We start from the raw sequence: 702,798 nt of genomic DNA, 5'->3' as shown, positions 1-702,798 counted from the left end.
TCCCTGTCGAGCGCTGACGTAAACGTGCTGCAGGGGCGCCGGGCCGCTTACCACTCAGGTTGGGAGCGGAGGGCGCCCCTTCATCACGTTTACGTGGGCCTTCGGCCCAAAGGAGGGCGCTCGACGGTGAAGTCTCCGTCGGGCGCGGAGCGCCCTTGGGGAGACCTGCCGGTGTCGTCCCACCGGCCGATCCAGCGCTTCGTGTCCATAAACCCTTAGCACACAAGGACTTCAGGGGCTCTCACCGTCCAGGTGGGAGCCCCTTCTTCATGCCCTCTTCCCGCTCGCACGGCCGTCCACATAGGCCAGAAGCGCGTGTAGAGCCGCGAAGGCTGGGTACCTGAGAGATATGGCGTACGCACGCGAAGGAGGCGAAGCGCACGTACGCGCCCTTGGCGATTTCCCTTGTGCACAAAGGGAATCCACATGCTGTGGGTATCTTGTGCACAACTCCGGCGGCGGGGAGACCAGCGGCGATCGGGTTTCCGTCCACATCGCACTCACAGGCGATCCACAGCATTTCCACACCAAGATCCACACGCTGTCCCCAGGTTGCCCACATCTTGTGCACAAGGGTGAACGGGGTCGTCCGGGTCACTCTCCCGAGCGATTCCGGTCACGAACGGCGCCCACAACCCTGGGTACAAACCGCCCCGCGACTGGGGATAACCGTGGGGACAACTGTGGATGACTGTGGACAGATCGAGCGCCGCCCGAAACCATCCACCGACGGCCCGAGCTGTCCACCATCCGTACACACCCTGGGTCCACACCCTCCGAGCCGCCCGGACCTGCGCGAACGAGCCTTGTCCACACAATCCACAACCCCTATTACTACTGCTGTTCTTAGTTCTTCTTAAGAAGGGAATAAAACAAAAACAGGCGAAGAGCGGATCTGGGGACAGACGCCGAACCGTGTCGTCTTGTCGACAAAAACAAGGGGAGGCCGAGGTGACGCGGACCCCGGGGACGGCCTAACGTGGGTCCCTGCACCTGGTCTGCGTGTCGACGTGCGTTCGCGTCCTCGCCTGGACCGAACACACCTGCGAGGCACCTGGCCATCGCGCTCTCCGGCCGCGGTGACCCGTTGAGCTTTCGAGCCGTCAGGGGCTCGGTTGTCGAAAGGAAGCGCGCATGAAGATCCGCGTCGAGCGTGACGGGCTGGCCGACGCCGTCGCGTGGGTGGCGAGAAGCCTCCCGTCGCGGCCTCCGGTCCCGGTTCTGGGCGGTGTCCTGCTCGATGCGGGATCCGACGGGACGAGTGACGCCCTCACCGTCTCCGGATTCGACTACGAGGTCTCCGCCACGGTCGGTGTCCCGGCCACGATCGCCGACGGCGGCCGCCTCCTGGTCTCCGGCCGTCTGCTGGCCGACATCACCAAGTCGCTGCCCGCGCAGCCGGTCGAGATCTCCGTCGACGGCGCCCGCGCGACCATCACCTGCGGCTCCGCGCGCTTCTCCCTGCCGACCATGCCGGTCGAGGACTACCCGCAGCTCCCGTCCCAGCCCGCCTTCGCCGGCGAACTCACCGGCGACGCCTTCGGCCAGGCCGTCACCCAGGTCGTCGTCGCCGCGGGCAAGGACGACACGCTCCCGATGCTGACCGGGATGCGGCTGGAGATCTCCGGCTCTTCGCTGACCCTGGTCGCCACCGACCGTTTCCGGCTCGCGATGCGCGAGTTCACCTGGGAGCCCGCCGAGGGCCTGTCCGACGCCGCGGTGCTCGTCCCGGCGCGCACGCTCGCCGAGGCCGCGAAGACGCTCGGTGCCAGCGGCGCGAAGATCCGTCTCGCGCTCGCCAGCGGTGAGGGTCTCCTCGGCCTCTCCGGTTCCGGCCGCTACACCACGACCCGGCTCCTCGACGCCGAGTTCCCGCCGTACCGGCAGCTGCTGCCCGCGCAGCACACGTCGCGCGCGGTCATCGAGGTCTCCGCGCTCGCCGAGTCGATCAAGCGTGTTTCGCTGGTCGCCGAGCGGGGCACCCAGGTGCGGCTGGAGTTCAACGACGGCTCGCTGCGGCTCTCCGCCGGTGGCGACGACGAGGGTTCGGCCGAAGAAGAGCTTCAGGTCGACTACGAGGGTGAGCCGGTGACCATCGCGTTCAACCCGGGTTACCTCGTCGACGGGCTCGGCGCGCTGAACGCGAATCGCGCGGAGCTCACCTTCACGACGCCGAATCGGCCGGCGCTGATCAAGCCCGCCGACGAAGAGGGCAACGTCGTCCCCGGCTACCTGTACCTCCTGATGCCGGTCCGCCTCCCTGGCTGACCGGCCGTCACTTTCTGTCTCGCACCAAAGGGGATCTTCATGGCTCAGCTGGGACTCATCGGCCTCGGCAAGATGGGGTTCAACATGCGTGAGCGGCTGCGCGGAGCCGGTCACGAAGTGGTCGGTTACGACCGCAACCCGGACGTCACCGACTCCTCGTCGCTCGAGGATATGGTGTCCAAATTGGACGGTCCGAGGATCGTCTGGATCATGGTGCCCGCCGGTGAACCCACCCGGCAGACCGTCGCGGAACTCGGCAATCTGCTGTCCGAGGGCGACCTCGTGATCGACGGCGGCAACTCGAAGTACACCGACGACAGGATCAACGCCGACCTGCTCGCCGCGAAGAAGATCGGTTACCTCGACTGCGGGGTTTCCGGTGGCGTGTGGGGCAAGGACAACGGCTACGGCCTGATGGTCGGCGGTGCGGCTTCGGACGTCGAGAAGGCCATGCCGATCTTCGACGCGCTTCGCCCCGAGGGCCCGCGCGAAGAGGGCTTCTCGCACGCCGGCGCCGTCGGCTCCGGTCACTACGCGAAGATGATCCACAACGGCATCGAGTACGGCATGATGCAGGCCTTCGCCGAAGGCTTCGAGCTGCTCGAAGCCGCGAAGGTCGTCGAGAACGTGCCCGCGGTGATCAAGGGCTGGCAGCGGGGGACCGTCGTCCGCTCGTGGCTGCTCGACCTGCTCGTCCGCGCGCTCGACGAGGACCCGGAGCTGGACGACCTCGAGGGCTACGTCGAGGATTCCGGTGAAGGCCGGTGGACACTGGAAGAGGCGATCAACAACGCGGTCCCGGCGCCGGTCATCTCGGCCGCGCTCTTCGCGCGGTTCGCCTCCCGCCAGGAGGACTCCGCCGCGATGCGGGCCGTCGCCGCGCTGCGCAACCAGTTCGGCGGGCACGCCGTGAAAAAGGTCCAGTGACGACGGCCGGCCACTAGGCAGACGGGTTGTACCTAAGACATCTCCAGGTCACCGACTTCCGGTCCTGGCCACAAGCCGATCTCGCGCTCGAACCCGGCCCGACCGTCCTCGTCGGACAGAACGGCCGCGGCAAGACGAACCTCCTCGAGGCGATCGGCTACATCGCGACCCTGGGCTCGCATCGCGTCGCGACCGACGCGCCGTTGGTGCGGCACGGGTGCGAACGCGCGCTGATCAGGGTCGCGGTGGTCAACGAGGATCGCGAGCTGACGGTCGAACTGGAGATCACCCCCGGCAAGGCGAACCGCGCGCGGATCAACCGCGGCGCGGTCGGCAAGCCGCGTGACGTGCTGGGCATCCTGCGTACGGTGCTGTTCTCCCCGGAGGATCTGGCACTCGTACGCGGGGATCCCGGTGAACGCCGTCGGTTCATGGACGAACTCCTCGTGCTGCGCGCCCCCCGGTACGCCGGGGTCCGCGCCGACTACGAGAAGGTCCTGAAGCAGCGGAACGCCCTGCTCAAGACGGCGGGTAAGCGGCGTACGGGGCGCGAAGACCCGTACGCGTTGTCGACGCTCGACGTCTGGGACGACCACCTCGCGGTGGCCGGGGCGGCGTTGCTGGCCGCCCGGCTGAACCTCATCGCGGACCTCGCGCCGTACGCGGCCGCCGCGTACATGGGGGTCGCTCCCGACTCACGACCGGCGAAGATCGCGTACAGGTCCAGCCTGGGCGAAGCGATGCCGGAGGGCTACGGCGTCCCGGACGGTGCTCGCGCGGACGAAGCGGTCCTCAAGGAAGTGCTGGTCGAAGCGCTGGGCCGGTCCCGGAACCTGGAGCTGGAGCGCGGGGTGAGCATGGTCGGCCCGCACCGGGACGAGCTGGACCTCGTCCTCGGCGAAGCACCGGCCAAGGGGTACGCGAGCCATGGGGAGTCCTGGTCGTTCGCCCTTGCATTGCGTCTGGGAAGCTACGAGCTCCTGCGTGGCGAGGCCGGGGAACCGGTGCTTCTCCTGGATGATGTGTTCGCCGAGCTGGACCGGCGTCGCCGGGCCCGGCTGGCGGAGGTGGCGGCAGGTGCCGAGCAGGTGCTGGTGACCGCCGCCGTGGACGAGGACGTACCCGCCGAACTGGCCGGGCACCGGTTCCTCGTGGCAGATGGTGAGATCAACCGAGGGTGACCGGAGCGAAGCGGACACCCCGGGTGATCGGCGCCACAGCAGTTGCCCACCGATCTGGGGACAAACCTGTGGACAGTGTGGATAACACCGTGAACGCGTTATCGCCCCGCGTGACCAAGGGGCCGGAAAAGCGGCTTGACACTCCCCGCACGGGCGGTAGCCCGAGTGAGGGAGGCCTGTTCGACACGCAGCGTGAACAGCCCTCGGTATCGAACGGCGCAACCGATACCGAAGGCAAGGAGCCGACTACCGGCCGTGACCTCGCGCATGCCGCGCTGGAGGCCGCGAAGGCCAAAGCGAAGGCGCGCGGAGTTGAACCAGGCGCGCGCCGCGGCCGTATCACCGGAGGAGGGGCCGGGGCGAACGGGCAGAGCCCGCGACGTCGTCGCTGGTCAGGGCCGGGTGCCGACACGCGCGACCCGCAACCGCTCGGCAGGCTCGCCTCCCGGCTCGCGGTCGACCGCGGCTGGAACACGCGGCTGGCCAACGGTCAGGTCTTCGGCCACTGGGCACGACTGGTGGGTGACGAGGTCGCCGAGCACGCCCAGCCGGTGGCGCTGAAGGACGGCGAGCTGACCGTGCGCGCCAGCTCGACGGCGTGGGCGACGCAGCTGCGCCTGCTCCAGGGGCAGCTGCTGACGAAGATCGCGGCCGGCGTCGGGCACGGCGTGGTGAAGAGGATGCGGATCCAGGGACCGACGGCGCCGAGCTGGCGGAAAGGGCCGCGGCACGTCCCGGGACGTGGTCCGCGTGACACGTACGGCTGATCCGAGTTGCGCTTCGCGGCAACTGTGCCACCAGCGCCCCGAGAACGCGCTCAGAGTGCTTCGCGAACGTCAAGACTCTTCTTCGAACGAATTAGCGCGTCTGTGAGCGAATCAGGGGTGTCCTTGCCGCATGTCAGCGGACGCGGCCAAGTACACTGGAGATGAGCGAGCGTCTGCTCGAGCGAGACGAGGAGAATCAACGCCTGTGACCGAGAACAAGAGCGAGTACAACGCGTCGTCGATCACGGTGCTCGAAGGGCTCGAAGCTGTCCGCAAGCGTCCCGGTATGTACATCGGTTCCACCGGTGAACGCGGCCTCCACCACCTCGTTCAAGAGGTCGTCGACAACTCCGTCGACGAGGCCATGGCGGGTCACGCCACCAAGGTCGAGGTTACCTTGCTGGCCGACGGCGGCGTCCGGGTCGTCGACGACGGCCGCGGTATCCCGGTCGACATGCACCCCAAGGAGAAGAAGCCGACCCTCGAGGTCGTGCTCACCGTGCTCCACGCGGGCGGCAAGTTCGACAGCGACTCCTACGCGGTGTCGGGCGGTCTGCACGGCGTAGGTGTCTCCGTGGTGAACGCGCTCTCGACCAAGCTCATCGCCGAGGTCAAATACGGCGGGCGCAGCTGGCGCCAGGTCTACACCGACCAGATCCCCGGCGAGCTGGAGGACCTCGGCCCGGCCGAGGACACCGGCACCACGATCACCTTCTGGGCCGACGGCGGCATCTTCGAGACCACGACGTACAACTTCGAGACGATCTCCCGTCGTCTGCAGGAGATGGCCTTCCTCAACAAGGGCCTGACCCTTTCGCTGCGCGACGAGCGCGTCGCCGACGAAGAGACCGAAGAGGACGCCTCCGGCCAGGCGGCGCGGGTCAAGGAGAAGACCTACTGCTACCCCGGCGGTCTCGAAGACTTCGTCAAGCACATCAACGGCAGCAAGGACCCGATCCACTCCTCGGTGATCTCCTTCGAGGCCAAGGGCACCGGCCTCGAGGTCGAGGTCGCCATGCAGTGGAACAACGGCTTCACGCCGTCGGTGTACACCTTCGCCAACACGATCAACACGCATGAGGGCGGCACGCACGAAGAAGGCTTCCGCGCCGCGCTCACCCGCGTCGTCAACGCGTACGCGCGCGAGAAGAAGCTGCTCAAGGAGAAGGACGCCAACCTGACCGGTGACGACGTGCGCGAGGGTCTCGCCGCGATCGTCTCGATCAAGCTGTCCGAACCGCAGTTCGAGGGCCAGACCAAGACCAAGCTGGGCAACAGCGAGGCGAAGACGTTCGTGCAGCAGACGTCGAACGAGTGGCTGGCCGACTGGTTCGAGCGCAACCCCGCCGAGTCGAAGACGATCATCAACAAGTCGATCTCCTCGGCGCACGCGCGGATGGCCGCCCGCAAGGCGCGCGACCTGGTCCGCCGCAAGGGCGCGCTGGAGATCGGCGGGCTGCCGGGCAAGCTCAAGGACTGCCGCTCGACCAACCCGTCGGAATGCGAGCTCTACATCGTCGAGGGTGACTCGGCGGGCGGTTCGGCCAAGGAAGGCCGCGACTCGATGTACCAGGCGATCCTGCCGATCCGGGGCAAGATCATCAACGTCGAGAAGGCCCGTATCGACCGCGTCCTCAAGAACACCGAGGTCCAGTCGCTGATCACCGCGCTCGGCACCGGTATCCACGACGAGTTCGACCTCGAAAAGCTGCGGTACCACAAGATCGTGCTGATGGCCGACGCCGACGTCGACGGCCAGCACATCACCACGCTGCTGCTCACCCTGCTGTTCCGGTTCATGACCCCGCTGATCGAGCACGGGCACGTGTTCCTCTCGCGGCCGCCGCTGTACAAGATCAAGTGGCCGCGGTCGGAACCGGAGTACGCGTACTCCGACCGTGAGCGCGACGCCGTCATCCAGGCCGGTGTCGAGGCGGGCAAGCGCCTCCCCAAGGACGACGCGATCCAGCGCTACAAGGGTCTCGGCGAGATGAACGCCGAAGAGCTGTGGGAGACCACGATGGACCCGGCGAACCGGTTGCTCGGCCAGGTCACCCTGGACGACGCCGCGCAGGCCGACGACCTGTTCTCCGTACTGATGGGCGAGGACGTCGAAGCGCGCCGCTCCTTCATCACGCGCAACGCCAAGGACGTTCGCTTCCTCGACGTGTAGTCACGTCCCGTTTCTCTGTCCCATCAGGACTGCCCTCACGAGAAGGACCTCATGACGGAAACCTTGCCGCCGGCTCCGGACCACGACCGGATCGAACCGGTCGACATCCAGCAGGAGATGCAGCGCTCCTACATCGACTACGCGATGAGCGTCATCGTGTCGCGGGCGCTGCCGGACGTGCGAGACGGCCTCAAGCCGGTGCACCGCCGCGTGCTGTACTCGATGTTCGACTCCGGCTTCCGCCCCGACCGCGGGTACAACAAGTGCTCCCGCGTCGTCGGCGACGTGATGGGCAACTACCACCCGCACGGTGACTCCGCGATCTACGACGCGCTGGTCCGGCTCGCCCAGCCGTGGTCGCTGCGGTACCCGCTGATCGACGGCCAGGGCAACTTCGGCTCGCCGGGCAACGACCCCGCGGCCGCCATGCGGTACACCGAGTCCCGCCTCGCGCATCTCGCGATGCACATGCTCCAGGACATCGAAGAAGACACCGTCGACTTCTCCGACAACTACGACGGCCGCACCCAGGAACCCGACGTCCTGCCGTCGCGGTTCCCGAACCTGCTGGTCAACGGCGGTTCCGGGATCGCGGTCGGAATGGCGACGAACATCCCGCCGCACAACCTGCGCGAGGTCGCCGACGGCGTCAAATGGGCGCTGGAGAACTACGACGCGACCGACGACGAGCTGCTCGCCGCGCTGCTCGTCCGGATCAAGGGCCCGGACTTCCCGACCAAGGCGATGATCCTCGGCAACTCCGGCATCGAGGACGCGTACCGCACCGGCCGCGGTTCCGTGCGCATGCGCGCGGTCGTCGAGGTCGAGGAAGACGCCAAGGGCCGCACGATCCTGGTCGTGTCCGAGCTGCCGTTCCAGGTCAACCCGGACAACCTGGTCGAGAACATCGCGAACCTGGTCCGCGACGGCAAGCTCACCGGCATCTCCGACATCGCGGACGAGTCCAACAGCCGCAGCGGGATGCGGATCGTCGTCACGATCAAACGTGACGCGGTCGCGAAGGTCGTGCTGAACAACCTGTTCAAGCACACCCAGCTCCAGCAGAACTTCGGTGTCAACATGCTGGCCCTGGTCGACGGCGTGCCCCGCACGCTGCGCCTGGACCAGATGATCCGGCACTACGTGAAGCACCAGATCGAGGTCATCGTCCGCCGGACCCGCTTCCGGCTCAAGAAGGCCGAGGAACGCGCCCACATCCTGCGCGGTCTGGTCAAGGCGCTGGACATGCTCGACGAGGTCATCGCCCTCATCCGGCGCTCGCCCTCGGCCGAAGAGGCCCGGCCCGCCCTGATGAGCCTGCTCGACGTCGACGAGATCCAGGCGACCGCGATCCTCGACATGCAGCTGCGCCGCCTCGCGGCACTGGAGCGTCAGCGCATCGTCGACACCCTCGCCGAGATCGAACTCGAGATCGCCGACCTCAAGGACATCCTCGAGAAGCCCGAGCGCCAGCGCTCGATCATCGCCGAGGAACTGCAGGAGATCGTCGACAAGTACGGCGACGACCGGCGCACCAAGATCATCCCGTTCGACGGCGAGGTCTCGGTCGAGGACCTCATCGCGGTCGAGGACGTCGTCGTCACGATCACCCGCACGGGTTACGCCAAGCGAACGAAAACCGATCTGTACCGATCGCAGAAGCGCGGCGGCAAGGGCGTCCAGGGCGCCACCCTGAAACAGGACGACATCGTCCAGCACTTCTTCGTCTGCTCGACCCACGACTGGATCCTGTTCTTCACGAACAAGGGCCGCGTCTACCGGGCCAAGGCCTACGACCTGCCCGAGGCCAACCGCAACGCGCGCGGCCAGCACGTCGCGAACCTCCTCGCCTTCCAGCCGGACGAGAAGATCGCCCAGGTCATCGAGATCCCGAACTACGAGGTCGCCCCGTACCTCGTGCTCGCGACCCGGCGCGGCCTGGTGAAGAAGACCAAGCTCACCGACTTCGACTCCAACCGCGCCGGCGGCCTCATCGCGGTCAACCTCCGCGAAGGGGACGAGCTGGTCGGAGCCGTGCTCGCGGCCGCGGAAGACGACCTGCTCCTGGTGTCCGCGGAAGGCCAGTCCATCCGCTTCCACGCCACCGACGAGGCGCTGCGCCCGATGGGCCGCGCGACCTCCGGTGTGCTGGGCATGCGGTTCAACGACGGCGACGAACTGCTCGGCATCAACGTCGTCCAGCCGGACAAGTTCCTCCTCGTCGCCACCGACGGCGGTTACGCCAAGCGCACGCCGACCGACGACTACCCGGTCCAAGGCCGCGGTGGCAAGGGTGTGCTCACCATTCAGTACGACCGGAAACGTGGCAGGCTGGTGGGTGCGGTCATCGTCGACGCCGAAGACGAGCTTTACGCGATCACCTCCAGCGGCGGGGTGATCCGGACTTCGGCCGGACAGGTGCGCAAGGCAGGCAGGCAGACGAAGGGAGTGCGGCTGATGAATCTCGACGAAGGAACCACTCTTCTCGCGGTCGCACGCAACGCGGACGAGCCCTCAGACGTCGCCACTGCAGGTAGTACTGAAGGAGAAGAAACCCCGGCGTCGGAGCAATAGGCGACGCCCCCACGTACTGGGTAAGGACTGACACCTCGTGACACCATCCGAGAAGCCCGAAGCAGGCGGCGCGCAGGCGGGCTCGTCGAGCCCGCCCTGGCAGCGCGACAGCGGTGCCGGGGAGGCCGAAGGAGCCGGCGAGCAGACGGTCTCGGTGTCTTCGGTCGCCACCGAAGACGTGGCCTACTCGGAACCGAAGCAGGACGCGACCACCGTGACCGACTACCACGGGGTCAGCGGCACCGCCGCGAAGAGGCTCTTCGGCGACAGCGGAGAGGGCGACCAACCCGCCCCCTCCGCCATCCCGTCGGCCTCTCGCACCCGCGCCGCCCCCACCGCGCTCCGCCGCCCCGGCCGCGGACCGCGTCGCGCCAGCCTGCAGATCAAACGCTTCGACCCCTGGTCGGTGCTGAAACTGTCCCTCGTCCTCGGCGTCGCGCTGTTCTTCGTCTGGCTCGTCGCCGTCGGCGTCCTCTACACCGTCCTCGACGGCATGGGCGTCTGGGACAAACTCAACGGGACCTACTCGTCGCTCGTCGGCGGCGAAGGTGCCGACGCACCGGCGGACCCCTTGATCAGCGCGGGCCGCGTCTTCGGGATCGCGGCCATCCTCGGCGCCATCAACATCGTGCTGATCTCGGCACTCGCCACCGTCAGCGCCTTCATCTACAACGTCTCCGCGGACCTCGCCGGAGGCCTGGAAGTGACCCTTTCCGAACGAGAGTGACCCGGTTGCAGGGCGCCGAAAGGCGTCCTGTAATCTTCTCGTCGTTCGGGCCCATAGCTCAGGCGGTTAGAGCGCTTCGCTGATAACGAAGAGGTCCCAGGTTCAAGTCCTGGTGGGCCCACCCGGTTGGCCCGGTTGTATCTGCAAAAAACGCAGATGCAACCGGGTGTTTTTTGTTTTGGGGGTCGAACCCCCAAACCCCCGCCAGGGAGGGCTTCGCCCCCCTGGACCCCCCCGAGTCGGCTCGGGCCCTGGCGGGCCCATTGCCGTGGACCGGCGCCATCGGGGAGAGGTGGCTTGGCTGGGTTTGTGTTCCACGTGGAACGTAGGTGCGGGGACGTCGGGGGAGTGGCGTGCAGTAGCATCGGTGGGTAGGCGGAGCAACTCGGCGAAGAAGAGGGGGCTTCTGATGAAGAAGCTGTTGGCACTCGCGGTCATCGCGGGCGGCGTGCTGTTCGTGATCAAGCGCAACAAGGCAGCCAAGGCCGAGGCCGACCTGTGGCGGGAGGCCACCGCTCCCACCGAGCGTCCCCTGGGCGCCGTTTCCACCAACGGAAGCGCCCCGGCCAAGGCGGCGGACGCGTCCCGTAACAACTGATTCGGCGCGGGCGGTTATCATGATCGCCTGCGATCCGGGGCTGTAGCTCAATTGGTAGAGCACTGCCTTTGCAAGGCAGGGGTCAGGGGTTCGATTCCCCTCAGCTCCACGTCACTCGGAGCGAGTTGTGTTGGCGGAAAGCGCCAACCAACTCGCTCCGTTGTTTGTTTTGGGGGTGCAACCCCCAAACCCCGCCCGGCGGGCTCCGCCCCCGGGCCCCCGCGTTAGTCGCTCGCGCCGGGGTGACGTTCGTCACCGGACGCGCATCGCGAAGTCGGGCTTCCAGCCAAGTCAACGCTGCTTACATGGACTGGAATCCGGACAGCGAGGTGAACATGGTCAGTTTCGAAACCGACCTCGACGATCTCAGGTTGTCGAGCAAGGAACTACAGAAGGCCGCGGACATAGTCAGTACCGCCCACACCGGGGTGCGAGGGCAGGACGTCCCCGCTCCCGACCCGGTCACCGGTGGCCTTCTCCCGGGTATTTTCGCGCCGGACACCGCGTTCGGGAAAAGTTTGGGCATGCGCGGGGTTTCGGCCGCCTACGAGGAACATCGCGCGGCCGTCGAGAAGATGCTCGCGAAGCTGCACCGAAGCACGCAGGACACCTCCCAGGCCCTGATGAGGATCGCCGAACTGTACGAATCGGTCGACGAGGACAACAAGCAGCGAGTCAACCGCGCGGCGTACGGGGAACAGGGGTAGCGGCGTGGACGGGTACTTCAACGCACTGGACGCGGAGACCACCTCCGGAGGCCTCGTCAGGGACAACAGCAAGCTCCTCGACGGGATTACCGCCGACCTCACCAAGGGCGCCAACGATGCCTACGCGGCGGTGGATCTCCTTTTCCAGGACTGGCTCATGGGCAGCGACATCGACCTCAGCGGCGGGCGGAAGGAGCAGGTCCGCGACTTCTTCCTGGAGTTCTCCGAGGCGGAACTCGTCGGCGAGAACAGCCTGCAGACCATGATCGAGGCTTACGAAAAGTGCTGGAACTCCTTCCAGGACACGAAAGCCCCGCTCGACCGGTCCCTGGTCCTGCTGCTCAAGTGGCGCGGTGAAGGAGCCGAGACCGCCAAGAGCTACATCCAGGGTCTCGTGAACACCTATTCCCGCGTGGGCACCAAACTCACCGTGCTGGAAGCCGACATCGTGGCCGCGCGGGACGCCATCGCGACGGCGCGGGCCGACCTGAGCGCGCTCGCCTCGTCCTTCCTGACCGCCGCGGAAAAGTACCGGGACGACCAGGAACGGCAAGACGAATCCGCTTTGACGAAGGCGTTGGCGGCGGGTTTCGCCGGCGCTGTCGCGGCCTTGCTCGTGGCGGCCGTTCCGCCTGCCGGTGCCGCCCTCACCGCGGCGACCTTCTTCACCACCGCGAACGGGGTCCAGGTCGCCGGTGCCGCGGCCGGTGCCGGACTCTCCACTTTGGTCTCGGAGAACGCGTCGATCATCGGCGACAGCCCGGAAACCATCTACAACAGCTTCCACGATGGCGTGGTCAACATCCGCGAAGGGATGTTCCGTGCTGCGGAGTCGCTGATCTCGAAGATCAACGTCGAGATCAACAACCTGCCGATCGTCCCCGAGCCGCCGGACGTCAGCCCCGGCGAGACCTTCGATCCCGGCAACTTCGAAACCGAGAACACCGACAAGGGCACGGAAAAGCGGGTCCGGGACAAGAACGTCGACATCTCGAACGACGGCCGGTTCGAGCAGCCGCCGATGGAGTTGTCACCTCTGCCGACCGATTGACACCCCGGTGGGGTCTTCCGGTGCGAAGACCCCACCGTCGCAAGGAGTTCAGCGTGGCCGACAAACCGGCGCCCCAGAAGAAGCCGGCCAACGACCGGCAAGCGATGCTCGAAGCGCTGGCCGCCCTTTCGGTGGAAGCGTCCTCACCGGACGGTGCCGTCTCTGTGTCGGTCAACACCGACGGCGTGATGACACGGCTCAGGGTGAGCGACGCCGTTTCGCGGATGTCGCCCGCCGAGATCGCGGACGCCGTCATGCGGACCTATCAGGAAGCGCAACAAGGATCCGCGAAACGCAGCGCGGAGCTGATGGCGCCGATCGGCAACGCCGGGTACATCACGGACAGGCTCCGCTGGCGGCTCGGGTTCACCCCTTCGTTCCAGCAGGCCGGGGAAACCGTCGCGCCCGCTACGCCCGTCTCGCGACGGCCGACGGCAGGCGCCGAGAACGTCGTGCTGCGGGACCGTTCGGGAGAACCGGCCGGGCCCGCCGAGGACGAGCAGGACGAGCCGGCGGAATCCGACGACCAGTACTACGAGCAGGGCCTGCGGTACCGGCCTTCCTGGTAGTCAGCCGCGAAGCAGTTGTTCGTCCAGCTTCGCCAGATAGTCGCGGCCGAATTCGCCGTTCTCCAGATCCCGCCACAGCACCGGTGGCAGATCCGGGGCCACCTCGGGCGACCGCGACGCGGCGGCCAGCGCGATGGTGGCGGCGGTGTCGACGTCGCCGGTGAAGGCAACGCAGCGGTGGAGCATCCGGGCGAGGCCTCCGCCGTCGGCGAGGACGGTCAGCGCGGCGCGGACACTCATCCAGCCCTGCGGCCCGATCTTGCCTGACCACGGTCGCGCCCAGCCGCCGTGCCCGACGTCCTCGGGAAGCACTCCGTCGATCCATCGCGCGACCTCGGTCAGCGGTCCGAGCCGATGGTGGCAGTAGTGCACGGCCAGCGCGGCGGCCTGGGCCGCGGCGATCCCGGCCGGGGTGTCGTGCGTGATCCTGGCCTGCAGTTTCGCGTGATAGAGGACGTCGTCGACGGTCGGCAGGACGCCGATCGGCCCGGCGCGCATGGCCGCCCCGCTCTTGTCGCTCTGCGGCTGGAGCCGTCGTAGCAGCTCCTCGCCGTCCCGGACCTCGCTGAGCAGCTGATGGAAACGCGGCGCGTAGCCGTCGTGCGGATCGCGATGGTAGGCGAGGACGAACTGCTCGGCGAGCAGCAGCGGAGTCCAGCGGCGGCCGGAGACGAGCAGTTCGGCGATCGCGATCGTCATCTGCGTGTCGTCGGTGTAGCGGCCTGCCGGGACGCCGAGCTGGCCGGGATGCGGCACGTATCCGGTGAGCGTGTTGTGCTCGGCGACGAAGCTCGGGTACGCGTGCTCGAAGGAGCCTCCGTACGCGTCGCCGATGGCCAGTTCGACCAGCATCGCACTCCTTCAGGCGGTGAGACGTGCCGTTTGCGAAGGGAGTTTGCCGTAGGTCTCGCGGTAAAAACCGGAAAACCGGCCGAGATGCGTGAAGCCCCACCGCAAGGCGACGTCCGTGACGCTACCCGCGGCGCGCCCCTGCGCGATCGCGACCAGGTCCTGGTGGACGTGGTCGAGCCGGACGCGCCGCAGATATTCCATCGGCGTCAGCCCGAGTTCGGTGCGGAAAGCCAGTTGCAGCGCGCGCACGCTGACTCGCGCGGCCATCGCCAGCTCGCCGATCGACACCGGTTCGGCGGCGTGTTCCTCGCAGTAGGTCATCGCGCGGCGGACCGCCGTCGACTTCGGCCGGGACGGTTCCGCGGCCAGTTCGCCGGACAGCGAATGCGGCTGGGTGTCGAGCAGGCCGTGCAGCAGCAGCTTCTCGAAATGCGCGGCGGCCAGCGGTGATCGGTCGAACAGGCCGGAGGCCGCGGTCTCGCTGAAGGTGTGGAGCAGGGTGATCCACTGGCCCATACCCGACGTCTCGACGATCGCCGGATCGAAGCGCAGGGTCGACGTCGGCGCCTCGCCGCGCCGTTCGCGCATCGCGTCGGCCACCAGTTGCTTGCCGACCCGCAGCATCAGGATGTCGGGATGCTCGAAGCCGGTCCGGAAGCGGGTCTCCGGTCCGGTCACGACGTGGCGTGAAGGCACGTCCTGGTCGTTGATGAGGAACTGGCTACTGCCCGTCACGGTCACGACGACGGTGTAGGCGTCGGGGGTCTCCTCGCCGTGCAGGACGACGTCGGAGTCCAGCGTCATCTCGTAGACGGAGAGGCCGTTCGGGTCGATTCCCGGGATGCGCAGGCCGCTGAGCTGGGAGATGTCGAAGAACCCGGTGGGCGCCGGGGTGTGCAGCTTGACCGTGTCCGGGGCGAGGAACGCCTGGAAGGTGTCCTCGAGTTCGTCGAAATCGTCGCCGGTGACCACCGTCGACGCGATCGCTGAGCCTTCCGAGAACCGCTTGCGCACTCATTGATTATCCAGAATTCAGCCATTCGGGGCACCGAAGAACAAAGTCGATCATGCTATTGGGTCCGTGACCGGACGGGCGACGCCCGGAGCTTCGGCTGGGATTCGCCGAAGAGCCGGGCGTCGCGAGTGGCCGATCTCAGGGCCTGACCAGGGATCAGGCTCCTGCTTCGCTGATGAGGATGTCGACGGCCTTGTCGTTGCGGGCGGTCTGCTCCGGGATCACCGAAGCGGGCGGGTAGAAGCCGTCGATCCCGCCGTCCTTCGGGTACATCTCGAAGGTGTAGCTGAGGATCTTGTGCTTACCCCACGCCCAGTCGTTGACGTCGCCGTCGGTGACGTACAGGTCGCTGGACTGCTCGGGCGAGTAGCCGTTGGTGGCGGCCATCTTCTTGCCGACGTCGGCGAACCTCTTCGCTTCGGCGTCGGTCATGCCTTCGGCGGTGTCGTTCTTCGTGTAGCCGAACGGCCAGAGCACCAGCTCCGAGAAGGTGTGGAAGTCGATGTGCGTCTTGATCTGCTGCACGCCGCCGACCACGCGGGAGTCCACGAACTCCGCGACAGCCTTGGTCTCGGCCTCGGAGAACGCCGACGGACCGTGGTAGTCCTCGGCGGACGGGCTGGCGCTCGATCCGCCGCAGCAGTTCCACTTGTAGTCCCAGTTGCGGTTCGGGTCGGTGCCGATGGCGCTGCTGCCCGGCACCGGCTTCCGCGTCTTGCGCCAGCCTTGGTACTCGCCGCCGGTGATGTCGTACTCGGAACCGTCCGGGTTGACATTCGGGATCACGTAGATCTCGTGCTCGTCGACCATCTTCTTGATGGCGGGGTCACTCGCGTACCCGCTGGTGAGGCGCTGCACGATACGCAGGCACATCTCGGTGGTGAGGTGTTCGCGCGCGTGCTGGTTGCAGGTGAAGAGGACTTCGGGCTCGTTCTCGTCCGTGCCCGCGTTGTCGCTGATCTTCAGCAGGTTCAGCTCACGGCCTTCGTACGACTTGCCGACACTGGAAAGGGTCGCGATGTCGCTGTGGTCTTTCGCGGCCTTCTGCAGCTCAGCGGTCGTTTCGGCGTAGGTGTGGTACGCCTCGTCGCCGGGCGGGAAGTCGCCGGCGACGGCGGCGGTGCCCGCCCGGCCGCTGCGTTGTTTCAGCATGCTGTCGAAGTCGCCGAGCGACTTGAGCGTGAATCCGTTCGCGCGCAGGCTCGCGGCCTGTTCGGGGGTGGCGACGACGGTCAGCGCGCCACCGCGCGAACCCGCGACGTCGACACCGGTGCGGGCGACGGCGGTGCGCTTGCCCGTGTCGTTCGCGCCTTCCACCGCATACAGCCCTCTCGCCGGGTCGCCGGTCTGGGCGTTCGCGACAGGCGTCGTGACGGCCAGCAGGGCGAGCCCTGTGGCGGCCAGGGCGCCTCGAATGCGACGGCGTGTGGACATTTCGCCTCCGAACGATCAGGGGACCAGGTGCCGTTCACCGTCGTCTACGTGAATCGTCCACGACAACCCGACGATCGTCGTTCCCAGTTACCGTTTACGGCCAGAGACGTTCTTTGAGCCAGGTTCCGTTCTCACGCCGATAGCGCAGCCGCCGGTGCCGTCGATCGTGGGAGGCCTGCCAGAACTCCACTTCGGACGGCGTCACCAGGTAGCGGGTCCAGGTTTCCGGTGCCACGCCGGGATTCTCTTCGACCCATTGGCGCGCTTCTTCGGCCGCGCGGTCGAGATCGGCCGGATCCTCGAGCACCTGCGACTGCCTGCCGACGAACGCCTCCACCCGGGACGCCGGCGGCCGCGCGGTGAAATCGGCCGCGGAGACCTCGGGCGCGGCAGGCGCGACAGGGCCGCGCAACCGGATCTGACGGCCTCGCCCCGGCCAGAAGAACGTCAGCGCGGCGTATGGATTTTTCGCCAGCTGCAAGCCTTTCGGGCTTTCGGAACTCGTCGCGACCGCCCACGTGTCGCCGTCGACGGCCTTGAGGATCACGACCCGCGCGTCCGGCACTCCATCGGCGTCCACTGTGGACAAAGTGACGGCGTGCGGCGCCAGCACGTGTTCCCCGGCTTCGTTGAGCCATTCCAGGAAAAGTTCGCGCGGGGTGCCGGGAGTGCTTTCGGGGTCGAATTCCGGGAGTTCCTCGGGAAACGACGGCCAGCCGCGCAACGCGTCGCCCACCGCTCAGTACCCCGGCGGACGCTGGCCGTGCGTCGGATAACCCGGCGCGGGCGGCGGATAGTGCGGCGGATGCTGGTCCGGCGGCGGACCCTGCGCGGGCGGCGGTCCGACCGGGTACGGCGGCGGGGGCGGGGGCGGCTGCTGCTGCGGTTGCCAGCCGGGCGGCGGCTGCTGGCCGGGAGGCGGGCCCTGCGGCGGCCCGGGTGGCAGGGGTGGCGGCTGGCCTTGCGACTGCGCCCACTGCACCTGCTGGTAGACCTCGGCGGGCTGCGGGAAGCAGAACGTCAGCTTCGCGTTGACCGAACTGTGCATCGCCGCGCCCCACAGCTTCCCGCCGACGAACGCGTACATCTGTCCCGCCGAAACGTCGACGGCCACCATGCGCGTCTCACCGCCGAACTGGTTGCCGGACTTCGCCGACGCGGCCTGTGCGGCGTCCGGGTAGACCCGGTCCCCGATCAGACCGGCGATGACCACCGAAGCGGCCGTCCAGCCGACCGTGCCCATCACGTTCGCGCGCGCGTGCTGCGTCGCGAGCATGGTGAAGTCGTGCAACGCGGGCGCGCTCACCTCCGGGATCGCCGCGGCGACCACGCAGTAGTTCATCGTCGACATCATCACGGATTCGGTGAACAGGCCCACGACGGCCGCGCTCGGGCCGATCTGGACCGTGTTCAGCCTGCCACCGCTGCGCTGGACGCGTTCCGCCACCGCGCCCAGGTACTGCTCCTTGGTGAGCACTGATGCCTCCTGAAGGGTCCACGCACCGCCATCGTCGCATGAACAGCGCGGATGGTTGCGGCGACGCGAGTATCCGATCTGCTTCACTGGACGCCGCTCTGCTTCACTGGACACCATCATGCGACGTCTTCTGATCTTGCCGCTCGCCGTGCCACTCCTGGCGGCCTGCGGGCCGACGGAACAGCCGCCGCCCGCGGCGAACCCGCCCGCGCGGTCGAGCAGCGCGGCGCCCCAGCTCCCGCCGACGCCGGAACCCACCGGCAAGGGCCCGTGCCCGTATCTGGGCGCCGAGTTCGTCTCGGATGCCAACGGGCAGAAGGTCTCCAAGGTCAAAACGTCGGCGGACCAGCCGCATCCGACGTGTTTCTTCTACGCGCTCAGCGGGAAACTGCAGCTCACCGTGCGCGTGTACGTCGGCGAACCCGCCGTCGCCAAGGCGCTGGTGGACCAGGCGGCACCCATCGACACGTCCAACCCGGCCGACGAACCGGCGGGCTGGAAAGGCGGCTACCAGCCGTCCGGCGAAGGCGCCGTTTACGCCGTCGCCAAGGGCGGGAACGCGGTAGTCGTGACCACCAACCAGAAGCAGAGCATCAAGGCACGTACGGTGGCGAAGGAGGCTATCGGTGAGCTGCGTCTCTAGGTAGTGGTATCCACACGTCAGAGTGAAGTTGATCTTGTACTACCCTGTGCCGCACGCGCGACGGTTCGCGGGACCAGCGCAACGCCAGATCCGGCGGAGGCCGCCTTGCGGTGTGGCTCGGCGGCACAAAAGATCATTTCTCCCCATAAGACAAAAGGACAGGTTTCGTGGCTGACACCCTCAAGGAAATCTTGCTCGACTCCAGCCGTCGCCCGGCGGTCGTGAGCGACTTCGAAGGTCTCGTCGACGCCGAGGTTTCGGACAAGGGCGGCGTTTCGGGTGCCGTCGTGAAGACCGGCTTCGCGGCCGTCAAGAAGATCAAGCCGGGCATCATCCCGTCCGCCGTCGACGCTCTGCTCGACGACTTCACCAACGCCCTTGAGCCGTTCTACGGCGACTACAAGGCCAAGGGTGGCAACGACTTCGGTGCCTACCTGGCCGGTCGCGGCGACGAGGCCGCGGACGCGCTCCTGTCGGTCACCGACGCGCGCGCCGAGAAGAGCAGCCGCGACAGCATCAAGAAGGTCTACGGCAAGCTGCGCCCGAACGGCAAGAAGAACGTCGAGGAGGCCCTTCCCCGCCTCGGCCAGCTGATCGACAAGCACGCTGCGGCTGTCTGATCGCGCTGACGTAAAGCGCGCCGAAGGGGCGCCCGTTCGCTTTCAACGTTCTGTTGGGAGGGAAGGGCGCCCCTTCATCGCGTTTACGTGGGCCTTCGGCCCAAAAGAGGGCGCGATCGGTGAAGTCTCGCCGTCGCGCTGGCGCGCTTCCGGCGAGACAGTCCGCCGGTCACCTTGTTGGGCGCGATCGTCGTCGGCACCAAACGATCTTCGTTGCGGAGACGTGAAAGGGCCGCTCAGGTGCCGGTGTGCGGCGGTCCTGAGCGGCCCTTTCGCGACAAGCAGAAGACGAGTGTGAGGCGTCAGTTCTTCTTGTCGGCGGAGCTGGTGCTCGAAGCCTGGTGCCCGTTCTTCGGGGTGCCACCGGGCTTCGGTGCCGCGGGCTTCGCCGGAGCCGGAGCCGGCGCGGAAGCCGCCGGACCGGAAGCGGCGGGCTTCTCGGGAGCGGGCTTCGGAGCGGCTGCTGCCGGAGCGGCGGGCTTGGCGGGGGGAGCGGGCGGTGCCTTGGGCGGAGCCGGCGCGACCGGCGGCTCCTGCTTGGAACGCAGCGCGTAGGCGGCACCGGCACCGACGACGGCGATACCGAGGACCCACGGCCAGCGGCGACGCTTACGCGCCCCCTTGGCAGCGGCCTTCGCCTCGACGAGGGCGGCGCGGAAGTCCTTCTTCGCGGCCTTGAAATCCTTCTTGCCGCGACGCTTGGACTCGCCGGCGGCCTTCGCCGCCTGGATGGCCGCCTTGCGTGCCTTGCGGCCCGGCTTCCGCATCTCGGAAAGCCTGGCCAGTGCCTCCTTACGAGCCGCCTTGGAGCTGCGCTTGAGCTCCTTGCGGGTCAGTTCCGTCTTCTTCGCGAGCTTCTTGCGCGCGCGACGGCTGGTCTTAGCGATCTCACCGGCGCTCTCGGAGAGCTTCTGCTCGGCTACCTCGACGGCGTGGGCGGTGGCTTCCTTCCCCGCCTCGACGGCACGTTTGCGCAGGCCGAGCGCGCCGGCCTTCGCCGACTCGCTCACCGAATCTGCGGCCCGGGTCATGGCCTTCACCTCATCAATCGTTTTGATTCTGCTTCGTTGCTTGTAACCTATCGTGCCCCTTTTCCGCAGATCTTGCCGCAGATGGCACGATGAAGCCCGTGACTGAAAGCAAGGGATCCCTCATTGGTGGCGCGCTGAAGGCCACTCTGCACACCAACCAGGGTGACATCAACCTGAACCTGTTCCCTGACCACGCGCCGAAGACGGTCGCGAACTTCGTCGGGCTCGCCGAGGGCAGCAAGGAGTACACCCAGCCCAACGCGCAGGGTACGAACTCCGGCCCGTTCTACGACGGGTCGATCTTCCACCGCGTCATCGACGGCTTCATGCTCCAGGGCGGCGACCCGACCGGCACCGGCCGCGGCGGCCCCGGCTACAAGTTCGGCGACGAATTCCACCCGGAGCTCCAGTTCTCCAAGCCGTACCTGCTGGCCATGGCCAACGCCGGACCCGGTACCAACGGCTCGCAGTTCTTCATCACCGTCGCGCCGACGACGCACCTGAACTTCAAGCACACGATCTTCGGCGAGGTGGCGGACCAGGCCTCCCGCGACGTCGTCGACGCGATCGGGCGTACCGCGACCGGTCCGGCGGACCGTCCGCTGCAGGACGTCGTCATCGAGAAGGTCAGCGTCACCCGCGAAGGCTGACCGCACTGATCGACGCTGATCACACGGCCTGGTACGGGGGATTTCGGTAGGTTGGTGGCATCGTGAGCCAACCACCGAATCCCCAGTACCAGCAGGCCGCCATGCCCGGCTGCTGGTGGCATCCGAACCGGCCGACCGGGCTGAGCTGTTCACGCTGCGAGCGTCCGGCCTGCCCGGATTGCCTGCGCGAAGCCGCCGTCGGCTTCCAGTGCACCGACTGTGTGCAGGCCGGTCGCCAGCAGGACCGTGTCCAGCAGAAGCAGTATCGCGACGCCGGTTACGGCGCGCGCACCATCGCCGGTGCCCAGCCGCCTTCCACGGCTGTCGTGACGCCGGTCCTCCTGGCGCTCAACGTCGTCATCTTCTTCATCACGGTCGCCCAGTCCGGCAGCATCGCGAACAACAACTTCTCGGCCCTCTTCCAGCTCGGTGAGCTGGCGAACGTGCCGACGCTCGCGGGCGACGAATGGTGGCGGATCTTCACCTCGGGCTTCCTGCAGTACGGCCTGCTGCACATCGCGGGCAACGCCTTCTCCCTGTGGTTCGTCGGCCGTCCGCTGGAGACCGCGCTCGGCCGGGTCCCGTTCGTCGCGCTCTACTTCGTCTCGATGCTCGGCGGTTCGGCCGCGAATCTCGTGTTCACCGACCTCGACGCCCTCCCCGTGGTCGGGGCCTCAGGCGCCATCTTCGGGCTCATCGGCGCCTACGCGGTCATCGTCATCAGGCTCAGGCTCAACCCGACCTGGCTGCTCGTCATGCTGGGCCTGAACGTGTTCATCACGTTCCAGGTGCCCGGCATCTCGATCCTCGGGCACGCGGGCGGGTTCGTCGCCGGTCTGCTGGTGACCTTCGCGCTGCTCTACGCGCCGGAGAAGAACCGGCTCAAATGGCAGATCGGCGGGATCGCCATCATCGTGGTCGCGATGGTCGGGCTCGTCGTCTGGAAGGACGCGCAGACGATTTCCGCCGCGTACTGCCAGTTCACCTCGTACCAGGGCCAGACGGCGTACCTCTGCTACCGCTAGTAGTCCCACTTCCCCCGAGTGGGTTATGCGATTACCCAGTGGGGAAGCAACATCTCTGGGTACCTTCAGGTTGATCGGCAACATCATCAACTTGGGGGTTGAGATGAAGATTCGCAAAGCAGTCCTGTTCACCGCTGTCGCGGTGATGGCTTCGGTGCTGACACCTTCGGTCGCACAGGCCGGGCAAGCCGCCGAAACCTGCCAGACCTACACCAAACGCTATTTCCTGGGGTCGGGCAGCGCGATCACGCTCCGTGTCGCCTATGTCGATGCGGCGTTGAAAATCTGCTTCGGAGATCCGGGCGTGACGTCCTCGGTGGCGACGCAGACCGTCGGCACGACAGGTCCGGGCGCGGCCACCGGCTGGGAGATCACCGCGGGCCAGGCGGTGGTGGAGGACCAGCGGCCGCGGCATGTGAAGGCGAAGTTCAGCGGGTCGCTGCGGACCTGCGTCGTCAAGATCAACCCGATCTGCTCGCCGGCCTCGCCGTACGAGATCTTCGCGGAGTACGCGCCGCCCGCTGTCGGACCGGCCGTTCCGGGCTGGTCACACGGCCCTGACGGCAACGTCCACTACTACGACAACGCCTGACCCTTGAGGGCGGTGAGGACCTCCAGGACATCCCTGGGGTCCTCACCGAGGTCGATCCGGCCGAACACCAGCAGGTGGTCGCCGGATTCGACCTCGAGGGTCAGGCTGTCCCGGCCGAGCCGGCGCGTCGTGCGCAGCCGGAGCCGGGCTTCGGTCCAGGGATAGCGGTGCGCGCCGCCGACGGTCCTGGCCAGGACGCCCTCGGGGCCGGCGGCCAGCCGAGGACGGAGCAAAGTGCCGTGAAGCGCGAGAGCGCCTGTGGAGACCGTGGCCAACCCCGTCAGCACGGTGCCGCCGACGTCGCCGGCGATGGCCAGCCACACCGTGCCCACCAGCAACAACAGGGCGATCACCCAGGCCACTACCACAACGTTCGAGCGCGGCGCCCACGAGGTGGGGTAGTTATCCACAGGGGTTATCCACACTGGGGATGAGTCACACCGGTGTAATTCGGCGTCAAGCCGCCAACCGGAGTAATGCTCACCGCCACCGCATCGTCATGAGCAACCCGGCGATCATCAGCACGAAGCCGATGGCGAAGTTCGTGTTGCCCAGATCCGCCATGAAGGGGATCTTGTCGCCGGCGATGTAGTTGACGACCAACCACAACAGGCCGACCAGCATGAGGCCGAACATCACGATCTTGTAGAACAGGTTCGACGGGCCCGCGGCCTTGACCTTCACCGGCGTGCGGCGGTCGGTCGGCGGGGTGTACGCCGTCTTCTTACGGACCTTGGACTTCGGCATCGTGTTCCTCGCGTACTGTTCGGCATTCCTGGTGGCGATGACCCGCTCTCGGGTGCGCAACCAGCGCCACGTGCACACGTTAACGTAAACGAGCGCCGCTGGGCACCGTCCGGGACCGGTCGATTTCCCGCACTGTGACAATGGTGTCACACACGGTTCGACACTGTGCTGGTTCGACGATCGTGCTGGTTCGACACTGCGGCTTGGTTCGAGACTGAGGAGCTTGCGTGGCTGAGCGGGAAGAGCCGGGCGGGGACCGTCGGCGGTACTCCGAGCGACCACCCGGCGCGGGCCGTCCGGCCCCCCGACGGGGACCGGAGGACGCGCCGCCGCGCCGCGGCCAGGGAGCGGCGCCGTCACCTCGGCGGAGGCCGCAGGACGGCCGGGCGCAGGACGGGCCGCCGCCGCGACGCCGGATGGACGGGCCCCCGCCACGCCGTCGTCCCGCGCCGCCGCCCGGGTCGACCGAGGAGACCGTCGTCTTCGAGCCGGTCGGCGGTGGCACCGCGACCGAAGAACGCCCGCCGCGGGAACTCGGCAAGGGCGGCGTCGCCATCCGGACCGTCGGCGAACTCCTCATCACCGCGGGACTGGTGGTGCTGCTGTTCATGGTCTACGAGGTCTACGTGACCGACCTGTTCTCCGCGGGCAAGCAGTCCGAGGCGAGTTCGGAACTGGACGGCGAGTGGGGCAAGGACCGGCAGCTGCATCCGGAACTGGTCGACGGGAAGGCGTTCGCCAGGATCCACATCCCGGTGTTCGGCGCCGACTTCAACTTCACCATCCAGGAAGGCACGACCGAGGCCGCGCTCGAAGTCGGCCCCGGCCACTACAAGGGCACCGCGCTGCCGGGCGAGCCGGGCAACTTCGCGGTCGCCGGCCACCGGGTCGGCAAGGGCGCGCCGTTCAACGACCTGGACAACCTCAGCTCGTGCGACCAGATCGTCATCGAGACGCAGACCGACTTCTACATCTACAAGGTGCTGCCCTACAAGGACGAGGTCGAGGGCTGGGCCACGGGCAAGGGCGCCGAGCCGAAGTGCAAGAACGTCGGAACGCTGCGCGACCCGAACGCCGTCGACGGCGGTGCCTACGGCGAGACCAACGGCCGCCGCATCGTGTTCCCGACCAAGGGCGACACGGTGAACCCGGTGCCGTACAAGGATCCTGAGATCCTGCCGAAGGCCGAGCAGGTCGCGCTGCTCACGCTGACGACCTGTCACCCGCAGTTCTCCGCACGCGAGCGGCTCATCATCCACTCGGTGCTGACCCAGCAGGTCCCGAAGGACCAGGTCGGCAGCTACGCCGAACTCCTGCCCAAGATCTCGGAGGCGCGCTGATGTACGGCTGGATCTGGCGTAAGTTGCCGGGCCCCTTCGCGGTGAAGCTGATGACGGCGGTCGTGCTCGCGCTCGGGATCGTCGCCCTGCTGATGTTCGTCGTCTTCCCCTGGCTGGAGCCACGCCTGTGGTTCAACGAGGTTTCGGTCCAGTAAGCGTGCGATTCGGAGTATTCCTCGTCTCCGGGCGGTTTCCCGGGCAGGAGGACGCCGACGTCCTGCGCCGGTCGGTCGACGCCGCCGTCGCCGCCGAGAAGGCCGGATTCGACGACGTCTGGTTCGCGGAGCATCACTTCATGCCGTACGGCGTCTGCCCGTCCGCGATCACCCTCGCCGCGCACGTGCTCGGCCGCACCGAACGGATCGCGGTCGGCACCGCGGTGAGCGTGCTGTCGACCGCGCATCCGGTGGCGCTCGCCGAACAGTGGTCGCTGCTGGACGCGGTCTCCGGCGGACGGCTGCGGATCGGCGTCGGCCGCGGTGGGCCGTGGCAGGACCTCGAGGTGTTCGGCACCGGATTGTCCCGCTACGAAACGGGATTCGAGGAGAGTCTCGACCTGCTTCTCGCGGCGATGTCATCGAAGACCGTCTCCGCCGACGGCGACCACTTCGCGTTCCGCGAGGTGCCGATGGTGCCGCGTCCGCAGCGCGCGCCACAGGTGGTCGTGGCCTGTGGTGACGCCGGATCGCGCGCGGTCCGGATCGCCGCCGATCGCGGGCTGCCGATGCTGCTCGGCCTGCACACCGACGACGACGCCAAGATCGAAACCCTTGCGGCGTACGGGGATTCCGCCGCCGGGCATGTCTCGACGGTGATGTGCCAGGTGGGGGACGACGCGGTGGACGTCGTGCGGTCCGCGTTGCCGGGTTCCCTGAAGGAGGGCTTCGCCGGGCACGTGTACCTGAACGGCAAACGGGGGCTGGAGAAGGATCCGGTGGCCTACACCGACCGGCTGTGCGAGCTGCACCCGATCGGCGGCGTGGACTACTGCGTCGACAGGCTGGGAACGAGCATCCGGCGTACCGGGGTCTCCCACGTGATCATGATGGTGGAAGCGTCCGGTACGCCGGAGGGAACGCTCGAAAACATCGCGCGGATCGGTGCCGAAGTGCTCCCCGCGCTGCGTTAGGTCTTAGCAGTCACGCAGTTCCGGGCTCTGGTTCAGCAGCTGGCCGCGGGCCGAGACGAACGCGCGGTAGCGGTCACTGTCCACTTGGGACGTTTTGAACACGGCGACCCGGTGGCAGTTCTGGAACGCCAGCTTGACGCCGAAGTGCCGTTCCAGTCCGCCGCGGATGGCGTCCGAGGCGAGCGCCCGCAGCAGCTGACCACGTTCGGCCTCGCTCGGCGGCGGGGTCTCGTTGTCGGCGAACCCGTCGGCCGCGCCCTCGGCCTCCGCGATGACACCGGTGATCACGGTCCAGGCGTAGGGCAGGGATTCCCGGACACAGGCGACGAATTCGGCGTCGGAGACTTCCCCGCGTTCGGCCTTCTCCAACAGCGCGGGCGATACATCCAGTGACATCGGACCTCCGAGAGGGACACAGTGAACGTGGGCCGTCTTCCTGACTACTCACCCACGGCCCTGGCCACAAGAGAAAACGATCATCATCACCACTTTGGCGGAAGCCCGGTGATGGTCCCCGGAGTAATACGTGAAGGCCCCTTGAGGGACTCAGAGTCCCTCAAGGGGGCCTTCACGGCGTTTCGTGAGCTGTCGCGAGCTTGGGTCAGGAGCGCGAGATACGGGTCATCTCGTCGCGTTCCACGACCTTCACGCGGTCCCGGCCGTGCGGGACGCCCAGGGACTTCTCGTGGGCGTCGAGCTTGCCCCAGCCTTCCCAGGTGGTGAAGGGAACGCCGCGCTCGGTGAGGAAACCGAGGATCGCGTCCGGATCGTCCACGGCCGGAGCCGTCAGGTTCTCGGCGTCGGCCAGCAGGCTCGCGATCGTCTCGGCCGCGTCGCCCTTGGTGTGCCCGATGAGGCCGACCGGGCCGCGCTTGATCCAGCCGGTCACGTAGACGCCCGGCACCTGCTCCTCGTCGATGTCCAGCACCCGGCCCGCCTGGTTCGGCACGGTTCCGGTGGTGTGGTCGAAGGGGATCTCCGGAAGATGCGAGGACAGGTAACCGACCGCGCGGTAGACGGCCTGGACGTCCCAGTCGTGGAACTCGCCGGTGCCGCGCACGTTCCCGTCACCGGTGAGTTCGGTGCGCTCGGTCCGGAGTCCGACGACACGGCCGTCCTCGCCGACGATCTCGCACGGCGAGTGCAGGAAGTGCAGGTGCAGCCGCTTCGGCCGGTCGCCCTGGTCGCGGATCGCCCACTCCTGCAGCGTCTTCACGACCATGTCGATCTGCTTCGACGCCCGCAGCGCGGCGATGCTGCCTTCGTCGAACTCGATGTCCTCGGGGTAGACGATGACCTCGACGTTCGGCGAGTGGTCCAGCTCCCGGAGTTCGAGCGGCGTGAACTTCGCCTGGGCCGGACCGCGACGGCCGAACACGTGCACGTCGGTGACCGGGCTGGCCTTGAGGCCCTGGTAGACGTTGTCCGGGATGTCGGTGCTGAGCAGCTCGTCCGCGGTCTTCGCGAGGATCCGCGCCACGTCGAGCGCCACGTTCCCGACGCCGAGGACGGCGACCGAGGTCGCGTTCAGCGGCCAGGTGCGCGGGACGTCCGGGTGCCCGTCATACCAGGACACGAAGTCGGCGGCGCCGTAGCTGCCGTCGAGGTCGATCCCGGGGATGTCGAGTGCGCGGTCGGCCATGGCGCCGGTGGAGAAGATCACGGCGTCGTAGAACTGGCGCAGGTCGTCGAGCTTCAGGTCGGTCCCGTAGTCGACGTTGCCCAGCAGCCGGATGTTCGGCTTGTCGAGCACCTTGTGGAGGGCGGTGACGATGCCCTTGATCCGCGGATGGTCGGGCGCGACGCCGTACCGGATCAGCCCGAACGGCGCCGGCATGCGCTCGAACAGGTCGATCGTCACGTCGGCGTCGGACTTGTCGAGGATGTCGGCGGCGTAGATACCGGCCGGACCGGCACCCACGATGGCTACACGAAGAGAACGGCTCACCCCTACCACGGTAAGTTAGGGCGACCTAACAATCATTGTGATCTGGCGTACGGTCCACCTGGTGGGAGCCGCTAAGCTGGCGGTATGCGCGTGCTCGTCGTCGACAACTACGACAGTTTTGTCTACAACCTGGTCCAGTACCTGGCCCAGCTCGGCGCCGACTGCACCGTCTGGCGCAACGACGTGGTGGAGATCGACAAGCTCGGCGAGTTCGACGCGGTCCTCGTCTCTCCCGGCCCCGGAACCCCGGAACGTGCTGGTCAGAGCATGGACGTCGTCCGCAAATGCGCCGAAGAGCGGATCCCGATGCTCGGCGTCTGCCTCGGTCACCAGGCCTTGGGCGTCGTTTTCGGCGCCACCGTCGACCGCGCCCCCGAACTCCTGCACGGCAAGACCAGCCAAGTCCACCATTCGGGAGCCGGGGTCCTCGCCGGCCTCCCCGATGAGTTCACCGCCACGCGGTACCACTCGCTGACCGTTTTGCCGGAAACCATCGACGACGCCGTGTTCGAGATCACAGGCCGTACCGAATCCGGCATCGTGATGGGCATGCGGCACCGCGAGCTGCCGCTCGAAGGCGTCCAGTTCCACCCCGAATCCGTGCTCACGCAGGGCGGGCACCGGATGCTGGCGAACTGGATGGCTTCGGCCGGGCACCCGGTCGCCGACGCCACGGTCAACGAACTCGAAGAGGCGACCCGCGCGCTGCAGAAGGCCGCAGCTGCGTGACCTCGCTGATCCGGCTCGAAGGAGTCGGTAAGCGCTACGGCCGCGGCGGACCCGTGCTCACCGGCGTCGACCTCGACGTCCCGGCCGGTCGCGTGGTCGGGATCCTCGGCTCGAACGGTTCGGGCAAGTCGACGCTGCTCAGGATCCTCGCGGCCCTTTCCCGTGAGACTTCGGGAAGTGTCGTCGGCAGCCCGCGCGTCGGCTACCTGCCGGACCGTTTCCCGGCCGGGCAGCGGATGAGCGCAAGGGCCTACCTTCGGCATATGGCCCGCATCGACGGCTTTGTCGCTTTATCGGCCATCGACCCGTTGCTGGACCGGCTCGCGCTGGTGGGCGGGCCGGACGCGCCCCTGCGGACGCTGTCGAAGGGCAATGCCCAGAAGGTCGGCCTCGCCCAGGCCGTCTTGGCCGAGCCGGAGCTGCTGATCCTCGACGAGCCCTGGTCCGGCCTCGACGTCGAAGCGCACGCCGTGCTCGGCGAAGTCGTCGCCGAGACCAAGGAACGCGGCGCGAGCGTGGTCTTCACCGATCACCGCGCGGCCGTCGTGCACGCCCACGCCGACGACGTCTACCGGATGGACGCCGGGCGCCTGACCCGCGTCGAGTCGGCCGTGAAGACCGAAACGGCGACAAGGGTCGTCTTGCGGGGATCCGGCGGCGACTGGTCTTCGGAACCCGGCGTCCGCCAGGCCGTGGCCGAGGGCGACCAAGTCGTCCTGACGGTCGAAGCCGGGCACACGGACGCCGTCCTGCTCCGCGCGCTGAACCGGGGCTTCTCGGTCCGGGAGGTGGCGCCGTGCTCGCCATGACCCGCTACTACCTCGCGCTGCTGGGCCATTCCCAGCGCTATCTCCCCGCGATCCTCGCCTATCTCGCGGTCAACACCGTGCTCTACACGGATCCGAAGTCGCCGCTGCTGCCGCAGTACGGGATCAGCGCGGGCTCGCTCCTGGTGGTTTCGTGCTGGCTGACCATCGCGATGCTCGACATCGAGGATCCGGTCCAGCGGCTGGTGACCTTCAGCCACGCCCGTCGACGGCGTTCGGTCCTCGGCGGCGCCGCGCTGGCCGTTTTCGGTTGCGCCGCCGCGCTGATCGTCGTGACGCTGCTGTGGTCCGGGATCCGATCGGGCGGCTTCCCGGCCGGCACCCTCGCCGTCGGAGCCGCGGCACACGCGTTGTGCGCGCTGTTCGGGATCTCGATCGGCCTGCCGTGTTCGCGGCTGCTCGTCCCGCGGGTCGGCTGGTCCGTGCTGGCGGCGATCTTCGCTCTCGCGGCCGTGCTCCTGGTGAAGTGGCTGCCGCTGGCCAACCCGCTGCTGCGCGCCCTGACCTCGCAGCAACCCGTGGCCGGTCCGCTCATGGTGGCCGTGGTGGCGGCTGTCGCCGCGAGCCTCGTGAGCATGACAGTCGTCGGATACCTGTTGCGCCGCAACGCCTGATGCCGCGTCTGATCGTGCTGAACGGCCCGCCCGCCTGCGGGAAGTCGACGCTCGCCCGGTTGTACGCCGACGCCCATCCGCTGACGCTGAACCTCGACATCGACCGGATCCGCGGTCTGCTCGGTGCCTGGCGGGACGACGCCGCGAAAGCCGGCACGCTCGCCCGCGACCTGGCCGTGAGTATGGCGCGGACCCACCTGGCGGCCGGATGCGACGTGATCGTGCCGCAGTTCCTCGGCCGCCCCGATCTCCTCGAACGACTCGAAGCGCTCGCCGGCGAGACGGCCGCGGAGTTCCACGAGATCGTCCTGCTCGACACCAAGGAGAACGTGCTCCGGCGGTTCGCCGACCGCACGCGCGCGGCGGTCGAGCCCGAACACGTCGAAGCACACGAAACGCTGGGCGGGCCCGAACGGCTCGCGGAGATGTACGACCGGCTCGTGGCGCTCGTCGCCACGAGGCCTCGGGCGAAGGTCGTCCAGACCAGCGCGGGGCGGATCGACGCCGCTTACCAGGGACTTCTTCGCAGTCTGGTGCCCTAGTCGGCGGTCGGCAGAGCCGGGAGGGCGATCACCTTGACCAGCGGTGCGAGATCGGTGAAATCCGCGCCGTTGCGGGTGACCAAAGGAATCCGGTGGATTGCCGCGACCGCCGCGATGAGGAGGTCCATGCGCCGTCCTCGTGGCTGCCTGCCCCCGTCGAGAACCATGGCGTACAGCTGGCCGTACATGCGGGCGGCCTCCGGCGTGAACGGCAGGCAGACCATCCGCGCTTCCACCCGTTGGAGGCGGACCAGCCGGGATGCCCGGTCGCGGGGCCGGGCAGCGCCATGCACCCCGGCCGCGAGTTCCGCCAACGTGATCGAGCTGATGGCCGCAGGTGCGTCGAGCGAAAGTTCCTCGGGACGAGGAAGGGCGATGACCGCCGAGGTATCGAGCAGAACCGCTTCGGTCACCGCTCCGGCTCTCCCGGGCCGCGGTGCGGGTCAGGGTCTGCCGCGCGATCGACATCCGCGAAGAACCGCTCGGGGTCTTCCGGCGGAAGGTCACCGAGAAGCTCGATCAGCTCCCCGAACGGAACGAACGTCGGCTTCTGGCTGTGCGGAACGATGTCCGCCACAGGCGTGCCGTTGCGGGTGAGAACGAAGCTGTCCCCTTCTTCGACGGCACGCATGATGCTCGGTGTGTCGTTGCGCAGCTCGCGTTGAGTGATCTGCCGGACCATGGTTCGCAGTGTAGCGCTTCGTAGCGACCGGATTGCCCCTGACAGAAAAGGGCCCCGCACGAAACCGTGCGGGGCCCCTTTCACTTCCGTCGATCACCCAGGCGGGAGGATCGACCGTGAACTCGACGTCGTCGGCGTCTCGTCGCCTTCGACGATGAACAGCGTGATCGGCGCGTTCTTCGCGACCTTCGCCCCGGCTTGCGGATTGGTCTTGCTGACCTTGCCCGCGTCGTCCCGGTCGCCGCTCTTGTCGGCCTGCGTGTCGAGGTTGCCGGACCAGCCCAGCTGCTGCAGCTGCCGGGTCGCCTGCTCCTCCGTCATGCCCTTCAGGTTCGGCATGTCGAAGGTCTCCTGGCTGCCGTTCGACACGGACAACTTGACCACACTGCCGACGGCGAGCTTCCCGCCGTTCGGGGTCTGGTCGATCACCGTGCCCTTGGCCTGGTCGGAGTCCACGGTGGTGACCTGGGGGGTGAACCCGGCCGCCTTCAGTCCGGCTTCGGCCTCGGCCTGCGTCTTGCCCTTGTAGTTCGGGACGGTCTTCAGTTCCTTGGACTTGCCGACGGTGATGTCGACCTTGGAACCCTGGTCGACATCGGTCTGAGCGGCCGGGTTCTGCCTCAGGACCTTGCCGGCCTGGTTCGTGTCCTCGGTCTCTTCCTCGGTGACGGCGCCGAGCTTCAGCCCCGCGGCGGTCAGCGCCGACTCGGCGTCCGACTGGTTCTTGCCCTTGAGGTCCGGCGCCTTGACCTTGCCCGGTTTCTGGCCGATGGTCAGCAGGATCTTCTGCGAGGTCGGCGTCATCTGCCCCTCGGGCGGGTTGATCGCGAGGACCTTGCCGATGTCGTTCTCGTCGCAGGCGGTCGCGCCGTTGGCGTCCGGGACGCCGCAGACGACCGGCTTGACCTCCTGGGAGGTGAACCCGGCGGTGCGCAGCGTGTCCCTGGCCGTCGCCTCGTTCTGGCCGAGGACCTTCGGGATCGCCTTGCTCTCCGCACCGGTGTCCTGGAAGGCGCCCAGAAGCCACAGGATCAGCAGGACCACGGCCGCCAGCGACGCCACGAGACCGGCGATCAGCCACGCGCGGCGCTTCTTCTTCGCCGCCGGGTCTTCGTCTTCTTCCTCGTACTGGTCGTAGCGCTGCGGCACCCGGCGGTCGGAGTCCATGACCTGGGTGCGCTCGTCCTCCGACATCACCATCGGCGCGGACGGCCGCTGGCCGGACAGGGTGCGGACCAGGTCCGAACGCATCTCCGCCGACGACTGGTACCGGTTCGCCGGGCCCTTCGCGAGGGCCTTGAGCACGACGGCGTCGAGTTCGGGCGCCACGGCCGGGTTCACCGACGACGGCGGGTTCGGGTCCTCCCGGACGTGCTGGTACGCCACCGCGACCGGGGAGTCGCCGGTGAAGGGCGGCTCGCCGGTGATGAGTTCGTACAGCACACAGCCGGCGGCGTAGACGTCGGAACGCGCGTCGACGGACTCGCCGCGTGCCTGCTCCGGCGACAGGTACTGTGCCGTGCCGATCACCGCGGCGGTCTGCGTCATCGCGGACTGCCCGTCGTGCATGGCGCGCGCGATGCCGAAGTCCATCACCTTGACGGCGCCGTTCTTCGTGATCATCACGTTCGCCGGTTTGACGTCGCGGTGCACGATGCCGTGCCGGTGCGAGAAGTCCAGTGCCGCGCAGACGTCGGCCATGACCTCCATCGCCCGCTTCTGCGACATCGGTCCTTCGGTCTTCACGATGTCGCGCAGAGTCCGTCCTTCGACGTACTCCATGACGATGTAGGGCAGCGGGCCGAACTCGGTGTTCGTCTCGCCGGTGTCGTAGACGGCGACGATCGCGGGGTGGTTCAGTGCCGCCGCGTTCTGTGCCTCGCGACGGAAACGTTCTTGGAACTGGGGATCCCGCGCCAGGTCGGCACGCAGGATCTTGATCGCCACCTCCCGGCCCAGGCGCACGTCGTGGCCGTGGTGGACCTCGGACATGCCTCCGTAGCCGAGCGTCTCGCCCAGCTCGTAGCGGTTGCTGAGCAGTCTTGGTGTGCTCATCTCTGCGTGCCGTTCCATTCCGTCCAAGGTGTGCTCATCATGCCTGGATTCGCCTGCCCGGCCGACTCCGGCACCGCGGGATACGCGGATGTCGGCAGTGGGCTGTCAGACGTCTTACCCGGTGCCGGGGTCTGTTCACTCGTTCCCACGCCGCCCGACTGCTGTCCGTTGCCCGAACCGACCAGTCTCACGATGAGGAAGACGCCTGCCACCAGTACTGCGATCAGGATCACCGCGAGCAGCACCCACCAGCCCCATTGTGGCCGTCTGCCGGGAAGTCTCCGGACCGCCATCGGCGGCGGGCCGGTGACCGGGTGCATCGCCGGATGCGACGCCGGGCCGACCGCCACCATCGGGTTCGGCGGCGAGATCGGACCGGGTGGTCCCTGCTGCGGCATCACGGGCGGCTGGCCCGCGGCGTAGGCGACGTTGACCAGCCCCGACGGCGTCGGCAGCGGCAGGCCCGCGCGGACGGCGGCGACCGCGGCCGCGAATTCGCCGCCGCTGTTGTACCGCTGTCTCGGATCCTTGATCAGGGTCGCTTCGATGACCGCACGGGCACCCGGCGGGACGTCCGGCGGAAGCGGGGGCGGGATGTCGCGGATGTGCATCATCGCGACGGTCACCGCGTTCTCCGAAAGGAACGGCCGGTGTCCGGTGAGGCATTCGTAGCCGCATACGGCCAGCGAGTAGACGTCGCTCGCCGGTTCGGCGTTGTGCCCGAGCGCCTGCTCGGGCGCGATGTAGTGGGCCGTCCCCATCACCATTCCGGACCTGGTCACCGGCGCCGCGTCGGCGGCCTTCGCGACGCCGAAGTCGGTGATCTTCACCTGTCCGGCGGGGGTGACCATGATGTTGCCCGGTTTGACGTCGCGGTGCACCAGGCCGGTTTCGTGCGCGGCCTGCAGCGCGTTACCGGCCTGCTCCAGGATGTCCAGGGTGCGCTCGGCGTTCAGCCGCCCCTCGCGGGTGATGATCGCGGCCAGCGGATCGCCCTCGACCAGCTCCATCACCAGATACGCGATGGACAGCTCGTCGGCGACGGTCTCGCCGTAGTCGTGCACCGCGGCGATGCCGGGGTGGTTCAGCGACGCCGTCATCCGCGCCTCTGTCCGGAACCGGTGCAGGAACTCCGCGTCGCCGGACAGCTCCGCCTTGAGGATCTTGACCGCGACCGTCCGGTCCAGTCGCGTGTCACTGGCCTGCCAGACCTCGCCCATCCCGCCGACGGCGATCCGGTTCGTCAGCTTGTACCGGTCGGCCAGCAGCTGACCCGAGGACAGCATCCGCTATCCACCCCCGAGCATCGCGTTGATGGCGGCGCGGCCGATCTCCGACGCCACGGTGCCACCGGTCGCCTCGAGGCCGCGGTTACCACCGGACTCGACGATCACCGAGACGGCGATCTTCGGGTCCATCGCCGGCGCGAACCCGGTGTACCAGGCGTGCGGCGGGGTGTTCCTCGGGTCGTTGCCGTGCTCGGCGGTGCCGGTCTTGGAGGCGATCTGGATGTCGGCGCGTTTGCCGGCCCCCTTCGTGTTCTCCTCCGACGCCAGCATCATGTCGCGCAGGATCGCGGCGTTCGCGCTGGACAGCGCGGCGTCGCCGGTCAGCTCGGTCGGCGTGTAGTCCTCGATGGTGGACAGGTTCGGCGCGAGCAGCGACTGCACGAGCTGCGGCTTCATCGCCATCCCGTTGTTCGCGATGGTCGCCGAGAGCAGGCAGTCCTGCAGCGGCGTCAGGCGCACATCGCGCTGTCCGATGGCGCTCTGGTACAGGGCCGCCTTCGATTCGAGGGGGCCGAGCGACGAAGAGGCGACCCGCATCGGCACGGTCAGGTCCTCGCCGACACCGAAGTTCTTCGCCGTCGCGTTGATCTTGTCCTTGCCGAGTTCACCGGCGAGTTCGGCGAAGGGGACGTTGCAGGAGTACCGCAGCGCCTCCTTCAAGGTGCTGCCCTTGCAGGCCGCGCCGCCGTAGTTCTCCAGTGTCGTCTGCGTACCGGGGAGCTTGACGTTGGGCGCGGTGTTGACCGGCATGTCCGCCGTCTTGCCGTTTTCGAGCGCGGCCGCGGTCACCAGCAGCTTGGCCGTCGAACCCGGCGGGTAGGTCTCCGAGATCGCGCGGTTCAGCATCGGCTTCTTGGGATCGTCGCGCCATTGCCCCCACGCCGCGATCTGCTCCTTGCCGACGTGCGAGGCGAGCTTGTTCGGGTCGTACGACGGCGTCGAGACCATGGCCAGGATGCGCCCGGTCTTGGGCTCCATCGCGACCACCGAGCCGGTGTAGCCCTTCTGCGTCATCAGGTCGTACGCGGCCTTCTGCACGGCCGGGTTGATCGTCAGCCGCACGTTGCCGCCGCGCGGGTCGCGGCCGGTGACCATGTCCGACAGGCGCCGGACGAACAGCCGCGGGTCGGAGCCGTTGAGGACGTCGTCCTCGGAGCGCTCCAGCCCGCCGGAGCCGTAGTTGATCGAGTAGTAGCCGGTGACCGGCGCGTACATCGGGCCGTCGACGTAGGTACGGATGAACTTGTACTTGTCGTTCGACTGGTCGACCTTCGCGAGCGCGGCGCCGTCGGGGGTGACGATGAGCCCGCGCTGGCGGGAGAACTCGTCATAGAGCACGCGCAGGTTGCGCGAGTCCGTGCGGTAGTCGTCGGCCTTGACCACCTGGATGTAGGTGGCGTTGGCCAGCAGGAGCACCACCATGACGAGCATGGCGATGCCGACCTTGCGGAGCGGGGTGTTCACGAGGCGCTCCCCTCACCGTTCGCGGACGGCCGCTGGACCATCACCGTGTGGGCTTCCGCGATGGGAGCCTGCGGCTGCTGCGGCTTCGGCCGCACCGCGGGTTTGCGGGCGGCGTCGGAGATTCGGAGCAGGAGGGCCACCAGGATGTAGTTCGCGAGCAGTGAAGAACCACCGCGGGAGAGGAACGGAGCGGTGATCCCGGTGTTCGGGATCAGGTTCGTGACGCCGCCGACGACGACGAAGATCTGCATGACCAGGGCGAACGACAGGCCGCCGCCGAGGAGTTTGCCGAAGGTGTCGCGGACCGCGAGGGCGCTGCGCATTCCGCGCATCGCCAGGATCAGGTACAGCATCAGCATCGCGGCGAGGCCGATGAAACCGAGTTCCTCGCCGATCGCGGTGGTGATGAAGTCCGTCTTGGCCTCGGGGACCATGTCCGGCCGTCCGGCGCCGAGGCCGGTACCGCCGACCCCGCCGGTCCCGAGTCCGAACAGACCCTGCGCGACCTGGTACCCGCCGCCCGCGTCGTCGTAGGTGGCGAGCGGGTCGATCCAGTTGCGGACGCGCTGCTGGACATGCGTGAACAGGTTGTAGGCGATGATCGCGCCGACGGCGAAGAACCCGACGCCCAGTACCACCCAGATGACCCGCTCGGTCGCGACGTACAACATCATCAGCGTGACGCCGAAGAACAGCAGCGACGTCCCGAGGTCCTTCTCGAACACCAGCACGCCGAGGCAGGCGGCCGCCGCGATCAGGATCGGGCCGAGGTCACGGGCGCGCGGCAGTTCGACGCCGACGATCTTCTTGCCCGCGACCATGAACAGGTCCCGTTTCGTCACCAGGAACGAAGCGAAGAAGATCATCAGCAGGATCTTCGCGAACTCACCCGGCTGGATCGAGAAGAACGGCAGCTTGATCCAGACCTTCGCGCCGTTGACCTCGGAAAGGCTCGACGGCAGCACCGCGGGCAGCGCGAGCGCCACGATGCCGACGAGGCCGCAGGTGTAGCCGTAGCGGGTCAGCGTGCGGTGGTCGCTGATCACGATCAGCACCACCACGAACAGCACCAGCGAGATCGCGGTGAACAGCACCTGCTTGGAGACGTCCGGCGTGTACTCCTTGCCCTGCTGGACGGCGCGTTCCGCCAGCGCCAGGTCGATCCGGTGGATCATCACCAGGCCGAGCCCGTTCAGCAGCGCGACACACGGCAGGATCACCGGGTCCGCGTACGGCGCCCAGCGACGGACGGCCAGATGCGCCGCCGTCAGCACCGCGAGGTACGAAAGCCCCAGCCAGATGATCGAGCTGGTGAGTTCCTGCTCCTGGTTCGCCTCCACCAGCACGAGCGCGACGGTGACGATGAAGGTCGCGAACGCCAGGAGGACGAGTTCCGTCCCGCGCCGCTTGGGCAGCTCGCGCGGAGGATTCGTGGCGAACTGGGCCGAAGCCGGGTCGGCGAGCGGCGTGCTCATCAGTTACCGCCCCCTGGTGCTGCCGTGGCCGGCGTCGAGCAGTCCCTCCCCGCTGGCTGGTTCGCCGAGCTCGGCGAGGCGGGGGGCGAAGGGGGAGCCACCGAAGACGACACCGGCGGCGCAGACGACGCGGGAGGCGGCGTGGAAGTCGAACTGGTGGCCGGCTTGCAGTCGGCCAGCTGCTTGTGCGGGCGCAGGAAATCGTCGATGTACTTGCGGGCGTCGTCGAGGTTGTCCTTCTTGACGCCGTTCTTCACCGCGATGCGCGCGTCCTCCTGGAGCGCGGGCACCAGCAGCTTGTCGGTGCACAGGCCGCCGGGCGGGCACGAGCCCTGCTCGTAGGAGTGCAGGTCGATGCCGAGGATGCTGCCGGGGACGCCGCGGTAGATCACGACCTCCTCGCCGGGACCCTCGCCGACGTAGTACTGGCTCAGCACGAAATACCGCGTGGCGATCGCCGCCGCGGCCAGCACGATCAGGACGACCACTGCTCCCGCCAGCCAGCGAAATCGCCTCCGGCGCTTGACCTTCGGGTCCTCCTGTGGTGGCTGGACCTCGGGCCGCGGCTGCGGCGCGGGCTGGGTCAGCGCGCGGGCGCGGGCGGCGGGGGAGTCGCCCTGATGGAACTCGTCACTGCCGTCCCCGGCGGCGCCGCCCACGATGGGGGCGTCCTCACCGAAGTCGACGTCGACGACGTCGGCGATGATCACCGTGACGTTGTCCGTGCCGCCGCCCTTGAGCGCCAGCTCGATCATGCGGTCCGCGCAGGCCTGCGGATCCGGGATCTGGATCGCCTCGGCGAGCGTCTCGTCGCTGACCATGCCGGACAGGCCGTCCGAACAGATCAGGTAGCGGTCGCCGGCGCGGGCCTCGCGCACGGTCAGGCTCGGCTCGACCTCGTGGCCGGTGAGCGCCTTCAGCAGCAGCGACCGCTGCGGGTGCACCGCGGCCTCTTCCGGAGTGATCCGGCCCTGTTCGAGAAGTTCGTTGACGAAGCTGTCGTCCCGCGTGATCTGCGAGAACTGCCCGCCGCGCATCAGATACGCCCGCGAGTCGCCGACGTGCACGACGCCCATCCGCGAACCGGCGAACAGCACGGCGGTCAGGGTCGTGCCCATCCCGTCGAGATCCGGATCCTGCTGGACCAGTTCGGCGATGGCCGCGTTGCCGTTCTGGACGGCCTCACGCAGCTGAGCGAGGAGATCGTCGCCCGGCTCGTCGTCGTCGAGCGGGGCGAGGGAGGCGATGACGACCTTGCTGGCCACTTCACCGGCGGCGTGGCCGCCCATGCCGTCGGCGAGGGCGAGCAGGCGGGGTCCGGCGTACACGGAGTCCTGGTTGCTGGAACGCACCAGGCCCCGGTCGCTGCGAGCCGCGTAGCGGAGGACGAGAGTCATGGGCGAAGCTCGATCACCGTTTTGCCGATCCGGATGGGGACTCCGAGCGGGACCCGGAGGGGTGCCGTGACCTTAGCCCGGTCGAGGTACGTCCCGTTCGTCGAGCCCAGATCTTCCACGTACCAATCCTCCCCGCGCAGGGCGATCCGGGCATGCCGGGTCGACGCGTAGTCGTCGTCCAGCACCAGTGTCGAGTCGTCGGCGCGGCCGATCAGGATCGGCCTGCCGTCCAAGGCGATCCTGGTTCCCGCCAGTGCGCCATGGGTGACGAGCAGCTGCTGCGGCGACTTCCCGCCGCGCGGCTTCTTGTTTTCCTTCTTCTTGCGACCGAACGTCGGGACGGCGACTCGCAGCCCCGAAGCCGCGTACAGATCCGAACGGACGACGCGCAACGCGGCGAACACGAAGAGCCAGAGCAGCACGAGAAAGCCCACTCTGGTGAGTTGAACGACCAGCTCTGGCACTTGTTGTGTCCGCTCCCGTTTCTCCTGTGCGCCGCGGAGAGACCGGGCCGTCCGGGATGGTCGGCTCCGAACAGCCTTGCTCTCCGCATACGACCTGAGGTGCCGATCCACCGCAGGTCCCGCACCGCAATTCTGCGGTACCGCCTCCAGACGCCGCCGGTCAGCCCTGCGTACGGAACACGAGAGACGAGTGGCCCACGCGGATCACGTCGCCGTCGGCGAGCTGCCAGGTCTGCACCGGGGTGCCGTTGACGGTCGTGCCGTTCGTCGAACCGATGTCCGCGAGCGTCGCGCTCTGGCCGTCCCAGGTGATCTCCAGATGACGACGGGAGACCCCGGTGTCCGGCAGCCGGAAGTCGGCGTCCTGACCGCGCCCCACGACGTTCCCGCCCTGCTTCAGCGAGTACGAGCGGTTCGAGCCGTCGTCCAGCTGCAGGCTCGCGGCGAGCTGACGGCCGGCCGCGGGCTGGCCGCCGTAACCGCCACCCTGCGCGTACGGATCCGCCGCGGGCTGGCCGTACGCCTGCTGCTGAGCGCCGCCGTACTGGTCGTACCCGGGCTGCTGCTGACCGCCGTACTGGTCATAGCCAGGCTGCGGAGCGGCACCGCCGTAACCCTGGTCGTACCCGGGCTGCTGCTGACCGCCGTACTGGTCGTACCCAGGCTGCGGAGCGGCACCGCCGTAACCCTGGTCGTACCCGGGCTGCTGCTGACCGCCGTACTGGTCGTACCCAGGCTGCGGAGCGGCACCGCCATAGCCCTGGTCGTAGCCGGGCTGCTGCTGACCGCCGTACTGGTCATAGCCCGGCTGCTGCGCGCCGCCGTAACCCTGGTCGTAGCCGCCCTGCTGCTGGCCGCCATAACCCTGGTCGTACCCGGGCTGCTGCTGGCCAGCCTGCTGTCCGTAGCCGTATTGGCCCTGCTGGCCGTACGGGTCACCCTGGTCGTATTGGCCGTAGCCGGGGGGCTGGCTCATTGCTGGGTCTCCTGCGTTGCTGGGTCGTGCCGACCGTGACGAACCCTCGGCGTCGTGGGGCTTGACGTCGGGATCGACGGACGAACGGGTCTTGAACTGTCCAGTATGCAGCGCCTCGTTGCGCTCGAGCGAAACTACGACGTCACCATAGGTGTCCCAACCGTGCTCGGCGAGGTGTTCCTTGACCGCCCCCGCCAACACCGACGTGACCCGACGTTCGTCTCCGGCCATGCGCTCGTGATCAGCCTGCCCCAACGACACGATGTAGTGATTGGGAGCGAGCAGACGACCACCGGCCAGCTCACGAACGTTCTCCTCGCTCTCGCGCTCAAGCGCCACCGCCACTTCCTGCGTGACGACGTTGCCACCGAACATGCGCGCGAAGGTATTGCCCACGAGGTTCTCGAGCCGCCTATCAAAGCGCTCAACGCGGCCCACCGGGCAACCTCCTCACACGTGTGCTTCCCCGTCGATCCTATCCGGGTACGGCCAGTCGGACACGGCCCCCGGTGAAACCCGTGAAATCAGCCTGCTACGCTTTGCGAGCTGTCAGAGAACGAAGCACTCGGGCGAGTGGCGGAATGGCAGACGCGCACGGTTCAGGTCCGTGTGTCCGAAAGGACGTGAGGGTTCAACTCCCTCCTCGCCCACTCTTGTTCGAGGCCCCCTTCGCTCCGCGTCGGGGGCCTCTTTCGTGCGGTCGTCGCTCGTCAGCTCCCGGGGGGCCGAGCCCCCCGGACCCCCGCGGTGCGTGAAGCGGCGGTTGGCGGTTGGTGGTTGGCGGGGTGGGGGCGGTTGGGGGCGGTTAGGCAAAGATGCAACAAAGTCCAAAAGACCGTGTCGGCGGCGTCAGCCGTGCATCGTCTCTGGGGCGGTGAGCTGGCTGAGCGCGCTGTCGTAGGCGGCGAACGTGATGGCGAGCTGGTCGAGTTGCTCTCTATGGGCGCGCGCGGTCTCTTCCGCGAGCCGAGCCGCTGTTCGGACTGCTTCCAGATTCGCCTGCGCGGCTGTGCGTAGGTCGCGGGCCAGGGACTTCAGCGATTCGAGTTGTACAGCTGTAGAAGCCGGCCAATCCGAGGCGGAGACGAACTTCGACGGAGACGACGTTGGAAGCGCCTGACGAGAGCACTCCTTCGCTCCAGTCCTCCAGTGTGATGGGGAACAGCCCTTCTCCTGCTGGAAGATCCATCGGAGAAGAAACCGTGGCGACCTCTTTCTTCCATGCGCAGACATCCACGACCAGGGGGTTGGCATAGCCCAGTTCACGCAGTCGGCGAACCTCGGCGGGCGCATGTGCCTTGGCGATGACCATGCCGCTGTTCACGTCGGAGCCGGTGATCGGATGAGCGACCGCCATGGAGGTCTCGTCCGCATAGGCCAGGAGACGGCCGCCGAATGAAGTCTTGTGTCGAAGATCTGCCATCGCGCCCTCCCGGGTCCCGGTCAATCAGGATGCGGGATCCACTCGATCGCGGGCGACCACGACACGCCATTGGGTTTAACGAGGTCAAAGGGGTTGCTGAGGCTTCTGCGGCTGATAAGAAAGATGGACCTGGCGGGTGAAGCCCGCCGGGTCCATCTTTCGATGAAGTGGGTTTCAGTTCACGCCGACCAGGTCGACCACGAAGATCAAGGTCTCGTTCGGTTTGATGACGCCACCGGCGCCGCGTTCGCCGTAGGCCAGGTGCGGCGGGATCACCAGCTGCCGGCGGCCGCCGACCTTCATCCCGGCCACGCCCTGGTCCCAGCCGGGGATGACCTGTCCCTTGCCGAGGCCGAAGCGAAGCGGTTCACCGCGGTCCCACGACGCGTCGAACTGGTCGCCGGTCGAGTGCGAGACGCCGACGTAGTGCACCGTGACGGTGTCGCCGGTCTTGGCCTCCTGGCCTTCGCCGACGGAGATGTCGGTCGTCTTCAGCTCGGAGGGCGCGGGCCCCTCGGGGCGGTCGATCTGGGGCTTTTCCAAAGACATGTCCCCAAACTACCTATGCAGGTCCGGGGTCCGCAGGGCGAGTATTCCCCCGAACGGTGGCAAGAACGCGAATAGTCTTCACAAATTTGGATACCCGTGGGTAGTGTGCGCTTCGTCACTCTCCGACGACGGAGGTCTTTCATGCGACGAGGCATACGGGTCTTGACGACGCTGGCGGGGCTGACCCTCGTGGCGGGAACCGTTCCGGCACTGCAGGCGAACGCCGCGGAAGTCCCACCGGAGTCGGTGGTGGCGGCCGCGCTCGACGACTACTGCGGCGGGCAGTGCGGCGACATCCTGCCGCCCGGCACCAAGGGGAACGCCACCCTCGCCGAGATCCTGGCGCACAAGGCCTTCGGCACCCGGCCCGCGCATTCCGCCGACCAGCTCGGCAAGTACGCCTCGCTCGCCGACGGCTACAAGACGCTGACCACGGACAAGATCAACCAGTTCTTCAACGACGCCTCGTACGGCGTCCAGTCCGGGCAGGTCGAGAGCACGATCCAACCGCGCCCGGACGTGACGATCACCCGGGACAAGGCGACCGGCGTCCCCCGGATCGTCGGCACGACGCGGCCGGGCACGATGTACGGCGCGGGATACGCCGCCGGGCAGGACCGGCTGTGGCTGATGGACATCATGCGCCGCGTCGGCCGCGGCCAGCTGACCTCGTACGCCGGGGGCGCGCAGGGGAACCGCGAACTCGAACAGAGTTTCTTCGCTTCGGCGCCCTACACCGAACAGGAACTGCAGAAGCAGATCGACAACGCCGCGGCGAGTGGCCCGCGCGGCGCGCAGGGCAAGGCCGACGCCGAGGCGTACGTCGCGGGCATCAACAAGTACATCTCCGACGCGCACAGCGGCCGCTACTTCCCCGGCGAGTACGTCCTCACCGGACACGTCGACTCGATCACGAACGCCGGGACGATCGAGCCGTTCAAGCTGACCGACCTCGTCGTGCTCGCCGCGGTGGTCGGCGCGCAGTTCGGCGCGGGCGGCGGCGGTGAGGTGCAGAACGCCATCGCGAAGATGGCGCTGCAGGAGAAGTACGGTCTCGAACAGGGCGACAAGGTCTGGAAGAGCCTGCGGTCCGAAGACGACCCCGAGACCGTCAAGACTCTCCATAATGGACAGACCTTCGACTACGGCAAGGCGCCGGCGAACCCGCAGGGCGCCGCGGTGCCGGACAAGGGAACGGTCACCGGCCAGCAGCTGGTATTCGACCCGACCGGTTCCGCCGGGACGGCCACGCCCGCCAAGGTGGAGGTTCCCGCGCCCGAAGACCAGAAGGCCGTCCGCGGCATCTTCGACGACGGCGTCCTGCCCGGCAACATGCTGTCGGAGAAGCACGGCATGTCCAACGCGCTGGTGGTCTCCGGCGCCAAGACCGCGAGCGGTCACCCCGTCGCCGTCTTCGGCCCGCAGGCCGGGTACTTCGCCCCGCAACTGCTGATGCTGCAAGAACTCCAGGGGCCCGGCATCAGCGCACGCGGCGCCTCCTTCGCGGGCATCAGCATGTACGTGCTGCTCGGCCGCGGCAAGGACTACTCGTGGAGTGCCACTTCGGCGTCGCAGGACATCATCGACACCTACGCCGTCGAACTGTGCGAGCAGAACGGTTCCGCGCCGACGAAGAACTCGAACTTCTACCGCTTCCGCGGCCAGTGCCTGCCGTTCGACATCGTCGAGCGCAAGAACGCCTGGAAGCCCACCGTCGCCGACGGGACCGCGGAAGGTTCGTACACACTGCGCAGCTTCCGCACGAAGTACGGTCCGGTGACGAGCCGGGCGCTGGTCGGCGGCAAACCGGTGGCGTACGCGTCGCTGCGGTCGACCTTCCAGCACGAGATCGACACGATCATCGGCTTCCAGAAGTTCAACGACCCCGACGCGATCAAGTCGGCGCGGGACTTCCAGCTCGCGGCGGCCGACGTCAACCAGACCTACAACTGGTTCTACGCCGACTCGCGTGACGTCGCCTACTTCAACTCCGGTTCGAACCCGGTCCGCAATCCGAACGTCGACCCGGCCATGCCGGTCAAGGCGGACGCCGGATTCGACTGGCAGGGCTGGAATCCCGACGGCAACATCGCGAACTACACGCCGTCGTCGCAGCATCCGCAGTCGATCAACCAGGACTACTACATCAGCTGGAACAACGCGCAGGCGAACGGGTACGCGGCCAGCGGCGCGGACAAGAGTTCCGTGCACCGCGGTGATCTGATCGACGCGCGGGTCAAGAAGATGATCTCCAACGGCACCAGGGTGACCCGCGTGAACCTCACGCAGGCCATGGAGGAGGCGGCGCTCGCCGACCTCCGCGCCGAGAAGGTGCTGCCGGAACTGTTCAAGGTGATCGACAAGGCCCCGGTGACCGGTCCGGCGGCGGACGCGGTGGCCAAGCTGAAGACCTGGCTCGCCGCGGGCGGCCTGCGCTCGGAGACGACACCGGGCAGCAAGGCCTACGCGAACGCCGACGCGATCCGCATCATGGACGCCTGGTGGCCGCTGCTGGTCAACGCCCAGTTCAAACCCGGCATGGGTGACGCCGCCTACGCCGCGATGGTGGGCGTGCTGAAGATCAACGAGTCGCCTTCCGGCTGGCAGAACGAGGTTCCCGGCAAGCACGTCGGCCAGCCGCACGCGGGTTCGTCGTACCAGGCGGGCTGGTGGGGCTACGTGCACAAGGACATCCGTTCGGTCCTCGGGCAGAACGTCGCCGGACCGCTGGGCGCGAAGTACTGCGGTGGCGGAAACGTCGACGCCTGCCGTCAGGTCCTGCTCGACTCGCTGACGCAGGCGGCCGCGCAGCCCGCCAACACCGTGTACCCCGGTGACGGCGACTGCGCCGCGGGTGACCAGTGGTGCGCCGACACGATCATCCACCGGGCGCTCGGCGGTATCACGCAGGACAAGATGAGCACCCAGAACCGGCCGACCTTCCAGCAGGTCGTGGAATTCCCGGCTAAGCGCGGCGACAACATCGCCAACCTCAGCACCGGCCGGTCGGTCACCGCGAGCAGCCACGAGACCGGCTGGTTCAACTCGCCGCCGTCCAACGCGATCGACGGGAACTCCTCGACCCGCTGGGCGAGCGACTGGAGCGACGCCCAGTCGATCACCGTCGACCTCGGCTCGGTGCAGCCCGTTTCCCGGGTGATCCTGCGGTGGGAATCGGCCTACGGCAAGGCGTACAAGGTGCAGGTCTCCCCGGACGGGACGAACTGGCGCGACGCGGCGTCCATAGTGGACGGAGACGGCGGGCAGGACAACGTCGCCTTCGACGCGGTGGACGGCCGGTTCGTCCGGATGGCCGGGGTGCAGCGCGGGACGAAGTACGGCTACTCCCTCTACGAGTTCGAGGTGTACGCCCACTAGGCGCTGTCGGATGGCCCGCCTTGATGGAGCGCTTCGAGGCGGGCCAGATCCGACGGCGTCAGCCGCAAGGCTCCGGCGGCGACGTTGTCGGCGAGGTGGCCGAGGTCGCCCGTACCCGGAATGACCAGCATGTGCGGTCCACGTCCCAGCGCCCACGCCAGGCGGATCTGCGCCGGCGTGGCCTGGTGCGCGCGGGCGATCTCGAGCACCTCGTCCGGCTCGGCGCCGCCAGGGCCCGCCTCGCGTCCGGCTCCGGCGATGGCGAAGAACGGGACGAACGCCACTCCCTGCTCGCCACAGGCACGCAGGAGCCGATCCTGCTCCGGGCGGTGGCCGAGGCCGTAGGAGTTCTGCACGCAGACCACCGGCGCGATCGCCTGTGCCTGTGCGAGCTGCTCCGCGTCGACGTTGGAGACGCCGAGGTGCCGGATCAAGCCGGCGTCGCGCAGCTCGGCCAGAGCGCCGAAGTGACCCTCGATGGAAACCCGGCCGGACAGCCGCAGGTTCACCAGGTCGAGATGATCGCGGCCGAGCTGGCGCAGGTTCTCCTCGACCTCGCCGCGCAGCTGCTCGGGGGAGGCCTCGGGAAGCCAGTCACCGGCCGGATCCCGGCGCGGCCCGACCTTGGTGGCGATCACCAGACCGTCCGGGTACGGCGACAGCGCGGAGTTGATCAGCTCGTTGGCCGACCGCAGCGAGGAGAAGTAGAAGGCGGCGGTGTCGATGTGGTCGACACCCAGTTCCACCGCGCGGCGCAGCACCTTGATCGCCTGGTCACGGTCGCCCGGCGTGGCTCCGGGCGCGAACGCCTGACCACGCTGGGGCAGGCGCATCGCGCCGAACCCGATCCGGTTGACCTTCAGGTCCCCGAGTGCCCATGTCCCGGCGGCCGCCGCGTCGATCTCCCCAGAAGTCATGGGCGGAGTCTGTCACGGTGGTGATCATCGCGAGACGGTTTACGGTGGCGGGGTGGACACGAACGACTGGTCACCCCGCACCCTCGCCGTCGCCGCCGGCCGCCCGGAAGGCCCCGGCGAACCGCTGAACGTGCCGATCGTCGCGGCGAGCACCTTCGACGCCGGTGCCGATCGCGCGTACTCGCGGGAAAACGGCACGCCGACCTGGGAAGCCCTCGAAGCCGCCATCGGCGCGCTCGAAGGCGGGCACGCCACCGCGTTCGCCTCGGGGATCGCCACGCTCAGCGCGGTCGTCGACACGCTGCCCGTCGGCGCGAAGGTCTGCGTGCCGACGTTCTCCTACGCCGGTTCCCGTGGCCTGCTCGCGCACGCTCAGCGCACCGGCCGCCTGGTGGTCACCGAGATCGCGGCGGAGGACACGGACGCGTGGGTCGCCGCCGCGGACGCCGATCTCCTCTGGCTCGAATCGCCGACCAATCCGACGCTCGACGTCATCGACATCGAGACGATCGCCGCCGCCGCGAACGGGCTGGTCGCCGTCGACAACACGTTCGCCACCCCGCTCGGGCAGCGGCCGCTGGACCTCGGTGCGGACATCGTCGTGCACAGCGCGACGAAACTCATCGGCGGTCACAGCGATCTGCTGCTCGGGCTGACGATCGCGGCCGACGAGGCCGTCGCCAAGGATCTGCGCGACGCGCGCACCAGGATGGGGGCGACACCGGGGGCGCTCGAAGCCTGGCTGGCGCTGCGCGGACTGCGGACGCTGCCGGTCCGCCTGGCCGAGCAGACCCGCACGGCGGCGCTGCTCGCCGCGCGGCTGGTCGACCATCCCGCGATCACCCGGGTGCGGTACCCCGGCTCCGGCACGATGATCGCGTTCGAACTCCCGGACGCCCAGACCGCGGACAAGGTCATCGGCTCGCTGCGGCTGATCCGCGCCGCCACCAGCCTCGGCGGGGTGGAGAGCCTGGTCGAACGGCGGGCGTGGCTGGCGGGGGACGCGCACGTGCCCGCCGGGCTCGTCCGGTTCAGCGTCGGGCTGGAAGATCCGGAAGATCTTTGGACGGATCTGGCGTCGGCGCTCGGCTAGCGCCTTAACGTGGAACGCGTGGAGGAGACGAAACCGCCCCGGCGGCTCGGTCAGTGGATGTGGGGCCTGTTCTGGCTCCTGGTGCTCGGCTTCCTCGCGATCGTCGCGGCGGGGCTGCTGGCCGAATTCGCGGCGCGGTCCTGCCCGGCTGACGGCGTGTGGGCCTGCGACGCCGAGAACCGGACGCTCGCCACGTTCATCCCCGCGATCGGGTTCGGTGCCGGGCTGCTGACGGCGGTCGTCGGCGGTGGCCGGGCGGTGCGGAAACGGACGTCGCCGAAGCCCTGGTTGTTCGCCGGAGGGTTCCTCGGCGTGCTCTCGTTCGCCGTGTCCCTGTTCCTGGTGTTCTGATCGTGACCTTCAGGTTGGCAGGCACCCGTTTTCGCCGCCATCTGGTCAATAGCTCACCGGTGGGTACTCCGAACGTGTGAACCCTTCGGTAATAGAGCCCTGAGTAGTCGGCTTGCGGCGCGGGTTCGCCCAGGAAAACGAACCTTTTCGCGGGCTCCCGGGAAAGCGGAAAAAATACTTCCGCAAGGCAACCGTTCCGGCCGTTCGGGTGTTAACATTCCTTCGTCGCCGCGAGGCTTTCCCCTCTGTTGAGCGACATTCGGGCCCTTGTATCGGGCAGGACCACCTCGGTGTTACCGGTTTTCCCGGTGGTTTTTGTCACTGTCCTTTCGCTACTGTCGCGCGGCGATTTCGGGCAGGATCGCGCTGTCACCCGAACGTGGGATTTACCCCCGGGTGGTCGCATGGTGGGGGTCACCATGCGTTGCGATGCCTCTCACTGGGAGATCACTTTGAAGAAGACGTTGGGCCGCCTCGCGGGCGCGGTGCTGGCCGGCGCCGTCATCTCGCTGGCCGTGACGCCTGCCGCGATGGCGCAGGAACCGACGACCACGCCTTCCGCTCCGGCGAGCGAGACGCCCACCACGGCGCCCTCGCCTACGTGGACGGGTGGCAAGGTGACGTCGGCTCCGCCGGAGACGAGCGCCCCGGCCTCGTCGTCCTCGGAGCAGCCGACGCCGACCAGCAGTGGCAAGCCGACTTCCGGCAAGCCGTCGCCGACCACCACCTCCACCTCGGAGAAGCCGACCACCCCGCCGGAGGAGCCCTACGTCGACAACGTCGGCGCGGGCTACATCGGCGAGAACGGTGTCGGCGCGCTGGTCATCGCCTGCGCGTCGGGTGAGCCCGCCGCCGTTTCGGCGCCGGACTTCGATGTCGTGGACAGCAACCAGGCCGAGGACGACGGCCGCTACTGGGTCTACATCGTGAAGGTCAAGAAGTCCTTCAAGGGCAACTCGAGCACCTTCACCTGGACCTGTGACGGCAAGCCGGGCAAGGGCGACATCGAGTTCGAGGCGCCCATCGGCGGCGGTTCGGCCACCCCGGGCAAGCCGGAGAAGCAGGTCAAGTACGCCCCCAAGGGCGGCATCGAGACCGGTTTCGGCGCCACCGCGGCCTGATCGATGTCGACGAAGTTTCTGAGGCGGGGTGGTCGCGCGGTCGCGGCCACCCTGGTCCTTTCCCTCGCGCTGACCGGTTGCGGCACCGACGATCCCGCACCGGCGGCACAGCAGGCGCCGCCGGAATCGACCGTCCCGGTCACCAAGCCGTTCAGCGGCACCCGCCCGACGAACGTGAAGATCCCCAAGATCGGCGCCGAGTCGAATCTGATCGCGGTCGCGGTCAACAAGGACGGCAAGATGGCCGTCCCTTCGGCGAAGAAGCCGATGCAGGCCGCCTGGTACCAGCTTTCGCCGGTGCCCGGTGACGTCGGCCCGGCGATCGTGCTCGGCCACGTCGACGGCAACAAGCAGCCGGGTATCTTCTACAAGCTCAAGGACGTCAGCCCGGGCGACGAGATCCTCGTCGACCGCAGCGACGGCAAGAGCCTGAAGTTCGTGGTCGAGAAGAAGGACCAGGTGCCCAAGGACCAGTTCCCCGAGGACGCGGTCTACGGCAACACGGACAAGCCGCAGCTGCGGCTGATCACCTGTGGCGGTGTCTTCGACAAGGAAGAACACAGCTACAAGGACAACATCATCGTCTACGCGAACCTGGTCGCCTGACCCTTCGCCTGACGACGAGAGTGTTATGAACGGGACTTTCATTGCAAATTTTGCAATGAAAGTCCCGTTCATAACATCTCAGCCCACCCCGGCCGCCGGATACGGGAACCCCGCAGGCGCCACAGCCTCGGTGTCGACCCACTTCCGCATCCCGGCGTCGCAAGCAGCGTAACCCCAGTTGATCAACCGCTCCTGCGAAACTTCCGGCAGCTTCGTCAGCCGGGTGGGCGTCTCCGCCAGCTTGTGCGTGAGATCGACGGGCGCCGCCAGCGAATCCGCCAGCTCGAAGTTCTCCAGATCGACGTAGGTTCCCCAGTACGAGCCCGCGAAATCCTTCTCCACATAGGACTTCAGCAGCGCGCCGCGCCGCAGCTCGCGGACCTGGTTGTCGATCACGTCGAGGACGCGCAGCAGCTGCCGTCCCCAGTCGCGCTTCACCTTCTGCTTGATCTTCATCCGCTTGCCGGCGTCGCTGACCAGCACCGTCGCGTGCCCCTCGACCGGGTCCAGGCCGAGGTTGTCGTAGACGCCGGCGTCGCTCAGCACGATCTTCTTGCCCGGATCCGCCGAAAGCGGATCGTGGATGACCACCGGCGAGAGCATCGGGGGGAACGCCGACGACGCGGCCACCGCGGTCGCGAGCGGGATGTCGCCGTGCGGTCCGTCCTGCCGGAAGAACCACCACAGCGCGCCGTCCTGGAGGTTGGTCGCGGTGAACACGAACTGCGGGCCCGCCGGGTCGAGGTCCCTGAGGCAGCAGTCTCCGAACAGGTGCTTCGCGTACACCCGCGCGAGTTGCTCACCGGCGCTTCGCCACGGAATGGCCATGGCGAGCAAGGTGACCGGGATGTCGAGCCGGGTGCGCGCGAGAGTGCGGACCGGGTCGACTACCCCGTCGCAGAAGTTGTTCGCGACGCCGTTCTCGAAGTCCAGATCCGACCAGGCGTGCGCGAGCACTCCGGCCGCGATCGAGCCGCCGGAGACGCTGGAAAAGGTCGAGATCTTCGACAGCCAGCCGAGTTCGTTGAGCCGCCACAGGGCCCCGGTGTGGAACAGCATCGCGCGGTAGCCACCGCCGGACAGGGCGAGGCCGACACCCTGGCGGGTCGTAGAAGGCTCCATGGCATCCCCCACTTGAGCGAGTGTAAGAGTGAGTCGCCCGAACGCAGTGAGCCGTTACGACAACAGAGGCATCAAGAGACGACGTTGTTCTTCGGGGACATATTCGGCGTAGTTGTCGTACAGCGCCTGCTTCGCCAGCCGCGAGGCGCGCTCGCCGTCCGAGTCCCGGATGGCCCCCAGCACCTCTTCGTGATGGGCCAGCCAGTTGCGCATCAACTCCGTCCGGTCGTCGGCGTGCTCCAGTTTGTCCTCGATGAGTTCCAGCACGACCCCGCGGACGACCTCGCCGCTGATCACCAGCAGCGGATTCCCCGTCGCGCGGGCGATGGCCTCGTGGAAAGCGACGTCCGCGTGGCTGAATTCGGCGAAACCCCGGGAGATCCCGGCGCGCATCGCCGCCAGCGCCGCGTCCAGCTCGGCGAGATTCTCTTCGGTCCTGAGCTGCGCGGCGAGCAGATGTGCGGAACCGTCGAGGATCATGCGGAACTGCAGCAGCTCCGAAAGCCCGAGGTGGTCGGCCCGCGCCAGCCGGTGCATGGACCGGTGCAGTGCGGCGGGTGAAGCGGCCAGCACCTCGGGGCCGCGGGGATCGCCGGGCCGCGAACGGATCATTTCCGCCGCCTGCAGTACGCGCAGCGCCTCCCGCACCGTCGAGCGGCCGACGTCGAACTGGACCATCAGCTCGCGTTCGCTCGGCAGCCGGTCACCCGGTTTGATCCGGCCGCTGATCACGGCTTCCTCGATCTGTTCGACGACACGCTGGTACGCGCGGACAGGGGCGACCGGCTCGAATTCCATCTTGACCCTGCCGTCTCGTCTGGTTTACTGGTCAGACCAGTCTACCGGTCAGGGGGCAGGATGAAAGCCCGGATTCACGCGGCAGTGTGGGTGTCGCTGCTGGTGGCGTCCGGCTGCTCCGCCGGTTCTAGTGCCACGGTGGCCAAGGATCCCGGCACGCTCGCGGTCGGCTACACCGCCGAACCCGCGAACTTCGACTTCACCCGCACCGACGGCGCCGCCATCCCGCAGGCCCTGCTCTACAACGTCTACGAGGGCCTGGTGAAACTCGACGCGGACGCGAAGATCGTGCCGCTGCTGGCCGAATCGTGGACGGTCTCGGAAGACCGCAAGACCTACGACTTCAAGCTCCGGAAGGACGCGAAGTTCAGCAACGGCGCCCCGTTCACCGCCGAGGACGTCAAGTTCTCGCTGATGCGGGTGAAGACCGACTGGACCGTGTCGATCAAGTCCACAATGGACGTCGTCGACCAGGTGGACGTGGTGGCGCCGGATCACGCGCGGGTCGTGCTGACGAAACCCAGCAACGGCTGGCTGTTCAGCCTGACCAGCCGTCTCGGGGCGATGTTCAGTCCCACCGGTGTCGCGGATCTGGCGAACAAGCCCGTCGGCACCGGGCCGTACACGGTGTCTTCGCGGCGGCGCGGGGATTCCATCGTGCTCAAGGAGAATCCCGCGTACTGGGGCCGGAAGCCGGCGTACTCCACGGTGGTCCTCAAGTACGTCAAGGATCCGACGGCGCTCAACAACGCCTTGCTCAGCAACGGGATCGACGTCATCTCCGCGATCACCGTGCCGGATTCGATCCCGCAGTTCCAGAGCGACGACCGGTTCACCGTCGTCGAAGGCACGACGAACAGCGAGGTCACACTCGCGTTCAACAACACCCGCCCGCCGCTGAACGACGTCCGCGTGCGGCGCGCGCTGTCCTACGCCATCGACCGGAAGGCGTTGCTGGACACCGCGTGGGCGGGTCGCGGCACGCTCATCGGCAGTATGGTCCCGCCGACCGATCCCTGGTACGAGGACCTTTCCCGGGCTTACCCGTTCGATCCCGCGAAGGCGAAGGCGCTCCTGGCCGAAGCCGGACAGCACCATCCGTCGCTGCGCCTGAGGATCCCCAACCTGCCGTATGCCGTTTCGGCCGCGCAGGTGGTGGCGTCGCAGCTGGCGGACGTCGGGGTCACGGTGACGATCGAGCCGCTGGACTTCCCGGCGGTGTGGCTCAAGCAGGTCTTCACCGACCACGACTACGACCTTTCGATCATCCAGCACGTCGAGGCGCGCGACATCGTGACCTTCGGCAGGCCGAAGTACTACTGGGGTTACGACAGCAAACCCGTTCAGCAGAATCTCGCGAAGGCCGACAGCGGGACGCCTCAGGAGCAGATCGACGCGATGCGCCAAGTCGCGCGGAGGCTGTCCGAAGACGCGGCCGCGGATTGGCTGTTCCTGTTCCCCAACGTGATCGTGGCGAAGAACAAGGTGACCGGGTTCGTGCGCAACCAGGTCAGCGAGTCCTTCGATCTCACGGGATTGGCGCCGCGATGACGGTCAAGATTCGCGCTTTTCGAATACTCAACCGGGTGGCGATCCTGATCGCCAGTGTGCTGGTCGCGTCCATCGTGGTGTTCCTGTTCATGGCCGTGCTGCCGGGCGATCCGGCGCAGGTCGCGCTCGGCGTCAACGCGACCCCGGAACTGGTCGCGAAGACCCGCGCGGAATTCGGCATCGACAGGCCGCTGGTGACGCAGTACTTCGACTGGATCGGTGGTGTCCTGCAAGGCGACTTCGGCCGCTCGTACGTCACCCGCGAGGCGATCGGGCCGGCGCTGGCCGACCGGCTCGGGGTGACGTTGTGGCTGGTCGGCGCCGGAATGCTGGTGGCACTGCTGATCGCCGTTCCGGCGGGCACGTTCGCCGCGGTGCGGCACCGGAAGGCCGACGGCACCGCGGTTTCCGCGCTGTCGCAGATCGGCGTCGCGATCCCCGCGTTCCTCGCCGGCATCATCCTGGTGCAGATCTTCGCGGTCCAGCTGCGCTGGCTGCCTTCCGGCGGCTGGACACCGCCGGTGCAGGACCCCGGCGAATTCCTCCGCGGTCTCGTCCTCCCCGCTTTGTCGCTGGGACTCGTGCAAGGTGCGGTGCTCACCCGGTATGTGCGGTCCGCCGTGCTCGACACGCTCGGGCAGGACTACTTGCGCACCGCGCGTTCCAAGGGGCTCAGACCTTTCCAGGCGTTGTTCCGGCACGGACTGCGCAACGCCGCCGTGCCGGTGGTGACGGTGCTCGGCCTGCAACTGGCGACGCTGCTGATCGGCGCCGTCGTCGTCGAGCGCGTGTTCGTGCTACCAGGTCTGGGCAGCATGCTGCTCGACTCGGTGGCGTCGCGGGATCTGTTGTCCGTGCAGGGGATCGTGCTGGTCCTGGTGGTCGGCGTACTGCTGGTGAACTTCGTGGTCGACGTCCTCTACACGGTGCTCGACCCGAGATTGCGGGGTTCCTGATGCGCGGTCGAAGCCTCGTCATCGGCGGTGTCCTGGTCGCGCTGATCGTGACAGCCGCGCTGCTTTCCTTCGTCTGGACGCCGTTCGACCCGGTGAAGGTCGACGCGGCCAACCGGCTGCACGGCTTCAGCGGCTCGAATCCGTTCGGCACGGACAGCTTCGGCCGCGACGTGCTCAGCCAGCTGATGGTCGGCGCGCGGACGACGTTGTACGTCGGCGTGGTCGCGGTCGGCATCGCCGCGCTGATCGGGACGCCGCTGGGCATCCTCGCCGGGATGTCCTCGCGCTGGCTGGGCGAGTTCGTCATGCGGGTCAACGATCTCGTGCTCGCCTTCCCCGCGTTGCTGCTGGCGATCATGTTCGGCGCGGTCTTCGGCGCGAACACGCTGACCGCGATGGTCGCGATCGGGATCGCGACCATCCCGTCGTTCGCCCGGATCGCGCGCTCCGGGACGCTGCAGGTGATGAGCAGCGAGTTCGTCCTGGCCGCCCGGTCGGCGGGCCGGTCACGGCCGACCATCGCGGCGCGGCACGTGCTGCCGAACATCTCGGGACTGCTGATCGTCCAGGCGTCGGTGTCGTTCGCGATCGCCGTGCTCGCGGAAGCGGCGTTGTCGTTCCTCGGCTTCGGCACGCGGCCGCCGACGCCGTCGTGGGGCCGGATGCTGCAGGAATCCCAGATGTTCCTCACCCTGCATCCCCGGCTCGCGCTCGTGCCCGGGATCGCGATCGCCGTCGCCGTCCTCGGCTTCAACCTGCTCGGCGACGGTCTGCGCGATCGTCTCGACCCCCGATTGGCGGCCCGGCTATGACCCTTGAAGTCGAGGGCCTCGGGATCGGCGGACTCGTCCGCGGTGTCTCGTTCGGCATCGCGCGTGGTGAACGGGTCGGGCTGATCGGCGAGTCCGGTTCGGGGAAGTCGTTGACGGCGTTGTCGATCATGGGACTGCTGCCCGAGGAACTCGCCGCGTCCGGCTCGGTGAAGCTCGACGGCCGTGAGCTGCTCGGCGCGTCGGAGAAAGAACTTTCGCGACTGCGCGGCAACGAGATGTCGATGGTGTTCCAGGAGCCGATGACCGCGCTGAACCCGGCGATGCGAGTCGGTGCGCAGGTGGCCGAGCCGCTGCGGATCCACCGAAACGGCCGGAAGGATCCCGAGGCGTTGCTGGATTCCGTGGGGCTGCCAGGGACCTCCCGTGCCTATCCGCACCAACTGTCCGGCGGGCAGCGGCAACGCGTCATCCTCGCGATCGCGCTGGCCAACGACCCGAAACTGCTGATCTGCGACGAGCCGACGACGGCGCTGGACGTCACCGTGCAGGCGCAGATCCTCGAACTGATCCTCGACGGCGTCCGTGAGCGGGAATGCGCGCTCCTGTTCATCACGCACGACCTCGCCGTCGTGGCGAAGGTCTGCGAACGGGTGCTGGTGATGCTGGACGGAGAGATCGTCGAATCCGGCACCACGCGCGAGGTCCTCACGGCACCACAGCACGACTACACCAAGAAGCTTTTGGCCGCTTCGGATCTGGAGGCGAGCCGATGATGATCGAAGTGCGGGACCTCGAACGCCGCTACACGCGTCGCGATGTGCACGCCTTGCGTGGCGTATCTTTCGACGTCGAAGCAGGTCAGCGCTTCGGCATCGTCGGGGAATCGGGTTCGGGAAAGTCCACTTTGGTCAGATTGCTGGCCGCACTGGACAAGCCGACTGCGGGCAGCGTCTCGTTTCAGGGCAAGCGGATCGACACCCTGCCGGAACGCGAACTCGGCTTCCTTCGGTCGGAACTGCAGATCGTCTTCCAGGATCCGATGGGTTCGCTCGATCCGCGGATGCGGGTGCGCGACATCATCTCCGAACCGTTGGGACGCCGGGATCCCGCCCGGGTTTCCGAGTTGCTGGAGGCGGTCGGCCTGCCCGCCGACGCCGCCGGGCGATACCCGCACCAGTTCTCCGGCGGGCAGCGGCAGCGCATTTCGATCGCGCGGGCCCTCGCGCCGAACCCGAGCGTCCTGATCGCGGACGAGCCGGTGAGCGCGCTCGACGTCTCGGTGCGCAAGCAGATCCTCGACCTGCTCGCGTCGCTGGTCGAGCTGTATTCGCTGACGCTGGTCTTCGTGTCGCACGACCTCGGCGTGGTGCGGCACGTCTGCGACCGGGTCGCGGTGATGCGGCGCGGGGAGATCGTCGAGCTGGGTGACGTCGACCGGGTCTACGACGCGCCGGAACACGAGTACACCAGGGAACTGCTGGCGGCCGCGCCGAATCTGCGGGCAGAGCTGGCGCGGTTGCGGGGAGGGGACGATGGCTGAGTATCCGGAAGGACTGCCGATCGGCGACGGCTGGGTGTCCACTATGGACGCTCCGGTGGTGTTCCCGTACGACGGGAGCGAGGTCGGCCGGGCGCCGGTCGGGACGCCGGAGCTGGCCACACGGGCGATCGACGAGGCCGTCGCGGTGTTCAAGCAGGTCGCGGCCTTGCCGTCGCGAACCCGGCGTTCGCTCCTGAACGACGTCGCCGCCGCTCTGGAAGCGCGGCGCTCCGAATTCGAGCAGCTCCTGGTGCTGGAGACCGGCAAGCCGCTGGTGGACTGCCGGGTCGAGGTCGCCCGCACGATCGTCACCTGGCAGGCCGCCGCCGAAGAGGTCTCCCGGCTCCACGGCGAGACCGTCCCCTTGGATCTGCTGCCGTCCGGCGACGGGCTCGTCGGGTTCTGGAAACGCAAGCCGATCGGCGTGGTCGTCGGCATCGCCGGGTTCAACTACCCGCTGCTGCTGGCGTCGCACAAGATCGCTCCCGCCATCGCGGCCGGTTGCCCGGTCGTGGTGAAACCCGCGCCGCAGACGCCCTTGGCGACCCTGTGGCTCGTCCATCTCGTTCGCTCGCTGACCGATCTGCCCGCGATGGTCCAGCTGGTCACCGGGGACGCCGCGGTCGGATCAGCGCTGGTCACGGACAGGCGGGTCGGCGCGGTGTCGTTCACCGGCTCCGCGCTGGTCGGGCACCGGATCGCGCGCGACGCGGCGCCCACGAAGACGTTGCTGGAGCTGGGGTCCAACGCCGCATTGGTGGTCGCGGACGACGCGGATCTCGACGCGGCCACCGACGCCGTGCTGCGCGGCGGGTTCTACGCGTCCGGCCAGGCCTGCATTTCGGTGCAGCGCGTCCTGGTCGTCGAGGTGGTGGCCCAGGAGTTCACCGAACGGCTGCTCGCGCGGCTCGGGGAGGTCGTCGCCGGTGACCCTCGCGACGAGAAGACGCGGGTGTCGGCGCTGATCGACGCGGGATCCACGCGACGCGTCCGGGAATGGGTCGACAAAGCGACTTCGGCCGGTGCGCGGCTGGTCGGCGGCGGGGTGGACGGCACGGTCCTGCGCCCGGCGGTGCTGCTCGACGTGCCCGACGGCCTCGAATGCTGGGACGAGGAGATCTTCGGCCCCGTGGTCTGCATCCGGACTGTGTCCTCTGTGGACGAAGCGTTCGACGCGGTCAACGCGTCGCGCTACGGGCTGCACGCCTCGGTGTTCAGCACGTCGTTGAAGACGGCGTTCCGCGCGCTCGACGAACTCGAAGTCGGCGGTGTGGTGGTCAACGAGGTGCCCGGTTTCCGGTCCGACACCATGCCGTACGGCGGCGTGAAGGACTCCGGGATCGGGCGGGAAGGGCCGCGGTTCGCGGTCGAAGAACTGACCGTGACGAGGATGGCGGTGCTGCGGCCGTGACTTATGAGAACCTGTTCCGCCTCGACGGAAAGCGAGCCGTCGTGCTCGGCGGCGGCAGCGGGATCGGCCGCGAGGCCGCGCGGGCACTGGCCGCGCACGGCGCCGAGGTGATCGTCGCCGACCGCGATGTCGCCGCCGCCAAGGAAACCGGCGCGGGCGAGGCATACGAGATCGACCTGCTCTCCGACGGCGCCGCCGCACGTGCCGCCGCTGAACTCGGCGAGATCGACGTCGTCGTGCTGACCGCCGCGACCAACGTGCGCAAACGACTGCTGGAGTACACGCGCGAGGAGTTCGACCGGGTGCTCGCGCTGAACCTCGGCGCGACGTTCGAGGTCGTCCGCGCGTTCGGTGCCGGGATGGTCGACCGCGAGCGGGGCAGCATCATCGGGTTCTCCTCGATCCGCGGCACCACCGTCGAGCCTGGTCAGGGCCCGTACGCGGCGACGAAAGCCGGTCTGGTTCAGCTTTTCCGCACGGCCGCGGCCGAGTTCGGCCCGGCCGGGGTGCGGGTGAACGCGATCGCGCCCGGCGTCGTCGAAACGCCGCTGACCGCGCAGATCAAAGCGAATCCGGACTGGTACGAGGCCTACGCGACCAAGGGCGCGCTCGGCCGCTGGGCGCGTCCGGACGAACTCGCCGGCGCCGTCGTGTACCTCGCCTCGGACGCGTCGTCGTTCGTGACCGGCTCCGTCATGGCGGTCGACGGCGGCTGGACCGCGGTCGACGGCCGCTTCGAACCGCCCGCGACGTGAGGAGGCCGCTGTGCCGGAGTTGCCTGATCTGACCGCCGTCGAACTGGTCGCGCACTACCGCGCCGGGACGCTTTCGCCGGTCGAAGTCACCGAAGCGGTCCTCGCCCGCGTCGAGGCGCGCGAACCCGAGCTGCACGCGCTCTACGCGTACGACCCGAGCGGCGCACGTGAAGACGCGAAGGCATCCGAAAGCCGCTGGCACGCCGGGGAACCGCTAGGCCCGATCGACGGCGTTCCCTTGACCCTCAAGGAGAACATCGCGACCCGCGGTACGCCGGTCCCGCTCGGCACGGCCGCGACCGCGCTCCTGCCCGCGTCCGAAGACGCCCCGGCGGCCGCCCGCGTGCGCGAGTCCGGCGGCGTCCTGCTGGCCAAGACGACCATGCCGGATTACGGGATGCTGACGTCCGGGCTGTCGAGTTTCCACACCGCGTCCCGGAATCCGTGGGACCTCGCGCGCACGCCCGGCGGCTCCAGCGCCGGAGCCGGTTCGGCGGCGGCCGCCGGTTACGGCCCACTGCATGTCGGCACGGACATCGGCGGCTCGATCCGGCTGCCCGCCGGCTGGTGCGGTCTGGTGGGGCTGAAGCCGAGTTTCGGCCGGGTGCCGGTGGATCCGCCGTTCCTCGGCCGGGTCGCCGGGCCGATGACGCGCACCGTCGGCGATACCGCGCTGCTGATGAGCGTTCTGTCCGGTGTGGACGGTCGCGACCATCTTTCGCTGCCGCCGTCGTCGCTCGACTGGGCGTCGCTGTCCTGCGAGGTCAAGGGGCTGCGGATCGGGCTGCACCTCGATCCCGGCGTCGGTCTCCCGGTCTCGCCCGAGATCCTCGCGGCCGTCACCGGCGCCGCACGGGCGTTCGAGGCGGCAGGTGCCGTGGTCGAGCCGGTTTCGCCGTTCCTGCGGCGAGAGATGCTCGACGGGCTCGACACCTTCTGGCGCGTCCGCGCCTGGTCGGACATGTCCGCGCTCCCCGAGGAGCGCCGCGCGAAGGTCCTGCCGTACATCGCCGACTGGGCCGCGGGCGGCGCCGACGTCAACGGTGTCGACGCTTATCGCGGCTTCGCGCAGATCGACACCATCGCCGTCGCGACCCTGCGCGCCACCGAACGCTTCGACGTCGTCCTGTCGCCGACCTGCCCTGTCTCGGCCCCGCCCGCGGAGTGGCCTTCACCGACCAACGACCCTCGGCGGCCTTTCGAGCACATCGCGTTCACCGTGCCGTACAACATGTCCGGCCAGCCCGCGGTCTCGATCAACTGCGGCTACACGAGCGACGACCAGCCCATCGGCCTCCAGATCAGCGGCCGCCGCTTCGCCGACCTCGACGTCCTTCGCGCCGCTGCCGCCTACGAAACCCTTCGCCCCACCCCGCGCCCCTGGCCCTGTTAGCCCAGACGGGCATCCAGACGAGAAAGCCAAGAGTCCATATGGGGACACCGTGAGCGGAGTGCGTCGATACCGAGATCCGCTATAGCGAGTGGCCCGTCGTTCGTTTTGGAGTAGCCGTCGCAGTAACGAGCGAGACGTTTGGATGGAGCGGTGTCGAGACCGTCGTTCACCAGCTCGGGGCCGCCCGCGCCGTCTACGTCTTTCTGAAGTCGTTCAGCGAGGCCAGTGCCGGAGAAAAGCCAGCCCAGCTGCTCGGCAGCGGCGAAGACCCAGGTCTCCAGTTCGTGCAGGACCAGGTGGGGAACGAAACGCGTGTCGGAAATCGCCGAAACCAGCGACTTCTCGACATGTTCGACCCGGTCGTACGCGGAGGACGAGGGCCTGTTCCTCATGCCGGGACTATCGGCTGGAAAGCCGTAGTAGTCGAACAAGATCGTGAGGGTATGGATGTCACTGTTGCGCAGCAACAGCCTGATCTCGTTCTCGAGTCTGGCCCAGCTGCTCACGCCGCCGCGACTGGCCGGCCCGACGGCAGGTCTCTTCGTTGTCACAATTGACTTCGTTATCGTCCAGCCTCGATCCTGGAGATACGGTTCAAGAACGCTGTCGACCACGATCTCTTCGGTCTGTCCTTCGACCAGCAAGTGGAGATGTCGATACTCGGCGGTCATCCGCGACTGTTCTCTTCCCGGGTGGGACGTCCGCCGAGCAGGTTCTTCTCCCACAGTTCGCCAAGCGAGTATTCGGTCAGCCACTCTTCCAAGGCGGAGAGGTCCGGTCGAGTGAAATCGGAGGCTCCCGACTTGCGTTCGACCACTATCAGATCGTCGACTTCGAATTGGTTCATCAGGGTGACAGACTGAGTGGCGACGAGTACTTGGCTGCGTCGCGATGCCTGTCGGAGTAGATCGGCGAGTTGAACGATCGCGAACGGGTGAAGTCCGAGTTCAGGTTCGTCCAGTACGACGAGACCCGGTAGTTCCGGTTGCAGAAGAAGTGTCGAAAGGCAGACGAAGCGTAGGGTTCCATCCGACATCTGATTTGCCGAAAAGATCGCATCCGAATCTTTTTGCTGCCAGCGCAGTAGAATTCGTTCGTGGTTATCGGGCTTGAGAACGAAGTCCCGAAAGAACGGCGCCACAAGACGGATTGCGCCAACTATCCGTCGGTAGGCCGAAGTTTCGGCAGGATCTTCACTTTCCTGCAAACGGTACAGGTAAGCGGCGAGGTTTCCCGCGTCGTTCCGCAGACTTATGTCGTCTGCCGTCGGTACCAGGCGCTTGACCGGTGCGTCGGCACTGGTGTCGTGAAAGTGGTAGACCTTGCAACCTCGGAGAAGGTCGGTGAAGTTGGATGCTGTGCCGCCTGGCTTCCGATCGACCTCGTCCGGAAGTCGTGTCTCTCGATGCCCGCCCCCAAGCGACTGGGTAGCGGGTCGGTCGTCTGTCGCTGATCGGGAGTAGAGGGTCTCCGACTCGAAGACCAGTTCGTCCCTGGTCGCCGCGACCAGAGTGGCTTCGTAGGACGCGGACTCAGCCTCCAGTTGGAGGTGTATCCGGGCCGGAGATCCGCCGACGTTGAGCAGCGATGAAGCCCCGCCGTTAAGCCCGACGAACAACCCCAGTTCCCCGTCGACGATCCGGCCGAGGAGTTCGAGTGCGTGGATGAAGTTGCTCTTGCCCGCGCCGTTCGCGCCGATGAGCACGTTCATCGCACCCAGTTCGACGCGCGCCGAACGGATCGAGGTGAACCCCTCGATCTCGATTGACATCAACCGTCGTTGATCAGCCACGCACCTACTCTAGGCCGTATCGAAACTGGGTATCGAAACTCGGTTGCGTCAGCGGCCGATCGCCTCGGCCAGCGCCAGGATCCGCCGGGCGTTCTCCACGTGCAGGTTCTCGATCATCCGCCCGTCCACGGTCACGACGCCCTGCCCGGCCGCCTGAGCCTCCTCGAACGCCGAGATGATCTTCCGCGACCGCTCGATCTCCTCGTTGGACGGTGCGAAGATCCGGTTGCACGGCTCCAGCTGGTTCGGGTGGATCAGCGTCTTGCCGTCGAAGCCGAACTGGCGTCCCTGCAGGCATTCCGCCTCGAAGCCCTTGATGTCCTTCACGTCGTTGTAGACGCCGTCGAGGATCGCCTTGCCGGTCGCGCGCGCGGCCAGCAGCGCCAGCGAAAGCCCGCCGAGCAGCGGCGCGCGGCCGGGGACGAACTCGGCGTGCAGTTCCTTCGCCAGGTCGTTCGTGCCCATGACCAGCACGGTCAGCCGCTCCGACGCCGCCGCGATCTCCTCGGCGTGCAGCATCGCGACCGGGGTCTCGACCATCGCCCAGATCTTCGTGTGGTCAGGGGCGCCGCCGAGTTCCAGCGCGCGCTCGATGTTGTGCACCTCGGCGGCGGAGTTCACCTTCGGCACCACGATCGCGGCCGGTCCGGCCTGCGCGGCGGCCCGAAGGTCGGCGTCGTGCCACTCCGTGTCGAGCCCGTTGACGCGGATGGTCACCTCGCGCGAGCCGTACTCCTTCGACGCCGCGGCCGCGCAAACGCGTTCACGTGCGGCTTCCTTCGCGTCGGGCGCGACGGCGTCTTCGAGGTCGAGGATGAGCCCGTCCGCGTCGAGCGTCTTGGCCTTTTCCAGCGCTCTTTCGTTCGCGCCGGGCATGTAGAGGACGGAACGCCGGGGGTTCATGCGGAAGTCTCCTTACTGGCCGCGTCGTACGCGGCGGCGAGTTCGGGGTCGTCGGCGGCGAGGGCGTCGGCGAGTTCGGCGACCACGCGGCACTGCTTCACCGAGGCGTCGTCCTGCATCTTCCCGTCGATCATGACGGCGCCGGTGCCGTCACCCATCGCGGCGATCACGCGCCGCGCCCAGGCCACGTCTTCGGGGGACGGCGAGAACACCTTCTTGGCGATGTCGATCTGCACCGGGTGCAGGCTCCAGGCACCCACGCAGCCGAGCAGGAACGCGTTGCGGAACTGGTCTTCGCAGGCCACGACGTCGCGAATGTCGCCGAACGGCCCGTAATACGGCAGGATCCCGTTCGCCGCGCAGGCGTCCACCATCCGCGCGACGGTGTAATGCCAAAGATCCTGCTGATATGTCGTGCGTCCCTCGTTCAGATCTTCACCGGTCGGGTCCGTGCGCACCAGGTAACCGGGATGCCCACCACCCACCCGGGTGGTCTTCATCCGGCGGCTCGCGGCGAGGTCGGCCGGGCCGAGCGAGATGCCCTGCATGCGGGGGCTCGCGCCGGCGATCTCCTCGACGTTCGCGACGCCGCTGGCCGTCTCCAGGATCGCGTGCACCAGGAGCGGTTTCGTCAGGCCCGCCCGTGCTTCGAGCTGGGCGAGCAGCCTGTCGACGTAATGGATGTCCTGGGCTCCTTCGACCTTCGGCACCATGATGACGTCGAGTTTGGCGCCGATCTCGGTGACCAGCGTGATCAGGTCGTCGAGCACCCACGGCGAGTCGAGGCTGTTGACGCGGGTCCACAGCTGCGTCTTGCCGAAGTCGTTCGCCTTCGCGATGGAGACGAGCCCGTTCCGCGCGGCCTCCTTGCGGTCGGCGCGCACCGCGTCTTCGAGGTTCCCGAGCAGGACGTCGACCTTCTTGGCAAGATCGGGGACCTTGGCGGCCATCTTCTCGTTGCTGGGGTCGAAGAAGTGGATCATCCGCGAAGGAGGCACGGGGATCTGGCGGAGCGGTTCCGGCGCCCCCACCGCGAGCGGGGCGAAGAAATCCTTCGGCGAACGCATCGTTCCTCCATCGCAACGGGCTAAGTGACCGACGAGTAACCCTAAACCCGGAAGGCGGGGAACCGCTGCGGCGCAGCTCACCTCCAAGGGGACACGATCGGGAATCGCGGAGGTGCTGTGGACGACTGGGCCTTGCCGGGTTTCACCGAGCTGGGATCGCTGGGCGAGGGTGGTTTCGGACGTGTCGTGCTGGCGCGGCACGAGGAATCCGCCCAGGTCGTGGCCATCAAATACCTGTACACGAGGTTCGCGGCCGACCCGGCGAGACTGGCGGAGTTCCGCCATGAGGCCCAGATCCTGAGTCGCGTTTCGGGCCCTCATATCGCCCGTCTGCACCAGTTCGTGGAAACCCCACAGGGTGCCGCCATCATCATGGAAGCCGTTCACGGAGTCTCCCTGAAAGAGATCCTGAGCCGCCAGGAGAAGCTCGAACCCGAAGCCGCCTTGGCCATCCTCAAGGGTTCACTGCTCGGCCTCGCCGGCGCGCACGCCGCGGGCACCGTCCACCGCGACTACAAACCGGCCAACGTCCTGGTGACGCCCGAGGGGCAAAGCAAACTCGTCGACTTCGGCATCGCCGTGCTCTCGGGGGAGACCGGCGTCGCCGCGGGCACGCCCGCGTACATGGCGCCCGAGCAGTGGGCGGGCGGCGTCGCCACGCCCGCCACCGACGTCTACGCCGCGACCTGCGTGTTCTTCCAGTGCGTCGCCGGACACCGGCCGTACGAGGCCGAACAGACCGAAGTACTCCGCACGCTGCACGAATACGCGCCGATCCCGTTCGGCGAGGTCCCCGAACCGGTACGCGACCTCATCGCGCGCGGTATGGCGAAGGACGTCGCCCAGCGGCCGTCGGGCGCGGCCGAGTTCGTCGTCGAACTGGAGGCGTCCGCACGGAAGGCGTACGGCGACGACTGGGAGCGCAACGGCTGGCACTGGCTCGCCAAGGGCGCCGGGGTCCTGGTCGCGCTTTCCCCGCTGGCCCTGCTCGGGGCCGGAACCGCCGCGGCGCCGGTCATCGCGGGCGGCGCGGCGGGCGGTGTCGCGGCGACCACCGGCGGCGGGATCGCGCTCGGGCTCAAGGTGACCGCCGCGGTCGCCGCCGTCACCGCGGCCGCGGTCGGCACGGTCGTGGTGCTCAACGTCAACAGCGACGACCAGGCGTCGGCGCCGCCGCGGACCGCGACGGTCGCCGCGATGCAGGTCGACCTGCTCACCCGCACCGAGAAGCTCGACGGCTACGACTACAACGGCAAGTACGTCCGGATCAGCGGGCTGAAGGACAAGGCCGCCGAAGAGCGGGTCAACAAGGCGCTGATGGCACCCATCGATGCCTGGCTCGAGAACTTCTGGCCCGACAGCTACCAGCCGCAGCCCGAACCCGACGGCGACATCCCGCATATGAAGACCGAAGCCGAGGTCCTCCGCCGAGACGACAAACTGCTCTCGGTCGTCTACAAGCGCTCGATCGACTCCGTCCAGTTCGGAAACCACGGCGGGTTCAGCATCCGTCCGGTCGTCATCGACCTGACGAAGGGGGAGCAGATCTCCTCCGCGCATCTCTTCGACAACGTCGACGGCACCTCCTCGCGGATGCAGATGCTCGAAGAACTCCTCCTCGATTCGGCGAAGCCAGGCGACTGCCTCACCGGCGCCCGGAACTCCACCGAGCATCTCCCGGCGACGTCGCTGTCGCAGCGCTACACCTTCGACTATGACTCCATCGTGCAGGCGGCGCCCGCCGCGAACGGCATGCGGTTCTTCGTCTACGGCTCCGCACTCGGCTATCCGCGCGTCTGCGATCCGACCGAGGTCACCACCGAATACGACCGTCTGCGCGACCTGATGAGCCCGACGGTCATGAACCTGCTCGGCCTCACGAACGGCGCCAAGCAGGGCAAACGGACCAAAGAGGACAACGTCGGCGCGTTCACCATCACCACGCCGGAGAGCTGGTGGCTGCTCTCCAGCGCACCCATCGAGCGCTACCTGGTGACCGCCGACCAGTGCACGAATACCGGGACGCAGCCGTTCCACTGCGCGGGTGTCCTGTTCAGCGACAACTCGCGGGTCGAGCCTGCCACTCCGGCGTACGAACCGGGCAAGCCCTACAACCGTTCGCTCGGCCCGCGGCCGTGTCTTTCCATCGGGGCACCTAACGAAACGCAGGGTTCGCCCGTCTTACAGAAGAAGGAGCTCCGGCCGATCGGGACGAAACGGGCCGCCTACGAGGAATGGCGGCTCACCTGCTCCGGCGGCGGGACGGTCACTCAGAGGGTGTGGTTCCTGCCGAAGACGCAGCTCGTGATCGTCGACGAATGGAACACTCCGGGACTCGACAAGATTCTGGAAGAGGCACGGTGGCACTGAACGACGAGTGGAGACTGCCCGGCTTCACGGAGCTGGAGCAGCTCGGGACGGGCACCTTCGGCCGCGTGGTCCTGGCCCGTCAGGACAACACCGGCCATGTCGTCGCGATCAAGTACCTCTTCTCCCGCTTCGCCGCGGACCCCGCGTATTTGGGCGCGTTCCGGCAGGAGGCGCTGGCGCTGCACCGGGTGTCGAGCCCGCACGTCGTCCGGCTGTACGAGTTCTTCGAGACGCCGCAGGGCGCGGCGATCGTGATGGAAGCGATCAACGGCGTCTCGTTGCGTTCGGTCCTGATGGCCGAAGGCGCTCTCGAACCCGAAGCCGCCCTGGCGGTGCTGAAGGGCTCGCTGCTCGGCCTGGCCGCGGCGCACTCCGTCGACGTCGTCCATCGGGACTACAAACCGGCCAACGTCCTCGTCGCCGACACCGGCGAGAGCAAACTGGTCGACTTCGGCACGGCCGTCCTGGCCGGCGAACGCGGCCCGTCCGTCGGCACCCCCGCGTACATGGCGCCCGAGCAATGGGCGGGCGGCCAGGCCACCCCCGCCACCGACGTCTACGCCGCGACCTGTGTGTTCTTCCAGTGCGTCGCCGGGCACCGGCCGTACCAGGCCGAAGACACCGAAGTGCTCCGCACGCTGCACGAACACGCGCCGATCCCGTTCGGCGAGGCCCCGGAGCCGGTGCACGAGATCGTCGCGCTGGGAATGGCGAAGGATCCGTCGAAACGGCCCGCCGACGCGCTCACCTTCGTCGGCGAACTGGAACGTGTCGCCCGTGCGGGTTACGGCGAGGACTGGGAGCGCAAGGGCTGGTCACGGCTCGCGAAGGCGACGGGCGTCCTCGCCGCGATGACGCCGTTGGCACTGCTCGGCGCCGGGACGGCGGCCGCGCCCGGCGTCGCCGCCGCCGGAACGGGTGCGGTGGCCGCGTCGACCGGCGGGATCGCGGCCGGGCTGAAGATCGCCATCGGCGTCGTCGCGGCGACGGCCGCGGTGGTCGGCTCGGTGGTCGTCTTCTCCGACGCGAGCACTCCGCCGCCGCAGGCGCCGCCGACCACCCAGCAGGCCGTCGCGCTCAAGGTCGCGATGAAGACGCGGACCGGGACCGTGCCCGGCACGAACATCGCCTTCAGCGGCGACTACCCGGAGGTGACCGGGACCACCGACCAGGCCTGGTTGAAGCGGGTCAACGACGCCTTGGCCGCACCGATAGACGAATGGAACCGGAAAACCGGCCCCGGCGCCGCCAAACTGGAGCCCGAACGCGGTCCGTACACGCTTCTCACGAAGGCCGACGTGCGCTCGCAGAACGAGCGGTACCTCTCGGTCCGCTACTCGCACGATCTCGCGAACAAACCGCATCCGACCTGGAGTTATGGCCGGGCCACGGTGACGATCGACCTGAAGGAGGGCAAGGCGCTCACCCCCGAAGAGCTGTTCGCCCCCGGGAAGCTCACCGACGACGGACTGCGGATCCTCACCGAACGGATCTGGCCCGACAAGGAGCAGTGCGGCCCGGCCAACAGCTACTTCCCGTACCGGCCGCTCAAAGCGGTGGATCTCACCACCGAGCGGAAGGTGTGGCTCGCCTTCACGCCGACGGCTGTCGAGATCACCGTCAACATGACCGATCTCGGCTTCTCCACCGCCTGCGCCGTCCAGGACTACTCGCTGCCCTACGACAAGGTGGCCGATCTGCTGAACCCGGACCTCGTCGCCGGCGTGACCGGCGGAAAGCCGATGAAGGGGACGTCACCCGCGCCACCCGCCCAGGGACTCACCGATGTCTCCGTCGGCGCACTGACCCTCCACCTGCCGCCGGGCTGGTCGGTGCAGTCGCAGGGGCTGGAGAAGGTCATCGTCGATTCGAGCTGTCCGGACCCGAAGAAGTACTTCAACTGCAAATACTTCCTGGTCACGGACAACACCGAGCAGTCGGCCGAGCAACCGCCCTACCGGCCCGGCGGTTTCTACCGGCGCAGCGCGGGCGGCCGGGCGTGCAACGCCGCCGGCCGCAAGGACCTCCGCCAAGAGGGTGACGCCGTCCCGACGACTTCCGCCACCGCACCGGTGGGCGGGACGACGGCGACCTACGAGGAGTGGACGATCCAGTGTGTTCCTCGTGGACAGACGGGCGGAAGCGGCGAAGCGCAGGTGACCCAGCGGATTTGGTTCCTTGCGGACAGCCAAATCGTGGTGATGGACGAATGGCGCACCCCGGGCGTCGAAGAACTCCTCCGGACCGCGACCGTCTCCTGACCTTGACCTGCGATGGTCCACAGTGGAATGCCTATTCACTGGGCTGAATGGACCAACGCTCTGCTTCCGTTGCCGCGGCAGTGTTCGGTGGCGGCCTGTTCATCCCTGTGACCGTTCGGAGACGCCGGGTAACACCACTTACCTCGCTCTCACTCGGTTGGCGGCACGGTCGGACTGAAGTCCGATGACCGCCCACCGACCGGTCACCGATCGCAAGGCGCCGCCGATCGCAGCCACTCCCGTTGTCCGGCGCCGCCGCCTTCCGGCCCTGTTAGACAGGTCATGTGCCGCTTCCACCGAGGTGGCACGGGGATGAAGAGCCTTAGGGAAACCAGGTTCGAAGGAGGCGGAACGTGGCGGCTACACCGAACATGGAGAGCTCGACGGTCGCCGGTGGCGCGAAGCGCAGCCGGTCACTGCCGAGCCGGGTGGTGCCGCCGATCGAACTGCCCGCGAGCGTCGAGGAGCTTTCGCGCAAGGCGGCGGCCCTGCTCGGCTGGAACGGCATCGTCTTGCCGGAGACCACCGTGCTCGGCCGCAAGATCTGCGTGGTCGCCCGGCTCCGCACCGACGTGCACGCGGAGCGCATCGCGATGGGCATGGGTCCCGTCGTCGATCGCGCCACCGTCGACACCTGGACATGGCCAGAGCTGGCCGCGACCGCACCCGCGCCGGCCGCCGAGATCATCGGCGTCCTTGCGGTCGCCCGGCACTGGCGCACCGCGATGGCCTCCGCGGTCCCGTTCGCACGCTACGGCGAGGCCGCGATGGTGCTCCCATCGCCAGCCGTACTGACCGAGGACTACGTCGGCAACTGCCTGCCGCGTGCCCGCGCCTACGGGCTCGCCATCGCCACCGCCGATCCCAACGGCGTGACCGACCTCGACCTCGAGGGCCACAACGAGCGCATGATCCTGGACGAGGACCCGGTCTCGCGCCTGGTCAACGAGATCGTCTACGACCAGCTGCTGCGCGGCACCGAGCTCCCTGCCGAAGTGGACTGAACCGGCTACTGTCGGTCCCATGCGGGTCGTCATTGCGGGTGGACACGGACAGATCGCCCTGAAACTGGAGAAACTCCTCGCCGCGCGCGGTGATCAGGCGGTGGGGATCGTGCGTAATCCCGATCACGTCGCCGATCTCGAGGCGGCCGGTGCCGAAGCCGTCGTCCTCGACCTGGAAAAGTCCGATGTGGACGCCGTGGCCAAGGTGCTCGACGGCGCCGACGCCGCCATCTTCGCGGCGGGAGCCGGGCCCGGCAGCGGCACCGCCCGTAAGGACACTGTGGACAGAGCCGCCGCGGAACTCTTCGCGGCGGCCGCCGAACAGGCCGGTACGCGGCGGCACATCCAGGTCGGCTCCATGGGCGCCGACAAATGGGAGACCGCGGACGTCCCGGACGATTTCCGGATCTACCTCAAGGCCAAGAAAGCCGCCGAGGACGATCTGCGCGCCCGCGACCTCGACTGGACGATCCTGCGGCCGGGTCAGCTCACCGACGACGAAGGCACCGGCAAGGTCCGGATCGCCGAAGCGACCGGTCGCGGGCCGATCCCGCGCCAGGACGTCGCCGCGATCCTCGTCGCGCTGCTCGACAATCCGTCGACGGCGGGACGAGTCCTCGAAGCGATCTCAGGTGATACTGCTATCGATCAGGCCGTTTCCGCTCTGTGAAACCTTAGTGTGTGGACGTAATCCGTCTTTTGAATGAACGGAGTAGGTCCTTGCGCGAGGACATCGCGGTCTTCAGTGGCAGCGCACATCCCGAGCTGGCCGAAGAGATCTGTACTCATCTGGGCGTTCCGCTGCATCCCGTGCGGGTTCAGCGGTTCGCCAACGACTGCCTGGAAGTCCAGCTCCAGGCGAACTGCCGCGAGCGGGACGTCTTCCTGATCCAGCCGCTGGTGCGGCCGGTGCAGGAGCATCTCGTCGAACTGCTGCTGATGCTGGACGCCGCGCGGGGCGCGTCGGCGAAGCGGATCACCGTCGTCATGCCGCACTATTCGTACGCCCGCTCGGACAAGAAGGACGCGCCGCGGATCTCGATCGGTGGCCGTCTCGTCGCCGACCTGATGGCGACCGCCGGTGCCGATCGCGTCCTCGCGATGACGCTGCACTCGCCGCAGGTGCACGGATTCTTCAGCGTCCCGGTCGACCACCTGCACGCCTTGCAGGAACTGGCGAAGCACTTCCGGCAGTACGACCTCTCCGCGACCACCGTGGTCTCGCCGGATCTCGGCAACGCCAAGGAGGCCGCGCATTTCGCCCGGCTGCTCGGGGTTCAGGTCGCCGCCGGCGCGAAACAGCGTTTCGCCGACGACAGGGTCGAGATCAGCTCGGTGATCGGGGAGATCACCGGTCGCGACGTGATCGTCCTCGACGACGAGATCGCCAAGGGCAGCACGGTGCTCGAACTGCTCACCAAGCTGCGGGAACTGAAGCCGCGCTCGATCCGCGTCGCGTGCACGCACGGGCTGTTCTCCAGCGGCGCGCTCGAGCGGATCGGCAGCCAGCCGGACGTGCTGGAGGTCGTCTGCACGAACACGGTGCCGATCCCGCCGGAGGAGCAGAGCCCGAAGCTGCGGGTCTTGTCGATCGCGCCCGCGCTGGCGGAGGCGATGCGGCGGATCCACAACGGCGAGTCGGTCAGCGCGCTCTTTGAAACGGCCTAGCCGAAACCGCCTAAACGGTGCCGAGAACCCGGTCGAGGTAGGTGTTCGCGAAGACCCCGGCCGGGTCCACCTCTTTGCGGATCCGCGTGAAGTCGTCGAACCGCGGATAACGCGAGCGGAGGACGGAGGAGTCGAGGTCGTGCATCTTGCCCCAGTGCGGGCGGCCGCCGACCTCGCCGACGATCGACGCGAATCCGGCGAAGTACTCGCGATAAGGCATGCCGACGAACTGGTGGATCGCGATGTAGGCGGAGTCGCGGCCGTTCGCGGTGGAGAGCCAGATGTCGTCCGCGGCGGCGACCCGCACCTCGACCGGGAACGCGACCGGGTTCTCCAGTTTCGGTACCAGCGCGCGGAGTTCGGCGAAGACGTCGAGCAGCGACTCGCGGGGGATCGCGAACTCCGACTCGACGAACCGTACCCCGCGATGGGTCACGAAGACGCGATGCGACAGGTCGCTGTACTCGCGGGCGGAGAGGATGTTCGAGGCGAATCTGCCGAGCGGCTGGACGAGTTTCGGCACGGCGCGCCCGAGGCGGCACAGCCCGCCGAACGCGAGGTTCTCGGTGAGCTCGTAGTCGACGAATTCCTTCAGCTTGGTCAGCGGGCGGTGCTCGCTGCCCGCCGGTAGCCGGTTGTTGCGTTTGACCAGGGCGTTCTTGCCGTAGGGGAACCAGTAGAACTCGAAGTGGTCGTTCTCGTCGGCGAACTGGTCGAAGCCTTCGAGAACCTGTTCGAGGGGTTCCGGCCGTTCCTGCGCGGACAGCAGGAACGACGGTTCACACTGCAGGGTGACGGTGCTGATGACGCCGAGTGCGCCGAGGCCGACTCGCGCGGCGGCGAACAGGTCGGGGCGCTCATCCGCCGAACAGGTGACCACGGTGCCGTCGGCGAGGACGAGTTCGAGCCCCGCGATCTGCGTGGCGATGCCGCCGAGCCGGGCGCCGGTGCCGTGGGTGCCGGTGGAGATCGCGCCCGCGACGGTCTGCGCGTCGATGTCGCCGAGGTTGGTCATCGCCAGCCCCAGCGCGTCGAGTTCGGCGTTGAGCTGCTTGAGCGTGGTGCCCGAGCGGACCGTGACCAGGCCTTTCGCGACGTCGGCGGAGGCGATACCGGTCCAGCCGGTCAGGTCCATGGCGTCCGAATTCGCCGCGGCGATCGCGGTGAACGAGTGGCCGCTGCCCAGTGGGCGCAGGCGCCGTCCGTCGGCGACCGTCCGGCCGATCGCGGTGGCGATCTCGTTCGTGTCGCGCGGCCGATGCACCCGCAGCGGCGACGCCGTCGCGGTGCCGGCCCAGTTGCTCCACCGTGTCATGCGCCCACCTAACCCGTGGTGTTCTTGTGAGTGCCGAAACAGTAAGTGAATAGTATTCGCGTTTCAAGCCCTTCTGTCGTACCTTAGTTCGGGTGACCAGTGCGACGGTGTACGACTTGGCGACGAAGGACCTGGATCCTCCGTTCGCGGTTGTCGACTTGGATGCTTTCGACGCGAACGGCGCCGACCTGCTGCGGCGGGCGGGCGGCAAACCGATCCGCGTGGTCAGCAAGTCGGTCCGTTGCCGGTACCTGCTCGACAGGGTGCTCGCGCGGCCCGGATTCGAGGGCCTCATGTGCTACTCGCTCGCTGAAGCGGTCTGGCACGTCGAGCAGGGGACGACCGATGACATCGTCGTCGCCTACCCGACCGCCGACCACGGCGCGCTGCGGCGGCTGGCGGCGAACGACCAGGCGCGGGCGGCGATCTCGATCATGGTCGATTCGCCCGAACACCTCGATCTGGTCGACGCCGCGCTCGGCCAGGACCACCCCGAGATCCGGGTCTGTCTCGAACTCGACGCGTCGTGGCGGCCGCTGCCCGGAGTGCACGTCGGGACCAGGCGCTCGCCGGTGTTCAGCCCGAGGCAGGCCGCCGATCTGGCGCGAACCATCTTGTCCCGCAAGGGATTCCGGCTCGTCGGGATGATGGCGTACGAAGGCCAGATCGCCGGTCTCGGCGACGCCGCGGGCAGTGGCGTCAAGAACTCGATCGTCGGCTGGATGCAGCGGAAGTCCATTGTGGAAATCGCGAAGCGCCGCGCGGCCGCCGTGCGGGCGGTGCGGGCGCTGACGGAGCTGGAGTTCGTCAACGGCGGCGGCAGCGGCAGTGTCGAATCGACCGGCGCCGAAGCCGCCGTCACCGAAATCGCGGCAGGCTCCGGCCTGATCGGCCCCACCCTCTTCGACGGCTATGCGCACTTCTCGCCGCGCCCGGCCGCGATGTTCGCGCTCCCCGTGGTCCGGCGCCCCGCGCCGAAGGTCGCGACGCTTTTCTCCGGCGGCTACATCGCTTCGGGCCCGGCGGAGGCTTCGCGACTCCCGTCGCCGTACCTGCCCGAAGGCCTTTCGCTGCTCGGCTTCGAAGGCGCCGGCGAAGTCCAAACCCCCGTTTCCGGCGAAGCCGCCCGCCACCTGCGGCTCGGCGACCGCGTCTGGATGCGCCACGCGAAGGCGGGCGAACTCGCCGAACGCTTCACGCACTACCACGTCGTCATCGGCGACCGCGTCGACCGAACCGTCCCCACCTACCGAGGCGAACACCAAAACTTCGGCTGACCCCACAACCCCACCCCCACCCATCCCTGGGGGGCGCGCCCTGCACCAGCGTATCGGGAGGGGGTGTCGGGGATCGGGTTCCGGCGGAGTGAGGGGCGAGGTTGTCCACAACTGTGGGTGGGTGTGGACAACTTATGTGGATAACCGGGTAAGGCCTGTTCAGGGTGGGTGACGGCGTGGCTTGTGGGGATTGTGTGACTGCTGGGACAGGGGATCCGGGCGCCGGTGGACACGAATGGAGCAGGGGGATCCACCGGTGATGCGAAGGCCCCCTTCGCGACGTTGAGCGTCGCAAAGGGGGCCTTCGCGACACCCGGGTAGCAGCGAATCGCGAGTCCACAAGGGACAGTTGCGGGCTGAAGGGGCCCTTCGCCGAGTCCGACGCGACGAAGGGGCCCTTCACCGAGTCAGATGCGGTGAAGGGCCCCTTCAGCCCCCACTCAGGCTTCCCCGAACTTGCTCGCCAAGTACCCCTTCACCACCGACTTCGCCTCCGCCACGATCCGTTCGTCCCCGCGCGGGTCACGACGGAACGCGAGCTTCAGCAGCGCGTCGGCCGTCTCGTTGGCGATCGTCAGCGCGAACCGGATGTCGTCCGGCGGTGACGAGATCCGCGCCGAAAGCACGTCGGTGAGCGCGTCGACGATGACGGCGTTGTTGTCGCGAGTCTCGTCGAGCAGCTGACGGTCCACGACGTCACCGAAGTGGACCTTCGAGAACCCGGGGACCTCGCGGTGCATGTCGAGGTAGATGTCGAGGATCGAGTCCACCACGTCCCACCAGTGCTCGGGCGCGAGCTGGTTGAGCGTTTCGGACACCGAACTGACGAACCGTTCGAGGTTGCGCTGCGTCAGCGCCTGCACGACGGCCCGCTTGTCGGGGAAGAACTGGTACAGCGACCCGACGGCCACGCCGGCGCGCTTCGCGATCAGCGTGGTCGTCAGTGCGTCGTAACCGAGCTCGTCGATCAGCTGGGCGCTGGCGTCGAGCATCTGCTCCACCCGCTTGGCGCTGCGCTGCTGAACGGGCTGCCGCCGGAGCGGAGTCGTCTCCGTCTGCGGTTTAGCGGCCTGGATGTCGGACACGCGGGCTCCTCCTTCGCTGATCTGCGACTTTATCGTGCCGACGGGGTTCCCCACGGTCGAGTGAAGGCATAGTATCTGAGAACTTTTCATGTTCGGTCCGAGTGTCCCGAGGAAAGGTGTGTCGCCGGTGGAGAATCCGACTTTCCCGTCCGAATTCCTGTGGGGTGTCTCGACCTCCGCCTTTCAGATCGAAGGGGCGACCGGAGAAGGTGGCCGAGGACAGTCCATTTGGGACACCTTCACCGAAACGGAGGGAAAGATCGCGCGGGCTGAGCACGCAAAGGTAGCGGCCGATCACTACCACCGCTACTCCGAGGACATCGCGCTGATGACCGAACTCGGCGTCGGCGCCTACCGGATGTCCTTCGCCTGGCCGAGGATCCAGCCCGACGGCGCCGGAAAGCCCAACGCGGAAGGTCTCGCCTTCTACGACGAACTCATCGACGAAGTCTGCGCCGCCGGTATCCGCCCGGCGGGGACGCTCTTCCACTGGGACCTCCCGCAGGCGCTCGAGGACAAGGGTGGCTGGCTCGCCCGTGACACCGCAGAGCGGTTCGGCGAATACGCCGCCATCGTGGGCGAGCGATTCGCCGATCGGGTGAAAATGTGGATCCCGCTCAACGAGCCCATGGTCATGTCGATCTTCGGATACGCGATCGGCGAGTACGCCCCCGGCAAGACCCTGCTGCTCGACGCCTTGCCCACCGCGCACTACCAGAATCTCGCGCACGGTCTCGCCGTCCAAGCCCTGCGCGCGGCGGGCGCCCGCAGCGTCGGCACGGCCAACAACCATTCGCCGATCTGGCCGGCCTCCGATTCGCCGGAGGACAAGGCCGCCGGCGAATGGATTGACGCCCTCATCAACCGGACGTACGCCGATCCTGTGCTGCTGGGCCGTTATCCCGAACAGGTCGTCCCGCATCTCCCCGCCGGTTTCGCGGAGGATCTGGCCACCATCGCGCAGCCGCTCGACTTCTACGGCGTGAACTACTACGAGCCGCAGGGCGTCGCCGCGCCCGGCGAAGGCAATCCGCTGCCCTTCGAACTTCGCGCGATCGAGGGATATCCCCTGACCACCAACGATTCCCCGATCGTCCCGCATGGGTTGCGCGAGCTGCTCGTCGGCTTCCAGGAGCGCTACCACGAGCACCTCCCGCCGGTCTACATCACCGAAAACGGCTGCAGTTTCGACGACGTCGTCGCCGAAGACGGGCACGTGCACGATCAGGAGCGCATCGACTTCCTCGACAGCCACCTCGTCGCGGTCCGGGAGGCGATGGACGCCGGCGTCGACGTCCGCGGGTACTTCGTGTGGTCGCTGATGGACAACTTCGAATGGTCGAAGGGCTACCGGCCGCGGTTCGGCCTGGTGCACATCGACTACGAGACGCAGAAGCGGACGCCGAAGGATTCCTTCGACTGGTACCGGAAACTGATCAGCCATGAGTGAGGTCACGGAGCTGCCCGAGGCACTCGCCGAGCCGGTCGCCAGGGTCCGCGCGGGGTGGATGAGCCTGCTGTTCTTCGCGAACATCGCGCTCTGGCTGGGGATCTACGCGCCCATCCAGGTCTTGCTGCCCAAACAGGCCGAGATTCTGGACGCGGCCGACAAAGAGGCCGTGTTCAGCCTGGTCACCGGAATCGGTGCGGTCATCGCGCTGATCGCCAACCCCGCCGTCGGCCTGCTCTCGGACCGGACCTGTTCCGCCCGCGGCCGCCGTCATCCGTGGACGGCGGCCGGTGCGGCGGTCGCCGCGGCCGGGCTCCTCGTCCTCGCGTTCGCACCGAACATCGCGGTCATGGTGCTCGGCTGGTGCCTCGTCCAAGCAGGGCTCAACGGGATGCTCGCGATGCTGGTTTCGGCCATCGCCGACCGGGTCCCCGTGCCGCAGCGCGCGCAGGTCGGCGGGCTGGTCGGCATCGCCCAGATGCTCGGGACCGTACTCGGCGCGGTGGTCGTCGTGGTGATGCTCGAAGTCGCCGGACTACCCCTGGGCTATTCGGTCTGCGCGGCCATCGTGCTGGCGGGGGCGGCGGCCTTCATCCTGCGCACGCCGGACGCGCGGTTGCCGGTCGAGTTCCGGCCGTCCGTCCGCACCCGGGACGTGCTGGCGAACCTGTGGATCTCCCCGCGCAGGCATCCGGACTTCGCCTGGGCGTGGGGCTGCCACTTCATGATCAACCTCGGCAACGCCTTCGGCACGCTGTACCTGTTGTTCTTCCTCAAGGACGCGGTGCACTACGAAGATCCGGACACCGGCCTGCTGATCATGATGGGGCTCTACGGGGCCGCGCTGATCGTCGGCGCGCTCATCGCCGGGCATTTCTCCGACAAGTCCGGACGGCGTAAGCCGTACGTCCTGGCGGCGTCGGCCGTGATGGCGATCGCCGCGCTGGTGCTGGTCGTCTGGCAGAACTGGACGGCCGCGCTCGCGGCGTCACCGTTGCTGGGCATCGGTTTCGGCGCCTACATGGCCGTCGCGCTGGCGATGCTCACGCAGGTGCTGCCCGCCGCACAGGACCGGGCGAAGGACCTCGGGGTCATCAACATCGCGAACTCGCTGCCGCAGGTGGTGGCGCCGATGCTGACCGCGCCGATTCTCGCCTACCTGGGCGGCTATCCGAGCCTCTTCGCGGCTTCGGCGCTGTCCACCATTCTCGCCGCGGTGCTGGTCACGCGGGTGAAAACAGTCAGCTGAGCCGCGGTTCGAAGTTCTTTGTCCCGCTGAGAAGCCATCAGCGGAGTGGAGACCGCGGACCGGTGCCGGTCGGGGGAGGGGAGTGCAACGGCACCGGCCCGCGGGGTTCGGGGGATGGCAGCGGGCTCCTGACCAGGAATCGCGCTGCGTTTGTGATCATCAACTTAGCGACCGATTACTGCGTTCGCTAGGTGTTCTGCCGATAATTTTCGATTAATCGCGGTGGGGACCGGAGTGATTACCGAGAGCGGCTCGTCGCGTTCGGGGGTACGCGCGAACCGCCGCCGGCGAGGGCGAGATCTTGGCGTGGTTGCCGAGGGGGCGCTCGGACCGCCGTTCACTCACCCGGCTTTCAGGCGTGTACGCCGCCGATGGCGGGCCTGCGCGGGTTGACCAGCGCGTGCCTGCCGGTGGTTTCGCTCGCGCTGGCGGCGCGGGTCTGCCCGGGGAGACGCCGTCGGCTCTCCCGCCGGTGGTCCTGGGAGGCCGCGGTCTGCTGGGGGGCGAGGCCCCCGGCGACCAGGTGCTCGTGCGCGACCTGCCACACCGAGCAGGGGGCCTTGCACTTGTGCCAGCGGGTCGAGCAGGTGGGGCAGTCCCCCCGCTCGTCGGGCTCGTGCGCCTGAAGCATGGCGCGCCAGCCCTCGGTAAGCCGGGGGAGCTCCGAGCGGGCGACCGACACGAGCGACTGCGCGTCGGCCCGGGTCGCGAGATCGGAGAGCATGTCGAGGCGTTCCCAAACCGCGTTGCGGAGGACTTGCCCTAGGACCTGATCCACGGAGAACTCACCGTTACCTTTCCGCCATCTTGGCGGCTTCGTTGAGCGCGGCCCTGAGCTGTCCGAGCTGGCCGGACGTCAGGCGCGCGGTCTCTCCTGGCGGCGAGACGAGAACCACCTGGTTGTCTTCGACGAACACGGTGACGGCGCGCTCGCGGCTGATGAGATCGCCGCACTGCACGCGCCAGACCAGTTGTCCGCCTTCATAACGGCGCACACTCGCGGTACGGGGGTCGACCGGGGCGGACGGGGAGACCGTACGGTTGGCACCGGGGGCGACGGCGACCGCCTGCTGACCGGCGGGGCCGGCCGCACGCAGGTGGCGCGTGGCCATACCGGGCCGTCCCGCGGTGATGGAGCCTGTTGCGATCGAGTCCACGAACTCCACTGGCTCTTCTCCGCTCTCTCGTTCCACGTCGTCTTCGTAACCGCGAATCCGCACCTGTAGGGGGTTCGGAGACTTGGTAGCTCTCTGTGATCGCTGCCGGTGGCTGGGCGGTCACGGAGATCTGACAACTACAGTGATGTGAAACCGAGTTCGATAGAAGGTCGAACCGCCGTCATAGCGGTGACCGGACGAGGTTTCACGGTAAGCGGTCAAACGACTTCTGCCGGGCCGATCACGGCGGGCATTCCGGTGTTTCGCGCGGTTGAATAGGTGTGCCTACGCTGTTTCTCGACCCCAACGGAACTGTGAGGGGGCGCAATGGACGCCAGTATCGGTGGCGGCGCTGTCGCCGGCTCGGACGCGAGTGCCAAGGGCCGCCAGAGTCACCCCGTGCCACCGGATGCCTGGGAGCAGCCGGAGATGCGAGCCGCACTGGCCACCCGGGAGATCTCTTCCGTGTACCGGCTGTTGCGCAAGCACGGTGTTTCGCAGCGCCAGATCGCCGCGATGACCGGCCAGTCGCAGTCCGAGGTGTCCGAGATCCTCAAAGGTCGCCAGGTGATGGCGTACGACGTGCTCACCCGCATCGCTGACGGCCTTGGTGTCCCCAGGGGATACATGGGTCTCGCCTACGACGAGGCGACAGCGATAAAGGTCGTCGGCGCTGCCGACGGCCAGCAGGCGGAGGAGGACGAGTCCGTGAAGCGACGGAGGTTCCTCGCGCACGCTGCCCAGGTCACGATGGGTGCGGCGGTGTTCGGTCCGGAATCGGGTACGTGGTCGGCGGGGCCGGCGAAGACGCCCGCTCCCGGGCGGATCGGCATGACCGACGTCCGCCAGGTGGAAGCCGCGACCAGAGCGCTCCGGTCCCTCGACTACCAGTACGGCGGCGGTTTCTGCCGCGACGCCGTCGTCGCCCAGCTGTCCTGGGGACAGCAGATGCTCGAGTCCAGCGGCACCGAAATGGTCAAGAACCGCCTGTACGTCGCGCTGGCCGACCTGCACAGCCTCGCCGGTTGGACCTCCTTCGACACCGGCCTGATGGACTCCGCCCGTGGTCACTTCGCGAACGCGCTGGACCTGGCGAAACAGGGCGACAACCACCCGCTGGTGGCCAACGTGCTGTACCGGATGGGCCGCGTCTACCTGCACCAGGACGCGCCGAACGACGCGCTGAAACTGTTCCAGCTCGGCCAGATCGCCGCCCAGGAATCGGGCTCCGAGCTGGCGGTCGCCGTGCTCTGCGCCAACGAGGCGTGGGCCTACGCGATGATGGGCAACGAGGAGCAGGCCGTGAAGCTGCTCGGCCGGAGCAAGGACGAGTTCGCCCGCGCCAACCTGGCCGAGGCCGAGTCCTGGGTCAAGTTCTTCACCGAGACCGACGTCTACGCCATGATCGGCACCGTGCACACGGTGCTCGCCGCGAAGAACGCCGAGCACACCAAGTACGCGATCCCGGCGCTGACGAAGGCCGTCGAGTCCTACGACGACGACATGGCCCGCAGCAAGACCTTCATGCTCAGCGCACTGGCCACGAATCACCTGCTCGAAGGCGATCTCGATCATGGCTCCAAGGTGGGCTCGAAGGCCGTCGACTGTGCCGAGGGCATCAAGTCGGAGCGCGTGAAGGACCGGATGCGGCCGCTGCAGGTCGAGGCGGAGCGCCGCCGGAACAACGCCGACGCCCGTGACCTCGCCGATCGCCTCAACTCCTTCTACGCCGCCTGAGCGGACCGGATTGGACGGCCGGTTCACGCCCGGCAAACTGCACGAGGCCCTGCGGCGGACGTGCGAACTGCTGGACGTGGACGCCGAAGGCGCCCGGCTGCTGAGGTTCACCAACAACGCCGTCTACGCACTGGCGAGCGCGCCGTTCGTCGTCCGGATCGTCGGCTCCACCCAGCTGCGGCATCGCGTCGGCACCGTCGTGCGGGTCGCGCGCCATCTCGAAGGGCACGGAGTGCCGGCCATCCGGCTGCTTCCCGGCATCGAACAGCCCGTCCCGGTCGGCGAACATCTCGTGACGGTGTGGTGGAAAGTGCCCTCCACCGGCCGGAAGGCCAAATCCGCGGACCTCGCCGCGCTGCTTCGCCAGGTCCACCCGCTCGAGCCGCCCGAGGGCCTCGCCGAATGGGCGCCGTTCGCCGCGGTCCGGGCCAGGGTTTCGGACGCGGAGGAGCTGGACGACGGCGACCGGCGGTTCCTGCTCGAACGCTGTGCCGAGGTCGAGGCCGCGCTCGCGACGCTCGACTTCCCGCTGCCCCGGGGCCTGATCCACGGTGACGCGCACCCCGGGAATGTGATCGCGGGACCGGACGGACCGGTGCTGTGCGATTTCGATTCGTCCGGTGTCGGACCGCCGGAATGGGACCTCACGCCGCTCGCCGTCGGCCTCGAACGGTTCGGTGATCCCCCGGCCCGCTATCGCGTGTTCGCCGAGCGGTACGGATTCGACGTGACCACCTGGTCCGGCTTCTCGGTACTGCGTGCCATCCGTGAACTGAAGCTCACGACGAGTGTCCTCCCCATTCTCCGGAGTCATCCCAGCGTGCGGGATGAGCTGCGAAAACGGTTGGACGATCTCCGGTATGGGCGCACCGGCGCCCGATGGAACCGGTATCGCTGAGTCGTCCGCGAACGGTAACTTGCACGTGCATTCGCCGACGGCAAATGACCGTTCGTCGCTTGCCCGAAATCACTGATCAATGGGTGACGAATTCGGCCGCGCTAATCACTTCCATTGGATCAATGCTCCCCCAAATGTGCAACTTGCAGCTACGCTCCGTCATTTAGCGCGGCGGGGTTCACCTCGTCGTTGTGCACCGATCGGTGCCGCCGGGTCACAGTTGTTCCAAACGCGTACGCAGAGCGTCGGCTTCCGGGCGGCCGAGGCCGACGAAAATCGGCAACGCCCGGTCGTAGTGGCGCCGGGCTTCCTCGGGTTCGCCTTCCGCTTCGGCGATCTCGCCGAACGCCGACAGCGCCCTGGCCACCTCGAACCTCGATCCGCTGGCCTCCATGGTGGCGCGAGCGGGTTCGAGTTCGGCCCGTGCGCCCGCGAGGTCGCCGGTGGCGGTGAGGACACGGGCGAGTTCGATCCGGGCACGGGCCACGTTGTAGTCGTCACCGTCGAGGACGTCGCGAGCCCGGGTGAGGTCGGCGATCGCGGCTTCGACCTGTCCGGTGCGCGCGCGGGTCGCGCCGAGGTTGATCAGCGCCAGCCCGATGTCGTGCCGCCGGTCCTGCCGCTCGCTGAGCGAACGGTCCTCGGTGAACCACTCGATCGCCTCGTCGAGCCTGCCCTGCTGGAGGGCGACCAGGCCGAGCCCTTCCACCGATCGGATCTCGACGACGTGATCCCCGCCGGCCCGCGCGGCGTCGCGTCCGGCCAGATAGTGCCGGACGGCGTCGTCGTAGCGGCCGGTGCCGCGGCAGGCGGCGCCGCTGCGGTTGTGCATCAGCGCTTCCGCGGACGAGTGGCCCCAGGCCCGTGCGCACTGGACGCCCATCTCGCTCACCCGCAGGAAGTCCGGATAATGCTTGCGCAGCAGGAAAAGCGGCCACATCGCGGCGGCCAGTTGCCAGCCGAGCTCCGGAAGCTGCGCGTCGAGGGCCGCCTTGACCGCGGCGATGAGGTTCTCGCGTTCCAGCTCCAGCCATGCGAGCGCCTCCTCGGAGGACTCGAACCTGATCCGCGTCGCCGGACGGTACTCGTAGTCGTACGGGATCTCGTCCTGGTCGGGCGTGGTCAGGCTCGCGGTCGCGGAAGCCGTGTACAGGTACCACTCGAGCATGCGGCGCACGGCGATCTCGCGATCGTGCTCGTTGCCCGCCGTCTTCTCCTTGGCGTGCAGCCGCGCGAGGTCGTGGAAGGTGTACCGGTCGTCGCCGCGGTCGATCAGCAGTCCGACGTCGACGAGCTGGTCCAGCAGATCGTCGGCGACCTCGGGGCGGATGCCGATCGAAGCGGCCGCGACCCCGACGCCGAAGTCGGGGCCGGGGTGCAGGCCGAGCGCCGCGTACAGCGCGGCCGCGTCGGAGGGGAGCTCGTCATAGGACAGGTTGAAGCTGGCTTCCACCGATTGGGCCTCTTTCGTCGAGAGCGTAGCCAGTCGACGATATTCCTTCCCCAGCTCGGTGGCGATCTTCTCCAACGACATTTTCGGCCGTCCGGCCAGCTTCGCGCTGATCGTGGTGAGGGCGATCGGCAGGCCGCCGCACAGGTCGACGATGTCGCGCGCGTGGCCGGCTTCGGCACCGACCCGCTCGGCGCCGACCGCGCGGTCCAGCAGTTCGGCGCTGTGCGCGGAGCCGAACGGGGCCAGCTCGATCAGCTTCGCGCGATGTTCGGTCTGGAGCCTGCCCAGTCGTCGCCTCGAAGTCACGATCACGAGGCTTTGCCCGCAGGCGGGCAGCAGGGGCAGCACCTGCTCGGTCGACCCCGCGTTGTCGAGCAGCACGAGCAGGGGCCGGTCGGCGGTCGTCGAGCGGTACAGGGCGGCGAGTTCCTCGACGTCCGCGGGCAGGCCCTCCGGTGGGACGCCCAAAGCCCGCAGGAACCGGCCGAGCGCTTCGCCAGGGGAGAGCGGGCCGTTGGTGCTGAAGCCGCCGAGATCCGCCCACAGCTGCCCGTCCGGGAACCGGTCACCGAGGCGGCGGCCCCACGCGGTCGCCAGCGCCGTCTTCCCGATGCCGCCCTGACCGCTGATCAGGTGCACCGACGGCCGGTCGGCGTCGGCGCCGTCCTGGGCCAGCAGGTTTTCGAGCCGCGTGAGTTCGGCCGAGCGGTTGGTGAAATGCGCCGGTGCGGGCGGAAGCTGACGCGGACCCGAACTCACCTGCCGGGTGAGCGGGGCCGCCGAACGCTGGCGCGGTAACACTGGCGCGCTGACTTCACCGTCACCCGGCATCGGGCTGCCCATCTACCATCCCCTTTTCGGGTTAACCCCAGCGATCGCGTAGAGCATCCCGGCGAAGGTCCGAAGAGGACAGCGAAACCGGCCAAATGCGGCCGGATGGAGCAAGGGCTGTAACAGCTATGTCGTCGGCACCACCGGTGCCCGCGTCAGGACGACGGCGAACCCGAACGCCAGCCCCATCACGGTCAGCTCCAGCGTCGCCCACGCGGCCAGCGCCGTCCGGTTGTGCCGGATGATCCGCGGCATCAGCTTCCAGCGCGTGTAGGCGCCGAGTCCCGCGATCACGCCGGTGCACAACAGTTTGAGCAGCACCAGTTGTCCGTACGGCGTGGTGAACAGGCCTTCCCAGAACCCGATCGACGGGTTGAGCGTGATCTCGATCAGCCCGTTGAACAGGCCGGTCGCCGCGCCGAGGATCAGGCACAGTGTCGCCAGTTTGGAGAACCGCGGCAGCGCGTGCGCCAGCAGCGTCCGGTTGCCGACGAGCAGCACGGCCATCGCGCCGAGCCCGCCGGTCCAGGCGACGGCGCTCATCACGTGCAGCTCCATCGAGATCATCGTGTAGTCGTGGTAGTTCCAGTTCGACGCGTGCCCGGTGACCGGCAGCGGCAGCAACGCGAACAACCCGAGCCCGACGCGGACCTCGGCGGGCACCTTCTCGCCGTGCTTCAGCGCCAGGATGCCGAGTCCCGCGTGCAGCAGGGCCAGCACCGCGACGATCAGCAGCGCCTTCCCCGCGCCGACGTCGGCGATGTAGCCGCCGACGTCCGACATCGACAGCGTGCTGGAGCCCGGCCGGTATTCGGCGGTCTGGAGGATCAGCGCGACGAGCGCGGTGGTCGCCCAGACCAGCGCGGCCGCGACGCTCGCGGGCCGCGCGAGCCGCATGATCGGCTCGGAGAGCTTCGGCCGGTCGTAGCCGACCAGCACCGAAAGCAGCGCCAGCCCGATGGTGGCGACCGCCGAGATGTCCAGCAGTACCCGCACGATCGGGATGGCGACCGAGACCACCTCGCTGACCTGCGCGACCCCGGGCACCGGGGCGGTGGCCGTCAGCGCGACGCCGATCAGGGCGCCGACGATCCCCGCCGTCACCACGCAGAACAGGACGGCGACGCGAGCGCGCGAGGTGGTCTCGGCCTGGGTCATGACCCGCTCTTCTCCTTGTCACCGGCGCCGGTGCGCAGGGCGACGGTCAGTCCGATGGCGAGGAGCACGACGGCACCCGCGATCCACACCCAGATCGGCACCCCGGACGAGCCTTCGCCGCCGGTCGCCGGGGTTTTCGCGGCTTCCCCGCCACCGCTCTTGGCCGCGTCCACGGTCGCCGGTGTCCCGGTGCCCGCGGTGGTGACGGTGAACGGCACCTCGCCGGTCACGGCGTGCCCGTCCGCGGAGAGGATCCGGTAGCCGATCTTGTACTCGCCCGCCGGGCCGAGCGGCCGCAGCGGCACGGTCACGACGCTGTCGCGGACCTCGACCTGGCCTTCGGCCCACTGGCCGCCGCCCGGTCCGATGACCGCGATCTGGTTGACGTTCGCGTTCTGGACGTACTGGTCGAACGTGAGCGTGACCTTCGCCGGCCCGGTGGCGATCGAAGCGCCCTTCGCCGGATCGGACGAGATCAGCACGTTGTGCGCCAGCGCCGGGGTGGCGGTGGCGAGCCACGCCACCCCGGTGATCGCCAGCGCGATGAGCGCCTTACGCATTTACTCGGTTCCCTCGGTGTTCTTGGCGGCGGCGGTGGCGCGGCGGGCGCGCAGGGGGGCCCCGGCGCCGACGCCGAGTCCGAGCGCGCCGACGGCCAGACCGGCGCCGCCGAGCCAGCGGGCGGTGTTGTCGGACGACGACGAAGCGTGCGATTCCTCGGCGGGCTTCGCGTTGGAGCCGTGTCCGCCGCCGTGCCCGTCACCGCTCTTCTCGGCGAGCTTCACCGACGGTGCCGGGTGCTCCGGCTCCTCGCCCGAAGCCGGGGTCGGCTGGTCCCAGTTGACGACCTTGCCGTTCTCATACGTCTGGGTGGCCGGGAACTCCAGCGCGTCGACGGTGGTGGGGAACTGGCCCGCGCTGATCTGGAACTCCTGGAACTCGGTCGAACCGGCGGCGATCTTGGTGCCGGGCTCGGCGGTCCAGGAGACCTTGGTCACGGCCTCGGTGATCTGCGTGCCGGACGCGGTGGTCACCGGGGCGGGCAGCTTCGACTTGACGACTTCGGCCTTCCAGCCGGGGATCGGCTTGGTACGCACCGAGCTGAGTGCGTACTCGGGCTTGATGGTGACCTCGACCTTGACCGTGCCGGCGTCCTTCTCCTCGTTGGGGACGCGGAAGAAGATCGACCCGTAGCCGCCCTTCTCGGGCTGGGGGCCGTAGACGTTGGCGGTGACGTGGGCCGAGGCGATCCCGGCCGAAAGCAGACCGGTGATACCGACGGTGGCGGCCAGGAAACCGGCGCGCTTGAAGACGTGCTTGGACACGAATACTCCTGAACAGGATCGAACGGCGGGTTCGGGGACCTCGCCGGGATTACGGGGGATGAGCCGGATTCAGGAGAAGAGCGGTGGACCGCGCCTGCCGTGGACCCGGCGAAGGTCCACGCGGACGAGGTGACCGGGGCCCGCCGGACGGCCGAGTACCGGGGCCGCCGGACGGGCGGGTACGGGAAGCGCGCCGAGGATGAACGGGACCAGCGCGCGCAGGCAGGCGAGGACGCCGAGCAGCAGTCCGTCGGCCTTGGCCAGCAGCAGCGCGGTGACCAGCGTCGCCACGACGTGGGCCACGGTCATCGCGAGTCCGCCCGAGGCGGGCGCGGGGGCCGGGGCATTGTGGGCGAGTTCGTGGCTGCTCAGGGAGCTGAGCACGAGATGCATCACGACCTGGCCGGCGCCGAGGTCGATGATCGTGGCCACCGGTCCCCGTGCCTTCGCGGCGAGCGCGGCGGCGTTCCAGCCGATGAGCACGGTGAGCAACAGCGTCATCGCCGTATCGGGTACTTCGCCGTCCCCGAGGACGTGCGCGGTCACGGCCAGTGCCGCGGAACTCACGCCGAGCAAGCCACCACGCACAACGCGTAACGCGCCTCGGCGATGACTTCCCTTGCTCACGGGGTGAAGGGTATGCGACGTGCGGCGGAGCGGTCGACGTCCTCCCGGCTGGTGAGCGGTGGGAAAGTGGCCGCCGGGTCGGCGCGTGCGGTTGCCGCTTTACGCCGAATGGGGAACTGTTGGCTGCAAAGAAGCGGTAAACCGGGGTTTGACCGCGCGGGTTTTGGGTAGTCAGGCTCCCGATACAGCTACTCCGAATGGGTGAGCACTCTCACTCAGAGGCGGCGGGAGAACCAGCACGCGATGAATCTCTTCGAGTACATCTCGGATCGGTGGGACAGACTCGCCCTCCAAGGGCTCCTCCACGTCAGCGCGGTCGTGCAGTGCACGATCATCGCCGCCGTCCTGGGCGTGGTGATCGGCGTCGCCGTCTACCGCAGCCCGATCGGGTCGGCCGTGGCCACGGCGCTGGCGAGCACGATCCTCACCGTCCCCTCCTTCGCCCTCCTGGGTCTCCTCATCCCCGTATTCGGCCTCGGCGTGAACACCACCGTCATCGCTCTGGTGCTCTACGCGCTGCTGCCGATCGTGCGGAACACGATCGTCGGGCTGGGCGGTGTCGATCCGGCGGTCAGTGACGCGGCGCGCGGCATCGGCATGAGCCGGTTCGGCGTGCTGACCAGGGTGGAGCTGCGGCTCGCCTGGCCTGCCATTCTCACCGGGATGCGGGTCGCGACGCAGATGCTGATGGGCATCGCGGTCATCGCGGCCTACGCGAAGGGCCCGGGCCTCGGTTCGGAGGTCTTCTCCGGCCTCACCAACGCGGGGAGCACGAACTCCCTCAACCAGGCGCTGACCGGGACGCTCGGCGTGGTCGTCCTCGCGCTGGTCCTCGACGCCGTCTACGTCCTGATCAACCGTTTGACCGTCTCAAGGGGTGTCCGTGGCTGAGCCGACCGAAACCGTGTCCGGCGTCGAGATCGAGCTGGAGAACGTCAGCAAGCGTTACCCCGGCACCCGCGAACCGGCGGTCGACGACTTCTCGATGGTGGTGCCCGCGGGCAAGATCGTGGTCTTCGTCGGCCCGTCCGGCTGCGGCAAGACCACGACCATGCGGATGATCAACCGGCTGATCGAGCCGACGTCCGGCCGGATCACCATCGGCGGCGACGACGCGCTGAAGCTCGACGTCGACACCCTGCGGCGGCGCATCGGCTACGCGATCCAGCAGGCCGGGCTGTTCCCGCATTTCACCGTCGCGCAGAACATCGCCGTCGTGCCCGGATTGCTCGGCTGGGACAAGAAGAAGGTCAACGACCGGGTCGAGGAGATGATGGACCTGGTCGGCCTCGACCCGGCCGACTTCCGCGACCGGTACCCGCGTCAGCTCTCCGGCGGGCAGCAGCAGCGCGTCGGTGTCGCGCGGGCGCTCGCGGCGGACCCGCCGGTCCTGCTGATGGACGAACCGTTCGGCGCGGTCGACCCGATCACGCGCGGCAATCTGCAGGACGAGCTGCTGCGGCTGCAGACCGAGTTGAAGAAGACGATCGTCTTCGTCACCCACGACTTCGACGAGGCCGTGAAGCTCGGCGACAAGATCGCGGTGCTCGGCAACCAGTCGAAGATCCTCCAGTACGACACCCCGGACGCGATCCTCGCGAACCCGGCCGACGACACGGTCGCCGGTTTCGTCGGCGCCGGTGCCTCGCTGAAGCAGCTGACGCTGCTGCGGGTCCGCGACGTCGAGCTGAAGCAGGACGCGCTGACGGCGACCGTGAGCGAATCGCCGTCGGCCGTGCGGGAGAAGCTGACTCAGCAGCGCAAGCATTTCGTGCTGGTGCTCGACCAGCGCCGTCGTCCGATGCGGTGGGTGCACGTCCGCGAGCTGACCACGGCGACGTCGCTGTCCACCGCGGGCAAACCGCTGCGCGACTACGTCAGTCTCCAGTCGACGCTGCAGGACGCGCTCGAGGCGATGCTCGCCGAGGGCGGCAGCGTCCCGGTGACCGGCGCTCGCGGTGAGTACGCCGGGACGATCGAACTCGACACCGTCATCTCGACGATCCAGCAGCTGCGCGAGGAGCACTCCGACGACAACCCGGCGGAAGGTGTGACCGCATGACGGCCGTCGATACCGGGTTCTCCACCGAGTCCTCGTCGAGAAGCGCCGAGCGCGTCCGGCTGTTCGCCCAGCCCGCGGTGGTGCTGCTGATCGTCGCCGGGGTGCTGCTCTGGGTCTTCGCCAGCGATCTGACCGCGACGGAGAAGGAGACGCTCAACGCCGCCGGGCTGCTCGCCGCGTTGCGCGACCATCTCGCGATGACCGTCGTGGTCACCGCGATCGTGGTCGCCGTCGCGGTACCGCTCGGGGTGCTCGCGACCCGGCCGTGGGCGAGGTGGGCGGCGCCGGTGTTCCTGGCGGTCGCGAACATCGGCCAGGCCGCGCCCGCGCTCGGCGTGCTGGTGCTGTGGTTCATCGTCACCGGCGCGACCGGCGGGCTGTGGGTCGCGGCGCTTCCGCTGGCGTTCTACTCGCTGCTTCCGGTGCTGCGGAACACGATGGTCGGCCTGCAACAGGTCGACCCTTCCCTGATCGACGCCGGCCGCGGCATCGGCATGTCGGCGTCCGGCGTGCTGTGGCGGGTCGAATTCCCGCTGGCCATCCCGCTGATCCTGGCCGGCCTGCGGACCTCGCTGGTGCTGGCCGTGGGCACGGCGACGTTCGGCATGTTCGTCAACGCCGGCGGCTTCGGCCTGCTCATCGACACCGGCTACAAGCTCAACCTGACGAAGGTGCTGATCACCGGTTCGGTGCTCGCCGTCGCGCTGGCGCTGCTGGTGGACTGGCTGGGCGCGGTCGCGGAACAGTTCTTCGGACCGAAGGGACTGCGCTGACATGCGAGTGAAGGCCATTCTTGGCGCGATCCTGTTGTGCGGCACGCTTTCCGCGTGCGGACTCGAGGTCAACACCGCGCTGCCCTACAAGATCGAACCCGGCTCCATCCAGCCCATCCCGGCGCTCAAGGGCGTCGAGGTGACGGTGGGCTCCAAGGACTTCACCGAGAACATCATTCTGGGCTACATGGCCGAAATGGCGCTTTCCGCGGCGGGCGCGGACGTCATCGACCTGACCGACATCAAGGGCTCGAACTCGTCGCGCCAGGCGTTGCTCACCGGCCAGACCGACGTCGCCTGGGAGTACACCGGCACCGGCTGGATCAACTACCAGGGCAACGAACTCCCCGTCCCCGGCGGGGAAAAGGCACAGTACGAAGCCACGAAGGCGGCCGACGAGGCGAAGTTCGGCATCACCTGGCTGAACTACTCGCCGCTGAACGACCAGTACGGCTTCGCGGTCACCGAGGCATACGGGGCGGCGAACAACCTGAAGACGACGTCGGATCTGGCGGCGTTCCTGAAGGGGAAGCCCGACCAGAACGTGTTCTGCCTGGAAACCGAGTTCACCAGCCGTCAGGACGGTTTCCCCGCCGCCGTGCGGGCGTACGGGTTCCAGAACCCGGTGATCAAGAACTTCGGCATCGGCACGATCTACTCGGCCGTGGCGAGCGGGACCTGCCCGATCGGCGAGATCTTCACGACCGACGGCCGCATCGCCGGGCTCAACCTGCGCGTCCTCGAAGACGACAAGAAGGCGTTCCCGCAGTACAACGCTGTGGCGACGCTGCGGACGGAGTTCCTGAACCAGCACCCGGAGCTGCGCGGCCCGCTCGAAGCCGTCAGCGCGGCCATCGACAACGAGCAGATGATCGAACTGTGCAAACAGGTCGACGTCGACGGCCGTGACCAGGGCGAGGTCGCCTACGAGTGGATGAAGAAGAAGGGGTTCATCTCCTAGCTCGCTTCTCCCTGCCCGACGTGTCATAAGGGGTCCCCATGAGACGAAATTCGTCTCATGGGACCTCTTATGACACCCGTCAGGTCTCCGCCGAAGCGAGGCTCAAACCCCCAACCGGTGCAGCAGCTTCCCCTCCAGCTGGTCCAGCTCCCCGGCCACGGCCCGGTGCGCCGCCTTGCGCCGCGCGGCGGGCATCCGCTCCGAAGCACGAACGGTCGCCGAAAGCTGCTCCAGCGTCCCCTGAGTGTCCTTCGCGAAGGCCACGTCGGCGTCGGTCGCCTTCGCGGACTTCTTCAGCTCCGCGAGCCCCTGCGTCAGCCCAGCGATCCGCGCGTGCAGCGCGGCACCGCGTCCGCTGTACTCGCCGAGCTGGTCGACGGCGACTCCGAGCTTCTTCGCCTGGTAACGGTCGTATAGCTCTCGTGCGGCACCCGCCGCACGAACGGCGTACGGCGCGATCACCGGCAGTACGGCCGGTCCGAGCACTTTGGCCACCGCGACGGCGTTTTTCGCCTTCTTCGGGGTGAACCTGCCTTCGCTCTCGACGGCTTTGGCCTTGCGCGCCATGGCACCTCCCACGCTGTGTCACAGACGAACTTACTGGTCCCCGAAGTGGCGGGCATGTCGGCTTGCCGGTCGCCTTCTAGAGTGTTGTCTGTGAGTAACGAGGTGCTACTGGACGCGGGAGCGGTGAGCCGCTGCCGGCGTCGCGTGCACCTTGAACACGATCCGGCGATGCGCGAGGTCCCGCTCGCCCCGCCTGACCCCGCCGCGCAGCAGCGGATCGCCGACGCGGCAGCGCATCGCGAGGCCATCGTGCAGCGGCTGATGGACGCGACCGGCCCGGACGCGGGCTGGGTCAAGATCGCCCGCGACCTCCCGGCCGCCGAGCGCGTGCAGCTCACCGAAGAGGCCTTCGCCGCCGAAGCGCGCTACATCTGGGGCGCGCTGCTGCCCGTGGACCGCGCGGGTCACCGGCGTGGCGGCTCCGAACTCCTGGTCCACACCGGCGCGGGGTACGTGCCGGTGCTGGTCGTGCGGCACCGCATCACCGATCGCGGCTCGGGCGCGCCGACCACGGTGATGACCGACCTCGACCCGGCGCACCGCCTGCCCGACCCGGCGCGAAAGGTCCGGTCGCAACCGCGCGACCAGATGCGGCTCGCGCACCTCTATCGGATGCTCGAAGCGCTCGGGAAGCACGAAGGACATCGCGCCATCGGCGGCGTCATCGGGCTCGACGCGGACGTCGTCGTCTGGCACGACCTGTCCGCCGGCACCTGGCCGGGCGGGAAAAGCGCGCTGACGGAGTACCAGAGCCGCTTCGCCGACAGGCTCGCCATCGCGAGCGCGGCCGCCGAAGGTGAGGAGCCGCTCGCCGAGCCGTCGCGGGTCCTCGAATGCCGCCGCTGTCCCTGGTGGCCGACGTGCGAGGTCGTGCTCACCGAAACCCGCGACGTCAGCCTGGTCGTCCGCGGCGAGGACGCGATGGAACTCCGCCGCGCCGGGGTGTCCACAGTGGACAAGCTGGCCGCGCTCGATCCGGCCGACGAGCCCCCGCCGATGAACTGGACCGGCGGCACCTTCGCCGACGCGATCATCCTCGCGCGTGCCTGGCTGGCCGATCTCACGATGGTCCGCAAGGTCGATCGCATCGAGGTCTCCCGCGGCGACGTCGAGGTCGACGTCGACATGGAGAGCTTCGGTGATTCCGGCGCCTACCTGTGGGGTTCGCTGCTGACCGGTGCCGACATCGGGATGGAGCAGGGCTATCGGGCCTTCGCGACCTGGGAGCCGTTGCCGACCGCCGACGAGGCGCGGTCGTTCGCGGAATTCTGGGCCTGGTTCAAGGAAGTCCGCGAGCGCACCCTCGCGGCCGGGCTGACCTTCCGCGCCTACTGCTACAACGCGCTCGCCGAGAACCGCTGGCTCTTCGGTTCCGCGGACCGGTTCGGCGACTACCCCGGCGTGCCCACGAAGGCGGAGATCGCGTCCTTTGTGGACTCCGGGGAGTGGATCGACCTCTTCCGCAGCGTCACCGACCAGTTCCTGTGCTCGCACGGCAAGGGGCTCAAGGTGATCGCCCCGGTCGCCGGCTTCGCCTGGCGCGATCCCGAGGCGGGCGGCGAGGCGTCGATGAGCTGGTACCGCGACGCCGTCGGCATGGACGGCGGCGTCCCGGACGACGATCAGCGCGAGCGCCTGCTGCGCTACAACGAGGACGACGTCCTGGCCACGCACGCGCTGCGGAACTGGATGACCGACCACGCGCAGACCTCAGTGCCGTACATGAACGACCTCTGACCTCCCGGCTGCCGGGTGACTTGCGATCAAGCTCGTCCGTCCGGATACTCGCTTACGAGTACTCGTGAACGAGGAGACGTGGTGAAACGACGGAAGGTCGGGAATCTGCTGGCGCTGGCGATCCTGTCCACGCTGAACGAGCGCCCGATGCATCCGTACGAAATGGCTTCGGTCCTGAAGGCGCGTGGCAAGGACCGCGACATGGGGATCAAATGGGGTTCCTTCTACACGGTCGTCGGCAACCTGCGGAAACACGGCCTCATCGAGACCGTCGAGAGCGGTCGCGAGGGTGCCCGTCCGGAGCGCACGGTGTACCGGATCACCGACGCCGGCCGTGACGAAATGCTCGACTGGCTGCGCGAGCTGCTCGCGGAACTCGCGCCGGAGGAACCGAAGTTCGTCGCCGGACTGTCGGTGCTGGGATGGCTCGGACCGGACGAGGTGATCGCCCTGTTCCGCACCCGGCTGGCGGCGCTCGACGACGAGATCGCCTCGACACGGGCCGAACTGGCGCGGCTACTGGAGGAGATCCCGCGGCTGGTGCTGCTCGAGGTCGAGTACCACCTGGCGATCCGCGTGGCGGAAGCCGACTGGGTCCGCTCGATCCTCGAAGAACTGACTTCCGGCTCGATGCCCGGTCTCGCCGAATGGCGGGCCCTGGTGACGGAAAGGGGGAGTACCCGCAGTTGAAAGGGCCCCGGAGGGGTGTTGCAGCACCTCTCCGGGGCGACGATCCCGCAACCGGAACCCGGCCACGAGAAGGCATCTTGAGAATAGCCGGGCTCCGGGCACACCAACCTGGAGTGACCATGTCGAACATCAAGGACCGGAAACGGTTCAAGCTCATCCCGGAGATGGGCGGCGCGCTGGCCCGGAACTACGCCCGGCAGCGCGGCACGGAACCGCAGCTCGAACTCTGGCGGCGGCAGGCGCGCGAACTCACCGCGGACCTGCCGGAAGGCGCGAAGATCCTGGAGGTCGCCTTCGGCCCCGGCTACTTCGCCGTCGAACTGGCGCGGCTCGGGTTCTCCGTCACCGGCCTCGACGTCGCACCGACGTTCGTCGAGATCGCGAGTGACTACGCGCGGGCTCAGGGCGTCGACGTCGAGTTCCGCGAGGGCGACGTTTCACGGATGCCGTTCGACGACGAGTCGTTCGATTTCGTCGTCTGCCAGGCCGCGTTCAAGAACTTCGTGTGGCCGGTGAAGGCGCTCGACGAGATGCACCGCGTGCTGCGTCCGGGCGGGACGGCCGTGGTGCAGGACATGAACCGGGACGCGACCGACGGTGACATCGTGCGCGAGGTCGAGGGCATGAAGCTCGGCAAACTGGCCGCTTTGACGACCCGGCAGACGCTCGGGCAGCTGCGGCGGCGTGCCTACACGCCGGTCGATTTCGGCGGGCTGGTCGCCGAAACCGCGTTCCGGACGGGCGAGATCACCACCGTCGGAATCGGACTGGACGTCCGGCTCACCCGCTCCTGACGTGCCATGAAAGGTCCTTTCCTTGCGAAATTTGCAAGGAAAGGACCTTTCATAGCGCGCGGAGGAGGCTCAGCGAGGGGCCATGCGCAGCGAGCCGTCCATTCGGACGACCTCGCCGTTCAGGTAGTCGTGGTCGATCAGCGACAGTGCGAGCTGCGCGTACTCGTCCGGCCGCGCGAGCCGCTTCGGGAACGGAACGCCCTCGGCCAGCGAAGCGCGGAACTCCTCACTCACCGTCGCCAGCATCGGGGTGTCGACGATGCCCGGCGCGATGGTCAGCACCCGGATCCCGTGCGACGCGAGGTCGCGCGCGGCGGGCAGGGTCATCCCGACGATGCCGCCCTTGGACGACGAGTACGCCACCTGCCCGATCTGGCCGTCGAAAGCGGCGATCGACGCGGTGTTGATGATGACGCCGCGCGCGTTGTCGGCGAGCGGTTCCGTCTTCGCGATGGCCTCGGCGGCCAGCGTGAGCACGTTGAAGGAGCCGATCAGGTTGATCTGGACGACCTTCGCGTACAGGGCGAGGTCGTGCGGTCCCTTCTTCGACAGGATCCGCGCGGACGGCCCGATCCCGGCGCAGTTCACCACGGTCCGCAGCGGCACCCCGGACTCGGCGGCGGTCGCGACGGCGGCGCGTACCTGCTCCGGGTCGGTCACGTCGGCCTCGACGTAAGTGATGCCCTCGACCTCCTCGGCGCCGGCGATGGCACCGGCGAGGTCCAGCGCGAAGACCCGCGCGCCCTTCGCCGCGAGCGCCTTCGCGGTCGCACCGCCGAGCCCGGACGCGCCACCCGTGACGAGCGCCGCGGTATCGGTGATCTGCATGTTCTCCCTTTCGTCGACAATCGTTCATAGGTTAACGCTCGTTCGCATCGGGGCCAGGTGGGATGGCTCACGCCGGTGCGCAGCATGTCGTGAGGAGTATTCGGACCCGAAGCATTCCGTTCTCTCGGAGGTCAACTCCGGCTGTCACCTTCAGCAGCATGAGCGCTGCTCGGATCGTGGTGGTGGGGACCGGTTACGTCGGATTGACCACGGGGGCCTGCCTGGCCGGCCTGGGGCATCGAGTCACTTGCGTCGATGTCGACCAGGCGAAGGTCGCAAGGCTCTCCGCCGGACGGGTGGACATCCTGGAGCCGGGATTGTCCGAGCTGGTGTCGAGGGGGCTGACCAGCGGAAGACTCAACTTCGTGGTCGGTGCGCGGGAGGCGGTCCGCGACGCGGAGGCCGTCTTCCTCTGCGTGCCCACGCCGATGGGCGCGGGCGGCTCGGCCGATCTGCGCGCGGTCGAAGCGGTGACCACCGAAATCGGCGACGTCATCCCCGCGGGTTGTGCGCTGATCACCAAATCCACCGTGCCGGTGGGCACGTCGAAGCGCATCCAAGCGATGCTCGGCCGCACGGACGTGCCGGTCGTGTCGAATCCGGAGTTCCTGCGCGAGGGCACCGCCGTGGAGGACTTCCTCGGCCCGGACCGGATCGTCGTCGGTTCCGACGATGTCGCGGCCGCCCGCTGGGTCGGCGATCTCTACGCCGATCTCGCCGCCCCGGTCGTCGTCGCCGACGCGGCCAGCGCGGAACTGGTGAAGTACGCGGCGAACTGCTTCCTCGCGATGAAACTGTCCTATGTGAACTCGATCGCCGAGCTGTGCGAACGCCTCGGCGCGGACATCGACCTGGTCACCGAAGGCATGGGCTATGACCGGCGCATCGGGCGCTCGTTCCTCAAACCCGGTCCGGGCTGGGGCGGCTCGTGCCTGCCGAAGGACACCAGCGCGCTGGTCAGGGTCGCCGAGTCAGTGCAGTACGACTTCACGCTGCTCACCTCGGCGATCGAGGAGAACATCGCGCAGCGGGACCGGATCGTCGCGAAGATCGCCGGCGCTGTCGGCGGGACACTGGCCGGTTCGCGGATCGGCCTCCTCGGCCTGGCGTTCAAGGCCGGGACGAACGACCTGCGCGATTCGCCCGCGCTCGCGGTCGCCTCGGTGCTGGGCGCGCTGGGTGCGGAACTGACCGCCTACGACCCGGCCATCGGCGGCCAGCTCGCCGGGATGACCGTGGTCGACGACCCGTACCAGGTCGCGAAGGCGGCCGACGCCGTCGTCGTGCTGACGGAATGGGACGAGTTCAAGCGGCTCGACTGGCACTACATGGCCGAGCAGATGGACGGCGACTCGGTCGTCGACACGCGCAATCTCCTTGAGCCGCGCCAGATTCTCGACGCGGGCCTTTCATGGCAGGGCGTCGGGCGGCCGCGGGCGGCGCTGCGGCGGAAGGTCGCCGTCTCCTGACCTGCCTGCCTCCCTCATGACACGAGGGAGACGAGCGTCATCAGCCCGTCCACGACCTCCTCGGCCGTCGGGGCGTTCTCCGGGTCGAGCATGTGCTGCAGCATCACGCCCGAATTCAGGGCCGTGGCGACCGCGCCGATCCGGCGTTCGTCCGCCTCGGTGAGGGTGTCCTCGTCGATCCCCAGCACGCCCGCCGCCATCCCGCGGCGGCCTTCGCGCTGAGCGGCGGCGAGCTGTTTCCGCAGTTCAGGGTGATGCTCGGACTGCACGAACGCCTCGATCGAGGCGATCCACAGCTGCCGGTTGCGGCTGTAGGAGTCGATCATCGCGCGCCAGGACGCCCGGTACTGCTCGGACGGCGAGGCGTCCGGGTCGACAGCGCTCTTCATCTCCTCCAGAACTTCTTTGCCCCAGTCGTCCATCGCCTCGGAGAACGCCGTCAGCAGCAGGGCTTCCCGCGATCCGAAGTGGTAGCCGATCGCCGCGTGGCTGACCCCGGCCGCCGCCGCGATGTCCCGCACCGTCGTCCGTGACCAGCCCTTTTCCTTCAAGCACTGGATGGCGCCCGCCATCAGGTCCTCGCGATTACCCATGCCCGAGATCCTAGACCACACGGTTTATCCATTTGGTTTAACCATATGGCTTGACCAATCGTGCAAATCTGCCGTACGGTCACTTCCATCACCCAGAACCCCAAGGAGCAGCCATGACGACCACAGTTCTGATCTCCGGCGCCGGCATCGCGGGACCGGCCCTCGCCTTCTGGCTGCGGGAACGCGGTTTCGTGCCGACGGTCGTGGAGCGCGCCCCGGCCCTGCGTGAAGGGGGCAGCGCGGTCGACTTCCGGGGTGAGCAGATGACCCTGCTGAAGCGCATGGGCATCCTCGAAGACATCCGCGCGAAGGAAACCGCGATGGGCTCGCAGGTCGTCGTCGACGCGCGGGGCAAGAAGGTCGCCGAGATGCCGTCGGTGTTCTTCAGCGGCGAAGTCGAGATCGAACGCGGAGACCTGACGCGCATCCTCTACGACCACACGAAAAACGACGTCGAGTACGTCTTCGGCGACTGGATCACCGGCCTGGACGAGCTCGCGGACGGTGTCGATGTCACCTTCGCCCATGGCGGGAAGCGCAGATTCGACCTGGTCGTCGGCGCGGACGGGCTGCACTCGGGTGTCCGTCGCCTGGCCTTCGGTGACGAGGAGCGGTTCCGCACGGATCTCGGCTTCCACACCGCGGGCTTCACCGCGCCCAACCACCTCGACCTCGACCACCTCGGCCAGATCTGCAGCGTCCCCGGCCGGACGGTGATGGTCGCCAGCGGCCGGGACCGTTCGGTCCTCAACGTCAGTTTCGTCTTCGCGTCCGGGCCGCTGGAGGTGCACCGGCGCGATGTCGAGGGGCAGAAGAAGGTCCTCGTCGAGCGCTACGCCGACTTCGGCTGGGAAGCTCCGGCGCTCTTGGAAGGGCTCGCCGACGTCGAGGCACTGTACTTCGATTCGCTCAGCCAGATCCACCTCGACAAGTGGTCGCAGGGCAGGGTCGTGCTGCTCGGTGACGCGGCTTGGTGTGCCGGTCCGGGCGGTTCGGGCACCGGGCTCGCGATGATGGGGGCGTACATCCTGGCGGGAGAACTCGCCGCCGCGCGTGGAGACCACGAGGTCGCGTTCGCGCGCTACGAAGAGAAATTGCGCGGTCCGGTCAAGGTTTCGCAGAAGCAGGCGGCCGGGATCGGCACGTTCCTCGCGCCGAAGACCCGGTTCATGGTCGGCTACCGGAACTTCCTGTACCGGGTGCTGGGCTCGAAGCCGATGACCAGGGTGTTCACCTGGATCACCTCCCGGGCGGCGAACGCCGCGACGCTGGAAAACTATGACGCCCCGGTCGCCGCGCGGGGATAGCTTCGGTGGGGTGATGGACCAGAAGAACTTCCGCCGGGCCTGCTACGAGGCGGCCCGGCGGACGGACGGCCACGTGACGGAGTTCCGGTCATCCAACTACTCGCCGAATTTCGACCAGGGGTACCTCGCTTATCGCCATCGCACCGTCGCCGTCCTGTGGACGCGGGACTGGAGCGCAAACGCGACGTGGCATGGAATCGGCATCGCCTCGACGCCGGTGGAATTCGGTTCGCTCCGCTTCGTCGACGAGCCGGGCCTGCTGGCCGTGCTGAAAGAGCTTCTCCCCGTGTGCCGGATCTTCACCTGTGCCGAGCTCCATGGTCCACTCGACCTGGCCGCGTGGCCTTGGGTCGATGAGGACGATGTCAGGTACTGGCGTCCGGAGAATCTCGGTGAAGCCCTCTTCAACTTCTGGGACTGAAAAAGTAGTTAGCAAAGCGTAGTATCGGCCTCGTGTTCACGACCAGGCCGGAACTGGCCGGCACCCACGGCATGGTGGCATCGACGCACTGGCTGGCCTCGGCCACCGGGATGGCGGTGCTGGAAGACGGCGGAAACGCCTTCGACGCGGCGGTAGCGGCCGGGTTCGTCCTGCAGATCGCCGAGCCGCATCTCTGCGGCCCGGCGGGGCAGGTCCCCGGCATCTTCGTCACCGCCAAGGATCGGACGCCCCGGGTCCTCGCGGGCCAAGGCGTCTCGCCCGCGGCCGCGACGCCGGAGCATTTCGCGGATCTCGGACTCGACCTGATCCCCGGCAGCGGCCTGCTCCCCGCGACCGTCCCGGGCGCGTGGGACGGCTGGCTCCTGCTCCTGCGGGACCACGGCACGAAGTCGTTGCGCGACGTGCTCGGCTACGCGATCTCCTACGCGCGCAACGGGATTCCGCTGGTCAGCCGGGTCGGTGACACGATCCGCGCGGTGCAGGAGCTGTTCACCGAACATTGGCCGACGTCGGCGGCGCTGTGGCTGTCCGGCGGCAAGCCCGTCGAGGGTCTGCACCGCAACCCGGCGCTCGCGGACACCTGGGAGCGGCTGGTCGCCGAGGCCGAGTCGGTCAGCGGACGCGAGGCGCAGATCGACGCCGGACGCCGTGCGTGGTCGCAGGGCTTCGTCGCCGAGGCCATCGAGGCGTTCAGCCGCAAGGCCTTCCGTGACGATTCCGGTCGTGACCACGCCGGGCTCCTCACCGGCGAAGACCTCGCGAGCTGGGAAGCGACGTACGAAGACGCGCTGCAGGTCGACTTCGGTGACTGGGGCCTGGTGAAGATGGGCGCCTGGACCCAGGGGCCCGCCTTGCTGCAGCAGGCGCGGTTGCTGGACGGGCTGCGCGGCGAAATGTCCTATGTGGACGGAATTCCGACGGAACGCACGGTGCACTTGGCCGTCGAGGCGGCGAAACTGGCGTTCGCCGACCGTGAGGCCTGGTACGGGGATTCTCCCGACGTGCCGATCGAGCTGCTGATCTCCCGCGAATACGCGGATACTCGACGAGCCTTGATCACCGACGAAGCATCCGGCGAACTCCGGCCGGGTGGGCCTTCTCCGCGGCTGCCCGCGATTCTCGAACAGCTGCGCGGACTGGAGTCCGGCTCCGGTGCGACGGGCGAGCCGACGGTCGGGCCGCTGGGCGAGACCCGGGGCGACACCGTGCACATCGACGTCGTCGACGCGGCCGGGAACATGATCTCGGTGACGCCGTCGGGTGGCTGGCTGCAGTCGAGCCCGACGATCCCGGAACTCGGGTTCTGCCTCGACTCGCGCGGCCAGATGTTCTGGCTGGAACAGGGACTGCCGAACTCGCTGGCGCCGCGGAAACGGCCGCGGATCACGCTTTCGCCGTCGATGGGCCTGCGCGATGGCGAGCCGGTGCTGGCGTTCGGGACTCCCGGCGGGGATCAGCAGGACCAGTGGCAGCTGTGTTTCTGGCTGGCGCACACGCTCGGCGGGCTGAACCTGCAGGAGTCGATCGACTCGCCCGCGTGGCACACCACGGCGTTCCCGAGTTCGTTCTACCCGCGCTCGTGGACGCCGCGGGAAATCGTGGCCGAGTCCCGACTCGGAAAGTCCACAATGGACGCTCTGGCTGCGCGCGGACACCTCGTCGTCGACGCCGGACCTTGGGCTCTCGGGCGCCTTTCGGCCGTTTCGCGGTCCGGGGGTGTTTTGCGGGCCGCCGCCAACGCCCGGGGAATGCAGGGCTACGCCGTCGGCCGCTGACCGGCCCGCCGTCACCCTGCTCGCTGTCGCCACTGTGCCGTGAAGGCCTCCTTCCCTACCTTCAAAGTAGGGAAGGAGGCCTTCACGGCGTCGACCCCCAGCTTGAGTTGTCCACAATGACGCCCGGCTGTGGACAACTCGCCTCTTCCGTACTTCCCGTCCCCCATCGGCGATAGACTGGCTTCGGGGTCGCCCCCCAGGGACGGGTGGGGGGCTGGGGTGGTGGCCTTAAGAGCGCGGCTGTTCCCAGAGCCAGAATTCGATGCCCTGGTCGTCCACGCAATCGGCACTCAGGCCGTAGGGCTGCTGTTCGGGTTCGCCTGCCTGGCCGCCCTGGGCGCGGACCCGGTCGAGGGCGGTGGCGAGATCGTCGACGGCGTACATGACCTTCCAGCCCACCTGCCGCCCCGGGCCGCCCCAGAGTCCGCCTTGCAGGCCGGAACCTTCGACACCCCAACCACCTTCGACCCTCCCGGGCGAGAACTGCCAGCCGAGGACGGCGCCGTAGAACGCCTTCGCGCGTTCGTCGTCCGGGACCTGGAAGGTGAAGTAGCCCGCTTCGCCGTGCCGGATCGGCTTCGCGCCTGATGCGGGGCGAGGAGCCGCCTGCGAAACCAGCCATCGCTGGCCGTACGGGTCCTTGATCGCCCCGCTCAGCCCGTGACCCGCGTCCGTGACGGCACGTTCCAGCTCTCCGCCCAGTTCCACGGCCCGCCGCGCGGACGCGTGCGCATCCGGGACCTCGACCCGGATCAGCGGACCACCGGCGGCCGCCACGACATTGCCCAATTCGGGGAATTCTTCCGCGAGCATCAGCACGCTGTCCCCGATGGCCAGTTCCGCGTGCCCGACCCGGCCGTCCTCCATCACGATCGGCTCGGCCCGGCGCCGCGCCCCGAACACCTCGACATAGAAATCGAGTGCGGCGCGGGCGTCGGTCACCACGAGGTACGGCGTCAAGGAGCGCACTTCGGCGGTGGGTGACTCGGTCATCTCGGCTCCGTTCAGGACGGCGCGACGCAGGTTGTCGCGCAGCTCGGCGGCGAAGAGCGGGTCGGGGTCGACAGGCTGCGAGGGCGCACGAAGCGCGTCGAACGGATCAGGCATCGCGACCCTCCTTCTCCTGGTAAGCACGCCGGAACGCGGCACGGGCCCGCACGAGCAACGCCTCCGTGGCGTGCACCGTGCGCTCCAGATGGGCGGCGACCTCCGGTACCGGGAGGCCGTCGACATAGCGAAGCGTCAACGCCGCTTGGTGATGCGCTCCGAGCGACGCGAGCACTTCGCGCGCCAGGAGGGCGTCCAGCCGCTCGTCCCACGGATCGGTGACGTCCTCCTCGTGGACGAGCCGCAGCCCGCGTTCCTCACGTTCCTTACGCCGCCAGTGATCGGCGAGTTTGTGCCGGGCGACGCCGATCAGCCACCCGGTACTCACGGCAGGCGAGTCCTCCTTGCGACAGGCCCTCACCGCGCCGAGGAACGTCTCCGACGTCAGTTCCTCGGCGAGGGTGCGGTCACCGCACCGGGCCAGCAGGTACCCGTAGACCTCCGGCAACGCCGTCTCGTACAGCGACAGCAGCGCGAAGGCCGGGTCCCGGTGCACCCGTGGTTCCGTCACATTCCCATCGTCGCTCGGGGAGCCACTTCTCCGACGGGTGAAGCCGGACTTTTCTAGAGCCGCGGATCCGGCAGGCGCCGTGCCACCGTGATGATGCCGATCGTCAGCAGCGCCTGGATCCCGATGACCAGGGCGAACGCGCCCTTCATCCCGAGCGGGCCCGCGCCGACGGAGGCGAACAACGTGCCCATCGTCGCCACGCCGAGCGCCATCGCGGCCTGCTGCGAAGTCGTCAGCATGCCGCTGCCGACCCCCGCGATCTCCGGCGGCACCTTCGACAGCACGATCCGGAACACCGTCGTCATCGCCAGTCCCTGACCGAGACCGCACAGCAGCATCCCCGGCGCGAAATCGAGCACGCCCAGCTCCGGCCATTCCAGCAGCACGGTGCCGATCAGCACCAGCAGCCCGAGCAGCTGCACCGAGAGCCCGGCGGCCACCACCCGCTGCCCGAACCGCGTCACCAGGCGGCTGCTGACCAGGCACATCGCGAAGAACGCGAGCGAAAGCGGCGCCGTCACCAGCCCGGAACCGAACGGTCCCAGGTGCAACCCGTCCTGCAGCGTCACCGCGAACACGAACATGAACGCGCTGAACCCGATGAAGAACGGCACCCCGACCAGCAGCCCTTGCCGCACGCTCGGCATCCGCATCACCGACGGCGGCAGCAGCGGGATCCCGCCGAGGCGTTCCATCCGGCGTTCGACGTGGACGAAGCCCGCCGCGGCGAACGGGAAGACGACGAGCAGTGCGACCGTCCACAGTGGCCAGTCCAGTACCGGGCCTTCCGCCAGCGGGAGCAGCAGCGACACCAAGGCGATCGCCAGGAGTACGGTGCCCCAGCGGTCGATGCCGATCGGATTGCTCGAGCGGCTTTCCGGGATCAGCCGCCGCGCGATCACCAGTCCGGCGATCCCGACAGGCACGTTGACCAGGAAGATCGGCCGCCAGCTCGTACCCCAGAGATCGGCGGCGACCAGCGCCCCGCCGAGGAACTGGCCGAGCACCATCGAAAGCCCCGCGGTCGCGCCGTAGAGGCCCAGTGCCTTGGACTTGCGTTCGCCGGTCGTGGTCGCCTGGATGATCGACAGCACCTGCGGCAGCATCAACGCGGCGGCCGCCCCCTGCGCGGCCCGCGCCAGTACCAGCGTCAGCGCCGTCGGCGCGACCCCGCAGAGCAGGGAGGTCACGGTGAACGAGGCCAGGCCGATCAGGAACAGTTTGCGACGGCCGAAGGCGTCGCCGAGACGGCCACCGACGACCAGCAGCACGGCGTAGGCGATCCCGTAGGCCGCGACCACCAGTTCCAAGGTGGCCGACGAGGTGCGGAGGTCGGAGCCGATGGCGGGCAGGGCGATGTTGACGATGAAGAAGTCGATGAGCGGAAGTGCCGCCCCCAGCAGCACGGTGACCAGGCCCGCCGAGGTCAGGGCCGGTCCAGCGGCGACGCGGGTGGGCGTCACCGGAGCTTGCGTCGAAGTCATGGGTACTACGATCAAGCGAAGTCCAGCCTGGTACCAGGAGTGTGTTTATCCTGGTATTACCACTACCTGGTAACGGGCTCGGAGTTTTGCGAACCTGATGAGGTGACCATGACCGTCGATTCGCGAGTGGCCGACGTGCGACGGCACGAACTGGCCGCGTTCCTGCGCAGCCGCCGCGAGCGCATCACCCCCGACCAGGTCGGCCTGCCGATCAGCGGCAGGCGCCGCACACCGGGGCTGCGCCGCGAAGAGGTCGCGCAGCTGGCCGGGGTCGGGGTCACCTGGTACACGTGGCTCGAACAGGGCCGCGACATCAACGCGTCCGAGCAGGTGCTGGAGGCGATCTCCCGCACACTGCGGCTCGACCCGCACGAGCACCTGCACCTGTTCACCCTCGCCGGCGCGCCCGAACCGCCGTTGGAGAAGGACTGCAAGCTCCTCAGCCAGAACATCTACCGGATGATGGCGAAACTGGAGCCATTCCCGGTCTGCGTGCGCAACGCGCGGTGCGACATCCTCGCCTACAACCGGGCCTACAACTGGCTGATGGGCGACGTCGACGCGATCCCGTTCGAGGATCGCAACACGATGGTCCAGTGCCTGACCAACCCCGAGTGGCGGCGCAGGCTGCCCGACTGGGAGATCAACCTGCCCCGCGTGGTCGCCGGTTTCCGGGCGGCGATGGCCGAACACCTCACCGAACCGGCGTGGAAGAACCTGGTCAAGCGGCTGCGGCAGGAGTCGGAGGTCTTCGAGCGGATGTGGAAGGAGCACGACGTCTCCGGCGACCGGATCGTGCTCAAGCGGTACCTGCACCCGGACGTCGGCCTGCTGCGGTTCGAGTTCTCCTACCTGTACCTCGGGCGGCGTTCGGAGCTCTCGCTGGCGACGCTCACCCCGGCCGATGAGGAAACCGCGGCGAAGCTGCCCAGTTCCTTCTGAAGAGGGAGGCGGACCAGGCTCGCGAGGGAGCCTTTCCGCGGCGCGAAGACCGAAGCTGACCGCATGACCGCAGCAGTCGCCACCCCCAAGATCTCCAGCGCCCGGTTGATCGTCTGCTACGCCGCGATCCTGGGCACGCTGCCGTACCTGACCCTCAAGGCATCCTGGGTCACGGGAGGCAGCCTCGGCCTCCGCGATCCGTCCTTTGTGGACTCCGACCTGATGCTGTTCGCGAACCTGCTCACCGGCGGGATGGACGTCGTCGCGGTGGTGCTCGCGCTGGCGTTCACCTACTCCTGGGGCCGCCGGATCGCCGCGCCGCTCGTGCTCTTCCCGATCTGGATCGGCACCGGACTGCTCGCGCCGATCGTGCTGGACCTCCCGGTGATCGTCGCCGACCTGATGAAGCCGCAACCGGCCGGAACACCGCTGGAGAACTGGGTCTGGGCCGTCGTCTACGGCGGTTTCGCCTGGCAGGGCGTCCTCCTGCTGACCGCGTTCGTGCTCTACGCCCGCGATCGCTGGTGGTTCGTCGTCACCGGCACCGTGCGGCCGGGGACGATCGGCGTTGCGGGCGGGCTCGGCATCACCGCCGCACTCGTCACCGCGATCGGCCACACGATCTGGGCGTTCGGCTCCGGCGGCATGTCGGCCCGGGGCCAGGACATCGTGATCGCACTGCTCGCCCTGCTCGCCGCGGTGGCCTTGGCGACCGTTTCGCGAGGACGGTTCTGGCCGCGACTCGTGCTGGTGTGGACCGGTGCCGGGGCGATGGCTGGCTCCGGCGCGTGGGGCCTGTTCAGTGCATTCACCATGGGCTCGGCCGGGCATGTACCGGTGCTGGCCGTGCAGGTGACCGGCGGGGTGCTGATGATGACGTCGATCCTGCGGCGCCTACCGCACACGGCGTAGCCGGGAAGCCGCTTCCCGACGGACGCGGTACGCCGCCGTCCCGGGGTAGCTTTCGTCCTGTGCTGCTGAAAGAACGGTATCCGTGGAGCCCCTGGGTGGGCCGCGTCCTGCGCGTGGTGCTGCCGCTGGGGTTCGTCCTCGGCGCCACGAGCAGCGCCGCCCGCTGGCAACCGGGCGCCCCGTCGCTGACCACGCTCGGTGTCCTCTGGCTGGTCGCCGTCGCGCTGCCGTTGCTGGTGGTCCACCGGTATCCGATGACGATCTTCCTGCTCACCTCCGTGCTGACCCTGGGCTACTACGCGTCCGGCAACCCCGGCGGGCCGGCGATGGTGCTGCCGACGATCGCGTTGTTCGTGCTCACCAAGATCCGCGGGCCGCTGGTCGCCGGGATCACCGGCGGATCGCTGCTGGTGGCCGCCGGTATCGCGTTGTTCGTCCGGCACGGGTTCGACGGCTTCGACCTCCGGGCCGGGCTCGGGTTCGTCTGGGTGATCGCGGTCGTCGGGATCGGGACGGCGGTGCGCAACGGCCTGGCCGCGGCGCGGGCCCGGCGTGAGCAGGCCGACGAGCACCGGCACCGGATGGCCGAGCAGGAGCGGCTCACCATCGCCCGCGAGGTGCACGACGTCGTCGCGCACAGCCTCGCGATGATCAACGTCCAGGCCGGGGTCGCCGCGCACGTCGCCGACCGGCGGCCCGAGCAGGCGAAAGAGGCGTTGCTGAACATCAAGGAGGCGAGCGCTTCGGCGCTTAAGGACCTCCGCGCGACGCTGGCCGTGCTGCGATCCGGCGAGGACAAGGCGCCCGCGCCGAGTCTCGCCCAGGCCGACGAACTCTTCGAGCACGCGCGGGCCGCCGGGCTGGAGGTCCGCGTCGACGGCGAACCGGGCGAGCTGCCCGCTCCCGTCGACGGCGCCGCGTACCGGATCCTGCAGGAATCGCTGACGAACGTGGTCCGCCACGCGAACCAGGCGAGCGGCGTCGACGTCAGGTTCGAGCGGAAAACCGGTGCGCTGACGCTGCTCGTCCGCGACGATGGTCGCGGCGCCGTCGAACCCGCGCCCGGCCACGGGCTGCGCGGTATGTCCGAACGGGCGGCGGCGCTGGGTGGTGCGCTCACGACGTCCATTGTGGACGGTGGGTTCCAGGTTCGCGTGGACTTGCCTGTCGAGGGGGAACGATGACGATCCGGGTGGTCCTCGCCGACGACCAGGCGCTGGTGCGCGCGGGTTTCCGGGTGCTGCTGGAGACCGAAGACGGCTTCGAGGTCTGCGCCGAGGCGGGTGACGGCGAGCAGGCCGTCGCGGCCGCGGTCGAGCACAAGCCGGACATCGTGGTGATGGACGTCCGGATGCCCGGCGTCGACGGGCTCGAAGCGACCAGGCGGATCACCGCGAATCCGGAGCTGGCCGGGGTGAAGGTCCTCGTCCTGACCACTTTCGACGTCGACGAGTACGTCTACGAGGCGTTGCGCGCGGGCGCGAGCGGGTTCCTGCTGAAGGACACCGACCCGGTGGAGCTGTTGCGGGCGCTGAAGGTGGTCGCCGCGGGCGAGGCGCTGCTGGCGCCGACCGTGACCCGGCGGCTGATCGCGGAGTTCGTCGGCCGTCCGGAGAACCGCCGCATCGACGTGAGCGCCGTCCGTGAGATCACCGACCGCGAACGCGAGGTCCTCGGCCTGGTCGCCGGCGGGATGTCGAACGACGAGATCGCCGCGCAGCTGGTGATCTCGACGGCCACCGCGCGCACGCACGTCAGCCGCATCATGACCAAGATCGGCGCGCGCGACCGCGCCCAGCTGGTGGTGCTGGCCTACGAGTCCGGGCTGGTCAGCCCCCGGCGGTCTTGATCGGGAATTCCCCACCCCGGATTCCCCCAAAAAGATGAGATTTGCCGCCGAAGGGCCCGGTTCACCCCGCGTGACCGAGGTGGCGGGATCGCTGACGCTCAGTTAAACCACTGAGATGCACGTGCAAATGCACGACCTTGATGGAGTCGAACGCAAGGGCCGGAGGGCTCCTGTCTTCACTTTGTCTTCATATCGACCAGGGGAAACATCCGGCTCGCCTGCGCGGCCGAGGATGGGGCGGGAACGATTCCAAGCCGAACGCGCGTACCGCTAACCCTGATTTCCCGGTGTTTTCAGCCGCGACCCGCGGAAACTGGCGGCGACTTCGTGCACGGTCCGTGATTTTCTGCTTCGAGTGAGCTGGAAATGACCGTCACTTTCTGTCGTGAAATGGTCCACTTCGGGCTCCCTGTACGGGGTGCGGCGGCCAGTGAGTTGCTTTCGAGCAATGACTCTGAGCACTAGTCTTCGGAGCTACGGTCGCGCGGCGAGGTCACCTACCTGACGTGATTCTCACCCGGCCGGGCAAGGATCGGAAAAACCTCAAGACCGCATTTCTTCTCACTGGGAGTCACCATTGGCGACAAATAGACCTGATCCCCTTCTGGTGATCACGGCGGGACTCGTCGTTCTCGCCTACATCGTTTTCGCCGCGATCCTCACCCGGCTCCTGCTGACCAGAAAGGTCGCTCAACCCGCCAAGGTGATCGGCTCGGTGGCGGCCCTGGTGGCGGGGCTGCCCGCCATCCTCTACGCGTTCGCGGCGGTGGTGGGCTGATGGGCGGGACGTTCCTGGAGGTGCTCACCGAGCGGCAACGGCGGCGCTTGATCGACCTCGGCAGACATGTCGATTACGCGGCGGGCGCGAACCTGGCGAACCAGGCGGAGCCCGCTCCGCCGGTGCTCATCCTGCAGTCGGGTTACGTGAAAGCCCAGCGTACGGCCCAGGGCGACACTCCACCCATGATCGTCGACCTGTTCGGCGCGGGGGACGTGCTAGGCCTCGAAGACTGCCTGATCGGATGGTCGAGCCACCTCGCCCATGTCGCCACGAAGCCGGTCCGCGTACTCGAGATCCCTCAGAAGACCTTCCGTCGCTTCCTCCAGGACAACAAGCAGGCGATGGGCGCGGCCGCCGAAGCGCTGGCGCTGCGGCTGCGCCGCCGGGACATCGCGCTGGGTTTCGCGCCCGCCAAGATCCGGAGCAGGTTGACCGCGTTTCTCGTTCGTTTACAGGTGGTCTACGGAATTCCCGGAGAAGACTGCGTGGTGATCGACGTAGGTCTGAACCACGCGGACATCGCGTCCGCGATCGGGGCGTCACCCGCCTCGGTGAACACCGAGATGGTGAAACTGAAGAACGAGGGCTATCTGACGACGGGACACAAGACCATTCACGTCAAAAGACAACTGCGGGAAGACGGCCCTCCGCTTTTCCCGGCCAAGGAGGCCAGGTCGCGGCGGATTCCGCAAATGAAGCCGCGGCGCCGGGAACTCAGCCGCGCTTCAGCTGAAGCGCGAGCCGTATGACGAACACGACGGCCAACGCGGCGACCAGGGCGATTTCCCAGGCCATGGCGGCTCCTCCTCGTCCGGCATCCGAAGGCTTCGATGCTCTGCCCATAAGGCGCGCCACCGGGGGAGGACGTTCACCGACACGGCCTAAGTCACACTAATGGGGCAACGGAACGGCAGCCCCGCGTGCAAGGAAAGGTCCTTTCCTCGCAAAATTTGCCAGGAAAGGACCTTTCCTTGCACGCGCGGGCACCTGAGGCACCGAGCAACGACTACAGCGCGCTCTCGACAGCCGCCCACACCCGGTGCGGGTCGAGGTCCATCGGGCGCGAGTCCGGATCCGGCCGCAGCCGCCGCAGCAGCACCTGCTGCACCAGCGCCGTGGGCTTCGCCGCCGCGGCCACCCGCCGCCAGAACAGGTGATCTTCCAGACCCTCGAACAGCACCTCGGAGTTCCACCCGCCGAACTCGTCGACCAGCGACCGCCGCACCAGATACCCGCTGCCCAGGTACGGCAGCGTCCGCAGCCGCCGCTCCTCCGGCGGCAGCGCGCCGACCAGGCCGTCCACCGGATCCGCGACCGGGCAGTGCACGATGTCGACGTCGTCCGAAGCGGCCAGCAGACGCTCCAGCAGGAACTCCGACGCGCGCATCCCGCCGTCGAGGACCAGCAGCCAGGACGCCGTCGACCGTTCGAGCAGGGAGTTCCGGGTGAGCCCGCGGCCGAGCGGGGTGTCGTGCAGCAGCACGTCGTACGGACGCGGCCGTGGCCACGGATGCACGCCGTCCTCGCCGACGAGCACCTTCCTCGGCGGCACGCTGCCGGTGAGCAGGTCGTTCGCCAGATCGTCCGGGTCGACTTCGCCGGTCCGGCGCACGATCAGCACGTCGACGTCGGCCGAGCCCGGCACCGAAGCCGCCGCAGGCTCCCAGGTGCGCGAAGCGACCCTTCGGGCACCTGCCGCGCGCTGGGCGATCCGTGCCGACAGCGCCGTCCCGCGTGCCGAAGCCGGGCCGGCGGCGGACCGGTCACCCGCGAACCGCGCGTCGAACGACGGGGTGTCGACGGCGAGCGCGTCCTCCGGGTTCCGCAGGCTCGTCGCCAGTGCCCGTGCCGGCGCGATGTCCGCGGCGGGCGCCGAGCTCAGCGACGAGGCGAGGTCGATCAGCCGCCGCGCCGACGCTGTCATGTCCAGCGACTTCACGAAACCGTAGGCGGCCGAACGCAGGTGCCGCTCGCGCTCGGGTTCGTCGGCCAGCGCGGCGACGACCGAGCCCAGCGCCTCCGGCCGGGCCAGCACCAGATGCTCGCCGGGGACCAGCGGCTCGACGTCGGCGGAGGTCTCGCTGACCACCACACAGCCGTTGGTCATCGCTTCGAGCGTGCGCACCCATTCCAGGGTCTGCTTCTGCTCGCGGTGCAGGTTCAGCAGGAACCGCGACCGCGCGAGGTGCTCGAACTTCGCCTTGCCCGGCAGGAAGTCGACGCGCGCGGTGGTCATCGGCTCGTGCGGCGGGGTCAGCAGCCGCGTCCGCAGGCCCGCGAGGTCCCGCGCGTAGGAGCCGAGCAGCACCGAACGCCGCCGCTCGGCGGTGCCGAGATAGGTGACGTCGAGGTCGCGCGGGCTGTCCAGGTCGCCGCCCCACAGGTCCCACAGCGGGCTGTAGCCGAGCTGGAACTGCTCGACGGCGATCCCGCGCCGCCGCAGCTCGGCGGTCGAATCGTGGTTGATGTCGACGGCGCCGCCCAGGATGGAGAGCAGTTCGGCGTTGCGCTCGAAGGTCGCCGTCCCGGGATGCTCCACACAGAACCCGATGGTGCGGCGGCACTGTTCGGCGGTCGGGAAGTCGGCGTCCTGAATGGTCACGAAATACTCGTGGGGGACGACGACGAACACCGTGTCGGCCCCGGCCTCGGGATACCTGCCGACGGCGGTCCTGGCCTTGCCGCCCGCCGTGCGCACGGCGTCGGCGACCACTTCGAGCAGCTCCTCCATGAAGGCGGAACCGCCCTCGGCGGAGACGAAGCAGAGTTCGGTCACGGCCGGTCCATCTTCTTCCGCACGACCCGCAGCGGCGCGGTGACCCGCCAGCTGACGGTGCGGCGCGTGGCGTCGAGTTCGCGGGCCATCTCGGCGGCCAGACGTTCGGCGTTGAGCAGCCGCTGCCGGTCCGCCGACGGCTCGCCGCCGGGCAGGATGTCCGCGTCCACGACGCCCGCCGAAACGACGAGTTCGGCGTCGAGCAGCGCCAGCCGCAGCTTGTCACGCTCTTCGCGACAGGTCTTCAGCTCGGCGCGCAGCGAGTCACGCTGCTGGTGGGCAAGCAGGACCTCGGCTTCCAGCGCCTTCAGACGCGCCTTCGCGACGTCGAGTTCTTCCTGCTGTGAGGAGAGCTTCTGATGCACCTCGGCGGACTCGCCTTCGTTCGACGCGGCCGCGGTGGTCTCGCGCAGCTCGTGTTCGGTGTCGGCCAGCTTCGCCTTCAGCCGGTCCTGTTCGGCGGTGAAAACCTGCCGTTCGGCACGGAGCCGGGTCAGCTCGGCCTGGACACGGCCGGGAATGTCGGTGTCAGACATGAACGCCCCCACTCAGTTCGGTCAGGATCTCGGAGTATTCGCGGGCGTAACCCGCCGGGTCGAGCCACGGCCGCAGCTTCTCGTGCGCGGCCTTCGCCATCTCGCGGCGACGGGTGGCCGACGTGCCCAGCGCGCGCAGCAACGCCGCCGTCAGCGCGTCGACGTCGTTGGTCTCGAACAGCCAGCCCGTCTCGCCGTCGACGATCATCTCGCGCGCGCCGAACACGTCGGTCGCCGCGACCGGGACGCCACAGCAGACGGCTTCGAGGATCGACCGCGGCAGCGATTCGATGTCGGAGCTGTTCACGAAGATGTCCGCCGCCTGCAGCCAGCGCAGCGGATCCGGCTGGATCGGCACCAGGCTGACCGACTTCTCCAGCCCCGCGCGCTCGACCGATTCCTCCATCGCCAGCCCGTACGGCGACGGGTGCAGCCCGACGACGGCCAGTTTGGCCTCGGGGTGGACCTGGTGGATTCGCTCCATCGCCGAGATCAGCGGCGCCTGCCCCTTGCGGGATTCCGCGATGCCGATGTTGACCAGCACGATGTCGTCCGGCGCGTAGCCGAGCATGTTCCGCGCCTGCCGCCGGGTCTCCGACCGTGTGCGACCGCCGAACTTGTGCATCGGCGTGCCGTAGCGGACGGTCTGGCAGCGTTCCGGCTTGCTGTAGGGCAGGAACATCTCGCGCGTCGCGTCCGCGACGAACAGCAGCTTGTCGACCTCGGCGAGCGTGCTTTCCCAACGCTGCCAGACCGCGGCGGGCGGTTTGACCGGGCCCCAGTTCTGGTAGGCGAACGCGGGCAGCGAGAAGCTCTCGTGGATCACCCACGCCGTCGGCATCCCGGCGCGCTTCGCCGCGTCCGCGCCGACGAATCCGCCGAGCGTGTTGACGAGCGCGACGCCCGCTCCGGAGCACTTCGCGAAGCGCGCCAGCTCGGCGACATGTCCTTCATATGCGGGGACCGTCTGGTTCCGGTAATGCGTCGTGACGTGCACGGGGATGCCGAGTTCGTGGCAGTCCGCGCGCAGCGGGCCGTCGGTTTCGCTGACCAGGCTGACCTGCCAGCCGTGGTCGGTCACCATCCGGCTCAGCAGCTCCTGCAGCCACAACTGGCCGCCGCCGACGCCGAGGCTGTGCGTGAACACCAGCACGTGCTTCGGGTCGGTCGGGATGTTCACCCGCGCCATCGCCTTCGCCGTGTCACTCGCCAGTTCGTCGGCGAGTTCGGCGTCGTCCGGGTCCGCGACGGGATTGCGAAGCGTGAAAGTGCGCTTCGCCGACACGACCTCGCCGATGCCTTCGGTGCGGTACCGGACGCGGAGCGACAGCGTCCGCTCTTCGCCGTAGGGAAGGTCGACGGGCACCCAAGCCTCGAAACCGCTGACGGCGGCGTCGTCGAAGCCGGGGAATTCCTTCGGCACGTCCTTGCGGGGCAGGCGGGTGCGCGCGCTGACCGTGCCGCCGCCCTCGACCATGACCTCGATCAGGCTCGGCGCGCGGCCCTGGAGCATGGCCCAGCCCGTCACGTAGACGACGTGCCCCTCGGAGACCTTTCCCTGCTTCGGCGCTTCGAGTTCGCCCAGCCACAGCGGTTCCTCGCCCGGCAGCGTTCCCACGTGGACGGTCGCCTGGTTCAGCACCCGCTCGTCCGGGCCGGTGACGACGATGTCCTGCGTGCCCGCGGGAACCCAGGTGGCCGGGACGGCGCGCCAGCCGAAAGTACCTTCGGGCGCACCCGGGCACGGCTCGGGGAACAGGTTCGCTTCGACGCCCGCGACGGTCACGGACATCTCGTCGATCCGGCTGATCCCGGTCGTCCAGCCCCGGAGCTCGAACAGGTGCCCGACCGGCCGGTCCGGGGTCAGGATGCCGGCGGTATGCAGGCTCGTCATCGCTTCGCTACCTCGTCTTCGTTCGCCGCCACACCGGCGCCGACCTTCGTTGAACGGTACCCGTGGACGGTTCTCGCCAGGCGCGTTCGCCAGATTTCGGCGATGGCCTCCCGCACCTCGCCGGTGCCGTGCGCGGTGCCGCACGAGGCGATCGTCGAGAAGGCGACCTCCCGTGCCACCGCGGTGTCCACAAAGGAGGGATGGAGGCCGATCAGCACACCGAGCCAACCCGCCAGGTCGCGCACCGAACCGCCGTCCGCCGCCGCGGACCAGCCCGCGTCGGCGAGCTTGTCGGCCAGCACGAGCACTCCGCGCTCGACGACCTCGGGCGAACCGGCGTCCGCGTTCCGCCACTCCAGATCGATCGGGCGCAACGTCGCGCCGTCGACGAGTACGTTGTGCGGCACCAGATCCCACAACGCCTCGACCCCGCGCGCGGCCTCGGCGCGCAGGAGATCCCGCCAGCCGGTGAGCAGTTCCGCGACGCGCTCCGGCTCGTCGAGCAGGACTTCGACCATCGTCGGGGCGTCGTACACCTTGTCCGTGCACGGTCCGACCGAGATCCCGGCGACCGGCGGAGACGGCGCGAGCGGCGTGCGGCGGACTTCGGCACCCTCGCCGGTGCGCACGACATCGGCACGCGTGCAGGCGAACGCGGCGCGCTCGGCGGTGTTGAAGTAGGTCGCGAGCCGGTACGCGGGCCAGAGGGCGGCGGCGCCGGGGCCGCACAGCAGGGCGAGGCCGTGCGCGGGGCCGCCGGTGATCGCGGCGGACAGCCGGGGGAGCTCGGTGTAGATCTGCGTGCCGAGTACCGCGCGGGCGACTTCGTGTCCGGGGGCGCAGCGCAGCTCACGCTGGATTTCGAGACCGGCCGCCGCGAGCGTCTTGGCGACACTCCGCGAGGCGGTGAGCACCACGACGGCGCCTGTCGGGGACAGCCGCTCGCGAACCACGTTCAGCAGGCTTCGCGTCGCGTAGGGCTGTTGGACGATGACGAGGTCGTAAGTCCCGGAGCCGGGAGGCCGGTCGTGCACCGTGACCGTGCCGAGGTCGCGGGTGCGGAACCGGACGGCGGCCGCGCGGACCGGGTCGGCCTCGACGGCGTGCACCGTCGCCGAGACCTCACCCAGATACCTGGTCAGACCGCCGAAATCGGCACCGACTTCGAGTACTCGCGGCGCCTTCGGCAGCACGAGCGCCCGGAGGACGTTCGCGGTGCCGTGGTCGAGCGGAACACGCTCGGTGGCGTCCCAGCCGGCGAAGTGCAGTTCGTCGGACAGCGAACCGGTGTCCTCGGCCAGGGAGAGCAGCGTCGTGAGCAGCCGTGCCTTCTCGGCGGTCATCGATCAGCTGGTGACGGCGTAGTTTTCCAGCGTCTTCTTCACCGCGCGCTGGTACGTGCCGCTCAACGCCTTCTCGCCGTCTTCCCCGCCGAGCGGGTTCTGCAGCACGTCCACCCGGATGATGTTGTTCCCGCTGATCCAGGTGCCGCGGTACGAACCCTTGTCGGAGGCGATCTTCTTCTGGAAGTTCAGCTTCGGCGGCATACCCGGCAGCGGTTCGGTGATCTGCACGAAGCCGTTGCTCGTCTGGTACTGGCGCAGCTGCTTGACCAGGTCACCAGCGGCACCGGGGCTGGTCAGCGGGATGACCGTGACCGAGATCTTCGCCGGCTGGGGGCCTGTCTCGTCGGGCTGCTTCTGCGAGCCGCGGTACGCGACCTGCTTCACGCCGGCGGCGATGACCAGATCGGCCTCGCCCTTTTCCATGCCGGTGATCTCGGCGAGCTGGGCAGCGGTGATCACACCGCTCTTCGCGTCCTCTTCGCCGGACTGCTCCGGGATCTTCTCGAACAGCAGCTCTTCGGGCGTCTTCGGCTTGGCCGACGACGTCGGGGGCGCGTTCTGCGACTGGGTCGGCTGCGGCGCAGCGGTCGGATCCGCCGGGTCGTCACCGCCGCCGGAGAAGGCGAAGTAGCCGCCGACGCCCAGGCCGGCGAGGACCAGCACGGCGACGATCGCGATGATCGCGATCTTGCCGCCCTTGCCCTTGGGCTTGTCTTCGAACAGCTCGGGGCCCTGCTTGACCCATTCCGTGCTGCCGACCGGCGAGATCGGCGGGAAGTCCGAACCACCCCACGGCGGGCTGGCGTCGTTGTCGGTCCAGCCCTGCTGCTGCGGCTGTTGCTGCTGCGGGTAGCCGTGCTGCTGGGGCGGCTGCTGCGGGAAACCACCCGCGGGCGAGGCCTGGCCCTGCTGGGGGAAACCGCCCGCCGGGGACGCCTGGCCCTGCTGCGGGAAACCACCGGGCGGCGACGCGACCGGGGGCACGACCTGGGTGCGGTTCGGGTCGGCCTGCTGTTGCTGCCAGTTCGGGACGACCTGGGTCCGCTCGCCCTCACCGTTCTGCGGCGGCTGGTTCACCGGGGCGATGATCTGGGTCGAGTCGGCGCTGGGCTGACCGGACTGCGGAGCCTGCGGGGGCTGCTGCGGCGCCTGCGGTTGCTGAGGCTGCTGGAAGGGCGACTGCTGGAAAGGCTGCTGGGGCTGCTGGCCGGGCTGCTGCACCTGTTGCTGGGCAGGGTCGCCGTACGCGACCGCTGAGGACAGCACCTGGTCGCGCCGGAGCCGGTAGTCGTCCGCGGAGAGGCGGCCAGATGCGAGCTCCTCGTCCAGATTGCGCAGCTCTTCCTGCCAGGACACCACCAGCCCCCTTAATCCGATTCAGGCGGGAAAGTACGCTCCCTGCCCTCGCGATACCACCACTGCGGTGACCTCGCACATTCTGCACTGCCCGGACTCGGCGCGCCCTCGCGGGTCGAATCGTGATCTCCCCGCGACCTGCGCTTCTCAGCTCGACGGCAGAACGGTGTCCAACGAGGTCAGCGTCTGCTCCAGACGGGTGTCGAGCGCCTGCGAATCCCCGCCGAGCGGCTGCGAGACCCACGTCGTCACGGCCATCGTCCCGGACACATAACCCATGCCGCTGAGCTGGCCGTTCTTGTTCGCGCCGACGAGGGCGAGCCGGTCGCCGACGCGCTGCTCGCGCAGTCCGGCGTTGATCGAGTTCTCCCGGAAGTAGTTGACGATCGCGGTGGCGTCCTTCGCGTCGTTCGCCGGGATCACCAGGACGAGGTAGCCGTTCGTACCTTCGTTCGAACCCTTGTAGGTGACGGAAGTGATGTTCTTCGAAGTGAGGTAGTCGGCGGCGGCCTTCGAATAGAGATTGAGTTCGACACCCTTCGCGACCGACATCGTCGAGTTGTCCTTCGACGGCGTTCCCGGCAACGCGGGCAGCCGGTCTTCCAGCGGCGTCTGGGCACTGTTCGGCTGGCTGGACGGCGCGAGCCCGGACAGACCGTCCGGCGGCTGGGCCACGCTCGGCTGCTCGGCGACGTTCGAGGACGACGACGAGCCCAGCCACAGCGTCCCGCCGATGATCAGCGCCAGCACGACCAGAACCCCGGCGCCGAGGAACAGCCACGTCGGCTTGCGACCGCCGGTGACCGCGTAGTCCTCGGCCGGCGCGCTGTGCCGCGGACCGGGTTCGGGCGCCAGCGGCGGAAGCGGCCGGTGCAGCTGGTGGGTCGACGGCTTGTTCCGGACCGGCGGCGGCTCGGCGCGCAGGTAGACCGTCGGATTGATGTCGGCGGGAGAAGGCGCGGTGGTCTTGTGGTCCTCGATGCGCGGGACGACGCTCTTCTTCTCTTCGCGCTGGGGTTTCCCGGTATCGAAAGGCTGCGTGCGCTGTTCCGACGGCGGCGCGTAAGGCTGCTGAGGCTGTTGGTACGGCTGGGGCTGCTGAACCGTGACGGTGGGCAGGTCGACCGGTCGCGCCGCGGGATTGGTGCTGTGCCAGGCTCCGCCTGGCTGTCGCAGCGGTGAGGGGACCGGTGACGGCATCGTCCCGCCGGAGGCCTCCGCCAGGAGTTCGTCACGCTTCTTGCGGTGTTCGGCGTGCCCGATGCGACCCGCGGCCAGCTCGACGTCCAGCTGTCGAAGCTCGTCCTGCCAGCTCATTTAGCCCCCTGCCGCCGGGTGTGGGCAGCCAGTGTTGCATGCACCCTTATGGGTGGTTGATGTGGTCTTTCCACATTCTCGCGTCCACAAGCGACCCTGGTCCAGCATCGATCTCGCGTCCGGTCACCGGGAGGCCCCTTCATCCTGCCGGCGGTACGGTGGCGGACGTGGGAAGTGCCGGGTGACGGAAATCGACGAGTGCCGCAGTGCGTTGCGCGAGCTGGCCATCGGCCGGCTCGCCGGGCGTGACGTCCGCACGTCCCACTTGGTCGAGGCCGGTCTGGACGCGATCGTCGCCGGACTCGACGTTCCCTCCCTCGGCCTGCTGGCCGGGCTTGAGTCCGCGGGCGAAGACGCCGTCGACAAGGCGCTCCATCAGGTGGTCGACGAACTGGGTATCGAACTGCCCGCCGACCCCACGGCCGCGCGGTGGTCGCTCATCCACGGCTGGCTCACCGCGATGGTCAAGGGCGACTTGTCCCCAGCGACCGGCGGCGCCCTGGTCAGCGAGGTCGGCGAGCTGCTCGGGTCGCCGCCGTCGCTGCGGGGGATCGCACGCTGGTCGGCGATGCTCGAGAACTGGATCCCCACCGACCTCACCCCGAGGGACGTCTGCGAGGTGCCGATCCTCGAGGAATCGGCCGAGTTGCTCGAAGGCCCGTGGCCCCCTGGTCCACGTCACCCGTAAGGCGCCGGTTTCTGTCGTACATGTGTTCTAAAATCGTCGTTGTACAGCAGGAACAGCGGCGAAAGGCAGACACGGATGGCCTACATCACCCTGCCCACGTTCGTGGGATACAGCACGAGCTCGGGTCCCTCGCGTTCCTCTTTCGTCCGGCGCTGGCGCCGTCAGTACGAGGACCCGGCCAGGGGCGGGTTCAACTTCTACCTCCGCGCCGCGAACGCGATCCGGGCCGGGCGGATCTCCGGCCGGGATCGCGAGGTGCTGCGGGCCCTCGTCGAGAACGCGGACGAGCGCACGCGGCCGCACTACGCCGAGATCGCCAACGGCTGGCTGCGCTACCTGGGGCGGCGTGACCTGCGGCTGGCCGAGGTCGGCCGGTCACGCTGGCGGCTCGGCGCGCTCGAGGTGGGCATCAACCCGCATCTCGGGCTCCGCAAGGGTGACGGTCCGGTCCACGTCACCTGGCTCTACTTCAAGGAGGAGCCGTTGAGCCGGGACGCGGCGCAGCTGGTGCTGTGGCTGCTCGAACAGACCATGGACGAGCTGCGCCCCGGCGGCCGTCCGCTGGTGATCGACGTCCGGCGCGCGAAGGAGTTCGCGCTGTCGCCGCGTGATCGCGACAAAGTGCGGCCGTGGGTGCGAAGCGAGGCGTCGGCCTTCATGAGCCTTTGGGAGGCGGCCGCATGATCGAACGACGGCGAGCCCGCATTCGGTGGGCTCGCCGTTCACGCACCGTCATTCTCACGGTTCTCGCGACGGCGCAAGACACCTGATCAGGTGACAGTTTTACGGACTGCGCCCACGAGCTGGACAACTCGGGCCCCGAACACGAAGCTTTCCCAGTCTTAATCGGCCGAACCACCGAGGGTCGCTCGTGAACAACGCTTGGGAAGCCATCTCCAGGGTCGCAGATGAGCCTGCTTGGTACTGGGTCTACGACAAGCTCGCGTTCTGGCCGAGCACCTACTCGCACGCCTGGCCGGGTTTCCGTGAACCCGCCCCGTCCGTCGCGTGGGACCTCGCGCCCGGCGGACTCGACCGGTCGTCGGCCGAGTTCCGGCTCGGCCCGTACGCCGTCGAGCAGAACGACGTCGCGCGTGTCGCCCTCTCGGCGCTGAAGGACTGCGTCGCCGAGGACGAGTGGGTGTGGGTGCTGCACTGGCAGCACCAGTCGTACCGCTTCTACCCGCATCGGCACGCCGCGCTCGACCCGTGGCCGGTCCCGGTGTTCCCGCGCACGGACTACCACCTGTTCCTGGCGAACGACTTCCGCTTCGGCACGCTCGGGCATCCGTGGGAGCGGACGCTGTGCGTCTACGGCGAGAAGCTCGTCCCCGCCTTCGAGCGGCACGGCGAGCAGGTTTTCAAGAACGCGCTCCGGCGCAACGGCTCACCGGCCGCGTTGGCGGGCTGACCGCCGTCCGATGGGCGGACCTGCCTAAACTCAGGCCGGTGTTCGAATATCACGGGTGGGTGACCATCCAAGCGAGCCCTGCCGGTGACGATGACGCGGCGCTGCTCGAGCGCATCGTCGAGCGGGTGCACCGCGCCGTCCGCGACTTCGACGACGGCGACCTGGTGGACCTGCGCTGGGCCGCCGGCGTGCCGGTGCTGCACCTGGGCGGCATGGACAAACACGGCACGACGATCGGCCCCGAGCTGGTGGACCTGTTCACCCGCGTCGGCGACCTCGCGCCGGGCTCCTACGGTCTCCTGCACGTCTGGGATGACCAGGACCCCGAGCACGACAACGAGTTCAAGGTGTACCGGATGGCCCGCGGCCTGGTCACCGAACGCGGCGACGACCACCTGTCCCCGGTCGCGCCGACGGTGATGGACGGCTACGAGATCTGAGCGGCCGCCCGCGGGTTGGGATCAACTGATTTCCATGATTCGATTCGACTCGCTCAGCAAGGATTTGCTCAGGGCGCTTGCTGCATCCGGATGGAGCGTGGGCAGGAGAGTTGACGTCGGCCAATGGATAAAGCCGTTGGAGGATGAAGGGTACAGGGCTCACCCCTTGGCTGAAGAAATCCTCGCTGTGCTCGGCGGGCTCTCGATCGAGCCGGTCAATCGAGTCGGCCCGAACTTCAGTAATGACGAGCCTTATGATTTCGATCCTCTTGCCGCTGGAGCAGGGCATCGTGATCTAGCGGAAGAGGTGGAGCGTGTTCTCGGCGGGGACTATTTCCCGATCGGTGAATGGCTCAGTTATTCAAGTGTATTCGTCGAGGCTGAGGGGAGGGTGGTTGCCGCTGGCATGGGCTGGATTTGGGAACTCGGTTCCACCTTTGAATACTCACTGGAGTTGGCGGTCTGCGCGAATCGCCCGCTGGTTTGCCTGTACTCCGATCCGGGACTCGATCCTTGGCCGAGGCCCGAGTCCCGTTAGCGAATCTCGGCCGCGTCGGGCCCGCGACCCGTTCAAAGCGCCCGCGCTCTAACCCTTTCCGGCGTCCTTGATCGTGGTGATGCGGTGATACGTGCCGTCGCGATAGGCGAGAACGACCGGGTCCTTGACCTCCGGCGCCGCGACGGCCTGCCAGCCGGAGCGGCCGGTGCCGTTCATGAACTGCGAGATGTCGTCGCGCGGGAGGCCCACCGTGCCCCCGCCGACGACCTTGCCCGCGCCGTCGGTGATGAGGATGCACTGGGCCTGTTCGCCGCCGATGAGTGCCCAGCCGTTGATCTGCTTGTCGCCGGTGACGGGCGCGGTGTCGACGGCGCCGGCGGTGTCCTTGGTGCCGTAGCCGGGGCCCTTGAGTTCGACGGCCTTGGCGAGGTCGACGGTCGTTCCGAGTTCCGGTCCGCCCGCGCCGCAGCCCAAAGTGAAGTCCGGCGTGAACGGGTAGATGCCCATCGTCCGCTCCTGCTCGAGGAAGTCGGGATAGGCGAACATCTTGCTCATCACGCCGCCCGCGTTCACCTGCATCGCCACGCCGAGAACGGGTTGGTAGGCGTACCGATAGCGGGTCGCGCCCGCGGCGGTGTTGCCGATCGCGTAGACGCAGAGGGCCATGACGAGCGCCAGCGGGATCGCCTTGAGTCGCAGCGCCCGCGGCCCGCGGGTCACCAGCAGCACGAGTACCGCGCAGACGCCGAGGAGCCCGATTCCGACGTAGCGGGACGACATGCCTTCGGTGGCGTTGTAGCCACCTCGGCTGACGCCGATCATCGCGCCGTTCAGCGTCACCTGGGCCGCGAGCCCGAACCAGCCCGCGACGGCGGCGACCGGTGCCGGGCCGTCGAGGGTTCCGGCGAAGTTCTCGGCTTTGGTCGCCAGTCGCTGCTTCACGGCTGTCGCGGCGAGGACACCGAAGAGGCCGACGGTCAGCGCGCCCGCGAGGAACGCGAGATCCGGTGACTTGGTGGACCAGGACTGGCCGATGGTGCTGGTCATGGCGCCGAGATAGGTGTCTGCGCCGACGACGTTCGGCTTCTGGTAGCTCGGCGGCCATGGCGCGATGCGCCAGAGAACGAAGACGACGAGGCCGAGGCCGAGTGGAAGCGCGGACTTGACCCGGCCCTCGCCGCGGAGCCAGAGGACGAGCGCGAGAACGATCCACACCGGGAACGCCACACCGTGCCCGAGGCTGCCCATGAAGGCGAAGAGGAAAGCCGGGATGAGCTTGCCGTGGTGCGCGAAGGCGATCGCGATGACGGCGGGGGCGAGGCCGAGGAGCCACTGGACGCCCATCATGCCGTCGCCGAAGTACTCGACCGTGCCGGCGGAGAACACCAGTCCGGAGAGTCCGGCGACGACGCCGGCGCGGCGCAGGCCGGTGAGAGTGCGGGGCAGCATGCTCCACAGCGCGGCGAACATGCCGGCGGCGAGAATGACGCTGAGGAAGCCGAGTGGGGTCTGGGTGCCGGCGAACAGTTTGGCGTCGAGCCAGAAGACGAGGCCGACCAGCACGATCGGGTGCTCGTGGTAGAGGTGGAACAGCTGGGCGACGTCCAGGTTGCCGTTCTTGTCGGCGACGAGGCCGAGGACGACCCAGTAATCCGCGTGGTTGATCTTGGGGGCACGGACGACCTCGGCGATCGACAGCACGATCGGTACGGCGGTCAGTGCCCACAGGGCCCAATAGGGGAGGCGATCGAGCAGTCCGCGCTTCGCGGGCTTGCCCGGTTCAGGCGTTTTCCGCTCGGCTTCCATCGTCGCGACGGGGCCGCCGTCGCGCGTGTTCTCACTCATCCGTGCTTCCCCACCCTCGAAGATCCGGCCCACAAAGTACCGAACTCCCAGGTAGGCGCCGCCCTCAGCACCACAACGTATGCACAAATCCGAATTACTACGGTCGTGTGACTCTGCTCACCGAACCTGTAGCACTTAGTAACCACGAAGAAAGCCGAAGCAAACGAAGATCAACAAGAGGGTCAGACTTACGTGCCCCATACCCACCCGCAAAGGCGAGGTGAACGAACCGTGGGGCTCCGGGGGCTCGGCCCCCGGAAATTATGGCGAGCAGGCCCTGGTCCAGGCGTTCCCTGGACAAGACTCTCCCACCTGCGAGCGGATGACGGGATTCGAACCCGCGACCCTCACCTTGGCAAGGTGATGCGCTACCAGCTGCGCTACATCCGCATGTACCTCAGCGCTTCAACACTCGTTTGAAGCAGTGGAACAACCATACACCGACCGTCCGTAGCGGTTTTAACCCACCCCGATAGGTGCTTCGGTGTCACACCTGGCGTACAAGGGGTGACGACGGCTGCATACCTCCGTATGGTGTCCCCATTCGACCGAATGGTGAGTCCTTCGGGGAGGAGGTGCCTGGCCGGATGACCGAGCAGGGCACGGTGCCGCTTCAGGCGGCCTCGGAATCCGACGAGCAGGCATTGCTCCAGCGGCTCCGCGAAGGGGAGGACGCCGCCTTCGGGGAGCTTTTCGAACTTCACGCCGCCGCAGTGCGGCGGCTGGCCCGCAGTCTGGCCTCCGATCGGTCGGAGGCGGAGGACATCACGGCCGAGACCTTCTTCCGGGTGCTTCAGGCGTTGCGCCGGGGCGCCGGGCCGCGGGACTACGTGCGGGCGTATCTGCTGACGGTGGCTCGCCGGGTCTCGTGGGAATGGCACGGCGCGCGCCGTGACGTGCCGGTGAGCGACGACGAGCTGTCGTTCCGGGCCGGGGCGGGGGCGGACACCAACGCCCGGACGGCCGAGCATTCGCTGATCACGACCGCCTTCACGAGTTTGCCGGAGCGCTGGCGTTCGGTGTTGTGGCAGACCGAAGTCGAGGGCGAGCAGCCGTCGATGGTCGCGCCCCATTTCGGGCTGAGCGCGAACGCGACGGCGGCGTTGGCGCGCCGGGCGCGGCAGGGGCTGCGGGCGGCGTATCTGCAGGCGCATCTGTCGGTGAACCGCGGACCGGATTCGTGCCGGGCGGTGGTGGAGAAGCTGGGCGGGTTCACCGCGGGCAGCGTCACCGGCGCCGAGGCGAGCCGGATCAAGGCCCATCTGATCGGCTGCCAGTCTTGCCGGGCTACGCACGACGAGCTGCGCGACGTCTGTTCTTCGCTGCGGGCGCACGCCGGTGTGGTGGCACTGCTGGTGCCGGGCGCCGCCGGTCTTTACGCGAGCGGGTCGTCCGGGGCCTTGTCGGGATTCGCCGCTTCGGTCAAGGGGCTTCTGCTCGGGTCGAAGATGAAGGTCGGCATGGCGGTGGCGTCGACGGCGGCCGCGGGAGCGGTCGGGATCGTCGCTGGTCCGGCCGTGTTCGGGACCGACGTGACTCACACCATCGGGTTGTCCGGGGGAGGGCTGCCGGAGCTGGCGTTGCTGCCGCCGGTGCAGGTCGCCCCGCCGGGCCAGGGACAGCCGGTGCAGATTCCGCCGCAGCGGATCGCCGAGGACCAGCTTCACGGCAAGGGCTCCTCGCCGAGGCAGACAGGGCTGGGGCCGGGTTCCGAACTCGGCGTGGCCGACGTGCCGAGCCTGCCCGGCGTGGGCACCTCGCGGAAGGAACTCGCCGGCGGCGACCTCGTCGTGCAGCCCCCTCCCGAGCAGAAGCCGGTGCAGGAGACCGCCCCGCGGAACGAGGTCCCGGAAAGCGGCTCGAACCAGACCACCTCGAAGCGGGACGACATCCCGCCGCCCGACGAATCGCTCAGCCCCACCGAGGAGTCGCTGAGCCCGACGACGACCACGACGCCGCGGGACTCCACGGAGTCCACGAACCCGAATACGCCGGAGTCGACGACGGACCCGGAAGGGTCCACTTCACCGGCTTCGGGCACCCCCGAAAGCACGACCGAACCGTCGTCCGGGGAGTCGTCGGAGCACGAGCCGAGCCCGGTGAAGCCGACTTCCCACTATCCGGAACCGGGCGTCGACTACCCGACCTGCCCGTAACGCTCGAGAGGGCCGTATCGCCTTCGAACTCTCGCGAATCATGCCGTGGTCACGGTACGGTGGGGGTCGCTCACGACGAGCGAGCGGCCGCGCGGGAGGCGACTGAATGAACCGGCTGGTGCACGGCGAGGACGGCCGTGACTGGGTGGTCCGAGCCCAGATGGAATGGCGTGCTCCCGCGACTGCGGACGACTTCGAGCACGATGTGGCCGGCAGCTACGGCCCGGGGATCGCGATGATCGCCGTGACCGCGGTGCTCGCGATCGTGCTCATCATGTGGACACCGGCGGACGTGATGATCCCGTCCTGGGTTCCGCTGGCACTCTTGCTGATCGCGTTGTTCTTCCCGCTTCGGTGGATCTTGCGCCGTCCGTGGACCGTGGTCGCCGAGACCGAAGGCGATCTGGCGGGTGACAGGCCGTCCGAGCGCTGGGTGGGCACCATCCGCGGCATGTTCACCGTGCGCGGCGAGGTCTCGAAGATCACCAAGACCATCCAGAAGCACTCGCTGCCGGATTTCGACGGCCCCCTGCACCCGGTGGAGTAGTCGCGGCGGCCTGAACGCGCGAGACTGGGGCCATGCCCGAGTTACCCGAGGTCGAAGCGCTCGCTCACCACCTGCGTGAACACGCGGTGGGCAAGACGGTCTTCCGTATCGACGTGTCATCCCTCAGCGTGCTGAAGACGGCGACACCGCCGTGGACGGAGCTGCACGGCCGCGAGGTCACCGGGGCGGGCCGGTTCGGCAAGCATCTCGACCTCGTCGTCGGCGACCTCCACCTGGTCGTCCATCTGGCGAGGGCGGGCTGGCTGCGCTGGTCCGACGCGTTGTCGCCGACGCCGCTCAAACCCGGCAAGGGGCCGATCTCGCTGCGCGTCCACCTTGACGCGGCCGCGGGCCCGGGCTTCGACCTCACCGAGGCCGGCACGAAGAAGGGCCTGGCCGTCTGGATCGTGCGTGATCCGGAGAAGGAGGTCGCCAGTATCGCGCGGCTCGGGCCGGACGCGCTGTCACTGGACCGGTCGGGACTCGAGAAGCTGTTCGCCGGGCGCACCGAACGGCTGAAGACGGCCTTGACCGACCAGTCGCTGATCGCCGGGATCGGCAACGCCTACTCCGACGAGATCATGCACATGGCGAAGCTTTCCCCCTACGCCACAACGGGAAAGCTGTCCGAAGGGGCGCTGGACGGGCTTTCCGAGGCGATCCGCGAGGTGCTGACCAGCGCCGTGACGCGCTCGGTCGGCCAATCCGCGGCCCGGCTCAAGGGGGAGAAGCGGTCCGGGCTGCGGGTGCACGCGCGGACCGGGCTGCCGTGCCCGGTCTGCGGCGACACGATCCGCGAGATCTCGTTCGCGGACAAGTCGTTCCAGTACTGCCCGACCTGTCAGACCGGGGGGAAGCCCCTCGCCGACCGGCGGATGTCGCGCCTGCTCAAGTGAAACGCGGGCAGGCAGAGGGCCAAAACGTGGTCAGCAGAGGGCGGCCATCACCGCGGGCATCGGCGGCTTCGGCACCCGGCGGCCACCGTGCACGTCCGCGGCGAGGTCGTACACGTTCAGCGCCAGCACGATTTGTTTCGAGCCGTCCTCGGTGCTCATCGAGACGCTGAAGAACCCCGGCCCGGCCCCGGTGTTGCCCCAGACGGTCTTCGGGTGACCCGGACAAGGCAGGGTGAGGGTCTCCACCCCGGCGCCGTACGCGCCGAACTCACCGTGCGGCACCAGCCGCTTGAGTTCCGCCTGCTGCGCCGGCGCCAGCAGCCGTCCTGCCAGTAAAGCGCGATGGAACGTCGCGAGATCGTCGACGGTCGACACCATCGCGCCGGCGGTCCAATCGTACGAAGGGCTGAACACCGTCATGTCCTTCGCCGGGGTGCTCATGTCGTATCCGTGCAGATGCGGCCCGCGCAGGAATGGCGACCAGACCGGGAAGTACGTCCGGCCGAGGCCGAGCGGATCGAGGAGCCGCCGCTGGATCTCCTCGCGGACGTCGCGGCGGGTGACCTGCTCGATCACCTTGCCCAGCAACAGATATCCGGTGTTCGAGTACTGCACGCCCGCCCCCGGCGCGAATGACGGACGGTCGGCGAGCGACCGCCGGATCACCTCCGACGGCGTGATGACGTGCGCCCGGTTCCCCTGCACGAGGTACGGGTCGAAGAAGTGCGGATCCAGCGGATCGTGCAAGCCGCTGGTGTGGTTCAGCAGCATGCGCAGCGTGATCTTGTCCGGCTCGTAGCCCGGTCCGCGTACGACACCCGGCAGTCGTCGCTCCACGGTGTCGTCGAGCGACAGCGCGCCTTCACCCGCCAGTCGCAGCACCACCGTGGCGACGAACGCCTTGGTGTTGCTGGCGATCCGGAATCGGTGATGCGGTCCCGCGAGTTCGCGCGTGACCGGGTTCGCGTACCCGGCGCCGAACCGCGAAACCGTCTCACCGTTCCGTACGTGGACGACCGCTCCCGGGAATCCCCCTGCTCCGACGAGGTCCGCGACCGCCGCGCGCACCGGGTCCCCCGTCGCGGCCGCCGTCTCCGCCGACGCGCTCGCCAGCAGGACCCCCGCCAGCGCCCCCGCGACGACTTTCGCCGTTCCGTGCATGGTGTTCCTCCCCCGGAAGCGATTGCCTGTGGAGGAGTCTTTCCCGGTCGACGGGGAGCGACCATGGGGACACCACCCCGGTCTTGGGTAGGGTCGGCTCCACCCTCAGTTGTCACAACTCAACGGAAAGTGGGGAGCAGGCCTTGCACCCGGTTGGTCGAGCGCAGAGCATGGACGCCGTGTCCGGGCTCGAGATCGCGCAGATCATCCCTTGGGGGGTGGCGCTGCTCCTCGCGATCCTCGTGGTCGTCCTGCTGATCAAGCTGCGGCGCCCCGCGAGCATCGTGGAGAACGCGGTGCTGCAGGCCGTCCACCGGATGTCGAAGGCGACACCGGACCTCCGCGAGGGACTCGACGAACAGGTCGCCGACAAGATCACCAGCCAGCTGCTGGAGATGCTCGACTGCGTCGCGGTCGGCATCACCGACAGCGAGGGCACGCTGCTGTCGTGGGACGGCGAGGCCAACGACCACTACGTCGACCTCGTCGACGCCATCGGCAACGCGATCCGCAAGCACCGCCGCGAGGTCGTCGCGCACGACAAGATGCCGTGCAACCACCGCGGTACCTGCCGGATGCGGACGGCGGTGATCGTGCCGCTGATCGTCGAGGGCGAGACCGAGGCCGCGCTGATCGTGGTCGGGCGCACGCGCGGGCGGCTGGTGCAGATGGCCGACGCGGTCGCGCAGTTCGTCTGCACCCAGTTCGAGTTGGCCCGCCTCGACGAATCGAAGAACCAGCTCCAGCAGGCCGAGATCAAGGCGCTGCGCGCGCAGATCTCGCCGCACTTCGTCTACAACGCGCTCAACACCATCTCGTCGCTGATCCGGACGGACCCGGAAGAGGCGCGAGAGCTGCTTCAGGACTTCGCCGACTTCACGCGCTACTCGTTCCGGACGTCGGGCATGTTCACCTCGCTCGCCGAGGAACTGCGGAACATCGACCGGTACCTGACCATCGAGAACGCCCGCTTCGGCGGACGGCTCGAGGTGCGGATGAAGATCGCGCCCGAGGTGCTCTCGGTGGTCGTCCCGTTCCTGATCATCCAGCCGCTGGTGGAGAACGCCGTCAAGCACGGCCTGGCGTCCAAGCCGTCGGGCGGCTGCGTGACGGTGATCGCCGAGGACTACGGCGCCGAGGCGCTGATCAGCGTCGAGGACGACGGCATCGGCATGGAGCCCGCCAAACTCGCGGACCTCCGCAGCCAGCACCGCACGGGCGCGCACGTCGGACTCGGCAACATCAACCAGCGGATGCAGCAGGTGTTCGGCCGCGACTACGCGCTCATGGTCGAGACCGCTCCCGGTGCCGGCATGAAGGTGACCCTGCGGGTGCCGAAGTTCATGCCCGGCGTGCGGCCGAACCTGCCGGACTTCTCCGCCGACAGCGCCGCTGTCCCGCCGCAGGGCGGTCCGAGTGAGGCCAGCGGGGTGAGCGGTTCGCGCAGCGGCGTGCTGCCGTCGTGAACGTCGGTAACCTGGCGGTATGAGCGTTGCGGACAAGTTGACCTCCCGTCTCCCGATGATCGGCGACCGGGGTGAGCGCAAGGACGTCGTCGCGGTGGTGAAGCTGCACGGGGTGATCACGCCGACCCCGTCGCCCCTGGCCAGGGGAGCGATCAACCTCGCCGCCGTCGAGTCCGCGCTCACCCGCGCGTTCGCGCACGAGCGGCTGAAGGCCGTCGCGTTGCAGATCAACTCACCGGGCGGTGCGCCGACGCAGTCGGGCCTGGTCGCGGAACGGATCCGCCAGCTCGCCGACGAGAAGAACGTGCCCGTGCTGGCCTTCGCCGAGGACGTCGCCGCGTCCGGCGGGTACTGGCTGGCTTGCGCCGCCGACGAGATCTACGCGCACCGGACGTCCATGGTCGGCTCGATCGGCGTGATCAGCGGCGGGTTCGGGTTCACCGGCCTGCTGGAGCGGTTCGGCATCGAGCGGCGGCTGCACACCGCGGGCGCGAACAAGTCCCGGCTCGACCCGTTCAGCCCGGAGAAGCCCGAAGACGTGGAATGGCTGAAGAAGATGCACGGCCAGCTCCACGAACTGTTCGTCGACTGGGTCACCGAGCGCCGCGGAGACCGGCTCTCCAGCTCGGAGGACCTGTTCACCGGCGACGTCTGGCTGGGTGCCCGCGCGGTCGAACTCGGTCTCATCGACGGTGTCGGCAGCCTCCGTCAGGTGATCACCGAGCGGTACCCGGACGCCGAGATCTCGGTCGCCGAACCGAAGAAGGCGCTGCTGGCGCGGCTCGGCATCGGCGCTCCCGCCGCGGCGAGCGCGCTGCTGGACGCCGTCCAGCACAAGGCCGCTTGGAGCCGCTTCGGCCTCTGACGCGCGCTATGAAAGGTCCTTTCCTTGCAAAATTTGCGAGGAAAGGACCTTTCCTAGCGTTCGGGGTGGGAATGGATTCACCCGAACGGTGGTAGGCGTAAGTGGTTCAGACCAGGTGTCATATCGGACATACCGCTTTGTTGTGACCGGCAACAAAACCTCGACAATGATGACGAGGAGGTCCGATGTCCGTTACGTCTCCCCACCGGAGCCGCTGGAAGATCGCGCTCGGTTCGGCGCTCGGCGCGGCACTGATCACGGTCCCCCTGACGTTCCCCGCCTCGGCCGCCGTCCCGCCGCCGCCCGCCGGCTGGACCACGGTCTTCACCGACGACTTCACCGGCGCCGCGGGCTCGCTCCCGTCGAGCGCGAACTGGATCATCGACACCGGCCACGCCTACCCCGGCGGCCCCGGCAACTGGGGCACCGGCGAGATCCAGAACTACACCGCGAATCCCGCCAACCTCGCCCAGGACGGTTCCGGCAACCTGCGGATCACGCCGCTGCGCGACAGCGCGGGCAACTGGACCTCGGCGCGGATCGAAACGCAGCGCACGAACTTCAAACCGCCGTCGGGTGGCGCGCTGCGCATCGAAGGCCGCATCCAGATGCCGAACGTCACCGGCGCCGCGGCGCTCGGCTACTGGCCCGCGTTCTGGGCGCTCGGTTCGCCGTATCGCGGCAACTACTGGAACTGGCCCGCCGTCGGCGAGTTCGACATCATGGAGAACGTCAACGGGATCAACACGGTCTGGGGCGTGCTGCACTGCGGCGTCAACCCCGGCGGCCCGTGCAACGAGACCACCGGCCTCGTCGGCAGCCGGACCTGCCCCGGCGCGAGCTGTCAGAGCGCGTTCCACACCTACACCTTCGAATGGGACACCTCCGCCGTCCCCAACGTGTTCCGCTGGTTCGTGGACGGACAGCAGTTCCATTCGGTCAGCCAGAACCAGGTCGACGCCACGACGTGGGCGAACATGACCGGCCACGCGGGCTACTTCGTGCTGCTGAACGTCGCGATCGGCGGCGCGTTCCCGAACAACAACTCCGGCACCACGACGCCGGGGCCGGGGATCGTGCCAGGACGTCCGATGCTCGTCGACTACGTCACCGTCCTGACCCGCGGTGGCGGGGGCACGACACCCACCCCGACGACAACGACGAGTAATCCCGGTGGTGGCAGTGCGTACAGCACGATCCAGGCGGAGTCCTACAGCCAGGCCGCCGGGATCGCCAAGCAGACCACGTCCGATTCCGGCGGTGGCCAGAACATCGGCCCGGCGGGCAACGGTGACTGGGCGTTGTACCCGGGCATCGATTTCGGGACGCAGACCGCCAGGCAGTTCCAGGCGCGGGTGGCGTCCGGCGCGACGGGCGGGGTGAGCGGTCTGGTCGAGGTCCGGCTCGACAGTCTTTCCAGCGCGCCCGTCGGCAGCTTCGCCATCGCCGGCACCGGCGGCTGGCAGAGCTGGCGGACCGTTCCGGCGAACATCAGCGGGATCACCGGGAAGCACGACGTCTATCTGACCTTCACGAGCGGACAGCCCGCGGATTTCGTGAGCGTCAACTGGTTCACCTTCACCTCGTGAAGGGCCGGACGTGGCACGGCTAGGCGGTTCGTGCCACCGGAAAGATGACGGCACCGGCCACCCCAGGCGCGGGGGTGGGCGGTGCCGTCCTTTTCGTTCGACTTTCCCGGAGCGGGCTGGACAGGGAACCCGGCAGTGGGCATTATGCGACTCACTGTGAGTGCTCACGATGACACCCGGAAGCTCATTGTCCTTGCGGTGGACGATGAGCCCAAAGGGCTGGACGAACTGGTTCACTGTCTCCGGAACAGCCCGCACGTCGCCCTGGTCTTCCCGGCGATCGATGCTTCGGAGGCGCTTCGCCTGCTGTCGACCGACGATCCGAGGCTCGGCGACCGCAAGGCACGCGGCCTGCCGATCGTGGACGCGGTGTTCGCCGACATCGACATGCCCGGACTGTCCGGCATGGAGATGTCCCGCGTGTTCGCCGCGCTGCGCCCCTCACCGGCGCTGGTGTTCGTGACCGGGCACGCCGAAGAGGCGGTCAACGCCTTCGACCTCGGCGCGCTCGACTACGTCCTCAAGCCCTATCAACAGGATCGGCTCGACCGCGCGATCTCCCGCGTGATCGAGAAACTCGCCGCCAACGCCGCGCCGCCGCCCGGCGCGTCCGGTGTCGGGCAGGTCAAGAACGACGACGAGGTCATCCCCGTCGAACTCGCCGGCACGACCAAGCTCATCCCGCGGTCCTCGGTCCGCTGGGTCGAAGCGCAGGGCGACTACGCCCGGTTGTTCACCACCGACGGCAGCCATCTGGTCCGCATCCCGCTCGCCCAGCTCGAAGAGCGCTGGGAGAAGGCGGGTTTCGTCCGGATCCACCGGTCGTTCCTGGTCTCGCTGCCGTTGATCACCGAGTTGCGCATGGGGCAGGGCGGCTACCAGGTCGTCATCGGCAACGAGGAGAAGGTGCTGCCGGTGAGCCGCCGTCACACCCGCGCGCTCAAGGACCGGCTCGTCGGCGCCAACCGGTCGACGTAGCCCCGGGACATGACCGACGACTTCTACCGCCGCGTCAACGGCGTCCGCGAGCCGGATCCGACCCTGGGCAAGGGCAGGCACAAGAAACCCGCCCCGTCCGAGGGTGCCGCCGTGGAGCCGGTGCCGGGTGCGCCGTCCGGTCCGAAACACGAGCAGCCGAAGCCCGAACACCACGCCAAACCCAAGCGGCAGCGGGTGATCCTCGCCGATCCGCGGCAGGCCACGAGCACGTTGCGGGCCAGGGTCGAACTCGAAGAGCAGACCAGCTGGGGAAAGCTCCTGGTCAAGGACCTGGTGAAGATCCAGCTGCGGACGGCCGCGCTGCTGGCCCTGCTGGTGATGGTCACGCTGTGCTCGTTGCCGGTGCTGTTCTACCTGATCCCGTCCTTCGGGCGGCTGACCGTTCTCGGCATCCCGCTGTCCTGGCTGATCCTCGGCGTGGCACCGTTTCCGTTCCTGTTCGGCATCGGACTCTGGTACAACCGGCTCGCCGAACGCCATGAACGCGACTTCGTCGACATGATCGAGAACTGATTGCGGAGCTGCACATGCGAGGATCCCTGCTGTGCAGCAGCTGAATCCGTGGGCCGTCGCCGGCATCGTGCTGGTCGCGGTGCTGACCTTCTACCTGGGGCACCGCTCCTCGAGGTCGGCCGTCAGCACGCACGACTTCCTCGTCGCCCGCCGCACCGTGCGTTCCCGGCGCAACGCCGCCGCGATCTCCGGTGAGTACCTGTCCGCCGCGTCGTTCATGGGCGTCGCCGGCATCGTGCTCAAGGACGGCGCCGACGCGCTGTGGTTCCCGATCGGTTTCACCGCGGGGTATCTCGCGCTGATGCTGTTCGTCGCCGCGCCGCTGCGGCGATCCGGGGCGTACACGTTGCCGGACTTCGTCGAGATGCGGCTGGGCTCGACCCTGCTGCGCCGGGTTTCGACGGCGTTCGTGGTGTTCATCGGGATCCTTTACATGGTCCCGCAGCTGCAGGGCGCCGGGCTGACGCTGGCGACCATCCTGCCCGTGCCGGCGTGGGCGGGCGCGATCCTGGTGACCTGTGTGGTCGGGTTCAACGTGATCGCGGGCGGGATGCGCGCCATCACCGTCGTCCAGGCCTTCCAGTACTGGCTGAAGCTGTTCTCCATCGCGGTGCCGGCCTTCATCCTGTGCATCGTCTTCCTCGGCTCCGGCGGGCCGGGCAGCGCGCGCCCGCTCGGGCAGCCCGCCCCGCCGGCGTTCACCGAGAACACCACGGTCACGGTGCAGACCGACGTCACGCTGAAGGTCACCTCGGTGACCTTGCTCGAGGCGTACGGTCAGGTCGAAGGCGCGCGGGCCAACGGTTTCGCGGTGTGGACCCCGGAAGCCGGGCACAAGGTCGGCAAGGGCACCACCCTGAAGTTCCCCGCGGGCACGCCGGTCCCGGTGGTCAGCGACGCGCCCGCGTCCAACAGCGACTGGCTCCGGCCGAATTCGGGCAGTCTCACCGATCTGCTGCAGGTCTATTCGCTGATCCTCGCGACCTTCCTCGGCACCATGGGCCTGCCGCACGTCCTGGTCCGCTTCTACACCAACCCCGACGGCAAGGCCGCGCGCCGCACGACGGTGCACGTCCTGCTGCTGCTCGGCCTGTTCTACCTGTTCCCGACGCTGCTGGGCGCGCTGTCCCGGATGTACGTCCCGGAACTGCTGGTGACCGGGAAGACCGACGCCGCCGTCCTCCTGCTGCCGTCCGCCGTCCTGCCCGGACTGTGGGGCCAGCTCCTCGGCGCGGTGACGGCGGCGGGCGCGTTCGCCGCGTTCCTGTCCAGTTCGTCCGGGCTGCTGGTGAGTGTCGCCGGGGTGGTGTCCACCGACCTCCTGCCCGGCCGGGTCCGCGATTTCCGGGTGGCGACGGCGATCGTGGCGCTGATCCCGTTCGGGCTGGCGGTGCTGCTGCCGTCGGAGGACCTCTCGCTTTCGGTCGGGATGTCGTTCGCGCTGGCCGCGTCCACGTTCAGTCCCTTGCTGCTGCTCGGGGTCTGGTGGCGGAAGCTCAGCTGGCCCGGCGCGCTGGCCGGGATGCTCGTCGGCGGCGGGCTGGTGCTGACCGCGCTGGTGGTCAACATCGTCAGCAAGTACACCGGCGGCTGGGCGCCGTGGTTCTCGAACCAGCCCGCGCTGATCACCGTCCCGGCGGCGTTCCTGGCCACCTACGTGGTGAGCCGGGCGACCGGCTACGGGCGGCCGGACGACGTCCACGGCGTGATGCTGCGGTTGCACGCGCCCGACCCGCTCGGCTTCATGCGGGATCGCGCGGTCGCCCGGTTCGGGCAGGCCGAGGAGAAGGCGCGGACCACCGGCAAGGGTCGTCACCGGAAGTAAATTCACCCGGTCGTGCTGCAACGCTCTACTCAGAGTCGTACCGTTCACTCAAATGGATTGCCCCTTCCGCGCCCTATGAGGGGCATGATCTTTCGTGACAACGAAATCACCGAATGGTTGCGGCAGGTGGGAGGTCCGACGTGAGCGACACCGATCAAGACCTCGGGTCAGATCCCGAATCCGACTGGGAAAAGGTGCAGGCGAGCGCGGAATTCACCGAGCTGCGACGACGGCTGCGGGTATTCGTTTTCCCGGTCTCGGCCCTGTTCCTTCTCTGGTACCTGCTTTACGTGCTCCTCGCCGACTACGCGACCGGGTTCATGAGCACCAAGCTCTTCGGCAACATCACCGTCGGCCTGGTCTTCGGCCTGTTGCAATTCGTGTCCACCTTCGTGATCACCGGCCTCTACGTCCGGTACGCGAACCGGAAACTCGATCCGCTCGCCGACAAGATCCGCCATGAGGTCGAGGGGACGGAACGGTGAGCACGCTGGCCGCGGGCGTCCAGGGCAGCGATCCGACGCTCAACATCACCATTTTCGCGGTCTTCGTCGCGATCACCCTGGTGATCGTTTTCCGGGCCAGCCGGAATACGAAGACCGCGTCGGACTACTACGCCGCGGGGCGCGCGTTCACCGGTCCGCAGAACGGCATCGCGATCTCGGGTGACTATCTTTCGGCGGCGTCGTTCCTGGGGATCGCCGGCGCGATCGCGATCAACGGTTACGACGGTTTCCTCTATTCGATCGGGTTCCTCGTCGCGTGGCTCGTGGCGTTGCTGCTGGTCGCGGAACTATTGCGCAACACCGGCAAGTTCACCATGGGCGACGTGCTCGCGTTCCGGATGAAGCAGCGTCCCGTCCGCGCGGCCGCCGCGATCTCGACACTCGCCGTCTCGTTCTTCTACCTGCTCGCGCAGATGGCGGGGGCGGGCGGCCTGGTGAACCTGCTGCTCGGCATCGAGGGGAACCTCGGCCAGGACCTGGTGATCGCCGTCGTCGGCGTGATCATGATCCTGTACGTGCTGATCGGCGGGATGAAGGGCACCACCTGGGTCCAGATCATCAAGGCCGTCCTGCTGATTGCGGGTACCTTCGCGATGACGCTGTGGGTGCTCGGGAAGTACGGCTTCAACCTCTCCACCCTGTTCCAGGCCGCCGTGGACAAGGGCGGCCAGACCGGGCAGGCGCTGCTCGGCCCCGGCAAGCAGTACGGGAAGACCGGCACGACCAAACTCGACTTCCTGTCGCTGGGCATCGCGCTGGTGCTGGGCACCGCGGGTCTGCCGCACGTCTTGATGCGCTTCTACACGGTGCCGACGGCGAAGGACGCGCGCCGTTCGGTGGTCTGGGCGATCGCGCTGATCGGCATCTTCTACCTGTTCACCCTCGTGCTCGGCTACGGCGCGGGCGCGCTCGTCGGGCCGGAGGTGATCGCGAAGGCGCCGGGGACGACCAACTCGGCGGCGCCGCTGCTGGCGCTCGAACTGGGCGGCCCGGTGCTGCTGGGGTTCATCGCGGCGGTGGCGTTCGCGACGATCCTCGCGGTGGTCGCGGGCCTGACGATCACGGCGTCGGCGTCGTTCGCGCACGATGTCTACGCGAACGTGCTCAAGAAGGGCAAGACGGACGCCGACAGCGAGGTCCGCGTCGCGCGGATCACCGCGCTGGTGATCGGGGCGGTCGCGATCGTCGGTGGCATCCTCGCGAAGAACCAGAACGTGGCGTTCCTGGTGGCGCTCGCGTTCGCGGTGGCGGCGTCGGCGAACCTGCCGACCATCCTCTACTCGCTGTTCTGGAAACGCTTCAACACCCAGGGCGCGCTGTGGAGCATCTACGGCGGTCTCGGCGTCTGCGTCCTGCTGATCGTCTTCTCACCCGCCGTCTCGGGGAAGCCTGTCGATCCGAAGACCGGCAAGAGCGCCTCGATGATCCAGGGCGTCGACTTCCACTGGTTCCCGCTCGACAACCCCGGCCTGGTCTCGATCCCGGTCGCGTTCTTCCTCGGCTGGCTCGGGACAGTGCTGTCGAAGGAGTACGACGGGAAGAAGTACGCCGAGATGGAGGTCCGCTCGCTCACCGGCGTCGGGGCGGAAAAAGCCGTGCGGCACTGAGGCCTTCTTCACGCGCGCGCAACGGGACGAGATGCGAGGATGGCAGGGTGGTGAGCCCTGCTGACATCCCGACCGTCGCCGTCCGTGATCTGCCGAAGGACGGTGTCGCGCTGCTCGACGTCCGTGAGGACGACGAATGGGCCGCCGGGCACGCCCCTGGCGCCAAGCACATCCCGATGGGCGAGCTGCCCGCGCGCGTCGGCGAACTCGACGATCTGCCCGACGACCAGCCGGTCTACGTGATCTGCCGCAGCGGCGGCCGGTCCGCCCGCGCCGCCGCGTGGCTCAACGCGAGCGGCTGGGACGCGGTCAACGTCGCGGGTGGGATGGGCTCCTGGCAGCAGGAGGGGCGCCCGATGGTCGCCGACCATCCCGGCGCCGAACCCGAAGTGCTGTAACCGTGCAGCCAGGCCACTACCCGCCGAGAACGCCGGTGCCGCCGGTCCGCCCGGCCCCGATGCAGCAGCCGCGGCACCAGCCCCCGCGTCATCGCCTCCGCTGGGTCGCTTCGCCGCCTCCCGGTGCTTGGCCGCAGCGGCGCAAACCGGTGGCCGAGCGCTACTCCGGGCCACCGTCCTATCCGGTCCCGCCGCGGTGGGGCTTCCCGAACCTGGTCTGGCGCCGTCCGACCGCGGTCCCCGGCACGGCGTCCGGTGAGGTCACCGCGGGCGAACGGTTGCGGGTGATCACCCGCAGTCTCCTGCCGGTGCTGTGGACCTTCGCCGCCCTCGCGCTCGTCGCCTCGGCGGCGGAGATCTGGCGCTATGTCCTGCTCGTGCGGAGCCGCGACTCCGCGCTGTCGACGTCCGTCGTCTCGGTTTCCGACGGCTTCGTGGTCACCGCCGGCCTGCTCACGACGATCCTTTCGCTGCTGCCGGCCGGGCTCACCGTCTGGTGGCTGCTCGTGGCCCGGCACGCCGCCGCGGACGCCGCCGACGAGGTGCCGCCGAGGCGGCAATGGCAGGTTCTGGTGTTCGTGCTGGTGCCCGTGGTGAACCTGATCCTGGTGCTGCCGATCGTCGCCGAACTCGAACACGCCGTCCTGCGCCGCACCCGGGAAACGCGGCCGAAGCCGTCGCGGCTCGTGCTGGCCTGGTGGGGTGCCTGGGTGCTCAACTGGCTGCTGCTCGTGCTCGTCATCGTCTGGCGATTCCGCGACGGCGTCCAGGCGCTGGCCGACGGGGTCATCCTGGTCGCGCTGACCGATCTGGCCGCGGCCGGGCTCGCGGTGATGACCGCGCTGCTCGTGAAGCGCATGTCCGGCCTGCTGTCACCCGTGTCGGAGAAGCGCCTTCGCCTGCTTCGGGTGCTGAAGGTGGACGGCGCCCCGGATCCGGAACGCCGCGAACGCCCCGCTTCCTCCGTGCGCTGACCTGGGGAAAGAGAGCGGGGGACCTTTGCTATCGCGTGGTGACGCGTAGCGAGCGCAGCCCGCGGATCACGAACTCCGGCCGTCGCTCCGGCGTTTCGGCGAGTTCCAGACCCGGCAGTTTCGTGGTCAGCGAGTCGAGCGCGGCGGCGATCTCCACGCGGGCGAGCGGCGCGCCGACGCAGTAGTGGATGCCCATGCCGAAGCCGAGGTGCGCGTTCGGCGTGCGGCCGATGTCGAGGGTGTCGGGCCGGTCGAACACCTTCGGGTCGCGTGCGGCGGCGCCGAGCAGCGCGCCGATCTTCTCGCCCTCGGCCACCCGGAACCCGGCGATCTCGACGTCGGTGGTCGCCGTCCGCTCGAACAACTGGAGCGGCGCGTCGAAGCGGATCAGTTCCTCGACGCACGGGTCCAGCAGATCCGGCGACGCCACCAGCCGCTCCCACTGGTCGCGGTGGGTCAGCAGCGCGTTGACGCCGTTCCCGATGACGTTCACCGTCGCCTCGTGCCCGGCCATCAGGAGCAGGACGGCGGTCGCGACCAGTTCGTCCTCCGTGAGTTCGCTGCGGAGAAGGTCGCTGACGATGTCTTCGCCAGGGGCGCTCGCGCGCTGCTTCGCGACGTCGCGCAGGTAGTCGACGAACTCCGCCGCGGCGGCTTCGGCGGCGTCGCGCTTCTCCTCGGCGAGACCGTACTCATACATCTTCACGATGTGATTCGACAGAGTGACCATGCGCGGGCCGTCCGTCACCGGGACGCCCAGGAGTTCCGCGATGACCGCGACCGGCAGTGGCTGGGCGAGATGCTCCAGCAGATCGGCCGAGCCGGTCTCGGCGATCTCGGCGGCGAGCGCGCCGACCATGCCGTCCGTGAGTTCGGCGACCCGCGGGCGTAGCCGCTGGACGTGCCCGCGCCCGAACGCGCCCGCGATCACCCGGCGCAACCGGGTGTGGGCGGGCGGCTCGTTCTCCAGCAGCGAGTTGCGGTGCAGCAGGTTGAACGACGCGAACCGCTCCACCGGCAGCGCGTCCGTCCAGATCCGGCCGAGCCCGCGATGCCGGAGGACGGCGGCCGACGCGGCGTGCGACACCGCCACGGCGATGCCGAGTTCCTCGTGACGGTGCACGTCGGCGGCTTCGCGCAAGGCGGCGAAGGCGGGGTAGGGGTCGGCGAGGAAGACGGGATCGCTGGGGTCGAACACGCCTCGACTGTAGCCGCGCCGCGCCGGGAGTCCGTCCCGGCGCGGCGCGGGGGATCACAGATGCAGCCAGAGGCCCAGGTGCAGGTGCAGGCCGTGGTGATGATGCCCGTGGTGGTGATGACCGACGCACAACAGCAGGCAATGCCGGGCCTGGTCGGCGCTGTCGGTCCGCGGCGCGGCCGAGGCCGTGCCCACCGCGGGCCCGGCCAGCATCAGCCCGAGTGCCACCGGCAACGCGGCCAGCGCGGCCCGGCGCTTGGAGGTGCTCATCTGTGATCCCTTCTCCGCACGACGACGCCGGTCGGCGTCTTCACGAGTATTCGTCGCGGTGAGGGTGAAACGGCAGGCTGATCACCCGCGATTAGATCGTCCGGATGATGAAAACCGTTTTCAGTCACGTTTGCGTGGTACACGAACGGCCGCTGAAACCGGCCGATCCGGTCAATCCGCCGGTCGGCGGGGTGTCATCCGCGATGTTTTCGTTACCAACCTCGCTGAACCTCGGGCGCGACGCGGCGTCTCTATGGGTATTGGAACGCGGAAGCGCGGTCCGGCAAGGGGATTCCGTGGCTTTCGCCCGGAATTGTTCTGGGGTAATCGACTTTTTCAGGAATTGGGGATTTCCATGCGTATTCGTCATGCCGTTTTCGCCGGGCTCACCGCCGCCGCGCTCGCGCTGCTGCCCGCCACCGCGTTCGCCACCGAAGCACCGGTCGAGGCGCCGGAGAAGCCGAAGGGCACCAAGTTCTGGGTCTCGCCGAAGTCCGTCGAGGCCGGGGACACGGTGACCGCGCAGGGTCGCTGCGTCACGCCGTACGGCTTCTCGCTCGTCGCGCCGGACGAGTTCAAGCAGGTGTCGGACAAGTCGGTCAAGCGGGCCGGTGGCACCGACGTGAAGGTGACTTACCGGGCGCAGCCGGGTACCAAGCCCGGCAACTACCTGTTCGTCCTGCTGTGCGACACCGTCGAGCCCTCGGCGACGGTGAAGGTCGTCCCGGCGGCGAAGAAGGCTCCGGCCGAGAAGCAGCCCGCCGCGAAGCAGGTCTCGAAGGTGCCCGCCGGGGCGCCGCAGACCGGCGGCGGTCCCGTCGACGAGCCTGCGTCGGCCGGTTGGCTGATCGCGGGGCTGGCCGGAGCGGGTGCCGCGGGCGCCGGTGGCGTGGTCCTGATGCGCCGCCGTCCGGCCGTCCGGTCCTGATCGCCCGCGGGAAGGGCGGGGGTCTTACGCGACCCCCGTCCTTCCCGCGATAGCGTTCCGAACCGAGCTTGAGGAGGCTGACGTGGGCAAGGGTTCGCGCAAGAAGGGTCCCAAGACGACCTCGGACCGCAAGCCGAAGGTGCGCGACGTCTTCGTCGGGCAGCCCTTCGAGGGGCTCGCGGCGGAGACCGAGCTGATCGCGCTGCGCGAGTTCGTCCCCTCGGCGACGGCGGCGCTGACGCTGGCGGGCTCCGACGAGAAGGTCACCCTCGGCACGGTGCTGCCGATGGCGGCGGCCGCGTTCGTCCGGTCGGACGGCGAGCGCTACCTCGGGATGCAGGTGCAGACCCGGTCCTCGGACATCAGCCGCGACCTCGGCCGGGCGCTCCTGTGGGTGCTGGACGCCAAGGAGGGCGACGTCCTGTCCGTGCCGGACACCACGACGCCGCCCACCGCCGACGAGAAGGCCCGCCTGCAGGACCTGCTCGACACGGGCGCCGAACTCGACGCCACGCTCTACAACGACTTCGCCTGGTGGCTGCCCGAGGACGCCGACGCGAGCGGTGACGTCGCGTTGTCCCTCGAGCGCGCGAACGCCGCGATCATGCCGACCGAACGCCTCGGCGCGGGTGCGTACTGGGTGCTCGCCGGGGAGAAGGCGCACCTGCGCTGGGTCCGCCCCGAACCGGAGAACCTGCTGCTGCAAGCGCTTGCGCGGCTGTCCGCGGCCGGGGAACTCGGCCTCGGTGAGGGCTCCCGCTACGCCGGTTCGTTCCGCGCGCACGGCCTGCTCGTCCCGGTGTGGGACCTCGACCCCGAGGCCCACGCGCGCGAGTGGGCGGACGCGAAGGACCAGCTCGGCGTGCGGCTCGACGCGGCGCTGAAGTCCCTCGACACCGAGCCGCTCAACGCCGCCGAGCGCCGCTCGCGCGACGGCCTGATCGGCCGCCAGCTCACCATCCGCTGACCTTCCTCGCGTTTCGTCCTCTGGATGCGATAGTTGCGCGCGCAACCACCGCATCCAGAGGACGAAATGCGCGAGGATGGGCGGGTGATCCTCCATATCTGCGGGAAGAGCGAGTGGGCCGCGGTGCCCGACGGCGGCGTCTACACCGCCGCGTCGCTCGACTCCGACGGCTACATCCACTGTTCGGACCCGGGAACCGCGCACATCCCCGCCAACGCCGTCTTCGCCGGCCGCACCGATCTCGTGCTGCTGGAGATCGACCCGGCACTCGTCGGCGCTCCCGTCGTCTGGGAGGACGGCGACCCGCCGCATCCCGACGGCATCCAGTTTCCGCACGTTTACGGTCCGATACCCCGTAACGCTGTGGTCGCCGTACACGAATTCCCTGTTCGGGGGGACGGTTCGTTCAGAATTCCCGACTCCTTGTCGAGACGTTGAGGCTGGCAACTCCTCATCCGTATGGGCGTCTCTCGAACTAGTTCGCGGTACGAGACAACCTGCGGGGGCTGCCATGCGTTTCGGGAGAGGCGAGCCAGACATAGCTGGCCGAGTGACCCCGGGAGGAGGCGATACGGTGACCGCTGCCGCGACGGTCATCTCGGGGACGGATGTCTGGGTGTCCGGCGAGACCCGAGGGAGGGACGTGCCGGGTGAGCTCACCGACTTCGGCGACTTCGTGCGGGCCAGCCTGCCGGGGCTGCTGAGGTACGGACACGCCCTCACCGGGAATCCGCACGACGCCGCCGACCTGGTCCAGACCGTGCTGGAGAAGATCGGTTCCCGCTGGTCCTACGTCCAGCACAAGACCGGCGACCCGATGGCCTACATCCGCCGGTCGATGGCCAACGCGCATGTCAGCCGGTGGCGCCGGACCAAACGGGAGAGCCTCGTCGCCGACCTGCCGGACACGCGGCCCTACAGCCAGGCCGACCCGTTCGAGCACGAGCCGTTGTGGCAGGCGTTACGCGCCCTGCCCCCGAGACAACGTGCGGTGATGGTCCTGCGTTACTACGAGGGACTGTCCGAAGCGGAGATCGCGGACTCGCTCGGCATCAGCCAGGGCACCGTGAAGAGCCAGGCGAGCAAGGCGATCAATTCGCTGCGTACGAAACTCGCACTGATCGAACCCCAGGGTGAAGGGAGGGAAGCGGGATGAACATGTCCGAGGAGGATGTGCAGCAGAAGCTGCGCGACCTGTTCTCAGACGAGCGGCTCGGCGCGGAGTCCACGCTGAATCCCGAGACGATCGTCGCGGGCGCCCGTCGCCGCCGTCGTCGCCGCCAGCTGATGCAGACCACGAGCGGGATGGCCGCCGCGGTGATCATGGTGGGCGGAGGGCTCACGGTCTTCTCGATCCACGACAAGGACAACGGCGCGATCATCTCCGCCGATCAGCTCAGCCTCGGGCAGTCCGCGACCAGCCAGGTCCAGCCGGGACCCGCGAGCCCGGCACCGACGGCGTCCTCATCGGCGCCGCAGACGAGCCACGCGCCCGCGCCGCCGCCGTCGACGGCCTCCGACGGGCCAGCCAAGCCGCCGAAGAGCACCGCGGCCACGAAACCGCCCGCGCAGGGCAAGGTGACCACGGGCGCGCTGCTGACGGCCACCGGTTTCGGCAAGCTCCGGCTCGGGATGAGCGAGTCCGAGGCGGAGGCGATCGCCGGGCCGCTCCGGGCGAAGGAGGTCCGGGGTGCCTGCACGTACGGCTACGCGGAGGGAACCGCGGTCCCGGGGCCGACGTCGGTGTCGCTGACCGAGGGCAACGGGATCACCGTCATCAACCCAGCGGGCACGGTGCACACCCCGGAGGGGATCGGTGTCGGCTCGACCGAGGCGGACATCCTCGCGGCCTATCCCGGCAGCACCAAGAACGGCGGCGCGTACATCGCTCCCGCCGGAGCGGTGAGCGCGTACCGGATCTTCGTGTCCGGCGACGGATCCGCCGTCAGCATCCTGCTGACCAGTCTCGACCAGGGCTGCCAGTTCAGCTGAGCCGTCCGCGAACAGAGAAAACCCGGGCCACTCCAAGGGGGGAGGACCCGGGTTTTCCCTGTGGTGGGAGAGCGGTCAGCGCGTCAGAGCGCCCCGCCCGCGACCGGGGGCATCCCCGAGTCGGCGCCGCTGTCCCCGACGGACTCGCGGTGCAGGTGGTTCTCCACCTCGAACAGGTTGCCGTTCGCGCGCTTGACGATGTTGAGCAGTGTGGACATCTGGGAGATCTCTTCGACCTGCTCCTTGAGGAACCACTGCGTGAACTGCTCGCCGATGTAGTCCTCTTCGGCGCGGGCGGCCTTGGCCAGCTGCTGGATGTCGGTCGCCACGTCCTTCTCCTGCTGCAGCGCGAGCTCGATGAGCTCGGTGACGTCGGAGAAGGTGTTGCGCACGTCGCCGGTGCCGGGGATCTCCACGTGGTGGTCGGTGTCCAGCATGTACTGGACCAGCGCCATCGCGTGATTGCGCTCCTCGACCGACTGCTTGTAGAAGTGCTTCGCGAGCTGCGGCAGGTCCTCGGCGTCGAACCAGACCGCCAGCGCGATGTACTGCTGGGAGGCGTTGAACTCGTTGTGGATCTGCGCCTGCAGCAGTTCGTAGAACTTCGAGCGCGGTTGCTTCTTGATGAGGGCCATGTGTTCGAGAATACGTGATGGCTTTATTCATTTCCACTTTTTACTGGTGATCTGCCCCCTATTAGGTTACCATTACCGATACTAGGCCCACCTCAATTAAGTAAGCCTTCCCTAATCGATCTCAATTGATTAGGGAAGGCTTACTTAATTATTGTTTCAGATGCTTTCGCGTCGGATCGGGCACGACATGCAGCGCGGCCCGCCGCGGCCGGAGCCCAGCTCGGAGCCGGTGATGGCCAGCACCTCGATGCCAGCTTCCTCAAGCCTGGCATTGGTTTCCACGTTGCGTTCGTAGCCGACGACGACGCCCGGTGCGAGGGCGAGGGTGTTGTTCCCGTCGTCCCATTGCTCGCGTTCTGCGGTGACCGGGTCGAGTCCGGTGTCGATGACGCGAAGCCGGTCGATTCCCATCGCTTCGGCGGCCGCGGTCAGGAATGGGGCCGGTCCTTCCACCTTCATGGAACCGTCATCGGTGGGCCGCATCGTGAACGCGGTGAGCGAATCGCGGGAAAGCGGATACATGACGACGGCGTCGGCCGCGACCATCGTGCAGACGGTGTCCAGATGCATGGTCGCGCGGGTCTGCTGGATCGGGACGGCGAGCACGGTGTGCGCGATCCCGTCGGCGAACACCGACCGCGCCAGCGATTCCGCGCCGGCCGCGGTGGTCCGCTCGCCGACGCCGATCGCGAGGACGCCCGGCGAGAGCAGCATGACGTCGCCGCCCTCGATCGGCGCCGAATGCGCGCCGTACGCGCGGGACGCGTGGCGGAACCACGGGTGGTAGGCGTAGATCAGGTCCAGCACCGCGGTCTCGCGGACGCGGGCCGGCATGGTGAGCGAGGAGACCGCGACCCGGTTGCCGATCCACGCCGACGAGTCACGGGTGAACAGCAGGTTCGGCAGCGGGTCGACGGCGAAGTCGTTCGGATGGTTCATCAGCCGGACCAGTGAGACACCCTCGGCGGCGGGCAGCTCCTCGAAGGTCATCCCGGCCATCAGGGCCTCGGCCAGCACCTCGGGGGAGACGCTCGACAGGTGGGAACGCAGCGAATCGGCCAGGTCGATCCCGAGCCGTCGCTCGTCGACGGCCGCGTGCACGCCGGCGGCGTGGGCACGGGGGTCGGCGAGCGCCGTGCGCAGTGCGTCGGCCAGCAGCAGCACCTCGACGCCGCGGCCGCGGAGCACCTCGGCGAACGCGTCGTGCTCCTCCTGCGCGCGGTCCACCCAGGGGATGGAATCGAACAGGAGCTGGTCGTTGTTGCGAGGCGTGAGCCTTTTGAGCTCGTTGCCGGGCCTGTGCAGCAGCACCGCGCGCAGGGGGCCGACTTCGCTGTCAACTCGGGGTGGAGTCGTCTCGTCAATCACCAGTTCACAGTAGCTAGGGAAGCCAGGAAACTCGCCCCTTGAGCAGCGCGTATCCGACGAAGGAGACGAAGTCGAGCGCGGTGTGGGCGGCGATCAGCGGCCACAGCCGGTTCGTCTTCTGCCACAGCCTGCCGAACACCAGGCCCATCACGACGTTGCCGACGAAACCGCCGAACCCCTGATACAGGTGATACGACCCGCGAAGCACCGACGAGGCGACCAGCGAGGTGTTCTCACGCCAGCCGAGCTGCCGCAGCCGCGTCAGCAGATACGCGACGACGAGTACCTCTTCGGCGAACGCGTTCCCGAACGCCGACAGCGTCAGCGTGATCGGCCGCCACCAGGTCGCGCCCAAAGTGGACGGTTGCACCGAGAGGCTGAACCCGAGGCTGTAGGAGACGAAGTACAGCCCCAGGCCGGGGATGCCGATCGCCGCGGCGAGCAGGAGGCCCAGTGCGAGGTCGCGGCCGGGGCGCCGCCGGTCCAGCCCGATCTGCGCGAGTTTCATCCCGCCGCGCCACAGCAGGTACAGCCCGAGCGCGCCCCAGCCGACCAGCTGGCCCGCGCTCAGCACCTGCTTGAGCAGGTCGACCAGGCTGAGTGTCGCCTGGGGAACGTTGAGCTGGGCCTGTTGCTGCGCCAGCGGAACCGGCTGCAGCAGCGAGTCCACAAGGGACAGCAGGCTGCGCAGCCCGGACAGACCGAGGGTGATTCCGAAGACGACGACCAGTTCGATGACGATCGCGCGGCGGCGCGCCGGATCTTCCACGAATTCCGGCAGCGCCGGGCGTTCGGGACGCAGCCAGCTCATCCGCCGCACGCTACCGTCGGGTCATGCCCAGGAGCATCGCGACCAACGAAACCGTCGACCGTGCCGCGCTCGTCGACTTCCTGTCCACCCGCCACCGCGCCATCCTCATGACCACCAAGGCCGACGGCGGCCCCCAGCTCTCGCCGGTGACCTGCGGCGTCGACAGCGAAGGCCGCCTCGTCATCTCCACGTACCCGAAGCGCGCGAAGGTCGTCAACATCCGGCGCGAGCCGAAGGTGTCCGCCTGCGTCCTCTCCGACGAGTGGAACGACCAATGGGTGCAGCTGAACGGCACCGCCGAAGTCCTCGACCTCCCGGACTCGGTCGAGCCGCTGGTCGACTACTACCGCGCGATCTCGGGGGAGCATCCCGACTGGGACGAGTACCGCGAAGCGATGGTGAAGCAGGGCAAGAGCATCATCCGCGTCACCATCGACTCGTGGGGTCCGATCGCCAAGGGCGGCTTCCCGGCGGAACTCGCCTAACCCTCCGAAAAGAACGGGCAGCCGATCAGGCGCCGGATCTCGGCCGCGAGCTGCGGCGGCCCCTCGACCGGACGCGAGAACGCGAGCCGCACGTCGTGGTCGCCGGTCTCGGCCTCGACCCGCAGCCGCAGCCCGTAGCGGTCCAGCCCGAGCGGCCGGATCCGCCCGCCGCGCAGCTCGGTCGGCACATGTTTGGCGAGCTGCTGGACGACGTCCGCGTGGTCGGTCTCCAGATGCCGCAGCCAGTTGGCCTCGTAGTCGTGGAACGGGTCCGGCGGCGCGGCGCTGAACATATGCGGCCGGAGCGAGTGCGTGCCCTCGGCGTCCGCGAGCACCAGGGACGCCGGGGTCAGCCTCAGCAGCGTCAGGCCGTGTCCGACGTCGAGCAGACGCTCGTCCGGCCGGGTTTCGGCGATGGAGACCGCGCGGGCGCGCGCGGAGACCTCGGAAAGCGGACGGAGCCAGCCCGTGATCCACAGCAGCCCGCGGATCGGTTCGCGCAGGGTGACCGGGGCCTGATCGGTCAGCTCGACCATCACCGCGAGTTCGCCGCGCTGCGCCTCGTGTGCCCGTTTCACCAGGTGGTGCTCGTCCGGCAGCAGGATGCTGACGCTGCCGCTCGTGTGCACGTGATGCAGTTCGGGGATGACGCGGCCGTACTGTCCTGGCTGGTCACGCTGCTCAGCGGTCGGTGTCAGCGTCGCCGGCCCGTTGCGGGTCGCGATCGTCTTCGCCCGCTCGGCGGGGTTCGGCGCCGGAGGGCGGCGAAGGGACGTCGGTGTGGTCACGGCTCACCTCCTAGGTTAGGTGAGCCTAACCTGATTTACGCGCCGAGTGGAAGTAGGTTCGATCACGTCACCTCCGCGGCGACTAGGTTGACCAGGTGGAAGACCGCAGAAACCGGGTGCTCGAACCACCCGAAGGGATTCCGGCGAAGAACATGCCGGTCCTCGTCCCCTTGCTGGACCGCACGAACGTCACCGCCGGGACGGTGGCCTTCACCGCCGGCCTGATCGCCGCGCTGGGCGCGATGTTGCTCTTCACCGGGCAGTACGGAACCGCGGTGCCGGTCTTCCTCCTCGTCTTCGCGACGCCGACTTCGCTGTACTTCGGCTTCATCACCATCGCCGGATCCTTGCCGATGCGGAACCTGACCGGCGAACCGTTCCGCCTGGTGAACGGGCTGGACGGCGCGGTCGCCGCCGGTTCACGGGTGAGCGTCCCGCTCGATGGCCAGTGGTTCGTGGCGCGGCTGCCCGCCCCGCTTCGCGCACAACTCGCGGCCCAGCGACGGCTGTGGACGCTCGGCCCGTTCTTCGTCCTGCCCGGCAACATCGTGCCCCGGCGTGGCAAGTTCCGCGACGCCCCGGCGAAAGGCTCGACGCCTTTCCTCGCCGAGCCGGTCTCACCGGGCAAGCTGTTGGGGCTGCAACGCCGATTGCTGGCGTTCCACTACTTCGTCGGCGCCGGAATCACGCTGGTGGTCGCGCTCTTGGCGCTCTGGATCTCCTTCGACCTCCCGGACCGGGGCAGCGTGCTCGTGCCGTCTTCGCTCGCCCTCGCGGTCGCGTGCGGGCTGGCGGCGATCGGCCTCGCGGTCACCGGTCTCCTGCTGCTGCGGCCGATACCCGAACCGCGCTGGACCGAGCTGTTCGTGGTGTCCGGACCGGCGTCGGTCAACCTCTTCGGCATGGTCACCGTGACGGGACGGACGGTCTTGCCGGACGGCCGCGAGGTCTCGGTGCGGGCGGGCGGTTCCGATCCCTCGCTCGCCGCCAACATCGCCGCCACGGGCCGGCTCTCAGTACTCGGGGTGCCGAAGGCCGGGAAGGTCGCGAAGGCCGGAGTGCCTGGTCACGCGGTTTTCGGGCCGGTCAAGTTCGGCTCGTGAGTGGTAATGACGGTTAGAACCGTCATTACCACTCACGACAACCCGGTCCGCCGCGTCGCCTCTTCGGTTTCGACCACGCCTCGCCGGATCCCCTCCAGCTGTTCGCCCAGCTCACCGATCGCGGTGGTGTCGAGCAGCGCGTCGCCGGTGGCGGCCGACAGTTCGGCCGCCCTGGCGACCAGGCCGTCCAGTCCGAGGGCGCCGGAGCGCAGCTGGGCCAGCAGCTTCCGCTGCGCGCTCGAAAGCCGGGCGTGCACGTCTTCCTGAGCCTGCACGGCTTCGAGTGACTGCATGAGGTCGCCGCGGATGTCGTCGTCGGCGGCCTCCAGTTCCTGCCGCAGCCTCTTCTTCTCGGCGGCGACCGCGGCCATGTCCACTCGCGCCAAGGCCTTACCGGTGGCCGAGGTACGCCCGGCCAGCCGCCGGAGGGTGTCGACGGTTTCGCGCACCGCCGGTTCCATGTCGGCCACCCGGTCGGCGAGCGGGCCGGTGTCGAGCGAGGCGGAGATCGACCGGAATCCGTCGGCCGCGGCCTCCGCGCGCCGCAGCCAGTCCGCCTCGGGCGAACCCGGTTCGACGTCGGGGGGAACCCGCTCGCCGGCTTCGCTCTCCGGTTCCGTCCTGGCGGTGGCGGCGGCGATCCCGGCACGGGCGGCGAGCACGGTCACGCCGACGCCGAGGGCGGCGACCACCGGCAGTTGCACCGCCCAGGCCGCCCCCGCCGAGGTGGCCGCCAGCAGCAGTCCCCACGGTTCGGTCAGCTCACGGACGAAGCGCATATCCGAGGATCTCAGAAATTCGAGATCACGGCGGTGAAGACCTGGTCGATCGAGTCCGGTTTGGACGAGTCGTATCCCACGCCCTGTGTCGTCTCGGCGATCTCCTTGAGCACGTCCAAATCCGCGTCGGAGCCGTAGGCGATGGTGAACAACCGCACCGCCTCACCGCCACCCTCGGTCCGCAACTGCCCGACGAGGTTCGGCAGATCGATCCCGCCCGGATCCTCGTTCCGGCCGTCGGTGAGCACGACGACGGCGTTGATCGCGTTGGGATCCAGCCGCTGCTTCATGAACTCGTAGGCCGCGAGCGACGAGTCGTAGAGCCCCGTCCCGTTCTGCGGGGTCAACCCGTTGAGCCGCGACGCCAGTTCCTGCCTGCCCGGCTCACCGCCGATCGGCGACACCGGCCGGAGTTCGAAGTAGTCCTTGTCGCCGTTCAGTTTCGTCGAGAACATCCACAGCCCGACCTTGTCCGCGTCGCTGAACTGCGGCAACGACGCCACGGCCGCCTGCTTCGCGAGGTCCATCTTGTTCTTGCCGGTCCCGCTGACGGCCTCGCCCATCGAACCGGAGACGTCGACGACCAAGAGCACGTTCGCCTTCTTCCGCAGGTCCTTCCAGGACTTGAGGACCTCGACCAGCACCGGCGGACTCGGCGGCCGGATCAGGTTGAGCTTCACGTCGGGCTGGGCCCCGTTGTCCGAAGTGGTCTGCGAACCGGGCTTCCCGTCGAACGTCCGGAAGCCGATGTCGCTGAACTTCCGCTGGGCGTCGGCGTCGCGAAGATGCGCGAGGAAGTCCGCGGCGACCTGCTTGTGGAGGTCGTCGGCCCAGTTCAGCACGGTGAACGGATGGTCGGAGTTGAGCGTGCCGTCGCTCGGGTAGATCCCGACGAGCGGCACCTTCGGCGGCGCGTGCTGCCCGCGTTTCGCCGGATCGTTGGTGGGATTGCCCTGGTTGTAGCCGACGAGCGAGTTCTCCTCGACCGTCACCGCCGAGATGTAGGACAACGCGGCGCCGCGGTCGTCGGCCTTCTGCAGGTTCGTCAGGAACGTCAGGGTGTTGTCGCCGTAGTGGACGATGGCCTGCTCGACGTTCTGCACGAACGTCCGCGCCTCCGGCTTCGCGAGCGCGTTCGCGGTGAGGTCCGAAGAGGTGCCCGTCGCCGCGTAGTAGGCGCCGATCGTGGCGTTCAGCCCGGACGTCGAGATGTTCGGATTCGTCTTGCCCAGCCGGAACCTGCCCCATTCCGGATGCCCGTACTTCGCCCAGCCCTGCGGATCGGTGGCGAGCGCGGCGAGATCCTTCCAGCCGATGCCCTTGCCCGGCCAGCCGAGCGCTTCGGCCATCGGCTTCGGCATGGCGACGACCAGTGGCGCGTTCGCGACCGATTGCGGGTCGCCTTCGGGCACCAGCGCGGGATGGTCGGTGCCGGTGAGGTTCTGGCGCAACAGGTTCACCCAGCCCGACGCGGCGGGCGTCCAGACGTCCGGCCGCGGGCCGTCCACCGCCTCGTTCCAGCCGCGGGACAGCGCCTGCATCGCCGTACCGGAGGACTTGGACTGCACGAGCACGTCGACGCAGCGTCCGGCCACCGTACGGCCGCTGTAGCCCTTCGCGATCTCGGTGACCACGCCCGCCTTCTCCGGCGAGGACGACACCTGCAGCTTCACCGCGTCGCCGGTCGTGCACTTCGCTTCCACGGCGTCCTCGCCGGAGTCGCTGGTGAGCGCCCGCAGCCCGATGATCAGCCCGATCGCGACCACCGCCGCGGCGGCGAACGCCAGGACCTTGCGGCCGCCTCGGGATTGACCGGGGTTCACGACCATGGAGGACCTCCAGCGGTGGGAACACCGATTATCCGGAGGTTTCGCCTTGCCGGGCTTGGCGTTGCCGAACCGTTGCGGCCGTGGCGGTACTTATCCCGCCACGATCGCGTTTAGTCCTCTGAATGCGTAAATCGCATTCAGAGGACTAAACGCAGGGGTCGCTAAGCGCCGGGACCCCGGCCGGACCAGGTCCAGGCGTAACCGTGGTCCTCCGAAGCGTCGGCCGCTTCGCCGAGGTCCAGCGGCGCGAAGGTGTCCACCATGACCGCGGTCTCGTCGAAGAACTGGGCACCGATCGACGCCTCCGCCGCCCCCGGCTGCGGGCCGTGGGTGAAGCCGGACGGGTGCAGCGAAAGCGAGCCGACCTCGATCCCGGAACCCTTGCGCGCCTCGTAGTTCCCGCGGACGTAGAACATCAGCTCGTCGGAATCGACGTTCGCGTGGTTGTACGGCACCGGGATCGACTCGGGGTGGTAGTCGACCTTGCGCGGGCAGAACGAGCAGACCACGAAGTTGGGGCCTTCGAACGTCTGGTGCACGGGTGGCGGCTGGTGCACGCGGCCGGTGATCGGCTCGAAGTCGTCGATGTTGAACACCCATGGGTACAGGCAGCCGTCCCAGCCGACGACGTCGAACGGGTGGGTCGCGTAGGTGTAGCGCGTCAGCCCGGCGCGGTGCCGCACGAGGACCTCGACGTCGGTGCCGTCGACGACCAGCGGCTCGGACGGGCCGCGGATGTCGCGTTCGCAGTACGGCGAGTGCTCCAGGAACTGGCCCTTCGCCGACAGATACCGCTTCGGCGGCCCGATGTGCCCGCGCGCCTCGATGGTCAGCAGCTTGACCCCGTCGTCGTGCGGGAGCACGCGGTAGGTGCACGACGTCGGGATGACCAGGTAATCCCCGTCGCCGATCTCGAGCGTGCCGTAGATCGTCTCGACGGTCGCGCCGCCGCCCTGGCAGTAGAAGAGTTCGTCACCGGCCGCGTTGCGGTACAGCGGCGACGGCCGGGTCGCGTGGACGAAGCCGATGGTGACGTCGGCGTTGCCGAACAGCCGCCGCCGGTCGGTGACCGCGTCCGCGTCGCCGAACTTGAGGTCGTGGGTCTTGAACGCGCGGGGTTTGAGCGGGTGGTTCGGGGTGATCGGCCCGCGGTCGTCCTCGATCGCGACGGCGTCGACGATCGCGGTGGGCAGGCCGCGGTGGTACAGCAGGGCGGAGTCCGCCGAGAAGCCCTCGACGCCCATCAGTTCCTCGGCGTACAGGCCCCCATCGGGCTTGCGGAACGCCGTGTGGCGCTTGTGCGGGATCTCGCCTACCTGCCGGTAGTAAGGCATCGGAATCTCCCCGGAACGTGTCCGTTGTGCGAACGATTTTGTCCTGATGTCGTACGCTACTAGCGTGTCAGTCGTGTCAAGCGCTGTGGAACTCACGCCACCCGGCCCCCGAGGAATCCCTCCCCTGTTCGCGCGGCTCGTCGACGACTCGGCGTTGTTCCCGCCCGGCGAGGCGTCCATGCCCGAAGCGCTGCGTGCGCACTTCGCGTCGAGGTCCGGTGAGCACTCCGGCGTCCTCGGTGTGTTCCTGTGCCAGGCGTCGCGGCTGCCCGAGCTCATCACCGAACTCATCAAGATCAAACCGAAGGAACCGCTGCCGCTGTCGCTGATCATCGACACCGGTCTCGGCGGCGTCCCGAAGGCCATCTCGATCGTCGAATCGCGCAGCGAGATCCTCGCGCTGCGGATGGTGGAGATGCCGGCGCCGTCGGACGTCGACGAGGTCTGGCTGGAGCGCGTCTCCGAATTCGTGCCGGAAGACGTCATCCGGGTGGTCGAGCCGCGGCGCGGCGTCGGCTGGCTGGACGGCGTGCGGAAGGTGATCGAGCACGGCAGCTGGCCGAAGATCCGGTGCGGCGGCCAGGCGGGCGAGAACTTCCCGAGCGTCGACGAGGTCGCCGACTTCCTGTCGGTGGTCAGCGCCGAGACGGGGGCGTCGTTCAAGGCGACGAACAGCCTCCACCGGGCCGTCCGGCACACCGACGAGACCAGCGGCTTCATCCACCACGGGTTCCTGAACCTGATCGTGGCGTCCGCGCGCTGCCTTTCGGGCGGGGACGTGCGCGCCGCGCTCGAATCGACCGACGGCGCCGCGCTGGCGGCCGAGGCCAAGGGGATGTCGGAGCCGGCCGCGAAGGCAGTTCGCGGACTCTTCGCTTCCTACGCGGCGGCTTCGTTCGACGAGCCCGTCGCCGACCTCGGGGAACTCGGCCTCTTGTGACGCGCGAAGGGTCGCTGACCCTGGACAGAGGGCTGGCGCTGCTGCAGGCCGTGGCGGACGCCGGTGGTGAGGCGGCGACGATCTCCGAACTCGCCGTCGTCATCGGCGCCAGCCGGGCCGCGGTCTACCGGCTGCTGGTCCCGCTGTCCGAACGTGGCCTGGTGTGGCGCGACGGCAACAAGGTGCGGCTGGGTGTCGGCCTGCTCCGGCTCGCCGGGCAGGTCCTCCCGCAGCTGCGCGAGGCCGCCAGGCCGGTCCTGCGCGAACTGGCGGAGAAGGTCGGCGCGACGGCGCATCTGTCGGTCGCGCAGGGCGATCAGGCGCAGGCCGTCGCCGTCGTCGAGCCCTCGTGGACGAGCTTCCACGTGGCCTACCGCGTCGGCACCCGGCATCCGCTGTCCGCCGGTGCGGCGGGCAAGGCGATGACGCTGCGCCCTGGTGGCGACGGCTGGGTGACCTCGACCGGCGAACTGGAGGCGGGGGCTTCCGGGGTGGCCGCGCCCGTGCGCGGGGTACCGGGACTGCGCGCCAGCCTCGGCGTCGTGTCCCTGGAGCCGCTGGACGCCGCTGTGGTGGGTCCGGCGGTCGTCGCGGCCGCCGTCCGGCTGGCCGCGGTGCTGAAGCAGCCCGAGTAGCCGCTCAGCGGTGGCTGAGCAGCGGGCGCACCATGGTCCCCAGCAAGGTGAGATCGACCGCGAACAGGAGCCGCTCGAACAGGCCGAGCGTGACCTCCTGGTGCGAGGGGCCGGTGAGCATCGTCCAGACGAATCCGCCGAGCACGATCACCACGGCCGCGAAACTGGCCACCGAAAGCCGCCGGATCGTTGTGCGCCGCGGCTCCCACGGGCAGCGTGCCCGGCCGGGACGGGTCAGCACCCAGGCCGCGGCGGGGAGCGCGAGGAACGCCGTCAGCGCCGCGTAGTTGTGGATCTGCCCGGCCAGTGAGCGGGCCTGGCCCTCCGGGTCGACGGGGACGAGCGCGAGGACGAACAGCCCGGCGCACCACACACCGAGCAGGACGAGGACGGACCGGTAACCGGTGCGGTGCGCCTTCGCGATGCCGCCGAGCAGGGCGAGCGAACCGAAGCCCAGCGCCAGGCACATCGCGCCGAACAGCGGAGCCGCCGTCGAACCGGGGGAAAGGTAGCCGTAGACGTATTCGGACAGCGTCTGCCAGATCGGGCTGACCTGGCTGGACAGCCGCAGGTGCAGATCGATCGAGATGGCGACGGCGACGGCCATGCCGAAGATCGCGAGCCTGCCGTGCACGGGGGAGACGGCACGGGCCGTGAGGATCTTGGGCGAGGTCACGACCGGTTTCTCCAGGCACGTCGGGGTGGGTGTTCACCTTTTCGTTCCCGAAAGGTTACCCGGCGAACCTGTGAAAACCCCGTGCGCCTCAGAAGGCGAGCTGGCTCAGCGCGAACAGCGAGAAACCGGCGAAGACGAAGCCCGCCACACGCTGGATGAGCTTCGGGCGGATGCGGCTCCGGACCTTCGCGCCGATGAAGACGGCGAGGCCGGCGACGGCGACCAGCGCGACGAAGGAGCCGAGCGCGACCGCGAACGGGTTGCCGAAGCGGGCCGTGAGGCTGGCTGTCGCGAGCTGTGAGGCGTCGCCCCACTCGGCGGCGAACAGCACGCCGAACGAGGTCAGCGCGGAGCGGAAGAAGGTCGCCGGGCTCGGCCCGGACCGCGACGCGTCCTCTCCGCCGTCCTTGCCGGGACTGAACCCTTCGCGAAGGAGCATGTACGCGCCGATACCGAACATCGCGGCGACGATCGCGGTCACCAGTGTCTCCGGCAGCAAAGTGAGCACACTGCCGAAGACGGCGGCGATCGCGGATTGCACGGCGAATGCGGCGGTGACGCCGACGAATACCGGCCACGCGCGGAAACGGGTGGTGAGAACCAAGGTGGCGACGAGGGTCTTGTCCGGTAGCTCCACGGCCAGTACCAGGCCGAACGCGCTGATGAGCGCCAGCATCGAGCTTGACATGATGATTCTCCACCCCTTTCACTGCAACGATAAAGGGGTGATTCAGGAAAGGGCAAGCTGATGGCTTTTCCGAATCGTGTGGCTGGTGCGGGCGAATTGTATTTCGTGGCGGGACGGAAAGGAGTTTTCGGCAAACCGAATTCTTTTTTCAGGCTCCACTGGTAGCGTTCGATCATGGACGAGAGAGCGCGGATCGACGACGTGTGCAGGCGCCTGCGGGACCACTACGTGTTCCCCGACATCGCCGAGAAGCTGGCCGTGCTCCTGCAGGCGAGGCTGGGTGACGGCGCGTACGCGGGGCTCGACGATCAAGCGTTCGCCGTGGCGGTGACGGAGGACCTGCAGTCGGTCAACGGGGACAAGCATCTGCGGCTACGGCACCATGTCGACCCGTTGCCCGAGGTGGACGGGGAGTCGTTCGACCCCGAGGAGTTCCGGCGCGAGGCGGAACTGAACGGCCACGGCATCACCTCGGCGCGGCGGCTGGCCGGGAACGTCGGCTACCTGGAGACCAAGCTGCTCTACGGTCCCGGCATCGCGGGTGAGGCGCTGTCCGCCGCGATGACGCTGCTCGCCACTACCGACGCGCTGCTCCTCGACGTCCGGGAGAACCGGGGTGGCGACCCGTCGGCGGTCGCGCTGCTGATCAGCTACCTGGTCGCCGAGCCGGTGCACTACAACAGCATCTATCTGCGCGACGGCGACGTGACGAACCAGTTCTGGACGCTGCCGTACGTGCCGGGCCGGAAGTTCGGCCCCGACAAGCCGGTGTGGGTGCTGACCGGCCCGACGACGTTCTCCGGGGCCGAGGACCTGAGCTACTCGCTGCAGCAACTGGGGCGGGCGAAGACGGTCGGCGCGGTCACCGGCGGCGGCGCGAACCCGCGCCGGCAGTACAAAGTGGACACCCATTTGGATGTGACCGTCCCGGGTGGACGGGCGGTGAACCCGGTCACGGGGACCAACTGGGAAGGCGTCGGCGTCCGGCCCGACATCGCCGTCGACGTCGAGGCCGCTTTCGACACGGCGTACGCGTTGGCGCTGGACCATGTGCTGACGCTGGGGGATTCGGGGGTGCGACGGCAGATCGCCGACGAGGCGCGTCTCGCTCTCGCGGGTCTCGGCTGACAACGGGCGCGGGACCTACGTCCCGGCGAGATCAGGACCACTTGAACTGGCGGGTTCATCGGGCGTTGAGCAGGCTTGAGGCGTGGAGGTTCTCGATCTCGCTCGGTGGCAGTTCGGCATAACCACCGTCTATCACTTCCTGATGGTCCCGCTGACCATCGGGCTTTCGGTCCTGGTCGCCGGGATGCAGACGGCGTGGGTGCGCACGGGTGACCCGCGCTATCTGAAGATGACCAAGTTCTGGGGGAAACTCCTGCTGGTCAACTTCGCGATGGGCGTGGTCACCGGCATCGTGCAGGAGTTCCAGTTCGGGATGAACTGGAGCGCTTACTCACGGTTCGTCGGTGACGTCTTCGGTGCGCCGCTGGCGATGGAAGGGCTCGTCGCGTTCTTCGTCGAGTCGACCTTCCTGGGGCTGTGGATCTTCGGCTGGGACAAGCTGCCGAAGAAGGTCCACCTGGCGTGTGCCTGGGCCTACTCCCTGGCGACCGTGGCGTCGGCGTACTTCATCCTGGCCGCGAACTCGTGGATGCAGCATCCGGTCGGGGTCGAGTTCGTCGACGGGAAGCCGACGATGAACTCGATCTGGGCGGTGCTGACGAACAACACCGCGCTGGCCGCGATCCCGCACACGATCGCGGGTGCTTTCTCGGTGGCGGCGGCGTTCCTGGTCGGGGTGGCAGGCTGGCAGTTGTGGCGCAAGCGTTCGGAGGACGACGAGCACCGCGCGGTGTGGCGTTCGTCGGTGCGCCTCGGCGGCTGGGTCGGCGTGGTGGCGTTCGCGGTGCTGGGGATCACCGGCGACGTGCAGGGCAAGCTGATGTTCGAGCAGCAGCCGATGAAGATGGCGTCGGCGGAAGCGTTGTGCCACACGGAGAAACCGGCGAGCTTCTCGATCATCGCGATCGGCGACGTCCGGAACGCGAACTGCGAGGACGTCAAGACGTTCACCGTGCCCGCGTTGCTCTCGTTCCTGGCGCACAACGACTTCTCGACCGAGGTCAAGGGCGTGGAGAACCTGGTGACCGAGTACCAGGCGAAATACGGGACGAACTACCCGGACGATCCGCAGCTCGGCTCGCTCGCGGGCAAGCCGATCGACTACGTGCCCAGCCTTCCGGTGACCTACTGGGGTTTCCGCGCGATGATCGGGTTCGGCGCGATTTCGGCGGGGATCGGGCTGCTCGCGCTGTGGCTGACCCGGCGGGGGCGGATTCCCGGGCAGCGGTGGTTCCCGTGGCTCGTGCTCGGCGGCATCGCGACGCCGTTCATCGGCAACAGCGCCGGCTGGATCTTCACCGAGATGGGGCGTCAGCCGTTCGTGGTGGTGCCGAATCCGACCGGTGTCGACGGGGTGTGGATGTTCACCGCCAACGCGGTGTCGAAGTTGTCCACAGGCGAGGTGTGGACGTCGCTGATCGCTTTGACGACTGTCTACGCGGTCCTCGGCGTCGTCGAGGTCTTCCTGATGCGCAAGTACGTGCGCGGTGGCGTCGACGCCGTCATGCCGCCGCAAAAACCGGCCTCGACCAGCAAGAACGGCGACTCGGAAGGCGGTGACAGCGATGACGAAGCACTCGCCTTCGCCTACTGATCCGCTCTTGACGTCACCTACCCAGCCCCCCGCCCTTCCCGGGGGACGGCCCCGCACCCAGCGTATCGGGGGGATCGCTCAGGCGGGTTACCCACAGCCAATCTGTGGACAACTTGAGCGATTGTGGATAACTCAGGGCTACGGGGGCTTGAGAGGCCGGTTCGGTCGGGGGTTCGTGGTACGGGCCGGGCATGGTGCGGGGCGGCGGGCTGAAGGGGCCCTTCGCCGCATCTCATGCAGCGAAGGCTCCCTTGACCGCGTCGCATGCGGGGAAAGCGTCCTTCACCTCCCCCAAGCGACCCAAGTCACCGAAGCGACCGGAGTGAACGAAGCAAGCAGGAGCATCCGATGACCCTCGAAACGATCTGGTTCTGCGTCATCGCGCTCTTCTGGCTCGGCTACCTCTTCCTCGAAGGCTTCGACTTCGGCGTCGGCATGCTCATGCCGGTCCTCGCGAAGGACAACACCGAGCGCCGCGTCATGGTCAACACGATCGGCCCGGTCTGGGACGGCAACGAGGTCTGGCTGATCGTCGCGGGCGGCGCGATGTTCGCGGCGTTCCCCGGCTGGTACGCGTCGCTGTTCTCGGCCGCGTACCTGCCGCTCCTGGTGGTCCTGCTCGCTCTCATCGGCCGCGGCGTCGCGTTCGAATACCGCGGCAAGGTCGACTCCGACCGCTGGCGGCGCAACTGGGACCGGGTGATCGGTCTCGGCTCGTGGATCCCGCCGTTCGGCGTCGGCCTGCTCCTCGCGACCACCGTCCTCGGCCTCCCGCTCGACGCCGACGGCGACCGCGCGGGCGGCGCGTTCGCCGCCGTCCGCTTCGAAACGCTGCTCGGCGCGGTCGCGGTCGTCGGATTCTCGCTGGTCCACGGCGCCGCGTTCCTCGCGCTCAAAACCGAAGGCGACCTCCGCCACCGGGCCCGGAACCTGGCGACACGGCTGCTCCCGGTCGCGCTGCTGCCGCTGCTCGCGTTCCTCATCGTCGTGCAACTGCGTTCGGGCGACCTGTGGACGCTGCTCCTCATCGGGGTCGCCGTGATCGCCGCGGCCGTCGCCTGGTTCCGGATCCGCGAGGGCAGGGAAGGCCAGGCGTTCGCCGCGCTGGGCGGGGTCATCGCCGCCTCGGCGGTCGCGCTCTTCGTCGCGCTGTACCCGGACGTCCTTCCGTCCACTTCGGACCCGGCGAACACGCTGACCATCGCCGGTGAGGCATCGAGCCCGTACACCCTGACCGTGATGACCTGGGTCGCGCTGTTCGGCGCCCCCGCGGTGCTGATCTACCAGGGCTGGACGTACTGGGTGTTCCGCAAGCGCATCGGCACCCGGCACATCCCACCGGTGCACGCACCATGACCGAACTTCCCGGCCGCGAAACCCTTTCCGCCACGGAGTCCACAATGGACCCAGCGCGACCGGGAAAGGGTCCGCTCGGCGCGCTCGCCCCGCTTTCGGCGGCGGCGCGCCGGGCGTTGATCCTCAGCGGGCTACTGTCCTTCGTCAACGCCGTTCTGCTGGTGGGGCAAGCGTTCCTGCTGGCCGACGTCCTTTCCGCGGTGGTCCGCGGAGCGCCAGGGGACCGCACCGCCCAGCTCGCCGTACTGCTCGCGCTCGTCGCGGGGCGCGCGGTGACCGGCTGGGCGGTGCGGGTTGTCGCCGCCCGCGCGGCCGCCCGCGCGAAGGAGGAACTGCGCGCCAAGGCCCTTGACCATGCCTTGAGACTCGGCCCGGAATGGATCGCCCGCCGCGGTCACGGCGAGCTGACGTCGTTGACCACCAAGGGACTCGACGCGCTCGACGCCTACTTCACCCAGTACCTCCCGGCGCTGGTCACCGCCGCGATCGTGCCGCTCGCCGCCGGCGCCGCGATCCTGTACGCCGACTGGCCGTCGGCCGCGCTCATCGCGATCACCGTCCCGCTGGTGCCGGTGTTCGCCATCCTCATCGGCAAGCACACCGCCGAGCGCGTCGCCGACGCGGCCGACGCCGAACAGCGGTTGTCGGGGCATCTCCTGGAACTCGTTCGCGCGCTGCCGGTCCTCAGCGCGTTCCGCCGCGCCGAGGCGCAGGCAGAGACGGTCCGGAAGATCTCCGAACGTCATCGCCGGACGACACTCAAAACCCTGAAGGTCGCGTTCGCGTCGGCGTTCGCGCTGGAACTGATCGCGACGCTTTCGGTCGCGCTGGTCGCGGTCGTCATCGGTGTCCGGCTGGTCGCCGGTGAACTGCCGCTGGCCATCGGGCTCGGCGTCCTGATCCTCGCGCCGGAGTGCTATCAGCCGCTGCGCGCGGTCGGCGCCGCGTTCCACGCCAGCGAGGACGGCGTCGAGGCCGTGCGCCGCGTCGCGGGCGTGCTCGCGGAACCCTTGCCGCCACAGGGTTCCGCGACACCGGCGAAGGGCCCGGTCCACGTGGAAGGACTGCGTGTCGCGCGCCGGGAGGGGTTCGCGCCCGACGGTGAGACGTTCAGCGTCCGGCCCGGCGGGCTGACCTGGCTGCGCGCGCCCAGCGGTGGCGGCAAGTCGACGACGCTGGCCGTACTGCTCGGCTTCGTGCAAGCCCATGACGGCACGATCACCGTCGCCGGAACCGACCTCGCCGACACCGATCTCGATCGCTGGCGCGAGAACGTCGCCTGGGTGCCGCAGTCGCCGGTGTTCGGCGGGGGCACGGTCCGCGAGGAGGTCGGCGCTGACGACATCCTCGGCGAACTCGGGCTGACCGGCCTGGCCGAACGCCCGGTTTCGAAGCTGTCGCAAGGACAACGCCAGCGGGTCGCGGTGGCGCGGGCGTTGGTGCGGGTCCGGGCGGGCGCGTGGCTGCTCCTGCTCGACGAGCCCACCGCCCACCTCGACGAGGTCAACGCCGGACTCGTCATGGCCGCCGTCGCTCACGCCGTCGACAACGGTGCCGCCGCGCTCATCGCCGCGCACGAACGCCCGTCCGGTGTCGACATGTCGACCATGACCGTGGTGGATGTCGGCACCGCGGCCGAGGAACCGGCCGCCCGGCCGGTGCCGTGGCGCGAACTGGTCCACCCCAGGTTCTTCGGCGGCGCTCTGCTCGGCGCGGCCGCCTTGCTCGCCGGTGTCGCGTTGGCCGCGCTCTCGGGCTGGCTGATCGCGAAGGCGTCACAGCAGCCGCCGATCCTGACCCTGACCGTGATGATCGTCGGTGTGCGGACCTTCGGCCTCGGCCGCGCGGGGCTGCGCTACCTCGAACGGCTGGTCACCCACGACGCCGCGTTCCGGATCGCCGGACGGCTGCGAGTCCGGCTGTGGGAGTCGCTGGTCCGCCTCGGGCCGGCGCGTGCGCTTCGCGCCGGTTCGGAACAGCGGCGGCTGGTCGGGGACATCGACACCGTGCGCGACCTCCTTCCCCGCGTGATCACGCCGCTGGTCGTCGTCAGCTTGGTGGCCGTGGGCGCCGTCGCGGTGCAGACCGTCGTGCTGCCCGAAGCCGGGCTCACCCTGGCCGCGGCCGTACTGGTGAGCGCGTTCGCGCCGCTGCTCGCGCTCCGGGCGGAACGCCGCGCGACCGCCGCGCTGGCCACCGGACGACGTTCGGTGTCGGCGCAGGTGCTGAGCCTGTTCGAAGCCGCCGCCGAGCTGATCGCGTTCGGAGTCGACAAAGAGCGTCGTCGCCGTATCGCCACGACCGACGCCGCGTTGACCGCCGAAGCGAGGAGGCAGGCCTTCGGCGCCGGTGCGGCCGACGCGCTGATCATCCTGGCGACGGGTGTGGCCACCGTCGTGAGCGCCGGGTTCGCCTTGACCGCCGTCGCCGCCGGCGCGCTGGACCCGGTCCTCGCGCCGGTCGTCGCCCTGGTCCCGCTCGCGCTGGCGGAGGTGCTCTCCCTGCTGCCGCCCGCCGCGCAGCACTGGGACACCCTGCGACAGGCCCGGTTGCGCCTCGCCGCGTGCAATGAAAGGTCCTTTCCTTGCAAATTTCGCAAGGAAAGAGCCTTTCCTGGCACCGGCGGAGTGCGGATCCGCGACGCCGACCTCGCCTGGCCCGGCACCGAGCGCCCCGTCCTCACCGGGGTCGACCTCGACATCGCCCCCGGCACCCACGTGGCCGTCATCGGCCCCAGCGGCGCGGGCAAGTCGACCCTCGTCGCCGCCCTGCTCGGTTTCCTCAAGCCGATCAAGGGCGACGTCGCCGCTCCCGCGAACGTCGTCTGGGCGCCGCAAGAACCGATGCTCGTCTCGACCACGGTCGCCGAGAACCTGCGGCTCGCCAAGCCGACGGCGTCCGAGGCCGACCTGCGGAAAGCCTTGTACCAGGCGGTTCTTGAGGACGTCGGGCTCACCACCATGCTGGACAGCGCGGGCGCCGGGCTCTCGGGCGGGCAGGCGCAGCGGCTCGCGTTGGCGCGCGCCATGCTCGGCGCCGCCCAAGCGGACCTGGTCCTGCTCGACGAACCGACCGCGCACCTCGACGAACCCACCGCACGCACGGTCCGCGAACGCCTGGCCGAGGCTCTGACGGGAAAGACCGTCGTCCACGTCACGCACAACGCCGCCGAGGCCGAAGGCGCCGATGTGGTGCTGGAGGTACGAGAGGGTCGCGTCACAGCGCGCACACGGGCCGGAGCGGGCTAATGTCGATAGCGCTCATGGATCCCACACTTGCCGCGCGCGCCCTGTCCGCCGCCACCGAGATCACCGGCACCGCCTTGTCCGGCGAAGACCCGGGCGACGTGCTGGAGACGGTGGTGGCCCGCGCCGTCGAACTGGCCGAGGCCGACCTCGGTCTCGTCATGGTGCGCGCGGACGACGGCCAGGTGGTCGCCGAGGCCGCGCACGGAGCGACCACGCAAGGACTGCGGGGCCTGGCCTTTTCCGCCGATTCCGCGGCCGGCCAGGTCGCCCGCGGCGGTGAACCGGTGGTCAGCGAGGATTTCACCGTCGATCCCCGCACAGCACCCTTCGTGCCGCCGGAGTTGCAGGGCTTCGGTCCTTTCGCCGCGTCGGCGTTCGGTGCCGGCGGGCGCGTCCTCGGCGCGCTGACCGTGTACCGACGCCATGGCGGAGCGCCGTTCTCGGCCAGCACGGTCGAGGTTCTCACCGCCTTCGCGGCCCAAGCGGGCGTGGTCCTCGCGCTCGCCGAAGGCGCCAACGCCCGTCACCGCGTGACGCTTTACCAGGAGCGCGAACGCATCGCGCGCGAACTGCACGACGTCATCGTGCAACGGCTCTACGGCGCGGGCATGCAGCTCGACCGCGTGCGCAAGAACATGCGGAAGCGGTTCGCGCAGGCCGACGGCGCGCGGCTGTCCGAGGCGATCGATCAGCTCGACCAGACCATCGAGGAGATCCGCGGCACCGTGCGCGCGTTGCGCAGCCCGGAACCCGCGAACGAGAAGGTCGTCGCCACCGACCTCGCCGAGTCCGCGCGGGGCGAGGTGCGCATCGCGGGTGAGCTGCTCGGTTACCCGCCGACCCTCGAACTCTCGGGAGAACTGGCCGACATCCCCGCCGAGCAGGCGGACCACATCCGCGCCGCTCTGCGCGAAGCACTGTCCAATGTGGTCAGGCATTCCGGGGCGAGTGAGACCCGCGTGACGCTCAGCCGCGACGCCGAGGGCGTCAAACTCCGCGTGCGGGACAACGGCTCCGGCGTGCCGCAGGGCGTCGCCAAACGCGGCCTCCGGCATCTCGACGAACGCGCGACGACCTCCGGTGGACGGTTTTCGATCAATTCGTCGCCGAGTTTGGGGACTCTGGTCGCTTTCGACGTTCCACTCGACCAAACTGTGTGAAATTAACGGTATTTGTCGCTCGATCGAGTGACTATTCGTGTTTTCCGATTAATCCGTAACAGTGGCGCCCGGTGCGCGATTACCAGTGCATCGAACGCGCTCCGAGCGCGAATTCCCATCGAAAGGACTCCCCATGTCCTCGGTTCGTCGCGCCCTCGGCACGGCCGTGTTCCTCGCCGGATTCTCCTTGTTCGGGCCCGTTTCCATCGCGTTCGCGCTGACCGAAGCGCCCGCGATCGCCGATCTGGACTGCGCCGACTTCGCGTTCCAGGAAGACGCTCAGGCCGTGCTGGACAAAGACCGATCCGATCCGAACGGTCTCGACCGCGACAAGGACGGAATCGCGTGCGAAACGCTGCCGAAGCGTGGAACATCGCCGACGAAAACGATCACCCCGACCCTGCCGACCCTTCCGCCCATCACCACGGAAACGAAACCGGTGCCCAGCAGTGCGAAATCCGCCGACAAGGATTGCGACGATTTCCCCAGTCAGGCCTCGGCGCAGGCCGAGCTCAAGAGGGACCCGAGTGACCCGAACAAACTCGACGGTGACCACGACGGGTACGCCTGCGAGTCCCGCTTCGGCGAGCCGTCGCGGTCCGGTCAGGTGAAGGTCAAGCCGGCCGGTGGCGTCGCGACCGGCGGCGGCGAGGCCACTGAAGTCAACGGTGGACTCCTGGAGATCGGCGCGGTCGCGCTGGCAGGCACGGTCCTGCTGACCGCGACGGCCGCGGGTGCCACCGTCGTCCTCCGGCGGCGTGCCGAGCGATGATCCCAGCTTCCTGGCGCCGGTGGCCGTTTCCGCTGGTCATCGGCACTTTCATCGGGGTGGTGCTAGCGGCCGCGCTGACCGCCTGCGCCACTCCCTCGGCGGGCAGGGTCGCCTCACCGGCGCAACCCACCACCGTGGCTTCGGTGGCCTCGTCGGCCGTCGAACCCGCTCCGCTCGGGCACGCGAAACCGGCGACACTCGAAATCCCCGCGATCGGCGTCCGCACCGGCGAGATCGTCGACCTCGGCCTGTCCGGTGACGGCAGCCTGCAGGTCCCGCGCGACGCGATCACCACCGGCTGGTTCACCGGCGGTCCGGCTCCCGGCGAGGTCGGTCCCGCCGTACTCGCGGGGCACGTCGACTACAAGAAGGTGCCCGGTGTTTTCGTCCGGCTCAAGGATCTGAAGGCCGGTGACGAGGCCGTCGTCCATCGCCGGGACGGGGTCACGGCGGTGTTCACCGTGTACGCCGTGGAGCGGCATCCGAAGGTGTCCTTCCCGACGGAGAAGGTCTACGGCGACACGACCGGGCCGGAACTGCGCCTGATCACCTGCGGCGGGGACTTCGACTCCTCGACCGGCAACTACCTCGACAACGTGATCGCTTATGCGAGACTGACCCGCGCTTAGCCTCGTGAGTGGTAATGACGGTTAGAACCGTCATTACCACTCACGACACCGGTGAGACGTGGGGAGATGACATGCCGAGGTTCCTGCGAGCCGTCGCCGTCGCGGCCGCTGTGGCGGCCCTTCCGGTACTGGTGCCCGCCGCGCCGGCGGCCGCGACCGGGGCGCGGTGCCCGCAGCTGCGGCTGGCCGATCACTGGTACGGCGACAACGCCGCGAAGATCCAGAAGGTCATCGACGAACGCGGCCGCTGCGGCGGGAAGCACGGCGAGCGCCCGGTGGCGGTGTTCGACTGGGACAACACGGTCGTCAAGAACGACATCTCCGATCAGACCGTCTTCTGGATGATCCGGCACGACAAGGTCCTGCAGCCGCGGAACAAGGACTGGCGCACGACCAGCCGGTACATGACCGACGCCGGGGCGAACGCGCTCGGCAAGGCGTGCGGTACCGCCACTCCGGCCGGGAAACCGCTGCCGACCAGCGAGAACATCGCCTGTGCCGACGAACTCCTTTCGGTGCGGAAGAACGCGAAGACGACCAATGGCGAAGAGGTCTTCGCCGGACACAACCGGCGGTACATGGAGGCGGCCTACGCCTGGGTCGCGCAGATCAACGCGGGGTACCGCCCGGACGAGGTCCGCGCGATCGCCCGGCAGGCCAGGGCGGCGGCCCTGCTGGCGCCGATCGGAGCGACCCAGAAGGTCGGTTCGAGCACCCAGATCGCCTGGATCCGGTATTACCCGGAGATCAAGGACCTGATCGCGACGCTGAACAAAGCGGGCTTCTCGACGTGGGTCGTTTCCGCCTCGCCCAAGGAGTTCGCGGACGTCTGGGGCTCGGCGGTCGGCATCCCGCCGAGCCGCACGCTCGGGATCTACTCCCAGACCACGGACGGCCGGATCAACGGGCACCTCGAAGGCTGCGGCGGGCACGCCGACGGCGCCGACGAGATCATGACCTACATCGACGGCAAACGCTGCTACATCAACGAACGCATCCTCGGGATCCGCGGCCCGAAGGCGATGGAAGCGGCACCGGCGGGCGAACGGCAGGCGCTCGCCGGCGGTGACGCCACCACCGACGTCACGATGCTGCGCGACGCCACCGGAGTCCGCGTCACGCTCAACCGCAACAAGGACGAGCTGATGTGCCGCGCCTACGACAACGCGGACGGGAAATGGGCGGTGAACCCGATGTTCATCGAGCCCTTCCCGGCGTTGAACCGCACTTATCCGTGCTCGACGACGGCGTACGAGAACGCCGACGGCACCCGCGGTCCGGTGCTGCGCGACGACGGCACGGTCATCCCCGATCAGCGTGACATCGTGCACCCCTGAGCGTGTCACGATGTGTGACGCCCATACCTCCCGCTGCTACCGTGGCGTTCTTGGCTGAATGAGGGGGAGGCCGTGGTCGATCTTTTGCAGGTCGTCGTGGACGAAGCCGCGAAAGCGGCCGCGACCTCGGCGGTGGGGGCCGTTTCCACGGCGAGCCGGAACGTGGTCTCCCTGCTCAAGGAAAGGCTGGGCACGACCAAGTCCGGCAAGGACGCGCTGAGCCGCCGGGCACTCGCCGCCGCCCGTGCCGACAAGGAATGGGCTGATCGCCTGATCGAGGCGGTTTCCGTACTCCATGAGGAAAACGCCTCGACGGCGACGGCGGGGATCGAGAATTTCCGCAACCACCTAGCCCTCCTCGCCGATCCGCCGAGGACGGGACTGAAGCTGATCGTCGGCGCGGCGGGTTCGGGAAAGACCGAACTCGCCCGCCAGCTCGCCGACCGGGTACAGGAGGACTTCCCGTCGGGCCGGGTCGAGGTGCCACTCGCCCGGTATCGCGACGGCGACGAATTCGACGCCGCCGCGGTGAAACGGTATGTGCTCCGGGAATTCGGGATTCCCCACGGCGAGATCCCGGTCGACGACGAACAGCTGGACCGGCAGTTCCTCGCGGTGCTGGTCACCAGGTCTTTCGTGGTCATCCTGGACGACGTCGAACTCGCCGCCGAGCTGGCCCTGTTCGCCAGGTTCCGCACCAGCCTGGTGTTGGCGACGGCTTCGGTGTACAGCCGCGAACTCAAGGCCTGTGACCCCGCGGCCATCGAGCTGCGGGGGCTCGACGTCGAGGGCGCGCGTGAGCTGCTCGCGGACTTCTGCGGTCAGGTCCGGCTGGTGGACGAACCGGTCGAGACCGGCCGGTTGATCGACCTCTGCGATCGGATGCCGCTCGCGCTCCGCGAGGTCGGCCTCACCCTCGCCGGTCGCGCCGGGGAAGCGCGGCCGGTGGCGACGTTGCTCGACGAGTACCGCGATTCCGGTGTCGTGGACGTCGAAGGAGTCATTCAGGATTCCTTGCGGCGCACGTTCGCCCGGCTTTCGGATGCGGCCGTCGAGGCCTGTGCCGTACTCGCCGGGCATCCCGGCGGCTTCTTCACCCGCGCCACCGCGGCGGCGATGACCGGCGACGCGAAGGTCATCGAAGAACTGATCGCCGCGCAGCTGACCTACCAGGCCGGCGATTGGTACTCGCTCACGATCCTCGCGGGACAGTACGCGCGCAAACTGCCCGCCGATCGGGAGGCGGGCTTCGGCCGGTTGCTCGCCTATGTCCGCGACACGGCGGTCGCGGCGGATTTCCGGGAGAATCCCCAGCGTCTGCGCACCTACGTCGTTCCGGCGAAGCGCGACTGGGAGCTGCGGGTCGATCACATCGACTGGCTGGAGTGGCACCGGTCGCTGATCGGTGAGCTGGTGAAGCTGGCCTGCCTCCGCCGCCGCTACAAGGAGTCCTTGCAACTGGCCGGGGCTTTCGAGGCGCTGGTGAACAAGCGTGGCTACTGGCGTGAATTCGTCGACATCAGTGACTGGGCCGTGAAAGCCGTCGAAGCGGATGAGGACGCGAAGCCCGCGCAACTCGCGCGAGCGCTGATGATGCGGGGCAAGGCCCGCTACCTCGCGCGTTGGTTCCCCGCGGCGCTGGAGGATCTCGACAGGGCGGCGAAGATCCTGTCCGGTCCGGCGGCGGGGTTCGCGGAGAGCCGATGGCGCAAGCTGCAGGCGTCGCTGGCGGAGTTCCGGGGCCGTTTCCACGAAGAACGCGCGGATCTGCTCGTCCTCCGGAACGCCGGGGAAGCGGAGATCAAGCGGGAACTCGCGGAAGCCGAACGACACCTCCGGTGGGCGTGTGCCCTCAGCACGGAACTCGCCGATGGCCCTGCCCTCGCCATTCACCCGCGGATGCTCGCGAACGTGCTGGTCAAACTCGGCGAACCGGCCGAGGCGATCGCCGTCCTGGGCACGATGGCGGCCGCCGGACGCAACCAGGCCCGGGTCGAGATGGTGTACGCCAACGCGTTTCTGGCTCTCGGTGACCTCGCCGAGGCGCGGGCGCGGTTCGGCTCCGCGTGGAATCAGATGGCCGCCCAGCGAGCCACCCAGTACGTCTGGGAACTCAGGGAACTCCAGGCGCGGCTCATGACCGCCGAAGGTGATCCCGGCGCGATCGACGTCTGGGGGCGGCTCGCCTACGACGCCACCCAGCTCGGCCACCCGCGGGCCGACAGGTACTTCAGCGCACTCGAATCGTCGTCGAGCGACCGCCGGCCTTGACGACTTCGGTCGGGGACAATCGGCCGAGGTAAGCCAGCGAAGCGGCGATCAACGGGTCGATCGAGCGGTCCGTCAGTGTCAGTTCTCGCTGGACACCGTCTCGGGTACGGACAAGGCAAGTACTCGTGCCCACCGTCGCCGCGGCCACGGCGGCGTCCGGCCACTGACGGAGAATTTCCTCCGACCAAAGGGGAAAACGTTCGCCGTCCTGCTCCGCGAGTCTGCTGTAGACGATCGACGCACTGGACAGCTGTCGCAGTGTCGCCCGGGTTTCGTGCGCCACCAGGTGTTTGCCGGCCAGGTCGTGCCTTCGGCCGGTACTCGGGAAGCGCACGATCTTCACGGCCTGTCCCGACTCCTCCGCGCCGACGACGAAGGTGGCGACCTCGTGCGGCTCGACGTCGGGCACCTCATGGGGCGGGAACGAGGCTTCGGTGGCGGGTTCGGGAAGGTCCATCAGCCGGTACAGCTGCGGCCGCAGCAGCCCGGCCGACATGTCCGGGGCGCCGACGGCCTGTTTGACGACGGCCGCGTGCTCGCCGGGGCTGTGCCGGTGGATCGCGAGATCGATCTGCGGTCCCAGCGCGGCGTCCGGATCGAGCCGCGCGGTCTGCGCGGCGAGTGCTTCGATGGGCGAACCGGGAACCACGGTGTCCCCGCCGTCGCCGATCAGGAGCAACGGCCGGTCCACCGCGGCGGCGTACAGCGCCAGCGAACCGAAATCCGAGATGACACACGAAGCGGCGATGAGCGCGGCCTGCCAGCCGGCTTCGGGGGGAAGCACCTGAAGCCCCGCCTGCCGTGCCTCGGAAAGCCACGCGTCGACCTGCCACGGGCTGTGGGCCGCGGTGATGCCCGGATGGAGCACGGCACAGCAGCGATACCCGTCGTATTCCAGCTCGGAGACCAGTCGCAGCGGGAGATCGGGCACGGTGCCCAGCAGGGAACCGGGTCCCCAGGTGGAGGCGATGGCCACCAAGGTGTGGCCGGGATCCCCGAAGGCCGCCCGGTAGGCGGGAGCGCGATGCGTTCCCGCCCGCAGCCGATCGTGGCACGGGTCGCCGACCATCACCGCGCGGGCCGCCGCGTCAGGACCCGCCTCTCGCAGGTGGGTGCGCTGCTCGGGATGGGAAAGCGCGACCATGGCGGGGACGACCCGGCCGTCGCGGACGAGCCGGTCCGGGTTCATCCCGGCCACCGTCCGGCTCCGCGGGTAGTACTTCTGGTAGCCGATTCCGTGGGGTACCAGCACGATCGGCGCGTCGAAGAGGTGGAGATCGTCGTTCTCGCTCGCCGCGATCACCAGATCGAAGTGGCTTTCGAGAGCCTGTCGCCAAGGAACGACGGCGGCGCGCAGCGCACCGAGGTATTCGGGCACCCCGGCGCTGAAGATCGCGGTGCTGTCCGCGTCGTAGGTGAAGACCAGCTGGACGCGGCGATCGTTTTCGATCAGCGACAGGATGTCCAGCAGCCTGGTCAGCGTCGTGACCGTGCGGACGACGACCAGGACCTTCCGCTCGATCCCGATGGTGAGCCACTGGTCGAACGCGGGGTCGACCGGGACTTTCGCCCAAAACGACGGGGGGGGGGTACCTTTTTCGCGCACTACCTGTCCCGGCGCGCGATCCACGCCGCGGCCTGCGTGCGGCGCTGCATGCCGAGCTTCGCGAGGACCGAGGTCACGTAGTTCTTCACCGTCTTCTCCGCGAGGAACAGGCGCTCCGCGATCTCGCGGTTGGACATGCCCTGCCCGATCAGGTCCAGCACCTCACGCTCGCGTTCGGTGAGCGAGCCGAGTTCGTCCTCGGGCGGATGCCGCAGCTTGTCCAGCACGCGCGCCGTCGACAGCGGGTCGAGCAGCGAGCGGCCCGCCGCGACCTCGCGGACCGCGTTGACGACGTCCTGACCGCGGACCTGCTTCAGCAGATACCCGGCGGCGCCCGCCATGATCGCGCCGACCATGGCCTCCTCGTCGTCGAACGCGGTCAGCATCAGGCACTGCGGCGGGTTCGGCTTCGAGCGCAGCTCGCGGCAGAGCGCGATGCCGTCGCCGTCGCCGAGCCGCACGTCGACCACCGCGACGTCCGGCTCGACGTGCATCGCCACGGCGAGGGCTTCGTCGACCCCGCTCGCTTCGGCGACGACCTCGATGTCGGGCTCGTCGGTGAGGAGGTCGCGCAGACCCCGCCTCACCACCTCGTGGTCGTCGATGAGCAGCACCTGGATCGGCATACCCCCACGTTACTTCGAGGTCGCCCAGTAAATCGCCTTGGCCACCTGCGAGTACAAGCCCTTCGGGTGATCACGGAACAGCGGTTCGGTGCCGAACAGCACCACCCGCCCGCCGAGTCCCGAGGTACCGGACACGACGGCCGCCTGACCCGCCGCCTGCAGTGGCCCGCCGGTTCCGTCGTCCCGGGTCCGCCAATGCCCCGCGACCAGCGGATTCCCGCTCGCGTAGCGCTGCTCGACGCTCACCGAAGAGCCGAGATCGGTGAACCAGAACGGCCCGTAGACGAACGAGTCCGGCAGCGCGCCCGCGCCGACCGGCCCGGTCCCGTTGACGACCGAGACGACGCCGTTGCCGTCCTCCCAGCCCGCCACTGGACGGGCGTCGAGCAGTCCCGCGTCCGTGTTGAAGCGTGCGCCTGTCGCGCCACGGGTGACCACGCCGCCGCGAGCGAGGAAGGCGCGTAGAGCGTCCTTCGCGGCCGGGGTGAGATCGGTGTACCGGAGCCCCGAGGACACGAACAGCAGGTCGATCCGCGACCAGTCGAAGCCGGCGTTGAGCACCGCCGCCGACACCGGCCGGACGTCGAAGCCCATGTCCCGCAACGCCTTCAGCTCGTCCGCACCGACGGCTCCCGCGATCGTCTTGCGGCCCAGCGGGGTCGCCGCACCGGTGGCCTCGGTGAACCGGACGCCGTAGCGGTCCGCCACCTCGGCGGCGGCCGGGCGCGCCGACGCGGGGACGACGATCGTGCCGTCGGCCGCGCGGCCCAGGGCGAGGCCCCGGTTCAGCAGGTCGTTGACGGCGCTGACGTCCTTGCCGTCGGTGAGCTTCAGCGCGAGGTCACGGCCGGGTGCCGCGTCGATACCGCCGGTGGGCGACGCCGCGGCGACGTCGTGCGCCCGGACGTCGAGCCTGCCCTGACGGACGATGTCGACCGACGCGCCCCACAGCAGCCGGTGGCTCCAGCCGGAGATGTCGTACATGACCGGCACCTTCGCCGAGATGTCGCTGCCCTGTTCCAGCATCACGTTCGCCAGGCCGCGCTTCGGCTGGTGCATGTCCACGAGGTACGAACCGGCCGGATAGCGCCGCCCGGCCAGCGAGAACGGCCGATCGGCCTGTCGCACCCGGACGTCGTTGGCCACCAGGTGGTCGACGAGTCGGGAGGCGGCGACGGCCGAGCGCTGGTCCGCTCCGGCGGGGATGACGTACGCGCGCGGGAACTCCGTGCGGTAGCGGTCTTCCGGCCCGAAGCCCGGCACGAAGCCGTCGGGGATCTCACGCTGCGCCTCACCCGCCTCGCCACGGCGGAACATCTCGATCTGGTTCGCGATCAGCTCACCGCGGTTGCGGTCGACGTAGTTCAGTGTGCTTCCGATGGTGGCCTCGACGACCTCGGTGTTGATCACCGAGCGCCGCTGGAGTTCCGGCACGGGCTGCGTGTCGTAGTCCTGGTTGTTGACCCGCATCGGGATCTCGATCGTGAACGACACCGCGCCGTGGTACATCGCGTACTGGGCGGTGTAGATCGGCGCCCAGCCGTCCCAGCTGCCGGGTTCGTAGTCGCGGAACGGGATCTCCGGTTTCGCCGTCTCCGGCCGCCCGAGTGCCTTGACGGCCTGCTCCATGCCGAGACCGTTGGCGTACCCGTGCTTGATGTAGAGGTCGAAGTCGTAGTTCTGGCCGTGCGGCGGCGTGGTCGGCTCGATGAGCGTGTTCTCGACGTAGCCGTGTTCGTCGAGCATCATCAGCGGCTGCTTGCCGATGGCGATCCCGCGCATGGCCCGCACCTCGGGCTGCGACGCGGTCACGAAGTCGCGGTTGGGGTCGAAGCCCTGCGACGTCTGCCGCGTGCCGGCGACCCGGCCGTCCGGATTGGCGGTGACGTTGAAGTAGAAGCGGTTCCGCTTCAGCAGCTCGGCGGTCTTGGGATCGTTCGACGTCGCCAGCTTCTCGATGACGCGCAGCGCCCCGTCGGTGCCTTCCCATTCGTTGCCGTGGATGTTGTTGTTGATCCACACCGGGGCCTTGTAACCGTGGCGCAGGAACGGGTCGCGCGCGGCGCGGGCCGGGTCGTTCTCGATGAGCGACCGCCACGCGTCCTGCCGCCGCGTCTCGGCCGGGCTTTCCGGCGCCGTGAGCGTCACCAGGTAGAGGTCGCGGCCGAGGCCGGACTGCCCGGCGATCTCGACGGAGATCCGGTCGCTGCGGCCCTGCAAGGCGTTCAGCTTCGGGGCGAGCGCGTGATACGGCGCGAGCCCGAGCTTGATCGACTTGTCCGCCGGGTTCTCCGGGTAGACCCGCAGCTTGGTCCTGCGCGGATAGCCGGACCGGTCACCCGCGACGTTCTCTCCAGTCGCGGCCCGCGCGGCGCTCATCGGCGGGTCGGTCGCGGCGACGTCGTTGCGGTCCGGCCCGTTGCCGGGGTCGCGATGCGGGGTCGACGGCGGTGGCGCGGCGTAGGCGGGCGCGGCGACCGCGCTCAGTGACAGCATCAGTGCCAGGACCACGGTGCGAGCCGAACGCGACAAGGGCCACCTCCAGAGACGTCGGCACAGTCTTTCGGCTCGCTAAAGACGTCACAAGAGCCGAAAGGCGGCTAACCGGGCGCCGGGAAGCGGTGCTCGTTCCGGTCGATCTTGGCGTTGGCCGCCTCGATCAGGTCCACCCCGAGACTGTTCGCCAGCTGGAGCAGATACAGCGTGACGTCGGCGATTTCGTCGACGACGTTGTGCGCCAGCTCAGGGTCGGAACGCCACTTCTCGGACTCCTCCGGCGTGAGCCATTGGAACAGCGAGGTCAGCTCGCCGACCTCGCCGGACAGCGCCATGACCAGGTTCTTAGGGGTGTGGAACGGTTCCCAGGACCGGGCCGCGGCGAAGTCGCGGAGGCGCTGGTTGAGATCGTCGAGAGTCACGTGCCGTGCCTACCAGATCGTCACGGTGCGCTAACCGCCGTATGGCGGACGAGCGTTGACGTGCAATTTGCAACTTGCATAGCGTCGCTCGGCGTCGGGGAATCGATCCGGAAGGAAAGCCTTGACGTACCAGCGAAGCCTTCGCTCTCGCATGCTCTCCATCGCGTTCGTGCCGAGCGCGGCCTTGGTGCTCGTCGCGTTGTTCATCGGCGGATTCCTGGTCCACCAGGCCATCCAGGCCCGCGACGACGCGGAGGCCGGAGCGGTCACCCTCGCCAAGGCGAGCCGGGACATCGCGGCGCTGCAGCGGGACCGGGCGGTCGCGTTGAAGGCTCCGGGCAGCCGTTCCGCCACCTACACCGCGTACGCCGATCGCATCGACACCTCGCTTTCCTCCCTGCGCGGGCTCGCGCGGACCGCCCCCGACGCCGAGGTCGGCTACCAGCAGGCGCTCGCCGTCGAACTGCTCACCGTCGTCGAAGGGATGGACCGCAGCGATTCCCTGGCGGTCGCGGGGATCGACGACCAGGGGAGGCGCGAGTACGCCGCGGCCGTCGGCGCCTACCGGTCCAGGCTCGCGGCCGTCGCCGGAATGTTGACGGAAAGTAGCCGCCGGGTCTACCGGGATCTCGTCGGGAGCGAGGACTGGAGCCGGTTCGGCGCGGTCGAAACGGCGTTGAGCGCGGCCACACCGCCGCCCGTCGGCCAGGACGCCTGGCGTGCCGCGGCCGGCGTCGTCGGCCGGTCCCTCGGCGATCTCGCCACCCGCCAGATCGAGTACTCGGCGCAGCTCGCGATCGACGGCGGACGCCGGGTGCTGAGTGGCGCCCTCGCCGCCACCGCGGCGATCTCGCTGCTCGCGGGGGTGGTGATGGCGGTCGTGATGCTGCTCGCGCGGCGGCTCCCGATCCCGATCATCCGCTGCCCGGCGCGTCTCGAAGGAGTGAGTCCGGCGCCGTCGAGCTGGTCACACCGTGTACACGACTACGCCGAAAAGAGCACGCTGTTGGCCCACACGCGTCGGCGAACCGGTCGGGCAGACTTGTCCGGGTGAGTTCGACGACGGATCTGCGCCCCTACCTGCGCACCTTGGACGCGGAGACGCTGGCGGACCTGCTTCATGCCCACGCCGAGCGTGACCCTGTGTTACGGCAGACCCTGGAGAACCGTTTCGTCACCCAGGGGAGTGATCTCGCCGAGGCGCACCGCCTCCTGGACACCGCCGTGACTGCGGGGAACGTCGAGTACGCCGCGAAAGTCGGCTCGGTGCTCGACACGCTTCAGCGCCTCCTCGACGCCGGCAGCCGCGCCGATCTCGCCCCGCTCGCCCGCCGGACCGTGGACGACATCAGCGAGATGCTGGAGCAGATCGACGACGCCTCCGGCGAGGTCGCGGACCGGCTGGACCGGGCCGTCGAGTTGTACGCGAGGGCCTGCGTCGCGCGCCCGCCGGATCCGGAGAGCCTGGCCGACTGGATCCTCGAAGTGGAGTTCGACGGGCCGGGCTGGCCGGTCATCGATCTGGCCGACTTCGCCGCCGCGTTGGGGGACAAGGGAATAGCCCGAATCAAGTCTACTGTGGACAGTGTGCTCGCGGAGCAGCCGTCCGGCGCCAAACGGGAGACGGCCGAGCGGTTGCGCGAGGAACTGGCGGAGGCGTCCGGCGACGTCGACGCGCTCGTCGCGATCCTCGCCGCCAAGCCGCCACGGGTCGACGTCAGCCTCAAGATCGTGCGCGTGCTGCGCGCGGCGGGACGGCACAGCGAGGCCATCGCGCACGCGGCACGGGCGCTCACGCACGACAAGAAGGAAGAGGCGCCTCCGGCCGAAGTGGAGCCGGTTCCCTTGTCCCGCAAGGAATTCGACGAGAATCCCGGCAGCGCGACGTATCTCGCGCTGCGCGAGGAGTCGCTGGAAACGGGGCGGTGGGTCGCGCAGCGGAAGTCCGCGCTCGCCCGGTTGCGGGAACTCGCCGCCGAAAGCACGGAGGCCGCCGACGAACTCGTCCGCGCGCTGCTCGGCGAGGATCGCGCCGACGAGGCCTGGCGGGCGGCGGTGCGTTTCGAAGCCTCTTTGCCGGTGCGTGTCGAACTCGCGGATTCGCGTTCCGTCGCGCATCCGGCCGAGACCATTCCCATATACCGGGACCATGTCGAAGAATTGATCACGCATAAAGATCCGAACTCCTACCGCGAGGCCGCCCGGCAGTTGCGCAAACTGCGCACGGTGCACAAAAAGGCCGGTACGGCTGAAGAATTCAGCTCGTACCTCGGCACATTGGTGGAAATACACAAACGGAAGACCCGGCTGATCGCCGAGGTCAAGGCGGCGAGAATCGCGATTCCGAAAACGGCGAAGGCGTAACCGCCCCCGTCGTCGCTCGTTATTCGAAGTGAACCGAGGAAACCCGGCGAAGAAGGTCGAGCCATACTGGCGGGGCCGTCGAAGTCGCGGTGGTCCTGAACCGGTGTCCACCCGCGTCCTCCCCGCGACCGGACCCCGCGTTTCGCGCCCGGGACCACCGCGACGAGCGGGTTCGGCGCCCCGTGAAAACATGTCGCCATGAGTCCGGTCAGCCGTGCCCGCAAGAAGGCAGCCCAGCCCTCCACCCCGAGTGTGACGGGCCTCTTCAAGGACGTCCTCCGGGACTTCTCGACCCTCGGTGCCGAGCCCGACGTGCTCGACGTCGAGCTGCTGACGTCCGAGGTGCTCGGCCAGTGGTGGGACCTCGAGATCGAGGAGGGCGAGCAGCCGCTGGGCCTGGAACTCATCGCGTTCGCCGAGCGGAAGATCACCCCTGCCGCGGCCGCGCTGCTCGCCGGACTGCGCGTGTTCGCCGAGACCGAGGAAGAGCGCGAGGCGGCCGCCGCCGCGCTCGGCACCGTGCTGGGCCGCGGGATCCCGGAGCCGGAATGGGCGGGCGACCTGGCCGCGGTGACCGTCGGGGACTGCTGGCGGACCGGCGACGTCTTCGGTGACGAGTCCTCCCTTCTCTGCGTCTTCTCGCGCGGCGACGTCGAGCACGGCCTGCTCGCGCTGGTCGACTTCACCGAGGGTGGCCGGATCCGCGACGTCGTCGTGGTCGACAAGCCGCACGACGTGCTGGCCGAGATGCGGCAGCAGGCCGCCGACGACCCGGAGCTGGTCACGCTGGAGCGCGTGCTGCCCGAGCGCGCCCACCAGCTGCTCGCGGACGGGCTGGCGGCGACGGACGTCGTCGAGGAGCCCGACGTCAGCGAGGACTACGCGCGGTTCCACGCGCTCGCGCTGGCTTGGATCCGGGCCCTTCCCGCTCCCGAGCCCTCGCCCGAGATCACCGAGTGGCCCGAGCAGGTGCGCGAAGAGGTCGTCGCCGACTTCATCGGCTCCGGGCTCGTGGAGGACACCGAGGCGACGCGGTTCTACGCGCGCTTGCTCGTCGACTACGGCTGCGAGACCGAGCCGGGCAGCCCGTTGCGGGTCGGGCCCGAGAAGCTCGCCCGGTTCCTGGAGTCCTTGCTGGACGGGGAGTTCGAGGTCGACGAGGCGTACGAGGACGCGCTGGAGCCCGCGCTGCTCGGCTGGGTCACCTGGGCCGCCGACCGCGCCGGACTTCCCGAGGGTGCCCGCGTGGCGCTGCTCGAGAGCGCGACGGAGTTCCTGGAGGAGTTCTCGCAGGAGGAGGACTCCGCGCTCGACGTCTACTTCGACGGTTCCGAGGGGATCGAGGACCCGGCGGAACTCGCGGAAGCCCTCGAGCGGCGGATGTTCGCCGTCCCGACGGTCTACACGGAGATCGGCGACGAGGAGCTGGAACTCGAGCCAGCCGACCCCGACCAGCGGCGTCTGCTGGTGATCGGCGAGCACCCCGAGTACCACGAGGCGCTGGCCGAGGAGACCTTCGACGGCGAGCCGAGGATGCGGCTCGCGCTCAAGACCACGATCGTCGACCAGCTCTGGGCCGACGAGCCCGCCGAGGTCTGGCAGGCCGTGCGGCGGCTGAGCGAGACGGGGCAGGAGCGCGACGAGATCTTCGACCGCCTCATCGACGTGCTGTCGGCCCAGCTGAGCGAAGCCGGCGAGCACGAGATGGATTACGACCTCGACGACTATCGGAAGGCGCTGGGCGAACTCGCCTGACGTCGCGTTTTCACCGGTCACGACCTCTCCCTCCCCTTGCCAGTCCCTCCAACTCCGTCTAGTCTGTCTAGATGGAAGCAGCAACCTGGCAAGTGCAGGACGCCAAGCAGCGGCTGAGCGAGCTGCTGCGCCGGGCCGCGGCCGAGGGGCCGCAGTTCGTCACCAAACATGGGGAGGAGGTGGCCGTGGTGCTGGACATCGCGGACTACCGCAGGCTGGTCGGAGGCGGGGAAGCCGTCGACTTCAAACTCGTGCTCTCCGGTGAACTGCACCATCCCGAATACGGGGAGGCACTGGCCGACGTGCTGGAGGAGATCGCCGCCGAACGCGCGGAGGATCTGCCGAGAGACGCCGTGGAGGTGAGCGGGTGAGCTTTCTGCTGGACACGAACATCGTGTCCGAGGCTCGGCGCCGCACCCAGAACCCGGGTTTCGCCCGGTGGTGGGGCGGGGTGTCGTCGAGCAGGCTCTATTTGAGCGCGCTGACCGTCGGAGAGATCGAGAGGGGGATAAGCAAACTCAGGCATCGAGGAGAGACGGACCGTGAACGGGCGGACGCCCTGGCCGAATGGCTGGGCGGGCTCACCGCACAGTTCTCGGAACGGATCCTTCCGGTGACCGCCGAGATCGCGGCCGAATGGGGCAGGCAGTACGCGCCCCGGAAAGTGCCGTCGATCGACGGGCTGATCGCCGCGACCGCCCGGGTCCACGAGCTGACCCTGGTCACCCGGAACCTCGCCGACATGGCCGGGCTCGGGGCGCAGGTGCACAACCCGTTCGACTGAGTTTCCCGTGAGTTCCCGTCGGTGAAGTGATGAGCGGCCCAGTGTTGTCGAACCCGGTGCTTTTAAACCCGGTCTTGTTCAGCCCGGTCTTGTTCAGCCCAGTGGTGCTGCCGGGGTCCCCTTGCTCTCCGTGACTTCCGCCTTCTTCCAGCGGCGGTCCCCGCGGGCGTCGTCGAAGTCGACGACGAAGGCGCCGGCGGCCATGGCCACCAGGAGTGCGAGTCCGAGAATCGAGCCGACCCAGGTCAGGATGATCGAGAACATCGTGAGCCTCCTCCCTGCTCAAGGTCCGTTTCGGGACCTCTTGTTCCCCTGACACAAGGGTCGCCTCGGGGGGCTGTAGCCGGTATCGGCCAACCGGTTACACGTACTGAGCGTGGATCGGCCGATCGGCCGAGAAAACCCGGTCACCGGTCGCGGTGCGCGATCGGGCGGTGGCACCGGCTCGACGGTGGTGCGAAGGCTGGTACTTGTGAGGGAACGGCCGGATTTCGCTCGGGTGATCGGCTTCCGGTGGAATGATCTTGAATGTCGTCGTGAACGCTCGCCGTGAGTAGAGATTCCGTGAGGGTCCGGTCACTCAGAGCTTCCGCAGGCGGACCCGGTTGATCGTGTGGTCGGCGTCCTTGCGGAGGACGAGGGTCGCGCGCGGCCGCGTCGGCTTGATGTTCTCCATCAGGTTCGGCTCGTTGATCGTGCGCCACAGGTGGCGTGCCTCGGCACGAGCCTCGTCGTCCGGGAGACCGGCGAAGTGGTGGAAGTGTGACGCAGGGTCCGCGAAGGCGGTGTGCCGCAGCTTCAGGAAGCGCTCGATGTACCAGCGCTCGATGTCGGTCGTCGGCGCGTCCACGTAGATCGAGAAGTCGAACAGATCGGAGACGGTGAGCCGGGGACCGGGCTGAAGGACGTTGAGCCCTTCGATGATCAGGATGTCGGGTTGCTGAACGACCTGCTCCTGGTCGGGAAGGATGTCGTAGGCGAGGTGCGAGTACACCGGCGCGCTGACCCGTTCCGCCCCGGACTTCACCTCGGTGACGAACCGCAGCAGGGCCCGGCGGTCGTAGCTCTCCGGGAAACCCTTGCGGTGCATGATCCCGCGCCGGACCAGTTCCGCCCGCGGGTAGAGGAACCCGTCGGTGGTGACCAGGTCGACCCTGGGGTGATCCGGCCAGCGGGCGAGCAGGGTGCGCAGGATGCGCGCGGTCGTCGACTTGCCGACGGCGACGCTTCCGGCGATCCCGATGACGTACGGCACCTTGGTGCCCCGACTGTCTTCACCGAGAAAGGTGGTGGTGGCTTCGTACAGCCGTTGCCGGGCGGCGACCTGGAGATTGATCAGCCGGGAGAGCGGCAGGTAGACCTCGGCGACCTCGGCGAGGTCGACCTGCTCACCGAGACCACGCAGCCGCAGCAGCTCCGCGGCCGTCAGTGGCAGGGGGGTAGACCTGCGCAACTCGCGCCACTGCTCACGGTGCAGCTCCACGTAGGGACTGAGCTCACGGACTCGCGGCATCGCACACTCCTCGCCCGTCGCCTGCGCTGGCGCCGTACAAAAACCGTGTTGACGAGTTCTCGGCGGAAATGTGCCGCGAACCGGATGAAGCCGCTTTAACGGTAGGGCTTACGGCACGTGAACGCGCTGCGATGTGATGTAGCCCGCTTCGGGGCGTTACCGTCCGTTACGGGTACGGCTGGGGGTGAAGACCTCGTCCCAGGCCGCGGCGACCTGCCGTGCGCAGGTGGCGGGCGCGACCCCGCCGACGCCAGTGCCGAGGCCGGGCATCGCGATCGTGTGCACCAGATCACGGACGCGTCCCTGGTCGAGCCTGCCGTCGCGCCATTGCCGGAACACGGCGCGGGCGGCCAGGTACGGGTGCACGGTGTCCCTGGGGAGGCGTTCGCCGGGTTCCCGCATCGTCGGGGCGCTGATCAGCCAGGCCGGCTCCGCCTCGCCGGTCGGCACGATCACCGTTTCGCCGATCGGGAGTTCCCCGCCGTGGTAGGCGAGGACGGCGCTGCGCACGTTCTGCTCGACATCGGGATAGGCGCGGGCGTAGACGGCGTCGATGCCACCGCGCATCCAGCCGTACGAGTTCGCGGGACTGACGACGGCCTGCGCGACGACGTCGAGCACCGACCCGCGGTGCACGAAGACCCGTCCGTCCACAGTGTCCGCGACGGTGGTCCAGGCTTGGGCGAGCAGGTCATCGACGGCGCACAGCACCAGCTCCGGGGTGGGACGGTCCGGCAGGGGAGCAGAGGAGGAGCCGACATCCGTGTGGCCGGTGTGCGTGCCCGATTCGGCGGTCACGCCCTAAGCATGGCAAAAAAAGCCACCCGGCGTAACCGGTTCGCGTACCGGCTGTCCGAGTGAAAGTCGCCACTCGCGGCGTGCGTAATCTGGCGGGGTGTCACGGATCGCCTACTTCGGCCCCCAGGGAACCTTCACCGAACAGGCCGCGCGCCGGCTGGCGCCCGGCGAGGAGCTGATCCCCGCCGAGACCATTCCGGCGGCCTTGGCCGCGGTGCGCTCGGGCGACGCCGACGCGGCCTGCGTCCCGATCGAGAACTCGGTGGAGGGAGCGGTCACCGCCACCCTCGACAGTCTCAGCGACGCCGAGCCGCTCGTCGCGGTGGCGGAGGTGCTGCTGCCGGTCCACTTCAGCGTGCTGACCCGGCCGGGGGTGACCGAGATCCGCACCGTCGCGAGCCATCCGCACGCGCTCGCGCAGGTCCGCCACTGGGTCGAGGCGAACCTCCCCGGCGCGCGTCCGGTCGCGACGTCGTCCACCGCGGCCGCCGCGGTCGCGGTCGACGCGGGTGAGTTCGACGCCGCCGTCACCGCGCCGGTCGCCGTCGAGCACTACCCGCTGGAGGTGCTGGCCACCGAGGTCGCCGACGTCCGCGACGCCAAGACCCGGTTCCTGCTGGTCCGCCCGCCCGGCGAACTGCCGGAGCCGACCGGGGCCGACCGGACGTCGATCGTCGCCGCCGCGACGAACCGCACCGGCGCGCTGGCGGAACTGCTCACCGAACTGGCCGTCCGCGGGATCAACCTGACCAAACTGGACGCCCGGCCCACCAGGAACAACTTCGGCGAGTACCGCTTCTTCCTCGACTTCGAGGGGCACGTGTCCGAGCCCAGGATCGGCGACGTGCTGGCCGCTTTGCGCCGCCGGTGCCGCAATGTGCGCTTCCTCGGCTCGCACCCGCGGGCGGACGGTGGCGTGACCGAACTCGAACCGGGCGCCGCCAACGAGGACTTCACCGACGCGATCGACTGGGTCGAGTCGGTCCGGAAGGGAGCACAGGCGTGAAACTCCTCCTCGTCCGCCATGGGCAGACCGACGGCAACGTCCGGGGCGCGCTCGACACCGCCCTGCCCGGTCCGCCGCTCACCGAACTGGGCCGCGAACAGGCGCGCGACCTCGTGACGAGGCTCGACGGCGAGCCGATCGTCGCGGTCTACGCGTCTCAGGCCGTCCGCGCCCAGCAGACCGCCGCGCCGCTGGCCGCCAAGCTCGGCTTCGACGTCCAGGTCGTCGACGGGGTCCACGAGGTCGCCGCGGGGCACCTCGAAGGCAAGACCGACAAGGACTCGGTCGCCACGTACATGAGCGTCGTGCGCCGGTGGACGCTCGGCGAACTCGACCCGCCGATCCCCGGCGGCGAGACGGGTGCGCAGGTCCGCACCCGGTTCCTCGACGCCGTGGCCAGGCTGCGCGCCAAGCACGAGCAGGCCGACCCGGAGGGGACGGTGGTCCTGGTGAGCCACGGCGGCGCGATCCGGCTCGGCGGCGAGTGGCTGGCCGGGAACGTCACCGCCGAGGTCGCCAACCAGGGCCTCATCCCGAACACCGGCATCGTCGAACTCGTCGCGACCGACACCGGCTGGACCTGCCTCACCTGGGCGGAGGTCTCCCTCTCAAGCTGACCGACAGGCCGTTTGCCTCCGCTCCCGCCGGGGAATACACCCCACGAGATCAATTAACACCTTGTGGGGAATTAACCGGGGGAGCGCAACCCCCGCGTCGGACAACACGTCTACTGATCGGTGGGTCACCCGGCTACAGGGAGGCGAATGACCATGGTTCGTTCGAAGACGATCTCCATCGGCGGTCTCATCGCGGGTACCGCCGGGCTCCTGCTCCTCAGCGCGTGCGGTTCGGAAAGCACGCCCGTCGCGCAGAGTTCCTCCGCGACACCGTCCAGCTCGGCGGCGGACACCTCCGCCGCGCCCAGCGCCACCTCGTCCAGCCCGGCGCCGGCTCAGCAGCCCGCGCAGGGCTCCGGCCCCGCGCCGAAGGACGACGGGCTGTGCAAGGCGGGGGACGTGAAGCTCTCCGTCGCGGACGGTGATGCGGCGGCCGGGACGGTGTACCGGAAGCTCGTCATCACCAACTCCAGCGGGCACGCGTGCACCATCCAGGGCTTCCCCGGCATCTCCTACGTGACCGGTGCGGACGGCCACCAGGTCGGTGAACCCGCGTATCGCGACGGCACCAAGGGTGAGGCGGTCAAGCTGAACAACGGCGAGAGCGCGTCCGCCGACGTCGGTTTCGTGAACGTCCGCAACTACGACGAGGCGGTCTGCAAGCCCACCGAGACCCGGGGCCTGCGGGTGTACTTGCCGCAGGAGACGGCGTCGAACTTCGTGCCGCTGCAGGGACTCGGCTGCGCCGGGAAGATCCCCGGCAACCAGCTGACCGTCAAGACGGTCCACAAGGGAGCATGACGACTCAGAGCTGGGTGCAGAGCTGTTCGGCCTGCGCCAGATGCCGCTGGCCGGAGATCTGGTTGAAGTGCAGGCTGAACACCATCCGGCTGACGCCGTCGATGTGCTCGGCCAGCGGCCGGTAGGTGTCGTTGGCGGCGGCCGCCGCGGCGGAGAGTTCGCGGGCGGCCGTCATCCGGTGCAGGATCTCGGGCGCCAGTACCGCCACGGGCCGCTCGCCGGGTGCCGAGTCGGTGGTGTCGGGAATCGTGCCGACCCTGGCCAGGGCCTGGCAAGCGTCCTGCGCGTCTTCGAGCGCCCCGGCGTTGACGCCCGAGAGCGCCCACAGCATGCCGATAACGCTCGCGCCGATGACGAATCCAGCGACTGCGGTGAGCACTTGTGGGCGTCTGGAAGGTTCTGTCGTCCCCACGCCGGCCTCCGGCACCAGTGTCTGCTGCATCGCGGACCTCTCCCTCACCAGCTGGCGGTGATGGGCTATTTCAGCACCAAAGGCCCCGGTTTTCACCGGTCTTGGTGCAGTACCCGCAAGGCCGTGGCCGATTCGTCATCGAAGGCGCCGGGGCGTAACGAGACGAACGCGAAACCGGCTACCCCGAACAGCAGGAGCCCGGACGTCAGGAACGTCCGGGCCGGGGAGCCGAGTGCGTGGGTGAGGAGCCCGCCGAGCAGGGCACCGACCGGGATGGCGCCCCAGACGACGGTGCGCCACACGCCGAGGACCCGGCCGAGCAGTTCGCCGGGTACGAGGGTGTGCCGCGCGGTACCCAGCACGATGTTCACCGCGACGACGGCCGCCGCGAACAGGCCGAACAGCGCCGCCCCCGTCACCGCCGAACCCGTCAGGCCCATCCCGGTGAACGCCACGCCGCACAAGGCGGTGCCGCCGACGAGAACGGCGCTGCGGCTGGACGTCTTCACCAGCTGCGGGGCGATACCCGCGCCCACCAAGCCACCGATGCCGCCGACGAACGCGAAGAGCCCGAAGGCCGCTTCGCTGAGCCTCAGGTATTCGATCGCGTAGAGCACCAACTGCGCCTGCGCGAGTTCGCTGACCAGGCTGATCAGCCCCGCGATGACGACCAGGCGAAGGACCAGCCGGTGGTGCTTCAGCCAGCGGAGCCCGTCTGCCAGTTCGGCCCGGAGATCGGCGGGCGCGCTCTCGGCGGCTTTCGGCCGGTAGCTGCCCGCGAGTCCGATGAGCACCACCGCGGCGATCGCGAAGCCCACTGAGTTGAGCAGGAACGGGAACGTCGCGAAGAGCGCGAAGGTGGCACTGCCGACCGGCCCACCCAGGAAGGTTTGGCCGACGATCTCGCAGGCCTGGAGCTTGCTGTTCGCGCTGTCGAGCGAACCCTTGCCGACCACCGCGGGGATGAGCACGTTCGCGGCGCTGTCGGCGACTACCTCCGCGAAGCCGATGAGCAGGGCGGAGGCGTAAACCACCCAGATCGTCACCCCGCCGGCCGCGACCAGGACGGCCATCCCGCCCACGACCACCGCGCGGGCGCCGTTCGCGAAGATCATCGCGCGACGGCGGTCGATCCGGTCCAGCAGCGCGCCCGCCGGGAGCGCGAACAGCAGCCACGGCAGGAACTGGGTCGCCGAAAGACCGGCGATGAGCAGCGGATCGCGGGTGAGGGTGACCGCGAGCAGCGGGAAGGCGACCTTGCCGATGCCGTCGCCGAGATTCGACGCCGCGCTGGACGCGAGCAGCCAGCGCAACCGCCGGTCTCCCCCGCCGCGCACCCTCGACTCGGCCATGCACGCCTCCCCAGGCATTCGCCGACGCCGGCCGACGACAACGTGTCGAAAAGTTTAGCCGGGTTGTCGCCCAAAGTGGCCGGGTTGTTACACCCAGTTAAGAATCCGAAGAACCTTTGGTGCCCGACGCACAAAAATCACTGACCACGCGGCTCTCGGCACGGAATCCGCCGGAAGGGAGCAAGGGACCTTTGCTATCGCCTTCTGCGGCGGTTCAGCCCCAGCCGAGTTCGTGCAGACGCGCGTCGTCGATGCCGAAGTGGTGCCCGACCTCGTGGACCACCGTGATCAGCACCTCCTCGACGACGTCTTCTTCGGTATCGCACATCTGGAGCAACGGCCGCCGGTAGATCGAGATCCGGTCCGGCAGCACCCCGCCGTACTCGTGGGTCCGTTCGGTCAGCGCGACCCCGTGGTAGAGCCCGAGGATCGTGGGCGACTCCTCGTTGAACTCCTCCACGAGCACCACGACGTTGTCCATCGCGTCCGCGAATTCGGGCGGAAGCTCGTCCAGCGCCTCCGACACCAGCTCCTCGAAACGCTGCCGGGTCATCTCGACGGGCACGCGCTCACCCGCCGGTCTTCGGAGCCGAGGAGGAGGGCGGCGGGCTCGCCGGACCGCCGTCGGACGGCGGGGCCTCGCCGTTGCCGACCTTGAGGCTCCCGGTGATCGGCGCGAGCCCCTTGTTGTCCGGCAGTACCGCCGCCGCCTTGCAGTTCACCAGCGTCGACCCGGCGTCCCAGCTCTCCTGCTCGCGGACGTCCCAGCCGAGGGTGACCTTCTTGGCGGCGAGGTCGGCGTTGCCGGTGTAATCCTGCGCGACCGTCGAGCATTCGGTGTCCAGCCAGGTGTTCTGCTGTTCCTGGGAGGGGTAGCCCTCCTTGAACTTCGACTTGAGGTCGAGCGTCGCGATGATCTCGTAGGAATGCGGCTGGGCGCAGTCGATCGGGTCGCCGAAGCTGTTGTTGAGCAGCGCGAGGCAGGTGCCCGGCTCCCACACCGCCGACTGGTTCTGCTCCTTCGCCGGTCCGGTGGTCGGCTGCAGCTTGCCGCCGGGGCCCGCCCACTGCAGGCCGCACCGCAGCTGCCGGTCGCCGTCCTCCCACTGCGCGGGCGTCGGCCGGAGCAGGTTCATGCTCAACCGGCCGTACGGGTCCAGCGTCCGGCCGAGGTACGGCTTGACGTCGACGGTGCACCGTGACCGGGAGATCTCCTGCCACTGGTCAAGGCTCGGGCTCGGCACGCCGGCCGGGTACTGCGCGCCGATGTCGACGATGCTGGTGACCTCGAACAGATGAGGCTCCGCGCACGGCACGCGCCGGGCGTCGGCGGCGTCCGGGTTGCTCCAGGTCAGGCAGGTACCCGGCGGGGATTGGAACGCTTCGACGGCGGCGGCGGACAGTTTGGGGGGACCGCCGCCCGCGCCACCCTCGGGGCCCACGTTCCAGGAGAACGCGACACTCAGTGACAGCGCGATGATCGCCCCGACGAACACACCGGCCATGACGAGCCGGGTGCGCAGGGTGGTCAGCGCGTTTCGCGGATCACGGAACCGCTCGGCCTGTTGAGACATCCACTCCATGATGCCCGCGCCGCACGTAAGGTGCGCGTACCGGGTGGTTAGTGTTGGACACGGGTTCGTGCTGGCGGGCGATTACGGAGCTTCGATGACGCAGGATGACAACCGAGGGGGACAGCCTCCCCAGGAGCCGCCGAAGCGCGGCTCGATGCGGTTCCAGGACGAGACGACGCAGGCGCGTCAGCCGTCGCTGGCCGAGCAGCGGGCACGGCAACAGGCGCTGGCGGACCAGGAGCGCCAGGAGGCGCTCGCCGCCGAGGCCGCGCGTGCCGCGGAGAAGAAGACTTCGACCAAGAAGAAGCTCCTGATCGGCACCGGGGTGACCGTCGGGCTCGTCGGCTTGGTCGCGACGTTCTACACCGTCGCGAAGCCGGAGAACGTCACGGCCGTCTGCACCACCAAGGACGAGATCGTCGACAACGACCAGAACTGCGACGAGAACTACGTGCGGTCGCACGGTGGTTACTCCAGTGGCGGTTTCTTCTTCATCCCGATCGGCGGTATCGGCGGGCCGATGCAGAGCTACCGCTACAACTACGGCGGCAGCGGCGCGATCGGCCAGCGGGTGTCCGGTGGCTCGTACGACCCGCCGTCGTCGCGGGCGAACGTCAGCACCAAATCCGGCAAGACCGTCCAGCGCGGCGGGTTCGGCATCAGCGGCAAGAGCGGCTCCGGCGGCAGCGGCAAGAGCGGGGGCTCGTAGGTGTACCGGGATTCCAAGCCGCCTCGGCGGGACTGGCAGAACATCGTCGAGGAGCAGGGCCTGGTCTTCGGCACCCCCGCCCGCGACGGCGCCGGCAAGTCAAGGCCGTACTGGGACGAGTCGGTCCACTACGTCTTCGAGATGGACGAGATCCTCTCCGTCGAGGCGGACGTGGAACTGCTGCACTCGATGTGCCTCGAAGCCGTCGACAACGTCGTGACCACGGAGCAGTACCACCGCTTCGGCATCCCAGAGTGGGTCTGGCCGCATATCGCCGAGTCGTGGAAGCGGCAGGATCCGCACGTCTACGGCCGGTTCGACCTGCGCTACGACGGCAAGAGCCCGGCGAAGCTGCTCGAATACAACGCCGACACCCCGACCTCGCTGCTCGAAGCCGCGGTGCTGCAGTGGCATTGGAAGACCGCGGTCTTCCCCGAGGACGACCAGTGGAACTCAATCCACGAGAAGCTGGTCGAGCGCTGGGGCGAACTCGCCGAGAAGCTGCCCTCCAACGAACTGCACTTCACCTGGTCGTCCGCGGATCCCTCCGGTGAGGACCACGTGACCACGGCGTATCTGCAGGAGACCGCGGCCGAGGCCGGACTCGACACCGTCGGCCTGGCGATCGAGGAGATCGGCTGGGATCCGGTGCTCAAGCGGTTCGTCGACCTCGAAGAGGCGCAGATGGCGACCGTGGTGAAGCTCTACCCGTGGGAATGGGTGGTCGACGAGGAGTTCGGCCGCTTCGCCGTCGAGACCATGCCGCGCACGCTGTGGGTCGAGCCGCTGTGGAAGATGATCCTCTCCAACAAGACGCTGCTCGCGATCCTGTGGGAGAACTACCCGGGGCACCCGAACCTGCTGCCCGCCTTCGCCGACGACCCCGGCCTGCTGACCGAGTACGTCCGCAAGCCGAAACTCGGCCGCGAGGGCGCGAACGTGCAGATCGTCGCCACTGGGTACGAGACGCAGACCGACGGGGTCTACGGCGCCGAAGGCTACGTCTACCAGGCTTTCGACCCGCTTCCGGAGTTCCAGGGCTACCGGCCCGCGCTCGGCGCGTGGATCGTCGGCGACCACGCCGCCGGCCTCGGCATCCGCGAGACGGCCGGCCTCGTGACCGACGACGGCGCGGCGTTCGTCCCGCACCGCATCGTCGAGTCGTGATAGAAGCAACCGCACAATCCTGACATTCCTGACCAGCACCGCCCGCGAGTACTTCTGGGAGAACCCTGTGACCACCACCCTTGCGCTGTCCGACACGTTCGGCTCCGACCTCGTGCGAGGGATCGGCGCGATCCTGCTGTACGGCGTCGTCGGCCTGCTGCTGATGTTCGCCGGGTTCTGGGCGATCGACTGGACCACGCCCGGCAAGCTGTCCCAGCTGGTCACGCGTGGCCTGCCGAACGCGGTCATCGTCACCGCGTCGGGTCTGCTGTCGATGGCGTTCATCGTCGTCGTGGCCATCGCGAACTCCGCCAGCGACCTGACCGAGGGCCTCATCACCTCGCTGGTCTACGGCCTGCTCGGCATCGTCGTGCAGGTGCTGGCCGTCCGACTGCTGGAGTGGGCGACCCGCATCGACGTCCGCTCGACCATCGAGAGCGAGAAGTTCGCCCCGGTCAGCGTCGTGGTCGCGGCCGCGCACCTCGCCCTCGGCCTCGTCGTGGCCGTCGGTATTTCGTAAATCCTTGTCCTGCTGAAAACGGCATAGGCGCACGATTCCCACTACCGTGGGAGTCGTGCGCCTTTTGAGGACACCGGACGACCGGTTCTCGGACCTGCCCGATTTCGACTTCGAGCCGCGCTACGCGGAACTCGTCGACCTTCACGGCGGCGTGATCAGAGTGGGTTACGTGGAGGCCGGACCCGAGGACGGGCCGCCCGTTCTCCTGCTGCACGGCGAGCCCACCTGGTCCTACCTCTACCGGAAGGTCATCCCGGTGCTCGCCGACGCCGGGCTGCGCGCGATCGCGCCCGACCTGGTCGGCTTCGGCCGCTCCGACAAACCCGGCGACATGGTCGACCACACCTACCAGCGGCACGTCGAGTGGATGCGCGCGTTCGCCTTCGACGTCCTCGACCTCACCGAGGTCACCCTGGTCGGCCAGGACTGGGGCGGCCTGATCGGCCTGCGGCTCGTCGCCGAGAACCCCGACCGCTTCTCCCGCGTCGTGGCGGCCAACACCGGCCTCCCCACCGGCGACACCGACATGCCGGAGATCTGGCACAAGTTCCGGGAGACCGTCGAGAACGCCCAGGTCCTCGACGTCGGCCGGTTCGTGCAGGCGGGCTGCCAGAGCAAGCTCCCCGACGAGGTCCGCGCCGCCTACGACGCGCCCTTCCCGAACGAGATGTACAAGGCCGCGCCGCGCGCGATGCCGTCGCTGGTGCCGACCACCCCGGACGATCCGGCCTCGGCCGGCAACCGGGCCGCGCTGAAGGTGCTCGCCGAACTGGACAAGCCATTCCTGGTGTCGTTCTCCGACGGCGACCCGATCACCGCGCCGTGGGGCCTCGAACTGCGGGGCTCGATGCGCGGGGCCCGCGAACTGGAACATCCGACGATCACCGGTGCCGGTCACTTCCTCCAGGAGGACGCCGGTGGCCGGCTGGGCGAGGTCATCGCGCGCTTCGTGAAGTCCTGACGCGCATGTTATGAACGGGACTTTCATTGCAAAATTTGCAATGAAAGTCCCGTTCATAACACTCTCAGGACACCGCGCCCAGTGCGTCCACGATGATCCCCAGCCCCTCCGCGGCTTCCTCCGCGGTGAGCGTCATCGGCGGCGCGATCCGCAGGACGTTGCCGTGCAGCCCGCCCTTGCCGATCAGCAGCCCCCGCGCCTTGGTCTCCTCCATCATCCGCGCCGCGGCCCCCGGATTCGGCTCCATGCCGCCCGGCTCGACCAGTTCCACGCCGATCATGAGGCCCTTGCCGCGCACGTCCCCGATCAGAGGATTCCCCGCCGCGCGCAGCCCGGCGAGCAGTTCGTTGCCCCGCGCGAGCGCGTTGGCCTGCAGGTCGCCCTCAGCGATGTGGTCGAGCACCGCGGCCGCGCCCGCCATCGCGACCGGGTTGCCGCCGAAGGTCGAGATCGAGTTCGCGGTCAGGCAGTCGACGAGGTCACCGCGCGCCACGAGCCCGCCGATCGCCAGCCCGTTCCCGAGGCCCTTCGCGAAGGTCATGGCGTCGGGGACGACGTCGTGCGCCTGGATTCCCCAGTAGTGTTCGCCGGTCCGTCCCCAGCCGGTCTGGACCTCGTCGGAGATGAACAAGATCCCGTACTGGTCGAGGACCTCCTTCATCGCCTTGAACAGGCCGTCCGGCGGTGAGCTGAAGCCCCCGACGCCCTGGATCGGCTCGGCGATCATGCAGGCGACGTCACCCGAGGTGCCCGTCTCCAGCACGTCGACCAGGTCCGCGACGCAAGCGTCGATGTACTCCGTGTCCGAAAGCGCCCGGAACGGGCTGCGGTACCGGTAGCCGCCGTGGACGTAGCTCACCTTCACCGGGCTGAGCGACGACGCCGACCAGCCGCGGTTACCCGTGATGCCGACTGTCGCGAACGACCGCCCGTGGTACGAGTTCCGCATCGCCAGCACCTGGTTGCTGCGCCGGAACTGGGTGGCGAGCATCAGCGCGGTGTCGTTCGCCTCGGTCCCGGAGTTGGTGAAGAACACCTTCGCGTCGGGGATGCCGGAGAGCTTCGCGATGCGCTCGGCCAGTTCGACCTGAGAGCGGATCAGGTACAGCGTCGAGGTGTGCAGGATCCCGGTGTCGAGCTGCTTGCGCACGGCGTCGCTGATCGCCGAGACGTCGTAGCCCATCGAGTTCGTCAAGATGCCCGCGAAGAAGTCGAGGTAGGTGCGCCCGGTCGAGTCGATGACCCGGCGGTCCTGCGCGTGCACGATCTCGATCGGCTCGTCGTAGTAGAGCGCCAGCCACGACGGGAGTACCGCCTTGTGCCGCGCCAGCAGGTCCGCATCGGTCATCGGGTTTCTCCGTCCGCAGCAGGGAGATCTCAGTATGGGGACGGCCCGAAACGGGCGACAACGATCAGACTGTCGGGTTATCCGCGGCGGCCCGCACAGTGTGTACGGGCAAACTGCCTCGAAGCGCCCGAAGTCCTAGGACTAATCTCTGGACTCGTGATTGACCCCAGGACTCTGCGCGATGACCCGGACGTCGTGCGCGCTTCACAGCGCGCCCGTGGCGAGGACGAAGGAGTGGTCGACAAGCTGCTCTCCCTCGACTCCCGCCGCCGGTCCTCGATCGCCGCCGCCGACAAGCTGCGTGCCGAACAGAAGTCGCTGGGCAAGCTCATCCCGAAGGCACAGGGTGACGAGCGGGCCGCGCTGCTCGCCAAGGCGAAGGACCTCGCCGCCCAGGTCAAGACCGCAGAGGTCGAGCAGACCGAGGCGTCGGAGGAGTTCGAGCAGCTGCACCGCCAGGTGCCGAACCTGGTCCACCCAGACGCGCCCGAAGGCGGCGAGGACGACTACGTCGTGCTCAAGCACGTCGGCGAGCCGAAGAAGTTCGACTTCACGCCGAAGGACCACCTCGAACTCTGCGAGGGCCTCGGCGCCGTCGACATGGAGCGCGGCGCGAAGGTCTCGGGTTCGCGGTTCTACTTCCTCACCGGCATCGGCGCCCAGCTGCAGCTCGGGCTGCTGAACATGGCCATCGCGCAGGCGACGGCGAACGGCTTCACGCCGATGATCACGCCGACCCTGGTGCGGCCGGAGATCATGGCCGGCACCGGCTTCCTCGGCGCTCACTCGTCGGAGATCTACCGGCTGCGCGACGACGACCTGTACCTCGTCGGCACCTCCGAGGTCCCGCTCGCCGGCTACCACGCCGACGAGATCCTCGACCTGGGCAACGGCCCGAAGCGCTACGCGGGCTGGTCGTCCTGCTACCGCCGCGAGGCCGGTTCGTACGGCAAGGACACCCGCGGCATCATCCGCGTCCACCAGTTCGACAAGGTCGAGATGTTCGTCTACACGCGTCCCGAGGACGCCGAGGCCGAGCACGCGCGCCTGCTGGACTGGGAAGAGCAGATGCTCGCCAAGATCGAGGTTCCCTACCGGGTGATCGACACCGCCACCGGCGATCTCGGCACCTCCGCGTACCGGAAGTTCGACTGCGAGGCATGGGTGCCTTCGCAGGACACCTACCGCGAGCTGACCTCGACGTCGAACTGCACGACGTTCCAGGCGCGCCGCCTCGGCATCCGCTACCGCGACGAGGACGGCCGTCCGCAGACCGTCGCCACGCTGAACGGCACGCTCGCCACCACGCGGTGGATCGTCGCGATCCTGGAGAACCACCAGCTCGAAGACGGTTCGGTCCGGGTGCCGGAAGCTCTTCGTCCCTTCCTCGGCGGAACCGAGGTGCTCACGCCGACATCGAAGTAGGGTCCGCTCCGAAGGAAACAGGGAACGCATGCGGTTTCGGAATTCGCTCGCGATCGTGCTGGCGGCGCTGTCGCTCGGTGGCTGTACGTCGACGATCGGCGGCTCGGCCTCGCCCGTGCCCGGACAGGGGCCGGTGATCACGAAGGCCGACCCGTGCGCCCTGCTTTCGCAGCAGCAGGCGGACGCGCTGGGGGTCATGTTCCCGGGCAAGGAGCGCCCGGCGAGGCCCGAGCAGAAGGTCCCCGCGGTCTGCCGGTTCTCCGAACTGGAGGACTCGCCCGACGGGGTCGCGCTCGAAGTTTCGCGGAGCCTGAACCTGTCGGCTGTCGACTACTACGCGGGTGCCCTGCCCGGGGAGAAGTTCGGTATCGGCGGGTTCACCTGGACGCGGTACGCGACCATCCTCGGTCCGAAGTACTGCTCGCTGGCCACCGAGCTGGACGCGAAGACGTTCATCGAGATTTCGAGCGACGCCCCTGGCGATGACGAGAGCAAGGCCTGCGACCTGGCGAAGGCCGCCGCGCCCGCGATCGCCTCGCATCTGCCCGGCGGGCAGCAGGACCCGCAGATCACCGCGCCGCCGGGGCAGAAGCCGCTAGAGGCGTCCGGCCCGCTGGTGAACGTCGACCCGTGCACCCTGCTCAAACCCGAGCAGGTGACCCCGCTCAACCTGGCGCCCGCGCGGCCGATGAACGGCTCGTCGAACGATCCCAAGAACGGCTGCCAGTGGGACGACACGGACGGCGACAAGGGCAAGAAGGCCCTCGACCTCTGGGTCTACACCGCGACCAAGACCGAGGACGTTCCCGGGCTGGAGGGCACTCCGGCCGAGCAGATGGTGAACGGCAAGAAGTGGATCGTCTACTCCGCCGCGGACAGCCCGATCTGCGTCGCGCTCCTGCCGGTCACCGAGACCTCGTCGATCAAGCTCGACACCGGCGATCTCAGTGACAACGCCAAGGCCTGCGAAATCCCCCAGGCCGTGATGCCGCTCGTGACCGCGAACGTCCCCGCCGGCTAGGCCGTGTCCTGTAAGTCTGTTCGATGGGCTTCGTGATCCAGGTGGTTCCTGGCGGTGCGGGCGGATCGGCCTCGTACCGGGTCGTACTCGGCCGCATCCGCCCGTGCCGTCAGGGGCCGCCTGGGCGCGAAGACCGCGAACAAGACTTGCAGGACACGGCCTAGGCGGACACCTCGTCGGCGATGTACTTGGCGATCTCCAGCGCGCTCGTCGCCGCCGGTGAGGGCGCGTTGAGGACGTGCACCTGGTCACGCGCGGTCTCGATCAGGAAGTCGTCGACGAGCGCGCCGTCGGGGCGCAGCGCCTGAGCCCGGACGCCGGAGCCGTGCCGCACGATGTCGTCCTCGGTGACGGCGGGTACGAGCCGCGCGAGGCTTTCGGCGAAGCGGCGGCGGGAGAACGAGCGGCGGACCTCGTCGAGCCCGGTCGGGTAGGCGTACTTGCGCGCGAGCCGCCAGACGCCGGGGAACCGGGCGACCTCGGCGAGGTCCTTCGCGGAGATGTCGCGCCAGGTGTAGCCCTCGCGGCGCAGCGCGAGCACCGCGTTGGGGCCGGCGTGCACGCTGCCGTCGAGCATGCGGGTGAGGTGCACGCCGAGGAACGGCAGCGACGCGTCCGGGACCGGGTAGATCAGGCCGCGGACGAGGTGGCGGCGTTCGGGTTTGAGTTCGTAGTACTCGCCGCGGAACGGGACGATCCGCGCGCTCGGGGTCAGCCCGGCGAGCCGCGCGACCCGGTCGGCGTGCAGGCCCGCGCAGTTGACGAGCGCGTCCGCGTGGATCACCTCGTCGCCGGTCGCCACCTCGACGCCGCCGGTGCGGCCCGCGCGGATGCCCAGCGCGGGCGTGCCGAGGCGCAGGTCGGCGTCGGACTCGTCGAGCAGGCGCACCAATGCGGTGCAGACCGCCGGGAAGTCGATGATGCCGGTGGACTCGACGCGCAGCGCGGCGACGCACGAGACCTCGGGTTCGTACTCGCGGGCCTCGCTCGGGGTGATCAGCTTGGCCGGGACGCCGTTGGCCTCGGCCCGTTCGGCGAGCACCTTCAGCGCCGGAAGCTCCGCTTCGGAGGTGGCGACGACCAGCTTGCCGCAGACCTCCACCGGGACCCCGTACTGCCGCGCGAAGTCCACAATGGACCGGTTGCCTGCGGTGGACATCCTGGCTTTGAAGGAACCCGGCTTGTAGTAGAGGCCCGCGTGCACGACGTTGGAGTTGTGCCCGGTCTGGTGGGCCGCCCAGCGGTCCTCCTTTTCGAGCACCGTGACGTCCAGGCCTCGTTTGGTCAGCTCCCAGGCCACGGCGAGGCCGACGATCCCGCCCCCGATGACTACGACTGTACGCACGATCGCTCAGGTTACCCGGAGCGCAACCTGACAGTCGTCAGGTTGAGTGGTAGTGTACCTAACCGATGTCAGGTAAGCGGTTGAGCAGGGAAGAACGCCGGGAGCGGATCCTGGCCGCGGCGGCGCGGGTGTTCGCCGAATCCGGGTACGACGCGGCGGGGATGCGCGACGTCGCGACGGCGGCCGGGATCAGCACGCCCGTGCTCTACGACCATTTCCAGTCCAAGGCGGAGCTGTACGCCGGGCTGTTGGAGTCCGAAGTGGACAGTCTGCTGGCCGGCTGGGCAGAGCTGCCGCCGTCGGACACCGCCGAGGGGCTGCTGCGGAGCCGGGTGGCGGCGATCTTCGCCTGGATGGAGGCGAACGAACGCGGCTGGCGGATGATCTTCGCCGAGACGCCGTCCGACCCGGGCGTCGCCGAGGTGCACCGGCGCGGACAGGCCAGGGCCACCGGGCAGCTGGCCGGGGTCTTCGCGCGGGTCCCCGGCCTGGCGCTGACCGCCGACCTGCCGCGTGACCGCGCGAACGAAGCGCTCGCCGAAGCGGCGAAGAGCGCGCTGAACGCCATCGCCACCTGGTGGTGGAGCAACCGCGACATCCCGCGGGAGCAAGTCGTCGCGCTCACGACGGATCTGTTGTGGCGCGGTCTGGGGAACCTGATCCAGGAGGACGTATGAGCATCGACACCACCGAGCGGTACCGCCGGGCCATCGAGACCCGGGACGTCGCGCTCGCGCTGAGCGCGTTCGCGCCGGACGCCGTCGTGCACTCGCCGCTGACCAGCCGGGTCCGGTTCACCGGGCACGCGGAGCTCGAACCGCTGCTGGAAGTCGCCTATGCGCATCTGCGCGACGTCCGGTTCCACACCGACACAGGGGACGCGTCGACGCGCGTCGTCGTCTACACCGCGCGGGTCGGCGGTGAGGAGATGGAGGAGGCGGCGGTGTTGAAGCTCGGCGAGGACGGGCTAATCGCCGAAGCGACGCTGTTCGTGCGGCCGCTGCCCGGCCTCGTCGCCCTGATGGACGCCTTCGGCCCGGACATCGCGCGCCGCAACGGCCGCACGTTCGCGGCCCGGCTGCTGAGCGTGGCCACGAAACCCTTGCTGGCCATGGTGCGCTCAGGTGACCGCCACGCCGTCCCGCTGGCCGGTCCCAAGCGCCCTGAGCGCGTTTAGCGGGCTAAACGCGCTCAGCGACGCGAGGGCCTCCCGCATCCAGAGGACTAAACGCGGGTGGGGGCGTGCGGGGTGGTCGCGTTTAGCGGGCTAAACGCGGGTGGGGGCGGGGTGTCGTCGGGGTCTTCGAGGACCTTCGGTACACCGCGCAGGGTGAACAGCGCGCTGATCGCCAGCAGGGCCATGAGTCCCGCCGAACACAGCATCGTCAGCTGCAGGCCGTCGACGAACGCCAGTTTCGCGTTGGCGAGGATCACCGCCCCTTGCTCACCGGGCAGCTGTGCCGCGGCCTGGACGGCACCGCCGAGAGTGTCCGAGATCGCCCCCGCGGCCTCGGGCGGCACACCCGCCGGGATGACGAGTTCGCTCCGGTAGAGCGCGCCGAGCACGCTGCCCAGCACCGCGATCCCCAGCGCCCCGCCGAGTTCGGTCGCCGTCTCGGAGATCGCCGACGCCGCCCCGGCCCTGGCCTTCGGCACGACGCCGAGCACCGTGTCCGTCGCGACCGAGAGAATCAACGCGAGCCCCACCCCGAAGACGATCATCGCCGCGAGCAGGTCCGGATAGTCGATCGTCACGCCGATGCCCGAGTACAACGCGAAACCGGCCGCCGAGAGAGCGCATCCCAGCGCGACCGTCACCGCCCGGCCGAGGACCTTGATCCCCAGCGGCGCGAGCACCCCGCCGAGGATCGCGCCGCCCATCCCCGGCAGCCCGGCCAGCCCGGACTTCAGCGGCGACCAGCCCACCACCAGCTGCAGGTACTGCGCGAACATCAGGGAGACCGCGAGCTGCGCGAACATCGCCAGGATGGTGGTGCCGACGGTCGCCGAGAACGCCCGCCGCGCGAACAGCTTCAGCTCCATCAGCGGTTCGGCCAGCCGCGGCTGCCGCAGCAGGAACACCAGCAGGCAGCCGAGCCCGAGTACCGCCGCGACGGCGATGTCCCAATGGCCCCAGCCCTTGTACGCGACTTCCTTGATCGTGTAGACGATCCCGACCATTCCGACGACCGAAAGCAGCACACTGGGCACGTCGATCCGGCCCGGCGCCGGATTCTTCGACTCCGGCAGGATCAGCGCGCCCGCGATCACCATGAGCACCACCACCGGCACGTTGACCAGGAACACCGAACCCCACCAGAAGTGGTCGAGCAGCACACCGCCGATGAGCGGCCCCAGCCCGAAACCGAGGATCGTCAGCCCGCTCGAAACCCCGATCACGGCCGCGCGTTCCTTGCCGGTGAACACGTTCCGCACGATCGACAGCGTCGACGGCATCAGCGTCGCGGCGGCGACCCCGAGCAGCGCGCGGGCGGCGATCAGGAGTTCCGCCGTCGGCGCGTACGCCGTGATCACCGAAGCGACGCCGAACAGCGACGCCCCGATCAGCAGCAGCCTCTTCCGCCCGATGCGGTCGCCGATGTTCCCCATCGTGATCAGCAGCCCGGCGAGCGCGAAACCGTACGCGTCGGCGATCCACAGCAGTTCCGTGGTCGACGGACGCAGCTGCTCCGAAAGCGACGGCAGCACCAGATGCAGCACGGTCAGATCGACCGCGATCAGGAGCTGCGCCAGCACGCAGACCGCGATCGTGCCGATCTTCCGGCCCCGGCTCACGTTCACCGCGACACCCCGAAGGTGAGTTCCGGCGAGTGGCGCGCGGTGCCGTTTCCCGCGTCGCCGAGGTAGAACCGGGTGCTCATGGTGCGGGCGGCGGGGTCGAGGACGCTGCGCCACAACGTCCGCCACGGCGCACCCGGCTCGATCGCGACGGACACCGCGTCGAGCGCCTCGCGCGGTCCGGCGCCGGCCTCCTTGGTGAGGGTGCGCAGCCGCTGGTAGGTGAGAAAGGTCTCCGGGGTGTCCTCGGGCAGCGCGTCGAGGTCCTGGTGCCGGTGCAGGAGGTGGTTCGTGACGCACAGCGGACCGTCGGATACCTCCACGAAGTACTCGACGTCGTGCGCGCCGCGCTCGTAGACGAAACCGCGGCCGGAGGCGTCCGCGACGATGTAGTGGCAGGGCGCGCCGTGCGCGTACTGTTTGGCGAGCATCAGCGCTTCCTTGGCCTCGTCGACGTTCTCGCAGGTGTCCAGCAGGTACCGGCAGACCTGCGGCACCGAGAGACCGGCCTGCGGTCCGGGGTCGTCCTCCAGCGGCGCGGCCGCCTCGATGTCGGCCATCAGCAACGCGACGACGAGCCCGGCCTCGTTGACGCCCTCCATCGCGCCGTCCACTGTGGACATCGACAGCGATGTCGAGGCGATGCCGTCGTCGGGGATCGTGGTCAGGACGTAGGGCCGCGACGCCATCGGCGCCGTTCCGTCGTCGACGGGCTCCGCGCCCGCCATCACCGAACCCAGTTGGCTCCAGCTCAGGGTGAAGAAGTCGTAGTTCCGCCCGAGCGTGGTTCCCGTCCACAGCGCCGAACAACCCGACCCGGCGGGCAAGGCGGAGGCGTTGTCGAAGGAGACCGCCGCGTCGGCGGGGAGTCCGTAGGCCGCGGCGAATCCGGCCGTGCGTTCGGCGTACTGCGGCCAGTTCCTGGCGAACCAGGTCCGTCGCGCCTTGGCCACGATCGGATCGATCGACGGCGGCGTCCAGTCCGAACGCGCTCGCGTTTCGGCGCCGAGGGCGTGGCCGATCTCGGCCTGGGTACCGCGCAGCGTCAGCTGCCGTACGGCGAGGAAGTCTTCGGGAGATCCCGCGAGATAAGTCATGGCCGGAGCGTGTCCGCGGCCACTGACCGTCCGCGCACCAAGCGCTGACGACTTGTCATCGGAATGTCATGTGCTCCGCGCGAAGGTGCTTTCACCACAGGAACGACCGAGCGAGGAATCCCCATGCTGAGCAACAAGGTGTACATGATCGCCGGGGGCGTGTTCTGCGTCCTCTTCGTCGCGCTCGCGATGATCGAGTTCTCCACCGGCTACCCGGAGGACGGGCTCCAGGACCTCGGCTACGCGGCGCTGAGCGCCATCGCCGGCGGTGTCCTCTACGTCCTCGACCGCCGCCAGCGCGAGCGCCGCGCGGCCGCGCAGCGGGATGCCCGATGAGGAACATCGACGGCGGTTTCCTCGCTGCTCCGGACCAGGCCGCCCTCGACCGCCGGGAGCGGGAGGTGCGCAAGGGCAAGCTCGCGCTGGTGCTGACCGTCGCCGGCGGGGTCGTCGCGCTGGCCGCCGGTTACCAGGTCTTCGCGGACTTCTCCCCGGGCGCGCTCGTGGCGACCTTGGCCGGCCTCGCCGCCGCCTTCGGTGGTGGCGCGCTCACCAAGCACCTGATGCGTGCCGTGCGGTTCCGCGTGCACAAGCCGAACGCCGGCCTGGTCGGCGCCGCGAAGCTGACCGGACTGCTGATCGCCTTCTTCGGGATCGCCGCCCTGCTCGGGTCGATCGACGCGCCGGGACCGCTGCGGATCGTCCTGATCGCCGGTGGCGTCGGCGCCATCGCCTACGTGAAGGCCCTGCACGACCAGCAGTGGGTGCTCTTCGAACTGGACGCGGTGGGTGTCCGGGTCGAGCGGACGATCGTGCCCTGGCGTGACGTCACCCGGCTGACCACCGACCCGGTCGGCCCGGGGATGACCCGGCTCGGCGCCGTCCCGGTCAACGCGGCGCCCCTGTACGTCGCGGTCCAGGACAGCGAACTCGACCAGCGCCTGCTGGCCGCCGCCGTCGGCCGCTTCGCGCCGCAGGGGACCCTGCTGGCCTCCGCCGCTCAGGACTCGCTGGGCAACCCGGCCAGTTGAGCGGTGCTTCGCAGGCCGAGGCCCCGGCGGTAGGCCCGGTCGAAGTCGTCGCCGAGCCGCTCCCGAACGGTCGCCCGGAGCTGGGCGGCGTCCAGATCGACGGCGAACGGGGTGCCCCGCACGGTCACCGCGGCCCCGATCAGGACCGCCGCCCGCTCGGGATCACCCCGCAGCACCGCGACCCCGGCGAGGCCTTCGACGGCGCAGGCGAGGGTGGTGCTGTCGTGCCAGCGCTCCGCCGCCATGAGCGCCAGCCGGTGCAGTTCCTCGGCTCCGGCGGCGTCGCCCTCGGCCGCCATCACCCAGCCGAGCGAGATCCTGGCCCCGGCGCGGACCCCTTCGGCCGCGAACGAGCCGCCTTGGCACTCCGAAAGCGCTCGTTCGCTCAGCGCGCGGGCCGTGGCCAGGTCGCCTTCGTGCCGGGCGAGGAGGGCGAGCCCGACGTACCCGGCCGCTCGGCTTTCCGGCATCCCGGAGCGGCGCGCGATCTCGATGGCGAGCTCGAAGTCGGCCCTGGCGCCCGCCGCGTCGCCGTGCAGGAGTTTGCTCTCGCCGCGACGGCACAGGAGATCGGCGTTGTCGTCCGAGGCGCCGAGTTCCCGCATCAGGCGGAGCGCCTCGTTCATCGTTTCGAGGGCTTCGGCCTGGCGGTTCGTCCAGATCAGGATCTGGGACAGGTGATCGAGCGCCATCGAGAGGCCCCAGCGTTCCCCGAGTTCGCGGAACGCCTCCGCCCCTTCGCGCAGGAACCCTTCCGCCGGTTCGAGATCGCCCCGCATCAGCGCGCGGAGGCCGTAGCCGGTCGGCGCGAGGGCGAGACACCAGGCGTCGCTGTGCGCCAGCAGGGCCTCACCGCGTTTGAGGAGTTCGTCGTCGTCACCGGGCGGCCCCGTCACGACCCCCGTCAACAGCAGCAACGCCGGGTTGCGGGGTGCACTGGCCATGTTCTGGACGAGGGCGCCGACCACCGGGAGATGCCGGTCGAGGGCTTCGTGGCCGCGGACTCCGGCGGCGGCCTTGAGCACGCAGAGCTGATACTCCTCTTCGAGGCCGTCCGGTGGCCGCGGGCCGAGCCGTTTGACCACCTCCAGGCACAGCGTCGAGCCTTCGAACCGGCGCCCGCGCATCCACCAGTACGTCACCAGCGACGCCGAAAGCCGCAGCGCGATCCGGAGGTCGGACTCGGCGGCCCAGCGCAACGCGGCCAGGAGGTCGTCGTAGGCGCCGTCGAGGCGGTCCAGCCAGCGCAGCTGGTCGCCGGTGCGGATCATCGGGTCGGCTTCCTCGGCGAGGGCGAGGAAATGCTCCGCGTGCGCACGCCGCATCCGCTCGGCCTCGCCGGCTTCGGCGAGTTTCTCCGCGAAGAAGGCCCGGATGGTTTCGAGCATCCGGTACCGGTCCCCGGTGCGCTCGACCAGTGATCTGTCCACAAGGGACGGAACGAGATCTTCGGTGTGCGCCACGTCGCAGACCGCGTCGGCGTCGGCGAGGGTCGTGCCGCCCGCGAACACCGTCAGCCGCCTGCCGAGCCGCCGTTCGTCCTCGTCGAGCAGGTCCCAGCTCCATTCGACGACACCGCGCAGCGTGCGATGCCGGCTCTCGGCGGCGCGGCTGCCCCGCGAGAGCAGCCGGAAACGGTCGTCCAGCCGGGCGGCGATCTCGCCGACCGGCAGCGTCCGCACGCGGGCGGCGGCGAGTTCGATGGCCAGCGGCAGCCCGTCGAGCGCGGCGCAGATGCGCTGGACGTCGCCCGCGGTGGTGTCGTCGACGGCGAAGCCCGGATCGCTCGCCCGTGCGCGATCGGCGAACAGTGCCACGGCGGCGAAATCCAGCGACCGGGCGGGCGGCGTCCCCGGCGGCGGTACGGCGAGCCTCGGCACGGGGGAGACGATTTCGCCGGTGATGCCGAGCGGTTCGCGGCTGGTGGCGAGCACCCGCACCGCCGCGGCCGCGCCGAGCAGCCGGGCCGTCAGTTTCGCGGCGGCGTCGACGAGATGCTCGCAGTTGTCGAGCACCAGCAGCAGGGCGCGATCGGCCAGCGCGTCGATCAGCCGCTCCAGCGGCGCGTTCTCCACAGGGGCGGTGACCGCGCCGAGCGGGACCGTCCGCAGGCCGAGCGCGCTCAGCACGGCATGGGCGACGTCGGTGTCCTCGCGGTAGGGCGCGAGTTCGACGAACACCGCGGGCAGGTCCACGACGGCCGCGGCTTCGACGGCCAGCCGGGTCTTGCCGGAGCCGCCGGGTCCGGTCAGCGTCACCAGCCGGGAGCGCTCCAGCTGCCCGAGCACGTGCCGGAGATCGCCTTCGCGCCCGATGAAGCTGGTGAGCTGCGCCGGGAGCGGTGTCGTCGCCCGGTTGGCCGGAGGTGCCTCGCCGCGCAGCACGGCCAGATGCGCGGCCGCCAGCTCCGGCCCCGGATCCGTGCCGAGTTCGTCGGCCAGGACGCGGCGGGCGTCCTCGAACGCGGTGAGCGCGTCGGCATGGCGTCCGGCGGCGTGCAGCGCGCGGATCAGCAACGCGCGCGGCCGTTCCCGCAGCGGCTGGGCGGCGGCTATCTCGCGAAGCTCGGCGAGGACGTCTTCGTGCCGTCCCAGCTTGAGGTCCGCTTCGACGCGGTCCTCGATCGCCGACGTCTTCAGTTCGTCGAGCCGGGTGACCTGCGGATCCCGGAACGGAGCGTCGGTGATGTCCGCGAACGCCGGGCCGCGCCAGAGCCCGAGAGCGTCGTGAAGCAGTTCGGCCGCCTTCGTGGCGTCTCCCGCCGCGAGAGCGCGGCGCCCTTCCGCGGCGAGCCGTTCGAAGCGGTGCACGTCGACGTCGTCGGGGTCCACGGCCAGCCGGTAACCCGCCGGACTGAACTCGACCGGCGCGAGGTCCTTCAGCGCGCCGCGCAGCCGCGAGACCTGTGATTGCAGCGCGTTCGCCACCCCTTCGGGTGGCTGTTCGCCGTACAGGCCGTCGATGAGCCGCTCGGCCGGGACGACCCGGCCCGCCTCCAGGGCGAGCAACGCGAACAACGTCCGGACCCTGGGGCCGCCGACTCCGACGGCGGTGCCGTCGTCACGGCGCACCTGCGTCGCCCCCAGAACGCCGAATCGCATGACGTCAGATTAGGGCGTCCGGTGGCGTCTGTGGTTTGACCTGGGCGGATCCAGCCCGCCCGAGATCGGCCGAATGGCGTCTATACACTTCGCCGGGTCCCCACGCAATGGGAGAGGTATGTCTGAGCAGGAACCCGTCGTCCTCGGTCAGCCGACCGTCGGCGACGAAGAGCTCGCCGCGGTGGCGGAGGTGTTCCGGTCCGGCTGGCTGGCCGGCGCCGGCCCCGCGTGCCGCCGTTTCGAGGAACGCTTCGCGAAGACCGTCGGCACCGCGCACGCCCTGACCACCAGCAACTGTGGCTCGGCACTCTTCCTCGGGCTGCGTGTGCTCGGCGTGAAGCCGGGCGACGAGGTCATCGTCGGCGACTACACGTTCCCCGCCACCGGCCACGCCGTGCTCCAGGCGGGCGCGACGCCGGTGTTCGCGGACATCCGCCCGGACGTCTGGAGCGCCGACCCGGCGTCGATCGAAGCCCTGATCACCCCGCGCACCGTCGGCATCCTCGCCGTCGACGTCGCCGGGCAGCCGGGCGATTTCGACGAGTACCGCGCGATCGCCGACAAGCACGGCCTGTGGCTCTTCGAAGACGCCGCCTGTGCCGCGGGCGCGACCTACAAGACCCGTCCGGCAGGCAGCCTCGCCGATCTGGCCGCGTTCTCCTTCCACGGCCGCAAAGGCATCACCGCGGGCGAAGGCGGCGCGCTGGTCTCGGACCGCGAAGACCTCATCGCGCACGCGCGCAAGCTGCACACCTACGGCATCGAGCCCGCCATCACCCGCGAGGGTTCCGGCGCCCTGCCGATTCCGGAGTTCCACGAACTGGGCTACAACTTCCGGCTTTCCGACGTGCAGGCCGCGATCATGAACGTCCAGCTCGACCGGCTCCCGGAGCTGCTCTCGGCCCGTCGCTCGGTGGCCAAGCGGTACCACGAGGCCTTCGAGAACCTGCCCGGCCTCGCCGTCCCGGTGGAACTGCCGGACCGCGAACACCCGTGGCAGGCCTACATCCTCACCGTGGCCCCGGAGATCGACCGCGACGCGCTCGCGCTGCGGATCCGCGAACAGGGCGTGCAGTGCAACTTCGGCACCTACGCCTCGCACCTCCAGCCCATCTACGGCAAGAAGCAGACCTTGCCGGTCTCGGCGGACCTCTTCGCCCGTCATCTCGCCATCCCGATGCACGCCAACCTCACCGATGACCAGGTCGACCGGGTCATCGGGACCGTCAGCGCCGCACTGCCGAGCTAGGAGAGAAATGCCCGACAAGAAGGTCCTCTTCACCGGGGGCGGCGGTTTCATCGCCGCGCACGTGATCCCGATGCTGATCGAAGGCGGCTACACCGTCCGCATCTTCGACAACATGACGCGCGGCGACCGCGCCAGGGTGAACGAGTTCATCGCCACCGGCAAGGTCGAACTCGTCGAGAAGGACGTGCGTTACGGCGGCGCCGTGCGCGAGGCCATGCGCGGCTGCACGCACGTGATCCACTTCGCCACCGTGTCGATCAACAAGTCGGTCGCGGACCCGCACGAGTCCATCGACATCAACATGGTCGGCAACCACAACGTCTTCGCGGCCGCCGCGGACGAAGGTGTCGAGCGCGTGGTGTTCGCCTCGACAGCGTCCGTCTACGGCGACCCGAAGCGGCTGCCGATGCACGAGGACGACGAGCTCAAGCCGCTCACGCCGTACTGCATCTCCAAGCGCGCGGGCGAGGACATGCTCGGCTTCTACGAGCGCACCAAGGGCCTGTCCTGGAACGCGCTGCGGTTCTTCAACGTGTACGGCCCCGGCCAGAAGATCGAGGCCTACTACACGTCGGTGATCAACCACTTCATCCAGCGCCTGCGCGCCGGCCAGCCGCCGGTCATCGACGGCCGCGGCGACCAGTCGATGGACTTCGTGCACGTCACCGACCTCGCCCGCGCCGTCGTCGCCGCGCTCGAATCGGAGCAGGCCAACGTGCCGATCAACATCGGCACCGGCATCGACACCTCCATCGCGACGCTGGCGAAGATCCTCATCGACGCCGTCGGGGTCAACGTCGAGCCGCTGTTCAACGAGCGCGACGTGCTCGTTTCGCGCCGCGCGGCGGACATCACCCGTGCCCGCGAGATCCTCGGCTGGGAGCCGAAGATCTCGGTGGAAGAGGGCATGTACGAGCTGGTGAAGGCTTCGGAGTGAGCGCCGGGCCAGGGGAGAGCCGCGCCATGCGCATCGCTGTCGTCAACAACTTCTTCCCGCCGAGGGTGGGCGGAAGCGCGCACATGGCGGCGTCCCTGGCCGAGCAGTACGCGGCACGCGGGCACGAGGTGCTCGCGATCACCGCGGCCTACGCCGACGCCCCGGCCGACGAGACGAAGGACGGCTACCGCGTCGTCCGCCTGCCCGCGGTGAAGATGCCGCAGCTGGGCCTGTCGATCGACTTCGACATGAGCTTCGCCTCGCTGCGGCCGGGGAACTGGCGTCGGCTGTGGAAGCTGCTGGACGAGTTCAAACCGGACGCGATCCACCTGCACGGGCAGTTCTTCGACCTGTCGTGGCTGGCCGGGCTGTACGCGCGGCGGCACAAGCTGCCGATGCTGCTGACCATCCACACCCTGCTGATCAGCGACAACAAGCTGTACGGCGGCGTGTTCCGGTTCCTGGACACCGTGCTGGTGAACCCGATCCTGCGCTACCTCAAGCCGCGGTACGTCATCCTCGACAAGCTCGGGGTCGACTACTGCGTCGAGCGCTACGGCACCAGTGACGAGAACTCGGACTACTTCCCGATCGCCGTCGACACCGGGAACTTCGAGAAGCCGTTGACTCTCGATGTCCGGGCGGAGCACGGGCTCGGTGACGGTCCGGTGATCGTCTCGCTCGGGCACGTGATCCCGCTGCGGAACCGCCTGCCGCTCGTCGAGGCGCTTCCGTCCATTTTGGACAAGCACCCCGACGTGAAGGTGGTCGTCGTCGGCCGCGTTTACCACGACGTCTTCCTGAAGCGGGCGGAAGAACTCGGCGTCGCCGAAGCCATCATCGTCACCGGTGCCGTGCCGAAGGCGGACGTGCCCGCGTACTTCGCCGCCGCCGACATCGTCACGCACGACCTCAACGGCGGCTGCGGCACCGCGTCGCTGGAGGCGATGCTGTCGGGCACCGCGACCATCGCGTCGGTCACCGAGGACAACTACCCGGGCATCGAACTGCGCAACGGCGAGAACATCCTGCTGGTGCGGCCGGACGACAGCGAGGCGGTGGCGAACACCGTCATCGAACTGCTCGACGACCCGGAGAAGCGCGCTTTGGTGGCACAGCGGGAAAGCGCGATGGTGCGGGCCAACTTCGGCCTCGACGTCGTCGCCGAGGAACACCTGCGCACCTTCGAGAAGCTGGTGACCGAGGCCGATGTTCTTCGATGACGAACGCAGCAACCGGCTGCGTCCGCAGATCCTGACCGAACTCGTTTCGCAGTACATGAACGACGCCGAGCGCGCTCGTTTCTATGGGTTGCCCGAGACGACCCGGGTGCGTGAGCGGGTCAAGATCATCAGCCCGGAGAACCTGAAGATCGGCGAACACTGCTGGATCGGCGAAGGCGCCGCGCTCGACGCGAGCGGCGGGCTGGAGATCGGCGAGCACACCAGCATCGGCCTGAACACGCTGATCTTCACGCATTCCAGCTGGCTCGCGAACATGACCCTGCAGAACCATTCCGGCAGCGACCTCATCGAGCGCAAGCCGGTGAAGATCGGCAAGGGCTGCTTCATCGGCGGCCTGGTGGTGATCATGGCGGGCGTCACCATCGGCGATTTCGCCACCGTGCAGCCGAATTCCGTCGTCGCCAAGGACGTCCCGCCGCGCACCCTGGTCGCGGGCAACCCCGCGCGCGTGTTCCAGAAGTACGACGACGAGTACATCCAGTCCGAAGTGGAGCGTGTCCGCGGCGAGAACGCGCGGCGGCGGGCGCTGGCGGAAGAGCGCGGGGACACCCCGGGGTCTTGGGGCGCTCCGGCCGGGGACTTCACGGAGTAGTCGTTTCGAGAGATAGGTCGAGTCGCATGACTGTCCACAAGGGATAGTTAGAGGCGACTCGATGTCCTATTGATGCCTACATGTACGGTCCTGAAGAGGGTCGTGAGTGACAAAGAGCGTTAGAACGCTCTTTGTCACTCACGACCACATCTCAAACCACGCAAATTGCTCAATTCGGACGCCTGTATCCGGAAATATGTCTCTTGTGGACACTCGAACGTCGCCGCGACGAGCTTGACGGAGCCGAACGTTCCCAGGGGGGCGCCTGAAGATGTGCGGCTCGTGATCGAGGTCCTGTCCGCGGCGCCCCTGAGCACAGCAGTTCGGGCGGCGTTGTACCGCCGATGAACCGGCGCTGTACCGCCTTGGCGCATTGTGCTCCTCCAGGCCGTGGCCGATCCGCGGCCACGGAGGAGGGCGGGCAGATGACGAGCAGGATTTCCGGCGTCCCACGCGTTCTGGGGCAGGTGACCACCGGCGCGGCGTTCGCTGTCTTCTTCGGGTTGACGGGGGTGGCCGTAGCGCACGCGAAAGAGAGCCCCGGCGCTGACGCGTGCAAGGCGAGCACGACGGGATGCGGCGGCGGGGGCGGTGGCGACAAGGGCAAGACGGGGGACCGCGTGCTTGGCCTCGCGCCGAGTAAGACCCAGCGCGTTCCGCAGATCCTCAAAGAGCCGGAGAAAGGCGACCTGAAGAAGAAGGGTGAGCAGCTGAAGCCGGCCGAGCCCAAGAAGGCCGCGCCGAAGCAACGGTCGGTTCAGCCCCGTGACAAAGACGATCACGACGAGAAGGACCACAAGCCCAAGCAGAAGGAACGCGACAACGACGAGCGCGATCACGACGACGACAAGCAGGACGATCGTAAGAAGAACCATGACGGTGATGGCGACGACGACCGGAAGTCCAAAAAGGACGACCGGGGCTCCGGGCGGGAGAACCGCGATCACGACGACGATCGGGGTGATCGTAAGAAGAATCGTGACGACGACGGTGACGATGACGACGGCCGGAAGTCCGAAGAGGATGGCCGGCACACCAAGCGGGAGAACCGCGAACACGACGACGACGATCGGGCGTCCGAAAAGGACGACCAGTGGGATGAGGGCCAGGACCGCAAGGCCGAAAAGCGCCACGACGATGACGACAGAGCCGAGCGGCGGGACAAGAAGCCCTCGAAGGCGGAGCGGCGCTCGAACGTCCGCACTCGGTCCATGCCCGCGACTTACGTGCCGACCACTCGTCTGGCGAGCCTGACCAGGCCGGCGGGCGGCGACGGTGGCATCCCTTGGGGCGACGAGGACAACTTCGTCAGGCCGGGCTGCGAACAGGACAACGACGGTTGCGAGCTGGTGTGGGATTACGCGTCCCGCATCACCAAACCGATCCAGGAGGCGATCGGCCGCCTGTTGAAGGTGGAATCGACCGGGCCTGACGCGGGCTTCAAACCGGAAGGGCCGAACAGGAAGGGGCGGATCTTCTCCGTCGAGGGGTACGCCTACGCGGACCAGGGGAAATGGAGTGCGCTGGACGGCCTGATCGAGGGGGAGTACTCGATCGGCATCGACGGCAAGCTGGAGCTGAGCATCACCAAGGAGGGCCCGCAGATCGACCTGGAGGCCTTGCTCGGCGCGAAGGTCACCGGGCCGGAGATGGAGGTACCGCTGGGGCCGCTGCTGGTCAAGGCCCAGCCGGAGATATCGGCGGGGATCGGCGGGCAGTACGGCGTGGGTGTCGAGCGCGGTGAAGACGGCAAGCGCCGGATCAAGGCCAAGGGCGGGCTGACCGGGCCTGTCGGCGGCAGTACGGGGCTGGAGACCGACCTGAACGACGACTACTTCGGCCAACTGCCGGACGGCGGCTACTGAACCCCAACCCGATGAGCGGAGAATGCCGTGAAGAAGACCAACGTCGATATGCGAAGAATCGTCCTGTACTCCGTCTCCGGTGGTTTGCTGACGGTCGCCGCCGGGGTGCTGTGCGCGGCCGAAGCGGACGCGGCCGTGCCGTCCGAGCCGGGTGGGACGCCCGCTCAGCAGAACGCCGAGCGGGTCGCCATGAACCAGCGCCGGGCGGCGAACGCCAAGCAGGAGTCGAAGGCGAAAGTCGAACAGCAACAGGCGAAAACCAAACAGCAGCAGACGAAAGGTGAGGAGGCGCGGCGCAATCCCGGTAGGGCCCGCCAGGAGCAGAAGGAGAAGAACTTCGGTTCTCAACGTGGCGACGAAGGCGACAACAAGCGTCAAGCGGAGAACTACGAGAAGCAGAAACAGCGAGAGACGAAAGCGAAAGCCGAGCAGCAGGGCAGAGGCGGGGAAGGCGAGAACCACGAGAAGCCAAAGAAGGGTGACGAATCCGGCGCCTCCGAGGTGGTGGGCAACCTTCTGAAGGATTCCCCCGGTGAGGATCCGGGTGTGTTCCGGGTGTCCACGCCCGCGGCCATCCTGAACGACGGCAAACCGTTGCCCGCCAGGCAATTCGGTCGCGGTAACGACGTGGACGTCATGGGCCTGCACGGCTCGAAACGCGCGTCGGCCCGCAAGGCGCTGTCCGAGGACATGCGCCCGGTGAATCCGCCCAAGGACGTCGATTTCACCAAGGACGTGGTCGTCAGAGGTGGGGACACCATCTCCAAGGACGATTCCGTCAAGGTCGACAAGTGGGTTCGGCACCCCGGGCCCGACGGGATCGGTGTGCCGGTCGGCGTCACCGACGACGGCACGCTCGTGGCCGTCGCGAAGGACGTGCCCCAGGACCTCATCGGCGGGATGATGTCCGGTGGGCTGGGGAAGGTCGAACGCGGCAAGACCGGCGACGGTGACGAGGTCGTGGTCGTGCACCCTGAGAACCCGGCGCAGAAGGCTCTGATCGCCGGCGCGGCCGTCACGGTCAACCGTGTCCCCGTTCTTCGTGCGGCGACGATGGCGGCGCCGAGTGTCCTCACGCAGGGGCCGCGGGTCACCGAAGCCGCACTCACTTCTCTGCGGCAACTCGGCGTGGAAGGCGCCACGGCGGGAAACGTGGCGACCACACCCCGGATCGACCCATCGGCCGAGCCGCCTGGCCCGGCGCCGAAACCGAACGCGCCGGTTCTCCCGCAACCGGGTCCGACCGTCGTCCCGACGGTTCCGCCGATGCCCGGCCCGACCGCGGATCCCGGCCCCCTTCCGCTGCCCGGGCCCAGTGTTCCGCCGCTCACCGCACCGGAACCGGGAGCGCCGGCGGTGCGCCCCCTCGAACGTCCGGAACCCGCACCGGTCCGGCGACCGCGTGAGGCTTCACCGCTGCCGGATTCACCGGAGCCTCCAGGGCGGCCGGGGGAGCACGAGCCGCTCGGCGTTCCCGAGAAGCCGGCGCGACCCGGAGAGCCGGACCCGAGGTTGCCTCGGACTCCGTCATCCGTACCGGAACCACAGGAGCCGACAGCGTCGGAGGACGCCATCCCGGACGGCGAGGGCGCGACTCCTGTCGCGGAGGAAGGACCGGCTGTCTCGGCCGAGCCTGACACCACCAGCCTCCCTGAAGACGCCCGTCCACCGCGTAAGCGCTACATCTCCCGGATCCCGGAAGCCCAGGAAGTACGCGAACACATCCGGCCCGGCCTCCAGACGGTTACCGATGACGCCACCAGGGAGTTCCGCGCCCGGCCGGACGGGCGGCGCTACACCGGGGAAAGAGCCGAACAGTTGCGCCGCGCCAAGGAAGCGGCCGATACCGCGACCCGGCGCCGTCAGGAGGAGGCCGCCAGGGGCACTGGCGGTCCGGCCGTGCTGAAACGCCTGCGTGAGGAGGAGTCCAATGCGTACAAGAGGCTCAACGGGTTGAAGCCCCGACTCGCCGGTTTGGAGATCCACGCGATCTTCGAGCGCATGATCACCGCCCGCCAACGGGAAATCCTCGGTGCGTACGCCGACCGCTATCAGTTGCGTGCCGAGGCTCCGTTCGGCCTCAACGGATCGGTGGCCTATCCCGGCAGCCGTCGGCCCGACCTGGTGCTGGAACGCTTGACCCCCACCGGGCAGCGGCGCTACGTCGCTCACGTCTATGACCTGAAGACGGGAAAGAAGGGAATCGAGCGCGCGTGGGAGTACGACATCGAGCGCTACGCTCGCGCGCTCTTCAAGCCCGAAGAGCTCCGTCCGTCGATCTAGCGGGGAACCGCGGCGCACGGGTGACCGACTACTGTCGTGCCAGGCGATAGTGGAGGGTATGTCCAGATGAGGTTCAAGCGGTTCGGTGCGTCGCTGCTGGTCGCCGGGGTGGCGCTGCTGAGTGCGGCGACCCCGGCGATGGCCCACGCGGAGCTGAAGAGCAGTGACCCGGCGAGGGGCGCTTCGCTCGCGACGCCGCCGACGCAGGTCAAGCTGACCTTCTCCGGCCCGGTCACCCTCGCCGCGGATCCGATCCAGATCACCGGGCCCGAGAACGCGAAGTGGACCGTCGGGCGCGCGGAGGTCGCGGGCGCCGTCGTCACCGCGCCGGTCCAGGCGGTCGGGCCCGTTGGCGAGTACACCCTGCGCTACAAGGTGGTCTTCGAGGATTCGCACGAGTCCAGCGGAACGGTGAAGTTCAACCTCAGCGCCCCGGTGGCCCCGCCGTCCTCCAGCAGCGCGGCGGCTCCGGCCGGCAGTGCGGCCCCCGCGACCAGCGCCACCCCGGCGCCACAGGCCGGTGAGACCACTCCCGAAGGCCTGTTGCCGGTCTGGGTCTGGATCGTCCTCGCGGTCGCCGTGGTCGCCGCCGGTCTCGTCGTCGCGCTCCGCCTCACCCGCCGCAAGGGCGACCGGTCCTGACGTCAGCCGTGGCCCACGCCGGTGTTGCCCGCGGGCAGCTTCTTGCCGGAGGCGTCGAAGGCGGCCAGCTTCCGCGGGTCGGCACCCGAGTCGAACCAGAACACGACGATGTTCGGGTCGACGCTCCAGGATGCCTGATGTGCGGTGACGGTCTTGCCGTTCACCTTCGCGGTGATCTTCGCGGCCGGGCCCGCGTAGTAGCCGAAGGACGGGATGCCGTTCAGCCCGCCGGACACCGCGTGGAAACCGGGTGCCTTGTCGGAGCCGGAGTACTCGTTGGTGACGGTGCCCGCGGTGACCTTGCCGTCGGCCGAGCGGTGTCCGGCCATGATCCCGAAAGTCGTCTCCGGAAGCTGCTCGACGTCGACCTTCACGCCGTAGAACACCAGCTCACCGCCCTCGCCCTGGACGCCGGTGCCGATGACGTCGCCCCACGGCGTGTTGTCCGGCTCCTCGGACGGCCGCACCGGAACGGCGGCCTCCACAGCCTGCGCGACCGGGGCGGGCGCGGGTGCCGGAGCGGGGGTCGCGTTCGCGGTCAGGGTGCTCGAAAGCACGACGGCCAGACCGGCGACCGCGATTCCGCCGCCTGCCAGCAACGTCCGCTTCACGGGTGACTTCATGTGCGGTTTCCTCCCAGTGGTCGAAGCTCGTTCGGAGACCTCTACGGGAGAGCGGCCGAAAAGGTTGAGGCAACCTTTAGAGTGGTGAACCGTCGAACGGAGATGAGGTCCAGCGTGGCTCGCGGCGATGACGAGTTCGTCGAGTTCGTGCAGAACTCGTCGACCCGTCTGCAGCATGCCGCCTACCTGCTCACCAGCGACAGGCACCAGGCCGAAGACGCCGCGCAGACCGCGCTCGCCAAGACGTACGCCGCCTGGTCGCGGGTCCGCCGCAAGGACGCCTACGCCTACGCGCGGCAGGTCCTGGTCAACCACATCATCGACGGCTGGCGGCGCCCGATCCGGGAGAACGCCACCGACGAGGTCCCCGAGCGGCCGAGCGGCACGGACGTCGCCGGTGCCGTTGTCCAGCGGAAATGGCTGCTTGACGCGTTGCGTACGCTCACAGACCGGGAGAGGGCGGTCGTGGTGCTCCGGCACTTCTTCGATCTGAAGGAGTCCGACGTGGCCGGTGAGCTGGGGGTCACGGTGGGCACCGTGAAGAGCACCAATTCCCGCGCGCTGAGCAAGCTGCGGATCACCGCGGAGGACGGAACGGAACTGATCGGGGGGCTGGGACGATGACCGACCTCGAGACACTGCGCTCGGCTCTGCGCGAACCGCCCGCCGAGGGGTTCGCCGCGCCCGATCTCGCCGCGATCATGACCAAGGGCAGGCGCATCCGCCGCCGTCGCCGTCTCGCGACCGGCGCGGGCGGGGTCGCCGCCGCCGTGGTGACGGTCCTGGTCATCGTCGGCGCGGTCGCGCTGAAGGAACCGCCGCCGGCCGAGCAGCCGCTCCCGCCCGCCGCGAGCGCGCCCGGCCCGGCTTCGACGTCGACGTCGGCGCCGCCGGAGACACCGGCGCCGGCGGCCACCAGCGCGCCGTCCGATCCGCCGCTGGGCGACGTGATCTCACTGGGCATCCGTGGCGATGGCGGCCGGCCGCTGGTGCTCTACGCGGTCGCGATCGACGAGCCCACCCTGCCGGGCATCCGGTTCGGCCTGCAGGTCGGCTACAGCAACGACGACGGCACCTACGAGGGCCTGCAGAGCACCAACGAGTTCAAGGGATCCGACCGGTCCTTCGGCTTCCACGCCACGGACGGCGGCGACCTGGTCCAGGACACGTTCGTCCCGGTGTTCGGCTACTTCGCCGGTCCGGCGGCGCGGATCGCCGGCACCGTCCGGGGAAAGCCGGTCAACGCGAAGACGGCCGTCTGGTCCGAAGACCCGTCGATCGTCTTCTACTGGTTCGACCCGGCGGACGTCGGGTCGGCGAACGTCCTCAGCCCGCTCATCGCCTACGACGCCAAGGGCCAGCGCCTCACCAAATAACGCGTTCAGTCCTCTGGATGCGGTCGTTGCGCTGGGCAACTACCGCATCCAGAGGACTGAACGCGAGAGATCAGGCGCGTGAGATCAGGCGGCGGCTTGCGTCAGCACCTGGTCGACGACGGTGTGCGACGGCAGGATCAGGTCCCGCTCGGTGTCGGCGTCGATCTTGCCTTCGAGCAGTTCGAGGAAGCGATCCAGCTGGGTCGCCAGCGGCTCGCGCGCGGTGACCAGCTCCGGGATCTCGATGACGGTCTGCTGCCGGTAGCCGAGGCCGTCCGGGGTGACCGAGTCGTGCGAGACGTGCCGGTAGATGGTGACGTCGCGGCGGAGCAGGTCGATCTCGATCATGCGGTCCAGTTCGGACACCCAGAGCGAGCGGACCTTGCGCTGCCCGAGGCGGGACGCGGAAACCGTGGCCAGCCCGGACTCGAACGACAGCACCGTCTCGATGGTGTCTTCGGCGCCCTCGACCGAATTCGGGTGGAAGTAGCCGGCGCCGGAGGCGACCCGCGCCGGGGTCGCGCCGCCGAAGAACTGGATCGCCAGGTCGACGTCGTGCACCAGCAGATCCCACGCGACACCGGTCTTGATCCGCGGCGCGTACGGGCCGTGGCGGCGGGCCATCAGGTGGATCGGCTCGTTGATCAGCGCCCGCGCGGTCATCACGGCGGGGTTGTAGCGCTCCAGAAGCCCGCACATCAGCGGGACGTCCTTCTTCGCCGACAGCGCGACGATCTCCTGGGAGAATTCGAGGCTGTTGCAGACCGGCTTCTCGACCAGCATCGGCTTGCCCTGGCCCAGGATCTCCTGCGCCAGCTCGTAATGCGCCTCGGTGGCCGAAGCGAGCACGACGGCGTCCACATCGGACAGTGAGCCGATTTCGGGCGTCCACTGGGTTTCGTAGCGTTCGGCGACCTTGCGGCCGGCCTCTTCGCGCGGGTCGATCACGCGGACGAGGTCCACGCGCTCGTTCGCGGCGAGCACACGGGCGTGCAGCGAGCCCATGTTCCCGGTGCCGATGAGGGCGATCTTGTGGGTGGTCATGCGCCGAGTACCTCGCGAACCGTTTCGATGATGGTGTCCAGGTCGGACTCGGAAAGGTGCGGGTGCACCGGCAGGGAAAGCGCCTGCGCGGCAACGGAAGCGGCCACCGGGAAGTCCTCGACCTTCGCGCCGGGGATCAGCGGGTTGTCGCGGTAGCAGTCGTAGTCGAAGACGATCTTCGGGTAGTAGATCCCGTTCCCGATGCCCCGCTCGGTGAGCGCGGCGGCGAGTTCGTCGCGCGACAGGAAGGCGTGCGGGCCGACCAGGACGGTGTACTGGTGCCAGACGTGCTCGCGGCCGGGCAGGACCTGCGGGAGGTCGAGACCCGGGGTGCCGGCGAGGCCTTCGGTGAGGCGCTTCGCGTTGGCCTGGCGGGCCGCGGTGAGCTGGTCCAGCTTCTCCAGCTGGGGGATGCCGACGGCGGCGTGCAGGTCGGTCATCCGGTAGTTGTGCCCGGCGACCTCGTACTGGTACCGGGCGCGCATGCCCTGGTTGCGCAGCACGCGCAGGCTGTCCGCCAGCTTGTCGTCGTCCGTGGTGATGACGCCGCCCTCGGCGGTGGTGACGTTCTTGGTGGCGTACAAGGAGAAGCAGCCGATCCCGAAGGAGCCCGACGGCTTGCCCTGGAACGACGCGCCGACGGCCTGCGCGGAGTCCTCGATGATCTTGAGGCCGTGCTCGGCGGCCAGCGGCGTGAGCTTGCCCATGTCCGCGGTCTGCCCGTAGAGGTGCACCGGCATGAGGACCTTGGTGCGGTCGGTGATCGCGGCGGCGACGGCGTCCGGGTCGAGCGCGAAGTCGTCGCGCCGGATGTCGGCGAAGCGGACCGTCGCGCCGGCCTCCAGGATCGCGTTCAGCGTCGCCACGAAGGTGAACGGCGAGGTGATGACCTCGTCACCCGGCTGCAGGTCGAGCGCCTGGATGGCGGCGACCAGCGCGGTGGTGCCGTTGTTGACGGCGATCGCGTGCTTCGTGCCGGAAACGCTCGCGAACGCGTCCTCGAAGCGCTTGACCATCGGTCCCTGTGCGATGGCGCCGGATCGCAGCACCTCGACGACGAGGTCCTCCGCGTCACGGACGTCGACCACGGTAATGGGGATCATCTGCAAGTCTCTCTCGACTGGGCGTTCTGGTGCGTCCGGTACAGTGAGCCGCCGGTTCTGCGCCCGGCCGCCCTCTCTGGCGCGGGCCACACGTTACCGGGACCGCCGAAGCGCCCAATACCCCAGGCTGCCTCCCAGCCACAACGAACGGATCTCACGTGGTGAACCGCATCCACCCGACAGCAGTCATCGGCGAGGGTGTCGAGCTCGGGGACGACAACGTCATCGGACCGTTCACCGTCATCGTGGGCCCCACCCGCGTCGGGGACGGCAACTGGATCGGCCCGCACGTGACCATCGGGACCCCGGGTGAGGACCGCGGCCGCGAGCATCCGGCCGCCTGGGAGGCCGCGCCGAGCGGTGATCCCGATCACGACGGCCACGGGGTCGTCATCGGCAGCCGTAACCGGATCCGCGAGTACGTCAGCGTCCACCAGGGCACCTGGCGCACGACCACCATCGGCGACGGCGGCTACTTCCTGCGGGGCTCCCACATCGCGCACGACTGCCTGGTCGAGGACGCCGTCACGGTCGCGTCGAACGTCATCACCGGTGGCCACTGCCACATCTGGTCCGGGGCGAACCTCGGTATGGGCGCGATCCTGCACCAGCGGGTCGTCATCGGCCCCGGCGCGATGGTCGGGATGAGCTCCGCGGTCCGCAAGGAGGTGGGCGCGTTCACCATCGCCGTCGGCAACCCGGCCCGCGTCACGGGCGTCAACACGGTGGGCCTGTCCCGGCGAGGGCTGGACGAGGCCACCATCGAGGCGCTGGGACCGTGGCTGAAGGGTAAGGCGGGTCTCCCTGAGGACGGGCTGGCCGACCGGCTGCCCGGCGACCTCTCTACCTTGGTGAAGGCGTGGGACGCCCGTCCGCGCGAGTGAGTACTAGGAGTCGAACGATGGCGGATGTCGCCGGCAAGCTGCGTGAGGTCTTCGTCGAGGCGCTGGACCTCGACGGCGAGGTCGACGTCGAAAACCTGAAGTACCGCGACATCGAGGCGTGGGACTCGGTCGGTCACATGGCGCTCGTCGCGGCCATCGAAGACGAGTTCGATGTGGAGTTCGACACCGATCAGGTGATCGACATGTCCAGCTTCAAGGTCGCCGTCGACATGGTCACGGACCTCCAGAACAAGTGATGCTCGAAGGCAAGATCGCCCTGGTCACCGGTGGAACGCGGGGGATCGGGCTCGCGACCGCGCGGGCGCTCGCCGAGGCGGGCGCCACCGTCGTGCTGACCGGCCGTGACGAGGCCAAGGCCAAGGAAGCGGCGGCCGCGGCGGGGGCGGCGGACGGGCTCGCGCTGGACGTCACCGACGCCAAGGCCGTGTCGACGCTGGTCCGCGGGGTGGCCAAGGAGCACGGCAAGCTCGACATCGTCGTCGCCAACGCCGGGATCATGGAGGACGCGCTCCTCGGCATGATCCGCGAGGAGCTGGTCGACACCACGCTGAGCACGAACGTCGCCGGCACGCTGCACACCGTCCAGGCCGCGGCCAGGGCGATGATGCGCAAGAAGACCGGTGCCATCGTGGTGCTGGCTTCGATCGTCGGAGAGCACGGAAGCGCCGGTCAGACGGTGTACGCGGCGTCGAAGGCGGCGGTGGCGAACATCGCGCGTTCGGCCGCGAAGGAACTCGGCCGGTCCGGCATCCGGGTCAACGCGGTGGCGCCCGGCGTCATCGACACCGACCTGACCTCGGGCCTGAGCGAGGACGCCAAGGCCGAGAACATCGGCAAGACCCCGCTCGGGCGGCTCGGGACGCCCGAGGACGTGGCGAACGCGATCCGGTTCCTCGTCAGTGATGACGCCTCGTTCATCACCGGCCAGGTGCTGGGCATCGATGGAGGACTTGTTCTCTGATGACCCTCTTGGGTGTGGGTGCACGACTGATCGACGTCACGAGCGGCAAGACGCTCGCCGGCGAGGAACTCGACGCCGAGGTCACCCGGGTCGGGGCCGCGTTGTCGCTGCTGCCGCCGGGCGCACTGTTCGCGCGGATGTCGGTGGACCTCGGAAGCGTGCTGAACTACCTCGGCGCTTTCGAGGCGGGCCGCGCGATCGCGCTGATCGACCCGGCGCTGGACGCCGACGTCCTGGCGGGGCTCATCGAGCGCTTCCGCCCGGCCGCCGTGCTGTCCGCGCCGGACGCGCCCGCACCCGAGGGTTACGGCGTCTCCGACGGACACTGGGTCCGCGAGGCGGGCGAAGGGGTCGAGCCGCATCCGCATCTCGCGGTCCTGCTGCCGACCAGCGGTTCCACCGGGAATCCCAAGCTGGTCCGGCTCTCGCGCGGCGCGGTGCTGTCCAACGCCGACGCGATCGCGCAGGTACTCGGCATCGACCGCGACGAGGTCGCGCCGACCAGTCTCCCGCTGCACTACAGCTACGGCCTGTCCGTGCTGAACTCCCACCTCGTCCGCGGGGCGACCGTGGTCATCGAGCCCTCCGGCGTCCTCGGGCGCGGGTTCTGGGACGCGGTCAACGAGCACAAGGTCACCTCGCTCGCGGGCGTGCCGTACCACTACGAGATGCTGCGGCGCCTCAAGTTCGACCCGGCGAAATATCCGACGCTGCGCACGCTGACCCAGGCGGGCGGCAAGCTCCGCGACGATCTCGTCGCCCAGTTCAACGACAAGATCCGCGCGGTCGGCGGGCGGATGTTCGTGATGTACGGGCAGACCGAGGCCGCGCCGCGGATGACCACCGTCCCGGCGGAGCGGCTCGCGGAGAAGCTCGGTTCGGCCGGGCCCGCGCTGCCCGGCGGCTCGTTCGCCATCCGGCGCGAGGACGGCTCCGAGACCAAGCATCCGAAGATCGTCGGCGAGGTCGTCTACCGCGGGCCCAACGTGATGATGGGCTACGCCGACGACGAGGCCGGGCTGGCCGCGGGCGACGAATACGGCGGCGTGCTGGCCACCGGCGACCTCGGCTACCTCGACGAGGACGGGTTCCTCTACATCACCGGACGGCTCAAGCGGATCGGCAAGGTTTTCGGCAACCGCGTCAGCCTGGATGATCTCGAGCACGCCGTGCGTTCTGCCTCGGTGGGGATCGACGTCGTGGCCGCCGTCCCGGCCGGGGACAAGGTCGTCCTTTTCGCCGAAGGCGCCGACAAGGACATCTGCAAGGACGCGGCGAAGGCGCTGTCCGAGCGGCTGCACCTGCACACCAGCGGGTTCGACGTCCGCCCCATCGACACCGTGCCGCTGCTCGCCAGCGGCAAGATCGACTACCGGTCGCTGGAGGCCCAGGTATGAGCGTCTTTACGTTGTCTCAGGCCGAGCGCGAGAAGCAGTTGCTTCCGCAGCTCGCCGAGCTGACCGCGCACCACCGCGAGAACTCCGAGGGTTACGAGCGCATCCTCTCGTCGCTGGGCATCGCGCGGGACGCGGAGTTCGCTTCCATCGCGGACCTGCCGTGGCTGCCGGTGCGGATGTTCAAGACCCACGACCTGCGCAGCATTCCCGAGTCCGAGATCTTCAAGACGCTGACCTCCTCGGGCACCACCGGCGCGGGCGCGTCGAGGATCTACCTGGACAAGGACGCCGCCGGCGCGCAGACCAAGCAGCTCGGCGCCACGTTGCAGGAGGTCCTCGGCAACGAGCGGCTGCCGATGCTGATGGTCGACACCATCGGCATCATCAAGAACCGCCGCTCGTTCTCCGCGCGCGGCGCGGGTGTGCTGGGCATGGCGAACTTCGGCCGCAAGCACACCTACGTGCTCGACGAGAACGACCAGCCGGACGTCGAGGCGGTCAAGACGTTCCTCGCGACCTACGGCGACAAGCCGTTCCTGATCTTCGGCTTCACCTTCATGGTGTGGCAGTACCTCTACGAAGTCGCGCGTGAGCACAAGCTGGACCTGTCCAACGGGATTCTCATCCACTCCGGCGGCTGGAAGAAGCTGATCGACCGCGCGGTGGACAACACCGAGTTCCGTCGCCGGTTCAAAGAGGACACCGGCCTCACCCGGATCCACAACTACTACGGGATGATCGAGCAGATCGGCACCGTGTTCCTCGAAGGTCCGTCCGGGAACTCCCTGTACTGCCCCGATTTCGCGGACGTCGTGATCCGGGATCCGGAGACCTGGGAAGAGCAGCCGGTCGGTGTCCCCGGGGTGATCGAGGTCGTCAGCACGCTGCCGCGTTCGTACCCGGGGCACGTCCTGCTCACCGAGGACCTCGGTGTCTACAACGGGATCGACGACGGCGACTGGCCGGGCAAGCACTTCTCGGTGCACGGCAGGCTGCCCAAGGCCGAGGCCCGCGGCTGCTCGGACACCTTCCAGGGGGCGGCGGCATGAGCACACTGAACCAGCGTTTCCCGCTCGGCGACGCGATCGAAGTCTCCTCGCTGATCGAAGAGCTGCGCGCCGAGCCCGTCGGCGGACGGCTGCGCGTGGGCGACCCGCGCGTCGTCGAGTTCCTGACGAAGTTCGCGCGCAAGCTCCTCGCGCCCGCGACAGCGCGCCGCTTCCCGGAGCTGGCTTCGCTCGGCTTCTTCCTGCGCAAGGGAGAGATCGCCAAAGCGCTGTCCACTTTGGAAACCTCCGGGGACGCGCTGCGCTTCCCACGCGGGCTGGTCTTCCACGTCCCGCCCGCCAACGTCGACACGATCTTCGTGTACTCGTGGGCACTTTCCGCGCTGGCGGGCAACCACAACGTCGTCCGCGTGTCGTCGCGTTCGGCCGGGGCCGCGGAAACGGTGCTGGAGGCACTGAACGCCGCACTGTCCGAAGTGGACGCCGACACCGCCGCCGCGATCACCGCGACGCAGCGCATGGTCACCTACGACCGCAGCGACGAGATCAGCGGCGCGCTTTCGGTCGCCGCCGACCTGCGGGTCATCTGGGGTGGCGACGCCTCGGTCGCGGCGCTGCGCAAGTACCCGCTGGCGCCGCACGCGCGCGACCTGACCTTCCCGGACCGGTCGTCGTTCGCGGTCGCGTCGGTGCGCGGCTGGCAGAACGCCTCCGAGGCCGAACGCCGTGGCGCGGCCGAGGGTTTCTACAACGACTCCTACTGGTTCGACCAGGCCGCCTGCTCGTCACCGCGCGCGGTGTTCTGGGTCGGCGACGAGGACGGCGCCCGCGAAGCAGGGCAGGAGTTCCGGAAGCTGCTCGCCGAAGTGCTGGCGACGAAACAGCACGTCACCGAGCCCGCCATGGCCGTCCAGAAGCGGGTTTCGGCCTACGGCGCGGCCGTCGACGGGCTCGTCAACGGCATCGAGTTCCAGGGCAACGGCATTGCGATGTTGGAACTGTCTAACGCCGCGGTCCTGCCGCGTGAGTGGCTCGGCGCGGGCACTTTCGCCAACGCGCGGGTCGACTCGCTTTCCGACCTCGTCCCGATCGTGCTCCGCAAAGATCAAACCGTCGGTCAATTCGGCTTCAGCAAAGAAGAATTGACGCAATTCGTGACGGAATTGGCGGGCCGCGGCGTCGACCGGGTCGTTCCGTTCGGATCGGCCCTGACGTTCTCCGCGATTTGGGACGGCTACGATCTGCTGACCGAGTTCAGCCGCTTGGTGACCGTACAGGCCTGACCTGCGGTGACGAGGTAGCAGCAGAGGAGGTTCAGTGACGACCGTCGAAACGCCCGAAGAGGAGTCTTCGGTTGCTGTAAAACAACCGAAATCCACGAAGGCGAAGATCCTCGACGTCGTCCGCTGGATCGCCATCCTCCTGGTCGTCGCTTTCGCGGCGAAGACACTTGTCACCAATTGGGGTGAATTCTGGCGGACCTTGTCCGAGGTCGCCTGGGAATCCTCCACCTTGAGCCTGCTCGCGCTCGTCGCCGCGATCATGGTGTCGACCTACGGCTGGCAGGTCATGGTCGACGACCTCGGCAAGCCGATCGGCTACGCCCGCGGCGCCCAGATCTGCCTCGTCGGCTCGCTCGGCAAGTACGTGCCGGGGTCGGTGTGGGCGTACCTGCTGCAGATGGAGCTGGGCCGCAAGGCCGGGCTCGCCAGGGCCCGGATCTTCACCGGTTCGCTGATCCAGCTCGGCGTCGGCGTGGTGTCCGCGCTGGTCGTCTCGCTGCTCGCGGCCCCCGCGGTGTTCAGCAACAGCCCGCGGGCGCTGTGGCTGTTCGTGCTCATCCCGGTCGGGCTGGCGATGCTCCATCCGCGCGTGCTCACCTGGGGCACGTCGCTCGTGCTGCGGATCCTGCGTCGACCGCCGCTGGACCACCGGCTGAGCTGGTCGGTCATCGGGAAGGTCTTCGGCTCGTCGACGGCCGCCTGGGCTCTGCAGGGCGTGCACCTGTGGCTGCTGGCGAACTCGGTCGGCACACCCGGCTTCAGCGGCTTCGTGCTGTGCGTCGGCGCGATGGCCGTCGCGATGACCGTCGGGACGTTCGCGTTCATCCTGCCCAGCGGGGTCGGCGTCCGGGAGGTCGCCCAGGTCGCCGTGCTCACCGCGTCGGGCTTGACCGTCGTCCAGGCGACGGCGTTCGCCATCGCCTCACGGGTCATGTTCACCGTCGCCGACCTGATCACCGCCGGCGCCGCCGCGCTCTCCGCCCGCCTCGTCTCAGCCCGCGTTTAGTCCTCTGGATGACACTTGCGCAATCAGAGGACGAAATGGGTCAGGGGTTCAGGCGGTAGATGACGGCGTCGGCGTTGCGGTACACCTCGGTGACGAACTTCAGGCCACCCAAGTCGCGCAGCCCCGCCTGACGCGGCGCCCCCGGCGGGTAGCCGTACTGCCCGAGGATCACCCAGCGCACGTTCAGCCGCCGCACGGCCGCCCGCACGTCGGGGTTCGACGGATACTCGCGGAAGTGCCACTCCAGCAGCCGGGCGTCCGACGGCGACAGCGTCTCGTCGAAATGCCCGGACGTCGTACGGACACCGGACAGCGCGTAGGTCCACACCGTCCCGTCGAGCCGGTCGTTGAGCACGCGCTCGCCGGGTTTCACGAACTCGGCGAGTTTCTCCATCGCCACGACCTCGTCCGGGCTCACCGGCAGCTTGTGCGGGTTGATACCGGCCGTGTTCGCGTAGCCGGGCGCGACCTTCTCCGCGTTGGATCGCGCGTAGAAACCGTTGCTCAGGACCACGAACCCGCCGAAGACCGCCACCGCGACGAGGAACGCCGGCACCTTCCGGTGCGCCACGGTGTCCCGCAGCCACGCCTGCGACTCGGCGAGCCCGTGCGCGGCGATGACCGCAAGCGGGACGGTCGCCATCGAGATGAACCGGTACGGGTCGTTCCACCACGGCCGGGAAAGCGCCAGCACGATCGGCTGCTCCGAGGAGGCCACCGCGATGTAGGCGACGCCGGTGACCAACGCCGTCACGCCGATCCAGCGCAGCGCACCCGCCCGTGAGAAGAAGATGAAGCCCAGCAGCAGCGCCACCGAAAGCCAGATCTGCGGGTACGGCTCGTAGTGCTGGAAACCGAGCAGCGCGCCGAGCGCGGTCGTCGCCCGCCATTCGACCGGCCAGCTGCGGTAGGGCACCTCGCCGTTCGCGAGCCCGAGCGCCCCGAACAGCTGCAACCCGGCCACGAGGATCGCGACGACACCGACGATCGCCAGCGCGCGCAGATCCCGCCCGATCCGCCGCCACCGCTCGCCCGGCGCGACCCAGCGCTGAAGCAGCAGCGGACCGGCGAACAGGATCGCGCCGAACAACGCCGACGAATGCACGCACAGCAGTCCGACCGCCGCGAGCAACAGCACGAAGCCGGTGTCGGGGGCCGGGCGGTCGAGGTACCGCTTCACCGCGACGGCGGCCAGCGGGGTCAGCGCGAGGCCGAGCAGGAACGGCAGCAGCGGCCCCCGGCTCATCGATTCGTACAGCCCCATCACCGGCGCGATGGACACCAGCGCGACCGCGCCCGCGAACACCGCGCGGCCACGGAACACCCGCACCATGGTGACCAGCGACAACGCGAGCAACGCGGGCAGCAGCGCGGTGTTCACGTCCAGTGTCAGCGGGATGCTCGCCGGGCTGAGCAGGTACACCACCGACGCCAGCAGGTGATACGCGTTGGGGTAGAACACCGGCGCCGCGTCGCCGTACCAGTTGACCTCGCCGGTGCCGAACAGGCTCCCGTCCCCGGTTTCCGCGATCTCCCGGACGCCGTTCGCGTGGTAGACCGCGTCGAAACCCTGAGGAATGGCGTCCAGCCTGCCCATCCCGCGCACCACCGCGTACATCCCGACCGCGCTCGCGAGCAGCAGGCACGCCACGACGGCGAGGTGCCCTGCCCGCCCCCACAGCGGTTCCTCCGGGGCGGGCGGCCACCGACGCTGGGTGAGCCGTCGCAGGCCGTAAGCGACACCGGCGAACAAGGCCGTCGCCACCGCGTAGGTCACGGGGGTGAACGGGAGGCCGAGAGCCGCCGCCCACGGCCCGGAGAGGCCACCGACGGCGTAGCTCAGCAGTGGTGTCATCCCCGCCAGCACCCAGCCGCGCAGTCCCGCCGCGAGGCCGGTGAGCAGGCCGGGAAGGCCGATGACGAGCAGAGCGACGCAGACCGTGACGACGTCGGTCAGCGCGGTGGTCTCGGTGGGCACAAGCTTCCTCGGGGTGGGGGAATCCGCACAGAACCCCCGAGGTGCGGAACGGAATGGACAGCCAGATTAAACCGGCAGGGCCCGTTACTCGAACGAGTCACATACCGACGAGCAGAACGGCGCAACGGTGCCTACTCCGTGCAGACAGCGCTCGCCCATTCGTGTCAACTCACTGCGCCGAAAGAAACACCTTGGCCCGGTGATCGATACTTGACCGTAGTCTTTTCAGCAGGGGAGAGGCTCGGCCCGGGAGGGGGGGGATCAGGTGGTGGTCGCGGTCGTCGGCGCCTGGTTCGTGGTCGCCGCCTTCGTCCTCGTGGCCTGGCCCAAGATCGGCGCCGACGAGAATTGGCGCGCCGTCGCGCTCGCGTTGACCCTCGGTTTCTCACTGGTGCACCAGCTGGTGTTCTCGACCATCGCGGAGGACGCGTACATCACTTTCCGCTACGCGCAGAACATCGCCGACGGCAATGGCCCGGTGTTCAACACGGGCGAACGGATCGAGGGGTACGCGAATTTCCTCTGGATGATCGCGATCGCGTTGCCGAAAGCCGCTTTCGGGGCCGATATCGAGACCTCGGCGATCGTGCTCGGCGTCCTCGGCACCCTCGGCGCCGTCCTGGTCGCGTACGTGACGGTGAACCGGGTGGTCGCGAGGGCCGCGGGTGAGCCTCGTCCGGCCTACGGCGTGGCCGCCGCGGTGCTCGTCGCGGGCGCCGGCGGACTCGCCGCGTACGGCGGCTCCGGCACCGAGACGCCGTTGTTCGTGCTGCTCCTGTTCGGCGTCTTCGCGTCGCTCGCGGCCCGGCGCCCGGTCTTCGCCGGTGTCCTCGTCGCCTTCGCGATGATGACGCGCCCCTCGGGAACGCTGCTCGCGGTGCTCGTCGGGGGCTGGCTGGTCATCGGCGCGCTGCGCGGCCGGTACACCTGGTGGTCGCCGGTGGGCTGGCTGCTCGGCGGGCTCGTCTTCGTCGCGCCGTGGACGGCGTGGCGGGTCACCTACTACAACCACGTCCTGCCGACCTCGGTCCTCATCCCCTTCGACATCGATGTCCGCGCGCGGATCGACCTCGGCTGGCGGTACCTCTCCGGGTTCTCGGTGGTCCACCAGGGGTTCCTCCTGCTCGGCCTGATCGCGGCGGTGGCGTTGGTGCTGCGCCGCAACGGCCGCACGCCGCAGGAGGCCGAGGCCAGATCGCTGACCTGGCTGATGCTCGTCACGGCCGTCGTGCTCACCGGCTTCGTGGTCTTCTTCGGCGGCGACGCCGGGCCCGCGTGGCGTCTGCTGGCGCCGATCCCGCCGCTGCTGGCGGTGGCGGCGGTGTCGGTCTACGGCGTGCTCACCGCGGTTACGAAACCCAGCCCGCGGCCGAGGACGCCCGTCCAGCGGCTGATGCCCGCCGCCGCGGTGACGCTGTCCGGGCTCGCGGTGGTGACCTCGGTGTTCAGCCCGGACATGCTGCCCCGCGTGCGTGCCTGGCACGACCACGGCGCCCAGATGGAGGAGATCGGCCGCTGGCTCGACGGCTACCTGCCGCCCGGTTCGGTCGTGAGCACGTCCGCGCCCGGCGTGCTCTCGTACCACGCCGGGACGCAACTGCAGATCGTCGGCGTCCGCGGCCAGACCGAGGACACGGGCGAGGCGGTCGTCTCCCGGCGGCGTCCGACGATCGCCGTCATCACCGACAGCGGCTACTCGGCGGCGCAGTCCTGCGTGATGGACCCGGCGTACGCGCTGAGATACCGCGTCGCGACCTTCGTGCGTGAAGGCACTTCGATGTGGCTCACCGTGTTCTTGCGGGCCGATGTCGAGCGGTCGGTCATCGCGGCCCTCGACTTCTCGCCCGATTTCCGCCACGTACCGTGCCCTTCGTGAGTGTCGAGGAACGCGTCCCCGTCAGCCGACCAGTTGCGCTTGAAGCACCTTCGCGCCTGTTCGGTTTCGGCGTGTTCGCCGCCGCGCTCACCGTGCTGCTCGTCCGCTTCCTCGTGCCGCGGCCGGTCGCGATGTCCGACAACGGCGACGGCTTCCGCGTGCTGTGCGGCGCGGGCATTCCCTGGAAGGGCAAGCCGGAGCCGTTCGTCCGGCTCGAATACACCGTCCCGGCGGGCGAATGCGACGCGACGTATCTGCTGAGCCAGAGCTGGTTCGCGAGGATCGCCCGGTCAATCGGTGGATTGCTCGGCCTGGATTCGACACTCAGCCTGGTCGTCCTCGGCGTGCTCATGAGCGTCCTCGCCGCCGCCGCGGTCGCGCTGATCGTCGTCGGCCTGCCGTACTCGCGGCGCGTCCGCGTTCTCGCGGCAGCCGGGCTGCTGCTGGTCGTCGCGGACTCCGCGTTCTTCGGCTACTTCGCGGCCGTGCTGGGCGAAGGCGCCGCGTTCCTCGGCCTGCTCCTCGCCGTCGGTGGCCTGCTGGTGGCCGGGCGGCCGGGCCTGTGGCGCTACGCGGGCCTTGTGGTGCTGTCGTTCGGCGGCATCATCGCGGTCAACGCCAAGGTGCAGACCCTGATGATCCTGCCGCTGCTGGCGCTCGCCGTGCTCCTCGTCCGCCCGGCGGGCGTACGCGGCCTGAAGCGCTGGCTGCCCGCGGTCTTTGTCATCGGCGTTCTCGCCGGGGGAACGGCCTACGCCCAGCAGACCGTCGAACCGGCGAAGCTACCCGACGGCTCCCTCGCCGCGCGTCCCGGCGACGATTCACGCGAGATCAACATGTTCAACACGATCTTTCTGACCATTGTGGACGGTCAGCACGACACCGCCGCCGATCTGGCCGCGCTGGGGCTGCCCGCCTCGTTCGGCCAGTACGCGGGCAACGGCTGGTGGCATCCGAAGCCCGCCACGCTGGATCCCGGGTACCCGCAGTACCGCGAACGGATCAGCAGGCGCAACGTCGTCGAGTACTTCGCGACACATCCTTGGCGCACCACGGAGATCCTGCACCGCGCGGCGGGCGACCTGCTCACCGCGCGGCCGCCCTACCTCGGCAGCTTCGACCAGTCGGCCGGATTCGCCCCCGAAGCACAGGAGTACCGCGTTCCGGTGGCGTCGGCCATCACGAAGCTCTTGGCACCACTGGGTTTCTTCGCCTTGCTGCCGATCTGGTTCCTGCTCGCGTGGCGCGGCTGGAAGACCCGGCGCGTCGCGCTGGGCGTCGCGCTCGGGTTCCTCCTCGCCGTCGCCGCCGGGCAGTTCGCGCTGGCGGCGCTGGGCGACGGCCTGGAGAACGTCAAGCACCAGGTGATCGCGCTGTACTGCACGCTGCTCGGCGTCGTCCTGGCGCTGGTGACCTTCGCCCGTCAGGAGCGCTCTGAGTGATGTGACCTACGCGACCGTAGGTTGGTTACCCTACGGTAGCGTAACCTGGACGAATGGCTGAGCTCGTTTACCCGCCCGTCATCATGGCGGCGAAGTTGATGTTCCGGGTGCTGGACAACCGCATCCGGGTGGAGGGGACCGAGCACATCCCGGCCACCGGCGGGGCGGTCATCGCCTGCAATCACGTGAGCTACCTCGACTTCATCTTCTGCGGTCTCGGCGCGCAACCGGCGAAACGCCTGGTCAGGTTCATGGCGAAGAAGGAGATCTTCAGCAACCGGATCGCCGGACCGCTCATGCGCGGGATGCACCACATCTCCGTCGACCGCGGCGCGGGTCTCGCGTCGTACCGGGAAGCCGTCGAACGGCTGAAGGCCGGAGAGGTCGTCGGGGTGTTCCCCGAGGCCACGATCAGCCGCTCGTTCACCGTGAAGGACATCAAGTCCGGCGCGGTCCGCATGGCCGCCGAAGCCGGTGTCCCGGTCGTCCCGATGGCGTTGTGGGGTACGCAGCGGCTGTGGACCAAGGGCCGTCCGAAGGACCTCACCAAACGCCACGTCCCGATCTCGATCCTCGTCGGCGAGCCGATCCATCCGAAGGCCGACGATGACGCCGAAGTCCTGACGAAGGACCTCCGCGGGCGGATGTCCGCGCTCGTGGACCGGGTCCAGGCGGACTACCCGGAGAAGCCGGGCTCCGACGACGAGCGCTGGTGGCTTCCCAAGCACCTCGGCGGCACCGCGCCGACCCCGGAAGAGGCCGCCGAACTGGACCGCGAGCGCCGCTAGAACCCGTTCGGCGGTGCGTCTCCCCGCGTCGCCTGCCGACACTGGTGAGATGGACATCGGGGAGGTGGCCGGACACGCTGTCGATGCGGTGGCACGGCAGCTGACCACCGGTGCGGAACGCGCCGGTTCGGCCGCGGTGGACCAGGTGTACCGGCTGCTCTCGCAACGGCTGCGCCGGACGTCATGGGGTGCCCGGGTCCTCGACGGGCTCGAACGGGACCCCGGATCCCCGGAGCGAAGACAGCAGACGGTCGAGGCGGTCGTCGCGGAGGCCCGTCAGGATCCGTCGTTCTTCACGCAGCTCGACAGGCTGACCCAGGGGATCTTCGTGCAGGGCGCCGGGGCGCGGTACAGCTCGCGGGTGTCGCAGGTGGACCGCAGCAGGCATTACGACCAGTCCGGCGACCAGCGCGACATCCGGATCTCCGGCAGCAACAACCGCGTGAAGATGAAGAAGTACCACATCGGTTCCGTGCGGTTCGGGACCGGCGGGCTGGTCAGTGGCATCGCCGTGCTCGTGGTCGCGCTCGGGGGCGGCGGAGCGGCCATCTACGGCTCGCAGAAGGCGGAGCCCAAGGTCGCCGAAGCGGTCGGGAAGTGGCATCGGGACGGCGCGAAGATCGGCCCGGCCACCGAGGACCCGTACGACCTGAGCGTCGATGGCGACGGGCGCTTCACGTTCACCTTCGGCGCGAAGATCGACATGCCGCCCGCGCCGAAACAGGAGATGCACGTCAAATGCGCCGGCACGGTGACGACCGCCGGTGACCACCTGTCGCTCCGTGCCTCCTCCGGCGGCTGTGCGGACATGACGGCCAAACCGGTCGACGGCGGGAAGGCGCTCGAAATCGGTGGCCTGGCGAAGGACGGCCAGCCGGTGACCCTCGCCAAGGCCGGTTAGCGGTCAGAACCAGCGTTCGAGAACCTGCGCGACGCCGTCTTCGGAGTTCGGCGCCGTCACCTCGTCGGCGACGTCCAGGACGTAGCGGTGACCGTTGGCCATCGCCACCCCGTGCCCGGCCCAGCCGAGCATTTCGACGTCGTTGGGCATGTCGCCGAACGCGATCACCCGCTCGGCCGGGACGCCCAGCCGTCCGGCCACTTCGGCCAGCCCGGTCGCCTTCGTGATGCCGTGCGCGGCGACTTCGATCAGGCCGGAGTTCGTCGAGTAGGTGATGTCGACCGAACCGTCGAGCACCTCGCGCGCCGCCCGCGCCATCTCGTCGGAACTCATCCCGCGCCTGCTGATCATCAGTTTGATCGCCGGATGCCCGAGTACCTCGGCCCTCGGCGCTTCCGTGCCCTCGTGGTTGCCCCAGGGGTTGTGATAGTCCGGCTCGATCACGAAATTGCGCATCTGCGGGTCCCGCGCGGACTCGCCGATCCGCTCGGCGGCGTACCGGCAGCCGGGAAGAGCGTGATCAAGAGCACTCACCGTGTCGTGCAGCAGCTGGGGTTCCAGCAGGCCGTGGACCGCCACGATCCGGTCCGTCCCGATCTCGTACAGCACCGCGCCGTTCGCGCAGACGGCGTAACCGGTCAGGTCGAGCGGGTCCGCGATCGGGGCGATCCAGCGCGGCGGACGGCCGCTGACCAGCACGAACGGCACCCCGGCCTCGGTGACGCGCCGGACGATGTCGACCGTGCGTTCGGTCAGGACCTCCATCGGGCCGAGCAGGGTGCCGTCGACGTCGGAGGCGATCAGAAGGGGTTTCTCCACCGTCACATTGTCCCCGAAGATCCGCCCATCGGGCGAAGGACCGACGGGGACCGCTACCTTCCCGGATGTGCGCGTAGGCATCGTGATCCTTCCGGAAGATCGTTGGTGGGCGGCAGAGCCGAAATGGCGGGCCGCCGAGGAATACGGCTTCGACCACGCTTGGACGTACGACCATCTCGGCTGGCGGACTCTCGTCGACGGCCCCTGGTTCAGTGCGATGCCAACGTTGACGGCGGCCGCCATGGTCACGTCCCGGATCAGACTGGGCACCTTCGTCGCGTCACCGGTCGCCCGGCACCCGGTGCCGTTCGCCCGTGAGCTGATCACCCTCGACGACATCTCCGACGGCCGCTTCATCCTCGGCGTGGGCGCGGGGGTGCCGCACACCCACTACGACGCCGCCGTCCTCGACGGCCCGGAACTGTCGGCGAAGGAGCGAACCGACCGGTTCACCGAGTTCGTCGAAGCGCTCGACGGCCTGCTGATGACCGACGGTTTCGACTTCGAGGGCGAGTACTACCGGGCCAAGGGCGCGCGGAACCTGCCCGGCTGCGTGCAGCGGCCGCGACTGCCGTTCCTGGTGGCCGCGAACGGCCCGCGCACGATGACGCTCGCCGCGCGGTTCGGCGCGGGCTGGGCCACCACCGGCATCAAGTCGGACACCCAGGACGAGTGGTGGAAGGGCGTCGCGGAACTCGTGAAGACCTTCGACGAGCGGGTCGAGGCGGCGGGCCGGGACAGGACGAGCGTCCAGCGGTTCCTGAGCCTCGACGCGGCGCCGGTCTTCTCGCTCTCCAGCGTCGGCGCGTTCGCCGACGCCGCCGGGCGGGCCGGGGAGCTCGGGTTCACCGACATCGTCACGCACTGGCCGCGGTCCGGCGACTACTACGTCGGCCGTGAGTCGACGCTCGAAGAGGTCGTCAGCGACGTACTCCCGGTACTCCAAGGAAGAAACTCTTAGGCCGAACGGGTGACGTTAGCGGACCGGGTAAACCAGATCCGCCTAACGGTCGTCTGAGGGATGAGTACAGCGAGTGGGTGTAGCCGGTGTCGGCTGCCCCTCATGGTTCACCCCGGGGGTGAATGGGGGACGAAGGCTCGCGTGGTCGCGGCAGGGGCAGTCCGCGACCACGCGAGCCCTTTTTCGTACCGGGGGCTCTATCTCCTCGCCGGCACCCGACGCGGTTCGCGGTGCAGCCCATCGCAATTAGTCGACTACTTGCGAGGTCGGGGCCTGGTCAGGCCACTCAGGACACCGTGACACATGCTCGAGCGTGGAGGATTCGGGACATTCAACGTCCCGAATCCTCCACGCTCGCCGATAACACCCCGCCGGTCAGAGCCACCGCCCCAAGTCGCCGGGCCCGAACGCTCCTGGACCGTGGTCTGAGGGTTCGGCAGGGGCTGAAGGACGCTTTCACCGCATACGATGCGAGGAAAGCGTCCTTCACCGCATGAGACGAGAGGAAAGGCCCCTTCGGTCAGCGCGTCAGCGTGTAGATCGAGGCGCCCGCGTTGGAGAAGTCCTTGCGCAGGAAGTCCAGCCCGTCCAGATCCCGCAGCCCCGGCGCCGGCGGCTCGCCGATCTTGATCGGGGTGCTCCCGATCAGCACGTGCTTGATGTTCAGCCGCCTGACCGCCGCCCGCACCTCGGGGTCGGTGTCGTAGTCGCGGAAGTGCAGCGCCAGGTACTTCGCGTCCGGCGGCGGCACGCCCGGGTCGTAGTGCCCGGCCACCGGATGGATCCCGGTGATCGCGTACAGCCACGCCGTCCCGTCGAAGCGCTCGTTGAGCACCTTCTCGTCCGGCCCGACGTTCATCTTGGCGAGCTGGTCCATCGCGGCGAGTTCGTCGGCGCTCACCGGCGGCGTGACCTCGCCCTCGGGGCCGTTGTAGTACAGGAACGACACCGCGTGCGCGTTCGACTCGGTGTAGAAGCCCTTGGTCAGCACCGCCGACGCGGCCACGACGAAGACGGCGGTCGCCAGGCCGAGCCGGGCGGGCAGCGCGGGCCTGCTCTTGACCCAGGACCGGCCGCTCGCCCACTTCGCGAACCAGCGCTGCAGCTCGGCCATCCCGTGCCCGGCGAGCAGGCACAGCGGGATCGCGGCGAGCGCCATCAGGCGGTACCGGTCGTTCCACCACGGCCGCGACAGCGAGATCACCCAAGGTTCGGCCCCGAACGACGCGACCAGCACGAACAGGGCCGAGAAGCCCAGCGCCGACAGTCCGATCCAGCGCATCCGGCCGAGTTTGACCAGGCTCAGGACGCCGAGGACCAGCAGCACCGTCAGCCACACCTGCGGAGCGCTCAGCACTTGACGGAACGTCAGCAGCAGCGCGAGCGACTTCTCCACCGGCAGCTGCGAGCCCCACGCGTAATAAGGGTATGAACCCGAAGTGAATTTCAGGGCGCCGAGAATGTGCGGCGCCGCCAGCAGCCCGCTGGCCACCATCACCGGCAGCATCTTGACGACGTCGCCGCCGATGACCCGCCAGCCGCCGCGGCCCTCCGGGACGCCGTCGAGCCGTTTGTGCCGCAGCGCGCGGTACCAGCGCTGCACCACCAGCGGGAAGGCGAACAGCAGCGCGCCGAACAGCGCCGACGAGTGCGCCGCCAGCAGCCCGACCGCGGTCAGGGCGAGGACGTATCCGGTGTCGAGGCCGGGCCGCGCGAGGAACCGGGCCAGCGCGACCACGGCCAGCGGGGTCAGCACGATGCCCAGCGCGAACGGCAGCAGCCCGCTGGACACCGACTCGTACGCGCCGGTCGTCGCGGCCGCGGCCACCAGTGCCGTGCAGCCCGCGAACACCGCCCGCCCGCCGAGCTGCCGGATCAGGGCGACCATCGACAGCGCGAAGATCCCGGCGACCGGCATCGTGATGGCGTTCAGCGTGACCGGGATCGTCGTGCCCGAGATCGAGTACACGAGCGAGCCGACCAGGTGGTACGCGTTCGGATAGAACGAGCCGTCCGGATACCAGTTGATGGTGCCCATGCCGGTCAGCGAGCCGTCGCCGGTCTCGGCGATGTAGCGGATGCCGTTCGCGTGGAACACGGTGTCCCAGCGCTGGAACACCGCCGTCGTCCCGCCGCGGGCCGAGAGCACCACGAGGATCGAGATGCCGACGGCGAGCGCGACACAGGCCGCCACGGCGTAGTGCGCGCGCGGGTGCCACTTCGTCGGCGGTTCCTCCGCGCCCGGCTTGATCCACCCGCGGCCTTGTCCGAGCTTGCGGAGGCCGAAGCCGATCCCGGCGAGCAAGGCAGTGACGGCCGCCACTGTCAGGGGGTTGTACGACACGCCTGCGAGTGCCAGCCACGGACCGGCCAGTCCGGTTACGGTGTACGACAGCAGTGGGGCCAGCCCCGCCAGCGCCCAGCCGCGCAGGCCGGCGGCCCGGCCGACGAGCCCGCCGGGGATCGCCAGCACGGCCAGGTAGGTGACGGTCGCGCCGAGGTACGACCAGAAGGTGTCCGGAGTAGGCACTGCTTCCTAGGTGTGTCGAAGGTGAAAACCGGTGCTCGGTGCAGGGCGCGGAGGTGACCTGCGTACCCTCGACGCCCGTGAGCGCGCACACGAACCCCGACAAGATTACTGAAGCCGATTTCACCGGCTACGACCTCATCGTGGTCGGGTCCGGATTCTTCGGGCTGACCGTGGCCGAACGGGCCGCGGCCGAGCTCGGCAAGAAGGTCCTCGTGCTGGAACGGCGCCACCACATCGGTGGTAACGCCTACTCCGAGGCCGAGCCGGAGACCGGGATCGAGGTGCACCGCTACGGTGCGCACCTGTTCCACACGTCGAACAAGCGGGTGTGGGAGTACGTCAACCGCTTCACCGAGTTCACGAACTACCAGCACCGCGTGTTCGCGCGGGTCAAGGACCAGGTCTACTCGTTCCCGATGAACCTGGCGCTCATCAACCAGTTCTTCGGCAAGTCGCACACGCCGGACGAGGCCCGCGAGCTGATCGCGAAGCAGGCGTCGGAGTTCGACACCGCGGACGCGCAGAACCTCGAAGAGAAGGCGATCTCGCTGGTCGGCCGCCCACTGTACGAGGCGTTCATCCGTGGTTACACGGCCAAGCAGTGGGAGAACGACCCGAAGAACCTCGGCGCCGACATCATCACCCGGCTCCCGGTCCGCTACACCTTCGACAACCGGTACTTCAACGACACCTACGAGGGTCTGCCGGTCAACGGCTACACCGCGTGGCTCGAGAAGATGGCCGAGCACGAGAACATCGAGGTGCGGCTGAACGTCGACTACTTCGACGTCCGCGAGCACATCCCGGCGGGCACGCCGACCGTCTACACCGGACCGCTGGACCGCTACTTCGACTACTCCGCGGGCCGGTTCACCTGGCGCACGGTGGACTTCGAGTCCGAGGTCGTCGAGACGGGCGACTTCCAGGGCACCTCGGTGGTCAACTACAACGACGAAGAAGTGCCCTACACCCGGATCATCGAGTTCCGGCACTTCCACCCGGAGCGCAAGCACTACCCGAACGACAAGACCGTCGTGTTCCGGGAGTACTCCCGGTTCGCGGGCGAGGCCGACGAGCCGTACTACCCGATCAACACCACGGAGAACCGCGAGAAGCTCGAGCGCTACCGCGAGCTGGCGAAGACCGAGGCCAAGGAGCGCAACGTCCTCTTCGGCGGCCGTCTCGGTACCTACAAGTACCTCGACATGCACATGGCCATCGGCTCGGCGCTGACCGCGTTCGAGAACAAGATCGCGCCGCACCTGACCGATGGCGCGCCTCTCGATGGGTCCCTCGATGCTTGAGAAGGGGAACCCGACAGGGGAGGTCGCCGTCCTGGCCAAGGCACAGGGCGTCCTGAAGAGTGATGTCACCGTCAAGGCGGCACGGGGTCTTTCGCACTTCGGCGAGCACAGCGCGGGATGGTTCGCGCTGGGGCTCGTCGGCGCCGCGGTGGACAAGAAGCGCCGCAAGGACTGGCTGGTCGCGGCGGTCGGCGTCGTCGGCGCGCACGCCGCGTCGATCGCGGTCAAACGCGTGGTCAGGCGCCCGCGACCGGACCACCCGAGTGTCGAGGTCCTGGTCGGGACGCCGAGCAAGCTGAGCTTCCCGTCCTCGCACGCCACCTCCACTACGGCGGCGGCGGTGCTCTACTCCGGATTGACCGGGCGTAACCTGGTCCCGGCCCTGGTACCGCCGATGCTGGCCTCCCGGCTCGTGCTCGGCGTCCATTACCCGACCGACGTTCTGGCCGGAGCGGCCCTAGGGGGCGTAGTCGGCGGCTTGATACGTAGGAAGCTGAAGCGACGATGAGTGAAACGACCGAGAAGGCCGATTCCAAGCCTGACGACGTAGAACCCGTGGCCGAGGCCGCCGAGCCGAAGAAGGTCGCCGGCGGTCTCGTCGGCGGCATCATCAAGACGGCACGCCCGCGCCAGTGGGTGAAGAACGTGCTGGTGTTCGCCGCACCGTTCTTCGCTTTCTCCAAGTCGACGGACCGGACCGGCCTGCTGATCGCCGCGGTGATCGCTTTCGCGGCGTTCTCGCTGGTGGCCTCCTCGGTCTATCTCATCAACGACGCGATCGACGTCGAGGCGGACAAGGCCCACCCGACCAAGCGGAACCGGCCGATCGCGGCCGGGATCGTGCCGGTCCCGGTGGCCTTCGTCGCGGCGGGCTTCTTCTTCGCCGCCGGCCTCGGCATCTCGTTCCTCGCCAGCTGGCAGCTCGCGGTCGTGCTGGCGGTCTACGAGGCCGTCCAGCTCGGCTACTGCTTCGGGCTCAAGCACCAGCCGGTGGTCGATCTGGCCATCGTCGGCTCGGGCTTCCTGATGCGGTCGATCGCCGGTGGTGTGGCCGCGGGTATCGCGCTTTCGCAGTGGTTCCTGCTGGTCACCGCGTTCGGCTCGCTGTTCATGGTGGCGGGCAAGCGCTACGCCGAGATCATGCTCTTCGAGCGGACAGGGGCGAAGATCCGGTCTTCGCTGAAGAAGTACTCCGCGAGTTACCTGCGGTTCGTCTGGGCGACGTCCGCGGCGATCCTGATCATGTCGTACTGCCTGTGGGCGTTCGAGATCCGCCAGGTCGAGCACAACTCGGTCTGGGCCGTCGTCTCGATGGTCCCGTTCGTGGTGGCCGTCCTGCGCTACGCCGTCGACGTCGACGGCGGCAACGCGGGTGAGCCGGAGGAGATCGCGCTCAAGGACCGCGTGCTGCAGGTCCTCGGCGCGAGCTGGGTCGTCACGCTGTTCCTGTCGTTCTATCTCTGATTCGACAGCCGGTACACAGCGCATCCACAGGATGCGCACGCATCCTCGGTGATGGGAGCGGGTGACACGCCCGCTCCCATCGACCAAGGAGCGAAAGATGAGCGACCCGCAGCGGCCGTCCGATGACGACGACAAGACCGTCGAGCAGCCCGCCGTAGAGGCGGACGAGACCGCGAAGAAACCCGCCGAACCCGAGACCCCGGCCGCTGCCCACACCGGGCCGCCGCCGGTACCGCCGGCTCCGCCCGCGAAAGGCGGTTTCCGCCGCTTCGCCGGGCACCGCGCGACGCAACTGGTGGCGGTCGGCGTCCTCGGATTCGTCATCGGCGGTGGAGTCATCGGAACCGCCGTCGGCCTGGCCGCCCACCACGGCGACCGGCCCGGTTTCTCTCGCGGACACCATGGTTCGGCCGGTCCCGGCGGGTACCGCGACTTCCGCGACGGCCACGGTGACCGTGGCTGGCGTGACGAGTACCACGGCCGGTAGATAACGGAATCATCACGACACCGTGTACGGTGTTCGTGATGCGAAGCGCCTCCGCTGAATTGCCCAAGGTCCCCGGTGCGCTGCCGATAGCCGCCGTCCTCGCTCGCCCCTGGGTGCTGCCTGCCGGGGCGGCGGTCGCTTCCGCCCTGGTGTTCGTCCTGGTCAGCGGGCATTTGATCGACGACACGTACATCACGCTGTCGTATGCGAAGAACCTCGCCTTCCACGGCCATTGGGGCCTGATCGAGGACGGCACCGCCAATACGGCGACGTCGCCGCTGAACGTCCTCGTGCTGGCGCTCCTCACGTTCATCGTCCGCGACGCCGTCTTCGCCGCCGGGATCGTGTTCGTGGCCGGCCAGGTGCTGCTCGTGCTCGGCCTGCGCCGCATCGGCGCCGCGACGGGCCTCCCCGGCGGTTTCGCCCCGCTCGCGCTGGGCCTGCTGCTGGTGAATCCGCTGCTGCTGTCGTCGGTCGGCCTCGAAGTCGCCCTCGGCGCGACGGCCGTCGTCTGGCTGATGGTGCTCCTGCATGAACGCCGCCCCGCCGCCGCGGGCGCCGTGATCGGGCTGATCGCGCTCATCCGGATCGATCTGCTGCTGATCGCGTTCGTCCTGTTCCTCGCGCGCCGCGAGTTCTGGGTGGGAATCTGGCGCATGACGTTCGCCGCGCTCGCGGTGATGCTGCCGTGGTTCGTGTTCAGCTGGCTGGCGCTGGGTTCGGCGGTGCCGGACACCCTGGTCATCAAGATCATGCAGCGGTCATGGGGACCGTTCAGCTTCACCAACGGGCCGCTGCTGTACTGGCGCAATTTCCCGGTGGCGGCGACACTTTCCTTCCTGCCGCTCGTGATCGGCGGGCTCGCCGGTCTACTGTGGACATTCCACTACCGCCGTGGCGCGGACCGGGCGAAGCGCCTGCTGCCGTTCGCGACCCTCGCGATCGCCGGAGCGGCGCACTATCTGGCCTACTGCTGGCTGAACGTCCCGCCCTACCACTGGTACTACGCGCCGAGCATCGTCGGCGCGACGATCTTCCTCGCCGCCGGTGCCTGCGCGGTGCCCGGACGGGCCCGGCTCGGCGCGGGGATACTCGCCGGTGCGTTCCTTCTCGCGAGCGTCGTCGCGTACGCGACCCCGGAACTGCCGCGCCGGTTCGCGCCCATCACCAGTAACCACGCCGCGTCCGACGAGTACCGCAAGATCGGCTCGCAACTGGCCGAACTGACCAAGGGGCGGAAGGTGGAAAGCGCCGGCGAGGTCGGGGCGCTCGCCTACGCCTGCGATTGCGACATCGTCGACCAGTTCTCCGACCGCGGCTCGGTCGACCCGGCGATCGTCGAGACGAAGAATCGCAGCGGCGACCTCGGCAAGGCCCTGCTGGAGGCGAACTTCCGGTTCTTCGACCACAGCGTCCCGCCCGCCACCCCGGATCTGGTGCTGGCCACCACCCGGAAGGCGCCGCCACCGAACGCGCTGGCCACCTGGACGATCAGCTCGCCGTGGATGGGCACCCAGCAGCTCTACCTCCTGCCCGCCCGGTAGAACCCCGTCACGAAGGGGCGGACGACCTCGCCGCCGAAGCGGTCGACGACCAGGTTCTCGATGGCGTCGAGCAGCCGTCGGCGTTCTTCCGGCGGATGACTCAGCACAAGCGCCATCGACGCGTACAACGTGCGCAGCCGGGCGGCGTCCATCCGTGCTTCGGAGCGGATCACCTCACCGGCGAAACCGGTGAACCCAGCGGCGGTCAAGTACTCGCGATGGGCGTCGACGTCCAGCTGGAACGGCGGCCCGCCCGGATCCATCACGGTCCCCGGTGACATCCCGAGGATCTCTTCGGCGGCCGCGTCGAACTCGTGCGGCCGGGCCGGGTCCTCGAACATCATCCACCAGAGCGCGACCTGTCCGCCCGGTTTGACGATCCGCCGCAGCTTCGCGGCGCCGACGTCGGGCTGGACCCAGTGAAAGGACGTTGCCGCCACGGCGAGGTCGAAGCCGTCGTCGGGGAGTTCGGCTTCCTCGAAGGGGGCGGTGACGACGTCGAGGGCTTCGGTGGGGTGAGCGGCGCGAAGGAAATCGGCCAGGGGAGCGCTCGGTTCGACGGCGGTGACCGTGGCCTGGTGCGCGAGCAGCCGGGCGGTGACCAGGCCGGTCGCCGGTCCGATCTCGACAACGCGTGCGCCGGGACTGAGACCGCACTCGGCGACGAGGATTTCGTAGACGCGTTCGGGGTAGTCGGGACGCCCGGCGTCGTAGGACTCGGGGTCCTGGCCGAAGAGGTGCCTGCCCTGATGCGTGCTGAGTGGCTTTCGCAACGTCGTCGTCTCCGGGTAAACCCGCATCCAGAGGACCAAACGCGGGGGTGGGAGGGGATCAGCGGCGGGAGTCGGCTCGGGCCGCTTTGTCGACCGCCAGGATGTCCCGCTGATAGACCACGGAGCCGTCGGCGAAGACGAACTGAAGTACCGGTCGCGGCGGAAAACTCCGCCCCAGGTAGCGCGCGGACACCGAACGGACCACGCCCGACGGCATCTCCTCGAAGGTCCGGAACGGCTGAGCGGGATCCTCACCCTCCAGCATCCGCGCCGGGTACACGACGGCCAGCCGCCGGTCGGACAGCGTCAGCCGCGCCTCCCCCTTGCCTCCGGCGAGATGGTCCGCGAGCCGGGCGGCGATCTGGTCCGCGGACCGCGCGACCACCCAGTAGGCGATCGTCGGGTCGTCGGTCCAGTCGGCTTCGAGTACGTCGGGAGCGGGCAGCGGCCACCGCGGTTTCCCCGTCACCGCCGGGGTTTCCCGCGCCGCCTCGTAGGGCAGCGTGAGCTTGCCGTCCAGCAGCAGCCCGACGTACCCGTGCGCGGGCGGGCAGCCGAGGATCAGGCGCTCGCCGGGTGCGAGCCAGAACTGGTGCAGTTCCCGTTCGACGATCTCGTCGACGGACTTCGCCATCGGAAGCGTGTTCTCCATCAGCTCACCGTCACCGAACGCAGCCAGGCGAACTGGCGGGGATCGTCACAGTCGAACAAGAAGTCCATGCCCGATCCGTCCACAAAGGACGCACGAAGGCAGGGGCGCCGCTTCTTGCCGTACTCGGCCACCGCGAACCCGGCGATGCGGTCATGCGGGATTTCGGCGCACGGAACCATCTCTTGCCGCGCGATCGGAACGCCCTCGGCGTTCTCACCGTAGGTCTTCGTGGTCATGATCGCGGCGATCTCCTTGCCGGTCTTGACCACGCCCTTGCCGAACCCGATCGCCTTCGACATGAACGTCTTCTCGGCGGGTTTCTCCGGTTCCGGCGGCGGGATGAACTTCTCCAGCACCAGCAGCCGCGCACTGGTCAGCGCCCACAGCCGCGAAAGCGAACCGCTGGTGGACAGCTCCCGCACCGCCGCGTGCGCGATACCGCCCTGCTCACCGAGCACGATGACCTGCGGTGAAGGCGGATTCGACTTGCCGCCGTCGTCGCCGGCACCCAGCGCCGCACCGACCATGTCGCCGGCGAAGTTCGCCGCGCCGGAGCCGAGTTTGCCCAGCACGCTCTTCTTCGGCACCCCCCACGGGTCGAGGCCGCGCACGTCGTAGTTCAGCGTCCGGCCGTACGCGGCCCACAGCAACCGTTCACCGGGGTTCAGCGACGGCAGGGCCTGTGACGCGGCCCCGAGCGGGTAGCCGAGATTCATTCTTCGATCGTGAACCCTCTGTCGGTCGCCGCGCGGCGCTCTTCTTCGGACGACGAATCCTGTGACTCGTTATAGCCCGCCTTGACGCCCTGCTCGACGCCCAGTTCGGCCAGATTACCGGCACTCCCGCGGAAGGCGGCCTTGCCGAGGCTGGTCGTCCCGTTCATGCCCATCGCGCGCAGCCCGGCCTCGGTGAGGTTCGTGGTGAGCGCGTCCGAGCCCTCGCCGCCGACGCCGTACCGGTTCGCGAACTTGTTGGCCGTCTTGGAGGCGCCCGTCGCCGGGTTGGCCTTCGTGACGATCTTGGCCAGCGGGTTCTTGTCGATCTGGTCGGCGAGCCGCTTCTGCAGCCAGTTGCCGTCGCGCAGTCCTTCGGTGCGCTCGACGACCTTCTTGAGCGGCCCGTTGCGGAGCGTCTTCAGGATGTCTTCGAGCTTTTCGATCAGCGGTTTGAGCTTGCCGAGCAGCTGCTTGACCTTCATCCCGAGCCGTCCGCCGGTCACCGCGACCTGACCGGCCGTCGCCGCGCCCGCCGCGCCGACCGAGGCACCCGCCGTGATCCACGAGGCGGCCAGCGCGGCCAGCCACTCGATGATCAGGCCCATCACCAGTTCCTGGATGATGTCGATGACGATCTCGACGAACGCGTCGAAGAGGTCCGCGGCGATCTCCAGGATCTGCTGCAGCCCGCGGACGTCGTTGGCGAACGCCTTGGCGCCGCCCGAGAACTCGGTCATCTGGCCGCGGAACGCGTCGCCCGCCTCGCCCTTCCAGGCTTCCTTGGTGCCGTCGGCCCGCTTCTGCTCGTGCTCGGCGACGCCGTCGAGCCACTTCGCCGTCTGCTCCCAGCCCTTGGCGGTGCTGCGCATCTGCTCGGGGTCGCCGATCGCGGGTTCCAGCACGAGTTCGACCAGCGGGCTGATCACGATCCCGATCAGGAAACCGAGCCCGTTGTCCAAAAAGGACTGACCAGGGCTCGTCACGAGCTGGAGCTGTTCCATCCGCGCGTGCACGGCCGCGATCGCGACGTCCGGCGGGCTGCTCGCCCTCGCCACCTCCGAAGAGGTGCTGAGCCACGAGCTGCCGTAGCCGCCGTTCTGCTCCCAGTACCCCTTGCGGCCGGAGTCCCCGGCGCTGTTGAGGTCGCTCAGCCCGCCGGGACCGCTGCCACCGTCGTCCAGGCCCGCGCCGAGGCCGGTGATGACCTCGGCGGTGCCCTGGTTGTGGTCGAGGTAGGTCTTCGCCGCGGTGGTGGTCTTGTCGGCGATCTGCGCCATGAAGGACTTCGCCTGCTCGGCGAGATCCTGGCACTCCTGCAAGGAGTCGAAGTACTTGAACGCCATCAGCTCGCCGAGCGGGCCGAAGCAGTCATCGGAGACCCTGGCCTGTTCGAGCAGGCTCGCGAGGCTGCCGAAGTTCCCCGACGCCTCCTTGGAGCCCGTCGCGTGCGCGGTGAGCGCTTCCGTCTGTACGCCGAAGCCGGTCAAAACGAGTCCCTCCGCAGGATGGGGCCGCCGAAGTCGTCGTCATCGGCCGGGGCAGGGCGGGCCGGGCGCTGGGTACGGACGGGCTGCTGGGCGGCCGGGCCCGCGAGGGATTCCGCGGGCGGGGGAGCGCTCGGTCCCAGCGGTTCGACATGGGCGTTGAACGCCTCTTTGAACTGATCCGCGCGATCGCCGAGGATCGGCTGGACGGTCTGCTGCATCGCGGCCGCGGCCTGCTGCGTGGCTTCCCTGATCGCGGTCAGGATCTCCTGCTGCAGCGCGGTATGCGTGCGGTTCATCGCCTTGGGGGACAGCTGCAGTCCCAGCAACGCGCCCGACGGGGCGACGGTCACCGTCACCGAGCCGTCGGCGTTGCGCGCGGAGCCGCGCAGCCCGGCGATCTTGTCCTTCAGTTCCGCTGCTTTGGCGGCCTGCTCCTGAAACGACCGGATGGCCGCGTCGAGCCTGGCTTCCTGGTCAGCCATCGTTTCCTCTCACCCGATGCCGGAAGGGGGACCCTTCCCGTTCCGTGCACCGGGTGAGACGAATGGCGTAGTGCGCTCGTTCCCTAGATCGGCAGTTTCCGGAAGATCGGCCGGGGGACGTGCCGCAGGGCCGACATGACCAGGCGGAACGGCGCGGGAGCCCACACCAGTTCCTTGCCGGCGCGCGAGGCGGTGACGGCGATCTCGGCGACCTGCTCGGCGGTCTGCGCCAGCGGGGCGTCCTTGAGGCCCTCGGTCATCTTGGTCTTCACGTGCCCGGGGCGGACGACGGTGACCTGCACGCCCGAAGGCGCCAGCGCCTCGCCGAGGCCCAGGTAGAAGCCGTCGAAACCGGCCTTCGTGGAGCCGTAGACGAAGTTCGAGCGGCGGACCCGCTCACCGGCCACCGACGACAGCGCGATGACCTTGCCGTGGCCCTGCTTCTTGAGCTTGTTCGACAGCGCGACCCCGACCGACACCGCGGCCGTGTAGTTCACGGTCGCCGCCTCGACGGCCTTCGCGTGGTCCTGCCACAGCTCTTCCTGGTCACCGAGCAGACCGAACGCCACGACGGTGACGTCGATGTCGCCGCCCTCGAAGGCCTTGTCCAGCACGCCGGGGTGCGAGTCCATGTCCTTCGCGTCGAAGCCCACGATGGACACTTCGGCGCCCTTGTCCTTCAGGCGCTGCGCGGCCGCGTCGAGCCGCGGCGACGGACGCCCGGCCAGCACGACCCGGAGGGGCTTCTCGGACAGGTACTTCTCCGCGATCGCGAGCGCGATGTCGGAGGTGCCGCCGAGCAGCAGCAGGGACTGGGGGTTACCCACAGCGTCGATCACAGTTCCAACCTTCGGGACATGTCAGAGGCGAAAACGCCTTCGGGGTCAACGGAAGCGCGGACCTTGCGCCATTCCTCGAGCCGCGGGTACATCTTCGCGAAGTTCTCCGCGGAGGTCCGCGAGTCCTTCGCCGTGTACAGGCGGCCGCCGAGGGCGAGCACGTCCTCGTCGAGTTCCTGGCAGAACCGGCTCAGCCCGTCCTTGATCGGGAAGTCGAGGCAGACCATCCAGCCGGGGTGCGGGAACGACAGCGGCGCCGCGTTGCCCTCGCCCATCTGCTTGAACACGTTGAGGAACGACACGTGCCCGGAGTCGGCCACCTTCTGGATGATCCGGCGCAGCGGCTCGTGCGCGTTCAGCGGCGTGCTGAACTGGTACTGCAGGAAGCCCTTGGAGCCGTACGCGCGGTTCCACTCGCCGAACAGGTCGAGCGGGTGGTAGAACGCGGTCAGGCTCTGGATCTGATCGCGCGCGTTCTTCGCGGTCTTGCGGTAGTACAGCTCGCCGATGGCGCTGAACGACAGCTTGTTCGCCAGTCCGTTCGGGAACACGTCCGGCAGCGTCGCCAGCGTGCCCGGGTTGAACTTGAGCGGGTCGGCCCGCAGCTTCGGCGGCAGTTCGTCCAGCTTCGCGAGCGAGCCGCGCTGGAAGGCGGCGCGGCCGAGCTTCGCGCCCCGGGAGATCGAGTCGAACCAGCCGGACGAGTAGGTGTAGTTGTCCTCGGAGCCGTCGGTGACCAGCGCCAGGGTCTCGTCGAGGTTCGCCGTGCGCTGGATGTCGGCCTTGAAGTAGGCCGTCTCGGTCTTCGTCATCCGGATCTTCGCCCGGACGATGACGCCGGTCAGGCCGATACCCGCCACGGTCGCCCAGAACAGCTCCGAATCGGGGCCGTCCGGCGTGATCGTGCGCACCTGCCCGTCGGCGGTGACCAGGTCCAGCGAGACCACGTGGTTGCCGAAGCTGCCCGCCGAGTGGTGGTTCTTGCCGTGGATGTCGTTGGCGATCGCGCCGCCGATGGTCACCTGGCGCGTACCCGGCAGCACCGGGACCCACAGGCCGTAGGGCAGGCCTTCGCGCATCAGCTTGTCGAGGCTGACGCCCGCGTCGAGGTCGACGATGCCCGAGTCCGGGTCGATCGAGTGGATGCGGTCCAGCGCGGTCATGTCGATGACCAGGCCGCCCGCGTTCTGCGCCGGGTCGCCGTACGACCGGCCGAGGCCGCGCGCGATGACCCCGCGTTCCCCGGCCTGTGTCACCGCCCGGGCGATGGTCTCCACGTCGGGGGTGCTCAGGACGTCCGCGATACTCGGCGACGTCCTTGCCCAGCCCATGAGCGACTGCCGCTGTGTCTTGGGTGCTTGGGTCACGCCGACCAGGGTAACCACGCCGAACACTGCCCGGAACGTGACCCTGAAGTGCTCGCTTCTACACTTTGCGCACCAGCCCCAGCAGTTTATGAGGTAGAGCAGTGGTGGCGACCGACCCGAAAGCCGGCTCGACGGCGGCAGCGCCGTCTTCCCCTGGGCTGCTCGGGCAGCTCATCCGCTTCGGCCTCATCGGCGGGTTCTGCGCCCTCGTCGATTTCGGCGTCTACCAGGGGCTTCGTGCTCTCGGAATGGACGCGACGCCGTGGGTGGACCTCGCCCGCGCGCTCAGCTTCATCGTGGGCACCACGACCGCCTTCTTCCTGAACCGCAAGTTCACCTTCGCCGGTGGACGCCAGGAGGGCGCACGTCAGATCGGTAGCTTCGTACTCCTGTACGCCGTGACGTTCCTCGTGGCCGTCGGCGTCAACCGCACGATGCTGCACGTCCTGCCGGAGTCGGCCTGGAAGGCCACTTTCGGTTGGGTCGTTTCGCAGGCAACCGCGACCGTGATCAATTTCGTCATGCTCAAGTGGGTCGTCTTCCGTGAGCCCCGCGCCACCAGCCCAGTCTTGACCAGCACAGAGGAGAACTGAGGATTCATGCCCGGTAAAGCCGCCGTCACCGGAGAGGCCCCGAGCGCCATGGTGAGCACTATCGACGACACCCGCTTCGCGGAACGCACCCCGCAGGGCCGTCTCACCGCGCAGCGCGGGCTCTACGCCGGCCCGGCCCCCATCGTCAGCAAGGACCTCTACGCCGAGCTCGAATGGGGCAGTGCCGTGCGCGAACGCGCGGGCATCGCCATCGAGCCGGCGTCGAAGGTGTCCGGCAACACCTACTTCGGGCGCTTCCCCGCGAGCTACTGGCAGCGCTGGACCGACGTGACCGAGGTCGCGGTCGAGGCCGTCGTCACCGGTGACGGGCAGCTGTCCATCGGCGCTTCCGACATCGAGGGCGACGCGCGCGTGGTCGCCGCCGAGATCATCGCGGGCGCGAAGCAGCAGAAGGTGACGCTGACCGCGAAGCTGGACAAGTTCTACGACGGTGGCGCTCTCTGGCTCGACCTCGAGACCGAGGGCGGCCAGTCGCTGCGCGTCGAGGCCGTCCGCTGGACGGTCGAAGCGCCGGAGAAGATCCGCCCGACCGCGGTGACCATCTGCACGATGAACCGCGCCGACGACTGCCTGTCGAACCTGCAGGCGCTCGCCGCCGACGTCTCCTCGCTGGAGACGCTCGACGCGATCTACGTCGCCGACCAGGGCACCGACCTCGTCGAGTCGCGTGACGGCTTCGAGCAGGTCGCGAAGGACCTCGGCGACAAGCTGCACTACATCAAGCAGCCGAACCTCGGCGGCGCCGGCGGCTTCACCCGCGGCCTCTACGAGGTCGCCGGGCACACCGAGACCGAGCACGCGAACGTCCTGTTCATGGACGACGACGTGCTGCTCGAGCCGGACCTGGTGATCCGGATGACCGCGTTCTCCAACCGCACGGTCAACCCGGTCATCGTCGGCGGGCAGATGCTGAACCTGCTGCACCCGAACCAGCTGCACGTCGGCGCCGAGTACGCCCGGCTGAACACGCTGGAGCCCGGCCAGCCGGTGACGCACTCGCTCTCGACCGCCGACCTGCTCGGCGTCGACGAGGAGACCCTCAAGCCGAACCGCCAGGAACGCCGCCTCGACGCCGGGTACAACGGCTGGTGGTCGTGCCTGATCCCGTACGAGGTCGTCAAGGCCACGGGCTACCCGCTGCCGTTCTTCTTCCAGTGGGACGACGCGGAGTACAGCTACCGTGCCCGCGCGCACGGCTTCCCCACGGTCACCCTTCCGGGCGCCGGCGTCTGGCACGCCGACTTCCACTGGAAGGACTGGGACGAGTGGCACCGCTACTTCAACCTGCGGAACTCGATCATCACCGCCGCGCTGCACTCGCCGTTCAACCTGAACCTGCTCTCGCGCGTGCTCATCGCGCAGCTGGTCCGGTACCTGCTCGGCATGCAGTACGGCCTGTCCGCCACGCTGATCAAGGCCGTCGAGGACTTCCTCGAAGGCCCGGAGGTCCTGCGTGACGGCGGCGTCGCCGCGATGAAGGAGATCCGCCGGATCCGCGACGAGTACCCCGAGACCAAACGGCACAAGGCCACCGACGTCCCGGGCATCGCGTCGAACGACATCGGCATCATCAACAGCGCGCCGCGGCCCAGCATGCAGCGCCTGGTGCTGATCAAGCGGATCCTCGACCGGGTGCTCGGCCGCAGCCGTCACTCGCTCGGCGCGATCCCGATCGACGAAGCCCACTGGTGGCACGTCGCCACCTTCGACACGGCCGTCGTCACCGACGCTTCGCAGGAAGGCGTGCGGGTCCGCTCGTACGACCGCGCGAAGATGTTCGACCTGGCTCGCCGCGGTGCCAAGGTGATCCAGCGGCTCCGCAAGGAAGGCGCGGCGGTGCAGGAGCAGTACAAGCGCTCCATGCCCGAGCTGACGTCGCGGGAGAACTGGAAGCGGCTCTACGAGCTGTAACTCCACTTCGCGCCGCTTCCTGAAGTGTCATAAGGGGTCCCCATAGGACGAAATTTGTCCTATGGGGACCCCTTATGGCATCCCGAGGTACGTCTCTCCCGCAGCCGTACTCCCGAAGCCGACAGCGGCCTAGTGGAGCCCGAACACCCGCGTCTTGCGGTTCAGGTCGTCGATGTAGGCGGCGGCGACGTGCGAGAAGTTGATCGCCACCTCGGAGTCGTCCTTGGTCTGGATCGTCTGTACCGAACCGGTGCGCACGAAATGCGAAAGGTCCTTGGTCAGCCGTTCGGTTTCTTCCGTCGTGAGCGCGAAGAGCAGCGGCTCCCCACCGGTGGCGAGATGGAGCACGAGCGCGGGCTTCTGGTCTGCCATGCACCCATGGCACCAGCCTTGATCACGGCCGGGCAAGCGGGTTCGCTGCGGGCGTACCGGGTGAGTGGACTACGTTCATCCCGACGAACAAGACACCCGCGGGGGGAAATGGCGATGCCGCATTCGTTCTCGCTGTCGCTGGCGGCGGTGGACATCCTGCTCGAACACGGCCGGTTCGGGCCGGCGCCGGTCCCGTTCGAGGTCCCGCACATCGGCACGACGACCGATCAGCGCGCGATGGTGCGCGAGGCCGTCTTCCGCGATCTCGAAGGCCGCGGCCTGATGCGCGGCGGCAGGCTCGACGCCGACGTCGAACTCGCGCTCGCCACGTTCGTCAACCCGCAGCTCGCCGTCTGGACGGTCGCGCAGATGGACAAGGACAAGCAGCTGTTCGCGAGGGCGGCGACCAACGGTCAGTTCGGGGTCCTCGCGCGCCAGGACGAGAACCTGCTCGTCTTCGAAGAGACCAGGCCGACCGCGATCGTCGCGTCGATCGTCGACCTGCTGCCGCTCACCCCGGCCGGCCCCGGCCAGTCCGTCACCATCGCGAAGCCGGTCAGCGCGCCGAAGCGTCCTCGCAACAACGACGACGCTTACGACCCCTTCGCCGGGGTCAGCGGCCCCCGGTCACACGGGTCGAACCCGCAGCAACGGCAAGTGGAACGGATCTTCGAGAAGCCGAAGACGCGTGTGGGCCAGTTCAGCGTGTTCATCCGCGGCGGCCAGGTGTTCCCGCCGCTGGCCTGGTTCGACACCGAAGCGGGCCGGTACATGATGACCTCACGCCGGGCGACCGACGGGCAAAGCTGGCTGACCTACGCCCCGGCCGACAACGCGCGGATCGCGCAGCAGCTGTACGCCCAGCTCGAAGGGCAGTTCTGAGGCGGTCCCGGAGCACCGGGAACCGCGGTGACGCCCGTTTCGTCACAGTTCCGGCGCAGTCTTCGGTGATCGGCGAATCGGCTCGATCCTCGTTGCGCTGAGTGCTCGGCTAGTAGACTGCCGGGCGGTACGCACGGGCGAGCAGACGATGCAGTGGGGCGGGCGATGGCTTTCGAAGCGGACGGCGGACAGGCGGCACCGGACTTTTCGATCGGCGCGGCCATGGGGGCGGCGGCGGGCTACGTGGCCAAGGGCGGGCTGAACCAGGAGGCGATCGCCAAGGTCAGCGCCGAAACCCAGAAGCTGGTCTCGGCCGCCAAGAACGGCGGCTTCACGATCACCGAGAAGGGCGTGGAACCCCTGCGCAAGGCGCTGGCGGACATGTCCGAGCACCTCGACACGCTCAAGGCGAAGACGGTGCACCTTTCACAGGCCCCGCAGCTGGGCGGCCACCCGTACGGAAAGGCCGTGGCGGCGCACGACCAGAAGGGCGCCTCCGAGGCGGCCGGATCCGCCGCCGTCGTGCTCGAACAGTTCGCCAAGGTGGTCAAGGACGCCGACGAGGCGCTGGCCAGGGCGGCCGGGCTGTACAAGGACGTCGAAGACCGCGCGATCGACGCCACCAAGAAGATCCAGGCTTGAGGACGATGAAGAAGCTTTACGCCCTGCCGCTCGCCGCGGCCGCACTGGTACTCGCCGCCTGCTCCAGCGAGAAGCCCGGAACACCCACCGCCGCGCCGTCCTCGGCGCCGGGGCAGGCGACGTCTTCCGCCGCGTCGCCGTCCACCGGCGGGGGGAACACCGTGTCGCTGGACCCGTGCTCCCTCGTCAGCGCGACCGACTTGGCCTCCTACGGCACCTTCAAGGCGCCGGAGACCGGTGAAGACGGCGGAGCCCGCACCTGCACGCTCACGAAGGACAAGGCCACCGCCAGCGAGGAATCGCTGACGGTCAGCGTCGGCGTCCGTGACTCGCAGGGGCTCGACAGCGTCAACGACGCCGGAAACGGCAAGACCAACGGCAACGTGCAGGGCCGCAAGGCGATCCTGGTCCCGACGCCGCCGACGAACTGCCTGATGGCACTCGAAGCGGGCGCCACCTCGCGGGTGGACGTCGTCACGGTGTCGACAGACCCCGAGAAGGCGTGCGGGGTCGCGGAGAAGGTCGCGGACATCGTCGCACCGAAGCTTCCGAAGAGCTAAGGGGGAAACAGGGATGACCACGAAGACACCGAACCTGAGCGAGAAGCAGGTCTCCGACCTTTCGCCCGCGGCACGTGACGCGTACTTCCAGCAGAAGGCTGACGAAGGCGTCGACCCCAGTGACGGCTGGCTTTTCGGTGCCGTCAAGCAGTTCATCGCCACCGGGCAGGCGCATCAGAAGGCCCAGGAGGTCGGGGACAAGAACGTCGACGACCTGACCCGCAGCGGCGACGTCCAGTACGTCGAGGGGCTGGAGCCGTCGAACGCGGACTACCAGGGCTACGACCACGAACGGCTCGAACAGTTCGTCAAGAGCGACTTGAACGTCGAGCAGGTCACCCAGGTCTCCACCGCGTACCACGACATCCACAAGGCCTTCGAAAGCTTCGCGACCACGATGACCGAAGCGGTCAACGCGTCGCAGGGCACCTGGGACGGCGAAGCGGCGGGGAACGCGAAGGGCTATTTCCAGAGCCTCAGCAAGTGGTCCGAAGCGAACTCCCAGAACGCGAAGCTCGCGTCCGAGACGATCTACGACCAGGGCACCGCGGCTTCCCACGTCAAGAACACGATGCCCGCGCCGATCCCCTTCAGCTGGAAGGACGAGGTCGGCAGCTGGATGACGTCGAACCCGTTCAACCTCGGCGAGAACATCGACAAGTCCATCCAGAAGCAGGAAGACAGCCGAGAGGCGCACACCCAGGCCGCCTCCGCCATGCACGACTACGACAAGGCGTTGTACGAGGCCGCGTCCAAGCAGCCCGTGTTCGCCGAGCCGCCGAAGTTCGGCGTCGGCGGCGGTGGCGGCATCGACCAGCCCGGCCCTCCTCACCTGCGCTACGACCTGCCTCCCGGCTCCACCCCGCCCGGCGGCAACACCTACATCCCGCCCGGCAACCGCGGCGGAGGTGGCGGTGGGGGCGGCGGCACCGGCATCCCGGGCACAGGCCACATCCCCGGCCCCGGCGCGAGCACGGGATCCGGCAGCATCCCCTCGGGCACGACGCCGTCGGGCTTCCAGAACACGCCGGCGCCGATCAGCACACCCGGCCCCAACACGAACATGAACTCGATGCCGATGGGCCCCATGCCGATGTCGCCCATGATGGGCGGCGGCATGGGCGACTCCGAGTACAACGGCCGAGGCGGCCGGAGCGGAGGCGGCAGCGGGTTCGGCCCCGGTAGCGGTGCGAGTTCCACGCCCGGTTCGGGTTCCGCGTCCGGCGCGGCCCGCCCCGGCGGGGTCGGAGCGGCCGAAGCGGCGGCCGGTCGCGGTATGGGCGGTCTCGGCGGCGGCGCCGGCGGCCGTGGTGGACCGGGGCTGGGCGGCGGCATGGGCGGTCGCGGCCAGCAGTCCGAAGGAGACGAGGACACCGAGCACCAGCGCCCGACGTACCTCGTCGAGGGCGATCCGGACGAGGTCTTCGGGACCGACCTGCGCACCGCGCCGCCGGTCATCGGCGAGTAGCAGCGTCAACGTAAATGCCATGAAAGGTCCTTTCCTTGCAAATTTCGCAAGGAAAGGACCTTTCATGGCACGGGAGGGACCCGCCTCAGTAGCGGAAGAACTTCTCCTGGCGGCCCTGGCGCACCAGCTTGAGCCACTGCAGGAACGCCTTCGGGTCCCGCTTCACCCCGACGAAATACAGCCCGAACCGCACGACTTCGAGCGCGCCGATCTTGCGCATGCCCGGCTGCGACAGCAGGTAGCCGCGGTTGCGGTAGGTGTAGTAGCGCTTGACCTCGTTCTCCGGGTCCTGCGCGTGGAACCGGCCGCCCAGCATCGGCTTGAACTCGTCCGAGCCGTCCGGGTGCAGGTACGCGGTCTTGAGCGAGGTGCCGAACGGCAGCCCCGACCGCACCAGCCGCCGGTGCAGCTCGACCTCGTCGCCGCGGAAGAAGAGCCGCAGGTCCGGCACGCCGACGACGTCCAAAGTGGACGCGCGGAACAACGCGCCGTTCATCAGCGAGGCGATCCCCGGCAGGAAGTCGACGCCCAGCTCCGACGACGAACGCTTCCAGGTCAGCCCGCGCCGCAACGGGAACGCGAGCTTGTCCGGCGCGTCGATGTTGGACACCACCGGGGAGATCTCGGCCAGATTCCGCTTCTCGGCCTCCTCCAGCAGGATCGCGAGGACATTCTCGTCGGCTGGGCGGCCGTCGTCGTCGGCGAGCCAGATCCAGTCCGCGCCCAGCGAAAGCGCGTGCAGCATGCCGAGCGCGAATCCGCCCGCGCCACCGAGGTTGCGGTGCGAGGGCAGGTACGTGAAGGGAAGCGGGTAGCCCTCGACGATGTCCCGTGCCGACTGGTCCGGACCGTTGTCGACCACGACGAGGTGGTCGACCGGCCGGGTCTGCGAGGCGATGATCTTGAGCGAGTCCGCGAGCAGTTCCCGCCGATGGCGCGTGACGACGACACCGACGACGGCGCCTTCGGGCAACTGCCTGGTCTCGCTGGTCATCCCTGGCCGCCGTTCGTCGTCGACACCGGCTCGGGCTCGACACCGAACCGCTCCAGCGTTTCCTTGCTCATGTTCTCGAACGGGTCGCGCCCCTTGTAGCCGGTGAGCACGTCGCGCAGCGAGCCGCGCTGTTTGACGTGTCCCTCGTCCATCCAGATGGCGGAGTCGCAGAGTTCGAAGAGGAACTCGTCCGAGTGGCTGGCGAACACCAGGATGCCCGACCGCTTCACCAGCGCCTTCAACCGGTCCTTCGCCTTGTTGAGGAACGCCGCGTCGACCGCGCCGATGCCCTCGTCGAGGATCAGGATCTCCGGGTCGATCGAGGTGACCACGCCCAGCGCCAGGCGCACCCGCATACCGGTCGAGTACGTCCGCAGCGGCATCTGCAGGTAGTCGCCGAGTTCGGTGAACTCCGCGATGTCGTCGACGCGGGCTTCCATCTGCTTCGCGGTCATCCCGAGGAACAGGCCGCGGATGATGATGTTCTCGAGCCCGGAGATCTCCGGGTCCATGCCGATCCCGAGGTCGAAGACCGGCGCGATCTTGCCGGAGATCTTCGCCGAACCACGGGTGGGCTCGTAGATGCCGGACAGCAGCCGCAGCAGCGTCGACTTCCCGGCGCCGTTGTGGCCGACGAGGCCGACCCGGTCGCCTTCCCGCAGCTGGAGCGTCACGTCGTGGAGGGCTTCGATGATCGGGACCTTGGTCTCGGTGCCGATCTTGCCGCCGACCTTGCCCAGCACCTTCTTCTTCATGGAGCGGGTCTTCGCGTCGAAAATGGGGAAGTCGACGTAGGCGTTGTGCACATCAATGCTGACCATCTGTCACACCCAATAAGAGACGCGGGAACGGTAATTGCGCATCGCGACGAGCGCGAGGACCCAGCCGACGACGGTGATGCCGAGCACCACGTACCAGCTGTTGATGCTGACTTCCTGGCCGATCAGCGGTGCGCGCACGATCTGGATGAAATGGAACAACGGGTTGCCGTGGACGAACGGCAGGGCCCACGAGGTGGAGGCCCGCGCGCCGCCCGCCAGCAGCTGGTCGATCGGCCACACGATCGGCGTGAGGTAGAACAGCAGCTGGATGACCGAGCTGATCACCTGCGGGATGTCCCGGTAGCGGGTCGAGATGATGCCCAGCAGGAGGGTGACCCAGCCGGCGTTCAAAGCGAGCATGAGGAAGCCGGGGATCGCGGTGAGCGAGTACCAGCCGATACCGGGGTGGCAGATGCCGGAGTAGCCCGGATCGCAGTTGCCGGTGTTCAGCGAGTACGGGTGGTTGAGCGCGGTGAAGAAGATCGCGACGACGATCACGTAGACGATCAGGTTGTGCACCAGCATCAGGGTCTGGCGCCACACCGTGCGCAGTACGTAGACCGAAAGCGGTGCCGGGAGCTGTTTGATCAGCCCCTCGTTGGAGATGAAGGTCTCCATGCCCTCGGACAGGCAGCCGCTGATGAAGCCCCAGATGATGAAGCCGGTGCTGATGTAGGGCAGGAACGTCGACGTCGGCATGCCGAACAACTGTGAGTACAGAAGTCCGAGGCCGAGTGCGATGACACCCTGGCTGATGGTGATCCAGAACGGGCCGATCACCGAGCGGCGATAGCGCTGCTTGATGTCCTGCCAGCCGAGGTGTCCCCACAGCTCTTTGGCGGCGAAACCGGTCTTGATGTCGGCGAACGCGCGCGAAAAGGTCTTGCTGTCCGAAATCGGCGGAACCGAGGTCGGAGCAGCACCGTCGGCGGCGTGAACCGTGCTGGTGGCATGCACGGGAACGAGGGTACCGATGGAGCCGATGATGCCTGGGCCACCCCGGCCGGAGTCGCTTACGCGCTCCCGCTCCGGTGACGGTGTGTGCGGCGTTACGATGCACGAATGCCGGTCCCCGACAGAACGGCTTCGGTCTCGAAGCCTGCCCGGCGCGCACTGTATTACCTGGTCGCGCCGGTCGGTCACCCCAACTATGGTGACGAGCTCATTGCCGCGAGTTGGCTCCGGCATCTGGCCGAAGTGGCTCCGGGCGCGGACGTCTGGGTGGACACCCATTCGCCCGGTCCCGCCGCGGTGCTCCTTGACGGGCTGCACCCCCGTGCGAAGTTCACGGACACCTTGTGGCGGCTTTGCTGGGAGGCTCCCTCCGAGGATCCGTGGCAAGCGGCGGCCTGGGTTCGTGAGGCCATGCACAACCCCGGGATGATGCCGAGGCTCCACCACGGCATCGAGCTGCTGGCTGGCGTGGATGTCATCCACGTGGTCGGCGGTGGTTACATCAACAAGCTCTGGCCCAAGCAGATCGGTCTGCTGGCAGGCGCGGCTGCCGCGGCCGAGCGTTCCGGTGGCCGGGCGGCCATGACAGGACAGGGATTGCTTCCCGCGTGTGACGACGTCGCGCCTCTGTTGCGCGCGCTGGCCGATCGGTTCGAGATCGTGGAAGTCCGTGACGACGCTTCGGCGGAGTTGCTGGACGTGCCGGTCGGTCTCGACGACGCGTTCATCGGAATCGGCCCGCATCTTTACGGCGCCGCTGAAGACGTGCCCGAGGTCATGCTGTGCCTTCAGTCCGACCTGGTGGAGGTAGGGGTCGGCAAGCTGGCGGGCGCGGTGCTCTCGATGCTGCGCTCGTGGAAGATCCCGCCCGAGAAGATCGGCGTCATCGAAGGGGTCCCCCGCGTCGATCGAGAGGTCTTCGCACTCCTGGAGCGAGAACTGCCCGGCGCCCGTTTCTACCCGTTCTCGCATATCTGGACGCATGGGCTCCCGGTCTCGCCTGGGCAGACCTGGATCTCCACGAGATTCCATCTGCACATGCTGGCCGCCGCGGCGGGCGCATCAGGGGTCGCGGTGTCGATCCATCCCGATTACTACGCGACGAAACACCGTTCTCTCGCAGCGCTGGGCTCCAACTGGACGGTGTTGGAAGATCTGAATCAGGTGCCGGACCGTCCGAAACAGGGCGGATACACGCCCGAGGCGTTGGCGGGCTTCAAGAAGGCCAAGCGAGACCTGGCGAAGTCGATCTATGCCCCGGTGATCCGTCCAGTCCCGGAGCCCGAAGGGCCCCCGGAAGCGCAAGTGACCCCGCTGCGCAGGCGATGGGCTCGTATCATCCGCGGTTGATGACTCGGCCACATGGAGTACATGGGATGTTTCACTCTGTTGCGGCATTCGAGTAGTTCCTGGCCCGCTCCATTGACTGATCGTTTTACCTCCATTTAACGTTCCGCTCGGCGTCGGGGGACGGCTGTTCGGTCTGTGGGGGGTACGTCACTGTGGCGCGTTCACGTGTGGTCAATGCTGCGCGGAACTGGTTGGTTCTCGGCCTCGTACTGGCGGTTCTGCTTCCTGTCGCCGGTTCGGCGGTCGAATACGCCAAGCCAGTCGAGCCGTTGCCGCTGGGGGCTTCGCTCGATTCGCCCGAGCAGAGGCGGGGATCCGGGCCGGGTACGGGTAGACACGAAAGACCGGGGCTCGATCTCCGCGACACTCCTCGTCCTCCCGGCGCGGTGGCCGACTCGGCCGCCGCGCCACCTCAGGTCCAGGGCGTGGTCAACGACAGGCAGCACGTCAAGCCGGCGGTCGACCAGCGAAGCGGGTTGCCGTCGATCGATCCTCTGGCCGTCGAGCGGCCGCAGGACCGCACCGCGGACACCCAGACGTTCGACAATCCGGATGGCAGCCGCACCCTTCGGGTGCACACCGGGCAGGCCAACGTCCGGGAAGCCGACGGCCGCTGGTCTCCCGTCGATCTGAACCTGCAGGCGGGCCCGGACGGCCGGTGGTCCCCGCGTAAAGCCCCGACCGCCGTCAGTTTCGCGCCGCTCGCGAACGCCGGACAGGTGGCCAGTGTCCGTCTGGACGGCGACCACACATTGGCTTACGCCCTTCAGGACGCCGCCCCCGCAGCAGCGCGGCCTGCCGCGGACAGCGTGACCTATCCCGGTGCCCTGCCAGACGTGGACCTGCGTTTGTCGGCCACCGGTGGCGGGCTCAAAGAGGAACTCGTCCTGCGTTCGTCGAAGGCGCGGTCGAGTTACGCGTTCACCCTGCACACCGGCGCGCTTCGCCCGCAGATCATCGACGGTGACGTCGAACTGATCGACCAGGCCGGCGTGGTGCGAGGAGTCATTCCCGCCGGTTTCATGATCGACGGCAAGGCCGATCCGGTGACCAGGACCGGCGTCCGAAGCGAGGGAGTCCGGTACTCGATCGCGCAGCGGGATGCTCGGACCTGGACCCTGCGAGTCGATCTGGACGCGGCTTGGCTGCGTGATCCGAGTCGCGTCTTCCCGGTCGTGGTGGACCCGAGCGTCGGGAAGGTAGCGGTCAGCGAGGACACGTACGTCAAGTCCGGCACGACGCAGGACCATTCGGGGAACATCGAACTCGAGGTCGGTTCGCCGAACGGCGGGAGGACTATCTCCCGCTCGTACCTGAAGCTGGAGTCCGTTTCCGCCGCCCTCCGAAACCAGTACATCATCGGAGCGACGCTCGACGTGCTGGCAGTTCATTCGTGTCAGACCCGGCCGGTCACCCTTTTCGAGGTCACTCAAGGCTGGGGGAACAACGCGGTGTGGCCGGGAGCGGCGGCCGGCCGTGCGCTCGCGACCGTCGACGTCCCGGCGTTAGGCGCGGGATGCGCCGGTCAGTACCTGACCAAGTTCGTTCTGCCGCAGGACATCGCCATCCAGTGGTCACACGGATCGGCCCTGGGCAACGGTTTCACCATCCGTGCCGCCAACGAAGGCGACAGCGCGGCTTTCAAACGCTTCGCCTCTTCAAACACACCCAACAAGCCGTATCTCGATGTTCGCTACGCGCCGGAAGGCGCCGCCTACGAACTCACCGACGTTCTCCTGCCGACCAACACGCGAGAGGGCACGTTCACCGCGAAGGTCACCAACCAGGGGGCATCCACCTGGGCGGCCGGCGGCGGATATCGACTGGGCTATCTGATCAAACAGAACGGCACGGTGATCAGGACCTCCCAGGGAGTCGCGCCGGGCGTGGATGTGCCACCGGGTGGCCAGGCGACCATCACGGTGCCGCTGACCGCATTGGCCCCGGGAGACTACGAACTTCTCCTGACCATGTGGAATCCCGCGAACGAGGACTTCCACGTCGTCTACGAGGTTCCCTACGGTTCAGCTCCGCTGAAAGTCCAGAACACCCCGCCGGGGTCCAACTACCAGCAACCCGGCAATGGCGCGACGGTCGAATCCTTGACACCGACCTTGTTCGCCCGGGCCATCGATGACGACAACTGGCCGAACAAGGGGTTCACCTTCCAGTTCCGGATCTGCACCGATGTCGCGCTCACCCAGAACTGCACGGATTCCCCGTGGGGTCCCGAAAGCTGGGTGCCGCCGGCCGGAAAACTGGTCTGGAGCAAGACCTACTACTGGGGTGTCAAGACCCATGACACGGTGAGCCCGTCGCCGAACTGGGTCGGCCCGCTGGCGCTGACCACACGTGTCCCGCAGCCGGAGATCACCTCGCATCTCGCGGGCAGTCCGGACACCGTGAACGGTCCTGGTCTCGATCCGCAGATCGGGAACTACTCGACCGTCGTCACCGACGCCAACGTCGCCACCGTCGGTCCAGATCTCACCATCACGAGGACTTACAACAGCCTGGATCCCCGTAGGGACACCGCATTCGGTGTCGGCTGGGCGTCCCGCCTGGACACGCGGCTCGTCCCGAACCGGTCCGCGCAGAACGTCGTCGTCGACGTCGTGCTGACCTATCCGAATGGCAGGCAGGCCAGGTTCGGTCGTAATCCGGATGGTTCCTTCGCACCGCCGATGGGTCAGAACGTCGACCTCGTCTATGACAGTGGCACCGGTTACTACACGCTCAGGGATGTCACCGGCAGCCGCTGGCTGTTCGACAACGCGGGCAAGCTGATCCGTGTCACCGACCCGGCAGGGCTCACCGAGCATCTCGAGTACGACACGTCCGGGCATGTGACCGCGCTGGTGAACGACGTCTCCGGGCGTTCCCTGGGGATCACGTGGACGGGTGCGCATGTCACCAAGGTGCAGACGCCCCCGCCGGCCGCCGGACAGGATCCGTTGAGCTGGACCTACACCTACGACGGCGACACGTTGACCGGTGTCTGCGCTCCCGGTGCGGCACCGAACTGCACGAGCTATGGGCGTCTCGCCGGCTCGCACTATCGCAGTTCGGTCATGGACGACGGGCCACGCGGGTATTGGCGGCTCAACGAGGACAGCGGGCCGACGACGGCGAACGCCGCGGCTCGCACTCCCGGAGCGGACGCGGGCAAGCAGAACGGCCTCGGCTTCGGGGCGGTGGGAGCACTCGGCGGTACGACCGACACAGCCGCGGTCTTCGACGGCATGGCCAGTCACCTGACTTTGCCGGACGACCTGCTCAAGGAGAACATGTCGGTCTCCGCCGAGTTGTGGTTCAAGACCGGAGCGAGCGGAACCCTGCTCAGCTATGCAGATCAGGCCTTTCCCGCCACTACGCCCGCCAAATGGCGTCCATTGCTCTACGTCGGCATCGACGGTCACCTCTACGGCGGACTGTCCGCCCGTAATGTGACCGGCCCGAGCCAGGTGATCAGTACGAATCCGGTCAACGACAACGGATGGCACCACGCGGTGCTGACTTCCGAAGTCGATCGCCAGACGCTGTACCTCGATGGCGCGTCCGTCGGAACGATCACCGGCCTGATCGATCACGGAGCGCTGGGCAAACTGGTGGTCGGCGGCGGGGTCGGCAAAAACTTCCCGTCGACGAACGGCGGTGACTTCTACTTCAATGGCTCGATCGACGAGGTCGCGCTCTACCAGCACACCTTGAGCCCCTTCGCTGTCGCGCAGCACTTCGGCGCCGCACGGACGATCGACCAACTCGCGAAAATCACCTTGCCGCAAGACGGTCGTGTCTATGCTGAGATCGGTTACGACGATCGAGCCGATCGGGCGAAGTCGCTCACTGATCACGACGGTCGTAAGTGGACGCTCGACCTGCCGGTACGAAACAACGCGGAACGCACGGTCACGCTGCGCGGTCCCTACCCCGAGTGGACGTACAAGTTCGACGCGGATCAGGGGGGCCGCCTCACTTCGATCGTCCACAAGGGATTCGACAAGCACTGGGAGTATAACGAAAAGGGTTTCCTGAAAGCGACTGTCGACGAGCTCGACAACCGGGTCGAGCAGACCACGGACGAACGCGGCAACGTGTTGAGCCGAAAGACCTGCCGGGCCGCGGGTTCGTGCAACACGTCCTACTTCACGTATGTCACTTCATCGGACCCTCTTGATCCGAGGCGTGACAAGCTCGCCACCAGTTCCGATGCTCGCTCGTCGAGTGCCACCGACACCCGGTACCGGACGTCGTATGCCTATGACCCGGCCGGTCGGCTCACCACGACGACGTTCCCGATCCCGGCGGGGCAGATCGCCGCGCCGACCGAGGTGAGAACCTACGCCAACGGCACCGAAACCGCCGAGGGCGGTGGCAAGGTGCCCGCCGGTGTGCTGATCCAGGTCACCGACCGGCGGAACCAGGTCGCGAGCAATGCGTTTCGGGCGAACGGGGACTTGGCGTTCACCAAGGACGTGATGGGGCTGGTCACGTCGTACGCGTACGACGGCATAGGCAGGCGTCTGTCACAGCAGGAGGGCAACGCCGCCGGCGGCGTTTTCGGGATCCGGACCTTCGAGTACACGCCGAAATCCGAGATCGCGAAGATCACGGGCCCGGCGGTGACCAACACGATCACCGGGGCGACGCACACTCCTGTCACCAGCAACGTCTACGACGGAAACGGGAACCTGCTCGAGGCAACGGTCTCCGACGCGACGGGCGGAGACCTCGCTCGGAAGACCACTTTCGGCTACAACGCCTTCGATCAGCGGGTCAGCGTCAACTACCCGGATGGTGGGGTGGTCCAGTACGAGCGCTCGCCCGATCTGCTCAAAGTCGTCACCACCGACGTCCTCGGCACGAAGTGGACCGACCAGTTCGACGACGAGCGCCGTCTGCTGTCGCGAGTGGCCACCGGCATCGGAGCCGATCCCGCCACCTCGGGTATGGGCAGCTTGCGGGTCGAGAACCGGAGCTACGACCCCACCGGGCGACTCGAGCGGGTTCAGGACGCGATGAACCGTGCCACACGGTATGGCTACTACGGCGACGGCCTGCTCGCCACCACCACCTTGGAGGGGTACCAGCCGCCGTCCGGACCGGCTCGAGACGTTCTTCTGGAACAACGCGTCTACGACCCCGCCGGCAACCTGACCCAACAGGTCACCGCGGGGAACCGCAAGACGACGACGGCGTACGACGCGGCCGGGTTCGTTGTCGAGTCCACTGTGGACCCGGAGGGGGTAAAGAGGAAGACCACCTTCGTTCGAGACGGGGCGGGTAATCCCACTCGCGCCTCCTCGACCGGTGCGGCCGATCCCGCTCGCGTCGAGACGACCGATTTCACCTACGCGCCCAACGGCAGTGTCCGCAGGCAGGACACGGCAGCGTCGAACGGGCTGGTCCTTTCGTCCACCACGACTTATGACGAGCGTGGGCTGGCGGTGGCGAGCACCGACCGGCGGCAGGTCGAGATCCGCTACACCTACGACGCGACCGGCCAACCTGTTTCGACGATCAAACCGGCCGTGGACGTGTGGGTCGGCGGCCAGAAGACCGCGAACGTGGAACTGACCGAGTCCTTGGGGTACAACACGTTCGGCGAGGTCACCCAGTCCAAGGACAGTGCTGGGAACGTCACCACCACCGAGCGGGACAACATGGGCAGGGCGACCGCCGGTGTGCTCCCCGCCTACACGCCGCCGGGCGGTCAGCCGATCGTTCCGGCGACTCGGACGGTCTATGACCGCGGGGGCAACGCGCTCACGGTCACCGACCATTTGAACCGCACCACCACGAACACTTTCGACCCCTACGGCCACCTGCTCACCTCGACGTTGCCACAGGTCGGCGACACGCCGTCGGTTCTGAAGTCCTCCTATAACGGGAATGGCGAACTACTCAGCACCACCGACGCGACCGGTGCCCGCGAGGAGTTCACCTACGACGAGCTTGGTCGCCTGATCACGGCGACGCAGGTCGAACGTTATGGCGGCCAGAACGTCTTCTACACGACTCGGACCGGATACGACGACGCCGGGAACATCACTTCACAGACCACACCGCAAGGTTTCGTCAGTACAAGGGCTTACAACGGTGCGAACGACCTGATCAGCGAAACCGACGCGACCAACCGTACGGTGACGTACGGCTACGACAACTCGGGTCGGCAGAACAGTGTCACCGACCCGACCGGTCTGGTCAGTACGAGAACCTACGACCTGGCGGGCCGGCTGACCGGAACCGCGCAGATCGTCGACGGCCAGCAGCAGCGTTCGTCGTCTTCCAGCTATGACGGCAACGGGAACGTGTTGCAGTCGGTCTCTCCGGAAGGCCGGATCGTCGATTACGGCTATGACTTCCTCAACCGGCTCGTCAAACAGGTCGAGAAGGTCGACGCCACGAAGTCCATCACGACTTGGACGGGTTACGACCGGTTGGGCAGCCGCAGCCACTTCGTCGACGGCAAGGGCAACGCGACGGAGTACACCTACACCCCCTGGGGGCTGCCGGAATCGGTGATCGAACCCGCTGTCGCGGGAGCCACCGCGTCCGCCGACCGTTCCTGGACCACCTCGTACGACGCCGTCGGACGGGCGACGAAACTGGTCGCTCCGGGAGGTGTCACCCGCACTCGTGAGTACGACGAACAGGACCGGTTGACCGTCGAGCGTGGTGCGGGCGCGGAACAGGCGACCACGGATCGCACGTTCGGTTACGACCTGGCGGGACGCGTCACGAAGGTCGGCAGTCCCGGTGGCGATACGCACTACCGCTACGACGATCGCGGGAACCTGCGCACCTCGCAGGGACCCATGGGGTCCAGCGTGTACACCTACAACGGCGACGGGACCCTCGCGACGCGCGCCGATGCGGCCGGAACCGCGACGTTCACCTATGACGCCGCCGGGCGGCTCTACTCGGCCGCGGACCCACTCACCGGCCGGACGATGGACTACCGGTACGACAACGCCGGGCGTCTCTCGCTGACGAAGGACCGGGCGCTGTCCGGGCGGGTCGCTCGCAACATCGGCTATGACAAGCTCGGCAGGTTGGCGTCGGACAACCTGACGCAGCTGACCGACACCAGTACGCGGGTTTTGTTCGGTGACAGCTATGGGTACGACAAGGACGACAAGGTCACCTCGAAGACCTCAACGCGTCCCGGTGCACCTGCCACGAATGCCTACGGATACGACGGGGTCGGCCGTCTGACCTCGTGGACCGCAGGGACCCAGCAGACGACCTATGGCTGGGACGACGCGGGTAACCGGTCATCGGTCAATGGCGCGGCTTACACCTACAACGAGCGAAATCAGCTCCTCTCGGGTGGAGGCGCCGCGTACACCTACACGAAGCGCGGCACTGTTTCCGCGGTCACTCGTGGAAGCACCACGACGACGAGCGGTTTCGACGCCTTCGATCGACTGGTCACCCGAGGCCCGACGAACTACCAGTACGACAGCAAGGATCGCGTCCACACTCGCAACAACGTCGCCCTGAGCTACGACGGTATGTCGAACGAGACCGTCACCGACGGCATGCGTACCGTGTCCAGGCTCCCCGACGGCGCCGCGCTGAGTGACAAGGCCGGTGCCGGCGGGAAGCTGCTCTACGCCGATCGGCACGGGGACGTTGTCGGGCGCTACCTCGGCGCTGTCGTCGACGGCCAGCGGACGTTCGATCCGTTCGGGGTGGTGACCGCGTCGTCGGGTGACACCTCGAATCTGGGGTATCAGGGCGACTGGACCAGCCCGGATTCCGGTGATGTCAACATGACCGCGCGATGGTACTCACCGGAGCGCGGTGGGTTCCTTTCGCGGGATGACTGGGAACTTGCTCCCGATCCTTCAACAGCGACGAACCGCTATACCTATGGCAACGGGGACTCAGTAGGGACCTCCGACCCGAGTGGGCACGGACCCTGGGTCAACTGGTGTGACGGTGCCACGGATAACGGACCTTCCGCACCGTCGAGGGGCAAGCCAAGAAGCGGTAGCATATTCGGAGACGCTGCCACCTTCTTCTACTGCAACATGGGTGGTCAAACGGTAGGCGGCTGCGGAGATCAAATCCGCGTCAACGGACAGCTTTGCCCGCAGTGGTTCCATGCGTACGCCCAGGGGTACGAATGGGAAGGCGGCAACGAAGAACCTGTCCCAGTCGGTCATTGCAAATGGCGCGTCGGTGGCTGTCCGAAGCCGTCCACATATACGGGGGCACCGGGTAAGCCTGGCTTCAAACCAGGGGGGAAGGCGAAGCCGGTCAAGCCTGCACCGCCGCCTCCGCCGCCATGGATCGCCAAGGCGCTGACTAAGGCCGCCGAACTGGCTGCGGGCGCGACAGTTGCTGTGGTTGTCGATACGGTATCTGCGCTCACTGAGACAACGACAGTTGCCAATCGAGCCCTGGAATATTTTGATCGGTCGAACAGGATTACCGACGGTCCAGTTCCAGCTCCGAGGGTTGATCCACTTCCACTCCCGCTGCCTGTTGATCTGGAATACAAGGAACACAAGGATCGATGCGAAGAAGAAGGTCTTCAGCCGAATTTGCCGGTCTACGGTCCAATGGAGGAGGCTTATTACAAAGGCACAACAGGTTTGCGGGCAACGGGTGCGGTTGTTTGCTTGACGGAATTGAAAAAGTCCAAAGGAAAGCCGGAGAAGCCGTTTGGCTGGGAGCCTGGCATGCACCGGAGTCATCTTATTGCTAGAATGTTTGATGGAAGCAATGAGGCAAAGAACCTCGTTCCCCTTTATTCCTTTAATAACAGCGTTCAGATGCTCAATTCCGTTGAGGTTGGCGTCCAAGATGCGGTGGAGGGTGGGCAGCGCGTCTACTACTCAGTAACGCCGCTCTATGACGGGAAGTCTCCAGTTCCCTGGGGGGTGCATGCCGTTGCCGAAGGGGACGGAGACTTCAAGTGTGATGTCATTATCTACAATGAACCAGGTCGGGATGGGCAACGTGCGAGCTGCTGAACTGGAATTGGCCGATTTTCTGGGCTGGAAAGAATCTGCAAGGCTAGAGCTTGCCTGGGAAGAAGTGTGGGCCGAATTGGGCTTTGAATTTCCGACTTCTCACAGGGACTTCTTGAGAGTTTTCCCGTCTGGGGTTATGTCTGAATACATTTATATTTGGTCTCCGGCGCAGAGTTGTCGGTGGCTGGAGGCGTATAAGTGGAAGCTGAAATCGAAGGGTGCCTATTTTAAGGGGGTGAGGCCGAAGCTTCCTGAGGATTATCCACACCTCTTTTTTCCTGAGCCTGGTGGGTTGATTCCGTGGGCTGAGGGAGATGAGCATACGTATTTCTGGCGACCAGTTGAGAGGCAAGTCGCTGATCAATGGCCTATTGTATTCATGGATAATACTGGCGATGGGTGGGGTGAGTATCAGGGAACCTCTGCTGAGTTTCTTTTAGACTTGCTGACTGGTGCTCTTGTTTCGGACATTTTGTACACGGACTGGCCGGAATCGGAGCGATCTTATGTTGTCGCACCCGAGCCGTTGCTGCCTAATTGATTCGTTGGATAATCGGAAGGAAAAATGAAGACATTGCGACGTGCGGCCCTCGTAGCCGCCACCATGTCCTTGGCGGTGAGTGGCTTCACGTTGCCAGCCGACGCGGCGCCACCAGGCGACGCGCCGGTCGCGGAATCGGTGGCCGGGCAGAGACCCAAGGAGCGAGTGGCCAAGGATCAGAACGGCCACGTGCTCCTCTACGTTCACGGTCAGAACGAGCCCGACCTCCGGAATGCCGTCAAGGCGGTCGGCGGGACGGTTTCCGCCGCGCAGCCGGGACGGGTCAGGGCGGCGGTGGCCGAGGACAAGGTCGATGAACTCGCGAAGCAGCCAGGAGTCCGCGAAGTGAAGCGGCCGACCAGGGTGCTCCCGTCGAGTGTGACTTCCGAAGGCGTCGGGGTTTCCGGGGCTCAGGCATGGATCGACACGAACAACAAGGGCGCCGGGGTGAAGATCGGCATCCTGGATGTCGGCTTCGCTGGCCTTGCCGCCGCACAGGCGGCAGGTGAGCTTCCGAGCGGAACCCAGCTCGTCACCAACGGTTCGAACTGTCTCGACGCCACGATCGACGATCCGCACGGGGTGAACGTCGCGGAGATCGTCCATGACATGGCGCCCGCCGCACAGCTCTATCTCGCGTGTGTCGAGGACGACATGGGCTTCGCGCCTGCGGCGGACTGGCTGCAGCAGCAGGGCGTGCGGATCATCAGCGCCGCGATCGCCGTACCGGGAGCCGGGCGTGGCGACGGAACGGGGCCGGACGTCAACAGCCCCGCCCAGGTCGTTCAGCGCTCTCGCCAAGCCGGAATCCTGTGGTCGGCGGCGGCGGGCAACTACGGTGAGCGGCATTTCGCCGGCCAGGCGGCGGACCGGACCGGTGCGTCCACCTGGGTCGAATTCAATGGTGCTTCGGAGGTCAACAGCTTCTCGGTCGGTGCGGGGCAGCCGGCGACGGTGACTCTGCGCTGGGACGCCTGGCCGGTCACCACGAAGGACCTCGATCTCTACATCACCGACCAAGCTGCTGCTCCGACCGGACCGAACGATCCGCATGTGGTGGCTCGATCGACCCTCGCCCAGCGTGACACCGCCGGCGGCGGTGCTCCGGTCGAAGAGGCGACCTTCACCAACGACTCCGGCTCCGGTGGCACCTATTACGCCTGGGTCAAGAACAACAACGCTCCCTTCACGACGAAGTTCGACCTCTATCTGACCAAACTGGGGAAGACCGGCGGTTTCCAGTGGTCGACTCCCGCGGGGAGCATCGCCGAACCCGCCAGCTCGCCGTACGTCCTGGCGACAGGCGCGACCAAACCCGCGTCGGGGCAGCTCGAGCCGTACAGCAGCCACGGCCCGACCGTCGACGGCCGGACCAAGCCTGACATCACCGGGTTCGCCAGTGTTTCGACGTCCGCCTCTGCGCCTGACCTTTTCACCGGCACGTCCGCGGCCGCGGCGCACGTGGCTGGTGTGGCCGCCTTGTTCAAGGGGGCGAACGCGCAACTGGACGCCGCGCAGTTGGAGTATCTGCTCAAGTCTCGCGCGAAGGCCGTGTCGGGTGGAGCTCCTAACGACTGGGGCGTCGGTGTCCTTTGGGCCGGTTCACCGGGCTCGGCGATCGCCGCTCAGCCTGGCGGTTACACCGCTCTTACGAATCCGACCCGGATCCTCGACACCAACACGGCGGTCGGCGGACACCAGAGACGCTTCACCGCGGGTGAGACGTTCGCGCTGACGGTTCCCGGCGCACCAACCACTGCGACGGCGGTCGTGCTGACCGTGACCGCGGGCCTGGCCGACGGGCCGACGGAACTGCGGTTCACCGCCGGCAACCCCGGTGCCGCACAGCCGATCCGGTTCCCTGTGCAGACCAGCAGGCAGACCACCTTGACGGTCATCGTGCCGCTCGGGGGAGACGGGGCCGTCCGCATCCACAACACCGTCGGCACGCCGGGGATGACGGTGGACTTCGCGGGATACTTCAGCCCTGATGGAGTAGGCACCTATACGGCCAAGCCCGGGGGTGCCCGGCTCCTCGACACGAAGAACCTGGCATCGGTGAAGAACACCCCGCTGGGCGCGGGCGAGGAGATCGCTGTCCAGGTCCGGGGTGTGTCGGGTGTTCCGGCGAACGCGACCACCGCGGTGGTGAACCTCACAGCGGGTCAGTCGACTGCGGGGACCTTCATCTCGGCCTATCCGCAGACTTACACGCCCGACACCAGCAGCGTCTTCATGAACGTCGGCCAGCGGCGTTCCAACATCGCCTTCGTCCGGATCGGTGACGACGGGAAGATCCGGCTGCGGAACTCGGCAGGTTTGACCCACCTCGCGGTCGACTTGCTGGGTTGGTTCGCCCCTGGGAATGGGGCCCTGTTCGTCCCCTCGCTCGGAACCAGCCGGGTGATCGACACCGGCACCGGCACTGGCGTCCCGATGGGGACCCTCAAGCGGGGCGCCACCGTGACCGCCCAGGTCGCCGGAACAGCGGGGGTGCCACTCGGCGCGACCGGCGTGGTGGTCACGGGCTCCGCGGCGGACAAGGTGATCAACACGGGCGTCTCCTTCTTCGCTCCTGAAACCGGTTTCGCCAACGCACCCGCACTGCAGGTCGACCAGGGCAAGATGGTTCCGGCCACGGCGCTGGTGCCGCTCGGCCCCAGCGGGAAGCTCAGCGCGTCGAACACCGAAGGAGAGGCCGAGCTCACCGCTGACGTGACCGGCTACTTCGTCGGGGGCCCGGCGGCCGGGCCGGCGGGAAACTGCGTCAACGCGAACCTCGAACCCGGGTTCAGCTCCCTCATGGACGGTCGAGCCGAGTCTTCTCTCGCCCGCTGGGGCCCGGCTCTCGCCACGCAGGACGGTTGTGAGTTCGGCACGTTGGCCGGTACCGCCGGCCCATGGAACCCGTCCAACCTGTTCGACAACGACTACACGCTGAAGGTGGATTGGAAGGCGACGGGCGCGAACTCGCAGTCGGCCGTGCACGTCGGCCTTCCGCGTGGTCCTGGCCCCGCCGCGGCGCAGATCGCGATCGGTGGAGCCTCGGCGGCGCCGACGGACGCGACCGGGGCGATCAAGGGAATCAAGGCACCCATCGCGACGGCGGCGAAACCGGTCGGGGAGTGGAACACCTTCGAAATCACCGTGGCCGGTCCCAAGGTGACGGTGCTGCTCAACGGCACCAAGGTGAACGAGTACACCGCTCCGACGATGTTCAACCGGCGTTCCTACGTCCAGCTCTCCGGCCATGGAACCGGTGACCAGGTCAAGTACCGCAACCTGAGGACGCGCTCGAACCGAGTGTCGATGAGCGGACTCATGACCGGTGTCGGTGGTGCTTGTCTTGATCTGTCCGGTGGCGTGCCCACCAACACCACGGTCCAGATGTGGACATGTACGTCCTCTGTGGCACAGCAATGGACGGCTGGGGACACCGCCCTCCACGTCCTCGGTCAGTGCCTCGACGTGCAGGACGGTGCGACGGCGGCCGGCTCTCGCGTCGTCGCGGTGGGCTGTGCCGGATCCTTGACGCAGGAATGGCAGATCTTCGATGACGGCCGGATCTTCAACCTCGGATCCGGACGCTGCCTGTCGGCGGCCGGTGCGACGGACGGCGCCATCGTCACCATCCAGGACTGCAACGGTCAGGCCCAGCAGATCTGGAAGATCGCGGAACGCGCCGCTCCGGCCGGTCAGCTCACCGACGGCTTCGGTTCTTGTCTCAATGTCAGCGGCCGTGTCGTGGCCAACGGTGCCACCATCGGGACAACGGGTTGTATCGCGTCCTTGTCGGACACGTGGACCTTGTCGAAGGACGGGAGCATCCGTGCGCTCGGTCGCTGCCTCGATGTGAAGAACGGTGCCGTGGCCGACGGGACGGCGGTCTGGTCATACCTGTGCACTGGTGACGCGGCTCAGTTCTGGCAGCTCCGGCCTGACGGCTCCGTCATCAATCCGAAGTCAGGAAAGTGTCTGGACTCGACCCAGGGTGCCACTTCGGTGACGATCCAGACCTGTACGGGCTCGCAGTTCCAGACTTGGACCGTGGTCCGGTCTTTCCCGCACAAGGGGCGGCTCGCCGGCGTGAGTGGCAAGTGCGCCGACGTCTACTACAACAACGACGCGAACGGCACGGCGATCAATCTGTACACCTGTAGCGGATCCACCGCGCAGCAGGTGCTGGTGCAGAACGACGGCACCATCAGGATGAAGAGCCGCTGCATGGACGTCACCAACGGTGCCACCGCGAACGACACGCCGGTCCAGCTGTGGGACTGCAACTTCGGACCCTCCCAACGGTGGTTCCAGCGCCCGGACGGCATGATCGAGAACACCGGTTCCGGCCGTTGCCTCGGCACGCTGAGCGGTGGCGACGCGGAAGGAACGCGTCTGGTGATCTATGACTGCCAGGGCGTCGCCAACCAGCGTTGGGGAATCGATTTCGAGTAGTTGATAGCCGGTAGGGAGGATCGAGGACCACCGCTGTCCTCGATCCTCCCTACCGTCGTCCGTATGACCCTCTCGCCGTTCACGATCGCCGTCCCCCAACGCGACCTCGACGACCTCGCCGCCCGCCTGGCGAACACGCGCTGGCCCGACGAGATCGACGGCGTCGGCTGGGCACTCGGCACGCCCCTCGGGTACCTCCAGGACCTCGCCGAGTACTGGCGCCTCCGCTACGACTGGCGCGCGCACGAGGAGCGCCTCAACGGCTTCCCCGGTTTCCTGACGAACATCGACGGCGCGAATGTCCACTTCCTGCACGCGCGGTCACCGGAGCCGGACGCGATCCCGCTGGTGCTCACGCACGGCTGGCCGGGGTCCATTGTGGAGTTCCTCGACGTCATCGGCCCGCTGTCCGACCCGCGCGCGTACGGCGGCGATCCCGAGGACGCGTTCCATGTCGTCGTGCCGTCGCTGCCCGGCTTCGGGTTCTCCGGGCCGACGACCGAGGCGAATTGGGGATCCGACCGGATCGCCGACGCCTGGCCGGTGCTGATGTCGCGCCTCGGGTACGAGCGGTTCGGGCTGCACGGGGGTGACTGGGGCGCGATCGTGTCGCGTCAGGTGGGCGTCCGGTGCCCGGAGCGGGTGATCGGCGCGCACCTGACGATGCTGCCGAGCGCGGTACCGGAGTCGGAGGCCGATCTCGCGGGGCTCACCGGCGACGAACTCGCGCGTGGCGAGGCGGCGCTGGCGCGCGGGCGGGACTTTCAGTACGGCGAGCTGGGCTACGCGATGATCCAGGCGACCAAGCCGCAAACGCTTGCCTACGGGCTCACCGACTCACCGGCCGGGCAGCTCGGGTGGCTCGTGGAGAAGTTCAAGTCCTATTCGGACTCGCGTGACGTACCCGAAGACGCGATCGACCGCGACGATCTCCTGACCAACGTGATGCTCTACTGGCTCACGGGCACCGCGAACTCGTCTTCGCGGATCTACGCCACGCTGGGTGGCGCCTGGGGCGAGGAGCCGCCGAGGTCCACAGTGCCCACCGGGGTCGCCGTGTTCCCGAAGGACACCGGGCTCCCGATCCGGCATCTCGCCGAGCGCACCGACAACATCGTGCACTGGTCCACTCCGGACCGCGGCGGGCACTTCCCGGGACTGGAGGTGCCGGACCTGCTCATCGGGGACCTGCGGGCGTTCTTCCGCCGGTTCCGCTAGCGGCTCCGGGATGTTATGAACGGGACTTTCATTGCGAAATTTGCAATGAAAGTCCCGTTCATAACACTCTCGTCAGAGGTACTGGCCCGGCCCGTGCGACTCGCCGCCGGCTCCGTGCCCGCCCAAGGCGGCACCGCCCGCGGAAGGCCCGGCCGGAAGCCCGCGGCGCATCTGCTCCAGCTGCACCCGCGCGGCCATCTGCTGCGCGAACAGCGCGGTCTGGATGCCGCTGAACAGCCCTTCCAGCCAGCCGACGAGCTGAGCCTGCGCGATCCGCAGTTCGGCGTCGGACGGCGTCGAGTTCTCGGTGAACGGCCGGACCAGCCGCTCCAGCTCGTCCTGCAGTTCCGGCGCCAGCGCCTGCTCCAGCTCGCGGATCGAGGTCTGGTGGATCTCGCGCACCCGGGTGCGGCTGGCGTCGTCCAGCGGCGCGGCGCGGACCTCCTCCAACAGCTGCTTGATCATCGTGCCGATCCGCATCACCTTGGCGGGTTCTTCGACGAGGTCGCCGAGTGACTCCTCCTGATGCGCCTCCTCGCCGGAAGCGGACGAGGCGAGACGCGCGGTGCCGACCGGGGTGCCGTCGGGACCGACGACCACCACGTGGGGCGAGGAGTCGCCGCCGTCACCGGGGGTGGTCGATTCACGGGAAACTGGGTCGGTCATGTGCTCCATCCTGGCCTACATCGGGCACGAAGCGCAGTGTGGTTTTCGGCTCCGTCTCCGAGCGTAGCGGGAATCGTCGCGCCCTGTGGTCGGGCACCCAACCCCGGGTAAAACGCCAAACCGCACGTCCGTACGGTGTCCCCATGGCGTTCGACGTCGCTCGTATCCGTGGGTTGTTTCCCGCGCTGGGTGACGGCTGGATTCACTTCGACGGCGCCGCCGGAATGCTCGTACCTGAACAGGTCGCTTCGGCCGTATCCACGGCCATGCGCGCTCCGGTGTCCGGGCCGGGTGGAGCGTTTCCGGCCTCCCAGCGTGCGGAGAGCATTGTCACGGCCGCTCGCCGGGCGGTCGCCGATCTCGTCGGCGCCGACCCGGCCGGAGTCGTGCTCGGCCCCAACGCGCCCGATCTCATCCGCCGTCTCGTCGACGCGATGGCCGATCGCTGGACGATCGGCGACGAGGTCGTCGTCTCCCGGCTCGACGAAGAGGCCAATCTCGCGCCGTGGCGCCGCGCCGCGAAACGGGTCGGCGCGGTCGTGCGCTGGGGCGAGATCGACATCGAGACCTGCGAGCTGCCCGCTTGGCAGTACGAGAACCTCGTCTCCGCGCGCACCAAGGCCGTCGCGGTCACGCTGGCCTCCGGCTCGGTCGGTACCCGGCCCGACGTCCCGACGGTGATCGAGTTCGCGAAACGGGTCGGCGCGCTGGTCGTCGTCGACGCGACGTACGCGGCCCCGTTCGTGCCGCTGGACCTCAACGCGCTCGGCGCCGACGTGATGGTGGTTTCGGCGCAGGCCTGGGGCGGGCCGTCGGTGGGGGCGCTGGTGTTCCGCGACCCCGAACTGCTCGAACGCCTGCCGTCGGTCTCGCTCGATCCGGCCGCGCGCGGCCCGGCCCGGATGGAACTCGGGCCGCACGCGTATCCGTTGCTGGCCGGCCTGATCGCGTCGATCGACTACCTGGCCGGTCTGGACGACGCGGCGATGGGCTCCCGGCGCGAGCGGCTGGTGACGTCGCTGGGCTCGGCGAAGTCGTACCACGCGGGGCTTCTGGCGCAGCTGTCCACGGAGCTGCGTTCGCTGCGGCACGTCATGGTCATCGGCGACGCCATGCGCCGGATCCCCGCGCTGGCCTTCGCCGTCGCGGGCAAGAAGGCGCCCGAGGTCGCGGAGTACCTGGCATCCCAAGGACTCTGCGCCTTCGCCGACGACGGCACCAGCGGCGTCTTCGGCTCGCTTGGCGCCGCCGAAGTCGGCGGCGCCGTGCGGATCGGCCTCGCGCACTACTCGAACGTCTTCGAGGTCAATCAGCTCGTCCGGGTGCTGGAAGAAATCCGCTAGGACTTCGCGGCCAAAAGAACCTTGCCGAAAACCGTGCCGTCTTCGAGCGCGCGGTGCGCGGACGACGCTTCGGCCATCGGCACGACCTGACCGACGATCGGCTTCACCGAACCCTGCTCCACCAGCGGCCACAGCCGCTCGCGGACGTCGGCGACGATCGCCGCCTTCTGCTCCAGCGGCCGCGCCCGCAGGCCCGCGCCGTACAGGCTGCCGCGTTTGCCCAGCAGCTTGCCGATGTTCAGCTCGCCCTTGGCCCCGCCCTGCAGACCGATGATCACGAGGCGCCCGTCCATGGTGAGCACGTCGATGTTGCGGTCGAGGTACTTCGCGCCCATGTTGTCGAGGACGACGTTCGCGCCGCCGGTCTCGGCGCGCAGGACCTCCACGAAGTCCTGCTCCTTGTAGTTGATCGCGATGTCGGCGCCGAGCTGGCGGCAGCTCTCCAGCCGCTCCTCCGACCCGGCGGTCACGGCGACCGTCGCGCCGAGCGCCTTGGCGACCTGGATCGCGTGCGTGCCGATCCCGCCCGCTCCACCGTGGACGAGCAGCACCTCGCCCTCGGACAACCGCGCGTGCATCACCACATTCGCCCAAACCGTGCACGCGACTTCGGGTAAACCGGCGGCCGCGAGCAATTCGACTTCGGCGGGAAGCGGAAGCAGTTGTCCGGCCGGGACGGCGACCTTTTGCCCATAGCCGCCACCGGCGAGCAAAGCACAAACCTCGTCCCCGATTCGCCATCCTTCGACGCCTTCGCCGATTTCGGCGATCGTGCCGGAACATTCGAGGCCGAGGATTTCACTGGCACCCGGCGGGGGAGGGTAGAGCCCTTGGCGTTGCAGCAGGTCAGCCCGGTTGACCGCGCTCGCGGCGACGTCGATGACGACTTCGCCTTCGCCCGCCACCGGATCGGCCACCTCTGTCCATTCGAGAACATCGGGATCGCCGGGCTCACGGATGGTGATCGCGTACATACAACCGACCCTATCCCGGTGTCATAAAGTCCGCCGAACGTCGGTTGACCTGTGGCACAAACCACACAAAGGTGACGCCCATGTCATATTCGCGAAGAAGCATTGTTCCCTCGATCGTGGTGGCGGCCACCGCCGCGCTCACGGTCGGGATGGCTCCCGCGGCGACGGCCGCCCCCGCCCTCGACGGACCGGCGTTGGCGAAGCAGCTCGTCGACAAGGTCAGCGGGACCAACGTGAACCGGCACCTGATCGCGCTGCAGCGGATCTCGGACGCGAACGGCGGGCGCCGCGCCGCGAGCACCGAAGGCCACAAGAAGTCCGCGGAGTACGTCGCCACGAAGCTGGAGCAGGCGGGCTTCACGGTCACCCGGCAGGAATTCCCCTTCACCTACGCGGAAACCCTCGCGGAGAAGCTGACGGTCGCGGGCGCCGACGTCCCGATCATCATCATGTCCTACAGCCCGTCGACGCCCACCGGCGGAATCACCGCCCCGCTCGCGGTGGTCCCGGTCGACGCCACCAGCGGCTGTGAGGCCGCCGACTACGCCGGCGGGGTCACCGGCAAGATCGCGCTGATCCAGCGCGGTGGCTGCTCCTTCGCGCAGAAGCAGGCGACCGCCGCCGAGGCGGGCGCCGTCGGCGCGATCGTCTACAACAACGTCCCGGGCCCGGTCAACGGCACCCTGGGCGACCCGGCCGCGGGCAAGATCCCGACCGGTGGCATCACCCAGGCCGACGGCCAGGCGCTCGCCACCCAGAACGGCGTCTCCGTCACCCTCGACCTTCGTGCCTTCCAGGAGGCGCGGACCAGCTACAACGTCCTCGCGGAGACCAAGACCGGCCGCAAGGACAACGTGGTGATGCTCGGTGCCCACCTCGACAGCGTCACCGAGGGCCCCGGGATCAACGACAACGGCACCGGTTCCGCCGCGCTGCTGGAGACCGCGCTGCAACTGGGCAGCAAGCCCAAGGCCAACAACGCCGTCCGCTTCGGCTGGTGGAGCGCGGAGGAGTTCGGGCTCGTCGGCTCGACCCACTACGTCAACTCGCTGAGCTTCGAGCAGCAGCTCGACATCGCGCTCTACTTCAACTACGACATGATCGGCTCGCCGAACGCGGCGTACTTCGCCTACGACGGTGACAACTCCGACGGTGTCGGCGCGGGTGCCGGCCCCTACGGTTCCGCGCAGCTCGAGAAGACCCTCGTGGACTACCTCGAGAAGGGCAAGGGCGTCCCGGTCGAGGGCACGGACTTCACCGGTCGCTCGGACTACGGCCAGTTCATCGCGGTCGGCATCCCGGCGGGTGGCCTGTTCACCGGCGCCGAAGGCGTGAAGACCGCGGCGCAGGCGGCGAAGTGGGGCGGTAGCGCCAACGTTCCTTACGACAAGTGCTACCACCAGGCCTGCGACAACCTCGGCAACGTCGACCGAGTCGCGCTCGACCGCAACTCCGACGCCGTCGCCTGGGCGCTGGGCGTGTACGCGACCAGCACCGAGAACATCAACGGTGTCCCGGCGGGCAAGGCCGCGAAGACCACGGCCGTGCGCGCGGCCGAGCGGTCCGCTCAGCGGAGCATGACGGCTTCGGTCCAGGCCGACGACCACCATGCCACGGTCGCCGAGTAGTCACTTCAAGCTGCTATGAAAGGACCTTTCCTTGCAAAATTTGCAAGGAAAGGTCCTTTCCTGGCGTTCGGGACCGGACTCAGCCGAGGTTGTTCGTCGCGAAGGTGTCGCACCGCGCGGGCTGGCCGGTCTGGAAGCCGGTGGTGAACCACTTCTTCCGCTGCGCCGACGTCCCGTGGCTGAACTTCGATTCGTCGACCCGGCCGCCGCCGAGCTTCGACTGGATGTAGTCGTCACCGATCCGCGAAGCGGTGTCCAGCGCGGAATTGACGTCTTCCTGGCTGATCTCGCTGATCAGCGGCCGCCCGGTTTCGGTCGGCGTGGTGGTCGCGTGGTTCGCCCAGACGCCGGCGTAGCAGTCGGCCTGCAGTTCGAGCCGCACCGATCCCGACGTCGGTCCGCTTCCGGTGCCCTTCTTGGAGACGCCGGTCAGGTTCTGCACGTGGTGGCCGTACTCGTGCGCCAGCACGTACGCCTCCGCGAACGGGCCGCCCTGCGCGCCGAACTTGGTGCGGAGTTCGTTGAAGAACCCGAGATCGATGTAGACCTCCGAGTCGCCAGGGCAGTAGAACGGCCCGACGTCCGAGGTCGCGTTGCCGCAGGCCGTGTTCACGCCGCCGTTGAAGAAGTTGGTGACGGCCTTGCGGTAGGTCGAACCGGACCGCTGGAACTCGCCGCCCCAGTAGTCCTGGATCGAGTTGATGATGGCGACGATCGCGCAGTCGTGCTTCTTGTTCGCGTCCGCGCCGGTCTTGCATTCCTGCGACAGCGACGTGTTGTCCATCTGCTGCCCGGAACCCACGCCGCCCAGACCGCCGAGCCCACCCGAGGACGGGTTCAGGCTCACGCCGCCGAACTGGGAGATGAGGAAGTAGATGACGAGGCCGACCACGCCGAGCCCGCCGCCGCCGAGTGCCACCCGGCCACCGATACCGCCACCACCACCGCCGCGCAGGTCCTCGACTTCGGAGGTGTCCAGGCCCGCGCCTTCGTCGAATCGCACGGGGGAAGCGTAGCCGGAGAGGCCCGGATATGCCTGGGTGCGGCCACCCAGGGTGGCCGCACCCAGAACTACCGAGGTTGTCTTGTTCTGATCGCCGGTCGGCCGCGATCAGCGGGCCGGCGTCCGGCACTGCCGAGGCGGTCGAAGAGGCCGCAAACCCGAAACAGGCACGAGTGACGCCGAATGCGCGAGAATTGTCGAGCGCATCTCAAGATGCCCGCGCTCGTCGCTGTTCACAGTCGCGGCCGGCCCGGTTCGTTCCGTTCCGGTCGCGGGGACACAGCAGGCGGTCAACCGCGAGAATCACCCGCCATACCACCACCTGACCCTTCCCGGCTGGGAGCAGGTCCGGCGACCTTCCTGCGGTTCGCCCGATACTTGCCCGACCATCCGCTGACAAGCAGAATGCGCCTTTTCTCGCCGAGTCTCAACCTTTTCGTAACCCTCCTTCGGGCGAATGTCGCGCCGGATTTTTCAGGCACCGGAAAGTGACCGGTGGGTATGCGCCCCGTGCGATCAAGGATCTACCCTGCGTGGATGGCGGTGGAGCAGAAGAACGTGCGCTGGCTGTCCGAGTCCGAGATGGTCGCCTGGCGCTCGTACATCGTCGCCACCATGCGGTTGCGGCAGCGTCTGCATCGCGAACTCGCCGAGCGTCACGATGTCACCCTCGCCGACTACGAGGTCCTCGTCTGCCTTTCGCTCCAGCCCGACGACCGGATGCGGATGTCGGAGCTGGCGAGCATGCTCGGCTCGACCAAGAGCAGGCTTTCGCATCAGATGGTCCGGCTGGAGGCCGAGGGCATCATCCGCCGCACCCGCGACCCGGCGGACAAACGCGGTGTCGTCGCGGAGCTGACCGAGCGTGGCGCCGAACTGCTGAAGGGCGCGGCGCCGACGCACGTCGAGGGAGTCCGGGAGCATCTGATCGACCTGCTCAGCCCCGAAGAGCAGCAGGTGCTGGGGCAGGCTTTCGGGCGGGTTCTCGATCACCTGTCGGAGATCGACGGTCTTCCCCGCCTGCCGCCGGTCACCTCGTGAGGGAAGTTTGGCGGTAGCGGTGGGATTCGAACCCACGGAGGACAGAGCCCTCGCATGTTTTCAAGACATGTTCCTTCGGCCGCTCGGACACGCTACCGCTGTCGAGGGTATCTGACGGCCGATGCGGAGAAAGCTTCGGATCTAGTCGAAGTCCCAGTCGGTCGCGATGCCGATGACGACGAACAGCAGCAGGAGACCGACGACGATCGCGACGCCGATGTAGCCGATGATGATCGCCGCGAGCGCCATCCCCTGACCGCCCGCTTCGCCGCGTTTGGCCTTCGAGTGCGCGATATGCCCCATGATGACGCCGATCAGCGACGGCAGCCCGCTGCAGACGACCAGACTGGCGATCGACACGACCAGTGCCGCGATCGCCAGGCCCTGCTCCTGCGGCGGCATCGGCGGGCCGTATCCGTAACCCGGTTGCTGGTACGGCTGACCATAAGGCTGCTGGCCGTAGGGCTGCTGCTGACCGTAGGGGTCCTGCGGATAGGTCACCGGCACACCGTAACCGCCGGAGCCGGGTTCAGGACGCTTGAGTCTTCGCGGCCTTCGCGGCGATGCGTGCCTGGACCTCCGGACGGCGCAGCGGCGGCACCGTCGGCGGCGGCTGACGGCGCGCGGGCAGCGCGGAGAGCAGCCGCTCGGTGATCTCGGTGATCTCCGCGACGGCGGCCTCGAACGGTTCGCGCGTGGCGTCCGAGAGGGTTTGCACCCCGGTCACCTTGCGCACGTACTGGCGGGCGGCGGCCTCGATCTCTTCCGGCGTCGCCGCCGGCTCCAGGCCTCGAAGCGTGGTGATGTTCCGGCACATGCCCCGATCGTACGTGCGCCCACCGACGCTTCCGGGGGCTTCGATCACACAGTCGGTTAGAAGCTGCCCCGGTTCGTTGACGCCGAAAAACGCGCTTGGGCAGTCTCGGCGGAGTGCCCCTCAGACCCCGCTCCCTTCGCCGTGCCCCTGTCGAGCCGACTCCCGAACCGGCCGACCCCTCACCGATACCGGAACAGGTCTGGCAGCGTGTCCCGATCGACGCCCTGATCGACCTCGTCACCGAGGTCTTCACCGCGCACGATCTGCCGTGGTCACGTGCCCGCATGGCCGCCGAGGCGTTGTGCCACGGCGATCTCACCGGCACCCCCGAGTCCGGGGTCGCCGAGCTGACCCGGGTGCATCTGCCGATGCTGGCCGACGGCCTGGTCCGGCCGCGGGCCGAACCGCTGATGATCGCCGACCGCGGTGCCGCCGCCCTGATCGACTACCGCCGCGCGCCGGGCCTGTGGGCCGTCGGCGACGCGATGGACCGGGCGGTGTCCCGGGCGGGCCGGTACGGCGTCGGGCTCATGTCGGTCCGCGGGGTCGGGCCGTTCGGCCGCGCCGGGCACCATGCCGCGCGGGCGTTGCCGCACACCATGATCGGGCTCGTCATGGCGGCGGGGGGAGAGCGCGGGACGGCCGCGAACCCGCTCGGTATGGCCGCCCCCGCCGGCGCCTATCCCGAATTCGTCCTCGACCTGGACACGCTGGCCGACGTCGACAGCGCCGCGGTCGCCGGATTCGCCCTGCTGGTCGAGATCTTCGCCGGGGTGCTGTCCGGCGTCGGCGATCACGACCACGACACCGGCCTCATGGTGATGGCCATCGCGCCGACGACGCTGCGCAGCGCGGACGGTTTCTACAAGGCCGCGAGCGCGTTGTTCGGGAGCCTGCTCGGCTGGGAGGGCGGGACCCCGGTCCGCTATCCGGGCTGGCGTGAGGCGCAGTACCTCGAACAGTGCCAGGCGCTGGGCGTCCCGCTGAACGAGCCGGTGCACCGCGAACTCGAGGAACTCGCGAGGGCGCTGCGGCTGCCCCCGCTTCAGGGCCGCTAGGCGCATCCGTCGACGTTCCTGACCGTCCACAAGGGACACAAGTCAGGTAGAAATGTCCGATTGACTACCGTTTGGCCGTATCCTCAAGTCCGTGCGCAGGTCGTCGATGAAGGAATTGGGACGTTGAGTGTCCCAATTCCTTCATGGACGCGGGGCACACTCGGTTGCGAAGCTTGATCAACAGAGGATCAGGGGCCTGACCACCAGCCCCACCACTCAACGCAGCCGGGAGCCTATGAAGGCACTCCCTCTGGCTGCCGGTCGCCGTCCCGGGAGCGGCACTGACCAGCAGCTCTGCGACTTTGCCGGGACCCTGCCCCTGAAAATAGGGAAGGAGGCCTTCACGGACTTCCGAACCGGGGGCCCAGGGGGCCGCTAGGCCAGGACGACGCGGCCGCCTTCGCCGCCGACCTCCACGACGTCGCCGTTCGTCAGCTGGCGGCCCCGCCGGACCTCCACCTCGCCGTTGACGGTGACCTCTTCGGCGTCGAGGAGGTCTTTGGCGTGCGATCCGTCCTCGGCCAGGTTGGCCAGTTTGAGGAACTGGCCGAGGCGGATCGGTTCGCCGGTGATCGGCACGTCGTGGATGCTCATGGGGAGATCATCCCCGGGCGTCCATTTTCCGGTACAGGGTGGCGACGTCGGTGTCGAAGTAGCTGCTGTAGGACGTGTCCGGATCGTCCCCGCCGTAGAGGTAGCCGCCGATGACACCGACGACGGTGCCGAGCCCGGTCGCCGGGTCGGGGTCGACCACCCACGGGCCGCCGCTGGTGCCGGTGGTGAAACCGGCGCAGTCGACGCGCATCTGGTAGGTGTCGGCCTGGCTGCTGGTGCCGTGGCAGACGATCGGCGTTTCCCGCGCGTCGGGATAGCCGGTCAGCGTGATGGTGTGGGCGAAACCGCCGCTCGCCAGCAAGGTGTTCGCGCCGGTGACGCTTTCGAGCGTCTTCGTGTTACCCGCCTGATGGGCGGTCGCGAACCCGACATCGAGATCCGGATCGGACGAATCGGCCCAGCCGGCGGGAACCTGCGGATCCGTGACTTCCCAATAGCCGTAGGGCGCGACGCCGTCGTGATAGCCGGGCGCGAACGAGATGCCCGTCGCGTATTCGCCGCCTTCGCCGTCGTGGAGGCAATGAGCGGCGGTGAGCAGGAGGTCCCCCGGGCCGCTGTGGACGACGCTGGCCGTGCAGTAATGCGTCCCGTCGGCGAAGAGCGCGCCGATCGCCGGGTTGTACCGCGGCGCGGCGGGGGCGCCCTCCACCTGCACGGTGGTGGCGGTGTCGTCGTCGGCGGTCTCGGCGGGGTTCGACGCGGCGGAGCAACCGGTCAGAACGACACAGAGCACGAGCAACAGGGCGCGGCGCATCGCCTTCCTTTCGCTCATCCACGGCTGTCCTGCCTATAGATCACCATAAGTGGTCCGCGAACACAGCCCGAACCGATCAACGCACAGCAAGCTCACAGCGGCACGGGCCGGATCCCGTAGTATGTGTTACTTCGGGTAACGGTCTGGGGTGGACGGAGGGCGGGCATGAAGTCGTTCACGAACAAGGTCGTGGTGATCACGGGCGCGGGCTCGGGAATCGGCAGGGCACTCGCGATCGAACTGGCGGGGCGCGGCGCGCGGCTGGCGCTCTCCGATGTCGACGCGCTCCGCGTGGGCGAGACCGTCGCGCTCTGTGTGGCCGTCTCGCCGACGGCGGAGGCGAAGGCGTACGGCCTGGACGTCGCGGACCGTGACGCGGTGCTCGCCCACGCCGAGGAGGTCGCCGCCGATTTCGGGGGCGCCAATGTCCTGGTGAACAACGCCGGGGTGGCGCTCGGCGCGACGGTCGAGGAAATGACCTGGGACGACTACGACTGGCTGATGGGGATCAATCTCGGCGGCGTGGTCAACGGCACGAAGGCCTTTCTGCCGCAGGTGATCGCCTCCGGCGACGGGCATATCGTCAATCTTTCGAGTGTGTTCGGCTTCATCGGTGTGCCTACGCAGAGTGCCTACAACGCGGCGAAATTCGGCGTGCGCGGCTTCACCGAGGCGCTGCGGCAGGAAATGCTGATCGCCCGGTATCCGGTCAAGGTCAGCTGCGTGCATCCCGGTGGCATCAAGACGAATATCGCCCGCGACGCCCGGGGCGGCGTCCAGCGGGACGTCGGCAAAGCCGCGCAAGGATTCGAAAAGATCGCGAGGACGACGCCGGAGAAGGCCGCGCAGACCATCGTGCGCGGTATCGAACGGGGGACACCGCGGATCCTGATCGGCGGGGACGCCTATGTCATCGACGCGATTCCCCGCGTGCTCGGATCCTTTTACCAGCGGCCGTTGGCGCTGCTGGGACGGGTGGGCATGCGCGCTCTCCGGAAATGAGAAGCCTCTGAACGGAGTAACCCTCCGTGGTCCGGGACGGCTAGCGATAACTCGATCGGGGTGCATTACTTACGGCGGCGTCGGAAATGCACCACAATGCTGACGTTCGTGATTCCCCTTCCGGAGGTCCCCATGCCGCGCGCCGCCCAGCGCCGTACGTCGACCGACGCCGCGTTCTCCGCGCCCGTCGAGACAGTTGAGTTGCTGGACCGCACGGGGATCATCGCCGCGAGCCTGCCGAAACGGCGGCGCAGCCCGGAGAACGAGATCGAGCCCGAGCCGCTGCCGGTCCGGAACCCGGTCTGCGAACCGGTCGTCGACAAGGACCTGCGGCCCAAGGCCGTCGTCATCCACCGGCGCGCCAGGTCCTGGCTCGTCGGCGGCGCCGGGGTGGCGCTGCTCGCGATCGGCTGGCTCGCCGGCACGGTCACCCTCGAACCGGTCGACGACACCGCCTTGCCCGAGCCGCTGCCCGCCGTCGCGACGCAGCAGGCCGTACCGCAGCCGCCCGCCGCGCAGCCCGCGCCGCAGGCGGCACCGGTGACCGTCTATGTCCCCGTCACCGTGAAACAGCAAGTTCCCGCCCCTGCCAAGAAGAAGGCCGCGAAGGATCAGGTCGTCGCCCTGCCGCCCGCCGAGACGCGCCCGCCGGAGCAGCCGCGGTCCGACCTCGGGACGGGCAAGACCACCGACGGCATCCGGAACATGATGGATCCCGCCATCGCGACCTCGCTGGCGATGGAAATGGCGCAGGGGATGATGGGCTACAACTCCGGTCGCTGACCCGTCAGCGCCGCGGCGAGCGCGGCCCCTTCGCCGGGGTCGCCGTGCACGAGTTCGGTGCGGTGCACCACGCGTGGTGAGGACAGGGAAAGCGTCCCCACCCCGTCGAGCACGTCCGCCGGGAGCAGCGCCAGCCCCTGACCGGCGGCGACCAGGCCGAGCAGCCCCCGGACGTCGGTCCCGGTGTACCGCAGCCGGCTGCGGAATCCGTCGGTCGAGGCGGATTTCCTCAAGCGCTCCAACGGAATCGCGACGTCCGGCGCGTCGATCCAGCCCGCGTCGGCGAGTTCCGGCAGCCGGGCGGTCCGGCCTGCCAGCGGATGGGTGACGGGCACCGCGACCGCGAGCGGACGTTCCGCGACGACGGTGGTGGTGAGCGGTCCGACGTCCGGCAGGGAGAGCGGATCGCTCGGTGCGGCCATCCCGTCGACGAGCCCGAGATCGAGTGAACCGGTCGCGACCTCTGTCAGGACGTCTTCGCGGCCGAGGACGCGCAGCTCGGTGCCGCGGTGCACGGCGGCGGCGACTTCGACGGTGAGCGACAGCGGGGTCAGCCCGAGGACGACCCGGCCGGTGGGGGCCGCGGTGAGCCGGGCGAGGTCCGCGCGGGCGGCGTCGAGCCGGGTCAGCAACGGCCCCGCGTGTTCGAGCAGGCGCTCCCCGGCCCGGGTCGGGGCGACGGGTCGCCGGGTCAGCAACGCGGTGCCGAGATCGTGCTCGAGCGCTGCGATGTGCTGTGAGATCGCGGATTGCGTGTACCCGAGGTCGCGCGCGGCCCGGGAGAACGAGCCGCCGCGGGCCACCGCCACGAAAGTACGGAGCAGATGGGTCTCCATGGTCATCAGTATCGCTTATGGAAAGTGCAGGAATCATCGTTGGTGCTGAACTCGCTCTCCGGGTGAGGATGGCCGCATGACACAGACAGCCCGCGTCGCCCTGGTCGGCGACCGTTCGGACGGCGTCCGCTCCCACGTCCGCATCCCGAAACTCTTCGAACGCCTCGCCGAACGAGACGGCCTCGAACTCGACGCCTACTGGATCCCGACGGACGCCGTCGGTGACCTCACCGGCTTCGACGCCGTCTGGCTGGTACCCGGCAGTCCCTACCGGTCCGAAGCCGGCGCGGTGGACACCGTGCGCGCCGCCAGGGAGAACGGCGTCCCGTTCCTCGGCACCTGCGCCGGTTTCCAGCACGCCCTGCTGGAATTCGCGCGGAACGTCTGCGGGCTCGGCGGGATCGGGCACGCGGAGAACGCGCCGGACGCGGACGAGCGGCTGATCGTCCCGCTGGCGTGTTCGCTCGTCGGGCACGAGGGCGCCGTCGACGTCACGCCGGGCACGCTGGCGGCGCGGATCCTCGGGGCCGAGCGGTCGGTCGAGCGCTACCACTGTTCGTACGGTCTCGACTCCCGGCACCTGGAAACACTGGTGGCGCACGGTCTTGTCTTCAGCGGGTTCGACGGCGACGGCGACGCGCGGATCGTGGAACTGCCGGACCATCCGTTCTTCCTGGCCACGCTGTTCCAGCCGGAACTCGCCGGTGACGGAACCCGGCCGCATCCCGTCGTCCAGGCGTTCGCCCGCGCCGCCGTGGCGCACGCGAATCTGTCCATCCACAGTGGACACTGACCGGAGTTGTGGGCCGGATGGCCGCTGACACAGCGGAAGTGATCGACTACCGTGAGCCAGGGGGAGGGGCTCATGGAGAAGGGGGATTCCGCTCGGGGCACCACGTTCAAGGCCGCTTTCGCGGTGGGCGAGTTCCGGGCGTTGTGGGCGGCCGAGGCGCTTTCGCAGGCCGGTGACCAGCTGGCCAGGGTCGCGTTGTCGGTGCTGGTCTGGGAAAGAACGGCGTCGGCGGGGCTGACCGGGCTCACCTACGGGCTGACGTACCTGCCGACGCTGCTCGGCGGCACCCTGTTCGCCGGACTGGCCGACCGGTATTCACGGCGGACGGTGATGATCGTCTGCGATCTGCTGCGCGCGGCGCTCGCGGCGCTGATGGCCGTCCCGGGGACGCCGCTGCCGGTACTGGCCGGGTTGCTGGTGGTCCTGACCATGGCGGGCGGACCGTTCCGGGCGGCGCAGCTCGCGCTGCTCCCGGATGTCCTCTCGGGAGAGCGCTACGTCGCCGGTCTCGCGGTCCGCACGATCACCATCCAAACGGCACAGCTGGCGGGTTTCGGCGGTGGCGGACTGGTCATCGGGCTGGTGAAACCCCAAGGGGGACTGGTGATCGACGCGGTGACCTTTGTGGTCTCGGCGCTGCTCGTGTCCACAGGGGTCCGTCGCCGGGCGCCCGCCGTCACGGAATCCTCGGTGAAAAGCAGGCTGGCACGGGCTTTCAGTGGTGAAGGGGCCCGGGAACTGTGGCGTGGCAAGGGAATCCGCGTCCTGTTCGGGCTGAAGATGCTCGCCGGGTTCGCCATCGCGCCGGAAGGGCTCGCGGCGCCGCTCGCCGAGGGGCTCGGGGCCGGGAGTTTCGCGGTCGGCCTCATTCTCGCGGCCGACCCGGTCGGTTCGGTAATAGGATCGTGGATCTTCACGAAATGGGTTCCGGCACGACGGAAAACACGTATCGTCGGCATTCTCGCCATCGCATCCGTCGTCCCTTTGCTGTTCGTCTTCTTTCGCCCTCCGCTGCCGGTCTGTCTCGCGTTGATCGGACTGAGCGGGGCCTGCGCGGCGCCGTACCACCTGCAGGCCGTCGCGTTGATGGCCCGCGCCGTGCCGGACGGCGTCCGGGCGCAGGTAATGGGCCTGACCTCGACGAGTTTGGTTACGGTACAAGGGATCGGGATCATGCTGGCGGGGGGATTGGCCCAGCTGACCGGTCCGTTCGTGGCCGTCGGCGTGGCCGCGGTGGTCGCCGTCGCCTCGGCGGGACCGATGGCGATGGCGTGGAAACGCGCCATCGCCACCGGATCCGATGTGTGGCTCCCGGCCGGGAGCCGAGCCGGCTGAATCGATGGGATCAGTCCTCGCGACCGTTCATGATGATCCTCCCTCCCACTGCTCCATCTGTGTGTTCCGGAATTGAACTCGAACCACCCTCAGTACTACCTCGGATACATTGAAATACGTACGGAAGGGGGACCGGTGACGATGATTATGGGGGATACGGAACTCGCCGGAGAAGGGGCCGGTACACGTCTGAGAGCCTGGGTCGGACAGTGGGAGTTATGGTCCGGACCACGTGGCGTACCTGCGGTTTTTCTTGTCGTGGAAGGACTTGCGGCGGCGGTCGCGGTCATCGCGCTGCTCCGGTCGAACTACGAGAACACGGAATTCGTCCGCTTTGGATCACTGCTCGGCCTCGCTTTCGTCCAGGCCGAGCTTTCCCGTTCGGTGGAACGTTTACGACGTACCCTCTGTGACCGGCCACATATCAACATGACCTCGGTGTGGACGTTCGCGGGGGTACTCGTCCTTCCACCCGGCCTCGCCGTCACCCTCGGCCTGGCCATCTACCTGCACCTTTGGCTCCGGGTGTGGCGGGGGATGAGCCACCGCCCGGCCTACCGCGTGGTGTACTGCGCGGCGGCGATCGTGCTCTCCTGCCTGGCCGCGGGGGTCATCGTCGCCGGCTGGAACGGCCTGCCGGCCGGATTCACCGGCTCGCTGCGGATCGTCGAGGCGGCGGCCGTGTTCACCGCGGCCAACGCGTTCATCGTGGCGCTTTCGGTCTACCTGCACACCGGCGGCCGGTCGCTGAGGTCGTTGTTCGGTACCGGCGACGACAACCTGCTGGAAGTCACCACGCTGGTGCTCGGGACCTCGACCGCGCTGGGCATCGTGCACGCGCCCGCGCTCGTCCCGTTCGTCCTGCTGCCGGTGCTGGTGCTGCACCGCAGTGTGCTGGTGCGGCAACTGGAGATCGCGGCGAACATCGACGGCAAGACCGGGGTGCTCAACGCGCACGCGTGGCATCTGCTGAGCGAGCGGGAGCTTTCGTCGGCGGCCAGGACCAAGAGCAAACTCGGCGTGCTGATGCTCGACCTCGACCACTTCAAGCAGGTCAACGACGTCTACGGGCACCTCGCGGGTGACGTCGTGCTCAAGGTCGTCGCGGAGACGATCTCCGAACACGTCCGCGATTACGACTCCGTCGGACGCTTCGGCGGCGAAGAGTTCGTCGTGCTGCTGCCCGGGGCGACGGAGACCGAGGTGATCCCCGTGGCCGAACGGGTCCGGCGGGCGGTGATGGACATCGAGGTCGAAGTCGCGACGGCTTCGGGACCGCGCACCGTGCGCGGGCTTTCGGTCTCGATCGGCGTCGCGGTCTACCCGTCCGGCGGGACCGTCCTGGAGCGGCTGCTGCACGTCGCCGACTCCGCGCTCTACCAGGCGAAGCACAACGGCCGGAACCGCGTCGTCTCGCTCGCCGCCGCCTGAACACCCGCGTTTAGTCCTCTGGATGCGTTCCTTGCGCGGGCAACTACCGCATCCAGAGGACTTAACGCGGGAGGTCAGTCGACGTCCATCGCGTTGGGGTCCTTCTTGCCGGTGTCGAGCGGTCCGAAGCCGCCGGCTTCCAGCTTTTCCCAGTCCTCCTTGGTCGGCTTCTTGTACGTCTCCTCGTGGATCCGATCGACTTCTTGTTCGTAGGTCTCGCGGTTCTGCCGCTTCATCTCCTCGGGCCAGTCGCCGTCCCGGATGGTGTCCCGGGCCATGTGCAGTTCCTTGACGTCGTGGCTGGACAGCGGCGGAGTGGTCGTGGACGTACCGGGCCCGGTCGAGTAGGTGAGGCCCTTACCGCTGGCGTGCGCGTCGTCGATCATCTTGTGATACGAGTCGTCCGCGATCTTGCCGTCGAGGGTGTTGTTGGTGTTCTTGAACCCGTCACGGAAGGCGTAGTCGAGCTGGTTGAGCTGGATCGCCGTGTTCGGGTCCCCGCCCTCCAGCGCGTTGCGCTCCGAGTCGCGATAAGCCTGGCTGTTCTTGAAGGCGCTCGGGTCCTTCGAACCTTCCGTCAGGTCCTGGTCGCCCTTCATGCCGGTGCCGATGTGCGACTTGTGCGCGGGTTTGGCCTCCTGATACGCCCAAGCGTGGTTTTCCAGGTCCTTCTGCTCGTGGCTCGCACCCCGCGCGCCGCCACTGCCGCGGCCGATCGCCTCGTAGGGGATCGGGTGCTCGGACTCGTGGGAGTCGCCCGAGACCTTCTCCCGGCCGTCGTTCTTGAGGTCGTTGTCGTATTTCGCCGTGAGCCGGTTCTGCTCACGGGTCTTCGCGCCGTGCGTGCCGTCGAGGTAGCTCTGCGGCGGACGCCGCGGCTTCTTCGGCCCCGGCGCCGGTTTCGGCTTGGTGACCCGGTTGCCGGGGGACTTCGTCTTGCCGCCGCCGGCCCGGCCCTTGCCACAAGTGCCCTTCTGCGGCTTCGTGGGGGCGAGGCCGAGCGGGTCGATCATGTCGGTCGGGTTGCCGACGTAGGCCAGCGAGTCCGACGCCGGTTCGAGACCGAGCGGGTCGTGCGAGAGGTACCGGCCGGTGTCCGGGTCGTAGTAGCGCTTGAAGTTGTAGTGCAGTCCCGTTTCCGGATCGTGGTACTGGCCCGGGAAGCGCAACGGCGTGTACGCCTGCCCCGGCGGCGAAAGCACCTTGCCCCACAACGAGGTGTGCAGATGCCAGGCGACGTTGCCCGCTTCGTCGAGCAGTTCGCTGGGCGAGCCGACGACATCGGTCACGATGGCGTGGAAGCGGACGTCGTGCCCGGCGGTGCGTTCGATCTGGGTGATCGGCCGCCGGTCCGTGCCCGGCTCCCAGTCCCAGGCGATGACGGTCCCGCCCCGGATCTCCTCCGCGAGGTTCGCGCCGTCCCAGGTGAAGTCGATCTGTTCGAGGATCCGGCCCTGGGTGTCGAGATGCTGTTTGGCGATCCGCCGTCCGAGCGCGTCGTAGTGGTAGAGCCACCGCTCGCCGTCGGGGGTGACGACGCCGGTCAGCCGGTCGTCGGAGTTCCACTGGTAGGTCCAGTCCCGGCCGGCTTTGCGGCGGGCGATCGTGCGGCCTTCGCTGTCGTGCAGGTACGACGTCTGCCCGGCGCCGGTCATCAGGGTGCCCTGGTAGTGCCGCGGCCCGACGGCGGGATCCGCGCCCGGCCAGCCCGCCTGCGTGATCGCGCCGGCGAGGTTGTAGCCGTAGCTTTCCCGCCAGCCCTGCCCCTGGATGTCGACGACGCGGCCCGCGCGGTCGACCTTCAGCGAACGCGGTCCGGACAGCAGGTCCGAGATCGACGAGACGAGCCCGTCCCGCAAGTAGCCGTACTCGCGGTGCTGGACGACTCCCCGCCCGCCGGACACGGTCTGGGAGGTCAGCCTGTCGGCGGCGTCCCAGCCCTGGCGCAGTTCCACCGGAGTGCCGTCGAGGCGTCGCAGCACTTCACGGCCCGCGGCGTCGTACTCGAAGCGCACGGTACGTCCGGCGGTCCGCAGCGCGACGGGGCGGTTCGCGGCGTCGTAGGCGAAGAACGACTCGGAGCCCGACGGGGTGCGCCGCGCGACGCGGCGGCCGATGGCGTCGTACTCCGAGCGGACGACCCGGCCGTTGAGCGACTCCGCGACGACCCGGCCCAGCGCGTCGTAGGCGATGGCGACTTCGGAATGCGCGTTGCGCGCCGAGGTCATCCGGTCGGCCGCGTCGTAGGTGAACGTGGCGACGTCGTCGCCTGCCCGGCGGGCCACGACCCGGCCGAGCGCGTCGTGGTCGATGGCGACCGTCTGGCCGAGACCGTTGGCGCGCAACACCAGCTGCCCGGCCGCGTCGTAACCGTAGCGGGTGGTGCGGCCGTTGAAATCGGTCTCGCTGATCAGATTCCCGGCGGGATCGTATTCGTAGCGCCAGGAAAGGCCGTGTTCGTTGGTGACCGCCACCAGCCGCAGCTCGGTGTCGTACACATAGGACAGTCGATCGCCGTCCGGGCCGATTTCGGCGGTGGGCAGGTCGAACTGCGAGTACTCGGTGCGCACCGTGAGCCCGCGGGCGTCCACGGCTTCGTCCAGGTACCCCTCGGTGGTGCGGTTCCAGCGCCATACGGAGCCGTCGGGGTCGATCTGCTCGGCGATCTCGCCGAAGCCGTCCCACTTCGTCCTGGTGACCCCGCCGAGCGGATCGGTGACCGAGGTGGTCTGCCCGAACTCGTCGTAGGTGTACCGCGTGACCCCGCCGAGCGGGTCGGTGACAGCGACCGGCAGCCCGGCCGCGTTGGACTCGATCAGCGTGACGCCGCCGAGCGCGTCGGTCACCACCGCGACGTTGCCCGCCACGTCGTAGCCGTAGGTGGTGGTGGCGCCGGTCGGATCCGTGGTGCGGACGAGCTTCCCGCGCTCGTCGTACTCGCGGCGCCAGACCGCGCCGTCCGGCCCGGTCATGCTGGTCCACCGGTTGAGCCCGGAGTACTCCGCGAGTGCGCGGGCGCCGTCCGGCTGGGTCACGGCGACGACGTTGCCCTCGTCGTCGGTTTCCCAGCGTGTCGTGCGGCCCAAGGCGTCGGTGCGGCTGAGCAGCTTGCCGAAGCGGTCGAGTTCGTAGCGGGTGGTGTTGCCGAGCGGGTCGGTCTCCGCGACGACCCGGTGCAGCTCGTCGAGCTGGTAGCGGGTGACGTGCCCGAGCGAGTTGGTGACCGAGGTGACCAGGTTCTCCCGGTCGTACTCGATGTCGACGTCGAGGACGCCGTCCGTGCCCTGTGCGCGCACGACGCGGCCTTCGGAGTCGAAGCCGTACCGGTACCAGCGGCCGTTGACGTCCTCCCAGCGCACGATGCGGCCCGCGGCGTCGTAGGCGAACCGCAAGGGCAACCCGGCCGCGTCGGTGATCTCGACCAGACGGCGGCGTTCGTCGTACCGGTAGGTCTGGAGCGCGGTTTCCGCGCCGGGCAGCCGAAGCGCGGTGATGAGGCCGTCCTGCGACTCGATGCGCAGGCGGTATCCCGCGGTGTGCGCCAGCTCGCGGGGGACGCCGTTGTCGTCGTAGTGCACGAAGATCCGGTGTCCGTCGCCGTCGGCGATCGCGCGCAGCGGAAGCGTGTCCCCGGTTCCGGAGAAGAGCAGCACACCGTCCGGAGTGGTCACGACGTAACCATCGTCTACTTTGGACAACGGGAGACGCTGACCGAAAGCCGGGTAGACCGGGGCTTCGGAGACCGGGACCGGATAGGTCAGCAGTGAACCGTCGGCGAGCGCGAGATGCAGCCCGTCGTCCTCGACCTCGATCCGCTGGTCCACAGTGGACGCCCACGAAGCGCCGAAGAACCGGCCGAACCGGTACGACGAAAGGTGGGTCCGCGACAAGGTCAGCGGCAGGATCCCGGCGAACACGACGTCGTCCTGGGTCAGCATCATCGAACCGGTCGCGACGTCGATCGGGTCGCCACAGTCTTTGCGGTTCTTCGGCGGGACGGCGTCCCCCGGATCCTTGTTCCCGTCCTTGATCCGCTTGTCCGGCGGTGGCGTCGGGCCGCCCCGATCCTTGGGCGGCGGGGGCGGCGAACCCGACGGTGTGGTCGGCCCGTCCGTGGTCTCGTTCTTCGGCGGGGGCGGTGGATCCGACTTCGCCGTCGGCGGCGGATCGTGCTTCGGCGGCGGCGAACCGGACGGGGTCGTGCCCTCACCGCCACCCTTCGGACCTTCGGGGCTGCCCTTAGGCGTGGTGCCTTCGTCCAGCTTGTTCGGCTTGGGCGAGGGCGCGCCCTTGCCCGGCTGCAGTTTCTTCAGCGCCTTGGCGGCGTCGGCGAACAGGTCGTCCGCCCGCTTCAGCAGCGGCATCAGCGCCTGCAGGGCCTTGACCGTCTTCTTCGTCAGGTTCGCGATCTTGCTCGCGGTCTTCGCCACGGCGTTGACCACCTGCGGGACCACCCAGGTCAGCCCGATGCCGAGGGTGAACAGCACCTGCAGCGCCCAGCTGATCATGTGCCCGATCAGCTCGGCGATGATGTCGCGCACCAGCGCGCGCACGGCGGCGACCACCTCGCCCGCCGTCTTCACCCCGCTGGAGGCGCCTTCACAGCCCGCCTTCGCCGCGTCCAGCAGCGTGACCGTGTCCTTGGCCCGGCCGCGGTACGAGTCGGCCGCGACACCGGTCCAGCTCTGCAGATCGGCGGAGACCATCCCGGCCAGATCCGCGCCGACCTCGCCGAGTTCGGTCGCGATGTTCTTCCAGGTCTCGGCGTTCGCGGCGATCTCGTCGGCGTTGCCGGTGAGCGCGTCGAGCGCCTCCTTGAGCGGGCCGACGTGCTCCATCAGCCAGCCGACGCCGTTCGCGAGGATCGCGCCGAAGGGGTCCATCGCCATCGACAACGCGTCGAGCGCGGTCCCGACCGCGCCCAGCGCCACCGACGCCCAGTCGCCGCTTTCGATGGCCGATTTCAGATCGAACGCCGACTCCAGCAGTGACGAGCCGGTGTACGCCTTCGTCGAGTCTTTTACCTCGGCGACCAGCGGGTTACCCACAAGGACCTTCTTCGCGATTCAGGGACGACGGACTCACCAGGGCGAATTGCCCTCGTCCTCGGGGGCTTCGTGGCGCTTCTCGCGAGGAGTGTGCGGCGGTGGCGGAGCGTCGGTGGACGACGATGACGGCGGCGGAGTGCTCGCCGGCGGCTCTTCCTCTTCGATCTCGGGGAAGCGGCTGCGCAGGGTGCCGATCATCAGCGACCGGGTCTCCTGGTCCTCGTCGCCGAGGGTTTCCTGCATGACCTCGGCGACCTGGTTCGCGATCCCGGCCTGCGCCTGGTGCATGGTCTGGAGGATCTGCCGGGACAGTTCCTCCAGCGGGTACGTCCTGGCCTTGCCGCCGAATTCGAGATCCGTCACGCCGCCGTCCGCGCCGACGGTGACCTTGACGGCACCGTCCTGGCTGGACGCGGTCAGCCGAAGCTGCTCCGTCCGCTCCTGGGCGGCCGCGTACCGCTCGGCCTTGTTCTGCAGCCCCTCGGCCCATTGGTCCAGCTTGCGCTGAGCCTCGTCGGGGTCCCGCATGAGCTCCCCGAGCCCGTTCGCGCCGGTCACTGCTTTCCTCCGATGTCCAATGCCTTGAAGTCCGCCTCGAACGGTTCCGAGTTGGCCGTGTCACCGTCCACATAGGACTTAGCGGCGGTGCGGACGTTGTCCGCCGTCGTCTGGATCCCTTCCGCGGCCGCCTTGATCGCCTCGGCCGCGCGTTCGCCGGTCGGGTTGACGATCGGCGGCAGGAACGCGCACAGCAGACCGTACGCGTCCGCCGACATCGCCGAACCCGTGGCGCCGTGCGCGGTGTTCAGCCGGTCCACGAGCCCTTCGAGATGGCTCGCGTGCGCGGTCAGGTCGTCGGGATCGACCTCGAACGAAGCCGTCACTTCCAGTCCTTGTTCTTCCAGTCGCCGATCACCGGCGGGGCCACGATCTCATCGGCGGCGAAGAAGGACGGGTCGTCGGACTCGACGTAGTCGGCGACCTTGTGTTCCTTGTCCTCTTGCCCCTGTCCCTTGCCGCCGGGCGCCATGCCGCCGCCCATCGGGCCCATCGCACCGGGGGTGCCGGCCTTGCCGGAACCGGAGCCCGCCGCCCGGGACGCGGCCGCTTCGGCGTCCATCGCCCCCGCGGCACCGCCCATCCCGAGCGAGCCGGTCGCACGGCCGGCGCCACCGAGGCCACCGGCACCAGCGCCACCCGCACCGGTACCGCCGCCGCCGATTCCACCGCCACCGATCCCGCCACCACCGCTGCCGCCGCCCGGGAGGTTCGGCATGCCGAGCTTGGGCGGGTTGTACGGGGTGCCCTTGAACGAGCCGCCCTCCGGGATCGGCGGCGGACCACCGAGCCTGCGGCCGATGTTGTCGCTGAAGCCCCCGGTGTTCCCGATCGGCGGGATCTTCGGCATGACCGGTCCCGGTCCGCCGGTGGGCCGGTTCGGGATGGGGATGTTCGGCGGCGTGATGTTCGGCGGGGTGTACGGCAGGCCGCCGCCGGGTCGCGGGCCGCCGTCCGGGATGGTCGGCATCTGCACCGGAGGCGGGTTGTACGACTGGGGGCTCGGCGGGGTCCAGCCCGTGGTGTGCGTCCCGTCGTCGATCTTGGGCAGGTTCGGCAGGTGGGGTCCCGCGTTCGCCGCGGGACGGTAGCTCTCACCACCGCCTGGACCGTCCGGGATGCTGATATCGGGCATGGTCTGGTGCGAACCGGGACCACCGCCACCGGGCATTCCGCTGCCCGGGATGCCGCCGCCGGGACCGCCGCCGGAAGGACCGTTCGGCGAGTTGAACGGCGACACGCCGCCGGGCCCGCCGGACCCGCCCTGCGGCGTCCCGTCCATCGAAGCGGCGATGCCGTCCGGGCCCGCGCCGTTCGAGCCGCCGCCGTTCGATCCCACGTCGAACGGGCTGGGCCGCTGTGTCCCGTCGGGGTTTTGGAGCGCGTCGGGGTTGCGCAGCAGGTGGTCGGGCGAGCCCGCGCCACCGCCGGCGGGCGAACCCGCCAGCTGCCTGGTCGCCTGCGCCGTCGGGAGCTTCGGCGGCGGTGGGAACGCCGGGGTGGCGATCGCCGAGCCGACCGTGCTGTCGAAATGGGTCATCACCTGGGCGGCGCGGTCGCGCGCGTCCTGCTGCTTCTTGAAGGTTTCGAGGTCCTTCCCGAGCTGCGACATGTACTGCTGCGGGTCGGTGATCGTCTGCAGGTTGGCGTTGGCCTCCTGCACGCTGAACGCCACCGGCGGATTCGCCGCCATCTGCTTCTGCGTCTCGTTCAGGGTCTGCGAATGGATCTGCTGCTGCCGTCCGGTCAGCGTCGCGCCGTTCGCGGTCGAGCCGAGCCATTTGCCGACACCGGCGAGGTGCTCACGGGCCGCGTCGCCGCCTTCGCCCTGCCAGTTGGCCGTGCTCGCGTTGATCGCCTTCGCCAGGTTGCGCTGGTGCATCGCCAGGTCGTTGCCGACCCGGACCCATTCCTCGGAGGTCTCGGCCACTGCGGCCGAATCCGCGTTGTCCGCGATCGCGGCCTGCATCTGCTCGTGGGTGGCGTTACCCCAGACCGTGGACGGCGGCTGGCCGGGGTTGCGGATCTCGAGGTCCTTGTCGAGCCCCTGCCGCGCGTTCTCCAGCTGCTTCTCGTACATCTGCTGGGTGAACTTGTCCTTGAAGCCGTTGAGCGCGGTATCGCCCCAGCCGAGGAGGTTGAACAGAAGATCGGTCCCCGCCGCGGCCCCGGCCCGGATCTCGTCGCCGGACGCGGCCTTGTCGGCCAGTGGCCCGACGTAGTACGGGGACGACGAGTCGGCCGTGACGTCGTAGAACGGGCTGTCCGGGTCGTACTCCTTGGAGGCGGGATCGGAGACCTTCGTGGTCTTTTCCGTGGAGTCGGTCACGGGTCTCTCCTCTTAGATCTCAGTGTCGATCCGCTTCAAAGTGCGCTGGTTCTCTTCGTCCCGCTCCCGGTAGTTCCGCTTGGCGAGTTCGATCGCCTCGACGTAGGCGGGGAATTCGGCACGGGCCGCCTGCAGCTGGGTGAGCAGGCCCTGGGCGTCGGTCGCGGTGCCCTGCATATGCCCGGACACCCAGCGCGCGGTGGCGGTGTTGCTCATCGGCGGCGACTGCTGCAGCTTGGTCAGCGCGCTCCAGCGTTCTTCGAGGCTGTCGATCACGCCCTGGAGCGAGCGGATCATCTCCTCGCCGGTGCTCTCGTCGACGGCGAAGCTGCCCTGCTTCGCCATTTGCCGCAGCCGCGTGCCTTCCAGCCCGATCCGGGTCGCCGCCTTCATCGGCATGGCGTCGGCCAGCTTCGCTTGGACCGGTTGTGCTTCCTCGGTCACCAGTGGATCCTCTCGCCGGATTCAGCAGGTCAGTAGATGTCCGCGATGGCGTCCCGGATGGCGTTCGCCACCCCGGACCGGCTGGCCGGGTCGTAATGCCCGATCACCGCGCCGGAGGTCTCGTCGGTCTCGGTCCAGACCAGGTACCGGCCGTCTTCGGTGTCGAGCCAGCTCAGCGGCGTCGACCGGAGCCGTTCGCCGCGGCGGCCGATCCCGCTCACGATGATGTGCCCGCCGCCGAGACGTTTCCCGGACAGCACCCGCTCCAGGACCGCCACGTCGCTTTCCTCGCCGCGCGACCGTTCCGACGGCTCCGGCCGCGCCCGGACGACGCCGGTGAACTGGAGGTTGCCGAACGCGTCGGTCTCCTCCTCGTCGAATTCCGCCTCGGCCTGACGGCGGGCGGTCATCGCGGAGACGGCGCGCTCCTCCTTCTGCACGAGGGTGCGGCGCCCGGTCGACGCGGCGGGCATCCGCGGCAGGACACCGGCGAGCACCTCGACCAGTTCCTCGTCCGCGAAAAGCGCGAACTGCAGGAGGTCGTCCCCGTGTGCCTGGGTGATGCCGAGCGCCTGCGCGCCGTCGGTGATGGTGAGGACCGCGATGTCCTGGCCGAGGCCGTCGATGCCGTTGACCGAAACGGTGATCCGATGGTTCGCGAGCAGCGCGAACGCGGTGCGGATGGCGGGGTTCAGCTCGCCGTTGATCGACAGGCGGCGCTGTTCGAGATCGGTGTAGACCTTCTGGATGACCGCGGTGTACCGCTCCGGGTCGATCGAAGTGTTGCGAACGCGCAAGGGAAACAACCGGACATCGACGCCCAGCGCCTGCCCGACCACCGTCGCCTCGACCGTCCCCAGCGCGAAATCGGCTCGTTCGGCCATGCTTCTGCGCTACTCCCTCGCGGGGGTGCGACCCCGTCCCGATCGGCTGACCTGCATGAAGAGCGCCGACTTTGTTAATGGCGAAAACAAACTAGCACAGCGTATGACTGTACGGAACCACACGAACACCGGTGAAGCCGATGGAATGGATCACAGTGCCCGATCGGGCAATTTTCCTGCCCCTAAAGGAAAAATGGTCACGTCTCGTGAGTGGTAATGACGGTTCTAACCGTTATTACCACTCACGAGACCCGACGTTGGCAGAACCGGGGCCCGATCGCCTACCGAGCGCTCGCGGCGGGAGCGTACGTCGACATCCGGCGGGCCACATCCGTCCGCGAACGCGCGCCGAGTTTTCGCAGCACCTTCGCGACGTGTTGTTCGACGGTGCGCGGGGAGAGGAACAGCCCGTCGGCTATCTCCCGGTTCGTGCGTCCGTCGGAGAGCATCCTCGCCACCTCCAGTTCCCGGGGCGAAAGCTCCTGACCGTAGCCGCGCCGCCCACGCTGCGAGGGCGCCCACGCGCCGTGTTCCCGCAGCTGGTGGCGGCATCGCCCGGCGTCCCGGGTCGCGCCGAGCCGCTCGTAGGCCTCCGCGGCCGCCGCAAGGTCCTCGATCGCCTTGCGGTCGCCCGCGGTGAGGCGGCACAGCGCCGCCCGCTCCCGGGCACCGATGGCCTGATACGGCATCGGCAGCGCCTCGTAGCCCGCCGCGGCCTCGTCGAAAACCGTTGCGGCGGCGGGGTGTTTGCCGCGCGCGTCGAGCAGGATCGCCTGCCCGGCGAGCAGCGCGACCCCGGAGACCGGTGAGTCCTTGCCCTCGATGCCGCGGGCGAATTCCTCGACCACGGCGTCCGCCTCCGACCAGCGCCCGGCCCGCGTGTAGGCCTCGGCCGCGGCGGGGACCAGGCCCGCCGCCCACACCCAGACACCCTTGCGCCGGGCCGCCGCGACGGCGTTGTCGGCCGTCGCGCACGCCCCCTCGACGTCGTCCGTCGCGAGGAGCACCCGGATCAGGATCCCGGCCGCGGAAAGGACGACGGGGATGGGCCCGTGTTCCGGGGCGTGCACACTCGCCGCGGCCAGATGTCGTTGCGCGGCGGCGAATTCCCCGCGAACGGCGGCCAGCCCGCCGAGTACGAGCGACGATTCCATGACGATCGGCCCGAGGTCCGGATAGGCGTCGCGAAGCTGCTCGGTGGTCTCCGCGAGCCCTGACCAGTCACCGCGCACCCAGTCCAGCCGGACCTTGGTGCCCTGCGCGAGCCCGGCGGCGTAGAGGGCGCCGGCGTCGGTCGCGCGGCGGATCCCTTCCGTGACCAGCTTTTCCGCCCTGGTCAGATGCCCGGCCCAGGATTGCGCGTCGGCGAGATTGCACCACAGCCGGGCGAGCTGGACGCGTTCGGCGACGCCGGTGCCCTGATCGGGCAGTTCCCGGAACTCGGCCCACGCCGAGCCGTCGCCGATATGCGCCCGGGTCGCGATCCGGTCGCCGATGAGCGCCAGCCGCAGTTCCGGGTCTTCGAGCCGGTCGAAGACCTCGCGGGCACGCTCCATCCAGACCTCGTGCCAGGACAGCGGGGTCAGCCCGTCGATCGGCTGGGCGAGCAGGTTGATCCCGCGCGCGGCCAGTTCCGGCTCGTCGACCAGTTCGGCGATGGCCTTCTCCACCTCGACCCGGCCGCGGCCGAGCCGACCGATCGTCCGGACCAGCAGCATCCCGAGGCTGAGCCGGATCGTCCCGCGCACGCTCGGGCGCAGGTCGGTCAGGTCTTCGAGGATCCGCTCCAGTGTCTCGATGACGTCCGGGCGGAACCCGCGCAGCGCGACCTGACTGAGTTTCGTGGCCAGGCGGGCGATGGCGTCCTCGTCCAGGCCCGCCTCGGCGAGAACGGACTGGAGCAGGTCGATCGCGCGTGAGGTGTCACCGCGGGCGATGGCCTCGTCGGCGGCCGCTTCGGCGTAATGGCGCCACTGTTCGATCCGTCCGGCCGCGCGGGAGTGGTTCGCCAGCAGGGTCAGCGGTGGGACCGGCTGGCAGGCGAGCACCTGGATGGCCCGGGAATGCAGCAGGGTCCGCTCCGGACCGCTGATCGTGTCGTAGACGGCCTTGCGGGCCAAGGGATGCCGGAAGCCGTAACGGTCGCCCCCGAGTTCGCCGAGCACTCCGCCATCCAAAGTGGACAGAAGCGCGGAGCGGAGCGCGTCGCCGGTGAGGCAGGCGAGTTCGCCGATCACCGAGGGTTCGGACGGAACGGCGAGCACCGCCGCCGCGCGGGCCAGCCGGACCGCGGGATCGGGCAGTGCTTCGAGCCGTTCGGTGATGGCCTCGCGCAGGGAGATCGGGACTTCGAGGCTTTCCAGGAGACGGTCGGAGAGCACCTCGCCGATGGGCAGCCGCCCGGCGGCGTCGCGCAGCGCCCGCAGGGTCTCCTCGACCACGAACGGGATCCCGGCGGTGCTTTCGTGGAGTTTCGCGGTGAACGGCGCGGAAACCCGTGGCAGGTCCAGCAGTTCCTCCGCCAGCTTCCCGACGGCCTCGACGTCGAGCGGGCCCAGTGTCACGCGGGCGGTCTGGACGTTCGGCGGGGTGCGGAACGGGATGCCCGCGCCGCCTTGCCTCGACGGCGAACCGGTGCGGTAGGCCGCGACGACGGCCAGTTCCGCGGGCATGGTCGCGGCGAGGAAGCGCATCAGGTCACGGGTGCCCTCATCGGCCCACTGGAGGTCGTCGATCAGGACGAGCGCGGGCCCGCAGGCGATCAGGAGTTCCCGGACGGCGCGGAACTGGCGGTGCCGTTCGGCGCACGGGTCGGCGAGGGGTTCCGGTTGGGGTGGAAGGCTTTCCGCGAGTTCGGGCAGCAAGGGTCTCAGTACCCCGGCGACCGGGCTGAGCGGGCCGAGCGGCCGGTCGCCCGCCGACCGCAGCGCTTCGAGCACCGGTCCGAACGGGAACGGTTCGCGCATCGGCTGGCAGGCACCCGTGAGCACCCGGCCCGCCGCGAACTCACGGCGTCCGGCCAGCTCTTCGAGCAGCCTGCTGCGGCCCATCCCGGGTTCGCCTTCGATCAGCACGGCGGCGGGACGGCGCAGCAGGATCTTCACGATCGCCGAGACCTCGGCGTCGCGGCCCACGAGTGCCGTCGATCCGGCGCGGACCGAAACCGAGGTCGGGCGGGGGGTGGCAAGCCACATCATGCGCTCCTCGGTTGGGAGTTCCCGCTGAGCCCGACACGATCTTGTGCGTTGTCCTGCGGAGCCTAAGCACTGCCTACCTGGTCGTAAACCTCTCAACCCGGACAGCACGGGCACCCCGTTAGGCCGTCCGCGAACGCACCGTCACCGGTTGGCTGATGGATCGTCGGTTGGAAAATCACTGGACACCCGAAACATCGGCGAGCGACCCGATCCGGCGGTTCATCCCACGTTCAGGGGGGCGAAACGACTACGCAAGGTATTCACAGGAAACCCTACTTACGGACGTGTCCGTACGGGTGCCAGCTCTCCGTGAGCGCCCGTGGAGCAGGGGATTCGGCCCCCGAAGAATGCGTATACCTATCCCGCGCCGACCCGGATTGCGGACGGTGTCCGGTTCCAGAACTCTCACCCGTCAGGGGAGGGCAATCGCATGGCGAACCGGAGCCGTGCGTGATGACGAGGGAGAAGCATGAAGATCACGAAGCTCCTCGGTGTGGCCGCGACGGCAGCACTGGCCACCGGCGCGCTCGTCACGGGTACCCCCGCGGCGGCGTCCTCGGACACCCTGCTGAACGCCGAGATGGTTCCCGCCCTGCAACGGGACCTCGGCCTGACCGCGGGCCAGGCGCTCGCCCGGATCCAGAGCGAGACCGCCGCCGGCACGCTCGAACAGTCACTCGCCTCCGCGCTCGCCGGCAGCTTCGGCGGCGCGAGCTACAACGAGGCCACCGGCAAGCTCCGCGTCGGCGTCACGGACGCGGCGAAACTGGGCCAGGTCGTCGCCAGCGGCGCGGAAGCGGAACTCGTGCGGTTCTCGGCCGCCCAGCTCGATTCCACTGTGGACAAACTGAACGCGGGCGAGCGCGCGGCGGACGGCGCGATCACCGGCTGGGGTGTGGACACCAAGACCAACCGCGTGACGCTGAACGTCCTGCCGGGCAAGAGCGGAACCGTCGACTCGTTCCTGGAGAAGACCGGCGTCGACAAGTCCGCCGTCGCGGTGGTCGAAACCGCCGCGGTACCGACCCTGAAGTACGACGTCCGCGGCGGTGACGCCTACTACATCAACAACTCTTCGCGCTGCTCGATCGGCTTCTCGGTCAACGGCGGCTTCCTCACCGCCGGGCACTGCGGGCCGGGCACGGTGACCGGCTCCAACCGGGTCGCGATGGGCTCGTTCGCCCGCGCCAGCTTCCCCGGCAACGACTACGGCCACGTCCGGGTCAACAGCAACTGGGTGCCGCGCGGCATCATCAACAACGGCACCCGGGTGAGCGGTTCGAGCGAGGCCTCGACCGGCGCCTCGATCTGCAAGTCGGGTTCGACCACCGGCTGGACCTGCGGCACCGTCGGCGCCAAGAACCAGACCGTCCGTTACGCCGAAGGCACGGTCTACGGCATGACCGCCACCAACGTGCGCTCGCAGGCGGGCGACTCGGGCGGTTCGTTCATCGCGGGCAACCAGGCCCAGGGCATGCTGTCCGGCGGTAACAGCACGGTGACGTACTTCTTCCCGGTCCGGCCGGCGTTGTCCGCGACCGGGACCTCCCTGGTACTCGGCTGACTCCACCCCCGGTTCGCCGAGTACCACGAATAGGACGAAGGGCGGGCCGAGTGCCTCCAGCGCACTCGGGCCGCCCTTTGTCTTCGTGCTACCGCGGGAGCGGTGGTCCGGATCCCTACACGTTGCTGATCTCTTCGATCAGCGCCTCGATGTCGAAGTACTCGCTCTCGGAACCGAGCGGGACCAGGTCGTACGTGGACTCGAGGAAGGACTCGACGTCCTCGCGCTCGAGTTCGAACGACGCATAGCCGTCGGGTGACTCGATTTCCAGCGTCAGCATCGCCTCGTCCTCGGAGAGGTCGGGGCGAACGCGGACGTCGCCGAGTCCGGCCGGGTCGGTGAGACCGGCGGCGAGCAGCTCACGCGCGAAGGTCCACTCGACCCACCGGCCGCGCTCGGTCCGGAACGACACGGTGACGGCGTAGGGCTCGTCGACGTGGAAGGACAGGCGGGAGAGAACGGGCGTGCTGCTGTTGTTCAGCAGGACGAACTGGCTCTGGTGAACGGCGTCGGTGTGCACGGCCACTCCTAAGTGCTCGTGGTTCGCGCGGCGCGAACTTTTCGTCTCGGCAAGGAGATGCCCGGGCTGACGCCGGATGACGCGGGTATGGCCACGTTCACGCTATCGGCTGCATATGTCCATAGTGGTGTAACGCCGGGCACAGACCCCTTGCGCTCAGGCCGATACGCGTTGTGACGGCTTGTCGAGCAGCGGCTTCTTCAGGCGGAGCACGGCGGGAACCGCGAGCAGGGAGGTCGCGGTGAGCACCGTCCACAGCAAGGCCCCGCTCACCGAGAGCAGGATTCCGAGGACGGCGGGGGCCAGCGCCATCGGCAGGCCCCACGACAACTGGAACAGCGCGCTGGCCCGGCCCTCGGCCCCCCGCGGCGCGGCTTCCGCGGCCACCGCCGTGGACAGCGGCGCGAACATCGCTTCGGCTAGGGAGAAGGTCACGCTCGTGAAGAGGATCAGGCCGATCGCAACTTGCAAAGAGACAGAAGTGACCGGGACGAGCAGTGCGAACGAGCCCGCGAAGACCACCGCGGCGGTGATGAGCCCGCTCGCCCTGGAGTACCTCGCGAGCACGCGGACCACGAGGTGCTGGCCGAAGACCACGGTGACCGTCCCGATCGTGATCGCGGTTCCGGCGATCCACTGTGGACCGTGCAGGAAATCGCGGACGAGGATCGGCAGGATCGCGAACTTGCTCGCACTCGCCAGGGTGAAAGCCGTCTGTGTCAGGCAGAACCCGACGTAGGGCCGGTCGGCGAAGACGGCGCCCCAGCCCGCCGTGACGTCCTTTTCGGACACACCGGCCGCGGGAGGCAGGAACCAGATGAGCGCCGCGGCCACCGCGAAGGTGGCGGCGTTGGCGTAGGCGATGAGGTGGAACGCCACCGGGCTGGTGACCTCCGGCAGCACCGCGCTCGCCGCCGCGCCGACATCCGCCCCGGCGAACCGCCCGACCGTCTGGGTGCCGAGGACACGTTCGGCGTCGCGGCCGGTGGTGAGCGCGGCGACCATCGGGGCGTTGCAGGTCCAGAACAGCCGGTCGCCGACGCCGACCACCAGGGTGACGGCGACCACCTGCCAGGCCGACGTCAACAGCGGGTAGCAGCAGAAGGCGGCCAGCCGGAGCAGGTTTCCCGCGATCAAGAGCGCGCGCGGGCCGAACCGGTCCATCGCGGCGCCCGTCAGCGGCCCGGTCGCCAGCGCGAGCAGGCCGCCCGTGCTGAGCGCCGCGCCGGCTTCGATCAGGCCGAAGCCCTGACCGTGGACGAGGAAGAGCAGCCCGAACGGGAGCCAGATCCCGCTTCCGAGCGCGTCGATGAGGGTGGCGGTGAGAAAGAGGCGGAGTGGTCTCTGCATGGCTGCTGTAGGTCCTTCCCCCAGAAGGCAGCAGGCCAGAATAGCGAAGATCGACTCCCGGTCAAGGCTCCAGCGGCAGCGTCAGGCCGGTCTTGACCCGGTCCATCGCCACCGACGTCGTGAAGTGCCGCACGTTCGGGTTGTCGAAGAACATCCGCCGGGTGAAGGCCTCGAACCCGGCCATGTCCCGGCAGGTCACCACGAGCACGAAGTCCGCGTTGCCGGTCACGTAGTAACACTGCTGGACGTTGTCGTCCGCGAGCACCTGCCGCCGGAACCCGTCGAGTACCGCGAGGCTCTCCCGTTCCATCTCGACCATCACCACGAAGGTCATCGTCAGCCCGAGCGCCTGCGGCGACAGCACCGCCACCTCGCGTTCGATCACCCCGGTCTCGCGCAACCGCTTGATCCGGCGCTGCACGGCGGCCGCGGACAGGCCCACCTTCGCGCCGATGGACTCGGCGATCGTGCGGGCGTCGGCCTGCAGACAGGAGAGGATGGCCACGTCTAGGCGGTCGAGGTCGGGTGTGTGCACCGGATCAGGCTAACCGGACGACTCTCCCGGGCGCCCGATCCGCGGCCGCGCGCCACGCGGTGCACCGGGAAAGGTGAGAATTCTTTGAAATGTGACCCGGAACACAACTGACGGGTCTACTGAATGGTAGCGCTTACAAGTGAATGGCAGACCTCTCTTCTTCCGCGCGAAAGGATTTCTTGGTGCCCTCATCTCAGGCGGCCGTCATCGCCGGTCTCGGCTCCTGGCTGCCGCCACGCGTCGTGGGCAACGAGGAGATCGCCCAGCGACTGGACACCTCCGATGAGTGGATCCGTTCGCGGACCGGGATCGCCGAACGCCGGGTCGTCGACCACGGAACGTCCACTGTGGACCTAGCGGTCGAGGCGGGGCGCCGGGCGCTGACCTCGGCAGGCGAGGACGGCGCGGACGCCGTCGTGCTCGCGACGTCGACGGCCGACCAGCCGTGCCCGGCCAGCGCGCCGCAGGTGGCGACCAAGCTCGGCCTGAACGGCGTCGCCGCGTTCGACGTCAACGCCGTGTGCAGCGGGTTCATCTACGGGCTCGCCACCGGCGCCGGGCTGATCGCCGCCGGGATCGCGCGCCGCGTGCTGGTGATCGGCGCGGACGTCTTCACCTCGCTCGTCGACCCCGAAGACCGCGGCACGGTGCCGATCTTCGGCGACGGCGCGGGCGCGGTGCTGCTGCGCGCGGGCGACGACGGCGAACTCGGCGCGCTCGGCCCGTTCGACCTGCACAGCGAGGGTGAACTCGCGGGGCTGCTCTGGGTCGAGGCCGGGGGCGCGAAGAACCGCCGCTCGGACGACCCGCGGGACCACTACCTGGTGATGCAGGGTCAGACCGTCTTCCGGCACGCCTGCGCCAGGATGGCCGAATCGGCGCGGGCGGTGCTCGACGCCGCGGGCTGGATGGTCGGCGACATCGACCGCTTCGTCGGGCATCAGGCCAACATCCGGATCCTGCAGACCTGCGCGAAGCAGCTCGGCCTCGCGGACGACGTGATGTACTCGAATATCGAGAAGGTGGGTAACACGAGCGCGGCGTCGATCCCGATCGCGCTGGCCGACGCCGTGAAGGACGGGACGCTGCAGCCGGGTCACCGCGTCGTGATGGGAGCCTTCGGGGCCGGGCTGACCTGGGGTTCGACGCTGCTGCGCTGGCCGGACGTCATTCCGGGCTGAGTGCGCTCGCCGCCCAGGCGTGCGTGGGTTCCCGGCGGCCGCGCAGCTCCAGTTCCGCGTACGGCTCCCAGTGCGCGCGTTCGCTTTCCAGCGCGGCCTTGAGCACCGCCTCGCTCGCCAGGATCCGGCCTTCGGCGGACTTCGCGTCCTCGGTCAGGCGCGCGGCCTCGTTCACCGCGTCGCCGATGACGGTGTACTCGAACCGGCTGCTCGTCCCCAGCTGACCGGCGAAGACCCGGCCGCTCGCGACCCCGATGCCGAGGTCCAGCTCGCCGGTCCGCTGGACGGCGTCCCGGATCGCCCGCGCGGCCGAAAGGGCCGCCGTCGGCGCGTCCGCGAGCCGGGTGGGCGCGCCGAAGACGCAGAGCGCGGCGTCACCCTGGAACTTGTTGACCAGCCCGCCCCGTGCCCCGACCGCGTTCACCACGCTGGTGAAGAACCGGTTGAGCATCTTCACCAGCTCCTCGGGCGGGGTCCGGCTCGCCAGCGCCGTCGAATCGACGACGTCGACGAACAGCGCCGTCACCTCACGCACGTCCCCCGAAAGGGAGGCCCCGTACTCGAGCGCGTGCCGGGCGACCTCGTCCCCGACGTGCCTGCCGAACAGGTCGCGCATCCGTTCCTGCTCGCGGAGCCCGGCGGCGAGGTCGTTGACCGAGGTCTGGAGCAGGCCGATCTCGCTGGAGTCGTCGACGTCGACCACGATGTCCTTGTTGCCGCGCGCGATCTCGTCGAGTGCGATCCGGAGCCGGTGCAGCGGGGTGGCGACGGCCTTCGCGAGCAGGCCCGTCCCGATCGCGCCGACGCTCAGCCCGATCACCGAAAGCATGATCAGGCTCGCGACGTGGTCACCCTGGCCGAGATCCGGCGGCGTGGCCACCAGCAGCACCCCGAGGAACGGGATCCCGCTGGCCAGTGACCACGTGACGACGACCTTGGTCCGCACGGTGACCCTGAGCGTCCCTTTCGGCGGGGTGACCTTGAGCGCGATCGTCATCACCGGGCGCGCCACCCATTCCGCGGCGAGATAGGTGAGGCCGGCCGTGGTCAGCCCGCCGAGGCCGATGACCAGCGCCATCCCGAGGGCGTCCATCCAGGACCCGAGCGCCCTGGCGAGGGAGCCGAGCACGATCGTCGCGCTCAGCCACAGAGTGGCGCTGACGATCGCCATGTCGACCGGGAGCCGGAGCGCCCGCGCGGCCTCGGCCTCCGTCGGCGGGCGGCCGAAGACGAACCAGACCGCCGTGCGCCGCTGCAGCCAAGCCGTCCACAAAGTGCCGACCACCAGCGCCAGCGCCACTATCCCGGCGGCGGTGACACCGAGGATCCAGCCGCGGTCGCCGACCTCACTCGGCAGGCCCTGCAGGAGCAGCAGCAACGCCACGACCCCGGCACCGCACACACTGGAGCCGATGCCGAGCGCGGCGAAACCGAGGCTGGTCCTGAGCACCAGCCGGAACCGGCTCGACATCGTCTTCCCGCGCACCCGGTGATCGTATGACCTCCGGCGGAAAAGGGTTGGCCCGTTCTCGCGGGCGCTGGTTACCGTGCGGGCGAGAGTTTGGGAGAAACCGATGGAACCGCTGGGACAGGACGAGATCAGGGCGTCCTTCGTGAACTGCACGCGTGGCGAGGCCAAGGGGGTCACGCTGCCCGCCCCGCCAGATGAGATCCCTTGGGAGAAAAGGGAATTCCTTGGCTGGCGAGATCCGAAGGCGGCAGCGCGCGCGTACCTCGTGCTGCCGTATCGCGGGGAAGTCGTCGGACTGTCCCTTCGCGCCGCGCCCCGGCCGAAGGGCCGTGTCCTGCTGAGCAACATGTGCGGCCTGTGCACGACGACACATCCGCTGTCCGACATCGCGCTGTTCTCCGGGCGCCGCGCGGGGAAAGCCGGGCGGGAGGGGAACACGCTCGGCATCTACGCGTGCGCGAATCTCGCGTGCAGCCAGTACATCCGCGGCGAGCTGAAGCCGGACGTGCCGCAGCCGTCGGAGACGCTGACGCTCGAAGAGCGCGTCCTCCGGCTGGAGGACAAGCTGCACCGGTTCGTGGAACGGGTCCTCGAATCCCGCTGATCCACTCCAGGGCGGCGGAACGCGTTTAGCGGGCTAAACGCGTTCCGCCGCGCCTCAGAACCGGAACCGCAGGATCCGCCCCATCTTCTTGAACGCCGGGAACAGCCCCGCGAACCACAACTGTGCCCGCATCGACGGCGAAAGCAGGTCCTTCACCTCAGGCGTTGCGTAATCGGTCGAGTCGAGTTTCGAGACCAGCGTCAGCCCGAGCCGTTCGAGTTCGGAGATCTCGTCGATCCCCCAGTACAGCGTCGCCTTCGCCTTGCGGACGACGGGATTCAGCTTCTGCAGTTTGATCCCCAGCCTGCTGAACGTGTCGAAGACCATTTCGCCGCCCTGCGGGAAATGCGCGATCAACCGCCGCAGCAGTTCTTCGCCCTCGGAGGGCCGCAGGTACATCGTCAGCCCCTCGGCGATCACCAGACCGGGCTTGTCCGACGGGATCTCGTCGATCCACCCGAAGTCCGTCACGGACGAGCCGATGGTCCGATAGCCCTCCCGATCCGGGTAGATCCGGCGGCGCAGGTCGACGACTTCGGGGTAGTCGACGTCGAACCACCGCACCGAAGGCGGCGGGTCGACGCGGTAGACGCGGCTGTCCATCCCGCAGCCGAGCTGGACGACGGTCGCGTCCGGGTGATCCCAGAGGAAGGCGGTCGTCCAGTCGTCCATCGGCTTGGCGCGCAGCGCGACGGTCAGCCCGAGCTGGCCGTCGACGCCCAGCGAGCCGAAGTCGTAGTCGATCTGCTTCACGGCCTCGTCGGCGGCTTTGTCACCGAGGATCGGCCGCTCACTGCGGGCGTCGAGCGCGCGGCCGTACAACGTGGCCAGCATCGTCGCCTTCTCTTCGGTGAACCGGACCTTCTCCACCGCACACCCCCATCAGAAGTTTCACAATCTTCTGAAAACTGTACTCGCGCGGGGGCCGGTCCGCCATCAAGAAAGCGTTAAAGAGGGGCAAGACAAGCGGATCCCGGACAGCTGGTCGTGAGTGGTAAGTGTCGTTAGAACGACATTTACCACTCACGACCAGGCATGAGACGCCCTCGTCAATCCCGCGCCGTGTAGTCGTGGACGTAGGTCTTGGCGTCGAGCAGATGCTTCCGGGTGATCTCCCGCGCGGCCGCCGCGTCCGAACGGCGGACCGCTTCGAGGATCGCGCGGTGCTCGTCGACGGCCTTGCGGATCTGCCCCGGAAGCCGCAGCGCCGCCCGCCGCTCTTCGCCGACCAGAGCGAGCACCGAACGCAGCAGGTCGGTGACGTCGTCGTTGCCCGCGTTGCCGGCGATCACCCGGTGGAATTCCGCGTCGGCCGCGATCACGCGCAGCATGTCGCCGTCGGCCGCGGCCTGGTCCATCTCCTCGACGGTGCTTTCCAGCCGCGCGAGCACCCGCGGCGTGTGGTGGAGCGCGAGCCGCTCGGCGAGTGTCGGCTCGACGGTGGTCCGCAGGTCGAACAGCTTCTCGACCAGTTGCTCGTGTTCGGAGAACCAGCTGCGCAGCGGCTGTTCGTCCAGGGTCTCGCGGACGTAGGTGCCCGAACCCGGCCGCACCTGTACGTAGCCGATGGAGTCCAGCACCCGCAACGCCTGCCGCAGCGAACCGCGGCTGATCCCGAGCTGTTCGCAGAGGGTCCGTTCCGCGGGCAGCCTCGACCCGGCGGGGAGCCTGCCCGAGTCGATCATCGAGCGCAGATGATCGACCGTCGCGCTCCACACCTGCTCCGCGCGGACTTCGCGCTCGTCGTCGGCCACGGCCTCATCCTCGCAGGTTCGGCGAACCGGCCGGAATTGTCGGTGGCCGGTGTCATCATCGGAGGATGACTGGGGTGGCAGGACTGATCAAGGCATGGGTGCACGGCTGGGCGCTTTCCCGGGGCGTCGGGCTCCCGGTGGCCGAACCGGACGGTTACCGGCTCGACGTCGGCCGTCCGGGGCACCGCGTGAGGTATGTACTGGCGGACGCCGAGTCGGCCGCGCGCCGGGCCCGCGCGCTGACCGAGCCCGGCACCTGGCTGAAGGTGAGCGGTTCGCGGGAAGAGGTGGCGGGGACGGTGCCGCCGAACTGGCGGATCGGCCCGCCGGAGTACCTGATGAGCACTCCGCTCGCGGTGCGGCCCGTCATGGCCGCGCCCGAGCCGTACCAGGCGGAACTGGTCGGCGACGGCGTGGTCACCGACGTGGTCGTCCGCGCTCCCGACGGCTCGCGCGCGGCCACCGGCCGGGTCGCGATAGCGGGCGGCACGGCGGTGGTCGATCAGGTCGTGACGGAGCCCGAGCACCAGCGTCGCGGGCTGGGGCGGTTCGTCATGCGCAGGCTCGACGAGGTGGCCGTCGCCGCCGGGGCGGAGCGAGCGGTCCTGGTCGCGACGGAAGAAGGGCGGGCGCTGTACCTGTCGCTCGGCTGGACCGTCGCGGCGGAGATCACCGCGGCCCATCTGCCGGAGGAGAAGCAGGCGCCCGCGGGCGCATGAATGTTCGACTAGACACATCCACAGCGCGAAAGGAGGTAACCCTGCTTATGGTTCGCGGGTGAGTGCTTTATGACGTGGTGGCACGCGGTCCTGATCTTCATCGCGGGGCTCTGGGCGGGCACCATCAACACGGTCGTCGGCTCGGGCACGCTCGTGACGTTCCCGGTACTGGTCGCGCTCGGCTACTCGCCGCTGACCGCGACGACGTCCAACGCGATCGGCCTCGCTCCCGGCACGGTCAGCGGGGCGATCGGCTACCGCCAAGAGCTCAAGGGCTACTGGCCCGAGGTGGTCAAGCTCGCCGTGGCGTCGTTCCTCGGCGCGATCTGCGGCACGATCCTGCTGCTCTCGCTGCCGAAGGACGCCTTCGAGACCGTCGTGCCCGCACTGGTCGGGCTCGCCGTGGTGCTGGTGATCGTCCAGCCGCGAGTGGCCGCCTGGGTGGCGAAACGCCGCGAGGAGAACGGAAAGGTCCACAAGATCGGGCCGCTCCTGTTGTTCCTGATCTTCCTGATCGGCATCTACGGCGGATACTTCACGGCCGCGCAGGGCGTGATGATGGTGGCCGTCATGGGGATGCTGATGTCGGAGTCGCTGCAGCGGCTCAACGGCGTCAAGAACGCGCTCTCCGCCGTCGTGAACGTCGTAGCCGGCACGATCTACGCCTTCATCGCGCCGGTCAGCTGGCCCGTGGTCGCGCTGCTCGCGGTCGGGTCGACCATCGGCGGGCAGATCGGCGCGAAGATCGGCCGCAAGCTCCCGCCGAAGGTGCTGCGCGGCGTGATCGTCGTCGTCGGCCTCGCCGCGATGGTGCAGCTGCTGCTCAAGTAGCGGCCTCGTGAGTGGTAATGACGGGGTGGATTCACGCGATCGTCGCAACGTGCTCGTATGAGGACAGTAGCTTGTTGAGTCGTTCGGCTGGGGTGTCCCAGTCGAGGGTTTTGCGGGGGCGGCCGTTGAGTTCGGCGGCCACCCTCGCGAGGTCTTCGGGGGTATGTGTGGCGAGGTCGGTGCCTTTGGGGAAGTACTGGCGGAGCAGTCCGTTGGTGTTCTCGTTGGAGCCGCGTTGCCAGGGTGCGTGTGGGTCGCAGAAGTAGATGTCGAGGTCGGTGGCGAGGGTGATCTGGGCGTGCTGGGCCATTTCGGTGCCTTGGTCCCAGGCCAGTGACCGGCGTAGCTCGGCGGGCAGCCGCTGGATTGTCTTGATCATCTCCTCGGCGACGGTAGCGGCGTCTTTCCCGCCGGGCAGGTGCAGCAGCAGGCAGAACCTGGTCGAGCGTTCGACCAGGGTCCCGATCGCCGAACGATTGTCCTTGCCCATGATCAAATCGCCTTCCCAATGCCCCGGGATCGCCCGGTCCGCGGCTTCGGCGGGGCGTTCGGAGATCGGGACCATCCCGGCGATCTTGCCCTGGCGGGTCCGGCGCCCGTCAGGCATCCGCCGCGGTCGGCGGATCGCTCGCCCGGTCCGCAGACACTGCGCCAGCTCACGCCGCAGCGCGCCTCGTCCTTGGACGTAGATGGCCTGGTAGATCGTCTCGTGACTCACGTGCATCCTCGGCTGGTCGGGAAAGTCCCGGACCAGCCTGGCAGTGATCTGTTCCGGCGACCATCGTGCCCGCAGATCCGCCTGGACCCTGTCCCGTAGCACCGGGTCGGCGGCCAGCTTCGCCGGTTTCGGTCGTGTCGCCCGCTCCTCGGCCGCGCGCTGAGCCGAACTGGCCCGATAGCCCTGCCCGGTGCTGTTGCGGTCCAGTTCCCGCCCGATCGTGGAGCGATCCCGGCCCAGCCGGCGCGCGATCTCCGCTTTCGGCACCCGCTGGGCCCACAGGATCATGATCTCCTCCCGCTCGGCCAGCGAGAGATAGCGGCCCGATCCAGACTTCGGCGCATTACTGATCACGCCGCCAGCCTCGTCGAACAACCGTCTCCCACTGGCCCGCGACACGCCCACGGCCACCGCTGCCCGCTCCACCGACAACCCGGCCCGGACCCCATCCCAAAACCCCGCCCGCACATCCCGCAGCAACCAACGACGACGAAACCCAGCCATCACAACACCTCCACATCAGATGTTGCGACGACCACTAGAACCCAAGCGGTTCTAACCGTCATTACCACTCACGAGACCGAAGTACCTGCTTGCCCTTCCCGGCGTCAGCGGGGGAAATCGGCCGCCGCTTCGAGGAAGAGGTCGTTCTCCTCGGGGGTCCCGATGGTCACTCGGGCGCCTTCGCCGGCGAACGGGCGCACGATGAGCTTGCGCTCCAGCGCGTGCTCCGCGAACGCCGTCGTCCGCTCGCCCAGCGGCAGCCAGACGAAGTTCGCCTGCGTCTGGGGAACCTCGTATCCATTGGCCACCAAGGCATCCCGGACGCGGGTCCGCTCCGAGACGATCTCCTTGCAGCGCTCCAGCAGTTCGTCGGCCGCGTCCAGGGAGGCGATGGCCGCGGCCTGCGCGATCATGTTCACCGAGAAGGCGACGTACACCTGCTTCAGCGCGACGGTGATCGGTTCCGGCGCCACCGCGTAACCCACGCGGAGACCGGCGAGGCCGTAGGCCTTCGAGAACGTCCGCAGCACCGCGACGTTGTCCCGGCCGCGCGCCAGTTCGACGCCGTCCGGCACCTCGGCGTCGGTCACGAACTCCTTGTAGGCCTCGTCGAGCACGACCAGCACGCCCGCGGGCACGGCGTCGAGGAAGCGTTCCAGCTCCGCGCGCCGCACGACGGTCCCGGTCGGGTTGTTGGGGTTGCACACGAAGACCAGCCGCGTCTTCGGCGTGATCGCGGCGAGCATGCCGTCGAGGTCGAGCCCGTGTCCGCCGGTCAGCGGCACCTTCACGCCGACGGCGTTCGCGACCTGCGTGACGATCGGGTACGCCTCGAACGAACGCCACGGGAAGACGACCTCGTCACCGGGGCCGCACAAGGCCTGGATCATCTGCTGGCAAAGGGAAACCGAACCGCAGCCGATGGCGATCCGCTCGACCGGTTCGCCCAGTTCGCGGGCCAGCCGCTCGACGAGCCCGGACGAGGTGATGTCCGGATACCGATTGATGCCCTGTGCCGCTTCGGCTATGGCCTGCGCCACACTCGGCAGCGGTCCACCGGGAACCTCGTTGCTCGCCAGCTTGATCGCGCCCTGGATTGTCCGGCCAGGGACGTACTTCGGCAACGATTCGAGATCCGCACGCGGCGAAACAGGGGACATCTTCGGCGCTCCTACGTCTGGGGGACGGCTCCGTCACCGTATCCTCCCGCGTGCGGGCAAGCCCCGAATATTTACCTAAGAGTGGTCTGATGGAGGAATGACCTTGACGACCACCGTGGAACATCAGCACGTCGACGGCCACACGTTGCGCCTGACCTTCGCCGAACCGGAAGGCGTCGTCCGCGGCGGGCTCGTGGTGTTGCACGAGGAGGCCGACGAGGTCGAAGAGGGCTTGAGCCTGCTACTGGCCGGGCTCGCCGGCGAAGGCTGGCTCACCGTCACCCCGCATCTCGATCGCGACAACCTCACGCAGCAGGATCTCCTCGACGCCACCGACGCGACGCTCGCGTGGCTCTCCGGGCGCGGCGTCGAGGCGGATCTCATCGGTGTCGTCGGTTTCGACCTCGGCGGGACGGCGGCCTTGGTCGTCGCCTCGAACCGCAGGCTGGGCGCGGCGGTGAGCGTCGGCGGGCAGGGCGTCACCGAACTTCCGGTCCTCGTCGAGATCGCCGGACGGCTGACCAGCCCTTGGCTCGGCATGTACGGCGACGCGGGTGACGAGGCCGGAGGCGCCGAGGTCGAGCAGTTGCGTGACGCGGCGGCGTCGGCGGGGGTCGTGACGGACGTCGTCCGCTACCCGGGCGCCAACCACCGGTTCGACGCGGATCCGGACGCGGCCGCGGAGGCCTGGCAGCGCACGCTGAATTGGTTCGACGCCCACCTGCGGTGACCTGATCCGCGCTACCATTCCCTCCAGATGTGACAGGGGAGGGTCAAATGGCACAGTCACCCAAGGTGCCCGTGACGCCACAAGCCGCGTTCGGCGCTTCGGCGCCGGCGCTGGCACCGGTGGCGGGTCAGATCCGGGACACCAAGACCGATGCCAAGAAGGGGACCGTCAAGGTCACCGAGGACGCCGCCAAGAAGCTCGTCGACGCGCTGTTGAAGGCGCGGCATGAACTCAACGCGCTGATCAAGGACTCGACGGAGTTCAAGGCGCCCCTGAAACTGGGCGCCAACTTCGTCGGGCACACGATGAGCGAACGCTTCCAGGGGGCCGCGACCGAAGGGACCGAAGCGGCCCTGCCCGTCCTCAACGACTTCGCCAAGGTGCTCAAGGACTTCCAGCTCACCGTGATGGCGGCGCGGAAGATGTACGTCGCCGCGGACGAGGAAGGCCAGGAGCAGCTCGAACGGGTCGCCCGCCGGTTCGACCTGGAGGACATCGTCGAGCCCGAGCGGAAGGACGAGCACTGATGCGGATCCTCCCGTCGCCGTGGCCGCCCCGAGAGCCCGAACCGCGGCCCGGCCCCGATCACCTCAACGCCGACATCGACTGGATGAGCTACTCGCACCAAGAGCTCTACGAGATGGTCCACAACGAGCTGGACCTGGCGGGCGCGGAAGCCGTCGCCGCGCAGTGGACGAAGATCAGCGCCTTCCTCGACCGGGCCGGAGCCGAGCTCAGGGCGGCCATCGTCGCCACGGCCGACGGTTGGACGGGCGAGGGTGCGGACAGGGCCCGCGACGCCGCGGTCAAACTCGTCGACTGGGCGGCCGAGACCGGCTGGCGCGCCGAGAACGTCGCGAACTGCGTGCGCCGTCAGGCGGACATCGCCGAAACCGCGCGGCGCACGATGCCCGAGCCGCCGGGATCCTCCCCGCGTCCGAATACACCGCAGCCGCCGCAGCCGCCGAAACGCCGTCCTGTCCCGGTCTCCGACTCGACGCAGGCCATGTCGACGTCGTCACCGCCGAGGTCCGGCTTCGCCGAGGCGGGCCGGATCGTCGCCGAGCCGACCGACGAGACCTCGCAGGATCTGCACCGTCAGGCCGCCGACGTGATGACGCGGATGCAGTGGACCTCCGGCGAGGTCTACGAGAACGTCCCTCGCTTCACCTCGTACGGCAAACAGCCGCAGATCCTCAAGACGCCCGAAGAGCCGGAGCTGCGGCCGAAGCCCGAGCCCAAGCCGGAGACGCTTCCGGACGACTCGACCCGCAGTAGCGGCGCGGTCGACGACGTCGCGCCGATCCAGGTGCGGGAGCCCGCCGAGCCGCCGCGCGCGCCCGGCGCGAGCAGCGGCGCCTTCGTACCGCCGCCACCGTCGCCCGGCACCGCGGGCGGCACCCACGAGCAGCTCGGACAGGGCGGCCGATCCGGTGCCGGCGGCTTCGGACCGTCGGGGCAGCCGGGGCAGGTCGCCGGCACACGCGCAGCGGCCGCGGGCATGGGCGGCTTCGGCGGGATGCCGATGGGGATGGCGGGACCCCAGCAAGGCAAGCAGGGCGAGGACGAACACAAGGCACCGGACTACCTCGTCGAGGATTCCGACGTCTGGGGCCTTGGCGGTTACGTCACCCCGCCGGTCATCGGCGAAGACCCGCGAGGCCGCTGATGGACTGGATCCGCCTGCACATCGGTGAGCTGTTCCTGTTGTGGTCGGCGCACGGACGCGACGAACTGCCCGCGGTGCTGGAGGTGCCGCACGTCGGGCGGACGCCGGAGTTCCGCGCGGAGCTGGTGGCCGCGGCGAGCCGGACGTTGTCCGAACGCGGCCTCGGCACGGTGGACGCCCCCGCGCCGGAGCTGGTGACGCTGCTGCACACCATCGCGAACAGCGAACTGACGCTGGACCTGCGGCTCGACGGCGATCCGGCGTACCGGGCCGTGGGGTGCGTGTCCGATCGCGGCGCCGTCGCGATCGGTGTCGCCGGCACCGACGTCGAGCTGTCGGCGCTGCGGGAACCGCTCGTCGCCGCGACGCTGCTGCAGGCGTTGCCGTCGTGTGAGCAGGGGCGGGGCCTCTCGGTCAACCTGCGCGTCGACGACTACACGGCGGCGTGCGAGGCGGGGGAGCGCGGCGGGCAGCCGGCGTTCTCCGATGTCCTGCGTGACGTTGGACTGCGCGAACCCGAGGTCATCGTGCTGGTCAGGATCGCGACGCAGCGGATCGGCAGCGGACGGCTCGGCGCGACCAGGAAGTCGTGGGAGGGCCGCTGGGTCCGCGGCGAGGGCACGCTGACCTGGGTGGACACCCCCGAGGGGCGCTACGGTCTTCGTCGAGACCGAGGCTGGCTCACGGTCACTCCACTGGACGCCGGGCGGCTCAAGACGATGGCGTACGAGCTGTTCACAGGGGCTCGCTAGATCGGTTAACGAGGGTTAACATCGCGGGGTGACGCACACCGCCGACGCCCCGGAAGTGCTCTGGCGCCCTGAGCCGAGCCGCCTGCCCGACACCAAGATCGACGCGTTCCGCCGCTGGCTGCGCACCGAACGCGGAGTGGAAGTCGACGACTACAACGCGTTGTGGGAGTTCTCCGTGCGGCGCGGACCCGACTTCTGGGCGGCCGTCGCCGACTTCCTCGGCATGCGCTGGCACGACCGGCCCGGTGAGGTGCTCACCGGCGAGATGCCGAACGCGCGATGGTTCGAGGGCGGCACCCTGAACTACGCCGAGCACTCGCTCATGCCCGGCGTCGCGGGCGCCGCGAAGGCCGACTACGAGATCGCCGTGATCTTCCACCGCGAGGACGGCCTCTCGTCGCAGCTGACCTACGGCGCCCTGCGCTCCGCCGTCGCCTCCGCGCGTGAGGGCCTGCGGAAACTGGGAGTGTCCAAAGGGGACAGGGTCGTCGCGCTGGCGCCGAACTGCCCGCAGACGCTGATCGCCTTCCTTGCCACCGCGAGCCTCGGCGCCGTCTGGTCGTCCTGCTCGCCGGACTTCGGTGTCCGGGCGATCACCGACCGGTTCGCCCAGATCGAGCCGAAGGTGCTGATCGCCGTCAACGGCTACGTCTACAATGGACGGTGGTTCGACAGCCGGTCGACGGTGAACTCGCTGCGGGACGAGATCTCCACCCTCGAAGCGACCGTGCTCGTCGACTACGCGGGCGGCCGCCTCGACGGCACGCTCGACTGGGACACGCTGCTCGCCGACAACGCCGGCGCGGAACTGGCCTTCGAGCCCGTCGAATTCGGTCACCCGCTGTGGGTCCTGTACTCCTCGGGGACCACCGGCCTGCCGAAGGGCATCGTCCACGGGCACGGCGGGATCACCCTCGAACACCTCAAAGCCCTTGCCCTGCAAGGCGACCTCGGCCCGGGCGACCGGTTCTTCTGGTTCACCACCACCGGCTGGATGATGTGGAACTTCCTCATCTCCGGGCTGCTGACGGGTACCACGATCGTGCTGTTCGACGGCAGCCCGGGACATCCGGACCTGAACGTGTTGTGGCACCTCGCGGAACAACACCGCGTGACCTACTTCGGCACGTCGGCGCCGTTCATCCAGAGCTGCCTGAAGGCCGGGATCAAACCGGCGGAGCGGTACGACCTCACCGCGTTGCGCGCCTTGGGATCCACCGGCGCGCCGCTGAGCGTCGAGGGTTTCCGCTGGATCGTCGACGAGGTCGGCAAACGCGTCCAGATCTGTTCGGTGTCCGGCGGCACGGACCTGTGCGCCGCGTTCGTCGCGGCGGCCCCGGACGTCCCGGTCTGGCTGGGCGAACTCTCCGTCCGCGCGCTCGGCGCCGCCGTCGCCGCGTTCGACGAGGCGGGGAAGCCCGTGGTGGAAGAGGTCGGCGAACTGGTCATCACCGAACCGATGCCGTCGATGCCGGTGTTCTTCTGGAACGACCCGGACGGTTCGCGGCTGCGCGAGGCGTACTTCGAGATGTATCCCGGGATCTGGCGGCACGGCGATTGGATCCGGATCACCGGCCGCGGCTCCGCGGTCATCTACGGCCGCAGCGACTCGACGCTCAACCGCGGCGGCGTCCGGATGGGCACGGCCGAGTTCTACCGCGTCGTCGAAGCGTTCGACCAGGTCGCGGATTCGCTGGTGATCGACACTTCGGCGGCGGGCAACGAAGACGGACAGCTGCTGTGCTTCCTCGTCCTGGCCGAGGGCGTCTCGCTCGACGACGTCGAACCCGCCCTGCGCAAGGAGTTGCGAGGGGCCCTCTCGCCACGGCACGTGCCCGACCGGTTCGTTCAGGTGAGCGAGGTCCCCCGCACGCTCAACGGCAAGAAATGCGAGGTTCCGGTCAAGAAGATCCTTTCGGGCGTTTCACCTGACCGCGCCGTCAGCCGGGATGCGCTCCTGAACCCCGAAGCCCTTGTACCGTTCGTGGAGCTGGCAAGGAGTTAACGGGGGCGGGAACTTGGCGGGCGCGTGGCGGGTGGCGGGTGCCACCTCGGTGGCGGTGATCACCTGGGTGACGCGACTGGCCGGACTGCTGACCCTGGTCTCGGTGCTGGTCCCGGCCGGACGGCGCACCCTGCGCGGCCATGTCGCCGAATGGCTGGAACTGCCCAACGAGGCCACGGTCGGCGCGGCGACGGTCGCGCTGGTGACGGGCGTGCTGCTGGTGATGCTCGCCGCCGGCCTCAAACGGCGGAAGCGAAGGGCCTGGCAGCTCGCCGTCGCCGCCGCCGTCCTGCTGACGGTGTCGCACCTCGGGCTACGGCACGTCCTCGGCGCCGGCCTTGTGTCACTCGCGCTGCTGATCGCCCTGATCGCGACGCGGCGTCACTTCATCGCGCTCCCCGATCCGGTGACCGGCCGGTGGCGCGCGATCCGGGTCTTCCTGCAGTTGGCGCTGGCCGGGATCGCGATCAACTTCACCCTGCTTTCGATCGCCAGGGCGCTGGATCCCCTGGGCGTGGGCGACCGCCTGCTGCAGTCGGTGCTGGCCCTGGTCGGCGTGAGCGGCCCGGCGGTCTTCCACGCGATGTGGCTGGAGGACCTTTCGGCGGCCGTCGGCCTGCTGTTCGGCATCGGCGCGGTCCTGCTGGCGGCGTACTTCCTGCTGCGGTCGGCCGAACCCGCGCCGGAGCTGACCGATGACGAGGTCGAGCGGCTCAGGGCGCTGCTGGGGGAGCGGGACTCGCTGGGGTACTTCGCCCTCCGGCGGGACAAGTTCGTGGTCTTCTCGAAGTCGGGGAAGGCCGCGGTCACCTATCGCGTGATCGCCGGTGTGGCGCTGTGCTCGGCGGACCCCCTCGGGGACCCGGAAGCATGGCCGGGCGCGATCGAGGAGTACCTGGACGTCTGCCGCCGGTACGCCTGGACCCCGGCGACCATGGGCTGCTCGGAACTGGGCGCGACCGTCTGGGCACGCTTCGGGCTGGAGGTCCTGGAGATCGGCGACGAAGCCGTCGTCGACACGGCGACCTTCACCCTCGAAGGCCGCACGATGCGCGGAGTCCGCCAAGCCGTCTCACGCACGAAGCGAGCCGGCTACACCGTCCGGATCCGCAAGGCCGAAGACATCCCCGCCGCCGAACTCGACGAACTCCGCGCCCTCGCCGCCACCTGGCGCGGTACCGACACCGAACGCGGCTTCTCGATGGCCCTCGGCCGGATGGGCGATCCGGACTCGGTCCTGGTCACCGCCGAGCACGACGGCGGCATCCGGGGCGTCCTCCAGTTCGTGCCCTGGGGCGAGAAGGGCCTGTCCCTGGACGTCATGCGCCGGGACCGGTCCGCCGACAACGGAGTCAACGAGCTGATGATCTCCGAACTGCTCCTGACGACCCCCGCCCAGCACGTCTCCCTGAACTTCGCCGCCTTCCGCGCCGTCCTGGAACAAGGCCAGCGCATCGGCGCCGGCCCCGTCGCGCGCCTCTCCGCCCGGACGCTGCGATTCTTCTCACGTTGGATCCAGATCGAGACCCTCTACCGCTTCAACGCGAAGTTCCAGCCCCGCTGGGTCCCGCGCTACCTGGCCTACCCCGCGGCCCGCGACCTCCCGCGCGTCGGCGTCGCCGTCTTCGAAGCCGAAGGTCTTGGCGGACGCTCTCCGCTGCTGCTCAGAGCGTTGCAACGGGTCTAAGGGGGGTCCCTTTCGCGAGGGTCCACGGGGTGTGTAACCTATCTGGGCAGTGGTCGTTCGACCTGGGAGGCTTCGCCTAGTCTGGTCTATGGCGCCGCACTGCTAATGCGGTTGGGGGTAACCCCCCCTCCCGGGTTCAAATCCCGGAGCCTCCGCTGGCACCTGTTCCGGCAGGTGCTAGATTGAAAACTGAACAAGCGCCCGTAGCTCAGCTGGATAGAGCATCTGACTACGGATCAGAAGGTCAGGGGTTCGAATCCCTTCGGGCGCACGTCTGGTTGAGACAGCACTAAGGCCCTCCCGTTCGCGGGAGGGCCTTTTTGTCTGTCCGTTGTACATGTCTTTCGCAGATATGCCAGGCTTGGGTGGGCCAACTGTCAACAGACCCTGGGCCGCTTTCTGCCCGCATCTTCAGGGCGCATCTTGGCCCGCTGCGGGACGAAACCAGAGCGTGACCGTTTCGACGACTTGATCGATGCGCTGAAACGCCTCAGCAGCCTCTGACTCTGCCTGGTCCACTCCTGCGATCACCTGGACGGCATCAAATCCCACGCGGCCGAGCTCATCAACGTGCGGTTGGAAGGTCTCGAACACCTTGGTCATCAGCCTGTCATCGTCGGTACGCGCCCACGGCTCTTCATCCATTCGCATCCGATTCATCAGGTTGGCCAGGTCGACAACACACGCGATCCGTGGCCGGCTCGACATACCTTGAATCGAAGCGACCATCGATCGTGCTGTCGAAAGCACGGAGCCTGTGGCAAGGTCGTTAAACGGCTTCACCGGGTCGTAGATCCAGACCAAGGCCGTCGATCCGTCAGAGGCCACTAAGGACACGTCCCAGACAGACTCCCCAGTTCCAGTGCTTGCTTTGACCACAACAGTCGGAGAAAGTGCCTCTTCTAGGGCTGATGTCAGATACAGCCTTACATGGCCCCCTTCGCCGCTTCCCCTCCCGGGTGTAACGATCGCAGTCGTGCTGGCTATCTGGCTCGCCGATCCGGGCTGCACCTCCACATCGAGGAGACGGCCCGCGATCCCGAGAAGCTGCTGCGGCTGGAGCATGAACAAACGCGTACCTACTCGTGCCCGTAACTCGTCGACTAGCTCGACCCGAGGGCCAACGGGCACACCTCGTACTCTCCTCCACCAGTCTTCCTTCACGTCGCTGGTCACTAGGAGGACATCTGCCGATCGTCGACGCGCCTCACGCAGAGTTTGCTCCCAGACCAGGTAATCGCCCGGCCCTCGATTATCGGGCTTATCGCGATCCATATAGCCTGGCGGTATCTGCGCGTCCGCACGACGCTTGGCTTCAGCTAGCGCCGAGATGAAGTCCTCATTAGGCAGCGCCGTTCCCACACGGCCCGCTAGCAGGGGATGGAGCGATGCGAGGACTGGATCTAAGTTCGTGTCTCTGGCGCTTGCCAAGGGATCTCTGGTAGTTGGTCCTTCGATCGCATCGTTGAGTGACTCATGAGTCTTATGGATCAAGGAGAGAAGATCTGACAGTCGGTCGCGGGACAGACCGACATTCCGTGCCCAAGTATCTATCGCGCTCTCGAGAGCACGGATTGGTTTCTTGAGGGCTTCGAGCGCGTCGCGGCGAATGCTTGACCTGCTTAGGATGGTCTGTTCCCTGTTGCGCCAGAACTCCTCCAAAGCCTGGTGCGGGATCCACACGTTGCCCTGGAGCCGTTCAAGCACCGCGAGCAGATCGTTTCGAGCATCGTCGTCGAACCGGTAGAGATTCAGTAAGACGTTAGTGTCAAGGACGACCATGCCCGAGGTGAGGACTGCTCGGTAGTCCGTGTCCGAGGGGTTCAGATACCCTTCAAAACCCGTCGAGAACCCGTCGGGAGTCAGATAGTGTGGATCCTCGCCCACGAAAGCTTCCCCTCGAATGCCTACGAGCCGTCGTCAAGGCCCGACGACCAGAACACTGGATGTGACCTCATCTCGAATGGGGCCGAACTAAGTTTCAGAGAGTTCTTGACAAACTACTGGTACGGCGGATACGTGAGCAATGACAGCACTGCCGCCGCAGGGAACTGATGCGGCTACCTTGTCATCCTCAAACGTGCCGTACGCAAACAGTTGGACAGCCGCGTGATGCTGCTGGCGCCCTCCTCGTGGGTGGACCATGGGCGAAACCCTACCAAGACCTAGTCTGAGCATGCGCCGTCGAACCCGTATTGGCGTCATGGGGCTTCCTCGCTCAACAGGGGCCGGTACGTGGTTGTAACGCTCCTAGTCTATCCGCGATTACGGTATGAGTCGTTCCGAGATCGCCGTGATCGGTGCACGACAGGGTTCACACCGTACTAGGGTGGCGGGGCGTGTGGGCTGTGACCTGATCGCCGCTACTAGCTTCCGGTCGCCCGTCGAGTCCGCTCGTAGGGCGCCCGGGAGTCGAAGGCCGTGAACGAGGAGACGCGTGAGCGAGAGCGAGTTCATCAATGTTACACCCCACCCGAGGATTCTCGGGGTACTCGGGGATATCGAGTTCGCCCACTGGCAGTGCGTCGCCGAGCTCGTGGACAACTCATTCGATGAATTCCAAGCAGCGGGGGACGGCGTCGTCCGCCCCAGCGTTTCCATCACGTTGCCAGCCGCTAACGCCACTCGCTCCACCGCCGGGATCACCGTTAAGGATAACGGGCGAGGTATGAGCCTGGAAGCGATCACGAATGCTATCAGCGCTGGCTGGACGAGCAACGGCCGTTATGGCTCTCTGGGCTTGTTTGGGATGGGGTTCAACATCAGCACCGCGCGCCTGGGCAGGCATACGACGGTTCGGTCAAGTCGGGCTGGTGATCCGCATTGGGTGGAGGTCGTTCTCGACCTACCTAGGATCGCGGAATCCGCGGAGTACCAGGCGCCCTACCGGCTTGTGCCCAAGAGCGACCCCGCTGAGCACGGCACGACCGTTACGATCAGCGACCTCAAATCGGAACAGTTCGACACCCTTCGGCGCCCAAGGACCCAGGCGATCATTAGGGAAAAGCTGGGCGACATCTACAGCTTCCTCCTTCGTGAGCGCGGTTTTCTGCTGACGATCAACAACAAAAAAGTAGAGCCACGTTTACCCTGCGTCTGGGATAAAACTAGGTTTGTTACCAGGCGTGGCGTCGATATTCACGCCATCTTGCCGGTCGATATGACTTTGAAGAGCAAGAAGGCTTGTCTCTCGTGCGGACACTGGAATCAAGTCGATGCTGATACGTGTGAGGAGTGCGGTCAAGAGCGGCTCCAATTGCGCGAGCGAAAAATTTGGGGATGGATCGGCGTCCAGCGCTATGTTCATCGATCAGATTACGGGCTCGACTTTCTCCGAAATGGTAGAAAAATCCTCGTTAAAGATAAAAGAGTTTTCACCTGGCAGGACGAGGACGAACTTGTCGAACCTGAGCTCGAGTATCCGATTGACTCAAAAACTCCGACTGGCCGCATTGTCGGCGAGATTCATTGCGATCATGTGACGCCAAACTATCAGAAGAATGCTTTTGAGTTCGACACTCAAGAGTGGCGGCAAGTGATCACTGCCATCCGCGGCTCTGGGCCTCTGCGTCCGCAGAAGGCTAAAAGTATGGGCTTACCGGAAAACCTCAGTCCGCTGGCAATGCTGTATACCGGCTACCGTCGGCAGGATGCGGGGTTGAACTATCTGATACCCGGTGATGGCCATCGTCCATTGCACGAGAAAGCGATCGACTGGGCAGAAAAGTTCCGAAAGGGTGTTAAAGAATATCAGACCGATGAAATCTGGTATCAAGCTGCTTATCGGCACGACCACCCAGTCTCGGAACCGCCAGTAGTCGACGAGGATGACGACGAAATCCTTCCGGGAATCGGTAGCGGTAATCCGGGTCCCACATCGTCAGGTTCGGATGACCAGAACGGAGATGATCTGCCTGTCTCCCTGCCTGTCCCTCCTCAGCCAAAAGAGGAGACTCTTGCCGAACGTCTTCAGCGCTACCGCGACGCCGGCGAGTCAGTCGTCGATCTCGCCGGCCAGTACACAGTAAAAGACCTTGGGTCGGTGACGTTGGATGTTTGGGCTGTGCGTGGTGAGCGACTCGTCGATAACAAGGGGGAAGACGCGCCGGTAGTAGCTTTTATGGCTCGACCGCCACGACTAGAGGTCTTTGTCAACGTCGATAACGAATTGTTCCAAGCGCTGGGCACCGACATCCGCGACCTCGCATTAGTTGAGGCGGCCGAATTCCTTCGAGTTCGGGAGAGGGCGGTCGCCAAGCCTCTTACCGAGGTCGTCCGAGCGCTGAAATCGATCAGCAAAGTGGCCCCCCTGACTCCGGCTGCTTTGGCGGACGAAGCAGAACGGGTACTCAACCTCGTGAGGTCAGGGATGGTGGCATACATCGCGGACGACCCAAGCGCGCATTGGGATATCCTTACCGAGGTCGAACGCGCAGAAGCAGAGCGGCGTTATGCGGTCGAATCGTCGTACTCGACGCGATGGGATGATAAGATCGCTGCTGGGGACTTCATCCGATACGCACCAGCCAATTCAGTTGTTCGTATCATCAAAGCCGCACCTGAGAAGTTTCTCGACGGTAAGGTTTTCGCTCGTCCGTACCAGACAATCGGTGATCCGACCGCGAGGGAGCTTGTAGTCGAACGACTTGTGAACCCGTTGAGTGATCTCGCGTTGCTCGAGCAGCATCGCCCTCGCCTAGATATCGAGGAATTAGCGCGAGCTCGGTCTAGTTGCAGGCTAATCGTGCGGGATCTAGCGGACAGCGATTAGCGATATGCGTCACTTCCTTGATGCAATGAGCTTGCGTGACGCCGGGCCATCGCAGTTTTCTCGGCGGATCGAGCGGCTGCTGTGGAATATCGGCTGCTCATTTGTAGTCAATATCGACGGTCCTGGTGATGAAGGAGGAGACATCCTCGCCCGTCACGGTGATGAGGACTGGGTGATCCAATGTAAATGGAAGCGGCGTACACCGGTTGGCGCCGAGGCTATTGACGAAGTGGCTCTCGCCAGGGAAGTATACAAAGCGCATCGCGCGATAGTCGTGACCAACACCCAGTTCAGCCTCGGTGCGAAACGCCGTGCTGGTGAATTATTAAGGCTCGGCCCGAAGATCCTGCTCTGGGCCGGTAATGACCTCATGGCCGCGTTCCAAAAGCTGCCCGATAGGTTCGGGAAAATCGAACTCAGATCTTATCAGAAAACTGCTTTCGCGCGTCTAGAGGGCGATCTCGAACACAGCGGGCGCGCGTTGCTGATTTTAGCCACGGGGCTTGGTAAGACGGTAGTCGGTGGAGAAGTAATCAATGCGCACTTGAGCCGCCAACCAGCAGACAAGGTACTGGTAGCGGTACACGCTAAGGAGCTGGCGCAGCAGCTCGAACGCGCTCTCTGGAGGCACCTTCCAAAGCATGTGCCAACCAGATTGCTAACGGGCGAGAGCAAGGTCGATGACCTATCTGGGGTGACGTGCGCTACCGTCGGCTCCGCCTTGTCAGCCGCCAAGTTCGGATACCGGCCTGGTCTGGTCATGATCGACGAAGCGCATCATCTCGGCGCCGAGGGCCAGCATGACGAGCTGCTGCGAGTACTTGAGCGATCTAGACAGTTTGGTGTCACGGCGACGCCCTGGCGTGGTGACGCACATGACATCACAGACCAGCTAGGGGCACCTAGCTACCATCTCGGTATCGAGGATGGTATGCGCAAGGGTTATCTAGCACAGGTTGACTACAAGCTGTTCGTGGACGACATCGATTGGGATATCGTAAAAGACGCTAGCACGCACTCGTACGGGCTCGCAGAGCTAAACTCGAAACTTTTCCTTCCGCAGCGCGACGAGGCTATCCGTGAGCAACTGGCCAAAGTTTGGACGAACACCAAGCGTCCCAGGGCAATAATTTTCTGTCGGACTGTTGAGCACGCTGAAAGACTGGCAGAAATGCTAGATCAGACTCCCTTATGGTCAGGCGCACAGGCTGTGCACGCGGCGTTAACGAAGAGAGAGCGTCAGCGTCGCCTGCTCGCGTTCCGAGCAGGCGACATACCGATCTTGGCCGCTGTGGATATCTTGAACGAGGGTGTCGACGTTCCCGATGTGAACATCCTGTGTTTTGCCCGGGTCACACACTCGCGCCGCATTTTCGTCCAGCAACTTGGCCGTGGCCTCAGGCTCCGGGAAGGCAAGGATCGAGTCGTCGTGTTGGACTTCGTTAGCGACCTTCGTCGCATAGCGGCCGCCTTAAAGCTTAAAAGATCCCTCGGTGGTAATGAGATCGAGGTGCTGGAAACTTCAACTCGCTCACGGATCGAGTTCAGTGACCAGCGTGTCGCAGCTCTCATGGAAGAGTGGGTAAAGGACGCCGCAAGCCTTGAAACGGCGTACGATGAGTATCGCCTTCAGTTCCCCGACACCTTCGAAATTCAGGAGTGAGTGTGGCCGCCCTGCAACTACCTTCACAATTGCGCGACCAGATTCTCTATACGATGTACAGTAAAGCTGAGGAGCTTGACTGGGAGCTTCTGTCGAACGGTAAGAAGACCGAACAGTACCGCCAATGGGTGGACGATGACGAGGTCGGTCAAGTCATGCTCCGGCACGGTGCCGAGAAAGACGTACGTGTGTGGCTCAAGGACGTCGCGATGAAAGAGTATGCGAGGGCCCAGGAAGGCATCGGCTCTTATGTACGCTATCTTCCGAACCGCTTCAAAGGCACACAGGAGATCGTCAATGCAGCGCTAGACCCGTCGTGGATCGTTAAGCCTGACTCGGTGGTAATCAAACCGAATCGTTGTACTGCGATCAAGGACGCGAGTTCGCGGCTTGTCGTATGGGGGCGTCCCAGCAGTTTTAAAGATCTTTTTTGGGCCGCGCTGACAGCGACTAAAGGTGGCGGGGACGAGGCTGTAATCGTCGTCACGACCCGTGACGGCGAAAACATTTCAGACGCCGATAAATTGATGCAGAAAGAAATAGGCGTCCGAGGCGACTTCGAAGTGGTTCATTTGAACCGTCAAATGATTCCAAATCCTGATTATGTTCCGTTGTCGGCCTAGCGAAAGCGTTCCTATTCATCGGTGTCGAATGGTAGTTCCGTTGTCGAGTCGACTCTGTACTGGAGGGACTCCAATCCCATCCGTTTGACTTCCATAAGGAAGCGAACCTCATCTCGAACTATAATCCGCTTGTCCGGGTCTCCCTTCCTAGGGGGAGACCATATCGTAGATGGGCGATTTAGAGATTCTAGTCGGGCATCTCGGGACTCATTGTCGGATATCAACGATATGCGCACCCCCTCGATGATCCGAGCTTTCATCTCGTCCAACGTGAGACTGCGATTGGGTAGCAGCCCCGCTCGATCTCGGCCTGGGTGAATTGTATCCCAAACAGATCGTGCATTAGTCCGGGCGGTCCCCGGGGGATTCGACCCAAAACCACTCACAATAGTATTCCAAAGTACTGGCCGATACGCCCGGAGGAGCGCCCGCTCGCCGAGTACTATCCAGGCATCGTCGAGGCATAGAAACTTTACTCGGAAGTCCCCTAGGGCCAGATCGCCACCATCCGAGTGCTCGACCTCGGCGACCGACTTCGCGTGCTTGGCGATCCGATCGTACAGATTAGTGGTGTTGTAGTCGGGTTCTTGGCCGTATTTGCTGTTCCCGGCCTCGGCCTTTCCGACGTATACAGGAATGTGGTGTCCCGCCAAGAACGCTTTGGCCAGTGGCTGGTATTCGGCCATTCTGGCCCCTATATAGTAGAGCGCGTATAGTCCGGCGCCGCGGAATGGTGCAGGGGGAAACGAGTGTGGCGTTTCTTGTTCCAACTTTTCACGGAGGAGTGTACCAATCGCCGCAGGGTCAAGAGGATTAAAACGCCTGGGCCTTGGCAAGTTCTCTAGTTCGCGTCTCGGCACCTCGCCACTATAGCGTTAGGCGCCGTGCGCACTTCGACCTCGTTGGGTTTTGCGTGCACGGAAACTCTGGTTCCGCCGGTGACAGTGTCGTCGCACAGCCTGGTCACGCGGTATACGGTGGTCCTTGAGCCATCCAAGATGGGACGCCTCGAGAAGCCGCGTCCCGAGATCATGCGTTACCGGCGGACTAAATCGCCCACACGACTGGCTACGTCCTCCGGGTCTTCATGTTCCCACGCCCGTACAACCCGCCAGCCGGCCTCCTGTAAGAGTCGATTCGTCTCAAGGTCCCTTTCTCGGTTGCGCTCGATCTTCTCCCGCCAGAAGTCGGAATTGGTCGCCGCCGGACGATAATGTTCAGGGCACCCGTGCCAGAAACACCCGTCAACGAATACGGCAACTCGCGGTCCGGAAAATACCAGATCGGCCGTCCGTCTGACCCCCGCGAGTGGTTTAGTGGAAACGCGATAGCGAAATCCTCTAGAGTGGAGTAGCTTCCGTAACAGTATTTCTGGCCTTGTGTCCCTGCCTCGGTTGCCCCTCATCGACGCCCGAACAGCCGGCGAAGCGGCCCAAGATCCGGGGGGAAGGGTCTGTTCGCAGACGAGCCTCTTTTCCCAGGCCATCTCCCATGCCTCGATCAAGTTCTCTATCCGCGTGTTGCGGTCGACCTGCCCGAGATACTTCGCCGGCGACTTCCCATGATCCGACCAGCGAAGGTACGCGCGAATTCGACGGGTATTCGGTAGAACCTTCAATTCAACAGAGGCGCGAGCAAGGCGTCCGTCACCGAGGTCCACAAATCGTCGGTGACGTCCTCCGGCTGCGTGGTCCTGTTCAGCGGCAAGAGCCTCTCGACTTCGCCCCGTTCGCCCCTTCCACGCCTTGTCCGATGGAACTTTCTCCTTCCAGGCGCTCTGCGTGCGAGGGGTCGAGTTCATGCGCGAGACGCAGCCTCATCGAGCGCGGCCGCGACGGCTTTGGCGAAAACCTCTCCAAGTAGAACCGGCACTGCATTGCCAAGTTGTCGCATCTGCTCGCCGCGAGGTCCAGCGAGTTCCCACTCATCAGGGAAGGTCATAATGCGCGCCGTTTCCCGTACGGTCATATAACGGTGCCTATAACGTTCGGCGGCACCAGGACCAGGATCCGGCTCCAGCAGGTCATCGGTGCGCATTACCGACTCCCCACCGGGCACGCCGTGTACGCCAGCTTTGACCGTCTTCGCAGGGCGATCATACTCGTTAGGGGTATGTCCGTCGTAGATCCGGGCCCCCGGCCAGCCAACGTGGTATTTGACCCCGCCAGCCTTGTAATCCACGCGATCCAACTTATCCCAGGCGATGGGCGGAAGGGACGGTAGCTTTCCGCCCGCTCCGTCATCAATACCAACAATCGCGTCCCGCAAGGTCCGCCAAGGCTTGGTGCCATCGTCAAGGGGGAGGTTCCTGGGAACGCTCGCCGTAACCCGCTCCCGAACGTGCTCCGGGACCTGATCGTGACGCTTCCAGTACTCGCCGTTCAGTATTGACCGGAACAAGGCGCCCTCCGAGTACTGAGGGGTTATGGACTTGCGAAAAGTATCCAAGTCGACGTTCAGGTCCGATCGGAAGGCGACGATTATGATCCGATTTCGGATTTGAGGGACACCGTAATCGGCAGCGTTGACAGGCGTCATAATCACGTCATAGCGCTCGCCGAGCGGGACGTCACGACGCTCCTCCATCGCCCTCAGGACATCATCGTGTTCCTGCCACGTCGATCCCGCCTTCCGCTCAACGAAAGGGAACTCAAGCTCGCGCAGGATGTAGTCGAAGTAAGGCTTAAAAGACGGCCGCAGAAGGCCGCGAACGTTCTCGCAGATCACGGCCTTCGGCTGGATCTGCCGGACCGCCCGGAACATCTGCGGGAACATGTTCCGCTTGTCCTCGTCACCCTTAGCGACGCCCCCAAGGCTGAACGGCTGACACGGCGGGCCGCCTGCCAGGACATCGACCCGACCATTCAGATTGCCCATGTCGATGCGCTGCACGTCGCCCTCGAGGATCGGAACAACCGCTCCCGGAGGCGGTACCTGAAAGCAATCCGGGGCCGCGACGTCATCCACCGAGGCCGAGATGCGGAGCCTGTCCGTCTTGTGTCGTTTCGAAACGTTCATGTCGAGCGTCTCACACGCGTACTTCGCGAACTCGTTGAACAACAAGGGGCGGAAGCCGGCCCGCTCGACGCCCATCGCGAGGCCGCCGCCGCCCGCGAACAGCTCGACGGATGTTCGGTGGGATTCTTCAAGTTCAGGCACCGCAGAAGCATACCGCGGAGGTTCGAGACCAAAGTGTTGGACGCGCCGCAGGGTACGGCTCGTATTCGAGCGCACTCACAGATCGGGAAAAGTGTCCCGGATGATCGAGAGAAGGCGCCGAGCCCCCTCGCGGTCAAGTTGCAACGTCTGGCTCACCTTCTTCTCCGATTGCCTGCCGTCAGAGCCGTAGGTACTCAACTGCAGCAAGGGCCCGGCCGGAGTGCTGACAGTCTTGTAGCCACATTCGACCTGGGTAGGGTGCGGCTTCGCTTCGCCCCGGACCTGGAAGAACTCAGTAACTATCGCCATTCATCCACCTTTCCACACGCGCAAGCGCGGGCGAAGGCTTGATCGCGCCGCTAGGGCGGACTGGTTAGCCGTCAAAGACGCTCCTCAGCGCTTCCCGGATCAACCCCGCCAGATCCCCCTCCCCGTCCGTCTCGGCCCACCGCACAAGCGCCACATGCGCCGCCCCCAGGCACGCCATAGCCGTAGCCCGCACCTGGAACTCTTCGACCGGCGAAGGCGAAGGGGGAGACCCGCAGAGAGCCGCCACGATCGCATCGGCCGTCGCGTACTGGCTGTCCAGATGCCGCGCCCGCAGCGCCGGCACCGAGATCATCAGCCGTAGCCGCGCCAGCAGGAACGCCTTCTCCTGCGAAGTGCCCAGGGCCGCAGTCGACGCCAAAGCGCGCCCAATCCGAAGAGGCAAAGGAGCAGCGGGCTGCTCAAGCACGGCAGAAGCCGTCACGGGGTCGTATTCGTCGTAGAGGACCAGGTCCTCCTTCGTCGGGAAATGCCGGTAGACCGTCATCGCCGAGACGCCGGCGGCCGCGGCGACGTCGGCGACGGTGGTCGCGTCGTAGCCGACGTCGGTGAAGAGGCGGATGGCGTGCGTCTGCACGAGGAGCCGGGTTTCGGCGCGCTGGCGGTCGCGGAGGTTCACGTGGTAGACACTATCAAAGTGTTAGTCACTAACATCTGGGGTGCGTATGAAGACTGCATTGGTGACGGGAGCCTCGCGGGGGATCGGGGCGGCGATCGCGCGGAGGCTCGAGAAGGGCGGCATCAACGTCCTGAAACACGACAGCGGTAAGGCCGACTTGTCGACCATGGAGGGAGTCGACAAGGCACTGGAGGGCATCGACAGCCTGGACATCCTGGTCAACAACGCGGCAACCACGCCCAAAGGGCCGATCGAGACGGACACTCCCGAAAACTTCGACCACCTCTTCGCGGTCAACGTGAGGGCGCCGTACTTCCTCATCCAGCGAGCACCGATGAACGACGGCGGCCGCATCATCAACATCTCGTCGGTCGCGACGCGGATGGCCAACCCGGCGCAGACCTCCTTCGCGATGACCAAGGGGGCGCTCGAAACGATGAGCCGCACCCTCGCCCACCAGCTCGGACCGCGCGGGATCACGGTCAACGTCGTGGCGCCGGGCGCCACCAGGACCGCGGACAACGGCGAGGTCTTCACGCCGGAACTGGAGGCCGCCATCGAAACCCTCACCGCGCAACGAAGGCTCGGCACGGCGGAAGACATCGCGGACGTCGTCGCCTTCCTCGCCTCCGACGACGCCCGGTGGGTGACCGGGCAGGTCCTCGACGCGAGCGGCGGGTTGTTCCTCGGCCCTCCGGCGCAAGGGGTTCAATAGGGCGGTGACGTGGTTCAGCGAGGACGAACTCCGCAGGCAGGCCGGTGACGTCTCGTTCGCGCGCGGGGCCAAGTACCTGGAGGCGGTCGAGACGCTGGACGACGTCGCGGGCGGGGTGGCGGCGGTGGTCTGCGGCACCGACCGGTATACGGTCCGGTTGCGCAACGTCGACGGCGAGCTGGTGGGCGAGTGTTCCTGCCCGCACGCGGCGGACGGCTTCTTCTGCAAGCACTGCGTGGCGGTCGGCCTGCTCGTCCTGGAGGGCGCGGCGGACGGTGGCGCGGCGGACATCCGCGGGTATGTCGAGTCGCTGGAGCGCACGGAACTGATCGAACTGCTCGTCGAGCACGCGAACGAGGATCCCGTCCTGTTCCGCAAGCTGTCGCTCAAGGCGGGCCGCGAAGACCTCGACGCGTTGCGGCGGCACGTCGAGGGAACGTTGCGGTTGCGCGGTTTCGTCGGTTTCCAGGGCACGCTCGCGTACACCGAGAAGGTCCGCGAGGTGCTCGCCACCGCCGAGGAGGTCGGGGACGGGCCGCTGCTGTGCCGTGTCGTCGAGCTGATCGTGGAGGCGCTGGACTTCGTCGAAGACTCCTTCGGGACGCTCGGCGAAGAGGTGAGAAGGGCGCTGGCGCTGTACGCCGAGGCCTGCGCGGACTCGCCGCCGGAGCCCAAGGAACTCGCGGAATGGTTGCTGCGTCTCGATCTCGACGGTTCGGGGCGCGTCGACGTGAGTATCGCGGACTTCACCGCCGGACTCGGCTTCGAAGGGCTCGCGGTGTTCCGCGCCGGCGTCGAGGAGCGGTGGCGGCTCGACGACGGCGAGGACCCGTATCGCAGCCGCAAACTCCAGCGGCTGCGCGAAGGCTTCGCGGCGATGCGGAACTGGAAAGCCTAGAACCGCTGCCGGTTGCGGTGCAGCTCCTCGAGATACCGCTGCCCGGCTTGATCGCCGGTGTCGGCGGCCGCGCGGAACCAGTGCTCCGCCTCCGGGAAGTCCCCGCGGTCGGCGGCCAGCCTGCCGAGGTTGGTGTACGCGGGGACACTGCCCAGTTCGGCGGCCCGCCGGTACCAGGCGGTGGCCTCGCCGGGGTCGTTCCGGTCGTTGGCGAGTACGCCGAGGTTCGTCATCGCCGCGGCGTCGCCGCGTTTGGCCGCCTTGAGGTACCAGCGTTCGGCGGCGTCGAGTTCGCCGCGGCGGTGCAGCACCAGGCCGAGTCGGACGGCGGCCTCGGGGGCACCGGCGGCCGCGGCCGCCTGGTAGCAGCTCTCGGCGCGGGCGAGGTCGTCCCGTTGCTGGGCCCGGTGACCGAGTTTGCACAGCATGGCCGGGTCGGCCTCTTCGCCCGCTTTGCGCCACCACGGTTCCGCTTCGCGTGTCCGCCCGGTGTCACAGAGCAGCGCGCCGAACGTGATCATCCCCTCGACGTTGCCCGCTTCGGCGGCTTGGCCCGCCCAGTGTTCGGCCTCCTCGAGTTCGCCGCGCCGGTGCAGCAACCGCCCGAGTTCCGCCATCGCCTCGGCCCGGCCTTCGCAGGCGGCCTGCCGCCACCAGTCCTCGGCGTCGTCGAAATCGCCCCGTCGCGCGCAGAGATTTCCCAGCTGTGCCATGGCATGCGAATCACCGGCCGTCGCCGCTTCCCGGTACCAGCGTTCGGCCTGTTCGGGGGCGCCGCGTTCACGCAGGAGGTGCGCCAGGTTGCCCATCGAGACCCGGTCACCGCCCGCGGCGGCCTTGCGGAACCACGCCTCGGCCTCGTCGAGATCGCCGCGCTCCAGCGCGGTGGATCCCATACGCGCCATGGCGATCACGTGTCCGCGCTCCGCCGCCTTGCGGTTCAGATAGTCGTCGACCCTGGTGTTCCATTTGCGTTTTTCGGCGCCCACAAACCCGCTCCTTCCGGCAGCGTCCCTGGGGTAGTCGCTGCTCAGGGCCCCGATGTGACAACAACTACCGGGTGTCATCGCCGTGTCGCACCCGGTTCCCGCGCGTGGCGCGGCGATACTGGGCGCACTCCCCACTCCCCGTCGAGAGGAACCGCGCGGTGGCCACGCGTACCAGGCAGATGACCACGGCTCAGCGGCTGCTCCTGCTGATCACCCTCTTCGCCGTCGTGCTCGCGGTGTTCTGGTTCGTGAGCGGCAAGGGCGACGCGCTGCAGCCGAAGCCGGCGAACCCCGCCAGCGCCGCCGACGCGCGCAAGCAGCTGGACGAACTCACCGTCGCGCCGCGCGGTTCGATGGACGGCTACGACCGCAAGAAGTACCCGCACTGGGACAACCAGGGGAACAACTGCAACACGCGCGAGTTCGTGCTCAAACGCGACGGCAAGGACGTCAAGGCCGGTTCCGACTGCGCCCCGACCTCCGGCAGCTGGACCAGCATCTACGACGGCGAGACCTGGACCAAGCCGGACGACGTCGACATCGACCACATGGTCCCGCTCGCCCAAAGCTGGGTCAGCGGCGCGAAGTCGTGGACCGACGAGAAGCGGCGGCAGTTCGCGAACGACCTGACCCGGCCGCAGCTGTTCGCCGTCACCGACAACGTCAACCAGGAGAAGAGCGACAAGGCGCCGGACCAGTGGAAGCCGCCGCTCGTGTCGTTCTGGTGCACCTACGCGACGGATTGGATCACCGTGAAGCACTACTACGGCCTCACGATCACGACAGCGGAGAAGAACGCACTAAGCGACATGCTCGGTCGTTGCTGATCGTCGCGGCTTCGGCTTAGCTGGGCGGATGGCGACCTTCGTACTGATCCATGGCGGTGGCGGCAGCGCCTGGGACTTCCACCTCCTGGAAGCGGAACTGTCCGGGCGGGGGCACGACGTCGTCGCCGTGAACCTGCCGATCGACGACGAGAAGGCGGGCTTCGACGAGCATGTCGACGCGGTCACGAAAGCGATCGGCGACCGCGGCGACCTGGTGGTGCTCGGCCATTCCTACGGTGCCTTCACCGCGCCGCTGGTCGCCGAGAAGCGTTCGGCGCGGCTGCTCGTCCTGCTGACGCCGATGATCCCGAAACCGGGCGAGACGCCGGGGGATTGGTGGGGCAACACCGGTTTCCAGGACGCGAAGGGCCTCAGCGACGAGGAAAAGTTCTTCAACGGCGTCCCGGCGGACCTCGTCGCGGAGGCAGGCTCGCACGGCAGGAACCAGGTCAGCGCCGAATGGGGACAGCCGTGGCCGCTGGAAAAGTGGCCGGACGTCCCGACGAAGGTCCTCATCGCACGCGAAGACCGGTTCTTCACGCCTGAGTTCCAGCGCCGGGTCGTCCAGGAGAGGCTCGGGTTCGCGCCCGACGAGATCGACGGCTCGCATTCCGTGCCGTTGAGCCACCCCAAGGCCTTGGCGGACCGGCTGGAGTCCTACCTGTAGCTCACCAACGGTCCAGGTGCATGACGTCTTCGAGCGGCTGACGCGGGGCGGGCTTGAAGGTGTCGCCGGTGTAGAACGCCGTGGGGATCAGCGCGGCCTGGTGCACGTTCGCCGGCAGGCCGAGGATCCCCGCGGCCTCCTTCTCGTACTTGAGGTGCAACGTCGTCCACGCCGTGCCGAGGGTGACCGCGCGCGCCGCGAGCATGTAGCTCCACACCGCGGGCAGCAGGTTCCCCCACAGCCCGGCCTGGTTGCCGGCGGGCAGCTCGGCGCTCGTCGTCTCCAGGCACGGGATGACGTGCACCGGAACCTCGCCCATCTTGTCGGCCAGGTACTCGACGCTGGAGCCGACGCGCTTCTGCACCTTGGAGCGGTCCGGATCGTCCGCGAACAGTTTCCCGGCCGCGTGCGGGGAATCCAGGTACTCACGGCACGCCCGCCGGTAGAGCTCGCCGAGTTCGGCCCGCTGCCCGGGATCGGTGATCACGAGCCAGTGCCAGCGCTGGGTGTTCGAACCACTCGGTGCCTGCAACGCGACCTGCAGGGCGTGTTTCACCAGTTCGAGGGGAACCGGCCGGGTCAGATCCAGGCGTTTGCGGACGGTCCGGGTGGTCGTCAGCAGCTCTTCGGGCGTCATCATCCCGCGATTATGTCGTCGTCACCCTGGTTCTGCCGAGATCACCAACGCGGATGGATCAACGGTTTCAGCAGCTCGTCGTAGACCTCTTCGACGGCGGCCGTCGCTTCGGCCGTCAGCGGGGCCAGGTCGGCCGCCGAACTGTTCGCCTGCGCCTGCCCGGCGTCGCGCGCGCCCGGGATGACGACGCTGACCCCGGGCCGGTCGACGATCCACCGCAGCGCGAACTGGGCGAGTGTCCGGCCCTCCGGGACGAACGCCCGCAGGCGCTCCACCGCTTCGAGTCCGACGTCGAAGGGAACGCCGGAGAAGGTCTCGCCGACGTCGAACGCGGCGCCCTGGCGGTTGTAGTTGCGGTGATCGTCCTCGCCGAAGGTGGTCGATGCGGTGTAGCGGCCGGAAAGCAGGCCCGACGCGAGGGGCACGCGCGCGATGATCCCCGCGCCCGCCTTCTCCGCGGCCGGGAGCACCCGCTCGAGCGGCTTGAGCCGCAGGCAGTTGAGGATGATCTGCACCGAAGCCACGTTCGGCCGTTCAAGCGCCGTCAAGGCCTCTTCGCAGGTCTCGACGCTGACGCCGTACGCCTTGATGCGCCCTTCGTCCACCATCGCGTCGAGGGCGTCGTACACCGCGTCGGACGAGTACACCGGCGTCGGCGGGCAGTGCAGCTGGACGAGATCGAGGGTGTCCATGCCGAGGTTCGCGCGCGAACGGTCGTTCCAGGCGCGGAAGTTCTCGGCGACGTAGTTCTCCGGCACCTGCTCGGCGCGGCGCCCCATCTTGGTGGCGAAGAAGAGCGCGTCGTCGCCGCGTTCCGCGCGGAAGCGGCCGACGAGCCGCTCGCTGCGACCATCGCCGTAGACGTCGGCGGTGTCGAAGAAGGTGACGCCGGAGTCCGCCGCGGCGTGCAGGACGGCGAGCGCGTCGGCCTCGTCGACCGTGCCCCAGTCCGCGCCGAGCTGCCAGCAGCCGAGTCCCACCACGCCGACGTCGCGGCCGAGCCGGGCGATCTTCCGTGTCTCCATGATCGTGATCCTAGGTGGAATATGCTGCGCGGGTGGGGAGACCACCGAGGGAACGAGGGATGGGCACGCTGCTGAGGCATGTCCTCGAAGTGACCGAAGCGGACGTCTCCGCCTTCTTCGAAGACATCGGGCTGGGGGATTACCGCCCGCGGTTCACCCCGTTCGTCCGCGCGATCGTCGCCCGCGGCCCGCTGGCCATCCGCGACCTCGCCGCCGAGGTGGGGGTGACGCATTCCGCGGCGAGCCAGACGGTCGCGCAGATGGCGCGGCAGGACCTCGTCTCGCTCGAACGTGGGGCCGACGCCCGGCAGAGGATCGTCTCGCTGACAGCGAAAGCACGAAAGCTGATGCCGACGCTCGAAGCCGAGTGGGCGGCGACCAGCGCCGCGGCCGATCAGCTGGAGGCGGAACTGCCGTACCCGCTCAGGGAAGTCCTGGTGGCCGCCATCGAGGCCCTGGAGCGGAAGCCGCTCCGGCAACGCATCGCGGAGACGGACGCCGCGGTCAGCCTGCGGCTTCGGTCCGGTGAAGGCTGAAGACCGCCCAGACGTATTTCCCGCCCGCGCACAGCTCGTGTCCCCAGTCTTCGGACAGCGCGTGAACCAGCTGCAGACCGCGGCTGCGCGCCGCCATCGGGGAAGGTTCCTTCAGCCTCGGCCGGTTCGTGCCGGAGTCGAAGACCCGCAGGGTGAGCCGTCCGTCGGCGTACTCGACCTCCAGCTTGTCCGGTTTCTCACCGTGCTCGAAGGCGTTCGTGACCAGCTCGGAGGTCGCCAGCAGGACGTCGTCGGCGGCCAGGTCGTCGAAGCCGAGGCTCGCGAGAGTCGCCCGCACCGCCTGTCGCGCGACGGCGGGAGCCGTCACATCCACCGGGAGGGGCAGGGAGACCACCGGCAACGAGCCCTCCGATCGCGTCTTGGACATCGTCATGGTTGCTACCTCCCCTCGCGAGAGACTCCCAGATCCGCTGTTCGTCTCCCTGATACCCATAAGGATGACGGTCGAATCAGACTCCGTCGGTGAGTTCCGTCTCGGTCAGCCCCTCACGCAGTTTCTGCAGCGTAGAGGCCAGCAGCCGGGACACCTGCATCTGGGAGACACCGACACGGCGCGCGATGTCCGACTGGCTCATCCCGGAGCCGAACCGCAGCGCGACGATCTTGCGCTCGCGGTCGGGCAGCCGTTCCAGCATCGGCCGCAGCGCCTCGCGCAGCTCCGCCTGGCTGAGGTTGGCGTCCGCCTCGCCGAAGCGGGTGTGCGCCGAGTTCTCCAGGAGGTTGTCCAGCGAAGCCCCGTACCGGCCCTGACCGGCACGCAGACCCTCGAAGACCTCGTCGACCGGGACACCGAGATGCTCCGCGATCTCACTCGGCTTCGGCGCTCGCGAAAGCCGGACCGTGAGTTCCTCGCGCACGGCCGAGATGTTCGCGTTCAGCTCCTTGAGCCGCCGCGGGACCCGGACCGACCAGCTGTTGTCGCGGAAGTGGTGCCGCAGCTCGCCGGAGATGGTCGGCACCGCGAAGGCCAGGAAGTCGCTGCCCTGGGCAGGGTCGAAACGGTCGACGGCGTGGATCAGCCCGATCGTCGCGATCTGGATCAGGTCCTCCATCGACTCGTCCCGGTTGCGGAACTTGCGCGCCAGGTTGCGCGCGAGTTCCAGATGCGCGCGCACCAGATCGTCCCGCAGCCGTTCGCGCCGGGGGTCGTCCTGGGGCAGCGCGCACATGCGCTCGAACAGGGCCGGAACGTCCGCGCCGTCTTGCCCGACGGGATCGGTCACGGCCGGGCCGCCTCGCTCTCCCGGATGAGCTCCACCCTGGACAGGTAGCCGCCGTCGGCCGGGACGACGCTCCGCCGCGCGGACGTGGCCAGCGCGGTGAGCAGCTGCCAGGACAGACCGGTCTCGTCGTCGGGCTCCGGGGAATCCGAAAGTACCGAGACGGTCACCTCGATCCGCCCGTCCTTCCACGAGAAAACGCAGTTCAAATGCCCATCGGCGGCCGAAGGCAGCAGCATGGAGCACGCCTCGTCCACCGCCATCCGGAGATCCTCGACGGCGTCCAGATCGAAATCCTGGCGCATCGCGATGTCCGCGACGATCGTCCGGAGAGTCGGCACCACATGTGGTACCGCGGCCGTGCGTACCTCGATGAGTTGAGCGCCCTCGCCGCTGGGCGGGGTGTTGTTCGCCACGTGTCGGTCCTCTCTCCGGCTGCGCGCTGCCGTCTGCTCGGTTGCCCTGGGTGTGAGCAAACCAAACCCACGTTTGACTCGCGCAGGCGGCGGGCATGTAACCGGCGACAAACGATCTCCTTGGAAGGCGGGGACCGACATGGCTGACGTGAGCCGGCTGCCGAACGTGGTGGCGGAAGAGTGGGATTGGCAGCTCCGTGGGTCGTGCCGAGGCGCCGACAGCAGCTTGTTCTTCCACACGGACAACGAGCGCGGTTCGGCCCGTGAGCGGCGCGAATCCCGTGCCAAGGCGATCTGCCAGACCTGCCCCGTGCTGGCACAGTGCCGCAAGCACGCGCTGGCCGTGCAGGAGCCGTACGGCATCTGGGGTGGTCTCGGTGAGATCGAGCGCCGCGAGCTGTTCCTGCGGGAACGCCGTGCCGGGCGCAAGGCTTTGACCGCGCATTGAGCGCGTCCTGGGCACCGGTCGGCGACGCGCGTGACGGCGATCGTGGCGCCCCGTCCGGACTGGGTTAGGGTTGGGACTGTCGTTGCGGGGACAGCCACGCCTACCCGCCGAAGAAGAGCGTGCGTCCGTGTCCGGACTGGGCGCGGCCGTAGCTTGAGACCACAGGCGAGCTCCGGCGCTGAGCGCCGGAGTTCACCTGATGAGGAGAATGTGCATGCCCGCAGCGGAGCAGAACACCACGCCGCCCGGTTTCAGCATCACGCTGGACGCCGACGCGTCAGCACCGCGCGTGGTGGTCACCGGTGAGCTCGACCTGCTGACGAGCCCGCAGCTGCAGGAGACCCTCGGGGCCCTGATCACGGACAAACCGTCGGGACGGGTCGTCGCCGACCTGACCGGCGTGACCTTCTTCGACTCCTCCGCGCTGAACGTCGTGCTCCAGGCACAGCGCCAGGCCGCCGAGAAGCAGATCGAACTCGAAGTCGTCCCCAGCCCGCAGGTGAGCCGAGTGATCGAACTCACCGGCGTGGCCGAGCACCTCAGCGTGTCGGAAGAGCCCCCCGCCTGAACCCCCGCTACGGTCGTGGGCTCTTGATCCGCGACACCTGGGGGCAGCACGATGATGGGGCGGACGCATGCCCTCACCGGCTGGTGCGCGGGCCTGGCGCTCGCACCGGTCGTCGGGGCGGGCACGGTGCACCAAGCGGTCGTCTTCGCCGCGACCACCGCCGGTTTCGCGCTCCTTCCCGACCTCGACCATCCGGGCGCCCGGGCGTCGAAGCTGCTCGGCTGGTTCACCGGGGCGATCTCCTGGTTGCTGCGCCGCGTTTCGGCGGCCCTGTACGCGCTGACCAAGGGGCCCCGGGACGAGAAGGTCACCGGTAAGCACCGGCATCTGTCCCACACCGTGCTGTTCGCCGTCGGCCTCGGGTTCCTGACGTCCTGGGGTACCGCCGAAGGGGGACCATGGGCGGTGTTCGGGGTCGTCGTCCTCGGCCTGCTGCTCGCGGAAGGCGCGCTCGGCGACTGGCTCCTGCCCGTCAGCGGCGCGGCGATCGGCTGGTGGGTGTGGACCGCGCCGCCGGACAAGGCCGCGCAGCTCGCGGAGATTTCCGGCTGGCTCGGCATCGCCGTCGCGGCCGGTTGTCTCGTGCACTGTCTCGGCGACGCGCTGACCGAGTCCGGCTGCCCGTTCCTGTTCCCGATCCCGATCGCGGGCGAGACCTGGTACGAGATCCGGCCGCCGAAACCGCTGCGGTTCCGCACCGGCAAGAACGTGGAGAACCGGCTGATCTTCCCGGTGTTCGCGATCGCCGCGGTGGTGCTGATCCCGGGCGTCTGGGAGTACCTCTTCACCACCGTGCAGGGTTTCCTCACCCCGGATGCGACGCAGACCGCAGTCCATTGAGGAATGCCCCCACCACCGGCGGCGTTGAATCGGAACGCCGGACCCGGTTGAGGAGGGGGAACAGTGGACAAACCCGTGTTGCGCGCCGACGCGAGACGCAATCGCGCAAAGGTGCTCGCGGCGGCCGAACAGGCCTTCGCCGTCGACGGCCTCGCCGTCCCCCTCGACGAGATCGCCCGCCTCGCCGGGGTCGGCGCGGGTACGGTCTACCGGCATTTCCCCAGTAAGGAAGCGCTCTTCCAGGCCGTCGTCCTGGAACGCATCGAGCAGTTCGCGCAGGAAGCACGCGAACTGCTGGCCGCCGAAGACCCCGGCGCGGTGTTCTTCGACTTCTTCAAGCGCGTCGTCAAGCAGGCGTCCCTGAACCGGGCCCTCTGCGACGCGCTCGCCGAAACGACCGGGCTGGGTTTCAAAGCGGGCGCGGGCACCGACTTCCGGTCGGCGCTGCAGGCACTGCTGATCCGCGCGCAGGCCGCGGGCGCGGTCCGCGAGGACATCGACGGCGACGACCTGCGCGCCCTGATCGCGGGCTGCCTCGCCGCGGAACGGTATTCGCCGGAAAGCCGGCATCTCGTCCGCGTCGTGGTCGACGGCCTGCGCAAAGCCTCCTGACGCGGACCCGCGCACGTTCCACTCAAGTTGCACGCTGCGTAACAAAACGTAAGATCAACGCGAGAAGTCCTCGTACCTGCGCTTCGCATGGCGAGGGGGTGCCGGATGTTCGGTCAGGGTCCCACCACCGGTTCCGTCACGGTCGCGGGTCTCGCGGGCCTCGCCACCGGGCTGCTCGTCGCCGCGCTCCTCGTGGCAGGCCGCGAACCGGAGCGCCGCGTACACGAAGTCAGCACGACCCCTTCCCCGGCAACGACTTCCCGTTCCGTCGGGCCGGTCACGGTGACCGTGCCCGCCATCGTCCCGGAGCCGCTCACCATCACCCGCACCAGCACACCACCGCCGAGCACGGTGACCACGACGGTGAAGCCGCCGGCCACTCCGACGTCGTCGACCTCCCCGTCGACGCTCCCGCCCAGCTCGGATCCGGGATACCGGCGCGACTGATGCAACCCGGACGGCCCTTCGCGTCGTCTGTCCACCATGCGGCGGCTACCCGTTTTCGTGCTCCTGCTCGCGACCTTGACCGCGTGCGGCCAGTCCTCCGGTGGAGGCGGCGGCAAAGACTGCCCCGCCCTGGCCCTGGTGGAGGGCGTGACCCTCGACGTCCCGCCCGAGGCGGCCGCCGGGCTCAGCCGCGTGAAGCTGGAGTTCTGCTGGGCGGGGAAATGCGTGACCGAAGCCGCCGAGCTGTACCCGGCCAGCCGTACCGAGGACCAGGGCTGCGTGGGCGAAGTGTGCTCGGGGAAGGCGGTGCCCACCGGCGGCAAGTACGCGACCGTGCCCGTCCAGGGCCTGCCGCTCACGCCGGTGAAGACCACCGTGACCTTCGACGACGGGAAACCCCACGTCCTCGACGTGACGCCGGTGCTCCGGTATCCGGCAGGCGAGGAATGCGGTGGCGGGGTGCCGGTCGTGAAGCTGGTCGCCGGGCAGGGCGGCGTGGTACGGCAAGAACCGTGAAGGCCGCCCCCCGATGAGCGGCCTTCACGGTTTCCCCCTTGCTAGCCGACGTCCCGGCGTCGCCAGCCGGTGACCCCGGCCGCGAGCGCGACGGCCGCCACTCCCGCGAGCCAGATCAGCGGTGTCGCGGTGAACTCCGCGGCGGGCAGCTTCGGAACGTGCGAGAACGGCGAGGCGTCGAGCAGCACCCGCGGCAGGTTCAGCACCGGGCCGAACAGGCTGAGTAGCAACGCCAGCCCGGCGATCGCCCACGCCGCCGTCGAGTACTTCGGCGCCAGGCCGAACAACGTCACGGCGAGACCGACGATCACCCACACCGCGGGAAGCTGCGCGAGCGAGGCGACCACCAGGTCACCGACCGAGCCGCCCACGTCCCCGGCCCGCATGCCGTTCGAAAGTCCTAAAAGGACACCGCTGACGACCATCATCAGCGCGGTGCCGCCGAAGGCGAACACGAGGTGGCTCCCCAGCACCCGCAGCCTGCCGACCCCCGTGGCGAGCAGCGGCTCGACGCGGATCGCCGTCTCCTCGACGCGGATCCGCAGCGCGGCCTGCACGCCGTAGAGCGCGACGACCATCGCGAACATGCCGGTCATCGCCGCCATGAAGGCGTCGACCAGCGCGTCGGTGCCGCCCATCCGCTGGAAGATCTGCCGGGCCTGCTCGCTCTGCCCGACGATGTCGCTGATCCCGTTCGCGACCGAACCGAACACCCCGGCGCAGATCGCCGTCCCGATCAGCCAGCCGATCAACGGTCCGCGGTGCAACCGCCACGCCAGCGCGAACGGGCTCCGCAGCGACGCGGCCGCTTCGGCCGGGCCGGGCCTCGGCGGAAGGAGGCCGGTGCCGACGTCGCGCCGCGGGATCAGCGCGTAGCCGACACCGCCGACGACCACGGCCGCGGCGAGCGGCAGGAGGAGCACCCACCAGCGTTCGTCCGCGAACGGCCGGAGCTGCTGCGCCCAGCCGATCGGGGACAGCCACGAGACCCATCCCGCGTCGGCCGTCGAGTCACCGACCGCGCGGAGCAGGAACGCGACCCCGACGGCGGCGGCGCCGATCCCGTTGGCCGTCCGCGAGTACTCGGCGACCTGGACGGCCACCGCCGCGACCGCGGTGAAGACCAGGCCGGTGGCCGCGGTGGCGCCGCCGAGCGCGAACGCCCCGGCCGACGGCATCTTCGCGCCGATCATCAGCGCGGTCTCGATCAGTCCGATGAGGACACTCGCGCCACCGGCGACGAGCACGGCCGCGGTCAGCGCCGAGTACCGGCCGACCACCGCGGACGCCAGCAGTTCGGCGCGGCCGGAGTCCTCCTCCGCCCGCGTGTGCCGCGTGACGGTGAAGACCGCCATCAACGCGACGAGCAGCGCCAGGAAGCCGCCGAGCCGCCAGGCGGTGAACCCGCCCGCCGTCGAGAGGTCGAAGGCCGGTCCGTAGATCACCGCGATCGACGGGTTGGCGCCCATGCTCGTGGTGAGCCCGGCGCGTTCGGCGGCCGTCGGGTACAGCGTTTCGAAGGTGCCCGCCGTACTCGACGGCGCGATCCCCAGCAGAACGATCCAGATCGGGAGGACGACCCGGTCCCGCCGCAGCGCCAGCCTGGTCAGCTGCCAGGTGCCGACCAGCCCGGTGGCCGGTCCGGCCGCGGGGGCGGGCCGGTCGAGTGTCGCGGTCATTTCGCGCTCGCCTCGGTGGTGTAGTGGCGGAGGAAGAGTTCTTCCAGCGTCGGCGGCTGGCTGGTCAGACTGCGGACGCCGACCTCGGTGAGCCGGCGCAGGGCGTCGTCGAGGGAACGGGTTTCGACGTCGAACCGGACCCGGTTGCCCTCGACCTTGAGATCGTGGATGTTCTCCAGCCTGGTCAGCCCGTTGGGCGGGCCGGCGAGCTCGGCCGAGATCGTCGTCCTGGTGAGGTGGCGGAGTTCGGCCAGCGTGCCGGTTTCGACGGTGCGGCCGTTGCGGATGATGCTGACCTTGTCGCAGAGCGCTTCGACCTCGGCCAGGATGTGGCTCGACAGCAGCACCGTGCGGCCCTGCTCGCGCTCCTCCTGGATCGCGTACTGGAAGGTGGCCTCCATCAGCGGGTCGAGGCCGGAGGTCGGCTCGTCGAGGATCAGCAGGTCCACGTTGGAGGCCAGCGCGGCCACGATGGCGACCTTCTGCCGGTTGCCCTTGGAGTAGGTGCGCCCCTTCTTCTTGGGGTCGAGGTCGAAGCGCTCGATGAGATCCTTGCGGCGGCGCTGATCGAGGCCGCCCCGCAGCCGCCCCAGCAGATCGATCACCTCGCCGCCGGAGAGGTTGGGCCAGAGGTTCACGTCGCCGGGGACGTAGGCCAGGCGCCGGTGCAGGCTCGCCGCGTCCTTCCAGGGATCGCCGCCGAGCAGGCGGACGTCCCCCGAGTCCGCGTGGAGCAGGCCGAGCAGGACCCGGACGGTGGTCGACTTCCCCGCCCCGTTCGGACCGAGGAAACCGTGCACCTCCCCAGCGGGTACCTGCAGATCAAGGCCGTCCAGAGCCTTGGTCCGGCCGAAGGATTTGTGGAGGCCGGAGACGGAGATGGCGTTTTCCATACGACTGAAGGTACAGTGATTTCACGAAGTTGTGAAGTTAAGAAAACGTATGGATGGTGTGATCACTCTGGGGGATGTACGAGAGGATGTTGTTCATGACGACGACGCCTGAGAGTGCTTCGAGCACCCAGAGAGACGAGGACGCCGTCCGCCGCTACGTGGAGCACCTGGGCCTCACGCTCTCCCAGATCGGGATGCAGCGCATGCCCGCGCGGGTGTTCGCCGCGTTGATGACCACCGACGCCGGCCGCCTGACCGCGGCCGAGCTGGCCGACCAGCTTTCGGTGAGCCCCGCCGCGATCTCCGGCGCGGTGCGGTACCTGGAACAGATCGGGCTGGTCGCGAAGGAACGCGAGCCGGGCTCGCGCCGCGATCACTACCGGCTCTTCGACGACCTCTGGTACGCCACCTTCATGAAACGCGACCGCATGATCACCATGTGGCGCGACGCCGCCGACGAAGGCGTCTCGGCGCTCGGGCCGGACACGCCCGCCGGGGCGCGCGTCGCGGAGATGCGGGACTTCCTGAGCTTCATGATCAAGGAACTCAACGACATGTACGCCAAGTGGCACGAGATGCAGGCGAACAAAGGCAAGTAGAGCCCTGCGGGTGGTGGGGCTGAAGGGGCCCTTCACCTCATCTCACGCGGCGAAGGGCGCTTTCCTCGCATCGCATGCGGGGAAAGTTCCCTTCAGCTCAACGCGACCAGAAGCGTCTTCGTGAGCCTTTCCGCCCACTCGTCCAGCTCGGCCGGGGCCGGGACGCGGTCCTCGAAGGACGCCAGGAACGCGTACTGGAAACAGGCCCCCAGCAGCAGGGACGCCGAAGCCTCCAGATCCGCGTCCGCGCGAATCCGGCCGAGCCGGGCCTCCTCGCCCAGGTATTCGACGACGCGGACCAGCGGGACGTCCGGCCCCCGCTGCTCGCTCATGACCCGCTCCCGGTGGGTGGCGAGCAGCTCCCGCGAGGAGAACAGCGACACCGCGATCGGGAAGCTCTCCAGGTAGAACGACAACGTGATCCGCGCCAGCCGGGCCAGATTCGCCGCGAGCGGGGTGTCCGACGCCGTCTCCATCAGCTCGTCCAAGGTCGTCCCGAGCGCGGGCAACCGCTCGGTCAGCACGCTCATGAAGATCTCGGTCTTGTCCTTGAAGTGCTTGTACAGCAGCGCCTCGGAGTAACCGGCCGCCCGCGCGATGGCCTTCGTGGTGGCATGCGCGTAGCCCTGCTCGCGCATCACCTTCGCCGCCGCGGCGACGATCTCCTCGCGGCTTCCCATGTTCGCTCCTGAGGGCTTCTCAGCGTTCGCTCGACAAGTGGTGGGTGAACACTCACCATAGTGGGTGAGTGTTCACTAACCAGGAAGGCGTGACCATGAAACTCACCGTTCTAGGTGCCACGGGCGGGGTCGGCTCCGAGGTCGTCGAGCAGGCGCTGGCCGCGGGCCACCACGTCACGGCGGTCGTCCGCGACCCGTCCCGGCTGACCGTCGAGGGTGATCTGCTGGAGGTCGTCGTCGCCGAGCTGTCCGAGCACGGCGCGCTGACCGAGGCGGTGTCCGGGCGCGACGTGGTGATCTCGGCACTCGGCGCCCGTGAGCGCCGCCCGACGACCGTCGTCACCGATGGGGCGCACGCCGCGCTCGCCGCGTTGCGTTCGGCGGGCGGCCGACGGCTGCTCCTGGTGAGCGCCAGCGGCCCGTTCACCGACGGCGACGCGTTCTTCACCCGCACCGTCGTCAAGCCGATCCTGGGCAGGGTCCTCCGGCACGCGTTCGCCGACATGGTCGCCGCCGAGCGGGTCGTGCGCGCGAGCGACGTCGACTGGACGATCGTGCGCCCGCCGCGGCTGCTGAACGGAGCGCACACCGGCGCGATCGCGGCCCGCACCGACGGCAACGTCCGCGGCAGCTACAGCATCAACCGCGCCGACGTCGCCGACTACCTGCTCCGCGCGGCCGTGGACGACTCGCTCATCCGCCAGACCGTCTCGATCGCCCAGGGCTGACCGCCGCGTTTCGTCCTCTGAACGCGGTTGTCGCGTGCGTAACGATCGCATCCAGAGGACTGAACCCGGGACATAGAGTCGCGGGGTGCTCAGTCATGCGGTGATGCTCGCCCCGATCCTTCTCGCGCAGGCGGTCCGGGTGCGCCGCACGACGCCCAGGCTGCCCGGCGCGAGCGGACCGGTCAGCGGCCTGGTGCGGGGCGAGGGCCGTCCGCTGCGGCTCGCGGTGCTCGGCGAGTCCACTGTGGACGGCGTCGGCGCGGCGACGCACGCCGAGGCACTGACCGGACGGCTCGCGGAAGAGCTCGCGCGGGACGGCCGCGCGGTCGCCTGGCAGGCCGTCGGGAAGACCGGGGCCAACGCGCGCGTCGTCCGCGAGGAGCTGCTCCCGCTGCTCGAACCCGCCGACCTCGTGGTGATCGCGCTCGGCGTCAACGACACGATCGAACTGCATTCGGCCACCCGCTACCGGCGTGATCTGCTCGACCTGATCGTCTCCCTGCGCCGCCGCGCCGGGCGGGTCCCGGTGGTACTGGCCGGTGTGCCGCCGATGGGCCGCTTCCCCGCCCTGCCGCGTCCGCTGCGTGACGTCCTCGGCGCGCGATCGGCCGCCCTCGACGCCGCGGCCGCCCGGCTGGGGTTGCTGCCCGGCGTCGTCCACGTCCCGATGCCCGCCGCGATGCTGGATCCCGCGACCTTCGCCGAGGACCGTTTCCACCCCGGTCCCGAGGGCTACCGGCGCTGGGCCGGGCAACTCGCCGACGTGAGCCGTCAATTACTCAGTGACACTTTCCGGCCGGAAAAGTGCTGATCAGGTCACCCGCCTGCCACAGATTAAGAAAGTTATCCGAAAAAGCTGGCTCTGCGTGTATCTGGTGGCAGCCTCGTTGCGTCCTATGGAGCAGTCGAGGAAATGAGGGACACCCGATGACGACCGAGATCAACACCGCACCCGTCGACGACGAAGCCACGGCGACCGAGGACCTCGAAGAGACCCCGAAGCCGCGCCCGATCACGGCCCCGGTCCCGCCCCGTCCCGGCACCAGCCCGGACGGCAACTGGGAGCCGCACAGCACCGATCCGCCGGTGAACTGAACCACCACAGACGGGTGGTGTCCGGAGGCCGAGGGGGCCTCCGGACATCACCCTTCCGGGTGCTCCTTCGGGGGAGGGGGACGCCCGGACGCGGGCCCGTTGGGGAGCGGGCCCGGGGGGAGGGAAAAAGGACCGGCCGGTGCGCAGTCCACACCTACTCGCGCCGGCCGGTGCCTTTGTCCTCGCCCAGGACGACGGTGACGACCGAAACTCGACAAAAAAGTTAGTGACTTGATGTATCCCAGAGCTTCCAGCACGCTCCTTCTCCCCGAAGGGCCCGCGATACTGCCAGCGCCGACACGAAGACACGTCCGAAGTGGGGCAGATACGGTGACCGACGTGCAAACGACCGAGGTAGACCCGCCGTGGGAAGGACTGACCGGTGCTGATCTCCATGCCGCCTGCATGCGTGCGGCGCGGGCCGGTGACCGCCAGGCGATGGACAGACTTGTGCACGAGCTGACCCCGCTCGTGTGGCATGTCGCGCGGGCGAACGGGCTCGATCGCCTGACCGCCGAGGACGTGGTCCAGACGGTGTGGCTCGCCCTGTTCAGCCAGCTCGAGAAACTCCGTGACCCCAAGGCGCTCGCCGCCTGGTTGATCACCACCACCAGACGCGAAGCACAGCATCCCTTCGGCCGCCGCGCCCAGCCCGTCCCGCTGACCGACGAGCTGGCCGAAAACATGGAGAGCACCCATCCGGCTCCCGAGGAGGAAGCCGTCCGCGCCGACCGGGATCGCCGGGTCTGGCGCGCCTTCCTCCGCCTGCCGCACCGCTGTCAGCAGCTCCTCCGGCTGACCGTGCTCGCCGGACGGGCCGAATACCAACTGGTCGCCGAAGCACTCCGCATGCCGCGCGGAAGTGTAGGCCCGACCAGGGGCCGTTGCCTCGAATCGATGCGCGACCTGCTGGCCCACGAAGGGGGAAGCCGATGAACGACCTCGGGACGCCGGGGGAGATGACCTCCCCGGGCGATGAGGCCTTGCTGGCCGATATCGGGCGCTTCATGGACGAATTGGACCCGCCACCGGGAGATCTGGTGCAGCGGGTTCAGTTCGCGCTCGCACTCGAAAACCTCGATGTCGAGGTCGCGCGCTGGGAACGGATGGACGCCACGGCCGGCGTCCGCGGCAGCGACACCGGCACGATCACCTTCACCGTCAGCGATCTGACCGTGATGATCAACCTCACCAAGATCGGCAAGAAGCACCGGATCGACGGCTGGCTCGTGCCCGCCGGTGAGTACGGAGTGGAGGTTCGCGTCGCCGAGCACGGCACGAGTTCCACCACCGCCGACGAGGGCGGGCGATTCGTGCTGGACAACGTTCCCCAGGGAACCACCCAGATCGTGATCCACCTCGGTGACGTGACCTGTCGCCGGACCGTCGTGACCCCGACAGTGGTGCTCTAACCGGACGGCTGTTCCGTTATGCGGCGGGGGTGTGCTCCCATAGTGCGTGTGCCCGCGCCGTCGCCTCCTGTCGTCGATCCCGTAGCCGAAGAGGCGGCCGAGCTTCATGCCCAGGCGAAGGCCGCCGCCGCGGATCACGGGCTCAGCAGGCCGATCCGGCTGATGCGGCGCGCGCTCGTCCTGCTGGGACCGGTGGACGAGGATCGCGTCGCGCGGCTGGAGGTCCGGGTCCGGATCCTGATCAGCCTCGCGGCGGCCGAAGCGGAGATCGCGTCCCAAGAGGACGGTCTCGCCCGGCTCGAAGAGGCGGAACGCATCCGGCTGCTGCTGCCGGACGGCGACGTCCGGCACGAGTTGCGGTTCGTCGTCGGGTTGCAGCGCGCCGTCGTGCTGATGCGCGCCGGCCGGCTGGAGGAATCGCTCGCGCTCAACAACGCGTTCCTGCCGGGGCTGGCCGCCGAAGGCGCCAAGTACAGCCTGGTGCTGACCCGGTCGCTCGTGAACCTCGCGTGGCTGCACCTGGAGATGAGCAACCCGGACGCGGCCTATCAGGACCTCGTCCGCGCGCTGGATCTGGCCGTCGAGCACGGCTACCGGCGGCTGGAGGGGAAGATCCAGCACAACCTCGGTGATCACGCGCAGCTGCTGGGCGACATCCCGGAAGCCCTCCGGCACTACCAGGAGGCCGCCGCGATCTTCGTGACCGACGGCTCCGGTTCCCTGCCGCTCGTCCGGCTCGATCAGGCGAAGGCGCTGCTCACCGCGGGACTCGCCGAAGAGGCGGCGCGGCATCTCGACGACGCCATCCCGGAACTGCGGCGCAACGGCGCAGTGCACCTCGTCGCCGAGGCGGAGGTCGCCAGGGCCGGTGCCGCCATCCTGGAACGCGACTACGCGCTGGCGAAGAAGCTCGCGGCGTCGGCACGGCGGAGTTTCCTGCGGCGCGGCAAGGGGCGCTGGGCGGAGATCGCCGCGCTGACCCGGCTCCGCGCGGACGCGGTGAAGGTCTTGGCGGACCGGGAGAAGAAGCCGTCCGCGAAACTGCCGGAGCGTCTCGCCGATCTCGCCATCCGGTTGGCCGAACTCGGCCTTCGCGACGAGGCGGGCGCGGCGAGGATGTTCGCGGTGCGGCTGCTGATCCGTCGCGACGAGACGGCCGCCGCGCAGCACCTGCTGGCGCAGGTGCCGAAGCCGCGCCAGACCACCCCGATCGACCACCGGATGCTGCTGCGGCTGTGCCGGGCCGAACTCGCGGTGGCCTCCCACCGGCCGCGTTCGGCGCTCGCGCAGGCACGGGCCGGGCTGGCGGAACTCGGGCAGATCCGCGACCGCATGGGCGGGCTCGACCTCGTCTGCGGAACGGCGGCGCACGGCGAGGAACTGGGCAAACTCGCGCTCACGCTGGTGCTCAAGAAGGCGAGGCGCAGCGGCGCCGGGGCGAAGAGCCTGTTCGCGTGGCTGGAACGCACGCGTGCGCAGGTGTACCGCTACGAACCGCTCCCGGTCATCGAGGATCCCGCGCTTGCCCGGCACATCAACGAAATGCGGCACCTGCAGGGGACGATCCAGGCGCGGCGGTTGTCCGGCGAGCCGGTCGGGCAACTCGAAGAGCGCTACGACCGCTTGCAGCGGGAGGCGACCCGGCTCGGGTGGTACACCAGCAAATGGGGCCGTCCGCGGCCGGTTTCGGCGCCCGAAGAGGTGGTCGAGCGACTCGGGGATCGCGTGCTGGTCAGCCTGATGGGATACCGCGACACCCTGTACGCGGTGGTCGTCGACCGCGGCCGGTTCCAGCTCTTGAAACTGGGCCCGCTCGCCGAGATCGTCGAGACCGCGCGGCAGCTGCACGCGGACCTCGACGCGCTGGCCCCCGACAACCTGCCCGCGCCGCTGGTCGAGGTCGTCACCGGCTCCGCGCGGCGGCGAGCGGACAAACTGGACAAGCTGATCTCCGCGTCGCTGGCGAAGACGCTGGAGAACCGCGAGCTGATCATCGTGCCGATCGGTTCGCTGTACGCGCTGCCTTGGGGCGCTTTGCCGTCACTGCACGGGCATCCGGTGTCGATCGCGCCGTCGGCGACAGCCTGGGTGACCGCCTCGGGACGCCGGAGCGAGGGGCCGGTCCTGCTCGCCGGCGGCCCCGGCGTACCCGGTTCGGTCGGTGAGGTGCGGAACCTGCGGGCGGTGTACCCGCGGGCCCGGCTCGTCGACGGGAAGGACGCGACCAGCGAAACCGTACTGTCCGCTTTGGACGGTTCCGGGATGGCGCATCTGGTCGCGCACGGCGCGCACGAACCGGCGAACGCGCTGTTCTCGCGGCTGGAACTGGTCGGCGGTCCGTTGTACGCGCACGAAACCGCCCGGCTCGCGCATCCGCCGGAGCGGGTGGTGCTGGCCGCCTGCGAACTCGCGATGAGCCACATCCGGCCCGGCGAGGAGGCGCTCGGCTTCGCCGGGACGCTGCTCGCCAGCGGCTCGCGGACGGTCATCGGCGCGATCGCGCGGGTCGGCGACAAGGCCGCCGCCGACGCGATGTCCGATCTGCACCGGCGGCTGGCCTCGGGGACCGCGCCCGCGCTGGCGCTCGCCCAGGCGATGGCCGCCGATCCGCTGCGGCGCCCCTTTCTGTGCCTCGGCGCCGGTTGATCCTTCGGGTCCGCCGGCGGCCGGGTTGTGTCATGAGGGGTCCCCATAGGACGAATTTCGTCCTATGGGGACCCCTCATGACACCGCGGGGTCAGGCGCGTTCGGCGTGTTTCACCAGGCGAGTGGCCAGGAGCGAGACCACGGCGCGCAGCGCGGCGCACACGGCGGCGCCAGTACCGGGCACCGGTTCGGTGAACCGGCCGGTCCAGCGCAGATCCGTCCCACCGGAGGCGTTCGGCGTGAACGAGACCTCGGCGCGATAGTCCTTCAGCGGCGCGAGGCCCGCGAAGCCGTAGACGTGCTTTCGGTCCTGTTCGTACTCCAGCGTCTCTTCGTGGAGATACACCGGCCACAGGCCGACGGCCCGGACGGCGCCCACTTCGCCCTCGTCCGGTTTCCGCGCCCAGCGCGAGTGGAACACCACCGGCTTCGCCCATTCCGACCACCGGGAACCGTCGGCCTCCAGCGCGAAAAGGGAAGCGGGCGAGGCGCTGCTCGTCCGGTTGATCTCGAAGGAGTACGTCTTGCCCATGTGGCGACGATAACCGCTCCGGCCGCGACGGATAAGTCAAGATAGGGGCGTGAGCACGACGCGCCGCGAGATCGCCGCACCGCATTGGCTGGTGCAGCTGCTGCGCAGCACACCGGTTCCCATTCCCTGGAACATGGTCGCCCGCGCCGTCCTCGCGCTGGCCGTGCCGCTGGCCGTCGGCTACGCGCTCGGCGACATCGGCGTCGGCGCGCTCATCTCCACCGGCGCGCTGCCCACCGTCCTGTCCGAATCGGCGGGCCCGTACCGCTACCGCGCCCGGCGGCTCGGCGGCGCCACCGCGGCCGCCGCCCTCGGCTACTTCGCCGGGCTGATCACCGGCGGCGTCCCCGCCGCGTCCATCCCGGTCGTCGTCGGGGTCGCGGCGGTGTCCGCGCTGATCAGCGCGGCGGGCAGCAACGCCTCGGTCGCCGGGCTGCAGATGTTCGTCTTCTGCGTGCTCGGCACCGGCCAGCACGTCACCGGCCTGCGCGTCGAACTCCTCCTCGGCTACTTCTGCGCCGGCGCCGCCTGGAGCCTGCTCGTCGCGCTCGCCACCTGGACCTTCCGCGCCACCAGCCCGGAGCGCGGCGCCGTCTCCCACGTCTACGTCGAACTCGCCGCGATGCTCTCCGCGACCGACGAAGCCACCTCGCGCGTCGCGCGCCACCAGCTCACGACCGCGATGAACACCGCGTACGACCGGCTGCTCACCGCGCGATCCTGGCTGTCGGGCCGCGACGCCACCTACCGTCAGCTGCTCAACCTGCTCTCGGCCAGCACCCCGGCCGTCGAGGCGTCGGTCGCGATGGTCAACGCCGGCCGCCGGGCCCCGGACGACGTGATCGACCACTTCATCGCGACCTCGGCCACCGTCCTCGCGAACCAGGAGCTGCCGGAGCCTCCCGAAGCGCCCGAAGACGCCGACCCGGTCCTCGCCGCGCTCTACGCCGGGCTCGCCAGGATCGGCAAGGGCGACAACCGGAAACGGCGCGAGGTCCAGCCGTGGCACAAGCGTCTGCGGGGCTGGGCGGGTTCGCTCGTCTCCGGTCCGCTCACCTGGTTCGCCGCGCTCCGCCTCACCCTGTGCGTCGCGATCGCCGAAGTCGTCGCGCTGCTCGTCCCGTTCGAACGCTCCTACTGGATCACCCTCACCGTCGGCATCGTCCTCAAACCCGACTTCGGCTCGGTGTTCGGCCGCGCGGTACTGCGCGGGATCGGCACGGTGATCGGCGTCGGCATCGGCGCGGCCGTGCTCGCCGCGGGCGGCGAGGGCTGGCTCCTGGTGCTGCTGATCGCCGTGTTCGCGGGCGGCGTCGCGGTCGGCAAGGTCCGCAACTACGGAATCCTCAGCGCGTTCGTGACGCCGCTGATCATCCTGCAGATGGACCTCGCCAGCACCGGAAGCTGGGACGTCGTGCTCGCGCGGCTGGTGGACACCGTGCTGGGCTGCGCGATCGTGCTGCTCTTCGGCTACCTGCTCTGGCCGGGAAGCCGTCGCCCGCAGGTCGGCGGACGGCTCGCCGACAGCCTCGACTGCCTGGTGAAATACGTCGACAAGGGCCTCGTGCTCGCGCCTTCGGGCGAAGCACGCCTGGAACGCTCACGTGCCCGCCGCCGCGCTTATCGCGCGCTGGCCGACCTGCGGACCGCGTTCCAGCAGGTCGTCGTCGAACCCTCCGCCGCCGGACGGCAGGCCGTCGCCTGGTGGCCGGTGATCGCCGGACTCGAACGCGTCGCCGACGCCGTCACCGAGGTCGGCGTCACCCTCGGCCGCGGTGCCCCGGCACCCAGCGAGGCCGACATCGCCCTGCTGACGGCCGCGCTCGCCGAACTCGCGGCCGCCGTCCGCGAGGAACGGGACCCGGCGGAGATGCCGATGCCCGACAACGAGCGACTGTCCGGTGTGGTCGACCAGATCGGCGCCGCCTTCGACGCCGTGCGCGGCCCCGACCTCGTCGAACGCGCGCCGCTGCGGCTGGTCCGGCGGTTCCTGCCGTACCACCGCCGCGCCTGAGGAACAGCCACCCGTACGGGGGAGGGTGAGCATGGTCTCGAACTAATGTTCGAGTTTTCACGCATAATCGACGCATGCTCGACACTGGTGACACGCTGCCGCCGGGGCCGCGTCACCTGCACATGGTCCGGCCCAACCAGCCCGTTTGGGTCGATCTCAAGCTGGTGTACCCCGTCGGCGCGGTGAAGACCCGCCTGCCCGACGGCCTGGACCTGACGGCCACCGTCCCCGGACTGCTGGGGATGTGGCGGGCGACGACGACGGGGCACTGGGTCGGCTGGGTCACCTTCCAGCTCGGCCCGGTCGGGCAGGGCGGCACGACGCACTCGCAGTGGGTGCTGGCGGAGGCGCTGCGGCCGCGCGAGCAACGGAACCCTTGGTCGGGAAGCTTCCCGTACGAGCGGCGCCGGTGATCGTCCCGCCCGGTGGACGGTGTTGACCGCGTGCCGGAGTGCGCCCACCATGACGTCGTGTCCATCACCTGGGAGTTCGCGCCCGTCCGCTCGGCGGGTGAAGGCGTCGCCGCACTGCTCCTGCGCCGTGGACGGCTGGGCTCTCCGCCCGCGTAACCGCATTTCCCCAGCGAAGGCCATCCCGTGAAGGTGGCCGTCTTCGTCATCCCGGAAATCGGAACCCTGGAGCCCCGGCATGTCCATCGAACTGCCCGACCGTGTCCTCCTCCGCCCGGCGCACGTCCCCGACGGCGGAATCCTCGAAGGGCCGCGCGTACTGCGGCGCCTGCCGGAAGGCGTGGAAGAACGCCCTTACGAGCTGTTCGCGCTGCGTCCGCTGGGACGGGTCATCGGCGCCGAGATCGGCGGTGTCGACCTCGCCGAACCGCTGACCCCCGCACTGCGGGCGGAGCTGAACCGCGCGCTCCTGGAATGGAAGGTGCTGTTCTTCCGCGACCAGCGCATCACCTCGGCGCATCAGCGCGCGTTCGCCGCCCACTGGGGCGAACTGGAGACGAACCCGTTCATCCCGCGGGGCGAAACCGAGGACACCACCCGTTTCACCCGGTCGGCGACCATGCCCGCGTTCGAGAACATCTGGCACGTCGACGTCACCTTCCGGCCCGCGCCCGCCCTCGGTTCGGTCCTGCGGCTGATCGAGGTGCCGCCCGTCGGCGGCGACACGATCTGGGCCGACATGGCCGCCGCCTACGACAACCTCCCGGAAGACGTCCGCGAACGGATCGACGGGTTGACCGCGGTGCACGACTTCATCCCCGGCTTCGCCCGCTTCTCCGATCCGGAAACGCTCCGGCGGCATCAGGACGCCTTCCCGCCGGTCGAGCATCCGGTCGTCCGCACGCATCCGGAAACGGGACGGCGCACGCTCTTCGTGAACCAGGCCTTCACGACCCACATCGTCGGACTCGACCGCGAAGAGAGCGACAGGCTCCTGCGGTACCTGTTCAGCCGCGCGCACATCCCGGAGTTTCAGGTGCGCTTCGGCTGGCGGCCCGGTTCGGTGGCGTTCTGGGACAACCGCGCCACCCAGCACTACGCCGTCAACGACTACCACCCGTACACGCGGGTGGCCGAACGTGTCGCCATCGTGGGTGACCGGCCGTTCTGAGCGGCCGTCCCCGCGACGGGTGATCGGTGCGCTCGTCGCGGGCGGGCACCCCGGCACCTGTGTGACGATGAGGCCATGGGCATCAACTTCGATGAATTGAAGAACAAGGCCACCGACGCTCTCCGCGAGCACAACGACAAGATCGAGGGCGGCGTGGACAAGGTGGCGGACTTCGCCAAGTCGAAGTTCTCCGGCCACGACTCCCAGATCGACTCCGGCGTCGAGAAGGCGAAGGGCTTCATCAACAAGTTCGACGACACCCCGGACAACCCGCCTTCCCAGGAGCAGCCGCCGCAGCCGCCCCCGGGCCAGTAACCCCAGGCGTTTAGTCCTCTGGATGCGGTCCTTGCGCGCGCAACTACCGCATCCAGAGGACGAAACGCGTCAGGAGACCTCGCCGATCGCGGTGTCACCCTCGATCGCGGTGATCCAGCCGCCGCGCTCGCCGAGGGCGATCAGGCCGTCACGGGCGTCCGGGGCGCTCAGGCTGACGCGGACGCCGGCGCGTTCCGCGTCCTTGCTGGCCGCAAACGCTTGCGCGCCCTCGTAGCCGGCGTTGACCGTCACCGCGAGCCCGCCCGTCGACGCCAGCGAACCCCGTGCGGCGCCCAGCCGTCCGAGCGCCTCGTCGACGATCGGCAGCAGCGCGTCCCGGTTCCCCTCGGTCATCGCCCGCACCAGCGCCGGGCTCGACCCGGCCACCCGCGTGCCGTCCGTGTAGGACCCCGCCGCCAGCGACATCGCCAGCGGCCCGCCCTGCGCGCCGATCGTGGCCAGGATGGCCGCGAAGATATGCGGCAGATGCGAGATCCGCGCGACCGTCTCGTCATGCGAGTCCGCGGGCAGCGGGACGACGTGCGCGCCGACGTCCAGCACCAGCCGCGCGACCTCGGCCCACGCGGTCAGGTCGGTGTCGTGCTCGACACCGAGCACCCACGCGGCGCGGGCGAACAACGCCGGGTTGCTCGCCTTCCAGCCGGACTCCGCGGTCCCGGCCATCGGATGCCCGCCGACGAACTTCGCGTAGGACGCGCGGCGGCGGACGGCGTCCAGCACCGGGCCCTTCACGCTGGTGACGTCGGTGAGCACGCAGTGCCCGGCGACCCGCGAAACGGTCCGAAGCACCTCTTCGACCGCGGGCAGCGGGACCGCGAGCACGATCATCGCGTCCCGCTCCGCCGCCTTGCTCAGCGCGGCTTCGACCTGCGTGGTGACGTCGAAACCCGCCCTGCTGGCGGCGTCCGCGTCAGCTTCGGAGGTCGTCGCCCCGAACGTGGTGCGGCCGATCGAGTGCGCCGCACGCAGCAGCGAACCGCCGATCAACCCGAGCCCGATCACGCATACGTCTCGCACAAGTGTTCATCCTGCCATCTGCGAGCCCACTCGTCAGAGAACGGCGGCGAGGCGGGTGCCCTGATCGATGGCCCGTTTGGCGTCCAGTTCGGCCGCGACGTCGGCGCCGCCGATCAAATGCACCGGCAGGCCGGCCGCCCGCAGCTCGTCGGCGAGGTCGCGTACCGGCTCCTGTCCCGCGCAGACGACGACGTTGTCCACATCGAGCACTCGCCGTTCGTCACCGACGGTGATGTGGAGGCCGTCGTCGTCGATGCGGTCGTAGGTGACCCCGGTGAGCTGCTCGACGCGTTTCGCCTTCAGCGCCGCCCGGTGCACCCAGCCGCTGGTCTTGCCCAGACCCGCGCCGATACCGGACTTCTTGCGCTGCAGCAGGAAGACCTGCCGGGGCGACGGTTCGACCTTCCGCTCGGTCAGCCCGCCCGCCGCCCGCTCGGGATCGGTGACGCCCCATTCGGCCATCCACGCGTCCAGGTCGAGCGCGGGCGAGGTGGTGTGCGTGAGGAATTCGCTGACGTCCACGCCGATCCCGCCCGCGCCGATCACGGCGACCTTCGCGCCCACCGGTTTCCCGTGCCGGACGACGTCCACATAGGACAGAACCTTGGGATGGTCGATACCGGGCAGCGAAGGCACCCGCGGCGTCACGCCGGTGGCCAGCACGACCTCGTCGAATCCGGCGCCGACCAGGTCGGTGGCGGTCGCGCGGGTGCCGAGGCGCACCTTGACGCCGGTGATCTCCAGGCGTCGCGTGTAGTACCGGATGGTCTCCGCGAACTCCTCCTTGCCCGGGATCTTGCGCGCGATCCCGAACTGGCCGCCGATCTCGTCGTCGGCTTCGAACAGTTCGACGGCGTGCCCGCGGTCGGCGAGGGCGGTCGCGGCCGCCAGCCCGGCGGGACCCGCGCCGACGACGGCGACGCGTTTGGTCTTCCGCGCGGGGCTCAGGGTCAGCGTGGTCTCGTGGCCCGCGCGCGGATTGACCATGCAGGACACCAGTTTCCGCTTGAACGCGTGATCGAGACAGGCCTGGTTGCAGGCGATGCAGGTGTTGATCTCGTCCTCGCGCCCGGTCTCGGCCTTGCGGATCCACTCCGGGTCGGCGAGGAACGGCCGCGCCATCGACACCAGGTCCGCGTCACCGCCGGCCAGCGCCTCCTCGGCGACCTCCGGCATGTTGATCCGGTTCGACGTGACCACCGGGATCCCGACATGCGGCTTGAGCTTCCCGGTCACCCAGGTGAAGGCCGCGCGCGGCACCGACGTCACGATCGTCGGCACCCGCGCCTCGTGCCAGCCGATACCGGTGTTGATGATCGTCGCGCCCGCCTCTTCGACCTCCTTGGCCAGCGCGACGACGTCTTCCCAGCGCTGTCCGCCTTCGACGAGGTCCAACATGGACAGCCGGTAGATGATGATGAAGTCCTCGCCGACGGCCTCACGCGTGCGGCGCACGATCTCGACGGCGATCCGGCGGCGGTTTTCCGCGCTGCCGCCCCATTTGTCGGTGCGCTTGTTGGTCCGCTCGGCGAGGAACTGGTTGATGAAGTAGCCCTCGGATCCCATGATCTCGACGCCGTCGTAGCCCGCTTCCTTGGCCAGGAAGGCACAATCGGCGAACGCGCGGATCTGCCGCAGCACGCCGTACCCGGAAAGGGCCCGCGGTTTGAACGGGTTGATCGGCGCCTTGATGCTCGACGCGGAAACGCTCAGCGGGTGGTAGGAATATCGGCCCGCGTGCAGGATCTGCAGTGCGATCTTGCCGCCCGCCTCATGCACCGGATCGGTGAGTTGCTTGTGCGCCTTGGCTTCCGCGCGCGTCGAGAGCTTCGACGCCAGCGGCAGGAGCCAGCCGGTCCGGTTCGGCGCGAACCCGCCGGTGACGATCAGCCCGACGCCACCGCGGGCGCGTTCGGCGTAATACTCGGCCAGCTGCGGGAAATGTGCTTCCTTGTCTTCGAGGCCGGTGTGCATCGACCCCATGATCACCCGGTTGCGCAGGGTGGTGAAGCCGAGATCGAGCGGGGACAGCAGGTTCGGGTACTGGCTCATCACAGGTCCTTACGCATCGTGGTGGAATGCCTGGAGGACTTCCTCTAGCCACTCGACGTGGCCCTGTTCGGTTCGGATTCCCCCGCGCAACACGAGAAACTGATGCAACGACTGTCCACTGAGGACGCTCGGATTCGGGAAGTCGCGCTTCTCGATCAGCAGGTAGGCGTCGAGCTGGGCCGCGTGCGCGTCGCGATGCCGGGTGATCTCGGCGGCGACGGCACCGGGGTCGCCGAGCGTCGCGCCGCGGATCTTGACGGCGAGTTCGCGCGCGGTGGCCGCGGGATCGGGTTCGGCGAGCCAGCGGGCCAGTTCGGCCCGGCCCTCGTCGCCGACGGTGTAGACCTTCTTGTCGGGTTTCCCGGACTGCGCGACCTGGTCGACGGCGACCCAGCCCGCGTCCTCCATCCGCTTGAGGACCCGGTAGATCTGCTGGTGGGTGGCGTTCCACCACAGCCCGATGGACTTCTCGAAGCGGCGGGTCAGCTCGTAGCCCGAGCCGGACCGCTCGGACAGCGAAACCAGGATCGCGTGCTCCAGTGCCATGCACCTAGTTTCATATGCACCTAGTTGCACTGCAAGGCGACGCACGTCACAAAGCGCGTGAAGGCCCCTTCCCTCGGCTCAGCCGAGGGAAGGGGGCCTTCACGCGAGAAATGTCAGGGTTTGCGGGCGACCCCACCGATGACGCGCGACTCCGACGGCGTCGCGGCGAAGACCGTGCTCTCGTCCGGATGCCACGCTGGCGCGTAGACCAGGCCCGGCTCCAGCAGTGGCCAGCCGCCGAAGAACCGCCGGAACTCGTCCATCGTGCGCAGGAAACCAGGGTTCGTAGTGGTCTCGTAGTAGTCGAGGATGTCGAGCAGCGCCTGCCGTTCCTCGTCGTTGGCGGGGTTCTCGTTGGTCATCTGCGAGAGCACCAGCAGCGATCCCGGCGCGAGCCGGTCGCGGTAGAAGTCGAGCAATCCGTCCGGATCCTGCTCGTCCTTGATGAAGTGCATGACCGCGTTGATCACCAGCGCGATGGGCCGGCGGACGTCGATGATGCCCGAGTCCATCACCCGGGCCCAGAGGTCTTCGGGGTCGAACAGGTCCGCGGCGATCGCGTGATGCCGGTCCGGGTCGGCGGTGTCGGCGAGCAGCAGCGTCGAATGCGCGAGCGCGATCGGCTCGTTGTCGATGTAGAGGACGTGCGTGTCCTCCTCGGGGCGCGCCTCGTCGGCGACCTCGTGGACGTTGCCGGCGGTCGGCAGGCCGGAGCCGATGTCGACGAACTGCCGCAGGCCCAGTTCCGCGCAGTGCCGCACGGCACGGCCGAGGAACTGCCTGCTGGTCTTGCAGTAGTCGCCCATGAGCGGCAGGCGTTCACGCACCTTCTCGGCGAAGTCGCGGTCGATGGCGTAGTGCGTGTCCCCGCCGATGAAGTAGTCGTAGACCCGGGCCGCGGACGGCCGGTCCAAGCTGTTCTCGACGGCCTTGAGCGCCGCGTCGTGATCGATCATCGTCATCCCTTTGTCCGCGCCGGAAATCCCATGCTAACCGGCCGGAACGTAGGCCTGGCGGTAGGCGTTCACGGATTCGGTCAAGCGATCGAGCTCCGCGCGGGTGCGGGCCAGCCCGGCCGCGTCGAGTCCCATCGCCTCGCCGATGATCTTCGGGATCCCGCTCGCGCGGTCCCTGAGCCGGACGCCGTCCTCGGTCAGGCTGATGCGAACGGACCGTTCGTCGTCGGCCTGCCGGTCACGCCGGACCAGTCCGGACTTCTCCAGTCGCTTGAGCAGGGGCGACAACGTGCCGGAGTCGAGGTTCAGCAGGGTGCCGAGTTCCTTGACCAGCCGCTCGTCCTTCTCCCAGAGTGCGAGCATCACCAGGTACTGCGGATAGGTCAGGCCCAGATCGTCGAGCACGACGCGGTAAAGCGCGGTCACGGCCCGCGAAGCCGCGTAGAGCCCGAAGCACAGTTGATCGTCCAGGCACAGCGATTCGGTCTTGTTCGTCGGCATCGGCCCTCCTGCTCACATGGTGCGTCGATGATGCCTCAGTCCGCTACTCGAGTGGGGTAAATCTCCTCGTGGACATTTTAGTTGTGCACAACTGAGTTGCGAGCTACCTTCATGACATCGACTTCGCACCGCACCCCAGGAGGCAGAAATGACCGCCAACCCGCACAACCTGGTCCTCGAACCGGCCGCGCAGGCCTTCGTCGAGGCCACCGCCAACCCGCCGTTCCTTTTCGAACTCCCGCCCGAGGAAGGACGCAAGGCCGTCGACGAGGTCCAGGGCGGCGACGTCGAACTGCCCGCCGCGGACGTCGAGACCACCGACGTCGACGGCGTCGAGGTCCGCATCGTCCGGCCGCGGGGCGCGACGGGCCCGCTGCCCGTGATCGTCTACATCCACGGCGCGGGCTGGGTCTTCGGGAACTTCCACACCCACGAACGCCTGGTCCGGGAACTCGCCGTCGGCACCGGCGCGGCCGTCGTCTTCCCCGAGTACAGCCGTTCACCCGAGGCGCGCTACCCGGTGGCGATCGAGCAGAACTACGCCGTGGCCAAGTGGGTCGCCGAGCACGGCGCCGAGCACGGGCTCGACGGTACGAAGATCGCGATCGCCGGTGACTCGGTCGGCGGGAACATGACCGCGGCCCTCACCCTGCTCGCGAAGCGGCGTGGCGACGTCACCTTCCGCCAGCAGGTGCTCTTCTACCCGGTGACCGACGCGAACTTCGAAACCGAGTCGTACCGGCAGTTCGCCGAGGGCTACTTCCTCGCCCTCGAAGGCATGAAGTGGTTCTGGGACCAGTACACGACCGATCCGGCGCAGCGCGCCGAAAGCACCGCGTCGCCGCTGCGGGCGAGCCTCGACGAGCTGTCCGGACTGCCGCCCGCGCTGGTCATCACCGGCGAGGCCGACGTCCTGCGCGACGAAGGCGAGGCGTACGCCGCGAAACTGCGTCAGGCCGGAGTCCCGGTGACGGCCGTGCGGTATCAGGGCATCGTCCACGACTTCGTCATGCTCAACACGCTGCGCGGAACCCAGGCCGCGGAAGCGGCGATCAACCAGGCGATCGGGGTACTGCGCACCGCCCTCGAAGACTGAGTGACCGCATCGCACGATTGTCCAGGGTGACACGCGTCACCCTGGACAACACTTACCGGTGGTCGCACGTCTCTTGATCCAGATAAGGGGAAGCCGCGCGGACTCGCGCGCTCCGGCCGGGGAGGGACACGATCGCCATGGGACTGGGACTGAGTGCCATCCGGCTGGATTCGACGCTGAACCTCGTCATCGTCATCGTGCTGACGCTGCTCGCGATCATCGCGGTGCCGTTCTTCTGGGAGCGCTGGCGGCGCAAGGTGCTCGGGCGCAGCACCACGATCCTCACCGCGGTGGTGCTGATCGTGGTCAGCACCGGGATGGGCGGGAACATGATCGGCGGGTTCTTCCCCACGGTCGGTGCCCTGTTCGGCACCGGCGTGTACTCCGGGGAGAACGTCGACGCCGTCGCGGGCCAGAACGGCGCCGACCTCGACAAGCTGCGTGACGCCGGGGCCATGCGCGCCAAAGAGGGCAAGGGTTCCGTCGTGCACATGACGGTGACCGGCAAACGCACCGGCCTCACCCGCGACGTCTCGGTGTACTTCCCGCCCCAGTACTACGATCCCGCGTACCGGTCGCTCAAGTTCCCGGTCATCGAATGGATCCCGAACTACCCGTCCGGCCCCGAAGTGGTCACCGGCCCCTACGAGCTGCCCGCCAAACTCGACGCGGCCATCGCGAAGCACGTGCTCCCGCCGACCTTGGTGGTGATCCCGGATCCCACCGGGAAACCGAAGGTCGGTCACGACACCGAATGCATCGACGAGGTCAACGGCACCGCCAATGACACCTACCTGACCGCCGACATCCGCGACTGGGCGATCGACAAGCTCGGCGCCAACCCGCAGCGGAAGGCGTGGACGATGGCGGGCTGGTCCTCGGGCGGGTACTGCGCGATGAACCTGGTGACCCGGCATCCGCAGTGGTACGGCCAGGCGGCCAGCGTCAGCGGCTACTACAAGGCTTCGGTGGACGCGGAGACGGAGAACCTGTTCAAGAACCGGCAGGACATCGTCGACGCGAACACGATCACGCTGAACCTGCAGAAGCACCCGTCGCCGGTGGACATCCTCGCCATCGCGGGGGACAAGGAAAGCTTCGAGAGCTTCTCGATCGACCAGCTCCAGGCGGCCGTCCGCGCGCCCGCGACGCTCTCGTCATGGCGCATCCCGGACGCCGGGCACAACATGAACACCTTCAAGGCGCAGGTGCCCGACGTGCTGGCTTGGATCGGCGCGCGGACGGTGCCGCCGTGCGCGCCGCAGGACAAGAAGATCGTCAGCAACGGCGGGGTCACTCCGTGGCCGCTGCCCAACACCGGCGCGAAGGGCGCGCTGGTCGACGTCGTCGAGTAGCTATTGAGTGGTAAGGCAAACATGGCGTGTCTCAGGACAGGCCCGGACTGGCCGACGGAAGCAGGGGTATGACCAGGGATGTCCACAAAGGACATTGTTCCAGTCATGATGTGTGACTTGAGCGGTTTGCGCGGTCTCGCGAGGTGGTCGTGAGTGGCAAATAGCGTTCTAACCCTCATTGTCACTCACGACCCCCTTCGAGACCGTACATATAGGCATCAATCGGACATCGATTTACTGAAAACTGTCCCTTATGGACAGTCACGGGATGCGCCCAGCCTCCTGGGGATACCCCTCAATAACCGCGCTTGGCGCGATAAGCCTTGGGGTACAAGCGAATCCGGTCGGGCATGGGTTTCGCGGCCATCCTGGTGACGGTGGCCAGCAGCCGAAGCCGACGCTCGTCCCGGTCTGTCCATTCGAGACTCAGCCGGTCACGGAGAGCCTGAGGCAACAGGCCGATCGCGCACAGGGACAGGACGTTCCCGCCCGCCGGGCGGACGGAACGCCACCAGGCCTCGGGCAAGAACCACCAGGGCGGCGGCGGGGTGTCACGCATGCCGAGCGAGCCGAGGAGTTCTCGTACCGTGTGATTGTTTTCGAGCCGGTTCGTGACGACATCGGCGAAGTAGGCCTCGAATCCTTCGAAATCCTCCGGCATGTGGTGGTCGCGCAAGCCGAGGATCAAGCCGAGGTGCCGCCATTCCGCGTAGAAGCGGCGTTTCTCCTTGTAGGGCATGGGATACAGGAAGACGTCATGCAGGCGGAGCGCCGTCCAGAACGTCGAGCCGTGCACCCACCAGTAGGCCTCGGGATTCAGCGCGTGATAGCGCTCGCCGTGGTGGTCGACGCCCTTGATCGCCTTGTGCATCTCGCGCAGCCGCTCGGCCTCCGCGATCGCCGCCCGGCCGCCGAAAACCTGGGACAGCAGCGAATCGATGGTCCGGTCGAGGCGTCCCCAGGGGTCTTCGACGTAGTTCGAATGGTCGTGGACACCGGCGCCGATCACCGGATGGGCCACCTGCAGCAGTAACGCGGTCCCCGCGCCGAGCAGCAGTCTCCGGTCGCCGACCACTTGCCACGCGACGGAATCCGGGCCGAGCGGGGTCAAGACGGGCAGACGGGCTTCGGTGCTCATGACGACCTCCCGAGAGAGTGGCGTGAGGCCACTGTCCCACCTTGTTTACAGGTCGTCAATAGCGGATCAGCCCGCGGCCAGCGCCGGGACCAGCGCTTTCACCACGTCGGTGACGCGTCTGCCGGCGCCGGGGTAGGTGGTCGACGTCGGTTGCGACGTCAGCACGACGACGATGTGGCGATCGTGCTCGCCGACGACCCCGGAGCTGTGCATGATCCGGGCGCCACGGCAGCACGCCCAGCCCTGCTTGATCGACCAGGGAAGGTCGCCCACGGCGTCCGGAACGCCGAAGTACTGCCGGATCCCGTCGGAACCGTTCTCCGTCGCACCGCTCAGCCCCCGCATGATCGTCGTCCGCGTGCCCGCGCCGACCTGCTCCAGCAGATAGCGGTAGACCTTCGCGATGTCCGCGGCGGTGATCCGGGTGTCGCCCCAGCGTCCGGGATCCTCGGGCGGGCGGGTGCCCGCGAGTCCGATCTTGGTCGCCCACCGGGTGACGATGGCGGGGCCGCCGTGGGCGGTCCACAGTTCGCTGGCGATCCCGTCGTCGCTGACCGAGAGCATCCGTTGCACCGTGCCCGGTGAGGCGCCTGCCTTGAGCGCTTCGAGCGCGATGAGGATCTTCACCAGGGACGCCGAGGTGTAGGAACGGTCCGCTTGCAGGGAAACGGTGGTCTTCTTGGCCAGGCGGTCGAAGACGACCACGCTGACCTGTCCGTCGGGGACGAGCCCCGAGAGGGTCTTCGGATCGACGCCGGTCACCGGCTTGCCGGGGTTCGGCTGGGGCGACGATTTCGGCGGCACCGACGGCGGCGGCTCGGACGGCGGGGGTTCGGCGGCCTCCGATTCGACGGTCAGCGCCGCGGCCCCGCTCGCCGGCGCGGCGACCACCGCCGTATCGGACCGCGACGGCGGAACCAGCAGCATCGCCATGACGGCCCCCAGACAGATCCCCACCAGCAGGAAGACCCCGCTCACCTTGCCCACACGACTTATTGGCCGATTCACCCATTCGTGTTCACAGCCGTGGTGATTCGTGTGGTGGGAAGCGCCTCTCCGGTTTGTCCGGGAAGCCCTCGGGGTATCTGACCCGCAGCGTGACCTCAGTGGCCAACTCTGGAAGGCGGAGCAATGGCACGTACACAACGCGCTCGTATCCGGACGGCCGGGCTCCAGCCCGCGCAGGTCCTAGCCGGGCTGGCGAGCCTGGCCTTCCTGGTGTTCGGGATCGTGGGCTTCACCAGGACCGGACTCGCCGATTTCGCCGGTCACAGCGACGCGACCGTCCTAGGGTTCTCGGTGAACCCGCTCTACAACCTCGGATTCGTCGTGCTGGGCGCGATCGGTCTGCTGCTGACCTTCGGTTCCGGCCGGTCCCGGGTCTTCGGACTCCTGACGTTCGCCGCCTTCGGGGCGCTGTTCGTCTGGGGTCTCATGATCACCGGGACCGTTTCGACGAACCCGGTCTCGCAGGCGGGTAACCCGTTCGACCTCAACGGGCCGGACAACTGGCTGCACCTCGGCCTCGCCGCGCTCGGGCTGGTGATCGCCGTCCTGCCCGCGCGGCACAAGGTGCTGCTGCCGGAGGACGAAGAGGAGACCGTGGTGGCGGACCGGGCCGACAGCGCCACGGTCGTCGAGCCTCTTCCGAACGACGGTTCGCGGCGGCGGCCGAAGCATGAGAAAAGCCCGACCGTCGCTCGTGAAGAGCGACCGCCGGGCCTCGCCCACTAGGTTGTCGGAACGGCTCAGTAGCCGTATTCCGAACCTCCGGCCTCGGCGGGAGCGCCTTCCTCCTTCTTGGGGGTGGCGTTCCCGCTCTGGGCCGCCTTGTCCTTCACCGGCGCGGTGCTCTTGCAGCCCGCGGGCTCGATGACGAACCAGGTGCCGCCGACGCCGTGCCCGTTCGCCTCGCCCGCCTTGGTGTCCTTGGCGTAGCGGTAGACGGCCCAGCCGCCGACGGTGACCTGCGTGGTGCCGTCCGCGCGCTTCACCTTGCCGAGCAGCTTCGCGTCGATGCCTTCGAGCTGGACGTCGCCCTCGGCGAGCACCGGCGGCCAGTTCTTGGCGCAGTCACCGTTGCAGGTCGGCTGCTTGTTCTTCTTGTCCTTGGTGAACATGTAGAGGGTGAAGCCGTCCTGGTCCACAATGGCCGGTCCGATGCCGTCGACGTTGCTCGCGACCAGCTTCGTGGCGCCTTCCGCCTTCTGCTCGGCCGGGGCCTCCTTGGCCGCCTGCCCGGCCTTGCCGCCCTTGGCGTTCGCGGCGTACCAGGTGCTGCCGACACCCTGTCCCTTCGCCTCGCCCGCCTTGGCGTCCTTGGCGTAGCGGTAGAGCGCCCAGCCGCCGACGGTGACCTGCTTGCGGCCGTCGGCGCGGGTCAGCTCGCCGACCAGCGCCTGGTCCACGCCTTCGATCTGCACTTCGCCGTCGGCGAGCACCGGCGGCCAGGCCTTCGCGCAGTCACCGTCGCAATTGGACTTCGGCGGCTTCGCGCTGTCCTTGTCGAAGCGGTACAAGGTGAACCCGTCCTTGTCGACGAGCACCTGGCCGAGATCCCCGGCTTCGGCCACGGCCACCTTGGTCTCACCCTTGGCCGCGGGGGCGTTCCCGCCCGCCCCGGCCACTGCGGCGGCCGGCGCTACGGCGGGCGAGGTGGCCTCGGTGCCACCCGAACAGGCCGACAGCAGCGCCAGGCCCGCGGCCGCAGACGCCGTTGCGACGACGAAACGCTTGCGAAGCATGGGATTTCTCCTTGTTCGTAGGGGTTCCGCGGCTTGGCGCGGTGAGCTTGTACCCCCTACACGGGCCCCTCACGGGACCGGTTCAAGAAGTTCCCTGATTTTCTTCGCGGACTTCCAGCGCGGCGTCCGTCAGCGCCCCGGCCGAACCGGTGTAGCGCGCGGGATCCAGCAGGTCGGCGAGGGTTTCCGCGGGGAGGACCCCGGTTATCTCCGGCAGGCCGGAAAGAACCTCGCCGAGGGCCCGATCCTGCTCCAGGGCGAGCGCGGCCGCGCGCCCGAGGACCTCCTTGGCCCGCGCCTTGCCCAGCAGCGGGGCGAGCACCGTCGAGAGCCGCTCGGAGACGATCTGGCCGTGCGTGAGGCCGAGGTTGCCGCGCATGCGGCCGTCGTTGACGACCAGGCCGCGGGCGAGTTCGGCCGCGGTGTGCGCGGCGCCGCCGGTCAGGCGCAGGCACTCGCGCAGCAGTTGCCATTCGGCGTGCCACGCGCCCGCGGACCGTTCGTCCTCGGAGATCAGGGCCTGGGTGACGCCGGTGGCCAGCACCGGCACCTGGAGCGCGGCCGACCGGATGAGCGTCGCCAGCACCGGATTGCGTTTGTGCGGCATCGCCGAGGAACCGCCACGGCCCTCACCCGCGGGTTCGGTGACCTCGCCGACCTCGGTGCGCGTCAGGAACTGGACGTCGACCGCGATCTTCCCGAGCGCGGCGGCGGTGAACGAGAGAGCGGCCGCGAGGTCGGCCGTCGGCGTGCGGAGGGTGTGCCAGGGGAGCGTGGTCTCGGCGAGACCGGTCTCTTCGGCGAAGGCCGTCTGCAACCGCTGCGGATAGCCCTCGGGCAACTCCGCGAGACGCGCGTACTCGGCGTACGCGGCGCGCGTGCCGCCCGCGCCCCCCAGCGAGACCGGCAGGACGACGCGCTTCAGCCTGCCGAGCGCGTCGAGTGTCAGCTGACGCCACCCCGCCGCCTTGAGCCCGAACGTGGTCGGCACCGCGTGGGCGGTGAGGGTGCGCCCGGCCATGATCGTGTCGCGGTGCGCGCGGGCGAGATCCGCGAGCGCGTCCGCCGTCGTCTCGAGGTCGGCCACGAGCAGTTCCCGTGTCCGCGCGGCGACCAGCATCATCGCGGTGTCGAAGATGTCCTGGCTGGTGGAGCCGCGATGGACGTACTCCGTACCCGCGGCCTCGGTCAGCTCCTTGATCAGCCCCACGACCGGATTCGCCGTCTCCCGCGCCGCCCTCGCCAACGCGACCACGTCGATCTCGGCCGCCGCGGCCGCTTCGGTGATCGCTTCGGCGGCGGCCATCGGGATCAGCCCGGTGCGCGCCTGCGCCCTGGCGAGCGCGGCCTCGGTGTCGAGCAGTGCCCGCACCCAAGCGAGGTCGCCCGTCGCCGCCTCGGCGGGAGTGCCCGCGCGGACCGGGGAGAGGAGGCCGGAATCGGGATCGGCGTTCATCAGCCCAGCATCGCACCCTCCTTGGTCAGTGGCCTGTCCTCCCATCGACGCGCTCACGCAGCAGGTCGGCGTGTCCGTTGTGGCGCGCGTACTCGGCGATGTGATGGGTCAGCAGCCACCGCAGCGAGAACGGCTCACCGTCGCGACGGCTCTTGCCCGTGTCGTCGAGCGAAGCGGCCGCCACGATTTCCCTGGACCGCGCGCATTCCTCGCGCCAGGCCGCCCACGCGACCTCGATGTCGCCGCCGAGGTCCTCGAAGTCCTGCTCGGGCCACTCGTCGGAGTAATAGAGGAGGGGGACGTCCTCGCCCGCGAACTGGATGCGGAACCACCAGCGCTCGACGCCGGTGAGGTGCCTGAGCAACCCGTGCAACGACATGGTCGACGGCTCGACCGACCGCGCGGCCAGCTGCTCCGGCGTCAGACCCTGGCACTTCAGCTCGAAGGTGCGACGATGCCAGTCGAGCGTGGCCGTCAAGATCTCGCGCTCGCTCCCCACCCGCGGCGGCTCCGGCCGGTCGCCGGACCACTTGGGGGCGAAGTTCTCCTCAGGGATCGTGTCCATGCCCTCGACCATGCCAGAGACCCCCGACAATTCCGTGGCGCGCGAGCGGCGGCCCCGGCATCCTGGTGGTCGGCGGCGGTCTACTAGACTCGGCCGCACGGGCCGTTAGCTCAATTGGTAGAGCTGCGGACTTTTAATCCGTAGGTTCTGGGTTCGAGCCCCAGGCGGCCCACAACATCAACATCCCCGCTGACCTGCGGGGATGTTGTACTTTTCGGGTCCTGTACACCTCGGTGTCGCTCACGATTGGGCTCCGTTTCGTCTCCGTTTGCTCTGGTGTGCCGAAGTTCGCGTCCAGCTGGCTGCACCAGGTCCGCGGCAGGTTGATTACTTGCCTGGCATGGGAGCAGTTCGGCGTGCCCGGGCTCTGCAACATCCCTGCTGACCTCCGTGACGTCTTCACACGTATCCGCGACGATGAAGGTCATGACCGACGATGCGCGGCCGGTGGCTGCGAGCACCTCCTCGACGCCGATAGCCGGAGGGCGGCCGGTGCTGCGGCCGATCCCAGGCTGGGTGGTCGCCGTGGGGGTCCCGGTGATGCTGCTGGTCGCGGTGGGAGCGGTGTGGCTGCTGCTCGGTTTCGGGGTGGACGGTACGAAGCTTGACGTCATCCGTACTGGCGGAGCTCTCGGAGTCGGTCTGGGTGGGGTCCTGGTGCTGTGGCTGGGAATCCGAGGCCAGCGCTCGACGAAGCTCGATCTGCTGGCCAAGTACGAGGCGCACGAGCTGGCCGAGCGTACTGCTGCGAACACGCTCGCCCATCAACAGCAAACGGCGGCAGATGCTCGGCACGACGCGGCCGAGCGCCGGATCACCGGGCTGTACACCAAGGCCGCCGACCAGCTCGGCTCGGACAAGGCCGCAGTCCGGCTGGCCGGCCTGTATGCGCTGGAACGCCTTGCGCAGAACACTCCCGGACAGCGTGAGGTCATAGGAAATCTCCTGTGCGCCTACCTGCGCATGCCGTTCCGACCCGCGGACGGAACCCTGCCGGCGGAGGCCGATCAGGACGCCCGCGACCGTAATGACGCCCGCATCCAGGAACAAGAGGCCCGCCAGACCGCGCTGGACGTACTTGCCCGTCATGCCTCTGTCGCTGGGCCGGCTCATTGGCCCGAGCTCGCCGTTCGGCTGCAACGGGCGAATCTGGGCGGTGCGGACCTGCGCAGTGCGAGCCTGAGCGGTGCTGACTTGAGCGGTGCCGACTTGAACGGTGCGGACCTGCGCGGGGCGAACCTGCGCGAGGTGGGCTTGGAACAGGCGGACTTGACGCGGGGCGAAGTTGCGCTGGGCAAACTTCGGCCAGGCGGATCTGCGCGGGGCGAAGTTATATCAGGCGGACCTGCACGGGGCGAAGCTGAACCAGGCGCTCCTGGGCCAGGTTGACCTGCGGGGTGCGGACCTGCGCAGGGGCGGATTTGCGCGGTGCGGACTTGCGCGAGTCGGACCTGCGTGAGGCCAAACTCGCTGGTGCGAACCTGAGGGGGTCGAACCTGGGCGGGATGGACTTGACCGGGGCGAACCTGAGCGAGACGGATTTACGTGAGACAGAGCTGCGTCGTGCGAAGCTCGTCGGTGTGGACCTACACGGTTCGGACCTGCGGGGACTGAACCTGGGCGGGCTGGACCTGCGCGAAGTGGATCTGAGCGGAGCGGATCTGCGCGAGGTGGATCTGCGCGGAGCAGATGTGAGCGGTGCGGATCTGCGCGAGCTGGACTTGCGTGAGACGGACCTGCGTGGAGCGAAGCTCGTGGGAGCGGATCTGCGAGGTTCGGACCTGCGCGGGATGGACCTGCGCGGGGTGGATCTAGACGCTGGACAAGCCGACTCCTGAATTACAGGCACAGCGGGGTGCGAGCATGTTCTCGCTACCGGTCCTGGTCGGTGGGGCGGCGTCGTTTGTCTCGGATGTAGATGACCGCGGGTTTGCCGTCACCGGGGGTGCGACGGTCTTGCTCGAAGAGGGTGGTGGCGGCGATCAGGCCGCTGAGCTTGGCGTAGCCGTAGTTGCGTGGGTCGAAGTCGGGGCGTTGTTTGGTGATGATGCTGCCCACGGCGGCGAGTGCGGCCCAGCCGTCGTCGTCGGAGGCTGCCTCGACCGCGTTACGTAGTTGGTTCACCAGTGCTGTGTCGGCCTTCAGCTGCGCGGCACCTGTTGCAGTCTTCGGTTTTGGGTCCGTTTCCACCGGCACGGCGGCGTGCTGGGGATGAGTGAGGTTTTCGGTGTAGATGAACTTGTCGCAGGCCGCCACGAAGGGCTGCGGGGTCTTGCGCTCGCCGAACCCGTAGACGGTGAGGCCGGATTCGCGAAGTCGTGCGGCGAGTCTGGTGAAGTCGCTGTCGCTGGAGACGATGCAGAATCCGTCGAAGCGCCCGGAGTAGAGCAGGTCCATCGCGTCGATGACCATCGCAGCGTCGGTGGCGTTCTTACCGGTGGTGTAGGCGAATTGCTGGATGGGCTGGATCGACTGAGCCAGAAGCTGGTCCTTCCAGCCTTTGAGGCTGGTGCCGGTCCAGTCGCCGTAGGCGCGTTTGACGTGCGCGGTGCCGTACTTGGCGATCTCGGCCAGTAATCCTTCAGTGATCGACGGCCGCGCATTGTCCGCGTCGATCAGTACCGCGAGCCTAACCGTGTTGTCGCCGGCCATGGATCAATCACTCCCGTGGTAGTTGTTAGGCCCTCGTCGTCCGATACCGGTCGAACATCCCCTGCGGTGCACGCCGCTATCGTCCCCGGTCTCGAGCCGCGCTCGGGGACGTCCACGGCGGACAGTCGTTTCTCTAGAATCCGGCCGCCGGGGTGCCCGAAAGTCATTCGGCGGCGGGCCAGGCATCGAACGAACTCGCTTCACAGCTCGGCGTCGCCGAGTGCGAATCGCGCTACGTCCCACTGTCGGCGCAGTGAGAGCAGGGCGTTCCGGTTGATCACCGTGACTTTGGCGGTGTCGCCTTCTGCATTCCGCTCGATCATTCCATGTGATTCCAGGAAAGTAAGTGATCTGCGGAGTCTATAAGTAGCATAGGAGCCCTTCTTCGTGCTCGCTGCGACCTTCGCGGCGTCTGATTCTAGTAGGTCCGGGGTTCGTTGTTTCCACAGTTCGACAAGCTGGCTGCGGTCGCAGGTCGGTTCGGCGTTGTCAGTGATTTCGAGAAGCAGGTCGGCGACGTCGACGTTCTCGCCGGTGACGTGTGAGCCTTGGTACTGGATGGAGCTGTTCTCGTGGTGCCGCGCGGCTGTTCGGCGGCTTCGTTCGGCGGCCACCGCGTCTACGAGCCGGTGACCGGCGTCGTCGGCAGTGGGCCAGGGGAGTAGCCGCAGGCGAGCCCAGAGAGCTGTGTCGGCGAGGGACTCCTCTCCGGCGTGTGCTTGGCGGTGGTCGTCGACCGCGACCGCCAGAGCCAGCAGCGTGGACCGCAGCGATTCCGCGACACTGTCGTGGTGGACCCGGCGGACGCGGTCGGCGGTCAGGTCAAGGTATTGGTGCAAGACGGTGTTGAACCGGCTCGCTCGTTTACGCCAGGTCGTGAACTGACGATAGTGGTCGGCATACTCGGCATGGGTGATCAGCCCGGCGTCACGCTGGTGTTCAGCGAGCTTGATCGCGTCGCGTTCACGGACGGACCTCTCGGCTGCCCTGGCATCGAGGCTCTTGAGCACGCGATAGGTCTGTAGGACGCGATCGTCGGCCAGTAGAGCTTCCCAATTACCTCGTTGGGAACGGCTTAACGCTTCGCGGACGTAGCCCAGGGCGGCTTCGTCATCGGCTGGACCGTAGGGCAGAGGTTTCGACATGAGAACTCTCTGGGGATAGTCGGTTCAGATACTTGAACGAGTTGCGTTCCCGCAGGAAGTGGCAGCTTGGCGTCGTGTGGAGTGTCGCCCCGTCCGCGGACGTGGACGGGGCGCCGACAAGTCAGGTCTGGTCAGTTTGATGGCATTCGAGGCAGAGCTGAGCGTGGGGCGGGATGGGTGCGTCGACCAGGCCGACGCGCACGCATCGGGTGATGACGGCGGTGTATTCACCGGACCAGGTCGGTAGCGGCTTGGCATCGATTTTGTGCACGAGATGCGGTGTGGTGAGGCCGGCGCACGGCTGGCCCGGTACGGCTTCGGCAATCGGTGGCATGCCGTTCGGTACGGGTAGCAGGTCGAGGTCGAGCGGTGGCCAGGTCGTCGGTGCCGCATCGAGGACGGATTCAGGTGGCCTGGTAGGCGGTGGGTGCAGCGGGTGCACGGTCGCCAGCCGGGGCGTTCCGGCTCGTGCTGGATGGCGGTTCGCGGCGATTGCGGCGCCAGATGAGGGTTGTTCATGGCTTCTGCGGCCAGGGGGACGGATCTGGACTCCGTCGGCGACCAAGAGGGCACGCACGGTCCGAGCGGACAGGCCATAGCTGCTCGCGAGGTCTCGCAGGGAGGCGCCGGTCTGGTATCGGACGGTCAGTCCAGGCGGGGAGACGCGCGTGCGCGATCGTCGTGTGGCGGCAGCGCTGGCTATTCGGCTGCCCACTACCGACCCCGGGCGGCAGGGACGCGGGCGGCGGCGTGGAGACAGGAGCTGTGTTGGCTGACCGGGACAGCCTCAGGGCCCGATGCTCTGCGACGCTGGATGAACCGCAGGGTCGAGCTGAGTGGCTCGGTGTGGAGGAAGTCCGGCGTGGGCCACCGTCGGGCGGCGGACGGTGAGGTTCTCGTGGTGTCGTTCATGGGCGTTGATGTCCCGGGAAGGTGAATGTCGCGGCCGGGGACTGGGGTGCCGCACCCCGGGTGGACGGTGCGGCACCCCAGGTCAGGAGCTAGGTGGCGTTGCCAGTGCGGGCGACGTGGTAGATCCAGTCCCGCAGCTCCGGGGAACTGGTGAAGACGTCCGGCTGGACGCCGCAGAACTGGGGATCGGCCGAACGGCTGGAAGTCCCGACGAGCTGGGGAACTCCGTTGATGGTGGCCAGGGCGGCTGCCCCGGAGTCGCCGTAACAGCCGCCGTCGGTCCCGGACGGGTTGTCCGCGCAGATCTCGTCACCGGACAGGAAAGCGGCGGCACAACGCGACGGCGAGGTGACGCGGGTGTCGAGCTGCTGCAGATGCCTCGGCAGACCGGAGCGGGTGCTGTCGGGCTCGGTCACGCCCCAGCCGTACACGGAGACCTTGTCACCGCGTCGGGCGGCGTCGCGGGCGAGTGGCACGGTCGACTGCTGCAGCAGGTGGTCGAGCTTGAGCATCGCGGCGTCGTAGACCTTGGTCTTCGGCGCGCCGTCGCCCCATTTCCAGCCGGGATGGACCACGATCTTGGTCACGGTCGAGGTCTCGCCGCCCGCGAGCCTGTCGAGGCTGCCGACACGGACGTGGAACTTCTTGTCCGCGGTCGGGATCGGTGCGGCGTCAGCGTTGAACCGCCCGATCATCGACGACCTGGCCGCCGGCGGACCGTCAGGCGGGTCGATGACGCAGTGCGCGGCGGTGAACACCCAGCCACGGAACACCAGGGCACCGCCGCAGGTGTGGTAGTCGACGTACTGCTCGCCGTGCTCGGGTGCGTCGTACTGCAGCGAGGTGATCCCCGGCGGCGCGGTCGCAGCCGGGTGGCCTCCGATGAGCATCGGTGTGACCGGCGGCGGGGGCGTGTCGGCGACGGCCGTCGTCGCGGGGGCGGTCAGCGCGACGGCGATGCCCACCGCTACGGCTGCTGCGACCGACAAGGTCTTTCTGTTCACGAGGTTGTCTTTCCCGTCTTAGAAAAGTGGGTTGAACTGTCTACAAAGGAGTGTTTCTACGGGGAGGTCCGCGTCCGGGGTGAGTGACATGTGTTGGCGGAGGGCTCATTTAGTCGGCGGCCTTGCTGCGCGCGGAGATAAACGCAACGTGGAAGGCGTGGCCGATTCCAGCGGGGCTGGTCGGCACGGGGCGTCGGGATTGCTGTCGTTGCCGCACGAACCGAAGATCACACAGGTGGCGATATCCTCCGGATCGATGACGCGTGCCTGGTGCTCCAGTTGGCCAATCACGGCGGGAAAGACGCCGCTGTGCACACCGATCACGACCTGCGTACTGCGATGCCGGTCGCAGCCGATCACCGTGCCACACGAGTAAAAGCTGGCGATCCAGTGCGAGCCATCGCGGGCGAGCGCGCATTCGAGCTCGATCAGATTGGCATCCAGTGGGGTGAGGCGGCGGCTGCCGGCGTTAAGCGCGCCTTGGAAACTCGCGGAGTAGTAGAGGTTGGCGTTGGTGTCTGAGCCGCGATCGAGGGTCGTCCAGCCGCGCCGACAGGAGAAGGCAAGCAACGGATCCACAGTGCCATCGTCGGGCTCCGGTTGTTCCTGTGGGCCGCTTGCGACGATGCGTCGTCTGCGAGTGCGGGCAGCGGCACGGAGCTGAAACATGTCGTTAAGGTCCTTTCTCCCGGGGAAGCCCGGCGCCGGGCCCAAGGGCAGCAGGTCCGCGGGTCTCGTCGCCTACCGCTATGCGTGCGAGCCTGAATCGGAGGTAGTGGTATCCGCATCAATCTGCGCGCCAGGTTCAGCAATGCCGCGTGTGTACGGTCGGGACCGCGGAGGTGGTCTTCGTCGCGCTTGCGTCGCACGAATGCGGGGCAGCCGCAGCGTCGGCTGGTCGCGATTCGCGGGGGTCCTTCGGAGGTCGCGGTCGTACTCGGGCCAGGCCGGACTGGATTGCCTGCGCTCGCTGGTGACACGGGCGGGGATACTCGCTACCGAGTCCGGGCGGGCTCGCCAACGCCGACGTCGCCGGCGAGCGCGGGCTCGAACGGCGAGTACACCGCCGGCTAACAGCAGGACAGCCCCGAGGCCAACGGGCAGGGTCGGATTCATCTCGGGTTCGTCCGCTACGGGTCATCTGGCCCTCGTCCGCTTGTCGGGTACGTGGTGTTCGAGGCGTCAGGGCCAAGTGCTCGGCGGTACACCGCGGTTCGCGCGTTGCCCACGTGGGCTTCCAATACGAGACAAGGGCCTTGAGGCAACGTTCTTCCTCATATGAAGTCGTGGTTCAGAAGTTCCCGGACCCGTGTGTGCTGGGCCTCGAACTTGTCGGCTAGGGCGAAGCGGCGCTGCCACAGCACGCTGAGCCAGCGGAGTGCGACGGTGCGCTGGGCGGCGAGAAACCGTCGGCGGCTGTCCACGTCATTGACGCGCAGGTCAGGCAACAGGGAGATCCATCGGGCGTCGTCGATGGCGCGGGAACTGGGATGCTCGATGATGTCTGCGGCGTCGTAGGCGGCTTCGCTGTAGCCGGCGAACTCCCAGTTGGCTACTCGGACTCTGGTTCCGTCCCAGAGCCAGTTCGACAAGTTGGAGTCGCCTCGGGAGAAGGCCCTTGGTGCCGGGTCAAGGAGTGTCGCGGCGGCACCGCATTCACTCCATGTGTCCAGGAGCAGGCGCATGTCGTAGGTATGCCGATCGGCGGCGTGATCGTCGAGTTGACCGGACCACGTTCCCATGAGCCGATGCACGATGTCCTTCGCGGCACCGACTCGTGGGGTGTCCGCGAACAGCCCCACCGGGACCCTGCTCAATTCTGCGAGAACACCGACCATGGAGCGCAGCGCGCTGGCCGGGTCGTCGAGTTCGGGAACCGCCTGACCGGGCAGCATCGTCGTGGCGACCGCCGGAAGTTCCGGGTTGGGGTCATGCCACAGCGGCTGTGGTGCGGCCGTGATTCCTGATTCAGCGAGATGCAGCAGAGCTTGATACTCGCGGATGGCGCGCTCATGGTTGCCGGATGAGTACAGCTTGAGGCAGATCTCACCGTCGGGGCCGTCCCAGGCGAAGGTCCGGTTCTGGCGGCCTCTGGCCAAGCGGCGAAGTCGAAGGCCTGGGAGGTCGTCATCCAGCATGCTCGGACTGTGTCGTCGGAAGATACGCAACTCTGCGAGTAGCGCAGTGGGTAATGACGTGGCTTGTAACAAAGGATTACCTCGGTGTTCTCGACAATGGGTTGGAAGACCATCGCCCCGATTTGTGTTCTGCGGGGGACGTCTCTACGTGTTGGGAGGGCTGGAACTTGGCGCGTCGCCCACGGAGCTGGAGCTACTGCCGTCCGGCTGCGCGTACGCGAGGCTGCCGCGGTCGGTCTGGTCGCGGCCGGGCCAGAACCGGGTGCCACACAGGGGCCGCAATAGGGGCATTAGCTCATCGCGTAGTCCGGGGGTGGTGGCGATGGCGCAACGTGAACGCACGGAATGTGGGCTGGTGTCGGAGTCGAGAATGAGGGCTCCGGCTTCGCGGGCGATGACGGCGCCGGCTGCGGTGTCCCACGTGCGGTTGCCGAGCAGGACGCAGGCGTCAAGGGTTCCGTCGGCCGCCCATACCAAGTCGAGCGCGGAGGAACCAAACCGGCGAAGTCCCTGTGCGCGTGCGGTAATGGCACGGTCCAGGGATGCGCACAGGACATCACGCAACCCCGTGGCATCGCCACTGCCATAGTCACTGAACCCGATCAGGGCTTTGTCGAGCCGGTCGACGCTCGAGGCCGTGATCGGTTCGTCGTCCCGGAATGCCCCATGGCCTTCGGTTGCCGAGTACCGATGCCCGAGGAACGGTAAGGCGGTGACGCCGAGTACCGGCTGCTCGTGGTGGACGAGGCCGAGCGCGATCGCGCAGAGCGGGTTGCCGTGCTGGTGGTTGATCGTGCCGTCGATGGGATCGAGAACCCAGTAGGTGTCACGGCTCCCGATCGCGCCGGTCTCCTCGCCGAGAAAACCGAGGTCAGTACCGCCTCCGCTGGTCAAGCACTGACGTACCAGCTGCTCGACGGTGTCATCGACCTCGGACACAGGGTCACGGTCGCCCTTGTAGCGGATCTGGTGCGGCGGATGGCGAAGGACATGTTCCACCGCGATATCCATCGCGGCGTGGGCCGCGGCGAGTGCGGAAGTACGGTCAGGGCGCTGGGCACCGACAGGCGGGCCGCTGGATCGGCTCACCTGACCCACCTATCGTCGGGCGAAGGCCAGGAGTGCCGCGCGGTGGCGTACGCGAAGTCCGGTTCACTGAGCCCGGACGCGGTGGTATCAGCGGCCACGATCGTTCTCCCACAACAGAGTGTGAAGGCGGGTCGATAGGTGCCACCGGCGCGCCAGCACCGGATCGGCCAGCAGCCGCATCCGCGCCAGGACGGTGGATCTGTCCGTGCCCTCCGGCATGATCCAGACCGGATGTAGGCCGTAGGTGCCGACCAGCTCCTGGACTTCGTCCAAGTCGTCGACCTGCTGGACGACGAACTTCCACACGGCCTTCCCGGTGCCGGCGAGGTCGCGCAGCACCGCGGGACGGATGCGTTGGCGGCGACGCAGCCCGGAATGGGCGAGCTTCGGCGAGACGTTGAACCGTGTCACCGCCGAGGTGAGCAAGTCTGTAGGCGCGATGGTGCCGGAGGTCTCGATCTCGATATCGGTGGCGAGCGAACGCTCCCGGATCGCGCGCAGCAGCCGTTCGATGGCGCGCGCCTGCAGCAGCGGTTCGCCGCCCGTGATCACCAGAAGGTCGGCAGGATCGGCGGCGAGCCAGGACAGCATGTCCTCGATCGAGAGAGTCCGCTGCTCGGCGGCGAGGTCGTAGCGGATGGCGTCATGGGTTTGCGGGGTATCGCACCAGGCGCATGACAGGTGGCAGCCGAACAGGCGGATGAAGTGCGCGTAACGACCCGTGCTTGGCCCCTCCCCTTGAAAGGTTGGACCGAATGTTTCGTTGACCACGAGATCGCGGTCTACATCGGACACAGCGGGAAGTTTCACGGCGTGTCCGCCGGGCCGTAGGTCGCGGTGTTGAGGTGCGTTTCACGAACGAACACCCGGCCGACACGGGCTTCGGGAGCGCAAGGCAGCGCGATGAGCACGGACTGGCTCACGCGTCGCAGCAATACCGCGACCGCTTCGACGGTCGGCCAAGGCAAGTCGGTAGCCAGCAGTTCCGCGTCGTCGACCGTCTCACAGGTATTTGCGCCGAAGCGGAAGACTTTGGAACTTGCGGTGTAGAGGTGCACGGCGAGCGGGTCCCGGACGCCGAGCATGGTTCCGTGATCAAGATGGGTGTCGATCCACTGCCGGACTCCGGCTTTGAGGAAGCCGAACTCCACGATGGTGCCGTCGGTACTCAAGGCGGGAGCGGAGACGGACACCGCGACCCGCCAGGAATGCCCATGCAGGCTGGTGCACTTACCTTTCAAGTGCGGTAGCCGATGTGCGGTTTCGAAGGTGTGCTCGATGCAGATCTGGTGACTTGTCGGCGCGGAATCGGCCATCGTGGGGTTCGCCGGGCGAGCGGTGGTCTGACCGACTCTCTCCGTGTCGTACATCGTGGGTGCCAAAATCCTTTCACCGTGGACGTGGGCCGCGTGCGTCTCGCCACCGGGAAGTGGGTGTGGTCTGCGGCGGAAGGCCGAGGGGCAGAGAATGCCTTCCGCCGCACACGGGGTTCAGTCAACGCCAGGCGATCAGCGTGATCCAGAGCGTGATTAAGTCGTCAATAAGGCGTGTATGAGGCGTCGTCCGCCCTGGCCAGGGAATGGGCATGACGCCGTTGGGCCGGTTTCTGGCAGGGGGTTCACCGGGTCGGGCGTGAAAGGTGGTCTGGTGGGTGAAATCGGTCAGCTGTAGTAGTGGAACAGTCGGCCGCTGCGCTTCCCACCACGACATCCAGTGCGGTGGAGCCGGTGCGTATACGCCGCGGTGATGCGGTGTCGCCGATCTGACCTGCTCGGATGCTTCTCGAAGGTGGTGGTCCGAATGGATGTAGCTTGTCGAGCAGGTGATCGGTCTTGACCCGCAGCCGGTTATCGTTGCAGGTGACCGACGAGACAAGGTGACGATGATGGGTATCCAGCGAACGGCCTTTGCGGCTCGGCGCGAGGCCCTTGGCTTCACCCAGGAAACCTTCGCCCGGCAGCTCAAGGTGGAGCTCTCGACGGTCGGGCGCTGGGAGCGCGGAACATTGACGCCGCAGCCCTGGAGGCGTCCGCGCATAGCGAAATTGCTTCAGGTATCTCTCAGCGAACTGGATGTCCTCCTCAACCCGGCAGGGACGGAACTTGTCACCAGGCGATCCTCGGCGACACGGCGCGAGGTCATAGCGGACGCGGCCTTGATCACCGGCGGGATTCCCGTCGACCATGTGCCAGGCGCCGGTACCGAGGAGCCGCTGCGTCATCGGATGGACCACACGAGGGTGTCGGCACAAGTTGCCGATCTCCATCGGAAATATCAGGCCGCTCGTTATGCCGATGTCGCCCAGCGATTGCCGTCGGTCAGTGAGGCTGCCGACGCTCTGGTAGCCAACGGGCCGGCGCGGAGACGGCGGGAAGCCCTCGGCCTCCAGTGCAGCGTGGCGATCCTGACCGCCAAGCTGGCTACGAAAAGGGGCGACGGTGAGACGGGCTTAGCCGCAGCTGAGCTGGCGCGCGTAGCGGCAGAGAAGGCTGAGGACACCTTCGGTCTCGCCGCGGCGGCGTATCAACGAACTTGCGCTCTCTTGCGCACGAGCGGAATGAAGGATTCCGAGCAGATCAAGGACGCTGAAGAGATAGCGGTCTCCGCCGCCACCGCCCTTCGAGGTCAGGACCCGCAGAATGTGACCTGGCGGGGCGCGTTGACCCTGATTAGCTCAATCATCGCCGCGCGCCGCGTCGACGATGTCGAAGCGAGCGAACGGCTCGACCACGCTGATGAACTCGCGCAGTGGCTCGGCGTGGACGGCAACATCGGGTGGACCGCGTTCGGTCCGTCGAACGTGCTGATCCATCGCACGTCAGTGGCGGTCACTCTGCACGACCCCCGTCGCGCGCTCGCGACCGCAGAGCAACTGGACATCACCGCACTACCGACCGGTTTGAACGGCCGCCAGGCTCAGTTTCACCTGGATAGCGCGTGGGCGCACACGCAGCTCGCAGAGGACCCAGAGGCAGTGATCCACTTGCTAGAGACCGAGCGTGTCGCTCCCGAACTGGTCCGCACCAACCCAAACGCACGATCGTTGATCGCGGATCTGCTGGCTCGTGAGCGCCGCCTGCAGGTGCCAGCTCTACGTGGTCTTGCACTGCGAGCAGGGGTCGCGGTGTGACCCCTGCCCGACGGTGTCTCTACTTGGTGACCTCCGCAGCACCGCCGGTGCTGAGGCTCGAGGAACTCATTCCCCAGCTGTCCGCCGACGGCTGGGCTGTGTATGTGATCGCGACACCGACAGCAGCCTCGTGGATCGACCTCGACGATCTGGCAGCAGCCACGGGATGCGTGACGCGGGTACAACCGCGGCCACCCCACCAGCGGGAAAAGTCACTACCGCGAGCCGAGGCCCTTCTGGTCGCGCCATTGACCTTCAACTCGATGAACAAGTGGGCAGCGGGTATCAGCGATACGTTCGCGCTGGGTGTGCTCAACGAGATGCTCGGCGCCGAAGTCCCCATCGTCGCCGCTCCGTGTGTAAAACCCGCCCTTCGTCGGCACCCCGCGTACGCGGACAGCGTCGCCCGACTAACGAAGGCCGGTGTGAAGCTGCTCGACCCGGACACGATCACCACCCGCGCCGAGGACGGCCTGGCCACCTTCGACTGGTCGTACCTCATCTCCGCCCTTTGTAGCGCGGTCAAATCCGATGCGGATAGGTGACTAGGTATCTCCTAGCGACCTGGGACGTCGCATTTTTGTCGTGCAACAACGTTGATCGATTGCCCATCGTGGACTGGAGAGAAATCCATCGTCGTGAAACCATTCGCGCCTGCGTGCGGAAACGACACGTTTTCCACCGTTGTGATGCGTCGGATTGGGTTTGTTCGTCTGTTGCGACCGCTTTCTCCGTGGCAACCGATTGCACTCGGTATCGGGGCAGCCGGTACCGGCATTCGGTCGAGAAGATCGGTCAGCAGGCGACCATCACCGTCAGATCCGCTGCCAATGACCAGTGCGTGCTGTCACGCTTCGGCAATCGAGATGCAGATCTCTTCAAGGTCCAGTAGTCGCATGTCGTCTCGGCGGACGGGCGGATTGCGCCAGTCTGGCAACCCACTGCGATACTGGTACCCCCCATCCGCGCAGCGCCTGCGGTGTAGTTCCGCGTCGCTACGGATCTCGGTGGTGAATTGTACCCAGTGCCGCGGCGTCTGCCCGTACTCGCGAGCTTTGGTCCCGAACCGGCGCCCAAGGGTGCGGATCTCCGGGGCAGCGCCGGACTCCCATCCGGGTAAGTCTGTGCCAATGATCGGGCTGATGGCGACGAGGTCGTCGTGGCTTGGCCAGTCAATGTTCACGGCGACTTCAAGCACCCGCTTCCCGCCCGCTTCGAGGAGGTAGACGCCCACCTTCTCGATCCATCGCCGCTCCACCATTCCGAGAACCTTTTCCCGACTGGCTTCAGGGAGCCCGGCATACTGCAAGAAGATGTCGAACTGGTCAACGACAGCCTCAGTTCGGGTTCGGGTCGCGGCGTAGGCGTAGGTCCTCATTCGATCACCTGACTTGCAGCGGGGGCGGAGACGAGATAGGCAGGGGTGAGATATGCGCGATTGGCGGCCTGGTGCTGCTCGTGCAGCGCCGCTGCGGCTTGTTCGACGGCGATAGGGTCGAGGTGATGCCGAATCGCCACCTCTAGGTGCCTGCGGTAGCGGTCGGCTTCCCCGGAGATCAGGATGAGGTCGTCAGCCAACCGCCGAATGATTGACGCGGCACCGAACCGGATCAGCGACGAGCGCAGCTCGCCGAAGAATGAGACCGGGTGCCGCGGGTAGCTGACCAGCAAATTCTCGACGACGTTCGGCTCGACGAGCCCGCTTAGGATCTCAGTGACCACCAATCTGCGCTCGTCCCCCGTAGGCGACCAGTGCAGCGCCGCCATACGCCCCGGCCGCCGCAACGGGGGGTACAGCTTGCCGAAATCGTTGCCGGTGATGAAGATCGGCACGCGGTCGACCCGTCCGATACGTTCGATGTCGCACGGCCGATCGGCCAGATGCATCAGCTGCGCCAGTACTTGCTGATGATTCACTGTGCCGGTGTTGTTCTCCCACTCACCAACGGTGGTGTCGATATCGTCGATCACGACGCAAGTCGGCCGCTTGGCATGAATGTCGCGGGCGGCGCCGACGTATGCGGCGAGCAAGTCTTTGCCTGGCACTCCGGCCCGCTCGCTCTCAAAGTCCGCCGCGCTGATCGAGACCGTCCGCACCGAGAGGCTGTCGAGGACTGCGCGTAGCTGGAAAGTCTTCCCCTCGCCCGGTGGCCCGAAAATGCCCATGACCACTGGATGTACAGGCAGATTCACCAGGCTCAGCACCACGTGTTCGCGGACGACCGCAGCGAACCTCTCTGCTACCACCGTCACCGCCCGGCCTCCCCGTCCCTGCGCAGGTCTGCGATCTCCTCGTCCAGCTGGTAGAAGATGCTGGCCGCGTCGTCCACGCGAGCACGCGCCTCCCCTACGGGGGTCTCCTCCTCGACGGGAGCGTGCGCCTGGGCTCCGAGCCTGCTGATCTCCAAGTCGAGGTTCAGCAGCGCCGCGTGCACGTCTGGCGTGCTCTGTGACGGCACGAAGCGAATCTTGCGGCTGCGGACTTCGAGCCCGTCGGTCCTCTCGAGAACTTGCGCCAATAGGTGCTTCAGCTCGACAAGCGTGGATCTGTCCTGGGCCTGTAACTCCTTGATTTCCGCCACATCGCCGACCACCGAGCGGATCGACGCCGAGGTCTCGCCTCGGTTCAGGAAGCGGTCGGCGAGGACGGTCGAGACGCCCTGCACGGCCGCAATCGCGAGTTCGGTCAGCACACTGTCCCTTTCCATGGCGCTCCCCGAACGGACCCGTGGAGACTGGTGTGAAGGTCGGTCGATTTCGTCGATCTGTTACAGCGGACACCTCCACCGCCGTAAGAATGGCAGCGGTATGGTCCCAAAAGGGCAAGCGGTATAGACGGCTTGCCTAGGCCGAGCGGAGGACGAACTACTTTAAGGTGCGGCGTGGAGCCGTTGCACTTTATTGCAGGGAGCGCCATAACGCGGTCGAAACTGACCGGCATTGATCACGTCAGGCGATCAATGCCGGTCAGAATCTCACGAACAAAGCGGTTAAACGCGCGACACATCATCTGATCATATAGTGAGCGCGGCTGGGAGGCGTCCGAGTACGGGCAGGGGCACGAAGTTCTCCGCATGGTTCACGCCGATGCGGCCTCCCCATAGACGTGCGAGTGTCTCGGCCATCGGCCCGAAGTGGTCGGTGATCGGTTGGGAGGCGTGCGCCGCGAGGGCCCGCTGCTTTTGTTCGTAGGTATCGGTGATGTCGATGATCGTGTGCGCGGGAATGGGACCGTCGAGGGTGAGGCTGTTGTAAGAGTCCGCGGTGTAGACCCGGTGCGGATGCCCAGTGGCGATGACGACGTCGGGCAGGGCCGCGACGAGGGTTTCGGCGACCGCGCGATGGTCGGGGTGGACGTCGCGAAGGGGGTGGGTGATGACGACCTCGGGCCGGACGGTGAGCAGTAGTTCGTGCAGTGACGCCACGGTGGGCTCGTCGTACTGGTACAGCGTGGCTCCCAAGATCGCCGCGCCTGCCGCGGCTTCGGTGTCCCGTCCTGGTTCGGCGTGGCGCGGGACGGCGATGGTGACGGCGGCCCCGGAGGCGGAGCAGCGTGCGAGGGTTCCGCCGGCCCAGAGTTCAGCGTCGTCGGGGTGGGCCATCACGGTCAGTACGGACGCTGGCGCGGTGAATGGCACGAGGTTCACCAGAGTCCGAGTTTCTCGATGACGTCGGCGGGCCTGGGCAGTTCTCGCGCGGGAAGGCCGGTCGGGTGGTGTGGGAGTGTGAGGTCGGTGCGCATGCGGATGAGCTCGCGCCAGGCGAGTACTTGTTCCCAGGTCTCGGCGACCTTGGCGTTCCTAGCGCCAGTGAGTCGTCCGGAGTCCGGAAGCTGGTCGAGGTGTAGTCCGTCTGCCAGGAGCGTGGCCGCTGTGCCTGGGCCGATCCCTTTCACTCCAGGGATGTTGTCCGCAGGGTCGCCTTTGAGAGCGCAGAAGTCGGGCCACTGTGCGGGGGTGACGTTGTAGCGTTCGGTGACTTCGGCGGGGCCGATGTGCCGTCGGCCGCGTTTCATGACGGTGTTGAGGGTGCGGACGTGCTCGTTGACGAGTTGGTAGAAGTCGCGGTCGCCGGACATGATCCAGACCCGGCGGCCGGGTTCGCGTTCGCGGGTGGTGGCGACGAGGGTGGCGATGACGTCGTCGGCTTCGGCGGTGTCGATCTCGATCCAGTGGATGCCGTAGCCGGTTAGGGCCTGCTGGACGTGCGGGATCGCGCGCAGGGGTTTGAGGGCGGCCTCGTCGATGACGCGGTTGGCCTTGTAGTCGGAGTCGCTGTCCTTGCGGTCGGCGGCGCCGTGCTCGCCGTCGAACACGACGAGGACCTCCGGTGGTTCCGGCATCTCCTCCCGGATCGCGACACGGAGCAGGGCGAAGAACCCGAATTCGGCCGTGAGATCGCGGGTTTTGTCGCGGGAGAGGATCGCGGCGGGGAACCCGAACGCCGCGCGCCAGAGCAAGTTGTGACCGTCTACTAGGAGCAAAGGGACGCCAGCAGGCATCACCGCACCGCCTTTACGAATGTCTCGGCGACTGTGGTGGGCAGATAGTCCCGCGAGCGGTAGTACGCAGCCCTGGATAGGTTCGCGTAGCGTACTGGATCTGCGAGTAGCTGTTCGGCGGCGCGCCAGAGGCCGTGCTCACCCCACGAACGGGGGACGATCACTCCGCCCGCGTCGTTTCCGGTGCCGACCAGGGCGGGCAGGTTACCCACGTCGAAGGCGACGACCGGGGTCCCGACACCCATGGCCTCCAGCGCTACCAGCCCGAAGGTCTCCCGTAGCGAGGGCACGATCACCACCGCGGCCTGCGCGAGCCAGGATGGCACCCGGTCCCAGTCGAGGCCACCGCCGTGGACGGTACCGAGCGTGAGGTGGGCCGCCGAGTAGCGGCACTGGTCCAGTTCGGCAGCCTGGCCGCCGCCGGCGGTGGCCTCGAACCCGGCCTCGCCGACGATCACCTCGACCGTGCGGCCGACCAGCCGTCCGGCGTCCAGCAAGGCTCGGACGTTCTTCTCCGGCCCGAGCCGGGCCAGGATCCGGATCGGGCCGTGCCGTCGCAGAGCCTCGCGTCGCGAGTCGGGTGGTGGTGCCGGGGCATGCAGCAGGGCATTGGGTACGACTTGCCAACCGCCGGTGTCGTAGCCGCGACCGTGTGCCTGGTCTAGCACCGTTTGAGACGGTGCGATGACCAGGTCTGCACGGGCCAGGGCGGGCTCGAGGTCCTGGTCATGCCCGACGACGTGCATGGCCAGGACCGTGCGGGCCCGGCTGATCGGTGCGACTCTGCCGAGACCCCATAAGCCGTCGGTGTAGACGGCGACGTCGACCCGGTGCTCGCGGTACACCTCGCACAGTTCGGCGGCGAGCAGTGCGTCCTGCCCGTGGGTGCTGATCGCGTTGCGCAGCTCGTCGTCGTCGCAGGGGAAGGTGACGCCCACTGAGCCCACTCGCATCACGGTGTCGTCCGGGGTGTCGATCGGGGCGGCGGTCAGGATGAGGCTGCGGTGGCCGAGATGGCGCAGGCCGTGTGCGAGGGCGGCGGTGGCGCGTTCGATTCCGGCCGGCGCGTTCGCGGTGTAGGACGCCAGGACAAACGCGACGGTCAGCGGTGGCGCGCTAGGCATGGCGGGAGACCTTCCTCGGCTGCGGGAGCGGTGTGGTGTCGTGGTTGGCGGGTGGTTTTTCCCAGGGGAAGACGACCCAGTCGGAGACGGTCCAGATCGAGTAGTCCGGCCGAGTGGACGCGCCGGTGTTGAGGCACAAGACCGCGGTCAGGATCTGGGCATCCGAACCGAGTAAGGGGGCGAGGTCGTCGTGGACGCGGCGGAGGGTCGCACCGCTGCCACAGATGTCGTCCACTATCAGCACGCGGCCCTGGAGCTGTTGCCCGTTGAGAGTGTGAGTCAGCGGCGTGAGATCGAGGGTCACCTCACCGGTGGCTTGCTGGTACGCGTCGTCGCTGGTGTTGTGGCGGGCGTGGACGATGCGGGCGTTCAGCCGAAGTGTGGAGGCGATGAGGTGGGCGGGTGCGATACCGCCGTTGGCGATGCCGATGACCCGCTCGATCGACGAGTGATCACGCAGGATCGCGTCCGCGAGGAGCGTGGCGGCGTCATGGAGAGCCTCCGGTGTCACGCGCCAGATCCGGTGGTGGTCGAAGTCGCGCTGTGCTGTGGCCATTCGCGGGGTCTATTCCTTACAGAGCAGGGGATATCGCGTCAGCGAGTTGGGTGTTCGGGTTGTGGGGGATACGGAGTTCACGCAGGGCTTGCACGAGGTCGTACACGGTGGTTCCGGCGATGTCGGCCATCGCGGACAACGCGGTAGCGTCGAGCTCTTCGACCAGGACGCGTTCTGCAGAGGACTGCTGGGTACGGACCTGCGCCCAGCGTCGGAGAGGCCGCAGCCTGGGATCGGTGGTCTGCGCGAGGCCAAGGAGGTCGACCGTGATGTGAGTGCCGTAGTGGCCGCTGAACGCGAGTGTGGTCGCGCGGCGAAGTAGTTCGTCTGGTTGCTTTTTCAACACGGCGCACACTTCGATCAACCGCTCGACGGATATCCGGCGCGTGCCGAGTTCATAGCTGGCGAGTGTTTGCAAGGAGAGGTCATCGTCGCTGGTGCACATCGCGGCGCGCATCTGCTTGCGGGTCCAGCCGCGTTCTCTCCGCGCGGACCGCAGGGTCTCGCCCAGGGCGCGCGCGAACTGGTCGAGCTGCTCGCTCGTCGGTGTGTTCATTGCCTGTCCTCCGAAATGCGGCGCGTGCCTGTGACCTTGGGCGATTTCGATGCCGTCCGCGGAGCGATCACGCTGAGCCGTCGCGTGCGGTCAGCGCGAGATCGCTGGCCGTGCGCAGGGGGTGGAGGGAGCTGATGGCGTGGGCGTCGGGCTGGTTGCGCCAGAGGTGGCCGTCGGCGCGGATCACTGTGAAGCCTCCGGCTGCGTCGCGAGTACGCAGGCGTACGGGTACGGCTGCGGTGGTGCTCAGTTCGGCGAGGAGAGCGAGGGCCTCGTTATCGGACAGCTGCTCGGCATCGGCTAGGGCGGCGCCTTCCCCGATGGGGAGCATCTGCAGGAAGGTCACCCCGCTCACTCCCAGGGTGGCGGCCAGGTCGACCGTCGCTCGGATGCTGCCTTGGTCTGTGGAGCGTAGAAGCACGGCCTGAATTTGCGTGGGGATGCCCTGGGCGATTGCCGCGCGGATTCCAGCGATGGCGTGGTCGAAACTGCCTGCGCCGCGCCACTGGTCGTGACGCCTGGCGTCCGGGCCGTCCAGGCTTATCCGTACGGCGTCCACACGGGTGGCGAGGGCTTCTGCACGGCGGGCCAGGTGCGTTCCGTTGGTCGTCACGCTGACTGCGCAGCCGCCCGCGACGAGCACGTCGATCAATTCGGGTAGGTCGCGCAGCAGCAGTGGTTCGCCGCCGGAGATGTCCACGCCCAGGACCTGGGACTCGGCGATCAGGTTCGCGATGCGGTAGCGCTCGGCCCGGTCCAGTTCGAGGACGGCCTTGTCGTCCAGGCAGTACGGACAGGCGAGGTTGCAGCGCACAAGGGGTGACCAGCACACGCTGATCGGGACGTCCGTTTGCACGGCCGCCGGGTGGATTTCAGGCCAGGATGCGACGTCCGAGCTGGACAACCGGACGCGCCCGGAGCCGAGCGCGATTCCGGCGCGATGGGTCAGGCCGGTGAGCGGATCATGGATCACGCTCTCATCGCAGTGTTTTCGCGCCGCGAAGGTACGCATCGTGGTTGTCATCGTTGGGGTTGACGGTGTCATCGCAGTACCTCGCAGGAGCGCAGCAACTCGGTCATTTCGGCCAGGAATCCTTGGGAGTTGCCGGTGGGGGTGGGGCGCCGCATGAGGTCCCAGTAGCGGGCGAGGGTGTCGGGCCAGCTGGCGAGTTTGTGTCGCCATTGCTGGTCGGAGTCCGGGGGATCGAGGTGGAACCCGACGGCTTGCCTGAGCGGGATGATCAGCAGTCCGGCCGCGATCAGGCACGCGCCGAGATAGGTGTCTTCCATGCCCCAGCCGATTCGTCCGAACTCGGGATCGAACCCCCCGACGTCGAGGACGGCGCTGCGAGGAACGGCGACCAGGGCGGTGACGACCATGCGGGGTAGGTCCCAGTCGACATAACGTCGGCCGTAGCCGAGGTCAAGGAAGTCTCGGGTGTGGTCCAACGGACGGCCGTCGAAGCGCTTGTCCAGGGTGATGCCGGTGTAGAGCAGCGGTCGGCCGACCGGTGGCCGCCAGACGACTCGGTGGTCGGCCGCGAGGTCCGGGTGGCCGGCCAGCACTCCGCGCCCGCCCTGGTGCAGGTCGTAGGGAAGGTTGTGGCGGAACCCGACGAGCACCGTGGTGTCCGTTGCGCGGGCGGCGATGTCGGTGATCACGTGCGGGGGCAGAACCATGTCACCGTCGAGATAGAGGACGGTTTGCCCGCGGGCGAGCGCGGTACCGAGGTTGCGCGCGGTGGCCGCGCCCGCACGTTCAGGGATCCGCAGGACGGTGGTGACGATCGGGTGCTGGACGGCGACAGCGGCGGTGACGTCGGTGCTGGCGTCGTCGACGACGATGACCTCGAACTTGTACCGGTGGTGCTGGCCTTCCAAAGCGTCGAGCACGGCCGAAAGGCAGTAGCCGACATTGTGGGCCGGGATGACGACCGAGAGGGTGCGCACGGCGGCTAGTGGAAGACATGAGGGCGTAGGCGCGTGCCAGCCGACTCCTGATACCGCTTCCCAGCTTCGGGTACTGCTGGTGTGCAAGTTGTTGCGGTGCATTAATTCCTCGTGCAGCGTGGTCACGCCCACCCCCAGTCTCGGAGGAGGGGCAGTGCGTCGTGCCATGCCCTCGGATCCGGGATGATCGTGATCTGCCCGAATCGGGCGGGATGGTCGAACACGCGTTGGAGAGCGTGCAGGTACAGAGGCTCGACCAGGATCAGCACGTGCCGCAGCGACGGTGCATCGGCGAGTTCGGCGTCAAGTTGCGCGGCGACCGTCCGCTCGTGCAGGCGCGCGGCCTCTGCCCGCGTCGTAAGCCGGTGGTCGTAGGTGCTGATCGGCGTCTCAGGTCGCAGCAGGCCGTGGGCGCCGGACAGGATCCGGATCCGAGCTCGGCGCGTGGGATCGGCGGCGAAATGTTCTTGCGCGCTCGGGATGCATCCGCCCTGGTAGAGGTCGAGAGCCTCGACCGGCGCGGCGGTGACGAGCTTCCTCCGTGAACAGTTGAGGATGATCAGCCCTTGGCTGGGTGCGAGGGCGCGAGTAGTGGGTGGCTGGAGAGTCATAGCTCGCGCACCACCCGCATGCCGATGCCACGCGAGCGCAATTTAGCGGGGGCGGCGTTGAGAAACGTGCACTGCGCGTACAACGATGGCGAGGCGTAGGAACCACCGCGGATGAGGAATCCGTCGTTCATCGTGGTGCTGGCAGTCCACTCCCACACGTTGCCCGCGACATCGAGCATGCCTTCGGGGGTGGCTCCGGCGGGATGCGTGTCGACCGGGGTGACCGTGTCGTGCAGGGAGTCACGCAGGTTCGCGAACGCTGGCTGCCAGGGCGTGGTGCCCCATGGCCAGCGGCGGCGTCCGGGTCCGGCGGCCATCCATTCCCATTCCGCTGAGCGCGGCAACCGGCCGCCGAAACGACCGGCGATCTGGGTCGCCTCGGCGTGACTGATCTCGGTGACGGGGTACCGCAACCCGATACCGGACTGTTCGCTCGATAGGTGTCCGTGGGTGAGCGGGGTGCGCGTCCACAACAAGGTCGGGATTCTGACCGGACGCCCGGTGTCCCCGTACGCGCAGGTTCCGCCGTCGATCTTGATCCATTCCAGGTGCATGCCTCAACCGCCGATCAGGAACAGGTCTTCGACGTTGGCGTCGTTCCGTATGCGGCTCTTGCGCTCGTTGGGGCGAAGTCGAAAGCTCAAGAGCGCGTCGCTGATGGTGTAGAAGGCCGCGTGTGCTTCCTCACGGCTGGGGGAGAAGGCGGCATAGTTGTCGGCGAAACGGACGACTCGAAGCTGTGTGAGGTGCTTGTCCACTTGAGACAATCGAAGGTTGATCAGCAGGGGCGCCAGACCTGAGCCCGCCGCGAGCGGACTCGGCATCGCGACGAGTGCCGTACGCAGAAGACTCAGGAAAGTGCCGTCGTGAATGTGCTCGGCATGCCAGTCGATGACCTCGTCGATTGTCGCGCCCTCGGACACCGACGCGACGTCGAGATCGGCGATCCACCGGAAGCCAGCCTGATGATGGACGGCGGCCTGCCGCAACGAGGTGATGCGATTTCGGCGCGGGCGGAATCCCGAGACCCAGTCGCGGAAAGCCGTCGCTTCCAGCACCGGCTCAAGCGCGTTACGCAGCGCGCGGTGCACCAGACGGTCCCGCACGGTGGGGATGAACGTGTGTATCTGTTTGCCGGTATAGGTGGGCAGCTGCATCTCCCGGACCGGTCCGGGCCGCCACCTGCCCTCTGCGAGCTCGAGGGCCAGTTGCGGCAGCATCACGTGGGCCTCGCTGCGAAGCCGCCCCCAGGTCATGCCATCGGTACCAGGTGCGGAGGCTCGCCGGCCGCACTGGCGCAACGCGCGGCGTAGACGCGGCTCGGCCAGCAGCGGCATCAGTGAGTGCGACTGCGGACCGGCGGCCGAGGACGCTGGTGCGGGTGCCTTCCGGTGCGCTACCGTCTTGGGTGCTTGGGCGGCAGGAACGATCCCCTGGCCACGCTGAACCAGCTCGCTACCCGACACTCGCGAGCTGTGGCGCTGGGAACGACGGCCCCGCCCAGGCCCTGCCGGTGATCCGAACTCCGTGTCCGCCATCGCCGTCACCTCCTCACACGCTGCCGTACTTTGTGGGGTCAGGGATGTCGTTCTGCTGGAACGCTTCCTTGCGTTCGGTGCAGGTCCCGCAGGTTCCGCAGTGCGTCGTCCTGCCCCGGTAGCACGACCACGTTTTCTCGAACGGCACGCTGAACGCCGTGCCGATACGGACGATGTCGGCCTTGCGTTGGGTGATAAACGGGGCGAGGATCTCGAAATCGTCGTTCAGAAGTCCTTCGTTGGCGATGCGAGTCGACCGTGTGAAGCGCTCGACGAACTCCGGTCGGCAGTCCGGGTAGACGGCGTGGTCACCCGCGTGAGCGCCGAACGCCACCGCGTCGGAGTTGCGAACAAGGGCTAGCGAGACCGCGATGTCGAGCATGATCGCGTTGCGGTTCGGGACGATCGTCGCCCGCATCGACTCGTCGGTGTAGTGCCCGTCTGGCACCGGTACGTCGGCGTCGGTCAGGGCAGAACCGGCCAGCAGCCGGCCAAGCATCGCCAGGTCGACGACCTCATGTGGACAGTCGAGTAACCGCGCGATCTGAGCCGCGTACTCCAGTTCGACCCGGTGCCGCTGACCGTAGTCGAAGGACAACAGCGTCAGCCTCGCACCTCGCGCGGCCAACCAGTACGCCAGCACGGTGGAGTCCAGTCCGCCGGAGGCGATCACGATGGCGTGCCGCGGGTGCCGGTGTGTGGAGGAGCCGATCGGCATGATCACCACGCCCCGCGCGGTAGGGATGTCGAGCGGGCAGCGTCGGCCACAGTGGTCCACGGCGGAAGGGTCATGTGCGGTTGCGGCCGTTCAAGCCACCGGACGCCTTCGCTCACGTTGTCCAAAGAGGGAAGCAGGATGCTCTCGCCGAGCGGTTTCCAGCCGATCTGGGTGCGCACCAGGTCATCCCACGACGACATACGCATGGTCGTGCGCGGCTGAGTGAGGAAGATCCAGTCGCTGGGATCGCCGGGAACCACGATGATGGGAACGCGCAACATGTGCCGCGCAAGGAAGTTGTTGACTTCCGCGCCCGACCCGGCGCGCATGACGAGCGCGTCGACGGTGGTGCCGAGCTGAAGGTAGACGTGGCCGGTGATGTTGTTGATAGTCGTTGGCCACGCGAACACGTCACGGTAGTCCCGCATGCTTTGGCCGGGTTGCTGCCCGACCTGGGCGGATGGGGCGTCGATGACGGCGGTCATGAGTCGGTCCTCCTCGAAAGAATTGGATGCTGGTGGCGGCCGGACGGAAGACGTCGTAGAACCGCTTCCGCCCGGCCGCAGTCGGTGGCGCGGGCGCGCTCCGCCGAGAGCACGACGAGATAGCCAGCAAGATCCGCAAGGTCTGGCTAAACCGCCCCCGCTCGGTGCGATGGCTGATCGGCGAGCAGGACGTCGCGCAATGCCGCACGGAGCTGCCCGGCCTCGACGTTGGTCAGCCGGGCGAGCCGCCCACCGGGCAGCTCGATCTCGACGTCCGCAGAAGTACGCCGCCGCAGGTGCAATGCGGACCGTTGGCCGTCGCCATCGCGGCAACCGACGCTGCGGTGGTGCCATCCCAACCGACGAAGCAAGGCCGCCGCGGGCACGGTATGACATGGCCGCCTCATGGGCCTTCGGCCTTCCTGATCAAACCGAGGCCGTGGGTCCCGGCGGTCGCGATCGCGTACCGCAGGACTCGGTCGGGAGGCTGGCGCGGCGCGCGGCGGTGTGAACCTGCATAGGCGGACTCGGCTTGCTGCCGTCGCCGCCACGCCATCCGCAGCAGGCAACAGATAAATGTCAGTGTGGCGCACACCGTGATGCTCAAGGGGATCATGCGCCCTCACCCCTCGCGGTGGGGATCGCGGCGGGACCAGATATCGGGGTCGTGGTCTCGCCGCGACATGGCGACAGAGCAGGGCGCCCCTCGGCGGTTGGGGGAAGACAGCCAAGGTTCTGCTCCGCCGTGCTCGTCGTGTCCGTCGTCGTGACGGCGCCAGATATGGCTGGCGCGGGTGTGGCCGCCACCTCAGTGGGATTCATGACGGCAGAGCGGAACTGCGCGGTGGCCCCGTAGTCGTGGACCGCGCTCTCTTCTGGGGGAGCCACGACCACGACTTCCGAGTCGCACACGGCAACACACAGCGTCCGTCCACGGCCGGTCACGTCACGGCACGCGATGGACCAGGGTCCGGTGTTCGTCATGCGGCACCACCTCGCGCGGTGTCCCTACTCCATTCCCGTCGACACACCGGCTGCACGAACAAACACGGCACAGCGAGCTGAGTCTTTGGGTATCGTGACGCGCGTGGCGCCACGAATCGCTGGAAGAGCATAATTACTCCAATAGTCAGCGAGTCCCTATTTGATTTGTTGCGTCGGGTTGTCTTCCGCGCAGGTTGTCAAAACGTACATAACGTCTCGTGGAGTCAGACCATACGTGACCGGTATAGCAGCGGTCCGTAGGCGTTGATTAGTTAAACTGTTGTGGCAGGTCCCGGTCCAGAGCGGCTATGCGGCGGTGATGGGGCGTTCATAGATCGTTGCCTACGCTGACCTGCCCAAATTTCGGCACACTGCTTTGCTTGGCGTGGACGGAAACCAGCGCTGGCGCGTTTGTCGTCAGATCAATGTGCGCCCTGCAGGAGGCGCGGTTTGTCAAAGCGCTGATAATAGATTTCGAGATAGAGACGTTCGTCGGACTCGATATACAGCCGACCTTGCTGGTCGAGCTCAAGGCTCCATATCGCCACGTTGGTTTGGGTCGGCGCGGCGAGCCACACGGCAGCGGCGGTGAACACGTCGGCATAGTCGACGCCGCTGACGGTGTGAAGCTGAGCCGTAGTGACGGCATCGTGTGGGTGGGGCATGGAACGCATCCTCCATACAGGCGGGGTGAACGCCGGTGCTTTACGCACGCCTGCGACCGATTCCGGGTCGTCAGACGCAGGCCTTGTGGGTGGTCGCGCTTTTGAGCTGCCAAGCGCGACGCCTGCGTGGGTAGATGTCGCGCGTCCACCCCGCGGCGCGCGCTCTTCCGGATTGCAGGGAAGCTAGTGAACGCTCAGTGATCAAGTGACAGCCAGAGCGGCAACGAGGCGTCTATGAGGCGACTATGTGGCGACACTAGCTCCGACCTGCGAAAACACCTTTATGCGGGCCGTAGTCCGAACGGGTACAGGTTATCGAGTGGGTGATCAGACTTGACGTATAGCTGGCTATCGTGACAGTGACCGACTGGTGAGGTGATTTTCATGGGGGACCGGCGAGATGCACTTGCCGCCCGGCGCGAGCAGTTGGGCTACACCCAAGAGAGCTTCGGAAGAGCAGTCGGGGTGGAGTTTTCCACCGTCGGGCGTTGGGAACGGGGCGACTTGACCCCGCAGCCGTATCGGCGGCCGCGCATCGCGCAGGTACTCAAAGTGAGCCTGGCCGAATTGGAGATCTTGCTCTCGCCGTCTCGGCCGGTTCCGTCATCAGCGCTGACGACATCGCCCCGCTATGCCCAGTCGCTTGATGATGCGTTGAGAACCTTAGAAGCGGTAGCTCATGTTGACAACGGGGCGGCTACAAAGCCCGGTATGCGTGTCTTTGAGGGGCGGCTGCCCGCTCAAGCTGTCCGTGCTTGGCGCTTCGGTGCGGCGGCTTTCGATGTGCCGACGGACGGAGCCCCGGCAAGCATTCGCGACATCGACGAAATTAAAGCGACGACCACCGCACTTGATAGGCTCGACCGCCAGTTTGGTGGCGACTACTGTCGCGGGCTAGCTGTGAAGTATCTGACGGATCGTGTGTTGCCGGCACTTCGGAGTCCTGCATCTGATTCGGTACGTCGCGAGCTATTCCAGGCTTCGGCAGTGTTGGCCGAGGTTATCGGATACATGGCTTATGACTCTCAGCTTCACCGTCTCGCGCAGCATTATTTTATCCACTCCCTCCGGCTAGCCAAAGAAGCGGGAAACCCTGCGTACGGATCGTTCGTCTTTGCCACCATGAGCCACCAGGCGCTGTACCTCGACCGACCTGACCAGGCGTTGACACTTGCTCGGGCTGCACAGGAGACTGCTTCGTCCGGCTCCGTCGCGGCGGTGAAGACCGAAGCCGCCATGCTCGAAGCAACTGCATCCGCAGCCCTTGGCGATCACAGCGGTAGCACTGAAGCTCTACGCCGAGGTGAGAAGTCGTACGACCATCACGGTGCGGCAGATGAGACGCCCTACTGGATGGCGCACTGGGATGACGCGGTGTTTGCGAGCTTCGCCAGCTCGGCATGGCTCGAGCTAGGAGATGTTCGGGCGGCGGAACCGTATCTGCAGGTCCTGTCGGACAAGGCCCAGGGGCAGGTGCGTCGCGAGGTCTTCGCGGCGGGGCAACGCGCTAAGGCTGCCCTGCTCGAACAGGATGTAGAGCGATGTGCTCACTATGGCACGATGGCGGCCGAAGCCGCTGCGGCCGCTAACTCGAAGCGCTCGCATCACATCGTCCGCGACCTGCTCGGCCAGCTTGAAGGGCACCGGCAGCTGCGGCCTGTACGCGAGTTGACAGAGACGGTGGCCACGCTCCTACCAAGTGAGGCACCTTGACGCATGAGCAGCCCAACCACTGCGGTGATCGCACCGTCTTCCAGCACGACTTGAAAGACGAGGGCGCCCCGGAGCCCGAGTTCAACGTGGGAATCGCCGAGCGGTTGCCGCGAAAGAACGTTGCAGCGGGTGCGCTCGTCCGCGACGATTCGGGTCGGATCCTCTTCATATCGCCGACCTACAAGCCGTTTCTGGACATACCGGGCGGCTTGACCGAGGATGAGGAATCGCCGTTAGCCGCTTGCTACCGCGAGGTTCGGGAGGAACTTGGGGTCGACTTGCAGATTGGTCGGCTGTTACTCATTGACTGGATGCCGACTCATGGCGTGTGGCGTGACAGTGTCCAGCTCATCTTTGACGGTGGCGTCCTCAGCGTCGAACAGATCGAGGCGATTCGGCCGGCGGCCAGCGAGGTCAGTCGCCTTGAGTTCCTCCACGTCGACGCGGCCAAACAACACCTTCGTCCATCAATGGCTCGGCGAGTTAGCCTGGCGCATCGGGCACTTCTTGATGGTTCGACGTATTATGCCGAGTTCGGTCGAACCCCGTAGGTGTGCAGCTGCAATAAGATCGAACAGGCAGTGGCGGCTGAATCTGCTTAGTCCCAGGCGATTTGGTGCTCGTGTAACCATGCTGGTGGATCCATGGCACCGCTCTGAGCTGCTTGCGCGATTCTGCGATCGCGGCTTCGCTGCTCGATCCAACGCGGCACGCCGCGTCGGTGTGTCGTACGGCTGCGACGGCTCGCCCCCGCTCGAATGACTCTTTCGCGTCGCATGGCTTCGAAGGTTTCGAAGGCAGGTGCCACTTGGCTACTGCGAAGTTGTTGGGCTAGAACAACCGCGTCTTCGAGGGCTAGCGCGGCACCTTGCTCTGTAGCTGGTGGGACGGCGTGGGCTGCGTCGCCGATGAGGATGACCTGGTCTGTGTGCCATGTCGGCAGGGTGTCGAGAGTGCGTGTGTTGGAGGGCAGGATGACGGTCGCGGCTCGGGTGATGTCCACGGCTGGCGTACGGTCGCGCCGAAAGAGTTTCACGAGGCGCCTGCGCCAGGTCTCGGTGTCGCGTGCTTCCTCCGTTGATAGTGGCTCTGGCGAGGCGATATTGGCGTACCAATAGATGTCGCCGCCGGCGGTCGTATAGCCAAACGTTGCCTTTCGCCCCCAGTAGATGTGAAAGGCGTCCGGCGACGGAGGTGCGGCGGTGCTCGCGGGGGCGTAGCCGTAGACGAGGTGGGTTCCGGCGTAGTGGGGTTCTGGCGTGGAGGGAAAGGTCAGCCGGCGGGTTGTGGAGTTGAGTCCGTCTGCGCCGATGAGCACGGTGCCTTCGGCAGTGGATCCGTCGTCGAAGGTTGCTATGACGCTGCCGGGGCGGCTAGTCGCGGCTATCAGCCGCTTATTCATAGTGACGGCTGCTCCGCGGTCGGCGGCCGCGGAGCGCAAGACGCGGGCGAGGCGAGCGCGGGGCATCGTGCGGGGGACGTCGTTGTGTCCGTTACCGGTGAAGGAGACCGTGCCGAGGTGGCGGCCAGTTCCTGAGCTGAGCTCGGTGTTGGCGACGGGGTAGGAGATGTCGTTGACGATGTCGTGTGCGTCGATGGTGCGCAGGGCGTTGAGACCGTTGCGTGGAAGGCGTAGTGCGGCTCCGCTGTAGTCGCCTCCGTCGTGCCGAGCTTCATAAACTTCGGCTGTGATGCCGGCTTTCCGCAGAGCTAGGGCAGCTGCGGACCCCGCGATGCCGCCGCCGACGATGATCGCGTGATGGGTCACGCGGCCCTCCCTAAGGCACGTGAGAGCGCTACGAGTTCGTCCACCTCGTCGTGCGCTGAGTTGGTATCCGGGATTGCGAGAGGGACGGCCCGTTGTTGCTCACCTTGGTCGCCAGGGGAGCCTTGGAGTGCTTCGGCGACGAGGTCTGCCAGCGGTGTGTTGGCTGGGCGGCCTTCGCGGAGCTTCGCCACGCGTGGGCTGATTCGGACGAGTCCGTCTCGGCATTCGATCATCCGACGGTAGTAGCGGCGGTGCACGTCCCATACGCGGAGGGAGTCCCAGGGTGTGGTGGAGGCGCGAAGAAATTCGTCTTCAGGAAACGCATGGTGCAGGGCTGTCCACAACGGCTCAAGTGCTTGGTAGGCCTGGCGTTGCCGCCACCAGATTCGGACGGCGGTCAGTCGCATACGAGCTGCCGGATAGAGCAGGCCAAGCACGATCGCGACGATGCCAGTAAAGGCCAGCGTGCCGTTCACGCCGATGATGTCCACGAACAGGCTTCTGGTTAACCAATACTCGACGTCGATCGCGGCAAAGACGCCACTGGTCAAAGCCGTCAGCGCGAAGCCGATAGCTGCGACGCGGAGTCCCATGCCTAGCCGCCGCTCCGCCTGTCGTGCGTAGCGTAGGGCCGAGATCGCACATGCGCCGAGCGCGCAGCCCATAAAGAGGTTCGCGGCGAAGTAGATGACCGACATGTGCGGGACAGATCGCGGTGCCGGGGCCAACGTCGCCGCGCCGATCATGACGAGTTCGGCGGCGAGCAGAGCCAACGCGTTGCGACGGGTGCGGCGTTTGGCAACTTGCCGGGGCAGTGTCGCCGCATCGAAGAAGAACAGCAGCGATAGTACGGCAGCCGAGGTGGGCGCGTGCCATGCGATGGCGGACCACACCGGGCCCCCGCGCACGAGCGACGCCTCACCAACGACGTCGCGCAGGATGCGCCCGATGAGCGCGAAGGCAAGGAAGCCGACAATGCCTTGCAAGGGAAGGTTCCAGGGTTGCCGACTGAGCTGATAGCCCTTCCAGACCAGGCCGCCAAGCAGGCAGCTGATCAGTGCGGCACTGATGAGCCAGCTCATAGCCAGCCGATCCGGGCGCCGAGAGCGGTGTCCATGCCACGGGCAGCGCCGTCAGAGGGCCGAGGGGCCGCGATGTTCAGGATGGACGCCCACTCGAGGATGATCGTCGCGACTGCTTCGGCTTCCCGTTCGTGGTCGGTGTCGTAGGCAGTTCTCCGGAGCGCTCGTTTCACCGCGTCGTCGCCGATATCCGGGTACTGGTGGCTCAGGGATCGCGTGCCTGGCGTAGTGAGCCCGTCGGGAAGGACGTCGCTGTCGAGGGCGCCCTGATGGCCGCCGAGGATATGGCCGAGTTCGTGCAGGACGATGTGGTCCTGGTGCCGTTTGGATGTTTCCTGCTGGAAAAGGATGTAGTCCGTTTCGGGGGTGGAGATCCACATGCCGAAGGGACCGGGCACGGGGATGGGATAGGCGATCAGGCGGATCGGTTTACCTCGGATCTCGCCCATCTGACGGCATAGTTCGGTGACGTCCAGAGGTGGGCGAACGTCGAGCTTGCTCAGCATCTCGCGGCATTGCCGACGTATGCGCCGTTCTGACACCCGTACCCTCCCTCCGCGGTAGCGACTTCGGGCAGCATCGCAGAAACCGAGATGGTGGGTCCGCGCTAACCGCTCGGAAGCCCTCCATCGGGTGGTGAACGCCTCTCGGCTTGTTCCTGCTGGTAGACGACATCGAGCATGTCTCTCACCAGCTTCAGGCGCTCGGGTGACAGTTGCCCGGCGCGCATCGCCAGCAACTGAATCTCCTCATCACCCGAAAGGGTGGCCATCCTCGCGCGCTCCGCCTTCAGCGCTTCCAGCTGCTGGTCGACTTGCCGCACAAGTTCGACGTCGTCATCGAAGAAGTACGCGACCGGAACCTCGAAGAACGCCGCGAGTCCCTCCAGGTAGCCTTTCGTCGGGTTGTTCTTCGTGCCGTTACGGAGTCCCCAGATGTAGCTCTGAGATGCCGTCTTGACGTATCCGCCGGCAATAATGGCTGCGGCGACCTGCTCGTTGCTGTACTCCTTGCCGTCCGGTCGCTTCTTCGTCGCGAAGAGGTCGTTCAGCTTCGCGGCGAGCGTTCGCGTCGCTTGCCCTGCCACCCCAGGCCTCCATGACAGCCGCTGTGTCTTCACTGATGAGACACCCAATCGGGTGATCACTTTCTCGTCAGTTGAAAAGAACTTTCTCCTGAGAATAGTCTCGAGTCTACGAAGCCTCAACTGAGGAGAAAGTTCGCCACCCAGGTGGGCTAGCGGGCTTGGAGCCTCAAGGTCGGAGGAAGTTGATGGTGACCGCAATGGCGCCAGTGCAGGTGGCAGGGCCGGGCTCGCCCCGGCGTAGCGGGGCAAGAGCGGCTCGCGTCTAGCGCGGTCGATTGCTCTGCGGATGGGGAGACGCAGATGCGACACATCAACAGCTTTGCCGAGGCGGTGCACCGGCTGCGCCGTGAGCGGGGAATGAGCCTGGGCGACGTGGCGGCGAAAGCCCGCTACAGCCCGAGCTACCTGTCCAAGCTGCTCCACGGTCACCGGGCCCTTCTGCCCGAGGTCGTGCGCCAGATCGATACGGTCCTCGGCGCGAAGGGGCAACTCGAACGCCTCGCCGAGCAGCAACGCTCCGAAGGCTCAGCGGGTGGGAACAAACCGATGCAACTGCCCGCCGACGTCCCTGGCTTCGTCGGTCGAGCAGACGTCCTACAGGCCATGGACGCCGCACTCACGAGCCAGGCAAACGGGGGCGCCCACACGATCGTGATCGAAGGCGGCTTCTGGGTCGGGAAAACGGCGTTGGCCGTGCACTGGGTCACCCGTATCCTCGGCCGATTTCCCGGTGGCTGCCTCTTCGCTGATATGCGCGGGCTCGGCCCAGGTGCGCCCAGGACGCCGGAGGAGGTACTGGACGGCTTCTTACAAGCATTGGGCGCTGGCCAAGCGGACCTGAACGGCCCGCTTGAGGTCCGGGCCGCACGGTTCCGATCGATCCTCGCCGAACGCCCCGCCGTGGTGGTTCTCGACAACATCGCCGACTACAGCCAGGTGCGGCATCTGCTGCCAGGCGGCGGCAGCGTCGTCGTCGCTACCAGCCGCGAGCACCAGGCCAGCCTGCTGCTTCGGACCGGTGGCGTGTCGATCGACTTGCCCGCCTTGCCGATCAACGACGCGCTGACCTTGCTCGCCAGCCGTGCCGGCGGTCACCGGGTAGCCGCGGACCCTGTGGCCGCGGAAGCGGTCGTACGACGCTGCGGCCGGCTGCCCATGGCGGTCCTGATCGTCGCGGAACACCTCCAACAACGGCCCGACAGCACGCTGGGCAAGATCGCGGATCAGCTGGCGACCGACCGCCACCGGCTGGACCTTTTCACCTCGCCAGACCCCACGGTCAACATCCACGGCGTCATCGACCTGTCCTACCTCGCTCTGCCACCGGCTGCAGCACGGCTGTTCCGCCTGTTGGGGATCAGCCCCGCGTACACCGTCAGCGCGGACTCCGCTGCCGTGCTCGCCGACATCGAGCCCGACCTCGCGGAGTCACTTCTCACCGTGCTTCGGCAGGCTCACCTGGTAACGCCCATGCCGGATGGTCGCTACTGCATTGACTACCTCCTGCGGGCATACGCACATCAGCGCGCGCTGGTCGAGGAGCACCTCCGCAAAGTCGAGGAGGCCCAGGACCGAGTTCTCAGGTGGTACACGGCACGAGCGCTCGCCGCCAACAACTCGCTCATCCCGAACTGGCGCGACCCGACGATCAACAGCCTGCTTGCCGACTTCGGTCAAGCCGGTCCTGGCTTCGACGAGGCGATGTCCTGGTGTCAGACCGAGGTCGCGACCGCCTTGCAAATCGCGAAGAACACCCGCAGCCACCTCGCAAAGGACCTCTTGTGGGCCCTGCCGACGGCATTCCTGCCTTACTTCGCCATCACGCGAAGCTGGACCGACTGGCTTATTGCCGCCAACGACGGGCTCGACGCCGCAACCGCGGCGGAAAGCACCCTAGGCATCGCTCGTGGCCTTCAAGTTCTCGGCTGGGCCGAGCGTGACCTCGGTCGGACATCTGAGGCCATCTCACACCTCACGCAGGCCCTCGAGCTCTACGGCGAACTGGGGGACGAGCTGCCCGCAGCATGGACCGCACACGGCTTGGCGCTCGCACTCTCCGATAGCCAGCGGCACGGTGACGCGATCGCCCATTTCCAGGCGGCGGACGACCGGTTCCGGACACTTCGCCACGACATCGGCGGCGTTGTGAACCGGGCAGCACTCGCCCTCGCCTTCCATGAGGCCGGTGATCGCGAGCGTGCTCTTGACACCGCGCGCGAAGCGCTCGACCTCGCTCAGCGGCACGGCTCCGACGGTATCCAAAGCCTCGCGCACCATAGCCTCGGCATCCTGCTGCAGCGTCGAGGCGAACATAGGACCGCCCTGACCCACTTCGATTCCGCGGCCATCCTTCGGCAGCGCCCATGGCAACGATGGAACCTCGCCGACACCCTGATCGCCCGAGCAGATTCCCTGCTAGCCCTAGGGTTTCGTCCACACGCCACAGCCGCCTACGAACAAGCTGCCGACATTCTGGAAAGCCTTCGCGATTCCCGGGCGCACGAAATCCGCGCACGCGCCGCAGTGCGAGGAAAACCTGAGTGGGCGTCAAAGAACGCGCCCGCCGGCCCAGTTCAACGCTTGCCTTCGTGGACGCGATAAAGCGTCCGTAGTCACAGTTGAGCGTGATAGCTCGGTCTGTCGTGCAGCTAAGCTGACACGTGTTCTAACTTCACGGTTCCGACCTTCAGTGTGAGCCCAGTCAGGCTACATCTGGCTGGGCTAAACTGTTTCGTCACGACATACCTCGTAGTCTCCCTTGGTTCTGCGCGCAGGCAGCACTAATGAGAACCATTTCCGTCTTGACTGGGCAAGGACAAGATCAACACAGAATCGGCACAACGTTGTGCTCGCCTTGGGGGTTCCCGCTCACCTCGCGTTGGAGGATAGTGAAATTAGAAACAGCAACCGCTACAACTCGATTTAATCGATTGCTCGGATTGTGCGGGATCGTTGTTCGGCTATTCACTTCCATTACTCTTAAGGGTTGAGGATATGATTGGAATTTCGCGGACTACTGCGGTTCGATACGGTCTGGCTGGAGCCGTCGCTGCGCTTGCCGTCCTGGGGTCTGGTGTGACGGCAAACGCCGCTACCGCAAAGGAAACGGCAGCTCGCGGTCCCGTCACAGTCAGCGAGGGATGCGGCTATCTTGGCTGGGGAAAGTACCGGCACTGCGACGGCGGAACCGGGTCCACTGTGATGCTGGATGTGGAGGATTTCTTCGGCAACATCTTCCATTACTGCGTCGGACCGGGCACCACCGACCTTCAACCGGTCATCAGATGGCGGGTGGTTGGAGCATGGTGGAACGGGGGTACCCGCTGTATCCCGGGCTATTACGGTCCAGCGTGATCGAGGCTCGCCAGCGCCGTCATCGCCGACCCGGGTTTTGCTGATCGGCGGTTGCTCTGGCACTCCGGGGAGGCCAGCGCCCCGGACGCGGCGTGGCAGGGGGCCAAAGTCTCCGCCCCATTTTGGCCTGTCACGCAGCGCCCCAACTAGCCGCTCAAGAGAAAGCGCTCCGTCGGTGTCATCGGGGGATCGACGGAAGCCGCCGGGGTGGCGCCCCTCCCCTCAAGCGCCACCCCGGCAACCCCGCAGGCGGACAAAGCCTGCTGGCAGGACGGTCCCGCCACGAGCGCTGTCAGAGAAGTAGGGAAGAACGATGACGAGCCAGACACCCATGGAATTGCGCCGCACGGCGACAGGCGTTCTGTCAGCTTGCCAGCACCATGACCAGCGCGCCCGTCAGGAGACATGGCCCGAATGGCACCACCGCGGCGCCGTCGTCGCGGCGTCGGACGCCGGGCACAGCGATCATGACCAACGCGAGCAGCGAGGCTGTCAGCAGCGCTCCGACGACCTGGACCCAGCCGATCCAGCCGGTCGCCAGGCCGACAACCGCGGCGACGCTGACGTCGCCTGCACCGACACCCCCACCGGTCGCGACGGCGAGGAGCAGGAACAGCCCGCCCGCCGCGACGAGTGCGGCAAGCGCTCGAACACCCGGTGCAGGGGCGTGCCGCACCAAACACAGCACCACGAAACCCAGAATGGCGCCGGCAAGCTGAGGCCACATCAATGCCCGGGGAAGCCGATGCTCGCACCAGTCGATTACGGCCAAGGGAACCGCCAGGACGGCCACAAACCCGTAGACGGCGAGTTCGCCGCGTGCCCCCACTCGCCAGCCCAGCAACCCCAGGACGGCGGCCGTGAGCATCGCGCCGAACCACCACGCCCCGGCCAGTGTCCGCTCAGGTCGCAGGAACCGGCGCGCGAGCCCGCTCGCTGCCGCACCGAGCATCAGACCAGCGGCAGCGCTGCCACTCCACCACCAGCCGCTCGTCGTCAGCTGCACGACTCCTCCGCCCCTCAGCGAATCACCTTGTACGCCATCCTGCCCGCCCGATCTTCCGACCGACCGGCTCTCAAACCAACGGGTGAATTTCCCGCGAGAGCAGCGGTCCGGAGCGCCATCACCACGAAAGTCGGTCTTGAGGTGAACTCGCTGCAGTGGAGTGTCGCGGCAGTGTGGCTCGCCCACGCTGACCTGCGATCGTCGACAAAACGGGGGACCGTAATGACCCACTACCGCAGCACCCGCCTCGCCCTGACCGTCCTCGCCGCCGCGGCCGGACTTGGCTTGAGCGCCTGCAGCCCGGACAACAGCGCAACCCTGACTTCCACGACGCCGGCACCGACACTCGCCCCCAGCACCACGCCCGCTTCGCCCGCCGACATCGCCAAGCAGAAGGCCACCACCGCCTACCTGGGTATGTGGAGCGACATGGCCGATGCCGCAACGACCTCGGACTGGCAATCGCCGAAATTGGTCCAGAACGCGACAGCAGAAGCGCTGTCGAAGATCTCTCGTGGCTTGTATGCCGATCACTACAACGGACTCATCACCAAGGGGAAGCCGGAGAACGCCCCCACGGTCGAATCCGTCGAACCCGCCGACAATCCAACCACAGTGAATATCGTGGACTGCGGCGACGACAGCCGCTGGATCAAGTACCGCGCCGACAACGGCCAACCGGCCAACGACGGCCCGGGAGGGCGTCGGCACATCAACGCCAAGGCAAAAAAGGCGGTCGACGGGTCCTGGAAAATCACTGACTTCGCGATTCAGGACGTAGGAACATGTTAAGGAAAACGGGTGCGACCACCGGCCTCGCTTTCGGCCTGTTCCTTTGCGCGACGACACCGGCGCTAGCCGGCGGCTGGGGCAGTGTCGACTGCAGCAGCGACCCCTCGCCTTACTGTGACCTCAACGCAGGGCGCGGCGCGCATCCCGCACCGCGACCCGGCTCAGTACCGAAACCTGGTGCGCCGAAATCGCAGGCTGGGGGCCGGGGTGCGGCCCCGGCGCTGCCGGGCGATCGAATCGTCGGAGGCAACAGCAACCAAGCCGATTGCTCGTACGTGCGCAGTAACTACCAGCCACCGGCGAACGGTGTGCAGACGATCCGCTTCAACCGACACCGCTGGGGTTCTGGTGGGGTGCAGTTCGTGTCGCTGGCCCGCCCGCGGCCCCAAGACGTGGTGCTGGCGCAAGGTCCGGGCGGCGGGTGGTACGTCTATCAGTGTTCCGGTCAGGGGCAGCGGGACGCGCTCTACCGGGCGCCGGTGTGGATTCCCGATGGTCAGGCGCCGGGTGCCGCGCCGTTGCCCTCGCCAGAAGAACTAGCCGAGCAGGCGCGGTCGCAGCTGCGGTTGCCGAGTCCGGTGATTGGCTCCAGCCCGGATGGAACCCAGCTGGTGCAGCTGCCGACGTGGCTGTGGCTGGACCGGGAGATGTGGCGGACGCAGTCGGCGACGGCTTCGGTTCCCGGAGTGTCGGTCACCGCGACCGCGATCCCTGCCTCGGTGTCCTGGGCGATGGGCGACGGCAGCACCGTGTCCTGCACTGGCCCCGGCACGCCGTTCCCCGCCCAAGGAGATCCGCGGTCGGCATCGCCTGACTGCGGCCATATCTACCAGCGTTCGTCAGCTGGTGCGCCGGCCGAACGGTTTCCGGCCACGGCGACCGTGTCGTGGCGTATCACCTGGTCCGGCGCCGGAGCCTCGGGAACGTTCCCGGACATGACCACCAGTGCGGCGGCGTCCTTCCGGGTCGCCGAAGCCCAAGCCTTGGGCACCGGCTGATCCGGACGACGTTCCTAACTGAATCCACAGTTCTGTTTCTTTTCCTTTCCTTTCCTGACCGGGTATTAGCGGCGACATTTCTGGCCGGGTGAATACGTGGTGCGGGCGAGCTATGCCTGAAGGGGTTTCTCGTGACCAGTACCGACAGTCCCGTGCGCGGTAACAGCGCGGCCGGTGAAGCACGGCCGGTGTCGTGGCTGAACGCCTCGGGTTCCCCGTCAAAGGCGGCTGCGCGCCGGGGTCGGCGGCGCCGGTTGCCGCATCTGGCGGCCGGGGTGCTGCTGGTGGTGCTGTGCGTCGGTAGCGCTGTGTGGTGGACGACCAGTACCCAGGACCGGGTTCCGGTGCTGGCGCTGGCGAAGCCGGCCCCGCTCGGGCATGTGCTGACGCCCGCAGACCTGCGCAGCATCGACGTGTCCGCCGCACCTGGCGTGGCACTCGTTCCGGCGGATCGGGCGGCGAGCGTGCTGGGGCGCCCGATGGCGACCAGCCTCGGCACGGGAGCGCTGCTGACGCCGGACGCGGTGGGCACTGCCGCGATCCCGGAGGTGGGCCGGGCGGTGGTCGGGGTCGTCGTGAAGCCGGGGCAGGCCCCGCCCGAGCTGGCCGCCGGATCCCCGGTGACCGTCGTCGTCACCGCTGCCACAGCGGCAGGCGCCTCGGCCACCGGACAAGCGCCGGGCACTTCCTGGCGTGCCAAGGTCGTCGGAGTCGCCCCTTCGGGTACGGATCAGTCCACCGTGGTGTCGCTGGATCTCGACACGACCGGGGCGTCGCAGCTGGCACAGGTCCCGGCCGGTCAGCTGGCGCTGGTGATTCAGCCGGCGGGCGGTGAGCGGTGATGCTGGTCGCCTTGTGTTCGGTGAAAGGTTCGCCGGGCGTGACGACCCTGGCTGTCGCGCTGGCCATGACGTGGCCGCATGCCGAGAGCATGCGCCGTCTGGTCGCCGAGGTCGACCCGTCCGGGGGTGATTTGGCGATGCGGTTCGGCCTGCCGGGCTCCCCGGGGCTGGTGAGCCTCGTCGCTGCGGCACGCCGCATCCACGATCCCGCAGTGGTGTGGGACCACACCCAGGCCTTGCCCGGTGGCGCCCGCGCACTGGTGGCCCCTCCTGGTGGCACGCACGCGCGAGCCGCCCTGTCGACTCTGGCCACGGCTCCGGACGGGCCGCTGCTGCCCGTCGTGGCCCGCGACATGGACGTGGTGGTGTTCGCCGATTGCGGACGGGTGGATCCCGGATCACCGGCCGAGGCGATCGCGCGCCGCGCCGACGCTCTGGTGCTGGTGACGGGCACTCAGGGCGACGACCTCGCCCATGCCGCGGTGCGGCTGGGAGACCTGGCGCGCTGGACACCGCGTCCCGGCTTGCTGCTGACCGGTGATGGCTATCCGACCGTGGATGTGGAGCGTGAGCTGGGGATACCCGCGATCGGGCGTCTCCCGCACGACCCGGTCGCTGCCGCCACCCTGACCGGTCGCCGGCCTCCACCGGCCCGCCGCCGCGGCACCAACGCTGGCCTTGCCCACCACGCCGCTGCTCTCGCCCGCACCCTGGCCGAACCGGTCGGTCCCACCGCGTCGCCACCGGTGCCCATGCCGGCCGGTGTCCCGGGTGTACCCGCCCAGCAGGTGCGCCGACCCGGTGGCGTGCACATCACCCCGCCCGCCTTTGGGTCACCCCCGCCGTCCGCGCCGCCGCAGGTGCGGGATCCGCGGCACAACGGCCAGCAGCCCAGCACCGCCGGGAAGGAGTCACCCGCATGACTCAGACCCATCACCACGCCGCACCATCCGCCACGACCGGCCCGGGGGATGCCGAGCAGCGGCTGCGCGCCCGGCTCCGGCAGGCGCTGACCACGGATCTGCCTGGCCGGGTCGAGACCGCGTCCCGTACGAGCGGCGGTGCGTTGAGCTTGGCGCGGCGTCGCGAGATCGGCCGCGAGGTCCTCGACATCGCGGTCGCCGCGCACAGCGAGGCCGAACTTCTCGCCGGACGCGCCCTCGTGGACTCCTTAGCCGAGCAGCGAGTCGTCGACCAGGTTCTGGATGAGGTGTTCGGCTTGGGTGGGCTGCAGCCCCTGCTGGCAGATCGAACGGTGGAGACTATCGCGGTCAACCGCTTCGACCGGGTGTTCGTGCAGTACAACGACGGCCGCCGTGCCCAGGTCGCGCCGGTAGCGGCGTCTGATGGAGAACTCACCGACCTGATCCGCACCCTCGCCGCTCGGGCGTCGTCGGAGGAGCGCAGGTTCGATCGCGGCAGCCCGGCGCTGAACCTGCAGCTGCCCGGCGGGGAGCGGCTCTTCGCGGTCCTCGGTTTGACGGCGGGTGGCGTGACGGCGTGCACGATCCGCCGGCACGGCTACCTCACCGCCACGCTCCCGCAGTTACGTCGCCGCGGCACCCTCGACATCGGTCTGGAACGGTTCTTGCGCGCGATGGTGCGGACGCGGAAGAACGTGCTGATCACCGGCGGCACCGGAGCCGGGAAGACCACGCTGCTGCGGGGCCTGGCCGCGGAGATGGACCCACTGGAGCGGATCGTCACGGTCGAGGACGCCTTCGAACTCGGTCTCGACCGGGATCCCGAGCTGCACGCCGATGTCACCGCCCTGCAGGCCCGCGAACCCAACGTCGAGGGCGAGGGCGCCATCGACCAGGCCGAGCTGGTCCGCTGGGGCTTGCGCATGTCCCCGGACCGGGTCATCGTCGGGGAGATCCGCGGGCCTGAGGTCATTCCGATGTGCAACGCGATGTCACAGGGCAACGACGGCTCCATGGCCACCCTCCACGCGTCCAGTTCGAAGATCGCGTTCACCCGCCTCGCCTCCTACGCCGCCCAAGGACCAGAGCGGCTCCCGTTGGAGGCCACCGCGCTGCTCGTGGCGAGCGCGGTGCATTTCGTGGTGCACCTGGACCGGGCCGCCGACCGGACGACACGGGTGATCGCCTCGATCCGGGAGGTGATCGACGCCGAGGACGGGGCAGTGATCTCGAACGAGGTCTACCGCCGCGGCTCGGACCGCCGCGCCGTCCCGGTGGCCGGCGCCCTGCGCGCAGACACCCTCGACGACCTCGCCGCCGCCGGCTTCGACCCCGACCTGCTGTCCCGGCCTGAGGGGTGGTGGACGCCATGACCATCGACACCACCACCTTGATCGCCGCCGCGCCCGGCTTGGGAACCGCTGTCGGCCTGTTGCTGATCGTGGCCGCCTGGCGCCGGCCCGCGGCGGTGCCGCCACCCTCACACCCCAGCACGCTGCTGCGCGCCGCACGCGACCAGGCCGGAGACCGGAGGGTGCTGCTGCGCCTGGCCGTGGCCATCGGCGCGGGCGTCCTGACCGGGGCCGCGACCGGGTGGGTGGTCGGCGCGGTGCTGGCCGCCGCTGGAGCGTGGTTCCTGCCCCGGCTGGTCGGTCCGGACCGCGCCCACGCCCGCCGGGTCGCGCGGATCGAGGCGATCGCGTCCTGGACCGAGATGCTGCGCGACGTCCTGTCCGCCGCGGCGGGGCTCGAGCAAGCCATCCTCGCCACCGCCCCGCTCGCTCCCGCGGCCATCCGTAGTGAGGTCACCACCCTCACCGCGAGACTGGAAAGCGGGCAGCGCCTGGCGCCGGCCCTGCGGGCTCTCGCGCGCGAGCTGGACGACCCGACCGCGGACCTCGTCCTCGCCGCCCTCGTTCTCGCGGCCGAGCACCAGGCCCGCCAACTCGGCGACCTGCTCGGCTCCCTGGCCACCACCGCCCGCGAGCAGGCCGCGATGCGCATGCGCGTGGAGACCGGCCGGGCCCGGACCCGGACCTCGGTGCGGGTCATCGTCGCCACCACCCTCGCCTTCGCCGGCGGGGTCGTGTTGTTCAACCGCGCCTACCTCGACATCTACAACACCGCAACCGGCCAGCTCGTCCTGCTGCTCATCGGGTCCCTGTTCGCCGCCGGGTTCGCCTGGCTCGCCCGGATCGCCACCAGCGGACGGCAAAACCGGGTGCTGGCCCTCGACGCACCGGAGGTGACTGGAGCGCCTGGCGGCGGCGAGGCGACGCTCGGCGGAGGTGACGGGTCATGATCCCCGTTCTGCTGTTCGGCGGCGGTGCCGGTGCCGGCCTGTGGCTGCTGCTGACCTGGGCCTTGCCTCCGGCCCCGGACCTGAGTGAGCGGCTGTCCCAGGTCAGCTCGCGACCACCGGTGGCGCCGATCGTTCGTGCCGATGACGCCGCCTGGGTGCGCACGTGGGGCCGGCTATTCATCCCTGGCCTGCGGATGCTCGGCCTTCCCGGCGCCAGGGTCGAGAGCGATCTGCGCGTCATCGATCGCGGTGTCGACACTCACCTGGCCTCGAAAGCCGTGCTCGCCGTGACCGGTCTGCTGGCGCCATGGCTGCTGCAAGCGGTATTGGTCCTGGGCGGGCTGCCACTGGAGGTCGAGGTGCCGCTGCTGGCCGGGCTCGGTCTCGCCGCGCTCGGCTTCGTGACCCCGGACCTCGACGTCCATACCAAGGCCACCCGGCTGCGGCGCGAGTTCCGTGACGCGCTCTCGGCGTTCCTTGATCTGGTGTGGATCACCCTCGCAGGGGGAGCAGGGGTCGAGACCGCCCTCGGTGACGCCGCAGCCGTCGGCACAGGCCCGGCGTTCGCCAAGATCCGCCGCGGACTGCACGCCGCGCAACTGACCCGCACCACCCCGTGGAACACGCTGCGCCGGCTCGGCGAGGAACTCGGCATCACCGAGCTTGCCGAACTCGCCGCCTCGATCTCCTTGGCCGGTACCGAAGGTGCCCGCGTCCGCGCCTCGCTGGCGGCGAAGGCTCAAGCACTGCGGACACATCAGGTCACCGACGCCGAGACTGACGCCCAGGCCGCCACGGAACGCATGGCCCTACCTGTGACGGCGTTGTTTCTCGGCTTCTTGGCCTTCATCGCCTATCCCGCGGTCCTCCAAGTCCTCAACGGACTCTAGCTGCCGAGGTTTGACAGCGGCGAGAAAGCCTCGCACGAAAACGAAAGAAGGAGCCATGAAGCGATACGTCCGTACGATATGGACACTGGTGTCGGCGAGGATCGCCGTGCTGCGAGCCGAACCTGAGCGTGGCGAGATCACCACCACTGTCATTGTCACCGCGCTGATGGCCATCGCCGCGATCGCGATCATCGCCATCATCGTCGCGAAACTGACCGAGAAGGCCAATTCGATCAATCTCGGGATCGGCTGACCATGCCAGCCCGAAACCCATCACCGCGGCGGAGGTCTCACTGCCTGGTGGCTCGCCGTGTCCGGCACGCGTTGTCCGGGGACCGGGGCGAGGTCACCGTCGAGCTGGTCATCGCGACACCGCTGCTACTGCTGGCGTTGCTCGCCATCATCCAGTTCGCCGTGTGGTCGCACGCGACCCACGTCGCCCAGACCGCCGCCTCGCAAGCTCTTGCCGCTGCCCGCGTCCAGCACGGTACCGCCGACGCCGGCCATGCTGCGGGACAGCGGCTGCTCGACGACCTCGCGGCGGGCCCGCTACGGGAACCCCGGCTCGGCGTGGTCCGTGACGCGACCTCGGTGTCGGTGAGTGTCCGTGGCGAGGCCGCCGCGGTCCTGCCCGGTGTGCACCTGCACGTGCACGCCGAAACAGTCGGCGAGGTCGAGCGCTTCGTGCCCGATACGGACACAACACCCTGACTTTTCCTTATCCAGAGCCGAGTTTGGTGTAATACCGACAGGAGTTACCGATGGGCAACCTCAGCCGTTCCGGCATGGTGTCGCCGGTGCTCGACGGTGTGTTCCCGGACGGGCACGACACCGTGCTGCTCCATCCCGCCGTCACCGCGCGCCACCGGCGCCGTCGGCAGATCCTAGCCGCGGTGGGTACGGAAACCGTCCTGAAAGGACTGGCCGGCACGATCGCCGTGGGATTCGCCCTGGTAGCGGGGAACGGATTCGCCGGAAAATTCATCTTCGCCGCCGTGGTCCTGATCGTCGTGCTGGCCGGCTGGCGTGCCGTGTGCGCGGCACGCGAGTACCGGGGGTCGCGCGATGACGCTCCCCGGACCCGGTTACGCCGCGGCGAGGGTTGGCGCAGCAGGGATTTCACCGACCTCGGGCCCGATACCGCAAGGCTGGTGCGGGAATTGCTGGCCGGAGTTGACGAGCTGCACCGCACACCGGCCCGGGCCTGGATCGACCCCGCCCTGCCGGGTGAGGCGCACCGGGTGGTGTGGGAGGCCGTGTGCTGTCTCGATCGCAGCCGCGACGTGCGCGTCCTCGCCGAGGAACTCGCCACCGATCCCGACGCTGGCGAGGACCTGGTGACCGCGGCACGCCAGGCGATCACCACGATCGACCAGGGCCTGGCCGAGGTCGCCCGGCATCTGCACGGCTGCCTGCTGCTCACCCGAGCGTGGGAAGCGAAACTGCGGCACACCGACCTGACTCGCCGCACCGGCCATGTTTTGGTCGCGCTACCCGGCCACGACCACCTTCGCCGACTGACCCACGCAGCCGAAGTGTTGCCGCAGAACGTGTTCGCTCACGTCACCGCGGCCCGCGACCTCACCCACGCCGGGGAATTCCCCTGGGAACGACCATCCACGGAGTGGCCCCGACTCACGCTGGTCCCACCCCACCGTGCGACGACCACCCCGACCCGCGCCGACGACCAGGCAGGGGAGAGGCAGCCGTGACGCCGCGAGGGAGCCGACAGCTGGGAGGGGTACGGGAATGGTGGCGGGCCGAGCGCGGCTCGGTGACCGCTGAGACCGTGCTGGTGACGCCGGTACTGGTCATGCTGCTGGTGTTGCTGGCCGTGGTGGTGCACCGCGGTGTCGACGCGCGGCTGCGGCTCGACGACGCCGCTCATCAGGCCGCTCGCGCCGCCACCCTGCACCGCGCCACCGCGGCCGCCACCACTGCCGCTCGCGACACGGCCGGCGCCGTGCTGGCCCAGGCGGGTGTGGTGTGCCGCGAGGTGACCACCACGCTGTCAGGAACGCTGGTTCCCGCTGGCGCGGTGACCGTTCGCGTACGGTGCACCGTCGACTTTGGACAAGCCGCGCTGCTCGGCGTCCCGGGCAAGAGAACCCTGGAATCGTCCGCCAGCGAAGTGGTGGATACCCACCGGTCCAACCCCCGCGAGTTCGGGAATTCTGAAGGTGTTGCGGCTCTGAACCCAAGTGGTGGTAGCCGGTGATGGCTGAGCGCGTGTACCTCGGTTCGGGAACCCGAGGACGACGCGGATCAGTTTTGCTCGGTCCAAGGGCCAGTTGGATGCTCGTTGCGGTGCAGCCACAGTCGCGGTTGCAGGTGCTCGTACCGTTCAGTGAACTCTTCGTCCCCGGGATACCGACCGTTGCGGTCTGGCCAAAGAAGTTGAAGGAACGGCACGATCGGGGTGGCGCGATAGAACCCCATGGAGGTACCGAAGAAGAACTTGCGCCAACCGTCGTCGACGGACCTGACGCTGACCTGGTAGTCGTCGTTGAGGATTTCATCGAGTTCGTCGTTGGCGGCCAGCGTGCGACCGGCGGCGATCCGATCACCGACAGCGTTGAGGCAACGCATCATCACTGTTGGCTCAAGACCAAATGTGGCGATCTCCGGCGAGCGGTAGGTGTGCCACAAACCGACTGTGAACGCCCATCCCGGGCTGACGTCGTCTTCCGGAATCGCCAGCACGCCCCAGCCGGTTTCACCGATGTCGTTGACCAGTTTGGTGTCGACACTGTCGAGTCTGTCGCGGTCGCCGTAGTCCTGGCAGACCAGGCATCGGCAGATCGTGGCTTCGGCGAACATGGCAGGGACGATATACGCCAACGAGCACACCAACCCTGGCCAGCACAGAGCAACCACCAGCCAACTCACCGCGATCAACAGCCTGCGGGACTTCCCGCACAAGCTCGCCCTGGCGGTGCCCGATGACGTCAGCGCGCGAGTGGAAGCCCCGGCACGAGAGCGCGGAGCTGGGAGCCGGTCAGCCTCCGGCGATCGAGCAGCGCCTCGGCGATACGGCTGATGTCCACCTAGTGCCGGTCGACGAGGTCCTGCGCGATCTCGGCCCACAGATCGGGCTGATCGTCGGCGAGTCCGTACGCGTGACGGGCTTCGGTAATCAGGGCGTCGTGCCCGCCGTGCAGGTAGGCGCCGAGACGAACATCCGCCGCAGTCACGCCCTCATGCAGGCGTTCAGCCGCGCTCGTCACCTCGAGGACATGACGAGCCTGGGCGAGTGGCCTGGCGTGCGCGACGACCGCCACCGACGACACATCGACACGGCAGGGCCGGACCGCGGTGAAACCAGCACGCCCAGCGCCACGAGGCCGCAGCATGACGTAACGCAGCGACCGGCCCTGCAGCAGGTAGACGACCACGTGCCCGGCCTCATGCCAAGCGGTCACACGATCCTCGTCCATGTCAGGCGAGTCCGTCCCGGGTGCGGTCACGCCGCTCATTCTGCGTACCCCTCAGGCATATCGAGCAGCCGCGTGCCCGGCACGCCCGCACGCCTGCGGTGGTGGCGGGCGGAGGAAGGCCGGGTGACCGCGTTCGTGCTTGCCCTTCTGCTCGGGCTGCTCGCTCTGACCGGGCTGTGTCTGGACGGCGGCCTCGCCCTGGCGAGCAAGGTCCGCGCCGGCGGGCAGGCCGAGTCCGCCGCTCGTGCCGGCGCGCAGGCGCTCGACCTCGCCGCATATCGCGCCAACGGCGCTGTTGGCATCGATCCGGCGCGGGCACGTGACCTCGCGCAGCGGTATCTCGCCAGTGTCGGTGCCACCGGCACCGTCGCGGTCGCCGGGGACACGGTGACCGTCGAAGTCACCACCGTCTACCGGACCCAGCTGCTGTCACTGGCCGGAATCGACGCCATCCACACCCACGGGCGGGGCGCCGCCCATCCCCAGCGCGGGGTCACCGGCATCGAGCCCTGACCCCACGGCCTGCACCAAACAGAAGGGAGAACACCGGCATGGTCACTTCTGACGAAGAGATCGCCCGCCGCCTGGAGGAACGAGATTCCGCGCGCAGCGCCCGCCGCAAGCAAGCGGCGGCCGTGGTCGGGGAGCTGGCCCGCCGGCACACCGAACTGGCCGAGCAGCTCGCCGACCTCGAACGCGAGCTCGGCGAGGTCCTCACCGCGGCCGGCGACGTCATCGGCGTACCCGAGCTCGCCGACGTCACCGACATCCCCGCCGCCGACCTCACCCGCTGGCGAGACCAGGCGACCAAGCCCGCCCGCGGCGGCAAACGCAAACGCCCTGGCGCCGCGAAAAACAACGGCATCCCCAGCAAGGACACCCCGACGGCCACCGTGCCGCGCGCCGGCCAGCCCGCCGCGCCAGCCTCGTCCGCACCGGCAGCCGGCAGTCGTGCCGAAGCAGCAGTAGGCGCGGCGAGCAGCTGATGATCGGCGGCGCGCCTCTCGCACGCACCACACGGCTGCTGGGCCGGGTGACGAGAGGACTGCTCGCCGCCGTGCTACTGGCCGCGCTGGCGGCGGGCCTGCCGTGGGCGCTGATCCACGGCGTGGGCTGGCCATTACCGGATCACCTGCCGAGCCTGGACGAGATCGGCACGGCGCTGATGACGCAGATGTCTCCACGGTTCCTGCTCAACACGCTCGCCTGCCTGGCCTGGCTGCTGTGGCTGGCGTTCGTCCTCGACCTCGCCGCGTGCACGGCCGACGTCGCCCGCGGCGCCCGGCTGCCGTACCTGAAACGGCAGACAGGACCGGTACGGCGCGTCGCGGCCGTGCTCGTCGGCGCCCTCCTCGTGGCCGTGCTCGGCCGCACCGCCACCGCGGCACCCATCACCCCCGCCGACACCGCACGCCCCACCGGCCACGCCCAGGTGGCCGTTACCGCTCCCACTTCCACGACACCGCTCGCCCTTGAACAGTCACGGCTTCCGGCCGAGCCCGGGATCGAGCGCGTCCGTCCACCGGAGAACGGGGTGCACGACTCGCTGTGGAGGATCGCGCAGCGCTGCCTGGGCGAGGGGGATCGCTGGCCGGAGATCTGGGCCCTCAACCACGGCAACGCCCAGCCCAGCGGACGGGTACTGACCAACCCGAACCTGATCCACCCCGGCGACACTCTCCACCTCCCCATCACCAGCCCGCCGCCCGACCCGCCTATGCCGCCTCTCCCGGAATCGACGCTCGCACCCTCGGTACCCGCGCCCGAATCAGCACCACCGGTACCGGCCACGACCACGCCACCGTCCTCGGAGACAGCTCCGGCCGCGACGCCTACCGCCGTCCCCGCAGCGGATAAGCCTGTTGAGGGCGCGGCGAGTTGGGGGAGCGGTGAGGTGTTCGTCAGCCTGGGCCTGGCCGCCGCGGTCAGCGCCCTGCTCGTGCTCGCGCGACGGCGACGCCACGCCCAGTACCAGCCGGGCAGCGGCCGGCGCGACGACGACCTGCCCGTCGCCCCAGTCGTGTACCAGCTACGCCTGGCTCATCTGCGCGCCCGCCACCACGACGAAGACCTCGAATTGAACACCGAGGCCGACATCGCGGCTGGCGACCCGGCACCGCGCTCGAGCACGGCACCGGAAGGAGCGGACAACGAGGGCCCGCTGACGGTGCTCGTACCTCGTGTCCGCCGCGTGATTGGCGCCGCCGCACCTACCGGCAGCGTCGCCGGACCGGCGACGCTGCCATCCGTGGTCGACATCGCGCTCGACACCACACGCCCTGACACCGACGGTGAGGCCGCCACCGCAGGTGAGGGGACCCAGGTCGCCCTCGACCTGGCCAGTGTCCACGGGCTCGGCCTGGTCGGGCCCGGCGGCTATGCCGCGGCCCGTGCCCTTCTGCTCACTCTCCTGGCCACCGCATCAGAGAACGCGCCCACGTTCAGGATCTACGTGCCCAGCGCCGACGTGGCCCGCCTGCTCGGTGTGGCAGGAGCGACCAGCGGCCTGCCAGAGCCGATCACCGTGGTGGCCGACCTGCACACCGCCATGGCCGCCCTCGACGCCCCGATGCCGCCGCGGCCCGCTGTCCTGATCGCATCGCCACCCGGCGACCCTGGCCAGCAGGCGCAGCTGCAGCAGCTGCTCGACAACAACGCCCAGCACGGACTCACCGCGCTGATACTGGGCCAGTGGCGCGCCGGGGTAACCGCCTACGTCACAGGCGCCGGGATCATCTCCGCGACCGACCCCGGCCTCGGTAAACCCCTGCGCGGGACCCGTGCCTTCACCCTGCCCGAGACCGCGACCCGCGACCTCCTGGCCCTCCTCCGCGACGCCGCACCCCACGACAGCACCGCCGAAGTTCACCCGCCCAGCGACGCCCCCAAGCCCCGGAAGGCAGCGACACCACCGGACACCAGTTCCCCAGCCCCGCCACGGAACGCCGGCGACGACCCACGACGACTGGAGATCACCGCGGGACCAGCCGCGCCGGAACCGTCCCCGGCCAGCGACCCCGCCGAGGAGCCACGCCCACGTGCGGCACGCATGGATCCGGGATCAGCCGTGCCGCTGGCGCTGACGATGTTCGGCGCACCGGTCCTGCACTGGCGGCCCGGCCCCGGCCAAGCCGAGACTGAGCTGCGCGAACTGAGCAACCGCCCGCTCGAACTGCTGGTCTTCCTCGCGGTCCATCCAGGCGGGGTATCGCGGGACGCGATCGTCGACGCCCTCTGGCCGAACGAACCACCCCGCAACCCTGCCAGCGTGCTGCGCACGATCCTGTCCCGCATCCGCCGCGCTCTCGATAACGGGACCAGCGGCGCCGTCGGCGAACTGGTACTGGCCGAGCACGGCCAGTACCGGCTCGACCCGGCCGTGGTCGAGGTGGACTACTGGTCCTTCGCCGACGCCGTGACCCGCCGCCGTACCGCCGACACGGCCGAGCGGCGAGCTGACGCCTACGAGGCGATCGTCGCGCACTACGGAGGTGTCCTGGCCGACGGCGTGGATTCCGACTGGCTCATCGCCGCCCGGGAAGCGACGCGGCGCGACGCGCTCGACGCCGTGGCCGCCCTCGCCCGCGCCCGTGTCGAGGTAGACCCCGACTGCACCCTGGATCTGCTGGAAACCGCGCGGGCGTTCGATCCGCACAACGAATTGTTGTACCGCGACATCATGCGCCTGCAACACAAACTAGGCCGGCACGACGCCATCTCCCGCACCCTGGACCTGCTGCGAACCCGCCTCGCCGAAATCGACACCATGCCCACCGCGGACACCGTCGACCTCGCCCAGCGGCTGCGTGACCGCGACACCGGAATACCGGTCGAGGTCTCTCCCGGACCACGGCGCCATGAATGATCACTGCCGCCGGATCTCGAACACGCCCCCCCGAAGTGGAAATACTGGGCGGTAAAGGTATTTCTGCGGAACAGCGAAATACCTCGATTTCGCGTCACGAGTCCGCCCGCGCTGATGCTAACGTCGGTCGCGGCAACGCAACCGTTGAGGTCAAAGAAAAGAACTTCGTGGGCGCACAATCGCATTCCCCGGCAACTCCGACACCTGCTATCGCCGAGTGCTATCAGCGAGTCTCGCGAGTCCCAAAGACACTCCTATGCCACCGGGGCGACTCGCCTGTCCCGCGCGCGGATGCCGCCGCGAATGCTGGGCCTGAGCCGTCGGCGCGATCGCTCAGTGTCGTCCCTGTCGTCTCCGGTGATACTGAGCGTGACTGCCATCCATGGGGCCGCCGACCCGGCCTATCAGCCTCGTTCTCCGGTATCCACCTAAGGTGGATCCCCCTGTTTCAGCCGTTCTCGGAGGTCAGGCACCCTATGGGGGGATCCACCGGTATCCCAGACTCGCTTGATACCAAGCAGGTGAACACATCAGGCCCGGCGCCGATGTCACGCGGCTCCGTCGTCGTTTCATCAGTGCTCACCCTTGGAGCTCACTCACCTTCTTTCGTGTCGTCCTTCTCTTTCTGTTTATTGGAAAAGATTATATTTGTCCGCGGTTTAACCTGTGGTCGGCCGTCCCATTTCTGGGCAATTCGCAGCAGTCTGACCTGTGCAAATACTTCCGTGAAATCGCGGTCATTTACGCGAAAAGATAGGCGAAATTCCCCGAAATTAACCCGGGAAATCTATTGCGCGGCGCCCCGGGGTCGAGTTACGTTTGTTGTGTCACCGGGAAAACCGGAAACCACGACAAAACCCCCGCCCGGGCGCGAATGGCGCCCCGGAAAGCGGAAATCCGGCAAACACGTGATTGGGGATTGCTATGTGCTACGCCGACACCACCGACAACCCCGACGGCACCGCCATCGCGCATTGCTATTGCGGTTGGTCTGACACCTACCCCGACCACGACGCCGCCGAAGTCGCCGCCGAAACCCACATTCGCGACGCCGAAGCGGCGGAAGCCGAATTCGCCGCCACCCACTGACCCCGCCACCCGTCACACCCGGAAAGGGGTGAACATCATGAACCGCAACATTACCGCGCCACACGCGACTGTTTCGGACATGCGCGCCACCACGGTCACCACAATCACCGCCCACGACTGTGAACGCTGGGTGTGTGTATGCGGGAACACCCCGCACAGTGGCGGGTTTTGCATGATCGACAGTAACGGTGACGACACCGCACACGCGCCCGAACGGTGGGTCGAACCTTTGTACAAATGCGACGGCTGCGGGCACGTCATCGACGCCGCAACCTACGACGACAACACCCACACCGTCGCCGTCGTCGGCCGACTTCCCAACCCCGCCCACTGAAAACCCGCGCCGACACAGAAAGGGGCAACACCATGAATGACGCCGACGACCCGCCGGAACGCATTGTGTACGTGGTCGACCCGACCATGAGCCGCGACGTGCAACCCGAATTGGTTACCCGCACCGAGATTGACAACGATTGCACCGTCACCGGTGTGGTGATCGACCCGGCTGATCAGCAACAACTGTTGTACGGCACCGTAACCGGTCCCGATGGCCGTTTCGTCGGTAGCTATTTTCCCGCCGACATCGTACGGCAAACGGAATGGCGGGTGGTGACCGCCGACGGCGCCGAATACCCCGCCCCCAGCGAAGGCCACGCCGTGCTCGCGCTCACCACCACGTTGCGCCGCACGTAGTCACACGGGCCACCCGCCCCGGTCCCCGCCGCGCCATGACCACTGAAACCCATTGCTGTGAAGGGAAACCAGCACGATGACCACGCACGCCACGACTCCGGCCCCGGGCACCGCGCCCGCCGCCCCGGGCGCGGCACACCGATTGCGCAACGGCGAACTCCGCCGCATGGTGGCCGAACAACTCGCCCGCGACCCCGCTGCCCTCACCCCCGGCGCCATCGCGACCAAACTCGGCGGGAAATCGTCCGGCGCGGTCGGTAACGCACTGGCGACATTGGAAGCGCGCGGGGAAGCCGAAAAAGTCGGCACCAGCCCGGTCACCTACCGTGCGACCGGCAAAACCGCCGACGCCGCCAAAACCGCCACCGTCGCCCCGCGCGGCACCAGCCCCGCCGCCGCACCGTCGACACCGTCCGACGCGCCCGCGCTGGTGACCGGTCCCGTGCGCCGCCCGAACGGGCAGATGTACCACCCGCGCAAGTTATCGGGGTTGTCGGATGTGACCGCGCTACGGCGGTTGCGGGACGCGAACGTGTCCGCGCTCATGTACGGCCCGCCCGGTACCGGTAAAACGTCGGTGGTCGAGGCGGCGTTCGACGACCTTGTGACCATTCAGGGCGACAGTGACACCGTGACCGACGACTTCGTGGGGTCCTATACCCAAACCCCGGACGGGCGTTACGAATTCGCCTACGGGCCATTGGTCACGGCGATGCGGGAAGGGCGCGCGTTGTTCATCGATGACGCGACACTCATACCGCCGACCGTGCTCGCTGTTGTGTACCCCGCGATGGACGGACGCCGCCAGATCATCATCAAAACCCACAAAAACGAGGTGGTGGACGCCGCGCCCGGGTTCTATGTGGTGGCCGGGCACAACCCCGGGGTTCACGGTGCGGTGCTCACCGACGCGCTTTCGTCGCGGTTTTCCGCGCAGATCCACGTGTCCACCGACTACGATCTCGCCACCCAGCTCAAGATCGACGCGAAAGCCGTTCGGGTAGCCAAGAATTTGGCCACGCGCCAGGAAAAAGGCGAGATCGGGTGGGCGCCGCAATTGCGGGAACTGATCGCGTTTAACCGGATCGCCGACGTGCTCGGCATCACCGCCGCCGCTGGAAACCTGGTCGGCATCGCCCCCGAAGAGGACCGGGACGTGGTCGCCGAGGCTGTGCGCAACGTGTTCGGCGCCGACATCTCCCCGCTCTCACTTGGGGCACAGTTCTAACCCGCGATCACCGACCCGCGCGACTGTCCGGAAAGGACCTACGTCATGACCGCCCACATAGCCGCACTCGCCGCCACACCCACCGCCGTGTTTCCCACCGCCCCCGAGTGGTTGGCCCTGTCCGCCGCGTTCGGTGACGAGGTTCCCGCGATCGCCGACCGTGACGACCTCGTGGTGACCGTCGCGCCCGGGGCGGGCCACGGTGCCCCCGCGTGTTTCTTCCCCGGCTCTGCCACCATCGAAGTCGACGGATCCCATCTGGACACCGGTGTCGACCCCGCCACCGTCGAACCGCACCGGGTCGGGGACCGCAAGCGCTACCGCACCATATGGGGGCTGCTCACCCACGAAAGTGCCCACGCCAAGCATTCCGTGTGGAAAGTTCCTTCCGGCGCGCCACCAGGGGCTGCGGCCGCCGCGATGCTACTGGAAGAGTCCCGTATCGAAGCGGCACAGGTGCGCCGCCGTCCGCGCGACCGCTACTGGTTGCGGGCCAGCGCCACCAACCTCATTCTCGCCGACACCGACGCAAAGGACCCCGCCACAGCCCTCACGATGTCCGCCCACAGCGCGGCCACCGCCGCCGCGCTCCTGCTGGCACGGGTAGACGGCGGGATACTCAACGCCCGCGAAACCGCCGCCGTCGCCCGTATGGTGCGCGGCATTCTCGGAACCGACACACTGGCAGCCCTGCGCGAGATCTGGCGCGAAGCCCGCCGCACCGCCGACAACGACGCAGAGACCATGATCGACCTCGGACGCCGCTGGTGTGAGGCGATCGGCACCGACCCCGACACCCCCGACGCCGCCGACCCCGGTGAACCGGGCGACGGCGAGGTCACCCCGTCACCACTGGCCGATGCCGTCTTGCGTGTGGTGGGCGCCATTGCGGCCGAAGTGGACAGTGAACCCGCACCCACTGATCCCGTGACCGAACGGCTGGAAGCCGCAGCCGCCGAGGTAGCGGCGCGCGAGGCCGCCGCATGGGACGCACGCACCGTGTTCACCAGCGGCGGTAGCCGATCAGGCGGGACCCGCACAGCGGGCACGCGCCCGCCGACCGCCGCCGAACGCACCGCAGCACGGCACCTCGCCCGCGCGCTGGACACCGCCGGGGTACGTGACCGCACCACCATCAAGGCAACGTCGGCCACACCTCCGGGACGGTTGCGGATGCGTGGCGCTATGGCCGCCGACGCGCAACGCGCGGCGGGCGTCATACCCACCGCCGAGCCGTTCACCCGCACGACCCGTAGGACGGTGCCCACCCCGCCACTACGGCTGGGCATCGCGTGCGACGTGTCCAGTTCGATGGGAAAGTTCGCGCGCCCGGTGGCCTCGGCCGCCTGGATCCTCGGCCACGCCGCCCACCACACCCGCGTGCCCGCCACCACCGCCAGCGTGATCTTCGGAGCTACGGTCCGCCCGATCACCCACCCCGGAACCGCGCCCCGCGACGTGACCGAATTCGCCGCCCTCGACGGTGTCGAAGCCCTCGACAGTGCGATCAGCGCGCTCGACGGCGCACTGAGTCTTTCCCGTGCCGACGCCGCGCGGCTGCTGGTCATCGTGACCGACACCGACATCGTCGACGACGAGTACCGCAGCAACGCGCAGACACGCCTCGAACGGTTACGCGCCAACGGGTGCGCGGTGTTGTGGCTGACCCCCGCGCGGGTCGTCCCGGACGCGGAGCTTGTGAAAGGGGACACCGTGCACCCGCTCACCAAACCGACCACCACCGCCCGCGCCATCGGACAAGCCGCCACCGCCGCACTACGAGCCACCCGCTAATCACCCACAGACCCCGGGCGGGGCGGACACCCTCCCCCTCATGCCCGCCCCGCCCGGGCCCACGACCACCCGCGAACTGGAGATGACCAACGATGACCGACACCGCCATCGCCACCGTGGGCGAGCTGATCGCCGCCCTCGACCACTACGACCCCGCCGCCCCCGTACGGCTCGCGACACAACCCGCCTACCCCCTGGAAAACCTTCTCGCGCGCGTCGTGTGCACCCACGATCACGCCGATCAGCCCGTGGTGTGGCTCGGCGCGAGCGACCAGGTCGGATACGTGCCCGCGCCCGTCGCCGACGCGCTGGGGTGGTCGTGATGACCACCGACGAAACACCCAGCAGGACACCTGCATCGCTGGCCGACCGCGCGATCACCGTCGCCCGCCTTCACCGCGCCATCGCGCCGCGCGCGTTCGCCGATCGCCACGGTGCCCAGTCGTCGTGGAATCGCCGCGCGATCACCACAAGCCATATCGCGGCCGCGCTCGGCGTCGCTGCCGACACCGTGCTCGTGCGGGACGACCCGGACCGCCACTACGGCACCGGGACCACCCTCGCCCCGGGGGATTTGATCGAGGTCACCAACGACGGCCGCCGCTGGTACTTCATCCCCGACCTGTCCGGGTTCGTGATGTGGTCCTGGCTGCTGCTCGGCCCATGCCCGGACTGCGAGGCACCGCGGGTCCCCATCGCGCGAATCGCCGGCCTCGCCGACCTCGGCGCCCACCTCGACCCCGAGTCCGAGGAGCGCTTCTCCGACACCGCGACCTTCGAATTCCACGGCGACCCCGCCCACCACCCGCACTGTCTCTACTCCGCACACGCGTCGGAACTCCGTGCGGGACAATGAAAGGAGCCCCTGTCATGACAACGACCGCAGTCGAGACGGCTGACAAACCCGCACGCATCAGCAAAGAAGATCGGGTGGCCCTCGCCGCGATCGACGTCGCGACCGCGCTACCGGGCAAGTGGACGGTTGGCCGTGGCCGAGACCGAGACCAGGTCGCCGACGTCGTGTGCTTGGCCACCGGAGTCAGTGTCGGTTTCCAACCGGTACCAGGGCCGGGCGCGTGGTGTTACCAGCTCGTTCCCGGGGACCTCCCGCGAGAACTTGACGATGTCTTCCTTTGGCACCGCCGAGACCCATTCCCTGTTGTCAGGTTCGCTGTCGGTGCCCCGGCCGCCGAGGTCGCGACCCACATCCACCAGCGACTGATCCCGGCCTTCCACCAGTGGCTCGACCGCGCCCAGACCGCCCGACGCGAACGCCTCCAAGCCCAAACGCGCCAATACAAAGCTCAGCGCGAGATCGCCGACAAGTTGGAAAGCGCGTTCCCGCAGGCACCCGAGCCCGCCCGCATCTACTTCCTGAGGGACGACCGCATGAGCATCACGCTGACCATGTCGGTCGACGACGCGCTCGCCCGCATTCCCGCGCTCGCACAGGCACTCCGTGCCGACACCACCACACCATCCACATCGACGGAAACCCAGGAGACGACATGACCGCGATCAACGCCGCCCTCACAGGCCTGAGCCCCCGCAATAGTCACAAGGTCTCCCGCGTTGAGGTCTTCCTCGGCACGGGCCCAGGGACCCAGTACGTCGGCTACCTGGAATCCGCATACCCCGACGGGACACCAGATCCCGCGACCGTCGCCTTGCTGCCTGTCGGACGGCGATTCCTGACCGCTGCCGCCGAGACCGACTTCTATACCGCACTGGACACCCTGGCTGAGGCATGGTCGATGTGCGGTTTCGGGCCAGCGGTGTCCGGCTGCAATCACGACCTCGCGACGTGGAAGACGTGGCGGCGCAGGAACCTCCACGTGGGCGGCGCATACACCTTCGACGGCCGTCGAGTGTTGTACCTGCCCGACGTTGTTCGCGGCATCGACAACGCCGAGAATGACTGGCACAGCATCACTCTTCACAGCGAGAGGCCTCCGGCTTGCCGAGGTACCACGCTTGCCGGGCGCGCTCGCGAGGCCTTCGACCGGGCCCGCCGACAAGACCCGGGTTCTGACGTCGGCCGTGATCCCGCCTACCTCAAGCGTGCCGCCCTCCGCCGCACCTTGGGGCGCGACGTGGCCGAGGAGTTCGGTGTGGCGAGGACGGCGGTGACGGTGACCGATGACCCCGACCGTCAGCACGGCGGGTGGCACTGGTTTCGGGTGACCATCGCCGACGGCGGCACCGAGTACCGGTTGACCTGTTACAACGGCACGGTGGACGACCTGCGTGTCCTCGGGCCGTGCCCGGAGTGCGGCGGCGAGGTGCCGCTGATCGCGGCCAACGACCCTGCCGCGCTGGGCCGCTATCTCGACGCACGGGCCACGGGCACCTCGGTGCCGTGCCCGCCCGGGCTGACCTCCGGCGTTGGCCACACACCTGGATGCCCCGTCCGCGAGGACCTCTGACCCAGCAAGCCCGCCCAAGAGAGGACTTCGTGATGGTTACGCGCACCGACTTCTACCTCGGCACTGGACCGACCGCGCAATGGCTGGGTTCCCTGCAGTTCGCCTGCCACCCCGACAACCTCCTCAAGTTGTCCCACGGCCGCGCCACGCTGACCGCGCAAGGAACGTCGGCCTACCGGACGGCGGTGAAGGACCTGTTGTTGATGTGGGCGGTCGGGGGACTCGGCGCGGCGCACGAACCCCGAAACGGGTGGCCGTGGGACTGGGAGTCCAGCCACTGCAACGACTGGATCATCACCCACTTTGGCGGTGCGGCGCATATGACGGCGGGTGGTGGGGACCGCTGGCACCGCCTGGACCCCGAAGACCCGCGCCCGCCGTTGCAGTGCGGCCCGCCGGACTTCGCGAGATGGCTGCGCGATCCCCGTGCGGCACCAGCGGTCCCACTCCCGGTGCACCGCCTGCCCGATACACCCGCCACCGACTGCACACACCTGGTCTGACGCAAACCCCGCGACCTCAAAAATCCATAAAGGACAGACAAACAATGACCACGTTCTTGCCTATTCCTCATGACCTCTACCGTCACGCCGAACCCGACGCGGGCGAGATCCTGCCCGCCCTGCCCGCCCTGGCCGGACGGGATAAACGGTATCGCCCGGTCGAGCGATTCGACCCGAACTGGGGCTACATCCTCACCGGTCGCGCGTCGACTGTCGCGGTGGTGTCCGCGCTGTACTGCGGAGAGCTCGACGTGCCCGAGCGCGCGTGGCCCGAGGTACTGCGCCTGTATTGCCCGGCCGCGTGGCGGATGCTCACCGAGGCGGGGATCTCGTTCGAGCAGTGGAGTAGCGGCCGTTGCGAGGCGGTGCTGTGCAGCCGGGTCGGGGCCACCGCCAACACCGAACTCGGCGGCTACGCCGTGTTCGTGGTGATGGACGTGCCCGCCGTCGTGGCCGAGGTCGTCGGCACGCTGGGCGCGATTCCCACCTTCAGCTGACCAACCATTTCCCCGCACTACAGAAAGATCGACACATCATGCGTGACAGGAAGAAACGTCTCATGTGGACCGTGCTGGCCGTGATGCTGCCCGGGCCGTGGACCCCGGTGATCGTGCTCGTCTACATCCTCGGCCGCGCCACCGAACACGAACAGGACGCCACCCACGACGGCGACGCTCCGCCGTATCCGCCGCCCGATCCGTACGCCTGTGTCCCGGCACCCGTGAGCCCGAAGCCCCATGCGTCACGATAAGGAGGACCTGGCGATGTCGAGTTCCACCGACTTCTACCTCGGGCGGGGCGAGGACGCGGAGTGGATCGGCTCCCTGCACGGGGAGTGCTATCCCGAGAATTTCCTCGCCGTTCCACCTGCGCGGCTGGCGGTAACTGCGACCACCGAGGCCATCTTCCGCGCGGCCGTGGCCGACGCTTTCGATGTGTGGGAGGAGGAACGTCTCGGCCGTGCGTATCGGCGCGAGGGCGGCTGGCCGTGGCCGTGGTATTCCAGCCACAACAGCAGCTGGATCATCACCTTCGACCCCCGCGACGGCGCGGTGTTCGCCACGGTGGGCGGCGGTGTCCGCTGGCACCGTATCGACCCGCGCAACCCGTGGTTTCCCGAGGGCGACGACCCGCTCGGGCCGCCCGATTTGTACGCGTGGCTGCGTGATCCGGCCGCGCCACCGTCGGTGCCGATGCCGCTGATGCGAGAGAAACCCGCCGACATGCCCATCATCGGCGGTGACGCCCGATGAGCAGCACGACGCACGACTTCTACCTCGGGCGCGGCCCCGACGCCGACTGGCTCGGATCCGTTCGCGTCGGCACCCGCAACGGCCGCTGGCTCGACGAGATCACGCGAGCCCGGTCCGCGGGCGGATTCATCACCCTCGTCGCCCTCTTCCTGCGCACCGCCGAGATCCACGAAGCCGGCGAGGTGACGCTCGGAAACCATGAGTGGCCGTGGCCCTGGCCCACCAGCCACGGCACCGACTACGTGTATGCCTTCGACACTGACGCGGTGTGGACCGCGCGACGAGGTGACCGGTGGTCGCTGCGCGCCGACGAGTACATCCCACCCGGACCCGACGAGACACCACTGGCCTTCCCGCACATGCGCGACAGCTGCGGCTACACCGGGATCGACGCCGCCAACACCACCGCCCGCCGCTACGGCCCACTGCTGGGCGACACCTATCAACACGACCTAACCCAGCTCGGACTGCGGATCCTCGCTGATGTCACAGGACCACCCGGCCCGGGCGAACCCGCCGCCCTCACCGAGCTCCGGGCACAGCTACCACCGCACCTGCGCTACGCCCTCACCGCCGACGAGACGGCCGTGGAGCTGGCATTCGAGGTCTTCGGCTACCGCGACGGTGACCCCGCCGCCGCAGCCACCGCACACGCGCTCGCGCAGCTACCGGCCCTCTACGGATGGACCGACGCGTCCGGCGGGCCGCCCCGCTTCGGCATACGGGTCCGCATCGCCGACGACGAGCGCCACACCACGCGCCCGGTGCTGGACGACTCCCGCGCCCGCGCGGTGCTCACCACCTACTGACCCCGCGTTCCAACGATAACCTGAAGGAGAAAGACGCCATGCCACCGAACACCGGCCCCACCGATCCGACCGCCGCCACAAAGGCGGCGGAGCCACGTAGTGCCGCCGAGCACTGCGCCGCCGCCGAGGCCCTCTTCGCCCGGGCTCGCGCGATCTACCCGACGTTGAGCAGCCGCGCCGTAGACCAGGACGAATACCGGCGCTGCCTCGACTGGGCACGCATGCACCTGCGCATCGCCGAGGCCATCACCTCCGGAGCCGGACTGGTCTTCGCACAGCACCACCTGCTAGCCAACCCCAATGCGCGTCCGCCCTACACACACGCGGGCGCCGAGACACAGTTGTGGAACGAGCACTTCGAAAGCCAGCACGACCCGACCGGGAGGCCCGCATGACCACCCCGCCCCCGCGTTGGTTACGCCCTCGTGGGCCATTGCAACCGTCCTGCCCAAGTTGCCACACCAAGATCGGCCACATCCACGTCGAGTGGTGTCCCGTGGCGCGCTGTCTGGCCACCGGACTGCAGCGCACAGGTCACGACGAAGCGTGCTCATGCCCGCGAGACACCTGGTCTGGGCGATGGCCCGGCGCGGTCGAATGCTTTGAGTTCGGCTGGACGTACGGGGACGGGCTCCCCGACCTCAACCGCCTGATGGCTACCGCGACCTGGGACCCGGACACTCACCGCTGGATTCGTCCCGGCCACCAGACCTCGGCCGACCCGAACACGACCGTCGAAGCAGAGCCGCGATGACCACACTCTCCACCGCCCCGGACTCGCCCGGCGGGCACCGACCTCGCTCGCCGTGCGGTACCAGATCCCGTCTCTGAGAAATCCGAGGGCAGGGTGCGCCCTTGCCCGACACCGCCGCAGAGCACGTGGTTCCACCACACCCTTCGCCTGGCCGCAGCTCGCCAGGCCACACGTCCAAGCCGCGGGTGTTGGCCGAAGTCCCTGAGACCCTGACGCACGTTCGTCTCACCCAGTGAGGAGGACCGAACTCATCATGCCGACCGCAGGATCCCCCTCGCGCCCCGCGGCGCCCACACTGTTCGACCTCGCGGCCCGCTCACTCACCCACGTCGACGTCTTCGCCCTGTCCGACGATCAGGAAACCGTCCTCGACCACGTGCGACGGTGCCTCGCCGACGAGGCCGGCCCGAGGGCCGTCGTGGTGGTCGCCGGCGCCGCGGGCACGGGCAAGAGCGCCCTCGCGCTGACTTTGCTCGGCGAGGCCCTGCGCGCCGGCTATCGGGCACGGCACGCCACCGGCTCGCAGGCGTTCACCACCGCGCTGCGCAAGACCGCCGGACACGGCTCCCGCGTCACCCAGAAGCTCTTCCAGTACTTCGGCACCGCCACCGAGCTCGACGGGCTGGACCTGCTGGTGTGCGACGACGCGCACCAACTGCGGGCCACTTCGAACACCCGCTACACCCCCGCCTCGCGCCGCAGCGACCGTACCCAGGCCGCACAGCTGCTCGAGACCGCTCGTGTCGTGGTGTTCCTCCTCGACGAGGACCAGGCGATCCGTCCCGGGCAAATCGGCACCCGCGACTACCTCGCGACAGCCGCCCGAGCCTGCGGCACCACCGTGCACATCGCCGAGCTGACGAGCCAGCACCGCCATCACAACGTCCGCTACGACAGCTGGGTCCGTCGCCTACTCGGCCTCGACGACCCACTCAGCCCGCCGACCTCCTGGAGCGAGGGCAAGGGCTCCGCGCCGCGGTTCGAGTTGCGGGTGGCCGACAGCCCCGGCGAGCTGGAGCGGTTGCTGCGTCCGAAGACCGAGGCCGGGGCGAGCGCCCGGATCACGGCCGGGTTGTGCTGGCCGTGGAGCGACGCGAGTCCAGGAAATCCGTTGGTCGGGGACATCGTGATCGGCGACTGGCGGCGCCCGTGGAGTGTGAAGGGCCAGCGCTCGGTCAACGGGCTGCCGCCCTCGCCATTGTGGGCGATCGATCCTGCGGGCGCCGGCCAGATCGGCAACGTCTACAGCGCGCAAGGCTTCGAGTACGACTACGGCGGCGTCATCCTCGGCCCCGACCTCCTGTGGCGCGACGACCGGTGGATCACCGACCCCGCCGCCACCCGCGACGACGCCCTCGACAGCGCGATGGCCGCCGACGTCGACTTATGGGTGCGCCGCACCTACCGCGTGCTGCTCACTCGCGCCACGGCGGGCGCCGTGCTCTACTCCACCGACGCCGAAACCCGCGCCCTGCTGCACGCCATCATCGACGCGTAGCCCGACAGGCCCCCGGCCGCTGTCTCCAGTGCATGGGATGCGGCACATCGACGGTATGGGGCAAGAAAAGAAACAACCACGTTCGTGCCCGTGGGGCGGGGAACGATGCCGCCAGTGGCGGCCGGAATAGTGCCACTGCCATACCGGACGGGCGCGGCGGAGGTTATCGCTGGCCATCGCCCGCTTAACCCCGTGGCGTAGGCGATCGCGGCGCTAACGGGGGCTGGACCAGCGCGCCGGAGTTATGAGAAGTCCGCGCGCAGGACCGGTTGCCCAAGGGGCGGTCCTGCGCGCGGACTAGGCGGGCGGGCGTCAGGATTTCAGCGCGGGCTCGGTGGCATCGTCGCTCGTGTTCGGGACGTCGGTCTTGTCCGGGTTGATGGCGAACCGCTTCGGTGCCTCGCAGGTTTTGCACGCGTACCCGTCGGCGACGAGCTTCTCCAGGGCGTTGTTGACCGCGCCACCCGAACGGCCGAGGTCTTTGCCGATTTTGGCGGGCCCGAAGTCCTCGCCCGGGTGTTCGGTCAGGTACTCCTCCACCATGGCTCGCAGCCCGCCCTTGGGCAGTCGGTCCTTGTCCGGGCGGGCGGTGTCGGTGACCGCAGCCGACCCCGTCACAGACGGCTCGGGCTTGGTCGCGCCGTCCGTCGGATCCTCCCGTGCGGTGTCGGGCAACGGGGTGGTCCCAGCGTCGTCGGCGGCAGTAGCCGGAGCGACGTCGTCCTGGGAGGTGTCCGTGGTGGTGGATTCCGGGGCGTCGTCGGTGCTGGAGACGGTCGTCTTCGTCGCTTCGCTGGTTTCGACGATGTTGCCCGCCGCAATGTCCGGCTGTGCGGCGTCGGTGTCGGATGCGGTGGTGTCACGGTCCGACGGAGTGAGCGTCCATGTGTCGGGGTTGCGCGGGCCGTCTCCGGTGGTCCGGATCGCGGTGCCGTCGCGTCCCCAGCGAGCCAGGATCTTCGCGGCGGTCGAACGGCCGACTTCGGCGGCCTTCGCCAGTGCGGCTGTCGTGGAGGCGGGATTGGCGGTCAGCGCGGCCAACACTTTGTCTTCCGTGGTGGGCGTGTTCTGCGTGCCGGGTGCATCGGACACGGCGTGCAGGTGGCGGTCGCTGTCGGTGGCATCGGGGACCGGGGCGGCGCTGATGTTGCGGTTCTTGCGGGACATGACGGACTCCATGCGTTTGGGTATGGAATGGGATGGTCATGCCCCGGCCGGGGCGTTGGCCCGCCGGTGCGCATCCGGTTGTTCGGGCTACACGTCTATGGACGCTTCGTCACCCCGCCATTGTCAAGCGATCCGTCAAACAAGACACGTGTCTCATGTGGACACATTGTGTTCTAGTGTCTGCCCCTATAAGAACCGGGCTAGGCGTGGGTGCCGCCGTCGGGTGCTTCGGCGTTTTGCGATCCGCCCCGGTTGTCACGCGACCGGGGCGGCACCGGTACAGGCGACGGTGCCGTAGCTGACAACCCACTACGGGGCGCGGCCCGTGATTGCCGCGCCCCGTAGTGGGCATGTTGTCGTTTTCGGGTGGGTCAGCTCTGGGGCAGCGTGCCCCAGAGCCCGATACCGCCGACGCCTTCGGCGTAGGCGGTGCCGCTGTTGTGGACGGCTTGGATGACCACGAGGTACCGCAGCTGGTAGGGGCTGCTGACGAACCGGTTGTAGTGGCTGGCGAGTGCGAATGCCGCCCGGAAGACGTCCCGCGTCAGGTCCATGGTCGGCGCGTCGGCGGTGCCGTGGTCGCTGTGGGGCAGTCCGGTGATCGTGATGCGGATCTGGTTCTGCGGACCGGATTCATCCGCCGCGACGGCGAACTCCGCGTCGGCGTGGATCATGTCGTCTTCCTGGATCGCGACGAGGTCCTCGCGGATGCGGGCGGCGATGTCCCGGAGCGGCAGCTCGGCGGTGTCGTCGTGAAAATCGCCCACGATCGCCACGGGGGCCGGAGTTGGTTGGGTCACCGGGGTGCCGATGCTTTCTGTGGTGGTCATGTTGCGGATTCCTTCCCATTGTTCCTCAATCGCCTGCGGGTGCAGGTCGTCTGTTGTGGACAGTCGCAGCCCGCTCGTGTCGCGGCGGGTGGCTGTGTCCGGGTTAGCGGCGCAGGACGTGGACGCGTTCGCCGCCGATGAGTGGTTTGTCTTCTGGTCCGGCGAGGTGGTCGGCGATCCAGATGGGGCGGTGGTCGTCTCGGCTGCGGTAGTACTGGTTGCGCCAGTGGCCGCGAACGATCCAGCTGTGGTGGTATTCGCGTGTGCCTTGGCCGAAGGCGTCGCTGTGGCGGTCGGCGGGTGTGGTGCGGGCGCGGCGCAGGTCGACCAGCCGGACGCCCTGATTGAGGGCGGGGTCGTAGCGTGCGATGCGGCGGCGGGCGCCGCGGGGCGCGGCTATCCGTTCGGAACGCACGAGGGTCTGGCCCATCAGGAGCCAGGTGGTGAGGATGGTGCGCTGCAGGGCGAGCTGCGCGTCGATCGTGGCGGCGGTGGTGCCTTCGGTCAGTGCGCTGGGCCAGCCCTTCATGTCCGTGAACGTCATGGGGGTGATGCCGCACCATTGGTAGCCGTGTGGCGGGGAGAAGCTCGGCGGGATCGGTGCGCGTTCGGTATTGCTCATGAATGTGGCTAGGAGGTGTTTGGCGGCTTGGTCGACGGCGTCGTCGTGGCTGGAGGGTTTGTTGTCCAGGGCGGGTAGCGGCAGGTTCAGCGCGGCGGCTTTCCGCATCTGGGACAGTGCGTAGTCGCGGGGTAGCCGGGCGAGCTTGCGGCCCACGTCGACCGCTGTTGGCAGGGGATCGGGGATGGTGCCCCAGGTCTGCACCCACAGGCCGCCACGCCCAGGGCCCCACGACACGAGGGAGACGTCGTTGTGCAGTGCGTTGGCGGTCTGGGTGACGGGTGGGTGTTCGTAGACCATGAGTCCCACGGGGGCGGGCAGGTCTTCGGGGTGGAGGCGGTAGTCGGCCAGCGTGGTCGCGGCGTGGCTGGCGAGGTCGGTCAGGTTGGCGGAGACGTAGAACAGTTCGGCGGCCGGGATCTGGGCCCGGAGTGTGTCCGCGATCGTGGCGCCGACGTCATCCAGTGGCGGGAAGGCGGGTTCTCCCGCCGAGTCCTCGGGCCGGGGGCCGACGAAGAACCGATACCAGTTGCCTGCGCCGTCCAGGCCGGGGTCCCGGGTCCATTCGGTCATGCGGGCCCGGATCTCGGGGACGTCGTAGGCCGTGACCACCGCTGTCATCGGTGGTCACCGGTCCAGGCAAGTGGCGAGTTTCGCCAGCGCGGTCTCGATGTTGCGCCGTAACGACAACGGCGCACCGGGATGATCGGTCAGGTACGCCACCATGTGCGGGACGGAGGCCGGAGTGTCGTCGCGTACCAGCGTGACCAGCGCGTCAGGATGCCGCTGATACAGCTCGCCGACCGCCGCCGGGGCGACGGGATACCACAGGTCACGGATCTCGTAACGGCCGTCGTCCCCGGGGCGGATCACGCGCGGCGGTGAACCGTCGGCGTCGCCCCAGGGGCCGCCGTCGTGGATTTCCAGGGCGTCCCCATGCCAGGTGAAACGGTAGTCGGCGTTGCTGTAGAAGGATTCCAGATGGATTCCGATCCAGCGCGCGACGGTGGGGCGGCACCGCAGTCCGACCTCGGCGTCGTTGTTCAGGTCGTGCAAGGCGGGGAAGCGGGTCTGGTCCACGATGACGCCCGGTGGCGTCTCGTCGGCGGGGATGATGCCGGGGAATGCCGGTTTGTACGGCATCGCCACCCACACCTCGCCCTCCGGCAACACCGGAAGTACCGCGGCACAGCCCGGAACGCTAGCGTGTAGTCCGTCCATAAGAGACACATCCCTGTGGCGATGCGGTGCGCGATCCGCGCTATGACACGTCCAGGAACGCTCCATACACGTCGGAATGTCAAGTCAGGTATGGGTTTTGACTCGACGCATCCGTGTAATGTCACGGGATCGGGAATTTTCGGCGATTGCCTCGACGGTAACGGCGGCGCGCATTTGACATTCGCGACAGGTCAGGCGTGGATGGCGTTATGAAACCAGCTGAAAGCAAAGTCACGCATACGATCCGCCGACCTCGAAGGCCTTCTCGGGAAACTCCGTGCGTTTTCCGCTGCTGCTTTGTGCTGTGATAGAGGCTCGCGTCAGGGCCATTGGAGGCTCGACATCGGATCGCTTTATCTGACTGACGACGAGCTTCGTATCGTGACGAGTAGCGCGGCGGCCGCGATCTAAGATACGGGCAGCCTCCCGGCGTAGCCTGCCCGTCCGAAGTGTGACCCGATGAACGCGTTGCTTCGGCGAGTAAACACTTCGAGAAGCCTACTGGTCTTGCCCGCCGCGCGTCGCGCACGCGGGGTGGGCCAAGAGCAGCAGGCGCTCTGCAGCAGGAGGCGGATTTCGCACCGCCAACAGCAGTTCACTGTCCCGCTTAACCTGGCGGGGCTAAAATGGCGGTTCGCGCGGTTAGTGGCATGGACGTTGATACGGGGAGCGGGCGAAATCCGCACCTGACGCCTTACCGTTGTTCGGTGTCCCGCAAAATCGCGGGTCCTGACAGCTCAGTCTTGGGTCCGCTGCCGGAGGCTATAGGTCTTGCTCGAATGGTGGGCGGGTTTGTTGCTTGGTGGGTTTGAGAAGCAGGTTCGTGCTGACGGAAGGCGGGCTGTCTTTCGCGAGGGTAAGCATGGCGCTGATCCAAACTTGTTTCCTCAGGGTGTCGTCAACGATCGTCTGGGCCCCTTGTTCCGCGCGGAGAGGATCGGTCGCCGCGACCTTGATGAGGATCTCGTGAAGCAGCGGGTCGCGGTCTCGGCCCGGGAGCTGGTCGAGTAGTTGCTCGGCGGCGTGCAGATTTTTCTCGGCGAGTGCTCGTAGCGGCCACCAGACCTGCTCGACATACTGTTCTACTTCGGGAGGCTGGCGCACGATCTGCCAAGCGCGGCGGATCAGCCCTTTCGCGAACTGTGGGTTCGTGACTGCGGACGTCGCGGCGGCGGAGACCAAGGCACCAGCGGCGGTGCGTCGTTCAGTGTCGGTAAGCGGCTCTGCGTCGAGGGAATCGGCTCGGTCAATCAGACGTACTGTGTGAGCCTGGTCTACGGCGGCCAGGGACTCGGCGGCGTCGAGTAATCTCCACGAGGTTTCGTGCTCGCCGAGTACGGCGATAAGGCGTCCGGCGGCGTCACGGGCTAACGCCGGCCAGAGGACCGCTGAGGCTGCGGCGACAGCTCCCATGATCTCGCGCTGGGTATCGCTGGGAGCGCGGACTCCCAGTTCGTGGGCCTTTTCCAACCAGTCCCGTGCCTGCTCGGGGCTGGACGTAGCCGTTTGGCCAGCCATGCGGGTCAGCGCTTCGGCCCGGTCGCCGGGGTCGGTGATCCGCGATGCGAGGCGTTCAGCCCGGCGCGTGTCCGCGGATGCTGCCGCCACCGCTATGTCTGTCAGATCGCCGGTGTCGTCCTTTACCGCAGCGTCGTGTCGGATCTTGCGGCCACGCCGCCACACGCGCGCGGCGGGTTCGTGAGGACGTGCGGGTCCGACGAGTGCTTGCTCGGCGGCGTCGATCAGGTCCGGCACGGAGCTACGGCCAGCGGAGATTGCCTTCTTGATGGCGCGTTCCCACGCGGCGACCTGTTTGTATCGTTCGGTGATCATGCCGATGACCCGCTCTGCACGCTCCGGAATGACCAGTGCCAGCACCTCGGCAATGTGTACGAGCGCCCAATCTCGATCTTCGAGTTCGCTGAGACCGAGCGCGGCCTGCTCGGCGAGGTCGGCGAGGCGTCGGGCACAGTGCGGATCCGCTCTCTGGCCCAGATCGGCGATCTCCACCAGGGCTTGGGGCAGAGCGAATGTGTAGCGGGGATCCGGGGGCAATTTGCGAGCAGCCGCCTCGACGCTGGCCATGAGCAGGCGCGCCTCTCCAGGGTCAGTGGTGACCAGCAGACCTGCCAGCCTGCTCAAGGCGGTCACCTGCAACTGGTGTGCTGTTAGCTGGGTGTCAGAATCGGGAATCTGTGTGATGAGCTGCTCGGTTTTGTCGATCAGTGACCGGGCAAGACTGGCGTCATCTGTCTCGCCGGCCAAGGCCAGCAGAGTCCAGGTGCCGTCTTCGGCAGACAGACGAGAGAGGATCTCGTCGACGAGCCAGGGTGCGGCTTCGGCGACATCGCGGAGTGCCCTCGCTTTTCCCGCAGTGTCGTCGATCGTGTCGGCGATTGACAGCGCGCGGGTGAACAACTCGTCCTGTTCGGCTGTGTGAGGCCGTCGGTCCGCTGACAGCCTCACTAGGGCGTTCGACTGCGACGTGGCCACGGCTCCTGGTTCCTGGCTGTGATCCAGCAATGCTTTCGCTTGCTCGGCTGTCGGGCGAACACTGGGGTCCTTGTCCAATAGCCGCAGGATGGGATCGGCCAGCCAACCAGCCCACGTCAGGGGAGGCGGGGCTTCCAGACCGATCGCCCGGATCGTGGCCAGCATCGTGTCCCGGCGAAAGGGGGACACGCCCTCCACCATCTCGAACAAAGTGACACCCAGCGCCCACAGATCGCCTGCCGGCCCATCGTTACCTTCGAGTCGCTCTGGAGCCATATATTCGACGGTGCCGACCGCAAGCCCCGTCCGGGTGATCTTGGTATCGGTGTCGCGCTTGGCGATGCCGAAGTCGACCAGCAGGACCCTGCCATCCTCGGCCAGCATGACGTTCGCGGGCTTGACGTCTCGGTGAGTGATTCCCAGAGCATGCGCGGCGGTCAAAGCCGCCAACACCTGCTGCCCGATCCGCGCGGCCTGGTCAGGTTCAAAACGACTATCGGCCGCCATCGCGTGTGCCACGGACCGCCCAGCGACCAGGTCCATGACCGTCCACGGGATGCCGTCGGTGTCTTCGACGACGTCGTGGACGGTGACGACGTTCGGGTGGGTCCGCAGCGCGGCGGCGTGGCGGGATTCCTTGACCGCGTACGCCAACGCGGACTGATGTTGCTCAGGGGTGGCGTACTGGTCCAGAAGCAAGCGCTTGGCTGCGACGTCCACCTGTAGCCGCAGGTCCCGAGCCTTCCAGACCTCGCCCATTCCGCCGAAACCCAGGGGCTCCACCAGCTTGTAGCGGTCAGCTATGACGGTTCCGTCGGATAGGTCCACGGGCCTGCCCCTCGTCCGCCTCATTGCCCTTGTGCGTTGTCACACTAGATGGCGAAAATGTCGTGCTCCCCAGAAACTACCTACATTCTTCACCGTTCAGGTCGCGTGGCGCCTGCATAGTTGTCACCTGGATGGCGGTAGTCGTCGATTCGCACGACTTGGCCGAAGTCCGGGGCGTTCACCATCTTCCCGTTTCCGATGTAGAGCCCTACGTGCCGGATTTTCGAGGGTGGGCCGTAGAAGACGAGGTCGCCTGGCAGGAGCTGCTCGTCGGGTACTCGTGGTCCGGCGTGGTACTGGGTGTGCGCGGTGCGGGGAAGCGAGATATTGGCCGCGTTGTAGGCGGCCTTGGTCAAGCCTGAGCAGTCGAATCCGCTGTCGCCGTTCAACGGCCCGTTGCCGCCCCATACATACGGCAGCCCGCGTTGCCCGCACGCGTAGTTGATCGCTGTCATCGCGGCGGCGTTCGGCGCCTGGATGTTGTCGCAGTCACCAGTCCCGGCCATCGCGGGCGAGGGCTGACAGCGCACCCCGGACACCGCGGCGACGATCGCGCGCGCCTTGTCCTCGTGTTGTGCGTAGGCGTGGGGGAATCCTGAGCCTTGCACGGTCTGCGCGGCGTTGTTGACGCTCATGGCCTGCCAGTTTGGTGTGGCGGTGAGGCGTTCGAAGAACTTGGTGGCCGCGTAGGTCGGTGTGGTGATCTGTTGCGGGCTGCCCCAGCCCATTGAGGGGCGTTGCTGGAAAAGTCCGAGGGAGTCGCGGTCGCCGTAGTGCAGGTTGCGGAGTTTGGATTCCTGCATCGCGGCGGCGATCGCGACCACCCAGCCCGGTTCGGGCACGTTCATCTGCTTGCCGATCGCGACGATGGTGGCGGCGTTGCCCATCTGCTCGGCGGTTAGGCCCGGCACCGTGCCGGTAGGTGTCCCGTCGGGCGTGCAGATCAGCGAACTCGCGCCGTTGCCGCCGGACAACGAGCTGACGATGCCGGCCACACCGGCGCCGATGAGCAACGGAATGACGAGGACCACGGCGGCGACGGCGGCCCCGAGTTTGCTTCCCATGGCTGGATCGCGCTCCTTTCACGGCAACGGCATGGCAACAGGACTCGTGGTGGGCGAGTTGGTGCTGCCGGGTCAGTGCTCGCCGCGCGCGATCCGGTTCGGTGTTGCCTGCGGTGGGATCGGACTCGGTGGTGGCAGCCGGTACGGCGAGGCTGCCACGGCGCCACCGCCCTCGCCGTCCTCGGTGCCGGGGCCGGCCGGTGGCGCCAGGCGGGGCCAGGCGTCGGCGAGGTCAGCGAGGCTGTAGCGCGGGCCGGCGCGACCGATGCGGGCTGAGGTCAGCGGTAACCACACCGCCTCGGCCGGGCTCGGATGCGGCGAGGCGGGGGCGAGCAGGTCGGCCGCGGCGGTGGCCACCGGCACCGTGTGAGGGTCGTCGAGTCCGGCATGCACCCGGGCCAGGGCGGTGCGGGCACCGGCTTCACGACGGGTGGTGGGCAGCCACACCAGCACCGGTGTCGCGATCCCGGTCGACTCGGCCAGCCGCGCGTATCCGGCCAGCTTCCGCCCGACCTTGGTGAGGGACTCGGTTCCGGTGTCGAATTCGAGAAACCACTCCACCTCGCGCGTGGAGCCGGGGTGGCGGGTGCGCCAGCGGCCGTAGCCGTCCGGGATGACGAGGTCGCCGAAGTGGCGGGCGCAGCGGGATTCTGACCACCACGCGACTAACGCGTCATCCGCTCGGCTGTGGCGGGTGCGGGCGATGAGGGAGGTGAAGAAGTCGTTGACGCCGACGGTGTGCGCGAGGCGCTGGTTGTGGGCGATGGCCATGGCGCGGTCGTGCCGGTAGCCCAGATCCTTGACCTCGATGCCGTGTTCGGCGGCGAGCACGGCGGCCCCGGCCGGTCCGAGGACGTAGTGCATGGGCGCGGAGCCGAGCTGCTGGAACGGCTGGAACCGCGACACCGCACGCCAGAGGTAGAGATCCCGTATTCGCTGGCGTGCCGAGCGACCAGAGGGGAAGGCGGCGTCCTGGATCTGGAAACTGGTCAGGACCCGGTGTTCGTGCAGCAGGGCCAGGAGCCACTTGTCGCGGGTGGTGAGGCGGGAGGCGAGCATGGCTTGGTGCTCAACGGAACTGGCGGCGCGGGCGGTGTGACGGCCAGGGAGATGGTCCCGCAAGGTGTGTTGGCGAGTGGTCGTTGTGATCAACGGACGCTCCTGTGGTTGTCAACAGGCTGTGGACAAGTGCTGTGGGCAGATCGGCGCAGGCCTCGGCCGAGGGCTGGGGGCGAGTGGCTGTTTCCTTGTGGTGCGAAGGAAAACCGCGTTGCGCGGGCGTCTAGGACCGGGTGCGGCGTGGGTCGGTCCTGGGTGGCCGGGGTGGCGGAATCCGGTGTCCGGTCTGTGTCGCGGTGGTGGCCGCTGGGTTTCCGGTGCTGGGCGCGGTACTGCTGGTGGTGCTGTGCGCGCGGCGCTGGGCGCGGAGCACGGCCCGGATCTCCCGGGCGCGCCCGGGGATCGGGTCGGGCAGGGGTGTGGTGGTCATGGTGAAGGGTTCGGTTTCCTCGCCGTGCACGACCAGGCGTGCGGCGGCGTGGTAGACGCCGAGGTGGGAGAGGTCGTGTTCGGAGAGTCGGGGTGTGGTGTGGCGGGCGAGTTCGCGGGCGTCTTCGGGTGATGAGGAGTAGATGATTTTGTTGCGGGCGTTGGTGGAGAGGCCTTCTTTCAGTTCTCTCGACAGTTGGCCGAGGTGCTGGTGGGCGAGGATGAATCCGTTCCGGAACGCTCGGGCTTCGGCGAGCATGTCTTCCATGGGGTAGGGGAGGTGGAGGAAGTTGTGGCATTCGTCGATGACGGTGTGGGCGTCGGGGCGCAGGCGCTGGGGGACGCGGGCGCGGGCGGTGGTGGCCTGCCAGGTTCGTGCCACGACCAGCGACCCGACCAGCCGGGTGGTCTCTTCCCCGAGGGATCCTTTGGGGATGCGCACGAGGCAGATCCCGCCCTCGTTGAGCACCTGCGACATGTCCACTGTGGAGCGTCCTCCGGCGATGGCTTCTTTGACGAAGGGGCGCAGCAAGAACGCACGGAGTTTGTTCATCAGCGGCGAGATCACCTGGGAACGACTGGAGTCGGTGAGTTCGTCGTACCACTCCCAGAACCCGCGCAACACCGGGTCGGTCAGCCCGGTGGTGATGCGGGAGCGGAACGCTTCGCTGGTCAGGAGTTTCGGCAGGTCGGCGAGGGTCGGCACAGCCTCTTGCGCACGCAGGGTGAGGCAGGCGGCGCGCATGAGGTCGTCAGTGCGCGGACCCCAGAACGCCGAGTACACGCGGCGGAAGACGGAGACGAGGTTGTCGACCTCACGGTCGGTTTCCCCGCCCTCCAATGGGTTCAGGATGGGTGGGCGGTGGCGGGAGTCGGCGTCGAACAGCACCACCCGCTCCGCGGCGTCGCGGGGGAGCCGGTTGAGGATGTCGGTGACCAGGTCGCCTTTGGGGTCGATCAGGACGACACCGCGACCGGCATCGACGTCGTCGAGGATGATCTGGCCGAGCAGGGTGGACTTTCCGGAGCCGGTCGGCCCGATCAGGTGCAGGTGGTAGCGGGCGTCGGCGAGCCGCAGGCCGACCGGGCGGGCGTGGCCGGTGTCGGAGTGTCCCAGCGGCATCACCCCGGGGCCTGGGGTCGGGATGCCGGGTGGTGGGGCGACGGCTTTGGCTCCGGCGCGTTCGACGCCGGGGATTTCGGCGTCGGTGGGCAGGTGCGCCAGCGCCGCGAGTTCTGGGACGGAGAGCAGGTCGCCGCGGCCGAGGCACCGCCCGGCGAGGGCGCGGGCAGGGTGGCGCAGGCGGGTGCGGGTGTAGTGGTTGTGGTCGGTGTAGGCGGCGAACGCGGCCGCGAGCGCGTGCGCCCGGCCGCGCGCGGTGTCACGGGCCTGGCGGACCAGGTCGTCGGTCGTGTCCGCGGGAAGGTCGGTGGCCACGGCGTACCGGATCACCGTCGCGTACTGGGACCCGCGCTGCTTGCCCACGATCGCCTTGTTCTGTGTCGAATATTCGAGCGACAGCTGCGGATCCTGGCTGATCCGGCGCGAGTCCGAGGTCCGGCGAGTACGGGTGGCGCTGACTCCTGGGGTGATCGCGTCGAGGATCCGGCCCCCGAGTCGTCCGGAGGAGCCGTGGTGGACCCGGCGGGCGGCGCGGCGGGCTTGGGCGACGCGGCGGCCGGTGACCGGGCGGGCCAGGATTTGCACGCAGGCGCGCTCGTCGCGGCCGAGCCCGACCGGCGCGCCGAGCAGGCCGCGGATCGGGTCGGCGTCGAACCCGGTGCGGATCGGGAGGGCCTCGGTACGGCCGAGACGTAGCTGGCCGCCGACGGTGATCCGCCGGCGCCCGGTCTCCAGCGCGGGGAACGGCGAGGTGGCGGGCTGGGTGCGAGTGTGGGAGCCGGGCCAGGCGGCCTCGACCGCCCGTTCCACCAGTGATGGGGGGATGACGCCGGGGACCCAGAACTGCACGGTGACGCCGTGCTCGCCGAACACGTACTCCATCGCCAGGTGCGGTTGCCCCGTCCAGAGCCGCCGCCAGGCGGGGCGGAGCAGGCCGACGAGGTTGGACCAGACCGCGGCCCCGCCGGCGGGATCGACGGTGGGCGGGGCGAGCACGGTGATCCGGCGAGCGTCGGCCAGCAGCGCGGTGTGGCGGCGAGTGCGCCACCAGCGCCGCGCCACGACCGCGCCCGCCACGGCGATGGCCAGGGCTGGGACGGCGACGGGGCCCCAGGTCAGTGCCCAGTCGCCTGTGGCGGCGAGCAGGCGGCCGGTGACCCCGCCGGGGTCACGTAGGTAGTCACTCACCCCGTTCTGCGTCATCGGGGATGCTGAGGTGGGTACGGCCATGACAGAACTTCCTTCCGGGAAAACTTCTGTGAGACAAGGCAAAGCCGGGAAGCGGACCGAGGGCGGGAATCGATCACGCGGTGTCGAGGTCGACTTGTCTTGTGTCGTCGAACCCGTCGTCGATGTCGGCACGGCCGGCCTCGTGAACGGAGCCAGTGGTGCTAGCGGGGCCGAGGTCGATGTAGGCCTCGGCGAGGCCGCTGTCGGTGGCATCCGGGTCCTGGTCGGCGAACCTGGCCAGTTCGGCGGGATCGGTGGTGATCAAGAAGTTCTCCGTGGGCGAGGCCAGTGACTGGACCGCCACTCGCTGCGTGCCGGAGCTGAGCAGGCATTGGCCGCGGTCGGCCGACAGCAGGAACCGCCGCTCTCCGGCGGAGAGGTCGAAGGCTTCGGCGATCTCGTCGATGGCCTGCGGCGCCGCGCGAAGAAGTACCTGGGTGGCGGCGTTGGACACGATGGCTTTGCCCAGGTCGCTGCCGAGCAGGTCAGCGGCGTCCTGGGTGGCCACGGTGAGCCCGCACCAGTGTTTGCGCGCGGCTTTGGCCAGGCGCAGCAAGAACAGTGCGGCGGCGTTTTGGCGCATCAGGATCCCGGCTTCGTCGACCACGACCAGCCGGGGTCGGCGGTCGGCCGGGTTCGAGACACGCCGCCAGACGGTGTCGAGCACCAGCAGGGTGCCGATCGTGCGCAGCTCGTCAGGCAGATCGCGCAGGGAGAACACCACGAGGTGCCCCTCCGGAGCGGCGCTGGTGGGCCCGTCGAAGAGGTCGCTGAAGCTGCCGTCGACGAACGGGTGCAGCCGGGCGGCGAGGTCGGCGGCCATCGCGTCCCCGCTGTCGCCGGTGGTGGCGAGCACGTCGCGCAGGTCGCGCAGCAGTGGCGCCGGGCGCGTCCAGGTGCGGGCGTCCCCAGTGATCCCAGCGGTGCGGTAGGTCTCGGTGATCGCTGTGTCGAGCACGGCTCGTTCGGCGGGTGTGCTCTCCGTGCCGAAGAGCACGGCTAGGACGGTGTGCAGGAACAAGCTGCGCCGCTTGAGGGCGTCTTGTGGCGCGGTGCGGCGTCCGTTCGCGCCGAGGTGCACAGGCAGGTCGAACGGGTTCAGCCGGACTCCGCCCGCGCCGAGGTGGACGTAGGTGCCGCCGACCTGGGAGGCCAGCCGCGCGTACTCGTCCTCGGGGTCGATGACGAACGCTTGTACCCCGTGCGCGGCTTGCCCGTTCTCGTGATCGCCGAGCCGTCGGTAGAGGCTGCGCAGGGTCTCGAGCTTGACGAAGTACGACTTTCCCGCACCCGAGCGGCCGAGAACGACGGAGTTGTAGTTGTCGCAAGCGAACCGATCCCAATGGACCAGCCCCGAGCTGCCGACGTTGTAGCCGTAGAGGACCCCGGAGGGGGCGGAGGTGGTCGGGTCGGTCGGCGGCAGGTCCGGCGAGGTGAACGGGTAGGCGGCGCTGACCGCGGCGGTGTCGAACGTCCTTTTCAGACCGAGCGGGTCGAGTCCGAGTGGCAGGGTGCTCACCCAGCCCTGCAGTGCCCGGTAGGTGGCGGGTTTGGCGTCCAGTAGCAGGGACGCGCACAACGACCGCAGCGTGGAGACTTCCTCAGCGAGGGAGGTTTCGTCCGGGGCGTGCACGGTGAGATACAGCCCGAAGCGGAACAGGCGTCCGTCGCCGCGGGCGATGCTGCGTGAGAGGTCGGCGGCGTCCTCGGCGGCGGCGTCGAGGTCTGGGTCGTCGAGCCGGTCATGCTTTGCGTTGTGGCGGCGGGACGATTCGAGTTTGGCGCGTTGCTTGCGCAGTCCGCTGGCCGCGGTCGCCGGGTCGACGGGCTGGACGTGGACCGAGACGTCCAAGCGGGCGGGGTAGGTCAGCAGCGGGGCGAGCCAGCCGGGGTAGACCTCCTGCGGATAGCCCGTGACGCCGAAGCTGGCGACAAGTTCGTTGCCGACCTCGAGGTGCCGGGCGGACACCGACAGCGCGTCCGGGGTGAATGCTCCCGCCGACCCGGACCGGGCCACGGTGCTGTGGTTTCTGGTACGTGCCATCGGGGATTACCTGCTTTCGATCTCGTCGTCGTAGTCCCAGTCCTCGTCCTCGTCCAGCCACGCTCCCGGCGCTGACCGAGGACCAGGGCGCTGCGCGCCAATGGAAGAGCGCGGCGGCGGAGCCGGGTGAGGCGCCGCCGGGACGTCGTCGGGGCCGTAGAGGTCGGTGAAGGTGGTGCTGGAGGTGACGACCTCGTCTGCGCCCGCCAGCACGGCCGAGGGCGGCAGGAAGGTGTCGGGGTTACAGGCCGCCGCCAACACTCCGGTCGCGGCGGCGGCGTCGAGCGGGGTGGCCACGATCCCGGCTGGGGCGAGCAGTTCGACGGCCTCGCCCAGGCGGCGCACCAGGCGCTGCTCGGCGGCCTGCCGTGCTCCGTTGTCCACCTGCCCGCCGTCGCGGCGGTGGCGCCGCCACGGCAGCACCCTTGACGCGGCGGCGGGAGCCGGGCTGGTGCGCAGTGGCTCGCGCAACACCAGGAGTACCTGCCGGCGGAGCAGATCCGCCTGGGCGGTGAGCTCGGCGAGGTAGTCCGCGTGGTCCCGCGCGGCTGCTTCCAAGGCGGGGTGCGGGAGCCCGCCGGCGTGTGCCCGGAGTTCGGCGATCTGCGGGGCGAGGTCGAGCCGTTCGGCGCGGATGAGGAACTGCACCGGCGCGGTCAGGGAGTGCAGGTAGCGCGCGAACGAGGCGACGAGCGCCTCTTGCTCCCCGGGGGTACGCAGCGAGAAGTTGACGGTGCCGCAGACGGCGATGACCGCGAGCCCGTCAGCGCCGAGATCGACGATCCCGGCGTTCGCGCCGGTGTCGGCGACACCGTGGGCGGGCAGTTCCAGCGGTGCCGGGGACACCGGTTCGGCCCCAGCAGAAGACGGACACCGTCTGCCACGGCCTCGGGTACGGGTTTCGGTGTGCTGGGCGGTGAGCCAGGCTGGGGCCGCGCGGACGCCGTCGGGGGCGGCGACCCGGTGCCGCGGCGACAGGTGCTGGCGGATCGCGGCGAGGACGAGACGGTCCAGCGGCAGACCGTCCCGCTGCCCGAGAGCCAGCACGGCGGCCGCGATCCCGACCGGGATCGCGACGATGAGGAACACCGGTACCGGCACAAACCCACGTGTCAGCGAGTACAGGCCGTAGAGCAGCAGGCCGGTGACGCCAAGGATCGCGAGCTGCCGCGCAGTCAGCGGTCCCAGCACCCGGTCCGGGCGGTCGACGTCGGCAGGAACACGTACGGGAGAAGTCATGGCGACTCGGTCCTCACTTCGTCTTCGGACCCCGCCGGGGTGGCAGGTCCAGGGGCAGGCGCAGTTGCGTTCCGGCTCGCCGCTTCGGCGGCGGTGACACGCTCGCTCCGCTCACGGGTGGCGGAGGTGTGGGCCGGCGGCGGACGCCGAGAGGCAGCGGGTACTGGCCGGAGGCGAGTGGCCGGTTGCCGGTGTAGGCATCCCGTGCCGGGCGGCGCGGGGCGCGCGCGGCGCGGTTGATCCGGCCGGACGGGGTGAGCAGCCCTGGCCCGGTCTGCCGCGGCGGACTGGCCGGCGCCGGGCTGGAGAGGTCATCGGCGAGTGACCGTCGAGGCGTGGCCGGTGGTGCGGGCCGCAGATGGATCGGCAGCATTCCCGTGCTCGGCGCGATCAGCGCGCGCGGTAGATGCGCGGGCGGGCGCGCGTTGCGATTGACCCGCCCATCGCTCGTGAACAGCCCGGCCTGGGGCACCGGCGGCGGCATCCCGGCGCCTCGTGCGGCGAGATCGTCGGCCAGCGACCGGCGCCCGACCCGATCTGAGTCCCTACGGGTGGTGATCGGCAGCCCGAGCTGGCAACGGGGCAGCGCACCGGGCAGGGAGTCCGGCGGGAGGGCCCGAGGGTTCGCCGAGACCGCTTGCTCGTCCCCGGGACCGCTCGTGGTGAACAGCGACATCTGACCCGGCCCGGGTTTCCTCCCCGCTTCGGCGCCGGTGCCCGGCAGCTCACCTAAACGCGGGGAACGCCCGGGAGAAGGACGTGTCCGGCGGACCCGCATCGGCAACATGAACTGGCCCGTACGCGTCGACGGCGGATCCGCAGGCGCGGTGTCGCGTCCACGAGCACGAGACGACGTGCCGGGCTTGCGGCCCTTGCCGCCGAAGAGAGATCCGGCGCCGCCGAGCAGGCCCATCGTCTTGTAGGCGATCGCGCCGCGCACCAGCGACCCGAGCATCGACCGGCCGCCACTACCGCGAAGGGGTCGCAGGCACCAGAACGGGATCTTCGCCAGAACCCACAGCAACGCGACACAGAACAGCAGGTTGGTCAGCCCGTTCAGCGTCGGCCCGAACACGGTGAACCCGCCCGGGGTGAAGAACACCCGCAAGGCCACCGTCACCGCTCCGGCCTGGCCGACCGGGATGACCAGCACCAGGCCGTAGGCCTTCCACCAGAAAACTGCGACGCCTTCGGTGTGGGGGAGGGCGTGCCACATCAGCAGGATCGGCGCGGCCGCGATCAGCAGGATCGTCGCGACGACCCGCACGATGAAGGTGAGCAGCAAGACCACGAGCATCACCGCGAGCGCGAGTCCGATGAACAGCAGCCAGCCCGCGCCGCCGTTGAGCGAGCCGAGGATCATGTCGGTCATCGCGTCGGCCGCGGTGTCCGGGTTGATCGCGCCGGTCATCAGCGCCGAGCTCACGGCGTTGGAGATTTCGATGCCCCGCGTCGCCAAGAACAACGACAGCGTCCCGGCGAGGAACCCGGCCGCGAGCCGGGGTGCGATCTCCTTGATCGTGTACCGGGTCTGCAGAGTCTCGTAGGCCATCAGGATTACCCCGGCGATGACGACGATGCTGCCGTAGAAGGCGAGCATCAGCTGCCACGATTCGTTCCAGGCCTGGCCGATGCCGGGCAGCAGAGCTGGGTCCGGTGTGGACAGCACCGTCTTGCCCAGCAGATCGAGCAACGGGTTCAGCGCGCCGATCACCAGGCCGCGGAAGAAGGTGTCGATGGCCTCGGTGACACACGCGACCGGGTCGGTGAACCCGCACTCGCTCTCGTCGTCGCCGGGATCGCGGGGGACCGGCTGCGGGATGCAGTTCGGGCCCTCGCACGGCTGGCTCGTCGGCGGCTGGGTGGGGAGATTGCCGCACTCGGGCAGCACCGAGCCGGGGAAGCACGACACCGGCGGCGCCGACGGGCCGGGGACCAGTGGCGTGCTCGGCGGGCCCGTCGGAGGCACGGGTCGCGGAGGCGAAGGCGTCGGCAGTAGGCACGCGGGTTCAGCCGAACCCGGTGTGCAGCTGGGATTGGGCGGCAGCGGCAGGACCGGCGGCTGCGCGGGCGCCAGCGGCACCGCCGCAGCAACGGGAGCGGGCGTGGACACAGGCGCGGCCGAGGCGGTCAGCGCGATTCCCGCGACGGCCACCAGCAGCGGCACCAGCACCGCGAGTGCGCGAGCCCACCGCCGCCAGGGCAGCCGGCGTCCCCGGCCACCACGTCGGCGACGGCACCGGGCGGGGTCTGTCGGCGGACCGACCATGAGCCTGTTGTCGCGCGGGCGGGTGGCAGGTGTGTGGCGTGGTGTGGTCATCGTTCACACCCCGCCCACGATGCCCTTGAGGATCTCGACCACGAGCGGGGCGAGCGTGGCGAGCCCGAAGCCGATGCCGGCGGCCTTGAACGCGCCCTTGGCCTTCTCGATCTCGCCGGGATCACCCGAGGCCATCAGGTAGCGCAGGCCGCCGATGGTGATGAACACGACCGCGACCCCGGCCAGGATCCCCATGATCCAGTTGCGGATGTTGTTGAGGACCTGATCGACCGTCGCCGCGAGCGCGACGTAGTGGACCGTGTCCGCCCGCGCGGCCGAGGACGTCAGCAGCATTCCGGCGGCCACCAGGCACCCGATCAGCACGACACGGCGATGGTGTCCCCGTCGCGCAAAAGCCGGGTGCGGACGGTGGCGGTGCGATGGTGTCAGTCGCATGAGGGGACCTCCTCAGTGAGCGCCGTGCGGCGGTCGGGGCCGGGCGACTGGTGGTGGTGCGGGTTCGCCGCCGACCGGGTCCCGCGTGCTGTGACTCCGGATTCCGGGTCGTGTGAGGGCGCCGGGCGCACGAATTTCCTCGCCAGTTCCGGACTCAGACGTGTCACGCTGCGTAGCCGCAGGCGGTGGGTGTGTGATAGGCGCAGGGAGGGGTGGCGGGGTGTGCCGGGGCGGTCGCGACGGTTGGCGGCCGGTGCGGCGCCGGAGGTGCCGTCGGCCGGTTCGGTAAGGAAGCGGGCAAGGCGCTGCTCGGCGCGATGCCGGGCCTTCTGGGTCGTCTTGTAGCGCTCCCCGCGCGCCTGAGCCGCCTCCGCCAGTGCCAGTTCTCCGAAGTGGGTGGCCGAGATCAGCGCGGCCTCGTCGGCGGTGATGACGCTCGCTCGGACAGCGGCCACGAGCACGAGGTCGTGGTGTCCGCTCGCGCGGGGCGGCGGTGCGGAACGGAAGTCGGCGTCCTCGACCGTGGGGGGCGCGTCGCCCTCTTCCTCGTCCACTGGGGGCGGTGCGTCGAGCGCCTCGCGCAGCGCGGCGTAACCGGCGCGGTAGGCCGCCCATCGCAGCCGCACGAGGATCGCTGGCCGGTCCAGCGCGACCTCGCCGAGCCCGGCGAGGAATCCGGTCAGGACGGCGGAATGGATGTCGTGCTTGTCCCCGCGGAACCGGTTGGTCAGCTGCGCGGCGACCGGCAGCAGCACCGGCATCGCCAGCCCGACGCACGCCATCGTCCAGGTGCCGCCCTCCGCGCGTGCCCGGGCGACCAGATAGGCCCACGCCGCGTCCCGGGTCGCCTGGACACATTCCTGGCGCAGCAGCAGCGTGCCGAGCTCGTCCAGCGGTACCGGGCGCGGCGGCAGCCCGGAGATCGCCGCACCGTCCACGCACACGGGATGCGGGCCGGTCACCAGCCACCCGAAGGTCGCGATAGCGGCGTCGAACACCCCGCCGTCGTGGGCGTATTCATCGTGGCGGCGAAGAGCGAAAAAGTCTGGGTCAGGCCCGGTTTTCGATAGCGGAAAATCCATGGTGGCAACTCCTGGTAAGGGCTGAATCAGTGCGGCCACCAGAAAGCCAGGAGTGGCGCCTCAAAAGCGCCTCAAAAGAGCCTCGCAACCGCCTCAAAGGGCGCCTCAAGGGCGGCGACGGGCACGATGCGTGCGGTCGGGCGAGCGTGCCCGCGAGGGCATGAGCGCAACGCTTGAGGCGCCCCATAACATCGCATTGAGCTGCGGTGACACGCCTCGACGTTGTCGGTGAGCGATCGTGGCGCCTCAAGATCTGATCCTGAGAGACAGCGCCCCGCGGCGTGCGCGAAAAGAAGCTGTGAGAAACATTCCACTGCCGAATCGGATACCCGGTTGACAACGGGAACCAGGCGCTGAGGGGACGCCGCACGGCGCTCTTTGTCGCTCTGCCCGGGCGTGGATGCGTTGGTTGTTTCTGGATCGCGGAAACTCTTTTGAATTTTTTTGGGATCGGGTGTCTCCAAATCGCCTTTTTTCCGGAGTTAGCCGGTGACGGCATCCCGTCGCCGGCCTCGCACCGGCGGCACTCGCTCAGGAGGCTTCTCATGACCCAGCGCGCACAGTCGCCGGACAACGGCGCCGGTCGCCGGACACACCCGGACCGCCCGCCGCGCACCGGGCGCGGTGGCGACCGCGTTCCCTACCCCGGAGCCCGCGTTCACAACACCACGGCAGGTGCCGGCGGGACCGACAGCACCTCGCGTCCCGAGGGCACGCGGACCTCGTCGCGCCGGCGCCCGGCGCCGTCGTCGACCGCGCCGACTCCGGCGACGGTGTGGACGTGCGGGCCGGACCCGATCGACACGCACGCGGTGTGGCCGGTACCGATCGTGGAGTCCATTACCGCGTCGTTCACCGACCCCGGTGCGCACGTCGTCCTGGTCGACCTCGGCCCCGCACCGACCACGGTCCCGCGCTCCGGTGCGGGCGGTTCGGCGACGACTGGCGAGACCTCGGTGGCGCCCGCGCGAGAAGCGGTGCGCGCGCTCGGCCGCACCACCGACACCGTCATCTTCCACAGCGGCGACGGCGGCTCCGCCGCGTCGTCGCGACCGTTCTGGGCAGACCTCGTCACCGACGCGAGCGACGCGTCCGCGGCGCTGGCCGGAACACCGTCGGCCCCGGCGCGTACCGGTGCCACCGGCAGCGTGGAAGGACCGGTGTCCGAGCGCGGCGCGCGGGCGGATCTCGTGATCGTGTCCCTGCCCGGCCATGCCGCCGAGTCGGTGCCGCTGGACCGGGTCGCGCTCCTGGCGGCGAACCGTCTGCGTCAGGGCGGCATCCTCGCGGTGTACACGCACAGTGACTGGACGCGGGGTCGGCTGGCCGACCCGACCGGCGCGATCGTGGCCGCCGCCCAGCACGCCGATCTGCTCTATTTGCAGCACATCGTCGTGCTGCACGCCCCCGTGGAGAAGGGGCGCCTGCGAGCCGCGCCGAGCGTGGCGGTGGCCGCCGAGTACGGCCGCGTCCGGCATCGCGCGACGGTGCGCGGACTGCCCGCGCCGCACCTGCGCGCACACGGTGATGTCCTCGCGTTCGCGCAACCGGCCGACCCCGGCGCACCGCCCGCCGGGACCGGTCCGGTGCCCGCCGCGCCCGGCGCCGGAGGTGGCCAGTGACCCCGCCCCCGCTACGCCCGACCGGGCCTTCCCCGGCCACCCCTGTACCTGCGAAAGGCAGCGCCCTCATGTCCCTCCAGCACCCCGCGACATCGACCACCCCTGGCAGCGACGACCCGACCGTGCCGATCTCCCGCACGCTCATCGACGCCCTCGACACCACCGGCGACACCAGCCCCGCACAGACCGGCACCACGACCGGACACGACCCATCCGGGCCGACCATCGCGACCGGCGTGACTGACGTCGGCGATCTGCCGTTGTCGGTGTGGGCGACCGCGCAGACCTCGCCGGCCTCCCAGCGCAAAGGCCGCTATGTGCCCGAGTCGACCGCGCACCCGGCGAAGATGCTCCCGGCCGTCGCGGCGCACGCCGTCCGCGCCTACACCCGGCCCGGGGACCTGGTGTTCGACCCGATGGCCGGATCCGGCACCACGCTCGTGGAGGCGATCGACGCCGGGCGCCGCGCGGTCGGCGTCGAGTACGAACCGCACTGGGTCACCGTCGCCCAGGCGAACCTCCAGCTGGCCCGGGAACGCGGTCACGACCACGACGCCGAGATCGTGCACGGCGACGCGCGGCAACTGCCGTTCCTGCTGCCCGAGAAATACCGGGGACAGGTCGCGCTGATCATCACCTCCCCGCCGTATGGACCGTCCACGCACGGGCAGGTCGTCACCAGCGGCACGGGCTCGCAGGACGGGAAGGTGCACAAGTACCACCACCGCTACGGCAGCGCCCTCGACCGGGGAAACCTCGCCAACGTCGGCCACCACCGGCTGCTGGCCGGCTTCACCCGCATCCTCACCGGCTGCGCCGCCGTGCTGCGCCCCGGCGGGCACATCGCGATCACCGTCCGGCCCTGGCGCGAGCACTCCGAACTGATCGACCTCCCGTCGCAGATCATCGCCTGCGGCCTCGCGGCCGGGCTGGTCCCGGTCGAACGCTGCGTCGCCCTGCTGGCTCGTGTCGCCGACCGCGAGCTGGTCGCCCGCGGAAGCTTCTTCCAGCGCGACTTCATCCGCAAACAGCGCGAGCAGGGCCTGCCCTTGCACCTGATCGCGCACGAGGACGTCATCGTCCTGGCCAAACCCCTTACGCCCAGCGGCACGCCGAACTCGGCGTCGTCGGGAGAGGGGCCCGCCGCTACGAGCGACGGGGCTGTGAGTCGTGGGCGGTGGGCGTCGTGAGCACGCGGGTGCATTGCCGGGACTGCGGCTGGGACGAGCGCTTCCGGCATCCCGCCACAGCCCGGCGCGCCGCCACCCGGCACCGCTGCCCGCCGCCGGGCAACGACTCGGACCGGCGACCCGTCACGCGGGAGGCACAGCATGCCTGAGCACCACACCGACACTGCGGATCCGCTGCGGTTCGTCGCGACCGACGGCCCGGTGATCGGGTCGCTGTGCACCGGCGTGGCCGGTCTCGACCTCGGCGTCGCCGCCGTGCTCGGAGGGCGCATCGCCTGGTACTCGGAGGTCGACCCGCACGCGGCCGCGATCCTCTCCGCGCGCCTGCCCGGCGTGCCGAACCTGGGCGATCTGCGCGCGGTCGACTTCACCTCCGTCGCACCGGTCGAGGTGCTCACGGCGGGCTTTCCCTGTCAGGACATTTCCGCCGCCGGTCGGCGCGCGGGTATCGAGAAAGGCGCTCGCAGTGGACTGTGGCACACCATCCTGGACGCCATTCGCGTACTACGACCGAGCCTCGTCGTCGTGGAGAACGTCGCCGCCCTCCGCTGGAAGAACGGCGGCCTCGACCGTGTACTCGCGGGGCTGGCCGAAGCGGGGTATGACGCGGTCTGGCGTTGCGTACGAGCCGCCGACATCGGAGCCGCCCACCGTCGTGAACGCGTGTTCCTGTGTGCCGTCCCCGCCCCGGGACGGGATGCGGATGATGCCGACCCCGCAGGCCCGCGACGGCGAACCCCGAGGCCCGGTCGACCCGGCACGGCGGCGCGCGGGCGGGCATCAGGTCAACCTCAACGACGCGGTTGACTCGGTCGTCAAGCCGACACAGCTGCGGCCGCCGCCGACTCCGACGACGGCGGACTCGCGGTCGTCGGCGATCCAGACCGCACGGAAACCGGGCCGCCTGATCCCGGCGGGGTGCGTGACGCTGACTGACTCGGTGCGGCTGCTGCCGACCCCGACCGCCTCGGACGCGAAGAACTGCACCCACGACACGCACGACGGCGGACCGTCTCTTCCCGACCGCGCCCGCGCCCTGAGCACCCCGACGCCACCGCCGGACGGAACGTGGTGCGCCGCGGCCCACAGCGCAGGGATCGATAGCTGCCTTTCCACCGGTGCGTGGGGCCCTGCCGCCGACACCCCGACCGCGCACGGCGGTTCGTCCACCGACATCTCCGCCACGCCCACGACAAGGAGACCCAGCCCTCATGGACACTCCACGACTTCTGCCGACCCCGCGCGCGACCGACGGCACCAAAGGCTGTCCCGCGCAGCGCGGCTCGAAAGGCGATCTGATGCTGCCCTCGGTCGTCATCGCCGTCACCACACCCGCACCGAAGCCCCGCCCGCGGAAGGAGGTGAAGGACCGTGACGACCACCCGCGCACCACGCGCCCGCCGCACAGCACGCGGTGAACCCAGGCCGGTGAACTGGGGCGAATACGCCGCCGCCGTGTACCGGTGGGAACTCATCACCGGTCGTGCCGCGCCGTATCCGACCCAGCCCGGCCGGCACGGACGCCCCGTGCTCGCGCCGCCGTTCGTCGAGTGGCTCATGGGCCTGCCCCCAGGCTGGGTCACCGCCACGCACCTCGAACTGCCCCGCACCGCGCAACTACGTGCCCTGGGCAACGGGGTCATGCCCCAGCAGGCCGCACGCGCTCTACGCCACCTGCTCGACGACCTAGCCGCACTCGCCCACGCCCCGGCCAGGTGCCACTGGGCCGCGCCGCCACACCACCCGCGCGAGCGCCGCGCCACCAATTCGGCTCGGTGCGGGCAGGGCACGAGTAAGGCTCTGCCCGCCACCACCCATTCCTCGGGCCGGGCGCGCCCGGCCCGCTCGGCCCGAGCACGCACCACGACCCGCTGAGCCAGGTCCGCGAGGCACCCCGGCTTCCAGCGGCCCGAGGTTCGGGGTGCCTCGCCTCTTCTAGCACATCGAAAGCAGGTACCGCCATGCCCACCAACCGCCCCAACAGGCTTCTCCAGCATCTTCGACGCTGGCTGGGTACCCGGCACGGCCAGAACGTCTCACGCGTCCTGCCCGCGCCACCTGAGCGCCCGCTGCCGGAAGCCCCGTCCGAGGTGGACGTCGCTGCCGAGCATCCTGTGCTGCGCAGGGCGAGCGAGGCGACCGCCGCGCTGGTTCGCCAAGGCTGGAACGTGCACCGCGCGCCCTACGGCTACCGCGCCATGGACGTCGCCGGGACTCGCTCGGGCAGCGGCAGACCCCGGACCCGGCTCACCCCCGACCCGCTGCGTGCCCCGGTCGTGCAGCACATCTTCTACTGGCGCGCGGTCACCGGCCTCGACGTCGACCAGATCACCCAGCGGCTGAACAACAATCCCGACCGCTACCCACCACCGGGCACCACCGGCACCTGGCACGACAAGGCCGTCACCAGAATCCTGACGAACCTCAAATACACCGGCTATCAGGCTTTGCGCACCCGCGACGAGAGCAACCGCCTCCGTCCCGCCGAGCAGTGGGTGCTCTCCGACCAGCCGGCTCACCGCGCCCTGATCACCACAGCCCTGTTCTGGGCCGCGCAGAACCCCACCACTGACACCCGGCGCGCGCTGCGGCACCGCCTGCTCGCCCAGCCGCACGACCTCTCCGCCTGACCACCCTTGGGAGCACTCACCATGACCACCACCCGACCTGACGCAGAACGCCCCGGCCAGACCCGAACACCCCGCGCGTCGACACCCGCCCGCGGCGCCACCCGGCCCCACCCAGCGACTCGCCCTCCCCGCACCAGCGCTCGACGCACGAGCGGGTCCCATCGCGAGCGGTACCCGGGCCAGCCACGCGGCCGTTACCTGAGCCTCGGCGCCGGAGTGCAAAGCCTGTGCGTGTTTCTGCTTGCTTGCGAAGGTGAGATTCCGCCCTTCGACGCAGCCCTTTTCGCCGACACCGGCTGGGAACCGAAACAGGTCTACGCCCAGCTCGACACCGCGCGCCGCATCGGCGCGCGGGCAGGGATCCCCGTCCTGACCGTGTCGAACGGCAACATCCGTCACGACGCCCTCAAACCGGAGTCCCGATTCGTCACCATGCCGCTGTTCGTGAAGAACCCCGACGGCACGAGAGGGATGGCCCGCCGGCAATGCACCGGCGAGTACAAGATCAAGCCGCTCAAGAAAGCCATCCGCCAGATCCTCGGCTACCCGCATCCCATGCGGGTGCCACGTGGTGTGTTCGTCGACCAGGCCATCGGCATCTCCACCGACGAGTTTCACCGCGCCAAGGACTCCGACGTCAACTACACGCGCAACATATTCCCGCTCATCGACCTTGGACTATCGCGCTCGGACTGCCTGACGCTGCTGTGCGAGCGCGGCATGGGCGCGGTCGTGAAAAGCTCGTGCATCGGTTGTCCCTACTCGGGAAACTCACGGCTCCGGTTCATCCGGGACACCGACCCCCACGCGTGGGCCGACCTGGTCGAGTTCGACAAAGCGATCCGTCACGGCAGCCCGCGCGCCAACGCAAACGGCAAACCGCTGCGCGGCCAGTTCTTCATCCACCGCTCGCTCCGGCCGCTCGACCACGTCGACCTCGACGCCACACGCAGTGCCACCGACGCCGAAGAAGACGACCCGGACGGCTGCAGCCCGTTCTCCTGCCGTAGCGGCCCTCCCACTGCCACGCCCTAAAGCCCGCGCTACCGCTCAGATCGCCGTACCGGACCAGACAGTCCCCCTGACACTGCCTACCGGGCCGCCCCGGACCCCAACGGCCAGAACCTGCCGCAGCGCCCAGCTACGGCCATCGACGAGAAGCGACTATCCCAACCAGCCCTCGTTCCAGGAGGCCACAGTGCACCACAAACCACAGCTCGTCGTCGACGCCCACACCGAGACCTCCGCATCCGTCGACGAGAGTCACCCTGCCTGGTCGCGCGAGCACCTCCGCGACCTCGGTGTCACCACCACTCTCATGACCGCCGCCACCATGCTCGGCATCGGACGCACGACGGCGTACCGCCTCGCACGGCAAGGCGACTTCCCGGTCCCCGTCATACGGGCCGGACGCAACTACCGCATCCCCGTAGCCCGCTTGGTCGAGCTTCTCGGCCTGGACGAAGAACCTCGTAGCTAGTCCTTCCTCTCTGTCCCCATTGGAGCGTCCATAGCCGTGATCCGAACCACGCCTGCGGATTTCGGGAGGAACGAATCCGATGCAAGAATTTTCCGCCAACACCTACAAACGCTGCACTTGTAAACACCCCGAAACTGGGCAACAGCTCGGCGCGACCTGCCAGAAGCTCAAACGCCGCAACGGGTCCTGGAGCTCTGACCACGGAACCTGGTACTTCCAGGCCGAACTTCCCCGACGCAGCGACGGAACCCGCCGCACCCGACGACGCGGGGGATACCCAACACAAACCGATGCACAGAACGTGCTCGACAAGATGGCCGCCTTGGTCGAGGCAGCACAACCGCACGGTGACACGGCTGTGGTCGCCATCGGAGACCTCATCGACACGTGTCTGAAAAACGGAGAACCCTTCCCGGCAGCGGAAAGCATCACCCAAAAACTAGCGGCTGGTCACACGGCGATCCGCGTACCGACTGTTGAAGAGTGGCTGCACACCTGGCTGGCCAGCCGCAAGAAATTACGCGGAAGCACCAGGCTCTCCTACAGCCAGCACATGAGGCTCTGGCTTATTCCACACCTCGGGCACTACCGCATCGACGCGCTCACCGTCGAACACGTCGCCGCGATGTTCGACGCCATGGCCGAGCGCAACGACGTCATCACCGCCGCGAAAGCCAGCGACGACCCCGACATCCGCGCAAGCGTCCACGGCCTGCGGATCATCGGCGCCGCCACCATGCAGCGCTACCGCGCTACCCTGCGCGCCGCGCTCAACGCCGCCATCCGCGACCCCAAGATCCCTCTGCAGTTCAACCCCGCCTCCCACATCGAGCTACCATCAGGGCGCCGCCCCAAAGCACTCCTGTGGACCCCGGAACGGGTCGAACGATGGCAACGCACAGGAGAGCGGCCCTCGCGGGTCATGGTGTGGACACCCGAGCAGACAGGTACCTTCCTCGACCACGCCGAGGGCCACCCCCACTACGTACTACTGCACCTCATCGCCTACCGAGGTCTGCGCCGCGGCGAAGCCTGCGGCCTGCCCTGGTGGGACATCGACCTCGCGAACCAGAGTGCCACGATCACCTCAGCCCTCGTCCAGATCGGCTGGGAGATCGAGTTCGGCGAACCGAAGAGCGAAGCCAGCGGCCGTGTCATCGCCCTTGACAACGACACCGTCGACGTCCTCCACGCACAGAAACAGCACCAAGCCGATCTACGAGACACAGCAGGCGACCGCTGGGTCGAACACGGCCTGGTCTGCGCCGAGCCGGACGGCAGCCCCCTCCACCCAGCCAAACTCACCGACAGCTTCCAGGCGATCGCCGACGCAGCGGGCCTGCCACCCGTACGCTTGCACGACCTCCGTCACGGAGCGGCGACCCTCATGCTCGCCGCAGGCGCAGACCTCAAGGAAGTCCAGGAACTCCTCGGGCACTCCAGCATCGCCATCACTGCCGACACCTACACCCACGTACTCCCAGAACTCGCCCGCGAATCCGCAGAGGCTGCCGCGTCCCTCGTCCCCCGTCAATCCCGGCGCAAGCTTCCCTCTGCCGCATAGAAGCAACTCATGTCGCTTCGGAACGTGAGTTGCGAGGGAACAATTTGGGGCCTGTCCGGGTTTGCGCCCGGACAGGCCCCTGAGGTAGACAAAGTCCTCGTTGATTACTATAGACGACCCGCTATTTGCTGTAGTGGCGCAGGATGTCACGGTGTACCAACTCGCAGCGAACGATCCCCTGTTGAAGATCACGTAACAAGTAGCCGGCCGAAGCTGACGGTTCTGGACAGCCATTCTCCGCAGACCCTTGGCCGTTATCCATAGGTGCAGGCTTTAGCATATCAGTCCAAAGCGAGCAATCTGCTCGGCGTCGCGTTCGCGACCGGGTCGTCCCGCCAGCCAAGCAGCGAACGCGTCGAGCGCATCGGCATGGCCAGCGGTGATCGCGGCCCGATAAACTTGTTCGGTTTCTTTTTCACGACTGGGTTGTGTCGCCAGCCAAACCGCGAACGCGCAGAGCGCATCGGGGTGACCGGCGATGATGGCAGTCCGGTAAACCTGCTCGATCTCCTCTTCTCGACCGGGCTGCCTCGCGAGCCAGTGAGCGAACTCGCGGAGCGCGTAGAAAGGGCCGGTGGTGATAGCCCCCCGATAGGCCTGTTCAGTCTCTTCTTCGCGGCCGGGCTGGCTCTCTAGCCAACGAGCGAGCGCGAACAGCCCCTCCGGGTCGCCTTCGGTGATCATGTCCCGGTAGATCTGCTCAGTATCGCCTTTGCGGCCTGGTTGGGCAACCAGCCAGGCCGCAAAGTCGGCCCGCGCCGGACCGTGGCCGTCGGTGATCGCGTCCCGGTAGATCTGCTCGGTCTCTTCTTCGCGACCGGGCTGTCCTGCCATCCAAGCGGCGAAAGCGCGGAGCGCAAACGGAGAACCGGCGGTGATGGCCTCCCGGTAAGCCTGTTCGGTCTCTACTTCGCGACCGGGCTGTCCTGCGAGCCAGCGAGCGAACTCGAACAGCGTGTCGCGGTTGCCGCGGGCAATGCTGTCTCGATAGACCTGCTCGGTGTCGCTTCTGCGACCGGACTGGTCGTCCAGCCATTCAGCGAACGTGCGGGACGAGTTAGGGGAACCGACGGCGATGGCGTCCCGGAAGGCCTGCTCGGCCTGTTCTTCGCGACCGGGTTGTGTCGCGAGCCAACTAGCGAACGCGCGGGGCCCGTGGGGGTCACCGTCGGCGATGGCGTCCCGGAAGGCCTGTTCGGTCTCTATTTCGCGACCCGGTTGGCTCTCCAGCCAACGAGCGAGCGCGAACAGCCCCTCGGGGTGGCCGCCAGCAATCGCGTCCCGACAAACCTGCTCGGCGTCCCCTGCGCGACCGGGCTGACCGTCCAGCCAGCGAATGACCTCGAACAGCGCGTAGAAGTCTCCGGCGGCAATGGCATCCCGGTAGGCCTGCTCCGCTTCCTGTTCGTATCCTGGCCGCTCCGCGAACGACCGAGCGAGCTCGTACAGCGCGCCCGGGGTCCCTGCGGCTCGGTAAAGAACCTCGCCGTGTTGGAAACGTCCGCGGTTCATCGCGGCGCTGGCGAGGCTGCGGAGATCGCCGGTGGACGTGCAGTGCTGCCGGAGCGCACTCCAGACAGCGTCGATGACAGGCTGAGCCCGGCGGGCATGGCAGAGGTGCTGCTCGAGGTAGTCGGCCAGTTCGTAAGCCGCTTGCTCGGTTTTGGTGTCGTGGTGGTCGGCGCAGTCGAGCGGAATGAGAGCTTGGACGCCTTGAGTGGAGCGCAGGGGCTTTGTGGCGTGGGCGACCGCGGTATCGAACCAGCCTGGTGGCGGGCTGGCTAGGCCGCGTTCTTCCCGCCATAGGGCTGTGGCGATGGCGCGAAGCAAGGACGCGGACAGAGGACTGGTGTTGCCGAGACGACGCGCCTCACCAGCGGCGTCGAGCAGCCGCTGGTCCATGTAATTCGGCGCGGCGAGATAGTGCTGGAGGAGTTCATGGCTGCCGGCGAGGGTTGGGTGAACCCGATCCGATCGGGATTATCGAGTGCCGTCCCGAGGCGCTCATCGCCCGTGCGTACAGCTAGCTCGCGGGCTCTGTCGCGCTCGCTCGGGGAGAAGTCGCGGGGAATGTCGTGCCAGCGCACCCATTGGTTCGCGGAGACGAGTAGATCCCGGTTGTCGCTGAGGTGATCGGTGGACGTGGTGGCGTCGCGCAGCTTCTCCGGCCACAACGTCGCCACGATCACGAGAGGTTCTGAGTTTCGGTTCGTCCTGCGGTGGCGGTTGCCAGGGGCCACAAACAGGTCACGCAGTACGTCTAAAGAAAGTCCGGTCCCGTTGGGACCGAGAAAGGTTTGCAATTCGTTGAGCCAGAGCACACATCGCCGCCGGCGCAGCAAGCCGGATGTGGCTAAACCGCGAACCGCGGCGGCCGATCGAGGACGGATCACCACCCACCCAGGCCCGAGCGCGTGGACGGCCTCGAACAGTGACCGAGTTTTTCCGGTCGACGGCCCACCACGCAGAATGATCATTGCCGACAGGTCGCCGCAGGATGCAGCCGCGACGTCCGCGTGCAGCAGTGCATCATGATCCCGTGACGCGTACGCAGGTGGCGACGGGATGGTGTTCTGGAGGCCAGCGAGAACACGGTCGCGGCGGATCGCGGGGTGAACGGTTGCTTCGGCAGGGGTGAACTGCTCCATTTCCCACACCGTGCAGTTGGCCTCCGCGGCGGCGACCGACCACCCCGCCGTCGCCGGATCGGAAGCGAAGCGCCTGCTGAGTCGGTGCAGGCGCAGGGCCCCATCACGTTCGGCGTCGGTGACGGCGAGCGCGGCCAGCAGCGAAATAAGGATCCCCTCGCCACGCCGATGTCCGGGCTTGGTGATGTAGTTCTCGGCCGTTCCCCGGCTGCACGAGGCGATCTCTCCGAGTTGCTCGTAGGTCAGGCCCGCGCGGTCTTTAAACCCTTGAAGAAGCGTGCATAGCTGTTGAGCGGCGGCGAGGTCCGGCTGCACCATCACCGTAGCTTCCCATCCCGCCTTCTGAACCGAGCCCTGCACCTGTCCAGGGTTCATGCCGACACCTGCAACATCCGAACGAGTACCCGATCGGGACCTGGCTACTCAAGGAATTCGTCGCGGTCGTGTGCCTTTTTCGAGCTCCAGCACGCGTAGGGCGTGGGCGCTGGTGGTGATCGTGTTGCTGGCGCGGAGGCGGATGACCTGGGTGACGACCACCTGGGCAGCAGTGAGCGCCGCGGCGACCAGTGCCATGGTGACCACGCACCAGGCGGGTAGGGCAGATAGAAGCGTCGCGCCGCCGGCGGCGGAGGTGAGCAGTGCGATCGGTTTGGGGCCCATCGTCACCACCTTTCGTGTCATCGTCACCGCCGATTTGCCGGTGTGGCTCCACGATGACGGCCGTCCGCCACGCTGGTCAGCACATCCATCGCCCAGAGCGCCCTCGTAGGCGATGGATGTGCATCGGACCGAGCGGCAGCTGATGATGCATTCGTAGGCAGGTGCGGAATTCGCCTCTGACAGCGAGTGGGAAGCTGTGTTGATGGTGCAGCCAGGCCTCGTCGCCGCTCAGCAGCTCTGTACGCTCCTGACCGGTTTAAAGGATCGCGCCGGTCTGACTTACGAGAAGCTCGCCGAGCTGGCCTCGTGCAGTCGAGGGACGGCTCTGAACTACCTGACCAAACCCGGCCACTCCAGCAATGAACGCATCCTCAATTCCCTGCTGTCCGCACTCGGTGCCGACGATGACGAACGTGCCGAAGCCCTGCGCCTCCACCTGCTCGGCAGGCCTCACACTCCCGATCCGGCGGCGGTGGGGTGGAAGGCCGCTGCGGCGCAGGCCGACTGCACGGTGTGGGAGATGGGCCAGTTCACCCCGGCCGAAGCGACTGTTCACCCGGCGATCCTCCGTGGTCGAAGTTCCGTTGATCACCAGAATGTGAGCATCGTGCCGCCCGCGTATGTGCAGCGGGATTTTGACGCGCTGCTGAATGGCGATGTAGCTGCCGCAGCCACGGGTAACCTACGTGCCCTTATCGTGCTATGTGGCGGGCCGTCAACAGGAAAAACCCGGTCGTTATTCGAGGCTGTACACGCTCTCGGGCCCGGCTGGGCCGTGGTCCGCCCTCGATCAGCGGCGGCGCTTCGCGGCCTAGCCACCACCGGGCTACTAGGTCGGCGGCGATGCGTGCTGTGGCTAAACGAACTACAGACCTTCCTCGGCCACAATGGGACCGGGCTGTCGTTGGATGTGCTGCGTGACTTGTTCACAGGCACAAGTAACTACGATGTCAGGAGAGGGCAGAGCCCATACCCTTTGGTGATGGTGGCAACACTGTGGCCGGAGAAGCTCCGCGACGCCACAGCGCCTGGCGATCACCTCAGTGATAGCCGGGATCTCCTCGCATCGGCCAATCAATGGGTGAGGCGACACGACATTCCTCGCGACTTCTCCGCGCGTGAGCGCGACAGGGCTCGCGCCCTCGCCGCCAGTACCGACGATGACCGCCTCGCCGCAGCTATCGAGAATCGTGACCGTGTTGGTTTCACTCAAACCCTCGCTGGTGGCCAAGAGCTCCTCCAGCACTACCTCACCGCGCCGAACCGCATGGACCAGCTGCTGCTCGACGCTGCCGGCGACGCGCGCCGCCTCGGCCACGCCAGCCCTATGCCCGCCTCACTACTGCATACGATCGCCATTGCCCTCTGGCGGGAGGAACGCGGCCGGAGCAGCCCACCCCGAAACTGGTTCGACACCGCAGTTGCCCATGCCACGCAACCTCTGCGCTCCACCGAGGGGGTCCAAGCCCTCATTCCCCTTGACCACACAGACGACCAAGGCGCGACATCTAGGCAAACTACCTACGAACTGGCCGATTACCTCGAACAGCACCTCATCTACAGCCGTGTCGCACGGCCCGCCGCCGACGCAGTCTGGTACGCGCTACAGCAACACGCCACGTCCCCCAACGACGTCCTCAGAATCGCGGAAAAGGCGATAGCGCGCGGCCACTTCCGGCACGCCGAGGCGATCTATCGCGCCTCAGACACCTCAGACGCACTAATCGACCTAGCTAAGTGGCTCGAAGGGCGGCCAGGACGTGGACAGGATGCGGAGAAGGCCTACCGTGACGCCACCATCACGGGTCACCCCATGGCGTTTCGCGCATTCGCGGGATGGCTGGAGGAGCAGTCTGGTCGTGAGGCTGAGACTGAGCAGGTGTACCGGGACTTCATTGCCACTGGTCACCCCGAAGCGTCCCTCGCGTTCGCGCTGTGGCTGGCGCGACAGCCAGGTCGCGAAGCCGAGACCCGCCTGGTCTATCGGGACGCCATCGCGGCCGGTGACCCCGAGGCGCCTACCGCGTTCGCCAATTGGCTGGAGCAACAGCCGGGCCGTGAAGGTGAGACCGAGCAGGTGTACCGGGATGCCCTCCCTGCCGGTGATCACTTCACGCGCTCCATGTTTGCACTCTGGCTGACGAAGCAATCTGGCCGTGAAGCGGAGGCTGAGCAGGTATACCGGGACGCCATTGCCGCCGGTAACCCTGAGGCGTCCCTCGCGTTCGCTACGTGGCTGGCAGGTCAGCCCGGCCGCGAGGCCGATGCCGAGCGGGCTTACCGGGACGCCGTCGCCGGTGACGCCATGTTCGCGCTTCCTATGTTCATTGGCTGGCTGGGGACGCAGCCTGGCCGCGAAGCGGACGTCGAACAGGCTTACCGGGACGCCATTGCTGCCGGTGACCACGACATGTTGAGAATGTTCGCTATGTGGCTGTCGGGACAACCCGGCCGCGAGGTCGAGACCGAGCAGGTTCACCGAGACGCCGCCGCGGCTGGTCACCTCCATGCGCTTGCTACATACGTTGATTGGCTGGGGACGCAGCCTGGCCGCGAAGGTGACATTGAACTGATCTGCCGGGACGCCGTCGCCGCCGGCCATCCCGACGGACTCTCCGCCTTAGCGGGTTGGTTGAAGCAGCAGCCTGGCAGGGAAGACGAGACCGAACAGGCGTACCGGGACGCCATCGCTACGGGCCACCCCGAGCTGATCGTGGTGTTCGCGGCATGGCTGGAGGAGCAGCCTGGTCGGGAAGACGAGACCGAACAGGCGTACCGGGACGCCATCGCTACGGGCCACCCCATGGCGCTCGGTGCGTATGTGGACTGGCTGAAAAGACAACCTGGCCGCAGGCAGGACATGGAGCGGCTTGTCCGCTTCGGTCTGGACTGAAAAGTCGCTGGGCAGAAGTGAAGGATGCTCGGCTACCCCAGTCAATCGGCGCTGCGTCCAGCCTGGGCGAAGTCGCGACACGCTTAAGGGGCAATAAACGGGACCTCATTTGAGGTGTGGTCTATAGTCGTCTCAACTTTGAGGAGGCAGTTTGACCCACGCGCACGCCCTGCCGGACCCCCACGACCTCGACGCGTGGCGGGCCTGGGCTAACAGCCAGCTCGCCCCTCTCGACCTCACCGTCGACCTGCTGTACCGCGTTGTCGAGAACAGTCAGCGCAAGAAGGATGCGGCCAGCCCGGTAGCTCCGTTGCAGACACCGGGGCAGGACGGGTGGAGCGAGGCCGTCATCAGCTTCCGTGAACAGACCGGCTGGGGCTTTGACGAGGAGGACGGTCTCTCCCGCACCTGGCACCCTTCGCGCACCTTCTTTGTGGTGGTGCGTCCTGGAAGCGACGGCACTGGCCTGTTCGATCCCTCGCGGACGCCAAGTCCGAAGACGCGGCTGCGCACGGTTCTGCGGGATCTGATCGACGAGGTCCCGTACACGGCGCCGCTGTTCGACGTCACCGGGGACGGCCAGTCCAAGTTGTTGCCCGAGGAGCGGCCGCAGCTGTGGTTGTTCCTGTTCTCCTACCGCGACGGCCTGCTGTACGCGGAGCTGTCACGACCGTCGGAACGCATCGAGGACAAGATCACCAGGTATCACCAGCGGATCCCGCTTCCGCCGCTGCCGTACGAGCGGGCGGACACTAGTGTGATCGTCACCCCGGACGACGATCTGGACACTGGTCCGGATATCGACGTCCAGCCGATCTAATGCTCAGAAGCGGAGTTTTCGCGTGCCCGTCTCACCGTCACGCATCAAGTTGGCGCGCGCCCTGCGTGGACTGACGCTGGCCGAGCTGGGACGTCGGACGGGCCTGAGCCCCCAGACGATCAACCGCTGGGAGAAGGACCACCAGGAACCGACCCCGGAGTACCTCGACCGGCTGGCCGAGGCCGTGCGGTTGCCGGTCGAGTTCTTCACGCAACCCGAGATCGAACCGATCCCGGTCGACGCCGTGAGCTTCCGCGCCGTCACCAAGACCCCGGCGTTCCGGCGCGAGGCTGTGCTCGCGGCCGGCGCCATCGCCCGCGAGATCGCGACTTGGATCTCCGAGCGCTTCCGGCTGCCAGCCGCGGACGTCCCCTCGCTCAACCTGCCGCCCGAGGCGTCGCTGCACGATGTCGAAACGATCGCCTTGCGGGTCCGTGGCCAGTGGGACCTCGACCAGCGGCCGATCCCGAACATGGTGCACCTGCTCGAAGCCCGCGGTGTCCGCGTGTTCTCCCTGGTCCAGGAGGTTCGCGACGTCGATGCCTTCTCCTTCTATGCGGAGAATGAGCCGTTCGTTTTCATCGACACCGGCAAAACCGCCGAACGACAGCGGTTCGACGCGGCCCACGAACTCGGCCACCTCGTCATGCACCAAGGACCCGAACGCGTACAGAGCCGCGAAGCCGAACGCCAGGCCGACCGATTCGCCGCCGCCTTCCTCATGCCCAGAGCCGACGTCCTCGCCCACAACCTGCGCAACGCCAGCCCCGATCAGCTCATCGACGCCAGCCGCCGGTGGCGCGTATCGGCTATGGCGCTCGCTCACCGGCTCGGAGAACTCGGGCAGCTCACCGAGTGGGGCTACCGCAGCGTCTGCGTCGAGCTGGCCAAACGCGGCTACCGCCGCAGCGAACCCGGCAGCCAGCTCATCCCCGAGTCATCACAGATCCTCGAGAAGGTCTTCGCGCATCTACGCGCGAACGGCTCGGGCGTCAAAGCGATCATCGAGAGCACAAAACTCACCTCCGAAGAATTCAACCGGCACGTCTTCGGACTGGCGAAGACGATCAGCCTGGGAGGCTCCGAAGGGCTGGTCGTGGCAGCGCGGCCTCACCGCGCTCACCTGCAGCTGGTAGACGGTTAACGCCCACTGGCCGGAAAATCCACTGTGGACCGGAAAGGTCAGGACGAACCTGCTGCTCCGGACTGCGGACTCGCTGTGCGAGGGCAAGCTGCCCACTGCGCAGCGGATCACTGCCGATGGTCTGCGAAGGAGTCGCCCGCGGTTTCGGCCTCTCCTGTGTCTCTGCTCCAACGCCACACGGCGTGCAGGGTGGCGATGAGCGCCTCGTCATCGGCGTAGGTCGGGGTGTCCCCGGTCGGCAGCCAGGCATCGGCCGCCGGCGAGCTGGGTGGATCCGCTCGCGAGTTTTCGGGCGCCGGTGTTGGCCTGCTAGACGCCGGTGTTGAGCTGCCGGGCACCGGCGGCGGCGCGGAGCGAAAGAACTCGCCACGGGAGCGGGACAACTCCATGACGGAGTCATCAAGGTCGACGAAGGCACCCACCAGCTCGCCATCGAACTGGACAAGGGCCGCGACCAGGTACCCACCTACACCGACGCCGAACGCGCTCACCTCAAAACCGTCGCCGCCAACCCCAGCACCGCCACGACCGACCGCGCACCGATCGGCACCCTGGCACTGACCCTGTTCGCGGTCCTGGCGCTGTGGGCGCTGGCACTGGCCACCTACATCGTTACCCGAGCCGTTCCCGACGCGGTCCTCACCGCCCGCGAACCGACCTGGAAGATCATCCTCCGAGCCGCCATCCCCGGCGCCACCGCCGCCGCGCTGGCCGCGCTCGCCATCACCGCGATCGCCGTCCCCGTCCTGAAACTCGGTATCGCGGGCACTGTCGGCTTCCTGCTGATCGCGTTACTGGCCGCGTCCGCGTTCGTCGCACTCAATCAAGCGGCCACGGCGATCTTCGGCCGGGCCGGACGGCTCGCCTCCCTGGCCGTACTGGTCCTGGCCGGAGCGACCGGCATCGTCTCCACACTGCCCGGCCCGCTGTACGCCATCGCCGACTACCTGCCCACCCACGGCGCGGTCCTCGCGCTCCGCGCCGTGGTCACCGACGGCACCGGGCTGGCCACCGGCATCGCCCAGCTCGCCGCATGGCTACTCGTCGGCACCCTCGTCTCCATCCTCATCACCGACCGCCGCCGCTACCTATCCACCAAGAGCCACCCGTCCCCTGACGGCCTGACGGCGAATTCCGTTGTCCCACTTGACGACGCGGAAGTCGCGCCTCGTCGACGCTCGGCTCGTAGCCGCTTGCATCGAGCGTCCGGCGGGTTCAGGGCCCGGGCTCGTTGAGCAGGCGAGCTTCGAGGTATGAGGTCCGGTCATGAGCCGCACGTTGATTCCATTTGACGGCGGTTTCTGGCTCGATACCTGTGAAATGGGCGAGACGCGCGCTATTGCGCGCCGCGAGCCCGGCCAGCCCGTGGTCGGCCAGGCGGCGGGACAGTGCGTTGGCTGCGATCGGTCGCGAACCTGCGGCCCCGGCGAACAACAGGGGCGAGATTTGTGTCCTCAGGCCAAGCACTTCGTGAGGCGCGGGCGGCTCAGCGGCGAGGCGTTCCAGGAGTGCGGCCAGCCGAGGTGGGAGCGCGAGTCGATGATCGGCGAGCCGCAGGGAGGTACCGGTGGTCGTCGTGGTCACGTCGTCGTGGCACAGCCACACGATGGTGGTGATGGGAAGTCCATAGAGGAGGGTGAGGGCGCCTGCGACACGAAGCGCGAGCGGGAGGCCTTTCTCGTCAAGACCTCGGCGTAGCTGACGTAGGCGTTCGTCGTCGTCCTACTAACGTTCGATGTGGCTGTCGGCCTGGGCGGTAGCGGTGCTCGCGACCCTGTGCGGAAGGTTCGACTTACCTCCCCGAGTCCTATCAGCAAGCTTGTGATCTGCACAAACGCCCCACAGGCGGTCTGTTGTGATAGATGCAACTGGGCTCATTCTCGGCTTGTGTGACTACCGGCGATAGGTGACGTTCCGCTATCCGATCGACCAGGTGCGCGACCATTCTGCAGGTCCAAGCTGGCAGGAAATGCAGACGATAGTTGGCGTCATTCGAGCACGCAACGCCCAGGAGCATGCATCGTCGTCGGCAAAGACGGCGTCTTGGTTCGCCAACGGCTGCTGTGGCCAACTGCTCCGTCAGGGTGGTGCTGGGTTCGCGAGTGACTTCGCGAGTTCGGCCGGGTCAGACTGGTTGAGTGGATCGTCAGCACGGCGTCAGTAACAGTGTCTGCGGGTCTGTGACCGGAGTAGCAGTGCAAGCGGGCAGCATCGGGCAGGTCATCGTGGCCGCCTCCGATCAGGTCGACGTGCCGGTACCGCGGCAGTTGCCTGCCCCGGTGCGGGACTTCGTCGGCCGCGAGCACCACGTGGCTGCGCTCGATAGTGTGCTTCCGAACGAGACAACGGCCCACAGCACGGTCGTAGTCCTCGACGGAACCGGCGGGGTAGGCAAGACCTCCCTGGTCACCTACTGGGCGCACCGGGTCGAAGATCGGTTCCCCGACGGCACGCTGTTTGTGAACTTGCGGGGCTATGGGCCTAGTGCGCCGTTGGATCCCGTGGTCGTGCTGGGCGGCTTCGTGACGGCGTTTGGCGTGCCTCGGGATCAGGTCCCCGCCGATCTCGACGCCGCAGCCGGGTTGTTCCGATCGTTGCTGGCAGGCCGCCGGGTTCTGGTGGTGCTGGACAACGCTGCTTCAGCCGAGCAGGTGCGTCCGTTGCTGCCGACGACAGCCGGGTGTGCGGCGGTGCTGACCAGCCGCGACAGTCTCACCGACCTGTTCGTCTCCGAAGCAGCCCACCGGATCAGCCTCGACCTGTTCGGGTCCGCCGAGTCGCGGTGCTTGCTGCTGGCCGTGCTCGATCCAGCGCGCGTCGAGCTGGAGCCTGAGGCCACAGATGAGTTGATCCGGCTTTGCGCCGGGCTGCCGTTGGCCGTCCGGATTGCGGCCACCTGGGCCGCCGCACGCCCGCATTGGCAGATCGCCGATGTCGTCGACGAGATCAGGGAGGATCAGCTCGCCGACGACGGCACCAGCGGAAGGGTGGAGGAAGCGGTGCACCGGGTCCTCAGCTGGTCTTACGCCCACCTCACCGCCGGACATGCCCAGGTTTTCCGCTGGCTCGGGTTCCATCCGGGCACCGAATTCTCCGTGCTCGCGGTTGCCGCCTTGTGCGGGCTGAGGCGCCGTGAGACGTACCGGTGTTTGGAAGCGCTGGCCGAGTTACACCTGGTCGAACCGGTGGGTCGGCACCGGTATCGGATGCACGATCTGCTGCATGCCTACGCGCGCGCCCTCGCCCGCCTCGACCCTCCCGACGAACAGCACGCCACGCACCGGCGGGTTCTAACCTGGTACGCCTACGTCGCGCAGCTGGCCGACCGACTGCTCTATCCGGGATTTCCTTCCTTGGATGTCGAGATCGACCGGGTCGGCCCTGCACCGGGCTTCGGAGATCGTGCCCAGGCGCTGGTATGGCTCACTGCCGAACAGCCCATGCTGTACGCCGCCGCGCGGACTGCGCTCGAATGGGAGTTCTACGCCCCGGTGCTGGCTCTGGCGGCCACGTCACGTTTTTTGACGTATCTACCTCGCCCGCTGTGGGCTGTGCGGCTGGAGATCGAACGGCACGGTGTCGCTGCGGCCTGTGCCCTGGGCGACGCGGCGGCCGAGTTCTTCCTCGTGGAGTCGCGTAGTGAAACGCTGAGCCTGCTGCAGAGGTGGGACGAGGCCGAGGCCGGTTTCGCCAGCCTCGACACGCCACGCAATCCCCAGCGCTACACCGCCTTCATCGGCTTGGGTGGGGTCCACCTCAAGCAGGGGCGATTGCGGCGAGCCCGCGACTGCTATCAGCAGGCGCTGCCGCTGGCGCGCTCGCACGGCCTGGTGCGGACCCAGGCAGTCATCGAGGGCAACCTGGCCACCATCGCCATCAGGCTCGGTGAGTACGAGCCGGCGCTGGCTCACATCGATCGCGAACGCATTCTGCGGTACCAGGCCGGCGACCAGGTGGGCCACGCCCACAGCTTCTACCGCGCGGCGACCGCGCAGCTGGCTCAAGGCCGCCACGCCCCCGCGCTGGAGCTGGCCGAGCGGGCGCTGGCCGGCTACCGGACGACGCCCGGCGTCGACAAACTGGTCGCGCGGGCGTTGGAGCTGGCCGCGACCTGCCTCGACAACGTCGGCGACCTCGCCCGTGCCGCGGATTACCTGCAGCGCGCCACCACCCTGTACACCGACCTCGGTCTCCCTGCGGACGCCACCCGTGAGCGGTGGCGGGAGGTCACGGCCCGCGCCACCGCCCCGCCGGATGCCTAACCGTCGCCGTCGTTCCGGCAGGTCGGACAGTCCGGCCACGGCTGCTCCAGCCGCAGCGTGGTGTGACCGCCCGCCATCATCAGGTCCACGCCGTAGACCTGGTTGACCGCCAGTTCCGGCGCCCCGGTGATCAGGCTCTTCACCGCGTGCGCGGCGAGGACTCCGGCCATCGCGGCCGATACCGCGTCGGCCGCGTGCTCGCGCTTCATCGACGCTCCGGGCGCCCACGCGGTGCGCGGTGACACCACGGTGCGCCGGTGGTGCTCAGCGGCGCGAGCACAGTCGTAACACGGTCCCGAGCCCGGACGGAACACCCCGACGCTGACCCTCGGCCCGTCGTACCCGCTGTGTATCCAGGCCGTTCCGGTGGCGTGGCACGCCTGGTTGGTCCACGAGCGGATTTCGCCTGCCGAAGGCTGATCTGCGGACATCAGCAGCACGTCGCAGGTCACTGCCAGCGCCCGCAGCTGGTCCGGACCGTCGATGTGTTCCCTTGCTCCGGTCAGCTCCACGTGGGAGTTGTGCGGACGAAGCCGATCCAGCGCGGCCTCCACCTTGGGCCGGCCGAGGTCGTGCTCGGTGAACAGTCCCTGCCGGTCGAGGTTGGACAGCTCCACCACGTCCGCGTCCACACAGTGCAGCTGCCCCACTCCCGACATCGTCAGCAACCGCGCCGCCGTGCCGCCGGCGCCTCCGACACCGACGATGACGACCCGGGCCTGCCGCAGTCGCAACTGCGCATCCCAGCTGCCACGACCCGGTGTGAGATCCACCGATCGGTAGAAGGCGCGACTGCGGCTGTAGCGTTCCCGCTCCAGTTCGCTCAGTTCCGTCTCAGCGGCGTCCTCCAGGTGACCGGCGGCGTTCAGCTCGTCGATCGCTTCCCGCACCTCGCGGGGCGAACGTGCCGGGAAACGGTGGGCCAGCTCATCTACGATCTGGCCCACCGTCCGCGACCCGTCAAGCAGCGCCAGCAACGCCCAGACCGACCCGTCCGGATCACGCAATCCGCGCGCGATACGGGGCGCACCGCCGCCGATACGTACCAGTCCATTGTCATATCGCACCGGTCGGTGCTCGAACTTGATCCGCGGACGCCGCATGGCGCTCACCCTCCTTCCGCGCACTCAGTTGTTGTCGTCGACGTCGCTGAACGTCGGCTCCTGTTCGATCTCCACGAACTCGATCACGTCACCCTCCTCCTGCCCGATCACCGAGGCAGGCTCGCCGCATCGGATCGCTCGTTCCGATGTCCCCGCTAGTCGAGGGAGCCGGCCTGCCGATGGCCAGGGTGCGCCGTTCAGCCGATCGGGTACGTCATTGCGGGCGTACCTGGGACAACCCGATCCCCGTCCCCAGCTCCGGCTACAGTTCCCGACTTGGGAGCTGGGACAGCTCGGGAAAGGCCGCGAGGGGGTGGCTGCGGGTGGGATCGGACGCACGGGATCGGTTCGTCGTCCAGCTCAAGCAGCTACACAAATTAGCCGGTACCCCTTCGCTGGCCGCACTGCAAGCACAGGACCCGGCGCAGCTGGCACGGGAGAACGTCTCACGATTGCTCAATGGGAAGTTCAAGCGGCTCCCGCCGTGGGAACGGATCAGCGCCTTCGTGATTGCGTGCGTAAAGATCGGCGAGCGCAAGAAGCTGACTATGCCGCCGCAGGACGTGCTGCTCCAACAGTGCCGACACCGCCATGAAGCTTTGGCCCACCTACTCGAGCAGAGCTCACGAGGCGCCTTGCAGCCGGCCTCCGAGGCGCGCTCAGTTACGCCGGAGCCGCCGCGACGGCGCCGGTTCGGCTCGGTGCCACCGCGAGCCGGCGCATTCCAGCACCGCGCCGTGGCCGCCACGTTGACCCGGGCCGTCGAGAGCGGTGGGACCACCGTGCTCACCGGCGCTGCCGCCACGCCGGCGAGCGTGCTGACCGGATTAGGCGGGGTGGGCAAGACACAGCTGGCCGCCGACCACGCCCACACCATGTGGGATACCCGCCGAGTGGAGCTGCTGGTCTGGATTTCCGCCCGCACCCGCGATGCCATCACCGCCGCCTACGCCGACGTCGCGGTGGACCTGCTTGCCCAGGATCCGGCCGATCCGCAACGGGCATGGCGGCGCTTGTTGTCCTGGTTCGCCGAGACCACCACCTCGTGGCTGGTGGTCCTCGACGACGTCCAAGCCGCAGCCGACCTGTCCGGCTTGTGGCCGCCGCACAGCAGCAGCGGGCAGACGGTGGTGACCACCCGCTGCCGCGAGGCCGCGTTGCATGGCGACCGGCGCCGCGTCGTCGACGTCGACCTGTTCACCCCGGCTGAAGCGCTCGCCTACCTCACCGAGAAGCTTCCCGACCGTGCGCGCACCGATACGGCCACCGCGGACTTGGCCGCGCTCGCCGATGATCTGGGATTTCTGCCGCTGGCGCTGGCTCAAGCCGCTGCCTACCTGGCCAACAAACCCCTGCTCACGTGCAACGGCTATCGCGCCAAGCTGGCCGACCAGCGCAACCGGCTTCGGGAACTGCTGCCATCTGAAGGTGACCTGCCCGACGAGCACGAACGCACCGTCGCCGCAACCTGGTCACTCTCGATCGACGCCGCCGACCAACTCGACCCTGCAGGCCTCGCCCGCCCGATCATGGAACTGGCCTCCCTGCTCGACCCCGCCGGCATCCCCACCATCGTCTTCACCACCGACGCCATCACACACCACCTCACTGCCCGGCTCGAGCGCGACGTCACCGCGGACGACATCCTCGGCGGGCTGGAATGCCTGCGGCGGTTCAGTCTGCTCACCCTCGACCCCGACCAGCCTCACCGCGCCGTCCGCGTCCACGCTCTCCTCCAACGCGCCGTCCGTGACACCCTTCCCGTCAAGACCGTCGGAAAGCTCGCACGCGCCGCCGCCGACGCACTTCTTGCCGTGTGGCCTGAGGTCGAGACCGATCAGGAACTGATCCAGGCGCTACGCGCGAACACCGTCACTATGCAGGACGTCGCCGAAAGCCACCTCTGGCACCCTGACGGCCACTCAGTCTTGTTCCGCCTCGCCGACAGCCTCGGAAACACCGGCCTGCTCGAATCAGCCACCGTCGCGACACAACGACTCCACCACCAGGCCGTCACACGCTTAGGGCCCGATCACCCCGACACCCTGATCACCCGCCACGAGATCGCCTACTGGCGTGGGGAGGCGGGGGATGCGGCTGGGGCGGTCACGGCGCTCGAGGAGCTGCTGCCCGAACAGCTGCGGGTGCTCGGGCCCGACCACCCCGACACCCTGAACACCCGCTCCAACATCGCCCGCTGGCGTGGGGAGGCGGGGGATGCGGGTGGGGCGGTTACGGCGTTCGAGGAGCTGCTGGCCGATCGACTGCGGGTGCTGGGGCCCGATCACCCCAGGACCCTGAACACCCGCCACGAGATCGCCTACTGGCGTGGGGAGGCGGGGGATGCGGCTGGGGCGGTTACGGCGTTCGAGGAGCTGCTGGCCGATCGACTGCGGGTGCTGGGGCCCGATCACCCCAGGACCCTGAACACCCGCCACGAGATCGCCTACTGGCGTGGGGAGGCGGGGGATGCGGCTGGGGCGGTCACGGCGCTCGAGGAGCTGCTGCCCGAACAGCTGCGGGTGCTCGGGCCCGACCACCCCGACACCCTGAACACCCGCTCCAACATCGCCTACTACCGTGGGAAGGCGGGGGATGCGGGTGGGGCGGTTACGGCGTTCGAGGAGCTGCTGGCCGATCGACTGCGGGTGCTCGGGCCCGACCACCCCGACACCCTGATCACCCGCCACAACATCGCCTACTACCGTGGGAAGGCGGGCGATCCGGCTGGGGCGGTTACGGCGTTCGAGGAGCTGCTGGCCGATCGACTGCGGGTGCTGGGGCCCGATCACCCCAGGACCCTGAACACCCGCCACGAGATCGCCTACTGGCGTGGGGAGGCGGGGGATGCGGCTGGGGCGGTCACGGCGCTCGAGGAGCTGCTGCCCGAACAGCTGCGGGTGCTCGGGCCCGACCACCCCGACACCCTGAACACCCGCTCCAACATCGCCTACTACCGTGGGAAGGCGGGGGATGCGGGTGGGGCGGTTACGGCGTTCGAGGAGCTGCTGGCCGATCGACTGCGGGTGCTCGGGCCCGACCACCCCGACACCCTGATCACCCGCCACAACATCGCCTACTACCGTGGGAAGGCGGGCGATCCGGCTGGGGCGGTTACGGCGTTCGAGGAGCTGCTGGCCGATCGACTGCGGGTGCTCGGGCCCGACCACCCCAGGACCCTGAACACCCGCCACAACATCGCCTACTGGCGTGGGGAGGCGGGCGATCCGGCTGGGGCGGTCACGGCGCTCGAGGAGCTGCTGGCCGAACAGCTGCGCGTGCAGAGGCCCGATCACCCCCACACCCTGAAAATCCGCTCCAACATCGCCCGCTGGCGTGGGGAGGCGGGCGATCCGGCTGGGGCGGTTACGGCGTTCGAGGAGCTGCTGGCCGATCGACTGCGGGTGCTTGGGCCCGATCACCCCGACACCCTGGCTACCCGCCACAACATCGCCTACTGGCGCGGGGAGGCGGGGGATCCTGGTCGAGCGTTGGCCGCGTTCGAGGAGGTGCTGACCGACCGTCTGCGAGTGCTTGGGCCCGATCACCCCGACACTCTGGTCACCCGCAACAGTATCGCGCGCCTCAGCGGCAACTCGGAGTAGGAGTAAGCGACGTCTGAAGCGCAACATCAGTGAGCAGGTCGTGTTCGCCGATGCTTGGCAGCTTATCCATGCCGTCACCGCCGCGCTGAACAGCGAGCCGAAAATCGCCGAATGAAGCTCATGCGCCGAGTCCCAACTGACCGGCTGAACGACCAGCGGGCTGGTGCGGTTGGATGTCGCGGTAGAGCTGGTCGAGCAGGCTTCGGTGTGGTCGCACGCTTGCGAGTGGGTCAGTCTGGCGCGGACGGAGCCTGTGCCGGATTCAGTGCGGGACTGGCTGCCGCTCGGTGATAACTGGACTCGTACCTCGACGGTGGTCCAGCAGCCGAACCATGCCAACTGTCGCCTGTAGACGCCAACTATTGCCTGACGCCACAGCTTGACGGGAACGTGTTCGGCGTTCAGGATCGTCGACAGAGTTCGTGCGTATGTTCGAGTGTTTGTCGCTGGCTTCCCCCCACGGCAGAGCGTGTGTGGTGTGGAGCTGGTGTGGCGTTCAACAATCCTGCTGTCCCGTGGCGTGAGATCCAGCGGGTCGCGTCCGGTCGTCCTCGTGTGGAGGGTGATGGGAACGATTCGCCGGCGTGGTCGCGTAAGCGGGAGGGCTACGCGGGGCCGCCGGTGGATCTGCGGGTCCGTGAGGGGCACGACGACGGGGGCGCGGTGCCGCGGGTGCCGTACGCGGAGTTGCACGCGCATTCGGACTTCAGCTTCCTCGACGGCGCCAGCCACCCGGAAGAGCTGGTCGAGGAGGCCGCCCGCCAGGGCCTGGACGCGATCTTCCTGACTGATCACGACGGCATGTACGGGGCGGTGCGGTTCAACGAGGCCGCCCGCGAACTCGGTGTCCGCGTGGGCTTCGGTGCGGAGTTGTCGCTGGATCTGCCCGCGCCGCAGAACGGCGTCGCGGACCCGGGTGGCGCGCACTTGCTGGTGCTGGCCCGCGGCCTGGAGGGGTATCGCCGGTTGTGCCGGGTGATCTCGCGTGCGCAGCTGGCCGGTGGGGAGAAGGGCCGCCCGGTTTACGACGAGGACGCGCTGGTCGATGATCTGGCGGGGCATGTGCTGGTGCTGACCGGCTGCCGCAAGGGCAGGATCCGCCGCGCCCTGGCCGCAGGCGACGAGGTCGCGGCGATGTCGGAGCTGGTGTCCCTGGTGGACAAGTTCGGGCGGCACAACGTGGCGGTGGAGCTGATCGATCACAGCCTGCCCCTGGACTCCACCTACAACGACACCCTGGCCTCGATGGCGGAAGCGGTCGGCGTGGTGACGGTGGCGACGAACAACGTCCACTACGCCCACCCCAGACGGGGCCCGCTCGGCGACGCCGTCGCCGCGGTCCGCGCCCGCCGATCGCTGGACGACATGGAGGGCTGGCTCCCGGCGGCGCACATGGCGTTCGTGCGCTCGGGCGCCGAACAGGCCGAGATCTTCGCCCGCTATCCCGGCGCGGTCACCCGCGCCGCTCTGCTCGGCGTCGAATGCGCCTTCGACCTCTCCTTGGTCGCCCCGGATCTGCCCCCGTTTCCGGTCCCGGCGGGGCATGACGAGATGTCGTTCCTGCGGGAGCTGACGTGGGCGGGGGCGGCGAAACGCTACGGGCACCGCGAGGACTATCCGAAGGCCTACGCCCAGATCGACCACGAGCTGAACGTCATCGAGAAGCTGGGGTTCCCGGGCTATTTCCTGGTGGTGTGGGACATCGTCCGCTTCTGCCGCGACGCCAACATCTTGTGCCAGGGCCGGGGATCCGCGGCGAACTCCGCGGTTTGCTACGCGTTGGAGATTTGCCACGCCGACCCGGTGAAGTGGGGCCTGCTGTTCGAGCGGTTCCTGGCACCGGAGCGGGACGGGCCGCCGGACATCGACATCGACATCGAGTCCGACCGCCGGGAAGAGGCGATCCAGTACGTCTACGACAAACACGGCCGTTTTCATGCGGCGCAGGTGGCGAACGTGATCACCTACCGGGCGCCGTCGGCGATCCGGGACGCAGCCAAAGCTCTCGGCTACAGCCAGGGGCAACAGGACGCCTACGGCAAGATCGTCAACCGCTGGGCCGGTGTCAAAAAGACCAGCGAAGAGGCCGCGGGGGAGATCCCCGCCGAGATCCTCGAACTCGCCGACGCCCTCGAAGACTTCCCCCGCCATCTGGGGATCCACTCCGGTGGGATGGTGATCTCGAGGGAGCCGGTGTCGGAGGTGGTGCCGGTCGAGTGGGCCCGCATGCCCGGCCGCAGCGTCCTGCAGTGGGACAAGGACGACTGCGCCGCCGTCGGTCTGGTGAAGTTCGACCTGCTCGGCCTCGGCATGCTCTCCGCCCTGCACTACATGATCGACCTCATCGCCGAACACCACGGCGAGACAGTCGACATCTCCAAGCTCGACCTCGCCGACCCCAACGTCTACGACATGCTCTGCGCCGCGGACGCGATCGGCGTGTTCCAGGTCGAGTCCCGCGCGCAGCTGGCGACGCTGCCGCGGCTGCGGCCGAGGAAGTTCTACGACCTCGTCGTCGAAGTCGCGTTGATCCGGCCCGGCCCGATCCAGGGCGGCTCCGTCCACCCCTACATCGCCCGCCGCCGCGGCGAGGAAACCTGGAAACACAAGCACCCCTTGCTCGCTCGGAGTCTCGATAGGACACTCGGCGTGCCGTTGTTTCAGGAGCAGGTCATGCAGATGGCCGTCGACGTCGCGTCTTTCACCCCAGCCGAAGCCGACCTGCTCCGCCGCGCGATGGGCGCGAAACGCTCCAGCGCGAAAATGCGGAAGCTGGCGAAACGGTTCTTCGAGGGTGCCGCGGCGAACGGCGTCGATCGCGACACGGCCGTGTCGGTGTTCGAGCAGATCGCCGCGTTCTCGGGCTATGGCTTCCCTGAGGCCCACTCTATGAGTTTCGCTCTGCTTGTCTACGCGTCCGCGCACCTGAAGTTGTATTACCCGGCCGCGTTCTGCGCTGGGTTGCTGCGCGCGCAGCCAATGGGGTTCTATTCCCCGCAATCGCTGGTTGCCGATGCCCGCCGCCACGGCGTCATCGTGCGCGAGCCGGACATCAACGCCAGCCTGTCGCACGCCACGCTCGAACCCGAGCCCGCCAGCACCGGCGGCCACGCCATCCGCCTCGGGCTCGCCGCGATCACACACGTCGGCGACACCCCCGCCGAGGAGATCGTCGCTGAACGCCGACGTAACGGGCCTTTCGCAAGTATCGGTGAGCTGACCGAACGCGTCCGGCTGAAGAAGCCCGCCATCGAGGCCCTCGCCACTGCGGGTGCCTTCACCAACCTCGGACCCGATCGGCGCCAAGCCCTGTGGGCCGCGGGCGCCGCGGCGACCACCCGCCTGGAACACCTCCTCGGGCTCGCTCCCGGCCTCGACGCCCCCGCTCTGCCGGGGATGACGCGGTTCGAGGTCACCGCCGCGGACCTGTGGGCCACCGGCATCTCACCCGGCTCCCACCCCGTCGAATACCTGCGGGACTTGCTCACCCAGCGAGGCGCGATCACCGTCGCAGAACTCCTCCAAGCCGAGGACGGTGCGCGGGTGTGGATCGGGGGAGCGGTCACCCACCGGCAACGCCCAGCCACCGCCGGCGGCATCACCTTCTTCAACCTCGAAGACGAAACCGGCATGGCCAACATCCTCGTCTCCCCAGGTTTGTGGGCGCGGCACAAAGTCGTCGCGCGGGCCAGCGCCGCGCTGCTGATCCGTGGCCAGGTCCAGGCCGCCGATGGTGTTGTCACTCTCGTCGCCGACAAACTCGAACGTCTCGACCTGTCCATGACGACCGGACCGTCGCGGGACTTCCGATGACCGGCGCCGACCACGGCTGGCGCACCCTCGAAATTCCCATCCGCCCCGGCGCCGGGACACCGACCCACTGCCCGTGGGGACACAACCTCGCGGTCGGAGGCGTCAGGCAGAGCTGGTCACAGGACTACCGCGCATCCGAATGGCTGTGCGAGGCCTGCCACGCCCTCCCCAGCCGCGGCGGACTATGGGCGCGCATCGACCCCAGACCCGCGCGGCACGTCACCGAGGACCAGGTCGACGAATACGGGCTCCGCCTCGTCCTGCTCCGTCCGCTAACGCCGGCCGGGATCGGATCCATCCAGCTGCGGCTGGGACACACGACCTTCGGTGAAGTCCAGCTTTCCCTCTGTTCGATCGACCGGCGCGCGATCCTCGTCCACGTCGACATCGAGGAGAAACACCGCCGGCGGGGAGCGGGCTCCGTTCTCGTCGCCGCGGCAGCCGCCCGCGGTCCGCGGTACCAGTGGACGACCCTGCCGATCGATCGCGACCCCACCTCGATCGCGTTCTGGGCCCGGACCGGCGCACCCGGGCCAGCGGCACCACACCCGTGCACGCATCAGCTGGAAGCGAAGGTGGTGCCCGCCGACGCACGATGGGCCAAGTGGTGGTGATCGCGCCAGCCTCGGGTCGACGGGTGCGCAGATGGCTTGATACCTGCGACAATTGCTCTACAGATCAGGGCATCGTCAGGGCTCTGGCGCACGATGAAGAGCAGGTAGAAGAGTATGGCTCAGGGCAGTGTGAAGTGGTTCAACAGCGAGAAGGGCTTCGGCTTCATCGAGCAGGACGGTGGCGGGCCGGACGTGTTCGTGCACTACTCGGAGATCCAGGGGAACGGCTTCAAGTCCCTGGATGAGGGGCAGCGGGTGGAGTTTGAGATCGGCCAGGGCCAGAAGGGTCCGCAGGCCCAGCGCGTCACTGCGGTCTGACGTCTCGATAAGCGGAGGTCCTTCCCGATCCGGGTAAGGACCTCCGCGCTGCGAGCGCTGTTCTGAACGGGGAGCGTGCTGACAGCCTCAGTGATCCATTGTCGGAGACCAGCAGAGCAAGCCAGCCCGCGCGGCCCGATCGGGCTTAGCGTGCGAGCCGTCAGTGTGTATCAGGGAGCGGCGGATTCTGTTCGGCTTCGTCCCGATCGCGCTGCCTGGACTCGTTGAGGGTGAGATGGTCGGCGTAACGCTGCAAGCACGTAATTACTCGTGCTGGAGCGTCTTGGCTTAGCGCGGCGTCGTTGAGCTGGAACTGATGCAGGTTCCCCTTGCCATCCGTGCGTTGCTGGTGAATGGTGCCGCGCGCGGATCGGCGTGGGTCGGGCCGAGTTGTGATGAGGCCGTATCGGGCCAGCATGCGATGAGCTTCGAAGCCTCGATCGAGGTTGAACATGCTGAGGCGGAAGCCGCTGGTGAGGAATACGCCGGATGTGGCGTGTACGCGGGGATGGGCTTGCGCCATGAGCCGCAGGATCAGGTAGGTGATGATCTCGTTGTCGTTGAGGGCGTCGATCCAGCCGTGGAGGAAGAACTCCAGTGGGATGGTCGTGATCTCCCGGCGTTCCCGGCCGCGCCCGAATTCTGGGACCGTGTACCGGGTCAATCCAAGTGAGCTGTCGTTGGCACGTCCTTCGTCCAGGACCCAGAACGCCTCGTACCGATGGTGCTCGCCCGGTGCCTTCTTCAACTCGATGCGCCCGAGCTGGTCGAGCCGCTCGAGTGCTGAGTGCAGTTGTCGAAGTCGGTTGCGCCTCCGAGAGCTGGCATGAGTTGACCGTCGCGTCGCATCTGCCGTGGGCAAAGCGGCGAGGTTGATCCAGCTCGGCCGTTCACCGCTGGGCATGCCAGCGTCGGGCGTCTCTCTTTCCAGTGCCAGCTGAGTCCGGGGAATAAGGGATGCACCGGAGGGGCGTGGCGATCGGGCCTGCAGCTCGAACAGAGCCAGCAGCAAAACTTTGAGGGCTGCTCCTTTTGAGGTGCTGACGTGCTGGATTCGCGTTGGGCCAGCCACCTCAGAGGGCTTGGCGAGAAACTTCGTACGTAGCCGGATCTCGCGGAGAGCGTCGTCCGACGTGCGCGCGGCCAGTAATGCCTGCCGGGCTTCAATGCCGACCTGCAGAGCGCTGGCGCCACCCCGGGGAGGCAGGTCTAGCAGGCTCTCCAGCCGCGTGATGCGCTTCTCGATTCGGTCCGGAACTGTCCTCGGCGTGCTTGTCACCACGGCCACCTCGAATCATGATCGACAACGCGCCACACATGATCATCGTGACGAATTTGCGCGGATAGACGGGTACGGATAGACCGCTCCACAGAGCTGCCAAGGTTAACACTCTTTGGAGCAGTCTATCCGTCAATTAGCCTGAGGTGACAACCGCGTTTTTCCAGGTCAAAGTAGAGGTCTCCGGCTCGCAAGGAGCCTGCCGGAGCTCAAGCCGAAGATCAAGGACTTCTCGATCATGACTGTTCTGGCCATCGCTGCCGGCGGCACGCTGCTGTCGGTCACTGCCGCCGCCTCCGGTGTCGCGCTGTTCCAGGCGGACCCGTTGCGACGACGCGACGCCCTTCAGGTGCTTCGCATCGCATTGGGCGCCACTGCGCTGACTGGCGCAGTCGCGGCCGCAACACGATTACATGACGTCCTGCTGTGGTGAAACCGCCGTAGGACACACGCTAGGCCAAACGGGTGACATGTCAGCGTCGCCAGACACAAAAGCGCCCCGGCGGTTGCACCGCACGGGACGCAAATGCTATACTTAGCACGCACCTGTGTATACAGATGTAGGCACTCTATCAGTCTCACTAGCTCGTCACTAGTAAGGTAACCGCCCCCAGGGTGGTTGGTCAACCGGGTTCACCCGGTTGTGACTGAGAGCACGAACGTCGTGCGTGGAGTGCTCCTAGGTTACTGATTAGGAGATTTACGCATGTCAGAAGACAAGATGATCGAGATCGGCGGCATCCAGTTTGCCGGATTCATTGGCGCCACCGCGCGCCAGGCAAGCAACGTCGTGGCAGAGCAGAAGAAGCTCTACGCTGGCGGCGCGCCAGCGTGGTCGTACTACGGCCCGTTCTATCGAGCCCTACGCGGAGCCCTCAACGCCCCGGATCCGCAGGCGCACCTCGAGCGGGTAGTCGAACGGGCGGCCGCGCAGAACACAGCGAAGGGGGATGCCTTCCGCGACGCTGCGGCCGGCTTCCTGAAGCTGCTCCCCGCAGGAGCCACCGGTGTTCGTGTGAACCCTGCGACCTGGGAGGACGCGGACCTGACGGTCGCACTTCGCAACGCCCTCGGTGTGCGGCTGAAGAACGGAAAGCTGTTCTACGTTATGCCGCACGCGAAGCAGCACCCGCTCAGTCAGGACGGGAGCGACGCCGTGCTTCGCATGATGGAGTTGGCCGTCGACCTCGCACTGCCCGGAGCCGTGCCGCTGGTCTGGGACCTGCGCCGCGACGGAGGGACGGCCTGCAAGCTGCACGGCAACACCAACCGTGACGCACTCGATAGCTACCTCCAGGCGCAGGCGGCGGCCTATCGAAGCTATTGGAACGCCGCGTAATTTGCCCGGGGAGCCCGTCCTCGCGGACGGGCTCCCCGCACGTCCTCAAAGTCTTGCCGCCGCGGCAGGGCCGGAGCGGCGAACGCCGCTCGGCTCGCCATCCTCAAGGTGTGCCTTGTTGTAGCCCGCGGGCCGTCCTCTCCGGTCGGAGCAGTGAAAGTGATCGGCAATCCCGTGCGGCTGCGTGGCGCATCGGAGTGTCGACGGCCAACGGAGTCGACATTCTGTTATCTTCCTGGTGATATTTGCCAGGCTATAGCGACAGGTGGTGGTGAGCGTGGCGCATGCGCGACGTACACAGGATGGGATCCTGGCTCGGCGCGTGGCCCGCCGCGTCCTTCGCCCGTACCTCAAGCTCCTTGCGATTGTGATCTCAGAGGCTTGGGCGACCTGGAACCAGCTCGGAGCGGCCGCTCCTGGAGTGCGGATGCAGCTCGGGCGTGGGGCGCGGGCGATCGCGGTCAGCGACTTCATCAAAGACCAGATCACGCGCCGATTCGAGCGTGTCGGCGGCTGCGAGGTCGTCTTCGAGTACGGACGGCCGGTCCTCGTGTTCGCAAGCGGGGACTTGAAGCTGAGGCTGGGCAAGGTCGAGCCCGGGATCGTCCCGGCACCCCGAAATGAGCGCCAGCTACGTATCTGGGGCCAAGAGGATGCCGCGTTGTTCACCCTGCCGGGAATGCCCAGTGGAACGTGGGCTCGGTGTGGATACGTGCTCGACTCCACGGAGACCGCCGTCGAGAGCATCCAGGTGCTCTGCGAGATGAACGGCGAGCACAAGTGGGACATCGTCGTTCCCGTGCCGTGGTCTGTTACTAAGACTCCGACCCCGCTCACCACCACTGTCGTGCCGCCAGCGAAGATCGCCTCGGCAATCCCGCAGGCAGGCACACGGCCCACGCTTGCGTCGTCCGACTAGTGAAGAGGTGAGAGTGTGTCGGCCAACCCGCAGATGATCTCGCTCGTGCGGGAACTACGGCGCATGACGCAGACGCACCTCGCAGAAGCGGTAGGGGTCCGCCAGGGTTTCATCTCGATGATCGAAGCTGGTGTACGAGACCCCAGCGACGAGGTGGTTCGTCTCATTGCGAACGCGTTGGACTGCCCTGTCACGCTGCTAGAGGAGCAGGCCCCAGTGCGCGGTGGCGAAGCTCAAGACCTGCACTTCCGTCGACGCAAAACGCTGCCAGTTACTGAGCGGCGTCGTATGGAAGCCAAACTTCACCTCAGCTATCTCACGGTCCGAGGCCTGCTGAGCGGCATTGACTATGAGCCGTCCCTGCCGTTGCCGACACTCGACATTGACGATATCGACAGTCCTGCCGAAGCAGCGCGTCTGATTCGACGGCTATGGCGTATCCCCACAGGGCCGATTCCTGATCTCACCGCCTACCTTGAAGCAGCTGGGATCTTCCTGATCCCGTGCAGTGCGCCAAGCAAGATCGACGCCGTCACCCGTCGCTGCGAGGAAGGCTGGCATGTCACCGCCTACAACAAAGGCATGCCCGTAGATCGTGACCGGCTGACTCGTGCCCATGAGCTTGGCCACTTGATACTTCACGAGCGCTACAGCGGAGCCGATGCCGAAGAAGAGGCAAATGAGTTCGCCGCCGAACTTCTCGCGCCAGCCGACGAGATCTACCCGCACCTCGCCGGCATCACCACACGCGACCTGGGCAAGCTCATCGACCTACGGATGCACTGGAAGGTTAGCGTGCCTTTCTTCGTGCATCGCGCAGCCGACCTCGGCTGTATCTCCGAACGCCAACAACGGTCCTTCTATCAACTTCTCAACAGTCACGGTTTGATGCATCAAACCGTGGACCACCAACTGCCGCCAGAACAACCCACACTCCTGACACGGATCATCGACGTCCATCGGACGACCCACGAGTACACCCTCGACGACCTAGCTGAGTCTGCACGCATGACACCTCAGCGCTTCGGAGCTAAATTTGGGCTACCACAGCACAAAGCAGCGGACGCTACAACTTCGCGATCGTCGAAGTTGAAGATCGTGCGCTAAGTACGCTCGGCCATGCGGCGTCGTGCTCTGCGGAGGCGGTCCAGGACAACCAGGTCCGGGACTCGCGGCGGCTAGAGGCCGAGAACGAGCTCCCGGGTTCTCCGCCCAGCTCGTCCGCACGTCTTCGTGCCCGCAGTGGACTGGTAGCCGTAGCCGTAGCCGTAGCGGTTGGCGAGGTCGATCGAGGATGTGAGTAAGATCGTGTCCGGCCGCTAGGCGGGGCCACTCTCCGAGTGCTTCAGTGTTGCCCACTCAACACCCGCACGACCGAGGACAAGAGGCTATGGTCAGCCTCGCGCCTCACATGACATTCGAACCCGAATCGCAGGGGAGTGGGCGCCTGCCGGGAGAATGCAACCATGACCACGCGGTCACGTAGGCGTTATATCCGAGCCCAGATGAAGCAGACGGGCGAGTCCTACACTAAAACCTTGAGGAAGCTCCCCACCCAGGCCAGCGCGTCTGAAGAGCACCATGCGGTGGCGAAGCTGACGAATCCGAACGTTCTATGCGGCGTCCGGCTGACTCTGACACGCTCAGACGTGTCGGAAAACGGCTCCGTAGATGGCGTCGTGATTTCCAGCGTCCAGAGCGGCACTAGCGGTTTTCGCTGGCGCGTGGCGTTGCTGTCTTCGTTTGAGGGAACGCCAGCAGGTGGCGTCATCGAAATCGCTGATGATGAAACCTGGAATCTGCAGCCCTCGCTTGCTGAGGTCGCCGCTGCGGCGGCGCGTCACGACGGACGGTGCCCGGACGGTCGGCCGCGGTATCAGCCCGATCAGGTACCGGGTGGTGTTCTCGCCACAGGTCCGGAGTTGCATCGGATGTTGCTGAAGCCCTGCCTAGGGCAGCCGCCTATCGCGACGAAGAAGGTGTACAGGCAACCCGACAAGCTGCTCTATGCGATCGCCGACGCCGAACCGAAACAAGCGCGCACGCCTGCCGAGGAGCGGCGGTGGCAACGTGAGCGGACCTGTGCGGATTGCGGGACCACTTCCACGTTCGTTTTCCGTACCGCCGACGACGGCAAGCGCTATTGCGAAAAACATCGAACGGACGCCGACCGGCGTGCGGAGCAGCAACGTGCTGAGGACACGCGCGTACGGGCGGTGTTGAAGGCGCGCGAGATCGTGGACGATCCCGACACTGTGCTGGTTGCCATGATGTGGGATCGAGAACTGCAGGGTTACCCGTTCCGGATGGAAACCTTCGGTGGCGAGTTGGTCCTCGAGCGGGTCCTGCCCTATATCGCCGGTGCTGCGCTGCTAAGCACTACCGTCGACGACCTGCCGAGTTGGGTCAGTGACTCGCAGAATCTCGCGTGCGTGGGCAAACGGCTAATCGAGGCGCCCGAGGCGGACCCTATGGGCGCCTTCCGTAAGTTGCTGCGTGCCGGTGGCCAGGTGTTCGCGGACGGCGATCTGACTCCCCGAGATGCGGACAACCTCGTCGGCCTCTACCGGGCCTTCATCGGTGATCCCGACGCCTCGGCTGGTCATGACATGCCGACGGTGAGCTGGAAGAAGTCGACGCGAACAGCCGTGGACGTGATCGACGGCGTGCGCGACGTGCTCCGTGAGATGGCTGCCGTCCCGCTAACCGACGATGAGATCAAACTGGCGAAGCGACCGAACAGGGTTCGTCGATCGAAGCGCTATCGGTTTTACGAGTCTCGGCGGTCGATTTTGGCGATACGGCAGGACGACAGGAGACTCGCTGCACGTATCTACAACGACGCGACTGGACACGGCGCTGAACAGGCAAAGCTGGGCGGCTGAGGAAGGCTCCTGACGGCCGTGGCGTGAGGTGTTAGCCGCTGGCGGAGGTCTTGCAGTCGGAAGACGGCAGGACCTCCGCGCGCAGCTCATGCCACCGGTGTCGCGTGCACGTGAGGGCCAGCGTGCAGGCCCGGAGTGACGATGGCGCGGTCGGCAGTCACGGCTCGTTGCGGAGGCGCGACGGTGCTGAGTGTGTTGGGTGAGGTCGAGGAACGCGACGGAGGTCAGCCTCGCTCGGTGGCGTCGCGTTCTGCATGCGGCCGGCCGTAACTGGCGTTCAGATGAGTTTGGTGTGCAGCGCCAGCTGGTCGTTGTCGCGGTCGCGTCGTAGCCGGCCCCGCCGGTCGGCGGCCAGGTCGGATGGCTTGATCACCACGAGGCGCAGCCCGTGAGCGGGGATCAGCTCGTCGCGACGCTGGTCGTACAAGGCGCGCTGTCGACCGCGGTGGACACCGCTGACGGTGAGCCGGTCGGGTTTGTCGAAATGCGGGACGGGCTGGTCGTGCTGGATCTCCCGGTATTCGACCACGAGCTGATGATCGGGCCAGTAGCTGTCGACGGGCAGCCGGACCGTGCGCCCGTTTCTGCCGGGATCCCCGCGCAGCCAGTCGAACCGGGCTTGGCGCTGACCGCGCTCGCCCAGGATCTCGTCGCACAGGTCCAGCACGTAAGCTTCGTCGCTGTTGTCACGCCTCATCGTGGTCATCGTGCCAGGTGACGGCGTCCCGACATGATCGACGCGATCCTGGGTGAGCTGGTGTCTCGCGATTTCCTGAGTCACCTCGGGCGTGGTTAGTTGCGGTTCAGGCCGTGCTTCCGGGTGAGGAGCGCTGCTTTGAAGTGAGCTTCGGCTGCGTCGACTTCTGCTGTGGGGGTGCTGGGCCCGAAGACCCGCAGGATGCTGAACTGGAAGTGGCGTGCGTGCGTGGGATCCGGGCCTGTCAGGTCCCGCAGTGCGACGTTGCCACCGTGGCCGTTCTTCGCATAGGCGGTCCAGCGGCCGAGGATCCGCTCGCCGCCGTCTGCCTTCCCCACATACAGCTGCCCGGTGCTGGTGTCGGCGATGAGATAGATACCTTGCACGGCGCCGAGCGCGGTGTGCCAGTCCCGGTATCGCGATTCCTCGACCACGGCCTGCAGCTCGGCATAAGTGATGAGGACGTGGTCGTAGCCGGGGAAATCCACCCTGGCTGGATCGGCTATCTCGACCACTGGCAAGCGAGAACCGAGTGCCCCGGTCTTGGCCCAGTTGACGGTGTCTTTCGACCATTCCACGACTAGCCTCTCGCGCAGGGACGCCAGGACGTCGGAGGGCCGCAGGTCGAAGAAGCGGTGGGTTTCGGTGCGCTCGGTGGGGAGTTCGCCGTAGTTCTCGTAGGCGGTGAGGAACCGAGAGCGCCGGCCGCCGTCGGCCATGAAGATCAGCCAAACCGGTGGTGGGGTTCGGCCGAGCTTGTTGTTGATGCCCTGTTTGCGGGTGTAGGTCAGCAAGGGAGCCGTGGTCAGATCCGTCGGCGACTGAAGCCCGTCATCGGTGTAGGTGTGCCGAAGGAGCACGATGTCGCCCAGCTCGAGCCCGGTCGCCGCGACGATGTGTCCGAGGCAGAGATCTCCGGTGAGAGTCGCTGATGTCACGGCGTCAACCTACGACGCACACCCTTCGACAGGCGCTTCGCCCTAATCGCGGCTCGGGCAGGACTGCGTCGCGCCCGAGCCGGGGACCACGGCCGTCGCCTGTGGCGGAGGTTGCTCTGACGGGATAGGTGCTGGTCTATCCCGTCTCCGATTGGGCTCCGTTGCCGACGTAGAGCCCGACACGGGTCGGCACAGGATGACACTCTTCCCCAGTGAAGACTGGTGTTGACCTGCACAAACTGGCATAATTTGGTACTGAACGCTACTAGGCAACATGGTTGAGCCGGGGACTTTTAATCCGTAGGTTCTGGGTTCGAGCCCCAGGCGGCCCACTCTTTCGCCTGGTCCACGCGCTGTGGCCAGCCAGGACCAAGATCATCTCCCCGGCTTGTCCCCGGTTTTGGGTCGAACGGGTTCATTCAGCAGCCTTCCAGAGCCTTCGCCGTGGCCGGGTCCGTCCCGGCCACTACGGCTGTGACCCCGGCGACGCCGACCCGCTGCCGCCGAACACCCTGTCGTCCATTGTGGACAGTGTTGTCGGCCGGAGTCGGACACGGCACGAGCCGTCGGTGGTAGCGCGGGCGCTACCACCGACGTGGGGCCGTCTCCACCGGGATTCGGCGGGCCTGCCTGATGGTTCACGCCACGTCGGACAACGATGCTGGACTCGATCGATCTGACGTCGTCGAACGAAGGAAAGTGCATGTCGAGAATGGAATCGCTGCGTCGTAACCTGGTCCGCGCCGCCGGTGTCGCGCTGGCCGGGATGTTCTGTGCGATCGCGGTGCCCGGGAGTGCCGACGCGGTGGTGAACGGGAAGGACTCCACCGAACGCTACGAGTTCATGGCCTCGATTCCGGAGATCGTGCCCGAGATGAACAACGCCAAGGGGGTCTGCGGGGCGGTGCTGATCCACCCGCAGTGGGTGGTGACCGCGGCGCACTGCGTCGACCCGGAACGCAACCCGGCGGTGCCGGAAGGGACCGTGCGCATCGGCAGCAAGTGGAGGACCAGCGGCGGCACCGTGCGCACGATCGACCGCTGGGTACGTCATCCGGGTTATGAGCCGGGCGCGCCGAACAAGAACGACATCGCGCTGGTACGGCTGGATCGCCCGGTCCGCGATCAGCCGATCCGGATCGCCGCCCGGCCGGGGCTTCCCGGCACGCCGACCCGTTTGATGGGCTTCGGCACCACGGTCGACACCGCCGACATCACCAAGGCGGTGTTCCCCGAACGGCTCCAGCAGCTCGACACCCGTCGCGGCGCGGAATGGGAATGCTCGCCCGGCTACGCGGATCCGACTCGGTTGTGCACGGTCAGCCGCAAGCGTGACGCGATGGCGTGCATGGGCGATTCCGGCGGGCCGCAGGTCCAACGCGGCAAGGGCGGCCGATGGGAGCTGATCGGCGTCACCTCCGGTCCCGGCGACGACGACGTGCCCTGCGCCAACGGGCCTGGCCTCTACACCAGCGTGCCTGCCTACACCGACTGGATCCACCGCACGATCCACGGCCGCGGCTGACCCGGTTCGTCCGAGGACGGTCTGCGATGTCGAGACGACCCGGTCGGCTCCGACCTTCCCGGAGAGCGCCGGACGGCGGCGCCCCGTAAGCGGAGGGAGGCCTTGCGATGAGCAAGGTGGTGCTGGACGTGTCGATGTCGCTGGACGGATTCACCGCCGGACCGAACGTGCGGGACGAGGAGCCGATGGGTGACGGCGGCGAGCGGCTGCACGAGTGGATGGCCGGGGACGGAGCCGACGCCCGCGCCTTCGAAGAGGTGAACGCGATCGTCGGGGCGACCGTCATCGGGCGGCGCACCTTCGACCTCGGTCTCGGTCCGTGGGGTGGGACGCCCTGGCCCGGCGTGCCGGGTTTCGTGGTCACCCATCGGACCAGGGGCGACCTCCTCGGCGACAACGGCGGGAAGTTCGTCTTCGACGGCCTGGAGGCCTCGGTCCGCCGCGCCAAGGAGGCGGCGGGGGACAAGGACGTCCTGGTGATGGGCGCGGACGTCGCCGGGCAGCTGCTCGAAGCCGACCTCCTCGACGAGGTTCACCTCCACCTCGCTCCCGTGGTGCTGGGGCAGGGGACCGGGCTGTTCGCCGGACGTCTTGGCGAGCTGATCCCGGTGGGTGAACCCGTCGCGGGGGCCGCTACTCACCTGCGCTATCGCGTCCGGCGCGCAGCCGGGCGCGATGCGTGAGGGTGTCGACGACGCGCTGCCATGCCGGTGACGCCTCGGAGATCCGGGAGACGACCAGCTTCAGGTACGCCGGCTGCCCGCCGTCCCGTTCGTGCTCGATCTCCCAGGCGTCCAGCTCGTCGATGAGCCGGTCCAGCCGCGGATCGCGCGGATCCCAGCCGACCGACCGGTCGCAGGCGAGATGGAGGCGCAGCGTCTCGGGGTCGTTGAAGGCGGCGTTCTTCTCCCGTAGCCGCTGCGGCACGAGGTGCGGATCCAGCGCTCGCATCAGGATCCACGCGTCGCGTTCCAGGCGTATCCGCTGTTCGCTGACGCCGAGATCGCGCATCCGGTCCAGGAGCGCGACCACGCCGGGAGGCAGCACCAGCCTTTCGCCGCCTGCCAGTTCGGCGATGCGGAGGCGGTTTTCGGTGAGCTGGTCGATCTTGCGCCGCAGGTCGGCGTCGATCTCGGTGATGGCGGCGGCGAATTCGGCCGGTCGGGCGTGCAGCAGCGCGTCGATGCGGGCCAGCGGGACCCCGGCGTCGGCCAGGGTCCTGATCCGGATGAGGTCCACCGCCGCCTGCGCGCTGTAGCGGCGGTAACCGGAGGCGTCGCGGTCGGGTTCGGGCAGCAGGCCGACGTGGTGGTAGTGGCGAACGGTGCGCACGGTCACGCCGGCGGTCGCCGCGAGCTGGCCGATCGTGAGCACCGTTCTCCTGTCTTCGGGAAACGTGACCGAGTCTAGAAGCGCCCGGCCAGGTCGACGACGTCGCGGATCGCCTGGACGACGGCATCGGGGCGGTCGAAGCAGAGCCTGTGGTGGAGGGTGTCAGTGAGGACGCGTTGTTCGCCGTGGGAGACCGTGTCCACCAGGGCCGCGTCCAATTTGGACTTGGCCTCGTTCGACTTCGGCTGGGTGGCGTCGCCCACGACGGTGAGCGCGATCAGCGGGACGTCGGGGAGGCCGGGGCCGGCCCGCAGCTCGGCGGCGAGGTCGACCAGGCCGCCGCGTTCGGCGATGCCCGAGCGGAGCCATGCGTCGCTCACCTTGGCTTCGATCAGCGACTTCCGCAGCTGTTCCGGATAGTCCGTCCGCAGCTCGGCGTACGTTTCGCGCAGGGACGGGCGCAGCTGTTCGAGCTGGTCCAGGGCGGGCGCCGACCGTTCGGCCGCGGCCAGGCTCGCTTCGGGCGGCATGAAGTCGTCCCAGTCGCGGTGGAGGCCGTCCAGCCAGACCAGTCCCGCCACGTCCTCCGGGTACAGCTGCGCGAACCGGTGTGCGTAGAGCCCGCCGAGGGAATGCGGCGCGAGCACGAAGGGGCCGGGGATGTCCTGGGCGCGGAGCAGCTCGCGCAGTTCCGTCGCGACCGCGGTGGCGGTGCGCGGCAGCGGGAGGGGATCGCTGTAGCCCGTGCCGCCGCGGTCGTACACGACGGCGGTGGTGAACCGGGAGACCTCTCGCTGGACGCCGAAATAGTCGAGGCCGACGGCGCCGGCACCAGGCAGGAACACGACGGCCGGGCCGCCGTCACCCGATCGGTGCAAGAAGACCCGGTGGCCGTCGACGTCCTGGAACCCGCCGACGGGAGGAGCGGAAGTGGTGTCGTTCGTCATGCGGCAAGGCTCCGACCCTGACGCAGGGTCAAGGTCAAGCCCGCCCGGCGGGGCCAGTGATCGGACACCTGTCCCATATTTGTCGGAAGTGTCGCTGACCTGCTGATTGTTCGCACGCGCGGCCTGTGTGGGTGACCTCTCGTCCCCCTTTTTCGGGACACAGCGTGTGCTGCCGGACGACACCTGCAAGAATGGCTCTTGAGATCAGGGCATCGAATGGGCTCAGACTCGCTATGAAGAGCAGGTAAAAGTATGGCTCAGGGCAGCGTTAAGTGGTTCAACGGCGAAAAGGGCTTCGGCTTCATCGCTCAGGACGACGGCGGACCGGACGTGTTCGTGCACTACTCGGAAATCCAGGGTAACGGCTTCAAGTCCCTGGACGAAGGGCAGCGCGTGGAGTTCGAAATCGGCCAGGGTCAGAAGGGCCCGCAGGCCCAGCGCGTCGTCGCCATCTGACGTTTTTCCACGTCGAAGGCCCTCGCCCCATCCGGGCGGGGGCCTTCGATCGTTGAAGGGGTCGTAGCCGGTCAGTCTTCGAGTCGCCGCGTGACGGCCGTCATCGCCCGGCCGACGGCCCGGAGGTCTTCCGGCTCGATCACGTCCACGAAATGCTCCCGGACGGTGCGCAGATTGTCCGGTGCGGCGCGGCGGAGGGTCTCCTCTCCCGCCTCGGTGAGCCGCGCGCTGACCCCACGGCCGTCCTCGGCGGCCGACTCCCGCCGGACCAGACCACGGGACTCCAGCCCGTTGACGCGATGGGACAGGCGGCTGCGCGAGTAGTACGCCGACTTCGCGAGGTCGGCCATCCGCATCGACCGGCCCTCCGCTTCGGACAGCCGTACGAGCAGTTCGTACTCGGCGAGGGAAAGTCCGTGCCGCTCCCGCAACCTGCGGTCGAGCAGGTCGACGAAACGCACCGATCCTTCGATGAACGCCCGCCAGTCGCGTTGCTGGTCCGCGTCGAGCCAGTTGGTCACGCCGCCAAGGTAGCAGTTGACACCTTCAACTACTTCGCCCTAGTTTTGGTTGAAGACTTCAACTAGATGGGGTGTGTGATGGCGAACGACGCTTGGGTGGTGCAGGAGCTGGACGCCGAGACGATCGAAAGTCCCGCGTTGTGGTTGCTGGCCGACAGTGGCCACACGGGCGGGCTCCTCGGCGCGAACCGCCTCTACCTTCGGGCCGGGGAGCCGGGAACGAAGCCGCATTTCCACGAGAAATCCGCGGAAGCGTTCTATGTACTCGACGGGACGCTCCGCATGCTGGTGGGCACCGAGCTGATCACCGTCGACAAGGGTGGTTACGTCGTGGTGCCGCCGGGCGTCCGGCACGCGTTCGCCGCGCCGCCGGAGCTCGCCGCGGACGTGCTCATCACCCTCACTCCCGGTATCGAGCGATTCGGCTACTTCCGGGCCCTGCCGGAGATCCTGCGCGGAGACCTGCCGCTGGACGAGGTCGACCGGATCCACGAACGCTACGACGTCCATTTCGTCGACGCGCCGGAATGGGACGAATCTTTCGACCTCGGGCGAAAATAACCGGGCTGGGATCACCTCGCGCGGTCGCGCGAGGTGATCCGGGCGGCCGAAGTAGTTACCCCGGCGCCACCGCCCGTCCGGTCTGCGGTGAGATCGCCCCCGCGCACAGCCCGCGGGCGGCCAGGCCCTGTGCGATCCGCGGGATGGCGGCGATCGTGTTGGCGGGCCAGTCGTGCATGAGGATGAGCTGCCCGTTGGTGAGCCGGGCGTTCGCCGCGACGATCGCGTCGGTGCTCGCGTTGTTCCAGTCCTGCGAGTCGACGTCCCAGATGATCTGGGTCAGCCCGTACCGCGCCGCCACCGACCGCACGGTCGAGTTAGTCTCGCCGTAGGGCGGCCGGAACAGCTTCGGCGTACCGCCACCGGCGTTGGCGATGGCCTGCTGCGTCCGCGAGATCTCCGAATCGATCTGCGACGGGCCCAGCTGCGTCAGATGCGGATGCGTGTAGCTGTGGTTCGCGACCCACATCCCCGCGCTGACCTGGGCCCGCACCAACGCCGGATTCGCGGCGGCGTTCTGGCCCACGTTGAACATCGTGGCCCGCAGCCCGTTCTGCCGGAGCGCGTCGAGCAGCCGGGAGGTGGTGCTGGACGGGCCGTCGTCGAAGGTGAGCCCGACGTAGCCGGAGCACGCGGCGGGAGTGGCACCCGGGGCGAAGGTGAGGGCGGCGACCAGCGCCGCGACGGCGAACACCGGATCACCCGCTCACGGTGATACTGGAGTTCCCGCTGCTCTGGTATCCCTCGGTCGCCATGATCATGTAGTAGTTGAAGGATCCCAGCCGCATCCCGGCGCGCGCCCAGGCGTCGAAGTGGTTGCCGGTGGTGATGGTGCCGCCGGTCCGCCTCGACTGCCGGACACTCCAGTACTGGTTGAAGGTCTTGGTGCCTTCGACGGACGGGGCGTTGTACCTGGTCGTCTGGTAGATGTCGTACGTCCCGCCGTCGCTGGTGACGGTGCCCTTGTAGGTCCCGGTCGGCCGGTAGCTCCCCCAGTTGTCGACGATGTAGTACTCCACCAGCGGATTCGACGTCCAGCCGTACAGGGTCAGGTAGCCGTTGCCGGACGGGGAGAAGCTGCCGTAGTAGCTGACGTTGCGCCGCCCGCCGTTGCTCCAGCCCTTGCCGGCCACGAAATTGCCGGTGTTGCTCCACGAGGTGCGGTAGCTGCCGCCGGAGCTCAGGGTCATCGAGACCGAACCGGGCCGATCGGTCCAGAACGAGTAGTAATAGCCGTTGTTCGTACCGGTCTGGTTGGTCGTGATCACCGTGTCGGCCGAGGCCGTGCCGGGGACGAACGCCGTGAGCAGCGCGGCCGCGCAGGCCCCGCTCAGAAACCGCCGGAACCGGGATTTCCCGAGAGATCTCATCCGTGTGCTCCCTCTTCGTCGAGGTGTGCCGAGAGAAAAAGTGTCTGTGGCCTCCAGGAATCCGGTCAAAGACTTTCGAAGAAGTTTCGGAGCTCGCGAGAGTGTGGCCAGGTTCATCCGCGGGACCGACGATGGGCTCTGGAGCTCCTCTCGCGGCACCCGATATCGTCAAGGGATGCTTGTGATCGTTCGTGAGCACCCGTGCGGCCTGGCGCGGTGAACCGCTCCGTTCCGGAGCCCGGGCAGGTCGGGCGGAAGGTGCGGCTGCGCGAGGTCGGCCTCCGGGATCGCCGGGTCCTGATGGGTTTCGACCGTGACATGGCCCGCGAGGCGACACCGCTGATCGGCGGTGGGCACCGGCATTGGGCCTCGCATCGGTCGAGGTCCGCCGGTGACGACATCCACTTCGGCATCGAGACGGTGCGCGGCCGGATGCTGGTCGGCTCGGTCTGCACCATCGGCGCCGACCCGGCGACCGGCCTGTTCGGCTACGGCATCGGGATCGCCCCGCGCCATCAGCGCTGCGGGTACGCCACGGACGCCATCACCGTCCTCCTGTCGCATATGTTCGAGCAGCGCGGTTTCCGCAAATGCGAGGTCAGCGTGTACGGCGGCAACCTGGCGTCGCTTTCGCTGCACGGCGGGCTCGGCTTCCGCGAGGAAGGCAGGCTGCGCGACACCGAGGTGGTGCGCGGCGAGATCAAGTACCTGGTGCGGATGGGGATCACGGCCGAGGAGTTCGCCACGCGCCGTCCGGACGATCTCGGCGACCCCGGCCGCCGCGGGCTGCACCGGCGGCCCCGCCGCGGCAAGCACTGGCGTGCGCCCGCCGCGGTCAGCGGGTGATCCCGGCCTCGTAGGCGAAGACGACGGCCTGGACGCGGTCGCGGAGCCCGAGTTTCGTGAGGATGCGGCCCACATGCGTCTTCACCGTCCCCGGCGAGAGATACAGCAGTTCGGCGATCTCGGCGTTGGACAGGCCGCGGGCCAGCTGCTGCAGCACCTCGCGCTCCCGGCCGGTGAGCAGGTCGAGCCGTTCGTCCGAGGTCGGCGCGGGAAGGCCGGTGACGACGCGGTCGAGCAGCCGCCGGGTGACAGTGGGGGCGAGGGTGGCTTCGCCGGCGGCGACCACGCGGACGGCGGAAAGCAGGTCCGGCGCCAGTGCGTCCTTGAGCAGGAAGCCGCTGGCTCCCGCCCGGAGCGCGGCGTAGACGTACTCGTCGAGGTCGAAGGTGGTCAGCACGAGGACACGGGTGCGATGTGCCGCGGCGATCGCCGCGGTGGCCTCGACGCCGTCCATTTCGGGCATCCGGACGTCCATGAGCACGACGTCGGGATCGAGGTCCGCCACCAGCCGGACGGCTTCCGCGCCGTCACCGGCCTCGCCGACGACGTCGATGTCGTCGGCGTTGTCGAGGATCATCCGCAGACCGGTGCGCACCAGCGCCTGGTCGTCGGCGATGACCACCCTGATCGTCATGAGGGCAGGGTCGCGCGGACGGCGAAGCCGCGTTCCGGCCGCGGTCCCGCGTCGAAGGTGCCGCCCAGCAGGTTCACCCGTTCTCGCATCCCTTCCAGGCCGTGCCCGGTGCCGGGCGGCGCTTCCGCCGCGATGCCGTCGTCGGTCACTTCGATCTCCAGCGTGTCCGGCCCATAGCGCATCACGATAGTCACCGAGGCATCCGGGCCGGCGTGTTTCAGCACGTTCGTCAGGGCTTCCTGCACGATCCGGTAAACCGAGAGGTCCACTGTGGACGGAAGCGGGCGCGGCTCCCCTTCGACGAGGAAGTCGACCGGGGTGCCCGCCGCGCGGATGTCGGCGGCCAGCCGCGGCAGGCGTTCCACCCCCGGCCGCGGTTCCCAGTCCGGCGTGTCCTGGCCGAGCGCGCCGAGCAGCCGCCGGATCTCGGCCAGCGCGGTCCGCCCGGTGCCGACGATGGCGTCCAGCGCCTCCCGCGCCCGCTCCGGCCGCCGCTCCAGTTCCGCTTGGGCGCCCTGTGCCTGCAGGACCACCACCGAAAGCGCGTGTGCGACGACGTCGTGCAGTTCGCGGCTGATCCGCCCGCGTTCGGCCGCCACGGCCAGCGCCGCCTGGGTGTCCCGTTCGCGTTCGAGATCGGCGGCCCGTTGTTCGAGCACCGACAGCCGGATCCGGCGCTGGCGCGTGTTCAGCCCGGCCAGCCACGCCACCGTGAGCGACAACCCGATACCCGCGAACCCTCCCCAGTCCTGCACCTGGGTGTCGTCGTCGGCGTCGGCGGGTGGCGACAGCGGATCGATGATGATGATCCGCGGCGGCGTCGGGGCGTGCGTCCGCGAGTTCACTTCCGAGGCATAGACCGACCACAGCCCGGCGACGAGCAGTCCCGCGGCCAGCAGGGCGAGGGATCGCCGTCGCGACCCCCAGGCCGCGACGGAGAAGAGACCGACCAACGCCACGAGGTCGACCGGACGAAGATCGTTGCCCATGGCCAGATGCAGTAGGGAGGCTACCGCTCCCGCCGCGAAGGTGAGCACGGGATTGCGGTGCCGAACGAGCAAAGAAGCCAAGGCCACCAAGGAAGCCAGCCACCACTCGAGGCCTTCCGAACCCTCGGTCGTGACCACAGTGGACAGTCCGATGAGTACGGTCAGCCCGCGGTCGACGGCCTTCGGATGACTTCTGAGTACGGGCAGCACCGGCCGAGCGTAACCCGGGATCGGCCGGGGCGGATCCACCTCGCGGCAGACCTTCGGGTACGACCTGCGACAGAGGAACCGGCGCCGGAGTCGTGCTCTCGGGCCGATGCGCGAATACGAAGCCAGGGCACAGGCTGGGAGCGGAAATCCTCGACAGAACGGAAACCTCATGAGAAGGCTTCTCGTCACGCTGGCCGTCCTCGCCGCCGTGGTGTCCCTGGCGAGCCCGGCGTCGGCGGAGGCGACGTCGCTGACGTTGCCGCCGCCGACCGGTTCGCGTCCCGTCGGTGCCACCGACCTGCACCTGATCGACGACTCGCGACGCGACCCGTGGGTACCGACCGGGCCACGGGAGCTGATGGTGTCGATGTTCTACCCGGCACTGCTGCCGACAGGCCCGAGGCGGCCGTATCTGACCCTGGCCGAAGCCACGGCCTTCCTGACCGAATCCGGGATCCCCGATATCGACCCCGCACGAGTCGCCGGCGTCCGGACCAGCGCCCGGGTCGATGCCCCGCCCCTGCCCGGGAAGCGCGCGCTGGTCGTGCTGTCACCCGGGTTCGGCAAGCCGCGGGCCACGCTCACCGGGCTGGCGGAAGAGCTGGCGAGCAAGGGCTTCGTCGTGGCGGTGATCGGCCACAACCACGAATCCCACGGCACCGCCTTCCCCGACGGGCACGTCACCGGCTGTGCCGCCTGCGGGTCGGACTCCACCCTGCTCCCGCCGGTCCGCGCCGCGGACGTCTCGTTCGTCCTCGACACGCTGACCGGGCCTTCGTCGCGGTGGTCCTGGCTGATCGACCGGACGCGGATCGGCATGGCCGGGCATTCCATCGGCGGCTACAGCACGCCGACGGCGATGGTGACCGACCAGCGGATCCGCGCCGGGGCGGACCTCGACGGCAGGCTGTGGTCACCGATCCCCGCCTCCGGCATCGACCGGCCGTTCCTGCTGCTCGGCCGCGAAAGCGAGTACACCCCGGCCGGTCCGGACACGACCTGGGCGGCCAACTGGCCGCACCTCACCGGATGGAAGCGCTGGATCAGCGTCGCCACCGCCGGGCACGCGTCCTTCACCGACGTCGGGGTGCTCGGTGAGCAACTCGGGCTGAGCAAACCCGGACTGCTCGGTGGTCTGCGCGGGATGGAGCTGACCAGGGCATATGTGTCCGCGTTCTTCGACGCGCACCTGCGCGGTGGGCATCAGCCGTTGCTGGACGGACCGGTGGCGGGCAATCCCGAGATCAAGTTCTGGAACTAGGCCCGGGGGACCCCGGTGAGGTCGGCGGAGAGCTGCCAGAGCCGCGCGGCCTCATCGGCGTCGATCGCGTAGGGGCGGACGCCGGTCAACGGGCCGCCTTCTTCGATGGCGATCTCGGCGACGTCACAGTCTTCGCAGTAAAGCCCACCCAGCCCGTCGAGCAGCGGTGAGGTCGCCGCCCAGACCTGGGTGGCCGCGCCTTGCTGCGGCGATTTGAAAGACGGGTCGGCCTGGTTCCCGTGTTCGTCGATCCAGCCGAGGCCGACCATCTCCTCCTGCCGGAGGTGCCGCTGCAGGGGAGTGAGGATGGCGCCCGGATGCAGGCTGAACGCGCGGACTCCGTGTTCGGCGCCGAGCGCGTCCAGGTGCACCGCGAACAGCACGTTCGCGGTTTTGGCCTGGCCGTAGGCGAGCCACCGGTCGTACCCGCGCTCGAACTGGACGTCGTCCCAGCGCATCGGCGAATCGTGATGGCCCGCGGAGGACACGGTGACGACACGGGCGCCACCGGAAGCGGTCAGTGCGGGCCAAAGCCGGTTCACCAGGGCGTGGTGGCCGAGGTGGTTGATCGCGAAGTGTGACTCCCAGCCGGGGCCGACCCGCCGTTCCGGCGCGGCCATGATCCCGGCGTTCGCGATCAGCAGGTCGATCGAGCGGCCGGTGCCGAGGAATCGGCGGGCGAAGGTCTCGACGCTCCCCAGGTCGGCGAGGTCGAGTTCGCCGACCTCAGTGCCGGAGATCCCGGTGAGGGCGGCCTTGGCGTCGGCCGGACGACGGGCCGGGACGAGTACCTGCGCGCCGGCGTTCGCCAGCGCACGCGTGGTTTCCAGGCCCAGTCCCGAGTATCCGCCGGTGACGAGGGCGAGCTTGCCGGAGAGGTCGATGCCGTTCAGGACCTCCTCGGCGGTGCTGTGCGCGGTGAAGCCGGAGCCGATCTTGTGCTGTGTGGTGGTCATGTGGCGAACGCTAGGAGCTAGAGGACTCTCTAGGTCAACACTGCCGAACGCTATCGTCGGCCGGGTGACGGAACTCGCGATCGGCCAGGTCACCGAGCGAACGGGCCTCAGCGTGCACGCGCTTCGCTTCTACGAGAAGGAAGGGCTGCTCGCCGCACCCGTGAAACGAGACGTGAACGGTCGCCGCGTCTACACCGAGCAAGACGTCGAGTGGCTGGTGAACTGCACGAAGTTCCGCGCGTCCGGGATGCCGCTCGCCACCATCCGCGAGTTCGCCGCGCTCGTCCGGGAGGGGCCGGGGAACGAGGAAAAGCGGCTGGGTCTGCTGCGGGAGCACCAGAACCAGGTCATCGGGCGGATCGCCGAACTGAACGACTGCCTCGAGTTGATCAGCCGGAAGGTCGAGGTCTACGAGGATCACGTCGAGCGGGGGACGGCGGACGCCCTATGGCGGTAGTCCGTCACGTTTCGCGCGGCGGCCTCGTCCCAGTGGCATGACAACACAGATCACCAGGTTCACCGCCCAGAAGACGATCTTGCTGAAGACCTTCAAGCGAGACGGGACGGCCGTCGGGACGCCGATCAACATCGCCGTCGAAGGCGATCACGCGTACATCCGCACGTATGACGCGGCATGGAAGGCCAAGCGGATGCGGAACAACCCGCGGGTCGAGATCGCACCTTCGACGTTCCGTGGCGTCCCGACCGGGGAGGCGGTCCGCGGGCACGTGCGTCTGCTCGACGGGGCCGAGGCGAAGCACGCGGCGGCGTGCCTCGCCACGAAACACCGGCTGCTGCACGGCTTCCTCGTACCGATGCTGCACCGGTGGAAGAAGTACACGACCCTCCACTACGAGTTGAAGCTGGATCATTAGCATCCCGGACCGAGCACTGTCCTCTGTCCACAATGGACAAACGACACCACTCGATCGGTGCAACGTTTCGCCTGGCGATCGACCGGAGCGGCCCCTAGGCTTTTCCGACTGCGACCTGCGAGGTGAGACGATGAGGTCCTTCGGCTCGGCGGATCCGGTCAAGGTGGCGCTCGCCGGGCTCACCACGATGGCCCTCGGGATGGCGGCGGCGCTCAACGCCGACGCCCTGCCGGTGATCGGCGGCGGCACCACCTATTCGGCCGAATTCTCCGACGCGGGCGGGCTGCGCGCGGACAACGACGTCCGGATCGCCGGGGTGAAGGTTGGGAAGGTGTCCGAAATCGACCTCAAGGGCGATCGGGTGCTCGTCTCGTTCCGGGTGAGGGACGCCTGGCTCGGCGACGCCACCGGTGCGTCCATCCAGATCAAGAACGTCCTGGGGCAGAAGTACTTGGCGCTCGACCCGCGCGGCGAAACGATCCTCGATCCGGGCGAGCCGATCCCGCTGCGGCGGACCACCGCACCCTACGACGTCCTCGAAGCGTTTCGAGATCTGTCGAAAACCGTGGACGATATCGACGTCGATCAGCTCGCGAAGAGCTTCGACACGATTTCAGCCACTTTCGCCGATACGCCGGCCGATGTCCGCGCCGCGCTCGACGGGATTTCGAAGCTTTCCGGCACCATCGCCTCGCGCGACCGGCAACTCCGGACCCTGGTGGCGAACACGCGACAGGTCTCGCAGACCCTCGTCGACCGCGACGCCGAGGTCCAGCGGCTGATCCAGGACGGTGACACGCTGCTGCGCGCGATCTCCACCCGGCAGCAGGCGATCAAGGATCTGCTCGACGGGTCGAAACGGCTGGCGACCGCGCTCGACGGCATCATCGCCGACAACGACGGGCAGCTCGGGGCGGTGCTCGAACAACTCGACAGGCTGACGTCGATGCTTCAGCGCAACCAGGACTCGCTGGCCAAGGGCATCGCCGTGTTCGCGCCGGCGATCCGGCTGCTCACCAACGTCGGGGGCAACGGACGCTGGATCGACGGCTATCTGTGCGGGCTCGTCCTGCCGTCGTTCGGCCCGCTCAACGAAAAAGGCTGCTTCGAGAAGTGAGGGTCACGGCTTCGTCCGCCGGAGCCAGAACAGTCCGATGACCGGCAGCACCAGCGGGATGAAGAGATAGCCCTGCCCGTAGACCGACCACACGGTGGCGTGCGGGAAGGCCTCGCGGTCGAAAAGACTGAACGTGCCCACGGTCAGCACGCCGATCAGTTCGATCCCGCAGGCGAGCAACGCGATCCGCCACCAGCCCGCGCCGCGGCGGGCGAGGGCCACGGTGGCCAGGAGATAGACGACGGCCGCGAACGCGGACAGGACGTAGGCCAGCGGGGCCTCGTGGAACTTGGTGCTTATCTGCACGGCCGCGCGTGACGTCGCCGCCAGCGCGAAGATCGCGTACACGGCGACCAGGATCCGGCCAGGGCCCGACGCCTTGTCCTGAGGCGCCTTGTCCTGTGCGGTGTTCTCACTGACGTCCTGGGTGGCTTCGCCCACCGTGTTCTCCTCGGTTCCTTCAGGCACTGGCGCCCGCCCAGACCTCGTTCAGCCGGAGCACCATCACCGGGATGGCGAGGCAGGCGATCCCGAGGATCGCGGTGCTCGACCGGGTGCGCTCCGCCAGCGCCCAGAACGTCCCGAGCGGGAGCACGACCAGGCAGCCGATCAGATAGGCGAGGTAGGTGGCCATGCTGCCGGGGCGGCCGCCGCCGATCAGCAGCACGACGCCGATGACGAGCTGGGCCACCAGGAGGAGTTCGACCACGCCGAGGGCGATGAGCAACGGGTTGTCCGGCAGTTTTTTTCGCACGGACTGCACGAAACTCCACACCGCGACCAGTGTCGCGCAGATCGCGACGGTCACCGCGAAGCCTGTGATCACGTCCGCCTCCTTACCTACTCCGCCGTCGACAACGTACCTTCGGGCGCCTTGTCACCGACGGGCGACCGGCGGGCCGCGTGGCGGGCACCACGCGCCGCACAGTGGTCCAGACCTCGGGTGAATAGATCACGAAGCCCGTTCGGTTGGCGTTCTGCCAATTTGTCCGGACATTATCGTTTTAGCGCTTCGACCAGGTATTACGACGCAGGTGCGATCCTGTTACACACCGACCGGGTGGTTGGAAACCCAGTTGATCTCACCCTGGGTACGCCTACTATTCGGTAGGTTTCGAATTCACGTCCCTGAACAGCCCATCCGAACCCCCGATATGGCGGATTGGCCGTTCGCAATCCTGCGGGTGGAATATTCCCCATCGCGATGGTGCACTTGGCCCATCCGATTGGTGCCAAGGAGGGGGCGCTCGATGGACATCCGGTACGAAGCGTATTGCTTCGCGGATCCGCTGTTCTTCGATGAGCAACGGGAAACCGGAGACGCCGCCGACGATTACGCCGCCCTCTTGCCCGCTCCCGAGACCGGCTGGCGCGCCGGAGCGCGCGGAGTGTGGCGGATGCTGCAGCCACTTGCTCGAAACCTTCCCTTACAGGGCTGGAAAATCCATGTGTCGGCAGGTTTGAGCAACGCCGAGCGGGTGCTCGTGAAGGTGCACGAGCATTGTATCGAGCACAATGTGTCGTACAAGCATCTGCGCTCCAGGGGCACCCTGCTGGCCCGGAATTCCAAATACGCGCCGCGTGACGGAAGCGGTAAGTTACTGACTCTTTATCCAGCTGACAACAACGAGCTGGAGCGCGTTCTAGCGGAGCTGTCCGTGAAGCTGGAGGGGGAGCCGGGCGCGTATATTCTGAGCGATCTACGCTATGGTGCCGGCCCGCTCTACGTCCGCTATGGCGGATTCGCCGAGCAATGGGTCGAGCTGGACGGCAAGCGCGTCCTCGCGGTGCGCAAGCCGGACGGCACGCTGGTCCCGGACAAACGCGAGCCGACCTTCTCCGTCCCCGACTGGGTGACGATTCCGGAGTTCCTCGCCCCGCACCTCGCGGCCCGCAAGGGCGGCGACCCGGCGCAGTTCCCCTACCGAGTGAAGAAGTCCCTGCACTTCTCCAACGGCGGCGGCGTGTACCTCGCCGACCGGAACGCCGACGGCGAGCAGGTGGTCCTCAAGGAGGCCAGGCCGTACGCCGGGCTCGACCGCGACCTGATCGACGCCGTCGAGCGGCTCCGCCGGGAGCACGAGGTGCTGGAGCGGCTCAAGGGCATCGAAGGCATCCCCACCGCCCATGACCGCTTCACCGTCTGGGAGCACCACTTCCTGTCGATGGAGTACATGCCCGGCGTCCCGCTCGGCAGCTGGCTCGCCCGCAATTACCCGCTCACCCGCCGGGACTGCACCGAAGCCGACATCGTCGCCTACACGAAACGCGCGTTGGCGCTGGTGGAGCGCGTCGAGAAGATGGTCGAGGCGGTGCACGACCGCCGGATCGTCTTCGGCGACCTGCACTCGATGAACATCCTGGTCGACGGCGACGACGACGCGGTCTCCCTGATCGACTTCGAGATGGCGGCCGACGTCGACGGCGGCGCCCGGCCGGCGCTCGGCGCCCCCGGTTTCCGCGCCCCGCGGGACCGGCACGGATTCGAGGTCGACGAGTACGCGCTCGCCGTCCTGAAGCTGTGGATCTTCCTGCCGCTCACCACCCTCCTCGAACTCGCCCCGGCGAAGCTGCGCGGGCTCGCGGACTTCGTCCAGCGGCGCTTCGACGTCCCGGAGGGCTACGCCGACGCGATCGTCGCCGAGCTGGCGCCCCGGAACGCCCCGCCGCGGTCGAGCGAGACCGAACTCGACCAGGACGAACCGGACTGGACGCTGGTCCGCAAGCAGATCACCGAAGCGATCCTCGCCAGCGCGACCCCCGAACGCACCGACCGGCTCTTCCCCGGCGACATCGAGCAGTTCCGCGTCGGTGGGGCGTGCTTCGGGTATGGCGCGGCCGGCGTCCTCCACGCGCTGAACGCCGTCAACGGCGAACGGCATACCGATCACGAGAAGTGGCTGCTGGAGTCGGTCCGGCGCGACCCGCCGGGACGGCCGGGGTTCTACGACGGCTCGTACGGGATCGCCTACGTCCTCGAAGAACTCGGGTACCGCGACGAAGCGACCAAGATGTTGTCGGCGTCGGCGACGCTGGTGGAGCAGACCACCGACCACGGCCTCGAAGGCGGCCTGTCCGGGATCGGCCTGACCCAGCTGCACTTCGCGGTGAAGCGCAAGGACAACGAGTTCGGCAGGCAGGCGCTCGCCACCGCCGTCCGGCTCGCCGAAGCACTCGAGACCGCCGACCCGCCCGGCGCCTTCGCCAGGGCCGGGCTGCTCAACGGCTGGTCCGGGCCGGCGCTGCTGTTCATCCGGCTGTTCGAGCGCACTCGCGAAGAGGGCTGGCTCTCCTTCGCCGATCAGGCGCTGGAGCGGGACCTGGAGGAATGCGTCGAGTCAGACGACGGCTCGCTGCAGGTCCGGGACGGCGAGACGAGGACATTGCCCTACGCGGGTGTCGGCAGCGCCGGGATCCTCATGGTCGCCGAGGAGCTGGCGAAGCACCGTCCGGACGCGAAGGCGTTGAAGAGCCTTCCTGGCCTGCGCGAAGCCTGCCGCGGCGAGTTCGTCATCCACCCCGGCCTGCTGTTCGGCCGGACCGGGTTGATGACCGCGCTCGCGATGGGCGCGGAGCCGGACCAGCGGGTCCGCGACACGATCGATCTGCATCTTTCCCGGCTGGCCTGGTACGCGGTGCCGTACAAGGGCGGCCTGGCGTTCCCCGGCAACCAGCTGCTGCGGCTGTCGATGGATGTCGTCACCGGCGGCGCGGGCATCCTGCTCGCCCTCGCCGCCACCCTGGACGGGAAGGCCGTGCTGCCGTTCCTGTCCTCCAGAACTGCCGGTCGCTGACGACCGGCGGACCAGGAAAACAACGAAAGGGAACACGATCATGGAACTCGTTCTGGACCTGCAGGCCATGGAAGCTCCCGAGGTTCTCGAAACCGGCGGTGGCGGCAGCCACGGCGGTGCCAGCAACCTCAGCCTGCTGGCCTCCTGCGCGAACAGCACGGTCAGCCTGCTGACCTGCCACTGATCACTGAGTGATCGGTGAGGGCGCGGGAGCGGCACAGGCCAAGTGCGCCGCTCCCGCGCCCCTCATTTTGCCGGTCGAATCATCTCGTTGGGATCACGTTGTAAGGAGTGGGATGGCGGGTTCCGCCGATCGACTGCTGGTCTCCGTGACCATGCTGGATCGCCCCCGCCTGATCGCGCTGATCTTCAGCGCCCTCGCGGGGACCGCGGCGGGGCTGCTCCTGCCCGGCGCGCTCGCCGCCGCGGTCGACGCCGTGGTCGCGGGACGCCCCAGCTTCCCCGAGGTGTCGTGGCTGCTCCTGCTGGGTTTCACCGAAATCGCCGTCGGCCTGATCGGCGGGATCCTCACCGCGCGGATGACCGCCTCCGCGACCGCGTGGCTGCGCCGCAAGCTCGCCGACCGCTATCTCGCGCTCGGCACCCGGTCCACCTTCGCCGACGGTGACGCGATCAGCAGGCTCACCGGTGACTGCACCGGCGCCGGCCTGGTCGCCTCGGTCGTCGTCCAGCTCGGCTCGTCGACCCTGATCTCCGGCGGCGCTGTCGTCCTGCTCGCGCTGATGGACTGGCGGCTCGCGCTCGTCTTCCTCGGCAGCATCCCGTTCGCGCTGATGCTCGCGCGCACCCACTTGAAGAACACCGCCGACGACGTCCTCACCTACCAAGAGGTCTCCGGGGAACTGGCGGCGAGGATGGTCGACGCCGTCGCCGGGCTGCGCACGATCGCCGCGTCGGGTACCGCCGACCGCGAAGCCGAACGAGTGCTGCGGCCGCTGCCGAAACTGAGTCTCGCGGGCCGGGGGATGTGGCGCACCCAGGCCAGGATGGTGTGGCGATCCGGGCTGCTGCTGCCCGCGGTGGAACTCGCCGTACTGGCCGCGGCCGGGTTCGGCGTGCTGGAGGGGAGGCTGAGTGTCGGCCAGGTTCTCGCCGCACTCGGTTACGTCGCGCTCGGCATGGCCATGGTCACCCAGATCCCGTTGCTCACCACGCTTTCCCGCGCGCGGTCGTGTGCGCGGCGGATCACCGAGGTACTGGGGTCGCCCGTCCCGGAACCGGGCAAGCTGGGGGTCGTCCCCGGCCGGGGCACGCTCGAACTGCGCGGCGTCACGGTCGAAGGCGCGTTGCGGGAGGTCGACCTCGTCGTCCGCGGCGGCCGGTTCACCGCCGTCGTCGGGCGGTCCGGTTCGGGGAAGTCCGCGCTGGTCAACGTCCTCGGCGGCCTGCTCATCCCGGACGAAGGGACGGCGGTGCTCGACGGCCGCCCGCTGGAGGACCTGCGCCCGCACGAACTCCGCGCGGTCGTCGGATTCGCCTTCGAACGGCCCGCGCTGCTCGGTGCGACCATCGGCGACGCGGTCGGGTACGGCTCGTGGGCCGGTGAGGCCGCCGTCCGCGCCGCCTGCCAGTCCGCGCAGGTCGACGACCTGATCGTCCGGCTGCCGAACGGATACCGGACACCGCTTTCGGAGACGCCGCTCTCCGGCGGGGAGGCGCAGCGGATCGGGCTGGCGCGCGCGATCGCGCACGCGCCGAGGGTGCTCATCCTCGACGACGCCACCGCCAGCCTCGACACGGTCACCGAAGCCGCCGTCGAGGAGGCCATCGAACGCACCCTGCCCGGCCGGACCCGGGTGGTGGTGACGCATCGCGCGGCCACCGCGGCGCGGGCGGACGCGGTGGTGTGGCTGGAAAGCGGCCGGATCCGCGCGGTCGGCACCCACGAGGAGCTGTGGCGGAAGCCCGCTTACCGCGCCGTCTTCACCGGGAGCTTGGGGGCGGAGGAGAGGTGAACAGCGAAAAGGGCACTGAGCACGACGCGAACCCGCCCCGGCCGAAGGCCCCGCTATCGCGGCGGCGGGGCGCCCTGACATCACGTCGTGCGAGGACCGGAAAAAGGCGCCCTGGCGACGCGATCGCGGTCGCGGGTTCGCCAACGAGCACCGAGGGGGCGCAGTGAGCGTCTGGGGCCTCTATCGCTCGGCGCTGGCCGGGCAGTGGAGGGGCGGGCTGGTGCTCCTGGCCTGTTCGGTGCTGGAGAGCGCGCCCGCCTTCTTGTCCGGTCGCCTGGTCGAACTCGCGGTTGACGAGGGGTTTGCCGCGGATCGGCCAGGCACCGGACTGCGTTGGCTCGCGGTGTTCGGCCTGGTCGCGGTGATCGGTGCGCTCGGTTCGCGGCTGGTGTGGCATCAGCTCGGCAAGGTCGTCGAACCGCTGCGCGACGCGCTGGTGACCGCGGTGGTGCGCGGGGTCCTGCACGATCCCTCGCCACCGCGGAACCAGCCGGACGCCAGCGGCGTCGCCCGGATCACCCAGCACGTCGAGGTGGTCCGCGACGCCACGGCCGGGTTGCTGGTGCAGGCGCGCGGGATGGTCGTGACGACGGTGGCGGCGCTGGCCGGGTTGTTCACCGTCGCCGGTTCGCTCGCGCTGATCGTCGCGATCCCGGTGGTGGTCGCGGTACTCGTCTTCGCCTGCCTGCTGCCGTCGCTGGCCCGCCGTCAGCGCGCGCTCGCGCTGGCCGACGAACGGACCGCCGAGGTCGCGGGCGCGTCGCTGTCCGGGATGCGCGACATCGTCGCCTGCGGTGCGGAACCCCTTGCCGCGCTTGAGCTTTACGACGCCATCGACACACAGGCCAAGGCGGCCGTGCGGGTGGCGCGGTCGGGGGCGGCGCGGACGGTGGTGATCGCGACCGGCGGGTTCGTGCCCTTGCTCCTGGCGCTGCTGGTGGCCCCGGGCATGGTCAAGGACGGCGTGCTCACCGCCGGTGCCGCGCTCGGCGCCCTGGTCTACCTCGCGACGACGATGCAACCGGCGTTGCGGGGACTGGCGTCGACCGCGAGCACCGTGGTGCTGCGGCTGATCGTCGCGCTGCGGCGGCTGGCGGAGACCGCGGAAGCCGAACCGGAACCGGACGGGACGGCCGAACCCACCGGGACCGCGATCTACGTGCGGGACCTGACCTTCAGCTGGGGCGCGGCGGCGGAGCCGGTGGTGCGCGGGCTGAACCTGCATCTGCGCCCCGGCGAACGGCTCGCGGTGGTGGGGCCGAGCGGGATCGGCAAGTCGACCCTGGCCGGGCTGCTGACCGGGATGCTCGAACCGCAGGGTGGCCGGGTGCTGCTCGGCGGGGCCCCGGTCCGGGAGGTCCCGGCGGCGGTGCGGCACCGGATGGTCGCGTTGATCCCCCAGGAGGCGTACGTCTTCGCGGGCTCCGTGCGGGACAACATCGGCCTGTTCGCGCAGACGGCGATGGACGCCGAACTGTGTGCGGCCGCGACCGCCGTCGGGGCGGAACCGCTGGTCACGCGGCTGGGCGGACTAGACAGCGAGATCGGGCACGGGACACTGTCCGCCGGCGAAGCGCAGCTGATCGCGCTCGCGCGGGTGTACGCGAGCGACGCGGGCGTCGTCATCCTCGACGAGGCGACCTCGCACCTCGACCCGCCCGCCGAAGCCCGCGCGGAGCGGGCGTTCGCCGAGCGGGGCGGGGTGCTGGTGGTGATCGCGCACCGGCTGTCGTCGGCGTTGCGCGCGGACCGGGTCCTGGTGATGGACGGCAAGGAGACCGCTCTCGGCACCCACCTCGAACTCATGGACCGGTCCACGCGCTACGCCCAGCTCATGCACGCGTGGGCGCCGCGGCTGCCGTTACCCGGTGAGCAGTTCTTCGAGCGCGCTCCTGAGTAGACCTTCGACGGGCACCGGACGCCGGGACCCGCGATCGACGAAGACGTGCACGAAGTGGCCTTCGGCGATCAGCGTTTCCTTCGAGTACATCCCGACCTCGTAGCGGACACTCGACCGCCCGAGATGCCCGACCCGCAGGCCGACCTCCAGTTCCCCCGGGAACGACACCGAAGCGTGGTACTTGCACTGCGATTCGACGCACAACCCGATCACGCCACCGGTTTCGATGTCGAGTCCGCCGCGTTCGATCAGCCACGTGTTGATCACGGTGTCCATCACCGAGTAGTGGACGACGTTGTTGACATGCCCGTAAACGTCGTTGTCCTTCCACCGCAACGGAACCGTCTGCCAGTGCGGGTACTCGGCGTTCACCACAGCGTCACCGAATCCCGCAGGATCCCGGCGAGGTCCGCATCGGAGGGCTCACGCGGCGCCGTCGCCAGCAGCCGTTGCTGTTTCACCGTGCCGGACACCAGGGAGTCCACATCGGACTCCGCGTAGCCGACGGCGCCGATCCCGTTGGGGATACCGATCTCGCGCATGAGCCGCCGCAGCACCTCGGGCAGATGGTCCTGCAGATCGCCCGGCCATTCGAAGTCCGGGGCGAGCAGCCTGGCCGCCCGGAGGTGCCTGTCCGGGCAGGCGTCGTAGGTGAAGCGGAACGCCGCGGGCGCGGTCAGCGAGACCGCCATCCCGTGCGGCACCATCGGCTCTTCGCCGGGATAGCCGTCCGGATGGAATTCCCGCACCTGCCCGGCGATCGGATACGCGTTGGCGTGCGGGATGTGCACCCCCGCGTTGCCGAAGCCGAGTCCGGCGAACGTCGCCGCGAGCGCCATCGCCTCGCGCGCCTTCATGTCCGAGCCGTCCCGCACCGCCGCGGGCAGGGCCCACGACAGCAGCCGCAGTGACTGCTCGGCGAACATGTCGGCCAGCGGATTCGCGCCACAGTAAGGAACCCGGTCCTCCGGGCGTTTCCGGTCGAACTCGGTGTACGGCTTGGCCGTATAGCTTTCCGCGGCGTGGCAAAGGATGTCCATCCCGCTCGCGGCGGTGACCTCCGGCGGCTGCGAGACCGTCAGCTCCGGGTCCACCACGGCCAGGCTCGGCCGCAGCCGGAGATGGCTGATGCCGCTCTTCACCCGCAGTGACAACACGTCCAGCACGCACACCGTCGTGCTCTCCGAACCGGTGCCGGTGGTGGTCGGCACCGCGACCAGCGGTTTCAGCGGTGCCGTCGGCGCGCGGCCGCCGCCGACCGGCGCGTTGACGTAGTCCATCAGGTCGCCGTCGTTGCTGGTCAACAGGTTCACCGCCTTCGCGGTGTCGATGGCCGACCCGCCACCGACAGCGACGAAGGCGTCCCACTCGCCGTGCCCCTTGGCGAAGTCGACGGCCTTCCGCATGCTGACGTCCGTCGGCTCGACATGCACTCCGTCGAAGACGACCGCTTCGATGCCGTAGCTCCGGATGCCTTCGGCGATCCGTTGGGGCCGGCCCGTCGCGGCGACACCCGCGTCGGTCAGCACGAGCACCCGCCGGGCGCCGTACTGCGTGAGGTCGTACCCGATCTCGTCGCTCGACCCGGTGCCGTATTTCAAGGCCGGTGCGCCGTATGTGAAAACTGTTTCACGTCCAGCGGTGGCTGAGGTCACGTTTCCGCGCTCCCTTGCTCGAACACGTCCCGATTTCGGACATTCTGCCGCCCCGGGGTTGCCGGAATCGAAAGATCGCTTGACGGCACCGATCACCGCCCGCCTAAGCTCTTCTCATTAGATACCAACTGGGAGCGTCCGTCGCCCACACGGCCGTGCGGATCCTGACCGAGGCACGAGTCCACCGCGTGTACGCGGTGGTGGGCGACTCTTTCCTGGATCTGCTCGACGCACTGCAACGCGAGCGGTCGATCACCTTCGTCTCGGCGAGGCACGAAACCGGCGCGGCCTTCATGGCCGAGGCCGAAGGCAAGCTCACCGAACACCCGGCGGTCCTGCTGGCGGGCCGGGGGCCGAGCGCGGCCGGGCTCGCGATCGGCGTCTCCACGGCGTACCAGGACGAGAGCCCGATGGTCGTCCTCCTGGAGAACCCGCCGTCGAGTCCCGGCCCGACCAGTGAACTGCCCACCGCCGACCTGACCGCGATGTTCGAACCCATCGCCAAGTGGACGGGCCGCGCGGAGACGCCGGAGGAGGTCCCCGGGCTGCTGGTCGAGGCGCTGACCCGCTGCCGCGAAGGACGTCCCGGCCCCACCGTCGTCGCCGTCCCCGCCGACTTCTGGGGTGTCCCGTTCGACTCGGCCAAACCGGTCGCGTCCGTGCGGCCGCCCGCCACCGGCGCGCTCGGCCGGACCGCCGAGGCGGTCGCGCAGCTGGTGGACGAGGCCCGCTACCCGGTGGTGATCGTCGGCGGCCGGGCCCGCGCGGCGCGGGACGAGCTGATCGCCGTCGCCGACGAGCTCGCGCTGCCGGTGTACAACGCCTTCCGCCGTCAGGACGCCTTCCCCGAGAACCACGCGCGCTACGCCGGCCACCTCGGCATCGGCATCCCCGCGCGGCAGCTCGACGCGCTGGAACGCGCCGACCTCGTCCTCGCGCTGGGCACGCAGCTCGACGAGGTCACCACCCAGTCCTATCGCTACCCCACGCCGTCGCAGACGCTGGTGCTGGTCGGCACCGGGATCGAGCCCGCCCGCCGCGGCGGCCTGACCTTCCGGGTCGACTCCGAGGTCGAGCCCTTCCTGCGTGAACTGCGTACGGTCGCCTCGCCGCGGACCCGCCGCGCGTCGGCCGCGAACGCCGCCGTGCACACCTTCATGACGCCGCCCGACACCAGCGGCGCCACCCGCGTCCATCCGGCCGACGTCATCCGCGCCGTGCGCAAACTCGCGCCCGAGGACGCGATCGTGACCAGCGACGCGGGCAACTTCGCCCAGTTCATGCACCGCTACTGGTGTTTCACCGCGCCGCGCAGCCAGCTCGGCCCGAGCAACGCCGCCATGGGCTACGCCGTCCCCGCGGCGATCGCGGCGAAACTCGCCGAGCCACGCCGGACGGTGATCGCGATGGTCGGCGACGGCGGGGCGCTGATGACCGGCCAGGAGATCGAGACCGCCGTCCGCTACCGGGTGCCGGTGACCGTCCTGGTGTTCCAGAACGGCCTGCACGGTCCGCTCGCCGTGCACCAGGCGCGCAAGCACGGACGGCTGTCGGGCGTGACCGTCCCCACCACCGACTTCGCGTCGTGGGCACGCGGGCTCGGCGCCGCCGGGTACACCGTCGACGACCGCGAGGAGCTGGAGCCGATCATCGCCAGCGCGCTGGTCCGGCAACGGCCGTGCGTGATCGACATCAGGACGGATCCGGACGTGGTGACGCCGGACATCCGGCTGACGAGCCTGCTGGGCGCCGCGCGGCCCCAGCAGGGCGGCCAGTAGGGATTACCGGGCGGTACTTTTTCTCAGGGGATACACAGAAACCCTTGTGGTGCCGCCTTCACCTGCCCCAAGGGGTGGGAAAGTGGTGACGACTCGGCCGAGTTTCGGTCGCGTAGACCGGATTTTGTCGGCCGGCCGTGGCACAATCGCCGCAACACCGAGAGTCCGATGAGGACTGGGTGGGCAGGAGCGGCCAGCGGGGCCGCGGCCGTCCGCCGGTGAGTTGTTGGCACGCAGTAGGTACAGCGTTGTGTTGACACAGGGGAGAAAACATGGCTGACGAGACGAAGCCACAGGACAAGTCCAAGTCCGTTTCCGGCGTGGTGCCGGTGCAGTTCAGCGCGGACGCGGAGACCCACGACGTCGCGGTCGTGGCCACCAATCGTGAAGCGCTGCGCCGTTCGCCGTTCGGCGCGGACGTACCGTTGCGTGCGGCGAGCGGCGAATAGCGCCAGTGGTAAAGAGCACCGTGCGGGGCGCCGCACACCCGGGTGAAGACGCTTGTCGGCCTGCGTGCGGTGTGCTTTACTGATTAAGGTCTCGATTTTTGTGTTCGTGTTGGTTCACGCTCGCAGAACTCAGCGGGCGTAGTGTCTCCTCGCGCATCTGAGGAAGCAAACCGTCTGGTCATGACCCGGGCTGCCGACGTGGCTTCCTGTTTGTTTGTGTTGCATATGGAGATTTTATGACTCAGGGCACTGTGAAGTGGTTCAACTCCGAGAAGGGGTTCGGCTTCATCACTCCCGACAACGGCGGCGGCGACGTCTTCGTGCACTACAGCGAGATCAAGGGCAACGGCTTCCGTACCCTCGAGGAGAACGCCCGCGTGGAGTTCGAAATCGGGCAGGGCGCGAAGGGTCCGCAGGCCACCTCGGTCAACGTGATCTGATCCAGGCTTTCAAGCAGGGCCGTCTCCCTCGGGAGGCGGCCCTGCTGCTTTTTCCGGGTCCTCACGGGGAGACCAGCCCGGCTTCGTAGGCCAGCACGATGGCCTGTGCCCGGTCCCGGAGCGAGAGCTTCGCGAGGATCCGGCCCACGTACGTCTTCACCGTCTGCGCCGAAAGCACCAGATCCGCCGCGATCTCCGGATTGGACCGTCCTTTCGCGATCAACCGCAGCACCTCGCGCTCGCGTTCGGTCAGGACGTCGAACCGGGCGGGCGAGGGCCGCGGATTCGGTGCGACGGCGACGAAGTTCGCGATGAGCCGCTTCGTGACGGCGGGGGAGAGCAGCGCGTCCCCGGCGGCGACCACGCCGATGGCGCCGATCAGTTCGGCCGACGGCGCGTCCTTCAACAGGAACCCGCTCGCGCCCGCCCGCAGGGCTTCGTAGACGTAGTCGTCCAAGTGGAACGTGGTCAGGACGATCACCTTCGGCTTCTCGCCGTCGCCTTCGAGCAGCCGCCTGGTCGCTTCGAGGCCGTCCATCACCGGCATCCGGATGTCCATCAGGACGACGTCCGGCGTGGTGGGCAGCGCGGCGATCCCGGCCAGCGCGGCCATCCCGTCCCCGGCCTGGCCGACGACGTCCAGCCCCGGCTGCGCGTCCAGCAGGCTCGCGAAACTCTCCCGCACCATGGCCTGGTCGTCGACGATGAAGACGGTCGTCACGCTTCCCCCGTGAGTTTCAGCGTGACGGCCACCCGGAAACCGCCGTCCGCCCGCGGCCCTGTCTCGCACGAGCCGCCGATCAGCGTAACGCGTTCGGCGATCCCGGCGAGGCCTGTGCCGTCCCCGGCCGAGGGCGCCGGAGCCCGCGTGGGCGGCCCGTTCTCGACGAGGATCGTGAGCGCTTCCGGCTCTCGTCGCACGTCGACGTCCACACTCGACCCCGGGCTGTGCCGGGCCGCGTTGCTCAACGCCTCCTGCAGGATCCGGTACGCGGCCAGGCCGACAGTGCCCGGGACGTCGTCGCCGCCGGTGATCCGGGAACGGACCTCGATCCCGGACGCCCGGCAGCCGTCGAGCAGCCCGGGCACCTCGGCGAGCCCAGGCTGTGGTTCGTGTTCCGGTTCGTCGTCGTCGTCCCGCAGCACGCCGACGAGCCGCCGGGCCTCGTCCAGCGCTTCCCGTGCCGCGACGCCGAGTGCGCGGAACTCCTCCGTGATGCTCTCGTTGACGCCCGGGAGCCGATAGCGGGCGCTGTCGGTGCGCAGGGCGATCAGCGAGAGGTGATGGCCGATGATGTCGTGCAGTTCCCGCGCGACCAGCGCCCGTTCCTGCAGCGCGGTCCGCTTCGCCCGCTCTTCGACCGCCGCCCGTTCGGCCGTGTCGGCCTGCGCCAATGCCCGCCGACGTTGCTGCATGCCGTAGCCCGCGACGATGGTCACGGCCACCACGAGCAGGGACAACACCAGGGTTTTCGTACCGGAACGCGGGATCTGGGCGATGCCGACCCCGACGGCGAGTACCACCGCGATGATCGAGATCCCGGTGCCCTGCCGGGGTTTCGTCCGGGCGAGGGTCATCGCCAGCACCGGCAGGTACGGCAGGACGTGGGTCTGCAACGGCCATTCGCTCAGCGTCGCGTGGAACGGCGGATCGGGTGCGGGGAAGAGGACGGCGACGGTCGCGGTGACCATCCCGACCGCCGCCACGCGGACCGCGGTCAGCGGGAAGCGCACCACCAGCAGCGGCGGCGCGACCTGGAGAAGCAGCAGGACGAAGACCAGCGGCAGGCTTTCGGGGCCGAGGTAGTGCCCCCAGGCGCCGAAGGTCACGCTCACCAGCACGGCGAGTATCGAGGCGGCGAGGACCCCTTTGAGCCAGCCCGGCACGTGCCACCAGGCCGAAGCCGGTTCGAGATCGGCGTCGCGCCCGGTCAGGAGTGCCCACCCCAGCGAATCCATGGCTCGACGCTAACGACGCGGCGGTCCGGGCACATCCCCGCGAGGGGGACAGCCGGGGTCCCCCAGGGGGTGACGAAAGTCGAGGTCCCCGCCTGACCTTCGGGAGCTGCCCCGGACCGCCGTGACCGGCGACGATCCTCACCATGAACGGGAAGATCGGTGGAGTGGCCTTGGTCCTCGCACCGCTCGTGTGGTTCGCGGGACTGCTGTCGCGGCATCTGGTGCTGAAGGACTTCACACCGGAGCAAGTGGCCTGGTTCGACGAGCAGCCGTTCGCCGCGCCCGGCCAGTTGGCCGCGTACGCCGCCAATCCCGGCTTCGTCACGGCCGCGTACTCGCTCTTCCTGCTCGGCGCGGTCCTGTCCTTCGTGGCGTTCCTGGCCCTGGCGAAGCTCGTCGCGGCGAAGGCGCCCGCCCTCGCCGTCTGGGGCCTGATCCTGCTCGTCTTCGGCCTGTTCGCGCGGCTCTACTTCGCGGGCGTCGATCTGACGGCCTTCCGGCTCGTCGACACGCTCGGGGTGGACCAGGCGACCAAGATCGTGATGGACGGCTACGTGGACCTGTCCTACGGGTTCTGGCGGATCCCGGTCACCGCCTCCGTCGGCCAGTTCGCCGGGGGACTGGTGCTGGCCATCGGGACCTATCGGGCGGGGATCTTCGGCACCGGACGTGCCCTGATGTTCCTCTGGCCTTGCACCATGTGGGTGGGAGTTCTCAAGGAGAGCGACCTCTTCGGGGTGCTCGGAGCGGGTGCCGCCTGCCTGGTCCTGGTGCCGCTCGGCGTGCGGATACTGCGGAATCGGCCGCCTTCGGACCGGGGGCGGCGACCCCTCTCCTGGTGATGCAACCTTTTGCAACTCTTTCTTTCGCGGCCCCGGCGTCGTTTCCTTGTAGGGACTTGGCGCGGCAGCGGAGGACATGTGGGCGAAGCGGTTGCGGGGATCGTGGCGAACCCCGCTTCGGAGCGTGACATCCAGAGCCTGCGTTCGGCACTCCGCGTGGCCGGCGTCGGCCGCGTGATGGTGTGGACCGAGGCCGGGAAGATCATCGGCACCGTCCGCCGGATGGTGGACGCCGGCGCGGGGGTGATCATCTGCGCGGGCGGAGAGGGCATGATGCGGGCCGCCGCGGCCGCCTGCGGCGACGTACCGCTGCTCATGCTCCCGGCCGGGAGCGCCGACGCGCTCCCCGAACCCACCGTCGCCGGGCTCGCCGCCGGACTGCTGGCCACCCATCAGGTGGACACCGACCTGGTCACGAACCGGGCGACCGTCCTCGAGGTCGTCACGAAGGCGCGCCGGGAGATCGCGCTGACCGACGTCAGCGTGTCGGCGGAGCAGCGGTGGGATCCCGCGTCGCTGACCGAGCTGTACTGCACCTTCGCGGTACCGGACGGGATCGGCCTGTCCAGTATCCCCGGCAGGCTGTGCCCCAGCCCTAAGTCCACTGTGGACGGTGTCGCGGTCTCCCTCGGGCCGGTCGACGAGACGCCGTACGTCGTGCAGGCGCCGATCGCGCCCGGCGAGGTCCGGCCGGTCGGGGTGCGGGGCTGGAGCGTGCTGCACCCGGGGGTCCGGGTCGACCTCGCCGCGGCGGGCGGCTCCATCGCACTCGACGGCGAGCCGCATTTCGTGCTGAAGCGGGGAGAGAGCGCTTTCGTCGAGCTGAAGCCCGAAGGCCCGTGGTGCGTCGACGTCCGCGCCGTTATGGCCGAGGCCACCAGGAAAGGCCTGCTCCTCGGGCGGAAACCGGTGGGCACCTTCCCCGTGTCCCATCTGGTGGATGCGCCCTTCACCGGCTGAGCCCGCCCAGGTCACAGAGCCCTTCCGATCGCCGGTCCCGCCGGGCACACTGGTCGAAACGGACCAAGGGAGTGGGCCAGGTGCAGCTGGAGGCGGCGGTGCCGGTCGGCGCGGATCCCCGCCGTCACGCGCGCGTCCTCGCCCAAGTGCACGAAGCCGCCCTCTCCGGCGAAGCGCTTCCGAGTCATCCGCGTGCCGTCATCGGCGCGTCCTGGCAGCGCATGCGCCGTCTCGGCCTCGACCCGGACCGCGGCGCGCCGGTTCCCCTCCTCGTCCCGGAACAGCTGGAAGCGCGCCGTCGCGAGAGCGGGCTCGCGCCCGTCCTGCCCGCCCTGCGCGGTGCCCTGATCGGCCTCGCCGAACAGGCCGCGCACATCATGGTGATCTCCGACGCCGAGGGCCGCGTCCTCTGGCGCGACGGCAGCGCCGCGGTCCGCCGCCGCGCCGACGGGCTCGGCTTCGTCGAGGGTGTCGACTGGCGTGAGGAGTCCGTCGGGACCAACGCCATCGGAACCGCGCTGGTCGCCGGGCATCCGGTCCAGGTCTACTCCGCCGAGCACTACGTCCGCAGCCAGCACGACTGGACCTGCGCCGCCGCGCCGCTACGCGATCCGAGGGACGGCAGGCTGCTCGGCGCCGTCGACCTCTCCGGCCCCGCCTCGACCGTGCACCCAACGACACTGGCCCTGGTCGACGCCGTCGCGAAGCTCGCCGAAGCGCAGCTGCACACGACGCACCTCTCCGAACTCGAACGGCTGCGTGGGCTCGCTTCGCCGTTGCTCGCCAAGGTGAAGGGCCGGGCGGTGATCGCCGACCCGCACGGCTGGATCGCGGCGTCGGCGGGCCTCGCCCCGGTCGGGCGGATCGCCCTGCCGAACGACGCGACCGCGGGCCGGACCTGGCTGCCCACCTTCGGCGACTGCCTGCTGGAGCCGCTGCCCGGCGGCTGGCTCGTCCGGCTCACCGACGAGGAGGACGCGCCGCCGACCCGGGTCGTGCTCGACCTGAGGTCGTCGCGGGAGAGCACGCTGCGGGTCTCGGGTGCGGCGGGGACCTGGTCACATCGGCTGAGCCCCCGGCACGCGGAGATGCTGTACGTCCTCGCGCGCCATCGGGAGGGCAGGTCGGCGTCGGAACTCTCGCTCGACCTCTTCGGCGACGCCGGCCGCACCGTCACCGTCCGCGCGGAGATGTCCAGGATGCGGCGGCATTTCGGCGGGATCCTGCTGGCCAGGCCGTACCGGTTCGCCGACGACGTCGAGGTCGTCGTCGAACGGCCCGCCGACGGCGAAGTCCTCCCGCACTCCCTCGCTCCCGCCGTCCGCGCCTGATCTCCACCCCCGGCTCAACCCGGCGATGGTCCCGGTCCACCCACCGGTGTGCCTAACGTCCGGCGCATGGGAAACATGAACGGAAAGGCCCTGCTGGGCCTGGTCGCGATCGGTATCGTCGTCCTTCTCGGATTCCTGGCCTACCGGCTGATCCTGGTGGAGCTGATCACCCGGCTGAGCGATCACTGAGGAGGGAAATGGGGAAGCGCGAACGGCCGCTGCTCCCCGACACGATCGCGCCGAGCTGGCTGGTCGTCCAGCTGCTCGGCACGGCCGCGGTCGTGGTGGTGCTGCTGACCGCCAGCGAGTCCAGGGCGTGGATCTGGGTGGCGTACGGCGTTTGCGGCGTCTGCTGGCTGGGTTTCGTGGTGGCTTCCCCGCGGCTGCCGAAGCTGGCGACGGTGCTGCTCGCGGTGGCGACCGTCCCGCCCTCGCTCGCGCTCGGCTGGGCGGAGGATTCGTCCGCCATCGTGCTCGCCGTGGTCACGGTCAGCCGGTTCGCCACCCTGACCGGACCGTCGGTGGCCGCCATTGTCGGGGTCGTGGGAGTCGACCTCGGTCTCGCGGCGATCCCCGGTCTGCTCGTGGGCTCCCCGCTGGTGGTGGTGTTCGGCAACGTCGGCGTCCTGCTCGTGCTGATGCTGCTGGGGTTGAACCGGCGGCAGTACGAGGTGCAGGCGGTTCAGGCGGCCGCCCTGCTGGAGCAGACCAAGCTGGCGCAGCGCGAACACGCGCGGGCCGCCGCGCTCGACGAACGGACGCGGATCGCCAGGGAGATCCACGACGTCCTCGCGCATTCCTTGGGGGCGCTGGGGGTTCATCTGGAGGTCGCCGAGGCGCTGCTGGCCGAGAAGTCCGATGTGGACGGTGCACTCGGCCGGGTCCGGCTGTCCCGGCGGTTGGCCGCAGACGGCCTGGCCGAGGCACGTGACGCCGTCGCGGCCCTGCGCAGCGACGTCCCGTCGCTCGCGGAAGCCTTGCAGTCGCTGGTGGAAGCGCACCACGACGGAGTGACCTTTGAAGTCTCGGGGGAGCAGCGGCCGCTGCCGTCCGCCGTGGTGGTCTCGCTGGTGGCCGTCGCGCGGGAGGCGTTGACCAACGCGGCCAGGCACGCCCCCGGCCGTCCGGTGTCGCTCCGGCTGCGGTTCACCCCGGCGGAGGTCCGCTTGCGGGTGCGCAACGAACTCGGCGATACCGCCCGACCGGAGGACACCGGCGGATTCGGTCTCACCGGGATGAGGGAGCGGCTCGCGCTCGCGGGTGGCACGCTGACCGCGGGCCCGGACGACGGGCACTGGACGGTGGAGGCGGTGGTGGGCGCGTGATCCGGGTGGTCGTCGTCGATGACCAGCAGGTGATGCGCGAAGGGCTCGTCGCGCTGCTCGGGCTGATCGACGGCGTCGACGTCGTGGGCTCCGCGGGTGACGGACGGCAGGCACTCGACCTGCTCCGCGGGACCGCGGCCGACGTCGTGCTGATGGACCTGCGCATGCCCGTCCTCGACGGGGTGGCGACGACCAGACTGCTCAAACGCGATCACCCGGAGGTCGCGGTCGTGGTCCTGACCACCTACGCCGACGACGCCTCGATCGCCGACGCGCTGCGCGCCGGAGCCCGCGGCTACCTGACCAAGGACGCCGGCCGCGCCGAGATCGGGGCGGCCGTCCGCTCCGCCGCGAACGGGCAGGCGATCTTCGCCGCCGAGGTCTCCGACAGGCTCGTCGCCGCGCTCGAGGCCAGAACGGTCACCCGGGCCAAGTCCGAGTTCCCGGACGGCCTCACCGCACGCGAAGCCGAAGTGCTCGGCCTCATCACGCGGGGGCTGTCCAATCCGGAAATCGCCGCCGAGCTGTACATCGGCGAGGCCACCGTGAAAAGTCACATCAACCACGCCTTCGCCAAGATCGGTGTGCGCAATCGTGCGGAGGCCGTGCGCTACGCCCTGGAAAAGGGCCTCTGACGCGGACGGCAGATCACGTGCCGATGACACACGCCGGTGTCACTGGCTGCGCTGATCCCGACTCGGATACCTTCTTGCGGGTAGAGCCAATGGGGAGGATCGGCGATGACGAGCACTGTGACCCGGCCGGGGCCGCCGGGGAGCCCCGCCGCACCGGCGCCGCCCCCTGCGCCCGAAGGCCGCAGCGGGATCGCCGGGCTGCTCGAACTGCCGGGGAACGGGATCCGCGCGATCGTCCGGTCCGCGGCGACCACGCCGGGCAGGCTGTCGGTGATCGCGATCGGGCTCGTCCTGCTGTCGCTGGTCGCCGGCCTGTTCGGCACGCTGGCCGCGCAGGACAAGAAGGACACGATCAACGGCCTGATCGACCACCGCGAACCGCTGGCCGCCGCCGCGCAACAGGTCTACCGAGCGCTTTCCGACGCCGACGCGACCGCCGCCAGTTCGTTCCTCTCGATCGGCACCGAGCCGCTCCCGATGCGTCAGCGGTACGAGCGCGACATCGCGGAAGCCGGTGCGGCGCTGGCGAAGGCGGCGTCGGACTCGTCGGGCGTCGACGAGGCGGCCGAACAGATCAACACCCTCGGCCGCGAGCTTCCCGTCTACACAGGACTGATCGAGACCGCGCGTACCTACAACCGGCAGGGATTTCCCGTCGGCGCGTCTTATCTGCGTGAGGCGTCCGAGCTGATGCGGGCGAAAATCCTTCCCGCCGCCCAGGATCTGTACCGCATCGACACCGACCGGCTCGCCGCCGAACAGGACGACGCGACCGGATTCCCTTGGCTGGCAACGGCTTTGGTGCTCGCCCTGCTCGCCGCGCTGATCGTCACCCAGGTGCATCTGACCCGGAAGACCAACCGGTTGCTGAACGTCGGGCTCGTCGTCGCGACCGTGTCGGTGGTGGTCGCCCTGTTGTGGGGCGCGGTCGCGCTGATCGTGCAGAGCACCCTCGTCGGCAGCGGTGAAGAAGACGGCTCGCACCAGGTGGACGTCCTCGTCCGGGCCCGGATCGCGGCGCTGCAGGCGCGAGCCGACGAAACGCTGACCCTCGTCGCCCGCGGCGACGGCGCGGCGTACGAAAAGGACTTCCGCGATCTCGCCGGGCAACTCGGCGGGTCGGACGGCCAAGGCGGCCTGCTGGGCGAGGCCCGCGGCCTGGCGGCGGGTGGCGCGGCCGCGGACAAGGTGGACGCGGCCATCCAGGCGGCGTCGGCGTGGTTCAAGGCGCACGCCGAGGTGCGGCGCCAGGACGATGACGGCTTCTACCAGGACGCCGTCGCCACGGCCATCCGCGACGACAAGAAGGACGGCGCGGCCGGGGCGTTCCTGCGCCTCGACGAGAACCTGGTGGCCGCGATCAACGTGGGACGGCAGGAGTTCCTCGACGACACCCGCGGCGCCGAACGCGCGCTGACCCTGCTCGCGCCGGGCATCGCGGTGCTGGCGCTGATCGCGGCGGCGGGGTCCGCGCTGGGAATCCGTGAACGGCTGAGGGAGTACCGGTGATGCGGAACGGTCTGCGAGGGGCCGTGCTCGGCGCGGTCCTGGTGCTGGTGACGGCTTGTGGCAGCGCGGGGGCGCCGGTCGATCCGGCTCCCGTCGGCGACGTCGCCCCGCCGCTGCCCGCGAACGTCGGCGGGGCGGACAACGCCGGTGGCGGCGGGACGGCCGACACGAGCTGCAATCCGCTGGCGAGCCTGCGGCCGATCAACGGCACGCAGATCAGCAGCGGCTCGACGATGGCGAAGATCAAGGAGAACGGCAAACTCATCGCCGGCGTCGACCAGACGACGTTCCTGTTCGGTTTCCGGAATCCGACGTCGGGCCAGCTCGAAGGCTTCGACATCGACATGGTCAACGAGATCGCCAAGGCGATCTTCGGCAGCGCGGAAGGGCGCGTGCAGTTCCGGGCCATTCCGTCGAAATTGCGGGAAGAAGTGCTCGAGAAGAAGCAGGTCGACATCGTGGTGCGGACCTACAGCATCACCTGCAGCAGGCTGAAGAAGGTCAACTTCTCGACGGCGTACTACCAGGCGGGGCAACGGATCCTGGTCGAGTCGGGCTCGAAGGTCACCCAGCTCTCGGACCTCGCCGGGCGGCGGGTGTGCGCGACCAAGACGTCGACCTCGCTGACGAAGATCGCGTCGGACCCCTCGAAGCCGGTGCCGGTCTCGGTGGACAACTGGTCGGACTGCCTCGTGATGCTGCAGCAGAAACAGGTCGAGGCCGTGTCGACGGACGACGTCATCCTCGCCGGGATGCTCGCTCAGGACCCGACGCTGAAGATCGTCGGGGACCGGTTCACCGAGGAGAACTACGGCATCGGTGTCCCGAAGGAGAACGAGGACATGGTGCGGTACGTGAACGCCGTGCTGGAGAACGTGCGCGGCGGGGCGTGGCAGTCGATCTACGCGAAGTGGATCGGGAACAAACTCGAAGGCGGGACACCGCCTTCACCCCAGTACAAGTGAGAACGGGCCGTTCGGGATCGCTCCCGAACGGCCCGTTCCGTACTAGGGGGACTTCTCGCCGATCACCGGCGGCACCGGCTTCGTTTCGCCGTCGTAGCCACCGAACAAGACGTCGGCGTCCTCTTCCTGCAGGTAGTTCGGGGCCTTCTTTTCCTTGTCCTCTTCCTTCTGCCCCTTGCCACCGGGACCGCCGGCGCCCATCGCGCCCGGACCGCCGCTCTTGCCCGCCGCGGCCGCGCCGCCCCGGGTGACCCGCTCCTCGGGCAGCTTGCCCGACCCGGATCCGCCGCCCTTGCCTGCCAGCCTCTCGGCCTCCCCGGCCGAAACCTTCCCGCCCGAAAGCCGCTCGGCGACGTTGCCCGATCCGCCGTTCCGGCCGAACCCGCCGCCGCTCTTGCCACCGCCACCGGTCAACCGGCTCGCCGCACTGCCACCCGGCCCGCTCGGCGTCCGGCCGGGCTTGCCGCGGTACTGCTCGCTGCCCAGCCGCCCGAGCCCGGTGGGCCCAGGGCTGTTGAGCGCGGCCAACCCCGGCGCCGGCCCCGGCCGGAACGACCCCGGCGGCCCGCCGAACGTCTGGCCCGGCCCCGGCGTCCCGGTGTGCCCGCCGCCCGTGGTGATCCCCGGCCCCGGAGTCGGTCCTGGCGAGCTGCCCGGCCCCGGCATCCCCGGCCCAGGACCACTGCTCGGCCCAGGGCCGCCGCTGAACCCCTTGACGTCACTGCCCCCGGAGAACCCGGACGCCGTCGTCGAATCGCCCATTTCCGGCGGCGGCGCGAAGGTGGGCTGCTTGGAATTGACGTCGAAGAGCGACTGGTCGTAGGTGTGCATCACCTGCGCGGCCTGCTGATGCGCCTGGAACGACTGCTCCTGCTTGGCCGAGATGTTGCCGACCGTGTCCACCGCGCCCGCGAAGTTCCCCGACGCGAACTGCTGCATGGCGTTCTTGTACTCGGCGTTGCGATCGAAGGGGATCTCTTCGGGCATGGAGTTCTTCGCGGTGGTCGCCGCGGCGGCCGACTGGGAGAAGCGGTTTGAAGCGAGGTACGCACCGTCGCCCGCGGTGTCGGCCCACTTGCCCAAGCTCTTGAAGAAGCCGTGAGCCGCGTCGGCGGCGGGCCCCTGCCAGTGGGCGCCCTCCTTGTTGGCGGCGGAGGAGAGGGCGTTGCTGAAGGTGTTCAGTGCGTCGCCCTGGTTGTTCCAGATCTCACCCTTTTGATCGATCTTCTCGGGGGAAAGATTGTTCGTGACCATGCCGATCAGGTCGCTGTGCGAGTTGCCCTCGTAGCGCTGTCCCGACGGCCCGAGCCCGGCCCGGAACTGCTGCCCCTGTGCGAGCGTCTCGGCCTGCTCACCCGAATACTGGCCGGCCTTCTGCTCCGCCGTCATCTTCGCGGTGAGCGAGTTGCCTCCGGGACCCCGGTTGACCTCGTCGTAGGTCTCCGCGTAGCGCTTGCCCTCGTACGTGCGATGCGCTTTGCCGTCGGCGCTCAGCACCGACTCGAAGTTGTCCTGACCGGCGTTCTCAGCCATGATCCCCTCCCTGGAGCCGTTCAGTTCCCTCTAGGCAGCTTGGGTGCGATCTGCTCGGCGATGGACTTCGCGTCTGTGCAGGCTTGTTCTGTCGTACCGCTGTTCGAGAGGCCGAGGTTCACCGTCGCCCTGGCCTTTTCGGCGACGGAGATCCCGATCAGGCAGGCACCCTTGCCTGCGCTTCCGGGCAATTCGACCGCCTTGCGACCTGCGACGGTGATCTGATTCATCTCACCTGTGTCGGACTTCAGTTCCGCGATTCCCGCATTGGGTACGAGGTAGACAGCTACGGTTCCGTATCGAGGTTTACTCGAGCCGCAGCCGTTGTCACTCTCGTACGTCTCGACCGCAGGGGGGTTGAACCCCAGCGAAGAAGCGATCGGCTCAAGCAGATCACAAGCCTTCAAATCGCCGAAGGTGTCCTGAGGGGAGGCGCTGGAGTTCTGGCCGGACGTTGACGGCGGGGGAATCGATGGAGTCGGATTTCCGGGTTTCTCGGTCGTGCATCCCGCAAGGGCGAGCGGTAGAGCCGCGAGCGCGATCAGAACAGAACGCTTCGGAAACTGGGCGCCGTACTGGCTCATCTAGTGAATTTCCTTGCCGATATTGGACAGGTCCTTGCTGGCCGCGTGGTCACTGGCCTGATACTTGCTGATCGCGGTGTCGATTGCTGCTTGCGCGCGTTCGACCACAGTTTGCAGGCTTTCGAGTTGGGTCTTCGCGGATTGATCGTCACCCGACGCGACCATCGCCATGTGTTGTCCGACTTGTTCCATATACGGGCTCGTTCCGAGTTCCGGAGAATTCGCCAGACTGTCGAAGTGGATCTTGTTGCCGGTCCAGCTGTCCAGGTAGTCCTGCAGTGCCGTTTTATAGGCTTGGCCCATCTCAGGGCTGACCGCGAACCGGCCTTCCTTCGCCGCCTTGACCATCGCATCAGCCTGCGCCGAGAAATCGCCCAGCATCGCCGAGAAGTCGCCCGGCGGTCCGCCGGTGCCGTCCGTCATGGTCTCTCCCCTGTACCAAGTCCCGGTTACTCGTAGCGCTCGTCAGGTCACGATATCAGCGGAAACGCCCCCGAAGACCGCCTTCCGGCGAGGATCACGCGCTGCCGACGCGGGCGGCTTCGACCAGGTCGTGGATCCATCGTGCCAGGTGAGAGCCGTTCGTCGGGGTGAAAGTGCGCCGGACCTCGCCGTCGGGGAAGCGGTCGGTGGTGAGCATGAAGCGGCCCTGGACGCTGTCGAACCACTGGACGTTCTTCTGCTGCGGTTTCCCCCGGTCGTCGCGCAGGGTGATGCTGATCGTGCCGAGTCGCACGAGGGGGTGCTCGAAAAACCGGCCCGCCGCGCCCAGGCGGAGATTGTCGGGATCTTCGTCGAACGGGTCGTCCGGTCGTTTGGACGGGGGAAGGGTGCTGGAAGTCGTCACTCGTCCGGGGAAGGGCTGCAGTGACGGAAGGTTGTCGAGGAGGACGGCGACGACCTGTTCGGGGTAAACCGGCTCGAAGAGGATGTCGAAGCCGCGTTGCTGGCTCACGACGCCCAGACGCCGGTCCCAGGTCCCCCGATAGAGGTATTCGGCGTCCAGCTCGACTTCGTGCGCCTCCAGGGTGACGACGAAGTCCGCCGTGGCCCAGAGCCGGAGCGTCGTTTCGTAGTCCGGCAGGAGTTCGCGGCCGCGCGCGAAGCCGCGGTCGGCCAGTTCGGCCCAGACCTCTTCGCAGTGTCGCTCGCGTTCGGTGATGGTGGTGCCGACGGTCGGGATTTCGAAGGGCAACACGAATCTGCCGAGCCCGAGTTCTTCGAGTACGACGTCGAGCTGGGCCATCGACATCGAAAATGACGCAGGCACCGAATCCTCCCCCTCATCACCTGCTGAATCGGTTCTCTCCCGCACCGTAGCGGGTTCGACCCGGCACGGGCACGACCTGCCTGCTCACGACTAGGATCAGGGACGACGTCGTCGCGGGGATTTCGGGAGGTACCAGTGTCGGAGGAGCCGCGCCGTCCTCGGCACGCAGCGCCGGATGGCCCCACGCCGGACAACGAGGCGGAGCCCGCCTCTTGGACGCCGCCCGCCCCGGTCCGCTGGGAGACGCCGGAACCGTCCATCTCCGGCAGGCTCGATCTCTCCGAACCGCCGAAGCCGAAGCCCGCTCCGCAGCCGGAGAACGACGCCGAGCGCACGATCTATCACGCGCCGGTGCAGCGCCCGCAGACGCCGCCGCGCGGTCAGCAGCGGCCGATCCCCGGCGCCGATGACCCGACGCGTCCGCCGGGCGACATGGCGCCGGTGACGCCGCAGACCCAGGTGGTCCGCCCCGAGTGGCAGGTTCCCGCCGACGCGCCGCAGCCGACCAGCGTGCTCTCCTCGCCGACCCCCGAGACGCAGAGCATCATGCCGCCGTCGCCGCGGGTCGACCACGGACCAGGGCCGCTGCCGGACCCGGGCACGGAAAGCGTGCTCCCCGAGCGGTCCAGCGAAAGCCGGGGGACGGGCACCGGCACGGGAACGGGCACCGGATCGGGCAGCCGGGGGACAGGCACCGGAACCGGTTCGTTCCCCGGAACCGCCCGCCGGACGTCGTCGCGCACCTCTCGCCGCGGCCGTCTCGGCGCCGGGCTCGTCGACGTCCCGCAGGTGCCGTACCGCGACCCCGCCTCGGCCGTCCTCGAAAACCCGATGGTGTCGGAGGAGAAACGCTTCTGCGGCAGCTGCAGTGCCAAGGTCGGCCGCGGCAAGAACGGCGAGCCCGGCCCGCCGGAAGGCGAATGCGAGAAGTGCGGGAACCCGTTCTCCTTCGTCCCGAAGCTGCGGCCGAACGAGGTCGTCGGCGGCCAGTACGAGGTTCTCGGCGCGCTCGCGTACGGCGGGCTCGGCTGGATCTACCTCGCACAGGACCACAACGTCAGCGACCGCTGGGTGGTGCTCAAGGGCCTGATCGACACCGGTGACCCCACCGCGATGGCGGCCGCGGCCAACGAGCAGCGGTTCCTCGCCGAGGTCGAGCATCCGAACATCGTCAAGATCCACAACTTCGTGCAGCATCCGGACGGCGACACCGGCAACTCCGTCGGCTACATCGTCATGGAGTACGTCGGCGGCCAGTCGCTGCGCCAGCTCGCGCTCGCGCACCATCGCGAGACGAAGCGCCCGGAGCCGCTGCCGATCGGCCAGGTGATCGCCTACGGGCTCGAGATCCTGCCCGCCATGGGCTACCTGCACAGCCAGAACCTGTTGTACTGCGACCTCAAGCCCGACAACGTCATCCAGACGCACGAACAGCTCAAGCTGATCGACCTCGGCGCGGTCCGCCGCATCGACGACTACGAGAGCCCGCTGTTCTTCACGACCGGTTACAGCGCGCCCGAACTGGCGACCCACGGCGCTTCGGTGGCGTCGGACCTGTACACGGTCGGCCGCACGCTCGCCGTCCTCAGCTTCGAATTCTCCGGTTACACCAGCAAGTACAAGACGACCCTGCCCGGACCGGACGTCGTCCCGCTGTTCGCGCTCTTCGGTTCGTACTACCGCTTCCTGAAGCGCGCGACGCACCCCGACCCGGACCGCCGGTTCATCGCGGCCGAGGAGATGGCCGACCAGCTGACCGGCGTGTTGCGCGAGATCATGGCGCTGGGCACCGGAAAACCGCGTCCGGGTGCTTCGACCGTCTTCGGTCCGGAGACCCGCACCTTCGGCGTCGACCTGGTCGTCCCGGAGCACGGCGGGAGCGTGCCGTTGCCGGATCCGGGCGAGGTGGTCTCCGGCCTGCCGATCCCGCAGGTCGACACGGACGACCCGGCGGCGGGCATGCTGGCCTCGACGGTCGCCCTCGATCCGAGCGGCGCGATCGAGTCGCTGGCCGGCGCACCACGTGAGTCGATCGAGGTCCGGTTGCGCATCGTCCGGGCCCGGATCGAACTCGGTGAGCTGGTCGAGGCGCAGCGGCAGCTGCAGGCCGCGCAGTACCTCGCCATCAAGGCCGGTTTCCCGCACGACTGGCGGATCGACTGGTACCGCGGCCTCATCGAACTCGCGGGTGGCCGCTCCCGCGTCGCGCACGTCGCGTTCGAAGCGGTGTACGACGACCTGCCCGGCGAGATCGCGCCGAAGCTCGCTTTGGCGGTCAGCGCGGAAGGCGTCGGGGACTACTTCGGCGCCGCGCGCTACTACGAGCTGGTGTGGCGAACGGACCGGTCGTACGTCAGTGCCGCCTTCGGTCTCGCTCGGGTGTATCTCGCGCAGGGCGCCCGTGCCAGCGCGATCGAAGTGCTGGAGGCCGTCCCGGCGTCGTCCACGCATTACGTCGCCGCGCAGGTGGCCGCGATCAAGATCAAGACCAGGATCAACGGCGGCGGCAAGGATCCGGTGCCGGTGTCCGAACGCGACCTCGTCGACGCCTCGACGCGGCTGGAGCGGCTGCAGCTCGACGCCGAACGTCGTACGCGGCTGTCCGCGGAGGTCCTCGAAGCGGCGTACGGCTGGCTTAACGCGCAGAACCGGCCGACACCGGGCGCGAAGGTGCTGGGCTGCGACCTGGCCGAGCGGGACCTGCGATTCGGGCTCGAACGCTGCTACCGCACGCTGGCGCGGCTGGCGGGCACCGTCGACCAGCGCGTCGAACTCGTCGACAAGGCGAACGCGATCAGGCCGAGAACCCTCACCTAACGCTCAGGGGTTGATGTCCCATTCGCGTTCGCGCTTGGCCTTTTCGTGCGCGGCGGCGAGCTTCTGCAGTGCCTCGGGGTCCCCGTGGGTGCTGAAGTGCTCGAACTCGACCCGCACGAACAACGCCCGCGCGCGCACCGCCACAGGACCGTCTTCGGCGTCGAGGCGCCCATCGGCGCTCACGTAGATCTTGCGGCCCGCGACGCCGTCCAGCTTCGTCGCGATGTAGAGCGTCGAACCGACCGGCACGGGCCGCAGGAAGTCCGTCTCCAGTTTCCCGGTGACGGCGGGACGACGCAGCAGGTTGCCGACGGTCGCGCCGAGCGCCTCGTCGAAGGCGCAGGCCAGCAGGCCGCCATGGGCGAGGCCGGGCGCACCTTGGTGGGCGGAGGTGACGGTGAACTTCGAGTACACCGTCGTCCCTTCGCCCACCGTGGAATGCAGGTGGAGCCCGGCCTCGATCTCGTCGCCGCACCCGAAACACTCACCGAAGTGGATGCCCAGGTGGCTGCCCGGCTGAGGGGCCTTCGGGTGGACGGTCGCCGGTTCGACTTCGACCGGCGGCCACGGCTGCGAGATACGGCTCATGGAGAAACGTTAACCCGCCGGTAGCTCCGAGGGGCCGCCGGGCGCGACCACCTCCGGCTTCCGCCGCCGCGCGATCCGCGAGTTCACGATGCCGCGCAACGACACCCCGGCCGTCTCCGGCAGCAGCAGGATCGGGATGGCCGCGATCGCCGCCGCGCCCATCAGGTAGTACGCGGGCCACAGGTTGTCGCCGGTCGAGGTCACCAGGCTGCCGATGACGTACGACGCCGTGCCACCGAACGCCGCGGTGGAAACGCTGTACCCGATGGAGAAACCGCCGTAGCGCTCCTGAGTCGGGAACATCGCCGGCAGCGTCGCCGCCAGCACCGCCAGGATCAGCACCAGCGGCACCGCGATCATCACCAGACCGAGCATGAGCTGCCAGGCGTTCCGGTCGTCCGCGGCCGCGCCCATCAAGGAGAACGCCGGGATCGGCAACACCAGGAAGCTCGCGCAACTCGCGATCAGGATGGGTTTCCGCCCGATGCGGTCGGACAGGATGCCGACCGGCACGATCAAGACGAGCATCAACGCGATGGTCGCCAGGATGATCAGCAACGGCGTATGCCCGCTGAAGCCGACCACGTCCTTGAGGTAGGTCTCCAGATACGTGATCACGATGTAGTCGGCGACGTTCAGCATCACCACGATGCCGATCAGGTGCAGGATCGACGTCCAGTGCTTCTTCAGCAAGGCCTTCAGCGGCGACTTCTCGACCTGGTTCTTCTTCTCGATCTCCTGGAACAGCGGGGTGTCCTCCAGCTTGTTCCGCAGGTAGAGACCGACGATGCCGAGCGGTCCGGCGATCAGGAACGGCAGGCGCCAGCCCCATTCGCGCATGGCGTCGTCGCCGAGGATCAGGGTGAAGATCGTGACGAAGCCCGCGCCCATCGCGAAGCCGACAAGCGTCCCGAACTCCAGCCAGCTGCCCCAGAAACCCCGGCGCCGGGCGGGGGCGTACTCGGCGATGAACGTCGCCGCGCCGCCGTATTCACCGCCCGCCGAGAAGCCCTGGATGGTGCGCAACAGGATCAGGAGGACGGCCGCGGCCGGACCGATCGTCGCGTAGGACGGCAGCAGGCCGATGATGAACGTCGACCCGGACATCAGGATGATCGTCAGCGCGAGCACCTTCTGGCGCCCGATCTTGTCCCCCAGCGGGCCGAACACGAAACTGCCGAACGGCCGCACGATGAACGTGATCGCCAAGACCGCGAAGGTCGCCAGGGCGCCTTCGGAAGTACTGGAGGCGTTGAAGAAGACCTGCCCCAGGATGGCGGGCATGAAGCCGAAGACACCGAAGTCGTACCACTCGATGCAGTTACCCATCGCCGCTCCGGCGACGGCCTTTCTGATCTGCTCCGGCGGGGCCTCCGCTGGTTCCCCTTTTTCCTGATGCGCGGTACTCAGCGCCTCTTCGGCCATGGGTTTGACCTCCCGACCCACCCGTTTACTTACCCATCGTCGACGGTTTGTTCCCTCGACCGTAGGTGTTCAAACGTCCGGGTTCAGCGCTTTGCGTCGATCGCGCGAGCGTCGTACGCCCAACCGGGTTAGGAAGCACCAGGTGAAGCCGATGTCGGAGAATTTCCGATTACTTTGGGTTATCGCTCGTGGTTCGGACTTACCGGACGAGGTCAGTGGGTCGGCGCCGCTGTCGGCGGGGCCACGGTCGACGGTTTCGTTCCGGTGGGAGCACGCGGCGGGGTGGTCGTCGCCCGGCCGGGTTGCGTGGTCTTGGGGAGGGAGCGCGTCTGGCCCGGCTTGGCGGCCGTACCGGGCACGGGCGGCTGTTCCTCGGGAGCGACCTTCGGCAGCGGCGCCTCCTCGGCGGGGGCGGGCGTGACCGGCGCGGGGGAGACGGTGGACAGTCCCGGCCCGGCGGGCGGCACCGGCACGGGTCCCTCCCCGGCGCGGCCACCCACGGCGACCGCCCCGAGCACGATCACCGCGGCCGTGGCCAGCGAACTGCCCGCCACGGCGAACCGCTTGCGCCGTCGCCGGATCCGGCCACCCCGCTCGATGATGTCCGCCGCCCGGATGCCCAGCGGGGGACCGTCGACCCCGTGCGAAAGCACGCTCTTGATGTCCTCGTCCATCTCCTCACCTCCCATCGCCGTGCACTCCGCTCAAACTCAGTTCACCGAAATGCGGACCCAGCCGTTTACGCAGGGTCGCCAGGCCCCTGGCGCTCTGACTCTTCACGTTGCCGGTGCTGCATCCCAGCGTCGCGGCCGTCTCCTCGACGCTGAGATCCTCGAAGTAGCGCAACACCAGCACGGCCCGCTGCTTCGGGGCGATGCCGGACAGGGCATGCCTGACCAGCATCTCTTGTTCGTTCCCGGCGGTCTCCGCCGGGAGTTCCGGCAGCTCGCCGGTGAGCTTCTCCCGTTTCCGCCAGACCCGCCGGTGTTCGGAGAGGAACGTCCGCAGCACGATCTTGCGCGCGTAGCCGTCGAGCGCGTCGTGCCGGGCGAGCCTCGGCCAGGCCAGATAGAGCTTGAGCAGCGCGGCCTGGGTGATGTCCTCGGCCTGATGCCAATCGCCGCACAGAAGGTACGCGGTGGCACGCAGGTTGTGCGCGCGCTCGCCGAAGTACCGGGCGAACTCGCCGTCCCACGGCGAGCCCGTCCCGGTCTTCGACGAGCGGCTCGACGACACCTAGTTACCGGCTCCTTCGACGACGGCGGGGAGGTTCAGGTCACCGGTCGGTCCGGCCGGGACCGCCTTCGGCACCCGGTGCTCGCCCGGCTTTTCGACGGCGGGGCGGGTCTTCCGGTCCGGAGCGGGCTCCGCGCGCGGGGGAGCGGTGGTCGGCAGGGGCGCCGCCGTCGGGTTCCCGGTCGGCTTCGCGGTGGGGGGAGCCGGGGCGGGCTGGGTCGTGGTCGGCGCCTGGTCGGCCGCCGCGAGCGAGGTGCCCGCCAGTGCGGCGCCGGCCGCCAGCAGCAGCGCTCCGACGGAAAGTGCGATACGAGTGCGCAAGGGTGTCTCCTCGATCCGGGCGCCGCTCATTGGCCGCGGCGCCTTACGTCGTTAGACATGCGCCCTGCCCCACTGGAGGTTGCAGTGACTTTTCCGCGCGCTGACGGAAAAATTTCGCCGGGCGCTCGACCGCAGGTCAGCGGCGGTGACATCCCAGGGCGCCCGACAAAATTCTTCCGTGGCCTCCGGCCGAAAGCGGCGCGCGGGGTGAAGTCTTCCGTCGCGCTGACGCGCTCCCGAAAGACGCATCTCGGTCAAGACACAAACGGCCGGGAGACCACGTGGGTCTCCCGGCCGCCCGGTTTCACGGAAGTGCTTCAGCTCCCGAGAGCGGACAGCTTCGTCCACTCGTCCCAGGAGTAGGTCCAGTCGCTGTAATCACGCGCCCGGTTGATCTTCTGGGTGCTGCCCTCGATCTCGACGGGGTCCCCGACGAGCGCGCCCGCCATGTACTCCTTGGCGTTCACCGGCGCGAGGTTCACGCAGCCGTGCGAGATGTTCTTCTTGCCCTGGGCCCAGATCGACTTCGCGTAGCCGTGGATGAATTCGCCGTTGGTCGAGAACCGCACCGCGGACGGGACGACGACGTTCTCGTAGTCGTAGCGCTCATTGGTCATCGAGTACGTGTCGTGCTTGGACATCACCACGTGCGTGCCGCTCGGGGTGACCCGGCCCGGGTCGGCGTCGAGGCCGTAGCTGGCCGGGTAGTCCGCGATCTGCTGGCCGTCGCGGATCACCAGGAGCCGGTGGGTCTGGGTGTTGCCCTTGACGATCTGCGAACGCCCGATGGTGAAGCTCGCCGAGCGGTCTTCCTTGCCGTACACGCCGTCGCCGATCTTGACGCCGTAGATCTTGGCGTTGAACTTCACCGTGGTGCCGGGCTGCCAGTAGGCCTTCGGCCGCCAGTGCACCGAGGTGTCGTCGTGGACCCAGGCCCAGGAGCCCTCGGTCTTCGGCGTGGTCTCGACGGAGAGCGCCTTCTCGACCGAGGCCTTGTCGGTGACCTTGCTCGGGAAGGTCAGCGTGATCGGCATGGCGATCCCGTAGGTCTGCCCGTCGAAGACGTTGATGTTCGCGCCCACCTGCTTGCGCGGTTTGACCGTGGTGAAGGCCCCGCCGATCTCGACGGGCTTGCCGTCGGTGCCGGTGGCCTTGCCGGACCACGTGTAGGACTTGCCGTAGCCGAGCTGTTCGGTGGTGGACCAGCTCTTCTTGTCTTCGGACGGCTGGCCGGCGACCTGCTTGCCCTCCGGATTGGTCAGCACGACCTGATCGAGCGTGCCGTCGGCGACACTGACCCGGATCGGCTGGCCGGGCGCGACGTCCTGCGCGCCCGCTGCCGGCTCGTAAGTCAGTTTGGCGGGCGCGGCGGGCTTCCCGCCGGTCTCGCTGTTGAGCGGGCCGCCGCCGTCCGGCCCGCTGGCCGACACCGTCGGCTCGCTGCTGCACGCCCCCAGCGTCAGTACCGCCACCAGCCCCAGTGCCGCGATCGCCGCTCGGCGGCGGGCGGTTTCAGTGAACCTCAAAGCTTCCCCTTTGCTCCCCTGTACACCGACCATGACGTCCGGACCGCCCCATAAGTTGATCCCACGGAGAGTGATGCGAGTCACAATCGGGTGGATCGTAGTTCACGATCGGGGCATGACCGACTTCGGTCCGTGTCCGACGCTGACCTCAGGTCGGCGTGCGGCGACAGGGTAGCGAGAGGGTCCGACAGAAGGCCGCGCGGTATACGACGTTCCGGTGACCTTGGCTCCGGGGGGTGCCCAGAGTCCGATCCCGGGCTTCAAATATGGCCAGATCCCGGTACTCTGCCATCAGGCCGTCGTTTTGCGTGTTCGTGGCTTCACACTCGCGGAACTTCTGACGCGAGCCATGAGCCGGTGACGCGCTCTTCGCTCGACTCGTTGGAACCGCCCGGGACGGTCTGGGTGTCGCTTCGGCGGCACTCGAAGCGGATGTGCAACGAGGAGTACAGCGGTGGCGCAAGGCACTGTGAAGTGGTTCAACGCGGAGAAGGGCTTCGGCTTCATCGCGCAGGATGGCGGCGAGGGCGACGTCTTCGTTCACTACTCGGAGATCGAGGGCCGCGGTTTCCGCACCCTCGAGGAGAACCAGCGAGTGGAGTTCGAGGTCGGTCAGGGCCAGAAGGGCCCGCAGGCCCAGAAGGTCCGCGCGATCTGAGTCCGCCCTTTCGGCGTTGCTCAGACTGATCAAAAAGCCCCCGGCGTTCTCGCCGGGGGCTTTTTCTGTGCGGTGAAAGCTTCTTCGTTCGTGCTGTTCCGTTCCGGGTGCCGCGTCAGCGGGCGACGGGCTGATCGAACGCGTTGGCGTCGAAGCGGAATTCGTCGGTGTGGGCTTCTTCGTGACGGCGCTGCTGGGCCGAGTTGGCCTGCGACTCCCACGAGAGGCGTTCGAGGATCCATTCCTGCGCCAGGGCCTGCGGCGACAGGTCACGCTCGGCGGCGGCGTCCTTGAGCTGTTCCATGGCGATGAGGTTCATCCGCAGCTGGAACACCTGCGCTTCACCGAAGCGCTTGCCGGTGCCGGTGCTTTCCGGGTCGTTCTCGGGAGCGAGGGCACGAAGGTAGCTGGTGAGTTCCGTGTCTTCGACGACCGCTTCGGCCTCCTTGGAGGCGGAGTTGCGGTGACGACCGGGGTTGACCGGCTTCAGGTTCGTGCGGCTGCCGTTACGACGGCTCAAGGAAGGAAGGGGCACCGGGCCACGATAACGGTTCGGTCTCGGCAAACCAACCACAGTGAGCCACGACACACCCCTTTTCTTTCCCCATTCGGCCCAATCCACCCAAGAAACCGATTTCCCGTGATCACTAAACGCGATCGCCGCACATCACGTAACCATCACGCGGGAGCGAAAGCGGGCCCATCGCCGCACCGGTCCGGGGCTGCCAACCGCCACCGCACGGCCCCTGGGGGGTCCGGGGGGTGGCCCCCCGGGATAGCACTACGACCCACGGCGAAGTCGCGAAGCGACGAGCAAGTGGGTCGAGACGCGACGAGCAAGTGGAATGAGACGACCCCCGCGCCAGGGGGAGGAACGCGGGGGTCGGAGGGGATCTCCACAGGCGCTGACCGGGGGTGTGTCAGCAAATCGATTGTTGCACGGTTTGCTGAGAAGGGCGAGTGGGCGCGGGCAGAATTCCGGTCGCCGCGTCACCTCTGGTTCGCCTGTGGTTCATGTGGTGCCGGTGTGCGCGTGATTGCTCTGCGTTGTGCGGAGCGTGTCGACAGGTTCACTCTCCGGGGGGCTGTGTGGCGTGGCCGGCTGTGGCTAGCCTCGCGGCCAAGCTGTTCGTTGGCCGTTTGGAGGAACCATGGGTGGGTCTGTGGAAGTTCGACAGTTCCTCCTTCGGTACGAAGGTGCCGATGGGGGTAGTTCAACGGTGGCCGGTGGTCTGCCGGCGCAGCGCACGGGTCAGGGGGATACCCAGCGGGTGTCCGATGATCAGGTGCGCCGTGCCCGGCTGGCGGTGGCCAACGGGGCGCTGGGTGTCGATGACTGTGTCCAGTTGCTGGACATGCTGGGGTTGACGCTGGATGAGGACGGGCAGGCGCCCGTCCAGCGCTGAAGTTTTCCCGAAGCCCGGTCGCGCGGTGTACTCACCGCGCGACCGGGCTTTTTTCGCGCTTGACGACCGGGCGCCCAGTTGTGTAACACTGTTATTATTCAACTGGCGGGAAGGTGGCAAGCAGCATGGGTGACGAAGCGACGATCGAGCTCGCACAGGAGATCCGGGGCACGGTGCAGGTTCTGGGCGGGAGCTTCATGACGTCTCCGGAACTCGCCGAAGTCGAGACCGAGGTGGGCCTGCCGCCGCGGACGCTGTACCTGCGAGGGCGTTCCGCGATCCTGGGTGACCCGCCGCCGAAGGTCGTCGCGGAGCTGTTCGGGATCTTCCCGCACTGGCTCTTCGAGTTCGCCCTGCCGCCCGCGATGGCCGCACTCGACGCGGCCTCCGCGGTCCGTGCCTACTCGTGGTCATCGGCGAAGTGGGGGCGAGTCAATCTTTCGGACGCCGACGACCCGGGTCGGCTGGCCGATCTGCTCTTCCGTCTCGTGGATTCCGCGGACGCGAGTGGTCTCGCGTTGTTCGCCGGCTGGCAACTCGCCGAACGCCCGGCGGACGACGTGGGGCGCCTGGCGTTCGCGCTCATGGTCTTCCGCGAGTTCCGCGGCGGTGTCCACTTCGCCGCTCTCCGCGCCGTGGGCCTGACGGTGCCCGAGGCCGTCGTCGCGGACCCTGAGGGCGGCCGTGGCCGTCTCCTGCGCACCGCGTGGTCCGAGGAGGCCGCCGACGCGCTGATCGCCGCGGCGGAGGCCAAGGGCGATCTGCGGGGGCGGTGGCGGCACGCCGAGCGGCTGACCGACGAGCGCGTGGCCGAACTTCTCGCCGTCACCCTCACGGGCGACGAGCGAGACGAGCTTCGAAGGCGTCTGAGCGCCCTGCGGGACGCCTCGGCCCTGATATCCTGAAGTCGCCGCGTTCTCGCAGGTCCCAGCCCTGTGAATCTTTTAGAGGCCCCCTGTGCGGGAGCCGAAACGGGGGTGTCCTATAGTTATGTTCGCTCCCGGGGACACCGGAGAGCGCGGGTCGGTCGGTTCGCCGAAACCGAACCGGGCTCCCATCGTCCAGCGGCCTAGGACTCCGCCCTTTCAAGGCGGCAACGCGGGTTCGAATCCCGTTGGGAGTACGCAGTACAGTTACAAAGCAGTATGCAAGGCCCTGTGGCGCAGTTGGTTAGCGCGTCGCCCTGTCACGGCGAAGGTCGCGGGTTCGAGTCCCGTCAGGGTCGCAAGATCGTTCGGCTCCTTGCCGGCGTTCCCGGCCAGGTAGCTCAGTTGGTACGAGCGTCCGCCTGAAAAGCGGAAGGTCGCCGGTTCGACCCCGGCCCTGGCCACCGCTCGCAGAACCGTCTCGACCCGGTCGAGGCGGTTTTTTCATGCCTGCACGTGGGTCGCACGGCCGGCTTGGAGGCGGCATCCTGGGCCGGTGATCTCAACTCCCGCCGGAGCAGTCTTCTTCGATGTCGACGGCACGCTTGTCCCTGAGACGAGTTCGTCGATCCACCTGGCGAATTTCCTCGGCCATCACGACGAGTTGGCTGCGGCTGAAGCCGCATACGCGGCAGGTGCCATGGACAACCGGCAGGTTTCGATAGTGGACGCGGCCGCATGGGCGGGAAGGTCCGAGAAGCAGATCCGCGGCTGGCTTGACGATCTTCCCCTTGTCGCCGGCATCCCGGAGACCGTGGCCTGGTGCCGGCGAAACAGGCTGACGCCTGTGCTGGCGACTCTCGCGTGGGCTCCGGTCGGCAGCTACCTGGCCGGCCGTTTCGGGTTCCATGCCTTCTCCGGCCCGCGGCTCGAATCCAGCCGCGGCCTGTTCACCGGACACGTCGCCCGCCACTTCGACGAGTACGGCAAGAGAGATTTCGCGCTCAGCCATGCCCGGGAACTGGGCCTGGAAGCGCACTCGTGCGCGGCGGTCGGAGACAGCCGGTCCGACCTTCCCCTGTTCGCATCCGTCGGTCTCAGCGTGGCGTTCAACGCCTCGACCGCAGCACGTGCCGTCGCGTCGGCCGTGATCGACAGCGAGGACCTGCGTGCGGTGATCCCCAGCTTGAGCCGGCTGATCGTATCGGCCTAGACCGCTCTCAGAACCGCCTCGACTCGGTCCGAGGCGGCTTTTCATACCTGAGGCCGGTCTCGGTTCGTCCACTCGACTCCGCACACAGCAGAGTGCGCGATGGCGGCCGATGTCGCAGGAGCATCGGGCGCCACCGCGCACCGCGGAACGGTCAGGACCTGGCGTCCTGCTTGCCGGTCTGCTGCTTGACCCAGTCGGCGAACGCGGTCACGTCGGTGTAGATGCCCGGCATCTCCGGGCAGCTGGCGGTCTGACCGCGGCTGGTCGCGCCGACCAGCGTCCACTTGTCGCCGGCCTTCACCACGGCAGGGCCACCCGAGTCGCCGTAGCAGGCGCTCGCCTTGCCGCCCTGGTTGTCCATGCACAGCTCGGTCTGCGCGTCATAGGCCCCGGAGCCGGAGCATCGGGAGTCTTCGGCGATCTTGGTGTCGAGCTGCTGGAGTACCTCCGGGGCGGCGCCGCAGCCGCGAGTGGGGCAGGTCAGCCCCCAGCCGATCTCCCGCACGTCGGTGCCCGGCTGCGGCGACCGGCCGATCTCGATCGGCGCCGACTCCGCCGGCCTGGTCAGGTGGACGACGGCGATGTCGTACGGGCCGGAGCCGTCGTACTTCTCGTGGACCACGAACTTGTCGACCTCGGCGATCTCGCCACCCTTGGTGTGGTCGGTGGTGTTGATGCGGTACTGCCAGCTGGCCGGTGTCTCCCCTTCGACGCAGTGCGCGGCGGTCACCAGCCACTGCGGGGCGATCAGTGACGCGCCGCAGTTGTGGTCGCCGCTCTTGGTCTGCATGGACGCCATGAAGCCGTAGGTTTCGGTCGCGTCCACGCCACCCACGATCAACGGCTGTACGCCCGAGGACGGTTCCGCGGCGGAAGCCGGCATCGCCGACCCGAGTACGACAGCGGCTCCGGCCAGCAGACCAACGACGAGGGAACGAGTCTTCACTGTTTCTCCTTCCACACCGGCGTTCGTCACCGGCTACTCGGGAAGGGTGGCCAATCGGCACTCGTCCGTGGAACTGACGAAAGTCGGTGGCCGTTGCCAGTTACCAGTTGGGGCAACGGGTTCCGGTCTTGACCTCGAGTCAGGTGGAGGTGTCAGGCTTTCGGCATGACACTCGCACCTGAACAGGTCGACGAATGGGCCGTCGACACCCTCGACCTCGACGCGTACCTCCGCCGGATCGGCCAAGAGCGCGCGAAGCCCTCCGCCGCCGCGTTGCGTGAACTGGCGAAGGCCCACGTCCTGGCCGTTCCGTTCGAGAACGTCGACGTCGTTTTGGGGCAGCACAAGGGAATCGCACTCGAAGACGTGATCGGCAAGCTCGTCCGGCGGCAGCGTGGCGGTTACTGCTACGAACTCGGCAGCCTCTTCGCCGCGGCCGCCGAACAACTCGGCTACCGCGTGCGGCGGCTCGTGGCGCGGGTGCAGCCGCAGAAGAACGGGCCGTACACGCATATGACGCTCGTGGTCGAGGCCGACGGCGTCCAGCACCTGGTCGACGTCGGTTTCGGCGCCGGGATGCTGGTGCCGATGCCGTTGGTCGACGGCGCCGTGGTGGATCAGGCCGGCTGGCCGCACCGGCTCGTCGCCGACGGCGACTGGTGGCGCCTGCAGAAATTGGAGGACGACGACTGGACCGATCTGCACGCCTTCACGCTCACGCCGATGCACCGGATCGACTACGAGGTCTACCACCACTACACGTCGACGCATCCGCGGTCGCCGTTCACCGGGCAGCTGGTGGTCATGCGCCTGGAGGAGGGGCTCAGCCGCAAACTCGTCGGCGAGGAGTTCATCGTGGAACGCCCGGACGGGAGCAAGGAGACCACCAAGGTCCCGGCCGCACGGCTCGACGCGACGCTTCGCGAGCTGGACGTCGTGCTTGCCGACGAGGAACTCGCGAAACTGCTGAAGATCTACCCAGGGTGAGGGCTCAGAGTTCGAATTCCGCGCGCTTGTCCTCGGGGACGAGGTCCTCGTACTCGCGGTGCTTCGCGATGAACGAGCGCACGTACGGGCAGTAGGGCAGGACCGACCTGCCCTGCGCCCGGACGTCGTCGAGTGCGGCGGTCACGAGCTTGCCCGCCAGGCCCTGGCCGGCGAAGTCGTCCGAGATCTCGGTGTGCAGGAACAAAATCGCGTCCGTCCGCGTACGGGTATCCAGGTGCCCGGCGGGTTTCCCGTCCACGACGATGTCGTAGCGGTCTTCTCCGGATGTGATCTCGACACTCATTCAGCCGCTCCGAAAAGTTCGTCCGGGGGCACGGGGCGGCCGAGGTGGAAGCCCTGTGCCTGGTCACAACGCAGCTCGCGCAGGACGGCGAGCTGCTCTTCGTCCTCGACACCTTCGGCGACGACGATCAGGTCGACGGCGTGCGCCATCGCGATGATGCTCTTGACGATCGCGGCCGCGTCGCGGGATTCCGCGATGCCGGTGACGAAGGTGCGGTCGATCTTGAGCGTGTCCAGCGGGAGCCGTTGCAACTGCGCGAGCGACGAATAGCCGGTGCCGAAGTCGTCGATCGCCAGCGAGACACCGAGATCCCGCAACGACGTCAGCACTTCGGCGGCCGCGGCCTGGTCCCGCATCAGCGCGCTCTCGGTGACCTCCAGGGTCAGCGCGTGCGCCGGCAGGCCGGTGGTCTTCAGCGCGTCCTGGACCGTGGGCACCAGATGCGGGTCGTCCAGCTGCCGTGCCGAAAGGTTGACTTTGAGGTTCAAGTCGACGTCGAGCCGTTCGCGCCGTTTCGCGATCTCGCGGGTGGTCGTGCGCAGGACGTGCTTGCCGATCAGGTTGATCAGGTCGCTTTCCTCGGCCAGCGGGATGAATTCGGCGGGCGAGATCGTCCCGTGCGCCGGATGTTTCCAGCGCAGCAACGCTTCCACGGCGACCATCTCGCCGGATTCGATGTCCACGACCGGCTGGTACGCCGTCCAGAGTTCGCCGTTCTGCAGGGCGTCGCGCAGGTCCTGCTCCATGCGGAGCCGCCTTTGCATCCGCTCCCGCAGCTCGACGTCGAAGAACTCGTAGCGTGCGCGGCCGAGCGTTTTCGCTTGGTACATCGCGACATCCGCGTCCCGCAACAGGTCTTCGGCGGTCCGGGTGTCGTCGTTGGCCGCGGTGACGATGCCGATGCTGGCGTCGATGTGCAGTTGCCTGCCGTTGACCGTGATGGGTTCGGTCAGCGCCTCGCGCAGATGCTCGGCCAGCGCCTTGATCTCGTCCGGTTCGGTGATCTCCGCGGTGACGACGACGAATTCGTCGCCGCCGAGCCTGCCGACGAGGTCGTTCTCGCCGATTCCCCGGCGCAGCCGTTCCCCGACGATGCGGAGCACCTTGTCGCCGACGGAATGCCCGAGGGAATCGTTGATCACCTTGAACTTGTCGAGGTCGATGAACAGCACCGTGGTCAGCTCGGCGCGGCCGGCCCCGGACAGCGCTTCGGCGAGGCTGTCGAGCACCAGCGTCCGGTTCGCGAGTTCGGTGAGCGGATCGTGCGTCGCCTCGTGGGCGAGCCGTTCGCCGATCGCGCGGCGTTCGGTGATGTCGGTGAACGACGCGACCACGGACTTCGCCGACGGGTCTTCCGGGGTCAGCAGCCTCGACGTCAGCGAGATCCAGACGTCGTGGCCGTCGCTCCTCCGCAGTCGCAGCACGACACCGTTCTGCGCGACCCGGGTGCGCCGGGTGATCACCGACGGCATCCTGGCCGGCGGGATGCGCCCTTGCTCGTCGTACAGCTCCAGCATCACGCAAGGGACGCCGATGAGGTCGTCGTGGCCGACGCCGATGATCCGGCACGCGGCCGGGTTCGCCGATTCGATGAGGCCGCCGGGGCCGATCACGACCACGCCTTCGTCGAGCGACGCGACCACCGTGCTGTAGTGCTGCTCGGCGCGCCGCCGGGCCGTTTCGTCCGCGCAGACCAGCACGAAACCGTCGTTCATCTCCGCGGCCGAGATACGGATGGCCAGTGTCGAGCCGTTGCGGTGGCGGTGGGTCGTCCGCAGGACGCCGCCCTTGCGCAGCACCGTTTCCGGGTCGAGCGCGGCACCGACGAGTTCGCTCACCGTGCCGCCGATCGCCTCCTCCGCCGTCCAGCCGTAGACGTTCTCCGCGGCCGGGTTCCAGCTGGTCACCACCCCGGCGCCGGTGGTCGCGATGATCGCGTCGCTGACGTGGCTGATCAGCGCGGCCTGGTAGCGCAGCGTCGCTTCGGCGGCCTTCTGCGCGCTGATGTCGCGCATGATGACCTGGAAAGCGGGCCTGCCTTCCCAGGTCGTCCGCACCGAAATGCTCTGGACCAGGTACTTCGTGCCGTCGAGGCGGAGCATGACGGCGTCGGCGGGCTCGGTCGACGCGCCTTGGCGATGGAGCGACGCGATCCTGTCCAGCAGGGCGGGAAGCGATTCGTCGGCGACGAAGTCCATGATCGGCCGCCCGATCAGCTCGGCCGTCGAGGACGCTCCGAGCGCGCTGACGGCGGCTCTGTTCACATACGTGACAACGCCGGCCTCGTGGACACAGACCGCGTCCGGGCTGAGTTCCACCAAAAGCCGGTAACGGTCAGTGAGATCCTCGAGGGCTTGCCGGTTCTCGCGGACGTCGGTCACGTCGGTCGCGATGCCGAGCAATCCGGAAGAACCGTTCTCGTCGCCGAAGGTGCGGGCGCGCAGGCGGATCCAGCGGATCTCCCCGGCCGGGTTCCGGAACGACTGCTCGAGTTCGAACTCGCGCCAGGGCGGCGAGGTGCGGGTGCCGGAGGTCAGCGGCGCCACCAGATCGGCGAGCCGCGACTCGATCTCGGCTTCGGCGAGACCGGACCCGCCCAGCAGATTCTCCAGTCCGGGCAGCCAGGACAGGGTCTCGTCCTCGAAGTCGTACGACCAGATGGCGGCGTGGTCGCCCGCGAGGCCGAGATCGCCGACCGGCTCGTTTCCGAGCGGTGCGCCTGTCGGACGACCGGAATTCCCGGCTCCCGGCACGGCGAGGGCGTCAGCCTCCATGATCCGTCCGAACCCCCTCTACCGGTGCTGGCACCGTCGATTACACCACCCGCGAAGGGCGCTGTATACGCGAACCGAAGGGCGACCGCCGCAGATATGCGCGAGCGCACATGAATACACGCTGTGTGACTGGGGGCCGTCAGCTTCTTCGATTGGGTGAATAATTTTTGGTTAACCTCACCCATTCGGGGGTGACGTCGGGTAAAACTACTGCTTGGCCGTTCCCGGTGCGAAAGGTTCAGCTGGTGGATGACGACGACGTTTCGGTCGCCGACCTGCTCATTCGCGAGGGCTGGGATGATCACGAGGAGTCACGGGCAAAGTCACGCTGGAGAGTTATCGCGGTCGTGATCGCCGTGGTCGTCGCCTGTGGCGCGGCCGGTGTCCTCGTCGGATTCGACGGGGATCCCGAGCAGAACGCGGCGCCGAACCAGATCAGCGTCATCGAGATGCCGAAGCGACCGTCCGAGAACCGGGGAGCCGACGCGACGTCGGCCGTCCCGACCACCGAGACGGTCGGCACCGGCGAGCGCACCGAAGGCGCTCCCTCGTCGCATGCCAGCAAGGCGACCTCCAGCCGCCGTACGTCGAGTTCGGCGGCGGCGTCGTCCTCCGGCTCCCCGGACACGACGACGACCCCGACCTCGTCGAACGGACCGGCCGACCCGCCGAGGCCGACCGGCTCCTCGGGTGTGCCGCAGCCGCCCAACCCGACCCCGCCGCCGCCCAGCACGACGCCCACCGAGGAATGCAACCTGTGGCCGAAATGGCTTTGGTGCTGATCAGGGCGCTTTGAGCAGGTCCGGCTCCCGGCGTTTGCCGAGGTGGTTGAACAGCAGGTTGAGGGTGAAGGCGACGATCGCGGCGACCGTGATCGGGCTGCCGCAGATGGTCTGCAGCCACAGCGGGAAGTGCTGGAAGAAGATCGAGTTGCCGAACCGGTTCGTGGCGAACGCGGGTAGCAGCCCGACGCCCAACGACACCGCGACGACGAAGGTGTTGTGGTTGCCGGAGAACTCCACCCGCTTCAGGTTCTGCACGCCGACCACGGCGACCATCGCGAACATGACCACCGCGACCGCGCCGATCACCGGTTCCGGTACGGCCGCGACGAACGCGCCGACCTTCGGCACCAGGCCCATCAGCACGAGCAGGCCGCCCGCCATCGCCACCACCCAGCGGCTGCGGACCCCGGTCATCTGCACCAGGCCGACGTTCTGCGCGAAAGCGGTGTCCGGGAACGAGTTCATCGTGCCGCCGAGGATGGCCGAGAGCCCGTCGGTGGCGAGGCCGCGCGCGAGGTCGGAATCGGTCGGCGGCCGTCCGGTGATCTCCCCGACGGCGACCAGGTCGGCGGTGGATTCGGTGTAGGTCACCAGCATCACGACGCACATCGAGAGCACCGCCGCGATCGGGAAGGTCGGCGGGCCGAAGTGGAACGGCGACGCGAGGCCGAACCAGTCGGCGTCGGCGATGCCCTTGAAGCTCACCAGGCCCATCGGGATCGCGGCGACCAGGCCGATCAGCAACGCCAGCAGAGGGCCGATCTGGTTGGCGAAACCGCGCAGGACCCGGGTGAACAGGATGATCACCGCGATCACGCCGAACGCGAGCGCGAGGTTGGCGGGTTTCGCGTAGTCCGGCGATCCGGTGTCGTGGCCGGCGATCAGCCCCACGCCGGGGGCGATCAGCGAGACGCCGATGACGACGAGCAGTGTGCCCGAGACCAGCGGCGGGAAGAACCGGATCATCTTCGCGAACGGTTTGGCGATGAGCAGGCCGAACACGCCCGACGCGAGCATCGCGCCGTAGACGGCCTGCATTCCGTACTGGGAGGCGATCATGATCATCGGGTTGACCACGGTGAACGTCGCACCCGCCACCACCGGCAGCCGGATACCGAAGAGCCGTCCGATGCCGACCGCCTGAATCAGCGTCGCGATGCCCGCGACCAGCAGATCCGCGTTGACCAGCAACGCGATCGTCGCCGCGTCCAGTTTCAGCGCGCTGCCCACGACGAGCGGGACGGCCACCGAACCCGCGTACATGATCGACATGTGCTGAAGGCCGAGCAAAGTCAGCTTCGGCAGCGGCGGGCGCTGGTCGACCGGGTGGACCTCTGGCGGGCTGGAGCTCATGTAACCCCCTGTGACGCGCGGGAACAACGGCGATCAAGCTAAGTCGCCCGGGATGACCGTAGCGCGTCCGCCGCATGAGGATCACGTTTCGAAGGGGCGGTCGAACGGGCCGGATCTGTGTTGAATGGACATCGGGCACAACGGAAGGAGCGCCGATGGAGACCGTCCTCGTCGTAGGAGCCGGGCAGAGCGGGTTCGGGGTGGCGACCTCGCTGCGGGACAAGGGGTTCGACGGGCGGGTGGTCCTGATCGGTGACGAACCCGGTCTGCCGTATCAACGGCCTCCGCTGTCGAAGGGCTATCTGGCCGGGACGGCGGGGGACGCCCAGTTGCGCCTGCGGGCCGAGGACTTCTTCGAGGAGAAGGGCATCGAGCTGATCGGCGGCCGCGTCGCGTCGGTGGATCGCGACGGCGCGAAGGTGGTACTGGAGGACGGGACCGTTCACCAGTACGACCACCTCGTGCTGGCGACGGGCTCGCGCAACCGCGTACTCCCGGTTCCGGGGTCTACTTTGGACGGTGTGTTCACCTTGCGCACCAAGGACGACGCCGATGTACTGCGTGCGGCTCTGGAACGCGCGGAGAACGTCGTGGTGGTCGGGGGCGGATTCATCGGCCTCGAATTCGCCGCGCACGCCGGACGGCCCGTGACGATCGTGGAGGCGCAGGACAGGCTGATGGCGCGCGTCGCGACTCCGGAGGTCTCGGCGTACTTCGCGGCTTTGCACGAGGAAGCCGGGCATACGGTCCTGCTCGGCCAAGGGGTCGCCGCGGTGCGTGGTGAGAACCGGGTGGCCGAGGTCGAACTGAGTGACGGGAGCGTCCTGCTCGCCGATCTGGTGCTGGTCGGTGTCGGAGTGGAGCCGCGGACGCGGCTCGCCGAGGAGGCCGGGCTCGCCGTGGCGAACGGTGTCGTCGTCGACGAGCATCTGCGCACGAGCGACCCGAAGATCTCGGCTGTCGGGGACTGCGCGAACTTCCCGTGCGTCCAGGCCGGGACGGCGACGCGGCTGGAGTCGGTGCAGAACGCCGTCGACCAGGCGCGGGCGGCGGCCGCGGCCATCGTCGGCGAACCGGCCCCGTACGACAGCCTGCCGTGGTTCTGGACCGATCAGCTCGGCGCGAAACTGCAGATCGCGGGGATCCTGACCGGGGCGGAGCGGACCGTCGTGACCGGCGACCGGGAGGGCGGGAAGTTCTCGGTGCTGTCGTTCCGGGACGGTGTGCTCGCCGGTGTCGAGTCGGTGAACCGGCCGCCGGACCACATCGCCGCGCGCCGCCTGTTCGCGGCGGATCCGGCGCCGCGGTTCGAGACGCTGGAAGCCAACGGGTTCGATCTCAAGGCCACCTTTGCGTCAACCCGAGGTTGACGTTGGGGGATCGTCAACCTAAAGTTGACGGCATGACCACTCCAGTTCGTCTCGACGACCTCATCTCCCACATCAAGCAGCAGCATCCCGACGGCGACGTGCTCGGCCAGCTGTCCGACGCGGTCTTCCTCGGCGAGCACCTCGGCGAGGTGGCCGACCATCTGATCGGCCACTTCGTCGACCAGGCACGGCGTTCCGGCGCGTCCTGGACCGAGATCGGCAAGAACATGGGGGTGTCCAAGCAGGCCGCCCAAAAGCGCTTTGTCGACTCCGGTGGCTCGTCGCTCGAAGACCTGGTGAAGGTGTTCGGCCGCTACACCGACCGCGCGAGGCACGTCGTCGTCGCGTCGCGCGACGAGGCCGTGGCGGCCAAGAGCCCGCAGATCGAGCCCGTGCACCTGGTCCTCGGCCTGCTGGCCGAACCGGCCGCGCTCGCCGCCGGGGCGATCGTGGCGCAGAACGTGACCCTCGATGCCGTCCGGGAGGCCGCGGTGGCGCGGCTGCCGGAACCCGTCGCCGAACCGGTGGAGGCGGCGAAGATGGCGTTCGGCGCGCAGGCCAAGAAGGTGCTGGAACTGACCATGCGGGAAGCGCTGCGGCTCGGGCACAACTACATCGGCACCGAGCACATCCTGCTGGCCCTTTTCGAAATCGAGGACCCTTTGCTCACCGAGCTGGGAATCACGAAAGCGAAGACCGAAGCGACGATCCTGCAGGCGTTGGCGGAGATCGTCGCCGCGCGCGGGAAATGACGCGGATCGCGCTCGGCGTGCTGTTCTTCGTCGCTTTCGTTCTTCTGGTCGTGAGTGTGTGAAGGCCCCCGTCTCCGACGGACGAGGGCCTTCACCGCAACCTCAGGCGGAGGACTCGGGACGGCCGTCGGCCGCCCAGGCGGTGTGGAACGAGCCTTCGCGGTCGACCCGGCGGTAGGTGTGGGCACCGAAGTAGTCCCGCTGCCCCTGCACCAGCGCGGCGGGGAGCCGCTCGGCGCGCAGACCGTCGTAGTAGGCGAGCGCGGTGGAGAAGCCCGGCGTCGGGATGCCGAGCCGTACCGCCGTGGAGATCACCGAACGCCAGGAGTCCTGGGCGTCCTCGACGGCCTTCCGGAAGCCGCCGGAGGTCAGGAGCGTCGGCAGCGCGGGCTCCTCGGCGTACGCGGCGGTGATGTCGTTCAGGAACTTCGCGCGGATGATGCAACCGCCGCGCCAGATGGACGCGACCTTGCCGAGGTCGATGTCCCAGCCGTACTCGGCGCCGCCCGCCTGGATCTGGTTGAAGCCCTGGGCGTACGCCACCACCTTCGACGCGTACAGCGCCTGCTCGACGTCGTCCGCGAAGGTGTCCAAAGCGGACCCTGTCAGCGGAGCACGCGAAGGACCACCGAGACCGCGAGAGGCCTCACGCAGGTTCGACGAACCCGACAGCGACCGCGCGAAAACGGCTTCGGCGATCCCGCTGATCGGCACCCCCAGGTCCAGTCCGATTTGGACGGTCCAGCGGCCGGTGCCCTTCTGCTCGGCCTGATCCGCCACGATGTCGACGAAGGGCTTGCCCGACGCGGCGTCGGTGTGGGCCAGCACCTGCGAGGTGATCTCGATCAGGTAAGAGTCCAGCCGTCCGGAGTTCCAGGTCTGGAAGACCTCGGCGATCTCGGCGGGGGAGTAGCCGCCGGCGCCGCGCAGCAGATCGAACGATTCGGCGATCAACTGCATGTCGGCGTACTCGATGCCGTTGTGCACCATCTTCACGAAGTGCCCGGCGCCGTCCGCGCCCACGTGCGTGCAGCACGGTTCGCCGTCGACCTTCGCCGAGATGTCCTCGAACAGCGGCCCCAGCGACTGGTACGACTCCTTGGACCCGCCCGGCATGATGCTCGGCCCGTGCAGCGCGCCTTCCTCGCCGCCGGACACGCCGGTGCCGACGAAGTGGATGCCCTTCTCGCGCAGCGCGGCCTCGCGACGGCGGGTGTCCGCGAAATGCGCGTTGCCCGCGTCGACGATCACGTCGCCCTTTTCGAGGAGCGGGACGAACTCGTCGATCACGGCGTCCGTCGGCGCCCCGGCCTTGACCATGATCACGACCTGGCGCGGCCGTTCCAGCGCGTCGACGAACGCCTGCGCCGAATACGCCGGGATGAAATCGCCTTCGTCCCCGAACTGTTCGACCAGTTCCTTCGTCCGCTTCTCGGAACGGTTGTGCAGGGCCACCGTGTGCCCGTGCCTCGCCAGGTTCCTGGCCAGGTTGCGGCCCATGACCGCCAGTCCGGTGACCCCGATGCTCGCCTTCTTGCTCATCCGCACCCTTCCGCTTCGATTCCCCTGCCGAGCCTATCCCCGGTGAGGGATACGGCGCCGGGACGAGAAGGGATCAAACGAGAGTTATCCACAATGGGGTCGACCTGTGGACAACTCGGCTCGGTGGGCCGGGGTGGTCGGGGGGTGCCGGTACGCTGGGCTCGGGGTCGCCCCCCAGGGACGGGTGGGGGGCCGGGGTTCGGGCGCGCGAGGGTTTCGGGCGTTGCGAAGGCCACATTCACCGCCGTGAACGCGGGCTCCGCGACGCCGGGTGCGGAACGGGTGGAGCCGTCAGGAGAAGCACCGGATCGGGGCGCCGTTGAAGGTGACCATGTCCGCGAGCGCCGCCTGAAGATCGATCGGCGCGCCCCAGTCGAGGCCGTCGAGTTCGGCGTAGGCGCGATGCAGGTTCGCGGGAAGCCGTTCCTGTTCGGACAGTGCGTCGTAGGGCCCGAGATCGGCTTCGCGAGCGGCCTGGAGCGGCGTAAGGCCGGCGGCCTTCCCCCGGGCGGCGAGCTTCTGCAGGAAGCCGAGATAGCCGTCCACGACGTCGATCGCCTCCGGTCCGCAGATCGGGCCGTGCCCCGGCACGATCGTCTCCGGCTCCAGCTCGCGGACCACGTCCAGCGCCTTCCGCCAGCCGGCGGGCGAGCCCATCAGCGCGAACGGGCTGCCGCCGTTGAAGATCAGGTCGCCGACGAACAGCACCCGCCGTTCCGGCAGCCAGACCAGCACGTCGTTGGTGGTGTGCGCGGCGTGCCCCGGATGGATCAGCTCCAGCCGGACGTCGCCGGCGTGCACGGTCAGCCGGTCGTCGAAGAGGACTTCGGGCGGCCGCAGCTCCAGATGGCCCCAGTCGTTCCCGGTGAAGGCGTTCCCGTAGGTGTTGATCCCGGTCGCGACCATCACCTCACGCGTCTTCCGGTGCCCGACGATCGTCGCGCCGGCCGCCAGGTAGTTGCCGTTCGTGTGATCGCCGTGGTGATGCGTGTTGATCACGGTCGTCACCGGCGCCCCGCCGGTCGACGCCGCCGTCTCCAGGAGCGCGCGTGTGCGCCGTTCGGTGGAACAGGTGTCGATGATCACGGTGTGGTCGCCGCCGGAGACGAAACCGCAGTTGTTGATCCACCATGAGCCGTCGGGCTGGACGTACCCGAAGACACCATCGGTGACCTGCCGGGCGAAGGGTGATTGGGCCACTCGGTCACTATGCCCGACCAAGGTGTCCGAAATGTGATGAGCCGCTCCGCCACCAGGGTGACGCACCAGGTGACTGGTGTTTTCAGCCGTTTCCTGGAACGCTGCGCAATGTCATCATCGAACCCCGCAAGGTGGTCTACCCTGGGTGGGTTCGAATGTTCGCGCGCAGGACGGCGGGAAACCGTGGTCCTGGCTATGTGGTCCGGGAGAGCAAGGCTGATGGCCAGCACCGTCACCTCGCGCCGGAAGCAGCTCGGAAACGAGCTCCGGCATGCCCGCAACGCCGCGCGGATGACACAGCAGCAGGTCGCCGAGGTTCTCGGCTGCACCCAGGGCAAGGTCAACAAGATCGAGTCCGGTGCCGTCGGGGTCAAGCTCGGGGATGTGCGATCCATGCTGAACGCGTTCGGGATCAACGGCGACGAGGCCGACACGCTGATGAACCTGGCCCGCGCCGCGGCCGGGCAGCGCGGCCATTGGTCCGGTTACCGATCCGTGGTGCCGCATTGGTTCCGCACTTTCACCGACCTCGAACCCGCCGCCGCGGAGATCCTCACCTGGCACGGCGAGCGCATCCCCGGCCCGCTGCAGTCCGAGCACTACATGCTCAAGCAGTTCACCGAAGCGGGCGCCACCGACGTCACCTCGCTGGTGCGCAACAGGCTGGACCGCAAGGCCGTCTTCGAGCAGCAGCAGCCGCCCTACTACCGGTTCATCATCAGCGAAGGCGCCTTGCGCCGCGCTCCCGGTGGTTCCGCGCCCGCGGTGATGCTGGACCAGGTCGAGCATCTGCTGGCGCTGGAGAAGCATCCGCGCGTGTATGTGCACGTGTTGCCGTTCGGCGCCCGGCTCGCCGCCGTGCCCAACGATTTCACCATCATGCGTTTTCCCGACCGCACCAGGGATTTCGTCTACATCGAGCATTCCGCCGGCGGGTTGTACCTCGACGACGTCAAGGACTTCAACATTTTCGTCGATTCCTGGGACAGGTTGCGCGGAGCCGCGCTGGAACGCCAGGAGACCCGGCAGTTCCTCAAGGAACTCGCCGAGCTGTACCGCAATCAGATGCAATCCTGAAAGCGCGGGATGTCCCTTCGGTAGGGTTGCGGGACATCACCGCGGCCGAGTGGACAGGGGCAGGACGTGGACCCGGAGTTCGTGCCCGAAGGCGTCGATCTCGAGCGGCCCAACGCCGCCCGGATCTACGACTGGGCGCTCGGGGGAACCGCGAACTGGGCGGTGGACCGGGAATTCGGCGAGCAGCTGGTCAAGGCCTTCCCGCTCATCCGCACCGGCGCCAGGGCGAACCGCGCCTTCCTCGGCCGCGCCGTGCGTTATTGCGTCGAGAACGGCGTGACCCAGTTCCTCGACCTCGGATCCGGCGTGCCGACCGTCGGCAACGTCCATGAGATCGCCGACGACGTCGACTCGGACAGCCGCTGCGTCTATGTCGACAACGAACCGGTCGCCGTCGCGCACGCCAAGATCCTGCTGGAGAAAGGCGGCGACCCCGCCCGGCACGCGGTGATCGGCGGCGACCTGCGCGACGCGGACGACGTCTGGGAGCGTGCCTTCGACACCGGCGTGCTCGACCCGGCGAAACCGGTCGCTTTGCTCACCGTCGCGGTCCTGCATTTCGTGCCGGGCCCCGAACTCGGCGGGATCATCGCGCGCTACCGCAGGCTGCTGCCCGCCGGTTCGTTCTACGTTCTTTCCCACGTCACGATGTCCGGCGTGGAAGGTGACGAGCTGGAACAGATCCAGCGCGTCGTCAAACAGTACGACCAGTCGAGCACGCCCGCCTCCTTCCGCGACCGCGAAGAGATCCTGAGCTTCTTCGGGGATTTCGAACTCGTGGAGCCCGGTCTGGTCCCGGTCGGCGCATGGCGGCTGGACGACCCCGGCTCGCCTACGCTTAACTGCGGCATCGGCGGGGTCGCCCGCAAACCCGCTTTCTGACGAGGTGTGACGGCATGACCACGCAGCAGGATCCCGTAGCCCCCGAAGGTGTCGATCTCGAACGACCCAACGTGGCCAGGGTGTACGACTGGTTCCTCGGCGGCTCGGCCAACTGGGCCATCGACCGCGAGTTCGGCGCTCAGGTGCTCAAGCAGTTCCCGGAGGTCAAGACGTTCGCCCGCGTCGGACGCGACTTCCTCGGCCGTGGCGTGGGATACCTGGCGCGCCAAGGGATCACCCAATTCCTCGACATCGGCTCCGGGGTCCCCACCGTCGGCAACGTCCACCAGATCGCGAGCGCGATCAACCCGGACTCCCGCGTCGTCTACATCGACATCGAGCCGGTCGCCGTCGCGCATTCCCAGCTGTTGCTGGAACGTGAGGGACTGCTGGGGCGGCACGCGGTCCTGCAGGGCGACGTGCGCGATCCCGACGACATCTGGAAGCGCGCCCTCGAAACCGGGGTGCTCGATCCCCGGCAGCCGATCGGGCTGGTCATGGTCGGCCTGCTGTACTTCCTCGGCCCGGACGAACCGGTGCACGAGATGGTCCAGCGCTATCTCGACCTGCTGCCGTCGGGTTCGTACTTCCTGTCCTCGCATCTGACCGAGGACGGCGTCACCCGCAAGGCGGGCGACAACCGCGAGAACGTCCAGGAGCTGTACAAGAAGACGAGCGCGCCGTTCCACCTGCGCTCGCGCGCGGAGTTCGCGGCGTTCTTCGACGGCCTGGAGATGGTGGAGCCGGGGATCGACTGGATGGCCGCCTGGCACCTCGACGAAGCGGCTTCCCGGGCGAGCGCCAGGTTCGCCGACGACCCGACCTTCACCGGCGGCTTGGGCGGGCTGGGACGCAAGCCCTGAGACCAGGTCCCGGAGGGATCAGGCCCGGCCGGTCAGATGCCCGATCAAGGGCGACAGCTCGAAGTGACCTTCGAGCGGACGGCCGGTCCTGATCAGGTCCCGGTGACCGCAGCGCCGTCCGGGGAAATCGACTTCGGAGTTCCACGGCGGCTGCTTGCGCAGTGGCGCCTGGATGAGGCTGAACCCGAACCGCTGACGCAGTTCGAGCCCGATGTTGCGGCGCTTGGCGGACGCCAGGCGTTCGTCCTCACGGCGGAACAACAGCGTGGTGAGGCGGACGGCCATCCGTCACACCCCCCGGCTCGGACGCGGCAACCGCGTCTGGTCCGCCGAACCGGCCAGGCCGAGACAACGCTCACAGGGCATCCCCGCGCCGACGGGGATCCATTCCAGGTGGTCGTAGGGCATCGCCGCGCCGCAGCGGGCGTGCAGGAATTCGGGGTGCGAACCCCCGGAGTGCAGGTCGAACAGATGCGCGGAGCGGCGGCTTTCCCCCGCCGTCCCGGCCATGAGCCTGCCGACGGCCAGTACCGTCGCAGGCATGGTGTCCTGAATGATCACGCTGATCCTCCCCCACGAGGTCGGCGATGGGTGGCCATGCGCCGCGGGGTGGTGCTCCGGCCGGTCACCTGCCGTCGGTGGCCTGCTGGAACGGCGAAACCCCTGCTGAACGCCCACCCGGTGGCGCGTGCCGCCGAGGTTTCTGCAGACTGCGAGCGATTCACCAACAACCGAGCCCCGGCCGCTGCGATTAATCCTACTCCTGGAATAATCTTCATGTCGAGGGTGGGCGGAGTTGATCACCCACTTGGCCGTGCGGGATAGTCCCGTTGAGGCAAGGAGAAGCTGGGGCAGTGACGGTTCGCGCTGGTGGCGGCCCGCACCCCCGACCGACGTTCGGAGGTACGACCAATGGCCGATTATCCATCGGCGGCGGATTACGATCCGACCACGGCCGTGTCGCTGTTCGACGACGCCGCGTGGGAGAAGTCCTTCGCGAGCGAGCCCAACGGGGGGAACTGTGTCGAGGTCAACCTCGGCCGGGAAGGCCTGGTCGGGGTGCGCGACACCAAGCTGGCCACGAGTCCCGTCTTCGTCTTCGATTCCGGTGAGTGGAACGCGTTCCTCAAGGCCGTCAAGGCCGGGCAGTTCGATTTGAGTCCATGACGAACGGCTCGCGTGCCCATCGTGGACACGCGAGCCATCCGATCTTCGGTCACAGTGAGTCACGCCGGGGCCGGGAGCCCGTTCCCGCGCAACCTGGACTTCGTGCGCCGCCAGGCGACAACGATCAGGACGGCGAGGACGATCAGCGGGATCAGGCTGATCGACCAGCTCACCGCCATCGGCGGCCCCGGCTGTTCGAGCACCGTCAGATCCCGGAGTTCCCCCGTTCCCCGGCCGGCGGGCCCGTCGATCTCGAACCGGAACGTCCACGCCCCCTCGGTCTTCAGCGCCCGGATGTCCAGCCCCCACACCTCCAGCTTCCGTGGATGCTTCGCCAGCGGCTGCGGCCGGCCCAGCCGCCCGGTCTCCGGATTGACGAACGCGAGCGTCCCCGACTTCCCGGCGATCCCGTCATCCGGGATGAACGTGAAATCCAGCGATTGCATGGCTCGCAACGGCCAGGTGCTGAACCCGACCGTCATCCCGTACGGGCCGACCTGCACCCGTTCGGTATGGACGATGTTCACCGGTTCGTAGGCGTTCGCCGCGGGGGTGGTCGCGAACAGCAACCCGATCGCCGCCGCCAGCGCCAGCAAGGCCTTACGCATGCGTGTTCTCCCCCTTCGCCGGGGCCAGCAGCCTCAGCATCCCGCCGAACCGCCACCCGGCGAACCCGCCGAGCAGCCCGAACACCGCGCCCGCCGCGGCCGTCCCGAACACGACCGGCCAGTCGAGCGAGCCCCCGTAGACGAGCACGTTCTGGATCGGCATGGTCGCGCCGATCAGCAGACCGCCGATCCCGCCCGCCAGCACCGAAACGCGGCCCGCGGACCAGCCTCGCCGCGAAAGCAGGTAGACCGCTTCGAGGACCGCGGCGATCGGCAGCAACGCCATCGGCATCATCGCGGGCATCGCGGGCACGCCGTCGATGTAGTCGCGCATCGGCAGGCCGACGGCACTCGCGTACGCCTCCGCTGCCCACGGCGAGAACCACCAGGTGATCGCCTGGATGACCGCGAGCGCGGCGGCGACCCGCACGGCCCCGCCCGGCCTGCCCCAGAAACCCGCGCCCGCCGAGACCAGCAGCACCGAAAGCAGGGCGATGCCCACGGAGACGACGTCGACCGGGTCGGCGTCGATCTGCTGCAGCCCCAGCACCGTGACCGTGCTGAACGCGATCAGCACGCCGAGACTGCCGACCACCCCGGCCGTGCCCCAGCGGTGTTCCCGCGCCGCCGCGAACACCATGACCGTGCCGATGATGCTCAACGTGATCGACAGCAGCAACCCGATGTGCGGCGGCGAGTCGATCACCGCGTCGAAGCCGTACAGGCCGTGCCACCACTGGTCCCACAGGCCGTACAGCAGGAACATCGCCGCGCCCGCCCCGGTCACCAGGTAGCCGGCCGGTGCGGCGAAGACCTTGCCGAAGACGTTGATCGCGCGCCCGCCGACGCGCGCGTCGACCGGCCGGCCCGCCCGGCGCGCCGCCGTGGTCATCAGCACGACCACGAGGCTCGCGAGCCCGGAGATCGCGCTGCCCGAATACAGGAACAGATGCGGCAACGTGAAGAACGTGTCCGGGCCGACGTCGCCGTGCCACTGGATGTCCCAGGTCAGCCCGATCAGCGAGATCACCGATCCGGCCAGCACCGTGCCCGCCGGCACGAGCCCGGTGCGCTCGCTTCGTGCCACCGAGGCGACCCTCGCCCCTCCCGCGGTGAGATCCATACCCCCGACCTCCCTCTCTTACTTGACCAGCAAAGGAAAAACGTGCTGCGTGGCGCCGGACGGCCCGCGCAGTGAAACGGTGATCTCCCATTGCCCCGACATCGGCAGCAGCACGTCGCCGGTGCGATACCGGCCAGGTGCCTCCGCGATCGCGGGAGACGGCGCGAGGGCGTGTCCCATCTGCGGCATGACGGGTTCGAGGGTGACCACTTCCGGGGTCGCGCCCGTGACGCTCACGGCGAAGACGTTGCCGCCCTGGTGCGGATCCTCGACCGACAACTGCACGGTGTACGGGCCTTGCGTCGACCGCTGCACCTGCTCTCCGCCACTGGCGGGCCACAACAACCAGGCCACGATCGCCACCACGAGCACGGCGACCACGGAGATGAGGAGAACGGGCCTTCGTCTGTCTACTGTGGAGTCCACTGGGGAATTCACTGGGGCGCCCCTCCCGGCGGTATTTCGAGCTGCATGGGCACGGTCAGCACCGTGTAGTCGCGTTCGGCCTGCAGCCAGATCCGGTACTTGCCGGGGGCGGCGAAGGTGTAGGTGAACGGGACAGCGGGGCCGTACGCGGCGACGGTCTCGTCGGGTTTCCCCGGCATGCCAGGGGATTGCGGGATCATCGAATGCACGTGGGCCCAGGTCGGCGCGGCAGCGGCATCCGCGCCGACCCGGCCGTCGCCGGTTATCGGGCCGACGACGATCAGGTGGCCGAGCATGCCCAGCCACGGTTGGAGATCCGCACGGGCGAACCGCGCGGTGATCGTCGTCGGCGTGCCCGGTTTGATGTCGATGTCGACCGGGTCGCCGCCGACGACCCGCGGACCCGCCCCCGCGGGCACCGGCTCGGCGGGGGATTCCGGCCCCGCCGCGACACCCATCGTGGTCCGGGCCAGCTGGACGCCGCCGCCCCGCCGCGCGAGTTCGGCGGCGACCGCGTAGGTCCCGGACTCGGGCGGGGTGAACTTGACCCGGTAGTCGCCGGGGCCGACCCGCACCGGATGCAGATGCCAGAGCCTGCCCGTCGGCGAGATGACGACGAGATGGATCAAAGCGTTGTCGTGCACCAGAAGATCGTCGACCGGACGGCCGGTCGCGCCGTCGGCCAGCGCGATCCGGACCTCGGCGAGACCGCCTGCCCTGGCGCCGGGGGAGTGCACGGCGAGATTCACCGGCGGCCGTGAGAAGTCCACTGTGGACAGCTGTGCGTTCGCGTACGGGTCCTGGATGTTGTCGATCGTCGGGTCCAGCGCCGCTCCCGGCGCGGGCGGAGGTGGCGTCGACGCCGAGAGCATCGCGCCGGTGATCGCGACCGCGAGCGCGGCGACCATCCCGCCCGCTGGGATCAGCGCGAGTTGTGGCCGTTTGACGTGCATCGCGATGACGAGACCGAGCACCAGGAACACGCCCGCGGCGACGAAACCGCCGAAGGTGGCCTTTTCCCACGGGGGGATGACCCTGGCCGGGACGATGAACGGGATCGACCCGGTGTCCGTCCCGTCGTCGAGGCCGAGTTCCCAAGGCCCCGGTTGGCCGACCCGCAGCAGCGCCGAATAGGCGCCTGGCCGTTCACCCAACTGGACCGTCGTTTCGGAGAACGTCGTTCCCGCGGTGGACGCGCGCAGTTTCAGCGTGCCCGGCGCGCTCCCGGCGTGCGTGAGGACGTCGACGTGCAGTGGGCCGGGTGCGATGTCCATCCGGCGCAGCACGATCGTGAGATCCCGGGTGCCGAGCGTCTGCGCGACCTGGACGTCCGCCCCGCTGGACACGCCGTCCGCCTGGGCCGTGCCGCCCGACAGCAAGAACGCCAGCGCACAGAGCACGAGTACGCGGACGATGATCAACGGCGCCGTGCGCCGCCCCCTCGGTGAATTCCCCATCCCGGCTGAAGTTAACGGCGGCGCCAAGGGAAAGCGTCACGGTGCGGGGTGAACCGGGGTCCCCCGTAAAGGGGACCACGGCCCTTACTCCGGTGGGGGTTTCGTACACCTCGATCTTCGGGAGGTGTGCGTTCGGCGGTTACGATGAGCTTTCCGGCGGCAGTCGTGATCGGCAGGCAGGAGACGACATGAGTGCGCCCCGTGCGCCGTTCCGGTTCGGCGTTGTTCTGGTGTCCGAGGCGTGTTCCCGGGCGGAGTGGGTGGCCAAGTGCCGCCGCGCGGAAGAACTCGGTTACGACGTCGTCTCCGCCTGCGAGCACGTGAACCTCCCGTCTCCGTTTCCCTCCGTGATCCTCGCGGCGGAAGCGACGGAGCGGCCGAGGATCGGTATCTACGTCCTGAACACCAGTTTCCACAATCCGACGCTGCTGGCCAGGGACGTGGTCACGGTGGATCAGTTCGTGGAAGGCCGGCTCGAACTCGGACTGGGCACGGGCTACGTCGAATGGGAATTCCAGAAGACGGGGATTCCCTTCGGTACCCCGGGCAGCCGGGTGGACCGTCTGGAGACGACGCTCGGCGAGCTGCGGCGCCTCCTCGCCGATCCGGAGCACCCGAAGTCGGTGCAGCGGCCGCATCCTCCGATCCTGGTCGGAGGGCATGGCGATCGGGTGCTGCGGCTGGCGGCGCGGAACGCGCAGATCGTCAGTTTCGTCGGTGCCCAGTACCGCGCGGAGTACGGGCGGATGGTCATCGCGACCGCCGAGGAAATGGCGGAGCGGGCCGAGTTCGTGCGTCGCGCGGCCGGTGCCAGGGCCGAGGAGATCGAATACAACATCCTGTCCAAGGCGACCGTGCTCACCAAGGACCGGAGGTCCGCGCTCGACCAGGTCCGCCGTTTCGCGCCGCATCTGGACGACGAACAAATTCTCGCCGCTCCGACGGTGTCGATCGGGACGCCGCGGCAGATCGCCGAACAGCTCCGGGAGAACCGTGAGGTGTACGGGATCAACTACATCACGGTGATGGAACCGGCGATGGAAGCCTTCGGCGAGGTGATCGAGGCCATGCGCTGAAAGCCCGCGCCCGAAAGCGCGTTCAGAGGACTAAACGCGGGCGCTTCCGGGGCCGGTGGTGCCGCCCAGGAAACGGTACGCGCGGGGGTGGGCCCGGAACCAGACGTTCAGCTTGCCGATCCGGCGCACGAGCGAGGAGCGCAACGGCACCGGTACCAGCCCGCCGAAGACCCGGACCGCCGTGCGGAAGCGGTCGAACCGGCGCTGGTCCCGCTCTGTCCACTGTAGACCGAGGCGAGCCCGCAGCGCGGGCGGCAGTGTGCCCCGGATGACGAACATCTGCCCGCGGTACTGCCACCGTTGAAGCCGTGTCCAGCGTTCGTCAGGCAGCCATCGCCACGGCTTCTTCACCGTCCGGATCGTCTCGAACAACGTCGAGATCGTCTCGTTCGGACCGAATCCGTCGAGCGTTTCCGCGTAGTACCGCTCGAATTCCGGCCAGGTCGGGGGCAGATCCTGTGCGCGCAGACCGAGAAGCCGCCCGACATCGCACATCTGCGCGTAGTACTCGTCCAGTTCGGACCGGGTCATCGGTGTGCCGTAGAACCGTTGTGTGTCAACGGGAACCATGACGAGTGTGGCGTGAACCCAGGCGTAGGCGTGCGGGTTCAGCGCGCTGTAGCGGTGACCGTCGGCGTCGACCCCGGTGAACGAGCGGTGCAGGGCGCGCAGCCGGTCCGCCTCGTACCGGGCTCCCGCCGGACCGCCGTAGATGTAGATGGACAGCGACGCGGCCGTGCGCATCAGCCGGGTCCACGGATCCTCGATGTAGTCGGAATGATCCCGGACCCCGGCCGCCACGACCGGATGCGCGACCTGCAGCACCAGCACCTGACCGGCCAGCAACCCGGCCCGGAAGTCCCCGAAGTACCTCCACGCCGCCGTCCCCTTGACGATCGGCGGACCGCTCATGACGCGCCGCGGACGAGCATCATCAACGACAGCGCCACCCCGACGCCGTCGTCGCCGGTGGCGAGCCTGCGCAACTGCAGTCCGGCGATCAGCGCCACGACCGGGCCGGTCAGCCGCTCCGGCGACGGCACGCCGAGCGTCCGCAGGATCACCAGCGCGAGTTCGTCGTAGGCGGCGAAACAGCGCGCGGCCGCGTCCTGGAGTCCCGGATCGCGCGCGGCCTGCAGGTACAGCTCGTGCGCGCCGAGTTCGTCGGTGCCGAAAGGGAGCTGCGCGATGACCTGTTCGACCACCGACGCGGCCTGTTCGATGCTCAGCCCCTGTTCGCGGTAGGCGTCGACGAACCCGGTCAGCTTCGCGGTCTCTTCCTCGACGAACAGCAGCATCGCCTCGCGCAGCAACGCGGTCTGGCTCGGGAAGTGGTAGGTCAGCGTGCCGAGCGAAACGCCGGCAGCGGTCGCGATGCGGCGGTTGGTCAGCCCGCCGACCCCCTGTTCCCCGACCACCTTGAGGGCGGCGTGGAGGATGGTCTCGCGGGTGCTCACCAAGCGGTCTCGGGTTTGCGGTCCTGCCACCGTTCGACCTCTTCCAGTTGCGCCGCCAACGAGATCAGCCGTTCCTCGGAGTGCGAGGGGCCGAGCAGTTGCCCGCCGAGCGGAAGCCCCGCCGGGCTCGGTCCGGCAGGCACGTTGACGCCCGGCCAGCCCAGCACGTTCCACGGCCAAGCGTAGGGGCACGCGGCGATCATGGCCTGGTCGGTCTGCCAGCCGCTGAGCCGGTCGAAACTGCCGATCCGCGGCGGCGGGGTCGCGGTGGTCGGGGTGAGCAGCACGTCCACCCGGCCGAACACCGAGCCGATCTGCCGCTGCAGCACCGGTTCCGCGGCCCTGGCGAGCCGCAGCGCCGGACCGGCGAGCGCCGAACCCTGCCGGGCGTTGGCCCGGGTGCGCGGATCGAGCCGCGTCTGATCCGGGACGCGACGGGACCAGTCACGCACGCCCACGAGCGACCGCGGCAGGAAGGTGAGGCCGATCAGCCGGTAGTCCGGTTCGACCTCGACGATCTCGTGGCCGAGTTCGGCGAACCGCTCGGCGAGCCGGACGACGGCCGCGTGCGCGTCCGGGTCGAGCCGGGTTTTCGTGGCGGTGAAAGGGATCCGCGTGGACAGCCCGATGCGCATCCGGCCCGGTTCGCGGCGGGCGGCCGACTGGAACGCGGTGCCGGTCCCGGCGGCGACGTCGAGCAGTAGGGCCGCGTCGGCGACGGTACGCGCGAGCGGGCCGACCACGGTCAGGCCGTGGAACAGTTCCCGTTCGGTCGGGACCCGGCCGCGCTGCGGTTTGATCCCGACCAGATCGGTCCACGCGGCCGGGATCCGGATCGACCCGGCCCCGTCGGAACCCAGCGCGGCGGCGATCACCCCCGACGCGATGGCCGCCGCCGCGCCGCCGGAGGAACCGCCCGGCGTGCGCTCGGGGTCCCACGGATTGCGGGTCGCGCCGAACGCCGGGCCTTCGGTGAAGGGCCATTGGCCGAGTTCAGGGGTGTTGGTCTTGCCGATGAGCACCGCGCCCGCCGCGCGGAGGGCGGCGACGGGCGGGGAGTCCGCCGTCGCGGGGGAGAAGTCGCCTTCGCAGCCGAACGCCGTCGGCAACCCGGTGACGTCGAGGTCGTCCTTGATCGCGGTGGGGACGCCGAGCAGGGGAGCGGTCTCACCGTCGGCCAGCCGCCGGTCCGCCTCTTCAGCCTCGCGAAGGGCGTCCTCGTGGCGAAGGCACTTGAAGGCGTTGAGAGTCGGCTGGCTCGCTTCGGCGCGTTCGAGCGCCAGACGCGTCAGCTCGACGGAGGACGTCGCCCCACTGGCGAGCAGTGCGGCCTGTTCCGCCAGGCCGGTGAACGCGAGGCTCGGTTTCGAGGTGGTCATGGCTCCCCCTGCACGTCTCGTTCGTTCAAACGAACGATACCACCGAGTAGCGTCGGTGTGGTTACGTGACTTTCATGAACCTCGATCGCTTCCCCCGCGTCGACCTCGGCGGCTGTCCGACGCCGCTGCATCCGGCACCCCGTTTGGGCGAGGCCCTCGGCCTGAAGAACCTGCTGCTCAAACGGGACGACGTGCATCCACTCGGGGTGGGCGGCAACAAACTGCGCAAACTCGAGTTCCTGCTCGGCGCGGCGATCGAGGCGGGTGCCGACACGGTGATCACCTTCGGCGCGCTGCAGACCAACCACGGCCGCCAGACCGCCGCGGCCTGCGCGAAGCTCGGACTGCGGTGCGAACTCGTGCTCACCGCCAAGGTGCCGCGTGACGGCGACGCCTACGAACGGTCCGGCAACGTCGCCCTCGATCACCTCTTCGGCGCGAACGTGCACATCTGCCGGGACGGCGAGGAGACCGGCAAGACCTACGATCGGCTGATCACCGAGGCCGCGGCGGAGGGCCGTCAGGTGGCCACCTTCCCGGTCGGCGGCTCCGACGCCGTCGGGGCGCTCGGCTACGTCGCCGCCGCACAGGAGATCGCCGGGCAACTCGCCGAGCGCGGCATCACCGAGGCGCGGCTGGTCGCCCCGCACGCCAGCGGCGGAACTGCGGCCGGGCTGATCGTGGGGACGGCGGACCTCGACCGGCTGACGCTCGACATCGCCTGCGTCAGCCATCCGGTGGACGAAGCTCTGGACAACCTGTCCGACCTCACGACCGCGGCATCCGCCTTGCTGGGCAGGACGCCGCCGTCACTCGAAGGTCTGCGCATCGACGACCGCACGATCGGCCCCGGCTATGGCATCCCGACCGACGGGACCTGGGACGCGGTGCGGCTTTTCGGTCGTACGGAAGGGATCGCGCTCGATCCCGTGTACACCGGCAAAGTGGGCGCCGCGCTGATCGCCTGGGCCGCTGAAGGCCATTTCGCGGCCGACGAGCACGTTGTTTTCCTGCACACGGGCGGACTGCCCGGCCTCTACGGGTACGCCCCGGAATTCGCCGACGCGGTGAGCCGCTGACGCGACCTTCAGCATCCCCGCGATGAGGATCACGTGGGCCACCAGCGAAAGCCGTTGCGCGACACCGACCGGGACGATGTCGGTCAGTGTCATGAAGAACGGGATGTCGGACAGGCGCACGAAGATGAAGCTGAGCCCGAAGACGATCAGGCCGGTCGCGCTGCCCCAGGCCAGGCGGCCGACCTGCCTGGCCGCGGGGGTGCCGCGCAGGTTGTCGCGCAGGGTGAAACCGGCGGCGGGCAGGCTGAGGAACGCGATGAGGCAGGCGTAGAGGTGGATCTCGCCGCTGACCGGATCCGGGAACTCGGGGTAGCTCGCCGGGAAGATCGCGGCCGCCGCCAAACCGAGCGACCACAGCACGAAGAGCAGTTTCGTGGTGCGGCTGAGCGGGATCCCGGCCGCGGCCAGCGCGCCGAGCGCGGTGAGCGAGCCGATGGACAGCGAGAGCACGCTGGCCCCGAGCATGCCCGTGCCGCGGTCGACGTAGGCGTAGCTGGACAGCGTGTCGAACACCGGATCGCGCGAACTGATCAGGTGCAGCACGACCATGGTGAACAGTGCCCAGCCGATGGCCGCCGCCGACGCGATCAGCCAAGGCTTGGCGCGCGATCTCTCCCCGGGGAACGTCATGGGTCCAGGGTGCTCGCGCGGACGTGGCTTTCCGATCCGGGAAGCCCCCGGTTTTACCCTGGGGCTACCCGGAAGTCGACCAGTACCAGTAGCTGGTCATCGTGCCTTTTCGCGCGGGGCCAGCGCTCGCCGTCGGGGTCCTGTTTCTCCGCCGTGCGCACCGCGTCGAGTACCGCGTCCGGGCCCCGTTCCCGGCTGATGGCGAGCACTTCCGGCCAGTCGAACAGGTCGTATTCGTCGACGCCGATCGCGACGCCGTCCGTCGCCAGCAGCAGGGCGTCGACCTCCGAGCGCGGCCAGCTGCGGCGGACGGCCTCGGCGGCCGCCTTCGGTTCCGCCTCGGCGACCCAGAAGCCGTCCGGCGCGTTGCGTTTGGCGCGGACGTCGGAACCGGTGCGGAGCTGACCGCCGCCGCGCAGCGAGACCAGCCTGTCGTCGGTGAGCGGGTCGGCGCCGTCGGGCCCGAACGCGACGATCGGGCTGTCGGCGAGCACCAGTCCGTCGACGGTGTCGTCCGTCCAGCGCGCGATCGCGACCGTGCTCGACGGCGAGCGGCCCGGTTCGAGACCTTCGCGCCGCGCGACGTCGGCGATCGACTCGGCCAGCAGGACCGCGAGATCCGCTTGGGGTTCCGCGTTCAGCGCCTGCGAGAGGCTGTGCACGAGCAGGCTCGCGTACCAGCCGCCGGACGGGAGATCCGGCTGCGGCGAGGTCGCCCCGTCCAGTACCACCACGGCGTTTCCGAGCACGGCGACGTGGTCTTCGGTCGGGCGCGGTGATCCGTCCGGGCCGACTCCGTCCCTTTCCGCCACTGAGATTTCGGCCATGCCTCGACCCTAACTGTCAACTCCGGTTGACACAGGACGCATGTCAACGTAGGTTGACGTCATGACCGAAGCGACAGATCTGGCCGCGCGAGCCGGTGACCGCGATCCCCGCGTGGGATTGCGCGCCGTCGCCGCCTTGCGCCGGCTGTTGGAACAACTCGAAGCCGTGCAGGTCCGCAGCGCGCGGGTGCACGGATGGTCCTGGCAGGAGATCGCCGCCGAGCTGGGGGTCAGCAGGCAAGCGGTGCACAAGAAATACGGGAGGCACTGATGTTCGAACGCTTCAGCCACGAAGCCCGCGAAGTCGTCGTCGGGTCACAGCGGGTCGCGTCGGACGAAGCGGCCGCGACCGTCGACCCGCTGCACCTGCTGACGTCCCTCGCCCGGAACACGGGCGTGCTGACCACGCTGGGCTGCCCGGCCGACGAACTGGCCGACGATCTCCGGCGCGTGCGTCGCCGGGGCGGGATGAGCGACGCCGATGTCGAAGCGCTGAGCGGATTCGGCATCGACGTCGAGCACATCGTCGAACGGGTCGAGCAGACCCATGGCCCCGGCGCGCTGACCGGCGGTCAGCGGAGCGGGCGCGGCCACCGGCCCTTCACCGCGGACGCGAAGAAGGTACTGGAGAAGGGCCTTCATGAAGCCATCGATGTCGGTGACAAGCGCATCGAGGCCGAGCACCTCCTGCTCGCGCTGACGGCCCTTCCCGGCGTCGCGGCCGACGTCCTCGCTCAGCGGGGGATCGACTACCTCGCTGTCCGGCGGCTGCTGGAGCGCCGTCAGGCCAGCTGAGGTACGTGGGCGACGGTTGACCCAAGCCCGGTCCGTGAAGGCCTCCTTCCCTCGGCTCAGCCGAGGAAACTCGACCTTCGCACCTTGCCCAGACACCGTCCTCGAGCCGGTCAAGCCTCGTGAGTGGTAATGACGGTTAGAACCGTCATTACCACTCACGAGCGTTCACGCCAGACGGTCAGCGGCAGGAAGGCCTGCGTGAGCGGCCCGATGGCGAGGGCGTAGAGGATCGTGCCGATCCCGACGGTGCCGCCGAGCAGCCAGCCCGCGGCCAGGACGGTGATCTCGATGAGGGTCCGGACGAGGCGGATCGACCTGCCCGTCCGGGCCGCGAAGCCGGTCATCAGCCCGTCGCGGGGGCCCGGGCCGAGGCGCGCGCCGACGTAGATCGCGGCGGCGAGGCCGTTGAGCACCACCCCGGCGACCAGGTTGAGGAGCTGCCAGCCGAGGACGTGCTGGTCGGGCAGGAAGATCCGCACCAGGTCGACGGTGAGCGAGATGACCACGATGTTGGCGACGGTGCCGATCCCGGGCCGCTGCCGCAGGGGGATCCACAGCAGGAGCACCGCGACCGAAGCGAAGGCGGTGACCGTGCCGAACGTGAGGCCGGTGATCTTCATCAGGCCTTCGTGGAGGACGTCCCACGGATCGAGGCCGAGGCCTGACCTGGTCAGCATGGCCATGCTGCCGCCGTAGAGGGCGAGCCCGCCGACGAGCTGGATCGAGCGGCGGGTGGTGTCGTGCGAGATGCCGACGGGTCTGAGGTCGAGTTTTAGTGCCACGAGTGCACCATCGGGCGTAAGTGGCTACCTTGACCATGGCCAATCCGCAATAATTGGTCTTATGGAACCGCTGATTCCGCTGACTGGTCGTGTTTCGGGCCTGAAATTGGCCACTTTGCTGGGGAGTTGGCGACAGAGTGGTTCTCGTCACGGCGCCGCCGATCTCGCGGCCGCTGTCGAGCTGCTGGTCCTCGACGGCAGGCTCCCGCTCGGCACGAAGCTCCCGGCCGAACGGGAACTCGCCGACGCGCTGGAGGTCAGCCGCACGCTGATCGGCGCCGCGCTGGACAAACTGCGGGCCGACGGGCTGGTCGCCAGCCGTCGCGGGGCCGGATCCTGGATCGCGTCGCCCGGCGGCCGGGGCCGGGAGACGCTCCTGACGTCCGGCGAGGACCTCATCGACCTCGCCCAGGCCTGCCCGCCCGCCATCGCCGGCCTCGTCGCGGGCGTGGACGCCGCCCGGAAGGCGCTGGGGGACCACCTCGGCGAGAACGGCTATCACGTCCGCGGACTGCGGGTCCTGCGCGAGCGGATCGCCCGCCGCTACACCGAGCGCGGGCTGCCGACCAACGCCGATCAGGTGATGGTCACCAACGGCGCGCATCACGCGTTCGTGCAGGTCCTGCGGATGCTGGCCGGTCCCGGTGACCGGGTGCTGGTCGAGCAGCCGACGTACCCGAACGCGCTGGAGGCCATCGCCGCCGCGCACGCCATCCCCGTCCCGGTGCCGCTGGATCCGGCCACCGGCTGGGACGTCGTCGGCGTCGAGGCCGCGCTCCGGCAGTCCGCGCCGCGGCTCGCGTACTTCGTGGTGGACTTCCAGAACCCGACCGGACTGCGCCTGGACGCCGGCGGCCGTCAACGGCTCGCCGCCGCGCTGAGCCGCGCGCGGACGCCGTCGATCATCGACGAGACGATGGTCGAACTCGATCTCGAAGGCGATCCGGTCGACGGGCCACCGCCGCTCGGCGTGTTCGCGGGCGATCTCGGCATCACGATCGGCTCGGCGTCGAAGTCGCATTGGGCCGGGCTGCGGCTGGGCTGGATCCGCGCTTCGGAGGACGTCATCGGCAGGCTGATCGCGGCCCGCTTCGCCGTCGATCTGGGCTCCCCGGTCTTCGAGCAGCTAGTCCTGGCCGAACTGCTCGACGACGGCGGGGCCGCGCTGGCGCACCGTCGCGAGGAGACGCGGGCCTTGCGCGACGCGTTGACCGGGGCGCTGAACTGGTATTGCCCTGATTGGACGTTCACCGTGCCGCCGGGCGGGCTCGCACTGTGGTGCCGTCTGCCGGAGCCGATGAGCACGCGGCTGGCCGTCGCGGCGGCGGGACACGGGGTGCAGGTGGCGCCTGGCTCGCGGTTCGGCGTCCACGGTGGACTGGAGCGCTGGCTGCGGCTGCCGTACGCGTTGCCCGCCGACCGCCTCTTCGAGTCCGTACGGCGACTGGGCGTGGCCGCCGCTTCGGTGTCCGCTACCCCCGTCACGGTCACCCCCGCTTCCGTCCAGGTCACCTGACGCCCTCCTGGCGAGGAGTAAGGGGCGGAAAACGGAAATAGCCGGTGCGCCGGCGGGGCGGCCGATGCTCCAGGGAGGGCATCGGCGCCGCACGACCAGCGCACCGGCTATCCGGCCCGCCCCGGGGTCGAAACCCCGGGACGGGCACCGCGGCGGTTACCCGGCACAGCCCCTCGACGTGCCGGGAACCGCCCGCGGTTCAGGTGGTCTTCGAGCTTGGCCGGCTCCTGCTCGGCGCGGTGAGCAGAAGCCCCCGAAGTCCACCCGGTGCTGGTCCCGGCGCCGCAGGGGCAGCGCGGCGCCGGGGCCGGGATCCGAACCGGCCGGGCGCGGTCGGCCGTTCGGGAAGACGGGGGGAAAACCTGAACGAGGGCAGGCTGAAACGCGACTGGGCCGGGGTTTCTCAGAAGACGCCGAAAACCGAAGTTGATCTTGGTTTGGACGTGGTTCTCCCCGGCGACCCGGTCAGGTCAGTCGGGGGAGGTGGCGGGAAGCGCGGCTTCCCTGCCGGTGCGTTCGCCTTCGTGATCGCAGCCGGTGCCGATGAGCTTCAGCTGCGTGGCCGGGATCCCGGCGTCGAGTACGGCGAGCGGCCCGCGGCCGCCGCCGGAGTTGTCGTGCCCGGGGGAGGCGCTCGTCGTGGGCGCGAGCGGGGCCACCGGGGTGCTCGGCAGGCCACCGCCGCCGCCCGAGCCGCCGCCGTCCGGGGACGCGTGCGTGTCGGACGGCGCGGGCGCGGCCGGAGCGGGCTGGACGTCGGGCCGGACCCGGACGGGCAGGGTGACGACGCGGTGGGTCTGGGGGGCGCTCACCGGAGCGGGCGTTGCGGCCGGGACGACCGGAAGCGGGGCCGGGGTGACCGGGACGCCGGGCACGAGGGCCTTGGCCGGGACGGCGATGGTGACCGAGCCGCTCGCCGATTCGCCCGAGCCGCCGCCGAAGACCGGGTCGAGCACGTCGCCGACGCCGGGAAGGATCGTCGGGGTGCCCGAAGCGCAGCAGGGGCCCGGGGTCAGGATCGGCGCGACGACCGTCTCGCCGATTCCGCCGACGACCCCGCCGACCGTTTCGACGACGCCGCCGACGGTGTTCGTGACGACGTCCAGGACGCCGCCGATGAGGCCGCCCAGCAGACCGTTGGCCGCCTGGGGCGTCGCGGTCTGGGTGCTCTTGTCGGCGGTTTTCCCGGCGGGCTCCGAAACGGCCTTCTCCTCGACGGTGGCCTCAGGCTCCTCGCTCGGCGCGGGAGCGGGCTCTTCGGCCGGGGATCCGGTTTCCGGGGATTCTTCCTTCGGCGATTCCGTCTTCGAGGATTCGGTGGTTTCGGTGGGTTTCGTGGCCTCGACCGTGCCGGAGTCCGAAGTGGACTCGTTCGGAGTAGTCGTTTTCCCGGACTCGGTTTCGGTCGACGGCTGGACCACGGAGGTCTCCGGCGTCGTGGCCGTCGGCTCCTCGGCCGAAGCCGGGGTGCTCAGGACGGCGCCGAGGATCCAGCCGGTGACCGCGAGTCCGCAGGCGAAAAGGATTCGCGCGCCCGCGTTCGACGACGTCTTCGGCGCGATGAGGCCGCGAGGACGCACGACTGCCGTACCACTCATGGCAATCACCGCCGTCCGCGCCTGAAACCCACGTTCTCCGCGTGAGTTCGATCTTTCTTGGGGTCTCTTCCGGCCAGGTCGCAGTTCCCCCGGGGCTGCACCAGTTTTAGCACCGGAGGGGAGTGTTTCACCTCCGCCGCCGCCGATCCAGCCCGTTAGGCGGAACGACGCAACCGGCTCCGGTGCCTGGAGTACTGAAGTTGATCACTCTCGGTGTGTGCCACACGGCCATCCGGGCACACGTGGAACTACTCAAATCCTCGGTGACCTGATGTTTTCAAGGCTCGAGCCGGATCCTCGCTGCGGTGTGTGCCGTCGAAGTCGCGTTCGGTGATCGTGCGGGCGGACTTGAGCCGCCGGGAGGGGAGTGTCCGCGATGTGGGACGTGAACGCGGTGTCGGCGGCGGTGCTCGGCGTGCTGAAGACCTACCGGCTGAGCGAAGCGGACGCCAAGGACGTCTGCCAGGAAGCGTGGCTGGAACTGCTCCGCGCGCCGGGCGTGCTCCGCGACGAAGCGAAGCTCCGGGCTTGGCTGACGACCACCGCGCGGCGCCGCGCGCTCCGGATGATCTCCAGGAACAGGCGCGAAACGCCGCGCCCGCTCCCCGGTCCGGACCCGACCCCGGAGGCCGAGGTCGTCCGCGCCGAACGCGACCGCGCGCTCTGGGCGGCGGTCGATCGCCTGCCGGCCTCGCACCGTCGGCTGATGTGGCTGATCGCGCACCGGCCGGAGCTGTCCTACGCGCAGCTCGCGCGGGAACTGGGACTCAGCCCGGCCAGTGTGGGCAGGGTGCGAAGACGGTGTCTGGACCGCCTCGGCCGCGCTCTCGAAAAGGGCGGGTGGCTCTGACGGACATCGGACGAGTCACCGCAGTTTGCGCAACCGGGTGACCGCTTCGTCGATGACTTCGTTGCGTTTGCAGAACGCGAACCGCAGGAGATGTTTCCACTCTTCCGGGTGATCGGTGAACACCTTCACGGGGACGGCCGCCACGCCCACCCGTTCGGGGAGTTCCCAGGCCAGTTCCGCGGCGTCTTCGAAGCCGAGCGGACGGACGTCGACGCAGATGAAGTACGTCCCGGCGGTCGGCCGGACGGCGAACCCGGCCTCCGCGAGCCCTGCGGCGAGCCGGTCCCGCTTGTCCTGCAGGCTCGTGCGCAGGTCTTCGACCCACGGCAGTTCGTGGTCCAGCGCGTGGGCGACGGCAGGTTGCAGCGGGCCTCCCGAGACGAAGGTGATGAACTGCTTCGCCGCCTTCACCGCCGCGACCAGTTCCGGGCTCGCGCAGACCCAGCCGATCTTCCAGCCGGTGCAGTTGAACGTCTTGCCCGCGCTGGAGATCGACACCGTCCGCTCGCGCATGCCGGGCAGCGTGGCGAGCGGGAAGTGCTCGGCATCGTCGAAGACCAGGTGCTCGTAGACCTCGTCGGTGATCGCGATCAGGTCGTGCGTCACGCAGAGCGCGGCGACGGCCTCCAATTCGGCCCGCGTGAACACCGTGCCGGTCGGGTTGTGCGGCGAGTTGATCAGGATAGCCCTGGTCCGTTCGGTCACCGCCGCGCGGAGATCCTCGATGTCGAGCGCGAACCGGCCGTCGCGTTCCACCAGGCCGACGACGCGCCGCTCCGCGCCCGCCATGGCGACCGCGGCCGCGTAGGAGTCGTAATACGGCTCGATGACGATGACCTCGTCGCCCGCCTGCGTCAGCGCGAGCAACGACGCCGCGATGGCCTCGGTCGCCCCCGCGGTGACGAGGATCTCGGTGTCCGGGTCGTAGTCCGTGCCGTACCGGAGGCGGTGCCGCGCGATGGCCGCGCGCAGCTCCGGGCGCCCGGGACCCGGCGGATACTGGTTCGCGCCGCCGAACAGGGCGTTCTTGGCGGCGTCGAGCATTCCGGCCGGCCCGTCGGTGTCGGGGAAACCCTGGCCGAGGTTGACGGCGTCGTGGCGGACTGCCAGCGCCGTCATCTCGGCGAAGATGGTCGACGTGAAGGGCTGGAGGCGGGGGACGAGGACGGGTTCGCGCACGATCAGTCATCCTCACGGACAATGGTGGTGTGGAGCAACTGACGCCCGCCAAGGTGACCCCAGCCGATCCGCCCGGTGGAACCGCCGCCGAGGAGGAGAAGCGCCGCGGCCTGCGCAAGATGAAGCTGGTCGCGCTGTCGTTCCTGCTCGGCGCCACGGTGATCTTCCTGCTGACCAGCTGGGCCGAGGCCGCCGGCTGGCCGGGCTGGGTCGGCTACGTCCGCGCCGCCGCCGAAGCCGGGATGGTCGGCGCGCTGGCCGACTGGTTCGCGGTGACGGCGCTGTTCCGGCATCCGCTGCGGATCAAGATCCCGCACACCGCGATCATCCCGAACAAGAAGGACGCGCTGGGCAGCAGCCTCGGTGACTTCGTCGGCTCGAACTTCCTGTCCGAGTCGGTGATCCGCGAGAAGCTGAGCCGAGTCGAGGTCTCGAAGCGCCTCGGTGGCTGGCTCTCGCAGCCGCAGAACGCCGAACGCGTGACGTCCGAGCTGGCGACCGTCGTACGCGCCGCGGTCAAGGTGCTGCGCGACGAAGACGTCCAGGCGATCATGGAACAGGCCGTGGTCAAGCGGATCGTGGACAAGCCGTGGGGTCCGCCGCTGGGCAAGATCCTGGAAGGCGTGTTCGCCGACGGGGCGCACCACAAGCTGGTGGACCTGATGTGCGACCGCGCCTACGAATGGGTGCGGGACAACCACACGACGATGCTGCGCGTGGTGTCGGACCGGGCGCCGAGCTGGTCGCCGAAGTTCGTCGACGAGATGCTCGCGGACAAGGTCTACGGCGAGGTGCTGTCGTTCGTGTGGGCGGTCAAGACCGACGTCAACCACCCGATGCGGCTGGCGCTGGACAAGTTCCTCGGCGAGTTCGCCCTCGACCTGCAGACCAACCCCGAGGTGATGGCGCGCGCCGAGCAGGTCAAGTCCCAGATGCTGGGGCACGACGAGGTGCAGAAGCTGATCGGCTCGGCCTGGGCGACGGCCAAGGAGATGCTGCTCAACGCCGCCGAGGACCCGTCGAGCGAGCTGCGGCGCCGGGTGCGCACCGGCCTCGAAGCCCTCGGCGGGCGGCTCGTCTCCGACGATCACATCCGGTCCAAGGTGGACAACTGGGTGGAGGGGGCGGCGGCCTACCTGGTCACGCACTACTCCAAGGAGATCACCACGATCATCACCGACACCGTGGAGCGCTGGGACGCCGAGGAGACCTCGCGCAAGATCGAGCTGCAGGTGGGCCGGGATCTGCAGTTCATCCGGATCAACGGCACGGTGGTCGGCGCGCTCGCCGGGCTGGTCATCTACGCGGTCGCTCAGCTGCTCTTCTGAGCGGCGGCGCCTATACCACACTCCGGAGGCCCCGCCGGGAGTTGTCCACAGGAAGTGGAGTCATCCCCAGGGTTATCCACAGCTTTTCACGTCTTTGGCCTAACGGTGTGCACAACCCCTGGGGGTAACTCGGGGGTGGGTGACCCCAGAAGTTGTGGTCGGCCGGGCTCGCGCTTCGGTGCTGTGGGTGGGTCCAGGTGCCTCGTCGATGAAGGAATCGGGACACTCAACGTCCCAATTCCTTCATCGACGCTGGGCGGTGTTCCAGGCGTCGCCGGACGGCGTTCCCCTCGTACGCGTCTTGGTGATAGCCAAGATCAGCCTGTGGTCTCTCAAGCAAGACGCGGAGGGACAGAAGCACGCCCTCGCCCTCATACGCGCTCTGAAGTGGAATCTGCCCTTCAAGCGGCGTTCGCGTTGAGGTCAGCGTCCGAAGAGCCGGGTTGGACCGAGCTGCTCGGAGCCCGGACATCTGGCATCCCGCGATCGAGGCGACCCGCGCTTCAGGTCGAGACGTCCGCCGTCCGCGCCCGCCATGCGCGCGCCTTCTCCCGGTTCCCGCACGACCGCATCGAGCACCACGTCCGCGACCGGTTGCGCGACTCGTCGTAGAACGCCCACAGGCAGTCGTCCGCCGGGCAGATCTTGAGCCGGATCCATTCGCCGCGCACGGTCAGCCGGATCGACGCCGCCATCACCGCTTCGCTGACCGATTCCGCGACCAGGAGCGGGCCTTCCGGGCCGAGGACGATCTCCGAGGGCGCGCGCAGTCCGAGCCGGGGCAACCGCGGATCGCCGATCGCCGCCCGCAGCGCGTCCCGGGTTTCGCGCGCGGCCGCGGGGGTATCCGCGCGCAGCCGGTGATCGCGGGCCCAGCGTTGCCAGGTCTCCAGATCGTCCAAGAGGTCGGTGCCGCGTTCGACGTTCACCGTGTTCAAAAACTCGACCACCAGGGACGCGTCGGTGTTCACCTCGCCCAGTGTACGGGCGAGACCGGTTGTCATCGGCAGCGATAACCCCCATAATCAGGTCACTGGTTACTTGATCATTCTGGAGGCTGAACCATGGGTGCGGTACCGACCTTCGGCGCGGTGGCCCTCGACTGCCCGGACCCGGTCGCGCTGGCGGAGTTCTACCGCGAGCTGCTCGACTGGAAGGCCGCGGAAGTCGCCGAAGACGGCCATTGGGTGACCCTGCGGAACCCGGAGGGTGGCGCGCGCTTCTCGTTCCAGCGCGTCCCGGACTACCGGCCGCCCGCCTGGCCGTCCGCCGAGAACCCGCAGCAGGCGCACGTCGACCTCGACGTCACCGATCTCGAAGCGGGTCACGAGCGGGCGCTGGCCATCGGCGCGAAGCTGCTGGACGACTCCCCTGAGACCTTCCGCGTGTACGCGGATCCCGCCGGGCACCCGTTCTGCCTGTGCGCCTGCTGACCTCGGCGGCGAAAAATGCGTAATCTCTGATACGTGATTTGTCCGAAGTGCCAGAACGTCATGAAGACCGTCGACAAGAACGGTGTCCACATCGACCAGTGCCAGGGATGCCGTGGCATCTTCCTGGACCGGGGTGAGCTGGAGGCCATCGCCAACGCCGAGACTTCGTACTACGGCGGGCATCAGCCTCCGCCGTATCAGGGAGGTGGACACGCGCCCGCCCCGCACTACGGGCGGCCGGATTCCCCGCGTCCGCACCGCGGCGGCTACGCCGACTCGCCGAAGGGGTATCGGGGCGGCGGTTACGCGGACTCGCCCAAGGGTTACCGAGGCGGCTACAAGGATTCCCCGCACGCGTACGGCCACAAGCGCCGTAAGGGCGGCTTCCTCGAAGGCCTCTTCGACTGACCGTGGTCCTCGATCTCAAGATCTGCCCGGCCTGCGGCGATCGCGCCGAACGGCCACAAGTCGAGAGCGGGCTGCTGGTGTGCGCGGAATGCGCGCACCGGTGGCCGTTCCGTCGGCTCCCGCTGTTCGCGCTGACCGGTCCGAGCGGGGCGGGTAAATCGACGGTCGGGCCGCGGCTGGCGGAACGGCTCGGCGATCTCGCCCTCGTGGTCGAGCAGGACGTGCTCTGGACAGGGGCGCTGCGCGACGACGTCCCCGGCCATCCCGCGTTCCGTTCGACCTGGTTGCGGATGGCGGCGATGCTGCATCAGAACGGGCGGCCGGTCGTGCTCTGCGGCACCGTCGCGCCGCCCGAATTCGAGCGGTTGCCCGAGCGCGTCTTCTTCTCCGACATCCACTACCTGGCACTCGTCAGCGAGCCGGACGCCCTGCGCAAACGCTTGCTGGCGCGGCCGGCTTGGCGTGAGTGGGACGAGGAACGCGTCGAAGAGATGCTGGAGTTCAACGACTGGCTGCGGCGGGAAGCGGCGTCGCTGGAGCCGCCGGTCGAGTTGTTCGACACCACCCACATCCCGGTGGACGCCGCCGTCGACCGGGTGGAGGCCTGGGTGCGGGGCCTCCTCTCAAGGGGACAGCGGCCAGGTGCGGCCGTCGGGTGAATCCAGCCAGATCACCTGATTCTCGCCGTCGAGGCTGAGCCCGAACCGGTCCCGCCACGGCTGGCCGAGTTCGAGCCATTCCTCTTGCGCGTTCTCGACCAGTTCCCACAGTCGTCGCGGTCCGCCTTCCGCCACCTCGAAGAAGCGACCCGCTCGCCGGTGCCGGACCCAGGAGCCGTCCGGGTGGACCAGCGCGGTGTGCCGGCCGTCCCGCACGGCCGTCACGCCGGGAAGCTGGAGCCCGGCGAAGAACTCGAAGCGGCTGCGGACTTCCGTGATGGCTCCCATCGGCAGCCGGGTCGGCCGCCAGGAGGCGTCGCCTTCGGGCACCTTCGGCGGTTTGAAGCGGTGCGCGCGCAGCGGCATGAAACGACCATCGCGGGCGAGCACACGCCCGTGGCCCGTCGCGCCCTCGCCCGCGACGATCCGGACGAGCCCGCCGCCGATCGGCCGGTTCAGCGTCGTGACGATCAGCCCGCCCGGCACTGTCTGCTCCAGCCACGCGGGCGGGATCGACGACACCGAGCACGTGCACAGGACGCGGTCGTAGAGGACGCCTGCGGGGTACCCGTCCGCGCCGTCGGCCGCGGCGCACGAAGGCGCGTACCCGGCCTCCGCGAGCCGCTTGCGCGCGGCGTCCACCAGATCCGGGTCTATGTCCACTGTGTACACGAGCCCGGAGCCGAGCCGATGGCACAGCAGGGCGGCGTTGTAGCCGGTGCCCGTGCCGATCTCCAGCACCCGGTGCCCGTCGGCGACCCGGAGTTCTTCGAGCATGATCGCCATGATCGACGGCATGCTCGACGAACTCGTCGGCGTCCCCGGCTGCGCGCCCAGATAGCGCGCGCGTTCCCAGAGCCCGGAATCGTCGTCGAGCTGGATGACGAGCACGTCGGGGGAGTAGGCGCGTTCGAGCCAGCCTGCGTCGCCGCTCTGCATCGCCGCCCAGCCGTTGGCCGCCGGGACGAAGAACCGCGGCAGGAAGACGTGCCGGGGCACGGTGCGGAAAGCGGTCATCCACCGCGCGTCGTGCAGCACACCTTCGGCGAGCAGATGCTCGACGAGGCGCCGTCGTAGCCGCGTCGCGTTCGACACCCCTCCACGGTAGCCGGGTGAGCGCCAACACACCCGATAGTTGCAAGCAGAGTGCTTGCAATAGCTAGCACTCGGGCGTAGCGTTGAAGACGTCGCGAGGAGGTGACCGATGTCAGACACCAACCGGGACCAGCCCACATCGGGCGGGCCGATGGAGAAGGTCGCGGACATCGCTTCCGACATCGGCGAGTACATCCGCCAGCAGCGCAGCAACGCGAAGATCTCCTTGCGGCAGCTGTCGAAACTCGCCGGCGTGTCCAATCCGTACCTGAGTCAGATCGAGCGCGGGGTCCGCAAACCCAGTGCGGAGATCCTGCAGCAGATCGCCAAAGGCCTGCGTATCTCGGCCGAGGCGCTCTACGTGCAAGCGGGAATCCTCGATCTGCCGACAGGCGGCCCGGTCGGCGACGCGATCCGCGCCGACACCGAGCTGACCGAACGGCAGAAGCAGGTCCTGCTCGACGTCTACGAATCGTTCCGCCGCGAGAACGCCGCCGCGACGCCAGTGCAGGCGGCGCGGGCGAAAACCCCAGACACGGCGCCCTTGACCACAGAGGGCGCGGAATCCAAGGAGTCAGCATGACCACCGCCACGAAGAACAAGACCGACCGCAAGACCGGCCACTCGGCCCTCGACCAGGTCCGCACCCCGTTGCTCGCCGCGCTGGGCGCCGGCAACCTCGCGGGCCAGGCCGTCGTCGACGCCGTGAGCAAGGCCAAGGAGAAGGTCGTCGAGGGCAGCGAGACCGCTCGCAAGAACATCGAAGAGCTCCCGCACGACGTCGAGGGCCTCCGCGAGAAGCTGGACCCGGCCGAGCTGCGCAAGGTCATCGACGAGTACACCGAGGCCGCGCTGAAGCTGTACAACAAGCTGGCCGAGTCCGGCGAGCAGGCGTGGGACAAGATCGCCTCGCAGCCGCAGGTCAAGAAGGCCATCGAGCAGCTCGAGGACGCGCTGAGCACCGCGCAGGACCGCGTCGAGGAAGCGACCACCGACGCCCGTGAGCGCATCGACACCGTGCTCGGCAAGGTCACCAAGGGCACCCGCTCGGCGGGCGAGAAGACCGCCCGCAAGGTGACCGAGGTCGCCGGCGAGATCGCCGACGAGGTCGAGGAGATCGGCGACGACCTCGCGCACGAGACCCGCTCGGCTTCGCGCAAGGTCGCCAACAAGACCGCGCCGAAGACCACCACCCCGGTGCGCCGCACGACCACCAGCCCGGCCGCCAAGAAGCCGGCCACCGCGCCGAAGACGACCGAGAAGTAAGGTCCGCGTGAACCCCCGGGCCCCTGGTGCCGGCTTCGGCACCAGGGGCCCGGGTCATTCGCCCGGTTTGACGTAAGCTGACTTCGTGTTCGTTGCCACCTGGATCCTCATCGCCATCCATTGGGGCGGCGCACTGACGGGGCTGTTCGCTTTCGTGCACGCGCTGCTGCAGCGTGCCGACGCGTATTCGGCCGCCGATCGCAAGACCAAGCCCATCTGGATGCTCATCACCGGCGGGGCCACCGTGGTGCTGACCCTCTTCGAGTTCTGGGGCGGCGGCATGATCCTGTGGCTGCCCGCACTGGTCGCGGTCCTGGTCTACCTCGTGGACGTCCGCCCGAAGCTCATCGAGGTACAACGCGGCGGCCGTAACTGGTGACTATCGTGGCGGTGTGACTGACTGGACCATCGCCGGAAGCCTCACCGTCGTCCCCGCCCCCTCCCGACCGGATCTGCTCGCGGAGCCGGTCGCCAAGGCACTCGCCGCGCTCGCCGATCCCGACGCCGTCGGCGTCGCCGAGATCGACGCCGAACTGGCCGACACCGCCGCGTTCTGCGAGGCCTACGGCTCACCTCTTTCCGCGTCCGCGAACTGCGTCGTCATCGCCGGCAAACGCGCCGGCGAGGTCCGCTTCGCCGCCGCGATGATCCTCGCCACCACCCGCGCCGACGTGAACGGCGTGATCAAGCGCCGCCTCGATGTGCGCAAAGCGTCCTTCGCGCCGATGGACGAGGCCGTCTCCCTCACCGGTATGCAGTACGGCGGCATCACGCCCGTCGGCCTGCCCGGGGAGTGGCCGATCCTGATCGACCAGCGCGTCGCGGACGAGCCCGAACTGATCATCGGGAGCGGTATCCGCGGCAGCAAGCTGCTGATCTCGGGTTCGGCGCTCGCGTCCCTGCCCGGCGCCGAGGTGATCGACGGTCTCGCCCGTCCCATCGAGTGAGGCTGTCCACAAAGGACTTCGACCTGGCTTCGGCTTTCGAGGCCGACTTCCTTGAAGTCGACCCCACGTTGCTGGCGAGGCTCGGCGAGAACCGCGCCCGTGTCCTCGCGGCCCTGTCCGATCGCCCGGTCTACGGCGTGAACACCGGCATGGGACGGCTCGCCGGAGTCGCGCTCGGCTCGCCGGAGGGGCATCAGCGGAACCTGCTGATCGGGCGCGCGGTCGGCGGCCCGCCGTGGCTCGCGGCCGAGGAGGTGCGCTGGCTCCTTCTGGTGCGCCTGCGGGATCTGCTCGCGCCAGAGGCGGGCGTGAGCCCGGAGCTGGTGACGTTCCTCGTCGACCGGCTGAACGAGGGGTTCACCCCCGCCGTGCCGAGGACGGGACTCGGCAGCGCGGGCGAGATCATCCCGCTGGCGCACGCCTTCCAGACCTTTCTCGGCGTCGGGACCGTGCTGGTGGACGGCGTCGAGACGCCCGCGTCGGAGGTGCTGGCGAAGCCGTACGAGCCGGGGCTCAAGGAAGGCGCGACGCTTATCCAGGGCTCGCCGCTGGCCGAGACGCTCGCGGCCTTCGCACTGGCCGAGGTCCGGCGGCTGGTGGAGCTGCAGACCCTGACCGCGGCGATCGCGATCGACGTCCTCGGTGCGCCGCGCGCGGTCTACCGTCCCGCGTTGGCGGGCGACGACGAGACGCTGCGCGCGGTGCTGGTCGAACTGGACGGGTTGATCCGCGGTTCGGCCGAGCGCGCGGAGGTCGTCCAGGCGCCGGTCTCCGTGCGGGTCGCGCCCCGCGCGATCGCCCATCTGAGGCGGGTCACCGGCGAACTGGACGAGGCCCTGCGACGGTCGATGCCGACCGACTCGCCCGCGTTCCTCGACGGCGAATTCGTGTCCACGACGGGTTTCCACGCGGTCGAACTCGGTCTGCGGATGGACGCGGTGACGGCGGCGCTGGTGCATCTCGGCGAGATCGGCGCCGGGCGGATGCACCGGTTGCTGGACGAGCGGTTCAGCGGTCTGCCCGCGCAGCTCACGCCGGATCCCGGGCCGCAGGCGGGCTTGGTGCCGCTGCACAAACGCGCGGTGGGGGAGCTGCACGCGCTGCGGCGGCTGGCCTGCCCGGCGACGTTGGGTTCCGTCGAGACTTCGGCCGGGCAGGAGGATGTGCAGGCGTTCGCCTGGGCGGCCGGGAATCAGCTGCGTGACGCGTGCGCGCGGATGTTCGCCATCACGGCCTGCGAGCTGATCGCGGGTTCGCAGGCGCGGTGGCTGGCGTCCGGGGACGGCGCCGCCGGACTTCAGGCGGCATATGGCCGGCTACGCGAACTCGTCCCGCCGCTCGCGGAGGACCGGTCGCTGGGCCCCGAGGTGACGGCTTTGGTTTCGGTACTGACTCGTGAGTGGTGATGACGGTTCTATTGAGGGGTAAGCCAAACGTGGCGTGTCCGGGTGAGCGTGGCGCCGCACTCGCGTGCTCAGGCCCGGAACCCCGACACGCAGGGAAGGAGGCCTTCACGGACCTCCAGGCCCCCAGCCCTCAACGGGGTGTTGCGAAAGCCACTTTCGTAACCTTCAACGTTGCGAAAGTGGCTTTCGCAACACGGAGCCAGCCCGCCGGCCCGCCACGTTTGCCCTACTCCTCAATAACCGTCATTGCCACTCACGAGAAGGACGTGGCATCCGCGCGAGTTTGGATCGCCAGCCCGCGCGGAGTCACCCAGCGTGTGACGAGCGCGAACGCGGCTTCGCACACCAAAGCCAGTACGACGACGGCGATCCCGCCCGCGAGGATCTCGCCACGGCCCGGATCCCCGAGGGCGAAACCGTCCACAATGTACCGTCCGAGCCCGCCGCCGTCGTTGACGATCGCGCCGATCGCGACGGTCGCCACCAGTTGCAGGAACGCGACGCGGGCACCCGCGAGGATGACCGGTGACGCGAGCGGCAACTCCAGGCGCAGCATGATCTGCCATTCGCGGTGACCGGTTCCCCGTGCGGCGTCGATGGTCTCCTGCTCCAGCTGGATGACGCCCGCGTAGGTGTTCGTGAACAACGGCGGCAACGCCAAGGCCACCAGCGCGAGCATCAACGGCCAGAACGTGGTGTCGACTTCGAGCCGGGAAGCCAGGAACCAGAACAGGATCACCAGTCCGAAGCTGGGGATCGCGCGGCCGATGTTCACCGCGCTCGTCGCGAGGAACTGCGCGCGCCGGTAGTGCGCCAGCCACAACGCGGGCGGGATGGTCAGCACGGCCGAAATCGCCAAGGCCAGCAACGAGAATTGGAGATGTTCGAGCGTCCGGTACGGGATACCCGCCGGCTCGGTCCAGCTCCAGCGGTCCGGTTCGCCGAACCAGTCGATGGTCTGGTCGATGATGCTCATCGCGACGCCGCCTTCCGCGACCACGGCGCGAGCGCGCGCCCTCCGAGCCACAGCAGCAGATCCACCACGACGGCGAGCACCACCGAAAGCCCGACTCCGACGATGATCGACGTCGGGTTCGGTGTCGCGGTCTGGATCCCGTTGCGGATGAAGTACCCCAGCCCGCCCTTGCCGAGCATGGAAGTCACCGTCACGAGCCCGATCGTGGTCACCGCCGCGACCCGCAGGCCCGCGATCACCACCGGCAGCGCGAGCGGGAGTTCGACCTGCCACAGCAGTCGCGAACGCGTGAAACCCATGCCGATCGCGGCTTCGCGGACTTCCTTGGGCACCTGTTCGACGCCGGTGACGATATTGCGGATCAGGATCAGCAACGTGTACGTCGCCAACGGGATCACCGCGGTCGTGAAGGACGTCAGGCCGGTGAACGGCACCAGCACGGCGAAGGCGCCGAGACTCGGGATGACGTACAGCGAACCGGCCGTGCTCAGCGCGACGACGTAGAACCACCGGCGACGCAGCGAAACCACGGAAACACCGATCGACACCACCAGTCCGATGGCGAGCGCCGCCGCCGTCAGCGTGACGTGCTCACCGAGCCGTTCGAGGATCTCGTCGAAATGGCGGTCCACCCAGCGCCATTCGAACAGCGGCCGCCCGCTTTGGGACGGCACGGGGAACACGGAAGACGCACGCACCGGCCGACCTTACCCCGATCGGGCGGCCGGATTCCGTTCTCTGAGAGCACAGGGGGCGGAACTCTCAAAATGTGGATTCTGTCGTGACCCGGAGATACTGTCCCTTCGTCTGTTCGAGTCATAGGAGTGTGTGCACGTGCGCTGGACACGGAATGTTCGAGTGGGCGCGGTGCTCGCCGCCGCCGTCCTCGGTATGACCGCCTGTGGGGGTGGCGACGACGCGGCGACCCCGGCCGTGCAGAGCAAAGGCGGGGCGCCGATCGTCGTCGCCTCCTTTAACTTCACCGACAGCCTGATCCTCGCCGAGCTGTACGCGAACGCGCTGGAGGCCAAGGGCTACCCGATCACCCGCAAACTGAACCTCGGCTCGCGCGAGCTGATCTACCCGGCGCTGAAGTCCGGCGAACTGCAGTTCATCCCGGAGTACCAGGGCGCCGCCATCACCACCGGTTTCGGCAAGGAAGCCGCGAAGGACGCGGCGGGCGAGCACGAGCAGCTCAAGAAGCTGTTCGAGGCCGACGGCATCGGCCTGCTGGACTACTCGCCGGCGGAGGACAAGAACACCTACATCGTGAAGGCCGACCTCGCCAAGGAGAAGGGCCTCACGAAGATCAGCGACCTGTCCAAAGTCGACAACGTCATCGTCGCGGGCGGCCCGGAGTGCGAGAAGCGGCTTCCCTGCTTCAAGGGCTTCACGGACGTCTACAAGCTGAAGGCCACTTTCCAGACCGTGCAGGAGGCCGGCCCGCGCGTCGAGCAGCTGCGGTCCGGCAAGGTCACCGTCATCCCGGTCGACTCGGTGAGCCCGCTCGTCGGCGACCCGCAGTTCGTGGCGCTGGAGGACGACCTCGCCATCGTCCCGACCGAGAACGTCGTGCCCGCGGTGAACAAGAAGGTCCTCGACGAGCGCGGCGCCGACTTCGCGGCCGCCGTCAACGCCGTCAGCAAGGCGCTGGACACCGTGCAGCTGCGTGAGCTGAACAAGCGCGTCGACTCGGACGGTGAGAAGCCGGGCGACGTCGCGAAGGACTGGCTGAAGGAGAAGTCCCTCATCTAGCCCGCCCCGCGCGCGCCATGAAAGGTCCTTTCCTTGCAAATTTCGCAAGGAAAGGACCTTTCATGGCGTCCGGGGCAGGGGGGCGCCCGCTCCGGTCGCACTCAGCGGTGGAATCGTGGACGCTGTCTTGCCACACGGGTGAAAGGGAGTGGGATGGGAAAGGTCACCGCCATCGCGGAGCGCACCATCGAGGCGCCGGCCGACAAGGTCAGGGCGCTCGTCGCGGACTACGCCGAGACCCGCCCGAAGCTGCTGACGGAGCACTACCGCGACTACGAGGTCACCGAAGGCGGCGTCGGAGCGGGCACGAAGGCGAGCTGGAAGCTGCAGGCGACGTCGAAGCGCGTGCGTGACGTCGCCGCGACGGTGACCGAGCCCGCCGAAGGCACCCTCGTCGAGACCGACGCGAACTCCAGCATGGTCACCACCTGGACCGTCCGCGAGGTGCCGGAAGGCAGCCTCGTGCGGATCGAGACGACCTGGGAGGGCGCGGGCGGCATCGGCGGCTTCTTCGAGCGGACCTTCGCGCCCGGCGGCCTCAAGCGGATCTACGAGGGGGTCCTCGGCAAACTCGCCGAGATCGTGTAGCGCTCACCACAATCGGAATGGTCGCCCCGGTTAGCTGGTTGTACCCGTCGTGAATACGGGGCGATCGCCCCGCTTGTAGTGCGCAACAGACTTGGAGTCACCCCGTGAACGCAACCGAGATCCGGCTCGCCTCCCGTCCCCACGGTGTCCCGACGCTCGAGAACTTCGAGATCGCGGACGTCGAGATCCCGACGCCCGGCGAGGGGCAGATCCTGGTCCGCAACCAGATCCTGAGCGTGGACCCGTACATGCGCGGCCGGATGAGCAGCGCGAAGTCCTACGCCGAGCCGTACGAGGTCGGCAAGGTCATGCACGGCGGGGCCGTCGGCGAGGTCGTCGAGTCGAACGTCGAGGACTTCAAGCCTGGCGACATCGTGCTGCACGGCCTCGGCTGGCGTTCGCACGCCGTCGTCGCCGCCGAGCACGCCGTGAAGGTCGACCCCGACGCCGCGCCGATCTCGGCGTACCTCGGCGTCCTCGGCATGACCGGGCTCACCGCGTACGCCGGGCTGCTGGAGGTCGCGGAGTTCAAGGAGGGCGACACCGTCTTCGTGTCCGGCGCGGCGGGTGCCGTCGGGTCCGTCGTCGGCCAGCTGGCGAAGCTGAAGGGCGCGAAGCGGGTTATCGGCAGCGCGGGCACGGACGAGAAGGTCAAGTGGCTGACCGACGAGCTGGGCTTCGATGCGGCGTTCAACTACAAGGACGCCCCGGTCATCGAGCAGCTGCGCGCGGCGGCGCCCGAGGGGATCGACGTGTACTTCGACAACGTCGGCGGTGAGCACCTCGAAGCGGCCATCGACTCGATCAACCTGCACGGCCGGATGGCGATCTGCGGGATGATCTCGGTCTACAACAACACCGAACCGGCCGCGGCGCCGCGGAACCTCGCGTCGATCATCGCGAAGCGGTTCACCATGCGCGGCATGCTGGTCGGCGACCACTTCGCGCTGCAGCCGCAGTTCGTCAAGGAGGTCGCGCCGCTCGTCGCCTCCGGCGACCTCAAGTACTCCGAGACCATTGTGGACGGTATCCGCAACGCGCCGCAGGCCTTCCTGGACCTGCTGGGCGGCGCGAACACCGGCAAGATGCTGGTCCGCGTCTGACCCCTTCACCGATGCTATGAAAGGTCCTTTCCTTGCGAAATTTGCAAGGAAAGGACCTTTCATAGCGCGCGGGAGGCTCAGTACTGCGTAGTGAGGGCACCTTCGGTCAGCGCGGCATCCAGCTGCTCCACTGACACGTCCAGGTTCATCTGGTCGCGGAAGATCTGCCCGGCGGTCGGCAGGCCGGACCGCTCCGGCCACGTCTCCGGCTTCCACAGCGAAGACCGCAGGAAAGCCTTGGCGCAGTGCAGGTACAGCTCTTCGACCTCGACCAGGATCGCCAGCGCGGGCCGCTTTCCCTTGATCACGAGGTCGTCGAAGAACGGCGCGTCCGCGACCAGTTTCGCGCGGCCGTTGATCCGCAGCGTCTCGTTCATCCCCGGCACCAGGAACAGCAGTCCGGCGTACGGGTTCTCGATGATGTTGGTCTGGCTGTCGAGCAGCTTGTTGCCGGGCCGGTCGGCCAGCACGAGCGTCCGGTCGTCGAGAACCTTTACGGAACCGGCCGGGTCCCCGCGCGGGGAGACGTCACAGGTCCCCTCGGACGACGCCGTCGCCAGCAGGTAGAACGGCGAATGCTCGATCAGGGTGCGAGCGTGCGGGTCGATGAAGGGGATGATCTTCCCCTTCGTCCTTTCCGCCGGATGACCGAGGTGCTCGCGGAGCGCTTCGTGTGTCTCGATCACCTTGATCTCTGGAGTCCCCATGGACCCAGTCAACCACTAGAAGACGACAGTCCGGTTCCCGTGCACGAGGACGCGGCCCTCCAGATGCCACCGCAGTCCCCGCGCCAGCGTCACCTTTTCGATGTCGCGGCCCTTGCGGATCAGGTCCTCGACAGAGTCGCCGTGGTCGACGCGGATGACGTCCTGGTCGACGATCGGGCCCGCGTCGAGGTCGGCGGTGACGTAGTGGCAGGTCGCGCCGATCAGCTTCACCCCGCGCGCGTGGGCCTGGTGGTACGGCCGCGCGCCGACGAACGACGGCAGGAAGCTGTGGTGGATGTTGAGCGCCCGCCCGGCCCAGGCTTCGCACAGTTCCGGGGGGCAGGACCTGCATGAACCGGGCGAGGACGACGGCGTGCGGGTCGTGTTCGTCGACCAGTTTCCGCACCTCCGCGAAGGCGGGCGCCTTGGCCTCGGCGTCGCCGGCGGGGAACGGGACGTGGTGGAACGGGATGCCGTGGGCGCGGGTGATGTCGCCCAGTGAGGCGTGGTTGCCGATGACCGCGGCGACGTCGACGTCCAGTTCGCCGGACGCGACGCGGCCGAGCAGGTCGTAGAGGCAATGCCCGGCCTTGGAGACCAGGATCACGGCCCGCCGTCGTTCGCCGGTGTCGCTGACCTGCCAGCTCGACTCGGCCGAAAGCGACTTCGCGACCTCGGCGAAGCGCGTGCGCAGCTCGGCGGCGTCGAACGGGAGCGAGTCGGCGCGGACGACCTGGCGGGTGAAGAACCAGCCGGTGTCCGGGTCGGTGTGGTACGCGGCTTCGACGATCCAACCGCCGTGCTCGGCGAGGAAACCCGAGATCCGGGCGATGATGCCGGTGCGGTCGGGGCAACCGAAGGAGATCACGTAGCGGCGTTCAGGGTTCGACACGTACTCCATTGTCGCTGGTCCCGGCCGCGGCGCGGCGCCGGGTCAGGATGCCGACGCGGACGCGCCGCCCGATCTCGATCGCCCCGACCAGCAGCAGGCCGAGCGCGAAGGACAGCAGAAGGCCCTTCTCCGGTTCGTCCGCGAAGGTCGCTCCGCCGACGAGACCGATCAGGACGCTGTACACCGCCCAGACGCTCGCGCCGAGGGCGTCGAGCGGGACGAACTTGTGCGGCGGGTAACCGAGGCTGCCGTTGGCGAGCCCGCTGGCGACGCGGCCGCCGGGCAGGTAGCGGGCGGCGAGGATCAGCAGGACGGCGTTGCGCTGGACCTGGATCTTCGCCCATTCGTAGCGCCGGACCCCGTCCGGACCACGCTGCAGGCGGGCGAGCGCGCGAGAGCCCGCGGCGGCGCCGACGGTGTAACCGAGGCAGTCGCCCAGCCAGGCGCCGAGCGCGGCGACCAGGGCGAGCAGCGCCAGTTGCGGCAGCTCCGGGCCGATGAGGACGGCGACGGTGATGACGGTCGTCTCACTCGGCATGAACGGCAGGAGCGCGTCCAACCCGGACACGAGGAACACGATCACCCACAGCCAGGGTGATCCCAGCGTGCCCTCGAGCAGCCCGGTGACGTACTCCAGTAGTTCCACGGTCCCATGGTGATCACCGCAGGTCGCATCGGGATGACGGAGCGGGGTTGTACCGGTGAATTCCTAGTCGGGGGCCACCGACGACCACGGCACGGTGAGTTCACCGAGCCGCCACCGCGACGGCCGGTTCAGCACCGGCCAGCCTCGGGCGGTGAGCAGATGGACGGTATGCGCCCAGCGGGCCCGGACGCCGAAGTTCTGATGCGGCGCCGCCGTCGCCCAGCAAGTGTCCAGAGTGGACAGTAAATCGTGGACGCGTTCACCGGGAACGTTGCGGTGGATGAGAACCTTGGGCAGCCTTTCGGCCACTGTGGACGGACGTTCCAGGCTCGCGAGATGGACGGAAATGGTCAGCGTGCGGGGCCCGTCGTGCCCGACGGCGACCCAGGTGCTCAGCCGTCCGATCTCGTCGCAGGTGCCTTCGACGAGGAGCCCGTCGGGCGCCATCGCGTCCAGCATCAGCGACCAGGCCCCGGCGACCTCGGCCTCGTCGTACTGCCGCAGCACGTTGAACGCGCGCACCAGCACCGGTCGCGTCCCGGCCAGCTCGAAACCGCCGCGCCGGAAGTCCAGCCACGGCCGGTCGACGCACGCTTGCGCCACGGCCACCCGTTCGGCGTCCAGTTCCAGGCCCAGCACCCGGACGTCGCGGCGGACCGAGCGCAGCCACCGCGCCATCTCCACCGTGGTCACCGGCGAGGCGCCGTAGCCGAGGTCCACCACGAGCGGTTCGTGCGCCCGGCGCAGCAGTCGGGTCACCCCGGCGTCGCCCGCGAGCCACCGGTCCACGCGGCGGAGGCGGTTCGGGTTGGTCGTCCCGCGTGTCGGTGCCCCGACCGGTTTCAGCGCTCGGCCAGCCACTTCGCGACGAATTCCGCTTCGCGCTCCAGCAGCTTGACGACCTGTTCGGCGATCACGTTCTCCAGCTTCCCGCCGACGAACGGGATCCGCACCTTGACCTCGCCGCTGTTGACGAGGGTCGTCTGCTCGCCGTCGCCGGTCAGCGACGTCTTCGCGGTGATCTCGCCCGGCACGCCGTGGACGGACGCCGTCGCGCCACCGGTGTACCCGGCGCCGCCGGCGCGCCAGATCTGCTCGCGTTCGACGACGAGGTCGCCGCGGTGCAGGGTCCGCACGGCGGACGGGAGCTTGTCCGAGCTGATGCCCTGACGCAGCTTGTAGCGCACCCCGTCCTCGGCCGGGACGTACTCCAGCAGTTCCGCGTCGTCGCCGCCGATCTGCTCCAGCCTGGCCCGGAGCGCCGCTTCGCTCGCCACCGCGTCCCACGCGCTCGCGAGGTCGGCGGAGAAGGTCGTGCGGTGCTCGATACGGGAGGCCATGGCGCCAGACAGTACCGTTCATGGGCGTGAGCACTGCCGAAACTCCCACCCAGCACGCCGCCCTCGCCGACCACACCACGCTGCGGCTCGGCGGCCCGGCGCGGCGCTACGCCGAAGCGACGACGGCGCAGGCCCTGGTCGACGCGGTCCGCGAGGCCGACGACGCGGGTGAGCCGGTCCTGCTGCTCGGCGGCGGTTCGAACCTGGTCGTCGCCGACGAAGGCTTCGAGGGCCTGCTGCTGAAGGTCGGCGAGACCGGCTGGACACGTGACGGAGATCTCGTCGAGGTCGCCGCCGGGCAGAACTGGGACGGTTTCGTCGAGGGACTGGTCGCCGAGGGCGTCGGCGGGCTCGAATGTCTCTCCGGGATCCCGGGTTCGGTCGGTGCGACACCGATCCAGAACGTCGGCGCGTATGGCTGCGAGGTGGCCGAGTCACTGGTCTCGCTCGACCTCTACGACCGCGCCGCCCGCGAGATCCGCACGCTGACCGCCGAAGAGCTCGGGTTCGGCTACCGCACTTCGATCCTGAAGGGGACCGACGCGGGTGTCGTGCTCACGGTGCGCTTCAAGGTCACCGAAGACGGCCTCTCGGCCCCGATCCGCTACGCCGAACTCGCCCGCACGCTCGACGTCGAGATCGGTGACCGCGTCCCGGTGGCCGAAGCACGCGAAGCGGTCCTCGGGCTGCGTCGCGGTAAGGGCATGGTCCTCGACGCGGACGACCACGACACCTGGAGCGCGGGCTCGTTCTTCACCAACCCGATCATCGGGGAGGCGCAGGTCGCGAAGGTGCTGGCGAGGATCGTCGACGTCGTCGGCGAGGACGTCCGCGTGCCGCGATACCCGGCGCCCGGCGGGACGAAGCTGTCCGCGGCGTGGCTGATCGAGCGCGCGGGATTCGCGAAGGGGCACGAGGGGCCGGGGGGCCGGGTGTCGCTGTCGACGAAGCACACTCTGGCGCTCACGAACCGGGGGAAGGCCTCGACAGCCGACCTCCTCGCGCTGGCCCGCGAAGTGCGCGACGGCGTCGAGACCCGCTTCGGCGTCTCGCTCCACCCGGAACCCCTGCTCATCAACTGCTCGCTCTAGCGCGGCTCGCGTTTAGCCCGCTAAAGGCGACGCGCCTTTAGCGGGCTAAACGCGAGCCGCCGAAAGTCGCGAACAACCCCGAGCCGGGCCGATGCGTCTATAGCCGTGAGGGGGCGCGGGGTGAGTTTCGCCGCCGCGGGTAACGTCGGAGAGGTCCCCAGCGCTGAGCGGGTAGGTGCTCGCGTGGGGGCCAATGGGAGGTTCACGGTGATCGAACGGCGCACGGTGTTCAAGGCCGCGCTCGCCGCGGGGGCGGCCATGCTGGCCGCGGCCTGCTCCAGCGAAGAAGGCGGCAACGCCAAGCCGGAGGGCAGTGGTGGCGACGGACAGGCCGCCGCGCCGCCGCTCGCCAAGATCACCGCCGAGCCCGCCGTCGACGCCAAGGACGCCTCCGTGGTGACGCCGGTCGTCGTGAAGGTCGCCGACGGCAAGCTCACCGAGGTCAAGGTCACCGGCGATTCCGGCAAGGACGTCAAAGGGGAGCTTTCGCCCGACGGGCTCACCTGGACGAGTTCCGAGTCCCTCGGCTACGGCAAGACCTACACGTACGCGGCGAAGGCCAGCGGCAGCGACAACAAGGTCGCCGAGCTCAAGGGCACCTTCACCACGGTCAAACCGGCCAAGGAGGTCCGCGCCACGCTGAACCCGACCGACGACGCCGAGGTCGGCGTCGGGATGCCGATCAGCGTGAAGTTCGCGTCCCCGGTCAAGGACAAGGCGGCCGCCGAGAAGGCGCTCAAGGTGAAGACCGACAAGGACGTCGAGGGCTCCTGGGGCTGGCTGTCGGATACGCAGGTCGACTGGCGGCCCAAGGAGTACTGGCCCGCCAACATCACCGTCAGCGTCGAAGCGAAGCTCTACGGCGTCGCGCTCGGCGGCGGCGCGTACGGCAAGGCCGACGTCACCACCAAGTTCAAGATCGGCCGCAACCAGGTCGTCAAGATCCACACCCCGGACCACGTGATGAAGGTCTACCGCGGCGGCGCGGAGTCGGCGAGCTACCCGTGCTCGAACGGGCTCGACGGCGACGTCCAGCGCAACACCCCCAACGGCACCTTCATCGTGATGACGAAGGAGCCGACGGCGCGGTTCGACAACGCGCGGTACGGCTACACCAACGTCAACAAGAAGTGGTCCTGCCGGATCTCGAACAACGGCGAGTACATCCACGAGAACCAGGACAACGCGGCGAACATCGGCAAGGCCAACACCTCGCACGGCTGCGTGAACCTGCTCGAAGCGGACGCGAAGAAGTACTTCGACTCGGCGATGATCGGCGACCCCGTCGAGATCACCGGTTCGAAACTGGGCAGCCCGACCAAATCGGACGTCAAGAACTGGTTCTACGACTGGAAGTCCTGGAAGGCCCTCTCGGCGATCAAGTAACCCGTCCGGCTCGTGAGTGGCGACTCTGCCCGCGGTGAAGTGCTGAAGAGCGCGTGAAGGCCCCCTTCCCTCGGCTCAGCCGAGGGAAGGGGGCCTTCACGCGCTACCCCTGGGGCTGGTGGTGTCACTGAGTCTGGTGGCGATGGTCCGAGCAGGGTGAGGGGAACTTTGAGGGACCCTGAGTCCCTCAAGGAGTCCTTCACGGCCAGCCGCTAACGAACCCACCCCCGGTAGGTACCTAAAACACTCTCGGTTCGAACCGTCATCGCCACTCACGAGACCCGCCCGGGAGCCCATAAAGTGCGGGCATGAAGACCGAGGTAGTCGGCTACGGCGGAACGCGGATCGGCCTGTGGGTCGAGGGCGCCGAGAACACCCGTCCGATCGTGTTCGTGCACGGCTGGGCCCAGTCCGGCCGCGCCTGGGCGCCCCAGCTCGCGGATCCCGCGCTGTCCGGGCGGTTCCGCCTGGTCGCGATGGATCTGCGCGGCCACGGGGACTCTGAGGTCCCGTCCGCGGGCTACGACGACCCGCGGGTCTGGGCCGAAGACCTCGCCTCCGTGCTCGACTTCGCCGGGGAAGACGCGATCGTCGTCGGCTGGTCCTACGGCGGGCTCGTGATCACCGACTACCTTCGCGTGCACGGTTCCGCACGCCTGGCCGGCGTCGTGCTTGTGGGCGCCATCACAGAAATCGGCAAGAACCGCCCCGGCGGGAAAATCGGGCCCGCCATGCGCGAGGCCATCCCGGCGGTGCTGTCGGACGACCCGGCGGTCGCGATTCCCGCGTTGGTGCAGTTCAGCGCGCGGATGACGGCCTCCCCGGTGTCCGGGACCCTGACCCAGTCCTTGCTCGGCACCAGCCTCGCGACCCCGCCCTCGGTGCGCTCCGCGTTGTTCCGGCGCGACGTCGGGAGCGAGGACGTACTTCGCGAACTGGACAAACCGACGCTGATCGTCCATGGTCTCGCGGACGCTGTGATCGATCCGACGTCGGCGGAATACGCGGCGGGGAAGATTCAGGGTGCCGTCATGCGTTGGCTACCTGAGGTGGGGCATCTGCCGTTCGCCGAAGCAGCCGATGAGTTCGGTGGTCTGCTGCGCGGGTTCGCCGATCAGTAGGACTTCAGGAGTGTTGACCAGGTGACGATCCCTCTGCACGGGTTCGATGCCGCGCCCAGGCGCGTCGCGGTGCTGTCCTTGCACACCTCTCCGCTGGAACAGCCGGGCACCGGCGACGCGGGCGGGATGAACGTCTACGTGAGCCAGACGGCCACCGAGATGGCCCGCCGCGGCGTCGAGGTCGAGGTGTTCACCCGGGCCACGTCCTCGGACCAGCCACCGGTCGCCGAACTGGCGCCCGGCGTCCTGGTGCGGCACATCCCGGCCGGGCCGTTCGAGCCGCTGGGGCGCGACGAGCTGACCGCGCAGCTGTGCGCGTTCACCGCCGGGGTGCTGCGGGCCGAGGCGTTCCACGAGCCCGGCTACTACGACCTCATCCATTCGCATTACTGGCTCTCCGGCCAGGCGGGCTGGCTCGCCCGCGACCGCTGGGGGGTGCCGCTGGTGCACACCGCGCACACCCTGGCCAAGGTCAAGAACGCCGCGCTGGCCGAAGGCGACACCCCCGAGCCGCGCACCCGCGTGATCGGTGAGGAGCAGGTCGTCGCCGAGGCCGATTGCCTGGTCGCGAACACCCGCGTCGAGGCCCGCGAACTGATCGAGCTGTACGACGCCGACCCACACGCCGTGCACGCCATCCCGCCCGGGGTCGACCTCGACCGCTTCACACCGGGTTCGCGGTCGGCCGCCCGCCGCGCGCTGGGCCTGCCGCGGGACGCGATCGTGCTGGCCTTCGCGGGCCGGATCCAGCCGCTGAAGGCGCCGGACGTCCTGCTGCTGGCCGCCGCCGAAATGCTGCGCGAGCGGCCGGAGCTGGCGTCGAGGCTGGTCGTGCTGATCGTCGGCGGTCCCTCCGGGACCGGGCTGGAGCAGCCGCAAGCCCTGCGTGAACTGGCCGTCTCCCTCGGCATCGAGGAGCAGACCCGGTTCATGCCGCCGCAGCCCGGCCGGGCGCTGGTCGACGTCTACCGTGCGGCCGATCTCGTCGCGGTGCCGAGCTACAACGAGTCGTTCGGGCTCGTCGCGCTGGAGGCGCAGGCCTGCGGGACGCCGGTGATCGCGGCCGAGGTCGGCGGGCTGCCGGTCGCGGTCCCGCACGGCGTTTCCGGGCTGCTGGTGCCTTCGCATGATCCGAAGGACTGGGCGGGCGCGCTCGCGAACGTCGCCTTGCGACCGGGCAGGCGTGCCGAACTTTCGGCCAACGCCGTCGTCCACGCGCAGCGCTTTTCCTGGCGCCGCACGACCGACCGCCTGCTCGACACGTACGCTCAAGCGACCGGCGCGTTCCGGCGTGCCCTCGAACAGCGCGCGGAGGTGGCGGTTTGACACTCGACGAGATCTTGCGGTCCTCTTTGGACAATGCGGGCCTGAAGTACGACAAACGCGGCGAGGGAAAGTACTTCGTCACCTTGCCCGGCACCAAGAAGCTGCAGACGAACTGCTGGCTGGTCGCCGGGGACCACGCGTTCGCCGTCGAGGCCTTCGTTTGCCGCCGTCCCGATGAGTCCCATGAGGACGTTTACCGCTTTCTGTTGCGCCGCAACGCGAAACTGTACGGCGTGCACTACACCGTGGACGCGATGGGCGACATCTACCTGGTCGGCCGGTTCGGCCTGGACACGGTGACCGAGGCCGAATTGGACAAGATCCTGGGGCAGGTGCTGGAGGCCGCCGACGGCGACTTCAACACCTTGCTGGAACTCGGGTTCGCCGAATCGATCAAACGCGAATGGGACTGGCGGGTCTCGCGCGGTGAATCACTCGCGAACCTGCAGGCGTTCAAGCATCTCGTCGAGCCCGCGAACGGGCACGAGCCCGGAGCCTTGACCGACTCGTGACCCGTTCGGTGCAACGGCACCGGACCCGGCTCCGTCTCTCTCCGCAGCACTGGAGGGAGAACGGGACTTATGCACAAGCGATCGAGATGGGTGGCCGTCGCCGGCATCGTGCTGGCACTCGCGGGCTGCTCGGCGAACGAGTCCGGCGAGAAATCCGCCGCGATGTCGGCCGACGGGCGGCAGGCCGCGCCGAATCAGGGCGCCCCGAGTCAGGGCGGGCCGAACAAGGAGAGCACCGACAGCGCGGGCAAGGCGGGTTCGGACAAGGCTCCGGCGCCGGTGGGACAGCCGGGGGTGGCCGACCGCAAGCTGGTGCGCACGGCGAACCTGGAACTCACCGCGCCCAATGTCGGCGACGTGATCTCGCAGGTGCGCGTCATCACCCAGGCCGCCGCCGGGTACACCGGGCAGGAGAGCACCCAGGAGAAGCGCGCGTCGGTCAACGTCGTCGTGCCCTCCGATCGCCTCGACGGTGTGCTGGAGCAGCTGGGGAAGCTCGGGAAGCAGGTCAAACGGGAGGTCACCGCGACTGACGTGACCGAGCAGATGGTCGACGTCGATTCGCGGCTGGCCACGCAGCGGGCGAGTGTCGAGCGCATCCGCGCGCTGCTCGCGAAGGCGACTTCGGTGTCGGAGATCGCTTCGGTCGAGAGTGAGCTGACGAGCCGTGAGGCCGAACTCGAGTCGCTTCAGAAGCGTCGCGAGAGCCTGGCCGGAAGTGTCGCCATGTCGACGATCTCGCTGCAGGTGAAGGCCGAGACGGTCGCGGCGGCGGAAGAGTCGCGCAGTGGTTTCTTCGGCGGGCTGGCAGGCGGCTGGGACGCGTTCCTGACCTTCGGTGGCGGCCTGCTGACCGTGCTCGGCGCGATGGCGCCGTTCCTGCTGGTCTTCGGGGTCCCCGCGGCCGCGCTGGTGTGGTGGCTGCGCAAGCGGCGCCGTCCGGCCGCGCCCGCGATGGCGTCGGCTTCGGATCTGCCGTCCGCCCCGCCGCTGGACTGAAAAGACCTAGGCGGGACGGCTCGAGGGAGGGGGGAGTCGCGATCTCGAGCCGCCCCGCTGAAGTTCCCGCCAAGGTGGACCCGGTGACGAGGGGGATGCCAACGGGGCCGGCGGGCGCCGCGACTCGGCAGGGGGGAGACGAGTCGCGGTCGTCACCCGCGTCGGGCCGGGGAGTGCGTGGAATCCGGCCGCGCGGGACGTAGTCAACCTGTCAGATCTCCACCTGTAATCACAAGACTACCGGTTACTCCATTGGAGTGAACTTTCTGCAGTGGGATAACGGAGTGCAGTCCGATTTTCCGGGATTTGGACTTGTTGGCAGCCCGTCTTCTGGACGAGTGAAGGTGTTACTCGCGGGTAACGCACTCTCTGTAGAAACAAGGGCAAGTCCAGCCCTCTGACCGGCGCTTCCGCTCACTCTGGCAGGCTTGGGCGCATGGCTGAGCTTGGGACTCTGGTGCTGCTGCGTCACGGGCAGAGCACGTGGAACGCCGAAAATCTGTTCACCGGCTGGGTGGACGTGCCGCTCTCGGACCAGGGCGAGCTGGAGGCGCGCAAGGGCGGGAAGCTGCTCGCCGAATCCGGCCTGCTGCCGGACGTCGTGCACACCTCGCTGATGCGCCGGGCGATCTCGACCGCCAACCTGGCGCTCGACGCCGCCGACAGGCACTGGATCCCGGTGAAGCGCGACTGGCGGCTCAACGAGCGGCACTACGGCGCGCTGCAGGGCAAGAACAAGAAGCAGACGCTGGACGAGTTCGGCGAGGAGCAGTTCATGCTCTGGCGCCGCTCCTACGACACCCCGCCGCCCCCCATCGACCCGGCCGACGAGTTCAGCCAGGTCGGCGACGCGCGCTACGCCGACCTCGGCGACTCCGCCCCGCTGACCGAATGCCTCAAGGACGTCGTCGCGCGGCTGCTGCCGTACTGGGAGTCCGCGATCGTGCCGGATCTGCGCGCCGGCAAGACCGTCCTGGTCGCCGCGCACGGCAACTCGCTGCGCGCGCTGGTGAAGCACCTCGACGGGATCTCCGACGACGCCATCGCCGGGCTCAACATCCCGACCGGCATCCCGCTGCGCTACGACCTGACCGACGACCTCAAGCCGGTTACCGCCGGCGGGACGTACCTGGACCCGGAGGCCGCCAAGGAAGCCGCGGCCGCCGTCGCGAACCAGGGCCGCTGAACCTACGCGTTTCGTCCTCTGGATGCGGTAGTTCGCACTACGAATCACCGCGTTCAGAGGACGAATTGCGTCAGGGGAGGGCCGCGACCATCTCGATACCGGCGGCCTTCCAGCCCTCGGGCAGGCGCTGGAGGCGCAGCACGATCGGCAGGTACCGCTTCGACGCCTGCCCGGCCGCGTCCGTGACGTCCGACGCCGCGAAGAGCAGCACGCTCGCCTTGCCGTCCACGACCTCCATGACCGCGGCGGCCGGATTCGGCGCCATCGACGACTTCGTGCCCCCGGACCGGATCTGGTTCAGCCGCGCCGCCTTGTCCTGCCGGAACTGGGTCAGCAACTGCCCGGTCGACACGGACTCGTAGCGGGCGTACGTGCCTTCGGGATCCGCCGGATTCACGTTCAGCAGGGCTTCCGCGGCGCGCACGGCACCGTCGCGGGCGGAATCCCGCACCCGCGCGAACGCCCGGTCACCCGCGCCCGGTTTCTCCGCCGCGGACGTGGAGCCCGCCGGGTTCACGTCGACCTCGCCGATCCGCCAGCGGTCGCCTTCGCGCACGGTCGCGAGCAGGACCGTCGCGATCCCCTTGCTGGTGGTGCCCGCCCTGGTGCTGGTCTGGTCCACCACGGTCAGCACCCGCGCCTTGTCCGGCGTCTGCTCGACCGCCGCCGAGACGATCACCCTGGTCACGAGCTTGATCGGCTCGGCCGAATTCAGGACCTCGGCGAACAGCTTCCTCAGCTCGTCACGCGCGCCCGGCGTCAGGTTGTCGGCGAGCGCCTTCTCGTAGGCGGGCACGGCCGTGCTGTCGTAAGAGAACGTCGCTTCGGTGGCCGTCTTGACCGCCGCGAGCATGGACGCCGTCTTCGCCGGATCGACCAGTGCGAAGTTCGACGGCGGACTCGCCGGCTCCGGCTGGGCGGTGCCGGGGACCGTGGTGGTGCAGCCCGCGAGGACGAGCAGAACGGCGACCCCGGCCCAGCGTTTCACAGCAGGCCGAGTTCCCGTGCCCGCGCGTCCACCTGGAGCCGCGACGTCACGCCGAGCGCGACCAGCAATTCCGAGACGCGTCGCTGATAGGTGCGCACACCCATGCCGAGGCTCTTCGCGGCCTTGTCGTCCTTGCAGCCGGTGGTCAGGAATTCGAGGATCTGCGGTGCCTCCATCCGGATGTCGGCGAACCGCGCGTCGAACGTCTCCAGCGTCGCGGCCGCCTGCCAGGCGGTTTCGAACAGCGACAGAATGCCCTGGACCAGCTCCGGGCGCGAGATGACGCTGTAGGAGCGCACCGCCTTGCCCTCGTCGCCAGCCATGATCGCGACCCGCTCGTCGAGCAGGATCGTCTCGTTGATCTCCTCGGTGCCGATCCGGATCTGCGCGCCGAGGCCCGAGAGATGGTGCAGGTGCTGCGCGGTCTGCTCGTTCAGCAGGACACCGGGGCGGTACAGCTTGCGGATCCGCTTGTCGGGCACCAGCCGCTCACCTTGGCGGGTGAGCGACGGCCGGGAAAGCGCCCACGTGTACAGGTCGTCGGCCGCGCACGCGATGTCGGTCGCCGCGACGAACAGATGAGCCGTCCGGTCGAACAGCTCTTCTTCTCCACGGATCAGGGAGATGTCACTGACGAGTTCCACGGCGACAGTCTTCCAACATTCCCCGGCGCCTGTGACGGGAACACCGCTATTTCCCCGTGGGCGGGAGGCGCGGTGCCGGGATAGTCGCGACGAAAGTAGGGATCCGGGCATCCGGAGCCGACGGCCTCCCCGCTTCGGGTGATCCGCCTCACCCGGGAGGTCTCGGCCAGGGATCGGGTACGTGAACGGGGCCTGACCTGCGGGCGAACAGGGTCTCCCCAGGTGTCATAGGCATCACGAGTACGCGGCCGGGACTAGGCCAAAAGGCTACCCGGACGCTTACGATTCCCCTGTGACCACGCCTGTTGCACTCGCCCTGGCCGTCGGCGGACTGATCGTCGGTGTGGTTTTCGGCTTCCTGATCGCGAGGGGCCGCGCCCGCCGCGAGGAGCGGCGACCGACCGGCCCCACCGTGGCCGAACTGCTCGAACGCCTCGTGCGGTCCAGCAACAACGGCGTCGTCGTGCTCAACAAGTTCGGCGACATGGTCCTGCACAACCCGCGGGCCTACGAGCTGGGCCTGGTGAAGGTCAACCAGGCCGACCCGCGTGCCCGCAAGGCCGCCGAGCAGGTCGTCGAGACCGACGAGCCGATGGAGATCGACCTTTCGCCGCTGGAGGCGAGGGGCCGCCAGCCCGAGGCCGTCCTCGGCGAGGTCCGCCCGCTCGGCGACGGGTTCACCGTGGTCGAGGCCGTCGACCACTCCGAGGCGATCCGACTCGAAGCCGTCCGGCGGGACTTCGTCGCGAACGTCAGCCACGAACTGAAGACGCCGGTGGGCGCGATCGCACTGCTCACCGAGGCCGTCCTCGACGCCGCGGAGGACGTGGAGGAGGTCCGCCGGTTCGGCGGCAAGATCCTCCGCGAGTCGACCCGGCTCGGCCAGCTCGTCACCGAGCTGATCGCGCTGTCGCGGCTCCAGGGCGCCGAGCGGCTGCCGGATCTGAACGTGGTCGAGGTCGACGCCGTCGTGCGCGAGGCGCTCGGCCGGACCACGCTCTCGGCGGAATCCGCCGAGATCACCATCACCACCGACGCGGCCAGCGGACTGCTCATCGAGGGCGACCGCACGCTGATGGTCACCGCGCTGTCGAACCTGCTGGAGAACGCGGTCGCGTACTCGCCGCCGGGCAGCCCGGTGTCGATCAGCAGGCGGCTGGTCGACGGGAAGGTCGAGATCGCGGTGACCGACCGCGGCATCGGCATCGCCGAGGACGAGCAGCAACGCGTGTTCGAGCGGTTCTACCGCGCGGACAAGGCCCGGTCGCGGGCCACCGGCGGGACCGGGCTGGGACTGGCGATCGTCAAGCACGTCGCCGCCAACCACGGCGGTTCGGTCGGCCTCTGGAGCCGTCCCGGCACCGGGTCGACGTTCACCCTGCGGATCCCCGCCCACATCGGTACCGAACCGGCGGCGGCCGCGAAACAGGCTCCGCCGGCATCCCGGCCGGAGAAGACCCCCGAGCGGACACCCCGTCTCGTGGCAACAGGGCAAGAAAGCCCCGACCATGGAGGAAACCTGTGACGAGGGTTCTCATCGTCGAGGACGAAGAGTCGTTCGCCGACCCGCTCGCGTTCTTGCTGCGCAAGGAGGGCTTCACCGCCGCCGTGGCCGGAACCGGGCAGCAGGCGCTCGAGGAATTCGACCGCAACGGCGCCGACATCGTCCTGCTCGACCTCATGCTTCCCGGGATGAGCGGAACGGACGTCTGCAAGCAGCTCCGGCAGCGCTCCGCCGTCCCGGTGATCATGGTGACCGCGCGGGACAGCGAGATCGACAAGGTCGTGGGGCTGGAACTCGGCGCCGACGACTACGTCACCAAGCCGTACTCGGCCCGCGAGCTCATCGCGCGGGTGCGGGCGGTGCTGCGCCGCGGCGGTGAGCCCGGCGCCGAAGGCGAGCTGGCGCCGCTGGTGCTGTCCGCCGGGCCGGTGCGGATGGACGTCGAACGGCATGTGGTGACCGTCGACGGCCAGGAGGTGTCCCTGCCGCTCAAGGAGTTCGACCTGCTCGAATACCTGCTGCGCAACGTGGGCCGCGTGCTCACCCGCGGGCAGCTGATCGACCGGGTGTGGGGCGCGGACTACGTCGGCGACACCAAGACGCTCGACGTCCACGTGAAGCGGCTCCGGTCGAAGATCGAACCGGACCCGGGATCGCCCCGGCACCTGGTCACGGTGCGTGGTCTGGGCTACAAGTTCGAAACCTGATCGGCGCTGGTACCCGCCCGCTGCGATACAGATCACGGTTACGGTTTCGTGACCTGACGTGCGGGCGGGTACCGTAGACGCTCGTGCGCCTAGGGGTACTCGACGTCGGTTCCAACACCGTCCACCTGCTCGTGGTCGACGCCCACCGTGGCGCCCACCCGACGCCGATGCATTCCGAAAAGGCGGTCCTCCGGCTCGCCGAGCAGATCACCCGCAACGGCGACCTGAGCCGCGCGGGTGCGGACAGCCTCGTGCGGGCGGTCGAATCGGCGAAGGCGGCGGCCCTGCGGCTCGGCTGCGAAGACGTCATGGCGTTCGCGACCTCCGCGGTCCGCGAAGCCAAGAACGCCCCGAAAGTGCTGGCGAAGGTCCAAGAGGAGACCGGCGTCGAGCTGAAGGTGCTCTCCGGGGTCGATGAGTCCCGGCTCACCTTCCTCGCCGTCCGCCGGTGGTTCGGCTGGTCGGCGGGCAAACTGCTGGTGCTCGACATCGGCGGCGGCTCGCTCGAGGTCGCGATGGGCCGCGACGAGGAGCCCGAACTGGCCGAATCCCTCCCGCTGGGCGCGGGCCGGACCACCCGGACGCGGTTCCGGAACGATCCGCCGTCCCGCTCGGAGCTGATCGCGACTTCGGCCTGGCTCGAAGAACAGCTCGCCACGCTCGCCAAGAAGGTCGCCAAATTGGGTGAACCCGATCGTGTCGTGGCGACGTCGAAGACGTTCCGGTCACTCGCCAGGCTGACCGGAGCGGCGCCGTCGGCCAGCGGGCCGCATGTGCGCCGTACCCTGACCGACACCGCGTTGCGCCAGCTCATCGCGTTCATCTCCCGGATGACCGCCCAGGACCTGGCACAACTCGAGGGGGTCAGCGCGAGCAGGTCGCATCAGCTGGTGGCCGGCGCGCTCGTCGCACAAGCCACCATGCGGGCGCTTTCCCTGGAAGAACTGGAGATCTGTCCGTGGGCACTGCGAGAAGGTGTCATCCTGCGACGGCTGGACCATTCGAATGGTGCGGACGAGACTGTGGGCGGCAGCGCCCGACTGGACTTCGTCGACGGAGAACGGGCACGGTGAAGAGGTGACGGAGATGCGGATGACGGCCGGTAGCGCGCGCGACGCCGCCGATGCCCCGTCGCGTGCCGGTTCACAACGGCTGGAGCGCGCATTGGACAGCACGGTATGACGGACGAGACAGAGAGCGGCCCGCCGCAGAAGACCGTGGCGGAGCTGCTCGCGCAGCACGGAGCCCAGCCGGAAGGCGGGCGCCGCAGGCGACGCCGCGCGGCCGACGACGAGGACGAAGCCCCCGAGCCGCCGCGCGGCCGACGTGCGCCGTCGGTGAGCGACACCGCGCCGCAGGCGATCATCGACCGCGTGTCCGGCGACCCCCCGCCGCCGCCGTCGAGGCCGCCGCGCCGTACGCGCCCGCAGGCTCCGCCCGATGGGTTCCCGGCGGAGAAAAGTACTTCGAACCCCGGAGCGCGTCCGGGGCCGCCGCCGCAGCAGGACTCCGCGCCGCTGCCGGTGCCGCCCGACGTCGCGTCCACTCCGACCAGGCAGACGCCGCCGGTGCGCCCGCCGAAGCCGGTCGCTCCGCCGCAGGAGTCCGGCCAGTTCGCGCGGCCCGCCCCGCCGAAGCCCGCCCAGCCGCCCCAGGAGTCGGGTCAGTTCACCCGGCCGGCGCCGCCGCAGGAGCAGAGCGGATACCAGCAGCGGCCGCCGCAGCAGTCCGGTCAGTTCGCGCGCCCGGTCCCGCCCCAGGAGTCGAGCGGCTACCAGCGGATGCCGGACTCCCACGGCCTGCCCCCGCGCGGCCGTCCGCGGCCCGCCGGCCCGGAGGAGACCCGCGGCGCGGTGCCGCCGGTCCGCCGTCGTCCCGAGCCCCCCGCCGGACCCCCGTCCTCGGGGCTTTCGGCGAGACTCGACGGCGGGGCCGACCCCGTCGCCGACGAGGCCGGAGACCAGCCCGGCCCGATGGCCAGCGGCGCCTTCGCGACGCCGCCCGCCCCGCAGCCGGTACGGCGCCGCCGTCCGCCGGGCCGCCCGGCCCAGCCCAAGGCCGAGCCGAGCACCGAGCAGTTCGCCGCGGTGAGCGACGACGTCGCCCCCGAGACCGAGGCACCCCCCGCGCCCGTCGAGCCGGAGGTCCCGCCCGCCGGGCTGGCGGGCTGGCGCAAGCGACGGCAGAAGGTGCAGTCCGAGGACACCGAGATCGGCGGGATCCCGCCGGTGCCGCCTCCGCCGCCTGCCGTGCCGGTCGAGCCGGAGACCGATCCCGAACCGGATCCGTTCGACGGCGGGCCGCCCACCATGGCCTCGCACCCGCCGCCGATGCCGTTCGTGCCGCCGCATTCGCTCGACGACCGCGACCGGCCGCAGGACGACCTCGACGAGTACGAACGCGACTTCGCCGACCCGGCCTACCCCGAGGAGGGCCCGGACTTCGGCCGCGAGGAGTACGGCTTCGGCCGGACAGCGGCCGGTTACCAGGCCGACGACTACGAGGACGACTACGACGACGAGCAGGACTCGGACGTCGTCGCGGAGGAAGAGCCCGAGGAGTACGCCGAGAACGCGTCACCGGGGAAGCAGTGGCTGGCCTTGGCCGGTCAGCTCGCCCTCGGCGTGGTCGGCGGCGCCGCGGTCTGGCTGGGCTTCAACTGGCTGTGGGTGAACATCCCCGCCGCCGCGCTGGTCGCCGCGCTGCTGGTGATCGTCGCGCTGGTGTGGATCGTCCGGAAGATCCGCAAGGCGGAGGATCTGCAGACCCTGGTGCTCGCGGTTCTGGTCGGACTGGTGGTGACGGTCTCACCGGCCGCACTCCTCCTGGTCGCGCGTTAGCGGCCTCGGGGAGGATGCCGGAATGGCAGTTCCTGTTCCGGTGGGGATCTCGACCGCGTCCGTCTGGCCGTTGCGGGCGGGTGCGGCCTTCGAGATGGCCGCGGACCTGGGGTACGACGGCGTCGAGGTGATGGTCTGGGCCGACCCGGTCAGCCAGGACGTGTCCGCGCTGCGCCGGTGGTCGCGCCGCACCGGCGTGCCGGTGCTGTCGATCCACTCGCCGTCGCTGCTGATCACCCAGCGCGTGTGGTCGCCGGATCCCGAGGTGCGCCTGCGGATGTCCGTGGACGCGGCGCTGGAACTGGGCGCGCGCACGGTCGTGGTGCATCCGCCGTTCCGGTGGCAGCGCCGCTACGGCGACGCGTTCGGTGACCTCGTCGACGAGCTCGAAGAGGAAAGCGGGATCGAGATCGCGGTCGAGAACATGTTCAAGGTGCGCCCGCCCGGCGGCTCGCGGACGTCGCGCGTGTCGGCCTTCCGGCCCTCGATCGACCCTACGGACGTAGGGTTTCGCCACTACACGCTCGACCTGTCCCATACGGCGGCGGCGGGGATGGACGCCCTCGCGCTCGCCGAACGGATGGGTTCCGGGCTCGCGCACGTCCATCTGGCGGACGGCACCGGCCTCCCGAAGGACGAGCACCTGGTGCCCGGACGCGGGATCGAACCCTGCGCCGAACTCCTCGAAAAGCTCGTGAACAGCGATTTCTCCGGGCAGGTCGTGCTGGAGATCAACACGCGCCGCTCGCCGAGCCCGGCGCGGCGATCGAAGGACCTCGCGGAGTCACTCCTGTTCGCGAGGTTTCACCTCGGTCAGTGACAAAGATCGTCTCCAGGTGCGGAGATTCATTCCTGTCTGCACTCGAGGCGCTGGTACACGTAAAGTTCCGACCGTGAACCAGCTGCGTTTGTTGATCTCCCGCACCCCGATGGATCGGCTCGTGGCCTGGGTCAGTGCTCGGGGAGCGCGGCCGACGACACGGTCACCTCCTTCGACGCGGCATGCGCGACGCGATCACTGGGTGACGGCACGTTCACAGCGGTACTGCGCACGGAATGGTCGATCGGCGGACATCCGCACGGCGGCTTCCTGATGGCACTGATGGCGCGGACCGCGCTCTCCCTCCTCCACGAACGCGGTGAGCCGCCGTCCGAGCCGCTGGCGATCAGCGCGGAGTTCCTGCACCCGCCCGCCGTGGGCCCGGTGTTGCTGCGCACCGACGTCCGGAAGGTCGGAAGGCGCGCCTCGGTCGTCGCGGTCCTGCTGGAGCAGCGGGGCCGCAGCTGCGTCGAGGCCAGGGTGACCACCGGTCGGCTGCCGATGCGGCGTCCGGAGTGGACCGACGTCCCGGCCATGCCCGCGGAGCCGCCGCCCGGCGCGGTACCCGTCACCGGCGAGACGTCCGAAGGCATGTTCAACCTGGCGAAGGGTTGCGAGGTCCGGCTGGATCCGGCGAGCGTCGGCTACCTGCACGGCCGGATCGGCGACCCGCCGAAGATGCGGCTGTGGGTCCGGCCGCGGCACGGCCTCCCCGACCCGTTCTTCACCCTGCTCGCGGGCGACGTGAACCCGCCGGTGGTCTACAACCTGGGCCGGGTCGGCTGGGCGCCGACCGTGCAGCTGACCGCGTTGCTGCGCACCCGTCCGGCGCCGGGCTGGCTGCGGGTGATCGTGCAAGCCCAGTCGGTGCACGAGGCCTGGTTCGACTCGGACGCGCTCGTGGTGGACTCGCAGGGCAGGGTGGTCTGCCAGGCGCGTCAGCTGGCGCTCGCCCCGGCGCCCGGGGGCTGACGGCGGTTTGGCACGCTGAAAGGCATGAGCGTGATCGCGGTCGTCGGTGCCGGAAAGATCGGGGAGGCCCTGCTCTCGGGCCTGTTGCACGGCGGGCACAGCCCCGGTGACCTGCTGTTCACCGAGCGCTATCCGGTGCGCGCCGCCGAGCTGACCGAGCGCTACGGCGTGCACGGGGTCACCGTCGCCGACGCCGCGCGCCGGGCCGACGTGCTGGTCGTCGCGGTCAAACCGCAGGACATCGACCCGGTGCTGGACGAACTCGCGCCGTTGCTCGGCAAGGAGTCGCTGGTGGTCTCGCTGTGCGCGGGCCTGCCGACCGCCCTGTACGAGCGCAGGCTGGCCGACGGCGTCCCCGTGGTCCGGGTCATGCCGAACACCCCGATGCTCGTCGGAGAGGCGATGAGCGCGGTTTCCGCGGGGGCGCACGCGACCGCGGAGCACGTCGCGCTGGTGAAGGAGCTGCTTTCGCACGTCGGCCAGGTCGTCGAGGTGCCGGAGTCGCAGCAGGACGCCGTCACGGCGCTGTCCGGATCCGGGCCGGCGTATTTCTTCTACCTGGTCGAGGCCATGATCGACGCCGGGATCCTGCTCGGCCTGCCGCGGACGCTAGCCGGGCAGCTGATCATCCAGTCGGCGGTCGGGGCGGCGAAGATGCTCGCGGAGTCCGACGAGCACCCGGTGCTGCTGCGCGAAGCCGTCACCTCACCCGCCGGGACGACCATCAACGCCATCCGCGAACTCGAGAAGCACGGCGTCCGCGCGGCGCTCCTGGCCGCCATCGAGGCCGCGAAGGACCGGTCGACCGAACTGGGCGCCGCTCACGAACCTCGCAGTTAGTCCTCTGGACGCGGTCCTTGCATGCGCAAGGACCGCATCCAGAGGACGAAATGCGTAGTCGGACGGGCCCATCTCGGTGACTCGCGTCGCTTTAGCCACACGTGTCCCGCTACTCTCAAGAGAGCACGTGCGTGTCGATACCACAGGTGGGGAAGCCTCGTGGCGCGACACGTGTCGAAGGACACGGTGAATCATGCCGCCGAACAAGAAGGATGATCTGCCCTCAGTGGGCCAGGTCCAGTTTCTGACGGTCGCCGAGGTGGCCACGCTGATGCGGGTCTCCAAGATGACCGTCTACCGACTGGTTCACTCGGGCGAGTTGCCCGCGGTGCGCGTCGGGAAGTCGTTCAGAGTGCCCGAAAAGGCCGTTCACGAGTATCTGCAGGGCGCGTACTTCGACGTGGGCTGAGGCTCGCTTCGCGGAGCACAGTGCGCCCGCCGACGAGCGTCTTCCGGGGCGCGGGTACCCTGGAAGACCGCTCGTGCCTGTGCGCTCCACCCGTTGGACGCTGCGCCGGGCAGCGTGACCGACGACGAAGGAAGGAGCGCTCACGATGGGCTCTGTGATCAAGAAGCGCCGTAAGCGCATGTCGAAGAAGAAGCACCGCAAGTTGCTGCGCCGGACGCGCGTTCAGCGTAGGAAGGCCGGCAAGTAAGACACAGCCGGTGAGTGGCCCGTCCAGTTTCTGGACGGGCCATTCCCATTTAGTGGGCTTTGGCCGCCCATTCGAGTGAGACGTGCATCCCCTCCGCGAGCGGCTGGTTAATAGCATGTAAGCGCTGACTCGACTACCCCTAATGAGCGGTAACATCTCAAGGGCAGCCGCGCGATGCTTCCAGTGAGTGCAGGTTCGCGCACACTCGGTAGATCAAGAACGCGCTCAAGGTCATCAGGACCCCGTGATCGAAGTCCGAGAACCGCCCAAACCGCAGGGAGTCCTATGCCGTCGAACATCGTGCTCGTCACCGGGGTCGGGGGAGACCTTGGCGGGAAACTGCTCGCCAGACTCGGCAACAATCCGGAGTTCGAGCGGGTGATCGGCGTGGACACCACGCCTCCGCAGAAGTCGGTCCTGCAGCGCATGGGTCGCGCTGAGTACGTCCGCGCCGACATTCGCAATCCGCTGATCGCCAAGGTGATCAGCACGGCCAAGGTCGACACCGTCGTGCACGCCTCGTGCACCGCCCATCCGGCGGGCCCGGCCCGCCGCACGGCCATCAAAGAGGTCAACGTCATCGGCACGATGCGGCTGCTGGCGGCCTGCCAGCGTTCGCCGCTCGTGCGCAAGCTCGTGGTCAAGTCGACGGCGGCGGTCTACGGCGCGGGAGCGCGTTCACAGGCCGTCTTCACCGAAGACTCCGAGCTCATCCCTACCTCGACCAGCGGCTACGCCAAGGACGCCGTCGAGATGGAGGGCTACGTGCGCGGGCTCATGCGCCGTCGTCCCGACATCACGACGACGCTGCTCCGGTTCGCCAACATCATCAGCCCCGAGATCGACACCGTGCTCTCGCGCTACTTCGCGCTGCCGGTCGTCCCGACGGTCTTCGGCTACGACGCCCGGATCCAGCTGCTCCACGCCTCGGACGCGCTGTCGGTCTTCGAGCTGGCGACGCTGGAGGACAAGCCCGGCGTGTTCAATGTCGGCTCGGAAGGGGTACTCACCCTGTCTCAGGCGATCCGGCGAGCGGGCCGGGTCGAGTTGCCGATGCCCAGCGGTGTCGTGCCGTCGGTCGGCAAGCTCCTGCGCGGGGCCCGCGTGGTCGACTTCTCCGCGGACCAGGTCCGGTTGCTGAACTTCGGCCGGGTCGTGGACATCACGAAGCTGAAGAAGGACTTCGGCTACACCCCGCGCTGGACGACGCGTGAGGCGTTCGACGACTACATCACCGGCCGCGGGCTCAGGCCCGTGGTGGACGGTGGCAGGCTGGCCGGACTCGCCGGCAAGGTCCTGGTGGCCGCGGCCACCGGACAGGCGGCGCACCGGTGAGCAGGCCCTACGAGAACGAGCCCGATAACTCTCACGAAGGCGAGGCGGAAAACGTGAGCGGCGCTGAAGCGCAGGTCATCCCGTTGCACGGCCCCGGCAGAGAGAAGCCGGACCCGGCCGCTCAGGCGGATCGGGATCTTCGCGAGTCCGAAGACGCGCAAGAGCATCTGAAGCAGCAGGAACGCCGGGCGGACGCGCCCGTCGTGGAGTTCCCCGGCTCGGCGAGGGTCTCACCCGCGAAGACCCGGCCCGCCGATGCGGACCTGCTCCCGGAGTCGCTCAAGACGGCACTGGGGTTCCTGCGGAGCAGGCTGACCGGTGACTACACCGTCGACGAGTTCGGCTTCGACGCCGAGCTCACCGAGACCCTGCTGCTGCCGCCGCTGCGCGCGCTGTACGAGAAGTGGTTCCGCGTCGACACCTTCGGCGTCGAGAACCTGCCCGCCGACGGCGGCGCGCTCCTGGTGTCGAACCACTCCGGCACGTTGCCGCTCGACGCGCTGATGACCGCCGTCGCCGTGCACGACCATGTTCCCGGCGGCAGGCATCTGCGTGGCCTCGGCGCGGATCTGGTGTTCCAGGTACCGCTGGTCGGCTCCTTCGCCCGCAAGTCCGGGCAGACGCTCGCCTGCAACGCCGACGCGGAACGCTTGCTGCGCAAGGGAGAACTCGTCGGTGTCTGGCCGGAAGGCTTCAAGGGCATCGGAAAGCCGTTCTCGTCGCGGTACAAACTGCAGCGGTTCGGCCGTGGTGGCTTCGTTTCCGCGGCCCTGCGGACCGGGGTGCCGATCATTCCCGTGTCGGTCATCGGCGCGGAGGAGATCTACCCGAAGGTGGGCGACATCAAGCTGCTCGCGCGGCTGCTCGGCCTGCCGTACTTCCCGGTGACCCCGTTCTTCCCGCTGCTCGGCCCGCTCGGCGCGATCCCGCTGCCGACGAAGTGGAGCATCGAGTTCGGCGAGCCCATCCGCACGGACACCTACGACGCGGACGCCGTGGATGACCCGATGCTGGTGTTCACGCTGACCGACCAGGTGCGGGAGTCGATCCAGCAGTCGCTGTACAAACGCCTTTCGCAGCGTAAGAGCGTCTTCAAGGGCTGACCGCTTTCCGATGCCATGAAAGGTCCTTTCCTTGCAAAATTTGCAAGGAAAGGACCTTTCATGGCATCGGAGAGAGGGGCTCAGCGGCGGCGGTAGGCCATGCCGGCGGCCACGGCACCGGCCACCGCGCCGACGCCGAGCACCGACGGGACGCCGATCTTCGCGGCCTTCCGCCCGGTCCGGAAGTCGCGGATCTCCCAGCCGCGCGCGCGGGCGACGTCGCGAAGGCCGCCGTCGGGGTTCACCGCGACAGCGGTTCCCACGACCGACAACATCGGGACGTCGTTCTGCGAGTCCGAATACGCGGTGCAGCGCTTGAGATTCAGCCCTTCGCGTGACGCCAGTGCCCGGACGGCGTGGGCTTTCGCGCGTCCGTGCAGGAGATCGCCGACGAGACGGCCGGTGTAGACGCCGTCCTTCGTCTCGGCGACGGTGCCCAGCGCGCCGGTGAGGCCGAGGCGCCGCGAGATGATGGCCGCGAGTTCGATCGGGGTCGCGGTGACGAGCCAGACGCGCTGGCCGGCGTCGAGGTGCATCTGCGCGAGCGCCCGGGTGCCGGACCAGATCTTGTCCGCCATCAGCTCGTCGTAGATCTCTTCGCTGATGTCGGTCAGTTCCTGCACCGTGCGACCGGCCACAAAGGACAGTGCGCGCTCGCGGTGGGTCTTGATGTCTTCCTTGTTCTCCCGGCCGCCGAGCCGGAATTTCACCTGCTGCCAGACGAATCCGGCCAGATCGGCGGACGTGAAGAACTTGCGCGCGGCCAGGCCGCGGGCGAAGTAGAAGATCGACGCGCCCATCATCATGGTGTTGTCGACGTCGAAGAACGCGGCCGCGGTCAGATCCGGCGGTGCGGGCGGGGCCGGCGGTTCGAGGGCTTCGGCGGACGCGGTCGCCATGGCGGCCTCGGCCGACGCCTCGCCCGCGAGCTCGGCCAGCCGTTCGAGCTCTTGACTCTTATCCCTGCCCCGCCAAACTGACACGCACACCGCCTCCGGAATCCCAGGTGCCTACGCACAGCGTAGCGAGAGCTCAACGGGGCTGTCCCAGGTGTGGCGCCTGCCTCATCACCCGTGTCGTCAGCCGATGGTGATCGGCGGTAATCCCGGGATGAGCGGCGGAATCGAAATCAACGGCGGCGGGGGCGTGATGCTCGTCGGGACCGGCAGCGGCGGGTTCTGCGTCCGCGGCGGCGTCGCCACCACGGGCGGCGGTGTCCCGCCCGTCGGCGGCGTGAGCGGTCCGGTCGGGTTCGCGGTGTCCACACCGGACGATGGCGGCACCGAGGACGGCGACGGCGCCCCGGACGGCGACGAGGACGGCGTGGGCACCGTCACCGGCGGCATGACGGCGTCCGGGGCGCCGGGGTCGCGGACGCAGTCGCCGGCGGCGGGGACGGCGCCCAGTTCGTCGGAGGAGCCCGTGGTGATCGTGTAGCAGACCAGCCGCGAGCCGAGATCCGTCGTGCGCGCCTGGACCCGGTCGAGCAGGACGCGGGCCGCGGCGAACTTGTCGCGCGCTCCCGCGGGGGCCCGTTCCACCTGAAGACCGAGCCGGTCGGACTGCTGCCGTGCCCAGGTGCGGAGTTCCGTCAGCCGGGACTGACCGCCTTGATCCGTGACGACGGCGGTCAGCTGCGAGACACCGGCGCGCAGATCGGACTCGAAATCGGCCAGCCCGGTGAAGTACGCCTCGGTGGACGCCTCCTGCCGGGTCAATTCGTCGAGTTCGCCGACGCGGTTCGTGGCGAACTCCAGATGCTTCTTCGCCTTCTCCTGCTCGTCGAAAGTGAGCCCGAGCGCGGCGGATTCACCCGCTCGTTTGATGCCGTACAGCGGATCGCCCGGCAAGGCGTCCTTGGACAGCAGCAAGGTGAAGCCGCCCAGCGCCAGGACGAGCGCGACGGCGGCCGCGGCGAGGTTGGCGAGGGTGTGACCGCGACGCTTCGACGGCGCTTCGGCCTCGGCGAGGCGCCCGGCGATCTCGGCATGGATCCGCTGGCGTGTCTCGGCGTCGGGCGCGCCACTGGCGCCCAGCTCGCGCAGGCCGCCGACGAGGGCCAGTTCGTGCGCGAATTCGTCGCCTTCCGGGGATTCGGTGCCGTCGACAAGGTCGGCGAAGCGGTCACCATCCGCCCGCTCCCGCGCGAACCATCCCGGCACGCCCACGGCGAAGTCTCCATCTGCTCAGCCCGGTCCTGACACCGGTCTGGCTTGGGAAACGAGTGGGGACGCCCCAGGGTTACGGCAAGGTCCGGTGAGGAAGAAATATGGAACGTTAACGCAATCCGGTGGGCAGAAGTTGTGCCAAACGGCGTACCGCGCGGTGCTGGAGGGCCTTGATGGCGCCTTCGTTGCGTCGCATGATCGCGGCGGTCTCGGCGACGGAAAGCCCCTGCATGAACCGCAGCACGATGCATTCGCGCTGGTCCTCGCCGAGTTCGGCGACGCAACGCAGCAGCTCGGCGCGGGTGGCGCGGCTGATGGCCTGCTGTTCCGGTCCCGCGACGGCCTGGACGCCGACGTTCCCGATCGGTGCCCCGCTCGGCTCGGCGACCTCGTCGGTCACCACCTCCAGGCGGAACCGGCTCGACTTCACGTGGTCGAGGATGATGTTGCGCGCGATGGTGACGAACCAGGCGCCGACGTCACGCCCCTGGTAGCTCACCGACGTGATGCGGCGCAGCGCGCGCAGGAACGTCTCGCTGGTGACGTCCTCGGCGAGGTCCCGGTCGCCGAGGCGGAACAGGACGTAGCGGTAGACGACGTCGACGTAGCGGTCGTAGAGGCGGCCGAAGGCGGACGTGTCGCCGCCCTGCGCGGCGCTGACCAGCTCCCAGGCTTCGGCCTTCGCGGCCTCGGCGGCGGCTGTGGCCGCTGTGGAGTCTTCGGTGGTCCCGTCCTGGCTCGGCGCCTTGGCCTGCCGGGGCGACGGCGCCGGGGAGAGTCCGCTCCGGCGGAGGATGTGGCCGGCCAGCATGGAGACGGGATTCGGCGCGGGAAGGGTCACGGTGCGCCTCCCGTTCCGGACAGGGAAGACCGGCCCGCATGTCCCACCGCCGCGTGGGCCTGCAAGATCTGCACGTCCGGACTTCCTTTCTCACCATCGAGTGATCAACACCACTCGACGACGCCCAGCAGCATACGTGTAGTTACCGCGAAGTAGGTAGCGGTGCCGGGGTTACGGAACTGCGACGAAACCGAGTGACCCCCATGACGGTGGCCGAGATGACAAACTGGCAACGCCGTTCACCGAGGGAAGAGGTTCGCAGTTGAGCGCGGAGCAGGTTGCCGATCCAAGTGTGCCCACTTTGCTCGCCGAGGCCGCCCGGCGGTGGCCCGGCAAGACGGCCGTGCAGGAGACCGGCGGCGGGGTCACGCTGACTTGGGCGGAACTCGACAACGCCGCCCATTCGCTGGCTCACGCCCTGCTCGACGCGGGAATCCACCGCGGCGACAGGGTGGCGTTGCGGTTACCGACGTCGGCCGCGTTCGCCGTCTCGCTGTTCGGGGCGCTGCGGGCCGGGGCGGTGGTCGTCCCGATCTCGCCGCAGGCCCCGGTGGCGGAGCTGAGCGGACTGTTGGAACACAGCGGCGCGCGGCTCGTCCTCGAACGGGAAGCGACCGAGGAGCTTCCCGAGGGCGTGACGAGCCTCTCACCGCCCGTTACCTCGGATGGAGCAGTCGAACCGGTCGAGACGGCCGGGGCCGGTGAGGACATAGCCGTCATTTCGTACACCTCCGGGACGACCGGCCCGCCGCGCGGCGTGATGCTGTCGCACCGGGCACTGCTGGCGAACCTCGACCAGCTGAGCCGGATCGTCCCGACGCCGCTGGTGCACGGCGACCGCGTGCTCATCACCATCCCGCTGTTCCACGTCTACGGCCTCGGCCCCGGGCTGCTGCAGACCACGTCGGTCGGCGCGACGGCGATCCTCTCCGAGCGGTTCCTCGCCGAGCGGACCCTGGCCGACTGCGCCGAGTACCGGGTGACCTCGATCGCCGGCGTGCCCGCCATGTACGCCGAGTTCGCCGCGATGGACGCCGACGAACTCGGGCAGGGCCTCTCCACCGTCCGGCGGATGACGTCGGGCGCGGCGCCGCTGCACCCCAAGATCCTCACCGCGATCCGCGGCGCCACCGGACTGGACGTCTACGAGGGCTACGGCCTCACCGAATGCGCGCCGGTGGTCACCACGACATTGGTCACCGGCTACCCGAAGCCGGGCTCGGTCGGGAGGCCGCTGCCCGGGATCGAGATCCGGCTGGTCGACAGCGACGGCGACGCGACGCCCGTCCCGCTGGACCCCGACGATCTCGGCGACGCCTTCGACGAGGATGGCGGCACCGGACTGGTGTCGATCCGCGGCGCGAACCTGTTCTCCGGCTACTGGCCCGACGGCGCGCACGGACCCGACGCGGAGGGCTGGTTCCGCACCGGCGACGTCGGCTACCTCGACACCGACGGCGACCTGCACCTGGTGGACCGGGCCAACGACCTGATCATCGTCAACGGCTTCAACGTCTATCCGCACGAGGTCGAGAACGTCATCTCGATGCTGGACGAGGTCGTCGAGGCGGGTGTCGTCGGCGTCGTCGACGAGCGCACCGGCGAGGCGGTGAAGGCCGTCGTGGTCCCCGCGCCGGGCGCGTCGCTTTCGGAACAGCAGGTCGTCGAGCACTGCGCGGAGCATCTGGCCGGGTACAAGGTGCCCCACACCGTCGAGTTCGCCGAGTCGCTGCCGCATTCGGCGACGGGCAAGCTCCGGCGTCTCCGGCTCAGGTGACTCAGGTAAGGATTGACCTATGGCCCACCACGTCACCGTCATGACCCGCACGGGCTGTCACCTGTGCGAGGTCGCGGAACAGGACATCGAGCGGATCTGCGGCGAACTCGGCGTCGCCTGGTCGGCACAGGACGTCGACAGCGACCCGGAATGGCGGGCCGAATACGGCGACCGCGTGCCGGTGATCCTGATCGACGACGCCGAGCACGGCTACTGGCGGGTCGAAGAGGACAGGCTCCGCAAAGCCCTGGCGTAAGACACCCGTAAGGGCGAACGGCCGATCTCGGGCACCGCGCCTGACGAAGATGGAGTCGTGGACGACGAACGCAGGCTCACCTTCCCGCAAGCCGCTCTGACCGGCCTGCTCGCGCTCGCCGCCGCACTCGGCGTGGGGCATCTCGTCGCGGGGTTCGTCGGGTACACGGCTTCGCCGTTCATCGCCGTGGCGAACTTCGTCATCGACCACAGCCCGCACGCGGTCGTGGCCTGGGCCGAGCGGACGCTGGAGACCTGGGACAAACCCGTCCTCAGGTTCGGTCTCGCCGTCGTCTTGGTGCTGTTCGCACTGCTCGCCGGACAGCTGTCGCGACGCAAGCCGCTGCCGGGCCAGGTGCTCGTCGGGGTACTCGGCGCGGCCGGGGTCGCCGCCGTCTTCGTGCGCACCGACCTCGGGCAGATCGCGCTGCTGGCGCCCGTGCTCGCGGCGGTCGCCGGGCTCGTCGTGTTCACCTGGCTGCACCGGTTCTTCCGGCCGCCCGTGTTCTTCGACGATCGCGAGGGGGAGGGGCCGGACAGGCGGAAGGTGCTGATCACCGGTGCTTCCGTCGCGGCAGGGGCCGGTGTCGCCGCGCTGACCGGACAGCTCGTCGGGACCCGGAAGAACGCCGAGGAGTCCCGCGCCGCCGTCGGCAGGCTCGTCGCGACCCGGACCGCTCCGCCGATCCCGCCCGACGCGGACTTCGTGAAGTTCGGCACCCCGCCGTATCTCACTCCTTCGAAGGATTTCTACCGGATCGACACGGCACTGGTCGTCCCGCAGGTCCGCACCGAGGACTGGCGGCTGCGGATCCACGGGATGGTCGACCGCGAAATCACCTATACGTATGACGACATCCGCTCGCGGCCGCTGCTCGAACGCGACGTCACGCTGTGCTGCGTCTCCAACGAGGTCGGCGGCCCGTACATCTCCAACGCGCGCTGGATCGGCATCGACCTGCGCGACCTGCTGAACGAAGCCGGCGTGAAGCCCGGCGCCGAGCAGATGTTCGCGACCAGCGTCGATGGCTGGACCTGCGGATCCCCGGTCGAAGCGGCCCTGGACCCGCGGCGTGGCGCGATGCTCGCCATCGGCATGGACGGCGAGCCGCTGCCGATCGAACACGGTTTCCCCGCGCGCATCGTGATCCCCGGGCTGTACGGCTACGTGTCCGCCACGAAATGGGTGACCGACCTGGAGATCACCACCTGGAAGAACCGCGAGGCGTACTGGCTCGGCCGAGGCTGGGGCCGGGAAGGGCCGGTGAAGACGCAGTCGCGGATCGACGCGCCCGGTTCGGCCGTGACCGCGGGCAAGGTCGTGGTGTCCGGGATCGCGTGGGCGCAGCACACCGGCGTCGCGAAGGTCGAGATCCGGGTCGACCAGGGGCCGTGGCGGGAGACCGTGCTGTCGGCCGAGACGTCGAAGGACACCTGGCGCATGTGGTGGACCGAAGTCGACGTCACGCCTGGTCAGCACCAGGTCGCCGTGCGGGCGACGGACCAGTCGGGCTACACGCAGACCGAGGTGCGCGCCGGGACGGTGCCGGACGGCGCGACCGGATGGCACACGGTGTCGGTGAACGCGCGCTGACGTCGCGTGAAGGGGGCGGGCAAAGTCGGCACCTTGCAGGTCAGGCACCACTTCGTGATGGCGCAGGCTGACGATGAAGGAATTGGGACGTTGAGTGTCCCAATTCCTTCACGGACGCGGGGTCGCACCCGGTTGCGAAGCTCGCAGGCACTGGCGACGTCACATCCGGACTACCAAGAGCAGCGCCGACCGGCAGCTCTGACCTTGTCGAGACTCTGCGGCTGAAGGCAGGGAAGGAGGCCTTCACGGGCTTCCAGCACTTCACCGGCCGCCGACCGCCACTCGAATCGGGCCGGTGCCACCGAGTGTGGGGTGCGTCATCCTCCCTACCAGTGACTTTGTGCCTGCGTTCACAAGTGGCTACCGTAGATACGTCGCCTCCGCGAGCGCCCGGCATCGAACCGGACTCAGCGCCCCGGGTCAAGAGCCGATTTCCTGGTTCGGGTGACTCATGTCGTCAGCAGGACCAGAGGAGCGGACAAGCGTGGTGTCGCAACGAGGCCGGCGCACCCGGGTGACACCGGACGCCGACAACGCGCCCACCGCGGAGATGCCCGCCGTCGAGGCCACCGCCGAGCCGGAAGCGGTCCGTGCGAAGTCGATCCCCGAAGCCGCGGTCGCCCGCCTCGCCGTCTACCTGCGCGTGCTCTCCGGACTGGCCGAGCAGGGTGCGACCACGATCTCCAGCGAAGAACTCTCGCAGGCCGCGGGCGTCAACTCCGCGAAACTGCGCAAGGACCTGTCCTACCTCGGCTCCTACGGCACCCGCGGCGTCGGCTACGAGGTCGGCGTCCTGGTCAGCCAGATCGAGCGGATCCTCGGCCTGACCCGCAAGCACAAGGTGGCCGTGGTCGGTATCGGTAACCTCGGGCACGCGCTGGCCAACTACGGCGGGTTCCCCGGCCGCGGCTTCCCGGTCGAGGCGCTGTTCGACCTCGACCCGGATCTGGTCGGCGTTCCGGTCGGCGGTCTCCCGGTGTCGCATCTCGACGAGATCCCCAAAGTCTGCGCCGAACGGCAGATCTCCATCGGTGTCATCGCCACTCCGCCCACCGCCGCACAGTCGGTCTGCGACCGGCTCGTCGCAGGTGGCGTGCAGTGCATCCTGAATTTCGCCCCGGTGGTGCTGCAGGTGCCGCCGCATATCGAGGTCCGCAAGGTCGATCTCGCGGTCGAGCTGCAGATCCTGTCGTTCCACGTCGCTCGCCGCGCGGATCTGGCCGCTCACGGCAACGGCGGAGGGGACGCCGCCACCGCGGCGGCCGAGAATGGCAGCGTGAACGGCCACGGCAATGGAATGGTGGTGCGCTGAAAATGAGCGTGTTGGCGGTCGGGCTCTCGCACCGCAGTGCCGAGCTGAACACCCTGGAGCGCGTCGCGGTCCCCGCGACCGAAGTGACCAAGGTGCTCCACGAGCTGCAGCAGGCCGAGCACGTCAGTGAGGCGATCCTTGTCTCCACCTGCAACCGCATCGAGGTCTACGCCGTCGTCGAGACCTTCCACGGCGGCCTGAACGACGTCTCCGAGGTGCTCGCCCGGCAGGCCGGGATGGAGCCCGCGGACCTCTACGACTCGCTGTACGTGCACTACGCGGGCGCGGCGATCGAGCACCTGTTCTCGGTCACCTCCGGCCTGGACTCCATGGTCGTCGGCGAGACGCAGATCCTCGGCCAGATCCGGTCCTCCTACGCCACCGCGCGCGACGCCGGCACCGTCGGCCGCACGCTGCACGAGCTGATCCAGACCACGCTGCGCGTCGGCAAACGGGTGCACAGTGAAACGGGTCTCGACCAGCTCGGCGCTTCGGTCGTTTCCGAGTCGCTGGCCGCGGCCGGGGACATCGCGGGCAAGCACGCGCTGATCGTCGGCGCCGGTTCGATGGGCGCGCTGACCGCGTCCCAACTGCGCAAGGCCGGGATCGGCGAGATCACCATCGCCAACCGCACCGAGGCCAGGGCCGCGCGTCTCGCCGCCGCGAGCGTCGAGCAGGGCGTGCCCGCGAAGGCCGTCCAGATGAGCGGGATCGCGGTCGCGGTCGCCGAGGCGGACATCGTCGTCTGCTGCACCGGTGCGCAGGCCGCGGTGTTCACCACCGAGCACGTCCCGGCCCGCGACGGCCGCCCGCTGGTGGTGTGCGACCTCGGTCTCCCGCGCGACGTCGAGCACGACGTCGCCGGACTGGCCGACGTCACCGTGGTCGACCTCGAGACCATCCAGCGCCGCATGCGCGAGGCGGGCACCCCGACCACCGAACGCCAGACCGCGAAGGCCACCGGCATCGTGCTCGACGAGGTGCGCGAGTACCTCGCCGGACAGCGCAGCGCCGAAGTCACCCCGACGGTGACCGCGCTGCGGCGCCGGGCCGCCGAGGTCGTCGACGCCGAACTGCTGCGGCTGGACAACCGCCTCCCGGAGCTCGAAGCCGGGGTCCGCGAGGAGGTCGGCCGCACGGTCCGCCGGGTGGTCGACAAGCTGCTGCACGCGCCGACGGTGCGGGTCAAGCAGCTGGCCGCCGAGACGGCCGACACCGACTACGCCAACGCGCTGCGTGAGCTGTTCTGCCTCGACCCGCAGGCGCCCGCCGCCGTGGCCAGTCCCACCGCTACGCCGAAAGACGAGTGATCATCAGTGAGCAGAGTCATCCGGATCGGGACGCGCGGCAGCAAACTCGCCCTCGCGCAGACCGGCACCATCGCCGACGCCCTGCGCGCCACCGGGGCCGAGGTCGAACTCGTCACCGTGACGACCCCCGGCGACAAATCGTCCGCGCCGATCCCGACGATCGGCGTCGGTGTCTTCACTTCCGCGCTGCGCGAAGCCTTGCTGCGCGAGGAAGTCGACGTCATCGTGCATTCGTACAAGGATCTGCCGACGAAACCCGAGCCCGGCATCACGCTCGCCGCCGTGCCGCCGCGTGAGGACCCGCGTGACGCGCTGATCGCCCGTGACGGGCTGACTCTCGGTGAGCTTCCGCCCGGTTCGACCGTCGGCACCGGCTCGCCGCGGCGCACCGCGCAACTGCGCGCGCTCGGGCTCGGTTTGGAAATCGTGCCGATCCGAGGCAATATCGACACCCGCATGCGCAAGGTGACCGACGGCGAGCTGGATGCCGTGGTGCTCGCGCGTGCCGGACTGGCCAGGATCGGCCGGGCCGAGGAGATCACCGAGACCCTCGACCCGATCCAGATGCTGCCCGCCCCCGCGCAGGGTGCGCTGGCGGTGGAGTGCCGGACCGGGGACGTGGACATCGAGCACCTGCTCGGATCCACAGTGGACGATGAAGGCACCCGTGCCGTGGCGACCGCCGAACGGGCGTTGCTCGCGGCGCTGGAAGCCGGGTGCAGCGCACCGGTCGGAGCGCTGGCGGAGATCGTCGAGGACCTGGACGCCGAAGGGCGGGTCGTCGAGCGGATCTCGTTGCGGGGCACCGCCGCCGTCGAAGCCGACGGGGAAGCGGTCGACATGGTGCGCGCTTCGGCGCTCGCCGACAAGCACGAAGCCGAACAGCTGGGCCGGACATTGGCCGCCGAGCTGCTCGACCTGGGGGCCGGCGCGCTGTCCGGCCCCGCCCAGTGAGCTGAGAGAGACAGTTACGGCCGCGATCGACCGCGGCCGCCTAAGAGGAGAACGCACAGATGACCCCCGCGCGTAAGACCACCGGGCGTGTCGCCTTCGTGGGCTCGGGCCCCGGTGACGCCGGTCTGCTGACCGTCCGCGCTCAGGAGCTGCTCGCCAAGGCCGAGGTCGTGGTGACCGACCCGGACGTCCCTTCGGGCGTCCTGGCCCTCACCGCGGAGGGCGCCGAAGTGCGCCCCGCCGTCGGCGAGGCCACCGAGGTCGCCAAGGACCTGGTGAACGAGGCCAAGGCCGGACGGCTGGTGCTCCGGCTGATCGCCGGTGACCCGCTGACCCAGCCCGCCGTGGTCGCCGAGGTGCAGGCCGTTTCCCGGACCAGCGCCGTGTTCGACATCGTCCCGGGCGTCTCGCCCGGCGCCGCCGTCCCGGCGTACGCCGGTGTCGCGCTCGGCGGCACGCACACCGAGGTCGACGTCCGCGGTGACGTCGACTGGGCCGCGCTGGCCGCCACCCCCGGCCCGATCGTGCTGCACGCGACGTCGGCGCATCTGGCCGAGGCCGCGTCCGCGCTGACCGAGCACGGGCTGCCGTCGACCACGCCGGTGGCGGTGACCTCCAACGGCACCATCAACACCCAGCGCACCCTGGACACCACGCTGGCCACCGTCGCGAACGAGGCGGGCGAGCTCGTCGGCCCGCTGATCGTGACCATCGGCCAGGCCGTCGGCCAGCGCTCGAAGCTGTCGTGGTGGGAGTCGCGCGCGCTGTACGGCTGGAAGGTCCTGGTGCCGCGCACCAAGGAGCAGGCCGGTGAGATGGCGGAGCGGCTTCGCGGCCACGGCGCCACCTCGCACGAGGTCCCGACCATCTCGGTCGAGCCGCCGCGCAGCCCCGCGCAGATGGAGCGTTCGGTCAAGGGCCTCGTCGACGGTCGCTACCAGTGGATCGTCTTCACCTCGACCAACGCCGTCCGCGCGGTGTGGGAGAAGTTCGAGGAGTTCGGTCTCGACGCCCGCGCCTTCTCCGGCGTGAAGATCGCCTGCGTCGGCGAATCGACCGCCGCGAAGGTGCGTTCCTTCGGCATCATCCCCGAGCTGGTTCCGGAGGGCGAGCAGTCCTCGGAGGGCCTGCTGGCCGAGTTCCCGCCGTACGACGACGTCCTCGACCCGGTCGACCGCGTGCTGCTGCCGCGGGCGGACATCGCCACCGAGACCCTGTCGGCCGGTCTGCGTGAACGCGGCTGGGAGATCGACGACGTGACCGCGTACCGCACCGTGCGGGCCGCGCCGCCGCCCGCCGAGACCCGCGAGATGATCAAGACCGGCGGTTTCGACGCGGTCTGCTTCACCTCGTCCTCGACCGTGCGGAACCTCGTCGGCATCGCCGGCAAGCCGCACACCCGCACGCTGGTCGCGTGCATCGGCCCGAAGACCGCGGAGACCGCTGTGGAGTTCGGGCTGCGGGTCGACGTCCAGCCCGAGAAGGCCGACGTCCCGCACCTGGTCGACGCGCTCGCCGAGCACGCCGCCCGGCTCCGTGCCGAGGGTGCGCTTCCGCCGCCGCGTAAGGCGAAGCGAGCCCGTCGCTCCTGATTCCGTAACGGGAAACCCCCTTCTCCGCGCGTTCTGCGGGAAGGGGGTTTTTCGTTATGCGCCAAGTGGGAGCGCTTAGCGAAAACTTGGCGCACGGCAAGCGGTCAGAGTTAGCCTCGGTGGTCCGACAATCGCTGGGGAGTGACCATGAAGTCTTCCGCTGTCAGAATCGCCGCCGCCGTGAGTGTGCTGGGGCTGGGGATGGCCGGGTTCGCGGGCACCGCCTCCGCCGCGATGCCCACGCCGTTCGAGGTGTGCAGTCCGCTCGGTTGCGCGGCGCAGAGCGTGCGGGGCACCGTCGAGACCGTCGGCGGCCAGGTGCGGGTGGTGGCCACGGTTTCCGACAGCGCGCCTTCCTCGAGTCTCACCGCTCAGTTCGTCCTGTCCGGCAAGACCACCGAAGCGCAGCGGATCGTCGTGAACGACGAGACCCGGCGGCTGCTCTTCACCTCCTTGGCGGATCCGACGAAGCTGACCGTGACGGCCTGCGGTGGCGGCGGCTGCAACACCAAGTCCATTCCGCTGTAACGCCTCGTGAGTGGTAATGACGGTTAGAACCGGGTGGATTCACGCGATCGTCGCAACGTGCTCGTATGAGGACAGTAGCTTGTTGAGTCGTTCGGCTGGGGTGTCCCAGTCGAGGGTTTTGCGGGGGCGGCCGTTGAGTTCGGCGGCCACCCTCGCGAGGTCTTCGGGGGTATGTGTGGCGAGGTCGGTGCCTTTGGGGAAGTACTGGCGGAGCAGTCCGTTGGTGTTCTCGTTGGAGCCGCGTTGCCAGGGTGCGTGTGGGTCGCAGAAGTAGATGTCGAGGTCGGTGGCGAGGGTGATCTGGGCGTGCTGGGCCATTTCGGTGCCTTGGTCCCAGGCCAGTGACCGGCGTAGCTCGGCGGGCAGCCGCTGGATTGTCTTGATCATCTCCTCGGCGACGGTAGCGGCGTCTTTCCCGCCGGGCAGGTGCAGCAGCAGGCAGAACCTGGTCGAGCGTTCGACCAGGGTCCCGATCGCCGAACGATTGTCCTTGCCCATGATCAAATCGCCTTCCCAATGCCCCGGGATCGCCCGGTCCGCGGCTTCGGCGGGGCGTTCGGAGATCGGGACCATCCCGGCGATCTTGCCCTGGCGGGTCCGGCGCCCGTCAGGCATCCGCCGCGGTCGGCGGATCGCTCGCCCGGTCCGCAGACACTGCGCCAGCTCACGCCGCAGCGCGCCTCGTCCTTGGACGTAGATGGCCTGGTAGATCGTCTCGTGACTCACGTGCATCCTCGGCTGGTCGGGAAAGTCCCGGACCAGCCTGGCAGTGATCTGTTCCGGCGACCATCGTGCCCGCAGATCCGCCTGGACCCTGTCCCGTAGCACCGGGTCGGCGGCCAGCTTCGCCGGTTTCGGTCGTGTCGCCCGCTCCTCGGCCGCGCGCTGAGCCGAACTGGCCCGATAGCCCTGCCCGGTGCTGTTGCGGTCCAGTTCCCGCCCGATCGTGGAGCGATCCCGGCCCAGCCGGCGCGCGATCTCCGCTTTCGGCACCCGCTGGGCCCACAGGATCATGATCTCCTCCCGCTCGGCCAGCGAGAGATAGCGGCCCGATCCAGACTTCGGCGCATTACTGAGCACGCCGCCAGCCTCGTCGAACAACCGTCTCCCACTGGCCCGCGACACGCCCACGGCCACCGCTGCCCGCTCCACCGACAACCCGGCCCGGACCCCATCCCAAAACCCCGCCCGCACATCCCGCAGCAACCAACGACGACGAAACCCAGCCATCACAACACCTCCACATCAGATGTTGCGACGACCACTAGAACCCAAGCCGTCATTACCACTCACGAGACCGGGTCAGCTGAAGAACTTCACGACTTCGGTGTAGGCGAGGTACGCGAACATCGCGAGACAGATGCCCAGCAGGGCGTTGGAAAGCCAACCGGAGCGCCCTTCACGGGGCACCCGTGAGGTATTCAGCAGCACCAGCAGGGTCGCCGCCAGGAACGGCATGAACAACGCGCCCAGCACGCCGTAGATCACCGTGAGCTGGAAGGGCTGGTCCAGGAACAGCAACGCCATCGGCGGAAAAGTCAGCCACAGCACGTAACCGCGGTAGGCGACGCTCCGTTCCCCGGCCTTCTTTTCATACGTCTCAACGCTTTCCGTGGTGTCCGCCGGTAGCCGCAGAATGCGCCACCAGTCCGCGAAGAGCAGGCTCACGCCGTGCCAGACGCCGATCACCGACGTGAACGAAACCGCGAAGAACCCGATGAGGAACGGGATCCGCGCCCATTGGCCGTAATCCGCGGCGAGTGTGTCGCCGAGGAACAGCAAACCCTTGTCACCCGAGATGATCTTCTGGCCCAGCAGGAGTTCCGCACCCACGATCAGCATCGCGATCACGAAGATCCCGGTCATGAGGTAGCCGACGGCGTTGTCGGTACGCATCATCGGCAGCCACTTCGACGAACGCCAGCCCTTCGCCAGCGTCCAGTAGCCGTAGGCCGCCATGGTGATCGTGCCGCCGACACCGCCGACCAGACCGAGGACGTAGACGAGCGAGCCGTCGGGCAGCGTGGGAACGGCGCCCTCGAACAGCGCGGTGAAATTCGGCACGACGAGCACCGCGGTCCCGACCACGGTCACGAACATGACGCCGGTGAGCACCGTCATCAGCTTCTCGATGATCGCGTACCGGCCGAACCACACCAGCGCGAAGCCGAGCAGGCCGCAGATCATCGCCCAGTACCGCACCGAAAGCGCGGGGAAGAGCGCGTTCAGCGGCAGCCCCGACGCCGACATCGCGGTCGCGCCGTAGACGAACCCCCAGATCACCGCGTAGATCCCGAAGTAGATCAGCGCCCAGATCCCCAGCGTCCGCCAGCCGGACAGGATCGTCCGGCCCGAGGTCAGATGCCAGCGTCCGACGGCTTCGGCCAGCGCGAGTTTGAAGATCGTCCCGACGAGCACCGCCCACAGCAGCGTGTACCCGAAGCGCGATCCGGCCACCATCGTCGCGACGAGGTCGCCCGCGCCGACCCCGGTCGCCGCGGCCATGATCCCTGGCCCGACCTGGCGCAGCCGTGCGCGCCAGCCGACGGGCGGTTCTTCCAGTTGGTCGGTCACCGTTGAACTCGACATGGAGGCGAAGGTAACCCAGGTCACACCGCGGACGAATCGGGCAAAGGTGACTCTTTACCGTCTCTTAGGGAAGGTCCGCCCGGCCGGACCAATGAGCCGTTCGCCGCGCCTGCGGACCGCTTCTCGAGCGGGCGGGAGTACCGTCTGAGGGGTGTTTCCCGAACATCGTCCCCGCAGGCTCCGTACCACTCCGGCCATGCGCAGGCTGGTCAGTGAGACGACGCTGCGGCCACGTCAGCTGATCCTCCCGATGTTCGTGGCCGAGGGCATCGACACGCCCCGCCCGATCTCGAGCATGCCCGGGGTCGTCCAGCACACCCGCGACACGCTGCGCAAGGCCGCCGTCGACGCGGTCAACGCCGGTGTCGGCGGCCTGATGCTGTTCGGCATCCCGAAGACCCGTGACGCCGTGGGCTCCGGCGCGGTCGATCCGGACGGGATCCTCAACGTCGCCCTGCGCGACCTGCGGTCCGAACTCGGCGACGCCACGGTCCTGATGGCCGACACCTGCCTCGACGAGTTCACCGACCACGGCCACTGCGGCGTCCTCGACGCCGACGGCGGGGTCGACAACGACGCGACCCTGCGGGTGTACGCGGAAATGGGCTTGGCGCAGGCGGAAGCGGGTGCGCATCTGCTCGGGCCCAGCGGGATGATGGACGGCCAGGTCGGCGTCATCCGCGCCGCCCTCGACCGGGCCGGGCGCGCCGACACCGGCATCCTCGCCTACTCGGCGAAGTTCGCCAGCGCGTTCTACGGCCCCTTCCGGGAAGCCGTCGATTCGCAGCTGAAGGGCGACAGGAAGACGTATCAGCAGGATCCGGGCAACGTGCGTGAGGCGCTGCGCGAGATCGAGCTGGACATCGCCGAGGGCGCGGACATGATCATGGTCAAGCCCGCGCTGGCTTATCTGGACGTCATCAGGGCGGCCGCCGAGGCGTCGCCGGTCCCCGTCGCGGCGTACAACATCTCGGGCGAGTACGCGATGGTCGAAGCCGCCGCCGCGAACGGCTGGCTCGACCGCGAACGCACGATCCTCGAGGTGCTGACGTCCATCCGCCGCGCCGGCGCGGACATGATCCTGACCTACTGGGCCGCCGAAGCCGCCGCCTGGCTGGACTGAAGCCTCGTAACGAGAAGGGCCCCTTCGCCACGGAAACCACGGCGAAGGGGCCCTCCTCGTTCTCGCTAGTCAGCCTGCAGCAAGAAAACGTCCACGGTGAGATCCGACCACTTGCCCGCCACCGCGTAGACGCGGTCGTCGGCCCAGAGATACCGGTAGAACCCCGGAATCGGGCCGGTCTCGTCCTGATCGGAGTTCCTGATCTGGGCTTCCAGGAACGGCGTCACCTTCCCGTCCGCGACCGCGATCTTGACCGTCCGCTGGGGTCCGGTGTTGTACACCGGGCCGACCTGGGCCAGGATCTGGCCGTCCACGATCTTGATCGGCGCCTGGATCGTGCCGTCCGGAACCGAGGCCTTCCACTTGCGTTGTCCGGTGTTCAGATCCACCGCGACCAGCGCGTTCATCTGCCCGCCGATCGTCCTGGTCGGCGTGTAGAACGTGTCGCCGTCGACGATGATGGCGCTCGGATGATGTTCGGTACCCGAGGTGCTGACCCCGAAACCCTGTGACGTGGTGCCGTCGAGCTCCTCCTCGGAGTTGGGTTTGCCACCGTCGATCTTCGACTTGAGTTTCAGATTGTCGTCGAAGAGGAAGTACGTGCCCTGCTCGGTGTTCGAGCCGTACGCCAGCACCGGCTTCACCGACAGGAGACCGATCCCGGAGATCGAGTAGCCGTCGTGAGGGACACTGTCCTCCAGTTCGACGTTCCCGGTCGTCGGGTCGATCTGCAGCATGGTGACCGAGAAGTCACCGGTGAGGCACGACGCCACGACGACGGCCTTCCCGTCCCTCGGCAGCATGTCGTGCCCCGCGCAGGTGTCTTCGCCGTCGGCCTTGCGGGAGAACGTTTTCGTCCACTTGATCGCGCCGGTGGCCAGGTCGAGTGCCGCGAAGCCCTGGTCCGCGGTGACGAACACGACGTCGCCCATGATCTGCGTGACGACGGCCTCCACCGAGACCACCCGGTCCTGCATCTTCTGCGGGATGGCCATCGGCACCTGCCAGCCGAGCTTCCCGTCCTTCAGGTCGAGGATGGTGGCGTTGTCGCAGCTGCCGTCTTCGCTACCGGCCTTCGCCTTGCCGAAGGCGAGGACGATCTTGCCACCGACCGGTTCGACTCCGGTGCCGCAGAAGATCTTCCCGCTCGGCGCCTCGGTCAGCCAGCGCCGCTTGCCGTCCGCTCTGGTGAAGGCGGCCACGTACTTGTCGCGGACGACGACGAGGTCGTTTTCGTACAGCCAGGTGGTGATCCCGTGCTTGTACTCCGGGACGTCCTTCTTCACCCCTGACAGTTCCCATTTGACCTTCGGCGAGCCGGACGGCGATCCGGAGGCGGGCGGAGGGGCCGCCTGCCCCTGGCCTTCGTCTCCGCCGCCGCTCAGCGTGATCGGCACGATCACCGCGGCGGCGACCACCACGACGATCAGCGGTACGAGCCAGAAGAGGAACTTCTTGCCCTTGGGCGGTTCCTGCCGCGGGGGACCGTACTGGTTCTGCGGATAGGGCTGGTGGTGAGGAGGGGGCGGGGGCTGCTGCCAGCCCTGCTGCGGGTGCGGTTGCCAGGATTGTTGCGGCTGCCATCGCCCGTCACCGGGCGGTGTGGGTGGTCTGGTCATTCGGTTCCCCGGTTGTTTCGGTGCGAGCTAAGGTTCGACGGTGTAGATGTCCAGGCTGAATTTCGGAAAACGGCCGCTTACGGCGTAGACGCGGCCGTCCGCCCAGAGATTGCGGTAGAGCCCGGCGATCGGCCCGTTCTTGTCGTTGTCGGCGTTCTCGATCGGTGCTTCGACCATCGGCGTGACCGCTCCGTCCGCGACGGCGACCTTGACCACTCGCTGCGGCCCGGTCCGCGTGACGGGCGCGACCTCGGTGATCACTTGGCCGTCCTCGATCGCGAGCGGGGCCATCACGGTGCCCTCGGGCACCTTCGCCGACCACTTGCGCTGCCCGGTCTTCAGATCCACCGCGACCAGCGCGTTCACCGTGCCCGCCTGGGGCATCGTGATGGTGTAGAGCACTTCTTCGGTGACCAGGGCCGGGCTGACGAGGTGTTCGGTGCCGGACGCGTCGCTGTCGAAGCCCTGGCCGTCGGCGCCGGTGAGACCGTCCGGCGTGAACGGGTCGCCACCGTCGATCTTCGACGCGAGCTTCAGGTCGTCCCCGAAGCGGAAGTACGTGCCCGTGTCGGTGGTCTTGCCGTAGACCAGGAGGGGTTTCGCCGAGATGATCCCGACGTTGCCGAGTGAACTGCTCTCCTTCGGCTGGTGCTCCGCCACCTCGATGTTCCCGGTCGACGCGTCGACCCGCAGCATGCTCAAGCCGTATTCCCCGGTGAGGCAGGTCATCGCGACGATGATCTTGCCGTCCCTGGGTACGGCGTCCTGCCCGGCGCAGGTCGGATCGTCGGCTTGGTCAGGTTCGCGCGTGTGGGTCTTCGCCCACTTCGGGGCGCCGGTGGCGAGGTCGAGCGAGGCCATTCCTTCGCCCTGCGTGACGAAGACGGCGTCACCGGCGATCTGCAGGATCGCGGACTTGGGCGGGCGGTCGCCCTTGAGCTTCTGAGGCACCTCCATCGGCTGCTGCCAGCCGAGCTTCCCGTCCTTCAGATCGATGAGGGCGGCGTTGTCACAGGTCTTTTCCTCGCCGTAGGCGAAGGCGATCTTCCCGTCGACCGGTTCCACGGAGGCACCGCACGCCCGCTTCCCGGCAGGCACCTCGGTGAGCCAGCGCCGCTCACCGTTCGCCCTGGTGAACGCGGCGACGTACTTGTCGCGGACGACGACGAGGGTGTCCTCGTACAGCCAGGTCGCGACACCCTGCTTGTACTCGGGGACGTCTCCCTCCAGGCCGGACAGCCGCCATTTCACCTTGTTGGCCGCCGGCGCCGAAGTGCTCGGCGGCTGGGCGGCTTGCTCCCGAGGCTTTGCCCCGCCCGCCAGTGCGATCGGGATCACGACGGCCGCGGCGACGACCACCACGATGAGCGGAATCAGCCAGAAGAGGAACTTCTTGGACTTCCCGGGTGGTGGCGGGGGCGCTTGGTGCCAACCGCCCGGGTACTGCTGCTGTGGTGGCTGCGGATAGCCGTATCCCTGCTGCGGCCAGGGTTGTCGCTGCCCTTGCCAGGCCCCATCGGACGGGCTCGGTGTGGTCATGGTGGTCCCCAGTGTTCGTGTCGATTCGCGCACAAGCTACCTGGGCGGGAACCCTCTGGCCTGCGGAATCACGGAGGTTGCCCGTCGTGAGCGACAGCACAGACTCGTGAGTGGTAATGACGGTTCTATTGAGGGGTAAGGCAAATATGGCGTGCCCCGCCGCGGGACCGGATTGGCTGACGGAAGCCAGCCTCGACCCCAGGTGTCCACAAGAGACCCCTGTCCGGCCCCAGGTGTCCAATTTGAGTAGTTTGCGCGGTTTTGGGATGGGGTCGTGAGTGATAAGTAGCGTTCTAACGCTCTTTATCACTCACGACCTCCTTCGGAACCATACTTCTAGGCATCGATCGGACACCGAGTCGCTGGTGACTATCCCTTGTGGACAGACATGGGACGCGCCCTGCCCCACTTGTGGCCTTCACAGCTGCGAGCCGATCGCGCCATGTTTGGCTTATCTCTCAATAACCGTCATTACCACTCACGAGGCGCTACTTGTCCAAGGTGAACAGGTCCAGGCTGTACTTAGGGAATCGCCCGGAAACGGCGTAGACCCGCTCTTCCGCCCAGTAGAAGCGGTAATGCCCGCTCGTCGGCCCGAATTCGTCCTTCTCGTCGTTCTTGATCTTGACCTCCGCGTACGGCGTCACGGCTCCGTCACCGACGGCGGCCTTCACGACCCGCTGCGGGCCCTTCTTGTCGACCGGCGCCACCGCGGTGATCACCTGGCCGTCCTCGACGGCGATCGGCGTCATCACGGTGCCTTCGGGGATCTTCGCCTCCCATTTCCGTTGCCCGGATTTGAGGTCGACGGCGACGAGCGCGTTCACCGTGCCCGCCTGCGGGGTCGTGACGGTGTACAGGGTGTCGTCGGTGACGACGGCCCGGCCGCCGTTGTGCTCGGTGCCCGAAGCGTCGAGCCCGAAGCCCATGCCGTCGGCCCCGGAGAGCCCGTCCGGTTCGTGCGACGTGCCGCCGTCGATCGTCGAAGTGACCTTCAGCTGGTCGTCGAAGACCTGGTACATGCCCTTCGTGCCGTCGGAGGAGAACACGACCAGCGGCTTCAGCGACAGGATCCCGATGCCGACCAGCATCTGGCCCGTTTTCGGCAGGCTTTCCTCGAGTTCGACGTTCCCGGTCGCCGGATCCACCGAAAGCAGGCTGAGCCCGTAGTCACCGAGGAGGCAGGTCATCACGAGGACGACCTTGCCGTCCTTGGGCATCAGGTCGGCCGCCGAGCACGGATCCTCGTTGTCCGCCTTGCGGATCAGCGTCTTCGCCCATTTCTGCGCGCCGGTCGCCAGGTCGAGTCCGGCGATGCCCTCCTCCTGGCCGACGAAGACGACGTCGCCGACGATCTGCAGCACCGCGACCTCGGGCGGCGAGGTCCCCGCCAGCTTCTGAGGGACCTTGAGCGGTTGCTGCCAGCCGAGTTTCCCGTCCTTCAGGTCGAGCACGGTCGCGTTCTCGCAGGTCTTGTCGTCCCCGAACCCGAGCGCGATCTTCCCGTCGGTGGGGACCGCCGACGTGCCGCAGAACCGCTTCTGGCCCTCCGGGACCTCGGTGAGCCAATTCCGCTTGCCGTTCGCCCTGGCGAAGGAGGCCACGTACTTGTCGCGGACGACGACGATCGCGTCGCCGACCAGCCAGGAGGCGAGGCCGTCGTGGTACTCGGGGACGTCTTCCCGGTAAGCCGACAGCTGCCACTTCTCCGTCTTGACCGCGGGTGCCGTCGACGACGCGGGGGGAGCGGCGGTGGGATTCCCGCCGTCGTCGCCACCGCTGAGCAGGATCGGGACGGTCACCCCGGCGGCGACCACCACGACGACCAGCGGGATCAGCCAGTACAGGAACTTCTTGCTCTTCCCCGGCGGCGGGGGTGGGGGTTCCTGCTGCCACCCGCCCGGGAACTGCTGCTGCTGCTGCGGATAGCCGTAACCCTGTTGCGGCCAGGGTTGGCGTCCCGGCCATTGCCCGCCGGGGTGGTTGGGTGTGCTCATCGCGAAATCCCCAGGGTCCGTGTCTCGTCGCGCACAAGCTACCCGGGCGGAAAGCCTCTGGCCTGCGGAACCACGTAGGCTGCCCGGCGTGAGCGACAGCACAGCCGACGAAACGGACGACGAGCGTCGTAAGAGGGGACGGGCACCCGACCCGATCCTGCCCGGCCAGGAGGCGCCGAAGCACACCGTGCCGAAGCCCGTCGCCATCTCCTTCTGGCTCTGGATCGCGACGGGGGTCGTGCTGGTGGCCGGTCAGATCGCCCTGCTGGTGTTGAAGCAGGAGCTGACCGACGGGATCATCAAGCAGATCACCGAGAACCCGGTCCCCGGCCAGCCCGTCGACCCGGCGCAGATCGCGTCCGGGGTGAACACCCTGCTGTGGATGCTGCTCGGCGGCGCGGTCACCTTCGCCGTCCTGTTCGCGTTGTTCGCCTACAAGGCCCGCGAGGGAACCCGGTCGGCCAGGACGGTGCTGACCGTGGGCGCGGTCTTCCTGGTGGCGGTGGAACTGTTCGTCCTTCGGGGCGCGCTCAACGTGTTCCTGCTGGTGGCCACGCTGCTGACCGCGATCGCGCTGATCCTGCTGTACCTCCCCAGTGTCGCCGCCTACTTCCCGAAGGTCGGGCGCAAGCTGCCATGACGCCCGAGCCGCCCCTCTACGGCGAACCCGGCGTCGGCTGGACGGCGTTGCTCTGGGCACCGCTGTTCGCCCTCGCCGGGCTGCTCGCCGAATGGGCGACCGGCGGCCCGGTGCACTGGCTTTCCTGGATCCTGGTCGGGGCCGGACTGGTGCTGATCACCGTGCCGTGGGTGTACGCGCGCCGCCGGTACCTCTCGCTCGAAGTCACCGCCGACGGCTACCGGCAGGGCCGGGAAATCCTGGCGGCGGCCCGGATCGCCGAGGTACTCGACGACGAGGAGGCGCCGGTCGGTTCGCGGGTCCTCGGTGGCGGCTGGACGATCCCCAAGAAGCACGGCGAGGTCCCGTTGAAGCTCGATGACGGCGTGTTCGTCCGCGCCTGGGCCAAGGATCCGGACGCCCTCCGCGCGGCTCTCGAGGGTTTGGTGCGTGCTCGCACCTCAGAGTCATGAGAAGCTGCTCACTGTGATCGACCTTCCCCAGCCGACCGGGGCCGACCTGTGGCCGCCGGAGGACGACCGGCCCGCGGCCCGGCTGCACAAACCCCTGCGCGCTCTGGTGGGGGCCGCCGAACTGATCCTCGCCGCGCTCGCGGTCTGGGGTGTTTTCGCGTGCTGGAAGGCCGGTGTGGTCCCGGTGCGGATCACCTACGGCGATACGACGCTCGAATCACAGCGGTATTTCGGCGGCCCGCTCGCCGGCGCCATCGGGCTGGGCACGCTGGCCGCGATCCTGGTGGTGGACGCGATCCGCCAGTTCCTGCTCGCGATGAAGACCCGGCAGCGTAAACCCCGGGAACCCCAGAACCGAGAAACCCGGCTCAGTTGAGCCAGACGACGGCGGCGTTGACCGCGGTCGAGAACAGCAGCCACAGCAGATACGGCACGAGCAGCCACGCCGCGAGCTTCGACCGGCGCGCGAACTCCATCATCGTGACGGGTACGACGAAATCCAGGACGACGACGTCGGCGAGGGCGAGGACGTGCGCGCCGCCGGCGAAGAACAACGGCGTCCACAGCAGGGTGAGCAACAGGCAGAGGCCGTAGAAGGCGAAGCCGCGCGTTTCGCCGTCGGTCCGCCAGTAGCACCAGCCCGCGATGGCGACCATGAGGAGCAGGACCGCCCACATCGGACCGTAGAGCCAGCCCGGCGGCGCCCACGACGGGCGGACCAGCGCGTTGTGCGTCTCGGAGCGGGTCGCCACGGCGAGCGCCGCCACCACGCCGACGACCGCCGACATGGCGATGAATCCGGCCAGCGCCTGCCAGCGCAGGCGACGGTGGTGGGTCGGTGGTGACGGCACCGTGGACACGTGGATTCCTCCGCGAGGGTTTCGGCGGGAGTGGTTCCCACCCTAGTGGGGCCGGTCACGCCATGCCCGGAACCGTGAGGACGCGGCGGCGGGTGTCCCCGGCGGATTTGCGAGACTGGGGAGGTGGCTACCGGAGTCGATCAGTCCAAGGCATGGTTCGAACGAGCGAAGGCCGTGGTCCCGGGCGGGGTGAACTCCCCGGTGCGGGCCTTCAACTCCGTCGGCGGCACCCCGCGGTTCATGGTGCGCGGCGAGGGGCCGTACCTGTGGGACGCCGACGACAACCGCTATGTCGACCTGGTCTCCTCGTGGGGGCCGATGATCCTCGGGCACGCGCATCCGGCCGTCGTCTCCGCCGCGCGCGAAGCCGCCGTCAACGGGCTGTCGTTCGGCACGCCGACCCTCGGTGAGGTCGAACTGGCCGAGGAGATCATCGGCCGGGTCGAGCCGGTCGAGCAGGTCCGCCTGGTCAACTCCGGCACCGAGGCGACGATGAGCGCGATCCGGCTGGCCAGGGGGTTCACCGGCCGGGCGAAGATCATCAAGTTCGCGGGCTGCTACCACGGCCACGTCGACGCGCTTCTCGCCGAAGCGGGCTCCGGCGTCGCGACGCTCGGGCTCCCGACCTCGCCCGGTGTCACCGGCGCACAGGCGGCCGACACGATCGTCTTGCCCTACAACGACCTCGACGCGGTCCGGAAGTCCTTTGTGGACAATCCGGAGTCGATCGCGGCGATCATCACCGAAGCCGCCGCCGGCAACATGGGCGCCGTCGCCCCGGCCGAGGGCTTCAACGCCGGGCTCAAGGAGATCGCGCACGAGCACGGCGCACTGCTGATCATGGACGAGGTGATGACCGGATTCCGCGTCTCGAAGGCGGGCTGGTTCGGCCTCGAAGGCGTCGCCGGTGACCTGTACACCTTCGGCAAGGTCATGTCCGGCGGGCTGCCCGCCGCGGCCTTCGGCGGCCGCGCCGACGTGATGGCGAAGCTGGCCCCGGGCGGTCCCGTCTACCAGGCCGGGACGCTTTCGGGGAACCCCGTGGCCGTCGCCGCCGGGCTCGCGACGCTGCGCGCGGCCGACGACGCCGTGTACGCGGCCCTCGACGCCAACGCGAAGCGGCTCGGCGACCTGTTCGACCGGTCGCTGACCGAGGCCGGTGTCACGCACACCGTGCAGTACGCGGGCAACCTGGTCAGCGTGTTCTTCAGCGAAAGCCCGGTGACGAACTACCCGGGCGCGCAGGCCTCTCAGACCTGGCGTTTCCCGGCGTTCTTCCACGCCCTGCTGGACAACGGCGTGTACGCGCCGCCGAGTGCGTACGAGGCGTGGTTCGTCAACGCGGCCATGGGCGACACCGAGTTCGAGATCATCGAGGCCGCGCTGCGCGTGGCCGCCCGCGCCGCGGCCGAGGCGGTCCAGGCGTGAGCGAGACGACGATCGTGCACCTGCTCCGCCACGGCGAAGTGCACAACCCGGACAAGATCCTGTACGGCCGCCTGCCCGGCTTCAAGCTCTCCGACCGCGGCCAGCGCCAAGCGCTGACGGTCGCCGAAGCCGTCGCGACGCACGACATCACGTATGTCGTCGCTTCGCCGCTTCAGCGCGCGCAGGAGACCGCGGCGCCGATCGCGGCGGCGCACCGGCTCGACGTCGACACCGACGAGCGGCTCATCGAGGCGGACAACCAGTTCGAGGGTGAGCGGGTCGCCGTCGGCGACGGCGCCCTGCGCCAGCCGAAGCACTGGCCGAAGCTGGTCAACCCGTTCCGGCCGTCGTGGGGCGAGCCGTACGTGGAGATCGCGCACCGCATGCTCGGCGCGATCCACCGCGCGCGGCAGGCGGCCGAGGGGCACGAGGCGCTGTGCGTCTCGCATCAGCTGCCGATCTGGACCGTGCGCCGGTTCCTGGAGGCGAAGCGGCTCTGGCACGACCCGCGCGTTCGGCAGTGCTCGCTCGCTTCGCTGACCAGCCTGGTCTTCGAGGGTGAAGAGCTCGTGCGGATCGTCTACAGCGAGCCCGCCGGCACGACCGACCCGAAGGTGACCGGGGCATGAAGCGGGTACTGGCGGCCGTCGTCGGGCTGGTGCTCGTCGTTTCGGGCTGCACCACCGGCAAGGACGCCGTCGTCACCGGCGGCAGCTTCAACTTCGTTTCGCCGGGCGGGAAGGTCGACATCACCTACGACGTCGCGGACCGCCAGCAGTCGCCGACGCTGTCCGGTGACGACCTGATGAACGAGGGCAAGCAGCTTTCGATCGCCGACTTCCCCGGCAAGGTCATCGTGCTGAACCTGTGGGGCCAGTGGTGCGGGCCGTGCCGCGTCGAGGCGCCGGAGATGCAGAAGGTGTACGACCAGACCAAGGCGTCGGGCGTCCAGGTGGTCGGCATCGATCTGCGGGACAACGACCGGGCCCCGGCGCAGGACTTCATGCGGGACCGGAAGTTGACGTACCCGTCGATCTACGACCCGTCGGGGCGGACGCTGCTGCAGCTGTCGGGCTATCCGCGCAACATCATCCCGTCGACGATCGTGCTGGACAAACAGCACCGCGTCGCGGCGGTGTTCCTGCGCGACCTGCTGGCTTCGGACCTGCTGCCCGTGGTCCAGCGCCTGGTCGCCGAACCCGCCTGACCCTCCCGGACGGAGCGCGTTTAGCGGGCTAAACGCGCTCCTCTGTCGGGTGGGCTGGCTATCCTCCTCATCTCGGGCCGCGCGGCGGCTCTGAACTGGGGAGAAGGAAATGACGACTGCTTCAGACGTGCCCAGATCCGGGCAGCAGGACGCCGAGGCGATGATCGCCGAGGCCAAGAAGGCGTTCTGGGTCATGGTCGGCCTGCTCGTGGTCCTCTGGCTGATCCAGCTCTACAACGCCGTCGACGGCTACAGCCTCATGTACGAATACGGGACGCGGGCGCGCGAAATCAGCTCGCTGCCGACCGTGCTCACCGCGCCGCTCCTGCACGCCGGCTGGGGACACATCGAATTCAACTCGGGGCCGCTGTTCATCTTCGGGTTCCTTGCGGCGTATCGCGGGGTGAAGAAGTTCCTCAGCGTCACGGTGCTGATCGCGGTGCTGAGCGGGCTCGGAGCCTGGACCCTCCACGAGTCCGGCACGGTCGGGGTCGGCGCGAGCGGCCTGGTCATGGGGTACTTCGGGTACGTCCTGGTGCGCGGGATCTTCGACCGGCACAAGATCGACATCGTCATCGGGCTGGTGATGGCGTTGTGCTTCGCCTACCAGTTCGCCGGCCTGTTCCCGCAGGACGCGGGGATCAGCTGGCAGGCGCACCTCTTCGGTTTCCTCGGCGGCCTGATCGGCGGCTGGGTCTTCCGGGACCGCCGTCCCAAGCCGGAACCCGCCGCACCCGCGTTCCCGACCATCCCCCTGACGCCACCCGACACCCTCAAGTAGCCCTGCGTTTCGTCCTCTGAATGCGGTCCTTGCGCGGGCAACTACCGCATCCAGAGGACGAATTGCGTCAGTCGAATGGGCGCCTTCCGAGTGAGCAATTGCGGCGACGACAAGGCTTAGATTTGACGAATGTCCTTGCTGCAGGCCTTCGCTGACGAGTCGTTCAAAGAAGACGATGACGGAGGCTTCTACGTGCTCGCGGCCGCGGTGCTGCCCGTCGACCGGCACGAAGAGCTGCGGGAGCTGATGCTCGGCTTGCGGGCGGAGCGCACCGGAAAGCTGCACTGGAACGTGCTGGCCAGCGATCAGAAGCGTGCGGTCGTCAAGCGGGTTGCCGACTTCGAGGAGCTGCATCTGGTTTCGGTCGGCGCCCCGGTGCCGGCGCGGCGGCAGGAACGCGGCCGGTCGTTGTGCTTGCAGCGCTTGGTGCTGGAGCTGCACACGCTTGGTGTCAGCCTTCTGGTGGCCGAAGGCCGCACGGTCCAGCTCGACGCCCGTGACGTGCGCACGATCCAGCAGAGCCGCTTTTCGCTGCCTCGAGACGCAACTTTTCGCGTCCAGCATGCTCGCGGCGCCGACGAGCCACTGCTGTGGATCTCCGATATCGTCGCCGGGGCTGTCCGTGCCCGTCAGGAAGGCATTCCTGATTACGCCGACCAGTTGGCCGAGTGCGTGATCGAGTTGCAGGTCGACACCCGCGCCTGACATCTGACATGCGTAAGGCCAGGGTCCCGGTATTCCCCGGGTGCACCTGGCCTTGCGACTCGCGCGACGCCCACGGCGACACGCTCTCAGCGAGCGAGTTTCCTCCAACTCGTGTCGTCCAGCAAGCTGGACGACACGTTCAGCGTAGCTTATAAGCGCCCGTAGCCGCACCTCGTCGCGAGCACTATGGCCGCCACCAGATGACGAAACGTGCCCCCTCGTCGCCTTTAGCGGGCTAAACGCGACGTGGTGGGCCGGGACCAAGGTCCTGACCGGGTGCGACGTAGGTCCCGTTGAGGGCGCCCCGGCGTTTTCACCTCGACCACACTGCCTACGCTCCTTTGCGTGAACGGTGTGACCGAGCTGGCGCTCTCCGGGCCACTGCTGCTCGCGGCGGGTGTCGCGCTGCTGGCCGGGGCGATCTCCTTCGCGTCACCGTGCGTCGTCCCGCTCGTGCCGGGGTATCTCGCGTACCTGGCGGCGCTGGTCGGCGCCGACGCTCCCGCGGTCAGCGCCGACGAAGAGCGCAAGAAGGGCCGCTACGCCGTCGTCGGCGCGGCGGCTCTGTTCGTGCTCGGGTTCACCGTGGTCTTCGTGGTGACCCTGGGGACGCTGGTGTGGATCGCCGCCGCCGTCCAGGTCAACATGGACCTCCTCCAGCGTCTCGGCGGGGTGCTGACGATCGCGATGGCGCTGGTCTTCCTCGGCTGGATCCCGGGCCTGCAGCGCGAGTTCCGTTCGCATCACGTGCCGCGCGGCGGACTGTGGGGCGCGCCGGTGCTCGGCGCGGTGTTCGGGCTCGGCTGGACGCCGTGCATCGGGCCGACGCTGTCCGCGGTCATCTCCATGGCCAGCGCCACCGGCGGGGCGGCGGTACGCGGGTACGTGCTGATCCTGGTCTACTGCCTCGGGCTCGGCGTCCCGTTCCTCCTCATCGCCTTCGGCGCCCGCTGGGCCGTCCGCGCGACGGACTGGGTGCGCCGCCACGGCCGTCAGGTCCAGATCTTCGGCGGCGTCCTGCTGCTGGTCGTCGGCGTCCTGCTGGTGACCGGGCTGTGGGCCGACCTGACCGGCTGGATCCGGGACACCCTCGTGACCGACCTCAGGCTGCCCTTGTGACCACCACCGACGCCCCGCCCAAGAACGAATACCGTCCGACGCCGCTGAAGCGTGCCCTTGCCTTCCTGCGCAACACCTGGCGCGGGCTGACGTCGATGCGCACCGCGCTGGTGCTGCTGTTCCTGCTCGCGCTCGCCGCGATGCCCGGCGCCCTGCTGCCACAGCGAAACCTCAACGCCGCCAAGACCGACGAATACATCGCCGCGCACGGCTGGTGGGGCGAACTGCTCGACAAGACGCAGTTCTTCGAGGTCTACGGCAGCGTCTGGTTCTCGGCGATCTACATCCTGCTGATGGTCTCGCTCATCGGCTGCCTCGCGCCGCGCAGCCTCGAATACGCGAAGGCGATGCGCGCGCAGCCCGTGCTCACGCCGCGCAAGCTCTCGCGGATGCCGCACCACCTGTCCACCACGACCGATCGGACCCCCGAGACGGTCATGAAGGACACTCACGCGCTGCTCAAGGGCTGGCGCCGTGTCGAGCGCGAAGAGGCCGACGGCACGCGAAGCATCTCCGCCGAACGCGGATACCTTCGCGAGACCGGCAACCTCGTCTTCCACTTCGGCATGCTCGGCCTGATCATCTTCTTCGCCCTCGGCAAGCTCTTCGGCTACGAAGGCCAGGTCATCGTGCAGGCCGACAACAGCCCGTGGTGCAACTCCGGCATCCTCGGCTACGACACCTTCAACGCCGGGCTGCGCGTCGACGGCACCGACCTCAACGCCTTCTGCATCCGGCTCAAGGACTTCGAGGCGCGCTACACCGAGTCCGGGCAGGCGAACTACTACCACTCCAACATGGAGTACCAGTCCGGCGAAGACCTGAAGTCCGGCGCGTGGAAGCCGTACGGACTCGAGGTCAACTCGCCGCTGCGCACCGCCGGCGACCGCGTCTACCTGCTGAACTTCGGCTACTCCCCGAAGTTCACGGTGACCTTCCCCGACGGAACGGTGCGCTCCAACATCACGCCGTGGCGTCCCGCCGACGAACCGACGAAGCTCTCCGAAGGCGCCACGAAGATCGACCAGCCCGGCATCACCGACCCGGTCGAACGCCGCACCCGCCAGCTCGCGATCACCGGCCTGCTCGCGCCGACCGCGTTCCTGCACGGCAATGTGCTGACCTCGTCGCGGCCCGAGGCGAACAAACCGGCGGTGGCCGTCGACATCTACCGCGGCGACCTCGGCCTCGACGCCGGCCGCGGGCAGTCGATCTTCCAGATCGACCAGTCGCTCGTCGCGGACGGCAGGCTCAAGAAGCTCACCCGGCAGAACCTGGACCAGGGCGAGGAGACCGTGCTGGACGACGGCACGAAGGTCCGCTTCGACGGCGTCCAGAAATGGGTGGCCATCCAGGTCTCGCACGATCCCGTGCAGGGCTGGGTGCTGGTCTGCGCGGTCGCGATGCTGATCGGGCTGGCGGGATCGTTGCTGGTCAAACGGCGGCGGGTGTGGGTCCGGGTGACCCCGGCCCGTGAAGGGGAGACGGGTACCGTGATCGAGGTCGCCGGGCTGGCGCGCACCGATCAGGCGGGCTACGGAGAAGAGTTCCAGCGGATCAGCGGCAAGCTGGTCCAGGGGCAGAGAGGCAACTAGAAGTCATGCCGATCAACGAGACGCTGTCCCAGTACAGCGACTACTCCTACACCACCGCGGCGGCGATCTACGTCCTCGCGCTGATGTTCGCCCTCATCGAGCAGGGCTTCGGCGCGAAGGGCAGGCTCGCGGCGGAACGCAGCATGCAGCGCTCCCGCGAACTGGTCGGCGCGGGTGGCCCACCGGCTTACGGGACGCCCGTCGAGCCCCCGCGCGAGGTCGGCCGCCCCGAGCGCATCGGCCGCATGGGCGCCGCGCTGCTGGTGCTCGCCGCGCTGCTGCACCTGGCCGCGATCGTGCTGCGCGGGCTCGCCGTGCACCGCGCGCCGTGGGGCAACATGTACGAGTACGGCATGGCCACGACCTTCATCGCCGTGGTGACCTGGCTCGTCATCCTGCGGAAGTTCCCGGTCCGCCACCTCACCGGCTTCCTGCTGCTGCCGGTCGTGATCCTGATGTTCGTCAACGGCACCATGCTTTACACGACGGCCGCGCCGGTGCAGCCCGCGCTGCAGTCGTACTGGCTGATCATCCACGTTTCGGCGGCCATCATCGGCTCGGGCGTCTTCCTGGTGCCCGGGGTCGCGAGCGTGCTTTACCTCTTCCGCTCCGCCCACGACGACAACCCGGCCAAGTTCGCCAAGTTCGGCCCGAAGCTGCCCACCGCGGACGTCCTCGACCGGATCGCCTACCGCACGACCATCTTCGCCTTCCCGGTCTTCACCTTCGGCGTGCTGTGCGGCGCCGTGTGGGCCGAGGCGGCGTGGGGCCGGTTCTGGGGCTGGGACCCGAAGGAGACCGTCGCGTTCGTCGCGTGGGTCGTCTACGCGGCCTACTTGCACTCCCGCGCGACCGCGGGCTGGCGCGGCAAGCGGGCGGCGATCATCAACATCGTCGGGTTCGCGGCGACGGTGTTCAACCTGTTCTTCGTGAACCTGGTCACGGTGGGGCTGCACTCCTACGCCGGGGGCTGACCGTCACCGCTGCACGGGAGCCGACTACCGTCAATACTTGAGGTAGTGGGGGAAGACGTGCGCGGAGGAGGATTTCAGCGGTGACCGGACCCAGCGAAGAATCGGCTCCTGGCCACCCCGAACCCACCGAGAGCGCCCAGCCGTCGGAGCTGTTCTCCGAGGACAGGACGGACTCGGCGCCGCATCCGAACGCCGGCGGTTTCGAAGCCGAGCCGACGCAGGTCGTCCAGCCGCAGTATCCGCAGCAGGCCCAGTACCCGCAGCAGCCCGCGGCTCCGCAGCAACCCCAGCAGCCGCCGCTGCCGCAGCCGTCGCACGCGCAGTACCAGCAGCCCTACGACCAGAACCTGCCGCCGCTGCATCCCCAGCAGGCACCTCAGCAACCCCAGCAGGCGCAGTACCCGCCGCAGCAGCAGTACGCGCCCCAGCAGCCTGTCCAGCAGCCCGGCGTCCCGGGGCTCCCACAGCCGCAGGGCAGGCACGCGCTGCCGGACGAACTCGCGACCGCGAGCCTGGTCAAACCGCAGAAGCGCAAGCCGGAATCGGGCTGGCGCAAGGCGCTCTACCTGGGCACCGGCAAGCTCGTCAACCCAGGGGAGAGCCCGGCCGACACCCGGAAACGCGAGCTGATCGCGCAAATCAACCAGCCGCTGCGCGGGTGCTACAAGATCGCGATGCTGAGCCTCAAGGGCGGCGTCGGCAAGACCACCACGACCACCACGCTGGGCTCGACGTTCGCGTCCCTGCGCGGTGACCGGGTCGTCGCCGTCGACGCGAACCCGGACCGCGGGACGCTGTCGCAGAAGATCCCGATCGAGACCACCGCGACCGTGCGGCATCTGCTGCGGGACGCGGACAAGATCACCAGGTACAGCGACGTCCGCTCGTACACCTCGCAGGGCGGAAGCCGGCTGGAGATCCTCGCCAGCGAGCAGGATCCGGCGGTTTCCGAGGCGTTCTCCGAGGACGACTACCGGCGCACGGTCAACCTGCTGGAGCACTTCTACAACATCGTGCTCACCGACTGCGGGACCGGTTTGATGCACTCGGCGATGAAGGGCGTCCTGGACGTCGCGGACGCGCTGGTGGTGGTCTCGTCAGGTTCCGTGGACGGCGCGCGCAGTGCGTCGGCCACCCTCGACTGGCTTGAGGCGCACGGCTACGGCGACCTGGTCAAACGATCGGTCGCGGTGATCAACTCGGTGCGTCCGAAGGGCGGCTCCGTCGACCTCGACAAGCTCTCCGCGCACTTCGGCGCACGCGTCCGGTCGGTCTGCCGGATCCCGTTCGATCCGCACCTGGAAGAAGGCGCCGAGATCGAGCTGGACCGGCTCCACGCCGACACCCGGCTGGCGCTGCTGGAACTGGCCGCCACCGTCGCCGACGGTTTCGGGGGCCAGCAGTACCGGCAGATCCAGCCCTAGTCCTAGTCTTTGTCCTCGTCTTTACTCTTGCGCTGTTGCTCACCGAGCTTGCGCAGGAAGTCGGGGTCGTCGTCCGGGGCCAGTGTCGGGCGCGACGAGGGCACCCCGACGCGCTCGATCCCGAACGCGCGCCACAAGACAACGGCGACGGTGAGCGCTCCGATGGCCGCGAGCAGATAGATCATGCTCGGTCCCTTTCCGCGTGGAGGACGTTGCTCAGTCCCACGAGGCTAGCCTCTTTGCCGCGCGCGGGGGGACCTACGGATACCCCAATGTGACGAAGGGCCATTTCGAGCCCTTCGTCACCGGAGTCCTTTATGCGAAAAACGCGAGGTCAGACCTTGCGGGCGGGCTCGCTGGCGTCGGTGGTCAGCTCGGCGAGGAGCTCGTTCACCTCGGCCTCGCGGAATCGGCGGTGCCCGCCGGGAGTGCGGATCGAGCCGATCCGGCCCGCGGTCGCCCACCGGGTCACGGTCTTGGGGTCGACCCGGAACAGTGCCGCCACTTCACCGGGGGTGAGCAACCTTCCGCCCATCGTCGCGGTCATTTTCCGCCTCCTTCACGGTTCCAGTGCTAAACCGGAGGCGGGCCCAATGCCCGTCGTGCCGGGTAGCCAACACGGCAATCGTTGCATCTCACCCGTCAGGTACTCGAACGGTTGTCCAACAGTAAAGAGCCCTTAAAGGTCAAAACCGACAACCGCGACATGCGCCGGTGAGTGCCGTGGTCTTGTCACAGAAGTACGAAAACGCGCCCTGGTCATGCGAATCGCCGCATGGCACCTAAGGTGTAGCGGTGGACCAGGTGGATCGGAAGATCATCGCGGCATTGCGGGAGAACGGGCGGGCTACCTACGCCGACCTCGGCCGATCGGTCGGACTCTCGGCGTCATCGGTACACGAGCGGGTCGGCAAACTCGAAGCCGCCGGCGTGATCACCGGGTACCACGCCATGGTCGACCCCAGCACGGTCGGACTCGGGGTGACGGCGCTGGTCGGCATCCACCCCACCGACACCGCGACCGAGGACGACGTCGCGGAGGCGCTCGGGGCGCTGGACGAGGTCGAAAGCTGCTACGCCGTCGCTGGTGACGAGGCGTTCGTCGTCAAGGTGCGGGTGGCGACCGTCGACGACCTGGAGCGGACGCTGGGCAGGCTGCGGCGGATCCCCGGCGTCGGCCGGACCAACACCACCGTCGTGCTCTCCACCCGCTTCGAGGGACGGCCCAACAACGCGGGTCTGGACGACGGCCGCAACGGCAGCGCGTAGCCTGCGTTGATGTGAGCGACACTCCGGAAACCGCCGATCACCTCGCCCGTGACCTGACGCTGTACGTGCTGGCCAGGTTCCTCCTGGTCGGTGTCATCGGTGGCGGGTTGCTGCTGGTCAACGTCCCGCTGCTGGTCGCGTTGCTGATCGGGCTGGTCGTCGGGCTGCCGCTGGGCCTGCTGCTGTTCCGCCCGCTGAACGCGCGGGTGACCGCCGGGCTCGCCCGCCGCAACGCCAACCGCGCCCGCGCTCGCGCCGAACTGCGCTCCCAGCTGCGTGGCGACCGGGTGGACGGCACAGCGTGAGCCGGCTGCACAGCCGTAGCTGGGTCCGCGAAGCCGTCCGCATCATCGAGGCCGACGCGAACCGCAGCGCGGACACGCACCTGCACGTTTTCCCGCTGCCGCCGGAGTGGGGGATCGACCTTTACCTGAAAGACGAGTCCGTCCATCCGACCGGCTCGCTCAAGCACCGGCTGGCGCGCTCGCTGTTCCTGTACGGCCTGGTGAACGGCCAGATCGGGCAGGACACCGTGCTCGTCGAGGCCTCCAGCGGCTCGACCGCGGTTTCGGAGGCGTACTTCGCGCGGATGCTCGGGCTGCGGTTCATCACCGTGGTGCCGCGCAGCACCTCGCCGGAGAAGATCGCGCTGATCGAGTTCTACGGCGGTGAGTGCCACTACGTCGACAAGGCGCCCGCGATGTACCCGGAGGCCGAGCGCCTCGCCGCCGAGTGCAACGGCCACTACCTCGACCAGTTCACCTACGCCGAGCGCGCGACGGACTGGCGCGGGAACAACAACATCGCCGAGTCGGTCTACGCGCAGATGCAGTCCGAGCGGCACCCCGTGCCGACGTGGATCGTGGTCGGTGCCGGGACCGGCGGTACGAGCGCGACCTTCGGCCGCTACGTGCGCTACAAGCGCCACACCACGAAGATCGCCGTCGTCGACCCGGAGAACTCGTCGTTCTACGGCGCCTGGGAGACCGGCGCGCTCGATTACGGCACTGGCATGCCGTCGCGGATCGAGGGCATCGGGCGGCCGCGGTGCGAGCCGTCCTTCGTGCCCGGCGTGATCGACGAGATGTTCCAGGTGCCGGACGCCGGTTCGCTGGCGGCCATCCGGTTGCTGCGGGAGCGCACCGGGCACTGGGCGGGCGGCTCGACCGGGACGAACCTCTACGGTGCGTTCACGCTCATCTCGCGGATGCTCGCCGAGGGCCAGGCGGGCAGCGTCGTCACGCTGCTGTGCGACGGCGGCGAGCGGTACGCCAACACGTACTACAACGACGAGTGGCTGGCCGAGAAGAACCTCGACATCGCGCCGTACCAGGCGAAGTTCCAAGAGTTCCTGGAGAGCGGGAAGTTCTCGCCGGAGATCTGAGGGGCCTACTACCTCAGGTTGGCCGGATCACCAAAAGAGCAAGGGACCTTTGCTATCGCCTGGGCCACATTTAGCGGCCACCTGGGTGCTGAGTCACTACAGGTAGCGGCCCCAAGCGCAAAGCTCAAGGGATGAACGGTCCGTTCATCCCCCTCGCTTTCTGGGCCCGGCGCGAGCCAGAGATAGGGTGACAGGGTCAATCGCGGCGCACTGTGTGGATTTCGGGACATCCAACGTCCCAAAATCCACACAGCCCCGCATCAAAGGTCCGGTGGCGGCTCAGAGCGCCAGCGCGACCGTCGTCAGGATCGCCCAGCCCAGCATGGCGAACCCGGTGTCCCGCAGCGCCGGGATCAGCGCCCGTCCCTGGGCGCCGCCACCGACGGCCTTGACCGACTTCAGCAGCAGCGGCGCGGTCACCAGGCCCAGCAGCGCCCACGGCGTCACGAAGGCGAGCAGCACGCTGACGACGTACGGCACCGCGACCAGCACCAGATAGAGCCGCCGGGTGCCCCGGTCGCCGAGCCGGGTGGCGAGCGTGCGCTTGCCCGCCTCGATGTCCGTCGGGATGTCGCGGAGGTTGTTGGCGGTCAGCACACCGGTCGAGAACGAGCCGACGGCGACCGCGCAACCGAACGCCGTCCAGCTGAGCTGTCCGGCTTGGACGTAGACCGTGCCGAGGACGCCGGCCAGTCCGAAGAAGACGAAGACGGCGATCTCGCCGAAACCGTAGTAGCCGTAGGGCTTTTTGCCGCCGGTGTAGAACCAGGCGCCGAGGATGCAGACCGCGCCCATCGCCAGCAGCCACCACAGCCCGCTGATCGCGACGAGCACGAGGCCGAGGACTCCAGCGAGGCCGAGAGCCACGAGAGCGGCCGCCAGGACAGCCTTCGGCTTCGCGACCCCGGAGCCGACGAGCCTCAGAGGGCCTACGCGGTTCTCATCGGTGCCGCGGATGCCGTCTGAGTAGTCGTTGGCGTAGTTGACGCCGACGATCAGGGCCAGTGAGACCAGGAGCGCGAGCACCGAGCGGGTCCACGAGAAACCGTCGAGCGCGACCGCCGCGCCGACCCCGGCGACCACCGGCGCCACCGCGTTGGGCAGCGTCCGCGGGCGCGCCCCTTCGATCCATTCCCCAGCAGTCGCCATGCCGCCATTCTGGCCCTGGCCACTACCGGCCGGTACGTGGGGCTGCTCGCATTCCGTCCTCTGCTTGCGGTCGTTCGACGCCGCAAGCAGAGGACGGAACGCGTTTCACTTCACGTCGACGACGTCTTCGAGCGTCCAGGTGAGCGTGCCGCTGTTCGGAACGGCGATTTCCGGTTCGTCCGCCAGCGCGGGCCCGGCCAAAGCGACCAGGCCCATCGTGACGGCGGTGCAGGCCAATACTGTGCGTGTCCAGCGCGTCATGCTTAAGACGTAAACCCGCGGGTAATGATCCTGTCAACAACGTCCCAGTAATCGGTGGGAAATTCACGACCTTAGTAGGAGGTTCCGGACAGCCGCCCTATCGATCTTCCCGGGGCCCCGCAACGGTAGTTCTTCGACGAATTCGACCCGTTTCGGCGCGGCCGCGGCACCGGCTTCCGCGCGGCACGCGGCACGCAGGGAATCGACGTCGCACCCGGCGCCGACGACGAGCGCGACGACCGCCTCGCCCCACTCGGGATCGGGTACGCCGACCACGCATGCGTCGCGGACTCCGGGTTGAGCGGCCAGCACCCGTTCGACAGCGGCGGCGGCGACCTTCACTCCGCCGGTGTTGATCATGTCGTCGACGCGGCCGAGGATCTCAAGCCGTCCGCCGGGGCCCCACCGTCCTCGGTCGGAGGTGCGGAACCGGTCGCCGTCGAATGCCTCCGCGGTCAGTTCCGGCTGGAGCCGGTAGCCGTGCGCGAGGACGTCCCCGGCGACGCAGACCCGGTCGTCCTCGAGTTCGATCCGGACGCCGTCGAGCGGCACGCCGTCGTACACGCAGCCGCTCGCGGTCTCGCTCATGCCGTACGCGGGCACGATCGTCACACCCGCGTCAGCCGCGCGCTCCCGCAGTCCGGCGGTGGTCGCCGCGGCGCCGATCACGATCGCGTCGAACGCGCGGGCGGCCGCCAGCCCCGGCCCGCCGTCTTCGAGCAGCCGTCCGAGCTGGGTCGGCACGAGCGCGGTGTAGCGGGGGCCGTCCAGCGCGAGGAGCGGCGCGGCGGCCTCGGCGAAGTCGTCGGGCCGGAAGCCGGAGGTGTGGAGCGCGGCGGGCGTCGTCCCGGCGAGCAGCGAGCGGACCAGCACCTGCAGCCCGCCGATGTACTGCGCCGGGGTCGCGAGCAGCCAGTGCCCCGGCCCGCCGAGCCGCGCGTGGGTCGCGTTCGCCGACGCGGTGAGCGCGGCTGCCGACAGGAGGACGCCCTTGGGCTCGCCGGTGGAGCCGGAGGTGGCGATGATCACCGCGGTCCCGGGCTCGGCCGGGCGCGTCGGCTCCATCGCGTCGCGGAGGGCTTCCGAGGCGTAGGGGAGGACGGCAGGGCCGCCGCCGAGCGCCTCGGCCAGTGCCGCGGTCAGCTCGGCGATCGACTCCGGACTCCCGTCCACCTCCACCGCGCGCATCCCCCCACCCTACGACCGCCCCCGGATCGCGTTTAGCCCGCTAAACGCGACGCGGGGGTAGGGCACCCGTGGATCGCGATTAGCCCGCTAAACGCAGGTCGGCGCCGGATCGCGATCTGGGGGCTAAACGCAGGTCGCGGGCGGAGCGCAGTTAGCGGGCTAAACGCGATCGGGGAGGGGGCGGGGGGTCAGTAGTAGTAGGGCGAGGCCGACCAGTCGGGGGAGCGTTTCTCCAGGAACGCGTCGCGGCCTTCGACGGCCTCGTCCTGCATGTACGCCAGCCGGGTGGTTTCGCCGGCGAAGAGCTGCTGGCCGACCAGGCCGTCGTCGGTGAGGTTGAACGCGTACTTGAGCATCCGCTGCGCCGTCGGCGACTTGCCGTTGATCGTCCACGCCCAGTCCAGCGCCTCGGCCTCCAGCTTCGCGTGCGGGACGGCGGAGTTGACCGCGCCCATCGCCTGCATCTGCTCGGCCGTGTACTCGCGTCCGAGGAAGAAGATCTCCCGCGCGAACTTCTGCCCGACCTGCTTGGCGAGGTACGCCGAACCGTAGCCGCCGTCGAACGAGCCGACGTCGGCGTCGGTCTGCTTGAACCGCGCGTGCTCGGCCGAGGCGAGCGTGAGGTCGCACACCACGTGCAGCGAGTGCCCACCGCCGGCGGCCCATCCCGGGACCACCGCGATGACCACCTTCGGCATGAACCTGATCAGCCGCTGGACCTCCAGGATGTGCAGCCGTCCGGCCCGTGCCGGATCGATCGTGTCGGAGGTCTCCCCATCCGCGTACTGATACCCGGAGCGTCCGCGAATACGCTGGTCACCACCGGAACAAAACGCCCAGCCACCGTCCTTCGGCGACGGGCCGTTACCGGTGAGCAGGACGCAGCCGACGTCCGAGCTCATCCGCGCGTGGTCGAGCGCGCGGTACAGCTCGTCGACGGTATGCGGACGGAAGGCGTTGCGGACCTCGGGACGGTCGAACGCGACACGCACGACGCGTTTGCCTGATCGGCTCTCAGAGGAGCGGTGATAGGTGATGTCGGTGAAGTCGAAACCTTCGACCTCGGTCCACAAGGCCGGGTCGAACAGCTCGGAAACCTGGGCGTCATCCACGTTTGGGAGAATAGGACGTGTGGCCGTGAGTCGTAGTGTCAAACCCGAGGTCTGCCGGTGAATCCCTCCACCGCGCAGGCCAGGGTCATCGTCGACGAACTCGTCCGCAACACCGTCTCGCACGTCGTCCTCTGCCCGGGCTCACGCAACGCCCCGCTGTCGATCGCGCTCTATGACGCGGCGGCCGCCGGACGTCTCCAGCTGCACGTCCGCATCGACGAACGCGGCGCCGCCTTCCTCGCCCTCGGCATCGCCGCGCGCACCGGCCGCCCCGTGGCCGTGCTGTGTACCTCGGGCACCGCGGCCGCGAACTTCCACCCCGCCGTGCTGGAGGCCGATCGCGCCGGTGTCCCGCTGATCGTGCTGACCGCCGACCGCCCGCCCGAACTGCGGGCCGCGGGTGCGAGCCAGGTCATCGACCAGCACCAGCTCTACGGCAACGCCATCCGCTACTTCGACGAGCTCGCCGTCGGCGAACGCCGCGCCGGGCAGAACTCGTACTGGCGCAGCCAGATCTGCCGCGCCTGGAACGCCGCGTACGGCGAATGGCGCTGCGGGCCGGTGCACCTGAACATCCCGTTCCGTGAGCCGCTCGTCCCCGATGTCGACGACGACGGCGAGTGGTTCGAATCACTCGAAGGGCGGCCCGACGGCGCCCGCTGGACCGAACTCCCCGACTTCGGCGCGCTGCCCTCGTTCGTGGTGCCCTCGGCCCGCTCCGGCCTGGTCATCGCCTGCGACACCGGTGTGCAGGCCGCCAGCGAATGGGCCGAGCTGCACGGCTGGCCGGTCGTCTCCGAAACCGGCGGCATCGGGCTGGCGGGCGCGACGGCGATCTCGTCCGGAGCGTGGCTGCTGGGCGTCGAGGAGTTCATTTCGCGGCACAAGCCCGAGCAGGTGCTGTGCATCGGCCGTCCGACGGTGTTCCGGCAGGTCCAGCGGGTCCTGTCCGATCCCGACGTCGAGGTGCTGCTGGTCCGGCCCGATTCCGACTGGCCCGCGCCCGCGCACAACGTCCGGCAGGTCGGCCAGTGGTTCGACGAGCCGACCAAACCCGCCGACCCGGAATGGCTCGCCAGCTGGCAGCGCGCGGACAAGGCGGCGTCGACGGCGGTGGCCGAAGCGCTGTCCGCCGAACCGTGGCCGAGCGGGCTGCGCCTGGCCTCCGAGCTGATCGACGCCGTCCCGGAGGGGTCGCTGCTGGTCGTCGGCTCGTCCAACCCGACCCGTGACGTCGCGCTCGCCGGACGGCTGCGGCCCGACGTCCTCGTGCACCGCAACCGCGGGGTCGCCGGGATCGACGGCATGGTCTCGACCGCGATCGGCGCCGCGACCGTCCACAGGGGACATTCGTACGCCCTGCTCGGGGACCTGACCTTCCTGCACGACGCCAGCGGCCTGCTGACCGGGCCCGCCGAGCAGCGCCCGGACCTGACGATCGTGGTGCTCAACGACGACGGCGGCGGCATCTTCTCCCTGCTGGAGCAGGGCGCGCCCGAGCACAACGCCAGCTTCGAGCGCGTTTTCGGGACGCCGCACGGCGCCGATCTGGGCGCGTTGTGCGCGGGCTACCGCGTCCCGCACGTCGTCGCCGAAACGCTCACCGAGTTCCGCGCCGCCCTGAAGCCCGCGCCCGGGTTGCGCGTGGTGGAGGTCCGTGTGGACCGAACGCGCCATCGTGAGCTGCACGCGCGCCTCCGTACGGCGGTGTCGTCCGCGGTGCGCGCTGTCTAGGTATTTTTCGTCTCGGTTCAAGGGTTAGGAACCCCTCCTTCGGACGTGTCTTCGCCATGATCGTCTGGCTACGTTCGAGCGCGCTGACCAATCCTGGGAGGGATTCGCAATGCGCTTGAACACTCGCGCCGGCTTCGCCGGACTGACCGCGGGCGTCGTCTCGGTGCTGCTCGCGGGCACCGCGGCCGCCGCACCCGCGCCCGGTTCGCCCGGCGTCGGCGACCCGTACTACCCGCACGCGGGCAACGGCGGCTACGACGTCGCGCACTACGACCTCCGGCTGACCTATCAGCCGTCGACCGATCTGCTGTCCGGGGCCACGACGATCCTGCTCACCGCCACACAGGACCTCTCGGCGTTCAACCTCGACTTCGGGCTGAAGGTGTCGAGCGTCCGGGTGAACAACCGGCCGGCACGGTTCGTGACGTCGGCCGACGGCACCGGCGAGCTGACCGTGACACCGGTGACGCCGCTCAAGAAGGGCCAGACGGCGACCGTCGTCGTGGCCTACGCGGACACGCCGTCGAAGGTGAAGATCGACGGCATCACCGGCTGGAAGAAGACCCCGGACGGGGCGCTGGCCGTCGACGAACCGCAGAGCGCGGCCTGGTGGTTCCCGTCCAACGACCACCCGACCGACCTGGCCACCTATGACGTCTCGGTCGAGGTCCCGAACGACGTCGCGGCGCTTTCGAACGGCACGCTCGTGCGCAAGACGGCGCAGCGGCCGGGCTGGACCCGCTGGAACTGGCGCAGCACCAAACCGCAGGCGACGTATCTCACGTCGCTGGAGGTCGGCAAGTTCGAGGTGAACGAGCAGACCACGCCGGAGGGGCAGCCGTTCGTCACCGCCTACGGTGCCGACCTCGGCGACTCGCTCGGCGCGGCCAAGGCCAGCATCGAGCGGACGCCGGAGATCACCGGGTTCCTGGCGTCGAAGTTCGGCCCTTACCCGTTCGAGGCGCAAGGCGGCGTCGCCACCACCGGCATCACCTTCGCGCTGGAGAACCAGACGCGGCCGGTGTACGGCGCCCGCGCGTTCCGGTCCGGCTCGAACACCTCGGTCGTCGCCCACGAGCAGGCGCACCAGTGGTTCGGCGACAGCGTGACCCTCGGCAAGTGGAGCGACATCTGGCTGAACGAGGGCTTCGCCTCCTACGCGGAGTTCTTGTGGTCGGAGGAGACCGGCGAGGGCACGGCCGACGAACTCGCCCAGTACATCTACGACTCGGCCCCGGCCGAGGACCCGTTCTGGCAGGTCCTGCCCGCCGACCCGGGCGTGGAGAACCAGTTCGACGCGGCCGTCTACGACCGGGGCGCGCTCGCGGTGCACGCGTTGCGCAAGGCTGTGGGTGACGACACGTTCTTCCGCATCCTGCAGACCTGGCAGCAGGTGAAGAAGCACAAGTCCGCGGTGATCCCGGAGTTCATCGCGCTCGCCGAGAAGATCTCGGGCAAGCCGCTGTACGACCTGTTCCAGACCTGGCTGTACACCAAGGGCAAGCCCGCGGTGGGGCCGAACGGGGCCGCGCCTTCGGCGCTTCGGGCCGCTTCGGTGCCTTCCGTGCCGAAGTCCTACCCGCAGATCAGGGCGACGCACGAATTCCTCGCCGAGCGACACGCCCACTGACGGGTAGCGCTACGCTCGCGGCGTGACGGCCAAAACGGAGCGGGTGAGGCGCATCGGGTGGTACGCCGCCCTCGTTGTCGCCTCACTCGTCACCGTGCTCTGCGGCTCGCTGCTGTTCGCCGCCATCCGCAACGACAACGCGATCGAAGCGCAACCCGGCCAGGCGACCGCGCAGGTCGAGTCGGTGACGTTCGACCGCACGATCATCAACTACGCCACCCCGGACGGCGTCGTGCACAGCCCGGCCAACGGCGTCCTCTACCCGGCCGGGCTGGCCGCCGGGCAGCTGGTGAACATCGAGTACGACGTCGGCGACCCGGAACTCGCGCGGGTGGCCGGGCGGTCGGTGGTCAACACGCTGCTGCCGCTGGGCAGCATGGTCTTCTTCACCTGGCTGATCGCCGGGCCGCTGCTGTGGTGGATCCGGCGGCAGCGGCTGGCGTACCGGCGCTCGCTCGCGGAGGCTTCGGTGGTGGAGGCCAGCGTCTAGTTTCGCGCCTCGTGTCATAAGGGGTCCCCATAGGACGAAATTTGTCCTATGGGGACCCCTCATGACACCAGGGTGACGGGGAGGGCTCAAGCAAGGCTCAACCGACGGAGTCCCGCCACCACCCCAGCACCTCGTCGGCCACCCCCGGCGCCGCCACCAGCAGCGCGTCCACAGGGAGCGCCGAGTCCTCCCCGTGCCGGTCCAGCACCACGGCCCCCGCCTCGATGGCCAGCGCGACCGAACCGGCGACGTCCCATTCGCGGTAGCTGTGCAGTACCGCGGCGGCCGCGTGCCCCAGCGCGACCTGCGCGATCGCCAGCGCCGCCGAGCCGAGCACCCGGACGCCGGCGTGCGCGGCGGCGGCGCGTTCGATGAACTGGCCCATCCCGGGCCAGACGCCCTTGCGCGTGAGTTCCGTGCAGACGATCGCCCCGGCGATGCCGCTGCGGTCGGTCAGCGTGATCGGCTTGCCGTTCGCGCGGGCGCCGCGGCCACGGGCGGCGGCGTAGATCTGGGCGCGGTACGGATCGGCGACCACGCCCACCACCGGCCCCGAAGCGTCGATCAGGGCGAGGCTGTAGGCGCACCAGGGAACACCGGCGACGTAGTTCGCGGTGCCGTCGACGGGGTCGACCACCCAGCGGTACTCGGCGACGTCGGCACCGTGGTCGGCGCCGAATTCGCCGCCGACGACGGGGACACCGGGGAATTCCGCGGTCAGCACGCGGCGGGTGTGGCGTTCGAGGATCCGGTCCGTGTCGGTGACCCAGTCGAACGGGGAGTCCGTCAGATCGGGATGGGCGCCCCGGCCGGCGGTCGCGGTGATCACGTCGGTCGCGTCGTTGGCCAGCCGCCCGGCCACTTCCAGTGCCCTCGACACCAATCCGGGCTCGACGGGTTGTGGCGGCCTTGACGACAGGAGGGTCATGCCTGACTAGTGTGGCCGAGGCTGGTTTACGGAACACGACCTTGAGATGACATGTCGTGGAGTTCCGTTTCTGTTGGGGTAGGTGTCACAACCGGATGCGACAGTGACCCCGTGCGAGTCGCGATAGTCACCGAAAGTTTCCTGCCCCAGGTGAACGGCGTGACCAACTCCGTGCTCCGCGTCGTGGAACACCTCCGCGACCGCGCGCACGACGTGCTGATCATCGCCCCCGGGCCGGGACCCGGGGAGTACCTCGGCGCCCCGGTCGTGCGCATCCCCGCCCTCGACTTCCCCGGCGTGAACTCCCTTCCGGTCGGCGTGCCGACCCGGACGGTGCTGACCGCGCTGGCCGATTTCGGACCGGACGTGGTGCACCTGGCCTCGCCGTTCGTGGTCGGCGCCCGCGGTCTCGCCGCGGCCAGACGGCTGCGGGTGCCGTGCATCGCGGTGTACCAGACCGATATCGCCGGTTTCGCCGCCGCGTACGGCTTCGGCATCGCCGCCCGCGCGGCCTGGCGCTGGGTGCGCCGCCTGCACTCGCGAGCCGACCGCACGCTCGCGCCGTCGTCGGATTCGGTGGAACAGCTGAGGCTGCACGGGATCCCGCGGGTGCACCGCTGGGCTCGTGGCGTCGACATCGAGCGGTTCTCGCCGGTGCACGCCGACCCCGCGCTGCGTGCCGAACTGGCGCCGAACGGGGAACTGCTGGTCGGTTTCGTCGGCAGGCTCGCGCCGGAGAAGGAGGTCGAGCGGCTGACCGCGCTCGCCGGGGTCGACGGGGTCCGCGTGGTCGTCGTCGGGGACGGGCCGGAGCTGCCGATGCTGCGCGAGCGGATTCCGGGCGCGGCCTTCCTCGGCGCCCGGTACGGCGAAGAGCTTTCCGCCGCGTACGCGAGCCTCGACGTCTTCGTCCACACAGGACCGCATGAGACCTTCTGCCAGGCCGTCCAGGAGGCGATGGCGTCCGGACTGCCGGTGCTCGCGCCGGACGCGGGCGGGCCGAAGGACCTCGTCTTGCCGGGCCGCACCGGCTACCTGCTGCCCGCCGATCGGGCAGGCTTCGCGAAGGCGCTGGTGGAGAAGGTCGACGACCTGCGCGACGACGCGTTGCGCGCCAGACTGGGGGAGAAGGCGCGCAAGGTGGTGCTGGGCCGGACCTGGCCCGCCGTCTGCCGGGAACTGGTCGGCCACTACGAGGCCGTCCAGGGCAAAGTCGCCCGCGCGGCCTGACATGCACATCATCCAGCTGGCCAATTTCTACGGGCCGCGTTCGGGTGGGCTGCGGACGGCGTTGCACCACCTCGGCGCGGGCTACGTGGCCAGCGGGCATCAGGTGACCCTCGTGGTGCCCGGGCGGCGCTACGCGGACGAGATGCTGCCCTCGGGGGTACGCCGGTTTTCCCTGCCCGCGCCCCAGATCCCGGGCACGGGAGGCTATCGCGCGGTCGACCCGCATCGCGTCCGCGCGGTGCTGAAGCGGCTGGAGCCGGACAGGCTGGAGGTGTCCGACAGGCTCACGCTGCGCGGTATGGGTGTCTGGGCACGGCGCAACGGCGTGCCCAGCATGGTCATCTCCCACGAGCGGCTCGACAGGCTGCTGGAGCAGTTCCTCATGCCCGAGCCCGTCGCGCGGCGCGTCGCGGACGTCGCGAACCGGCGGATGGCGCGGTGCTACGACACGGTCGTCTGCACGACGGCGTTCGCCCGCGCCGAATTCGACCGGATCGCCGCGCCGAACGTGCGCCGCGTCCCGCTCGGCGTCGACCTGACGACGTTCGCCCCTGCCCGGCGTGACGACGGCTGGCGGCACACGCTTTCCGGGAACGCGGACGCGCTGCTCGTCCACTGTGGACGCCTGTCGCCGGAGAAGCATGTCGAGCGCAGTGTGGACACCGTCGCCGAGCTGACCGAGGCAGGACACCGGGTGCGGCTCGTGATCGCGGGCGACGGGCCCCGGCGGCGGGCGCTGGAACGGCGGGCGCGCGGGCTCCCGGTGACCTTCCTCGGTTTCCTCGCCGGCCGCGGCGACGTCGCCCGCCTGCTGGCCAGCGCGGACGTCTCCCTCGCGCCCGGTCCCCACGAGACGTTCGGGCTGGCCGCGCTGGAGGCGCTCGCTTCGGGAACGCCGGTGGTGGTCTCGGCGTCGTCGGCGCTGCGGGAGATCGTGCGCCCCGGCTGCGGCGAGGCCGTCGACGATCACGCCCCGGCGTTCGCGGGTGCCGTCACCGGCTTACTGCAGAGTCCCGAAGACGCGCGGCGCGCGGCGGCGCGGGCGCGTGCGGAGGAATTCGCCTGGCCACGGTCGGTTCAGGGAATGCTCTCCGCGCTCGCCTGATTACCCCAAGATCATTTGTATCCAATTTGTACAACCGGCATTCATCGTCCCCTCACGCCATCGAGCGAGAGGACGGCACGTGAGGTTCGAAGTACTGGGAACGTTCACCATCTCTTCCGGTCCGCGGTCGGTACCGCTGGGCGGCCGGATGAGGAGAACGCTGCTCGGCGTGCTGCTGGTGAGGGCGAACACCTTCGTACCGGTGGATGTGCTCACCGAGGCGCTGTGGGAAAGCCGGTGGGAGCCGCGGGCGGTGCCGAAGCTGCACTGGCATGTCCACAAGCTGCGGCAGGCCTTGCCCGAGGCCGAACGGATCAGCTTCGACAACGGCGGCTACCGGCTGGAGGTCCACCCCGGCGAACTCGACGTCGAGACCTTCGAGACGCTGGCGGGCCAGGCATTGAAGTCCACCGACCCCGCCCAGCGGGCCTCGCTCATCCGGCAGGCGCTCACGCATTGGCACGGCGCGCCCTACGAGGGCTTGGACGTCCCCCTGCTTTCGGACGAGACGATGCGCCTTTCGGAGTACCGCCTTGTCCTGCTGGAAGAGCTTTACCAGGCGGATCTGGACCTCGGACGGCACGCGAGCGCGGCCGTCGAGCTGGCCGGTCTGGTGCGGCGGCATCCGCTGCGGCAGCGTGCCCAGTACCTCCTGATGGACGCTCTCTGGCGGGCCGGGCGCACGTCCGACGCGCTGGCGGCGTACCGGCGGGCGCGCCGGGTCTCGATCGATCAGCTCGGCCTCGAACCGGGGCCGGAACTGCGGTTGCTGGAGCGGAGGATCCTCGCGGGTGAAGCCGCGGGGGCCGGTGCGCACCGTGCCCCGGCGTTGCTGAACCGGACCAGGTGAACCTACGGGGCGCCGCTTTGCTCCTGCTTGGCCGACGGCGCCCCTCAGGATTCGCGAAGTAGTGTTCGAGTATGTCCCGAGCGAGTCTTGACAAGGATCCGCACGAAGTCGCCGCCATGTTCGACGACGTCGCGGACGGCTACGACCGCGCGAATTCGTTCATGACCTTCGGCTTCGACCGCCGCTGGCGCACCACCACCGCCCGGGTGCTGGACGCCAAACGCGGCGAGAAGGTGCTGGACCTCGCGGCGGGCACCGGCGTGTCCACCGTCGAGTACGCGCGCAACGGGGCCTGGTGCCTGGCCGCGGACTTCTCGGTCGGCATGCTCAAGGCGGGCAAGCATCGCGGCGTCCCGATGGTGGCCGCCGACGCGTTGAAGCTGCCGTTCGCGGACGAGAGCTTCGACGCGGTGACCATCTCGCTCGCGCTGCGGAACTTCGTCGACACCAAGGCGGCGCTCACCGAGATCGCGCGCGTGGTCAAACCGGGTGGGCGCCTGGTGATCTGCGAGGTGTCGACGCCCACATTCCCGCCGATCCGGTTCCTGCACCGCAAGTTCATCCTGCGGCTGCTCACCTGGGTCGGCAGCCGGACCTCGACGAACCCCGAGGCTTACTCCTACCTGGCCGAATCCATGCTGGCGTGGCCGGATCAGCGGACGCTGGGCGAGATCATCGCGAGCGCCGGGTGGACCGAGGTCGAGTGGCTGAACCTCACGTTCGGCGTCGTCGCCATCCACCGTGCGAAGAAGCCCGCATAAATCCGCCTTCCTCGCCGCCGCCACCCTCAACGGACGAGCTTCGCTCGGCTGTAGATTCATGAGCATGACCCGTCGCAACGCAGACCACGACGCCGAAGTCATCGTCGTCGGTGCCGGACCGGCCGGCTCCACCGCCGCCACGTACCTCGCCCGCGCGGGCGTCGACGTGCTGCTGCTGGAGAAGACCGAGTTCCCGCGCGAGAAGGTGTGCGGCGACGGGCTGACCCCTCGCGGTGTCAAGCAGCTCATCGACCTCGGGATCGACACCAGCGAGGACGCGGGCTGGGTGCACAGCCGCGGCCTGCGGATCCTCACCGGCGAGCTGACGCTGGAACTCGACTGGCCCGACCTGACGAGCTACCCGCCCTACGGCGTTTCGCGCACTCGCCAGGACTTCGACGACCTGCTCGCGAAGACCGCGGTCAAGGCGGGCGCGCGGCTGTACGAGCGCACGACCGTCACCGGCGCGATCACCAGTCCGACCGGTCGTGTGATCGGCGTCGAGGCGAAGGTCGGCCCCGAGAAGACCCCGGTGAGCTACCGCGCTCCGCTGGTACTGGCCTGCGACGGTGTCTCGGCGCGGCTGGCGCTGAGCGTCGGCATCCAGAAGAACGAGAAGCGCCCGATGGGCGTCGCGGTCCGCCAGTACTACAAGAGCCCGCGCCACGACGACCCGTTCATCGAGGGCCACCTGGAGCTGTGGGACCGCAGCGATCCGCGCGACCCGAAGCTGCTGCCCGGCTACGGCTGGGCGTTCCCGCTGGGCGACGGCACGGTGAACGTCGGCCTCGGCATGCTGTCGACGTCGGCCGCGTTCCGCAGCACCGACTACCGCGCGCTGCTGCGTCAGTGGCTCGACGGCACGCCCGAGGAATGGGGCTACCGCGAGGAGAACGCCATCGGCAAGGTCGGCGGCGCCGGTCTCCCGATGGGCTTCAACCGCACCCCGCACTACCGCGACGGCCTGCTGCTGCTCGGCGACGCGGGCGGCATGGTCAGCCCGTTCAACGGGGAGGGCATCTCGGCCGCGATGGAGTCCGCGCAGCTGGCGTCGGAGTTCGTCGTGCAGGCCTTGGCGCGGCGTGAGGGACCGTCGCGTGAGCGGGCACTGGAGGGCTACCCGCGCGCCGTCGGGGAGCTGATGGGCGGCTACTACCGGCTCGGCAACGTGTTCGCGAAGCTGATCGGGAAGCCGAAGGTCATGCACGCCGCGACGAAGTACGGGCTGCGGATCAACTCGATCCTTCCGCTGGTCTACAAGGGACTTTCGGGTTGCTACGACGCCAAGGGCGGGGACGGCGTGGACCGCCTCATCGCCGCTTTGGCGCGAGCCACCCCCTCCCCGCGCTGACCCTTTCGTACCTCGCGTGAAGGCCCCCTTCCCTCGGCTCAGTCGAGGGAAGGGGGCCTTCACGCGCAGGTGGCGCCACACGTCTGGACCAGTCACGGGTACGCCGCACAGTGGTATCGGTCACAGGACAAATGTGGTCAAACGGACTCCCGGACTCGATCTTGGGGACGACGTCGCAGGTCATCGGCACCGCACGCCGGAAGTAACCGTACTGGCCGTGCGGTCAAGTTAGGGCAGCCTTATAGCACGGGGTCTAGGGACAAGAATGTGAGTCGCGTCCTACACTCGGGCCATGCTTTGTGAATCGCTTCACATCCTCGACCGGAGGCTTGTGAACTATTTCACAAGCAAGGGGGCCGTCATGCACGGCCCGTAAGGGTTGCCTAACCCTCGGCGGTGTGACCCAGGTCCCTTAGGGTGCCGACGAGGGAAGCGGTGAACCCCGACTCGAAAACCGCAGCGGCGCGGAAAGGATGGCGAAAACCCCGTGCTGATGTTGCCCGTGCTGGCCCAGGCCGGTACCCCGACGGTCCCCAATCTCGACATGTACCTCCCCCTGGTGCTCCTGTTCGTCCTCGCTCTCGGCTTCGCGGTGCTCTCGGTGCTGCTCGGCCCGCTCGTCGGTCCGAGCCGGGCCAACAAGGCGAAGCTCGCGGCCTACGAATGCGGTATCGAACCGTCGCCGCAGCCGGTCGTCGGCGGCGGCCGGATGCCGGTCGCGTACTACATCACCGCGATGCTGTTCATCCTGTTCGACATCGAGATGGTCTTCCTCTACCCGTTCGCGGTCTCCGCGGACGCGCTGGGCATGTTCGGCCTGGTGGAGATCGTGCTGTTCATCGCGACGGTCGGTTTCGCGTACGCCTACGTATGGCGTCGCGGCGGCCTGGATTGGAACTAGAGAAGCATGGGCCTCGAAGAAAAACTCCCCAACGGCATCCTGCTCGCCAGCCTCGAAGGCCTGGTCAACTGGGCGCGCAAGAACTCGATGTGGCCCGCCACCTTCGGTCTCGCCTGCTGCGCGATCGAGATGATGACCGTCGGCGGTTCCCGCTACGACATCGCCCGGTTCGGCATGGAGCGCTTCAGCGCGACGCCGCGTCAGGCCGATCTGATGATCGTCGCCGGCCGCGTCACGCAGAAGATGGCGCCGGTGCTGCGCCAGATCTACGACCAGATGGCCGAACCCAAGTGGGTGCTGGCGATGGGTGTCTGCGCCTCGTCCGGCGGGATGTTCAACAACTACGCCGTGGTGCAGGGCGTCGACCACATCGTCCCGGTCGACATGTACCTCCCCGGCTGCCCGCCGCGCCCCGAGATGCTGCTCGACGCGATCCTGAAGCTGCACGCCAAGATCCAGGACGAGCCGATCAACGCCCGCCGGGCCGCGATCCGCGCCGCCAGTGGTGAGCGCACCGAGCTGATCGCCTCCTCGATCAAGTACGCGAAGAAGTGAGCGACGTGCCCGAAGAAAACTCCCCCGAAACCCCGGAAACCGGCGGCGAGCAGTCCAGCGCCGAACGGCCCGAAGGCGGCCTCGAACCGCAGGGCGCCCGCCCGGCCGAACCGGTCGTCACCGGTAAAGAGCGCCAGGGCATGTTCGGCGTGCACGGCACCGGCGACACCTCCGGCTACGGCGGCGTCCGCCTCCCCGCGTACAGCCCGCCCCCGGCCGAGCGCCCGTACGGCGGCTGGTTCGACGAATTCGCCGACGAGTTCTACGCGGCCTTGGCGGACAACAAGGTTCCGGCGAGCGCGGTCCTGCAGACCACGGTCGACCGCGGCGAGATCACCTTCTACGTCGCCCGCGAGTACCTCGTCGAGATCGCCAAGGTCCTCCGTGACGACACCGGTCTGCGCTTCGAACTGCTCAGCTCCGTCTCCGGCGTGGACTACGGCGTCGACGTCCCGCAGCGGCTGCACTCGGTCTACCACTTCACGTCGATGACCTACCGCCGCCGCATCCGGCTCGAGGTCACCCTCGACATCGAGGACCCGCACGTGCCGTCGCTGGTCGGGGTCTACCCGACCGCCGACTGGCAGGAGCGGGAGGCCTACGACATGTTCGGCATCGTCTACGACGGCCACCCGGCACTGACCCGCATCCTCATGCCGGACGACTGGGACGGCCACCCCCAGCGCAAGGACTACCCGCTCGGCGGGATCCCCGTCGAATACAAGGGCGCGGAGATCCCGCCGCCGGACCAGCGGAGGTCTTACTCGTGAGCACCGAAAACCTCGCCGACGTCACCACCGGCACGGACACTTCGCCTGAAGGCAGCGACAGCGTCCCCGAAGCCGACTCCCGCGAGACCACCGAAGGCCGCGTCTACACCGTCTCCGGCGGTGACTGGGAAGACCTCATCGAGGACTCCCGTCACGACGAGCGCATGGTCATCAACATGGGCCCGCAGCACCCGTCGACGCACGGCGTGCTCCGGCTCGTGCTGGAGATGGAGGGCGAGACCGTCACCCAGCTCCGCTCGGTCATCGGCTACCTGCACACCGGGATCGAGAAGAACTGCGAGTACCGCACGTGGACCCAGGGCGTCACCTTCGTGACGCGCATGGACTACCTCGCGCCGCTCTCCACCGAACTCGCGTACTGCCTCGGCGTCGAGAAGCTGCTCGGCATCCAGGCCCCGCGCCGCGCCGAACTGCTGCGCGTGATGCTGCTGGAGATCAACCGCATCGGTTCGCACCTGGTCTACATCGCCACCGGCGGGATGGAACTCGGTGCCACCACGGCGATGACGCTCGGTTTCCGTGAGCGCGAAGAGGTCCTTCACCTGCTGGAGCACCTCACCGGCCTCCGCATGAACCACGCGTTCATCCGGCCCGGCGGGCTCGCACAGGACATGCCGGACGACTACCAAGAGGTGGTCAGCGCGTTCGTCAAGACGATGGACGAGCGGCTTCCCTTGTACGACAAGCTCTTCACCGGTCAGCCGATCTGGCGCAACCGGCTCAAGGGCGTCGGCTACCTGCCGGTGGACGCCTGCCTCGCGCTCGGCGTCACCGGCCCGGTGCTGCGCAGCGCCGGTCTCCCGTGGGACCTGCGCAAGACCGAGCCGTACTCCCGCTACGACGAGTTCGAGTTCGACATCCCGACCTCGACCGACGCGGACTGCTGGGCGCGCTACCTGATCCGCGTCGAGGAGATGCACCAGAGCCTGCGGATCATCAAGCAGTGCCTGAAGAAGCTCGAGCCGGGCCCGGTCATGGTCGAGGACAAGAAGGTCGCCTGGCCGGCGCAGCTCTCGATCGGCAGCGACGGCATGGGCAACTCGCTCGAACACGTCCGCAAGATCATGGGCCAGTCGATGGAATCGCTGATCCACCACTTCAAGCTGGTCACCGAGGGCTTCAAGGTCCCGCCGGGCCAGGTGTACACGACGGTGGAATCGCCGCGTGGCGAACTCGGCGCGCATCTCGTGTCCGACGGCGGCACCAGGCCGCTGCGGGTCCACGTGCGCGAACCGAGTTTCGTGAACCTGCAGTCGATGCCCGCGATGGCCGAAGGCGGCCTGGTGGCGGACGTCATCGCCGCCATCGCCTCGATCGACCCCGTCATGGGGGGAGTGGACCGCTGATGACCCAGCCCGGAACGACACCGACGCCCGAGCCCGGCACCAGCCTGGCCGAGCAGACCCACATCGCCGCCGGCGGTGACGTCGACGTGATCGCGATCGCGCCGGATCCCGCCGAGGCGGAAGGGATCCTGGAGAACACGAAGCTCGAAGACATCTTCGACGCCGAGACCTACGCCAAGGCACAGAACCTGATCTCGCGGTACCCGCAGTCGAGGTCGGCGCTGCTGCCGATGCTGCACCTGGTGCAGTCGGTGCAGGGGTACGTGAGCCAGGAGGGCATCGCCTTCTGCGCTTCGCAGCTCGACCTGTCCGACGCCGAGGTCAGCGCGGTCGCGACGTTCTACACCATGTACAAGCGCCGTCCGTGCGGCGAGCACTTGGTCAGTGTGTGCACCAACACCCTCTGCGCGGCCATGGGCGGCGACGCGATCTACAAGAGGCTCCAGACGCACCTCGGTTCCGAGGAAAAGCCGTTGGGGCACAACGAGACCGCGGGCACGCCGAACGAGCCCGGCTCGATCACGCTGGAGCACGCCGAATGTCTCGCGGCCTGTGACCTCGCCCCGGTCATCCAGGTCAACTACGAGTACTTCGACAACCAGACCGAGGACAAGGCCGTCGCGCTGGTCGACGCGTTGCAGGCGGGCAAGAAGCCCGCGCCGACGCGCGGCGCGCCGCTGACGAACTTCAAGGGCGCCGAACTGCAGCTCGCCGGGTTCTTCCCGGAGGACGCGCAGCAGTACCGCACGGACGTCGACGGCCCTTCGCAGGCCGTCGAAACCCTGCGTGGCGCGCAGGTCGCGCAGGATCGCGGCTGGACCGCTCCCGCCATGAAGGACGTTCCGCTCCCGGAAGTGGAGAAGAAGTAATGGCTGACCCGATCACCCCGGTCCTCACGAAGCGCTGGCTTTCGCCCAACTCCTGGACGATCCAGTCCTACGAAGCCCTTGAGGGCTACACCGCGATCCGCAAGGCGCTCAAGGCCACTCCCGAGCAGATCGTCCAGCTGGTCAAGGACTCCGGTCTGCGCGGCCGGGGCGGCGCGGGCTTCCCGGCCGGCATCAAGTGGTCCTTCATGCCGCCGAACGAGGACAAGCCGCACTACCTCGTCATCAACGCCGACGAGGGCGAGCCGGGTACCTGCAAGGACATCCCGCTGATGATGGCGGACCCGCACTCGCTGATCGAGGGCTGCATCATCGCCTCGTACGCGATGCGTTCGCACCACTGCTTCATCTACGTCCGCGGCGAGGCGCTGCACTGCATCCGCCGTCTCAACGCGGCCGTGCGCGAGGCGTACGAAGCGGGCTACCTCGGCAAGAACATCCTCGACTCAGGATTCGACCTCGACATCACCGTGCACGCGGGCGCCGGGGCGTACATCTGCGGCGAGGAGACGGCGCTGCTGGACTCGCTGGAAGGCCGTCGCGGCCAGCCGCGGCTCAAGCCGCCGTTCCCGGCCGCCGCGGGTCTCTACGCCGCGCCGACCACCGTGAACAACGTCGAGACCATCGCCAGCGCGCCGTACATCGTCAACGGCGGTTCGGACTGGTTCCGCCAGATGGGCCGCGAGAAGTCGCCCGGCCCGAAGATCTACTCGATCTCCGGCCACGTCGAGAAGCCCGGCCAGTACGAATGCCCGCTCGGCACCACGCTGCGCGAGCTGCTGGACATGGCGGGCGGCATGAAGGACGGCATCCCGCTGAAGTTCTGGACGCCGGGTGGTTCGTCCACGCCGATGTTCACCGCGGAGCACCTCGATGTTCCGCTGGACTTCGAGGGCGCGGCGGAAGCCGGGTCGATGCTGGGCACGACGGCCGTGCAGGTCTTCAACGAGACCGTTTCCGTGCCGTGGGCCGTGATGAAGTGGACGCAGTTCTACGAGCACGAGTCCTGCGGCAAGTGCACGCCGTGCCGTGAGGGCACCTACTGGCTGGCGCAGATCCTGGAGCGCATGGTCGAGGGCAAGGGCACCGAGGAGGACATCGACACCCTGCTCGACGTCTGCGACAACATCCTCGGCCGCTCGTTCTGCGCCCTCGGCGACGGCGCCGTCTCGCCGATCCAGAGCGGCATCAAGTACTTCCGGGACGAATTCCTGGCTTTGTGTCAAGCAAACAAGCGCGAATTGGTGGGGGCGCAGGCATGACGATCGCACCCGACAAGCCCGGGACCGAGGTCGAAGAGACCCCGGTCCCCGAGGGCCACGTCAAGCTGGTCATCGACGGTGAAACGGTCATCGCGCCCAAGGGCGAGCTGCTGATCCGCACCGCCGAACGGCTCGGCACGGTCATCCCGCGCTTCTGCGACCACCCGCTGCTCGACCCGGCGGGCGCCTGCCGCCAGTGCCTGGTCGAGGTCGAAATGGGCGGCCGTCCGATGCCGAAGCCGCAGGCCTCGTGCACCATGACGGTCGCCGACGGCATGGTCGTGAAGACCCAGCTGACCTCGGCCGTCGCGGACAAGGCCCAGCAGGGTGTGATGGAGCTGCTGCTCATCAACCACCCGCTGGACTGCCCGATCTGCGACAAGGGCGGCGAATGCCCGCTGCAGAACCAGGCGCTCGCGCACGGCCGCGCGGACTCCCGCTTCGTCGACACGAAGCGGACGTTCCCGAAGCCGCTGCCGATCTCCTCGCAGGTGCTGCTGGACCGCGAGCGCTGCGTGCTCTGCCAGCGCTGCACCCGGTTCTCCCGCGAGATCGCCGGCGACCCGTTCATCGAGCTGCTCGAACGCGGCGCCCACCAGCAGATCGGCACGGCGGAGACCGCGGACGTCCTGGACCTGGCCTCCCGGACCACTTCGGGTCAGCCGTTCCAGTCGTACTTCTCCGGCAACGTCATCCAGATCTGCCCGGTCGGCGCGCTGACGTCGGCCGCGTACCGGTTCCGTTCGCGGCCGTTCGACCTGGTGTCCGCGCCGAGTGTGTGCGAGCACTGCTCGTCCGGCTGCGCCGAGCGGACCGACTTCCGCCGCGGCAAGGTCATGCGGAAGCTCGCGGGCGACGACCCCGAGGTCAACGAAGAGTGGATCTGCGACAAGGGCCGCTTCGCCTTCCGGTATGCCACGGCTGACGACCGCATCCGCCGTCCGCTGGTCCGCAACCCGGACACCGACGAACTCGAAGAGGCGTCGTGGACCGACGCGCTGCGGATCGCCGCGGCGGGGCTGGCCGAAAGCAAGGACAAGGGCGGTGTCGGTGTCCTGCCCGGTGGCCGCTTGACCGTCGAGGACGCTTACGCGTACTCGAAGTTCGCGCGGATCGCCTTGGGCACCAACGACATCGACTTCCGCGCCCGCCCGCACTCGGCCGAGGAACTGGACTTCCTCGCGACACACGTGGTCGGGACGACGCCGGAAAGCGGCGTCACCTTCGGCGAGATCGAGCGGGCGCGCACGGTGCTGTGCGTCGCGTTCGAGCCGGAGGACGAAGCGCCGATCGTGTTCCTGCGGCTGCGCAAGGCGGCCCGCAAGAACCGCACGCGCGTCGTCCACTTGGGACAGTGGACCACCTCGTCGGTCCGCAAGACCTTCGGTGAACTGCTGGCCTGCGCGCCGGGCGCCGAAGCCGCCGCGATCGACGGCATCGCGCAGCACGCGCAGGACCTCGACCAGGCGCTCATCGCCGAAGGCTCGGTGATCCTGGTCGGCGAGCGTGCCGCCGAGGTCCCGGGCCTGTTCTCGGCCCTGCACCGGCTGGTGGAGCGCACCGGCGCCCGGCTCGCGTGGATCCCGCGTCGCGCGGGTGAGCGCGGTGCCCTGGCGGCGGGCGCGGCGCCGACGCTGCTGCCCGGCGGCCGCCCGGTCACCGACGCCGCGGCTCGCGCCGAGATCGAAAAGGCTTGGGGCGTCACGCTTCCCGCCGAGCCCGGCCTGGACACCACCGGCATCCTCGAATCGCTGGACCGCGGTGACCTGGTCGGTCTGGTCGTCGGCGGGGTCGATCCGTACGACCTGCCCGACCCGGAACTCGCCCTGAGCGCGCTGCGCAACGCGGCGTTCGTGGTGAGCCTGGAACTGCGGCACAGCGCGGTCACCGAGCACGCGAACGTCGTCCTCCCGATCGCCCCGGCGGTCGAGAAGGCGGGCAGCTACCTGAACTGGGAAGGCCGCCGCCGCGAGTTCGCCGTCACCCTCGAAGGCACCGGCGCGCTGCCGGACTGCCGGGTGCTCGACACCCTCGCCGTCGAGATGGACGCGGACCTGTTCACCCAGACCCCGGCCGCCGCCGCTGCCGACCTGGCGAAGCTCCCGAGTGTTATGAACGGGACTTTCATTGCAAATTCTGAGATGAAAGTCCCGTTCATAACATCGCCCGCCCCCGAAAACGGCAAGGTCCTCCTGGCCACCTGGCGGCAGCTGATCGACAACGGTTCGCTGCAGGACGACGAGCCGCACCTCAAGGGCACGCAACGCGAGGTCGTCGCCAAGCTCTCGGCGAAGACCGCCGAAGGCCTGGGCAAGACCGTCAAGGTCTCCACCGAACGCGGTTCCATCACGCTGCCGGTCGAGATCGCGGACCTGCCGGACGGCGTCGTGTGGCTCCCGGGCAACTCCGACGGCTCGGCCGTCCGCGCCTCTCTTGGCGCGGGACACGGTTCGGCCGTCACCCTCACCGGAGGTGAGAAGTGACTCCGTTGCTCAGCCAGATGCCGGACGCCGCCGAGCGGGCGGCGCTGCTGGCGGACGACCCGTTGTGGCTGATCCTGCTCAAGACGGTCGTCATCCTGCTGATCGGCCCGATCCTGACGATCTTCCTGATCGTCTGGGAGCGCAAGGCGGTCGGCCGGATGCAGAACCGCCCCGGCCCCAACCGGGTCGGGCCCGGCGGCTACCTGCAGTCCCTCGCGGACGCGATCAAGCTGCCGTTCAAGGAACAGATCATCCCGGACACCGCCGACCGCAAGGTGTACTTCCTCGCGCCGGTGATCTCCGCGGTGCCGGCGCTGATCGCGCTCGCCGCGATCCCGTTCGGTCCGGTGGTCTCGATCTTCGGCGAGCGGACCGTGCTCCAGCTGGTCGACCTGCCGGTCGGCGTGCTGGTGATCCTGGCCTGCTCCTCGATCGGCGTGTACGGCCTGGTGCTGGCGGGCTGGTCCTCCGGTTCCCCGTACCCGCTGCTCGGTGGCCTGCGAAGCGCGGCCCAGGTGATCTCCTACGAGATCGCGATGGGTCTGTCCATTGTGGGCGTCATCCTCTACGCGGGTTCGATGTCGACGTCGGCGATCGTCGAGTCGCAGCAGAGTGGCTGGTACTTCTACCTGCTGCTGCCGAGTTTCGTGATCTACCTGATCTCCATGGTCGGCGAGACCAACCGCGCGCCGTTCGACCTCCCCGAGGCCGAATCCGAGCTGGTCGGCGGTTTCCACACCGAGTACAGCTCGATGAAGTTCGCGATGTTCTTCCTCGCCGAGTACGTCAACATGGTGATCGTCTCGGCGTTCGCGACCACGTTGTTCCTCGGTGGCTGGAAGTTCCCGTTCGTCGGCGCCGACCACGCCCTCAACCAGGGCTGGCTCCCGCTGATCTGGTTCGCCGCGAAGCTGTTCATCCTGCTGTTCGGCTTCATCTGGCTGCGCGGCACACTGCCGCGGCTGCGGTACGACCAGTTCATGCGGCTGGGCTGGAAGGTCCTGGTGCCGGTCAACCTGGTCTGGATCGTCGTGATCGTCACGGTCCGCGCGATCAAGAACTCGGGCGGGCTGTCCACCCCGCAGATCCTCATCGGCGGCGGCGCGCTCATCCTCGTCGTCGTCATCCTGAGCCTGCTGCTGCCGGACAAGAAGGTCCCGGACGACGACTACGTCCCGGTGACCGGCGGCGGGTTCCCGGTGCCGCCGCTCGACCTGCAGGTTCCGGACAAGACCCCGCGTCAGAAGGCCCTCGCGAAGGCCGAAGCCCGGGCTGCCAAACGCAAGCCCGCGGCGGTTTCCAGTGGAAGGGAGGCCGGCGATGGGGATGTTTGATCCCATCAAGGGTTTCGGTGTCACCTTCGGGATGATGTTCAAGAAGGTCGCCACCGAGGAGTACCCGGAGGCGGGCGCCCCCGCGGCTCCGCGCTACCACGGCAGGCATCAGCTCAACCGGCATCCGGACGGGCTGGAGAAATGCGTCGGCTGCGAGCTGTGCGCGTGGGCCTGCCCGGCGGACGCGATCTTCGTCGAAGGCGGCGACAACACCGAAGAGGCGCGTTACTCGCCCGGTGAGCGGTACGGCGCCGACTACCAGATCAACTACCTGCGCTGCATCGGCTGCGGGTTGTGCGTCGAGGCCTGCCCGACCCGGTCCCTGACGATGATCAACTTCTACGAGCTGGCCGACGACGACCGGCAGCGGTTGATCTACACCAAGGAAGACCTCCTCGCGCCGCTGCTGCCCGGTATGGAGCAGCCGCCGCACCCGATGCGGCTGGGCGACAACGAGCAGGACTACTACGTCAACGGCCCCGAACTCGCGCGCAAGCAGCCCACCGGCGCCACCGAAGCGGAGGCCGTCAAGTGATCACGGCTTTCCTCGCGCAGACGGACGTTTCGGCCGGGATCACCACGGGCGAGACCATCGCCTTCTGGGTGCTCGGACCGCTCGCGCTGCTCGGCGGCCTCGGCATGATCTTCTCCCGCAACGCCGTGCACTCGGCGCTGTGGCTGGTGCTGACGATGCTGTGCCTCGGCGCGCTGTACATGATCCAGCAGGCGCCGTTCCTCGGCTTCACGCAGATCATCGTCTACACCGGCGCGATCATGATGCTCTTCCTGTTCGTGCTGATGCTGGTCGGCCGGGAGAGTTCGGACTCGGTCGTCGAAGTACTGCGGGGACAGCGGGTCATGGCGACGCTGCTCGGCATCGGCGTCGGCGGGCTGCTCGCGGCGGGACTGGCCCGCGCGCTGGCCAACGTCACCCCGGCGATGCCGCTCGACCCGGCGAACCTCGACGGCGGCGGCCCCGGCGGGCTGGGACGGCTCATCTTCACCAAGTACCTGTTCCCGTTCGAGCTGACGTCGGCGCTGCTGATCACCGCCGCGCTCGGCGCGATGGTGCTCGCGTTCACCGACCGCCATGCCAAGGGCGGCAAGAAGAACCAGAAGGAACTCGTCGTCGACCGGTTCACCGGCAAGCACGACCGGCCTTCGCCGTTGCCCGGCCCCGGCGTCTTCGCGACCGCCAACTCGGTCGCCACCCCGGCGCTGCTGCCGGACGGTTCGATCGCCCCGGAGTCGCTCTCGGAGATCATCGAGTCGACGTCGGCCTCGCGGCTGGAAGATGAGCGCAAGCAGGTCGCGGGTACCGGCGAAGTCCCCGACGCCCACGCTCTCGTCGGCAAGTCTGAAGGGGAGAAGGAATGACCCCGACGTACTACCTGCTCCTGTCCGCGCTGCTGTTCGCCATCGGCGCGGTCGGGGTGCTGGTACGCCGCAACGCGATCGTCGTGTTCATGTGCATCGAGCTGATGCTGAACGCGGCGAACCTGTCCCTGGTCACGTTCGCCCGGATCAACGGGTCGCTCGACGGCCAGGTGATGGCGTTCTTCGTGATGGTCGTCGCCGCCGCCGAGGTCGTGGTGGGGCTCGCGATCATCATGGCGATCTTCCGCACCCGGCGCTCGGCTTCGGTCGACGACACCAACCTGCTGAAGTACTAGGGAGCACCGAGAGTGACCGCATCATCGTGGCTGCTGGTGGCCTTTCCCGCCCTTGGCGCCCTTGTTCTTCTGCTGGCCGGTAAACGCGCTCGTCCGTGGGGACACCTCCTCGGCAGTGCGACCGTCTCACTGTCCTTTGTGTACGGCCTGATCCTGTTCTTCACGGCCGACACGAAGAACGTCGCGGACGTCAAACTGTTCTCGTGGATCCCCGTTTCGGCGCTGCAGGTCGACTTCGGGCTCCGGATCGACGCGCTTTCGCTGACGTTCGTGCTGCTGATCACCGGCGTCGGCATGCTGATCCACTTCTACTCGATCGGCTACATGGCCGAGGACCGCGACCGGTCGAGGTTCTTCGCGTACCTCAACCTGTTCGTCGCCTCGATGCTGATCCTGGTGCTGGGCAACAGCTTCGTGACGCTGTACCTCGGTTGGGAGGGGGTCGGTCTCGCGTCGTACCTGCTCATCGGCTGGTACCAGGACCGCCCGTCCGCGGCCACCGCGGCGAAGAAGGCGTTCCTGATGAACCGCGTCGGTGACGTCGGGCTCGCGCTGGCGATCTTCCTGATGTTCAAGTACGTCGGCAGCACCGGCTACGCCGAGGTCTTCGGCGCGATCGACAAGATCCCGGCCGGGGCGATCACCGCGATCGCGATCCTGCTGCTGCTGGGCGCCTGCGGTAAGTCCGGTCAGTTCCCGTTGCAGGCCTGGCTTCCCGACGCGATGGAGGGCCCGACCCCGGTCTCGGCCCTGATCCACGCGGCGACGATGGTCACCGCCGGCGTCTACCTGGTCGCCCGCGCGCACGAGATCTTCAACGCCACCGCGGACGGCCGCCTGATCGTCACCCTCGTCGGTACGGTCACGCTCTTGATCGGGTGCGTCATCGGTTGCGCCTACGACGACATCAAGAAGGTCCTGGCGTACTCCACGGTCAGCCAGATCGGGTACATGATGCTCGCCGTCGGCCTCGGGCCGATCGCCTACGCGCTCGGCATCATGCACCTGGTGGCGCACGGTTTCTTCAAGGCGGGGCTGTTCCTCGGGGCCGGTTCGGTCATGCACGCCATGAACGACGAGGTCGACATGCGGAAGTACGGCGGGCTGCGCAAGCACCTGCCGGTCACCTTCTGGACCTTCGCGCTCGGCTACCTGGCGCTGATCGGCATCCCGCCGCTCTCGGGCTTCTTCACCAAGGACGCGATCATCGAAGCGGCGCTGAGCCAGGGCGGCTGGCGTGGCTGGGTGATGGGCGGCGCGGCACTGCTCGGCGCCGGGCTCACCGCGTTCTACATGACGCGCCTGATGGTGATGACCTTCTTCGGCAAGGAACGCTGGAAGGAGATCAAGAGCAGCGACGGCCGCGACTTCCACCCGCACGAGGCTCCCGCGGTGATGAAGTGGCCGATGATCATCCTGGCGGTCGGTTCGGTCGGCGCCGGTGCGTTCTTCGCCCTCGGCGACCGGTTCGCCGAATGGCTCTCCCCGGTGGTCGGCCCGCTCGAAGAGGGTGGCCACAGCGTCATCCCGCACGCGCTGGTCCCGATCCTCACCGTGGCGCTCTCCGTTCTCGGTGCGGTGGCCGCGTGGCTCTTCGTCGGCCGTAAGGACGTTCCGGTGGAACGGCCCGAGCGGGTCTCCGCCGTGGTCAAGGCCGCGCGCAACGACCTCTACGGCAACACCCTGAACGAGACGCTGGTCGCCCGTCCGGGCACCTGGCTCGCCCGCGCTCTGGTCTACGTGGACAACCGCGGCGTCGACGGCGCGGTCAACGGCCTCGCCGCCGCGCTCGGCGGCGGATCCGGGCGCCTGCGCCGCCTGCAGACCGGCTTCGTCCGCTCGTACGCACTGTCCATGCTGGGCGGCACATTCCTGCTTCTGGCGGCACTTCTGCTGGTGAGGTTCGCATGACCTGGGTACTCGCAACCATCCTGCTGCCGCTGGCTGGCGCCGCGGTCGTCGCGGGGATGAAGAAGAACGACAGGCTCGCGACGCTCACCGCGCTCGTGGTGTCGCTCCTGACGTTCCTGCTGGTGATCCCGATGTGGGCGAGCTACTCGCCGACCGGGGACCGGATCCAGCAGAAGTCCTCGATGGACTGGATCCCGAACTTCGGCATCCACATCTCGTTCGGCATCGACGGCATCGCGCTGGTGATGATCGCGGTCATCGGGCTGCTGGTGCCGATCGTGGTCGGCGCGCTCGGCCTGACCGACAAGCTCCCGGCCGGGCGCTCGGCGGGCGGGTTCCTCTCGCTGATCCTGGTGCAGGAGGCGCTGACCATCGCGGTGTTCGCCGCGACCGACGTCTTCCTGTTCTACGTGCTGTTCGAGATCATGCTGATCCCGATGTACTTCCTGATCGGCGGCTACGGCGGCGCGAACCGGCAGTACGCGGCGGTCAAGTTCTTCCTGTACTCGTTCCTCGGCGGCCTGATCATGCTGGCCTCGGCGATCGGGGCGTACTCGCTGGCGTCGGACAAACTCGGCAAGGGCACCTTCGACTGGGAAACGCTCGTCACCGTCGTCCGCGATGCCCCGACGGGCACCCAGATCTGGCTGTTCCTCGGGTTCTTCCTCGCCTTCGCGATCAAGGCCCCTTTGGTGCCGTTCCACACCTGGCTGCCGGACGCCGCGGGCCAGGCGCCCATCGGCGTCGCGGTGCTGCTGGTCGGTGTGCTGGACAAGGTCGGCACGTTCGGGTTCCTGCGCTACTGCCTCCCGATGTTCCCGGAGGCCAGCAAGGAACTCGCGCCATGGGTACTGGTGCTCGCCGTCGCGGGTGTCCTTTACGGATCAATCCTCGCAGCGGGGCAGCGCGACATGAAGCGCTTCATCGCCTACGTGTCGATCGCTCACTTCGGCTTCATCGCGCTGGGCATCTTCACCTTCAACGAGCAGGCGATGGTCGGCTCGGTGTCGTACATGCTCAACCACAGCCTCGCCACCGGCATGCTGATCGTGGTGGTCGGCCTCATCGTGATGCGCGGCGGATCCACCAGGATCTCCGACTACGGCGGCATGGCGAAGGTGACCCCGCTGCTCGGCGGGATGCTGCTCATCGCCGGTCTGTCCACTTTGTCCCTGCCCGGCACGAACTCCTTCATCAGTGAGTTCCTGGTGCTGCTGGGGTCCTTTGTGGACTATCCGGTGTACACGATCATCGCGACGGTCGGCATGGTGCTGGCCGCGGCGTACGTGCTCTGGCTCTACCAGCGTGTCATGCAGGGCCCCGTCCGCGGTGACGCCCTGATCGGCGCCGGTGGAGGCCCCGGCACGGCGATGGCTCCGGAACTCGGGGCGACCAAGGCCATCAAGGACCTCGGCGGCAAGGAGATCGCGATCCTGGCGCCGATGGTCGTGCTGATCATCGCGCTCGGGTTCTATCCCAAGCCGGTGCTCGACACGATCACCCCGTCGGTGCAGGCGACCATGTCGTCCGTGCAGGGAGGCAAGTAAACCGTGCTCTTCTTGACTCAGGCGCCACCGGTGCAGGTGCCGTCGATCGATTACTTCGCCGTCACCCCGGTGCTGATCATCTTCGCGGCGGCGTGCGTCAGCGTGCTGTTCGAAGCCTTCCTGCCCAAGCACATGCGGTGGCCGTCGCAGGTCTTCCTGTCCCTGCTGGGGATCGGGGCCGCCGGCGTCTTCCTCGCCTGGTACGTCAGTTCGTCCGCGCCGAAGGGTGGCGTGACCACCTTCAGCGGTGCGATCGCCGTCGACCGGCCCTCGCTGTTCCTGTGGGGCACGCTGCTGGCGCTGGCACTGGGCGCGCTGCTGCTGATCGCGGACCGCTCGGTCGAACCCGGCGGTGCGTTCGTCGCCCAGGCCGGTATCCGCCCCGGCACGGTCCAGGACCGCGCGCAGGTCGGCACCACCGGTATGCAGACCGAGGTCTTCCCACTGACGCTGTTCGCGCTCGGCGGCATGATGTCGTTCGTCGCGGCCAACGACCTGCTGACCATGTTCATCGCGCTCGAAGTGCTGAGCCTGCCGCTGTATCTGATGTGCGGGCTCGCGCGGCGGCGCCGCCTGCTCTCGCAGGAATCCGCGGTCAAGTACTTCCTGCTCGGCGCGTTCTCGTCGGCGTTCTTCCTCTACGGTCTCGCGCTGCTCTACGGCTACGCGAACTCCGTGAAGCTGTCGGACATCGCCAACGCGGCCGCCGGTTCGGACCGGTCGGACACGCTGCTGTTCGCCGGGCTCGGGCTGCTCGCGGTCGGCCTGCTGTTCAAGGGTTCGGTCGGCCCGTTCCACACGTGGACCCCGGACGTCTACCAGGGCGCGCCGACCCCGGTCACCGCGTTCATGGGCGCCTGCACCAAGGTCGCCGCGTTCGGCGGGATCCTGCGGGTGTTCTCGGTGGCGTTCGAGTCGACCAGCTGGGAATGGCGCGGCGTGCTCTGGGGCGTCGCGATCATCTCGATGCTGATCGGCGCGGTGCTGGGCCTGACCCAGACCGACGTGAAGCGCATGATCGCCTACTCGTCCATCGCGCATGCCGGGTTCCTGCTCGTGGGTGCGATCGCGATGACCGAGGAAGGCCTGTCGAGCACGCTGTTCTACCTGCTGGCCTACGGCTTCACCACGCTCGCCGCGTTCGGTGTCGTCTCGCTGGTGCGGGACTCGAACGGCGAGGCGACGCATCTGTCCGCGTGGGCTGGGCTCGCGAAGCGGTCGCCGGTGCTGGCGGGGGTCTTCACCTTCCTGCTGCTCGCGCTGGCCGGTATCCCGCTGACCAGTGGGTTCGTCGGCAAGTTCGTGGTGTTCTCGGCCGCCCTGTCCGACGGGATGGCGCCGCTGGTCGTCGTCGCCCTGGTCTTCAGTGCCGTCGCCGCGTTCTTCTACCTGCGAGTGATCGTGCTGATGTACTTCTCCGAGCCGGCGCCCGACGGTCCGACCGTCACTGTGCCCGGCGCGTTCACCACGACGGCGATCACGCTCGGCGTCATCGTCACGCTGGTGCTCGGCCTGATCCCGGCGTTCGCCCTCGACTGGGCGGGCTCCGGCGGTTTCGCCCTGAAGTAGTTTTTCTTTGCGCGTGAAGGCCCCCTTCCCTCGGCTGAACCGAGGGAAGGGGGCCTTCACGCGCATCGGGTACTGAATTGCCGGGCCGCACCTGGCAGATTTTCGCCATGCCGAAGCCGAAACCCAGCCCCCAGGCACGGGCACTCGCCGAAGGACTTCGAGTCGCGCGGAAGATCAGCAGACTGGCCATGACCGAAGTGGCCGACAAACTGGACTGGTCGCAGTCGACGCTCAGCCGTCTCGAAACCGGAGTACGCGCCGCGTCCACCGAAGAGGTGTCGGCACTGCTCGCGGTCTATCAGATCACTGGCGAGCAAAGGGAAGTACTGATCGAGCTGGCTCGCGACGCCGATCGTCCCAGCTGGCTGGAAACTCGCGACGCCGAGGTGCCGTGCCAGGTGGAAACCCTTGCGCAGTACGAACTCGAAGCCACCAAGATCGTCGAATCCAGTACCGCGTTGCTTCCCGTGCTGCTGCAGACACCTTCGTATGCGAGGGCCGCGCTGTCCGCGGCCGACGTCTCCACCGCGGCGCTCAAAGCACGAATGGATCTACGCCAGGATCGGCAGAAGGTGCTGGACCGGAAGAATCCGCCGAGGCTGGTCGCGTTTCTCGACGAGGGAACCCTGCGACGGCACGTCGGTGGCGAACGGATCATGGCCAACCAGCTTCGGTACCTCCTCGCGCTGGCGCAGCGGCCGACTGTCGAACTGCGCGTCTTCCCTTTCGACGTCGGCGGCCATCCCGGGATGTGCGGCGGTTACGCCCTGCTCGAGTTCGCGGACGGCCGTCCGCTGGTGCGGCTGGAACACCGGGGCGCCGGGGTGTTCCTGCACCAGCCCGAGGACGTCGAACCTTACGAGCGGGCGACAGTGCGTTCGACCGCGGTGGCGCTGGATCCGGGGCGGTCGGTGAGTTTGATCGAGAGCCTGGTGCCGCTGGTCTAGTGGTCGAGGCTCGCCCGCAACGCGGCGACCTTCTGGGCCAGCAACGTGGGTTCACCGGGAAGGACGGTGATGTAGCGGTTCGTGGACGAGCCGGTCACGTGCATGGCCACCCGTCCGGCGTCGATGTCCAGATACGTCAGACCGTCGGTGGCTTCGACACGTTTGCCGCCATCGGGATGCTTCGCCGCGGCGAAGAACCCGACGCCGAAGTACGGCTGCTCGAAGACCTCGTCCAGCCGCCGCGCGTCACGGCTTCGTGCCTCGGCCTCGTCGTCGTAGAGGCCGCTTCCGGCGCCGGGCTTGAAATCGTCCTGTGGCAACGAAAACGGCGCGAAGTGGGCGGGCGGGTACTCGGGCAGGTTCATCACGAGCGCGGCCGCGCGGTCGTCGGTCCGCACGCCTTTCAGCCATACCCGGTGGTCCTGGCAGATCGCGGTGACCGCCGCACGTCCGCGCACGGCGACCAAGACGCTGTACTGCTCCGCCTCGGTCCGGACGGTCGCGTAGTACTCGGTGTTCGGCCGATCGAGGATGTGCAGGACGTCCTCGAAATCGCTGGTCAACCGTTTGCCTTCGGTGAAGCCCAGTCCACCGAGCTCCTCGAACGCCGCCCTGTCTTCGCCGTTTCGCGACGACGGCGGGATGTAGCGCAGGCCGCCCGCGAAGATCAGATGCGGATCTCCGCAGCCGGCGTGACGGAACGCGGTCAACAAGGTGTCGAGCGTGATCTCGACCGGGCGCGCGAGCACCACGTTTCTCCCTCCCCTGAGACTGTGGCGCTACTGCTGCGTCTTCTTCTCGCCGATCACCGGCGGCATCGGCTTCTCGATGTAGCCGCCGAAGGTCTCGTCCGGATCCGGGTTCTGAAGGTACGCAGGAGCCTTCTTCTCCTTGTCCTCCTCGCCCTTGCCACGGGCCGCGCCGGGCGCCATCGGCATCCCGTTCGCCCCGCCGCGACCGGCGGCACCGGCCGATCCCGCCGCGCCACGGCCGCCCATGGGCTGACCTGGCGCCCCGGTGCCACTACGACCACCCGGACCGGGTTGCCCGGTGCCACCCGGCCCGCCGGGGACACCACCCCGGTAGCCGCCCGGCGATCCGGGCCCGCCCGCGGTCCGCCCGCCGGGCGACCCCGGCGTGCCACCGGTTCCCGGCCCGAACGGCGTGTGCCCGGGCGGGAGGGTGCCTGGCTGGTTGAACGTGTTGATCGGCTTGCCGGTCGGTCCGAAGTCGGCGTTCGCCGCGGGCGGCACGACCGGGTTGACCGGAGGTGGCGTGTACGAGTTGGCGCGGGTTCCGTCGTCAGGTGCCGGAAGGTGTGTCACCGGCTGGACCGGCTGAGGGCCACTCTGCCCGGGCCGGGGGCCACCCTGTTCGGGCTGCGGGCCGCTCACGTCCGGGCCACCGGTACCAGGCCCGCCCGGCCCCGGCTCGCCGGTGCCCGGCCCGCGGTAGGGCTCACCGATCCCGCGATCACGCCCGTCGGAGCCGTCGCCGAACCCCTTGGCCGCCGGTTTCCCGGAGCCGCCGTCGTCCAGCGTGACAGTGCCGCCGGGGTCGGTCAGCTGCGCGTACTGGGCGGGCAGCTCGTCGCCGTTGGAGGTGCTGGCCGAGTGATAGACCGAGAAGGTGTCGATGTTGTGCTGGCTGTCGGCCTGGTAGCTCTTGACCTTGTCCCAGTAGCCGCCGTTGCCTTCGAGGATCCCCACGACATCCTCGGCCGTGGGCGCGGGCTGTTGCGGCGGGACCGGCTTGACGGAGTTCTTCGCGGTACCGAACGCGTCCATCTGCGCGGTGATGGCGTTCTGGGCGACTGCCAGATGCATCGCGTCGTCCATGGCTGCCTCGACGACAGGCCGCGTCGCGTCAGCGGCGGCGGTGCTGGACGCGCCTTGCCAGCCAGCCATGGACTTCTGGGCGAGCGCGGTGAGCCTTTGCGCGCGCTCGTGGTGTCGTTTGGTCAGGTTGTAGGCCGCAACCTGGGCCTCGGAGAGTGAACCGGTGCCCTCGCCCTTGGTGATCTGTTCGTAGATCTGGGCGGCGGTGAGTGGTCCTTCGGCGACCATCAGTTGCCGCCCCCTCTGACCGTGGCGAGGACTCGGATCGCCGCCTCACGGGCGGCGTCGCAGGGGTCCTTCTTACCGATGTTGGCCTCAGACTGCTCGAGCACGATGTCGATGGTCTCGTTGTCGCTGGTCCCCAACGCAACAGAGCACTTACCTCGACTGGCTCGCTCGTCTTCCGTGCCGTAGGCGGTTACCGGATAGCCATCGATCGACCCAAGCGGTTCGAAAAGCTTGTAAGTTGTGCCCTTGGCTTCATAGACACTCGTCATTCCTCGGTCGGGAGCTTTGCTGAAGAGCACACTGACCGTTGGGCGAGTGGCGGAGTGCGGTGCCCACAAGCACGAAGGTCCACTCGAGCCGTCCAAGCGTTCCCGTGTTTCCCCCTCTGACCCGAGGAGTTCCTTCACCTGAGCACTGGTGAGGGCTTTGCAGGGTGTCGTTTTGATCTGGACCAGGTTTATCGGATCGTCCACCTTGGGCACCCCGGGGCCGGGGAGCTGCCCGGTCGTACTTGAGGGGATGGGTCTGGCGTCGCCGGTGGTAGGAGCAGGAGTGCCGTTCTCGGTTGAAGGTGAACAGGCGGAGAGAACGAGCGCGATGACGCTGGCGAGAAGGATGGTGCGGCGCATCAGGCGATGCCCTTCGGCTGTTGGTCGATGACTGCAGTGGCGTGATCTTCTGCTGTGGCGTACTTGCCGAGAGCGGTCACGTACTTATTGGCCATGCTCTCGCAATAGCTGATTCGCTGCCGGAGGGCTGCCTCGAGCGCTGTCCCGGACTGCTGAGTGGTGCCTGCGTTGTTGGCGCTGGCGTACTCCAGCCCAGGAGGCAGGGCCCTGGCGACCTTGCCTGCTTCAGCGAGGTCAACCTGGTACTCGAGGGCCAGGTCGCGCCACTCATTCGCCAGTTCGTGGAGGGTCGCCTCGTCGTACTTGAACCCCGCCCCCTCTGCGACCGGCGTCCCGTAAGAACCGCCGGTGGGTGGGGCTTTGCAGATCGAGCCCGGGTTGAAGCCGGGTTGGTAGACGGGCGTTCCCTCAGGCATGGCTATGCACCCCTGCCACCCCGAACTGATCCCCGCTGACCGGGCGAACCCGCCCCGAAGTCACCGTCGTCATATGCCCCTCCCGTGGCTACAAGGCGCTCCACCCCGATGCACCCTGCGTAATCCGACGCCGGGAAGATTACCAGGGTTCCCCAGCGGGCGAGCACGTCTGCATAAAGTTCCGTTCCCCACTGAATAGCGCTCGCGTCCCTGGTGACTATCAGTGAAAACCATTCGGGTGGTTGTGCGTCGATGGAAGGTCTTTCTGCTGGTGGATGCCACCGCGAGTTCGCATACTCCGCGTAATGAAGTTTCGAAGAGTGATTCTTGTTGCACTGCTCGCCGGGCTATTGGCGGCATGTACGGATTCCGTGGTCACTGCCCCTCCTCAGCCGCATTTTCCGAAATGGCAGCCGAAACAACCTCGACCCGCCGATCGTGACGCACAGGCCGTTGATGCGGCGCTGGCCGCACTCGACTTGTGCTCCCTGATCGACCTGGCCGTCTATGCGCGCCGGAAGGGCACTGATACCCGGCCCGTGACACGTGAGCCCAAGGTGAGGTCCGACCGGAAATCCTGCATGCTCTACCGCGACGGTTACGAAGACATCCTGTACGTCCATGACGTGGACCCCGGTCACGCGGCACTCCGGAATGACGGGGCCGTGGTCGATCTGGGCGGGGTGAAGGCCTACCAGATCGAATCCCGCCGTGAGGGCAGGGTCGAAGGGTGCGCCGTCACGGTTCCGCTCAGTTTCCAACGCGCGATCAAGTTCGAACTGGGCTTCCAGAGCCGCGGCAAGGACTGCGAACTCCTCCGCGATTTCGCCACAGCGGGTGCCGCCAAGCTCCCTCGCGATCTCGTCTACCCGCCCGGCGGCCAGGACAGCGCCCGGATCGGGGCCTGCGCGAACTGGGTTTCGAACAGCAAGGGCGAGAACTGCGATCCGGCCGTCGACGCGCCGGTGCCCACGGGTGCCGAGCAGATCCTCGCCGCGGGGGCGGCCGATCCGAACGTCGAGTGCGCGGTGTTCCGCAACGCGGTCAAGAAGGTCTACGGGCCGGAGTTCGAGCCGATCGCGACACCGGGTTCCTGCTACTTCGTCGAACCGCGGCATCGGCTCCAGATCGAGGCCGGGGCCACCGCGAACGGGGGTGCGCCGGGGGAGTGGCTCGCGGATCCGCACCGCACCTTCAAGGACCACCGTCAAGTCTCGTTCAGCGGAAATCCAGGAGTCACCCTTCGCGACAAGGACGAGAGCGAACTGCTCATCTATGTCTCGCCTTTCGGCGATCTCGACTCGCGTGGGCATGTCCGGTTGCTGATCGCCACCGAGCGGGAGCGAGGGGTCGACGAGTGGCCGCGGTCGCGCGCGATCCCGATGGTGGACGTCGCCAAGGCACACGCGGTGATGGAACTGGTGATGGTCACCCACTTTCGGGTGACCAGGTGAGGTCCGTGCCGTCGTAAGCTTCCTCCATGTACATCGAGCGGGTCCGGCTGGAGAACATCCGCGGCTTCAGTGGTGCCCGCACCGTCGACCTTCGGCTGCCGGGCCCCGGCTGGGTGGTGCTCGCCGGGCGCAACGGCTCCGGCAAGACGTCGCTGCTGCGGGCCATCGCGGTGGCGGCGGCGCCGGACGTGGCCTGGGGGCTGCTGTCGGACGCCGGGAGCTGGATCTCGACGGGGGCGACGAACGGGTCCATCGAGCTGTCGGTGATGCGCGAGGAAGGGCCCGCGCCGGTCGAGGTCCGCTGGCTCGATTCCGGGCTGCTGCCGATCTCCGGACTCCCGCCGGGCCAGCCGTTCTGCGCGGCGTACGGGCCGTTCCGGCGGCTCGCGGGCGGTAGCGGCGAGGCCGAGTCGTGGATGCGCGGCGCCGGGTCGCTGGCGCGGATGGCGAGCCTGTTCCACGAAGACGCCTCGCTCGCCGAGGGGGTCACCTGGCTGATCAACCAGCATCTCCGTGCCCTGGAAGGAAAAGCGGGCGCCCGCGAACTCAAGGACGCGGCGCTCGAGATCCTCGGCGACGGCCTCCTGCCCGGCGGCTACCGGATCCGGGACGTCGATTCGGACGGGCTCTGGGTCGAATACCGGGGTGACAGGTTCCCCCTGCGCGAGATGAGCGACGGCTACCGCACGGTGACCGCGCTCGTCGTCGATCTGCTCAAGCAACTCGACAGCGCGGGCCTCGATCACGAGAGTCCCGGCGTCGTGATCATCGACGAGGTGGACGCGCATCTCCACGTGTCGTGGCAGAAACGCATGGGCTCGTGGTTCAAGGCGCATTTCCCGCGGATCCAGTTCATCGTCACCACGCACAGTCCCTATGTGTGCCAGGCCGCCGATCCCGGCGGGCTCGTCCGGCTTTCCGGGCCGGACGAAGAAGTCCCGCCGCGCGTGGTCTCCGAGGAGCTGTACGAACGGGTCGTGTTCGGCACCGGCGACGACGCCGTGCTTTCCGATCTCTTCGGCCTCGACACGCCTTATTCGCCGCAGGCGGTCGAGTTGCGGGAGCATCTCGCCGAGCTGGAGTTCCAGGTGGCGTCCGGGCGGGCGGACGCGAACGGCGTCCGGGAATGGGAACGCCTGCGGGGCATGCTGAGCAGCTCGCCGCCGAGCCGGGTGGACGAGGTGGCCAGGCGGTTCGAGGCCGACGATCGGTGATCGGGATCCGCCGGATCGCGCTGCCGGGGCGGGTGGTCGCCGATCTCGAAGACCTGACCGCGCGGATCCCGCCCGGTGACAGCAAGGAAGCGCGACGGTTGTGGCGGGTTTCCCGTGCCGTGCGGCGGTCTTTGCGGGCGGGGCTGGACGTGATGGCCGCCGGCCGTGGCTATTGCATGTACTGCGGCGACGGGCTCGGGTCCACTGTGGACCATTTCGAGCCGATCGCGCGGAACCCGGCGCGCGCCTTCGATTGGCTCAACCACCTGCTCGCCTGTGAATACTGCAACAGCCACCACAAACGCGACCTGTTCCCGGTGGACGACGACGGCCACAGCCTGTTGATCGACCCGACCGCCGAAGACCCACTGGAACATCTGTTCCTGGTGCTGTCGATCGGGACTTACCGTGCGCTGACTGAAAAAGGCGAGCAGACGATCAAGGTGTGCGGGCTGAACCGCGCGCAATTGGCGCGGGGCAGGGAAACGGCGGTCAACCAGGTGAGCGCGCTCGTCGTGGGCTGGTGGACCGCCCGCGCGCTCGGGGACGACGTGAAGCGGCGTGCGATGGCCTGGACCCTGCTCGACCAGCCGCACGCCGACGTGCTCCACGCGATGCTCCGGCAGGCGAAGATGCCGGGGGCGCGCGCAGTCTTCCGCTCGGACGACGAACTCATCGACCTGCTTCGCGCCCCCGAACTCGCCGAGGATCTTCAGCTCTCCGGCGGCGCGGTGTAGGCGGCCAGGGTGGCGTCGGCCCGGGTGCGGGCGCTGTCCGCATCGGTGCCGCCGGCGACATCCGCCTCGTACCAGGCCTCGCTGCTCAGGGTCATGAACAGCTTGCCCTCTTCGCTCACCATCCAGGCCATGGCCGCCTCGGGATCGTTGGCCTCGCCGGACTCGAGATGCAGGGCGAGCCCGTTCAGCATCATGTCCCAGCCGATGCCGACCGCGCCCGGCCCGAACTGGTTCCAGTGCTCGTTGGGTACCGCGGTGTGGTCGAGTTCGAACCGCGTGCGCCCGTCGGGTTCGGGGCTCAGCCGGACCTCGATCCAGCTGACATCGCCGCCGTACTCCCAGGTCGCGGCGAAACTCTTCGGCGGATCGCAGCGCTCGACGACCCCGCCGGCGTTGCCTTCCAGCTGGTACTTGCCGCCGACCCGCAGCTCGCCGGTGACCGGCAGGAACCAGCGCGGGATGCGTTCGGGGTTGGTGCAGGCGTCCCAGAGGTCCTCCAGATCGGTGTCGTAGACCTGGCTCACGGTGACCGTCGACGCCTCACCCGCTTCGACCACACGTGTGCCCACCTTGCGCTGGACGGAGTCGATCTGGCTGGTCACGTCGACCATGGGAGTCCTCCTCGGCTCGGATGCCACTCGGATGTCGCCAAGGTATCAGCGTAGGCTTATATAAGCCACTACAGAAAAGGGCGCCCGGGACGACCCGGACGCCCCTCTCCCGGCAGGCGGTCAGGGTGTGGGGGAGCAGGCCGCGCGACCGACGATCACTTCGCCGGTGATGTTCGAGGCCGGGGCGAACTTGATCCGCAGCATGGTCAGCCCGATGCTGCCGTCGCCCGGCAAGGCCTGCTCGTTGAAGATCGCCTCGGCGAGCAGGGTGCCGTCGGATTTCGTGATCGGCTTGACGTAACCGACCGGGACCGGCGACGGCAGCGTGCCGAGTCCGGTGGCGCCGCCGTACGACCAGGTCGCGTTCGTGTTGGTCTGCGTCGCCGTGCAGCTGACCGAGTAGCTCCGGATCTTGATCCGCGGCCCGCTCGACGAGACCAGCGCCGACAGCTCGAAGTTCTGGCCCTTGGTCTCCGACTTCGTGGTGGTCACGTCGTTTTCCGGGTCGACCACGGTGGTCGTGCAGGTCGAGGTGCCGCCACCGAACGTGATCCCGGTCCTGGTCACGACCCCGGACGAGTTGGTCGTCGGTCCCTCGACCGCGCAGCCGGCGAGCGACGAGATCGAGATCGGCGTCGAGGTGCCCTTGGTGAAGGCGGCGGAGCCGAGCGAGGCCGCTCCCGCCGGGTTCGCCGCGGCCGCCGGTGCCACACCGGCGCCGAGACCCGCCAGCAACAGCGCGCCGACCAGGCCGGCCCGACTTGCGATGGTGATGCGCATTGCACGTCCTCCTCACGTGATGGAGAGCGAGCCGGATCGGCCGTTCTTCCTTTGTCATCACTATCTGCGTGTCGGATTCGCCCGTTGCGCGCGTGACGGTCGTTTCACTCGGTCGTGGATCATGGGTACCCGTTGGATATTCAGGTTCGTATCCAGATACAGGTCTGTATATTCGAACGCATGCCGACCTACCGCGTCCTCGTCAACGGCAAGTTCGACCATCCCGACGCCGAGACCCGCGCCCGGCTGCTCGCCGAGCTGAGCGACCATCAGGCGATCGGGTTCACCGAGGACGGCCTGTTCACCTACAGCGCGCACCTCGGCGCGTTCACCTACCGCGTCACCTTGCGCGGCGAGGAAGAGCGCGAGGTGCTCGACGAGGCCGAGCTGAAGGTCATGGAGCTGCTGGACGCCAAGGGTTATCCGTACCGCGACGTCGCGGGCAAGGCCACCTGCATGGACGACATCAAGATCCGCCGCCGCTAGGCGTTCAGGAGACCTCGGCGGCCGGGGCCGCGAAGGTGTTGCACGCCGAGGTGTCCTTGGCCTTCAAGCCGCGTTTCTGCCACAACGCGGCGTTCTTCGCCGAGCCGTGGGTCTTGCTGTCCGGGACCTGGAAATCAGCCTGCCCGACGGGCCTGACCAGTCCGGCGCCGATCGAGCCCCGGCCCGCGGCGTTGGCCAGGAACAGGCTGCTGAAGCAGTCGGCCTGCAGTTCCAGCCGCCTGCTCAGGTCGAGGATCTTCGACTGGTCGCCATTGGCCTCGCGGTAGAGCAGGTCGTGTTTCCGGAGGATGCCCGACTGTTCCTGGACGTGATGTCCGTACTCGTGGGCGAGCAGGAACAGCTGGTTCAGGAGATCGGGACCGCCGTCGGCGAGCTGCCTCGGCAACGGGACGAAGATCGTCTTGTCGTCCGAGCAGTAGAAGCCCATGGCCTCCGAGGCGGGCGGAGGTGGGCCGCAGGCGGTGTTCGAGACGTCGTGGAGGTTCACCGCGACCGGGATCCGCGGCTCGCCGACCTGGGTCAGGACCGGATGCCATGCCCGCTCCAGGCAAGGGATCAGCGCCAGGTAGAACGCGTCCAGCTGCTCCTGCGTGCCGCGGAGCTTGGGCAGTTCACAGGTCACCTTCGGCATCGCCACCCCGGGAGCGACGAGGGGATTGGCCGCCGTCTCGAGTTTGCGGACCGGCACCTCCTGCCGCGTGGCGGGCGGAGCGGAGGACGCGGACGCGGGCGCCGACGCCGGCGGGACGGCCTGCGGGCGGGTCTGGACCGCGCCCGCCTTCGAGTCCTTCACGCCGCCCACCACCAGCACGGCCACCACCAGCATCACCGCCATGAAGACGGCGAAGAGGACGACGGTGAGCCACACCGTCGAACGCTGCTCCCGGTGGTCTTCGGCGGGAGGTGCCCACGACGGTCTTTCGCCGGAATCGTCCGGTGTGCTCATGTACTTCCCCCAGTTCGAGCCAAGGTCGGCAGGATACTCGGCGGGGGTGTCATGTTCGTCACCGTTTCCCCTGGACAGCACGTCAACAGGCCTCAGGGGCTAGCCACTACGCTGGAAGCAATCCCGAACCGGTGTCAAAGAGAGCGGAGCCGACGTGTCTGTGTCTTCACCTGCCCCAGGTGGTGCCATCGAGGACCTGCGCGCGTCCGTGGGACTCCAGATCGCCGACGAACAGCTCCTGCGCACCCTCGCGACCGGGCTCGCCGACGTCGAGACCCTCCTCCGCGAGGTCGTCCGCAGTGACGTCAAGGCCGTCGAGGACGCCGCTTCGCACCTGGTCGAGGCGGGTGGCAAACGTTTCCGCCCGCTGTTCACGCTGCTGGCCTCGCAGTTCGGGCCGAAGCAGGGCGACCAGGTCGTCATCGCCGCGGCGGCGGTCGAGCTGGTGCACCTCGCGACGCTGTACCACGACGACGTGATGGACGAGGCGACCATGCGGCGCGGCGCGGAGAGCGTCAACGCCCGCTGGGACAACACCATCGCGATCCTGACCGGCGACTTCCTGTTCGCGCACGCCTCGCGGCTGGTCGCGGACCTCGGCACGGACGCCGCCCGGATCATCGCCGAGACCTTCGGCGAACTGGTCACCGGCCAGATGCGCGAGACGGTCGGCCCGGCCGAGGGCGACGACGCGGTCGAGCACTACCTCACGGTCATCGCGCAGAAGACCGGTTCGCTGATCGCCACCTCCGGCCGCTTCGGCGGGATGATGTCCGGCGCCGCCGACGAGCACATCGACGCGCTTCGCCGCTTCGGCGACATCATCGGGACGGCGTTCCAGATCTCCGACGACGTCATCGACATCGCGTCGCCCTCGGACGAGCTGGGCAAGGCGCAGGGCACGGACCTGCGCGAAGGCGTCAGCACGCTGCCCATGCTGTACGCGCTGGCCGACCCGGCCACCGACCCGCGCCTGGTCGAGCTGCTCTCGGGCCCGATCTCCGACGACAAGCTCGTCGCCGAGGCCCTGGAGCTGCTGCGGGCCTCGTCCGGACTCGAACGCGCACGCGAAACCCTTTCCGACTACGCTCGGCGGGCGCGTGCCGAGCTCGCGGCGCTGCCCGCGTCGCCCGCACGGGACGCCTGCGAATCGGTCGCCGACTACCTCGTCGCGCGAACGCATTAACAAGGGGCAAGATAGATGTCCATTTTCGGACAGGTTTGGCTGTGGAGTCTGCTGGCGTTCGTCGTCGGGGCGCTGCTCACCTGGCTGGTACTGGTGCTTCCGGCGCGCAAGCGCATCCGTGAGCTGGAAAGCTCGCTGGCCACCGCGCACGCCGAGACGTCGCGGCTGCCCGCCGGGGTGACCCTCGGCGCGGGGGCGGCGGCCGCCGCGGGCGGGACGGCGTACTTCACGAAGCCGACGGACGACGAGCTGGACGAGGAGTTCGCGGCCGCCGAGGAGCCGAAGCCCGCTTACCCCGAGACGCTCACCGAGCACGAGCCCGCGCCGCGCTGGACCGAACCGGCCGAGGAGCAGGCTCCGGAGCCCGCCCAGGAGGTCCGGGAGGACTTCGCCGAGGAGACGGCGCCCGAGCCGGAGCCGGTGCACACCCCGCTCGCGACGCGGACCTTCGAGCCCGAAGAGGACTACGAGGCCGAGTACCGCTCCACGTCCGACGTGGAGCCGGAGCCCGAGCAGCCCGCGGCCTCGCAGACGCAGTACATCCCCTCGGATCGGATCGACCCCGAGCCCGAGGCGGAGCCCGCCGAGCGGACGCAGTACATCCCGGCGACCCAGCCGGAGCCCGAGCCGGAGCCGGTGAACCCGTACGCCGCCGCGGCGACCGAGTACCTGCAGCCGGCCTCGCAGCTGGACGTCGAGCCGGAGCCCCGGCCCGAACCGGAACCCGAGCCTCAGCCGATGCTGCCGGGCGATGGGCCGTACCGGTCCCGCCTGGAGATCCAGCTGGACCCCGAGGGCGTGGAGACGCAGCCGGAGCCGGTCTCGCTGTTCAGCCCGGCTTCGCGCGTGGAGACGGAGCAGCCGCCCGTCGAGACCAACTGGTTCGAGCGGGAAGAGGAGCTGCAGGATCCGCCCGCGTACGCGTTCGGATCCGACGAAGAGGCGCAGGCCGGTCTTCTCGACTCAGAGCCCGAGACGCCCGCCGAAGCCACCCAGGTGCTGCCCAAGCGCACGCCGCGGGGCACGGTCCGCGGCGGTTTCGAGCCGCCCCAGCCGATCCAGCCGTCGATGCGGGCGATCGAACGCCGTGAGCCGGATCTGTCCGGCGGGCAGAGCGGCTCGCTGTTCGAGCCCGCCGTCCAGCCCGGTGACGCGATGCCCGCGCCGGAGCCCCCGCCCGCGCGGCAGGTCGCGCCGGTGGCGGAGTCCGTCCCGCCGGGCCCGTTCGGCCCCGGTTCGGCGATGCCGCGTCCGGGCGGTGGGCGTCCCGCCGACGACTTCGCGGTCAAGGCCAGCGTGACGGCCCTGCGGTACTGCACCGAAGACTCGCCGCAGTTCCCGAAGATGGTCGCCGAGGTGTGGTTCCGTTCCGCCACCGACGCGGAGCGGGTCGGCTTCCGTCCCCTCGCCTGAGAGACCCCGGAGATGTTATGAACGGGACTTTCATTGCAAATTTTGCAATGAAAGTCCCGTTCATAACATCCGGGACGAGGACCGACGGCTAGCTGACCACGGTCCAGGTGTCCTTGCCGCGCAACAGCCCCTGCAGATCGGGCTTGCGCGCCGCGCGGGCCTCCTCGACCTGGGCACGTGCCTGGTCGTCGTAGGTGGGCCGCTCGACCTGCCGCAGGATGCCGGTCGGCACGTGGTTCAGGTTCTGGTCGCCGATCCGCGACAGCGCGAACGCGTACGCGGTGTCCTCGATCGTGGGGTCGTGCACGACGAGGTTCTCCTCGCCGATGTTCGCGACCTTCCCGACCTCGAGCCCGCCCCAGCCGCCACGCGTGACGCCGTATTCGCCCTGCGGCCCGAACCTGATCGGCTCGCCGCCGCGCAGCGGGATCAGCCGGGAGGCGGCCTCGTCCTTGTCCTTGAGGACGTCGAACGCGCCGTCGTTGAAGATCGGGCAGTTCTGGTAGATCTCCACCAGCGCCGACCCGCGGTGCTTCGCGGCGGCCTCCAGCACCTCGGTCAGGCCCTTGCGGTCCGAGTCGAGCGCGCGGCCCACGAACGACGCCTCGGCGCCGATCGCCAGCGAGAGCGGGTTGAACGGGGTGTCGACCGAGCCCATCGGGGTGGACTTGGTGACCATGCCCGGCCCGGACGTCGGTGAGTACTGGCCCTTGGTGAGGCCGTAGATCCGGTTGTTGAACAGCAGGATCTTGATGTTCACGTTGCGCCGCAACGCGTGGATCAGGTGGTTGCCGCCGATGGACAGCGCGTCGCCGTCACCGGTGACGACCCACACCGACAGATCCGGCCGGGCGGTCGCGAGCCCGGTCGCGATCGACGGCGCGCGGCCGTGGATCGAGTGCATGCCGTAGGTGTTCAGGTAGTACGGGAACCGGGAAGAGCAGCCGATCCCCGAGATGAACACGATGTTCTCGCGTTTGAGGCCGAGCGTCGGCAGGAACGACTGCACGGCGTTGAGCACGACGTAGTCGCCGCAGCCGGGACACCAGCGGACCTCCTGGTCCGACTTGTAGTCCTTGGCCTTCTGCGGCTCGGTTTCGGTCGGCACGAGGTCCAGGCCGCCGAGGGTGGGAATCCCCAGATCAATCGCGGTCACTTCGCCGCCTCCGTACTGGTGATGATCTCCGTGAACACGCCTTGCAGCTCCTCGGCCTTGAACGCCATCCCGGCGACCTTCGTGTACGACTTCACGTCCACGAGGTACTTCGCCCGCAAGAGCATCGACAACTGGCCGAGGTTCATTTCAGGGACGACCACGGTGTCGTACGAACGGAGTACGTCGCCGAGGTTGCCCGGGAACGGGTTGAGGTGCCGCAGATGCGCCTGCGCGATCGGCATGCCCTCCTTGCGGACCCGGCGGCACGCGGCGCCGATCGGACCGTAGGAGGAGCCCCAGCCGAGCGCGAGGACCCTGGCCTTGCCGCCGCTCGGATCGTCGACGACGAGGTCCGGGACGTCGATGCCGTCGATCTTGGCCTGGCGCAGCCGGACCATCTTGTCGTGGTTGTCCGGGTCGTAGGAGATGTGGCCGGTCTTGTCGGCCTTTTCGAGCCCGCCGATGCGGTGCTGCAGCCCGGCCGCGCCCGGCACGGCCCACGCGCGGGCGAGGGTCTCGGGGTCGCGGACATACGGCCAGAATTCCCCGGAACCGTCTTCGGCATTCGGCTCGGTGGCGAATTCCACCCGCAGATCCGGCAGGTTCCCGACGTCCGGGATCAGCCACGGCTCCGAGCCGTTCGCGATCGCGCCGTCCGACAGCAGGAACACCGGCGTGCGGTACTTCAGCGCGATCCGGGTGGCCTCCAGGGCCGCGTCGAAGCAGTCCGCGGGGGACAGCGGGGCCACGATCGGGACGGGGGATTCACCGTTACGGCCGAACATCGCCTGCAGCAGGTCGGCCTGCTCGGTCTTGGTCGGCAGCCCGGTGGACGGGCCGCCGCGCTGGACGTCGATCACGACCAGCGGAAGTTCCGTCATCACCGCGAGACCGATGGCTTCGGACTTCAGCGCGACACCGGGACCGGAGGTCGAGGTGACGCCCAGCGCGCCGCCGTAGGAGGCGCCGAGGGCCGCGCCGATGCCGGCGATCTCGTCCTCGGCCTGGAAGGTGAGGATGCCGTAGTTCTTGTGCTTGGACAGCTCGTGGAGGATGTCCGACGCCGGGGTGATCGGGTAGGTGCCGAGCAGGATCTGCAGCCCGGATTGCTGCCCGGCGGCGACCAGCCCGTAGGCCAGCGCGGTGTTCCCGGTGATCTGGCGGTACGTGCCCTGGTTCAGCTTCGCGGGCGCGACCTCGTACGTCGTCGCGAAGGACTCCGTGGTCTCGCCGTAGTTCCAGCCCGCCCGGAAGGCGAGGATGTTGGCTTCGGCGATGTCGGACTTCTTCGCGAACTTCTCGCGCAGGAATCGTTCGGTGCCCTCGGTGGGCCGGTGGTACATCCAGGAGAGCAGCCCGAGCGCGAACATGTTCTTCGCGCGTTCGGCGTCCTTTTTGGACAGTCCGGTTTCTTCGAGCGCGCCTCTGGTCAACGTCGACATCGCGACCCGGTGGACTTGATAGGCCGAAAGGGTGTCGTCGTCGAGCGGGTCGTTGTCGTAACCGACCTTGACCAGGTTCCGCTTCGTGAACTCGTCGGTGTTGAGGATGATCGTCCCGCCTTGCGGGACGTCGGCGAGGTTCGCCTTGAGCGCCGCGGGGTTCATCGCGACCAGGACGTCCGGCCGGTCGCCCGGCGTCAGGATGTCGTAGTCGGCGAAGTGCACCTGAAAGCTCGAGACGCCGGGGATGGTGCCCTGTGGCGCGCGGATCTCCGCGGGGAAGTTCGGCATGGTCGACAGGTCGTTGCCGAAGGCCGCCGCCTCCGAGGTGAACCTGTCGCCTGTCAGCTGCATGCCGTCACCGGAGTCACCCGCGAACCGGATGACCACCCGGTCCAGCTTGGCGACCTCGGTCGGCCGTACGGCCGACAAGGAGCCGTTGCCGTTCGCACTCGTGCTCATAGGTCAGGGATTCCCTCTCTCCCGACGTGCGTCGTCCCCGGCCATGCCGGAGATCGGCGTGCCTCGCCCGGCGATGTCGGCCAGGTCACAGGTGTCATGTCCCGAGGCTAGTCCTCGGCACACTTCCCAGGGTGCCCCAGAAATGGCCTGGACCTACTTCTTGAGTGGCCTGAACTCGTCGCTGAGCGGGGATTATCCGGTTTATCTGTTACCGATGGTAACGGTTAGCGATGCGCCTCCATTGTGAGCCGTATCTCCTTCAAGCGTAGTGAAGTCCGGTCGAGAAGCGATCAGCGGTTGGACGAGCGCTTGGACAGCGAAGCCCGCAACCCGGCCAGTCGCTCGGCGAACGCCGGCGCGGTGAGCGACGCCAGCTGGGGCTCGATCTCGGCGTCGACGGCCGCCGAATGGTCGGTCAGCGCGGCGGTGTGCCGAAGCGTGCGCTTCGTCGCGAGGAGGACGTCACGCGGCGCCTCGACGGCGGGTCGTGCCAGCTCACGGGCGGCCTCGACCAGATCTCCTTCGACGAGGCGGAGCGCGAGTCCGGCTTCGACAGCGGCTTCGGCGCCGACGACCTCGCCGAAGAGCGTCATCGCGGCCGCCTTCTGCGGGCCGACGAGCCGCTGGATCATCCACGTCATCCCGCCGCCGGGATGGATGCCCAAGTCGAGAAATCTGGCCACGAATTTCGCCCGCGGTCCCACGATGCGGACGTCCGCGGCGAGCGCGAGGTTCAATCCGGCGCCCACCGCGGCGCCGCCGACCGCCGCGATCGTCGGCAGGGAACAGCGGGCGACCGAGAGGAAGCCGTCGTAGATCGCGCGGAGCCCGTCCTCCCGCGCGGCGGCGAGGGTGTCGAGGTCCGCGCCCGCGCAAAAGGCCGGTGGCGCACCGGTGATGACCACCGCGTGGACGCTCTCGTCGGCTTCGGCGCGCCCGACGGCGTCGGCCAGTCGCGCGGAGAGGTCGAGGGTCAGGGCGTTGCGGGTCGCGGGCGCGTCGATGGTGAGCACGGCGACGCCGCCGTCATGGCTGGAGTGGATTTGATCGGTCACGGGGTCGAGGGTTTCATGCCTCGGGGGTCGGCGGGCGTTCCAACAGCCAGGAAAGGTTCATGCCTCGGGGGTCGGCGGGCGTTCCAACAGCCGGGAAAGGACGACGGTGGAGACCGTCCGGTCGACGATCTCCAGTCCGCGCAGCCGTTCCAGCGCGGTCTCCAGATGGTGGATGTCCGAGGCGCGCAGGTGGACGATCGCGTCGGCCGCGCCGGACACGGTGTAGGCGGCGACGACCTCGGGCAGCGGCTCCAGCCGGGCGCGGATGCGGGCCGGGGTGATGTTGCCGTTGCAGGTGACCTCGACGAACGCCTCGGTTCCCCAGCCCAGCGCCTCGGGGTCGACGACGGCGGTGAAGCCGCGCAGGACCCCCGTTTCGAGCAGTCTGTCCACCCGCCGCTTCACCGCGGGCGCGGAAAGACCGACGACTTTCCCGATATCGGCGTAGCTGGACCTCGCGTTGGCCATCAGACATGAAACGATTCGCTGGTCGATGGTGTTCACACGCAATGTTTAGCAGGTATACACGCAGCGAACAGCGATTGATTGCGGAATTAGGTGAGCCTTACCCTTCGTGTATGCCGGTACTAGAGCAGCCCCGTGTACCCACGACGCGCCGCTACCTCATGTGCCCGCCGCGGTACTTCGCGGTGGATTACGTCATCAACCCGTGGATGGACCCCACCGTCCCGGTCAGTGCGGACACCGCGATGGCGCAGTGGTCCGAGCTCCGTGACACCTACCGCCGCCTCGGCCACACGGTCGAGGAGATCGACGCCCAGCCCGGCCTGCCCGACATGGTGTTCGCCGCGAACTCCGGCACCGTCGTCGACGGCCGCGTCCTGGGCTCCCGGTTCCGCGCCCCGCAGCGTGCCGCCGAGGCCGAGCACTTCCGCCGCTGGTTCGTCGAGCACGGCTACCGCGACATCACCATGCCGGAGAAGATCAACGAGGCCGAAGGCGACTTCGCCTGGACCGGCAAGGTCCTGCTCGCCGGCACCGGCTTCCGGACCGACCCGGCCGCGCACGCCGAAGCGCAGGAGGTCCTCGGCGTCCCGGTCGTCTCGCTGCGGCTGATCGACCCGAGCTACTACCACCTCGACACCGCGCTGTTCGTGCTCGCCGAGGCCACCGACACCACGTCCGCACAGATCGCCTACTACCCGGAGGCTTTCTCCGCCGGGTCGCGGAAGGTGCTGGCGCGGATGTTCCCGGACGCGGTAATCGCGGACCGCGCCGACGCCGAATGCTTTGGGCTGAACGGGGTCTCCGACGGACGCAACGTCGTCCTGCCGGTCGAAGCGACCGGCTTGGCCGCCCGGCTCGCCGAACGCGGCTACGAGCCCGTCTTCGTGGACATCTCCGAGCTCAGGAAGGCGGGCGGCGGCCCGAAGTGCTGCACCCTGGAGATCCGCAAGTAACCCGTTCGTGGACACTTCGCTGGATCATGTAACTACTCCATTCGCCAACGCGATTAATCGGGAAACACACACTCGGTCCCGAATGAGGCGCGGATGGTGATCCTGGCGATCGGCGGCGTGGGCAAGCCCGTGCGCACGCTCGGTCCAGGCGAAGACGACACATGGGTGACGGTCGAGCAGTTCGAGCGGGTACTCGACACGGTGGCCGGACGGGAGGACGTCGGGCTCACCTTCGACGACGGCAACTCCTCCGACGTCGAGATCGCGTTGCCGCGACTGGTGGAACGCGATCTCACGGCGGAGTTCTTCCCACTGGCGGGCCGCATCGGCCAGCGGGGCTTCGTCGACGCGGACGGCCTCCGCGAGCTGGCCGACGCCGGGATGTCGATCGGCTCGCACGGCTGGGAGCACCGTGACTGGCGGCGGCTCGACGGCAGGCACGCGCGACGCGAACTCGAAACGGCGCCGAAGCTGCTCGCCGATCTGAGCGGGGCGCAGGTGCGGTCGTACGCGCCGCCGTTCGGCGCCTACGACCGGCGGGTGCTCAGCAGGCTCCGGCATTCCGGTGCGACGAGGGTCTACACGACCGAAGGCGGCGCGGCTTCGCGCGACGGCCTGCTGCGGCCGCGGATCAAGGTCCGGCACGATGTCGACCAGCAGTGGATCGACGGCGTGCTCGGTGACCGGGAAGGCCTGTACCGCCGAGCGGGAAGGTTCGTGACGCGGGTCGCCAAACTTGCCCACTTTTGACCGGTTTTCGTTGCGTAGTGGGAAAACAACACCCTGACAGCCCTTGAGTCCGCTCGTGTGCGGCGGCATCCTGAGCACCCTCGATAAAGAAGCTTTATTAACTAAGGGGTGTTCGGGATGCGGAAACTGCTCCTGTTCTCGGCGATGGTGATGGCCGCGGGGCTGGCCCCGGCGGCGGCGGCCGCGGCCGCACCGGCCTCCGCGGGGGACGTCGCCATCCAGGCGGGCCCGACCGCGCAGCAGCTGCTGGCGAAGACCGCGAGTTGCAAGCAGGTCTCGAACGGCAAGTACAAGACCGACGACGAAACCGGCCGGACCATCGCGGTCTGCGACGCGGGAAGCGCCGTGTTCTGGAAGGCCGACATGGACATCGACTGCGACGGGCAGCCGACGGCACGGTGCAACAAGAACACCGATCCGTGGTTCCAGCCCGACACCGCGTACCCGCGATCCGACGGCAAGGCCCTGATCGCCGACCAGACGCCCTACATCGTCGTGCCGAGCATCAGCAGCACGTGGAACTTCGAGAAGGCCGGGCTCAAGGGCGCCGGCTCGTGCGCGGTGATCTACAACAACAAGGTGCTGTACACCGTCATCGGTGACACCGGCCCGAAGGACATCATCGGCGAAGCGTCCTACGCGACCGCGAAGGCGCTCGGCATCAACCCGGATCCGGCGAACGGCGGCGTCGACTCGGGGGTCACCTACATCTGCTTCAAGAACTCGAAGGTGTCGCCCATCGAGAACCACGACAAGGCGACGTCCGTGGGGGAGGGCCTGGCGACGAAGTTCGTCCAGGGCTGACGAAAGCTGTTGTACGGCAACGGCCCCGGGAGCTTTCGCCTCCGGGGCCGTACCATTCGGATGATCAGCGCGGGACCACGTGCAGGGTCCACTGGCCGGGGTTGTAAGGCGATGCGACGACCTCGATGGTCTCGCCGGATCCTTCCGTCCGCCAAGGGCCGAGCAGGGAGAGCCGGTAGACGCCGACCGCGACGTTGGTGAAGGTCAGGAAGCCGTTGGCGTCGGTCTTGGCGAGCGACACGAGCTTCTTGTCGGTCGTGCTCAGGGCGACGGTCGTGTTCGCCACTCCCTCGCCTGGGTCGAGCCGATGGTTGCCGTTCTTGTCGTACCAGAGCTGACCGCGTGAGTCGGCCCTGGCGCCCGGCACCTTCGCGTTTTGGTAGGCATACGGTCCGGAACTCAAGGAGTTGTCGTTGTCGAACCAGCAATCGAGCCCGGTCTCACCGTAGGCGCCCGCCTTCGCGGGCACCGTGCCGGTGACCTTCAAGACCACGCTTTGCCCCGGGGCCACCTTGCCCGCCTTGTTCATGTAGCTGAACGCGCCCCACTGGGTTTGCGGTATCTCCAAACCCCGCTCGAAGCCGCCCGGGTCACATCCCGCGTACAGGCCGGTGACTTCGCGGGCGCCGACGTTCGTGAGCGTCACCGTCGCCGTCGCGGTCTCGCCCACCGCGTAGCTCGTCTTGTCGAGCGAGATCTTCGCGCTCAGCGAGTCTGTCAGCGGGCGGATCGCCCTGCCCTCGAGTGCGGTGTTCTGCCCACTGCCGTCCACCCTCAGGCTCGGCGGGTATCCGGTCACCCAGCCGTCCGGAAGCTTCTCGAAGTGCCAAGAGACGTTGGAGCCGACCGGGACGGCATCGAAGGCGAATCGGCCTTCGGCGTCAGTGATCGCTACGAGGTATTCGGACATACCCGAACCGATCAACCGAGCTTCGGCGCCGGCGAGCCCTTCGCCAGGGGAGAACTTGCCGTCTTCGTCGCGGTCACCGTAGAGGACCCCGGCGACTCGATCGGTGGTGGCGGGGGAAAGCAGTCCGACGGTGATCAGGCTGCGGTTGTCCGAGTAGTCGGCCTCTTCCGGGCCGCTCACATCGATGTTGAGCACCGGATTGCCCTCGTTGAGGGTGTAAACGCTGCCCTTGAGCGTGTACGTCCTGCTCTCACCCGGCGCGTAGGTGGCGCCGTCCTTGGAACGAAGGTCGCCCCAGGAGGCTTCGTCGACGGTGAAGTAAGCGCCGGACTCCCGCTCGCTGTACCCCTTCACCTGATTCGCCGTCGTGTCACCGATGTTGGCGACCGTCACCTCGATCGGGATGGCGTCGCCCGGCAGCCAGCGGCCCTCCTGAGCCTTGGCCGTCACTTTGATGTTCGGGCCGGTGGCGGCGTAGGCGGGCACGGCGGTCGTAAGGCCGACGACCGTGAAGGCCGCGGTCAACGCGCCGATCGCGCGCAGCGATGTTCTTCGCATGGTGTTCTCCCCAGTCTCGCCCGACACGCCCGTCCCTCACGGACGCTCCAGGCGATCGTTGACGAACCGAACCTAAAGTCGGGAATGGCGGGGCGGCCAGAGCGGAACATTCCGGTGCCGTGGCCGGGCAACCGTGAGGGCGGCTTGGACGTGTTAAGAGGTCGCGTGCGATCAACGGCAAGATCGCCGTTAGTGACACCGTCGGCAAGTCGTCCCCCGTGCTCCGGCCGGATCCCAACCCTCCCGGATCAGGATCGTGCGGACCTCGGCGGCCACCGCACACGGCGAGTCCTGGACGTCTTGCCAGCCGTAGACGAGTCTTGCCCGTCCGGCCAGTTCAGCGGCGTTGTCGCGACGGCGGTCCCGGAAGGCGACGCCGGGCGTGGAGTGGGTCGCCCGGCCATCGAGCCTGACGGTCACCGCGGCCCCATGAGGATCGTAAGTGACGTCCTCCCAGAGCGTTTTGCCGTCCACTTCGACAGGAGTTTGCCGATTCCCCCGCGGTAATCCGTGGTCGTCCTCGACTTTCTCCTGGTACGCCACTTCGAGTGCCGACATGAGCCCGCCGCCGACGAGTGCGATGCCATACCGGATGGAGGGCCGATAGCGGAACGGTGGCCGGGCGAGTACGCACGCCTGCATGGCGGTCACCGAAATTCTGGTCCGGCCGAGCAGGTCGACAATGGTGTTCGTCGCCTGCTGTGGTGTTCGCTGCGCGGTGGCCAGATCGAGGATCGTGTCCATGACCCTGGTCCGTGGAGGGTTCGTTCCGGCGGCGATGTGCGGCAACGCGCGGGATCGATGCACTATGACCAGAGGAGCCTGCGAGACCGCGGAGAAGGTGTACGGAACCGTGATTTCGACAGGTCCTTCGATCACCGGGAGGATTTTCCATTCCTCGGCGGCCGTCCGATGACTCAAGATCGCGTAGCCGTCGCCATAGAGCAACGCGGCGTGGATCTTGGCCGGGCGGGACAACTCACCGGTGAACGTCGAGTAAACGCGGGGGAGGACCCGTCGCCAGCGTCCGCTGTCGAGATTCGCCCTGATGTCCGCCATGGTGTGGCCGTAGGCGCGTAATTGTCGCCTCGAGACGATTCCATGCTGCTCGCCCAGGAGGACCGGCCAGCTGGGGCGTTGTTCGGCCGGGATCGATTCCTCCGACCAGCGTTTGTGAGTGGGCACCCTTCGACGATCGCCGCTGAGCCGGGCATTGGGAGAGCGCCGAGCGGATCTGTGGATAAGCAGGGTGCGAGGAGGGGTGGCTGTGGATAACTGGGGCACGTGGGTCGTGAGTGTTAAGTGTCGTTAGAACGACACTTAACACTCACGACCCACCCGACCCACTCGGTCCCGCTGCCTCTCCTCCTGCCGCGCCCAGATCGAGACGAAACCCTTACGCGCGTCCTGTAGCGTTTCGCGGTCCTCGAACGATGAGTAATTCCCTTGCCGCACAGGCATTCCGCCAAAAGCAGGCGAAGCGTGGACACCGGTAACGAAGCCGGGGCTTCCGCCGACCAACGGGCAGCGGAATGCGGCTGGAGGAATTCGTCATGAAGATCAGTGTCTTCGGGCTCGGTTACGTCGGTTGTGTGTCGGCGGCGTGCCTGGCCGGGCGTGGGCACGAGGTCGTCGGGGTCGACGTGAACCCGGTGAAGATCGACCTCATTTCCAGCGGCAAGGCGCCGGTGGTGGAGGAGCGGATCGGGGAACTGACCGCGGAGGTCGTCGCCAGTGGCGCGCTGAGAGCGACCACCGATGTCAGACAGGCGATCGCGGACAGCGACGTCTCCCTCATCTGCGTCGGTACCCCCTCGGCTCCCAACGGCAGCCTGTCGACGGCGTTCCTGGAGCGCGTGGCCGAGGAGATCGGCGAAGCGCTCAAGACCAAAACACAAAGGCACACGGTCGTCTTCCGCAGCACCATGTTGCCGGGCACCTGCCTCGACCTGCTCGTCCCGATCCTCGAGAAGTCGTCCGGCCGCACCGCCGGTGTCGATTTCGGGGTCGCGGTCAACCCGGAGTTCCTGCGCGAGGGCAGCAGCGTCAAGGACTTCTACGACCCGCCCAAGACCGTCATCGGCGAGCTGGACGCGGCCAGCGGTGACGTCGTCGCGGCGCTCTACGAAGGGCTTCCCGGCGAGGTCTTCCGCGTCGCGATCCCGGTCGCCGAGATGACCAAGTACGCCGACAACTCCTTCCACGGGCTCAAGATCGGCTTCGCGAACGAACTCGGCGCGATCTGCCGCGCGCTGGGGCTCGATTCGCACCAGGTGATGGACGTCTTCCTCGCCGACCGCAAGCTCAACATCAGCCCCGCCTACCTCCGCCCCGGGTTCGCTTTCGGCGGCTCGTGCCTCCCCAAGGACCTGCGCGGCCTGGTCTACGCCGCGCACCGCGCGGACGTCGCCGTCCCGATCCTGTCGCACGTGCTGCCTTCCAACGACGAACACCTCCAGCGTGCCTTCGACCTGGTCGCGCGCACCGGGAAACGCAAGGTCGGACTGTTCGGCCTGTCCTTCAAGCCCGGTACCGACGACCTCCGTGAGAGCCCGCTCGTCGAGCTCGCGGAGCGCCTGCTCGGCAAGGGTTACGACCTCCGTATCTACGACGCCAACGTCAGCCTTTCGCGGCTGATGGGCGCGAACCGCGAGTACATCGAGGGCAGGCTGCCGCATCTCGGCCAGCTGCTGGCCGGCTCCATCGGCGAGGTCCTCGACCACGCCGAGGTCTCCCTCATCGGCTGCACCGACCCGGACGTCCTCGCGGCGCTCCCGGCCGGTGGCGGCCACACCATCATCGATCTCGTCCGCGTACCCGACGCCGACCGGCGCCGGACTGAAGAGGGATATGTCGGTCTTGCCTGGTAAAGCTCTCATCCTCGTCGAGAACCTTTCCGTCCCCTTCGATCGCCGCGTCTGGCAGGAGTGCCAGACACTCTCGGGCGCAGGCTGGGAAGTCCACGTCATCTGTCCACAAGGGACGAAACGGGACACCGAGGCCGAAGTCACCATCGACGGCGTCCACATCCTGCGGTACCCGCTGAAGGCCGCCACCGGCGGTCCGGCCGGCTACGTCCAGGAGTACGGCTCGGCGCTGTGGCACACGCTCCGGCTGGCCCGCAAGGTCGGCCGGGTCGACGTCGTGCACGCCTGCAACCCGCCGGACCTGCTGTTCCTGGTCGCGCTCTACCTCAAACGCCAGGGTGCGAAGTTCATCTTCGACCAGCACGACCTCTGCCCCGAGCTGTACCTCTCGCGGTTCGACCGCGGCGAAGACTTCCTGTACCGGGCGGTCTGCGCGCTGGAGCGCCGTACCTACAAGACCGCCGACGTCGTCATCGCGACCAACGAGAGCTACAAGGACGTCGCCGTGAAACGCGGCGGCAAGTCGCCGGACGACGTCTTCGTCGTGCGCAGCGCGCCGGTGGTCGAGCGGTTCCACCAGGTCCCGGCCGAAGTCGAGCTGAAGAAGGGCAAGCCGCATCTGCTGGCGTACCTCGGCGTGATGGGCCCGCAGGACGGCGTCGACTACGCCCTGCGCGCGCTCGCTTCGCTGCGTGACACCGTCGGCCGCACCGACTGGCACGCCGTGTTCATCGGCTCCGGTGACGCCTTCGACGCCATGGTCGCGCTCTCCAAGGAACTCAAACTCGACGACCAGGTCGAGTTCACCGGCCGGATCTCCGACGAGGACCTGCTGCGCTACCTGTCCACGGCCGACGTCTGCCTTTCGCCGGACCCCCTGAACCCGCTCAACGACGTGTCGACCATGAACAAGATCATGGAGTACATGGCGATGAGCCGCCCGATCGTCTCCTTCGAACTGCGGGAGGCCCGGGTTTCGGCCGGGGAGGCCGCGCTGTACGCGCCGGCGAACGACGAACCGGAGTTCGCGAAGCTGATCGCGCATCTGCTCGACTCGCCGGACCAGCGGGCCGCGATGGGTGAGCTGGGGCGGGCTCGTGTCGCCGGTCCGCTCTCGTGGGAAAACTCCCAGAAAGCCCTGCTCGCGGCCTATGCGGCCGCTGTCCGTTGATCGACTTCCCGGTCGCGTTTTGAACAAGACTCGGGCAATCCTGTAACCAACGCCGCGATCAAGCCGACGGGATTGATGCCGCACGCACACGCACCGATGGGAGATCCCGGCTTTGACTGACGATACGGTGCGCCTGTCCATGATCGGGCAGGTTCTGCGCGGACGATGGCGGACCCTGGTGGTCCTCGCCGTCCTCGGTGCCCTGGTCGGCGCGGGATCGTCGGTGATCCTTTCCCCCGGCTACCGGACCACGTCCAGCGTGCTGCTCCAGGGGCCGCGCGAGGCGGACGAACTGCTCACCCAGGCCGAGGTGGCGACCAGTTCGGTCGTCCTCGACCGGGCCGCCGCCGTGCTCGGTGAGGGCCAGACCGGCGCCGACCTGCGGGACAAGGTGGCCACGTCGGTCGCACAGGGCAATGTGATCACCATCGAGACCACCGGCGAAACCGCCGAACAGACGCAGCGGCTCGCGGATCAGGTCGCGCAGGAGTTCGTGAAGTACTCCACCCAGATCATCGCCGGTTCCGCCGACGCCGCCGTCCAGCTGGCGCAGGAGCGCCGCGAGACGTTGCGCCAGCAGGTCGCGCAGACCAACCAGCGGATCAGTGAGCTTTCGGCGAAGGTCAACGACGGCAAGACGACCGTCGAGAGCGTCCAGCTCCGTACCGAACTGCAGAGCCTGCGCTCGTCGATCGAGTCGGCGATGTCCACGCTGAACGCGGCCGACACCGCCAGCGGCCTCGGCAACATGGTCGTCCTGGGTTCGGCCGAGCTGCCGTCCTCGGCGGCGGCGCCCACCCTGCCGCAGCTCGCCCTCGGCGGTGCCGCGCTGTTCTTCCTGATCGGCCTGTTCGGTCACCTCTTCACCGCCCGCGTCGACCGGCGGCTGCGGGACGAGGAGGAGATCGCCGCGGCGCTCGGCGGCCCGGTGCTGGCCACCTTCGACGTCGTGGACGAGCGGCCTGCCGGGACCTCGCTGCGGGCGAAGATCCTCCGTGACGACAGGCCGTGGAACATCCCGCGGGTCGACGTCTTCGCCGACGAGATCGACACCGTCGTCCAGTACCGGCGCCTGGTGTCGCGTCTCCCGCACCGGCGGCTGCTCGTGCTGGCCGCCGCCGACGACCACGCCGGGCAGCGGGCCGCCGAGCGGATCGCCGGTTTCGCCGACCGGTGGTGCGACGTGGTGACGGTTTCCCCGGTGCGGCCGGTCCTCCAGGACACCGAAGCCGAAGGGGTCCTCGTCGTGTCGAGCCTCGGCTCCCGGTCCGCGTGGGAGCTGGTCGGGATCGCGGAAGCCTGCGCCGACGCCGGTCTCTCCGTGGCGGGCGCCGTGCTGACCCGCCCGGTCCAGCCGACCCGCGGCCGCTCCGGCGCCTCCACCCCCACCGACCACGAAGCACTGGCAGGCACACAGTGACGAGCTCCGAAAAAGCGAAGTCCGAGCCGCTCATCGACCTGCAGCGGCTGGTCGTCTCGGTCCGGAGACGCCGTCGCCTGTGGCTGTCCACCGCCCTGCTGGGGCTGATCCTCGGCGGGCTGGTCGCGGCCTTCCTGCCGTCGCCGCCCACCGCGGTGGCGCAGATCCTGGTCGTCCACCCCGACGACTCGCCGACCGACAGCGGGACGCTCATGCGGACCGACGTCGCCGTGCTCCAGACGACGAAGATCGCCACCGAGGCGCTGAAGAAGCTGAACAGCACGCAGGCGCCGGAGGAGTTCCTCAAGGACTACGAGGGACTGGGCCTGACGAACAACGTCCTGCAGCTGACGGTCAAGGCCAAGAGCAAGGACGAGGCGCTGGCCCGCGCGCAGGCGCTTTCCGACGCCTTCATCACCGAGTACATCGCCCGCAACCAGGCGGCCGCGGCGGCACAGCAGAAGGCGCTGCTCGACCAGCGCAACCAGGCCCAGAACGAGCTCACCCCGATCGAAGCGGCGATCGTCACCGAAGAGGCCAAGAACCGCAACGCCAACCCCGCCCAGCTGGAGCGGCTGTACGCGCGCCGGGCGGAGCTGAACTCGAAGATCTCCGACTACGACGGCCGCGCGCAGGAGGCGGGCATCGGTACGCCGAAGGTCGCCGCCGGGACGCAGATCGTGGACGCGCCGCGGATCCTGCCGCGGTCGCTGCTGAAGACCCTCGCGACCGACATGGGGATCGGGCTCGCGCTCGGCCTCCTCGCCGGGCTGGGGCTCGCCGCCGTCACCAGCGTGGTGAAGGACCGGCCGGTGCTGCGCCGCGAGATCTCGCGGCACCTCGGCGCCTCGGTGATCGCACAGCTGCCGAAGCCGCTCCGGTTCTCGCGGGGTTCACGCGCGGCCACCCGGCGGCGGCGGGTCGCGGCGACCCTGGTCCGGGCCGTCCGGCAGGGCAACGGCCCGGTGTCGCTGCTCGACCTCGGCGCCCGCCAGGTCACCGCCGCGCTCGCCGTCGACATGGCGCGCGAATTGGCGGAGACAGGGCCGGTCTCGCTCGTCGACGACCTGCCGAAGGCGAACCTCCGTGAGCTGGCCGGGGAGGGCCCGGTCCGGGTGCTGGACCGCGGTGACGCGCCGGTGGCCGCCGGCGAGCGCCGCATCGGCGTCGGCTCGGTCGAGCCCGGTACCGCCTGGACCGACCTCGAATTCCTCGGCAAGGAGACGATCCTCGTCGTCCGCACCGGCCACGCGAACACCGAATGGCTGCACACCGTCGCGCGGCAGCTGGCGGACCGGCGGATCCCGATCATCGGCGTCGTCGTGGTGGACCCCGATCCCCGCGACCACACCGACGGGACCCTGTGGGACGGCCTGCACACCGCGCTGCGCGGGCGGGCAGGCGTCGTCCGGGAGCGGCCCACGCCGAAACCGGTCGAGATGTTCCCGCGGGAGAAGAAGATCGGACGGCGGCATCCGACGCCGTACAAACGGGCAGGCGAACTCGACAACGCCGATCAGCCGACCAAACGATTCGCACCGGTTTCACCCGATAACGCCGAAGCTTTGTAAGGGGAGCGAGCGCAGATGTGCGGT

676 protein-coding genes, 12 tRNA genes and 6 pseudogenes (1 of these 694 only partly in view) are annotated in these 702,798 nt (G+C 68.4%); 409 read left to right on the top strand and 285 right to left on the bottom strand.

Annotation, left to right across the window (positions count from 1 at the left end; all coding sequences use genetic code 11):
• Positions 1 to 1,134: 1,134 nt before the first annotated feature.
• From dnaN to SD37_RS41720, 13 genes are all read left to right on the top strand, one after another.
• Complete coding sequence (gene dnaN / locus SD37_RS41780; protein WP_020632653.1) at positions 1,135 to 2,268, top strand: DNA polymerase III subunit beta; 1,134 nt, start codon at positions 1,135 to 1,137, stop codon at positions 2,266 to 2,268.
• Positions 2,269 to 2,307: 39 nt separating this feature from the next.
• The gene (gnd, locus tag SD37_RS41775; RefSeq protein ID WP_044849523.1) at positions 2,308 to 3,195 is read left to right on the top strand and encodes a phosphogluconate dehydrogenase (NAD(+)-dependent, decarboxylating); all 888 of its coding nucleotides are present in this window, start codon (positions 2,308 to 2,310) and stop codon (positions 3,193 to 3,195) included.
• A 26-nt stretch (positions 3,196 to 3,221) separates the two neighbouring features.
• Positions 3,222 to 4,376 (top strand): DNA replication/repair protein RecF, encoded by a 1,155-nt coding sequence (recF, locus tag SD37_RS41770; protein ID WP_044849524.1) that lies wholly within the window; start codon positions 3,222 to 3,224, stop codon positions 4,374 to 4,376.
• A gap of 275 nt (positions 4,377 to 4,651) precedes the next feature.
• Positions 4,652 to 5,143 (top strand): DciA family protein, encoded by a 492-nt coding sequence (locus SD37_RS41765; protein ID WP_044849753.1) that lies wholly within the window; start codon positions 4,652 to 4,654, stop codon positions 5,141 to 5,143.
• 205 nt (positions 5,144 to 5,348) lie between these two features.
• Positions 5,349 to 7,316 (top strand): DNA topoisomerase (ATP-hydrolyzing) subunit B, encoded by a 1,968-nt coding sequence (gene gyrB, locus SD37_RS41760; RefSeq protein WP_037308701.1) that lies wholly within the window; start codon positions 5,349 to 5,351, stop codon positions 7,314 to 7,316.
• A 51-nt stretch (positions 7,317 to 7,367) separates the two neighbouring features.
• Positions 7,368 to 9,890, top strand: a complete 2,523-nt coding sequence (gyrA, locus tag SD37_RS41755; protein ID WP_037308704.1) for a DNA gyrase subunit A — start codon at positions 7,368 to 7,370, stop codon at positions 9,888 to 9,890.
• A 37-nt stretch (positions 9,891 to 9,927) separates the two neighbouring features.
• Positions 9,928 to 10,617: a DUF3566 domain-containing protein gene (locus tag SD37_RS41750; protein WP_037308707.1), complete on the top strand. Its 690-nt coding sequence runs from the start codon at positions 9,928 to 9,930 to the stop codon at positions 10,615 to 10,617.
• 47 nt (positions 10,618 to 10,664) lie between these two features.
• A tRNA-Ile gene (locus SD37_RS41745) sits at positions 10,665 to 10,738 on the top strand.
• A gap of 288 nt (positions 10,739 to 11,026) precedes the next feature.
• Positions 11,027 to 11,215 (top strand): DLW-39 family protein, encoded by a 189-nt coding sequence (locus tag SD37_RS41740; RefSeq protein WP_037308710.1) that lies wholly within the window; start codon positions 11,027 to 11,029, stop codon positions 11,213 to 11,215.
• A 36-nt stretch (positions 11,216 to 11,251) separates the two neighbouring features.
• Positions 11,252 to 11,324: transfer RNA gene (locus tag SD37_RS41735), tRNA-Ala, on the top strand.
• 196 nt (positions 11,325 to 11,520) lie between these two features.
• Positions 11,521 to 11,922 (top strand): hypothetical protein, encoded by a 402-nt coding sequence (locus tag SD37_RS41730; protein ID WP_083255237.1) that lies wholly within the window; start codon positions 11,521 to 11,523, stop codon positions 11,920 to 11,922.
• 4 nt (positions 11,923 to 11,926) lie between these two features.
• On the top strand, positions 11,927 to 12,973 hold the full coding sequence (locus tag SD37_RS41725) for a hypothetical protein (RefSeq protein ID WP_044849525.1): 1,047 nt from the start codon (positions 11,927 to 11,929) through the stop codon (positions 12,971 to 12,973).
• Positions 12,974 to 13,026: 53 nt separating this feature from the next.
• Complete coding sequence (locus SD37_RS41720) at positions 13,027 to 13,542, top strand: YbaB/EbfC family nucleoid-associated protein (protein ID WP_236725247.1); 516 nt, start codon at positions 13,027 to 13,029, stop codon at positions 13,540 to 13,542.
• On the opposite strand, the gene SD37_RS41715 is transcribed toward SD37_RS41720, so the two are convergent.
• The 5 genes from SD37_RS41715 to SD37_RS41695 all read right to left on the bottom strand — a co-directional run bounded on the left by SD37_RS41715 (position 13,543) and on the right by SD37_RS41695 (position 18,320).
• Positions 13,543 to 14,394: an ADP-ribosylglycohydrolase family protein gene (locus SD37_RS41715; protein WP_044849526.1), complete on the bottom strand. Its 852-nt coding sequence runs from the start codon at positions 14,392 to 14,394 to the stop codon at positions 13,543 to 13,545.
• 9 nt (positions 14,395 to 14,403) lie between these two features.
• Positions 14,404 to 15,408: a helix-turn-helix transcriptional regulator gene (locus SD37_RS41710; protein ID WP_044849527.1), complete on the bottom strand. Its 1,005-nt coding sequence runs from the start codon at positions 15,406 to 15,408 to the stop codon at positions 14,404 to 14,406.
• 157 nt (positions 15,409 to 15,565) lie between these two features.
• On the bottom strand, positions 15,566 to 16,843 hold the full coding sequence (locus tag SD37_RS41705; RefSeq protein WP_044849528.1) for a M14 family metallopeptidase: 1,278 nt from the start codon (positions 16,841 to 16,843) through the stop codon (positions 15,566 to 15,568).
• A gap of 94 nt (positions 16,844 to 16,937) precedes the next feature.
• Positions 16,938 to 17,579 (bottom strand): pyridoxine/pyridoxamine 5'-phosphate oxidase, encoded by a 642-nt coding sequence (locus SD37_RS41700; RefSeq protein WP_044849529.1) that lies wholly within the window; start codon positions 17,577 to 17,579, stop codon positions 16,938 to 16,940.
• A 3-nt stretch (positions 17,580 to 17,582) separates the two neighbouring features.
• Positions 17,583 to 18,320 (bottom strand): hypothetical protein, encoded by a 738-nt coding sequence (locus SD37_RS41695; RefSeq protein WP_044849530.1) that lies wholly within the window; start codon positions 18,318 to 18,320, stop codon positions 17,583 to 17,585.
• Between the two features lie 118 nt (positions 18,321 to 18,438).
• Between SD37_RS41695 and SD37_RS41690 the strand changes: the two genes are divergently transcribed.
• The gene (locus tag SD37_RS41690) at positions 18,439 to 18,963 is read left to right on the top strand and encodes a DUF2020 domain-containing protein (RefSeq protein WP_044849531.1); all 525 of its coding nucleotides are present in this window, start codon (positions 18,439 to 18,441) and stop codon (positions 18,961 to 18,963) included.
• Between the two features lie 167 nt (positions 18,964 to 19,130).
• On the top strand, positions 19,131 to 19,583 hold the full coding sequence (locus SD37_RS41685) for a DUF6918 family protein (protein WP_044849532.1): 453 nt from the start codon (positions 19,131 to 19,133) through the stop codon (positions 19,581 to 19,583).
• A gap of 302 nt (positions 19,584 to 19,885) precedes the next feature.
• Here SD37_RS41685 and SD37_RS41680 read toward each other — a convergent pair whose 3' ends face one another.
• Positions 19,886 to 20,614 (bottom strand): hypothetical protein, encoded by a 729-nt coding sequence (locus tag SD37_RS41680; protein WP_052674788.1) that lies wholly within the window; start codon positions 20,612 to 20,614, stop codon positions 19,886 to 19,888.
• A gap of 89 nt (positions 20,615 to 20,703) precedes the next feature.
• Between SD37_RS41680 and SD37_RS41675 the strand changes: the two genes are divergently transcribed.
• The 3 genes from SD37_RS41675 (at position 20,704) to SD37_RS41665 (ending at position 22,881) form a co-directional block, all read left to right on the top strand.
• On the top strand, positions 20,704 to 21,264 hold the full coding sequence (locus tag SD37_RS41675; protein WP_037308743.1) for a peptidylprolyl isomerase: 561 nt from the start codon (positions 20,704 to 20,706) through the stop codon (positions 21,262 to 21,264).
• A gap of 62 nt (positions 21,265 to 21,326) precedes the next feature.
• Positions 21,327 to 22,289: a rhomboid family intramembrane serine protease gene (locus tag SD37_RS41670; RefSeq protein WP_044849533.1), complete on the top strand. Its 963-nt coding sequence runs from the start codon at positions 21,327 to 21,329 to the stop codon at positions 22,287 to 22,289.
• 103 nt (positions 22,290 to 22,392) lie between these two features.
• Positions 22,393 to 22,881 carry a hypothetical protein gene (locus SD37_RS41665; protein WP_044849757.1) on the top strand — a complete coding sequence of 163 codons (489 nt, stop codon included), beginning with the start codon at positions 22,393 to 22,395 and terminating at the stop codon, positions 22,879 to 22,881.
• On the opposite strand, the gene SD37_RS41660 is transcribed toward SD37_RS41665, so the two are convergent.
• Positions 22,866 to 23,243: a PH domain-containing protein gene (locus SD37_RS41660; RefSeq protein WP_052674789.1), complete on the bottom strand. Its 378-nt coding sequence runs from the start codon at positions 23,241 to 23,243 to the stop codon at positions 22,866 to 22,868. The genes SD37_RS41665 and SD37_RS41660 overlap by 16 nt on opposite strands.
• 118 nt (positions 23,244 to 23,361) lie before the next feature.
• Complete coding sequence (gene crgA / locus SD37_RS41655; protein ID WP_037308756.1) at positions 23,362 to 23,628, bottom strand: cell division protein CrgA; 267 nt, start codon at positions 23,626 to 23,628, stop codon at positions 23,362 to 23,364.
• A 416-nt stretch (positions 23,629 to 24,044) separates the two neighbouring features.
• On the opposite strand from crgA, the gene SD37_RS41650 reads away from it, so the two are divergent.
• Genes SD37_RS41650 through SD37_RS41645 form a run of 3 tightly spaced genes read left to right on the top strand, consistent with a single transcriptional unit; the run spans position 24,045 to position 26,097 of the window.
• Positions 24,045 to 24,968 carry a class E sortase gene (locus SD37_RS41650; RefSeq protein ID WP_044849535.1) on the top strand — a complete coding sequence of 308 codons (924 nt, stop codon included), beginning with the start codon at positions 24,045 to 24,047 and terminating at the stop codon, positions 24,966 to 24,968.
• Positions 24,968 to 25,123 (top strand): hypothetical protein, encoded by a 156-nt coding sequence (locus SD37_RS42985; RefSeq protein ID WP_145926866.1) that lies wholly within the window; start codon positions 24,968 to 24,970, stop codon positions 25,121 to 25,123. The genes SD37_RS41650 and SD37_RS42985 overlap by 1 nt, the downstream gene beginning before the upstream one ends.
• 2 nt (positions 25,124 to 25,125) lie before the next feature.
• Positions 25,126 to 26,097: an LLM class flavin-dependent oxidoreductase gene (locus tag SD37_RS41645; RefSeq protein WP_044849536.1), complete on the top strand. Its 972-nt coding sequence runs from the start codon at positions 25,126 to 25,128 to the stop codon at positions 26,095 to 26,097.
• Between the two features lie 3 nt (positions 26,098 to 26,100).
• Here the strand turns inward: SD37_RS41645 and SD37_RS41640 are convergent, their stop codons facing one another.
• Positions 26,101 to 26,493: an SCO5389 family protein gene (locus SD37_RS41640; protein WP_044849537.1), complete on the bottom strand. Its 393-nt coding sequence runs from the start codon at positions 26,491 to 26,493 to the stop codon at positions 26,101 to 26,103.
• Between the two features lie 205 nt (positions 26,494 to 26,698).
• On the bottom strand, positions 26,699 to 28,018 hold the full coding sequence (locus SD37_RS41635) for an FAD-dependent oxidoreductase (RefSeq protein WP_044849538.1): 1,320 nt from the start codon (positions 28,016 to 28,018) through the stop codon (positions 26,699 to 26,701).
• 111 nt (positions 28,019 to 28,129) lie between these two features.
• On the opposite strand from SD37_RS41635, the gene SD37_RS41630 reads away from it, so the two are divergent.
• Genes SD37_RS41630 through SD37_RS41615 form a run of 4 tightly spaced genes read left to right on the top strand, consistent with a single transcriptional unit; the run spans position 28,130 to position 30,757 of the window.
• Complete coding sequence (locus SD37_RS41630) at positions 28,130 to 28,774, top strand: aminodeoxychorismate/anthranilate synthase component II (protein WP_044849539.1); 645 nt, start codon at positions 28,130 to 28,132, stop codon at positions 28,772 to 28,774.
• Positions 28,771 to 29,583, top strand: coding sequence for an ABC transporter ATP-binding protein (locus SD37_RS41625; RefSeq protein WP_174567897.1), 813 nt, complete (start codon positions 28,771 to 28,773; stop codon positions 29,581 to 29,583). Before SD37_RS41630 ends, SD37_RS41625 begins: the two co-directional genes overlap by 4 nt.
• A complete protein-coding gene (locus tag SD37_RS41620) occupies positions 29,571 to 30,215 on the top strand; it encodes a hypothetical protein (protein ID WP_044849540.1) in 645 nt (214 codons plus the stop codon). The genes SD37_RS41625 and SD37_RS41620 overlap by 13 nt, the downstream gene beginning before the upstream one ends.
• Complete coding sequence (locus SD37_RS41615; protein WP_044849541.1) at positions 30,215 to 30,757, top strand: AAA family ATPase; 543 nt, start codon at positions 30,215 to 30,217, stop codon at positions 30,755 to 30,757. The genes SD37_RS41620 and SD37_RS41615 overlap by 1 nt, the downstream gene beginning before the upstream one ends.
• On the opposite strand, the gene SD37_RS41610 is transcribed toward SD37_RS41615, so the two are convergent.
• The 9 genes from SD37_RS41610 to SD37_RS41570 all read right to left on the bottom strand — a co-directional run bounded on the left by SD37_RS41610 (position 30,754) and on the right by SD37_RS41570 (position 40,997).
• The gene (locus SD37_RS41610) at positions 30,754 to 31,170 is read right to left on the bottom strand and encodes a type II toxin-antitoxin system VapC family toxin (RefSeq protein WP_044849542.1); all 417 of its coding nucleotides are present in this window, start codon (positions 31,168 to 31,170) and stop codon (positions 30,754 to 30,756) included. The two genes, SD37_RS41615 and SD37_RS41610, sit on opposite strands and share 4 nt — an antisense overlap.
• Positions 31,167 to 31,439 (bottom strand): type II toxin-antitoxin system Phd/YefM family antitoxin, encoded by a 273-nt coding sequence (locus tag SD37_RS41605; RefSeq protein WP_037308774.1) that lies wholly within the window; start codon positions 31,437 to 31,439, stop codon positions 31,167 to 31,169. Before SD37_RS41605 ends, SD37_RS41610 begins: the two co-directional genes overlap by 4 nt.
• Positions 31,440 to 31,532: 93 nt before the next feature.
• Positions 31,533 to 33,494, bottom strand: coding sequence for a Stk1 family PASTA domain-containing Ser/Thr kinase (gene pknB / locus SD37_RS41600; protein WP_044849543.1), 1,962 nt, complete (start codon positions 33,492 to 33,494; stop codon positions 31,533 to 31,535).
• Positions 33,491 to 34,780: a protein kinase domain-containing protein gene (locus SD37_RS41595; RefSeq protein WP_044849544.1), complete on the bottom strand. Its 1,290-nt coding sequence runs from the start codon at positions 34,778 to 34,780 to the stop codon at positions 33,491 to 33,493. Before SD37_RS41595 ends, pknB begins: the two co-directional genes overlap by 4 nt.
• A gap of 3 nt (positions 34,781 to 34,783) precedes the next feature.
• Positions 34,784 to 36,247, bottom strand: coding sequence for a peptidoglycan D,D-transpeptidase FtsI family protein (locus SD37_RS41590; protein ID WP_044849545.1), 1,464 nt, complete (start codon positions 36,245 to 36,247; stop codon positions 34,784 to 34,786).
• Positions 36,244 to 37,722, bottom strand: a complete 1,479-nt coding sequence (locus tag SD37_RS41585; protein WP_044849546.1) for an FtsW/RodA/SpoVE family cell cycle protein — start codon at positions 37,720 to 37,722, stop codon at positions 36,244 to 36,246. The genes SD37_RS41590 and SD37_RS41585 overlap by 4 nt, the downstream gene beginning before the upstream one ends.
• On the bottom strand, positions 37,722 to 39,119 hold the full coding sequence (locus SD37_RS41580) for a PP2C family protein-serine/threonine phosphatase (protein WP_065913081.1): 1,398 nt from the start codon (positions 39,117 to 39,119) through the stop codon (positions 37,722 to 37,724). The genes SD37_RS41585 and SD37_RS41580 overlap by 1 nt, the downstream gene beginning before the upstream one ends.
• Positions 39,116 to 39,583 carry an FHA domain-containing protein FhaB/FipA gene (locus SD37_RS41575; protein WP_007030429.1) on the bottom strand — a complete coding sequence of 156 codons (468 nt, stop codon included), beginning with the start codon at positions 39,581 to 39,583 and terminating at the stop codon, positions 39,116 to 39,118. The genes SD37_RS41580 and SD37_RS41575 overlap by 4 nt, the downstream gene beginning before the upstream one ends.
• Positions 39,584 to 39,743: 160 nt before the next feature.
• Positions 39,744 to 40,997 carry a DUF3662 and FHA domain-containing protein gene (locus SD37_RS41570; RefSeq protein ID WP_065913080.1) on the bottom strand — a complete coding sequence of 418 codons (1,254 nt, stop codon included), beginning with the start codon at positions 40,995 to 40,997 and terminating at the stop codon, positions 39,744 to 39,746.
• A gap of 129 nt (positions 40,998 to 41,126) precedes the next feature.
• Here SD37_RS41570 and SD37_RS41565 point away from each other — a divergent pair.
• Positions 41,127 to 41,209, top strand: a tRNA-Leu gene (locus SD37_RS41565).
• Between the two features lie 287 nt (positions 41,210 to 41,496).
• Here the strand turns inward: SD37_RS41565 and SD37_RS42980 are convergent.
• Together SD37_RS42980 and SD37_RS41560 are read right to left on the bottom strand one after the other, a co-directional pair.
• The gene (locus tag SD37_RS42980; protein WP_145926865.1) at positions 41,497 to 41,982 is read right to left on the bottom strand and encodes a hypothetical protein; all 486 of its coding nucleotides are present in this window, start codon (positions 41,980 to 41,982) and stop codon (positions 41,497 to 41,499) included.
• Between the two features lie 174 nt (positions 41,983 to 42,156).
• Positions 42,157 to 42,531 carry an FKBP-type peptidyl-prolyl cis-trans isomerase gene (locus SD37_RS41560; protein WP_044849549.1) on the bottom strand — a complete coding sequence of 125 codons (375 nt, stop codon included), beginning with the start codon at positions 42,529 to 42,531 and terminating at the stop codon, positions 42,157 to 42,159.
• A gap of 141 nt (positions 42,532 to 42,672) precedes the next feature.
• Between SD37_RS41560 and SD37_RS41555 the strand changes: the two genes are divergently transcribed.
• Positions 42,673 to 45,909 carry a penicillin acylase family protein gene (locus SD37_RS41555; RefSeq protein ID WP_236725246.1) on the top strand — a complete coding sequence of 1,079 codons (3,237 nt, stop codon included), beginning with the start codon at positions 42,673 to 42,675 and terminating at the stop codon, positions 45,907 to 45,909.
• Here the strand turns inward: SD37_RS41555 and SD37_RS41550 are convergent.
• The gene (locus tag SD37_RS41550) at positions 45,906 to 46,826 is read right to left on the bottom strand and encodes an oxidoreductase (RefSeq protein WP_044849550.1); all 921 of its coding nucleotides are present in this window, start codon (positions 46,824 to 46,826) and stop codon (positions 45,906 to 45,908) included. The two genes, SD37_RS41555 and SD37_RS41550, sit on opposite strands and share 4 nt — an antisense overlap.
• A gap of 52 nt (positions 46,827 to 46,878) precedes the next feature.
• Here SD37_RS41550 and SD37_RS41545 point away from each other — a divergent pair, with 52 nt between their 5' ends.
• From SD37_RS41545 to SD37_RS41530, 4 genes are all read left to right on the top strand, one after another.
• Positions 46,879 to 47,919, top strand: coding sequence for a trans-sulfuration enzyme family protein (locus SD37_RS41545; RefSeq protein ID WP_044849551.1), 1,041 nt, complete (start codon positions 46,879 to 46,881; stop codon positions 47,917 to 47,919).
• A gap of 18 nt (positions 47,920 to 47,937) precedes the next feature.
• On the top strand, positions 47,938 to 48,270 hold the full coding sequence (locus SD37_RS41540; RefSeq protein WP_044849552.1) for a hypothetical protein: 333 nt from the start codon (positions 47,938 to 47,940) through the stop codon (positions 48,268 to 48,270).
• Positions 48,271 to 48,722: 452 nt separating this feature from the next.
• Positions 48,723 to 49,391: a hypothetical protein gene (locus SD37_RS41535; protein WP_044849553.1), complete on the top strand. Its 669-nt coding sequence runs from the start codon at positions 48,723 to 48,725 to the stop codon at positions 49,389 to 49,391.
• Positions 49,392 to 49,394: 3 nt separating this feature from the next.
• The gene (locus SD37_RS41530) at positions 49,395 to 49,997 is read left to right on the top strand and encodes a class F sortase (protein ID WP_044849554.1); all 603 of its coding nucleotides are present in this window, start codon (positions 49,395 to 49,397) and stop codon (positions 49,995 to 49,997) included.
• A 78-nt stretch (positions 49,998 to 50,075) separates the two neighbouring features.
• Here the strand turns inward: SD37_RS41530 and SD37_RS41525 are convergent, their stop codons facing one another.
• Positions 50,076 to 51,119 (bottom strand): patatin-like phospholipase family protein, encoded by a 1,044-nt coding sequence (locus SD37_RS41525; protein WP_083255235.1) that lies wholly within the window; start codon positions 51,117 to 51,119, stop codon positions 50,076 to 50,078.
• 54 nt (positions 51,120 to 51,173) lie between these two features.
• A complete protein-coding gene (locus tag SD37_RS41520) occupies positions 51,174 to 51,917 on the bottom strand; it encodes a FadR/GntR family transcriptional regulator (RefSeq protein ID WP_044849555.1) in 744 nt (247 codons plus the stop codon).
• Between the two features lie 60 nt (positions 51,918 to 51,977).
• Here SD37_RS41520 and SD37_RS41515 point away from each other — a divergent pair, with 60 nt between their 5' ends.
• Genes SD37_RS41515 through SD37_RS41480 form a run of 8 tightly spaced genes read left to right on the top strand, consistent with a single transcriptional unit; the run spans position 51,978 to position 60,296 of the window.
• On the top strand, positions 51,978 to 53,468 hold the full coding sequence (locus SD37_RS41515; protein WP_044849556.1) for an ABC transporter substrate-binding protein: 1,491 nt from the start codon (positions 51,978 to 51,980) through the stop codon (positions 53,466 to 53,468).
• The gene (locus SD37_RS41510; protein WP_044849557.1) at positions 53,465 to 54,424 is read left to right on the top strand and encodes an ABC transporter permease; all 960 of its coding nucleotides are present in this window, start codon (positions 53,465 to 53,467) and stop codon (positions 54,422 to 54,424) included. Before SD37_RS41515 ends, SD37_RS41510 begins: the two co-directional genes overlap by 4 nt.
• Positions 54,424 to 55,236: an ABC transporter permease gene (locus tag SD37_RS41505; protein ID WP_044849558.1), complete on the top strand. Its 813-nt coding sequence runs from the start codon at positions 54,424 to 54,426 to the stop codon at positions 55,234 to 55,236. Before SD37_RS41510 ends, SD37_RS41505 begins: the two co-directional genes overlap by 1 nt.
• Complete coding sequence (locus SD37_RS41500; RefSeq protein ID WP_044849559.1) at positions 55,233 to 55,970, top strand: ATP-binding cassette domain-containing protein; 738 nt, start codon at positions 55,233 to 55,235, stop codon at positions 55,968 to 55,970. The genes SD37_RS41505 and SD37_RS41500 overlap by 4 nt, the downstream gene beginning before the upstream one ends.
• Entirely contained in the window at positions 55,967 to 56,737 is a 771-nt protein-coding gene (locus tag SD37_RS41495) for an ABC transporter ATP-binding protein (RefSeq protein WP_083255234.1), read from the top strand. The genes SD37_RS41500 and SD37_RS41495 overlap by 4 nt, the downstream gene beginning before the upstream one ends.
• Positions 56,730 to 58,148: an aldehyde dehydrogenase family protein gene (locus SD37_RS41490; protein WP_044849560.1), complete on the top strand. Its 1,419-nt coding sequence runs from the start codon at positions 56,730 to 56,732 to the stop codon at positions 58,146 to 58,148. Before SD37_RS41495 ends, SD37_RS41490 begins: the two co-directional genes overlap by 8 nt.
• Positions 58,145 to 58,903, top strand: a complete 759-nt coding sequence (locus tag SD37_RS41485; protein WP_044849561.1) for an SDR family NAD(P)-dependent oxidoreductase — start codon at positions 58,145 to 58,147, stop codon at positions 58,901 to 58,903. Before SD37_RS41490 ends, SD37_RS41485 begins: the two co-directional genes overlap by 4 nt.
• A gap of 10 nt (positions 58,904 to 58,913) precedes the next feature.
• On the top strand, positions 58,914 to 60,296 hold the full coding sequence (locus SD37_RS41480; protein WP_044849562.1) for an amidase: 1,383 nt from the start codon (positions 58,914 to 58,916) through the stop codon (positions 60,294 to 60,296).
• Here the strand turns inward: SD37_RS41480 and SD37_RS41475 are convergent.
• The 4 genes from SD37_RS41475 to SD37_RS41460 are packed head-to-tail and all read right to left on the bottom strand — an operon-like array spanning position 60,293 to position 64,058.
• Positions 60,293 to 60,967 (bottom strand): DUF4276 family protein, encoded by a 675-nt coding sequence (locus SD37_RS41475; protein ID WP_044849563.1) that lies wholly within the window; start codon positions 60,965 to 60,967, stop codon positions 60,293 to 60,295. The two genes, SD37_RS41480 and SD37_RS41475, sit on opposite strands and share 4 nt — an antisense overlap.
• Positions 60,964 to 62,088 (bottom strand): AAA family ATPase, encoded by a 1,125-nt coding sequence (locus SD37_RS41470; protein ID WP_167369689.1) that lies wholly within the window; start codon positions 62,086 to 62,088, stop codon positions 60,964 to 60,966. Before SD37_RS41470 ends, SD37_RS41475 begins: the two co-directional genes overlap by 4 nt.
• 48 nt (positions 62,089 to 62,136) lie before the next feature.
• Complete coding sequence (locus SD37_RS41465; protein ID WP_044849565.1) at positions 62,137 to 62,991, bottom strand: HpcH/HpaI aldolase/citrate lyase family protein; 855 nt, start codon at positions 62,989 to 62,991, stop codon at positions 62,137 to 62,139.
• On the bottom strand, positions 62,988 to 64,058 hold the full coding sequence (locus SD37_RS41460; RefSeq protein ID WP_044849566.1) for an HpcH/HpaI aldolase/citrate lyase family protein: 1,071 nt from the start codon (positions 64,056 to 64,058) through the stop codon (positions 62,988 to 62,990). The genes SD37_RS41465 and SD37_RS41460 overlap by 4 nt, the downstream gene beginning before the upstream one ends.
• A 117-nt stretch (positions 64,059 to 64,175) precedes the next feature.
• Here SD37_RS41460 and SD37_RS41455 point away from each other — a divergent pair, with 117 nt between their 5' ends.
• From SD37_RS41455 to SD37_RS41435, 5 genes are all read left to right on the top strand, one after another.
• Entirely contained in the window at positions 64,176 to 66,428 is a 2,253-nt protein-coding gene (locus tag SD37_RS41455; protein ID WP_044849567.1) for a protein kinase domain-containing protein, read from the top strand.
• Positions 66,419 to 68,689, top strand: a complete 2,271-nt coding sequence (locus tag SD37_RS41450) for a serine/threonine-protein kinase (protein WP_236725245.1) — start codon at positions 66,419 to 66,421, stop codon at positions 68,687 to 68,689. Before SD37_RS41455 ends, SD37_RS41450 begins: the two co-directional genes overlap by 10 nt.
• A gap of 353 nt (positions 68,690 to 69,042) precedes the next feature.
• Entirely contained in the window at positions 69,043 to 69,693 is a 651-nt protein-coding gene (locus SD37_RS41445; protein ID WP_037308836.1) for a hypothetical protein, read from the top strand.
• A 19-nt stretch (positions 69,694 to 69,712) separates the two neighbouring features.
• Positions 69,713 to 70,363 (top strand): NAD(P)H-binding protein, encoded by a 651-nt coding sequence (locus SD37_RS41440; RefSeq protein WP_044849569.1) that lies wholly within the window; start codon positions 69,713 to 69,715, stop codon positions 70,361 to 70,363.
• Between the two features lie 50 nt (positions 70,364 to 70,413).
• Positions 70,414 to 71,361 carry a ribose-phosphate diphosphokinase gene (locus SD37_RS41435; RefSeq protein WP_037308842.1) on the top strand — a complete coding sequence of 316 codons (948 nt, stop codon included), beginning with the start codon at positions 70,414 to 70,416 and terminating at the stop codon, positions 71,359 to 71,361.
• 10 nt (positions 71,362 to 71,371) lie between these two features.
• On the opposite strand, the gene SD37_RS41430 is transcribed toward SD37_RS41435, so the two are convergent.
• Positions 71,372 to 72,676, bottom strand: a complete 1,305-nt coding sequence (locus SD37_RS41430) for a D-arabinono-1,4-lactone oxidase (RefSeq protein WP_044849570.1) — start codon at positions 72,674 to 72,676, stop codon at positions 71,372 to 71,374.
• Positions 72,677 to 72,768: 92 nt separating this feature from the next.
• On the opposite strand from SD37_RS41430, the gene SD37_RS41425 reads away from it, so the two are divergent.
• Positions 72,769 to 73,953 (top strand): amino acid deaminase/aldolase, encoded by a 1,185-nt coding sequence (locus SD37_RS41425; RefSeq protein WP_044849571.1) that lies wholly within the window; start codon positions 72,769 to 72,771, stop codon positions 73,951 to 73,953.
• Positions 73,954 to 74,393: 440 nt separating this feature from the next.
• On the opposite strand, the gene SD37_RS41420 is transcribed toward SD37_RS41425, so the two are convergent.
• Positions 74,394 to 75,038, bottom strand: coding sequence for a TetR/AcrR family transcriptional regulator (locus SD37_RS41420; RefSeq protein ID WP_044849572.1), 645 nt, complete (start codon positions 75,036 to 75,038; stop codon positions 74,394 to 74,396).
• Between the two features lie 127 nt (positions 75,039 to 75,165).
• Between SD37_RS41420 and SD37_RS41415 the strand changes: the two genes are divergently transcribed.
• Positions 75,166 to 76,488, top strand: a complete 1,323-nt coding sequence (locus SD37_RS41415; protein WP_044849762.1) for a GH1 family beta-glucosidase — start codon at positions 75,166 to 75,168, stop codon at positions 76,486 to 76,488.
• Entirely contained in the window at positions 76,481 to 77,737 is a 1,257-nt protein-coding gene (locus SD37_RS41410; RefSeq protein WP_044849573.1) for an MFS transporter, read from the top strand. Before SD37_RS41415 ends, SD37_RS41410 begins: the two co-directional genes overlap by 8 nt.
• A gap of 352 nt (positions 77,738 to 78,089) precedes the next feature.
• Here the strand turns inward: SD37_RS41410 and SD37_RS41405 are convergent, their stop codons facing one another.
• Together SD37_RS41405 and SD37_RS41400 are read right to left on the bottom strand one after the other, a co-directional pair.
• Positions 78,090 to 78,515: a hypothetical protein gene (locus tag SD37_RS41405; protein ID WP_044849574.1), complete on the bottom strand. Its 426-nt coding sequence runs from the start codon at positions 78,513 to 78,515 to the stop codon at positions 78,090 to 78,092.
• A gap of 13 nt (positions 78,516 to 78,528) precedes the next feature.
• Positions 78,529 to 78,903 (bottom strand): hypothetical protein, encoded by a 375-nt coding sequence (locus SD37_RS41400; protein ID WP_044849575.1) that lies wholly within the window; start codon positions 78,901 to 78,903, stop codon positions 78,529 to 78,531.
• A gap of 318 nt (positions 78,904 to 79,221) precedes the next feature.
• On the opposite strand from SD37_RS41400, the gene SD37_RS41395 reads away from it, so the two are divergent.
• Together SD37_RS41395 and SD37_RS41390 are read left to right on the top strand one after the other, a co-directional pair.
• Complete coding sequence (locus SD37_RS41395; protein ID WP_037308858.1) at positions 79,222 to 80,631, top strand: helix-turn-helix transcriptional regulator; 1,410 nt, start codon at positions 79,222 to 79,224, stop codon at positions 80,629 to 80,631.
• Between the two features lie 10 nt (positions 80,632 to 80,641).
• Positions 80,642 to 81,529, top strand: coding sequence for an aminoglycoside phosphotransferase family protein (locus SD37_RS41390; RefSeq protein ID WP_044849576.1), 888 nt, complete (start codon positions 80,642 to 80,644; stop codon positions 81,527 to 81,529).
• A 214-nt stretch (positions 81,530 to 81,743) separates the two neighbouring features.
• Here the strand turns inward: SD37_RS41390 and SD37_RS41385 are convergent, their stop codons facing one another.
• From SD37_RS41385 to SD37_RS41365, 5 genes are all read right to left on the bottom strand, one after another.
• A complete protein-coding gene (locus SD37_RS41385) occupies positions 81,744 to 83,825 on the bottom strand; it encodes an ATP-binding protein (RefSeq protein ID WP_044849577.1) in 2,082 nt (693 codons plus the stop codon).
• Between the two features lie 114 nt (positions 83,826 to 83,939).
• Complete coding sequence (locus tag SD37_RS41380) at positions 83,940 to 84,971, bottom strand: copper resistance D family protein (protein ID WP_044849578.1); 1,032 nt, start codon at positions 84,969 to 84,971, stop codon at positions 83,940 to 83,942.
• Entirely contained in the window at positions 84,968 to 85,531 is a 564-nt protein-coding gene (locus SD37_RS41375) for a copper resistance CopC family protein (RefSeq protein ID WP_037308870.1), read from the bottom strand. The genes SD37_RS41380 and SD37_RS41375 overlap by 4 nt, the downstream gene beginning before the upstream one ends.
• The gene (locus SD37_RS41370; protein WP_065913079.1) at positions 85,532 to 86,296 is read right to left on the bottom strand and encodes a YcnI family copper-binding membrane protein; all 765 of its coding nucleotides are present in this window, start codon (positions 86,294 to 86,296) and stop codon (positions 85,532 to 85,534) included.
• Between the two features lie 69 nt (positions 86,297 to 86,365).
• Positions 86,366 to 86,863, bottom strand: coding sequence for a hypothetical protein (locus tag SD37_RS41365; RefSeq protein ID WP_145927045.1), 498 nt, complete (start codon positions 86,861 to 86,863; stop codon positions 86,366 to 86,368).
• A gap of 303 nt (positions 86,864 to 87,166) precedes the next feature.
• Here SD37_RS41365 and SD37_RS41360 point away from each other — a divergent pair, with 303 nt between their 5' ends.
• Genes SD37_RS41360 through SD37_RS41345 form a run of 4 tightly spaced genes read left to right on the top strand, consistent with a single transcriptional unit; the run spans position 87,167 to position 90,719 of the window.
• Positions 87,167 to 87,814 (top strand): ABC transporter permease, encoded by a 648-nt coding sequence (locus SD37_RS41360; protein WP_037308875.1) that lies wholly within the window; start codon positions 87,167 to 87,169, stop codon positions 87,812 to 87,814.
• Positions 87,801 to 88,985, top strand: coding sequence for an ABC transporter ATP-binding protein (locus SD37_RS41355; RefSeq protein WP_418189799.1), 1,185 nt, complete (start codon positions 87,801 to 87,803; stop codon positions 88,983 to 88,985). The genes SD37_RS41360 and SD37_RS41355 overlap by 14 nt, the downstream gene beginning before the upstream one ends.
• Positions 88,982 to 89,758 carry an ABC transporter permease gene (locus SD37_RS41350; RefSeq protein ID WP_044849580.1) on the top strand — a complete coding sequence of 259 codons (777 nt, stop codon included), beginning with the start codon at positions 88,982 to 88,984 and terminating at the stop codon, positions 89,756 to 89,758. The genes SD37_RS41355 and SD37_RS41350 overlap by 4 nt, the downstream gene beginning before the upstream one ends.
• Position 89,759: 1 nt before the next feature.
• Positions 89,760 to 90,719, top strand: coding sequence for a glycine betaine ABC transporter substrate-binding protein (locus tag SD37_RS41345; protein ID WP_044849581.1), 960 nt, complete (start codon positions 89,760 to 89,762; stop codon positions 90,717 to 90,719).
• Positions 90,720 to 90,821: 102 nt separating this feature from the next.
• Here the strand turns inward: SD37_RS41345 and SD37_RS41340 are convergent, their stop codons facing one another.
• Positions 90,822 to 91,286, bottom strand: coding sequence for a DUF6474 family protein (locus tag SD37_RS41340; RefSeq protein ID WP_044849582.1), 465 nt, complete (start codon positions 91,284 to 91,286; stop codon positions 90,822 to 90,824).
• Between the two features lie 90 nt (positions 91,287 to 91,376).
• On the opposite strand from SD37_RS41340, the gene SD37_RS41335 reads away from it, so the two are divergent.
• The 3 genes from SD37_RS41335 (at position 91,377) to SD37_RS41325 (ending at position 94,507) form a co-directional block, all read left to right on the top strand.
• Positions 91,377 to 93,023 (top strand): TM0106 family RecB-like putative nuclease, encoded by a 1,647-nt coding sequence (locus SD37_RS41335; RefSeq protein WP_472239594.1) that lies wholly within the window; start codon positions 91,377 to 91,379, stop codon positions 93,021 to 93,023.
• An 81-nt stretch (positions 93,024 to 93,104) separates the two neighbouring features.
• A complete protein-coding gene (locus tag SD37_RS41330; RefSeq protein WP_083255360.1) occupies positions 93,105 to 93,713 on the top strand; it encodes a PadR family transcriptional regulator in 609 nt (202 codons plus the stop codon).
• A gap of 119 nt (positions 93,714 to 93,832) precedes the next feature.
• On the top strand, positions 93,833 to 94,507 hold the full coding sequence (locus SD37_RS41325; RefSeq protein ID WP_044849765.1) for a class I SAM-dependent methyltransferase: 675 nt from the start codon (positions 93,833 to 93,835) through the stop codon (positions 94,505 to 94,507).
• A gap of 69 nt (positions 94,508 to 94,576) precedes the next feature.
• Here the strand turns inward: SD37_RS41325 and SD37_RS41320 are convergent, their stop codons facing one another.
• Positions 94,577 to 95,335: an SDR family NAD(P)-dependent oxidoreductase gene (locus tag SD37_RS41320; RefSeq protein ID WP_044849585.1), complete on the bottom strand. Its 759-nt coding sequence runs from the start codon at positions 95,333 to 95,335 to the stop codon at positions 94,577 to 94,579.
• A gap of 158 nt (positions 95,336 to 95,493) precedes the next feature.
• On the opposite strand from SD37_RS41320, the gene SD37_RS41315 reads away from it, so the two are divergent.
• On the top strand, positions 95,494 to 96,804 hold the full coding sequence (locus SD37_RS41315) for a UDP-glucose dehydrogenase family protein (protein WP_083255233.1): 1,311 nt from the start codon (positions 95,494 to 95,496) through the stop codon (positions 96,802 to 96,804).
• 14 nt (positions 96,805 to 96,818) lie between these two features.
• Here SD37_RS41315 and SD37_RS41310 read toward each other — a convergent pair whose 3' ends face one another.
• A complete protein-coding gene (locus SD37_RS41310) occupies positions 96,819 to 97,397 on the bottom strand; it encodes a TetR/AcrR family transcriptional regulator (RefSeq protein WP_044849586.1) in 579 nt (192 codons plus the stop codon).
• 113 nt (positions 97,398 to 97,510) lie between these two features.
• On the opposite strand from SD37_RS41310, the gene SD37_RS41305 reads away from it, so the two are divergent.
• The 3 genes from SD37_RS41305 to SD37_RS41295 are packed head-to-tail and all read left to right on the top strand — an operon-like array spanning position 97,511 to position 100,921.
• Positions 97,511 to 98,704: an FAD-dependent monooxygenase gene (locus SD37_RS41305; protein ID WP_044849587.1), complete on the top strand. Its 1,194-nt coding sequence runs from the start codon at positions 97,511 to 97,513 to the stop codon at positions 98,702 to 98,704.
• Positions 98,705 to 98,717: 13 nt separating this feature from the next.
• Positions 98,718 to 99,125 (top strand): hypothetical protein, encoded by a 408-nt coding sequence (locus SD37_RS41300; RefSeq protein WP_236725499.1) that lies wholly within the window; start codon positions 98,718 to 98,720, stop codon positions 99,123 to 99,125.
• Positions 99,126 to 99,157: 32 nt separating this feature from the next.
• A complete protein-coding gene (locus tag SD37_RS41295; protein WP_044849588.1) occupies positions 99,158 to 100,921 on the top strand; it encodes a gamma-glutamyltransferase family protein in 1,764 nt (587 codons plus the stop codon).
• A gap of 228 nt (positions 100,922 to 101,149) precedes the next feature.
• Here SD37_RS41295 and SD37_RS41290 read toward each other — a convergent pair whose 3' ends face one another.
• The 3 genes from SD37_RS41290 to SD37_RS41280 are packed head-to-tail and all read right to left on the bottom strand — an operon-like array spanning position 101,150 to position 104,023.
• Positions 101,150 to 102,028: a VOC family protein gene (locus SD37_RS41290; RefSeq protein ID WP_044849589.1), complete on the bottom strand. Its 879-nt coding sequence runs from the start codon at positions 102,026 to 102,028 to the stop codon at positions 101,150 to 101,152.
• Positions 102,021 to 102,539 carry an RNA polymerase sigma factor gene (locus tag SD37_RS41285; RefSeq protein ID WP_044849590.1) on the bottom strand — a complete coding sequence of 173 codons (519 nt, stop codon included), beginning with the start codon at positions 102,537 to 102,539 and terminating at the stop codon, positions 102,021 to 102,023. Before SD37_RS41285 ends, SD37_RS41290 begins: the two co-directional genes overlap by 8 nt.
• 53 nt (positions 102,540 to 102,592) lie before the next feature.
• Positions 102,593 to 104,023 carry an MFS transporter gene (locus SD37_RS41280; protein ID WP_044849591.1) on the bottom strand — a complete coding sequence of 477 codons (1,431 nt, stop codon included), beginning with the start codon at positions 104,021 to 104,023 and terminating at the stop codon, positions 102,593 to 102,595.
• Positions 104,024 to 104,131: 108 nt separating this feature from the next.
• On the opposite strand from SD37_RS41280, the gene SD37_RS41275 reads away from it, so the two are divergent.
• From SD37_RS41275 to SD37_RS41255, 6 genes are all read left to right on the top strand, one after another.
• A complete protein-coding gene (locus SD37_RS41275) occupies positions 104,132 to 104,965 on the top strand; it encodes a helix-turn-helix transcriptional regulator (protein WP_145926864.1) in 834 nt (277 codons plus the stop codon).
• A gap of 63 nt (positions 104,966 to 105,028) precedes the next feature.
• Positions 105,029 to 105,877, top strand: a complete 849-nt coding sequence (locus SD37_RS41270; protein WP_044849593.1) for a hypothetical protein — start codon at positions 105,029 to 105,031, stop codon at positions 105,875 to 105,877.
• Between the two features lie 59 nt (positions 105,878 to 105,936).
• On the top strand, positions 105,937 to 107,061 hold the full coding sequence (locus tag SD37_RS41265; protein WP_083255232.1) for a sensor histidine kinase: 1,125 nt from the start codon (positions 105,937 to 105,939) through the stop codon (positions 107,059 to 107,061).
• On the top strand, positions 107,058 to 107,726 hold the full coding sequence (locus SD37_RS41260) for a response regulator (protein ID WP_044849594.1): 669 nt from the start codon (positions 107,058 to 107,060) through the stop codon (positions 107,724 to 107,726). The genes SD37_RS41265 and SD37_RS41260 overlap by 4 nt, the downstream gene beginning before the upstream one ends.
• Before the next feature lie 607 nt (positions 107,727 to 108,333).
• On the top strand, positions 108,334 to 108,504 hold the full coding sequence (locus SD37_RS43370; protein ID WP_161780890.1) for a hypothetical protein: 171 nt from the start codon (positions 108,334 to 108,336) through the stop codon (positions 108,502 to 108,504).
• Positions 108,504 to 109,256: a Crp/Fnr family transcriptional regulator gene (locus SD37_RS41255; RefSeq protein WP_044849595.1), complete on the top strand. Its 753-nt coding sequence runs from the start codon at positions 108,504 to 108,506 to the stop codon at positions 109,254 to 109,256. Before SD37_RS43370 ends, SD37_RS41255 begins: the two co-directional genes overlap by 1 nt.
• Positions 109,257 to 109,513: 257 nt before the next feature.
• Here the strand turns inward: SD37_RS41255 and SD37_RS41250 are convergent, their stop codons facing one another.
• From SD37_RS41250 to SD37_RS41225, 6 genes are all read right to left on the bottom strand, one after another.
• Complete coding sequence (locus tag SD37_RS41250) at positions 109,514 to 111,283, bottom strand: glycosyltransferase family protein (protein ID WP_044849596.1); 1,770 nt, start codon at positions 111,281 to 111,283, stop codon at positions 109,514 to 109,516.
• Positions 111,280 to 111,819 carry a hypothetical protein gene (locus tag SD37_RS41245; protein WP_236725244.1) on the bottom strand — a complete coding sequence of 180 codons (540 nt, stop codon included), beginning with the start codon at positions 111,817 to 111,819 and terminating at the stop codon, positions 111,280 to 111,282. The genes SD37_RS41250 and SD37_RS41245 overlap by 4 nt, the downstream gene beginning before the upstream one ends.
• Positions 111,812 to 113,713 carry a glycosyltransferase family 4 protein gene (locus tag SD37_RS41240; protein WP_044849598.1) on the bottom strand — a complete coding sequence of 634 codons (1,902 nt, stop codon included), beginning with the start codon at positions 113,711 to 113,713 and terminating at the stop codon, positions 111,812 to 111,814. Before SD37_RS41240 ends, SD37_RS41245 begins: the two co-directional genes overlap by 8 nt.
• On the bottom strand, positions 113,710 to 115,056 hold the full coding sequence (locus tag SD37_RS41235) for a methyltransferase (RefSeq protein ID WP_044849599.1): 1,347 nt from the start codon (positions 115,054 to 115,056) through the stop codon (positions 113,710 to 113,712). The genes SD37_RS41240 and SD37_RS41235 overlap by 4 nt, the downstream gene beginning before the upstream one ends.
• 3 nt (positions 115,057 to 115,059) lie before the next feature.
• Positions 115,060 to 116,418 (bottom strand): flagellar basal body-associated FliL family protein, encoded by a 1,359-nt coding sequence (locus tag SD37_RS41230; protein WP_052674790.1) that lies wholly within the window; start codon positions 116,416 to 116,418, stop codon positions 115,060 to 115,062.
• 144 nt (positions 116,419 to 116,562) lie between these two features.
• Positions 116,563 to 117,732 (bottom strand): flagellar basal body-associated FliL family protein, encoded by a 1,170-nt coding sequence (locus tag SD37_RS41225; protein WP_044849600.1) that lies wholly within the window; start codon positions 117,730 to 117,732, stop codon positions 116,563 to 116,565.
• Positions 117,733 to 117,913: 181 nt separating this feature from the next.
• Between SD37_RS41225 and SD37_RS41220 the strand changes: the two genes are divergently transcribed.
• The 5 genes from SD37_RS41220 to SD37_RS42425 all read left to right on the top strand — a co-directional run bounded on the left by SD37_RS41220 (position 117,914) and on the right by SD37_RS42425 (position 120,809).
• Positions 117,914 to 118,420 (top strand): hypothetical protein, encoded by a 507-nt coding sequence (locus SD37_RS41220; protein WP_044849601.1) that lies wholly within the window; start codon positions 117,914 to 117,916, stop codon positions 118,418 to 118,420.
• Positions 118,421 to 118,495: 75 nt separating this feature from the next.
• Complete coding sequence (locus SD37_RS41215; protein ID WP_037315678.1) at positions 118,496 to 119,104, top strand: class I SAM-dependent methyltransferase; 609 nt, start codon at positions 118,496 to 118,498, stop codon at positions 119,102 to 119,104.
• A gap of 187 nt (positions 119,105 to 119,291) precedes the next feature.
• Complete coding sequence (locus SD37_RS41210; protein WP_037315675.1) at positions 119,292 to 119,831, top strand: DUF2716 domain-containing protein; 540 nt, start codon at positions 119,292 to 119,294, stop codon at positions 119,829 to 119,831.
• A 38-nt stretch (positions 119,832 to 119,869) separates the two neighbouring features.
• On the top strand, positions 119,870 to 120,271 hold the full coding sequence (locus tag SD37_RS41205; RefSeq protein WP_037315672.1) for an immunity 7 family protein: 402 nt from the start codon (positions 119,870 to 119,872) through the stop codon (positions 120,269 to 120,271).
• 34 nt (positions 120,272 to 120,305) lie between these two features.
• A complete protein-coding gene (locus tag SD37_RS42425) occupies positions 120,306 to 120,809 on the top strand; it encodes an SUKH-3 domain-containing protein (protein ID WP_083255231.1) in 504 nt (167 codons plus the stop codon).
• A gap of 48 nt (positions 120,810 to 120,857) precedes the next feature.
• Here the strand turns inward: SD37_RS42425 and SD37_RS41200 are convergent, their stop codons facing one another.
• Both SD37_RS41200 and SD37_RS41195 read right to left on the bottom strand, forming a co-directional pair.
• Positions 120,858 to 122,615 carry a hypothetical protein gene (locus tag SD37_RS41200; protein ID WP_065913078.1) on the bottom strand — a complete coding sequence of 586 codons (1,758 nt, stop codon included), beginning with the start codon at positions 122,613 to 122,615 and terminating at the stop codon, positions 120,858 to 120,860.
• 317 nt (positions 122,616 to 122,932) lie between these two features.
• A tRNA-Gly gene (locus SD37_RS41195) sits at positions 122,933 to 123,005 on the bottom strand.
• Between the two features lie 197 nt (positions 123,006 to 123,202).
• On the opposite strand from SD37_RS41195, the gene SD37_RS41190 reads away from it, so the two are divergent.
• From SD37_RS41190 to SD37_RS41180, 3 genes are all read left to right on the top strand, one after another.
• The gene (locus SD37_RS41190; protein ID WP_044849603.1) at positions 123,203 to 124,771 is read left to right on the top strand and encodes a sigma-70 family RNA polymerase sigma factor; all 1,569 of its coding nucleotides are present in this window, start codon (positions 123,203 to 123,205) and stop codon (positions 124,769 to 124,771) included.
• 106 nt (positions 124,772 to 124,877) lie between these two features.
• Positions 124,878 to 125,318 carry a hypothetical protein gene (locus tag SD37_RS41185; protein WP_044849604.1) on the top strand — a complete coding sequence of 147 codons (441 nt, stop codon included), beginning with the start codon at positions 124,878 to 124,880 and terminating at the stop codon, positions 125,316 to 125,318.
• A 32-nt stretch (positions 125,319 to 125,350) separates the two neighbouring features.
• On the top strand, positions 125,351 to 126,214 hold the full coding sequence (locus tag SD37_RS41180) for an Fpg/Nei family DNA glycosylase (protein WP_044849605.1): 864 nt from the start codon (positions 125,351 to 125,353) through the stop codon (positions 126,212 to 126,214).
• A 30-nt stretch (positions 126,215 to 126,244) separates the two neighbouring features.
• Here the strand turns inward: SD37_RS41180 and SD37_RS41175 are convergent, their stop codons facing one another.
• The gene (locus SD37_RS41175) at positions 126,245 to 127,375 is read right to left on the bottom strand and encodes a serine hydrolase domain-containing protein (protein WP_044849606.1); all 1,131 of its coding nucleotides are present in this window, start codon (positions 127,373 to 127,375) and stop codon (positions 126,245 to 126,247) included.
• A 170-nt stretch (positions 127,376 to 127,545) separates the two neighbouring features.
• On the opposite strand from SD37_RS41175, the gene SD37_RS41170 reads away from it, so the two are divergent.
• From SD37_RS41170 to SD37_RS41125, 10 genes are all read left to right on the top strand, one after another.
• Positions 127,546 to 128,841: a histidine kinase gene (locus SD37_RS41170; protein WP_044849607.1), complete on the top strand. Its 1,296-nt coding sequence runs from the start codon at positions 127,546 to 127,548 to the stop codon at positions 128,839 to 128,841.
• Positions 128,842 to 128,860: 19 nt separating this feature from the next.
• On the top strand, positions 128,861 to 129,706 hold the full coding sequence (locus SD37_RS41165) for a S49 family peptidase (protein ID WP_044849608.1): 846 nt from the start codon (positions 128,861 to 128,863) through the stop codon (positions 129,704 to 129,706).
• 185 nt (positions 129,707 to 129,891) lie between these two features.
• A complete protein-coding gene (locus tag SD37_RS41160; protein WP_044849609.1) occupies positions 129,892 to 131,295 on the top strand; it encodes a carbohydrate-binding protein in 1,404 nt (467 codons plus the stop codon).
• A gap of 144 nt (positions 131,296 to 131,439) precedes the next feature.
• Positions 131,440 to 132,273 carry a LytR/AlgR family response regulator transcription factor gene (locus SD37_RS41155; protein WP_044849610.1) on the top strand — a complete coding sequence of 278 codons (834 nt, stop codon included), beginning with the start codon at positions 131,440 to 131,442 and terminating at the stop codon, positions 132,271 to 132,273.
• Positions 132,274 to 132,282: 9 nt separating this feature from the next.
• Positions 132,283 to 132,807, top strand: a complete 525-nt coding sequence (locus SD37_RS41150; protein ID WP_044849611.1) for a hypothetical protein — start codon at positions 132,283 to 132,285, stop codon at positions 132,805 to 132,807.
• A gap of 31 nt (positions 132,808 to 132,838) precedes the next feature.
• On the top strand, positions 132,839 to 134,632 hold the full coding sequence (locus SD37_RS41145) for a sodium/solute symporter (protein ID WP_044849612.1): 1,794 nt from the start codon (positions 132,839 to 132,841) through the stop codon (positions 134,630 to 134,632).
• A gap of 140 nt (positions 134,633 to 134,772) precedes the next feature.
• Positions 134,773 to 135,117 (top strand): DUF485 domain-containing protein, encoded by a 345-nt coding sequence (locus tag SD37_RS41140; RefSeq protein ID WP_044849613.1) that lies wholly within the window; start codon positions 134,773 to 134,775, stop codon positions 135,115 to 135,117.
• Positions 135,114 to 136,745: a solute symporter family protein gene (locus SD37_RS41135; RefSeq protein WP_044849614.1), complete on the top strand. Its 1,632-nt coding sequence runs from the start codon at positions 135,114 to 135,116 to the stop codon at positions 136,743 to 136,745. The genes SD37_RS41140 and SD37_RS41135 overlap by 4 nt, the downstream gene beginning before the upstream one ends.
• Positions 136,746 to 136,792: 47 nt before the next feature.
• A complete protein-coding gene (locus SD37_RS41130; protein ID WP_044849615.1) occupies positions 136,793 to 137,143 on the top strand; it encodes a rhodanese-like domain-containing protein in 351 nt (116 codons plus the stop codon).
• Positions 137,144 to 137,178: 35 nt separating this feature from the next.
• Positions 137,179 to 138,117 (top strand): DUF4328 domain-containing protein, encoded by a 939-nt coding sequence (locus SD37_RS41125; RefSeq protein ID WP_044849616.1) that lies wholly within the window; start codon positions 137,179 to 137,181, stop codon positions 138,115 to 138,117.
• Positions 138,118 to 138,145: 28 nt separating this feature from the next.
• Here SD37_RS41125 and SD37_RS41120 read toward each other — a convergent pair whose 3' ends face one another.
• Together SD37_RS41120 and SD37_RS41115 are read right to left on the bottom strand one after the other, a co-directional pair.
• A complete protein-coding gene (locus SD37_RS41120; protein ID WP_044849617.1) occupies positions 138,146 to 139,315 on the bottom strand; it encodes a cytochrome P450 in 1,170 nt (389 codons plus the stop codon).
• A gap of 54 nt (positions 139,316 to 139,369) precedes the next feature.
• A complete protein-coding gene (locus SD37_RS41115; RefSeq protein ID WP_037315619.1) occupies positions 139,370 to 139,585 on the bottom strand; it encodes a hypothetical protein in 216 nt (71 codons plus the stop codon).
• A 355-nt stretch (positions 139,586 to 139,940) separates the two neighbouring features.
• On the opposite strand from SD37_RS41115, the gene SD37_RS41110 reads away from it, so the two are divergent.
• The 5 genes from SD37_RS41110 to SD37_RS41090 all read left to right on the top strand — a co-directional run bounded on the left by SD37_RS41110 (position 139,941) and on the right by SD37_RS41090 (position 143,472).
• Entirely contained in the window at positions 139,941 to 140,513 is a 573-nt protein-coding gene (locus tag SD37_RS41110; RefSeq protein ID WP_044849618.1) for a hypothetical protein, read from the top strand.
• A gap of 82 nt (positions 140,514 to 140,595) precedes the next feature.
• Positions 140,596 to 141,480 carry a DUF5926 family protein gene (locus SD37_RS41105; RefSeq protein WP_044849619.1) on the top strand — a complete coding sequence of 295 codons (885 nt, stop codon included), beginning with the start codon at positions 140,596 to 140,598 and terminating at the stop codon, positions 141,478 to 141,480.
• An 84-nt stretch (positions 141,481 to 141,564) separates the two neighbouring features.
• On the top strand, positions 141,565 to 141,918 hold the full coding sequence (locus tag SD37_RS41100) for a DUF952 domain-containing protein (RefSeq protein ID WP_044849770.1): 354 nt from the start codon (positions 141,565 to 141,567) through the stop codon (positions 141,916 to 141,918).
• A 205-nt stretch (positions 141,919 to 142,123) separates the two neighbouring features.
• Positions 142,124 to 142,636, top strand: a complete 513-nt coding sequence (locus tag SD37_RS41095; RefSeq protein ID WP_037316569.1) for a SigE family RNA polymerase sigma factor — start codon at positions 142,124 to 142,126, stop codon at positions 142,634 to 142,636.
• Between the two features lie 2 nt (positions 142,637 to 142,638).
• Complete coding sequence (locus SD37_RS41090; protein WP_236725243.1) at positions 142,639 to 143,472, top strand: RodZ family helix-turn-helix domain-containing protein; 834 nt, start codon at positions 142,639 to 142,641, stop codon at positions 143,470 to 143,472.
• An 83-nt stretch (positions 143,473 to 143,555) separates the two neighbouring features.
• Here the strand turns inward: SD37_RS41090 and SD37_RS41085 are convergent, their stop codons facing one another.
• The 3 genes from SD37_RS41085 to SD37_RS41075 all read right to left on the bottom strand — a co-directional run bounded on the left by SD37_RS41085 (position 143,556) and on the right by SD37_RS41075 (position 146,286).
• Positions 143,556 to 144,107: a ferritin gene (locus SD37_RS41085; RefSeq protein ID WP_044849621.1), complete on the bottom strand. Its 552-nt coding sequence runs from the start codon at positions 144,105 to 144,107 to the stop codon at positions 143,556 to 143,558.
• Between the two features lie 156 nt (positions 144,108 to 144,263).
• The gene (locus SD37_RS41080; RefSeq protein WP_081736501.1) at positions 144,264 to 145,475 is read right to left on the bottom strand and encodes an arginine deiminase; all 1,212 of its coding nucleotides are present in this window, start codon (positions 145,473 to 145,475) and stop codon (positions 144,264 to 144,266) included.
• 13 nt (positions 145,476 to 145,488) lie between these two features.
• Complete coding sequence (locus tag SD37_RS41075) at positions 145,489 to 146,286, bottom strand: CPBP family intramembrane glutamic endopeptidase (RefSeq protein WP_037315596.1); 798 nt, start codon at positions 146,284 to 146,286, stop codon at positions 145,489 to 145,491.
• Positions 146,287 to 146,309: 23 nt separating this feature from the next.
• On the opposite strand from SD37_RS41075, the gene SD37_RS41070 reads away from it, so the two are divergent.
• The gene (locus SD37_RS41070; RefSeq protein ID WP_044849622.1) at positions 146,310 to 146,771 is read left to right on the top strand and encodes a PPOX class F420-dependent oxidoreductase; all 462 of its coding nucleotides are present in this window, start codon (positions 146,310 to 146,312) and stop codon (positions 146,769 to 146,771) included.
• Here the strand turns inward: SD37_RS41070 and SD37_RS41065 are convergent.
• Positions 146,768 to 147,559, bottom strand: a complete 792-nt coding sequence (locus tag SD37_RS41065) for a DUF2470 domain-containing protein (RefSeq protein WP_044849623.1) — start codon at positions 147,557 to 147,559, stop codon at positions 146,768 to 146,770. The genes SD37_RS41070 and SD37_RS41065 overlap by 4 nt on opposite strands.
• A gap of 95 nt (positions 147,560 to 147,654) precedes the next feature.
• Here SD37_RS41065 and SD37_RS41060 point away from each other — a divergent pair, with 95 nt between their 5' ends.
• Positions 147,655 to 148,662 carry a hypothetical protein gene (locus SD37_RS41060; protein ID WP_044849624.1) on the top strand — a complete coding sequence of 336 codons (1,008 nt, stop codon included), beginning with the start codon at positions 147,655 to 147,657 and terminating at the stop codon, positions 148,660 to 148,662.
• Between the two features lie 32 nt (positions 148,663 to 148,694).
• Here SD37_RS41060 and SD37_RS41055 read toward each other — a convergent pair whose 3' ends face one another.
• The 3 genes from SD37_RS41055 to SD37_RS41045 form a co-directional block, all read right to left on the bottom strand.
• Positions 148,695 to 149,441, bottom strand: coding sequence for a hypothetical protein (locus SD37_RS41055; RefSeq protein ID WP_044849625.1), 747 nt, complete (start codon positions 149,439 to 149,441; stop codon positions 148,695 to 148,697).
• Between the two features lie 11 nt (positions 149,442 to 149,452).
• Entirely contained in the window at positions 149,453 to 151,270 is a 1,818-nt protein-coding gene (locus tag SD37_RS41050) for a substrate-binding and vWA domain-containing protein (protein ID WP_044849626.1), read from the bottom strand.
• A gap of 161 nt (positions 151,271 to 151,431) precedes the next feature.
• Entirely contained in the window at positions 151,432 to 152,604 is a 1,173-nt protein-coding gene (locus tag SD37_RS41045) for a homogentisate 1,2-dioxygenase (RefSeq protein WP_044849627.1), read from the bottom strand.
• Between the two features lie 85 nt (positions 152,605 to 152,689).
• Here SD37_RS41045 and SD37_RS41040 point away from each other — a divergent pair, with 85 nt between their 5' ends.
• Positions 152,690 to 153,544 carry a hypothetical protein gene (locus SD37_RS41040; RefSeq protein ID WP_162835887.1) on the top strand — a complete coding sequence of 285 codons (855 nt, stop codon included), beginning with the start codon at positions 152,690 to 152,692 and terminating at the stop codon, positions 153,542 to 153,544.
• Entirely contained in the window at positions 153,541 to 154,179 is a 639-nt protein-coding gene (locus tag SD37_RS41035; RefSeq protein WP_044849628.1) for an IclR family transcriptional regulator, read from the top strand. The genes SD37_RS41040 and SD37_RS41035 overlap by 4 nt, the downstream gene beginning before the upstream one ends.
• A 4-nt stretch (positions 154,180 to 154,183) precedes the next feature.
• Here the strand turns inward: SD37_RS41035 and SD37_RS41030 are convergent, their stop codons facing one another.
• Together SD37_RS41030 and SD37_RS41025 are read right to left on the bottom strand one after the other, a co-directional pair.
• On the bottom strand, positions 154,184 to 154,855 hold the full coding sequence (locus tag SD37_RS41030; RefSeq protein WP_145926863.1) for a DUF998 domain-containing protein: 672 nt from the start codon (positions 154,853 to 154,855) through the stop codon (positions 154,184 to 154,186).
• A gap of 88 nt (positions 154,856 to 154,943) precedes the next feature.
• Positions 154,944 to 155,531 carry a TMEM165/GDT1 family protein gene (locus SD37_RS41025; RefSeq protein ID WP_044849629.1) on the bottom strand — a complete coding sequence of 196 codons (588 nt, stop codon included), beginning with the start codon at positions 155,529 to 155,531 and terminating at the stop codon, positions 154,944 to 154,946.
• Positions 155,532 to 155,717: 186 nt separating this feature from the next.
• On the opposite strand from SD37_RS41025, the gene SD37_RS41020 reads away from it, so the two are divergent.
• The 9 genes from SD37_RS41020 to SD37_RS40980 all read left to right on the top strand — a co-directional run bounded on the left by SD37_RS41020 (position 155,718) and on the right by SD37_RS40980 (position 169,038).
• Entirely contained in the window at positions 155,718 to 156,671 is a 954-nt protein-coding gene (locus SD37_RS41020; protein WP_044849630.1) for a S41 family peptidase, read from the top strand.
• Positions 156,672 to 156,753: 82 nt separating this feature from the next.
• Positions 156,754 to 158,265 (top strand): cytochrome ubiquinol oxidase subunit I, encoded by a 1,512-nt coding sequence (locus SD37_RS41015; protein WP_044849631.1) that lies wholly within the window; start codon positions 156,754 to 156,756, stop codon positions 158,263 to 158,265.
• A 348-nt stretch (positions 158,266 to 158,613) separates the two neighbouring features.
• A complete protein-coding gene (gene cydB, locus SD37_RS41010; RefSeq protein WP_044849632.1) occupies positions 158,614 to 159,621 on the top strand; it encodes a cytochrome d ubiquinol oxidase subunit II in 1,008 nt (335 codons plus the stop codon).
• Positions 159,618 to 162,869 carry a thiol reductant ABC exporter subunit CydD gene (gene cydD, locus SD37_RS41005; RefSeq protein WP_083255230.1) on the top strand — a complete coding sequence of 1,084 codons (3,252 nt, stop codon included), beginning with the start codon at positions 159,618 to 159,620 and terminating at the stop codon, positions 162,867 to 162,869. The genes cydB and cydD overlap by 4 nt, the downstream gene beginning before the upstream one ends.
• A 14-nt stretch (positions 162,870 to 162,883) precedes the next feature.
• A complete protein-coding gene (locus SD37_RS41000; protein ID WP_044849633.1) occupies positions 162,884 to 164,029 on the top strand; it encodes a GAF domain-containing sensor histidine kinase in 1,146 nt (381 codons plus the stop codon).
• 133 nt (positions 164,030 to 164,162) lie between these two features.
• The gene (locus SD37_RS40995; protein WP_044849634.1) at positions 164,163 to 164,801 is read left to right on the top strand and encodes an excalibur calcium-binding domain-containing protein; all 639 of its coding nucleotides are present in this window, start codon (positions 164,163 to 164,165) and stop codon (positions 164,799 to 164,801) included.
• Positions 164,798 to 165,430 carry a class F sortase gene (locus tag SD37_RS40990; RefSeq protein WP_044849635.1) on the top strand — a complete coding sequence of 211 codons (633 nt, stop codon included), beginning with the start codon at positions 164,798 to 164,800 and terminating at the stop codon, positions 165,428 to 165,430. Before SD37_RS40995 ends, SD37_RS40990 begins: the two co-directional genes overlap by 4 nt.
• Before the next feature lie 71 nt (positions 165,431 to 165,501).
• Positions 165,502 to 166,767 (top strand): HAD family hydrolase, encoded by a 1,266-nt coding sequence (locus SD37_RS40985; RefSeq protein WP_044849636.1) that lies wholly within the window; start codon positions 165,502 to 165,504, stop codon positions 166,765 to 166,767.
• A gap of 72 nt (positions 166,768 to 166,839) precedes the next feature.
• Entirely contained in the window at positions 166,840 to 169,038 is a 2,199-nt protein-coding gene (locus SD37_RS40980) for an AAA family ATPase (protein ID WP_044849637.1), read from the top strand.
• Here SD37_RS40980 and SD37_RS40975 read toward each other — a convergent pair.
• From SD37_RS40975 to SD37_RS40960, 4 genes are all read right to left on the bottom strand, one after another.
• Entirely contained in the window at positions 168,998 to 170,644 is a 1,647-nt protein-coding gene (locus SD37_RS40975; protein WP_044849638.1) for a hypothetical protein, read from the bottom strand. The two genes, SD37_RS40980 and SD37_RS40975, sit on opposite strands and share 41 nt — an antisense overlap.
• On the bottom strand, positions 170,644 to 171,270 hold the full coding sequence (locus SD37_RS40970) for a response regulator (RefSeq protein WP_016330621.1): 627 nt from the start codon (positions 171,268 to 171,270) through the stop codon (positions 170,644 to 170,646). Before SD37_RS40970 ends, SD37_RS40975 begins: the two co-directional genes overlap by 1 nt.
• Before the next feature lie 9 nt (positions 171,271 to 171,279).
• Complete coding sequence (locus SD37_RS40965; RefSeq protein WP_236725242.1) at positions 171,280 to 173,781, bottom strand: M14 family zinc carboxypeptidase; 2,502 nt, start codon at positions 173,779 to 173,781, stop codon at positions 171,280 to 171,282.
• Positions 173,782 to 173,870: 89 nt separating this feature from the next.
• Entirely contained in the window at positions 173,871 to 174,188 is a 318-nt protein-coding gene (locus SD37_RS40960; protein WP_037315532.1) for a nucleotide pyrophosphohydrolase, read from the bottom strand.
• A gap of 151 nt (positions 174,189 to 174,339) precedes the next feature.
• Between SD37_RS40960 and SD37_RS40955 the strand changes: the two genes are divergently transcribed.
• The 5 genes from SD37_RS40955 to SD37_RS40935 all read left to right on the top strand — a co-directional run bounded on the left by SD37_RS40955 (position 174,340) and on the right by SD37_RS40935 (position 179,091).
• A complete protein-coding gene (locus SD37_RS40955) occupies positions 174,340 to 175,242 on the top strand; it encodes a nitrate- and nitrite sensing domain-containing protein (protein ID WP_044849639.1) in 903 nt (300 codons plus the stop codon).
• The gene (locus SD37_RS40950) at positions 175,239 to 176,552 is read left to right on the top strand and encodes a DUF6880 family protein (RefSeq protein WP_145926861.1); all 1,314 of its coding nucleotides are present in this window, start codon (positions 175,239 to 175,241) and stop codon (positions 176,550 to 176,552) included. The genes SD37_RS40955 and SD37_RS40950 overlap by 4 nt, the downstream gene beginning before the upstream one ends.
• 198 nt (positions 176,553 to 176,750) lie before the next feature.
• On the top strand, positions 176,751 to 178,307 hold the full coding sequence (locus tag SD37_RS40945) for a DUF1841 family protein (protein WP_044849640.1): 1,557 nt from the start codon (positions 176,751 to 176,753) through the stop codon (positions 178,305 to 178,307).
• Positions 178,308 to 178,378: 71 nt separating this feature from the next.
• Positions 178,379 to 178,678, top strand: a complete 300-nt coding sequence (locus SD37_RS40940) for a type II toxin-antitoxin system Phd/YefM family antitoxin (protein ID WP_236725241.1) — start codon at positions 178,379 to 178,381, stop codon at positions 178,676 to 178,678.
• Positions 178,675 to 179,091: a type II toxin-antitoxin system VapC family toxin gene (locus SD37_RS40935; RefSeq protein ID WP_044849642.1), complete on the top strand. Its 417-nt coding sequence runs from the start codon at positions 178,675 to 178,677 to the stop codon at positions 179,089 to 179,091. Before SD37_RS40940 ends, SD37_RS40935 begins: the two co-directional genes overlap by 4 nt.
• Positions 179,092 to 179,184: 93 nt before the next feature.
• Here SD37_RS40935 and SD37_RS43365 read toward each other — a convergent pair whose 3' ends face one another.
• The 3 genes from SD37_RS43365 to SD37_RS40920 form a co-directional block, all read right to left on the bottom strand.
• Positions 179,185 to 179,355 carry a hypothetical protein gene (locus tag SD37_RS43365; protein WP_162835885.1) on the bottom strand — a complete coding sequence of 57 codons (171 nt, stop codon included), beginning with the start codon at positions 179,353 to 179,355 and terminating at the stop codon, positions 179,185 to 179,187.
• Between the two features lie 316 nt (positions 179,356 to 179,671).
• Complete coding sequence (coaA, locus tag SD37_RS40925) at positions 179,672 to 180,604, bottom strand: type I pantothenate kinase (protein ID WP_037315518.1); 933 nt, start codon at positions 180,602 to 180,604, stop codon at positions 179,672 to 179,674.
• A 156-nt stretch (positions 180,605 to 180,760) separates the two neighbouring features.
• The gene (locus SD37_RS40920; protein ID WP_044849644.1) at positions 180,761 to 181,402 is read right to left on the bottom strand and encodes a macro domain-containing protein; all 642 of its coding nucleotides are present in this window, start codon (positions 181,400 to 181,402) and stop codon (positions 180,761 to 180,763) included.
• Between the two features lie 97 nt (positions 181,403 to 181,499).
• Here SD37_RS40920 and pheA point away from each other — a divergent pair, with 97 nt between their 5' ends.
• The 3 genes from pheA (at position 181,500) to SD37_RS40905 (ending at position 183,826) form a co-directional block, all read left to right on the top strand.
• Positions 181,500 to 182,408 carry a prephenate dehydratase gene (pheA, locus tag SD37_RS40915; protein WP_044849645.1) on the top strand — a complete coding sequence of 303 codons (909 nt, stop codon included), beginning with the start codon at positions 181,500 to 181,502 and terminating at the stop codon, positions 182,406 to 182,408.
• Positions 182,405 to 183,025, top strand: a complete 621-nt coding sequence (locus SD37_RS40910; protein WP_044849646.1) for a histidine phosphatase family protein — start codon at positions 182,405 to 182,407, stop codon at positions 183,023 to 183,025. Before pheA ends, SD37_RS40910 begins: the two co-directional genes overlap by 4 nt.
• 147 nt (positions 183,026 to 183,172) lie before the next feature.
• Positions 183,173 to 183,826 (top strand): DUF4232 domain-containing protein, encoded by a 654-nt coding sequence (locus SD37_RS40905; protein WP_044849647.1) that lies wholly within the window; start codon positions 183,173 to 183,175, stop codon positions 183,824 to 183,826.
• A gap of 4 nt (positions 183,827 to 183,830) precedes the next feature.
• On the opposite strand, the gene SD37_RS40900 is transcribed toward SD37_RS40905, so the two are convergent.
• From SD37_RS40900 to SD37_RS40885, 4 genes are all read right to left on the bottom strand, one after another.
• A complete protein-coding gene (locus tag SD37_RS40900; RefSeq protein WP_236725240.1) occupies positions 183,831 to 184,205 on the bottom strand; it encodes a hypothetical protein in 375 nt (124 codons plus the stop codon).
• A 125-nt stretch (positions 184,206 to 184,330) separates the two neighbouring features.
• Positions 184,331 to 185,590 (bottom strand): MFS transporter, encoded by a 1,260-nt coding sequence (locus tag SD37_RS40895; protein WP_044849649.1) that lies wholly within the window; start codon positions 185,588 to 185,590, stop codon positions 184,331 to 184,333.
• A gap of 214 nt (positions 185,591 to 185,804) precedes the next feature.
• Entirely contained in the window at positions 185,805 to 186,155 is a 351-nt protein-coding gene (locus SD37_RS40890) for a metallopeptidase family protein (RefSeq protein WP_020632845.1), read from the bottom strand.
• 4 nt (positions 186,156 to 186,159) lie between these two features.
• Positions 186,160 to 187,164, bottom strand: coding sequence for a septum formation family protein (locus SD37_RS40885; protein ID WP_044849650.1), 1,005 nt, complete (start codon positions 187,162 to 187,164; stop codon positions 186,160 to 186,162).
• A gap of 94 nt (positions 187,165 to 187,258) precedes the next feature.
• Between SD37_RS40885 and SD37_RS40880 the strand changes: the two genes are divergently transcribed.
• The 4 genes from SD37_RS40880 to SD37_RS40865 all read left to right on the top strand — a co-directional run bounded on the left by SD37_RS40880 (position 187,259) and on the right by SD37_RS40865 (position 190,521).
• Positions 187,259 to 187,873, top strand: coding sequence for a hypothetical protein (locus SD37_RS40880; RefSeq protein WP_236725239.1), 615 nt, complete (start codon positions 187,259 to 187,261; stop codon positions 187,871 to 187,873).
• Positions 187,874 to 189,040: a glutathionylspermidine synthase family protein gene (locus SD37_RS40875; protein WP_044849652.1), complete on the top strand. Its 1,167-nt coding sequence runs from the start codon at positions 187,874 to 187,876 to the stop codon at positions 189,038 to 189,040.
• Between the two features lie 67 nt (positions 189,041 to 189,107).
• Positions 189,108 to 189,560 (top strand): DUF350 domain-containing protein, encoded by a 453-nt coding sequence (locus SD37_RS40870; RefSeq protein ID WP_037315501.1) that lies wholly within the window; start codon positions 189,108 to 189,110, stop codon positions 189,558 to 189,560.
• A gap of 55 nt (positions 189,561 to 189,615) precedes the next feature.
• Positions 189,616 to 190,521 carry a haloalkane dehalogenase gene (locus tag SD37_RS40865; protein WP_145926860.1) on the top strand — a complete coding sequence of 302 codons (906 nt, stop codon included), beginning with the start codon at positions 189,616 to 189,618 and terminating at the stop codon, positions 190,519 to 190,521.
• A 64-nt stretch (positions 190,522 to 190,585) separates the two neighbouring features.
• On the opposite strand, the gene SD37_RS40860 is transcribed toward SD37_RS40865, so the two are convergent.
• Entirely contained in the window at positions 190,586 to 191,869 is a 1,284-nt protein-coding gene (locus tag SD37_RS40860; protein WP_044849654.1) for an aspartate aminotransferase family protein, read from the bottom strand.
• Between the two features lie 156 nt (positions 191,870 to 192,025).
• On the opposite strand from SD37_RS40860, the gene serS reads away from it, so the two are divergent.
• Both serS and SD37_RS40850 read left to right on the top strand, forming a co-directional pair.
• The gene (serS, locus tag SD37_RS40855; protein WP_083255229.1) at positions 192,026 to 193,294 is read left to right on the top strand and encodes a serine--tRNA ligase; all 1,269 of its coding nucleotides are present in this window, start codon (positions 192,026 to 192,028) and stop codon (positions 193,292 to 193,294) included.
• A gap of 28 nt (positions 193,295 to 193,322) precedes the next feature.
• A complete protein-coding gene (locus tag SD37_RS40850; protein WP_044849656.1) occupies positions 193,323 to 194,315 on the top strand; it encodes a DUF3558 family protein in 993 nt (330 codons plus the stop codon).
• A gap of 160 nt (positions 194,316 to 194,475) precedes the next feature.
• Here SD37_RS40850 and lhgO read toward each other — a convergent pair whose 3' ends face one another.
• On the bottom strand, positions 194,476 to 195,660 hold the full coding sequence (lhgO, locus tag SD37_RS40845) for an L-2-hydroxyglutarate oxidase (protein WP_044849657.1): 1,185 nt from the start codon (positions 195,658 to 195,660) through the stop codon (positions 194,476 to 194,478).
• Between the two features lie 80 nt (positions 195,661 to 195,740).
• On the opposite strand from lhgO, the gene SD37_RS40840 reads away from it, so the two are divergent.
• Positions 195,741 to 196,337, top strand: coding sequence for a TetR/AcrR family transcriptional regulator (locus SD37_RS40840; RefSeq protein WP_052674791.1), 597 nt, complete (start codon positions 195,741 to 195,743; stop codon positions 196,335 to 196,337).
• Positions 196,334 to 196,837, top strand: a complete 504-nt coding sequence (locus SD37_RS40835; protein ID WP_044849659.1) for a nuclear transport factor 2 family protein — start codon at positions 196,334 to 196,336, stop codon at positions 196,835 to 196,837. The genes SD37_RS40840 and SD37_RS40835 overlap by 4 nt, the downstream gene beginning before the upstream one ends.
• 47 nt (positions 196,838 to 196,884) lie before the next feature.
• On the opposite strand, the gene SD37_RS40830 is transcribed toward SD37_RS40835, so the two are convergent.
• Together SD37_RS40830 and SD37_RS40825 are read right to left on the bottom strand one after the other, a co-directional pair.
• A complete protein-coding gene (locus SD37_RS40830; RefSeq protein WP_044849660.1) occupies positions 196,885 to 198,462 on the bottom strand; it encodes an MFS transporter in 1,578 nt (525 codons plus the stop codon).
• Complete coding sequence (locus SD37_RS40825; protein WP_044849661.1) at positions 198,459 to 199,556, bottom strand: C45 family peptidase; 1,098 nt, start codon at positions 199,554 to 199,556, stop codon at positions 198,459 to 198,461. The genes SD37_RS40830 and SD37_RS40825 overlap by 4 nt, the downstream gene beginning before the upstream one ends.
• A 123-nt stretch (positions 199,557 to 199,679) precedes the next feature.
• Between SD37_RS40825 and SD37_RS40820 the strand changes: the two genes are divergently transcribed.
• Positions 199,680 to 199,892 (top strand): hypothetical protein, encoded by a 213-nt coding sequence (locus SD37_RS40820; protein ID WP_037315476.1) that lies wholly within the window; start codon positions 199,680 to 199,682, stop codon positions 199,890 to 199,892.
• A complete protein-coding gene (locus SD37_RS40815) occupies positions 199,889 to 200,587 on the top strand; it encodes a hypothetical protein (protein ID WP_044849662.1) in 699 nt (232 codons plus the stop codon). Before SD37_RS40820 ends, SD37_RS40815 begins: the two co-directional genes overlap by 4 nt.
• Here the strand turns inward: SD37_RS40815 and SD37_RS40810 are convergent.
• Entirely contained in the window at positions 200,557 to 203,688 is a 3,132-nt protein-coding gene (locus SD37_RS40810) for an AfsR/SARP family transcriptional regulator (RefSeq protein ID WP_044849663.1), read from the bottom strand. The two genes, SD37_RS40815 and SD37_RS40810, sit on opposite strands and share 31 nt — an antisense overlap.
• A gap of 118 nt (positions 203,689 to 203,806) precedes the next feature.
• Between SD37_RS40810 and SD37_RS40805 the strand changes: the two genes are divergently transcribed.
• The 7 genes from SD37_RS40805 to SD37_RS40775 all read left to right on the top strand — a co-directional run bounded on the left by SD37_RS40805 (position 203,807) and on the right by SD37_RS40775 (position 212,500).
• On the top strand, positions 203,807 to 204,937 hold the full coding sequence (locus tag SD37_RS40805) for a DegT/DnrJ/EryC1/StrS family aminotransferase (protein WP_044849664.1): 1,131 nt from the start codon (positions 203,807 to 203,809) through the stop codon (positions 204,935 to 204,937).
• Positions 204,938 to 204,944: 7 nt separating this feature from the next.
• Positions 204,945 to 205,874, top strand: coding sequence for an NAD-dependent epimerase/dehydratase family protein (locus SD37_RS40800; RefSeq protein ID WP_044849665.1), 930 nt, complete (start codon positions 204,945 to 204,947; stop codon positions 205,872 to 205,874).
• A gap of 26 nt (positions 205,875 to 205,900) precedes the next feature.
• Positions 205,901 to 207,097 (top strand): glycosyltransferase family 4 protein, encoded by a 1,197-nt coding sequence (locus tag SD37_RS40795; protein WP_044849666.1) that lies wholly within the window; start codon positions 205,901 to 205,903, stop codon positions 207,095 to 207,097.
• On the top strand, positions 207,084 to 207,710 hold the full coding sequence (locus SD37_RS40790; protein WP_044849667.1) for an acyltransferase: 627 nt from the start codon (positions 207,084 to 207,086) through the stop codon (positions 207,708 to 207,710). The genes SD37_RS40795 and SD37_RS40790 overlap by 14 nt, the downstream gene beginning before the upstream one ends.
• Before the next feature lie 425 nt (positions 207,711 to 208,135).
• Positions 208,136 to 209,575 carry a hypothetical protein gene (locus tag SD37_RS40785; RefSeq protein ID WP_044849668.1) on the top strand — a complete coding sequence of 480 codons (1,440 nt, stop codon included), beginning with the start codon at positions 208,136 to 208,138 and terminating at the stop codon, positions 209,573 to 209,575.
• Positions 209,576 to 209,602: 27 nt separating this feature from the next.
• Positions 209,603 to 211,858 carry a hypothetical protein gene (locus SD37_RS40780; protein WP_044849669.1) on the top strand — a complete coding sequence of 752 codons (2,256 nt, stop codon included), beginning with the start codon at positions 209,603 to 209,605 and terminating at the stop codon, positions 211,856 to 211,858.
• Positions 211,859 to 211,924: 66 nt separating this feature from the next.
• Complete coding sequence (locus SD37_RS40775; protein WP_044849670.1) at positions 211,925 to 212,500, top strand: copper resistance CopC family protein; 576 nt, start codon at positions 211,925 to 211,927, stop codon at positions 212,498 to 212,500.
• A gap of 2 nt (positions 212,501 to 212,502) precedes the next feature.
• On the opposite strand, the gene SD37_RS40770 is transcribed toward SD37_RS40775, so the two are convergent.
• Positions 212,503 to 213,123 carry a hypothetical protein gene (locus tag SD37_RS40770; RefSeq protein ID WP_052674792.1) on the bottom strand — a complete coding sequence of 207 codons (621 nt, stop codon included), beginning with the start codon at positions 213,121 to 213,123 and terminating at the stop codon, positions 212,503 to 212,505.
• Between the two features lie 114 nt (positions 213,124 to 213,237).
• On the opposite strand from SD37_RS40770, the gene SD37_RS40765 reads away from it, so the two are divergent.
• Together SD37_RS40765 and SD37_RS40760 are read left to right on the top strand one after the other, a co-directional pair.
• A complete protein-coding gene (locus SD37_RS40765) occupies positions 213,238 to 213,747 on the top strand; it encodes a SigE family RNA polymerase sigma factor (protein WP_044849671.1) in 510 nt (169 codons plus the stop codon).
• On the top strand, positions 213,744 to 214,499 hold the full coding sequence (locus tag SD37_RS40760; protein ID WP_044849672.1) for a hypothetical protein: 756 nt from the start codon (positions 213,744 to 213,746) through the stop codon (positions 214,497 to 214,499). Before SD37_RS40765 ends, SD37_RS40760 begins: the two co-directional genes overlap by 4 nt.
• 84 nt (positions 214,500 to 214,583) lie before the next feature.
• On the opposite strand, the gene SD37_RS40755 is transcribed toward SD37_RS40760, so the two are convergent.
• A complete protein-coding gene (locus tag SD37_RS40755) occupies positions 214,584 to 215,543 on the bottom strand; it encodes a Gfo/Idh/MocA family protein (RefSeq protein ID WP_083255228.1) in 960 nt (319 codons plus the stop codon).
• The gene (locus SD37_RS40750) at positions 215,540 to 216,646 is read right to left on the bottom strand and encodes a DegT/DnrJ/EryC1/StrS family aminotransferase (RefSeq protein WP_044849673.1); all 1,107 of its coding nucleotides are present in this window, start codon (positions 216,644 to 216,646) and stop codon (positions 215,540 to 215,542) included. The genes SD37_RS40755 and SD37_RS40750 overlap by 4 nt, the downstream gene beginning before the upstream one ends.
• Before the next feature lie 158 nt (positions 216,647 to 216,804).
• On the opposite strand from SD37_RS40750, the gene SD37_RS40745 reads away from it, so the two are divergent.
• The 7 genes from SD37_RS40745 to SD37_RS40715 are packed head-to-tail and all read left to right on the top strand — an operon-like array spanning position 216,805 to position 223,205.
• Complete coding sequence (locus tag SD37_RS40745) at positions 216,805 to 217,530, top strand: acyl-ACP--UDP-N-acetylglucosamine O-acyltransferase family protein (RefSeq protein ID WP_044849674.1); 726 nt, start codon at positions 216,805 to 216,807, stop codon at positions 217,528 to 217,530.
• Between the two features lie 17 nt (positions 217,531 to 217,547).
• Positions 217,548 to 217,787: an acyl carrier protein gene (locus SD37_RS40740; protein ID WP_044849675.1), complete on the top strand. Its 240-nt coding sequence runs from the start codon at positions 217,548 to 217,550 to the stop codon at positions 217,785 to 217,787.
• Positions 217,787 to 218,512 (top strand): SDR family NAD(P)-dependent oxidoreductase, encoded by a 726-nt coding sequence (locus tag SD37_RS40735; protein WP_044849676.1) that lies wholly within the window; start codon positions 217,787 to 217,789, stop codon positions 218,510 to 218,512. Before SD37_RS40740 ends, SD37_RS40735 begins: the two co-directional genes overlap by 1 nt.
• A complete protein-coding gene (locus tag SD37_RS40730) occupies positions 218,512 to 219,909 on the top strand; it encodes an AMP-binding protein (RefSeq protein ID WP_044849677.1) in 1,398 nt (465 codons plus the stop codon). Before SD37_RS40735 ends, SD37_RS40730 begins: the two co-directional genes overlap by 1 nt.
• A complete protein-coding gene (locus SD37_RS40725) occupies positions 219,906 to 220,958 on the top strand; it encodes a LuxE/PaaK family acyltransferase (protein ID WP_044849678.1) in 1,053 nt (350 codons plus the stop codon). Before SD37_RS40730 ends, SD37_RS40725 begins: the two co-directional genes overlap by 4 nt.
• Complete coding sequence (locus SD37_RS40720) at positions 220,955 to 222,199, top strand: acyl-CoA reductase (protein ID WP_044849679.1); 1,245 nt, start codon at positions 220,955 to 220,957, stop codon at positions 222,197 to 222,199. Before SD37_RS40725 ends, SD37_RS40720 begins: the two co-directional genes overlap by 4 nt.
• Before the next feature lie 34 nt (positions 222,200 to 222,233).
• A complete protein-coding gene (locus SD37_RS40715; RefSeq protein ID WP_044849680.1) occupies positions 222,234 to 223,205 on the top strand; it encodes a lysylphosphatidylglycerol synthase transmembrane domain-containing protein in 972 nt (323 codons plus the stop codon).
• A 40-nt stretch (positions 223,206 to 223,245) separates the two neighbouring features.
• Here the strand turns inward: SD37_RS40715 and SD37_RS40710 are convergent, their stop codons facing one another.
• Positions 223,246 to 225,183, bottom strand: a complete 1,938-nt coding sequence (locus SD37_RS40710) for a DUF6541 family protein (protein WP_044849681.1) — start codon at positions 225,181 to 225,183, stop codon at positions 223,246 to 223,248.
• Between the two features lie 265 nt (positions 225,184 to 225,448).
• On the opposite strand from SD37_RS40710, the gene SD37_RS40705 reads away from it, so the two are divergent.
• The 4 genes from SD37_RS40705 to SD37_RS40690 are packed head-to-tail and all read left to right on the top strand — an operon-like array spanning position 225,449 to position 230,190.
• Positions 225,449 to 227,059, top strand: coding sequence for a hypothetical protein (locus SD37_RS40705; protein ID WP_044849682.1), 1,611 nt, complete (start codon positions 225,449 to 225,451; stop codon positions 227,057 to 227,059).
• Entirely contained in the window at positions 227,056 to 228,501 is a 1,446-nt protein-coding gene (wsfD, locus tag SD37_RS40700) for a glycan biosynthesis hexose transferase WsfD (RefSeq protein ID WP_052674797.1), read from the top strand. The genes SD37_RS40705 and wsfD overlap by 4 nt, the downstream gene beginning before the upstream one ends.
• Positions 228,502 to 228,554: 53 nt before the next feature.
• Positions 228,555 to 229,289 carry a lysophospholipid acyltransferase family protein gene (locus tag SD37_RS40695; RefSeq protein WP_044849683.1) on the top strand — a complete coding sequence of 245 codons (735 nt, stop codon included), beginning with the start codon at positions 228,555 to 228,557 and terminating at the stop codon, positions 229,287 to 229,289.
• Between the two features lie 49 nt (positions 229,290 to 229,338).
• Entirely contained in the window at positions 229,339 to 230,190 is an 852-nt protein-coding gene (locus SD37_RS40690) for a hypothetical protein (protein WP_044849684.1), read from the top strand.
• Between the two features lie 3 nt (positions 230,191 to 230,193).
• On the opposite strand, the gene SD37_RS40685 is transcribed toward SD37_RS40690, so the two are convergent.
• A complete protein-coding gene (locus tag SD37_RS40685; protein WP_044849778.1) occupies positions 230,194 to 230,994 on the bottom strand; it encodes an HAD family hydrolase in 801 nt (266 codons plus the stop codon).
• Between the two features lie 82 nt (positions 230,995 to 231,076).
• Between SD37_RS40685 and SD37_RS40680 the strand changes: the two genes are divergently transcribed.
• Positions 231,077 to 231,970, top strand: a complete 894-nt coding sequence (locus SD37_RS40680; RefSeq protein ID WP_037315391.1) for an LLM class flavin-dependent oxidoreductase — start codon at positions 231,077 to 231,079, stop codon at positions 231,968 to 231,970.
• 520 nt (positions 231,971 to 232,490) lie between these two features.
• Here SD37_RS40680 and SD37_RS40675 read toward each other — a convergent pair.
• Positions 232,491 to 234,500 carry a DUF6541 family protein gene (locus SD37_RS40675; protein WP_044849685.1) on the bottom strand — a complete coding sequence of 670 codons (2,010 nt, stop codon included), beginning with the start codon at positions 234,498 to 234,500 and terminating at the stop codon, positions 232,491 to 232,493.
• Positions 234,501 to 234,577: 77 nt separating this feature from the next.
• On the opposite strand from SD37_RS40675, the gene glf reads away from it, so the two are divergent.
• From glf to SD37_RS40650, 5 genes are all read left to right on the top strand, one after another.
• Positions 234,578 to 235,804 (top strand): UDP-galactopyranose mutase, encoded by a 1,227-nt coding sequence (gene glf / locus SD37_RS40670; RefSeq protein ID WP_044849686.1) that lies wholly within the window; start codon positions 234,578 to 234,580, stop codon positions 235,802 to 235,804.
• Positions 235,797 to 236,312, top strand: a complete 516-nt coding sequence (locus tag SD37_RS40665) for a phosphatase PAP2 family protein (RefSeq protein WP_044849779.1) — start codon at positions 235,797 to 235,799, stop codon at positions 236,310 to 236,312. The genes glf and SD37_RS40665 overlap by 8 nt, the downstream gene beginning before the upstream one ends.
• The gene (locus SD37_RS40660) at positions 236,309 to 237,268 is read left to right on the top strand and encodes a decaprenyl-phosphate phosphoribosyltransferase (RefSeq protein WP_037315382.1); all 960 of its coding nucleotides are present in this window, start codon (positions 236,309 to 236,311) and stop codon (positions 237,266 to 237,268) included. Before SD37_RS40665 ends, SD37_RS40660 begins: the two co-directional genes overlap by 4 nt.
• Before the next feature lie 97 nt (positions 237,269 to 237,365).
• Positions 237,366 to 237,755, top strand: coding sequence for a hypothetical protein (locus SD37_RS40655; protein WP_044849687.1), 390 nt, complete (start codon positions 237,366 to 237,368; stop codon positions 237,753 to 237,755).
• A gap of 38 nt (positions 237,756 to 237,793) precedes the next feature.
• The gene (locus SD37_RS40650) at positions 237,794 to 239,299 is read left to right on the top strand and encodes a hypothetical protein (protein ID WP_044849780.1); all 1,506 of its coding nucleotides are present in this window, start codon (positions 237,794 to 237,796) and stop codon (positions 239,297 to 239,299) included.
• On the opposite strand, the gene SD37_RS40645 is transcribed toward SD37_RS40650, so the two are convergent.
• From SD37_RS40645 to SD37_RS40615, 7 genes are all read right to left on the bottom strand, one after another.
• Entirely contained in the window at positions 239,278 to 240,099 is an 822-nt protein-coding gene (locus tag SD37_RS40645) for a class I SAM-dependent methyltransferase (RefSeq protein ID WP_063774557.1), read from the bottom strand. The two genes, SD37_RS40650 and SD37_RS40645, sit on opposite strands and share 22 nt — an antisense overlap.
• 31 nt (positions 240,100 to 240,130) lie before the next feature.
• Positions 240,131 to 240,724: a hypothetical protein gene (locus SD37_RS40640; protein ID WP_044849689.1), complete on the bottom strand. Its 594-nt coding sequence runs from the start codon at positions 240,722 to 240,724 to the stop codon at positions 240,131 to 240,133.
• Complete coding sequence (locus SD37_RS40635; RefSeq protein ID WP_044849690.1) at positions 240,724 to 241,440, bottom strand: hypothetical protein; 717 nt, start codon at positions 241,438 to 241,440, stop codon at positions 240,724 to 240,726. Before SD37_RS40635 ends, SD37_RS40640 begins: the two co-directional genes overlap by 1 nt.
• The gene (locus SD37_RS40630) at positions 241,437 to 242,927 is read right to left on the bottom strand and encodes a WXG100 family type VII secretion target (RefSeq protein ID WP_044849691.1); all 1,491 of its coding nucleotides are present in this window, start codon (positions 242,925 to 242,927) and stop codon (positions 241,437 to 241,439) included. The genes SD37_RS40635 and SD37_RS40630 overlap by 4 nt, the downstream gene beginning before the upstream one ends.
• A complete protein-coding gene (locus SD37_RS40625) occupies positions 242,924 to 243,409 on the bottom strand; it encodes a YbaB/EbfC family nucleoid-associated protein (RefSeq protein WP_037315366.1) in 486 nt (161 codons plus the stop codon). Before SD37_RS40625 ends, SD37_RS40630 begins: the two co-directional genes overlap by 4 nt.
• Before the next feature lie 83 nt (positions 243,410 to 243,492).
• Positions 243,493 to 244,248 (bottom strand): decaprenylphospho-beta-D-erythro-pentofuranosid-2-ulose 2-reductase, encoded by a 756-nt coding sequence (locus tag SD37_RS40620; protein ID WP_044849692.1) that lies wholly within the window; start codon positions 244,246 to 244,248, stop codon positions 243,493 to 243,495.
• Positions 244,245 to 245,615: an FAD-binding oxidoreductase gene (locus tag SD37_RS40615; RefSeq protein WP_044849781.1), complete on the bottom strand. Its 1,371-nt coding sequence runs from the start codon at positions 245,613 to 245,615 to the stop codon at positions 244,245 to 244,247. The genes SD37_RS40620 and SD37_RS40615 overlap by 4 nt, the downstream gene beginning before the upstream one ends.
• 101 nt (positions 245,616 to 245,716) lie before the next feature.
• On the opposite strand from SD37_RS40615, the gene SD37_RS40610 reads away from it, so the two are divergent.
• Positions 245,717 to 246,208, top strand: coding sequence for a GtrA family protein (locus SD37_RS40610; protein WP_044849693.1), 492 nt, complete (start codon positions 245,717 to 245,719; stop codon positions 246,206 to 246,208).
• Positions 246,209 to 246,214: 6 nt separating this feature from the next.
• Positions 246,215 to 248,140 carry a glycosyltransferase gene (locus SD37_RS40605; protein WP_044849694.1) on the top strand — a complete coding sequence of 642 codons (1,926 nt, stop codon included), beginning with the start codon at positions 246,215 to 246,217 and terminating at the stop codon, positions 248,138 to 248,140.
• A 129-nt stretch (positions 248,141 to 248,269) separates the two neighbouring features.
• On the opposite strand, the gene SD37_RS40600 is transcribed toward SD37_RS40605, so the two are convergent.
• Entirely contained in the window at positions 248,270 to 248,512 is a 243-nt protein-coding gene (locus SD37_RS40600; RefSeq protein ID WP_037315352.1) for a hypothetical protein, read from the bottom strand.
• 114 nt (positions 248,513 to 248,626) lie between these two features.
• On the opposite strand from SD37_RS40600, the gene SD37_RS40595 reads away from it, so the two are divergent.
• The 4 genes from SD37_RS40595 (at position 248,627) to SD37_RS40580 (ending at position 252,064) form a co-directional block, all read left to right on the top strand.
• Positions 248,627 to 249,394: an ESX secretion-associated protein EspG gene (locus SD37_RS40595; RefSeq protein WP_044849782.1), complete on the top strand. Its 768-nt coding sequence runs from the start codon at positions 248,627 to 248,629 to the stop codon at positions 249,392 to 249,394.
• A gap of 165 nt (positions 249,395 to 249,559) precedes the next feature.
• Complete coding sequence (locus SD37_RS40590; protein ID WP_235783673.1) at positions 249,560 to 250,036, top strand: hypothetical protein; 477 nt, start codon at positions 249,560 to 249,562, stop codon at positions 250,034 to 250,036.
• 5 nt (positions 250,037 to 250,041) lie between these two features.
• On the top strand, positions 250,042 to 250,596 hold the full coding sequence (locus SD37_RS40585) for a DUF3558 domain-containing protein (protein ID WP_044849695.1): 555 nt from the start codon (positions 250,042 to 250,044) through the stop codon (positions 250,594 to 250,596).
• A 13-nt stretch (positions 250,597 to 250,609) separates the two neighbouring features.
• Positions 250,610 to 252,064, top strand: a complete 1,455-nt coding sequence (locus SD37_RS40580) for a hypothetical protein (RefSeq protein WP_044849696.1) — start codon at positions 250,610 to 250,612, stop codon at positions 252,062 to 252,064.
• An 85-nt stretch (positions 252,065 to 252,149) separates the two neighbouring features.
• On the opposite strand, the gene glfT1 is transcribed toward SD37_RS40580, so the two are convergent.
• Genes glfT1 through wzm form a run of 3 tightly spaced genes read right to left on the bottom strand, consistent with a single transcriptional unit; the run spans position 252,150 to position 254,836 of the window.
• Positions 252,150 to 253,058 carry a galactofuranosyltransferase GlfT1 gene (gene glfT1 / locus SD37_RS40575; protein ID WP_044849697.1) on the bottom strand — a complete coding sequence of 303 codons (909 nt, stop codon included), beginning with the start codon at positions 253,056 to 253,058 and terminating at the stop codon, positions 252,150 to 252,152.
• Positions 253,055 to 253,879 carry a galactan export ABC transporter ATP-binding subunit Wzt/RfbE gene (gene wzt, locus SD37_RS40570; protein ID WP_037315340.1) on the bottom strand — a complete coding sequence of 275 codons (825 nt, stop codon included), beginning with the start codon at positions 253,877 to 253,879 and terminating at the stop codon, positions 253,055 to 253,057. The genes glfT1 and wzt overlap by 4 nt, the downstream gene beginning before the upstream one ends.
• 3 nt (positions 253,880 to 253,882) lie before the next feature.
• Positions 253,883 to 254,836 (bottom strand): galactan export ABC transporter permease subunit Wzm/RfbD, encoded by a 954-nt coding sequence (gene wzm, locus SD37_RS40565; RefSeq protein ID WP_037315337.1) that lies wholly within the window; start codon positions 254,834 to 254,836, stop codon positions 253,883 to 253,885.
• Between the two features lie 105 nt (positions 254,837 to 254,941).
• On the opposite strand from wzm, the gene SD37_RS40560 reads away from it, so the two are divergent.
• The 5 genes from SD37_RS40560 to SD37_RS40545 all read left to right on the top strand — a co-directional run bounded on the left by SD37_RS40560 (position 254,942) and on the right by SD37_RS40545 (position 271,381).
• On the top strand, positions 254,942 to 256,183 hold the full coding sequence (locus SD37_RS40560; RefSeq protein WP_044849698.1) for a polysaccharide pyruvyl transferase family protein: 1,242 nt from the start codon (positions 254,942 to 254,944) through the stop codon (positions 256,181 to 256,183).
• 1,022 nt (positions 256,184 to 257,205) lie between these two features.
• Positions 257,206 to 265,170, top strand: a complete 7,965-nt coding sequence (locus SD37_RS40555) for a LamG-like jellyroll fold domain-containing protein (RefSeq protein WP_145926857.1) — start codon at positions 257,206 to 257,208, stop codon at positions 265,168 to 265,170.
• Positions 265,148 to 265,711: a hypothetical protein gene (locus tag SD37_RS42975; protein WP_145926856.1), complete on the top strand. Its 564-nt coding sequence runs from the start codon at positions 265,148 to 265,150 to the stop codon at positions 265,709 to 265,711. Before SD37_RS40555 ends, SD37_RS42975 begins: the two co-directional genes overlap by 23 nt.
• 24 nt (positions 265,712 to 265,735) lie before the next feature.
• Entirely contained in the window at positions 265,736 to 270,163 is a 4,428-nt protein-coding gene (locus SD37_RS40550) for a ricin-type beta-trefoil lectin domain protein (protein WP_083255225.1), read from the top strand.
• A 63-nt stretch (positions 270,164 to 270,226) separates the two neighbouring features.
• On the top strand, positions 270,227 to 271,381 hold the full coding sequence (locus SD37_RS40545; RefSeq protein WP_044849700.1) for an epoxide hydrolase family protein: 1,155 nt from the start codon (positions 270,227 to 270,229) through the stop codon (positions 271,379 to 271,381).
• A gap of 72 nt (positions 271,382 to 271,453) precedes the next feature.
• Here the strand turns inward: SD37_RS40545 and SD37_RS40540 are convergent, their stop codons facing one another.
• On the bottom strand, positions 271,454 to 272,056 hold the full coding sequence (locus tag SD37_RS40540) for a bacterial proteasome activator family protein (protein ID WP_044849701.1): 603 nt from the start codon (positions 272,054 to 272,056) through the stop codon (positions 271,454 to 271,456).
• A gap of 134 nt (positions 272,057 to 272,190) precedes the next feature.
• Between SD37_RS40540 and SD37_RS40535 the strand changes: the two genes are divergently transcribed.
• Complete coding sequence (locus tag SD37_RS40535) at positions 272,191 to 273,390, top strand: cysteine desulfurase-like protein (RefSeq protein WP_037315320.1); 1,200 nt, start codon at positions 272,191 to 272,193, stop codon at positions 273,388 to 273,390.
• Here the strand turns inward: SD37_RS40535 and SD37_RS40530 are convergent.
• Entirely contained in the window at positions 273,387 to 274,364 is a 978-nt protein-coding gene (locus tag SD37_RS40530) for an NAD(P)H-quinone oxidoreductase (RefSeq protein ID WP_044849702.1), read from the bottom strand. The genes SD37_RS40535 and SD37_RS40530 overlap by 4 nt on opposite strands.
• 80 nt (positions 274,365 to 274,444) lie before the next feature.
• Between SD37_RS40530 and SD37_RS40525 the strand changes: the two genes are divergently transcribed.
• Positions 274,445 to 275,992, top strand: coding sequence for a M28 family metallopeptidase (locus SD37_RS40525; RefSeq protein WP_174567896.1), 1,548 nt, complete (start codon positions 274,445 to 274,447; stop codon positions 275,990 to 275,992).
• Between the two features lie 79 nt (positions 275,993 to 276,071).
• Here SD37_RS40525 and ypfJ read toward each other — a convergent pair whose 3' ends face one another.
• On the bottom strand, positions 276,072 to 276,995 hold the full coding sequence (ypfJ, locus tag SD37_RS40520) for a KPN_02809 family neutral zinc metallopeptidase (RefSeq protein ID WP_044849703.1): 924 nt from the start codon (positions 276,993 to 276,995) through the stop codon (positions 276,072 to 276,074).
• Between the two features lie 537 nt (positions 276,996 to 277,532).
• Here ypfJ and SD37_RS40515 point away from each other — a divergent pair.
• The gene (locus SD37_RS40515; protein ID WP_044849704.1) at positions 277,533 to 278,036 is read left to right on the top strand and encodes a MarR family winged helix-turn-helix transcriptional regulator; all 504 of its coding nucleotides are present in this window, start codon (positions 277,533 to 277,535) and stop codon (positions 278,034 to 278,036) included.
• 8 nt (positions 278,037 to 278,044) lie between these two features.
• On the opposite strand, the gene SD37_RS40510 is transcribed toward SD37_RS40515, so the two are convergent.
• From SD37_RS40510 to SD37_RS40500, 3 genes are all read right to left on the bottom strand, one after another.
• Positions 278,045 to 278,133, bottom strand: a tRNA-Ser gene (locus SD37_RS40510).
• Between the two features lie 44 nt (positions 278,134 to 278,177).
• Entirely contained in the window at positions 278,178 to 278,537 is a 360-nt protein-coding gene (locus tag SD37_RS40505) for a DUF4190 domain-containing protein (protein ID WP_044849705.1), read from the bottom strand.
• A 28-nt stretch (positions 278,538 to 278,565) separates the two neighbouring features.
• Positions 278,566 to 278,853, bottom strand: a complete 288-nt coding sequence (locus tag SD37_RS40500; protein WP_037316517.1) for a DUF2277 domain-containing protein — start codon at positions 278,851 to 278,853, stop codon at positions 278,566 to 278,568.
• A gap of 113 nt (positions 278,854 to 278,966) precedes the next feature.
• Here SD37_RS40500 and SD37_RS40495 point away from each other — a divergent pair, with 113 nt between their 5' ends.
• A complete protein-coding gene (locus SD37_RS40495) occupies positions 278,967 to 279,911 on the top strand; it encodes an Ldh family oxidoreductase (protein ID WP_235783672.1) in 945 nt (314 codons plus the stop codon).
• A gap of 375 nt (positions 279,912 to 280,286) precedes the next feature.
• Here the strand turns inward: SD37_RS40495 and SD37_RS40490 are convergent, their stop codons facing one another.
• Both SD37_RS40490 and SD37_RS40485 read right to left on the bottom strand, forming a co-directional pair.
• A complete protein-coding gene (locus tag SD37_RS40490) occupies positions 280,287 to 280,505 on the bottom strand; it encodes an RNA-binding S4 domain-containing protein (RefSeq protein ID WP_005149665.1) in 219 nt (72 codons plus the stop codon).
• A 7-nt stretch (positions 280,506 to 280,512) separates the two neighbouring features.
• The gene (locus tag SD37_RS40485) at positions 280,513 to 281,280 is read right to left on the bottom strand and encodes a trypsin-like serine peptidase (RefSeq protein WP_044849785.1); all 768 of its coding nucleotides are present in this window, start codon (positions 281,278 to 281,280) and stop codon (positions 280,513 to 280,515) included.
• 165 nt (positions 281,281 to 281,445) lie between these two features.
• Between SD37_RS40485 and SD37_RS40480 the strand changes: the two genes are divergently transcribed.
• Together SD37_RS40480 and SD37_RS40475 are read left to right on the top strand one after the other, a co-directional pair.
• A complete protein-coding gene (locus SD37_RS40480) occupies positions 281,446 to 282,282 on the top strand; it encodes an SDR family NAD(P)-dependent oxidoreductase (RefSeq protein ID WP_044849706.1) in 837 nt (278 codons plus the stop codon).
• 132 nt (positions 282,283 to 282,414) lie between these two features.
• Positions 282,415 to 283,065, top strand: a complete 651-nt coding sequence (locus SD37_RS40475) for a hypothetical protein (RefSeq protein ID WP_236725237.1) — start codon at positions 282,415 to 282,417, stop codon at positions 283,063 to 283,065.
• On the opposite strand, the gene SD37_RS40470 is transcribed toward SD37_RS40475, so the two are convergent.
• Positions 283,047 to 283,907: a LysR family transcriptional regulator gene (locus SD37_RS40470; protein WP_044849707.1), complete on the bottom strand. Its 861-nt coding sequence runs from the start codon at positions 283,905 to 283,907 to the stop codon at positions 283,047 to 283,049. The genes SD37_RS40475 and SD37_RS40470 overlap by 19 nt on opposite strands.
• Positions 283,908 to 283,977: 70 nt before the next feature.
• Here SD37_RS40470 and SD37_RS40465 point away from each other — a divergent pair, with 70 nt between their 5' ends.
• From SD37_RS40465 to SD37_RS40455, 3 genes are all read left to right on the top strand, one after another.
• On the top strand, positions 283,978 to 284,694 hold the full coding sequence (locus tag SD37_RS40465; protein WP_044849708.1) for a CTP synthase C-terminal region-related (seleno)protein: 717 nt from the start codon (positions 283,978 to 283,980) through the stop codon (positions 284,692 to 284,694).
• Between the two features lie 72 nt (positions 284,695 to 284,766).
• Complete coding sequence (locus SD37_RS40460) at positions 284,767 to 286,029, top strand: MFS transporter (RefSeq protein WP_044849709.1); 1,263 nt, start codon at positions 284,767 to 284,769, stop codon at positions 286,027 to 286,029.
• A 294-nt stretch (positions 286,030 to 286,323) separates the two neighbouring features.
• Positions 286,324 to 287,460 carry a GGDEF domain-containing protein gene (locus SD37_RS40455; RefSeq protein ID WP_044849787.1) on the top strand — a complete coding sequence of 379 codons (1,137 nt, stop codon included), beginning with the start codon at positions 286,324 to 286,326 and terminating at the stop codon, positions 287,458 to 287,460.
• Positions 287,461 to 287,534: 74 nt separating this feature from the next.
• On the opposite strand, the gene SD37_RS40450 is transcribed toward SD37_RS40455, so the two are convergent.
• The 7 genes from SD37_RS40450 to SD37_RS40420 form a co-directional block, all read right to left on the bottom strand.
• Positions 287,535 to 292,508, bottom strand: a complete 4,974-nt coding sequence (locus tag SD37_RS40450; RefSeq protein ID WP_044849710.1) for an RHS repeat-associated core domain-containing protein — start codon at positions 292,506 to 292,508, stop codon at positions 287,535 to 287,537.
• Between the two features lie 33 nt (positions 292,509 to 292,541).
• Positions 292,542 to 293,066 carry a YbaB/EbfC family nucleoid-associated protein gene (locus tag SD37_RS40445; protein WP_044849711.1) on the bottom strand — a complete coding sequence of 175 codons (525 nt, stop codon included), beginning with the start codon at positions 293,064 to 293,066 and terminating at the stop codon, positions 292,542 to 292,544.
• Entirely contained in the window at positions 293,063 to 293,392 is a 330-nt protein-coding gene (locus tag SD37_RS40440) for a type VII secretion target (protein WP_044849712.1), read from the bottom strand. The genes SD37_RS40445 and SD37_RS40440 overlap by 4 nt, the downstream gene beginning before the upstream one ends.
• Entirely contained in the window at positions 293,389 to 295,395 is a 2,007-nt protein-coding gene (locus SD37_RS43360; protein WP_044849713.1) for a hypothetical protein, read from the bottom strand. The genes SD37_RS40440 and SD37_RS43360 overlap by 4 nt, the downstream gene beginning before the upstream one ends.
• 12 nt (positions 295,396 to 295,407) lie before the next feature.
• A complete protein-coding gene (locus tag SD37_RS40430; RefSeq protein ID WP_418189837.1) occupies positions 295,408 to 295,794 on the bottom strand; it encodes a hypothetical protein in 387 nt (128 codons plus the stop codon).
• Between the two features lie 74 nt (positions 295,795 to 295,868).
• Entirely contained in the window at positions 295,869 to 296,723 is an 855-nt protein-coding gene (locus tag SD37_RS40425; protein ID WP_044849714.1) for an ESX secretion-associated protein EspG, read from the bottom strand.
• A gap of 281 nt (positions 296,724 to 297,004) precedes the next feature.
• Positions 297,005 to 299,917: an ATP-binding protein gene (locus tag SD37_RS40420; RefSeq protein WP_044849788.1), complete on the bottom strand. Its 2,913-nt coding sequence runs from the start codon at positions 299,915 to 299,917 to the stop codon at positions 297,005 to 297,007.
• A gap of 472 nt (positions 299,918 to 300,389) precedes the next feature.
• Here SD37_RS40420 and SD37_RS40415 point away from each other — a divergent pair, with 472 nt between their 5' ends.
• Positions 300,390 to 301,484: a S1 family peptidase gene (locus SD37_RS40415; protein WP_044849715.1), complete on the top strand. Its 1,095-nt coding sequence runs from the start codon at positions 300,390 to 300,392 to the stop codon at positions 301,482 to 301,484.
• A gap of 115 nt (positions 301,485 to 301,599) precedes the next feature.
• Here the strand turns inward: SD37_RS40415 and SD37_RS40410 are convergent, their stop codons facing one another.
• From SD37_RS40410 to SD37_RS40400, 3 genes are all read right to left on the bottom strand, one after another.
• On the bottom strand, positions 301,600 to 302,004 hold the full coding sequence (locus tag SD37_RS40410; RefSeq protein WP_037316505.1) for an SsgA family sporulation/cell division regulator: 405 nt from the start codon (positions 302,002 to 302,004) through the stop codon (positions 301,600 to 301,602).
• Between the two features lie 156 nt (positions 302,005 to 302,160).
• Complete coding sequence (locus tag SD37_RS40405) at positions 302,161 to 303,354, bottom strand: MFS transporter (protein WP_044849716.1); 1,194 nt, start codon at positions 303,352 to 303,354, stop codon at positions 302,161 to 302,163.
• A gap of 61 nt (positions 303,355 to 303,415) precedes the next feature.
• Positions 303,416 to 303,889: an Lrp/AsnC family transcriptional regulator gene (locus tag SD37_RS40400; protein WP_037315228.1), complete on the bottom strand. Its 474-nt coding sequence runs from the start codon at positions 303,887 to 303,889 to the stop codon at positions 303,416 to 303,418.
• A gap of 182 nt (positions 303,890 to 304,071) precedes the next feature.
• Here SD37_RS40400 and SD37_RS40395 point away from each other — a divergent pair, with 182 nt between their 5' ends.
• The gene (locus tag SD37_RS40395; RefSeq protein ID WP_145926855.1) at positions 304,072 to 305,070 is read left to right on the top strand and encodes a beta-ketoacyl-ACP synthase III; all 999 of its coding nucleotides are present in this window, start codon (positions 304,072 to 304,074) and stop codon (positions 305,068 to 305,070) included.
• Here the strand turns inward: SD37_RS40395 and SD37_RS40390 are convergent.
• Positions 305,057 to 306,541 carry an adenylate/guanylate cyclase domain-containing protein gene (locus SD37_RS40390; protein ID WP_044849718.1) on the bottom strand — a complete coding sequence of 495 codons (1,485 nt, stop codon included), beginning with the start codon at positions 306,539 to 306,541 and terminating at the stop codon, positions 305,057 to 305,059. The two genes, SD37_RS40395 and SD37_RS40390, sit on opposite strands and share 14 nt — an antisense overlap.
• Positions 306,542 to 306,644: 103 nt before the next feature.
• Here SD37_RS40390 and SD37_RS40385 point away from each other — a divergent pair, with 103 nt between their 5' ends.
• The gene (locus SD37_RS40385) at positions 306,645 to 307,145 is read left to right on the top strand and encodes an FBP domain-containing protein (RefSeq protein ID WP_044849719.1); all 501 of its coding nucleotides are present in this window, start codon (positions 306,645 to 306,647) and stop codon (positions 307,143 to 307,145) included.
• Between the two features lie 54 nt (positions 307,146 to 307,199).
• Here the strand turns inward: SD37_RS40385 and SD37_RS40380 are convergent, their stop codons facing one another.
• Both SD37_RS40380 and SD37_RS40375 read right to left on the bottom strand, forming a co-directional pair.
• On the bottom strand, positions 307,200 to 308,015 hold the full coding sequence (locus tag SD37_RS40380) for a class I SAM-dependent methyltransferase (protein WP_044849720.1): 816 nt from the start codon (positions 308,013 to 308,015) through the stop codon (positions 307,200 to 307,202).
• A 179-nt stretch (positions 308,016 to 308,194) separates the two neighbouring features.
• Entirely contained in the window at positions 308,195 to 308,899 is a 705-nt protein-coding gene (locus SD37_RS40375) for a FadR/GntR family transcriptional regulator (protein ID WP_083255224.1), read from the bottom strand.
• A 74-nt stretch (positions 308,900 to 308,973) separates the two neighbouring features.
• Between SD37_RS40375 and SD37_RS40370 the strand changes: the two genes are divergently transcribed.
• Both SD37_RS40370 and SD37_RS40365 read left to right on the top strand, forming a co-directional pair.
• Positions 308,974 to 309,618, top strand: a complete 645-nt coding sequence (locus tag SD37_RS40370) for a GNAT family N-acetyltransferase (protein ID WP_044849721.1) — start codon at positions 308,974 to 308,976, stop codon at positions 309,616 to 309,618.
• Positions 309,619 to 309,687: 69 nt separating this feature from the next.
• Positions 309,688 to 310,449: a sulfite exporter TauE/SafE family protein gene (locus SD37_RS40365; RefSeq protein ID WP_044849722.1), complete on the top strand. Its 762-nt coding sequence runs from the start codon at positions 309,688 to 309,690 to the stop codon at positions 310,447 to 310,449.
• 31 nt (positions 310,450 to 310,480) lie between these two features.
• On the opposite strand, the gene SD37_RS40360 is transcribed toward SD37_RS40365, so the two are convergent.
• Together SD37_RS40360 and hisC are read right to left on the bottom strand one after the other, a co-directional pair.
• Positions 310,481 to 311,671, bottom strand: coding sequence for an IS30 family transposase (locus SD37_RS40360; RefSeq protein WP_044852078.1), 1,191 nt, complete (start codon positions 311,669 to 311,671; stop codon positions 310,481 to 310,483).
• Positions 311,672 to 311,775: 104 nt separating this feature from the next.
• Positions 311,776 to 312,831 carry a histidinol-phosphate transaminase gene (gene hisC / locus SD37_RS40355; protein WP_044855314.1) on the bottom strand — a complete coding sequence of 352 codons (1,056 nt, stop codon included), beginning with the start codon at positions 312,829 to 312,831 and terminating at the stop codon, positions 311,776 to 311,778.
• Positions 312,832 to 312,928: 97 nt separating this feature from the next.
• Between hisC and SD37_RS40350 the strand changes: the two genes are divergently transcribed.
• The 8 genes from SD37_RS40350 to SD37_RS40315 all read left to right on the top strand — a co-directional run bounded on the left by SD37_RS40350 (position 312,929) and on the right by SD37_RS40315 (position 319,945).
• Positions 312,929 to 313,561, top strand: a complete 633-nt coding sequence (locus tag SD37_RS40350; protein ID WP_044855313.1) for a dienelactone hydrolase family protein — start codon at positions 312,929 to 312,931, stop codon at positions 313,559 to 313,561.
• A 47-nt stretch (positions 313,562 to 313,608) separates the two neighbouring features.
• Positions 313,609 to 314,088, top strand: a complete 480-nt coding sequence (locus SD37_RS40345; RefSeq protein ID WP_236725235.1) for a hypothetical protein — start codon at positions 313,609 to 313,611, stop codon at positions 314,086 to 314,088.
• Positions 314,088 to 315,230: a PPE domain-containing protein gene (locus tag SD37_RS40340; protein WP_044855312.1), complete on the top strand. Its 1,143-nt coding sequence runs from the start codon at positions 314,088 to 314,090 to the stop codon at positions 315,228 to 315,230. The genes SD37_RS40345 and SD37_RS40340 overlap by 1 nt, the downstream gene beginning before the upstream one ends.
• Complete coding sequence (locus tag SD37_RS40335; RefSeq protein WP_044855311.1) at positions 315,230 to 315,982, top strand: ESX secretion-associated protein EspG; 753 nt, start codon at positions 315,230 to 315,232, stop codon at positions 315,980 to 315,982. Before SD37_RS40340 ends, SD37_RS40335 begins: the two co-directional genes overlap by 1 nt.
• 28 nt (positions 315,983 to 316,010) lie before the next feature.
• A complete protein-coding gene (locus SD37_RS40330) occupies positions 316,011 to 317,987 on the top strand; it encodes an acetoacetate--CoA ligase (protein WP_044855310.1) in 1,977 nt (658 codons plus the stop codon).
• A 31-nt stretch (positions 317,988 to 318,018) separates the two neighbouring features.
• Complete coding sequence (locus SD37_RS40325; protein WP_044855361.1) at positions 318,019 to 319,674, top strand: phosphatidylglycerol lysyltransferase domain-containing protein; 1,656 nt, start codon at positions 318,019 to 318,021, stop codon at positions 319,672 to 319,674.
• A 65-nt stretch (positions 319,675 to 319,739) separates the two neighbouring features.
• Positions 319,740 to 319,829: transfer RNA gene (locus SD37_RS40320), tRNA-Ser, on the top strand.
• 42 nt (positions 319,830 to 319,871) lie between these two features.
• Positions 319,872 to 319,945 (top strand) — tRNA-Arg (locus tag SD37_RS40315).
• A 140-nt stretch (positions 319,946 to 320,085) separates the two neighbouring features.
• Here SD37_RS40315 and SD37_RS42965 read toward each other — a convergent pair.
• Positions 320,086 to 321,561 carry a PIN-like domain-containing protein gene (locus SD37_RS42965; RefSeq protein WP_145926854.1) on the bottom strand — a complete coding sequence of 492 codons (1,476 nt, stop codon included), beginning with the start codon at positions 321,559 to 321,561 and terminating at the stop codon, positions 320,086 to 320,088.
• 550 nt (positions 321,562 to 322,111) lie between these two features.
• Here SD37_RS42965 and SD37_RS42420 point away from each other — a divergent pair.
• Genes SD37_RS42420 through SD37_RS40300 form a run of 3 tightly spaced genes read left to right on the top strand, consistent with a single transcriptional unit; the run spans position 322,112 to position 326,731 of the window.
• Positions 322,112 to 324,445, top strand: a complete 2,334-nt coding sequence (locus SD37_RS42420) for an ATP-binding protein (RefSeq protein ID WP_083255223.1) — start codon at positions 322,112 to 322,114, stop codon at positions 324,443 to 324,445.
• 25 nt (positions 324,446 to 324,470) lie between these two features.
• Positions 324,471 to 326,108, top strand: coding sequence for a DEAD/DEAH box helicase family protein (locus SD37_RS40305; protein WP_236725234.1), 1,638 nt, complete (start codon positions 324,471 to 324,473; stop codon positions 326,106 to 326,108).
• A gap of 2 nt (positions 326,109 to 326,110) precedes the next feature.
• Positions 326,111 to 326,731: a hypothetical protein gene (locus tag SD37_RS40300; RefSeq protein WP_065913077.1), complete on the top strand. Its 621-nt coding sequence runs from the start codon at positions 326,111 to 326,113 to the stop codon at positions 326,729 to 326,731.
• A gap of 11 nt (positions 326,732 to 326,742) precedes the next feature.
• On the opposite strand, the gene SD37_RS44375 is transcribed toward SD37_RS40300, so the two are convergent.
• From SD37_RS44375 to SD37_RS40285, 4 genes are all read right to left on the bottom strand, one after another.
• Positions 326,743 to 327,591: an Eco29kI family restriction endonuclease gene (locus tag SD37_RS44375; protein ID WP_083255222.1), complete on the bottom strand. Its 849-nt coding sequence runs from the start codon at positions 327,589 to 327,591 to the stop codon at positions 326,743 to 326,745.
• A 176-nt stretch (positions 327,592 to 327,767) separates the two neighbouring features.
• Positions 327,768 to 328,136 carry a very short patch repair endonuclease gene (locus SD37_RS43565; RefSeq protein ID WP_201788936.1) on the bottom strand — a complete coding sequence of 123 codons (369 nt, stop codon included), beginning with the start codon at positions 328,134 to 328,136 and terminating at the stop codon, positions 327,768 to 327,770.
• Between the two features lie 392 nt (positions 328,137 to 328,528).
• Complete coding sequence (locus tag SD37_RS40295) at positions 328,529 to 329,890, bottom strand: DNA cytosine methyltransferase (RefSeq protein ID WP_083255220.1); 1,362 nt, start codon at positions 329,888 to 329,890, stop codon at positions 328,529 to 328,531.
• Between the two features lie 373 nt (positions 329,891 to 330,263).
• On the bottom strand, positions 330,264 to 330,836 hold the full coding sequence (locus tag SD37_RS40285) for a TetR/AcrR family transcriptional regulator (RefSeq protein ID WP_044855305.1): 573 nt from the start codon (positions 330,834 to 330,836) through the stop codon (positions 330,264 to 330,266).
• Positions 330,837 to 330,882: 46 nt separating this feature from the next.
• On the opposite strand from SD37_RS40285, the gene SD37_RS40280 reads away from it, so the two are divergent.
• The gene (locus tag SD37_RS40280) at positions 330,883 to 331,551 is read left to right on the top strand and encodes an SDR family oxidoreductase (protein ID WP_145926853.1); all 669 of its coding nucleotides are present in this window, start codon (positions 330,883 to 330,885) and stop codon (positions 331,549 to 331,551) included.
• A 4-nt stretch (positions 331,552 to 331,555) separates the two neighbouring features.
• Complete coding sequence (locus SD37_RS40275) at positions 331,556 to 332,449, top strand: SWIM zinc finger family protein (RefSeq protein WP_044855304.1); 894 nt, start codon at positions 331,556 to 331,558, stop codon at positions 332,447 to 332,449.
• On the opposite strand, the gene SD37_RS40270 is transcribed toward SD37_RS40275, so the two are convergent.
• Entirely contained in the window at positions 332,446 to 333,438 is a 993-nt protein-coding gene (locus SD37_RS40270) for a tetratricopeptide repeat protein (RefSeq protein ID WP_044855303.1), read from the bottom strand. The two genes, SD37_RS40275 and SD37_RS40270, sit on opposite strands and share 4 nt — an antisense overlap.
• A 158-nt stretch (positions 333,439 to 333,596) precedes the next feature.
• Between SD37_RS40270 and SD37_RS40265 the strand changes: the two genes are divergently transcribed.
• Together SD37_RS40265 and SD37_RS40260 are read left to right on the top strand one after the other, a co-directional pair.
• Complete coding sequence (locus SD37_RS40265) at positions 333,597 to 334,265, top strand: HNH endonuclease family protein (RefSeq protein WP_044855302.1); 669 nt, start codon at positions 333,597 to 333,599, stop codon at positions 334,263 to 334,265.
• Positions 334,266 to 334,293: 28 nt separating this feature from the next.
• On the top strand, positions 334,294 to 334,932 hold the full coding sequence (locus SD37_RS40260) for an alpha/beta fold hydrolase (RefSeq protein ID WP_044855301.1): 639 nt from the start codon (positions 334,294 to 334,296) through the stop codon (positions 334,930 to 334,932).
• Position 334,933: 1 nt separating this feature from the next.
• Here the strand turns inward: SD37_RS40260 and SD37_RS40255 are convergent, their stop codons facing one another.
• Positions 334,934 to 335,569, bottom strand: coding sequence for a nitroreductase family protein (locus SD37_RS40255; protein WP_174567934.1), 636 nt, complete (start codon positions 335,567 to 335,569; stop codon positions 334,934 to 334,936).
• A 41-nt stretch (positions 335,570 to 335,610) separates the two neighbouring features.
• Entirely contained in the window at positions 335,611 to 336,594 is a 984-nt protein-coding gene (locus SD37_RS40250) for an aldo/keto reductase (RefSeq protein WP_044855299.1), read from the bottom strand.
• Positions 336,595 to 336,653: 59 nt separating this feature from the next.
• Between SD37_RS40250 and SD37_RS40245 the strand changes: the two genes are divergently transcribed.
• Entirely contained in the window at positions 336,654 to 337,130 is a 477-nt protein-coding gene (locus SD37_RS40245; RefSeq protein WP_044855298.1) for a MarR family transcriptional regulator, read from the top strand.
• Here SD37_RS40245 and SD37_RS40240 read toward each other — a convergent pair.
• The 3 genes from SD37_RS40240 to SD37_RS40230 all read right to left on the bottom strand — a co-directional run bounded on the left by SD37_RS40240 (position 337,099) and on the right by SD37_RS40230 (position 338,787).
• Positions 337,099 to 337,524 carry an ATP-binding protein gene (locus tag SD37_RS40240; RefSeq protein WP_044855297.1) on the bottom strand — a complete coding sequence of 142 codons (426 nt, stop codon included), beginning with the start codon at positions 337,522 to 337,524 and terminating at the stop codon, positions 337,099 to 337,101. The two genes, SD37_RS40245 and SD37_RS40240, sit on opposite strands and share 32 nt — an antisense overlap.
• Positions 337,525 to 337,600: 76 nt before the next feature.
• Positions 337,601 to 338,374: a SigB/SigF/SigG family RNA polymerase sigma factor gene (locus SD37_RS40235; protein WP_044855296.1), complete on the bottom strand. Its 774-nt coding sequence runs from the start codon at positions 338,372 to 338,374 to the stop codon at positions 337,601 to 337,603.
• Positions 338,371 to 338,787: an ATP-binding protein gene (locus SD37_RS40230; RefSeq protein ID WP_044855295.1), complete on the bottom strand. Its 417-nt coding sequence runs from the start codon at positions 338,785 to 338,787 to the stop codon at positions 338,371 to 338,373. Before SD37_RS40230 ends, SD37_RS40235 begins: the two co-directional genes overlap by 4 nt.
• A gap of 139 nt (positions 338,788 to 338,926) precedes the next feature.
• Here SD37_RS40230 and SD37_RS40225 point away from each other — a divergent pair, with 139 nt between their 5' ends.
• The 6 genes from SD37_RS40225 (at position 338,927) to SD37_RS40200 (ending at position 342,218) form a co-directional block, all read left to right on the top strand.
• On the top strand, positions 338,927 to 339,235 hold the full coding sequence (locus tag SD37_RS40225; RefSeq protein ID WP_037315146.1) for a WhiB family transcriptional regulator: 309 nt from the start codon (positions 338,927 to 338,929) through the stop codon (positions 339,233 to 339,235).
• 214 nt (positions 339,236 to 339,449) lie between these two features.
• Positions 339,450 to 339,803, top strand: a complete 354-nt coding sequence (locus tag SD37_RS40220; RefSeq protein ID WP_044855294.1) for an STAS domain-containing protein — start codon at positions 339,450 to 339,452, stop codon at positions 339,801 to 339,803.
• Positions 339,804 to 339,857: 54 nt separating this feature from the next.
• Positions 339,858 to 340,643, top strand: a complete 786-nt coding sequence (locus SD37_RS40215; protein WP_044855359.1) for a metal-dependent hydrolase — start codon at positions 339,858 to 339,860, stop codon at positions 340,641 to 340,643.
• A 63-nt stretch (positions 340,644 to 340,706) separates the two neighbouring features.
• On the top strand, positions 340,707 to 341,255 hold the full coding sequence (locus SD37_RS40210; RefSeq protein ID WP_044855293.1) for a TetR/AcrR family transcriptional regulator: 549 nt from the start codon (positions 340,707 to 340,709) through the stop codon (positions 341,253 to 341,255).
• Positions 341,256 to 341,360: 105 nt separating this feature from the next.
• Entirely contained in the window at positions 341,361 to 341,702 is a 342-nt protein-coding gene (locus SD37_RS42960; RefSeq protein ID WP_044855292.1) for a hypothetical protein, read from the top strand.
• Between the two features lie 36 nt (positions 341,703 to 341,738).
• Positions 341,739 to 342,218 (top strand): hypothetical protein, encoded by a 480-nt coding sequence (locus SD37_RS40200; protein WP_044855291.1) that lies wholly within the window; start codon positions 341,739 to 341,741, stop codon positions 342,216 to 342,218.
• Between the two features lie 41 nt (positions 342,219 to 342,259).
• Here SD37_RS40200 and SD37_RS40195 read toward each other — a convergent pair whose 3' ends face one another.
• Together SD37_RS40195 and SD37_RS40190 are read right to left on the bottom strand one after the other, a co-directional pair.
• On the bottom strand, positions 342,260 to 343,897 hold the full coding sequence (locus tag SD37_RS40195) for an ABC transporter permease (RefSeq protein ID WP_044855290.1): 1,638 nt from the start codon (positions 343,895 to 343,897) through the stop codon (positions 342,260 to 342,262).
• Positions 343,894 to 344,790: an ABC transporter ATP-binding protein gene (locus tag SD37_RS40190; RefSeq protein WP_044855289.1), complete on the bottom strand. Its 897-nt coding sequence runs from the start codon at positions 344,788 to 344,790 to the stop codon at positions 343,894 to 343,896. The genes SD37_RS40195 and SD37_RS40190 overlap by 4 nt, the downstream gene beginning before the upstream one ends.
• A 95-nt stretch (positions 344,791 to 344,885) precedes the next feature.
• On the opposite strand from SD37_RS40190, the gene SD37_RS40185 reads away from it, so the two are divergent.
• Positions 344,886 to 345,389, top strand: a complete 504-nt coding sequence (locus SD37_RS40185; RefSeq protein ID WP_044855358.1) for a GbsR/MarR family transcriptional regulator — start codon at positions 344,886 to 344,888, stop codon at positions 345,387 to 345,389.
• Between the two features lie 92 nt (positions 345,390 to 345,481).
• Here SD37_RS40185 and SD37_RS40180 read toward each other — a convergent pair whose 3' ends face one another.
• Positions 345,482 to 346,069: a TetR/AcrR family transcriptional regulator gene (locus SD37_RS40180; RefSeq protein ID WP_044855288.1), complete on the bottom strand. Its 588-nt coding sequence runs from the start codon at positions 346,067 to 346,069 to the stop codon at positions 345,482 to 345,484.
• Positions 346,070 to 346,164: 95 nt separating this feature from the next.
• On the opposite strand from SD37_RS40180, the gene SD37_RS40175 reads away from it, so the two are divergent.
• The 6 genes from SD37_RS40175 to SD37_RS40155 all read left to right on the top strand — a co-directional run bounded on the left by SD37_RS40175 (position 346,165) and on the right by SD37_RS40155 (position 351,950).
• Positions 346,165 to 346,797, top strand: coding sequence for an NAD(P)-dependent oxidoreductase (locus SD37_RS40175; protein WP_044855287.1), 633 nt, complete (start codon positions 346,165 to 346,167; stop codon positions 346,795 to 346,797).
• Positions 346,798 to 346,882: 85 nt separating this feature from the next.
• Positions 346,883 to 347,608: an SGNH/GDSL hydrolase family protein gene (locus SD37_RS40170; protein WP_044855286.1), complete on the top strand. Its 726-nt coding sequence runs from the start codon at positions 346,883 to 346,885 to the stop codon at positions 347,606 to 347,608.
• A gap of 116 nt (positions 347,609 to 347,724) precedes the next feature.
• Positions 347,725 to 347,892 carry a hypothetical protein gene (locus SD37_RS43355; protein WP_162835884.1) on the top strand — a complete coding sequence of 56 codons (168 nt, stop codon included), beginning with the start codon at positions 347,725 to 347,727 and terminating at the stop codon, positions 347,890 to 347,892.
• 330 nt (positions 347,893 to 348,222) lie between these two features.
• On the top strand, positions 348,223 to 348,828 hold the full coding sequence (locus SD37_RS40165; protein ID WP_037315114.1) for an RNA polymerase sigma factor: 606 nt from the start codon (positions 348,223 to 348,225) through the stop codon (positions 348,826 to 348,828).
• Entirely contained in the window at positions 348,825 to 349,304 is a 480-nt protein-coding gene (locus tag SD37_RS40160) for a hypothetical protein (RefSeq protein WP_007030725.1), read from the top strand. Before SD37_RS40165 ends, SD37_RS40160 begins: the two co-directional genes overlap by 4 nt.
• 162 nt (positions 349,305 to 349,466) lie before the next feature.
• Positions 349,467 to 351,950: a CHAT domain-containing protein gene (locus SD37_RS40155; protein ID WP_145927043.1), complete on the top strand. Its 2,484-nt coding sequence runs from the start codon at positions 349,467 to 349,469 to the stop codon at positions 351,948 to 351,950.
• A gap of 91 nt (positions 351,951 to 352,041) precedes the next feature.
• Here SD37_RS40155 and SD37_RS40150 read toward each other — a convergent pair whose 3' ends face one another.
• Entirely contained in the window at positions 352,042 to 352,482 is a 441-nt protein-coding gene (locus tag SD37_RS40150) for an SRPBCC family protein (protein WP_044855284.1), read from the bottom strand.
• A 49-nt stretch (positions 352,483 to 352,531) separates the two neighbouring features.
• Here SD37_RS40150 and SD37_RS40145 point away from each other — a divergent pair, with 49 nt between their 5' ends.
• From SD37_RS40145 to SD37_RS40130, 4 genes are all read left to right on the top strand, one after another.
• Complete coding sequence (locus SD37_RS40145; RefSeq protein WP_044855283.1) at positions 352,532 to 354,496, top strand: FUSC family protein; 1,965 nt, start codon at positions 352,532 to 352,534, stop codon at positions 354,494 to 354,496.
• Between the two features lie 74 nt (positions 354,497 to 354,570).
• Positions 354,571 to 354,909 carry a hypothetical protein gene (locus SD37_RS40140; RefSeq protein ID WP_037315101.1) on the top strand — a complete coding sequence of 113 codons (339 nt, stop codon included), beginning with the start codon at positions 354,571 to 354,573 and terminating at the stop codon, positions 354,907 to 354,909.
• 235 nt (positions 354,910 to 355,144) lie between these two features.
• A complete protein-coding gene (locus SD37_RS40135) occupies positions 355,145 to 356,077 on the top strand; it encodes a TauD/TfdA dioxygenase family protein (protein WP_044855282.1) in 933 nt (310 codons plus the stop codon).
• Positions 356,078 to 356,152: 75 nt separating this feature from the next.
• Entirely contained in the window at positions 356,153 to 356,392 is a 240-nt protein-coding gene (locus SD37_RS40130; protein ID WP_037315097.1) for an antitoxin, read from the top strand.
• Between the two features lie 69 nt (positions 356,393 to 356,461).
• Here SD37_RS40130 and SD37_RS40125 read toward each other — a convergent pair whose 3' ends face one another.
• The 5 genes from SD37_RS40125 to SD37_RS40105 all read right to left on the bottom strand — a co-directional run bounded on the left by SD37_RS40125 (position 356,462) and on the right by SD37_RS40105 (position 361,485).
• Positions 356,462 to 357,415 carry a prephenate dehydrogenase gene (locus SD37_RS40125; RefSeq protein WP_044855281.1) on the bottom strand — a complete coding sequence of 318 codons (954 nt, stop codon included), beginning with the start codon at positions 357,413 to 357,415 and terminating at the stop codon, positions 356,462 to 356,464.
• Positions 357,416 to 357,463: 48 nt separating this feature from the next.
• Entirely contained in the window at positions 357,464 to 359,482 is a 2,019-nt protein-coding gene (locus SD37_RS40120) for an NADPH-dependent 2,4-dienoyl-CoA reductase (RefSeq protein WP_044855280.1), read from the bottom strand.
• A 9-nt stretch (positions 359,483 to 359,491) separates the two neighbouring features.
• Positions 359,492 to 360,028 carry a PadR family transcriptional regulator gene (locus SD37_RS40115; protein ID WP_044855279.1) on the bottom strand — a complete coding sequence of 179 codons (537 nt, stop codon included), beginning with the start codon at positions 360,026 to 360,028 and terminating at the stop codon, positions 359,492 to 359,494.
• 113 nt (positions 360,029 to 360,141) lie between these two features.
• Entirely contained in the window at positions 360,142 to 360,990 is an 849-nt protein-coding gene (locus SD37_RS40110; protein ID WP_174567895.1) for an SAM-dependent methyltransferase, read from the bottom strand.
• A 27-nt stretch (positions 360,991 to 361,017) separates the two neighbouring features.
• On the bottom strand, positions 361,018 to 361,485 hold the full coding sequence (locus SD37_RS40105) for a MarR family winged helix-turn-helix transcriptional regulator (RefSeq protein ID WP_044855278.1): 468 nt from the start codon (positions 361,483 to 361,485) through the stop codon (positions 361,018 to 361,020).
• A gap of 148 nt (positions 361,486 to 361,633) precedes the next feature.
• On the opposite strand from SD37_RS40105, the gene SD37_RS40100 reads away from it, so the two are divergent.
• Both SD37_RS40100 and SD37_RS40095 read left to right on the top strand, forming a co-directional pair.
• Entirely contained in the window at positions 361,634 to 362,581 is a 948-nt protein-coding gene (locus SD37_RS40100) for an alpha/beta hydrolase (RefSeq protein WP_044855277.1), read from the top strand.
• A gap of 137 nt (positions 362,582 to 362,718) precedes the next feature.
• On the top strand, positions 362,719 to 363,936 hold the full coding sequence (locus SD37_RS40095; protein WP_044855276.1) for an alpha/beta hydrolase: 1,218 nt from the start codon (positions 362,719 to 362,721) through the stop codon (positions 363,934 to 363,936).
• Between the two features lie 295 nt (positions 363,937 to 364,231).
• Here SD37_RS40095 and SD37_RS40090 read toward each other — a convergent pair whose 3' ends face one another.
• Complete coding sequence (locus SD37_RS40090) at positions 364,232 to 365,074, bottom strand: oxygenase MpaB family protein (RefSeq protein WP_044855275.1); 843 nt, start codon at positions 365,072 to 365,074, stop codon at positions 364,232 to 364,234.
• Between the two features lie 66 nt (positions 365,075 to 365,140).
• On the bottom strand, positions 365,141 to 366,061 hold the full coding sequence (locus SD37_RS40085; RefSeq protein ID WP_044855274.1) for a serine hydrolase: 921 nt from the start codon (positions 366,059 to 366,061) through the stop codon (positions 365,141 to 365,143).
• A gap of 144 nt (positions 366,062 to 366,205) precedes the next feature.
• Here SD37_RS40085 and SD37_RS40080 point away from each other — a divergent pair, with 144 nt between their 5' ends.
• Positions 366,206 to 366,808 carry a DUF4383 domain-containing protein gene (locus SD37_RS40080; protein ID WP_044855273.1) on the top strand — a complete coding sequence of 201 codons (603 nt, stop codon included), beginning with the start codon at positions 366,206 to 366,208 and terminating at the stop codon, positions 366,806 to 366,808.
• Positions 366,809 to 366,822: 14 nt separating this feature from the next.
• Here the strand turns inward: SD37_RS40080 and SD37_RS40075 are convergent, their stop codons facing one another.
• From SD37_RS40075 to SD37_RS40065, 3 genes are all read right to left on the bottom strand, one after another.
• Positions 366,823 to 367,818, bottom strand: coding sequence for an SCO0930 family lipoprotein (locus SD37_RS40075; protein WP_044855272.1), 996 nt, complete (start codon positions 367,816 to 367,818; stop codon positions 366,823 to 366,825).
• Positions 367,819 to 367,900: 82 nt separating this feature from the next.
• Positions 367,901 to 369,274: a nitrosuccinate lyase gene (locus SD37_RS40070; RefSeq protein ID WP_044855271.1), complete on the bottom strand. Its 1,374-nt coding sequence runs from the start codon at positions 369,272 to 369,274 to the stop codon at positions 367,901 to 367,903.
• A gap of 25 nt (positions 369,275 to 369,299) precedes the next feature.
• Positions 369,300 to 369,839 (bottom strand): DinB family protein, encoded by a 540-nt coding sequence (locus tag SD37_RS40065; protein WP_044855270.1) that lies wholly within the window; start codon positions 369,837 to 369,839, stop codon positions 369,300 to 369,302.
• Between the two features lie 99 nt (positions 369,840 to 369,938).
• On the opposite strand from SD37_RS40065, the gene SD37_RS40060 reads away from it, so the two are divergent.
• The 5 genes and pseudogenes from SD37_RS40060 to SD37_RS40050 all read left to right on the top strand — a co-directional run bounded on the left by SD37_RS40060 (position 369,939) and on the right by SD37_RS40050 (position 371,677).
• Positions 369,939 to 370,011 (top strand) — tRNA-Lys (locus tag SD37_RS40060).
• Between the two features lie 245 nt (positions 370,012 to 370,256).
• Positions 370,257 to 371,105 (top strand): annotated as a pseudogene (locus SD37_RS44060) (pentapeptide repeat-containing protein); the annotation flags it as partial.
• Between the two features lie 19 nt (positions 371,106 to 371,124).
• Positions 371,125 to 371,217, top strand: a pseudogene (locus SD37_RS44370) (pentapeptide repeat-containing protein); the annotation flags it as partial.
• A gap of 19 nt (positions 371,218 to 371,236) precedes the next feature.
• Positions 371,237 to 371,296: pseudogene (locus SD37_RS44365) on the top strand (pentapeptide repeat-containing protein); the annotation flags it as partial.
• A gap of 48 nt (positions 371,297 to 371,344) precedes the next feature.
• Complete coding sequence (locus tag SD37_RS40050; RefSeq protein ID WP_052675120.1) at positions 371,345 to 371,677, top strand: pentapeptide repeat-containing protein; 333 nt, start codon at positions 371,345 to 371,347, stop codon at positions 371,675 to 371,677.
• Between the two features lie 34 nt (positions 371,678 to 371,711).
• Here SD37_RS40050 and SD37_RS40045 read toward each other — a convergent pair whose 3' ends face one another.
• From SD37_RS40045 to SD37_RS40010, 10 genes and pseudogenes are all read right to left on the bottom strand, one after another.
• A complete protein-coding gene (locus SD37_RS40045) occupies positions 371,712 to 372,491 on the bottom strand; it encodes an NYN domain-containing protein (protein ID WP_044855269.1) in 780 nt (259 codons plus the stop codon).
• Positions 372,492 to 372,691: 200 nt separating this feature from the next.
• Complete coding sequence (locus SD37_RS40040; RefSeq protein ID WP_145926852.1) at positions 372,692 to 373,636, bottom strand: hypothetical protein; 945 nt, start codon at positions 373,634 to 373,636, stop codon at positions 372,692 to 372,694.
• A 121-nt stretch (positions 373,637 to 373,757) separates the two neighbouring features.
• Positions 373,758 to 374,078, bottom strand: a complete 321-nt coding sequence (locus SD37_RS40035; RefSeq protein WP_145926851.1) for a hypothetical protein — start codon at positions 374,076 to 374,078, stop codon at positions 373,758 to 373,760.
• A 96-nt stretch (positions 374,079 to 374,174) separates the two neighbouring features.
• Positions 374,175 to 374,351 (bottom strand): annotated as a pseudogene (locus tag SD37_RS44360) (helix-turn-helix domain-containing protein); the annotation flags it as partial.
• Between the two features lie 286 nt (positions 374,352 to 374,637).
• Positions 374,638 to 375,552 (bottom strand): S1 family peptidase, encoded by a 915-nt coding sequence (locus tag SD37_RS40030; protein ID WP_236725232.1) that lies wholly within the window; start codon positions 375,550 to 375,552, stop codon positions 374,638 to 374,640.
• A 105-nt stretch (positions 375,553 to 375,657) separates the two neighbouring features.
• On the bottom strand, positions 375,658 to 376,131 hold the full coding sequence (locus SD37_RS42955) for a hypothetical protein (RefSeq protein ID WP_145926850.1): 474 nt from the start codon (positions 376,129 to 376,131) through the stop codon (positions 375,658 to 375,660).
• 695 nt (positions 376,132 to 376,826) lie between these two features.
• On the bottom strand, positions 376,827 to 377,690 hold the full coding sequence (locus tag SD37_RS40025; protein WP_044855266.1) for an aminoglycoside phosphotransferase family protein: 864 nt from the start codon (positions 377,688 to 377,690) through the stop codon (positions 376,827 to 376,829).
• Positions 377,691 to 377,834: 144 nt separating this feature from the next.
• Positions 377,835 to 378,779 (bottom strand): inositol monophosphatase family protein, encoded by a 945-nt coding sequence (locus SD37_RS40020; protein WP_236725231.1) that lies wholly within the window; start codon positions 378,777 to 378,779, stop codon positions 377,835 to 377,837.
• An 87-nt stretch (positions 378,780 to 378,866) separates the two neighbouring features.
• Positions 378,867 to 379,574, bottom strand: coding sequence for a 7-carboxy-7-deazaguanine synthase QueE (locus SD37_RS40015; protein WP_236725230.1), 708 nt, complete (start codon positions 379,572 to 379,574; stop codon positions 378,867 to 378,869).
• Between the two features lie 11 nt (positions 379,575 to 379,585).
• On the bottom strand, positions 379,586 to 380,095 hold the full coding sequence (locus SD37_RS40010; protein WP_044855353.1) for a 6-pyruvoyl trahydropterin synthase family protein: 510 nt from the start codon (positions 380,093 to 380,095) through the stop codon (positions 379,586 to 379,588).
• A 506-nt stretch (positions 380,096 to 380,601) separates the two neighbouring features.
• On the opposite strand from SD37_RS40010, the gene SD37_RS40005 reads away from it, so the two are divergent.
• Together SD37_RS40005 and SD37_RS40000 are read left to right on the top strand one after the other, a co-directional pair.
• Positions 380,602 to 381,909: a helix-turn-helix domain-containing protein gene (locus SD37_RS40005; RefSeq protein WP_236725229.1), complete on the top strand. Its 1,308-nt coding sequence runs from the start codon at positions 380,602 to 380,604 to the stop codon at positions 381,907 to 381,909.
• Positions 381,906 to 382,454, top strand: a complete 549-nt coding sequence (locus SD37_RS40000; protein WP_044855264.1) for a flavoprotein — start codon at positions 381,906 to 381,908, stop codon at positions 382,452 to 382,454. The genes SD37_RS40005 and SD37_RS40000 overlap by 4 nt, the downstream gene beginning before the upstream one ends.
• Before the next feature lie 302 nt (positions 382,455 to 382,756).
• Here the strand turns inward: SD37_RS40000 and SD37_RS39995 are convergent, their stop codons facing one another.
• The 17 genes from SD37_RS39995 to SD37_RS39920 all read right to left on the bottom strand — a co-directional run bounded on the left by SD37_RS39995 (position 382,757) and on the right by SD37_RS39920 (position 395,597).
• Positions 382,757 to 383,287: a hypothetical protein gene (locus SD37_RS39995; RefSeq protein WP_044855263.1), complete on the bottom strand. Its 531-nt coding sequence runs from the start codon at positions 383,285 to 383,287 to the stop codon at positions 382,757 to 382,759.
• Entirely contained in the window at positions 383,284 to 384,162 is an 879-nt protein-coding gene (locus tag SD37_RS39990; protein ID WP_044855262.1) for an AAA family ATPase, read from the bottom strand. Before SD37_RS39990 ends, SD37_RS39995 begins: the two co-directional genes overlap by 4 nt.
• Positions 384,159 to 384,602: a hypothetical protein gene (locus tag SD37_RS39985; RefSeq protein ID WP_044855261.1), complete on the bottom strand. Its 444-nt coding sequence runs from the start codon at positions 384,600 to 384,602 to the stop codon at positions 384,159 to 384,161. The genes SD37_RS39990 and SD37_RS39985 overlap by 4 nt, the downstream gene beginning before the upstream one ends.
• Positions 384,603 to 384,923: 321 nt before the next feature.
• Complete coding sequence (locus SD37_RS39980; protein WP_145926849.1) at positions 384,924 to 385,556, bottom strand: PIG-L deacetylase family protein; 633 nt, start codon at positions 385,554 to 385,556, stop codon at positions 384,924 to 384,926.
• Positions 385,553 to 386,410, bottom strand: a complete 858-nt coding sequence (locus SD37_RS39975; RefSeq protein ID WP_174567894.1) for a 5'-3' exonuclease — start codon at positions 386,408 to 386,410, stop codon at positions 385,553 to 385,555. The genes SD37_RS39980 and SD37_RS39975 overlap by 4 nt, the downstream gene beginning before the upstream one ends.
• Positions 386,410 to 387,534 carry a glycosyltransferase family 4 protein gene (locus SD37_RS39970; RefSeq protein ID WP_044855259.1) on the bottom strand — a complete coding sequence of 375 codons (1,125 nt, stop codon included), beginning with the start codon at positions 387,532 to 387,534 and terminating at the stop codon, positions 386,410 to 386,412. Before SD37_RS39970 ends, SD37_RS39975 begins: the two co-directional genes overlap by 1 nt.
• Entirely contained in the window at positions 387,527 to 388,090 is a 564-nt protein-coding gene (locus SD37_RS39965) for a phosphoribosyltransferase (RefSeq protein WP_044855258.1), read from the bottom strand. The genes SD37_RS39970 and SD37_RS39965 overlap by 8 nt, the downstream gene beginning before the upstream one ends.
• 16 nt (positions 388,091 to 388,106) lie before the next feature.
• Complete coding sequence (locus SD37_RS39960) at positions 388,107 to 388,646, bottom strand: helix-turn-helix domain-containing protein (RefSeq protein ID WP_044855257.1); 540 nt, start codon at positions 388,644 to 388,646, stop codon at positions 388,107 to 388,109.
• A 67-nt stretch (positions 388,647 to 388,713) separates the two neighbouring features.
• Complete coding sequence (locus SD37_RS39955) at positions 388,714 to 389,658, bottom strand: radical SAM protein (protein WP_236725226.1); 945 nt, start codon at positions 389,656 to 389,658, stop codon at positions 388,714 to 388,716.
• A gap of 29 nt (positions 389,659 to 389,687) precedes the next feature.
• Complete coding sequence (locus SD37_RS39950) at positions 389,688 to 390,596, bottom strand: glycosyltransferase family 2 protein (protein WP_236725225.1); 909 nt, start codon at positions 390,594 to 390,596, stop codon at positions 389,688 to 389,690.
• Between the two features lie 122 nt (positions 390,597 to 390,718).
• Positions 390,719 to 391,207, bottom strand: coding sequence for a DUF6884 domain-containing protein (locus SD37_RS39945; protein ID WP_044855254.1), 489 nt, complete (start codon positions 391,205 to 391,207; stop codon positions 390,719 to 390,721).
• Positions 391,204 to 391,761 carry a formylglycine-generating enzyme family protein gene (locus SD37_RS39940; RefSeq protein WP_044855253.1) on the bottom strand — a complete coding sequence of 186 codons (558 nt, stop codon included), beginning with the start codon at positions 391,759 to 391,761 and terminating at the stop codon, positions 391,204 to 391,206. The genes SD37_RS39945 and SD37_RS39940 overlap by 4 nt, the downstream gene beginning before the upstream one ends.
• A 3-nt stretch (positions 391,762 to 391,764) precedes the next feature.
• Positions 391,765 to 392,544 carry a reverse transcriptase domain-containing protein gene (locus SD37_RS39935; protein ID WP_044855252.1) on the bottom strand — a complete coding sequence of 260 codons (780 nt, stop codon included), beginning with the start codon at positions 392,542 to 392,544 and terminating at the stop codon, positions 391,765 to 391,767.
• Between the two features lie 214 nt (positions 392,545 to 392,758).
• Complete coding sequence (gene queC, locus SD37_RS39930) at positions 392,759 to 393,463, bottom strand: 7-cyano-7-deazaguanine synthase QueC (RefSeq protein WP_044855350.1); 705 nt, start codon at positions 393,461 to 393,463, stop codon at positions 392,759 to 392,761.
• Positions 393,464 to 393,465: 2 nt separating this feature from the next.
• Complete coding sequence (locus tag SD37_RS39925) at positions 393,466 to 393,948, bottom strand: hypothetical protein (protein WP_044855251.1); 483 nt, start codon at positions 393,946 to 393,948, stop codon at positions 393,466 to 393,468.
• A 146-nt stretch (positions 393,949 to 394,094) separates the two neighbouring features.
• Complete coding sequence (locus tag SD37_RS42395; protein ID WP_236725224.1) at positions 394,095 to 394,307, bottom strand: hypothetical protein; 213 nt, start codon at positions 394,305 to 394,307, stop codon at positions 394,095 to 394,097.
• Positions 394,308 to 395,354: 1,047 nt separating this feature from the next.
• A complete protein-coding gene (locus SD37_RS39920) occupies positions 395,355 to 395,597 on the bottom strand; it encodes a hypothetical protein (RefSeq protein ID WP_044855250.1) in 243 nt (80 codons plus the stop codon).
• 384 nt (positions 395,598 to 395,981) lie between these two features.
• Here SD37_RS39920 and SD37_RS42380 point away from each other — a divergent pair, with 384 nt between their 5' ends.
• Together SD37_RS42380 and SD37_RS39910 are read left to right on the top strand one after the other, a co-directional pair.
• A complete protein-coding gene (locus SD37_RS42380; RefSeq protein ID WP_145926848.1) occupies positions 395,982 to 397,310 on the top strand; it encodes a helix-turn-helix domain-containing protein in 1,329 nt (442 codons plus the stop codon).
• The gene (locus SD37_RS39910) at positions 397,307 to 397,861 is read left to right on the top strand and encodes an NUDIX domain-containing protein (protein ID WP_052675118.1); all 555 of its coding nucleotides are present in this window, start codon (positions 397,307 to 397,309) and stop codon (positions 397,859 to 397,861) included. Before SD37_RS42380 ends, SD37_RS39910 begins: the two co-directional genes overlap by 4 nt.
• 47 nt (positions 397,862 to 397,908) lie before the next feature.
• On the opposite strand, the gene SD37_RS42375 is transcribed toward SD37_RS39910, so the two are convergent.
• The 4 genes from SD37_RS42375 to SD37_RS39895 all read right to left on the bottom strand — a co-directional run bounded on the left by SD37_RS42375 (position 397,909) and on the right by SD37_RS39895 (position 401,247).
• Entirely contained in the window at positions 397,909 to 399,078 is a 1,170-nt protein-coding gene (locus tag SD37_RS42375; protein ID WP_083255212.1) for an FAD-dependent monooxygenase, read from the bottom strand.
• Positions 399,075 to 400,160 carry an MAB_1171c family putative transporter gene (locus SD37_RS39905; protein WP_052675117.1) on the bottom strand — a complete coding sequence of 362 codons (1,086 nt, stop codon included), beginning with the start codon at positions 400,158 to 400,160 and terminating at the stop codon, positions 399,075 to 399,077. Before SD37_RS39905 ends, SD37_RS42375 begins: the two co-directional genes overlap by 4 nt.
• Positions 400,157 to 400,702: a hypothetical protein gene (locus SD37_RS39900; RefSeq protein ID WP_044855248.1), complete on the bottom strand. Its 546-nt coding sequence runs from the start codon at positions 400,700 to 400,702 to the stop codon at positions 400,157 to 400,159. The genes SD37_RS39905 and SD37_RS39900 overlap by 4 nt, the downstream gene beginning before the upstream one ends.
• A gap of 65 nt (positions 400,703 to 400,767) precedes the next feature.
• The gene (locus SD37_RS39895; RefSeq protein ID WP_044855247.1) at positions 400,768 to 401,247 is read right to left on the bottom strand and encodes a hypothetical protein; all 480 of its coding nucleotides are present in this window, start codon (positions 401,245 to 401,247) and stop codon (positions 400,768 to 400,770) included.
• Between the two features lie 300 nt (positions 401,248 to 401,547).
• Here SD37_RS39895 and SD37_RS39890 point away from each other — a divergent pair, with 300 nt between their 5' ends.
• Positions 401,548 to 403,848 carry a helix-turn-helix domain-containing protein gene (locus SD37_RS39890; protein ID WP_044855246.1) on the top strand — a complete coding sequence of 767 codons (2,301 nt, stop codon included), beginning with the start codon at positions 401,548 to 401,550 and terminating at the stop codon, positions 403,846 to 403,848.
• A 393-nt stretch (positions 403,849 to 404,241) separates the two neighbouring features.
• Positions 404,242 to 404,601, top strand: coding sequence for a DUF6355 family natural product biosynthesis protein (locus tag SD37_RS44055; RefSeq protein ID WP_236725223.1), 360 nt, complete (start codon positions 404,242 to 404,244; stop codon positions 404,599 to 404,601).
• A 364-nt stretch (positions 404,602 to 404,965) separates the two neighbouring features.
• Here the strand turns inward: SD37_RS44055 and SD37_RS39885 are convergent, their stop codons facing one another.
• On the bottom strand, positions 404,966 to 405,607 hold the full coding sequence (locus tag SD37_RS39885) for a prepilin peptidase (RefSeq protein WP_044855245.1): 642 nt from the start codon (positions 405,605 to 405,607) through the stop codon (positions 404,966 to 404,968).
• A 222-nt stretch (positions 405,608 to 405,829) separates the two neighbouring features.
• Here SD37_RS39885 and SD37_RS39880 point away from each other — a divergent pair, with 222 nt between their 5' ends.
• From SD37_RS39880 to SD37_RS39830, 11 genes are all read left to right on the top strand, one after another.
• A complete protein-coding gene (locus tag SD37_RS39880) occupies positions 405,830 to 406,399 on the top strand; it encodes a hypothetical protein (RefSeq protein WP_044855244.1) in 570 nt (189 codons plus the stop codon).
• 362 nt (positions 406,400 to 406,761) lie between these two features.
• Entirely contained in the window at positions 406,762 to 407,397 is a 636-nt protein-coding gene (locus SD37_RS39875) for a hypothetical protein (protein WP_236725222.1), read from the top strand.
• A 131-nt stretch (positions 407,398 to 407,528) separates the two neighbouring features.
• Positions 407,529 to 408,239, top strand: a complete 711-nt coding sequence (locus tag SD37_RS39870; protein ID WP_236725221.1) for a hypothetical protein — start codon at positions 407,529 to 407,531, stop codon at positions 408,237 to 408,239.
• Between the two features lie 38 nt (positions 408,240 to 408,277).
• Positions 408,278 to 409,162 carry a CpaE/TadZ family protein gene (locus tag SD37_RS39865; protein ID WP_236725220.1) on the top strand — a complete coding sequence of 295 codons (885 nt, stop codon included), beginning with the start codon at positions 408,278 to 408,280 and terminating at the stop codon, positions 409,160 to 409,162.
• A complete protein-coding gene (locus SD37_RS39860) occupies positions 409,159 to 410,535 on the top strand; it encodes a CpaF family protein (RefSeq protein WP_052675115.1) in 1,377 nt (458 codons plus the stop codon). The genes SD37_RS39865 and SD37_RS39860 overlap by 4 nt, the downstream gene beginning before the upstream one ends.
• Positions 410,532 to 411,464: a type II secretion system F family protein gene (locus SD37_RS39855; protein ID WP_044855241.1), complete on the top strand. Its 933-nt coding sequence runs from the start codon at positions 410,532 to 410,534 to the stop codon at positions 411,462 to 411,464. The genes SD37_RS39860 and SD37_RS39855 overlap by 4 nt, the downstream gene beginning before the upstream one ends.
• A complete protein-coding gene (locus SD37_RS39850; RefSeq protein WP_044855240.1) occupies positions 411,461 to 412,354 on the top strand; it encodes a type II secretion system F family protein in 894 nt (297 codons plus the stop codon). The genes SD37_RS39855 and SD37_RS39850 overlap by 4 nt, the downstream gene beginning before the upstream one ends.
• A gap of 55 nt (positions 412,355 to 412,409) precedes the next feature.
• Positions 412,410 to 412,607, top strand: coding sequence for a hypothetical protein (locus SD37_RS39845; RefSeq protein WP_044855239.1), 198 nt, complete (start codon positions 412,410 to 412,412; stop codon positions 412,605 to 412,607).
• 2 nt (positions 412,608 to 412,609) lie between these two features.
• The gene (locus tag SD37_RS39840) at positions 412,610 to 413,065 is read left to right on the top strand and encodes a TadE/TadG family type IV pilus assembly protein (RefSeq protein WP_044855238.1); all 456 of its coding nucleotides are present in this window, start codon (positions 412,610 to 412,612) and stop codon (positions 413,063 to 413,065) included.
• Positions 413,066 to 413,115: 50 nt separating this feature from the next.
• Positions 413,116 to 414,066: a hypothetical protein gene (locus SD37_RS39835; protein WP_044855237.1), complete on the top strand. Its 951-nt coding sequence runs from the start codon at positions 413,116 to 413,118 to the stop codon at positions 414,064 to 414,066.
• Between the two features lie 62 nt (positions 414,067 to 414,128).
• Positions 414,129 to 414,572 (top strand): TadE/TadG family type IV pilus assembly protein, encoded by a 444-nt coding sequence (locus SD37_RS39830; RefSeq protein WP_236725219.1) that lies wholly within the window; start codon positions 414,129 to 414,131, stop codon positions 414,570 to 414,572.
• A 47-nt stretch (positions 414,573 to 414,619) separates the two neighbouring features.
• Here the strand turns inward: SD37_RS39830 and SD37_RS39825 are convergent, their stop codons facing one another.
• Positions 414,620 to 415,174: a DUF4262 domain-containing protein gene (locus SD37_RS39825; protein WP_044855235.1), complete on the bottom strand. Its 555-nt coding sequence runs from the start codon at positions 415,172 to 415,174 to the stop codon at positions 414,620 to 414,622.
• Positions 415,175 to 415,401: 227 nt separating this feature from the next.
• Positions 415,402 to 415,776, bottom strand: coding sequence for a hypothetical protein (locus SD37_RS39820; protein WP_145926846.1), 375 nt, complete (start codon positions 415,774 to 415,776; stop codon positions 415,402 to 415,404).
• A gap of 87 nt (positions 415,777 to 415,863) precedes the next feature.
• Here SD37_RS39820 and SD37_RS39815 point away from each other — a divergent pair, with 87 nt between their 5' ends.
• From SD37_RS39815 to SD37_RS39735, 19 genes are all read left to right on the top strand, one after another.
• On the top strand, positions 415,864 to 416,304 hold the full coding sequence (locus SD37_RS39815; RefSeq protein WP_236725218.1) for a pilus assembly protein TadG-related protein: 441 nt from the start codon (positions 415,864 to 415,866) through the stop codon (positions 416,302 to 416,304).
• 38 nt (positions 416,305 to 416,342) lie between these two features.
• On the top strand, positions 416,343 to 416,777 hold the full coding sequence (locus SD37_RS39810; RefSeq protein ID WP_044855232.1) for a hypothetical protein: 435 nt from the start codon (positions 416,343 to 416,345) through the stop codon (positions 416,775 to 416,777).
• On the top strand, positions 416,777 to 419,656 hold the full coding sequence (locus SD37_RS39805) for a BTAD domain-containing putative transcriptional regulator (protein ID WP_044855231.1): 2,880 nt from the start codon (positions 416,777 to 416,779) through the stop codon (positions 419,654 to 419,656). Before SD37_RS39810 ends, SD37_RS39805 begins: the two co-directional genes overlap by 1 nt.
• Positions 419,657 to 420,580: 924 nt before the next feature.
• On the top strand, positions 420,581 to 420,745 hold the full coding sequence (locus tag SD37_RS42945) for a hypothetical protein (protein WP_145926845.1): 165 nt from the start codon (positions 420,581 to 420,583) through the stop codon (positions 420,743 to 420,745).
• Positions 420,746 to 420,917: 172 nt separating this feature from the next.
• Positions 420,918 to 421,079, top strand: coding sequence for a hypothetical protein (locus SD37_RS43350; RefSeq protein WP_167369686.1), 162 nt, complete (start codon positions 420,918 to 420,920; stop codon positions 421,077 to 421,079).
• A 32-nt stretch (positions 421,080 to 421,111) separates the two neighbouring features.
• On the top strand, positions 421,112 to 421,438 hold the full coding sequence (locus SD37_RS39800; protein WP_052675114.1) for a hypothetical protein: 327 nt from the start codon (positions 421,112 to 421,114) through the stop codon (positions 421,436 to 421,438).
• A 76-nt stretch (positions 421,439 to 421,514) separates the two neighbouring features.
• Complete coding sequence (locus SD37_RS39795; protein ID WP_044855230.1) at positions 421,515 to 422,666, top strand: AAA family ATPase; 1,152 nt, start codon at positions 421,515 to 421,517, stop codon at positions 422,664 to 422,666.
• Positions 422,667 to 422,711: 45 nt separating this feature from the next.
• Positions 422,712 to 424,460, top strand: a complete 1,749-nt coding sequence (locus tag SD37_RS39790; protein ID WP_044855229.1) for a vWA domain-containing protein — start codon at positions 422,712 to 422,714, stop codon at positions 424,458 to 424,460.
• 92 nt (positions 424,461 to 424,552) lie between these two features.
• Positions 424,553 to 424,783: a hypothetical protein gene (locus SD37_RS39785; RefSeq protein WP_044855228.1), complete on the top strand. Its 231-nt coding sequence runs from the start codon at positions 424,553 to 424,555 to the stop codon at positions 424,781 to 424,783.
• Positions 424,783 to 425,316, top strand: a complete 534-nt coding sequence (locus SD37_RS42940; RefSeq protein ID WP_052675113.1) for a hypothetical protein — start codon at positions 424,783 to 424,785, stop codon at positions 425,314 to 425,316. Before SD37_RS39785 ends, SD37_RS42940 begins: the two co-directional genes overlap by 1 nt.
• 14 nt (positions 425,317 to 425,330) lie before the next feature.
• On the top strand, positions 425,331 to 425,972 hold the full coding sequence (locus SD37_RS42935) for a hypothetical protein (RefSeq protein WP_065913070.1): 642 nt from the start codon (positions 425,331 to 425,333) through the stop codon (positions 425,970 to 425,972).
• On the top strand, positions 425,969 to 426,886 hold the full coding sequence (locus SD37_RS39770) for a hypothetical protein (RefSeq protein ID WP_044855226.1): 918 nt from the start codon (positions 425,969 to 425,971) through the stop codon (positions 426,884 to 426,886). The genes SD37_RS42935 and SD37_RS39770 overlap by 4 nt, the downstream gene beginning before the upstream one ends.
• Positions 426,887 to 426,918: 32 nt before the next feature.
• On the top strand, positions 426,919 to 427,389 hold the full coding sequence (locus tag SD37_RS39765) for a hypothetical protein (protein WP_044855225.1): 471 nt from the start codon (positions 426,919 to 426,921) through the stop codon (positions 427,387 to 427,389).
• A gap of 44 nt (positions 427,390 to 427,433) precedes the next feature.
• Entirely contained in the window at positions 427,434 to 427,886 is a 453-nt protein-coding gene (locus SD37_RS39760) for a hypothetical protein (protein ID WP_044855224.1), read from the top strand.
• A gap of 38 nt (positions 427,887 to 427,924) precedes the next feature.
• Entirely contained in the window at positions 427,925 to 428,140 is a 216-nt protein-coding gene (locus tag SD37_RS39755; protein ID WP_145926844.1) for a hypothetical protein, read from the top strand.
• Between the two features lie 13 nt (positions 428,141 to 428,153).
• Positions 428,154 to 428,642, top strand: coding sequence for a hypothetical protein (locus SD37_RS39750; RefSeq protein WP_044855222.1), 489 nt, complete (start codon positions 428,154 to 428,156; stop codon positions 428,640 to 428,642).
• Positions 428,639 to 429,451: a hypothetical protein gene (locus SD37_RS39745; protein ID WP_044855221.1), complete on the top strand. Its 813-nt coding sequence runs from the start codon at positions 428,639 to 428,641 to the stop codon at positions 429,449 to 429,451. Before SD37_RS39750 ends, SD37_RS39745 begins: the two co-directional genes overlap by 4 nt.
• A gap of 38 nt (positions 429,452 to 429,489) precedes the next feature.
• A complete protein-coding gene (locus SD37_RS39740; RefSeq protein WP_044855220.1) occupies positions 429,490 to 429,846 on the top strand; it encodes a hypothetical protein in 357 nt (118 codons plus the stop codon).
• A gap of 612 nt (positions 429,847 to 430,458) precedes the next feature.
• Positions 430,459 to 431,703: a DNA/RNA helicase domain-containing protein gene (locus tag SD37_RS39735; protein ID WP_052675112.1), complete on the top strand. Its 1,245-nt coding sequence runs from the start codon at positions 430,459 to 430,461 to the stop codon at positions 431,701 to 431,703.
• 312 nt (positions 431,704 to 432,015) lie between these two features.
• On the opposite strand, the gene SD37_RS39730 is transcribed toward SD37_RS39735, so the two are convergent.
• From SD37_RS39730 to SD37_RS39670, 13 genes are all read right to left on the bottom strand, one after another.
• Positions 432,016 to 432,870, bottom strand: a complete 855-nt coding sequence (locus SD37_RS39730; RefSeq protein WP_044855219.1) for a hypothetical protein — start codon at positions 432,868 to 432,870, stop codon at positions 432,016 to 432,018.
• A 371-nt stretch (positions 432,871 to 433,241) separates the two neighbouring features.
• Complete coding sequence (locus SD37_RS39725; RefSeq protein WP_065913069.1) at positions 433,242 to 433,700, bottom strand: hypothetical protein; 459 nt, start codon at positions 433,698 to 433,700, stop codon at positions 433,242 to 433,244.
• 103 nt (positions 433,701 to 433,803) lie between these two features.
• Positions 433,804 to 434,943: a hypothetical protein gene (locus SD37_RS39720; RefSeq protein ID WP_236725217.1), complete on the bottom strand. Its 1,140-nt coding sequence runs from the start codon at positions 434,941 to 434,943 to the stop codon at positions 433,804 to 433,806.
• Positions 434,944 to 434,949: 6 nt separating this feature from the next.
• Entirely contained in the window at positions 434,950 to 435,465 is a 516-nt protein-coding gene (locus tag SD37_RS39715; RefSeq protein WP_145926843.1) for a hypothetical protein, read from the bottom strand.
• Positions 435,466 to 436,305: 840 nt separating this feature from the next.
• Positions 436,306 to 438,864: a serine/threonine-protein kinase gene (locus SD37_RS39710; RefSeq protein ID WP_052675111.1), complete on the bottom strand. Its 2,559-nt coding sequence runs from the start codon at positions 438,862 to 438,864 to the stop codon at positions 436,306 to 436,308.
• An 89-nt stretch (positions 438,865 to 438,953) separates the two neighbouring features.
• Positions 438,954 to 439,928: a C40 family peptidase gene (locus SD37_RS39705; protein ID WP_044855216.1), complete on the bottom strand. Its 975-nt coding sequence runs from the start codon at positions 439,926 to 439,928 to the stop codon at positions 438,954 to 438,956.
• A 72-nt stretch (positions 439,929 to 440,000) separates the two neighbouring features.
• Complete coding sequence (locus tag SD37_RS39700) at positions 440,001 to 441,080, bottom strand: replication-relaxation family protein (protein WP_044855215.1); 1,080 nt, start codon at positions 441,078 to 441,080, stop codon at positions 440,001 to 440,003.
• Positions 441,081 to 441,210: 130 nt separating this feature from the next.
• On the bottom strand, positions 441,211 to 443,769 hold the full coding sequence (locus tag SD37_RS39695) for a type IV secretory system conjugative DNA transfer family protein (RefSeq protein ID WP_044855214.1): 2,559 nt from the start codon (positions 443,767 to 443,769) through the stop codon (positions 441,211 to 441,213).
• 73 nt (positions 443,770 to 443,842) lie between these two features.
• Positions 443,843 to 445,813 carry a VirB4 family type IV secretion system protein gene (locus SD37_RS39690; RefSeq protein WP_044855213.1) on the bottom strand — a complete coding sequence of 657 codons (1,971 nt, stop codon included), beginning with the start codon at positions 445,811 to 445,813 and terminating at the stop codon, positions 443,843 to 443,845.
• A gap of 6 nt (positions 445,814 to 445,819) precedes the next feature.
• Positions 445,820 to 447,052 (bottom strand): PrgI family protein, encoded by a 1,233-nt coding sequence (locus SD37_RS39685; protein WP_044855212.1) that lies wholly within the window; start codon positions 447,050 to 447,052, stop codon positions 445,820 to 445,822.
• Positions 447,053 to 447,065: 13 nt separating this feature from the next.
• The gene (locus tag SD37_RS39680) at positions 447,066 to 449,372 is read right to left on the bottom strand and encodes a TrbL/VirB6 family protein (RefSeq protein ID WP_236725216.1); all 2,307 of its coding nucleotides are present in this window, start codon (positions 449,370 to 449,372) and stop codon (positions 447,066 to 447,068) included.
• A 3-nt stretch (positions 449,373 to 449,375) separates the two neighbouring features.
• Positions 449,376 to 449,666: a pilin gene (locus SD37_RS39675; RefSeq protein ID WP_044855339.1), complete on the bottom strand. Its 291-nt coding sequence runs from the start codon at positions 449,664 to 449,666 to the stop codon at positions 449,376 to 449,378.
• A gap of 92 nt (positions 449,667 to 449,758) precedes the next feature.
• Positions 449,759 to 450,766, bottom strand: a complete 1,008-nt coding sequence (locus SD37_RS39670; protein ID WP_044855211.1) for a hypothetical protein — start codon at positions 450,764 to 450,766, stop codon at positions 449,759 to 449,761.
• Between the two features lie 629 nt (positions 450,767 to 451,395).
• Between SD37_RS39670 and SD37_RS39660 the strand changes: the two genes are divergently transcribed.
• The 4 genes from SD37_RS39660 (at position 451,396) to SD37_RS39650 (ending at position 454,469) form a co-directional block, all read left to right on the top strand.
• Positions 451,396 to 452,472: a hypothetical protein gene (locus tag SD37_RS39660; protein ID WP_236725215.1), complete on the top strand. Its 1,077-nt coding sequence runs from the start codon at positions 451,396 to 451,398 to the stop codon at positions 452,470 to 452,472.
• 68 nt (positions 452,473 to 452,540) lie between these two features.
• Positions 452,541 to 453,662: a TRM11 family SAM-dependent methyltransferase gene (locus SD37_RS39655; protein ID WP_052675109.1), complete on the top strand. Its 1,122-nt coding sequence runs from the start codon at positions 452,541 to 452,543 to the stop codon at positions 453,660 to 453,662.
• Positions 453,659 to 453,811: a hypothetical protein gene (locus tag SD37_RS43345; protein WP_167369685.1), complete on the top strand. Its 153-nt coding sequence runs from the start codon at positions 453,659 to 453,661 to the stop codon at positions 453,809 to 453,811. The genes SD37_RS39655 and SD37_RS43345 overlap by 4 nt, the downstream gene beginning before the upstream one ends.
• A complete protein-coding gene (locus tag SD37_RS39650) occupies positions 453,804 to 454,469 on the top strand; it encodes a DNA cytosine methyltransferase (RefSeq protein WP_063774597.1) in 666 nt (221 codons plus the stop codon). Before SD37_RS43345 ends, SD37_RS39650 begins: the two co-directional genes overlap by 8 nt.
• On the opposite strand, the gene SD37_RS44050 is transcribed toward SD37_RS39650, so the two are convergent.
• Positions 454,443 to 454,778, bottom strand: coding sequence for a hypothetical protein (locus tag SD37_RS44050; protein WP_236725214.1), 336 nt, complete (start codon positions 454,776 to 454,778; stop codon positions 454,443 to 454,445). The genes SD37_RS39650 and SD37_RS44050 overlap by 27 nt on opposite strands.
• Positions 454,779 to 454,873: 95 nt before the next feature.
• On the opposite strand from SD37_RS44050, the gene SD37_RS39640 reads away from it, so the two are divergent.
• From SD37_RS39640 to SD37_RS39620, 6 genes are all read left to right on the top strand, one after another.
• Complete coding sequence (locus tag SD37_RS39640) at positions 454,874 to 455,080, top strand: hypothetical protein (RefSeq protein WP_052675108.1); 207 nt, start codon at positions 454,874 to 454,876, stop codon at positions 455,078 to 455,080.
• Between the two features lie 10 nt (positions 455,081 to 455,090).
• On the top strand, positions 455,091 to 455,537 hold the full coding sequence (locus tag SD37_RS43410; RefSeq protein ID WP_174567893.1) for a hypothetical protein: 447 nt from the start codon (positions 455,091 to 455,093) through the stop codon (positions 455,535 to 455,537).
• 86 nt (positions 455,538 to 455,623) lie between these two features.
• Entirely contained in the window at positions 455,624 to 456,292 is a 669-nt protein-coding gene (locus SD37_RS39635) for a recombinase family protein (protein ID WP_065913066.1), read from the top strand.
• Positions 456,293 to 456,508: 216 nt separating this feature from the next.
• Positions 456,509 to 457,327 (top strand): hypothetical protein, encoded by an 819-nt coding sequence (locus SD37_RS39630; RefSeq protein WP_052675107.1) that lies wholly within the window; start codon positions 456,509 to 456,511, stop codon positions 457,325 to 457,327.
• Between the two features lie 163 nt (positions 457,328 to 457,490).
• Positions 457,491 to 457,772 carry a helix-turn-helix domain-containing protein gene (locus SD37_RS44045; RefSeq protein ID WP_044855206.1) on the top strand — a complete coding sequence of 94 codons (282 nt, stop codon included), beginning with the start codon at positions 457,491 to 457,493 and terminating at the stop codon, positions 457,770 to 457,772.
• A 79-nt stretch (positions 457,773 to 457,851) separates the two neighbouring features.
• Entirely contained in the window at positions 457,852 to 459,336 is a 1,485-nt protein-coding gene (locus SD37_RS39620) for a tyrosine-type recombinase/integrase (protein WP_044855205.1), read from the top strand.
• Between the two features lie 273 nt (positions 459,337 to 459,609).
• On the opposite strand, the gene SD37_RS39615 is transcribed toward SD37_RS39620, so the two are convergent.
• Together SD37_RS39615 and SD37_RS39610 are read right to left on the bottom strand one after the other, a co-directional pair.
• Complete coding sequence (locus SD37_RS39615; RefSeq protein WP_044855204.1) at positions 459,610 to 461,238, bottom strand: tetratricopeptide repeat protein; 1,629 nt, start codon at positions 461,236 to 461,238, stop codon at positions 459,610 to 459,612.
• A gap of 1,169 nt (positions 461,239 to 462,407) precedes the next feature.
• Positions 462,408 to 462,644, bottom strand: a complete 237-nt coding sequence (locus SD37_RS39610; RefSeq protein ID WP_145926842.1) for a hypothetical protein — start codon at positions 462,642 to 462,644, stop codon at positions 462,408 to 462,410.
• 202 nt (positions 462,645 to 462,846) lie between these two features.
• On the opposite strand from SD37_RS39610, the gene SD37_RS39600 reads away from it, so the two are divergent.
• From SD37_RS39600 to SD37_RS39575, 5 genes are all read left to right on the top strand, one after another.
• Positions 462,847 to 465,537 carry a helix-turn-helix domain-containing protein gene (locus SD37_RS39600; RefSeq protein WP_145926841.1) on the top strand — a complete coding sequence of 897 codons (2,691 nt, stop codon included), beginning with the start codon at positions 462,847 to 462,849 and terminating at the stop codon, positions 465,535 to 465,537.
• A gap of 151 nt (positions 465,538 to 465,688) precedes the next feature.
• Positions 465,689 to 466,357, top strand: coding sequence for a hypothetical protein (locus tag SD37_RS39595; protein ID WP_044855200.1), 669 nt, complete (start codon positions 465,689 to 465,691; stop codon positions 466,355 to 466,357).
• Between the two features lie 22 nt (positions 466,358 to 466,379).
• On the top strand, positions 466,380 to 467,501 hold the full coding sequence (locus tag SD37_RS39590; RefSeq protein ID WP_044855199.1) for a helix-turn-helix domain-containing protein: 1,122 nt from the start codon (positions 466,380 to 466,382) through the stop codon (positions 467,499 to 467,501).
• A 1,266-nt stretch (positions 467,502 to 468,767) separates the two neighbouring features.
• A complete protein-coding gene (locus SD37_RS39580; RefSeq protein ID WP_044855196.1) occupies positions 468,768 to 469,199 on the top strand; it encodes a hypothetical protein in 432 nt (143 codons plus the stop codon).
• Between the two features lie 497 nt (positions 469,200 to 469,696).
• A complete protein-coding gene (locus tag SD37_RS39575; protein WP_052675106.1) occupies positions 469,697 to 471,763 on the top strand; it encodes an ATP-binding protein in 2,067 nt (688 codons plus the stop codon).
• Here the strand turns inward: SD37_RS39575 and SD37_RS39570 are convergent.
• A complete protein-coding gene (locus SD37_RS39570) occupies positions 471,760 to 472,866 on the bottom strand; it encodes a ThiF family adenylyltransferase (protein ID WP_044855195.1) in 1,107 nt (368 codons plus the stop codon). The genes SD37_RS39575 and SD37_RS39570 overlap by 4 nt on opposite strands.
• 323 nt (positions 472,867 to 473,189) lie before the next feature.
• Between SD37_RS39570 and fxsT the strand changes: the two genes are divergently transcribed.
• The 4 genes from fxsT (at position 473,190) to SD37_RS39550 (ending at position 481,216) form a co-directional block, all read left to right on the top strand.
• Positions 473,190 to 476,471, top strand: coding sequence for an FxSxx-COOH system tetratricopeptide repeat protein (gene fxsT, locus SD37_RS39565; protein ID WP_201788865.1), 3,282 nt, complete (start codon positions 473,190 to 473,192; stop codon positions 476,469 to 476,471).
• Positions 476,472 to 476,960: 489 nt separating this feature from the next.
• Positions 476,961 to 480,284: an error-prone DNA polymerase gene (locus tag SD37_RS39560; RefSeq protein WP_044855194.1), complete on the top strand. Its 3,324-nt coding sequence runs from the start codon at positions 476,961 to 476,963 to the stop codon at positions 480,282 to 480,284.
• The gene (locus SD37_RS39555; protein ID WP_052675105.1) at positions 480,281 to 480,898 is read left to right on the top strand and encodes a hypothetical protein; all 618 of its coding nucleotides are present in this window, start codon (positions 480,281 to 480,283) and stop codon (positions 480,896 to 480,898) included. Before SD37_RS39560 ends, SD37_RS39555 begins: the two co-directional genes overlap by 4 nt.
• 114 nt (positions 480,899 to 481,012) lie before the next feature.
• Positions 481,013 to 481,216, top strand: coding sequence for a cold-shock protein (locus SD37_RS39550; protein WP_044855193.1), 204 nt, complete (start codon positions 481,013 to 481,015; stop codon positions 481,214 to 481,216).
• Positions 481,217 to 481,376: 160 nt separating this feature from the next.
• Here SD37_RS39550 and SD37_RS39545 read toward each other — a convergent pair whose 3' ends face one another.
• Positions 481,377 to 482,495: a hypothetical protein gene (locus SD37_RS39545; protein ID WP_145926840.1), complete on the bottom strand. Its 1,119-nt coding sequence runs from the start codon at positions 482,493 to 482,495 to the stop codon at positions 481,377 to 481,379.
• A gap of 238 nt (positions 482,496 to 482,733) precedes the next feature.
• Here SD37_RS39545 and SD37_RS39540 point away from each other — a divergent pair, with 238 nt between their 5' ends.
• The 5 genes from SD37_RS39540 to SD37_RS39520 all read left to right on the top strand — a co-directional run bounded on the left by SD37_RS39540 (position 482,734) and on the right by SD37_RS39520 (position 487,638).
• Positions 482,734 to 482,928, top strand: a complete 195-nt coding sequence (locus SD37_RS39540) for a hypothetical protein (RefSeq protein WP_044855191.1) — start codon at positions 482,734 to 482,736, stop codon at positions 482,926 to 482,928.
• 273 nt (positions 482,929 to 483,201) lie between these two features.
• A complete protein-coding gene (locus tag SD37_RS39535) occupies positions 483,202 to 483,834 on the top strand; it encodes a hypothetical protein (RefSeq protein ID WP_044855190.1) in 633 nt (210 codons plus the stop codon).
• Positions 483,835 to 484,261: 427 nt separating this feature from the next.
• Positions 484,262 to 484,753, top strand: coding sequence for a hypothetical protein (locus tag SD37_RS39530; RefSeq protein WP_145926839.1), 492 nt, complete (start codon positions 484,262 to 484,264; stop codon positions 484,751 to 484,753).
• A 15-nt stretch (positions 484,754 to 484,768) separates the two neighbouring features.
• Positions 484,769 to 485,860 (top strand): XRE family transcriptional regulator, encoded by a 1,092-nt coding sequence (locus SD37_RS39525; RefSeq protein WP_044855188.1) that lies wholly within the window; start codon positions 484,769 to 484,771, stop codon positions 485,858 to 485,860.
• 398 nt (positions 485,861 to 486,258) lie between these two features.
• A complete protein-coding gene (locus tag SD37_RS39520; protein ID WP_145926838.1) occupies positions 486,259 to 487,638 on the top strand; it encodes a hypothetical protein in 1,380 nt (459 codons plus the stop codon).
• A gap of 277 nt (positions 487,639 to 487,915) precedes the next feature.
• Here the strand turns inward: SD37_RS39520 and SD37_RS39515 are convergent, their stop codons facing one another.
• Positions 487,916 to 488,344 carry a hypothetical protein gene (locus tag SD37_RS39515; protein WP_201788864.1) on the bottom strand — a complete coding sequence of 143 codons (429 nt, stop codon included), beginning with the start codon at positions 488,342 to 488,344 and terminating at the stop codon, positions 487,916 to 487,918.
• Between the two features lie 86 nt (positions 488,345 to 488,430).
• Positions 488,431 to 489,273 carry a GIY-YIG nuclease family protein gene (locus SD37_RS39510; protein WP_201788863.1) on the bottom strand — a complete coding sequence of 281 codons (843 nt, stop codon included), beginning with the start codon at positions 489,271 to 489,273 and terminating at the stop codon, positions 488,431 to 488,433.
• Positions 489,274 to 489,538: 265 nt separating this feature from the next.
• Here SD37_RS39510 and SD37_RS39505 point away from each other — a divergent pair.
• The 3 genes from SD37_RS39505 (at position 489,539) to SD37_RS39495 (ending at position 491,481) form a co-directional block, all read left to right on the top strand.
• Positions 489,539 to 489,605, top strand: a tRNA-Lys gene (locus tag SD37_RS39505).
• Positions 489,606 to 489,976: 371 nt separating this feature from the next.
• Positions 489,977 to 490,798 (top strand): S1 family peptidase, encoded by an 822-nt coding sequence (locus SD37_RS39500; RefSeq protein WP_044855330.1) that lies wholly within the window; start codon positions 489,977 to 489,979, stop codon positions 490,796 to 490,798.
• A 107-nt stretch (positions 490,799 to 490,905) separates the two neighbouring features.
• Entirely contained in the window at positions 490,906 to 491,481 is a 576-nt protein-coding gene (locus SD37_RS39495) for a dihydrofolate reductase family protein (protein WP_044855186.1), read from the top strand.
• Here the strand turns inward: SD37_RS39495 and SD37_RS39490 are convergent.
• Entirely contained in the window at positions 491,432 to 492,172 is a 741-nt protein-coding gene (locus tag SD37_RS39490; RefSeq protein WP_044855185.1) for a MerR family transcriptional regulator, read from the bottom strand. The two genes, SD37_RS39495 and SD37_RS39490, sit on opposite strands and share 50 nt — an antisense overlap.
• A gap of 32 nt (positions 492,173 to 492,204) precedes the next feature.
• Entirely contained in the window at positions 492,205 to 493,077 is an 873-nt protein-coding gene (locus SD37_RS39485; RefSeq protein ID WP_044855184.1) for an alpha/beta fold hydrolase, read from the bottom strand.
• A 252-nt stretch (positions 493,078 to 493,329) separates the two neighbouring features.
• Between SD37_RS39485 and SD37_RS39480 the strand changes: the two genes are divergently transcribed.
• Positions 493,330 to 493,533, top strand: a complete 204-nt coding sequence (locus SD37_RS39480; protein WP_037319102.1) for a cold-shock protein — start codon at positions 493,330 to 493,332, stop codon at positions 493,531 to 493,533.
• 71 nt (positions 493,534 to 493,604) lie between these two features.
• Here SD37_RS39480 and SD37_RS39475 read toward each other — a convergent pair whose 3' ends face one another.
• A complete protein-coding gene (locus SD37_RS39475) occupies positions 493,605 to 494,054 on the bottom strand; it encodes a MarR family winged helix-turn-helix transcriptional regulator (protein ID WP_044855183.1) in 450 nt (149 codons plus the stop codon).
• Between the two features lie 78 nt (positions 494,055 to 494,132).
• Between SD37_RS39475 and SD37_RS39470 the strand changes: the two genes are divergently transcribed.
• Entirely contained in the window at positions 494,133 to 494,615 is a 483-nt protein-coding gene (locus SD37_RS39470; RefSeq protein WP_083255205.1) for a cupin domain-containing protein, read from the top strand.
• A gap of 55 nt (positions 494,616 to 494,670) precedes the next feature.
• Here SD37_RS39470 and SD37_RS39465 read toward each other — a convergent pair whose 3' ends face one another.
• Both SD37_RS39465 and SD37_RS39460 read right to left on the bottom strand, forming a co-directional pair.
• Positions 494,671 to 495,309: a polysaccharide deacetylase family protein gene (locus tag SD37_RS39465; protein ID WP_044855181.1), complete on the bottom strand. Its 639-nt coding sequence runs from the start codon at positions 495,307 to 495,309 to the stop codon at positions 494,671 to 494,673.
• 4 nt (positions 495,310 to 495,313) lie between these two features.
• Positions 495,314 to 495,985, bottom strand: a complete 672-nt coding sequence (locus tag SD37_RS39460; RefSeq protein ID WP_037319113.1) for a glycoside hydrolase family 11 protein — start codon at positions 495,983 to 495,985, stop codon at positions 495,314 to 495,316.
• A 201-nt stretch (positions 495,986 to 496,186) separates the two neighbouring features.
• Between SD37_RS39460 and SD37_RS39455 the strand changes: the two genes are divergently transcribed.
• Positions 496,187 to 496,831: a GNAT family N-acetyltransferase gene (locus SD37_RS39455; protein ID WP_044855180.1), complete on the top strand. Its 645-nt coding sequence runs from the start codon at positions 496,187 to 496,189 to the stop codon at positions 496,829 to 496,831.
• Here SD37_RS39455 and SD37_RS39450 read toward each other — a convergent pair.
• Together SD37_RS39450 and SD37_RS39445 are read right to left on the bottom strand one after the other, a co-directional pair.
• Entirely contained in the window at positions 496,821 to 497,465 is a 645-nt protein-coding gene (locus SD37_RS39450) for a response regulator (protein WP_044855179.1), read from the bottom strand. The genes SD37_RS39455 and SD37_RS39450 overlap by 11 nt on opposite strands.
• Entirely contained in the window at positions 497,462 to 498,664 is a 1,203-nt protein-coding gene (locus SD37_RS39445; RefSeq protein WP_044855329.1) for a sensor histidine kinase, read from the bottom strand. The genes SD37_RS39450 and SD37_RS39445 overlap by 4 nt, the downstream gene beginning before the upstream one ends.
• A gap of 169 nt (positions 498,665 to 498,833) precedes the next feature.
• On the opposite strand from SD37_RS39445, the gene SD37_RS39440 reads away from it, so the two are divergent.
• Positions 498,834 to 499,925, top strand: a complete 1,092-nt coding sequence (locus SD37_RS39440) for an alpha/beta hydrolase family protein (RefSeq protein ID WP_044855178.1) — start codon at positions 498,834 to 498,836, stop codon at positions 499,923 to 499,925.
• On the opposite strand, the gene SD37_RS39435 is transcribed toward SD37_RS39440, so the two are convergent.
• On the bottom strand, positions 499,922 to 500,881 hold the full coding sequence (locus SD37_RS39435; RefSeq protein WP_044855177.1) for an SDR family NAD(P)-dependent oxidoreductase: 960 nt from the start codon (positions 500,879 to 500,881) through the stop codon (positions 499,922 to 499,924). The two genes, SD37_RS39440 and SD37_RS39435, sit on opposite strands and share 4 nt — an antisense overlap.
• A 64-nt stretch (positions 500,882 to 500,945) precedes the next feature.
• Here SD37_RS39435 and SD37_RS39430 point away from each other — a divergent pair, with 64 nt between their 5' ends.
• From SD37_RS39430 to SD37_RS39420, 3 genes are all read left to right on the top strand, one after another.
• On the top strand, positions 500,946 to 501,338 hold the full coding sequence (locus SD37_RS39430) for a MerR family transcriptional regulator (RefSeq protein ID WP_044855176.1): 393 nt from the start codon (positions 500,946 to 500,948) through the stop codon (positions 501,336 to 501,338).
• Between the two features lie 37 nt (positions 501,339 to 501,375).
• Complete coding sequence (locus tag SD37_RS39425) at positions 501,376 to 501,756, top strand: PPOX class F420-dependent oxidoreductase (RefSeq protein WP_044855175.1); 381 nt, start codon at positions 501,376 to 501,378, stop codon at positions 501,754 to 501,756.
• Between the two features lie 130 nt (positions 501,757 to 501,886).
• A complete protein-coding gene (locus SD37_RS39420; RefSeq protein WP_044855174.1) occupies positions 501,887 to 502,873 on the top strand; it encodes an MCE family protein in 987 nt (328 codons plus the stop codon).
• Positions 502,874 to 502,876: 3 nt separating this feature from the next.
• On the opposite strand, the gene SD37_RS39415 is transcribed toward SD37_RS39420, so the two are convergent.
• Together SD37_RS39415 and SD37_RS39410 are read right to left on the bottom strand one after the other, a co-directional pair.
• Positions 502,877 to 503,341, bottom strand: a complete 465-nt coding sequence (locus tag SD37_RS39415) for a hypothetical protein (RefSeq protein WP_418189798.1) — start codon at positions 503,339 to 503,341, stop codon at positions 502,877 to 502,879.
• Complete coding sequence (locus tag SD37_RS39410; protein ID WP_044855173.1) at positions 503,334 to 503,699, bottom strand: hypothetical protein; 366 nt, start codon at positions 503,697 to 503,699, stop codon at positions 503,334 to 503,336. Before SD37_RS39410 ends, SD37_RS39415 begins: the two co-directional genes overlap by 8 nt.
• A 424-nt stretch (positions 503,700 to 504,123) precedes the next feature.
• Here SD37_RS39410 and lanKC point away from each other — a divergent pair, with 424 nt between their 5' ends.
• From lanKC to SD37_RS39395, 4 genes are all read left to right on the top strand, one after another.
• On the top strand, positions 504,124 to 506,667 hold the full coding sequence (gene lanKC, locus SD37_RS39405; RefSeq protein WP_044855172.1) for a class III lanthionine synthetase LanKC: 2,544 nt from the start codon (positions 504,124 to 504,126) through the stop codon (positions 506,665 to 506,667).
• Between the two features lie 40 nt (positions 506,668 to 506,707).
• Complete coding sequence (locus SD37_RS42925; protein WP_143104629.1) at positions 506,708 to 506,851, top strand: SapB/AmfS family lanthipeptide; 144 nt, start codon at positions 506,708 to 506,710, stop codon at positions 506,849 to 506,851.
• 112 nt (positions 506,852 to 506,963) lie between these two features.
• Positions 506,964 to 508,643: an ABC transporter ATP-binding protein gene (locus SD37_RS39400; protein WP_044855171.1), complete on the top strand. Its 1,680-nt coding sequence runs from the start codon at positions 506,964 to 506,966 to the stop codon at positions 508,641 to 508,643.
• Positions 508,644 to 508,806: 163 nt separating this feature from the next.
• The gene (locus SD37_RS39395; protein WP_044855170.1) at positions 508,807 to 510,543 is read left to right on the top strand and encodes an ABC transporter ATP-binding protein; all 1,737 of its coding nucleotides are present in this window, start codon (positions 508,807 to 508,809) and stop codon (positions 510,541 to 510,543) included.
• On the opposite strand, the gene SD37_RS39390 is transcribed toward SD37_RS39395, so the two are convergent.
• The gene (locus tag SD37_RS39390; protein ID WP_044855169.1) at positions 510,505 to 510,918 is read right to left on the bottom strand and encodes an acyl-CoA thioesterase; all 414 of its coding nucleotides are present in this window, start codon (positions 510,916 to 510,918) and stop codon (positions 510,505 to 510,507) included. The genes SD37_RS39395 and SD37_RS39390 overlap by 39 nt on opposite strands.
• Positions 510,912 to 512,144 carry a hydroxyacid-oxoacid transhydrogenase gene (locus tag SD37_RS39385; RefSeq protein WP_044855168.1) on the bottom strand — a complete coding sequence of 411 codons (1,233 nt, stop codon included), beginning with the start codon at positions 512,142 to 512,144 and terminating at the stop codon, positions 510,912 to 510,914. Before SD37_RS39385 ends, SD37_RS39390 begins: the two co-directional genes overlap by 7 nt.
• A gap of 182 nt (positions 512,145 to 512,326) precedes the next feature.
• Between SD37_RS39385 and SD37_RS39380 the strand changes: the two genes are divergently transcribed.
• The 3 genes from SD37_RS39380 to SD37_RS39375 all read left to right on the top strand — a co-directional run bounded on the left by SD37_RS39380 (position 512,327) and on the right by SD37_RS39375 (position 514,865).
• Positions 512,327 to 513,976, top strand: coding sequence for a thiamine pyrophosphate-binding protein (locus SD37_RS39380; protein WP_256376598.1), 1,650 nt, complete (start codon positions 512,327 to 512,329; stop codon positions 513,974 to 513,976).
• Between the two features lie 272 nt (positions 513,977 to 514,248).
• Positions 514,249 to 514,425 carry a hypothetical protein gene (locus SD37_RS43340; protein ID WP_162835891.1) on the top strand — a complete coding sequence of 59 codons (177 nt, stop codon included), beginning with the start codon at positions 514,249 to 514,251 and terminating at the stop codon, positions 514,423 to 514,425.
• A gap of 236 nt (positions 514,426 to 514,661) precedes the next feature.
• Positions 514,662 to 514,865 carry a cold-shock protein gene (locus tag SD37_RS39375; protein ID WP_037319152.1) on the top strand — a complete coding sequence of 68 codons (204 nt, stop codon included), beginning with the start codon at positions 514,662 to 514,664 and terminating at the stop codon, positions 514,863 to 514,865.
• Positions 514,866 to 514,926: 61 nt separating this feature from the next.
• Here the strand turns inward: SD37_RS39375 and SD37_RS39370 are convergent, their stop codons facing one another.
• Both SD37_RS39370 and SD37_RS39365 read right to left on the bottom strand, forming a co-directional pair.
• Positions 514,927 to 515,586: a response regulator gene (locus tag SD37_RS39370; RefSeq protein WP_145926837.1), complete on the bottom strand. Its 660-nt coding sequence runs from the start codon at positions 515,584 to 515,586 to the stop codon at positions 514,927 to 514,929.
• Positions 515,583 to 516,824, bottom strand: coding sequence for a sensor histidine kinase (locus tag SD37_RS39365; protein ID WP_052675104.1), 1,242 nt, complete (start codon positions 516,822 to 516,824; stop codon positions 515,583 to 515,585). Before SD37_RS39365 ends, SD37_RS39370 begins: the two co-directional genes overlap by 4 nt.
• 143 nt (positions 516,825 to 516,967) lie before the next feature.
• On the opposite strand from SD37_RS39365, the gene SD37_RS39360 reads away from it, so the two are divergent.
• The 8 genes from SD37_RS39360 to SD37_RS39330 all read left to right on the top strand — a co-directional run bounded on the left by SD37_RS39360 (position 516,968) and on the right by SD37_RS39330 (position 524,391).
• Positions 516,968 to 517,666, top strand: a complete 699-nt coding sequence (locus SD37_RS39360; protein WP_052675103.1) for a hypothetical protein — start codon at positions 516,968 to 516,970, stop codon at positions 517,664 to 517,666.
• A 78-nt stretch (positions 517,667 to 517,744) separates the two neighbouring features.
• A complete protein-coding gene (locus SD37_RS39355) occupies positions 517,745 to 518,626 on the top strand; it encodes a diacylglycerol kinase family protein (protein WP_044855166.1) in 882 nt (293 codons plus the stop codon).
• Positions 518,627 to 518,697: 71 nt separating this feature from the next.
• A complete protein-coding gene (locus SD37_RS39350; protein ID WP_044855165.1) occupies positions 518,698 to 519,957 on the top strand; it encodes a GAF domain-containing protein in 1,260 nt (419 codons plus the stop codon).
• Between the two features lie 66 nt (positions 519,958 to 520,023).
• On the top strand, positions 520,024 to 520,146 hold the full coding sequence (locus tag SD37_RS44150) for a hypothetical protein (protein ID WP_256376547.1): 123 nt from the start codon (positions 520,024 to 520,026) through the stop codon (positions 520,144 to 520,146).
• Between the two features lie 8 nt (positions 520,147 to 520,154).
• A complete protein-coding gene (locus tag SD37_RS39345; RefSeq protein ID WP_044855164.1) occupies positions 520,155 to 521,282 on the top strand; it encodes a sensor histidine kinase in 1,128 nt (375 codons plus the stop codon).
• Positions 521,279 to 521,917 carry a response regulator gene (locus SD37_RS39340; RefSeq protein WP_044855163.1) on the top strand — a complete coding sequence of 213 codons (639 nt, stop codon included), beginning with the start codon at positions 521,279 to 521,281 and terminating at the stop codon, positions 521,915 to 521,917. The genes SD37_RS39345 and SD37_RS39340 overlap by 4 nt, the downstream gene beginning before the upstream one ends.
• 105 nt (positions 521,918 to 522,022) lie before the next feature.
• A complete protein-coding gene (locus SD37_RS39335; protein WP_044855162.1) occupies positions 522,023 to 523,426 on the top strand; it encodes a hypothetical protein in 1,404 nt (467 codons plus the stop codon).
• Positions 523,426 to 524,391, top strand: coding sequence for a glutamate ABC transporter substrate-binding protein (locus SD37_RS39330; protein WP_044855161.1), 966 nt, complete (start codon positions 523,426 to 523,428; stop codon positions 524,389 to 524,391). The genes SD37_RS39335 and SD37_RS39330 overlap by 1 nt, the downstream gene beginning before the upstream one ends.
• A gap of 42 nt (positions 524,392 to 524,433) precedes the next feature.
• Here the strand turns inward: SD37_RS39330 and SD37_RS39325 are convergent, their stop codons facing one another.
• From SD37_RS39325 to SD37_RS39310, 4 genes are all read right to left on the bottom strand, one after another.
• Positions 524,434 to 525,924, bottom strand: a complete 1,491-nt coding sequence (locus tag SD37_RS39325; RefSeq protein ID WP_052675102.1) for a hypothetical protein — start codon at positions 525,922 to 525,924, stop codon at positions 524,434 to 524,436.
• A gap of 20 nt (positions 525,925 to 525,944) precedes the next feature.
• Positions 525,945 to 526,508, bottom strand: coding sequence for a DUF3558 family protein (locus tag SD37_RS42350; RefSeq protein ID WP_083255204.1), 564 nt, complete (start codon positions 526,506 to 526,508; stop codon positions 525,945 to 525,947).
• The gene (locus SD37_RS39315) at positions 526,509 to 526,931 is read right to left on the bottom strand and encodes a hypothetical protein (RefSeq protein ID WP_044855159.1); all 423 of its coding nucleotides are present in this window, start codon (positions 526,929 to 526,931) and stop codon (positions 526,509 to 526,511) included. It lies immediately after the preceding gene.
• A 94-nt stretch (positions 526,932 to 527,025) separates the two neighbouring features.
• Positions 527,026 to 527,778 (bottom strand): ESX secretion-associated protein EspG, encoded by a 753-nt coding sequence (locus tag SD37_RS39310; protein WP_236725213.1) that lies wholly within the window; start codon positions 527,776 to 527,778, stop codon positions 527,026 to 527,028.
• A 135-nt stretch (positions 527,779 to 527,913) separates the two neighbouring features.
• Between SD37_RS39310 and SD37_RS39305 the strand changes: the two genes are divergently transcribed.
• On the top strand, positions 527,914 to 530,595 hold the full coding sequence (locus SD37_RS39305; RefSeq protein WP_044855157.1) for a tetratricopeptide repeat protein: 2,682 nt from the start codon (positions 527,914 to 527,916) through the stop codon (positions 530,593 to 530,595).
• A gap of 3 nt (positions 530,596 to 530,598) precedes the next feature.
• Here the strand turns inward: SD37_RS39305 and SD37_RS39300 are convergent, their stop codons facing one another.
• The 6 genes from SD37_RS39300 to SD37_RS39275 all read right to left on the bottom strand — a co-directional run bounded on the left by SD37_RS39300 (position 530,599) and on the right by SD37_RS39275 (position 535,724).
• The gene (locus tag SD37_RS39300; RefSeq protein WP_020633063.1) at positions 530,599 to 531,183 is read right to left on the bottom strand and encodes a PaaI family thioesterase; all 585 of its coding nucleotides are present in this window, start codon (positions 531,181 to 531,183) and stop codon (positions 530,599 to 530,601) included.
• 9 nt (positions 531,184 to 531,192) lie between these two features.
• Positions 531,193 to 532,608 (bottom strand): MFS transporter, encoded by a 1,416-nt coding sequence (locus SD37_RS39295; RefSeq protein ID WP_044855156.1) that lies wholly within the window; start codon positions 532,606 to 532,608, stop codon positions 531,193 to 531,195.
• 212 nt (positions 532,609 to 532,820) lie between these two features.
• Positions 532,821 to 533,282, bottom strand: a complete 462-nt coding sequence (locus SD37_RS39290) for a hypothetical protein (RefSeq protein ID WP_236725212.1) — start codon at positions 533,280 to 533,282, stop codon at positions 532,821 to 532,823.
• Between the two features lie 4 nt (positions 533,283 to 533,286).
• Positions 533,287 to 533,844, bottom strand: coding sequence for a SigE family RNA polymerase sigma factor (locus tag SD37_RS39285; RefSeq protein ID WP_044855154.1), 558 nt, complete (start codon positions 533,842 to 533,844; stop codon positions 533,287 to 533,289).
• Positions 533,845 to 534,165 carry a hypothetical protein gene (locus SD37_RS39280; protein WP_472239551.1) on the bottom strand — a complete coding sequence of 107 codons (321 nt, stop codon included), beginning with the start codon at positions 534,163 to 534,165 and terminating at the stop codon, positions 533,845 to 533,847.
• A gap of 317 nt (positions 534,166 to 534,482) precedes the next feature.
• Positions 534,483 to 535,724, bottom strand: coding sequence for a L,D-transpeptidase (locus tag SD37_RS39275; protein ID WP_065913060.1), 1,242 nt, complete (start codon positions 535,722 to 535,724; stop codon positions 534,483 to 534,485).
• A gap of 421 nt (positions 535,725 to 536,145) precedes the next feature.
• Between SD37_RS39275 and SD37_RS39270 the strand changes: the two genes are divergently transcribed.
• Complete coding sequence (locus SD37_RS39270; protein WP_003097368.1) at positions 536,146 to 536,349, top strand: cold-shock protein; 204 nt, start codon at positions 536,146 to 536,148, stop codon at positions 536,347 to 536,349.
• Positions 536,350 to 536,464: 115 nt separating this feature from the next.
• Here SD37_RS39270 and SD37_RS39265 read toward each other — a convergent pair whose 3' ends face one another.
• Positions 536,465 to 536,884 (bottom strand): hypothetical protein, encoded by a 420-nt coding sequence (locus SD37_RS39265; protein ID WP_037319189.1) that lies wholly within the window; start codon positions 536,882 to 536,884, stop codon positions 536,465 to 536,467.
• A 616-nt stretch (positions 536,885 to 537,500) separates the two neighbouring features.
• Here SD37_RS39265 and SD37_RS39260 point away from each other — a divergent pair.
• The 6 genes from SD37_RS39260 (at position 537,501) to SD37_RS39235 (ending at position 539,834) form a co-directional block, all read left to right on the top strand.
• Positions 537,501 to 537,755: a hypothetical protein gene (locus SD37_RS39260; RefSeq protein WP_044855151.1), complete on the top strand. Its 255-nt coding sequence runs from the start codon at positions 537,501 to 537,503 to the stop codon at positions 537,753 to 537,755.
• A gap of 125 nt (positions 537,756 to 537,880) precedes the next feature.
• Positions 537,881 to 538,660 carry an SCO6745 family protein gene (locus tag SD37_RS39255; protein ID WP_044855150.1) on the top strand — a complete coding sequence of 260 codons (780 nt, stop codon included), beginning with the start codon at positions 537,881 to 537,883 and terminating at the stop codon, positions 538,658 to 538,660.
• Between the two features lie 145 nt (positions 538,661 to 538,805).
• Positions 538,806 to 538,878, top strand: a tRNA-Glu gene (locus SD37_RS39250).
• A 28-nt stretch (positions 538,879 to 538,906) separates the two neighbouring features.
• Positions 538,907 to 538,980 (top strand) — tRNA-Asp (locus SD37_RS39245).
• A gap of 31 nt (positions 538,981 to 539,011) precedes the next feature.
• A tRNA-Phe gene (locus tag SD37_RS39240) sits at positions 539,012 to 539,085 on the top strand.
• 92 nt (positions 539,086 to 539,177) lie between these two features.
• The gene (locus tag SD37_RS39235) at positions 539,178 to 539,834 is read left to right on the top strand and encodes an HAD family hydrolase (RefSeq protein WP_083255203.1); all 657 of its coding nucleotides are present in this window, start codon (positions 539,178 to 539,180) and stop codon (positions 539,832 to 539,834) included.
• A gap of 151 nt (positions 539,835 to 539,985) precedes the next feature.
• Here the strand turns inward: SD37_RS39235 and SD37_RS39230 are convergent, their stop codons facing one another.
• On the bottom strand, positions 539,986 to 540,780 hold the full coding sequence (locus SD37_RS39230; protein WP_044855149.1) for a S1 family peptidase: 795 nt from the start codon (positions 540,778 to 540,780) through the stop codon (positions 539,986 to 539,988).
• 165 nt (positions 540,781 to 540,945) lie between these two features.
• Between SD37_RS39230 and SD37_RS39225 the strand changes: the two genes are divergently transcribed.
• Positions 540,946 to 541,767 carry an arylamine N-acetyltransferase family protein gene (locus SD37_RS39225; RefSeq protein ID WP_044855148.1) on the top strand — a complete coding sequence of 274 codons (822 nt, stop codon included), beginning with the start codon at positions 540,946 to 540,948 and terminating at the stop codon, positions 541,765 to 541,767.
• A gap of 4 nt (positions 541,768 to 541,771) precedes the next feature.
• Here the strand turns inward: SD37_RS39225 and SD37_RS39220 are convergent, their stop codons facing one another.
• From SD37_RS39220 to SD37_RS39205, 4 genes are all read right to left on the bottom strand, one after another.
• The gene (locus SD37_RS39220) at positions 541,772 to 542,071 is read right to left on the bottom strand and encodes a GNAT family N-acetyltransferase (RefSeq protein ID WP_044855147.1); all 300 of its coding nucleotides are present in this window, start codon (positions 542,069 to 542,071) and stop codon (positions 541,772 to 541,774) included.
• The gene (locus tag SD37_RS39215) at positions 542,068 to 544,845 is read right to left on the bottom strand and encodes a sensor domain-containing protein (protein ID WP_044855146.1); all 2,778 of its coding nucleotides are present in this window, start codon (positions 544,843 to 544,845) and stop codon (positions 542,068 to 542,070) included. The genes SD37_RS39220 and SD37_RS39215 overlap by 4 nt, the downstream gene beginning before the upstream one ends.
• A 301-nt stretch (positions 544,846 to 545,146) precedes the next feature.
• Positions 545,147 to 545,587: a hypothetical protein gene (locus tag SD37_RS43335; protein WP_065913059.1), complete on the bottom strand. Its 441-nt coding sequence runs from the start codon at positions 545,585 to 545,587 to the stop codon at positions 545,147 to 545,149.
• A 40-nt stretch (positions 545,588 to 545,627) separates the two neighbouring features.
• Positions 545,628 to 546,983 carry a nucleobase:cation symporter-2 family protein gene (locus tag SD37_RS39205; protein ID WP_044855144.1) on the bottom strand — a complete coding sequence of 452 codons (1,356 nt, stop codon included), beginning with the start codon at positions 546,981 to 546,983 and terminating at the stop codon, positions 545,628 to 545,630.
• Positions 546,984 to 547,138: 155 nt separating this feature from the next.
• Between SD37_RS39205 and SD37_RS39200 the strand changes: the two genes are divergently transcribed.
• Positions 547,139 to 548,353 carry an NAD(P)/FAD-dependent oxidoreductase gene (locus SD37_RS39200; protein ID WP_044855143.1) on the top strand — a complete coding sequence of 405 codons (1,215 nt, stop codon included), beginning with the start codon at positions 547,139 to 547,141 and terminating at the stop codon, positions 548,351 to 548,353.
• Between the two features lie 32 nt (positions 548,354 to 548,385).
• Positions 548,386 to 549,105, top strand: coding sequence for a Clp protease N-terminal domain-containing protein (locus SD37_RS39195; RefSeq protein WP_044855142.1), 720 nt, complete (start codon positions 548,386 to 548,388; stop codon positions 549,103 to 549,105).
• Between the two features lie 102 nt (positions 549,106 to 549,207).
• Here SD37_RS39195 and gndA read toward each other — a convergent pair whose 3' ends face one another.
• Both gndA and SD37_RS39185 read right to left on the bottom strand, forming a co-directional pair.
• A complete protein-coding gene (gene gndA, locus SD37_RS39190) occupies positions 549,208 to 550,647 on the bottom strand; it encodes an NADP-dependent phosphogluconate dehydrogenase (RefSeq protein ID WP_044855141.1) in 1,440 nt (479 codons plus the stop codon).
• Positions 550,648 to 550,938: 291 nt separating this feature from the next.
• Positions 550,939 to 551,847: an MBL fold metallo-hydrolase gene (locus tag SD37_RS39185; protein WP_044855140.1), complete on the bottom strand. Its 909-nt coding sequence runs from the start codon at positions 551,845 to 551,847 to the stop codon at positions 550,939 to 550,941.
• A 219-nt stretch (positions 551,848 to 552,066) separates the two neighbouring features.
• On the opposite strand from SD37_RS39185, the gene SD37_RS39180 reads away from it, so the two are divergent.
• The 3 genes from SD37_RS39180 to SD37_RS39170 all read left to right on the top strand — a co-directional run bounded on the left by SD37_RS39180 (position 552,067) and on the right by SD37_RS39170 (position 554,669).
• The gene (locus tag SD37_RS39180) at positions 552,067 to 552,924 is read left to right on the top strand and encodes a helix-turn-helix domain-containing protein (RefSeq protein WP_044855139.1); all 858 of its coding nucleotides are present in this window, start codon (positions 552,067 to 552,069) and stop codon (positions 552,922 to 552,924) included.
• Positions 552,925 to 552,990: 66 nt separating this feature from the next.
• Positions 552,991 to 553,806 (top strand): SAM-dependent methyltransferase, encoded by an 816-nt coding sequence (locus tag SD37_RS39175; RefSeq protein ID WP_044855138.1) that lies wholly within the window; start codon positions 552,991 to 552,993, stop codon positions 553,804 to 553,806.
• Between the two features lie 14 nt (positions 553,807 to 553,820).
• Entirely contained in the window at positions 553,821 to 554,669 is an 849-nt protein-coding gene (locus tag SD37_RS39170; protein ID WP_044855137.1) for an SAM-dependent methyltransferase, read from the top strand.
• 18 nt (positions 554,670 to 554,687) lie between these two features.
• Here SD37_RS39170 and SD37_RS39165 read toward each other — a convergent pair whose 3' ends face one another.
• Together SD37_RS39165 and SD37_RS39160 are read right to left on the bottom strand one after the other, a co-directional pair.
• The gene (locus SD37_RS39165) at positions 554,688 to 554,954 is read right to left on the bottom strand and encodes a hypothetical protein (RefSeq protein ID WP_037319229.1); all 267 of its coding nucleotides are present in this window, start codon (positions 554,952 to 554,954) and stop codon (positions 554,688 to 554,690) included.
• A gap of 3 nt (positions 554,955 to 554,957) precedes the next feature.
• Positions 554,958 to 555,230, bottom strand: a complete 273-nt coding sequence (locus SD37_RS39160) for a hypothetical protein (RefSeq protein ID WP_037319232.1) — start codon at positions 555,228 to 555,230, stop codon at positions 554,958 to 554,960.
• A 351-nt stretch (positions 555,231 to 555,581) separates the two neighbouring features.
• Between SD37_RS39160 and SD37_RS39155 the strand changes: the two genes are divergently transcribed.
• The gene (locus SD37_RS39155; protein ID WP_037319235.1) at positions 555,582 to 555,836 is read left to right on the top strand and encodes a DUF397 domain-containing protein; all 255 of its coding nucleotides are present in this window, start codon (positions 555,582 to 555,584) and stop codon (positions 555,834 to 555,836) included.
• A 59-nt stretch (positions 555,837 to 555,895) separates the two neighbouring features.
• Here the strand turns inward: SD37_RS39155 and SD37_RS39150 are convergent, their stop codons facing one another.
• From SD37_RS39150 to SD37_RS39135, 4 genes are read right to left on the bottom strand one after another with little or no spacing between them, the layout of a single operon-like run.
• Positions 555,896 to 556,444 carry a hypothetical protein gene (locus SD37_RS39150; RefSeq protein ID WP_044855136.1) on the bottom strand — a complete coding sequence of 183 codons (549 nt, stop codon included), beginning with the start codon at positions 556,442 to 556,444 and terminating at the stop codon, positions 555,896 to 555,898.
• Entirely contained in the window at positions 556,437 to 557,567 is a 1,131-nt protein-coding gene (locus SD37_RS39145; protein WP_044855135.1) for a hypothetical protein, read from the bottom strand. Before SD37_RS39145 ends, SD37_RS39150 begins: the two co-directional genes overlap by 8 nt.
• Positions 557,568 to 557,585: 18 nt before the next feature.
• Positions 557,586 to 557,993, bottom strand: a complete 408-nt coding sequence (locus SD37_RS39140; RefSeq protein ID WP_044855134.1) for a FixH family protein — start codon at positions 557,991 to 557,993, stop codon at positions 557,586 to 557,588.
• 8 nt (positions 557,994 to 558,001) lie between these two features.
• The gene (locus SD37_RS39135; protein WP_044855133.1) at positions 558,002 to 559,450 is read right to left on the bottom strand and encodes a hypothetical protein; all 1,449 of its coding nucleotides are present in this window, start codon (positions 559,448 to 559,450) and stop codon (positions 558,002 to 558,004) included.
• Between the two features lie 188 nt (positions 559,451 to 559,638).
• Here SD37_RS39135 and SD37_RS39130 point away from each other — a divergent pair, with 188 nt between their 5' ends.
• Positions 559,639 to 560,526, top strand: coding sequence for an LLM class F420-dependent oxidoreductase (locus tag SD37_RS39130; protein WP_044855132.1), 888 nt, complete (start codon positions 559,639 to 559,641; stop codon positions 560,524 to 560,526).
• Between the two features lie 30 nt (positions 560,527 to 560,556).
• Here SD37_RS39130 and SD37_RS39125 read toward each other — a convergent pair whose 3' ends face one another.
• Genes SD37_RS39125 through SD37_RS39115 form a run of 3 tightly spaced genes read right to left on the bottom strand, consistent with a single transcriptional unit; the run spans position 560,557 to position 563,362 of the window.
• A complete protein-coding gene (locus tag SD37_RS39125; RefSeq protein ID WP_044855131.1) occupies positions 560,557 to 561,438 on the bottom strand; it encodes an oxygenase MpaB family protein in 882 nt (293 codons plus the stop codon).
• A complete protein-coding gene (locus tag SD37_RS39120; protein WP_174567891.1) occupies positions 561,435 to 561,983 on the bottom strand; it encodes a TetR/AcrR family transcriptional regulator in 549 nt (182 codons plus the stop codon). Before SD37_RS39120 ends, SD37_RS39125 begins: the two co-directional genes overlap by 4 nt.
• Positions 561,980 to 563,362: an amidase gene (locus tag SD37_RS39115; RefSeq protein WP_044855129.1), complete on the bottom strand. Its 1,383-nt coding sequence runs from the start codon at positions 563,360 to 563,362 to the stop codon at positions 561,980 to 561,982. Before SD37_RS39115 ends, SD37_RS39120 begins: the two co-directional genes overlap by 4 nt.
• 74 nt (positions 563,363 to 563,436) lie before the next feature.
• Here SD37_RS39115 and SD37_RS39110 point away from each other — a divergent pair, with 74 nt between their 5' ends.
• Entirely contained in the window at positions 563,437 to 564,441 is a 1,005-nt protein-coding gene (locus tag SD37_RS39110) for a D-cysteine desulfhydrase family protein (RefSeq protein WP_044855323.1), read from the top strand.
• Positions 564,442 to 564,519: 78 nt separating this feature from the next.
• On the opposite strand, the pseudogene SD37_RS42340 reads toward SD37_RS39110, so the two are convergent.
• A pseudogene (locus SD37_RS42340) lies at positions 564,520 to 564,990 on the bottom strand (DUF998 domain-containing protein); the annotation flags it as partial.
• A 134-nt stretch (positions 564,991 to 565,124) separates the two neighbouring features.
• Positions 565,125 to 565,898 (bottom strand): protein phosphatase 2C domain-containing protein, encoded by a 774-nt coding sequence (locus tag SD37_RS39100; protein WP_044855127.1) that lies wholly within the window; start codon positions 565,896 to 565,898, stop codon positions 565,125 to 565,127.
• A gap of 61 nt (positions 565,899 to 565,959) precedes the next feature.
• Between SD37_RS39100 and SD37_RS39095 the strand changes: the two genes are divergently transcribed.
• Entirely contained in the window at positions 565,960 to 566,169 is a 210-nt protein-coding gene (locus SD37_RS39095; protein WP_004559389.1) for a sigma factor-like helix-turn-helix DNA-binding protein, read from the top strand.
• Entirely contained in the window at positions 566,169 to 566,693 is a 525-nt protein-coding gene (locus tag SD37_RS39090; RefSeq protein ID WP_044855126.1) for a Clp protease N-terminal domain-containing protein, read from the top strand. Before SD37_RS39095 ends, SD37_RS39090 begins: the two co-directional genes overlap by 1 nt.
• 155 nt (positions 566,694 to 566,848) lie before the next feature.
• Here the strand turns inward: SD37_RS39090 and yczE are convergent, their stop codons facing one another.
• Entirely contained in the window at positions 566,849 to 567,475 is a 627-nt protein-coding gene (yczE, locus tag SD37_RS39085) for a membrane protein YczE (protein WP_044855125.1), read from the bottom strand.
• 61 nt (positions 567,476 to 567,536) lie between these two features.
• On the opposite strand from yczE, the gene yczR reads away from it, so the two are divergent.
• Positions 567,537 to 568,991, top strand: a complete 1,455-nt coding sequence (gene yczR, locus SD37_RS39080) for a MocR-like transcription factor YczR (RefSeq protein ID WP_044855124.1) — start codon at positions 567,537 to 567,539, stop codon at positions 568,989 to 568,991.
• A 470-nt stretch (positions 568,992 to 569,461) separates the two neighbouring features.
• Here yczR and SD37_RS39075 read toward each other — a convergent pair whose 3' ends face one another.
• Complete coding sequence (locus tag SD37_RS39075; protein WP_044855123.1) at positions 569,462 to 570,589, bottom strand: hypothetical protein; 1,128 nt, start codon at positions 570,587 to 570,589, stop codon at positions 569,462 to 569,464.
• A gap of 376 nt (positions 570,590 to 570,965) precedes the next feature.
• Here SD37_RS39075 and SD37_RS39070 point away from each other — a divergent pair, with 376 nt between their 5' ends.
• Entirely contained in the window at positions 570,966 to 571,439 is a 474-nt protein-coding gene (locus tag SD37_RS39070; protein ID WP_044855122.1) for a sigma-70 family RNA polymerase sigma factor, read from the top strand.
• 15 nt (positions 571,440 to 571,454) lie between these two features.
• On the opposite strand, the gene SD37_RS39065 is transcribed toward SD37_RS39070, so the two are convergent.
• Positions 571,455 to 572,618, bottom strand: a complete 1,164-nt coding sequence (locus SD37_RS39065; RefSeq protein WP_044855121.1) for a pyridoxal phosphate-dependent aminotransferase — start codon at positions 572,616 to 572,618, stop codon at positions 571,455 to 571,457.
• 29 nt (positions 572,619 to 572,647) lie between these two features.
• Here SD37_RS39065 and SD37_RS39060 point away from each other — a divergent pair, with 29 nt between their 5' ends.
• Positions 572,648 to 573,946 carry a DUF445 domain-containing protein gene (locus SD37_RS39060; protein ID WP_044855120.1) on the top strand — a complete coding sequence of 433 codons (1,299 nt, stop codon included), beginning with the start codon at positions 572,648 to 572,650 and terminating at the stop codon, positions 573,944 to 573,946.
• A gap of 503 nt (positions 573,947 to 574,449) precedes the next feature.
• Here SD37_RS39060 and SD37_RS39055 read toward each other — a convergent pair.
• Positions 574,450 to 574,917 (bottom strand): CGNR zinc finger domain-containing protein, encoded by a 468-nt coding sequence (locus SD37_RS39055; RefSeq protein WP_037319275.1) that lies wholly within the window; start codon positions 574,915 to 574,917, stop codon positions 574,450 to 574,452.
• Between the two features lie 93 nt (positions 574,918 to 575,010).
• Between SD37_RS39055 and SD37_RS39050 the strand changes: the two genes are divergently transcribed.
• Genes SD37_RS39050 through SD37_RS39040 form a run of 3 tightly spaced genes read left to right on the top strand, consistent with a single transcriptional unit; the run spans position 575,011 to position 576,446 of the window.
• The gene (locus SD37_RS39050) at positions 575,011 to 575,379 is read left to right on the top strand and encodes a VOC family protein (protein ID WP_037319277.1); all 369 of its coding nucleotides are present in this window, start codon (positions 575,011 to 575,013) and stop codon (positions 575,377 to 575,379) included.
• 33 nt (positions 575,380 to 575,412) lie between these two features.
• Positions 575,413 to 575,787, top strand: a complete 375-nt coding sequence (locus tag SD37_RS39045; protein WP_081736572.1) for a TFIIB-type zinc ribbon-containing protein — start codon at positions 575,413 to 575,415, stop codon at positions 575,785 to 575,787.
• A gap of 2 nt (positions 575,788 to 575,789) precedes the next feature.
• Entirely contained in the window at positions 575,790 to 576,446 is a 657-nt protein-coding gene (locus tag SD37_RS39040) for an AAA family ATPase (protein WP_044855119.1), read from the top strand.
• Here the strand turns inward: SD37_RS39040 and SD37_RS39035 are convergent.
• Positions 576,411 to 577,541, bottom strand: a complete 1,131-nt coding sequence (locus SD37_RS39035) for a methyltransferase domain-containing protein (protein WP_044855118.1) — start codon at positions 577,539 to 577,541, stop codon at positions 576,411 to 576,413. The genes SD37_RS39040 and SD37_RS39035 overlap by 36 nt on opposite strands.
• A gap of 151 nt (positions 577,542 to 577,692) precedes the next feature.
• Between SD37_RS39035 and SD37_RS39030 the strand changes: the two genes are divergently transcribed.
• From SD37_RS39030 to SD37_RS39010, 5 genes are all read left to right on the top strand, one after another.
• Positions 577,693 to 578,124 (top strand): helix-turn-helix domain-containing protein, encoded by a 432-nt coding sequence (locus SD37_RS39030; RefSeq protein ID WP_052675122.1) that lies wholly within the window; start codon positions 577,693 to 577,695, stop codon positions 578,122 to 578,124.
• Positions 578,121 to 578,807, top strand: a complete 687-nt coding sequence (locus SD37_RS39025) for a hypothetical protein (RefSeq protein ID WP_044855116.1) — start codon at positions 578,121 to 578,123, stop codon at positions 578,805 to 578,807. The genes SD37_RS39030 and SD37_RS39025 overlap by 4 nt, the downstream gene beginning before the upstream one ends.
• 85 nt (positions 578,808 to 578,892) lie before the next feature.
• Positions 578,893 to 579,186, top strand: a complete 294-nt coding sequence (locus tag SD37_RS39020; RefSeq protein WP_044855115.1) for a DUF2516 family protein — start codon at positions 578,893 to 578,895, stop codon at positions 579,184 to 579,186.
• Between the two features lie 13 nt (positions 579,187 to 579,199).
• Positions 579,200 to 579,754, top strand: a complete 555-nt coding sequence (locus SD37_RS39015; protein WP_044855114.1) for a YbaK/EbsC family protein — start codon at positions 579,200 to 579,202, stop codon at positions 579,752 to 579,754.
• Positions 579,751 to 581,160: an aromatic amino acid lyase gene (locus SD37_RS39010; RefSeq protein WP_044855113.1), complete on the top strand. Its 1,410-nt coding sequence runs from the start codon at positions 579,751 to 579,753 to the stop codon at positions 581,158 to 581,160. The genes SD37_RS39015 and SD37_RS39010 overlap by 4 nt, the downstream gene beginning before the upstream one ends.
• Positions 581,161 to 581,413: 253 nt before the next feature.
• Here the strand turns inward: SD37_RS39010 and SD37_RS39005 are convergent, their stop codons facing one another.
• Together SD37_RS39005 and SD37_RS39000 are read right to left on the bottom strand one after the other, a co-directional pair.
• The gene (locus SD37_RS39005) at positions 581,414 to 582,136 is read right to left on the bottom strand and encodes an ABC transporter permease (protein ID WP_044855322.1); all 723 of its coding nucleotides are present in this window, start codon (positions 582,134 to 582,136) and stop codon (positions 581,414 to 581,416) included.
• Positions 582,133 to 582,819 carry an ABC transporter permease gene (locus SD37_RS39000; protein WP_044855321.1) on the bottom strand — a complete coding sequence of 229 codons (687 nt, stop codon included), beginning with the start codon at positions 582,817 to 582,819 and terminating at the stop codon, positions 582,133 to 582,135. The genes SD37_RS39005 and SD37_RS39000 overlap by 4 nt, the downstream gene beginning before the upstream one ends.
• Before the next feature lie 175 nt (positions 582,820 to 582,994).
• Here SD37_RS39000 and SD37_RS38995 point away from each other — a divergent pair, with 175 nt between their 5' ends.
• From SD37_RS38995 to SD37_RS38985, 3 genes are all read left to right on the top strand, one after another.
• Positions 582,995 to 583,891, top strand: coding sequence for an ABC transporter substrate-binding protein (locus SD37_RS38995; RefSeq protein ID WP_037319300.1), 897 nt, complete (start codon positions 582,995 to 582,997; stop codon positions 583,889 to 583,891).
• Positions 583,892 to 584,044: 153 nt separating this feature from the next.
• On the top strand, positions 584,045 to 584,479 hold the full coding sequence (locus tag SD37_RS38990; protein ID WP_044855112.1) for an SRPBCC family protein: 435 nt from the start codon (positions 584,045 to 584,047) through the stop codon (positions 584,477 to 584,479).
• 104 nt (positions 584,480 to 584,583) lie between these two features.
• Positions 584,584 to 585,582: an NADP-dependent oxidoreductase gene (locus SD37_RS38985; RefSeq protein WP_044855111.1), complete on the top strand. Its 999-nt coding sequence runs from the start codon at positions 584,584 to 584,586 to the stop codon at positions 585,580 to 585,582.
• Between the two features lie 77 nt (positions 585,583 to 585,659).
• Here the strand turns inward: SD37_RS38985 and SD37_RS38980 are convergent, their stop codons facing one another.
• The 5 genes and pseudogenes from SD37_RS38980 to SD37_RS38960 form a co-directional block, all read right to left on the bottom strand.
• Positions 585,660 to 586,289 carry a pyridoxamine 5'-phosphate oxidase family protein gene (locus SD37_RS38980; RefSeq protein WP_044855110.1) on the bottom strand — a complete coding sequence of 210 codons (630 nt, stop codon included), beginning with the start codon at positions 586,287 to 586,289 and terminating at the stop codon, positions 585,660 to 585,662.
• Between the two features lie 15 nt (positions 586,290 to 586,304).
• Positions 586,305 to 587,190: pseudogene (purU, locus tag SD37_RS38975) on the bottom strand (formyltetrahydrofolate deformylase).
• Positions 587,168 to 587,827, bottom strand: coding sequence for a DedA family protein (locus tag SD37_RS38970; RefSeq protein ID WP_044855109.1), 660 nt, complete (start codon positions 587,825 to 587,827; stop codon positions 587,168 to 587,170). The pseudogene purU and the gene SD37_RS38970 overlap by 23 nt, the downstream one beginning before the upstream one ends.
• Positions 587,828 to 587,890: 63 nt before the next feature.
• Entirely contained in the window at positions 587,891 to 588,688 is a 798-nt protein-coding gene (locus tag SD37_RS38965; RefSeq protein WP_044855108.1) for a hypothetical protein, read from the bottom strand.
• Complete coding sequence (locus SD37_RS38960; protein ID WP_044855107.1) at positions 588,670 to 589,167, bottom strand: DUF2505 domain-containing protein; 498 nt, start codon at positions 589,165 to 589,167, stop codon at positions 588,670 to 588,672. The genes SD37_RS38965 and SD37_RS38960 overlap by 19 nt, the downstream gene beginning before the upstream one ends.
• A 26-nt stretch (positions 589,168 to 589,193) precedes the next feature.
• Here SD37_RS38960 and SD37_RS38955 point away from each other — a divergent pair, with 26 nt between their 5' ends.
• From SD37_RS38955 to SD37_RS38925, 7 genes are all read left to right on the top strand, one after another.
• Positions 589,194 to 590,258 (top strand): UDP-N-acetylmuramate dehydrogenase, encoded by a 1,065-nt coding sequence (locus SD37_RS38955; protein ID WP_044855319.1) that lies wholly within the window; start codon positions 589,194 to 589,196, stop codon positions 590,256 to 590,258.
• Positions 590,259 to 590,465: 207 nt separating this feature from the next.
• Entirely contained in the window at positions 590,466 to 591,644 is a 1,179-nt protein-coding gene (locus SD37_RS38950; RefSeq protein ID WP_044855106.1) for a L,D-transpeptidase, read from the top strand.
• Between the two features lie 308 nt (positions 591,645 to 591,952).
• Positions 591,953 to 592,765: an alpha/beta fold hydrolase gene (locus SD37_RS38945; RefSeq protein WP_044855105.1), complete on the top strand. Its 813-nt coding sequence runs from the start codon at positions 591,953 to 591,955 to the stop codon at positions 592,763 to 592,765.
• Between the two features lie 21 nt (positions 592,766 to 592,786).
• Positions 592,787 to 594,091 (top strand): D-inositol-3-phosphate glycosyltransferase, encoded by a 1,305-nt coding sequence (mshA, locus tag SD37_RS38940; RefSeq protein ID WP_083255201.1) that lies wholly within the window; start codon positions 592,787 to 592,789, stop codon positions 594,089 to 594,091.
• Positions 594,088 to 594,603: a type III secretion system chaperone family protein gene (locus SD37_RS38935; protein WP_037319324.1), complete on the top strand. Its 516-nt coding sequence runs from the start codon at positions 594,088 to 594,090 to the stop codon at positions 594,601 to 594,603. Before mshA ends, SD37_RS38935 begins: the two co-directional genes overlap by 4 nt.
• 69 nt (positions 594,604 to 594,672) lie before the next feature.
• The gene (locus SD37_RS38930) at positions 594,673 to 595,602 is read left to right on the top strand and encodes a DUF4349 domain-containing protein (RefSeq protein ID WP_044855104.1); all 930 of its coding nucleotides are present in this window, start codon (positions 594,673 to 594,675) and stop codon (positions 595,600 to 595,602) included.
• Between the two features lie 436 nt (positions 595,603 to 596,038).
• Positions 596,039 to 596,788: a phosphoglyceromutase gene (locus SD37_RS38925; protein ID WP_037319329.1), complete on the top strand. Its 750-nt coding sequence runs from the start codon at positions 596,039 to 596,041 to the stop codon at positions 596,786 to 596,788.
• A gap of 70 nt (positions 596,789 to 596,858) precedes the next feature.
• On the opposite strand, the gene SD37_RS38920 is transcribed toward SD37_RS38925, so the two are convergent.
• Positions 596,859 to 597,776 (bottom strand): hypothetical protein, encoded by a 918-nt coding sequence (locus tag SD37_RS38920; protein ID WP_044855103.1) that lies wholly within the window; start codon positions 597,774 to 597,776, stop codon positions 596,859 to 596,861.
• Positions 597,773 to 598,420, bottom strand: a complete 648-nt coding sequence (locus SD37_RS38915) for a hypothetical protein (protein WP_044855102.1) — start codon at positions 598,418 to 598,420, stop codon at positions 597,773 to 597,775. Before SD37_RS38915 ends, SD37_RS38920 begins: the two co-directional genes overlap by 4 nt.
• A 292-nt stretch (positions 598,421 to 598,712) precedes the next feature.
• Here SD37_RS38915 and SD37_RS38910 point away from each other — a divergent pair, with 292 nt between their 5' ends.
• From SD37_RS38910 to SD37_RS38865, 11 genes are all read left to right on the top strand, one after another.
• The gene (locus tag SD37_RS38910) at positions 598,713 to 599,945 is read left to right on the top strand and encodes a sensor histidine kinase (protein ID WP_044855101.1); all 1,233 of its coding nucleotides are present in this window, start codon (positions 598,713 to 598,715) and stop codon (positions 599,943 to 599,945) included.
• Positions 599,942 to 600,631 (top strand): response regulator transcription factor, encoded by a 690-nt coding sequence (locus tag SD37_RS38905; protein WP_037319339.1) that lies wholly within the window; start codon positions 599,942 to 599,944, stop codon positions 600,629 to 600,631. Before SD37_RS38910 ends, SD37_RS38905 begins: the two co-directional genes overlap by 4 nt.
• Before the next feature lie 83 nt (positions 600,632 to 600,714).
• Positions 600,715 to 601,704: a Ppx/GppA family phosphatase gene (locus SD37_RS38900; protein WP_037319341.1), complete on the top strand. Its 990-nt coding sequence runs from the start codon at positions 600,715 to 600,717 to the stop codon at positions 601,702 to 601,704.
• 105 nt (positions 601,705 to 601,809) lie between these two features.
• Positions 601,810 to 603,471, top strand: coding sequence for a hypothetical protein (locus SD37_RS38895; protein WP_083255200.1), 1,662 nt, complete (start codon positions 601,810 to 601,812; stop codon positions 603,469 to 603,471).
• 22 nt (positions 603,472 to 603,493) lie between these two features.
• Complete coding sequence (locus tag SD37_RS38890; protein ID WP_044855100.1) at positions 603,494 to 604,291, top strand: sugar phosphate isomerase/epimerase family protein; 798 nt, start codon at positions 603,494 to 603,496, stop codon at positions 604,289 to 604,291.
• A gap of 198 nt (positions 604,292 to 604,489) precedes the next feature.
• On the top strand, positions 604,490 to 605,263 hold the full coding sequence (locus SD37_RS38885; RefSeq protein WP_201788934.1) for a thioesterase family protein: 774 nt from the start codon (positions 604,490 to 604,492) through the stop codon (positions 605,261 to 605,263).
• A 24-nt stretch (positions 605,264 to 605,287) separates the two neighbouring features.
• Positions 605,288 to 606,103, top strand: a complete 816-nt coding sequence (gene proC, locus SD37_RS38880; protein WP_044855098.1) for a pyrroline-5-carboxylate reductase — start codon at positions 605,288 to 605,290, stop codon at positions 606,101 to 606,103.
• Positions 606,104 to 606,296: 193 nt separating this feature from the next.
• Positions 606,297 to 606,512 carry a helix-turn-helix domain-containing protein gene (locus tag SD37_RS38875; RefSeq protein WP_016330918.1) on the top strand — a complete coding sequence of 72 codons (216 nt, stop codon included), beginning with the start codon at positions 606,297 to 606,299 and terminating at the stop codon, positions 606,510 to 606,512.
• A 145-nt stretch (positions 606,513 to 606,657) separates the two neighbouring features.
• On the top strand, positions 606,658 to 606,759 hold the full coding sequence (locus SD37_RS42335; protein ID WP_007030867.1) for a 30S ribosomal protein bS22: 102 nt from the start codon (positions 606,658 to 606,660) through the stop codon (positions 606,757 to 606,759).
• A gap of 285 nt (positions 606,760 to 607,044) precedes the next feature.
• The gene (locus SD37_RS38870; RefSeq protein ID WP_044855097.1) at positions 607,045 to 608,094 is read left to right on the top strand and encodes an NAD-dependent epimerase/dehydratase family protein; all 1,050 of its coding nucleotides are present in this window, start codon (positions 607,045 to 607,047) and stop codon (positions 608,092 to 608,094) included.
• On the top strand, positions 608,091 to 609,197 hold the full coding sequence (locus SD37_RS38865) for a lysophospholipid acyltransferase family protein (protein ID WP_044855096.1): 1,107 nt from the start codon (positions 608,091 to 608,093) through the stop codon (positions 609,195 to 609,197). Before SD37_RS38870 ends, SD37_RS38865 begins: the two co-directional genes overlap by 4 nt.
• A gap of 80 nt (positions 609,198 to 609,277) precedes the next feature.
• Here the strand turns inward: SD37_RS38865 and SD37_RS38860 are convergent, their stop codons facing one another.
• From SD37_RS38860 to SD37_RS38850, 3 genes are all read right to left on the bottom strand, one after another.
• On the bottom strand, positions 609,278 to 610,180 hold the full coding sequence (locus SD37_RS38860; protein WP_037308177.1) for an HAD family hydrolase: 903 nt from the start codon (positions 610,178 to 610,180) through the stop codon (positions 609,278 to 609,280).
• 96 nt (positions 610,181 to 610,276) lie between these two features.
• The gene (locus SD37_RS38855) at positions 610,277 to 611,365 is read right to left on the bottom strand and encodes a DUF5667 domain-containing protein (protein WP_052675100.1); all 1,089 of its coding nucleotides are present in this window, start codon (positions 611,363 to 611,365) and stop codon (positions 610,277 to 610,279) included.
• Positions 611,366 to 611,474: 109 nt separating this feature from the next.
• Positions 611,475 to 612,206: a sigma-70 family RNA polymerase sigma factor gene (locus SD37_RS38850; protein ID WP_044855095.1), complete on the bottom strand. Its 732-nt coding sequence runs from the start codon at positions 612,204 to 612,206 to the stop codon at positions 611,475 to 611,477.
• 262 nt (positions 612,207 to 612,468) lie between these two features.
• Between SD37_RS38850 and SD37_RS38845 the strand changes: the two genes are divergently transcribed.
• From SD37_RS38845 to SD37_RS38810, 8 genes are all read left to right on the top strand, one after another.
• A complete protein-coding gene (locus SD37_RS38845; protein ID WP_044855094.1) occupies positions 612,469 to 613,983 on the top strand; it encodes an AMP-binding protein in 1,515 nt (504 codons plus the stop codon).
• Positions 613,984 to 614,002: 19 nt separating this feature from the next.
• Positions 614,003 to 614,239 (top strand): glutaredoxin family protein, encoded by a 237-nt coding sequence (locus SD37_RS38840; RefSeq protein ID WP_005151738.1) that lies wholly within the window; start codon positions 614,003 to 614,005, stop codon positions 614,237 to 614,239.
• A gap of 57 nt (positions 614,240 to 614,296) precedes the next feature.
• On the top strand, positions 614,297 to 615,832 hold the full coding sequence (locus SD37_RS38835; RefSeq protein ID WP_044855093.1) for a molybdopterin-dependent oxidoreductase: 1,536 nt from the start codon (positions 614,297 to 614,299) through the stop codon (positions 615,830 to 615,832).
• A gap of 484 nt (positions 615,833 to 616,316) precedes the next feature.
• Entirely contained in the window at positions 616,317 to 617,144 is an 828-nt protein-coding gene (locus tag SD37_RS38830; protein ID WP_044855092.1) for a redox-sensing transcriptional repressor Rex, read from the top strand.
• 2 nt (positions 617,145 to 617,146) lie between these two features.
• Entirely contained in the window at positions 617,147 to 618,454 is a 1,308-nt protein-coding gene (locus SD37_RS38825) for a glutamyl-tRNA reductase (RefSeq protein WP_044855091.1), read from the top strand.
• 6 nt (positions 618,455 to 618,460) lie between these two features.
• Positions 618,461 to 619,408 carry a hydroxymethylbilane synthase gene (hemC, locus tag SD37_RS38820; RefSeq protein WP_037308202.1) on the top strand — a complete coding sequence of 316 codons (948 nt, stop codon included), beginning with the start codon at positions 618,461 to 618,463 and terminating at the stop codon, positions 619,406 to 619,408.
• A gap of 59 nt (positions 619,409 to 619,467) precedes the next feature.
• Positions 619,468 to 621,000 (top strand): bifunctional uroporphyrinogen-III C-methyltransferase/uroporphyrinogen-III synthase, encoded by a 1,533-nt coding sequence (locus SD37_RS38815; protein ID WP_037308205.1) that lies wholly within the window; start codon positions 619,468 to 619,470, stop codon positions 620,998 to 621,000.
• Positions 621,001 to 621,147: 147 nt separating this feature from the next.
• A complete protein-coding gene (locus SD37_RS38810) occupies positions 621,148 to 621,528 on the top strand; it encodes a hypothetical protein (protein ID WP_044855315.1) in 381 nt (126 codons plus the stop codon).
• 39 nt (positions 621,529 to 621,567) lie between these two features.
• Here SD37_RS38810 and SD37_RS38805 read toward each other — a convergent pair whose 3' ends face one another.
• Together SD37_RS38805 and SD37_RS38800 are read right to left on the bottom strand one after the other, a co-directional pair.
• On the bottom strand, positions 621,568 to 622,758 hold the full coding sequence (locus SD37_RS38805) for an IS30 family transposase (protein ID WP_065913057.1): 1,191 nt from the start codon (positions 622,756 to 622,758) through the stop codon (positions 621,568 to 621,570).
• 72 nt (positions 622,759 to 622,830) lie between these two features.
• Positions 622,831 to 624,117, bottom strand: a complete 1,287-nt coding sequence (locus SD37_RS38800; protein ID WP_044851860.1) for an Nramp family divalent metal transporter — start codon at positions 624,115 to 624,117, stop codon at positions 622,831 to 622,833.
• Between the two features lie 151 nt (positions 624,118 to 624,268).
• Between SD37_RS38800 and hemB the strand changes: the two genes are divergently transcribed.
• Positions 624,269 to 625,240 carry a porphobilinogen synthase gene (gene hemB, locus SD37_RS38795; protein WP_083255199.1) on the top strand — a complete coding sequence of 324 codons (972 nt, stop codon included), beginning with the start codon at positions 624,269 to 624,271 and terminating at the stop codon, positions 625,238 to 625,240.
• 65 nt (positions 625,241 to 625,305) lie between these two features.
• Here the strand turns inward: hemB and SD37_RS38790 are convergent, their stop codons facing one another.
• The 3 genes from SD37_RS38790 to SD37_RS38780 form a co-directional block, all read right to left on the bottom strand.
• Positions 625,306 to 626,859 (bottom strand): outer membrane protein assembly factor BamB family protein, encoded by a 1,554-nt coding sequence (locus SD37_RS38790; protein WP_065913056.1) that lies wholly within the window; start codon positions 626,857 to 626,859, stop codon positions 625,306 to 625,308.
• A gap of 27 nt (positions 626,860 to 626,886) precedes the next feature.
• Positions 626,887 to 628,398 carry an outer membrane protein assembly factor BamB family protein gene (locus SD37_RS38785; RefSeq protein ID WP_083255198.1) on the bottom strand — a complete coding sequence of 504 codons (1,512 nt, stop codon included), beginning with the start codon at positions 628,396 to 628,398 and terminating at the stop codon, positions 626,887 to 626,889.
• Positions 628,399 to 628,886: 488 nt separating this feature from the next.
• Positions 628,887 to 630,395, bottom strand: a complete 1,509-nt coding sequence (locus SD37_RS38780; RefSeq protein ID WP_044851814.1) for an outer membrane protein assembly factor BamB family protein — start codon at positions 630,393 to 630,395, stop codon at positions 628,887 to 628,889.
• Positions 630,396 to 630,483: 88 nt separating this feature from the next.
• Here SD37_RS38780 and SD37_RS38775 point away from each other — a divergent pair, with 88 nt between their 5' ends.
• Genes SD37_RS38775 through SD37_RS38765 form a run of 3 tightly spaced genes read left to right on the top strand, consistent with a single transcriptional unit; the run spans position 630,484 to position 631,863 of the window.
• A complete protein-coding gene (locus tag SD37_RS38775; RefSeq protein WP_044851815.1) occupies positions 630,484 to 631,035 on the top strand; it encodes a hypothetical protein in 552 nt (183 codons plus the stop codon).
• Positions 631,032 to 631,487 (top strand): hypothetical protein, encoded by a 456-nt coding sequence (locus SD37_RS38770; RefSeq protein ID WP_044851816.1) that lies wholly within the window; start codon positions 631,032 to 631,034, stop codon positions 631,485 to 631,487. The genes SD37_RS38775 and SD37_RS38770 overlap by 4 nt, the downstream gene beginning before the upstream one ends.
• On the top strand, positions 631,465 to 631,863 hold the full coding sequence (locus SD37_RS38765) for a hypothetical protein (RefSeq protein ID WP_044851817.1): 399 nt from the start codon (positions 631,465 to 631,467) through the stop codon (positions 631,861 to 631,863). Before SD37_RS38770 ends, SD37_RS38765 begins: the two co-directional genes overlap by 23 nt.
• Here the strand turns inward: SD37_RS38765 and SD37_RS38760 are convergent.
• Positions 631,856 to 632,347 (bottom strand): tryptophan-rich sensory protein, encoded by a 492-nt coding sequence (locus SD37_RS38760; RefSeq protein ID WP_044851818.1) that lies wholly within the window; start codon positions 632,345 to 632,347, stop codon positions 631,856 to 631,858. The genes SD37_RS38765 and SD37_RS38760 overlap by 8 nt on opposite strands.
• A 123-nt stretch (positions 632,348 to 632,470) precedes the next feature.
• Between SD37_RS38760 and hemL the strand changes: the two genes are divergently transcribed.
• From hemL to SD37_RS38715, 9 genes are all read left to right on the top strand, one after another.
• Positions 632,471 to 633,775, top strand: a complete 1,305-nt coding sequence (gene hemL / locus SD37_RS38755; protein ID WP_044851819.1) for a glutamate-1-semialdehyde 2,1-aminomutase — start codon at positions 632,471 to 632,473, stop codon at positions 633,773 to 633,775.
• Positions 633,772 to 634,404 (top strand): histidine phosphatase family protein, encoded by a 633-nt coding sequence (locus SD37_RS38750; RefSeq protein ID WP_044851820.1) that lies wholly within the window; start codon positions 633,772 to 633,774, stop codon positions 634,402 to 634,404. Before hemL ends, SD37_RS38750 begins: the two co-directional genes overlap by 4 nt.
• A complete protein-coding gene (locus SD37_RS38745; protein ID WP_044851821.1) occupies positions 634,401 to 634,982 on the top strand; it encodes a TlpA family protein disulfide reductase in 582 nt (193 codons plus the stop codon). Before SD37_RS38750 ends, SD37_RS38745 begins: the two co-directional genes overlap by 4 nt.
• Before the next feature lie 109 nt (positions 634,983 to 635,091).
• Complete coding sequence (locus tag SD37_RS38740) at positions 635,092 to 635,763, top strand: rhomboid family intramembrane serine protease (RefSeq protein ID WP_052674973.1); 672 nt, start codon at positions 635,092 to 635,094, stop codon at positions 635,761 to 635,763.
• 129 nt (positions 635,764 to 635,892) lie between these two features.
• Positions 635,893 to 636,468, top strand: coding sequence for a DUF3800 domain-containing protein (locus SD37_RS38735; RefSeq protein ID WP_044851822.1), 576 nt, complete (start codon positions 635,893 to 635,895; stop codon positions 636,466 to 636,468).
• Positions 636,469 to 636,813: 345 nt separating this feature from the next.
• A complete protein-coding gene (locus tag SD37_RS38730; RefSeq protein ID WP_044851823.1) occupies positions 636,814 to 637,587 on the top strand; it encodes a cytochrome c biogenesis CcdA family protein in 774 nt (257 codons plus the stop codon).
• Positions 637,584 to 639,182 (top strand): cytochrome c biogenesis protein ResB, encoded by a 1,599-nt coding sequence (gene resB, locus SD37_RS38725; RefSeq protein ID WP_044851824.1) that lies wholly within the window; start codon positions 637,584 to 637,586, stop codon positions 639,180 to 639,182. Before SD37_RS38730 ends, resB begins: the two co-directional genes overlap by 4 nt.
• A 5-nt stretch (positions 639,183 to 639,187) precedes the next feature.
• Positions 639,188 to 640,156 (top strand): c-type cytochrome biogenesis protein CcsB, encoded by a 969-nt coding sequence (gene ccsB / locus SD37_RS38720; protein WP_044851825.1) that lies wholly within the window; start codon positions 639,188 to 639,190, stop codon positions 640,154 to 640,156.
• Positions 640,157 to 640,236: 80 nt separating this feature from the next.
• On the top strand, positions 640,237 to 641,580 hold the full coding sequence (locus SD37_RS38715) for a MinD/ParA family ATP-binding protein (protein ID WP_044851826.1): 1,344 nt from the start codon (positions 640,237 to 640,239) through the stop codon (positions 641,578 to 641,580).
• 2 nt (positions 641,581 to 641,582) lie between these two features.
• Here the strand turns inward: SD37_RS38715 and SD37_RS38710 are convergent, their stop codons facing one another.
• Together SD37_RS38710 and SD37_RS38705 are read right to left on the bottom strand one after the other, a co-directional pair.
• Positions 641,583 to 641,765 (bottom strand): hypothetical protein, encoded by a 183-nt coding sequence (locus SD37_RS38710; protein ID WP_037308437.1) that lies wholly within the window; start codon positions 641,763 to 641,765, stop codon positions 641,583 to 641,585.
• Positions 641,766 to 641,914: 149 nt separating this feature from the next.
• Positions 641,915 to 642,127, bottom strand: a complete 213-nt coding sequence (locus tag SD37_RS38705) for a BldC family transcriptional regulator (protein WP_005151795.1) — start codon at positions 642,125 to 642,127, stop codon at positions 641,915 to 641,917.
• A 248-nt stretch (positions 642,128 to 642,375) separates the two neighbouring features.
• Between SD37_RS38705 and SD37_RS38700 the strand changes: the two genes are divergently transcribed.
• Genes SD37_RS38700 through cds1 form a run of 3 tightly spaced genes read left to right on the top strand, consistent with a single transcriptional unit; the run spans position 642,376 to position 644,233 of the window.
• The gene (locus tag SD37_RS38700; protein WP_037308434.1) at positions 642,376 to 642,849 is read left to right on the top strand and encodes an Lrp/AsnC family transcriptional regulator; all 474 of its coding nucleotides are present in this window, start codon (positions 642,376 to 642,378) and stop codon (positions 642,847 to 642,849) included.
• Between the two features lie 11 nt (positions 642,850 to 642,860).
• Entirely contained in the window at positions 642,861 to 643,154 is a 294-nt protein-coding gene (locus SD37_RS38695) for a DUF4229 domain-containing protein (RefSeq protein WP_044851827.1), read from the top strand.
• Positions 643,151 to 644,233: an L-cysteine desulfhydrase Cds1 gene (gene cds1 / locus SD37_RS38690; RefSeq protein ID WP_044851828.1), complete on the top strand. Its 1,083-nt coding sequence runs from the start codon at positions 643,151 to 643,153 to the stop codon at positions 644,231 to 644,233. The genes SD37_RS38695 and cds1 overlap by 4 nt, the downstream gene beginning before the upstream one ends.
• A 279-nt stretch (positions 644,234 to 644,512) precedes the next feature.
• On the opposite strand, the gene SD37_RS38685 is transcribed toward cds1, so the two are convergent.
• From SD37_RS38685 to SD37_RS38675, 4 genes are all read right to left on the bottom strand, one after another.
• A complete protein-coding gene (locus SD37_RS38685) occupies positions 644,513 to 645,382 on the bottom strand; it encodes a 1,4-dihydroxy-2-naphthoate polyprenyltransferase (RefSeq protein WP_044851829.1) in 870 nt (289 codons plus the stop codon).
• Positions 645,383 to 645,487: 105 nt separating this feature from the next.
• Positions 645,488 to 645,643, bottom strand: coding sequence for a hypothetical protein (locus SD37_RS43330; RefSeq protein WP_167369684.1), 156 nt, complete (start codon positions 645,641 to 645,643; stop codon positions 645,488 to 645,490).
• Positions 645,644 to 645,706: 63 nt separating this feature from the next.
• A complete protein-coding gene (gene menE, locus SD37_RS38680) occupies positions 645,707 to 646,831 on the bottom strand; it encodes an o-succinylbenzoate--CoA ligase (RefSeq protein WP_044851830.1) in 1,125 nt (374 codons plus the stop codon).
• 188 nt (positions 646,832 to 647,019) lie between these two features.
• Complete coding sequence (locus SD37_RS38675) at positions 647,020 to 647,943, bottom strand: 1,4-dihydroxy-2-naphthoyl-CoA synthase (RefSeq protein ID WP_044851831.1); 924 nt, start codon at positions 647,941 to 647,943, stop codon at positions 647,020 to 647,022.
• Between the two features lie 57 nt (positions 647,944 to 648,000).
• Here SD37_RS38675 and menD point away from each other — a divergent pair, with 57 nt between their 5' ends.
• From menD to SD37_RS38660, 3 genes are all read left to right on the top strand, one after another.
• Positions 648,001 to 649,677, top strand: coding sequence for a 2-succinyl-5-enolpyruvyl-6-hydroxy-3-cyclohexene-1-carboxylic-acid synthase (gene menD, locus SD37_RS38670; protein ID WP_044851832.1), 1,677 nt, complete (start codon positions 648,001 to 648,003; stop codon positions 649,675 to 649,677).
• A 109-nt stretch (positions 649,678 to 649,786) separates the two neighbouring features.
• Entirely contained in the window at positions 649,787 to 651,307 is a 1,521-nt protein-coding gene (locus tag SD37_RS38665) for a M1 family metallopeptidase (protein ID WP_044851833.1), read from the top strand.
• 22 nt (positions 651,308 to 651,329) lie between these two features.
• Complete coding sequence (locus SD37_RS38660; RefSeq protein WP_044851834.1) at positions 651,330 to 651,797, top strand: DUF3592 domain-containing protein; 468 nt, start codon at positions 651,330 to 651,332, stop codon at positions 651,795 to 651,797.
• A gap of 97 nt (positions 651,798 to 651,894) precedes the next feature.
• Here SD37_RS38660 and SD37_RS38655 read toward each other — a convergent pair whose 3' ends face one another.
• Complete coding sequence (locus tag SD37_RS38655) at positions 651,895 to 652,725, bottom strand: inositol monophosphatase family protein (protein WP_044851835.1); 831 nt, start codon at positions 652,723 to 652,725, stop codon at positions 651,895 to 651,897.
• A 111-nt stretch (positions 652,726 to 652,836) separates the two neighbouring features.
• Between SD37_RS38655 and SD37_RS38650 the strand changes: the two genes are divergently transcribed.
• The 20 genes from SD37_RS38650 (at position 652,837) to SD37_RS38555 (ending at position 675,228) form a co-directional block, all read left to right on the top strand.
• Positions 652,837 to 653,955: a glycosyltransferase family 4 protein gene (locus tag SD37_RS38650; RefSeq protein WP_201788862.1), complete on the top strand. Its 1,119-nt coding sequence runs from the start codon at positions 652,837 to 652,839 to the stop codon at positions 653,953 to 653,955.
• Between the two features lies 1 nt (position 653,956).
• Positions 653,957 to 655,060 carry a glycosyltransferase family 4 protein gene (locus tag SD37_RS38645; protein ID WP_044851837.1) on the top strand — a complete coding sequence of 368 codons (1,104 nt, stop codon included), beginning with the start codon at positions 653,957 to 653,959 and terminating at the stop codon, positions 655,058 to 655,060.
• Between the two features lie 79 nt (positions 655,061 to 655,139).
• The gene (locus tag SD37_RS38640; RefSeq protein WP_044851838.1) at positions 655,140 to 655,910 is read left to right on the top strand and encodes an AfsR/SARP family transcriptional regulator; all 771 of its coding nucleotides are present in this window, start codon (positions 655,140 to 655,142) and stop codon (positions 655,908 to 655,910) included.
• A 71-nt stretch (positions 655,911 to 655,981) separates the two neighbouring features.
• A complete protein-coding gene (locus SD37_RS38635; protein WP_044851839.1) occupies positions 655,982 to 656,671 on the top strand; it encodes a demethylmenaquinone methyltransferase in 690 nt (229 codons plus the stop codon).
• 64 nt (positions 656,672 to 656,735) lie between these two features.
• Positions 656,736 to 658,022 (top strand): geranylgeranyl reductase family protein, encoded by a 1,287-nt coding sequence (locus tag SD37_RS38630; RefSeq protein WP_037332937.1) that lies wholly within the window; start codon positions 656,736 to 656,738, stop codon positions 658,020 to 658,022.
• 493 nt (positions 658,023 to 658,515) lie between these two features.
• On the top strand, positions 658,516 to 658,923 hold the full coding sequence (locus SD37_RS38625; RefSeq protein WP_037308493.1) for an NADH-quinone oxidoreductase subunit A: 408 nt from the start codon (positions 658,516 to 658,518) through the stop codon (positions 658,921 to 658,923).
• 6 nt (positions 658,924 to 658,929) lie between these two features.
• The gene (locus SD37_RS38620; RefSeq protein ID WP_005151847.1) at positions 658,930 to 659,478 is read left to right on the top strand and encodes a NuoB/complex I 20 kDa subunit family protein; all 549 of its coding nucleotides are present in this window, start codon (positions 658,930 to 658,932) and stop codon (positions 659,476 to 659,478) included.
• Positions 659,479 to 659,483: 5 nt separating this feature from the next.
• Positions 659,484 to 660,248, top strand: a complete 765-nt coding sequence (locus SD37_RS38615; protein ID WP_044851862.1) for an NADH-quinone oxidoreductase subunit C — start codon at positions 659,484 to 659,486, stop codon at positions 660,246 to 660,248.
• Entirely contained in the window at positions 660,245 to 661,615 is a 1,371-nt protein-coding gene (locus SD37_RS38610; protein WP_044851840.1) for an NADH-quinone oxidoreductase subunit D, read from the top strand. The genes SD37_RS38615 and SD37_RS38610 overlap by 4 nt, the downstream gene beginning before the upstream one ends.
• A complete protein-coding gene (nuoE, locus tag SD37_RS38605) occupies positions 661,615 to 662,484 on the top strand; it encodes an NADH-quinone oxidoreductase subunit NuoE (RefSeq protein ID WP_044851841.1) in 870 nt (289 codons plus the stop codon). Before SD37_RS38610 ends, nuoE begins: the two co-directional genes overlap by 1 nt.
• On the top strand, positions 662,484 to 663,764 hold the full coding sequence (nuoF, locus tag SD37_RS38600) for an NADH-quinone oxidoreductase subunit NuoF (protein ID WP_044851842.1): 1,281 nt from the start codon (positions 662,484 to 662,486) through the stop codon (positions 663,762 to 663,764). The genes nuoE and nuoF overlap by 1 nt, the downstream gene beginning before the upstream one ends.
• A complete protein-coding gene (locus SD37_RS38595) occupies positions 663,761 to 666,247 on the top strand; it encodes an NADH-quinone oxidoreductase subunit G (RefSeq protein WP_044851843.1) in 2,487 nt (828 codons plus the stop codon). Before nuoF ends, SD37_RS38595 begins: the two co-directional genes overlap by 4 nt.
• The gene (gene nuoH / locus SD37_RS38590; RefSeq protein WP_044851844.1) at positions 666,244 to 667,581 is read left to right on the top strand and encodes an NADH-quinone oxidoreductase subunit NuoH; all 1,338 of its coding nucleotides are present in this window, start codon (positions 666,244 to 666,246) and stop codon (positions 667,579 to 667,581) included. The genes SD37_RS38595 and nuoH overlap by 4 nt, the downstream gene beginning before the upstream one ends.
• Positions 667,568 to 668,116 (top strand): NADH-quinone oxidoreductase subunit NuoI, encoded by a 549-nt coding sequence (nuoI, locus tag SD37_RS38585; RefSeq protein WP_037308376.1) that lies wholly within the window; start codon positions 667,568 to 667,570, stop codon positions 668,114 to 668,116. The genes nuoH and nuoI overlap by 14 nt, the downstream gene beginning before the upstream one ends.
• Positions 668,113 to 668,958 carry an NADH-quinone oxidoreductase subunit J gene (locus SD37_RS38580; RefSeq protein ID WP_044851845.1) on the top strand — a complete coding sequence of 282 codons (846 nt, stop codon included), beginning with the start codon at positions 668,113 to 668,115 and terminating at the stop codon, positions 668,956 to 668,958. Before nuoI ends, SD37_RS38580 begins: the two co-directional genes overlap by 4 nt.
• The gene (nuoK, locus tag SD37_RS38575) at positions 668,955 to 669,254 is read left to right on the top strand and encodes an NADH-quinone oxidoreductase subunit NuoK (protein WP_005151882.1); all 300 of its coding nucleotides are present in this window, start codon (positions 668,955 to 668,957) and stop codon (positions 669,252 to 669,254) included. The genes SD37_RS38580 and nuoK overlap by 4 nt, the downstream gene beginning before the upstream one ends.
• 12 nt (positions 669,255 to 669,266) lie before the next feature.
• Complete coding sequence (nuoL, locus tag SD37_RS38570) at positions 669,267 to 671,165, top strand: NADH-quinone oxidoreductase subunit L (protein WP_044851846.1); 1,899 nt, start codon at positions 669,267 to 669,269, stop codon at positions 671,163 to 671,165.
• A complete protein-coding gene (locus SD37_RS38565; RefSeq protein WP_044851847.1) occupies positions 671,162 to 672,712 on the top strand; it encodes an NADH-quinone oxidoreductase subunit M in 1,551 nt (516 codons plus the stop codon). The genes nuoL and SD37_RS38565 overlap by 4 nt, the downstream gene beginning before the upstream one ends.
• Before the next feature lie 3 nt (positions 672,713 to 672,715).
• A complete protein-coding gene (gene nuoN / locus SD37_RS38560; RefSeq protein WP_037308360.1) occupies positions 672,716 to 674,281 on the top strand; it encodes an NADH-quinone oxidoreductase subunit NuoN in 1,566 nt (521 codons plus the stop codon).
• A 107-nt stretch (positions 674,282 to 674,388) separates the two neighbouring features.
• Positions 674,389 to 675,228 carry a helix-turn-helix domain-containing protein gene (locus SD37_RS38555; RefSeq protein WP_044851863.1) on the top strand — a complete coding sequence of 280 codons (840 nt, stop codon included), beginning with the start codon at positions 674,389 to 674,391 and terminating at the stop codon, positions 675,226 to 675,228.
• Here SD37_RS38555 and SD37_RS38550 read toward each other — a convergent pair.
• From SD37_RS38550 to SD37_RS38535, 4 genes are read right to left on the bottom strand one after another with little or no spacing between them, the layout of a single operon-like run.
• Entirely contained in the window at positions 675,225 to 675,980 is a 756-nt protein-coding gene (locus tag SD37_RS38550) for an ESX secretion-associated protein EspG (protein WP_044851848.1), read from the bottom strand. The two genes, SD37_RS38555 and SD37_RS38550, sit on opposite strands and share 4 nt — an antisense overlap.
• Positions 675,981 to 676,007: 27 nt before the next feature.
• The gene (locus SD37_RS38545; RefSeq protein WP_044851849.1) at positions 676,008 to 677,294 is read right to left on the bottom strand and encodes a PPE domain-containing protein; all 1,287 of its coding nucleotides are present in this window, start codon (positions 677,292 to 677,294) and stop codon (positions 676,008 to 676,010) included.
• Positions 677,294 to 677,923, bottom strand: coding sequence for a DUF3558 domain-containing protein (locus SD37_RS38540; RefSeq protein ID WP_044851850.1), 630 nt, complete (start codon positions 677,921 to 677,923; stop codon positions 677,294 to 677,296). Before SD37_RS38540 ends, SD37_RS38545 begins: the two co-directional genes overlap by 1 nt.
• A complete protein-coding gene (locus SD37_RS38535) occupies positions 677,923 to 678,339 on the bottom strand; it encodes a hypothetical protein (protein ID WP_044851851.1) in 417 nt (138 codons plus the stop codon). The genes SD37_RS38540 and SD37_RS38535 overlap by 1 nt, the downstream gene beginning before the upstream one ends.
• Before the next feature lie 581 nt (positions 678,340 to 678,920).
• Between SD37_RS38535 and SD37_RS38530 the strand changes: the two genes are divergently transcribed.
• The 3 genes from SD37_RS38530 to SD37_RS38520 are packed head-to-tail and all read left to right on the top strand — an operon-like array spanning position 678,921 to position 681,744.
• Positions 678,921 to 679,793, top strand: a complete 873-nt coding sequence (locus SD37_RS38530; protein ID WP_236725211.1) for a hypothetical protein — start codon at positions 678,921 to 678,923, stop codon at positions 679,791 to 679,793.
• Between the two features lie 26 nt (positions 679,794 to 679,819).
• Entirely contained in the window at positions 679,820 to 681,007 is a 1,188-nt protein-coding gene (locus SD37_RS38525) for an AAA family ATPase (protein ID WP_044851853.1), read from the top strand.
• Positions 681,004 to 681,744, top strand: coding sequence for an HNH endonuclease (locus SD37_RS38520; protein WP_037308343.1), 741 nt, complete (start codon positions 681,004 to 681,006; stop codon positions 681,742 to 681,744). The genes SD37_RS38525 and SD37_RS38520 overlap by 4 nt, the downstream gene beginning before the upstream one ends.
• Here the strand turns inward: SD37_RS38520 and SD37_RS38515 are convergent.
• Both SD37_RS38515 and SD37_RS38510 read right to left on the bottom strand, forming a co-directional pair.
• On the bottom strand, positions 681,720 to 682,355 hold the full coding sequence (locus tag SD37_RS38515; protein ID WP_044851854.1) for an SRPBCC family protein: 636 nt from the start codon (positions 682,353 to 682,355) through the stop codon (positions 681,720 to 681,722). The two genes, SD37_RS38520 and SD37_RS38515, sit on opposite strands and share 25 nt — an antisense overlap.
• A 120-nt stretch (positions 682,356 to 682,475) precedes the next feature.
• Entirely contained in the window at positions 682,476 to 683,135 is a 660-nt protein-coding gene (locus tag SD37_RS38510) for a hypothetical protein (protein WP_044851855.1), read from the bottom strand.
• 180 nt (positions 683,136 to 683,315) lie between these two features.
• Here SD37_RS38510 and SD37_RS38505 point away from each other — a divergent pair, with 180 nt between their 5' ends.
• Positions 683,316 to 683,621, top strand: a complete 306-nt coding sequence (locus SD37_RS38505) for a DUF6204 family protein (RefSeq protein ID WP_044851856.1) — start codon at positions 683,316 to 683,318, stop codon at positions 683,619 to 683,621.
• A 4-nt stretch (positions 683,622 to 683,625) separates the two neighbouring features.
• On the opposite strand, the gene SD37_RS38500 is transcribed toward SD37_RS38505, so the two are convergent.
• On the bottom strand, positions 683,626 to 684,588 hold the full coding sequence (locus SD37_RS38500) for a neutral zinc metallopeptidase (protein WP_044851857.1): 963 nt from the start codon (positions 684,586 to 684,588) through the stop codon (positions 683,626 to 683,628).
• A 160-nt stretch (positions 684,589 to 684,748) separates the two neighbouring features.
• Between SD37_RS38500 and SD37_RS38495 the strand changes: the two genes are divergently transcribed.
• Together SD37_RS38495 and SD37_RS38490 are read left to right on the top strand one after the other, a co-directional pair.
• Positions 684,749 to 685,774, top strand: a complete 1,026-nt coding sequence (locus SD37_RS38495; RefSeq protein WP_044851858.1) for a polyprenyl synthetase family protein — start codon at positions 684,749 to 684,751, stop codon at positions 685,772 to 685,774.
• A gap of 15 nt (positions 685,775 to 685,789) precedes the next feature.
• Positions 685,790 to 687,187, top strand: a complete 1,398-nt coding sequence (locus tag SD37_RS38490) for a sunset domain-containing protein (RefSeq protein WP_044851859.1) — start codon at positions 685,790 to 685,792, stop codon at positions 687,185 to 687,187.
• Positions 687,188 to 687,275: 88 nt separating this feature from the next.
• Here SD37_RS38490 and SD37_RS38485 read toward each other — a convergent pair whose 3' ends face one another.
• The 4 genes from SD37_RS38485 to SD37_RS38470 form a co-directional block, all read right to left on the bottom strand.
• The gene (locus SD37_RS38485) at positions 687,276 to 688,343 is read right to left on the bottom strand and encodes a 2-oxoacid:ferredoxin oxidoreductase subunit beta (RefSeq protein WP_065913055.1); all 1,068 of its coding nucleotides are present in this window, start codon (positions 688,341 to 688,343) and stop codon (positions 687,276 to 687,278) included.
• Positions 688,340 to 690,247, bottom strand: coding sequence for a 2-oxoacid:acceptor oxidoreductase subunit alpha (locus SD37_RS38480; protein WP_044855808.1), 1,908 nt, complete (start codon positions 690,245 to 690,247; stop codon positions 688,340 to 688,342). Before SD37_RS38480 ends, SD37_RS38485 begins: the two co-directional genes overlap by 4 nt.
• 290 nt (positions 690,248 to 690,537) lie before the next feature.
• Positions 690,538 to 691,302, bottom strand: coding sequence for an enoyl-CoA hydratase (locus SD37_RS38475; RefSeq protein ID WP_044855807.1), 765 nt, complete (start codon positions 691,300 to 691,302; stop codon positions 690,538 to 690,540).
• A 57-nt stretch (positions 691,303 to 691,359) separates the two neighbouring features.
• Complete coding sequence (locus tag SD37_RS38470; protein ID WP_037308316.1) at positions 691,360 to 691,806, bottom strand: Lrp/AsnC family transcriptional regulator; 447 nt, start codon at positions 691,804 to 691,806, stop codon at positions 691,360 to 691,362.
• Between the two features lie 74 nt (positions 691,807 to 691,880).
• Between SD37_RS38470 and ddaH the strand changes: the two genes are divergently transcribed.
• The 3 genes from ddaH to SD37_RS38455 all read left to right on the top strand — a co-directional run bounded on the left by ddaH (position 691,881) and on the right by SD37_RS38455 (position 694,277).
• Positions 691,881 to 692,723 (top strand): dimethylargininase, encoded by an 843-nt coding sequence (ddaH, locus tag SD37_RS38465; protein ID WP_174567888.1) that lies wholly within the window; start codon positions 691,881 to 691,883, stop codon positions 692,721 to 692,723.
• A 93-nt stretch (positions 692,724 to 692,816) separates the two neighbouring features.
• Positions 692,817 to 693,473, top strand: a complete 657-nt coding sequence (locus SD37_RS38460; RefSeq protein WP_044855804.1) for a polysaccharide deacetylase family protein — start codon at positions 692,817 to 692,819, stop codon at positions 693,471 to 693,473.
• A gap of 117 nt (positions 693,474 to 693,590) precedes the next feature.
• Positions 693,591 to 694,277, top strand: coding sequence for a glycoside hydrolase family 75 protein (locus tag SD37_RS38455; protein WP_044855841.1), 687 nt, complete (start codon positions 693,591 to 693,593; stop codon positions 694,275 to 694,277).
• 64 nt (positions 694,278 to 694,341) lie between these two features.
• Here the strand turns inward: SD37_RS38455 and SD37_RS38450 are convergent, their stop codons facing one another.
• Together SD37_RS38450 and SD37_RS38445 are read right to left on the bottom strand one after the other, a co-directional pair.
• Complete coding sequence (locus SD37_RS38450; protein ID WP_044855803.1) at positions 694,342 to 695,745, bottom strand: SdrD B-like domain-containing protein; 1,404 nt, start codon at positions 695,743 to 695,745, stop codon at positions 694,342 to 694,344.
• Between the two features lie 189 nt (positions 695,746 to 695,934).
• Entirely contained in the window at positions 695,935 to 696,930 is a 996-nt protein-coding gene (locus tag SD37_RS38445) for a dehydroquinate synthase/iron-containing alcohol dehydrogenase family protein (protein ID WP_044855802.1), read from the bottom strand.
• A gap of 368 nt (positions 696,931 to 697,298) precedes the next feature.
• Here SD37_RS38445 and SD37_RS38440 point away from each other — a divergent pair, with 368 nt between their 5' ends.
• The 5 genes from SD37_RS38440 to asnB form a co-directional block, all read left to right on the top strand.
• Positions 697,299 to 698,615 (top strand): nucleotide sugar dehydrogenase, encoded by a 1,317-nt coding sequence (locus tag SD37_RS38440; protein WP_044855840.1) that lies wholly within the window; start codon positions 697,299 to 697,301, stop codon positions 698,613 to 698,615.
• Entirely contained in the window at positions 698,596 to 699,783 is a 1,188-nt protein-coding gene (locus SD37_RS38435) for a glycosyltransferase family 4 protein (RefSeq protein ID WP_044855801.1), read from the top strand. Before SD37_RS38440 ends, SD37_RS38435 begins: the two co-directional genes overlap by 20 nt.
• Positions 699,784 to 699,922: 139 nt before the next feature.
• Positions 699,923 to 701,203 carry a GumC domain-containing protein gene (locus tag SD37_RS38430; RefSeq protein WP_052675141.1) on the top strand — a complete coding sequence of 427 codons (1,281 nt, stop codon included), beginning with the start codon at positions 699,923 to 699,925 and terminating at the stop codon, positions 701,201 to 701,203.
• Positions 701,200 to 702,774 (top strand): Wzz/FepE/Etk N-terminal domain-containing protein, encoded by a 1,575-nt coding sequence (locus SD37_RS38425; protein ID WP_044855799.1) that lies wholly within the window; start codon positions 701,200 to 701,202, stop codon positions 702,772 to 702,774. The genes SD37_RS38430 and SD37_RS38425 overlap by 4 nt, the downstream gene beginning before the upstream one ends.
• Positions 702,775 to 702,789: 15 nt before the next feature.
• A protein-coding gene (gene asnB, locus SD37_RS38420; RefSeq protein ID WP_044855798.1) for an asparagine synthase (glutamine-hydrolyzing) crosses the window boundary here: on the top strand, positions 702,790 to 702,798 show its 5' end (the start). Its footprint extends 1,899 nt past the window's final position; 9 of the gene's 1,908 nt are visible here — the first part of the coding sequence; it begins with the start codon at positions 702,790 to 702,792; the stop codon falls past the right edge of the window.

The organism is Amycolatopsis orientalis (genome assembly GCF_000943515.2).
Taxonomy (GTDB): domain Bacteria; phylum Actinomycetota; class Actinomycetes; order Mycobacteriales; family Pseudonocardiaceae; genus Amycolatopsis; species Amycolatopsis orientalis.
This window is presented reverse-complemented; position numbering and strand designations above follow the sequence as displayed.

What these genes read in the sequence shown, in the direction of transcription:
- dnaN (WP_020632653.1), top strand. Translation starts at nt 1,135, where the DNA reads ATGAAGATCCGCGTCGAGCGTGACGGGCTGGCCGACGCCGTCGCGTGG.
- gnd (WP_044849523.1), top strand. Translation starts at nt 2,308, where the DNA reads ATGGCTCAGCTGGGACTCATCGGCCTCGGCAAGATGGGGTTCAACATG.
- gyrA (WP_037308704.1), top strand. Translation starts at nt 7,368, where the DNA reads ATGACGGAAACCTTGCCGCCGGCTCCGGACCACGACCGGATCGAACCG.
- SD37_RS41740 (WP_037308710.1), top strand. Translation starts at nt 11,027, where the DNA reads ATGAAGAAGCTGTTGGCACTCGCGGTCATCGCGGGCGGCGTGCTGTTC.
- SD37_RS41730 (WP_083255237.1), top strand. Translation starts at nt 11,521, where the DNA reads ATGGACTGGAATCCGGACAGCGAGGTGAACATGGTCAGTTTCGAAACC.
- SD37_RS41715 (WP_044849526.1), bottom strand. Translation starts at nt 14,394, where the DNA reads ATGCTGGTCGAACTGGCCATCGGCGACGCGTACGGAGGCTCCTTCGAG.
- SD37_RS41705 (WP_044849528.1), bottom strand. Translation starts at nt 16,843, where the DNA reads ATGTCCACACGCCGTCGCATTCGAGGCGCCCTGGCCGCCACAGGGCTC.
- SD37_RS41690 (WP_044849531.1), top strand. Translation starts at nt 18,439, where the DNA reads ATGCGACGTCTTCTGATCTTGCCGCTCGCCGTGCCACTCCTGGCGGCC.
- SD37_RS41680 (WP_052674788.1), bottom strand. Translation starts at nt 20,614, where the DNA reads ATGACCCGGGCCGCAGATTCGGTGAGCGAGTCGGCGAAGGCCGGCGCG.
- SD37_RS41675 (WP_037308743.1), top strand. Translation starts at nt 20,704, where the DNA reads ATGAAGCCCGTGACTGAAAGCAAGGGATCCCTCATTGGTGGCGCGCTG.
- SD37_RS41665 (WP_044849757.1), top strand. Translation starts at nt 22,393, where the DNA reads ATGAAGATTCGCAAAGCAGTCCTGTTCACCGCTGTCGCGGTGATGGCT.
- crgA (WP_037308756.1), bottom strand. Translation starts at nt 23,628, where the DNA reads ATGCCGAAGTCCAAGGTCCGTAAGAAGACGGCGTACACCCCGCCGACC.
- SD37_RS41650 (WP_044849535.1), top strand. Translation starts at nt 24,045, where the DNA reads ATGGACGGGCCCCCGCCACGCCGTCGTCCCGCGCCGCCGCCCGGGTCG.
- SD37_RS42985 (WP_145926866.1), top strand. Translation starts at nt 24,968, where the DNA reads ATGTACGGCTGGATCTGGCGTAAGTTGCCGGGCCCCTTCGCGGTGAAG.
- SD37_RS41640 (WP_044849537.1), bottom strand. Translation starts at nt 26,493, where the DNA reads ATGTCACTGGATGTATCGCCCGCGCTGTTGGAGAAGGCCGAACGCGGG.
- SD37_RS41630 (WP_044849539.1), top strand. Translation starts at nt 28,130, where the DNA reads ATGCGCGTGCTCGTCGTCGACAACTACGACAGTTTTGTCTACAACCTG.
- SD37_RS41615 (WP_044849541.1), top strand. Translation starts at nt 30,215, where the DNA reads ATGCCGCGTCTGATCGTGCTGAACGGCCCGCCCGCCTGCGGGAAGTCG.
- SD37_RS41605 (WP_037308774.1), bottom strand. Translation starts at nt 31,439, where the DNA reads ATGGTCCGGCAGATCACTCAACGCGAGCTGCGCAACGACACACCGAGC.
- pknB (WP_044849543.1), bottom strand. Translation starts at nt 33,494, where the DNA reads ATGAGCACACCAAGACTGCTCAGCAACCGCTACGAGCTGGGCGAGACG.
- SD37_RS41595 (WP_044849544.1), bottom strand. Translation starts at nt 34,780, where the DNA reads ATGCTGTCCTCGGGTCAGCTGCTGGCCGACCGGTACAAGCTGACGAAC.
- SD37_RS41585 (WP_044849546.1), bottom strand. Translation starts at nt 37,722, where the DNA reads ATGAGCACGCCGCTCGCCGACCCGGCTTCGGCCCAGTTCGCCACGAAT.
- SD37_RS41580 (WP_065913081.1), bottom strand. Translation starts at nt 39,119, where the DNA reads ATGACTCTCGTCCTCCGCTACGCGGCTCGCAGCGACCGGGGCCTGGTG.
- SD37_RS42980 (WP_145926865.1), bottom strand. Translation starts at nt 41,982, where the DNA reads ATGGCAGATCTTCGACACAAGACTTCATTCGGCGGCCGTCTCCTGGCC.
- SD37_RS41560 (WP_044849549.1), bottom strand. Translation starts at nt 42,531, where the DNA reads ATGTCTTTGGAAAAGCCCCAGATCGACCGCCCCGAGGGGCCCGCGCCC.
- SD37_RS41555 (WP_236725246.1), top strand. Translation starts at nt 42,673, where the DNA reads ATGCGACGAGGCATACGGGTCTTGACGACGCTGGCGGGGCTGACCCTC.
- SD37_RS41550 (WP_044849550.1), bottom strand. Translation starts at nt 46,826, where the DNA reads ATGACTTCTGGGGAGATCGACGCGGCGGCCGCCGGGACATGGGCACTC.
- SD37_RS41530 (WP_044849554.1), top strand. Translation starts at nt 49,395, where the DNA reads ATGTCGACGAAGTTTCTGAGGCGGGGTGGTCGCGCGGTCGCGGCCACC.
- SD37_RS41525 (WP_083255235.1), bottom strand. Translation starts at nt 51,119, where the DNA reads ATGGAGCCTTCTACGACCCGCCAGGGTGTCGGCCTCGCCCTGTCCGGC.
- SD37_RS41520 (WP_044849555.1), bottom strand. Translation starts at nt 51,917, where the DNA reads ATGGAATTCGAGCCGGTCGCCCCTGTCCGCGCGTACCAGCGTGTCGTC.
- SD37_RS41515 (WP_044849556.1), top strand. Translation starts at nt 51,978, where the DNA reads ATGAAAGCCCGGATTCACGCGGCAGTGTGGGTGTCGCTGCTGGTGGCG.
- SD37_RS41510 (WP_044849557.1), top strand. Translation starts at nt 53,465, where the DNA reads ATGACGGTCAAGATTCGCGCTTTTCGAATACTCAACCGGGTGGCGATC.
- SD37_RS41505 (WP_044849558.1), top strand. Translation starts at nt 54,424, where the DNA reads ATGCGCGGTCGAAGCCTCGTCATCGGCGGTGTCCTGGTCGCGCTGATC.
- SD37_RS41500 (WP_044849559.1), top strand. Translation starts at nt 55,233, where the DNA reads ATGACCCTTGAAGTCGAGGGCCTCGGGATCGGCGGACTCGTCCGCGGT.
- SD37_RS41495 (WP_083255234.1), top strand. Translation starts at nt 55,967, where the DNA reads ATGATGATCGAAGTGCGGGACCTCGAACGCCGCTACACGCGTCGCGAT.
- SD37_RS41490 (WP_044849560.1), top strand. Translation starts at nt 56,730, where the DNA reads ATGGCTGAGTATCCGGAAGGACTGCCGATCGGCGACGGCTGGGTGTCC.
- SD37_RS41475 (WP_044849563.1), bottom strand. Translation starts at nt 60,967, where the DNA reads ATGACCGCCGAGTATCGACATCTCCACTTGCTGGTCGAAGGACAGACC.
- SD37_RS41465 (WP_044849565.1), bottom strand. Translation starts at nt 62,991, where the DNA reads ATGAACCCCCGGCGTTCCGTCCTCTACATGCCCGGCGCGAACGAAAGA.
- SD37_RS41460 (WP_044849566.1), bottom strand. Translation starts at nt 64,058, where the DNA reads ATGCGTTCGCCGAAGGATTTCTTCGCCCCGCTCGCGGTGGGGGCGCCG.
- SD37_RS41440 (WP_044849569.1), top strand. Translation starts at nt 69,713, where the DNA reads ATGCGGGTCGTCATTGCGGGTGGACACGGACAGATCGCCCTGAAACTG.
- SD37_RS41430 (WP_044849570.1), bottom strand. Translation starts at nt 72,676, where the DNA reads ATGACACGGTGGAGCAACTGGGCCGGCACCGCGACGGCGTCGCCGCTG.
- SD37_RS41410 (WP_044849573.1), top strand. Translation starts at nt 76,481, where the DNA reads ATGAGTGAGGTCACGGAGCTGCCCGAGGCACTCGCCGAGCCGGTCGCC.
- SD37_RS41395 (WP_037308858.1), top strand. Translation starts at nt 79,222, where the DNA reads ATGGACGCCAGTATCGGTGGCGGCGCTGTCGCCGGCTCGGACGCGAGT.
- SD37_RS41385 (WP_044849577.1), bottom strand. Translation starts at nt 83,825, where the DNA reads ATGGGCAGCCCGATGCCGGGTGACGGTGAAGTCAGCGCGCCAGTGTTA.
- SD37_RS41380 (WP_044849578.1), bottom strand. Translation starts at nt 84,971, where the DNA reads ATGACCCAGGCCGAGACCACCTCGCGCGCTCGCGTCGCCGTCCTGTTC.
- SD37_RS41375 (WP_037308870.1), bottom strand. Translation starts at nt 85,531, where the DNA reads ATGCGTAAGGCGCTCATCGCGCTGGCGATCACCGGGGTGGCGTGGCTC.
- SD37_RS41360 (WP_037308875.1), top strand. Translation starts at nt 87,167, where the DNA reads ATGAATCTCTTCGAGTACATCTCGGATCGGTGGGACAGACTCGCCCTC.
- SD37_RS41350 (WP_044849580.1), top strand. Translation starts at nt 88,982, where the DNA reads ATGACGGCCGTCGATACCGGGTTCTCCACCGAGTCCTCGTCGAGAAGC.
- SD37_RS41345 (WP_044849581.1), top strand. Translation starts at nt 89,760, where the DNA reads ATGCGAGTGAAGGCCATTCTTGGCGCGATCCTGTTGTGCGGCACGCTT.
- SD37_RS41340 (WP_044849582.1), bottom strand. Translation starts at nt 91,286, where the DNA reads ATGGCGCGCAAGGCCAAAGCCGTCGAGAGCGAAGGCAGGTTCACCCCG.
- SD37_RS41325 (WP_044849765.1), top strand. Translation starts at nt 93,833, where the DNA reads ATGTCGAACATCAAGGACCGGAAACGGTTCAAGCTCATCCCGGAGATG.
- SD37_RS41320 (WP_044849585.1), bottom strand. Translation starts at nt 95,335, where the DNA reads ATGCAGATCACCGATACCGCGGCGCTCGTCACGGGTGGCGCGTCCGGG.
- SD37_RS41315 (WP_083255233.1), top strand. Translation starts at nt 95,494, where the DNA reads ATGAGCGCTGCTCGGATCGTGGTGGTGGGGACCGGTTACGTCGGATTG.
- SD37_RS41310 (WP_044849586.1), bottom strand. Translation starts at nt 97,397, where the DNA reads ATGGGTAATCGCGAGGACCTGATGGCGGGCGCCATCCAGTGCTTGAAG.
- SD37_RS41305 (WP_044849587.1), top strand. Translation starts at nt 97,511, where the DNA reads ATGACGACCACAGTTCTGATCTCCGGCGCCGGCATCGCGGGACCGGCC.
- SD37_RS41300 (WP_236725499.1), top strand. Translation starts at nt 98,718, where the DNA reads ATGGACCAGAAGAACTTCCGCCGGGCCTGCTACGAGGCGGCCCGGCGG.
- SD37_RS41290 (WP_044849589.1), bottom strand. Translation starts at nt 102,028, where the DNA reads ATGCCTGATCCGTTCGACGCGCTTCGTGCGCCCTCGCAGCCTGTCGAC.
- SD37_RS41280 (WP_044849591.1), bottom strand. Translation starts at nt 104,023, where the DNA reads ATGACTTCGACGCAAGCTCCGGTGACGCCCACCCGCGTCGCCGCTGGA.
- SD37_RS41275 (WP_145926864.1), top strand. Translation starts at nt 104,132, where the DNA reads ATGACCGTCGATTCGCGAGTGGCCGACGTGCGACGGCACGAACTGGCC.
- SD37_RS41270 (WP_044849593.1), top strand. Translation starts at nt 105,029, where the DNA reads ATGACCGCAGCAGTCGCCACCCCCAAGATCTCCAGCGCCCGGTTGATC.
- SD37_RS41260 (WP_044849594.1), top strand. Translation starts at nt 107,058, where the DNA reads ATGACGATCCGGGTGGTCCTCGCCGACGACCAGGCGCTGGTGCGCGCG.
- SD37_RS41255 (WP_044849595.1), top strand. Translation starts at nt 108,504, where the DNA reads ATGGGCGGGACGTTCCTGGAGGTGCTCACCGAGCGGCAACGGCGGCGC.
- SD37_RS41245 (WP_236725244.1), bottom strand. Translation starts at nt 111,819, where the DNA reads ATGTCTGACACCGACATTCCCGGCCGTGTCCAGGCCGAGCTGACCCGG.
- SD37_RS41240 (WP_044849598.1), bottom strand. Translation starts at nt 113,713, where the DNA reads ATGACGAGCCTGCATACCGCCGGCATCCTGACCCCGGACCGGCCGGTC.
- SD37_RS41235 (WP_044849599.1), bottom strand. Translation starts at nt 115,056, where the DNA reads ATGACCGCCGAGAAGGCACGGCTGCTCACGACGCTGCTCTCCCTGGCC.
- SD37_RS41225 (WP_044849600.1), bottom strand. Translation starts at nt 117,732, where the DNA reads ATGAGCTGGCAGGACGAGCTTCGACAGCTGGACGTCGAGCTGGCCGCG.
- SD37_RS41215 (WP_037315678.1), top strand. Translation starts at nt 118,496, where the DNA reads ATGGCCTACATCACCCTGCCCACGTTCGTGGGATACAGCACGAGCTCG.
- SD37_RS42425 (WP_083255231.1), top strand. Translation starts at nt 120,306, where the DNA reads ATGATTCGATTCGACTCGCTCAGCAAGGATTTGCTCAGGGCGCTTGCT.
- SD37_RS41200 (WP_065913078.1), bottom strand. Translation starts at nt 122,615, where the DNA reads ATGAGTGAGAACACGCGCGACGGCGGCCCCGTCGCGACGATGGAAGCC.
- SD37_RS41190 (WP_044849603.1), top strand. Translation starts at nt 123,203, where the DNA reads ATGACCGAGCAGGGCACGGTGCCGCTTCAGGCGGCCTCGGAATCCGAC.
- SD37_RS41185 (WP_044849604.1), top strand. Translation starts at nt 124,878, where the DNA reads ATGAACCGGCTGGTGCACGGCGAGGACGGCCGTGACTGGGTGGTCCGA.
- SD37_RS41180 (WP_044849605.1), top strand. Translation starts at nt 125,351, where the DNA reads ATGCCCGAGTTACCCGAGGTCGAAGCGCTCGCTCACCACCTGCGTGAA.
- SD37_RS41175 (WP_044849606.1), bottom strand. Translation starts at nt 127,375, where the DNA reads ATGCACGGAACGGCGAAAGTCGTCGCGGGGGCGCTGGCGGGGGTCCTG.
- SD37_RS41170 (WP_044849607.1), top strand. Translation starts at nt 127,546, where the DNA reads ATGGACGCCGTGTCCGGGCTCGAGATCGCGCAGATCATCCCTTGGGGG.
- SD37_RS41165 (WP_044849608.1), top strand. Translation starts at nt 128,861, where the DNA reads ATGAGCGTTGCGGACAAGTTGACCTCCCGTCTCCCGATGATCGGCGAC.
- SD37_RS41160 (WP_044849609.1), top strand. Translation starts at nt 129,892, where the DNA reads ATGTCCGTTACGTCTCCCCACCGGAGCCGCTGGAAGATCGCGCTCGGT.
- SD37_RS41155 (WP_044849610.1), top strand. Translation starts at nt 131,440, where the DNA reads ATGCGACTCACTGTGAGTGCTCACGATGACACCCGGAAGCTCATTGTC.
- SD37_RS41150 (WP_044849611.1), top strand. Translation starts at nt 132,283, where the DNA reads ATGACCGACGACTTCTACCGCCGCGTCAACGGCGTCCGCGAGCCGGAT.
- SD37_RS41115 (WP_037315619.1), bottom strand. Translation starts at nt 139,585, where the DNA reads ATGAGCACCTCCAAGCGCCGGGCCGCGCTGGCCGCGTTGCCGGTGGCA.
- SD37_RS41110 (WP_044849618.1), top strand. Translation starts at nt 139,941, where the DNA reads ATGCGTATTCGTCATGCCGTTTTCGCCGGGCTCACCGCCGCCGCGCTC.
- SD37_RS41090 (WP_236725243.1), top strand. Translation starts at nt 142,639, where the DNA reads ATGTCCGAGGAGGATGTGCAGCAGAAGCTGCGCGACCTGTTCTCAGAC.
- SD37_RS41085 (WP_044849621.1), bottom strand. Translation starts at nt 144,107, where the DNA reads ATGGCCCTCATCAAGAAGCAACCGCGCTCGAAGTTCTACGAACTGCTG.
- SD37_RS41075 (WP_037315596.1), bottom strand. Translation starts at nt 146,286, where the DNA reads ATGAGCTGGCTGCGTCCCGAACGCCCGGCGCTGCCGGAATTCGTGGAA.
- SD37_RS41070 (WP_044849622.1), top strand. Translation starts at nt 146,310, where the DNA reads ATGCCCAGGAGCATCGCGACCAACGAAACCGTCGACCGTGCCGCGCTC.
- SD37_RS41055 (WP_044849625.1), bottom strand. Translation starts at nt 149,441, where the DNA reads ATGCGCTTCGTCCGTGAGCTGACCGAACCGTGGGGACTGCTGCTGGCG.
- SD37_RS41050 (WP_044849626.1), bottom strand. Translation starts at nt 151,270, where the DNA reads ATGGTCGTGAACCCCGGTCAATCCCGAGGCGGCCGCAAGGTCCTGGCG.
- SD37_RS41045 (WP_044849627.1), bottom strand. Translation starts at nt 152,604, where the DNA reads ATGCCTTACTACCGGCAGGTAGGCGAGATCCCGCACAAGCGCCACACG.
- SD37_RS41025 (WP_044849629.1), bottom strand. Translation starts at nt 155,531, where the DNA reads ATGCTGGCGCTCATCAGCGCGTTCGGCCTGGTACTGGCCGTGGAGCTA.
- SD37_RS41020 (WP_044849630.1), top strand. Translation starts at nt 155,718, where the DNA reads ATGGACGAGAGAGCGCGGATCGACGACGTGTGCAGGCGCCTGCGGGAC.
- cydB (WP_044849632.1), top strand. Translation starts at nt 158,614, where the DNA reads ATGACCCTCGAAACGATCTGGTTCTGCGTCATCGCGCTCTTCTGGCTC.
- cydD (WP_083255230.1), top strand. Translation starts at nt 159,618, where the DNA reads ATGACCGAACTTCCCGGCCGCGAAACCCTTTCCGCCACGGAGTCCACA.
- SD37_RS41000 (WP_044849633.1), top strand. Translation starts at nt 162,884, where the DNA reads ATGGATCCCACACTTGCCGCGCGCGCCCTGTCCGCCGCCACCGAGATC.
- SD37_RS40995 (WP_044849634.1), top strand. Translation starts at nt 164,163, where the DNA reads ATGTCCTCGGTTCGTCGCGCCCTCGGCACGGCCGTGTTCCTCGCCGGA.
- SD37_RS40990 (WP_044849635.1), top strand. Translation starts at nt 164,798, where the DNA reads ATGATCCCAGCTTCCTGGCGCCGGTGGCCGTTTCCGCTGGTCATCGGC.
- SD37_RS40985 (WP_044849636.1), top strand. Translation starts at nt 165,502, where the DNA reads ATGCCGAGGTTCCTGCGAGCCGTCGCCGTCGCGGCCGCTGTGGCGGCC.
- SD37_RS40970 (WP_016330621.1), bottom strand. Translation starts at nt 171,270, where the DNA reads ATGCCGATCCAGGTGCTGCTCATCGACGACCACGAGGTGGTGAGGCGG.
- SD37_RS40955 (WP_044849639.1), top strand. Translation starts at nt 174,340, where the DNA reads ATGCTCTCCATCGCGTTCGTGCCGAGCGCGGCCTTGGTGCTCGTCGCG.
- SD37_RS40945 (WP_044849640.1), top strand. Translation starts at nt 176,751, where the DNA reads ATGAGTCCGGTCAGCCGTGCCCGCAAGAAGGCAGCCCAGCCCTCCACC.
- SD37_RS40940 (WP_236725241.1), top strand. Translation starts at nt 178,379, where the DNA reads ATGGAAGCAGCAACCTGGCAAGTGCAGGACGCCAAGCAGCGGCTGAGC.
- SD37_RS43365 (WP_162835885.1), bottom strand. Translation starts at nt 179,355, where the DNA reads ATGTTCTCGATCATCCTGACCTGGGTCGGCTCGATTCTCGGACTCGCA.
- coaA (WP_037315518.1), bottom strand. Translation starts at nt 180,604, where the DNA reads ATGCCGCGAGTCCGTGAGCTCAGTCCCTACGTGGAGCTGCACCGTGAG.
- SD37_RS40905 (WP_044849647.1), top strand. Translation starts at nt 183,173, where the DNA reads ATGACCATGGTTCGTTCGAAGACGATCTCCATCGGCGGTCTCATCGCG.
- SD37_RS40895 (WP_044849649.1), bottom strand. Translation starts at nt 185,590, where the DNA reads ATGGCCGAGTCGAGGGTGCGCGGCGGGGGAGACCGGCGGTTGCGCTGG.
- SD37_RS40885 (WP_044849650.1), bottom strand. Translation starts at nt 187,164, where the DNA reads ATGTCTCAACAGGCCGAGCGGTTCCGTGATCCGCGAAACGCGCTGACC.
- SD37_RS40880 (WP_236725239.1), top strand. Translation starts at nt 187,259, where the DNA reads ATGACGCAGGATGACAACCGAGGGGGACAGCCTCCCCAGGAGCCGCCG.
- SD37_RS40860 (WP_044849654.1), bottom strand. Translation starts at nt 191,869, where the DNA reads ATGACCGATGCGGACCTGCTGGCGCGGCACAAGGCGGTACTCCCGTCG.
- SD37_RS40850 (WP_044849656.1), top strand. Translation starts at nt 193,323, where the DNA reads ATGCGGTTTCGGAATTCGCTCGCGATCGTGCTGGCGGCGCTGTCGCTC.
- SD37_RS40835 (WP_044849659.1), top strand. Translation starts at nt 196,334, where the DNA reads ATGAGCATCGACACCACCGAGCGGTACCGCCGGGCCATCGAGACCCGG.
- SD37_RS40825 (WP_044849661.1), bottom strand. Translation starts at nt 199,556, where the DNA reads ATGACTTATCTCGCGGGATCTCCCGAAGACTTCCTCGCCGTACGGCAG.
- SD37_RS40820 (WP_037315476.1), top strand. Translation starts at nt 199,680, where the DNA reads ATGCTGAGCAACAAGGTGTACATGATCGCCGGGGGCGTGTTCTGCGTC.
- SD37_RS40815 (WP_044849662.1), top strand. Translation starts at nt 199,889, where the DNA reads ATGAGGAACATCGACGGCGGTTTCCTCGCTGCTCCGGACCAGGCCGCC.
- SD37_RS40810 (WP_044849663.1), bottom strand. Translation starts at nt 203,688, where the DNA reads ATGCGATTCGGCGTTCTGGGGGCGACGCAGGTGCGCCGTGACGACGGC.
- SD37_RS40805 (WP_044849664.1), top strand. Translation starts at nt 203,807, where the DNA reads ATGTCTGAGCAGGAACCCGTCGTCCTCGGTCAGCCGACCGTCGGCGAC.
- SD37_RS40800 (WP_044849665.1), top strand. Translation starts at nt 204,945, where the DNA reads ATGCCCGACAAGAAGGTCCTCTTCACCGGGGGCGGCGGTTTCATCGCC.
- SD37_RS40795 (WP_044849666.1), top strand. Translation starts at nt 205,901, where the DNA reads ATGCGCATCGCTGTCGTCAACAACTTCTTCCCGCCGAGGGTGGGCGGA.
- SD37_RS40790 (WP_044849667.1), top strand. Translation starts at nt 207,084, where the DNA reads ATGTTCTTCGATGACGAACGCAGCAACCGGCTGCGTCCGCAGATCCTG.
- SD37_RS40785 (WP_044849668.1), top strand. Translation starts at nt 208,136, where the DNA reads ATGACGAGCAGGATTTCCGGCGTCCCACGCGTTCTGGGGCAGGTGACC.
- SD37_RS40775 (WP_044849670.1), top strand. Translation starts at nt 211,925, where the DNA reads ATGAGGTTCAAGCGGTTCGGTGCGTCGCTGCTGGTCGCCGGGGTGGCG.
- SD37_RS40770 (WP_052674792.1), bottom strand. Translation starts at nt 213,123, where the DNA reads ATGAAGTCACCCGTGAAGCGGACGTTGCTGGCAGGCGGCGGAATCGCG.
- SD37_RS40760 (WP_044849672.1), top strand. Translation starts at nt 213,744, where the DNA reads ATGACCGACCTCGAGACACTGCGCTCGGCTCTGCGCGAACCGCCCGCC.
- SD37_RS40755 (WP_083255228.1), bottom strand. Translation starts at nt 215,543, where the DNA reads ATGACCACCCACAAGATCGCCCTCATCGGCACCGGGAACATGGGCTCG.
- SD37_RS40750 (WP_044849673.1), bottom strand. Translation starts at nt 216,646, where the DNA reads ATGATCCCCATTACCGTGGTCGACGTCCGTGACGCGGAGGACCTCGTC.
- SD37_RS40740 (WP_044849675.1), top strand. Translation starts at nt 217,548, where the DNA reads ATGGCGGATGTCGCCGGCAAGCTGCGTGAGGTCTTCGTCGAGGCGCTG.
- SD37_RS40735 (WP_044849676.1), top strand. Translation starts at nt 217,787, where the DNA reads ATGCTCGAAGGCAAGATCGCCCTGGTCACCGGTGGAACGCGGGGGATC.
- SD37_RS40730 (WP_044849677.1), top strand. Translation starts at nt 218,512, where the DNA reads ATGACCCTCTTGGGTGTGGGTGCACGACTGATCGACGTCACGAGCGGC.
- SD37_RS40725 (WP_044849678.1), top strand. Translation starts at nt 219,906, where the DNA reads ATGAGCGTCTTTACGTTGTCTCAGGCCGAGCGCGAGAAGCAGTTGCTT.
- SD37_RS40720 (WP_044849679.1), top strand. Translation starts at nt 220,955, where the DNA reads ATGAGCACACTGAACCAGCGTTTCCCGCTCGGCGACGCGATCGAAGTC.
- SD37_RS40695 (WP_044849683.1), top strand. Translation starts at nt 228,555, where the DNA reads ATGGCTGAGCTCGTTTACCCGCCCGTCATCATGGCGGCGAAGTTGATG.
- SD37_RS40690 (WP_044849684.1), top strand. Translation starts at nt 229,339, where the DNA reads ATGGACATCGGGGAGGTGGCCGGACACGCTGTCGATGCGGTGGCACGG.
- SD37_RS40665 (WP_044849779.1), top strand. Translation starts at nt 235,797, where the DNA reads ATGCTTGAGAAGGGGAACCCGACAGGGGAGGTCGCCGTCCTGGCCAAG.
- SD37_RS40660 (WP_037315382.1), top strand. Translation starts at nt 236,309, where the DNA reads ATGAGTGAAACGACCGAGAAGGCCGATTCCAAGCCTGACGACGTAGAA.
- SD37_RS40655 (WP_044849687.1), top strand. Translation starts at nt 237,366, where the DNA reads ATGAGCGACCCGCAGCGGCCGTCCGATGACGACGACAAGACCGTCGAG.
- SD37_RS40650 (WP_044849780.1), top strand. Translation starts at nt 237,794, where the DNA reads ATGCGAAGCGCCTCCGCTGAATTGCCCAAGGTCCCCGGTGCGCTGCCG.
- SD37_RS40645 (WP_063774557.1), bottom strand. Translation starts at nt 240,099, where the DNA reads ATGCGGGTTTACCCGGAGACGACGACGTTGCGAAAGCCACTCAGCACG.
- SD37_RS40640 (WP_044849689.1), bottom strand. Translation starts at nt 240,724, where the DNA reads ATGGAGAACACGCTTCCGATGGCGAAGTCCGTCGACGAGATCGTCGAA.
- SD37_RS40635 (WP_044849690.1), bottom strand. Translation starts at nt 241,440, where the DNA reads ATGAATCTCGGCTACCCGCTCGGGGCCGCGTCACAGGCCCTGCCGTCG.
- SD37_RS40625 (WP_037315366.1), bottom strand. Translation starts at nt 243,409, where the DNA reads ATGGCTGACCAGGAAGCCAGGCTCGACGCGGCCATCCGGTCGTTTCAG.
- SD37_RS40605 (WP_044849694.1), top strand. Translation starts at nt 246,215, where the DNA reads ATGCCCGGTAAAGCCGCCGTCACCGGAGAGGCCCCGAGCGCCATGGTG.
- SD37_RS40600 (WP_037315352.1), bottom strand. Translation starts at nt 248,512, where the DNA reads ATGGCAGACCAGAAGCCCGCGCTCGTGCTCCATCTCGCCACCGGTGGG.
- SD37_RS40595 (WP_044849782.1), top strand. Translation starts at nt 248,627, where the DNA reads ATGCCGCATTCGTTCTCGCTGTCGCTGGCGGCGGTGGACATCCTGCTC.
- SD37_RS40590 (WP_235783673.1), top strand. Translation starts at nt 249,560, where the DNA reads ATGGCTTTCGAAGCGGACGGCGGACAGGCGGCACCGGACTTTTCGATC.
- SD37_RS40585 (WP_044849695.1), top strand. Translation starts at nt 250,042, where the DNA reads ATGAAGAAGCTTTACGCCCTGCCGCTCGCCGCGGCCGCACTGGTACTC.
- SD37_RS40580 (WP_044849696.1), top strand. Translation starts at nt 250,610, where the DNA reads ATGACCACGAAGACACCGAACCTGAGCGAGAAGCAGGTCTCCGACCTT.
- glfT1 (WP_044849697.1), bottom strand. Translation starts at nt 253,058, where the DNA reads ATGACCAGCGAGACCAGGCAGTTGCCCGAAGGCGCCGTCGTCGGTGTC.
- wzt (WP_037315340.1), bottom strand. Translation starts at nt 253,879, where the DNA reads ATGGTCAGCATTGATGTGCACAACGCCTACGTCGACTTCCCCATTTTC.
- SD37_RS40560 (WP_044849698.1), top strand. Translation starts at nt 254,942, where the DNA reads ATGCCGGTCCCCGACAGAACGGCTTCGGTCTCGAAGCCTGCCCGGCGC.
- SD37_RS40555 (WP_145926857.1), top strand. Translation starts at nt 257,206, where the DNA reads ATGATCGACGGCAAGGCCGATCCGGTGACCAGGACCGGCGTCCGAAGC.
- SD37_RS42975 (WP_145926856.1), top strand. Translation starts at nt 265,148, where the DNA reads ATGGGCAACGTGCGAGCTGCTGAACTGGAATTGGCCGATTTTCTGGGC.
- SD37_RS40550 (WP_083255225.1), top strand. Translation starts at nt 265,736, where the DNA reads ATGAAGACATTGCGACGTGCGGCCCTCGTAGCCGCCACCATGTCCTTG.
- SD37_RS40545 (WP_044849700.1), top strand. Translation starts at nt 270,227, where the DNA reads ATGACCCTCTCGCCGTTCACGATCGCCGTCCCCCAACGCGACCTCGAC.
- SD37_RS40540 (WP_044849701.1), bottom strand. Translation starts at nt 272,056, where the DNA reads ATGGAGCACATGACCGACCCAGTTTCCCGTGAATCGACCACCCCCGGT.
- SD37_RS40535 (WP_037315320.1), top strand. Translation starts at nt 272,191, where the DNA reads ATGGCGTTCGACGTCGCTCGTATCCGTGGGTTGTTTCCCGCGCTGGGT.
- SD37_RS40530 (WP_044849702.1), bottom strand. Translation starts at nt 274,364, where the DNA reads ATGTACGCGATCACCATCCGTGAGCCCGGCGATCCCGATGTTCTCGAA.
- SD37_RS40525 (WP_174567896.1), top strand. Translation starts at nt 274,445, where the DNA reads ATGTCATATTCGCGAAGAAGCATTGTTCCCTCGATCGTGGTGGCGGCC.
- SD37_RS40515 (WP_044849704.1), top strand. Translation starts at nt 277,533, where the DNA reads ATGGCGGTGGAGCAGAAGAACGTGCGCTGGCTGTCCGAGTCCGAGATG.
- SD37_RS40500 (WP_037316517.1), bottom strand. Translation starts at nt 278,853, where the DNA reads ATGTGCCGGAACATCACCACGCTTCGAGGCCTGGAGCCGGCGGCGACG.
- SD37_RS40490 (WP_005149665.1), bottom strand. Translation starts at nt 280,505, where the DNA reads ATGAGCATCCACGACGTGCCGATCACCGGCGAACCGATCCGCCTCGGC.
- SD37_RS40485 (WP_044849785.1), bottom strand. Translation starts at nt 281,280, where the DNA reads ATGCGCCGCGCCCTGTTGCTCGTGCTCTGTGTCGTTCTGACCGGTTGC.
- SD37_RS40480 (WP_044849706.1), top strand. Translation starts at nt 281,446, where the DNA reads ATGAAGTCGTTCACGAACAAGGTCGTGGTGATCACGGGCGCGGGCTCG.
- SD37_RS40475 (WP_236725237.1), top strand. Translation starts at nt 282,415, where the DNA reads ATGCCGCGCGCCGCCCAGCGCCGTACGTCGACCGACGCCGCGTTCTCC.
- SD37_RS40470 (WP_044849707.1), bottom strand. Translation starts at nt 283,907, where the DNA reads ATGACCATGGAGACCCATCTGCTCCGTACTTTCGTGGCGGTGGCCCGC.
- SD37_RS40465 (WP_044849708.1), top strand. Translation starts at nt 283,978, where the DNA reads ATGACACAGACAGCCCGCGTCGCCCTGGTCGGCGACCGTTCGGACGGC.
- SD37_RS40460 (WP_044849709.1), top strand. Translation starts at nt 284,767, where the DNA reads ATGGAGAAGGGGGATTCCGCTCGGGGCACCACGTTCAAGGCCGCTTTC.
- SD37_RS40430 (WP_418189837.1), bottom strand. Translation starts at nt 295,794, where the DNA reads ATGCCGATGAAGGCGGCGACCCGGATCGGGCTGGAAGGCACGCGGCTG.
- SD37_RS40425 (WP_044849714.1), bottom strand. Translation starts at nt 296,723, where the DNA reads ATGGCCGAACGAGCCGATTTCGCGCTGGGGACGGTCGAGGCGACGGTG.
- SD37_RS40420 (WP_044849788.1), bottom strand. Translation starts at nt 299,917, where the DNA reads ATGTGGCTTGCCACCCCCCGCCCGACCTCGGTTTCGGTCCGCGCCGGA.
- SD37_RS40415 (WP_044849715.1), top strand. Translation starts at nt 300,390, where the DNA reads ATGAAGATCACGAAGCTCCTCGGTGTGGCCGCGACGGCAGCACTGGCC.
- SD37_RS40405 (WP_044849716.1), bottom strand. Translation starts at nt 303,354, where the DNA reads ATGCAGAGACCACTCCGCCTCTTTCTCACCGCCACCCTCATCGACGCG.
- SD37_RS40390 (WP_044849718.1), bottom strand. Translation starts at nt 306,541, where the DNA reads ATGTCGAGCCGGTTCCGGCTGGTGCTCAGGACCAGCCTCGGTTTCGCC.
- SD37_RS40385 (WP_044849719.1), top strand. Translation starts at nt 306,645, where the DNA reads ATGGAACCGCTGGGACAGGACGAGATCAGGGCGTCCTTCGTGAACTGC.
- SD37_RS40365 (WP_044849722.1), top strand. Translation starts at nt 309,688, where the DNA reads ATGACGTGGTGGCACGCGGTCCTGATCTTCATCGCGGGGCTCTGGGCG.
- SD37_RS40360 (WP_044852078.1), bottom strand. Translation starts at nt 311,671, where the DNA reads ATGGCTGGGTTTCGTCGTCGTTGGTTGCTGCGGGATGTGCGGGCGGGG.
- hisC (WP_044855314.1), bottom strand. Translation starts at nt 312,831, where the DNA reads ATGTCCCCTGTTTCGCCGCGTGCGGATCTCGAATCGTTGCCGAAGTAC.
- SD37_RS40350 (WP_044855313.1), top strand. Translation starts at nt 312,929, where the DNA reads ATGACCTTGACGACCACCGTGGAACATCAGCACGTCGACGGCCACACG.
- SD37_RS40345 (WP_236725235.1), top strand. Translation starts at nt 313,609, where the DNA reads ATGGCACAGTCACCCAAGGTGCCCGTGACGCCACAAGCCGCGTTCGGC.
- SD37_RS40340 (WP_044855312.1), top strand. Translation starts at nt 314,088, where the DNA reads ATGCGGATCCTCCCGTCGCCGTGGCCGCCCCGAGAGCCCGAACCGCGG.
- SD37_RS40335 (WP_044855311.1), top strand. Translation starts at nt 315,230, where the DNA reads ATGGACTGGATCCGCCTGCACATCGGTGAGCTGTTCCTGTTGTGGTCG.
- SD37_RS40305 (WP_236725234.1), top strand. Translation starts at nt 324,471, where the DNA reads ATGAGCTTGCGTGACGCCGGGCCATCGCAGTTTTCTCGGCGGATCGAG.
- SD37_RS43565 (WP_201788936.1), bottom strand. Translation starts at nt 328,136, where the DNA reads ATGAGGGGCAACCGAGGCAGGGACACAAGGCCAGAAATACTGTTACGG.
- SD37_RS40280 (WP_145926853.1), top strand. Translation starts at nt 330,883, where the DNA reads ATGAAGACTGCATTGGTGACGGGAGCCTCGCGGGGGATCGGGGCGGCG.
- SD37_RS40260 (WP_044855301.1), top strand. Translation starts at nt 334,294, where the DNA reads ATGGCGACCTTCGTACTGATCCATGGCGGTGGCGGCAGCGCCTGGGAC.
- SD37_RS40255 (WP_174567934.1), bottom strand. Translation starts at nt 335,569, where the DNA reads ATGACGCCCGAAGAGCTGCTGACGACCACCCGGACCGTCCGCAAACGC.
- SD37_RS40250 (WP_044855299.1), bottom strand. Translation starts at nt 336,594, where the DNA reads ATGGAGACACGGAAGATCGCCCGGCTCGGCCGCGACGTCGGCGTGGTG.
- SD37_RS40245 (WP_044855298.1), top strand. Translation starts at nt 336,654, where the DNA reads ATGGGCACGCTGCTGAGGCATGTCCTCGAAGTGACCGAAGCGGACGTC.
- SD37_RS40240 (WP_044855297.1), bottom strand. Translation starts at nt 337,524, where the DNA reads ATGACGATGTCCAAGACGCGATCGGAGGGCTCGTTGCCGGTGGTCTCC.
- SD37_RS40225 (WP_037315146.1), top strand. Translation starts at nt 338,927, where the DNA reads ATGGCTGACGTGAGCCGGCTGCCGAACGTGGTGGCGGAAGAGTGGGAT.
- SD37_RS40220 (WP_044855294.1), top strand. Translation starts at nt 339,450, where the DNA reads ATGCCCGCAGCGGAGCAGAACACCACGCCGCCCGGTTTCAGCATCACG.
- SD37_RS40215 (WP_044855359.1), top strand. Translation starts at nt 339,858, where the DNA reads ATGGGGCGGACGCATGCCCTCACCGGCTGGTGCGCGGGCCTGGCGCTC.
- SD37_RS42960 (WP_044855292.1), top strand. Translation starts at nt 341,361, where the DNA reads ATGTTCGGTCAGGGTCCCACCACCGGTTCCGTCACGGTCGCGGGTCTC.
- SD37_RS40200 (WP_044855291.1), top strand. Translation starts at nt 341,739, where the DNA reads ATGCGGCGGCTACCCGTTTTCGTGCTCCTGCTCGCGACCTTGACCGCG.
- SD37_RS40195 (WP_044855290.1), bottom strand. Translation starts at nt 343,897, where the DNA reads ATGACCGCGACACTCGACCGGCCCGCCCCCGCGGCCGGACCGGCCACC.
- SD37_RS40190 (WP_044855289.1), bottom strand. Translation starts at nt 344,790, where the DNA reads ATGGAAAACGCCATCTCCGTCTCCGGCCTCCACAAATCCTTCGGCCGG.
- SD37_RS40185 (WP_044855358.1), top strand. Translation starts at nt 344,886, where the DNA reads ATGACGACGACGCCTGAGAGTGCTTCGAGCACCCAGAGAGACGAGGAC.
- SD37_RS40180 (WP_044855288.1), bottom strand. Translation starts at nt 346,069, where the DNA reads ATGGGAAGCCGCGAGGAGATCGTCGCCGCGGCGGCGAAGGTGATGCGC.
- SD37_RS40175 (WP_044855287.1), top strand. Translation starts at nt 346,165, where the DNA reads ATGAAACTCACCGTTCTAGGTGCCACGGGCGGGGTCGGCTCCGAGGTC.
- SD37_RS43355 (WP_162835884.1), top strand. Translation starts at nt 347,725, where the DNA reads ATGACGACCGAGATCAACACCGCACCCGTCGACGACGAAGCCACGGCG.
- SD37_RS40160 (WP_007030725.1), top strand. Translation starts at nt 348,825, where the DNA reads ATGAACGACCTCGGGACGCCGGGGGAGATGACCTCCCCGGGCGATGAG.
- SD37_RS40155 (WP_145927043.1), top strand. Translation starts at nt 349,467, where the DNA reads ATGCGGCGCGCGCTCGTCCTGCTGGGACCGGTGGACGAGGATCGCGTC.
- SD37_RS40150 (WP_044855284.1), bottom strand. Translation starts at nt 352,482, where the DNA reads ATGGGCAAGACGTACTCCTTCGAGATCAACCGGACGAGCAGCGCCTCG.
- SD37_RS40140 (WP_037315101.1), top strand. Translation starts at nt 354,571, where the DNA reads ATGCTCGACACTGGTGACACGCTGCCGCCGGGGCCGCGTCACCTGCAC.
- SD37_RS40135 (WP_044855282.1), top strand. Translation starts at nt 355,145, where the DNA reads ATGTCCATCGAACTGCCCGACCGTGTCCTCCTCCGCCCGGCGCACGTC.
- SD37_RS40130 (WP_037315097.1), top strand. Translation starts at nt 356,153, where the DNA reads ATGGGCATCAACTTCGATGAATTGAAGAACAAGGCCACCGACGCTCTC.
- SD37_RS40120 (WP_044855280.1), bottom strand. Translation starts at nt 359,482, where the DNA reads ATGAGCCAGTACCCGAACCTGCTGTCCCCGCTCGATCTCGGCTTCACC.
- SD37_RS40115 (WP_044855279.1), bottom strand. Translation starts at nt 360,028, where the DNA reads ATGGCACTGGAGCACGCGATCCTGGTTTCGCTGTCCGAGCGGTCCGGC.
- SD37_RS40110 (WP_174567895.1), bottom strand. Translation starts at nt 360,990, where the DNA reads ATGACGATGATCGATCACGACGCGGCGCTCAAGGCCGTCGAGAACAGC.
- SD37_RS40105 (WP_044855278.1), bottom strand. Translation starts at nt 361,485, where the DNA reads ATGCCGACGAACAAGACCGAATCGCTGTGCCTGGACGATCAACTGTGC.
- SD37_RS40100 (WP_044855277.1), top strand. Translation starts at nt 361,634, where the DNA reads ATGACCGCCAACCCGCACAACCTGGTCCTCGAACCGGCCGCGCAGGCC.
- SD37_RS40095 (WP_044855276.1), top strand. Translation starts at nt 362,719, where the DNA reads ATGGGACTGGGACTGAGTGCCATCCGGCTGGATTCGACGCTGAACCTC.
- SD37_RS40090 (WP_044855275.1), bottom strand. Translation starts at nt 365,074, where the DNA reads ATGAGCACCGAAGCCCGTCTGCCCGTCTTGACCCCGCTCGGCCCGGAT.
- SD37_RS40080 (WP_044855273.1), top strand. Translation starts at nt 366,206, where the DNA reads ATGGCACGTACACAACGCGCTCGTATCCGGACGGCCGGGCTCCAGCCC.
- SD37_RS40075 (WP_044855272.1), bottom strand. Translation starts at nt 367,818, where the DNA reads ATGCTTCGCAAGCGTTTCGTCGTCGCAACGGCGTCTGCGGCCGCGGGC.
- SD37_RS40070 (WP_044855271.1), bottom strand. Translation starts at nt 369,274, where the DNA reads ATGAACGCCGATCCCGATTCCGGCCTCCTCTCCCCGGTCCGCGCGGGC.
- SD37_RS40065 (WP_044855270.1), bottom strand. Translation starts at nt 369,839, where the DNA reads ATGGACACGATCCCTGAGGAGAACTTCGCCCCCAAGTGGTCCGGCGAC.
- SD37_RS40050 (WP_052675120.1), top strand. Translation starts at nt 371,345, where the DNA reads ATGGACTTGACCGGGGCGAACCTGAGCGAGACGGATTTACGTGAGACA.
- SD37_RS40045 (WP_044855269.1), bottom strand. Translation starts at nt 372,491, where the DNA reads ATGGCCGGCGACAACACGGTTAGGCTCGCGGTACTGATCGACGCGGAC.
- SD37_RS40040 (WP_145926852.1), bottom strand. Translation starts at nt 373,636, where the DNA reads ATGTCGAAACCTCTGCCCTACGGTCCAGCCGATGACGAAGCCGCCCTG.
- SD37_RS40025 (WP_044855266.1), bottom strand. Translation starts at nt 377,690, where the DNA reads ATGCTGGATGACGACCTCCCAGGCCTTCGACTTCGCCGCTTGGCCAGA.
- SD37_RS40010 (WP_044855353.1), bottom strand. Translation starts at nt 380,095, where the DNA reads ATGGCCGATTCCGCGCCGACAAGTCACCAGATCTGCATCGAGCACACC.
- SD37_RS39995 (WP_044855263.1), bottom strand. Translation starts at nt 383,287, where the DNA reads ATGAGGACCTACGCCTACGCCGCGACCCGAACCCGAACTGAGGCTGTC.
- SD37_RS39975 (WP_174567894.1), bottom strand. Translation starts at nt 386,410, where the DNA reads ATGCCTGCTGGCGTCCCTTTGCTCCTAGTAGACGGTCACAACTTGCTC.
- SD37_RS39970 (WP_044855259.1), bottom strand. Translation starts at nt 387,534, where the DNA reads ATGCCTAGCGCGCCACCGCTGACCGTCGCGTTTGTCCTGGCGTCCTAC.
- SD37_RS39965 (WP_044855258.1), bottom strand. Translation starts at nt 388,090, where the DNA reads ATGGCCACAGCACAGCGCGACTTCGACCACCACCGGATCTGGCGCGTG.
- SD37_RS39960 (WP_044855257.1), bottom strand. Translation starts at nt 388,646, where the DNA reads ATGAACACACCGACGAGCGAGCAGCTCGACCAGTTCGCGCGCGCCCTG.
- SD37_RS39955 (WP_236725226.1), bottom strand. Translation starts at nt 389,658, where the DNA reads ATGCGTACCTTCGCGGCGCGAAAACACTGCGATGAGAGCGTGATCCAT.
- SD37_RS39945 (WP_044855254.1), bottom strand. Translation starts at nt 391,207, where the DNA reads ATGACTCTCCAGCCACCCACTACTCGCGCCCTCGCACCCAGCCAAGGG.
- SD37_RS39940 (WP_044855253.1), bottom strand. Translation starts at nt 391,761, where the DNA reads ATGCACCTGGAATGGATCAAGATCGACGGCGGAACCTGCGCGTACGGG.
- SD37_RS39935 (WP_044855252.1), bottom strand. Translation starts at nt 392,544, where the DNA reads ATGCCGCTGCTGGCCGAGCCGCGTCTACGCCGCGCGTTGCGCCAGTGC.
- queC (WP_044855350.1), bottom strand. Translation starts at nt 393,463, where the DNA reads ATGCCGATCGGCTCCTCCACACACCGGCACCCGCGGCACGCCATCGTG.
- SD37_RS39925 (WP_044855251.1), bottom strand. Translation starts at nt 393,948, where the DNA reads ATGACCGCCGTCATCGACGCCCCATCCGCCCAGGTCGGGCAGCAACCC.
- SD37_RS39920 (WP_044855250.1), bottom strand. Translation starts at nt 395,597, where the DNA reads ATGCCCCACCCACACGATGCCGTCACTACGGCTCAGCTTCACACCGTC.
- SD37_RS42380 (WP_145926848.1), top strand. Translation starts at nt 395,982, where the DNA reads ATGGGGGACCGGCGAGATGCACTTGCCGCCCGGCGCGAGCAGTTGGGC.
- SD37_RS39905 (WP_052675117.1), bottom strand. Translation starts at nt 400,160, where the DNA reads ATGAGCTGGCTCATCAGTGCCGCACTGATCAGCTGCCTGCTTGGCGGC.
- SD37_RS39890 (WP_044855246.1), top strand. Translation starts at nt 401,548, where the DNA reads ATGCGACACATCAACAGCTTTGCCGAGGCGGTGCACCGGCTGCGCCGT.
- SD37_RS44055 (WP_236725223.1), top strand. Translation starts at nt 404,242, where the DNA reads ATGATTGGAATTTCGCGGACTACTGCGGTTCGATACGGTCTGGCTGGA.
- SD37_RS39880 (WP_044855244.1), top strand. Translation starts at nt 405,830, where the DNA reads ATGACCCACTACCGCAGCACCCGCCTCGCCCTGACCGTCCTCGCCGCC.
- SD37_RS39860 (WP_052675115.1), top strand. Translation starts at nt 409,159, where the DNA reads ATGACTCAGACCCATCACCACGCCGCACCATCCGCCACGACCGGCCCG.
- SD37_RS39855 (WP_044855241.1), top strand. Translation starts at nt 410,532, where the DNA reads ATGACCATCGACACCACCACCTTGATCGCCGCCGCGCCCGGCTTGGGA.
- SD37_RS39850 (WP_044855240.1), top strand. Translation starts at nt 411,461, where the DNA reads ATGATCCCCGTTCTGCTGTTCGGCGGCGGTGCCGGTGCCGGCCTGTGG.
- SD37_RS39845 (WP_044855239.1), top strand. Translation starts at nt 412,410, where the DNA reads ATGAAGCGATACGTCCGTACGATATGGACACTGGTGTCGGCGAGGATC.
- SD37_RS39840 (WP_044855238.1), top strand. Translation starts at nt 412,610, where the DNA reads ATGCCAGCCCGAAACCCATCACCGCGGCGGAGGTCTCACTGCCTGGTG.
- SD37_RS39835 (WP_044855237.1), top strand. Translation starts at nt 413,116, where the DNA reads ATGGGCAACCTCAGCCGTTCCGGCATGGTGTCGCCGGTGCTCGACGGT.
- SD37_RS39825 (WP_044855235.1), bottom strand. Translation starts at nt 415,174, where the DNA reads ATGTTCGCCGAAGCCACGATCTGCCGATGCCTGGTCTGCCAGGACTAC.
- SD37_RS39810 (WP_044855232.1), top strand. Translation starts at nt 416,343, where the DNA reads ATGGTCACTTCTGACGAAGAGATCGCCCGCCGCCTGGAGGAACGAGAT.
- SD37_RS39805 (WP_044855231.1), top strand. Translation starts at nt 416,777, where the DNA reads ATGATCGGCGGCGCGCCTCTCGCACGCACCACACGGCTGCTGGGCCGG.
- SD37_RS42945 (WP_145926845.1), top strand. Translation starts at nt 420,581, where the DNA reads ATGTGCTACGCCGACACCACCGACAACCCCGACGGCACCGCCATCGCG.
- SD37_RS43350 (WP_167369686.1), top strand. Translation starts at nt 420,918, where the DNA reads ATGATCGACAGTAACGGTGACGACACCGCACACGCGCCCGAACGGTGG.
- SD37_RS39800 (WP_052675114.1), top strand. Translation starts at nt 421,112, where the DNA reads ATGAATGACGCCGACGACCCGCCGGAACGCATTGTGTACGTGGTCGAC.
- SD37_RS39795 (WP_044855230.1), top strand. Translation starts at nt 421,515, where the DNA reads ATGACCACGCACGCCACGACTCCGGCCCCGGGCACCGCGCCCGCCGCC.
- SD37_RS39790 (WP_044855229.1), top strand. Translation starts at nt 422,712, where the DNA reads ATGACCGCCCACATAGCCGCACTCGCCGCCACACCCACCGCCGTGTTT.
- SD37_RS39785 (WP_044855228.1), top strand. Translation starts at nt 424,553, where the DNA reads ATGACCGACACCGCCATCGCCACCGTGGGCGAGCTGATCGCCGCCCTC.
- SD37_RS42940 (WP_052675113.1), top strand. Translation starts at nt 424,783, where the DNA reads ATGACCACCGACGAAACACCCAGCAGGACACCTGCATCGCTGGCCGAC.
- SD37_RS42935 (WP_065913070.1), top strand. Translation starts at nt 425,331, where the DNA reads ATGACAACGACCGCAGTCGAGACGGCTGACAAACCCGCACGCATCAGC.
- SD37_RS39770 (WP_044855226.1), top strand. Translation starts at nt 425,969, where the DNA reads ATGACCGCGATCAACGCCGCCCTCACAGGCCTGAGCCCCCGCAATAGT.
- SD37_RS39765 (WP_044855225.1), top strand. Translation starts at nt 426,919, where the DNA reads ATGGTTACGCGCACCGACTTCTACCTCGGCACTGGACCGACCGCGCAA.
- SD37_RS39760 (WP_044855224.1), top strand. Translation starts at nt 427,434, where the DNA reads ATGACCACGTTCTTGCCTATTCCTCATGACCTCTACCGTCACGCCGAA.
- SD37_RS39755 (WP_145926844.1), top strand. Translation starts at nt 427,925, where the DNA reads ATGCGTGACAGGAAGAAACGTCTCATGTGGACCGTGCTGGCCGTGATG.
- SD37_RS39750 (WP_044855222.1), top strand. Translation starts at nt 428,154, where the DNA reads ATGTCGAGTTCCACCGACTTCTACCTCGGGCGGGGCGAGGACGCGGAG.
- SD37_RS39745 (WP_044855221.1), top strand. Translation starts at nt 428,639, where the DNA reads ATGAGCAGCACGACGCACGACTTCTACCTCGGGCGCGGCCCCGACGCC.
- SD37_RS39740 (WP_044855220.1), top strand. Translation starts at nt 429,490, where the DNA reads ATGCCACCGAACACCGGCCCCACCGATCCGACCGCCGCCACAAAGGCG.
- SD37_RS39735 (WP_052675112.1), top strand. Translation starts at nt 430,459, where the DNA reads ATGCCGACCGCAGGATCCCCCTCGCGCCCCGCGGCGCCCACACTGTTC.
- SD37_RS39730 (WP_044855219.1), bottom strand. Translation starts at nt 432,870, where the DNA reads ATGTCCCGCAAGAACCGCAACATCAGCGCCGCCCCGGTCCCCGATGCC.
- SD37_RS39725 (WP_065913069.1), bottom strand. Translation starts at nt 433,700, where the DNA reads ATGACCACCACAGAAAGCATCGGCACCCCGGTGACCCAACCAACTCCG.
- SD37_RS39720 (WP_236725217.1), bottom strand. Translation starts at nt 434,943, where the DNA reads ATGACAGCGGTGGTCACGGCCTACGACGTCCCCGAGATCCGGGCCCGC.
- SD37_RS39715 (WP_145926843.1), bottom strand. Translation starts at nt 435,465, where the DNA reads ATGCCGTACAAACCGGCATTCCCCGGCATCATCCCCGCCGACGAGACG.
- SD37_RS39705 (WP_044855216.1), bottom strand. Translation starts at nt 439,928, where the DNA reads ATGGGAAGCAAACTCGGGGCCGCCGTCGCCGCCGTGGTCCTCGTCATT.
- SD37_RS39695 (WP_044855214.1), bottom strand. Translation starts at nt 443,769, where the DNA reads ATGGCCGTACCCACCTCAGCATCCCCGATGACGCAGAACGGGGTGAGT.
- SD37_RS39690 (WP_044855213.1), bottom strand. Translation starts at nt 445,813, where the DNA reads ATGGCACGTACCAGAAACCACAGCACCGTGGCCCGGTCCGGGTCGGCG.
- SD37_RS39685 (WP_044855212.1), bottom strand. Translation starts at nt 447,052, where the DNA reads ATGACTTCTCCCGTACGTGTTCCTGCCGACGTCGACCGCCCGGACCGG.
- SD37_RS39680 (WP_236725216.1), bottom strand. Translation starts at nt 449,372, where the DNA reads ATGACCACACCACGCCACACACCTGCCACCCGCCCGCGCGACAACAGG.
- SD37_RS39675 (WP_044855339.1), bottom strand. Translation starts at nt 449,666, where the DNA reads ATGCTGCTGACGTCCTCGGCCGCGCGGGCGGACACGGTCCACTACGTC.
- SD37_RS39660 (WP_236725215.1), top strand. Translation starts at nt 451,396, where the DNA reads ATGACCCAGCGCGCACAGTCGCCGGACAACGGCGCCGGTCGCCGGACA.
- SD37_RS39655 (WP_052675109.1), top strand. Translation starts at nt 452,541, where the DNA reads ATGTCCCTCCAGCACCCCGCGACATCGACCACCCCTGGCAGCGACGAC.
- SD37_RS39650 (WP_063774597.1), top strand. Translation starts at nt 453,804, where the DNA reads ATGCCTGAGCACCACACCGACACTGCGGATCCGCTGCGGTTCGTCGCG.
- SD37_RS39640 (WP_052675108.1), top strand. Translation starts at nt 454,874, where the DNA reads ATGGACACTCCACGACTTCTGCCGACCCCGCGCGCGACCGACGGCACC.
- SD37_RS39635 (WP_065913066.1), top strand. Translation starts at nt 455,624, where the DNA reads ATGCCCACCAACCGCCCCAACAGGCTTCTCCAGCATCTTCGACGCTGG.
- SD37_RS39620 (WP_044855205.1), top strand. Translation starts at nt 457,852, where the DNA reads ATGCAAGAATTTTCCGCCAACACCTACAAACGCTGCACTTGTAAACAC.
- SD37_RS39615 (WP_044855204.1), bottom strand. Translation starts at nt 461,238, where the DNA reads ATGGACCAGCGGCTGCTCGACGCCGCTGGTGAGGCGCGTCGTCTCGGC.
- SD37_RS39610 (WP_145926842.1), bottom strand. Translation starts at nt 462,644, where the DNA reads ATGGGCCCCAAACCGATCGCACTGCTCACCTCCGCCGCCGGCGGCGCG.
- SD37_RS39600 (WP_145926841.1), top strand. Translation starts at nt 462,847, where the DNA reads ATGGTGCAGCCAGGCCTCGTCGCCGCTCAGCAGCTCTGTACGCTCCTG.
- SD37_RS39580 (WP_044855196.1), top strand. Translation starts at nt 468,768, where the DNA reads ATGAGCCGCACGTTGATTCCATTTGACGGCGGTTTCTGGCTCGATACC.
- SD37_RS39570 (WP_044855195.1), bottom strand. Translation starts at nt 472,866, where the DNA reads ATGCGGCGTCCGCGGATCAAGTTCGAGCACCGACCGGTGCGATATGAC.
- SD37_RS39555 (WP_052675105.1), top strand. Translation starts at nt 480,281, where the DNA reads ATGACCGGCGCCGACCACGGCTGGCGCACCCTCGAAATTCCCATCCGC.
- SD37_RS39550 (WP_044855193.1), top strand. Translation starts at nt 481,013, where the DNA reads ATGGCTCAGGGCAGTGTGAAGTGGTTCAACAGCGAGAAGGGCTTCGGC.
- SD37_RS39540 (WP_044855191.1), top strand. Translation starts at nt 482,734, where the DNA reads ATGACTGTTCTGGCCATCGCTGCCGGCGGCACGCTGCTGTCGGTCACT.
- SD37_RS39535 (WP_044855190.1), top strand. Translation starts at nt 483,202, where the DNA reads ATGTCAGAAGACAAGATGATCGAGATCGGCGGCATCCAGTTTGCCGGA.
- SD37_RS39530 (WP_145926839.1), top strand. Translation starts at nt 484,262, where the DNA reads ATGCAGCTCGGGCGTGGGGCGCGGGCGATCGCGGTCAGCGACTTCATC.
- SD37_RS39520 (WP_145926838.1), top strand. Translation starts at nt 486,259, where the DNA reads ATGAAGCAGACGGGCGAGTCCTACACTAAAACCTTGAGGAAGCTCCCC.
- SD37_RS39515 (WP_201788864.1), bottom strand. Translation starts at nt 488,344, where the DNA reads ATGACCACGATGAGGCGTGACAACAGCGACGAAGCTTACGTGCTGGAC.
- SD37_RS39500 (WP_044855330.1), top strand. Translation starts at nt 489,977, where the DNA reads ATGTCGAGAATGGAATCGCTGCGTCGTAACCTGGTCCGCGCCGCCGGT.
- SD37_RS39495 (WP_044855186.1), top strand. Translation starts at nt 490,906, where the DNA reads ATGAGCAAGGTGGTGCTGGACGTGTCGATGTCGCTGGACGGATTCACC.
- SD37_RS39485 (WP_044855184.1), bottom strand. Translation starts at nt 493,077, where the DNA reads ATGACGAACGACACCACTTCCGCTCCTCCCGTCGGCGGGTTCCAGGAC.
- SD37_RS39480 (WP_037319102.1), top strand. Translation starts at nt 493,330, where the DNA reads ATGGCTCAGGGCAGCGTTAAGTGGTTCAACGGCGAAAAGGGCTTCGGC.
- SD37_RS39470 (WP_083255205.1), top strand. Translation starts at nt 494,133, where the DNA reads ATGGCGAACGACGCTTGGGTGGTGCAGGAGCTGGACGCCGAGACGATC.
- SD37_RS39460 (WP_037319113.1), bottom strand. Translation starts at nt 495,985, where the DNA reads ATGAGATCTCTCGGGAAATCCCGGTTCCGGCGGTTTCTGAGCGGGGCC.
- SD37_RS39450 (WP_044855179.1), bottom strand. Translation starts at nt 497,465, where the DNA reads ATGACGATCAGGGTGGTCATCGCCGACGACCAGGCGCTGGTGCGCACC.
- SD37_RS39440 (WP_044855178.1), top strand. Translation starts at nt 498,834, where the DNA reads ATGAGAAGGCTTCTCGTCACGCTGGCCGTCCTCGCCGCCGTGGTGTCC.
- SD37_RS39435 (WP_044855177.1), bottom strand. Translation starts at nt 500,881, where the DNA reads ATGACCACCACACAGCACAAGATCGGCTCCGGCTTCACCGCGCACAGC.
- SD37_RS39425 (WP_044855175.1), top strand. Translation starts at nt 501,376, where the DNA reads ATGACAACACAGATCACCAGGTTCACCGCCCAGAAGACGATCTTGCTG.
- SD37_RS39420 (WP_044855174.1), top strand. Translation starts at nt 501,887, where the DNA reads ATGAGGTCCTTCGGCTCGGCGGATCCGGTCAAGGTGGCGCTCGCCGGG.
- lanKC (WP_044855172.1), top strand. Translation starts at nt 504,124, where the DNA reads ATGGACATCCGGTACGAAGCGTATTGCTTCGCGGATCCGCTGTTCTTC.
- SD37_RS42925 (WP_143104629.1), top strand. Translation starts at nt 506,708, where the DNA reads ATGGAACTCGTTCTGGACCTGCAGGCCATGGAAGCTCCCGAGGTTCTC.
- SD37_RS39400 (WP_044855171.1), top strand. Translation starts at nt 506,964, where the DNA reads ATGGCGGGTTCCGCCGATCGACTGCTGGTCTCCGTGACCATGCTGGAT.
- SD37_RS43340 (WP_162835891.1), top strand. Translation starts at nt 514,249, where the DNA reads ATGGCTGACGAGACGAAGCCACAGGACAAGTCCAAGTCCGTTTCCGGC.
- SD37_RS39375 (WP_037319152.1), top strand. Translation starts at nt 514,662, where the DNA reads ATGACTCAGGGCACTGTGAAGTGGTTCAACTCCGAGAAGGGGTTCGGC.
- SD37_RS39365 (WP_052675104.1), bottom strand. Translation starts at nt 516,824, where the DNA reads ATGGATTCGCTGGGGTGGGCACTCCTGACCGGGCGCGACGCCGATCTC.
- SD37_RS39360 (WP_052675103.1), top strand. Translation starts at nt 516,968, where the DNA reads ATGAACGGGAAGATCGGTGGAGTGGCCTTGGTCCTCGCACCGCTCGTG.
- SD37_RS44150 (WP_256376547.1), top strand. Translation starts at nt 520,024, where the DNA reads ATGGGAAACATGAACGGAAAGGCCCTGCTGGGCCTGGTCGCGATCGGT.
- SD37_RS39345 (WP_044855164.1), top strand. Translation starts at nt 520,155, where the DNA reads ATGGGGAAGCGCGAACGGCCGCTGCTCCCCGACACGATCGCGCCGAGC.
- SD37_RS39335 (WP_044855162.1), top strand. Translation starts at nt 522,023, where the DNA reads ATGACGAGCACTGTGACCCGGCCGGGGCCGCCGGGGAGCCCCGCCGCA.
- SD37_RS39330 (WP_044855161.1), top strand. Translation starts at nt 523,426, where the DNA reads ATGCGGAACGGTCTGCGAGGGGCCGTGCTCGGCGCGGTCCTGGTGCTG.
- SD37_RS39325 (WP_052675102.1), bottom strand. Translation starts at nt 525,924, where the DNA reads ATGGCTGAGAACGCCGGTCAGGACAACTTCGAGTCGGTGCTGAGCGCC.
- SD37_RS42350 (WP_083255204.1), bottom strand. Translation starts at nt 526,508, where the DNA reads ATGAGCCAGTACGGCGCCCAGTTTCCGAAGCGTTCTGTTCTGATCGCG.
- SD37_RS39315 (WP_044855159.1), bottom strand. Translation starts at nt 526,931, where the DNA reads ATGACGGACGGCACCGGCGGACCGCCGGGCGACTTCTCGGCGATGCTG.
- SD37_RS39300 (WP_020633063.1), bottom strand. Translation starts at nt 531,183, where the DNA reads ATGAGCCGTATCTCGCAGCCGTGGCCGCCGGTCGAAGTCGAACCGGCG.
- SD37_RS39295 (WP_044855156.1), bottom strand. Translation starts at nt 532,608, where the DNA reads ATGGCCGAAGAGGCGCTGAGTACCGCGCATCAGGAAAAAGGGGAACCA.
- SD37_RS39290 (WP_236725212.1), bottom strand. Translation starts at nt 533,282, where the DNA reads ATGGACGAGGACATCAAGAGCGTGCTTTCGCACGGGGTCGACGGTCCC.
- SD37_RS39275 (WP_065913060.1), bottom strand. Translation starts at nt 535,724, where the DNA reads ATGGTCGGTGTACAGGGGAGCAAAGGGGAAGCTTTGAGGTTCACTGAA.
- SD37_RS39260 (WP_044855151.1), top strand. Translation starts at nt 537,501, where the DNA reads ATGGGTGGGTCTGTGGAAGTTCGACAGTTCCTCCTTCGGTACGAAGGT.
- SD37_RS39255 (WP_044855150.1), top strand. Translation starts at nt 537,881, where the DNA reads ATGGGTGACGAAGCGACGATCGAGCTCGCACAGGAGATCCGGGGCACG.
- SD37_RS39225 (WP_044855148.1), top strand. Translation starts at nt 540,946, where the DNA reads ATGACACTCGCACCTGAACAGGTCGACGAATGGGCCGTCGACACCCTC.
- SD37_RS39220 (WP_044855147.1), bottom strand. Translation starts at nt 542,071, where the DNA reads ATGAGTGTCGAGATCACATCCGGAGAAGACCGCTACGACATCGTCGTG.
- SD37_RS39215 (WP_044855146.1), bottom strand. Translation starts at nt 544,845, where the DNA reads ATGGAGGCTGACGCCCTCGCCGTGCCGGGAGCCGGGAATTCCGGTCGT.
- SD37_RS39205 (WP_044855144.1), bottom strand. Translation starts at nt 546,983, where the DNA reads ATGAGCTCCAGCCCGCCAGAGGTCCACCCGGTCGACCAGCGCCCGCCG.
- SD37_RS39200 (WP_044855143.1), top strand. Translation starts at nt 547,139, where the DNA reads ATGGAGACCGTCCTCGTCGTAGGAGCCGGGCAGAGCGGGTTCGGGGTG.
- SD37_RS39195 (WP_044855142.1), top strand. Translation starts at nt 548,386, where the DNA reads ATGACCACTCCAGTTCGTCTCGACGACCTCATCTCCCACATCAAGCAG.
- gndA (WP_044855141.1), bottom strand. Translation starts at nt 550,647, where the DNA reads ATGAGCAAGAAGGCGAGCATCGGGGTCACCGGACTGGCGGTCATGGGC.
- SD37_RS39180 (WP_044855139.1), top strand. Translation starts at nt 552,067, where the DNA reads ATGGCCAGCACCGTCACCTCGCGCCGGAAGCAGCTCGGAAACGAGCTC.
- SD37_RS39170 (WP_044855137.1), top strand. Translation starts at nt 553,821, where the DNA reads ATGACCACGCAGCAGGATCCCGTAGCCCCCGAAGGTGTCGATCTCGAA.
- SD37_RS39165 (WP_037319229.1), bottom strand. Translation starts at nt 554,954, where the DNA reads ATGGCCGTCCGCCTCACCACGCTGTTGTTCCGCCGTGAGGACGAACGC.
- SD37_RS39155 (WP_037319235.1), top strand. Translation starts at nt 555,582, where the DNA reads ATGGCCGATTATCCATCGGCGGCGGATTACGATCCGACCACGGCCGTG.
- SD37_RS39150 (WP_044855136.1), bottom strand. Translation starts at nt 556,444, where the DNA reads ATGCGTAAGGCCTTGCTGGCGCTGGCGGCGGCGATCGGGTTGCTGTTC.
- SD37_RS39145 (WP_044855135.1), bottom strand. Translation starts at nt 557,567, where the DNA reads ATGGATCTCACCGCGGGAGGGGCGAGGGTCGCCTCGGTGGCACGAAGC.
- SD37_RS39135 (WP_044855133.1), bottom strand. Translation starts at nt 559,450, where the DNA reads ATGGGGAATTCACCGAGGGGGCGGCGCACGGCGCCGTTGATCATCGTC.
- SD37_RS39130 (WP_044855132.1), top strand. Translation starts at nt 559,639, where the DNA reads ATGAGTGCGCCCCGTGCGCCGTTCCGGTTCGGCGTTGTTCTGGTGTCC.
- SD37_RS39125 (WP_044855131.1), bottom strand. Translation starts at nt 561,438, where the DNA reads ATGAGCGGTCCGCCGATCGTCAAGGGGACGGCGGCGTGGAGGTACTTC.
- SD37_RS39115 (WP_044855129.1), bottom strand. Translation starts at nt 563,362, where the DNA reads ATGACCACCTCGAAACCGAGCCTCGCGTTCACCGGCCTGGCGGAACAG.
- SD37_RS39110 (WP_044855323.1), top strand. Translation starts at nt 563,437, where the DNA reads ATGAACCTCGATCGCTTCCCCCGCGTCGACCTCGGCGGCTGTCCGACG.
- SD37_RS39100 (WP_044855127.1), bottom strand. Translation starts at nt 565,898, where the DNA reads ATGGCCGAAATCTCAGTGGCGGAAAGGGACGGAGTCGGCCCGGACGGA.
- SD37_RS39095 (WP_004559389.1), top strand. Translation starts at nt 565,960, where the DNA reads ATGACCGAAGCGACAGATCTGGCCGCGCGAGCCGGTGACCGCGATCCC.
- SD37_RS39090 (WP_044855126.1), top strand. Translation starts at nt 566,169, where the DNA reads ATGTTCGAACGCTTCAGCCACGAAGCCCGCGAAGTCGTCGTCGGGTCA.
- yczR (WP_044855124.1), top strand. Translation starts at nt 567,537, where the DNA reads ATGGAACCGCTGATTCCGCTGACTGGTCGTGTTTCGGGCCTGAAATTG.
- SD37_RS39075 (WP_044855123.1), bottom strand. Translation starts at nt 570,589, where the DNA reads ATGAGTGGTACGGCAGTCGTGCGTCCTCGCGGCCTCATCGCGCCGAAG.
- SD37_RS39070 (WP_044855122.1), top strand. Translation starts at nt 570,966, where the DNA reads ATGTGGGACGTGAACGCGGTGTCGGCGGCGGTGCTCGGCGTGCTGAAG.
- SD37_RS39050 (WP_037319277.1), top strand. Translation starts at nt 575,011, where the DNA reads ATGGGTGCGGTACCGACCTTCGGCGCGGTGGCCCTCGACTGCCCGGAC.
- SD37_RS39030 (WP_052675122.1), top strand. Translation starts at nt 577,693, where the DNA reads ATGGAGAAGGTCGCGGACATCGCTTCCGACATCGGCGAGTACATCCGC.
- SD37_RS39025 (WP_044855116.1), top strand. Translation starts at nt 578,121, where the DNA reads ATGACCACCGCCACGAAGAACAAGACCGACCGCAAGACCGGCCACTCG.
- SD37_RS39005 (WP_044855322.1), bottom strand. Translation starts at nt 582,136, where the DNA reads ATGAGCATCATCGACCAGACCATCGACTGGTTCGGCGAACCGGACCGC.
- SD37_RS38990 (WP_044855112.1), top strand. Translation starts at nt 584,045, where the DNA reads ATGGGAAAGGTCACCGCCATCGCGGAGCGCACCATCGAGGCGCCGGCC.
- SD37_RS38980 (WP_044855110.1), bottom strand. Translation starts at nt 586,289, where the DNA reads ATGGGGACTCCAGAGATCAAGGTGATCGAGACACACGAAGCGCTCCGC.
- SD37_RS38960 (WP_044855107.1), bottom strand. Translation starts at nt 589,167, where the DNA reads ATGGCCTCCCGTATCGAGCACCGCACGACCTTCTCCGCCGACCTCGCG.
- SD37_RS38945 (WP_044855105.1), top strand. Translation starts at nt 591,953, where the DNA reads ATGAAGACCGAGGTAGTCGGCTACGGCGGAACGCGGATCGGCCTGTGG.
- SD37_RS38930 (WP_044855104.1), top strand. Translation starts at nt 594,673, where the DNA reads ATGCACAAGCGATCGAGATGGGTGGCCGTCGCCGGCATCGTGCTGGCA.
- SD37_RS38925 (WP_037319329.1), top strand. Translation starts at nt 596,039, where the DNA reads ATGGCTGAGCTTGGGACTCTGGTGCTGCTGCGTCACGGGCAGAGCACG.
- SD37_RS38895 (WP_083255200.1), top strand. Translation starts at nt 601,810, where the DNA reads ATGACGGACGAGACAGAGAGCGGCCCGCCGCAGAAGACCGTGGCGGAG.
- SD37_RS38890 (WP_044855100.1), top strand. Translation starts at nt 603,494, where the DNA reads ATGGCAGTTCCTGTTCCGGTGGGGATCTCGACCGCGTCCGTCTGGCCG.
- proC (WP_044855098.1), top strand. Translation starts at nt 605,288, where the DNA reads ATGAGCGTGATCGCGGTCGTCGGTGCCGGAAAGATCGGGGAGGCCCTG.
- SD37_RS38875 (WP_016330918.1), top strand. Translation starts at nt 606,297, where the DNA reads ATGCCGCCGAACAAGAAGGATGATCTGCCCTCAGTGGGCCAGGTCCAG.
- SD37_RS42335 (WP_007030867.1), top strand. Translation starts at nt 606,658, where the DNA reads ATGGGCTCTGTGATCAAGAAGCGCCGTAAGCGCATGTCGAAGAAGAAG.
- SD37_RS38870 (WP_044855097.1), top strand. Translation starts at nt 607,045, where the DNA reads ATGCCGTCGAACATCGTGCTCGTCACCGGGGTCGGGGGAGACCTTGGC.
- SD37_RS38840 (WP_005151738.1), top strand. Translation starts at nt 614,003, where the DNA reads ATGGCCCACCACGTCACCGTCATGACCCGCACGGGCTGTCACCTGTGC.
- SD37_RS38825 (WP_044855091.1), top strand. Translation starts at nt 617,147, where the DNA reads ATGAGCGTGTTGGCGGTCGGGCTCTCGCACCGCAGTGCCGAGCTGAAC.
- SD37_RS38815 (WP_037308205.1), top strand. Translation starts at nt 619,468, where the DNA reads ATGACCCCCGCGCGTAAGACCACCGGGCGTGTCGCCTTCGTGGGCTCG.
- SD37_RS38810 (WP_044855315.1), top strand. Translation starts at nt 621,148, where the DNA reads ATGAAGTCTTCCGCTGTCAGAATCGCCGCCGCCGTGAGTGTGCTGGGG.
- SD37_RS38805 (WP_065913057.1), bottom strand. Translation starts at nt 622,758, where the DNA reads ATGGCTGGGTTTCGTCGTCGTTGGTTGCTGCGGGATGTGCGGGCGGGG.
- SD37_RS38800 (WP_044851860.1), bottom strand. Translation starts at nt 624,117, where the DNA reads ATGTCGAGTTCAACGGTGACCGACCAACTGGAAGAACCGCCCGTCGGC.
- SD37_RS38790 (WP_065913056.1), bottom strand. Translation starts at nt 626,859, where the DNA reads ATGACCAGACCACCCACACCGCCCGGTGACGGGCGATGGCAGCCGCAA.
- SD37_RS38785 (WP_083255198.1), bottom strand. Translation starts at nt 628,398, where the DNA reads ATGACCACACCGAGCCCGTCCGATGGGGCCTGGCAAGGGCAGCGACAA.
- SD37_RS38780 (WP_044851814.1), bottom strand. Translation starts at nt 630,395, where the DNA reads ATGAGCACACCCAACCACCCCGGCGGGCAATGGCCGGGACGCCAACCC.
- SD37_RS38770 (WP_044851816.1), top strand. Translation starts at nt 631,032, where the DNA reads ATGACGCCCGAGCCGCCCCTCTACGGCGAACCCGGCGTCGGCTGGACG.
- SD37_RS38745 (WP_044851821.1), top strand. Translation starts at nt 634,401, where the DNA reads ATGAAGCGGGTACTGGCGGCCGTCGTCGGGCTGGTGCTCGTCGTTTCG.
- SD37_RS38740 (WP_052674973.1), top strand. Translation starts at nt 635,092, where the DNA reads ATGACGACTGCTTCAGACGTGCCCAGATCCGGGCAGCAGGACGCCGAG.
- SD37_RS38735 (WP_044851822.1), top strand. Translation starts at nt 635,893, where the DNA reads ATGTCCTTGCTGCAGGCCTTCGCTGACGAGTCGTTCAAAGAAGACGAT.
- ccsB (WP_044851825.1), top strand. Translation starts at nt 639,188, where the DNA reads ATGCCGATCAACGAGACGCTGTCCCAGTACAGCGACTACTCCTACACC.
- SD37_RS38710 (WP_037308437.1), bottom strand. Translation starts at nt 641,765, where the DNA reads ATGATCTATCTGCTCGCGGCCATCGGAGCGCTCACCGTCGCCGTTGTC.
- SD37_RS38705 (WP_005151795.1), bottom strand. Translation starts at nt 642,127, where the DNA reads ATGACCGCGACGATGGGCGGAAGGTTGCTCACCCCCGGTGAAGTGGCG.
- SD37_RS38685 (WP_044851829.1), bottom strand. Translation starts at nt 645,382, where the DNA reads ATGGCGACTGCTGGGGAATGGATCGAAGGGGCGCGCCCGCGGACGCTG.
- SD37_RS43330 (WP_167369684.1), bottom strand. Translation starts at nt 645,643, where the DNA reads ATGACGCGCTGGACACGCACAGTATTGGCCTGCACCGCCGTCACGATG.
- menE (WP_044851830.1), bottom strand. Translation starts at nt 646,831, where the DNA reads ATGCGCGCGGTGGAGGTGGACGGGAGTCCGGAGTCGATCGCCGAGCTG.
- SD37_RS38665 (WP_044851833.1), top strand. Translation starts at nt 649,787, where the DNA reads ATGCGCTTGAACACTCGCGCCGGCTTCGCCGGACTGACCGCGGGCGTC.
- SD37_RS38655 (WP_044851835.1), bottom strand. Translation starts at nt 652,725, where the DNA reads ATGACCCTCCTGTCGTCAAGGCCGCCACAACCCGTCGAGCCCGGATTG.
- SD37_RS38645 (WP_044851837.1), top strand. Translation starts at nt 653,957, where the DNA reads ATGCACATCATCCAGCTGGCCAATTTCTACGGGCCGCGTTCGGGTGGG.
- SD37_RS38635 (WP_044851839.1), top strand. Translation starts at nt 655,982, where the DNA reads ATGTCCCGAGCGAGTCTTGACAAGGATCCGCACGAAGTCGCCGCCATG.
- SD37_RS38630 (WP_037332937.1), top strand. Translation starts at nt 656,736, where the DNA reads ATGACCCGTCGCAACGCAGACCACGACGCCGAAGTCATCGTCGTCGGT.
- SD37_RS38625 (WP_037308493.1), top strand. Translation starts at nt 658,516, where the DNA reads ATGTTGCCCGTGCTGGCCCAGGCCGGTACCCCGACGGTCCCCAATCTC.
- SD37_RS38620 (WP_005151847.1), top strand. Translation starts at nt 658,930, where the DNA reads ATGGGCCTCGAAGAAAAACTCCCCAACGGCATCCTGCTCGCCAGCCTC.
- nuoE (WP_044851841.1), top strand. Translation starts at nt 661,615, where the DNA reads ATGACCCAGCCCGGAACGACACCGACGCCCGAGCCCGGCACCAGCCTG.
- nuoF (WP_044851842.1), top strand. Translation starts at nt 662,484, where the DNA reads ATGGCTGACCCGATCACCCCGGTCCTCACGAAGCGCTGGCTTTCGCCC.
- SD37_RS38595 (WP_044851843.1), top strand. Translation starts at nt 663,761, where the DNA reads ATGACGATCGCACCCGACAAGCCCGGGACCGAGGTCGAAGAGACCCCG.
- nuoI (WP_037308376.1), top strand. Translation starts at nt 667,568, where the DNA reads ATGGGGATGTTTGATCCCATCAAGGGTTTCGGTGTCACCTTCGGGATG.
- nuoK (WP_005151882.1), top strand. Translation starts at nt 668,955, where the DNA reads ATGACCCCGACGTACTACCTGCTCCTGTCCGCGCTGCTGTTCGCCATC.
- SD37_RS38565 (WP_044851847.1), top strand. Translation starts at nt 671,162, where the DNA reads ATGACCTGGGTACTCGCAACCATCCTGCTGCCGCTGGCTGGCGCCGCG.
- SD37_RS38555 (WP_044851863.1), top strand. Translation starts at nt 674,389, where the DNA reads ATGCCGAAGCCGAAACCCAGCCCCCAGGCACGGGCACTCGCCGAAGGA.
- SD37_RS38545 (WP_044851849.1), bottom strand. Translation starts at nt 677,294, where the DNA reads ATGGTCGCCGAAGGACCACTCACCGCCGCCCAGATCTACGAACAGATC.
- SD37_RS38540 (WP_044851850.1), bottom strand. Translation starts at nt 677,923, where the DNA reads ATGCGCCGCACCATCCTTCTCGCCAGCGTCATCGCGCTCGTTCTCTCC.
- SD37_RS38535 (WP_044851851.1), bottom strand. Translation starts at nt 678,339, where the DNA reads ATGCCTGAGGGAACGCCCGTCTACCAACCCGGCTTCAACCCGGGCTCG.
- SD37_RS38530 (WP_236725211.1), top strand. Translation starts at nt 678,921, where the DNA reads ATGCTCTACCGCGACGGTTACGAAGACATCCTGTACGTCCATGACGTG.
- SD37_RS38525 (WP_044851853.1), top strand. Translation starts at nt 679,820, where the DNA reads ATGTACATCGAGCGGGTCCGGCTGGAGAACATCCGCGGCTTCAGTGGT.
- SD37_RS38515 (WP_044851854.1), bottom strand. Translation starts at nt 682,355, where the DNA reads ATGGTCGACGTGACCAGCCAGATCGACTCCGTCCAGCGCAAGGTGGGC.
- SD37_RS38510 (WP_044851855.1), bottom strand. Translation starts at nt 683,135, where the DNA reads ATGCGCATCACCATCGCAAGTCGGGCCGGCCTGGTCGGCGCGCTGTTG.
- SD37_RS38505 (WP_044851856.1), top strand. Translation starts at nt 683,316, where the DNA reads ATGCCGACCTACCGCGTCCTCGTCAACGGCAAGTTCGACCATCCCGAC.
- SD37_RS38500 (WP_044851857.1), bottom strand. Translation starts at nt 684,588, where the DNA reads ATGAGCACACCGGACGATTCCGGCGAAAGACCGTCGTGGGCACCTCCC.
- SD37_RS38490 (WP_044851859.1), top strand. Translation starts at nt 685,790, where the DNA reads ATGTCCATTTTCGGACAGGTTTGGCTGTGGAGTCTGCTGGCGTTCGTC.
- SD37_RS38480 (WP_044855808.1), bottom strand. Translation starts at nt 690,247, where the DNA reads ATGAGCACGAGTGCGAACGGCAACGGCTCCTTGTCGGCCGTACGGCCG.
- ddaH (WP_174567888.1), top strand. Translation starts at nt 691,881, where the DNA reads ATGCCGGTACTAGAGCAGCCCCGTGTACCCACGACGCGCCGCTACCTC.
- SD37_RS38460 (WP_044855804.1), top strand. Translation starts at nt 692,817, where the DNA reads ATGGTGATCCTGGCGATCGGCGGCGTGGGCAAGCCCGTGCGCACGCTC.
- SD37_RS38455 (WP_044855841.1), top strand. Translation starts at nt 693,591, where the DNA reads ATGCGGAAACTGCTCCTGTTCTCGGCGATGGTGATGGCCGCGGGGCTG.
- SD37_RS38450 (WP_044855803.1), bottom strand. Translation starts at nt 695,745, where the DNA reads ATGCGAAGAACATCGCTGCGCGCGATCGGCGCGTTGACCGCGGCCTTC.
- SD37_RS38440 (WP_044855840.1), top strand. Translation starts at nt 697,299, where the DNA reads ATGAAGATCAGTGTCTTCGGGCTCGGTTACGTCGGTTGTGTGTCGGCG.
- SD37_RS38435 (WP_044855801.1), top strand. Translation starts at nt 698,596, where the DNA reads ATGTCGGTCTTGCCTGGTAAAGCTCTCATCCTCGTCGAGAACCTTTCC.
- SD37_RS38430 (WP_052675141.1), top strand. Translation starts at nt 699,923, where the DNA reads ATGATCGGGCAGGTTCTGCGCGGACGATGGCGGACCCTGGTGGTCCTC.